Source organism: Rhizobium sp. USDA 4016, assembly GCF_056279705.1.
Window position 1 is genome coordinate 1222475 of the sequence record NZ_JBWCCY010000004.1, and the last position, 894000, is coordinate 2116474.

Genomic DNA, 894000 nt, shown 5'->3' on the forward strand with positions numbered 1-894000 from the left:
GCTGACGCCAGCGCAGCTCTTCCTGCAGCTTGACGAAACCACCCTGTGTCATCGGAACCTTATCAACCATTTTCCTGTCCTTTGATCTTCGTGTCCTATAGTCAGGCAGCGACACAAAAGAAAACAGGTCCCGAAGGGGACTTCGGAACCGTGCAATAATCCTAATCGCCCGCTTATAGCAGATCGTTGCCGCCGATTTCCATAAAATTCGTAATGTGGCGCGCCCGGCTAACTGTCTCCTTGCAGCGCGCCGATCGCGTTGGTGAAGATGTGAGTCGGATCAAGCGCTTGGACAACTGATCGCAGAGAGTGATTCAAGCCGTTAAGAAACGAAGTCAGGATCTGCAGGCAGATTCGGCGGATTGTAGGGGCTGGCATTCATCCGTTCCTTGACCGAGATATGGATCAGCGCATCGTCCCGAATGAAGCGCAGGTCGCTCAACGGGAAATAGATCGCATTGCGGTTGCCGTGCTTGCGCCAGGAATTTTCCGGCACGCGCCGCGGAATGTATTCGAGGATTTTCCATCCGGCGGTCATGGATTCATGGAATGGAGCAGTGGCGTCCAGCGGCACATACTTCTTCCCGCCTTTTCCGAGCACGATGTCGTTGACGATGCGGGTGCGGTAGAGGAGCCCGGCCGGTTGCGTTTCCTGGATCATCCAGGCGAGGGGAATCTTGACTGCCCCGCTTTGCGCTTCCGGATAGCCGCCGCCGATATCGCCGTGGACGCCGGTGAACCATACTTCCCGGAAATTCTGCTTCGCCACCGGTGCCTTCGGCCGGAACGGGCGGCCCCAATATTCCTGGTCCCGCTCCCAGAGCTCTGGCTGGAACATGGTCCGCCGTTCATCTATGGCGACTGCGTGCCGTACCCATTCGACGCTCGGGTTCTTGCGGGTGAAAGGATGGGTCTTGAACTGCGGAAACCATTTCCCCGTTTCGATCACTGAGGTCACCGTATCGAAAAGACCAAGCAGCTTGATCGGCGGGCGGTCGTTTCTGAGCATGCGTTCGTAGAGACGCATGGCGGCGAAAGCAGAGGACGGATCCTCGCCATCATTCTCTGCAGCGCCGCCGGCTTTCTCTTCGTGCGCGGAAATTCCCTTATAGGTCCTGTAGGCATAATCGAGCAGGTTGAGATGATGCCGGCTTGTAAGGCCGAAGGCATGGATGAAACCCGCTAGCACCCGCGCCGAATAGGCGCCACGGCTGAAGCCGAAGATGTAGATGCGGTCGCGGTCGGAATGCCGCCGAGCGGCGTCGGGCGGGCCGCGATCGTAGTTTTCGACCAGGAAGCGGTAGGCTTCCTTGACGTTCTGGTCGAGGCCCCAGCCCGTCGCGAGCCCGAAAACCTCATAGGATTTGCGAAGCAGTCTCGACCAGGCATTGGCCGCGCCGAACGTGCCGACGCCTGGATCGTAGTAGACGATCTGCTCATCCGAGCGTTTCAAGGTGCCGAACAGTCTGACAATATTGGTCCGGTCGGCCGAAATCTCGTTCGATGTGCCATCGAAGAGAATGACGATGTTCTTTGCCATCAACCGCTCCGGATGTGCCGCCGCAACGGTAACATCCGGGAGGTTTTACGGCAACTTCCGGTCGTCTAATGCTCAGAAATAGCTCTGCAGCGGGCGAACCTCGAGGTTGCCGGCCTTCAGCGCCTTGATCGCCTGGGCGGCTGCTTCGGCACCGGCCATGGTCGTGTAATACGGCACCTTCTGCATCAGTGTCGCGCGGCGGAGCGACTTCGAATCGGAGATCGCCTTGTTGCCGTCCGTCGTGTTGATGACAAGTTGGACCTGGCGGTTGCGGATCGCATCCTCGATGTGCGGACGGCCTTCGAGCACCTTGTTGATCTTCGTCGCTTCGATGCCGTTTTCAGCCAAGAAGCGTTGCGTGCCGCCGGTGGCGAGTACCTTGAAACCTTCGCCTACAAGAACACGGATCGCAGGCAGCACGCGCGGCTTGTCGTGGTCGCGAACGGAGACGAAGACCGTCCCGTCACGCGGCAGTTCAACGCCGGCGCCGAGCTGCGACTTGGCGAAGGCAAGGGCGAAATCGGTGTCGAGGCCGATGACCTCCCCGGTCGAGCGCATTTCAGGCCCAAGCAGCGTATCGACGCCCGGGAAGCGCGCGAAGGGGAAGACGGCCTCCTTGACGGCGATGTGCTTCAGGGCGCGCGGATCGGGCTTTTGGCCGTAGGCGGCGAAGGCCGCATCCAGCTTCTCGCCGGCCATGACGCGGGCGGCGATCTTGGCAATCGGCGCGCCGATGGTCTTTGCCACGAATGGCACGGTGCGCGAGGCGCGCGGGTTGACTTCGAGTACGTAGACGGTGCTGTCCTTGATAGCGAACTGCACGTTCATCAGACCTCCGACATTTAGCGCCTTGGCCATGGCCTTTGCCTGGCGCTCGAGCTCGTCGAGCAAGTCCCCCGACAGCGAGCGCGGCGGCAGCGAGCAGGCCGAGTCGCCGGAATGGATGCCGGCCTCTTCGATGTGCTCCATGATGCCCGCGACGTAGACGTCATCGCCGTCGGAGAGGCAGTCGACGTCGACCTCGATGGCGTTCGTCAGGTAGCTGTCGAAAAGCAGCGGGTTCTTGCCGAGCAGCGTGTTGATCTGGCCGGTCTTGTCGTTCGGATAGCGCTGCTTGATGTCTTCCGGAACCAGTTCCGGAACGGTGTCGAGCAGATAGGTCTGCAGCATCGATTCCGAGTGGATGATCTGCATGGCGCGGCCGCCGAGAACGTAGGAGGGGCGTACCACCAGCGGGAAGCCGATTTCGGCGGCGACGAGGCGGGCCTGCTCGACGGAATAGGCAATGCCGTTGTTCGGCTGGTTGAGGTCGAGCTTCATCAGGAGCTTCTGGAAGCGGTCGCGGTCTTCGGCAAGGTCGATCGCATCCGGCGCGGTGCCGAGGATCGGGATGCCGTTCTTTTCCAGCGCTTCGGCAAGCTTCAGCGGCGTCTGACCGCCGAACTGGACGATGACGCCGACGACCTCACCCTTTTCCTGCTCGGCGCGCAGGATTTCGATCACGTCTTCGGCCGTTAGCGGCTCGAAATAGAGGCGGTCGGAGGTGTCGTAGTCGGTCGAGACCGTTTCCGGGTTGCAGTTGATCATGATCGCTTCGTAGCCGGCATCCTTCAATGCGAAGGCGGCGTGGCAGCAACAGTAATCGAACTCGATACCCTGGCCGATTCGGTTCGGACCGCCGCCGAGGATGACGACCTTCTTGCGGTCGGAGACCTGCGCCTCGGAGCGGGCGGCGCCGACGAAGGGCGTTTCGTAAGTCGAATACATATAGGCAGTCGGCGAGGCGAATTCGGCCGCGCAGGTGTCGATGCGCTTGAAAACCGGGCGGACATTCAGGCTGTTGCGAAGTTCCGCCACTTCTTTCGGACGCTTGTTCGTCAGCGTCGCGAGGCGCGCGTCCGAAAAGCCCATGGCCTTCAGCATGCGCAGGTTTACGGCGTCGCTCGGTAGGCCATGCTCGCGGATACGGGCTTCCATGTCGACGATCGCCTTGAACTGGGCGATGAACCACGGGTCGATCTTGGAGCCCTCGTGAACCTCGGCCTCGCTCATGCCCTGGCGCAGCGCCTGGGCAACCATGCGCAGGCGATCGGGCGTCGGCGTGCCGATCGCGGCACGGATGGCGTTCTGGCTGGACTCGCCTTCCTCGACGTCTGGAATTTCGATTTCATCAAGGCCAGTCAGGCCCGTTTCGAGGCCGCGGAGCGCCTTCTGCAGCGATTCGGCGAAGGTACGGCCGATCGCCATGACTTCGCCGACGGACTTCATCGCCGTCGTCAAGATCGGCGAGGCGCCCGGGAACTTCTCGAAGGCAAAGCGCGGAATCTTGGTGACGACATAGTCGATCGACGGTTCGAAGGAGGCGGGCGTGGCGCCACCGGTGATGTCGTTTTCCAGTTCGTCCAGCGTGTAGCCGATCGCGAGTTTCGCCGCGACCTTGGCGATCGGGAAACCGGTTGCCTTGGAGGCGAGCGCCGAAGAGCGCGAAACGCGCGGGTTCATCTCGATGACCACGAGGCGGCCGTCCTTCGGATTGACGGCGAACTGGACGTTTGAGCCGCCAGTCTCGACGCCGATCTCGCGCAGCACCGCAATCGAGGCGTTGCGCATGATCTGATATTCCTTGTCGGTCAGCGTCAGCGCCGGAGCGACGGTGATCGAGTCGCCGGTGTGGACGCCCATCGGATCAATGTTTTCGATCGAGCAGATGATGATGCAATTGTCCGCCTTGTCGCGGACGACTTCCATTTCATATTCCTTCCAGCCGAGGACCGACTCCTCGATCAGCACTTCGGTCGTGGGCGAAGCATCGAGGCCGCCGCCGACGATGTCGAAGAATTCCGAACGGTTGTAGGCAATGCCGCCGCCGGTGCCGCCGAGCGTGAAGGACGGGCGGATGATGGCCGGCAGGCCGACGTCATCGAGTGCCTGAGCGGCGATCGCCATTGCGTGGTTCAAATAGCGCTGCTTGCGGTCGCTCTCGCCCAGGTTCCACTGGTTTTCCAGATCGTCCAGCGCAGTGTCGAGCGCGGCGCCGGAGAGGCTTTCGCGCAGCTTTGTGCGCTCGGCCTCGTGCATCTTGCGGTCGGCGTCCTTGATGTCTGTGGCGTTCGCCAGCATCGAGCGCGGCGTTTCCAGCCCGATGCGGGCCATGGCTTCACGGAAGAGGGCGCGGTCTTCCGCCATGTCGATCGCCGCCGGCTTGGCGCCGATCATCTCGACATTGTATCGGTCGAGCACACCCATGCGCTTTAGCGAAAGAGCCGTGTTCAGCGCCGTCTGGCCGCCCATGGTCGGCAGCAGCGCATCCGGCCGCTCCTTGGCGATGATCTTGGCGACGACTTCCGGGGTGATCGGCTCGACATAGGTCGCGTCCGCAAGACCCGGGTCGGTCATGATTGTCGCCGGGTTGGAGTTGACAAGGATGACCCTGTAGCCTTCCTCCTTCAGCGCCTTGCAGGCCTGGGTGCCGGAATAGTCGAATTCGCAAGCCTGGCCAATGACGATCGGTCCCGCGCCGATGATGAGGATCGATTTGATGTCTTGGCGCTTCGGCATGGACGATATCCGTTTCTAGCTGCGCAAAAAGCCGGCCAGGGTGGGAGGCACCGGGTCGGTCGCGCACGAGGGGTCTTTTCAGGCTAGAAGCGGCTTATAGGCAAATGTATTTGCAAACGGAACCCCATAAATCGCGGAATCGACAGGAATCCGAAAACTCCTGAAATGCCGTTTACGGGCCGGGTACCACAATGACGCGGATCTCGCCGTTGCGTGCCGGATTGGCGATCGCTTCCGGCGCGTCATCAAGCCCGATCCGTCGGGAGATGAGAGGCTCGACCTTGATGACGCCCGAGGCGATCAGGTCCGCAGCGCGGCCGTGGGTGAAGGGGTTCAGAAACGAGTTCACCAGCTTGATCTCGCGAAACAGCAGATCGAAGGGCTGCATGGAAATCCTGGCGCCTTGCGGCATGACACCGAGGATCACGACGGTGCCGCCGCGGCGGGCGAGGAGAGGAGCCTGTTCCATGGTCTCCGCAACGCCGGCGCATTCGATCACCACATCGGCACCGCCCGGCAGAAGGCCGTGGTCAGCCGTCACCAGATCGGCGACGTCGCCTGATGAGGGGTCGGCCGTTGCCGTCGCGCCAAGGTCTTCGGCAAGCCGCCGTTTATCGGCGTTGCGCGTCACCAGCACGACGCGGGTTGCACCGGCGAGCCGCGCAAGCTGCACGACCAGCAGTCCGATCACGCCACCGCCGAGCACGGCCACGGATGCGCCGGCCCTGATCTTTGCCAGATCGACGCCGTGCAGACAGCAGGCGAGGGGTTCACAAAAGGCGCCATGCAGCCGCGCCAGCGACTGAGGCAGTTCGAACGCCTGTTGCTCCGGCATGCAGACATATTCGGCAAAACCGCCATCCCGATGAATGCCGATCGCCTGCAGGTTCCGGCAGAGATTGACACGTCCGTGCTGGCACTCCGGGCAGCGTCCGCAGGCGATGTTCGGGTCGCCGGTCACCCGCATGCCGGGGCGAAAGGCGGTCACGCCTTGCCCAACGGCTTCGATGATGCCGACAAATTCGTGCCCGAGTATCACCGGTGGCTTCGACGGAAATTCACCCAGGAAGAGATGGCGGTCAGTGCCGCAGATGCCGCAGGCTTCGACCTTCACCAGCATTTCGCCAGGGCCTGGCACCGGCTTTTCCATTCGGCTCACGGCAAGCCGCCCCGTCGCTTCCAGGCGTACAGCTTTCATCATGTCCTCCCGCATCCTCTCCTTCAGTGAGGGCGAAAGCGGGAGTCACGTCAAGCATTTGGTGCATTTTCTTCATGCGAAGCGACGCCGCACCTCAGCCGCATAGCCACGGCTGACCTGATATCGAAGGCCTCGCGCGTCAGGATAAGGAGCTTCCGTTGTCCCGCTTCAAGCGCTCGACAGGGGCATCGGCCGTGGCATCCGTCTCCTTCAGCGCATCGGTAAAGCGCAAGGAACACGAGTTCGCGGCCGAGGCGCCACGTCTTCGGCGTAGCGATCTTGCACCGGTCTGTTCACTCTTGTGCCGGTGCGGATGAACGAGGCGATCTTCAGCGGGAGGGATACGGCTTCGGCCATGGACGGCATTGTGCACGCGACGATCGGTGCCATTCTCGCGCTTTGTCCGCGTCTAAAGCCCTTTGCCTGAAACCTGCTGGCCTTCACGCCCTCGCCGGATATATAATTGCCTTAGAGCGCATGCCTGCGCATCGCCAGGGGAGAGTTCAGATGGAATGGAAGGGGCGCCGCCAGTCGGACAATGTCGAGGATCGCCGCGGTGATGCGACAGGTGGCGGGTTCGGCCGTAATCCGTTCGGCCGCAACGGCGGCTTCAGCTTTCCAACCGGCGGCGGTGTGGGACGCAGGGGCGGCGGGCTTTCGATCGGCACGATCATCTTCCTCGTTGTCATCTATCTGATCTTCAAGGCGATGGGCATCGACCTGATGCAGGTGTTGGATGGCGGCATGACGGGCGGCTCCGGCTACGAGCAGAGCCAATCGGAAGGCACTAGCACGCCCGCCGATGACGAGATGACCGCATTCATGCGTACCGTGCTGGCCGAAACCGAGGACACCTGGCAGGGCATCTTCCAGGCTCAGGGCAGGGATTATGAGGAGCCAACACTGGTGCTCTTTGCGGAGGCTACGCGATCGGCCTGCGGTTTCGCATCCGCCGCCAGCGGACCGTTCTATTGCCCCGGCGATCACAAGGTCTATCTCGACACCGCGTTCTTCCAGGAGCTCGAGAGAAAATTTGGCGCCTCCGGCGACTTCGCCGAAGCCTACGTCGTCGCCCATGAAGTCGGCCACCACGTCCAGAACCTGCTCGGCATCCTGCCGAAGTTCAACGAGGCGCGCCAGCGCATGAGCGAAGCCGAGGCCAACAAGATGTCGGTGCGCGTCGAGCTGCAGGCCGATTGCTTTGCAGGCATCTGGGGGAAATATACCGAGCAGAAAGGCATGCTCGATGCCGGAGACCTTGAAGAGGCGTTGAACGCCGCTCAGCAGATCGGCGACGACACGCTGCAGAAGCGCAGCCAGGGCTATGTCGTGCCGGAAAGCTTCAATCACGGCACGTCGGACCAGCGCATGCGCTGGTTCAAGCGAGGCTTCGACAGCGGCCAGCTCGCCGCCTGCGATACGTTCTCCGGGCCGGTTTGAGCGAGCATCTTTTGCTCACCCTCTCCTCATTTTGACAGGGAGGGGGCTGGGGAGGGCGCTGCCAGCAGGAGCTTATGGCCCTATTTTTCGCTGTCCATATGCTGCAATTGCGCATCCGGGTAGCGCGCACCTGCCGCCGCATCCTTCGGCACGGCGCGTTCGATGGTGCCCATATCATCTGCAGAAAGCTCGACGGCTCTTGAGCCGAGCGCTTCCGTCAGCCGGTCGCGGCGGCGGGCGCCGACGAGCGGGATAATGTCCTTGCCCTGTGCGGCAACCCAGGCGATTGCGATCTGGGCGACTGAAACCCGCTTTGCCTCGGCGATCTTGCGGAGTTCTTCGACGAGCGCCAGGTTCTGGTCGACATTACCTTCCTGGAAACGGGGGCTGTAGCCGCGAAAATCGCCTTTGCCCGATTCCTGGCCCTTCTGCCAGTGGCCGCTGATCAAGCCGCGCGAAAGCACGCCGTAAGCGGTGATCGAGATGCCGAGTTCGCGGCAGGTGGGCAGGATTGCATCTTCGATGCCGCGGGAAATCAGTGAATATTCGATCTGAACATCGACGATCGGATGAACGGCCGCCGCCCTGCGGATCGTGTCGGCGCCGACTTCGGAAAGGCCGACATGCCGGACATAACCGGCCTTGATCATGTCGGCGATCGCGCCGACGGTCTCTTCGATCGGCACGTTCGGGTCGAGGCGGGCAGTGCGGTAGATGTCGATGTAGTCGACACCGAGACGCTGCAGCGAGTAGGCGACGAAGTTCTTGAGCGCCGCCGGCCGGCAATCGTAGCCGAGCCACGTGCCCTGCGGATCGCGAAGCGCTCCGGTCTTGACGCTGATCACGACATTCTCGCGTTTGCGGCCCTTCAGCGCTTCGCCGATCAGCATCTCGTTATGGCCCATGCCGTAGAAATCTCCCGTATCCAGCAGGTTGACGCCGGCATCCAGCGCAGCATGGATGGTGGCGATGCCCTCTTCGCGATCCGAAGGGCCATACATGCCCGACATACCCATGCAACCGAGGCCGATGGCGGAAACTTCGGGCCCGGTCTTTGCCAAACGATAGGTGTGCATCTCTTTTCCCTTTTTTCGATAACCTAGCGGCATCCTCAGACGTGTTTTACCCGGCCGGAATTTGTGCGATAACCCGTATAATATCGAACAACCTGTACGGAGCTACGCACAATGGATGACTTTGCCTCTCAGTGATCTGGCTGCCTTTGCCGCCATTGCAAGGGAACGGAACTCGCACGGCAGCCCGCAAACGCGGTGTGTCGCCATCTTCGCTTAGCGCATCTCTCCGTAGCCTCGAACAGCGGCTCGGCGTGCGTTTCCTCAACCGCCACGACCCGCAGCAATGACGCCGACCCAAGCAGGCGAAAGGCCTGGAGCGCCTCGTGTCGGCGCTTGGCGATTGTTTCGGCACTCGGTCAAATCGGCGCACGTCTCGACTGGGAGTTCGAGAGCGACGGCGAAACGCTGCTGATCTCGCCGTCCGGGCCGCTGGTGGCCAACGTCATCGAGATGGAGGTGGTTCTGCGTTCGCCGGTCTCATCGGCTCCTTCGAGGAAGGGCTCGCTCCAACCATTGCACGTGGCGAACTCGCGCCGATCTGCCCGATCCTTCAGGAGTGAGTCACCGAATTCTCCGGACCGTCCTCAATTATGCCAGCCACAGGCACATGCCGCCTGCACTGCGCGCCTTCGTCGATTTCGTGAAGGAGTAGCGGCGGCCCGCTTAGAGTCCCCGTTTGTTCCGCCCGCCGATCAATTTCACTGGCGGCTTGATCAAAAACTTTGAAATGTTCACGTATTGTTTCATTTTTCTCGTTGAGCTATGTATCGACCCCGGCGACGAGATCGTCTTTCCAGAAAGCAATCCGCTGTTGAGAGATGTTCCATGCTTGATCCCAAATTCGTTCGCCGCGGCCTCTTCCTCGTTTTCCTGATCCTGTTTTTGGACGTGATCGGCATTGCGATCATCATGCCGGTGCTGCCCGCCTATCTTGAGGAACTTACCGGCGGAACCATTAGCGATGCCGCACTCGACGGCGGCTGGCTGCTGGTCGTCTACGCCGGCATGCTGTTTTTGTTCTCGCCGCTGCTTGGCAATCTCAGTGACCGTTTCGGCCGCCGTCCGATCTTGCTTCTCTCCGTGTTGACCTTCGCGATCGACAATCTGATCTGCGCGGTCGCCACCAGCTTCTGGATGCTTTTTATCGGCCGGGCGCTCGCAGGCTTCAGCGGCGGCAGCTATGCGACGTGTTCTGCCTATATCGCCGACATCAGCAATGACGGGAACCGCGCAAAGAATTTCGGCCTGATCGGCATCGCCTTCGGCGTCGGCTTCACCATTGGTCCGGTCATTGGCGGTTTACTCGGCGAATTCGGCCCGCGTGTTCCATTCTTCGGCGCAGCGGCGCTTTCCTTCCTCAATTTCGCTGCGGCCTATTTCCTGTTGCCGGAAACGCTGGACGCCAAGCATCGGCGCACTTTCGAATGGAAGCGAGCCAATCCGCTGGGCGCGTTGAAGCAGATGCGCAATTATCCCGGCATTGGTTGGGTCGGCGCCGTCATGTTCCTCTTCTGGCTGGCACACGCCGTTTATCCGTCCGTCTGGTCCTTCGTCTCGACCTATCGCTACGGCTGGAGCGAAGGCCAGATCGGCCTTTCGCTCGGCATCTACGGCATCGGCGCTGCGATCGTCATGGGGCTTGTGCTGCCAAAGATCGTGCCGGTGCTCGGTGAGTGGAAGACCGCCATCGTCGGCCTTTGTTTCTCTGCCGTCGGTCTGACGGGTTATGCTTTCGCCTGGGAGGGCTGGGTCGTCTACACGGTCATTATTCTGACCGTGATGGAAAACGTCGCCGATCCGCCGCTTCGCAGCATCGCCGCCGGCAAGGTGCCGCCATCCGCGCAGGGCGAATTGCAGGGAGCGCTGACCAGCCTCAGCAGCATTACGACGATCGCCGGCCCGCTGATCTTCACGCAGATGTTCGGCTATTTCACCGGGCCGGATGCTCCGGTGACCTTTGCCGGTGCTCCCTACCTGCTCGCCGCCTTCTTTATTCTGTCGGCGGCCCTGGTGTTCCTCGCGAAGGTCCGGACACCGAAAACTTCGGAAGCCTTGGAGGCGCCGGCGCAATGAGCTATCAGAATTCGTGATGATGTGATGAATTTTTCATCATCTGCCCCTTTTAGGGTGGCTCTTTGCGGGCCTTTGATCTAAGGCCCGGTATTACTTTGCCGCGAAATGCGGCCCGAAGTGATTCAACCAAACAGGAATGGCTCTGATGGACGCGCCGATCGACGTGCACAGGCTTGCGCCGCAAACCGACAATCACTGGGGTGCGCATTTCCGCGCTACGCTAGCGCTCGGCATTCCGTTCATCGGCGCCCAGCTTGCCCAGCTTGGCATCAACACGACGGACGTGATGATCGTCGGCCGCCTCGGCGCCGAGAACCTAGCTGCCATGGTGCTGTCGGCGCAGTTTCTGTTCACGATCCTGATTTTCGGTTCGGGCTTTGCCATCGCGGTTATCCCGATGGTCGCGCAGGCTTACGGCCGGGGCGATGTCGTCACCGTTCGTCGCTCGATGCGCATGGGCCTTTGGATGGTCACAGTCTATTGGCTCGTCATGCAGCCGGCCTTCTTCTATGCCGAGGAGATATTGCTCGCCGCTGGCCAGAAGCCGGAGGTGGCAAAGCTTGCGCACGGCTATATCCTGATCGGCCATTTCGGCGTGCTGCCGGGGCTGCTTTACAATGTTGTGCGCGCGCTCGTCAGCGCGATCGGCAAGGCTGCCGTCGTCCTCAATGTCACCATCGCCATGCTGGTGATGAACGCGATCTTCGCCTACGCCCTCGTCCTCGGTCATTTCGGCTTTCCGGCAATGGGCCTTCAGGGCGCTGCGATCGTCTCGGTCGCAGTGCAGACTGCGGGCTTTTTCTTCATCCTCGCCTATGTGCAGATGAGGGAGGAGACGCGGCGTTACGAGATCCTGGTGCGTTTCTGGCGGCCTGATTGGCACGCGCTTTGGGACGTCGTTCGTCTCGGTCTGCCGATCAGCGTGACTATTCTTGCGGAAGTCAGCCTCTTTACAGTTGCCTCGCTGCTGATGGGTTACATCGGCACGATCGAGCTTGCGGCACATGGCATTGCGCTCCAATGGGCGTCGATTGCCTTCATGATCCCACTCGGCCTCTCGCAGGCCGCAACTGTCCGCGTCGGCATTGCGCACGGGCAGGGGGACCATTCCGCTCTGGTTCGCGCCTCGATCGCGGTACTGATCATCGCGGCGGCGATCTCCGGTATCGGTGGCGTGCTTTTTGCCATCATGCCCGAATTCCTCGGCAGCTTGTTCCTGGACGTCAGTTCGCCGGAAGCGCCGCAGGTGCTGGCTTACGCCGGTCCGCTCATCGTCGTTGCCGGTCTCTTCCAGCTCGTCGACGGCATGCAGGCGGTTGCCAATGGTTTGCTGCGCGGCCTCAAGGATGCGCGTGTGCCGATGATCATGGCGCTGATTGCCTACTGGCCGATCGGATTCTTCCTTGCCTGGTTCTTCGCTTTCCCAATGGGCTTCGGCGGCGTCGGCATCTGGTTCGGTTTTCTCGTCGGCCTTGCGGCTGCCGCGGTCATGCTCTGCGCACGATTCTACATTCTCGTGCGTCACGAGGGGAAAATGGCCGGCGCCTGAACCGGCCATTTAATCGTCAAGCTGCAACCGGCTTGTAATTGGCGATGTCGGCGCGAATGCCGAGCCGCGTGAAAAGCGCCTGCGGATCGAAGTTTCGCGCCCGGTGCGCCGCCTGGACGGCGGCCTTTACCCGCTCGACGATCTCGGCGCTTTCCCATTCGGCAATCGTCACGAAATTGAATTCGCCCGGCCCCGAAACCTGCTCCAGTACCGTGTGCCGGATGAAGCCTTCCTGGGCCTGCAGTACCTCGTGCGTCTTCAACACATTGATCAGAAACTCCTCGCGTGCCTCCTCCGGCACAGCAAACTTGTCCACGCGATAAAGAGCGCCGTTCATCACCATCTCCTTTGTTGTCGATGTCACGGCAACCGGTCTAGTTCCTCAAGTTAAGTTGAGGTCAAGCGCCAGGTAAAAGAAAAAGCCCGCGGCAGGCGGGCTTTCGTTCGGCTGACCACTGCGTCTCAACGCTCGGCGAGCGCTGCTTCGCCTTTCTTCCCGCGCACCATGTTGATGAAGCGGCGGAAGAGGTAATGGCTGTCCTGCGGGCCGGGAGAGGCTTCCGGATGGTGCTGGACGGAGAAGATCTGCTTGCCGGCGACGCGCAGGCCGCAATTGGTGCCGTCGAAGAGGGAAACGTGAGTCTCCTCAACGCCTTCCGGTAGCGACTTCGTGTCGACCGCAAAGCCGTGGTTCATCGAGACGATCTCGACCTTGCCGGTCGTATGGTCTTTCACTGGATGGTTGGCGCCATGATGGCCCTGGTGCATCTTTTCGGTCTTTGCGCCGAGCGCGAGGCCCAGCATCTGGTGGCCGAGGCAGATGCCGAAGACCGGGATGTCCGTCTTGATCAGCTTCCGGATCACCGGCACGGCATATTCGCCGGTTGCCGCCGGATCGCCCGGGCCGTTCGACAAAAAGATGCCGTCCGGCTGCATGGCAAGCACGTCCTCGGCGCTGGTCGTTGCCGGAACGACCGTGACCTTGCAGTCGAGGCCTGCAAAGAGGCGCAGGATGTTGCGCTTCACGCCGTAATCGAGGCAGACGACATGGTATTTCGCCTTGTCGGCGCCGAGTTCTGCGTAGCCTTCGTTCCAGATCCAAGGCGTCTGCGCCCATTGCGACGACTGGCCGGAGGAGGCGATCTTGGCGAGATCGAGGCCCTCGAGGCCACTCCAGGCCTTGGCTTCCGCCTTTAGGGTTTCAAGGTCGAAGACGCCGTTCGGGTCATGAGCAATCACCGCATTCGGTGCGCCGTTCTCGCGGATCCAGGCGGTGAGCGCGCGGGTGTCGATGCCGCAGAGGCCGATGACGCCGCGGGACTTCAGCCAGGCATCGAGATGCTTTGCGGCTCGGTAGTTGGAGGGCTCGGTGATGTCGGCCTTGAAGATGACGCCGACCGCGCCGTGGCGCGCTGCCGGCGTCAGGTCTTCGATGTCTTCGTCGTTTGTGCCGATATTGCCGATATGCGGGAAGGTGAAGGTGACGATCTGGCCGAGATAGGAGGGGTCGGTCAGGATTTCCTCGTAGCCGGTCAGCGCCGTGTTGAAGACCACTTCGGCCTGGACCTTGCCGGTGGCGCCGATCCCCTTGCCTTCGATCACTGTTCCATCTGCCAGAACGAGCAGGGCGGTCGGCTTTTCGGTTGTCCAGGGTGCTGTCGCGGTCATCTTCATCCCGTTTCCGGCAGGTCCTGACGTCTTGGGGCCGTCAGACTGCCATTTGTGTTCGCAAGGGTATGGGCGCAGCTTCTCGCAACGCATCTCAGGCCTGATCACGAATTTTGGTGCAGGTGGCGGTAGATAGCCGCGCTGTGCCCCGGCGTCAATCTTTCTGGCGTGGATCGGCCGCCTTTTCCTTCGCTTTCTCGCGCAAATCTCGCAATTTATTTGATCCCTGCCATCGGGCTGGTTTATGAAGCGCCATTCAACAGGAGTGAAGATAATGCTGCGCGATCAGGTCGCCACCGCGCTCAAGGACGCGATGAAATCCAAGAATGCCGAACGGCTCTCGACCGTCCGCCTGATCCAGGCGGCGATCAAGGACCGCGATATCGCCAACCGCGGCACAGGCAAAGGCGAGGCTCCGGATGACGAGATTCTGCAGATCCTCGCCAAGATGGTGAAGCAACGCGACGAATCGGCGAAGATCTACGAAGAGAACGCCCGTCCGGAACTCGCTGCCAAAGAGCGTGCAGAGATCACTGTGATCCAGGACTTTCTGCCGAAGCAGCTTTCGGACTCCGAAGTGCGGGCGAATATCGCTGCCATCATCAAGGAGACCGGCGCCGAGGGGCCGAAGGACATGGGGAAGGTCATGGCGGCGCTCAAGGAACACTATGCCGGCCAAATGGACTTCGCCAAGGCGTCCGGCACGGTCAAGGAACTGCTGAAATAGGCCTATGCAGCCGGGCCGAGCACTGCCTCGGCCGCAGCATCGACGACCGCGAATTTCGCGGCCTGATAATTCCAGTATTCGAGAATGAAGCCGCGCGAGAGCCAGAGATCGCCCTTGCGCGGCGGCTCCTCCCAGCCGATGCTTCCCATTTCGGCGGCCTGTGAAAGCAGGCGCTTCAGGTGCGTATTCGAAATCATGAATTGCGCACGGATTTCGCCGAGTGATACCGGACCAAGAGCCATGTGCTCCTTCGACCGATCGAAGCCCGGCAGGCGCGACATCAGATAATCCATGACCAGCCCGCCCGAATTTGCCCAGTTGAAGAGATTGAAGGTCCTGCCGGGGTCGCGCACGGCATCGGTTTCGATGATCGCCTTAGCGATCAGCGGTTGAATTTTGCCGATGGTGGAAAGATCCGCGCTTGCCCGCTCGAAGCGTTTCCCGCCATCGAGTCCGTCGAGGATGAACAGATGGGCGAGCAGCCACTTCAGGAAATGCTGCTCGGCCGTTTCCGTCGGCTCAAGCAGCCGCGTGCGGCGATCGCTCTGGCCGCTTGCCGGCCTCAGGAAGCGATAGGCAAGCATTTCCTGCATGAAAGCGGCAGCGGTATTGCGGCTGGCGATCTTGTTGGCGACGACGAATTCGACAAAGCGGCCGGAGTAAAGCCCTTTCTTTATGCCGTCTGGATAGCCGTAGTGCAGCGCAAATCCGGCATGCGCCATCAGCCAGCGCTGCTGTGCGGCAAAGATCGAGGCAATGCGCGGGCTTTCGCGATAGATCGCAAGCATCTCATTAGCGCAGAGTAATACCGCTTCAAAAAAACGATCATCGGCTGCAAGTTTTTCTGCGGTAATAGACATCGAACATTCCAGGCGGGCACTCGTATTCCATCTGTTATGAAGGACGCGCCTGTCAATGTTACTTTGCACAAGGATGCTGCAAAATTCCGATGGTCAGTTAACCGACAAGGTTAAAGCCCAAAAGTAAAGAAGGCAGGAGCTGGGGGCGCTCCTGCCTTCTTGCTCTTTGCTTGTCGCTGGCGACGCAGGCCGAAACCCAAACCAGCGGCGTATTTGCAAAGGCACCCTTGCGAGGCGGCGCCGGGGGTAGGGATGGAGCCTCGCTCGGGGATCGCTTTGTTGGGAAGGAGCGTATTGCGATGCAGCAGAGGATTCAAATTACAAAAATATAATAATTCGATCGTGAGCTTGTTACATGCGAACGAACGGTGCGCACGGACAACGCCAGTCATATCCCGCCATCTTCTTAAACGCGTGCTAATCGATTGATAATCAATGATTTTATTCGTCGGGAGGCGTGTCTTGCCGCGAGCCTGTTTGGTCTGTTCGGATTGCGGACCGGCGGTCGGTGTGCACAGTTGTCGCACCCCTCGGCCGCAAGCTGTCACGCTTTTTTGATTGTCTTTTTTGTTATTTTCGGAGTCGATCTTTCAAAGCCTTCTGGGGCTGGACATCGTGGCGCAGGACGGCGTTGATGCGAGTTTGATAGCCCTTGCCGCTTGCCTGGAAGAAATCGACTACCTCCTGGTCCAGCCATATTGACAGCGGTTTCTTGGCGGTCGGGCAAACGGCTTCCGCCTTCGACCAGTCAATGTCGACGAATCCACCCAGTCGAAATCGTCGCCATGGCACGCTCGATGTCCTCGTCGGTCATGGCGTCGACGCGGGCGTGGTCGGTCCGGTCTTCGCCGCGTGCAATCATTTTTGGATCTCTTCAGCCGAATACCTGACGATACGCTCTTCGCTCGTTCTTGCGTGCCGCACGATTCAGCGCGCAGCGTATAGACGATCGCGATTACCATGAGCGAACCGGAGAGATTGCCCATGTGCGAACTCCTCCATGTCGATCGGATTCTTTCCAGATGCGGTTCGTTCTATGCGGCCGCTGCTTTTGGAAAGTCGGTTCCAGGTTTCATGGATATCTGCTCGCCGCTTGTTTTCGTCCCATTCGAAGGACGAGAACTGCTTGTGGACAGGCTCCATGTTGCACCTAAAAGTTCAATTGCTTCTAGGCACGCATGCGTCTGCTTCTAGGCACGCATGCGTCGTCGTCTATGCAAACTCGAGGGCGTCAAGCCTGTGAATAGCGCGTCTTTCCGCCGAAGTTCATGGCAGGTTCCGCCAAACCTGCGTATATGATGGTTCGCCAAGAGGTTCATATGCGCTTTTCCAATTCCTTTCTCGATGAGATACGCGACCGCGTCCAGATTTCGGATGTGATCGGCCGTCGCGTGAGCTGGGACAAGCGCAAGACCAATGTTTCGCGCGGCGATTACTGGGCCTGCTGCCCGTTCCACGGCGAGAAGTCGCCGAGCTTTCACTGCGAGAACCGCAAGGGCCGCTATCACTGCTTCGGCTGCGGCGTCACTGGCGACCATTTCCGCTTCCTGACCGAGCTTGAGGGCCTGAGTTTCCCCGAAGCCGTTCAGCAGATCGCCGATATGGCGGGTGTCGCCATGCCGATCGCCGATCCTGTCATGGAAAAGCGCGAGAAGGAGCGCGGCTCGCTTCAGGACGTCATGGAACTGGCGACGCAGTTCTTCCAGGACCAACTGCAGACGGCGAACGGCGCGCGGGGGCGGGCATACCTGCGCGACCGCGGACTGACCTGCCGGACAATCGACACCTTCCGCCTCGGCTTTGCGCCGGACAGCCGCAATGCGCTCAAGGAGTTTCTGGCGGGCAAGGGCGTTGCCAAGGAGCAGATCGAAGCCTGCGGTCTTGTGGTCCATGGTCCCGACGTGCCGGTCAGCTACGATCGCTTCCGCGACCGCATCATGTTTCCCATCCTCTCGTCGCGGGAGAAGGTGATCGCTTTCGGCGGCCGCGCCATGTCGCCGGATGCGCCAGCGAAATATCTCAATTCCAACGAGACCGAGCTCTTCCACAAAGGCAATGTGCTCTACAATTTCGCGCGCGCACGGCGAGCGATCCAAGGCGCAGACGGCGCCGGCACCATCATCGCCGTCGAAGGTTATATGGACGTCATCGCGTTGCATCAGGCCGGCGTCGAGAATGCCGTTGCGCCGCTCGGTACGGCTCTTACGGAGAACCAGCTCGAACTGCTTTGGAAAATGACACCGCAGCCGGTGCTCTGCTTCGATGGCGATGGCGCCGGCATCCGCGCCGCAAACCGTGCCGCAGATTTGGCGCTGCCGCATCTGAAGCCCGGCCGAACCGTGCGTTTTGCGCTGCTGCCAGATGGCAAGGACCCGGACGACCTCGTGCGCCATGATGGCCGTGCGCCTTTCGACAAGGTGATGAGCCAGGCAAAGCCGCTCGCTGAGATGCTCTGGAGCCGGGAGATCAACGCGGGCAAATTCGATACGCCGGAGGCGCGCGCCGAACTCGAAGCCCGACTGAAGCAGATGGTCGCCGTCATCGTCGACGAAAATGTCCGCCGCCACTATCAGCAGGACATTAGGGACCGGCTCAACGCATTCTTTCAGCCGCAATTCCAAAACCGTGGCGAGCGCCGAAGCTTCGATCGCGGCGGCCGGCCCGGCGGACGCGGCGGGCAGGAGGCGCGCGGCGCGCGCATCTCCGGCGGCGGCGTTTCCGAGCGCCTTGCGCGTTCGGGTCTCGTGCGCGGGCATCAGGAAATTCCGGCGTTGCGCGAAAGCGTGCTGGCGCTCACCATCGTCAATCATCCCGCCCTGATGCAGGACGAGTATGACGAAATCGCCTCGATCGATTACGACAACCGCGAGCTTCAGCGACTATGGTCAGGTGTGCTCGGTGCTGCGGCGGCCGTCGCGGGGCCGCATCTGACGCGCGAATACCTGATCGAGCGGCTGGAGGAGCAGGGTTTCGGCGCGCTCCTTAAGAGCCTGGAGCAGCAGATTCGCAACGCGCGCCTCTGGATCGCGACGGAGGAGGCGGCCATGGAGGATGCCCGCGAGGGCTACCGCCAGGCGCTTGCCTTCCACAAGCGCGCCAAGGCGCTGCGCTGGCAGAAGATCGAGCTCGAACGCGAGATCGCAGAGGCAACAGAGGCCGGAGACGGCGATGTCATCGACCAGTTGATGCGCGCCCTGCAGGAAGTTCATTTCGAAGGCCTCCGGCTGGAGAACCAGGAAGCCATCATCGATGGTTTCGGCGTGCTTTCCGGCCGCGTGAAGGGCGCGGCTAGCCATTGATGGACGGCGGCGACATGGCATTTTCGGCCGCAGGTGCGCTCTTCGGCAACGGCCGGGACCCGCTCGTTATCCTGAAGCGCGTCTACGGCTATCCCGCGTTTCGCGGCAAGCAACAGCAAGTGATCGATCAGCTCGTGGCAGGCGGCGATGCAGTGGTGCTCTTTCCGACGGGCGCCGGCAAATCGCTCTGCTTCCAGATCCCGGCGCTCTGCCGCGACGGCGTCGGCATCGTCGTTTCGCCGCTGATTGCCCTGATGCGCGATCAGGTGGAGGCGATGAAGCAGCTCGGCATCCGCGCTGCAGCGATCAACTCGTCGCTCACCCGCGAGGAATTCGTCGATGTCCGCCGGGCACTCTCGGCGGGTCAGCTCGATCTTCTTTATGTCACGCCGGAGCGGATCCTCATGGACGGCTTCAGAGAGACGATCGGCAGTGCGAAGATCGCCCTCTTTGCGATCGACGAAGCGCACTGCGTCTCGCAATGGGGGCATGACTTCCGTCCGGAATATCGCGAACTCGGCAGGCTTGCAGAACACTATCCGGGCGTGCCGCGCATTGCATTGACGGCGACTGCCGATCCGCACACCCGCGACGACATCATCGAACGGCTGGCGCTGAACAACGCCAAGGTTTTCACCACCAGCTTCGACCGGCCGAACATTTCCTACGAAATCGTTGAGCGCGATCAGCCGCGCCAGCAGCTCCTGCGGTTCCTCTCGAGGCACAAGGGCAATAGCGGCATCATCTACTGCCTGTCGCGTGCCAAGGTCGAAGACACGGCAGATTGGCTGAACACCCAGGGCATCCGCGCGCTTCCCTATCATGCCGGCATGGACCGGTCGCTGCGCGATGCCAATCAGGATGCGTTCCTGAAAGAGGAAGAGCTTTGCCTCGTCGCCACAGTCGCCTTCGGCATGGGCATCGACAAGCCGAATGTGCGTTTTGTCGCGCATCTCGACCTGCCGGGCTCCATCGAGGCCTATTACCAGGAAACCGGCCGTGCTGGGCGCGACGGCCTGCCGTCGGAGGTCTGGATGGCCTATGGCATGTCCGACGCCATCCAGCGCCGCCGCATGATCGACGAGGGCAATGCGGCCGATGAGATCAAACGCATCGAACGCGGCAAGCTCAACGCGCTGCTCGCCATCTGCGAAACGGCTTCCTGCCGCCGCCAGGCGATCCTTGGGCATTTCGGCGAGGCGCATGCCGGCAAGTGCGGCAACTGCGATACCTGCCTGAAGCCTGTTGAAACCTGGGATGGGACGGAAGCGGCGATCAAGGCGCTTGCCGCCGTCTATCGCACCGGCGAGCGTTTTGGCACCGGCCATGTGATCGATGTGCTTCTCGGCAATAACAATGAAAAGACCGAGCGCTTCGGCCATGTGGACATGCCGGTCTTCGGCGCCGGCAAGGATACCCCGGGCCGCATCTGGCAATCCGTCTTCCGCCAGCTTCTTGCCATGGGTCTGATCCGCATCGATCATGAGGCCTATGGCGCGATGAAGCTGGAGCCGGATGCCCGTGCCGTGTTCAAGCATGAACGCCAGGTCTTCTTCCGCAAGGATCGTCCGGCCTCGGAACGCCGCACCAAAAAAGCCGAACGTAGCGAGCGCCGCTCCGGCCTTTCCGGCGCCGACGGCCTTCTCTTCGAAGCGCTTCGGGCCGAACGTACCTCGATCGCCAAATCCCTCGGCGTTCCGCCCTATGTCGTCTTCCCCGACACGACGCTGATCGCCTTCGCCACCGAGCGGCCAAGGAGCCGGAAGGAGCTGCTGAACATCTCGGGCGTAGGGCAATCGAAGCTTGAGCGCTATGGCGATGCGTTTCTGGACGTCATTCTGGCAAACGATGACTAGACCGGAATGGGGCGGTTGCAAGGGCCTGTCTAATGCAATCGGGTGATGTTCTGCGTGCCAGACCTCTGATATGTTTCCCCTAAAGTCCGGGGAGCTTCAATGACAATTTTCAACAGAGCGGTGGTTTCGTTGCCCGGGCGTGAGCGGATTGCTAGACATCTGCATGACGGGCAGGTCTTTGACGTCGAAATGGAAGCCGAACTCTAGGACCAAGATCGGCATCTTGCAGTCCATCCACCGGGTGAAGCTAGCCGCAAGGGCAGTTTTCACATCCTGACGGTCATGCCGCAATCGACGGTCAGGACATGGCCGTTGACGAAGGAGGCAATTCCGAGCGAGGTCAATCGGCGAAATCAAGGGCGGTGTTGTGCGTGCCAGCTCCATCGTGCTGCGGAAGGCTGCTTCCCGCTGGTCTCGGTTCAGCGCTGAACAAGACAAGCCGACGGCAATATGCTAACTCGGCGACAGTCGGAAGCATCGGAAGAAAGACCGTCAATGACCTCGCAATTCATCTCCCATCTGCGCGGCGAACTCTCCGCGCTCAAGGATGCCGGCCTTTACAAGTCCGAGCGCGTCATTACCTCGAAGCAAGCCGGCGAAATCGCCATCGCCTCCGGCGAGCGCGTGCTGAACTTCTGCGCCAACAACTATCTTGGCCTTGCGGATAACGACGAGCTTGCCGAGGCGGGCAAAAAGGCACTCGACCGTTATGGATACGGCATGGCCTCCGTCCGCTTCATCTGCGGCACGCAAGAGGAGCACAAGCAACTCGAATCCCGCATTTCGTCGTTCCTCGGCATGGAGGACACGCTGCTTTATTCCTCCTGTTTCGATGCCAATGGCGGTTTGTTCGAGACGCTGCTTGGCGAGGAGGATGCGATCATCTCCGATGCGCTGAACCATGCCTCGATCATCGACGGCGTGCGGCTCTCCAAAGCCAAGCGTTTCCGCTATGCCAACAACGACATGAAGGCGCTGGAAGAAGAGTTGAAGAAGGCCGAAGGCAGCCGCTTCAAGATGATCGCGACCGATGGTGTGTTCTCGATGGACGGCATCATCGCCAACCTGCAAGGTGTCTGCGATCTCGCGGAGAAATACGGCGCCATGGTCATGGTGGACGACAGCCATGCCGTCGGCTTCGTCGGCAGGCATGGCCGTGGTTCGCCGGAACATTGCGGCGTCGAAGGCCGTGTCGATATCATCACCGGCACGCTCGGAAAGGCACTCGGCGGTGCTTCGGGAGGTTATACTTCGGCGAAGGCCGAGATCGTCGAATGGCTGCGGCAGCGCTCGCGGCCCTATCTCTTTTCCAATACGCTTGCACCGGTTATTGCCGCCGCCTCGCTCAAGGTCTTTGATCTGATCGAGAACGGCAACGCATTGCGCGAAAAACTTTCAGCGAATGCTGCGCTCTTCCGCGCGGAGATGACCAAGCTCGGTTTCACGCTGGCGGGCGAGGGGCATCCGATCATTCCCGTGATGCTCGGCGATGCCAAGCTCGCACAGGACATGGCGGCGCTGATGCTGAAGAAAGGTGTTTACGTGATCGGCTTTTCGTTCCCGGTCGTGCCTAAGGGCCAGGCGCGCATCCGCACGCAGATGTCGGCGGCGCATTCCAGGGCGGATGTCGGGCGCGTGGTTGCGGCTTTCGCGGAAGCTGGCAGGGAACTGGGCGTCATTTGACGCCGCTTGCTCCATCTTCTCCCCGGCGGGGAGAAGATGCAAAAGGACAGATGAGGGGCCGAAGCGTCAGCGACGCTCTGAATGGAAGACGAGCAATTAACGGTGTGCCGTGCTCCCCGAGGGGAGAAGGCAAACAGCGAAGCTAGGCACTACAAGACGGGAAACCTCGAATGTCGAATATGATGAAGGCGCTGGTCAAGTCGAAACCGGAAGTCGGGCTCTGGATGGAAAACGTCCCGGTTCCCGAGGTCGGGCCGAACGACGTTCTGATCCGCGTCAAGAAGTCGGCGATCTGCGGTACGGATGTCCATATCTGGAACTGGGACCAGTGGGCGCAGAAGACCATTCCGATGCCGATGGTCGTCGGTCATGAGTTCTGCGGCGAGATCGCCGAGATCGGTTCCGCCGTCACCAGATACCATGTCGGCGAGCGGGTCTCCGGCGAGGGCCATATCGTCTGCGGCAAGTGCCGCAACTGCCGCGCCGGCAGGGGGCACCTTTGCCGCAACACGCTTGGCGTCGGCGTCAACCGTCCCGGCTCCTTCAGCGAGTTCGTTTGCATTCCGGAAGCCAATGTTGTGCCGATCCCGGACGACATCCCGGACGAGATCGCCGCGATCTTCGATCCTTTCGGCAATGCGGTTCATACAGCACTTTCTTTCGATCTCGTCGGCGAGGACGTACTCGTCACCGGTGCAGGCCCGATCGGCATCATGGGCGCGCTCGTCGCCAAACGTTCCGGCGCCCGCAAAGTCGTCATCACCGACATCAACCCGCACCGGCTGGATTTGGCGCGCAGACTCGGCATCGACTACGTCGTCGATGCGTCGAAGGAGAACCTTGCCGATGTCATGAAGGCGATCGGCATGACGGAGGGTTTTGACGTCGGCCTGGAAATGTCGGGTGCAGCACCCGCCTTCCGCGACATGATCGACAAGATGAACAATGGCGGCAAGATCGCAATCCTCGGCATCGCGCCGGCTGGTTTCGAGATCGACTGGAACAAGGTCATCTTCAAGATGCTGAACCTCAAAGGCATCTACGGTCGCGAGATGTTCGAGACCTGGTACAAGATGATCGCCTTCGTGCAAGGCGGGCTCGATCTGTCGCCGGTCATCACGCACCGTATCAAGATCGACGAATTCCGGGACGGCTTCGAGGCGATGCGCTCAGGCAATTCCGGCAAGGTCGTGATGGATTGGAACTAGGGGAAAACGATGATCTACAAGGAAGCTGCCATTGCGGCAAGATCGCATTCGAGGTGGACGGAGACTTCAAGACGGCGATCGATTGCAATTGCTCGCTCTGCCGCCGGCGGCGCGGCCTGCTTGCTTTCGTACCGCGCGACAAGCTAAAGCTGCAGACGCCGGAAGAAAACAAGTCGACCTATACTTTCAACAACCATGTCATCAAACATCACTTCTGCAGCGACTGCGGTATTGCACCCTACGGCGAAAGCGTTCTTCCGAACGGCGATCCCATGGCATCGGTCAACCTGCGCTGTATTCCCGTGATCGATCTCGGTTCTCTGGAAATCATGCCTTACGATGGTGCGTTCCGATAGCGATGGGCGGCGGATATCCTGCAACGGCAGCTAAAAACCAGGAAGATCTCTCGTTGCCGTGGCAAGAATTATTGCTCCCCTTGTCTTCTTGCGGTGACATCCTATCTAAGCGAAGCAATCGCTTGAGCGGTTCCCATCCTGTGGATAAGGCTTTTTCCGTGTTTTCGACGGCTTTTTTAGTGGAAAAGCTTGACGCGAACAAAAATTGTGGGAATCACCGTTCGACTTGATAAGCGGTGAACTGGGTCGAGGCGGATCGCACATAACCATGGCCGGAAATTTCGAAGCACTAAAGCTCTGTCGTCCGGCATCAGCGATCGTGGTTAATTGGGCATTAAAGGTCATCCCGTTAGGTGGGTAAGGTGATTCGAGGCTTGGGTTTGCGCACTCAGGCTTCGAGGGCCGTTCACCGCAGCGAGTTTGAATAGCGTCAGGAAGGCGACGATATAAATGGTAACCAAGGTCAAAGAGAACGAAGAAGCGGAAGTCGAACGCGACGGCGCATCCGACGGCCCTCTTCTCGATCTTTCCGATGACGCGGTCAAGAAAATGATCAAGGCCGCGAAGAAGCGCGGCTACGTGACGATGGACGAGCTGAATGCCGTTCTTCCGTCCGAGGAAGTGACGTCCGAGCAGATCGAAGACACGATGGCGATGTTGTCCGATATGGGCATCAATGTCATCGAAGACGAAGAAGCCGAAGAGGCAGGCCAGAGCGGCGGTGACGACGACGACGCGGGCGGCGATGACGAGAGCGAAGGCGGCGAACTCGCGCCTTCCGGCGGCACCGCGCTTGCAACGGCAAAGAAGAAGGAGCCGACCGATCGTACCGACGATCCGGTGCGCATGTATCTGCGCGAGATGGGTTCCGTCGAGCTCCTGTCGCGCGAAGGCGAAATTGCCATCGCGAAGCGCATCGAGGCCGGCCGCGAAACCATGATCGCCGGGCTCTGTGAAAGCCCGCTCACCTTCCAGGCGCTCATCATCTGGCGCGACGAACTGAACGAGGGCACGACCCTGCTTCGCGAGATCATCGATCTCGAAACGACCTATTCCGGTCCGGAAGCCAAGGCCGCCCCGCAGTTCCAGAGCCCTGAAAAGATCGAGGCTGACCGCAAGGCCGCCGAAGAGAAGGAAAAGACCCGCCGCATGCGTTCCGGCGACGACGACATCACCGATGTTGGCGGCGAAGGCATGCCCGTGGAAGAAGAGGAAGAGGACGAAGACGAATCCAACCTCTCGCTCGCAGCCATGGAAGCAGAGCTGCGGCCGCAGGTCATGGAGACGCTCGACCTCATCGCCGAGACCTACAAGAAGCTGCGCAAACTGCAGGACCAGCAGGTCGAGCAGCGCCTTGCCGCGACCGGCACGCTGTCTTCTGCCCAAGAGCGCCGCTACAAGGAACTCAAGGACGAGCTGATCAAGGCCGTCAAGTCGCTGTCACTCAACCAGAACCGCATCGAGGCTCTGGTCGAGCAGCTTTACGACATCAACAAGCGCCTCGTTCAGAACGAAGGCCGCCTGCTGCGTCTGGCTGAATCCTACGGCGTCAAGCGCGACTCGTTCCTGGAGCAGTATCAGGGTGCCGAGCTCGATCCGAACTGGATGAAGTCGATCGGCAATCTGGCTGCGCGCGGCTGGAAGGAATTCGCCAAGGGCGAGAACACGACGATCCGTGACATCCGCCAGGAGATCCAGAACCTCGCCACGGAAACCGGCATCTCGATTTCGGAATTCCGCCGCATCGTGCACATGGTGCAGAAGGGCGAGCGCGAAGCGCGCATCGCCAAGAAGGAAATGGTCGAAGCGAATCTTCGCCTCGTCATCTCCATCGCCAAGAAGTACACCAACCGCGGCCTGCAGTTCCTCGACCTCATTCAGGAAGGCAATATCGGCCTGATGAAGGCGGTCGACAAGTTCGAATACCGCCGCGGCTATAAGTTCTCTACCTATGCGACATGGTGGATCCGCCAGGCGATCACCCGCTCGATCGCCGACCAGGCGCGCACGATCCGCATTCCGGTGCACATGATCGAGACGATCAACAAGATCGTCCGCACGTCCCGCCAGATGCTGCACGAAATCGGCCGCGAGCCGACGCCGGAGGAACTGGCCGAAAAGCTCGCAATGCCGCTCGAAAAGGTCCGCAAGGTCCTGAAGATCGCCAAGGAGCCGATCTCGCTCGAAACCCCCGTGGGTGACGAGGAAGATTCGCACCTCGGCGATTTCATCGAAGACAAGAACGCGCTGCTGCCGATCGACGCCGCAATCCAGGCGAACCTGCGCGAGACGACGACGCGTGTTCTCGCCTCGCTCACGCCGCGCGAGGAACGCGTACTGCGCATGCGCTTTGGCATTGGCATGAACACGGACCATACGCTCGAGGAAGTCGGCCAGCAGTTCTCGGTTACCCGCGAACGCATCCGCCAGATCGAGGCGAAGGCGCTGCGCAAGCTCAAGCATCCGAGCCGCTCCAGAAAGCTCCGCAGCTTCCTGGACAGCTAAGAGCCGTACCGGCTGCGATGACAGCCTTGCGGTTGACTGATTGATGATCGAAGAGCCGGGTTCGTCCCGGCTCTTTCTTTTTGGGTTTCCAGACATTCCGTCGCTTTCCGCGCGGCTCAATGGTATAATCCAGATGATACGGGGGACGGGACCGGCCGCAGCGCGTGAGCGAAGGTCGCCACATACCTGCGTGGACCAAAACCCTCCGTAGGGAGGTGTGCAATGACCACTTACGTCATGCTTATCAACTGGACGGATCAAGGCGTTCGCAGTGCGCGCGACTCGGCAAAAAGGCTGGACGCGGCAAAGAAGGCGCTCGGCGAGATGGGCGGCTCCTTCAAGGATTTCTTTCTGACGATGGGTGAATACGACATGGTCTCCATATGCGAGGCGCCGGACGACGCGGTGATGGCGCGGTTCACGCTGCAGCTTGCGACGGCCGGCAACGTTCGCACGAAAACGCTAAAGGCGTTTCCGGAGGCTGCCTATCGCGAAATCATAGGCTCGCTCGGCTAGCGGCGATCGGCCTGCGGATCGCAGCCTCGTGAAGGTGAAAAGATGTGGACGATCCGCCGCGCGGCCTAAGCTCGGTCGCGCGGCAAAGGACTTTTTTGTTTTGCGGCTTGATGCTGCCTTCTTAAAAGGCCACATCCGTACCTTGTCGGAGAGCATAATTCGCGGGCATGCAGAAGATCGTCGCAAAGCGCTGGAGAGAGATCAGTTGGGGTGTCACAGCCTCGATCGCGCTGCATATTGCCGTCGTTGCGTTTTTCCTTGTGAAGCTGCCTGAAAAGACGCCGCAGCCGCCGGAAGAGGAGACGGTGAACGTCGATCTCGTGCCTCCGCCGGAAGAGGAAAAGAAGCCGGAGGAGAAGAAGGCCGAGGAAAAGAAGGCGGAAGAGCAAAAGCCGCCTGAGAAACCTCCCGAACTGCCGAAGATCGAGGAGAAGGCTGAGCAGAAACCGCCAGCGCCCCCACCACCACCACCTCCTCCTCCACCACCTCCTCCGCCGGATGCCAAGCCGCAAGAGAAGCCGTCCGAACCGCCGAAATCCGAAGCCAGGAACGATCCCTCCGACAAGGAGGGGAAGGGACAGAGAATGCCCGTCCTGAGGCCCGTCTTCGAATTTGGCGACAAGGATAGTGGCCCGCGCAAATCCGAAACGGGCAATGCTTCGACGGAGGCTGGCGAGCCACCGGTGACGCCGCCCGACGAGCCGAAACCGGATGAGCCCAAGCCTGCCGAAACGGCCGCGGCAAAGCCTCCCGCCACGGACCAGCCACCCGCAAACCCGGTGCCGGACGATGTCAATCTGCCTCAGGTTGATGTGGCCAATATCGACCCGCAGAAGAACGGGCCTGCGGCTGGCGCAGGAGACCAGGCGAAAATCGGCTTCGAACAGGCAAAGCCTGCGGACCAGCCCAAGATCGACCAGACGGAAACGACGAAGGCTGAAAAGCCTACCGAGCTGAAGGAAGCAAAGACGCTGTTCTCGCAGAACGAAACGGATGATCCGATCGCCCGGACCGCCATGGGCAACATGCCGCGCGGAAGGCGGGCCGCGCAGCTTTGCAGCACCGAGCTTCGCGAGCAACTGGTTCACGGATCGCCCGCTTACAATCCGGTGATGGTCCCCACTTACGCGCTGCCCCGCGGTACGGTGCTCGATGTCCGGCGCGGTGCCTTCCGCACGCGCGAGGGCTGGTACGACGTTCAATTCCGCTGCGAGGTGGACGAGGGCGTAACCAAGATCGTCTCGTTTGCCGTCGATGTCGGCGATCCGATCCCGCCCAGCCTGTGGCGGAGCCGTAATCTTCCGGAGTTCTGACACGGGGCTCGCACCAGCCCTGCGCAAGTGAGCTCTCCTAGTCTGCTTTCATCGCTGAATGTTCCGGTGAATGAAAGGACGATGATGTCGAACGAGATCGAGTGCTTCTTTGAAATGCAGGACGAGGCCGCGAGCCTGGCGTTCCTCGAAAACAAGGGTGATGAGCTGACCGATATTCTGGTTGCAGCGCTCGACGACGCCCTGATAATTCTCACCGACGAAATCTGGCCTGAAACACTTCACTAATCTCGGCAAAGACGTTGCGTGCTTCGCCTGCCGCTGGCAGAGTCCGGCCGGAAGGAGACGCTGCGTGGCCAAAAGTCAGTTCACAATGCACCGTTCGGCGATGGCCGGGGTGGAGGCCGTGGAAGCGGAAACCCGCCACAGTTTCGCACGGCATACGCATGAACAATTCGGCATCGGCCTGATAGTCTCCGGTGCGCAGAAGTCGCTGAGCGGGCGCGGCATGGTCGAGGCGGAAGCCGGCGATCTCATCACCGTCAATCCGAACGAGGTCCATGACGGCGCACCGATCGGCGAGGGGCGGTCGTGGCGCATCCTCTATTTCGATCCGGCGATCATCGGCGATCTCGCGCAGGATGCCGACGAAAGCAGGATGATGCGCTCGGAAATTCCGCGCCCCGTTATTCAAAACAGCGTCCTTGCAGCACGCTTCGCGAGCCTCTTTGCCGCAATCACCCGCAGTTCCACGCAAGATGACCTTGCACGCGAAGAACTGCTCCTCGGCGTTGTTGCAGATGTGATGCGCGAACAGCCGATGCCGGACGTGGCGCGTATGGCGCCGGGCACGATCCGCAAGGCGCAGAGCCTGATCGACGGCGATCCCCTCGCCAATGTCTCGCTTGCCGATCTTGCGCGGGAAAGCGGCCTTAGCCGGTTTCAGGTGCTGCGCGGTTTTGCGAAGGCAACCGGCATGACGCCGCATGCCTATCTCGTCCAGGCGCGCATCCACATGGCCCGCCGCCTGATCGCTTCCGGCACGCCGCTTGCCGAAGCCGCCTTGGCCAGCGGCTTTGCCGATCAGAGCCACATGACACGCGTCTTCACTGCCAAATACGGCCTCACGCCGCGTGTCTATGCCACGGCACTTGCCTGACGGCCTGCAATTTCGTTCAAGAAGCTACTTCGTCTTTGCGGTTTTCTTCGTCCATCGAAACGGAGAATCCCATGACAAAAGCATTTCAGGGCTACATCTATCTGACGCTGGCGATGATCACGGTCGGCAGCACGGTGATCGCCAGCAAGATCATCGCATCAGGCCTTCCGCCGTTTACGGCAACGGCACTGCGTTTCGCTGCGGCATTCCCCTTCTTCTTGCTTCTGATGCAGCTCACCCGATCGCGGCTGCCGAAACTGTCGCGCCACGATTGGCTCATCCTCGTGACGCAGGCAGGGGCGGGCAGCGTCGGCTATACGACGTTGTTGATCTCCGGCCTGCAGCTGACGTCGGCGACGAATGCCGGCGTCATCATCGGCACGCTGCCGGTCGTCTCGGCGGTGATCTCGATCCTCATTCTCGGCGAAAGGCCGCACCGCTTCCTGCTGGTTGCCATCGCGCTTGCTGCTTTCGGCGTCTTCTGGGTCGCGGTGACACCAGGCGCATCCGCAGGCGGCTCACTGGCCGGCAATGCGCTGATCCTCGGCGCCGTCATCTGCGAGGGGCTGTTCATTCTTCTCAACAAGCGCATGCAGAGCGAGATCCTGCCGCTCACGCAGTCGGCGCTGATGACCGGCATCGGTTTCCTCGTTGCCGGCATTCCGGCTCTCTTCGAAAGCCATGCCGCAAGCGGTTTTTCGGGAGCGGCGCTCTTGGCCGTCGTCTATTATGCGCTGGTGCCCACCGTCGGCGGCTTCATCTTGTGGTACGCGGGCTTAGAGCGCGTCAGCGGCAGCGAGGCTTCGCTATTTACGGCAATCGCTCCGGTCTCCGCCGTCATTTTTGCCTTCGTGCTGCTCGGCGAGCCGGTCGGCCTCCATCAGATTTTCGGCGTCGCCTGTGTGCTCGCCGCCGTTCTGGGGCTCGGCTTTTCCGCACTTGCCCGGGTGCGGCGCGCGTGACGGACCCCTTGGGAAGCGCCGGGTACGACCCTATGTAGGGACAGTGCAATCTTTCGAAGGCGAACGCTCATGTCAGACAAGCCGATCAAGATTCCCGGGCCTGATCATCCGATCACCGTAGACCACAATCCAGCGCGCGTCGTCGTCAAGGTCGACGGCAAGATCGTCGCTGATACGCGCGATGCGCTGACATTGCGCGAGGCTTCCTATCCGCCGGTGCAGTATATTCCGCGCAAGGATGTCGACATGTCGCTGCTTCAACGCACCGACCACTCTACTTATTGCCCCTACAAGGGCGAGGCTTCCTATTACAGCATCACGCCTGGCGGCGAGCGCGCGAAGAACGCCATCTGGACCTATGAAAACCCGCATGCGGCGATGCGCGAAATCAAGGACCGTATGGCGTTCTATCCGGATCGCGTCGATTCGATCGAAGAACTGCAGGCGCCTGAGGCCGGCGAGTTTTAGTGTCCCGCCCCGACAAGACAGCGCACGAGACCTTCCAGCGACACGCGGCCTGCGGGCAGGCCATCGGCGCCGGTGACGGTCGCGTGCGTGACGTTGCTTTCGGTCATCATCCGCATACCTTCCTCCACGGTCGATTTGCCGGGGATGCGGATCACGGTGTCGCTTGCGGGATTGCTGAGCGGCTCCATCAGCGCTTCGATCGGGATGACGCGGCTGCGGTTTACTTCCTTGACGAAGGCCTCGATGTAGTCGTTTGCGGGATTGAGCACGATATCGGCGGCTGAGCCCTGCTGGATGAGCTCGCCATCGCGCAGAATGGCGACCTTGTCGCCAAGCCGCAATGCCTCGTCGAGATCGTGGGTGATGAAGACGATGGTCTTCTTCAGTTCCTTCTGCAGGTCGAGCAGCACGCCCTGCATGTCGACGCGGATCAGCGGGTCGAGGGCGGAAAAGGCCTCGTCCATCAAGAGTATCTCGGCATCGTTGGTGAGTGCACGGGCAAGGCCGACACGCTGCTGCATGCCACCCGAAAGCTGGTTCGGATAATGCCCGGCAAAGCCGTCGAGCCCGACGCGCTTGATCCAGATATTCGCACGCTCTTCGCGCTCGCCCTTCGGCACGCCTTGTATTTCCAGTCCGTAGACGGTGTTCTGCAGCACGTTGCGATGCGGCAGCAGGCCGAACTTCTGGAACACCATCGCCGTCCTGCGGCGGCGGAACTCGCGGAGTTCCTCTTCGCTCATCTTGCAGATGTCGGTATTGCCATAGAGCACTTCGCCCGCTGTCGGGTCGATCAGACGGTTGATGTGGCGGATCAGCGTCGACTTTCCGGAACCGGAAAGCCCCATAATGACGGTGATGCTGCCGCCGGGAATCGAGATGTTGATATCCTTCAGTCCGAGGACATGCCCGTGCTCCTTGTTGAGCTCGGTTTTCGACATGCCCTTGGTGACGGCTTCGATGAAATCGCCGCCACGCGGACCGAAAATCTTGTAGAGATTGCGTATTTCAATCGACTGACTAGCCATGCACGATTTCCCGGTGCTTCTGCAGCCTGAGACCATAGGCCTGGCTGATGCGGTCAAAGATGATGGCGATGCCGACGATGGCGAGACCGTTGAAGACGCCGAGGGTGAAGTACTGGTTGGCGATGGCCTTGAGGACCGGCTGGCCGAGGCCCTGGACGCCAATCATCGAAGCAATGACGACCATGGCGAGTGCCATCATGATCGTCTGGTTGATGCCGGCCATGATGGTCGGCAACGCCAATGGAAGCTGGACGTTGCGCAGCTTCTGCCAGCTCGATGAACCGAAGGCGTCGGCCGCTTCGAGCACGTCCTTGTCGACCATGCGGATGCCGAGATTGGTGAGGCGTATCATCGGCGGCAAGGCATAGATGACGACGGCGATGACGCCGGGCACGCGGCCGATGCCGAGCAGCATGACGACCGGGATCAGATAGACGAAGCTCGGCATGGTCTGCATGACGTCGAGCACCGGATTGACGGCATTCTGGAGCCGGTTGGAACGCGACATGCCGATGCCGATCGGAATGCCGATCGCGACCGAAAGCAGCGTGCAGACGAAGATCATCGAAACGGTCTTCATCGTGTCTTCCCACATGTCGAACCAGCCGATCAGCAGAAGCGTCGCGGCGCAGCCGATGACAATCTTCCAATTGCGGCTTCCAAGCCAGGCAATGCCGGCGACGACCAAGATCACCAGCGGCCAGGGCGTGCCGGTGAGCAGCCTTTCAGCCCAGATCAGAAAGCTTTGCAGCGGGCTGAACAGCCCTTCGATGCTGTCGCCGTAAGCGCGGGTAAAAGCGCGAAAGCCTTCGTCCACGTTCTTCTTGAGAACGCGCAGCGTGTCGGCATCCATTGTCGGAAATTTCCAGAGCCAGTCCATGTTAGTTCCCCATGGCTAAAGCGGCGGCGGCCCTTTCTTCTTATGGCCGTCGCGCAAAAGGATCGGGCTGGCGGTGCCTGGATGTCAAGCACCGCCTGCTTGCGGATCATGAGGGATCAGAGGGAAGCCTTGATCTTCTCGGCGACTTCCGGAGAGACCCATTCCTTCCACAGGGCTTCGTTTTCCTTGAGGAAGTGCTTGGCGCCGTCTTCGCCGGTAGCCTGGTTGTCGGTCATCCAGGCAATCAGCTTGTTAACGGTGTCGTTCGTCCAGGCACGCTTGTTGAGATAGTCCATGGCCGGGCCGGCGCGATCGGCAAAGGTTTTGCTCACGAGCGTCTGAACGTCGTCGGCCGGCCAGGCGTTCGGCTTGGGATCGGGGCAATCGGCAACCGAGGTACAGCGCTTCCATTCCGCCGCATCGTATTCGGAGCCGTAGCCGAGTTTCACCATCTCATATTTGCCGAGGAGCGAGGTCGGGGCCCAGTAGTAGCCGACCCAGGGCTGTTTGCCTTCGTAGGCCTTGGCGATGGAACCGTCGAGGCCGGCTGCCGAGCCGGTATCGACCAGCGTGAAGCCGGCCTTGTCGCCGCCATAGGCCTTGAAGAGCTGCGAGGTCACGACCGTTCCGCCCCAGCCTTGAGGGCCATTGAAGACGGCGCCCTTGCTCTTGTCTTCGGGAGCAGGGAAGAGTTCGGGATGCTTGAAGAGATCAGGGATCGTCTTGATGTCTGGATGGGCTTCGGCGATGTATTTGGGGATCCACCAGCCCTGGATCGCGCCGTCCGAAAGGATTTTCGAGGCAGCGACCACCTTGCCGCCTTCCAGGCCGCGCTTCACGAGTTCTGGCTGGAGGCTTACCCAGGCTTCCGGTGCGACATCCGGCTCACCCTTTTCAGCCATGGATGTGAGCGTCGGAACCGTGTCGCCGCTGACGATCTCGGCGGTGCATCCATAGCCTTCCTCGAGGATGATCTTGTCGAGGTTTGCGGCAACTTCGGCCGATTGCCAGTTCATGCTGGCGATGGTGACGTTGCCACACTCCGCGGCCGAAGCCGTGCTCGAAAGGCCGATCAGGCCAGCTGCAAGGACGGTTGAAGCCAAAAGTGCTTTCATTTTCTTGTTCCCTCTGGTCGCGGTGTGACGTGAACCCGGGCGCCTGCGGCACCGCGTCCGCCGGCAAGCCTATTGAGCATGCTTTCATGCGCCATGCGCCATTCCGTTTGCGTCAAAAAATGGCGCATTGACGTTTTCTTTCAATGGCTGGTCAGGTGATCGGAACAATCGTTCCAATGGGCGCAAATTGTGCCAAGCGGATCATTCAGAAAGAAACGCGTCTTTTGCCTGATCTTGCCAAGACCGGGACGCCGCGGGGCTGGAAATCGGCGGATCACGCATATTTTCTCACCTATACTGTCGGGCCTCGCGCTCGCCATCCGTCCTATGATCGTCAACGAAGTTAGGAGAACGACAATGCCTTACATCGATGGATTCGTCGTGGCTGTTCCGAAAGCCAATATCGAGGCTTACAAGAAGTTGGCGAATTTCGCCGGCTCGATCTGGAAAGAGCATGGTGCGCTCAAATATGTCGAGTGCCTTGCCGACGACGTGCCCTATGGCGAACTCACTTCGTTTCCGCGTGCGGTGATGGCGAAGGAAGACGAAGTGGTAGGGTTTTCCTGGATCGTCTATGGATCGAGGACGGAGCGCGACGATATAGTGGCCAAGGTCATGTCCGATCCACGCCTGCAGGGCGATGAATGGAAAACGGTCTTTGATGGTAAGCGAATGATCTACGGCGGCTTCGAAACTGTCGTCGAACTTTGAAAAAGGGACTTCCATGCCCCAGGCGATCATCTCCGTTTCAACCCGGGGGCAGGGCCTCTATGAATTCACCGACCAGGCGGCTGGCTTCGTCCGCGCAACCGGCGTGGACGAAGGTTTGCTCACCGTCTTTTTGCGCCACACCTCCTGTTCACTCTTGATCCAGGAAAATGCCGACCCGGATGTGCAGACGGATCTCAGTGCCTTCTTCCGCCGGCTCGTGCCGCCGTCATCGGACCCATCGATGCGCTGGATTGTCCACACGACCGAAGGACCGGATGACATGCCTGCCCACATCAAGGCGGCGCTGACACAGGTTTCGTTCGGTATTCCTGTTACGAGCGGCAAGATGGTGCTCGGCACCTGGCAGGGGCTCTATCTCTTCGAGCATCGCGACCGTCCTCATCGTCGCGAAATCGTGCTGCATGTCAGCGCCTGAACCGAACCTGAATACGCAATTCGAACGCCATTCAGTCTTAGCCCTATTGTCGAATCATTCCCGGAAGGGAGTTCGATCGTTCTTTGAAACTAGGAAAACCCGATGACCAATTTCATTGCCAAGGCATCGTTTTCCGCATTGCTTGCCATTGCTTCGATCCCCGCCAGCGTCTCGACTGCTGCCGCAGCAGGCCCGGAGCGCGGTGTTGTCATCGACGTCCAGTATCATCGTCCGCCACCGGTCTACCGCGGTTGCTCGCCAGTCATGGCTGTCCGCGCGGCTCGCTGGACCGGCCTGCGCGACGTGCGCGTCGTCAATGTCACACCGCGCCGCGTCGTCGTTGCCGGCCGTGACCGCCGTGGTTGGGACCGCATGACCTTCGCGAATGTCCGTGGCTGCCCGCTGATCCGCCGTTAAAAAGTAGCAGCCGCCGGTCTTTCAGACGCGGCGGCACAAGAACCGCCTTTGCCAATTCTTCTCGGATCACGGCAAGGGCGGTTTTTTATTGCCGGGCGGACGCTAAATGAAAAAAGCCTCGCGACGGGCGAGGCTGAGTTCTAGGCCGCTTCGGGGAAAAGAAGAAGCGACGCTCATTTCATTAGTACCGTCGAGTACGGCTGCAAAGTGCACTTTTGTCAATTCCGGTACGCTTTTGTGTTCGGGGATGCATTTTTTACAGGGCTTTATCGCCTTGATTTAGAACGTTCCAAACCGATCCGAGAACGGTGTGACTGCGCTGCAATTCATTTCTTGACAAATTTGGAACGTTCCAATTAACTTCCATAGTCTTGGAGGAGCAATCATGAGCAGGGAGCGGGTGACCGTTATCGACATTGCGAATGCCGCCGGCGTTTCAAAGTCGACCGTATCGCTCGTGCTGCAGGGAAGCTCGCTCGTTAACGAAACGACGCGCGCCAAGGTGAATGCCGCAATCCGCGAGCTCGGTTATGTCTATAATCGGGGCGCTGCCAATCTGAGGCAGGCGAACGCCAAGTCAAAAATCGTCGGCATGGTCGTCAACGACCTGACGAACAGCTTTTTCGCCGAGCTCGCCGTCGGCATCGACAGCGTCATGCAGTCGGCGGGTTACGTGCAGTTTCTCGCCAATACCGGCGAGAATATCGACCGGCAGCGCGAAGTCATTGCATCGATGCGCGAACACGGTATTTCCGGGCTCATCATCTCGCCGGCCCGCGGCACGGAGGCTGCAGATTTCGGGGCGCTCGCCAATGCCGGAATCCCTGTCGTGATGGCCGTCCGCAATGTGCCAGGTGCGCGGGTGTCATCGCTGACGTCGGACAATCACGCGGGAGCGGCCGCCTCCGTCGCGCATCTTGCAAAGCTCGGCCATCGCCGCATCGCCTTTCTCGGCGGCTTTCCGGATACCGCCGTCTTTACCGAGCGCTTTATGGGATATCGCGATGCGCTGATTGACGCGGGGCTGGATTTCGACGCGGATCTGGCCATCGGAGCGGCACCCTCGCGAGCGGGCGGCGTCGAGGCGATCGAGCGGGCGATGCGGCTTGCTGCCCCTCCGACGGCTGCGGTCTGCTTCAACGACGCGGTTGCCTTCGGCGTCTGTGACGGGCTTCGAAGCCGCAAAATAGAGCCTGGCGCCGAGTTCGCGGTGGTCGGTTTCGACGATGTGATCGAGGCAAAGACGGCGGTGCCCGCGCTGACGACCGTTTCCGTCGATCCGCAAGGCATGGGGCGCCGGGCAGCGCAGCTGCTTCTGAAGCAGATCAATTCGGGGGCGGCTGAGCCCGAAGCGTTGGTCAAAAGCGTGCGCCTGGTCGTCCGTCAAAGCTGCGGCACAGGCATTCAAGGAGGAGTGCGATGACGAATTGGGGTTTGATCGGTGCCAGCACGATCGCCAGGGAATGGGTGATCAGTGCGATCCGCGCAGCGGGCAGCGAGGCCGTCTCGGTGATGAGCACGGATGCGGCGCGCGGCAAGGCTTACGCGGCCGAGAACGGCATTGCGAAATCGGTGACCAGCGTTGCCGACCTCGTCCATGATCCGGATGTCGAGGCTGTCTACATCTCGACCACCAACGAACTTCACCGCGACCAGGCGCTGGCGGCGATCCAGGCGGGCAAGCATGTGCTGTGCGAGAAGCCGCTGGCAATGAGCCAGGCCGATGCGAATGCGATGGTAAAGGCTGCCAGGCAGGCGGGTGTGGTGATGGCGACGAACCACCACCTGCGCAATGCCGCCACCCACCGCGCCATGCGCGATGCGATTGCAGCGGGCAAGATCGGCAAGCCGCTCGCTGCCCGTGTCTTTCACGCCGTCTATCTGCCGCCGCATCTGCAGGGCTGGCGGCTCGACCGGCCAGAGGCGGGCGGCGGAGTCATCCTTGATATCACCGTGCACGATGCCGATACGCTGCGCTTCGTGCTCGGCGACGATCCGGTCGAGGCGATCGCCTTCGGCCAGAGCGGCGGCATGGGCAAGGCCGGGCTGGAGGATGCCGTCATGGGCGTACTGCGCTTCAAGTCCGGCGTCATCGCGCAGTTCCATGACGGTTTCACCACGAAATATGCAGAGACCGGCTTCGAGGTGCATGGCAGCGACGGATCGCTCGTTGCCAGTAACGTCATGACTCAGCGTCCAGTCGGCCGCGTGACCCTACGGAATGCAGAAGGCGAGACCGAACTCGAATGTAAAAACACCAATCTCTACGAGGTTGCGCTCAGGGCCTTCCACGATGCGGTTGCTGGGAAGGGCAGGCCGTCGGCGACGGGCGAAGACGGCGTCTGGTCACTTGCGACCGGCCTTGCCGTCGTCGAATCCGCAAGGACCGGCAAGGTGGTCAAGATCGAGCCGGGGCTCTGACATGGACAAGCACGTCACACCCGCCGACGCTGCAGCCCTGATCCCCGACGGTGCGATCGTCTCGGTCTCGTCGTCCAGCGGCCTCGGCTGCCCCGATTTGATGCTGAAGGCGATCGGCGAGCGTTTCGAAGCGACCGGCCATCCACGCGATCTGACGACGCTGCACCCGATTGCGGCGGGCGACATGAGCGGTATCAAAGGCGTGGACTACATCGCGAGGAAAGGCCTGCTGAAGAAGATCATCGGCGGCTCCTATCCCTCCGGCCCGTCAGGCGCCGAGCCACCATTGATCTGGCAGATGATCGGCAACGACGAGATCGCCGCCTATAACGTACCGTCGGGCATCCTCTTCGACATGCACCGTGAGGCGGCCGCCAAACGGCCGGGGGTGATGACCAAGGTGGGGCTCGAAACATTCGTCGATCCAGCGCGCGAAGGCTGCGCCATGAATGCCAAGGCCGCTGCCGAACCGGTCGTCAAGAAAATCAGCTTCGAAGGCGAGGACTGGCTGTTCTTCAAGGCAATCGCACCGCAGGTGGCGATCATCCGGGCGACGACGGCGGATGAGCGCGGCAACCTGACATACGAACATGAAGGCGCCTATCTCGGCGGCCTCGACCAGGCGCTCGCCGCCCGCAACAATGGCGGCATCGTCATCGCGCAGGTGAAGCGCATCACCAAGGAAGGCTCATTGAAGCCCCACGATGTCCGCGTTCCGGGCGTGCTCGTCGACTATGTCGTGGTCGATCCCGACCAGAAGCAGACGACGCAAACGCTCTACGATCCGGCAATCTCCGGCGAAATCTTCCGGCCGCTCGACACATTCCACCTGTCGGAATTCAATATCCAGAAGGCGATTGCGCGCCGGGTGGCGCAGGAACTGCAGGGTGGGAGCGCCGTCAATCTCGGTTTCGGGATTTCGGCCAACGTGCCGCGCATCCTGCTGGAGGAGGGACTTCACGGGGCGGTGACATGGGTGATCGAGCAGGGTGCCGTCGGCGGCGTTCCGCTTCTCGACTTCGCTTTCGGCTGTGCCTCGAATGCCGATGCCTTCATGCCGTCGCCCTATCAATTCACCTATTTCCAGGGTGCGGGCTTCGATGCCTCGCTGCTCTCGTTCCTGGAGATCGGCCGCGACGGCTCGGTCAACGTCTCAAAGCTCTCCTTCCGTCCACACGTAACGGCAGGCGCCGGCGGCTTCGTGGATATCACGGCGCGGGCGAAGAAGATCGTCTTCTCCGGCATGTTCAATGCCGGCGCAAAGCTCGGCGTCGAGCACGGTAGGCTGGTGATCGGGAAGGAAGGCAAACTCAAGAAACTGGTCAACGCCGTCGAGCACGTGACCTTCTCGGGTCCGCGCGGCGTGGCCCAGGGGCAGGATGTCACTTATGTCACCGAGCGGTGCGTAATGAAACTGACGCCGGATGGCATCGTGCTGACCGAGATCGCACCCGGCGCCGATCTGCAGGCACATATTCTCGACCAATCGGAATTTCGGTTGATCGTTTCGGACAATCTGAAGGTCATGGACGACGCTCTCTTCGGCGAAGCGCCGATCGGCCTCAAGCTGCCAGAAAAGCCAAAGCGGGTTCTGGAAGGAGCATCCCATGGGTGAGGTGAAGGTCTCAATCGAAGGTCACATCGCGGTCATGACCGTCTCGCGGCCGGAAAAGCTCAATGCCTTCGATATCGACATGCTGAAGGCGCTGGCCGCGGCCTGCGACGGGGTGGAGGCGAACGCCACTGTCCGCGTCGCCATTCTGACAGGCGAGGGAAAGGCCTTTTCTGCGGGCGGTGACATCAAGGCCTGGGGCGGCATGCGGGCCAATGAGTTCGGCCATGCCTGGGTGCGCTTCGGCCACCGCATTTTCGAGCGACTTGCGACGCTGCGCATGCCGCTGATCGCGGCGCTGAACGGCCATGCGCTCGGCGGCGGTCTGGAGCTGGCGGGCGCTGCCGATATCCGCATTGCCGAGAGCCAGATCAAGATTGGCCTACCTGAGACAGGCCTCGGTATGATCCCGGGCTGGTCGGGCACGCAGCGGCTGGTCAAGCGCTTCGGCGCGCAGATCGTCCGGCGGATGGTGCTCGGCGGCGAGATGTTTTCGGCCGACGAGGCAAAGGCGAACGGTATCGTCGACGCCGTCGTCGATACCGGCACATCGCTTGCCGCGGCCAGGGACTATGCCTCGCGCATTGCACTTCGCGGGCCGGCGGCGCTGGAGATTTCGAAGCTTCTGATCGCATCGGCCAATGGCGAGGACAATGGTGCGGCGGTCGAGGCGCTGGGATCGATCCTGGCTGCCAAGACTGGCGATCTCAAAGAGGGCGTTTCGGCATTTGCCGAAAAGCGTCCGGCTCAATTCAAGGGAGAATGGTGATGACGGTGCTGCTGAAGCCGCAGAAGCTCGTGGACGCGAAGGTGCGCGAGTTCAGCATGCTGATCGACGGCAAATGGGTGGAGGGCATCGAGGCAGGCACGATTGAGCGCGTGGCCCCGAGTCATGGCGTTGCCGTCAGCCGCTACAAGGCAGCGACCAAGGATGATGCGGTCAAGGCGATTGCTGCGGCCCGCAAGGCATTCGACCATGGTCTGTGGCCGCGCATGACAGCCTCCGAGCGCTCCAACATTCTGCTTAAGGCCGCGGACATGATCGCCGCGCGTACCGATGAACTTGCCTATCTCGATGCGATCGAGGCCGGCAAGCCGATCACGCAGGTCAAGGGCGAGATCGCCGGTGCTGCCGACATCTGGCGTTATGCGGCAGCACTTGCCCGCGATCTGCATGGCGAAAGCTACAATACGCTGAGCGAGGGAACGCTCGGCGTCGTGCTGCGGGAGGCCGTCGGCGTCGTCTCGATCATCACGCCTTGGAATTTCCCGTTCCTGATCGTCAGCCAGAAGCTGCCTTTCGCGCTTGCAGCGGGCTGCACGGCGGTCGTCAAGCCATCTGAACTCACCTCCGGCTCGACCCTCGTGCTCGGCGAAATCCTGATGGAGGCGGGCGTTCCGGCGGGCGTCGTCAACATCATCGTCGGCACGGGTGCAGCCGTCGGCGCGACGATGACCGGGCATCCGGATGTCGACATGGTCTCCTTCACCGGCTCGACGGGCATCGGCCGGCTGACGATGGAAAACGCCTCGAAGACGCTCAAAAAAGTGTCGCTGGAGCTTGGCGGCAAGAATCCACAGATCGTGTTTCCGGACGCCGATCTCGACGCCTTCGTCGATGCCGCCGTCTTCGGCGCCTATTTCAATGCAGGCGAATGCTGCAATGCCGGATCGCGACTGATCCTGCATCGCGACATCGCCGACGACGTGACGTCGCGGGTGGCGGCGCTGTCGCAAAAGGTGAAGGTCGGCGATCCACTGGATCCATCGGCGCAGGTGGGTGCGATCATCACGCCGCAGCATCTGGAGAAGGTTCAGGGCTATGTTTCCGCCGCCGTGGGCAGTGGTGCGAATGTCACGCTTGGCGGCAGCCATATCGACTTCGGTTTTGGCCAGTACATGGCACCGACAATCCTTTCCGGCGTCAAGCCGGAGATGGCGGTGGCGCGCGAGGAGGTGTTCGGACCGGTGCTTTCGGTGCTGACCTTCAAGACTGCGGAGGATGCTGTCCGCATCGCGAACTCCGTCGATTACGGCCTTTCGGCCAGCGTCTGGAGCCGCGACTTCGACACCTGCCTGACGATCGGACGAAAGGTAAGGGCCGGCACGATCTGGATGAACACCTTCATGGATGGTGCGGCGGAACTGCCCTTCGGCGGCTATCGCCAATCGGGCCTCGGTCGCGAACTCGGCCGGCATGCGGTGGAGGACTATACCGAGACCAAGACGCTCAACATGCATATCGGCGCCCGGACGGGCTGGTGGATGCCGCGCTGAGCCAAGGGCTTGCGTTCTGGGAGGATCGCTTGGTGAAGCAGCAGGACATCGTCATCATCGGCTCGGGGATCGGCGGGGCGACCATCGCTGCCGCGCTTGCTCCTTCTGGCGCCGATATCCTCGTTCTTGAGGCGGGCGGGCATATCGAGGACCGGCCGGAGAACCGCGACCAGCGCGCGATCTTCCAGCGCGGCCACTTCCGGCCAAAGGAATTCTGGTACGAGAGGGACGGCAAGCCGTTCAATCCCGGCAATTACTACAATGTCGGCGGCAATTCGAAGTTCTTCGGAGCGGTCATGGTGCGCTACCGGCGCGAGGATTTTTATGAGATGCGGCATCTGGAAGGCATCTCGCCCGCATGGCCGTTTGCCTACGAAGAACTGGAGCCATGGTATAGCCGGGCGGAGCAGCTTTATCAGGTGCGCGGGCAGATCGGCGAAGACCCTACCGAGCCTGTACATTCGCAGAACTATGCCTTTCCGCCCGTGCCCGACGAGCCGTCGATTGCGCTTGTGCGCGAGCGGATGAAACGGAACGGCCTGCATCCGTATTCGCTGCCGCTCGGCATCGATATCGAGCGCTGGCTTGCCAAGGCGAAGACGCCCTGGGACGCGCATCCGAACAGTTTCGACGGCAAGATGGATGCCGAGACGATCGGCCTTTCGCTGGCGCTGCAGCATCCGAACGTCCGGCTGCAGACCGGATCGCGGGTGACACGGCTTCAAACGGCGGCTGACGGCAAGCGCATCGAGACGGTTCATTACCGCAAGGATGGCGCCGACGAGGCGGTCTCTCCGAAGCTCGTGATCCTTGCGGCCGGCGCGGTGCAATCCGCCGTCTTGCTGCTGCGCTCGGCGGACGAGAAGAATCCAAAAGGGCTCGCCAACAGCTCGGACCAGGTCGGCCGCAATTTCATGAACCACAATTCGAGCGCCGTGATCGCGGTCTCGCCGACCTATCGAAACGACGCGATCTATCAGAAGACCTTCGGTTTCAACGACTATTACCTCACGGACGGCGAGAGCGGGCCGCCGCTCGGCAATGTCCAGCTGCTCGGCCGCGTTTCCGGCGCCATCCTCAAGGCCAATATGCCGTCGCTGCCGGAATGGATGCTGAACAAACTCTCGGCGCATGCGATCGATTTCTATGCGATGAGCGAGGACATTCCGCATCCCGAAAGCCGCATCATGGTCGATGGCGAGCGCATTCTGTTGCAGTGGGTGCGGACGAACTGGCCGGCGCATCTGATGCTGGTGAAGAAGCTGAAGCAGGCGCTGAGGGCGGCGGGCTTTCCTCTGGTGCTCTCGCGGCCATTCGACAAGCGCACGCCGTCGCATCAGTGCGGCACGATCAGAATCGGCAACGATCCGGCGCAGGCGCCGCTCGACATCTGGTGCCGCGCCTACGACCATCCGAACCTCTTCGTCGTCGATGCGAGCTATCTGCCGACGTCCGCCGCGGTCAATCCGGCGCTGACGGTGGCAGCGCAGGCGCTGCGCGTCGGGGATCATATCCTGCAGAAGGAACTCGCGTGATGGCACAGGGAAGGCGGTCGGTCGCGCTTGTCACCGGAGGGAGACAAGGTATCGGACTGGCTATTGCCGAGGCGTTGGCGAAGGCGGGGCATGACGTCGCGATCACCGGAATAGAGGATGCCGGGGCGAACGATCTGGTGGTCGAGACATTGCGTTCGCTCGGGGTCGACGCCTCTTATCTGAAGGCTGACCTGGCGGACCTTGACGGGCATGCCGCAACCATCGAGGACGTCCTGCAGACATTCGGGGCGATCGACTGCCTGGTGAACAATGCCGGCATCGGTTCGATTGTCCGCGGCGACTTCATCGAGCTGAAGCCGGAGAATTTCGACGCGGTGCTCGACACCAATCTGCGGGGGACGGTGTTCTTCACGCAGGCGGTCGTCAAGGCGATGCTGGCAAGCGGCGCCGGGCAGGCAACGCGTTCGATCGTCAACATCACCTCCGTTTCCTCTGAGCTGACGTCGCCGGAGCGGCTGGACTACTGCATCAGCAAAGCCGGCCTTTCAGCCTTCACCAAGGGATTGGCGGTGCGGCTTGCCGAGAGCGGCATTGGCGTCTTCGAAGTGCGGCCAGGCATCATCCGCACGGCGATGACGGCGACGGTATCCGAAAAATACGATGCGTTGATTTCAGGCGGGCTCGTGCCGATGAAACGCTGGGGGAAGGCCGAGGACATCGGCGCGATCGTCGCAGCCCTCGCGTCGGGGAGCTTCGGCTTTGCCACGGGCTCGGTGATCGATGCTGGTGGCGGGCTTTCGATCGGCCGCCTTTGAGCGGGGGATTTGGGATGGCATACGACTACATCATCACCGGCGGCGGCCCGGCGGGCTGCGTTCTCGCCAACCGTCTGAGCGAGGATCCAAATGTCAAAGTGCTGCTTTTGGAAGCAGGCGGCAGCGACTGGAACCCGCTGTTCCACATGCCGGCAGGCTTTGCCAAGATGACGAAGGGCGTCGCGAGCTGGGGCTGGGAGACGGTGCCGCAGAGGCACATGAAGGGCAGGGTGCTGCGCTATACGCAGGCCAAGGTCATCGGCGGCGGCTCGTCGATCAATGCGCAGCTCTATACGCGGGGCAATGCCGCCGACTACGATCTCTGGGCCAGCGAGGAGGGCTGCGATGGCTGGGATTATCGCTCCGTTCTGCCCTACTTCAAACGCGCCGAAGACAATCAGCGTTTTTCCGACGACTACCATTCCTATGGCGGACCGCTCGGCGTTTCGATGCCGGTTTCCGCGTTGCCGATTTGCGACGCCTATATCCGGGCGGGGCAAGAGCTCGGCATTCCCTATAACTACGATTTCAACGGCCGGCAGCAGGCGGGCGTCGGCTTCTATCAGCTTACGCAGCGCGACCGCCGCCGCTCCTCGGCCTCGCTCGGCTATTTGTCACCGATCGGAGACAGGGGTAACCTGACCATCCGGATGAATGCCCGCGTTGTGAGGATCGTGATTGAGGGTAGAAAAGCGATCGGCGTCGAGGTTGCCGGACGCAACGGCGTCGAGCTCATCCGCGCCGAGCGGGAGGTCCTCGCTTCTTCTGGTGCTATCGGGTCGCCGAAGCTGCTGCTGCAATCCGGAATCGGGCCTGCGGACCATCTGAAAGCTGTTGGCGTGGATGTGAAGCATGATCTGCCCGGCGTCGGCGGCAATCTGCAGGATCATCTCGACCTCTTCGTCATTTCCGAATGCACCGGCGACCACACTTATGACGGCGTCGCCAAGCTGCACCGCACGCTTTGGGCGGGCTTGCAATATGTGCTCTTCCGCTCGGGCCCCGTGGCCTCCTCGCTCTTCGAGACCGGCGGCTTTTGGTATGCGGATCCAAACGCGCGGTCCCCCGATGTCCAGTTCCATCTCGGCCTCGGCTCCGGTATCGAGGCGGGCGTCGCCCGGCTGAAGAACGCCGGGGTGACGTTGAATTCCGCTTATTTGCATCCGCGCTCGCGCGGCACCGTGCGTCTCGCATCTGCCGATCCGGCGGATGCGCCGCTGATCGACCCGAATTACTGGAGCGATCCGCATGACCGGAAGATGTCGATCGAGGGCTTGAAGATCGCCCGCGAGATCATGCAGCAGGCGGCGTTGAAGCCTTATGTGCTGGAGGAGAAGCTGCCGGGAAGCGGCGTCGTCACCGACGAGCAGCTTTTCGACTACGGCTGCGCCAATGCCAAGACGGATCACCATCCAGTCGGCACGTGCAAGATGGGCGCGGATGCCATGGCCGTCGTGGGTCTCGATCTGAAGGTGAGGGGGCTGGAGGGACTGCGCGTGTGCGACAGCTCCGTCATGCCGCGTGTTCCCTCGTGCAATACCAACGGTCCGACGATCATGGTCGGCGAGAAGGGAGCCGACATCATTCGCGGGCGCGAACCCTTGCCACGCGCCATCTTCTCCTGGGAACGCAACGACACGCGGCCGAGAGCAAGGTCAGACGTTCGCTAGACAGGTCAGGCGCGAATGAAGAGCGCGCCGACGAGGCCGAAGATAACGATCGATTGAAGGATGAACATCGGCAGTTGATCGGACATGTTTCCCTCCCATGGGCACGATTTTCATGCTTGTTCGGTGACAGTCATGCTGCCGGCCAAAGCCGGAATGCTGGAGGCGAATGCTGCCACGGCATCATGACGAGCGCAAATCACCTTTCCGAATATCGAATTCCTCTTTTTTGCGATCGGAAGAGCAAAAGATGGTATAATCGCTTTCGATGCGATGTGCGGCAGACACCGCTTTGCGAATGTCCGAAGAGGAATAGCATTCGAAACTTAGGCGGTTTTGCAATATTCGAGCGTCGCATCATAACACAGCATGGAACCTTTTATGCACTTAGTAGTTTTAGAGTGTACAGGAGGACTACTATGACCAATGATTTTAATAGACCTGGACCGGATGTTCGTTCGACACCGGGAAGCGACCGCCGGTCACCATGGGCAATGTGGATCGGTATCGCGGCTGTTGTTGTAATCATAGCCCTTGCAGCGATTTACTGGCCGCGCACGAGTGCACCGCCAGCCACACCGCCCGCCGGCGAGACAACAACGACCCAGCCGCCAGCTACAACGCCACCGGCAACGTCGACCGCACCGGCAACGCCACCGGCAACCGAGCCGGCCCCGGCAACTCCGGCACCGGCAACGCCGCCGGCTACCGAACCGGCACCGGCAACACCGCCGGCAACACCGCCGGCAACGCCTCCGGCGCAGCAGTAAGGTAATAAAAAGCCCGCCAGAACTGACCCCCGAATGTTGGACATCAACCTTCGGGGGTTTTGCATGTCGAAACACAGTCTGGCTTTTAAGCTTTCTGTTGTCGAGTTTTGTTAGAAGGGCGAGCGAGGCGCTCGCAAAGTAGGCCGGCATTTCGGAGCGGCATCGATGCCCACATCGACTGGGCGGCTGCAGTTCGTCGATGAGCACACCCATACGGTCTGGTCGGATTACATCTTCGGCAGTTGACAGGCGATAGCGGCGCGGGTGCGACGCTCGGGGACTTCAAATCCCGCGTCTTTGGCATCGGCCCGCAGATCGGTTACAAATTCGAAGCCAACGACACCACCGACGGGTATGTGAACCTGAAGGGCTACTGCGAGTTCGGAGCGGAGAACCGTGGCTGACGCTGACAGTCTCACCAGCGGAGAGGTTCGCAGAGTGTTGCAGCGATCAATTGAACCCACCGCCGATTGGGGACGTTCGCCGCCGTGCGCCATAATCTCGCGGCCAATTCTCTTGCTCTTTGACAGCGGCCATCGCGTTAGGTGCGGGCGATGGATTCGACTTCATGCGCGTCGACAAGCAGCAGCTTGGGAAAGCTCGATCTTTTATAATGATAACGAGCGATTAGCTTAAACTGTGCGTTTTAGCGATCGGACAACTTCTGGTCAGCATGCACGTCGCGGCCATCGCGCCGAAATTCCGCGGACTAGAAGAGTCGAGCTCGAGGATGGATGAAACGCGATTGCATCCAGTTCTGCGCGTATTAATTGCATGAATTACTTAAACAAGATGGTTGATTGCATTATCGGTGGTACTTCTCGTACCGATATTGAATCTAAACATCGAGACCATAGAAAAAATTTCGTTTGCATACTCGAGTTTCATCGATATAAAATATAACTAATAAAAAATATACATGGAAACGCCCTTCTATTCGGCCTGTAGTGTAAAAAGTCAGGATTGGCGAAAATGAAGGACGAAAATCTATTACTTGATCCGCGTGATCATAAGATACTTTCAGTATCAAGGGCACTTGGTTATGTGTTCGCCTTTATGCTGATTTTCACGATCGCCATGGCGATGATCCCCAATCAGTTTTTCATTGTCTCCACGCGCGCAGTCATCAATGCGCCGGTGCAAATGATCGCCTCGCCGATTTACGGCAGGGTGGACAGGATTTCCCTGCAGGTCGGACAAGTCGTCAAGCTCGGCGATGTCATGGCGACGGTCTCCAATCCCAACCAGGACCAGACGTCGCTGACCGGCTTGCGGCTTGAGAAGCTCGATCTCACCGAAAAGCTGAACAATACGAGAAGCGTCGTTCAGGAACGCACCGACCAGCTCCAGAAGGTCAAGAGCCAGATCGCGGACGTCAAGGACGGCGTGATCAGCGAGCTTTCGGCGGTCATCGAGAATGCCCGTTACAACGTGCAGACCTACGAGGCGCGGCTCAATGAACAAAACGCCCTGCTGCAGAGGCAGCTGGTGCTTCTGAAGAAGAAGCTGATCTCCGAGGCCAGCATCGAACCGCAGCGCCAGAAGCGTAACGCCGCGCAGTACGAACTCGACTCCGCGCGCGGCGAACTGCGCCGCAACGAGATTGTCCTGTCGCTCGTCGAACGCGACATCTACACCGGCGGTACCGTCGCCGCCAATCTGCTGACGCTTGAAATGCAGCGCACCAAGCTTGCCGGCGAGATCGCCGAAGACAACATCGAGATCAACCAGATGACGGAGCGCAAGCAGCAGGTCGAAAACCTGATCGCACGGGAGGAGGGTCGGCTTGGCAAGACCGGGGCCGCCGAGGTCGTCGCCGAGCGCCATGGCCAGATCGTCAGCGTCGACGCATCCTTCGGCGATTTCGTGATGCAGGGCCAGCCGGTGGCAAAATCGCTGGATTGCAACGAGGCCTTTGCTGCCGCCGTCTATCGCAGCCGCGATGTGACGTCGCTCGAGATCGGCATGCCGGCGATGGTCAATTTCCGCAGCCTCGGCGTCAAGCGCGACGCCCATATCTACAAGATCGTGCGCTACTTCAACTCAGGCCCGGAAAATCGCTATTACGCGAAGTTTCCGGAAGCCGAAGGCCACGAGGTCTATGTGCTCGTCAAGATCGACGAACCGGCCGGCAAGGGAGGCGGTCCGGCGCATCAGAACAACGACAAATTCTTTGGATGTCATGTTGGCGAGGATGTGATCGTCTCATTGGGCGAGACGATCGTCTCCCGGATCGCCCGCTATTCGAAGCTGGCGATGGACAGGCTGGCGTCGCCCGGGACGATACATTCGGCGTCCGCGCTTTTCGACAAGGCGACGGCGCCGCGCTCAGCCGCTGCCGAACCCACCAATCCGTAACGCCGGTTTTTCCGCTGCATTGATGAGGGTCAACAATGAAGCATCTGAGATCGACCATCAACATAGGACGCTTGCTGCTGCTCGCCGCGGCAGTGATTGTCCTGCCAGCATTCCCGGCGCTTGCAGATAGCGAACATCAGGAGCTTGCCTGCACGCTTTGCGACGGGCTGGCTGCCCAGATGGGCGGCGATCCGGCGCAGCCCTTCGTCCTGCGCAGTTTCGAACCGGCAAACGGCGGCTCGGCGCTCCATCCGGCTCTGGAAAACACCGGCTTTACCTATGACAACGCGCTTGCCCTAATGGCGTTTTACGGCTGCAAGCGAAAGGCCGAAGCGCGCCGCATCGCCGATGCCCTTGTGCTCGCCGTGGAGACGGACCGTCATTATCATGATGGACGGCTGAGAAATGCCTACCGGTCCGGTCCGGTCGTTTCGGGCAAGGAGGGAATGCTGCTGCCCGGCTATTGGAGTGCGGCCAGCAATTCCTGGATCGAGGACGGCTACCAAGTCGGGAGTGCGACGGGCAGCACCGCATGGGGCGCGCTGGCGCTGCTGATGGCCTACGAGGAGACGGAACAGCCGGCCTATCTCGACACCGCACGCAAGATCATGGATTGGATCCATCGCAGCACGGCAGATCCACAAAGCCCGGGTTATTTCGGCGGCTTTTTCGGCCATGAGCCGGCGCCTGAGCGCATGACCTGGAAATCGACGGAACACAATCTGGATATCTACGCCGCGGATAGCTGGCTTGCGCGTCTGGACGCCGGCGGCGACTGGACCCACCGCGGCGACAGCGCTCTGAAGTTCCTTCGTGCCATGTGGGACGACGGCGAGGGGCGCTTCTATATCGGCAGCGCCCCCGACAGCAACGCTCCGAATATCGCGATGTCGGGGCTCGACGCCGAATTGTGGCCGTTGATCGCCGTGCCGGACTTCAAGACCAAGGTCGAGCGGGTCATGGAATGGACCGAGCTTAACCATGGCGTCGATGGCGGCTTCGACTTCAACAACGACCGGGACGGTATCTGGCTCGAGGGCACGGCGCAGGCAGCACTCGTTCTGCGGCTTGCCGGACAGTCCGAAAAGGCCGAACCCTTGTTCAAGACCATCGCTGCCCAGGTCACGCCCGGCGGACTCATCTATGCGACGGTCAACGAGCAGATTTCGACAGGCCTTCAGGTCGGTCCCAACTCCTCGCCCGGCGATTTCAAATATTACCGTCTTCCGCATATCGGGGCGACCGGCTGGGCCGTGCTTGCCGCGCTTGACCTCAACCCTTTCCTCGGCCGCGCGGGCCAGGCGCTGATCAGCAAGGATAGCCCATGTCCCCCGAAGTAGTCACTCTCTCGGACGCCATTCTCTTCTCGCTGCTGGCGCTTGCGCTCATCATGGGCTGCGCCTGGCTGCTCGACAGCCGCCGGGGCAAGGATCGCGTCATCTTCGGCATGATCCTCATCGTCATGTTGTTGAATTATCTCTATTTCCGCATCACCAAGACGCTGCCGGACTTCGAATGGAGCGCCTATGCGCTGTGGCCGCGCGCCTATCTCTCTTTCGAAATCGTCGTCATCTTCTATACGGTGCTTTCGATCGTCTTTTTCTTCCGGCGGACGGACCACAGTGCGGCTGCGGACGCGAGCGAACTCACCATCGCCGGCGCCGCATCGCCGCCGGCCGTCGATGTCTTCATCTGCACCTATAATGAAGAGCTATCCATTCTGGAGCGCACGATCCTTGCCGCAAAGGCGATCGACTATCAGAATTTCACTGTCTGGGTGCTCGATGACGGACGCCGCGACTGGCTGGAGGATTATTGCACCGAGGTTGGCGTGCGATATCTGCGGCGCGGCGACAATGTGGGCGCCAAGGGCGGCAATCTCAACAATGCCATCCGGCAGTCGGCGAAGGAGACCAACGCGCCCTTCATCCTCATTCTCGACGCCGATTTTGCGCCGCAACGCGCCATCCTGAAGCGCACCGTCGGCCAGTTCGCCGATCCAGGGATCGGGCTCATCCAGACACCGCAGTTCTACTACAATGCCGACCCCGTCCAGCATAATCTCCTGGCATCGAAGGCATGGGTCGATGACCAGCGCATCTTCTTCGACGTCATGCAGCCGTCGAAGGACGGATGGGGGGCTGCCTTTTGCGTCGGCACGTCCTGCATCGTTCGGCGCGATGCGCTCGGCCTGATTGGCGGCATGCCGCAGGAAACGGTCACGGAGGATATCCACCTGACCTACCGGCTGCTGCAGAAGGGCTTGAAGACCCGCTGGCTGAACGAACGCCTGAGCGTCGGGCTCTCGGCCGAAAGCCTCTCAGGCTATATTACCCAGCGCTGCCGCTGGTGCCTCGGAACCATTCAGGTCGCGCTGCTCCGGGATGGCCCGTTCTTCGGCCGCGGATACACCTTCCTGCAACGGCTGCATTATTTCCACGGACTGCTCTTCTGGTTCTGCCGCCCGTTCATCCTGCTTTTGATGGCAGCGCCGATCCTCTACTACTTCCTCGGCCTGCCGGCGATCCAGATGGAACCGGAAGCCTTCTTCCTCTATGCGCTTCCGATGGTCGGCGGCATGTGGGTATTTCATGCCTGGGTTTCTGGCCGGCGCAGCATGCCGCTCTTTACGGAAGTGTCGCAAATGGTGTCGGCGATCCCTATCACGATCGCCCTGCTTCACGCCCTCATCCATCCGTTCGGGCGGCCGTTCAAGGTCACGGCCAAGGGCGAGGACCGAGCGCGCGTCGATGTCCTTTACCCGATCGCCGGGACGTTCCTCCTGGTCATCATCCTGACGTTCATGGGTATGCTCAACGGTCCCCTGATGGGCACCTACAACGACCTCGACGGCTTCAGCGTCGCGTGGGGCATGGTCGTCATGGTCTATGCCTTCGTTTCCCTGCTCGTTTGCATAGAACTTCCGCGAGAGCCGCTTGACAGCATCCGGTTTCCGCTCGCACGGCAGGCAAATCTTGCACGCGACGGCAATCGTATGCCCTGCACGGTCGACACCATTTCAATCAGCAAGGCCGAGATCACTCTGCATGACAATCGGACGGCCGGGCAGATTCGTGCAGGCGACATTGTAATCTTTTCGCCTTTCGCCGACTTCGACGTCGCGGGCAGGGTGAGCGGCGTGGATAGGTCGCGCCTCGGCCTATCCATGTCCATCGTCGCAGTCCGCGACCGCCGCTACGACTGGGAAATCCGGCAGAGCGCCGAGGATGTCCGCCGGAAGATGATCCAGCGCCTGTTTAGCGAGATGCCGCAGGCCATGCCCGCCCGCGCCTATCCACTTGCCGCCATCCGAGGCCTCTGGCGCCGCACGTTCGATCGCCCCTCGAAGCTTGCCGGTACCATCGAAAAGCACGCCGTCAGCGTCAGATCGCGGCAGGCTCTGCTACGCTGGCAGAGGCCGCGTGACCTTGCACAAAGGGTGCCGCTTTTGCAGATCGGAGCGGCGAGTGCTGCGCCGCCGCTGGCCGAGTGAGCGGAACGACTGCTAACGCTTGGTCCGGATGCCTCGGGAAACCTCGAACTTCAACGGTTGGGAGTTGGCTATCATTCAAGCTTCTATGCTCTGTGTCGTTAGCGATCGCTAGGCAGACCGGGCTTTCTATCCGCTAATCAGAATATGTTTCGATAGAACGGAGTAGAGATCGACATTTTTCTGCGATTCACCAATGTTGCTTGACGTATTACTCAAATCATCCTTTGGAAACGTCTTCAACGATTAAACCCGTTATGTGCCTTAGAACAAATGGTGGGCCTGCAGGGAAGCCCTATTAATTTGTAAAAGGCGAACAAAAACAATCATTTTTCCTCTCTGCTGCGTAGCAGTTGTGTAGCAGTCATACGTAGAAATCAAGCACCGTTTAACGGTAGGATGCTATACTCATGATCGGTCTGCGAGAACAATTGCCAATCGCGCCCCCACGCACATATTCGAAACGGGGTCTACTCATTTGAGCGAAGCTGCCGTCCCGATGTGGCCGCGTTGTCGAACCGAGCGAGCAGGTCCGCTGCCTCGACCAGGATGGGATCGGAGATGCACGGTCCCCCCGTGACAATCGCATCGCTCTCGCGGAGCAGCCGATCGGCCAGGTGCTCCAACCTGTCCCAGAAATCGTCGCCGCGTTGCTTCGCCAGAATGGCGGAGAAGTGGAGCCTGCGGCTTAGGAGACGGATAACGCCGTACTTCTCGCCTGGCGTCATCTTGTCGAGGTTCGTCGTCACATCCATGTCATCGCTCCGGTGTGGGGAAACAGGCGAACTCAGTTGCTTGTGACGTTGCTTTCGCCGGTACGTGCGCGGGGAAGGCGTGGACCTTTATGAACATCGCACGGTCGGTCCGACCTTCATACGGACAAACTCGCCGTTGACGGAGCAGGTCGCCCCCGGCGATGCCCCGCACTCGGGAATGGCGCATTCGCAAGGATGGCGACGTAGATACGCGTGGCTTTGTCGACATGAGGGCGAGGCCGACGGCATACGCGCCGATCAGTACTATTCCGGCAAACGCAACGGGTAGCGCGTGCCCGCGAGAGTTGTCGTGGGTGGGGACGTGTCGCATTGTCGTGATGTCCGAGGTGGTTTCCGTTCAGAAACTTTAGCAAGCCCCCCACGTCCCGAATATTGATCTTGGATATCGCGGGCCTATACCGATGGATACTGTCGCGCGTTTCCGTGCACGCTTCATCTAAAGCTCGTTAGAAATTCGGAGATCAAAGCGGCGATTTCGTTCAGGTTTTCCTTGAGCGCGAAATGGCCGGTTTCAGAGAAATGAAGCTTGGTGTCCGGCAGGTCGGCAAGGGAGGCCTCCGCCCGGGTGCAGTGAAAAGCGGGTCGTTATGGCCCCACGTGATCAGAGCCGGGGGTTATTCGCCCTCATCCAGGCTTGCCAACAGGGTACTGCGGCGGATTGGTTCTGTAGGTTGGCTAGCTGGTTGGTATTCGATACGACCCTGCAAAGGACGGCTTTGAAGTCGCTATGACCTCGCCGGACGGTAATCTTTTCTGGCGGCCCTCTACCATATGGCTTCGCAATGTTGCGTTTTCGTGGAGGTAATGTGTAGAGTTCATTGCGCAGGGTCATTCCGGAACTACCGGAGATTGCGATGGAAAATTCTTTTGGGCAGTCCCGTAACGGCTTATGTGGGCCTGAGAGTGGAAAAGAGGCTTGTCACGCCGCTCGTGACCGTGACGGAGGCGGCCCGCTCGATAGCGTCGGGCGACCTTGGCGGACGGGCGTCGGGCCAAGGCAGCTTCGGCGAGGCCGACCACCTGATCGAGTTTCAACCGCATGGCCGAATGGTTGCAGCGGGCGGCGAAGGAGCCGAAGTACTCGAATTCCGCGACCCCCACGAACTCAGGACCCCGCTGACGATCCTGCGGGGCCGCATGCAGGGGCTAGCAGACGTGTCTTCGCCCAGTCAGGAGCTGTTCCAGAGCCTTAGGTGAATGCGCGCGCTGGAGAAAACATGAAGTCGAGGATTAGATCCGATATGAAGCCTTCAACCGCCATCCCGCTTGCTCTGCTGCTCGGCGCTGCCACTATGCCGTTCTTGGGAACAACCGACGCGCAGGCCCAGAACCGTGACGTCAATCAGTCGGTATTCGCCTTCGGCGGCACGATGGTCGACGCCGACATCCTCCAGGCAGCCAATCCTTTCGGCGTCACATACGAGGACCTCCCGATCTTCGGCCTCGGCTACCAGTACTTCCCGGCTAGGATGGGCTCCTTCAGGTTCGGACTGGAAGCGGGGCTCGCCGGAAGATTCGGCGGGCATCCGAATGCGGAATTCTGGGGCGGCGGCGTCGCTCGCTACGACGGTTTCGAGATTGGTGATACCGTCCGTATCTCACCAGCCTTTACGTTTGGCATCAGCCATGTCACGCATACCCAGGAGGGACGGGAGCGCAAGAACGAGCTGGAGCATAACGGGGACGCCAGAACGCTGTTCTATCTGGGCCCCGAGTTGAACCTTTCCTTCAACGCCATGCGCGACGTCGATTTCTTCTGGCGGATACACCACCGGTCCGGAGCCTGGGGGACGCTCGGCGACGTGCACGGCGGCTCCAGTGCAAATGTCTTCGGCGTGCGGTTCAATTTCTGAACAACCTTCTTCATCTCCAATCCGACGACGTTCGCGGCGGTCCGTGTCCCACAGGGGCAGGACCTCGCCGGATGGGCAGCAGCGCTGTGGTTGATGACGGCATCGTAGGTTGGCTTTGGTATTGCCGGGACAGGCGATTCAAGAGTTTTGGAATAATCAGCATGAGGTCTTCTCGACCATTGCAAAGCCTTTAAGATCGAGCCTTAACAACTTCAGAGCCAATGTTTTGGTGCAAAGCCGCCGCAATACGAAGGCTGCAAAGCGGTTGGGGCGAAAGCTCCTGAACCAGATGCAGGCTTGGAGCCTACAAGAATCAGTCAGGATACGGACACGAGCCGGTCCGCCATGCGCACACCTGAATGGGCGTCGAACAGAAAGCCTCGATCGAGCGGAAAGTGCACGGCAACCGCCTTGTCGAAGTCGATGTCGTAATCCCTCGGCATCTTGACCGACAGGCTCTCCTTGCCCACCACGAGCGTGACCAACGTCACGTCGCCGGTAGGCTCAGCGGCGTAGACAGTAGCATCGAACAGACCAGCGCCTGGCTTGACGATGTCGGCATCTTCCGCGCGGAAGCCCATGACCACATCCTTGGCCATGGTTCCCGTATCTGCTGCCACCGGCAGGCTCAAACCGTGGCTCTCGAAGCGATTGTTCTCGATCCGCCCGCGCAGGAAATTCATCGGCGGCGAGCCCATGAAGCCGGCGACGAACAGGTTCGCCGGGCAATCATAGACCTCGCGGGGGGTGCCGATCTGCTGCAGCACACCGCGGTCCATGATCGCAACGCGATGCGCAAGGGTCATGGCCTCGACCTGATCGTGGGTGACGTAGACGGTGGTCACCCCGAGCAGGTGCTGCATGCGCTTGAGCTCGGCGCGCATGAAGCCGCGGAGCTTCGCATCGAGGTTGGAAAGCGGCTCGTCCATCAGGAAGGCCGAGGGCCGCCGCACGATGGCCCTTGCCAGCAGTAAACAAAGCCTTTGTTTACAGGATTTTTAGCGAAATCAAAGCGGTAGATGGTGGTGGGCCCGGAGGGACTCGAACCCCCAACCAAGCGGTTATGAGCCGCCGGCTCTAACCATTGAGCTACAGGCCCTCGCGTGGCTTTGCCGCGCGGGCAGCGGGGCAATGGCTCCCCGGTGCGATTTCGCTCTAACGCAATTCGGATGCAGCGACAAGACGCTGCCGCAATAGCTTCACAATCAATCGTCAAAGAGTGAGGCGGGATGGCGACAACCAAGGAGTGAAAAAATGGCGCTACGGACTATCAGAAACGTGGCTTTCGGCATGCTGATCGGCATGCCTGCCGCGCTGGCGGGGGCTTCGGCTTCGGCTGCCGACGAAACGAAGCCGCGCGAGGCGGTGGTCATGGTCTCGGGCGAGGGGGAATCGGCGCTGGCGCCGGACATGGCGGTGCTCAACCTTGCCGTCGTAAAGCAGGCGAAGACGGCGCGCGAGGCGCTCGACGAGAACAACAAGGCGATGGCTGGGGTGCTGGCAGCGCTGAAGAAGGGCGGGATTGCCGACAAGGACCTGCAGACCTCGGGTTTTTCGGTGCAGCCGCAGTATAACTATCCGCAGAACAACGACGGCCAGCCGAAGCCGCCGGAACTGATCGGCTACCAGGTTTCCAACGGGTTGACGGTTCGCGTGCGCGATCTTGGCGAGCTGGGTGGCATCATCGACCAGGCCGTGACGCTCGGCGTCAACCAGGGCGGCGACATCCAGTTCACCAACGACAAGCCGGACGCGGCAATCGAGGCGGCCCGCAAGGATGCCGTCGCGGCAGCGATCAAGAAGGCAAAGACGCTGACGGAGGCTGCCGGCGTGAAGCTCGGCCGCATCATCGAAATCAGCGAAAACAGCGTTCGCCCGCTGCCGCAGCCGGTCTATCGCGCGGCGATGATGAAGGAGGCAAGCGACGCCGCTGTGCCGGTTCAGGGCGGCGAAAATGCCTATAATGTTACCGTCAACGTCACCTTCGCACTCGAGCAGTAGCCTCAATTCTCCACTTCAAAGTGAAAAAAAGCCGTTGATGTTCTTCAGCGATATCAGCGGCTTATCCCATTCCGGAGGCGTGTCGGCAGCCCGGTGGGCATAAATCGCTTTATCACGCGAGTGTTACACTATAAAATCGATCGTGTTATTCGGTCCGGAGGGAACCCTGGGGTTCTGTGTGTCCTGCTTCGATCCCGGCCGATGAGGAGGAATTGGCTTAATCCACAAGAGGAGACAGACATGACGAATGCCTTGCCGCCACTTCACAACGGACACGCCCCGATCACCCTTCAGGAATTGTTCCGCGAAGCGCTCTATGCCTTCGAGGAATGGGATACGGAACTTACCGAACCGATCGTCACGTTCGAAGGACGGGTCATCCCGATCAGCCTCGTCTTCGAAGCCATGCGCGAATGCGACGACATCGTGCCGATGAACATTGTCGGCGCCGTCACCGAAAGACTGACCAAACCCTGGGAAGGTGAAGGGCCGCTCGATCAGATGAGCTTCTCGACGGCCGCCCGCGTCATGCGCGTGCTGGTGCGCAAACGCCTTCTTGCCAACGGCGGCGCCGATATCATGGCCGTCTCCAGCCGCACTGCAGAGCGCAAGCCGCCCGAATGAGCCTTTGAGGGATCGCGCCAGGCCGCGGTCCCGTCACGCTCGCAGGGAACCGGTCTCACTTCCAATCGTTGAAGACAGACACGAAGGATGTGAGCACCATGCTAAAATCAATCATACGCGAAATCATGGGTCCGGCGCCGCGTGCGCCCGTTTCGCCGGACTGTCTCAAACCATTCATTGGCTCAAAGCGCGTGCTCATCATATTTGCGGATGCGGATGATGATCGTGCGGCCGTTCAGGACGAGTTGCTACGCACCTCGCATCTGCGTTTCATCGAGGATGATATCGAGGTGTTCAGTATCGCCGGTGGCGGGGTGTTTCCGCTTTTCGAAGGCTCCTACGACCTCGACGCCGATGAAATCCGCGATGACCTCGAAGGACCGCAGCCCGGTGAATTCGGCCTTGTCCTGCTCGACCGCGACGGCACCGTGAAGCTGCGCTCCAGCGAGCCCGTGCGGCCCGAGGAAATCATAGGCGCGCTGTCGTCGATGCCGCACTGAGCTTCGGTATCATCACGATTCTGCTTTACTTTTGCCGCCGGATGCGGATGTTTTCCGCCGGTTCGATGACGCAAGAGGAGCGAGTTTTATGACCATCGAAGAGGATCTCGGCCGGATCGCTGAGCAGGAAAAGGTGCTGAGCTTCGACGCCTTCGATCTCACCACCGCTTGGCAACTCGGCAAGCTCTTGCACGAACTCGCGACCGAACGCGGCCTTGGCGTGGCAATCGACGTCACGCTGCATTCCATGCCGGTCTTCTACGCGGCGCTGCCAGGCGCCACGCCCGACAACGTCCAGTGGGTTCGCCGCAAGCGCAACATGGTGTTCCGCTATTGGAAGAGCAGCTATGCCTGTGGCCTGAAGCTGCAGAAGGACGGCAAGACGGTCGAAGACAACGGGCTTTCCGGCGCCGACTACGCGCCGCATGGCGGCAGTTTCCCGATCAACGTCAAGGGAACCGGCTGCATCGGCGCCGTCACGGTTTCGGGCCTGCCGCAGCGCGACGACCACAACCTCGTCGTGGAGGCGCTGTCACTGATGCTGGCGAAGGATTTGGATATCTTGCGGCTGAGATGAGGGATTTAACTGCGGAGCGCCACTTTACGTGACCCTCATTCCTGTGCTTGGCACGGCGCGCCTGCGCCGTGAATGACTCTCTTTTTGGCTAGCCTCAATGAGTCTCCCGCGCCATGGACATGGCGCTGCTGGATCTCTGTGACAAGCACAGGAATGTGGGCGTCTGAGGGAAGCGCCCGCGCCGGCAATTGCCTCAAATCGTCCCGCCAGCCTCGATGATGCCCTTGGTCAGGCTGCCGGTCGCCGGGAAGAGCGGGATGAGGCAGGCCTGTAGCGCGTGGTAGATATCGCCCTTGCCGGGGAAGAGGCTGTGGGACGGAACGAGGTCTTCCGTCAGTTCTTCGTGCCAGCCGCCGTTCTCATGGTCGATAAAGGCGCGTTCGATGACGTTCCAGATCTTGCGGTAGCTTTGCTCGTGGAAGTCGCTCGGCAGGTGTTCGTTGAGGAAGTGGGCGGCGCCGGCGCCCTCGCAGGCGGGCCACCAGAGCTTGTTGCGCTTGGCGGGCTTGTCGTGCCAATCGAGCGTGTAGAAGAAGCCGCCCTTGTCGTCGTCCCAGCCGAGCGCCATGGATTGTGCGAAGAGGGCCTTCGCCGCGTCCGGCATCCAGTCGTGGCGCTTGCCGCCGAGTGACCACAGCTGCAGGATGAGCCGGGCCCATTCCAGCCAGTGGCCGGGCGTGGTGCCGGCGGGACGGAACATTTCGTTCGGATGATAGTAGTTCTTGTCGATAGCCCAATCGGCGCTGAAATGCTCGGCGACGCGCCAGCCGACGGAACCGGCCGCGTGGAGGATGACAAGATTGGCGATGCTTTCGGCCTTGGCGAGATATTCCTTGTCGCCGGTGGCCTCAAAGGCGGCCATCAGCGCTTCGGTCAGGTGCATGTTGGAATTCTGGCCGCGATAGGCGCCGCCGTCGAGCGGCTGCCAGTCGGCGGTGAACTCTTCGGCGATGGCGCCATGCTGCGGCTCCCAGAACTTCGTGTTCAGGATTTCCGTGATGTCGGCCAACATTCCGTCGGCCAGCGGATGGCCGATGGTTTTCGCTGAGGACGCAGCCAGCAGCACGAAGGCGTGGCCGTAGCCCTGCTTGTTGGAATCAACGGGGCCATTATTGTTCAGCGACCAGAAATAGCCGCCATCCTTCTTGTCGCGATGGCGGTTCCAGAGGTAGTCCATGCCATGATCGACGACGCTGGCGGCACCCGGACGGCCGAGAAGGACGCCGATCGAGAAGCAGTGGACTGCGCGCGACGCAATATGAATGCTGCGAACCTGTCCCTCGGCATCAAGCGGCTTGCCATGATCGTCGAGATCGTAAAAACCGCCCTTGGGATTGACAGAATTGTGCTGGAAGAAATCGAAAAGGCCGCTTGCCTGGGTGAGAAGCCAGTTGCGGTGATAGGCGCGGGCGCTCCAGTTTCCGAGCCCGGTGCCGCCGATTGCAGGTGCCATGTTACTCCTCCGATTTCATGCACAACGCCTTGCGAAAGGCCTATATAGAGCACGCTCTGGTCTGTCACCCGCCCAGCCTTGCAAAACCGGAAACGTCAGGCATATATTGACATAAAGATATCTTTATGTGATCTGGTCGCTTTGGTCTTTAAAACGACGTCAAGGAGTCCGCCCGTGTTCGACAATCTTTTCAGCCCCGAAGGGGCAAAACGCGACGGCAGCGAAGTCTTTGCAGCTCTGCGGAAAGCCGCGAGCGAACGAATCCTCGTTCTTGACGGCGCCATGGGCACGCAGATCCAGGGGCTCGCCTACGATGAGGACCAGTTCCGGGGCGATCGCTTCATCGGTTGCGCCTGTCACCAGAAGGGCAATAACGATCTTCTGATATTGACGCAGCCAGATGCGATCGAGGAAATCCACTATAAATACGCCAAGGCTGGCGCGGATATTCTCGAAACCAATACCTTCTCCTCGACCCGCATCGCGCAGGCCGATTATCAGATGGAAGGCGAGGTCTACGCGCTTAATAAAGAGGGTGCCGAGATCGTGCGCCGCGCGGCGATCCGCGCCGAGCGCGAGGATGGCCGCCGCCGTTTCGTGGCGGGCGCCATCGGCCCGACAAACCGCACTGCCTCGATTTCGCCGGATGTGAACAATCCGGGTTTCCGTGCGATCAGCTTCGACGAGCTCCGCATTGCCTATGGCGAGCAGATCGATGGCCTCATCGACGGTGGCGCGGACATTATCCTCATCGAGACCATTTTTGATACGCTGAATGCCAAGGCTGCAATCTTTGCCTGTGAGGAGCGGTTCGAAGCCAAGGGTATCCGCCTGCCGGTGATGATCTCGGGCACGATTACCGACCTTTCCGGCCGCACGCTGTCTGGACAGACGCCTTCAGCCTTCTGGAACTCGGTGCGCCACGCCAAACCGTTCACAATCGGCCTCAACTGCGCGCTCGGCGCCAATGCGATGCGTCCGCATCTGCAGGAGCTCGCGGGTGTTGCCGACACCTTCGTCTGCGCCTATCCGAATGCCGGGTTGCCGAACGAATTCGGCCAGTACGACGAGACGCCGGAGCTGATGGCGGCGCAGATCGACAGCTTCGCCCGCGAGGGCCTCGTCAATATCGTCGGCGGATGCTGCGGCTCGACGCCGGAACATATCCGCGCGATTGCCGAGACGGTTGCCAAGTACAAGCCGCGGCCGATCCCGGAACACCGGCCTTTTATGTCTTTGTCGGGGCTCGAGCCTTTCGAACTGACCAAGGACATTCCTTTCGTCAACGTCGGCGAGCGCACCAACGTTACCGGCTCGGCCCGCTTCCGCAAGCTGATCACCAACGCCGACTACAATGCGGCCCTGGACGTCGCCCGCGATCAGGTGGAAAACGGCGCGCAGGTGATCGACGTCAACATGGACGAAGGCCTGATCGACTCCGAAAAGGCGATGGTCGAGTTCCTGCACCTGATCGCGGCCGAACCGGATATTGCCCGGGTGCCGGTGATGATCGACTCGTCGAAGTTTTCGATCATCGAGTCGGGCCTTAAGTGCGTTCAGGGCAAGGCGATCGTCAACTCGATCTCGTTGAAGGAAGGCGAGGAGAATTTCCTCGCCCAGGCGAAGCTGCTGCACCGCTACGGTGCGGCCGTCGTCGTCATGGCTTTCGATGAGGTAGGACAGGCGGATTCTTACGAGCGCAAGGTGAATATCTGCACCCGCGCCTATAAGCTCCTGACCGAGAAGGCGGGCTTTCCGCCAGAGGACATCATCTTCGATCCGAACATCTTTGCCGTCGCCACCGGCATCGAGGAACACAACAATTACGGCGTCGATTTCATCGAGGCGACGCGCACAATCCGCCAGCGCATGCCGCTGGTGCATATTTCCGGCGGTGTTTCCAACTTGTCTTTCTCGTTCCGTGGCAACGAGCCGGTGCGCGAGGCAATGCATGCCGTGTTCCTCTACCACGCCATCCAGGCGGGTATGGACATGGGCATCGTCAATGCCGGCCAGCTTGCGCTCTACGACCAGATCGATCCGCAGCTGCGCGAAGCCTGCGAAGACGTCGTGCTTAACCGGCGCCCGGATGGTACCGAGCGCCTGCTCGAAGTCGCCGAGCGTTTCCGTGGCGCAGGGACGAAGGAGGCCAGAGTTCAGGATCTTTCCTGGCGCGAGTGGACGGTCGAAAAGCGTCTTGAACACGCTCTGGTCAACGGCATCACAGAATATATCGAGGCCGATACCGAAGAGGCCCGCCAGAAGGCGGCACGTCCGCTGCATGTCATCGAAGGCCCGCTGATGGCCGGCATGAACGTCGTCGGCGATCTGTTCGGTTCCGGCAAGATGTTCCTGCCGCAGGTCGTCAAGTCGGCGCGGGTGATGAAGCAGGCGGTCGCCGTGCTGCTGCCTTACATGGAAGAGGAAAAGCGCCTCAATGGCGGCGACGACAGGAAGACTGCCGGCAAGATCCTGATGGCGACGGTCAAGGGCGACGTGCACGATATCGGCAAGAACATCGTCGGCGTCGTGCTTGCCTGCAATAATTACGAGATCATCGACCTCGGCGTGATGGTGCCGGCGACAAAGATTCTCGAGACGGCGGTAGCCGAAAAAGTCGATATCATCGGCCTTTCGGGCCTCATCACGCCGTCGCTCGACGAGATGGTGCATGTGGCAGCCGAGATGGAACGCGAGGGCTTCGATATCCCGCTCCTGATCGGCGGCGCGACAACGAGCCGCGTTCATACCGCGGTGAAGATCCATCCCGGCTATGCGAAGGGCCAGGCGGTCTATGTGACGGATGCAAGCCGCGCCGTCGGCGTCGTCTCGTCCTTGCTGTCTCCAGATACGCGCCAGGGCTATATCGACGATATCCGCGGCGAATATGCCAAGGTTGCCGCTGCTCATGCGCGCAGCGAGGCCGAGAAGGTTCGTCTGCCGCTTTCGCGCGCCCGTGAGAATGCGCAGCAGGTGGATTGGGCCGCCTACAAGCCGACTAGGCCGCAGTTCATCGGCACCAAGGTGTTCGAGGACTATGATCTGGCGGAGATCGCCAAGTATATCGACTGGACGCCGTTCTTCCAGACATGGGAATTGCGCGGGCGCTTCCCAGCAATCCTCGAAGATGAGAAGCAGGGCGAGGCGGCGCGTGCCCTCTGGGCAGATGCGCAGGCGATGCTAAAGAAGGTGATCGACGAGAAGTGGTTCCGGCCGCGTGCCGTCATCGGCTTCTGGCCGGCGAACAGCGCCGGCGACGATATCCGTCTCTTCACGGATGAGGCGCGCGCCGGAGAGCTTGCGACCTTTTACACGCTCCGCCAGCAGCTTTCCAAGCGCGATGGCCGCCCGAACATTGCGCTGTCGGATTTCGTCGCACCGGTATCGAGCGGCGTCGAGGACTATGTCGGCGGCTTCGTGGTGACCGCGGGCATCGAGGAAATTGCGATCGCGGAGCGGTTCGAGCGTGCCAACGACGACTACTCCTCGATCCTCGTCAAGGCGATCGCCGACCGCTTCGCCGAGGCCTTCGCCGAGCGCATGCACGAACGGGTCCGGCGCGAATATTGGGGCTATGCCAAGGACGAGACGCTGACCAACGAGCAACTCATCACCGAGGAATATGCCGGCATCCGCCCTGCGCCGGGCTATCCGGCGCAACCCGACCACACGGAAAAGGCGACGCTCTTCCGCCTGCTCGACGCCGAAAAGGCCGCCGGCGTGAAGCTGACGGAAAGCTACGCCATGTGGCCCGGTTCTTCGGTCTCCGGCCTTTATATCGGCCACCCCGACAGCTACTATTTCGGCGTCGCCAAGGTGGAGCGCGACCAGGTCGAGGACTATGCCGCGCGTAAGGGCATCGAGATTTCCGAAGTGGAACGCTGGCTCGGGCCAGTGCTCAACTACGTGCCGCGCAAGGCTGCCGAGGAGATCGACGACGCGGCGTAACGCGTGGCGTATGCGATGTCTTCAGGCATTGATCAAGAAACCCGGAAAAGTGCTTCACTTTCCGGGTTTATTCTTTTGGTATCTCTAAAGCCCGGGGAATCGGTAGTATATGGAGCAAATAGCTAAGTCGGCTCAGGGTGCGCTGATGACGGTGACTCTCTGCGCCGCCAAGATCAATGTGTTGAAGCTGATTGAGGCCGCACGCGCTGGCGAAGAAGTGGTTATTGTGAAGGGACAGAAGCCGGTTGCGAAGCTGGCGCCGCGCGCAGATCTCGTTTCAGATTGGTTTTCTCAAAGAGAAAGCTATCGGAACGGGTCCGAACTTTTTCGAATTGATGGACGAGGAGGACATCGCAGCTTGGGCAGGTAGTAGTCTCAGGCCCCGATCGTCAGTTCCGCCACAAAATCATAAGCGTCTCCGCGATAGAGCGAGCGTGTGAATTCAACGGCACGCCCCGAGCCGAGGTAGGAGATACGCTCGATCGAAAGGCCGGCGGCGCCAACGGGGACGCCAAGCAGATGGGCGTCGGCCTCCTTCATATTGGTGGCTGAGATGCGCTGCACCGCGCGGACGGGACGAACCTGGCGCCTCTCGAGTTCGGCATAGAGCGATGTCGTGACCACGAAAGGGTCCGGCAGGAATTCGCCCGAGACACTGGCGTTCTCGATTGCCAGAGGCTGGTCGTCGGCGATGCGCAGGCGGCTCAGCCGTGAGACCTTGATATCGGCGGCAAGGCCGAGGTTCATCATCTCGTCGGGCGAGGGCGTATGGATGCCCTTATGCAGCCACTCGGAGCGCGAGGTCATGCCGCGGCGGGCCATATCCTCAGTGAAGGAGGTGAGCTGCGACAGCCGCTGTTCGACCTTCGAGACCGGCTTGGCAACGAAAGTGCCGGAGCCGTGGCGGCGCACGAGCAGACCGTCCGCGACGAGTTCGTCTATCGCCTTGCGGACCGTGACTCGGCTGACGGTCGCAAACTCCGCAATGTCGCGCTCCGGCGGCAAGGCATCGCCGTGGCCGAGCGTGCCGGCGCGAATGGCTTCTTCAAGGGTGCGGCGCAGTTTGACATAGAGCGGGCCGCTGCCGCCGCCTTGAAGCCGCTCGGGCGAAAGGATGCTGGCGAAATCATCCGTCATGCCGCACCCTTCTGCCGCTCCTGAAGAAATTTTAATGCGAGATCGATCGCGCCCTGGAGGACGTCGCCTTTCGGCTCTCTGAGAAGGACTTTGTGCCGCTCGGCGAGCCAGGGTTCATAGGCCTTTGCGAGGCCGCCGAGCAGGCAGATCGCTGGGCATTCCGGCCAGAGGAGGGCGTCCAGATTATCGCCGATCGCCGCAGCGGCGTCCTTGATGATGCCTATTGCGATCTCGTCGCCTTGTGCGGCGTAATCGAAGACAAGCGGCGCGTATCGGGCAAACTCCTTGGGTTTCGAGGCGTGGGCGAATTCGACGACGCGTTCGGGGTCGTCGCCATACTCGGTCATGAGCTTTACTGTCAGCGGCGAAGACGGGCGCACCTTGTCGTAGGCGAGCAGAGACTTTTCCAATAGGTCGCGGCCGAGGCGCGCGCCGCTTGCCTGATCACCGACGACGAAGCCCCAGCCGCCGATACCTCGCAATTTGCCGTCCCTGCGGGCATTGTAGACCGAGCCGGTGCCGAAAGCGCCGATGACGCCGTCCGAATCGCCGAGGGCGCCCTCAAGCGCGATCAGAGCATCAGTGACGACATGGCAATCTGCAAAGGGCAGGGCGTGCTCGATGCGGGCTCCGTAGTCGCCGACATTGGCGCCCGCGACGCCGACGACGGCGCAGACCTTGGAAACGGTTTCACCAGGCAGACCCGCATCCCGCAGAGCCTCGCGCGCTGACGAGATGATATTGAGGAGAGAGTTATCGAGATCGGAGAGGATGTTGGCAGGCCCCGCCTTGCCGCGGCCCAGAACGTTGCCCTTGCTGTCCGCAACTGCAGCCCGGCAGCTCGATCCGCCCCCGTCTATGCCGATTGCCAATTCCGTCATCGAGCCTCCGAACGCTGCATGCTTTAGGTTATTGCTACAATACCAAAAAAATACCATTTACCAAGCAGAATTGGTTCGAAAATTTTGCGCTTATATGTTATTGATTTTCAATGATAAAATTTTTAACTGAAATTTTTGGGCGCCAAAAGTTAAAATCGGCTGGACAATTGGTATTTTTTTGGCCTTAATTCCGGAAAAGGGAACAGCACGTAGAGGCAGAGAAAAACCGGCATCAGGACATTAGCCGGTTTCAGGTCGCATCACGATTGCCGCTTCGGCGCAAACGCCATGGAGACCAAGCCGCCTGCAGCTTTTTCCTTAGGAGATTATCGCGCCCGGTTCAGCGTATCGGGAGGGCGCATACGGGCCGGCAGCGTCATTGCTTTCCGCGTCCGTCGAGCTTTCGGGGGCCGGCAGTTGCTGGCGGCCCTTCCAAGGGGCGTTGGGTGTAATCCTCAGGCACGCCAACTGCTTGTTTCAGAACCAAGATGGCGCCCTGCGGCGCTTAAAACAGGAGAGGGAAATGAAAAACACTGCTCTGAAAAGCCTGCTGCTTGCCTCCAGTCTGCTCACGTCTGCCGGCTTTGCCTATGCTGCGGATGTCACGCTGACGATCGAAAGCTGGCGCAACGACGACCTGCAGATCTGGCAGGAAAAGATCATCCCGGCCTTCGAAGCCAAGAACCCGGGCATCAAGCTCGTTTTCTCGCCGACGGCGCCGACGGAATACAACGCCTCGCTGAACGCCAAGCTCGACGCCGGCTCCGCAGGCGACATCATCACCTGCAGGCCGTTCGACGCCTCGCTCGAACTCTTTAACAAGAAGCAGCTTGCAGACCTAACAAGCCTGCCGGGCATGGAAAACTTCACGCCGGTTGCGAAGGCTGCCTGGTCGACTGACGACGGCAAGTCGACCTTCTGCGTTCCGATGGCTTCGGTCATTCACGGCTTCATCTACAACAAGGACGCCTTCGACAAGCTCGGCATAGCCGTTCCGAAGACGCAGGACGAGTTCTACGCCGCTCTCGAAAAGATCAAGGCGGACGGCACCTACATTCCCATGGCGATGGGCACGAAGGACCTTTGGGAAGCCGCAACCATGGGCTACCAGAATATCGGCCCGAACTATTGGAAGGGCGAAGAGGGCCGCATGGCCCTGATCGAAGGCAAGAAGAAGCTGACGGATGCCGAATGGGTCGAGCCCTACAAGGAACTCGCCAAGTGGAAGCCCTATCTCGGCGACGGCTTCGAAGCGCAGACCTATTCCGACAGCCAGAACCTCTTCACGCTCGGCCGTGCGGCGATCTACCCGGCCGGCTCGTGGGAAATTTCGCTGTTCAACAGCCAGGCGCAGTTCAAGATGGGCGCATTCCCGCCGCCGGTTCCGAAGGCTGGCGACACCGGCTACATCTCCGACCATCCGGACATCGGTGTCGGCCTGAATACCAAGAGCGCACATGCCGAGGAAGCCAAGAAATTCCTGAGCTGGGTTGCTTCCTCCGAATTCGCAGACATCTACGCGAACTCGCTGCCGGGCTTCTTCAGCCTGAACTCAAACCCGGTGAAGATGAGCGATCCGCTGGCTCAGGAATTCGTTTCCTGGCGCGGCCCGTACAAGTCGACCGTCCGCTCGACCTATCAGATCCTGTCGCGCGGCACGCCGAACCTGGAAAACGAAACCTGGGTTGAATCAGCCAACGTCATCAACGGCACGGATACGCCGGAAGTGGCTGCCGAAAAGCTCCAGAAGGGTCTCGACGGCTGGTACAAGCCGGCCAAGTAAGCCTCCAGCAAGAAGGGCGGCGATCTTCGCCGCCCTCATTCCTGTGCTCGTCACAGGAATCCAAGCCACGCGAAGTCTTTCGCGTGAGAAGAGTCTCCCGCGCCGCCGAGGCGGCGCAACTGGATCCCTGTGTGATTTTCGGGATAAACCCCGAGGACAGGGATGAGGGAGAGAACGAAGCAAAGCGAGCCAGAAGCAATGACCGATCTGACATCGGCAACCCCAATTCCGCTCAAGCGCCCGGTGCGCTGGCATATCGGCGTCTTCCTTCTCCCGGCAGTCGTCGTCTACTCGGCGATCATGATCCTGCCGTTGATCGAAACGCTCCGGCTTTCGTTCTACAATGTGGTTGACGGCGTGCCCGCCTTCGTTGGCCTTGCGAACTACAAGGTGCTGTTCGGCGATCCACGCTGGGCGCATGATTTCTGGAATGCGCTCGTCAACAACCTGATCTTTTTCGCCATCCATATGTGCGTGCAGAATCCGATCGGCGTTGCGCTTGCAGCGCTTCTGTCCACCCCGCGGCTGCGTTTCGTCGCCTTCTACCGCACGGCGATGTTCCTGCCGACGCTGCTTTCCTTCGTGATCGTCGGCTTCATCTGGAAGCTGATCCTCTCGCCGATCTGGGGCGTTGCACCCTGGCTGATGAGCCTTGTTGGCATGAAATCCTTCTTCGCGCCCTGGCTCGGCCAGTCCGGCCCGGCGCTGGTCGCCGTCTCGCTGATTTCCAACTGGCAATATATCGGCATCCCGATGATGCTGATCTACGCGGCGCTGCTCAGCATTCCGGAAGAGGTGATCGAGGCGGCGGAATGCGACGGTATCACCGGCTGGGCACAGTTCTGGAAGATCAAGCTACCGCTCATCCTGCCGGCGATCGGCATCATCTCGATCCTGACCTTCGTCGGCAATTTCAACGCCTTCGACTTGATTTACACGGTGCAGGGCGCGCTTGCCGGTCCCGATATGTCGACCGACATTTTGGGAACGCTGCTTTACCGCACCTTCTTCGGCTTCCAGCTGCAGCTCGGCGACCGTTCCATGGGGGCGACGATCGCGACGACGATGTTCCTAATCATTCTCGCTGGCGTCTCTTTCTATCTTTTTGCCATCCAGCGGCGCATGCGCCGGTATCAGTTCTGAGGAGCGTGGTCCATGTCCAACAGAGCACGCACATCGCCGATCCGTACCGGGCTCGTTCACCTGGCTTTGATCGGTTACACGCTCGTCGCCATCTTTCCGGTGTTTCTCACGATCATCAACTCGTTCAAGGACCGCAACGCGATCTTCCGTTCGCCGCTGCAGGTTCCGACGCCCTCGACCTTCAGCCTTGTCGGCTATCAGACGGTGCTGGGGCAGGGCGACTTCGCGACTTATTTCCAGAACAGCTTCATCGTGACAGTCGTCTCGATCTTCTTCGTGCTGCTGTTCGGCGCGATGGCGGCGTTCGCCTTGTCCGAATACCGCTTCCGCGGCAACACGCTGATGGGCCTCTACATGGCGATCGGCATCATGATCCCGATCCGTCTCGGCACGGTCGCGATCCTGCAGGGCATGGTGGCGGCGGGTCTCGTCAATACGTTGACAGCGCTGGTTCTCGTCTATACGGCGCAGGGCATTCCGCTGGCGATCTTCATCCTGTCGGAATTCATGCGCACGGTCTCCGATGACCTGAAGAATGCCGGCCGCATTGACGGGCTTTCCGAATACGCAATCTTCTTCCGGCTGGTGCTGCCGCTTGTGCGCCCGGCGATGGCGACGGTTGCGGTCTTTACGATGATCCCGATCTGGAACGATCTCTGGTTCCCGCTGATCCTGGCGCCTGCCGAATCCACCAAGACCGTAACGCTCGGCTCGCAAATATTCATCGGGCAATTCGTCACCAACTGGAACGCGGTTCTGGCTGCGCTGTCGCTGGCGATCCTGCCGATCCTCGTGCTCTACGTCATCTTCTCGCGGCAGCTGATCCGCGGCATCACCTCCGGAGCAGTGAAATGACCGTTTCGCAGAAGCCGGTCCGTGTTCTCGTCGCGGGGCTCGGCAATATGGGCCGCAGCCATGCGCTCGCCTATCACAACAACCCGGACTTCGAGATCGTCGGTCTCGTCAACCGCTCGCAGCCGGAGCTTGCGCCGGAGCTGCAGGGCTACGGCATCTATCCGGACTTCAAGACGGCGCTGGCCGAGCTGAAGCCCGACCTCTGCTCCATCTGCACCTATTCCGACAGCCATGCCGGCTATGCGGTCGCCGCATTCGAGGCCGGTTGCGATGTCTTCGTCGAAAAGCCGCTTGCAACGACTGTCGCCGACGCCGAGCGCGTCGTGGCGGCTGCGAAGAGGGCCGGGCGGAAGCTGGTGATCGGCTACATCCTTCGCCATCATCCGTCCTGGATAAAGCTGATCGAGGAAGCACGAAAACTTGGGCCGCCCTATGTGTTCCGCATGAACCTCAATCAGCAATCCAGCGGTCCGACCTGGGAGACGCACAAATCGCTGATGCAGACGACATCGCCGATCGTGGATTGCGGCGTGCATTATGTCGACGTCATGTGCCAGATCACCGATGCCAAGCCCGTCGAGGTGCGCGGCATGGGGCTGCGGCTTTCCGGCGAGGTCGCGCCGGACATGTACAATTACGGCCACCTGCAGGTGATCTTCGAGGATAGTTCCGTCGGCTGGTACGAGGCCGGCTGGGGGCCGATGATCTCGGAGACGGCCTTCTTCGTGAAAGATGTCATGTCGCCGAAGGGGGCGGTCTCGATCGTCATGGACCCGAAGGCGAAATCGGACGACATCGACACGCACACCAAGACCTCCGTCATCCGGCTGCACAATGCCGAGACCGGGCCGGACGGCAAGTTCATCAATCCGGATCAGGACATGACGATGGCGGGCGAACCCGGCCATCAGGAGCTCTGCGACCGTGAGCAGTCCTTCATGCTCAAGGCCATTCGCGAGGATCTCGACCTCAATCGCCACATGGCAGATGCCGTCCAATCGCTACGAATCTGCCTCGCCGCCGATGAGAGCGTGCGCACCGGCAAACCGGTCAAACTGTAAGGGAACGACTAGTGGGATCGCTTCAACTCAAATCCATACGCAAGACCTATGGCACGCATGAGGTGCTGAAGGGCATCGACCTTGAGGTCAGGGACGGCGAATTCGTCATCTTCGTCGGACCGTCTGGCTGCGGAAAATCGACCCTGCTGCGCAGCATCGCCGGTCTCGAAGACGTGACGTCCGGGGCCGTCCTCATCAACGGCAAGGACGAGACGCTGACGCCGCCCGCCAAGCGCGGTATCGCCATGGTCTTCCAATCCTACGCGCTCTATCCCCACCTGACCGTGAAGGACAACATGGGACTCGGCCTGAAGCAGGCCGGAATGCCGAGGGACGAGATCGAGACGCGCGTCGGCAAGGCATCGTCGATGCTGTCGCTGGGGCCTTATCTCGCGCGCCGGCCGGCCGAGCTCTCCGGCGGCCAGCGCCAGCGCGTCGCGATCGGCCGCGCCATCGTGCGCGAACCGGAACTTTTCCTCTTCGACGAGCCGCTTTCCAATCTCGATGCGGCGTTGCGCGTCCAGACGCGCCTGGAGATCGCCCGCTTGCATCGCAGCCTGAAGGCGACGATGATCTACGTCACCCACGACCAGGTCGAGGCGATGACGCTGGCCGACAAGATCGTCGTGCTGAACGCCGGTGCGATCGAGCAGGTCGGTTCGCCGATGGAACTCTACAATCGTCCGGCCAACGTCTTCGTCGCTGGCTTCATCGGCTCGCCGATGATGAACTTTATCCCGGCAGAAAAGCTCAGCGACAAGGAGGCGAGGACGATCGGTGTTCGTCCCGAGCATCTGACGCTTTCACGCGAGCAGGGGACCTGGAAGGCGAAAATCGTGCATGTCGAGCATCTCGGCGCCGATACGATCGTCTATCTGGAGACCGACCAGTGCGGCCTGCTGACGGCGCGCCTCTTTGGCGAACACAAGTACGAGCCGGACGAGATTGTTTATGCGACGCCGGACAAGGCGCATATGCATCGCTTCGATGAAAACGAGCAGGCGATACGGTAAGGGCGACTGGAGGGGCGCAGCCTCCTGCCGCACCCTCGTGCCATACGGATCTTCCTCGCGCCTTCTGCGCCAGCCGCTCCGTTCGCTCCTCGATGCCGATATCGGCTTCGACGCTGTCGCCCTTGGCATCAGGTAAAGTCCGAGGATGAAGGCCAGTACGGCGATGAAGAGCAGGTAATAGGCACGCGCCATCGGATTGATCGGCAGCAATGACGCGACCACAAGCGGGGTGAGGCCGCCGAAGATCGCGTTGGTCGTGGCCATCTGCGTGGTGACGACGATCCCGGCCGACAGGATCCAGGCCAGCAGCATCGAGAAAAAGGCGCCACGGAGAATGGCGCCCTTGTCCGATTATTCAAGCAAGATCAATCGCGGACGACGAGCAGGTCGGCGGCCATGAAGCGGAGCGTGACGGTTTCGCCCGCCTGCGGCGGGGTGACGCCCGGGCTGTTGAACATGTCGAAGGAAATGACGTTGCCGCCGACATTCATGCGGGTGCGGATGACGGAGCCGAGGAAGTGGGCGGAGATGACCTGACCGGTCAGCGCCGTATCGCTCTTGACGCTGTCGGAAAGCGAGCCCGCTTCCGGACGAAGCGCCAGCGAAACGGTCTCGCCCGCCTTGTAGGCTGCGAGCGACTGCTTGAGCGTCACGCCCTGGTCGCCGATCTGGATGCGGTTTGCCGCCGGATCGACGACCTTCGCCTCGATCATGTTCAGCGTGCCGACGAAGGAAGCGACGAAACGGGTTGCGGGCGTGTTGTAGACCTCGAAGGGTGTGCCGATCTGATCCGCCTTGCCGGCGTTCATGACGACAATACGGTCGGAGATCGAGAGCGCCTCTTCCTGGTCGTGCGTCACGAAGATGGTGGTGATGCCGAGCTTCTGCTGGATGAGGCGGATCTCTTCGCGCAGCGACACGCGGATCTTCGCATCGAGCGCGGAGAGCGGTTCGTCGAGCAGCAGAACCTGCGGCTTGACGGCAAGCGCGCGGGCAAGCGCCACGCGCTGCTGCTGGCCGCCGGACATCTGGTAGGGGAAGCGATCAGCGAGATGGTCGAGGCGGATGAGGCCCAGCATTTCCTTCACGCGCGCATCGATGTCGGCTTTCGGCATGCCCGCAACCTTGAGACCGAAGGCGACGTTGTCGTGCACGTTCATGTTCGGGAAAAGCGCGTAAGCCTGGAAGACCATGCCGATGTTGCGCTGGTTCGGCTTCAGCGGGCGCTGATCCTTGCCGTTGATGAACAGGCTGCCGCCGGACGGCGTTTCGAAGCCGGCGATCATGCGCAGTACCGTGGTCTTGCCGCAGCCCGACGGCCCGAGGAAGGAGACGAATTCCCCCTTCTCGATGCTCATGTTGAAATTATGGACGACCTGAACCTGGCCGAAGGACTTCTGAAGATTGGTCAGCGTGAGGAATGACATGGCCAGTTACCTTGCGGGGGCGGATTTTTGGAAGCGGGAGATGAGGTTGAGCAGACCCATGCAGAGCCATGTGATGGAGAATGCAATGACGGCGAGCGCCGACGGCTCGTAAGCCTTGTTGGCGCCGACCAGCTGCAGATAAGGCCCGAAGGCCGGCCGGTTGAGGAGGGCAGCCATCGTGAATTCGCCCATGACGATCGCCAGCGTGATGAAGGCGCCGGACAGCACGCCGCTCATGACGTTCGGGAAGATGCAGCGGAACATGATGGTCGGCCAGCTGGCACCGAGGCTTTCGGCCGCCTCTGTCAGCGTGCGGACGTCGATGGCGCGCATGGCGGTATCGACCGCTCGATACATGTAGGGCAGCGACAGCGTGATGTAGGAGCAGACGAGCAGGATGTTCGTACCGATCGTAGAACCCGTCAACGGCAGGACCGACGACGAATTGTACATGCGCAGATAGCCGAAGACGATGACGATCGCCGGGATAACCAGCGGCAGCAGCGTCACGAATTCCACGATCGGGCGCATCTGTGGCAGGCGCAGGCGAACCCAATAGGCCGTCGGCACGACGAGCAGCATGCCGAAGACGATTGTCAAGAGGGCCATCAGCATGGAATAGCCGAAGGTCTCGCGGAACTGGATGTCCGAAAAGACCGACTGATAGGCATCGAAGCTGTATACGCCGCGGCGCATGCGCAGCGAAAACTCGATGGTGCCGATCAGCGGAATGATGAAGTAGGACGCACCCAAAAAGATGGCGATCCAGGCGCCGAGACGTTGAGCTTTCATTTCTGCCACCGTTCGGCGCGCATGCGCAGCATCAGGTAAAGGACGTTGGAGACGCCGGTGATGACGATCATGCCGAGCGCGATCGCGTAGCCGAGGTTCGGGTTGTGAAGAACATCGCCGCGGATCTGCGCGTAAAGCAGGATCGGAACGATGTTCAGGGAGCTTCCTGTCAGCGCATAGGCTGTGGCGATGGCGCCGAAGGCGTTTGCAAAGAGCAGCAGCGTCGTGCCGAGCAGGCTCGGCCAGAGGATCGGCAGGGCGACCATCGTCCAGTACTGGCGGTTCGTGGCGCCGAGGATTTCAGCGGCCTCGCGCCATTCCTTCTTCATGCCGTCGAGCGCCGGCGTCAGGATCAGCACCATCAGAGGGATCTGGAAGTACATGTAGGTGATGGTGAGGCCGAAGAAGGATAAAAGGTTGAATCCGGTGCCGTAGAGATTGAAGCCGAACCAGTCGCGCAGGAAGATGGTGACGAGGCCGGTGCGGCCGAGCGTTGCCAGGAACGAGAAGGCAAGCGGCACGCCGGCGAAGTTCGATGCGACGCCGGAGAAGGTCAAAAGCGTCGAGCGGACAGAGGAGGGCAGCCCCCCGAGGACGACTGCCCAGGCGAGAAAGAAGCCGATCAGCGCACCGCCGAGAGCGGAAGCCACCGATACGCGGATGCTGATCCAATAGGCGCTCATGATCGACGGCGTGAAGAGATCGCCGATGTTCTTGAACGTGAATTCGCCTTCCGGCGTGAGGAAGGCGCCGACGACGAGATAAAGCGTGGGGATGATCAGAAACAGCAGAGCGAAGATGACGAAGGGCGCGATACCCAGCCAGTCGATCACGCGATCCTTATTGATCAGGGGGGCGGTGCTCGCCATAGGCGTTGAAACGGTGCTCATGCGCTCATCCGGGGGCGTCGGAGTGAAAGAAAATGCCTCCCCGCTATAAGGGCGGGGAGGCCAGATGTCATGCCTTACTGAACGTTGGCGCCGACGACGCTGTCCCACTTGGTGGTGATGGCGGTCTTGCCTGCGGCCTGCTCGTCGAGCGTCGGGAAGATAGCCTTGGCATAGCCTTCAGCCGGCGGCAGCTTGTCGAGCAGTTCCTTCGGAATCAGGCCCTTCTGGGCAAGGTCGTTGAAGCGGATCGGGTGGCAATAGCCCTTCAGCCAGCCGAGCTGACCTTCGTCGGAATAGAGGTATTCCATCCAGAGCTTGGCAGCATTCGGGTGCGGAGCAAAGGCGGAGATCGCCTGAACGTAGACACCGGCAACGACGCCCGAGGCCGGAACGACGACTTCAACCGGAGGGTTGCCGTTGAGGCTGTCGCGCCAGGAGAGGCCGTTATAGTCCCAGGCGACGATGATCGGGGTGGAACCCTGAGCCAGCGACGCGGACTTGCCGATGACCGGAACGAGGTTGCCGGCCTTGTTGAGCTCTGCGAAGTAAGCAAGACCTGCTTCGCCAGCCTTCGTGGCATCCTTTTCGCCCGCAGCAAGACCAGCGGCGTAGACGGCTTGAACAGCCTGGTTGGAAGCGCGCGGATCGCCAGCGAGCGAAACGGTGTTGGCATACTCGGACTTCTTCAGGTCGGCCCAATCCTTCGGGACGTTCTTGACGATGTCGGTGTTCACGACGAACGAAAGAACGCCGTAGTAGTCGCCGTACCAGAAGCCGTCGGCGTCCTTGGCGGAGTCCGGAATGGAATCCCAGGTGGAGACCTTGTAGGGCTGGATGAGGCCTTCAGCCTTGGCCGACGGGCCGAAGGAGAGGCCGACGTCGATGACGTCCGGAGCCTGCGGGCCGGTGTTGCCCTTGTTGGCCTTGATTGCTTCGATTTCGTCGCCCGAACCTGCGTCCGGGTTCAGTTCGTTGACTTCGATGCCATACTTGGCCTTGAAGCCGGCAATGACGTCGCCATAGCCGCACCAGTTGTGCGGGAGAGCGATGGTCGTCAGCGTGCCTTCCTTCTTGGCGGCAGCGATGAGTTCGGCGCTCGGTTCTGCTGCGGCAATCGCAGTCGAAGCTACGACGATCGCAGTAGAAAGCGAGAGCAGTCGAGAAATGTTAGAGATCACTGTTGTTCTCCTTCGGTTTTCAGTGGTCTGGCGATGCTGTTACTGGCGTTGCATGAAGCTTGTATGACGGTCGCGTGACGTTCGTTTTTCTTATGATTTCCAGTATTTTTCGAACTCTGTTTCGTCTGCGACACGCAGTTCTATTTCCTTCACGCAGCCTCATTGTTTTTGTTCGTTCCTGCCTCTCCTCCTAGCCGGGTTTTCGGAAGAGCTTGGTCTGTTCGAACAGGCCCTCCAGTGTTTTCATGCGCTCCTTCGTCTCGTCCCAGGTGGTATTCTGGACCGCTTCGATGAGCGCTTCGACGATAAAGAGCGTGACGACCGAGGAATCCCAAGCCGACGGTGCCTCGATCTGGACGCGGAAGGCGTGTCTCGCAAGCTTTGCCGCCGGCGATCCCCATTGGTCCGTGAAGACGATGATTTCGGCGCCGCGCGTGCGGGCCGCCTGGGCAAGGCTCACCATCTCCTGCTCATAGCGGCGGATGTCGAAGATGATCAGCAGATCGCCGGCATTCATGTTGAGAACATACTGCGGCCAGCTCGACGAGTTGGACGACAAGAGGGCGGTATTCGGCCGGATGACCTGCATGTGGGTGAAGAAGTATTCGGCAAGCGCGCCCGTGATGCGACCGCCGACGAAATAAAGGCCGCGCTTGCGATCCGAAAGCAGGGCAGCGGCGCTGTTGAAGGTCGCGGGTGTCGAGACCGCTCAGCGTTTGGCGCAGATTGGCGATGATGGCATCGGCAAAACGGTTGAGGATATGGGTGCCCGGCGCATTGGAAGCCCACCGGTCGTGCTTGGCGATCGGATTGGAGATCGTCGCTTCGACCTCCTGATGCAGATGCGCCTGGAAATCCGGGTAACCCTTGAAGCCAAGCTTCTGGACCATGCGGACGACGGTGGGCGTCGAGACGCCGGCGTTCTCGGCAATCGTGGTGATGCTGCCCAGCCCTGAAACGGGATAGTTATCCAGCAGACTCTCGGCCAATTGCTTCTCGGCGCGCGTCAGCGCTTCGAAATGCGAATGGATGACGTCCGAAACCGTCTTCGACGCAGCGCTCACGCGATCTTGCTCCCCGGGATTGGTCTTGTGCCACTTTCCCACTCAAAGTTAACAACGCTGTCACAATCCATGTCAACCACTGTGATGAAAAGAAATTTTCAGAGCGCGCTTGACACCGCCCGAAGACTGAAGAATTCTTTTCTTGTAAAGATTTTATTAAGGGAAGGGCAGGCGCGGGTAGGTGCTCACTCAGCTCAAGATCCTAAGCGAAGCGGATGGAGACTGCGTCGGCATCGAGCGGCCGCACGGCAAGAGCCCGTTGCTGGTCATCTGCGAACACGCCTCGCGAGCGCTACCCGAGCAATTCGGCAATCTCGGCCTTTGCGAAGAAGCGTTGAATAGCCACATCGCCTGGGATCCAGGCGCTTTGGCCGTTGCACGCGGCATCTCGACGACGCTTGACGCAACACTCGTCTTTCAGCGCTTCTCTCGCCTGATCTACGACTGCAACCGCCCGCCGGAATCGCCGGGCGCAATGCCCGAGAAGAGCGAAATCTATGCCATCCCCGGCAATCAGAGTCTGAGCGCAAAGGAGCGGCAGGCCCGTACCGAAGCGCTGTATCTTCCTTTCCACGATGCAGTAAGCCGTCTCATCAAGGACCGTCAGGCGCAGGGGCACGAGACGGTCATCGTCACTGTTCACAGTTTCACGCCGGTCTATAATGGCAAGGAGCGTGCCGTCGAGCTCGGCATCCTGCACGATGCCGACAGCCGGCTGGCAGACAGCATGTTGGCAGGGGCGGCTGACGCGCCGCTCTACAAAACCGAACGCAACGAGCCCTATGGCCCTGAGGACGGCGTGACGCACACGCTGATCCTGCACGGGCTCTCGAACGGGCTCCGCAATGTAATGATCGAGGTCCGCAACGACCTTATCAGCGACGATGCCGGCCAAGGGGTCATGGCCGACTATCTGACAGGGCTCCTCCAGCAAAGCCTGGAAGCCTGACCATAAAAGAAAAGACCCCAGGGAGCAGTCTAACTGCGATCTGTCCGTATGGCGAAAGCCAGCGGGCAACTTTGGTACTGGATCTGCGGCAATTCCGCTGCCGATCGTCAAACAGGGGGAAGTCATGTCGGACTATACCGAACTTGATAAGAAGCAGGATATGAGCATCCTGCATTCGATGGGCTATGCCCAGGAACTGGAACGGCGGATGAGTTCGTTCTCGAACTTTGCCGTCTCCTTCTCGATCATCTGCATCCTTTCCGGCGGCATCAATTCGCTGGCGCAGGCGACTGCCGGCGCGGGTGGTGCTGCGATCGGCATCGGCTGGCCACTCGGCTGCTTCATTTCGCTCGTCTTCGCCGTTGCGATGGCGCAGATAAGCTCCGCCTATCCGACCGCGGGCGGCCTCTACCACTGGGGTTCCATCCTCGGCAACCGCTTCACCGGCTGGCTGACCGCATGGTTCAACCTGCTCGGCCTCGTGACGGTGCTCGGTGCCATCAACGTCGGTACGTACTACTTCTTCATGGGCTCCTTCGGCACGAGCTATCTCGGGCTGGCGGACACGACATTCGTTCGCATCGTCTTCCTGATCATCATCACCGGTGCGCAGGCGCTCGTGAACCATATGGGCATCGGCCTGACCGCCAAGCTCACGGACTTCTCTGGCTACCTGATCTTCGCGACGGCAATCGCGCTTGCCGCGGTTTGCCTGATCGCTGCTCCGTCCTACGAGTTCGGCCGTCTCTTCACCTTCTCCAACTATTCGGGCGAAACCGGCGGCAACGTGTGGCCGGCGACGTCCGCTACCTGGGTGTTCCTGCTCGGCCTCCTGCTGCCGATCTACACGATCACCGGCTATGACGCGTCGGCGCATACGTCGGAAGAGACCGTAAAGGCGGCGCATTCCGTGCCGCGTGGCATGATTTCCTCCGTGCTCTGGTCGGCGTTCTTCGGTTACATCATGCTTTGCTCATTCGTTCTGATGCTGCCCAGCATGGACGAAGCTGCCAAGCAGGGCTGGAACGTGTTCTTCTGGGCGATGGACAGCCAGGTGAACCCGATCGTCAAGGATCTGCTCTACCTCGCCATCTTCATTAGCCAGTGGCTGTGCGGCCTCGCAACGGTCACCTCGGTTTCCCGCATGATCTTCGCCTTCTCGCGTGACGGCGGTCTGCCGGCATCCAAGGCACTGTCGAAGGTCAGCCCGAAGCACCGCACGCCGGTTGCCGCGATCTGGACGGGTTCTATCCTCGCCGTCCTCTTCGTGTGGGGTTCGTCGCTCGTTTCGATCGGCGAAACGCCGGTCTATACCATCGTCGTTTCGTGCACCGTCATCTTCCTCTTCTTCTCCTTCGCGATCCCGATCACGCTCGGCCTCTTCGCCTGGGGTACGTCGAAGTGGGACAAGATGGGGCCGTGGAACCTCGGCGAGGCGATGTTCAAGCTCTTTGCCGTGCTCTCGATCATTGCAATGGTGCTTATTTTCGTTCTCGGCATCCAGCCGCCGAATGACTGGGCACTCTACATCACCGTCGGCTTCCTTATTGTGACTGGCGTCGTCTGGTACGGCTTCGAAAAGCGCCGCTTCAAGGGCCCGCCGATCGGCGAGGAAGTCGCCAAGCGCCAGGCTGAAATCGCGGCTGCCGAAAAGGCCGTTGGCGAAGCGTAAGAAAACCGAGCTTCCCTCTCAGATGGCGGGGCCGCCGTTCGCGCGGCCCCATCACCGGTTCAACGAAAAGGCATCTGGTCGGTCATGGCGGCCCCTGCATGCCGTTTCATTGCCCCGAGTTTCCAATCCAGATTTCAGGCGGATAAATGATGAGCAACAGCTATACTTTCGATGATCTCAAGAAGGACGTGGCCGAAGGGCGCATCGATACCGTTCTCGCTTGCCAGGTGGACATGCAGGGCCGCTTGATGGGCAAGCGCTTCCAGGCGGAATATTTCCTCGAAAGCGCCTGGAAGGAAACGCATAGCTGCAACTATCTGGTCGCGACCGACATGGAGATGGAAACCGTCTCTGGCTACAAGGCGACGAGCTGGGAGAAGGGTTACGGCGACTACACGATGAAACCGGACCTTTCGACGCTGCGCCGCATTCCCTGGCTCGAAGGAACGGCACTGGTCCTTTGCGATCTGCTTGACCATCACACGCACGAAGAGGTGCCGCATTCGCCGCGCGCCATCCTGAAGAAGCAGGTCAAGCGCCTCGAAGACATGGGCATGAAGGCCTTCATGGCATCCGAGCTCGAATTCTTCCTCTTCGACCAGACCTATGAGGCTGCGCATGCCGCCGGCTACCGCAATCTCAAGCTCGCCAGCGCCTACAACGAGGACTACCACATCTTCCAGACGACCAAGGAAGAGGATGTGATGCGGGCGATTCGTACCGGTTTGCAGGGTGCGGGCATTCCGGTCGAGAATTCCAAGGGTGAGGCTTCGGCGGGGCAGGAGGAAATCAATGTGCGCTACGCCGACGCGCTGACGATGGCTGACCGGCACGCCATCATCAAGAACGGCTGCAAGGAAATCGCCTGGTCGAAGGGCAAGGCGATCACCTTCCTCGCCAAATGGAGCTATACGTCGGCCGGCAGCTCCTCTCATATCCATCAGTCGCTCTGGAGCGCCGACGGCAAGACGCCGCTGTTCTTCGATGAGACGGGTACATACGGCATGTCGCCGTTGATGCGGAACTACGTGGCCGGCCTTCTCGCCCACGCGAGCGAGATCACCTATTTCCTGGCGCCCTATATCAATTCCTACAAGCGCTTCATGGCCGGCACCTTCGCGCCGACGAAGGCGATCTGGAGCAAGGACAACCGCACCGCCGGCTACCGCCTGTGCGGCGACGACACCAAAGCGATCCGGATCGAATGCCGCGTCGGCGGTTCGGACCTCAATCCGTATCTCGCCTTTGCAGCACTGCTGGCGGCTGGCATCGAGGGGATTGAGAACAGGCTCGAACTCGAAGCGCCATTCGTCGGCGACGCCTATGGCGCGCGCGATATCCGCGAGATTCCACACACGCTTCGTGCCGCGACGGTCGCCATGACGGAATCGAAGATGCTGCGGAAGGCTTTCGGCAACGACGTCATCGACCATTACACGCGCGCTGCCGAATGGGAGCAGGAGGAATACGACCGCCGCGTGACGGATTGGGAAGTGGCGAGAGGCTTTGAAAGGGCGTAAGGCATTTTGCGGCCTGTCGTTGCTCGCCCTCACCCTGACCCGCTTTGAGGGGGCGAGGGGACTTGCCCTAAGGGGCGTTGCGATTGACGAGACCGGTGCGGCATACTGCCTTCGCGCCGCTTGCGGGGAGAAGGTGTCGGCCGGCGGATGAGGGGCTGGTGCCCGAAGAGATTTGAAGAATACAAAGGCAGGATTCGATCATGACTATGATCCAATGCATTTCGCCGGTCGACGGATCGGTTTTCGCAGAGCGCTCGGCGCTCTCGCTAGAGGCGGCTAAGGACGTTGTCGCCCGCGCCCGCAAGGCGCAGACGGCCTGGGCGAAGCGGCCGCTGGAGGAGCGCGTGCAGCTTGTGCTCAAAGGCGTCGCGCGGCTCAACGAGATGTCCGATCTCGTCGTGCCGGAGCTCGCCTGGCAGATGGGTCGGCCGGTCAAGTATGGCGGCGAATATCGGGGCTTCAACGAGCGTTCCAACTATGTCGCGTCGATCGCTGCCGACGCTCTGGCGCCGCTTGTTGTCGAAGAGAGCGATAAGTTCGAGCGCCGTATCGAGCGTGAAGCGCATGGCGTCGTGTTCGTGATCGCCCCGTGGAACTACCCTTATATGACGGCGATCAACACCATCGCTCCGGCGCTGATGGCAGGCAATACCGTTATCCTGAAACACGCGTCGCAGACGCTTCTGGTGGGCGAGCGGCTGGTTCAGGCTTTTGTCGAGGCAGGTGTTCCGGAGGATGTCTTCCAGAACGTGTTCCTCGATCACGAAACGACCTCGGCGCTGATTGCGGCAGGAAGCTTCAATTTCATCAACTTCACGGGTTCGGTCGAAGGTGGGCGTTCCATGGAGCGGGCTGCAGCCGGCACCTTTACAGGCCTCGGCCTCGAGCTCGGCGGCAAGGATCCGGGCTACGTCATGGAAGACGCCGATCTCGATGCGGCCGTTGATACGCTGATGGATGGCGCGACCTACAATTCCGGCCAATGCTGCTGCGGCATCGAGCGTATCTATGTGCACGAGTCGCTCTATGACAGCTTCGTCGAGAAGTCGGTTGCCTGGGTTTCCAATTACAAACTCGGCAATCCGCTCGATCCGGAAACCTCGCTCGGTCCAATGGCCAACAAGCGTTTCGCCAAGGTCGTGCGCGAGCAGATCGCCGATGCCGTCTCGAAGGGTGCCAGGACGCTAATCGATCCGAAGCTCTTCCCGCAAGATGACGGCGGAGCCTATCTCGCGCCGCAGATTCTGGTCAATGTCGATCACTCGATGGCCTTCATGCGCGAAGAAACCTTCGGCCCGGCCGTCGGCATCATGAAGATCAAGAACGATGCCGAAGCCATCGCGCTGATGAACGACAGCCAGTACGGGCTGACGGCTTCGCTCTGGACGAAGGACCCTGAGCGGGCAGGACGGCTCGGCCGCGAAATCGAAACCGGCACCGTCTTCATGAACCGTGCCGATTACCTCGATCCGGCGCTTTGCTGGACCGGCGTCAAGGAAACCGGCCGCGGCGGCTCGCTGTCGATCATCGGCTTCCACAATCTGACGCGCCCGAAATCTTATCACCTCAAGAAAGTCACAGCATGAGCAGCAGCAATATCACAGCCAACTGGAGCTATCCGACAGCCGTCAAGCTCGGCCGCGGCCGCATCAAGGAGCTGGCGGACGCCTGCAAGAGCCTTGGCATGAAGAAGCCGCTGCTGATTACCGATCGCGGCCTGGCCTCGATGGCGATTACCAAGAATGCGCTCGACATCCTGGAAGATGCAGGCCTCGGCCGCGCGATCTTCGCAGACGTCGATCCGAACCCGAACGAGATGAACCTCGATGCCGGCGTGAAGGCTTTCAAGGACGGCGGCCATGACGGCGTCGTCGCCTTCGGTGGCGGTTCGGGCCTCGATCTCGGCAAGTGCGTCGCCTTCATGGCCGGCCAGACGCGTCCGGTCTGGGATTTCGAGGATATTGGGGACTGGTGGACGCGTGCGAGCGTCGAGGGCATTGCGCCGATCGTTGCGGTGCCGACGACGGCCGGCACTGGCTCGGAAGTCGGCCGCGCCAGCGTCATCACCAATTCCACAACGCATGTGAAGAAGATCATCTTCCATCCAAAATTCCTGCCGGGCGTCGTCATTGCCGATCCGGAGCTGACCGTCGGCATGCCGAAGATCATCACCGCCGGGACCGGCATGGATGCTTTTGCGCATTGCCTGGAAGCCTATTCCTCGCCCTTCTATCATCCGATGTCTGCCGGTATCGCGCTGGAAGGCATGCGCCTCGTCAAGGAATTCCTGCCGCGTGCCTATAAGGAAGGGACCGACCTCGAAGCCCGCGCCAACATGATGGCGGCTGCCGCCATGGGCGCTGTCGCCTTCCAGAAGGGCCTCGGCGCCATCCATGCGCTGTCGCATCCGATCGGCGCCGTCTACAACACGCATCACGGCATGACCAATGCCGTCGTGATGCCGGCGGTGCTGCGCTTCAACCGCGCAGCGATCGAAGAGAAGATCGCACGCGCTGCGGCCTATCTCGGCATCTCCGGCGGCTTCGACGGTTTCTATGATTACGTGCTGAAGCTTCGCTTTGAACTCGGGGTTCCGGAAAGCCTTTCGGCCATGGGAATCGCACCGGACCGGATCGACGCGCTCTCGGCGATGGCAATCGAAGACCCGAGCGCGGGCGGCAATCCCGTCCCGATGACGCTCGAAAATACCAAGACGCTTTTCAAAGACTGCTTCTGATCAAAAAGGCGGACCGTCAAAACTTGCCCGGAAAGCCCAAGCTTTCCGGGCTTTTTTCGTTTTCCGGCATCCCAACTTTTAGGGATGTGCAAAATGCGGGCTGCAATTTCGGCGCGTTTGTTTGGATTTTGTTAACCATCATCGGAAAGGATGCGTTAACCGCACGATGAACCCGAAAGTGCGCAAAGAGAGCGATATCCGGCTCGCGATATTTCCCTTCGAGGATCGAACATGCCAGTCATCACATTTGCAAACACCAAGGGCGGGGCAGGCAAGACCACGGCCGTCCTTCTGCTCGCGACGGAACTTGCCCGCAAAGGTTACCGCATCACCATTCTCGATGCCGATCCTCAGCACTGGATTTCCCGCTGGCACGAGATTTCCGGCCATGTGGCGAATATTCAGGTCATCGACTTCGTGACGTCCGCCTCGCTTCCGCAGCACATCAGCGAGAACAAGCATTCCACGGACTACTTTATCATCGACCTGCCGGGCGCCCGCAATCCGCTGCTGGCCACCGCAATCGGCCTCTCCGACCATGTGCTGATCCCGATCCAGGGCTGTGCCATGGATGCGCGCGGCGGGGCGCAGGTGCTGGAATTGCTGCAGTATCTGGATGAGAAGGCGGGCATCAAGATCGGCCATTCGGTGGTGCTTACCCGTGTCAATTCAATGGTGACCACCCGTGCACTGCAACTCGTCAAGGCGCTGCTCAACGAGCGGAACGTTCCGGTCCTCGATACGGCGATCATCGAGCGTGCGGCATTCCGCGACATCTTCGATTGCGGCGGCACGCTGCACGATATGGACCCGATGCGGGTTTCCAATCTGGAGAAGGCCTGCGAGAATGCGCTCTGTTTTGCCGAGGAAATCATTCGCAAGGTGCCGGCCAAGCTAGCCGCTTGCGCCCGGACAACCGGGCCACTGATCCGTTCGGCGGCTTGAATATTGGGGATGATTTGAACCGACCGCCGGAGCGATCCGGCGGTTTTCTTGTTTGGGCTCGGCTCAAAGTTGTGTCGTGGCGGACGCGCTCACCCTAACCATCTCCCGGTGAACGGGGCGAGGAACCGCTTGCGAAATGGCCAGGAGAAACGGAGAAGATGCCGCATATCTCCCTTCTCCCCGTCAGAAAGGGGAAAAGGTGCCGGCAGGCGGAGGGGCAGAGGATTCAATCGACGAACTCGACTGTCACGCCGGGCCTTACCATCTTGGCGAGCTCCGTGGCATCCCAGTTCGTCAGACGGATGCAGCCGTGGCTCTGGGTGCGGCCGATCTTGGATGGTTCCGGCGTACCGTGAATGCCGTAGGTCGGCCTTGAAAGGGCGATCCAGACCGTGCCGACGGGACCATTCGGGCCAGGTGGGATATTCAGGATGCGGTCGTTTGCGCCCTGCTGGAAGTTGATCTTCGGGTTGTAGGTATAGCCGGGGTTCAGAGCGACGCGTTCCACGGTGACGAGGCCGGAGGGCGAAGGGGTATCGCTGGAGCCGATCGAGGCGGGATAGGCTGCCACGAGATTTCCGGCAGCGTCATAGGCGAAGACCTGCTTCTTGGCCTTGTCCGCGAGAATCTTCGCGACGGCGCCGGTCTTGGCTTGCCCGGCATTGACGACCTTGATGATCGTGCCGGGCACGGTGAAGTCTGCGCCCGGGTTCATTTCCCTGAGGAAGGCTTCGTCCATGTGGAAGCGCTCGGCAAGCATTTCGGTCGTCGAGGTGTAGGCCATCGAAGGCAGAAGCGCCTTTTGCGAGTAGTCTTCCGGAATCGCGGCCACATAAGGCCCGGCGGCATCTGCCGGCGTGATCGTGTAGCTGGTGACGGGTAATCCGCCCGACAGGCGCAGCTGCTCGAGGATCGCTTCGGTATTGTTGGGGTCGAGCTTTTCGCCGGTCATCTGCTCATAGGCATAGATCGCCTTGGTGACGTTGGACCCCATGTGGCCATCGATGACGCCCGGAGAAACGCCCGCGCGGTCGAGGAAGACCTGGATGGCGACGATCTCAGGCTTCGATTTTCCCTTGAGCGTGATGACCGGTTCTGAGGGCGGCTTCGGTTGCATGTCGCCCGGGAACGGCTGATCCGGTTCAATCGACGCATAGTCCTCGTTCTGCGGGTAGCTTTCCCCGTTGGCATCCGGATAGGGCTGATCGTAAAGTGGATCGCGCTGGATTTCCGCATCGCGCGGGATCGAGCCGGTCACGGCGCCGCGCTCCACATAACGCGTGCTGCCGTAGCTGTTGTCCGGGTAGTAGGGGTCATTGTTATGGGCTTCGCGGGCAGGGGGGCGCGGATAATAGCCGCTGCCGCGCATTTCCGTCGCGACGACGTTGCCGTAACCATCGAGCAGGACGCGGTTGCCGTTGCGATCCCGCGAATAATAGACGTCGGCGCCTGGCGGAATGTAATCGATGATCGCACCGTCGGGAGTCACCATCACGACATCGCGCTGGCGGCGGCCGTACTGCTGCGCGTCGGCAACCGGTGCGGCAGCGGCAAGGGCCAGCACGACTGCGGCGAGGGACATCCCCGATTTCAAAAAGCGATTCACGTCTTACACCTCGAACAGTGATTTGGCCGACACACACCTGCGAATTTTGACGCTAGTGTGGAATTTATGAATTCGTACTAAACAAAAGATGAAAATTACCGTGCTTTCTGCCTGAGGCAAAACGTTTGGTTTGGCAAGCGGGTTCCATGGCGCATCGCCGGTTGTGCGCAACAGGTTTGCCGCGATTGACGTATGTGCGGACGGATCCTAACCCTACGGCAGCTTTAAGATCGGGAGGAGTTGCAATGATCGAGTTTGCCGCCGCCAAGGGGCCGCGCCTGATGCTGGACGAAACATCGGTGATGGATATCGGCGGATGCATCGTCGACGGCGTCGATATCGCGCCGAAGCGCGCCATTCCTGACGACGGCGATTCGCGTATCGACCACTCGCTCGAAGGCTTTCTCTTCACCTGCGGTCCGGATCACATCCGCCATCGCGAGCCGATCACGGGGCGCACGGATGGCAAGGTCTACCCGCTGCACGGTTCGGCCTCCGGTCATCCGGCCAAGGTTCTCTGGACCAAATTCGAAAACGGCAATGCCGAGTGCTGCGCCCACATCGATATCGTCACCGTCGAAGGATTGCCGCAGCGGATCGAACGGCTTTGGCGCATCGACGGCGCGACGGGGGAGGTCTCGCTGGACGACAGGGTCGTCAACACCAGCGATCAGGCGGTGCCGACCTTCCTGATGTACCACATGAATACCGGCGGCAAATGGCTCGATGCCGGTACGCGCCTGGAAGGGACGATGCTCGAAGGCGGTGGTTTTCCATGGACCTTCGGCGAAGAGCTTGGCGGCCTCTTTTGCGTCGAGGCCCCGGCCGTGACGGATGGCTTTGCCGAAGTCCGGCTCGGTCCGATGAAAGCCGCAAGCGGCAAGACGCTGTGCGTGCGTTTCCGCGCGGATACGCTGCCGCACCTGCAGGTCTGGCGGAACCAGAAGACGCCGGCGGACGTTTTCGGCATCGAACCGGTTTCGCATCGCTGGGTCTCGCGTCGCGAGCTTCAAGCAGGCGGCGAGTTCAACATGCTGCAGCCGGGCGAGAGCCGCAGCTATGGGCTTCGCTTCGCCTTCCTCTGAGCGAACTGTTGTTGACGCTTCCGATCCCGCATCGTAGAGCTTCTGCCATTGATTTTCAGGAGGAACGCGCGATGGACATCCGCCAGATCGACGACGAATATTCGGTATCCGGCCAGATCACGCTGGAAGATCTCGACCAGATCAAGGCGATGGGCTTCAAGTCGATCGTCTGCCATCGCCCGGACCAGGAAAGCCCGGACCAGACGCCGTTTTCGGTGATCGAAGCCCGCGCCAAGGAACTCGGCCTCGACATCGCGCATGTGCCCGTCGGCGCGATGGGCGTGACGGAGGAAGCCGTGCAAGGCATGGTCGACGCACTCGACGAATTTCCGCGCCCGATGCTCGGCTATTGCCGTTCCGGCGCACGCTCTACCGCGATCTATCAGAAGACCCATCATATTCGCGGCTGATCTTTTGGCGCGGCTTTCGGCCGTGCCCTTTATTTCATAAAACTCAGGAGAACTTCATGAGCATCAAGCGTATCGACGTCGGCGCCCGCATGAGCGGCGCGGTCATCCACGGCAACACCGTCTATCTCGCCGGTCAGGTCGGCGAAGGCGAGACTGTGACCGATCAGTGCAAGTCGGCGCTTGCCGAAGTCGATCGTCTGCTTGCTGCTGCAGGTTCCAGCAAGTCGAAGATTCTGCAGACGCTGATCTATCTCTCCGACATTTCCTACTTTGCGGAAATGAATGCTGCCTGGGAAGCCTGGGTCGACCCGAAGAACACGCCGGCACGCGCCACCAGCGAGGCCAAGCTCGCCGCACCGAAGTACAAGGTCGAGTTCACCGTCATCGCCGCAATCGACTAAGAGCGGCGCCATTTGCCAGTTTCAAAGCCGGTGGGTTCGCTCACCGGCTTTTTGTTTGCGCGATTTCGGTAAGCGTGCGTGTCGGCGTGATCGCCTCGGGATCGAGCTTCACCTCGATGATCGAAGGCTTGCCGCTGGCGCGGGCCCGCTCAAAAGCCGGCGCGAAGTCCTCGGTTTTCTCCACCGTTTCACCATGGCCGCCATAGGCGCGGGCAAGGGCCGCGAAATCCGGATTGGTGAGATCCGTACCGCTGACACGGCCGGGATAGTCACGTTCCTGATGCATGCGGATCGTGCCGTAGATGCCGTTGTTGATGACGAGAGAGATGATTGGGAGGTCGTAGCGGACGGCGGTGGCGAATTCCTGCCCGTGCATTAGGAAGCAGCCGTCGCCGGCAAAGCAGATGACTTCGCGCTCCGGAAAAAGCCGCTTGGCGGCCACGGCAGCCGGCAGGCCGTAACCCATCGAGCCGGATGTGGGGGCCGCCTGCGTATTGAACTGCCGGAAGCGATGGAAGCGGTGCAGCCACGTGGCATAGTTGCCGGCACCATTGGTGAAGATCGTGTCGGCCCTCGTGTTGCCCTCGATCCATTCCATGATCGGTCCCATGTGAACGGCGCCGGGGCCCGTTTGCGGCGGCTTCGACCAGGCAAGATAGGCTTGGTGCATATGCTGCGTCCGTTCCGCCCAGCGCGGTTCGGCAGGCGCTTCGAGATCGGTAAGGGCGGCGACGAAGTCCTGCGGCGATGCGCAGATCGCAAGGTCCGGACGGTAGATGCGGCCAAGTTCGGACGGGTCGGGATAGATGTGGACGAGCGATTGCGCCGGGTAGGGGACGTCGACCAGCGTATAGCCTGACGACGGCATTTCCGACATCCGGGCGCCGAGCAGGATGAGCAAATCGCTCTCCTTGATCTCCTTGGCCAGCACCGGATTGATGCCGATGCCGACATCACCGGCATAGCCCGGGCTAAGGTGATCGAAGAGCATCTGGCGGCGGAAGGAACAGCCGACCGGCAGCTTGAAGCGTTCGGCAAAGACGCGGAAATCGGCAACCGCATCTGCATCCCAGCGTGTGCCGCCGAGTATGACCATCGGCCGTTCGGCCTTCAGCAGCCGCATGTAGAAATCGTCGACCTGACGGCGCCCGGGATGAGCGGGAACGCGGGCATAAGGCTTCGCGCGCGGCGCGTCTACTTCGTCGCGCAACATGTCCTCGGGCAGTGACAGCGCGACAGGCCCGGGCCTGCCGGAGGTGGCAATGGCAAAGGCGCGGGTCACGAATTCGGGAATGCGCGCCGCATCGTCGATTTCGCCGACCCATTTGGCATATTCGGTCAGCGCGCGACGGAACTCGACCTCCTGGAAGGCTTCGCGCTCGCGGGCATCGCGCTGGACCTGACCGATGAAGAGGATCATCGGGATCGAATCCTGCCTGGCGATATGCAGGCCCGCCGTGGCGTTGGTGGCGCCGGGCCCGCGGGTGACCATACAGATGCCGGGTTCGCCGGTGAGCCGGCCCCAGCAATCGGCCATCATCGCGGCACCGCCTTCCTGACGGCAGACGATCACTTCGATATCGGTGTCATAAAGCGCGTCCAGCACAGCGAGGAAGCTTTCCCCGGGCACGCAGGAAAGTCGCTTGACCCCGTTTGCCTTCAGCGCTTCGACAATCAGCTCGCCGCCGGTCTTCTTCATAGTGCGGATTTCCCCTCCCGTTCGGCGCGCTCCAATGCCTCGAGCTCAGCCAGAACCTCTTCCTGATGCTCGCCCAGCCGAGGGCCCGGCCTCTCGTAACGCAGGGGCGTTTCGGAGAGCACAACCGGCGTCCTCACGCCGGGGATCACGTTTCCTGCCGCATCCGGCAGATCGATGCGCAGTCCGCGCGCCTTTATCTGCGGATCGGCGAACATCTCCTCGATCGTGTTGATCGCGCCGGCTGGCACGGCATTTTCTTCGCAGGCTTTCAGCAAGTCGGCTTTTTGCCATTTCAACGTCTCGGTCGAGATCAGGCGGCGCACCTCGTCGCGGTTGACGACGCGGGCCTTGTTGGTCGAAAAGCGCTCGTCGCCGGCGATGCCATCGAGGCCGAGGATCACGCAGAGACGCCGGAACTGGTTGTCATTGCCGACGGCAAGGATCAGGTAACCGTCCGCGCTCGGCACGACCTCATAAGGAGAGATATTCGGATGGGCATTTCCGAGCCGCGCCGGCGCGCGGCCGGAGACCAGATAGTTCATGTTTTGATTGGCGAGCACGGCGGATTGCACGTCGAGCAGCGCCATATCGACAAGCTGGCCTTCACCGGTTTTCAGCGCGTGGATGAGGGCTGCCTCGATCGCCGCCACGGCATAGATGCCGGTGAAGATATCGGCGATGGCGACGCCTGCTTTCATCGGCTGGCGATCCGGCTCGCCGGTGATCGACATGAAGCCGGACATGCCCTGGACGATGTAATCATAGCCCGCGAGGCTGGCATAGGGGCCAGACTGGCCGAAGCCGGTGATGGAGCAGTAGACGAGCTTCGGATTGATCTTGCGCAGGCTCTCATAGTCGAGGCCGTACTTGACGAGGCCGCCGAGCTTGAAATTCTCGATCAGGACATCGGCCGTTGCCGCGAGCCGTCGCACCAGCGACTGGCCTTCCTCGGTCTTCAAATCGGCCGTGACAGAGCGCTTGTTGCGATTGGCGGAGTGATAATAGGCAGCTGAAAGGTTTTCGCCGTCGCCGCCCTCGACGAAGGGAGGCCCCCATTGCCGCGTATCGTCGCCGCCGTCCGGATTTTCGACCTTGATGACGTCTGCGCCGAGATCGGCCAACATCTGCCCGGCCCAGGGGCCCGCCAGGACGCGGGCGAGCTCGATCACCCTGATGCCGGCAAGCGGCGGTTTCTTACGACTGTCCGTCATGTTCCTCCCAAGAACGGATCATGGTGCCCGCGTTGCCTCAGATGTATCGGATACGGGTTTGGATGCAAAGCGGCGCTCGCGCCAGATGATGTAAAGTCCGGATGCGATGATGATGAGAATGCCCAGCCATTTGATGGCGTCGGGAAAATCGCCGAAAACCAGCCATGCGAAGATCGTGGCCGAGACGATCTCGAAATATTGCAGCGGCGCCAAAGTGGAGGCGGGTGCGGAGCGGTAGGCATAGACGCCGAGGATGCTGGCGATCGCGGCCGTTACGCCGACGCCGAGGAGCCAGACGAGACCTATCATGGTTGGCATTACCGGTTCGAACACATCCGAGCCGCTTGCTCGGGCGAAGAAAAGCAGGACACCGCAAAAGAGCAGACCCCACAAGCCCATGTGAAACTGCATCACCCACGGGTCCTCGCGCTGCGCCAGGGCCCTGTTCATCATTGCGGAGATGGCGATGCAGACTGCGCTGACGACCGGCAACAGCGCCACGTAGCCGACTTCCTGGAAGCTCGGCTGAATGACCAGTATCGCGCCGAAGAAACCGACGCCGCAGGCTGTATAGCGCCGCCAGCCGATCGTCTCGCCGAGAAATAGGCTGCTCAGAATGGTGAGGATGATGGGTTCGACGAAGAAGATCGCGATCGCATCTGCAACCGCCATGTATTTCAGCGTGGTGACGAACGAGATCATCGAAATGGTAATGATGGCGCCGCGGATCGCGTGGAAGAGGCTCTGCCTCCATGACGAATCCGTCAGTTTTTTGCGCCAGATAACGATCGGAAGCATGCAGAGAGCCTGTATGGCAAAGCGTGCTGCGGTGATCTCCGCAGACGGAATCGTCGTGATGGCAAGCTTGGAGAAAATATCGATCAGAGGCGATACGAGCACCGAAAAAAACATGAGCATCAGGCCCATGCTGACTTCGGAGGAGCTATTCTTCGTTATTGCGCTGTTCATTTCCGGTCCGCTGGTCAGGATCTTGCGGTTGCTTCATCGCACCAATCGGCAAAGGCCGAAATCGCCGCTTCGGCGCCGATCTCGTTCAGCGTCTCGTGCCGCTTATCCTGATATATTTCGGTCGTGATACGGGACAAACCGTGCCGTTTCAAATGGTTTGACAGCCAGATCACCGCTTTTCCGAAATCGGTCGCTGGATCCTTTCCGCCGCCGACGAGGTGGATTGGCAGGTTCCTTCGCAGCCTGTCGAGATGCCGCTTCTGCGGCGCGCGAAAGGTGAGTTCGAATATGTCGAGCCAGAGCGAAACGGAAGCATCGAAGCCGCAGAGCGGATCGGCGATATATTTGTCGACTTCGGCCGGATCGCGGGAGAGCCAGTCAAATTCCGTCCGGTGGCCGGGGATGGATTTGCCCCAGGTGTCGAAGGTGAGCTTCGGCAGCAGGCCGCTCGGAACGTCGGAACCTTTCAGGGCTTTCTCGGCAAGCAGGATGGCTTGCGCGGCCCGGCCTGTCAGACCGACAGCGAAGTTCGAATTCCACACGGCGAGGGCACCGAATTTTTCCGGATAGGTTACTGCAGCGTTGAGCGCGATCAGCCCGCCCATGGAGTGGCCGAAGAGGATCACGGGAAGGTTTGGATGGAACCCTGCCGCATAGTCCCGCATGGCGACCATGTCGGCAAGAACCTGCTGCACGCCGTTGCGGCGGGCGAACTGGCCGATCGGCGCGCCGTCGGCCACCGTCTCGCCGTGGCCCCGGTGGTCGTGCGCATAGACATGATAGTCGCGCCCGGCCATCGCCTTGGCAAAGCGTGCGTAGCGCTTCGAATGTTCAGCAAGTCCGTGGGAGATCAGCACGATGCCGCGCGGGCCGCCGCTGGCTGCCACATGATGAAAGGCGAGCGTCGCCTCGGGCGTCTTAAGCCATTGTGTCTGCGAAAACATTCCATCCTCCCGCTGCAACAGAGCAGATCGCGAGCCAAATGCAACATCCCGGCGCATGTTTGCAGTGGAATTTCCTGCGAGTGAGGGTTGCAGGGTTTTGGGCTTCGTGCTTACTTGTTCCTGAATTGTTCTGTCTGCGGGGAGTGGCGATGAGCAGGGTGTTTCTGCGCTGGATAGCGTTTGTTCTGTCAATGGTTTTGGCTGGCTTTGCGGTTGCCCAGGAAGGCGAAGGGGGAACGCGCTTCATCCTTGCCGCAAGTTGGCAGCCGGCATTCTGCCAGACAAACCAAAGGAAGCCGGAATGCAGCAGCCAGACGAAGGAGCGCTTCGACGCGACGAATTTCTCGCTGCACGGCCTGTGGCCGCTGCGGCAGAACTATTGCGGTGTATCGAAGGACTTGCAGGCAGTCGACAAAGAAGGCGATTGGCAAAAGCTGCCGGAGGTCAAGCTGACGGTTGAGAATGCGTCAGCCCTTGCAAAGGCGATGCCCGGAACGCAATCGGGCCTCGAACGTCATGAATGGACGAAGCACGGCACCTGCACGAAGATGAGCGCCGACGATTATTTCGGCGTGGCGATCCGCCTGATGGATGACCTCAACGGCTCGGCGGTGCGCGACCTCTTTGCCGCGAATGTCGGCAAGACCGTCAAGGCCGATCAGATCAAGACGGCTTTCGACAAGAGCTTCGGGGCGGGCGCTGGCGAGCGTGTGAAGATGAGCTGCCGGCGCGCGGGCGGCGTCCGCGTGATCAGCGAGCTGACGATCGGGCTGTCGGAGGATGCGGGCTCGGCCGCCGGCGCCGGTGCGGGGCTTGCAAAACTCATGCAAAACGCCGGCCGCACCTCCTTCGGCTGCGACGAAGGTGTTGTCGACGCTGCGGGGTTCTGAGAGTTTGTCGCAAGGTTCGGGACTGGAGCACGGCTCGAAGCGGGTGGGAGAACGATGCAGGCTGGATGACTTCGGAAGCGTGGGGGACGCCTACCAGAGATACTCGGCTGGGATACGCGGCAAAATACGTCACGAGCTGGTGTTCGAAGTCGTGGCCGGCCTCGCGTCTGCCGGCGGAACGGTTCTGGATATGGGGTGCGGCGATGGCGAGATATCCGCGCGTCTATCCGAAGCCGGTTTTAGAGTTCTCGGCATTGACGCTTCGCCTGAAATGCTGCGCCGGGCAAATCTGCGCAAGGCAGAGCTGCCGGAGCAAGTGCGCAGCCGGCTTGAGTTTGCGCTGGGCGACATCACCGATTTCGCATCAGAACATCTCTTCGATGCAGTTTGCTGCCATGGCGTACTGATGTACTTGGACGACAGTGCCGCTGCCATCCGAAAATTGGCAAGCCATGTGAAACGCGGCGGGCTGCTTAGCATCTTGACGAAAAACGCACTCTCTGGCGGTTTCCGGCAAGCGCTGCGTGGAGACTACGCGACGGCAAGGGAATTGATCGAAACCGGCGCGGCAGCCAGCATCGGCAACCTTGGAATTAGAACGCGTGGTGACGATCCTTCGGCGGTTGTTCAGCAAATGGGGGCCTGTGGCTTTGCCGACTGCCAATGGCGAGGGGTCCGCGTGTTTTCCGATCATCTTGACGAGCAGACCTTTGACGGCGCGCTCGCCGCCGAGCTCATCGCGCTTGAGCGCGCTGCTTCGCTTCGTGACCCATACCGTGCGATGGCTCGGCTATTTCATGCGACTGGGCGGAAAGCCTGACGAGATCAGGCAAATCCCTTGCTCTTCGAACGGAACCAAATCGATTGCCGTAGAGAAAGCCGGTTTCGGCGTTGCCCGAAAGCCGGCTTTCGCCTACATAGCGGCCACGGTTTTCAAGTTTCCGCCCGGAGCAGCGTATAATGGCACGTCAGTTTATCTATCATATGGCCGGCCTCAACAAGGCCTATGGCAACAAGAAGGTGCTGGAGAACATCCACCTTTCCTTCTACCCCGACGCCAAGATCGGTATCCTCGGCCCGAACGGCGCCGGTAAGTCCACCGTCCTGCGCATCATGGCCGGCCTCGACAAGGAATATACCGGCGAAGCCTGGCTCGCCGAGGGCGCAACGCTCGGCTTCCTGGCGCAGGAGCCGCAGCTCGATGCGTCGAAGACGGTGCTCGAAAACGTCATGGAAGGTGTGGCCTCCAAGAAGGCGATCCTCGACCGCTACAACGAGCTGATGATGAACTATTCCGACGAGACGGCGGAAGAGGGTGCGAAGCTCCAGGACATCATCGACAGCCAGAACCTCTGGGACCTGGAAAACCAGGTCGAGATGGCGATGGACGCGCTGCGCTGCCCGCCGGGCGATGCTTCGGTCGACAATCTTTCGGGCGGCGAAAAGCGCCGCGTGGCGCTCTGCCGCCTGCTGCTTGCCCAGCCGGACCTGCTGCTCCTCGATGAACCGACGAACCACCTCGACGCCGAGACGATCGCCTGGCTCGAAAAGCACCTGCGCGAATATCCGGGTTCCGTGCTAATGATCACCCACGACCGCTACTTCCTGGACAATGTCACCGGCTGGATCCTCGAGCTCGACCGCGGCCGCGGCATTCCCTATGAGGGCAATTATTCGGCTTATCTGCAAGCGAAAGCGAAGCGCATGCAGCAGGAGGGCCGCGAAGAAGCCTCCCGCCAGAAGGCTCTGTCTCGTGAGCAGGAATGGATTGCCTCCAGCCCGAAAGCGCGTCAGGCAAAGTCGAAGGCGCGTATCCGCGCTTATGACGAACTGGTGGCGGCAGCTGCCGACCGCCGTCCCGGCGACTCCCAGATCGTCATCCCGGTCGGTGAGCGTCTCGGCCAGGTCGTCATCGAGGCCGAGAACCTCACCAAGGGATATGGCGATACCGTCCTGATCGAGAACCTGAGCTTCAAGCTGCCGCCGGGCGGCATCGTCGGCGTCATCGGCCCGAACGGTGCCGGCAAGACGACGCTCTTTCGCATGATCACCGGCCAGGAAAAGCCCGACAGCGGCGAAATCCGCATCGGCGATACCGTCGATCTCGGCTATGTCGACCAGAGCCGTGATGCGCTCAACGGCAACAAGACCGTTTGGGAAGAGATCTCCGCCGGCAACGACATCATCAAGCTCGGCAAGCACGAAGTGAATTCGCGCGCCTATTGCGGCGCCTTCAACTTCAAGGGCAGCGACCAGCAGCAGAAGGTCGGCACGCTTTCCGGCGGCCAGCGCAACCGCGTCCATCTTGCCAAGATGCTGAAGGCCGGCGGCAACGTCATCCTCCTCGACGAACCGACCAACGATCTCGATACGGAAACGCTGGCCGCGCTCGAGGACGCGCTCGAAAACTTCGCTGGCTGCGCCGTTATCATCAGCCACGACCGCATGTTCCTCGACCGGCTTGCAACGCATATCCTCGCCTTCGAAGGCGACAGCCATGTCGAATGGTTCGAAGGCAACTTCGAAGATTACGAGCAGGACAAGATGCGCCGCCTCGGCGTGGATTCGGTCAATCCGAAGCGGGTGACCTACAAGCGCCTGACGCGCTGATCGTCAGCGCCGTCTCTTGGATCAGAAGCCCCGGCAAGCGCCGGGGTTTTTGTATTTTTGCCGGTCGCTTTCAGAGCAGTGAATTTCGTGAACAGAGCGGATTCCTGCTTGCCAGGCCTTCTCAAATCACATAAAGATATCTTTATATGTTGATTGGGTCGGGATATGGCTGAAGCTGTGAGGCTTGGATTGGATGCGCTGGTGGACGTCTTGAAGGCGGCCGGTGAGCCGACGCGCCTGCGGCTTCTCGCGCTTCTTGCCGCCGGCGACCTGACGGTGACCGATCTTACGGAAATTCTCGGACAGTCTCAGCCTCGCATTTCGCGGCATCTGAAGTTGCTCGGTGAGGCCGACCTCATCGATCGCTATCAGGAGGGTGCCTGGGCCTATTTCCGGCTGAGGCAGGACGGCAAGGCGGCGGCGCTGGTGCGCGTGCTGCTAACACACGCGTCCCAGAACGACCCGGTGATCCTGCGCGATGGCGAGCGGCTTTTAGCCGTGAAGCGTCAGCGGGCAGAGCGGGCGCAGGCCTATTTCAGCCGCAACGCCGCCGAATGGGACGAGCTTCGGCGCCTCCATGCCGCCGACGAAGAGGTGGATGCCGCGGTCATCAAGCTGCTCGGTAACCAGCCGGTCTTTTCGCTGCTCGATCTCGGCACGGGGACCGGTCGCATGCTGGAGCTGCTTTCCGGGCTCTATCGCCGGGCGATCGGCGTCGATGCCAGCCGTGACATGCTGAGCGTCGCCCGCGCCAATCTCGACAGGGCGGGCATCACCAAGGCTTCGGTGCGGCATGCCGACATCCTGAACCTGCCGTTCGAGGGACAGGATTTCGATCTCGTCACCATTCATCAGGTTTTGCACTTCTTCGATCAGCCGGAAATCGCGATCGCCGAGGCGACGCGGATGCTGGCACCCGGTGGGCGTCTCATGGTCATCGACCTTGCGCCGCATGGGCTCGAATATCTTCGCGACGAGCACGCGCATGTCCGCCTTGGTTTCTCGCATCAGTCGATGACCGACTGGCTGCGCAAGACGGGGCTCGATGTGGAGCAGACCGTCGATCTTCATCCGGGTCAGCCGGGCGAGAAGGGGCTTACGGTCACGATCTGGCTTGCGCGCGATCCGAGGCGCCTCATTGCATCCGAAGGCGCCGAAACAGTATTGGCCGGGGAGGTATGATATGGCATTGAACACCGGAGACCGCCGCAATATCGGCATTTCCTTCGAATTTTTCCCGCCGAAGTCGGAGGAGATGGAAGGTCAGCTCTGGAAGACCGTGGCCGAGCTGCAGAGCTGGGATCCGGATTTCGTCTCGGTGACCTATGGCGCTGGCGGTACCACCAAGGCACCGACGATGACGGCCGTGACGCGGTTCCTCAACGAAACGCCGCTTGCGACTGCGTCGCATCTCACCTGCGTGGGTGCCACGAAGGAAGAAACGCACCAGGTGATCGACCATTTCCGCAAGGCTGGCGTGAAGCACTTCGTGGCGTTGCGCGGCGATGCACCGGGCGGGGCAGGGGTGCCTTACCAGCCTCATCCGGGCGGCTACGCCAATGCGGCCGAACTCGTGGCCGGCCTTCGCGAGATCGGCGATTTCGAGATTTCGGTGTCCGCCTATCCGGAGAAACATCCGGAGAGCCGGGACGTGGCGGCCGATATCGACATGCTGAAGCGAAAGGCCGACAACGGCGCGGACCGCGCGTTGACGCAATTCTTCTTCGACAACGACAATTTCGAGCGCTACCTGGAGAAGGTGCGGGCCGCAGGCGTCAAAATCCCGATCGTTCCCGGCATCATGCCGATCCAGAACCTGACGCAGCTGAAGCGATTTGCCAGCGCATGCGGCACGGTGATCCCGGCCTTTCTCGACGAGCGCTTTGCCGGTCTCGACGACAAGGTGGAGGAGCGGGCGAAGGTTGCCGTCGATGTCGCCGTCGAGCAGATCGAGGATCTTGTCCGCCGCGGGCTGGACGAGTTTCATCTCTATACGATGAACCGCTCGCCGTTGGTATCAGCCGTGCTCACCAATCTCGGCCTCAGGCGCGAGGGCGCAAAGAGGGCAGCGGGCGCCGCTGCCTGAGAGCGGCGGCAACGCATCGAATAAAAAAGCGCATGTCTGGCGGTGACATGCGCTTTTTAATTGGCTGAACTGTTAGCTTGTCAGGAGCTAGGTATTCCAGTCATAGGGTTCGCCGACCGCTCAAATGAAAAGCATGGACAAGACGAACGCGAACGCTGCACTGACCAACAGGACATTCAAGGATCGTGTGATACCCATGTCTGCCTCCTCGCGTTAACCGGCATATAATATGTCTGAATTGTGTCGCGTGGAAAGCGGATTCTATGCTGCAGCGCAGCGGCGGACTGCGGATGAGCCACGTTCTGATTGGCTAAGCAATTGGAATTAATCGCCAAATCACGATGGAATTTTATTCACACATTTTAACCGTGCGTTAAATTGGGCGATTGGCCCGTTAACGGCGATGGCTACATAAAGGCATGACCGGAAGCTGCTGATATGATGCGGGAAATCGAAATCGCGCCCCGGCATTTTCCGGGACGCGATCGAATGGGCCGGCCTTCACGAAAATGGATTGATCACAGCGCGCTCAGCAGGCCGGGCGTCGCCCAGCCATCGGCGGGCATTCCGAGACGCTGCTGCTCCTTCTGGATCGCGACACGGGTGCCGGAACCCAGGATGCCGTCGATCTGACCGACATCGTGGCCCTTCGACTGCAGTTTGGTCTGCAACTGCTTCATCTGGTCATTCGCAAGGCCCTGTTCCGGCGTCCCCTTGAGATAGGGCTGCGCACCGCCAAAGCGGGTGGCGAAATAGGCGGCCGAGGTCGTGTAGATGAACGACTTGTTCCACTCGAGATAGATCTTGAAGTTCGGGTAGGCGATGAAGGCCGGTCCGTGACGGCCCTGCGGGAGAACGAGGTCACCCTCCAGATTGCCGAAGCTGGTGTTGCCGTCACGCGGTTGGACACCGAGTGCAAACCATTCGCCCGCCGTCATGGTGCCCCCGAGGCCCGATTTTTCCCAGGGAAGGTTGTCGGGCAGGGTGACTTCCTGCAGCCAGGGCTGGCCGCGCTTGAAGCCGAGATGCTGGATGAACTTCGCAGCCGTCAGGATGGCGTCCGGGCCGCTCTCCTTCAGCCGCACATGGCCATCGCCGTCGCCGTCCATGCCGTAGGCGACGATGTCGCGCGGAAGCATCTGCACCTGGCCGATTTCGCCCGCCCATGCGCCGGTATTGGTCGCCGGGTCAAGGTCGCCGTGCTGAACCATTTCGATGAGCGCGATCAATTGCGGGCGGAAGAGTTCGGGACGGCGGCAGTCATGCGCCAGCGTGACGAGCGCGTTGCGCGTATTGAAATCGCCCTGAACCGCGCCGAAGTCCGTTTCCATTGCCCAGAAGGCGGTGATGACGCCCGGGGCGACGCCATAGTCCTGCTCGGCCCTGGCGAAGACGTCTGCGAACTGTTTCAGCTTCTGGCGGCCGATATCGAGACGGGCCTGGCTGACGGTACGCTGCGAAAACTCGAGGAAGGTCTGCTTGAAGACGCCCTGCGCGCGGTCGCGGCTCAGAACCTTGGGATCGATCTGCGCGCCGGCGAGCGCCTTGTCGGCAGCTTCGGCGGAGGCGCCGGCGGCGATTGCATCGGCCTTCACGCCAGCCAGAAATTCGGCAAGATCGCCGGCGCAAGCCACGGGAGGAGCCTGAGGCGTTGCCGCCGGTGGCGGGGAGGCCGCCGGAGCCATTGCCTGCTGCTGAGCCAATGCCGTGGTTGCCGCGGTGATTGCAAACAAAAGAGCAAGTGCAGAGCGGCTTCTAAGCGAGCGGTGCATGAGTTCGTCCTTATATCCGAAATATGTCCGTTGCTTTCACAGATGAATGTGACGGAAGCAAGAAAGATCGGCGGACGTTACTAAGAATTTCTGTCCTTAGAAACGGAAGCCACCCAGTTGGCCCAGTTCTTTGAGGAGCCCGCAAACACATTGATGTCTGCGGGGCCCTTGATGCCGGGGATCACACCGGTCGACGTGTACTGCCAGAAGGCCCAGCGGCGGTCGGCATAGGTGACTTCCGGGTGCGCGGCCACCGAGCGGACCCAGAAGTGATAGTCCTGGAAATAACCCTGCAGATTGTCGCGGTGGAAATCGACCGATGTATAGATGATCGGCCGCTTGCCGTAATAGGCTTCGAGGCGGTCCATGAAGCGCTGCATCTGAGCGCGGACGGTCGCCGGGTCCGGCCGGAAGCGGCAGGTCTTCGATTCGCCATTCCATTCGACGTCCAAGACCGGGGGCAGGCGCATCGATTCCTGCGGGACGTTCTGGATGAACCAGTCGGCCTGCTCATCGGCCGACGAGCAGAAATAATAGAAATGATACGGCGCATGGGGGATGCCGACGGCGCGGGCGCGCTGCCAGTATTCATTGAAGCGCGGGTCGAACCGATCCTTGCCCTCGGTCGCCTTGATGAAGGCAAAGGCGACGCCCGAAGTTTTCACCGTCTGCCAATCGATATCGCCCTGCCACTTGGAGATGTCGATGCCGTGAACCTCGTTCCGATGCGGATGCTTCGCCCCGAAATCCTGCGGGTCGGTATCCTTGAAGCGGGTCTTCGGTTTTATGGATGCGGTCTCAAGATAATCATATCCCGATGAAGTACAGCCGGCCAACATGATAGCCAATGGCAATACACAAAACAAAATCCGGCGCATAAATGTCCCGTCGTGGACCGAATGATCGACTTGCCCCACAGCTTGACCTTCGAAAGACGAGTTTCAGTAGAGGAATCCCCCTCTTTCAACATATCAACGTAAAAAATCGGTTAGTTTCAAGTGATTTGTGAAGGCCGGGCGATGATTGCTGCCCGCCAGGCATAGCCGCGGCCGATCGTCTCGAACGACAATGTTGCGTTGTTTTCATGGGCTTGCGCTTCCAGCACCTCGCGCAGATCGGCGCGAGGCGTGACGTGAAATTTTGCAAGCCATGACTTCAGCACCGCCCTGAACCAGGCCGGCAGGCCCTCCTGCTGGCCGAAATCAACGATGTGCAGCTGCCCGCCGGGGTTCAATGCGGCGATTGCGGCATCGACGGCGCGTTCCCAATTGGGAATCATCGAGAGCGCATAGGAAATGAGGACCCGGTCGAAGCCGCCGACACCGAAGTCCCGTGGGGTGAAGGCGGTCGCGTCGGCAACGCGAAAATCGGCAACCGCGGCCTTCGTGGCGAATGTCTTACGCGCCGAAATCAGCATTTCCTGCGAAATGTCGAGGCCATAGAGCCTCGCGCCGGAAAACAGCCGGTGTGCGAGCACCAGGTTGCGGCCGGTGCCGCAGCCGACTTCGAGCAGCGTGCCGCCTTCCGGGACGTCCAGATTGCGGATCGTACGGTCGCGGCCGAGCAGGTAGTATTTGCGCGTCAGATCGTAGATATGGCGCTGGTAGCGATACATGCCGTCCATAAGATTGGCATGCTTTTCGGTTTTCTCGTCCACGATGGTGCGGATTTCGGTCACGCCTTTTTTCCGTAAATGTGGAAGCCGCCGTAGATGGCCGAACGGTCGAGTGCGGTCATATCTCGGGACTTCTCCTCGAAATATTCCCATTGTTCGCGGATCGCCGGGGAAAGACGGCCCTCGATGACGCTTTTTTCGGCCGCCGTGCGGAAGATGACGCGGGCGCCGGGGCGGGCGGTGCGGGTAATCTCCGCCCAGAGCTCGTTCAGCTGCTGGTCCGTCATCCAGTCCTGCGCGTCGAGCAGGATATAACGGTCGCGAGAGGCGGCGGGTTCCTTGGCGAGAAGCTCGGTGAAGCTTGCGTGATGGACGTTGACGCGATCGACATTGGCGCGGATCACCTCGTAGTGCTCCCGCTTCAGATAGGTCGGCAGCGGGCCTTCGTCATCGGAGGCATACCGGCGACCAAATGCCTGCCAGGCGAAATAGTTTTCGCTCATCGGAAAATGGCAGGCGAGCTTTTCGAGGCGATGCTTCAGCACCGGTGCGATCGACTGATCGGCGGCGAGGCTGGCAAGCTCGTCATATTGCTGCGGCGGAATGCCAAGACCGAAAAGCGAGCTCTTGCGCCCTGTAATCCAGCGCACCACCGGCTTTTCGAAGAGGGGCGCAACCTGCTCGTCGAAGAACTGGCGCTGTTCGCGGATAGAGCGGGTCTTGGTCATCTCTTTGAGATCGACGCCGTGCAGGCGGGCGAGCAGATGGGCCGCGCCGATGAAGCGGCCGAGCAGGCCGGTCTCATAGAAATTGCGGTTGAAGACGGTGACGCGGCGGCGGCCGAACTTGCGGCCGTTCCAATAGGCGCGTGTCGTCTCATCGAGCTTGGACGACAGGAAGTGGTCGAAGGCCTGGCTGTTCGAGCGCTCGTTGGGCATGGCGAGGAAGCGTACCAGGTCGGTATGGCCGGGAAGATGCTTGAAGGCAGCAAGCTTCAGGCGGTTGAGCGCGATATGGTGCGGGTTGAGGTCGACCACATCGATGGAGGCCGGCGCCTTGGAGAGATAGGCGAGCATGTTGCAGCCGCCCGAGCCGATCGTGACGATGCGGTGATGCGGCTGCAGTTCCATTGCCTGCATGTCGAGATCCGGATCCTCCCAGATCTGCGGATAGACGAGGCCGGAAAAGAGCAGGCCGAAAAGCCGTTCCGAAAAGCCGTCCTTGGAAAATGCCTTGTGGCGGAGAAGAGCGTCCTTGAGTTTCCGGTTCTTGCGGAAGCCGGTATCCGGTGCAAATTCCGTCATATGAGTCTGTCACCCTTTTTGCGTTCAGGGCGTGTAGCGCGTCCCTGCTACAGTTTGATGACGCAGACTGTGGGTATCGATTTCCACAGGAATTGCCTGGCAGGAAACGGCACTCGCGTTCTTGTGCTCTTTTTTGTGAAGAGATTTCCTGCTTTTCTCCATTCGTGGAGGCTATGACATGCGATTTGTTCTGCGTATCGTGAAGGCACTCGCCACTGCTTCCGTTGTCATCGTCATCGGAGGCGGGACCTGGCTATACGTCAATCCGCCGGAGCTGTTGCGCGTGGGTGACGGATATGCGGCGAAGATCGTCTGCTCGAATGTCTTTTTGGCAGGACGCGACCCGCAAGCGGTGCTCTACGGCGACGTACAGGCGCCGGGCAATCCGCTGCTGCGATTGGTGAGGGTTTCGGTCGATCGGGATCAGGGGCATGTGACGGCGCGCATCCTGGGGCTCTTCGCACCCGGATATGCGCTCTATCGGGGGGCGTTCGGCTGCACGAGCGTGCCTGACGGCAATTTCAAGGCTGCTGCCGAGGCGGCACCTTCGGATACGCCGCCGCAGATGGTTCCGGAGAACGCGGCACTATGGCCGGAAGGCGAGAGCGTTGCTGAAGCTAACGACGGAGCGCTTGCGTCGCTGCTGGCAAACGACGTGCTGGCCGGTCCGCAAATGCGCGCGATGGTCGTCGTTCACAACGACCGGATCGTGGCGGAGCGCTACGGCGAAGGCTTTAATGCGAGGACGCCTCTGCTTGGCTGGTCGATGACCAAGACAGTCAATGCGGCGCTCGTCGGGCGCGCCATGCTCGATGGAAAGTTGGATTTCAACGCGACCAACCTTTTGCCGCAGTGGAAGGATGACGAACGGTCGCAGATCAGGCTCCGGGATCTGCTGGGCATGGAAAGCGGCCTGGCTTTCAACGAGGAGTACGGCGATGTCACGGATGTGACGCGCATGCTCTATCTCGACCCCGATATGGTTTCGTTGCCCGCCGATGCGCCGTTCGAAGCAAAGCCCGGCGAACGCTTCCGTTATTCGAGCGGCACGGCGGTCCTATTGTCGCGAATCTGGATGGATGGGGTAGGCGACCAGAAAGGGGCCTTCTCTTATCCGAGGGAGGCACTTTTCAAGCCGCTCGGCATGTCGAGCGCGGTGCTGGAGGTCGATGCCCGTGGCACCTTTGCAGGCAGTTCCTATCTCTACGCGACGGCGCGCGATTGGGCGCGTTTCGGGCAATTCCTGCTTCAGGACGGCGTCTGGAACGGTCAGCGGCTGTTGCCGGAGGGGTTTGCCAGGGCGATGCGAACGCCGACGCAATCGTCGGGCGGTAAATATACGCAAGCTCAGGCATGGCTCGTAGCACCCGGCGGAGATACGAGCGCCGAAGCGGGGCTGCCGGAAGATACCTTCTGGCTGGAAGGACATGACGGGCAAAGCATGGCGATCGTGCCGTCCGCCGATCTGGTTTTCGTCCGCATGGGCTTGACGCCAGGCCGCCTCGGCTACAAGCCGCAGCTTATGCTGAAAGAGCTGCTGGCCGCGCTGCCTGCCAGTTGAGCGTATGTGAAGGCGAAAGCTTAGTAGTTGCCCTGGGCAATACTCGTCATGCCTTTGCGCTTGGCATCGTAATAATAGCCGCGCGCATAAAGCCTCACGGCATCTTCTTCCTTGTTGTCGGAAACGAGCCATGCGCCGCGCAGATATTTCGCGGCATATTTGATGTTGGTTTCGGCGTCGAGAAGGCCGGTCGGCGCGCCGTCATAGCCCATCGATTTGGCCGTATTGTATTTGATCTGCATCAAGCCGAAATAACCGCGCTTGTTGTAAGCCTTTGGATTGTAACGGCTTTCGCGGTGCACGACGCGGTGGATCAATGTTTCAGGGACTTGGTAAAGTTTCGAATATTTGCTGATCAGCTTGCTGATAAAGCTCTTTTCCGCGGTCGGCGCCGTATCAATGTCGCTGTCGCTGAACATCGGCGGCGCGGCCGGCGGGTCCATTGGACCGGACTCGTCGAAGGTGAAATCCGACATCGAACGCCGCGTGGGCCCGACGGAGGCAATGGCAGCCAGGGCGCCGCTCTGCGGCGCTGTCGCTGCGAAGGCAAGCTGGTTCGATGGCGATGCCGGAGTGCCTGGACGGGGGGTCGGCACGACCGATTGGATCGCGGTCATTTCCGGTGTCAGTGGAATCTGTGTGCCACTCGCGGTCATCGCCTGCTGCATGGCAGGATCGGCGGACGTTGCCGTCGCCGGCATTGCCGTTGCGGCGGCGGTCAAAGCGGGTGTCGCCTGCGGGTTGGAAGCTGCGAATGCGGTTTCGGGATGGCTGGTGCCGTCGGCGGCCGGTACGGCGGCCATCATCATCGCATCTTCGCCAGGCTTCGGGGTTGGAACGACGCTCTGCACAGCGGTCAATTCCGCCTGGGACGTGTACTCGACCGTCGAGCATCCGGCTATACCGCAGAGCATTGTCGTCACGACAAGGCCGCGTTTCAGGCCGGAAAATCCGTTCGCTACCATTCTGTCACTTTCGTGAATCGCGCCGCCCTGGCAGCATTTAAAATTTATCGAGACCCTGAACCCTGATTTGCCATTAACCTATTCGCTGTTGCGCCGCAACCCGGCGAAAATCGTCAGGCGGCGATCCGGCGATAACCGGCCGTCACGGCGCCTGCAGCGATCAATAACGTCCCGCCGGTGCGATTGACGGCGCGCTGTACGCTGGCCTTGCGGATGAGGCCGCGTGCGGCATTCGCTAGAAGTGCGTAAGTCGAAGCATTGATCGCGGCGAGAACGAGGAAGGTCAGCTCCATGATGACCATCTGTTCGAAGAAGGGCTTTGCGGGGTTGAGGAATTGCGGAACGAAGGCGACGAAAAAGACGATGCTCTTCGGATTGAGCGCCGTCACGATATAGGCGTGCAGGAAGATCTTCAGCGACTTCTCTTCCGGCAGGTTGTCGTTGTCGGCCACCGGTTCGGTGATGAGCGGCGCGCGCCAAAGCTTGATGCCTAGCCAGATGAGGTAGGCGCCGCCAATCCACTTCAACACCGTGAAGAGCATTGCCGATGCCGCCAGAACCGCACCGAGGCCGAAGAGGGAAGCCGTCATCGCCGTGAAATCGCCGAGCGCCACGCCGCTCACCGTCGCCAGCGCCGTCCTTCGTCCATGGCCAAGCGCATAGGACACGACGAGCAGGATGGTCGGCCCCGGAATGGCAAGCATGATGGCGGATGCGGCGGCGAAAGCGAGCCAGGCTTCAAGCGACATGGAATCTCCTCCTAATCCCTAGGAAACAAGCAAAGACACCATATTAGCCCTGCGTCAATCATGCTTCCTGGTATTTTTGTCCGATCGTATCCATCACTTCGGCGAACCATCTGGTCGAAAGATCGAAGGCCTTGCCGCCCTTGATGCGGGGGAACTCGATGGTGCGCAATTTGCCGTCCTGTCCTTCGTCATGGCCAGTGACGCCGGAGACCTTGTTGAGGGCGCTTTCGACAGCCAGGTCAACCATGCTGTGGATGAGGCGGAGGTCGTCGGCATTGGCGGGCGCGGAGCGGGCGAAATAGCCGGATTTCTGGACCAGCGAACGCTCGGCATTGACGAGGTTGGCGAACTGTTTCTGGAACCAGCCGCCGACATTGATCGTGTCGATCTTAACATGGCCGAAGGCATCGCGCTTGATGGTCTCGCCGGCGTCCTCGCGCTCCGCGACGATGGCATCGAGGCAGGCGCCTTCAGAGACGAAGACGGTTGCATGGCCGGTCTTGTCCATGATCTCCTTGAGGCGTTCGGCTTCGGCCTGCAGATCAAAAGCCATTTCCGGCAGATAGACGGCATTGATGCTTTTCAGGCCCGCATTCATCATCATCCCGTCGACATATTCGTAGTTCTTCGTACGGCTGAGATAGGCCCGGGCGGTCGCCGCCGTCAGCCAGCCGCAGTGGCGGCCCATGACCTCGTGGATCACGAGCGTGCGCGGCGCCGCACTCTGCTCGTTGCTCACATTGTCGAAGAAATGCGCACCGACTTCAGCCGCCGTCCAGGCGCCCAGAGACTGGCGGATCGGCACGACGTCGTTGTCGACCGTCTTCGGCAGGCCGACGACGGTAAGGTCGTAATTATTGGCAGCGAGATAGGCTGCGAGATCGGCAGCAGTCGTGTTGGTATCGTCGCCGCCGATGGTGTGAAGGATGGTGACGCCGTCATCGGCAAGGCGTTCGGCGGCGACGCGAAGCGGGTTCTCACCTTCCTTGACTAAGCCGCGCTTGACGCAATCGGCGGCATTGGTGAGCTTGACGCGGCTGTTGCCGATCGGCGAGCCGCCGAAGCGGTGGAGAAGCGGCGCCTTTTGGCGCATATCCTTGCTGATCTGGATTCTGTCGCCAAGCAGCACGCCCTGATACCCGGATTTATAGGCAATGAGCTCGGCATCCGGCGCGACGTCGCTGTAGCGCTCGATGAGGCCGCCGACGGCAGAGGAAAGACAGGGAGCCAGGCCTCCGGCGGTCAGCATTGCTACTTTCTGTTTGGCCATTTTCCCTCCTTGAGTGCTTCGTGCGGGTAGTCGCATGCAGCTTACCTAACGCATGGATGCGGCAGGGAAAGAGGCCTGTAAAGCAAAGAATTTACGAAAAATGCGCGGCTCCGGCGGGCAAGGCAAGAAAGGTGGCAAGAAGGACGCATCTAATCGTTTCAAGCCCCGATTTGCTTTCTGAGACGCGCTGTGGAAAATCTCGATCAGGCAATGAAGCCTGTCCGAAAGGCGCATAAAGGTGCGCATGCGAATGCTGTATCTCGCCTGATAAGAGGCGCGACAATTACCGAATTGTGAAAAGTGTTTTCAATCCTACGACCAATCGCCGCCTTGCAATGGCTATGATTATTTGATCAAGGTATTTTCATATTGCGATGCGAGAAACTTCGATGTCCTTCTGGGAAAAACTGTTGAATGCTGTTGGCAACGCTGCGGGTAACCTGCTCTCGGCGATCGTCGAGGCGATCCGCACGGTTTTCGAGGGTGATCCCGAGACCCGTCGCAAGGTCGCGTTCTCCGTTGCCATCATCGCGCTTTCCGCCAAGATGGCGAAGGCCGACGGGATCGTCAGCGAGAAGGAAGTCCGGGCTTTCCGCGACATTTTCTTCTTTCCGCAGGACCAGGCGAAGAACGTTGCCCGCCTCTACAATCTCGCGCGCCAGGATGTCGCGGGTTACGAGGCCTATGCTGCGAAGCTTTCTTCACTGTGCGTCAGCTGCGCCTCCAATTGCGCTGTTCTGGAAGACGTGCTCGACGGCCTCTTCCACATCGCCAAGGCGGACGGGGCGGTCCATGAGAAGGAGATGAATTTCCTCCGTCATATCGGCCAGATCTTCGAGATGAGCGAAGAACGTTTCGAGCAGATCGCGGCGCGCCATGTTTCGATCGGCCGGGACCCTTACAAGGTCCTCGGCGTTTCGCCTTCCGACGATTTCCCGACGATCCGCCGCCGCTATCACGGCCTTGTCAGCGAGAACCATCCCGACCGGCTGATTTCGCGCGGCGTGCCCAGGGAGTTCCACGCGATCGCCAACGAGCGCATGGCTGCCCTCAACGATGCCTATGCGACGATCGAGAAGGAACGCCGCGCCGCATGACCTCGTTCGAGGCCGACTATCGCAAGGCTTGCGTGCAGCCGTCGCCGAACCATGGCGAGCGTGCGGACGGGCGCAAACCGGATATGATCATCCTTCATTACACGGGCATGCCGACGCCGGGCTCGGCGCTCGATTGGCTCTGTCGCGAGGAGAGCCAGGTCTCCTGCCACTATTTCGTCCACGAGAACGGCGATGTCGTTCAGCTCGTTGCGGAGGCGCGTCGGGCGTGGCATGCCGGCAAGGGCAGCTGGCACGGCGAGGGGGATATCAATTCCCGATCCATCGGCATCGAAATCGCCAATGCCGGGCATCCGGGCGGCCTGCCGGACTTCCCTAAAGAGCAGATTGCGGCGGTGATTGAATTGTGTCGTGATTGCGGCAAACGTTGGTCGATCGCACCGGAAAGGGTGCTTGCGCACTCGGACGTTGCACCCATTCGCAAGGTCGATCCGGGCGAGAAATTTCCGTGGGCGGAACTGCATCACGCAGGGGTAGGACACTGGGTCGAACCGGCGCCGATCACCGGCGGGCGCTTCTTCCAGCGGGGCGACTGCGGCCAACCGGTCGAAGCCCTGCAGTCGATGCTCTCGCTTTACGGTTATGCCACGGAAATCACAGGTGAATTCTCCGAGAGGACGGCGGGTGACGTGGAGGCCTTCCAGCGTCATTTCCGCCAGGAGCGCGTCGACGGCATTGCCGACTTTTCGACGATCGACACGCTGCACCGGCTGCTCTCTGCGCTGCCGCGTTATTCATGACGTCTGTGTGACGCTCAAGCAACGTTTTTGCGCAAACGACCTTGAATGCTGCACTGCCACATCATTTCCCTATTATCTCCTCATTGCGATGGTCTAACCCCGGTCGCTGAACGGCGCTCGCGGCTGTTTTTGTGTGTAGCTGCGGGAGTCAAAATGAAACGATAAGAATTGCTGCGGAACGTTGCCAGTCCTTGGCACGTGGAACCGGAAGACGGCGAGGCGCGCAGTCCAGTAATTCTTTGGGTCGGAGTAACTAGACTACATGAGACATTTGATTATTGGTGCAGCGGCATGCGCAAGTCTGCTGCTGGCAGGGTACGGCTGCGCTGTTGCTGGCGATGCAGGTAATAAAAACAATGACGGCAACGAGAAAACCCAGACGGTCCTTTTCAAGACCGTCGACCGCCAAAGCGGTTATGCAATGCCCGATTTCACGGCCAATAAGTATTCCGTTCTAATTGCCAAATACGCCGAGCAATATGACGTGCCTGTCGAGCTTGCCCACGCCGTCGTCCGTGTCGAGAGCAATTTCAACCCGAAGGCACGCGGCAGCGCAGGCGAGATCGGCCTCATGCAGATCAAGCCGGCAACGGCGCGCATGATGGGTTATTCGGGAACGAAGAAGGGCCTCTTCGATCCGGAAACGAACATCAAATATGGGATGAAATATCTAGCGGCTGCCCACGAGCTCGGCGGCGGGCAGACCTGCAACACCATCCTCAAATACAATGCCGGCCACGGCGCACGGAAGATGAACCCGATCTCAAAGGCCTATTGCGGCAAAGTGCTGACTCTTATGTCAAGCGCAGCGCAAACCTCGATTTAAGAATATGAATCGCGTCGGCCGCCGTGCTATCTGGACCTCATAGCGAGGTGAGATATGGCGGCTGATTTCAAATATATCGTCGTCGGCCGCGGCATGATGGGCGCGGCGGCGGCGAAGCATCTGGCGAGACAGACGGACGGCGTTGCCGTGATCGGTCCAGACGAACCGGAAAATCGCAAGGCGCATCAGGGTGTTTTCGCCAGCCATTACGACGAGGGCCGCATCACCCGGACCGTCGATCCGGATCGCGACTGGGCGCTGCTCGCCAATCGTTCCATCGCCCGATATGCTGAGATCGAAGCAGAGAGCGGCATCACATTCTACACCGAAGCGGGTTGCGCCTTCGTGGCGCCGGCCCAGAGCGACTATATCGTCAACGCGACCAAAGCCGCTGCATCGCTTGGTGTCGAAACGAAGCTGCTCGACGAGGCGAGCCTCAAAGCAGCGTTTCCATTCTTTGCCCTGCCGGACGGCTGCGAGAGCGTATTCCAGGTAAAGGGCGCCGGCCATATCAGTCCGCGCAAACTGGTGGAGGCGCAGTCGATCATTGCGGAAAAGGCGGGTGCAACAGTCGTTCGCGACGCTGTGACGGCGATCCGCGAGGCGGGCGGGGTTGCTGTTGTCGAGACCTCGGGCGGCAAGGTCTACTCGGCGGAAAAAGTGCTGCTTGCGGCAGGCGGTTTTTCCATTGGCGAGAATCTGTTGCCGCAATCGGTTGATATGTCGGTTCATGGGCGCACGGTCGCACTGTTCGAGGTGAACGAGGCGCAGGCCGCAGAGTTTGCCGCCATGCCGTCCTTGATCGTCGAGGCGCCGGAGACCGACATCTATCTGCTGCCTCCGATCCGCTATCCTGACCTGAAATTCTATCTGAAGATCGGCGGCGATCCCGATGACTACCTACTTAAGACCGAGAAGGATTTGCGTGCCTGGTTCCGGACCGACGGCCGGCCGGCGGTGCGCGACCATCTCATGGCGATTGTCCGCCGTCTTGTTCCGGATCTGCGGCCGCTTTCCGTTTCGACGGCGGCCTGCGCCGTCTCGCATACGAAGAGCCGTTATCCGATGATCGGCTATACTTCGTCTCCACTGTTTGCGGTGCTGACCGGCTGCTCCGGCACTTCGGCGAAGAGTTCCGACGAGATTGGCCGTCTTGGGGCTGAGCTGTTGTTTAAGGGTGAAATCGGGGATCAGGGCTACGCTACCGATTTCAAACCTTCTTTCCGGTAATGTCATCCGTATATTTCCAGTGGCAATTGGCGGCACTCTCGGCTATTTGAGCCGTGCCAGTTGGCCGGGCAGCCGCGCTTTACCAATGTCGAAAGGCGGTAAGGTGAGGAAAGTCCGGGCTCCACGGAAATACGGTGCCGGATAACGTCCGGCGAGGGCGACCTCAGGGAAAGTGCCACAGAAAGCAAACCGCCTGCGCTTGCGCAGGTAAGGGTGAAAGGGTGGGGTAAGAGCCCACCGCGTCTCCGGCAACGGCGACGGCACGGTAAACCCCACCGGGAGCAAGACCGAATAGGGATGACGTGGCGGGCGAAAGCCCGCCGGCCGGTTTCCGGGTCAGTCATCCGGGTGGGTTGCGTGAGGCAGCGTGCAAACGCTGTCCCAGAGGAATGGCTGCCACGTTCCGGCTTCGGCCGGAGCCATACAGAACCCGGCTTACAGGCCAACTGGCGATTAACTTCTGTGGCGTCGGATTTCGGGCGCCGATCCGTAATCCTCTGATTGTTCGCGATTTTTGCGCGTGATCGCGCATGTGCCGTCGTGCGGACGTCTTTTTCTCATCGATGCTTTCTGGGACAGCGGAAATGTCGATCCTAACCCTTTGTTAAACTTAACAGCTTATAAATTTTCGATACTGCGCTCATCGCGAGACGGGCGTTTCCCATTGACGCCCATATGGTCCCATGATATCCCATAAATGCACTGCACGAGGGCAATCAAACGCCCGTCAATCGCAAAGCCAAGGCGTCTTCCTTTCCGGAGGCGCCGGATGGATTTTCGTTCATCCGGCTGGTGAAGCTGTGTCTGAATTTGAGGGTTCCGGGCATCTGAATTCTGCTCGGGCTCTTTCGGGAACGGATGTTTCGTGTCATGAGCCGCTTCCTTTCGAATGCGACCAACCGGATCGATTCCAAGGGCAGGGTTTCCGTGCCCGCGGCCTTTCGCTCCGTTCTGGCGCAGCGCAACGTCCAGGAGCTCTATTGCTTTCAGGACTTTGTGTTTCCGGCGATCAGCGTCGGCGGCCCGGATCTTCTCGAAAGGTTCGAGCGGCAGATCGCTGCGGAGGATCCGTTTTCGCCGGATGCGAACGAGATGTCGCTTCTTATCCATGGGGGCGGGGTCTTCATGAAGCTCGACGCCGAGGGGCGGCTGATGGTCACGGACTTCATCCGCGACTTTACCGGCATCTCGGACGAGGTGGCCTTCGTCGGTCGGGCGGACCATTTTCAGCTGTGGCAGCCGCAGGCATTCCAGGCGGCCCAGATACAGGCACGAGGGGAGCGCAGGCTGGCGGGCAGGCGCTCCGGATAGAACGAGGGTACGGAATGGCGGCGAATCCTGGCGGAGGTTCAACTGATGCCGGTGGCGGACCGGTTCGCCACATTCCGGTTCTTCTTGCTGAAGTGCTTTCAGCACTTCAGCCGGCTTCCGGCAAAATCATTCTCGATGGAACCTTTGGTGCCGGCGGCTACACATCGGCCATTCTCGAAGCTGGCGCCGATGTGATCGCGCTGGATCGGGATCCGACGGCAATTGCGGCCGGCCAGGACATGGTTGCAGCCTATGGCGGCCGCCTGAAGCTCACGCATTCGCAGTTTTCCAGCCTGGCCGATCATGCGCCTGAGAGTGGACTCGACGGCGTCGTGCTCGACATCGGTGTTTCCTCGATGCAGATCGATGAGGCCGAGCGCGGTTTCTCCTTCCAGAAGAGCGGCCCGCTCGACATGCGCATGTCTGCTTCCGGCGTTTCTGCCGCCGACGTCGTCAATCGCGCAAAGGTCGCCGAACTCATCCGCATCTTCCATTTCCTCGGTGAAGAAGATCAGGCGCCGCGTATCGCACATGCCATCGAGAAGCGCCGGGCCGAAAAGCCGTTCGAAACGACGCGCGATCTCGCCGGGCTCATCGAGGTGGTGACGCCGCGCAAGATGAAGGACAAGATTCATCCGGCGACCCGCGTTTTCCAGGCGCTTCGCATCTTCGTCAATGACGAGCTTGGCGAGCTCGGGCAGGCGCTCTTTGCCGCCGAGCGCGTCTTGAAGCCCGGCGGCCGTCTCGTGGTCGTCACCTTCCATTCGCTGGAAGACCGGATCGTCAAGAAATTCTTCTCCGACCGCGCGGGCAAAGCTTCAGGCTCGCGCCATCTGCCGATCGCCCATGAGCGCGCGGCGACCTTCGAACCAATCGGTAAATCCATGATTGCTGCAGGTAAGGCTGAAGCCGAGGCCAATCCGCGGGCGCGTTCGGCCAAGCTGCGGGCCGGCACGCGTACCAAGGCGCCGGCCGAAGCTGGGGATATGTCGATCTTCGGATTGCCCAGTCTTGCCAGCCTCGGAAAGCTTGGGGGTTGATATGCTGAGAACGTTCGACTTTGTGCTCATCGGCGTCATGACGGCAGCGGCCACCGTGACCTATACAATCAAGCACCGCGCAGAATTGAAGCTCGAAGAGGTTCATCGCCTCGAAGCCGAGATCAAGCTCGAAAAGGATACGATCGATCTGCTCAAGGCCGACTGGGCGCTGCAATCGCAGCCGAACCGGCTGGAGCGGCTGGTGAACACCTATAATGGCGAACTGAAGTTGCAGCCGACGGACTCCACCGCGCTCGTCCATATGCGCGAATTGCCGATGTTGAAATCACAGGTTCCGGTTCCGGAAATCACCGAGGCGAAGAACGGCCAGAAGCCTGGTGCAAGCGCAGGTACGGCCGGTGCTGCCAAGGCGCAGCCGGTTCCCACTCCGGCACCGCGGGCGGAAGAAGAGGATCTGATGTCAACGGGATCTGTGGAGTAGCCATGTCGTTTCTCTCTCGCATCATGGTCCTGAAAAGCCAGGCGCATTTCTCCTCCGGCGTCTATAACCGCTTCGGTGGCCCGTCGGGCAGCTTGCCGCTTGAAGGCTCGCGCAAGAAGAAGTCCGGTCAGGCCAAAAGCCGCGTCGGCCTGCTGATCATCGGGTTCACCGCGCTTTACGGCGTCATCGGCGGCCGCCTGGTCGAATATGGGATGAAGGATCCGGAAGTCGTTTCCAGCATCCTGCCACCGGACCGCCTGATGGCGTCGCGGCCCGACATCCTCGATCGCAACGGCGAAGTGCTGGCGACCGACATCCGCACGGTTTCCCTTTTTGCCGAACCGAACAAGATCGTCGATGCCGATGAGGCAATCGAGAAGCTTGCGACTGTCCTGCCCGATCTCGACGTGAAGGGCACTTACAAGAAGCTCTCGGTCAAGAGTTCGCATTTCGCGTGGCTTCGCCGCCAGCTGACCCCGAAGCAGCAGAGCCAGATTCTGGCGCTCGGCATACCCGGTATCGGTTTCCGTCCGGAAAAGCGTCGCTTCTACCCGGGTGGTCCGACGGCCTCGCATATTCTCGGTTACGTCAACATCGACAACCGCGGCGTCGCGGGCATGGAAAAATACATCGACGACCAGGGCCTTGCCGACCTGGCATCGGTAGGAATGACCAGCGATCAGCCGCTCGAGCCGGTCAAGCTCTCGATCGACCTGCGCGTTCAGAACATCGTGCGCGACGTCGTGATAAACGCGGTCACCAACTACGAAGCCAAGGGCGCGGGCGCGGTCGTCCTTAATATTCATACCGGCGAAGTGCTCGGCATGGCCTCAGCGCCGGACTTCGACCCCAATAATCCGGAAGAGGGCGCCAAGGAAGGCTGGCTGAACCGCATGTCGAACGGCACGTTCGAAATGGGCTCGACCTTCAAGACCTTCAGCACGGCCATGGCGCTCGACAGCGGCAAGGTCAGCATTAACGACAGCTTCGATGCGAGCCGCCCGATCCGCATCGGCGGCTTTACGATCAACGATTTCCACGGTCAGCGCCGCTGGCTGACCGTGCCGGAAATCTTTGAATATTCGTCGAACATCGGCACGGCGAAGATGATCGATATCGTCGGCATGGACCTGCAGAAGGACTATCTGACGCGCTTTGGGCTGCTGACCAAGATGCGGACGGAACTGCCGGAAGTGAAGATGCCGAGCCAGCCGAAGATCTGGAAGAAGATCAACTCGATCACGATCTCTTTCGGCCATGGCGTCTCGACGACACCGCTGCAGACGGCCGTTGCCGGCGCAGCCCTCGTCAACGGCGGCAAGCTCATCGAGCCGACCTTCCTGCCGCGCACCCGTGACCAGGCAGACGAGACGGCCGAGGTCGTCGTCAAGAAGAGCACCAGCGACGAAATCCGCTACCTGTTCAAGCTGAACGGCCTCAAAGGTTCGGGACGCAACGCCGACGTGCCAGGCTTCAACGTTGGCGGCAAGACGGGCACGGCCGACAAGGTCGTCAACGGCCGCTACGCGAATGATTTGAATTTCAACGCTTTCATCGCGGCGTTCCCGATCGATAATCCGCAATATGTCGTGCTGACCTTCTGCGACGAGCCACATAACGGCGAAAAGGGCCAGAACATCGCTGCCTACACGGCTGCGCCAATGGTCAAGAACATCATCCGGCGTGCCGCACCCATCCTCGGTATCGAACCGCAATTTGGCCAAGACGGATCGGCCTTGCTGGTGTCTTATTGAGTGTGAATGAATACCAGCGCCGATTCGCGTGGGGTGGGCGGCGTGAGAGAGAAAAGACATTCGATGAAACTGCGGGACATAGCCGGAAGCGCGTTTCCGGAAATCAAGGAGCAACTCGAAGGGCCGGTAGGCGGGCTGGAGATTTCCGGGCTTTCAGCCGATAGCCGCAAGATCGAAGCCGGAATGGCGTTCATTGCGGTGGCCGGCTCGAAGGCGGACGGCGCGGTCTATATCGCCGATGCCGCCAAACATGGCGCGACCCTTGCCGTGTCGGCTCAAGCCGTCGAGGCTCCCATTCCTGTCCTGGCGGTCAAGGAACCGCGCCGTTTTCTCTCCGTCGCCGCATCGCATTTCTATGGCAGGCAGCCTCAGACGATGGTTGCCGTAACCGGCACGGCGGGCAAAACCTCCGTCGCTTCCTTCACGCGCCAGATCTGGGCCTATGCCGGACATCCGGCGGCCATGATCGGCACGACCGGCGTCGTTTCGCCGATGCGCAACGAATACGGCTCGCTGACGACGCCCGATCCGGTTTCGCTGCACAAGCTGCTGGCCGATCTCGCTGACGAGGGCGTGACGCACGCTTCGATGGAGGCATCGAGCCACGGTCTCGATCAGTGCCGTCTGGATGGCGTGAAGCTTTCGGCTGCCGCCTTCACCAATCTCGGCCGCGATCACATGGATTATCATCCGACCGTCGAAAGCTACATGGCCGCCAAGATGCGGCTTTTCGATACGTTGCTGCCGAAGGGTTCGCCTGCCGTCATCTTCGCCGACGATGCCTGGTCCGAGCAGGCGATCAAAGCGGCGAAGGATGCTGGCCACGATGTCCGCACCGTCGGCCGCAAAGGGGACTATCTGGCGCTGAAGCGGGTCGAGCACTTCCGTCACAAGCAGATCGCCGAAGTTCATTGCGGTGACGAGATTTTCGAGGTCGATATTCCGCTCGCCGGCGATTTTCAGGTCGCCAATGGGCTGGTTGCCGCGGCGCTTGCCATGTCCACCGGCGTTTCAGCCAAGATCGCGATGGCCGCGCTTGAAAAGCTGCAGGGCGCCTCGGGGCGTCTCGAACTCGTCGGCCATACGAAGGATGGCGCGCTTGCTTATGTCGATTACGCCCACAAGCCGGATGCGCTGGAAAATGTACTGAATTCCGTGCGTCCCTTCACGACCGGGCGCGTGATCCTTGTCTTCGGCTGCGGCGGCGACCGCGACCGGGGCAAGCGTCCGATCATGGGTGAGATCGCCTGCCGCCTGGCCGATGTGGTGATCGTCACGGACGACAATCCGCGTTCCGAGGAGCCGGCCTCGATCCGAGCCGAGATCATGGCTGCGGCGCCATGCGCCACCGAGATCGGAGACCGTTCGGAGGCGATCTACGAGGCCGTCGGCATGCTGAAATCCGGCGACACACTCATCGTTGCAGGCAAGGGGCATGAAGAAGGGCAGACCATCGGGAGTGTGACGCTGCCGTTCTCGGACCACGCCGAAGTGCGCGAAGCTTTGGAGGAGCTGAAATCGTGAACTGGCTTTGGACCACCGATGACATGATTGCCGCCATGGCGGGCCGTCCGTTCGGCACGCTTCCTGAAGGCATCACCGGCATTTCCATAGACAGCCGCTCGATCGGTACCGGCGAAGCCTTCTTCGCCATCAAGGGCGACCGGGTCGACGGCCATGACTTCGCCTCGATGGCGATGGCGAACGGTGCTGCACTTCTCGTCGTCAGCGAAGCCCGCCTTCCGGGGCTTGGCCGATTGACTGTTCCGATGATCGTCGTCGACGATGTGCTCGCAGCCCTCGGTCGGCTTGCCGTCGCGTCGCGTCAGCGTTCGCGGGCTCAGATCATTGCGGTGACGGGCTCTGTCGGGAAGACGACGACCAAGGAGATGCTTCGCCACGTGCTTTCGCCGTCCGGAAAGGTGCACGCCTCCGTCGCCTCCTTCAACAACCATTGGGGCGTGCCCTTGACACTGGCACGCATGCCGCTCGACACGCACTTCGGCGTCTTTGAAGTCGGCATGAACCACCCGGGCGAAATCCGGCCGCTGGTGAAGATGATCCGGCCGCATGTCGCCGTCGTCACGACGATCGCTCCCGCGCATCTCGGCAATTTCAAGAGCATCAAGGAAATCGCCGCGGCGAAGGCGGAGGTTTTCGAAGGCTTGGTGCACGGCGGGCATGTCGTGCTCAACCGCGACAGCGACCAATACAATTTCCTCGAACGGACGGCGCAGTCGCTCGGCATCGAGAATATCCATTCCTTCGGCCAGCACGCGAAGGCCGAGTTCCGCCTTGCGGAATTCAACGGTTCGGACGAAAGCTCGGCGCTCTGGCTGACGATCGACGGCGACACGTTCGAAGTGGCGATCGGCGCGCCCGGACGGCATATTGCGGAAAATGCGCTGGCCGCTCTCGGCATCGTCACGCTCGTTAACGCGGACCTCGACAAGGCGATCGCAGCGCTGGCCACCCTGCAGCCCGAAAAGGGCAGGGGTCGCCGCCACAAGTTGTCGATCGGAAACGGCAGCTTCACGCTGATCGACGAAAGCTACAACGCCAACCCCGCCTCGATGCGCGCGGCGATCGCGCTGCTTGCCACAGCCGGTCCGGCAGGCCGCGGGCGCCGCATCGCCGTGCTCGGCGACATGCTGGAAATGGGCGAATACGCGCAAAAGGTTCATTCCGACCTATCCGGGCCGCTGCTTGCGGCCGGCATCGAACATGTCTGGCTTGCGGGCAAGGACATGCTGGCGCTGAAGGAATCGCTTCCCGACAGCGTGCAGATCGAATACCGCGAGAAGACGGAAGAACTGACGGAATATGTATTGAACTCGGTCGCGCCTGGCGACGTGTTGATGGTGAAATCGTCTTTGGGGATAGGCTTCGGCAAGATTGTCGCTGCGATCCTTGACAGGTTTGCGCCATTTGTAGACACGCAACGCGAACTTTGACCGGGTAAACAAGGGGCCCCGAATGCTGATTTGGCTAGTCGAACTGTCGGACCAACTGAAATTTCTGAACTTGTTCAGATACATTACCTTCCGTACAGGCGCCTCTCTCTTCACGTCCGCACTGATCGTCTTCCTCTTCGGGCCGATGATCATCAACTCGCTCCGAATCCGCCAGGGAAAGGGCCAGCCGATCCGCGCCGACGGGCCGCAGACGCACTTCAAGAAGGCCGGCACGCCGACCATGGGCGGGCTGATGATCCTCGCAGGCATCGTCGGCGCCTCGCTTCTGTGGGCCGACCTTTCCAACGTCTATGTTGTCGCGACGCTGCTCGTTACCCTCGGCTTCGGCGCGATCGGCTTTTACGACGACTATCTCAAGGTCACGAAACAGAGCGATAAGGGGTTCTCGGGCAAGGCGCGTCTCGGCATAGAGTTCGTGATTGCCGGCATCGCCGTCTATTTCATGATGCGCACCGCGCTTGCCTCCGGTACCGCAGGCTCGACCTTCGGCTCCTCGGTCGCATTCCCTTTCTTCAAGGATTTCCTGATCAATCTCGGCATCGTGTTCGTGGCCTTCGGTGGCTTCGTCATCGTTTCGGCGGGCAACGCCGTCAACCTGACGGACGGTCTCGATGGTCTAGCGATCGTTCCGGTGATGATTGCCGCCGCCTCCTTCGGTATCATCGCCTATCTTGCCGGTAATGCGGTCTTTGCGAACTACCTGCAGATCAACTTCGTGCCCGGCACGGGCGAACTTGCCGTGGTTCTCGGCGCAGTCATCGGTGCAGGCCTCGGCTTCCTCTGGTTCAATGCGCCGCCCGCCGCAATCTTCATGGGCGATACGGGTTCGCTGGCGCTCGGCGGCACGATCGGCACCGTTGCGGTCGCGACCAAGCACGAGATCGTCATGGCAATCATCGGCGGTCTCTTCGTTGCAGAAACGCTCTCGGTCATCATCCAGGTCGGCTTCTTCAAAATGACCGGGCGCCGCGTCTTCTTGATGGCGCCGATCCATCACCATTTCGAGAAGAAGGGCTGGACCGAAAGCCAAGTGGTGATCCGCTTCTGGATCATCGCCGTCGGCCTTGCGATGCTCGGCCTTTCGACCCTCAAGCTGCGGTGAGGCGGACATGATTCCTGTCACGACGTTTGCAGGAAAGAAGGTCGCCCTATTCGGGCTTGGCGGGTCCGGATTTGCAACGGCCCGCGCGCTCATTCTGGGCGGCGCCCATGTCACGGCCTGGGACGACAATCCGGACAGTGTCACCAAGGCGGCCGCCGAGGGAATCCATACCGCGGACCTGCGAAGCATCGATTGGAGCGTTCAGTCGCTCTTCGTTCTGTCTCCGGGTGTGCCGCTCACGCATCCGAAACCGCATTGGACGGTCGATCTCGCCCGCGCCGCCAGTGTCGATATCGTTGGCGATGTCGAACTCTTCGTGCGCGAGCGCCGGGCGCATGCGCCGGATTGCCCGTTCATCGCCATCACAGGCACGAACGGCAAGTCGACGACGACCGCGCTGATTGCCCATATCCTGAAATCCAGCGGCCGCGACACGCAGCTTGGCGGCAACATCGGAACGGCCGTGCTGACGCTCGATCCGCCGAAGGCCGGACGCTACTATGTCGTCGAGTGCTCCTCCTACCAGATTGATCTGGCGCCGACGCTGGATCCCTCTGCTGGCATCCTGCTCAACCTGACGCCTGATCATCTCGATCGTCACGGCACGATACAGCACTATGCCGGCATCAAGGAGCGCCTGGTTGCCGGCAGCGGCACCGCTATCGTTGGCGTCGATGACAGTCATTGCGAAATGATCGCTGATCGCGTCGAGCGGGCAGGAACGAAGGTCGTCCGCATTTCGCGCCGCCATCCGCTGGCCGATGGAATCTATGCCGAGGGTACGAAGCTCATACAGGCTTCTTCGGCTGCGGCTCTGCCGCTTGCCGATCTCGACGGCATCCAGACGCTACGCGGCGGCCACAATGCGCAGAATGCCGCTGCGGCGGTCGCCGCCTGCCTTGCCGTCGGCGTTTCGGCCGAAGAGATTCGCACCGGGCTTGCCTCCTTCCCCGGCCTCAAACATCGCATGCAGCCGGTCGGGACACGCGGCAACGTCGTCTTCGTCAACGATTCGAAGGCGACTAACGCAGACGCCGCAGCGCCCGCGCTTTCCAGCTACGATCGCATTTACTGGATCGCCGGTGGTCTGCCGAAGGCGGGAGGCATCACGACGCTTGCACCGTTCTTCCCGCGCATCGCCAAGGCTTATCTGATCGGCGAAGCGGCGGCGGAATTTGCCGCGACGCTCGGCGAGGCGGTGCCCTACGAGATTTCGGGGACGCTGGAACGCGCGGTTACCCATGCCGCGGCCGATGCGGAAAAAGATGACACTGGTCCATCCGCGGTGATGTTATCCCCGGCTTGCGCAAGCTTCGACCAGTACAAGAACTTCGAAGTCAGGGGCGATGCATTTGTCAGCCATGTGGCAGCGCTCGACGGAGTGACTATGCTGGTCGGTTCGGCAACAGGAGATAAATGACATGGTGAGCCGTGCGGAACGTGGGCCTTTGGCCGATTGGTTTTGGACCATCGACCGCTTTTTTCTGGCGATGTTCATCTTCCTGATGGGCGTCGGCTTCATGCTCTCCTTTGCGGCCTCGCCCGCGGTTGCCGAGCGCATCGGGCTCGAGCCGTTCCATTTTGTGAAGCGCCACGCGGCTTTCATGATCCCCTCGATCGCCGTCATGATCGGGCTTTCCTTTCTGACGCCGCGGCAGGTGCGACGGACCGCCATCCTACTGCTTGTCATCTCGCTCGCCATGATGGTCCTGGCACTTTTCTTCGGCATCGAGGTCAAAGGCTCCCGACGCTGGGTGACGCTTGCCGGCATCTCGGTCCAGCCGTCGGAATTCATGAAGCCCGCCTTCGTCGTCGTCTGTGCTTGGCTCTTTGCAGAGCATGCGCGTCAGCCGGAAATCCCGGGCAACCTCTTTGCGATCATCCTCTTTGGGATGGTCGCGGCTCTGCTCGTCGCCCAACCTGACCTTGGCCAGACGATCCTGACGACGGCCGTGTGGGGTGGCATGTTCTTCATGGCGGGCATGCCCTGGATATGGATCATCCTGCTCGGCGCCGGCGGTGCTGGCGGGCTGCTCAGCGCCTACTACGTCTTCCCGCACGTGGCGGGGCGAATAGACAAATTCATGACCGGCGAGGGCGACACGTTCCAGATCGACACTGCGCGCGAGGCCATCATCCGCGGCGACTGGTTTGGTAAAGGACCGGGGGAGGGCATCGTCAAGCGCATCATCCCGGACGCGCATACCGACTTCATCTTCTCGGTCGCCGCCGAGGAATTCGGCATCATCTTCTGCATCGCGCTCGTTCTGCTCTTCACGGTCCTTGTTTTGAGGGGGCTATCGCACGCATATAAGGAGAAGAACGACTTCAACCGGTTTGCCGTCGCGGGGCTCGTGCTTCAGATGGGCATCCAGTCGATCATCAATATCGGCGTCAATCTCGAGCTGCTTCCGGCAAAAGGCATGACGCTGCCGCTGATTTCCTACGGCGGCTCGTCCATGGTCGCGATCTGCGTGACCGCCGGTTTAATTCTCGCGCTGACGCGCCATCGCCCGGAAAAACGTGCACAGGAGCGGAGCCTCTTCCGCGTGCCGCACGGAATGCCGGCGGAGTAAAATATGCCCGTGCCGTCTAAATTGTCCCCCACCCTAACCCACTGCCCGCTTGCCGGGAGAGGGGACGTGCCCCATGAGACGGTGAGGGGTACTAAGAAGTTGCGGCATGCGTTCTTCTCCCCGTCAATACGGGGAGAAGGTGCCGCCAGGCGGATGAGGGGCGGCTGCCTGGTTGAAAGGCGAACCTACCGATGAGCAAAGGTATCATCCTGCTCGCCGCCGGGGGCACCGGCGGCCACGTGTTTCCAGCAGAGGCTTTGGCATACGAGCTGAAGGCGCGCGGTTATTCCGTGCATCTCGTGACGGACAGCCGTGCCGAGCGCTTTGCCGGCAAATTCCCCGCGGATGAAATCCACGTCGTGCCGTCGGCGACGATCGGCTCGAAGAACCCGGTCGCAGTCGCGCGTTCGCTGTGGACGCTGTGGACCGGAATGCGTGCCGCCAAGAAACTGATCCAGCGGCTGAAGCCTGCGGTCGTCGTTGGTTTCGGCGGCTATCCGACCGTGCCGCCGCTGCTTGCCGCCACGCGCCTCGGCGTGCCGTCGATGATCCACGAACAGAACGCCGTGATGGGCCGCGCCAACAAGGCGCTGGCGCAACGCGTGCAGGCGATCGCCGGCGGTTTCCTGCCGGAGAATGGCGGCGCTTATTCCGAGAAGACCGTGACCACCGGCAATCCGGTGCGTCCGGCGATCATCGAAGCGGCGAAGGTGCCATACAAGCCTTCCCATGCCGGAGAGCCCTTCAATCTCGTCGTCTTCGGCGGCAGCCAGGGGGCGCAATATTTCTCCAAGGCGATGCCGACGGCGATCAGCCTGCTTGACGACGAGTTGCGTGCGCGGTTGCGCATTACCCAGCAGGTGCGCCCCGAAGACATGGAAATGGTGAGCGGCTGTGTGGCCAGGCTTGAGATGGGGGCGGATATCGCGCCGTTCTTCACCGATATGGCGGAGCGCCTTGCAAATGCGCATCTGGTGATCTGCCGCTCGGGCGCCTCGACCGTTTCGGAAATTTCGGTCATTGGCCGTCCGGCCGTGCTTGTGCCTTATCCGCATGCACTTGATCACGATCAGGCGGCGAACGCCGCAGCCCTTGCCGCGACCGGTGGCGCGAAGGTCATCGCACAATCGGAGCTCTCGCCGGAGAAGATCGCTTCGATCCTGACTCATGTGATGAACGACCCGCAAAAGCTCGCCCGGATGGCGGCAGCCGCAAAGCAGGCCGGGAAACCGGACGCTGCGAACTTGCTTGCCGGCATGGTTGAGGCTATTGCCGCCGGACGCACAATTGCACAGTTCAAGGGGACACAGTCATGAAAATGCCGAAGGCGATCGGCCTCGTCCATTTCATCGGGATCGGCGGGATCGGCATGAGCGGTATCGCCGAGGTGCTGCATAATCTCGGCCACCGCGTGCAGGGATCGGACCAGGCCGACAGCGCCAACGTGCAGCGCCTGCGTGACAAGGGCATCGAAGTCTTCGTCGGCCACAAGGCGGAAAACCTGGGTGATGCTGAAGTTGTGGTCGTCTCGACCGCCATCAAGAAGGACAATCCGGAGCTTATCGCCGCGCGCGAGAAGCTGCTGCCGGTCGTGCGCCGCGCCGAAATGCTCGCCGAACTGATGCGCTTCCGCAATGCAATCGCCATCGGTGGCACGCATGGAAAGACGACGACGACATCGCTCGTCGCCACGCTGCTCGAAGCAGGCGGGCTCGATCCGACCGTCATCAACGGCGGCATCATCAATGCCTACGGCACGAATGCACGCATGGGCGAGGGCGAGTGGATGGTGGTCGAGGCCGACGAGTCGGACGGCACATTTCTGAAGCTGCCCGCTGACGTCGCGGTGGTGACCAACATCGATCCGGAACATCTCGACCACTACGGCAATTTCGACGCCGTGCGCGCCGCCTTCCGGCAGTTCGTCGAGAACGTGCCCTTCTACGGCTTCGGCGTCATGTGCCTCGATCATCCGGAAGTCCAGGCTCTCGTCGGCCGCATCGAAGACCGTAAGGTCATTACCTATGGTGAAAATCCGCAGGCCGACGTGCGCTTCATGAATGTGCGCATCGACGGTGCACGGTCGATCTTCGACGTCGAAATCCGCCGCCGCCGCACGGGACAGGTCATCAGGCTCGACAATCTCGTGATGCCGATGCCCGGCCGACATAACATTTCGAATGCAACGGCAGCGATTGCGGTTGCCAACCGCCTCGGCATTTCGAGCGCCGACATCGCAAAGGGTCTCGCCTCCTTCGGCGGCGTCAAGCGCCGCTTTACGCTGACCGGCGAATGGAACGGCGTGCAGATCTTTGATGACTACGGCCATCATCCGGTCGAGATCAAGGCCGTGCTGAAGGCCGCGCGCGAAGCCTGCAAGGGCCGCGTCATCACCGTTCATCAGCCGCATCGCTACACGCGCCTTTCCAGCCTGTTCGAAGAGTTTGCCGCCTGTTTCAACGATGCCGACAGCATTTTCCTTGCTCCGGTCTATGCCGCGGGCGAAGATCCGATCGAAGGCGTGGATTCCGAGGCACTCGTTTCCCGCATCAAAGCGGGTGGCCATCGCGACGCGCGCTTCCTCGCTCATCAGGAGCTTTTGCCTGAAATGGTCGCGGACATTGCAAAGCCCGGCGATTTTGTGGTTCTCTTAGGGGCTGGGAATATAACTTACTGGGCAGTCTCGCTGCCCAAGCAACTGGAAGGTCTTTCGGGAAAGTCTGCATGAAACAGGTGAATGGGGAAAAGCTTCTCGAGTCTCTCGGAGAAGGTGTGAAGGAGATCCGGGGCCGTATCACGCCGGATGCCCCCATGGACCGTGTCACCTGGTTCCATGCTGGCGGTCTTGCCGAGCTGATGTTCCAGCCGCACGACGAGGCGGACCTTATCGCATTCCTGAAAATCCTGCCGGAAGAGGTGCCGCTGACGGTCGTGGGCGTCGGTTCGAACATTCTCGTGCGCGATGGCGGCATTCCGGGCGTCGTCTTGCGGCTTTCTGCCAAGGGCTTCGGTTCGGTCGAGCTTGCGGGCGACAACCGCATTCTCGCCGGTGCCATCTGCCCGGACAAGCATGTGGCCGCGATGGCGATGGACAACGGCATCGGCGGCCTCCATTTCTTCTATGGCATCCCGGGCAGCATCGGCGGTGCGGCGCGCATGAACGCCGGCGCCAATGGCAGCGAGACCCGCGATCGCTTGGTCGAGGTCAATGCCATCGACCGCAAGGGCAACAAGCTCGTGCTGTCGAATGCAGACATGGGATATTCCTACCGTCATTCCACGGCCTCACCTGATCTCATCTTCACCTCCGTGCTTTTCGAGGGCTATCCGGAGGACCGGGCGAAGATCCGCGCCGATATGGATGCGGTGCGCAATCACCGCGAGACGGTGCAGCCGATCCGCGAGAAGACCGGTGGTTCGACCTTCAAGAATCCCCAAGGTCATTCGGCCTGGAAGCTGATCGACGAAGCGGGCTGCCGGGGTCTCGTCATCGGCGGCGCGCAGATGTCGTCGCTTCATTGCAATTTCATGATCAATATGGGGCAGGCGACGGGCTACGATCTCGAATATCTCGGCGAGCAGGTTCGCCGTGAAGTCTTCGAAAATTCCGGCGTCAAGCTCGAATGGGAAATCAAGCGCCTCGGCGTCTTCATGCCGGGCCGCGAGGTGCGCCCGTTCCAGGGTGTGACCAGCGAATAGCCGTTTTTATCTATCCAGAACGGCCAGTCGATTGCCAGTAATGAAAAAGGCCGCGACGGGAAACCGCCGCGGCCTTTGATTGACCTGGAGGCAGTCTCGATCAGACTTCGTCGCGGCCCGATGCCAGGATTGAGATCAGCGTGATCACGGCAGCAAGGCCGAGATAGTAGCCGACATAAAGCATGCCGTAGTTCGTCTGCAGCCAGGTGGCGATATAGGGGGCCAGCGAGGCGCCGAAGATGCCGGCAAGATTGAAGGTGATCGACGAGCCGGTGTAGCGCACTGCGGTCGGGAAGGGGGCCGCCAGCGCGGTACCGATCAGGCCGTATGTCATGCCCATGAGTGCCATGGCGACAATCGCGAAGACGACGATGCTGCCTTCGCCGCCGGTCATCAGGCCGGGCAGGAAGAACGAGAAGATACCGATCACGACGGTGGTAAGGATCAGCACTTCGCGGCGTCCGAATCTTTCAGCGAGCCTGCCGGCGGCGGGGATGAAGATGCCGAAGGCGACCGAGCCGACAATCTGGATTTCCAGCGCGTCCAGGAAGGGAATTTTCAGAACCTTGACGTTGTAGGACAGCAGATAGGCCGAGCCGATATAGAAGAGCACGAAGGTCGCGAGCGCCACGAAGGTGCCTAGGAACAAGCTGCGCTTGTGCTTGCGGAACAGTTCCGCAACCGGCACGGCAACACGCTCATGCTTGTCAATTGCCTTCTGGAAGGCCGGTGTTTCAGTGATCGAGAGACGAACCCACAGGCCGATGACGATCAGGACGATCGAGGCGATGAATGGAACGCGCCAGCCCCAGCTCAAAAGCGCGTCCTGCGAGATGACCTGCAGCAGCAGCCAGAAGACGCCGGAGGAGAGAAAGAGGCCGACGGGTGCGCCGAGCTGCGGGAACATGCCGTACCAGCTGCGCTTGCCTTCCGGCGCATTCTCGGTTGCGAGGAGAACAGCGCCACCCCATTCGCCGCCGAGGCCGAAGCCCTGGCCGAACCGGCACAATGCGAGCAGCAGCGGCGCCACGACGCCGATCGATCCGTAGGAGGGCAGCAGGCCGATAACGACCGTAGAAATACCCATGGTGAGGAGGGCGGCGACCAGCGTCGTCTTGCGACCGATCCTGTCGCCGAAATGACCGAAGACAACGGCACCGAGCGGACGGGCGAAGAAGGCGATCGAGAAGGTGGCAAAGGAAGCGAGAAGGGCGGTGGTCGGATCGTTGTTCGGGAAGAACAGCGTCGGGAAGACCAGGACGGCTGCCGTCGCATAGACATAAAAATCAAAGAATTCGATCGTGGTGCCGACAAGGCTCGCGATCAGAACGCGCGCCGGCGAATTGACTTGCGCACTGTTCGATGAAGCGGAGGTCGGCGATACGGGAGATATCGCGTCAGACATTTTTATTCCATTCGGGATTTATAAAGAGCGCCCTTGGAAAGGGTCGAAGGCTCTTAACGCAATTTTAATTCCGCGCAAACGCCGAATGGGCAAGAAAGTGATGAAATCCGATGCCGCCGCACCGCGATGATTTTCGTCTCGCGTATTATGATTAGCTGCGTGGCCAACGCTACCTGAAATTGAGGGGATTGACGAGAATCAGTTTTAGGCGACTTCCTTCTTCGCTCTCTGATTGAGATTGAAGGAAGAAATATGCAAAAAAGGCTTATCGCAGAGTTTTTGGGGACGTTCTGGCTGGTCTTTGGCGGATGCGGCAGTGCCGTTCTTGCTGCAGCCTTTCCGGACCTTGGAATCGGCTTTGCCGGTGTTTCACTGGCATTCGGCCTGACCGTGCTGACGATGGCTTACGCCGTGGGCGGCGTTTCGGGAGGCCATTTCAATCCGGCCGTTTCCGTCGGCCTTGCGGTCGCCGGCCGATTCCCGGTGGGACGCCTCGTTCCCTATATCGTCGTGCAGGTGATCGGTGCCATTGCGGCCGCCGCTCTCCTCTATCTCGTTGCAAGCGGCAAGGCCGGCTTTGAATTGGGAGGCTTTGCCTCCAACGGCTATGGGGAGCATTCTCCCGGCGGCTATTCGCTGACTTCGGCATTGGTCATCGAAGTCGCTCTGACGCTGGTCTTCCTGATCGTCATTTTGGGCTCCACGCATGGCAGGGCACCCGCTGGCTTTGCGCCGCTTGCGATCGGCCTGGCGCTGACGCTGATCCACCTGATCTCGATCCCGGTGACGAACACATCCGTCAATCCCGCCCGCTCGACAGGCCAGGCTCTCTTTGTCGGCGGCTGGGCCCTGCAGCAGCTTTGGCTCTTCTGGCTGGCGCCGATCGCCGGCGGTGCGCTTGGCGGGCTTGTCTGGAAACTGCTCGACAAGGACGACTGAGGGCGGCCTTCGCTGCCTGTCCGGGCGAACCCGCATGGATCATCTGTGCGGGTTTTTTCATGCTGTGAGCGAACTTCAGCATGTCGCCGCAACGCGCTGATTTCGAGTCGGAAACATGCAGGCCGAGAGGGGTTCCTGAGGGGTGGAAACCTTTCGGGAAGGCACCCGGTTAATAAAAGTAAACACTTCATTAACCATAATGTTGTCATATCCCTCCCATGTCTGAGGCGAAGCGGATTCGCGGGCAAGCTTGGTGCAAGCCTCGAAAATCAGGCTGAGGTTTATTTTGGGGGTTCGTATGAGTCGCAAGCATGTCGCTGTCCTGATGGGCGGATTTTCCTCGGAGCGGCCGGTGAGCCTGTCTTCGGGAACGGCTTGCGCGGATGCTCTCGAGGGCGAGGGCTTCCAGGTTACGCGGATCGATGTCGATCGCGATATTTCTGCGAAGCTGGCGGGGCTTCGTCCCGATGTCGCCTTCAATGCGCTGCATGGCCCCTTCGGCGAGGATGGCACCATCCAGGGCATCCTCGAATATCTCGAAATTCCCTACACGCATTCCGGCGTTCTTGCCTCTGCGCTTGCGATGGACAAGGGCAAGGCCAAGGGGGTTGCAGCGGCGGCCGGCGTCCCTGTGGCGCAATCGGAAGTCATCAATCGCTTCGCCTTTCCGGCCGAGCATCCAATGAAGCCGCCCTATGTCGTGAAGCCTGTCCGGGAGGGCTCCAGTTTCGGTGTCGTGATCGTTCAGGAGGATCAGGCCCATCCGCCACAGATCATCAGTTCGCCGGAGTGGCGCTATGGCGAAGAGGTCATCGTCGAGCGGTATGTCTATGGCCGCGAACTGACATGCGGTGTCATGGGCGACAAGGCTCTCGGCGTGACCGAAGTGGTGCCGCAGGGTCACAACTTCTATGACTATGATGCCAAGTATGCTGCGGGCGGCTCAAAACACGTCATCCCGGCGAAAATTTCACCGAATATTTACCAAAAAATACAAACATTGGCGTTAAGGGCGCATCAAGCAATTGGTTGTCGTGGGGTCAGTCGGTCCGACTTCCGTTACGACGACCGGTTCTCCGAAGATGGTGAAGTTATCTGGCTGGAAGTGAATACCCAGCCGGGCATGACGCCAACCTCCCTTGTGCCCGAAATGGCCGGCCATGCCGGTTATTCCTTTGGTGAATTCTTGCGTTGGATGGTGGAGGACGCCTCTTGTTCTCGTTGACGGTCAAAAGGATAGGGCGCCCAAGCCGTCAACCGAGCGTCGCTCTTGCTGAGGGCGATGGGCGGATGGTTCTCCCGCGTCCGCTGCGCCGTGCGGTGCGCTTCCTCGTCAGTCTCGGAACTGGCCGAATCCATATTCCTGCGCATACCGGGACGATTTCTGCCCTTGCATTCTTCGCGGCGACCGGCCTCTACGGCATGTCGCTCGGCGGCCATACGGAAACAGTCGCGCAGGCGGCGACGACGGCTGCCGGTTTCGCCATCGAGGATGTGAAGGTTTCCGGCAATTCCGAAACCTCCGAAATCGAAATCTTTGAACTTCTTGGTCTCGACGGAACGACGTCGCTGGTGGCGCTCGATGTCGATGCTGCGCGCCGGAAGATCGTCAAGCTTCCGTGGGTCGAAAGCGTCGAGGTCAGGAAGATTTATCCGAAGACGATCGAGGTCAAGCTCAAGGAGCGCCAGGCCTATGCGATCTGGCAGCACGGGCAGGAGCTTTCGCTGATCGAAAGGAATGGCAGCGTCATTGCACCGCTTCGCGACAACAAGTTTTCGACGTTGCCGCTCGTTGTCGGCCGAGATGCAGAAAGTGCTGCGGCTTCGCTCGAAGGCGAGTTTTCGAAGTGGCCGGACATCACGTCGCGCGTGAAGGCTTACGTCTGGGTCTCCGGCCGCCGCTGGGACCTGCACATGGATAACGGCGTGGTGGTGAAGCTGCCGTCCGACGATGTCGATCAGGCGCTCGCCAGGCTGTCGAAATTCAACAAGGAACAGGATCTTCTGGCGCGCGACATCGCAGCGGTCGATCTCAGGCTGGTGGACAGGACCGCGATCCAACTGACTCCGGAGGCGGTGGCGCGCCGGCAGGTCGTTGTCGATCAGCGGACCAAGGATTTGAAGAAGGCGGGGCAGAATATATGAGCTTGTTCGGTTCGTCCCATTTCGGATTGCCGCGCCTGAAGCCGCTGTCGTCGAAGCGGTCGCATATCGTTTCGGTGCTCGACATCGGATCGACCAAGGTCGTTTGCATGATCGGCCGCCTGACGCCCCGCGAAGAGAGCGAGATTCTTCCGGGCCGCACGCACGACATCGAAATCATCGGCATCGGCCACCAGCGCTCCCGCGGCATCAAGACCGGCGTCATCGCCGATCTCGATGCGCTCGAAGGTGTCATCCGACTTGCCGTCGATGCGGCCGAGCGTATGGCGGGCCTTACCGTCGAAAGCCTGATTGTCAATCTGACGGCCGGCCGTCTGGGCAGCGACATCTACACGGCGACGATTGATCTCGGCGGCCAGGAAGTCGAACTCAACGATCTCAAGAAGGTGCTTGCAGCCGCCTGCCAGCAGTCGCTGCGCCAGGATCGCGCCGTGCTGCACTCTCTCGCAACCGGCTTCTCGCTCGATGGCGAACGCGGTATCCGCGACCCGCTGGCGATGTATGGCGATGTGCTTGGCGTCGACATGCATGTCGTGACCGCCGAACGTGCCGCATTGAAGAACCTCGAGCTCAGCGTCAATCGCGCGCATCTCTCCGTCGAGGGCATCGTTGCGACACCTTACGCCTCCGGGCTGGCGGCTCTCGTCGACGACGAGGTCGAGCTCGGCTGCTGCGCGATCGATATGGGCGGCGGCGCGACGACGATCTCGGTCTTTGCCGAAGGCAAGCTGGTCCATACGGATGCCGTCGGTCTTGGGGGCCTTCACGTCACGACCGATCTGGCGCGCGGCCTTTCGACCCGCATCGAAGACGCGGAGCGCCTGAAAGTGGTTCACGCTTCGGCATTCTCGAACTCCTCCGACGAGCGCGAGCTCATCTCGATCCCGCCGATCGGGGAAGACGAGCGCGATCAGCCGACGCAGGTGCCGCGCGCGCTCGTTTCGCGCATCGTCGGTGCACGCATCGAGGAAACGATGGAATTGATCCGCGACCGGATCCAGCGCTCGGGCTTCAGCCCGATCGTCGGAAAGCGCGTCGTGCTGACGGGCGGCGCAAGCCAGTTGACCGGTCTTGCGGAAGTGGCGCGGCGCATCCTGGCGCGCAACGTCCGCATCGGCCGTCCGATGGGCGTCTCGGGTCTGCCGACGGCAGCCAAGGGACCGGCGTTTTCGACGGCGGTCGGACTGATGATCTATCCGCAGGTCGCGGACATGGAAACACATGCGTCACAGAGCGGTCTGCTCATGTCGCTTGGGGGTAATAACAGCCGCATCGCCCGGATGGGCCAGTGGCTGAAGGAAAGCTTCTGATATTGAGTGAATTGGCCGGCGTGGCGATGCGGCCATAAAGAGAAGGAACAGGTACCATGACTATCAAGCTGCAAAAGCCGGATATCACTGAGCTGAAGCCGCGTATCACCGTGTTCGGTGTCGGCGGCGGCGGCGGCAATGCTGTCAACAACATGATCTCTGCCGGTCTCCAGGGCGTCGACTTCGTCGTTGCCAATACGGATGCCCAGGCGCTGACCATGACGAAGGCCGAACGCATCATCCAGCTCGGCGCCAACGTCACCGAGGGTCTCGGTGCCGGTTCGCAGCCGGAAGTCGGCCGCGCAGCCGCCGAAGAGTGCATCGATGAGATCATCGATCACCTCAACGGCACGCATATGTGCTTCGTCACCGCCGGCATGGGCGGCGGCACAGGTACGGGTGCTGCCCCGGTCGTCGCGCAGGCCGCGCGCAACAAGGGCATCCTGACCGTCGGCGTCGTCACCAAGCCGTTCCACTTCGAAGGCGGTCGCCGCATGCGTCTTGCCGAATCCGGCATCGAGGAACTGCAGAAGTCAGTCGATACGCTGATCGTCATTCCGAACCAGAACCTCTTCCGTATCGCAAACGATAAGACGACCTTCGCCGACGCTTTCGCCATGGCCGACCAGGTTCTCTATTCGGGCGTTGCCTGCATCACCGATCTGATGGTGAAGGAAGGTCTCATCAACCTCGATTTCGCCGACGTCCGCTCGGTCATGCGCGAAATGGGCCGCGCGATGATGGGCACCGGCGAAGCATCCGGCCAGGGACGCGCGATGCAGGCTGCCGAAGCTGCAATCGCCAACCCGCTGCTCGATGAAACCTCGATGAAGGGTGCTCAGGGCCTCCTGATCTCCATCACCGGCGGCCGCGACCTGACGCTCTTCGAAGTCGACGAGGCTGCGACCCGCATTCGCGAAGAAGTCGATCCGGATGCCAACATCATCCTCGGCGCGACCTTCGACGAATCGCTCGAAGGCATCATCCGTGTCTCTGTCGTTGCGACCGGTATCGACCGTGCGATGAACGAAGCTGCTGCGAAGAACTTCCAGTCTGCCGCCAAGCCGACTATCCGTCCTTCCGCGGCCGTTGCTCCGGCACCGGCCGCAGTTCAGCCTGCGCCAGTCATGCAGGCACCGAAGCCGGCCGATCCGATCGCGCAGACCATCCGCATGGCAGAAGCCGAGATCGAACGCGAGCTCGAAATCCCGGCTCCGCGGCCTGCAGCTCCGGTTCAGCAGCCTGTTGCTCAGGACGCGTTTCGTCCGCAGAGCCGCATCTTCGCAGCCGCTCAAGAAGCTCCGGCCGCTCGCCCGGCTCCGGTGCAGCCCGCGCCGGCACCTGTTATGAGCCAGCCGGCGCCGCAGCCGGTCATGCAGCAGCAGCCGGTTCGCCAGGAACCTGCCATGCAGCAGCCGGTCCGCATGCCGAAGGTCGAGGACTTCCCGCCGGTCGTTCAGGCCGAGATCGATCACCGCGCCCAACCAGCTGCCGCACAGGCGCATGAGGAGCGCGGCCCGATGGGCCTGCTGAAGCGAATCACCAATTCGCTCGGCCGCCGCGAAGAGGAAGTCGCTCCCGAGATGACGGCAGCGCCTGCCGCCGCTTCGCAGCAGCGCCGCCCGCTCTCGCCCGAGGCGAGCCTTTATGCGCCACGCCGCGGCAATCTCGACGACCAGGGCCGCAGTGTTCCGCAGGCCCGCATGATGCAGGAAGACGACCAGCTTGAGATTCCTGCCTTCTTGCGCCGCCAGTCGAACTGAGCGGACACAGAATCGCCACGCATGCGCCCGGGATCACGGTTCCGGGCGCAGCTGTTTCAAAGTGTCATATAAGTTGATGATTCCTAAATCATTTCAAGCGGATGGTTTCGTAACAAAGCGAAACGAACAGTGATTTGGATTGGAGCCCGGCCGCACGTATGAATGACGTCATGGGACCGTGCCTTGCCGCCTTCATGGCGACAATTCGGCGATGGGCAAAATAGGTTGGCGGTTGGTTATTCGGTGCTTTTGGCGCTACGGACCGTAAATGCAATAAAGGCAGAATTTTATGGTTATTGGCATGCTTGGCTTCCAGACGACGGTTTCGCGCCCGGTGACGCTTTCGGGCGCCGGCGTCCATTCCGGCGCGGAAGTCACCATTACTTTCAATCCAGCTGAAGTCGATACCGGCGTCGTTTTCCATCGCATGCATGACGACGGCAGCGTCACCGAGCTGCGTGCCGTCTCCGCTCAGGTCGGCAGCACCGATCTTTGCACCGTCCTTGGCTTTTCCCCGGCGCATTCGGTTGCGACGATCGAACATGTCATGGCAGCGCTCTACGCGCTCGGTCTCGATAACGTCGTGATCGAGGTTTACGGCGCCGAAATGCCGATCATGGACGGCAGTTCGGCACCCTTTATCGAGGCGATCGAGCAGATTGGCCTCGTTTCGCTCGGCGTGAAGCGCCGCTATATCCGCATCACCAAGCCGGTTCGCATCGAGCATGGCGGCTCCTGGAGCGAGTTCCGTCCGTATGACGGCACGCGCTTCGAAGTCGAGATCGATTTCGAATGCCCGCTGATCGGCCATCAGAAATGGGAAGGAAATCTGACGGCAGCGACCTTCAAGTCCGAACTGTCGCGCGCACGCACCTTCGGCTTCATGCGTGACGTGGAGCGTCTCTGGGCCTCCGGCCATGCGCTCGGTTCGTCGCTTGAGAATTCAGTCGTCATCTCCGACGACAATACGGTCATCAACGTCGAAGGCCTGCGCTACGCAAAGGATGAGTTCGTGCGTCACAAGGCGCTCGATGCCGTCGGCGACCTGGCACTTGCCGGCGCTCCCTTCATCGGCTGCTACCGCTCTTATCGCGGTGGTCACAAGATGAATGCCAATGCTTTGAAGGCGCTGCTCAGCGACACGACTGCCTACGAAGTTGTCGAGACTTCTGCTGCGCGCCCGCGCGTTACACCCCGCGATTTCGTCGCCGTTAACGCTCCCGGATTCGCCCCCTGGTCGGCATGACCTCCACACCAAATTTCAGGCCAGGGCCGCCTCCTTCGGGAGGCGGTTTTTTTTAGCACTTCCGTAAGCCGATAACTGTTCTGCAGCATATGCTTAGGAGCAACAGGTCCGATTAAAGTCAAAAACCGGGATATTCTGACGCTTGCTGCCACAAAAATGCGTTAATGGCTCATCATTGCGTTGCTCTCGCCACACATTTGTGGCTAGAAACGCCCGCGAGGTGTGGCTGCCGCAGGGTGGGGTAGCGGCAGTTGGGATTCTTCTATGGATTATGCAAGGTCTGAAGGTATGATGAAGACAGCGCGCGCTTTGCTCGCATCGCTCGTGATTTTGAGTGCAGGCGCCTTGATTTCCGGTTGCCAGTCGGACCCTGATATCGACATCACCAAGCTCGGCCTTAACAACGATCCGCCGGACGTCCTCTACAACCAGGCGCTTGCCAACATGAAGGCCGGCAACATGGCCGAAGCCGCGCGCAAGTTCGACGCGATCGACCGCGAAAACCCGTTCTCCGAATGGGCGCGCAAGGCTCTCGTGATGAGCACCTTCGTGAAGTACCGCCAGGGCAAGATCGACGACGCCCTCGCATCGGGCAACCGCTATATGGCGCAATATCCGAAGTCTGAAGATGCGGCATATGTTCAGTATCTGATCGGCCTCAGCTATTCGAAGCAGATTTCCGACGTGACGCAGGATCAGCGGGCTTCCTCCAAGACCATCGAAGCCATGCAGGCCGTCATCGACAACTATCCGGACTCCGAATATGTCGACGACGCGCAGGCCAAGATCCGCTACGCCCGCGACCAGCTCGCTGGCAAGGAAATGCAGGTCGGCCGTTATTATCTCGAGCGCAAGGAATATCTTGCAGCCGTCTCCCGCTTCCGTATCGTGGTTGAGAAGTATCCGAACACGAATCAGATCGAGGAAGCGCTGGCGCGTCTCGTCGAGGCCTATTACGCGATGGGAATCGTCGAAGAAGCCCAGACGGCAGCCGCCGTTCTCGGTCACAACTATCCGGATAGCCAGTGGTATGCCGATTCCTTCAAGCTGCTGCAGTCGGGCGGTGCGGAGCCCCGGGAGAACAAGGGCTCCTGGATTTCCGCAGCCGGCAGGAAGCTGCTGCTCGGCTCGTGAGGCCTGACACGCAATGCTGATCCAGCTTTCGATCCGCGATATCGTTCTGATCGAGCGGCTGGATCTTGCCTTCGAAACCGGGCTCTCGGTTCTGACGGGCGAAACCGGTGCCGGCAAATCCATTCTCCTCGACAGTCTTTCGCTGGCGCTTGGCGGGCGCGGCGACGGCGGTCTCGTGCGCCACGGCGAGGACAAAGGGCAGGTGACGGCCGTCTTCGACGTGCCGATGGATCACGGTGTCCGCCAGCTTCTGCGCGAGAACGGGATTGATGACGAGGGCGACCTCATCTTCCGGCGCCAGCAATCGGCCGACGGCCGCACCAAGGCCTATGTCAACGATCAGCCGGTGAGCGTGCAGCTGATGCGCCAGGCCGGGCAGATGCTCGTCGAAATCCACGGCCAGCACGATGACCGTGCGCTTGTCGATACGCATGCGCACCGGCTTCTGCTCGATGCCTTCGCCGGCATCAACGAGGATGCGGCGGCGGTCTCCGAGCTTTACCGCATCTGGCGCGACGCGGAGCGAACGCTGAAAAAGCATCGCGAAAAGGTGGAGAACGCGGCCCGCGAAGCCGACTATCTCCGGTCCTCCGTCGACGAGTTGGAAAAGCTCTCGCCGCAGGACGGCGAGGAGGAGGAGCTTGCCGACCGCCGCCAGAAGATGATGAAAGCGCAACGCATTGCAGGCGACATCGCCGAGGCCTCCGAGTTTTTGAACGGCAATGCCTCTCCGGTGCCGCATATCGCCTCGCTGGTGCGCCGCCTGGAGCGCAAGAGCCACGAGGCGCCTGGACTGCTGGAAGACACGGTGGCGCTGCTCGATGCGGCTCTGGACCAGCTTTCCAACGCGCAGATGGAAGTGGAGGCAGCACTCCGAAAGACGGAATTCGATCCGAAGGAACTGGAGCGCGTCGAGGAGCGACTCTTTGCCCTGCGCGCCGCGTCCCGCAAATATTCCGTGCCTGTGACCGAGCTTCCGGCGCTTGCCGTGCGAATGATCGCCGACCTTGCCGATCTCGATGCCGGCGAGGAGAAGCTGGTGAAGCTCGAAGCCGAGGTGGGTGTCGCCAAGGCGAATTACGATGCCGCGGCCCGCTCGCTTTCGGACAAGCGTCACCACGCAGGCGAAGCGCTCGCCGCCGCCGTCATGGCGGAATTGCCGGCGCTCAAGCTGGAGCGTGCGCGCTTCATGGTCGAGATGACGACCGACGCGGCAGACGCAACGGCCGAGGGCATCGATGTCGTCGAGTTTCACGTTCAGACGAACCCCGGGACGCGTCCGGGCTCGATCATGAAGGTGGCATCGGGCGGCGAGCTTTCGCGCTTCCTGCTTGCTCTGAAAGTGGCGCTTGCCGATCGCGGTTCGGCGCCGACGCTCGTCTTTGACGAAATCGACACCGGTGTCGGTGGTGCCGTTGCCGATGCGATCGGCCAGCGACTGAAGCGGCTCTCCGACCGCGTGCAGGTTCTCTCGGTCACCCATGCCCCGCAGGTCGCCGCGCGTGCAGCAACGCACCTGCTTATCTCCAAGGGACCGGTTTCTGACGGCTCTGAAAAGATTGCCACGCGCGTCGCGACGATGGTGCACAAGGACCGCACGGAAGAAATCGCCCGCATGCTTGCTGGAGCCTCCGTGACCGAAGAGGCGAGGGCGGCTGCGGCTCGGCTGTTGGCGGGAAATGGTTAGGCACAAGGTCATGCCGTGGGATTGATCTTCGCCCCAACTTCTCCCCCGTTTTGACGGGAGTGGGGACGTGCTTCACTCAAGCGGACGTACTGCTGAAACGGCGCGGGCATATACCTTCTCCCCGTCACAACGGGGAGAAGGTGCCGGCAGGCGGAAGAAGGGCGGCCTCATCCACCTCTCTTTCAATCCATAATTTTTGCTCTAAAACGATTCCAGATTCTCTGGAGTGATCCCGTATGCCGACCGAATCCGTTGCAGTTGAAGACCTGACGATCGATGATGCCGCCACCGAGCTCGCGCGGCTGGCGAAAGAGGTCGCCCATCACGACGCGCTCTATCATGGCAAGGATCAGCCGGAGATTTCGGACGCCGATTACGATGCACTGAAGCGGCGCAACGATGCGATCGAGGCGCGGTTTCCGGAGCTGATCCGCCAAGACAGCCCGTCGCGCCGCGTCGGCGCTGCACCTTCGGTGACCTTTGCGCCGGTCGTCCATGCGCGCCCGATGCTGTCGCTCGACAATACGTTTTCGCAGGAGGACGTGCAGGATTTTGTGGCCGGCGTCTATCGCTTCCTCGGGCGCCTGCCGGACCAGTCGATCGCCTTTACCGCCGAACCGAAGATCGATGGGCTCTCCATGTCGATCCGTTACGAGAACGGCAGGCTGGTGACGGCTGCAACGCGCGGCGACGGCACAACGGGCGAGAACGTCACGGCCAATATCCGCACCATCAAGGAGATTCCGAACGAACTGCCGAAGGGGGTGCCGGCCGTCGTGGAAGTGCGCGGTGAAGTCTACATGGCAAAGAGCGACTTTATGGCGCTCAACAAGCAGATGGAGGCCGAGGGAAAGCAGACCTATGTCAACCCGCGCAACACGGCAGCCGGATCGCTGCGCCAGCTCGACGCGAAGGTGACGGCAAGCCGCAAGCTGAAATTTTTTGCCTACGCCTGGGGCGAAATGTCCGACATGCCGGCCGACACGCAATTCGACATGGTACAGCGCTTCAGGGACTGGGGCTTTCCGGTCAATCCGGCGATGAAGCGGCTGAATTCTGTGGCCGATATCCTCGCCCATTACGACGAGATCGGCCTGAAGCGCCCCGACCTCGACTACGATATCGACGGCGTCGTCTATAAGGTCGACAGCCTTGAACTGCAGCAGCGCCTTGGCTTCCGCTCGCGCAGCCCGCGCTGGGCGACGGCGCATAAATTCCCGGCGGAACAGGCCTTCACCACCGTCGAGAAGATCGAGATTCAGGTGGGGCGTACCGGTGCATTGACGCCTGTTGCGCGGCTTACGCCCGTCACCGTCGGCGGTGTGGTAGTGACTAACGCGACGCTTCACAACGAGGATTACATCAAGGGTCTCGGCAATTCCGGTGAGCCCATTCGCGACGAGGAGCACGATATCCGGATTGGTGATACCGTGATCGTGCAGCGGGCCGGCGACGTCATCCCGCAAGTGCTCGATGTCGTCATGGAAAAGCGGCCGGCGGACGCGGTGCCCTACGAGTTTCCGAAGCGCTGCCCGGTCTGCGGTTCGCATGCGGTGCGCGAAAGAAACGAGAAAACCGGAAAGCTCGATTCGGTCACGCGCTGCACCGGCGGCTTCGTGTGCCGGGCGCAGGCAACCGAGCATCTCAAGCATTTTGTCTCGCGCAATGCCTTGGATATCGAGGGCCTGGGATCGAAACAGATCGACTTCTTCTTCGAGAGCGACGAGGAGGCACTGAGGATCCGCACCGCGCCGGATATCTTCACGCTGGAGCGGCGCCAGCAGAATTCGTTGACGAAGCTCGAAAATATCGAAGGCTTCGGCAAGGTCAGCGTCGGCAAGCTATATGCGGCGATCAACGAACGGCGCAGCATCGCGCTTCACCGCTTCATCTACGCGCTGGGCATCCGCCATGTCGGCGAGACGACGGCAAAGCTGCTGGCGCGCTCCTACGGCACCTACGAGGCTTTTGCCGCGGCGATGAAGGAGGCCGCGCCACTCTCCGGCGATGCCTGGAACGACCTGAACGCCATCGAAGGCATCGGTGAGATCGTCGCCCGCGCGATCGTGGAGTTCTACAAGGAGCCGCGCAATGTCGAGGTAATCTCGGCCCTGCTTTCGGAAGTGACGCCGCAGGAGGCGGAGCAGCCGGTCACCTCCGGCAGCCCGGTTTCCGGCAAGACGGTGGTCTTCACCGGCTCGCTCGAGAAGTTCACCCGCGACGAGGCCAAAGCCAAAGCCGAGAGCCTCGGCGCAAAGGTCGCCGGATCGGTCTCCAAGAAGACCGATATCGTCGTTGCCGGACCGGGTGCGGGCTCGAAGCTCGACAAGGCACGCGAGCTTGGCGTCCAGACCATGGATGAGGACGAGTGGCTGGCGCTGATCCGTGGATAAGCTCACTTGAGGAGCGGCATCCTCGGGCGAAGGTGCCTTTAGGCGTTCGGTATTCAATCGTCAGCAAGGCGAACCGGACGGGACCGTCAGATATCAAGAAGACATTCGGCACCAACGTCGATCTCGCTGGCTATCACAGGGTGATCTTCGACATCGGCCGCAAAATACCGGTTGATCGTGCATGTCGCGCATAGTTATGGCCGTGGGCTGATCAAATTTGTCGGGACGCATGCTGAATGTGACAGGATCGATCCGCAGATTGTGTAACGGACATCGGGCCGATTGGAAGCGATGCTGATCTCGCTTGGGCGATTGGCGAAATCACACCGTATTTCGGTGCGCCTCTGGCAACCGGCTGCGCGGAGGCGGATCGATCCGAGTGCTTTCCGATCTTATCGAAGCCTATGAAAGCCGGCACTTTCCGGCGGCCGAAGTGGAGCCGGTCGACTTTCTTCATGCCTTCGTGGACATGCCGGCCGCACGCAGGCTGACCGCGGCGATGTTTTTGGATCCCGTTCCCGGGCCTTCGAGATTCTCCGTCGCAAGCGCGCGCTACGGTGGAAATGATCGTTAAGCTCAACGAGGCATGGGGCCATTCTGGCCGATCGCCTCGGAAAGCCTTACTAGCTGGCCCTGGCTTAGACCGGCTAGAGGCGCACCCGCGCCATCGCATAAGCGTCGACATACCCCCCGGCACGGAAGGCAAAGGCCTTGAGCAGGCCTTCCTCTTCGAAGCCGAATCTTCTGTAGAGGGCGATCGCGGCCTCGTTGTCGGTGTACACCGATAGTTCCAGTCGTTTTATGTTCATCCAGTTGTCGGCCATGTCGATGAGTTCGGCGAGCAATGCGCTGCCGATGCCCTTGCCGGTGAAATCGTCGTGGACCCCCATGCCGATGCTGGCTGCATGGCTGCGCCGCCCCAGATAGCGCATCATGCCTGCGTCACCGACGATCCGGTCGTCCAATTCCGCAACGAGGTTGACCTGGCCAGGGCCGGCGTTTTCGAAGCGTTTGCGGGTTTCGTCGACGGTTTGATAGGGCAGGCGCAGGGTGCCGAAGCGGAAGCCTGGCAGGTTGATGAGCGCCGTCACTGCCTCGATATCGGAGGCGCGCAACGCCCGAATGGTCAAGCCTGCCATCGCTGGCGGACGTTCGGATGGATTGTTTTCTATCGCTTTCAAAATGCTCTCCTTGAATTTGAAAGAGGAGAGCAGACTTCAAAAACCCTGCTCACCTCGGCAGGGCTTTCGGGACTGATCGGACGGCTAACGTGCCAATGCTGCCCCGCACCCTGCATGGGTCGTGGTCATATGGATGGCCGTGGGAATGATGTTCGATCGGATCATCAGCAAAAAGTCGTTGATCCTTTCGCGAAAGTCAACCTGCGGCATTTGCCTGGCTGAAGCCGCGCGATAAGCCTGTCGTTGAGGGCAGAATCGCGGAGCAGCCTTGAAGACCATCGCCATCGATTTCGAAACGGCCAATGAGCAGCGCGGCAGCGCCTGTTCGGTCGGGCTTGCCTGGATCGATGAGGGCAGGGTCACTCGTGTCGAGGAACGGCTGATCCGGCCGAAGGATATGCGTTTTTCCGGGATGAATATCGCAATCCACGGCATCCGGCCCGAGCATGTGGAAGATGCGCCGGAATTTCCGGAAGTCATGGAGGAATTCCACGATGATTTCCGGGGCGCGACGATGATCGCGCACAATGCCGCCTTCGATTTCAGCGTCTGGCGCGCTTCGCTCGACCTTTATCGCCAGTCCTATCCGGAACTCAGTTATCTCTGCAGCCTCAAGATGGCGCAGCGCATCTGGCCGCAGTTCCTCTCGCACAGATTGAACGTGATCGCCGAGCATCTCGGCCTGCGCTTTTCCCACCACAATGCCGCGGAGGATGCTGCAGTCTGCGCCCATGCGGCGATCGAGATGGCAAGGGCCGTCAAGGCCGTTGCGGTGCATGCCATTCCCGCGGCAATCGGCATGACACCCGGCAGGCTCACCGCAAACGGCTACGAGCCCTGCACCTGCCGCAAGGCATAGCCAGCTTTCTTGTTTTGGCGGTGGCCGTACTTATCTAGTGAAGCGGATTATTCACGGAGCCGCCATGTCCACTTTGCGCAAGCTTGTTCTTTCCGCCGCTTCGGTTGCCGCGCTTAGCGCAGGGGCCGCGTCTGCCGAGGTCGTTGGCAAGGTCGGCGTCGACTGGATCGGCAACGACATCATCGTCGATGCCATCGCCGATCCGGAGGTGAAGGGCGTGACCTGCCACGTCACTTATTTCGACCGCAGCGTGATCGACCGGGTGAAAAACGGCAACTGGTTCGAGGATCCCTCGAACAATTCGATCGCCTGCCGCCAGACGGGACCGATCGAAATCGGTGACATCAATCTCTCGAGAGATGGCGACGAGGTGTTCAAGGCGGGCATGTCGCTCATCTGGAAGAAGCTGGTCGTTAACCGCATCTACGACAAGTCCAACGACACGCTGATCTATCTCGCACATTCGCGCGAGCTGACAGATGGCTCGGCGAAGATGTCGATCTCGACGATCCCGCTCTACGGCCAGAACGTCACCTGGAAGAACGGCAAGCCGCAATAACGAAAAGGCCCAGTTTTCGCCGGGCCCCTGGTTTTGAGCGGAAGGCTTCTTACGCAGCCTGTGCCAGTTCGTCGGCGATGACAGTGTCGAGGTTCAGGAAGCAGACCATGGTCTTTTCCAGCGCCACGATGCCGCGGCAGAAGGCGCGCTGGGCTTCCGGGATGATTTCCGGCGCAGGCTGCAGGTCTTCGCTCTTGATGGTCATCATGTCGGAAACCTGCTCGACGAGGAGGCCGACGAGCTTGCCGGCGATGTCGGTGACGATGATGGCGGAGCGCTCCGACGGCTCCGTCATCTTCATGCCGAGACGGCAGGCCATGTCGATGACCGGGATCACTGCACCGCGAAGGTTGATGAGGCCGAGCACGTAGGGCGGCGTATGCGGCATTGGCGTCACCGGCGCCCATCCGCGGATTTCGCGGATCGCCATGATGTCGATGCAGAATTCCTGTTCGGCGAGATGAAAGGAAACGATTTCGAGATGGGAACCGGCCTGTGTGATGATGGCGCTTGTCATGATCAGAATTCTTCCCAGTTGTCTCCGGCCGGAGCGGCCACGGCTTTGGCGGCGGCGCCGCCACTGAATGCGCCCGCGACTTCGCCAATCAGGCTCCGTGCAGGTGAAAGGTTTCGGATGCGAGGCGGCGGTTGCTTCTCGCGGCGGGTGACGGGCGTTCATGCCCTCGCCGGTCTTGAACTGCCTACCCAGCGGATCGGATTTCGGCGTCCGTGGCTGATGGCAGTGTTGATGTCGTTCAGTCTAACGGATTTTTCGCTCGCAGAGGTTACGATTGATTTAACGTGCACCGCCGATGCGCAAACATCTGCCAATGCGGAGGGTGAGGCAATTAATCACGGGCAGGAAAACGGGATGTTGAATTGCGTGCGTGGCGCCGAAGAGCTATCAGGCGGGCAGTCGCGGGCCGCGCCGTCCGCTTGCTTTCAGGGGTCGCAGACATGAAGAATTTCCGTGTTGCTGTTTGGGTGGCCGTCATCATCGTCGCGGCGGTGCTCGGATGGCTGACGCTGAACATCACGAAGACGAGGGATATGCCGCTCGCCGAGGGGCCGTTCGGCGTTCCGTTCACGCTCGTTTCCCAAAGCGGCGAGCCGATCACCGAGCAGGCGTTGCGCGGCAAGCCGACCGCGGTGTTCTTCGGCTTCACGCATTGCCCCGAGGTTTGCCCGACGACGCTCTTCGAACTCAATGGCTGGATGGAGAAAGTCGATCCGGCGGGCGACAAGATACAGGCCTATTTCGTCACGGTCGATCCGGAGCGCGATACGCCGGAAATCATGAACCAGTATGTCTCGAACGTTTCGAAGCGCATCACCGGCATCTCCGGTCCGCCGGAGAAGGTTGCCGACGTCATCAAGGGCTTCCGCGTCTACGCCAAGAAGGTGCCGGTCGATGAGAAGGATCCGAATGGTGAATATACGATGGATCACACGGCATCTGTCTTCCTCCTTGATTCCGAGGGCCGTTTCGCCGGCACGATCGCCTATGGCGAAAACCCGGACACGGCGGTAAAGAAGCTGGAGAATTTGATCAGCAAGGGATGAAACTATGGGGGCCGGGCATCGCAACATCCTGATCGCCGGTGCCGGCGCGACGGGTCTTGCGGTAGCAATCGAGCTTGCCCGGCGAGGCTTTCGCCCGCGCATCATCGACAGCGATGTAGGCCCGGTGCCGCTTTCGGAAAGCCGGGCGCCCGGCATCAATGCGCGCACGCTGACCTTGCTTTCGCCTTCCCGGGCCGCTGACGCAATCCAGCAGGAGGCCTATCGGATCGATCGCTTTCGGGTACGGTCGGGCAAGAAAGTGCTTTTCGAGATCGATCCTTCCAAAATCGACGGCCGCTTTCCGGCAATCCAGGTGCTTGCGCAGGGCCATACGGAACGGCTGCTGCTCGGCAAGCTTTCCGACTATGAAGTCGAGCCTGAATGGCAGACGGTGCTTGAAAGCGTCACCGGCACGATGGACCGACCGCATGTGACGCTGCGCCGCGCAGATGGCTCCCGCGAGGAAGTCGACCTCGATATCCTGATCGGTGCCGATGGCGCACATTCCACCGTGCGCAAGGCTGCAGGCCTCGGCTTCCCGGGCGAGGCGATCGAAAAGGCCTTCTATCTTGCGGACTACCGCTATCCGCAGCCGATCGATCCGCGTTACGTCGAGATCAGCCTGTTCAATCCCGGCATGGTCGGTCGGATTCCCGTTTCCGGTGATTCTGTGCGCTACCTCTCGACGCTTCCCGATTTCGAAAGCCGCATCGCCCATCCGGTGCCTGGCGGCGAATTGGTGTGGACCGCGAATTTCCGCATCCATTTCCGGCATGTCGAGCGAATGTCGAAGGGTAACGTCTTCCTCGCTGGTGATGCGGCGCATATCCATTCGCCGGCGGGCGCCCGTGGCATGAATCTCGGCATCGAGGATGCCTGTTGGCTCGCCTATCTGATATCGGAAGGCAGGGAACAGGACTATGCGGACCTTCGAATGCCGGCGGTCAAAATGGTCTTGAAGCAGACCTATGGGCTAACGAGGCTGGTGACCATGCATCATCCGGTTGCGATCGGCCTTCGCAATTTTTTCACACCGCTGCTGATCCGCGTTCCGGGCTTTGCCAGGCGGTTTCTTCGCAGCGTTGCCGGTTATGACACGCCGCCGCCGGTCTGGATCGACGGCGCGCAATAGAAATAGGAAAAGTTCGAGTGAGTGAAATTCGCCTGTATGTGACGACGGCCGAAAAGAAGGCCGGGCAGGTTCTCGATCTTCTGACCGAAGTTTTCGGTGAAGAGGACTTCGCGATTGCGACGACCGAGATCGATGAGAAGAAGGATATCTGGGAAGCCTCCGTCTATATGATGAGGGAGGACGAGGACGAGGTTCGCCTTCGCGTCGAGGAGGCGCTTAAGGCGCCGTTCCCCGACCTGAGGGTCGAGCGCGAAGTCATTCCCGATATCGATTGGGTGGCGAAATCCCTTGAAGGCCTGAAGCCTGTCCGGGCAGGGCGCTTCCTCGTGCATGGCTCGCATGACCGCGGCAAGGTCCGCCCCGGGGATATCGGTATCGAAATCGATGCGGGGCAGGCTTTCGGCACCGGCCATCATGGCACGACGGCCGGCTGCCTGGAGGTGATCGACAGCGTGTTGCGTTCGCGGCCGGTCGGCAATGCGCTGGACCTCGGCACGGGCAGCGGCGTCCTGGCGATTGCGGTGCGCAAGCTCAAGAATATCCCAGTTCTCGCAACCGACATCGACCCGATCGCCACGCGTGTCGCGGCCGAAAACGTGCGGCGGAACGGCATTGCCTCGGGGATCGTTGCGAAGACTGCGCCAGGCTTTCATTCGACGGCCTTTGCGGAACACGGGCCGTTCGACCTTATCATCGCCAATATTCTGGCGCGGCCGCTGATCAAGATGGCGCCGAAGCTGGCCGAGCACCTGGCGCCTTCCGGTTCGGTGATCCTGTCAGGCATCCTCGCAGAACAGCGCTGGAAGGTGCTTTCGGCCTATAATGGCGCGAAGCTCCGCCACGTCCGCACCATCTGGCGAAACGGCTGGGTGACGATCCATCTCGACCGTCCGTAAGCTACCGGCAAAAAAAGAAGGCGGTGCCATTGGCACCGCCTTCGACCGTTAAACGGCCATGCCCGCGAGCTCGAAGGAGGAGGAGCGCTCGAGCGGGCTCTACAGTTCTGATTGCCGGTCCGTTGAGGGAGGAGGAGAAACGAAACGGCAAATAGCTCAGAACGCGTAGCTGGGTACACCCTTGTGGTGCGTAACTTTGTGGCCCGTGCCGAGCATCTTGAGGCTATCCCCATTGAGCGGGCGGCGGGCACCGATGACGTGATGCACAGTCTGGCGTTCGCCAGCCTGCACCGGGCTGCTGTAAGCGAAGCGCGACAGAGAGGCAGTCATTTTCATTTCCTTTTCGTTGCAGGCTCGGTTTCCGAAGCCGTTTGATGCGCCGTATATAGCTATTCCCAAATCCTGAGGCAGAGGGTTTCATTCATGGGAGCCATGCGTTGAATGCATAAAGCGTGCCAGTTTCGGTTTCCTTGTCACATTTCTGCCAAAGTATTGAGCGGCCTGACATGGGGCAAAGTGGCTGCTTTTTCTCCCATTGCCCTGATTTTTCGATAACATGGGCCGCCCCGCTTTTTGGCGGATTCGGATATAGCTATTGGGTTTTCAGATGTTCCAGTCTTTTGAGGTCACCTCCACGCCACAATTCGGCCGCGATCGGGTCGGGCAACTGCGCGCGAGTTTCGAGGCGCTCGGCATTGACGCCTTTCTCGTGCCGCGTGCCGATGAGTACAACGGCGAATATGTGCCGGCGGGAGCGGAGCGCCTGGCGTGGCTGACCGGCTTCACCGGGTCTGCGGGCATTGCGCTCATCACCCATAGCCAGGCGATCATTTTCGTCGACGGCCGCTACGTCACGCAGCTTGCCGAGCAGGTTGATAGTTCCGTCTTTACCGGCGGCGACCTCGTCAACGAGCCGCCGCATGTCTGGATTGCCAAGGACGGCAAGCATGGCATGCGTCTCGGCATCGATCCGTGGCTGCATTCGGGCGCCGACGTGCGGCGTCTTGAAAAGGCGCTTGCCGAGATCGGCGGCACGCTGGTGATCCTGCCGCACAATCCGCTCGACAGGCTCTGGACGGATCGGCCGGCTGAACCGCTCGGGGCCGTCGTCATCCAGAATGTCGCCCAGGCCGGCACGCTGGCAAAGGACAAGATTGCGACGATTGCCGCTGATCTCGCCAAGAAGAATGCGGCAGCCGTGCTGATCGCCGATCCGTCTTCGATTGCGTGGATCTTCAATATCCGCGGTGCCGACGTTCCGCATACGCCGCATCCGCTTGCCCGTGCCATCATCCATGCAGACGGCAAGGCCGAGCTGTTCCTTGATAAGCGCAAGACCAGCATCGAGCCGGAGGCCTATCTTGCGCAGATATGCGTGCAACTGCCGCCGTCTTCGCTCGACGAACGGCTTGCGGCCGTGTCGAAGGATGGCCGCCGGGTTATGATCGATCCGGACATCGCCTCCTATGCGCTTGCCGACATCGTCCGCAAGGCAGGCGGCGAAGTGGTGGAGGGTGCCGATCCTGCCAAGCTGCCGCGGGCGGTGAAGAACAGCGTTGAACTCAACGGCTCGGCGGCGGCCCACCTGCAGGACGGCGCGGCGATGGTCGAGTTCCTCTACTGGCTGTCGCAGGAAAAGCCGGGCACGGTGACGGAGATTGCCGCGGCCGAGAAGCTGGAGGCCGTGCGCGCCAACGTCGGCCAGAACATGCAGAACCCGCTCAAGGATGTTTCCTTCGACACGATTTCCGGCGCCGGCGAGCATGCCGCGATCATGCACTACCGCGTGACGGTCGACACCGACCGGACGATCAATGCTGGCGAGCTTTTCCTGATCGATTCCGGCGCTCAATACATCAACGGCACTACGGACATCACCCGCACCGTCGGCATCGGCGCGGTTTCGGAAGAGCAGAAGCGCTTTTTCACACTGGTGCTGAAGGGCATGATCCAGATCAGTACGGCGCGCTTTCCGAAGGGCACGCGGGGCTGCGATCTCGACCCGCTGGCGCGCATCGCGCTCTGGCGGGCGGGCGTCGATTTCGGGCACGGAACTGGCCACGGCGTCGGCTCGTATCTTTCCGTGCACGAGGGGCCGCAGCGCATATCGAGGCTTTCGACGCAGGAACTGCTGCCCGGCATGATCCTTTCCAACGAGCCGGGTTATTACCGGCCGGGCAGCTTCGGTATCCGCACAGAAAACCTGATCTATGTGCGCGAGGCGGAGGACATCGATGGCGGCGACATGCCGATGCTGGGCTTCGAGACGCTGACCTTCTGCCCGATCGACCGCACGATCGTTATTCCCGAACTGCTGACGCATGACGAGCTGCACTGGTTCAACGATTATCACGCCCGCACCCGCGAAGCGCTGATGCCGCTAATCCACGACGAGGACGTCAAAGCCTGGCTGGAGAATGCGACGCTGCCGCTGGAATATTGAGGTTTAAAGCGCCGCGCGGCCCTAGAATCCGATCGTGCGGCGCCAGGCCATGACGACAAGCCAGGCCGCGACGAGCATCCAGGTGTGCGACACCCTGAGACCGACGATGAGGGCGACGACAAGCGCCAGCTTGGAATCCCAACCGCCGTCGAAGAAGGCCGGTGCGACGATGGTCGTCAGCACGGCGGCAGGGACGGCGTTGAGGGCTGCCTCCATGCGCGGCGGGATGCGTTTCATCGTGGTGATGAGCACATAGCCGCCAATGCGCGTTGCATAGGTCGCAACAGCCGATGCGAGGATCACAAGGACCATCTGGAGATCGAATTCCATGTCAGACCTCGTGCGGTTCGTTTTCGGGTTCGGGCTTGAGCGCGCCAGGCAATGGCAGCAGCGCAGCCAAGGTGATGCCGGCCGCAGCACCCAGGCTGACATGCCAGGGTGAGCCGACATAATGGTAGGCGATCGCAGAGGCGACGGCACTGACGAGGGCGACCGGCAGGAAGTTGTCGCGGTTGCGGAAGCCGAGCACGATACCAAGGAAATAGGCGGGCAGCAGGATATCAAGGCCGAGCGCCTTCGGGTCGCCGATGAAGCTGCCGAGCAGCCCGCCGAGAAGGCTGACCAGCACCCAGGGCACGTAGATGATGATGCCGAAGCCGAGATACCAGATGAAGGTGACCGGCTTGCCCTCCTCGCCGCGCTTCACCATCTCGGCGAATTGCGGGTCGACGAGCAGGAAGAAGGTGAAGAACTTCTGCAGCGGCGTGAAATGGCGGACGTAGCGCGCGATCGCCGCCGAGTAGAGAACATGGCGGAAATTGACGGCGAGAATGGAGGCGACGATGAGCCAGGCCTGGACGTTGTTCCCGAAAAGCTCGATGCCGACCATCTGGCTGGCGCCCGCATACACGGTGGCGCTCATCAGCGTCAGCTCGCCGAGCGACATGCCGTTATCAACGGCAAGCGCGCCGAATAGCGCTGCGAAAGGCGCGGACGCCACGGCGACTGTGAAGCCGCCCCGCAAACCCTCGACGAAATCCCCGCGACTCATCGGCAGCTGTCCTCCTTCAAAAACGAACCTGCTCTATGTGCCCGGCGCCTCCGCCGCAATCGAATTTCCTTGATCGACCGATCGATTTCGCTGAACGGTGGGAACCTCTGACAATGGCAGGAGACGAGACTATGAAGCCGATAGACTTTTCCAAGGACGATAAGGCGGCACTGATTGCGCGGATCCAGCACTTCTTCGACAAGGAACTGGATCAGCCGGTCGGGCTGCTCAAGTCGGAACTGGTCCTCGACTTCTTCGCCAAGGAGATCGGCGCCGCCTATTACAAGCAGGGCCTGCAGGATGCACATGCGGCGTTTCTGAAGCGTGCCGACGACCTTGCAGACGATATCTACGGGCTGGAGCAGGCGGCGCGGGACTGAGCCTCAGCCGGCGAGAGCCTTTTGGCTGTCGATGATCTCGATGCCGCGTGCGTGCATCTCGTCGATTGCGGCAGCCACCCCTTCAGGCGTGATGCCGCGGCTTGCATCCTCGATGAAGCGGACCTTGATCCCGGGCATCATCTCCAGCGCATCGAGCGCCGAGAATTTGACGCAATAGTCTGTCGCCAGGCCGCAGACGTCGAGCTCTGTCACGCCCTGGTCTTCGAGGAAATCGGAAAGCCCGGTCGAGGCATCCTGGTCGTTGTCGCGGAAGGCGGAATAGCTGTCCACCAGCGGATTTTCGCCCTTTTGCTGGATGAGGTCGATCTCTTCGGATTTCAGCGCCGGATGCAGTTCGGCGTCGAGGGTGTTCTTTACGCAGTGATCCGGCCACATCATCTGCGGCTTGCCGGAAAGCTCGCCCATTTCGAAAGGCCTCTTGCCCGGATGGGAGGAGGCAAAGCTTCCGTGGCCGGGTGGATGCCAGTCCTGCGAGGCGACGATCAGATCGTATTTGCCGCTGTCGATCAGCTTGTTTGCGACCGGCACCACCTGATCGCCGTCCGGCACCGGAAGATTGCCGCCTGGGCAAAAACCATTCTGAATATCGACCAGCAATAACGCTTTCATCAGGCGACTCCATACGTTTGCGGTGCAGCTTGCCAAGCGGATATGCCGCTATCAACTAGTGGATTTGCAAGTGGTCAAGCGCAAGCTTTTTTTGGAGGAAGCGCGCATGCGCCGCGAGTGAGATGGCGCGACGCGGCCTGCCGCGCGGCGCCTCATTCGGGTAACGCAGGCCCCAAGCCTATCCCAGCGCCGACTGCGGACAAAAGCAAGCACTCGGCGAGGGATAAGCTCATAAGGGATTGACTTGGGAAGGCCCGTTACAGAAGAAGCCCGCTGCTTTGATCCAGGCTTTCGGATGCTGGCGTTCATCGACCATGATGGGGCGCAGGCGCTTGGCGACAAGGGCTTCGCAAGCGATCCAGACATATCCGTCGCCGGCGGGAAGCGTGAGGCCACGCAAAGCCTGGTCGAGCTGATCCGTGGTACCGGCCGGTGCCGCGCCGCGATGAAGCCAGAGTGTCGTCAGCCTGGCCTTGCTTTCCAGCGCCTGCTCCTCTTCGGGGCCTGCAACTTCGGCGACGACGAGCGCATGGGCGAAAGCCGGTAGTTCCTCGAGGCGGCGGCCGATCGCGGGAAGGCGGTCTCGTCGCCGACAAGCAGATACCAGTCGATCGCTCGGCGGCTTGGCAAGGATAAAACATGATTTTTAAATGAAGGTTTTGTAATGCCCGGCCCGCGAGCGGATTGGACGCCAACCGCTCATGCACCCACGGGGGTGTGTCTTGCCCGCTGGCGAAAACACGGCCATCGCGCTAGATTTCTCGTCCGGCCAGGCGAGGAGACCACAATGGCAATCAGCATCGTGCAACTGGGCTCGCCACGGAGCAAGGACGAGGGCTTGCGCATCGGCACCGTGCGCCGCCCGCCGCGCGGCGTGCCGAAGGGGGAGTTTGCGAGCCGCGACTATTACGACGTCTGGCTGCCGATGCTGTCGCCGAGCCAGGAGCTGGTGGCCGAGGCGAAGGCAGCGCAGACCGAAGCCGAGTGGAAGGCCTTTTCCCGCGCCTATCGCAAGGAAATGGCCGCACCCGACACCAGTCGGGTCCTCGACACGCTGGCCGCACTCTCGCACACCGCCAACTTCGCCGTCGGCTGCTACTGCGAAAACGAAAGCCGCTGCCACCGCAGCCTGCTGCGCGGGCTTCTTGCGGAGCGTGGCGCGCAGCTCACGGCGAAGGCCAGCGCCTAGGCGGCAGATGCGCTCTCTTGCCGATCCCGGTTATTTCTGCCTTCCTTGGCCACGAAGAGCAGCCGGGAGCAAGCCATGACCGAGCCAGGGCCAGAAGAGAAGATCGACGCCACCTTCCGCAACGGCTCGCTGACGGCTGCGGGCATCATTCTCGGCTTTTCGCTGAGCTTCATCAGCCGCTGGGTCTCCAACCCGAACGACTGGAGCCGCATCGACATCCTGCCGATGCTGCTCCTGACCGTCGGCATCGGTCTGCAGGTGAAGGTCTTCGCCGACCTTTTGGCGCGGGATTCGCTGATTGCTGCCAAATACGACCGGTCGCGGCGGCTCTTCCTGATCGGATTAGGCATCGTCGCCATCGGCATCGCCATCGCGCTCGTCAACGATATTCTGGGGATGGGCAAGATGCCGATGCTGGGGTGAGCGGGCATTCATGCCCGCTCCACAAGACGCTCGGCACACGCTTCTACCCGGCCGTCAGGTTCTGCTTTGGGCGCAGCGCCGTCGCGTCGCCATCCGCATGGATGGTTGAAGAGGTCAGGTCCCAATAAGCTTGTTGCAAGCTGCCAGTGCAATGCCCGGATTGCTGAGAACGGCAATCACCAGAGACAGACCAATCACCGATAGTGAATAGCGTTTCATCTCTATCCTCCTATTCCAGCCCGAAGGGAGTATGGGGGAGGGAGCGCGGAGGGGGAAGTCACGAATGGGTGAGGTGCAGTTGACGCCGATGTCGGAATGAGGCCCCAGCCCGTTCGAACAGCGTCTCGAGCTCTCGTCTGCACCGATTGCCAAATGCCGGGTACATTCAATCTAAATTCAGGGTTTTATTGCAGTGCCTATACGACGAATAAGCTTGATCCGTATTTAACTGCGCAAATTTCTGTACGAAGGTGCTTCAAAACAAGCCTAGGTGGCCGATGGATGTCGCATGGATACAATGAAATCAGGGTTGCGTGTGACGATTCCGAGACGGCTTTTTGCTTCAAGCAATGGGGCGGCATAAACGCGAAAAAAGCCGGCTGTGAATGTCAGGGTCAGCCTTTTGACGAGATGCCTCGTGCCGCGCGGGCCGGCTCGTCAAACCCGCTCGACAAACCCATCCAACACCCTCTTCTGCCCGGCCCGATCAAAATCGATCGTCAGCTTGTTGCCCTCGATCCCGGTAATATTCCCATTGCCGAATTTCAGGTGGAAGACGCGGTCGCCCATCTGGAAGCGGGAGGGTTCGGTGGAGGTGGATTTGGCAACGAGTTCGCCTTCGATGGTGCGGCCCCTGGGGCCGCTTTCGCCGTAGCCGATACGTTCGACCGCGTGGCCCGAGCGGGTGCCCCAATTGTCGCGGGTGGCGTCGGTCTTGTTGGCTTGGGCGCGTTTCCAGCCGGGGGTGGAATAGGAATTGGCGAAGGGGTCGGCCTTGTCGAAGCGCGACTGGCCGTAGCCGCCGCGGCCGTAACCGCCGTAGCTCTGCTCGACTTCGGCGACTTCGACATGGGTTTCCGGCAGCTCGTCGAGGAAGCGCGAGGGGATGGTCGATTGCCAGAGGCCGTGGATGCGGCGGTTGGAGACGAACCAGATGTGGCAGCGGCGCTTGGCGCGGGTGATGCCGACATAGGCGAGGCGGCGCTCCTCCTCAAGCCCGGCGCGGCCGCTTTCGTCGAGCGAGCGCTGATGCGGGAAGAGGCCTTCTTCCCAGCCTGGCAGGAAAACAGTGTCGAATTCCAACCCCTTGGCCGAATGCAGCGTCATGATCGAGACGGCGTCGAGGTCTTCGTTCTGCTCGGCATCCATGACCAGCGCGACGTGCTCCAGGAAGCCACGCAACGACTCGAAGCTCTCCATCGAGCGGATGAGTTCCTTGAGGTTTTCCAGCCGGCCGGGCGCTTCCGCCGTCTTGTCGGCCTTCCACATGTCGGTGTAGCCGGACTCCTCGAGGATCTGCTCGGCAAGTTCGGTATGCGGAGTCGTTTCAAGCCTTTGCTGCCAGTTCCTGAAGCTATGCACCACGTCGAAGAGCGCCTTGCGCGCCTTCGGTTTCAGCTCGTCTGTTTCAATGATGTCGGCGGCTGCGGCGAGCATCGGGATGTCGCGGGCACGGGCGTAGTCGTGCAGCGCGCGCACGGTCGTGTCGCCGAGGCCGCGCTTCGGGGTGTTGATGATGCGCTCGAAGGCGAGGTCGTCGGCGGGCTGGGCGACGAGGCGGAAGTAGGCCATGGCATCGCGGATTTCGAGGCGCTCGTAAAAGCGTGGGCCGCCGATGACGCGGTAGTTGAGGCCGAGCGTCACGAAGCGATCTTCGAATTCGCGCATCTGGAAGGAGGCGCGCACCAGGATCGCCATGTCGTTGAGGTTATGCTGCTTGCGCTGCAGGGCCTCAATCTCCTCGCCGATGGCGCGGGCTTCCTCTTCGCTGTCCCAGGAGGCATGCACCTGCACCTTGACGTCTTCCGGATCGACGCGGTCGGTGAACAGCGTCTTGCCGAGCCGGCCTTCGTTGTGCGCGATTAGATGCGCGGCGGCGCCGAGGATGTGTTCGGTCGAGCGGTAGTTGCGCTCCAGCTTGATGACCTTGGCGCCCGGGAAATCTTTCTCGAAGCGCAGGATATTGTCCACTTCCGCGCCGCGCCAGCCATAGATCGACTGGTCGTCGTCGCCGACGCAGCAGATGTTGATGGTGGTGTCCCTGAGCTCCCCCCTTGTGGGGAAGATGTCGGGGGAGCCGACCGAGGCGGGTGTACTCGCGCCGCTGTCCGAGGGGATATCGCCCTCTGCCTTGCCGGGCATTTCTCCCACAAGGGGGGAGATCGACTTGCGGCTCGGCCGCTGTGCCAACAGCCGCAGCCACATGTACTGCGCAGTGTTGGTATCTTGGTATTCGTCGACGAGGATATAGCGGAAGCGCTGGTGGTATTCCTTGAGCAAGTCCGGGTTTTTGCGGAAGATAGCGATGGGATGCATCAGCAGATCGCCAAAATCGCAGGCGTTCAAGGTCATCAATCGCGCCTGATAGGCGAAGTAGAGTTCCCGGCCCTTGCCGTTGGCAAAGGCGCGGGCGTCGCCTTCGGGAATGTCGGCGGGGCCGAGGCCCTTGTTTTTCCACGTATCGATCATGCCGGCGAATTGCTTGGCCGGCCAGCGCTTGTCGTCGAGGCCCTCGGCCTGGATCAGCTGCTTGATGAGGCGCACGACGTCGTCGGTATCGAGGATGGTGAAATCGGACCGCAAGTTAACGAGCTCGGCGTGGCGGCGAAGCAGCTTGACGCCGATCGAGTGGAAGGTGCCGAGCCAAGGCATGCCTTCGACGGCGCCGCCGACGAGTAGCGCGATGCGCTCCTTCATTTCGCGCGCCGCCTTGTTGGTGAAGGTGACGGCGAGGATTTGCGAGGGGAAGGCGCGCCCGGTGCTCAAGATATGCGCGATGCGGGTCGTCAGCACGCGGGTCTTGCCAGTGCCGGCGCCCGCCAGCACGAGGACCGGGCCTTCCAGCGTTTCGACCGCTTCGGTCTGTTCGGGGTTCAGGCCTGCGAGGTAGTCCGGCCGTTTGCCGCCGTCGCGGGCAGCCATGGCGCGGGCGGCAATCCCTCCGGCTGCAGGGGTGGGCACCTGCGGCTTGCGCGGCGCTTCACCCGGTTCTTCGTCGAAGAAGGGGATATCGTCGAAACTATTGCTCATGGCGCGTAATGTAGTGATTCGGGATGGAAAGGCCAGAAAAGATGTTCTTGGTTCATTCCAGCGCCTCCAGGACGAAAAGCCGACCTTGCCGGCGCGGCGCATTTGGGCGGCGGCACATGCCTATCCAATCCCCTAAAGTAGCGATTGGCAATTCAGGCCGGAAATAGGCTTACGCTCAAGCAAAAGTGACCTGTTTTCGCGAGGATGGAGATTACAATTCTGTAATGACTGGCACGTGCGCTTGATGGCCGCTTGTAAAGGGGCGATATTGCCGCAGTCAGGTGGGGAATATGTCTAAAGGCGCTCTTTCGATCGTCCCAGGTCTGACCCCTTGGTCCCTTCGGAGACGTGAATGGCTTTTTGGAAGCAGTTTGTTCTTTCTCTTATCGTTATTGCGGCCGGCTTTGCCGGATGGATTTTTCTTGTGCCGGGTGCGGCTGATGTTTTGAGAAATGCCGGCGTCCCGGAAAACATTGTCGCCAAGATGGCTCCTCCCGTGGAGCCCGGTGGCGGTGCGTCGGGGCAAGGCGAGGGCGCCCAGGGCGGCGGAGGACGCAATGGCGGCGGGCGCAACAGCGCCGTTCTAGTCGTGACACAGGCCGTCGTGCAGGGCGTGGTCAACGACCGGCTGAACGCGATCGGCACAGGCGACGCGATCCGCTCGGTGGCGGTGACGCCGCAGGCAATGGGCACGATCCGTGAAATCCTCATCAACTCCGGCGACAAGGTCAAGCAGGGTCAGGTGCTTGCCAAGCTCGACAGCGAGGAGCAGGTGATCGCCAAGGGGCAGGCCGAAGTGGCGCTGAAGAGCGCGATCGAGAAATCCAATCTCTATCACAACATCAAATCCAGCGTTGCGCGCATGGACGTATTCGATGCCGAGATTGCCGAGCAGGGCGCGCGGCTGCAGCTGCAGGCCGCCGAGCTCAATCTCACCCGGCGCAATATCGTGGCGCCCATCGACGGTATCGTCGGCATCGTCCCAGTCAACATCGGCGACAACGTGACCACCAGCACGCCGATCGTGACGCTCGACGACCGCTCGGAAATCCTGGTCGACTACTGGGTGCCGGAGCGCTTCGCCAATACGGTTTCCGTCGGCCAGCCGGTTGAGGTAACGTCGGTCGCGCGGCCGGGACAGGTGTTCACCGGAGAGGTCCAGGCAGTCGACAACCGCATCGACGCGGCCAGCCGGACGCTGCGCATCCGCGCCAAGATCGACAACCGCGCCGACGAGCTTCGCGCCGGCATGTCCTTCAATGTCAGCATGAAGTTCGCAGGCGACAAATATCCTGCGGTCGATCCGGTTTCCGTTCAGTGGGATTCGCAGGGCTCGTTCGTCTGGCAGGTGGTCGACGGCAAGTCGCACAAGGTGCGCGTCAGCATCGTGCAACGCAATCCGGATTTCGTGCTCGTGAAGGCCGGCATCAAGGATGGGGACGCCATCGTGACGCAGGGTCTGCAGCGCGTCCGCGAGGGCGGGCCAGTGCGGACCGGCAATGAACTGGCCTCGAACAACGGGGTCGCGACACAATGAACGTGACCGTCACCGAACTTCCAGAGAGAGCCTCCGGCAAGCAGACCTTTACGGCACTCTTCGTGCGCCGCCCGATCCTGGCGCTGGTTTTCAATACGCTGATGGTGGTGGCGGGTCTTGCTGCCTATGCCGGGGTCGAAGTGCGCGAACTGCCGGATGTCGACCGCCCGGTCGTGACCGTGCGCACCATGTTCGACGGCGCTGCACCGCAGACGATCGATCAAGAGCTGACGAAGGTCATCGAAGGCGCAGTTGCGCGCGTTAGCGGGCTGAAATCGATCTCCTCGCAATCGCAGTTCGGCCAAAGCCGCGTGACGCTGGAGTTCTCCGACACCGTCGATCTCGCCGTCGCCGCAAACGACGTGCGCGATGCGATCGGGCGCATCATGGAGCAGCTTCCGGACGATGCCGACGCCCCGCAGATCGTCAAGGCGGATGCGGATTCACAGCCGATCATGCGTCTTGCGGTCACCTCGACCAAGCTCGACATGGATGACCTGACGCTCCTCGTCGAAAACGAGATCGTCGACCGGCTGGCCTCCGTCGATGGCGTTGCCGATGTCGAGCAATATGGCGACCAGGAAAAGATCTTCCGGGTCGATGTCGACCAGGGCGCTCTCGCAAGCCGCGGGCTGACGGTCGGCGATCTGACGGAGGCGCTCGACAACTCCGCCCTCGACGTTCCTGCCGGATCGCTGAAGAGCACGACACAGGACATCGTGGTGCGCGCCACGGCGAGCCTGCAGAAGCCGGAGGATTTCGCCAATGTCATCCTGCAGGACCGCGTGCGTCTCGGCGACGTCGCGACGGTGACGCTCGGGCCGCGTGACGGCGATACGGCGCTGCGCTCCAATGGCAAGCGCGGCATCGGCCTCGGCGTCATCCGCCAGGCGCAATCAAATACGCTCAATATTTCGAGCGGCATCAAGACGGTGGTCGAGCAGCTTTCGAAGACGCTGCCGGAAGGCACGAAGATCGCGATCACCAGCGACGACGCCGTGTTCATCCAGGGCGCGATCCACGAGGTCGTGCTGGCGCTGATCCTTGCCGGCGTCATCGTCACCGGCGTCATCTACCTCTTCCTGCGAGACTGGCGGGCTACCTTGATCCCCGCGGTCAGCATGCCGGTGGCTTTGATCGGCACGCTGGCTGCGATCTATCTCGTGGGCTTTTCGATCAATATCCTGACGCTGCTCGCCATCGTCCTGGCGACAGGTCTTGTCGTCGACGATGCGATCGTGGTGCTCGAGAACATCGTGCGCCGGCGCGCCGAAGGCATGGGGCCGCGGGCGGCCGCCGTCCTCGGCACGCGCGAGGTCTTCTTCGCGGTCATCGCGACCACGGCAACGCTTGCCGCTGTCTTCATTCCGCTGTCATTCCTGCCGGGGCAGGTGGGCGGTCTCTTCCGGGAGTTCGGCTTCGTGCTGGCCTTCTCGGTCGGTCTCTCGTCGATCGTCGCGCTGACGCTTTGTCCGATGCTCGCCTCGCGCATGCTGACGAAGCCAATGCTGGAGGATCATGGCGCGCTCGGCCACTTCGGCGGAGCGTTTGCGCGTGTCTACCAATGGAGCCTGCAGCGTTGCCTCAACGCGCCCTTGGTCGTCATTGTCGCGTCGGTTTTCTTTGCCGGGGCGGCGCTTGTCGCCTTCTCGACGGTCAAGAGCGAGCTTACGCCGAACGAGGACCGCGCCGTGGTGATGATGCGGCTCACCGCACCGCAGGGGTCGAGCCTCGAATATACGCGCGACAAGCTGCAGCTCGTCGAAGAATACCTGCAGCCGCTGGTCGACAGCGGCGACATCAGGAACGTCTTTTCGATCTCCGGCCAGGGCGGCTCGGCCAATAGCGGCTTCATGGTGCTGACGCTGGCGCCTTGGGGCGAGCGCGAGCGCACGCAGGCGGAGATCATCCAGGACATCAACCGGGCGGCATCGCGCGTGCCCGCACTTCGCGGCAATGCGATATCCTCGAACAGCCTGCGCATTCGCGGCGCCGGCAGCGGCCTGCAGATGGCGCTCGTCGGCAATGACTACGACCGCCTGACGGCTGCCGCCGTCGAGCTGGTGCAGGCGCTGGACGCGACCGGGCAGTATGATACGCCGCGCCTGACCAACGAGCCGACGCAGGCGCAGGTCTCGGTCACGATCGACCGCGAGCGGGCTTCCGATCTCGGCATCGATATCACCGGGCTTTCGACGGCGATGCAGTCGCTGCTCGAGGGACGCTCCGTCGTCGACGTCTTCGTCAATGGCGATGCCTATCCGGTTCTGCTCACTTCGACCATGCGGCCGATCGATGATCCGACGGATCTCGAAAACGTCTTCCTGAAGACCGGCGAGGGCAAGATCGTACCGATGTCGGTCATCGCTTCGATGAAGGAAGGCGCGGTTGCGCCGCAGCTGAACCGTGAATCGCAACTCGCTTCCGTCGCGATCACGGCAGGCCTTAAAGAGGGCGTGTCGCTCGGCGATGCCGTCAAGCAGGTGACGGAACTTGCCGAGCCGATCCTGCCGCCAGGGGCGCGTCTTATTCCGCTTGCCGAAGCGGCAACCCTCGAAGAGAACTCCAGCGGCATGGCACTCACCTTCGGCTTTGCGATCGTGATCATCTTCCTGGTGCTGGCGGCGCAGTTCGAAAGCGTGCTGTCCTCGCTGATCATCATGTCGACCGTGCCGCTTGGGCTTGCCTGCGCCGTCTTCGCGCTCATTATCACGGGATCGAGCCTCAACATCTACAGCCAGATCGGCCTCGTGCTGCTCGTCGGCGTCATGGCGAAGAACGGTATCTTAATCGTCGAGTTCGCCAACCAGCTCCGCGACCGCGGGGTAGAAGTGCGCGAGGCGATCGAACGCGCCTGTGCACTGCGGCTACGCCCGGTCATGATGACGATGATCGCCACCATCCTCGGCGGCGTTCCGCTGGTCTTTGCGCATGGCGCAGGCGCGGAAGCGCGTATCGCGCTCGGCTGGGTGATCGTCGGCGGACTGGGTTTCGCAACGCTGGTCACGCTCCTTATCACGCCGGTCGCCTATCTTCTGGTGGCGCGCTTTGCCAAGCCACATGCGCATGAGGAAGCCCGTTTGCACGAGGAGATGGCGATTGCGGCACGGCCGAAACCGGTGCCCGATCCCAAGCATCTGCAGGCAGCGGAATAGATTTGACGCCGTCTGCTTAAAACGTCGCCGCCTCCCATCGCGGCGGCGTGTTCGTGGTCAATGAACGTTGCAAAACAGAATAAATTTCTTCTGAACGTTAGATGTTTCTTAAGCATAAAACGCAATGATCTACGCGTAACCGATCAGATGCCTCAGCGTTTCGGAGGCTCGCCCACCCGCTGATTTCAGCGCCCGAACATGACGTTTCGCGGACACGGTTCGCTGTTTGTAAGTAGCATGTAGTTGTGTTCGGAGTTCCGTTCCCGTGAGTATTTTTCAACGCACATCTGTCGATGCGGCGCTGCATACGCTTCGTGATATCAACCACAGCCTGACGCGGACGCAGAACCGCGTCTCGTCCGGCTTTCGCGTCGAGCAGGCCCGCGACAACGCCGCCTACTGGTCGGTGGCGACGACGGCCCGCTCCGACAATAGGGCGCATGCTGCCATTCAGGATGCGCTCGGCATGGCGGCCGCCACAATGGGTACGGCCTATACGGGCGTTGCCCGCGCCGTTGACGTCGTTTCCGAAATCAAGGCGAAACTTGTCGCTGCGACCGAACAGGGTGTGGACAAGGAAAAGATCAATGAGGAGCTGACGCAGCTGAAGGCACAGTTGCGCTCCGTCGCCGAAGCGGCAGCCTTCAACAGCGACAACTGGGTCGTCCTGACGGATGAAGACAATCCCACCGAGCCGAAGCAGATTCCGGCGTCCTATATCCGCAATGCCGACGGCACCGTCACCGTCGGCACGCTGACCTATCATATCGACCTGCCGTCGACGGGCGTCACCACATCGAAGGATGCCCGCTACCTCGTCGACGACCGTTCCGGCGGGAGCGGCGAATACGGCGCTCTGACATCATCCTATTTCGCGACGGAAATGGGCGCTTCGCAGAACTACGTCATGATTTTGAGCAAGGCGGGCAATACCGCCGGACAAGTGGAGATCGGGCTTTCATCCTCGACGACAAAAGATCAGGTCGATGAGATGATCAGCGTAGTGGACGGCATTCTCAGGCAGGCGACCACCGTGGGCTCGGCTTTTGGTGCGCTGGAAAAACGCATCGAGCTGCAGAACGAGTTCGCGAAAACGCTTTTCGACGCGTACAGCTCAGGCATCGGGCGTCTGGTCGATGCCGATATGGAAGAGGAGTCGAGCAAGCTCACGGCGTTGCAGACGCAGCGGCAACTTGGCCTGCAGGCGCTCTCGATCGCCAATGCCAGCTACGACACCGTAAGACAGCTCTTCCAGGCCTTCTAAGCGCATGCGGTCCCGCCCGTCTCGATATTATCGAGCCTGTCGAGACTGCTGTGGCAAATTGGCGATATCCTCGGGATTTGTGCAAGCGAGACGTGTCCATTCTACTGATTTTGTTTTATCGGAGGGGACGCGTTCATCTTGTTGCCGCATTCCATAATATTTGCTCGGGCCAGCTTCGAACGGAGAGCTTTCTGTCCATGATCAAGAAATTCGTACTTCTGGCGATGGCCGCCAGCTACCTGACCGCCTGCACCACGACCGACCCCTATACGGGCGAGCAGAAAATGTCGAATACCGCAGGCGGGGCAATGCTCGGAGCTGTCGGCGGAGCGCTTGCGGGTGCCGCCCTTGGCGGACGCGGGCATGGCCCGCGCAATGCGGCGCTGATCGGCGCGGGCCTCGGCGCGCTCGCAGGCGGCGCGATCGGCAACTACATGGACCAGCAGGAAGCGGAACTCCGCGCCCAGCTCCAGGGCACCGGCATTTCGGTGACGCGTAACGGCGACAACATCATCCTGAACATGCCGTCGAACATCACCTTCGACATCGACCAGGACGCCGTGAAGCCGGGCTTCTATCCGACGCTGAACTCGGTAGCGATCGTGCTCAGGAAGTTCAACCGCACATTGATCGATGTCAACGGCCATACGGATTCCACCGGCAGCCTGCAGCATAACCAGGATCTGTCGCAGCGCCGCGCCCTTTCGGTTGCCGGTTATCTCGGCGGACAGGGTATCGACCAGCGTCGCGTCTCTGCCGTCGGCTTTGGCCCGTCGCAACCGGTCGCGTCGAACGCGACGGAGGCTGGCCGCGCCCAGAACCGCCGTGTCGAGATTCAGATCGCGCCGATCACGCAGAGCTGAACTGCGCCACATTTATCAAAGACGGCCGGATCATCGCCGGCCGTCTTTCGTTTCAGGCATGCATCGTCGCGCCCTTAGTGATTTTGTCGACGATCTTCTTGCCGGCGCGCAGAGCGACGCCCACGACCTTGGCATCTTCCGGCGCGTATTCGGCAAATACCGCGCGATTGGCGGCGTCATGGCCGGTTGCAAACATCTCCTCGATGAACAGCGAGGATGGAATCTCGCGCTCCAGCACGCGGCGATGTATCGCTGAAATCGTCGCCTCATCGGCCGATAGCACGATGATCGGCTGGACTGACATGGCATTGTAGGTGTTGCCGGCGCGGTCCCTGTAGGCCTCGCCGATGATCGCGGGATTTTGCCCGGCGATGCCGCTCATCAAAAAGGCGGTTACATTCAGCTTCTGCCATGACGCAAGATTGTTTCGCAGAACGATCGCAATTTTGGTATCAAACATTCCAGTCTCTTTCATGCGGTTCGAGGTCGCGTTGAGCCAGGATGTAACGCCGCAGGTTTTCGAAGGTCTTGAACGTTTGTGCGTGCCGCAGGGCGGCGACGGCATTGTGGCAGCGCCAGCCTTTCCCGGGATCGAGCGCATCGAGGCGAAATTCAGCGGAAATGCCTTCGAGCCGCACCGGCACGACACTTATGGGCTCGGTGTGACGCTGAAGGGCGTGCAGACCTTCTCGTATCGCGGCGAAAGGCGCTTCAGCATGCCCGGTCAGGTGATCGTGCTGCATCCAGACGAGGTGCATGACGGCGGGGCGGGCACCAATGACGGGCTGCAATACCGTATTCTCTACCTGGAGCCCTCGCTGCTTGCCGAATGCCTGGAAGCCGGGAAACTCGGGCTGCCTTTTGTCGACCAGCCTGTCATCAGCGATGCGGTTCTTGCCGGCGTCCTGCTTGGCGCACTGACTGATCTCGATGGAGAGCTCGACGAGCTCTTCGTCGACGACTTCCTGATGCGCATAGCCGACGGGCTTGTAAGGCACGCGAAGGCATTGCGCAGGCTGCCCGCCAGTATCGCCTGGAATCAGGCCCGTTGCGCCCGCGACTACCTTGAAGCACATGCGACGCGAACGGTGCGTTCCGGCGAGCTTGAATCGGTAACAGGACTCGACCGCTTTGCATTGTCGCGGCATTTCCGGGCCGCATTCGCGACCAGTCCGCATCGCTACCTTCTGATGCGGCGGCTGCAGCAGGCGCGGGCGATGATCGGCGAGGGCAGCGAGCTATCGGACGTCGCCTTTGCCACCGGCTTTGCGGATCAGAGCCACCTGAACCGGCATTTCAAGAAAGCCTACGGCATGACGCCCGGCCAATGGGCCGCGCTCAGGCGGAGTTCTCGGCCAGGCCGCTCCTCCGCGCGATGAAGCGCGCGAGCATCGGCCCGGTAAACAGGATCACCACAAACCGCCCCACCTGCATCGCCATGACGAAGGGCAAGTCGACATCGCTAGAGGCGGCGATGATGGCAACCGAATCCGCACCGCCAGGGCTGGTCGCGAGATAGGCTGTCAGCGGATCGATGCCCGCGAATTTGTGCAGGGCCACGGCCATCAGCCCGCAGATCGACATCAAAAGCACGATGGAGGCGGAGACGCGCGGCAGAGCGCGGGCGGCATGCTTCAGGATCGAACGGGTGAAACGCAGCCCGATGCTCCAGCCGATCAGGGCATAGCTGATCGCGAGCAGCCACATCGGCAGCTCGATCGTCAGGAGGTCGAAACCCTGCAACAGAGAGCCTGCGAGAAGCGGCAGGATGATGGTGCCGCCCTGGACGCGGAAACGGAAGGCGGCATAGACGCAACTGCAGGCAAGCAGCACAGTCGCGGCAAATGCCGGCCAGTCGATCGGCGGGAAGAGAACAAGCGGTGGCAGCTCGCCGTCGGCGGCGACCCAGAGGCGCGAGACGGCGGAAGCGGCCACGCAGACGAAGACGACGCGCAGATACTGCATGAAGGCGACAAGGCGGGCATCGGCGCCATAGGCCTCCGACATGATGACCATGGCCGAGGCGCCGCCGGGGGAGGAGCCCCAGACGGCGGTGGTGCCGGGCAGCACCTGCAGCCGGGTCAGGAGATAGCCGAGCACGCCTGCGATGGCGATCACCGAGACGATGACCAGCATGAAGAGCGGCGCATCCTTGGCCATCGTGGCGAGAATGTCCGGCGTGATGGCGCGCGCCATCATCAGGCCGACCAGAGCCTGCCCGAACTGCAAGGACCAGTAGGGTACGCGCATCTGGCCCTTGCCGATCACCAAGGCGAGAAAGATCGCCGCGATCATCGGCCCAACGAGCAGCGATGCCGGAAGGGCGAAAAGTTCAAGAACGACAACGAGAGAGGTGGAGAGGCCTAGCAGCAGAACCCATCTCGGCAGGCTGGCTTCTCGTATGGCTCGGCTTGCGGCTTTAAACGGCATCGAACGCCTGTCTTTTCCGTCCGATGGGCCGCGGTGAACGGCATAGAAATTCATCGGTAGCAACATAAGGACCGGCGGGAGCAGCCGGAAATCTATCGCCGGTATATGGGCAGGTTAAGCCGGCCGCAATTGCGAAATATGGCCGCGTTGGCGAAAATTCCGCCTGGCGCGCGCCAGCCGAATAGCAGCGTTGCGACAGGCGCAAGGCTCGGGCTAGAGACGAACGTTGGCTGCGAGAAAATCGAGCAGTGCGCGGACGCGGGCGGGCAGCGGGCCGCCTTGGCCGATATAGACGGCATAGAATTCCTCAAGGTCGCCGGGGTTCAGATCTTCAAGGACAGATACCAGTCTTCCTGCGGCGATATCGGCGCGGACAGTGAAGACGGCAAGGCGCGCCAGGCCGGCGCCGGAAAGTGCCAGGTGGCGCATCCCTTCGCCGTCGCCGACCTGAATGCCCGGCGTCACCGGCACAAGCACCGTGTCGTCTTGATTAAGTAGCGGCCAGCCGCCGATGGCGCGGGAATACGAAAAGCCGATGCGGCAGTGCTGTTGGAGATCGGCGATCGACTTCGGTTCACCATGGCGGCGAAGGTAGTCCGGCGAGGCCACGATGAGCTTGCGGGCTGCACCGAGCTTGCGGGCGATCAGGCTGGAATTCTTCAGCGGTCCGGCGCGGATTGCGACGTCGGCGCGCTCCTCCATGAGATCGACGACCTTGTCCGTGTAGGAGATGTCGAGCGTCACGGCCGGATAAAGCGCCATGAAGGATGATAGGAGGGGCGCGAGTACATGATTGCCGAAGGACGCGCTGGTATTGATACGGATCGGCCCGGCCGACTGTTCGCCTGCCGAGGCATAGCGCTCGGCCTCGGCGATATCGGCAAGGATGGAGACGCTCCTTTCGTAGAATGCGCAACCCTCCGGCGTGAGTTGCAGGCGCCGCGTCGAGCGGTTGATGAGACGTGTGCCAAGCCGGGCTTCGAGGCGGGCGATGAGCTTGCTGACGGCCGACGGGGTCATCCGGCAGGCGGTTGCCGCGGCGCTAAAGCCGCCGAGCTCGACGGCGCGCACGAAGACGTCCATTTCGCCGGCGCGATTGATGTCCTGACGGCTCATGATGAATTCAAATCACAAATGACTTTCTCGCTGGCAATCTATATCGCGCCTTAGTGAGTGTCTATCTCTCAAGACAACAGGAGACAGTCCATGGAATACAGAAATCTCGGTGCATCCGGCCTCAAAGTGCCGGTCTTGAGTTTCGGCGCGGGCACCTTCGGCGGCAGCGGCCCATTGTTCGGCGCATGGGGCAATACCGACGCGGCGCAGGCGCGGCGTCTGGTCGATATCTGCCTCGAGGCAGGTGTCAATCTCTTCGATACCGCCGACGTCTATTCGGCGGGCGCATCGGAGGAGGTTCTGGGGCAGGCGATCGGCGGCAAGCGCGACGCCGTGCTCATCTCCACGAAGATGGCCTTGCCGATGGGTGACGGGCCGGCAGATTGGGGAACCTCGCGCTTGCGGCTGATCAAATCCGTCGATGACGCGCTTCGCCGCCTTGGCACAGACTATATCGATTTGCTGCAACTGCATGCCTTTGATGCCTCGACGCCGGTCGAGGAGATGCTTTCGACGCTCGATCGACTCGTTGCTGCCGGCAAGCTCCGCTATATCGGCGCGTCGAATTTCGCCGGCTGGGAGCTGATGAAATCGCTCGCCGTCTCGGAGCGGCATGGCTACGCGCGGTACGTGGCCCATCAGGTCTATTATTCGCTGGCGGGCCGGGACTACGAATGGGAGCTGATGCCGCTCGCCGCCGACCAAGGCGTGGGTGCGCTTGTCTGGAGCCCGCTTGCCTGGGGCAGGCTGACCGGCCGGATCCGCCGCGGCCAGCCGATACCGGAGGGAAGCCGGCTGCACCTGACGGCGGAATACGGCCCGCCGGTCGATGACGAAATGCTCTTCAACATCGTCGACATTCTCGATGAGATTGCCGTGGAGACGGGCAAAGACGGTGCCGCAGATCGCCATCAACTGGCTGACCGCCCGGCCAACCGTGTCCAGTGTCATCATCGGGGCGCGCAACGAGGAGCAGCTGCGCCAGAACCTCGGTGCCGTCGGTTGGTCGCTGACGAAGGAGCAGGTCGAAAGGCTCGAAAAGGTCAGCGCGGTGTCGGCGCCTTATCCGTATTTCCCATACAGGCGGCAGGAAGGCTTCGCGCGGCTCAATCCACCGCTCGTTTGAGCCATCTCACGAGACTCTTGACTGGACAGGCGCCATCCGTTGTCCCATACCAACCTTCCCGTGACGGCGGATAGTATGGGAGATCAACAGGATGGCGCTCAGCGATGCAAAGGCTGGAAAACGCAACGAGGAGGGCATTTTCGCGGTCGTCGGCATCTTGAAACAGCGCTTCGGCGAGCGCTTCCAGACCGGCGAATCCTTCCGCGCCCAGCATGCGCATACGACCACCTACATTCCGGCGCAGTTGCCCGACGGTGTGCTGTTTGCCGAGACGGCCGACGACGTGAAGGCCGCCGTCAAGGTCTGTGCCGAACACAAGGTGCCGGTGATCGGCTTTGGCACCGGTTCTTCGCTGGAGGGGCAGGTGAATGCCCCGAATGGCGGGGTTTCAATCGATTTCAGCCGGATGAACCGGGTTCTCGAAGTGAATGCCGAAGACCTCGATTGTACCGTCGAGCCGGGCATCACGCGCGAGGAACTGAACGTTTATCTCCGCGATACCGGCCTCTTTTTTCCCATCGATCCCGGCGCGAATGCCTCGATCGGCGGCATGGCTTCGACGCGGGCGTCCGGAACCAACGCCGTGCGCTATGGCACGATGAAGGACAATGTGCTCTCGGTTACGGCCGTGACGGCCAACGGCAAGGAAATCCGCACCGCGCGCCGGGCGCGCAAATCCTCGGCGGGTTACGACCTGACGCGCCTTTTCGTCGGCGCCGAAGGCACGCTCGGGATTTTGACCTCGGTGACGCTGCGGCTGCAGGGAATTCCCCAGAAGATCGCCGGCGGGGCTTGCTCCTTCCCGACAATCAAAGCCGCCTGCGACGCGGTCATCATGACAATCCAGATGGGCATTCCGGTCGCGCGCATCGAATTGCTCGATGACGTGCAGATGCGGGCATGTAACGCCTATTCGGGTCTGACCTACGCCGAGAGCCCGACGCTGTTCCTAGAATTCCACGGAACCGACGAGACCGTCGAGCTTCAATCGGCGCAGTTTGCCGAGATCGCGGCCGAATGCGGTGGCGGCGAATTCCTTTGGACGGCAAACGCCGAGGAACGCAACAAGCTCTGGAAGGCACGGCACGATGCTTATTGGGCCTGCCGCGCGCTGGCGCCCGGGCTTGCCGCACTTTCGACCGATGTTTGTGTTCCGATATCACGGCTTGCCGATTGCGTTGCCGAGACGCAGGCCGATATCCAGGAACATGGTCTGCTGGCGCCGATTGTCGGCCATGCAGGAGATGGCAATTTTCACGTGCTTCTCCTGTTCGACGACAAGACGGCGGAAGGTGTCGCGGTTGCGGAGAATTTCGTGGTGCGGCTAAACCAGCGGGCTCTCGCGATGGATGGAACATGCACCGGAGAGCATGGGATAGGACAGGGAAAGATGGCGTTTCTCGAGCAGGAACTCGGCGGTGCAGTCGATCTTATGCGGCAAGTCAAGCGGGCGCTCGATCCTGACAATATCTTCAATCCGGGCAAGATTTTTCATCTTGTCTGAAAACGGAACAATCTCATGATCTTCGGCTTTGCTCCCGGCATGAATAACAGTAGTGTCGGCAACGGAATCCCGAATGGAGAATGCTTGATTTGATGGGCCGGTTCCTCGTCTTTTTGGGGGGAGTGATCGTCGTAGTGCTCTTCGTGGCACTGCTCGCGCCGCTTTTCATCGACTGGACTGACTTTCGCAGGAATTTCGAAGAGCAGGCAAGCCGCATCATCGGCAAGAAGGTGACGGTGCATGGCACGGTCGATGCGCGCCTTTTGCCTTTTCCGTCGGTAACGCTGCATGACGTGCGTGTCGGGCAGGAATCCGACGGCCAGCCGACCGTGCAGATCGAGCAATTCGCCATGGATGCCGAACTTGCGCCGTTCCTTTCCGGCGAGGCGCTGATTTTCGATATGCGCGTCGTCAATCCGAAGCTGCGTCTTCGCCTGTTGAAGGACGGCACGCTCGATTGGATGCGCGGCAGCCGGCCGGAGATTCCTGCAAAGACCGTCGTTCTGGAAAGTGTGCATGTCACCGGCGGCGACGTGCAGTTCATCGACGATCAGTCGGGCCGCGCCCGCAGCATTACGGGGTTGAACGCGGAAATGTCCGCCCGGTCGCTGGCAGGCCCCTGGCGGATCGAAGGCGATGCGGCGCTCGACGGCGAGCATGGCAGCTTTTCGATTTCCAGCGGACAGCCCGACGAAACCGGCGCGCTGCAGGTCAGGACGCAGCTGATACCCGATCAGCGTCCGGTCAAAATCGATCTCGATGGTCAGCTGAAGCTGGCCGACAGAAAGCCGAATTATCAGGGCCTCATGTCGGCTGCGGTCGAGAACCGCGGCGCGGCCAGATCCGACGACAAGAATGCACTGCCGCCGCGCCTCAAGGGCCGCTTCGAACTGACCAACGAGCGCATCCGGCTTTCCGAGTACCGGATGGAAATCGGCTCAGTGGACGATCCCTATGTGATCACCGGCGAGGCGACGCTCGATACCGGCAACGCGCCCGAGTTCCTGCTGATCGCCGACGGCCAGCAGATCGATGTGAACAGGATCGGCAATCAGGGCGCAGGCGGCAAGACCGCGCGCGATCCCGGCCTGTCCGCCCGGCAGAGGCTCAATTCACTGATCAGCATCATCGCCCAGATTCCCGTGCCGCAGGTGCAGGGCAAGGCGAGCGTCAAGCTGCCGGCGATCGTTGCCGGGGATACGACCATCCGCGACGTGCAGCTCGATCTGCAGCCGGCCGGCAACGGCTGGACGATCGACAATGCCGTCGGGACGCTGCCCGGGCGCACCCAGGTGGAGGGCCGGGGCCAGCTGACGCTAAGGGGCGACCCTTCCTTCAACGGGCAGATTACCGTTGCCTCCAATCAGCCCTCGGGGCTTGCCTCCTGGCTTGCGGGTTCGGTCGACCCCGCGATCCGTCAATTGAAGCAGGCGGGCTTTTCCGCCGATGTCAGCCTGACGCATCAGCAGCAGCGCTTCAACAATCTGGAGATTGCCATCGGCCCCGCTACGCTGAAGGGCAAGCTGGAACGGCAAGCGCTGGAGAACCAGCCGCCCCTGCTGAACGTCGACCTTGCCGGCGATGCGATCGACCTCGATGCGCTGAGGGCGCTGACGGGTCTGTTCACGGGGCAGGACGCAGGCGAAAATGTGCTCGACCACAAGATTACGGCACAGCTGAAGGCGGATAAGTTCAGCGCCTTCGGCGTCGAGGCAGAGAATGTCGAAACCAGCTTTACGATCGCTGACGGGGCGCTTGCCATCGACGAGCTGGTCGCCAAAAATCTGGCGGGCGCCGAAATCACCGCCACCGGCCGCGCCGAAGGCTCCTTGCTCGATTACAAGGGCTCGGGGGAGATCACCTTGAAGTCCGCCGATCCGGGACCTTTCTTCACGATGCTAAAGGAGCATCTGCCGCAGCATCCGGTGATGGACCGGCTGGTGCGCAATGCCGCCTGGTACACCAACACGGCGCTGCGCGGTGCGCTGACGCTTGGCGGCGACGAGGGCGACGGGCTTGCGCTGACGCTTGCCGGCGTTTCCAACGGAAGCCGCGTGAACCTCGACTACCGCATGTCGGATCTGTTGGCGCTGACGGGCAAGGGCACGACCAATCTGGAGGCGACGCTTGAAAACAGAACGACTTCGATCCTGTTCGGGCAGGCGGGCCTCGATCCGCTTCCGGTCGAAGCTGATGCCAACGGCCGGCTCGCCCTGAAAGTCCAGGCAAGCGGTATCGATCCAGCCGATGCATCGCTGACCTTTGCGACGGACCGGACGTCCTTTACTGCGAATGGCAAGGTCGATGTCCGTCCCGGGAATTTCATGAACGGCCAGATCGGCGTCTCGCTCGAGAGCGCCGATCTCGATCCGTATCTCGTGATGAACGGCATTGCGCTGCCGCAGATGGGAACCGGGCTGCCTTTCGGGCTGCAAACAACGGCAACCATCGATGGCGACAAGGTCGTCTTCTCCGACCTCAAGGGTCATGCCGCGGAAAATCAGTTTTCGGGTGCGCTGACGGTCAATCGCAAGACAGACAGGACGACAGCGAGCGGCGAACTTGCGCTTGACCGCGCCGATGCGACCTGGCTGGGCGAGGCCGTCTATGGCCCGATGATAGATGCTGCGACGGGCAACTTCTCGACCGCAGTACTTGGGCAGCCGGTGTTCAAGGATATGGATGTCAACCTGAAGTTTTCGGCCAAGGAGTTCTGGCCGGGATGGTCGGCACCCGTAACCGGCTTCACCACCAATGCTGTCTACAAGGGCGACGAACTGCAGCTCAACGACATGAAGGGCGGCTGGGACGGCGGCCAGCTTTCCGGCAACCTGCTTTTTACCAATGCCGAGGGCACCGGCTTCTTCCAAACGAAGCTTTCGCTTGCCGATTCCGATCTCGCCGGCGTCGTCTGGCCGCGCGACGGCGCGCCGGTTGCGAACGGCAAGTTCGGGCTTTCTCTCGGTATGGAAGCCTCCGGCAAGACGATGACGGACCTCGTGAGCTCGCTCACGGGCTCCGGCGAGCTGCGGCTTGGCGAGACTACCGTGCGCGGGCTGAACCTTGCGATCCTGCCGCCGCTACTTGCTGCAACGGATCCGATGCAGGACCAGCTCAATGCCGGAAAGATACATCCGATCGTCGAAACGCTGCTCAACAATGGAGAGGCGAAACTTCCGCCGACGGGCATTCCGTTCAACATCACCGACGGCGTGCTCCGCGTGCAGAACGTCACCGTTACCAACGAACTCGCCAAGGTCACCGGCAATGCGCAACTCAGCCTGCCGCAGGAGCGCATCAACGCATCGCTGAACATCACTCTCAATCCGGGCGAGGAAGCGCTTGCAGGCTCGGAGCCCGCGCTGCGGCTCAACTATTCCGGATTGCTCGCATCGCCCGGCCGGACGATGGATGTAACCGATCTCGCCGGATATCTGTCGCTTCGTGCATTCGAACGCGAACGCCGGCGTGTCGAGCGGCTGCAGTCGAACGTACTGGAAAAGCAGCGGTTGCGGCGCGAGGTGGCGCTTTACAAGTTCAACGATGCGGAACGCGCAAGAGCCGCGGCGATCGAGGCGCAGCGCAAGGCCGAAGAGGAGCGCCTGCGCGCACTTGCCGCGGAAGCTGCGCGGCAAAAGGCCGAGGCGGAGGCGAAGGCTGAAGCAAAGGCGAAGGCGGAGGCCGAGGCGAACGCCGCTGCTGAGGAGGCGGCGCGCCGCGCGCAGCAGCTCAACCAGCCACCACCGATAACCGGCAACCGGCTGAATTTCGATGCCTTGCCGGGCGTGCCGTTGCCGCAGTAAAGGCTCGCTCTAGCTGCGGTTTTTCAGCCAGCTCAAGACATGGATCCGCAGCGCGGAGGAGAGGTTGCTTTCCGGCTCTCGCCGGTCGTCGATTTCGGATATGAGGGCCGCAAGCGGAATGGCGCGGGCTGTGGCGATCGCTTTCAGCTCGGCCCAGAATTCGTCCTCCAGCGAGAAGCTGGTGCGGTGTCCATGCAGGCTGGCGGAATGCTTGCGGATCATCGGGCTTTCCGCAGGCCTTTTTCGCGGAGTTCACAGATTGAGGGAGGAAATACCGCCAAGCGATTGACTGCGGATTCTTTTCGGCCCGTCTGCGCCGTCATTCGCCGCCTTCGTCCTTTTCGATCCGGCCTTGTCGGTGTGCTTTTTCGGCCTTCTCGTTCAGCGCTTTGGTCAGCTGCTTCTCGGTCTTGGTGCGGCCGAAACGGATACGATTCTGCTCGGCCTGTTTGTCCTTTTCGGAACGGGCCTGCTTCTTCTTGAACTGGCGGAGATTAACGATTTCTGCGCTCATGGCTTGCCTCCGTCCGGCTGGAAAAGGGCACATGAAAAAGGGAAGCGTCTGCTTCCCTTGGCATCTACTGCTTCTTGCGGAAGGCGTCGAGCGACACGACGGATCCCGGCTTCTTCTCGTCACCCTCGGCGGGTTTTGCCGCCGGCGGTTCCTCGCCTTTTTCGGGTGCGACCGGATAGGCGGTGATTTCGGCCGCGGGAACTTCCTCGCCGTCTGTCAGCGGCACGTCGAATTCAAGTTCGAAATTGACCGAAGGGTCATAGAATCCACGGATGGCATTGAAGGGGATGACCAGCTTTTCGGGCACGTCGGAGAAGGAAAGGCCGATCTCGAACAGCGATTCGGTGATCTTCAGATCCCAGAACTGGTGCTGGATCACGATGGTCATCTGCTCCGGATACTTGGATTTCAGATGCTGCGAGATGCGGACGCCGGGTGCACCGGGTCAGAAACGTAATGAAGAAATGATGGTCGCCGGGCAAGCGGCCCGTCGTTGCGACTTCGGACAAGACCTTGCGGATCACGCCACGCAGCGCGTCCTGTGCCAGAATGTCGTAGCGGATGTGGTCCTGCCCCATACTTTTCCTGTCTTTCTTTGGTTCGGAAGTCTTTTCACAAGGGTATATGCCATGTCCGGCGGCCTTGGGAAAGGCTAAGTGTCCGAGTCAGCTTCACAAACAATACATGATTTGGGCGGCAGGGAGAAGGTGAAGGCTTCTGTTGCCAGGTGCCTTCGGACCCCGCCTTAAGGTGCTAACCAAAAGGACTTAGAGCGGAATTCCCGCACCGCCGTTAGGCAGCGAGAGCATATTCCTTAGCGTTGTTGTCGTTTGCAACTACACTTGTGACCCGATAACGGCGGTATCATGCCGAGCAAAAAGTCGATCTTTACACCCTTGTCGATCCTGTTTCGCCCCCATCAAAAGCAGTCGTGAACCGGCTGTTTTTGGTGGAGGCGCCGGGTACCGCCCCCGGGTCCAATAGGTTTATTACACCGCTCATTTATCGCCATAGCCGATCCGAAAACCGGCAAGGCTGATATAGTGTTTTCCGAAGCGCATGGAAAGGGGATACGTCACAAAACCGTTGCAGGCAGCATGAGAATTGCCGGGATAAGCCTCCGCACAGTTGGTTTCAGCGGCAGAAGCGCCTAAATTGGGAAACGGAATCGGCCGCGACCATGTGATCGCACACGGGGAGACACGGATGCAGCGTCATCCTGAATATCAATATCTAGACATCATGTCCCATCTGCTGGAGAAGGGCGATCGGCGGATGGATCGCACCGGCGAGGGCACGCTTTCGACGTTCGGCGCGATGATGCGCTTCGATCTTTCGGACGGCAGCTTCCCGGCGTTTACGACCAAGAAGGTCTTCTGGAAGACGGCGGTGAAGGAGATGCTCTGGTTTCTGACCGGGCAGACGAACATCCAGTCGCTGCTCAAGGAAAACGTCAAGATATGGACGGACTGGCCGCTTGCTGCTTACCGCAAGGCGACGGGCGAGGAGATATCCCAGGACCTGTTCGAAAAGCGCGTTCTCGAAGACGACGCTTTCGCGGCGAAATGGGGCGATCTCGGACCGGTCTACGGCAAGCAGTGGAGGCGGTGGCTTGACCGGAACGGGGTTGAGCACGATCAGATCGGCGCGCTCGTCCATAGCCTCAAGACCAATCCGACGAGCCGGCGCATGCTGTTCCACGCCTGGAATGTGGGCGAGATTGATCAGATGGCGCTTCCTCCGTGCCATATGACCTATCAGTTTCACGTTTCCGGACTGCAGCGCGGCAGCGGCCGGCCGCAGCTTTCCATGCTCGTGAACCAGCGCTCCTGCGATATTTTCCTTGGCGCGCCTTTCAATATATGCCAGCAGGCAGCATTGCTTGCTATGGTCGCCCAGCAGGTGCAGATGGATCGGGGTGAACTCATCTGGGTCGGAGGCGATACGCATCTCTACCTGAACCACCTCGATCAGGCCAAAGAGCAGCTTGCGCGCAAGCCCATGCCCTTTCCCAAGCTGGTGCTGACGCGCGAGCCCGACGAGATCGACGGTTATCGGATCGACGATTTCGAGGTCGTAGGATATCAGTCGCACGATCGGATCGATGCCCCGGTCGCCGTCTGACGGACGATTGTCCTAGCGGACCGAGCGCTTTCCGTTGCAATCGGCAAGTGCTTGCTGACTTCCGTGAAGCTCGTTCATGACTTTCGCGAGCCGGCCTGCCTCCTGCTCGTCCAGCCCGTCGAGGATCTGTCCGCCGAACGACCCAGGCGACTCCGTGACGTGGTCCCAGACGATCCATTGGTTCATCGGGTCGCAGATCACGTCAAATCGAGGCATCGCATTCATCATTCACATCAGCCTTCCGTCATCTTTCCGGTTTAGGCCGACAGCCGTTAACAGACGCTTTCCGAACCGACCGAGCATGCGTTCCTTGCGTTTCACGGGGATGATCGGAAAGCCCATAAAATGCCAGGCGAATGCCGTGCCCAGGCCTGTCGTTACCGGAGAACCGGCCTTGCCGCCTGTGACAACCCACGCGAAAAGCCCCGCCGCCATGGCGACGATGACGAGGTCGATGCGGCTCGGCCGATTGTTTTGCGCGGATCTGTTTCCCATAAAACTCAACTTAACGTAGCATTTTCTGGAGTAAAATTGAAACGTTCGGCGTGGTTTACGAATTGCTTATGCTGCGTTGCGATATCTCGCATTCGGACGTGCCCGCAGGCGTGGACGGGATCTTATCGAGCCTCTCTTGCTTGTTGGCCGGCCCGGCGGTAGATCCGGCGGGCCAAGCCGTCACTTCAACCTCAGGAAGTTCATGTCCGACATCAGAAAGACCATCGTCGTTGCCGTGGCCGAAAATGGCGTCATCGGACGCGACGGCGATATGCCCTGGCGGCTTTCGACCGATCTCAAGCGCTTCAAGGCAATGACGCTCGGCAAGCCGCTCGTGGTCGGGCGCAAGACATATGAGAGTTTTGGCAAGCCGCTGCCCGGGCGCCCGCATGTGGTGATTTCCCGGCACGCGACGATCGAGCAATCGGATGTGAGAATGGCGCGTTCTTTTCCCGAGGCGATCGGGATTGCCGAAAGGCTGGCGCGCGAGACTGGCCAGACCGAGATCATCATCGCCGGCGGCGGAGAAATCTATGCGCAGGCAATGGCGCTTGCAGACCGGATGTGCGTCACGCATGTGCAAACCCATGTTGCGGGCGACACATCCTTCCCTTCGATCGACCCTGCCGCCTGGATGGTAATTGAAGAAATCGATGTACCGGCAGGGGAAAAGGACAATTATCCGACGCGCTTCGTCGTCTATGAGCGCCGCAGCGCCTGAAAACGAAATATTTATCAATAAATATCGCCAAGTTCTTCATGCCGCGTTGAAAGCAGCTGCGGCGATACCTATAACGGTCACAATCGCTTAAAGCCTGCCGCCCCCGCGGGCACGATGCGATTGGGAGTTTAACGAACAACGAGGTTTTGATGCCCTGGAGCAATCAGAATGGCGGCGGCGGCCCATGGGGCGGCGGCGGCGGTAATAATCAGGGACCGTGGGGGCAGGGGCCGAACCGCCCGCGCGGCGGCCGGGGCGGGCCGCCCGATCTGGAAGATATCATCCGGCGCGGCCAGGATCAGCTCCGCAACATCGTACCCGGCGGTTTCAACGGCGGCGTGGCAGTGATTATTGCCGCGGTTCTTGTCGTCTTCTGGCTTTTCCAATGCATCTACATCGTCCAGCCGGACGAGCGTGGTGTCGAGCTTCGCTTTGGCCAGCCGAAGGAAGAGATTTCGACGCCGGGGCTGCATTTCCACCTCTGGCCGATGGAAACCGTCGAGATCGTCAAGGTGACGGTGCAGCAGCAGAATATCGGTTCGACGTCGGCATCGTCTTCGACAGGTCTCATGCTGTCGGGCGACCAGAACATCCTGAACGTCGAGTTCTCGGTCTTCTTCACCGTCATCGATCCCAAGGCCTATCTCTTCAACGTCGAAAACCCGGCCGAAACGCTGCAGCAGGTGGCTGAAAGCGCCATGCGCGAAATCATTGGCCGGCGCCCGGCGCAGGATGCCTTCCGCAACAACCGCCAGCCGATCGAAACGGAGGTTGCCGCCATCGTGCAGGGCACGATGGACCGTTACAATGCGGGCATGGCGGTAACCGCGGTCACCATTCAGGACGTGGCGCCGCCGCGCGATGTCGCCGATGCCTTCGAAGAGGTGCAGCGCGCCGAACAGGACAAGCAGCGCCTCGTCGAAGAAGCGAACCAGTATGCCAACCAGAAGCTCGGCCAGGCACGAGGCGACGCGGCCCAGATTCGCGAAGCAGCGGCTGCTTACAAGGACCGTGTCGTCAAGGAAGCGGACGGTGAGGCGCAGCGGTTCACTGCCATCAACGAAGAATATTCGAAGGCTCCCGAAGTGACCCGCAAGCGCCTGTTCCTCGAGACGATGGAACAGGTGCTGAAGAATTCCAAGAAGGTCGTGATCGATGAGAAGCAGGGGATCGTTCCCTACCTGCCGCTCAACGAGATCGGCAAACCGGCACAGCAGGGAGGTTGAGCCATGACATCGAACAGACTTCCCGTTATCATCATCCTGGTCGCCGTTGTGCTTGTCATCGCTTATTCCTCGGTCTTCGTGGTCAATGCGCGCGAGCAGGCAATCGTCGTGCGCTTCGGCCAGATCCAGTCGGTGAAGACGGAGCCGGGCATCTACTTCAAGCTGCCTCTCGCCTTTATGGATGCCGATCGCGTCCAGATCGTCGAGAAGCAGGCGCTGCGCTTCGACCTTGACAATATTCGCGTCCAGGTTCGCGGCGGTTCGACGTTCGACGTCGATGCTTTCGTGATCTACGACATCAAGGACGTGCGCAAGTTCCGCGAGACGGTATCGGGCGACCGCGAGGCCGCCGAAGCGCGCCTTCGCACCCAGCTCGATTCGTCGCTCCGCCGTGTCTACGGTCTGCGCGACTTTGATGCCGCCCTTTCGGACGAGCGCGTGGCGATGATGCTCGAAGTGCGCGACGACCTGCATGGCGACGCCGAAAATCTCGGCATCAATATCCAGGACGTGCGTATCCGTCGGACCGACCTGACTCAGCAGGTGGCGCCGCAGACTTATGGCCGCATGCGGGCCGAGCGTCTCGCCGAGGCCGAGCTGCTGCGCGCGCAAGGCACCGAAGAGGGCCAGCGGCGCCGGGCTATCGCCGATCGCCAGGTGGTCGAGTTCACGGCGGAAGCCCAGCGCGATGCGGAAATCATCCGCGGTCAGGGCGATGCCGAGCGCAACCGCATCTTCGCAGACTCCTTCAGCAAGGATCCGTCGTTCTTCGAGTTCTACCGCTCGATGGCGGCCTATTCCTCCGCGCTGTCGTCCCAGGATACGACGCTGGTGCTGTCGCCGAATACGGAATTCTTCCGGTATTTCGACAATTCCAACGGCACGAGGCCTCCGGCTCCACCTCAAGCCCCGGCACCTGCGGTCCCATCAAACTGACGCATCCGGATGCAGGATTTCCTGACAGGAATCGCATTCTTTCTCATCATCGAGGGGCTGGTCTACGCACTGGCCCCTCGTTTTCTTGTCGAGATGGCCCGGCTGCTTCCAACGGTTCCGGAGCGCCAGCTACGCATCTTCGGACTTGGCGCCGTCGTGCTCGGTGTCGTGCTTGTCTGGTTCGTCAGACGCTGACACAGATTGCACGGGATTTCGCGAAAAGGTGATTTCACGCTCCATCATTCCGCCCTATGTTGATGGTCAGACTGCCGCTTTGACCCCATAAGAGGAAGCTTGATGGCCCCCACGACACGCCCGACCTTCAGACGATCGCTCGCTCTCCTGGCCGGTGTTGCACTTCTGGCAAATATTGGTCTTACCGGCGCTGCTGAAGCGCAGAGCACGCCTCCGTTGAATGGTCCGGCCTCTGTTGCCGATCTTGCTGAAGGGCTTCTCGATGCGGTGGTGAACATCTCCACCTCGCAGAACATCAAGGGCGATGAAGGTGCCGGCCCGGCGCCGCGCGCACCGGACGGCTCGCCGTTCCAGGAATTCTTCAACGACTTCTTCAATAAGCAGCAGGGCGGCCAGGGCGGCAACCACAATGTCAGCTCGCTCGGCTCCGGCTTCGTCATCGATCCATCGGGTTATATCGTCACCAACAACCACGTGATCGAGGGCGCAGACGACATCGAGGTCAATTTTGCCAATGGCACCAAGCTGAAAGCCAAGCTCATCGGAACGGACACGAAGACCGATCTTTCGGTACTGAAGGTCGAACCGAGGACGCCGCTGACGGCCGTGAAGTTTGGTGATTCCAGCGACATGCGCATCGGCGACTGGGTGATGGCGATCGGCAATCCGTTTGGTTTCGGCGGGTCGGTGACCGTCGGCATCATTTCCGGCCGCGGCCGCAATATCAACGCAGGCCCGTACGACAACTTCATCCAGACCGATGCGGCGATCAACAAGGGCAATTCCGGCGGTCCGCTCTTCAACATGAAGGGCGAGGTGATCGGTATCAACACGGCCATCATTTCGCCGAGCGGCGGCTCGATCGGTATCGGCTTTTCGGTGCCTTCGGAGCTTGCTGCGGGCGTGGTCAACCAGCTTCGCGAATTCGGAGAAACGCGCCGCGGCTGGCTCGGCGTGCGCATCCAGCCGGTCACCGACGACGTGGCCGACAGCCTGGGTCTCGATACCGCCAAGGGTGCGCTCGTCGCCGGTGTCATCAAGGGCGGGCCGGTCGACAACGGTTCGATCAAGGCGGGCGACGTCATCCTGAAATTCGACGGCAAGCCGGTCAATGAGATGCGCGACCTACCGCGTGTCGTAGCCGAAAGCCCAGTCGGCAAGGAAGTGGACGTCGTGGTGCTGCGTGACGGCAAGGAGCAGACTGTCAAGGTGACGCTCGGTCGTCTGGAGGACAGCGATCAGGCCGCTTCCAACGACGCTGATACCTCTCCGGATGGTGTGATCAATCCTGATCCGGAGGAGAACGACGACATGGACGAGCCGAATCCCGATCAGGATCGGGTCCAGCCGGCACCCGACGGCAAGGGCCAGACCGATCAGCAGGCGCCGGTAACGCCCGATACCAGGACGCCGAAGGATGTGCTCGGCCTCTCGCTGTCGCAGCTCAGCCCCGAGATCCGCAAGACCTTCGGCATTGCGGAAAGCGTGGACGGCGTCGTGGTGACGGAGGTGGCACCCGGCTCGGCGGCCGCCGAAAAGGGCCTGAAGGCCGGCGACGTGATCGTCGAGGTCGCCCAGGAATTCATGAAGTCGCCGGATGCCGTGGCTGCGAAAGTGCAGTCGTTGAAGCAGGAAGGCCGCCGCAACGCGCAGCTGATGATCGCCTCGGCAAACGGCGATCTGCGGTTCATCGCAGTGCCAATGGAATAACAAAGCGCGGAATGGCTTGATTCTTTCAGGAACTGCTGAACCGCTCCGCACCGATGTCTGCGCCAGTGACGACGATACGACAACAGCACGACATTCTCCTGTCTCTGTCGCGCATGGGTAATCGGTGTCAGCCGATCTTTCGTTCCCATTGCTGACGGCTGATCGCATAGAGCACGTGGCGTTTCAGATGCGGATGCGTGTCGGGAATGCGGGGATGATCGAAATCGCGGTCCGGATCGTGGTGCAGGCCAAGTCGGCGCATGACGGCGGTGGAACGATGATTGTCCGCTACCGCAAAAGAGACGATTTCGGGAGGATCGAACTGGGTGAAACCATGGCGAAGCGATGCTTCTCCCGCTTCCGTCACATATCCCTTGCCCCAATGCCGTTTGGCAAGACGCCAGCCGATTTCGATGGTGCCTGCCGGGAGGAACGGTTCGAGTTCGGGCCTCCAGAGGCCGCAAAAGCCGATCGGCTCATCGGTTTCTTTCAGTGCCATGGCATAAAAGCCAAGCCCGTCCGTGGCAATGGCATTGCGGATATTATCCAGCATCGAATCTGCTTCGGCGCGGTCGCGGCGAAAGGCGAAGAATTCCATGACTTCAGGATCGGAATTGATCTCGTGGAAAAGCGGCCGGTCCGCATCTGTCCAATTGCGCAAAAGCAGGCGGTCCGTCGTCGCGATCACTGTCATGGCGTCACAAAATCCGTCTTCCGGTAACCCTGGATATAAAGCAGGGCGGTCAGATCGCCGTGGTTGATGCGCATTTTCGCTTCGGCGGCGACGGTGGGTTTGGCGTGCAGGGCGACGCCGGAGCCGGCGAGGTGGATCATGCCGAGATCGTTGGCGCCGTCGCCGACGGCGATTGCTTCTTCGGTGGAGATACCGAGCCTTGCGGAAATTTCGCTGAGTGCATCCACCTTCGCCTGCTTGCCGAGGATCGGCTCGGCCACGAAGCCGGAGAGCAAGGCTCCCTCTTCAAGAAGAATGTTGGCGCGGTTTTCGTCGAAGCCCAGAGTTGCGGCGATCCGGCTGGTGAAGACGGTGAAGCCGCCGGAGACGAGGGCGGTATAATAGCCCTTCGATTTCATCGTGGCGATCAATTCCGGGCCGCCGGGCGTCAGCGTGATGCGCTTGGCGATAACCTCGTCGATAACTGAAACCGGCAGGCCTTTCAGGAGTGCAACGCGTTCGCGCAGTGCGGGTTCGAAAGCGATCTCGCCGTTCATGGCGCGGGCGGTGATCGCGGCGACCTTGTCCTTAAGGCCGACTTCGGCTGCGAGCTCGTCAATGCACTCCTGCCCGATCATCGTCGAATCCATGTCGGCGATCAGCAGTTTCTTGCGGCGCGTATCGGCCTCCTGGACGACCAGATCGATCGGCGCGCTGGCGATGGCCGCGAGGATATTCGCCTCCGCCGCTTGCGGATCGGTGCCGTCGCGAAGGGCGATATCGCAGGCGATGCCGTCTGCCAGCCAGTAGAGCCCGGATGCCGTCACGGTTTCGGCGGCCTGTTCGGCAAGCCTCGGCGTGAGAACGGGATTTGACGGATTGGCAACAAGCGTGGCAACGAGAGCCATATGGAAAACCTTCTGAGCGCAACAAGTGCGATCCTGATAACCGGGCCGACCGCCAGCGGCAAGTCCGCGCTTGCCGTGGAACTGGCGAAACGCCACGGCGGCGCTGTCATCAACGCCGATAGCATGCAGGTCTACGACACGCTGCGCATCCTGACGGCGCGGCCGTCCGAGGCGGAGATGCAGGGCGTGCCACATCATCTGTACGGCCATGTGCCAGCAGGCGCTGCCTATTCGACGGGGACCTGGTTGCGGGATGTCACGGCATTGCTGCCCAGTCTGCGTGCAAAGGGACAGTTGCCGGTGTTCGTCGGCGGGACGGGGCTTTATTTCAAGGCGCTGACAGGCGGCCTGTCGGATATGCCGGCGATACCGGAAAACATCCGCAACCGGCTACGGGCGCGCCTGCTGAATGACGGCGCGGAAGCGCTGCATGCCCAACTCGCCAAGCTCGATCCGGCCGCTGCCGGCAGTCTCAGCATCCAGGACGGGCAACGCATCGTGCGTGCCTTGGAGGTGGTGGAGGCAACGGGGCAATCGATCCTGCGCTTCCAAGGGCAGGCCGGGCCGCTGATCGTCGATCCGGCGCGTGCGGAAAAGATCATCGTCCTGCCGGAACGCGCCGTGCTCCACCAGCGCATCAACGGGCGCTTCGAGAAAATGCTGGAGCAGGGTGCGGAAGATGAAGTCAAGTCGCTGCTGGCACTCGGCCTTTCATCGGAAAGGCCGGCGATGAAGGCGATCGGCGTTTCGCAGATTGCAGCCATGCTGAAGGGCGAGATGACGCGCAGCCAAGTGATCGAGAAGGGTGCTGCCGCGACACGGCAATATGCCAAGCGGCAGATGACCTGGTTTCGCAATCAGATGGACGAGAGCTGGAAGCGCCTGACATCGCCGCAGCCGTGATCAGGGCGTAAGCTTCAAGTCGGTCAGCTGGTTATCATCATTGCGAACGGAAACCATCGGCCAGGAGATGTCATGAACAATTTTCTCGCAAAGACGCTTGCTTCCATCAATGCCCTGATTGCAATCGTCATTCTGGCCTTCTTCACGCTGTCCGGCGCAACCGCCGCCTCGGCTCAAGGCGGGTCCGGAATGTTCGTGATCGGAGCGATTTTCGGCGCGATCGCCGGCATCGTGGTCGCCGCCCTGGTCTGCGGAACGATCGCCTTTCTGACGCTGATAGAGCGCCACCTGAGTGTCATTGCCGCTGCAGCCAGGCAATCTGAGGGGCAATGAGGCCTCAATCCTTGTTATGGAGGCTCCTGAGCGGCTTCTTGAGAATGCTCTCGCGGAGCGACATGCCGGGTTCGCGGTGCGGGCTGGCAGCCGGGTCTTGAGAGGACACCGGCCGCTGGGACGTTGTCTCCTCGCGGCGCATCTCTCGCCGGAGAGCTTCCAGGCGGCTATCCAAAGGTGTCTGCGGCGGTGCGGTTTGCGGCTCGCGCGGCGCATGGCTGCGCGGCAGCATGTCCGGCCTGTAGGAAACGGTCGGCGCCAGCGGCGGCGCAGAGACGGATGCCGGACAGGGAGCATCCTCCGACGGCTCTTCGTCGTCGAACAGCATGTCGCTCAGCGCAGCACTGTAGCTTTGCTGGAAAGACGAGATATCCGGCCCGCCGCTGACGGCGCGCATGCGCGTCACGATCTTGCGCAGATCGACCGTATCGGGATCCTCGTCGGAATGCTTGGCGGTCGCCCCGTTCGCCTTCGGCAGCAGATGCTGCTCGACGCGCGAAAAGCGCATGCGCATCGGCACGCTGATCGCCTCGCCGAAGGCGATCGCTTCGCCGTTGCCGATCGAGGAAATGAAGCTCGTCGTCGAGATCGACGAATTCGGGATTGCCGAGCGGATGATGTCCTGGTCGCGATCGTTGGCAAGGCGCATGGCAAACAGCGTTGAGCACTGTGAGAGGATCGTCTGGTCGAGTTCGCCGGGGCGCTGCGTGATGATGCCGAGCGAGACGCCGTACTTGCGGCCTTCCTTGGCGATGCGGGCGATGGCCTGGCGCGTCGGGATGAAGCCGAGGTTCGGATCGGCCGGAACATAGCGATGCGCTTCTTCGCAGACGACGAGCATATGGACAGCGCCGTCGCTCCAGAGCCCGATTTCGAAGGCCATGCGGCACAGGACGGAGGCGACCGAATTCACCACTTCCGACGGGATACCGGAAAGCTGGAACGTGCAGATCGGCCGGTCGTCGCCAGGAATGCGGAATATCTGCGCCACGGTGTCCATGATCGTGTCGCTGATCGTGTTGTTGGAGAACATGAAGTGGTAGCGCGGATCGTTGATCGCCGCGATGATGCGCATCTTCAACGAGCGCAGGAAGGGCTTCTCGGCGCGGCCTTCGAGACGGCCGATGCGCTCGTCGATAAGCGCCAGCAGGTCGGCCATGCGGTAGGGGACCGGCGTGTCGGCGGTGATCGAGCTCTTCTCGGTGGTGCGGCGGACCAGAGAATTGTCGCTGCCGCGAAAGGCGCGCTTGGCGTCCGGCATGATGTCGCGAAGCATGTCGAGTTCCTCAGGCACTGGCGCGCGGCCGCGGAAGACGACTTCTGCGAATTCTTCAAGCCGCATTAGCCAGAAGGGCAGGTCGAGCGTGTCGGTATCGATGACGACCGAATGCTTCGGGAAAGCGGCGGCGAATTCGTTGTGCGGATCGAGGATCAGGACGCGCAACTTCGGATCGGCTTCGATCGCCTTGTGCAAAAGCAGCGAGACGGCCGTGGATTTGCCGACGCCCGTGGAGCCGACGATGGCGAAATGCTTGGAAAGCATCGAGGGGATGTGGATCGCCGCATCGATGCTTTCGTCCTGGGTGAGGTTGCCGATGACCGCCGTCGTCCCGGTGCCTGCGTCGTAGATGCGCATCAGATCGGCGGCCCGGATGCGGTGCGCAATGGCGCCGAGATGGGGATAGCGTGAGATGCCGGTCGAGAATTCCTCGCGGCCATTTTCCTCGACGCGGACTTCGCCGAGCAGCTCGGTCTCGATCCTGAAATAGTTGTCCTCTCCCTCGCCCCAGGCATGCGTGCCGGTGTTCATGGCGTAAACGAGGGCGACGACGCGGTTTCGGCCGACGCTGATCGAAATCAGGCGGCCGACGGACCAGAGTTCGGTGAGATCGGTGCCGCCGGCCTCTGCGACGGCGGCGATGGTCGCGCGTGAGCCGCTGCACGCGACGACGCGGCCGAGGAAGCGATTCCCGGGGGTTAGATTGTCGCGGCGATCTTGCTCGCTGGCTTTGCCTGATGTTTGCAAGTCGTTGTTGAGCAACGGCCTACTCCCTGCGTTAGCAGGCGATCATATGATTTATCCTTTAACAAAACCCTTCGGGCCTCTTGTTTTTTAGCGGGATAACCGGCGCTACATCCTTTAGCGCGCGCCGATTTTTTATTTCGGGAAGCGTTGACGCTGTGAAATTTTCTGTCTATCAATTGCGCCCATGAAAATAGCAGCAGCTCTTATTGTGGTGGGAAAGCGCATGGGCAGGATGGTGTAACCATCCGGCGATAGCCACCCATGCGCTAGTTGACAGGCTCCCTCTGGGGCCTTTTTTTATGCCTGAAATCCAGGCTTCCGCACCGAAGACCTCAATTCCAGCAGTCAAAACGGAACAGAAAACATGACGGGCACGGACAACCAGACACCAGACACTCGGATGACAGGCGCGGAGATCGTTCTGCGGGCGCTGAAGGACAACGGTGTCGAACATCTCTTCGGCTATCCGGGCGGTGCGGTGCTGCCGATCTATGACGAGATATTCCAGCAGGAGGAGATCAAGCATATCCTCGTCCGCCACGAGCAGGGCGCCGGCCATGCGGCCGAAGGCTATGCCCGCTCCACCGGCAAGGTCGGCGTCATGCTGGTCACCTCCGGTCCGGGTGCAACCAATGCCGTCACGCCGCTGCAGGACGCGCTGATGGACTCCATTCCGCTGGTCTGCCTCACTGGCCAGGTACCGACCTCGCTCATCGGTTCCGATGCCTTCCAGGAATGCGATACCGTCGGCATCACACGCCCCTGCACCAAGCACAACTGGCTGGTCAAGGACGTCAACGAGCTCGCTGCCATCATCCATGAAGCCTTCCGTATCGCGCAGTCCGGCCGTCCCGGCCCGGTCGTCGTCGATATTCCAAAGGACATCCAGTTCGCGACCGGCACCTATACGCCGCCGGCCGATCATGCGATCCAAAAGAGCTATCAGCCGAAACTCCAGGGCGATCTCAACCAGATTCATGCGGCAATCGAGCTGATGGCCAGGGCGCGTCGTCCGGTCATTTATTCCGGCGGCGGCGTCGTCAATTCCGGTCCGGAAGCCTGCAAGCTGCTGCGCGAGCTTGTCGAACTCACCGACTTCCCGATTACCTCGACGCTGATGGGGCTCGGCGCCTATCCGGCCTCCGGCAAGAACTGGCTGAAGATGCTCGGCATGCATGGTTCCTACGAGGCCAACATGGCGATGCACGATTGCGACGTCATGGTCTGCATTGGCGCCCGCTTCGACGACCGCATTACCGGCCGCATCAATGCCTTCTCGCCGAATTCCAAGAAGATCCACATCGACATCGACCCGTCCTCGATCAACAAGAATGTTCGCGTCGACATCCCGATCCGCGGCGATGTCGCCCACGTTCTGGAAGACATGGTCCGCCTCTGGCGTGCTCTGCCGAAGAGTCCGGAGAAGGGCCAGCTTTCCGACTGGTGGACGAATATCGCCCGCTGGCGTGCGCGCAACTCCTTCGCCTACACGAAGAGCAACGACGTCATCATGCCGCAATATGCGCTTGAGCGGCTGTACGAATTGACGAAGGACCGCGATACCTACATCACGACCGAAGTCGGCCAGCATCAGATGTGGGCGGCGCAGTTCTTCGGTTTCGAACAGCCGAACCGCTGGATGACTTCAGGCGGCCTCGGCACGATGGGTTACGGCCTGCCGGCAGCGCTCGGCGTGCAGATCGCCCATCCTGATAGCCTCGTCATCGATATTGCCGGCGATGCTTCGATCCAGATGTGCATCCAGGAAATGTCGGCAGCGATCCAGCACAATGCGCCCATCAAGATCTTCATCATGAACAACCAGTACATGGGCATGGTCCGCCAGTGGCAGCAGCTGCTGCATGGCAACCGGCTATCCAATTCCTATACGGAGGCGATGCCGGATTTCGTGAAGCTGGCGGAAGCCTATGGCGCCGTCGGCCTGCGCTGCGAAAAGCCGGATGATCTCGACGGTACGATCCAGGAGATGATCGACGTGAAGAAGCCGGTCATCCTCGATTGCCGCGTTGCCAATCTCGCCAACTGCTTCCCGATGATCCCATCGGGCAAGGCGCATAACGAGATGCTGCTGCCGGACGAAGCCACGGACGAAGCGGTCGCCAATGCGATCGACGCCAAGGGCCGTCAGCTCGTTTGATATCGAAGGTGAGGAAGCCAAGACAATGAACGCACATCTACAGCCGACAGGCTCCGCCTACTTCATCTCGCCGGAAACCGCAGCCGCCGAGAACCATACGCTCTCGATCCTCGTCGATAACGAGCCGGGCGTCCTTGCCCGCGTCATCGGCCTGTTCTCCGGCCGGGGCTACAACATCGAAAGCCTCACGGTCTCCGAAACCGAGCATCAGGCGCATCTGTCGCGCATTACCATCGTGACACGAGGCACGCCGCATGTGCTGGAGCAGATCAAGGCCCAGCTCGAGCGCATCGTGCCGGTGCACCGCGTCGTGGACTTGACGGTGCGTGCTCGCGAACTCGGGCAGGAGCGTCCGATCGAACGGGAAGTGGCGCTCGTCAAGGTGATCGGGACCGGCGAAACCCGGGCCGAGACGCTGCGTCTTGCCGATGCCTTCCACGCCAAGGTGGTCGACGCGACTGTCGATCATTTCATTCTGGAGATCACCGGCAAGTCCTCCAACATCGATCAGTTCGTGACGATCATGAAGCCGCTCGGCTTGATCGAAGTCTGCCGCACCGGCATCGCCGCCATGAACCGCGGTCCGCAGGGGATGTGAACCGGCGTCTGGCCAGCGCGCGGCAGCCTGAAGTCTCAGAGCATTTCGAGCGCCGATTTGCGGGTCGGCGGCGGGAAGGCGGCGTCGAGCGCCGCCCAGTCCTCGTCGCTGATATCGAGCGAGACGCAATCGCGGTTTTCAGCGGCGCGGTCGGCATTCGACGTCTTCGGAATGGCGATCACGCCGTCGCGTTCGAGAAGGAAGGCAAGGGCAATCTGAGCCGGGGTTGCCTGATTGGCCTTGGCGATGCGGATGAGCTCGGGATTGTGCAGGATGCGGCCCTGTTCGATCGGCGAATAGGCCATGACCGGGACTCCATGCTCCTGGCACCAGGGCAGAAGATCATATTCGATGCCGCGGCGCGCGAGATTGTAGAGAACCTGGTTGGCAGCGACGTGCCGGCCGCCCGGAACGGCAAGCAGTTCCTCGATGTCACCGATATCGAAGTTCGAAACGCCCCAGGCGCCGATTTTTCCGGCGTCCTTCAGGTCCTCGAAGGCTTCGACGGTATCGGCCAGCGGATGCTCGCCCCGCCAATGCAGCAGGTAGAGGTCGATCTGGTCGATGCCGAGACGTGAAAGGCTCCGCTCGCAGGCTTCGATCGTGCCCCTGCGGCTGGCATTCCACGGATAGACCTTGGTGACGATGAACAGGCCGTCGCGCCGGCCCTTGATGGCGCGGCCGACGATGCGCTCGGAATCGCCTTCGCCGTACATTTCGGCCGTATCGATCAGCGTCATGCCGAGCTCTATGCCGGCTTTGAGACTTGCGATTTCTCGCTCGGCTTCCGACGCCCGTTCTCCCATGTTCCAGGTGCCCTGGCCGAGAGCGGGGACTTCGATGCCGTTCGGGAAGGTGATCGCCGGGATAGGGTCGTCTTGCATGGCCGAATCTTTCATTTTTCCTTCAAAGATTGCGCAGACGCGTCATCTTTCAAGCAATCCTGTCACCATGACAATGATTATCTGGCTTAGGAAATGCAGGCGGGTTAGCGGATTTCAATCGACAGGGATCGTCATGGGTTGACGATCTACGGGAGGTTCCATGCCGCTGGATACGTTTCTGGCTCTCGTTCTCTTTGCCTTCACGACATCGATCACGCCGGGGCCGAACAATATGATGCTCTTTGCATCCGGGGTGAATTTCGGCTTTCGTCGGACGGTCCCGCATATGTTGGGCATCGGCGCCGGCTTTTTCTCGCTGCTTCTCGGCGTCGGACTTGGGCTCGGCGCGTTGCTGCGAACGGTGCCTGCGCTTTACACGGCGCTGAAATTTGCGGGCGGCATTTATCTCGTCTGGATCGCGTGGAAGATCGCGACGTCGCGGGCGCTGAGCGGAGGCAAGGACAGCGTCAAGCCGATGTCATTCCTTGCTGCTGCCGCCTTCCAGTGGGTCAATCCCAAGGCTTGGGTCATGGCGGTAACGGCCATGGCCACCTACACCAATCCCGACCTTTATCTCGCCAGCGTGCTGATCATCGGCCTTGCCTTTGCCGCGGTCAACATTCCAAGCGTTTCGACCTGGGCCGGCTTCGGTTCCGCATTGAGCGAATGGCTGTCCGACCCGGTGCGGCTCAAATGGTTCAACGTCACCATGGCGGTGCTCTTGGTGCTGAGCCTCTGGCCGATGTTGAAATAGAGAAAAGCGGACGGTCCAGGCGACCGCCCGCAGAAGCGCTTAGATGCCGAACCCGCCGATACCGCCAGACTGAACGATGATCGTCGGGTCAGTAAAGTTGCGGAAGCCCAGGAGCGGAATGTCGCAACGGCGGTCAAACTTGCCGACCGGAGCGGTGCGCTGGCAGTTCTCCGCGGATTTATAGGGATGCCCGGGGATCTGATACTCGCCCTTTTTCAGATCGCGATAGTCGTCCGCGCTTGCCCAGGAAGCGAATACAGCGCCGAGCGCTGCTGCGGGAAGAGTGATCCTGTTCATCGCAATACCTTTCCCCTACTTGCGAGATGTCGGAGAATATCACGCAAACCCGATTGGACCTCGGGTGCAATGGGATTAGCCCTTGGGGACGCTGCCTAACTTGACTGATGCTAAAACAGGGTGATCGAAGGCTTGTTGACCATCAGCCAGAGGATGCCGATCACTGCCAAGAAGGCCGGAAACCCGCAGGCGAACCAGATGTGGTAGAGCCGGAAATACTCCGGCGGCAGCTGTTCGCCAGCAGTGGCGGCTGCGCGTGCAAGATCGCGGAGCCTGACCTGTATCCAGACGACCGGCAGCCAGAAAAGGCCGGTAACGACGTAGAGGATGAGCGAGAGGGCGATCCAGCCTTCGCCGAGCGGCCAGCCGATGATGGTGGCAAGCAGATAACCTGTCACCGGCTGGAGAATAACAGCCGTTGCGGTGAAAATCGTGTCGGCGATCACAACGGTTCCCGCGACATGCGCAATCAGTTCCGGCGCTTGCGTCCTGTGCGCCTTTGCCATGAAAAAAGCGATCCCTGCACCGGTGCCCAAGAGCACGGTCGCGCCGATCACGTGGGCAAGCAGTAGAAGTTCTGCAAGCATCAGCGTTCATCCAGAATGGCAAGGGTGACGAGCGTCAGCAGAAGCGACGGGAGGACCTTGACGAGAGGTCCCAGCGGATCGCGCCAGAGTGAGGGTTCGAGCAGGGTTGCGCCCGCGAGATATGCGAGGGAGACGGCGAGCATGGCGAGAAGGGCTTTGCGGGCGATGGGCCGGAAAAGGAGTGCTGAACCGAGCGCGATGTCGACGGCGCACGTGAAAAGCGTGAGCGCCATTGCAGCGGCGGGCGGCATGAAGGGTAGAAGATGCTGACTTGCCGTCTGTGGCGACAGAAGCGGAATGATGCCGGACAGCAGCCAAAACAGAGCGAGGCCGGCGGCCATCAGCGGCTTCAGCAGATAGAGGCGCGCGAACCACAGATCCTGAATGCCCGACGGGTTGGCTGCCAGCGTGGCCGCGACTGAGCCGCTGCGGATGGCTGGAACCGTTCCATTGATTGTGACGCCCTTGGATATGATGGCCATGGCGGTCGAACGCAAGGGCGAACGCCAGCCGAGGCGCCCCGCAATATCGGCGAGCCAAGTCACGGGTTTTGCCAGCGCTGCTGGGATGGGGATGATGGGCGCGGGCGGAAGGCCTAGCCATTGGCGATGCAGTTTCACGAGCTCGGAGAGCATGAGCGTCTCGCTGGATGCGAGTGCAATATCTTTTCCGCTGGCAATTTCGCCGCAGACTGCTGCGCTGACGGCTGCAGCGACATCTTTGATATCGATCGTCTCGACCGGGCTTTGCGAATGGATAAGCGGCAACACAAAAGGCATTGATGCGAGCGCCCGCAAGAGCGCTGAGCCGCCATGCGAATTGCGCCCGATAACGAGTGCCGGACGCAAAATGACGTAAGGTAAACCACTTGTCGCTAGGGTATCGTCGGCGCGGCGTTTTGTGGCGAGGAACGGCAGATCGGCAGCTGGAGCATCCGTGTTTGCTGATATCTGGACGATGAGGCGGACGTCCGACGTCTTGGCCGCGGTATAGAGCGCCAGCATCGCATCTGCCTGTGATGCGGCAAGGTCATCGGAGAAGCCGTCCTGTAAGGCGCCTGCGCAATTGACGACCATATGCTGGTCTTTCAGTGTCTCTTGCCAATCGGCAGCTCTGGTCATGTGGGCGAGATCGGCACGCAGCCAGCGGACATCGGGCCATTTGATTCGAGCCCGGACAGAAGTGCGGCCTAGGCCGCTCACGGCATGGCCATCGGCCACCAGACGGGCGGCGACCGCGGAGCCGATGAAACCTGTTGCGCCGAGAATCAGAATGTTCATGCGCCGAGAATATCGAAAAACCGCAAGGCGCATAGATTAGCTTGGCGGGCTGCATTCAAGCGCCTAAAGATAATCATCCTATGCGCGGAGGGCCTCGTCTTGCACGATCATCCTGATCATGATCACCATCATCATCATCATCACGACAACCGCTATTCGGACATGCAGGCGCGGGTGAAGGCGCTGGAGACGGTGTTGACGGAGAAGGGGCTGATCGATCCGGCGGCGATCGATGCGATCGTCGAGACCTATGAGACGAAGATCGGCCCGCGCAACGGCGCCCATGTCGTGGCAAAGGCCTGGAGCGATCCGGCATTCGCCGAATGGCTGAAGAGCGATGCGACGGCGGCAATTGCGAGCCTCGGCTATACCGGGCGGCAGGGCGAGCACATGCGCGCCGTCTTCAATACGCCCAAGACCCACAACCTCGTCGTCTGCACGCTTTGCTCCTGCTATCCCTGGTCGGTGCTCGGCCTGCCGCCGGTCTGGTACAAGGCGCCGGCCTATCGCTCGCGGGCGGTGATCGATCCGCGCGGCGTGCTTGCCGAATTCGGCCTGACGCTGCCCGCGGAAAAGAAAATCCGGGTCTGGGATTCGACGGCCGAGCTGCGCTATCTCGTCATTCCCGAGCGCCCCGAGGGAACGGAAGGCCTGAGCGAGCAGCAGCTTGCCGGTCTCGTCAGCCGCGATGCGATGATCGGGACGGCAATTGCGTCTGCTCCGGGAGCAGCCGCATGAACGGGCCGCACGATCTTGGTGGACAGATGGGGTTCGGGCCGGTCGCGCCTGAAAAGGACGAGCCGTATTTCCATGCTGAGTGGGAGAAGCGTGCGCTTGGACTGACGCTATCGTGCGGTGCCTTCGGTGCCTGGACGATCGATGAGAGCCGGCATGCGCGCGAGAATATTTTGCCAGCTGATTATCTCTCCGCAAGCTATTACGAAATATGGATGCGGGCGCTGGAAGTGCTGCTCGATCGGCACGGATTTGCAACGGCTGCGGAGATCGATGCCGGCCACAAGCAGACGGCCGGAGCAGTGCCGAAACGGGTTCTGAAGGCGGATATGGTTGCGAACGTTCTGGCGCGCGGCGGCGCTTGCGACCGTCCGGTGGAAAGGGCTGCGCGCTTTGCCGTCGGCGAGAAGGTCCGGACAAGGAATTTTAATCCGGAAACCCATACCCGGCTGCCGCGCTATGCGCGTGCCAAGAATGGCGTGGTCGAGGCGGTGCAAGGCTCCTTCGTGTTCCCGGACGACAATGCGCATGGCAAGGGCGAGAATCCACAATGGGTCTATACCGTCGTTTTCGATGGCAGGGAAATCTGGGGCGAGGGCGCCGATCCATCGCTGACGGTTTCGATCGATGCCTGGGAGAGCTACCTTGAGCCTTTGTGAACCGGCATCGCCGCTGACGCGATCGCCCCAACTGCCGAAATCCGCCGATGGCGAGCCGGTCTTTCCCGAGCCCTGGGCGGCTGCTGCTTTTGCAATGACAGTGCACCTCCACGAACGCGGTCTCTTCACATGGAGCGAGTGGGCGGAGACGCTTTCGGCCGAACTGCACAAGCCGGGCCGGGTGGTGGATGGCAGCGACTACTTCGACTGCTGGGTCGAGGCGCTATCCTCGCTCCTTGTCAACAAAGGCATCGCCGATGCCGGCCCCATCCTTTCGCTGCAGGAGAGCTGGCAGCGTGCGGCGGAAGCCACGCCGCACGGAAAGCCGATCGAGCTTTCCAACGATCCGCTGCGCTGATCGTCACGACGGGAACTGCTTGTAGCACTCCTCGGCCACCTGCCGCAGCATATCGCGCGAAATCTCGCCGGTGACGGCATAGCCGAGCTCGCCGTCGATCCAGTAGAATGTCTCGACACCGCCGGCGGAGGCGAAACGGAAGCTCGTCGTCCGGTTCGCCTTGTTGCGGCCGATCAGCGCGGTCAGGCGTTCGCCACCCTGATTCTCGTACATGAACATCGCGCCCGGCTTTCCATCCACCGGCAGCAGCCGTCCGCCCACGAGCCGGAAGCCGAGGGCCTGTAGATCCGGCACCTTCAGGTTCGGAATAGAAAGCCGCTTGCCGAGCCAGGTCGCCAGATGCGCTTCCTCATTGGCGAAGACTTCGACAGGATGGCGGACCTCGCCTGCATAGACCAGGAAGGCGTTCTGCGCCTCTGCCGGCAGTGTCTCGGAAGCGGCAAGCTGCAGTTCGGGTTGCTGGACGAGCGGAGGGCCGTAATGACCGGCAAGGGCGCCAAGCGCGAAGAGAGCGACGGCGGCTGCGGCAATGGCCGAACGTTCCGGCCAAACGGAAACGCCATTTTCCGGATCGACCAGCAGGATGTCGCTTTCCTTGGATTTTTCGTAAGGCGCGAACGTTGAACGGATCGCAGCATTCTGCGCCTGCCATGCCGTCACCTTGGCAGCGTCCTCGGGATTGTCCTGCAGCCAAGCCTCCACGCGGGCGCGGGCGTTTTCGGGCAGTTGCCCGTCGGCATAGGCGTGGAGGTCCGCTTCGGGCACGGTCGAGTTGGTCTCGTTCATTTCGGTCTCCGAAGCGTAATCACATTGTCGGCCTTCATTAGGTCTCCAAGCCGCTGACGCGCGCGCGACAGGCGCGACATGACGGTGCCGACCGGTATGTCGAGCGCGGCGGCCACCTCGCTGTAGGTATAGCCTTCGATGACAACCAGCATCAGCACGGCGCGGTTTTCCTCCGACAGGCTGTTCAGCGCGTCTTCCAGCCGCAAGCGCTCTAGCGGATCGGCGGTCGTCTCGGGCGAGGGCATGTCTTCGGCGCTGTCAAGCTCGACCATCATGCTGGGCGGGCTCTGGCGGCGGGTGTTGCGGTAGAGATTGGTCATGATAGTCAGCGTCCAGCCGCGCAGGTTCAAGCCACGCCACTGCGAACGGCGGGCAAGTACCTTCTCGACACAGTCCTGCAGCAGATCCTCGCCGTCGGCGTCGGAGCGGGTGAGGCTTCGCGAATAGCGCCGGAGCGAGGGAAGGAGGGCCAGGATCTGGCCCTCGAATGTTTCGGGTGCGGGTGTCTTCACGCCGGTCCACTCAGGGTTTGGCAAGGTCCCAGTTGCCCCCCACGCCATCGCCGGTGATATCGCCCTTCTTGGTATCCTTCACCCAGAAATAGAGCGGCATGCCGTCCTTGGCCCATTGCTTTGTGCCGTCCTTGCGGTCGATGATCGAATATGCACCATCGGCCTTCGCATCGCCAGCGGCCATCAGCGGCGGCCAGTTCTTGGCGCATTGGTCGTAGCAATTGGAAACGCCTTTCGTGTCCTTCTTGAAGGTATAGAGCGTCATGCCGTTTTCGCCGGCGAGCACTTTGCCCTTGGCGGATTCGACGGTCATGACCGGCGCTGCCGCGAATGCAGCCGTTGCCGCAGCAGATGCGACGGCGAAAGCGATCAAGAATTTTACGGATTTCATGTGGGTCTCTCCTCACGTTCGGCAGCTTTTTTGCTTACCGGAGATGAGACACCGAAAGCCGTGATTTTATTCCATGCGGTGTGAGAGATTTTTGAATGAATGCCGCGTTTGGTGCCGTGCCGAGATTGACCCTGCTTGAACCAGATACACTCGTCACTTAAATTACCGGCCATCGTTGATCTCAACAGGATGTGTGCAGCAATGGATTTCAACCCGATCGCATCGCCAATTCGCCTTGCCACCGGGGAATTTCATGTCCATGCCTGCATTCATCACACTCTCCAATCTGTCGTGGTCCGCGCCTGACGGCCGTCCGCTTTTCTCATGTCTCGATCTAAGCTTCGGCGCGGACCGAACGGGTCTTGTCGGCCGCAACGGCGTTGGCAAGACCACGCTTCTCAAGCTGATCTCAGGCGAACTCCAGCCTTTGTCCGGGACGATTGCGTTAGGCGGTCGCCTGGGCGTGCTCCGCCAAAGGGTCCAGGTGGAAGCCGAGGAAACGGTTGGCGATCTCTTCGGCGTGACCGAGGCGCTCGCCGTCATTCGGCGTGCCGAGGTGGGCGAGGCGACCGCTGAAGAGCTTGCATCTGCCGACTGGATGCTGGAAGCCCGCATTGCTTCGGCTCTCGATCGCGCGGGGATCGACGCTGAGCCCGAAACGCGCCTTGTCGCACTGTCGGGTGGACAGCGCACACGGGCAGGGCTTGCAGCGCTGATCTTCTCGGAGCCCGATTTTCTCATCCTGGACGAGCCGACCAACAATCTCGACCGCGATGGCCGCCAGGCCGTCATCGAACTCCTTGCAAATTGGCGGGCGGGGGCCATCGTCGTCAGCCATGACCGGGAATTGCTCGAAACCATGGACGCCATCGTCGAACTGACTTCGCTTGAGGCCACGCGTTACGGCGGCAACTGGAGCCAGTATCAGGAGCGCAAGGCTTTAGAATTGGCTGCCGTGCAGCATGATCTCGCCGATGCCGAGAAGCGTGTGGCCGAGGTTGCCCGAAGCGCCCAAGCAACGGCCGAACGGCAAGCTCGCAGGGATCGTATCGGCCGGAAGAAGGCTGCCAGAGGCGACATGCCGCGTATCGTCGCCGGCGGCTTGAAGGAGCGCAGCGAAGCAACAGGCGGCGATAACGCCCGGCTTGCCGAACGCCGGCGCACCCAGGCGCTCGAAGACGCAGCAGCCGCGCGCGAGAAGATCGAAATCCTGCAGCCCTTTTCGGTGACGCTTCCGCCGGCCGGACTGCCTGCCAACAAGGTCGTCCTGAAGATGGATTCGGTGACGGCGGGCTATCGGCCTGCCGAGCCGGTCCTCAGCGATCTGTCCTTCGGCATCGTTGGACCGGAGCGCATCGCCGTCACCGGCCCGAACGGTTCGGGCAAGACGACATTGCTGGCGCTTGTCACCGCGGAGTTGAAGCCCTGGACCGGGACGGTCTCGGTCATTTCCAAGTTCGCAATGCTCGATCAGCAGGTGAGTCTTCTCGATCCGTCGATTTCGATCCGCGACAACTTCCTGCGGATAAACCCGCGCGCGGTTGAAAATGCCTGTCGGGCGGCGCTCGCCCGGTTCATGTTCAGGGACGATGCGGCGCTCCGGATCGTATCGACGCTCAGCGGCGGCCAGCTGTTGCGGGCCGGTCTGGCGTGCGTTCTGGGCGGACCGGAACCGCCTTCGCTCCTGATCCTGGACGAGCCGACCAATCATCTCGACCTCGATTCGATCGCTGCGGTCGAGAGCGGATTGCGTGCCTATGACGGCGCGCTGCTGGTCGTCAGTCACGACGAAGTCTTCCTGGAAGGCATTGGGATTACGCGCAGGCTGGAGTTGCCTACGGGCCGTTTACCAGCTTGAGGATAAGCTGCTGGATGTTGCCGCCTTGGCCCATTTCGACCTTGTCAAAGTCGCGGCCCTGCTGGCGCTGGTAGCCGGAGAGTTCGCCGAGGCGTTTTGTCAGCACGACGCGGATCTTGCTGCAGTCCGGATCGTCGGCGGCGGTGAGGCCGAGGCTGTAGGCTTCAATCGCCTTGACCATATGCTTTATGGTTTCGCCGTGCCAGCGCTCGTGGGTCTCGACGCCAGTAATGAAGCTGTCCCAGCTTGCCTTGGTTGCAGGTGGCAGCTGTGTCGTAGGCTCAGGTAGAGTGTAAGTGATAATCAGTTTCGGCCGAGCCACAGTCAGCCTGCAGGACCTGTCCGCCTGCGGCTCGTATTTCCTGGTCCAGGTGAGCTTGAAGGTCGTGTGCGCGATGACGCGTCCGATGCCAGCCTTCGGGCCGTGTTCGCCGATCGATGCGTAGAGCTCGGCGCCGGATTTGCCAGTGATTGTATATGGCTTGACCTGTTCGACGGCCTGCCATTCCGCGTGGGCGGCAGCAGGTATCGGCAGGGCCGCCATCATCAGGCATAATTGAATGCTTCTTCTCACGTGAATCCCTCAAGCAACGTGGCGACACTAAAGGGCGCAAAACCTGCGTTCAAGCGGCTGAAAGCAGGCAATCGCGCGGCAGCAATCTGCGGGCGCACTTTTCCACCTTGCTTCGCGGCTGCGAATCCTGCCAAGTCGCTCCCATGCAATTTGCTCCGCAACAGGACGAAGCCCTGAAGGCCGTTTCGAAATGGCTGAAGGAGGGCCGGTCGCCGCTCTTCCGTCTGTTCGGCTATGCCGGAACGGGCAAGACGACGCTCGCCAAGCATTTTGCGGAGAATGTCGATGGCGACGTGTTGTTTGCCGCCTTCACCGGCAAGGCGGCGCAGGTGTTGCGCTCGCGCGGTGCCAGCAATGCCAAGACCATCCATTCGCTGATCTATCGCCCGCGTGGGGAAGAGGCTGTCGAGGACGAGGAAACCGGCAAAACCTCGATGACGCCGATGTTCACCATCAACCGGCAGAGCCCGGTCGCCAAGGCGGCGCTGATCATCGTCGACGAATGCTCGATGGTCGACGAGGCGCTTGGAAAGGACCTGATGAGCTTCGGCACGCCGATCCTGGTGCTCGGCGATCCCGGCCAGCTGCCGCCGGTATCGGGCGGCGGCTTCTTTACCAATCAGGAGCCGGATTACCTGCTGACGGACATTCACCGCCAGGCGCGCGACAATCCGATCATCAAGCTTGCGATGCAGGTGCGCGAAGGCAAGGAGATCATGTATGGCGACTACGGCACCGCCCAGGTGATCGCCAAGAACGAAGTCAACCAGGCCCTGGTGCTCGATGCAGATCAGGTGCTTGTCGGCACCAACCGCACGCGGCGGCGCTATAACCAGCGCCTGCGGGAGTTGAAGGGCTTCACGGCGGATTATCCGCAGACGGGCGACAAGCTCGTTTGCCTGCGCAACGACCCCGCCAAGGGGCTGCTCAACGGTTCGCTCTGGCAGGTAATGACGTCATCGAAGGAGACGACGAAGCCGGGCATCAACCTGCTCGTGCGGCCGGAAGACGACGACATGGATCGCGGCGCAGCCAAGATCAAGCTACTGAAGCAGGTTTTCGAGGATGTCGAAGGCGAAATCCCGTGGAATACGCGCAAGCGCTACGACGAATTCGATTACGGCTATGCGCTCACCGTGCACAAGGCGCAGGGCTCGCAGTGGAACAATGTCGTGCTTTTCGATGAAAGCTGGGCCTTCCGCGATACGCGCGAACGCTGGCTTTACACGGCGATCACGCGCGCGGCGGAGACGCTGACGATCGTGCGGTGAAGCTGCGGAAACGGTGGCGGCCGTTGCCGGAACGTTATACCTTGACGATGCCGAGAAGCACTGCCTTGGTGATCGCCTGAAAGCGGTTGTTTGCCCGGAACTTCAGGATGATGTCAGCTTCGAGCGCCTGTGCTTCGTCATGCTTCAGGTCAAGCGCGCGGGCGATGCGCTGCGTCGAGAAGCCTTCGGCCATCAACGAGAGGCAGCGCAGTTCCTCATCCGAAAGGGCGGATTGATCCTCGTTGTCGTTCAGCGGCGGTATCTCGCTGCTGGCATCGGGGTCGAGCAGATCGCTGACCTGTTGCAGCTGACGGTGCAGCGTCGACATTTCCGCCGTCAGCTCGCGCTTGCGCACGGCGAGCGCCTCCTGGAAGATTGCCTCTGCTTGGTCCTGCGAGGAGGCACGGCGCAATTCGTCCATCAGCTCCTGAATGACCGCGATCGGCATCCCGGTCTCGCGGCAGACGTTGATGACGGCCATGCGCATCACGTCGTCCTCGCCGTAAACGCGCATCAGGCCGATACGATTTGCCGACAGCAGTCCTTTCTCTTCGTAGAAATGCAGCGTCCTGTGCGTGACCCCGAATGCGTTCGCCATCTCGGCGATAGGCACCGGTCCCTCAGGCAAATCCGGCGGCAGTGCGGCAGATGGCAGGAACCGGTATCTGGACCGGCGCTCCGAAGACTTACCGGCGGCGGCACGTTTGGTACCGTCTGGCATGAACCCTCCTGGGGCAAAAGTTGCACCTCATGCGGTTTTGCCAGTTGCTTCAAAGGCGCTGCGGAGTGGTGTTTCCTCGAGGCGTTCTTGTCGTCGGGAAGAAGCAGTACGCGGCGTACTTACTCGATACTTATTCTCACGTTATGCGTGAACGGACATTTTTGTAAGTGCTAAAAATAATCGCTTTTAAATAGGATAGCAACGCAGCGTCCGAAAACTTATATCCAACGTAAGGTTGGCCGGATAGGGTGCCCGCGGCGGCTGAATTTCTTGCGGCGGAATGGGAAATACTCCTGCCGTAGACACTTCCGACCATGCGGGCGTCCATCACAGATTTGCATGCAGTCATATGCGAATCTCGTTGGCCTCGCCGGGCCCATTGGCATAAAAAGCAGCTCACGCTTATCGCACTGAATGGATCATCGACATGCCGACGACGCTTTCCGTCAATCTCAACGCCATCGCCATGCTGCGCAACAGGCGCGATTTGCCCTGGCCGAGCGTCGAGGCGCTGGGGCGCATCGCCTTGCAGTCGGGGGCCAGCGGGCTGACCGTCCATCCGCGGCCGGACCAGCGGCACATCCGCTTCTCTGACCTGCCGGTGATCCGCAATCTGATCGACGACGAGTTTCCGGAGGCCGAGTTCAATATCGAGGGCTATCCGACGCAGGAATTCCTCGATCTCTGTAGAGGTGCCGCACCCGAGCAGGTGACCCTCGTGCCCGATGATCCATCGCAGGCGACCTCCGACCACGGCTGGGATTTCCGCAAGCACCAGGCTTTTCTCACGGATGTCGTCGCAAAACTGAAGAAGATGGGTACCCGGGTTTCGCTGTTTGCCGACGGCGACGGTGATGCCGAGGCGGTGAAGATCGCCAAGGCGACGGGAGCGGACCGGATCGAGCTTTATACCGGCCCTTATGGCGGCTGCTACGATGCGCCGGAGCGGGCAGGCCCCATTCTCGAAGCGCTCGGCAAGACGGCGGACGCAGCACTCGCAATCGACCTCGGCGTCAATGCCGGCCACGACCTGACCGTCGCCAACCTGCCGCCGCTTGTGAAGCGCATCCCGAGGCTTGCGGAAGTTTCTATCGGTCACGGCCTGACCGCGGATGCACTGGGATACGGCATGGCGGAAACTGTGCGGCGGTTCTGCCGTGCGTGCGGGCAGAAGATATGAGGGACAGTGCTTCTTCTTTCGAAGGACGAGGGGCGCGCAATGAGGTGCAGAGGGTCTCGACGTCTCATCTTTCTCATCTCTGTCCTCGGGTTAAACCCGAGGATTGTCACAGAGATCCAGCTACGACGCGTCTTCGCCGTGAATGACTCATTTACCTTGAAGGGAGTCTCCTGCGCCGCGCTGGATTCCTGTGAAAGGCACATGAATGAGAAAAGGGAGAGAAGGCCAAGACAGCGGCGCCCTGTTTGCCGCTCCCTTGCCTGCGATTGAAGTGCCAGGAGATGCCCGCCTTGCCCTCCCCATCAACTCTTGATGAGGCAGCAATCGACGCTTTACGTCAGCAGAGCCGCCTTGTTTGCAACGAAGAAGTCCTCGAGCTTCTGCGTCGGCTTACCGGTCAGCGCCCTGAAGTCGTCTGTGAGGAGGTCGAAGTTGCCGGCGCGGATGTTGGCGTCGGCTGAGACCAGCATGTCGGCGACAAAAGCGGGAAGGCCTGCGCCGCGCATGCCCTGGCCGAGCTGCTCGTCGCTGACCTTGACGGCCTGCAAAGGCTTTCCGACAGCAGCGGCGATGCCGGCGGCGATCTCGTCGGCGGTCAGCGATTGGCTGCCCGTCAGCGTGTAGGTCGCGCTCTCGCCCGTTCCGGAGGCGAGGGCGGCGGCAATTGCCAATGCGCAGTCTTCGCGGGAGATATTGGAAACCTTGCCGTCGCCGCTTGCCGTGTACCAGCTGCCGGACTGCAGGTTATGCGGCATGCCGTGTAGATAGTTGTCGAAATACCAGGCGTTGCGGATGATCGTGTAGGGAATGCCGGCAGCCTTGATGGCGTTCTCGGTGCCGAGGTGGTCCGGCGCGAAAGTGACGAGCGACTTGTCCGGCGAGGGCATCGAGGTATAGGCGATGTGCTTCACGCCGGCTTTTGCCGCAGCCTCCACGGCGGCCTTGTGCTGCGTCAGACGCTGGCCGGGGACGGCGAGCGCGTCGGTGCTGATGATCAGCAGGCGATCGACGCCCCTGAAAGCGGCTTCGAGGCTTGCCGCATCGTCGAAATCGGCCTTGCGGGTGGCAACGCCCTTGGCGGCGAGCGACGCGAGTTTCGCCGGGTCGCGGGTGGCGGCGATGATGCTTCGGGCCTGAACGTTGTAGGTTTCGAGCAGGTGATGAATGACGCGCCGGCCAAGCTGGCCGGCCGCGCCGGTGACGAGAATCGTTTCGCTCATAGGTCTTCCTCTATGGTGGTCTCAAAAAGAGAGCAGCTCTAAAATAGGAATTGACTTCGAGCTGTAAAGAAGGCAGTTTTTCCGCTCTACGTTACCAAAAGGGAACCGTCCCATTATGAGCGCTGTCCTCAATCTGAAGAGCAAGCCCGCCCCCGGCATCCGCCGGGAGATCGATCTGGGGAGTCTCGATTTCAGCAATTGTCCTGTCCGGGACATGATGCAGCAGATCGGCGGCAAGTGGTCGACGTTGCTTTTGGAAGCGCTTGCTGCGCGGCCATACCGCTTCGGCGAGCTGCGGCGGAAGATACCAGATATCTCGCAGAGGATGCTGACGCAGACGCTGCGCGACCTGCAGCGCGAAGGCTATATCGAGCGGGAGGTGTTTCCGACGAAGCCGCCAAGCGTCGAATACCGGGTCACCGAACTCGGACGCTCGCTTTACGCCACGCTGGCGCTGCTTTTGAACTGGGCGGAAGCAAATCATGACGCCGTTCGCGACGCCCGCGCCCGCTTCGATACCGCTGAAGGTTGAGGCGCGGCTTACTTGCCGCGCCCCTCGGTGAGGAAGAGCAGGAAGGCGAAAGCCGGAAAACAGAAGCCGATCCAGGCTGTCATCGTCCATCCACCCGCCGCATAGGCCCAGCCGCCGAGCGCGGAGCCGAGAGCGCCGCCGGCAAAGAAGGTCGCCATGTAGAGACCGTTCAGACGGCTGCGATGGTCGGCGCTGATCGCATAGATCGCGCGCTGGCCGCAGACCAGATTGGTCGTCACGCCGAAATCCAGAAGGATCGCTGCTGCCGTCAAAAGGATGAGCGCGGTCAGCGAGCCGTCGGCTGCGAAATGGCTGATGACGAAGGACACCATGCCGAGCAGCATGGCAAAGGCCGAAGCGATCTGCGTCAGCCCACGATCGGCCAGGCGTCCGGCAATCGGCGAGGCGACGGCACCGGCAGCGCCGGCAAGCGCGAAGAGCGCGATACCGTTCTGGGTCAGGCCGAAAGCCGGGCTTGCAAGCAAAAGCGGCGTCGTCGTCCAGAACAGGCTGAAGGCACCGAACATTCCGGCCTGATAGAGCGCGCGGCGCTGCAGGATGCGGGAGGTCATCGCAAGGTGCAGCATCGAGGCAAGCAGTGCACCGTAGCCGAGCTTCGTGTGGGGGGTGCGAACCGGCAGATTTGCGCGCAGGATGAGGACCAGCCCGACCATGACGACCGCGGTGATGTAGTAGACCATGTGCCACGACGAGGCTTCGGCGATGAAGCTCGCAAAGGGGCGGGCCAGCATGATGCCGCAGAGAAGGCCGCCCATGACGTTGCCGACGACACGGCCGCGCATCGCATCCGGCGCCATATGGGCGGCGAAAGGCACCAGAACCTGCACCGCGACCGAAGAGAGGCCGATACAGAGCGAGGCCAGCAGGAACAGGGCGGGCGTTGAGGAGAGTGCTGCGCCGACGAGCGCGACTGCCGATACTAGGATCAGCATTAGCACGAGGCGGCGGTTCTCGAGCAGGTCGCCGAGCGGCACGATGAGGAGCAGGCCGAGACCGTAGCCGATCTGCGTCAGCGTCACGATCAGGCCCGTGGCTGCCGGCGTGAAGCCGAGATCGGCACTGATCGGGCCGGCCAGTGGCTGGCCGTAATAGAGATTGGCGGCGACGAGGCCGCAGGCGGCCGCGAAAAGGAATGTCATCAAAGGCGAGATCGCCCGGGGTATAGCGGTCTCGTTCGTTGCAGTTGAAATGCTCATGAAAAACTCCGGTATGCTGATCTGGGGGAGGATCGGTCTTGAAGTCGTTCTGCGCCACCCGCTTGTTGCGGGCGAAGCGCTGTCAGTCGAGAAGTTTTATGGCGGCGTCCGCCACGGCGGTCATGTCGTCCTCTCGGCGGCCGGTCTTGCCGGCGACGCGCATGCCCTTCGTCAGGCACAGCAGGGCGCGGGCAGCCGTTACAGCGTCCAGCGTTTTTGGGATCGAGCCGTCGGACTGGCCGAGCCGGATGAGGTTCAGCAGCAAGTCCTCGTTGGCGGCAAAAGCAGCGGCGACGCGTTCCGCGGCCTCCTCGTCGAAGATCGCAAGCTCGTTGGCGCTACCGACGACGAGGCAGCCGCGACGGCCGATGACGCCATGCGATGACGCAGCGTAAAAGCGCAGGATTTCACGGATTTTGTCGCGGCCGGTCTCGACCCTGTCCAGGCGCTCATCAAGCAGGCCGCGGCGCACGGCGCGGTACCGGTCAAAGGCGGCAAGAAAGATGCCGCGCTTGTCCTTGAAGGCCTTGTAGACGCTGCCGGAGGTAAGCTCCATCGCGTCCGTCAATTCGCTGATCGAGGCTGCGTGGTAGCCGCGCTCGGAAAAGACGCAGAGCGCCTTGTCGAGCGCTGCGTCCATGTCGAATTCGCGCGGCCTGCCGCGGGATCGGCTTTTGTCATCGAGGGTTGCCGTCGTCATGGCTCACCTAATTAGGAAATGATCGTTTCCAAATCAAGCGAAACTTTTGCGACACGACAAAATCAGAGGTCGAGAACCCAGGTCTGGCCGTTTTCCTCTGGCCCGAACATGCGGTGTCTCTCTTCGGAGACAAGACGGAAACCGGCTTTGACATAGATGCTGCGTGCCGCGTGCAGAACGTCGTTGGTCCAGAGCGATATCTGGCGGTAACCTTTCGCCCGCGCGAAGCGAATGCACTCGTCGACCAGCGTCTTGCCGAGACCAAGCCCGCGCGCGGCCTCATCGACATAGAGAAGGCGGAGCTTGGCAACGCCGTCGCCGCCGTTCGTCACAAGAATAGACCCGACGTTGATGCCATTGCGCTCGGCGATCCAGCAATATTCCATCGCCGGATCGAAGGTCGCGAGGAACTTGCCGGCGACCTCGGCCACCAGGCCTTCGAAGCGCATGTCCCAGCCATATTCCTCGGCATAGGCCTTGCCCTGGCTCTGCACGATCCAGCCGATATCGCCGGGTCTATGTGCGCGGATGACCGCGGGGGACGGTTTGACGCCCGGGTCGAGCAGCGAGCGGATGGTCTGCATCGCGTTTAAGACGCTTTGCGACTCGCCAAGGGCAAGCGCATCGAAACGTTCGGCGATCTGCACATTCGAGCGGCGGCCGAGTTCCTGCAATTGCTCCTCTCCCTTGCCGGTGACCGTGATGATCTGGCTGCGCAGGTCGGCGGGATCGGCCTTCGTCTCGATGAGACCGTCGCTGCGGAAGCGCTTCAGAATGCGGCTGAGATAGGCGGGATCGAGATGCAGGTCGCGGACGAGCGCGACGGCGGTTATTCCGTCGTGCGAGCCGATCTCGAACAGCACCCGTGCGTCCGTCAAGGTGAACGGCGAGTCGAGATAGGCCTTGTTCAGCACGCCGAGGAAGTTGGTGTAGAAGCGATTGAAGTCGCGGGCGGCATCGATAAGGGAGGAATCGGGCATGGACAAAATCTCCTGATAGGAGACTTTGTCCTGCAATTGATTGACTCAGTCAAGTAAACTGCATGTTATGCAGCTTCTGTTTCATCGCTCCGCTCCTTGCCGATTGAAAAATCGACGGCCGCCCTTGCATGGATCGCCGTGGTGTCGAAGCCGGGCAGAGGCAGCTTGCCGGGGTCCAGGATGAGGCAGATCTCGGTGCAGCCTAGAATGATGCTGTCGGCGCCTTTGGCGCGTTCGCGTTCGATGATTTCCATCAGCTTCGTCCGCGAACTGTCGAGCACCTTTCCGGCGCAAAGTTCGTTGAAGATGATGTCGTGAACGATGGTGCGGTCGGCTGCATCCGGGACCGTCACGTTGACGCCCAGGCCCTTCATGCGGTCCGCGTAAAAGCCATGCTCCATCGTGTAGCGGGTTGCGAGCAGCAGCGGACGCTTGCGGCCGGCTGCCTTGAGCGACTTCGCCGTCTCGTCGATGATATGGATCAGCGGAACCGAGAGGCGCGATGCCACCTGATCGGCGATCAGGTGCATGGTATTGGTGCAGATGAGAACGCAGTGGACGCCGGCGGTCTGCAGGCGAAGCGCTGCATTGCCGAGGCGTGCTGCAGCGCCGTCCCAGTCACCGGCCTTCTGCATGGCGACGATCTCTTCGAAATTGACGGAGTGCATGACGAGTTCGGCCGATGCGAGACCGCCAAGGCGTTCGCGCACCATCTCGTTCACCAGACGATAATAGACCGCCGAGCTTTCAAAGCTCATGCCGCCGATCAGGCCAATTGTCTGCATTTCCACGCTCCTGCTTTTTGATTTCTGACGCGTAGAGCATGCCTCAGTCGCTGCGCCGAATGTTTGCATTCTTTGACGTTGATTGCAGTAACGAACTATCAGTTTGCGTAAGATTTCTGTAATGTGCAAAAAATCAGCGTCAATTAAAGAGATGGCAATGCTTGATGATCGCGATAGAAAGATTCTCGACCTTCTCCAGGCCGATGCCGGCATTTCCGTAAGCGATCTTGCCGAGCGCGTCGCGCTTTCGGTTTCGGCCTGTTCACGCCGCATCCAGCGCCTTGAGGAAAGCGGCCACATCGCCCGACGCATCGTCGTGCTCGACCGCGAAAAGATGGGCGTGCCGACCACCGTCTTTGCGCTGATCAAGACGGCGCATCATTCCGACGAATGGATTGAGACGTTCCGCAGGGCGATCAGCGGCATTCCGGAGATCGTCGAGGCCCATCGGCTGACGGGCAATCAGGATTACATCCTGAAGATCGTGCTGCCGCGCGTCGAACATTACGACGTCATCTACAAGCAGATCGTCCGCAAGATCGAGCTGTTCGACGTCTCGGCTTCGATTTCCATGGAGATATTGAAAAGCGGCAGCGCGATCCCGGTCGGCTATGCCGATTAAGATCGCACGGCAGCTATGTCGAACCGGCCGTTGAAAACCTGCCTGCAAAGGGCGACATTTGCGTCAGCAAAACAGCAAATAGGTTATGTCATGAGCGATCATCGGGTCGTCGTTGTCGGCGGGGGTTTCGGCGGGCTACAACTCGTCAACGGGCTCAAGGGTACAGGGGCCAAGATCACACTGGTCGATCGTCGCAACCACCATCTCTTCCAGCCGCTGCTCTATCAGGTCGCGACGACGATCCTATCGACATCGGAGATCGCCTGGCCGATCCGTCATCTCTACAGCAACAGGCCGGATGTTACGACGTTGCTCGGCGAAGTCACCGGCGTCGACACCGCGGCAAAGCAAGTGACGTTACGCGGCGGATTGACGTTAGGTTATGATACGCTTGTTCTGGCCACGGGCGCAACGCATGCCTATTTCGGGCGCGACGAGTGGGCGCCCGTCGCACCAGGCCTGAAAACGCTGGAGGACGCGACGACGATCCGCCGGCGCGTGCTGCTCGCCTTTGAGCGTGCGGAGACGGAAACCGATCCGGTCACGCGTGATGCGCTTCTGACCTTCGCAATCGTCGGCGCAGGACCGACCGGAGTCGAACTTGCCGGCATCATCGCCGAGCTGGCGCGCAAGACGCTGCCGCGGGAATTCCGCAACATCGATACGCGCAAGGCGAAGGTCGTGCTGATCGAGGCGGGGCCGCGGGTGCTGGCAAGCTTCGCCGAGGAGCTTTCGGCTTATGCGCAGCAGGCGCTCGAAAAGCTCGGCGTCGAGGTTCACGTCGGCGAGTTCGTCACGGACTGCACCGCCGCCGGCGTGAAAGTCGGCGAGAAGTTCATTGCCAGCAAGACGATCGTCTGGGCGGCTGGCGTGCAGGCCTCGCCTGCGGCAAAATGGCTAGATATTCCAGCCGATCGGGCAGGGCGGGCAATTGTCGAAAAAGACCTTAGCGCGCCGGGATTGCCAGATGTCTTCGTCATCGGCGATACGGCGTCCGTCGTTCAGGACAACGGCAAGCCGGTGCCCGGGATCGCGCCTGCCGCCAAGCAGCAGGGCGCTTACGTCGCTAAGGTCATCCGCGCGCGCCTACAGGCAAAGCCGGCACCAGGACCTTTCCGGTACTGGCATCAGGGAAGCCTTGCGACGATCGGGAAAAGCGCTGCCATCATCGATTTCGGCAAGATCAAGCTGAAGGGGTGGATCGCCTGGTGGATATGGGGCATTGCCCATATCTACTTCCTGATCGGGACGCGCTCGCGCTTTGCCGTTGCCTGGAGCTGGCTGTGGATCTATCTCAGCGGTCAGCACAGCGCGCGGCTGATCACCCAGAAGGAAACCATGCGGGAAGAGAATTAAGAGAAAGGCGGCTCGGGTGAGCCGCCCTTCCGTTGTCAGGCCGCCAGCGAGGCGATGTCGATGACGAAGCGGTAGCGCACGTCGCTCTTGATGACGCGCTCGTAGGCTTCGTTGATGTCCTGGATGGCGATCTTCTCGATTTCGGAGACGATGTTGTGCGCGCCGCAGAAATCGAGCATTTCCTGCGTTTCCTTGATCGAGCCGATCATTGAACCCGAAAGGCTCTTGCGGCCGGCGATGACGGAGAAGGCGTGGACAGGAACAGCATGTTCCGGAACGCCGACAAGCACCATGGAACCGTCGAACTTCAGGAGGTTGAGGTAGGCGTTCCAGTCGATCGCCGTGCCGACCGTGTTGATGATCAGGTCGAAGGTGCCGGCGAGCTTCTTGAAGGTCTCGGCATCGTTGGTAGCGTAATAGTCCTTGGCGCCGAGCTTCAGGCCGTCTTCCTTCTTCGACAGCGTCTGGCTGAGCACGGTGATGTCGGCGCCCATGGCGGCGCCGAGCTTGACGCCCATGTGGCCGAGACCGCCCATGCCGACGATTGCGACCTTCTTGCCGGGACCGGCCCCCCAGTGACGAAGCGGCGAATAGAGCGTGATGCCGGCGCAAAGCAGCGGCGCGCCGGCATCGAGCGGGATGTTGTCCGGGAAGGAGAGGACATAGCCTTCCTTGACGACGATCGAGTCGGAATAGCCACCATAGGTCGGCGTTTCGCCGTCCGCTTCGACGTCGTTGTAGGTCTGGGTGAGACCTGGCAAGAAATGCTCGTAATCGAGATCGCGTGTGGCACAGCCGATGCAGGAATTGACGAAGCAGCCTACGCCCACGCGGTCGCCGACCTTGAACTTCGTGACCTTCGAGCCGACAGACGAAACCACACCTGCAACTTCATGGCCCGGCACCATCGGGTAACGCGAATTGCCCCATTCGTTGCGGGCCTGGTGGATATCGGAATGGCAGACGCCGCAATATTGGACGGAAATGACGACGTCATCGTCATTCGGTTCACGGCGTTCGAAGGTGAAGGGCGCCAGCGGTTTTGACGCGTCAGTGGCGGCATAGCCTTTTGCAATAGCCATCTGAATCTTCCTTTGATTTGAGGAATTGGACGGCCGGACAATGCATCGAAACTGCAAGGTGGCGCTAGAGCGATCCTGCGAGCTTTTTGCACGATCCTGCAAATCCGCTACCCGCCAGCAAAATGCTATTGGCGGAAGTCGCAGGTTCGGCGCTGTCATTCAGGTGTGCTGGGCCGTGCTACAGGATGATGATCAGCGGACATTCACGTGTGAAAAACGTCGCCACGCAGATTGTCGGGATATGCGCAACGCCTCCAACTAACCCCGCGGGACCGACGCGTTTCCACGACCGATTGGAGTTGGTGCTCTTCCCCTCAACCGCTTCTTGAACCGGCCTGAGTGTTGTTGCCTCGCCGCAATGCACTCTTCACAGCTGAAAATGCGGCCGTATTCAGCGACTAGCGTGTCCAATTCGAAGGCTGCCTTCGCAGTCAGAGTTCACCTGACCTGTCAGGATAATCCGGACAATTCGAAGTCAAATGTTCCTCTTCAGCTCTGTGGTTCGCCAATTTCTATTGCGTGCCCATCCGGATCGTAAAAACGGAAGACCCTCTGTCCCCACGCTTGTTTTTCTACGGGGTGGATCAACTCCACATGCGGCGCGATCTTTTCAAAGGCGGCATCGACATCGCCATGTTCGAAATACAAAAGCAAGTTTCTTCGCCCATAGGATTCGGCTCCGTCACGCGTCTGGCGCCAGACCGTTTGTTCAAGCGATCGTCCCTCATGGATTGCAAAGCCGGACTCGAAAAGGACGAAATTTCCGGCGTCCTCTATAATTTTCAGGCCGAGCAGCTGGTTGTAGAATTCCTTCGAGCGATTGATGTCGCGAACGAAAGGAATAGGATTGATAAAACGCATCATTTTCCTCTCGACAGGCTCAAATTCATTGCCGCAAGATACTGACCAAAGCGCGCGAGTTCCGCATGAGGCTTTTGCAACTTGGCAGAATAGGAGGTTTCGCGAATGCCGCAACGGCCGATCCTGACGCCGAGCTGTCCTCAGCGGTCCATTTCCGCAATGGCGGCCACTCCCTTGCTTCCCGAGACCTGATAATGCGACTTCGGGTTTGTAGGATGCTGCCGTGAAGCTTAGATAAGGTGGACCTGCACCATCTCAGAACGAGTTATCCCATGACATTGCCCTTCAACCCTTATCAGGAAATCGCGTCTATCGCGGCGCGCCATACGTCCGGGGAGGGCGAGTTCGCGACGGCCATCGGCAACCTCTTCCTGAGCCGCCGTTCAAAGCCGGCGGGACCCTTTCACTCGGCCTACCGCCCGTGCGTCGCTATGGTGCTGCAGGGCGCAAAGAGCGTCAGGCTCGGGTCGGAAACGCTGAACTACGGCACCGGCGACTATCTTCTGACGTCACTTGACCTTCCGGTCGCTTGGCGCGTGACGGAGGCAAGCCCGGAGGCGCCCCATCTATGCTTTGCAATGGCGATCGATGCCGAAAGGATTGCTGCGCTTCTGCGCCGCGTCGATATCCCCCGTCCAGCGGCGCATACCGAGGGGCTGCGGGGCATGGCGGTCAACGCCGCGCCGCCGGAACTGCTGGAGGCGGCCGTGCGGCTGGTGCGCCTGCTTGACCGTCCAAATGATATCGCTGCCATGGCACCGCTGATCGAGCAGGAAATCCTCTATCGCGTGCTGACCGGGCCCGTCGGCCCGCACCTCTTGAACATTGCGCTCGCAGAAAGCCAGAGCAACAGGATTGCCCGCGCCGTGGGATGGCTCAGGGAAAATTATGCAAGACCTTTAAGGATTGAAGCGCTCGCCGAGCTTGTTGGCATGAGCGTCTCGTCGTTCCATCATCATTTCAAATCTGTCACCGCGCTGACGCCGGTGCAGTTCCAGAAGCAGCTCCGCCTGCACGAGGCGCGTCGCTTGATGCTGGTCGAGCGGCTGGATGCCGGAATGGCCGGGCATCGCGTCGGATATCAAAGCCCGTCGCAGTTCAGCCGGGAATACAGCCGTCTCTACGGCATCTCGCCTGCGCGCGACGTCGACGCAGAGCGCTTGGCGACCGCTGCCGAATAAAGCGGCCGGCTGCAGAAAATTTTTGCTTCGCCTCTCGTTCCCCTCTTGACGGGTGAGGGCGACTGCGCGATAAGCATCCACGAACCGTACCGTACGGTACGTATCTTGGGAGCGCATATCGTGTCTGTCGAAACCTTGGAGCCCAGCGAATTTTCGCCGCGTCAGAACGCCGTTCTGGAGCAGGCGCTGCAGCTCCTTGTCGATGGCGGGGAGAAGGCGCTGACGACGTCGGGCGTCGCACGCGCTGCCAACTGCTCCAAGGAAAGCCTCTACAAATGGTTCGGCGACCGCGATGGCCTGCTGTCGGCGATGATTGCCTATCAGGCCAGCAAGGTGCGCACGTTCGAGCGCAACGGCGAACGGCTGACGGCGACGAGTCTGCATGACCATGTCGTCCTCTTCGCGCGCGACCTGCTGGAGGTTCTGGCCGGCGATGTTTCGCTGGCGCTAAACAGGCTGGCGATCGGCCAGTCGCATCGCGACGGCTCGAAGCTCGGCAAGCTGCTTCTGGAGCGCGGCCGCCGCCAGATCGACCGCCGCGCCATGGCGCTGATCGATGCGGGGAAGCGGGCAGGGCTGCTGCGCTTTTATGATGCCGACGAGGCCTATCACACGCTTTACGGCCTGATCGTCTCTGACCTGCATGTGCGCATGCTGCTCGGCGAGCCAGGTCTCAAGGATACCGCGCGGCAGGCGGAGAGGGCGGTGACTGCTTTCCTCCGGCTCTACGGCACGGAGAAGGTTTTGGCGGAAATGCCGGCGCTGAGCTGAGTTCCGCTGTTTTACCAATCAACACGACAAGCAAAAGGGAAGGAACTTCGAATGCGCGTCTATTACGATCGTGATGCCGATCTCAACCTCATCAAGTCCAAGAAGGTCGCCGTCATCGGCTACGGTTCGCAGGGCCGCGCCCACGCGCTGAACCTGAAGGACAGCGGCGCCGGCAACGTCGTCATCGCGCTCAAGGCTGGTTCGCCGACCGTCAAGAAGGCCGAAGCCGACGGCTTTAAGGTCATGACGGTTGCAGAAGCCGCCAAGTGGGCCGACCTGATGATGATGGCGACGCCTGACGAGCTGCAGGCCGACATCTACAAGTCGGAAATCGCTGCCAACATCCGCGACGGCGCCGCGATCGCTTTCGCACACGGCCTCAACGTCCACTTCGGCCTCATCGAGCCGAAGGCTTCCGTTGACGTCGTCATGATCGCGCCGAAGGGCCCGGGCCACACGGTTCGCGGCGAATACCAGAAGGGCGGCGGCGTTCCCTGCCTCGTTGCCGTTCACCAGAACGCGTCCGGCAATGCGCTTGAACTCGCTCTCTCCTACGCCTGCGGCGTCGGCGGCGGCCGTTCGGGCATCATCGAGACCAATTTCCGCGAAGAATGCGAAACCGACCTCTTCGGCGAACAGGTCGTTCTATGCGGCGGTCTCGTCGAGCTCATCCGCGCTGGTTTCGAAACGCTGGTCGAAGCCGGCTACGCTCCGGAAATGGCGTATTTCGAGTGCCTGCACGAAGTGAAGCTGATCGTCGACCTGATCTATGAAGGCGGCATCGCCAACATGAACTACTCGATCTCGAACACGGCCGAGTGGGGCGAATATGTCACCGGCCCGCGCATCATCACCGAAGAAACCAAGGCCGAAATGAAGCGCGTCCTGAAAGACATCCAGACCGGCAAGTTCACGTCGGAATGGATGCAGGAATACCGCGCTGGCGGCTCGCGCTTCAAGGGCATCCGCCGCGTCAACGACTCGCACCAGATCGAAGAAGTCGGCGCGAAGCTCCGCGGCATGATGCCGTGGATCGGCAAGAACAAGCTGGTCGACAAGAGCGTGAACTAGGCGCGTCTTGACTGCTGGAATTGGAAGGGCCGGGGCGGAAGCTCCGGCCCTTTCATTATTGTGCTCGCAGGTGAAGCCAGCGCGTCGGCTTGTTGTCGTAGCCGCTACCATCGACTTCATCGATGGTGATGTTCCGCCAGCCGCCGGCCATCAGCAATTCAAACAGACAGGCCGCGGAAAGGTAGTTGTAATACCGGCCGAAGCTATCGTGTCCCTCTGCCGTCCCCGCCTTGAAGCTTGCATGGAGCGCGCCGCCATCCTTCAGCGCCTGGCGGATACGGGCTAGCACAGCGGGCAAGTCCTTTCGCGGCACATGCAGCAGGCTGGCCTCGGCCCAGACGCCGTCGAATTCGTCTTTGGCTTCCAACTCCTCGAAGCGCATCACCTTGACGGGCTTGCCGATCAGTTTTTCAGCTTGCTTGGCCAGTTCCACCGAGCCATCCGTCGCCATCACGTCGAAGCCTTTGGAGAGCATATAGGCACTATCCTGTCCACCGCCGCAACCGAGTTCGAGGATGCAGGCGCCGGAAGGTAGGGCGGAGAGAAACGCGTCGAGCCGCGCCGTCGGCAGCTTGCGGTTCCGCAAGGCATAGACTTCGGCATTTTCGTCATAGAATGAGGGCGTCATCAAGGTTTCTCGAAATCAACGGTACGCTCCAAATCTTTGAAGTGAGCGTCCAGCGTTAAAATATCGGTATCGTGAAGCTCTGCCGTCGCATAGACGATAGCGTCGGCCATGGCCAGCTTGTGAGAGGCCGAGACCTCTGACGCCCGCCGGGCGAGCATTGTATCGAGCGGTACGACGATGCATGTGGCGGGTCAAAGCGGTCGTTTCTGTCGCGGTAATTCTCTGGGTTTGCGCCTTGCGCAAGGCCGCGGAGATCGTTCAATCCCGGCACAGGCATCAGCAATACGCCTTTTCCTTTCGGGAGAAAGACGAATTCCCGTCCGGCCGACCAATGTTGTTGGTCCGGACTTCCTTCGGAATGGAAATCTGAAATTTCGCAGATAAGGTCGCAGTTGCCATTCTTACCTCTGCTTTATCGATATCCATAAGGCAAGAATACAGCATGGGCAGTCAAGATCCGCTCAATTTCCTTTGTCTCGCTATTCCTGTGCTTGCAGCTTTCGAATACAAGACCTGAAACTTGCCAGGACAAGAAAATAGGTCAGCATTATTGACATAAATGCCGCTGCATGGTCTGGTGGCGGCTATAGAAAATATGAGGAAATGCCCATGTTGAATTGGGAGAATATGTTTGCGACGCGATCGTCGCGCATGCGTGCATCGGAAATCCGCGAGCTGCTGAAGCTTCTCGATCAGCCGGACATCATTTCGTTTGCCGGCGGCATTCCGGATCCGGCGCTGTTTCCCGACAAGGAATTCCAGGCGGCCTATGCCGATATTTTCAATAGTGCGGCAGTGAGCTCGGCGCTGCAGTATTCGGTGAGCGAAGGTTACAAGCCGCTGCGCGAATGGCTGGTGAAGCAGATGGCGGCGCTCGATATCCCCTGTGAGCTCGACAATGTCTTCATCGTTTCGGGTTCGCAGCAGGGCCTCGATTATCTTGGCAAGCTCTTCCTGTCGCCGAAGGATACGGCGCTCGTCACCTGGCCGACCTATCTCGGCGCGTTGCAGGCCTTCAATGCATACGAGCCGTCTTACGATCAGTTGACGCCGAACGGCAACCGGACGCCGGATTCCTACCGCGCCACCGCCGCCCAGAACGGCGGCAAGGTGAAGTTCGCCTATCTCTCGGCGGACTTCTCGAACCCGACCGGCGAGACCGTCGATCGCGCGGGCCGTGAAAAGGTACTCGAACTTGCGGAAGAACTCGATATCGCCGTTATCGAAGATGCCGCCTATCAGTCGCTGCGTTATGACGGCGAGCCGATCCCGCCGATTCTGGCGCTGGAGATCGCCAAGAAGGGGCATATCGACAACACGCGCACGATCTATTGCGGTAGCTTCTCGAAGACGCTGGCGCCCGGTCTTCGCGTCGGTTTCGTCGTCGCCAACGCGCCGGTTATCCGCAAGCTGGTGCTGATGAAGCAGGCCGCTGACCTGCATTCCTCGACGATCAACCAGATGGCGATCACCCAGGTCGCCGAGCGCGGCTTCGATGCGCAGGTCGCAAAGATCAAGGCGGCCTACAGCCACCGCCGCGACGCGATGCTGGCCGCACTTGCCAAGCATATGCCAGCCGGTATCACCTGGACGAAGCCGGAAGGCGGCATGTTCATCTGGATCACGCTGCCGAAGGGCATGGACGGTGCGGCGCTGCTTGCAAAATCGATCGAGACCGCAAAGGTCGCCTTCGTTCCCGGCAGGGCCTTCTTTGCCGACGGCTCGGGCGAAAACACGATCCGCGTCAGTTTCTCCTGCGCCAACGACGTCATGATCGAGGAAGGCATCGGCCGCCTCGGCAAGCTGATCGCAAAGGAAATCGGCGGCTGAGCGCCGCCGATCCCTTAGAAGCCTATTTCTTCAGGTGCGGGGCGAACAATTCCATGTCCGCCTCACTCAGACGGTCGCTCGCCGTATTGAGCTGGTGCCAATAGGGATAGATCACCGGCGGCAGGCTGACGTCGTCGAGGCGCCTGCGCTCCTCCTCGGTCAGCTTCAGTTCGGCAGCGGCGAGGTTGTCCTTGAACTGCGCTTCGGTGCGCCCGCCGATGATGACGGAAGTCACGGCCTTGCGGCCGATCAGCCAGGCAAGCGCCACCTGCGCGGCCGATACACCGCGGCTCTCGGCGATGGCCACCAGCGTCTCGACGATATTCCAGAGGCGGTTTTCGTCGCGGATCGGTGGTTCGGTCCATCCGGAAAACTGACGGGTACCTTCCGGAGCGGCCTGATTGCGGCGATGCTTGCCGGAGAGGAGACCACCCGCCAGCGGGCTCCAGACGAGAACCCCGAGCCCCTGATCGATGCTGACGGGCAGCAGCTCGTATTCGGCGTCGCGGGCTTCGAGCGTATAGTGGATCTGCTCACTGACGAAGCGCTGGCGCTTGTCCCTTTCGCTAATGCCGAGCGCCTTCATGATGTGCCAGCCTGAAAAGTTCGAGCAGCCGACATAGCGGACCTTGCCCTGGTGCACGAGCGTATCGAGGGCCTCCATGGTTTCTTCGAGCGGCGTCTGGCCGTCCCATTCGTGAAGCTGATAGAGATCGATGACATCGGTCTTCAGGCGCTTGAGGCTTGCCTCGCAGGCCGCGATCAGGTGCTGGCGCGATGAGCCCGCATCGTTCGGGCCGTCGCCCATCGGGAAGCGCGCCTTAGTCGCGATCAGCACGCCGTTCTTGCGCTTGCCGCCGAGGACTTCGCCAAGAATCTCCTCCGAGACGCCGGCCGAATAGACATCGGCGGTGTCGATCAGGTTGACGCCCGCATCGAGGCACAGATCGACAAGGCGGCGGGCTTCGGAAACGCCGAGATCGCCGACCATCTTCGCCCAGCCCTTGCCGCCGAAGGTCATCGTGCCCATCGTCACGGTCGAAATCTTGAGGCCCGAGCGGCCAAGTAGACGATATTCCATTGCTCATCTCCCAAATTCAAAATCAAAAAAGAAACGCGGGTTAGAAAATAGCGGGGTACCGTCGTGGTCAAGTGCAGCTCGCGCCAGTATTCGCGGAGGCCCATGGCCGACTGTCACAATCATGTTATTCGGCCTCTCTATGGAACCGTCATGTTCATCATGAGGGAATTGCCATGAAGAAGCTTTCCATCTTTGCCGCATTGCTGGCTGCCGGTCTCGTTTCCGTTTCGGCTGAGGCTGCCAATCTCGTGCTTTATACCAGCCAGCCAAACGAGGACGCGCAGGCGACGGTCGATGGCTTCATGGCCGAAAATCCGGACGTCAAGGTTGACTGGGTGCGTGACGGCACGCCGAAGATCATGGCGAAGTTGCAGGCCGAGATCGAAGCCGGCAACCCGGTTGCCGACGTGCTGCTGATCGCCGATACGGTGACGCTGGAGCGCCTCAAGGAGGCCGGCAAGCTGCTCGCCTACAAGTCGCCGGAAGCCGCAAGCTACGACGCCGCTCTCTACGATGCTGACGGCCACTACTATTCAACGAAGCTGATCACCACCGGCATCATGTACAATACCTCGGCCTCGATGAAGCCGGCGAGCTGGAAGGATCTGACGAAGCCCGAAGCCAAGGGCCTCGTTGCCATGCCGAGCCCGCTGACCTCGGGTGCCGCGCTCATCCACGCCCAGACGCTGGCTGCAGTCGATGGCCTCGGCTGGGACTACTACAAGGCGCTTGCCGCAAACGGTGCCATAGCTGCCGGCGGCAACGGCGCTGTCTTGAAGTCGGTCGCCTCGGGCGAAAAGGCCTATGGCATGGTCGTCGACTATATGCCGATCCGCGAGAAGGCAAAGGGTGCACCCGTCGAGTTCGTCTTCCCGCAAGAGGGTGTTTCGGCCGTGACCGAGCCGGTCGGCATTCTAGCAAGCACCAAGAACGCCGAAGCGGCGAAAAAATTCGTCGACTACGTGCTTTCCGAAAAGGGTCAGGAAGGCTTCCTGAAGCTCGGCTATATTCCGGCCCGCAACGGTATGAAGCTGCCGGAAGGCTTCCCTGCACGCGACAGCATCAAGGTGCTGCCGATCAAGGCTGGCGAAGCGTTGAAGAATACCGATCAGGATCTGAAGACCTTCTCGGGCATCTACGGATCGAACTGATCACCACCGGATACCCGATGCAGGGATATGTTCGTGCAGGAAGCAGCCAGCCGGCCTGGTTGTTTCCTCTCATCATTCTGGTGGTTCTGATCCTCAGCGTGCTGCCGCTGGCGCGGCTTGCCGTTGCAGGCATCGCCGCGTTGGCAAATGGCGGCGTGTCTGCCGTGCTTGCCGATCCCGCACTCTGGTCGGCCACCTATTACACGATCGTCACCGCCATCCTTGGCACGGTGATTTCACTCGTCATCGGCTGCGCCTTCGCATTTCTGCTGACACTGACGGATATTCGCGGGAAGGGGCTGTTGAGCTTCCTCTTCGTGCTGCCGATGATGATCCCGCCGCAGGTGACGGCTCTCGCCTGGGTGCAGATGTCCGGCCCGTCGAGCCCGCTTCTCAAAGCGCTGCATATCGCGCCGCCGCTCGGCTCCCCGCAGCCGCTTTATTCGGTCGGCGGTATTGCGCTGCTCTATGGCGTGCAGCACGCGCCGCTCGTCTACCTGGCTCTGAGGGCCGGGCTGATGGCATTGCCGCGCGACGGCGTCGAGGCCGCGCGGCTTTCCGGCGCATCCAGCTTTCGTGTCTTTCGCGATATCATCCTGCCACTGTCGCTGCCCGGTGTCATCGCGGGTGCGGCGATCTCGTTTGTCTCCTGCACCGGCAATTTCGGCATCCCGGCGATCCTCGGCATTCCTGCCTCGATCTACACCTTACCGACGCTGATCTTCTCGAAATTCTCGGCCTTCACCAGCCGCACATTCGGCGAAGTCGCGCTGCTGTCGGCCATCATCGCGATTATCTCCCTCGCCGGGCTTGCGATCCAGGATCGGGCCTTGCGCGGCCGAGACTATCGCGTGCTTGGCCTTTCGGGTGCGACTGCCACCTTCGATCTCGGTGGCTGGAAATATCTGTTCGCGCCGCTGCTTTGGGTCATCTTGTTCTTCATGCTGGCCGCACCGTTCTTCGCGCTGCTCGCCGGCGCGCTGGTGCCGGCCTATGGCGTGCCACTGAGCTTCAAGACCATGTCCTTCAACGCTTTTCATGAAATCCTCTTTCGCCAGGCAGTGACGCGGACGGCCTTCGTCAATTCGCTTTCTCTTGCGGCCGGAACGGCCGTGTGTCTCCTGCTGGTGACTGTCCTGTCGGCCTATGCGTTGACGCGGCGCAGAGATGCGATTTCGCGCGCCGTCTCAAGTCTGATTGAGATACCCTATTCGCTGCCGGGCATCGTCATTGCCGTTTGTTTCATCCTCGTCTTCGCCGCGCCGCTGCCGGTTCTCAACATCACGTTCTACGGCACGATCTGGATCATCCTGATCGCCTACCTCTCCAGCTTCTTTGCCGTCAGCCTGAAGCCGGTCGTCAGCGCGTTCCATCAGCTCGATCCGGCGCTGGAGGAGGCAGCGCGGCTTTCCGGCGCAGGCTTCTTCCGCCGGCTGAGGGATATCATCGTGCCGCTGATTGCGCCTGCGGCTGGCGCCTCGGTCATCCTCGTCTTTCTAATTGCCTGCAACGAACTGACGATTTCGGCGCTGCTTTGGTCTGCGGGCACCCAGACGCTTGGCGTGGCGATCTACAATCTCGATGACAGCGGCAGTTCGGATCTGGCGTCTGCGCTTTCCGTGCTTATCGTCCTGATGGTCATCGTCATGATGCTGCTTCTGGAATTGCTGGCAAAGCGGCTGCCCAAGGGAGTGGTGCCATGGCGAAGCTGATCCTCAATCATGTCGGTAAGGATTTCGGCACTGGAAAACCAGCGGTGAGCGCGCTTTCACTCGACGTGCGCGAGGGTGGATTCCTGGCGCTGCTCGGTCCCTCCGGCTGCGGCAAGACGACGGTGCTGCGAATGATTGCAGGTTTCGAGACGCCGACCGACGGCTCGATCCATCTCGGCGAGCGGCTGCTTGCGGACGCGTCGCAATCCCTGCCGCCCGAACGGCGCAACATGGCGATGGTCTTCCAGTCCTACGCGCTCTGGCCGCATATGAATGTCGCCGATAATGTCGGTTATCCTCTAAAGGTGCGCGGCATTGTGGGCGAAGCCTATCGCCGGAAGGTGCGAGACGCCCTTTCGACCGTGCGGCTTGCGGAATACGCCGAGCGGCGTCCGGCCGACCTCTCCGGCGGCCAGCGCCAGCGCGTGGCGCTGGCGCGCTGCCTGGTGACATCGCCAGATGTGGTTCTGCTCGACGAGCCGCTCGCCAATCTCGACCGGCACCTGAAGCAGGAGATGGAAGAGAGTTTCCGCGAGTTTCATTTGCGCTCCGGCGCCACCATGATCTATGTGACGCATGACCAGAGTGAGGCCATGGCGCTTGCAACGGACGTTGCGGTGATGTCGGAGGGCCACCTGCTGCAGGTCGCGCCGCCTGCCGAGATTTATGCACGCCCGGAAGGCCGGATGGTGGGCGGATTGATCGGGCGAGGGGCGATCCTGACTACGCGGTCCCCTGGCGGTGATAAGCGAAATTTCGATTGGAATGCGCTGCAGGCCATCATTCTAGATCAACCGAGCGAGGGGCCGCAGATCGATATGCTCGTGCGTCCGGAAGACGTCCTGCTCGGCGGCGGGGGCATTCCGGCCACGGTGGAATCGGTTCTCTATGAAGGCGAGCGCTATGCGCTGAAACTCGCCCTGGCGGACGGCCAGATGCTGCGTGCCTTCAGCCGCACGACGGTGCAGGCGGGCGATGCGCTGAAGATTGCGATCCGTTCGGCATGGCGGCTCTGATTTCCGTCTCGCTGCCTTCCCGAATGCCTCTTTCGTCTCTACAAATGACATAACGCCAACCGGAAATGTTCGATGTCGCTTCGCATTGCCACGTTCAACGTCGAAAACCTGATGACGCGTTTCGATTTTACCGGTTTTCGCAACCAACTGCGCCAGGACCGCGTCATCAAGCTTTTTGAGATACAGAGCGAAGGCGTCTACCAGCAGCTCGAGCAAGCGCGGGTCGTCGCCTCGACCGACGATACACGTCAGATGACGGCGCTTGCGATCGCCGATGCCGATGCGGACATTCTCTGCCTGCAGGAAATTGATAGCATGGGGGCACTGCAGGCCTTCGAGTACGGTTATCTTTTCCGGATGGTGGGAACCGGCTACCGGCAGAAGTATCTCGTCAAGGGTAATGACAGCCGCGGCATCGATGTCGCGGTCCTCGTACGCGAGGAAACGCACGACGGCCAGAAGATCGAACTGAAGGAGATCAAGAGCCACGCGATGCTCACCTATCGCGAGCTCGATCTGTTCAACGATCAATTGGCGCTCACCAATCGCATCGACGACAAGATCTTCAAGCGCGACTGCCTGGAACTTGATCTCTCGATCGGCGGTGTGCCGCTGACGCTCTATGTCGTGCATTTCAAGTCGATGGATGGGCCGCGCACCAACGGCGTCAGCAGCCGGCACGCAACGATGCCTGTCCGCCGGGCGGAGGCGCTGGCCGTGCGCCGGATTGTCGAGAGCCGTTTCGGCGCCGGACATACCGCCAGGAAGAATTTCGTGATCTGCGGCGACATGAACGACTACCAGGAGCGCGTCAACGTCATCGGCGTGCGTCGCAGCGGATACCGTTTCGAACACACGGACGAAACCGAAAGCGCGCTCGACGTGTTCAGCCATGACGGTTTTGCCGAGAATGTCGCGCGCCGCCGCGATCCGCTCGACCGCTGGACGCTCTATCACGCGCGGGGACCGGAAGAGCAGTGGCTTTGCCAGCTCGACTATCTCTGGCTCTCGCCGGCGCTTGCGCAAGCGAACACCGGCCGGGTGCCGGAGATCATCCGCAACGGTCAGCCCTTCCGCACTATCTTTCCGCCCGGCCAGGAGGTCGAGCGCTATCCGCGCACCGGCTGGGATCGGCCGAAAGCCTCCGACCATTGCCCCGTCGTCATGACACTGGATTTGACATGAGTCTTGCATTTTCAGACGATCTTACCGGCTGGCCGCCGGAGAAGACTGTTTTTCCTGTCGCCTCCATCGACCTTCGCGTGCTGGCGGGCGAGCATCCTTATCATCTGCAGAATGCAGCACTCGCGAGCGAGAACTGGAAGCGCGAGATATCGGCCAAACCGGAGCTTTTCGATGGTCGTATGGTGTTTCAGCATCAGCTTGCGTTGAACGATGGCGGTATTGCGGGCAGGGGCCACATCATTCCCTTCTCCACCTTTCTGTGGTGGCGCAAGCAGGCCGAGCGCCGCGGCGGCATCCACCTTTTTGCCTTCGGCATCATGGTCTCGTCAGATGGCGCGATCATCGCCGTGCGCATGGGCGCGCATACGGCAAATGCCGGTCAGGTCTATTGCGCCGCCGGCTCGCTGGACCTCGACGATATCGCCGGCGGCCGTTGCGACGTCGAGAGCAATATGCGGCGCGAAGTGCTCGAGGAGACAGGCATGGAACTTCGCAATGCAACGCCGGATACCACTTACTACGCCTGCCATTTCCGCCGCACGGTCACCGTGTTCCGGCTGTTCCGTTTCGGCCTGGCTGCGGACGAAATGATTGAGCGGATCGCGGCCCATATGCTCGTTGCCGAAGACAAGGAAATTGCCGGAGCGGTTGCGATCCGTTCTGCTGATCACTCGGCCTATCCCTATAACGTCGCCATGCTTCCGATCATCGATTGGTATTTCGCTAGTACAAACGAGGGCTAATATCTTGCACTCGTTTCGCCGGTCGGGCAGGTTGCAGGTTCGATGACCGATTAAGGAGGCCGATGTGGCGCGCAGCTACAGCGTCTATGACGTGTTCACCGACCGCAAACTCGCGGGAAATCCGCTGGCCGTCATCTTCGACGGCGACGATCTCAGCGAGGAGGCGATGCAATCGATCGCCCGCGAGATTAATCTCTCCGAGACAGTCTTCGTACGCCCCTCGGCAAATCCAGCCTATACAGCCAAGCTCAGGATTTTCACGCCGGGCCGCGAACTGCCCTTCGCCGGCCACCCGACCGTCGGCGCGGCGATTGCCCTTGCCGAAGAGGCGCACGGCCGCGACATGACGCTCGATCTCGTTTCGGTATTGGAGGAAAATGTCGGGCCGGTGCGCTGCGCGGTCCGGCTGCGGCGGGGCGAGGTGAGCTTTGCCGAATTCGATCTTCCGCGGAAATCGCAGCAGATCAATATGCCGCTCGAAAAGCTCGGCATCGCCAATGCGCTGTCGCTCAAGGTGACGGAGATCGGTTTCGAAAATCACGTGCCCTCGATCTGGAGCGCCGGTGTTCCTTTCCTGCTCGTGCCGGTCCACGATGTCGGGGTTGCAAAACGGCTGGAATTCGATCCGCAGCTCTTTGAAAAGACCGTGCCCTTCGTCGACGGTTCGCTGGCCTCGGCCTATATCTACTGCCGCGCCGGCGTCAACCATTCGGCGAAGTTCCACGCGCGCATGTTTGCAAGCGACATGGGGATATCCGAGGATCCCGCAACCGGCTCCGCAGTCGCGGCACTTTCGGGAGCGATCCACCATTTCGACCGGCTGCCGGACGGCCATCATCCGATCACGATTGAACAGGGGGTGGAGATGGGGCGGCCATCCTTCATCCACCTGCATGTCGATGTCGAGGCCGGCACCATCTCCAATGCCCGGATCGGGGGGCAGGCGGTGCGCCTTGCCACGGGTACGCTCGACCTTTGATTTCATTCCCATTTCAGCCATGCAGAAAAATCTTCGAAATTAATCAAAGAATTTTCCGCAGGGCGCTGGACAAGGCCTGCGATCCTGTTTATACGCCCCGTCACACCGCGCAGCCAAGCGCGAACGGGTGATTAGCTCAGTTGGTAGAGCAGCTGACTCTTAATCAGCGGGTCGTAGGTTCGAGCCCTACATCACCCACCATTTTCCCTATTATGCAGGGGCATTCAGTCGAACCGTAAGAACGAACAAACGTTTCGCGAGGCGGCTGTTTTGCTGTACGCCGCCTCACTGCCTTAATGCATGCTATCCAGCCAGTCGGACTGCTGTTACCCGCGCCTAGGCGTGAGCATGCGGATGATGAACATCCCAGACTGCCCATAGCGATATCGCAGCGACGAGCACTCCCATGATGACGGCCGTCCACATCGCTGCTGCGCTGGCCGCAAAGCCGAGCGCCCATGGCGAGGCAATCAACCATAGGCCGACTACCAGGTTTGCCCATTCCTCCCATTCGGCGAAAGCCGAAAGCGCCGTGATCGCCAGGGCGCCGAGAATGATGCCGACGATCCATGCGTTCCAGGTCGGCGCGGCTTCAGCCGCAAAGCCGACAACCCATGGCGAGATGAACAAGCATACCGCCAGGACCAGGTTGACCCAATCCTGTATCCTTCTTCCTTCCATCAGTGTGTTTGCCATAACAACCTCCCAGCATGATGCCTAGCTAAGCATCATTCCCGCGTGCACTGCACGCCTATTAATATAAGTAATTTCTGATGTTCATCATTCAAGTGGCTGCGCCGATGCGGCCTTCGCGTCGAATGGCGATCTTCGTATTCATGATTTGGGATTGAAGACCGGAGTTGTTCGACCCACGGCATTGATTTTGCCGTTTTGTGTAACATGTTCACGGCATTGCCAATTCCTATCAGGGGATATCGATGCCGAAATCCATGCTCGCCTTCGCCTGCCTCGCGGCACTGCTGCTTTCGTCTTGCGGAAATACGGCCTGGGGCCTAAAGCGTGATGGCCAGGAAGCGAGCCGCGCTATGGACGACGCGTCGCATCGCGTGCTGTCAGCTGATTCGAAAAAGAGGTAGATGTTGGGCTAAGCGGGAGGCAGCATGGGCTGCCCCTCGCTTTTGCGTCTCAGTCTTGATCCTACCGCACCGGTGCTGCTGACGGGGTAATTGCCGGTTCCTTCGGCGAGAAGATGATGAAGGCGAAGAGCAGAGCGCCGGCGAAGATGATCAGTGACGAAACGGCGACGACCGGCTCCATGGCCGCATTCCCCCGCAGCATCATGTAGAGCGCCGGGACCAATACCGTAAGGCCCGCCGTGTAGATGTAATACTGGATCATAGCGATGCGGCGTTCCGCTTTCTTCGGGTTCAGTGCATGATACCCTCCGAAAATCGCCATGCTGACCCAGCCCAAGAGATTACAGTGGGCATGGGCGCCGATAACGGTATGATCGTGGGAAATGGCCATGTTCAAACCGATGGCGATCCCGATAATGAAGAAGACGATTGCGGTCTTGAAGTAAAGTTCTGCTACGCGTGGCATGAGTTCCCCCTATGTTTTATCCATGTAAAGAATACCACTTCCTTGCGAGTAGGAAAATGCGGAAGGTGAAAGTAAATCCACATCCCCTGCAGGGAGAGACGCACTGCTCTCTTCGCGGCAGCGGCTCTTTGCTTAGCCAAAGGCGGCCCTTGATTTCGTCTTCTGTCCGCGAAGTATGGTTAATTTTTAACTATCTCGGGGATATGACGGAACGGAAGCGTGCCGCCGGCCGTTAAGGCGGCGAACTGGAGGAGCCCATGATCTTTAGAATCGTTACCGCCAAATCCGAAGTCGAAACCGACGAAACCGGCACCTATCCCGACGGTATCTTCGAATCGAACCGCATCGATTTCAGCGCTCGCCGTAATGACCGCTATCCTTCGTCGCATGAGCGTGATTATGGTCCGAGCCGCAAGGTTGCGGTAATCCCGCTGGGCCTTGCCTGAGCCGGTTCAGGCGGTCTTTTCCGTCAGTGCTCGGAATGGAAACTTGCGGCTGCATTCGCAGCGGATGATGTATGTTTCCTGGAAATTCGAGGATTTTTGCTCGAAGAAGCCTTTGGGCAGCTGATCGACACGAAATGCGGGATTCTTGCGCGAAGGGTGGTCGTCCTCCGAGGCCTCGGCGAAGCCGGTATTGCCGCATTGCGGGCAGGTCAGCTTTTTCGAAAAACGGTCTCGTGCGGCCATCGGCTTCCTTTTCATTTTTATCGCGTCATACAGCTGAAAGGCTGCACATGAAAGCCAGAATGCTATCATGCAGCGGCACCAGCCCATTTAAGGTGCCGGCGCTTCGACCTGGGGCGGGGGGCGTGTAGAGCCGGTCGTCGCCTGATCAGGACCGGGTGAAATGGCTATGCTGCCGATGATGATGACAACGGCGATCGCTCCGGCGATCCCGAAGGTCCAGATCAGCCAGCTGCGCCGCTCCTCCGCCAGTAGGCGCGTTTCTTCCTCGGCGGGCGACGGCGGGACGGGCTCACCGCGTTCCTTGGGTTCATCAGTCATGAAAACTCCCTCTTTTATCTGGAACAAGCGCCTCTCCGGATTGTTCCGTTGCCGAAGGAGCTAAAGACTGTCCCGGCTTTCGAATAGCAGCGAGCGAGGGCCGGACTATGGCCATTGCGGGCCTATTCGGCAGGATGTTCCACGCCGTCGAAGCTGGCCTCAGCAAGCTCCGCCGTTGCAGAGACGGGGGCCTGATTGTCCACCGAGACGACGGCGGCCGGAAGCGGCGTACCGCGCTTGCGTTCGCGGGCGAGCGTGAGCAGGCCCGAGCAGATGATCAAAACGATGCCGGCGGCCATCGGGAGATCGATGGTATCATCAAAGATGAGATAGCCGAAGACGATTGCCCAGATCATCTGGCTGTACTGAGGCGGGGCGACGAGGTTTGCGGGCGCGAAGCGGGCCGCCGTCATCAGAAGCACGTTGCCGATCGCTCCGAGAATGCCATAGCTCGCCATGAAGAGCCACTCGCGCGGCGTCGGAACGGCAATATCCGAGAGCATCAGAAGGCCGCTGACGATCAGCGTTCCGAGAAGCCCGGCGCCATAGAGCGAAATGCGCTTTTCGGCGGGGCCCATCGCCCGCAGGATGACGATGGAAATGGCTGCGCTCAAGCCGCCGATTGCGGCCGCCAGATGGCCCGCCGACAATTCGCGAAAGCCGGGCCGCAACACGATCAGCACGCCGATGAAACCGACGACGACAGCCGTCCAGCGCTGCCAGCGCACGTCCTCCTTAAGAAAGATGACCGAGAGAATCGTCACGAAGGAGGGCAGCAGGAAGAGGAGACAGAAGGCCTCCGCCATCGGCAGCTTCGTGAAGGCGATGATCGAGGCGATCGCGCCGATCGCTCCGCAGACGAAGCGAAGCGCCCACAGTATGCGGTTCGATGTCTGGACGATATCGAGCCAGGAATCATCCCGCGCTTTGATCACCGGCAAAACGACCAGGCCGAAGATCGAGCCGATGAAGGCCACCTGGTAAGACGGGATCGCACCGTGAAGGATCTTGATCGAGGCATCGCTAAAAGCGAAGACTGCATAGGCGGCGAATGCGACGAGGACACCGCGGAGCGGCGAATGGGTGGGGGACATGTTCTCGAATCGAACTTGAGGAGGTTGTCTCCCGAATACGAAAAAAACCTTGCGGGGAGCAGATGCGGTTGCGAATAGCTGCCATGCGAATGGGCACTGCTCTTTCCGTCTACGTCAATTCGCTGCGAAGCTCTGCTCCGTATTCACGGTAGATGCTCAGGCAATCCGTGTAGCTTAGCGAACCGTGCTCACCGTAGATGATATGCACGGCTGACGCATCGGTTGCCGCTTCTTCGGAGACGAAGAGGATCGCCTCGCCAAGCGACTTGCCGGTGATGGGTAGGTCAGTTCCGTCTTCCTGTGTCATTCCCTTGACGATGGCTGCAATCTTGCGATGGCTGAAAACGGCGCGGCGGTCTTCCGGCGTCATCGAAATATCCTCGGTTGAATTCCGGCGCGGCGAAATCTGCCGCCCCGGTCATCATCAAACGTTTGTGAAGCCAATTTGTGCCGTTGATGCGTACAGGATCGCGCAGGAAACCGGAAATTGTAAGCGGGCACGGACCGTTTTGACTTTTCCCGGCAGCGTAAGGAGCGTATTCAGGGTGCCGAAATTCCTGCCTGCCCGGTTCCCAGCGGCGATACGCACTTCTCCTCCGCAATGCGCAATGGCATATCGATGACAACACTACAGACGAGTGAAAAAACGGACGAAGCGCCGAGCGCAGCGAAGATCGTTGCGCTGGTCGTCGCCGTATCGTTCTTCATGCAAATCCTCGACGGCACGATCGTCGCGACCTCGCTGCCGCAGATGGCGGCGAGCTTCGGCGTGCAGCCGGTCTCGATGAGCATCGGCATCACCGTCTACATGCTGACCATGTCGGCTTTCATCCCACTTTCCGGCTGGCTTGGCGACCGTTTCGGTGCGCGGCGGATATTCCTGGCGTCGATTGGCGTCTTCACCGGGGCATCGCTCTTCTGCGGCCTTTCCGGCAGTCTTACGGAATTCATCGTCGCACGTGCGATCCAGGGCGCCGGAAGTGCGCTGATGACGCCGGTCGGGCGCATCATCGTTTTGAAGAGTGCGCCGAAGTCTGAATTGGTGAATGCGATCGCGCTCATCACCTGGCCGGCGCTGACGGCTCCGGTCATCGGACCGGTGCTCGGCGGCTTCATCACAACCTATGCAAGCTGGCACTGGAACTTCCTGATCAATATTCCGATCGGCCTTCTCGGCATGGCGCTCGTGCTGCGCTTCGTGCCGGAGCAGCGCGAAGAGAACCCGGGTTGTCTCGATGTGCCGGGCTTCATCCTGAGCGGTGCCGGAATGACATTCGTGCTTGCCGCGCTCGAGCTCTCCGTGAAGCGGGAAGGCAGCCTGCTTCTAGTCTTTGCCATGCTTGCAACCGGCATCGTGCTTTCCGTCATGGCCACCCGGCATTTCCTGAAGGTGGAAAATCCGCTGCTCGACCTCTCGGCGTTCAAGGTCCAGACCTTTGCGATTTCGACGCTCTCTGCGGGCACGGCTTGCCGGGTAGCGATCAACGCCACGCCCTTCCTGCTGCCGCTGTTGTTCCAGCTCGGTTTCGGTTTGAACTCGATTGCCGCGGGCACATACCTGCTGGTTTATTTTCTCGGCAATCTCGGCATGAAAGCAGTGACCACGCCGCTGCTTGCGCAGTTCGGATTCCGCAATGTCCTTTGCGTGAATGGGCTGATTGCGGCTTTATGCATCATTGCGTGCGGCTTTTTCACGCCGGATACGCCGCTGGTGGTGATCTACGCGATCCTGTTTGCGGCCGGTCTTTCGCGCTCGATGGAATTTACCGCGCTGAACACGCTTGCCTTCGCCGATATCAGTCCGGCGCAGCGCAGCTCTGCCTCGACATTATCAAGCATGCTCCAGCAGGCCGCCATGCTGCTCGGCGTCGCTGTTGCGGCGGCTCTGCTTAATATCTCAACCGCGCTTCGCGCGGCACTGGAGCCTGCGCTTATCGATTTCCGCTGGGCCTTTTTGGCGGTCGGCCTGATGGGGATCGTGTCGTCGTTACGCTTTTTCAGTTTGCCTGCAGATGCCGGCGCGGAAGTGTCCAAGCACAAGCGCTTTCAAGAAAAGTGAAGGCGATGGAACCATTCCAGTCCGGCTGCGTTTAGTTTCGGGTTTGCGCATCTTTCTGCGTTCGCAGTATCTTTTTATCCCGCGGAGTCTCCAGCGGGCGGGGTCATATTGCCGGCATGATTTCAAATGCGAACTTCCTTCGATTGAAGGTCTGCAGGGGGACAGAGGCTTTGCCGCTGTTTACGCGCAATGGCCGATACAATACGACATTCGAATGCAGGCGACCCGGCCGCCGGGCAGTTGCGTTGCTGCTTGGCAAAGTCCGGAGGCCCAATGCGTGACTCGGCTGATGATGCGGATCTCGAAATCCGCATCCTTTACATCGATGACGACGAAACGCTCGCGCTGCGGCTGAAGGAGAACCTCGCTCGCCATGGTTTCGCGGTGGAATGGGCGCGAGACGGCGCGGCCGGATTGAAGCGGATTGCTGAAGGCGGCATCGATGCTGTCGTGATCGACCATCTCCTGCAAACGGAAACCGGACTCGATGTCCTGCCGCAATTGATGGCGCTGCCGGATCATCCGCCGGTGATCTATGCGACTGCCTCCGACGACACCGGCATTGCCGTTGCGGCGTTGAGGGCGGGCGCCGACGATTATGTCCTCAAGGGCAGTTCCCCCGATTATTTCGATCTGCTTGCGGCGACGCTGGAGCAAGGGCTGGAACGTGCGCGCTACCGGCGCGAGACGGCTGATGCGCAAGAAGTGATCCGACAGCAGAGGGACCGCGCCGAAATGCTGCTTGCCGAAGTCAATCATCGTATCGCAAACAGCCTCGGCCTTGTCGGAGCGCTGATACGCATGCAGTCGTCGATGACGACGGACCAGGTGGCGATCGACGCGCTGCACGAAACGCAGATGCGCATCAACGCCATCGCGAGCGTCCACCGGCGCCTCTACAACAGCCGCCAGATCGGCACCGTGCAACTTGACGAATATGTCGACAACCTTTTGAGCGAACTCGAGGCTTCCATTCGCGACGACAAGCGGCCGCACCGAATCGTTCTGACCGCCCAGCCGATGGATCTGCCGACCGACAAGGTCGTCACGCTTGGCCTCATCGTCAGCGAACTCGTCACCAACGCTTTCAAATATGCCTATAATGAAGGTGTTGAAGGCGAGATCAGGGTCATCGTCGAGCAAGCGGGCGAGCAGTTGCGTCTCGTCGTGGAGGACGATGGCGCCGGCTTCGACCATTCCAGCCCCGCGAAGGGCACCGGCCTCGGCACGAAGATCTTGACCGCGATGGCAGCAAGCCTCAAATCGGAGTTGACCTATGACCCGGCCCACCGCGGCACCCGGGCCATACTGGTCTTTTCCATCGATTGACTGCGCAGGGAGGGGAGCGGTGGCCAAGATATGCACGCCGGAGGAGGTGTATTCCTTCTGGTTCGAGGAATGCAGCCGCGAGCAGTGGTTCGAAAGGACCCTCTCACTCGATGAGGAAATTCGGCACCGTTTCCGGGATACGCACCTGGCACTGGCGGGCGGCGTGATCGGCGCCTGGCATGCGAGCCCGCAGAACCGGCTCGCCGCGGTCGTCGTGCTCGATCAGTTTCCGCGGAATATCTATCGGAACACGCCGCTTGCGTTTGCGACCGACGGATTGGCGCTTCGCGAGGCGAAACTGGCGCTCGATGCCGGTGCCGATCAGATCGTCGAGAAAGAATGCAGGACATTCTTCTACCTGCCTTTCGAGCATGCCGAGGACATGGCGGAGCAGGAGCGGTCGGTGATGCTGTTTCAGGCGCTTGGCGATGCGGAATATCTCGACTATGCCATTCGCCATCGCGACGTGATCGCTGCCTACGGCCGGTTTCCGCACCGCAACGCCATCATCGGAAGAGTTTCGACGACGGCCGAACTGGATTATCTTGCCAGGCCCGGCGCCGGTTTCTGAGCGGCGAAAACAACTTCCGCCTTTCTGTCGCCTTTCTTTGCTATAAGAAGCAGGCCTCACTGATGAACAGAATCCTTGCGGGGACATTTTGCGGCTGACAATCATTCTGCTCCGGACGCTTCTTTGCTTGATGCTTGCAGTATCGGCTGCCGGTCTGCCTGGCAGCTTTGCTGCTGCGCAGGAGCCGCCGCAACCGCAGGCGCAGACGGAGGCGCCGGCTCCCCTTGCGGATACGGGGCTCGACCAAGCAGTCAAGGAGATCGAAAAGGCCAAGGCAAAGCTCGCGTCCTTGCAGGACGGCGTGAAGCAGAACGCCGACAATGACGACGCCCTCGTCAGCCTGTCCGCGCAGGTGGATGAACTGGGACGCCACATTCTCACGACCTCCGTCAATCTCCGCCCGCGTTTCGATCAGATCAAGAGCCGTCTCACCGAGCTCGGCGATCCGCCGAAGGAGGGACAGCCGCCGGAAGCGCAGATCGTTACCGAGGAGCGAAATGCGCTGACGGCAGAGCGTGCGCAGATCAATGCCGTGACCGGCGATGCCGAAAACCTCTCGCTTGCCATCAACCAGCTGATGAACGAAGTGGTTGAAACCCGCCGGCGGCTTTTTGCTGCAACTTTGCTGAGGCGCACTGAGGTTTCGGTGTCGGTGCTCGACGATGCGGCCAAGGCCTTTGTCGAGGAGGTTGGCGAGTTCCGGCAGGCACTTTCGAGCTGGCTGAGTTTCGTGTGGAAGTTCAAGCGATTCGCGATGTTCGCCGCGATCTTCATGTCGCTCGCGACAGGCCTGGTCATGCTTTCAGGCGGCTACCGGATGTTCGGCCGCTACCTGACGCGGGACGACGGCGTCGAGAATCCTTCCTATATCAGCCGGCTCTCGATTGCCTTCTGGTCGACGCTGATCCGCACCTTCGCGCTTGCCGCAGTGCTGGTGACCTCATATATCTTCCTCAATGGTTTCAACGTGTTGAGGCCGGATATTGCGCCTGTTGTCGCCGCTCTTTTCGGAGCGATCGGGCTGATCTATTTCGTCGGCCGCTTCAGCAATGCCGTCTTCGCTCCCCGGGAGCCGCAGTGGCGCCTCGTGCGCCTTTCCAATCGCGGCGCGCAATCGATCGGCGCCTGCCTGCTGGCGATGGCGATTGTCAATGCGCTCGACTACCTGTTCGGCAGCGTCAGCGAAGCGATGGGCTCACCGCTGGTTTTGACCGTCGTCAGAAGCCTGATTGCGGCGCTGATTATCGGTCTCATCCTGATCGCGGCCTCCTTCGGGCGTCCGATGCTGGCGCACGACGGAGATCCCGATGCGCCAGGGCGCCACTGGCCGCGCGGCATGGCGATCATCCTTCGCCTGCTCGGCCTAGGTCTCATCGTGACCGCGCTGACCGGCTATGTCGGCCTTGCCCGCTTCGTCGCCACGCAGTTCATCATCACCGGCGCGATCATCGTGACCACCTATATCGGCCTGCTCTCGGGCAAGGCGATTTCCAAGCAGGAGAGCTTCGGCGAAACCTTCATCGGCCGTTTCCTGAAGAGCCGCTTCAATATGGGGCCGGTGGCGATTGATCAGGTCGGCCTTGGCGTGGGACTTGCGATCTATGCCGTTGCGCTCATGACCGGCATTCCCCTGATCCTGTTGCTCTGGGGCTTCCATATCCAGGATCTTCAGCTGATCGCCTACCGTCTTTTCACGGAGGTCCGCCTCGGCGGGATCAGCATTTCGCTGCTCGGCATCTTTACCGGTATTCTGCTTTTCGCCGGCGGATATTTCTTGACCCGCTGGGTTCAGCGATGGCTCGACAGCAACGTCATGGCGCGAAGCCATGTCGATCTCGGCGTGCGCAATTCCGTCAAGACCGGCATCGGTTATCTCGGCGTCGCCGTTGCAGCGATCATCGGCGTTTCGGCGGCAGGTATCGACCTTTCGAACCTGGCACTTGTTGCTTCGGCTCTTTCGGTCGGTATCGGTTTCGGCCTGCAGAACATTGTTTCGAATTTCGTTTCGGGCCTGATCCTGCTTGTGGAACGGCCATTCAAGGTCGGTGACCATGTCGTCTCGGGCACGGCAGAAGGCATCGTGACGCGCATTTCCGTGCGTGCGACGGAGATCGAGACTTTCCGCAAGCAGTCGATCATCGTGCCGAACTCCGAACTCATCAATGCTGCGGTCGGCAACTGGACACACCGCAACAAGGTCGGCCGTTCGGAAATTCCCATTTCCGTCAGCTACCACGCCGATCCGCAGAAGGTCATGGATATCCTCCTGGAGCTGGTCAACGAGGCGCCATTCGTGCTGCGCAATCCAGAGCCGCATGTCGAGTTCCTGCGTTTCGGCGCCTATTCGCTGGACTTCGAGCTGCGCTTCATGCTGGCCGACATGGGCGAGGGCATGAACGTCAGGAACAACCTGCGTATCGCCATCCTCAAACGCTTCAAGGAAGAAGGGATCGAAATCCCGCTGCCGCAGAGCGATGTCATTTTTCATCGCGACCACGTGCCTGCTCCGGCGCTGGAACCTTTCTCGACAAGAGCAGACGAACAGCCTGTCGGCGATACCGACGTGACGGACAGCGGAGCGGTGCGACAGCTGCGCAGCAAAGCGGCCGACGGCAATCGCAAAGGCTAAGGATTTTATTCAGGGATCGTTCAGAGGCTCTCGCTTATAAAGCCTGGGCAATCGGGATTTCGCTGCTGGGGCAGCAGCGCCGAGACGCTCCAGGGGAGGGCGCATCGCTGCGCCGCGCTGAATGGCAAGGTTTGCCACGGTCATGCTTCTTTCGCTTCTCATCGCCGCGGGCGCTGAAGCGGCGACAATCACAAACACTGATCCGGCACCGGTCGTCGTCATCGTCACCGAAGGCGGAAACCGCGTCGAGGTCTTCGTCGATGCCGGCGCATCGGAGACGCTCTGCGCCGCAGGTTGCTTCATGACGACGCCGGACGGCGACCGCATCGGCCTCGGCGGCGGCGAGTCTATCGAGATCGTCAAAGGCTCGGCGATCATCAAGTAGACGTTCGGCACAGCCCTTCGCGCATAGTCTCTTAAGCATAAGTCGAGAAATAGCAGCCGGTCTTACGGACTGCCTTCTTCTTATGGCATCGCGCTACGTCGATTAACAAATACTCAAACGAATTGATGTATCGGTTCGGCCGGGGACAGAATTTCCATCAAAAGGTTTGCTATGTCATTTTTAGGCATTTCGGGAATGCAGTATTCCGGAGAGATGTTTGCTGGTGCGCGTATTATTCTCGCTGAAGATTCAAATGTCTTTACGTCGATGATCAGCAAACGGCTGAAAGAGCTTTTCGATATCGACGTCGAGATCTGCCGCAATTTCGAGGAATTGCAGCTTGCTTACGACAAGTCTTCCGAGCCGATCATGCTCGCGATCTCCAACATCAACCTCCCCGGTGCTGAGAAGGGCGAGGCGCTGGAATATCTGGTCGATCTCAGCATTCCGACCATCGTCTTTACCGGCACCTTCAACGAGGGCCTGCGCGACGAACTGATGGCGAAGGATATCGTCGACTACATCCTCAAGGACAACATCTTCGCAGTCGATCTGCTCGCCGAAGCGATCTGCCGTTTCCTGACCAACAAGCGCCATCACGTGCTGATCGTGGACGACAGCGCCACGGCGCGCGCGCTGCTCTCCAGCCGCCTGAGGCGCTATAACTTCCGCGTCAGCGTTGCCGAGAGCGGCGCCAGGGCGCTCGAGATCCTGAAGGCCAATCGCGACATTGGCCTCATGGTCACCGACTACAACATGCCCGATATCGACGGCTTCGAGCTTACGCGGCGCATCCGCGCCAATATCGGCTCGCATCAGCTGCGCATCATCGGCGTCTCGTCCTCATCTAACCGGCTGCTTTCGGCGCGCTTTCTCAAGGCGGGCGGCAACGATTTCATGCTGCGCCCGTTCATCGACGAGGAGTTCTATTGCCGCGTCAACCAAAACCTCGACACGCTGCTGCAGATCCAGACGATGAAGAAGGAGAGGGCCGTTGCCTGATTCGAGGATCGAACGCGGTATCAGGAGGCCGCCCGGATGAATGAGGAGGAGCCCCCTGCCGCTGTTAAGATATCTCGAATAGTTGCAATTAGAGGTTACTTTATAGCCGTTTTGCCCCTTCAGCCCTTGCGGCCTCTCGGCTATCGTCCCTGCCGCCGCAATGAAGGCCGATTCGGGTTTTCATTGCACTTGGGAGAGTAGGGGGCATGGCATTTCAGGCGGATTTCAGTCGGGACGGCTCAGGCCCACGCTTCGGAACCCAGAAGTTACTTCTGGTTGAAGATTCCCGGATGTTTTCCGCCGTGCTCTGCCATCGGTTTCAGGCCGAACTCGGCCTCAACGTCAAACCCTGTTCTTCGCTGAAGGCGCTGCAGGAGGCTCTGGCGCAGGACGGTCAAGGCTTCACGATGGCTGTCGTCGATCTGAACCTGCCGGATTCGCCCTATGGCGAGGCGCTTGATTGCACGATCGAGCACAATGTTCCCACGATCGTATTTACCGCGACCTTCGATACCGCGACCCGCAACCGGATACTGGAACGCAACGTCATCGATTACGTCCTCAAGGACAATGAATTCGCGCTCGACAATCTGGTCGCGACCGTGCGCCGCGCGATGCTGAACCGCAAGACGCGCGTCCTCGTTGTCGATGACGTTCCGTCTGCGCGCCAGGTGCTCGTCGACCTCTTGAAGGCGCAGCAGTACATGGTCGTCGAGGCAACCTCGGGGCTCGAAGCTCTGGCTGCGCTTGAGGCCTATAGCGACATTGAACTCGTGGTGACCGACCATCACATGCCGGACATGACGGGCTATCAGCTGACGCGGCGCATCCGTCATCGCTTCGGTTCCGACAGGATGCGGGTCATCGGCATCTCCTCGTCCAACGACCGGATGCTGTCGGCAAGCTTCCTGAAGGCCGGCGCCAGCGACTTCGTTTACAGGCCGTTCGTGGCCGAGGAGCTTCAGTGCCGCATTGCCAACAATGTCGAGACGCTGACGCAGATGAAGCAACTGCGATCCGCGGCCGCATGCGATTATCTGACCGGCCTCTATAACCGCCGCTATTTCTACGATTGCGGGCCGAAGGTCGTGAACGAGTGCCTGAGGCAGAAATCGCCGAGTTCAGTCGCTATCCTCGACATCGATCATTTCAAACGGCTGAACGACACCTATGGCCACGAGATCGGCGACGAGGTGCTGAAGGCGGTTGCAAGCCGGCTTGCTGCAATCTTCGAAGGCAGCGACAATCTTCTCTCGCGCCTCGGCGGCGAGGAGTTTGCGATCCTTTTCCCGATGGTGGATTCGGCTGCGGCAACGAAGCTCTGCGACGAAATCCGCTCGGATATCTCACGGCTGAAGGTGGCTGCCGACGACGAGGAACTGTCGGTTACGATCTCGATCGGCGTTGCGGAAATCTCGGGCTACGAGACCTTCGAGAATTACCTCAACGCCGCCGACCAGTTTCTCTACATGGCCAAACACAAGGGCCGTAACCAGGTCTATTCCGACGCCAGGATGACGGAGGAGGCGGCGCAGTAGTGCGCCGCCATCTTTGTTATGCTGCGATCGCTTGGCGAGCCGTTGCCATCGTCAGCTTGCGCTCGGCGCGCTCCTGCTGCGGTGAACGGTTGTAAAGTTCGCGATAACACTTCGAGAAATGCGACGCGGAGACGAAGCCGCAAGCGACTGCGACCTCGACGACCGGCATCGAAGACTGCACCAGCAGGTGGCGGGCGCGATCGAGCCGGATCTCCAGATAGTAGCGGGCGGGAGACCGGCCCATTTCCTGCCGGAAAAGCCGTTCGATCTGGCGGCGGGACAGGCCGGCGCCATCAGCGATCTCAAGCAGCGACAGAGGTTCGGCGAGATTGCCTTCCATCAGTTCGATGATCGACAGAACCTTGGAATTCTGGACGCCGAGGCGGGCGCGCAGCGGCAGGCGCTGGCGGTCGTGCGGACTGCGGACACGATCGGTCAGATGCTGCTCGCAGACACGGTTGACGAGCGCTTCGCCAAAATCCTGGCCGATGAGGTTCAGCATCATGTCGAGCGAAGCGGTGCCGCCGGCGCAGGTGTAGAGATTGCTGTCCACTTCGTAGAGGTCGGCATAGACCTCCGCCTGCGGAAAGGCTTCGGAGAAACCAGGCAGGTTTTCCCAGTGGATCGCGCAGCGCTTGCCGTTCAAGAGCCCGGCCTGAGCAAGCACATGCGCGCCCGTACAGAGACTGCCGACGGCCACGCCGCGATTGTAGGATTCGCGAAGCCAGGCATTGACGGACTTGTTGTTGAAATCCTCGACATCGATGCCCGAACAGACGAGCACCATGTTCGGGCGGTTTTCACCGCCGAGGTGTCGGCGCTCTTCGGCAAGCGACGAATTTGCCTCGACGCCGATGCCGCAGGAGGAATAGACCTTGTTGCCGTCGACCGAGGTCAGCCGCCAGGTATAAGCCTGATAGCCGAGCATGCGGTTGGCGATGCGCAGCGTGTCGATCGCCGCCGAAAAGGGCAGCATGGTGAACTGGGGAACCATAAAGAAGACGAGAGAACGCTTCTTGGTCAGCATCTTGTTCATGAGAAAAATCCATGCTCGAGGGGCGATTGCCTATTCGTTGCGTGGAATGCGTCGTTCCGATGTCTCGAAAGCGACATTCGCATGGAAAAATGCGGCCGTGAAGAGCTATTTTGCGACATTGGCGAATTTGATCGTCGTCAAATGACGAAAACAGTCGGCAAAAGTTGCGGCATCGGCTTGTTTGAAGATATATGCCTCTAGAATTCAAGATTAAATCTGCGGGGCGCTGAAACGATGAAGGCGGCGCTGCCGGTGGGCTGGCGCCGCCTTCAAGCGGGGAGGTATGTCGCATTCATTACATAACCTTGCGTTCATCCGCGTCGTCCGCAGACGGCCAACCAATATCCTTGCGAATGTCGAAAGGCATGGATTCGATTTCCCGCGCGTTCTGCCACTGGTGCCAGGAATGTGCGAGCCTGCGGGCAAGGCTTGCTACATCAAAGTGCGCGTCGGAGGATGAGCTCTTGCCATCCCGGTAACCGATCGTAGTCATCATCGTTTCCTTTCTCACGAGGTTTGCACTTGATGCTTAATATGCTCCCTGGCCATCCATCAAACAAACGAATAGATTTTATGGATACGATCAGATTTGTTGAACCTATCGGGGCGGTTCCCGTTTGCCGCCGCAACCGCATATTTTGTCGAACCCGCCTTAAAGCGTCACAAAACCCGGCTTAGAGCGCCGCTGAATCACCAATAGCGAAATTGATGTCGGCACCAAGCACTTGGAACTCTGAACCCAAAGGATCGGGACTTTTTCTGACACTAATTGCGATTTCAGAATCGCGCTTTTAATTGCCGCCGGCCAACATAGACTTAGAAGCGACCGCCGCCTGCAACACAATCAAACTTCTGGAAGATCCTCACCCCATGAATTGAAACTTTCCTCAAAAGAACGGGATTTCGGAATGAGGGGAGATTCGGCGCAGGATGTCGACCGGAGAGGTCATCCAGCGTGGCGAGCGGCCCGCGTTGCCATAGCCGTCCGAGAAGCGTGCTATGGCGTGGAGTGGACCTCGTTATTAGCGCTGTCGTACAATTTGGATCTCGAACCGGAGCTCTGAACGAGATGGCGCAGGCCTACTGCCCGAGCGCTGCGCTCTCGGTGTCGTAATCGTTGTGAAGAAAATCCGTCTGGATTCCCCACCCCGGCTTCGATCCTGGCTCGATAAACGACACGCCGTTCGACACGTAGTGACGCATCAGCTTCTCTACGCTCACGATCCCTGCGGTACCATTCTCTGCTTTGAAAATTGTCTTCGGGCTTATTCCGGAAGCGGCAGCGACCTCGGCCTGCGTCTGACCAAGGAGAAGGCGAGCGGCAACGAGTAGACGTGGCGGCGGTCTCATAAGGATTGAGTGTCATCAAATCCTCCACCGCGCAAATAATAGTTGACACATACCAATTCGTGGCACAAAAAGACAAGAAAATAGTCAATATGTACCAATGAGTCGCACAAGGACTCGATATCCTTTGACGACGCCGAATCGAGGTCAACGAGGGGAACCGCTCAACATGTTCCAATGGATAGACAGCCGCGCAACCGAGCGCCTGCTGGAAGATATTCGCCGAGCGAACGCGGATGAGATTGAACTGAGCGATATCGCAAATGCGCCGCTGCTTGATGGCTACCGGGCCGTTCTTGGGCGCGCCTACGCGTTGTCGGGGATCGTAAGTGGTCATCCTCGTCTCCAGGACGGCAAGGAGATCATTACTAGCCAGCTTTTCTTCCTGGATCCCAATCGTGGTATCGCCCGGACAATGAACAATTGGTATCGCCTCTCCAATCGCAATCAGTGCTGGGGGAATTAGAATGCGGTTCGCTGGTGCAAAGGTCCGAAACCAAAAGCTCTCGAAAGATGCAGGCGTTTTCCTAGCCGGGTGCGGTCTTGTTCGCGCCACGAAAGCGATCGGCCGGCTGCGGTATGACATCAAAGGCTTCCTGGTCTTCGTTGTTCCTCCGGGATATCGTGCCGACGAGTACGAGGCCGCCGCATTGGCAATGCTGGACGTCGTACGCGATAGATGGGCGGATGACTGGGTTGATAAGGACATTAGGGTGCGTCTCGCAAACCCAGTTCGGAAAAAGGGCACTCCCCACAGACCGGCATCGATCTTCGATCTAAAAGGCCTCGACATTCTGGTCGCAAGAGATATCGGCGAAGTTCCGAAGGAAGTGCGCTTTGCGGCGACTGCTGTTCTTTTCGTCGAACCACCGACCGCGCGGCACATCAATGCCGCCAGGCGCATATCGGGGAAGGCCCCAATTTCAGATTTCGTCGCTTCCGAGGTGGCCAAGCGTCCTCAGAATGTCATTCTCGCAGCGGTTCTCAAACAGGCTTTCGTCGAGGGTGCGTTCAATGAGATTGACGATCTTCACCGACTGGACACGGTTGTTCCCAGTCTTTTCGAATTGCCTGGGTATGAGGAGGTCAAGCCCTGGGCGAGGGACTTGGTGGAGAATGTCTCCCGCTGGCGTCAGCGAAAGCTCGAATGGAAGCTGGCTCGAGCAGGGGTCCTCGTATCGGGGCTTCCTGGAACAGGTAAGACTCTATTCGCTTCCGCGCTGGCCAGCGCCCTTGAGATGAGGCTGGTCTCCGTGACTGTCGGCGCCTGGCAATCGGCTGGTGCGCTCGATGACATGCTTGCAGCGATGCGGAAGACCTTTGAAAACGTGAACGACGGAAAGGGCGCAGTTCTTTTTCATCGACGAAATCGACGCAATAGGCACGCGGCTCGCCCGACCGTCGGGAAATCACAACGACCAGTACTGGCAGGTTGTGGTCACGGATTTCCTGACGCTCCTATCAAGTCTCGGCGAGGGCGTCGTCGTGGTCGGTGCCACGAACTATCCTGACTGGATTGACTCGGCGATATTGCGCGCCGGAAGGATTGACGATCACTTCACTCTTTCTCTGCCCAATAGGGTGACGAGGGCTCAGATCCTCAGCCATCATGCAGGTGGGGCACTACCGTTCGAATCCTTGCTTGATATTGCCGAGGACCTCGAGGGGAAGCCTGGTGCGGATATCGAACGGTTGGTTCGCAAAGCTCGCACGGCCGCTAGGAATGACAACCGAGAGCTGGAACTGCGCGACCTAGAGGCCCAACTTCCGGAGAAACTGCTATACACTCCGGAGCAGTTGCTCAGGCTCGCTGCGCACGAAGCTGGCCATGCCCTCGTTGCGCTCGCTCTTGGTCACGCGACTGCTGCGACGATCGAGATCAAGTATACTTTCGATCCGAATGCAGATGGGTTTGTTGGAGGACTCACAACATACGAGCTGGTACCGGACTATTTTCCAACGGAAACGAGCCTGTTGAAAAGGATTGCCGCATCTTTGGCGGGAATGGCTGCCGAGTTTGTCGTGTTCGGCGATCGATCTGTGGGATCAGGTGGCTCGATGGGCAGTGATGTCGAGAGGGCGACCGCCATCGCAAGGCGCATGATAGGAAGCTATGGACTTGGCAGGTCTCCGATTTTCATGGGGACCGTTAAGGACCTCGGCGACAAACCACTTCCTGAAAGCATGGAATCTGAAGTCTCGCTACTCCTCGAGGAACAATGGAAGCGAGTGCTTGCCATGCTGACGGAGGAGCGCGAACGAATCCTAACCTTGGCAGCCGATGTCGTGACCTATGGCACTGTGAAGATTGAGCGGAGCGGTTTGGCGGAGGCGGCTTAACGCAAGTGGGCGGCCGCGCTGACGCGATTGGGGCGGGCGGCGCGCCATTGATTGTAATCCGCACTGCGACGATGAACTCGTGGTGGAGTTGGAGCGCTACCATGTCGAAGGCCTCGCAGGACGATGACGGCAAGGCTGAGAGGTCGAACCCTTTCGGCAGATCGGAGCACAGGAGCGAAAGGTTTATTGGCCCGCCGCCGAAAGCAGGACTCGCGCCGGGTCAGCTCGAACGCAAAATCGTAGGTCAAGGCAAACGCAGAGAAACCCTCAGGAAATGGAAGAAAGATCAGGAGTAGCTCAATCCATTTCGGCGGCCGGCGCGGCGGCCTATTGCGCGTCAGATAGACTGGTGTGCCTGGGCGCCTGGGATTCACGAAAAGTAGCTCGAATGCTCGACAGGACTCATCTCGTCGACGCAGCGCTGGCATAATCGTTTCGCCGAGGCGAGGCGGTTTCAATCCATGATGAACCGACGACGCCGTGTTGAGCTGCCGCGGACCTGCCGTGGGCAACATCCAACTATCCGCTAGACCTGAACTCGTTAAGGACGAGGATGCCGATCAGGTGATCGGGGGGATTGGCGGAGGGCTGAAACGACGACTAGGCGACGGCGCCGACCCACTACGAAGGATCGACACTGGCGCAGCCGCCTCGGTGTTGGTGGCAAATTGCTCAGAGGTCGCGCCTCCGCAGGCAATTACAAAGCGCTATCGGGTTTTGTCCACCGGGCTTCGTTCACGAGAGAAGATGTTCTTCCCAGAAATCGAGATCATCGGTTTCCATCGATATCCCCTCGGCCTGCTTGCTCTTCACGAACTCCTCGGCTTCCGGGCTCTCCAGGAACTCTTCCAACGCCTTCACGGCGATAGCCACCCGCTTCAGCTTGGCGCCCTTCCAGAGGAAATCATGTGGCACATCGGGGTCGGCCAGGTTGTACTGGATGGCGGATTCCATGTCCGCCTTTTGCTGCTGGTCTCGGGGGTCGATGGTGGCGGCCTTGCCGTAGAGATCCATCAACACATTGCTCCGATAGAACCAGATCGAAATCTTAGGCCGGGCCTTTGAAACGTTTTCGATGAGCTCATCGAAGCGGGCTTCGGCGTCGAAGCCGGACTTCTTCTGCATGATCGCCTTTACGGCAGCCGGATCCTTTGCCGCCTTGAGTTCTTCGATCGTTTCGTTCGCCGCCTGGTACTCTTCTTCGAGATTGGCGTACTGCTGCCGAAGTTCCTCCAACTCCTGCTTGATGGACTCGTGGTCTGCGGCGGTGACACTCGTCGGCTTGGCAATGTTCTTCAGGAGCCTGCCGAGGTCAGCTCTCCAAGCCGTGCGCTTCTTCTCCCAGTCGTGTTCGGAACGGGGCTCCAGGCCGATGCCCGTCGCCTTTATTTTCGCCCGCAGATCAATGAGTTTTGCGTGATCGTCGATCTTCCAGCCCTGCTTCAACCCGAGCGTACTGGCGATCACGTTGAACTGCACCGGAGGGACCACGATCGGAAGTGGGTTGAGCGAAATCGCCCATGCGGCTCCCACCTCCATCAGGCAGAACCAGCTCTCCATGTATTGGGGCGTCATGAGAAGAATGACTAGCTTTGGTTCCTGAATCTGATCCTTCATGTATTTGTTAAAGTCGTCACCAAGAGGGATTCCATGCCCATCCACGCTCGAGCAGAAAATGGCATTGGAGGGTACGCCAATTGCTTCCTTCAGGAACGTGACGAGCTTCTCAGCGAGAGCTTTGTCCACAACGGCGTGGCTGATGAAGATGTCTGCCATTTTCTACTCCGGGTATGTGGAATCCATCTATCCGCCACCTCTGCGATTCGACAAGGGATAGTCTGATGGGGGACCTTGGACTTCCCCGGCCAACGTCGCAGAGATTGGATATCGCGGTTGGACGCACGAGGGGGGCTGAGGCACGCTTCTGACAAGGGGCTGCGCGAAATCCAGGATAACGCCCTGTCTACGAGCTCGAGTAGTGACCGCCTAGAGCCGTCGTGTCAGAACGGCGCGTCTTCGTCATCTCCATGGTAATATTCTTCATGGGGAACAGAGTGGAACGTCGCGCCCTGCACCTTGTGCTCAGCAACGCTTCCGTACTTGAACCGCATGCGCGGCGCAACGCTCGGGGAACGGAAGCGGGGCAGGGACGAGACGAGACTGTCGAATGGCTCTCCGTAGGATGTCGTCTTTGCCTTGGTTTGAACAGGCATGGCCTCGATGGCGCAGGCGTCTCCGAGAATGACAATGTTCTTGCCTTCCGGGTGTTGTGCTGACTGATAGATGATCGCCTCGATACGGTGTTGGGAGCCGTTAACGTGAAAGTCGTGGTGGTTGAGCAGATACTCGGCGACCGCTTGAGTGGGAATGTAGTCCAGGTGCTCATCGTTCCGGGAGATCGGGCGTGCAATCTCGACCATGAAGCGCTGCATGAAACGCCACTGCGCTGTGCGCCTGATATGATCCTTGGAGAAGAGGTTTGGCTCCTTGAAGCGTCCTGAAAAGCGCGTCGTGTCGAGAACCCACAACGGTTCGATGATGTCGAACTGAGCCGACACGATCACGTCCCCCACAGTCGGACGCATCTCGGCGACGCAGGTCTCGAGGTCGAAGCCGGCGTAGAGCGCTCCAATGCCGGAAGGGTTCATTCGACCCGGACGACGAAGCCGCGAGGGCGGCGGACCCATGTTTGCGGGTACATCTTCCCGGATTTGCTTGCGAGCCTCCGGGTCGCCGACATTTCTCACACGGTATACGGTGGCCTGTTCCGATCCGGGCTGGATGGCGTACACCGGGTTGGCTCGCTGGAGGTCGCGCTGCAGGTGTATGCGGTCGAAAATCTTGAAGAGCAGCTCCTTGGCTTTCGAATTAAAGAAGCGCTGCCCGTGTACGATGCTTTGGCAGAACTCGTCCCATAGATAGCTGTGGCCGTTGAATGCGTCGTAGCTGCGTTGATACGCGACTTCGCTGGAATAGAATGGGTCCTCTCCGTCGGGTGGCCAGTAAGGATCGCCTTCGATCAACTGGTCGGCAATTGCCGAGACGACGCCGTCAAGATCAGCGCCGGTCAAACCGTACAGCACGCCCTGCAGGTCTTCTCCCTCTTGCTCGTCGTAGAACGAGTTGTAGCGGCCGAGGCCATAGTTGTTGCGGAAGACCTCATCGATGATCTGGGCGACAGCCTTGACAGGGATTCCCTTCAGGTTGGGATGGAACGTGCACCGATCGTCCGGAAAGGTGGGTCGGATCTCTATGAGGCGCTGCTGGAGCCCTTTGTTGGAGAAGCAGTGCGGACACAAAAGGGTCAAGGATGGACCTCATTCAGGATTGAAGAAATGGATGACCACGTTCAGTCGTGACCCGTGGCGGTGAAGATGCCGCTGGATGGCCATAGGTCGGATCGTCAAGTTCAGCTTCTTCGCGCCATTCTGCCCGGACGTGGCACGACCACGGCCGCGGCGATGCCCCTGATTTTCTCGAGGCCGGACTGAAGCTCGTGATGCTGTTCGGTATGCGCGGAATCGTCCCAGACGAATGCCACTATACGGTCGAATTCTGTCACGGCGCTCAGGTAGAGCGACGCGTCGGCCGCGACTTCGTCGATAACCTTGGCGAAGTCCGTCTGCGAACCGCCGCGCATGAACTTCACCTCGATGAGGGTGCGAAGCGATGGCACGGCGAGATCGACCCTTGGGCGCTTGTGCCCGACCGACGGGAGGTTTTCCTCGTCTTCGAGATCGGGGAAAATGGGAGCGAGTATTGTCCACAGCAGAGCCTGAACATGGTACTCGTTTTCGATATGCCACACGGCCACCTGAGATCGTGCCGTTCGCGGCTTTGCTTCGAAAGGCCAATGCTTCATCGCCCGGGGAACTCCGCGCAATGCGAGCAGCAGGTCCCCGAAGTCGGGCGAGGCGATCCTGATATGGGTGCTTCTTGCCATTACTGCGTCGAACGCGGCGATACGCACGGCCAGATGATCGAGTCCCAGCCTGGGGGCGGGGACACGGGAGGCGATTTCCCAAGCGTTCGCCGCCATGCTGTCCGTCGTGTCTCCAATGCCGCGTAGCGAAAGCGCGAAAGCCAGATCCTGAGGGCCGGAACTCGGGAGCGGGACGTCGAGCAGGTATCTCGCTGCGGAAACGAACCCCTGGTTCCAGAAATCGTCTTCCACCTCCGCCGCCGATCTCGCGAGAAGTTCGGCCAACCATTTTCGGTCATTCATGTCTCTGGCGGCAAACGAGATGCCGAGGAGGGCGACGCCGTCTATTTCGACGCGAAGGGGGCGGCCTGGACTGAAAAATCGCCTGCCCGAAAACTGGATCATCTCCGATTTCAGGCGGTTCTCCTGATCATCGGTCAGCGTGCCGCTAGCCTTCCCATAACCCAGCGCTGCTATCTGCTCCGGCAGCGTGTTTTGGGCTAGACCTTCGGCAGCGGTTCCCACTTCTGTGGCCAAGCGCGCAGCGTCACCGAGTATCCATCCGGCAAAAGCGCGCACATGGACGGCGGCGCCGCTGCTTTCCAGCCCGCGCTCAAGTTCCTGGCGTATGGTGCCGAGATCTATCATCGTTAGAGAAACCAAGGCTTATGGCCGATTGCTCCGAACGTCACCGCATCGGGATCCCAGTCCTTCACCGATGCCAATCCTGCCAGTCGTTGGGCAATGAGGTCGGAGTATCGGATGGTTATCGGGAACGGCTCGGGAGAAAGCATGCGCCATGAGTGGGCGGAGAAAGCGAACGCCTGTCGAGACAGATACGTCATGTCCTTGAAGGTCGACTTCGGATGGAGCTTGATCAAAGCGGGCCGGGGCATCCCGTCGGTTGTCTGCTTCAATTCCGAAGCTCCCGCAAACACGACGAGGGACTCATAGTCGCTGAGGCGGATGTGAAGCTGGCGGGCGGGGCCGAGAACACCCTTCCTGCCGCCGCGCGCGGGCAATCCTTTCTGGCTGTGGTCGAAGACAACAAACGGATGATCCGGCGCGATGTGAAGATATGCGGCCGTGACGTCCCCCAGACCGAGATCACCGGTAAGGGTGTCTATCGCCTCTACCTCCGAATCCTTGAAGGGCTTGAATGAGTGGAAGACCAGCCGGACCTTGTCTGTACTTCGCCAATTGTCGTCGGCTCGGACCGTCTCGATAGTGCGCTTGAGGGTTTTTCGAAGCTCCTCGGAATATTGTTCGTATGAGACGGCCGCGGTTCGGTCGCTGAGGAGGTAGCTGCCGTCGCTCGAGAATACCGTGGTGATGCCAACGTGACGTGTTTGGGGACCGAGACGGCTCTCGGAACTGGTACTCGAGCCCAATCCTATCACCAACTCATGCGCTACCGTCTGGCTTGCTGCGAGCAGCCATGGTGTTCCACCAAGCTTCGCATAGGTCGCCAGACTGAGATGGTTCATCGAGAAAACGAGTTCATTGTCCGGGAACGACATCGTTTCCAGTCTGACGCTTTGCACCGGGACGTTTCGCTTCAAGAAAATCGACTTCGTAGTGTAGTAGGGATTCGAGCCATCGGCCAGCGACTTGAACTCTTCCTCAATCTGAACGATCGCGAGATCCCATTCGAACCCTCCGTCCCGGGCGCGATCGAGCGCTTCGCGGCTTGCCTTCGCATACGCGTCGTCAGAGGTGCCGTCCGCAAGGAAGTAGTGAACCGTGGGCTTGTTGAAACGAAACCGCTTTACGAACCCGTCACCATATCGGGCGAAGCTCTTTCCTTGCTGCACGACCTTTGGCATGCCGTCTAGGAATTTTGCGACGAATTCATCCACTCGCCCTTCCAGCCGTGCCTGACACACGACGGCAATCTTCAAGCTTTTCGGCGAGAACACCTTTTCGTCGTATGGGCCGTGGGTCTTCAGTCCGCGCTCTGCCCAATCGTCCTTCCGGCTGCCGCTTGGATCAAACATCAGAGACGGCTTTTCGATCAATTCCTGCGAGGGAAACAACCTTCTATGCGAACCAAGAAGAGGGTGGATCACGAAGTGGGATTCCGGAGTCGCGGCGGGCTTCTTGTCCCTGATGTACTGAACGATCTCCGTGATGTGTCGCAACTTGCCCGGACCGGAGGCGAGCTCCTGTGAAGCTCGCTGGGATTTTTCCAGGACAAGTTCGGCCTCACGTCCAAGCATCTTCCGCACGCAGGCCTCGAAGGTCTCTGTGCGCGGCTCCAGGAAGGCCAGTTTTGTTGCCACCCGCTCAAAGCCGGGCTCATGGTCATCGAGGAAAAGCTCTTCGCCCTCGATGCCGCGGACGCGTCCTACGAGCTTCCGTTTAGGCATCGTCCGGGGATCAATCGAAGGGAGTTCGACTAGGACGTACTTGCCAACGACAGGCACACCTGCGTCGATGAGAATGTCGCACGATGCGGCGATGAACGACCTGGCGCGAACGTCGCATGCGATGCCATGAACCTTCCTTCCGTCAATGGATATGTGCCGCGTGTATATCTCCGTGACCGAGACGCGTTGCAGCCAGTTAGGAAGATTCGCATGCTCGATCAGCGGGACTCGGGCGCCAAGGAACTTCAAGGGATTGTGCGAAAGAATCGGACGCTTGCCCAGCAGTTGGATCAACGATTCCTGCAGCAGCATTGGCCAGTATTGTTGGTTACGCCTCAGATCGATGGTTTCCTGCACATTCCCGACTGGAGACCCGCCGGGAGCTATCGGAATATCGACCATGCTATCGGCGCCATCGCGCCTGAAGAGGTGAGTGCTTCGAAAGTCGGAACGCAGTTCGGCCAGCCGATCCTTGTCATAGTTCTGGCGCCCAACGAGGACCTCGCAGTCGCCATCTAAGGATATCGGTGCAAAGTTGATCGTAAGGGCCATTAATTCTGCCAGTAGAAAATAGATTCGCTTGAATCAATTGTATCGACGCAACGTATGCTCGCAATGGAAAGCGCGAAATAATCCCCTGACTTGATCGCTAGAACCCGATCGACTTAAAGGGCTGCGGATGTATCAAGACAACTGAAGATCCCGCCTTTTCACGAGGCTAAGGAACTGTTGTCAGGGATCTCCACATTGACACGCTCAAGGTGAAGGCAAGGAATTTCCACTAGGCAGGCGCTCAAAAGCTACTCGACCTGTGGTTTCCTGCTCCTGCAACTATCTATAACGGGGTAGCTGGCGGCGCTCGTACCTCGTCTTGGCCTGAACGCGGGTTACAAGAATCCCGTGGCTGCAGAATCGTCCGTGATCGCTTGCACTGCGGGCACTGACATACTTGGCCTCGAGACTCCTCAATCTTTGAGCCCAACTCAAACTTCTAATCCAGGTTCTTAGATTTGGTTGCGCAGCGGCCTGAACGAGTCGCGCAGCTCTGCCGTAAACAGCTCCGGCTGTTCCCAGGCGGCAAAATGCCCGCCCTTTTCCGGCCTGTTGTAGTGGATGAGCTTCGAATAGGCCTTTTCCGCCCAGCTCTGCGGCGCCTGGTAGATCTCATCCGGGAAGGCGCTGACGGCCACCGGGATCTTGATGCCGCGCGGATCGAAGAAACCGCCCGAGGGGAAATGCGCATTGTCCCAATAAAGCCGTGCCGAGGAGATCGCCGTGTTCGTCAGCCAGTAGAGCGTGACATTGTCGAGGATATCGTCAGGCGTGAGGCCCTCCTTCTCGCCGTCGAAGGAGCGGGCGATCATTCGGTAGCTTCTGATATCGTGGTCGAGCATCCAGGAGGCGAGGCCAACCGGTGAATCCACGATGCCGTAGAGCGTCTGCGGCCGGTTGTTCATCTCGATCGCGTAGCCGAGGCCGTTCTTGTAAAAATCGTCGAGCTGCTCGTAGGCGCGCTTTTCATCGGCCGAAAGATCTGCAGGGGCCGGGCTGCCGGCCGAAAGCGCCTTGGCGATATCGGCGGGCACGGTCGCTGCCATATTGGTGTGGATGCCGAGCAAGCCCGGAGGCTCCTGCACCGCCATCAGTTCGGAAACGGCATTGCCCCAGTCGCCGCCCTGGGCGACGTATTTCGTGTAACCAAGACGCTGCATCAGCACGGCCCAGGCCTTGGCGATGCGTGGCGGATTCCAGCCGGGCTGCTTTGGCTTGCCCGAAAAGCCATACCCCGGCAGCGAGGGGATGACGACATGGAAGGCATCGGCCTCGGTGCCGCCATAGGCGGTCGGATCGGTCAGCGGCTTGATGATCTTCATCTGCTCAATGATCGAACCCGGCCAGCCATGCGTGATGATAATGGGCAGCGCCTTTTCATGCTTGGACTTCACATGGATGAAATGAATGTCGAGACCGTCGATCTCGGTCATGAACTGCGGGAAGGAATTGAGCCGGGTCTCGACCATGCGCCAGTCATGGCCCTTCCAGTGCTTGGCGACTTTCTGGATCGTATCAAGCCGCACACCCTGCGTATCATCCGTCACCGTCTCGCGGTCCGGCCAGCGGGTCGCTGCAACACGACGTCGAAGATCCTTAAGCTGCTCGTCGGTGGCCGAAAACTTGAACGGTGTGATGTCGGGGGTTGTAGTCGAAGCGGCGAGTGTTCCTGGGAGCATACCCATCGCGCCTGCGGCTGCGGCGACGGCGAGAACTGTTCGACGTGTGACTTCGGGCTGTATACGGGGCATGGCATCCTCCTGCGTGTTTGCTAGGGTTGATGGGAGGAAGGTCACACTGAACAGGCGCGGGGACTATTGCACCATGGTATCGCCGACACTTTAGTATGTACAATGTTCTTCGTTGCGCCTCTGCAAGCCTCGCAATGTAACAAAGCACCTGAGACCTTTACGAAGGTACAACATCTCGGATGACGAGATTGCTTCGAGTACTCAAAAAATGACCGCGCCTTGACTGTGGGAAAGTGAGGTATGGAAGCAGACCTCTGGAAACCTTTCGACATCCTGCTTGGGTTAGTCTGAGCAACAGGGCCAGATGGCGTAACGACTTTCGTGAATCGCCGACCGCGAGTGCACTGGCATTGACGTCAAAGAGCTTCGGGAACGCGGCTGGACGGCGACAATTCATCCAGATGACATCAAGTGGGTCCGCGATAGTTGGCACGATGCGGTCGCCAGGGGTGGTTCCGCGGAGTTCGAGATGCGCCTTCGTCGGAACTCGATAACCGTCTGCCTTAATGTTCCAAACCAGGATTGGCAGCGTGTTCAAGAAATGTCCGGCATTATGGAGCAAACGCCCGGCACTTGCGCCATAGTGCCGGAATTGTGTGAAACTACTCTCCATGACCGAGACTGCGAGGGGACCGTCAGGTCACGAGGGAAGCGAGGCGAAGCGCATTCTGCAGCTCGTCATCACTGAACGGTTTGAACAGGCACCCCACCGCTCCGTCGCTTATCAGGCGCGCGCGCACCATCTCGTCAGCGAATGCGGTCACAAAAATGATCGGAAAGCGTAGATTTCTACGTCTAAGCTCGCGCTGCAATTCGGGACCCGTCATGCCCGGCATTGCCACGTCCAGGATGATGCCGTCACTGGTCTCCAGTGCCTGCGATCCGAGGAAGGCCTCCGCGGATGGAAATGCTTCCACCGACAGACCGAACGATCGGAGCAGGTCTGGGAGAGCTTCTCGTACAGACTCGTCGTCATCGATCACCGATACGAACTTTGATCGCTTTCTCATCGAACTGTCCCGGAGGGCGAGTGGGGCCTGTCTCGAACTTCAACGTCGCAAGATTCTCCGGCAACGTCATATGTCGGAATGGCAAACGCAACTGTTGCGCCATGGCTATTGTTCGCTTTCGCCCACAGCCGTCCATTGTGGTTTTCGACTATGGATCGACTGACAGATAGTCCGATGCCCATGCCATCGGGTTTCGTGGTATAGAAATCGTCGAAGATCCGTCCCATCTCCTGCGAGGCGAATCCGACTCCGTCGTCACTCACTGAAACTTGGACCTCACCTGTCGGGTCTGCTTGGGTGTTGATTATGATTTGCTTCGGCCTGTCGTTGATCCCAGCCAGAGCCTCGATGGCGTTTCGGAGCAGGTTCATGATCACCTGCTGGAGCTGGACACGGGCACCTGCGACGGGTGGCAGGTTATGGCCGAATTCTGTCGCGACTGACACGCGCGCCCGCTGGAGGTCGCTCAGTGCCAAGGCGATCACTTCGCTTGCGATCTCGTTCATGTCGATCGGCTCGATGATCGGAGGTTTTCTGCTGAACAGCGCCCGCAGCCTGACGATCACGTCCGCGGCCCGGTTGGCATCGCGGATCATACGGCGAGCCGTGTCTTTCGCGACCTCCATGTTGGGCGGTTCCGTAGCCAGGACGCGAAGACACGTGTTCGCATTGGTGACGATCCCGGCAAGAGGCTGATTGACCTCGTGGGCGATCGACGCCGTCAGCACGCCAAGGCTTGTAACGCGCGTGACATAGGCGAGCTCGGACCGAACCTGGTTGAGTGTCTCTTCTGCCCGTCGGCTTTCAGTTACGTCCTGCACTGCGCCAGTCAGTTCCTGCTCGCCGTCCTTGTTTCGCTCGCTGTGAGCCAGGACGCGAACGTGCTTCATCGACTTGTCGGGCATAACCAGCGTGATGTCGTAGTCGAAGTCACCACTTCCTTCGCGCGCGCGTTCGAGGACGCGCTGCACGCTTTCAAAGCTGTCGTGATCTAGGCGCGACAGAATGGTGCGCAGCGTCACTCTCGTGGAAGGATCGATACCGAAGATGCGATAAGTTTCCGCCGACCAGGTGACCTCGTCGGTGCCAAGCTTGAGCGAGAAGCTTCCTGTCTTGCTGAGCCGCTGTGCGTCGGCCAGAAAAGCTTCGCTTCTGCGGAGATTTTCCTCGGTACGTTTTCGATCGTCTATATCCGTCAGCAGGCCATACCAACGCACGATCTGACCGTCCGTGTTTCGCAATGGCAACCCGCGAAGCTGAAACCAGCGCCATGTTCCATCATGCCGGAGGAAGCGGGTCTCGTAGTCATAGGGTTCTCCGGTCGCGATGGCTCCCATGAAACTGTCGATGCAGATCTGGAGATCGTCGGGATGTGTGATCCCATTCGTCGCCCAGTTGTCGAGCTCCTCGATAGGGCGCTGGAAATAGTCGATTATCTGCTGGTTGCCGCCAATCAGTTTGGCGTCCGGCGAAAAGATCGCAATCATTCCCGCTATGCCGTCGATGACCAATCGCGATTCGCGTTCACGTTCCGCCAGCGCTTCTTCTGCCTGCTTCCGATCGTCGATGTCCATGTGAAGGGCGTACCACCGGATGATCTTGCCATCCTCCGACTTCAAGGGATGTCCGGTGACCTGGAACCAGCGATATGTTCCGTCGGCGCGCCGCAGACGCACCTCTCTATCATACGGAGATCCGGATGCGACAGCATCCGACACGGCTGCGATCATTCGGGGCATGTCGTCCGGATGCACAACATCCGTGTTGCCCCAATCGCGCAGCTCCTCGAGCTTGCGTCCGTAGTACCGCAACAGCGGTCCGTTGATCGCCTCGACCTTTCCATCTGGAGCCAGGACGGCGATCCCGGCCGGGATGCTCTCCAATACCAGTTGCGCTTCGCGCTCGCGCATGGCAAGCGCCAATTCAGCCTTTTTGCGGTCATCGATGTCGACGAGAAGATGAAACCAACGTAGAATATTTCCGTCGCGGTCCTTGAAGGGCAAGCCAAGCACATTGTGCCAGCGATAGACGCCGTCCGAACGGAGATGACGGCTTTCGACATTGTAGAAGGTCGCGGTCCTGTGCGCCTCGAGCTGATCGGCGATGGTATGCTGCAGGTCTTCGGGATGGACGACCTCGATCGCCTTCCAGTTCTTCAGTTCATCCAGCGTCATGCCGAAGTATTCGAGAGCAGGATTGTTCAATGCTTCAACGTCTCCAGTCGGTGTGGTGACCGCGACTGGAACAGGAATGCTATCCACGATGCGCTGAAAGTCCGTTTCGTGCTCGGTACGACTATCCGTGCTCGCAAGCTCACGTTCGTTGGCAAGACCATACCATTTCTGGACCTTGCTGTCTGTGAGCATGGGGTTGCACCGGACCCTCAGAAGGCGGCGCTCGCCGTCGGCCCGCAGGATTGGGATATCCATCTCGAATGGCTCATCCCGAGATAGCATCGATCGAAACCTATCGACGATCATCGACGCCTCCGCAGGTTCCCCGTGAACCGGCCATTCCCACGCGTTTGTCTCGGCCATCGGGACGCCGGAAAAATGGGCCAGGTCCTTATTCACAAAATCGATGCGTCCGTCCGGAAGAGCGCAGAACACCATCCCAGGCAGCGCGTCGAGAACCCGACCGAGTTCCGTCTGCATGCATGTCCTTTCAAGGGCTGACCTACCCTTTTCGTGCACTGTATGGTTTCCGCCACCTCTCGTACATTGTCCTATGGTGTCGGATGGGGCCAGACTATGCTGAATTGCACGCGAGCTCACAGTCTCCTAGGCGAAAACCCGATCCAGCGTTTCCTGCAGGGCGACATCACTAAACGGCTTGAACAGGCAGGCAACCGCGCCGTTCTGCATGAGGGGAGTTCGATCGTTCTCGTCCTTATGGGCCGTGATGAAGACGACTGGAATTCGGTCACCGCGACGGATCAACTCTTCCTCAAGTTCGGGACCGGACATGCCAGGCATGGCGACGTCGAGTATCAGGCAGTTCGTTCTTGATACCCATTCGGAATCCAAGAACTTGTCGGCAGAGGAGAATGCACGGACGTCGTATCCGAATATCCGGATCAGGTCGGGAAGAGACTCTCTGACCGACTCATCATCAACGACAGACACCAGCGCGCACTCGATCGTCATTGTCGATGCGCCTTCGTCGCGCTGTGGCTGTCTTGCGTTCTCTGGGCCCTTAACGAAAAGCCAAATATTGCGCCGCCTGCGGCGGCGATCTGGGCTGAAGCATGCCGCGGCAGCACAGGATTGTCTGCATGGATATTGTCCGGGTTTTGCGTCTTCACAATATTGGAACATCCGAATTGCTTGTCGTAGCCGGTAGCCGTCCGGCCGTCGCTCCATGCTTTTGCGAGGACGATGTCGTCACCGCATTATGCATCACCCTGGCGGTATCCAAACTATTGTTCAATGGTGTCGGTATCAGCGGAAAATGAGCGAGCCCGCGATGCCGCTCGTCCCGGCTTGGCCTCATTCAGCGCCGCCACGCACAATGGTAATCAAATCGGGAGAGGACCGCCCGACTGCTCGCTCACCATATATTCGGCGTACCAGTCCGGCCATTCATCGTCGTGTTTCCCACCCATGCGTTTCTCATGTTCGCCATGGGCTTCGGCGGCACGACGAAGCGCGTTAGCAAGATCGGCGGCGGAGCTGAAGGCTGCACCCGTGGCTTCGATGCGGCCAGGAAGTCTCGCGGTCACTTCCTGTAAAAGCCATCCGTTTCCGTCAGGATCGCTGAAGGAGGCAAACGAGCCATAGCTGGCGCGAGAGGGGTGGGGGCCGGCGACGCGCCCATCGGTGCCTTTGTGATGGAACACGCCACCCCCGTCATGGAAGACCCCGCTCATTTCGGCGCCGCGAGCGGCGAGTGCCGCATGGGCCATCTCGATGTCCGAGACGATGAGATGGAGTCCTTGCGCTGATCCCGGGACGGCCGCAGTGACGTTCCTGCCGAAGATGACCGAGCAGGACGATCCTGGAGGCGTTACCTGGACGACCCTGAAGCCGTCTGCGCCAGAGACATCGGCGTCAAGTCTCCAGCCAAGGCCTGTGTAGAATGACTTCGCGCGATCAACGTCGGATACCGGTATCACAACGACCTCAAGCTTCATGTCGATGTCTTTCACGGCGGTGGCAGACTGAGTGCTGCGCTCCTGGACGGTCATTCACCTTCTCCCTCTGTGTGTCCCTGCGGACTGCTAGCAGACGGCGCTACGATGATCTCGCGCACCGGTCGCGTCCATTGTCCGATGGTGTCGGTTCCAATCTGCGATCGCTCACGAAAACCCCTTCCAAGGTATCGCCGATACCTTCGTCCAATGGATTCCGGGCGGAATCCGAACGATCCCTAAGGACGACAAACGCCAACAGTCGGGATGGGCAGCACGCCCGCGGAGGCTCAGCACGGAGACGCTAGATGACGCAATCGTCCAAAGGAACAGCTCTGATTACAGGTGCATCTTCAGGTATCGGTGCGATCTATGCCGATAGGCTCGCCAGACGAGGCTATGATCTCGTGCTCGTGGCGCGCAGTCAGGATGGACTTACGAACGTGGCCGCAGAGGTTACTCGCGGGACGGGGCGCCGCGTGACGACGCTGAGAGCCGATCTCGGCGCCAGGGAGGACCTACTCAAGATAGAGGGGTTTCTTCGCAGCGACCCATCGATCAACATGCTCGTCAACAACGCAGGCGTTGGCGCGGTACAGCCACTCCTTGTCTCTGACGTTGAGGACATGGAGCGCATGATCAGGATCAACGTCACGGCGTTGACCCGCCTGGTCTACGCCGCCGCTCCTTCGTTCGTGGCGCGGGAGCAAGGTACTATCATCAACGTCGCCTCGGCGCTTGCTCTCGCCCCCGAAATTCTCAACGGCGTCTACGGCGCCACGAAAGCATTCGTTCTCGCGTTGACGTTCTCGCTGCACAAGGAACTCGCCGAAAAGAACGTTCGCGTTCAAGCAGTCCTTCCAGGGGCCGTGGAGACGCCCTTCTGGGAATCTGCCGGGGGGTCACTCGAGCACCTGCCAGACAGTATCGTCATGAAGGCCGACGACGCGGTGGACGCCGCTCTCGCGGGCCTGGATATGGGTGAGCTGGTGACGCTTCCATCCGTTCCGGACGCCGATGACTGGAACGCATATGAGGCGGCGAGGCGGAAGTTGATACCGAACTTGTCGCGGAACACTCCGGCGCCCCGATATCGCGCCGCAGCGATTCCCCAGGATGCCACGCCCGGAGCGTTCAATGCCTGAGTTTAAGTTGCCGATCGCCCTCAAAGCGTGGGTTTCAAAAGGACGGCAAGCAGTCGTCCTCGCCACGATGACAGGTGTGCTGGCATCATGCTCAAATGTGTCACGGACGAAGTCTGCTTTCGCGCCTTCCGAAGGTGGCGGAGGTCGTAACATGGGTGACCTCAGCTCTCGGAATTCCGGTGCGAGCTGCACGCCATCGGGATGCGGATCGGCGTCATGACGAAGCACCGCACCGATGAAGGAGATGACCAATGCCACTGGTAAGGATCCACGTCTTCAAAGGCGCAGCGTCGACGAACTTCAGACGCTGCTCGACGTCGCCCACGATGTCGTTGTCGGAGCATTCGGCGTTCCGCGCCGAGATCGGTATCAGATATTGGAGGAGCACGAGAGATCGCATCTTCAAGTCCTTGATACCGGCCTTGGGATGGATAGGTCCGAAAGATTCGTTCTTGTCGAAATCGTCAGCCGGGTCCGGTCACGCACGATGAAGCTGGTCCTATACGAAACGCTTGCCCGGTCGCTGCGCATCCAATGCGGCATCGATCCGTCCGATGTCATGGTCTCGATCTGAAGAATTCAGACGAGGACTGGTCGTTCGGCATGGGACGGGCTCAGTTCATGACCGGAGAACTGACTGCAAGCAGATCCGACTGAGACAGTCGTGCCGCACACCACACGCCGATGCCTAAAACACCGCTCCTAAGCCGCTTCCCGCGCACCCGTCTGATTGAGGGGCCGACGCGGCGGTTCACGCCTGCCCGGCGTCTTCGTCACCGCCCGAGTGCGCTTATGACCGTCTAAGTGACTCCGGAAGCAGCTCCGCCGGGAAGTCCTGGTAGGAAACGGGCCGCAGGAATCGATAAATCGCCAGTGTCCCGACTGAGGTCGATCTACCGTCTGACGTGGCCGGATACGGTCCCCCATGGACCATCGCCGGGGATACCTCGACCCCGGTTCCGAAGCCGTTGACGAGAAGTCGGCCCGCGAGAAGCTCCAACTGCGGGATTATCGTCGAGGCGGCCGCGATGTCCTCGGCATCCACGTGCAGGGCGATCGTCAACTGACCCTCCAAGGATTCGATGACTTCACGTAGCTCCGTTTCGTCCTTACAGCGAACAATCAGTCCTGAGGCGCCGAAGATTTCTTCCTGCAGCGCGGGATCGCGGAGGAATGCTGCGGCAGTCGTTTCGAAGAGCGCGGCCGCGGCCTGATAGGAAGTTCCGTTCTTCCCCGCAGCGACCTGCCAGACCGACGATGACGACGACAGCCTTGCCACACCCTTGCGGTAGGCCTCGCAGATGCCGCCCGTCAGCATGGTCTGGGCCTGCGCTTCCGAAATCGCTGCACCGGCACTTCCGATGAACGCATCGAGTCCAGGACCATCGACGGCGATGATCAGGCCTGGATTGGTGCAGAACTGGCCCGCGCCCAGGGTTAGGGCGGATGCGAACGATGTTCCGATCTTGGTTCCGCGATTACGAAGCGCGCTCGGATAAAGAATGACGGGATTGATGCTGCTCATCTCGGCGTAGACAGGTATTGGTTGCTTCCGCTCCGAGGCGATCTTCATCAACGCGGTACCGCCGCGGCGCGAACCGGTGAATCCGACGGCACGGATCCGGGGATCGGCGACGAGGGTCTGTCCCACCTCGAATCCTGCATCGAACAAAAGGGCAAACGTCCCAGGTGGAAGACCGCATGCCGTGACGGCATTCACGACTGCTTTGCCAACGAGCGCGGACGTTCCGGGGTGGGCAGAGTGAGCTTTGACGACAACAGGGCAGCCGGCGGCAAGGGCCGAGGCTGTGTCGCCGCCAGCGACAGAGAATGCGAGAGGAAAGTTCGATGCTCCGAATACGGCGACCGGACCGAGAGCAATGTTTCTCAGTCGAAGGTCCGGTTTAGCAACAGGCTTGCGGTCAGCGTCGGCCGGATCGAAGCGAAGCTCCTGAAACTTGCCGTCGCGGACCTCTTTCGCGAACAGGCGCAACTGTCCGACAGTTCTGGCGCGTTCACCTTCGATCCGTGTGCGCGGCAGGCCAGTTTCGTCCATCGCTCGCAGGATAAGGTCGTCGCCGAGTGAGATGATGCCTTCAGCGATGGTTTCCAGGAGGCGCGCCCGATCTTCGAGCGTCGTCTCCTTGTAGACCGGGAACGCGTCCCACGCCAAAGCCGTGGCCATCTCCACCTGCGCCTTCGTCGCGCCCGCGAAAGTCGGGTCCATTGCACTGCCGTTGGCAGGGTTTATTGCGGAAAAGGTCGCAGCCGCGCCACGCACGTTTGAGCCGCCGATGAGAAGGTCTCCGGAGAATGTCATGTGGATCCTTTCGAATTGGGAGCCATGACCGCCTCTCTGTACCATATTGGAGGATCGACATAGATCGGCGGCAGTCGGCTGTCGAACTCACATAGGTGCCGGCGAAGGGCATGCCAACCCTTGAGGGTTAAAAAGTATTACTTTTCGATTTTGATGGGAGATCCGGCGTGCGTCCGTGAACGCTCGCCAGATGCTGATGGCGCCGAGACGCAAGCTTACGCCGCTTGTGTAAGGGCGATCGCTTCGATGGCTTCCGTGGTGTCGACGATAGCGCTGGCATAGTTGGGGAGGTTGACCTCCAGAGCGGCATGCATCATCTCCTGCGAGTAATCGGCTACCGCGTCCTTGACGACGGTCACGTCGTATCCGAGTTCGGCGGCGTAGCGCACGGTCGCCTCGATGCAGGTGTGGGCAACGAGCCCGATCACGATGAGCCTCTGGATTCCATGCCGCTTCAGCTCGAGATCGAGATCGGTGTTGGCGAAGCCGCTGGAGCACCAGTGTTCGGAGGCGACGACGTCACCCGGCTGTGGCACGAACTCGGCGCGGAATTCTCCGCCCCAGGTGCCGAACTCGAAGCTCTTGCGATGCCATGCCGCGCGCTGGATAGGAGCGATAAACTTCCAATTTTCGTAATCGCCGGCGCGATACCGATGATGCATAGCATAGAAGACGTGAAGCTTCGCCTCGCGCGCCGCGTTCAGCACTTGGAGCATGTGCGGTACGCAGTTGTTCGCCTCGGCCACTTCCTTGATCCTTGGCCAGATCTTGCCGCCTTCGGAAATGAAGTCGTTGTACGGATCGACCACCAGCAGACCTGTATTATTCCGGTCGAAAGACAGTTGGGTCATGGGGATTCCTCCGATGATCAGGCCGCTTTCGTGGAGGCGGCGTTCTTCAGCGCCGCCCGCTCGATGCTTGCCGCAAACAGGGGAGTCTCGCCCTTGTTGTGTGCGATCGACATCGGTTGCCGTTGCGTCCGGAAGATCTCGAAGGGGATGCCCTGGCGGTCGAGGAAGGCCATCATCTCGTCCGTTGCATAGGACCTGACGCGGTTGGTGAATTCACATCGACCCGGGTCGAGTTTCTTGACGCTGAGCTCCCAGGTGACGTGGATCGTCACGCGGCCATTTGGCGTGAACACGTCGGAATCGGAATCAAGGACGAGATGATCCTTCTCGCCGAGGGTTTCGAGGTAATGCTGGACCATCAGGCTTCCGCCGATCGTCTCGACATTGATCGACATGCGCGTGCCGTCGGGCGCCGTCGTGAAGCCCGCAGCGATGTGCGCCGGAGAGCAGCCCTGGTATTCCTTCTCCGGCAGGGTAAAGCACCACTTCGGAATATCCACCTGTTCGATCGGTGCGTTGATGATTGCCGAAAAGCTGGAATCGACGATCTGGTTTTCGATGCTGTGCATGTGACTTCTCCATCGCTGGTTGGGTTGTCGGTGCGGAAGATCTCCGCGGCTGGGGACCGCGCGATTTCTCTGAGTGGACGACTGGCACGATGTGCGCCCGCGCGACCTGCCGTTCCAACGCGCGGGCGCGGCTCCGGCCTAGTTGTCGGCCAAAGTCTGGGTGTAGTGCCCGAGGCGCTCTTCGATGTCCGGGTTCGTCTGAAGTCCCATTTCCATCAGGCGGCCGATGTTCTTCTGGGCCACGGGGCGCTGGACGGACTGGATGAACGCGTCCCAGCCCGCTCCGATTTCCGGATCGCTCGGGAGGCTGGCGAAATCGACGAGGCGTTTCGTATCGGCGATCGCCTGGCGGTCGAAACCAGAAATCCTTGCGGCGAGCGCATCGACGAACGGGTCGAGCTTGTCGTCGTCGAATGAACGGTTGACATAGCCGTATTCCTCGGCAAGCTCGCCGTTGATGTCATCGGAGCCGAGAAGGACTTCGAGCGCGCGGCCGCGTCCCATCAGACGCGGGAGGCGCGCCATCGGACCGCCACCCGGAACGAAGCCGGCTCCGACCTCCCATTGAGAAAGAATTGCATTCTCCTTGCTGGCAAACCGCATGTCGCTGGCGAGCGCCAGTTCGCTGCCGACGCCCGTGGCTCGCCCGCGGATGAGGGCGATGGAGACAACGGGCGCCTTGCTGATGCGAACGAGCATGTCCGGCAGGGGGTGGAGCCCGGTCCTTCCATAGGGAAGGCTCGTGGATTCGGAGAGCGGCGGCGTAAAGTTATAGTGGGTGAGGAAGAAGCCCGGCACCGCGCTGTCAAAGACGACGACCCTCAGGCTCGGGTCCGCTTCGATCTCCGCGACGACCTCCTCCATCTGCGGAATGGTCTCCGGGCCGAATATGTTGAAGGGCGGATTGTCGAAGGTGACGCGCCAATATGCGGGCGTGCGCTTCTCGATCCGGATTTGGGGCTTCTCGCTCGCAGGCTGTGACTTGGAGTCGGCGGGACGATCTGTCGTCTCCGCGACCATGGTTTGCCCGGAAAGCGCAAGGGCCGGAAGCGTGAGCACTGCCGCAGCCGTCAGGAACTTCGATGACGAGATCATTGCGCTCGTCGAGATGGGTGATCTGAGTTTCATGAATAACTCCATTCAGGTCGTTGGAACGATGTCGCTAGGATTCGATCTTGAGCACGAGTTCGATTTCGACCGGCATTCCCAACGGTATGCTGGAGACGCCAAGGACGATTCGGGGCGGAACCAATGACGCGCCAAACACGTCGCGCAGAAGCTCGGATGCCCCGTCGGCCACCTTCGGGTGGTCCTGGAAATCGCCGGGCGACGCGATGTAGACGCCGAGCTTGGCGATACGGCTGATCTTGTTCAGAGATCCCAGGTGTGCCTTCGCCGCGGCGAGCCCGCTGAGGCAGGCAGCGCGGGCGGCGTCGTAGCCTTCAGGGACCGAAAGACCCTCGCCGACGCGCCCGTGGTAGACCGCTTCGTGTCCGATCACTGGGAGCATTCCGCTCAGGAAGAGAAGCGTGCCGACCTGGACCGCCTCGACATAGGCGCCGAAAGGTGTCGGCGGGGGAGGGAGCTCGATCTCAAGATCCCGCAATCGTGCGTCAGCGCCATGGACTACCATTTTCCCAAATGTGCGCCGTTGTCGACGTGCAGCACCTCCCCGGTGATGTTCGTGGATTCCGTCAGATAGACGACGCCGTTGACGATCTCCGAGACGGCGGTGATCGTGCCCATCGGCGAGAGAGACTTCAGAAAGTCCTTCGGATCCTTTTCATGCATCGGCGTGTCGACGATGCCGGGAGCGACGGCGTTCACCCGGATGTTGTCCTTGGCGAATTCCATCGCGAGGCTCTTCGTGACCGCATTCAGGCCGCCCTTGGTGATCATGGCGAACGACGCGGTCACGCCGGCGATCGGGTGGTCTGTCAGCGAGGTCGTTATCGTGACGACACTTCCGCCCGATCCCTGGCGGAGCATCTGCCGGATCGCGTGCTTGGTGAAGTGGATGAATCCTTCGACATTCGTCGCGGTAAGCTGCCGAAGGTCGTCGATCGTGTATTCGAGGAACGGCTTGGTGAAGAAAATGCCCGCGTTGTTCACCAGCGCGTCGATCGATCCGAAGCGTTCGATCGCGCGTTGCGCCACGCGTTCGGCGGTCACTGGATCGCCCACGTCGCCATCGACCAGTTCCAGGTGTTCCGGAGCGTCCGGCAGCAATGCTTCCGTGACACGGCGCGATGTGCCGACGACATTGTAGCCTCGTTCGAGGAACGATCTGACCAGTCCTGCCCCGATCCCCTGCGACGCGCCGGTGATCAAGATTGTCTTCCGCGTGCTCATTAGCACCTCCATTGTTGGACCACGCACGATCCTCCGACCGCCGACGCGCGGCAGGTTCGCCAGGATCTTCAAAGTCATGTCTCTGCTGTTGCGGATAGGAACGATCGTCGCCGCCGCCGTGACAACACCATCTCGCGGTTAAGCGCTTCTAGCTATTGTACGAAGGTGTCCCCGATACCTTTGGATCGGGTGTCAGATCATCAAGTGCAATAGACCCGCCACGTGCAAGGATCTAACCAGTGGTCGAGCCACACAATGGGATGGTGTGCGATATGACGAGCTGGCCAGACCGACGCATTCTCGATCTTTTCGGTATTGAGCTTCCGATCATCCAGGCGCCTATGGCTGGAGCAACGACCATCGAGATGGTGGTCGCCGCAGGGCAGGCTGGAGGACTAGGCTCGCTGCCGAGTGCGCAATTGACCGCCGATCAACTGAAGACTGCGATCAGCAGCATTCGCGCCTCGATCAAGGCGCCGCTGAACGTGAATTTCTTCGCGCATCAAACGCCTCCCGAGGACGCGGTCGCTGAGATCCGATGGAGGGCGTTGCTGGCGCCCTACTATGTCGAATTCGATCTCGACCCTGCCGCTCCCGTTTCCGGTGCGAGTCGTGCGCCGTTCGATGAACGCTTCTGTGAGGTTGTCGAAGAGCATAGGCCGGAGGTGGTGAGCTTCCATTTCGGATTGCCTGCCAGGCCGCTCTTGGACCGCGTGAAGGCGGCCGGCGCGAAGGTCGTGTCCTCCGCTACGACTGCGGCCGAAGCCGCGTGGCTGGAGGCGAACGGGGCCGACGCCATCATCGCGATGGGTTCTGAGGCCGGAGGGCACCGTGGCAACTTCCTCACGCAGGACATGTCCACCCAGGTCGGAACGATGGCGCTCGTTCCGCAAGTTGTCGATGCCGTAGCGGTTCCTGTGATTGCTGCGGGTGGTATCGCCGACGGGCGGGGCGTTGCTGCAGCCTTAATGCTCGGCGCTTCCGCCGTCCAGGTCGGCACGGCCTACCTTTTCTGCCCGGAGGCGAAGATCCCGGCGGTACACGCGCAAGCGCTCGCCGAGGCAGGTGATGACAGTACCGCAATCACGAACGTCTTCACCGGCCGTCCCGCCAGAGGTATCGTCAACCGCCTCATGCAGGAACTCGGTCCAATTTCAGAGGCCGTGCCAGCGTTCCCAACCGCCGGAGCCGCACTGTCTGCCGTGCGCGCGCAGGCGGAAAAGGCGTCACGGGGTGACTTCACAAACCTATGGGCGGGCCAGTCGGCGAGACTTGCACCCAGGATGGGAGCCTTCGATCTGACCCGGAACCTCTACGAAGCAGCGCTAATGGTGCTCGGGCGCCGAGCCTGCTCGCGTTCTGGCACGACGCTCTGGGACTGAGCGTCAGCAGCGCTCCGGTTGGCCTGCCGTTCACCGCGATCAGCTTCTTTGCCATGAACGAAGTGAGGCCAATCCGCGCGAGAAATCATGCCCGATACATGGGACTTCTGACGGCTGTCTTCGCTGTCGGACAGATCGCGGGACCTCCGGTGGTGGGGATCATTCTGGCGCGGACGGCTGGCATCGACGCGGGATTCGGTCTTTCCCTCGGCCTTGCCAGCATCGCCCTGGTCGTCGGGGCGGCCATATTCGTTGCGATGATAATACTCTATCCATCCGGAAGACGTCGAGCGCGAGGGTAGTGCCGTCGCCGCGCTAGACCGCCGGACGCTTCAGTCCGCCTCGACGCTTTCTCCGAGGCTGAGCTTTGCAGCCATGTTCACCAGTTCCGGAAGGGTGCGGGCGTCCATTTTACGCATGACTTGGCCGCGATGCGCCTTCACGGTGATCTCGCTTATATCGAGCTCGAATGCGACCTGCTTGTTCAAGAGACCCTTGACCACGCGTATCATCACTTCGCGTTCCCTCTTTGTCAGCGTGTCGTACGAGCGCTGCAGCCGTCGAAGCTCCTCGTCGTTGCGTAGCATTTCTTCGCTCCGCGCGAGTGCCGATCGGATCGCCTCCAGAAGCGCCATCGTGTCGATGGGTTTGGTCAGAAAATCGAGCGCGCCCCCCTTGAGCGCCTTTACGGTCATCGGGACATCGCCGAAGCCGGAGACGAAAATGATCGGCATGCGATTGCCGCCCATGTTGATCACGGTCTGCAAATCGAGGCCGTTCAGGCCCGGCATGTTGACATCGAGTACGAGACAGCACGGAGCCGACGAGAGGGGGGTTGCAAGATAGGATTGGGCGGATTCAAAGAGCAGGGGCTGCCAGCCCGCTGATACTATGAGGAGCTCCAGGGATTCCCTGACTGATATGTCGTCGTCGATAACCACGACGGTTGGTCGCTTGATATCCCCGCCATCGGGAAGCGCTGCATTCGTCATTGCTGAGATCATCCGATACATGTGCTTCGTCCCCAGAGAAGACAGCAGGCTCGTCGTCCAATCGAAGTATGTATATCACAACTCTCTCAACTTGCGGCGCGGCAGCGCAATGCGCTTGCTCCGACCGCCTGCTGAGGATGCGCCGTTCTCGCTAGAAGTCCATTGTACGATGGTATCGCCAGCGGCCTATCGGGGATTTTGCCGCGGTGGGCTTGCGCCGACACCATCGTATAATGGATTACGCAACCATCGCCGCGCATGTTGCCTTCGTCGGCTTGGCTCTGGAGCGTGCTGCCACCTTCCTCCAGTCGACCGATCGACGCCGCTGGATTGGCGTAGCTCGCCACAGATTCCGCAAAGAGGTTTCGACATGAAGGAACGTTTTGAAGAGATCACGGGTGCAGAACAGAAGGCAGGGAACGGTGGCGCTCTGGATGCGCTGATCGAATTCTACAGGGCCTTCAATGCTGCCGATATGGTGGGGCTGGAGGCGATCTGGTTCCCTGGGGCGGCTCCCAGCATGGACAACCCTATCGGCGGAATTCGTCGCGGTTGGAACGAGATCGCTGAGGGTTATTCTAAGCTGTTCGGCGGCGCCGCAACGGTAAATGTTGCGTTCCATGACTTCACCAGCCAGGGCGGACGCGAGTGGCATCTGTTCGTCGGTCGGGAACGGGGTAAGTGTCAAACTGCCAGCGACAGTCTTGATGTCGCCTTCCGAACAACCCGCTGGTTCGTTCAGGTGGATGGCGGCTGGAGGCAACTCCATCATCATGGCTCTGTCGAAGATCCGGAGATGCTCGCAGCCTATCGAAACCTCATTTTCGGCAGCAGCAGTTGACCACAGCATCCACGTTGGCGCGTTGCCTTCGCAATAAGTGCTTCCACCGACGGTGGAAACACTTCGCTTCCTCAGGCCCACGGATCGGGAACCGCCTGTGAGAAGGCGTCTGGTGACTTCTGGGGAAGGCTGTGGCTGATCCCCCGGCGATCAGGCGGTGTTGGTATCTTCCCTTGAGCCTCGTGTAATTCGATGACTCATTCAAGGACATTGTCCGCGAACAAGAGGCGCGACATCAGTGCCGAGGAGTTCTATCGAGCGGCGCATCGCCTCGGTTTCCAGTGCTGCGGTGCTCATCTGGAAGGTGATGCGAGAGACTCCACGCAAGGTATTGTTCACATGCATAATCTTGGCCGCAACTGTCTCCGGACTGCCAACCATGAACGCGCCACTTGGACCGCACATGTGCTCAAATTGCGCCTTCGTTGGCGGCGGCCATCCCCGTTCCCGTCCAGCGTCCGTGAACATCTGGAACCAGCCCGGAAAGAACGTTTCCCTGGCAGCCGTGTCCGTCTCTCCGACGAAGCCTAGGGCATGTACTCCGACCTTCTGGTCCTGCGCGGGATGGCCGGCGGCGAGCCACGCGCGACGGTAGAGTTCGACCAGAGGCAAGAAACGTTCGAAGCTTCCGCCGATGATGGCGACCATCAACGGCAATCCGAGTGTTCCAGCGCGGAGGAAGGATTCAGGCGTGCCGCCGACGCCCAGCCAGATTGGCAAGGTCGGCTGGTGCGGACGGGGAAAGACACCCTCGCCATTGATCGCAGGACGAAAGCGGCCCTGCCATTTGACATTGGGTTGCTCCCTGATCTTCAGCAAGAGGTCCAGCTTCTCGGCGAAGAGCGCGTCGTAGTCCCGCAGGTCGAATCCAAACAGAGGATAGGCCTCGACGGATGAGCCGCGACCGACCACGAGTTCGGCTCTTCCGCCGGATATCAGATCCAGTGTGGAGAACTCCTGGAAGAGCCGCACGGGATCGGCGGCACTGAGGACTGCCACGGCGCTTGTCAGTCTGATCGACTTCGTGCGCGCGGCCGCGGCCGCAAGGATGACGGCCGGGGCTGAATCGAGCGCGTTCTCTCGATGGTGTTCGCCCATTCCGAAAACATCTAGGCCGACTTGATCCGCGAGCTCAATCTCCGCCAGCACGCTCTCCATGCGGTCAATGGCTGACTGCAATCGCCCCGTGGCAGGGTCGGTCAAAAGCATTGCGAAACTATCGATACCGATTTCCAATCATCGATCCTTCCGGTTTGAGCTGGTGGTGTCGGCTACTAAAAATCCTTCCAGCTTAAGCACGCTCCTCGCCGTGCAATCGCGGAGAAGAGCTGTGCTATCTGGAAGTGCGTTCCACCATCACACGGCCGGCGGGTGTCCCACTAGGCACCATTTTCTGATCGATTTCATCGAAGGATTCGATACCTGGATTTTGACGGGTCACCATCGAACAGGCGTCGAGCCCAGACCGACGTGCGCGGAACTTGTCGGTTGATGCGTGCTCCCTCACAGGCTCGAGGCTGCGCCGATTTCGGTAGCTACGCCCAGCCGTCCACATCGATCACGGCACTAGCGAACGATTCCGGGGCTTCTTGCGGCAGGTTGTGACCGATCCCGCCTGTGATCTGGCGGTGCTCATATTTCGACTTGAACTTGTCTGCGTAGGTTTTTGGATCTGGGTGGGGTGCCCCGTTCGCGTCACCTTCCATGGTAATCGTAGGCACGTGTATTTCGGGACCGGCCGCGAGCTTGTCTTCCAACTCGTCGAACCGCTTCTCGCCCTCGGCCAGTCCGAGACGCCATCGATAGTTATGAACGACGATCGCGACATGGTCAGGATTCCCCAACGCGGCGGCACTTCGCGAGAACGTTTCATCATCGAACTTCCAATTTGGGGAGGCGAGCTGCCAGATGAGCTTGGCGAAGTCGTTCGTATATTTCTCATAGCCCTCGCGACCGCGATCTGTGGCGAAATAGAATTGATACCACCACTGAAGTTCGGCGGACGGCGGCAGTGGCATCCTGCCCGCGTTCTGACTTCCGATCAGATAGCCGCTGACCGAGACGAGGGCCCTGCAGCGTTCCGGCCAAAGGGCCGCGACTATGTCGGCAGTCCTCGCTCCCCAGTCGAATCCAGCGATCGTAGCCTCCCTGATCCCTAGGGCGTCCATGAGCTTGATCGTATCGACTGCAATTGCCGCCTGCTGCCCATTGCGCTTCGTCCGCCCGGATAGGAAGCGCGTGCCGCCGTAGCCCCGCAGGAACGGCACAATAACTCGGTGGCCTCGGTCGGCGAGCAGAGGTGCGACCCGCCCGAAGCTGTTGATGTCGTAGGGCCAGCCGTGCAGCAGCAACACTGGTGATCCGGTCGCCGGTCCCAGGTCGGCATAGGAGACAAGCAGGTCCCCTGCCTCGATACTCTTGTTTGCTTCGAGTATGGCTCCGGTAGCGGCCGTTGGTACGTCCACACGCGTGGTTGCCTGAGAGGCTTCAGCCATCTTTTCACCGAGGACACCCGCTGCGGTAATGGCGAGTGCAACGCTGCCAAAAGATCGGCGTGTAAGATTTGCGGGTACGAAATTTGACATTGCGCCAGTCTCCGGTGGTGATTGCTTCACTTCTAGGCTGCGCTCACGATCCGGATTCCGAGAGTGTTGCGCTGACCTTCCGTATCGATATCCGTCATCGATCCGTATCCGGGAACATTGAGACTGACCCGTGTAGCGCGCTACTGCACGATGGTATCGCCTATACAAACGTATCGCCTATACCAAGGTGCAACTGCCTTCCTGGTTGTCCCCCGACATAGTCTCCGTTGAAGCCGGCGGTTTCGGATCAGCCGCGGCCAGAAATCGGGAGCAGAAGATGATCTACCGAGAACAAGAACATCCTGGCTCAAGCTTTCCGCTTGTTGTGATCGCAATTGCCATGGTGGCGATCGTCGGGGTTCTGATTGCCATCAGCGATCGGCCAGCGCCGACACGTGTCTGGGTACCATCTGCGTCCGTCGGTTCTGGAGCGAGTGTCGCTCTGTCGGACCTCAGTTGAGCTCTCGGGGGAATTAAAAATTTCTCTTGGAAGCTGGGAAGCTGCATTCAATACCTTGGTATCGCCGATACCAATGTTCAACTGCGCCATCGATCCATCGAGAGCATAGTCTGCGCCGCAGCCTCTTTCGGCTGATCAACCTGGAAGGAGATTCTCCGATGAAGATACTGATGGTTTTCACTTCTCATGACACGCTCGGCGACACGGGGCGCAAGACCGGCTTCTGGCTTGAGGAGGGCGCCGCTCCTTACTACGTGTTCCGTGACGCCGGCATCGATCTTACTCTTGCGTCACCCAAGGGAGGACAGCCGCCTGTCGATCCTAAGAGTGATCTGGCTGAGAACCAGACACCGGCGATGGCCCGCTTCAAGAAGGATCCCGATGCGCAGAAAGTTTTCGCCCACACAAAGCTGCTAAAGGACATGAGGTCGGAAGACTTCGACGCCGTATTTTATCCGGGCGGCCACGGCCCGATGTGGGATCTTGCAGAGGATCAGGATTCGATCAAGCTGATCGAGGCCTTCTACAATGCCGGAAAGCCTGTCGCGGCGGTATGTCATGCACCCGGAGTTCTGCATCGGGTGACCCACAAAGGCGCTCCTATTGTTCAGGGCAAGCGTGTAACGGGCTTCACCAATACAGAGGAGGAAGAAGTCCAACTCACTAAGGTCGTTCCCTTCCTCGTGGAGGATGAACTCACGCGGCTCGGCGGCCTTTACGAAAAGAGAGGAAACTGGGAGAGCTTCGCTATCACTGACGGTCGCCTAATCACGGGACAAAACCCAGCATCCTCGACAGCAGGGGCTCAGCACCTAGTAAAGCTGCTGACGAGCGGCCACGCCTCAACCGCGGCGTGACTAATCAGGGGCGGCGTTCCAACCCCTGCTATCTTGACCTTCTCGAATGGGGCACTGGTCCGTGCTCGATGCCTTTGATATGAACCTGCCCCGTTCGAACACTACGCCCAGTGCCTGGCAAAATCGTCCTGGTGTCTGGCGAAGACGAGACTTCAGTAAGCCGCCCGCATAGAGCTTGGTGGGTCAGTTAAACACTCTGGGCCAAGGGAGGGATTTTTGGTATCGAAAAGGCTACCGTTGTGCCCGGTCCATCGTTGGGCGTCGCCCACATGCTGCCGCCGTGGTTTTCGATGATCGACCGGCTGATAGAAAGTCCGATCCCCATTCCGTTACGCTTTGTGGTGAAGAAAGGTTCAAACAGCCTCTCCGCAGAGTCCGCGGCGATGCCGACGCCCGCATCCACGATCGACAAAGTGAGCATGTCCTCGTCGGGTGAAGTCAGCACAAGCAGACGGCGGGGCCGCCCCTCGATCTCAGCCATGGCTTCGATCCCGTTCAGGACCAGGTTCAAGATGACCTGCTGGAGTTGAATACGATCGCCTCTGACAGAAGGCAGTCCGGATGCCAATCTGGAATCGAGGACGATAGATCTTTCCCGCATATCTCTCGCCGATAATGCGATTACCTCGCGAGCAATTTCATTGAGGTCGATCTCCTCCATAGTCGGAGCCTGCCGACTAAACATAGCCCGAAGGCGCTTAACGACTTCGGTTGCGCGCATAGTGTCCCGGATTGTTCTCCGTGCAGTGTCTGCCGCAGTGGCGATGTCCGGCGGATCGAGCGCTAACAGGCGAACACAGGCGTTGGCGTTGGCGAGAATGCCCGACAGCGGTTGGCTCACCTCGTGGGCGATGGACGTCGTCAAGGCGCTGATAGTCATCGCGCGTGAAACATAGGCGAGTTCTTCTCTCGCTTTCAACAGAGCTTCCTCACCACGTCGGAGGGCGTCTTCCGCCCGTTTCGTCTCAGTGATGTCCTGTACAGTCCCCATGAAGATCGGGTGGTCACCCACGTAACGTGTCACTTTTGCAAGTCCGCGGATGAATCTGACGGAAGCGTCCGTCCGGATGATCCGAAAGACGAAATCGGAGCCCTCGCCAGTAAGCCCTCTCTGCATTTCGACATTGAAAAGTTCCAGGTCTTCCGGATGGATTCGCTCCCTGACCGCATCGATGCTTGGCGCGAGCTTCGGATCGAGATCGAATATTCGATAAAATTCCTCAGACCAGATATTTTCGTCCCGCTGGATGTCGGATGTGAAGCTACCGGTCGAACTAATCCGCTGTGCTGCGACGAGCTGTGCCTGGCTCCGCTCGAACTGGGTCTCCCGCTTTACTAGCGCTTCTTCATGGCGCGTCCTGTCTATGGAAATCCCCGCTATATGCGCTGCACGGTCGATAATTTGCAGCTCGTGAGGTTTAAGTTCGGTATATTGATGACGGAGGATGGCAAAGATCCCAGCCGTGTTCCCATAGGGCGAGAGAATGGGAATTGCATGACAATAGTTGAATTTGTTGGCCAGCATGAACTGGCCCATGGACGTGTCGCGATGATCGCTTTCGCCTAGGTTTTGGATTTCAACGGCCTTCTTTGAAAGCGCTGCGACTGAGCACGCATTCTTGTCCGCAGCCACGTTCTTTCGGTCGAAGATCTCTCGGAATTCGCTTGGCAACCGGGGAGCCGCGCCCATTCTAAAGAACTTGCGATCGAGCGACAGCTCGAGAAAACAGCAAAGGAGATCGGGGATCAGATCGTCGACGACATTGCAGAGCTCTTGAAGAACCCTTGCTGATGGTGTGCCTCGGGCCACCATGTCGAGGATCTCTATTTCCTTCCCGAACAGGTAGGCGGCATCGCGAGAGTCCTGAACGTCGTTCTGAAGTACGACGTAGTTGGTCAGTTCGCCTGACTTCTCGATAATCGGCACGACTTGCGCCTCAAGCCACCGGAGTGTGCCGTCGGCATGCTGTGCTTGGTATGAGACGACCGCTGTTCGCTCTCCCTCCATGTATGCCTTAAGCGGAAGCAGGATCTCATCGAATTTCCTCGGCTCCATATCGGCCGAAGTCTCTTGCTCCGAACCCTCAGGCCGAAAGCCGTACCAACGCAACGCCGCGTGATTGGCAAACTCTAGTTCCAAAGCAGGGGTGATCAGCAGCGCTGGAAGCGATAAGCAATTGAGGAAGCGCCCGAATCTGCTTCCGATTTCCTCTTGGGCCCGTTCGCTGGCGCTCTCGTGGAGTTCTGTCCCGAGCCAGCAGACCTTTCCACCATCCGCCAGCGGCGACGCAGCAAGCTCGAACCACCTGAACTCTCCATCGTTTCGTCGCAAACGGGCGTTGATGACCGTATGCCCTTCGGTCCACCGCGCGCTTCGACCGTACTGGACCGCGAATATTACGTCGTCCGGATGCAAAACGCTCGCCCAGTGTGATGAGCGGCTCAAGCCGAAATCTATACCAGCATATTCTCCAAAACGGGCATTGCAGTATGAGATTGTGCCCGTTTCGTCTGTCGTCCAGACCAGACCCGGCAGGTGGTCCAGGATCAGCGCCGCATCGGGCTCAGTCGGGGTTGCCTGCTCGTTAAGTGAAATGGACATCCGGCCGTCCCGTTACCTTCTTTGCCCGCACGCCGGGGCATTTTGCGCCTTGCCTAATCTGGTACACGCTGCGTGCGCGCCGTGGACAGGCGCCGCCCGACGATCAAGTCCTGCACTGAAATCATCCCCAGTGCGAAAAGGAGCAACCATATCGCTGCGATCAGCGTTAAAGAGACCGATGTCCAGCCAAGCATCGATGACGCCAATATCGTCCCAACCGAGGTGGATATCTTCAGCACCGAGAACGTTTCGGCCCTCATTTCGGGCCTTACCGATCTGTTGATCTGCAAAGAGTAGTGAATACCGAGTGACGGGGCAAATAGTCCCACCAACGCACAGCCGACGATCGATAACCCAAAGGAATTTTGAAGTACGAGCGCGATACCAATGAGGATCGCCGCTAGCATTCCGGCGACCTGGTGCCTCGAAAAAGTTCGGTTAAGGAAGCTATTTACAATTGCGCCAATCAGGGAGGCCGCACACAAGGTTCCAGTGAACACTGCTCCATACCCCGCTTGGAGCCCAAATCCCATTGCAATTGATACCGCGCCAACCTCGATCGCACTGATTGCGGCGGAACTGGCGCAAGCGCACGCTAACCAAATAAGGACATCTGGAGATATCGCTTTTCTCTTCTCCGCCTCCTCGACCTTCACGTCGGCGGTCGGTGCTGACGGCAAGATGAAGGCAGGAAGCGCCCCTAGAACCGCGATAGCAGCTATCGCCAATGATGCGGAGACGGTCCCCAACGCCGCCGCCAGGATCGGCATGACCAGAAAAGCAAGTTCGGTTGCGAAAAACCCCCAAGCAAGGACTCTGGTCATCTGCGTCGGTGCGACAAGATAGTTCGCGGCGTCGCGCAGATGGCCGAAGGCTGCTCCTTGTACAAGCCCGGACGCAACTGCCGCAGCGATGAAAACCGAGTAGGGCGCGCCCATGCCACACGCTGCGGCGCCGCAGAATAGCGCCATGGTCCTGATGACAATGAGGATCTTGAAATACGCGATCGAGTTAGAACCGCGTCCCAACCGGGCAACGGGTATCGCTCCTGCCAGTTGCGCAGCGGTCATAGCTGCGAGCGCTGTAGCCCCGCCCGCTGCATTATCAGTGATCGAAAGAGCTGCCATAGCAAACGCGATCGACGCTCCGGCACGCGGCGCGCCAAAAAATCCGTATGCGACGACCCAGCGGAGAGACCGATGACGCTTCAAATCGCCCCCGTTCATTTGTCGTTAACGTCCGAACCGACGGACGTTGTCGATCTATCTCAAAACAGCCCGGCACAGGTGCATCTCGTCCTGTCAATTTGCTTGATGCCCTGCCGCGTGAAGTTGAGCTTACCGGAAACTGGCACCAAGCACATCATACTATGGTATTGCCCAAATCGTGAGGACAAGGTCGCTCTCTGCGCGACCGTCACATGCTATCGGGCCAAGGGAGCGATCCGCGATGTTGTGAAGGCGCATGGCCTGCCGGAGGATGTCATCAAGGCGCTTTCCTCTGACATGTGTCAGATGGCCGAGGTCGGCAAAGGGTGTCACATTCCTGACGATCGAGGACGAAACGGGACCGGTGAACGTGGTGGTATGGCCATTCGTGTTTGAAAAGCGCCGCCGCATCGCTGGGATCATCCATGATGGCCATCCACCGCCAATCGCTACCGCAGCAGACCTTCGCTACCGAACTCGTCCCACCCTCTCAAACCGTGCGCAGCATCTTCAGCCTGGGGATCAGCTTCTTCCACTTCCTGTTTTTTCTTCAATGAACGCGTCAGCTTCGCCTGGTAGGCGGCGCGCCTCCGGTTTTTTGCTTTCGCCGCCGCGTCTTCCTCGCGCCATTCATCCACGGCCCCGCGATTGAGCAGGTCTTCGACGACCCGCGGGTCGAATACGTGGAAAGTGATCCGCCGCGCTCGGCCCTGAAGCCTGACGGTTCGAGTTCCAGCGCTTGGAAGACGCCCGTCCTCCAACCAGCGCTTCCTTTCCGAGGAGGTTATTCCCAGGATGTCCTCGATCTCGCGAGGGATGATCGGAAGGTCAGCTATGCCCTGCAGTGATTCCGAGACAATCGAAGAGGTCGCGCGAAACGCTGTCTTCGAAGTTTCCGGCATGACGAGAGTAAGCTCGCCCGACTGCATATCCAGCGACTTCCTGACCGCGGGAGGCAGGCGAGATCGGATTTCCTGCAGGATTCCCTTCACCCTGACAGCCGATCCGAGCGTCGCCTCCACCGGGAGCGACCACTCTTTGATCAGCTCAGGATCATCGCTCTGCGCTTTTGTCTTCGTCTTGGGCATATTGGAGCAGATGGCATCGGAAGGGGCGAGCGTCAACGGGCTGCCTGTCTTGCCATGGCGGATAATCAGTGCCGGGTATCGAGCAGGGGCAAATCGTCGTCGAAATTCCCATTGCTGGCGGCATCGTAGGTGTTCACGCTCCGACCACCGCCTCTGGTACCGAACGCCGTTAACTGCACCATGATCGCGCGTGCGCGTTCGACCGCAGGGGCGAGTTCCACAGGTTCCTGGTCCAGGCGAAGAATCTTTGTTTCCTTGTTCGCCACGCCGCTCACTATCAGGGGAGAATGAGTGGCGATGATATAGTGGCAATCCGGGTCGAGTTCTTGCGGCCGTCGATGTTGCTACCTCGCGAGGATCATTCGTCCTGTGCCCCAGAAAACTAGGTGCGAGGCGTCTTGGGCAAGTAGTAGGTTCTGATCGCTTGTACGAATTGACGACCTTGGTTTGCTGCTCGGGATATTTTGCGAAATCGCAGTATTCATCGTGTTCTGGTCCGCGACCGGCAGGCTCCCGCTGAATTCCATTTTTGCCGTGTGGATATATTAATGGGGGACGAGGTACCGAGCCCAGACAGTCGCAGGCAATCCAACGGTCCGCCGCGCGATATTCGTTCGTTATTGTCTTGCCGTCGAGGAGGGCGGACTTCTTTCTAAAACGTCCGAACGCAAGGCGAAGCTGTTTATCTCGTTTGCACCCTACCGGTTTGGATTCCTGAAGATCAGGAAAAACTATTTGAAGCATGCTTCTTCCTTGCGCGGGCATGTAGTCGACTTCAGATATCGGCCCGGGGTGAAAAAATGCTGTCTTTTGATTATGAATATTTAGACGAGTTGGCGATTTTGTTCACGCCCGCGAAGGTGCTTGACGTTTTCTTGAGTATTGAATTTTCCATTTCCCGCAATGAAGCGGGCCTCCGAGCTTGCATCATTTGCGACGGACCATTTTTCCGGAGCATTCGAATAAGTGCGTCACGACCCAACAATTGCGAGTGTCGCTCTCGAAGCTAATTCGACAGGCACGACCAGCCTTTGCCGATTGTGTTCTGATGAGACGCTGCTTTACGGAGCTGCCAAACGGGTTTACAGAGCAGTGTATCCGCCGAAAGAAGATGGTGAGCCCGGCTAGTTGCGTGAGGGGTCGGACACGCGGACCCGACGTCTTTGATTTTGGACAATCCTATCTGTCGCTTTCCAAGGCCATGGTGCACTAGCTGTCATGTGAGACGGACGGCATTCCTTCTGGATAGGCGTAGAAGGGTGAGGGCGGCCGTTAAACCGTATCGAATATATCCATTGATCCACAAGTTGGTCTCGCTTCGACGATCTGGTAGTCAAACTTTGCTACGGTTCATTTTCGGGAGGGGAGCGTGATCCGAAACACAGTAATCGTTCTAGTTTTGGTGCCATTCATCACAATGTGGCCGTACCACCAGGTTGCGGCAAGCAACTTAGACATGCAGCTTTTCGGTCATCACGTCGTGGTCACCAGGGGTGACGATAGTCAAGATAGCCTGAAAGTCGACGACCGAGAGGTCCTGAAGAACTACTATGTCGACATCGACGAGATGCATGTTGTCGACGGCGTAGGGGTCGCTATTGGAAGTTCATCGGCAGGCGGAAACGCGTGTGAGGGATCGCCTTTCGTGGTCTCCTTCCCGAAAGGACAAAATCCACGAATTGATGGTCCGCTCGATACTTGCTTCATCGTGACGGTCAGACCTTCGAACGACAAGCTCATACTTTCCACTCCGGCAACACCAAACCAAGCGGGGCAGAAATGGGAGTGGACCGCCAGCGCTGGATTCAAGGAAGTCCAGGGAGAAGCCTTCGTTGCCGACACTTCCAAAGGCTGGGACCAGCTGAGGGAGCGTTCCGTGACGCACCCAGCAGGATTACTGGACTATGCGAAGGTCGCAGCCGAAATCAACCGCTTAGCAGGTGCCGACAAAGCGCTAGTCAACGACATCCTGCTTGGCGTCGGGTCGGGCGAATTTAAGGGTGACCTTTTTGTCGGTACATCCTGCTCGCGACATATGTGCACAGATCAAGAAGCCGTTGTCGTTGCGGACCTTGCTTCGAGGACGGTCTATCTTGCCTGGAAACCGTCTGGGCAGAAGATCAAGGTGAATCCCGACGTGAAAGCATGGCCTGAAAAGGCGAAGGCGGAACTTCGTCAGTGGGCAGCGAAATGGAAATGACGGGACAGTTTCGGTCAAGCGAAATTCGATTACCGCTGGACGATCACCCGGGTCCCCGGCTGAACCATCTCGTAAAGCTCCTCGACGTCCTCGGGATACATACGAAAGCAGCCGCTCGACGCGTTGGTGCCTATAGAAGAGGGATCGTTGGTACCGTGGATGCGTAGTAGCCCGTCGGCCAGGTAAATCGCGCGGGTTCCAAGCGGATTGGCAGGGCCAGCCTTCACGACCGCCGGAAGCCTTGGGTTCTTCTGCCGCATGCTCGCCGTTGGTCGCCATTCCGGATGCTTTCGCTTCGACACCACCCGCGTTGTTCCGTACCATTGCTTGCCTTCGCGGCCTACGGCGATGGGGTAGGCGAACTGCTCGCCCTGTGATGTCGTGTAAACAAGGATGTGCTCACGCGTGGCGATGACGATGGTTCCCCTTGCGCTTCGCGCCGATGGCTCCCGACGTTCTTGCCAAGGTTCCCAATAGCGAGGCACTGACTCGTAATCGAGCGGTGGCGGATAAGGGCTGTACGGGTCGTCATAGCCGTAGCCACCATAGTCGTCGTATCCATCATACGGCCCGTAAACCTGGGCTTGGGCCTGAAACGCCGTCAGCAAAAGGGCTGCAGCCAAGAGAGCCAGCAATCTCATTTTTCGCCATCCGCCTGTTATACAAGCATGATTGGGCTGAATTATATGGCGGCACTATGGCGGGCTGGGTCGCAAGAACATCGAAACGAGGCTGTCGCTCATGATCGAGCCGCCTCCTTCATTTCCGCTTTCGCCGAGATCGCCAGCTGGCATCGATCAATGCCATCGGGCTGATTCATACGTGCGCATCCCAAGGTCGCTCTGCGACGGATTTGCGATTGAGATACTTGCGCCGTACTATTTAACGACCGCCTGACGGTCGATAAGCAACATGGAGCGCCCCGGTTCTGGTCGTCGCATTGAGGGGCCTTATCACGAACAAGGATGAGGTGGTCGCGACCATTATAGACAAGGGATGCACGAGAGGGGCGATTTTTCCGACTGACAAAGACCCTGGGAAGTCGTTCAAGGCGAATTTCGAGAGACTTGGCTTTACGCGAGCCAAAACCGTGAGGTGATCGATGTCGCCCTTGCTCGCGACTTGTGCTCTTCAGGACTTGTGCCAGCGCCGTTTCGGCTCTTGAGCCGCAAGTGCGATGGTATTCTCGTCCCGCTCATCAATGTTGATGACGTGACGGGCGTCGAAGGGCAGTTCGATGCCGCTCCAGAATTCCTCGTTTTCCTCTATGGCGTCTGGATCGTTGTCCAAGATGCCGAGGTAGCCGCCGGGGACACGCTCACGAACCACCACCCACATGCGTTCCACCGCAACAGGGGCTTCCGGATCATCGACGCTGATGCGGAAGATCAGTTTGGCCAAGTCGCCCGGAAGGAGCCCCTCGCGAGCCTCACGATTAGGAACCCAAAAAGTGTCGGGTGCCGCACGATGGTATTCCTCCCCATCATCTAAGCGCCAGCCATCGACGTCGATATCAGGTTCTCGCATGGGAAAGAGCTACCGTGTCGGCCAAACGTCTGCAATCCCGCGCGGGTGGCTTATCTTCGCTCAAGTTGATGGCCGAATTTATGAGGGGCAGGGCAGCGCCGTGTAATACCTTTGGACGAGTTACAAGGAAGTCGAGGTTTCGCTATGCTCTTCTTTCCTGCTTGCGAAGCGCAAGAATGTGGAGTGTCACAAGGTGAAACGCGGCTTAGGAAGAAGGTTTGTGAGGCTGATCGTTGCGGTTGCGGCGCTCACCGTTTTCCTTCTGCCGCTATCCGGACGACACCAGCTAGCGCATGAACTAAGCTCTATCAGTTCGGCCTCAATCCTCTTGGCAAGCCAAGTAGAGCATTCGGCTGACTGCAGTCGACATGCTTCACGAGCGGCGGCCGACGCCGCAGCTGAGATACATTGCTCCGACCACACTCACGAAAAATTCTATCCAGCGCTTCAATCGCATCGAGGCTCCGAAACTTTCGCAGGTGCGCGTTTCCCAAAAGAGCCATCCCAGCAAGCAAAGCAGCTCGGCTATGGAATCGAACGGCCGCCGCGTTTCGTATCTGCCGTTTGAGGCGCAGCTAAGCCGCCTCATTATCCACAAACATCCTTAGAACGACAGGAAAGTGGCTCGTCGAAAGCGAACGCTGCCAAAGCTGGCAGATTGTCGACCTTTTGGCAGTGCGACGTGTGAAGGCCGTCGACGAACAGCGACTCTCCTCGAAAACGGAGACGGACAATGAGCAATACGAGGCTCAGCGTACCAGGAGAAATGATCTACTCGGTTCAATATCTCAGAGCGTTCGCCGCAACAGCAGTCGCTGTCTATCACATCGGTTTCATCTTCGGCTGGCAGTGGCGGCCGCTCGCGGCTGGTGTCGATTTGTTTTTCGTAGTCAGCGGCTTCATTATGTGGTCGGTTACGGCCGGGAAATCTGTGGGGCCTGCCGAGTTTCTCGCGCATCGGATTATCAAGATCGTTCCGCTCTACTGGCTCTTCACCGTAATATTTGTCGTTGGCGCAACACTGTGCCCAGGGCCATTTGATGAGGCATCCTCAACTGTTTCTGAGGTTGCGAAATCGCTGTTGTTTATTCCGTATTCTGGCCGGAACGGAGCTGTCGAACCAGCACTTGCCGTAGGCTGGACGCTCAACTTCGAAATGTTCTTCTATCTCGTGTTTGCGTTCGGGCTGCTGTTAAAGGAGAAGCATCGCTTACCCTTTCTCACGGTGACCTTGGGAAGTTTGATGTTGGCGCGTTTTCTCTCCAGTGAAGTCGCCGCCTTTAAAGTGGTCGCCTCACCTTTGCTGTCGGAGTTTCTCGCGGGCGTTTTCATCGCCGTCTGGTACCTCTCCGGTAAGGCACTTCCAAAAGCCATGGACACGCTTTTTATCGCGCTAGGCGTGGCAGGTATCGCTCTTTCGTTCTGGGTGGAGCCGCCCGAGGGCGGATTTCGGAGAGCCTTAATGTGGGGATTGCCTGCGGCGCTCTTATTGATTGGTGCACTCTCGTACGAGCGCAACGGAACCCAGCGGAAATTCGAACTACTTCGTCACATCGGCGATGCCTCCTACGCGATCTACCTCTCGCATCTGATCACCATCGCGTTCTGCAAGTACATCTTTGATAAAACTGGGTTGGAGCCTGGGAACGGATCGCTCAGTCAGCAGCTAAGCCTCTTTGCGGCCGTCTTTGTCGCGTGCATGGCCGTGGGAATGGCATGTTACCACTCACTCGACAAACCATCCCATCAATGGATGAAGCAGTGGCTGCGGCGTTATTGGACACAACCGACTGCCAATGCGATTCCTCTTCGATCATGAAGCCGTTATGTAACCGATAGCCGCAACGGCTCTCGGCCTGATCTCTGGGAATTGATAGCAGCCCGGCCTTTGAAGTGATATGATCTGTCATTCGCATGAACCACGGGAGGGGTGAATGCGTTGGTATCTGACCGTATTTGTCGCCGGGCTGTCATTGGTTTCCAATGCGAAAGCAATAGAACCATTGATTTTTCATACGGCGCATTTCAACGACGACACCGTTGTCAGCCTTGGCCTTATAAGCAACCACACCGCAGAGCGAGCCGGATACGATTTCGATGTCCTGATCTCGCTTTCACAAGGCAATGCTGCAGGTGCCCGTTACAGCGACCCGGGGAAGCATCGAGCATTCGTTAAATGTGGCGATCCAGCCAAGGTATCCGTCCGAGGCATCGAGTATCCGGTGCGCACATCAGGCCCGGGCGATGACTGGAAGGACGACCTTTGGAGGGCGGTCTGCATGCCCCCTGTCTCGTAGCGCAAGTTATCCTCGGTGAGTGTAAGGCCCGCTTCTCGGCGCAAATACCACACATCTATAGGGAGCCGACGTCCCGGCAGAACAACTGAACTCTGCCGTATCCAGAGGGCGGTCGGAACTGGCTGACGCAGTTGGGCCATCAGTGCTGACGATACGACGAGCGGCGCATCGAATGATTTGGCCAGAGACTCCAGGCGCTGGGCGACGTTAACCGCATCACCTATCACGGTGAACTCGCTATGGCATCCGCTGTCCAGAACACCGCCGACGACCGTGCCGTAGTGCAAGCCAATACCTGCGTTGAGGGCTGGGTAGCCATTCCGCACGCTGTGGTTCTTCCAATCGCCGAGCGCATCGACGAGATCGAGAGCACATGCCAAGGCGCGGTCTGCATCGTCCTCTGTGGGGGTGGGTTGGCCGAAGACCGCCATAACCCCGTCGCCGATAAACTTATCGACGGTCCCGCCATGCTCAAAAATGGTGCCGGAAACAAGGTGCCGGTATTCCCCCAGCACCCAGGCCAGTTCGCGTGCTGGCGCGGTTTCGGCAAAGCTCGTGAAATCTCGCAGATCAACGAACATGATCGCCGCGTTGCGACGTTCGAGGTCAAGTGCCGAGCTGCCTTCCTCAAGGTCCGCGACCACGAGCGGCGAAAAGAAACGCGAAAGGTTGAGACGTCGCTCATCCGCTCGCAGCGCCTCCTTGCGCGTCCGGTCGTGGTCCTTCGCGAGAAGATAGATTGCAAAGGCGGTGAAGCCAAAGCTGACCGTGAGACCCAGGTCCTGATTGAAAAACGATGCGATCACCGACACCGTATCAGCCGTATGATGTCTCGCAGCGGTGATAGCCAGCATGGTCATCCAGGAAACGAGGACGAGGCTGGAGAAGATAAGGACCAGCCGCCGATCCAGCTTGAGGCCCACATGGTTGAGCAGGATAAATGCCACCACCAAGCTGGTGGTCGTCAAATTGTGGTTTTCGGTAACCGGTCCGCCAAGGATGTGCCCATATAGAATTAAGACGACCAGCAAGGCGTCGAGCACGACAAAGAGCGTTTTCAGCCAAGAGCGATCAGGAAGGAATCGCGCTGTCGCGACGGAAGCGATGCTGATGACGAGATAGCTGACGACGACGATTAAATGCGTCCTTTCGGCACCTTCGTTGCCGCCCAGCAGGAGGTTAGCGAGAAGGATGGCGAAGGCGACAAAGCGCAGAAGGATCGAACGAATCTCTCGCGCGGAGGCCCAATGAGCGCCGATTGCAGATTTCATGGCCGTCGTTACCGGGGGCTAATGTCGGGCGATATCGAAGTTCGACCGGTACGCCTCGTAGGCAGATCGCGACTCTGACCGGACATTGATTGCCTTCTCGGCGAGCTCGTTCGCTGCCCGCATGTAAGCCAACTCGGCTTTCCTCATGCGAGCCTTGCCGGTATCGAAGATTGGAATGGCGAATTCCAGCTCGGCAAATCCCGTCGTGTCGACCTTCTTGTCGCCGTCCTCGATTTCGCGCTCCGTTTCGAGCCCGGTCAGGATTTCCAGATCGGTCACATACCGAGTTGCCTCTGTCAGCCCATAGGAGCGAGCGGTCGCCTCCAACTCAAGTTTGGCGACTTGCAGATCGATACGGTTGCGAAGTGCCTCCGCCTCGATGGTGTCGCGTTTCACGACAGCCTTTGGCAGGGACGGCAGACTGTTCGGGACTTGATAGTCGACGTCTGAGCCCCAAAGCCCCATAAGCCGCGTAAGCTCTTCCTTCGCGAGCCGGGCCGCGAGACGTGCTTTTGCGGTTTCTCCGGCAAGCTCGGCCACGAAGACGTGTTCACGAGCTTGAGCGCCTTTGGTCATTGCGCCGGTTTCACCGAGCTTCTGCGCCAGCTCGGAAGCTGCGTCCGCAGTCGCCTGCGCCCGTTGCAGCTGACCGACGTTTTCCCATGCCGCAACGGCGTTGATCCACGCCCGACGTGTTTCAGCAGCCAACTGGAGGGTACTCACCGCAGCAGTCAACTGAGCCTGACGAAATCTCGTGTCGGCAATTTCGATGTCACGTTTCTTTGTGGCAAGCGCCAGGATGTTGGTGACGATTGCCCCTTCGACTGTCTTGAAGGCTTCTAACCCGGGCGTCCCGATGCCCGTCAAGCCAACGGCTACAGTCGGATTCAGGAACATTGTCGTTTGCCAGGCGTCAGCCGCGCTGTCGCCAAGATCGGCATACGCCGCCTGAAGGCCCTTGTTGTTCAGCAGGGCGATCTGTACGGCGGTCTCGACGTCGAGTGACTTCTTGCGAGCCAGGAGCGTTTTGACCTGGGCAGATGCTGCCTGCGCCTGCTGCCGATTTTGCACCCAGACGGTTTGTTTAGAGGCAATGGCAGCAGTCTTGTTGGAGACGGTGGTGAAACCGGCTTCATTCCTGGCATATTCCGCGCTGCTGACGCAGCCTGCTAGGACAAATGGAATAACTGCGATGGCCGCGAGCGTTTTCGTCGGGGTCATGACGGGTCTCCTTCAGCAGGAGACTGCGACTGGTTCTGTTGCCGCCATGGCTTGGGATCAACCGGCTGGCGATCAACATAGCCGGAAATCGGGCTGCGATACCGTACGGGCTTGGCGCTGGACAAAAGCTGAGCGTCGGGAGTGTCGACGTCAGGTGGAACTGTGGCTGCGCATCCGCTTACGATGAGCGGCAATGCGACCACCAATATAATAGAAGGTCTCATGAATTTTTCCGAAATATGAGTGCAGTCCGGCTTGTCTCAGACGCGATCCGAGACAAGCCGAGGTTCATCCGCGCACGCGGATGGGCTCGCTATTCAGATATTCGGGGGGCGGTGAAGGGGAGGCAGCTCGCCAAAGGTTTGCTGATCATCGATGAAATGCCGAATTGACGTCACCACGGGTTCGTCGACGTGAAGACCGTCGCAAATAATGCCGAAGCCGCTACAGAAGTCGCTGCAGCAATCCTTCTTCACCGATTTGGTGCCGTCTTTGTCACCAGCAGCATGATCGTGGGAGTGAACGTGTCCAGACATTTGGGCTTCGTCATGGTCGCCGTGCTGCATAACCTGCGAAACGTTTTGCTCGAATTCAGGAAACGCTGTGCCATGCATGGCCGCGTTCGCATTGGACAAGCTGTAGCCTGCTAGCGATACGATGATCGCCAGCCGCACAATCAAGAGCAGTTTGCTCAGTGCGATTCGCCCATGCTCCGTCGACTACTAGCAAAGCAGCCGACTTTCAATTGCGATGAATGACTCGCAAAGATTCGCGTCGTTTATGTGACGACGGTGTTGCGAGTTAGAGGAACATGAACCTTCCCAGGGTTGGAAGGTCAAGGTGAAATGAGTCTATCGGCGGGCACGCGCTGCTTATCTCTCTCCGTTCTTTTGACGACGGATAACCTTGCCATCTTCAACCACGATGCGCAGTCCATTCATGTCAACTTCATAGACAAATTCTGCCGAGCCGGACGCTCGCTTGTTTCTTTTGGGATCGAACACATGCCACTCATAAATCCCACTTACCCGACAGCGCCCCGCCCTACATGAGCTGACAACACTGTCCGGTTGGACGACAGAGCTTCGCATCGGCCATCTGTCGACGTACGTCGCTTTCTCAGCCAAGACGTCGGGTTTCGATTTTGTCGTGCCATAAAAAGAAATGTCGTCAGAATAGATTTTCGAGGTGAGTGTGAGCAGATCGCTTTTGGGTAGCGAGCTTGCGGTGATGACGCCCAGAACAAATTGCTTTGCCGTGTCTTCGTCAACCGCGCTGGGCGGTGAGGTGGTCTGCACGGTGCCCGCTGCACGGTTAATCTTGAGCGATGAAATCTCCGCCGGATTGAAGATGTAGATGGCCTTTGGCGGCGTCCGGAGCATTCGCGTTATCACTGCAGGTGGGACGTCATATTTGCTCAGCGTTTCGATGACGTCCGACAGGTTCAATTGCGCAGATTCAATGTCTTCGGACCCGGAGATTTGGTGAACACCCAATTGGCCTGACGCCAGCCGGTTCACACCAGCGAAGAAGACATAGGAACAGGCTGAAACGCACAGGCTTCTTTCCGGAATGAGCGTACTCAGCTTGCGGTCGTATATTTCTTCTGCGATGAGCAAAGCGGCCTGGACTGAGCCGCCGTCGCTTTGGAGGATTATCACCTGCGTTTCTGGATGAGCTTGCAAGGCTCGCCTAAAGGCAAGCGGCGCACGGAATCAATTGATCCGTTGAGTACGAGGGCATTTGGAATTTCCGGAAGATAGACGAAGGGAGCGGTGTCGCTCGGCGACTGACCAATAGCCGAACCGGCCGCGACCGCCATAAACGATAACGCAAGAAGAGTACGTTTCATCACCAACCCCAGATTTCAGCGAATTCTCCACCGAATTCGATCCTGAGTCGAGATGGCCGCAAGCGCGGCATTAAGTATCGGTTAATATGCCGAACACGCTTAGAAACGCTGCGTAGGGGACAAACAGGCTTTCCGCGAGAGCAGGATTACGGGTAACAGCATCAATGTTTTCTGACATTTCCGCGTATGCGAGCCTTTTCCTGGTCGCTCTCGGGGCTGCCACCATTCTTCCGATGCAATCGGAACCCGTGCTCGTTGGTTTGGTGCTGAGCGGAAAATTCTCCTGGATTCTGCTTCTCGCGGTGGCGAGCATTGGCAATACGCTAGGAAGCGTCCTCAACTGGTTCCTCGGGCGAGGCATCGAGCGCTTTCGTGATCGACGCTGGTTTCCTGTCAGCGAGAAAACCCTCGAACGTTCGTCCCGGTGGTACCACAAATACGGGAAATGGTCGCTCTTGCTATCCTGGATGCCGCTGTTCGGAGACGCCCTGACCATCGTAGCAGGCGTATTGCGCGAGCCGCTTTTGACGTTCACGATCCTGGTATTCATTGCCAAGACAGGGCGTTACGTCGTTCTGACACTCGCCACTCTGAAACTGATGTCGTAAACTCAAGAAGCTGTGCGTCTGGGAAAGATCATCCGGTCGACAGTTTCGTCGCGCCAAACAAATGTGTGCCACGCAGCCGCAGCGATATGCAGCGCCAATAGCGCCAGAATAACCCGCGAGCCCAGTATATGAATTGGCGCGATCCCGAGCCATAGGTAGCTTGCAACGAAGCCCATGACCGCCTGAGCAATAATCGCAGCGTAAAATGCAAAGTGCATCGCTCGCGCAAGCCGATCCACCGGGCTTTTTGCTGGATGCCTCAAAGCGCTGCGATGAATGACCCGGAGACTGAACCGGGCAACCATAAGCGCCCCGATAGTCATCCCGGCGTAGTTATGAGCGTGATGCAGGATCACGTCCCATGGGTCTGGGGACAGGCCCATGTGAACCGCGTGATGCGTCCGCTCGATGCTTCCGCCTGTCCAATACTGGATGGGTATCAGCACGGCCACAACCCAATGGAGCACAATCTGCAAAAGCGAGTAGCGCGGCGTCATCTCAATCCCTCAACGCCACCACTCGTATCGCACGTCCCTTGAACTTCGGTTAAGGCATTTCCAGGCCGTTGCCTTCTCGCTCGGTTGATCCAGTTCAGAGGGTTAGCGGAACATCTTTCTACTGGGAGAGTTCTCTGGCGGAAGGGAATCTCGACGCATGGCCACTTGGAGTAAAATCTGCCGTCTAGCCGTCATCCTGCTGGTGGCGATGACCTTGGTCAACATGCCGGGCCGCCTCGCCAATGCAGGCGATGAAGGCTGCATTTCTCTGCGTGTGCCTGCGGGGCATTCCCAAAGTCACCAGCTGGATCGTCTTCCGGGAGTGTGCTGCGTGAGCATGCATTGTTGTCCAATCATGCCCGCACTTCCAATCGCCGCGCAGCCACTTTCGGAGCCGCTCGTCGTTCGCCCGTCGGTGGCCAACTCCAGTCCGCTTCTCCTGATCAGGCCGATAGACCCGCCGCCGAAGATTAGCGGCGTTTGAAGGTCTTCAAGCAGCAACTGATCTCAAAAGGAGAATCCAATGAACGTTTTCGTGAAAACCTCGCTCGCCATTTTCGGCGCAGCTGCTCTGCTGTCGCTGGCTCCGCTTTCGGCATCGGCCCAGGAGATGACCTATCCCGAAAAGTGCAAAACCGAAGGCATGGACATGTCGAAGATGGGCATGTCCTCGGGCGGCGGCATGCAAATGGGAGAGATGACCGAATATCAGAAGGCATCGATGGACGGCATGAAGTCCATGCACATGAACATGATGCAGGGCATGATGAAGAAGGATGCGGACGTCTCCTTTGTTTGCGGCATGATCGCTCACCACATGGGCGCGATCAGCATGTCTGAGGTTGAGCTGAAATACGGCGACAATAAGGAAGCCAAGGATATGGCTCAGATGATCATCGATGCTCAGAAGAAAGAGATCGTGGACATGACCAAGTGGCTCGACAAGGAAGCAAAGTAACAGGAGACCCGACCATGCATAACGTATCGCCCGAGATGAAGGAGTGCATCGACAACTGCCTCGCCTGTTATCAGGAATGTCTGTCGATGGCGATGACACACTGCTTGGCAATGGGCGGTGAGCACACGAAACCAGATCATTTTCGACTGATGATGGCGTGTGCTGAAATCTGCAGGACGTCGGCGCATTTTATGCTGATCGGCACAGAGCACCACAAGCACACCTGCCGTGAATGCGCAGAAATCTGCAGGCAGTGTGCGGCTGATTGCGAACGCGTCGGCGATATGGACAGCTGTGTCGGTGCGTGCCGTCGTTGCGCGGAAAGCTGCGAGAAAATGGGAGTGTAAGCGGAATGGAGGGCGCTTGAGCGCTCTCCATTCACGCCGCAACTGAAAACGACGCGCTTCATCTTTTTTAAAATCTCGCGGGGTACTGCTTCCTAGTGGGCGATAAAAGGACGCTGGAAGATTGGCAACGATGCTTCGTTTTCATTTGTGCTTTGCAGGATGAAGACGAAAGAATTCTCGGTCTTTTCCAGATCGGTCATCTGGGCGCATTGCGTAATTTCAAAGATCAGGTTCAAGAGTGGGTGCGCGGCATGAATATCGGTGAAGCTTTAAGGGATTCGGGGATCGGCGACGAAATCCTCAGAGAAGTAGACAATGAAAACACGATTGATGTTATCCAGCGATACCTTTCCAGTCGAGATGAAGAACGATTGGAAGATGACGAGTACAAGGCTCTCGTTGGCCTTCCTCGCGACGAACTAAACCAGATCGTGATGGAATTCGTCTCGGGGATGCGAGAGCGGAAAACTCTGCGATATGTGAGCGGCCTCAACATCTGAATTCCGTGGGTCTTCCGCCAGACAATTTCAATTTGCGGACGATAAAACTGGCAGCTCGATTGGAATGGGAGGTTTGTTCTGAAATATCGTGACGAATTCCTAAAGCGGATTCCGCGCAGGGCATTTCTCCCGCTCTTCCTGATGATTGCGCCCGTCGCAGCGGCAGGCGATATCGTTGATGTTCGGCAAGCCGACATGAAAGCAATTTCCGACGCCGCCAAGAGCATCTCAGAGATGTTCCGGGACCCCAACAGCTATAGGTCGGCTGATTTTGGATCGGCTGCAGACACGATCCGCGATAAGGCAGGCGAGAGATTGATTGATCATTTTGCCGAGGGCATCACCGATCCCCGCTCCAAGGCGAAGCCAAACATCGTTGAAGAGAAAGATCGCTTTGCGAGACTGGCCAACGATCTTCGGGATTATGCCAAGGCGCTTGACGTCGCGGCCCAAGAAAATCCTGTCGCGATGACAGACAAGATGCGCATGAAGCCGGGAGAACCCATGGGCGGCGGTCCTTTAGGCACTCATGCATCGAGCGGGGCCCTGGTGTCGATGCCTGCAGAGCATGCCTTTCACCTAATGCTGCAGACATGTACGACCTGTCACGCTCGGTACCGCATGGGACACTGAGTCCCACTCAGCGTCGAAGACGGCGTCCATTTTTTCTCGGCGAGAAGGCTAACAGTTGCCTTTTGCCGGAGCCGTTTGGCAGCCTGACGAGGTATGCTGTTGGAGGCGAGCCGCTCCCGTTGTCGGGCGAGTTGTCAGAGAGCCTGCACGCCGAACTTGGCCCCGATTGCGGGCAAATCATCATCATGAGCCTTGGCAATCTCTTCAATGATTGGGCAGTCTGGCCGCTCATCGCCGTGGCAATGATGAGCAAGATGCTTCAGCGTCCTGCTCATCGCTTGGATAGCGGCTGCCTTTCTCTCTAGCTCGGCGACGTGCTCCAGGGCTATGGCTTTCACATCTGCACTCGACCTGGACTTATCGCGCCACAAGGCAAGCAGCGTTTTCATCTGCTCTACCGAGAAGCCGAGGTCGCGGGCGCGGCGAATGAACTTCAAGGTGTGGATGTCATTCTCGCTATAGGTTCGGTAGCTGGACTCGGTCCGGTGCGCCGGGCGGATCAGTTTGATCTGTTCATAGTACCGGATCATCTTCGCTGATACGCCGCTGGTTTTCGCTGCTTGTCCGATATTCATTGCTTTACTCCTTGAACAGTGTGGCCGCCCAAAGGACCTGAGCGGCCACTTCAGCGTTATGGACTGATCGAGCGCAGCCGCAGCGCATTCCCTAGAACGAAAACGCTGGACATCGCCATCGCAGCTGCGGCGAGCACGGGCGACAGAAGGGTGCCGTTCACCGGATACAGGATACCTGCGGCCACTGGCACGAGACTGACGTTGTAGGCGAACGCCCAGAACAGGTTCTGCTTGATGTTCTGCATGGTCGCTCGGCTCAACTCGATAGCTCGCGCGACGCCTGTAAGGTCTCCGGACATCACCACGACATCCGCACTTTCGATTGCGATATCGGTACCTGTTCCAACCGCCAGGCCGACATCGGCCTCGGAGAGAGCAGGGGCATCGTTGATGCCATCGCCGATGAAGGCGACCTTCTCGCCGCCCTTACGGAGCTGCTTCACAGCTTCGACCTTTCCGTCGGGAAGCACTTCGGCAACAACGTGGTCGATGCCCAGCTGCGACGCGATTGCTTCGGCTGTTCGGCGATTGTCACCGGTAATCATCGCTACTTTCAGACCTTGGGCGTGCAGGGCCTTGATGGCAGCAGGCGTGGTCTCCTTGATCGGATCGGACACTGCAATGACCGCAGCAAGCTGCCCATCAACCGCCGCATATAAAGGCGATTTGCCCTTTCCGGCGAGATCACCGGAAATTGTCGCAAACTCCGTCACGCCGATGCCCGCCCGAGCGAGCGCCCGGTCAGCACCTATCAAAACCTTCTGCCCGGCCACCTGTCCGCTCACGCCAAATCCGGGCGCAGCTTCAAAACCCGTGACATCCAATGTTGGCAGACCTTTAGCCTTTGCAGCGGCAACAATTGCCTCCGCGATGGGATGTTCCGACAGCGCTTCGAGGCTGGCCACCCAAGTCAATACCTCGTCATGAGAAAACCCGGGCGAAACCTGAAAGTCGGTCAGTTCCGGTTTGCCTTTCGTGAGGGTGCCTGTCTTGTCCACCGCAATGATCTTGGTATCACGCAGGCTCTGCAGAGCTTCACCTTTGCGGAACAGTATGCCCAGTTCGGCGGCGCGGCCGGTACCGACCATGATTGAAGTCGGAGTTGCCAGGCCCATTGCGCAAGGGCAAGCGATGATCAAGACGGCAACAGCGTTGACCAGCGCAAAACTCAGGGCCGGTGACGGACCGAGGAGCATCCACGCGGTGAACGTTAGGAGAGCCGCAGCGATAACAGCAGGTACAAACCAGCTGGTGACCTTGTCGACTAACGCCTGGATCGGCAGTTTAGAACCCTGCGCGGCTTCCACCATCTTGATGATCTGCGCGAGCAGGGTGTCGCTTCCAACTTTCGTTGCGCGAAATGTAAAGGAACCGTTCTTGTTGATGGTGCCGCCGACGACTTCGCTGTCGACGGACTTCAGGACTGGTATGGGTTCCCCAGTGATCATCGCTTCGTCGACGTAGGATTCACCAGATACCACGGTGCCGTCAACCGGCACTTTTTCGCCCGGACGAATTCGAATGACGTCGCCGACAACCACATCGTTGATCTGGATTTCGACAAACTCGCCGCCGTGATCAACAAAGGCTGTCTTGGCCTGAAGACCGAGCAACCTCTTAATTGCCTGGCTGGTTTTGCCTTTCGCCCGAGCCTCAAGGTACCGACCCAGGAGGATCAGCGTGATAATGACGGCCGCTGCTTCATAATAGACGTTGACGGTACCGGCGGGCAGGGCGCTCGGAAGAAACGTGGCGACGACCGAATAGGCCCACGCCGCCGTTGTCCCGAGAACCACGAGCGAATTCATATCAGGTGTCCAACGCAGTAGGTTTGGCACACCTTTCCGGAAGAATCGAAACCCCGGTCCAAAGAGGACAATGGTTGCCAGCGCGAACTGAGCATACAGGCTCTCGTGCATTCCGATGGTATCCATGATGAATTCATGGACCCCGGGAATGAAGTGCGATCCCATCTCCATTACGAAAAGGGGCAAAGTCAGAACGGCGGAGAGAAGAAGCTGTCGAGCAAGCGACCGAATTTCAACGTCGCGCCTGTCTTCTTGATCCTCAGTGGCAACATTGACAGTGGTTTTGGTCTCATAACCCGCATTGCGGATGGCTGCGGAGAGAGCCGCTGAGGTCGTTGCGCCTGCGACATAACGGATTGTCGCCTTCTCCGTCGCAAGATTGACGGTGGCTTCCGTAACGCCTGGAACCGCCTTGAGGGCACGCTCGACGCGCGAGACGCAAGACGCGCAGGTCATACCCTCGACGAGAAATTCCTGAGTTTCGACTTTCGCTTCGTATCCCGCGTCCTCGATGGCCTGCAAGACAGCGACAGTATCGACCGCATCCTTGAACGTTACCGTCGCCCGTTCTGTCGCGAGATTGACAGACGCGGTCTCGACGCCGGGAACAGATTTGATGGCTTTCTCGACCCGGACGACGCACGACGCACAGGACATTCCTTCGATCCCGAACTCGGTCGGAATGGGCAGCGATTTTTCGATCTGTGATATGGCAGTCATGGGAGGGTCCCTTATTGAGCTGCATACATAAGTAATCCTTCCCATGATGGGAAGGTCAAGGGCTCTTGTTGGCAATGAATTTCCGAAGTTGCTTAGGAAGCCGACGCAAGCGAGAATGCGGTGTTGCTAGGGATCAAATCTTCGGGCCATGGAGAGCGATGTGAGGCAGCGAGAGAATTTGGATAAAGCACCGGCCACCGTTGCGTTCATAGATATCGCGGGATTCAGCGCTATTGCGGACGTTTATGGAGATGCGGCCGCGCTTGATGTGCTTGAGGTATTCGAGAGCATGGTCCGCGACGCCCTCAGCGGCTATGAGCCCCCGATCAAATGGATCGGCGATGAGGCAATGCTCTCGTTTCCTGAGCCCGATACAGCGATCCAGGTACTCGGAACGTTGTTGCAGGCATGCCGCAAAGAGTCGCGGCTACCCCTCACTCGGGCGGGGCTGAACCATGGGCCGGTCATCCGCAGGGCAGGCGATCTCTTTGGCACGACTGTCAACATTGCAGCACGGATAGCCGCGCTCGCATCGCCTGGTCAATTACTTGCCACTCAACCCGTTGCCGAGGCGGCTATCGCCAGAGGCATCCTGGTGCGAGACCTCGGAATGGTGGCGCTTAGATCGGTAGCCGGGCAAGTCCCTCTCTATGAAATCGAGCTTGCTCCGTTGGCTGATCCGGCCTGGATCGATCCGGTGTGTAAGATGCATGCACCGTACTCAGCCTATAGGCGGGCCGCCCCGCAGGGGCCGTGGTTTTGTTCGCCGCGTTGTGAAGAGGCATATCGACGGTCGCCGCAGACCTATGAGTTGCCCCGGTGACAGTAAGCGGATGGGGACGCCTGTTTAACTTGGCGGCCCGCTACGGAAATCAAATGTGCTTGAAGCTAGACGGATAGCCCGCTTTTTCGATGGCAGCGTTGATGGCCGCCGGTTCGAGCTTGCTCTGCACGCTGGCAGTCCTGGCCGTAAGATCAATGGTAGCGGACGCTTCCGGGTCGGCTGCTTTGATTGCTTTTTCGACTGTGCTCGCGCAATGGCCACAGGTCATATTCTGAATGTCGAACTCGTACATGGTGGTCTCCGTAATTTGCGACCATTCACATGTGGGGCTTCCCACCATGGGAAGGTCAAGAACCCGCAGGCGAAAAAGATTTGCCGCGTTTTGCCAGCTCTCGATAGAGCGCTTCCGGCGAGACTCCGATCTCATCAGCGAGGTTTTTCCATTCGCCCTTTGATGGTAGCAACCCATCATTCCACGCAAGCCATGCGCTTAGACGTGCCGCCACAGTTTTGAGGCTGGTGATCTCCGCACGCTTTCGTGCCTGCTGCAGCTGATGTGACAGATAAGAAGCCCAGGTTTCTGCGAATACGTGATCACTCCGCAGGAGCCTTCTGATGAACTGACGGGAATGATCAGCGCCTCCGAGTTCGTTACGGCGACGGCATCACAATGATACCGGGACGAGAACACGGAAGCTTCTGCGAGGACCATTCCTGGCGAAGCACGCTGCAGCACCGCGACGTTTCCATCAGCTTGATATCGAACAAGATGGATTGCACCGGCCCGCACCAGATACAATCGTGTGATCCCGTCACCTTGATTGAAGATGCGCTGACCGGCGGCAAAGTCTCCTTTACCCGTCGACAGTCGAAGAAATTGGTCGGTAAATGGATTGGACATGATGGCGATCATGTCGCAGTCAGCGAAAGCGGGCAAGAGTGGAGGGCATCCAAACTGAGGAACCCCCATGAGGTTTGTTTCGACTATCGCCGTCGTTCTTCTTTCCAATCCCACGTTCGCGGCTGAACAGCACCAGAACCACACGATATCGCCATACATCGAAGAAACTGGAAGGCAGATCAAATCCCTTTCCGAAGTTGACATCGCCGAGCTGATGCGTGGCGGCGGTTGGGGCCTTGCGAAACCGGCGGAGCTGAATGGATATCCAGGCCCATCACATCTGCTTTCGATGAAAGATGAGATTGGGCTGACGGAGGAACAGGTGGGGCGCGTTCAGTCGATTTTCGATGACATGCAACGTCGCGCGATACAGGAAGGGCAGACGTTCGTGGCAGCCGAGCGCGAGCTTGATGCCGTCTTCAAGGACAGGTCAGTTGCGGAAAGCCAACTACCGGCCCTGATCGATAACGCTGAGGAAAGCCGCTCACGCCTGCGAATGATTCATCTTTCAGCGCATCTGGAGGTAGCAGCGATCCTGACGGCAGAGCAGATTGCCGAATACAATGAGCTTCGCGGATATCGGAAATAGCACAAATTTTCGTGAGCCCGCTTTCTTCGGCCAAGGTGGCATGCGAGTATAGGCAGATGAAGTTCGTCGCCGCCATTCAACGCCTGCTTTGCGTCCTTGCAATGCTCGGAGTCATTCTTGGCCCGGTGAGTATGGGCATGGCGGAAAGCGCGATGGCCTCGTCAGGACCTGCCGCGATGGCGGGCATGGACATGCAGATGGCGTCTGCGGATACCGCTTCCATCACCGAGGAGATGCCTTGCTGTCCGGACGAGAAGCAGCCGCCAGTTGACTGCTCGAAGAACTGCCCGTTGGCGCTCATTTGCGCGTCTATGCTTCTTGTGCAAGCCTCAGACGCCACCAGCCTATCGGTTTCTTATCCAGGTGCGCCATCTTTCCTAGTTGGTCATGACGCGAGTTTGGCATCTGCCGTGGTGGAGCCTCCGGCACGACCACCACGCGTCTAGTTCTCATCCTCTTTTGACCGTCGCTGCTTGCGTGAGCGCGAGTGCGGCTACTTGTTTCCTGGCGAGGCCGTGGCCCGCCTATAGAGATGTGAACTATGAAAACCACAAGGAACTTTGCGCGTGGAAGTCTCGCTGCGATTGTCATTTTGTCAGCCTCATCGACGTTTTCTTATGCCAGCCCTCAAGACTACGAGTTTCAGCTCGTGTCTGCAGAGGTGAAACAGGGGCCAGATGCCGAAGTCTCTGTTCGTCTCGTTGATAAACGAAACGGGCAGCCCGTATCTGACGCGGTTATTTTCACCACCCGGATGGACATGGCTCCTGAGGGAATGGAGACGATGACAACGCCGGTCCAGGAACTGCCCTCGGAACAGGCGGGGACCTATAAGTTCAAGACCAATCTGAGCATGGAAGGCGGGTGGCGTTTTCAGCTTGGGGCGAAAGTTCAGGGCGAAGGCGAAACCGTGAGCGGTGAAGTCGTCGTCAAGGCCACCCCGTGAAGACCGCAACATGGCTGGCCGCCGTTACCTCCCTCGCCGTCGTCGGCGGGGGAGCGTACCTGGCTGGTGCCCAGGGAGTAGGCCAGCAGCAACTCCACATGCTTTTAGACATGGCTGTCGCTGAAGCGCAGCCGAGCAAGCCTGAACCGACCGGGGCCGTTATTTATTACCGCCATCCGGACGGGCTGCCCGAATATTCTGCCAAGCCTAAGAAAACGTCGGACGGGCGCGATTTCGTGTCCGTTCGCGAAAGTGAAGACATCAGCTTTACGGCCTCAGGCATCAAAACGGCCGAAACCTCCGACCAGCCGAAAACGTCGGCGTCAGGATCGGCTGCGACGGAACGCAAGGTCATTTATTACCGCAATCCGATGGGCCTTCCGGACACTTCCAAGGTGCCGAAGAAGGATTCCATGGGGATGGACTACATCCCGGTCTTTGAAGGAGACCAGGCCGACGCGTCGACGGTTAAGGTCTCACTCGGCAAGCTGCAACGCACCGGAGTCAAAACCGCTGCCGCCGAACTGGCGAGCATCTCGCGAAAAATCCGGGTGCCCGGAACGGTCGCCCTGGACGAGCGGCTCATCAGCGTCATCTCCATGCGCACCGATGCTTTCATCGATGACGTGGCAAATGTGACAACTGGTGACCGCATCGGCAAGGGACAGAACCTCTTCAACTTCTATTCCAAGGAGATCGCCACCGCCGGAGCTGAATTTGCTGCGGGAAAGGGTGATCTCCGCAACAGCGATGCCGGTTCGGCGCTTCGACTGAAGAACCTGGGTGTACCGGACGAAGTGATCCGGAGCATTGCCGAAAAGCATCAGGTGCCAACAAGCATCGAATATGTTTCCCCTCGTAATGGCGTCATCCTTGAACGCATGGCGACGACCGGAATGATGGCGAAACCGGGTGATCCGTTGTTTCGGATTGCGGACACATCGCATGTCTGGGTCATCGCCGACGTCCCGGAGTTCGATCTGGCTTCCATTCAAAAAGGAGGCCCGGTTGCCGTGACGGTTCGGAGCCTGCCGGGCAGGACCTTCGAAGGAACCGTCGATCTCATCTATCCAGAAATCCAGCAGGAGACCCGGACCACGAAGGTCAGGATCGAGCTTCCAAATCCGGACGGTATTCTGATGGCCAACATGTATGCCGACGTCGAGATCGAAGCTGGCGTACAGACGCCAGTCGTTGCCGTGCCCAACAGTGCGGTCATCGATACCGGTGACCGGCAGATCGTCTTCATAGACAAAGGTGACGGCAAGTTCGAGCCAAAGGATGTGTCTCTGGGCATGCGCGGTGAAGAGCAGACCGAGATCACCAAAGGCATCGCAGCAGGCGATCAGGTGGTGGTGGCGGCGAACTTCCTTCTCGACGCCGAAAGCAATCTCAACTCGGCCCTCAGCGGCATGGCGACAGATGAGGTGAAGCCATGATCTCCCGCGTCATCTCCTGGTCCGCTCACAATCTCGTTCTGATCTTCGTCGGCGCGGCGCTTGCCGTCGCGGGCGGCATCTATGCCCTGCGGTCTCTGCCGCTCGACGCCATTCCCGATCTCTCCGACATCCAGGTTATCGTCTACACCGAGTATCCCGGCCAGGCCCCGCAGGTGGTCGAGGATCAGGTCACCTATCCGCTGACGACGTCGATGCTGACGGTCCCGAAGTCCAAGGTCGTTCGCGGCTTCTCCTTCTTCGGCGTCTCCTTCGTCTACGTGATCTTCGACGACGGCACCGATCCCTACTGGGCGCGAAGCCGGGTGCTGGAATATCTGAACGCGGCGTCGAGCCGCCTGCCTCAAGGTGTGACGCCGACGCTCGGCCCAGACGCCACGGGCGTCGGCTGGGTCTACCAATACGCTGTCGTTGCCAAGAACCTCACGCTTGCGGAACTCCGCTCTCTGCAGGACTGGGTCGTGCGTTTCGGCGTCTCCAAGTCAGAGGGGGTCGCCGAAGTGGCCAGCGTCGGCGGCTTCGTGAAGCAGTATTCCATCGTCGTTGATCCCTCTCGGCTGAAGGCTCAGGGTATATCGCTTAACGACATTTCCAATGCGGTCCGGGCCAGCAACACGGATGTCGGCGGCCGAACCATCGAGCTTTCCGAATTCGAGTTCATGGTGCGCGGACGCGGCTATCTCAAGGGCATCAGCGACATTGAGAATACCGTGCTCAAGACGCGGGGCGGCACGCCGCTCAGGCTGGGCGACGTCGCCAAGGTGGAACTCGTTCCTGATGAACGAAGGGGAATTACCGAGCTGAACGGCGAAGGCGAAGTCGCAAGCGGCATCGTCCTGCAGCGGTTCGGAGCCAACGCCCTGACCGTGATCGATAACGCCAAGAAGAGTTTGACTTCGGTACAAAGCAGCCTTCCGGCGGGAGCGGAGATCGTGCCGGTCTACGACCGGTCGACATTGATCGAGTCCGCCATCGAGACGCTGAAGGGCACCTTGATCGAGGAGTCCATCGTCGTCGCGCTGGTAACGGTTGCCTTCCTTCTGCATGTTCGCAGCGCTCTGGTGGCAATCATCATGCTGCCAGTCGGCATCCTCATCGCCTTCGTCGCCATGAAGATTATCGGCATTGGCGCGAACATCATGAGTCTTGGCGGAATTGCCATTGCCATCGGCGCGATGATCGATGCGGCCATCGTCATGATCGAGAACGCTCACAAGCATCTCGAACGCGCACCACCGGACAAGCCAAGGATCAAGATACTGGTCGACGCCGCCAGCGAAGTCGGACCAGCGCTGTTCTACAGCCTGCTGATCATCACAGTGTCGTTCCTGCCGATCTTCACGTTGGAATCGCAGGAAGGGCGGCTGTTCGGGCCACTCGCCTTCACCAAGACGTTCGCCATGGCGGCGGCAGCATTCCTCTCAGTCACGCTTGTTCCCGCCTTGATGATCCTCTTCGTGCGCGGCCGCATCGTGCCCGAGCATAAGAATCCGCTGAACCGCTTTTTGATCTGGATTTACCGGCCGGTGATCGCGGGAGTCCTCAAGGTCAAGACGCTGACTATCCTGGCCGCCGTCGCGATCCTGGCGGCAACCGCATGGCCGATGCAGCATATCGGCAGCGAATTCATGCCCAACCTCGACGAGGGCACGCTGATGTATATGCCGACCACGTTGCCTGGCATTTCCGTGACCAAGGCGGCCGAACTGATGCAAACGCAGGATCGCATCATCAAATCGTTCCCGGAGGTCGAGAGCGTGTTTGGCAAGGCGGGCAGGGCACTGACGGCCACCGACCCAGCGCCGACAGAAATGTTCGAGACGATCATTACACTGAAGCCAAAATCGCAGTGGCGACCTGGGGTGACGACGGACAGCCTGAAGCAGGAGATGGACGCGGCCCTGCAGTTTCCGGGTGTCTCCAATGCCTGGACGATGCCGATCCGCGCCCGCATCGACATGCTGTCGACCGGCATCAGAACGCCCGTGGGGGTCAAAGTCTACGGCACCGATCTTGGCGAGATGGAAAAGGTCGCCCGCCAGATCGAAAGCGTGCTGAAAACTATCCCCGGAACATCGAGCGCCTACGCTGAACGGGTTATTGGCGGCTACTATCTCGACATCGTTCCAGATCGGATCGCCCTCGGCCGATACGGTCTGACGGTCAACGATATTCAGGACGTCATCAGCATGGCGCTCGGCTCTGAAGTCGTCACCTCGACGGTGGAGGGACGGGAGCGCTACGGAGTGGCCATTCGCTATCCACGAGCCTCCCGAAGTGACCCGCAAGCTATTGCTAGGGACGTCCAGATATCGCTGCCAGGCGGCGGTACCGTCCCGCTCGGCGAAGTAGCTGATGTGAAACTGACGCGCGGGGCGACGACAATCCGGACAGAGAACGGTCAGCTAGCCGTTTACATCTTCGTTGATATCGCCAATCGAGACTTGGGCGGCTACGTGGCGGAAGCGCAGGAGGCCGTCGCAAAAAGCCTGAAAATGCCAGCAGGCTATTCTGTCGCCTGGAGCGGCCAGTTCGAGTATCTCGAACGCGCAAAGGCACGCCTGATGATCGTCGTGCCGCTGACCTTGGCGCTGATCTTCCTGCTGCTCTACCTGAACTTCAAGGCGCTGACAGAGACGATGATCGTCATGCTGTCCCTGCCATTCGCACTGGTTGGCGGCATCTGGCTCATGTGGTGGCTCGGCTTCAACGCGTCAGTCGCCGTCGCGGTCGGATTTATCGCGCTTGCCGGGGTGGCGGCGGAGACGGGCGTGATCATGCTGATCTATCTCGACCAGGCCTTGAAGGAGCGACGCTCCATTTGCGCGACGGAAGGGCGGCACTTCACGAGAGCCGATCTTCATCAGGCGATCATGGTCGGGGCGGTCGAACGCGTCCGGCCGAAGATGATGACGGTTGTGGCCATCATGGCGGGGCTTGTGCCCATCCTCTGGAGCACTGGCACCGGATCGGAAATCATGCAGCGGATCGCAGTGCCGATGATCGGCGGCATGATTTCTTCGACGCTCCTCACCCTGGTGGTTATCCCGGCGATCTATGGGCTGGTAAAGGGCTGGCGGCTGCCCGACAGCGCAAAGGTTCCGCTCGCCGTTAAGCCTGGCTCGGACGAACTGAGCGAAGCGGCCGAATGAGAGGAGATGCCATGATGAATGACATGATGGCCAGCGGAATGATGTGGGGAATGGGCCTCGCGGCGCTTATTGGTGCTGTCGTCATCGTTCTGGTGATCGCAGCGCTCGTAAAATACGTGTTCTTTCGCTGAGCCGGATGCTTGTCCCGTAGGCGGGGCAAGCGCTCTCCGAAATGTGGTTTGACCGATCACAGACTCGACTCCGATAATGCAATTCTGACATGTCCGGCACGATGGTCGCCTCGACTCTGCTCCCGTCTCCGGACGTCATCCGAAAGGACAATCAAAATGAAAAGAAGAGAGTTCCTTTGGTCCGTCGTTGCCGCTGGATCGATTTCGTGGATTGGGCCAGCGCGGGCGGCCGGTGAAAACATGACCGTTTATAAGGACCCGAATTGCGGCTGCTGCGAGGCCTGGGCGAACGCAATGACCAACGCGGGCTTTACTGTCACGGCGAAGCATGCCGATGACCTGGCAGCTATCAAGGCAAAATACAGAATCCCTGCGGAGATGCAGGGCTGCCATACTGCTGTCTCCGGCCCTTATTTCTTCGAGGGACACGTTCCATTGGAGGCGGTTGAAACGGTTATGAACAAGCGGCCGGATATTGCGGGCTTGGCGGTGCCAGGGATGCCAGCAGGGTCACTTGGAATGGGAAACGATCCGCAAGCGTCGTACGACGTCTACAGTCTGGCGAAGGACGGGAAGGCCGAAGTTTTCATGAGCGTGCGCTCGTCTTAATCAAGGATGAGCGTTTCCAACGCGACGGCACAGAGGAAGAGCAGAGCCGCCAGTGAAGCAAGCAGTGCGATCTGGCGATTTGCCTTGACGAGCACGCCGCGCCGAACACCTCGTTTCGGCCGCAAGCGATGCTCGCGAACGAGAGCGACATTGGACCGGAAACGCTTCTTTTTTCCTGACGTGTCTGCCTCCCTTGAAACGGCGGCTGCTGTTGAAATCACCAGCCGCCGCCGCATTCTACACCTTAAAGGACTTTTAGGTTCTCAGCGGACGATTTCCCCGTTCGCTGATCCTGGACGACGTCGTAGCTGACCTTTTGGCCCTCCTGCAGATCCGAACGTTGAACGGCTGAAATGTGGACGACAGTGTCGGTCGATCCGTCATCCGGCTCGATGAAGCCAAATCCTTTGTCCGGATCGAACCACTTAAGTGTACCCAGGGGTAAATTTAATCCCAGCCCCTGACCAAAATTAGGAATGCCTACCGTCGCAAGAGTCGGTCGCAGAACTCCGACTTTTGCGACTCGGCTTTGCGACAGAAACTCTCCCGGTCTTCGCCACTGACGATTTTGTCGCCGATATTAGGATTTCCGCCAAGATAACCAGCTCCGGCGGTTAAAGCCCAAGCTCGTTATCGCGCATCAGCGGCTGGAGGAGAGAACACGTTCCCGCAGAAGGAGGAAGGTCCTCTCTACGCAAAACCAGAGTACGGTTGCTGTCACAAAGCTCGTCGCCAGATAGACCACGAAGCCGATGCCGCCCTGGAGGTTCTCTTCCCCAAAGATAAGCCTGTCGACATGGAAGGCCGACTTGTGGGTCAGATAAAGGCTGTACGACAGGGTGGCGATGACCGCAGCACCCGGAATCGGCCACCGTCTCATGACCTGCTCTAGGTCGAGCATAGCGCCAAGAATGAAAGCGATACCGTTGGAAATGAGCGGGAATCCTGCCACCGAACCAAGCTGCGCCTGAAACACGAGAAAGAGATTGGTTCCTTCAAGTGGCCCTCGAATCGAAGACAGCACGAGAGCGGCCACGACGAGAGCGACGCCCACCGGCAGGGCAATACGCGGAGGCGCGTAACGCTTGCAGAGTTCCGGCTTGAAAAACCGCGCAGCAGCAAGGATCACACCGAACATCAGGCCATCTAGGCGGGTGTATGTCGGGTAGTATACGTCCCTGAGATAGACCGCGAAGGCATCCCTCAGCTTGTTGGCATCAACGAGGACGCCGACTTGGCTTTCCCAAATCGCGTATCGAAGGATCATTCCCGCAATCACCATTGCTGCAGCGATGAGAAGCGTGCAACCCGTGCTTATACGACGATGCAAGAACAAGACGAGTAGCGGCAAAACCAGATAGAAGTGCTCCTCCACACAAAGCGACCAAGCCTGTGTAAAGGCTCGGCCTACGCGCGGGTCGAAGTCGAAATTCACAGTGAAGGCCGCAAAGCTCCAGATCGATTGCATCGTCGGAGCATCTCGAAGCACCGGGAAGATTGCATAGAGACCGAGAACAACAAAAAACGCCGGGAAAATACGGAACGCGCGGCGGAGATAGAAGGATTTCAGACCCACGCTTCCCGTTCGCGAGACTTCTTTAAAGAGTTGGGTTCCGATCAGAAACCCGCTCAGAACAAAGAAAATGTCGACCCCTAGCCATGCATAGGTACGAACGCCGACCAGTAAGGATGGTGTTGCCTCGACGGGGAGATGAACGAGCATAACAAGCAGGATCGCCAATGATCGGAGGACATCAGGGCCAACCGCCCTGGATTGCTCCTTTTCTGTTGTATGAGACGAGAGTCTTCCCGCTGATTGGAAATATGCAGAATGTATTCATTGTGACGATCCGTGACTGTCTCTGAAAAGATTGGGACACGCTCAGAGACGTGTTGGTGCAACCTTAGCTTTCTTTTTTCAGATCAAAACCGGCAGTCTTGGATCGATAAATTAGCCTAAACTTTTCGTAAAATTCCGTCGCAAATATCCGCTGCAGCGGCACCCAGATGCCCTCATGCCCCAACGTCAATCACCAGCATAAGGCCCCCGCCGCCTTGAACCTCGACGTTATTGTTCGTCGTATGGTGGGAGATGTGGCAGTGAACGAGCCATTTCCCTGGCCGCTGGGCTCTCCACAGGACATCGTATCGTTGCCCAGGTCCGACGTTGACCGTATCGGCAAGATAGCGGGCACTTTGCTGCAGCGTCGCTCCGTCGACTGCGGCTACCTCGAATGGTCCGCCGTGAATGTGCATCGGGTGGATAGCCGTCGTATGGGACCCGACGAAGCGCACCTTCAAGGTCTGACCAACCTTCATCTTGATCGTGTCGGTCGCCGGATAGGATTTCCCGTTGATGGTGAAGAAGTTCGGCAATGCGCCTTCCATTGGCATTGCCGGATAGGTGAGCCATTCACGTTTCAGCCACTCTTGTAGCTGCAGCGTATATTCGAGGTCGGCCGGAATTTCGTCGGTCGGGTTCTTCGGATCAATGATCAGGGCACCGTAGAGCCCAAGCGACTGCTGTCGGTCGACGTGATCATGCGTGTGGTAGAAATAGGTCCCGCTCTGGCCGACGGTGTATTCGTAGCTATAGCTTTCGCCCGGCTCGATGGGCTTCTGCGTAACCTCGGCGGGGCCGTCCATCTCGTTCGGCAAGATCAAGCCGTGCCAATGGACGGTGGTGCTTTCCGGCAGGTTGTTGGTGACATTGATCCGAACCCGGTCGCCCTCGGTAACCCGCAACGTCGGACCGGGCACTTGGTTATTATAGGCGTAGGCTTCCACTGTCTCGCCCGCCAGGATCGGCCAACGAATGACGGCCGCCGTCAGATCGAACACTTTGACGCCGTCTTCAAGGCGAGGTTCCAGGGGCCTTGCACCGGGGGACCCGGCGGCAGCCTCAAAGCTTATTCGACGTGGATCGACTGCCGCCATATCCAACATAGCGTCGCCCGGCGTGTCGAACGTCATGATCATGCCCGGAGCCATGATGGCACCACCGACGTCATGGGCGTTCAGTTGCATGTTCACCTTGGTGAAAGGGTAGGCGAAACCGGCGACGAGCATGAGTGTCGTGAATGAGGCCACGGCAGCAAGCTGCGCTCTCGTCGGAGCAAAGGCGGGAGACTGCCCAGCCTGATGGGAAGCGTCCTTGTTATGTGCTGCATGGTCAGACGCCTCAGAGCGCGTGTGATGAACTGTGTGTCCAGGGCTGCCACGCGGTTTTGTGACCTCTGCCGGAGTGTCACCGCGATCCGTCATGAGACCGTGTTTCAAGCCTTTGGATACCAACCAGGCATTGAACGGGTAGGCCGTCGCGAAGCCGACACCAACTCCCAGCGCCATCACGCCCCAGAATAGCATCTCGCCCGGCCACATCGCCCTCATGTCTCTGCCCATCATCAAAATGGCCATGACGGGAGCCATACCCGCCATCATCGCGTTCATGCTGATGAATTCTGGCATGAAGGATTTGCGGACATTCTCCCAATAGCTTCCACCCATCATGTTTTTCATGAAGAGCGCCTGAAAGATGAAAAGGCCGAGGGCGAACCCGGCCACGTACTCGATGATGATATCCAGCCACATCGGCAACCCGAGCACCGCCGTTATGACCGCTGCGATGATGATCCCCGTTGCGTCCCCCGCCACGCAATGAATCGTGCTGCCGATGCCCTGTTTCCATAGCGGTTTAATGAATTCCTCGTGCGTATTGGGCGCGGGTTCCTTGTCGGCGAGCACGTACAGCAGCAATCCGACGGGACCGAGGTATAGGGTGACGAGGATGAAGCCCCATTTCATCACGGCAGGCTCAGGATTGTTGCGGAACTGATCCCACGCGACGTACGCGGTGCTGAGTGCCGCAAGGATGAACCAAGCAAACAGGAGATAGTCGACGGGCTGAATGAACAAACGAACCTCCTCTTTTAACTCGCGCAGGCTGAGGCTTTCCATCGTTGGAAGGTCAAGTGTGATAGGCTAAAGCAAAAGGTAGAGCCCGACGCGTTGACCGAAAAGATGAACTTCACCATTATGGCGACGATGAATCACGGATGGCCTGTGTGCAAATGAGCAAATGCGCCTGCTGATCAACGCCTTTATCGCGACGATAATCCTGCTGGGGTCGCTTGCCGCGCCCTGCATCGCCGCGCCGGTTGATCATAATCATGCCGGTCAGGTTTCCATTAGCGCCACTTCGACTTCCGGGAGACACCATCGCGGTGACGGCCGATCTCTTTCAGGATCGCACTGTTGGTCGGATGGCATCGTGGCGCAGGCCCCTGAATCTCTTCATATCCGACCCACCGTTATATTGTTTGGCATTACCGCTTCTGTCGTGATCACAGGCATTCTGGAGCCTGTCGAGCAACGTCCCCCTATCGCTTTCGTCTGAGTTTTCTTCGTTAGAAATTCCAGACCAAAGGGAAGGGCATGACTTTTCGCACGTCTCTATTTGCAAGCCACAGCAGTGGTTTATCGTCACTACCGAATTTCTTGAATCAAATAGCCCGGGCCTGGCAATCGCTCCGTTGGGTGGCGTTTGCCGTGGTCGCCGTGCTCCTGAGCGGCTGCATGCAGTCGCTCGATGGTCTTGGCGAGGCTTCTCATGACATTCCGCCGAAGCTGCTGGCTAGTATGCGGGCAAAAGGTATGAAGCCGGAAAGTCCGGTTCTCATCCGCATCTTCAAAATGGAAAGCGAATTGGAGGTCTGGAAAGTCGACAGCAGCGGTAAATACGCGTTGCTCAAGACTTATCCAATGTGTCGCTGGTCCGGCAAATTGGGTCCGAAAATGAAGACCGGCGACCGACAGGCACCCGAGGGGTTCTACCGAGTTTCGACGGGCGGCCTGAATCCAAAATCACAGTTCTATCTCTCGTTTAACCTCGGCTATCCGAACCGCCTGGAAGCTGCCCTTGGCTATTCCGGCGAGGCCCTGATGGTGCATGGCGCTTGCTCGTCATCAGGGTGCTTTGCCCTGACCGACCAGGGTGTCGGTGAAATCTACGCTGTCGTCGAGAAGGCTCTGAAAGGCGGGCAGGGCGCGTTCCAGGTGCAAGCCTATCCATTTCGCATGACACCACAGAACCTGGCAGCGCATCGTGATGACCCGAACTTTGCCTTCTGGAAGAACCTCAAGGAAGGCTACGATATTTTTGAGGTTCGGCGACGCGAGCCCCGGGTTGCCGCCTGCGGCACGAAGTACGTCTTCGACGCCGAATTCAAGGATGGCGACCCCGACGATCCGCTCGCCGCGTGTCCGGAGCGCGTCGATCCATCTGATCCTGCGGTCGTAGCCAAATCATCTGCTGACGAAAAGAAATACCAGGAGCTGGCTGCCAAAGATTTCACGCCGCTGGCCTATCAGGATGGCGGAATGCATCCGAGCTTTCGTGCGCTGCTCAAGGAAAACGGCGACGTTAAGCTCGCGGAGAAGGTCTCGGTCATCAAGTATCCGATCAGTCGTCCGGCTTCGGCGTTGGCTGATCCATTCGACAGAAAGGAATAACGGACCTTGTCGGGGCCTGGATTGCGCCATGCACTGCTATCGTCAAATCTGAAAGCGAGGACGCCATGCGAATGCTACTTGCGGGGATCATGATCGTGGTGGCTACACTCGCTCATGCTCATCAAGCGCCGTCGGGCTTCACCTATGAGCCCTTCTGCTGCAACGGTGACGGTAAGAGCGGCGATTGCCAAAGGATTCCGTCGAAAACTGTGCGTCCTGGTGATGGCGGATACATAGTAACGCTTCTGCCTGGCGATCATCGCCTGGTCACGCGCAAGCACGTCTTTTCCATCCCGCAGGCCGAAACAAGAGAGTCTCCGGATGGCGCTTATCACCTCTGCCTTTTTCCCAGCGAAAACAGAGTGCGTTGCTTTTTTGCTCCAGCGATGAGTTTCTAAGCTAAGGAGAGCAGCGTCCGCGCCGACTATCGCCGTGCGCTCGGCATGGTCATCTGCGTCGCTCGCTGAATACGCCAGTGGCCGCCAGGAATTGCCGCTGCTCTACAGGCGACGGCTCCTGAGCTGTCTTAGCTGTCGGCTGAAAAACGCTAACCCGGGGGCCCGGTGTAACCGACCGCATTCGGCCCCCCGTTCATCTCTCGTAACTTGACGACGTACTGCTGCGGGCGGAGCCAGATGCCGGGCGTCTTATACCCCATGGAACGTGCTATTTTTCCGACGAAGGCATTGCAGTTACTAACTGTCGCCTGCCAGAAACGGGAAGTGGCCTGCAGCTTGCGTATGTACGCAACAACGTCCCTGTATTCCTGTTCGTTCAGCGTAACGCGCCAGCTAGCCGACCTGTACCTGTCATCCAGGTCTCCGTCGCTCTCCCCGGTCTCGGCTGGCACCGGTATATAATGGCCCAGGATGTAGGGTAATACACTATTCGAAGCCGGATGCAGACCGGCCACTTCGCGATCAATGATGTTGCCCGCCTTGCCCATACGCCCAAAAATCACGTAAGTGTGGCCGTAGCTGAGGGCATAGCGGGAACGGAACTCAATGAAAAATCGCCCTACCTTTTGTTGATGTCGCGCTGCCGTGACCACATTCCGTGGTGTCGTTGCAGAGACTGTCGGAACGGTTACGTCGCCGGACGCAGAATCCGACCTGGTCTCCCCTCGCGTCGGACAAACCGCTGTTGCGAGTGCGAGCAAGGTTACAAACAATAGGCGACCGCTCATGAGCGACTCCACTCACTAACTCCGAAGAACACACGAAGCTGGATGATTGGACGGCCACGCCGTATGCCTTCAGTCCGATCCGGTCGGGATCAAGCGTTGAGGGGCGGATGCAAGCCTCCTCAGTTGCGAATATCGGTTGCAGAATACCACAAATAGAGCTGGCCGCTAAATCATTTTCCGCGAAAACTTACGTTCGGCCGCCTTCCCGCTCCTGGTGCTTGCGCCACCCGTATCGGGTCATTCCGTGCGGTTTGTACACCGACAGCATTGTCGTTACGAGCAGTACGACGAGACCACCGGCAGCATGGATAACGAGTGAGCGCCTCAGGCCGAGAAGGTCGGTGTTCAACAAGCTTGTCTCGGTCGACACCGTTGCCATGAAGGATATTCCCTCCATCTGCAGCAGCAAGACGATCAGGGTAAAGAGGGTCAGCAGGAGTTTCACCAAGACCCAGTAGTGTCTGAACAGCCCCCATGTGGTGCCCAGTGCCTGGACGAGCCCCGTGAGCAAGGAGGCGAAAACCAAAGGCACCACGACGAACCGCGCGATCACTTCCATTGCGAGATAGGGGCTCCGCATCACCTGAACGTCCTGACTGGTCAGCCCTACGAGGGCGAGCGCAAGAAAGCCTGCGACCGCTCCGAGCGACCCGACCGAGGAAACGATATGCGTGACGAGAGCAATCTTGCGGAAGCCAGGAGTCATGATCATCATTGATCACCTGCGGGTGGTCTCTGGCTGTCCGTATCAGGGGGAGAGAGGTGGCGGCCTGGCCCGTGAGGACCACCAACGCCGGAGACCATCAAAACGACAGCCAGCAAGATTATCACGCCGACGACAATCCCGGATATTTTTACCCAGCGGGGCATGCCGGGGTAGGCGGGTCTGTCAACCATCTTCGTGGGTCCTTCGGAAACGGCTCCGTCTGTTTCAGAAACAAAACTGAACAGCGTGTCTGATAACAGATATGATGTTCACTCCTGTCAACGAACAAACAGTCGGGAAGGTCCGATGTTGGACGATCTGCTCGATCTGCCCGGGAATAGTGATGGAAACAACGAAGCATACGATAGATCGTCGCGTCGCCCGCACCCGGACATCGCTGCACCGGGCCCTGATTTCCTTGATCCTGGAAAACGGCTACGATCCAATCACTGTCGAGGAAATCTGCCAAACAGCAAACGTCGGTCGCTCGACGTTCTATCTCCACTACACGGGCAAGGATGACTTGAAACAGAGCGGCCTGGACCGCTTGCGCAGGCAACTCGCCGATACGGCCGCTTGCACAGTGAAAGGCGATGGACCTAGAGAAAGTTTCTGCTTCAGTCTGGCTATGTTCGAACACGCCCGTGATCATGTCGATCTATATCGGGCGCTGGCTGGCAGCCGGGGAGGCACGGTCGCACTTGGCACAATCCGTCAGATACTTTCTGATCTGGTCCGCGATGAGTTGGCCACAAACCCCGACAAAAATTCTCCTGACCCCATCCCGCGCGAACTCGTCGTCCATTATGTCGTCGGTGCCTATATGGCCGTGCTGACCTGGTGGCTCAACGAAGGCGCGAAGCTGCCGCCCCAGCGTATTGATGCGATGTTTCGCCGCCTGGCGTCGGCAGGAGTGATGGCGACGCGCTCATGAGGTGTCGGATGAGCTATCGACCTGAGGGCATGCTCTGGGGAAGACAAGTCAGACGGTTGCAAACCGGCAATAAAGCATCGTATCCACTGCAGACCTCCTAGTTCAGGACAAATTGCTCGGTGCGCCAGTGTCTCAGATCAAAGAACAATTACTTCAGCACCCCGGCCTGAAGGTATACTTCGGTTGCCGCAAATGCGACGAGCCGGTCGAGGATTACATTGAGGACGCGACCTTCGACTGGACCGCTGACCCCATGTCCGAAGGAGTAGGTACCGCCGAAACCACTTTAGATTGTTCGAAATGCGGGGCCGAATACGTTCTCTCCGTTGTTGCTAATGCTGGCCAGAAGGGTGTCTACGCAGCCGGGATGCCTGATCTTCAAATCCAGTTCCACGATGACACGTACGACCACGACGATTACGATGAATTTCTGGCCGGGTATGAGCCATATGAACCGTACGAGGTTTATTCGCAATCCGTCCGGGAACTCTCAGAAGTTGATATTAACGCGCCGATTTCCGGCGCTGCGAAAGCGGCACTGCTGAAGATGCTCCACCTGCAGTATGTGGCAATTTTGGAAGCCTATCTCAGCGACAGGCTTATCAACCTCATTTCCGATGATAATGCCAAACTGATTGCCTTAATCGGCAGCAGCGAAGCCCTCCGCGAGACCAAAGAAAAGTTGATCGAGATCGCGAAGCAGCCGGATTATGTGAAGAAAACCACCAAGGCCTTCCTCCAGCGTTTCTCCTTCCACGATCTGGAAAAAGTTGCGAAATTCTACAAAGCGGTCTTGCGTGTCGATTTATATTCAAGCGATGGCAACAAACTTGAAATGGATGAAGTCATTCAGAAGAGGCACCATATCGTGCACCGCAACGGACGTGACAATGATGGCAACGTTGTTTCAATCACGTCACTGGAAGTCTCTCGTGTAAAGCAACTCATAAGCGACATTGTTGAGCGTATCGAGCAGGCATATGTCGAGTATCGTAGGGATCGGTATTTCGCAGATATCGATGACAGCCTTTCATTCTGAGTTCATTCTCCTTCTCTCTTCACGCGAAGAAAACCTCGCCATCAGCCACATAATCTGAATGGAGGCACTGGCCGCAGCACTTTAAGACGCTTTCCGGAACTTAACTTGAAGTCGTATCCTCTTTCCGGCATGACTGCGATTTTTTTTCGTCAAGACCTCTACAGATCGATTACAAGACTAGGACGAAATCCATTCATGTCTCGCTCGCCTCCGTAGCCACGAGGATTGCAGATAATTCGAGTGTCGCCAGCCAAATAGTCTCGGGCCCTATGAATATGACCATGGACCCAGATAGACGGCCGTCGCCGCGCGATGAGATCGGATAGATCACTTCCGAAAGCCGCGTTGGTTATATGACCGTAGAACCGGGAGTCGAAGCTTTCTGTGAGCGGTGCATGATGTGTCAGAACAACCATGCGACCGTCGAACGGCTTTTCGAGTTCTTGATCGATATACGACCGGCTCGCGATGTGGCGCTCAAGGATTTCGTGAACCGTGAGCAGCCCGTTTTCGCCTGGGCGACGTTCATCGGATCGAAAAATGCAATTGAAGTCCGCCATCTGTGACGGTACAAGGCGGAAGGCTTTAACCCTCCGCTCTTCAGGTGGAACGTGCTCGTCGCCGCCGACCGAGACAGCGAAATCCGTCCAAAGGGTAGCGCCGACAAAACGGCAACCGGCAATATCGATGCTTTGATTTTCGAGAAGATGGATGCGGGTGCCTTCGATTTGGCGACGTGCCCTTTCCAGCGCAAAATCGATGCTGGCGCTGTAGTAGTCATGATTGCCCAGCACCAAGATGATGGGCATATACCGTTCGATATTCCGGCGCAGGTAAGCAATACTCGTTGAAACAACGTCCGAAATGTCACCCGCGCAGATGCAGATATCCGCATCTGGCACTTTAAGCGGAGTACCCCACAGAGAATCCATAGGGGAGAAGTGGATGTCACTGACGATCCATGCTCGCATTCGACCGTTCCTTTTGTAAAGCCAAAGGGGTAGGGATGACGCGCCGGGATATCCGCCGCTGTCCGTTTAATTCGAAATTTGTCAGAAGACTGGTCGTCAGCGAGGTTTCAGAGACACAGGAACGGGCCGTGACGCTTTACCATCGTGGGAAATACGCCATTGAAGGTGTCACGCTTTGTTCGCCGGGCGCGTCTGGTCACATAAAGCGTCATGGGTGACGGCAGCGCGAGAGCACGCTTCTCTCGGTTCGGCCAAGGAAATGGGAACAAAAAGGATGCTCAGCATTTCCTTATCTCCGTCTCGTCTGTAGCCGGTGCTCCTGGCCAAAGCTTTTCTAACTGATCTCCTTGCAATCGTTTGCGTTTGTTTGGCCAGTTCGACGGCGAATGTCACTAGCGTGTGCTGAAATCCGCTGAGCATATCTCTTGCCCGCCCGTATCCGTCTGAAGGATTTCGTTGACTTCATCTCTCAATCGATGATCGCGCCAAAGCTCAGCCGGACTGCCCGTGTTTACGGCGCCTGGGAGATAGTAGGGCGATTTCCCGAACCCCCATTTAGTGACCATTTCCACAGCGATTTCCGTTGCCCTCGCAAAATCGCTTTGGCTGGCCCCTGACGCTGTGGTCGACCGGTCGCCGTAGAAGACCTCTTCCGCCGCCGCGCCAGCCAAATGGAACGCGATCCGGTTCATCATTTCCCACCTGGTTTGAAAGGGCACCGTCGGGTATCGCATCACTGTCACCCCGTGAGCGTCGATGTCCGTCGCGAAGTTCTCGGCGTTGTCGAAAATCTCCACTCGTTCGACGTTTCCAACCTTGAGCGCGTGGGCAACGAGTGCGTGACCAGCTTCGTGGATGGCGATTTGCAACTGATAGCCCTCGTTCAAAATAGGCAGCGGTTCGATCTTCCCACAGAGATCGTCAACTGTTACGGACCGGTGCTCCCGCCGCGCAATTCGTCTCGCATCCCGCGACAGGCGCTCTAAATCAGCTCCGCTTTTGCCCGGCAACCTGGCCGCGATTTCCTTTAGAGAGGGATGTTCCGCGAGCGAAGGAAGATGGAATGCGAGGATTTGGGCGCGACCATGCGCATCCGGCAAAGGGAAGTGGACGTGTTTCTCCAGCCTCCCGCTCCTGACAAGGGCGGGGTCGATGCGTTCAGGGTGATTACACGCACCGACGACAACCACGCCCTCGCGCCCCTCGATGCCATCGAGGCATTCCAAAAGTGCGTTGACCACTTGGGTACTGTAGTCTGCGTGTCGGGAATCGAATTTCGCGCGATCACCAATGGAGTCAAATTCATCCAAGAACAGTAGGCAGGGCGCATTTTCCCTGGCGGCTGCGAAGGATCGGTACATCGCCTTCAGCATATCGCCCAGATGACCGTCTTTGCTGCTCTGCCACCTGGAAATGCTGGTAGCTTCCAGATGCATGTCGCATTCCGCCGCGAGGGCCGCCGCAAACCTCGTTTTTCCAGTTCCAGGCGGGCCATAGAGGAGGCATCCCTTGTCAACATCAGACCAATGTAGCCTGCCATCTCGCCAGTCTAGCAGGTCCTTTTTTAGCTCTTGGGCCCAAATGCCGGCCGCCCCAAAACCTTTGGAGATATCCAGCCGGTTTGTTTCGGCGGTTGTCGGACGCTGCTTGCTTTCGTTCAGGAGCCGTAAAGCTGCCCGCTCGGCCGGTTGTCCAATCCGATAGATAGCCTCCATCCTCTCCGAAGGCTGTTCGGCAATCAGCGCAATATTGTCGTCGGAGATATCGCCGCAGCCTCGAAGTCGCCCAAGCGCCCGAAGGTGGCCGGGGTCACACAGGAGGAGGCGGTCACGGACCGTTGCCGCGAGTTCGAAATCCTCGTGGATGGTGCTGTTCTCGTGGGCGAAGATGATCAACTTATCTGTTGTAAGGTGCTCGGCAGGGTCGATTTCCCAACCGCGCCTGCTCTTCGCAGCTGGATGTATGCAAAAACGAACCTTCTCGTACTTGAAGATTATTTTCGCCGCTTCCTGGATATCTTTCAGCTGCCATCCAGCCGGTACGATAACCAGCGCTACGCAAAAGGGCTCAGAGATCAGATCAATATTTCGCCGAATGAAGCTGATCAAAGCACAATAGGCAAGGAAAACGCGTGCGGATTTCATCGCGATTACCGCGCCGTCTCGCCTGTTTCTCCAAGTGCTCGCGGACCGCGAACCATGCAGCTGCCTCGATATCTGTTGAAGTTTGCCGATGTATTCGTCGAGGTTGTCTTTAAAGGCCGTATCCATCGATGTTCTCCACGTCGGGGTCAGATAAGGCCTTCATCGAAGCGGTACCATCGGCTGAGTGTCCTCGCCAATTTTCGCTTCTGGTCCAAATAGAAGATTTCGCTCGTGACTCCGGGGCCCTTGATGGAAGGGTGCCCGTTCATCTCGCCGATGAGACAAGGCACAGCGCGGTTTGCAAGGATGCAATTTCGGATGATCACAGCATCCTTAATGTTTGGAAAGCGATGCGGGGCGGCGAGATTTTCAAGATCGTCGACGAGGGATTTCAGTCGCGGAATTATCACGTCGGGGGGTGTACCGAGCCATTTGTCAAACATTGGGCATTCCTTGGGTACGCAATCCGTGGATCGCGGCGGTTGATTGTCTAGCAGTCGCAGAGGTTCGTTTTTCGGCGTGCGTCCACGCCGAAATAGGATTTGCGTCTGGAGCGGGATGCGAAGACAGCGGTCGTTTGATCGACCGGATTTGCCTGAGTATTACCCCATCGATTCGCGATTTGCTCTTCGATGTGACCGCAAGGAAATACGATTCGTGAGGCATAAGCAAAGAAAAAGAGTCATATGCGAGAATTTTGAGGTGTAAGCGCATAATGTTGACATTCTGCGCCCCATTGCCGTTCTTCCGTCTATGCAAGTCTTCGCCAGCCTTCTCCGTGCCTCGCGAGCCCTTCTTGGTAAGGAGCAAGAAGTTGTGGCCGGATGGGTCGGTCTCGATAGGCGCGAGGTTGGCGGTTGGGAGGCAGGAAAATACAAACTCATGTCGAAGGCCGCGATTGATCTACGCAAAGCGCTGGAACGCGAAGGTGTAGAATTTATCGAGGCAGAGAATGGCTTGGGGGCGGGGGTGCGGCTTCGGAAACCCAGCACAGATGACCCACATAGAAGCGCCCAGTATCGAGCTGCGCGAGCGTTAGTAAATCTCTCCCAAGTCGGCGTCGCCAGTTACGCTGGCATTAATCGAAATTTCGTGGCCAGGCTGGAATTGGGTGAGATTTCGGGCGTGAACCTTGCAACGTTGCGGAAGTTGGATCGCGCCTACTCCGATCTGAATATCGTGCTGATCGCCGAGACCTCAACGACTGGTGTCGGTGTGCGGTGGAAAACCGAAAATCCAGAAATTCCGCAACGAAGGTAGAGGTTCTTATGAGAGAGGCGATCCGAAACCCTACGTCTCGACTCACGAACCGGCAGCTGCGCCAGGTTGATCCCTCCGACACCGATTTCGACGACGCCACGGGTCTTCCGCTTGCAAACGAGGACGGGCTGAGTTTCGCGTTGAAACTCAGCCCGTTCCCCGGCGAAGGATTGCTGGATTTACTATTCAGGTGCGTAGCGGAAAATGGCTTTTACAGACTGAAAATCCTCAACAAGTTTATGGGCGTGTCTGTAAACTTGAGCTGTTCACATTTCACCTTCGCGAAACAGAAAATCGACGCGAGGCAGATCGCGAGAGTGATCGGTATCAGCCCCGAGGAAGTTGAGCCGTTGATTTATCGCAAGGCGGACGGCCGAGTGGAATTTTTTGGCACTACAGTTTCACCAAACTATTTCAGTAACCTTCGAAGAGTTTCTCCTCGGTTCTTGAAGCAGAACGGGTACCAACGGGCTATTTGGGCATTGCGATGCTTTTCGTTCGATCCATCGAATCGAGAGACTTTGCTTACACACTGTCCCAGTTGTTCGTCGCCGCTGACATCGAAGGTGTCCGTCGGGGTTTTCTATTGCTCTCGTTGCAGAGCTGATCTTCGTGACTATCCTCAGGAGATCGTACGAATTGGAGAGGAGGCTTCGCTTGACTTCGTTGTTGTCTCTTATCGACCCGGCCTATGAAGGATCGAAGAAATTTCGCCTAGCGGACTGCTTAGCGCCATTCTCGAAAGGCGAAATCTTTGCGTTGATAGTAACACTCGCAAAATTACTGCATTTAGAGAAAAATGGCGGTGTTCACGAGAAGGTTCTCACAAAAACTGAACACTATAACGTTTCTTCGGATGCCCTGATCGAAGCAGCGGGCGCTGTTCTTGGCTGGCCGAACAAGTTCTTGGAAGTTGCTGACAAGGTCAGGGAAACGAAGGGGTACCTGCGGAACAAGAATGACCACCCCCTGACTTTAGGAGTTCCGCTAGCTTTTCATTCGCTCAGAAAACTGCTGGCGACCGAGTTGAGAAAAAGCTCAATATCAGGGGCTCGTACCAAGCACTATTTCCAGCATCCTTCGGGAGATCGGCAGGAGCTTTATTTCACGTTTCCGCCGTCAGTAACCGATCAGGTGGCTGTACTCGGTCTCCCGGTGAGCGAAATGCTGTCGTTGTACAAAATGGGCTCTATCCTGTGTCCTGACAAAGGACTCAGAGATCGTCTTGGCGCAAGGATAGATGCACCACCGCTCGATCTAGAGGCGCTGGAAAATCGGGCGGTCCACGGCAGGATTGGAAGTTCGGTGACGGACATCGTGCTGTCATCAAGACCATCTCGGCATCCTTGGGCCGAAGTTCTTGCCGCAATATTGCGAGGTGAGATCGAGGTCTCTATCAACCGAGAAAAGTCAGGCAGGCTTTTCAACAGGATTTATACAATTCAAGAAGTTTCTTTGGAGCGCATTTGTCTGATGCGGGAACCACAAATCGATGGCGATACCCTGCTAACCAATATGAAAGACGAGAGCTTTTATCTGGGAATGGGGTGGGATACCATTCGTCTGTTGAAGCAAGCGAAAGCGTTACCAGCTGGCAGGATTAAACTTCGTGACGTGTGGGACTTCCAGGATAGGTTCATGTCCAGCGCGGAAATCCGGGCCCACGCCCGGGTCGGCGGTCATAGAACAGATTCTAGGTCTTTGTGGATGTCTATTGAGAGATTGGGCTTCGAACGAGCATTGCCAAATGTGGGTGTGCTTCGGCGTGAAGATGGCGAAGCCTTTTTGAAGATTTTCAGCGCTCAGCGACGTCCGAAATCACGGCGTGAATCAAAATAAATTCCAAACCACTTAGAAAACAACCACTTAGGCGAATCAAGAAAAACTTCTGGCGATATATTGAGGAACCCGGCTTAAAGCGAAATAACTCCGGCCTATAGCGAAACAGATTCGGGAAAAGGGAAACTGATTTACCCATGGCGAAACCATTTATTAACATACAACGTCGAAGATAAAATCAAAGAAATCAATGATCTAATCGAGCGAATGGTGCTGGACTCAACCTCTTTAATTTGCCCGGCAACGACGAGATAAAAGGTCGGTGGCGTAACGGGCAGTTGGAGTGGAAGCTCGCCCGCGCCGGGGCGCTTGTTTCCGGACTGCCGGAACTGGAAAGACCCCATTTGCGTCCGCGCTCGCGGCCGCCCTTGGAACGAGCGTGTTGTGCGAAGCAGGAGCGATGCTGACCCTCGGGACCTTGCTCGACGGTCGCCACCCCGATGCAGGGTAGAGCGCTTAAGGTGGACGGCCAGTGGCAACTCAGCGGTTGCCGTTCATCCGTGTTGCATGATGACGTGGTTGTTCAACTACACCGAAGGAAAGAGTCGGGCGCCAGCCCGCCAATTTTTCAGTCGGAGCAACCTGCCGACGCTGCGATCTGCCGGTTAAGAAACTTGATCTTCAGTCAGTGGATCGTCGGGTAAATACCGCTTCACCAGTGCCCTCATGGGTTTGGGTCGTGAGGTAACCCTGGGTTGGTCAGGGTATAACGGATCGAGCCTGACAACGCGGCTAGCCTTCTGTGGACTGCGCTCTAGCGTTCGTGGCCAGCGAATTGTCGACCAGGCCCCACCCTTGTCCGCTGACAGGTCGAACGAACACGATCCGCCTTCTGGCTTAAGTGCAATGGTGTGTATCTCTCCTGAGGTGCTTAGTTCGGCAGTGGACATCATCTGCCGCCATTTCCGGGAGCGGTGCCCGCTCTTTGCTTGAGCACGCGGCTCAGCACGACGTGTTGGCTTGCCGCGGTCGAGGCCGCGTAAGATCACTCAGGGTAAGCCTCGACGCCCTCCGGCGGCGGCTTTTGGAAAAGGATGAATACAAGGGGGTTGGCAGGCTCGGACATCGCGTCGCTGCGCTGGCCCGTCACCTCTCCGGTAACGCCGCTTGTATATTCCGCAACAACCTCACCGAAGCTGTTGCGCTGGATCGCCACCTTCTGCCCGGCTTCGAACTTGTCGTTGAGCTTGACCAGGTGCTCGACGATCCCGCCTTCTGTTGCTAGTATCGGGAACGCACTGTTGCCAAGAAAAACACTCACGTCCTTGCCTGTGCGCCCCACGGGCCCAGCAATGATACCGTGATGCTTGAGGACGTTCATCGTACCTTCCACGAACAGCGAGATCATCTCGAGGTCCAAGACCCGTGCAGCGCCTATCTCCGGGCAAAAGGACGGGATGCCTGCGTCGACAAAAGCGTTGTGAAGGACACCGGGATACACATGACTGTCGAAGATCTGGCCGACTGGGTAGAGTTCCACCATCGCCTTGACCTCGGGAATGTCCATGCCGCCGATGTTGAATGCAGTGACATCGAAACCGCTCGTCCCGGTGTGGAAGTCGATCGCGGCGTCGGCGTTCGGCCGCAGCAGTCGGTTGAACAGGAGCCCGGCGTGTCGGCTCGGCGCGGTGGCGCCGTTCTCGTTCCCTGGCCATTCCCGGTTCATGTCGATCAGATCGTTGCCCCTGCCAAAATTGGGCCATCTCCGCTGCATGCCCTCGATGGCCGGGCGGGAGATGTCCGTGACCGTCATCACCGTGCCCGACATCTGCACCGGGTCGAGCTGGTTCATCACGGTCTGGACCGTATGTATGGAACTCATCTCGTCGCCATGCACGCCACTGGTCATGACGACGCGCTTGCCCGGCTTCGCCCCCTTGGCGACCGTCACTGACACATACCAGTACTGTCCGGTGGGCATCTGCACGCCCTGAAAATACAAGAGGTGCTTCTGCCCAGATTCCAGGTCGTTGACGTCGAGCGCGCTGACGACCTTTTTTCCCTGGATCACTTCGCCGGTATAGACCGTTCCCTGAGACCCATCGGATGCGGCTTCGGCAGGGAGCCGCTGCATCCTGGGCTTTCACAGAGCCAGCTGCGAGAGTGGCCGCGGCGCCGACCGTGGCGATGGATGCTATTAGCAGATCGCGACGGTCGAGGCCTCTTTTGGAGTTGCCGGACATGATGAAGTCCCTTGTGAAATGTGGGTGGGGTGGCGGATAGATTTCCTGGCATTTCATGATTTAGTTCGATCGACATCTGAGCAGGGGCCCCACGTTCGCGAGATGAATGCACCTAGTGCATAAATTCGCGGTTCCGCTACGATGCCTTCGACAGCATCGTCACCTCACCATTTTCGCTCACGCTCGATCAACAGTCCCGAATCCGGAGGCCACCGTTGGCAAGAACCGAGGGCAGCCGGGATCCAATTTGGGCAGTTGCTTCAGGAACAATGCCTGGACTTCGTTGCAATCGCCGGTGGATCGTGGTTACAGCTTGAGAACCCTCACGATGCTGCATATGTGAGCGCAAGCAGCGCAGCGCCGCAGTTGTTGTTCTGTTCCTTTCCACTACCATCGAGATAATCAGTACTGGAATAGTCAAACCTAATCAGTTCCGTTTCAGTCGTTGAAGATAGCGCCTTCTGGCCGCCTTGCCATTGGCTCAGAATTCCAAAACTGTGCGTCTCGTCCTACATCAGACGATATTCTTGAAAGCGCTGCTCTGTTCTCGCGGCCTATTGTCCAATGTAGTCAGCCACACCGGGATAACCCCGGGCGCGCGGTTAAGATCGTTGCCTCAGTCCATGTCCGTGATTCCCCTAATTCGACTTCCTTTCTGTCAATCGGTTCCGCTTCCGGTTCGGCGATTGGCGAAGAAAGTCTTCAGCCGCAAGATGTCGTCGGCGGTTACGTTCGGCGGATCGGTCACCGCTACCCATCCGTCGATGTAGTGCTCCGGGGCGAACACGTGCCCGTAACCCATTGGCGACGTTGTCGCGATTGCCATGTCGACAGCGAGCTGCAACATCGTGACGACTGGATACCACGCGATTTCCGTCGAGACGTCGGGGCCTCGTGGTGGACGAAGCCAGTCCGGCTCCCGGTATAACGTGGCAGTGTCGAAGAAGGTGATCGGATCGCTGGCATATTGGAGGTAGACGATCCGCATCGGCCCCCAGACAGCGCCGGGGATATCCAATGCGTTCTTCTGGTTCGTGAATCGAAAAACTGAGCCGCTGCGGAACCGCGGGAGCCATTCGGGTGTCCGTGGATCGCGGCCGTTCGTCACCGACCGCCAGGTTCTGCTCGTGAACGGAGGCCCGCTCCACAGAGCGCCTTGCAACGGATCGGCAATAATATCGTACAGATCGGCCGATAGCTCGGAGTTCATGGCACCGAGGCTTAGTCCGTGGAGATAGAGCTTGGGGCGGTCGTCGCGTGGAAGCGTGATCCAGTAGTTGTACACTGCGCGGAACAAGGCCACGGCTGTCTCGCTACCGTAGGTGGGCTCCACGAGGAGTGAAAGCCAGCTTGCAAGATAGGAATACTGAACCGCGACGCTCGCCACGTCGCCTCGATGTAGGTACTCCACCGTATCAAGAGCGGCTGGATCGACCATCCCAGTCCCGGTCGGAACGACAATGATTAATATCGATCTCTCGAATGCGCCAGTCCGCATGAGCTCCCGCAGGGCGAGCTCCGCCCGTTCTTCCGCGGTTCCGGCAGAATTCATTCCGACATAGACTCGGATCGGCTCAACGGTTTCGCCGTAGAACAAGTCCCGGATCATAGCCTCGGTGGGCCCGGATGATACAAATCGGCGTCCCTGCCGCCCCAGATTGTCCCATGACACCTCGGACGGCGGGCTTCCAGTCTTCCCTGGCTGTGTGGGGCGGGGGATGTCGTCCTCCACCAGAGCATCGAGTTCCTGAAAGGACGAATCCATCACCCTCAACGCCACCCTAAAGAGAATACCTTCGGCGGCGAACCAGAACAAGGTTGTCGCGACGATCGCACCGATCGCGTAGGAAATCCGCACGGGAACGAAGCGCTCGAATGTCGTCGAGACGCGTACGAAGCAGAACCTGAAGAGACGTCCCAAAAGGACAAGCATTAGAAAAACAAGAGCCGTCACCAGTGCAGTCCGTAGTCGACTGCCAATCTCGACGGCTTCCAATCCCATCAACAGCCGGACGGAGTTCTGCCAATCAGGCATTTTCAAAAGAGCCGCGAGCGCGACTACCGCGCATGCGAGCGTGGCCGCCGTAGCTATCACCCGCGCAATCAGCCCCTTTGCCGGTGGAAGCTGGAGAAAAGTCCATGTCGCGGTTACCGAAAGCCCGATGCCATACCCGAGCGCTGTCGCGAGTCCCGATAATATGCCCTGAATGAGGTCGGTTCTCGGAATCATGCTGGGTGTCAGCGACCCGGCGAAAAACAACAGCGCCATCATCACTCCCGCGCGGGAGTGCAGCTTGAGCATTTCGATAACTTGGGGCAATCGAGACACCTTCTGCATAGCTTCTCCCGCCTCAATTGCACATCCAGGACGAGCATAGGCTGTCGCGCATGGCCGTGGGGAAGCTGCTACCTCCTTGTTGGCCGCACCACCCGCCCATCACGCGAGTTCAATGCGACCTTGAACCGTCTTATGCCGAGCCGGGCCCGGTAGATGTAGAAGCGTCCCGGCAATCTACCCGCCTGATATCGGATCCGCGGAGGCGAAGTAGCCTCTCGCCTTGGGAGCAGGTGATCGACCTGCCATTGTTGAGACTTGTCCCTATGCGGATATTGACATCCACAGATTGCGCGAGCGCGGGTTGGGAGACGAACGTCATCAGGATCAGTGCCAGGCACAGCTTGGCGGCAACAAAGTTGCCCATCGCGACCTCCATCGATTGTGCCGATGGATGCATCATTCTCTGAGACTGTGGGTTGTCAAGGAAGACGGCGACCTGCTCCATGAATTGGGACGGAGCGTCAAGGTCATGGATTCTCGGCTCATGACTACCACTACGAGAAGATTATGATCCGCGAAAAAGCTACCACAAAGGCCCGTGGTCAATAGGAGGAGCAGCGCCGACGGATCTGTTCGATGGGTGCATGGATGGCAGGCTTCGGAAGACGGTGGTATCGGCTATGAATATCGGTCGTTTTTACTGTGTCGCCAGATGCGCTCGCTCCAAGCCTGGCAGACGACTTCGAGGAACCAGCCGTTCCGGTCGGAAGCTTCGCTTGCACGGCTTGGTCGCCGTACAAACCTGCAGAGGCGCTAAAAAATGGCGACCGGCGACAACGGCGAACTGATGGCCTTGTCAGGATTCATCAACCAGACATCGCCCATGCAAGACGGCGTCGGCTGGTTCTCTCGTCCCTAGCAGACATCAGTTTGACAGGAGTGCGCGGCGGATCAAGCGTCAGCTGCGTTCAAGTTCTCCGTTTGCCACCCCTCTGTGCCCAAAAGTTCCGCTATCCATCTGGTCGACGCGAACTGGGTGCAGAACGCGAGGACCGCGATCGTGATGGGCACGCCGATGAACGCGCCGAATATTCCCCAGAGAAACGTCCAAAGGAAGACGGAAAAGAGGACGAGCGACGGAGAGATGCCGAGCGTGTTTCCCGCCACTCTTGGTTCGATGTAGCTCCCTATCACAAACTGTGCAGCACTCAAGCATGCAAAGACGACCAGAGCGGACTGCGGGGACTGGAACTGAGCAAGGGCATAGCATGTCGGAAGCAGCGTCGCGATCCAGGGACCGATGAACGGGATATAGTTCAATGCGAACGCGACTATTCCCCATTCGGCGGCCAATCGCAGACCGAATGCAGCGGCAAGTGCCCAGACTGCCAGCCCGGTTGCCGCGCTCATGATCGTCCTGATAAGAAGGTAACGTCGGATCCTCGATGACGCGAGTGCGAAGCCTTTGATCATGTGAGCAGCGTTTCGGCTGTCTGCCAGCCGACGGATCCTGTTTCCCAAGTCGGGCACCTCCAAAAGTCCGAGGATGACATAAACGAGAACCACGAGCCAGAACGCGACCATCGTGTTCAGCCGAGCCGAAATTCCTTGCAGGACGCGCAACAGGACCCGGGAGTTGAAGTTATCGGCCCAGACTCCGCCCAGAGGTATTCCATGCCCCTCCAGCCATTCGGCGAGGCGAGTGTAAAGCAATTGAAACTGACCGACATCCGCCATCAGCGAGCGCCCGATCCTGCCGAAGCTCAACGTCAGGAGGGACATGAACACTAGAAAGATCCCTAACAGCAGCGCCGCGACGATGGCCAACGCCAAAACTCTGGGCAGATGTACTTGCAGGCGGCTTTGAAGCGGCCACAGTATGGCGATGATGAACAGCGCGCCTGCGACAGGTGCCAGCACCGCGTCCGCGAAATAAAGGGCCGTTGTCGTGCCGATCACTGTGAGGATGGTCGGCACAGCTGCCGGAGCGCGCTCAATCATCGTGCACCTCGAGGGACAATCGGCGGCATGTGGGCAACTCCGGGATAAACCGAGGTTATGGCGGTAGGAGTTCCACCCTAGAAGCGCCATATGAGAGGAACGATGAATACCGAGACGACGAAGAACCATAGAATCAGAGGCAGGCCGAGCTTCCAGTAATCGCTGAACGCATACCCTCCCGGTCCCATGACCATCAGGTTCGTCGGTGTGGCGATCGGGGTCAGGAACGCCGCCGCTGCGGCGACGGACGTACTCATGAGAACCGGATGAGGGGAAACGCCCATGGTCGTCGCTGCGGCCACGCCGATGGGAATGATGATCAGGGCTGTCGCCGTGTTGCTGATCAGTTGCCCCAGCACGGCGGTCATCAGAAAGAGACCAGCCAGAAGAGCGATAGGTCCCGCATCGCCAACTAGATCGACAAGCTGCTCGGCCATAAGCTTTGCCGCTCCCGTCTCCACCATCGCTGTGGAAAGCGGCATCATGGCGCCGACAAGAATCACGGTCGTCCATCCTATCGCGCGATACGACTGCTCGACCGTCATGATCCCGGCGAGAATCGTCGCGCCGGCAGCCAGGAGACCCGCAACAACCGGAGGCACTATTCCCGTCGCGAGCAGAAACACCATGGCGATAAGGATGGCGATCGCCTGCCATGCTCCCGGACCCATTGGAACTGCTTGACGCCGGACAAGTTCCGGCGAGCTGACGACCAGGACATCCGGGTCGTCGAGGTGCATATCCAATGCCTTCCAGGTACCTTGAAGTAGCATCGTGTCGCCAGCCTGCAAGGTGGTCGTGCCTGAGCGTTTGCCGCCTGCCTCGCTGTCGATCTCGTTGCCGCCCCTTTGTACCGCGAGAACAATGAGGTCTCCGCTTTCTGTGACCATACCAGGGAACACTGACCTGCCGATTAGGCCCGAGCGGGGCGGAATGACTACCTCCGCAAGGCCGGACCGGCGATTGAAGAGCATGTCCTCGCCGCTTGAGGATTCAGTCTTCTCACGGAAGGCTAGATGCATGTCGGCGGCGAGAGCCGCCACCGCCTCGTTGTCGCCCCGCACCAGGAGGTAGTCTCCTTCGGCGATAGTAGCTCTGCGGAGAGGCGCGCCCGACTCGGCGTCCTGTACGGCAACCAGTTGAAGATTGGCCGTCCCCGAGAGAACGATGGACGAAGCTGCTGCGCCAACATTGGGCGAGCTTGCCCGCACCCGCATCTGGTGAATACCGCTTTCAAGGCCATATTGTTCGACCAGCGTCTTGGCGTGCCGGCTAAAGTCGGCCGGCATCGCCGCGCCGTTCCGTTCCGGCAGGAGAGGACGGCCAAAGAGTATGATTATTGCCATGGTTCCGGCAAGCAGTGGAACACCGACGAGCCCGAACTCGAAGAAGCCGAATTCGCCTACACCAGCATCGCGGCCAGCGTCCGAGACCAGCACGTTCACCGGGGATCCGGTAAGCGCGAGCTTCGATCCGGCATGCGCGGCGAACACCAGCGGCATGAGAAGTTGCGATGAATACCGCCGGAGCCTTACTGCAATAACCACCACCACTGGCAGCAGGGCGGCGACGGCCCCGTTGACGCTGATGAGCGCTGTAAGGAGCGCGACAAGGCCCATGGTCAGTAGCAGAAGGCGAAATCTGCTTTCCTTGCCCGCTCCGCGGATGAGAAGCTGTCCTGCCCAGGCCGTCACGCCGGTCACCTCGAGGCCTGCACTGATCACAAACAGTGATGCGATGAAGATGACAGCAGGATCTCCGAACCCTGCGAGTGCCTGCTCGACCGTCAACACCCCACTTGCCCAGAGTGCCATTGCGGTCATGATGGCGACCAGAACCACTGGCAGCTTGTTCCAAACGAACAAAACGACGGCCCCGGCGACGATTGCGGCGATATAGGCTATCGGGCTCAATTGGTCAGCTTCCTTCTAACAACTGCGTCTGGCGGAAAACTTTGCAGGTCCCTGTTCGCGCGATCATTCGCACGTCCTAAGTGAAGGCTAGTCCGGCATCGTCGCGAGAAGCACACCCAGGCGGCATCCTTTCTCGTACTCCGCGAGGTCGACATACTCCTTCACGGTGTGGATTTCCGCTTGGCCTGCGCCGATCGTGATCGTCGGGATGCCGTGCTTGTCTAGCCAGTTTGCGTCGAGGCCGCCGTTTGAGAACAGATAGTTCGGCTCGAGTCCCAGCGACTTCATTGCCTTGGTCGCACGAACCACGACGGGTGCATCTTCGTTCAGCTTGAAGGGCGGGTAGGCGATTTTGTGGGTAAAGGTCACGCGGGCAGTCGCTCCGTGTTGGTCTTTCACGCTGTTCTTCGCCTTCTCGAAAGCGGCTTTATATCCCTTGGCGATTATCGTCGCGAAGGTCAGTTCGGGGCTGCGGGCCTCGCCTCTTAGGAAGGCGTAGTCGGTGACGACGTTGGTGGCGTCGCCGGCAGGCCCGCCGTTCTTCCCCCCGAATATTCCGATGTTGCTTGTGCCGCGACCGTCGGGTTTCTCGACTTTCCCGAACCAGCCTGCCGCATGGGCCTCGGCAAGGGCGAGAGCTCCCACGAGCGTCGCTGAGATACCCTTCTCCGGAGCGACGCCGGCGTGGGACGCCTGTCCGTGGATTTCCACTTCCCAGTTCTCCTGCCCCACTGCTCCAACGATGAGGTCCGATGCGAGCTGGCCGTCGACGTTGACGCACATCACCGGTCCGCCGAGGACGGTCGGATCGAGTTCGCGCGCGCCATGCAATCCGCTCTCTTCGCGCACGGTGAACAAGAGGGTGATTGGCGGGTGCGGGAGGTTATGCTTGATCAGCATCTCCGCCGCCACCACCAGAAGCGCTACTCCTGTGCGCGCGTCGCCGCCGAGAGCGGTTGTTCCGTCCGATACTATACGGTCGCCATCACGTCGCGGCTTTGCCCCCGCACATAAAGGGACGGTGTCGAGATGCGTGGAGAATAGCAGGCGAGGGCCGGGGCGGGTTCCCGGAAGATCGACAATCAGGTTCCCCGTTTCGGTTGGCAGAGGAATCCTGTCGTTTGCATCATCGAAGCGGATATCCGCTTCAGGAACGCCAACAGCTTTCAGAGCTTCGATGACCGCCGACGCGATGTTCGCCTCATGACCTGTCACGCCTTCGACGGAGAGGAACCGCATGAGGTGTTCTTCGGCAGCAGTCTTGTCCAAGGGAATCGAGGGGTTGTCCATCGTGTCCATCCTTTGATGCGATTAGATTCTGGCGCTCAAGCAGCTCTCATAGCCCCCAGGGTAGTCCCACCATCTTCCAAGCCGCGAATAGCAAGGTCCACAACACGAACATCCAAGCCACGTAAGGCAGCATCAGGGATACAATGGTCCCGACGCCAGCCGACTTGTCGTACTTCTGGGCGAAACCTACGACCAACGCGAAGTACGCGTTCAGCGGAGTGATGGCGTTCATCGGAGAATCCCCAACACGATAGGCAGCTAGGACCGCCTCCGGCTCTACTCCGAGCTTCATCAGAAGGGGAACAAAGACTGGTGCGAATATCGCCCATTTGGCGATCGCACCCGTCAGCAGGAGATCTATGATCGCTACGACGATGATAAATCCGAGGAGCAAGGGCAGTGCTCCGATACTGGCGGCCTGCAGCGCTCCGGAGAGGCTCAGGGCCATGACGGTGCCCATGTTAGTATACGTGAAATAGGCGACGAACTGGCTCAGCACGAAGAATAGGAAGATCGTGCCTCCTAGATTCCTGACGGATTTCTCGATCGCCGTGATCACCTCGGTGAGAGTCCGAAGAGTGCCGGCTCCGATTCCGTAGCACCAGCCGGAGACAAGGAAGATCAGCATGATCAGCGCGATTAGGCCGTTCATGAAAGGCGAGTTGCCGATCAGTTCGCCCGTCTCGGCGTTCCGTAGCGGTGCGCCGCTGGGCAGCGTCAGGAGGCAGAACACGATCACGAGGCCAATCAGTCCGAACAACGCGAACCGCAGCCCCCGTGATTCCGATTCAGAAAGCACCGCTCCTTCGCCGGTGCGCTCACCGTCCACCGGTCGGTCAGGGGTGTAAGTGCCGAGCCTCGGTTCGATCATGCGGTCCGAAATGAAGGCAATCACTACGGTCAGGAACAGAACTGATGCGACAGAGAACCAGACATTGGAGGCCAACCCGATCGACCTGGTCGCGTCGACAAGATGGGCGGCGTCATTGGTGAACTCGACAAGAACCGCGTCGAGCGGCTTGATCAGCATGTTCACGGTGAATGCCCCGGCGACGGCGGCAAAGCCCAAGGCGAGACCTGCAAGGGGATGACGCCCGACAGCGAGATATGCGATGCCCGCGAGAGGAATAAGGACGAGATAGCCAGCGTCCGCCGCAACGCTGGCGATGATGCCCACGAAAGCAAGGATGTAGGTCAGCGCCCAGCGCGGGGATACAATCACCAGTTTCCGAATCAACGCCGTCACAAGCCCGGATTCCTCGGCGACGCCAGCGCCAACCATCGCGGCTATCATCAGTCCGACCGCGGTGAAGCTCATGAAATTCGGGATGAGCGACTCGTACATGAAGCGGATGCCGTCGGTGTTCAGCAGGCTCCTGATCGAAGTCGTAGCGGCTTCGATCTCATGGCTTTCCGGATTGATCCGCTCAAAGGTTATCGAGGCACCGAATGTACCCAGAAGGGCCGACAGTCCAATCACTATGGCGATGAGGATGAGAAAGATTATGACGGGGTGGGGGACCATGTTGCCCACCTTTTCGACCCCATCGAGGAATCTCTGCATAACGGTTTTTGGAGCCGCTCCCGCCGTGGACATGGGTGATCTCCTACCCCTTAGCCCCGCAGCGCGAGGCGCAACGCCGACATCGCCGACGCGGACGAACTACAACCCATCTTAGTTGGAGCAGCCGCAGAGTCGTGAGCGCAGAATCCACAACCTGAGCAGGGTGTCCCGAAAAGATCCCGCAGTGGGGCGAGGCTGCCGCCACAAGAAGCGCGAAGTAGAAAACAGCGCCGTGCGGCGCGAAATGCAGCTGTAGCGCGATATCACGATCTCCAAATACCTCCGTAGCGGTTGTGGTTTGTTTGAAAAAATGATACTACCGCTCAGGTTTGAAATGGAAAATCTTTCGTGGACATCGGCGAAGGTATTGTCATGGACAACATGCCAGAGACGGGTACCGAGCGAGCGATTGATTACAAATTCCCTTGCTCGATAGATCTGAGTACCCAATCGTTTCCCAGGGACAACCAGTTCGAGATATTCAGGAGTGCTCACGTTGGCGTCGCTGATCTGACATTCTGCAAGAGCGCGGACGGTTCCTTTCCCGCCCGACTGAAGGTCTGGATACTCGGTTCGATGCTGGTTGTTTCCACTGTCCTACCAGGAAGAGGCTACGCCCACGAATGGCGGCACGTGAAGAAGGCGGCATTGGATAACTGGTATTTGTGCTTGCCGGTCCAGGCCCTGGAGCGCGCCTCTGGAGGGCAGACCTTGCCCCATCTTCGATGCCTGGCCAAACCGTTCGAGGTTATGGTGGAAGATGAGGGCGCATTGTCGGTCTTTCTTCCGTCAGATGGGTTTGTCGCGACGTCCACGCTCGAGAGCCTGCTCCATAGGAAGATGGAGGGAGCGTTCGGCCATCTCCTCGCCGACTACCTTGTGCTTCTGGCTCGATCGTTGGCCGACCTCACCGTGGCAGAGGTGCCATACGTGGTCGAGGCCACGAGGAACCTTATCATCGCGTGTCTAGCTCCCTCGCAAGATCGGGTCGTAGACGCTCACACACCAATCGGGGCGGTGGTTCTGGAACGCGCCAAGCGTTTGATAAACACGAGACTTTCCGACCACTCGCTCACTGCCGAGACGATCTGCAGCGAGCTAGGTGTCTCGCGCTCCCGGTTATATCGATTATTCGAGCCGCTGGGTGGTGTTGCGGCCTATATCCGGCATGAGCGTCTGGTCAGGACGCGTGCAGGAATCACCAATAGCAATGACGTTCGGGCTATATTTCATATCGCGGAGGAATGGGGTTTTGACGATCCGTCCGCATATAGCCGGGCCTTCAGACACGAGTTTGGAATGACGCCAAAAGAGGCGCGGGAGGTCGGTTGGTTCCGGGATGTCTTTCATGTTCAACGAGAGAAGAATCTTCGGCATGGAGGCCCGCTCACACTCTGCCAGGCCCTTCGTGGTGTCGCCTAGTCCGGCCGCCTTGCTGCCCTGCCTAACTTGAGCATCGCGAATTGGTGACCCGTACTTCCGCGACAACGGAACAACCCAACGATAGTCACGGTCGTTCTACGGGTGCTGAGGGATGAGATCCGCTATAAGCTGACCGTGTTGTTGCAAATCAGTGGCTTGGATGATTCTCTTTAAACCGAGTTCGTCACATATAGTGGTATCAGGGGAACTTTTTCTTGCTTCCAGAAGGAAGTTTTCTTGCACCAGAGAATGCCTGGGTCTCGTGGCCGATACCTCGCTCTCCGCCCTGCGTGTTGCTCGTGAGCTGGATCGGATCATCGAGGAACGCGGAAAATCCAAGATGATCGTCAGTGACAACGTCCTAAGTGCGGAAGAAAATGGGCTTGGCAGGCAAAGTTTCTCTGTTCGTCAGCATGCTCGCGCTGCATGACGCTCGTCAAGTCACATCGTCGAACCAGGCGGCCTCCACTGGAATGGGAAAAGGTCTCGTCCATAGCAAACACAGGGTCCATCATTTTGGCCCTCACCGTCCTTAACACGAGCTTCTGATCCAGGTGGAAGACCCAAGCATTGTCTACAGGGTCATCCGATGGGATGCCCTCACGGCCCTACCTGACAGAGGTTCTTCCACCTGGTACCCGCCCTTCAACGAAGGGCCGGTAGTCTGAACCGCTTTTGACGACGGCGTGTACGACACGCGCCATCTTGGCGGTAATAGCGGTCATTGCCTTGCGGCGGAGATCGGGATTGTCACGATCCCTTGCGATGTAGCGTTCGAACTTATGCCGGAAGCCGTTCTCACGCTGGCGGATGGCAACTTGTCCAGCAATCCACAGCGTCCGTCGCAGCCGCGCGTTGCCGAATTTGGAAAGCCGGGTCTGGCCACGATACTGGCCCGATTGTTGTGTCGACAGATCCAGCCCGCAGAATTTGAGAAACTGACGGTGATGGTGAAAGCGGCGTAGATCCCCAGCCTCCGCGATGATCGTCAGCGCGTTGATGGGACCGATCCCAGGTATCTGCCGCAAAAGCTGATAATCGCGGCTGTGTCGCAGCAGCTCATCGGCCTGTGTTTCGATCTCGTTACGTTGGCGGATCAGGCTACGGGCTTCGGCCACAACCATCCGAAACATGCGAATGGCAGGCGCATCCAGCGGCAATGGCAAGCCGATCGATGTGCATGCCGTCTCATAAATATCCATTAAAATCTGTGACTTGCTGACTTTCCTGCCGACAACATCCCATGCCGCTTCGACGAACTCCTCTTTCGTCAGTGTCGTGATGCTCGCGGGTGTGGGGAACGCATCGAGGAAAGCGAAGAACCAGTCGCTACGGCTGTTGCCCCTGAAGCGATCAATCTCAGGAAAATACAGCGGCAGGTAATGCGTCAGGATGCGATGCTGGATCTCGGTCTTGGCGTTAGCAATGGCTTCGTGTGTCTTCGACAATTCCTGAACGTCGTTGATGCCGGCACGCAAGGGATCATGATAGACTTGTGTCGAATGGATCCTCAACATGTGCAGGATCACCTGCGCATCCTTGGGATCGTTCTTGTCCCAGCTGTTGTGCAAGGCTTCTCGCGTGCGGGCCAGTGCCAGCGACGAGACCAACCGCGTCTCGAAGCCGGCTTCGACCAAACGCCAGGCGACGGGTCGGTGATAATTGCCCGTTGCCTCAAAAGCACAGACCACCGGTTGGCCATAAGCCTGCAGGACTTCGATCAGACGATCATGCTCCGCACGGGTGTTGAGAATTGCCAACCGGCGGCGGCGTTTATGGCCGGGTGCTTCGATCAACACTTCATTGCGAACCTTGGCGATGTCGATGGCTACCAACACGGCAGCGGTGGGTATAGAATTCTGACTGGTCATGGTCGGTCTCTCCGGAATGAGTTGTGAACACTCACATTCTAGAGATACTTTGGCTGGCCATGGCCACCTCAAACGGTGCGCGCTTGCAGCAAAAAAGCTGCGCGCACCGTTCCCTCGGTGGCTCCAATTCTTCCTTCCGTAGGTGCTATGGCAGCGAATTCACCAGCAACATGATCCTTCAATGGACGGATTGAACCAAGGTGGGTTGGGATTACATCGCGCCTGGCAAGCCAATCCAGAACGCCTTCATCGAGAGCTTCAATGTACTTGCGAGATGAGCTATTGAATGAAACGCTTTTCTCGTCACTGGCTCATGTTCGGTCAGCGTTTTCTAGTTGGCGCAGCGATTACAACGATCTGTCTTCACGCTCTATGCATTTCGCGGTACGCGGCTCTGTCGACATGTCTGATCCAGAGGCATGGGCTGGTCTTGCGACCTTGATCGCTCTCGAAATCGTGTTGGGGATCGACAACCTGGTCTTCATCGCCATCCTCGCTGACAAGCTGCCACCGAACCAACGATCCATCGTCTGCCTGTTCGACCGAAAGCTGATCGTCCTCATAGTCTGAGGACTTTGATCAACCAGACCTGCCTTGTCTTTTAGACGCGCCGCGCCTTGCGGGCTGCGTAGCGGCGGTCCCGCTCAGCCTTCCGATCTGCCTCGTCTGAGATCACTCTGGCAATTCGCTCTCTTTCTTGCGTTTCGCGCTCCTCGGCTTTCGCCCGCGCCTCAGCATTGGCTGCGTCAGCCAGGGCGGCTGCGGCGGCAAGGTTGCGTTCGGCTTCTTCCTGTTTTGACTTCACGCGCTCGGCACGTCGTAGTTCACGGGCCTCGGCTGTGGCCCGTCGTTCGGCTCGCCTGGCGACCATCTCAGGGTCGTCGGCCTTGGGCGCGGCCTTGAGTTTGTCAAGCAGGTGCTGCTTGGCTTCGTTCGCCGCTTTGCGACGATTGGCAAAATTATCATCGCCTGGATGTCTCAAGCTATATCGTCCTGTCGTGTGGTTTTCCTATGCCGTTCACAGCTATCCACGCACTTAGCATACGACACGGCATTGCTCTATAATAACCTGACCCTCCCTCACAAACAATTGCGGGGGCGGCTAAGAATTTGGGGCGAAAAGCGTCAAACAATGGCTGCGGCTCGCGAGGCGGGCCGAAATGAGCGAAATCGCCTTTCCGAAGCGAATTCATGACAATGCAAGACAAAGTGATCTTCATCAGCGCTCGTGATCGCCTTTGTCACCTTCGCCCGTTTTTGCCATTGTCTTGGCCTTCGTGCGGCGGTCGGTTGCCAGAGATTTTCCGACGTCCACTGATTCCTTGAGCCGGCCGTCTTCGTCGCGCCGGACGTAGCGTTTGTCGGTGCCGCTATCGATGAGTTCGCGCTTTGTCATGTGTCTTCTTTTCGTCGGAGGTTATTGTGTTTTCTCGGTGCCTGCTGGCGCGACAGACTGAGAATCTCCGCCCGTACCGGATCCAGCAGTCGGATCGCGATCCGTCGGCGCGGTTTGCATCTTCTCACCGGCCGGAGGGGTATTGTCGATCACCTTTTGGTCGGTAGGAGTGACAACGGCATTCGGCTCCGTCGTGGTCGATTGGTTGACGTCGGTCGCCGCATCGTTGTCAACCGCCTCGCCAAACATTTCCGAGATGCCCCAAGCGATCATCGCCAGAAACAGGCCCCCGACCAGGACCATCAAGACCGGACGGCCCAGAAACCCTTGTCGTGCTTCGACCGGCGATTCCACGACATCCTTATCCTTATCCTTGTCCTCTGACGCGACCCGGTTGCCGCGCTCGTCTAAATGGGTAGCCATGGCATCATCCTCTTGAATTTCATGCCGCTAAACTGAGATGCTATGGGAATGTTCCCTCACAATGAAACGAACCTCGCGTCGTGTGTTGCCTGCTCACCAGGAGACACGCTGAATGCCCAGGACCCGGATAATGAGAGTTGCACGCGAAGTTCGATCTTCTCATCATGCGGCTAATCGCAGAGTGCGCCGAAGGCGGATTCGCCTGCGACGGTCCTCGGTACGCTTAGGGACGAAACTGGGAAAAGAGGCTTGTCGCAATAGATGAAAGTGACGGGCGGCTTCGATCAATATTTGTTCCAGGCTTAAGTATTTCAATCAGTTAGCTGAATCATTATCAACTTCCGCCGGCAAGTGGGCAAAACGAGGCGAATTCTTTTGTCTGCCAAATGCAGTTTGTTGACTCAGGAAGCTCATCTTGAACGATGAGCAAAAGACGCAGTCGAGGAAAAATAAACCTCGATAAGTCTTCGTGGGAGCACTCATCATAGATAGTAATTCAGTGAGCTGACACAAGAACCAAACGCCTGCTGCCAAGCGTTCAGCGGCGTCCCATCAGACGTGACCGGATCGCATTCGAGACGGCGTCGAAGGCAAACACGACAATCAGAATGAGGAGCACCATGTAGCCGACGTTCTCCCAGTCCTGGTTGGTGCGCATCGCCTCCCAGAGTTTGAGGCCGATTCCTCCCGCGCCGACGGCGCCGATGATCGTCGCGGAGCGCGTGTTGGACTCCCAGAAGTAGAGGGCCTGGGACGCGAAGACAGGAAGCACCTGCGGCAGGACGCCGAACCGCTGCACCGCAATCGGCGACGCTCCGACGGAGCGGACGCCTTCCCGCTGCTTCTCGTCGATGTTCTCGAGCGATTCCGAATACAGTTTGCCCAGCGTCCCGGTATCCGTGAAGAAGATCGCCGAGATGCCGGCCAGAGGCCCAGGTCCGAAGCCGCGTGTGAAGAAAAGCGCCCAGATCAGCATGTCGACGGAGCGAAGGAAATCGAAGAACCTTTTCGTCACCTGGTTCGTAGGGCGGTTGCGGGTGATGTTACGTGCCGCCACGAATGCCAGGGGGAAAGCGACGAGCGAGGCGAACATGGTGCCCACGAACGCCATCACGATGGTCTGCAGGAGCTTCGTCCAGACGTCGAGGTGCTGCCATTCGCTGTTGTAGAGGATGTTGTCCCAGGCGAGAGCGAGGTTGCTTCGCTCCGGGTCGATGCGTGGACCGCTGAGGATGAGGCTTGCAACCTCGGAATATGGCTTCCCGAAGAAGGGAGACCGCGTGTCGAACAGGAAATTCACCCACCCGAGAAACCGCTTGTGGACCTTGACGTCGTTGGTCGTGACTTCCGCCCAGCCCGCGAATCCGAAGCTGGCTATGATCTTCTCGCCCGGCCGCCTCTGCGACGCCCAGTCCGGAAGGGGAGCGCCAATGCGGATGTCCGGCCTGCCCATCGGCACGACGACCGTTTCTCCGCCTCTCGTCAACACCGCCTTATTGGCAGTCATTTCTATCGAGGAACTGCTGCTCATGGCGATCCGCGCCCGTGTGACAACCTCCTCGGTGACGATTGCCGGAGCGGTCGCCGCCGGGGGCTGCGCGGGCGAGCCGGACCCTTTAGGTGCGGACGATCCCATGGCCGCACCGGGAGCCATCAGCAATATGCTGCTTTTCGGCTTTGTCTGTGGCTCGGACGGGCTGGCCGTCGGTGTGGCCGTGCCGGTCTGATGGGTGACGACGGATTTTTCGGTCTGCACCCAGTCGGGGTTCGGATGTTCGCCGAGCGGATCGAACCGGGAATAGGAAATCTTCATGGTCCCGTCGGCTGCCATGTCGATCTCGGGACGAACCTCGAAGGAGATCCAGTCGGCAAGGTAGGTGCCGGCGATCGAGTAGTCGGCCTGAGAGAAGACCTTTCCGAACGCGAAGAACCAGAACGAGAACGCTACATAGGCGGCTGCGAGAATGACGAGAAGAGGAGCGCGGTAGCGGCGCAGCGAGGTGGTGTCGAAGAGCTGCGGGTGGCGCGCGGCGATGTCGGCCTTTTGGACGGGCGAAAGCGTGTTCATCGATGCAACCTCATGCCACGGCGCGGAACGACTGCTCGCCGACCAGCCTTTTACGCAGCCATGCGGAGAACTGGTCGACGGCAATGATGGTGCAGAAAAGCAGGAATACGATCGCAAGAGTCTTGGCCGGATGACCCTGTCCGATCGAGAGCCTGAGAAGCTCGCCGATGCCGCCGCCGCCGACCGCACCGATGATCGTGGACGCCCGCACGTTGATCTCAAGCCTCAGGAGGAAATAGCTCACGAAGTTGGGCATGACCTGCGGCACCATTGCGAACCAGACCCGTTCGAGCCAGGTCGCGCCGACGGCCCGCAGGCCTTCGTCGGGGCGCATGTCGGCGTTCTCCACCACCTCGAAGAACATCTTTCCGAGCGCTCCGGTGGTGTGGACGGATAGTGCGATGATCGCAGGGACCGGCCCCAGCGACAGAATTGCCAGACAGAAGCCTGCGATGACGACCTCGGGAAACGCTCGAAGAATTTCCATGAAGCGGCGTACGGCGCCCCTGACATAAGGATTCGGCGTCATGTTCTTCGCTGCGAAGAAGCAGAGCACGAATCCCAGGCAGAAGCCGACGCCTGTGGAGAAGATGGCGATATTCACCGTCTCGACGATCTTTTCGACATATTCCGGAACGTAGAGGGTCTGCGTGACGTAGAACCGGCCCTCGGGGTAGTCGTACTTCTGGCTCCCGTCGTAATAGGGGGAGGGGAGATCGAGCAGGGCACGCACCGGCTCCCACGCGTCGCGCGGCACGAGGTCCCCGACGAAGTCCGCCAGATAGGGGAGGCGGTCCCAAAATTTGCCCGCGTTGGTCTCATTGGCGAACCACACCGAACCCGCGGTGAAGACGACGACGAGAAACAGGGCAAGCAACGTCTGGCCGCGGCGCCGGGAGGCAAGCTCATGCCAGTGCCGCTCGATCATGCTTGCAGTTTCACTCGGGGGGTGGCGCAGCGCAGTGTCGCTCATCTTCAGCCTGTCGAACGTGGGATATGGCAAAGCCGCCGGAGGGATCCGGCGGCTTTGCGGGAGGAAACGGCATCAGCCGCCAATGGCTGCCTTGCGGACGTCAATGATCGGCTTGTAGAAGTCGACGTTGACCTCGGTGTAGCCCTTGAAGTCGCCGCCCTGGATGGCAGCGAAGCAGGCCGGGTCCGACTTCGGCAGGCCGAGCATGAATGCCTTGAACTTGGTCTTCATGTCGTCGTTCAGCGAGGAGCGGATGACGACCGGGCCGTTCGGGATGAGCGGCGACTTCCAGAGTTCGACGAGGTCGTCCATGTTCAGGATGCCCTTGTCGACCATCTTGCGAAGGTTACCGGAGCTGTAGCCATCCTTGAACTCGCCCACGCCCGACGCCCAGGTGGTGCCCGCGTCGAAGTTGCCCTTTACGACTTCCAAGACGAGGTTCTCGTGGCCGCCGCCAAAGCCGGTGGAAGAGAAGTATTCCTTGACCGGAGCGCCAATGGCTTCAGGCAGCGTGACGAGGGGAACAAGGTAGCCGGAAGTCGAGTCAGGATCGGCAAAGCCGAGCTTCTTGCCCTTCATGTCTTCGAGCTTCTTGATGCCGCTGTCCTTGCGGGCGACCATGACCGAGTAATAGCCGGTTGCGCCGTCGGTCTGCACGGTCGTCAGGATCGGTTCGACGGCCTTGGAATTGGCGAGATAGACCTTGGCAAAGGCGGAGGCGCCAAGTTCTGCGTAGTCCAGCGTGCCGCCGAGCAGGCCCTGGACGACGCCGTCATAGTCGGCTGCCGGGAAGAAGGAGACCTTCTCGACACCGATCGCAGCGGGAAGCTTTTCCGACAGGCACTGGAAATTGCGCAGGCGATCAGCCTCGTTTTCGCCGCCGAGAATGCCGACACGGAATTCCTTGAGGTCTTCGGCTGCGGCAGCGCCGGCAAGCGCTAAAAGCGCTGTCGCGGCAAAGAGTGCTTTCTTCAACATGGTTCTCTCCTGATTGACCGGTTCCCCGGTGGTCTTGCTGTTACGAAGAAGTGTGCCCTTGACGCGGGCGGTCGATCGCCGCCGTCTCTCAGAGGCCCGCCAGGGCAACCGGTTGCAGGCCGACGGATGCTTGAGCGGTGGCTGGCGCGGGCATGTTGATCGAGGTAGACGTCATGGTCTCGTCGATGCCGGCGCCATCCTTGTCGGTGCCGTAGATTTCCTTGACCGCAGCCGCTGTCAGCTCTGAAGGCTTGCCGTCGAAAACGACGCGGCCGGCGGCCATCCCGACAATGCGTTCGCAATAGTTGCGCGCCGTATCGAGCGTATGCAGGTTGGTGATGACGGTAATGCCCTCGCGCTCGTTGATGTCGCGCAGCGCATCCATCACGATTTTGGCGTTCAGCGAGTCGAGCGAGGCGATCGGCTCGTCGGCGAGTACCATCTTCGGGTTCTGCATCAGGGCGCGCGCGATCGCCACGCGCTGCTGCTGGCCGCCGGAGAGCGTGCCGGCGGTCTGCAGCGCCGTCTGCTCGATGCCGAGGCGCTCCAGAGCCGCAATCGCATGAATGCGCTCGTCGCGGCTGAAGATGTTGAGGATGCTCAGCATGGTCGGGCGGTGATTGAGGCGGCCGAGCATGACATTGGTCAGAACGTCGAGGCGAGGGACGAGATTGAACTGCTGGAAGATCATCGCGCAATCGCGCTGCCAGTTGCGCAGGGCTTCGCCGCGGAGTGCGGAGACTTCGACGCCGCTGAATCGGATGGAGCCGGACGTCGGCTCCTGCAGGCGGTTGATCATGCGAAGAAGCGTGGATTTGCCGGCGCCCGAGCGGCCGATGATGCCCACCATTTGGCCCTGCGGTATTCTCAGGTTCGTCTGGTCGACCGCCGTCTTGCCACCGAACCGCCGGGTCAAATCCGTTATTTCCAGCATTGGCGCGTCCCTCGTCATTGCGTTGGAGGGGACATATGCCGCGTTCTTAACGGTGTAATGTCGGTTTTATGTCACTTTTATAATGTTTGCCGATTTTCCCTTGGCTGCGCGACGGATAATGGATGTGTTGGCCAGCTCTTTTCTGCCTGGACGCCGGAACCTGCCGGCTCAGTTCGAAATCAGATGGGCAAGTGTCGGGAAGGCATTGACTCTGTTTGTCTAATTTGTTTTTGGTTCGATACTTAAAAATCGGCCTCACTGGCGCAGCTGGCGCGCATCGCCGATGCCTTCCTTCCCGTACAATGAATTGATACAAAACTGTCACAAAACTGTTACGTGGTGCCTATAGAGGGGAGCCGACGCCGAAGCGTCATCGTTAAATTCTACGGGAGAGTATCCATGAAGAAATATCTCGGAAGCTGCGCAGTCGCCGCTATTTTGCTGGCAACCGCAGGCGTCGCATCGGCCCGCGATCAGATCAAGATCGTCGGTTCGTCCACCGTGTTCCCCTACACCCAGGCCGTCGCTGAAGAGTTCGCGAACAAGACCGGCAAGCCTGCCCCGGTTGTCGAGTCGACCGGTACGGGCGGCGGCTTCAAGGCCTTCTGCGGCGGCGTCGGCGAAGACTTCGCAGACATCACCGGCGCTTCCCGCGCGATCAAGGAATCGGAAGTCAAGCTCTGCGCCGGCAACGGCGTGACCGACATCACAGAAGCCCTCATCGGCTATGACGGCCTCTCGATCGCCGTCTCCCGTTCCAATACTGGCGACTGGAACCTGACCAAGGAACAGATCTTCCAGGCGCTCGCTGCCCAGCTTCCCGACGGCAAGGGCGGCCTCGTCGCCAACCCGAACAAGAAGTGGTCCGACATCGACAAGTCCCTTCCGGACGTCAACATCGTCGCCTTTGGCCCGCCGCCGACCTCCGGCACCCGCGACGCCTTCGTCGAACTGGTCATGCTCGAGGGCTGCGCCAAGGTTCCTGGCATGGCCGACATCAAGAAGGCCGACGAGAAGAAATACACGGAAGCCTGCTCGCGCATGCGCCAGGACGGTCCGTTCATCGAAGCCGGCGAAAACGACAACCTCATCGTTCAGCGTCTTGAATCCGATCCGAATTCCGTTGGCATCTTCGGCTATTCGTTCCTCTACGAGAACGAAGACAAGCTCAAGGACATCAAGATCGAAGGTGTGGAAGCCAGCTTCGACACCATCAAGGACGGCTCCTACCCGGTATCCCGCCCGCTCTTCATTTACGTCAAGAATGCGCACCGCGACGTCATTCCTGGCATGAAGGAGTTCCTGGAAGAGTACACTTCCAAGGCTTCGATGGGCGAGGACGGCTATCTTGCCGAACGTGGCCTGACGCCGCTTGACGACTCCAAGCGCGAGGAAGTCGAGAAGGCTGTCCTAGCCGCCAAGAAGCTCGGCTCGTAATATCGAATTTCACCGGCCGCCCGCGCACCCCGCGGGCGGCTTCTTCTCACATGGGGGCAACATGTCCGGTTATCTCTTCCTCGTATTGGTTGCCGCGGCCGTGATCGCGGCCTACTTTGGAGGCTCGCGCGCCCTCGCCGTAGCGACAACGGCAGGAACGAGCCGCATAAAGGCGCATTCCCGGCCAATTTACCACGGCCTCAATGCCGCGATTTGGACTGCTGTTCCCGCTTTCGTATTTCTTCTTCTCTGGCTCGCCTTCCAGTCCAGCGTCATCAATCAGCTTGTGGTGGCCTCATATCCAGGCTCCGAAGCCATGGACGGTGCCGCACGGTCGCTGCTGATCGGCGAAATCCGCCAGGTCGCGGCCGGAAACCTGTTCCGCCAGCCGTCGCCCGAGGTTGCCGCTGCAGCAGAGCACCTGCGGTCCCTCCAGACCTACTCTACCTACCTGATGACGGCCATTGGCCTCTGCATCGCCGCCGTCGGCGCGTTCCTCGGCATGAAGGTAATCAGCCCACGGTATCGCGCCCGCCACAGCGTCGAGACTGCGGTCACGGGCTTCATGATGTTCTCCTCCCTGGTCGCCATCATCATCACGCTGGGCATCGTCGGCTCGCTCGTCTTCGAAGCGCTGCACTTCTTTGCGAAGGTGCCGGTTACCGAATTTCTCTTCGGCCTGCGCTGGGAACCTCAGATCGCCATTCGTGCGGACCAAGTGGCGGGGCAGGGCGCGTTCGGCGTTCTTCCCGTTCTGTTCGGCACGTTTGTCATCTCTGCGATCGCGATGCTGGTCGCGGTGCCGACAGGCATCCTCTCCGCCATCTATCTGACCGAGTATGCGCACCCGCGGTTCCGTGCCGTCGTGAAGCCGCTTCTCGAAATTCTCGCCGGTGTTCCGACGGTCGTCTACGGCTTCTTCGCCGTGCTGACTGTCGCCCCTGCTATCAGGGCTCTGGGCGCGGCCGTCGGGATACCCTCGTCGCCGAACAGCGCGCTTGCCACCGGCCTTGTCATGGGTGTGATGATCATCCCGTTCATCTCCTCGCTTTCGGACGACGCCTTCGCCGCAGTGCCCCGTGCCATGCGCGACGGTTCGCTGGCTCTTGGCGCGACGAAGGGAGAGACTATCCGCAAGGTCCTGCTGCCCGCCGCTTTGCCAGGGATTATCGGCGGCGTACTTCTTGCACTCAGCCGTGCGGTCGGCGAGACGATGATCGTCGTCATGGCGGCCGGCCTGATCGCGAAGATTACTCTCAACCCGTTCGACGCGGTCACCACCGTGACCGTCCAGATCGTCACCCTGCTGATTGGCGACTCGGAGTTCGACAACCCGAAGACGCTGGCGGCCTTTGCACTCGGCCTCGTGCTCTTCCTCGTCACGCTCGGCTTGAACCTCATCGCGCTGCGCACCGTGCGCAAGTACCGGGAGAAATACTGATGTCCACGACCGCAGTCGCCGGAACGCGTGTCAACTGGCATTCGGACGACATGAAGGCGCGCCGGAAGGCACGCTATGCCGCCGAGCGCCGTCTCCAGGTTTATGGCATGATCGCGATTGTTTTCGCGCTCGGCTTCCTCGCCTTCCTCATCGGTTCTCTGACGCTCACGGGGTACAAGGCGTTCACCCAGACGGTGGCCACCATCAACATCGACCTGAGCAAAGCTGAGCTCGATACAAGCGATATGATGAAGGCCGATTGGCGCGGCGCTGTACGCGACGCGTTGCGCACTCAGGTGGGGGATTTGCCTCGCAGGCAGGAGAAGGCCTACTTCGACCTCTTCACGTCGTCGGCACCGTTCCTCGTCCGCGACGCGGTCATCAAGGATCCGGCGCGCCTTAAGGGGCCGAGCACCTTCGTTATCCCGATGTCGGACCCGGCCGACCAGTTCGTCAAGGGTGAGATCAGCCGGGACACGCCCGAGAGCCAGCGCCGCGTCAGCGACGAGCAGATCGGCATGATCGACCAGCTCGTATCCAAGGGCGTGATCTCCAGCCCGTTCAACTGGGCGCTCTTCCTCAATGCCGACAGCCGCTTCCCGGAACTGGCTGGCTTGGCTGGCGCGATTTCCGGATCGTTCTGGTCGCTGCTGGTCTGCTTCGCGATCAGCTTCCCGATCGGCATCGCGGCGGCGATCTACCTGGAAGAGTTCGCTCCCAAGAACCGTTTCACCGACCTCATCGAGATCAACATCAACAACCTTGCGGCGGTCCCGTCGGTGGTCTTCGGTCTCCTCGGGCTCGCCGTCTTCCTGAACGGCTTCGGCCTACCGCGGTCGTCTCCGCTCGTCGGCGGCCTCGTTCTCTCGCTGATGACGCTGCCGACGCTCATCATCGTCACACGCGTGTCGCTGAAAGCGGTGCCTTCCTCGATCCGCGAGGCGGCTCTCGGGGTCGGCGCCTCCAAGCACGAGATGATCTTCCATCACGTGCTGTCGCTCGCCATGCCGACCGTCATGACCGGCGCGATCATCTCGCTCGCGCGAGCGCTTGGTGAAACGGCGCCGCTGCTGCTCATTGGTATGAACGCCTTCATCACAAGCCCGCCGGATGGTATCTTCGCGGCGTCGACGGCCCTTCCCAGCCAGATCTACATCTGGGCGGACAGCCCGGAGCGCGGCTTCGTATCGAGGACCTCCGCCGCAATTCTCGTGCTGTTGGGCTTCCTCATATTGATGAATGCAATCGCCATCTTCCTCAGGCAGCGTTTTGAACGCCGCTGGTAACGGAGTAAGGATTATGAACATGTTGACTGAAACAGCAGTTGAGAAGGCTCTGGAGCAGAAACTGAATACGAGCGCCTATAAGATGGTCGGCAAGACGGTGTCTGTCTACTACGGCGAGAAGCGTGCGCTTTTCGACGTGAACCTGAACGTCCGCGAAAACACTGTTACCGCCCTCATCGGCCCATCGGGCTGCGGCAAGTCCACGTTCCTGCGTTGCTTGAACCGCATGAACGACACGATCGACAATTGCCGCGTCACGGGCGAAATCAAGCTGGACGACGCGGATATCTACGATCCGGACATCGACGTCGTGGAACTCCGCGCCCGCGTCGGCATGGTCTTCCAGAAGCCGAACCCGTTCCCGAAGTCTATCTACGAGAACGTTTCTTACGGACCGCGCATCCATGGAATTGCGAGGTCGAAGGCCGACCTTGATCAGATCGTCGAAAGCAGCCTCCATAAGGCCGGCCTCTGGAACGAAGTCAAGGACCGCCTGCAGGAATCCGGCACCGGTCTGTCGGGCGGCCAGCAGCAGCGCTTGTGCATCGCGCGCGCCGTTGCCGTCAGCCCGGAAGTCATCCTGATGGACGAACCGTGCTCGGCGCTCGATCCGATCGCGACCGCCAAGGTCGAGGAGTTGATCCACGAGCTTCGCGAGAACTACAGTATTGTCATCGTGACGCACTCGATGCAGCAGGCAGCCCGCGTTTCGCAGCGCACCGCCATGTTCCACCTCGGCAATCTCGTCGAGGAGAATGACACCGACAAGATGTTCACCAATCCGGACGACCCGCGCACCCAGGATTACATCATGGGCCGCTTCGGCTGAGCTGCGGCGTTCAGGCTATTCAAGGACAATCCCAATGGCATCGACCCATATCTTTTCTGCCTATGACGAGGATCTGAAGTATTTGTCCCGCCGCATCTCGGAAATGGGCGGGCTTGCCGAGCAGATGGTGTCGGACGCCGTCCGCGCGCTAGTTAACGGTGACGCTGGCTTGGCCCAGAAGGTCATCTCCGACGATGTCGTCATGGATCACGCCGAGCGCGAGATCGGCGACAAGGCGATCGTCACGATTGCCCGCCGCCAGCCGGTGGCCTCGGACCTTCGCGAGATCATGGGCTCGATCCGCATCGCGGCCGATCTCGAGCGCGTCGGCGATCTCGGCAAGAACACCGCCAAGCGTGTCATCGCCGTGCAGAGCACCGGCGTTCCGCGCAAGCTCGCCCGCGGTCTCGAGCATCTTTCCGAACTGGCGCTGGTCCAGCTCAAGGAAGTACTCGACGTCTATGCCTCGCGTTCAGCCGACAAGGCGAAGTCGATCCGCGAGCGCGACGAGGAAATCGACGCGATGTACACCTCGCTGTTCCGCGAGCTGTTGACCTACATGATGGAAGATCCGCGCAACATCACCAGCTGCACGCATCTTCTCTTCTGTGCGAAGAACATCGAGCGCATCGGCGATCACGCCACTAACATTGCCGAAACGATCTATTACATGGCGACCGGCGCACAGCCGGAAGGCGAACGTCCGAAGGACGATACTGCCAACACCGTCGGCGCGGTCACGGAATGACAATTCCGAACCGGCCCTCAGGAGACAGAACCGAATGATCCCGAGAGTTGCAGTCGTTGAAGACGAAGAGGCACTGAGCGTGCTTCTTCGCTATAACCTTGAGGCCGAAGGTTTCGAGGTCGACACCATTCTGCGCGGCGACGAGGCCGAAATCAGGCTTCAGGAGCGCACGCCGGATATTCTGATCCTCGATTGGATGCTGCCGGGCGTGTCGGGCATAGAGCTTTGCCGCCGCCTGCGCATGCGCCCGGAAACGGAGCGTCTGCCGATCATCATGCTGACGGCGCGCGGCGAGGAAAGCGAGCGTGTGCGCGGCCTTTCCACCGGCGCCGACGACTACGTGGTCAAGCCGTTCTCCACGCCCGAACTCGTTGCCCGCGTCAAGGCGATGCTGCGCCGCGCCAAGCCCGAGGTGCTCTCCACGGTGCTGAAATGCGGCGATATCGAACTCGACCGCGAAACGCATCGTGTTCACCGCAAGAGCCGCGAAGTCCGTCTCGGCCCGACCGAATTCCGTCTACTGGAATTCCTGATGTCGTCGCCCGGCCGCGTCTTCTCGCGTTCGCAGCTTCTGGACGGTGTCTGGGGCCACGACATTTATGTCGACGAGCGCACCGTGGACGTTCATGTCGGTCGACTGCGCAAGGCGCTGAACTTCTCCAACATGCAGGACGTCATCCGCACCGTCCGCGGCGCAGGATATTCGATGGAAGCATAGCAGGGAGGCTGGAGAAGATGTCGGTGCGGGTACTTGTTGTTGAGCAGGACGAAGATCTGCTCGCGACACTGAAGCATGCTCTGGAGACAGAAGGGTATTCGGTGAACTGTCTTCACCCGCATGCGTCGCTGGTCGAGCTCGTTGCGTTGCGGCTGCCTGATGCGGTGATATTCGGTGCGCCGGCTCCTGGCTCGATGGCAATCTCGACATGCCGCCAGTTCCGGACAACTGGAGCGACCGCCCGCCTTCCGATCGTGGTGCTGCTGGACTCGGCCCTCGAGCAGGACCGGTTGGCCGTTCTCTCCGCCGGAGCCGACGACTGCCTCATAAAGGCAGTCTCCCCCGTGGAACTCCTCATCCGCTTGCGGAACCTCCTGCGGCGTCTCAATCCAGCGCTGCTGGAGAGCACACTGAAGGTCGGGGATCTGACGCTCGATAAGAACGCCCGCCGGGTTCACAGGCAGAAGAAGGAAGTCAAGCTCGGCCCCACCGAGTTCAGGCTGCTCGAGTTTCTGATGAAGTCCCCCGGCCGCGTCCACTCCCGATCGGAATTGAGGGCATCGCTGTGGGGTAACGATGCCAGTGTCGATGAGCGCGCTGTCGACGTACACATCGGGCGTCTCCGGAAGGGCATCAGTTTCGGCAAGGCCGATAAGGTGATCCGGACGGTGCGTGGCGCCGGCTACGCACTCGGCGACTTCTGATCCGGATCAGGTTCCTATCCTATCCCCGTCGCTGTGCGCACAGATTGAGACGCGCGATACAGCTGTTCGCGCAATACGTGTGTCACGTCGATTTCACGCGACTGCCTATATTAGGGTGTGCTTAGTCGCGCTGGAGGTGATTCCAGTCCGCCTTCGGCTCCCATACTCGCCTAAGGGCGTCAGACATATAATCCCGCTGGGATGAGGGTTCGGCCCGATAGGCCACACTCGTCCCAAAGTACAGCTAGTTTGGTTGAAGCGATTTGGAGTATTCCATGACGATCAAGACGGCGTTGTTGAGAATGTCCCTGATTATCGTTTCCGGGTGGGTCATGGTCGGCACCATCACCTTGGTGATGTTCCATTGACCAGCGAGGTGTAAACGGCATGCGGTTCCTGGTGTACACGAAAACGATCGCTGAACTCGATTATGACGAAGAGACGCGCGTCTTGACGATCATCTACCGGGACGGCCAACTGCGATCCGTTCCCCATGTCGATCCCAAGATCATGATGAAAATGGTTGCACAGCTTCCTCCGGAACGATCCCTCTACCTGATGCAGGCGGCGATCTGAACGTCGCGGGCAAGGCAAGGTGCGACCGCACCTGGCGTCAATGCATGGCCTCGATAAAGGCGCGGCGATAGAACGCGCCGAGGTTGATCCGTTCTGCAGCGACCGCCACAAGCTTCTTTTCGAGACGGCGCTCGAATTCCCGCGATCGGGCCGCCCGCGGCCTGCCGTGCGGTGTCGTAGGCTTTAACCGCATCCGTGGTCCGACGTCGTCGCGGTACTGGGCAAGCGTCATGGCGGCCTTGATCAGCAGAGTTCTTATCTGCGGACGGTGCTCGGCAGCGATGACGAGGCCAAACGACTTGATCAGGACAGGCTTCGGGACGGGCAGCTCGATCTCGTCGATGATGTCATTTCCCACTTGCGCTTCCTCGGCGAACACGAGGTATTGGTCCACCAGGTCATGAGCGGCCTCGAGGGTCTCGGTGTCCGGGCTGTACCGGCACCAGGTGTCACCAAAAGCACTCAGCGATCCGTATGACATCAAGAGCTCCTTTGCCCTTCAAATGAACGCGGAAACTGCCTGATTGTTCAAAAGGATGCCGCAAGTGGTGCGAAAGCGGCGCGGCTTCGCCACGATCATTTGCTCCGCGGCGGGATGGCCGCCGCGGGGCAGGGAGGCGCATTCGCGTAGATTCTCCATTTCATTTCGGCCCGTGGGGGCCAATGACGCTAGGGTTGTCATGAAGTGCATGGAATAGTTCCTACCGTCACTTCCATGGCAACGAGTGATTGCGTGCTAACAAGTGTGCAGCGTTTGCTAGCCATGGGACACAGGAGTAAACTTTCAAACGTGATGGACCGGGAGCGAGGTGGGAGCACTCGCGAAAGGAGGCCCGGTATGAGCAATGCGACCGTAAACGACACCCCGCGGAAACCGCCCCCGGCAGAAGCCGGTGTCATCTTCGCCGGCCATGTGCGGGAAGTGACCGTCCATGCCGACGTTCTCGCTCTGCTGCCCGATCCGGCAACTGCGCAGCCTTGCCTGGATATCGCAGAAGACGCCGCCCGCGCCATCCACGGCACCATGGCCGTGGCCCATGTCGGTGCGGATCCGGAACGGATGATCGCCGCGCCCGAGGAGATCGATCTGCAGATGCTGCGCGACCTGGCCGAAGGCTCGCCGCAAGAGCGGTTCGAGCGGGTCGCCCGCGCCTTCGAGGATTGGAAGCAGGGCAAGCCCAGCCGAGAACGGCTCCTTCTCGATGACTGCCGCGGCGATCTCAATCGCTGCGTGACCGCCGAAGCCCATGAGACGGCGCTCGTCGTCGCCCCATGCCATGGCAACATGGATGCCCGCGACGCTTTTCACGATCTCCTTTTCAATGAGCACAAGCTGGTATTGGCACCATCTGCCGATGCCTATGCCGGCAATCTGCTGGGGCATGTGGTGATCGGCTGGAAACCGCATGATCATGCGCAGGGTGCCGTCGCCGCCGCCAGGCGCTGGCTGGCTGCGGCCGATCGCTTGACGGTTCTATGCGTCAACGACAAACCGGACGGAAGCTACCAGTCAACAGCAAGGGAATTGCTAGATCAGCTGGGGCTTGACGGCGACGTCGTTGCAATCAGCTCGGGAAGCCGGTCCGTCGGAGAGGCGATCCTCGATTTCGCCAAGTCGGTGAATGCGACGTGCCTTTTGATTGGCGCTTTCAAGCATGGCTATTTCCTGGAGCTGCTGCTCGGCCGTGTCACTCACTACCTGCTGTCGCATTCGCCACATCCAGTGATGATGAAGCATTAGCGGCGGCGACGCTTGATCTCGCCTGCGCCAAGAAAAGCCGCTACAAAGTCGGTACTTCCATCTGGCTATATCGATGACACACGAAACGGCGGCCGCATCTCAATCGCGCAACTTACCCATGGCATTCGCGGGAGGCGCAATTATTGGCGCGCTCGGTGGGCTGATCGGCCTCGGCGGCGCGGAATTTCGTTTGCCGTTGCTGATTGGCCGCTTCAATTTCGCGGCCCTGGAAGCCGTCATTCTTAACAAAGCCATGAGCCTCGTCGTGGTCGCGACGGCCCTGCCGCTCCGTGCCGGAACGGTGCCTTTCGCCGTTATCGCCGAAAACTGGCCTATCGCCGCCAACCTGCTCGCCGGAAGCCTGCTTGGTGCATGGTGTGGGGCCGGATGGGCAACGCGCCTGAAATCGGAAACGCTCTACAAGGTTATTGCCGTCCTGCTCGTTGTTATCGCGGCGGTGCTGGTCCTCGGCCATGACGCTCGTGCAGGTCAGCCGGTTCTGACTGGGCCGTTCCAGCTGATCGCGGGCGTGATCGCAGGCTTCGTCATCGGCGTGGTAGCCTCGCTGCTCGGCGTGGCAGGCGGGGAATTGCTGATACCGACTTTGGTGCTACTGTTCGGCGCCGATATCAAGCTGGCCGGAAGCCTCTCGCTCGCGGTGAGCCTGCCGACGATGCTTGTCGGCTTCACCCGCTACAGCCGGGATCAGAGCTTTTCGGTTATCCGTCGCAACAAGGCATTTTTGCTCGTGATGGCGGCGGGATCGACTGTCGGAACCTTCATCGGCGGGTTACTTCTCAGCATTGTACCGAGTGTGTTCCTATTGCCTACGCTTGCCGTGATCCTCCTGATTTCGGCGTTGAAAGTCTGGCGGCATCAATAGTTCAAGTGAGGGCACACCCCCGACTTGCACACCTAGGAGCCAGCTACACGTTGCGACGATAGCTGGCGGCGGACGAGCCGGGCGTGAACCGCATTTCATGCAGTGTCTGTATCGCCAAACGTGCAGAACTCTGGTGAGGAGAAGGTTGCGTGCCTCCTTCTCGGGTATTGTTGAGCGCATATGGGTCGACATCAGCGATCAGGTGGCTGGGCAGCGCGGTCATCTGCCGCATAGTGTTCTCCCAGGTGGTGCGCTGCAGTTGCCTTGCCCTGAACGCAAAGAAGATGTCCAGAATGCTGTGTGCAGCCTCGGTCATTATGGCCTCCTTTGTTTTATCGAGCCATGTTGCTAAAATAGCTTTGCGTTGACTTTCAAACAAACGAAATGATATGGTGTTTAATATCAGAAAAATTGAAAGATGCGACGATGACTATGCCCTTTCGCCGCCCGATCCCGTTGCTCGACAATGATGTTCTGAGAACCTTTGTCGCCATTGCGGAAACGGGTAATTTTTCGACTGCAGCCGAGGCTGTGTTCCGCACGCCGTCGGCGGTTTCCATGCAGATCAAGAAGCTCGAGGAACAGCTCGGCGCGACGCTCTTTTTGCGTGATGCGCGTTCGGTGACGCTGACGCAGCACGGTGAGCTCTTGCTGACTTACGCTCGCAATATCTTGGCGCTCTCCAACGAGGCGGTCTCGCGCTTCATCATGCCGGAACTCAGCGGCGTCGTGCGGCTCGGCGCGCCGGAGGATATCGGCGAGCGGCTGCTGCCAAGTATCCTGAAGAGCTTCGCGGAGAGCTATCCGGGCATCATGGTCGACGTGACGATCGACATGAGCATCGGCCTCAAGAAGCGCATGGAAGAGCAGAGGCTGGATCTGGCGCTGATCAATTGCGCCACGCGGCCGTTTCCGACCGGCGGGGAGATCGTGTTTCGTGAACGCCTTGTCTGGGCAGGCGCCAAATGCGGTACTGCCCACAGGCGCGATCCCCTGCCGATCTCGATCTGGGAGGATGGCTGCATCTGGCGCCAGGAGGCACTGGCGCAGCTTGAGCGTAACAAGCGGCCTTACCGCGTCGCCTATCTCAGCGGCCATACGATGGCGCAGCGCGCCGCCGTGCTTTCCGATCTTGCGATCGCGCCGCTGCCGCGCTCCTATGTGGCCGACGGCATGGTGATGCTCGGTGCGCAAGAAGGCCTGCCTGAACTCGGCTCGTTCGACATCCGGCTGCTGACGGCCTCCCAGCTCTCGGGGCCTATGGAGGCGGTCGCCGACAGCATCCGCTTTGCTTTCGCGGAAAAGGCAAAGGCCGCCGCCGCTTGATCCGGACGGCGAGGAACTTTAATGGATTTCGGCGCGTTGAACGGCGAGAGCAGCATGTTGCCTCGGCCGCGCGATTTCTAGTTTGCAAAAGAGGATTTCCAAAATGACGATAACGGTCAAAATCGGCGCAGCGCTGATGCTGCTTCTGGCGCTTTCTTCCTGCGGCAATACCATCCGTGGCGTGGGCCGTGATACGGCAAACGCCGTCAACGCGACGCAGGATGCCGGCCATTCGGTCAACCGCGCCGCACGCCGCTAAATCTTTTCAGACCGTTGCGGCAGGATAGGCGCGTTCGAGGCCGCCCGATCGGTTGAGGCCAGTGCGGAAAGCAAGATAGGCCGGATGCTGGCTTGATTTCGCCGCTTCGGTCAAACGGATCTGAAGCCGCGCCGGCGCGGCTTCACCAACCCACATTCCGGTATTTTCAAGTTTCAGTGAATTGAGAAAGGGCGCAGCCGCGGCCACATCCAGATACCGATGCAAGCCGTCGATCAGGCTGTCGTCCTGCGCTGCATTTTCCATGAGCAGCGCAAGATACGACCTGTCCGCTTCGGAAGCGCCTGCAAATTTGCTGGCAACAGTGTCGCGATCGGGAAAGGAAGCGGCTGGCGTCATCGGTCATCCATTGCGTTGCTGCCATTGGCCCGGCAGTCGTTTGACTAGAATATGCCGTCAGCCTAGGAGCGATAGCCTACGCGAGGCTGGAATTGCTCAAAGAGCGGCCTTCACCTTTTCCGCGACGTCAGCCGGCATCCACCGTGTCCAGAGTTCGGGGTAGTTGCGCAGAAAATAGAGCGCGGCGTTCTCGCTGCTTTCCCGGTTTTCGTCCTGCCACGCTAGAATGTCGTTTATGGTGTTGTTGTCCCAGGTGCGGGAGCGCAAGTAGGCGAGTTCCGGACCGGCACGGTCGGCAAAGGCCTTGGTGACGACGGTAAAGGCCTGGGAGACGGGATAGGCGTTAAGCTGCGGACGCGCGCAGCCTTCGACCGAGGTGCAGGCCAGCCATTCCGCCTTATCGTGGCTGACACCCATACTGAGCCGTGTCATGTCGTATTTGCCGAGGATCGCCGTTGGTGCCCAGTAATAGCCGAGCCAGCCAACTTTGGCGTCGAAGGCTGCGCCGATCGAATCGTCCAGGCTTTGCGGGCTTTCGCTGTCGATCAGCTCGAAACCGGCCTTCTCGCCGTTCAAGGCCCTGAAGAGATTGGCTGTCGAAATCCGGCAGCTCCAGCCCGGCGGACAATTGTGGACGGCGCCCTTGGCGGCATTTTTCGGCGCGGGGAAGAGGTCTGGCCGTTTCAGGGCATCCTGTACGGAGCGGATGTCGGGATTTGCATCGGCGATGAATTTCGGGATCCACCAGCCTTCGATTGCGCCATCCGACAAAATCTCGGAGGCCTGGATCAGGCGCCCGCTCTTCACTGCCGCCTCGAGTTGAGTCCTGACGGACGCGGTCCAGAGTTCCGGTGCGATATCGGGTTCGCCCTTCTGATCCATCGAAGCAAAAGTGGGCACGGTATCGCCGGCCACGGTCCTGACATTGCATCCATAGCCGTTTTTGAGAATGAAGCTGTCGAAATTGGCGGCAATCGCCGCCGAGGCCCAACTCATCTCCGCGATCGAAACATTACCGCAATCAGCCTGCGCGGCGCGGCCGCCGGCGACGAGACATACGGCAATAAACAGCCAAGCCAGGATGATCTTCATCGCTCGTTCCCCGATTTTTGATGCTGACATGCAGCTTTTGGATGTAATACTAACCGCCCAATGCGTTCGTTCAATGAATGCATGCAGCAGTTTGGCCGTCGCAATTTCAGGTGCCATGCGTTTTTTTGCATCGCGATCGCCGGCCTGGGACATTCCGATTACATCCCAGCCTACGCCTTTGACATGGCAATTGAAATCCGCTTGCGGCCGAATTTTTTTGAGCTAAACGACTGATTTGAATGAGCTAATATTCCCACTGATCCACGAGCGAAAGTCTGCATCGAGCTTGACCTCAATGAACTGCATGCGGATCGAGAATCGGTAAAATGTCAAAAAAGGTCAAAATCCACCATTGCTGAGTTCCGCAATAACACTCCGGTAAGAATGTCACGCTATCAGTTGAACCACGGCGGGGGACAACCGCCGCTTTCTCCGGATCAGGTAGTGCGTCCCGGAGAATACGAGTTTCGCCGTGTATTGGCGAATACGCCAGAGTTTTCGGCAAACCGCGCGCGCCCGCCAGCCCGCGCGGTTTTCGCATTTCGGACAGACGATTGACCGCGGATCGTGCCGCGTTGTAGGCCTCATCGCATGACCAAGGCGATCATGTTGCAGGGAACCGGCTCGGATGTCGGCAAGACGGTGCTCGTTGCCGGGCTTTGCCGGCTTGCGGCCAATCGCGGCCTCAAGGTGAAGCCTTTCAAGCCGCAGAATATGTCGAACAACGCGGCTGTTGCCGATGACGGCGGGGAGATCGGCCGGGCGCAGTGGCTGCAGTCGCTTGCGGCGCGCACGTCCTCGTCGATACACATGAACCCGGTTCTCCTCAAGCCGCAATCCGAAAACGGCAGCCAGATCATCGTGCAGGGCAAGGTCTTCGGGCAGGCGAAGGCCCGTGACTACCAGAGGTTAAAGCCGCTGCTTCTTGAACATGTCCTGCAGAGTTTTGCGATCGTCTCGGAAGGCGCCGATCTCGTCATCGTTGAGGGCGCGGGCTCGCCGGCCGAAATCAACCTGCGTCCCGGCGATATCGCCAATATGGGCTTTGCCACCCGCGCCAAGGTGCCAGTCGTGCTCGTGGGCGATATCGATCGTGGCGGCGTGATCGCCTCTCTTGCCGGCACGCACGCGATCCTTTCGGATGACGACCGGGCGATGATTTCCGGTTATATCATCAACAAGTTCCGCGGCGATGTTTCGCTCTTCGATGACGGCAACGCAGCGATCAATCGCTTCACCGGATGGCCGTGTTTCGGCGTGGTGCCCTGGCTGAAGGCCGCCGCCCGCTTGCCGGCGGAGGACTCCGTCGTGCTGGAGCGCCTCGCCAGGGGCGCCTCCGGTGCGTTGAAGATCGCCGTACCGGTTCTGCCGCGCATCGCCAATTTCGACGATCTCGATCCTCTGCGTGCCGAGCCCGATGTCGAGCTCGTCTTCGTGAAGCCGGGAGACCGGCTGCCGGGCGATGCAGCGCTGGTGATCCTGCCCGGGTCGAAATCGACGATTGCCGACCTCCGTGATCTGCGCGCTGCCGGCTGGGACCGCGATCTGGAGACGCACATCCGGCGTGGCGGGCGCGTCATAGGCATCTGCGGCGGGTATCAGATGCTCGGGCGCACGGTTCGCGATCCGCTCGGCATCGAGGGGGCGAGCACTGCGACACCGGGTCTCGGATTGCTTGATGTCGAGACCGAAATGGCGCCGGAAAAGACCGTGCGGAACAGCCTGGCGGTCTCGGCCGAACACGGCGTTCCGCTTGCCGGCTACCAGATCCATTTGGGCGTCACGACCGGGCCGGACTGCGCCAGGCCATCAGCGGTGATCGACGGTGTGGCCGATGGCGCTGTATCTGCTGGCGGCCGGATCATGGGCACCTATCTGCACGGCCTTTTCGGCAGCGATGCCTATCGCGGCAAGCTTCTCGAGAGCTTCGGCCTATCCGGCGAACGGCGGAGCTACCGTCAAAGCGTCGACCAGGCGCTCGACGAGGTCGCGGACGAACTCGAAACCCATCTCGACAAAGGCTGGCTGGCCGGGCTTCTCGGCTAGATTTCGCCGGAGACCTCGCGGCGCCTGCGGTCGAGCTCTTCGCTATAGCGGCGCAGCGTATAGCTTTCGCTGAGCTGGCCGACGACGCGGCGCTCGATCAGATTGTTGAGCACGGCGAGTGCTTCGCTCTCCGTCTTGTCGAAGATCGCCGCCGCCTGCTTTGCGTTCATCTGCGGCTGCAGGAAGTCGTTCCGGTAGCGGATGAAATCCTTCAGATCCTTGCCCTCGTCGTCGGTGGCAACCGGGCTCGCGTAGATTTCCGGAACGAGCACGATGCCGGCATATTTGTCGGAGTCGTCGACGAGGATGACGCGCTGCCTCGATCCGATCGGGAAGGCCTTCTTGAAATCATCAATCGTGATGCTGACCTTCGCCGTTTTCACGTCCGAGCGCATCAGCTTGTCGACCGTCAGATTGCGGATCCAGCCGACATCATGGGCGCTGCGGATGCTTTCGCCACGAAGATGAAAACGCCATGTCGCGAAGGAGTAGCCGAACGTGTTGCGCACGACGAGCGACGAGGTGATGACGGCCGCAAGTACCAGCGCGGTGATCGGAAAGTCCCCGGTTATCTCGAGCGCCAGGAACGTCATCGTCAGCGGCCCTCCGATGACCGCAACGGCGAGCGAACTCATGCCGACCACGGCATAGATCACGGGCGTCAGCGTCGCATGGGCGAAATAGGGGGCAGCATAGGCGAAAAGCTTGCCGAGCAGAGCGCCCATGAAGAGTGAGGCGAAGAAGAGGCCGCCCCTGAAGCCGGAACCGATGGAGATCGCCGATGCGAAGGATTTCAGCAGGAGAAGACCGACCAGGACCGGGACGGCAACATCACGGCCAAGGTTCAGATGCAGCGCGCCATGGCCCGCCGAAAGCACCTGCGGCGTAATCATCGCCAGAAGGCCGACGACGATGCCGCCGAGCGCCGGGCGAAGCGGCGTCGGAACCGAACTCTTGCGCGCCAGCTCCTCGATGAAGGCTACGCCCTGCATGATCAGGATGCCGACGCCGGCGCTGAAGGCGCCAAGCAACAGGGCAGGGATATAATCAGCCGGAACCACCGTGCCGAACTCCCCGACATCGATCATGAAATCGCTTCCCGCCAGCAGGCGCGCGACGAGCGTCGAGACGAGCGCGGAAACGACGACCGGCGTCAGCGACACGATCGTGTAGGTGCCGATGATGAGCTCGAATGCATAGAAGGCGCCTGTCAGTGGTGCGTTGAAGGCCGCGGCGATCGCACCGGCGGCGCCGCAGCCGACAAGGACGCGCAGGTCTGCACGGCGGAGCTGCAGCTTCAGTCCGAGCTTGGAGGCGATACCCGCCGCGAGCTGGACATAGCCCGCCTCGAGGCCGACGGAGGCGCCGAAGCCGTTCGAAACCAGATTCTGCACGGCGACGATGATGCTATCCGTCAGCGACAGCCGTCCGCCATGCAAAGCGTTCGCTTCGATGGGATCGACCATGGGCTTCTTGCGGGTTCGCGCGAGAATGAAAAACAGAAGGCCGAGCAGCATCCCGCCGCAGACCGGCGCCATCAGAAGCAGGAATTTGTCGTTTGTCTGCGATGAACTCAGCCGTTCGATGTCGCTGATGCCGAAGATCAAGCGATGCAGCTCGCGCGAGAGGAGGCTCATGCCGGTGACAGCCAGGCCCGACGTCACGCCGACGGCGATCCCGGCGAAGACCATGCCCATTTCACTGCGGCGGGCAAGCGCACGAAGCCGCCCGGCGTCGAGCAGGCGGTAGAGCCGGTAGAGGCGCGGGAAATTCAATTTCGTGAGCATATGCAAAGAACTAGGTGGCGGCCAACAGCGTCAAGGGCGAGAGGGGCGCTTGCTCCCGAAATGTGGCGAAAGCCCGGCGCGAAAGGCACCGCGAATTGGAAGCTGTTCGCCGCCGGTTTCATTTGGGTGCCCGCAATTGACTTCGGAAGGCGGCTTGCCTAACGATGAATATACTTACGGATGGTTCCGGGACGGCAGATGCCGTTCCGGATGAAAAGGGAATGTGAAGGGACGGACCCAAGCCGGGCGTCTCCATCACAGCCGACCCCGCGACTGTAGAGCGGTCAGGGTCTTCCGTCCGGCGTTCAGGCCATTTCACGGCTCCTTTCGCATGTTGCGGATCAGGTGAAGTGGCTGGGGCGCCGGAAAAGCCACTGGAAATGCATTGTGATCAGCCGGGGCAGGACGCCTCTATTTCTACGAATCGTCCGCCTTTTCACGAGAATGCAGCCGGGAAGGCGAGGAAGATCCACTGGCGCGATCAGGGGCGACCTTAGATGGTCGCCCCGGTCGGCCGACACCCGCGAGCCAGGAGACCTGCCATGCGTGCCGGGCGAAGAGCCCATTCTGGGGCATTGTTCCCCGCTGCCAGCACGGAGGTTGTCATGGCTGAACGATGGAATTCCATGCCGCATTTTGTGGCGTCTTTGCGGGACACCGCACTTTCGACTTCCCGCATTCCTGTCCTCGGGTTTAACCCGAGGATTGTCACAAGAAACCCGCCACGGCGCGTCCGCGCCGTGAATGAAACAGCCATCTCGAGGGGGTCTTCCGCGCCCAAGGATTCCTGTGACAAGCACAGGAATGAGGGTTGGCTGCGCCATACCTCGGCAGCGCCGTTTCTTACGCCGCAGGCCTCCAGATGACTCATCCCACATGCGGCACCGCCTTCGTCCTCGGCGGCGCGCGTTCCGGCAAATCCCGTTTTGCTGAGCAACTGATTGCCGATAGCGGGCTTGAGCGCCACTACGTCGCGACGGGCCGGGCCTGGGACGAGGAGATGCGTCAGCGGATCGAGAGCCACAAAACCGATCGCGGCCCACTCTGGACGACGCACGAGGAGCCGCTGGAGCTCGTCCCCCGTCTTTCCATTATCGACCGCGAGGGCCGGGCGATCCTCGTCGATTGTCTGACGCTCTGGGTCACCAATCTGATCATGGAGGAGCGCGACATGGCAGCGGAATTCGCAGCACTTGCCGCTTGGTTGCCGAAGGCAAGAGCGCGGCTCGTCATCGTTTCCAATGAAGTCGGCCTCGGCATCGTGCCGGAGAACCGCATGGCCCGGGATTTCCGTGACCATGCCGGACGGCTGCACCAGATGATAGCGGCGGAAGCCGCGGAAGTGTATTTCATCGCGGCCGGTTTGCCGCTGAAAATGAAGGGTTGAACCTATGAGCCAGCAGAAGATCCCCACAACCGTCATCACCGGATTCCTCGGCGCCGGCAAGACGACTATGATCCGCAACCTGCTTTCCAACACTGGCGGCAAGAAGATCGCGCTGATCATCAACGAGTTCGGCGATCTCGGCGTCGATGGCGATGTATTGAAGGGCTGCGGCGCGGAAAACTGCACTGAGGACGATATCATCGAATTGACCAACGGCTGCATCTGCTGCACCGTTGCCGACGATTTCATTCCGACGATGACGAAGCTTCTCGAGCGCGCCCAGCGTCCGGATCACATCGTCATCGAAACCTCCGGCCTTGCCCTGCCGCAGCCGCTCGTTGCCGCCTTCAACTGGCCGGATATCCGCAGCGAAGTGACCGTCGATGGCGTCATCACCGTCGTCGACAGCGCGGCCGTCGCGGCCGGCCGTTTTGCCGACGATCACGATGCGGTGGATGCGCGCCGCGCAGACGACGCCTCGCTCGATCATGAAAGCCCGATCGAAGAACTCTTCGAGGACCAACTGACCTGCGCTGACCTCATCGTGCTCAACAAGACCGATCTCCTTGACGGCGAAGGGCTCAGCCGCGTGCGCCACGAAGTGGCCTCCCGCATCGCCCGCAAGCCGGCGATGATCGAGGCGAGGAACGGCGAGGTTCCGGCAAGCGTGCTGCTCGGCCTCGGCATCGGTACTGAAGAGGACATCGGCAACCGCAAGTCTCATCACGAGCTGGAGCATGAGGACGGCACGCCGCACGATCACGACGAGTTCGACAGCTTCGTGGTCGACCTTGGCCCGATCGACGATCCGGCAGGCTTCACCGAGAAGCTGAAAGGCGTGATTGCCGAGCACGATGTTCTGCGCTTGAAGGGCTTTGCCGATGTCGCGGGTAAGCAGATGCGGTTGCAGGTCCAGGCCGTCGGCAGCCGTATCGACCAGTATTTCGACCGCGCTTGGGCGCCGGGCGAAGCGCGCGGCACACGGCTTGTGGTGATCGGATTGCACGAGATGGATCAGAACACCGTCCGCAAGGCCATCCAGGCACTCGTCTAAGGCTCGGCCATGCATCTGCTTCTTGCCCAGAGAGGAACGATCAGCGACGGCGACGAGGCGATCGACCTCGGCCAATCGCCCGCCGATATCCTGTTTTTGTCTGCGGCGGATACGGAGCTTGCGGCGATCGCCGCGGCTCACGCGCAAGGCGGAAGGCCTTTCACGCTCCGGCTCGCCAGCCTGATGAGCCTCAAGCACCCAATGTCCGTCGATGCCTATGTCGAGCGCACGGCGAGGTGCGCAAAGCTGATCATCGTCCGGGCGCTTGGGGGCGCGAGCTACTTCCACTACGCGCTGGAGGCGCTGCATGCCTGCGCGGCGCGGCATGGTGCGATGATTGCGGTGCTGCCTGGGGATTCGAAGCCGGATGCCGGATTGACGCCATTTTCGAACGTGCCGCTCAACGATCTCAACGCGCTCTGGGCTTATCTGATCGAAGGCGGCGACGGGAATTCGCGAAGCTTTCTCGATTACGCGACGGCGATGCTCTCCGGCGATGAGAAGCCGGGCGCGGCTGCGCCGCTGATGAAGGCGGGTATCTGGTGGCCGGGTCGAGGTGTGATTGGGGTTGAGGAGTGGAAAGTTGTTTCCGCGTGCGGTATCCCAAACTCGAAGGAAGAGGCCGGATTCAAACCCACCGTCGCCATCAGCTTCTACCGCGCGCTCGTGCAAAGCGGCGAAACGGCCCCCGTCGAAGCGCTCATCGAAGCGCTGGCGGCGGAAGGCCTGCGCCCTCTGCCGATCTTCGCCTATAGCCTCAAGGATCCGCTGTCGACCGGCATTCTCGAGCGCATCTTTGCAGAAGCGCCGCCCGAGGTGGTGATCAACACCACCGGCTTTGCCGTGTCTGCGCCCGGCGCCGATCGCGCGCCGAGCGTGCTTGAAACAAACGGCGCCGTCGTTCTCCAGGCGATTTTCTCCGCCACATCCAAGGAGGCGTGGGCCTCGTCATCGCAAGGCCTTTCCGCCCGCGATCTCGGCATGAACGTCGCGCTACCGGAGGTCGATGGCCGCGTGCTGGCGCGGGCCGTTTCGTTCAAGTCTGCCGCCCGTTACGACGCGGCCGTCGAGGCCAATATCGTCGCCAGCGAGCCGGATACCGATCGCATGCGTTATACGGCGAAACTCGCCGCCAACTGGGCGCGCCTCCGAAACAGGCAGCTTGCGGGGCGGCGCATCGCGCTGGTGCTTGCAAACTACCCAAACCGTGACGGACGCCTCGGCAACGGCGTCGGCCTCGATACGCCAGCCAGCACGATCGAAGTGCTGAAGGCGATGCGGGATGCAGGTTACGCAGTTTCCGGTTTCCCGGCTGATGGCGATGCGCTGATGCGGCACCTCGCCGAGGGGCCGACCAATTCCGGACACGATGGCAAGGTGATCCGCGAGACGCTTTGCTTGAATGGGTACAAAGCGTTTTTCGCATCTCTTCCGAAAAAGATTCAAGACGAGATTGCCGCCCGCTGGGGGGACCCGGCGTCCGATCCCTATTTCAAAGACGGCAGTTTCGCCCTGCCTTTCACCCGCTTCGGAAATCTCCTCATCGGCATCCAGCCTGCACGCGGCTACAACATCGATCCGAAGGAAAGCTACCATTCACCGGACCTCGTGCCGCCGCATGGCTATCTCGCCTTCTATGCCTTCCTCCGCGAGGAATTCGGCGCCGATGCCGTGATCCATATGGGCAAGCACGGCAATCTGGAATGGCTGCCGGGCAAGGCGCTGGCGCTGTCTCCGGAATGTTATCCGGAAGCGATCCTCGGCCCGCTGCCACATCTCTATCCCTTCATCATCAACGACCCGGGCGAAGGCACGCAGGCCAAGCGGCGCTCGAGTGCCGTGATCATCGATCACCTCACGCCGCCGTTGACGCGGGCCGAGAGCTATGGCCCGTTGAAGGACCTGGAAGCGCTGGTCGACGAGTATTACGAGGCCTTTGGCGGCGACCCGCGGCGCATTCGGCTGCTCGCCAAGCAGATCCTTGATCTCGTCGCCGATATTGGTCTCGACCGGGATGCGGGGATCGCCAAAGGCGAGAGCGGGGACGAGGCGCTGAAGAAGCTCGACGCCTATCTTTGCGATCTGAAGGAAATGCAGATTCGCGATGGCCTGCATGTGTTCGGTGTTGCGCCGCAGGGCCGGTTACTGACTGATCTCACGGTGGCACTGGCCCGCGTTCCGCGCAGTCTGGGCGAGCGGGGCGATGCCAGCCTGCACCGGGCGATTGCGGCAGATGCGTTTTTTGGGTTCCCTCTTCTCCTGCGCGGGGAGACGATGTCCGCCAGGACAGATGAGGGGGTAAGCGACAAAAGGAGCGAACGAGCAGGCGCCAGCCAGGCCGAACATTCCGCCCCCTGCGTCTCGTCCGACCCTTCGGGCCACCTTCTCTCCGTTGGGGGACAGTCGCTAGCCTTCGACCCCCTCGATTGCGATATGTCGGCGCCCTGGCTCGGTCCGCGGCCCTCGCTGTTGGTAGAGACCTGCAATACCCCCTGGCGCACCAACGGCGACACCGTCGAGCGCATCGAATTGCTTGCCGCAGAACTGGTCGCCGGTGAAATTCCATGCCCGCCGGACTGGCCGGCAACCCAATCGGTTCTCACCGAGATCGAAACCCGCCTGAAGCCTTCCATCCTCGCCTGCGGCAAGGCTGAAATCGCGGGCCTTCTTCGCGGTCTCGACGGCCGCTTCGTCGCTCCCGGTCCTTCCGGCGCGCCGACGCGCGGGCGGCCGGACGTGCTTCCGACAGGGCGGAATTTCTACTCAGTCGATAGCCGTGCCGTTCCGACGCCTGCAGCCTTCGAACTCGGAAAAAAATCCGCCGAATTGCTCGTCCGGCGCTACGTTCAAGACCATGGCGACTGGCCGGTTTCGTTCGGGCTGACGGCCTGGGGCACATCGAACATGCGCACCGGCGGCGACGATATCGCGCAAGCGCTGGCGCTGATCGGCGTCAAGCCGGTCTGGGACATGACCTCGCGGCGCGTCACCGGCTACGAGATCATTCCGCCTGCGCTGCTCCGGCGCCCGCGGGTCGACGTGACGCTGCGCATCTCCGGCTTCTTCCGGGATGCCTTTCCCGAACAGATCGCGCTATTTGACAGGGCAATCCGCGCTGTAGGTGCTCTGGATGAAGATGCCGCCGACAACCCGATCGCCGCCCGCATGCGCGGCGAAGCCGCGCGCCTTGCCGCAGCCGGCCTCGATGAGGCATCCGCACAGAAACGCGCCGGCTACCGCATCTTCGGCTCCAAACCTGGTGCTTATGGTGCGGGCCTGCAGGCTTTGATCGACGAAAAGGGCTGGGAGCGGCGGGCCGATCTGGCGGAATCCTATCTTGTCTGGGGCAGCTATGCTTACGGCGCGGCGGAGGAAGGCAGGGCCGAACGCGGCGTCTTCGAGGAGCGCCTGCGCTCCATCCAGGCCGTGGTGCAGAACCAGGACAACCGCGAGCATGACCTGCTCGACAGCGATGATTACTACCAATTCGAAGGCGGCATGGCGGCCGCGGCCGAACAACTGGGTGGAGTACGTCCCGCGATCTACCACAACGATCACTCGCGGCCCGAAAAGCCGGTGATCCGCTCGCTGGAGGAGGAGATCGGTCGCGTCGTGCGCGGGCGTGCGGTCAATCCGAAATGGATCGATGGCGTCATGCGCCATGGCTACAAGGGCGCCTTCGAGATCGCCGCGACGGTCGATTACCTCTTCGCTTTTGCAGCGACGACGGGTGCCGTCGGCAACCACCATTTCGAGGCCGTCTACCAGGCCTTCGTCGCCGATCCGAAAGTCCGCGATTTCATGGCGGAGAAGAACCCGGCGGCGCTTGCGGACATGAAGGAGCGGCTGCTCGAAGCGATCGAGCGCAGGCTCTGGACGCCGCGCAGCAATTCGGCGCGCTTCGATCTCGCACCGTCACATCACACAGAAACGGCATAAGGTTTAGAGGGAAGAACAATGAGCGAAGAAGCAGTGGAAAGCGGCGAGAAGGACGATGCACGTCACGCCGAAAAGATGGCCAAGAAGAAGGCCGCGCGCGACAAGATCATGGCCACGAAGACCGACGAGAAAGGCCTGATCATCGTCCATACCGGAAAAGGCAAGGGCAAGTCGTCTGCCGCCTTCGGGATGATCTTCCGACATATCGCCCACCGCAAACCGTCTGCCGTCGTGCAGTTCATCAAGGGCGCGATGTGGACCGGCGAGCGCGACCTGATCGAGAAGCATTTCTCCGACGTTTGTCAGTTTCATACCATGGGCGAAGGCTTCACCTGGGAGACGCAAGACCGCGCGCGCGATGTTGCAGCGGCGAGGGCTGCGTGGGAGAAGGCGAAGGAACTGATCCGCGACGAGCGCAATTCCATGGTGCTGCTCGACGAGATCAATATTGCGCTCCGCTATGACTATCTCGACGTCAACGAGGTGGCCGCATTTCTCAAGGCCGAGAAACCCTATATGACTCACGTCGTGCTGACCGGCCGGAACGCCAAGGACGAGCTGATCGAGATCGCCGATCTGGTCACGGAAATGGAGCTGATCAAGCATCCGTTCCGCTCCGGTATCAAGGGACAGCCCGGCGTGGAGTTCTGATGGCGGATCAATCTCCCGGCAGGTAATCGGAGGCCATTGCCAGGCTCCAGAGGCGGAGAGGGTTCGTCGGGTCGGACAGAAGCTTGATCGTGAACGCGATGCAAACCGTCACGAGCAGTGGTTTGATGAGCTTGGCGCCGGTGCGCATCGCAAGCCGTGAGCCGACCTGTGCGCCGAGGAACTGGCAGACACCCATCATCAGCCCGACCGTCCAGAGGGTTGCTCCGAAGGAGGCGAAGACGATGAGCGCGCCGGTATTCGAGCCAAGGTTCAGAAGCTTGGTATGCGCCGTCGCCTTCAGCATGCCGAAACCTGCAAGCGTCACGAAGGAAAGCATGAAGAAGGAACCCGTGCCCGGGCCGAAAACTCCGTCGTAAAAGCCGATCAGCGGCACGAAGGTCATGCCGAAGACGAAAGGCGTGATGCGGCGGTGGGTATCGAGGTCGTTGAGGTTTGGCTTGAAGGCGAAATAGAGCGCGATCGCGATAAGCAGCACCGGCATGATGGCGCGCAGGACATCGCCGGGCACGATCGTCGCAAGGGCCGCACCGAGCGCACCGCCCATAGCCGCCATCATGGCCATCGGCAGTTGTTCTCGAAGGTTCACATGGCCCTTGCGCGCATAGGCGATCGTCGCGGACGCTGCTCCGAAAACGGATTGTACCTTGTTCGTGCCGAGCGTCTGGAGCGGCGGAATCCCTGCGATCAGCATCGCCGGGACGGTAATGAGCCCGCCGCCGCCGGCGATGGCATCGACAAAGCCGGCAAAAAAGCCGGCAAGGCAGAGGAGAAGAAGAAGATGGGGTGCGATATCGGACACGGCGGAACTCGAAGGCAGGACTGAAGTCCGCGCCATGTTGCATTTCCGGCTTCCGGCTGCAATGGCTGGAAGGACACGCATGCATTTCAAAATAGGGCCGATGACAGGGATCACGTTCGATATTTCACGCCGCCATGTCCTCGGCCTCGGTTGCGAGCGCGGCACGCCGCCCGACGAAGTCATGGCGCTTGCGGCCGAGGTTTTGTGGCTGGGCGGTCTGGCGCCCGGTGAACTCGCCGCGATCGCGTCGATCGACGGCCGGGCCGGGGAGCCTGCTATTATCGAGGCCGCCAGGCATTTCGGCGTGCCGATGCTGTTTTTCAGTGCCGCACGCCTTGAGGAAGAGACGCCGCGCCTTAAGAATCCATCCGACATCGTCTTTGCCCGGGTCGGCTGCCACGGCGTTGCCGAGTCCGCTGCGCTTGCCGCTTGCGGCCGCAACGCAGAGCTTGCGGTGCCCAAGATCAAATCTGCGCAGGCAACTGCGGCGATCGCCCGCATGCGGTTGCAGAAAGAATAACGGGCGCTATGGTGTCGCCACTTCGCGAGGCGTTTTCCGGCACGCGGCGAACAGCATAAAAGGAAATCTCATGCACAAGGTCATTTATGACACGGACCCGGGCGTCGATGACGCCATGGCGCTCCTCTTCCTGCATCGTCACCCCGACGTCGATCTGATCGGCATCACGACCGTTTTCGGCAATGCCTCGATCGAAGCGACGACGCGCAACGCGCTGTTTTTGAAGCGCGAATGGAATATTTCAGCCCCCGTCGCCAAGGGTACGGGTACGACGATCGATCCGTCGCGCAAGGAGATCGACTGGCCGACCTTCGTGCATGGCGACAATGGCCTCGGCAATATCGACGTGCCGGAATCGGTCGATGTGCCGCTCGATCCGCGCCCGGCCTACCGGTTCATCGTCGACACCGTGCGCGCCAATCCGGGCGAGGTGACGCTCGTTGCCGTCGGCCGCATGACGAACCTTGCGCTGGCCCTGAAGGAAGATCCGGAGATCGCCAAGCTCGTGAAGGCCGTCGTCATCATGGGCGGCAATTTTTATGTGCCGGGCAATGTCTCGCCGGTCGCAGAAGCCAATATTCACGGCGATCCGGAAGCTGCCGACATCGTCCTGACCGCTCCCTGGAAGGTTGTGGTCATCGGCCTCGACGTGACCGCGGTCACGACCATGAGCCGGCGCTATCTCGCCGCTGCCGCCGCAGAGGGCGACAGGGCCGTCAAACTGCTGAACGATCTCTCGCAGTTCTACATCGATTTCTACGCGCATGCGGTCGATGACGGAATGATGGTCCACGACAGCTGCGCCTGCGTCTATGTCGTGGCGCCGGAACTCTTTTCGACCATCACAGGTTCTATTCGCGTCGTCTGTGGCGGTATTGCCGACGGCCAGACGATCGTGAAGCCGGACGGCCGCCGCTTCCCGCCCGGCGATTGGGACGGCCTGCCGAGCCAGATCGTCTGCACCGGCGTCGAGTCGGAAAAGGTGATCGGCCTCGTTCGCGAGACGCTGCTGCGCGCCTGATGAATTGCCGACCGGCCGGCGTCTCCTCCGGCCGGTTCTTGCTGAATCCGATCAATGGGATGGCTTGCTTTCCTTAAGTTCGGATTCAACCCTTTCCAAAATTGAGTCAGTTTTCACCCGGCAGCCTGTGGTCGGCTTTCACCGTTGCCGTTGACCTTGCCTGCTGCCGGGCATAGATCACCTGAATGATCGAAAGCGCATTCTCCCATCTGCCGGCGCTGGAGCCGGGCAGCGTCTGGCTCGTCGGCGCCGGGCCGGGCGATCCTGGCCTGCTGACGCTGCTTGCCGCTAAGGCGATGGCGGAAGCCGATTTGATCATTCACGACGCGCTGGTGAACGAGGAATGCTTGAGGCTCGCGCGGCCCGATGCCGTTCTCGAATATGCCGGCAAGCGAGGCGGCAAGCCTTCCGCGAATCAGCGGGATATCTCGCTTCGCCTGGTCGAACTTGCGCGCTCCGGCAAACGCGTGCTGCGGCTGAAGGGCGGCGATCCCTTCGTCTTCGGCCGTGGCGGCGAAGAGGCGCTGACGCTGGTCGAGCACAACATCCCGTTCCGCATCGTGCCGGGCATTACGGCCGGGATCGGCGGGCTCGCCTATGCTGGCATTCCAGTCACCCACCGCGACATCAACCATGCGGTCACGTTCCTCACCGGCCATGATTCTTCCGGCATCGTGCCGGATGCGATCAATTGGGAGGCGATCGGCCGCGGTTCGCCGGTGATCGTCATCTATATGGCGATGAAGCATATCGCCCAGATCAGCGCCAACCTCATCACGGCGGGCCGCAATCCGTCGGAGCCGGTCGCCTTCGTCTGCAACGCGGCAACCAGCGGGCAGCAGGTTCTGGAAACGACGCTTGGCGAAGCACCGGCCGCCGTCGCGGCGTCCGGCTTGGAGCCGCCTGCAATTGTCGTCGTCGGCGAGGTCGTGAGATTGCGCCCGTCGCTCGATTGGCTGGGTGCTTTGGCGGGGCGCAGGCTACAGCCCGATCCGTTTCGCCGCACCGGAGGGAAGGTGACGGCATGAGCGGGTTGCTGATCGCTGCGCCGTCCTCCGGCTCCGGCAAGACTACGATCACGCTCGGCCTGCTTCGGGCGCTTCGCAACCGCGGCGTTGCGGTCGCTCCCGGCAAGGCCGGCCCGGACTATATCGATCCCGCCTTTCACTCCGCCGCCAGCGGCACGCCTTGCCTGAATTTCGACGCCTGGGCCATGCGGCCCGAGTTGATTTCCGCCAATGCCGCGCTGCACCGGTCCGGCGATCGCATCCTGGTCATTGAGGCGATGATGGGCCTCTTCGACGGTGCGGCCGACGGCAAGGGGACCGCGGCCGATCTCGCCGCCATGCTTCGCCTATCCGTCGTGCTCGTTGTCGACGCTTCGCGCATGTCGCATTCGGTCGCGCCGCTCGTCAGCGGCTTTGCGAGCTTCCGCGCCGATGTCCGCATCGCCGGCGTCATTCTCAACAAGGTCGGCAGCGAGCGGCACGAGACGATGCTGCGCCAGGCGCTCGATGCGATCCGCATGCCGGTCATCGCGGTCATGCGCAGCGACAAGACACTGGCGCTTCCGGAGCGGCATCTGGGCCTCGTCCAGGCGGGCGAGCATCAGGGGCTGGAGGACTTTATCGAGCATGCTGCCGAAGCCGTATCCGACGAGTGCAATTTCGAGTTTCTTCTGCGCACCGCGCGCCAGGGTCTCAACGTTCCCTCGGCGGCGAATATCCATCGGCTGGCGCCGCTCGGAAGCCGGATTGCCGTTGCCCGCGACATCGCCTTTGCCTTTTCCTACGAACATATGCTGCTCGGCTGGCGCCGCCGCGGGGCAACGATCGCCTTCTTCTCGCCGCTGGCCGACGAAGCACCCGCTGCCGATGCCGACGCGATCTATCTGCCGGGCGGCTATCCGGAACTGCATGCCGGAGAGATCGCGGGTGCGCAGAATTTCCGTCGGGCGATGATCGAGGCTGCAGGACGCGGCACGCGCATTTACGGCGAGTGCGGCGGCTACATGGTTCTTGGCGACGGGCTGATCGATGCCGGCGGCACGCGGCACGAGATGCTCGGCCTGCTGCCGCTTGTGACCAGCTACGAAGAGCGCAGCCGGCATCTCGGCTATCGCCGCGTTCAGCCGGTCGACGGGGCATTCTTCGACCATGCCATGACGGCCCATGAATATCATTACTCCACTGTCGTTCGCGAAGGCGACGCCGACAGGCTCTTCACGGTGAGCGATGCTCTCGGCATCGGTCTCGGTGAAGCCGGCCTTCGCCGCGGCCAGATCGCTGGGTCCTATATGCATCTGATCGACCTTGCCGGAGCCGCCGCATGAGTGTTGCGATCCTGCATGGCGGCGGGATCTCGGCCGCCGCCGCTGCCTTTGGCGGAAGGCCGCAGGATTGGCTTGATCTATCGACCGGCATCAATCCGTGCCCGGCGGCGCTGCCGGACATTCCTGCTGAATCCTGGCATCGCCTGCCGGACAAATATCTGGTGCAATCCGCCGTTGCCGCTGCCCGCGACTATTACCGCAGCGGCGATCTCCTGCCGTTGCCTGTTCCAGGCACGCAATCGGTGATCCAACTTCTGCCCAGACTGGTCGAGCCCGGCAGGCGAATCGCGATCGTCTCGCCGACCTATGGCGAATACGACAAGGCGTTCCGGTCAGCCGGCTTTATCGTGGATGCGGTCGATGGGATCGGGGCTGTCGACGACCGGCACGCGCTTGCCGTCGTCGTCAATCCGAACAATCCCGATGGCCAAAGCTATAAGCCGGACGAGCTAGCCGCGCTGCATGACCGGCTGAAAGGGCAGGGCGGCTGTCTCGTCGTCGACGAAGCCTTCGGCGATGCTGAGCCGAATTTGAGTCTCGTGCCTCTGGCATCGCGGTTTTCAAATCTCGTCATCTTCCGTTCGTTCGGAAAGTTCTTCGGACTCGCAGGTCTGCGGCTCGGCTTCGTCGTGACTGCAAGCGATATCCGCGCACGTTTCGAGGATTGGCTCGGCCCTTGGGCGGTCTCCGGCCCGGCGCTGTCGATTGCCGCGTCCTTGCTGCGGTCGGATACGGCTCCGATCATCCGCAGGATCGCCGAGCGCCAGGATGCCTTGGAGGGCGTGTTGAAAGGCGCCGGTTTGGAAATGACCGGCGGAACTCGGCTCTTTTCGCTCGTCGAAGACAGCCGCGCAGGCCGCATTCACACGCATCTCTGCCGCCACCATATTCTCGTCCGCAAGTTCGACTATGCGCCGGAATGGCTGCGTTTCGGCCTCCCGCCCGATTTCGCCGCCGACAACAGGCTTTTGGTCGCTTTGGAAAGTTTTGACGGATGACGATCGACGAAAATCTCCTCGTGCTGTTGCTGGCGCTCCTTCTCGACCGGATCGTCGGCGATCCGGATTGGCTGTGGTCGCGGCTGCCGCATCCCGTCGTCCTCTTCGGCAAAGCGATTTCCAATTTCGACCGGCAGTTCAACAGCGAGACGCTGACGAAGGCCGAGCGGCGGCTGAACGGCACCGTCTCGATCACGGTGTTGTTGGCGTTCAGCGCCGCCGCCGGGCTCGTGCTGCACTGGTTCTTCGGACTGTTCGGCTTTGTGGGAATTCTTCTCGAAGTTGCCTGCGTCGCGATCTTCTTGGCGCAGAAGAGCCTTGCGGATCACGTGTCTGCGGTGGCGGAAGCCTTGCGCGGCGAGGGGATCGTCGGCGGTCGCAAGGCCATCTCCCGCATTGTCGGGCGCGATCCAGAAACACTGGACGAGCCGGGCATTTGCCGTGCGGCGATCGAAAGCCTCGCCGAAAACTTCTCCGACGGCGTCGTTGCACCGGCGCTCTGGTATGTCGTCCTCGGCCTGCCCGGCCTCTTCCTCTACAAGATGCTGAATACCGCCGACTCGATGATCGGACACAAGTCGGACAAGTACATCGATTTCGGCTGGGCCTCGGCTCGCCTCGACGATCTGGCGAACTGGCCGGCCGCCCGTCTTGCCATCGTGCTGATTGCCGCTGGCGCCTGGCTTCGGCGCGGCGCAAGCGCCAGCCGCGAGGCCTTCCAGGTTGCGATCCGCGACGGCGGTCTGCATCGCTCACCGAATTCCGGCCGGCCGGAAGCGGCCATGGCCGGTGCACTTGATGTTCAATTGGCAGGTCCGCGCGTCTATTCCGGCATTGTCGTCAGCGAACCGATGATCAACGGCGCGGGCCGCGGCACCGCCACCGTCAAGGACGTCGAAGACGGGATCGCAGTATTCAATGCGAGTTGCATGATACTGGCGATCGCCGTGTTTCTGGCATTCGTCGCTCTGCTTTGACTGTGCTTCGCAGGAGAGTTGCGGCGCTATCCAGATAAGAATGCTGGCCTGGTGTTCCGAGCCTTTATGCGAATTGCTGTTTCGGCAACAGTTGCCCGTCAAATTTGAAAGCAGATCATGCGAAAGCATTGGCTTTTGAAATGGATTTGCCTATGAGGGGGATAAATTCGTCATTGAAAGAGGTACAGCGCGTGACCGCTACATTCGATAAAGTTGCCGACATCATTGCAGAAACCAGCGAGATCGATCGCGAGACGATCACGCCGGAGAGCCATACGATCGACGACCTCGGTATCGATAGCCTCGACTTCCTCGATATCGTTTTCGCCATCGACAAGGAATTCGGCATCAAGATCCCGCTCGAAAAGTGGACGCAGGAAGTCAACGAGGGGAAGGTCTCCACCGAGGAATATTTCGTGCTGAAGAACCTCTGTGCCAAGATCGATGAGCTTCGCGCCGCTAAGGCCTGAGCGACACAGCTATCTTTTTTCTCCGCCCTGCCTCTGCGAACCGTAGCGGCCGGGCGGTTTTGTTCCTAACTAGGCGTATCCGGCGCTCGCTTTCCCGCCGGGCCGGAGGATCCGATGCTGCTGGAATATTTCCAGATGATTGACCGCGTGGAAGCGGTCGACCTCGAAAAGGGTGTGCTCAAGGCGCGTTCCGTTGTGCCGGCGAAAAGCCCCGTCTTCGAAGGCCATTTTCCGGGTATGCCGCTCGTTCCGGGCGTGCTTCTCATTGAAACCATGGCGCAGGCCTCGGGCATGCTGGTGCTGGCCGCGACTGATTTTGCCGCGATGCCGTTCCTGATGTCGGTGGATGGCGCCAAGATGCGAACCTTCGTCGAGCCAGAGGCGGTTCTCGACATCGAGGCGTTTCTGGAGCATGACGGGTCCGGTTTTGCCGTGACCAAGGCAAAGATCACGAGCGGCGGCAAGAAGGTCTGCGATGCGCAACTGAAGTTGCGCACCATGCCCTTCAGCGAGGTTCCGCTCGGCGATATCGTGAAAAAGCGCGCGGGCGAGGTCGGCCTGATGGATGCGATCGCCGCGCAGGGAGTAAAGGGATGAGCAAGGCTCAAAATGATGTCGTCATCACCGGCGTCGGTATCGTCACTTGTCAGGGCGTCGGCAAGGATGCGCATGTCGCGCTCTTGACGGCAGGTCGAGCGCCGGAGCCGATCATCGAGACTGAAAAATTCAAGCCCTATCCGGTGCATCCGCTGCCGGAAATCGACTGGTCGCAGCAGATCGTCAAGCGCGGCGACCAGCGCCAGATGGAGAACTGGCAGCGCATTGGCGTCTTTGCCGCCGGCCTGGCGCTCGATGACGCGGGCTTCAAGGAGAATGCGGAAACCTGCGGCAGGATGGACATGATCGTGGCCGCCGGCGGCGGTGAGCGTGACATCAATGTCGATACGCTGATCGTCGACGAGGGCCTGAAGCGCAATGATCGCGAGCTCTTACTCAACGAGAAGCTGACCACGGAACTGCGCCCGACGCTCTTCCTGGCGCAGCTTTCCAACCTCCTTGCCGGCAATATTTCGATCGTCCATAAGGTCACCGGTTCCTCGCGGACGTTCATGGGCGAGGAGGCTGCAGGCATCTCCGCCGTCGAAACCGCATTCTACCGGATCAAGTCGGGCGAATCCTCGCATGCGCTCGTCGGCGGCGCCTTTGCCGCCGAGCGTCAGGACATGATCCTTTTGCCCGAATCGATCGGCGCTCACCTGCAGGGCAAATGGGCGCCGCTTTGGTCGCGCAAGGATACCGAAGGCGGCGGCATGATCCTGGGTTCGGCCGGGGCGTTTCTCGTTCTGGAATCGCGCAAGCACGCGGAAGCGCGGGGGGCGCATATCTATGCGAGGATCGATTCCATCGAGGGCGACCGCGGTAACCGGAATGCCGGAAACCTTGAGGTTCGTCTCGAGCGCCTGCTGCAGCCGGCCAAGAAGCTTGCGCCGGAAACGACTGCGATCTTCTCGGGCTCGACCGGCATGCATGATCTGGCAGAGCGCGAAAAGGCGGTTCTGGAGCATCAGCTTCCGGGCGCGGTCGTCCGCGGCTTCGGCGGCGTGTCCGGCCATGCCATCGAAGCGCAGTTTACCCTTGGACTTGCTTTTGCGGCACTCGCCGTCGACAGCAAAGCGAAGGTGCCGCCTTTCGATGCCGCGCACGAAAAACCGATGAGCGCGAGTACCACGGCCGCTGTCGTCACCGCAGTCGGCCACCAGCGCGGCGAGGGTGTCGCCGTTCTTTCCGCGGATGCGTGAGGAGTGATCAAATGACAGAAGCGACTTACAAGGATCATCTCGGCCGCCCGATCGTCGCGGTCACGGGTATGGGAATCATCACCTCGCTCGGCCAAGGGCTCAAGGACAACTGGGCGGCGCTGACCTCCGGCACTTCCGGGATCCACGGCATCACGCGCTTTCCGACCGACGGGCTCTCGACCCGCATTGCCGGCACTGTTGATTTCATCGACATCCCGGTGCCGAACGCCGTTGAGCGTTCCTACGCCTTCGCCCGCGAAACGACGGTTGAAGCGCTCTGCGATGCCGGTATCTCCGGCGATTTCAACGGTCCGCTCTTTCTCGCCGCGCCGCCGATCGAGCCGGAATGGAGCGCCCGCTTCGATCTCGCCGACCGTTCGCCGCCGTCCGAGCACCCGGGCGATGCCTACGAGCGGTTCCTGGCCGCGATGCGCCAGCGCACGGATGCCGCCTTCCATGAAGCAGCACTCTTCGGCGCGATCTCCGAGCGTCTGGCCGACCGTTTCGGCACGCGCGGGCTGCCGGTGACGCTTTCGACCGCATGTGCTTCTGGCGCCACCGCGATCCAGCTCGGCATCGAGGCGATCCGCCAGGGTCGTACCGATCGCGCCCTTGCGGTTGCGACCGATGGTTCGCTGAGCGCCGAAGCGCTCATCCGTTTTTCGCTGCTTTCCGCGCTGTCGACGCAGAACGATCCGCCGACCAAGGCTTCCAAGCCCTTCAGCAAGGATCGCGACGGTTTCGTCATCGCCGAAGGTGCAGCGACGCTGGTCCTCGAATCACTGGAAGCGGCTGTCGCGCGTGGCGCCAAGGTACTCGGCATCATGAAGGGCGCGGGTGAAAAGGCCGACTCCTTCCATCGCACCCGTTCGTCGCCGGATGGCGGCCCGGCGATCGCGACGATCCGTGCCGCGCTTGCCGATGCCGGCATCGATGAAAGCGGCATCGGCTACATCAATGCTCACGGCACCTCGACGCCGGAAAACGACAAGATGGAATATGGCTCGATGCTTGCCGTCTTCGGCGAGCGCATGGCCTCCATTCCGCTGTCCTCCAACAAGTCGATGATCGGCCATACGCTGACGGCGGCTGGCGCGGTCGAAGCGGTGTTCTCGCTGCAGACCATGCTCACCGGCACGCTGCCGCCGACGATTAACTACAACAACCCGGATCCATCTATCGTTCTCGATGTCGTACCGAACAAGAAGCGCGAACAGCAGGTCTCCGCCGTGCTTTCGAACTCTTTCGGCTTCGGCGGGCAGAACGCCAGCCTTGTCATGGCGCTCGAACCGGCTTAAGCGGTTGCCGACAAAATAAGAGAGAGAAGACGCCTTCGAGGCGAGAGGTTTTTTATGCGCGCTTTGCAACTGATCGATGACCGCAAGCTTGAGATCACCGATCTGCCGGAACCGGATGCTCCGGCTGCCGGTGAGGTGACGCTGCGGGTCAAGGCAGTCGCCCTCAACCATATCGACGTCTGGGGTTGGCGCGGCATGGCATTCGCCAAGCGCAAGATGCCGCTCGTCATCGGCGCGGAGGCCTCGGGCGTCGTGGAGGCGATCGGCCCGGGCGTCGCGAATGTCCTGCCCGGCCAGTTGGTCGCAATCTACGGCGCGCGCACCTGCGGTCTCTGCCGTCCGTGCAGCGAAGGCCGCGACAATCTCTGCGAACACGTCTCCGGCGTCCATGGCTTCCATCTTGACGGCTTTGCGCAGGAGAAGGTGAACCTTCCGGCCCGCCTGCTCGTTCCGGCACCGCCCGGCGTCGATGCCATCGGCGCGGCTCTGGCGCCCGTCACCTTCGGGACCGTCGAGCACATGCTCTTCGACAATGCCAAGCTCGAACCCGGCGAGACGATCCTCGTGCATGCCGGCGGTTCGGGCATCGGCACGGCGGCAATCCAGCTCGCCAAGAAGATCGGTTGCACCGTGATCACCACCGTCGGCTCGGACGACAAGATCGAGAAGGCCAAGGCGCTCGGCGCCGATCACGTCATCAACTACCGCAAGGACCGCTTCGAGGGCGTCGTGCGCAAGCTCACGAAAAAAAAGGGCGTCGATGTCGTCTTCGAACACGTGGGCAAGGACACCTGGGCGGGCTCGATGCTGTGCATGAAGCGCGGCGGCCGCCTCGTCACCTGCGGCTCGACGTCGGGCGTTTCCACCGACATGAACCTGATGATGCTCTTCCAGCAGCAGCTGAAGCTGCTCGGCTCCTTCGGCTGCCGCATCGAGAATATGGCGAATGCCATGCAGAAGATGGGCCGCGGCCTCGTTCATCCGGTCATCGACACCGAAGTCAGCTTCGACGATATCGACCGTGCGCTCGAACGCATGGAATCCCGCCAGATCTTCGGCAAGATCATCCTGAAGATGGACTGAACCGGTGAAGCTCTTCCTCACCCGGATCGTTCTGAAGCTCGAGCATTTCCGCCAATGGCTGATCGCTCAGCTGGCCTTTGGCTTCATGAATCTCCTGAAGCTGTTTCCGGCAGATAGCGCGATCCGATTTGCTGATTGGCTGACCCGCAAGATCGGTCCGCACACGTCGCGCCACAAGCTGATGCTCTTCAACCTGCGCAACGCCTTCCCCGAGAAGGGTGGGGCCGAGCTAGAAGAAATCGCCCTGGCGAGTTGGGGCAATATGGGAAGGCTCGCCGCCGAATACGTCTTTCTGGACCGTTTGTTCGATTTCGATCCGGAAAGGACCGATCCGGGCAGGGTGGAGGTCTCGGGCATCCCGATCTTCCTCGACCTGCGGGACAATCCCCGGCCGTTCATCGTCTTTACGGCGCATACGGGCAATTTCGAACTCCTGCCCGTCAGCAGCGCTGCCTTCGGTCTGCATGTGACGGTTCTCTTCCGTCCGCCGAACAATCCTTATGTCGCCCAGAAGGTCTTCGATTTCCGCAGCGCCCGCATGGGCAAGCTCGTGCCGTCGCATGCCGGCTCGGCCTTTGCGCTGGCGCGTCAGCTCGAAGCCGGGCAGGGTGTCGGCGTTCTCGTCGATCAGAAGTTCCGCAAAGGGCTGAAGACCACCTTTTTCGGCCTGGACACGAAGACGAACCCGCTCTTGCCGAAACTCGTCCGCCAGTTCAACTGCGAGGTTTATCCCGCGCGCTGCATCCGGCTTCCCGGCAACCGCTATCGGCTGGAGATCGAGCCGAAGCTGGACATGCCGCGCGACGAGAAGGGCAATCTCGACCTGACGGCGACCGCTCAGATGCTGAACGACAAGGTCGAAAGCTGGGTGCGGGAATACCCGGCCCAATGGCTCTGGTACCACGACCGGTGGAAGGTAAAGCACGAAGTTCTTAAGTGAAGGGCTTTCAACCTCTCATATCTCATCCACTAAAACCCATGTGCCGTCCACGTTGAACGTGAATCCTAATCATGTTATCCGTCGCTACTAGGGCGAGTAGCGGGATTCATGTTTACGTCATATGCGTTGAATTCTGCCAAAGCGAGGAGAATGTGAATCCCTTTGGAGAATAAGGGATCTGGAGGCGCCTTGCTCGAGCTTTTGCAAGCTTTCTCATCACGCTGCTCGCAGATCGAAGAGGCAATTCGTCTTGGCGACGATCGGCGTGTTGCAACTCTTGATGGTGGTCTCGATCTTTTGGTCCAAACAATTGTGGACCATCACGCGTCCAACCTGATGGAGATGTACATGCAGCTTCAGTTTGTCGGCTATCTGCTGCAGCAGGATGCCGATGACGCTGCCAGCGTCAGCCATCACTCAGCCATGCTCATCTCCCTTTTGGAGCGCTATTTCGGCGCGCTGCCGCGTGCGGATTTCGCGTTGCCGCGGGAATTGCCGCTACCTGCACCGAAGGCCTATGTGCCCAATGTCGACAACGGGAATTTTCTCAATTCGGCGATTCTTGAGACGTTGCCGGATCGTGTTGCGGTGCTCACGCGCGACTACCGGTATCTTTATTCCAATCCGGTGAACTGTGCATATTTCGGACGAAGGCCGATCGACATGATCGGCCGCCACGTGATGGAATTCATCGGCGAGGAACAGTTCGTGGCACAAGCGAAAGCCAACTTCGACGCCTGCTTCGCGGGGCAGCATGTCGAATACAACTACGAACAGCGCGGTGAAAGCAGGCGCACGCGTTGCCGCATGTCGCCGTTGCGCGACCTGTCCGGGCAAGTTCTAGGTGCGCTTGTCGTGCTGGAATCTGCCGATGCGATCTCGACAATCGCTGCCTAGCTTCCGGCTTTAAGACTTGCTCCACACGGCCAGTTCGTAGGCATCCTTGTCAAGGAAGTGAAACCGCCGGCCGCCCGGAAAGGCGGCGATCGGCTTTACGATCTTGCCTCCGGCCTGTTCGACCTTCTCCAGCGCTTCCTCAAGTTTGTCGGCGTATAGGATCACAAGCGGGCCACCACCCGGGCGCGGCGGTTGGATATTTGTGAAGCCGCCCGTCAGGCGGCCGTCATTGAATTCGCAATAGCTGGGGCCATAATCGGTGAAACTCCAACCAAATGCGTTACCGTAGAAGGCCTTTGCCGCCGCTATGTCGGCGACGTTGAATTCAATGTAGTCGATCTTCAGGTCGTTTGCGCTTTTTTCCATCGGTTATATCTCCATCAGCGATTTTAAGGCGCCGAGGTCCTTCTGCACATGGGCGGCATCAGCGGCGAACTGGTCGTCCGTCATGCCTGGCTGTTTCAACAGCGTGAACATCACCTCGCAGCCGTCGCCGTTCGGCACGATTCGCAGCGCGTTGTAGACCCGTAGTCCGCTTTCGATTGTTACCGTATGGTCGATGACGCCGAACTCGTTGTGCGGGACGAAGCTCACACGCACCGTTCCCAGAGGACCGTGCGCGATCCAGTCGCTTCCTTGCGGTTCGAGGCCGGAGGCCAGCCCCGAGGCCCAGAGCGACATGTTTTCCGGCTTGCCGGCAAAGTCGTAGACCTCCTTCCAGTACCGATTGATCGAGCAGTGAACAATTTTGGCAGGCAGGGTGCTCATCGGATTTTCCTTGGTGTTTCCTCCGCCGATAATAGCAGACAGGAAGGCGGCGTATTGAAGAAACGGCCGGTCAGCCTCCGAACTGTGCGCTGCCGAACTGATCGGCGTCCTTCCAGACTTGCCGTTTTTCCCGGAGAGTGCCACAACACCGGTCCAAAATGACTCATCGGAGGTGTATCGTGGAAAAGGCAGAAATCGGGCTGATCGGCCTTGCCGTCATGGGTTCCAACCTGGCACTCAACATTGCGGAAAAAGGCAACAAGATTGCAGTCTTCAACCGCACTCCCGAAAAGACGGACGAGTTCTACGAAAGCGCCGGTGATCTCAAGAAGCAGATCGTCCCCTGCAAGACCATCGAGGAATTCGTCGAGGCCATCCGCCCGCCGCGTCCGATCATCATCATGATCAAGGCGGGCGAGGCTGTCGACCAGCAGATGGAAGCGCTGCGGCCGCACCTTTCCAAAGGCGACATCATGATCGATGCCGGCAACGCCAATTTCCGTGACACGATCGCCCGTTTCGACCGCCTCAAGGATACCGAGCTGACCTTCATCGGCATGGGGGTATCCGGCGGTGAAGAAGGCGCCCGCCACGGCCCGTCGATCATGGTCGGCGGTACCGAAGACTCCTGGAAGCGCGTTGAGAAGGTTCTGACCTCGATTGCCGCCAAGTACAACGGCGATCCCTGCGTCGCCTGGCTCGGCAACGATGGTGCGGGTCACTTCGTCAAGACGATCCACAATGGCATCGAATACGCCGACATGCAGATGATCGCCGAAATCTACGGCATCCTGCGCGACGGCCTCGGCAAGAGCGCCGGCGAAATCAGCAACATCTTCGGCGAATGGAACAAGGGCCGCCTGAATTCCTACCTCATCGAAATCTCCGAAAAGGTGCTGGCGGCGACCGATCCCGTGTCCGGGGGCCCGATGGTTGACATGATCCTCGACAAGGCCGGCCAGAAGGGCACCGGCAAGTGGTCGGCGATCGAAGCACAGAACATGGGCATTCCGGCGACCGCTATCGAAGCTGCCGTTGCGGCCCGCAGCATCTCCTCGATGAAGGACCAGCGCGAAGCCGCCGAGAGAATCTTCGGAAAGCCGAAATACGATTTCCCGATCGCCTACGGTCAGGACCTCGACAAGGATCTGGAACTGGCGTTGTTTGCCGCCAAGATCGGCGCATATGCGCAGGGCTTTGCCGTGATGGCGGAGGCTTCCCGCGAGTTCAACTGGTCGCTACCGATGCCGGTGATCGCCAAGATCTGGCGGGCCGGCTGCATCATCCGCTCGCAGTTCCTGGACGAAATCACCAGCGCTTTCACCAAGGCGCCGGATGCGGCAAACCTCATCGTCACGCCGGCCTTCTCCGAAATGGTCAAGGAATCGATCCCGTCGCTTCGCCGCGTCGTTGCGGCAGCACTTGCGGCCGGCCTGCCGGTTCCGGCGCTCACCTCGGCGCTCACCTATTTCGACGCCTACCGCCAGGGCCGCGGCACTGCGAACCTCATCCAGGCCCAGCGCGACTTCTTCGGCGCCCACGGCTTCGACCGCCTCGATGGCAAGGATTTCCACCATGGCCCATGGGGCAGCGGCGCTTCGACGTTCTGAGTATCGATCGAACAAGGAAAAAGCCCGGTTTCGATCGGGCTTATTTTATTTTGAACATACCGAAGCAGGATCATGGAGCTGCGCACTGCTTGTCCGCTTCCCGTGGTCTCTTCCACATTTGCTTTCCTGCGGCCTCATCAAGTCAGTCGGTGAGGAGCGAGGAAAAACGACATGCCATCAGCCTTGAGGGTCGCGCCGTGCGATCTTGCGCCTTAGGTGAGCTTGATTGCCAGAAGTATTGGCACCGTCTCAACACACTCCAAGTTGCCGCGAGCAGCGTTCACCCTTAACCACTGAGGCGGGAGAGGGAGTGTCCAGCCAGGATAGCCGCATCGGATAACTCCGCGAAAAGCGCGCGCCAGCTTTTCCGTGCCGAACTGCGGCGAAGAAGGATAATTCGGCGCATCTGCACCAGGAAACGTGACCGCCTATCTGCGATCGTCCGGCCAGACCGGCTTGCTGATGCTCTGCAGCAGTTCCGGCTCAATGCCATCGATGCGGGCGATGACGGCCTTGGCCAGTTCGCGGCCGGCGTGGCGAACGTCTTCATTGGCGGTGATGATCTCGGGCCTGATCCAGTTCAGGATCGGCGCGGACTGCTTTGAAACCATGTCGATATCGTAGCCGACGCGCTTACTTGTCGCCTCGATGCCGGCGTTGACGGCAATAGCGGCACTTCCGGCCGAACAGACGATGCCGTCGGGCGCGTTCGGCATGCGCATCATCGCTTCGACCGCGGTCTTGACCTCCTCCAGCGGCGTGTCGGTGTTGACGCGCAGGGGGACTTCCTCGGCGCCATAGTCGTGAAGACCGGTCTGGAAGCCAATCCTCGTATGGGCATAGTAAGTGAGCTTGCTCGCCGGCTGGAGCAGAGCGATGCGCCTGCGGCCGCGCTCGACGAGCCTCTTCACCGCCTCGTGCGCGAAGGATTCGTTGTCGAAATCGTGATAGGGGTGGACCAGTCCCGCATCTGTCCGGCCATGCGTCGCGAAGGGCATGTTCTGCTCGGCGAGCAGCCGCACGCGCGGATCGTCGGGCTCGATGCGGGAAATAATGACGCCATCGGCAGAGCCAGTGTCCAGGATGTAGCGCACCGGCAGCATCGGGTCTTTGCTGTGCGAGTGCGGTGTCACGACGATGTGGTACGGCGTGCCGGTCAGCACCTCGGAAATACCGAAGACCATCTGGCTCGAGAAACCCATGATCTCTTCGTCGATGGAAAGAACGAGCGCGATGACATTGGTCTTACCGGTCCTGAGGCGTACGCCGGCGCGGTTCGGCTGGTAGCCGAGCTGGCGGGCGACCATACGCACGCGCTCCTTGGTCTCCGCGCCGATATCCGGTGCGTCCTTGAGTGCGCGCGAAACCGTGGTAATGCCCAGGCCCGTCATGAAGGCGATTGTCTTCAGCGTCGGCCGTTCGCGCTGGATAGCCGCTGCCGCTCCCCCGGAATTTCCCTTGTTTTCCATCCCTTTATGTCACCCTCGCGCGATTTCGGTCCGCTTATAGAATGTTTTTCGTAAAGCCGTAAGCACATTCCCCGCTGAACAACACTCCTCACTTGAGCCATTAAATCTGTAACGATACAGTGGAAATGTCGAGCACTTTTTATGATGTTCGCACCATCACTAGACGCTTAGGTTGAATTGCGGTTTCAAGCTTGGATCTTTGCAATTGCGAAGGCGATTTCTTCAGACGACATACGCCATAATGGAAATTAACATATAATATCAATACATTGCTCCGTTCGTCATCATGCAATCTTGAATGCCCAACCTAACGCCATATGTCGCGGAGTTGTGAAGCAAGAACAGGCATGGGTAGCAATGGCGAGTTTCGCATAGAATTTTGACAGCGGGCTGTTGCGCCTAAATGTCGATTGCACTAAGTTTTTCCGGCAACGTTTCAGTGAGGGAGGAGAACTCATGAATTTTCGTTCGATGGCGGCTGTGCTTGCCGCTTCCGTCGTGCTGCCGCTTGGCGCGGCCAACGCGACCGATCTCGAAGTCACCCATTGGTGGACATCCGGCGGTGAAGCTGCCGCCGTCAAGGTCCTTGCCGACAGCTTCAATGCGAGTGGCAACAAGTGGGTCGACGGCGCTATTGCCGGTTCCGGCACCACCGCCAACCCGATCATCATTAGTCGAATTCTCGGCGGCAACCCCATGGGCGCTACCCAGATGAACACCGGCCGCGACGCCGAGGAACTCATCAAGGCAGGCCTCATGACGGATCTGACGCCCCTTGCCGAGGAGGAACATTGGAAGGACGTCATCCGTCCGGCCAAGCTGCTCGACGCCTGCGTCTATGAAGGCAAGATCTATTGCGTGCCGATCAACATCCACTCCTGGCAGTGGATGTGGCTCAACCGCCACGTCTTCGAAGACAACGGCATGGCTGTTCCAAAAAACTGGGACGAGCTCGCAGCCGACGCGCCGAAGCTGAAGGAGAAGGGCATCACGCCGCTCGCCACCGGCGCCCCGTGGCAGGTCGAAGGCATCCGCAACGTCATGCAGGCCGGCATCGGCGGCAAAGACCTCTACTTGCAGATCAACGACAAGAAGAGCGAAGAGGCCGTTCGCAGCGATCAGAACAAGAAGGTCTGGACCGCATTCGCCCAAGCCCGCGATATGGTCGATCCGGCTTATTCCGGCCGCGACTGGAACGTTGCCACCAACATGGTGATCGAGGGCAAGGCTGCCGCTCAGATCATGGGCGATTGGGCGCAGGGTGAATTCGGCGTCGCGAAGAAGGTTGCCGGCACCGACTACGATTGCCTGCCCGGTCTCGGCTTCAATGCGCAGCTCGATACGGGCGGCGACGCCTTCTATTTCCCGAAGAACAGCAATCCGGAAATCACCAAGGCGCAGCTTGAACTTGCCAAGTTGCTTCTCTCTAAGGAAGTCCAGGTCAAATTCAATCTGGTCAAGGGTTCGCTGCCGGTTCGAGGCGACGTCGATCTCGAAGCTGCGAACGCCTGCATGAAGAAGGGCATCGAAATCCTGTCGGACCTCAACAACGTTCTGCCTTCGACCGAGCAGATGCTCGATTCCGATACGCAGGGCCAGCTGCAGGATCTCGCGCTCGAATTCTTCAGCTCCAAGATGTCTGTGGACGATGCAATCGATCGTCAGGCCGACATCATCTCGCAGGCCCAGTAAGGCCACAGACGCTCTCATAACTGAGACGGTTTTGTGGGGCGCGAGCGGACACAGCTTTCCAGTCTGGTCGCGCCCCTGACCGCCAACAGGAGGTATTGATGGCTCATGCCGGCCGGCCGTTTGGCCTATTGCGCAACCTCAATGCGAAGGTCGCAGCAATCCCTATGATGCTGACCGTCATCGTGATTTTCATCGGTTGCACGCTTTGGACCGTTTTCTACTCGTTCACGTCGTCGCGGCTGCTACCGACGAGCGATTTCGTGGGCGTTGACCAGTACAGCCGCCTCTTCGGCAATTCGCGCTGGAACCAATCGGTTCTCAATCTTGCCACCTACGGCGTCTGCGTGCTGACATTCGTCTTCATCATCGGCTTCCTGCTGGCTGTTCTCATCGATCAGAAGATCAGGTTCGAGAACACATTCCGCACGATCTTTCTCTATCCGTTCGCCCTGTCGTTCATCGTGACGGGGCTCGTCTGGCAGTGGATTCTCGATCCCGGCCTCGGAGTGCCGAAGGTTTTGAACGATCTTGGTCTTCCGGGGGGCAGCCTCGCGCTGCTCGGCGACAAGAATACCGTCATCTATGCGCTCGTCATCGCCGGCCTCTGGCAGGGGACGGGGCTGGTCATGGTGTTGATGCTTGCCGGCCTGCGCGGCATCGATTCCGAAATCTGGAAGGCGGCGCGCGTCGACGGCATTCCGGCGTGGCGCACATACCTCTTCATCATCATTCCAATGATGCGCGGCGTCTTCGTCACCACACTGGTGATCGTCGCTTCCGGCATCGTACGCGTCTATGACCTGGTCGTCGCAATGACGCAGGGCGGACCCGGCTTTGCATCGGAAGTGCCCGCCAAGTACGTCTATTCGTTCATGTTCGAGCGCGCCAATCTCGGGCAGGGCCTTGCGGCTTCGACCGTGATGCTCGTCACCGTCTTCATCATCCTGGTTCCGTGGGCTCTCGCCGAGTTCCGCCAGAAGCGATCCTGAGGGAGCACGATCATGGCCATAGCCACCACCACCAACAGCATCGCCAGCGTCGTCGAGCCGGCAGGCGCAAGGCCGCGTCGCATGTTCGCGCCCTCGACCATCATCCTCTACAGCATCCTGACAGTCGCCGCGCTTTATTATCTTCTGCCGCTCTATGTGATGGTCGTGACCTCCCTCAAGGACATGACAGAAATCCGCATGGGCAACATCTTCGCTCCGCCGGTGCAGATCACCTTCGAGCCCTGGGTCAAGGCATGGAGCCAGGCCTGTACAGGCCTTGATTGCTCCGGCATCAGCGTCGGCTTCTGGAAGTCGGTCAAGATCACCATTCCGAGCGTCATTATTTCCGTGGCGATCGCCTCGGTGAATGGCTACGGCCTGTCCTACTGGCGCTTCAAGGGTTCGGAAGTCTTCTTTACGATCCTGCTTTTCGGCGCTTTCATCCCCTATCAGGTGATGCTCTATCCGCTCGTCATCATCATGCGCGAGCTCGGCATCTTCTCGACCATCTGGGCCGTCGTCCTGGTGCACACGATCTTCGGCATGCCGATCAACACGCTGCTCTTCCGAAATTATTTCGCATCACTGCCTCCCGAACTCTTCAAGGCTGCGCGTGTGGATGGGGCAGGGTTCTGGCAGGTGTTCTTCCGCATCATGCTGCCGATGTCGCTGCCGATCTTCGTCGTGTCGATGATCATCCAGATCACCGGTATCTGGAACGACTTCCTGTTCGGCGTGATCTTTGCCGGCAACCAGAATTTCCCGATGACGGTGCAGCTCAACAACATCGTCAACGCCGTTCAGGGCGTGAAGGAATACAACGTCAACATGGCCGCAACGCTGCTCACCGGTGCGGTGCCGCTTATCGTCTACTTCGTGTCCGGACGTCTCTTCGTCCGCGGTATCGCCGCTGGCGCAGTGAAAGGTTGATCATGAACACAAGCGTTTCCATCAAAGATCTGTCGCTGAATTTCGGCGCCGTCAGCGTCCTCAAGGACCTGAACCTCGACATTAACGACGGCGAATTCCTGGTCCTGCTCGGCTCGTCCGGCTGCGGCAAGTCCACGCTGCTCAACTGCATCGCCGGGCTGCTTGATGCATCCGCGGGACAGATCTTCATCAAGGGCAAGAACGTCACCTGGGAAGAGCCCAAGGACCGCGGCATCGGCATGGTGTTCCAGTCCTATGCGCTCTACCCGCAGATGAGTGTCGAGAAGAACCTGTCCTTCGGACTTCGCGTTGCAAAGGTGCCGCAGGCCGAGATCGACAAGCGCGTGGCGCGCGCCTCCGAAATCCTGCAGATCCAGCCGCTTTTGAAGCGCAAGCCCGCCGAACTGTCCGGCGGCCAGCGCCAGCGCGTGGCGATCGGCCGCGCACTGGTGCGCGATGTCGATGTGTTCTTGTTCGACGAGCCGCTGTCTAACCTCGATGCCAAGCTGCGTTCGGAATTGCGCGTCGAGATCAAGCGCCTGCACCAGTCGCTGAAAAACACGATGATCTACGTCACCCACGACCAGATCGAGGCGCTGACGCTGGCAGACCGCATCGCGATCATGAAAAGCGGCATCATTCAGCAGCTCGACGATCCGACGACCATCTACAACAGGCCGCGCAATCTTTTTGTCGCAGGCTTCATCGGCTCGCCGTCAATGAACTTCCTGCACGGCGAGCTGACCAAGAACAGCGACAAGACGGTGTTCAGATCTAACGGCATCAGCTTCTCGCTCGACGGCTATGATGCGGCTCAACCGCTGCAATCGGGCCGCAAGGTGGTGCTCGGCGTGCGCCCGGAGCACATCAAGGTCGACGAAAATCTCGGCCCCGAAGTGCATGATGCGACCGTCGACATCGAGGAGCCGATGGGCGCCGACAACCTCCTCTGGCTGAAGCACGCCGGTCACACGATGTCGGTGCGCATCAATGGCGCGCGCCGCTTCAAGGTGGGAACACCGGTGAAGCTCAGCTTCGACATGTCGCTGGCATCGCTCTTCGATGCTGAGACGGAGGAGAGAATTTAGGAGGAGGCGAGTGTGCGGTGGGCGAGGGCGGTAACCAGCCCCTCATTCGCCTGCCTGGCACCTTCTTCCCGCAGACTGGGAGAAGCAGATATGCCGCAGCGCCTTCCCCGATCGCAATATTGCGTTCGGCAAGTTCCCTCTCCCCGCAGGCGGGGCGAGGGCTAGGGTGAGGGGCAGTCACGTGCTCCTGGGCAAGCGAGGGCATCCTCGTTCCAATGTTCGAGATCAGAGAATGACCACGTCCAATACTTCGTCCATCGATCTTTCCGGTTCCTGGCAACTCGCCTCCGCTGAAGGCGAAGTCACCACATCGATCACGCTTCCGGGCGACCTCCATACGGCGCTTCACGCGGCAGAGCTCATTCCGGATCCCTATTTCGGCCGCAACGAAGAGCAGGTTCAGTGGGTCGCGCATCGGGATTGGGTGCTCGAGCGAAGCTTCCAGCTCGATGATGCCGAAGGCGACTGGTATCTCGACATCGATTACCTCGACACCGTTGCCTCTGTCTTTATCAACGGCTTCGTCGTGCTAGCGGCCGACAATTGCTTTCGCCGCTACCGGCCGGATGTTTCGAGCATGTTGAAGGGAGGTGAAAACACGATCCGCGTCGTGCTGCATTCGAGCATTGCCGCCGGCGCAGAGCGGCAGGGCAGGCAGCCTTTCTACGTACCCTATCACCCGGGCAACTCGCCGATCGCCAACGGCAATATGCTGCGCAAGCCGCAATGCCATTTCGGCTGGGACTGGAACATCGCGATCGCGCCGCTCGGGCTTTATGGCACGATCGCACTGAAGAAACTCGAGACGGCGCGCATCGAGCACGTCACGACGCGCCAGACGCATAGCCTCGACGGCAGCGTCGAACTGCAGGTCACGGCAACGCTCTTCGCGAAGGACCCCGGCATCGTGCCGGTGCACTTCGCGCTCGACGGCGAACGTATCCGACTCGATGTCGGTGTCAATGCCGGCGAGACGGTGGTCAATCATATCTTCTATGTCGAAAAACCGCGACTGTGGTGGCCTTCCGGCAGCGGCGAGCAGGCGCTTTATGCGCTGACCGTCGATCTGCCGTCAGATGTGGTGACGAAGCAGATCGGCCTTCGCACCGTCGAACTCATCACTACGCCGGATGCGGCCGGCAGCCGCTTCGCTTTCAAGGTCAACGGCCGCGAGATCTTCTGCCGAGGTGCGAACTGGATTCCGGCGGATGCGCTGTTTTCGCTGTCGTCGGCGGAGAAGACGGAGGACCTGCTGCAGTCGGCAAAAGCTGCGAACATGAACATGATCCGCGTCTGGGGTGGCGGCTTTTACGAGCACGACTGGTTCTATGACCTGTGCGACCGGCTCGGCCTCATGGTCTGGCAGGATTTCATGTTTGCCTGCAACCTCTATCCCTCGACAGAAGACTTCCTCGACGATGTCGCGCTCGAAGTCGACTATCAGGTCAAACGCCTGGCCTCGCATCCCTCGATCGCGCTCTGGTGCGGCGATAACGAACTGGTCGGTGCGCTTACCTGGTTCGACGAGCCGAAGCGGGACCGCGACCGCTATCTCGTCTCCTATGATCGGCTAAACCGCACGATCGAGCAGGCGATGAAGAAGGCGGCGCCAGGTGCGATCTGGTGGCCGTCGAGCCCGGCCTCCGGCTATCTGGATTTCGGCGACGCCTGGCATGCCGATGGCTCCGGCGACATGCACTACTGGTCGGTCTGGCACGAAAACAAGTCGTTCGACAATTACCGCTCGGTGCGGCCGCGTTTCTGCTCCGAATTCGGTTTCCAGTCCTATACCTCACTGCCGGTCATCAAGACTTATGCCGATAAGAGGGACATGAACATCGCGTCACCGGTGATGGAGTTGCATCAAAAGAATGCCGGCGGCAATGAGCGGATCGCGGGCACGATGTTCCGCTATTTCCGCTTCCCCAAGGACTTTCCGAACTTCGTCTATCTCAGCCAGATCCAGCAGGGGCTGGCGATCAAGACGGCGGTGGAATATTGGCGGTCGCTCAAACCCCATTGCATGGGCACGATCTACTGGCAGCTCAATGACACCTGGCCGGTCGCGTCCTGGTCGAGCCTCGACTACGGCGGGCGCTGGAAGGCGATGCACTATCTCGTCAAGCGATTCTTCCAGCCGGTCGCCGTGGCCGCCATTCCATCGGAGGACGGCAAAACGATCCGATTCTCGCTGGTCAACGACACGCTTTCGGAGGTCAGCGCCGATCTATCGATTTCCATTCTGACGATGAAGGGCGAGCGCAGGCACCTGAAGGATATCCAAGCCGTCTGCACGCCGGATGCTGCCGTGACGGCAACGGCGATCAATGTCTCGGATATCCCCGAGGGCACGCTGCTTGGCTGGCGCTTCACGGCGTCGAACGGCATGGGCGGTGAGGGGCACTACGTTCACGGCACCTACAAGGCACTCGAATTGGAGCCTGCCGGTCTCCAGGTGACCCGCGAATATGTCGAGGAAGACGGCTCGGTCTGCCTCAATGTCACCGCCAAGGGACTGGCGCTGTTCGTGATGATCGAGACCGAGACCGACGGCAAATATTCCGACAATGCCTTCGATCTGGCAGCTGGCGAGACCCGCCGCATCCTCTTTACCCCGGCAAAGCCGCTCCAAGACGGCGAGCTTCCGGACTTCCGTTTCTACGACCTGCATTCCTGTCAGTCCGCAGATTGATTTTGAGAAAGGGCACGAGGCCCGAGGAGAAAATGATGACGAAACTGAGTTTCCAGCTTTATAGCGCCCGCAATTTCCAGCCCTATTCGGCAATCTTCGAAAAGCTCGGCAAGGCCGGTTATTCGGAGGTCGAAGGCTTCGGAGGCATCTATGCCGATCTCAACGACGCTGATTTGAAGGGCCTGCGCGCCGATCTCGACAAGAATGGTCTCACGATGGCAACCGGCCATTTCAGCCCGGATTTCCTCGACGGCGAAGTCAAGAAATCGCTGAACATCGCAAAGACGCTCGGCATGGATTCGATCTACGCACCGCATCTTGCCGCCGACCAGCGTCCAGCGGACGGCGCCGGCTGGCTTGCGTTTGGCAAGCGCCTGCAGGAAATGGCCAAGCCCTATAAGGACGCCGGCTACGAATTCGGCTGGCACAATCACGACTTCGAATTCGTGAAGCTTGCCGACGGCTCGCTGCCAATCGAGCGCATCTTCGAAGGCGCGCCCGACATTTCGTGGGAAGCGGATATCGCCTGGGTCGTCCGTGGCGGGGCGGATCCGTTCGCCTGGATCGAGAAGCTCGGCTCACGCATCACTGCCGTACACGTCAAGGACATCGCGCCGGTCGGCGAGAACAAGGACGAGGACGGCTGGGCCGATATCGGTCACGGCACACTTGCCTGGCCCAAGCTGATCGCTGCGCTCAAGGGCACCAGGGTGAAGCACTACGTCGTCGAGCACGACAATCCGAGCGACATCGATCGCCTGATCACCCGCTCGATCGCATCCTTCAAGACCTACTGAGGGCAAACCATGACCAAGGAACTTGGCGTCGGCATCATCGGATGCGGCAACATCTCCACCACTTACCTTTCGCTCGCGCCCCTCTTCAAGGGGCTGAAAATTCTGGCCTGCGCGGACATCAATGTGCAGGTAGCCGAACTTCGCGCCGAGGAATACGGCGTCACCGCTCAGACCATCGAGCAGCTTCTTGCCAATGACGAGATCGACGTCGTCGTGAACCTCACGATCCCCGATGCGCATTATCCGGTCTCAAAGGCGGCGCTTGAGGCCGGCAAGCACGTCTTCTCTGAAAAGCCGCTCGTGCTAACGCTGGAACAGGGTGAGGATCTACGCCGCATCGCCAAGGAGAAGAAGCTCTCCGTCGGCTGCGCGCCGGACACCTTCCTCGGCGGTGCGCACCAGCTTGCCCGCAAATATGTCGACGAGGGTGGCATCGGGCGCATCACCTCCGGCGCCTGCTATGTTATGGGGCCGGGCATGGAGATGTGGCATCCGAACCCGGACTTCTTCTTCCTGCCGGGCGGTGGTCCCATCCTCGACATGGGTCCGTATTACATCGCCAACCTCATCAATTTCATCGGCCCGGTGAAGCGCGTCGGCGCGATCACCTCGATGGCGTCGGAGACACGCACAATCACCAGCCAGCCACGCCACGGCGAGACGATTCCGGTCAAGACGCCGACGACGGTCCAGGCACTGCTGGAATTCGTCAGCGGTGCGACGGTGACGCTGACGGCGAGCTGGGATGTCTGGTCGCATCGCCATGCCAATATGGAGCTCTACGGCACCGATGGCACCCTTTTCGTTCCCGACCCGAACTTCTTTGGCGGCGTCGTCGAGGCCAGCGGCCGCGACAAGGACATCAAGCCGCTTGAAGCCTGGGAGCATCCCTTCGGCAGGTTCAACCAGGAAAGCCCGCAAGGCCCGCGCGCCAACTACCGCACGGCAGGTCTTGCTGACATGGTCGCGGCGCTGATCGACGGCCGCGATGCCCGCTGCTCGCTGGAGCGCACGCTGCATGGCGTCGACGTCATGACCTCGATCCTGAAATCGGGCGAGGAGGGCAGGTTCGTGGAGCTCACGACGACCTGCACGCAGCCCGCCGCGCTTGGCATCGAAGAGGCTCAGGCGCTCTTGAAGTAGGCCTCCAAAGGGCTATTTTCCGCGCGGGCTTTTCCGGCTCGCGCGCACTTTTCCAAAGGATCAGGACCATGAGCTGGCAACCGGCTTCCGACCGCTATTCGAAGATGAAGTATAACCGCACTGGCCGCTCCGGCCTGAAGCTTCCTGCCGTTTCCCTCGGTCTCTGGCACAATTTCGGCGACGACACGCCGCATGAGCGCAAGATCGACATGTGCCGCACTGCCTTCGATCTCGGCATCACCCATTTCGACCTTGCCAACAATTACGGCCCGCCTCCAGGTTCGGCCGAAACCGCCTTCGGCGAGATCCTTCGTACCGAATTCGTGGGCCTGCGCGATGAACTCATCATCTCGTCGAAGGCCGGCTACGATATGTGGCCGGGTCCCTATGGCGAGTGGGGCAGCCGCAAATATCTGATCGCTTCCTGCGACCAGAGCCTGAAGCGCATGGGCCTCGACTACGTCGATATCTTCTATTCGCACCGTTTCGATCCGGATACGCCTCTCGAAGAGACCTGCGGCGCGCTCGACCATATCGTCCGCTCCGGCCGCGCGCTCTATGTCGGCATTTCCTCTTATAATTCGCAGCGCACGCGGGAAGCAGCCGCGATCCTCAAGGATCTCGGCACGCCGTGCCTCATCCACCAGCCGAGCTATTCCATGCTCAACCGCTGGGTTGAGGACGACAAGCTGCTCGATACGCTGGACGAGGCCGGCATGGGCTCGATCGTCTTTTCACCTCTGGCGCAGGGCATGCTCACGACCAAATATCTCGCCGGCATCCCGGAAGACAGCCGTGCGGCTCAGAACCACTTCCTGAAGCGTGATTTCATCCGCCCGTCGATCATCGACAACATCCGCAAGCTGAATAGCATTGCAGAACGCCGCGGCCAGACGCTGGCGCAGATGGCGATCGCCTGGGTATTGCGCGGCGGCCGGGTGACGTCGGCGCTGATCGGCGCCAGCCGTTCGTCGCAGATCGTCGATTGCGTCAAGGCGCTCGACAATCTTGAGTTCACGGCGGAAGAGCTGAAGGAGATCGATGTCTACGCCCGCGAGGCCGACGTCAATCTCTGGGCGAAATCCGCAGAGCGAGAATAAGCGCAAGCAACGCCTGGCCGGAAACTGCCGGGCGTTTCTCATTCAGTCTGACGTACGTGCCGCAGTCTGCGGCTATCCGGAGGAGCAGCCGTCATGATCCGCAACCCCGTTCTGCCTGGTTTCAATCCCGATCCGTCTATCTGCCGCGTCGGCGACGACTATTACATCGCGACCTCGACCTTCGAATGGTATCCGGGTGTGCAGATCCACCATTCGCGCGATCTGGTGAACTGGACACTGGTGCGCCGTCCGCTGGAGCGCCAATCGCAGCTCGACATGCGCGGCAATCCCGATAGCTGCGGCGTATGGGCGCCGTGTCTTTCCTATGCCGATGGGCAGTTCTGGCTGGTCTATACCGATGTCAAGCGCTTCGACGGCAACTTCAAGGACGCGCACAACTACATCGTCACCTCGCCGACCATCGAGGGCGAGTGGTCTAATCCGGTCTACGTCAACTCCTCGGGTTTCGACCCGTCGCTCTTCCATGACGACGACGGCCGCAAGTGGTTCGTCAACATGCAGTGGAACCACCGCACGGAAAGCTATGGCGGCGCGCCCAAGCATCCGGCCTTCGATGGCATCCTGCTTCAGGAATGGTATCCGGTCACGAAGGCGCTGAAAGGTCCGATCAGGAACATCTTCGCCGGCAGCCCGCTCGGCCTTGTCGAAGGCCCGCATCTCTTCAAGCGCAACGGCTACTATTATCTAACGACCGCCGAAGGCGGCACGGGCTATGATCACGCGGTCACCATGGCGCGTTCGCGCAACATCGACGGTTCCTACGAGATGCATCCGAATATCCATCTCATTACCTCCAAGGACAATCCGGAAGCCGTTCTGCAGCGGGCAGGGCATGGGCAGTATGTCGAGACGCCCGACGGGCAAGTCTACCACACGCATCTCTGCGGGCGGCCGCTGCCGCCGAAGCGCCGCTGCACGCTTGGTCGCGAAACCAGCCTGCAGAAATGCGTCTGGAAGGCGGACGGCTGGCTCTACCTCGAAAACGGCACGACGGTGCCGGATGTCGAAGTTCCGGGCCTCAAGGGCGCGGTTCGCGCCGAAAAACCGGTTCGCACCGAATATAGCTTCGATGGCGGCAAGTTGCCTGCGGATTTCCAGTGGCTGCGCACGCCGCAGCCGGAGCGCATCTTCGATCTGACCGGACGCCCCGGCCATCTGCGCCTCATCGCCCGCGAAAGCATCGGCTCGTGGTTCGAGCAGGCGCTCGTCGCCCGCCGCCAGGAGCATCACAGTTTCCGAGCCGAGACTGTCGTAGAGTTCGACCCGGACACCTACCAGCAGGTCGCCGGCCTGACGCATTACTACAATCGCCACAAGTTGCACGCCGTAGCCGTGACGCTGCACGAAAAGCTCGGCCGTTGCGTCACCATCCTTTCCTGCAATGGGGATTATCCGAATGGCCGTCTCAGCTTCCCGGCTGGCAGCGGCGTCGCCCTTCCGGCGGAAGGCCGCGTCCAGCTTTCTATGGAAATCCGCGACAACGACCTGCAGTTCTTCTGGCAGACGGAAGGAAAGGGCGCCTGGCAGCCGATCGGCCCGGTTCTCGATGCCGGCGTTGTCTCCGACGAGGGTGGCCGCGGCGAGCACGGCTCCTTCACCGGTGCCTTCGCCGGCGTCTTCGCCTTCGACACATCTGGGCGTGCCAAGACAGCCGATTTCGACTGGTTCAACTACGAAGAGCTTTGAAAATGGCGCCCGATATCGTCATCGAACCGATCGCCGTCCGGCACATCGAGAGCTATCACCAGGCTCTCGACGTTGTTGCGCGTGAACGCATGTATCTCACCTTCCTTGAGGCCCCGCCGCTTGAAGATACACGGAAATTCGTTCTCGACATGATCGAGAACAGGCATCCGCAATTTGTCGCAGTAAAGCACAGCGGGGTGATCGGCTGGTGCGATATCCGCCGGCATTCCCGCCCGGCACATGCGCACCGAGGAACGCTCGGCATGGGCATCATCCCTGCCCACCGCGGACAGGGCCTCGGATTGCGTCTCATGGAGACGACGCTGAAGCAGGCAAGGGAATACGACATCATACGGGTCGAACTCAGCGTCCATGCCGACAATGCCCGCGCAATCCGCCTTTTACGAGAAGGCCGGCTTCGTCAGCGAGGGCGTGAGCAAGGACGCCGTTCATATCGACGGCCGCTATCTCAACGTCGTCAACATGGCTTTGATCTCCAGCCGGACTTAAATGCGCGGCCGCTTTAAAAGGTGAAGCTAAATATAAGGTTATGCTTATAAGCATCGGTTTCTATTACAAAAGTTTAATTTGATTTTCAGATTCGGTTCACCTTCGTGGACGTAGTTTCGGGGGTGTTCAACACGAGGATCCCCCCGATGAGAAAGATATTCACAACCCTGCTTTCCGCTTCCTTCCTGATTACGCCGATTGCTTTTGCATCCGAGGCAAGTGCTGCCGAGCACCGCCGTCCGATCATTGTCGAAAAGAAGGTCGTGGTCCACAAATACCGCTGGACGAAGGGTCATCGCATGACGGCTGCCGAACGCCGCCACATGGCCGAAGTCCGCGACTACCGCCGCTACCGCCTGTCGGCGCCGCCGCGCGGCTACCGCTGGGTCAGGGTCGACAACGAGTTCCTGCTGATCGGCGTCACGAGCGGGATTGTCTCGAGCATCATCGCTGCCCGCTGATCGGGCGTTTTTAAAAAGCCACCTTTGGGCTCTAAAGTCGCTCGCAGCAAGACGCTGCGGGCGGCTCGACTTATTGAAGATATTTTCACGAGGCCTTGGTGAATGCTGGTGCTGGCAAAAGTCCAATTTTGCGACGGTGTAAGAATCAGCTGCAAATCTGGCGCTTTAATCGGGAACTTCGCGATAGGGTCTTTTCGGCTCACGACACTACAGAACTATCTGCAGTCGGAGAGGAAACCATGGAGGCCAGCGTAAGGAAGCTTTTCGAGCGATACGAACGCTGTTTCAAGCAGTCCCTCGGCGGCGACATAGACATGGATGAGGTCGCATCTTTGTATGCATCCGACTTCATAGCTGCCTCGCCCGCTGGGGTGATGACTGGAAAGAACGACGATCAACTCAAGCAAGTCATGGCGCAAGGTTATGCGCACTATCGGGCGATAGGGACGAAGGAGATGCGGATACGCAATGTCCGCCTCTCGCCCATAGATGAACATCATTGCGTGGCCCAAGTCGCTTGGAGGGCAACCTATGTCCGCAAGGATCAATCGGACGTAGCGATAGATTTTGATGTTCACTACTTCGTCCAAGAGCTGGACGGGGAGCCGAAAGTTTTCGGCTGGGTATCAGGCGACGAGCAGGAGCTTTTAAGGAAGCACGGCATCATCTGAAGTCCGCTCGCTGCCCGATTACGACACCGCTCCGTCGCGCGATTCCTGGGGTCAGGATCCATAACTGAGCGAGACTCGCATGACCGCTTCGAGCCGCCCAGAGCGGACTTTTCTCAGCCGGTCGATGCGGCGATGAAAACCGCCAACTGAGCGTCGAAAGCACGCTTGTATGCGGGCCGCGCTTCACCGCGGGCGACATAGGCGGAGAGGCTCGGATATTCGTCCAGTATGCCCGATCCTTTCAGCCTGAGCAGCACCGACACCATCAGAAGGTCGCCGGCGCTGAACTCGCCGTCTAGCCAGTCGGCATCGCCAAGGCGATCGGAAAGTTCGCTCAGCCGCTTACGGATGCGTTCCTCGACGACAGACAGGCGCTGCTCGTACCAAGTCTCGTCGCCCTCCAGGAGCCTAGCGACTTCGCGATCGACGATCGTCGGCTCCATCGTGTTGAGCGCGGCAAACATCCATGTGATCGCGCGCGCCCGGGCATTCGCATCGTCCGGCAGCAGGCCCGCATGGCGCTCCGCGATATGGAACACAATTGCCCCCGACTCAAACAGGGTGAGATCGCCTTCTTCATAGGTCGGAATCTGCCCGAAAGGATGAAGCGCGAGATGCGCGGGTTCCTTCATTGCTTTAAACGAAAGAAGACGAACTTCGTAAGGCTCGCCAACCTCTTCGAACGCCCAGCGAGCGCGCATGTCACGCGCCAGACCTTTGCCGCCATCGGGCGACCGTTCAAAGGCGGTAATAGTGATAGTCATCGCTGTTCTCCATAGGACGTCTGTCTTGAAGACGAGTGGCTAAACGAGATTCAGACACCCATGTCTGCGATCGCCCCTTCATCCATGAATTTCTTTCGCCAGTTTGTATTGTCGCAAATCGTGGAATGGGACTTCTGATGACGCGGTCCCGGTTGCAAAACAACGGCAGGCTTTTTTGAGGATTTTCCGGCCCGGATGTGCGAAAATCGCGAAACGGCACGCAAACAGGGCGGCGGCAAGATGTCGTTTTCTCGATCCAGGATTTGCAAGGGCTGCTGGCAGCAGATGCGCCTCCCGGTGCCTCTGCGCGGACCGGCTTCCATTCCCTTCCGCGCCTTCGGCATCCGCCCGAGCCGGATGAATCCGAACACCTGCACGATTTGCGAACTCATGTTCACACGCGTGATGAAAGCCCGCAAGATCACTGTTGATGTATCCGTGCTTTTTGCGGATCTGAGAGGCTATACGACGCTTTCGCAGTCGCTTTCGGCAGATACTGTCTCGTCGCTGCTGGATGATTTCTACGATGAATGTGCCACAGCCATTTGGCAATACGACGGCCTTCTCAACAAGACGGTCGGGGACGCCATCATGGCAATATTCAACTTTCCGATCCACCACCAGGACCACGCCGAACGTGCTGTGCTCGCTGCACGGGAGATTCAGCGCCGCTGCCAGTTGCGTCGTGAACGTCACATGGCTGAGGGTGCCGGGCTGGACGGAAGTGAACTCGGCATTGGCATCGGCATCGACACCGGCGAGGCCAGCTTCGGAGAGTTCGGCCGATCGCATCGCGACCTGACTGCGATTGGAACGGTTGTGAATACTGCCGCTCGCGCGCAGTCAGTCGCTGACGCAGGGCGGATTCTCGTCACCAAGGCCGCTTGTGAGCGGGCGCAGAGCCAAACGGCCGACAGCAAAGGTCGGGCATACCGCCTGAAGGGCTTTGAGAAGCCGATTGAGCTTTACTCGATCTGAGCACCGTTGAATGCCGGGTCGCTTGAATACCGCGCATTTAGGGCCGGGCCGCGCTTTCGTTTACCCAGGCGGCTTTCCGTTTCCAACGCAGCTTTTGGCTGCAGATAGCAGAATCTCCCTTGGCGAGATCCCGCGAGACGCAGCCCCATTCTCAGGGGGCTCGCTCAGTCCCTCGATCGGCGGCAGCGGTTCACATTCCTCGCAGATACAGCGAAACGGCCTGATTGCGATTGCCGTCATGCTGCGTGCAGTGCCCAGCTTGCGAAGGGGTCGGGGAGATTCCGCCATTTCTCGGGCGTGAAGCGTTCCGATTTTATCTGACAGGCGTCGAGCTCGCTTCGGATCCAGTCCTCGTTCATCGGATCGGCGCCGATGAAGACGATCTCCTGCCGGCGGTCGCCCCAGACGGGATCGAGATAAGGGGCGATCGCCTTTCGGAAGCCCGGTTCGCGCGGCCATTGCTCTTTCGGCACGGCCGACCACCAGAGACCCATTTTGCTTGTCCTGACGATCGCACCCGCCTGGCTGATCTCTCCGACATAGTGCGGCCGCGTCGCCAGCCAGAAGAAACCTTTTGCGCGGATGACGCCCGGCCAGGTCCGGTCGAGGAAGGCCTGCAATTTCACCGGGTCGAAGGGCTGCCTTTCGCGATAGACGAAGGAGGTGATGCCGTATTCCTCTGTCTCCGGCACATGGTCCTTGAAGCCGTGCAATTCCTTGTACCAGAGCGGGTGGGTCTCGGCCTTGTCGATGTCGAAGCGGCCGGTTCCCAGCACATCCTTCAACGCAACGCGGCCGAAATCCGTTTCTATGAGCTTCGCATCCGGATTGAGCCCGGCGATGATCTTGCGCGCCGCGTCGCGCTGTTCGGGCGTTGCCGTTTCGACCTTGTTAAGCACGACGACATCGGCAAATTCGATCTGCTCGACGAGGAGATCGACGATCGTGCGGTTGTCGCCATCGCCGGCCGTCTCGCCTCGATCGGCGAGGAAATCGTAGGACGCGTAGTCGGCCAGCAGATTGGCGGCGTCGACCACCGTCACCAGGGTGTCGAGCCGGGCGACGTCAGAAAGGCTAGCGGCGTCCTCGTCGCGGAATTCGAAGGTGGTCGCGACGGGAAGGGGCTCGGCAATTCCGGTCGATTCGATCAGCAGGTAATCGAACCGGCCCTGGTCGGCGATCTGCCTGACCTCCTTTAGGAGATCGTCGCGCAGGGTGCAGCAAATGCAGCCGTTGGTCATTTCGACCAACTGCTCTTCCGTGCGCGAAAGGTTCGCTCCGCCGCCCCTCACAAGCGCCGCATCGATATTCACCTCGCTCATGTCGTTGACAATTTCCGCAACGCGCAGGCCTTCGCGGTTGCCGAGCACATGGTTGAGCAGCGTCGTCTTTCCTGTCCCGAGGAAGCCGGACAACACGGTGACGGGAAGTCTCTTATCCATGGTCTACCGTACAAATGTTATATCATTACAGAACGATGCCTGAAAAAGGCGAGCACAAGCGCGCTCGCCTCTCCGGCTCAGCTTTCGCGCGAAAGGCAATCCTTCATGCTGTTGGCGATGCCGCGCATCAGTGTGAAATAGAGATCGGGACCGGCCTCCAGCGTTGCCGCCTCCGGGTCGAGTACGCCGGCTTTCGCATCGGTGCCTTCGATGACGACATTGACTAGGCGCGGCTCGAACTGCGGTTCGGCGAAGACGCAGGTGGCGCCGAGGTCGGCAACCTTCTTGTGGATCTCCGAAACGCGTTCGGCGCCGGGCATGTTTTCCGGGCTCACCGTGATGGAGCCAGCGACGCGGACGGCATAGCGGTGCTCGAAATACTGGTAGGCGTCATGGAAGACAATGAAAGGCTTGTCCTTTACCGGGGTGACGATGCCGGTGATTTCCTTGTCCAGTGCATCGATCTTTTCGTCGAGCGCCTTGGCATTGGCCTGGTAGGTCAGCGCGTTGGCGGGATCGGCGGCCACAAGCGTCGTGGTGATTTCCGCAGCCATGGCCTTGGCATTCATCGGGTCGAGCCAGAGATGCGTGTCGAACTCGCCGTGATCGTGATCGCCTTCTGCATGCGCGTCATGATCGTGCCCGGCCTCTTCGTGTTCATGCCCGGCTTCCGCCTCGTCGCCGTCATCGTGCGGTTCGAAGGCACCGCCTTCGCGAAATTTCAGCTTCACAAGGCCCGGCGCATCCTCCAGCTCGGCAATGCTGGCGCCGGAGCCTAGCGATTCCAGCGGCTTTTCGAGGAATGCTTCGAGGCCGGGACCTACCCAGAAGATCACCTTGGCGCTTTGCAGTGCGCTCGCATCCGACGGCTTGAGGTTGTAGGTATGCGGGGAGGCGGCGCCATCGACGATCAGTTCCGGCGTGCCGACGCCCTGCATGATCGCCGAAACCAGCGAATGGATCGGCTTGATCGAAGTAACGACTGCCGGCGCATCCGCCGCCTTGGGGGCCCCGGCCAGCAGGATCGCCGGGATCGCGAGGGAAAGACCCATAGCCAGTTTCATGTTCACGCTCCGCTTGAATAGCAATTGTAATGTTATTACATCAATTGCGTAATGCTATAACGTGTGCGATAGCATGACGCAACAGCACTGTCGGAAAAATGATGTTATCTCCCGCAAACCCTGCCTCGAAGCCGCTGGTTTCCCTCCACAATGTGGGTGTCCGGCGGGATGGCCGCTGGCTCGTCCGGGGCGTGGAGTTTTCGATTTCACGCGGCGAGATCGTGACCCTGATCGGTCCGAACGGCTCCGGAAAATCGACAAGCGCCAAGGCGGCGATCGGCGTTTTGAAGCCCGATGAGGGCAGGGTGGAGCGGGCAAGCGGCCTCAAGGTCGGCTACGTGCCGCAGAAGCTTGCGATCGACTGGACGCTGCCGCTCACCGTCCGGCGCCTCATGACGCTGACCGGCCCGCTTCCCGAACACGAGATGATGGCCGCGCTCGAGGCCGCCGGCATGGCTCATATGCTGAATGCCGAGGTGCAGCACCTTTCCGGCGGCGAGTTCCAGCGGGCGCTGATGGCGCGTGCCATTGCCCGCAAGCCCGATCTGCTCGTGCTGGATGAACCGGTGCAGGGTGTCGATTTCTCCGGCGAGATCGCGCTTTACGATCTCATCAAGCAGATCCGTAATTCCACCGGCTGCGGCATCCTCTTGATCTCGCATGATCTCCATGTCGTCATGGCCGAGACCGATACCGTGATCTGCCTCAACGGCCATGTCTGCTGCCGTGGCACGCCGGAGACAGTCAGCCAGAGCCCGGAATATGTGCGCCTCTTCGGCAGCCGCGCGGCAAAGACGCTCGCCGTTTACAGCCACCACCACGACCACACGCATCTGCCGGACGGCCGCGTGCTGCATTCGGATGGTTCGGTGACGGATCATTGCCATCCGGACGACGGCCATCACCACGATCACGACCACTCGGATCATGACCACCACCATCATGCGGGAGATCGCCATGCTTGACGATTTCTTCGTCCGCGCGATCCTTGCCGGTGTCGGTCTGGCGCTCACCACCGGGCCGCTTGGCTGCTTCATCATCTGGCGGCGCATGGCCTATTTCGGCGATACGATCGCTCATTCCGCGCTGCTCGGCGTCGCGCTGTCGCTGCTCTTTGAATTCAACCTGACGCTTGCCGTCTTCGCCGTTGCGGCGACGGTTTCGATCCTGCTGCTCTTCCTGCAAAAGCGGCAGGCGCTGTCAGCCGATGCGCTGCTCGGCATCTTGTCGCACGCGACGCTGGCGATCGGGCTCGTCATGGTCGCCTTCATGAGCTGGGTACGCATCGACCTCATCGCCTTCCTCTTCGGCGATATCCTCGCCGTCTCGAAAACCGACATCGCGTTGATCTGGGGTGGCGGCCTCTTTGTCGTCGCCGCGATCGCGTGGCTCTGGCGTCCGCTGTTGGCATCGACCGTCAACCCCGAGCTTGCCGAGGCCGAGGGGCTGCAGCCTGAGCGGGCGCGGCTCCTTTTCATGCTCCTGATGGCGGTCGTCATCGCCATCGCCATGAAGATCGTCGGCATTATGCTGATCACGTCGCTGCTGATCATCCCGGCGGCCGCGGCCCGCCGCTTCTCGTCGACACCGGAGGTCATGGCCGTTCTCGCATCGCTGATCGGTGCTGCCGCCGTCGTCGGCGGCCTATTCGGCTCGCTCACCTACGACACGCCGTCAGGCCCTTCGATCGTGGTTGCCGCACTCATTCTCTTCGTCCTCAGCCTGCTGCCGCGGCTGGGGCGCAAGGAACCGCAAGGACAAGGCTCATGAACGCACCGCAACTGACCAAGAACCAGGCGCTGGTCTTCGACGTGCTGGAAAAGGCCGACGGCCCGCTCAGCGCCTATACGATCCTCGACAAGCTGCGCGACCACGGGTTCCGCGCGCCACTGCAGGTCTACCGTGCGTTGGAGAAGCTGCTCGAATATGGCGTCGTGCATCGCCTGGAGAGTATCAATTCCTTCGTCGTCTGCGCCCATCCGAACGAGAATTGCCACAGCCACGGCACCGTTGCCTTCGCGATTTGCGAAAGTTGCGGCCATGTCATGGAGTTCCACGATCACGAGGTCGATCACCGGCTGATGGACTGGACGCGCGGCAAGAAGTTCAAGGCGGAGAAGACGACGATCGAAATCCGCGGCCTTTGCGAGACCTGCGCCGCCTAGCGCAATTCCGGGGAGTTAGTCGATCCGCTTCAAGTCGCGGGCGAAACGCTGCCAGTTGGCGACATATATTTCCGCCGAGCGCCTAAGCCCGTCGATCGCCTTTTCATCGAGCGTCCGTATGGCGCGGGCAGGTGAACCGACGATCAGTGAAGCGTCCGGAAATTCCTTGCCTTCCGTCACCAGGGCATTGGCGCCGACAAGGCAGTTGTTGCCGATCTTTGCGCCGTTCAAGACGGTTGCGCCCATACCGATCAGCGAATTGTCGCCGATCGTGCAGCCGTGGACGATCGCGTGATGACCGATGGTGCAGCCTTCGCCGATCGTCACCGGAAAGCCCGGATCGGTGTGCAGCATCGCGCCTTCCTGGATATTGGTGTTGTTGCCGACGGTGACCGGCTCATTGTCGCCGCGAAGCACGGCGCCGAACCAGATGCCGACGCCTTCGCCAAGCTCCGTCTGCCCGATTACATGCGCGTCCGGCGCAATCCAGTAGAGCCCGCTCGGCGGCAGTTTCGGCGACAATCCCCCAAGCGCGTAAACGGGCATGGCAATCTCCTCAGGCGACGGTTACGGAAAGCGTCGCGATACCGTCGATGCCGCATTCGACGCGATCGCCTTTCTTGACGGCGCCGACACCGGCCGGCGTGCCGGTCATGATGACATCACCCGGCGCCAGGACGAAGAGCTTGGAGAGCTCAGCGATGATTTCCGGCATCTTCCAGATCATCTGCTTCAGATCGCCGTCTTGAACGCGCTTGCCGTTGTGGTCGAGCCAGATGCGGCCCGCGTCCGGATGGCCGAGGCGGCTTGCGGGCACGATTGCCGAAACGGGCGCCGAATATTCGAACGCTTTCGCAACTTCCCATGGACGGCCGAGCTTCTTTGCCTCGGCCTGCAGATCGCGGCGGGTGAAATCGATACCGACGGCGTAGCCATAGATGCAGTCAAGCGCGTTGCCGAGGGGAATGTTCCCGCCGCCGGATTTCAGCGCAATCACGCATTCTGCCTCGTAATGCACGTCATTCGAAAGAGACGGATAGGGAAACGGCTTGCCGGGAGGCAGCAGGTTGTCGGCGTTCTTCTGGAAGAAGAAGGGCGGCTCGCGGCTCGGGTCGTGCCCCATCTCGATCGCGTGGTCCGCATAGTTGCGCCCAACGCAATAGACGCGGCGCACCGGAAAGACGTCGCTGCTGGCTTCGATGGGAAGCAGAACCGGCTGCGGAAGTGGGATGACGGTGTCGGGGCTTGTTGCGGACATTGAGATGCTCTTGCTGTTTTCGAGTCCGGCGATCTTAAACGGAAAATCGCAAGCGGGGAAAGCGCAACGGGACGATTATCCTTCCGTGCCCGAGACATCGCTGCGAACGATCGCATAATAGGCCGCAAGTTCGGGGATCACCTGCGGCAGCGTCTGGAATACGGGATCGTCCGGCGAAAGCTTGCCGGCATATTTCATTTCCACGAAGGCCTGGTGCGCCGCCAGCGCCGCGGCATCCGCGTGATGCAGCACCGTGAAAACCGGGGTGGGGAGCGTCTTGCCTTTGACGAGGACACGGTCGAGCTCGGCGACCGTATAGGTGCCCGCCACAAGCTTCGCAGTCTGCTCGCCGAGAAGCAGAGCGACGCCATAATTCTTCGATGCTCCCTCCAGGCGCGAGGCGAGATTGACCGCGTCCCCGAGACAGGAATAGTCGAAACGCCTGTTCGAGCCCATGTTGCCCACAACGCACTCGCCGGTATTGATGCCGACGCCCATTTTCAGCGCATGCAGCGGCGTTCCGTTTATCCTGGCCTCTTTCTCGAGCTGCCTGTTCAGGCTCGCGATCGCTTCCTGCATCGCGAGCGAGGCGGCAACAGCATGTAGCGCATGATCCGCATCGTCGAGCGGCGCGTTCCAGAACGCCATGATGCAGTCGCCCATATATTTGTCGATCGTCCCGGCGTGATCCATCACGACATCGGAAAGCGGTGTCAGCAGGCGGTTGATGAGGCCGGTGAGCTGCTCCGGATCGTCCTTCAGCGTTTCGGCAATTGTCGTGAAGCCCCGCACGTCCGAAAACAGGACCGAGAGCGTCCGCCGCTCGCCGCCGAGCTTCAGCTGTGATGGATCCTCGGAAAGCCGTTTGACGAGATCGGGCGATATATATTGTGAGAAGGCGAGGGTGACCTGCTTCTTCTTGCGCCGCTCTTCGGCAAAATCGAATGCCGCCTGTCCGAAGGCGACGGACACATAAGCCACGACCGGCCCCAGCGGCGAGACGAACAGATTGCCGAAGCGGATGCCGGCATAGCTCAGCGCCGCCGCCACGCCGATGAAGACAACCGTGGCGGCGAATGTCCGCCAGCCCGTGGATTTCCAGACGGTCGCAGCAGCGAGAATGGCGGCAATCAGGATGGCGAAGGCAACCACTGGAAGGCGCGCCAGCTCGATCGAATAGCGGTGCACGATATTGTCGTAGATCGTCGCCTGGATTTCGACGCCGGCGACCAGTCTGCCCGTATGGACCGTGTAAGGCGTCGCAAAAGCATCGGCGCCGCCTTTTTCGATTTCCGGCGCATTCTGCAGGCTGAGTCCGACGAACACCACGCGGTCCTTGAAGAAATCCTTCGGCAGAAAGTTCTCTGGGTCCAGCGCCTGATAATAGGAAACCGTCGGATAACTGCGTGATGGTCCGAAGGACTGAATCAGCGCGTTGGCGGGCAGGCGGCCCGGTGCCTTCCCGGCTGCCTGCGCAAGGGTTATGGCAAAGCCGTCCTGATAGGATGGGATGTTGCGGAAGACGCCGTCGCCGCCGAGATCGATCGAGGCGATGCCGGTTCTGGCGCCGGCTTCTGTCAGTTGCGGCATCGGCGTGGCGCGGATCAATTGGTCGGCCTGCGGCGTCTGGATTAGCGTCTCGTCGCCGGCAAGCACAATGTCCGGCCCGACCGCCGCCGTTATTGCCGCATCGTCCTCTCGCGAAGACTGTTCGGCCATGATGATATCGAGGCCGATCGCCTTGGCGCCCGCTGCGCGCAGCTGCCGGATCAGCCGGGCATGCAGGCTGCGCGGCCAGGGCCATTGCTCATTCATCTCCGCCATCGACGGCTCGTCAATCGCCACGATCACCGGCGCATCGGCAGGCGGCAGCGGGTCGTCGACGGTCGAAAGATAGTCGAAGCTCCGCAGTTCCAGTAGCGACCAGGCGGGCAGACGCGAGAGCAGCGAAATGGCAATCAGCGTCAAGAGCACCAGTACCGCCAGCCGCACCGGCCGGCTGCTGAACGGCCAGCCTGGCTGGCGCATTTTATGCCTGGTATCCGCGACCGCGATCATCAGAAGCGGATTTCAAGCGTGCCTTTGAACACGCGGCCCCAGCCGTTGAACCCTGAGGCGACCTCGAAATCCTCATCAAGCAGATTGTAAGCTGCGGCTTCCAGTGCGAACCGTTTATCAAGTGGCTCCCAGACAAGATTTGCATCGAGCGTCCAGTAATCGTCAAGGATCTCATCGGATTGATCGCCGTGCCGTTCACCGACATAGTTGGCCGCAAGCGTAGCTTTCACATTGGCTTCGTTCACCCACGTGAGGGCAATTTGTCCGGAGTGCTTTGGAAGGAATGGCAATTCTTGGCCATAACCGCCGCTTGACGGGTCGTTATCTTCGGAATCGCTGAGAGCGTATGTCGCAGCCAAGCCAAACCCATATCCCAATGCAATGTTTGCTGTAAACGAAGCACGATTTGCGCGCGCTTTGCGGGTGTCAAAGCTCTCCAGCGCAATGATGTTGTCGATTGAGAGATCGCGAAGTTCCTGATGCTGGAAGTCAACAGCCGTAAACAACCAGTCATTCCATTCAGCATCCCACCGAACAGTGAACGTATCCGCATACCCTGAAAGATCGATGCCGAATGTGTTAGGCTGCAGGCCAACGATGCCGACCGGGGCAAGGGTTGGTGTGGTGCCGTTCGTGCCTTGTCGCAAATAACCGGCTCGCAGCCAATGGCCTTCCGCCGGCGACCACGCGACTCCTATACGGGGCTCGAGACGTTGAATGTCTACCTCGTCGCCTTGGTAAAAGGTACCGAAGAGCCCGTACTCCGCCTTCAAATCGGGCGTTATCTCATGAAGGAGATCGATGTACACCTTGCCATAGCGTGTACCGGTATGTTCCTCGACCTCACCGAGAGGAACGCCAACCAATGAAACGCCCGTGGTCGTTTCTGTGTCGATCCATCCTCCTTCGACACCATAGCGCCAGGTCAGGTCATCCATTCCGTAGGTGTGATTTATCGCGCCAACGTAATTTTCCTGCTTAGTGTGTATCAGGCTTGAGAACAGACCGGGAATTAGTGGCGGAACGAGAATGTTTTGATCCATCGAAGAATCAATCGATGAATAGAAGAAAGCTGAATTTAATACGTTTCGATATCCGAACGTGTGGCTCAAGCCGACTCCGGCAATGGTAAATTTGTTATCAAGCCCATAGTAGAGGCCTGGCACCAGCGGCAGAAATGCTCTGGATGGAATGTCGAGATCGTATTTTGAATCTGAATGATTGACGAAAGCGACGAAACGATCGTCCGGAGTCATCGAGGCCGTCACGTAGCCATTGCCGGCGACCAGCTTGGTATCGGTGTTTAAATCAAGTGTGCCGTTATTGTATTCGCGGGTCGTGTCCGAGGTCTTTTCCCATTGAAAATTTGCGAAAAAGCTGATGGGCCGAGGTTCGTTGGAAAAGCCCTGAACTTCAGCCTCACCCAACGATCCCGCATTTTCTTGCGTCAGCGTTGTTCCGGCGCCAATCGAGCCTTCCAGGAAGGGCATGCGCGCGAGATTTGCCGACCGCGAACGACCTGAAAGCATATGGGGATCGAACAATAATCCTTGAATGAAGGATGAATAGGATGACGCGTTTGCGGCGTTGGTGACCACGTTCCCGCCATAAAGAAATGAATTGGCGAGCGGGTTCACGCTTCCACGAAAAGTCTGGTCGAAATAGCTACTGCCCGAAAACGGATCGAAGACCGCATCCCCGTAATATTGGCCCCAGGCGTCCAAACCTTGGAGGCGGAAAGCTGCATTGAGCGTCGAGCCGCCGTTTTGATTGGCTCCAAGCGAGGCGTAATATCCGCCCCGCGCGCGCGATCGCTCGAGGTATTCACGGGCGCTCTTCATCGCGCCCTCCGAGTCATAGTCGTCAATTGCGACGGCTGCGCGGAATGCCGCGACAGAAGGATCGTTCTCGTCCAGCCGATCGGCATTGTCGAGCGCCTGGCTGGAGGCTTCGCGGTTGCCATTCTCGTAGTGGCCGGCGGCGAGCATCAGCTGGGCCTGCGAATAGCCCGGGTTGGCTGTTGAGGAGGCGAGCAGGTCATCGACCGCCTTCTCCCTCTCGCCCATCTGCAGATAGTAGCGGCCGCGTGCCAAAATGGCGATGTTGAAGGCCGGGTCGGCTGCGAGCGCCAAATCGATCTCGCGCTTGGCTTCGTTCATGCGCGACTGGTCGAGATAGAGGATCGCGAGATTTGCATGGCCAACCGGATCGTCTGGATCGAGCTCGATGGACTTCTTGAGTGCGGCCTCCGCTTCACGCGTCGCACCGCGGGCATCTTGGATCAGGCCGAGGTCGTTCCAGGCCGTGGACGAGCCCGGCGCGACCTTGATCGCATTGTTCAGGTCCTCCAGCGCGCCGTCGAGATTGCCTTCATAGTCGGCGCGCATGCGGGCGCGGGCCTGCAACGCATTGGGGTCGGTGGGGTCGATCGAGAGCGATCGATCGATCGCCTCCTTCATCTGGATGCGGTCGTTGATCAGCATCGCGAGCTGCGCGCGTAAGGCGGGCAGGGTGGAATCGTTCGGATATCGCGCTTCCGCCTGCTTCATCGTCGCTATCGCGGCTGGGATATCCTCAAGGAACCCTGCCGTGTAGGCCTTCATCACGGCAGCATAGGGTCCCGTGACGTTTGCCGGCGGCTTTTCGGCATGACGCGGATCACGCAGTGAACGCGAATAATAGCTGCCATAGGCCGCGATGCTCCGGCGCTGCGGATCGAGCACCCGTTCGGCCCGCGAGAACAATTTTGCTGCCTCGTCGTATCGCTTCTCGGCGCCGGCAATCAGGGCGTCGATCAGGTCGGTACGGGCGCGCTGGGCGGCAGAAAGCTTGAGCGAGCGCGCATTCGCCAGCGATTCCAGCGCCTTCTGCCGGCCGTCGAGCGACAGTTGCACCTCGGCTAGCGTCAGCCAGTCCTCCGCACTTCTTGCCTCAGGTGCCTTGGCTTCGATGCGGCCGCGTTCGTTGCGCATCTTCTGCACCGGAAGCGGCGAGGCGGGCATGAAGGTGAAGCCGCCGCGCAGCGTCAGGTAGAACAGCATCTGCTCGCGGTCGTCCGGCGTAACGATGACGAGCTTGCGCGGCGCCTGGCCGATGGTGGCGACGGCTGCTTCGCCCTGCGCGACCTCGACGCTGCCGTGCTCGTTCTTCAGCTCCACGCGGCCTTCCAGCACGATCAGCGAGGTCTGGTCGCCCTTGACCGTCAGCGTCCAGTCGGTGCCGCGGATGGCGGCTGCCGCGGCCGGTGTCTGAACGGTCAGGCCGGAGCCGCCGCGCTGGGCGCGGGCCCACATCGTACCGGATTGGAGGTTGAGGATCGTATCGCCCGCCGGCGCCATCTGTTTGACCTGCAGCGACGAATTCCGGCCGAGGCGTACCTGCGTGCGGTCCGCGAATAGGACCGCGAGCTGGCCGGTGGCATTGGTACGCAGCACGTCACCGCCCAGCAGCTCCTGGTGCAGGTCGACGTTCTGCCAGTTCGACAGGTCGACGAAGCGGACTTCCTCGCCGACCTTGCGGTCGATGACGGAGCCTGCGGCCGGTGCCGCGCGCTGTACGGGTTCAGCGGCTGCCGGCCGCGCAAGACAGCACGCCGCCACGCTCAACGCCGTAACGGCGGACATGGAACTGATGAATCTACCCCTCATGTCTAAAGCGTTTGTCTATATGAAGTTGAAAAGTCAAGATGCGCTGCATCCGCGCTATTGCTTTGGCTGTGAAGTGTAATATCACGGAAACACTTTTGGGCTGGAGTTGAGAACGTGACGGATTTTGAAAGTGCGGCAGAGCTTATGAGGAGTGGGCCTTCGACGGAGGATATCGGTGCAGAGTATTTTGATCACATAAAGAAAATCAACGATATCTTTTACGACCAGATCAAGATTTCTGACCAGAAAGCCGCGTATATCTTTACTTTTATGCTCGCCTTTTTGGTAAGTTCAAGCGATGTACGCAGCGTATTTACCTTGGAGCGCTATGTGAACGGTTATCAGCAAAGCATGCTTTTCTCGGGATTGCTTGCCGCGGCCTCGGTCTTTTCAATCATATCGGCCATCCTCGTAGTTCTGCCGCGCCACGTGAACAAGTCGACCTCCCTGTTCTGGGGCTCCTGGGGCAAGCACCGCCATCGCTTCTGGGATGCGGCGCAGCGCCGGGACGAGGTCTATCTTTTCAACGAGTACCTGAACAATGCCGATATTCTCTCGGCCATCGCGCGTGGAAAGTACCGCTGCGTGACCTTTGCCTTCCGCGGGCTGATGGTGACCGTCATCGCCTACGTGCTCCTGCTCATTGCGGCTTGAGCGATGCAGCTGCGGCGCAAGCTGGCCTTGGACCTATTTCTTCGCTATGAGCCCTCGTCCCGCGCGAGCTAAGCGCACCATGCTCCGGTTCGGAGCAGCGGGGCGACAGCGAAAAGGCGGTAAGATCTCTGTGGCGGACGGCAAGTGGCACCCAATGGCCCCGTGTTCGCCGTTGCGCCGATGATCGACTAGACTGGGAGCGACATGGCGGCGGAAGCCCACGGCTCCATAAGATCAAATTAGGCAGCTCTGGCAATTCGCCGGAGCATCATAAAAACCCGTTGCCTGAGGGATTCTTGAACCGGTCTTCACAGTGGACATCATACGTCTCAATATTTCACGCAGCCTGATCGTGAGGCGCTTTACGCGACTTATCCATACGCGACGCACCTGGCGGATGGGCAGTGGGCGCTGATCGCGCCGATGCTTCCAAAAGCCGAGCCCGGGGGGCGGCGGCGTTTACTTCCTGCGTGCCGGTTTCTGCCGCACGACCTGCCACCGTGTTATCAAGCGCGCTTTAGCGGCGCTCGACGCCCATTGCCACCAAGATGTCATCAACAACGGCTGTCGACATCAGAAATTCCGACAGCTGCTTGGCAGGTTCTGCGTCCGTTGAATCGGCGCTAATTCCAATGGCGAAGTCAACGTAACTTTGGAGTTCTGCCGGAAACCGACCGACAAGTATGACCTCGGGAGCGGCTGCAAGAATCGAAGTCACGGGAACGACCGCCAACTCGGCTTCCCCACGGCCTACGGCCGACGCTGTCTGGCCTCCTGGTACGGCCACCAGCTTGGGCTTTACCTCATCCGCTATTCCCAAGCGTTCCAGCAAACCGGAGAAGTAGCCGCCGCTGGTTCCTTCACTGGCGTAGGCGATTGATCTGGCGCTCTTCAACGCATGTTCGAATGCTCCCACGGACCCAATGTTGAGCGGTCGACTGCCTGCCTTGGCCGCCACCCCCCATTGCTATCCGGCCGAACGCTACCTGGCTTCCCGCCTTGACTTTTCCCAAGGCGGTCAGATCCTGAACCAGGTTCGGATTGATGATGACGAGGTCAAAAGGTTCCCCAGCTTCAATCTGCTTCTTTACCGTCGGATTGAGTTCCCACTTGACCGCAACTGTCAATCCTGTGGCCGTTTCGAACTGGGATATGAGAGCGAGGACGGCGGGTCGGACCGCAATAGCGCCAAAAAGCCGGATTTCCTGATTCATGGCCTAACCTGAAATCGGTCGAAACGATCTTCCTTACAATGCGTATCCAGCCCGCGTTCCACGGCTGCCCGCCAATCTATGTTCAGCGTCCATCGTGTCGGCCTCCGAAACAAACCGACACCCAATGAATCCATACCAGAGTCATGCTGGGAATGCACTTCTCATGCACGCTCAAAGAGAGGGGAAAGGCGCGCCCAAGCCGCAATTGGCGGTGCATTCGATCTAACCTTGACCGGCGGCCACCCAGCATTCAGTACCGAACGCAGTTGCAGATGATCTCTCGAACTTCATGATCTCTCGTCATTGGCCTCGACCGCAATGGCGACCGCATCGCGTGCCGAGTTCCGTCCGTGCCGCGCCAGCAGCGAGGGCACTAGCAGATCGCAGTTCCGGCGAGCCTCGATCTTTCGGCCGGCAAGATCGCGCGCAATGAGCCAGCCTTCATCGCGGTCATGCGAGCGGATAGGACCGCGAGGGCGGCGTCGCTAGCGTGAGCAGGTTGCCGTCAGGATCACGCACCTGCGCCAGCGTCGAGTAGTCGCCCTCAATGTCGTCCCCGAGCACGATCCCCACGCCCTGCAGCCTGCGGCGCTCGGCCGCGACATCGTCGACGACAAGGAACATCACGCCCCTGCCGGCGATCTCGTCGTCGGTTGAAAGCGCTAACCCGCCCTGATTAAAGAGCTCCCACTGCACCAGCGTGTCCATTGGCCGATAATCCGGTCCACGACCGAGCAGCTTCGTATACCAGCCTTCGGCCGCCGCAAGGTCTGCGGTGAGCAATGCGGTGTAGATCTTCTGCAGGTTCATTTGTTCTTCTCCGGGCCAAACTCGGCGTGAAACGCTGGCCGACCAGCAAGGTTGCCGTGACATCTGGAGCGAAGCGGGCGGCCGCCCCGTTTCAGTCAATGAGAAAGCGTGACGTATAGTGTCAAAGAACGGCCGAAAAAGCGAGCTGCTTTGAATGCAGACGCGGGCAACTATTCGTTAGTTCGGTAGCGGCCCTGTATCAGCGCAGGCTCGGGTTGATAGTGATGGCTACCGGCGGCATTAGAGTGCTACAAAACCTCCTGCAAGTGCTACGCCGTAGCATTTGGCATGTCAAAACGGGCGCAAAAGGCAGAAAACGAGATCGAACGAGACATGACGGAACTCACCAGAAGGCCTGCAACACAAGGAAAATCCCAATATTCCAATGGCCTTGTGCTCGCGGTTGCACCCATGATCGACTGGACCGACTTGGCGTGAAATAAGGGCGATTGCGGGGCGTGTCGTACCTCTCGTCGTACCGAGCGGGAGCACAGAAGAAACCCGCCGACTGGTGAGGTCGACGGGCGCGCTGTGGTGGCGTGGTAATAGAGAGGCCCGCCGTCGAATGCGAACAGCAGCAGGCTGGCGCGCATACGCGCCTTAAAGGTGTAGCGGCCGGTAGCGTCGTGAAGCCACTAACCGGCCGCCGGGCTCGGAGGTTGAAGCGCCGAGCCGCCCCCGCGCGGGGTTCTGAAACTTCTTCAAACTGTATGCCGACCGCTGCGGATCTCGCGCTCGAACACTCTCAGTGGTGCGCAATTCGCGCCAACGATCTGGACAAGATACTCATCCAAACAATCAACTATCTGGATCCGCCCAACGATCACTGCGGGCTCGTCCGTGCATAATAACATAACCGGCTGGCCGATCATGAACGCCATCTCATAATCAGGATTTGCGAAGCGTCTTCTTGGAAGGAGTCCGCGTGGCAACTGGGTTCTATCGGAATGTTTTATCTGTGCATGTGCAGTCATCGGGGGGGGTCCTCGTTCGTTTGCATTTGTTAGTATTTGATAGCAAATGATTTCATAGCGGTCAACTAGAAAATGCGATAAATGTTTGCATGTTGCGAACAGAGGGAACTAGCATGGCGAAGACAGCAGCCATCGGCATCCGCGTCGAGCCGGAACTAAAAGACGCGATAGAGACAGCAGCGAAAGCCGAACGGCGTTCTGTAGCTTCCTATATCGAGAAGCTCATTGCCGATGACCTCGAGAAAAAAGGTCTTCTGCCAAGGGGAAGCGGCACCGGAATTATCGGCGGATAGGGCGGCCCATTGCGGAAAGTCATTGATGACCTAGTGTACTTTTTGGAGCGCCAACCCGACGGGAAGTATCAGATCGAGGGCGAGCACCTGCTGGCTGACATGGGCAACAACGTTCCCTGCGTCGGAGACCGCATCACTCTGACTGTCCATGATGTTGGCATCTCAAGCATGGAGGTCGTCGGCCGGCACTTTGTGCGGCATCTCGACGAAGTTTCAGATTCCGAGTGGATTGCGTGGTTCGTCATAGTCCAATCGGTCGACCTGCAGGAAGACGACCTATTCGAGGTCATCAACGAAAACTACGGGCAACGCGACGGCGGGGTGCCGACACGTTAACAACATCCTAGGGACAACTCAGAACAGAAAAAGAACAAAATTCCTTGTGGATGAACCGACGATGGACGCACGCTTTGTGGCGAACTCAGTCATAATACGTCCGTCGCCAAGGAAACGACCGCGCTGACAACGCTTTGAAGTCGCTCCTCGGCTCTGTCGCTACGCCCGCAAAGGGGAGGCTGGCTGCAACCAGTCTCCCCGGATCCGGTAAAGCTACCGTGCTACAAGTAGGCCTACGCCGCAACCAACCGCGTTGCGTTTTTTGCAACTTTTCCACTGCCGAAGCAAAGCCCGAAAGCGAGCTTGACTGCCACCCCACGTTGATTCATGATTCCGCATATCAACTGGGGGCGACTCATGCATCGTAAAATTCTAGCCGCGGCAGCGCTTGCCGCGACCGTATCCTCGTGCGCTACGACTGAAAGCATGTCGAGGACGAGCACCTATAGGTTCCCGGTTCACCACGTGAAGATGGCCGACGACACTTACAGGATTTACGATCACAAGACCGATAACTCGCTGATGGTGGCGCCAAGCCTAGGTAAGACCATGGCGATCGGTGCGGCCCAAGGCGCAACGCTTGGATTGGCTGACGCAATGACGCCTGAGTAGAAGCTTGAGGCCGCGGCGCAGCAGTACTTGGCGAATACTGGCCGCGGAGCCTGCAAGATTACGCGCGGCTATCTCCTGCAAAAGCCTCTCTACGAGTTCTGGTTTGAATGCCCGACGGTGGCGCCGAAGGCTTAGCTATAAAAACCTCTGAATTCCTCTACGACTCATGCGATGGTTGCTAAACCAACAGCGCAAGATCAGGTCACTGCATGGGTGTAGAGTTCGAAAACAGGCCACCAATCCCCGCAGAAATAAGACGGCGAGTACTTGTCGAAGCTGGGCACAGGTGTGCTATCCCGACCTGCAGACACATCGAGGTCGATATCCACCACATTATCCCCTGGTCGCAGTGCCAAGCGCACGAGTACGACAATCTCATTGCTGTCTGCCCCAACTGCCACAGGAGAGCTGATCGGGGTGAGATCGATCGAAAGAGTCTTAGGCTGTATAAGCTTAATCTTCGCTTCGCTCATGATAAATTCTCCCAGCTTGAAACAGACATGCTGTTTGAGCTTTTCCAAGCGCCGGATGGCACCGGCGCGCCATGGTCGTCTTTCATGCTGATCTTCTTCAAAAGGATGCTGGAGGCAGGATACATGACGATTATCCACGGCAGGATGCCTGGCCAGCCGGGAGTGCGGATCTATTCCTCGGTAGGCGGAGTGGATACGTCTCCCACTTTCCTGGTGATCACCCCGAAAGGCAGGGCATTTGTTCAGGAACTTGGCCTGCATGAACTATAAACCGATCGATGGTCCGTGTTCACGCCAGCGTCACAGTTCCTGACCTGACGACACCATCACTGCCGCGCAGACGGAACGTGACGCCAGTGTTGGCGGTCGTCTCTATGATGAGGTCGCCATTGCTGGCAGGCGCGATAATCGTACCGATTCCGGGGTTTAAGACGATGTTATTAAACCATCCTCGGAGCCAGCGATACGTCGCGGAACCCAAACTCTTGCTGTCAGTGGACGCGGGGCGTACTTCTGCATCTGGCACCAACTCGGCCGCCTCAACGACGAGTGAAGCATCGTTGTTGCCGGTGCCGCCAACCGGCCGAACCGTAGCGTCAGGATTGGTGTTGCCAGACGAGAAGAAGTGTAGCTTCGGATCGTTTGCAATTGTCCGATGCCCGATCAGCACCAACTGATCTTCGCCAATAAACTGCGCGTTACCGTTGGAAATGTTTAGACCGTCGCCGACAACGTATGATCCGCTCACCGCCGTCGAGCCGAAGTCGATGCCATTGAGGAGGCTGGTGACATCCACCTTTAACAGGGTGCTAGAGGCACCGAGTGGCATACCGCCGTTCTCGTCACCGAAGTGAATGCCCACTCGCCAGATGGCGCCGCCTGCCAGATTGCTGATGGCCACGGCATAGTCGTGCTCGGTGCCCTGCACAGGCCCGCCGCCCGCAATCTGGATGCCAGATCGATACCACACAGAAGACCCGGCCTGACAGGTCGTGTTGAATTCGGCCGCCGTGAGGTTTTTCCAAGCGGTCGCCCCAGATTTCAGTTCCGCGAAGCTGTTGAAACCGAATAGAGCGCCTTGGCTTGTTGTATCAGACGACGGGTCTGTGCCGTTGTCAGGTGTATAGGCGAATGCACCCGCCTGTACAGCAACGTAATGCGCGCCCTCGCCAGGGGCATTGCCGCTGGGTGCTTCTACGTGAATCTGACCGGAAAGATTCTGCCGGATGCCAGTGATACCAGCCTTCTGCCTAGTGTAGACCGCAAGACCCTGAACCCGACCGGGGAAGGCCTTCACATCATCTTGTATGTCTAGGACGTAGTAGTCGCAGCTCATTCCGGCATCGAGCGCCATGCCTTTAGCGTCGATCCGCTCGGTGATGGTTTTGGTGATGCCATTCTTCGGGTCACGCCGGCCGTGCTCGACAACGGTCCCCGGCAGGATGTTAATCCAATTAAATGAGGTCAGTAGCAGATTGCCGTATATTTCCCATGTTACAGCTTTGTCATTAGCGTCTGGTTCGATCCCGACGGTGAAATCATAGTCGCCAGGAGGAACAACGATTGTGTCGCCTTCGCTGGCGGCGTCATAGGCATCCTGAAACGCGACGGAGTTTGCCGCCGCGTTGGCGCCGTCGTCGTAGGCGCCATATTTCAGGACGCTGGTAGTCCCGCCAAAGATCTGGCTCTCCAGCCACGTTCCCCAGCGGCGGATATCAGACTTCTGTGGCTTGTGTTTACCCGTCGGCGGTACGCCATCAGTCACATAGTCGCGCCAAATCTGCTTGACTTTTTCAATGAGAGGCATGTCGTTTCTCCATAAGAAAAAGCCCCGGCGCGGGCCAGGGCTAAGAACGCTGAATGTTTGGGTGGTGGCTTACTGAGCGAAGCCTGCGCCGTCGCCGAAGGTGGTCTCATTCTGCACTTGGAAGGTGCCGAACATTTTCAGCGCCTCCTCCGAGATGGCCACCATCGTCGCACTAAACTTGGTTAGTGAGATGTGGGCGCGGTCGTCGCCGCGACCGGGGGTTACTACGAACAGGCCTCCGTCCGAGTGTCGTTTCCGGATGTGCGCGCGGCTGATGAGGAAGTCACCAACGTGAGCGTTGAATTTCGCCACCACGTCCGACTTCTCCCCCGCCTGGTGAAAGCGGCGCATATTGAAGATCGATACTTGGATCATGCTTTTCTCTCGTAAAAAAGCCCGCTCCGAGGCGGGCCGTTTTGGATATGTGGTGGAGGCTAGCGCCACTCGGCGCCGCCCTTCTGCTGCTGATGGCGCGCTACTGCGCCAGGCGCTTGCTGATTTGCTGCCGAGAGTATCTTGGGAGCCGCTGAAGCCACTTGCTCTTGGCTAACCTTCTTCACGTAGCCTTGGAGCCTCCCGTCGTCGTCGACGGTAACGCCGACTTGAACATTGACGCCTTGCTGGCCGCCCATCTTCGCGCCTCGTGGCAGAACGACCTCGCCGCGCTGCAGGATGGCTGGAACTTCTCCAGGCTGAAGGCCAGCAACGCCGCCCTTGTGATACCGCTTGGCGCCGGCGAACGTAGAAGGCGACACAGATCGTCCGTGTCCATAACCATCAGACCCAGCAACGCCGCCCTTGTGCAGGATGCCAGGAATAATGAAGCCGCCCAGTAGTCCTCCGGACTTGCCTGCGCCGCCGCTGAAAATGCCCGAGAAAAAACTATCTAGGCTAGCGTCCAGCATTTTGCTCACTAATTTGTCCAGAACGCCGGAGAGCGCCTCAGTCGCAGACTTGCCTTGCCGCAGGTCACTGATGAAGCCGCCAAGCAAATCCTTGCCGACGTTTTGCAATTCCTCCATGGCCTTCTTATTCTGAGCCAGAGCATCCTTTTCGGCTTGAATTTCGGCGACTAGCGAGCTGATGTGCGCTCGCTGCTCATCGGTCGCGGTCGAGCCGGCTTTACGCAGAGCGTTTGATACGGCGCGCTGTTGGTCTGTCTGTCCGAGCGTCTCCTGCTCGAATTCAAGCTGCTCGATTAACTTCGCAACCGACTCCGCCTCGCGCTCGGAGGCTGACTTGCCGCCATGCCCACTGCCACGTCCGCTTCCGGCGCTCGATGATCCCGGCAGCCCTTCTAGTTCAATTAGCGGCCGGCTCTCTGGCGTCGGAGTTTCGCCTACTGGCTGAAACTGCTCTCCGGTCAGGAATTTCCCATTTTCGGAGAAGAGCGGCGATAGCGTCCCGAGTTTCGGCCCATTCTTGCCGACCGTGAGGGCGTCGATTGCCTGCTGTTTGAACACAGCCGCCTGCCGCGCAGCGCCGGCGATAGTGCCGGCCAAGTTACCGAAGGCCGTAGCGAAGCCATCAAGTGCGGGTATCCCCGTTTGGCTGATGGCAGCGGCCAGCGCGTCCTGTACCGCCTGCATCGCTGCGGTATTTTCCGTGCCATCCTTGACGGATGCGGAAACCTCATTAAACGCATGCTGAAGAGCGAGGATCGTTTCGTCCTCGGCGCCCGCCAGCCGGAGATCCGACACGAGTGCCGCAACATCAACGTTCAGGTCGTTGACCTGCTTGCGAGCGACATCCCACTGTTGATCGGCCAAGCTGTCTGTGGCCTTGATCAGGTCCGCGCTATTCTTGGCGCGGTCGAGTTCAGCGACATAGGCCTGAAGCGCGGGCACGGCGCCGCCCCATTCGGCGGCTACAGCGCGGATGAGCTCGGCCTGCTCCTTTAGCGTTGCTTCGGACTTCTCGCCCTCTGAGAGCATGCTCGCAAAATATTGAACCGCCGCGCCGCCCAGGCCGATAATGGCGAATGTTGCCAACGACACCGGATTGACTACAGAGGCGAAAGCTCCCCCGAGTGTTTGTACCGCGCCGACTACGCCGCCCGAGCCTTGGAGGACCTGCGCAACTTGGCTGCCCTGCTGGGCCATCACGGTAAACGGTGACGCTCCGCCGGCGAGACTGGTTGCGATGTCGTTTAGCTGGAAGCTCAGATTCTGCACTGCGGCGCGTTGGGCGCCGGCGGATTGAGTAATGCGCCCAGTTGATCGTTCGAACGCCTTGGCAATGTTGTCATTGGCCTTGCTAAAGCGACCCTCGACACCGGCCATTGATTTGTCGACGGTGGTCTGAAACTTAGCCAGGCGTTTTTCGGCGTCGTTAAGCCGAAGTTCCATTCTGGCATAAAGGGTTGCCTCACCTGCCATCGTTCCACTCCTTTATCGCCTTGGTCATTGCGCGACGACGACGGGCCGTGAATCGCTTCTTTAGGCTTCGGTAAGCCGGCCAGAAAAACGGCGAAGCCTGCATTTCCCTGGTGCCAAATTCCTGCCCGACTGCGTAGTCATAAGGCCCATTGTCGGTCTGTTTGGTTGTCGTTTTGCCGCCAGCACGCACAATCTGGCCGCCCGTTTCGCTGGGCTCGCGACGAATTGAGGGTTTTAGGAAAACGCCATCAGCTGGATCAACTGGCGCGAGCGACTGCGCTAGATCGACCCATTCTTCGGCATCTTTCTCAATTGCCTGACGGACGGCTTTGCGGACCATCTGCGGGATCTTCGCAAGACGCTTTTTGAATGCCGCGTTGTCGTAATTAGGCATCAACGGCAACTGTGTCAGGCTGGCCTGGCGCCGCTTCGGGCTGGCCGTTTAGGAAGGCGTCTAGGATCGAAATCATGAGAGGGAAACTCTCTACCGCTGGCCTTTCCTCGACATATGTCCGAACTAGCTTCAATGCTTTGGCAGGCTCGAGGCCGGCGCCGATAAGGCCAAGGCGGATGATTTCCCGAATATCGGAGATCGTGGCAATGTGAATGCGCGCCGCCTGCAAGAATGTAGCGAGCAAACTGCGGTTCTGGTCCTTCTCCCACTCGGCGGCCAGATCCCAGGAGAGCCCGAACTTATAGGTGCCATCGGCGAAGTCGGATTCGACGATGGCGAACGGCTTCGCTGCGTGGGGCAGTGATGTTGTTGTCATTTGATGTTCCTTTGAAGTTAAACTGCGAACAGCGACAAATCGCTCAAATCCGCGTCTTCATATGAAGAGCGACCAGATGCACCTTGGATGGCTCGGCCGGCCGAGATGATTGCAGCCACGGCGGGGTCAATCTTGTCGATGGAACGCTCTTTGACTGGCCTGCGGTTGCCGCTGGCGTCGGTATAGAGAACGACGTTCCCGACCGCCCATCGGAGCAGCGGATTGCCTCCGTGGACGAAGTTTCTGTCAAACATGGTCGCTTCGAAGTCGATAACCGGCCGCGCGAAGGTCGAGATGTTTTGCGGGAATTCGGCGACCGGCAGTCCATCGTCCTCAAGGGACTTCATGATGTCCTGCGCATGCCACCTGTCGAAGGCGATTTCTTCGACTTGGAAGCGCTCTCCGAGCCCTCGGATGTAATCTTCCACAACAGCCAGATCGATCGTATCGCCAGGCGTGGCGGTGAGGTAACCCTGATCGCGCCACAGTGCATAAGGCACGCCGTCGGTCCGCCGTCGGATGGCGCCTTCGGGGCAGAACGTCTGCACATGGAGCGCGATACGACCGTCGCCCATCGGAATGGACATGGCGACGGCACAAAGATCGATACGCTTGGCTAGATCGACGCCAACCCATGCGGGACGCCCTTCCAAGGCTGATAGGTCAAGCTCGCCTGCGTTTTCGTCCCAGACATCGAGCGACCATTCAGGATTAGCGGCGCCGTCGAGCCAGACGTTCAAATGAAGCTGGCGAAACATCTCTCGATCGGCTGGTCGGTGCTCTGCCTCGCGGACCATCTGCCGCATTCCGTCAATGTCAGGGTAGGGCGGATTGCAGCTAAGGCCGGGGTTTACGCGGTACCATACCGCCTCATCGCGCCAGTCCTCGTCTTTGTCGGCTTCGAACAAGATGGGCAAGAACGCATCATCGACGATCGCGCCGGAAGCCACCGCAGACGCATATTTGTACATTTCGTAGGCGATATTCTCGTGCCCTATGCCTGCCGTGGTCGTGACCACGAGAAGCGAGCCTGGTGTCTTCACAAGACCGGTCTTGATCGCATCCCAGAGATCTCGCTTCTTCCATGCGTGGAGCTCATCGACGAGAGCAAAGACAGGAGTTCGGCCGTGGGCGGTAGCCGCATCTGCAGACATGGCACGATAGAACGCTCCGCTCTTGCGATGCGTAATACGGTTTTTTGTGTCTTGCACTTGAAAGGCCGCTTCGAGCGAAGAATGGGCGCCAATAACGCCTTTCATCTCCTCGAGCGCTATTCGTGCCTGGTCTCGGTCCACGGCCGAACTAACGACCTGGCTGCCGGGAATGCGTTCCGGACCAAGGTGAAGCATCGCAAGAGCGGCGCCCAAGGTGGTCTTGCGGTTCCCGCGAGGAATGAGCGCGAACACAGTTTTAATGCTGCGCGTGCCGTCGGGCTTGGTGTCCCCGTAGACTTTGCGAATTATCCGATCTTGCCAGTGATCCAACTGAAACTGACGGCCGGGGAGGGTACTCTTTGGATGCTTCAAAGCCTTGAGGAAGTCGACCGCTCGCTGGCCTTTTCCATGTGGATCAGGGATTCTGCTGTCGTCGAAAATCCAAGCTAGGTGGTCAGATACACCCGAGGGCGTCGTCATCGTCACTCGCGGCGCCTCCCTTGTTTTTTGCGCGGCTGGCCGGCGTCAGGCCGAGCTCGTTTGCAAGCTGGCGAAGCGTGGCGTGATACTCTTTGAGGAGCATGGTTTCTGGTCGTCTCTTCAGTTCACCGGTTGGTGACCTGAAGGTCAGCCCATGGTCGGCAATTGCGGCCTCGCAGTCGCCAATGTGGGCAACCACTCGGCAGTAGGCGTCGACGATTGGAAGCTCATGCTCTGCGATTTTGGATTCCGCGACGAGAACGGAAAGCACCTTGCGCCACTCCGATGCAGCGCGCTTGGGCATTCCCTTGGGAGCTGGCGGCACCGTGCGGAGCGCGCCATCCAGCGCGGTAATAACGGCTTTGCGTCCCCGAGCCATTTACTCGAAGGCGTATGAACGCCTCTCCCTGACGACGTCCCATACGGACAGGTGAACCTCAAAAAGATTGGATCCTGTCGCTTCGCGATTTTCGAACCAGTGCCCCAGCAGCATCAGGACAGCCTCACTGAGATCGGCCGGCGCGCCATCGGGGAATTCAGTGGTGATTTCGTAGCCCAAAAGGCTTTCAAGATGCGCCTGCGCAGCATCGATTTTGCTTGTAATTATTGCATCTTCGTCGTCGTACTCGATGCGCAGGTGGTCCTTGGCCGCAGCCAGGTCGACAATTGCCATAGGATGAAATTCCCAATTAGGGGTTATACCGAAGAAAGTAACCACGCTGGTCCAGGCCGAACGGTGGGAAATTGACGACCCACCCCAGTCCATGCCACCTTTAGGTGCATCATTGGATGGGAGGGCGTGCAATGTCGGCCAACATGATCAGAGAAGGCACATTCAGAGACGGCTTTGAGGTAGGCTACCGCGCGGTCAAAGGCACTTCAGTCGGCCTTCCTGGTATACCAGGTCAGCCTGGAACGCGCGGCAATAGCACTCCCTTCCTGATGGGTGTGCGCAAGGGCATAGAGCGTGCTCTGGATAAGGACATCGATGACTTGCGGGATTAATGGTGGTGGCGACCAAAGCCACCTTCGCTCTTGATCGCCTTGCGCCTGTTGCACGCATCGTTGTAGGGCTGCCAGTTCTTTCGGTTCCAGAACAGCGTCATGTCACCTTTCGGTGCAACGATGTGATCCACCATGTTTGCGGGCTGTCCGCAACCACAAGCACAAAGCGGGCTGCCTAAACTGGCTAACCATGCCTTGGACTCTTTAGCCCACTTGCCGTCATAGCCACGGCTGGCCGCACTGCCGCGCTTCTCGTCATTCTCTCGCTGCCGTGCAACTGCCGCCCGTTGGCGACAGTCACACTTGGTGCCCTTCGGTACAGCGTAACCGCAAGGGCAGATCACGTTAGGCAACCGGTCGGCTCGCGGCGTTGCCCTTGACGAGGACGGCGCCAACAGCGATAGACGTGCCGCTGTTCTTGGTTGTCACCAGCCGGAGATAACGCTTGTTGCCAATATATCCCTGCTTGAATACACCACTGGCCGTGAGTGACGCTGGCAGCGTACCGATTAGGTCAGCAGCGGCGACATCAGCGAAGCCAGATCCAGAAGCGTCGGATTCCTGTAGCTTGGCCGTGTAGTCACCGGAACCAACAATTGCGCCAGTGTTGACCACCAGCATAGCCGAGCCGAAGCCAAGCAGGTCGATTGCGGCGGAGGTGTCAGTTGCCGCAAGAACCTGCGGAACGAGCGCCTGAACCACGCCGAGATTATGCGATAGATCGCGCATTTTAGATCCTTATGAAAAGAGAAGGGGCGCCACGATGGGCGCCCGAGATTGGGGTGAAGCTTAGGCGGCCGCGCACTTAATCTTGCGCAGGGCCTCGACCATCGTCACTGCGCCACCAACGCGGCGTCGCGCATGGAATCTGACCTTGCCAGTCGTGGCCTGCGTGTACGGATCGCGCAGGATGGACATGGCCACACGATCATAAATCCGGTAAGCGGCATTGAAGTCGCCAAGGATGATCGGGAATGCACCAGCGCCTTCATCCGGCATATCCGGAACCTCGATGACCGGACGGCCAAGGATGGTCGACGGCTCGCCGGCCTGCAGGCCTGGCTGCCATACGTAGTTTTTTTCCGCCGTTTTCAATTTTCTAGCCGATCCGAGCGTCGTCGAATTCATCATCCAGACGGCGCGGGCACGGTACTGCATCGGCAGCGAGTAGAACGCGGTAATGAGGCCGTTTGCCTGTCCGTCAGCATCAGCGATCGTGGTTGCCGAGCCAGTGACGACTTCCGTTATGCCGGAAACGGTCATGAAGCCTTCTGGCTTTTTGAAACCGTTGCCAGTCACAAAGGACGAACCTTCGAGGCGCGCGAATTCTTCAGCAAGGTCGCTGGCAACTTCGCCTTCGATGTTCACCGCCGCGTCTTCCAGAAGCTGTACGCTCACGTCGACATACGCGGCCATTTCGTGGACGGGGATCTCGACTTGGCCGTAGCTCGATTCCGTCGCGCTGCGCGTTTCGGTCTCGCCGACCCATTGCGCCGTCGGCGTGCCTGTACGCTTCGGAAGGATGACGCTGCCTGCGCTAGTCGACCCGACGCGCGCCGCCTGGCGAACCGGGGAAATTTCCACGAGGTTTTTCAGGATTTCCGTGCTGAATTCGGCCGGCGCCAAGTAACCGCCGCGGGTGTCGTCCGCAACGACGAGAGCCTTGACTTCCTCGGCCAGCATGCGCTGCTCGCCGTGCCGGATGAACGAGGTGAACGCCTTCTGTTCGATCGACGGCTCGGCTTCTGTCTTGCTCGTCGTGATGATGTTCGGACGAGCCAGGGCGGTTTCGGCAGTTTCGAGACGCTTGGTCAGCGCGGCAATGTTATCGTTGGCGGCCTTCATTTCGGCCGAATAGTCTTTGTTTTCGACGTTCTCTGCTACTGCAGCGGTCATGGTAAGTTCCTTCTGGGAGGTAATTCGCGCGCCGGGGTGCGCCGGGATTGCGACGATGCTCGTCTCGAGAAGATCGAGCGACTGAATGGTCCTGCCGCCGCCCTTGCGGGGCATAGCCTTCCGGGTCATGAAGCCGATGGACAGTCCGCCGACCGCATTGGCTTGGATCATCGACCGCACTTCACGAGCGCGCTCGACAGTTTCGATGAGGAGTCGGCCCTTCACCTTGAGCCCGTCAGGCTCCACAACGAAGGAGTCGAACACGCCCACGACTTGACTTTGATCGTGGGCGAAAAGAGCAGGGATGGACTTGCCAGATAGACCAGCGAATGCGCCAGGCTCGATTACGTCGCCGACCCTGTCAGGACTGGTGAAGTCCCACGCAATGCCTTCGATCGCACCGGCGTCGGTTGTCGTGAATTTTGTCTCGAGGACGAGCCTATCAAGCTGCGACATTCGCGGCCTCCTTGGGGGTTTTGTTTTCATTGGCCGGCTGGGTGACATCGATCGCCGGGTTTGCGTACTCGTTGCCGCCCTCGTAAGGCGGGTATCCATCCCATGCGCGCAGCTCATTCGGGTTGTAGACGCGGCTTGTGATGAGCGACGAATACGCCGTTGCCCGCGAAACAAGATCCGCCTGACTGGTATCGTCGATATCGAAGCAGAAGCGGTGATCGGCACGCTCTTCGTCTGTGAGCAAGACACGGTTAAACGCGCCTTCCAGCACCTTGAGCCAAGGAGCCAAGGTGTATGTGACGAAATCCTTTGATTGGCTTTCCGCGTTATTCCAAGTTGCCCTGGTCAACTCGTACAGCATCGCGGGGCTTACCCTGAATGCCCTTGCGATTTCGAGTATTTGGAATGTTCGGGACTCGTTGAACTGGCCGTCAACAGACGTGAGCGCCATCTGCTTATAGGTGGCGCCTTCGTACAAAATCGCCGTTTTGCCGGCGTTCGCCTTTCCGCTGAACGCCGCCTTCCAGCCCGCCAACATCGCCTTGACGCCTTCGTTGCCAAGCTTATTCGGCGTCTCGATAACCCCGCCTGGTCGGGCGCCGTTGGTCCATAGACCGTTGGCGTATGCCTCCATCGCCGACGCGGTACTGATCGCACTGCGGGCCATCGAAAGTGGGCACTTCGTGAAAGGGCCGCGGACACGCATGATATTCTTCGACGAAGCGAACTGGCCGCCGATACGATATTTCGGCTCGCCTGTCTTATCGTCCTCATCGACGGTAATAATTCCGTCTCTGTAGACGACGACTTCGCGCGGCTGGTCGTTGACCTTCGTAACCCACGCAAGGGCGCCAGTGTCTTTTGTCAGTGCTCCGGCAACCAGATCGCGGATGAGCTCGAAGCCGCTGGTCCATCCATTCGCCTGGCCGGTGAGCAGCTTAAGGGCAGGGTGGTCGTCGACGTCTTCTTCCGCATCGCCCACCTTGCGCTTGAGTTTCAAGTCGAGGCTGGCCGCCGCTTCGGAAATTATCCTCACAGCAGCCGACACGGCCGGCACGGAAAGCGCTTCGGCGTTACTTATTCTCGTGCCGGCGGGGATGGCTCCGAAGAGCTCGAGCAGTTCTGCCGTCGGGTCGCCAAGGCTCTTGGTTTCCGTGACGACAGGAGGCGCCGCAGATTTAGTTTGAAACGGCCACAATTGGCGTCTCCTTCAGTTCGTTACACGACGCGGTGACTTCGGTGGCTATCTTGCCGATAGGCAGGACAATCATCGATGCCGCGCTAGGCAGGCCAGACAGCCCCGTCAGCACGCGGCCAGACCTTGCGCTGACCGACAACACCGGAACGACAAGAAGCGCGTCCACAGGTGGCGGTGTGGCGAGGTGTTCGAATGCTTGAGCCAGGGCAGTCGGCCAATTGCGACCTGCGCGCTCAAGTTCGTAGGCGAGTCTTAGAACGGTGATGTCGCGCTGGCTGAACCAACGACGGCCTTTCAGCTTTTCGGAATACAGCGGCGCGAGCGCCTTGGTGCGATGGAGCACGACATCGAGCGTGACAGGATGAAAGCCGCTCAATGAGGCGGCTTCGGCGCGCGTAAAGACGCGATCCGTCCAGGCCATGGCGGCCTCCTTTCAGGTGAAAAGATTTCGATTGGGCAAAAACGAAAGCCCGACCGCGTCACGGGAGACGAAAGCGCGGTCGGGCTCGATCAACCGAGGATCGCCCTCGGGATGGTATTGCCGCCCGGTACATCCGCGGGTTCGGCAAATGGGTGTCGTCATCACCGCATGTCCCTACACAGTGACAACGACTATCCGGCGAGAAAACCTCTGAAGAAAACGCGCCGGTTTTTGACGGTGGGAAACCCCGTAGGGCCGCCCACCGGCAGGACGGGTGAGACGCCCTGCAATAAAAAAGGCCCGCCGAAGCGAGCCTAAATTCCTGCCTATAACGTTTGGCGTTTGAAAATGGGGTACCCCTACGCGGCAGCCCTTCGCCGTTGCCAGAAACGATCGACGATCTGGAAGCCGTCAAAGATCCAGGCCCGAGCCGCACCTTTTGCGCCCTTGCTTCCCGCCCCCAGAGATCGACCGATTTCCTCGATCGTGTCACCGTCTACAACAGCCATCTCAAACGCCGCGATGATGTTGTCAGTTACGGAAAGCGTGTAGCGCAGATGAGCCAATTCGCTTGTCGCATCAATCTTATTGACGAGCGGCATATCGCCCATCCACTTTTTTGCGATCGGCGCGGCTCGCTTCTTTGTCTCGGCGGTGGTGGCAATATTTCTTGTCGCGGATATTTCCATGTTGGCACGCTTGCCGCCAACGACTTTTACTTCCTTGGGCTTTCCGTCGGCATCTTCGTTGTGAAGGACATAGACGTTCTCCGATGCGTCCGTGCCGATTAACTGCGTCGGCCTCGTCGCGATGTCATGGAGGTGGCGATAGCGACGCGCCAGCCTAAGGCAATGGTCGTTCTTCTCCGTATTAAGAAGCTTCTCAAGCGGCCAGTCCTTGTTGTCGTTTGCGTGCTGGCCACTATAAAAGTTCGACGAGTACCAGGCTGTTCCGCGATCGATGAATTCATCAACGCTGTATTCGGGTCTATCGCCAGGAAAGGCGATGCGAATGCCTTTTGCCACAACTCTTGTGCGGGAAGGCTGCCAGTCTGCCTTGTCGATATCGTCTGCGATAACAGGCAGGGCGTCGCGCCGGTCGAACACCGGCATGTCGTCGTCTCGGTCCAAGTCTCACCTATGGAACGGAGGGAAGGTTGCCGCGGGATGCGGCGGGCTATGTTCGATGGAACCGTTACACGATGCTGTAAACTTACAAATTTGTCAACCTTGGATTAGTTGACACTGAAGTCTAGATGTGCATTTGCGCCTACTTTGCTAGCGATCGGCGGTTTGGGTTCGATAGGCGCCACCTACTAGAAGCGGATATAACTCGCCGTCGCGCTCCTTGATCGCAACGAAGTTCATTTCATCGTCCTGGTAGCTGATGCCGACCACTTCCAGCGGCAAGTCGTCGTCGTCAAATGCCTTGAACGGCTGGATGCGCATCATTCGCGGCTGTGGCTTCTGCTCGCTCATTGCATCGATGAAGGCAGCTTTGGTGGATTCGTATACTTCGCCAGCATCAATCATGCGACCTCCTGATAGGAAATTGCGAGTTTGTTATTGATGGTGCAATAGACATAGCAACCGATTAGTTGGTCCGTGTCGGTAATCTCAGTCTGGCCGGTGACTTCAGCGAGTGTCTCGATGAATTCCTGACCCCTCGCCTGGATTACTGGGTCGGGATGCTGGTAGTAAAGAGTGTGCTCGGCGTCAGGACCATGGCCGCGGGTATTCCATCGCAGAGAAATGACTACCTTCTCTGTATAGGCGTCGACACGCTCCGCGACCGCTCCGACTATCTCCGCTTCGAACGAGCCGAAAGGCGTAAACGGCCCGACGTCGCAGACCATCGGTCCAGACACATAGATGGCGTCATCATCTGCATTGTCATTTGCTGGTTTGGGCTTTGCCTTGGGGGGCGGTTCTGCCTTTGCCGATGCGTTCGCCTTGGCCTTGCTGATAGCAGCGCCCTTCGCGTCTCCGTGGACAATCGGCAGGGCCTCATCATACCGCTCGAGCTTCAACCAGTTGCCCGGCTCCGGGATGTATTTGAGTGGCACGTCATGCTTCGCATAATGAGCAGCCCACATGCGGGCGATGACGACTATGTGCGAACCTTGCTCGGCGTCCGGCGCAAGTTTCTTCCACTCGGCTTCCGCCTTCTTCTTCCCATGTTTTCGGGGCCAAGCTTCCCAGAAGTCGCCAAACCTTCCTCCCTCCGGCCTGCCCGCGCCGGTGGCCCCCAGGCCATCCGGAAGCGGCGGCGAAGCCGGGGCGGAGAACTTATCTACCACTACATGTCCCCGGGTCTGTGGACCGGGTCCAGTAGGTGGGTCTTCGTTCGGGGATTTCTGAACGCTATCGCCTGTAGCGTTCGGAGTTTCCCGAACGCTTGCGTTCGGAGTTTCCCGAACGCTAATTGAATCATCTGTAGCGTTCGGGCTTTTCTGAACGCTATCAAATTTTGACCAGACTGGGACGTAGCGGCTAGCTCGGCGGCCAGACCCTTTTTCCTGATTGAGGTAGCCCCATGAAACAAGGTCAGTGAGCGCACTGTGTACGTCACCCATGAACAGCCCCTGGCCGAAAGGATCGCGCTCTTTGAGCTCGGCAAGCACGTGCCGTGAGCTTGCAAGGGCGTCGCCGTACTTCGAATGAAACCAGTCGAGAATGAAGCCATAGACGAGCGAGTGCTTGCGCTTCACCCGCTTATCAAAGGGGAGTAGCTGCATCATCTTGAATTTGGCTTCAAGACTTTCAGGCTTTGGCTTATCGCTCATCGACGGCCGCCTCATAGGCTTCTACGGCCAGGGCGGTCAGTTCCTCGGCTAGCAGCTTAGAGAACGTGGCGGTGCGCCGCTCGCCTGCTTGCGGGGCATAAACGAAGTGCTTGCCGTCCGGCTGGCGTAGCAGCCGCAGCCCATACAAGCGGACGTCGTCATTGATCTCCACGTCGACGAAGGCGATGGCGTCCCGCGGTCTCTTCTGATCTAAGGGATGGCAATACAGGATTTTCATTGGGTCTCCTTTAAGGCGCAGTTGCGCGGCCCGCCGACGATGCCGGCAGGCGATTGATTTCCATTCTGACCGCTAGTTTAGGTAGATAGATTTAGTGCAGCTTCTGCAGCCTGCTTACGCTTCGCCATGTCCTTGATACGGATGGCGCCCTGAATGACCAGAAGCGAGGCTGCGCCGTCTTCTGTCAATCCTAGTGCCATCAATTGGCTGACCGCATCCTCGATGATTTCACGAGCCTTCGCTTGCTTGTAGTCGGTCATTTTCATGCCGCTACTCCCATTGCTCGAACGTTATCGTTTGCGTGCGCATAAACAGCCGTGCGGCGCGTGCCGGAAATCCATTCGTCGAGGTCGGCGCGGAGGTAGCGGACGCTACCGCCAATCTTAAGGTAAACCGGCCCTGTGCCCGATAGGCGCGTTTTATTCAACCAACTTGCCGACTTGCGAATATATACTGCGGCTTCATCGGTTGTCATTTTTTCGCTTGACATGTTTTCTCCGTAAGTTTACAAAATTTGACAGTGAGATTATAATCTCGCTGTGCGTTTGTTTCGCGCATCATAAACTATGCTGTAAACTGACAAATTTGTCAACGCGTGTCACTTACTGGCAGGCGATATCAAGCCATTTCCAGCCGGCATACTTGTCGCCGGTTTCCTTGATGTCGGTATACCGCTTCAGCGAATTCCACGTACGATGGCCGCTGACGCTGGCTGCGAGCGGGATTGTGCGTCCCATCTCGAATAGTCTCGAAATGCCTTCGTGCCGTAGGGAATGGAACACAAGGCGATCTGCATCTGGTGTCTCTTCCTTGTTGATCTCAAGGAACTGGCAGGCCCGCGTGAAGGCGGCGCTGATGGCGTCTCCTGTGTACGGAAAGATTTCCGGATGGGTCCGCGGCATCGATTTAATGATAGCCATGGCTTCCGGCACCAGTTCGCACCAAACATTGTTACCCTTCTTTTGGCCGGGGTGCTTTAGGTCTCGCACCAGAATGCGGCTATGCGGCTCGTCGAGGTCGGTCCAAAGGATGCGCGTTATCTCTTCCTGCCGCCGCGTGGAGAAGATGCCGAAGCTGATCAGCTTGCACATCGGCGCTGAGTGCGGCGCGCGTATTTGCCTATCTGCAAAGTGCTGCATCAACATGTCGAGTTCGGCGAGGGTAGGGCGGCGCGTCCTCTCTTCGGACTTCGAGACCTTCTCAAGGCGGGTGAGTGCCCTTTGGGCGGCCTGCATCTCCGCATAGTCAAGATCGATGTCCCATGCCGACTTGGCATCTCGAAAGATGGCGGCAAGATGTGAGATGTAGTTTCCAACAGTCTGGGGCTTCCGATCTCCGGCTAGAAGCTCGTCGGCGAACGCCACGATATCGACGCTGCGGATGGTGCGGCTCTCTTTGGAGGCAATTGGATAGGTCTTGATGCTCCGCAGGACTTGCTCTTTCGTGCGTCCGATGGTCCGCTTCGCGGCGAGGTACTTATCGATCGCATCGGCCAGGGTGGAGTCGGACTTTGATAGCTGCTCGATTGCGCCGGGTTTATCAAGCTCGGCCTCGCGCCAACGGATCCACGCCTTAGCCTCTCGCTCTTTGTCGAAGGTCTTGGCCTCGCGCCAAACTATCTTGCCGCCTTTCTTTCTCAAGATTTGAGCGGTATATCCGGTGGTTCCGTCCTGCCGCTTGCGTGCGCTGATGGTGCCCATGGTACAACATTCTCTCCAGTTGGTACGACAATGTTGTACCTGAAGGTGAAAATCGGTGCAACGGGCTGAAAAAGTCTGACAAAGTATGACAGAGATCGTCGAGGCTAACGAATTGAATTTCTACCAAAAAGCCCGTATTTCCGGGCTTCCGGTGTTCGCCGTTGCCCCTATGATCGACTGGACCGATCGCCATTGCCGGTATTTCCACCGGCAGATCAGCCGGAATGCTTTGCTCTATACCGAAATGGTCGTGGCGGACGCGATCATTCACGGGCCGCGGGAGAGGCTGCTGTCGTTTGATAGCGATGAGCATCCGGTGGCGCTGCAGCTCGGCGGATCGGATCCGGTGAAACTTGCCGAGGCGCTGCGGATCGCCGGGCCCTACGGCTACGACGAGATCAACCTCAATGTCGGCTGTCCTTCGGACCGGGTGCAGTCGGGAACCTTCGGGGCCTGCCTGATGCTGACGCCGGAGGTGGTGGCGGATTGCGTTAAGGCCATGAAGGCAGTCTCCAAGGTACCGGTCACGGTAAAGTGCCGGATCGGCGTGGACGAGCAGGAGCCGGAAGAGGCACTGCCGGTACTGTTGGCGCGGGTGCTGGACGCAGGCGCCGATGCCGTGTGGATCCATGCGCGCAAGGCCTGGCTCAAAGGGCTGAGCCCGAAGGAGAACCGCGAGATCCCGCCGCTTGACTACGGCATCGTCTACCGTATGAAGGAGCGGTGGCCGGAGGTCTTTATCGGTATCAACGGCGGCATCCAGACGCTGGACGAGGCAGCGGCGCATCTGGAGCATGTCGACGGCGTGATGCTGGGGCGGGCGGCCTATCAGAATGCGGGGATCCTGGCGGATCTCGATCACCGCTTCTTCGGCGCGCCGGCGGCCAAGCCGGACTGGGACGGGCTGCGCGACCGCATGATGGCCTATGCCGTGCGGCATATCGAAAGCGGCGGGCGGCTGCAGCATGTGGCGCGGCATATGGTCGGGCTCTTCACCGGGCTGCCGGGCGCCAGGCGCTACCGGCAGGTTCTGTCGAGCGATGCGGCAAAGGCAGGCGCCGGGCCGGAGGTGATCGCGGCGGCGTTTGCGGCGGTGGATTTTTCCGGTGCCAAGGAGGCGCTGAGCGCCTGAGGCCCAAAGCAAAAACGGCGCCCGGGAGGCGCCGTTCTCATTCCTGCCGTGGCAGAAGCTAAAATCAGTTGGCCGAGATGTTGACGGCCTTCGGGCCCTTGCCCATGCGGTCCGGCTCGGTGTCGAAAGTGACCTGCTGGCCTTCGCGCAGCGACTGGATGCCGGATGCCTGGAGAGCGGAGATGTGGACGAATACGTCCTTTGCACCGCCGTCAGGAGTGATGAAACCAAAACCCTTGTCCTGGTTGAAGAATTTTACGACGCCTTTGGTGGCCATGTGGGATAGTCCTTTTCCCTTAGTCTGTCTGGTATCCGCGCCCCCGAGAGGAAGCGGACGGCTTTAGCTTTCGTCCCGTTAGACCGGAACGAAGGGTCAGTCGGAGAAGTCACGTACGGGGAAAGAACGTCTACGCAGGCGGGGGTTACCCGCGCCGCCTTCCGTAACGGAAGGCTTTACCACATCTGTCCAGTCACCGGCATGCTAATGCCCGAGTGCTGCAATTGGTGACAGCATTTCGGGAAAAAAGCAAGCGGCAATATTGTGGCATGCGCTGATGCAAGCCCGGAAACGCCAAAGATTCAAACACTTGACGAAATGTTACCTTTCAAAGTGCGGCCTGTGTCATTTTCGGATTCCGTACCGGAACGGGACCGTGCCACCCTTCCTCTGCAGCGATATCGACCGCCGCCTTGCACCCTGCGGTTCCGTACCCGCCGCCATCTGCCGCGCGCCTCATTCCCTGTGTTTTTCAGAGCAATCCAACCACGGCGCGTCGGCGCCATGCCGACGCCGTGAGTGACTGTCTTACAGTGTGAATGAGGCTCCCGCGCCATGGACATGGCGCCGCTGGATCCCTGTGACAAGCATAGGGATGAGGGATGGCCGCCGAAATTGGCTCATCGAAGCGCTCGTGCGCCCCAGTGAATTCACATGCCGCTCCACAATTTCGTCCCGACTGGACCCGAATATGGCGGGCGCGGGTGCTTCGGGCTTGATGCCGGAGGGCCGAGGGGGTAGGTCACGGGTGTGGGGACAGGTGAATGCTAAAGGACAGGTGGGCGGTTTGATCGATCCCTATATTTTGCTTGGACTTGACCGCGACGCCGGCGAGCAGGCGATCCGCAGCGCCTGGCGCAAGGCCGCCAAGACCGCGCATCCCGACTCGGGCGGCGATGCGGAGCATTTCGGCCGGTTGCAGACCGCCTACGAACTCTTGAAGGACCCGGTGCGCCGCCGCGTCTACGACGACACTGGCTACGATCCGCAGCTTGCCGACCCCAAGGACCTCGAAGGCGTGCTGATGCTGGAAAAGCTCGTCAACGACGTCATCCTCGACGAGCGTGAGCCCGGCAGCTTCGACGCGGTGGCGGCCATGCGCAGAAAACTCTCCGACGACATCGTCAAGAACCGCTTCCACATCCTGGAGCTGGAGCGCCACCGCAACCGCGTGCGCCAGCACATCGACCGCCTCGGCCGTCGCCCGGAAACCGACGTGCTCGGCTCCATGCTGCGCGCCCGCAGCCAGTCGATCACCGACGCCATCCGCAAGGCGGAAGGCCAGATCGAGGCGATCGAGCATGCCTATCAGATGCTCGAGGGGTATTCCTATGAGGTGGAAATGGTGGCGATGGTGACCGTAACGGAGCGGCGGGGGGAGGCTGCGGAGTAGGGGCGCTCCACAGCTCTCGGTCATCCTCGAGCTTGACCCGAGGATCCATGCTAACGCCCAATTCTGGATATCGATCCTCGCAGGCGCATCGCAGGCATGAGGATACGGATCATATGCGCGCATTATGGACCGTCGGTCGGAAGCTGCTTTCGCATGTCGTGATCGACAACGACTTCCGACAAGGTGCTGCACATCGATCAGTGGCTTGGCTGAAGGGTGCATAGAAAAAGGGTCATTCACCGCGCCGACGCCCGGTGGCTGGATCCCGGACCGAACCTGGGATGGGGAGGAAGTTCAGTGGCCCGGACGCCCGGTCTTGCCCTTCGTCCGGCCCTTGCGCTTCTGATCCGCAGGGTCCTCGTAGGAGCCGGCGCCCGTTTTGCCGCGGACGAGGGGGCGGGGGTCGTCACTGGATCCTCGGGTCAAGCCCGAGGATGACGGAGAGGAGGGCGCGTCGGCGCGTTCCGGCTGGCCTTCTTCCAGCGGTGAGAAGGGCTTCGTGCTCTTCGCGGCATCCGGCTTTATCGGCAGCTTGCCGGTGACCGGTTTTTCGGTGCGGCCGACGGTCATTTCGTCGAGGGTGTTTTTGCGGAAAAGGGGCTTCCTCGCGGGTTCGGCGATGTCGCGGCCCATTTCATCCAGATCGGGCTTGCGGAAGAGCGGTATTGCGGTGTCGGTGCCGGGTCCCATGTCGTCGAGGCTGGGTTTGGCGAAGGAGGAGGTTCCACGCCCGCCCTCGTGGTTCGAGACGGTCCTTTGAGCCTCCTCACCATGAGGGCTTCTGCTGGCGCCAGTTGCGGCACGGCTTGCTCCACCCCCATGCTGAGGCGCGGAGGTCGAAGACCGGAGCCTTGAAGCATCCTTACGTCCGCCCTCCATCGCCCTTGACTCCTCGCGGGCCATCGGGTCGTCCATGACCGCCAGCTCGGCGGCCTTGAGGCGCTTGATTTCATCGCGGAGGCGGGCGGCTTTTTCGAAATCGAGGTCGGCGGCAGCGTCGCGCATCTGTTTTTCCAGCGCGTTGAGATGAGCAGCCAAATTGTTGCCGACGAGGTTGCCGCCGTCGGCAAAACCCTTGCCGGAGACGCCGGAGATGTCGGCGCGGACGTGGTCGCGTTCGTAGACCGAATCGAGGATATCGGAGATGCGGGCCTTCACCGATTCCGGGGTGATGCCGTGTTCCTCGTTGTAGACCACCTGCTTTTCGCGGCGGCGGCTGGTTTCCTCCATGGCGCGCTTCATCGAGCCGGTGACGGTGTCGGCATAGAGGATGACCTTGCCGTCGACGTTGCGCGCGGCGCGGCCGATCGTCTGGATCAGCGAGGTTTCGGAGCGCAGGAATCCCTCCTTGTCGGCGTCGAGGATGGCGACGAAGCCGCATTCGGGGATATCGAGGCCCTCGCGCAAAAGGTTGATGCCGACCAGCACGTCGAAGGCGCCGAGGCGCAGGTCGCGGATGATCTCGATGCGCTCAAGCGTGTCGATGTCGGAATGCATGTAGCGGACACGCACGCCCTGCTCATGCAGGTATTCGGTGAGGTCCTCGGCCATGCGCTTGGTGAGTACTGTGACGAGGGTGCGGTAGCCCTTGGCGGCAGTCTCGCGGATTTCGCCGAGCACGTCGTCGACCTGGGAGCGGGCGGAGCGGACTTCCACCGGCGGGTCGATGAGGCCGGTCGGGCGGATGACCTGTTCGGCGAAGACGCCGCCGGCCTGCTCCATCTCCCAGCTGCCCGGTGTGGCGGAGACAGCGACGGTGTCCGGGCGCATCGCATCCCATTCCTCGAAGCGCAGCGGGCGGTTGTCCATGCAGGACGGCAGGCGGAAGCCGTATTCGGCGAGCGTCGCCTTGCGGCGGAAGTCGCCGCGGTACATGCCGCCGATCTGCGGCACGGTGACGTGGCTCTCGTCGATGAAGAGCAGGGCGTTGTCAGGGATGTATTCGAAGAGGGTGGGCGGCGGCTCGCCGGGGGCGCGGCCGGTCAGGTAGCGCGAATAGTTCTCGATGCCGGCGCAGGAGCCGGTGGCCTCCAGCATCTCGATGTCGTAGCGGGTGCGCTGCTCCAGGCGCTGGGCCTCCAGCAGGCGGCCGGCCTTTTCCAGCTCGGCGAGGCGGAGCCTCAGCTCCTCCTTGATCGCCTTGATGGCGCCGTTGAGGGTGGGGCGTGGCGTGACATAGTGCGAATTGGCGTAGATCTTGACCGATTTCAGGTCGCCGGTCTTCTGGCCTGTCAGCGGGTCGAACTCGGTGATGGCGTCGATCTCGTCGCCGAACATGCTTATGCGCCAGGCGGCATCTTCGAGGTGCGCCGGGAAGAGCTCGATCGTGTCGCCCCGGACGCGGAACGAGCCGCGCTGGAAATCCATGTCGCGGCGCTTGTATTGCTGGGCGACGAGATCGGCGAGCAGCTGGCGCTGGTCGAGACGGTCGCCGACCGACATCTGGAAGGTCATGGCGGTGTAGGTCTCGACCGAGCCGATACCGTAGATGCAGGAGACGGAGGCGACGATGATGCAGTCGTCGCGCTCCAGCAGCGAGCGTGTCGCCGAGTGGCGCATGCGGTCGATCTGCTCGTTGATCGAGGATTCCTTCTCGATATAGGTGTCGGAGCGCGGGACGTAGGCCTCCGGCTGGTAGTAGTCGTAGTAGGAGACGAAATATTCGACGGCGTTGTCCGGGAAGAAGTTCTTGAACTCGGAATAGAGCTGGGCGGCGAGCGTCTTGTTCGGCGCCAGGATGACGGCGGGGCGCTGTGTCGCCTCGATCACCTTGGCCATGGTGAAGGTCTTGCCCGAGCCGGTGACGCCGAGCAACACCTGCGAGCGATCGCCGTTTACCAGGCCCTCGACGAGGTCCTTGATGGCGGCCGGCTGGTCGCCGGCGGGCTGGTAGTCCGAAGCCATGCGGATGGTGATTCCGCCTTCGGATTTCTCCGGCCGGGCCGGGCGGTGCGGCGTCCAGATCTTGCCGTTCTTGTGCAGCGGATTGCCGGACTCGATGAGCGCCGAAAGCGCTTCGACCGTGGCCGTGACGGCGGTGCCGGCCGAAAGCTGCGAGGCCTCCTCCAGTGTCGTATCCATGCCGGAGACCGGATTGAGGCCGGCGGCGGCGCGAGTCTTCGGATCGGTCGAACCGCCCATCGAGGTGCCGCGCGCCGATTTCGAGGCGGCGATCTCCACCTTCTTGCGGTGCTTGCCGGCCTTGGAGGCTAACTCGCGCTGCGTCTCGACGCTCGACGCCTCGGCATCGGCCTCGAGCTGCTTCACCCAGTCGGCGACGGAGCCCTCCAATGGAGCGCCTTCAATGGACGACTGCTGGGCTTCCTCGAAGCCATTCGGGGCGGGGGATTTCTTCGTCGATTTGGCCATGCGCGGAATATGGAGAGAGTCAGCGCTAAAGGGAAGAGGCAAAGAGTACAAAAGGGAAACGATTAACATCTTCCCCCGTTTGAAAGCGGGGGATTTCCGAGGGGGCGCGAAGCTCCGCCGATGGTTATCGCTTCAACGGAGAGCCGCTGCCCTTCCTCCACGATCATAGACGCCGTGTTCCGACGCAGGATGTTGATTGCCGCATTGTGGTCGGCATGGGCGCGCAAGCCGCATTGGCAACAGCGGAAAGACGCTTGGCTTTCGCGGCTTTCCCTGTCCACGGCTGCGCAGGCCGAACAGGTCTGCGAGGTGTGGCGGGGATCGACCTTGCACAGGTATCCGCCCCGTTCTTCGAGCTTGTAGGCCAACACGGTTTCAAAGCCGTGCCAGCCTTGTTCGAGGATCGCCCGGTTCAGGCCCGCCTTCTGGCAGACGTTGGTTGCGGGCGCGTCCACGGTTCCCCTGGCGCTGCGCGTCATGTTGCGCGTGGCGAGGTCTTCCAGCACGACCGTTGCGAAGCGACGGGCGATATCAAGACTGGCCTTGTGCCGCCAATCCTGCCGGATGCGGGCAGCACGGGCCTGCAAGGCTGCAACGCGGCGGCGGGGCCTTCGCGTGGCGACGCGACCCGCGCTTGCGCCGCGCCAGGACGCGCTGGGCCCTGCGCTTCCTGGGCTCGATCTCCGCAAGGCCGGCAGGCATCCACCAATGCTCCCCGGTCGAAAGCGTCAGCGTGTTCGCCACGCCCCGGTCGATCCCCACGGCGGGCAAATCGTTTTGCGGGACGGCATGGTCGATTTCGCAGGCGAAGGCGATGTGCCAGCCGTTCGCCGCCAGGCTCACCGTCACATTCATGGTCTTGCCACGCAGGCGCCGCGTGTCGCGGAACTTCACCCAGCCGATCTTGGGAAGGCGCGCGGCGGACCACTTGCCGTTCAGGCGCTTGACCTCGATCTCCCGCCCCTGAAAGCGGAAGGCGCCGTTCACGCCCTTCTTGCGGGGTGAGGGATATCCGCGCGCCCCGCGAAGAAGTTGGCATACGCCTTATCCAGATCGCGCAGGGCCTGCTGCTGGGGCGTCACATGCACGGCGGCAATCCAGTCGAACGCGGCCCGCAGTGCGGTCAATTCCCGCGCCTGGGCGATGTCGTTCAAGCGGTTCCCGGCCGCCGGTAATGCCGCCACCAGTCCCTGCGCTGCTCCAGCGCCAGATTATAGACCAGCCGCACAACCCCCGCGAACTGCCGCAACAGGACTTCCTGTTCGGCGGTCGGAGCGAGCTTGTAGCGAAAAGCGCGGTGGATCATGTTACGATTCTATCAATTGCTCCAAGGAGCGCAACCGTGGATCGCACCGGCAGGCATGTCGTCTACATGCTCCATGGTCAGTTGGTCTTTGTCACGAAATACCGCCGTGACGTTCTGTCAGAACCGGCAATCGGCGACCTGCGGCGCATCTTCGCCAAGCTGTGTCGCGACTTCGAGGCCGAATTGATCGAATGCGACGGCGAGGACGATCATGTTCACCTGCGGGTGCATGACCCTCCGAAGATCGCCCTGTCGAAGCTGGTCAACAGCCGCAAAGGCGTATCCAGCCGACGTCTGCGCGAGAGCCGCCCGGAAATCACCGGGCGCTACCACAAGGGCGTTTTGTGGTCGCCGTCCTCCTTTGCGGCAAGCTGTGGCGGCGCACCGCTCTCGGTGATCGCCGAATATGTCAAATCCCAGCGGCAAGCGGCCCAAGGCCGCTCTCGCGTTCCTCCCCGGCCCGAACGCCGGGGTATCCCGCGAGGTTCACGATGAATCGTTCGGATTTGGTGAATAGTGCCGATCAATTTTTTCCCGGGCCATTTTTCCCGGCCGTTGTCGGCGCGGACAACTGCCCCACGTCCTTGGCATGTAACGGGGGCATGTAACGGGGGCATCTAACGGGCCACTGGCGCCACTAAGGAACGCAGATATGAGAAAGATCATCACCGGTGCATTTGTCAGTCTCGACGGCGTCATGCAGGCCCCGGGCGGCCCAGACGAAGATCCCGTCGGGGGCTTCAAGTACGGCGGCTGGGTTGCCCCTTATTTCGACGCGGCGATGGGAAAGGCCGTGGGCGAGATGTTCGCCCGGCCGTTCGATCTTCTGCTCGGCCGTAAGACATACGATATTTTCGCCGCGCATTGGCCCTATGTCGCTGCCGACGACCCGATCGGCCCGCTGTTCGACCGCATCACCAAATATGTCGCGACCCGCAATCCGGACTTCAAGCTCAGCTGGCAGAACAGCCGGGTGCTCGGGGCCGACGTGGTCGGCGCACTCAGGACGCTGAAAAGCGGGGATGGGCCGGATCTTCTGACACAGGGCTCGACCGACTTTCTGCAGACCCTGTTCAGAAACGACCTGGTCGATGAAATCAATGTCTTCTTCTTTCCGGTCGTGCTCGGGAAGGGCAAGAAATTGTTCGGCGACGGTGCCTTTGCGGGCGCGCTGAAACTCGTCGGATCGATGGCCTCCGGATCCGGCGTCACGATCAACAAATACGTCCGCGACGGCGACGTCGTCACCGGCTCATTCGAATTCGAACAGCCCACCGCGGCGGAGCTTGAGCGGCGCAGGAACCTGAGCTGAGGCGAACGGGCGCGGCCGGCCAGGCCGGTGCTTTGTAGCGGTCAAACTGTCGCAGGCGCGGAACAAGGGCAGGAGTGCTGCCGTTGTCCGGCGTTGCCATCCGGCAACCCCGGTTCCGGGCCAACCTCTCTTCGACGGCATCCGGACATTGCCCGCCTCGCCGCCGCTTTCGGACGGAGGAAGCATAATGTCCGCATTGGAAAGCCTGCGCGCGCTCAGCCAGCAGCAGCGCAACACCGTCATTGCCAGCTATCTCGGCTGGACGCTCGATGCCTTCGATTTCTTCATTCTCGTTTTCGTTCTCAAGCATATCGCCGAGGAGTTCGACACCGACGTCCCGGCTGTTTCGGTGGCGATCTTCCTGACGCTTGCGATGCGGGCGGTGGGCGCGCTGATTTTCGGGCTTGCGGCCGACAGGTTCGGGCGGCGCGTGACGCTGATGGCCGACGTGCTGCTCTATTCGCTGTTCGAATTCCTGACCGGATTCTCGACGGGCCTGACCATGTTCCTCGTGCTGCGCGCATTCTACGGCATCGCCATGGGCGGGGAATGGGGCGTCGGCGCCTCGCTGGTCATGGAGACCGTGCCGGAGGAGAGCCGCGGCATCGTCTCCGGCATCCTGCAGGCGGGCTATCCCTCCGGCTATCTCGTCGCCTCGATCGTCTTCTTCCTGCTCTTTCCGGTGATCGGTTGGCGCGGCATGTTCTTCGTCGGCGCGCTGCCGGCGCTTCTCGTGCTCTATATCCGCCGCAATGTCGCCGAAAGCCCGGTCTTCCTGAAGCGGCAGGCGGAGGGACGGCGGCCGTTCCTCACCATCCTCAGGGAAAACATTCCGCTGTTCGTCTGGTCGGTGCTGCTGATGACGGCATTCAACTTTTTGAGCCACGGCACGCAGGACATCTACCCGACCTTCCTGGAAATGCAACGCAACTACGACAGCTACACGACCGGCGCAATCGCCATCGTCTACAATATCGGCGCGATCTGCGGCGGGCTGTTCTTCGGCCAGCTATCGCAGCGGATCGGACGGAAGCGGGCGATCGTCATCGCCGCGCTGCTTGCCGTGCCCGTTGCGCCGATCTGGGTCCATGCGCCGGGGCCGGTGCTGCTCGCCGTCGGCGCCTTCGTGATGCAGTTCTTCGTGCAGGGCGCCTGGGGCATCGTGCCGGTGCATCTCAACGAGCTGTCGCCCGACGAGGTGCGCGGCACCTTCCCGGGTTTCGCCTACCAGCTCGGCAACCTGCTTGCCTCCGGCAACGCCACGATGCAGGCGGGGCTCGCGGCGCGCTGGAACGGCGACTATGCGACGGCGCTGCTGATCGTCGCCAGCGCGGTGGCGGTAGCCGTCGCGCTTCTTTCCGGCTTCGGCTACGAGAAGAAGAACGTGCGTTTCGCCACGGAGGAGGCCGAAACGCCGCAGGGCGTTTTGCACAGCTGAACGACGAGGGACCTGGCGCGATGTGCGCCGGCTTCCTCGTCGTCTTGCCATGGGCCCCTCTTAACCGCCCGACGCTAATGTTTTTCGCGCGGAGATCAGCTATTGCGTCCGGCCGCGAGGGTTTGATGGCTTCCACTGACAATTTCGCTTTTCTGCTGCCGGTCATGATGCTGACGTTCGGCTGAACGTTCCTGCTCGTCGCCCGGTTCGGATCGAGCGAAGCGCACCACAGCATCGGTCGAAAATCTGGTCATTGTCTTCCTTCACCTGCCAATCCATATCTCACGGCGATTTGGAATAAATCGATCGCAACCTGTCAGTGTATTATGATCTATTGTTGGGTGGCTTGCGATAGGACGGGTTTTTGGCCACAGGACCGCAGTATTTGAATCGGGCGAACTTGCTCGCCAGGTATCCATCCTATGTAATCAACGCATGCATTCAGTTTCTGGCTTCAGTCGAATCCGCTTGGACTGTGAGGATTTTGTGCAATGACGTTCGAGTGGCGGAAAATGACACAAGGAGGGACATTCCATGCTTTACGCCATCCTGGCCTATCACGAAGAGAAAGTGGTCGAATCCTGGACCAAAGAGGAGGATGCAGCGCTGATGAGCGAACTGCTCCAGGTCAATGATCGCCTCGTCGAGGAGAAGCATTTGGGACCGGCTGCGCGGCTTGGCCCGACGGGGCGCGCCGTGACCTTGCGGGGGACGGGTGCCGGCATGATCACCGACGGCCCCTTTGCTGAAACCAAGGAGCAATTGCTCGGCTTCTACGTCGTGGATTATCCAACGCTTGAGGCAGCCGTCGCCGCAGCGCGCGACCTGCGCCGCGCCAATCCCTCCGCGGTCTATGAAATCCGGCCGATCTCGCTTTATCTCCCTGGTGCGCCACTGGCATCGGAGGACGAGGGTTAGCGCCCGAGCTGTCGGCGGTGGCATTCGCACCGCTATACCGGCGTCTTCGGTGGGGAGGGGCTGCGGCATGTCGCCATGGCCCCTTGAGCCATGGCTATTTGGAGATACAAGCTGGCGCTAGTTTTCTCCCATCGGATTCGCCCATGTATTTTTCGCTAAGCCCCGCCGCCATCTGGCCTGTCGTCATGCTTTTCGCCTCAAACATCTTCATGACCTTTGCCTGGTACGGGCACCTGAAGCACAAGGGCAGTGCGATCGCCCTTGCCATCGTCGCGAGTTGGGGGATTGCCTTCTTCGAATACTGCCTGGCGGTGCCAGCGAACCGTATCGGCTCGGCGGTCTATACGACGGCGCAGTTGAAGACGATGCAGGAGGTGATCACGCTGATGGTCTTCTCCGGTTTTTCGGTTTTCTGGCTTGGCGAGAACCTGACTTGGAATCACGCCATCGGCTTTGCGCTGATCGCCGTCGGCGCCTCCTTCATCTTCCGCGCATGAACGCTACCTTACTAATGGATTACAAAGAGTCCATGTCGGGAAATCTACCGAATTGCTGACGCATTTGGCTGGGAGGCTGTCACCATTCAGTGATCAGGAGGTGACCGGTCATGAGCCTCTCTTTCCAGACGATGGCGGCGATCCGGTTCGGCTATGGATCCCGGCCGGGCGAGGCGCCGCCGCAGAACAAGGATCAACTGCTTGGTCAGGTGAAGGACGCCGCACTGCGCGCGCCGTCTTTTCCGGCCGGCGGCATCGATGGACGCCATCAGCAGATTGTCGATCTGCAGGACCGGCTCCGGGAGCTGCGCCAGAGCGGCAGCGACGATGAGTTGCGCCGGAAAAGGCGCAAAGCGATCCAGAAGCAGGTGCAGCAGGGGTTCCAGCGCGACGCCAACGCGCGGCTCATGCAGGCCGTGCTTTCGCCGAACGGATTCTACGAGCGGCTTGCGACCTTCTGGACCAATCATTTCTCGACGAGCGCGAACAAAAGCCTGCCGATGCGGATGATCGTGCCGCTTTACGAGGCGGAGGCGATCCGGCCCAGTATCGGCGGATCGTTCCGCGACCTGCTGCGGGTCGCGACGGAGCATCCGGCGATGCTCATCTATCTCGATCAAGCGCAATCCCAGGGGCCGGAATCGGCCCGCGGCATGAAGCAGAAGAAGGGTCTCAACGAGAACCTCGGCCGCGAACTGCTGGAACTGCATACGCTGGGTGCGGGCAGTGGCTACACGCAGGCCGACGTGCGCGCCGCGGCGATGGTGCTGACCGGGCTGACGATCGATCGCGAGGAGATGGACGCGGCTTTCCGTCCCGGCATTTCGGAGCCCGGCAGACATACGGTTCTCGGTGTCAGCTATGGCGGCGCGAAACGGTCGCGGAAAGACTATCTGGCGCTGCTTGACGATCTCGCTGTCCATCCGAAGACGGCGCAGCATATCAGCCGCAAGCTCGCGGCTCACTTCATCTCCGATCAGCCGCCGGAGGAGATGGTGACGGCGATGGCGGATGTCTGGAAACGGACGGACGGCGACCTCACGGCCGTTTATGGCGCAATGCTCGACCATCCCGCAGCGTGGCGCGCCGAGGGCGCGAAGGCGCGCCAGCCGTTCGACTATGTAGTGACGGGCTTGCGGGCGCTGAACGCCGGCAGCGGTAACGGTATTGCTGGCGACTTCATGAAGGCCGATCAGGAAGACGACGACGATGTGATGGCGCCGTCGAAGGACATGGCGGGACAGGACAATGCCATGGGCGGCGATGCGGGCGCAATGGCGCCCGATCCTGTCAATGAAGCCAAGTCCAAGCGGCGCAAGGCTTTCCAGACGGGGCGGGCGCTGGGGCAGGGTGCGCTTCGCCGTATGGGCCAGCCGACCTGGCTGCCGCCGAGCCCCGCAGGCTTCGAGGAGAATTTCTCCGCCTGGATAACGGCGAGCCAGCTTGCCGAGCGGCTTGCCTGGGCGCGGCGCGCTTGCGCCCAGTTCGGCAAGGACGAGGATCCGCGCGAATTCCTAAGGTCGACGCTTGCCGATGCGGCGCGCGACGAGACGATCCGCGTGGTTTCGCAGGCGCCGAGCAAGATCAGCGGCCTGACGCTGGTTCTTGCTTCCCCCGAATTCAACCGCCGATAGGAGCTGGTCATGACCGAGATTACGCTTTCCCGCCGCGGCTTTCTCGCTTCCGCCTGTTGCCTTGCTGCCGTTCCGATCTTCACGCCGGTCACCTTCGCCGCCATGCCCGGCGACAGCCGCTTCGTAACCATCGTGCTGCGCGGCGCGATGGACGGCCTCGACATGGAGTAATCGCGGCGCGATCACCCTCAGCCATTTATACGATGATGGCTGGCGGGGGTGGTTGCCCCCGATATGATGGAAAAACGGGCTCACGATTGGAACCGGGCCCAAGGCATCGAACGGAGAGCAACCATGGACCAATATATCGGGCTTGATGTTTCATTGAAAGATACCGCGATCTCGATCCGAGAAAACGGGAAGCGGATCTGGCGGGGGAAGTGTCCTTCGGATCCAAAACTTCTAGCGCAGATGATCCGCAAGCACGCCCCAAACGCCAGGCGCGTCGTATTCGAGACGGGGCCGCTGTCGACGTGGTTCTATCACGGACTGACGGCGGAGGGGATTCCGGCGATCTGTATTGAAGCGCGGCACGCGCAAAAGGTATTGGACGAGACGCTCAACAAGACCGATGCCAATGATGCGGATGGCTTGGCGCAGCTGGCCGAAGCCGGCTTCTACAAGGCGGTTCGGGTAAAATCGTTCGACAGCATGCTGACGCGCACGCTGGTCGGGGCTCGCAATCAGCTCTTGAGCATCTCAACCCAGCTCAGCAACCAGATCCGCGGCCTGATGAAGACGTTCGGTCTTATCGTCCCCAACGGAAAAGGTCGGGTGTTTGATGGCAATGTGCGGGAGCTCTTGGATGGGAATGACGGCCTGGCACGGATCATATTGCCTCTGCTTGAGGCGTGGCGCGACATCCGCAAGCGCGCCGCCGATCTTGATCGCCAGCTGCTCGCAGCGGCACGGGAGAGCCAGGCCACGCAGCTGTTGATGACGATCCCGGGGATCGGCGCCGTCACGGCGGTCTCCTATGTCGCCGCGATTGAAGATCCAGACAACTTCCGAACGTCGCGCTCGGTTGGCGCCTGGCTCGGGCTTACAACGCGGCGCTACCAGTCAGGCGAGGTCGATTATGATGGCCACATCTCGCGAAGAGGCGACAACCACCTGCGGGGACTGCTTTATGAAGCGGCGACGGTGATCCTCACAAGAACCAGCGCCAGGAACGACAGCAGTCTCAAGAGCTGGGGGCTTAAGCTGCGGGAGCGGTTGGGCTTCAAGCGCGCTGCGGTGGCGGTCGCGCGTAAGCTTGCGGTCATCATGCACAGCATGCTCAAAACAGGAGAGGTATTCAACACATTGGCTGGCGCCACCGCATAAGCGAAGTGTCAGCCTTCTTCCCTCAGCGCGTCAAATCTGATTTGAGGCACTGAGCGTCCCCTGCTGCGGACGTGGGTTCGATCATTCCGTTGCACTGGGCTGCAGCTCGTTCGAGACTGCGCCCTCGACATAGGAAGATCCTACCTGCGAAGACCCATTGTGCGGCGACCATTTGTCGACCGCGGAGACAACCCTGCTCCCGGCGCGGGACAGCTCTGAAGAAAATATGGCCGCTGAGGCCCGATCCAAACAGTCCATTCACGCCGCGTTGCCTATTCTGCAACACGGCAAGATGGCGAGTGCCCAGACGACCTTGACTAAGGGAACGCGATTAGACAACCTCGTGCAGCCCTACGGCGACGTAGCTTTTGCGGCGCTGAGGCCGACGTTGGCGCTGACGCCGGATAAGGGGCTTCTCGACCTCGACGGGCATTTCGGGCTCAATCCGGCGGCGGCCGACCTGATGCCGCTCTGGAAGAGAAGGGAGCTTGCCTTCGTGCATGCGGTTTCGACGCCCTATCGCGACCAGCGCAGCCATTTCGACGGGCAGGACATGCTGGAATCGGGCGGCGAACATGTGGCCGAGGAGAAGACCGGCTGGCTGAACCGGGCGCTTTCGGTGATCCCGCGCTCGGATGCCCGCAAGGCGATCGACGTGAATACCTCGACGGAGCTGATCCTTTCGGGCCCGAACAATGTCGACGTCTGGGCCTCGGATTCCAATCTCGGAACGGCGAAGGACGAGATGCAGTTCCTGATGCGGCTCTATGCCGGCGATCCGGCCTTTGCCAAGGCGATGGAAGAGGCGACGCGCGCGAACAATGCGGCGATGATCACCGAGCCGGACGGCAAGCGCGGCGAGAAGATCGCCGACGTTGCGACGCTCGCCGGCAATATGCTGAAGGGCGACTACCGCATCGCGAGCTTCTCGATCACCGGCTGGGATACGCATGTGGCACAGACTGGGCAGTTCAAACGGCCGGTAGAGGATCTGTCACAGGCGATCAATACACTGAAAGCGACGCTCGGTCCGGAGGTCTGGTCGAAGACCGTGGTGCTGGCGATGACGGAATTTGGCCGCACCGTGCGTCAGAACGGCTCCGGCGGCACCGACCACGGCACCGGCGGCTGCGCGGTGCTGGCGGGCGGGGCGATCCATGGCGGACGCATTCTCGGTAAATGGCCCGGCATTGGCGCCGGCAAACTGCTCGACGACCGCGACCTGATGCCGACGGCCGACGTGCGCGAGATTGCCGCCGCGATGCTCTACCGGCAGTTCGACGTGACGGCCGGGGACCTGACGGGCAAGATTTTCCCCGGATTGAGCTTCGACAAGGGCTCGCAGTTTTTGAAGGCGTGATGAAGGCCGTGCGTCAGGTTGTTAGGTGTCCTTAGCTCCTGCCGGGGTTTGTTGCTGCAATCGATGCCCACGGAGGTATGCCTATTGCCTTCGCTCATGCCTGTGCTTGTCACCGGCATCCAGCCCGCCCCGGCATTGAGCGCAGGAAGGCTCTCTTTGCGCCAACAAAGGAAGGCGGACTTCAATTTCTATTCTGGGGCAGCGCCGCGTTACTCGAGGTCGTGCGTCCTTTCGGTGGGGAGCGCCGGTTCTCCAAAAGGCGCAACAGCAAGTTCCGTTTTCTCTTGCGCTGGACAAGATCAATATCACTGACAAGCTTTGCGCCGCCCTCGCGCCGCTCCAATGTGATCTTGCGGCTATGGAAGGCTTCGAGCTCAGCTCGATGCGCTACGCTTATGATGGTGACCTTCGGCAATTCATAAATCAACATCTCCATCATCTTGTCCTGACTCTTCTCATCGAGTGCTGACGTTGCTTCATCCAACACGATGATATCGGGAGTGTGTAGCAGGAGACGCGCAAAGGCGAGCCGCTGCTTTTCGCCACCCGACAACGTCTGGTCCCATGGCGCGTCCTCCTCGATCTTGTCGTTCAGATAATCAAGTCCTACATTCTCGAGGGCCGCCTTGATCTCATCCAGCGTCCAGCTATCGGCGGCGCGGGGATAGGCGACCGCACGGCGAAGCGTCCCGGAAGGGATATAGGGCCGTTGCGGTAACATGAACAGTCGTCTGTCGGCGTGGAAATTGACGCTGCCGTCACCCCACGGCCAAAGACCTGCGATGGCCCGCACGAGCGTGCTCTTGCCTGAACCGGATTCTCCGGCTACGAGTACCCGCTCGCCGGGTTCGATCGCGACCTGGGTTTCCTTGACCACGGCAGTGCCGTCGTCAAGTGACACGGAGAGATCGTTCAGGCTGAGCATCGTATCGCCTTCAGTTTCACCGCGCTTGATGCGTCCCAAGGCGTTGCTCTGTTCCGCGCGCTCGAGCCCGTCGAGCGACATCATCAGCGAAGCGATGCGGCGTGCACAGGCGTTCCAATCGGCGAGACGGGGGTAGTTGTCGACCAGCCATCCGAACGCGCTTTGAACGATGGCGAAGGCAGAGGCAGCCTGCATCACCTGTCCAAGGGTCATGCTGCCTTCGAGAAACTTTGGAGCGCAAAGCAAAACCGGCACGACTGGCGCAAACAAGCTCGATCCCTGCGACACAAGCGCTGTGCGCATGTGTTGGCGCGCAAGGAGCGCCCATTGCCTGAGCACCTTGGCGAACGTCTTCTCGACGTCGTTACGCTCCTCCTCTTCACCGCCGAGCAATGCGATACTCTCGCCGTTTTCCCGTACATGCGTCAGCGTGTAGCGAAATTCGGCTTCCGCCTGATTTTTGACCTCAGAGACGTGGACGAAATGGCGGCCGATGACCGCCATCGAGCTCGATGTGATCGCGGCATAGAGTACCGCGGTGATGACAAGGAAGCCAGGAACAGCGACGGTCGAACCTGCGATTGTCAGACTGAGGGCTCCGCCGATGGTCCAAAGCACCACGATGAAGGTCGAGGCAGACAGAAATGCGGAAATGACACCCGCGATGAAATCGACGGGTGATTCGGTGGCAATCCGCAAATCTTCCGCGACGCGCGCTTCGGGGTTTTTGTGGTCGCCGCCGATGAGGTTCAACTGATAGTAACGGCCGTTTGCGAGCCAGCGCGCGATGACTGCGGTAGTGAGCCAGCAACGCCAGCGGCGCTGAATCGTCATACGAAGGGCGACTTGTGCAACGACGAGGACGACGGTTCCGAGCACCAGTGGCAGGAATACGGCGCTCAGAAAATATACGGTGCGGGCATTATGTTGCTCTATGGCGTCAAAAATTGCGCGGTTCCAGACATTGATTCCATACTGAAAGCCGACATTGATGCCGATCAGGGTCAATAGCCCGATTGAGCACGGCCACGCGAGGCTGTCGCCGCCGCGGCTCCAGTAACCGCGCGCGCTGATCCAGAAACGCGTTAGCAAATATCTCTTGCGCGCCTGCTCGGCCTCCTCAGGCGTCAACTCTGTATCGGGTTCGATGACATTTGGGGGCGGCGCGACCTCCACAGTCGATGCCTTCTCTTGGCGCGACGTCTCGGCACCGTGCGGGTTGGTGCCGTCGACCGATTTCGGATTGAATTTAGCGTCGGTCATACGCACGACAACGGCGTAAAAATCAAAAGGTTTCATGATGCCAGTGTCGAACATGGCATCGGAGGGCGTGTCGAGAACTCACAAGGCACCGGGACGCCACGCCACATTGCGCATTCTCCAAGTCGGCATGCGTGGATGCTGAGAAGGGGAGGCTCGGGCACAACGACCACGCCCGGCAAGACAACTGCAAGAACTTGAGCCCTTTCTTCGGCTGCCGTCCGGTAGGCGTCGGGTACCGCTCCTCCCGTAGTTATGACGTCCTCAATGAATGTAAGGCGGCTTCCCGCGACATCCCCTCGCTCTCGCGACACGTGCCATACTTTGCCTCTTTGCGAACCAAACAGGCAGGGAGGCCTGTTCCGCACATTGGAAATGGCTGGCGTTCTCCCCGGCTTGAGCGTTAACTGTTGTTCTGACGGAGGAGGTAAGCCATGGCCATGTATCTCACGCGCTTCAGCTACACGCCCGAGACGTGGGCGCGCATGATCGAAAACCCCGAGGATCGCCGAGAGGCGGCACGTACTTATATCGAATCCGTGGGCGGAAAGCTCCATGGGTTCTGGTACGCCTTTGGCGAGCATGATGGTTGGAATCTGTGGGAGGCGCCTGATAACGCATCGATGGCGGCTGTCGCGCTTGCTATCGGCGCAGGAGGCGCGCTCAGCTCTGTTGAGACCACTGTCCTCCTCAGCGTCGAGGATACGATCGAAGCCTTGGAAAAGGCGAAGTCGATTCGATATCGTCCCCCGGCAGCGTAGGCGGCGGCCCAATGCTTCCCATCCATGTTGAAGACGAGTGCTTCGCGCCTGTCTCGTCCCCGGCGCAATCTCTCTGTGAATTGCGCCGGAGGCAATAAGGGTCCGCATGGGGCCGGAAGCAGACAAGACGTTTCGCCTCGCACCACACTCCGTTTAAGAGGCTGGCTGCTTGTCTTCCGCGAGAGTGTGCGCCACGACCGCATTTGCATGACCGTGGCCCATTCCGTGTTCGCTCTTCAGCATACCGACAAGTTCCATGTGCTTCGCAGGATAGTGCTTTCGCACGAGCTCTTGCCAGTCATCGATAGGACGGCCGTATTTCTTCTCGATTGATGGAAAATAGGAAGCAGGTCCTTTGATCTTCTCGGTGGTCATAGCGCGTCATCCCCTTTTCGTGCCGCATCGATCACAGCTACGTCGATTTTCCTCATCGTCATCATCGCGTCGAATGCGCGCTTTGCTTGTTCGCCACCTGCTGCAAGCGCGTCCATTAGAATGCGAGGTGTGATCTGCCAGGATATTCCCCACTTATCCTTGCACCAGCCGCATTCGCTTTCCTGACCGCCATTGCCGACGATGGCGTTCCAATAGCGATCTGTTTCTTCCTGATCCTCGGTGCTGATCTGGAATGAGAAGGCTTCGCTGTGCTTGAATGTGGGGCCGCCGTTCAATCCGATGCACGCGACACCCGCCACCGTGAACTCGACGACCAACACGTCTGCCTCTTCTCCGTCGGGGTATTTGTCGGGCGCGCGGATGATGGCTCCGATCTTGCTGTCTGGGAAGGTGTCGGCATAGAAGCGGGCGGCTTCCTCAGCGTCCTTGTTGTACCATAGACAAATGGTGTTCTTAGACATCGCGTCGTTCTCCTGGTCGTTGTCCTTCAAATCGAGAGCCCGACCTGATGATACGATGACGCACCAGCCGCCCCCGATCCGACATCATGATCAAAATCGCTGCTCTCTTTTAACCCCTCTCGTCTTGCGCGGACCAAACGCCTCGGGCCGACAGGCAGCTTCGGCCGCCTTGCGCGCCAAGAGCGGCCATTGCGACCGTTGCAGAATTCCCTATTCTGCGATGTCGTAAAAGTCAGGAAAACAAGTGTCGTTTTAATCGGGGACTTCTGCGAAAGGTCAATGACCGCTTTCGGCGCCTTTTACGCACACTCAGCACAGTCAGCCGGCACAGTGGTCTTAATTTCGGCGAAAGAGGTGTCGAAGCTCCGTAGGCGTCAAAATCAGGGATGAATAATATGGCCACCTTTATCCTTATACCCGGAGGCTGGCAGGGCGGTTGGGTCTACCAAAAGGTGGCAGATATACTTACTGCGCACAGGCACAAAGCCTTACCGATCACTCTTTCGGGGCTCGGCGATGCTCCCGCCCCAACGGCCAATCTTGAAGATCACATAGATGAGGTCGTTAGTGCTGTGAAGTCGCATCGCGACGACCTGGTGATTGTTGGACAATCCTACGGCGGGATGGTCGTGAGCGGCGCAGCTGATGCTGCGGCATCGCAAATCCGGGCGTTGGTCTATGTAGACGCCTATGTGCCTGATTCCGGTGACTCTGTCTGGTCCCTGACGACGCCTCGTTTTCGAGATGTCTTCGTCGCGGGCGCGAAGGCTGACGGACTAACTTGCGCGCCGCCTCCCAATCTTGACCCGCGATGCCGACCGCATCCGATTGGGACGTTTCTCCAATCAATCAATCTCAGCGGACGTTGGCGTGAAGTGCCGCGCAAGACCTTCATCGGCGCATTTGGATGGGAAGGAAGTCCGTTCCTTGACCTTTATCAACGCTTAAACGGCGAGCCGGAGTGGTCGACCTTTGCCCTCGATTGCGGGCACAATGTAGCACGGCTGGAGCCCGAGGCTCTGACCGAGATATTGCTAGCTCAGGTTTGACAAACCAACGACTGCAATCCACCCCAATACGACATGCCGTGCAGCGAAATTCCTTATTTTCGCGCCAAAAACCGACGGTGCTGAATTTTTAGGAAATCTCTGTCGCAAAATTCCCTCGTTAGCGGCAGCGCAGAGCGTCGCAGCATTCGAGGACGGCCGGGATTGTCCTTCTCACCTGACTGGAAACGCCGCGGCGGGAGCCCGAAGCGGGCTCCCACGGTCCGCGAGCTTTTGAAGCGGCCCGGATCGTCGTCGACTGCAGCCTTGAAGCTCAATGCCGTCGCGTATCCGACACCTGGAACTCTCATAAACCGCGTGGTGACGGAGTCTTGGTGAGCTACCCTTCGGACACGTCGATCGACTTCAAGAAAGGAAGCTGCCGTTGGTGGCACTTCTACCGAACTGCGCAGGTGGCTGGATTCCTGCGACCGGCACAGGAATGAGGATGGATGGAACCAATTGCCGCCATAAAAGATGAAGTCTCCCGCTTACGGGTCAGACGGAGACCTAAGCATACCTCACCCAAGCACATCATAGAGCCGGAAGATCCAGCTGATCTGATAGAGCAGGCCGAGGCTGACGAAGGCGATGTGGAAGCGGCGGTTCCGCGTCCAAGCCGCGACGACGCAGAGGACGATATAGGCGAGGTTGCGGATGAGATATTCACGGCCGAGCGCATGGACATAGGCCTGGCCCTTGAGCCAGGTATCGCCGAGGTCCACGGCATAGGTCAGCGCCAGCATGCCGAAGAACCATGTGCGCCGGGAGATGAAATAGTCCTCGTAGTCGCCATACTCCTCGATCGAGGTCGGGAAGAGCAGGACGCTAAGGAAATAAAACAGGCAGCAGAAGCTGATGAGGAAGAGGTAAACGCCGAAGGTGATGACGACCAGCGAGCCGAGGCGATACTCCCACCACCAGAAATGGATGATGAAGAGGAACATCGACGCGACCCAACCGAGATGGACGTGGTAGACGCGGTGTTTCTTAGGCGACTGGACGATGCCGGCGAGACCCGTGAGCAGGCGGGTGAGGCTGAGGCCGATGACCATCGCCATTATGGCGCGGATATAAACGAAGACCTCCGGTGTCGCCGCCGCCTGCACGATGTCACTCCTCGGGGACCGGCTTCGGCGCGCCGTTTTCGTCGAGCGCCACCATGATGAAGGTGCCGGCCGTGACCTTTTCCATCTTGTTGTAGCGCGAACGGTGCGCCCAGGCCTCGACGCAGAGGGTGATCGAGGTACGGCCGACGCGGTCGATGTCGGTAAAGACCGAAAGTGTGTCGCCGATCTTCACCGGCAACTGGAAAGCCATTTCCTTGACCGCGGCGGTGACCACGCGGCCCCTGGCGCGTTCGGCGGCGCGGATGCCGCTCGCCAGGTCCATCTGCGCCATGACCCATCCGCCGAAGATATCGCCTGCGGGGTTGGCGTCGCCAGGCATGGCAAGCGTGCGGAGCGTCAATTCGCCTTTCGGCTTCGGGGTCTCGGTCATGGTCCTACTTCGTGATGTTTGCGGTTTCGATTCCGCCCGCACGGTAATGCAAAGCGCAAGCGAAATGAACACGCAAACGGCCGGCGTTTGTGCGCTAGGTGTCGCCGGTACTGAAATAAATCTCTTTAATATAAAATTCTAAGATAATTCAGATTGTTGCAACGGGAGCCGGACCGCCGGCATCCACCTTCCGTTACGTTATGTCGCCTCACTCTAATATTAGTTCACCGTCCAGTAATGGATCCCCCTCATCATTCAAAGATCGATTCTGCATGGGAATGCCGGGGGAATTCATGCGTAACATCAAGATATCAACGCGTCTCTATTGTCTCGTCGGCCTGACGCTGGCGATCTTTGTGGCGACGATGGTTTTCTTTCTGAACTATTCTTATTCCGAACTGGAAATGGAAAGAAAATCCGGTCTTGCGCAGATGGACGCGACGGCGGTCAACATCCTGCAGAAATACTACAAGATGGAACAGGCCGGCACGCTGACGCGCGATGAGGCGCAAACGGCGGCGAAAGACGTGATCGCTGCCATGCGCTACGGCGGCAGCGGCTACTTCTGGATCAACGACATGCACCCGGTCATGGTGATGCATCCGATCAAGCCGGAGCTGAACGGCACCGACCTTTCGCAGAACAAGGACCCGGCCGGCAAATTCCTATTCATGGAATTCGTCAATGTCGTGAAGGCCCGTGGCGAGGGTTTTGTCGACTACTATTGGCCGAAGCCAGGTGCTGAACAGCCCGTCCTGAAATACTCGCACGTCGCTGGCTTCGAGCCCTGGGGCTGGATCGTCGGCACCGGCGTCTATTCCGACGACCTTGCAGCCCTCTACTGGCAGAATGCGATCTGGACGGCGATCCTTTGCGCGATCGGAGCTGCGATCATCGTTTCCGTCGCCTATGCGATCGTCAAGAGCGTTACCGCACCCGTCGCACGGATCGGCGCGGCGATGCATGAGATCGCAGGCGAGAACGGGGCGGTCGAAGTCTCCGACAGCGATCGGCGGGACGAGATCGGCCACATGGCAAAGGCCCTGCTGGTATTGCGCGACTCGATGCTCGACCGCACCAAAATGCGTGCCCGTGAAGACGAGCGCCAGCGCGAGATCGACGGCGAACGCCGCGGCAATGAAGAGAGCCTGCGCGCCGCAGCCGAGCGCCAGAACCACGCGATGCAGACGCTGGGGGCCGGCCTCGAGAAGCTTGCAGCAGGCGATCTCACGGTTTCGATCGGCGATCTGGGCGAGGACTATTCAAAGCTGCGCACCGACTTCAATGCCGCCGTCGGCGCGCTCAACGACGTCATCCAGGCGATCGCCGAATCGAGCAATGTCGTGAACGACAACGCATCGGGTATCAGCGAGGCTACCAACAATCTGTCGAAGCGCACCGAGCAGCAGGCTGCTGCTCTCGAAGAGACGGCAGCCGCACTCGATGAGATTACCGCAACGGTGCGGACCGCGTCCGAACGGGCGACCGAAGCCCGCGAGATGGTCGCCGAGACCAAGGCGAGTGCTGGAAAATCCGGCGAAATCGTGCGGAATGCCGTTAGCGCGATGAGCCGGATTGAGGACTCCTCCAGCCGGATCGGCCAGATCATCGGCGTGATTGACGAGATCGCGTTCCAGACCAACCTTTTGGCGCTGAATGCCGGTGTCGAGGCCGCACGCGCAGGCGAGGCCGGCCGGGGCTTTGCGGTCGTGGCGCAAGAGGTTCGTGAACTCGCGCAACGTTCGGCAAACGCCGCCAAGGAGATCAAGACGCTGATCAGCAACTCGGCGGCGGAAGTCGAATCCGGCGTGGCGCTGGTTCGCTCGACGGGCGATGCTCTGGTCGAGATCGAGACGCTGGTGAACAAGGTCAACGACCATGTGAATACAATTGCCACCGCGGCGCGCGAGCAGGCAACGGGCCTCCACGAGATCAACACCTCGGTCAACCACATGGATCAGATGACCCAGCAGAACGCTGCCATGGTGGAGGAGACGACGGCGGCGAGCCAGACGCTTGCCGAAGAGAGCAGCCAGCTTCGTACGCTGCTTGCCAAGTTCCGCCTCGGCTCGCGCACGTCGCAGCATTACGCACGGCACGCAGCTTGATCAGCAGTGGAGCCGGGCTCGCCCGGCTCCACTCCCAAGGGTAAGCTTTCATTCATCGTTTTTAGCTAAATTCGAGTCAAATTCTTCAATGCAAGCAGGGCTGCGGGAGCGATGGAGAGTATTGTGTCTACCTCCCTTTTGCGGCGCGTCGCGCTGCCGGTCCTGATATCCACCACCCTCGCGACCTGTTCCATCAGCGACGGCATGATACCGCCGGCAAGCATCGACCGGGGGACCAAGGTGAGTTCGATCTCGCCTATGCCGGGGCAAGGCGCGAAGCGCATGGCGCCCGCCGATGCGCAGCCGTCCTATCCCGTTTCCAACGCACCGGTTTCAAACACGGAAGGCTCGATCGATTATCTCGACACGCCGAACCTTGCAGGCGCCGGGCATTCTGCGCGCGCGGGCAGCCAGCCGATGCCGAAGAAGCTGCCGATGATCGACAGCGATGAGGGACTGGCGCAAGGGCAGGGGCAGCCGCGGAACTGGGGCGGCACCCAGCAGCTTGCAGTGCCTTCCGGTGGCGTCAACATGGATGCGGAGCTTGGCGCGGAACCCGTCGTCGGGCTGGCGCAGGAACAGCAGATGCAGATCGCCGAAGGAAATTCGGCTGAACCTGTGGTCGACGGGATCGGCACCGACAATCCGACGCAATTGAACCGGACGGCAATGCCGCGGCCCGCCGCACAAGCCGAGATGAGCCGTGCCCCCGTGTGGAACGACGGCAGTTCGGTGATCGAGCCGTCGCGCGTTCCCGAAGAGGACGAGAGCCAGGAAGTGGCGATGCTCAGGCCGAACGACCCGATGATGAGCCGGCCCGTCGCCCCGGACCCGAACGTGATGCCGGCCTCCGAGCTTGCCTGCCGCCGTGAGCTGAAGCGCATGGGCGTGATCTTCACCGATAAGCCGGCGATCAACGACGGCCCGTCCTGCCAGGTGCCTTATCCGGTCTCGCTGCAGGGGCTTTCCGGCAATATCGGCGTGAGGCCTGCGGTGACGCTGAACTGCCAGGTGACGCTTGCCTTCGCCAAATGGGTGAAGAACGAACTCGCGCCATCGGCCCGCTTTCGCTACTGGTCTGGCGTCAAGACGATCCAGCCGCTCGGCGGCTATTCCTGCCGGCGCATGAACAACAGCCGCCAGAGATATAATCCGATGTCCGAACACGCACGCGGCAACGCGATCGACGTCGGCAAGTTCGTGCTGAAGAACGGCCACCAGATCGACGTGCGCAGGAAGGGCCTCTTCTCGTTCCGCGAGGGCAGGCTACTCAAGGCCGTGCGCTCCGACAGCTGCCGGTATTTCAACACCGTGCTCGGTCCCGGCAGCAACCCGGAGCACTGGAACCATTTTCACTTCGATCTCAGATCCCGCAAAGGCGGCAGGATTTATTGCAATTAAACCTGGTGGGCGACCGATGCGGGGCAGGTGGGTAGCGGATGGCAGCTTGGCGCCAAGAGCCAGGCGGAGCGCTCGCATTGGCAATGCCGACTTAAAGCGTATTCTCAGACCGGATCGCGAAGATCGTCAACGCGATCCGATCCCGACAACCTTTGCTCGATCCTGAGTGCTACTCATTGATCTCCGGCTCGACGAGCCGTGCCAGGTTTCGCAGCGACTCCTGCCAACCGAGGTAACACGCCTCTGGTGGAATAACGTCGGGCACGCCTGCCTGCGTTATCTCCAGCTCGGTCCCGACCGAAACTTTCTTCAAGGTCACAGCGACTTCCATTTCGCCAGGCAGGTTGGGGTCGTCGAATTTGTCCGTGTAGCGCAGGCGTTCGCCTGGGGCGAGCTCGACATATTCGCCACCAAATGCGTGGCTTTTGCCCGTTGTAAAGTTCCGGAAGGACATTTTGAACTTTCCGCCGACTGTCGGTTCAAAGTGATGCACAGTGCAGGTAAAGCCGTTAGGGGGAAGCCACTTGGCGAGCGCATCCGCTTCGAGAAACGCGCGATAGACCTTCTCCGGGCTGGTTGCCAGGACGCGATGCAAGCGTATGGTGTTCGGCATGGTCGTGATCCTTTTGAATTGATGGAATTGACGATCCTAAGGACGTACGAGGCTTTGCCAATCCGACACCGGATCGATCTGTTGTTGAGGTAAAATTACTGAGGCCCCACGCTGTACGATCTTAACCGAGATCAGCCATCGTCGGAAAAACAAACCCTTCCGCTTTGCGCCAAAACGCAGACGTTGCCCACTAGAGGCTGACCGGCTGCCGCATAGGCGACCAAATTACATCCCACCATTGCGACCGTGAGTATTGTCCCATGGCACGCTATCAGGGAGGACGACATGACCGTCAAACGCATTGTCGCGAACATTGCGGTTTCCGATATAGAAGCCGCCAAGGCTTTCTACCAGGGCATCCTCGGCATGGATGTCGTCATGGATCATGGATGGATCGTAACTTATGCGGCGGATGCGAGCGCGGGGCCGCAGGTCAGCTTTGCGACCGAAGGTGGCTCCGGAACGGCTGTGCCCGACCTTTCTATCGAAGTCGACAATCTCGATGAGGTCTATCAGCGGGTCATCCGCGAAGGTATCGTGGTGGAATATGGTCCGGCGAGCGAGCCTTGGGGGGTGCGGCGATTTTACGTGCGCGACCCTTTCGGGCGCCTGGTGAATATCCTGAGGCATGCGTAATTTCACTGCGGTATGGCAGGAATCGGATGCTTTTAGACGAAAAAAAGAAAGCCGGCCCAGGAGCCGGCTCAAGCTGGGCCGGCCGGGCAGGGGAACGCGAGGCCGGATTCTTAGGATTTCGTGACTGGCAATGACTGCTTACTATACGCGAGGCAGCGAAAATCGGACGTAACGAGCGCCCTGGAAACGGTTCCGCAAAGGAATGGGCGGCGGCGCGGAAGCCGTTGCTTGCCTCGACACTTCTTATCTGCGAAGAAGATCACCGCTTGATGACAAATAAAACCTGCGGCTGATTTTCTTTTCCGTGATCCGGCCTGCTTGGAAGGTGGGGAGATCGCGATGCCGGCTGTTTCGGAGCTTGCCCTTTTTGCACTGATGCTGGCGGCTGCGGGCGCGGTTGCGGGCCTGCTTGCCGGTCTCTTCGGCATCGGCGGCGGCGCGATCCTCGTTCCGGTCTTTTATCAGGTGTTCGGCTGGCTCGATGTGCCGGAGGCGGTGCGCATGCACCTGTCGGTCGGCACCTCGCTTGCGATCATCGTTCCGACGTCGCTCAGGTCCTATATGGCGCATCGCAGTCACGGGGCGGTCGACCAGAAGCTCCTGAGCGGTTGGATCATCGCCGTGCCGCTCGGCGCGATTATCGCGGCGGTGATTGCCTCTGAAGCGTCGAGCGTGACCTTGCGATTGATCTTTGCAGCCGTCGCGCTGCTCGTCGCCTTCCGCATGATGTTCAACCGCGCGAGCTGGCGGCTCGGCAGCGACTTGCCGGGTAATCCATTCAAGTTCCTGGTCGGGACGGGCATCGGTATTCTTTCCGGCCTGATGGGGATCGGCGGCGGCGTTCTCAACAATACCTTCATGACGCTCTATTCGCGGCCGATGCACCAGGCGGTGGCGACGTCTGCAGGCGTTGGCGTGCTGATCTCGCTGCCCGGATTGTTCGGCTATGTCTGGGCCGGTTGGGGTGTATCGGGCCTGCCACCGTTTTCGACCGGCTTCATCAACTGGATCGCCGTGGTGTTCATTATTCCGCTGACGATGTATATCGCCCCGATCGGCGCGCGGCTCGCCCACCGGATGAGCAAGCGTCAATTGGAGATCGGCTTCGGCATCTTCCTGATCGTCACTGCGGCGCGGTTCCTCATCAGCATCTACGCATAAAGATGCTTTCGCTGAATAGTCTGTTCAGCGCCGGCAGGATGTCAAAGTGTAACAAAGGGGCTATATAGCGGACGAAAAACGAGGAAATACTCAAGAAATCCGCAATGGCACCCATCATTTCCATCCGAAACCTCACAAAAAGCTACGCCAACGGGTTCGAGGCGCTGAAAGGCATCGATCTCGATGTCGAGAAGGGCGAGATCCTGGCCCTGCTCGGGCCGAACGGCGCGGGGCAAGACGACGATGATTTCGATCGTCTGCGGCATCGTCAATCCGAGCAGCGGCCAAGTGCTGGTCGCCGGGCACGATGTCGTCAAGGATTTCCGGGCGACGCGGACGATGATCGGGCTGGTGCCGCAGGAACTGACGACGGATCAGTTCGAGACCGTCTGGAATACGGTGAGCTTTTCCCGCGGGCTGCACGGCAAGAAGCCGAACCCGGCGCATATCGAGAAGGTGCTGCGCGACCTTTCGCTGTGGAACAAGAAGGACAATATGCTGCGGGAGCTTTCCGGCGGCATGAAGCGGCGCGTGCTGATCGCCAAGGCACTCAGCCACGAGCCGGAGATCCTCTTCCTCGACGAGCCGACGGCGGGCGTCGACGTGACGCTGCGCAAGGATATGTGGCGGGTCGTGGAAAGGCTGCGCGAGTCCGGCGTCACCATCATCCTGACGACGCATTACATCGAAGAGGCCGAAGAGATCGCCGACCGCGTCGGCGTGATCAACGGCGGCAAGCTGCTGCTGGTCGAAGACAAGACCGCGCTGATGACCAAGCTCGGCCGCAAGCAGCTGATCCTCGAGCTTGCCGAACCGCTGGACGAGCTGCCCGAATGTTTCTCCGGAAACGGCCTGTCGCTGGAACCCGACGGAAACCGGTTGATCTACGATTTCGATGCGCATAGCGAGCAGGAGAGCATCGCCGCGCTGCTCACCCGGCTTGCGGCGCAGAACATCCACTTCAAGGATCTTTCGACGCGGCAGAGTTCGCTCGAGGATATCTTCGTGGCGCTCGTGGGAGGCACGAAATGAACTTCGAAGCCATCAAGTCGATCTATTTCTTCGAAATGGCGCGCACGCGCCGCACGCTGCTGCAGAGCGTCTTCTCGCCGGTGATTTCCACCTCGCTCTATTTCATCGTCTTCGGCGCGGCGATCGGCTCGCGCATCCAAGAGGTGGAAGGCGTTTCCTACGGCGCCTTCATCACGCCGGGGCTCATCATGCTGACGCTGCTCGGGCAATGCATCGGCAACGGTTCCTTCGGCATCTATTTTCCGAAATTCACCGGCACGATCTACGAGGTGCTGTCAGCGCCGGTTGCGATGACGGAGATCCTGCTCGGCTATGTGGGAGCTGCGGCCACCAAGGGGCTGCTGATCGGGCTCATTATCCTTCTGACGGCCAATGCCTTCGTGGAGGTCAGGATCGAGCATCCCTTCATGATGATCCTGTTCTTCCTGCTGACGGCGGTCACTTTCAGCCTGTTCGGCTTCATGATCGGCATATGGGCAGGCAACTTCGAGCAGTTGAACCTGATCCCGATGCTCGTGGTGCCGCCGCTGACCTTCCTTGGCGGCAGCTTCTATTCGATCAACATGCTGCCGCCCTTCTGGCAGGCCGTCAGCCACTTCAATCCGGTGCTCTATCTGGTGAGCGGTTTCCGTTGGAGCTTCTACGGCATCGCCGACGTCAATCCGTTGCTCAGCCTTGGGATGATCACCATGTTCCTGGCGATCTGCCTTGCGACACTTGGCTGGATTTTCAAGACGGGATACCGGCTGCGGAACTGAGTCAGGCCTGCGCCGGCGGATGTTGTCGACGGCGATATTGCCTTCGAAAACGCCGCGCTCTAAGCGCCTGCCGTGCTCGATCTCGACGACGGTATAGAGCTTGTCGTTGCGGAAGGCGCTGGCGTTCATCGTCGTAACGTCTTCGGCGGCGCTGAATCGACCTCCATGAGAATCGAGTTCGCAGCTTGCGGCGACGATGCTGGCATCGCCTGCCGTGCGGGCTTCGACCACGATCTCGCCCTGCGAGGGTGAATTTTGCCAGTTCAGATCGTTGGCGGCGGCGACCGGGACCAGGCGATGGACATTGAGCGCTCCGCCATCGCCCGCTGCTGCGGAAGCCTCCTTCGCAGCATCATCGATCTGCGCTTGGCTTTCGACCGATTTACCGAAGCGTGTGCGGCTGATGCCAGTTAAACGCGTCCGTGCCGCCGGTCTTGGCGCTGTTCGACATGATCGGCCGCCTTTGCAAGACTGTGCCGGCCGGCGATCAGATCCTGTTGATTGTCGGCAGGAAGGATACGACCTGCCTGCGGTTGGCGGCATCCAGGGTGTCTATACGGTCTTTCCAGAATTGTGCGGCCTCGGGCGTATCTTTTTCCCAGCAGCGTGTGGATACGATGTTATCGTCGATCACCGCCCGGCGATGGCCGCCCAGGCGTATATATTCGTCCGCGAGTTGCTTCGAGGGATTATCCATGGCCAGCGCCTCCTTTCAATCCTTTCAACCCAGATGCGGGACGCAAGGTTCCACGGGTTGAAGAATATAGAGCCGGGCGCGACGCTATGCGCCGCTCCTCAAGCGCTCTTGGGTGCCTTCTGCGAGGTGTTCAGTGCCACAGCGGCGCGAATGAGCGCCTCCAACGCTTTTTCATCGATCTCGTCGCCCTCATGGAAATCGATGGCGCGCCTCGTGTTGCCTTCGAGGCTGGAGTTGAAGAGGCCTGAGGGATCCTCCAAGGAGGCTCCCTTGGCCAAGGTCAACTTCACGGCATTCTTATAGGTCTCGCCGGTGCAGATGATGCCGGCGTGCTCCCACACGGGAACCCCTAACATGTTCGAGGGCTTTCTCCATTTTACCTCCTCGACCACTTCGGGGTCGGCCTTCTTGATGAGGCTTCGCAGCCGGGCGAGCGTCTCGCCCCGCCAATCGCCCAGCGCCGCTACTTTCGCATCGATCAGTTGAGACGGAGAGGCTTCTGCTTCCTTCACGGCGTTCTTCTTCATGGTGGTTGTCGCTTTCATCATGGTGGTCGCTCACAGTCGTTCGCCGGGCAACTGGCTGGCTTGCTTCACCCAGTCGGCGAACTGAGCTTCGTCCAGTTCGTCCTCATGGATGTCGAGATAGCGCACGTCCTTGTGCTTGGATCGGCCGGGCGGAAGAGGGCGAAGCGATGTGCCGCGGAAGAACGTCACTTTCACGTATTTCGTGAAGCAATGAAAGCTGAGGAACCAGACATGGTCCTCGACACCATAGAAGGGCGAGTTCCATTTGACCGCCTTGTGCACGCCGGGGACGGTGCGCTCGATGAGCGCGTCGAGGCGGCGCCCGACGTCGCTCTTCCAGCCCGGCATGGCCGCGACGTAGGCCTGCACGGGGGCGTCGCCGTAACCCTTGGCGATCTGAGGGTTGCCGCCTGAGAGGAGGACTGGTTCTGTGGAGGCCGGTTTGGCTGTGGCCTCGTTTGCGGCCTTCGCTGACTTCGTGGGCGTCTTGCGGTCCATTGTGTTCATGCCTCCCCGCTGACGCTTCGCGCGCTGCGCCACTTCGTGGCGTAAGGCAGCACGAACATGTAGAGACCGCTAAACAGGAGCAAGAATAGCGGCAGCAGTGGCGAGTAGACGACCCAGCCGGGAGGTTCTCCCAAGCCCATCGCGACGAAGTTGGCGATCACGGTCGCCGTAAAGGCGATAGACAGCCAGCGGTGGAACTGCCGAATCCAATAATTCCAGTCCAATGGGGCCTCCTCTGAGTATCAGCCGAAGCGCAACACGGAAAACATCAGTCTGCCCGCGTCAAGACCTGCTCCAGGTTTGCAAAGAACTGCTGCCACCCTGCCTTTGCGCCTCCGTAAGCCTGCTTCTGATCCGGCCGGAAGCCCGACTGCTCCATGCGCAGGTGGGTTCCCGTGCTCGTTGGGGTGAGCGTAAAGGTCACGACGCTCTGCAGATTAAAGGCTGCATCATTGTGCGCAAAATTCCAAGTGTAGGATAGTGTTCTGTTCGGCTCGACGGCGAGGACTTCGCAGTCCAGCACGCCGCCCCAGTCTCCGCGAAGATTGAAAAGGTGGCCTACGTCAGGCTTGAAGTCGTTCTTCATGAGCCACTCCTCGATCAGGTGTGGTTGCGTGAGCGCGCGCCAGATCTTTTCCGGCGGAAAAGGAATCTCCCGTTCGACAATGACGGAAAGCGATTCGGTCGCGGCTTTGTTCATTGGTCCATCCTTTTGAGCAGATCTTCGAGGTCGTTGAACCGGCTCTGCCAGAAGCCCGCCATCTGGCTTGTCCAGTCGATCAGCGGGGCCAGGGCGCCGAGTTGCGCGCTATAGTGCGTATGGCGGCCTTCGTGTCGGTCGCGCACCAACCCGGCCTGCTTCAGGACTCCAAGATGCTTTGAGACGACCGGCTGTGAGACCCCGGCCCGGGCCGTCAAGGCCCCGACCGTCTTTTCTCCCTCGCGGCACAGCCGCTCGAAGAGAGCTCGCCGGGTCGGATCGGCGAGCGTTCTGAAGAGCATATCGGGATCGTTCGACATTTGGGATCCATACCCCGCTGACTATTGATCGACGTATAGTCGTAGAGGTATGAGTGAGTCAAGCTGAAACGCGGAGCGGGATGTGCCGATCACCGAATAGGCATCCGCCATTTTACCATACCCCGTTGGCTATGCGTGGTGCATTGTGGTCACCGAAGATGCGTGGCCGTGGCAATGAGGCGAAGCGCGCCCCTGTTGCTGCTATTGAGCAGCCTAGTCGCGCATCCTGAGCTCGTCCGTCTGCATCTGCAGGGAACCCAGCGTTTGGAGGAAGCTCATGCCGAGCAGGCTCTGGTCGAGCGCGCCGTCTTCGGCGACGCTGGCGGCGACGTCGGTGCGCACGATGGGGCCGATGGCGATGCGGTCGAGCGTCACGGGCGCGGCGCGGGCGCGGCCGTTCGCCGTCATGACGGTCATCGAATAAGTGAGGTTTTCAGGGATGATACCGATCCGCTCGGCATCCGCATGCGACAGGGCCACCATGCTGGCGCCGGTATCGACGAGCATCGGGATCGTCTGGCCGTTGACGGAGACGTCGGCCTCGAAATGGCCGTTCAGCAGTTTGTGTAGGATGATCTCGCTGCTGCCCTCGCTGGTGGTGACGACGACGGCACGGCCAGGCACGAGGCCGGCAAGCAGGCGGTTGCCGACGCCGAACAGGTCCTGGCGGTAGAGATAGACGGTTGCGAGGGCCAGGATGATGACCAGCCAGATCATCAGGTTGCGCATGGTTTCGCCGGCGCTGCGGCGGCTTGCCCAAATGCCGGCAGACAGCATCAGCACGATCGGCAGGAGATAGACCATGCGCCCGAAATCGTCGATGTTCATGCCGAGCACGCGGTCGCTGTCGTGGTTGTAGACGAGCACCGCAAGGCCGATCGCGAGGATCAGAAGGAAGAGCCCGAGCCGGTTCATGAACGGTGCTCCGGCATTGCGGCCGCCTCGCGGACCAGGGCCGCCGGTTCGGCAAAGAGGCGCGCGGCAAGGACAGTCATGATGCGTTGCCTTTCCTCATCCGAATAGGACATCCAGTTGCCGATCTCCTGAAGCGTGCGGCCGCAACCCGTGCAAAAGCCGGTTGCGGGATCGATCGAGCATACGTGGATGCAGGGCGTTTGCATGAGCGGAATATCGTGATTTCACAAGGCCGTGGCAAGGGCGCAGAAAGCTGCGATTTCGGAAATCTGCTGGGCGGCGCCGAGCGTATCCCCCGTATGGCCCGCAAGCTTGCGGCGGATATAGAGCGTGAAGGCGATGACCGCGATGCCGGTTGCAAGCAGGCTGCAGACAAGCGCCAGCAGGCCGAGCGCCGGCCAGACGAGAAGGGCTGAAAAGAGGCAGGCCGACACGACCGCGACATGCATTGCGCTTTCGCCGGGCTGGCCCGAGGAGGCGGCGATGCCGTCCGTTTTTGCGGGCGGCAGACGGTGCCAGTGCCAGACGAGGGCGGCACGGCTGAGGCAGGCGGCCGCGGGAATAGCGAAGGCGGCGGCAAGGGGGGCGACCTCGCGGGCGATGGCGGCAAGGGCTGCGGCGCGAAGTGCTAGCGAGAAGACGAGGGCAATCGCGCCGTAGCTGCCGATGCGGCTGTCCTTCATGATCGCCAGCGCGTGGTCGCGGTCGCGTCCGCCGCCGATGCCGTCGGCAGTGTCGGAGAGCCCGTCCTCGTGCAGCGCGCCGACGATGAGCGTCTGGACGGCGAGTGCGACGAACGCCGCCATCAGACGGTCGGCGCGCAGGCCAAGGAGAATGAGAAAGACGAGGGCCGGAAGAAGGCCGATCAGAATACCGGCGAGCGGGAAGGCGCGTACCGTGCGACTGAGCTTGCCGTCGTCTGCGCAAAAGACCCATTGCGGCACGGGAAGCCGGCTCAGGAAAGCGACGGCGCGGGCGGTGTCGAGCGCATAGGCCTTGATGTTCATGTCCCCAACTTCATGCATGAAAGGTTCGACGCTTTTCGAGTTGTGACGCCTGGCCGCTGCCTTTAATAGAGTCGCGACGAAAGAAGCCGATTTGTCTGCAAAAGACAAGTTGACCCCGGATCTCCGGACCGAAGCAAATACAAGGAAGCCGCATTCATGAGCGTTTCAGGCCTGCCGTTCGACGATTTCCGTGCGCTGCTGCGCGATCTGCCGGGACCGGATACCCGGGCGCTGGTGGCAGCGCGCGAGCGCGACGCGCAGCTGACGAAGCCGCCGGGCGCGCTCGGGCGGCTCGAGGAGATCGCCTTCTGGCTGGCGGCCTGGACGGGCAGAGCGCCGGCCGTCAACCGGCCGCTGGTTGCGATCTTCGCCGGCAATCACGGCGTGGCGAAACAGGGTATCACGCCCTTTCCGCCGGCGGTGACGCAGCAGATGGTGGAGAATTTCGCTGCCGGTGGTGCGGCGATCAACCAGATCTGCGTCGCCTACGATCTCGGGCTGAAGGTCTTCGATCTGGCGCTCGACTATCCGACCGGCGACATCACCGAAGAGGCAGCACTTTCCGAGCGCGACTGCGCGGCGACCATGGCCTTCGGCATGGAGGCGATTGCGGGTGGCACGGACCTGCTCTGCATCGGCGAGATGGGGATCGGCAACACGACGATCGCTGCGGCGATCAATTACGCGCTTTACGGCGGCTCGGCGCGCGACTGGGTCGGCCCGGGAACCGGTTCCGAGGGCGAGATGCTGGAGCGCAAGGTGGCAGCCGTCGAGCGCGCTGTCGAGCTGCATCGCGACCATCTGAACGATCCGCTGGAAATCATGCGCCGCCTCGGCGGCCGCGAGATTGCGGCAATGGCCGGCGCCATTCTTGCTGCGCGCGTCGAAAAGATACCGGTGCTGATCGACGGCTATGTGGCGACGGCGGCAGGCGCCATCCTGCAGGCGGCCAATCCGTCGGCGCTCGATCACTGCCTGATCGGCCATGTCTCAGGCGAACCGGGGCATCTCAGGGCGATCGAGATGCTCGGCAAAACGCCGCTTCTTTCGCTCGGCATGCGGCTTGGCGAGGGGACGGGTGCGGCCCTTGCCGCCGGCGTCGTGAAGGCCGCCGCGGCCTGCCATTCCGGAATGGCGACATTCTCGCAGGCGGGCGTTACCAACAGACACTGAGCGCTGCGGCTTTGTGTCAGATGGATGACGGGTGCTTGCGGCGGAAGCCTGGAACCGGTATTCGCATTTTGACCGATAGACGGCGGCTGCGGCCGCCGCCGACTGCAAGACGAGGGCGCGCTTTGACCAAACCTGCCATAGGCAAACTGACGGGTGTGAGCCATTTCTTCGCTGCCGCCGTCTATTCCTGGGCGGGCTTCCAGCGCCTGATCAAGGAATCGGCTTTCCGGCAGGAGCTGCTTTTTGCCGCGGTTTCGCTGATCCTGCTTGCCGCCGTCGGTGCATCGCTGTGGGAAATGATGATTGCCGTCGTGCTGTTTCTGGTGCTCTTCGCCGTCGAGGCGCTGAATACGGCAATCGAGGAGGTGATCGACCGCATCTCGCCGGAAATCTCGATGGTCGGCAAACATGCGAAGGATCTTGGCTCCTTTGCCGTCCTCTGCGCGATTGCCGCGTGCGGGCTCTATCTTCTCGTCACGATCGGCACGCGCCTCATCGCGATCGTCTTCGCCTGAGGCGGATGGCGTCAGGCATCAGGATTTTCTCCGATCGCTTTTTCGAAAAACAGGCTGATCGGTGACGGCCTGTAGGCGCCGTAAGGGGCCGCGCTCCTTGTATCCGGCCCAACGATACAGGCTTTGTCCATCCGTATTCCTGATACCGACTTCCATCTTGATAAGACGAATTCCTTTGGACAAGGCCGCTGCTTCCACGGCTTGCAACAGTGCTCTTCCAACGCCCCTTTGTCTGACCCTCTGATCCACGATCATCCGCTTGAGCTCCGCCGTGCCATCATGATCGTCGACGAGCGCGCAGCACCCTGCTGCGGAAAGATCGCCAGTGCGTGCGACAAAGACTGAAATATGTGGTGCGGATAATGCCTCCGGATTGAGCGGCCTTCGATACTCGCCGGGATAGAGCGAAGCCGCAACTGCATCGGACAGTAAGAGAAGCGACGCCACGTCATCTTGCCGCGGGCTTTCCTCTCTGACGGTCAATATCATTTGCACTGATCTGTCACCCTGGTTTCGCGCAGATTGCCGAGATTAAGCGAAGCTCTTCCGCTTGCGGGAAACGGGCTGCGCTTCCTCGACGGCCGGCAGGCTCTGCAGCACGCGCCGGGCAGGCAGGATGGCGATCACTTCGGTGCCTTCGCGCAGCTTTGATTTCAGGACAAATTGGCCGTCATGCTTGGCAAGGATCGCCTGGACGATCGGCAGGCCGAGGCCGGTGCCCTGTTCGGCGCTCTTGATGGCGATCGAGCCCTGGCCGAAGGCGGAGAGCACGACGGGGATTTCGTCCTCGGGAATGCCAGGGCCGTTGTCCTTGATGGAGATGTACTGGCCGCCACCTGCCGTCCAGCCGACCTTGACATGGATTTCACCGCCTTGCGGCGTGAACTTCACTGCGTTTGAGAGCAGGTTCAGCACCACCTGGCGCAACGACTTCTCGTCGGCCCAGACAGAAGGCAGCTCCGGTTCGAACTGCTGGGTGATGGAAATGTTCTTGCCCCTGGCACGCAGTTGCACCATGCCGATGCAATCTTCCGCGATATCAAGGAGCGAGATCGCTTCTTCGATGAGCTCGTATTTCCCGGCCTCGATGCGCGATAGGTCGAGGATCTCGTTGATGAGGTTCAGCAGATGCTGGCCGGAGCGGTGGATGTCGTTCGTATATTCCTTGTAGGTCGGATTGTTCAGCGGGCCCATGACCTCGGCCGACATCACCTCGGAGAAGCCGAGGATGGCGTTCAGCGGCGTGCGCAGCTCATGTGACATGGAGGCGAGGAAGCGCGACTTGGCAAGGTTGGCCTCTTCCGCGCGCCGGCGCGCTTCGTCGGACATGGATTTGGCGACTTCGAGCTCGGCGATCAAGTCGTCCTTTTCCGACTGGAAGGAGAGGATCTTGAGGTTCGACTGGAAGAGGCGGTCGCTGATGTAGTTGAAGAAAATGATGGTCGTCGTGAAAACGGCAGTGAGGCTGAGCTCAAGCAGGTCGCGCGAGATGCCGGCCTTTGCAGCGAGTGCCACGACGGAGGGTGCGAAGGCAACGAGCACGGCGGGCGTCAGCATGAAATTCGACATTGCCGTTACGGAAAGTGCGATGAGAAGCGTCGCGCCCTTAAAAAGGATGAAGCCGGAGGGATCGCAGGCGCTGCAGTCCTGAAGCGCAAAAACGGCCCAGCAGCTGCCGATCATCAGCTGGCCGAAAAGCAAGACGCGGCGCCATTTGCGCGCCGATTCCGGAGTTATCTCCTTTTTGCGGGCGCGGCGCACGAGATAGACGTTTGCCGCATAGGCAGTCAGCGTCAGTACGGCCCAGAGGAAGATTTGTGTGTTGCCGGTGAAATAGATGCCGAGGACCGCAATGATGATGACGAAGAGCGGCATGATCGACGCGCCCTGAATGAAGGCGCTCATATACATCCTGAGCGCGTCCCGATCGAAGGCGGCGGCGGAGGAATGGCCGGATTGCAGCCGCTCGCGCGTCTGCCGCACAGCCCTGGAGACAGGCTTGTTGCGGTGACTGCGGGATTTGTCGACGATAATCTTATCGGTCGATGTGCTAACGCCGGTACTCATGTGCACAATGATACTTGATCCGCGGATGGTTCCACCGTAACCCGCAATTCTTAAGAAGTTGTTTGCCATTTTTGCCAACGGTTTGTTTTTCAAGGAGGCGAAAGCGTGGCGCGTGGTTTCGAAACGATACGCGACGGTGTCACAGCTTTCGCAATGCTCGCGCTGATCTGGCTGATCGCCGCAAAGCTCAACGACAAGCCCGATACCGTGCACGCCGGCCAATTTCATGCGGCAGACGGCGACAGCCTGACGATCGGTGCCGAACGCATGCGGCTGAAGGGCATCGATGCGCCGGAGCTCAACCAGATCTGCGAGCGCGGCGGAAGGCGCTGGGCCTGCGGCCGGGAGGCAAAAGAGACATTGCAGGGTCTGGTGGCTGGCCGGGATACCCGATGCGGCGGCGCCGAACGGGACCAGTATGACCGGCTGCTCGTCGTCTGCCGGAGCGGCGGCATCGATCTCAACGGAGAGATCGTGGCCAGAGGCATGGCCGTCTCTTATGGGAACTACGAGCGGGAAGAGGAGAGGGCGCGGGCGGAAAGGGCAGGTCTCTGGGCGGGGACATTCGAACGGCCGCGCGACGTGCGCGACCATGAGCACAGGCAATCGGGATTCGAGGATGCGAGGCGGCTTGTCCGGCAGGTGACGGGATGGCATTGACGGGCGAAGCGGCGCTTGCCGCGCTGCACAGCGAAATTGCGCACTGTCGCATCTGCCGCGATCGGCCACTGCGGGCCGACGATCGGCTTCCGCACGAGCCGCGGCCGGTCGTCGTGATGTCGTCTACCGCGCGCATCCTGATTGCCGGCCAGGCGCCAGGCCTTAGGGTGCATGAAAGCGGCATTCCCTTCAACGATGCCTCCGGCGACCGTCTGCGCGACTGGCTGCAGGTGGAGCGCGAGACATTCTACGATGCAAAGCGGTTCGCGATCGTGCCGATGGGCTTCTGTTTTCCGGGCTACGACGCCAAGGGCAGCGACCTGCCGCCGAGACGGGAATGCGCGCCGCTCTGGCGCCAGAGGGTGATCGATCGGATGCCGCAGATCGAGCTTGTGCTCACTGTGGGGCAATATGCCCAGGCATGGCATATGAGCGGATTGCGCAAGCCGAACATGACCGAAACGGTGAAGGCGTGGCGCGAGACGCTGTTTTCAAACCGCAGTCCGGCGGTCTTGCCGCTGCCGCATCCGAGTTGGCGCAACAGCGGCTGGCTGAAGCGCAATCCCTGGTTCGAAGAGGAACTGCTTCCGGTGCTGCGGAACAGAGTAAAATTGCTCACATCCTGAAACAAAATTCTTTTCTGGCGCCGGAATCGCGTTATATAGAGAAAATAATTCGAAAAGGGCTTTCGCATATGGACCGTCTCGACCGCAAGATACTGCGTCTTTTGCAAGAAGATTCGACTTTGGCAGTTGCCGATCTCGCCAAGAAGGTGGGGCTTTCGACAACGCCGTGCTGGCGCCGTATCCAGAAGATGGAAGAGGACGGCGTGATCAAGCGCCGCGTCGCCATCCTCGACCCCGAGAAGGTCAACACGAAGGTCACGGTTTTCGTCTCGATCCGCACGGCGACGCATTCGATCGAGTGGCTGAGGCGTTTTTCCGAAGTCGTCTCGGACTTTCCCGAAGTGGTCGAATTCTACCGCATGAGCGGCGACGTCGATTACCTGCTGCGCGTGGTCGTGCCGGATATCGCCGCCTACGACGCCTTCTACAAGCGGCTGATCGCCAAGATCGAGATCCGCGACGTTTCCTCGGCTTTCGCCATGGAGCAGATCAAGTATTCGACGCAGCTGCCGCTTGATTACATGGTCTTGGACAATGCGAAGTCCAGCGAGGATTGAGGTCTAGCCATTGTGCGGGAAGAGCAAGGTTGGCACGTGCCGCCTATTATCGCGGCTATCGCGGTCAAGTAACCGCACCGGCAACGTTGCTGTTTTGTGCTGTCATTGCCCCGCCTCATGCCTGTGCTCGTCACAGACCAGTGCGCCCAAGTCCTTGGGCGCGGAAGGCCCTTAAACGTCGCATCAGTCATTCACGGCGCAGACACGATGCTGCAAATAGCGAACGTCGCGTCTGCCGTTGCATTCCCTCATGCTCGCACTCGCCGGGCTCCTAGGTCCATCGCCCCATTACCTTCTCATTGGTCAACGCCCTGACGGCGTCCTTGCCGATCCAGCGGGCGATCTTGTCGGGGCTTGCGGCAAGGCGTTCGGCGAGGGCCAGAGCCGGGGCGTGGCAGTCGCGGCTGCGCTTGCCGATGTTGCGCAGCGCCCAGTTGACGGCTTTGCGCACGAAGTTGCGCGGGTCGCCGGAATGCGCCTCGATCAAGGGGAGCCAGGCGAGGAGAGTTTCGTCCGGGTCCTGCTTGCGGTGGACAGCAGCGCCGGCGATCATGGCAAAGGCGGTGCGGCGGACGAATTCGCGATCGTCGGCGGCAAATTGCAAAATCACGTCATCGAGCCTCGCCTCGACGAAGAGGTCTGCGGCGCAATCGACGATTTCCCAGGAGTTGAAATCCTTTACCCAGCGGCAGGCTTCGGCGGGCGTGAGCTTCTTCGCCTCGGCTGTGTAGAGCGCCAGCATGCGTGCCTCGCGGATATCGCTTTGCCAAAGCTCCTGCGCGCGGGCGTGGTCCTTCTTCGCAAGGCGGGCGATTTTCTGGAGATCGGGATTGGAGATGCCGAGCGCGCTACCGGTGACGATGCCGAAGCGGATCATGCCGGCAATGTTCTCCTCCGAGCGCAGCGTCTGCAGATGCGCGATCAGCTCGGCTGCGCTTGCGGAGGGGCCGATCATTTTTCCAGACGCGCGAGCAGGGAGGACGTATCCCAGCGGTTGCCGCCGATCGCCTGGACGTCGCCGTAGAACTGGTCGACGAGGGCAGTGAGGGGCAGTTTCGCGCCGTTGGCGCGTGCTTCGGTGAGCACAATGGAGAGATCCTTGCGCATCCAGTCGACGGCGAAACCGAAATCGTATTTACCTTGGCTCATGGTCTTGTGGCGATTTTCCATCTGCCAGGAGCCGGCAGCACCCTTGGAGATGACGTCGATAACCTTCTCGATGTCGAGGCCGGCACGCTTGCCGAAATGGATGCCTTCGGCGAGACCCTGAACGATGCCGGCGATGCAGATCTGGTTGATCATCTTGGTGAGCTGGCCGGAACCGGCAGGACCCATGAGGCCGACCATGCGGGCATAGGCGTCGATGACCGGCCTTGCCTTTTCGAAGACGGCTTCATCGCCGCCGCACATGACGGTGAGCACGCCGTTTTCCGCACCTGCCTGGCCGCCGGAAACCGGTGCGTCAATGAAATCGCTGCCTTTTGCCTTGGCGGCTTCATAAAGCTCGCGGGCGACTTCGGCGCTGGCGGTGGTGTTGTCGATGAGCACGGCGCCCTTCTTCATGCCTTCCAAAACGCCGCCCCTGCCGGTGGTGACCGAACGCAGGTCGTCATCATTGCCGACGCAGGTGAAGACGAAATCGGCATCTGCTGCAGCTTCGGCAGGCGTCGCGGCGGATTTGCCGCCGAACTTGGCGGCCCAGTCCGCAGCCTTGGATGCCGTGCGGTTATAGACCGTGACGTCGTGGCCGCCCTTCGTCTTCAAGTGACCTGCCATGGGGAAGCCCATGACGCCGAGACCGATGAACGCGACTTTTGCCATATGCCAGATCCTTCTCCTGAATTCGGGGCATGATTAGCCGAAAGTGCCGCGGCAGGAAAGCCAAAGTAATGCCGGTCCGGTTTGCCTGCGAAATTCCTCGACGGCGTGTTTTGGAATAATATTTCGCAAAACGGGGACATTCCGGTCAGGAAAATTGCCGGGGCGGCAAAACTTACAAATAAAATTGTCGATATAATATATAGACATTATCATTATCGAGACATCGCAACGACCGGCAGATCAAGGATGCTGCCGCGAAGGAAAGGGGATTGCCATGATTTCTCGACGCCAGACGCTCGGACTTTTCGGTGCTGCTGCGGCGGCTGCCGTTCTGCCGGCCATCAAACCCGCACGCGCTGCAGCCACCGAATTCCGGATCGGCTGGCAGAAGAACGGCGTGCTGGCGCTCGCCAAGCGCCGCGGGGCGCTGGAGAGCCGGCTTGCCGATCGCGGCATTTCGGTCAGCTGGTCAGAATTCACCTCCGGGCCGCCGCTGCTCGAAGCGCTCGGTGCCGGTGCGCTCGACTTCGGCGCGACAGGCGACGTGCCGCCGCTCTTTGCGCAGGCTGCAGGCGGCCATCTCTATTATGTCGGCACCTATCGTGGCAGCCCGGCGGGTTCGGCGATCCTCGTGCGCAAGGATTCTCCGATCAAGACCCTCGAAGACCTGAAGGGAAAGAAGGTTGCGTTTAAGCGCGGGTCGAGCGCGCATAACGTTACGGTAAAAGTCTTACGCAAGGCGGGGTTGACGATCGATGATGTCCAGCCGCTGGACCTTGCGCCGCCGGATGCGGCCCCTGCCTTCAAGAACGGCAGCATCGATGCCTGGTCGATCTGGGACCCTTATCTTGCAATCGCCGAGGCCGATCCGGAGACCCGTATCCTGACGACGGCCGAGGGCATCGTTCCCTCATACAGCTACTTCCTCGCCAATCAGGAATTCACCGATGCCAACGCTCAGGTGATTGTCGACGTGATCGATGAACTCGGCAAGGTCGGTAAGTCGGCGCAGGGCAAGCTCGACGATACGGTCAAGGAGCTCTCCGAAATCACCGGCGTGCCGGCTGAGGTGACCCGCGTGACGCTGTCGCGGCCGGGCGCCGATCTAGGCGCCGTGACGACCATCACCGACGATGCGGCGGCCTACCAGCAGGCGCTTGCCGATGAATTCTACAAGCTCGGCATCGTGCCGAAGCAGTTGACCACCGGCGATATCGTCTGGCGGCCGAAGGCGAGCTGATTTCTGTTTCCGGTTTTCAAAGGAGATTTCCGACCCATGAGCGCTTCATCCAAGCCTATCGATTTCCTGTGGTTCATCCCGACCTCCGGCGACGGGGCCTATCTCGGCTCCGGCGAGCTGACCCGCGCGCCGGATATCGGCTACATGACGCAGATCGCGCAGGCCGCCGACCGGCTCGGCTATTCCGGCGTGCTTTTGCCGACGGGCGTCGCCTGCGAGGAGTCCTTCGTGACGGCCGCAGCCCTTTCGGCCAAGACCGAGAAGTTGAGGTTCCTCGTCGCGATTCGTCCAGGCACCGCGTCGCCGGCCTATTATGCGCGGCTGACAACGACGCTCGACCGCATCTCGAACGGCCGCGTGCTGCTCAACATCGTCGTCGGCGGCAGCCCGGGCGAGCTTGCCGGAGACGGCATCCATCTGGAGCATGACGAGCGCTATGCGCATGCCGAGGAGTTCTTCACCGTCTGGGAAGAGCTGCTGGAAAAGGGTGTCGCGAGCTTCGACGGCAAATATATCAAGGCAACCAATGCGCAGCTCGGCTTTCCGTCCGTCCAGACCCCGCGACCGCCGCTCTATTTCGGCGGCTCGTCGGATGCCGGGATCGATTTCTCGGCGGGCCGCGTCGACAAGTATCTAACCTGGGGCGAGCCGCCCGCACAGGTCGGCGAAAAGATCGAGCGCGTGCGCACCGCCGCGGCCAAGAAAGGCCGTGACGTGAGCTTCGGCATCCGCCTGCATTTCATCGTCCGCGAAACGGATGAAGAAGCATGGGCGGCGGCCGACCGGCTGATCTCCAAGCTCGACGATGCGACGATCGAGGAAGCGCAGCAGCGTTTCGCCAAGGAGTCCGACTCCGTCGGCCAGGCGCGCATGGCGGCCCTTCACGGGGGTCGCCGGGACAAGCTGGAGGTCTCGCCGAACCTCTGGGCCGGCGTCGGCCTTGTGCGCGCCGGTGCCGGGACAGCACTGGTCGGCTCGCCGAAGACGGTCGCCGCACGGCTTCGCGAATACCAGGACCTCGGCATCGAGACGGTGATCGGCTCGGGCTATCCGCATCTGGAAGAGGCCTACCGTGTCGCCGAACTGCTGTTTCCCGAACTGGGACTCGAGCGCCAGGAGCAGCGCCACGGCCTCAAGAGCGATTTCGGCCGTCACCATGTCTTCGGCGGTGGCAGCCATGGCGGCAACCTGAAGGTCGTTTCCGGCTCCTGATTTCAAAGCACGCAAGGAGATAAGCATGTCGGTTTTCGAAACGCCGTTCACGCGAGCGATCGCCGGGCAGGAGAGCCGCAAGGTGCGCTCTCGATTTTCGCTTCCGAGCCGCGAAGCGCTGCTGCCCTATCTGGTACCGCTCGTAATCATTCTCGCCTGGCAGGCGGCGTCTTCGGCAGGGCTTATCTCCTCGCGTGTCATGCCGTCACCGGCGGATGTGGCTGTCGCCTTCTGGTCGACCACGTTATCCGGGCAGTTGCCGCATGACGTTCTCGTCAGTGCGTGCCGGGCTTTCGCGGGGCTCATCGTCGGCGGGTCGATCGGCTTCCTGCTCGGCATTGCAAACGGCGTTTCGAAGATTTCCGAGCAGCTGACGGATACGACATTGCAGATGCTGCGCACCATTCCGCATCTGGCGATGATCCCGCTTGTCATTCTCTGGTTCGGGATCGGCGAGGAATCGAAGCTTTTCCTCACGTCGCTCGGCGTGCTTTTCCCGGTCTATCTCAATACCTATCACGGCGTGCGCAACGTCGACCGCGACCTGATCGAGATGGGCAGGGTCTACGGTATGGGCGGCTGGACGCTGTTTCGCAAGGTGATCTTTCCGGGGGCGCTGCCCTCGATCTTCGTCGGGCTGCGCTATGCGCTCGGTATCATGTGGCTGACGCTGATCGTTTCGGAATCGATCGCCGCGTCTTCCGGCATCGGCCACATGGCGAACAATGCCCGCGAGTTCATGATGACGGATGTCGTGGTGCTGGCGCTGGTGATCTATGCCGTGCTCGGCAAGCTGGCGGATGTCGTGGCGCGGGCGCTGGAGCGGCGGGCGCTGACCTGGAACCCCGTCTATCAGAAATAGGAGAGACGCAATGACCGTCATCACGCATGAGCGCTTCCAGGGGGCTACTGAGCCGGAATACGAGACGGAAGCGGCCGTTGCGCAAGCCGGTGCCGCTTCGATCACGCTGACGGGCCTTGAGAAGAGTTTCAGCGGCAACCGGGTTTTGCGCGGCATCAGCCTGCACATTCCGGCGGGCCAGTTCGTCGCGGTGATCGGCAAGAGCGGTTGCGGCAAGAGCACGCTGCTTCGGATCCTCATGGGGCTCGATCGGCCGACGGCCGGTGAGTTGCGCTTCGAAAATACCGCCGGTGCCGAGGGCCAGCCGAACGCGCGCATCGTCTTCCAGGAGCCGCGCCTGCTGCCGTGGCTGAGCGTGGCGGAGAATGTAGCCGTCGGGCTCGGCGACAATGTGGAGACGCGGTTGGCACTGGCGGAAGCGGCGGCGGTGCTCTTCGAAGTGCAGCTTGCCGAAAAGGCGTCGGAATGGCCGTCACGGCTTTCCGGCGGCCAGCGGCAGCGCGTGGCGCTGGCCCGGGCGCTGGTGAGCAAGCCGCGGCGTGCTGGCGCTTGACGAACCGCTCGGGGCATTGGATGCGCTGACGCGCATCAGCATGCAGGAACTCCTCAATCGCGTCTGGCGCGAACTCGGCTTCACCGCCGTATTGGTGACGCATGACGTCAGCGAGGCGGTGCATCTGGCCGACCGGGTGATCGTCCTCGATGAGGGGCGGATCGCGCTCGATCTCGCGATCCCTTATCCGCATCCGCGCAGGCACGGCAATGCCGAACTCGCCGAACTGGAGGGCAAGCTGCTTTCGGCGATCCTCGGCAAGGACGCGGCGCGTTAGATTAGCTTTGTCGATTTCGCTCGGAAATCCAGCGATCGAGATGGCCAAGCGCGTCCTGCTGCAGGCGGTAGGTGCGGACGCGGCCGGCCTTTTCGGACTGCACGAGGCCGCTCGATTCCAGCACGCTCAGATGCTTCATCACTGTCGGCAGCGTCATGGAGAGAGGCTTTGCCAGCTCCATGACGGAGGCAGGGCCGCGGCCGAGGCGATCGACCATGCCGCGGCGGCTGCGGTCGGACAAAGCGTGAAACATCCGGTCGAGGGCGGCAGGTTCCATGATCATTCGGTGGGCATTTCGCTGCGGATGCGCTCGGGGAGCTGGTGACTGTACGGGTAGAACTTGAAGTATGGCAGTGCCTCCTTCAGCACCCGCGCAAAGGACGGCCGCTCGAGCAGGCGTTCGTAATAGGCGCGGAGCTTCGGCTGGTCGTCGCCGAAGGGAACGAGCGTTTCGGCATAGAAGAGGGCTGGTGCCGCAGCGCAATCGGCCATCGTGAAGCTGTCGCCGGTGATCCACTGGTTGCTGCCGAGCTGCTGCTCGATCATGCCGTAGGCCGTTGCATGCGTGCCGCGTGCCTCTTGCACGCCATGCGGATCCTTGCCGCCGTCCGGCCGGAGGGTATCGGTGACGATCTTCTGCATCGGCGTCTGCACATAGAGATCGAAGAAGCGGTCCCAGAGGCGGACGCGAAGCGCCCGGTCGATATCGTCCGGCAACAGGCGGATAGTGCCGGGGTAATGTCGGTCGAGATATTCGATGATGATGCTCGTCTCGGGGATCGTGCTGTCCAGCGCCTCGTCGCGCAGGACCGGCATCTTGCCGACCGGCCAAAAGCGGAAGAGATCGGCGCTCGACATTTCATCGGCCAGATCGACGGTGCGGTTTTCGAAAGGCGTGCCGTTCTCGTAAAGCGCGATCAACACCTTGTGGCAGAAGGAGGCGAGGGGATGTCCGTAAAGAACCAGCGACATGGATCGAGCCTTCAGTGATCGGAAAGTTTACTGAATGGCTAAGTATCAGGTTGCTGCGCGGGCCGCAAGGGATGGTTTCCTGATTGGGTAAGTGTCCGATGCAGCGCGATCCGTTATTTCTTATGTCGCGTCAGGGAGGCTAGATGCTTATAAGCGAACGCAGTTAGCTTGTAGGATCGTGCGCCTCAGCCGGCCAACCGCGCGATCACCAGATGTCCCGGACTGGGCTGACCCTTCCTGCATTCGGACGTTGATTTCGCACATCTCCACGAGGTCGAAGCCGGTCGCTGTCAGGCGGTCGCGGATATAGGCTTCGGCGTGCAGGAAGCGCTGGTGCGGGCCGACGGCGTAAAGGCGGCCGTCGGTTGGCGGGAGCGTCTCGGAGGAGAAGATGAAGAGGCCCCCGGGCGTCAGGTTTTCGGCGACGCCGAAGAAGAGCGGCTCCAGGGCGCCGAGATAGGGCAGCACGTCGGTCGCGGTGATGAGGTCGAAGGCGTCTTCGTCGTTGTCGTCGAGGAAGTCCTCGACCTCGGCCACGAAGAGCGTCTCGTAGATTTCCTTCTCATGGGCGATCTCGACCATGTTTTCGGAAATATCGATGCCCGTCATCTCCTCGCAGAGGTCGCGCAGCGTGCCGCCCGTGAGCCCCGTGCCGCAGCCGAGGTCGAGCAGGCGCTTGAAGCGATCGAGCTTCAGCTCCTGCAGGCGCTGGCGCACCAGCATGGGGACGTGGTAGCTAAGCTGCTCGACAAGCACGTCCTCGAAAACTTCGGCATGCTGGTCGAATAGGGTTTCGACATAGGCATCCGGCGCCCTGACCGGCGTTTCGCCGCGGCCCATCGAGGCGATGCGGACGGCCGCGCCGCCGTGGTCTTCGGGGTCGATTGCCAGCACCTCCTCATAGGCCTTCACGGCAGCGTCGATGTCACCGGCCTTTTCGAGGGCAAGGGCGCGGTTATAGGCTTCCGCAAGCGCTTCCTCGTCGATCTTCTTTGCCATTGCCGTCACCACCTTTTTAAGTTCAGGCAAGCCTCTAAGGCGGCTTGCCGCCTTTTGCAATGGCGGCCTTGGAGGCGCAGAATGCGAAATGGAGATGTCAATAAGGAGGAAAGGGAGGAATGCCATGACGACGGACATCAGCAAGCCCGGCCTTGACGAGAGCGCCCGGAAGGAGGCAACGCCGCCACTGCCGCTGACGCCGGTTGAAATCACCAATACGCTCGCGCACTATTATCGCGGCGAACTCGGACGCATGACGAGTTGGCGGGATCGCATCGACCGGACGTCGAACTGGGCGATCACGGTGGTCGCAGCATTGCTCTCCCTCTCGCTGTCGACGCCGACCGCGCATCATGGCGTGCTTCTCTTCGGAATAATGCTGATCTCGCTGCTCTTGCTCATCGAGGCGAGGCGCTACCGGTTCTTCGATATCTACCGGGCCCGGGTCCGGCAGGTCGAAAAAAACTATTTCGCGCAGATCCTGTCGCCGGAGGCGAATTCCGCGCGCGATTGGGGTCCAGTGGTCGCAAGGAGCCTGCGCAAGCCGACGTTCCTGCTGACCTATGCGGATGCCGTCCAGCGGCGGCTGCGGCGCAACTACAGCTGGATGTATCTCATCATGCTGCTTGCCTGGGCGCTGAAAATCACGACGCCGAAACTGCAGACCGAGGGCAGCGCGCTGGCACAGGCACATTCCTGGACCTATGTGATCGACAATGCCGTGCTCGGACCGCTTCCGGGGCTCGTGGTGATTGCCCTCGTGGTGGCCTTCTATCTCGCCATCCTCTACGGCGTGTTACGCCGGGAACCCGACAAAGGCGAGTTCATTCATGGCGAGGCGCATGTCTAGCGGCCTCAATGCAGAATGAACTCGCCTTTCAGGGCGCGCCATTCCGTTGCCGAAATCAGTTTGCGGTGGATGTAGCGCACCGAATGCAGCGGGCCGTCCAGTTTTTCCTGCCAGAACTTCAGAAAGCCACGCATTTCGGGAAAATCCGGAGCAAGATCGTATTCCTGCCAGATGTAGGTCTGGAGGATCGCCGGGTGATCCGGCAGGTGGTAGAGGATGTGGGCGGTGGTCAGCCCGTATCCCTGAAGCTGCTTTTCGAAATCCTTGTTCATCTCAGCCTCGGTTTCATTCCCATGTCACGTTTGTGAACATTATATGAAATGGAAACACGCGTCGGTTAACGCAAGCTTGACAGATGTGGGAGGAAAAGGCTATTTGTTTTTGATTTCAATGGCTTGGCAGCACTCATATGGGAGTGCTACCAAGCGGTCAGCGCTTTAGATGCCGTGTCAGGCGGCGCTCGATCCAGTTCCAGAAATGCCGGAGCGTTTCGACCATCGAAAGATAGAAGATCGCCGCCCAGAGATAGGTCTGGTAATCGAAGGTGCGCGAGAAGGCGTAGCGGGTTTCGCCCATCAGATCGAGAACGGTGATGATGGCGACCACGGCAGAGCCCTTGATCAGCAGGATGATTTCATTGCCGTAGGGGCGCAGCGCCACGATGAGCGCCTGCGGCAGAACGATCTTGCGGAAGGCGACGGCCTTGTGAATGCCGAGCGCTGACGCTGCCTCGTGCTGGCCGCTCGGCACGCTTTCGATGGCGCCGCGTAGGATTTCGGCCTGATAGGCAGCGGTATTGATCGTCATCGAAAAGAGACCGCAATACCAGGCGTCGCGGAAGAACCACCAGAGGCCGGCGGCTTCGAGCTGCGCGCGGAAGCCGCCGAGGCCGTAGTAGATCAGAAAGAGCTGTGCCAAGAGCGGCGTGCCGCGGAAGACGTAGACGTAGCAATAGGCAAGCGTGCTGATGATCCTGTTCTTCGACATGCGCGCGAAGGCGAGCGGCAGGGAAAGTGCTGCGCCGAAGATGACCGAGATCGTCACCAGGATGATCGTCGTCATCAGTCCGTGCAGGTAGCGCGGACCATAGCGCGTGAACTTGTCCACGTCCCAGCCGGCGATCACCATGTAGATCAGGCTTGCGGCAAGCAGCGCCCAAAGGAGGACGAGGAACGAGCCGACGACGCGCATGCCCGTTATCGGCTTGACGATTTCCTTCGGCGCCGGCTGCGGCGGGATGAGGGTTTGCGCATAGCTCATCGGCGGGCCCCAGAGCGCTTCGCCCAGCGTTCGATATAGCTGAGGCCGATCGACGAGATGATCGCAAGCGCGAGATAGAGGCCGCAGGCGATGATGTAGAAGAAGAAAGCCTGCTTGGTGACGCGGACGGCGACGCCGGTCTGGCGCAGGATGTCGGCAAGGCCGATGATCGAGACGTAGGAGGTGTCCTTGAGCAGGATCATCCACAGGTTCGTGAGGCCGGGCAGGGCGATGCGGATCAACTGCGGCAGCACGATCAGTCCGAGCGTGCGGCCGTGATGAAGGCCGAGCGCATAGCCGGCTTCGTACTGGCCCCTCGGAATGGCGCGGAAGGCCGACAGCAGCACTTCCGCGCAATAGGCGGAAAAGACCACCGAGAGCGCGATCATGCCGGCGACAAAGGCATTGATCTCCACCCGCTGCTCGTAGCCGAAGGAGGTGAGCACCGACTGGATCAGGATCTGCAGGCCGTAATAGATGATGAAGAGCGTCAGGAGCTCGGGCAGGCCGCGGAAAATCGTGGTGTAGATGCCCGACGCAAGGCGCACCGACCTTTCTTCCGATTGCTGGCCAAGCGCGACAAAGAAGCCGATGATAAGGCCGACGGGAAGCGTCAAAAGCGCCACGGTGACGGTAGTCTTCAGGCCGAGCGCGATTTCGTCGCCCCAGCCTGCATCGCCACAGGCGAGGATGGTCGATTGCCCGAACCAGGTGAAAACGCCGGCAGGTCCGCAGAGCGGATCAAAGATATATCCTATCCAGGCCCAGAACGAGCCCGGCGCGGAAAACAATCCGCCCATGCCAACTTTCCCCTCACGGCTTATGCCGTTTTGATCTTTCCATGGTTGTCAAACAAAAATGGCGGAAGAGCAAGCCTTCCGCCACCATCTTTGCCGGTCAGTTACAAGTTTTCCTATTCGCCGTAAACGTCGAAGTCGAAGTACTTGTCCTGAATTTCCTTGTACTTGCCGTTGGCGCGGATCGCTGCGATCGCGGTGTTCAGCTTGTCCTTGAGCGGGTCGCCCTGGCGCACGGCGATGCCGGCGCCTTCGCCGTTGATTTCCTTGTCGACGGGAAGCGTCGTCAGGATCTTGCAGCAGGCGCCGGCTTCCGACTTGACCCATTCGGAGAGAACGACGACGTCGTCGATGGCGGCGTCGATACGGCCGCTCGAGATGTCGAGCTTATACTCGTCGGCGGTCGGATAGAGCTTGAGCTCCGTGTCGGCAAGGTGCTTTTCGGCGTAGTTGGCGTGCGTCGTCGAGGTCTGTGCGCCGATCGTCTTGCCTTTCAGGCCGGCGACGTCGGTGATCGTCGAGTCCTTCGGCACGGCGACGGCCGGCGGCGTGTTGTAGTACTTGTTGGTGAAGTCGACGAGCTTCAGACGCTCCGGCGTGATCGACATCGACGAAACGATCATATCGTACTTCTTGGCCTGCAGCGCTGGAATGATGCCGTCCCAGTCGGCGCTGACGAAGGTGCATTCGGCCTTCATTTCAGCGCAGAGCGCCTTGGCGATGTCGATGTCGAAGCCCTTGATCTCGCCGCTGGCGTCAACGAATTCGAAGGGCGGGTAGGTCGAGTCGGTGCCGATCACGTACTTCTCGCCGTCGGCCATTGCCGAACCTGCGAAAAGCGACAGCGCTGCGAGTGAAGCGGCTGCGAGAAAGCGGGTGGAGATACGCATGAGGATCCTCTCTGTTGGTTGGCCGCTGCGTCTTTCTTCTTATCCGCCAGCGACCGGAATGCGGCGGGCACGGGGCACCGCCTTGGCGCGATAATCAAACCTTTTTTTTGCAAATTGCAACTGGAATCGCAGCGGAATGGTGCGGCGCAAACTGTGGCAAAGATGAACGGCACCGAACCGCAGCATTCATACCGGGTTAATGACGGGCTTCCTAAAACAGGGGGAACAAATCCGGATTTGGACGATTTCGATCCTGAGTCCGCCCACAAACGTCGGGACGCCCTGCGGGTGTTCCAAAAGGCTCAACAAGAAGACGAGGAACCCCATGGGAATGAAATCAAGATTGTTTGCCAGCGCCGCTTTCCCGCTGCTTTCGCTGTCGCTGGCTATGTCGCCGGCCCATGCAGCGACCGCAGCTGGTGGAAGTGCGCTGCGGCCCATACCGCAGGTGATCAGCGGCAGCTACGAGGTCGCGCAGGATGCTGCGCCTTCGGATGAAGAGCTTCTGAAGAAGAGACGCAAGCGGCCTGCCGAGGAGCAGCAGCCTGAGGCAGAACCCCAGCAGGAGGCGCCGCAGGCCGAACAGGAAGCGCCGCGCCGCAAGCAGCGCAAGGCAGAACCCGAACCCGAGCAGGCCCCGGAAGCACAGCAGGCTCAGCCAAGCGAGGAGCAGCCCCGACGCAAGAAGCGTCAAGCCGCGCCGGAACAGGCCGCGCCCGAGCCACAGCAGGAGCAGGTAGCGCCTGAGGCTGCGCCGGAACAGCAGCCCGCGCAGAATCGCGAGCGGCCGCGCCGCAAGCAGCGCGAGCAGCAGCCTGCACAGCAGGAAACAGCGCCCCAGCAGGGCGAAGCCCAGCCGCAGGCAGACGAGCCGCAACAGCAGACGGAAGAGGCGCAGCCCGAGCAGCAGCGTCCGCGCAAGCGGCAGCAGCAAGCAACCGAAGGTGAGCAGCAGCCCGCGGCAAAACCCGGCCGCAAGCCAGTGAAAGAAGCTCAGCCCGAGCAGCAGCCGGCCGAAGATAAGGCAGCCGTTCCGCAGGAATCACCGGCGCCCGAGAAGGCTCCTGTGCCCGCCGAATCTCCGGCACCCAAAAAGCCGCCGGTTCCCGCAGAGCCGGGCGAGGCGCAGAAGCCTGCCGAAGGTGGCGAACAGCCGCTGCAACAGCAGGGCGAGCAGGTGCCCGTCAAGCCCGCAGCGCCGACTGGCGAACAGCCGACCGGTGATGCGCAGCCGACAGAACAGGCAATTCCTGCTCCTGAGAAGGTGACACCGGAAGAGCTCGATCGCCGCAAGCAGATCGCCGAGGATCCGAGCAAGAGCAACGAGACCGTTGTCCTGCCGGTCGAAAACGGTGCCGCCGTGCTCGACAGCGACAAGGATGCCGACCGGGCTGCCGGCCGGGGCGGACGGCGTGAACGTGATCGCCTGCGCGCTGCAGAGCAGCAGGTCATCGCCGCCCCGAAATCCGATGCCGATGCGCAGCTCGCGCCGGAAGGCCAACGCCGTCCTCCGGTCAAGTTTGAGGCGGTGACGAGCGAAGAGGGCCGCAGGCTTGACCGCAGGCCAGAGTTCATGAGCCCGGAAGGTGCGCGCGTCGAACGTTACGAGGGTGACGACAACCGCACCATCATACAGTACAACAACCGGATCGTGGTGCGCAGCGATGACGACCGCCGCTTCCTCAGGGACGGCGAACGGCCGCTCTACGAGCAGCTTTCGCGGGACCGTTACCGCGAGACGATCGAGCGCCCGGAAGGCTATCGCATCGTGACCATCCGCAACCGCTATGGTGATATCATCCAGCGCTCACGCATCGACAGCGGCGGCCGCGAATACGTTCTCTACTATTCGCCGGAACTCTACGATGATCCGGACCGCGGCTACTTCGAGGATCCGGGCGCTGATTTGCCGCCGATGCGGCTGGGGATCCCGGTGCGCGACTACATCATCGACACAAGCAGCAATCCCGATCGCGATTACTACGAGTTCCTGAGCGAGCCGCCCGTGGAACCCGTCGAGCGCGTCTATTCGCTGAACGAGGTGAAGTATTCGGCCCGTATCCGCGACAAAGTCCGTCGCATCGACCTCGATACGATCACCTTCGCGACGGGTAGCGCCGAGATCCCGATGAGCCAGGCCCAGAGCCTGCGCAAGGTTGCGGATGCGATGAACGAGGTGCTTCAAAAGGATCAGAGCGAGACCTTCCTGATCGAAGGCCATACGGATGCGGTCGGCTCCGACCAGAGCAATCTCGTCCTTTCGGACCAGCGTGCCGAATCGGTCGCCAACGTGCTGACGGACGTCTATGGCATTCCGCCGGAAAACCTTGCGACCCAGGGTTATGGCGAGCGCTATCTGAAGGTCAATATGGATGGTCCGGAACAGGAAAACCGCCGCGTGACCATTCGCCGCGTCACGGCTCTGGTGCGCCCGGTCGCGTCGAACCAGTAAGGTCATCAGCTCGAGGAGAAAATGCCGTCGCTAGCGCGGCGGCTTTTTCTATTTGCAAACCGGAGAAAGCCCGATCTTGGCGGCGACGAAATCGGCGATCTTTGTCGTGTCGTCGAGATTGAAGACCGGCAGATCCGTGTCCGTGATGGGATGGTCGGCGGCGATGGCGCAGATATGCGGATCGGTCGGCGCCAGCAGATCGCGCCTGGCCGCTTCCAGGCGGCGGGCTTCGATCTTCGGGATCGGTTCGCGCTTGTAGCCTTCGATCAGTACCAGGTCGCAGGGAGCGAGGCGTGCGAGGATTTCCTCGAAGGCCGGTTCGGGGGCGCCGCGCAACTCATGCATGATGGCATAGCGGGTGCCGGAGACGATCGTCACCTCATGCGCGCCGGCCTGCCGGTGGCGGTAGCTGTCGGCGCCGACCTTGTCGATATCGAAATCGTGGTGGGCGTGCTTGATCGTCGAGATGCGGTAGCCGCGGCGGGTGAACTCCTCGACGAGACGTACGGCAAGGCCCGTCTTGCCCGAATTCTTCCAGCCGGCGATTCCGAATATGCGTGGTCCGGTCATGACAGCACCTGCAGCCAGCGCTCGGCTTCCACCAAGTCGTCGGGCGTGTTGATGTTGAAGAAAGGGTCGAGCAGGCTGGCGCGCGTCGGATGCAGTGGGAAGGCAACTTCCGTCACGTTATGCCGTAACAGGAAGTCGCGCACGCGCCGCTTTTCGTCCGTTTCGATCCAGCCGGCGAGTTCGTCCCCCAGCGAAACCGGCCAAAGGCCGAAGACGGGATGAGGGCGGCCTTCGGAGACCGCGATCGCGATCTTTGCCGGGGAATCGATTACGGCGGCGAAATCTGCGACGAGCTCTGCCGGGAAGAAGGGACTGTCGATCGAAACGGTCACGACATGGCTGACGCCCGGAAGCGTGGCCGCATGCGCCATTGCGGCATGGATGCCGGCCATCGGTCCCGCTTTGCCGGGGACGATATCCGGAATGAAGCGCAGGCCGCATTGCGGCTCGCTGTCGGCATTCACCGCAATTGTAGAGACCTGCGGGGCCAGCCGCGCGATGGCATGATCTAGCAGTGAGCGGCCGCCGAGCATGACGGAGGCTTTGTCCTGCCCCATGCGCGTCGAGCGGCCGCCGGCAAGGATGACGCCGGGAATATTGGTGTTCTGCAGGGAAAAATCGGCCATGGCGGTTCTCAGACGGGGCTTCTGGGCTCGGATTCCTGCGCCATCGGCGGCACGCGGCGTTTGGCCTCGCGATAGAAAGTATAAAGGCCGGACGCGATGACAACCGCAGCCCCGCACAGCGTCCAGAAATCGGGCACCTCGGCGAAGAAGAAGACGCCGAGAAGTGCGGAGAAGATCAGGCTCGTATAGCGGAAGGGCGCGACGAAGGAGACTTCGCCGGTGCGCATCGCGAGGATGACGCATTGATAGCCGATCAGCACCAGGACGGAAGCGAGCAGCAGGTGCGAAAGCGAAGTGAGGCTGACGGGCTGCCAGCCGCCGAGCGCCGGCATGAGGAGCGCGCCGAAGAAGGCGACCGACATCGCGGTGACGACGGTCACCATTAGCGAGGGGATTTCGGGATCGATGGAGCGGGTTGCAAGATCGCGCCCCGCCGTCACCAGGACGCTGGCGACGCAGAGGAGTGCTGCGGGTGTGAAGCCTTCGGGACCGGGACGGATGATGATCATGACGCCGAGGAGGCCCACCAGGATTGCCGACCAGCGCCGCCAGCCGACTGGCTCGCGGAAAAAGAGTGCTGCTCCGAAGGTCACGACGAGCGGCAGGGATTGCAGGATGGCCGAGGCATTGGCGATCGGCATCATGCCCAGCGCCGTGATGTAGAAGACCGCGGCAAGCACTTCGCAGATGACGCGCAGGATGATAATCGGCTTCAGCACGATGCGCCAGGAGCGGAGCGCCCCTAGATGTCGGGCGATCAGATAGACGAGAATGCTGGTGAAGATGCCACGGATAAAAATGATTTCGCCAGCGTTCATATAGCTGATGACCGACTTGGAGAGGGCGTCGCTAGAGGAAAAGCCGGCCATGGCCAAGCTCATGAAGATTGCGCCCTGGGTATTGCGAGACCGCGGCATGAAAAGAGATTCCCGATTTTCGTGCCGTCCTTTTAGAGGGGATCGCGCATCAAGGGAATCGAATGAAAGTCACATCCAAAATAAATCGATTGCGCGGTGCACAATAAGCGGCGCCGCTACCGAGTTTGGTGGCCGCGGCTTTGCTCAAGCCACGGTTTTCAAAGGCAAATCCTTTCGTTGCAGTGAGTGGCCACGCCATCGTCGCGAAAGTCCTTCTATTCGACATGCTTTCGGACATGATCGAGCAGTTCCGGACGTGTGTGCCGGAGAGCGAGGTGATCTCTGGCTGGGGACGCGGCGGGGCCGCCTGATAAGATCGCCACCGGCAGAATTGGAATCCGCCCTCGACCGTCCGTGTTTTTTTGTTTTCTTCAAGCAGCGCAGGAAACGGGTGGCTGCAGCCGCAGTGTTTTGCGATCTGAGTGCCGAACTTGATCTTCAGCAATGAACGGAGTCCGGCATGAACAGCCTGAATGGAAAGATCGCAATCGTCAGTGGCGCCAGCGCCGGTATCGGCCGCGCCGCGGCCAAACTCTTTGCCGCCGAGGGCGCGAAACTCGTCGTCACAGCACGGCGTGAGGCAGCATTGGGAATGCTCGTCGAGGAGATCGAGGCAGACGGCGGGGAGGCGGTTGCCGTTGCAGGCGAGATACGCGACGAGGAACTGCATCGATCGCTCGTGGAAACGGCGTCAAGGCGTTTCGGGGGGCTCGACATCGCCTTCAATAATGCGGGCGGCACCGGCACCTATGGCTCGCTTGCCGATATCTCGCTCGGCGATTGGCGCGATACCGTCGACCTCAACCTGACAAGCGGATTTCTTGCCGCCAAGCATCAGGCGCCGGCGATGACTGAGCGCGGCGGCGGATCGATCATCTTTACCTCGACCTTTGTCGGCCATACGGTGGGCATGCCCGGCATGGGCGCTTATGCGGCGGCGAAGGCGGGGCTGATGGGGCTCGTGCAGGTGCTGGCGGTTGAATTGGGGCCGAAGAATGTGCGCGTGAACGCACTGCTTCCGGGCGGCGTCGACACACAGGCAAATCCGATCAACTTCCCGGACGCCACGCCGGAGACGATCGCCTTCGTCAAAGGCTTGCACGCGCTAAGGCGGGTCGCCCAGCCGGAAGAGATCGCCAAGGTGGCACTTTTCCTGGGCTCGGATATGGCGAGCTTCGTCACCGGTTCGACAATGCTCGCCGACGGCGGCGCTTCGATCAATCGCACATAACGTCCCCCCGTTCAAAAAATTTGAACAAATCCGGGCTGTTGGCGTTTTCCATTCATGTCCAAGTAACGAGGAGAAGGAAGATGGATTGGAATCGTGTCGAAGGGAACTGGAAGCAGATGAAGGGTAAGATCAAGGAACAGTGGGGCAAGCTCACTGACGATGATCTCGACCAGATTGCGGGCCGCCGCGAGCAGCTTGAAGGCAAGCTTCAGGAGCGCTACGGCATTGCCAAGGATCGCATCCATCGCGAGGTCGACGACTGGTATGAGCGCCAGACCTGGCATTGAGCATGAGCCCGGCTCTCGCCGGGCTTCCTCCAGAAAAAAGAAGACACATCATGCTGGAAGATGTTCCAAATTCCACTGAACCGCCGCGTGGTCCCACACCGACACCGGACGCGCCCGATCGCGTGCAGGAAAAGCCGCCGTTAAAACCGGCTCACGACCCCTCGGACGACAAGAATCCCAACGATCCGTCGCCCCTCGATCCGGCACTGTTGCCGATCGGCGATCCCGCCGGCGCTGCTTGAGGCACTCAAGTGGAAGCGCTCACCCGCCGGTGACACTCATGTGGCGGGAGACCGCCGGGCGGTTGTGGGTGCGGTCGATGATGAAGTCGTGGCCTTTCGGCTTGCGGGTGATCGCTTCGTCGATCGCGGCGTAGACCAGGCCGTCGTCGTCCGTGGCGCGCAGTGCAGAGCGGAGGTCGGCGGCATCGTTCTGGCCGAGGCACATATAGAGCGTGCCGGTGCAGGTGAGGCGGACGCGGTTGCAGCTTTCGCAGAAATTATGCGTCATCGGCGTTATAAAGCCGAGGCGGCCCGCGGTTTCGGCGACTTCGACATAGCGTGCCGGACCGCCGGTCTTGTAGCCGATATCGGTTAGCGTGAACTCACGTTCGAGATCGGCGCGAAGCTCGGAGAGCGGCAGATACTGGTCGGTTCTGTCCTCGTCGATCTCGCCCATCGGCATGGTTTCGATGACGGTGAGGTCCATGCCGCGGCCATGGGCGAAACGCAGCATGTCCGGTATCTCGGCTTGGTTGAAATCCTTGAGCGCGACTGCGTTGAGCTTGATCTTCAATCCGGCGTTCTGCGCCGCGTCGATTCCTTCCATGACCTTGGCGAAATCACCCCAGCGGGTGATCTTGCGGAACTTGTCGGGGTCGAGCGTATCAAGCGAGACGTTGATGCGGCGCACGCCGCAGTCGTAGAGCTCCTCCGCATGGCGGGCAAGCTGGGAGCCGTTGGTCGTCAGCGTCAGTTCCTCGAGGCCGGAGCCGATCCGCTTTCCGAGCTCGCGGACGAGGAACATGATGTTCTTGCGCACCAGCGGCTCGCCGCCGGTCAGCCTGATCTTGCGCACGCCCTTGGCGATGAAGGCCGAACAGAGCCGGTTCAGCTCTTCCAGCGTCAGAAGGTCCTTCTTCGGCAGGAATGTCATGTTTTCCGCCATGCAGTAGGTGCAGCGGAAATCGCAGCGGTCGGTGACGGAGACGCGCAGATAAGTGACCGCCCGTCCAAAGGGGTCGATCATCGGGGCTGCATCTGCCACTAGAGGCGATGCGCTTGCTATCGTTCCAACGTTGCTGTTCACCAATACCTCCGTCGTCATGGTAATGTGGACAGATGTGGCTGCACCGTCAAGGGAAAGGCGGGGGACGCACGGTAAATTGAGCTTGCCTCGAAATGCTCGATTGCCTACTGCTCTGTGACAATTGGAGAGAGCGATGAGCGATATCTGGCCCACTGAACTGCGTGTCTCGAAGGACCGGCAGCGTCTGACCGTGACCTTCAACGACGGCCAGAGCTTTGATCTTTCGGCCGAAATGTTACGCGTGCTTTCGCCCTCGGCAGAAGTACAGGGCCATGGGCCGGGGCAGAAGTTGACGGTTCCCGGCAAGCGCAACGTCGCAATCATCTCGATGACGCCGACCGGCAATTATGCCGTGCGCATCGGCTTCGACGACATGCACGATACGGGCATCTTCACCTGGGTCTATCTGCGCGAGCTCGGCGAGCGTGGGGAGGAGCTTTTTGCGGAATACGAGAAGGAACTCGGCGAGAAGGGCATGAGCCGCGACGTCGCGGAAAAGCCGCGCTGAGCGATCAACAGCCATAAAGGGGGGAAAATGGCGGGAACCACAGGTAAAAGCTGGCTGCGTTCGAAGGGAAGTCCGGCCGACAGCAAGGTCAGCTTTCTCGAACTCTTCTTCGACCTGGTGTTCGTCTTTTCCATTTCACAGCTTTCCCACGCGCTGGCGGCCCACTACACGCTGCTCGGCGCAGTCGAAGCGGCGCTGATGACCTTCGCCGTCTGGTGGGTCTGGGTCTTTACCGCCTGGGTAACGAACTGGCTCGATCCGGAAAAGATGCCGGTGCGCGGCATGCTCGTTGCTCTGATGCTGCTCGGATTGGTGCTTTCGGCTTCGATTCCCGAAGCTTTCGGCGACAAGGGACTGCTTTTTGCCGCTGCCTACGTGCTGATGCAGGTCGGACGGTCGTTTTTTGCGCTCTATGCGATGAAGGATGCCGGCCGCTCGAACTATCTGAACTTCATCCGCATCAGCACATGGCTTGCGGTTGCCGGCGTTTTCTGGATCGCCGGCGGTTTTCTGGAGCATGAGGGGCGGTTGATTACATGGATTATCGCGCTCCTCATCGATTATGCGGGTCCGGCCTCAGGTTTCTTCGTGCCGGGGCTGGGCAAGTCGACGGCGGCGGACTGGGATGTCTCGGGCGCCCATATGGCGGAGCGTTGCGCGCTGTTCATCATCATCTGCCTCGGCGAAGCGATCCTCGTTTCCGGCCGCACCTTTTCGGAACTGCCGTTTTCCGGTCTAACGACCGTCGTTTTCGTCACGGGCTTTGTTGGAACCGTCGCGATGTGGTGGCTCTATTTCCGGTTCGGGCATCAGCGGGCCGCACACCGGATCGAGCATGACGAGACGCCGGGCCGCCTTGCGCGGCAGGCTTTCACCTATGCACATATTCCGATTCTCGCCGGCATCATCGTGCATGCGGTGGCCGTCGAGTTCATGTTCTCGCATCCCCACGACAGCGGCGATGTCGGCGTGATGGCTGCGATCCTCGGTGGCTCGGGGCTTTTCCTTGTTGGCAATCTCTGGTTCAAGGGCGCAACGAGCGGGCGAGCGCCGCTTTCGCATTTCGCGGGTCTTGCGCTGCTAGTCCTTTTGGCGTTCCTGGCACCGGTGCTCGAAGTCTATGTGATGGGCATTCTGGCGACGCTGGTGCTGATCGTCGTTGCCGCATGGGAATACAGATCGCTTGCCGGGCGGCCGGCCGGGCGCACGCTGCACTGATATCAATCCTCGTCGCGCAGATCCTGCTGCAGCACGCCGATGATGCGTTCCATCGAGTTTGCCATGGCCATGCACTGCTCGATCGGCTCGGGGGACAGCACCCGCTCGATCAGGTCGGTCTGGATCACCATAGCGCGCTCGGTGACGCTGCGGCCCTCGGGTGTCAGGTAGAGCCGCAGCACACGCTTGTCCTTGTCGTCGCCGCGGCGCTTAATCAGGCGGCGTTTTTCCATCTGTGGTAGCAGCATGCTCATATTGGAGCGGCCGACGAGGAGCTTGCGGGCAAGCTCCTGCTGCGAGATGCCCTCGACGCGATAAAGATTGATCAGAATATCGAGATGCGGGGTCTTGATATCGAGCTCTGCCAGCGAGCGGCCCAAGGATTGCTGCATCAACTGGCAGGCGCGGGCGACGGCGATCCAGCTGCGAAAACGCGGATGATCCCAAGGAAGGGATTGATTTTTGTTCATCGTTGTACTTTATTGTTCAGTGTTGAACATTATTGGATTCCCACTATGCCAAACTTTGCACTGAAGGTCACCCGCCTCGGATTCTCGCTGTTGCAGGCGGTTTCACCGCTTCTTGCGGGCAAGACGGCATTCCGGCTGTTCTGCCTGACGCCGTCCGCAAAACCAAAGGGCGCCAAGGCCAGAGCGGCACATGCGGCCGGCCGGGTTTTCCTGCAATCGGCGGAGCGAATCGAGTTTCGCCTTGCGGGTGGGCGACGGGCGCATGCCTACCGGATCAACGGCGGTGCTGCCGGCAGGCGGCAGCGTTACCTTGTGACGCACGGCTGGGGATCGAGCATGGAATACATGACCGATCTGATCGGTGCGCTTGCCGCAAGCGGCGCGGAGGTGATCGGCGTCGATTTTCCGGGCCACGGGCGCGCAGGCGGACGCTTCCTGCATATGGGGCTTGCTGTAGAGACGATCGCCGCAGCCGAGGCGCGGTTTGGGCCGTTCGACGCGACAGTCGGCCATTCCTTCGGCGGCGCGGCCCTGATGGTTTCGGCCGCCGGCCTGCTACCTGAAATCGAAGCGCTGTCGGCCGGAAAGATCGTCACGATCGGCTCGCCGAGCGAGATGAAATGGCTGTTTGCCGGCTTCGGCAGGATGGTCGGCCTCGAAAAGGCGGCACAGGCGGCGCTTGAGGGTGAGGTGCATCGGCTGACCGGCCGGAGACTGGAGGATTTCGATGCGGGGGAGGCTGCTGCAACAATGGCGCGCCCGATGCTGGTGATCCACGCTGAAGACGACAAGGAAGTCAGCGCTAATCATGCGCGGCGCTACGCCGCCTCGGGCAGGAGCGTGCGGCTCTTCTGGGCCAACGGCTTCGGCCACCGGCGGATCGTCAGCGCCGAGCCGGTGCTTGCGGAGATCCAGCGTTTCCTTGCCGATGATGCCATCAAAAAAGATGCTGAGATCATTCCGCTTTTTGAGCTTCCGGGCAAACGGGCGTCATTTTAGCGTCATTTCGGGCGGCTAGTGGGCGGTCTTTGAAACGTGGCAGGACGATCATGAAAGTCATCAGGACGGTTGAGGAACTCGGCAAAATCTATGCGGGAGGCCTGACGCAGGCGTCCGTTGCCAAGGTGACCAGGGTGCTGACGCCGCTCTCCGCCAGATGATCGAAGCTTCGCCCTTTATGGCGCTGGCGACCGTCGGGCCGGAAGGGCTCGACTGCTCGCCGCGCGGCGACATCGGCGGTGTCGTGCGGGTGATCGACGAAAAGACGGTGCATCTGCCCGACTGGCGCGGCAACAACCGCATTGATTCGCTTTCAAATATCGTGCGCGATCCGCGCCTTGCGCTCATGTTGCTGGTGCCGGGTTCGAACACGACGATGCGCATCAACGGCCGCGGGGTGGTGTCGAACGACGAGGCGCTGCTCGAAAGTTTCGAGATGGATGGTAAGCATCCGCGCACCATCGTGGTGATCACCATCGACGAGGTCTATTTCCAGTGCGCCCGCGCTCTTATACGAGCGCAGCTTTGGAACCCGGAGAACTTTGCCGATCCGGCGAAGCTGCCGACGCCCGGCCTGATGCTCAAGGCGGCGGCGGAAGATTTCGATCACGAAACCTACGACCGGGAGTGGGCGGGCCGTGCGGCAAAGACGATGTGGTAGGCAGCCGTCACCGAATGGTGACTGTTACGACTTGTAGATCAGCCAGCCCTTGCTGAAGTCTTTCTGCATACCATCCTGGTAGAGGATGCAGCAGTTGCGCCCGGCATTCTTTGCTCCGTAGAGAGCGATGTCGGTCTTGTGGTAAAGCTCGCCCGGATCATCGGCGTTCGATGCCATGCAGACACCCATGGAGACGGTCACGGGGCCATAGTTCACGCGAGTGCGGGAATTCTTGAAGGGAGTCGCCTCGAGCGTGCGGCGGATGCGCTCCGCCATGCCCATCACTTCCTCCGGCGTATTGCCGTCGACGATCAGCGCGAACTCCTCACCACCGGTGCGGGCGACGAAGATATCGCGGCGGACATTGGCGCGGATGACGGAGGCGACGGTCGCGAGGATCTTGTCGCCGACCGGATGGCCGTAAGTGTCGTTGATCTTCTTGAAATTGTCGATATCGGCAAGCACCAGCGCGGTGATGGGCTTCAGTGCCGGATTGTCGAAGACGGCGGCGAGGCGATCGTCGAAGGCTCGGCGGTTGGAAAGGCGCGTCAGCGAGTCGGTATTGGCTATGCGCTTGTATTCATCGAGTTCCTTGCGGACCCGGTCCATCTCCTGCGAGCGCTGGGCGACGTTCTCGACAGTCCTTTCGCCATGCGCCATCGTATCGCCGGTCGCCTCGGTGAGAATAGTGATGGCGTTTTCGATGAGTTCGACGCTGGCGGCACTCTTGGAATTGATGCGCTTGTAGGTTTCGCCGAGCAGCTTGTTGTAGCTTTCGAGCGAGGTCTGCTCCTGGCGCAGGACGCGCAGGAGCCCTTCGAGCTCGGCGGCGATGCGCGTGTGGGCGTCGTCGAAGACACGGGCGGGCGAATGGGTGAAGTGCTGTGCGCCGAGCGCGTCGAGTTCTACCTGGGTTGCCTGACTGCCAAGGGCAGCAAGGTCGCGCGTCAAGGCGGGGTTGGAGCCGATATAGGCCTCATAGAAGAGCTCGTAATTGCGCGGGATTGGCGCGACCCCCATCGTGCGCATGGCATAGGTGATCTGACCTGCCACGTCGGGAACCTGCGCCTTTGGCGCTGCAGCCGCAGTCATTCGGCATACTCCTCAATGAGATTTCGAAGGCAATCTTCTATTGACTAGCTTAAATTCGTTGGGAAAGGATTAAAGGCATATATACTAAAGATTAGATGTGAGTATTCTGGTCCCCCCGGCGATGAAATACTAGGCAATGGAAATCAGGCAAGAACCTGAGTCTTCCTCACATTTTGGCGCATTCTTGCCGCGAAAAACCCCCAAAATATGCGGGCTTCCGACGATTGTTTTTAAGCGTCTTCGATTTGTTGACAGTTGGTGTCGAAAATGTGCCCTTTTGTAAACGGTGGGCGAGGCGCACATTCCTTCTCAATGGACCTAGAGCGGTCCTGCAGAAGGCATGAGATTATGGAAACCTCTCGTCATACGTTACCGGTCATTCTTACGGCCGCCATTGTCGCCGGCTCGGCATTATTGCTGCAGGACAGCGGCTTCTTCGACGGCGCGTTGCGCACCGATATCCTCGCCAGCGTAAGGGCGGAAGAATCGCTGGGCGCTGCCGATTTTCAGGCTTTGAATAGCCTGGCCAGCACCCAGCAGATCGATCCGCGCAAGACCGCCGTGGTTCATTGATGGCACTCAGCCGAGATTGAGCTCCTGGAAGAAGTCGTTGCCTTTGTCGTCGATGACGATGAAGGCCGGGAAATCCACGACCTCGATCCTCCAGACGGCCTCCATGCCGAGTTCCGGATATTCCAGGACGTCGACCTTCTTGATGCAATCCTGCGCCAGGCGGGCGGCCGGACCGCCGATCGAGCCAAGATAGAAGCCGCCATGCGCCTTGCAGGCTTCGCGCACGGCGCGGGAACGGTTGCCCTTGGCAAGCATCACCATCGAGCCGCCGAAAGACTGGAACTGGTCGACATAGCTGTCCATGCGGCCGGCGGTGGTCGGGCCGAAGGAGCCCGAGGCGTAGCCGGCTGGCGTCTTTGCCGGACCGGCATAATAAACCGGGTGGTTCTTCATGTAGTCCGGCATGCCTTCACCCTTTTCGAGGCGTTCGCGGATTTTCGCATGGGCAAGGTCGCGCGCAACGATGATCGTTCCCGTCAGCGACAGGCGTGTCTTGACCGGATGCCTGGTCAATTCGGCAAGGATGTTTGCCATCGACTGGTTGAGGTCGATGCGGACCATCGATTCCGACAGCTTCGTCTCGTCGATCTCCGGCATATATTTGGACGGATCGGTTTCCAGCTGTTCAACGAAAATGCCCTCGCGGGTGATCTTGCCCTTGGCCTGACGATCGGCGGAACAGGAGACGCCGAGGCCGATCGGCAGCGATGCGCCGTGGCGGGGCAGGCGGATGACGCGCACATCGTGACAAAAATATTTGCCGCCGAACTGGGCGCCGACGCCCATTTGCTGCGTCAGCTTGTGGATTTCCCTTTCCATCTCGACATCGCGGAAGGCGTGGCCGCTCTCGGAGCCTTCCGTCGGCAGGCCGTCGAGGTAACGTGTCGAGGCGAGCTTGACGGTCTTGAGGTTCATTTCGGCCGAGGTGCCGCCGATGACGATCGCCAGATGGTAGGGGGGGCAGGCTGCCGTCCCTAGCGTCAGGATCTTTTCCTTGAGGAAGTCGATCATGCGGTCATGCGTCAGAAGCGACGGCGTGCCCTGATAGAGGAAGGTCTTGTTGGCCGAACCGCCGCCCTTGGCGACGAAGAGGAAATCGTAGGAATCCGTGCCTTCCTCATAAATGTCGATCTGGGCAGGCAGGTTGTTCTTGGTGTTTTTCTCCTCGAACATCTTGAGAGGCGCGAGTTGCGAATAGCGCAGGTTCTTCTTCTCGTAGGCGTCCATCACGCCCTCTGCGAGCGCTGTGTAATCGCCGCCTTCGGTCCACACCCGGCGGCCCTTCTTGCCCATGATGATCGCAGTACCGGTGTCCTGGCACATGGGGAGGATGCCGCTTGCGGCGATATTGGCGTTCTTCAGAAGGTCGTAGGCGACGAAACGGTCGTTTTCGGTTGCTTCCGGATCGTCGAGGATGGCGGCAAGCTGCTTCAGGTGGCCGGGCCGCAGCAGATGGTTGATGTCGGCAAAGGCAGTTTCGGCAAGCAGCCGCATGCCCTCGGGTTCTACCGTCAGGATCTCTTGTCCCCTGAAGCTGTCGACAGAGACGTGGTCGCTGCTGATCTTGCGGTAAGGGGTGGTGTCCTTGCCGAGCGGGAAGAGATCGTCAGCCATCGAAGTGACCTTTCTTGAGATTGGCATCACACAGTTTGGAACCGATCTAAATCGGGCGAACGGCAAATGCAATCGTCAAGCAGGCATCGTTGCCCCCATCGAATGACGACCACAGCGGCATGATTATTCGGCGTTCATGCATGATCAGCTGTGATTATACGGGCTTTAAACCGGACTTCAGCGAGCACAGATATCAGTAAGCGGGTCGGGCAGAACGCCGAACCAGGCCGAGCAAAGAGATACGACGATGCAAAGGTCTCAGCATCATCATTTTTTGTCGTTAGCGATGGCTCTCATCATCGTCAGCAGCGCTGCAATCGCCTTCAGCAAAGGCAGCGGTTATCTGACCGGCGCCTTCCACACTGAAATCCTTGCAAGGCTTAATCCTGCCGAGGTTTTCTATGCCGGTTCCTTGAAGCGGCCGGAGCTTCCGGCAGCACGTCAGTAGAAACCCGCCCGGCCCGCAGCCGGGCGAATCCTGTCAGATCAGATTAGTACGCACGCTGCAGGCGGAAGAAGCCCTGCACGAAGTCGAAGTCGATGTCGTCGGCGGCTTCGTGATCACGGCTGACCTAGGTGGCGGTCAGCTTCGTCGAAAGGTTGTCGACGATCTGGTAATCGAGCGTAACACCGATCACGAGGCGAAAGGCTCGCGATCGAGCTCTGCGAGCCTTTTTTGTTTTCGGCCAGCCGGTTTCAGGGTGACCGCCCATCAGCTTTCGCCTGCCGGACAGGTTTGGGAGGCGGACGAGATCGCGCCAGTTTATTTCGGGCCGATCATCTGCTCGGGGCGGACGATCTCGTCGTACTGTTCAGAGGTGACGAGCCCGCTTGCGAGTGCTTCTTCCTTCAACGTCGTGCCGTTCTTGTGCGCCGTCTTCGCGATCTTGGCGGCGTTGTCGTAGCCGATCGTCGGGGCAAGCGCGGTGACGAGCATCAGCGAACGCTCCAGGCCGGCCTTGATATTGTCTTCGCGGGCCTCGATGCCGACGACACAATTGTCAGTGAAGGAAATAGCCGCATCGCCGAGAAGCTGGACGGACTGCAGGAAATTATAGGCCATCATCGGGTTATAGACGTTGAGCTCGAAATGGCCCTGGCTGCCTGCGAAGGTGAGGGCGGCGTGATTGCCGAAGACGTGGGCGCAGACCTGCGTCAGCGCCTCGCACTGCGTCGGGTTGACCTTGCCCGGCATGATCGACGAGCCCGGTTCGTTTTCCGGCAGCGACAGCTCGCCGAGGCCGGCACGTGGGCCGGAGCCGAGCAAGCGGATGTCGTTGGCGATCTTGAAGAGGGCGGCTGCTGCGGCATTGATGGCGCCGTGGCTGAAAACCATGCTGTCATGCGAGGCAAGCGCCTCGAACTTGTTGGGCGCGGTGACAAACGGCATATCGGAAATCTTCGCGATCTCCTCCGCCACCTTTTCCGCAAAGCCGGCCGGCGCGTTCAGCCCGGTGCCGACGGCGGTGCCGCCCTGCGCCAGTTCGCAAAGGCCGGGAAGCGTCATCTCGATGCGCTTGATGGCGGAGCCGACCTGTGCCGCATAGCCGGAGAATTCCTGCCCGAGCGTCAGCGGCGTCGCGTCTTGGGTATGCGTGCGGCCGATTTTGATGATGTGGTTGAACTCGACGACCTTCATGTCGAGGGCCGCATGCAGGTGCTTCAGGGCCGGTAGCAGGTGGTGGGCGATCTGCTCGGCGCAGGCGATGTGCATGGCCGTCGGGTATGTATCGTTCGAAGACTGGCTCATGTTGACGTGGTCGTTCGGATGCACCGGCTTCTTGGACCCCATGACGCCGCCGAGCATTTCGATCGCCCGATTGGAGATCACCTCGTTGGCGTTCATGTTCGACTGCGTGCCCGAACCTGTCTGCCAGACGACGAGCGGGAAATGCTCGTTGAGCTTGCCGTCGATGACTTCTTGAGCGGCGTCGACGATCGCCTTGCCGATTGCCTGATCGAGCTGGCCGAGTTCCATGTTCACCCTGGCGGCTGCCTGCTTGACGATGCCGAGGGCGCGCACGATCGACAGCGGCTGCTTTTCCCAACCGATCTTGAAATTGCCGAGCGAGCGCTGCGCCTGGGCGCCCCAATATCGGTCGCCCGCCACGTCGATCGGGCCAAAGGTATCTGTTTCGGTTCGGGTCGAGGTCATAGCCATGCCTTCCTGTCGCGTGCGCCGAAGCGCGTTCGTTTCAGGTCGGTCTTATAGGTCCGAACGGACCTCAAGAAAACCGGGCCGGAGACGAAATATGAGAGCATTATTCATGTTTTAGGTGTTCTTCGTGGTTTTTAGGACACGCTTGAAACTTTATGCCCGGAGGGCGCGTTTGACCACTGTGGCAATCGCGCGAAATTCGGTAAAAAATTAACTAATAATTTCATAATTTTGTGTGAACTGCTTGCCGGCGGCACGCTTTGACGGCGTCACACAAGTCGTGCCGGTGCTTCTGGCGCTCGGAGCCGGTTTCTGCCAATGGACCGGGAAAGCCAGACTATATGAATTTTGAAATGGGCTTTGCCCATGCCAAGGACAGCGTGATACTGGGACTGGAAAAAAGCATGACATCGTTTTTCAAGGGTGCGGTCTCCGCACTGGCACTTTCCTGCGGATTTGCGGCGATGGCCGCGCCGGCGCATGCTTATACGCTGATGGACATGATCCGCGGCCACCGCGAGCGGACCCCGATCATCAATCCCGCCAATCCAGGCGAGTTCGGCGAAATGCCGGCCATGCCGCTACCGAAGGTCAGCGGTCCGCGCTACTATACCTACAAGCCGGACGCGATGCGCTTCGTCAATATCGCCAAGTTTGCCGAGCCGACGGTGACGGGCGCGATCGCGTCTGCGTCCGGTGAAGCGGCCATGGCGCCGGTCGTCGTCGAACGCCAGTTCCTCGCCGAAGCGAAGGTTCGCGCCGACGTAAATGTCGCAAAGGCTCTCGAAGCCTATTACGGCAGCTCCAAGAACCCCTTTGTCTGGCTGACCGGCGCAGAGATCAACGATCGTGCCAAGGCGGCGATGAGTTTCCTTTCCGGTGTCGGTTCCGTCGGCCTCGACCCGGCCGACTACGCCGTCGACCTGCCGGCCGTCGACCCGGCCAATCCGGATCCGGCCGCCCGCGACCGCGCTCTTACGCAGTTCGAGCTGCAGCTTTCCTCGAAGGTGCTCGCCTATGTCCAGGATACGGTGCGCGGACGCATCGATCCGAACAAGATTTCGGGCTACCACGATTTCAGGCGCAAGCAGGTCAACCTCGGTCCGGTTCTGAAGCTTGCACGCATGAGCCCGGATATCGGCGCCTATCTGACTAGCCGCACGCCCGACGGCCCGCAATTCGCAGCACTCAAGGAGGAACTCGCCAAGCTCAGGGCCGAGACGGCTGGCGACGAGCCCATCACGATCTCGCTCGATCGGCTGCTGCGCCCGGGCGACAGCTCGCCGGAAGTCGCCAATATCGTCAAGGCCATCGGCAAGCACGGCTCGGAAGCGCTGAAGGCGCAGCATGCGGCAACGCTCGCCGCCTATAGCGGCGGCTTCGTCTACTCGCCCGAGCTGGTTTCGCTGGTCGAGGGTTTCCAGAAGGAACACAATCTGAAGCCGGACGGCGTAATCGGCCAGGCGACCGTCCGCATCATGATCGGCGGCGACAGCAACGCTTCGAAGATCGAGAAGCTCACCGTCGCGATGGAGCAGGCGCGCTGGCTGCCGGAAGATCTCGGCTCGCGCTACGTCTTCATCAACCAGCCGGCCTTTATGGTTTACTACCACAACGACAACAAGGAACAGTTGTCGATGCGCGTCGTGGTCGGCCAGAAGTCCAACCAGACCTATTTCTTCCAGGACGAGATCGAGACCGTCGAGTTCAATCCGTTCTGGGGCGTTCCGCAGTCGATCATCATCAACGAGATGCTGCCGAAGCTGCGCGCCGACCCGAATTATCTCGACCGCCTCGGCTATGAAGTGGCAATCAACGGCCATGCGGTTCCGTCTTCCAGTGTCGATTGGTACGGTTCGACCTCCAATGTCTCCGTGCGCCAACCGCCGAGCGGCGACAATGCCTTGGGCGAATTGAAGATACTGTTCCCGAACAGCCATGCGATCTACATGCACGACACGCCGTCGAAGAGCTTCTTCAAGCGCGACATGCGGGCGCTGAGCCATGGCTGCGTGCGTCTTGCCGATCCGCGCGCGATGGCTGCGGCCGTGCTCAACGCGAGCGTCGCCGATGTGGCAAGGCAGATCGCTGCTGGCGAGAACAAGGCGGTCTCGGTTCCGCAGAAAATTCCGGTCTACGTGTCCTACTTCACGGCATGGCCGAACAAGGACGGCGTCGTGGAATATTTCGACGATGTCTATGGCCGCGATGCCTATGTCGAGAAGGCATTCGAGGCGACGACGAAGGCGCGGGACGCTCAGATCTGATTGTTTTCGATCCGAAATGGGGGCGGCGGTCTTCGGGATCGCCGCCAGCGCAAATGCTAGTGCCGGATCCGAGAGCAGGGCTGCGGTGATTGCGAAGCGGAGGATGAGGACGCGGGGCTTTTGGCCTATTGCATTCCTGAATCTTGGCGCAATGCTTACGGGCGGATCAGCCAGCGCATGTATGATGCAAGCCGCCATCGACCTTCACGATGTTGAATTCGCCGACGTAGTGATTATTGGCAGAATTTCCAGCTACGAGGTCGTTCTTGATCCAGTCGTGCGAGAGCGGCACCAAAAGACGCTAGCCCATTTTCCCGATATGCGGAAGACCCTTGGGGATATCACTGGTTTCTTGACTGACTATGCGCGTTTCGACGTTTTGGTCGACGAAGTATTGCGCGGCGCGGCGCCGGAAAACCTAACCGTGACTTGGGATAATTCTACATTTTCCGAACCCAAGGATATGCTACCTGGCCCATTCCTCATTGCGTTGCGTGAACCTTTCTCGCCATTGCCACCGACATCGCGATCCAAACGCCACTATACTGGCTGACCCGGCTCCGGGTCGTTGACCGTCCTGCAAGCAACGTGTCAAAGGCATTCATATTTGAGAGCGCGAGCGAGAGGAAGTTCGAATAATTCGCGATATATTGGAGCCGCGGTCCAAATGAGTTTGCCGCGCGCTTGATCGGGAATTTCAGCGAGAAGCAGCCACCGCGTTCGAGCGCGCAAAATCGCGGATGACGGTTTCGACGAGTTCGGGCGTCAGTTCGTCATAATGCAGGATGATCCGGTCCGGGCGCAGCGTTTCGACCGGCACGTCGGAATAGCCGAAGGGGACGGCGATCGATGGGACGTTGGCGTTTCTAGCGACGGCGATGTCGTTGAGGCTGTCGCCGATCATGATGCTGCGTGCCAGTATGCCGCCGGCGCGTTCGATCGTGCCGGTCAGGTGCTGCGCATCGGGTTTGCGGACCGGAAAGGTGTCGCCGCCGGTGATGGCGTCGAAATAACCGGTGAGGTGGAGTTTTCGCAGAAGCGTCAGCGTCAGCGATTCCAGCTTGTTGGTGCAGACGGCGAGCTTGTATCCCTTGATTTTTAAAGTATCCATGGCAGCGATCAGGCCGGGATATGGCTGTGTATGACCGGGCATCGTATCGGTGTAATGGGCGATGAAGCGTTCCAGCAGCGGCGGCAGCTCGGTTTCCGAAAGCGGGTGGCCGCGCAGCGTGCAGGCGCGCTCGATCATCACCTTGGCACCGTGGCCCACGAGATGGGTCAGATCGGCATAAGTCACGGGCGCGAGATCGAGCGCGGCGATCGTGAGATTCAGGCTCTCGACGAGATCGGCGTGGGTATCGAGCAGCGTGCCGTCGAGATCGAATACGACAAGAGCAGGGGTCAAGGAAATTGCCTCTTCATGAAATCCGGTCTTCCCGGAGTAGGTGATGGGCATTGAAAAAGCAACGCCAAGACTATGGCCGTAACGCCGCAGCGCGATGCTTTCGCATTTCGGTTTCCTGCTATTATTTTGGCTTTCGTTTGCCATACGAGCCGTGTAAACAGCACATCCAACGAAACAACCGGAGTAGGCGGCGCATGGACGCCCGCGAAATGAAGATCAAGGCCGCCGAGGCGGCTCTTACCCACGTCGAGAGCGGAATGCGCCTCGGGATCGGGACGGGAAGTACGGCAGAGGAGTTCGTTCGCCTGCTAGCGGAGAAGGTTGCCGGTGGCTTCAGGGTCGAGGGTGTTCCGACGTCGGAGCGCACGGCGCGGCTTTGCGTCGAGCTCGGCGTACCGCTGAAATCTCTCGATGAACTCCCGGAACTCGACCTGACGGTCGACGGCGCCGACGAAATCGATGCGAGCCTGCGCCTGGTCAAGGGCGGCGGCGGGGCGTTGCTGCGCGAAAAGATCGTCGCGGCGGCTTCAGACCGCGTGATCGTGATTGCCGACGAGAGCAAGCTGGTCGAGACGCTCGGCCGGTTTCCGCTGCCGATCGAAGTCAGTCCATTCGGTCTCGTTTCCACACGGATCGCGATCGAAAGGAAGGCTGCCAGGCTCAGTCTGACCGGCAGCCTGACACTTCGCCAATCCGGTGACGGAGAATTTACCACGGACGGCGGCCACTACATCATCGACGCATCTTTTGGCCGCATTCCTGATGCAGACGCGCTTTCGAGCGAGCTGAATTCGATACCCGGCGTCGTTGAGCACGGGCTTTTTCTCAATATGGCGTCACTTGCGATCATCGCGGGTCCAGCGGGTGCGCGCACGCTGCAGGCGAACAGATAACAGGAGCACAGAAACTCATGAAGAAATTTGCAGGTCTTGGCCGTTTTGCCGCCGCGACGGTTATTCTCTCCGGCATCGCTTTCGGCTCAGCTGCGCAGGCGCAGGAAATTTCAGACGAGCAGTTGAAGGCCGCGCGTGCAGCCGTTGCCGCCATCGGCGCAACGGCGCAGTTCGACAATATCCTGCCCGGCCTCGCCGAACGCCTGAAGGCCGGCCTCATTCAGGATTCGCCGAACTACGAAGACGTGATCAGCGCCACGGTCGACGCGCAGGCTCTGGCGCTCGCACCGCGCCGCTCCGATCTCGAGAAGGAAGCGGCAGCGAACTATGCGAAGGCATTCACGGTCGAAGAGCTGAAGGCCATCGCCGACTTCTACAACTCGCCGGTCGGCAAGAAGCTTCTGAAGGACGGCCCCATCGCTTCGCGGGAAACAAACAGGGCAGCCGATATCTGGGCGCAGGGCATTGCCCGCGATCTCCAGAAGAATGCCAATACGGAACTCAGCAAGGTCATCAAGGTAGAGCCTGTGCCGGAAACTCCGCCGGCTGGCGACAAGCCGGCAGGTGCGCCTGCTCCTGCTGCAAAGCCCTGACACGGCTGATGTGATCGCAAGAGCCCGGCATCGTCCGGGCTTTTGTTTTTGCAGGCACAGATACTATATCCGTCGAACCATTCCTGCCGATTCCTAACGGAGCACCCGTCCATGTCTTCCTATGATTACGACCTCTTCGTCATCGGCGGCGGTTCGGGGGGCGTGAGAAGCGCGCGCGTTGCCGCGTCGCTCGGCAAGAAGGTCGCGATTGCAGAGGAATACCGCTACGGCGGCACCTGCGTCATCCGCGGCTGCGTGCCCAAGAAGTTGTTCGTCTATGCGTCGCAATATCAGGAGCATTTCGAGGATGCCGCCGGCTTCGGCTGGACGGTCGGGGAAAGCTCTTTCGACTGGAAGAAGCTGATCGCTGCCAAGGACGCCGAAATCGCGCGGCTGGAGGGGCTCTATAAGAAGGGGCTTTCCGGCGCGAATGCGGAAATCCTCGAGACGCGCGCCGAGCTTGTCGATGCGCATACGATCCGGCTGGTGAAGACCGGTGAGACCGTGACGGCTAAGACCATCGTCATTGCGACCGGCGGCCGGCCGAACCCGCATGCGGCCCTTCCGGGGCACGAGCTTTGCATGTCCTCCAACGAGGCGTTCCATCTCGAAGACCTGCCGAAGGCGATCGTGATTGCGGGCGGCGGCTATATTGCGGTGGAATTTGCCAATATCTTCCATGGACTGGGCGTCGAGACGACGCTGGTCTACCGCGGGGCGGAAATCCTCTCGCGCTTCGACCAGGATCTGCGCCGCGGCCTGCATGAGGCAATGGTTGCCAAGGGTATCCGCATCCTGTGCCGCGACACCCTGGAAATGGTGTCGAAGGGCGAGCAAGGGCTTGCCGTCGAGACCTTGAATAATGGCACGCTGAATGCCGGCGCCGTGTTGCTCGCGCTCGGACGCGATCCGAATACCGACGGGCTTGGGCTTGAGGCGGCAGGTGTGAAAACGAACGAGCGCGGCGCGATCGTCGTCGACGAATATTCGCGGACGAGCGCCGACAACATCTACGCGCTCGGCGATGTCACCGACAGGGTACAGCTCACGCCGGTCGCGATCCACGAGGCGATGTGCTTCATCGAGACGGAATACAAGAACAATCCGACGAAGCCGGATCACGAGCAGATCGCAACAGCTGTCTTCTCCCAGCCCGAGATCGGCACGGTCGGCCTTTCGGAAGAGGAGGCGGCGAAACGCTACAGGGAGCTCGAGGTCTACCGGGCGCAGTTCCGGCCGCTCAAGGCGACGCTTTCCGGCCGTTCCGAAAAGATGCTGATGAAGCTGATCGTCGATGCAGAAAGCCGCAAGGTCGTCGGCGCCCATATCCTCGGGCACGACGCCGGCGAGATGGCGCAGATTCTCGGGATCACGCTGAAGGCGGGGTGCACCAAGGAGGATTTCGACCGCACCATGGCAGTGCACCCGACGGCGGCGGAAGAGCTCGTGACGATGTATGTGCCGAGCTATCGAATTCGGGATGGGGAGCGGGTTTGAGGCAGAGCCAATTGGCGGACTGCGGCTCTCAGCCGGTCAGCCGTGGCCTATGAATGACCTTCAAGAAGAGGGCATTCATGGCGTCCGAAATGCCCTCCGTCGGCGTCACTTCGAAATAGAGGCCCGGGGAGGCGCATTCCTTCATCTTCTGCGGAATTTCGGACTGGAAAGGCGCGATCCAATCTCTATAGAAACTATTTTCGGGAAGCGGCAGATATGTCGTATATAGGATGGCGATCTTGACATTCTTGTCCTTGAGCTTTTGGCAGTAGCTCGTGTCGATCGGCTCCATGCAACGTTTGCCGCCATTGAGCCGCTTTGTGCAGGTAGTTGGCTTAATGCTATCTCCGACGCCATCGGCAACGAAGAACAGGATTTTCTCGCGATCCGTCTTGGTCATTCCGCTGCCGCCCGTGGGGATCTTCTTTTCGATTGAAGTTAACACGTTGTCATAGCTTGTCTGGTTGTTGGGCGTGTTGTGGCTCGGAATGCTCATCAGCGTGATGTTCTTCGTCGCTTCACCAACTGCGGTGAGATCGTCAGTCAATTCCGAAACGGTGTAGAGATTGGCGTCAGATGACTTTTTGCCAAACGTGTAGGCGGCCATCTGATACTGTGCCGGAGCCACCTGCGATTTCTTGGCCGTCGTCATGAGAGCCTCGGTCGCCTTGGCGACGACGTCGATGCGGATGGTCGCGCCGATGCTGCGGGCGAGATAGAAATAGCTTTCCTTATCCTCAACGCCGCTCTCCGAAACGATATGGCAGGCGAAGGCGCAATCCTTGTCCTTGCCCTCCTTGTTGCCATTCTTGGTCGCATTTCTCAGAAGTGCGACATCCTCTGGCGTCGCTCCGACGCCCATGGAGGGCGTGTTGTCGAGCAGGATGTAGAAATCCATGAACGAAGCGGTCTGATATTCCGCGGTCGCCGTGCCTGAAATTGCAATGCTGTTCTTGCCAAGAATCTGCATGAACGCAGTCGGGACGGTGGCACTGAAGGTGACAGTCGAGTTCAGCTTGTTGGTCGTCTTCGCGACATCGATGTCGAGGTCGACGGGGATGTCCGAAAGTTCTCCGGACATCTGGGCGAAGAAGAGCTTTTGTGCATCGGCCTTGCCGAGCGAAATGCTGCCGTCGCCTTTCATCGCCATGGCCGCGGTCACGGCATCCGATTTTTCCGAGACCGAACCGACGGCCGCTGCGTCCGCTGCCGCATAGAGCTGGGTCCTGAGGCTGAGCGCGTGGGCAAAATCGACTGCCATGCCCGCCGCGCCGAGGACCGGCACGGCCAGCAATGCTGTCATTATTCCAAAGTTTCCCGAACGGTCAGCCGAAAAACGGCGCGCCAGCTTCTTCATACCATTCCCCAGGATCGGGCCGATCATCGGCGAAGACAAAGCGCGCCCGTCATGGCGTGCAGTTTCAGGTTCGGGTTTGACACAGATAGCTAAATTACCCCCCAAAATTCATGGTATATTTAGCGTAAATCGGAGGGCGGGATTGAAGGCGCATCAGAGGCTTCCCTTATAAGCGCGGCAGGCTTCGCGACCCGCTCAGAACGTGTCGAACGGCGCTAGGCAAGCGGATGCTAAAGGTTTATAAGCCGCCGTTATTGTGGACGACAGGCGCCGGGCAGTGATCCCGGCGAGACAAAGGTGACTAAAATGGCAGAGACTTGGACCCCGAGCAGTTGGAGGCAAAAGCCGATCCAGCAGGTCCCGGATTATCCGGACCAGGCCGCTTTGGCGGCAACGGAAGCCCAGCTCGCTAGCTATCCGCCGCTCGTCTTTGCGGGCGAGGCGCGCCGTTTGAAGAAGCATCTCGCCAATGTCTCCGAAGGCAACGGTTTTCTGCTGCAGGGCGGGGACTGCGCCGAGAGCTTCGCCGAGCATGGCGCCGACACGATCCGCGACTTCTTCCGCGCCTTCCTGCAGATGGCCGTCGTGCTGACGTTCGGCGCACAACTGCCGGTCGTCAAGGTGGGCCGTATTGCCGGCCAGTTCGCCAAGCCGCGCTCTTCGGGCATCGAATCGCAGAACGGCGTCTCGCTGCCGAGCTACCGTGGCGATATCATCAACGGCATCGAATTCACCGAGGAAGCGCGCAATCCGAATCCGGAACGCCAGGCCATGGCTTACCGCCAGTCGGCCGCGACGCTGAACCTTCTGCGCGCCTTCGCGATGGGCGGTTATGCCAATCTCGAGAATGTGCACCAGTGGATGCTCGGCTTCGTCAAGGACAGCCCGCAGGGCGAGCGCTACCGCAAACTTGCCGACCGGATCAGCGAAACCATGGACTTCATGAAGGCGATCGGCATCACGTCCGAGAACCATCCGAGCCTGCGCGAGACGGACTTCTTCACCAGCCACGAGGCGCTGCTGCTCGGCTACGAAGAAGCGCTGACGCGCGTCGATTCTACTTCCGGCGACTGGTACGCGACCTCTGGCCACATGATCTGGATTGGCGACCGCACGCGCCAGGCCGATCACGCGCATGTCGAATACTGCCGCGGCATCAAGAACCCGATCGGCCTGAAGTGCGGTCCGTCTCTGCAGGCGGACGATCTCTTGAGCCTTATCGACATCCTGAACCCGGCAAACGAAGCCGGCCGCCTGACGCTGATCTGCCGTTTCGGTCACGAAAAAGTCGCCGACCACCTGCCGCGCCTCATCCGTGCGGTCGAGCGCGAAGGCCGCAAGGTCGTCTGGTCCTGCGATCCGATGCACGGCAATACGATCACGCTCAACAACTACAAGACGCGTCCGTTCGAACGCATCCTGTCGGAAGTTGAAAGCTTCTTCCAGATCCACCGCGCCGAAGGCACCCATCCGGGCGGCATTCATATCGAGATGACCGGCAAGGACGTGACGGAATGCACGGGCGGCGCCCGCGCTGTTTCCGCCGAGGATCTGCAGGACCGTTATCACACGCATTGCGATCCGCGCCTCAATGCCGACCAGGCGCTCGAGCTTGCCTTCCTGCTCGCCGAGCGCATGAAGGGTGGCCGCGACGAGAAGCGCATGGCCGTCAACGGCTGATCTACCCGAAAGACTGAAATCGAGAGCCCGGCCCAGCGCCGGGCTTTCTTTATTGAACGTGCACAGATTGCTGGTCGTGGCATTTCAAGGATCTCGGCATCAAAATTTCTGACGCTCTGCTTCAAGGAATTGGATTTGACGCAGCCCCAGGCAAGCGGCCAATCTCGCAGTCCATCGAGAACGGGGGTCCGAATGACGAAGGATTATACGGGCGGCTGCGCCTGCGGGGCGGTGAGGTTTACGAGCAAGAGCAAGCCCGGTCCGGTCGTCGCATGTCATTGCTCGCAGTGCCGACGGCAGACGGGGTTCTACTACGCGTCTTGCGACGTCTCCCTGGATAGCCTGACGGTCGAGGGCAAGAGCTCGATCCGCTGGTACCGGTCGAGCGAGACTGCGGAGCGCGGCTTCTGCGCAAACTGCGGCTCGGCGCTCTTCTGGCAGCGGAAGGGATCGCCAGAAGTTTCCGTGATGGCCGGCGCCTTCAACCTGCCGAGCAGGCTTTCCTTCGGCTATCATATCTACTGTGCCGACAAGGGCGATTTCTATGAGATCAACGATGGCGCGCCGCAATACGCCAAAGGTGTTTAAGCCCCTTTCGCGGCCAGCGAAGCGTTCAGGCGCCCGACCTCTTCGCGCAGTGCAGCGAGTTCGGTCACGACGTGAATGTCGATTTTCTGGTGCAGCGACAGGACCTCGAGCTCGGCCTTGAGATTTACTTCATAATCCTTGGCTGCTTCGAAGCGGTCGCGCTCGGCCTGCCGGTTCTGCGACATCATGATGATCGGCGCCTGGATTGCGGCGAGCATAGAGAGGATCAGGTTCAGGAAGACGAAGGGGTAGGGGTCGAAGGCGCGCGTCGCGAGGACAATCGTGTTGATTACTGCCCAGATCGCGAGGAAAGCGAGGAAGGCGATGATGAAGGACCAGGAGCCGCCGACCCTTGCGATACCGTCAGCGACGCGCGCTCCGAAACTCGCCTCGGCGGCAAAGGCTTCGTTGACGTCGGTCGAGATGACCTTGCGTTCGTGTGTCCTCCTGAGGACGCGTTTTTCGATGTCGCCGAGTTCCTCGGTCGGCCTGTCGAAATGCAGGTGAACGAAATTCGAGATACTATACATGACTGGCTCCGATATTTGGCACCACGGGCGGAAGATCTGCTTCGTCAGCGATGGTGCGCTCAGCTTGCGCCTTTGCCACCATCACCGAATCCTCCAGGGATTGATAACATCAAGGCCAATTCCGTCGAAGTCGGTCATGTTGCGGGTTGCAAGTGACGCCCCACGTGAGATGGCAATGGCTGCGATCTGGTCGAATTGGCTGATCGGTCGGCCGGCTTGCGACGGTTCGTGGCAATGGTCGCATAGACATCTGATGCGCCCCGATCGAAGGGCAGGACACGCCCGCCGATATCTTCGCGCAAAATCGGCAGGATAGCGGCCTCGAGCTCCTGGCGGCGGCGCTCCTCGGCAAGAATGCGCAGCCCGTAAAGGATTTCGGCTTCCGTAACCGCCGTCGTGAACACCGATGAAGAGTGCCTCACGAGCCAGTCAACGATGTCCATATTCGGTGAGCTGACGCTTGACGACGGCCAGCGCCGTGCGGAGGACGTCACGGGCTTCGTCTTCCATGGAGCGGCCATGCGCGGCGGCGCGTATCCGCAGCCGCTGACTGCCCTCAATGGCCCTGGTAGCCCTCGGCAAACAGGTCGTGCTTTGGGAAAAAGCGCTCTAGCGTCCGCGCCTTGCCGAACATGATGTCGTGCTGCAGGTAGCCGTAATCACGCACAAGAGGATCGAGCTTTTTCCGGTCGCGCACCCAGTCCGGCGTCGCCTTGTTGTTGCGCGCCGCCAGTTGGTAACGGTCGATGATGTCGTATTTCTTCTGCACGCGGCCGAGGAAGCCGGTGTAGAAGGGATGCTCGAAACCGGCGAACTTGAGGAGGTTGTAGGAGATCAGCGACGGGCTGATCGTACCGACGTTCTCCTTCACGCCTTTCTTGTTCGACCAGATGACCAGCGGCGTTTCATGCTCGCGCTTCATCACGTCGAGCGGCGCCCTGCGGGTCGCGACCTGGTCCGCCATGTAGCCGGCGCTCATATAGACGTTGCCGAGCGGCGGCAGGTGATCGCCCCAGAGTACGATGATCGTTTCGCGCTCGCGCTTCGAGGCCCAATCCATCAGCATCTTGAGACTGTCGTCAGCTTCCTTCACGCCCTGCGTATAGGTCGCAAGCGTCGCACGGTCGGCCTCCGGAATGTTGCCGCGGATGCCGATCGTGTTGCGTGCATAGCGATACGGCTCGTAGGGACCATGTCCCTGCAAGGTGACAGCGAAGAAGAAGAACGGCTTATCGAGGCCGTCGCCCTCGCGCATGATCTCCTTCATCAGGGAATCGTCGGAGGCAAAGATGCCGCGCTTTTCCATCGGCGGCATCGTTTCTTCGGTCCGGAACTCCTCGAAACCGAAATCCTTGTAGACCTGGTTTCGGTTCCAGAACCAGCCGCTGAAGGGGTGCAGGGCGCGGGCGATATAGCCTTCGCCGCGGAAGAAGGTGGCAAGCGAGGGCACGTCGCTGCGGACATATTGCTGGTAAGGAATGCTGCCATAAGGCAGGAAGGCATTCGAGAAGCCGGTCAGTGCCTCGAATTCGACATTGGCGGTCATGCCGCCGAATTCCGGCGAGAAGACGTAGCCGGACTGCGCGGCGCGGACGTTCGGCATCGGATCGGCGCTGAATGAGAGGTTTTTCAACCTCATCGGATCCCAAAAGGACTCGCTCATCAGCATGATGATGTCCGGCTTTTCTTCCGGGCCGGTTAGATAGCCGTAGTTGCGCGAGGGGATCGCGTCGAGCGCATCGGCGTTGAGACCGGCGGGCGCTGCGACATCGGCCATCGGGATGTTGAAGAGGAAGGCCAGTATGAAGCCGTTGCTGCGGTAGTTCTCCTTCTGGTCCCACATCATCGGTACCACCTGCAGGCGGTCGCGAATGTAGGAATATTGCGAATAGTCCATGAGCGACGCGAAGGCCGTTAGCACCGGCAACCCGAGGCAGAGGTGGCGCAGGCGCGCCTGGCGAGAGAGTTTCGGGAAGTTCTGCCAGGCATAACGCCATGCGAAAACGATGCCTGCGGTGGAAAGCACGATGCCGACGAGAAGTGCTGTGGCGGTCCACGGGCTGTCTCGCACCATGACCGGCAGCAGCTCCATGATCTGACGGGTAAAGAGTACGTCGGACGGATAGAAGGGGTCGGAGAGAAAGTGCTGCTTCTGATTGGAGACAAAGGCCGGGATCAGGAAAAGCGGGATCAATACCAATGCCGATTGGTAGCGCCGTCCAAATACGGCATCGAGGGTCAACATCACGATCGTCAGCATGGCGACGGTCGTCATGCCGGGCCTAACCGTCGATGTCAGGAACTCGCCGACATCGGTCAACGTGCCGCGCGCAATCCACTCGACGGTGATAACGCTGAGGAAAGCGAGAGAAAACGAAAATACGATGCCGATTGCCGCGCGCGCTGCCGGAGACTGAACACTCGACCCGAAACCGGCGGAAAGCAGTGCTGCTTTTCTGGCCGGTACGGACTTCATTATCAACGCAATCAACGGCATACTCCGACGTCATAAAATCTTCACCGAAGTGTCACATGCCTGTCATGAACGCTAGATGAACCTTTCGGTTTCCCGGCTTTTCCCTATGGTTTGAGTTTTTCGCCCGGCAGACCCCGCGGCTTTTCATGGCGCGGGCAATTGAAGCGGCGGGCGGCCCGCGCTAAATGGATGACATGACACAGGAAAACGCTCCTTTGAATACGCTCCAGATTGCCGTTGCCCAGTTGAACCCGACAGTCGGCGATGTCGCCGGAAACCTCGCCAAAGCTCGTGAGGCACGCGCCGATGCGGCCCGCCAAGGCGCGGATCTGCTGCTTCTGACGGAGCTTTTCATTTCCGGTTATCCGCCGGAAGACCTCGTGCTGAAACCGGCCTTTCTGAGGGCCTGCCTGAAGGCGGTCGAGGACCTCGCGGCCGATACCGCAGACGGCGGCCCCGGCGTCATCGTCGGCTTCCCGCGGCAGGGAAAGACGGGGCGGCATAACTCGGTTGCAGTTCTCGACGGCGGCCAGATCCTGGTGCTGCGTGACAAGATCGACCTGCCGAACTACGGCGAGTTCGACGAGAAGCGCGTCTTTTCCGAAGGATCGATGCCGGGGCCGGTGAATTTCCGCGGCGTGCGGATCGGCGTGCCGATCTGCGAAGAGATCTGGAACGATCTCGGCGTCTGCGAGACACTCGCCGAAAGTGGCGCCGAAATCCTGCTGGTGCCGAACGGTTCACCCTATTATCGCGGCAAGGTCGACGTGCGCCATCAGGTGGCGCTCAAGCAGGTGATCGAAACCGGCCTGCCGCTAATCTTCGCCAATCAGCTCGGCGGGCAGGACGAACTCGTCTTCGACGGTGCGAGTTTCGCCTTCAATGGCGACAAATCGCTGGCCTTCCAGATGAGCCAGTTCGAAACCGCGCTGGCGGTGACGACCTGGAAGCGCGGCGAAAACGGCTGGCGCTGTAGCGAAGGCCCGATGTCACGTATTCCCGAGCCCGACGAGGCCGACTATCGCGCCTGCCTGGTCGGTTTCCGCGATTATGTGAATAAGAACGGCTTCAAGAATGTCGTCCTCGGCCTTTCCGGCGGCATCGACTCGGCGATCTGCGCGGCGATCGCCGTCGATGCGCTCGGCGAGGAGCGCGTCCGAACGGTGATGCTGCCATATCGCTACACGTCAACCGATTCGCTGAAGGATGCGGCCGACTGCGCCAAGGCGCTCGGATGCCGCTACGACATCGTGCCGATCGAGGAGCCGGTGAAGGGCTTCACCTCGGCGCTCTCGCCGCTGTTCGAAGGAACCGATAGCGGCATTACCGAGGAGAACTTGCAGAGCCGGGCGCGCGGCACGATCCTGATGGCGATTTCCAACAAGTTCGGTTCCATGGTGGTCACGACCGGCAACAAGTCGGAAATGTCGGTTGGATATGCGACGCTCTACGGCGACATGAACGGCGGCTTCAATCCGATCAAAGACCTCTACAAAATGCAGGTCTATGCGCTGTCGCGCTGGCGCAATGGTCATGTGCCGCCGGAAGCGCTGGGGCCGTCCGGCGAGGTGATCCCGCAGAACATCATCGACAAGGCGCCGTCCGCCGAGCTTCGCCCGGACCAGACGGACCAGGATTCGCTACCGCCTTATCCGGTGCTCGACGACATCCTCGAATGCCTCGTCGAGAAGGAGATGGCGGTCGAGGAGATCCTCGCGCGTGGGCATGATGTGGCGACCGTCCACCGCGTCGAGCATCTGCTCTATCTCGCCGAATACAAGCGCCGGCAGTCGGCTCCGGGCGTGAAGATCACCAAAAAGAACTTTGGGCGCGATCGCCGCTACCCGATCACCAACCGGTTCCGCGACCGGTAACCCAAAATCTGGGAGGATGCATGCGCAGTTCGGTCGAGATCTATAATATCCGCACCGGGGAAAGCCGGATTGTCGTCCAGACGGAAAAGCTGATCGAGGCGCCGAATTTTTCGCCCGATGGCGCCTATATGCTGTTGAATGGCGACGGGTTGCTTTACCGGCTGCGGCCGGACGGCTCCGGCGGCCTCCAGCAGGTCGATACGGATTTTGCGACGCAGTGCAATAACGATCACGGCATTTCGCCGGACGGGACACAAATCGTCATTTCGGACAAGACGGAATTCGGCAAGTCGGCGATCTATATTCTGCCGGCGGCTGGCGGGACGCCGCGGCTGATTACCGACAATCTGCCCTCTTATTGGCACGGCTGGTCGCCGAACGGGAAGGAGCTCGCCTATTGCGGCATTCGCGACGACGTCTTCGACATTTATACGATTTCCGTCGATGGTGGCCCCGAAAAGCGGCTGACGCATGGCGAGGGGCGAAACGACGGGCCGGATTATTCGGCCGACGGGAAATGGATCTACTTCAACTCCAGCCGCACCGGTCTCATGCAGATCTGGCGCATCCATCCGGATCGAACCGGCCTGGAGCAGGTGACGCACGACAATTACGGCAACTGGTTTGCGCATCCTTCACCGAAGAACGACAAGGTGCTGATCCTTTCTTACGATCCGGACGTCTTCGATCATCCGCGCGACCTTGATGTGCGGCTGCGGCTGATGGACATAGACGGCGACAACCTGACTACGCTGTTCGAGCTCTTCGGTGGGCAGGGCACGATCAATGTACCCTGCTGGTCACCGGATGGTGACGAATTTGCCTATGTGCGTTACTTCCCGGAGGCTTGAACGAGGCGCCGACTCAGGAGATAGAGACTGCCGTCAGGTGCCTGCATCCAGCAGGAGAATCGGGAATCCGGTGAAGGACCGGAACGTGCCCAACGCTGTGAGGCTGACGCTTGCTGCAACAATGGCCACTGGCATCTGCCGGGAAGGCCGCAGAAAGCGGGTGACGCCAAGTCAGAAGACCGGCCTGGCAAGATAGACCGAACCGCGCGGACGGCGGCGAGGTTTTTGACGCTTCCCGCGCTGCGGTGCGGGTGCTCAAGCATTGTTGGGGATTTAACGATGCAACTTGATCCTTTCGCCCGCGCGCTGGTGCCGGCCGGCGAGTTCTCCGAACACGACCGGGCCTCGGTCTATAGAGCCATCGAAACGCGCCGCGACGTGCGCGACCAGTTTCTGCCCGATCCTCTGCCCGACGATCTGGTGTCGCGGCTGCTTGGGGCAGCGCATGCCGCGCCGTCGGTCGGTTTCATGCAGCCCTGGAATTTCATCGTGATCCGCGATCCGAAGGTGCGCCAGGCCGCGTGGCAGGCGTTTTCGCGCGCCAACAAGGAAGCGGCCGAGATGTTTGAAGAGGAGCGGCGGGATATGTACAGAAGCCTGAAGCTCGAAGGCATCCGCAAGGCACCGCTCAGCATCTGCGTCACCTGCGATCCGGACAGGGCAGGGCCGGTGGTCATCGGCCGCACCCACAATCCGCGTACGGATGTCTATTCGACCGTCTGCGCCGTGCAGAACCTGTGGCTTGCGGCCCGGGCCGAAGGCATCGGGGTCGGCTGGGTCAGCATCTTCCACGATGCGGATATTCGGGAACTGCTCGGCATTCCGGAGCGGATCGAGATCGTCGCCTGGCTTTGCCTCGGTTATGTCGATCAGCTTTACACCGCGCCGGAACTGGCCGTGAAAGGCTGGCGACAGCGCCTGCCGCTGGAAGAACTGGTCTTCTCCGACCGATGGGGAAGCCAGTAACGCGTCAGTTCTGCTGCGGCTGCGGTCCGGGCGTTGCGGGGTTCTTGAGATCGATCGCGCCCTGATCGCCGGCGAGAAACTGCGGACCGACCTGGCGGACTTTGCTATTCGCCGGGTCATAAGGGCGGTCCGGCACCTGCGGCTGCGGGGCAGGTGTGGACGCGGCGCCCGATGGCGGCTTCGTCTTGATACTGGTGATCGAGCCTTTCCTCGGCGGTTCGCTGATCGCCTGATTCTTGCGCATGTTCTCGTAATAGGCAGAGAGATTGCAGAAACAGGAGGACTTTTGGCCGGGCGCGCGGTTCTTGTAGGCAAAGGCATTCTGCATGGCGCTGTAGGGCGCACCGGTCGAGGCCGAGATCATGTTTGCGGCTTCGGTATTCGAGATGTCTTGATAGAAAAGCTCCGTCTCGATACCGGGGCACATTTTCGAACACGTCGCTGCGTCGCGGTTGAAATCGATCGATGTTGCATTCGTGGTGATCGGGAAGAAGCCGCCGTCGCAGGTGCGCACGCACATGGTGCTGACATGCGACATGAGCTCGCCGCGCGGCACGCCATATTGCATGTCGCCGTGTTCGCCTTCTCCAAGCGGAATGAAGGTATCGCTCCGCATCGCCTGTTCTTCGGGACTTGGTGCCGGCGCATAGGCCTGCGGATCCGGCGCATAGTCGAGTTCGTCGTTGCAGCCGTTGTCTTCGAGCGCCGCCATCAGCTCGCGGCGCACGCGATAATCGGCGCCGCCCTGATTGCGCAGTTCGTTGCGCCGCTCCTGCAGGTATCGAATGTTGTCGACCATGCGCGCCTCGGACTGCTGCAGCTCGCTGCAATAATCCGCATTCTCGCCGCCGATCACGACCATGCTGTCCATCGAGCAGCCGTAGCCGCGAAGGTCGTTGCGGACTTTACGAAGCTCGAGATTCTGCTCGGCGATCGCGCTCGCATATTGGCGGACTTCGGGGCCGTTGCCGATGACATGGGGCAGATCGGCGATGCGGCCGCGCAGGTCGTCGCAGATCGCATGCGTCTGCGCGGCAGCAGGCGCGGCCAAGGCAAGCAGGATCGCAAGGGTCAGGTTTCGGCGTTTCACGGCATCATCCCGCAGCAAGGTCAGGCCAGAGCACGGCGTGACATTCGCCGCATCCCGGCTTTCTAACCTGCTTCCGTTAACAAGCTGGCGACGCAATTGTAACGCATTTTCGCATTTTGCGACAACTTACGCCGGCTGAGAAGCCTCGACGACGGCAAGCGCGGCCATGTTGACCACGCCGCGCGAGGTGACCGAAGTCGACAGGATATGCGCAGGCTGTGCGGTCCCCAGCAGAATCGGGCCGACATGGAGCGCATCCATCATGGTGCGGACGAGGCCGAGCGAGATGTTGGCGGCATCGAGGTTCGGGAAAAGCAATAGGTTGGCTTCGCCGGCAAGCGAACTATCCGGCATGGCGCGCTTGCGCAGCGCTTCCGACAGTGCAGAACCGGCTTGCATTTCACCATCGACCTCCAGATCGGGGGCTTGTTCGCGCACGAGCTGCAGGGCATCGCGCATCTTGCGTGCACTCTCGGAGTTTCGGGAGCCGAAATTCGAATGGCAGATCAGCGCGGCCTTCGGCGTAATGCCGAAGCGGCGAACCTCCTGGGCCGCGAGAACGGCGATCTCGGCGATTTCCTCATGTGTCGGATTGTAGTTCACGAAGGTATCGGCGAAGAAGACCGGCCCTTTCTGGGTGATCAATAGGCTGAGACCGGCGAAGGTGCAGGCACCTGGCCGCTTGCCGATGATTTGGCCGACGTCTTTCAGGTGGCGGTCGAAGCGGCCTTCCACGCCGCAGATGAGGGCATCCGCCTCGCCGCGCTTCACCGACAAGGCGCCGATAACCGTGTTGTTAGTGCGCACGATCGTGCGGGCGGCTTCCGGATTGATGCCGGCGCGGCCGACGAGGGCGAAGTAGTCTTCGACATAGTCGCGGTAGCGCGGGTCGTCTTCGGGATTCACCACGGCGAAATCGATGTTCGGGCGAATGCGGATGCCGAACCGCTTGAGGCGAGCCTCGATGACCGAGGGGCGGCCGATCAGAATCGGCTCGCCGGTCTTTTCCTCCAGCAGAACCTGAGCCGCGCGCAGGACGCGCTCGTCTTCTCCCTCCGCGAAGATGACGCGTTTCTTCTCAGAAAGCTTGGCGCTGGTAAAGATCGGCTTCATGACGAAGCCCGAACGCCAAACGAAGCGGTTCAACTGATCGAGATAGGCGTCGAAATCGGCAATCGGCCGCGACGCGACGCCCGTCTCGGCGGCGGCTTTGGCGACAGCCGGGGCGATGCGCAGGATGAGACGCGGATCGAAGGGCGAAGGAATGAGGTAATTCGGACCGAAGACAGGCGTCTCGCCGGAATAGGCGCGGGCCGCGACGTCCGACACTTCCTCGCGGGCAAGCCCCGCGATGGCCTTGACGGCCGCCATCTTCATTTCTTCGTTGATGGCGGTGGCGCCGCAATCGAGCGCGCCGCGGAAGATATAGGGGAAGCAGAGGACGTTGTTCACCTGGTTCGGGAAGTCCGAGCGGCCGGTGCAGATCATTGCGTCCGGGCGGGCGGCGCGCGCGAGGTCTGGCATGATTTCAGGGGTCGGATTGGCGAGAGCCATGATGAGCGGCTTGTCCGCCATCTGTGACAGGAGGTCGGGCTTCAGGACACCGGCAGCCGAAAGGCCAAGGAAAACATCGGCGCCGCCGATATTGTCGGCGAGCGTACGCATCTTACTTTTCTGTGCATAGACAGCCTTCCATTCGTCCATCAGTTCGGTGCGGCCTTCATAGACGAGGCCTTCGATATCGTGGACCCAGATGTTTTCGCGCTTCGCGCCGAGCGTCACCAGGAGGTTGAGGCAGGCGAGTGCTGCGGCACCCGCGCCGGAGGCGACGATCTTCACATCCTCGATCTTCTTGCCGGCAAGTTCCAGTCCGTTAAGGATCGCGGCGGCGACGATGATGGCCGTGCCGTGCTGGTCGTCATGGAAGACCGGGATCTTCATCTTCCCGCGAAGCTGGCGCTCGACCTCGAAGCATTCCGGCGCCTTGATGTCCTCGAGATTGATGCCGCCGAAGGTCGGCTCCAGCGAGGCGATGGTGGAGACCATCTGGTCGACGGTGGGGGCCTCGATTTCGACGTCGAAGACGTCGATGCCTGCAAACTTCTTGAAGAGAACGGCCTTGCCTTCCATGACGGGCTTGGAGGCGAGCGGGCCGATGTTGCCGAGGCCGAGAACCGCTGTGCCGTTGGAGATGACGGCGACGAGATTGGCGCGCGAGGTATAATCGGCCGCCGTCTCCGGATTGTCACGGATGGCAAGGCAAGGTGCTGCGACGCCGGGCGAATAGGCGAGTGCCAGGTCGCGCTGGTTGCCGAGCGGCTTGATCGCCTGGATTTCAAGTTTGCCGGGACGGGGATAACGATGGAAGAAAAGCGCCTGTTCGTCGAGGTTTCCGCCTGTCTCGTTCTTCTCCGTCTTGGATTTTTCCTGATGATCCATTGCCGTCTCCGCTGCCGCACTCACATCTTTTGAAGACTTCTCCATACATCAATCGGCTGGAAGGGACAGTCAGAAATTCGCATCCGGGCGGAAAACTCGTGAGCGCTGCGATGCGCCAATTCGCGCATCTGTCATCTTCCTGAAACACGAGTCTGATTTTGGAAGGCGAGATGAACGATAGGACGCAGGCAAGATGCTTGTGAAAGACAATATGGATACTCGACACTTCCGTACTCTGTTCATTTCCGATGTGCATCTCGGCTCGAAGGCGGCGAAGGCGGACTTCCTCCTCGATTTTCTCCGCTACCACGACGCCGATACGATATTCCTCGTCGGCGACATCGTCGACGGCTGGCGACTGAAGCGCAGCTGGTACTGGCCGCAGGTCTGCAACGACGTCGTGCAGAAGCTGCTGCGCAAGGCCCGCAAGGGCACGCGGATCGTCTATATCCCGGGCAATCACGACGAATTCCTGCGCGACTTCCCCGGCATGCATTTCGGCGGTATCGAAGTCGCCGAGCGCATGATGCATGACGGCGCGGACGGCAAGAAATACCTGATCCTGCATGGAGACGAGTTCGACGTCGTCGTCCGCAATGCCCGCCTGCTCGCCTATCTCGGGGACTGGGCCTATGACACGGCGATCAAGATCAACGTCGTGCTGGCCGCGATCCGCCGCCGCATGGGCATGCCCTATTGGTCTTTCTCCGCCTGGGCCAAGCTGCAGGTGAAGCATGCCGTCAATTTCATCGGCGAGTTCCAGCGCGTCGTGGCCGACGAAGCCCGAAAGCATGGCGCCGACGGCGTCATCTGCGGCCACATCCACCATGCCGTGATCGAGGACATGGACGGCGTGCGCTATATCAACACCGGCGACTGGGTGGAGAGCTGTACGGCGATCGCCGAGCATGAGGACGGCACGTTCGAGCTCATCACCTGGAGCACGTTAGCCGACGCTCAAGCCATCCCGCTGGCGATCGAGCACCGCGACAGCGAACTCGAGCCGCAGGCCGCCTGAATTTCTGTTGTGAATACTGAAGCGATACGGTGTCTAGTGCGATGCAGCGAGCTGGCTCGTGGCGTCGACTATCGCGGGCCTAGTTCCAGCCGCATGAGAATTTCATCATAATGAGTATCGCCCACCTTTAGAGCTTCGATTTCGACGGCCCATTCTTCAAAGCCTACGGATTTGTAAAGCCGGATGGCCGGAACGTTGGACGACACGACGCTGAGCCGGAGCGAGCGTAAAATCGTGCCAACTTCGTCGATGGCAGCACTCAGCAGTAAGGGTGAGAGTCCTGTGCCCCGTGCCGTTTGGCGGACGTACATTCCCCAGATCGATCCAATATGTTGCGTCTTGATGCCTTTGGATTTCGACACACCGATCGTTCCGGCAAGCATTCCGTCATCGGAGAGCCCTCCGATGACAAGACAGTTCTCGAGCCTGTCAGCGAATTGGGCCCCCGATTGACTCTGCTCTTCTTCCCATGACGCGCCAAATGCCTCTGGATGGTTCGCGAGAGCCTCCAGGCGAATTTCCCTAAAAGAGGACGCATCATTCCGGTCGAGGCGGCGAATCTTATATGGGCACACAGGTATATCCCCTTCTTTTTCTTGGAAGGGCGACCGAACCACCTAACGGTAACGGCCGCATGACACTTGGCTCAAAATCCTCGACACTCTGCGCGGGCCCCAAACATTAGCGACTTTTAGTTACGATGGATTGTGAGCGAAGGGGACAAGCTTTTTCTTGAAACGTTTCAGAAAGGCTATTTCTGGCCATAGTCGCCCTTGGGTTGATGTGCTAGGCAAGGTCTAGTTTCCTGCAGGTCCACCGATGATTCCCGCCCAGAATGCCCCGACAGGCGAGGGCGCGCCGCCGCGCTTCCGGCTGCTCAGCGCCCTGTCCTATTGCGCTCCGCTGACTGTCAACGGTGTCGTTCTTCCCTTCTTTCCCGTCTGGCTCGCGTTCCACGAATTCTCCGATCATGAAATCGGCATCATCCTGGCGGTGCCGATGGTGGTGCGCGTCCTCGTTGCGCCGATCATCGCCATGTACGCCGACCGAATGAAGGAGCGCGCCGACGTGTTGTTGTGGTCCGGCGGACTGTCGCTGCTGACGGCGGTCGCGCTCTGCTGGACGACAAGCTTCTGGCCGGTCCTGATCGTTTTCAGCATGCAGGGGGCGACCTTTGCGCCCTATCTGCCGGTCGTCGAATCGATCGTCATTTCCGGCGTTCGCCGATGGGGACTCGACTACGGATCGATGCGGGTCTGGGGCTCGATCGCCTTCATCGCATCGACCCTGATCGGCGGCGAGATGATCGGCTATTGGGGTGGCTCGATGGTGCTGCCGGTGATGATTTTCGGTTTCGTCACGACGATGCTGATGGCGATCTACTGTCCGCGCATCGGGCCGACGCGCCGGCGCGGCACGCCGGTCGACATACCGGCTGCCACCGGCAGTTCGCTGCGGCAGCCGCATCTGCTGGTGCTGCTTTGGGGCGTGGCGATCCAGCAGTCGAGCCACGCGCTTCTTTATGCCTTCGCCTCGATTTACTGGCATCACCTCGGTTTTTCGGGAACGGAGGTCGGTATTCTCTGGAGTGCGGGCGTCGCTTCCGAAGTCATGGTGTTCTTCGTCTCGAAGCATTTGAACCGCCGCTTCAACGCCTGGACGCTCATCCGCATCGGCTGCGCGGTCTGCATCTGCCGCTGGATCCTGTTTCCGATGCACTGGGGCTTCGTTGGCTTTTTCGTGCTGCAGTGTTTCCATTCCTGCAGCTTCGCCTTCGTGCATACCGGCGTGCAGAGGCGGATCGTGGCAACGGTACAGGAGACTCAGGAATCGTCGGCCCAGGGCGCCTATTTCTTCTATAACGGCATGTTCATGGGGCTGATGACGCTCGCCTCCGGCTACATCTATGCCTGGCTCGGCCTCGCAAGCTTCTACGTCATGGCACTCGTCGCGGTGCTGGGAATGTCTCTGGTCTTCGTCGCCTACTACCTTCAGCCCCAAAGGCTGGCCTCGGGCGGCCAGACAAGGGAAGCGGTGTAGCGCAGGCCGCATTCCCGGTCGCGGGCAAGAAGCAGCGCACCGTCGAGATCGACGAATTCCGCGTCCTGCGCCAAGAGCACGGCGGGCGCCATTGCGAGCGATGTGCCCACCATGCAGCCGAGCATGATCTGGAAGCCGAGGCGCTGAGCCTCCCGTTTCATGACGAGTGCCTCCGTCAGGCCGCCGGTCTTATCGAGCTTGATGTTGATCGCGTCGTAGCGGTCGCGCAGGCTTGCAAGATCGCCGGTATGATGGACGCTCTCGTCGGCACAGACGAGGACCGGGCGCGCGATGCCGGCAAGCATTTCGTCCCGGCCGGCGGGCAGGGGCTGCTCGACGAGGGCGATATTCATCTCGGCGGCGATGCGCAAGTGATGTTCCAGCGTTTCCTCGGGCCAGCCCTCGTTGGCATCGAGGATGATGGTGCTGTCAGGCGCGGCTTCGCGCACGGCGCGTATGCGGCTTTCATCGTCGCCGGTGCCGACCTTGACCTTGAGTAGCGCCCTTGCAGAATATTCGCGCGCTTGCGCTGTCATGACCTCCGGTTCGCCGAGCGAGATGGTGTAAGCGGTCGTGAGCGGCTTTGCGGACGCAAGCCCAATGCGTTCGGCAACGCTCTTTCCGCCGAGCTTTGCTTCGAGGTCCCATATCGCGCAATCGACGGCATTCCTCGCTGCGCCGGGCGGCAAGGCCGAAAGCAGCTCTTCGCCTGAAATGCCTTGCTCGACCAGCGGCCGGGCGGCTTCGATCTGCGCGGCGACGCTTTCCATCGTTTCGCCATAGCGTCGGTAGGGGACGCATTCGCCCCAGCCGCGCCTGCCGTTTTCCGTCAGAATGCAGGTGATGACGTCCGCTGATGTCTTTGCACCGCGCGAGATCGTGAAAGTGCCCGCAATGGGGAAGGAATTCATCTGGATTTCGAGCGAGCGTGGCATAATTGCAATCCTGCGAGCATGGAAATTCTATGTGTCTTCGGTATATTGACGCGCCGGGCGTGAGCGATTTGTTCGCGAGTCGGCAATGTCGCCGCAAGCCTTGAAAGACACAAGCATTTTGAAGCCCGACACCCGCAAAGCCGCCTCACTGCACGTGGACGACCAAGCCGATGGTGGAGGACGCCGCGTTCATCTCGAAGGCAATTGGCGCAGCGCGAACATCCACCTCGTCCTCCACGACTTCGAGAAGATTACCCGTGCTAAAGGTGATCTGACGCTCGACTTGTCGGGCGTCACGGATATCGACACGGCCGGTGTCTGGCTGCTTTGCCGGCTCAAGCTGCAGGAAGAGGCGGCCGGGCGGCAGGTTCGTTTTGAAGGCACCAATCCACACATCGACGAGATGATCGAGGAATTCTCCGAGAAACCGGAGGAGGAAGTGACTGAGGCTGCGATGAAAAGCGGCATTGCCGAGCGCATCTTCGCGCCGGTCGGCAAGATGACCATGGACCTCTGGAATGACCTCACGGCTGCGATGTATATCCTGGGCTCGGCGGTGCGCGGTGCCCAGATGAAGTTCGGGCGCGGCAGCGGCGTTTCTCCGGCCTCGATCGTCAACCAGATCGATCACATGGGCGTGCGCGCCGTTCCGATCATCCTTTTGATGTCGTTCCTGATCGGCGCCATCATCGCGCAGCAGGGGGCCTTCCAGCTCCGCTATTTCGGGGCCGAAGTCTTTGTCGTCGACCTCGTCGGCATCCTGCAGCTCCGCGAAATCGGCGTGCTCCTGACGGCGATCATGATCGCCGGCCGTTCGGGCAGCGCGATCACGGCCGAAATCGGCTCGATGAAGATGCGTGAGGAGGTCGACGCGCTGAAGGTCATGGGCCTCAATCCAGTGGGCGTGCTGATCTTCCCGCGGCTTGTGGCACTGACGGTGGCGCTGCCGCTTCTGACGGTGCTGGCGAACTTCGCCTCGCTGTTCGGCGCGGCTGCGGTCGCCTGGGCCTATTCCGGCATCACCTTCGCGACCTTCCTGTCGCGCCTGCACGAGGCGATCACGCTGTCGACGGTGCTCTCCGGCATGATCAAGGCGCCGTTCATGGCGCTCGTCATCGGTATTGTCGCCGCCGTGGAAGGCCTTAAGGTCGGAGGCAGCGCCGAATCGCTCGGCCAACACGTGACGGCTTCCGTGGTGAAGTCGATTTTCGTCGTCATCCTCATGGACGGGCTGTTCGCCATGTTCTATGCGGCGATCAATTTTTAAGGGTTCAGCGTGGACGGGCAGCAGTCAGATACGGGTGAGAAGAAGGAGCGGGACATCGTGCTTTCGGCGCGGGACGTGACCGTCGGCTTCGGCCCGAAGATTGTGCTCGATAAGCTCAACCTGAATATCTACCGCGGCGAGATCCTGGGCTTCGTCGGGGCATCGGGTACCGGAAAATCGGTGTTGATGCGGACCATTTTGCGCCTTTTGCCGCGCCGCTCCGGTACGATCGAGATCCTGGGGCAGAATTTCGACAAGCTCGATGAAAACCAGCGCAATGCGCTCGACATGCGGCTCGGGGTGCTTTTTCAGCAGGGCGCGCTGTTTTCCTCCCTGACGGTGAGGGAGAATATCCAGGTGCCGATGCGCGAATATCTGGATCTGCCGAAATCGCTGATGGACGAGTTGGCGCAGCTGAAGATCCGGCTTGTGGGTCTTGCTGCCGATGCGGCGGACAAGTATCCCTCCGAGCTTTCCGGTGGCATGATCAAGCGCGCTGCCCTTGCGCGGGCCTTGGCGCTCGATCCGGAACTGGTGTTCCTGGACGAGCCGACATCGGGCCTCGACCCGATCGGGGCTGCGGAATTCGATGAACTGATCGCCCGGCTGCGCGATACGCTGGGGCTGACGGTCTATATGGTAACCCACGACCTCGACAGCCTGTTTTCCGTCTGCGACCGTATTGCCGTGCTTGGACACAAGCGAGTAATGGTTGAGGGAACGATCGACGACATGCTGGCCTATGATGATCCGTGGGTTCAGGCCTATTTCAAGGGAAAGCGCGCGCGCTCGATCGTGCCCCAAGAAGAAACAGCTGCCGGCCGTGCCGAAAGCACTGGCGACAGCCGCGGGAAGTGACCGGAAACGATGGAAACCAAAGCGAACTACACGATCGTCGGCTTTTTCACTGTTCTGGTGATCGCCGCCGCATTCGGCTTCGTCTACTGGATGGCCGAGTACGGACGCAGCGGTCCCATGGCGGAACTCGTCGTGCGCATTCCGGGATCGGCAAACGGTCTCAGCGTCGGGTCGCCGGTGCGTTTCAACGGCATCCAGGTGGGTTCGGTGACGTCGCTGTCGATCGATGCCGACGACCCGCAATATTCGCTGGCTTTCACCGAGGTGCGCGTCGATGCGCCGATCTATCCTTCCACCAGGGCCATCCTTGAAATCCAGGGCCTGACGGGCGCGGCCTATATCGAGCTTTCGGGCGGTAAGGTGGGTGAGGAGAACATCCTGCAGAAGGCCATCGAGACCGGCAAGCGCGCGGTCATCGTCGCAGATCAATCGAGCGTGACGAACCTCCTGGCGACGGCCGACAGGATCCTCGACCGGGCGAACGATGCGGTGGGAGAGGTTCAGGGTTTTGTCCGCGACGCGCGCGGACCGCTGACGAAGACGCTGCAGAATGCCGAGACCTTCTCCGACGCGCTGGCGAAGAACTCCGGGAACATCGATTCCTTCCTACAGAGCGTCGGCCAGCTTTCCGAAACAGTTCGCAACGTTTCCGGCAAGGTCGATTCTACGCTGGAGGCCGTCGAGGCGCTGGTGCGTGCGGTGGATGCGAAGAAGATCGATACGATCCTCAGCAATGCCGAAAAGGTGAGCCGCGATATCGCGAATGCCTCCGGCGACCTGAAGGGTGCGGTCCAGAGATTCAACGACACGGCGACGACTTTCAACGATTTCGGCAAGAAGGCGCAGACGACGCTCGATCGCGTCGACACGCTGGTGGCGCAGATCGATCCCGCCAAGGTGAAGGGGTCGGTCGACGATATTGCGCAGGCGACGAAGGATGCGCGCGTCGCGGTCGCCTCCATTCGGGACGTGGCCAATACGGTTTCGGCGCGCCAGAAGGATATCGACCAGACGATCCAGGACGTCTCGCAGATGGCGAACAAACTGAACTCGGCTTCGACGCGCGTCGATGGCATCCTGATCAAGCTCGACGCGCTGTTCGGCACCGACAATTCGCAGTCGCTCTTTACCGAAGCGCGCGCGACGCTCGAATCTTTCAAGAAGATGGCGGACAACCTCAACGCCCGGATCGGTCCGATCGCGGACAATCTGCAGCGATTCTCGAGCGGCGGCTTGCGCGACGTGCAGTCGCTCGTCGACGATGCCCGCCAGACCATGCAGAATCTCAACAGTGCGATCAGCAATATCGATCAGAATCCGCAGCGGCTGATTTTTGGTGGCGATACGGTGAAACAATATGACGGCCGGACGCGCCGTTGACATGGATATTTGAGAAGCAGGGGTAATAAAATATGGCCGTATCGCATGTGTTGGCGCGCCGTTCATTGCTGGCAAGGACGGCGTTCCTTTTGCCGCTTATGGCGCTGGCAGTGACCGGCTGCGGCACGGCGCCCAAGAACGATACTTTTGATCTTTCCGCCTCCGTCAGCATTGATGGCCGGGCTGCCAAGCGCCGCCAGATCCTCGTGCCAGCGCCGACGGCGCTGAAGGCGCTGGACAGCGAACAGATCGTTGTCCGCGTTTCGCCCTCCGAAATCCAGTATCTGTCGCGTTCGCAATGGAGCGACAGGCTGCCCCGCATCGTGCAGTCGAAGCTGGTCGAGGCCTTCGAAAACTCCGGCAAGCTCGGTGGCGTCGGCAAGCCGGGGCAGGGCCTTGCGATCGACTACCAGGTCGTGACCGACATCCGCTCCTTCGAGATTGACAACAGCGCCGGCGGCCAGGCGGTCGTCGAAATCTCCGCGAATATCCTCAACGATCGCAATGGTACGGTCCGCGCCCAGAAGGTTTTTCGCGCCGCCGTTCCCGCCGCCGGCGGATCGAGCCAGGGCTACGTCAAGGCGCTCGACCGCGCATTTGCAGCGGTGACTGGCGAAATCGTCGATTGGACGCTGCGATCGATCTGAGCGAGCCGGTTTTCGGGGCCGTTCAATTGGCCTTCGATTCGGCGAAGACGCTCCATGTCGTGGTCGACCTCTCCATCATATGTCGCTGCTTGGGGCGACATATTCTCGACCTGCATGAGGCCATTGATCTTCTCAAGGCTGGAGATGAGTTCGCCGAGCTAGTGAAGATTGCGGAATATCCTTGCTGAGCGCCATCGGTCTTCACCTCGAAAGCATGGATGTGCTCGCCTGGAACCTTCATGCCGTTCTCAGCCTAAGCGAGAGAATTCCGGCTTTTGTCGCTTGTTGATTTCGTGCCTGTGACGAGACTGCGCAGCTCATTGGCAGCAATTGCGAAGAGGCGTCGGGCTTCGCTTTGCTCGTTCTCCATCCATCCAGCATTTGATTCACCAATCGGCGGCCCGGAATCTTTGCACATTGCGTCGATGAAATACGGTCGAAAATACGCTTGATCGAACGGATGAGTTCGAGCCTGCAGTGAGCTCAATCGTCATCATCTTCATAATAGGGGTCGCGATAGCGGCGCCGTTCGCGTTCGTGGCCACTCTGCCAGTCGTCGCGATATACACGGTGCCGGACGTAGCGCTGGCAAAAGCCGTCTTCGCAGTAGGTATCAACAATCCGCTCGCGCACGACGCCGCTGTTGGATGACCTGTTCGAGCTTGTGTTCGACGATTGGCTTCCTGCCTCCGCCATGCTGGTTGTCATCGCGGCGGCGGCAAATATGACGAGTTGGACGCGCATAGATCTCTCCTTCCATGGCCATCACATTCAGCCATCAGGCCAGGGTGTGGCTGGACGATCCGATATCCGCTTTGCTACAGAACGGCCGTCCCGTCTGGTAAAAAGCACAGGAAAAGGGCCGCCTTTGGGCGAGCCTTCCTGTAGCAATCGTCAGCTTTGCTTCCGTTAGCTCAGGCGGCCTGCGGCGTGGGCCAGCATCGTGTAGACCTTGCCAGTATCCGACGTCAGGTACGATTGCGTAATCGTCCGGTCGCGGTCAGTGCGGGCGACGTCGGCAAGCAATTTCTCGAAATCGGCGATGTAGCGGTCGACGGCGGTGCGGAATTCCGGTTCGCGATCGTATTTGCGCTTGATTTCATCGAAGGTCTGCTGGCCCTTAAGCGTGTAGAGGCGGCGGGTGAAGACGTCGCGTTCACCGCGCTGATAACGGCGCCACAGATCGACCGAGGCGTCGTGATCGATCGCGCGGGCGATATCGACCGAGAGCGAATTCAGCGATTCGACGACGTGGCGCGGATTGCGGGTATCGGCGCTGCGCTGCTGTGCCGGCGCGGGCTGGGCGCTCGGGGCTGCCGTGCGTGCAGCGGGCGCCTCCTCGGCGGCTTCATCGCGCGAGGCGCCGCGCAGCAGGTCGCTGATCCAGCCGCCGGTTTCCTGACGGGCAGGCGTGGCCGGTACAGGCGCGGCCCGCTGCGGCGCAGGGGCCGCCGGCGGAGCGATCGCGCCGCGGAGCGCAAAGCCGTCTTCGACGACGGGCTGGCGGGTGGGCGCCGGGCCAGGCTGCTGGGCCGCAGGCGCCGGGCGCGGAGCGGGTTGGGCCTGTGCGGCGGCTCGGGCGACCGGCTCGGAGACTTCAAGCTGCTGCGTGGAGCGGCTGACGATCTGCGAAATATCCTGCAGCGCCTTGATCTGCTCGGCAACGGCACGGCGCATGGCGGCCGCACTCTCCTTGGCTTCTTCCGGAAGGTCGAATGCGCCGCGCTTCAATTCGCTGCGCGTCATGTCGAGTTCCTTGCGGATATCGCCGGCCGAACGGCGGATTTCGTCAGTGGCGCCGGAGAAGCGGGCAACCGCTTCCTCGACGGCTTCGCGAAGCGATTCGCGGAGCTGCTGGGCAGCACCGTCCGATGCGCGGCCTGCCTCGCCGAGCATTCGCTCGACATCCGAAAGCGACGCGGTCAGCCCGCCGCGTAGGCGGTTCACCAGGTCGTTCGAGCGACGTTCGGCATTGTCGAAGGTGCCTTCGATCGTTGCGCTCGCTTCTTCGCCAGCCTTGACGATCGAGCTGCGCATCGCTTCGGCGGCTTCCTCGGCGCGCTTTTCCGTCTCCGAAAGCACGCGGCCGATATCGGCGAAGGAGGATTGCACGCCCTGGCGCAGATTGCCGGTGACCTGGTTGGAGCGCTGCTCGGCACGCTCGAAGGCATTCTCGACCATGCCGGAGAGGGCACGCATCGTCTTTTCAATCTCTTCGGAACGTTGGACGAGGCCGACGGAGAGGCTCTGCAGGGCGCCTTCGCGTTCCTCGAGTGTCGAGACGAGATTCGACTGCGCAGCCGCGAGCAGGTTTGAAGCCTGGCTTAGGACCTTCGAGTGCTCGTCGAAGCGGCCGATGATGCCGCCGACCTGCGCCAGCGTTTGGCCCGATATGTCGGAGAGGCGGTCGACCTTGCCTTCGAGAAGACGGGTCGAGGCGGAAACCATCTCCGCCGCCTTCGACGCCGAGTCGGTGAAGCGCGAGGTGGTCTCGCCGAGGCGACCGTCGACAGTGGCAAGATCTTCGGCCGCACTGTTCATCATCATCGCCATCGAGGCACTGTTTTCGGACAGGCGCTCGATGAGTGCGTTGACGTTGGCAAGCAGGCTCGTTTCAATAGCATTGACCGCCGTGGAAGCGCTCTCGGTGCGGGCCGCGATCGCATTCGCCAGGACTGCGTTTTCGGCGCGCAGGCGGTCCGCACTCTGTTCGGCTGCGGCGGCGATGCGGGCCGCGGCCTCCTTGCCCGCTTCCGTGTAGCGCTCGATCATCGGATGCGCGGTTTCGTCGATCAGGCGCGAGAGCTCGGAAGAACGGCCGGCGAGCATGGAGTTGAGCTCGCGGGTGCGCTCGTCGAGCGTCGAGCGGATCGTATGGCCGCGGGCTTCGAGTGCCTTTTCGACATCGGTCAAGGTCGCATCAATTTCGCGTGCGCGCTCTTCCAGACCGGAGCGGATCGCGCTGCTGCGGGCTTCGAGAGCCCTGTCGACGTTCGACATGGTCGTGGCGATGCCTTCGCTGGCGCTTGCGATCGTCGAGCGGATTGCGTCGCCGCGGTTCTCCAGCGAGGATTGGGCCTCGGAGAGAGCCTGCGAAATGGCATTCACCTGGCCGCTGACGAGCGTTTCGGCTTCGGCGACCTTGTTGACGATCGCATTGCCGGCCTCGGAGAAGGTCTGGGCGACGGCGGCTGCCTGGCTCGCGAGGCGGTTCTGCGCCTCGGAAACGCGGCCGACGATCTGTTCGGAGCGCTCGTCCATGGCACGCGCGAACTCGCCGCTCTTCTGGTCGAGGCCTTCGGTGAACTGCTGGCCGGTGCGGGCCATCAGTTCGGCCGTGCGTGCGGCTTCGGCATCCATGCCCTGGGCAGCATCGGCGACGGCGCTGCGCAGCGTCGAGGCGAGGCCGGCGGCCTTGCCTTCGATCGTCTGATTGACGGCGTTGAGGCCAAGAGTGAGCGCCCGATCCATGGTGGACAGGCGTTCGTCGATATGCTCGCTGCCGCGATGCATCGCCTGCGCAAGGTTTGCCGTGCGGTCGTCGATGGACGTTGCGAGATTTGCGGCACGATCGTCGATCGTCATCGTGAGATTTGCAGCGCGTTCATCGACAGCGGCAGTCAGAGCCGAAGTCCGCTCGCCAATCGCAGCTGCGAGACTTGCTGTGCGCTCATCGATGGCGCTGGCGAGGCTTGCCGTGCGCTCATCGATCGCGCCGGTAAGCGTATCGCTCGTGCTTTCCAGGACAGTCGTAACGCGCAAGGCGGCATCGTCGCCGAGTTCGCGCAGTTGCGAAATGCTGTCGTTAAGTGTTTCCGCAAGCCGGCTGCCTGCGGCATCCACCTGCGTTGCGACACCGCCGACTCCGTCGCGGATGCGGTTTTCGAGAGCGGCAAGGCCCGCTTCGACGCGCGAACCGGTCTCAGCAAAACGGCCGGTCATACCGTCTATCGACTGATCGAGGTGCATGGAGAAAGTTTCGGCCGAGCGCGAGATTTCGCTCGCCGCATCCTGAAAGCGGCCGGCGATCTGGCCGGCGCCTTCACGCAGGCGCTCTTCGAGCGACCTGGCGCTGCCGTCGATGGTCTGGCGGATGGAGGCTTCATGATCTTCCAGCGACATTTCGAGCATGCTGGCGCTTGCGGCGACCGAGGCGCCAATGGTCGTCGTCTGCTCGGACAGCGTATCGCTGAGCTGCGCATGGGCGTCGCTGAGCGAAAGGCTGATCGCGTTCGCACGGTCGTCCAGCGTTGCGCGGATGCGATCATGGGCGGAGGCAAGGCTGCCGTCGATGCGGGCGGCAGCTTCGCTGGTAAGCGATTCCATGCGTGCGGCTGCTTCGCCCGTCAGCGACTCAAGGCGGTTGTTGCTGCTGGAGAGTGTCGAGGAGAGCGCTGCGACGTGTTCGCCGAGCGACCGTTCGAGCCGTTCCTGGTTGTCGGTATAAGCGCTGCGGATTCCCTCTGCCTTGTCGGTGAAGGCGCCGGCAACCCGGGCCTCAGCACCTGCAACGGTATCGAGGAGTGCGTTGGTGCGGGCTTCAAGTGCGCTGTCGAAGCGGCTCTGGCTATCGTCGAGCGATATGGCGAGCGCCATCGTTTTTTCGTCGAGGGCGTCGGCCAGGCGGTCGTGATTGCTCGAGAGCGCGCTGACGAGTGCGCTGCTGCGCTCCGCCATGACACCGTCGATGCGTTCATGGGCGGAATCCAGGGCCTGGGTGATCGCCGCGGCACGCTGGGAGATTACGTTGTTGAGCTCGTCGGCGCGGCCGAATGCGGAGGTTATCTGCTCCGTGCCGGCGGAGACGGCAGCCGTGAGGTCGGACGTGGTCGACAGCAGCGTCTCGCGGAATTCCGTCGAACGCGCCGCGAGATTGTTGTGGAGTTCGGACGTGCCGGTTGCGAGCGCTAGCGAAATTTCACCGGTGGCGTTCTGCAGAGCAGATGCCAATTCGCTGGTGCGGCCCGAAAGATTCGCCTGCAGCTCAGAAGTGCCGGATGTGAGAGCCTCGGAAAGCTCGCTTTTAGCATTTTTGAGCGCGGAGGTCAGTTTGCCGGTGTGGCTCGAAAGGTTCGTCCGCAGATCGGTGGTGCCGGACGCCAGCGTCTCAGAAATTTCATCCTTTGCGCTCTGCAGCGCGAAGGTGAGCTCGCTCGTGCGGCCTGAAAGGCTGCCATGCAGATCGGAGACGCCCGAGGCGAGCACCTCAGAAATCTCGCCGCTTGCGGACTGCAAGGCAGAAGTGATCTCGCTGCTGCGGGCCGAAAGGCTGCCATGCAGCTCGGAAACGCCGGAGGCGAGCGCCTCGGAAATCCCGCCGCTCGCAGACTGCAGGGCAGAGGTGATCTCGCTGGTGCGGGCCGAAAGGGCGTTGGAGATTTCGTCGACCTTGCTGCCAAGAGAGCTTTCGAGGACTTCCTGACCCGTACTCAGCGCAGTCGCCAGCGCGAAGGACTGGTCGGTCATCGAGGCGCCGAGGCGCTCGATGCTGGAATTGAGGATGCCGTCGATCGATTCCGAGCCGCCGGCCAGCGTCTCGTTGATGCGCGCGAGGCTTTCCATCAGCTTGGTGTCGAGCGAACCAGCGCGCTTGTCGAAGGCGTTTGTGAATTCCGCCACGCGCTCGTCGAACGCGGTCGACATCTGGGCGACGGTTGCCTGCAGGCGCTCGTCGAAGAAGCCGGAGCGCAGGTCGAGGTCCATGATGGCGTCGTCGGCGCTGGACTGCAGGCTTTGACGGAAGCTTGCGCTCTTATCGTCGAGCGACGCGTTGAGCTTGGCAAGCACGTCGTCGAGCGTGCCGGTGATATCGCGTTCGCCACCGGTCAGACTTTCGTTGATTTCGCGGGTGCGGGCAATCAGGATTTCGTTCAGCTGGCGGGCGCGGTCGTTCAGCGCCGCATTCAGCTTCTCGGCGCTGCTGTCCATAGTGGAGGCACGCGTTTCGAACTGGCTGAGCAACTGCTCACCGCGATCATTGAGGTTGGAGGTGAGCGACTCCAGGCGCGTGTCGAATTCGTGTGCCAGCGCAAAACCGGAGGAGGTAAGCGTCTGCAGCAGCGAGTCGGTCTTGGCTGCGAGAAGCGAGCCGAGCGACTGGATCGCCGTTTCCGATTTTTCCGTCAGCGTCGCAGCCCGGGTGTCGATCATCGATGCGAAGGCTTCGCCTGACGTCGCAAGGCGTACGGCGATCTCTTCCGTCGCGAGCGAAAGGTCTTCCTTCAGCTGGTCATGGACGCCGACGATCGAGCTGCGGATGCGCTCCGCGTGATTGACGATCGCTTCGCGCTCGGAGCCGAGTTCATGAACCAGCCCGCGCACGCGCAGTTCATTATCGGCATAGCTGCGTTCAAGCGCGTTAACTTCGGAGTGAACCAGGGTTTCAAGCTCGGAAGCGCGCGCGATCGTGCGCTCGATGCCTTCGTTCATGGCGGAGACTTCACGGCGAACGGCTTGGCCGACCGTCATGATGCGTTCGGATGCGATCGTTTCCGGTTCGGAGAGACGCAGTGCCACTTCCGCCATGGAGCGGGCGGCGTTGCGCATGTCCTGAGCGCGCGAGATCATGATTGCAAAGGCATAGAACAGAAGCACCGGCACGATGACGCCGATGATGCCGGCAATGACGCCGGGGAGGGCCGCGAGATCGGTAACGGAACGGATCTGCCAGATCTGCGGCGAGTAGAGCAGGGCCATCAGGCCGACGCCGCCGACGATCCACAGCAGCGAGAAGAGCGTGGCGTTGCGCACGGCCGAACGCGTCGAGCCGCCGTCTAGCGATTTCAGAATGGAGGCGGCCGTCATGCGGTTTGCATCGTTCGCCGCGGCCAGCGCCGGCGCGCGGGCCACCTGCTCCGCCCTGGAGCCGCGGCCGCGGCGGCGCTGGCTCTCATCCTGGTCCTGCTGATTGCTGCGGGCAGATGGCGTGTCGGACACTTTGGCCTCCGGGGCGTCAGGCGTTTTAGCGCCGCGAGACGGCGCCTTCTGCTGGCTGAAGTCGATCTGGAGAGCTTCGTCCAATGCTTTGAAGGCCTTGTCCTCGATCGACTCGCTGTACTTGTTGTTCGCCATTCGGTTACGCCTCGTTACATCTCAGCCGGTTCAGCCGCATTTCCCGGACAGTGCCGCGTCGGGATTCCAACCTTTGCCTTTGACCTTCCCATCCGAGCCGACGTACGGATAAGCATGTCATTTCAGAGTAGATAGCCGCTTTTTCAAACGGACGGTATCAAAACATTACCACTATCCACTTGGCCAGCAAAGGCGCGTACCATAAACCTAGTCTACTAGTATCGTAGTGACACATCCGGGCTTCCGAGACAATTAATGAAGCCTTGCTAATCATCATCCATTAATCCGTTGTTAACATAATTTAACGCAGGCGGACGTCGAAAAACCAATAATTTAGGGGTGTTAAGCGGTTGTTAACCATAGCGGTAGAATTCCGCCCTCAATGTGCCAGAATTTAACGCGATCGCCACTCTCCAACCGCAGTGTGAATCCACCTGCGGGGTAAAGACGGGAGAATTGGCACATGGCAGCAGTCAGTATTGCGTTCGAGGCGCCGGATAATTCAAACGGGCCTTGCCCCTCAAAGGGCCGCCCGATCGACCTGGTTCATCTGGCAAAGCAGACGATGGGCGACAAGGCGCTTGAAGTCGAGGTCCTGAAGATATTTGCGCGCCAGGCACGCGCCTGCCTGCAGGAGGTTTCGTCGGGCGATGCAAAGAAGATGCAAGCCGCTGCCCACCGGCTGAAAGGGGCGGCGAGCGCGGTTGGGGCTTTCCAGGTATCCGAAGCGGCAGACATGCTCGAGAACAATTGCGGCGATGCAGCGTGCATGGCCGCGGTCGGAGCCGCCGTCGTCGAAGCCGAAAATTTCATTCTCAAGCTCAGCCGCTAGAGCCGAGCATTTTAAGCCACTCGGCCCGCTGCTCCATTCCGGAACAGCGGGTCTTTTTGTGGCCAGCGGTATGACGCAAATGGAAAAGCCCGTCGCTTTTAAATATGGAATGAAACCGTGAAGGCGGTCGATGTTGACTGCCCATCGGATTTGTTGGAAGAAAAATTTCGATCCTCCCTCTTCATGTAATACCGGAAAGCATCATGCCCAAACTGACTATCGTTGCCTTCGACGGCACGCGCTTCGATCTGGATGTCGATCAAGGCTCCACCGTGATGGAGAATGCCGTGCGCAACTCGGTGCCAGGCATAGAAGCCGAGTGCGGCGGCGCATGCGCCTGTGCGACCTGTCATGTCTATGTCGACGAAGAATGGGCCGAGCGCGTCGGCCCGCCGGAAGCGATGGAAGAAGACATGCTCGACTTCGCCTTCGATGTCCGCCCGACTTCGCGGCTTTCCTGCCAGATCAGAATGAAGGCGGCGCTCGACGGACTTATCGTCCAGGTGCCCGAGCGCCAGGCCTGATCTGTGCAAAAAAAGCCTCGCGCGCCGGATGACGTGCGAGGCGAGGCGGGCGCATAACCATCGGGCGAGGGAGGACCGCCCGCGGCTTAGAACGCGCCAGGAGAACCCAGTAACAGAAGAGCAGGTCAATCCCGCCTGAACTTCCGAATGTGTTCATATTAGCGCGTGCGGGTTGAGTCGCATATCGCTAATTTTCATCATTAACAGGCTTTGGAGGAGGAACGCCTCGCATTAGTTTCGTTGCTCAGCTAACGATATCGCGTGCTTATTGCGAAAATTGGGTTATTTTTCGCTGCCGGACGAACTGATTCGCTTGTTGAGCAAGCGCATCATCCTGCTCTGAAAGTTGACTGCCTCGATGCGGTCGAAACGCGCCTGCAACCTGTCGTGTTCTTCTATTCCGCGATTAGATTCTTCCGTGACAAGCTCCTGCATGGCTCCGCAGCTGCGCTGGGCGGGCAGCGCGAGGATCCGTCGCTCCATGAGGCGCGCTTGTGTGCGGGCGATTTCCGCGTGTCGCTCCTCATGCCTTTTGATGTCGCTCGAGAGTGCATCCCAGATCGTCGATAGCTGTTTGCTGGCGCCGTTGCGGTTTCGCCAGCGCGGCAGGATGATCTGCGTGTGAACGGTCACCTTTGCGCTGGTGATGCGGCAGCGGCCGTTGCTCTGCACGTAGGTCGCCTCGCCGCCGAAGCGGATTTTCGTGGCGCCGGGGTGGCGCGCGGAGGAGCCACTCGCCGTCGGCCCGCGGCGGCTCAGTTCCTCATCGAGCTCGCCGGCACTCTTTCCTCGGATGTCGAAATAGGAGTAGCTTTTGGTCGCAACGACTTGAGCCGAGGCGGGAATGCAGAGGGCAACCGTCGTGGAAAAAGCAAGGACGAAACGCATATAACGCGATGCGGAAGGCATTCTTGACGCTACCCGTGTTGAAGTTCGGTGGAGCTTGGGGCATAGCCACCGCGAGCGCAATACAGGGCGTCGGCTTTTTTTATTATCAATGGGATAAACCCCGATGCTACAGCTTCGAAGCAGTTTCTGGCGCGTGGCGCATGGCCGCGAAATAGAACTCGGGCCGCGCGGCGTAATCATGGCGATCATCAATGTGACGCCGGATTCCTTTTCGGATGGCGGACGCTACGAAAGCGTGGATGCCGCCGTCGAGCATGCCCTTCAGTCCGTCAGCGAGGGAGCCGCGATCATCGACATCGGCGGGGAGTCGACACGCCCGGGTGCTGCCGAAGTCAGCCCTGCGGAAGAGCAGTCCCGCGTGCTGCCGGTGATCGAGGCTCTGCGCGGCAGGAGCGATGCGCTGATTTCGATCGACACCTACCGGGCGGAGACGGCGCGGCTCGCCGTCGGGGCCGGCGCGCATATCATCAACGACGTCTTCGGATTGCAGAAGGAGGCGGAGATCGCGAGGGTTTCGACCGATACCGGCGCCGGACTCTGCCTCATGCATACGGGCCGCGAACGCGAGAAGCTTCCGGACGTGATTGCGGATCAATATCATTTCTTGGTCCGCTCCCTGGAGATCGCCGCGGAAGCAGGCGTCATGCGCGAGCGGATCGTGCTTGATCCGGGATTCGGCTTTGCCAAGGATGCCGACGAGAACCTGGAGCTGATGGCGAGGTTTGCCGAATTGCAGCGTTTCGGATTGCCGCTGCTGGCGGGCACGTCGCGAAAGCGCTTCGTCGGTGCGGTCACAGGACGGGATGCGGCTGAGCGCGACGTTGCAACGGCGGCGAGCAGCGCACTGCTCAGGCTTCAGGGTGCTGCGGTTTTCCGGGTGCACAATGTCGCAATCAACAGGGATGCGCTGGCGGTCGCGGATGCTATGCTGGCGGCGCGCCGGGATTTCGAGCAAAGAGAAGGCTGATGGGCACGAAATATACAATCACGCTGCAGAATTGCGCGTTCTTTGCGCGTCACGGGGTTCACGACGAAGAGGAGTTCCTCGGCCAGCGGTTCTTCATCGATGCCGAGCTCGACGTCGTCGCGGCGGGTGCGCTCGAAAGCGACTCGATCGACGATACCGTGAACTACGGGATTGCCTTCACCGTGATCGAGGAGATCGTCACCGGCAGGCGCCGCAATCTGATCGAAGCGCTGGCGCTCGATATCGCCAAGGGTCTCTGCGAAAAGTTTCATCAGATCAGGCGCGCCAAGATCACGGTGCGCAAGCCGAATGCGCCAGTGCCCGGCGTTCTCGATTTCGTACAGGTGAGCGTTGAACACTTTGCCGGCTGATCGTTTCAGACCCGCCACGCTCGGTCTCGGCGGCAATCTCGGTGACCCCGTGAAATCGATGGCTGCCGCCCTGCGGAAGCTCGACGGGCGTGACGATTGCCGGCTCACCGCCGTGTCGCGGCTCTACCGCACGCCGCCCTGGGGCAAGACGGACCAATCCTTCTTCTTCAATGCGTGCGCGGCACTCCATACGTTGCTCGAACCGGAGGCGTTGCTCGACGTCTGTCTCGGCATCGAGCGCGACATGAAACGCGAGCGCATCGAGCGTTGGGGACCGCGAACGCTCGACATCGATCTGCTGACATTCGACGATATCGAACAGGGGGCGCCGAGGCTGGAACTGCCGCATCCGCGCATGACCGAGCGAGGCTTCGTTCTGATGCCGCTTGCAGATTTTGCCGCGGACCTCATCGTCAAGGGCCGCACCGTCGCGGATTGGCTTTCGCGAGCAGATATCCAAGGCATCGAGATCGCCGATGCCGATCGCGAGTGGTGGCGCAGCGCCTCAAATGAAAAAGCGGCGGAAAATCCGCCGCTTGGGTGACTGCTATCGTACAGTTCTTACTCGACGGAGCCGACCGTCATTTCATCGACCTGGCGGGTCAGGGTGAGGCCGATCACCGGGACCATGCGATCCTCGACCTTTACCGACACGGTGACGTTCATCGTCTTGTCGTCGCGGACGCGGGCGATCATCGCGCCGTTCAGCTTGGCGCGGTTCAGGCCGACGACGACGGTGTCCTGTGTGACGGTGCCCGAGACGACATCGAGACCCTTACCGGCGGCACCATCAAGGAATTTGCCCTTATAGCCGCCGCGCGACTGGGTGATGACGGCGGACATCGGCTGTTTGAACACGCCAACGCGGCAAGAGCCGTCGAGCTTGATGCCGGCGCCGCCGTCGCTCACGGCAGAACCGATGAGGTTGCAGCTAAATTTCGTGCCCTTGTATTTGCCGGCGACGATTTCGCCCGGACCTCTCCAGTTGCCCGCAACAGACTCGAAGAAAGCCTTGTCGCGTGTGGCGGCGGTGGCAGCAGGGGCAATATCGGCCGCCGGAGACAATGCCGCGGCGACGAGCCCGCATAGGAAGAGAACTTTGCGCGAATACATGGATTTTCCTTGGCAAACACCACCCGTTACTAGCCTGGAGTTTTGCCGAATAATGGTTAATGCTTGGTTTCCAATGGGCCGAAATGCACGGAAACGAAGGGCTTTCCAAAGGCTCGCCAAATTCAATTCATATTGCCAGTGCCATGAATTTCCTGCGTTTTGCAATTCCCTCCGTTACGGAAGGCGCCCGGTGCGAAAATGTTTATTTGCGACCGGTGCGCGGCACTACGGAGGGCGCCAGATCGCCGATGAAGTCGCCGATTCCCGGCCGCTTCAATGCGCGGAACGCAAGCGGACGGCACAGATCCATCGCAGCTATGCCGATACGGGCTGTCATCAACCCGTTGATAATGCCTTCGCCGAACCTGGCCGAGAGCTTGGAGGCAAGGCCGTGGCCCAGGACCTGTTGCACGAGGCTGTCGCCGACGGCGATCGAGCCGGTGACGGCGAGATGCGCCAGAACATCCCGCATCAGGCGAATCATCCCAAGCGTGCCGGGCCTGCCGCCATAAAGCTCGGCCATGGCGCGGATCAGGCGCGAGGCTTCGAAAAGCACGTAGAGCAGATCGACGATCGCGCGCGGGCTGACAGCGGTAACGATCGAAACGCGCTTCGATGAATTGACGATCAGCGCTCTTGCCTGGCGGTCCAGAGGCGCCAGCAATTCGCGTTCGGCGAGTGCGACGAGATGCGGCGCGTCGATGATGTCGCCTTCGGCGGCTTTCAAGGTTGCGCGGCCCTTGGCGGTTTCCGGCTTTCCGGCAAGCAGGTTTGAAAGGTTCTTCACCAGGGCGCGTGCCTTGGCGGGCTTCGTCTCCAGTATGGCGGCTTCCGCCTCGGCCTTGATCGTCTGCACCGCCGCGAGGCGCATTATACCCGCCGTTTCGCGGATCACGATGGCGACGACGGCGAGGATGCCGATCGCGAGCGCCGCCAGCGCCGTGTAACCAAGCCAGTCGGCGCGGGAAAAGAGGTCGCGGATCAGGCTGTCGGTCCACAGGCCGAAGGCGAGCGAAAGCAGGACGCCGAAAGCAGTTAGTGCGATCTTGGCAAAGGAGGTGCGCCGTTTGCGCGGCACTGCGACCGGCAAGGGGGCGATATCCTTGTCCGAATTGATGAAGGGGTCGTCTTCGTCCGATGTGAGGACGACTTCGCCGCCGAAGCTTGCCGGCTTGCGGGCCTCCTGCTTCCTGTCCGTCTCGACGGCGCGCGGATCGTCCTCATAGGCAAAGGCCGCCGGTGTGCGGCGCGGCCGGTCCGAATCTCCAGAAGCGGGTTTGCTCATGCGAGGCGGTCTCCAAACAGAAACTGCATGGCCCGGTCGAGCCGGATATGCGGGACCGAAAGCTTGATGCCGCTGCCGGTTTCCTCGAGCTGCGGCGGCCGGAAGCGCACAATGTTAACATCCGGCAATTGGACATCGCGGCTGGCAGATTCAATGCCGTCGAACAGGCTTTCGGGGTCTTGCGGAAGGTCGCCCGGGAAGACCGCCGTCTTCCTCATGCCGTCGAAGCGCTCGCCGGCGATCGTTTCGCCATCGATTGGCGTGCCGACGATCACCGGCAGATCGTGGCCGTCGCGCTTGACGGTCGCCTCCCGCGTGGCGCGCACCGAGGCAAGTGCCATGACGTCGATGCCGGCGCCTGCCATGCCGATCCGGTGGACGGCGCGCTCGACAAGGCGGCGCGTCAGCGCATCGAGGCGGTCGTGGCTTTCGTGATGCAGATGATCGGCTTTCGTGGCGGCCACGAGAACGCGGTCGATCCGGCGGCCGAGGAGCGACGAAAGCAGCGAGTTCGTACCGGGACGGAAGCAGGCAAGCACATCCGTCAACGCGCGCTCCAGATCCTGGATCGCCTCCGGGCCGCGGTTTATCGCCTGCAGCGCGTCGACGAGAACGATCTGGCGGTCGAGCCGGGCAAAATGTTCGCGGAAGAAGGGTTTGACGACGACGGATTTGTAGGCCTCGTAGCGGCGCTCCATCATTGCCCAGAGCGAACCTTTGGGCGGTTTGCCTTCGGAAGGCAAAGCGAGCGGCGCGAAGGTGAGCGCGGGAGAACCTTCAAGGTCGCCGGGAAGCAGGAAGCGACCGGGCGGCAATGTCGACAGCGAGCGCTCGTCGGCCTTGCAGGCTTTCAGGTAATCGGTGAAAGCCGTCGCGAGATCGCGCGCCTGCATCTCATCGGCGGGCGCCTTGACGTCGATGGCTCCGGTCAGTGCCAACCAGCCGCGAGAAAGTTCCGCGCGGATGCCGCTGCGGGCGAGCGCCAGCGTCTCCTCGCTGAAGGTCCGGTAGTCCTTGGCCAGCAGCGGTAGATCAAGCAGCCACTCTCCGGGATAATCGACGATATCGATCGAGAGACGGCCGGGCGAGAACAGACGGTTCCAGCCACTGGCGCTCTGATAATTCAGCGTGATGCGCAGTTCGGATATGGCGCGGGTCGAATCCGGCCAGACACGGTCCTTCACCAGCGCCCGGATATGATCCTCGTACTGGAAACGTGGCACGGCGTCATCCGGCTGATGTTCCAGTCGCACGGCCGACACCCGGCCGGACTGAACCGGCTCGAAAAGCGGCAGGCGTCCGCCATGCAGCAAATTATGCACGAGGGACGAGATGAAGACAGTCTTGCCGGACCGGGAAAGCCCGGTGACGCCGAGGCGGATCGTCGGCTTGACGAGACTCGAGGCGCGGTCTGCGAGGTTGTCGAGCGCGATACGCGCGTCGCCGGTAAGGGATGTCAGGCTTGGCGGCAAGGCGGAATTCCGATTGTCAGTGCTCAAGCATATAGGACGTGGATGCTGTCCGAAAAAGAAGCGGCGCGAAAGACGTCAGTCGTGCACGAAGTCGGTAAGCTTCCACCCTGCGGACGCGCCGTCGAAATCGAGGACTGCAAGGCCCGCCGTGGGAAAGCCGTCCGGCAATGCCCGGAGCAGGGCATCGTGACCGATGAGCGCTTCAAGCGTCTGCTCGGTTGTCGGGTTGTGACCGACAAGCATGACGGAGCCCACGGTCTGGCTGTCGATGATATCGAGGTAGACCTCGGGGGTGGCGTTGTAGAGTTGGTCGACGTAACGGATGTCGAGCGACAATCCCATAGCGCGATGCACGGCGTCCGTGGTCTCGCGGCAGCGCCTCGCAGTGGAGCTTATCAAAAGCTCCGGCCGGTAGCCTTTGTCGGCGGCGCGGTCTGCCACGAGTTCCGCGTCGTCATAGCCCTTTTCATTCAAAGGCCGGTCAAAATCCCGTTCGCCGGGCTGCGCCCAGGCGGCTTCTGCATGCCGCAACAGATAGATTCGTGAAGGCGAAGGCAAGGTTGCGGCCATAGAAGATTCCACGAGCGAAGGAGCCTTTTCAGTAGCGTCCGCAGATCACCGCCGTCAACCGCATCGGCATAGCGATGGCGCAAAACAGTAAGCTCAACACGCGTTCTTGAACGGGAAGCAACAACCAGCATTCCTAATAGTGGTGCGAAAATAGTCTGTTAGCTTAAAAATATGACAGATTTAAAAATCTGTTTACCTGTCGTATTTGGCTTGAACCCGCGATAGCGCTTGGGATATACACCCCGCCATATGAGATGTTCTTCAGGAGAATCGCGTTGAGTGAGAAGATCGATCTTAGCAGCTACGTTCCCTCGGAAGACGAGGAATTCATGAACGCAAACCAGCGGGCTTACTTCAGAGCCAAACTTGTTGCCTGGAGAAACGATATCCTTAGAGAAGCGCGCGAGACACTCGACCATCTCGCAGAAGAAAGCGCCAACCATCCGGACCTCGCGGATCGAGCCTCTTCCGAAACGGACCGGGCGATCGAACTTCGCGCCCGCGACCGCCAGAGAAAGCTGATTTCCAAGATCGATGCAGCATTGCAGCGGATCGAAGACGGCACCTATGGCTACTGCGAGGAAACCGGCGAGCCGATCGGCATCAAGCGTCTCGACGCACGTCCGATCGCAACTCTGTCGATCGAGGCGCAGGAGCGCCACGAGCGGCGCGAAAAGGTTTATCGCGACGAGTGAGCTTTTCAAAGTTCTTCGTAGAAATTAAAGGCACCGCAGTCTGCGGTGGCACCGCAGTCTGCGGTGCCTTTTTTCTTGCGAGAGCTTTCCTGCATGCAGGGCGGCTTACTTTTCGCGATTGACGCTCATTTCGCCAAAGATGCGGGCCACTTCCTTTTGAAGGTCGGCATCGGCGCCGGTGATCGGTGCCATGTCCGGATCGCGGCGCTGCGGGTTGCCGGGCTGCGGCGGAACCGGGCGGGCAGGGGCGTTCGCAGCGGGAACAATACGCTGCGCCGCAAGCGTATTGTTCATCTCTTCCTGAAGAATGCGCTCGAAGTCGCTGGGCGCTGCCTTCGAGGTGGTGGCAGCGTCGCCGGTCACGACAGGTATGCCTTCGGCGACGGTCGGAAGGCTCTGTGCTGGCGGCGTCGAGACCTGCGGCTCCATCCGCTGCTGCGGCAGAACGCGCTGGCGCGCCGCGTCGAGGATGTCGGCGGCGCTGGCTGCCTCGATCACCGGGGCGGCGGCGGGCCGCTCCGCAGGCCTCGGAATGATCGGCGGCAAAGCAGCAGGGCTGGCAGGCTCCCGCTCGATTTTTGCCGCCACGGCCGATGTTGCCGCAGACGGCGCTGCGGGCTCCTGTTGTGCGGGCGCTACGGCAGGAGCGGTTGCCACGGGATGCAGACGCGGCTCGACGGCAGGCGCGGGTGCCGGAGCCGGAGCCGGAGCCGGAGCCGGAGCATAGGGTTCGTCAGGTTCCGGTTCGCGCTCGAAAGCTGTGACCGGTCTTGCCGGCTTGACGGGCGGCTCTTCGGGCGTCGAGACGACAGGCTCCGGCCGAGGCGCCGGCGGGGCTAAGGGCGCTATGAAGGCGTGGTCGGAACCCTCATCCGTATCCTGCAGGATGCGGCTTTCGATAACGATGTCGGTCGGACCACCGATCATGATCAGATGCTCAACGTCGTCACGGCGCACGAGCACCAGCCGGCGGCGCGTATCGACGGCAGCGGCATCCAGCACCTGCAATCGCGGCAGACGGTTCTTGCCGCCGCGTACAAAGGGTGAGGGCGCTCGGCTGCGGAGGATCCACAAGATACCGATCAGGAGCACCAGCGCGATGCCGACGCCGCCCGCTGCGAGGAGGAAACGGCTGCCATAGGCGCCCATTACTTCGTCGAACATGATCTTTTACTCCGATTGCCGCGTTCGCCATAACATGACGGCTTTTCAGCTCCTTAGGCAATAGGCAGCCTGATTGTCCAGTCATGTCCGAACGCCAGGACATGTTTCTGCGGCGCGCTTGGTTGTCGAAAGTGGCGCCGTTCGTTGTGAATTCAAGCATTCTTGGCTCTTCACAGTGTTTTTGCGGACGCAGCAACTTGCTAAGAAGGAACGAACGCCTGATTCCTGCTTTGTCTTGAGATTATAAGCGAATGTTGGACAGGCTCATGTGAGGAATAGATGACGACACCACGTCAGGCTGACGACTACAATGCCCCGATCGTGGATCGCGGAGGACGCTCGGGAACGGCTGTTCGCATCATTCTTCTGGCGCTTGTGCTTGTCGCAGCCGCAGGCAGCTTTGTGTACTTCAAGGATTCGCTCGAAAACGAAATGGTCCTCGGCGTGCTGGGCGTGCTGGCCATGGTCGGCATCTTCTTCCTCGTTTCCTCGGTCATCGGCTTCATCGAGGTCATGCCCCAGCGGCAATCGGATAGTCTCGCCAGGTCATTTCTCAATAGCCATCCGGACGGTTCGCTGATTACCGATGGGAAGGGCCGGATCATTTATGCCAACGCGGCCTATGGAAAGCTGACCGGCGCCCGCAAACCGACCGAAGTGCAGACGCTCGAAGCGCTGCTTTCACGCCACCGGGAATCGAACGAGGCGCTTTACCGTCTGTCGAACGGGCTGCGCGAGGGCAAGGAAGGCCAGGAGGAGTTCCGTCTGCTGCGGACCCTTGGCCCGGCAACGAACAATTCTGGCGCTCACTGGTACCGTCTCAAGGCGCGAACCCTGCGAACCGAGGAAGGCTCCGGCAAGCCGCTGCATATCTGGCAGATCAGCGACATCACCGCCGAGCGCGATGACCAGGAGCGCTTCTTCAAGGAACTGCAGAACGCGATCGATTACCTCGACCATGCGCCGGCAGGTTTCTTCTCGGCAGGGCGCAAGGGCGAGATTTTCTACCTGAACGCAACACTTGCCGAATGGCTGGGACTCGACCTCACGAAGTTCGTGCCGGGCTCGATGACGATCGGAGATCTCGTGGCAGGCGGCGGGCTGGCACTGATTCAGTCGGTGCAGGCCGAGCCCGGTCTTAAGAAAACCGATACGCTCGACCTCGACCTCAAGAAGGCGAACGGACAGAGCCTGCCGGTGCAGATCATACACAGCGTGACTTCCATGCGCGACGGCGCGCCGGGCGAGAGCCGGACGATCGTGCTCAGGCGGCAATCGGGCGGCGAGAACGAGCAATCCGCTTCTGCCGCGGCGATGCGCTTCACGCGCTTCTTCAACAACACGCCGATGGCGATCGCCTCGGTCGACGGCGACGGTCGGATCCTGCGCACGAATGCGCCATTCCTCAAGCTCTTCTCCGGCATCGTTTCGCGCGATGACGTCGAAAATGGCGCAGCGCTGGAAGTCATCCTTCAGGAAAGCGATCGACAGAGGCTGAAGGATGCCCTGGTGGCGGCAAAGGACCGCCAGGGCGATATCCCGCCGATCGACTCGCGCATGCCGAACGATGAAGCGCGTCATTTCCGTTTCTACGTCAACGCTGTCATCGACCAGAGCGACGAGGCGCCGGAAGAGGCCGCGATCGTTTATGCCGTCGAGATGACGGAACAAAAGGCGCTGGAAGCGCAGATGGCGCAGACGCAAAAGATGAATGCGGTCGGCACGCTTGCCGGCGGAATCGCGCACGACTTCAACAACGTGCTGACGGCGATCCTGTTGTCTTCCGACCATCTGCTGCTGCAAGCGCGGCCGTCTGATGCAAGCTTTGCCGACCTGATGGAAATCAAGCGCAATGCGAACCGCGCCGCGGTTCTCGTCCGCCAGCTGCTTGCCTTCTCGCGCAAGCAGACGATGCGTCCGACGGTATTGAACCTCACGGATGTCGTCGGCGACCTGCGCATGCTTGTCGACCGGCTGTTATCCGGCACCAACGTCAAGCTCGATGTCGAATACGGCCGCGATCTCTGGCCGGTGAAGACTGACCTGTCGCAGTTCGAGCAGGTGCTTATCAATCTTTGCGTCAATGCGCGCGACGCGATGCCCGAGGGCGGCAAGCTGACGCTGCGCACCCGCAACGTGACGGCGGCGGAAGTGGCCGGTTTCAATTATTCCTACATGCCGCATGAGGACATGGTGCTGATCGAGGTGGCCGATACCGGCACCGGCATTGCGCCCGACATCATGGACAAGATATTCGAGCCCTTCTTCACAACCAAGGAGGTGGGCAAGGGCACGGGTCTCGGGCTGGCGATGGTCTACGGCATCGTCAAACAGTCCGGCGGCTATATTCAGCCGGAATCCGAAGTCGGGAAGGGAACGACCTTCCGGGTCTTCCTGCCGCGCCACGCCATCGACGCGGCTGTCGCCGCCGAGGCGGACGCTGTTGCGGCAGCCGAGACCGGTGCGGCTCAACAAATGCCGGCCGCAGCTCAGCCGGAACAACCGGAAGATCTGACGGGCAACGCCGTCATCCTGCTCGTAGAGGACGAGGAAGCGGTGCGCCGCGGCGGCAAGCGCATGCTGGAAACGCGCGGCTACACCGTGCACGAGGCCGGCTCAGGCGTCGAAGCGCTCGACATCATGGACGAGCTGGACGGCAAGGTGGACATCGTCGTTTCTGACGTCGTCATGCCGGAAATGGACGGCCCGTCGCTGCTGCGCGAATTGCGCAAGCGATATCCGGACCTGAAATTCATCTTCGTTTCCGGCTATGCGGAAGACGCTTTCGCCCGCAACCTGCCTCCGGACGCCAAGTTTGGGTTCCTGCCGAAGCCCTTCTCGCTGAAGCAGCTCGCCGTCGTCGTCAAGGAAACCCTGGAAGGCGAATAGGGGAGGCGGCAAGCGCCTCCCGTCAAAATCTCAATCGTCGAGCGCCACGGCAATTTCTGCCGCCAGGCGGGCATTGTTCTCGACGAGCGCGATATTCGTCTGCAGGCTCCGTCCGTCGGTCAGATCGAATATCGTGCTGAGAAGATAAGGTGTCACGGTCTTGCCGCTGATTTCGTCGCGCTCGGCGCTGTCGAGTGCGCGCTCGATATAGATCTCCATCTCCTCGCGCGGAATTTCATCTTCTTCCGGGACCGGATTGGCGATCAGCATGCCGCCCTCGATGCCAAGCTGTTCGCGGGTGATCTGGAAATTGGCGATGGCGGCCGGGCTGTTCAACGTCAGCGGGCTGCGCAGGCCCGAGGAACGGGACCAGAAGGCCGGGAACTCGGCACTCTCGTAGGTGACGACAGGAACGCCGCTGGTCTCCAGCACTTCCAGCGTCTTTGGGATATCGAGGATCGCCTTTGCGCCGGCGCAGACGACGATGACGCCGGTGCGGGCAAGCTCCTGCAGGTCGGCCGAGATGTCGAAGCTCTCTTCGGCACCGCGATGCACGCCGCCGATGCCGCCGGTCGCAAAGACCTTGATGCCGGCACGGGCAGCGGCGATCATCGTGGCAGATACCGTCGTGGCACCGGTGCGGCGCTCGGCGATCGCGAAGGCGAGATCGGCGCGCGAGACTTTCATCACGTCCTTTTCCTTCGCGAGCTTCTCAAGCTGTTCCGGCTCCAAGCCGATATGCAGGACGCCGTGAATGACGGCAATCGTTGCCGGAACGGCACCCTGCTCACGGATAATCGCCTCGACACTGCGCGCCATTTCGATATTGCCGGGGTAGGGCATGCCGTGCGTGATGATCGTCGATTCAAGCGCCACCAGCGGCGCGCCGCGCTGCTTTGCAGCGGCAACCTCCTTGGAATAGGAGACCGGCAGGAGGGGGGAGATCGGTTTCGTCATTGTCTCTTCCGTTTCATCATGTTGCCGCTTCAATGCAGAATTCTGGCACGCTGAACAAGGGCAAGGGTTTCCACAAGCAGTTCCGCGGAGAGTTTTTCGTTGACGGCATAGGGCGACTGGACCGTGAGTGCAGCAGCGGCCGCGCCGTGCCGCAGGGCTTCCTCGAGCGGCAGATCCTGCATCAAGGCAAAGAGGACCCCGGCTGCAAGCGAATCTCCGGCGCCCGTTACGTCGGCGATGGTCTCGACCGACGGCGGCTGCAGGCAGAAGGTGCCACCCTTGCCGAAGGCGATCATTTCGCGCTGCCCGCGCGTGATGACGCCGCTCTTCAGGCCGATATCACCGAGCAGTGACGCCCAATCCTCCGGCTTGTCCGGGCATTGGCCGGTCAGGGCGGCGGCCTCCGCCTCGTTGAGGAAGAGATGGTCGATGCCGCAGATGCAGGGCTTGAGCTTGACCACCTTTGCCGGCGATATGGCAATCGCGGCCACCGGTACGCCGAGCGAATTGGCGCGGCTGACGATCGCTGCGATCGTCTCTTCCGGCAGGTTCGCATCGAAAAGGATGAGGTCGTTTGCGGCGAAGGCTTCGCGCACCCAGCGGATCGCCAGCCGGCGCGGGACGAAGTAACGGTAAAGCTCCATGTCCGCGAGCGCGATCACTAGGTTGCCGTCCCGCTCCAGAATGGCCGTGTAGCTCGGTGTCTTGCGATCGAGAAAGACGAACGGCCGGTCATTGATGCCGGCTGCATAAGCCGCCTCCGTCACCATCTCGCCCGCCGGATCGCCTCCGCGCGGCGAGATCATGGTGACGTCCACGCCGAGCCGTGCAAGGTTTCTCGCAGCATTGAAGCCGCCGCCGCCCGGTTCCTCGAACCAAGCGCCCGGGTTGCTGGCGCCTGGCGCAGTCTCGCCGGAAATGCGCCCGCGCCGATCGATATGTGCGCCGCCGAGAACGAGGATTCTTTTCATCGCCCTGAATGCTCCCAGCCGATGGAGGAAACGAATCGTAGCAGGGCGCCGGATGCGGCAGCCTTGGCGTGACGCCTCCTAAGGCGTTGCTTTGCAATGATAAAACATATATAGAACACGAGCTGTTTTACCTTTTTCTTTCAATTATTTGGGCACCTATTGCGAGACTGGAACAAATAGGGTACAAACCAGACATTGCTCAAGCGGCTTCAATAACCTAAAGGTGGATCGGATGTCTCAAAATTCATTGCGGCTCGTAGAGGACAAATCGGTGGACAAAAGCAAGGCGCTTGAAGCGGCACTCTCACAGATTGAGCGGTCGTTCGGCAAGGGCTCGATCATGAAACTCGGCTCCAACGAGAATGTTGTCGAGATCGAAACTATTTCGACCGGTTCCCTCAGCCTCGATATCGCGCTCGGCATCGGCGGTTTGCCCAAGGGCCGCATCATCGAGATCTACGGACCGGAAAGCTCCGGCAAGACGACGCTTGCGTTGCAGACGATCGCCGAAGCGCAGAAAAAGGGCGGCATCTGCGCATTCGTCGATGCAGAACATGCGCTCGATCCGGTCTATGCCCGCAAGCTCGGCGTCGATCTCCAGAACCTCCTGATCTCGCAGCCGGATACCGGCGAGCAGGCGCTCGAAATCACCGATACGCTGGTGCGCTCCGGCGCCGTCGACGTTCTCGTCGTCGACTCCGTTGCAGCGCTGACACCGCGCGCCGAAATCGAGGGCGAGATGGGCGACAGCCTTCCGGGCCTACAGGCGCGCCTGATGAGCCAGGCGCTGCGCAAGCTCACGGCGTCGATCTCCAAGTCGAACACCATGGTCATCTTCATCAACCAGATCCGCATGAAGATCGGCGTCATGTTCGGCTCGCCCGAAACGACGACAGGCGGCAACGCGCTGAAGTTCTACGCCTCCGTCCGGCTCGACATCCGCCGTATCGGCGCGGTCAAGGAGCGCGAAGAGGTTGTCGGCAACCAAACCCGCGTCAAGGTCGTTAAGAACAAGATGGCGCCTCCCTTCAAGCAGGTGGAATTCGATATCATGTATGGCGAGGGTGTCTCGAAGACTGGCGAACTGATCGATCTCGGCGTCAAGGCCGGCATCGTCGAGAAATCCGGTGCCTGGTTCTCTTATAACAGCCAGCGCCTCGGCCAGGGCCGCGAGAATGCCAAGCTCTTCATCCGCGACAACCCGGATCTCGGCCGCGAGATCGAGATGGCGCTTCGGCAGAATGCGGGGCTGATTGCTGACCGCTTCCTGCAGAATGGCGGGCCGGACGCCAACGATGGCGATACAGACACGGATATGTAATTTGCAGCTTCAGTTTTGATGTATGAAACCGGCCGCATTCCTTGATCAGAATGCGGCCGGTTTTCTTTGTCTGCTGGACAGTGGTTAATGCGGACGATAAAAGCCACTGGATTTGAGTTTGACCTGCCTTGGGCAGCATTGAAGGGCATAGCATGAGCGGCGTGAACGATATCCGGTCGACCTTCCTCGACTATTTCAAGACGAACGGCCACGAGATCGTGCCGTCGAGCCCGCTCGTGCCGCGCAACGACCCGACGCTGATGTTCACCAATGCCGGCATGGTACAGTTCAAGAACGTCTTCACGGGCCTGGAACAGCGCCCCTACAGGACGGCATCGACGGCACAGAAATGCGTCCGCGCCGGCGGCAAGCACAATGACCTCGACAATGTCGGCTATACCGCGCGCCACCATACCTTTTTCGAGATGCTCGGCAATTTCTCCTTCGGCGATTATTTCAAGGAACGGGCGATCGAGCTTGCCTGGAACCTGATCACCAAGGAATTCGGTCTCGACGCCAAGCGCCTGCTGGTCACCGTCTATCACACGGACGACGAAGCCTTTAACCTCTGGAAGAAGATCGCCGGGCTTTCGGACGGAAATATCATCCGCATTCCGACCAGCGATAATTTCTGGGCGATGGGCGATACCGGCCCGTGCGGTCCCTGCTCGGAGATCTTCTACGATCACGGCGATCACATCTGGGGCGGCCCTCCCGGCTCTCCGGAGGAAGACGGCGACCGCTTCATCGAGATCTGGAACCTCGTCTTCATGCAATATGAGCAGTTGACGAAGGAAGAGCGCGTCGACCTTCCGCGTCCCTCGATCGATACCGGCATGGGACTGGAGCGCGTGGCGGCCGTGCTGCAGGGCAAGCACGACAATTACGATATCGATCTGTTTCGCGCGCTGATCGAAGCTTCGGAGGAGGCAACCGGCGTCAGGGCCGAGGGTGAGCGCCGGGCGAGCCACCGCGTCATCGCCGACCATCTGCGCTCATCCGCATTCCTCATTGCCGATGGGGTGCTGCCGTCGAACGAAGGCCGCGGCTACGTGCTGCGCCGCATCATGCGCCGGGCCATGCGCCATGCGCAGCTCCTGGGTGCCAAGGAACCGCTGATCTGGAAGCTGCTGCCGGCGCTCGTCCAGCAGATGGGCCGCGCCTATCCGGAGCTCGCACGCGCCGAAGCACTGATCTCCGAGACGCTGAAACTCGAGGAAACCCGTTTCCGCAAGACGCTGGAGCGCGGCCTGTCGCTGCTTTCCGACGCGACGATGACGCTCGGCAAGGGCGATATGCTCGACGGCGAGACGGCATTCAAGCTCTATGACACCTACGGCTTTCCGCTCGACCTGACGCAAGATGCGCTGCGCGCCCGCGAAATCGGCGTCGATCTCGCCGGCTTTACCGATGCGATGGAGCGTCAGAAGGCCGAAGCCCGCTCGCATTGGGCCGGCTCCGGCGACAAGGCGACCGAGACCATCTGGTTCGAACTCAAGGAGAAGCATGGCGCGACCGAATTCCTGGGCTACGACACGGAGACCGCCGAAGGCGTCGTCCAGGCGATCGTCAGGGACGGTGCCGCCGTCGCATCCGCCTCGGCCGGCGACAAGGTGCAGATCGTCGTCAACCAGACGCCGTTCTACGGCGAATCCGGCGGCCAGATGGGCGACACAGGCATCATCAGCTCGGACCATGCGAAAGTGGAAATCACCGATACGCAGAAGAAGGGCGAAGGCCTGTTCGTGCATTCAGGGGCTGTCGTCGAAGGTTTACTGAAGACCGACGAGGCCGTCGCGCTGACCGTCGATCATGCCCGCCGGTCGCGCCTGCGCGCCAATCACTCGGCAACGCACTTGCTGCATGAGGCGCTGCGCGAAGTGCTGGGTACGCACGTGGCGCAGAAGGGTTCGCTGGTCGCGCCCGAACGCCTGCGTTTCGATGTTTCGCATCCGAAGCCGATGTCCGCCGAAGAGCTCAAGGTCGTTGAGGATATGGCAAACGAGATCGTGCTGCAGAACGCGCCGGTAACGACGCGGCTGATGAGCGTGGATGACGCGATTGCCGAAGGTGCGATGGCGCTGTTCGGCGAGAAATACGGCGATGAAGTGCGCGTCGTCGCTATGGGGCAGGGCGTGCGCGGCACGAAGGCCGGCAAGCCTTATTCGATCGAACTCTGCGGCGGCACGCATGTCGCCGCGACCGGTCAGATCGGGCTTGTGCGCATCCTTAGCGAAAGTGCCGTCGGCGCGGGTGTCCGCCGCATCGAGGCGGTCACCGGTGAGAACGCCCGCGAATATCTGGCCGAACAGGACGAGCGCGTGAAAACGCTTGCTTCGTCGCTGAAGGTTCAGCCTGCCGACGTGCTTTCGCGCGTAGAAGCGTTGATGGACGAGCGCCGCAAGCTCGAGCGGGAACTCGCCGATGCCAAGCGCAAGCTTGCCATGGGCGGCGGGCAGGGCGGCTCGACGGACGCGGCGCGTGAGGTTGCCGGCGTAAAATTCCTCGGCAAGGCGATCACCGGCGTCGATCCGAAGGATCTCAAGGGGCTCGCCGACGATGGCAAATCAAGCATCGGTTCGGGCGTCGTGACGCTGATCGGCGTTTCCGACGACGGCAAGGCAAGCGCAGTCGTTGCCGTAACGCCGGACCTGACGGCGCGGTTCAGCGCCGTCGATCTTGTGCGCGTCGCATCTGCTGCCCTTGGCGGCAAAGGCGGCGGCGGCCGGCCGGACATGGCACAGGCGGGCGGCCCAGACGGCTCCAAGGCCGACGAGGCGATCGAGGCGGTGGCGGCAGCACTTGCAAGCTGATTTCATCTGCCGATGAGGTTTGAAAGGCGGGGGCTAGTCCTCCGCCTTTTGTGTGCGTGCCCCCGTGATCGGCACGCAATTCCTCAGGATTTGTCAATCGCCTTATGGTTTTCCGCAGCCGATCGATTTGCACGGGGCTTTGACACGAATGGCGAAACGGCATGGGCACTTTATGAAAGCCGCCTGCGGCGGGTTTCGGCCTATATCCACGATCATCTCGACGAGGATCTGGATATGGAGCGCCTAGCCGAAATCGCCTGCATGTCGAGCTATCACTGGCACAAGATTTATCGCGCGATTTACGGCGAGACGCTGGCGGCGACCCTCAAGCGGCTGCGGCTGCATCGCGCGGCGGGCGATATCGTCCGCACGGATCTCACCGTCGGCGAGATTGCGAAGCGATCCGGCTATCTCAATCTCCAATCCTTTAACCGCATCTTCAAGTCTGTCTACCGCATGCCGCCGGCGCGCTACCGGAAGGAGGGAAGCCATAAAACCTTTGAACCCTCACCTAACGGAAAGACAGCGGCGATGTTCGACATAAACCTTACGGAAGAACAATCCCCGCGACGTTCCGCCGACCGAATTGCTGATGGATATCTACATGCCGCTCGCATGAAGCCTATTGCATCTGCTTCATGACTTCATCGTCCAGTGCGGTGGCTCGCCTGTAGCCTTCGCGGTTGGTCACGCGGCCCAGATAATCCGCAAAGGCCTGGCGCTTTTCGAACGTGCCGAAGCCCATCCCCCAGCCGATATGCGAACCGACGTAGACATCGGCGGCCGTGAAGCGGTCGCCGGCGATATAGGGCGAGGCGCTGACAGCTTTTTCGAGCGTATCCATGACGTCGCCGAAGCTACCGTAACCAGCCATCCTGCTTTTTTCTGCGGGGGTCACAAAGCCGAGTGCACGGTTCGTGGCAGCGGCTTCAAGTGGACCGGCGGCGAAGAACATCCATCGGTAATAGCTGCCCCGTTCATTCGGTCTTGGAGCGAGCTCCTTTTCCGGAAAGGTCTCGGCGAGATAGGCGCAGATCGCGGCGCATTCCGTGACGACCGTATCGCCATGCCGGATCGCCGGCACCTTGCCCATCGGGTTCACCGTCAGGTATTCCGGCGCCTTCATCGTGCCGCCGAAGGTCATGATTTCCGTGCGGTAAGGAACGCCGGTCTCCTCCAGCATCCAGCGGGCGATGCGGCCGCGCGACATCGGGTTCGTATAGAATACCAGTTCTTCCGCCATGTTCTCCTCCTCTTGTTCTTAATTCCGGTTTAGCGTGCGCCCAAGCAAAATCAAGCCTTGCGCTCAAAGCGCCTTGCGGTACTGGATGAAGCCGGAGCGTTCGGCGATCTGGTCGTAGAGGCGCCGCGCCGTCGCATTGGTCTCATGTGTCATCCAGTAGAGGCGTCCGGCGCCATTTTTACGCGCAAGGTCGGCAACGGCCTCGATCAAGGCCGCTCCAGTTCCACGGCCGCGCTGGTCGGCTTCGACATAGAGGTCCTGTAGATAGCAGGTCCATTGCGGCAGCCAGCAGGAGCGGTGGAAGATGGCGTGCACGATGCCGGTGAGGCGGCCATCGCCATCGAAGGCGCCCAGCGCGTACATCTCTTCGGCCCGGTCGTGGAAGCGGCTCCAGGTCACGTCGGTGGTCTCCAGCGGAATAACGACTTCGTAGAAGCGCTGGTAGGCGGCCCACAGAGGCTCCCAGGCGGCGCGGTCAGACGGCTGCAGCGGGCGGATGGATGTGGTCATTCTGGTGCTCCCCATTCTGTCGCTGAAATGAAAACGGCGGGAAGAACCCGCCGTTTCGTTGTTCGATGTCTCCGGGTGCCTCAGGCGCCCACGGCTTTTTGCAGGTTGGAGTCGATCTTGTCGAGGAAGGCAGTGGTTGAGAGCCACGGCTGGTCGGGGCCGATCAGCAGTGCCAGGTCCTTGGTCATGAAACCGGCTTCGACGGTGTCGACGCAGACCTTTTCCAGCGTTGAGGCGAAGCGGGCGAGCTCGGCATTGTCGTCGAGCTTGGCGCGGTGCGCGAGGCCGCGGGTCCAGGCGAAGATCGAGGCGATCGAGTTCGTCGAGGTCTCCTGGCCCTTCTGGTGCTGGCGGTAGTGGCGGGTGACCGTGCCGTGTGCGGCTTCGGCTTCGACCGTCTTGCCGTCCGGCGTGAGCAGAACCGAGGTCATCAGGCCGAGCGAACCGAAGCCCTGGGCAACGGTGTCGGACTGGACGTCGCCGTCATAGTTCTTGCACGCCCAGACGTAGCCGCCGGACCACTTCAGCGCCGAAGCGACCATGTCGTCGATCAGGCGGTGCTCATAGGTGATGCCGGCTTCCTTGAACTGATCCTTGAACTCGGTCTCGTAGACTTCCTCGAAGATATCCTTGAATCGGCCGTCATAGGCCTTGAGGATGGTGTTCTTCGTCGAGAGGTAGACCGGCCACTTGCGCATCAGGCCGTACATCATCGAGGCGCGCGCGAATTCGCGGATCGATTCATCGAGGTTGTACATGGCCATGGCAACGCCGGCACCCGGCGCGTTGAAGACTTCCTTCTCGATGACCTGGCCGTCTTCGCCGACGAACTTGATGGTGAGCTTGCCCTTACCCGGGAACTTGAAGTCGGTTGCGCGGTACTGGTCGCCGAAGGCGTGACGGCCGACGACGATCGGCTTGGTCCAGCCCGGAACGAGGCGCGGAACGTTCTTGCAGATGATCGGTTCGCGGAAGATGACGCCGCCCAGGATGTTGCGGATCGTGCCGTTCGGGCTCTTCCACATTTCCTTGAGGCTGAATTCCTTCACGCGGGCTTCGTCCGGCGTAATCGTCGCGCACTTGATGCCGACGCCGTATTTCTTGATGGCGTTGGCGGCGTCCACGGTGACCTGATCGTTGGTCGCGTCGCGGTTTTCGACCGAGAGATCGTAGTAGTCGATGTCGAGGTCGAGATACGGATGGATCAGCTTGTCCTTGATGAGCTGCCAAATGATGCGAGTCATTTCATCGCCGTCGAGATCGGCGACGGGATTGGCGACCTTGATCTTCTTCATGTATCTGCCTCGTAAGCTGGATGGGGACGCATGTCCCGGGTGGGTGACGAAAAAATCCCGAGCGCTATAGCATTGCGAGCCGGGAACGCAAAGCCGCAAGCGCCGTTCAAAGCGCATTTTGGCGTGCCTTTGCCAAGTCTGAAGATTCGGCTAGTGTCCGTCGCTATTGCCTTTCGAACCGGATATTTCATCATGAAGACGATCGCCCTTCTGTTTCTCGCCTTCGCTGGTCTTCCTGCCGTCTGCGATGGAGCGGAGATTCCGGCGCCGGTGCAGGAAATCATGGATGCGACCGTCAAGAACTGGTCGGGCAACGAAACCGAATGGATCGACATCTTCGGCCCCGGAAAGCTCGACAAACTCTACAGCAAGGATTTTGTCGCGAAGTATCATGAGGCTGAGAAGCACCCGGCGATGGAGGACGGCATCTCGCCCTTCGACTACGACGTGATCGTCAACGCACAGGACGCATGCCCGCTGCAAGACCTGACGCTGACAGCCCAGGCGGCTGCCGAGGGCAAGGAGGAGGTCGTCGTCAGCTTCCGCAAGATGGCCTGCGGCGATGGCCCCGACGCGCAGACGATCTCGACCGTGCGTTTCGAGATGGTCACTGATGGCGGCAAGCCACTGATCGACGACATTATGATGTAGAGTGCCGAGACAAAGGAAATGCGCTCGCTGAAGGCGGAAATGGTTGCCATCGCCAGGGGCGAGTGAAGGCGACGTCCGATTTGATCGGCGACACCCATAACTGGTCTATCCTGAGGCATGGGCCTTGCCGTTTCGGTTGTGCAAAGCTATTCCCCGCATGAAAGCAAGGACGGCATTCATGGCAGGCACGAACAGCGAGCGTAAACTTTTGGCCGAAGGGCCGGTCATCATTCTGGTCGAGCCGCAGATGGGCGAGAACATCGGCATGGTGGCGCGAGCGATGGCGAATTTCGGCCTTGCCGAATTGCGCCTCGTCAATCCGCGCGACGGTTGGCCGAACGAGAAGGCACAGGCCGCCGCCTCGAAAGCCGATCACGTCATCGAAGGCACTAAGGTTTTCGAGACGCTGGAGCAGGCGGTCGCCGACCTCAATTTCGTCTATGCGACGACGGCGCGCGAACGCGATGGCTTCAAGCCGGTGCGTTCCCCGGTGGTAGCCGCCGAAACGCTGCGGGCGAAATTTCGCTCGGGCGAGGGCACTGGCATCCTTTTCGGCCGTGAACGCTGGGGCCTGACCAACGAGGAAGTGGCGCTCGCCGACGAGATCGTGACCTTCCCGGTCAATCCCGCTTTTGCCTCGCTGAACATCGCGCAGGCTGTGCTTCTGATGTCCTACGAGTGGATGAAATCCGGCATGGAGGATACAGGTACCGTGCCGTTCCAGGCGACGTCGCAGACGCAATCGACGAAGGAGCAGCTCTTCGGCCTTTTCGACCAGTTGGAGGAGGCGCTAGAGGCACGCAATTATTTCCATCCTGCCGGGAAAAAGCCGAAAATGGTGGACAATCTGCGTGCAGTCCTTTCCCGCCGCGCCTTCACGGAACAAGAAATCAGCGTGCTGCGCGGTGTGATATCCTCCCTTGACCGCTTCTCGCGCAAGTATCCGCGCGGAAGCCGGCCGCCTGCAGACGCCAAGGAACAGCCAAAAGATGACATCAGCGGCGAATGAGCTGAAACCGGTCTTGATCTTCGATTCCGGTATCGGGGGGCTGACTGTGCTTCGCGAAGCCCGCGTGCTGATGCCGGAACGCGGCTTCATCTACATCGCCGACGATGCGGGATTTCCTTATGGGGGCTGGGAAGAGCAGGCGCTGAAGGAGCGTATCATCACCCTCTTTGGCAGGCTGCTCGGGGAATACGATCCGGAAGTCTGCGTCATCGCCTGCAATACCGCCTTCACGCTGGTCGGTGCCGATCTGCGCGCCGCCTTTCCGCAGAAGACCTTCGTCGGCACGGTGCCTGCGATCAAGCCCGCCGCCGAGCGGACGCGTTCCGGCCTCGTCTCCGTGCTTGCCACGCCCGGCACGGTCAAACGCGCCTATACGCGGGATCTGGTCCAGTCCTTCGCGCAGCAATGCCACGTACGCCTCGTGGGCTCGGAAAACCTGGCGCGTATGGCGGAGGCCTATATCCGCGGCGACGCCGTCTCGGACGAGGCCATCATGACGGAAATCGACCAGTGCTTCGTCGAAAAGGACGGCCGCAAGACGGACATCGTCGTGCTTGCCTGCACGCATTATCCCTTCATGGCGAACCTTTTCCGGAGGCTGGCGCCATGGCCCGTGGACTGGCTTGATCCGGCGGAGGCAATCGCTCGGCGGGCGCGCAGCCTTGTGCCGCAGGTGGCCGATGGCGTTCACCCCGACGATTTCGACTTTGCGGTCTTCACCTCGGGCAATCCGGATTTCGCCACAACGCGCTTGATGCAAGGCTTCGGGCTGACGGTCAGGTGACGCTTCCGGTACTCAATCGTGATAGGATACGGTGCACGATCGGATCAACCTCGAAGGTGGGCGTGCAATGGCGACGGGCGAAGACTTGCGGCGCATCGCGCTATCACTGGCGGGTACGCTCGAGGCCTCGCATTTCGATCGAATGGCATTCAAGGTCGCGCGAATCTACGTCACACTCGCCGCCGACGGCCGGACGGCAAACTTCAATTTAACGCCCGACGAACAGCAATTCAAATGCATGATGTTGCCGGATGCTTTCTCGCCGGTGCCGAATGCCTGGGGCAGGCGGGGCTGGACGGCCACCGATCTGTCGCGGCTGGGCGAGGAGGATCTCGAGAATGCATTGCGCATGGCGTGGGCGCATGCGCAGCCTGGGAAGCCGGCCCGGCGATGAACGCCAGACCGCGTAGGCGGAATATCCGCATTCGCTGTGGGTTTTGCAAACGCGTGGGCGAAATGTCCGGAAATCTTTGATAGACGGAAGCGCGCCGTTTCAGGACAATGGCGCTTCGTATCATTGAGTCTCATCTGATAGGTCATTGCATTGCAGGTTGGTATCGATATGGGAATGGCGTCAGGGAACACCCCGGCGACGCTCGATATCGAGGAGCTTCTGGCGACCCGTCTTCTCGTCCAGGGCAATTCCGGCTCCGGCAAGTCGCATCTGCTGCGACGCCTGCTTGAACAGTCCGCGCAATGGGTCCAGCAGGTCATCATCGATCCGGAAGGCGACTTCGTCACGCTCAGCGACCGGTTCGGCCATGTCGTCGTCGATGGCGAACGGACCGAGGCTGAGCTTGCGGGCATTGCCAACCGTATCCGCCAGCATCGCGTTTCCTGCGTCCTGACGCTCGAAGGTCTCGACATCGAGCAGCAGATGCGGGCTGCGGCTGCCTTTCTTAACGGTATGTTCGATGCCGATCGCGAATACTGGTACCCGGTGCTCGTCGTCGTCGACGAGGCACAGATGTTTGCCCCGTCGGTCGGTGGCGATGTTTCCGAAGACGCCCGCAAGATGTCGCTGGGCGCCATGACGAACCTGATGTGCCGCGGCCGCAAACGCGGGCTGGCGGGCGTAATCGCCACGCAGCGCCTCGCGAAACTTGCGAAGAACGTTGCGGCGGAAGCCTCGAACTTCTTGATGGGCCGCACCTTCCTCGACATCGACATGGCGCGTGCCGCCGACCTTCTCGGCATGGACCGGCGTCAGGCCGAAATGTTCCGCGATCTGAAGCGCGGCAACTTCGTGGCCCTCGGTCCGGCACTGTCTCGCCGTCCGCTGCCGATCCAGATCGGTGCCGTGGAAACCTCAGCGCGCTCGTCGAGCCCAAAGCTGATGCCGCTGCCGGATGCGCCGCGGGATGTCGAGGATCTGATCTTCACGCCTGACCCTGAGGAATTCCAGCGGCCAATCATGCGCCGAACGGCACCGGCGCCACGGCCGACGACGGACATCCTGGCAGAACTTTCGCGCTCCGCGCCCGCTGCGACGGCAGCGCCGGCCGAGCCGCGTGCAAACCATCCGGATCTCTCCACCGAGGAGCGCGAGGACCGGCTTTCGGCCGTGCTTTTGGAAATCCTCGACGATCCGGCTTCGGGTTTCCGGACGGATTCGGTACTCTATCAGGAATTCCTGGTGCGGCTGCGCATGCGCCGCGTGCCCGGGCCGCCGATGTCGCTTCCGGAGTTCCGCCGGCACGTGGCAATCTCGCGGTCGGGCGTCGATGCCGCAACGGCCGGGACGGCAGCCTGGGCGACGGCGCTGTCGCTTTCAACCGGCGTGACCGACGATCTGCAGGGCGTGTTCCTGATGCTGGCCAAGGCCGCGGTCTGCGGCGAGCCTTGCCCCTCCGACGCCCGGATAGCGCGTGCCTACGGCACGCATTCGGCCCGCCGGGCCAGGCGTCTCCTCGGCTATTTCGAGGAGCAGGGTACGATCGTCGTGCACACTGATTTCGCGGGCAAACGCATTGTGGCTTTCCCGGATATGAACTGCCAGACTGCGCCGGGCGATGCGAATGCGCCTGATGATGCGCGACAGGCGGCGGAATGACGCACAGCTAAGCTTCAATCAGATGGAGGGCTTCGACACCGCCGATGACGGCATCGGCATTGATGCGTCGCTCGAACGTTGCAAGGTAGCCGCCGTATCGGCCGTCTATCCTAACAGAATCTATCTGTTGTCTGTCGGGACGACAGTAAGCGATTCGCTCTGAAAAAGCGGCTATCCAAATTCTGACCGCCTCCGGCCAAAACTCATATCTCGGATCGCATTCCACAACATCAGCGGAGAATTCGTGCTGTCAGGATACCTGGGATTGGCAATAATTCTTATGTGGCCATTTTCTGTAATTGCACGTGTGGCCCAACCAACCTGAGAACTTTCGAGCGACCGATGTGCGGCATTGTGATATTCGCGATAGCGATCAATGAGCAGCTGAATATAGCGATAAGCGCGATATCCCCAACGCGCTCCGCTGTTGACATTTTCATGACGAGCCCCTAAAGACCGCGTGAGCACCGGGCAGCAATGTCCGGTGTTTCATTTGACATGTCCCGTGGATTTGTCCTGTTCGCGTAATGGGATAGTCCTGTCGGGCTTTCGGAAGAAAGCCAAAGGAGGGCGTGTTTCCTTCGCGCGGTTTGGCAACAAACCGTCCTAACACTCTGAAAGGAAATACGATGAGCAAGCGCGAATCGTCCAAGTACAAGATTGACCGCCGTATGGGCGAAAACATCTGGGGCCGTCCTAAATCCCCGGTGAACCGCCGCGAATACGGCCCGGGCCAGCATGGTCAGCGCCGCAAGGGCAAGCTTTCCGACTTCGGTGTGCAGCTGCGCGCCAAGCAGAAGCTGAAGGGTTACTACGGTGACCTGCGCGAGAAGCAGTTCCGTGCAATCTTCGACGAAGCCAACCGCCGCAAGGGTGACACCTCGGAAAACCTGATCGGTCTTCTGGAGTCCCGTCTCGACGCGATCGTCTATCGCGCCAAGTTCGTTCCGACCGTTTTCGCTGCCCGCCAGTTCGTGAACCACGGCCACGTGACCGTTAACGGCGTCCGCGTCAACATCGGTTCCTACCGTTGCAAGGCCGGCGACGTCATCGAAGTTCGCCAGAAGTCGAAGCAGCTCGTAACCGTTCTGGAATCCATCGGCCTCGCTGAGCGCGACGTTCCGGAATACATCGAAGTTGATCACAACAAGATGGTTGCGACCTTCGCACGCGTTCCTTCGCTCTCCGACGTTCCGTATCCGGTCGTCATGGAGCCGCATCTGGTGGTCGAATTCTATTCGCGTTAATCGACGCGAGGCGTTTTCGCATACGGAAAAGCCGCCTCCTGGGCGGCTTTTTTGTTCTCTGGAGAGAAAGCCATGGTGGATTTGCAGGCCGTCCTCGACAGCATCTACGAGGAGCTGACCCCCCGCATCGGCGAGGGCAAGGTCGCGGACTATATCCCTGAGCTTGCAAAGATCGATCCGAACCAGTTCGGCATGGCGGTCGTGACGGTCGACGGCAAGATCTACCGCGCCGGCGATGCCGACGTGCCGTTCTCCATCCAGAGCATTTCCAAGGTCTTCATGCTGACCTTAGCGCTCGGCAAGGTCGGCGAGGGACTCTGGAAGCGCGTCGGGCGCGAACCTTCCGGGTCAGCCTTCAATTCCATTGTCCAGCTCGAGCATGAGCACGGAATCCCGCGCAATCCCTTCATCAATGCCGGGGCAATCGCCGTCACCGACGTCGTAATGGCCGGTCATGCGCCGCGCGAGGCGATCGGCGAGCTGCTGCGCTTCGTTCGCTATCTGGCGGACGACGAGTCGGTGACGATCGATGAGAAGGTGGCGCGCTCCGAGACGCAGACCGGATACCGGAATTTCGCGCTCGCCAATTTCATGCGCGCCTATAAGAACATCGATCATCCGGTCGAACATGTGCTTGGCGTCTATTTCCATCAATGCGCGCTGTCTATGAGCTGCGAGCAACTAGCAACGGCCGGGCTGTTCCTTGCAGCCCGCGGCAGCAATCCCATGACCGGCCATTCGGTCGTGTCGCCGAAGCGCGCGCGGCGCATCAATGCACTGATGCTCACCTGTGGCCATTACGACGGCTCGGGCGATTTCGCCTATCATGTCGGCCTTCCCGGCAAGAGCGGCGTCGGCGGCGGCATCTTCGCTGTTGCCCCGGGGGTCGCCTCGATCGCCGCCTGGTCGCCAGGTTTGAACAAGGTGGGCAATTCGCAGCTAGGGGCCGTGGCGCTGGAGATGCTCGCAGCGCGCACGGGCTGGTCGGTTTTCGGCGATTGATGCTTCGTTGACGCATGGCTTTCTGCTAAGGCAGAGTTATTGGATTGGGTAGGACGATGAATATCGCAGCCAACATTGATGAGGCATTCGGGGAGGCTGCGGGAGACGGCGTGACCGGCTATGCGCTCTTTGCCGATGCCCCGGGTTCCGTCTCGTTCAACAAGCTGCGCAAGCGCCTGCTCCGGCAAGTTCGCCAAGCCTTCGACGATTTCGGCATGCTGAAAGGTCAGAAGCGCTGGCTGGTCGGCATTTCAGGCGGCAAAGATTCCTACGGTTTGCTGGCGCTGCTGCTCGACTTGCAATGGCGTGGACTGCTGCCGGTCGAGCTGATCGCCTGCAATCTCGACCAGGGCCAGCCGAACTTTCCGAAACATATCCTGCCGGATTATCTGACAAGGATCGGCGTGAAGCACCGCATCGAATATCGGGATACCTATTCGATCGTGAAGGAGAAGGTACCGGAGGGGGCGACCTACTGCTCGCTCTGTTCCCGTCTTCGCCGCGGCAACCTTTACCGCATCGCGCGGGAGGAGGGCTGTGATGCCCTGGTGCTCGGCCACCACCGCGAGGATATCCTCGAGACCTTCTTCATGAACTTTTTCCATGGCGGGCGTCTCGCCTCCATGCCGGCGAAGCTGCTCAACGACGAAGGCGACCTCATGGTTCTCAGGCCGCTTGCATATTGCGCAGAGGACGACATGGCGAAGTTTGCTGCGGCCATGCGGTTTTCAATCATCCCCTGCGATCTCTGCGGCTCGCAAGACGGCCTGCAGCGCAATGCGATAAAGGATATGCTTGCGGATATCGAGCGGCGCATGCCGGGCCGCAAGGATACGATGCTGCGGGCGCTCGCGCATGTGAACCCTTCACACCTGCTCGATCCGCAGCTTTTCGATTTTTCCAGCCTGATGGTCACAGAGCCGTCACCGAAGAGCGCATAACTGGGCGAACGCTCAAAAGTAAGGACATGCCATGACTTCGACAGTTGATGTGACGACGCTCTCCGATCTCCTCAGGCGGGCGGCGAAGGCCGAGATATTGCCGCGCTTCCGGCGGCTTGGCAGCGGCGACGTACGGGTCAAGACCGAGGCGACTGACCTGGTGACGGAAGCCGACGAGCAGGCTGAGCGGATGATGAAGGCGGAGGCGGCAAAACGCTGGCCGGACGCAGTCTTCATCGGCGAGGAGTCGGTTGCTGCCGACCCTGCGCTGCTCGGCAAGCTGCAGGGAGCGGATCTTGCGATCGTCGTCGATCCAGTCGACGGCACCTTCAATTTTGCTTCCGGCATTCCCGCCTTCGGCGTCATGGCTTCGGTCGTGTCGAAGGGTGAAACCGTTGCCGGCATCATCTACGACCCGATGGGCGACGACTGGGTGATGGCGGAAAAGGGGGGCGGCGCCTGGCTGCGACGGCCGGAGGGCGAGGCGCAGCGGCTTTCGGTGGCAGCGCCGGTGGCATTGGAACAGATGGTCGGTATGGCTTCGACCGGCTACCTCCCGAAGGAGAAGCGTCCGGAAATTCTCGCAAATCTCGCAAAGGTACGCTTTCTCGTGAATTACCGCTGCGCCGCGCATGAATACCGGACATTCGCGTCAGGACACGTGCATTACCTGATGTACAATAAGCTGATGCCCTGGGATCATCTGGCGGGAACGCTGATCTGCCAGGAGGCGGGCGCCCATGCGGCGCGTTTCGATGGAACGGCCTACCTTCCGCACCACGTCGGCGGCGGATTGCTGATCGCTCCGGACAAGGCGTCGTGGGAGTTGCTGCGGCGGGAGGTTTTCACGGTCTGAGGACTGAGGGCGTGAGCCTCGATCCATGCCCGACATATAGGCAGAAATGCATATTTCCTCCCAAGCTGTTTTGATCACGATACCGCCCCGCTTCTAAGCGGGGTTTTTCGTGTCGGGTTGGGCTTAGTTCGTCGAACTTGTCGTCACCTGATCGACCGGGATGCCAGGCGAGTTTTGCGGGAGGGATGCGATTGCGAACATCGCAAAGGCATAAGCGGCAAATACAGAAGCCGCGACGGTGGTCTTGATCATCTCTTGCTCCATCGTTGCCAGGGCAGATTAGCCCGAAAGGGCGATGGCCACAAGAAATATGAACGCCAGATGAACAAAACGTCATGGAAAGTCTCCGCATCGTCGCGTGCGGCGTGCTGTCAGGCTGCTCGGTACCCGAGCGATTGTGCTGGAACGAGTCGCCCGGTGATTCGTTGAGTCGAATGTTTTGCGTGAGGTATTGCGTCATGGAGAAAAAGGATATCCGGAAATTCCCGCCCGTCAGGATCAAACTCGGCGGACGCTATCGCGTCGTCAGGACGGTACACGATGCCTACAAGCTGATGGTCACCGAATGGCCGATCCACGATGGCCCGGCGCTCTACCGCGCCGAGATCACATGTCTGGATGCCTTCAACGATGCGACGCCGGCCGCTGAGGTGCGGAAGAAGTTCCTGGTCGCGGCCAGCGAGGCGCACCTGGAATATTTGTCTGATCCGGCTCGATGAGCTCCATTGATATTGGCGATCTGCTCGGTACCGGCAAGGAGGCGGAGGTCTACGAGCATGGGGCGCTGGTCCTTAAGCTTTACAGGGTCACCGCGTCCAAAAGTGCTGCGTTCAGAGAAGCCGCGATTCTCGCACACATCGAGCCACTTGGCCTGCCGGCGCCAAAGGTTTCAGACGTCAGACAGTATGGCGACCGCTGGGGACTGGTGATGACCCGGGCCCGCGGGCAGCCATTTGCCAACGCGATGATCTCTCAGCCCGCGTTGATTCCAAAATACCTGGATGAAATGGTGCGGCTGCACAGGGAAATCCACGGCCAATCCGCACGCGCACTTCCGGAGCTTAAGGCGAGACTGGCCTCAAATATTCGGCATGCGCCATCCTTAAATACACCACATCGTGAAAGGCTTCTGAGGGGGCTCGATACGCTGCCGAACGGGAACGCTCTCTGTCACGGAGATTTTCATCCCTCAAACATCCTCGGCTCACCTGGTCAAGCGATGGTCGTGGATTGGTTGGACGCATGCGCCGGCAGCCCGGCCGCCGATGTCTGTCGCACCTATGTCCTAATACGTCATGCAGCTCCCGAAATAGCCACTTCCTATGCCGAAACCTATGCAAGAGCCAGCGGCCTTGCCCTAGGCGATATTTTCGCCTGGTTGCCCTTTGTTGCCGCGGCCCGGCTGGCAGAGGGAGTTTCGAAGGAAGAAGACGAACTGATACGTATGGCTGACACGGGTTGGTCAGATATCTGATCGCGCGCCAATCGCAAATTCTCCAAATCGAAGTTCCGCCTTCGGGCGCAAGGCGCAGGCTGACATGGCACACCATCACAAATGCGCAGCACCCGGGTCGAGTTGCGGGCTGTCGCCCGGGTGGGTGAAGAGTTTGCCCTTTTCGGCAAAGAGCGTGGCGACGATGCTGATTGCGCCGAAGACCGCAAAGCCTGCAAAGAGCGGCTGGACGGTACCGTTGAAGAGCTGGCCGACGCCTCCTCCGAGCAGCGCGCCGACGGAGGTCGAGACGAAACCGGTGATGGCGGTCGCCGTGCCTGCAAGATTGCCCATCGGTTCCAGACTGATTGCCGTGAAGTTCGTGGCGATGACGGCAAACATCATCAGCAGAATGGAGAAAAGAGCGTAGTCCAACGCGAAATTGACGTTGGCATCGAGCGCCATGACGTAGCCGAATGCCGAAATCACAGTAAAGAGGATCATTGCGGTGTGCGAGATGCGGCGCATGCCGAAGGTGCGCACGAAGAAGCCGTTGGCGAAGTTGGCAACGGCAATGCCGCCTGCCGTTGCCGCAAAGGCGATCGGCAGCCAATCGCCGAGGCCGTAGACTTCACCGAAAACCTGCTGGACGGAGATCACATAGGCGCTGATTACGCCCGTGAACATCGTGAGCCCGATCATGTAGCCGCAGGTGATGCGGTTGGTGAGAACGGTCCTGAAGCCGTCGACGATCGAGCCGACGGAGAGCGGGATGCGCTCATCGACCGGCAACGACTCCTTCAGGCGTAGCAGTGCCCAGAGGAAGAGGACCGCGCCGACGATGCCGAGCAGGATGAAGATCCAATGCCAGTCGGCGTAGCTGATGATCAGCTGGCCGACGGAAGGCGCGACGATCGGCACGATCATGAAGACGATCATCACGTAGGACATGACGCGGGCCATTTCGCGGCCGCCGAAGCAGTCGCGGACAACCGCCATCGTGGTGATGCGCACCGCGGCACCGCCAATCCCCTGGACGAAGCGCATGACGAGCAGCATCTCGAAGCTGCCGGTCAGTGCCGCGCCGAACATCGCCAGCACGTAGACGGCGAGGCCGCCGAGCAGGATGCGGCGGCGGCCGAAGGTGTCGGACAGGCTGCCGAAGATGATCTGCGAGACACCAAAGCCGAAGAAGAAGACACCGATGATGAGTTGCGCATCGTTGGTGCTCGTCACGCTCAGCGAGCGGCCGATGGCGGGAAGCGCCGGCAGCATACTGTCGATTGCCATGGCGATGCTGGCGGTCATGATCGCGATGGTTATGACGAATTCCGTAAAGCCCATGCCGATGCGGCTGGAGCCCTGATTTTCAGTGTGCGGTTTATGCTGCGGGATCATTCTTCAAATCCAGTCAATGTAAAATGGTTAGATGGCCTGCTCAGAGACGCGGATTGTGAGGCTGAAACAGACGGCCCTTCTCGGCGATCAGGACGAAGACGAGTGCGATGATCGACACGGCGAAATAACCGGAGACCATCGGCAGCGCCGTCCCGTCGAAGGCTTGGCCGATTGCCGCGCCGATGATTGCGCCGCCGATCGTGCTCATGAAGCCGAGGACGGAGGAGGCGGTGCCCGCCACGTGGCCGAGCGGCTCCATGGCGAGCGAGTTGAAGTTCGAGCCGATCCAGCCGAACTGGAACATCGCAATGCCGAAGAAGCCGATGAATAGGAAGAAAGGCATTGGCTGCGGGCCAACGACCTGCACGATCATCCAGAGCGTGTTGACGGCGACGAAACCGAGCAGCGATCCATGCGACAGCCGCCGCATGCCGAACTTGCCGACGAAGCGCGAATTGAGAAACGACGCAATGGACATGAAGACCGCGACAGCGGCGAAGGCGAAGGGGAAATAGACGCCGAGATCGTAGATGCCGACATAGATCTGCTGCGCGGAGTTGATGAATCCGAACAGCGAGCCGAAGATGAAGGTGGTCGCAAGCGTATAGCAAAGTGCAATGCGGTTCGTCAGGACGAGCTGGAAGCCGCTGAGGATCGAGCGCGCGGTGAAGGGGCGCATGTTGCGCGGATCGAGCGTCTCCGGCAGGCGATAGAAGGTCCATGCGGCGATTGCCGCCCCCATTGCGGCGATGAAGACGAAGATCATGTGCCAGCTCGCAAAGAGCATGATGATCTGGCCGCTCCCGGGCGCGACGACGGGCACGATCATGAACACCATCATGATCAGCGACATGACTTCGGCCATCTGCCGGCCGCCGTAGATGTCGCGGACGATCGAAATGGTGATGACGCGCGTTGCGGCAGAGCCGATGCCCTGGATGAAACGCAGGACGAGTAAGCCGGCAAACGAAGGTATGAAAGCAATCCCAATCGCGGAAGCGATATAAATCCCCAGACCGATGAGAAGCGGCAGGCGACGGCCGAAGCGGTCGGAAATCGGGCCATAGAAGAGCTGAGCGCCGCCGAAGCCGAGAAGATAGGACGAGACGACGAATTGCCGGTGGTTTTCGCTTTCGACGCCCAGATTGGCGCCGATCTGCTGCAGAGCCGGCAGCATGATATCGATTGCCAGCGAATTGGTTGCCATCAAAAAGGCGGCGAGCGCGATGAATTCACGCTTGCCCATGGGCGTCTGGCCCGCGGACACGGCTTGAGATGAATCTGTCACAATGAAAATCCCATAAACAGGTCAAGGCGCTGTTGAGCACAGCGCCTTGAACTCGAATTAGAACAGATTTGGAAACCGGACGGACGCCCGGTGACCTGTCAGGCGGCGCGAACCGTCACGCCGTTTTCCTGGAAGTGCTGCTGTAACTCGCCGGCCTGGAACATTTCCCGCACGATGTCACAGCCGCCGATAAACTCGCCCTTCACGTAAAGCTGCGGGATTGTCGGCCAATTCGAATAGTCCTTGATGCCCTGGCGGATTTCCGAATCGGCGAGCACGTCAATGCCCTTGTAGTCGACACCGAGGTAATCGAGGATCTGGACGACCTGGCCGGAGAAACCGCACTGCGGAAACTGCGGCGTGCCCTTCATGAAAAGGACGACGTCGTTCGTCTTGATTTCGTTGTCGATGAATTCGTTGATACCGCTCATGGGACCTAATCCTTTCAACAGGCAGGTTAAAGGCCTGCCGTTTCAATCGTGAGCCTTAGATAGCATGTGACGGCTCAAATTCCAGCCGCCAAAATCAAAAAAAGATAAGCATGCTTACGGTGGATGATGGCACGATGGCGGAACGCCTAGCGGCTGCGCTGCCTGCTGCGGGCAGTGGCAGTGCGGCGTTTGCTGACCTGCTTGCGGGCGGGTTTATTCGCTGTTGAGCCAGTGCGGGTGAAGCGCCCGGTCGTGGAAGAGCGTGTCTGGCGCTTCTTTCGCTTGGTGGTGGTTCGGAGCGCAGTTTTCTTGAGGATTTCTTTGAGCACGGTCTCGACAACGCCGCTCACGAGTTCCTTCACGATATCAGCCATTCAAATCCCTCCAGCACCCAAACGCTTCGTGGCTATTGAATTCCCGATGCTTTCGGTTAGCAAGCGCTCTTCAACAGCACGAGAGCTTTTTCCGCCACATTTCACATGCATGCGCGTTTTGCGAATTGGCGGGCCGAGCTCGCCGGAAAGATATTTATGGAATTGATCAAGAAGAGGGTGGTACTTCACTTCCCGGGTTTCGAACCGCTGGACGGGAAGGCTCACCGGGCGCGCTACGAGCGAACGGCCAGACAAAGCGGAAAGGTTTGGGGCTTCCAGGCGCAGTTAGGCGAAATAGGCGATTGCCACGAGTTTGCGAAATTCGACGTACTCGCCGCGTCCGATTTCTGGCAGACCGCAAGCAGGGTTCATGTTTTCGATCATGACGTGCTGGTACAGCATCTTAGCGCCAAGCCGGCGGTAAAGCGCATAGTCGACGGCTTTGCCGCCTGCGGCCGCATCATCGTGGACGGGGGATTGGCCGGCTATTTCCGCCATGCCTGGCGCTTCGGCCTTTTCTTCATCTTTCCGTTCGTGCTGATGCTGCTCGGCCTCATGCTGATGGCCACGATCGCTTCGGCGCCGATGGGCTTCGGTCTCCGGGTTTGGCATATCGTCTGGAGCCTGCCGGCGGCGGCTGCCTTCTTCGTCTATGTCTTCCTACCTTTCGCCGAACTCTTCTACGCCCTGCATCTCTTCGCGGATTGGGAAATGGCGGTTGCGCTCGGGCGCATGGATCGCCCCGAGGTCGACGCATGGCTCGTATGCTGTGCGACTGCGGCGCGCGAGGCGCTGCTGGAGGATGCTGACGAATATGTGATCTCGTCGCACAGCATGGGCTCGAGCGTTGCCGCGCATGTCGTCGGTCTGCTCCTTGAGAAGGAGCCGGAACTCTTCGACGGCAAGCAGGTCGTCTTTGCTTCGCTTGGCTCGGCGGTGCTGCAATGCGCGCTGCTGTCACCCGCAAAAGCGCTGCGCGCCCGTGTCGGGCGGATCGCGTGCTGCCGATCCGTCTTCTGGCTCGACGTGCACTGCCTGACGGACGCCATCCATTTCTACAAGGTGCCGGTTGTCGCCGCAGCGGGCCATCCGGACGCACCGCAGGCAAGAATGCAGTTCATCCGCGTCAAGCAGATGCTGACGCCGGAACACTACAAGAAGATCAAGCTGGATTTCCTGCGGGTGCACCGGCAATACGTGCTGGGGCCGGACCTGCGCGCAACCTTCGATTTCACGCTGCTGACGGCGGGACCGGTGCCCGCCGCGCTTGTTGCCGATGGCGGACTGCAAAAAATGCCCGGCTTGTGACCGGGCATTCCCAATTATCGAAGCATCATTCCGGGGCCGATGTCTGCAGCGCCAGTGCGTGCAGGATGCCGCCCATGTTTCCTTTGAGGGCCTCATACACCATCTGGTGCTGCTGGACGCGGCTCTTGCCCCGGAAGGCTTCGGCCACGACTTCGGCGGCGTAATGATCACCGTCGCCCGCAAGGTCGCGGATCGTCACCTTGGCACCGGGTATCCCGGCCCTGATCATGTCTTCGATATCGCCGGGTTTCATGGCCATGATCGTAACTCCTTGCACATCATTCCGCAGCGACAAATGCCTCTGCGCTATCCATGAATTCAGGGAACCACGATTCATGGGCGTTGCGCAATTGCTGAATGGGGAGCGACAAAAGATCATCGACAACGAGGTCGCTGCCGGCAAGCGTGCCGAGACGGCGGAAGGGCACGCCGGCGCCTTCCGCATTGGCGCAGACGAAATCGGCGACGTCGGGTTTGACCGCGATGACGTAGCGTGCCTGGTCTTCCCCGAATAGGAGGGCATGCGGCGCGCCCTTGCCTTCGGCAAGCGTCACCATCAGGCCCGTCCCCGATGCCATCGCCATTTCCGCGAGCGCCAGAGCGAGGCCGCCGGAAGAGATATCGTGGCAGGCGGTGACCTGGCCGTTGCGGATTGCGGAACGAACGAAATCGCCGTTGCGGCGCTCGGCGAAGAGATCCACTTCCGGCGCCGGACCATCGATGCTGCCGACGATATCGCGCAGGTAGATCGAGGAGCCCAGATGGCTGCCGTCGGTGCCGATCAGGATCAGCTGATCGCCTTCGGATGCGCCGCCGATGCGCGCCATCGCCTGCCAGTCTGGCAGCAGGCCGACGCCTGCGATCGTCGGGGTGGGCAGGATCGCGATGCCATTCGTCTCGTTGTAGAGCGAGACGTTGCCGGAAACGATCGGGAAATCCAGCGCACGGCATGCTTCGCCGATGCCTTTTACGGCTTCGACGAACTGGCCCATAATTTCCGGCTTCTCCGGATTGCCGAAATTGAGGTTGTCGGTCGCAGCCAGCGGCTCGGCTCCCGTCGCGGTGATATTGCGCCAGCATTCGGCGACGGCCTGCTTGCCGCCTTCGAACGGATCGGCCTCGACATAACGCGGCGTGACATCGGACGAGAAGGCGAGCGCCTTGGTCGGATGGCCTTCGACGCGGACAACGCCGGCGTCGCCGCCCGGAAGCTGCAGCGAATTGCCCTGGATCAGCGTATCGTATTGTTCGTAGACCCAGCGGCGGCTGGACTGGTTGGGCGAGCCGACGAGCTGCAGCAGCGCCTTACCATAATCGTCCGGTGCTGATACGAGCTCAGCGGGGAGGGGAGCGCGCTTACCGGATTCCCGCCAGGGGCGGTCGTATTCCGGCGCCTGGTCGCCGAGGTCCTTGATCGGTAGATTGGCGACTTCTTCGCCCTGATGCACGACGCGGAAGCGCAGGTCGTCGGTGGTCTTGCCGACGATCGCGAAATCGAGGCCCCACTTGACGAAGATCGCCTTGGCGACCGCCTCCTTGTCCGGCTCGAGGACCATGAGCATACGCTCCTGGCTCTCCGAGAGCATCATCTCGTAGGCGGTCATCTGCTCTTCGCGGACCGGAACCTTGTCGAGTTCGAGCAGGATGCCGAGATCGCCCTTGGCGCCCATTTCGACGGCCGAGCAGGTGAGGCCGGCCGCACCCATGTCCTGGATGGCGATGACGGCGCCGGTCTGCATCAGTTCAAGGCAGGCTTCCAGCAGGCACTTCTCGGTGAAGGGGTCGCCGACCTGGACGGTCGGGCGCTTTTCCTCGATCGACTCGTCGAATTCGGCGGAGGCCATCGTCGCGCCGCCGACGCCGTCGCGGCCGGTCTTGGCGCCCAGATAGACGACCGGCAGGCCGACGCCCTTGGCTTCCGACAGGAAAATGGCATTCGACTTCGCGAGCCCCGCCGCAAAGGCGTTGACGAGGATGTTGCCGTTGTAGCGGGCGTCGAACTCGACCTCGCCGCCGACCGTCGGAACGCCGAAGGAGTTGCCATATCCGCCGACGCCGGCGACGACGCCAGAGACGAGATGGCGGGTCTTCGGATGATCCGGCTCGCCGAAACGAAGAGCGTTCATCGCTGCGATCGGGCGGGCGCCCATGGTGAAGACGTCGCGCAGGATGCCGCCGACGCCAGTCGCAGCACCCTGGTACGGCTCGATATAGGAGGGGTGGTTGTGGCTCTCCATCTTGAAGACCACACAATCCCCGTCGTCGATATCGACAACGCCGGCGTTCTCGCCTGGGCCCTGGATGACACGCGGCCCCTTGGTCGGCAGCGTGCGCAGCCACTTCTTGGAAGATTTGTACGAGCAGTGCTCGTTCCACATGGCCGAAAAGATGCCGAGTTCGGTGAAGGTCGGCTCGCGGCCGATCAGGTCCAGTATCCGCTGATATTCATCCGGCTTCAGGCCGTGGCTGGCGATGAGTTCGGGGGTGATCGGGCGGGTATTGGATATGGTCATGAGCTCTCGAAAGTCCCTGCCGTTGCGCGTTTTGCGGTGTCTTTAACCTATGTAAGGGCGACACGCGACAGGAAAATGCCCACCGTCAACAAAGAGCGGACGAAGTGCCTTTGAGGCCAGGCGTTCGCCTAGAATTTATACCCGATCTGGACGCCTGCGCGCGTCATGCCGTCGTTCGGACCGTCACAAAGATCTGCGTGCGAGGAATGGGCAACTTCCGCCGTGACGCTCCAGTGGGTGTCGAAACGGTAGCCCAGACCAATATATTCATGAAACAGCAGTCGGCAGCCGAGTGCCGGCCCATCGCCGTCGTCATCGAGATCGCCAGTGTGGATAAGGCCCCCAAAACCGGCTTCGGCAAAAAGCTTGTCATTGATATCGGCGGTCCAGGAAAGGCCGGCGAAGACCTGGGTCGCTTCGCCCCCGGTTCCGATCGACGTGCCGAGGTGAATGCGGGGGCGCACCAGCTTTTGCTTCCAATCGGTAGCGGAATCGGCGCCGAAGGGATCGAAGAATGCCGTAACTTCGGGGAAGACGCCGTCCTCACGCTCGTCGCCGCCCTGGGTCGAGGTTGACGCGCCAAAACCCAGTTCAAAGAAAATTCGTTCCTCCGCATGAGCGGATGCCGAGACGCGATCAATGACGCCAGCAGAATATACTCAAGGAACGCAGCACCAACCCGCCATTAGGGATCGTCATCCGGTGTCCTCCTTGTTCCGCGCCAAGGGCAGAACAGGAGCGTTGGTAGCATGAGTCGCTGCCAAGCCAGCACGGCTGTCTTATGTTCATGCTGTCAACGCGGCGGTCAACATCCTAGCGGCCCGAACACGGCCATCGAAGGCGGTTAAACCCGTCGCCCGAGAACGCGAAAGGGCGGCCCGAGCCGCCCCTGAAAATCCCCATCCCTTCGGGCGGGGAAGATGTTAAATTTCGCCGACATAGGCCGAGCCGCCGCCTTCCAGCAGGCTTCTCAAAATGATCAGGCCGTTTTCAAGCGCGTCCTTGCTCTTCGGCGAGGAGAAGCCGATGCGCACGCGGTGATAGACCTTGTCGGCGCGGGCGGCCTTGAATTCATCCTCGTCATCGACGAGCACGCCATCGCGAAACGCGGCGTTCTTGAAGGTGCCGGACATCCAGGGATCGGGAAGCCTCAGCCAGAGGAAGGGAACATGCGGGTGTGATTCGAAATCGAACCCGTCCAGCAATTCGCGGACGAGCCGCTCTCGTGTGGCAAGTTCGGTGATACTTGCCTTGCGCATGGCATGGGCGATGCCGCTTTCGACGAGGCGTGCGCAGGTCTCCGCGAGAATGAACGGCAAGCCACCCGTGATCATCTTGTGCGTGACCTTGATTCGCTGGGCAAAATGCGGCGGGCAGGCGACCCATCCACCGCGGACGCCGGCAGCGACCGATTTGGAAAGCCCGTTGACGAGGAAGGTACGGTCGGGCGCCAGCGACGCCAGCAAAGGGATTTCGTCACCCGTCATGCCGCCATAAAGGTCGTCCTCGATTAGCCAGACGCCATGCCTGCGGGCCGTCGCAGCAATCGCGGCGCGGCGTTCATAGGGCATGGTTGCGAGCGTCGGGTTGTGCGCGGTTGGCATCAAAAAGGCGAGCTTGGGATGCTGCTGCTGGCATAGCCGCTCGAAGTCGTCAGGAAGGACGCCGTTCTCGTCGGAATCGACGGTGATCGTCCGTCGACCCAGCAGGCGGGCGCTGCGGCTCACCTGCGTGTAGCTCAGGTTCTCAAAGACGATCTTATCGCCGGGCGAGGACACGGCCGAGATGATCGACACCGCGGCCGCATGGGCGCCTAGCGTCGGAACGATATTCTCCGTCTCCGGGGTCCAGCCATTTCGCGCCAGCCACCTCTGCCCTGCCAGGAACCAGTTCCGCGGAAAATTGCGGGAGTAGGAGGATATCTCCGAAATGTTCTGCTCCCCGATTTCGGCGAGGATCTGACCGATAATGCGGCCCTGGCCGAGATCGGGAGCCGCGGTGGTGTCGAAGCGGATCTTGTTTGCCGGCGCGTCGAGAACCCGCGTGCCGCCAAGCGAAATCGTCAGCGGATCGGCCTGTTCGCCCGGCGCCGTCTCCGCGCGATCAAGCACATAGGTTCCACGCCCGACTTCGCCCGCCACCAGTCCACGTTCGTGCACCAAAGCATAGGCCCGGCCGATTGTGCCGATCGTCACGCCGATATCGTAGGCAAGGTTCCGCTGCGGCGGCAGTTTGCTGCCTGCGGGGAGGGCGCCGCTGGCGATGGCGGACTCGATGCTGTCCGCCAGACGCATGTAGACTGGGCCGGAGCCGCGCGAAAGATCAGGGAGCCAATTTGTCATGGTAACAATTTGATAGATTGTCACCCATTACATGTCAAGAGTATGAACAATCGTCAGTAACGAAGCGGACCTTCATGACGATGTCTATCAATCAGAAGATCGATCAGAATATTGTATCAATTGTTGCCATGGACGAGCGGTACAAATTGCAACCCAGGCCAACGCAAGGGCTGCTTGCCAAGATTCAGGACATACTGTCTTGCTGGAGCATGAAGCGCGAAGGGCGGCGAGCCCTGCGCGAGATGGCGGATTGGCAGCTGCACGACATCGGGCTTTCGCCGGCAGATGCGGCGAAAGAAATCAGCAAGTCGCGTTTTTGGGATTGATCAGCGGCAGGTTTTGCCGCCGCCGGACCAGCGGGTCACGTCGCTAGCAATGCGGGTGGAAACCGGCTCGGACATCATCGGTCCGAAGGCCTGGAGGCGGGCTGGGTTGCCTTCGGCCTGAACGACGAGCAGTGGCCTGCCTTCCGGGCTATTCTTGTGGACAACCAGGATTCGTGGGCGGCCGGAGAAGGAATTGAGTTCCGGCGCCAGGCGGTAGGCTGAAAATGCAGCATCGCCGGATTTGAACCAGCACGAATTGGCGCCGACGGCAACGCGCTCCATGGTGGAAAGCGCGCTGCGATCCGGGCCGGAGGCGGGTGCCCTGGACTGGCACGACGCGATCAAAATGCACAGCATGCTTGCCGCCGCAACCGCTGCGATATTCGTGGAAGGGCGCATCAATCTTGCTCCGGTGGACCTCTTGAGTGCGTCTTACGCGCCGAAGGTTAAGCAGCGATTACGTCGAGCGCCGAAGCAAACAGCCCGCAGCCGTCGGAGCCGCCATGGGCTGCTTCGATCAAGTTTTCCGGATGCGGCATCATGCCGAGAACGTTGCCCTTGGCGTTCATCACCGCGGCAATGTCGTTGATCGAACCGTTCGGGTTGGTGCCTTCCGCATAACGGAAAACCACCTGGCCGTTGCCTTCTATCTCAGCCAACGTCTCGGCATCCGCGAAATAGTTGCCGTCGTGGTGGGCGACCGGGCAACGTATGACCTGACCCTTGGCATAGGCGCGGGTGAAATCCGTATCGGCGTTGGCGACCTCAAGCTTGATCTCGCGGCAGACGAACCTCAGCGAGGCGTTACGCATCAGCGCACCCGGCAGCAGGCCGGCTTCCACGAGGATCTGAAAGCCGTTGCAGACGCCAAGAACCCTGACGCCTTTGTGAGCCTTTTCGACGATAGCCTGCATCACCGGCATGCGGGCCGCAATCGCGCCGCAGCGCAGATAATCGCCATAGGAAAAGCCGCCCGGAATGACGATCAGATCGACGTCGGGAATGTCAGTTTCCGTCTGCCAGATTGTCACCGGCGCGTGGCCGGAAATTTTCGTAAGCGCTGCGATCATGTCGCGATCGCGGTTGAGGCCCGGAAGTTGAACGACGGCTGATTTCATGGGTGCGGTTCAAACCTTGCTTGTGCTTCTGCCAATTCTCGAAGTTCGAGACGATTTTCAATGCGGCCCAGGCGATCAAGTACCTGGCTCATCGTGCCATGCAGATTGTTGGTGTCGCCCTGCATGACGTGCAATATGGTTGCGCAGGCTGTTGATATCTCGACGAATGCCCCTCTGTCCTTCCTTCAATATAGAGACATCGGACTGAATTTTCCTCAAGATTTCAAACAGCAATTTCCTACGTCAGGTCAGCCATCACATTCTCCGCAACCGTCAGTCGAGAGAAATAGTGTAATTTTCGATCACCGTGTTTGCGAGGAGTTTTTCGCACATGGCCTTGAGGTCGGCTTCGGCCTTGGCCTTGTCGGCGCTTTCGAGCTCGAGGTCGAAGACCTTGCCCTGGCGGACATGGCCGATGCCTGTGAAGCCGAGGCCGCTCAGCGCGCCTTCGATTGCCTTGCCCTGCGGATCGAGAACGCCGTTTTTCAGCGTGACGGTTACACGAGCCTTGATCACTTCTTCTTCCCTGTCTTTGACCAGAACGTCTTACTTGACCAAAACCGGGCCGGTGCCGCGCACAGGCTCGTTTTCGTTGATGATGCCGAGGCGGCGCGCGACTTCGGAATAGGCTTCGAGAAGCCCGCCCATATCGCGGCGGAAGCGGTCCTTGTCCATCTTCTCGTGGGTTTCGATGTCCCAGAGGCGGCAAGAATCAGGCGAAATCTCGTCGGCAAGGATGATGCGCATCATGTCGCCTTCGAACAGCCGGCCGCATTCGATCTTGAAATCGACAAGCTGGATGCCGACGCCAAGGAAGAGGCCGGTCATGAAGTCGTTGACGCGGATGGCGAGCGCCATGATGTCGTCGAGCTCGGCAGGGTTTGCCCAGCCGAAGGCGGTGATGTGTTCTTCCGAGACCATCGGATCGTCGAGAGCATCGGATTTGTAGTAGAATTCGATGATTGAGCGCGGCAGAACCACGCCTTCCTCGATGCCGAGGCGCTTGGCCAGCGAACCGGCAGCGACGTTGCGCACAACGATCTCGAGGGGGATCATCTCCACTTCCCGGATCAACTGCTCGCGCATGTTGAGCCGGCGGATGAAGTGCGTCGGGATGCCGATCTTGTTCAGATGGCTGAAGATGTATTCCGAAATGCGGTTGTTCAGAACGCCCTTGCCATCGATGACTTCGTGTTTCTTCTTATTGAAGGCCGTGGCGTCATCCTTGAAGAACTGGATCAAAGTCCCCGGTTCCGGTCCCTCATATAGAATCTTGGCCTTGCCCTCGTAGATACGGCGGCGACGGTTCATTTTAGTTGTTCTCTGTCGTTGGCGCTCTTGGGATAGCGCGAGTGGATGGATCTCGTGGCGTCCCCATAAAGGAAAAGAGAGAGTTTCACAATGCGCCTGTCACTCCTTCCCCGGATTCCAGATATGTAGGAACGCGGCCCAAGAGAATCGAAGACTTTCTGGAGATAAGCTTACAGTTTTTTGTGATGCGGTGGAATCAAAGCCGCCAGCACGGCCGCTTATGCAGGCTTTATTTGCTGCGGTTGCTTTTGATCTGCTGGCGAAGAACGCCCTGAAGGGCGTGGGCGCCGCCGTCGTGCCGCCGCCAGCCCGCATTGCGTACAAAAGCCGGAATCTGCATGGCCGGCATCGGCCGCGCCAGGGCATAGCCTTGCAGCATGTCGCAGCCGAGATCGCCAAGGATGCGGACATGATCCATGCTTTCGACACCCTCGGCCGTGACGAGGATGTTCAGCGAACGGCCAATATCGATGATGGAACGGACGAGCTTTCTCTGCTCGGCCGACTGCGGCAGCATGCGGATCAGCTCCCGGTCGATCTTCAGCGTGCGAGGACTGAGTTTGAGCAGGCTGACGATCGAGGCGTGACCGGTACCAAAGTCGTCGATCTCGATATCGATCCCGAGCTTGCGGAATTGCCTGAGATTGGTCAGGACTGCATCATCGCAATCGTCAAGCGATATGGATTCCAAGAGCTCGAAGGAGAGAATCCCCGGCTCGATCTTCTGCACCCGCAGCTTCTTGCCAAGGCCCGGATCGGCCAGGCGCCTAGAGGAGACATTCACCGAAAGCTTCGGTGTGACGAAACCGTCTCTCGCCCAGGCGGCGCGATCAGCCAGCCCTTTTTCGAGGATCAGGCCGTCGATCGCTGAGACGACGTCAAGATCTTCGGCAATCGTCAGGAAGTGACCTGGTGTCAGCAATCCGTGCTCCGGATGCCGCCAGCGTGCCAGCGTCTCCACGCCGGCAACCTCCAGGGTCTGGGCATGAAACTGTAATTGATAGAAGGGGATGAATTCGTTGCGCTCCAGTCCCAGCAGCATTTCGTCCGACAGGCGCTTCGCCGCGATGATGGTGCGGCGGGCGTCCTTCGAGAAGAATTCATGGCGGTTGCGGCCTGCGCCCTTGGCGCGGTAAAGCGCGATATCGGCGTTGAGCAACAACTGCTTTGCATCGAGGTCCTTGCCGCTTTCCGCGGCAATGCCGATGCTGGCGCCGAAGCGACAATCATGACCTTCGTAGCGGACCGGCTTGCTGAGTTCGCGGATGATGCGGGCTGCCATATTGGAAAGCTTCTTCGGAGAGCTGTCGATCGTGCAAAGTACGACGAACTCGTCGCCGCCGATGCGCGCAACGAAATCGCTCGCGCGCACGCTCTCCTTCAGCACCCTGGCCGCGTGTTTCAACATGGCGTCGCCGGCGCGGTGGCCGAGCGTGTCGTTGATCTGCTTGAAACGATCGAGGTCGATATGCAGGATCGCGAGCGTCAAGCCATTCTCGCGGCATCCGGCGGAACGCTCGTCAAGCATGCGGTCGAGATAGCGGCGGTTGGGCAGTTCCGTGAGATAATCGTGAAGCGCCAGATGCTCGATGCTTTCCCTGGCGGCTTCGAGTTCCTGATTGCGGGCTTCCGCGAGATCCTTTGCCTTCTGCAGATCGTTGCGAAGACTGACCTCTTCGGTGACGTCCCAATTTGCGCCGATGAGCTTGCGCTTGCCGTCGGCATCCAGGAAGAAAGCCGAGCGGGCGCGAATGACGCGTTCGGCGCCATCGCCGCGGATGATACGAAACTCCTGCAGCAGGCCGCGGTCTTTTTCGAGACTTTCCTCCAGGTTCTTCAGCGTGCGCTCGCGGTCGTCCGGGTGCAGCGCCTGCTCCCATGCCTCGCTCAACTTTACGCGCGGCGTGCCTTCAAGCCCGTACATCGCCAGCAAGCGGTCGTCCCACTCGACTGTTCCGGCGTTGAGATCGGCTTCGAAAACGCCTATGCGCGAGATTTCGAGAGCGAGATCCAGCCTGCGCGACAGGTGCTCGAGCATCTCCTCGGATCGTTTGCGGGCCGTGATGTCTGTATCCGTGCCGACGATGCGGGCAGGGGCGCCGTTTTCGTCCCATTCAACGCAGGCGCCGCGGCATTCGATCCAGACCCAGCCGCCGTCCTTGTGGCGCTCCCGGTATTCGAAGACGTGATAATCCGGGTCCCCTGCGATCTGCTTCTCAATGGCCCCAATGACGAAATCGCGGTCATCGGGATGAAGAAGCTTGAGCCATTCCTCGTAGTCTCCGTCGGCCTCCTCGTGCGGAGCCATGCCGCGGATTTCTTTCCATGTATCGGAGTAGTATTTGGTGCCGATTAGGTTGTTGTGGTCCCAGACGCCGAGGCCAGAGCCGACGAGCGCATAGTTCCAACGGCTCTCGCGCTCCGCCAGATCGGAGGTATCCGGTGCCTGCTTCACCGCAAGCTTGTTGTCAGTATTGATCGCGCTGACCTGTTTTCGCTGCTTCACTGCGCACTCGCCCAATTCGCGTGCAGGCAGTCTGAAGTCATTGAATAAAATAACTGTTAAGCAGTGCCTGAAAGACGTGGAAAACTTTCGGTTTTCCAGAGCCTAAGGCTTCAGGCGGCTCAGGAACTGCGCGAAGACCATCGTTCCCTCCGGCCAGGGGCCATGGCCTGACTCCGCGTTGATATGGCCGGATTCACCAGCGTCGATCAGAAGCGAGCCCCAGCTTGCGGCAACGTCATCGGCATGCTCGTAGCTGCCGAATGGATCGTTGCGGCTTGCCACTGTGATTGCAGGGAACGGCAGCGGATCGCGCGGGTAGGGACCGAAGGTCATGAGGTGCTTCGGGCGGATCTTCGGGTTGGCGACATCGGGCGGTGCCACGAAGAAAGCGCCGGCCACCTTCTTCCTGAAATGCGGGATCGCATGGATCGCCGATGGTATTCCGAGCGAGTGGGCGACAAGGACGACGGGGCGGGACGAGGCGTTCACCTCCTCGGCGATGCGGGCGACCCAATCTTCGCGGACCGGTTTTGACCATTCCGCCTGTTCGACGCGCCGCGCAGTGCTGAGCTTTGCTTCCCAGCGCGTCTGCCAGTGGTCGGGGCCGGAATTCGTGTAGCCAGGGATGATGAGAATGTCGACGTCAGAAGCTTTCATGATCCCGCCGATGTGAGAAAGCTTGGCCGTTCTGTCAAGGGAAAGCGCGACAACGGCAGTGAAATTCGTTATGATCGCGCCATTGCCGGTTGCGGTTTCTCGTGTCGGCTGCGTCAATGCCGATGCATTTCCGCCGCCGGCCGATCGGCTTACGGAGGAGAAAGCCATGTCGGCATTTCATGTTATGACAGGATCAGGCGAGCGCTACGCACGTCTTGCTATTAACAAGATCAGCACCGCAGACGTCTTCGACGCGTTACGTCGCGGGCTGGACGATTTTCGCGAAAAGCCTTCCCATTACGTGTTCTTATGCCTCATGTATCCGATTGCCGGCATTTTTCTTGCCCTTGCGTCATCGGACGCAAACCTTCTGCCGATGATCTTTCCGCTGATGTCCGGGTTTGCACTGATCGGGCCGATTGCCGCCATCGGGCTCTATGAAATCAGCCGCCGCCGCGAGGCGGGTCTCGATACGTCGTGGAGGCATGCGCTCGAAGTCAGGCAATCGCCGGCCTTGCCGTCGATCATCGTCGGCGGGCTGCTGCTGTTCGGCTTCTTCATCGTCTGGCTCGTCGCAGCGCAGACGCTCTACACGAACCTATTCGGCGATGTTTTCCCGCGGTCGATCGAAGTGTTCACCTCGCAGATTTTCGGCACGCCCGAAGGCATGCAACTGATCATCTGGGGCAATCTGCTGGGGCTGGTCTTCGCGATCGTGGTTCTGGCGACGACCGTCGTCACGTTTCCCTTGCTTCTCGATCGCGATGTAGGGCTGGTGGCTGCTATGGCGGCTTCGATCCGCGCAACTGTCGTCAACCCGGTACCGGTCATGCTGTGGGGCCTGATCATTGCTGCGGGGCTGGTCATCGGCACGATCCCGCTTTTTGTCGGGCTGGCGCTGGTGATGCCTATCCTCGGCCACGCAACATGGCATCTCTACAGAAAACTGGTCACGCCTGCATAAGGCACGATGCAGTCTGTGCGTTAAGCGAGCGGAACCTGCAACCTCCTTCAAAGTTAATCTGACGATGTCTTTGAAGGAGGCTTCCATGCCAGCACCGCGGCACGTCTTTACCCGCTTTGCCACCAACGTGTCGGAATGGGCGGGCAAGCCGGCCGTCTTCGTTCTCGCGGTCGCGGTCGTCATTGTCTGGGCGGTGTTGGGGCCGTTCTTCGACTATTCGGAAACATGGCAGCTGATCATCAATACAGGCACGACGATCGTGACCTTCCTCATGGTTTTCGTGCTGCAGAACGCGCAGATGCGCGACACGCGAGCCATCCAGGCCAAGCTCGATGAACTCATCCTGACCAGCCATGCCGAGAACCGCTTCATCGGTATCGAAAACCTCGACGAGGAGGATTTGAAACATCTAGACCGGCTGGTGGCGAAAGCCGCCAGAGGGAAAGGCCGGACGGAGGCGAGCAATGTATCGCCGGCGGTGGAAGGACGCCGCAAAAGATCGCAGGGAAGCAAACACGCTGCACCATCGAAAACGCGCAAGCAGAAATGACATCGGCGCCGTTGCTCCGGCGCCGTTTTCGAATGCAGCCGGGGGTTAGCCGAAAACGCGCTTGAAGATCGTGTCGACGTGTTTGGTGTGGTAACCGAGGTCGAACTTCTCTCGGATATCATCTTCCGAAAGTGCCGCACGGACTTCCTGGTCGGCGAGCAGTTCTTCGAGGAAGTCCTTGCCCTGTTCCCAGACCTTCATGGCGTTGCGCTGCACGAGGCGATAGGCGTCCTCGCGGGAAACGCCTGCCTGGGTGAGGGCCAGGAGAACACGCTGCGAATGGACAAGGCCGCGGAACTTGTTGAGGTTCTTCTCCATGTTCTCGGGATAGATCACGAGCTTTTCGATGACGCCGGCCAGGCGGTTCAGGGCAAAATCCAGCGTAATCGTCGTATCCGGGCCGATGGCGCGCTCGACACTCGAGTGGCTGATATCGCGCTCGTGCCACAGCGCCACGTTTTCCAGTGCCGGAACGACCGACATGCGCACCAAGCGGGAAAGGCCGGTGAGGTTTTCGGTCAACACCGGGTTACGCTTGTGCGGCATAGCAGACGAGCCCTTCTGGCCCGGCGAAAAGAATTCCTCGGCCTCCAGTACCTCGGTGCGCTGCATGTGGCGGACCTCGATCGCGATGTTCTCAATCGACGAAGCGATGACACCGAGTGTGGCGAAGAACATCGCATGGCGGTCGCGCGGAATGACCTGGGTGGAGACCGGCTCAGGCGTGAGGCCGAGCTTGGCGCAGACATGCTCTTCGACGCGCGGGTCGATATTGGCGAAGGTGCCGACAGCGCCGGAGATCGCACCGGTGGAAATCTCGGCGCGTGCGGCGACGAGGCGGGCGTGGTTGCGGCCCATCTCGGCATAGAAGCGGGCGAGGGTGAGCCCCATGGTGGTCGGCTCGGCGTGGATGCCGTGGCTGCGGCCGATGCGGACCGTGTCCTTGTGCTCGAAGGCGCGCGTCTTGAGCGCTGCGAGTACGCGGTCCATATCGGCGAGCAGAATGTCGGCGGCGCGCACCAGCTGGATGTTGAACGTTGTGTCGAGCACGTCGGACGAGGTCATGCCCTGGTGCACGAAACGGCTGTCCGGTCCGACGAATTCGGCAAGATGCGTCAGGAAGGCGATGACGTCATGCTTTGTGACGGCTTCGATCTCGTCGATCCTGGCGACGTCGAACTCTGCCGCGCCTCCTTTTTCCCAGATCGTCTTTGCTGCTTCCTTTGGAATGACGCCGAGTTCGGCCAGCGCGTCGCAGGCATGTGCCTCGATCTCGAACCAGATGCGGAACTTGGTTTCGGGCGACCAGATGGCGACCATCTCTTGGCGGGAGTAACGCGGGATCATGGCACACTGCTTTCGTTGCGAGGAAGACTTTCTGGCGCCCCTGTAGCAAAGACGCGCGGTAATCTCAACGCATGCGTTTTGCAAGCGCGTAGCTGGTTACAAGCAGGAAGACGAGGCCGAACGGCAGGAAGAGCCGCAGACCGAGGACCAGGAACTGATAGACGGCGTTCGCGCCGGTGAAGATGAACTGGTAGGTCCATACCAGGCTGCCGAACGGCGCATGCCAGCGCGAATAGAAAATGCGGTAGTCCATGGAAAAGAGAAGTGCCGTCATCAGCATCGTGCCCGCCGTCAGGCAGACGAAGAAGGCGGCAAAGCGCGTTTCGATCCGGCGCCGGTAGGCGAAGAAGCGGCCGATCGGCAGCATGAAGGGCCAGGAGAAAAGGCCGCCGGCGAAATAGAGAAGCGCCAGTTCGGCCGCGTGTTCCGTCTCGAGGCGATTGCGCATGTAAAGCGCCGACATCGCCGAGGCCATCATCATGAAGCCCCAAAGCGCGGCGCCGCCAAACAGCTCGAAAATGGGTGGTCTGGCAGCGCGTATCCGGTCCATCGTCAACGATATGCCAATGTCATGAGCGCCCGGCCTTTGCAGCGCTTCGCAGGTCGCTGATGGCGGTGCGGTAGGCTTCGACGGAGGCGCCCTTGAAGATCGCCGAACCGGCGACGAGCACATTGCAGCCCGCCTTGCCGACGATCGGTGCGGTCTCGACCGTGACGCCGCCGTCGACCTCAAGCTCGATCGGCCTGTCACCGATCAGGGATTTCGCGGCTGCAATCTTTCCGGCCATCGCGGGAATGAATTTCTGGCCGCCGAAGCCGGGGTTCACCGACATGATGAGGATGAGGTCGACGTCGTCGAGAACGTTCTCGATCGCCGACAGCGGTGTTGCCGGATTGACCGTCACTCCGACCTTCTTACCGAGATTGCGGATCGTCTGCAGCGAGCGGTGAAGATGCGGTCCTGCCTCAGCATGAACCGTGATGCGGTCGCAGCCAGCCTTGGCGAAAGCCTCCAGATAAGGATCGGCCGGCGAGATCATCAGGTGGCAATCGAAGGTCGCGTCCGTATAGGAGCGCAACGACTTGATGACGTCGGCGCCGAAGGAGATGTTCGGCACGAAATGGCCGTCCATGACGTCGAGGTGGATCCAGTCTGCGCCTGCCGCCGTCACATCGCGCACTTCCTGTCCGAGCTTGGCAAAATCCGCAGCCAGAATGGAGGGGGCAATCCGGATCGGCAGGGTCATGGCACTCTTCTCTCTCCGTGGGGAACTTGCGGCGGTTTAGCAGGGCTCAATCGAACGGGCAACAGCATCAACGCTGCACTCGTGAACTCTGCGTAAACGGCATTCTCGTCTCGGGCTAATCGCCGGGCGCGGCGGGCGCGGCGAAAATGCCGCGGCGCCATTCCAGCAGCCTGTAAGGGTTCTCCGAAAGCTCGTGGCCAGCCGTGAACGCTAGATCGCCGATCGGCGTAGAGAACCTCGTGCCGACGAGTTTTTCCGCCACCGTCTTTCCTTCTGCCGTGGCGGCCGTTGCCGCCTGCTGCGCGACGGCCGCTGCTGCGGCTGCCGGCAGGACATAGCCTTCAGGCTCGATGCCTTGCGCGCGCAATGCCGCCGCTGCGGCTTGTGCGGGCTGCAGAGTGTCGAATTCCGGCATGGTGACCGCACGCACGCCGTCCGGAAGCGGCAGCGGCTGGTTTGCCGCGCGCATTGCATCTCCGCCCAAAATAGCGAGCGGAATCTTCTCAGCTGCGGCATCTCGGGCGATGACTGCGACGTCGCCGCGGTCGCCGCCGATGAAAACCTTGGTGGCGCCGGCCTTCTTCAGGCGGCGGACGAGGGCGATCTGCTGGTCCTGACCCGGGCGATAGGTGTCCGTAAAGACGGGCTTCAGCCCTTTTTCCTCAAGCGCATTCCGGATGGCCTCGGTCAGTTCGCGGCCATGGATGGTGCCGTCCTCGATGAGGGCGATCGGCGCTGCCTCCCAGTCGTTGAGGATCGCGTCGATGATGCGTGCGGCTTCGGCGCCATCGGCCGGCGCCAGACGAAACAACGGCCAGCCGTTCTTCAATGCGTCTTCCATCAGGATGCGTGCGCGTACCGAGACGGTGATCGCCGGTATGTTCGCATCCTTGAGCTTCGGCAATGCACTTTCCAGCGTTTCGCTGCAGAGAAAGCCGATTGCGACTTGCACCTTGGCGTTCACCAGCGCATCGGCAATCGCGGCACCACTGTTTTCCTCGCAGGGCTCGTTGATTGTGACGACGGTATTGCCATCCTTGGTGATCTGATAGTTCGCTCCGGCGAAGACCTGCGCGCCAAGTTGCTGCAGGTTGCCGCCTTGGGGGGCGACGACGCCGATCGTAACGCCCGCAGCATGGCTTTCGGCTGCTGCAAGAAACAGCATCGAAAAAGCCGCTATGCCACGCAGAATACTCATGAAAATCGCCGGTTCCCTGTCGCCCTTCATGCCCTTTTAGCTGCCCGGCGGCAATCGTCAAAGAAAAACAGGCGGAATGCGCCGCATTTCGTCGGCTTCATTGTAGAAAAGGTAACCGATGGCATCCATATTAGCGGCACAAGAACAGGCGGCGCGGCCGCAGGAGAGCGCATTTGTTGAACAGGCAGCCGATCGATCCGCAGCTCTATCGCGATGCCATGAGCCGTTTCGGCGGTCATGTGCAGCTCGTGACGACGGTGCTTGGCGAGACACGCCGCGGGGTGACGATCACCGCAGCCTGTTCGGTATCCGACGATCCGGCCTGCGTGCTCGTCTGCCTCAACAACAGCAATCCGAAGAACGACATCTTCTTCCAGAGCGGCATTTTCGCGCTGAACACGCTCGGCGCGCACCATCAGGCGCTGGCCGACGCCTTTTCCGGACGAACGCCGATGAGCAACGATGAGCGGTTCGCGACCGGCAAGTTCGACAAGCTGGTCACCGGTGCGCCCGTGCTCTGGGATTCGCTTGCCTCCTTCGATTGCAGGGTGATGGAGATCAAGGAGATGTCGACCCACCACATCATTTTCGGTGAGGTCGTGGCCGTGCGTTTCAACGAAACAAAACCGGCGCTGCTCTATATGAACCGCGACTACCACACGCTATAACTCCCTTAAAAGGGAGGAGACATGCCCGATCATCCGCTGCCGCCCGCGTCTATCGACGAGACGATCGCCATGCTGGCAAGAGAGGATTATCTCGCAGGCCGGTCGCTGGCGACGGTCCTCTTTCTCGCCCTGAAGATGAAGCGGCCGCTGTTTCTCGAAGGAGAGGCCGGCGTCGGGAAGACCGAGATCGCGAAGGTGCTGTCGAAGGCGCTCGACCGGCCGCTGATCCGGCTGCAATGCTACGAAGGCCTCGATATCGCATCCGCCGTCTACGAGTGGAATTATCCGGCGCAGATGCTGGAGATCCGGCTTGCCGAAGCCTCTGGATTGACCGATCGCAGCCGTATCGAATCCGATATCTTTTCCGAGCGCTACCTTATCCGCCGCCCTGTGTTGCAGGCGCTTTCGTCTGCGGAAGGCCGTGCGCCGGTCTTCCTGATCGACGAACTCGACCGTACCGACGAGGCTTTCGAAGCCTTCCTGCTGGAAGTGCTCTCGGATTTCCAGGTGACGATCCCCGAGCTCGGGACCATCAAGGCCGCCGAGCCGCCGATCGTCATCATCACGACCAACCGGACGCGCGAAGTGCACGATGCGTTGAAGCGCCGGTGCCTCTATCACTGGGTCGATTATCCGGAGGCCGCGCAGGAACTGGAGATCATCCGCCGGAAGGTGCCCGGCTGCAACGAGGCTCTCTCCCAGCAGATTATCGCCTATGTGCAGAAGCTGCGCACGCTCGATCTCTTCAAGAACCCCGGCGTGGCAGAGACGATCGACTGGGCGACGGCGCTGACCGAACTCGACCGTCTGGCGCTCGATCCGCAGACCATTTCCGACACGATCGGTACGCTCCTGAAATACCAGGACGACATTGCGCGCATTCATGGCGGCGAAGGCGCTCGTGTGCTGACCGAGGTCAAGGACGAGTTGAGGGCAGCGGGTTAAAGATGAAAACGCAACCTGCGCAGGATGGGATCGTCGTTCCGCCGCCGCCGGCCGAGGGCCGCTTTGCCGACAATATCGTCTTCTTCGCCAGGGCGCTCCGTAACGCCGGGCTCAAGATCGGTCCGGGATCCATTGCCGATGCTATCGAAGCTGTCGAGGCGATCGGCATGGGTTCGCGCGAGGAATTCCACGCGGCGCTCTTTTCGGTCTTCGTCAAACGGCACGAGGACAGGCCTGTCTTCGACGAAGCCTTCCGGCTTTTCTGGCGCTCCCGCGATCTCGTGGAGAAGATGATTGCGATGATGTTGCCGCAGGCGCCGGACAACCGTCGAAGGGAAAAGGCGAAGGCGGGCGAAACGCGCGCCAGCGATGCGCTTCTCGGTGATCGGCGCGACAATAGGCCCCCTCGTGATGAGCCGGATATCGAGATCGACGCGCGGTTCACCACCTCCGGGAACGAAGTCTTTCGCCGGATGGATTTCGCGCAAATGTCGGCGGCGGAAATTGCGTTGGCGAGAAAAGAACTGGTCCGGCTGCAACTGCCGCTCGACAGCGTTCCAACTCGGCGTTTCAGGCAATCGCATGTTCACCGGCAGGTCGATCCGCGCGCGACGATGCGCTCGGCGCTGCGCACCGGCGGGTCGCTGATCCTGCCGCGCTATCGCGAACAGAAAGAGATCCAACCGCCTTTGGTGGTGCTTGCGGATATTTCGGGCTCGATGAGCCAGTACACCCGTATCTTCCTGCATTTCCTGCACGTGCTGACGGAGAGCCGGCGCCGCGTCCATACGTTCCTTTTCGGAACGCGGCTCACCAATGTCACCAGGCAGATGCGCCACAAGGATCCGGACGAGGCACTGAACGAATGTGCTGCCGCGGTGAAGGACTGGTCGGGCGGCACTCGTATCGGCGAAACGGTGAGGGAGTTCAACCGGCTGTGGGGACGCCGCGTCCTCGGGCAGGGCGCGTTGGTGCTGCTGATCACCGACGGGCTGGAGCGGGAAGGCATCGAATTGCTGGCCGAAGAAATGGACCGGCTGCACCGATCCTGCCGGCGGCTGATCTGGCTGAACCCGCTTCTGCGCTTCGAGGGCTTTGAGCCGCGGGCTCGCGGCGTTCGCGCCATGTTGCCGCATGTTGACGAACTCCGTCCGGTTCACAATCTATCATCCTTGAGCGACCTTGCTGCGGCGCTCGACGCGGGCAGATCACCGGCGCACGATCCGCGGCGCTATCTCGACAGAATGAGAGGTTTTGCATGAGCGAGACGTCTTTCGACCTCGATCCGCTGATGACGGCGGAGGAATGGATGAAAAGCGGCCGCAGTGTGGCGATCGCGACCGTCATCGAAACCTGGGGCTCGGCGCCCCGTCCTGCCGGCAGCCATCTGGTCATCGATGGTGACGGCAATTTCGAGGGCTCGGTCTCCGGCGGTTGCGTCGAAGGTGCGGTGATCGCGGAGGCGATGGACGTCATCGGCGACGGCAAGGCGAAGATGCTGGAATTCGGGGTTGCCGACGAGACCGCCTGGCGCGTCGGGCTATCCTGCGGCGGCCGGATCCGCGTCTTTGTCGAAAGGCTTACCTGATGGACGCCGCCAATCTGGAGCGGCTGAACGCCGCCCGCCGAGCACGCAAGGCCGTGATGCTGGTCACCAACTTGGAGCATGGAACGGATCGCGTGATCGTCGAAGGCGGGCCGGTCGATAGCGCACTGAGCGATACCGTCGCTGCGGCATTCCGCTCCGGCAAGTCCGGCATCTGCGACATCGATGGCGGCAGGTACTTTCTGAATGTGCACCTGCCGCCAGCCCATATCGTCATCATCGGCGCGGTCCATATTAGCCAGGTCCTGGCGCAGATGGCGGCGCTTGCCGGCTTCGATGTCCGCATCATCGATCCGCGAAGCGCCTTTGCAACGCCGGAGCGTTTCGCCGGCATAGATCTCACCGCCGACTGGCCGGTCGATGTGCTGAAGGACCGTCCGCTCGATGCCTATACCGGCGTCGTCGCGGTCACGCATGATCCGAAGATCGATGATTTCCCGATCGCCGAGGCGCTTCGAACGGGCTGTTTCTATGTCGGTGCGCTCGGCAGCCGCAAGACCCACGGTTCGCGTCTCGAGCGGCTGAAGAAGGAGGGTTGTTCCGACGGCGAACTGGCGAGGATCAATGGCCCTATCGGGCTGGATATCGGCGCCTCCAGCCCGGCGGAGATTGCCGTTGCGATCCTTGCGCAGATCATCCAAGCCTTGCGCTCGCGCGACGTCTCCTCTCCGAAAGGTGACAAAGCATGATCTTTGGCGAATTCGATGTCGGCGATGCGGAAGGGCTCATGCTCGCCCATTCCGTCAAGATGCCGGATGGGACTTTGCCCAAAGGGCATGTGGTTGACGCTGCCGACGTCGAGCGGCTGAAGAGCTCGGGCATCGAGAAGATTGTTGCGGCACGCCTGGAGGACGGCGATCTAGGCGAGGACGAAGCGGCCGCACGGCTGAGTGAGGCAATCGCGCCCGATCATCTCCGCTTTTCGGAGGCTGCGACCGGCCGCGTCAACATCTATGCTGCGGCGGACGGGCTTTTCGTGGCTGACCGGGAGGCCGTTGATCGCCTGAACCGCATCGACCCGGCGATCACGCTCGCCTGTCTTGCCGATCATACACATGTCAGCGCCGGCGATATGGTGGCGACCTTCAAGATCATTCCCCTGGCGGTTCCGGGCGCGAAGATAATTGCCGCCTGTGCGGAGCTTCGCGCGAGTGGGCCATTTCAGGTGAAGCCGTTTGCCGACCATGCCGTTTCGCTGATTGCCACGGAACTGCCTTCGCTGAAAGTGTCGGTGATGGACAAGACGGCGCGCATCCTTGAGCGGCGGTTGGCTGCTTGCGGCAATCGTCTGCTGCGGGAGCGGCGCGTGCCGCATGAGACCAAGGCTCTTGCCGCTTCGATCCAGGATATCATGAGGATTCCGGAGAAGGCGCCGAAGCTCGTCATCGTCTTCGGTGCCTCGGCGGTCATCGACGCGGCGGATGTCATTCCGCAGGCAATACGCGAGGCGGGCGGGCGTATCTTGAGCGTCGGCATGCCCGTCGATCCGGGAAATCTGATGGTCCTCGGCAGCATCGGCGAGACTTATGTCGTCGGTGCGCCTGGTTGCGCCCGCAGTCCGAAGGAAAACGGTTTTGACTGGGTTCTCGACCGCATTCTGGCCGGTGAAGAGCCGAGTGCGCATGAGGTGACCGGAATGGGCGTCGGAGGCCTGCTAATGGAGATACAATCGCGGCCGCAGCCGCGCGATGTGCCTGCCAGGAAACGTGCCGACGCTTCCGTTGCGATCGTCCTGCTTGCCGCCGGCAGAGCGCGCCGCATGGGCGAGGGCGGCCAGCACAAGCTGCTAGCGGAATTCGATGGCATGCCGCTGGTGCGCCGCTCGGCATCCATTGCTGTTGCCAGCAGGGCTTTATCGGTTACGGCCGTAACGGGGCATCGCCGTGCTGAGATTGAAGCAGCACTTGAAGGCTTGAGCGTGCAGCCGGTCTTCAACGCCGATTATGCCTCCGGCATGGCAAGCTCTCTCGCGGCCGGCTTCGCACATGCCCATGCGAACGGCGCCGAGGGCGTCCTTGTCATGCTTGCTGATATGCCGGGGGTCTCGACGGCGGACCTCGATCACTTGATCGGCGAATTCGAGCAGGCCGAGGGCCGGGCGATCGTTCGGGCGGTCTCCGGAGGCAAACGCGGAAATCCGGTCATTCTGCCGCGATCATTGTATTATGCAGTGCTTTCACTCGAAGGCGATGTCGGCGCGCGCCACATCGTCGAGACGGCGCGGCTGCCGGTCGTCGATGTCGATATCGGCGAAAGTGCGCATCTTGACGTGGATACGCCGGAGGCGATTGCCGCAGCAGGCGGCATATTGAAGGGATAGCAATGGACGCGGCCGGTATAGAGGAAATGTTTCAGGGGCTCGGCCCCGTGACGATCAAGCGTATGTTCGGCGGCAAGGGCATCTATCACCTCGGCCGTATCGTCGCGGTCGAAGTTGGCGGCGAGGTGTTGCTCAAGGCCGACGACAAGAGCTCGCCGGAGTTTGCCGCAGCAGGCTCCAGCCAATGGTTCTATGAGGGCAAGAAGGGCAATCCGGTGAAAATGCCTTACTGGTCGATCCCGGACGCGGCTTATGACGATCCGGATGAAATGGCTAAATGGGTGCGGCTTGCCTATGAGGCGGCGCTTAGAGCCGAATGATCAGCGGAAGTCTTCGTTGTCGAGATAACCGATTGCGGCCTTGGCAAAGTCGGAAAGTGGTGTCGGCAGTTCTGATCGCGTGAACCAGCCGAAATCCGAGAGTTTTTCCGGTTCCGTCAACTGCGCATCGCCGCTGACTTCTCTAGCTATATAGAGAAACGAGACCCAATGCTGCGCATCGGCGCCTGAAATCACTTCCGCATGACCGAGAAGTTCGGTTCGAGCAATCGTCAATCCGGTTTCTTCCTCGGCTTCCCGGCGCGCGGCTTCGGCTATTGGCTCCATATGATCGACTTTGCCGCCGACGATGCTCCAATGACCGGCCTCAGGCACACGAATGCGCTTGTAAAGCAGGATCTTGCCGTCGCGCAAAATCACCAGGCCGACGCCGAGACCTGGAAAATGAATGCCAGGCTTGCCCATCGGACGATCAGACCTTGGCGTTTGCCGCGATCAGCATGAAGGCGGGAATGTCGTCGCCGAAGCCGACCGGCGTCGGGCCGTCGTCGTGGTCGCGATAGCGGCGGCGCTCGCGATTATCGTCGTTTGCCGGATAGGGCCGAGAGTTGCGCGCGTTGTTCTGCGGCTTGTTTTCTGTTTTGCGCTCGTGCTTCACGCTTTCGGCCTTTGCTGGTGCTGCTGCTTCGATGGTTTCGGCGGCATTATCATCGGCGCCGATATCAGTTTTATGACCCCGGCGCTCCTTGACGCGGCCACGGCCCTTGTCGCGATCCCGGCTACCTGCGCGGCGTGGGCGATCGTCTTCGCGGCCGGGTTCCGGAGGCGGAAGAGCGGAAAGATCGCCATTCAGCCACTCGACCTTCTCGCCGATCAGCTTTTGGATCGCGTCGGCATGTTTCTGGTCACGGCCTGTGACAATGGTGAAGGCAGCGCCGGAACGGCCTGCACGGCCGGTGCGGCCGATGCGGTGCACGTAATCCTCGGCATGAATCGGAACATCGAAGTTGAAGACGTGGCTGACATCCGGAATGTCGAGGCCGCGGGCGGCGACGTCGGAGGCGACGAGCAGTTGCAGCTGTCCATCACGGAAGCTTTGAAGCATATTGGTGCGCGAGCGCTGGTCCATGTCGCCGTGGAGCGCGCCGACGGAAAAGCCATGGCGTTCGAGGGAGCGGAAGAGGTCGGCCACGTCCTTCTTGCGGTTGCAGAAGATGATGGCGTTCTTCAGGTCTTCCTGCGCGCGGACCAGATCGCGCAGTGCGGCGCGCTTCTCATAGTCCTTGCCGTGCGAAGCAACGAAACGCTGCGTGATGTTCTTGGCGGCGGAGGCCGGCTTTGCGACTTCGATTCGCTCCGGATTTTGCAGGAACCGGTCGGCGAGCTTCTGGATTTCCGGCGGCATGGTCGCCGAGAAGAACAGTGTCTGACGCGTGAAGGGGATGAGCTTGGCAATACGCTCGATATCGGGGATGAAGCCCATGTCGAGCATTCGGTCGGCTTCGTCGATGACGAAGATTTCGACGGCGCTCATCAAAAGCTTGCCGCGCTCGAAATGGTCCAGCAGGCGGCCGGGCGTGCAGATGAGAACGTCTGCACCGCGCTCAAGCTTGCGGTCCTGGTCTTCGAAGGAAACGCCGCCGATCAGCAGCGCGACGTTCAAGCGGTGATTCTTACCGTATTTTTCGAAGTTCTCCGCGACTTGCGCGGCGAGTTCGCGCGTCGGTTCGAGGATGAGCGTTCGTGGCATGCGGGCGCGGGCGCGGCCCTTTTCCAGCAGCGACAACATCGGCAATACGAAGGATGCCGTCTTGCCCGTTCCTGTCTGCGCGATCCCGCAAATGTCACGGCGCTGCAGGGCGAACGGGATTGCTCCTGCCTGAATAGGAGTGGGGATCGTGTAGCCGGCGTCGGTAACGGCGGAAAGCACTTTTTGGCTCAGGCCAAGGTCAGCAAATGTCGTCAAGGGGAAAACTATTTCCGTTCAGGTTCGGCCATACTCTGGTTGAGTCGGCGGGATTGCATGCCGCAATGCAGCGCGACATAGTCCCAAACGGCTTGTAAGTCAAGGAATACGGGCTCTGCAGCCGTCGAACAGGTAAAACTGTGGTTACTGCAATTGGTTATTTGATATAAGTCGCGAGTTTCAAGCCTGCGTTCAAAAAATACACCGGATCGACCGCGCGGCCGTTCTGGCGTACCTCGTAATGCAAATGGGTGCCCGTCGAGCGGCCGGTGCTTCCGGCAAGACCGATCACATCCGAGCGGCCAACCGTGTCGCCGGCCTTCACCAGAATCTGCGACATGTGGCCGTAACGGGTAGAAATGCCGTTACCGTGATCGATCTCGACCATGTTGCCGTAGCCGCCCGTCCAGCCGGCATTGACGACCTTGCCGGGGGCTGTCGGGCGGATCTTTTCGCCCGCAGCAAAGCGAAAGTCGACGCCGGAATGAAGGGCGAGACGTCCGAGGAAAGGATCGCGCCGATTGCCGAAGGGACTGGTGATTTCCTTGCCGATGGCCGGATTGCGGAACGGCAGGGATTCCGCCGTACTGCGAACGGCTTCGAGCCGGGTCAGGGCGGTATCGAGCTGCGCGAGGGAATTGTTGAAGTTGTCGCCGTTTTCCGGCTCGACATAGGGACCGCCGACAGCGCTGTCATCATCATCGGGTTTGACGGCTGCCTGCTCCGGTACGGCAATCCTGAAGCGGGTCAGGACTTTCTCGATATTGCTGGCGGCATCGCCCGCATCCACGGTCAGCTGCTCAACGCGGGCGCGCTGCTCTTCCTCGACGCCTTTCAGTGAAAGCGTGACCTTCGAGAACAGGCGGTCGGCACGATCGCCGACGGTTTCGGGTGTGGGGACGTAGGCGAGCGTGGAATTGTCGGGCGTTGCGTCGGCGGGTTCGTCCGTGCCTGCCAGGAGCTTGTCGATCGCCCGGGCACCGGCTGAAAGCGATGCACGCTTGTCCTTTGCTTCGGGCACGAGGGATCGAGCCGGTATCATCTCATCCTTCCTCGTCAGGCCGGAATTTTCCGCACGGTCGAGGAGGGAGCCAAACTTGCCGTGGCGCGAGGTCAGCGCCATCTGCTGCTGCATAAGCTTGTCCACCTTGTCTTCCACCAGCTGCTGGTCGAGCAGCTGACGCGAGGTGACCCGATCGACCTGCGCACGAAGGGCCGCAATGCGATCTTCATAATCATGCTGCATGCGGGCTTGGCGCGCCATGGTGGCGCCGATCAGGTCGTCGCGAAGGACGAGGTAGGAGGTTGCAAGCAGATAGCCGATCACGAAAACGGCGGAAAAACAGAAGCCGAGGGCTGCCATCCACGGCTTTATGGTTACGTGCCGGACCTTGTCGCCGCTCGCGAGAATGAGGATATGTTCCTGCGAACGCTTGCCGAATACGCGATTATGCTGTGCATGCGTCACGGAGAATCTCCCAATTGATGCGCCCGTGCTTCGATCAGGAATGATTACACACTGTTATAGTTAACAAATGCCTTAGCGGGCATATTAATGCACGCACAGGTTTAGAGATTGCTGGTCGACGTCAATGAGCGATAGAAAGAAGGCGTGAGGCCGGCTTCGGCGCGCGCCAGGTCGTTGAATGGCGGTTTTAGCGGACCGCGGAAGTTTGCACGCACCAGCTCCTTGAAGGTCTGGGCCGGGTCGCGGCGCTCGCGGGCGCAGAGAAAGCGGAACCATTTGGCGCCGATTGCCACATGCCCCTTTTCGTCATTGTAGATTACATCGAGGACAGCCGCACTTTCGAGATCGCCGGTTTCACGCATCTTCGCCTGCAGCGAGGGCGTGACATCCAAGCCGCGGGCCTCGAGAATCAGGGGAACGACGGCAAGCCGCGCCGTCAGATCGTTTCTGGTCGCGTGCGCCGCCTGCCAAAGGCCGTCATGCGCGGGCATATCGCCGTAATCGGCGCCAAGATCGCGCAGCCGCCCGCGCACCAAGCGGAAGTGCTTCGCCTCCTCGAAGGCAACCTGCATCCATCCGTCGAAGAAAGAATTGGGGACCGCTTCGGTGGCAAACCGCGCAACGATATCGAGCGCCAGGTCAACGGCGTTGAGCTCGATATGGGCGATCGCGTGAAGAAGCGCGATGCGGCCGTTGATGGTGTGCAGCGAGCGCCTCTCGACCTGCGTCGGGGGTACCAGTGTCGGCTTTTCGGGGCGGCCCGGCCTATCCGGCAGCGACGCATCGCGCGGCGAACGTAGGGAAACCCTCCGTTCGAACCAGCGGGTCGCAGCTTCCTGCGCCAGAGCTGTCTTGCGATCGAGATCGGCGGAACGGATGGCCTCGATCGCGCCACCGCGCAGCGATGTCATCGAAAGCGTGCTCACGCGGTAAGGTTCCTGAGGGCCTTCAAAACGTCTTCGGCATGGCCGGGTACCTTGACCTTCTGCCAGATCATCGCGACGGTACGATCGGTGCGGATCAGAAAGGTCGTGCGCTCGACGCCCATGAAATTGCGGCCATACATGCTCTTTTCCTTCCAGACGCCATAGGCCTGCAGCGTCGTTTTCTCCTCGTCCGAGGCGAGCGCAACGGAAAGGCTGTACTTCTTGATGAAGCGTTCGTGGCATTTGACCGAATCAGGGGACATCCCGACGACCGCCGCTCCCGCGGCATCGAATTCGTCGGCCAGAGCGGTAAAGGCCAGCGATTCCGCGGTGCAGCCGGTCGTATCGTCCTTCGGATAGAAGAACAGAACCAGCGATTTTCCGCGGAAATCGGCAAGCGATACCCGCCCGCCGCCGTCGCGGGGAAGGTTGAAATCCGGCGCCGTGGCGCCGATGCCGAGAACCGCCATATGTGGAAACCTTTCTTTTGCCGGGTTTATGGATGACACTATGTTCCGCGGATATATATTGAAGCTCAAATCGTCCCGCCAGACCGGGCGGCCACATTCTAACTCGAGGTTATCCAAAGCGCATGTCGGTGATCCGCGGCGAAAAGATTACGTTTCGCAAAAAAGACATCGTCGCGCTGCATGAGCTTCCCTCCGCACAGGCCGAAGACCCCATCATCGTGCATTGCCCGCCGCCGCGGCGTTCACGCATGCGACGTGCGGCCAATGTGACGGCTGGTTGCTTTGCCGCCGTTCTCATTGTTCTGGCGGCGATCATTTTCACTATCGAAAGCGGAATGTTCGACGCGACGCTGTCGCGCCAGGCGCAGACGGCGTTGAATTCGGCGATAGGTCCCCGCTACCGGGCAGAGGTGGGGTCGACCGTCATCCGTTTCACCTCCGGTGCACAGCTCGCGCTTGAAGCCCGTAACGTCAATATGGTCGATCAGGAAAGCGGGCAGCATCTGTCGACGACCGGCGCGATGCGCATGGCGCTCGATCCGTTTGCGCTTTTTCGCGGCCGGGTGGCCGTGACGGCGATCGAAGCCGACGATATTGCGCTCGACACGGCCCTTCTGCCGTCCGGCAGCCCGCTGGACTTAAGCAAGCTTCGCATCGACGCAATTCCGCAGGCGATGGAAGCTGCGTTTTCTCATCTCGATATCCTGGACGATTTTGTTGAGCGCGGGGGTACGGATACCGTGCGTCTCTCCGGCATCGACATCAAGCTCGCCGATACCGCGAATGGTCCGCTTTCGATCGTGGTCGACAATCTGGTCTTTGCGCATGCGGGGCCATCTTCGCTGCATTTGACGGGCGAGGTGGCGATCAACGGCGAAGTGGCGATGCTGGACGTACTTGCTGAAAAGAGCGCCGGGAAAGCGTCGCGGTTCATGGCAAAACTCACCCATGCCGATCTGACGCCATTTACCTTGAAGAGGAACGGGCTCGGGGAAATTCGGCAGGGCGTGAACAGTTTTGCGGACGTTGCCGTTTCCGCCGTGCGGGGTGCGGGCGATGTTGCGCCGTCCCTGGCCGCGAGGGCGGATCTTGCGCCCGGGTCGATCTATGTCGACGGGGACGAGCAGCAGCTTTCCGGCGGCCGCATCAATCTCGGCTATGACTTTACGAAGCAGACGCTTGAGATCGCAAGATCGCAAGCGCAGTTCGGCAACACCGCCGTCCCGTTCAACGGCGCAATCATCGACCTCGACAAGCTCGATCCGGCCGTCGGCAAGGGTTTTGGCATCGATCTCCTGATCAGCGGCGGCACGGCTGCGCCGGTGGGGTCGGGCGAACAGCCGCTCCCATTCGATATCCAGACGACCGGCCGCTATCTCGTCGCCTCGCGGGAACTGCAGTTCGCGGGCATGACAGTTTCTAGTCCTCTGGGGCAGCTGTTCGGATCGCTTGATGTCAAATTCGGCGACAAATCGCCGGAAATCAGCTTCGTCGGACAATCGCAGCAGCTTCAGACGGCTGCGATCAAGCAGCTCTGGCCCTTTTGGATGGCGCCCAGGGCGCGCGAATGGGTTCTGGGAAATCTCTTCGGCGGCACGGTCACGAATGCGTCGATCTCCGTATTCATTCCGTCCGGGAAATTGGACGAGGCCGTCGGCAAGGGGCTGAGACTCGGCGACGAGCAAATCCGTATCAATTTCGATATCGCGAATGCGCGCATGAACGTGGCAGGCGATATTCCGCCGATCCGCGATACGTCCGCCCATTTCGATCTGACCGGCCAGAGGGCGACGATTTCGATCAAGAGTGGCACGTCATATTTCGCGTCGGGCCGTTCCGTCAGCCTCGGAGAGGGTCAGTTCGTACTGCCCTCGACTTACCAGAAGCCACTGATGGCGGAAATGAAGCTCGCGATCTCCGGCGATGCCGATGCGGTGGGCGAACTCCTGACCTACAAGCCGGTCCAGGTCCTGCAGCGCGCCGGCCTCGTGCCTGGCGACCTGAAGGGCAAGATCACCGCCGACGTCGAGGCGCGACTTGGCCTTCTGAGGTCGCAAGATCCTCCGCCGCCCGAATGGAAGGCGACCATGCAGCTCAGCGGCGTCGATGTCGGCAAGCCGGTGTCGGGCCGGATGATTACCAGTCTCAACGGCGCGCTCGACGCCAATCCGCAGCAAGTGGCGCTCGACGCCGAGGGGCAGATCGACGGCGTGCCCGCCGAGATCGAGCTTGTCGAGCCGACCGACAAATCGTCCGGCGTCAAGCCGCAGCGCATCATCACGGCGACGCTGAACAACGCTCAGCGCGCGAAGGTGCTTCCTGGCCTATCCGGGATCATCGACGGCAGCCTGACGATGCAGCTGACGAAAATCGATGAGGAACGCCAGAATGTTCAGATCGATCTCGAGAAGGCGTCGTTGCAGCTTCCCTGGATCGGCTGGGCGAAGGGAAGCGGGATCGGCGCAACGGCGGAATTCGAAGTATCGGGACCACCCGAGAAAACGCAGATCAGGAATTTCCGTCTGAAGGGCGACGGCTTTGGCGCCAGCGGCTCGTTTGCCCTCAGCAAGGGCGACCTCGAGTCTGCCGATTTCGACAGCGTGAGACTTTCGTCCCTTGATGACTTTGCGATATCGATCCGGCGCAACAGGGGCAATTTCGACGTTTCGGTATCTGGGAACACTGCCGATGCGCGTCCGATCCTTGCACGACTGAAGAACGGACAGGGCGACAGCGACGGGGATGGTGGTGGCAGTGCCAGCGTCTCTGTTCGTGCGAATCTCAACAGCGTCGTTGGCTTCAACGATGAAAAGATCGGCAATTTCGAGGCCAGGTACGTATCGAGCGGCGGCCGGCTGCAGGCGCTGAACTTTTCCGGCATCACCGGCAGCGGCGAGGCAGTCGTCAGCCAGACAAGGGAAGGCCGTGCCTTGAATATCACGAGCGGCGATGCCGGTGCCGTCTCGCGCTTCGCCGATCTCTATCAGCATATGCAGGGTGGGCTGCTCAACATGTCGATCAGGCTCGGCAACGGCGGCAATTGGGATGGCTCGGTCGATATACGCCGCTTCGCCATCGTCAACGAACAGCGCCTGCACTCGATCGTTTCAACGCCGGTCGGCGACAACCAGCGCAGCCTCAATTCCGCCGTCAAACGCAATATCGACACTTCCGCGCAGCGCTTCCAGCGCGGCTTCGCGCGCGTCGTGTCCCGCGGCGGCGTGGTCGGTATCGAAAACGGCGTGGTGCGCGGCGATCAGATCGGGGCCACGTTCCAGGGCGTGATCCGCGATCAGCGCGGCAACATGGATATGACCGGCACCTTCATGCCGGCCTATGGCTTGAACCGGCTGTTTGCCGAACTGCCGGTCATTGGCATCATTCTCGGGAACGGCTCGGATCGCGGCCTGATCGGCATCACGTTCAAGCTGACCGGCAAGTTCGACCATCCGGCCATGCAGATCAATCCGCTGTCGATCATTGCGCCGGGCGTTTTCCGCAACATCTTCGAGTTCCAATAAAAAAGCCGGCGCGAAGGCCGGCTTCCTTGGATTTCGATACCGTGTGGCTCAGGCTGCGCGGCGGATCAGGATGTGCTTCTTCTTGCCGAGCGACAGCTTGATGACGCCATCGGCGGTGATTTCACCGCTGCCGATCAGCCTACGCTCGTCGCTGACCGCTTGGTCGTTGATGCGCACGGCTCCGCCCTGAACGTGACGGCGGGCTTCGCCGTTGGAGTGAACAAGGCCGGCGCGGACCATCAGTGAAAGCAGGCCGATACCGGCGTCGAGTTCGGATGCGGGAACATCGACGGAGGGGAGGTTCTCGGCGATCCCGCCTTCTTCGAAGGTTTTGCGAGCCGTTTCCGCGGCCTCTTCGGCAACGGTGCGGCCATGCAGGATCGCCGTTACTTCGGTTGCGAGTATCTTCTTTACCTCGTTGATTTCCGAGCCACCGAGCGCAGACAAGCGTGCGATCTCGTCCATGGGCAAGGTGGTGTAAAGCTTGAGGAAGCGCGGGATGTCCGCGTCTTCGGTATTGCGCCAGTATTGCCAGAAGTCATAGGCCGAGAACATATCGGCGTTCAGCCAGACGGCACCGGTCGCCGACTTGCCCATCTTGGCGCCGGAAGATGTCGTTAGAAGCGGTGAGGTCAGGGCATAGAGCTGTGTAGTCCCCATGCGGTGACCGAGGTCGATGCCGTTGATGATGTTGCCCCACTGGTCGGAACCGCCCATCTGCAGCTGGCAGCCGTAGCGCTTTGCCAGTTCGACGAAGTCGTAGGCCTGCAGGATCATGTAGTTGAATTCGAGGAACGAGAGCGACTGTTCGCGATCGAGACGCGTCTTCACGCTGTCGAAGGCCAGCATGCGATTGACCGAGAAGTGGCGACCGACATCGCGCAGGAAATCGAGATAGTTGATCGAACGCAGCCATTCGGCGTTGTTGATCATCAAGGCGTCCGTCGGACCCTCACCGTAGGTCAGGTAATTCGAGAAGACACGCTTGATCGAGGCGATGTTGCTTTCGATCGTTTCGACGGTCATCAACTGGCGTGCTTCCTCCTTGAAGGACGGATCGCCTACCATGCCGGTGCCGCCGCCCATCAGTGAAATCGCGCGGTGGCCGGTTTTCTGCAGCCAGTGCAGCATCATGATCTGGATCAGCGAGCCTGCATGCAGGCTCGGCGCCGTGGGATCGAAGCCGATATAGGCCGTCACGGTTTCCTTGGCGAACAGATCGTCGAGGCCTGCTTCATCGGAGATCTGATGAATGAAGCCGCGCTCTTTCAGGATGCGCAGGAAATCGGATTTGAACTCGGACATGACTTCGTCTCTTCGGGGGTGTCGGATTGATACTTGTTGAACTGCCGCGGCGCGTTTAGCACTGTTTTGCCGAAAGTGCACTATTCCGTTCGGAATGTTTTGGAGGATGGATGGGTAAAATAAGAACCGCAATCGGCCTGATGAGCGGAACGTCGATGGACGGGATCGATGTCGCCCTGGTTCGTACGGACGGTGAAGCCAGCGTGGAACGCGGGCCGTTTCTGGGTGTGCCTTACGATCCGGCCTTTCGCGACAGGCTGAAGCGTTCGCTTGAAGGCGCAAAATCCATACTCAGGCGCAAGGAACGCCCCGGCGAACTTGCAACAATCGAGCGAGAGCTCACGCTGCGTCATGCATCTGCCGTTACGGAGTTTCTCGATCGTTGCGGTCTGGATCGAAGCTCGATCGATGTCGTCGGATTCCACGGCCAGACCGTGCTGCACCGGCCGGACGAGGCGCTGACCGTCCAGCTTGGCGACGGGCCGCTGCTTGCGAGCGAGACCGGCATCCCGATCGTCTACGACATGCGCGCGAACGACATGGTGCATGGCGGGCAGGGTGCGCCGCTCGTGCCGGCCTATCATGCGGCGCTTTCTGGGACTCTTCGAGACGCAAAGCTGCCGGTCTGCTTCGTCAATATCGGCGGCATCTCGAACCTCACCTATATCGGCGCCGACGGCTCGATCGTCGCCTATGACAGCGGGCCGGGAAATACCTTGATCGACCAATGGGTCGAGACAAATGCCGGAGTTCCGTTCGACCAGGGCGGTATGATTGCTTCGGAAGGCACGATCGTCGCCGAACTGGCCGAGCTGTATCTGGAAAGCCCGTTCTTTACTGCGGGGAAACGCCGTTCGCTCGATCGAAATGACTTTCTACCGCCGAGCGGAGCGGACGCCGAGCTCGCGGACGGTGCGAGGACGCTCGCCTATGTGGCTGCCGCCTCGATCATCAAATCGGCCGGTCACCTTCCGGTGATGCCGACGCTCTACATTGTCTGCGGCGGCGGACGGCTGAACCGCACGATCATGCGCGATCTTGCTGATCTCGCTGCCCGCCAGAATGCCGACGTGATCTCCGCCGAGGTTGCGGGCTTTAACGGCGATGCCATGGAAGCTGAAGCCTGGGCCTATCTAGCAGTCCGGTCGCTGGAGGGACTGCCGCTGACTTTTCCGGGCACGACCGGCGTCAAGGAACCAGTCAGCGGCGGCATTCTTGCGAGGCCATGATGGTGGGAACGCTTATTCTCGAAACGTCGCGGCTGCGGCTGGTGATGTGGGACGCAAGCGATGCGGGACTCGTCCGCACGCTGCATTCGACGATCGGCACAACGCGTTATATGTCCGGCGGCGCGCCTTGGAGCATCGAGAAGTGCGAGGAGCGGCTTGCCAGCTGGTTCAAAGAGAATGCGCAGGACGGTACGACAAAGTACAAGCTCCTGAGCAGAGATGACGGCCGCTTCATCGGCCGCGCTGGCATTTCGATGCATGACCGCGACGAGAACGAATTCGAACTCGGTTACGCGCTTTGCGAGGAAGAATGGGGAAAGGGCTATGCGACGGAAGTGGCCAGTGCGCTTGCGATGTGGTTCTTCGACAAGGGCTTCGCTACGCGTTTCATCGCTTTCACGCATCCGGAAAACTTCGCCTCGCAGCATGTACTGAAGAAGATCGGAATGCGGCCGGTCGCGCCGCGGCTGATCGACGGATTTGTGGCGCCGACATTCGAGCTCGGCGCCACCGACATTTGATTGTCAGCGAATACGCTTCGCTGCCGGTTCCGGCACCAGTTCGCCGTTCAGGCGGCGGTCGAGATAGTCCTCGCATTCCGCCATCAGTGTTTCGACCTGGCCGTTGAAGAAGTGATTGGCATTCGGCACGGTACGGTGAGTGATGAGGATGCCCTTCTGCGTCTTCAGCTTTTCGACCAGACCGTTGACATCCTTTTCCGGCGCGACCTTGTCGGCGTCGCCGTTGATGATCAGGCCGGAAGACGGGCAGGGCGCCAGGAACGAGAAGTCGTAGGTGTTCGGTTGCGGCGCAATCGACATGAAGCCTTCGATTTCCGGGCGGCGCATCAGCAGCTGCATGCCGATCCAGGCGCCGAAGGAATAGCCAGCGACCCAACAGGTCTTCGAATCGGGATGCAGGCTCTGCACCCAATCGAGCGCGGAAGCGGCATCCGAAAGCTCGCCGGCGCCGTGGTCGAATTCGCCCTGGCTGCGGCCGATTCCGCGGAAGTTGAAGCGCAATGTCGTGAACCCGCGCTTCTGGAACATGTAGAAGAGCTGGTAGACGATCTGGTTGTTCATCGTGCCGCCGAACTGCGGGTGCGGGTGCAGGATAAGGGCGATCGGCGCGCTTTTTTCCTTGGAGGGCTGGTAGCGGCCTTCAAGACGGCCGGCTGGGCCGTTGAAAATGACTTCGGGCATCGGTACTCCGGGTTTTTATTTTCGCGTTCCTGCTGCTTAGACTTGACGAACGTTGTCAGCTTTTCTAAAACGCAGTTTAGAACAATTCGAAACTTGCATGCGATCCACGCATCGTGGACGTGTCATAAGGCAAGCCCGGCGGAAATTTCAAGGAAAATGAACCGTGGCAGCCTAGCAGGATCAAGCGCAGGACAAAAGAGCATGGCGCCGCCCCGCCTTTATCTTGATTGGAACGCGACATCGCCGCTGCATCCCGCAGCGCGCGAGGCGGTTCTAAGCGCGCTTGCTCTGTTTGGAAATCCGAACTCTGTTCACGGCGAAGGCCGCGCCGTACGCGCTGCGATCGAGGGTGCGCGCCGCCAGATTGCGGCGCTGACCGCGGCTGAACCGGCAAATGTGATTTTTACCAGCGGCGCGACGGAAGCGGCCAATATGGTGCTGACGCCGGATTTCCGCATGGGGCGCACGCCGCTTGCGATCGACCATCTCTACTATTCGGCGATCGAGCATCCGGCCGTGCGAGAAGGCGGGCGCTTTCCTGCTGAGAAGACGACCGAGATTCCAGTTACGTCCGCAGGTGTCGTGGATCTGGCAGCGCTGGAGAGATTGCTTGCGGGCCACGACAAGGCCCCGGGCTTTCCGATGGTGGCGATCATGCTCGTCAACAACGAGACGGGTATCGTCCAGCCGGTCCGCGAAGCCGCCAAGATCGTACAGACGTATGGCGGACTTCTCGTAGTGGATGCGGTGCAGGCAGCAGGACGCCTGAAGCTCGACATCAACGAGCTCGGTGCCGATTTTTTGATCGTTTCCTCACACAAGCTCGGCGGGCCGAAAGGCGCCGGCGCGCTTGTTTCGCGCGGTGAGGCTCTGATGCCGAGGCCGCTGATCCGCGGTGGTGGCCAGGAAAAAGGTCACCGTTCGGGGACTGAAAATTCCGCCGCCATCATTGGCTTCGGTGCCTCCGCAGCCGCGGCACTTGCCGAATTCGACGAGCGCAATAGCAGATTTGAAAGGCTTCGCGACCGTCTTGAGGCCGGAATGCGGCGCGCAGCGCCCGGTTTACTGATTTATGGCGCGGACGGGCCGCGGGTATCGAATACGAGCTTCTTCACGCTTCCGGGCCTCAAGGCCGAGACCGGCCAGATCGCCTTCGATCTCGAAGGCGTTGCGCTTTCGGCGGGCTCCGCCTGCTCGTCCGGCAAGGTCGGCGAAAGCCATGTTCTTGTGGCCATGGGCGGCGACCCGAAAATGGGCGCGCTGCGCATCTCGCTCGGTTTTGCGACGACGGAAGAGGAAATCGACAGGGCGGTCGCCGCCTTTGAAAAGATAGCCGGGCGGTGCAGGCCGGCCGGAGAGGCGGCCTGACGGCCTCACTAAATTGCGGAAACACAAATTTCCGCTTGCCAATCGGGCTGAAAAGCGCCTTTTGGCCACCTACATACGGGGTAAGGAAAATTTCCCCAAGACAAGCTGCCGGACCTTTCCCCGGCGAGATTGGAGAACGACATGCCCGCCGTCCAAGAAACGGTTGAACGCGTCCGCCAGATCGATGTGGACCAGTACAAATACGGTTTCGAAACCATCATCGAGATGGACAAGGCACCCAAGGGCCTGTCCGAAGAGATCATTCGCTTCATCTCCGCCAAGAAGCGTGAGCCTGAATGGATGCTCGAATGGCGCCTTGAAGCCTACAAACGCTGGCTGACGATGGACGAGCCCACATGGGCGCGCGTCGACTATCCGAAGATCGACTTCAATGAAATCCACTATTACGCTGCGCCGAAGAGCACATCAGGCCCGTCGTCGCTGGCTGAAGTCGATCCGGAGCTTCTGAAGGTCTATGAGAAGCTGGGCATCCCGCTGCGCGAGCAGGAAATCCTTGCCGGCGTTGAGAAGCCGAAGATCGCCGTCGATGCCGTCTTCGATTCCGTTTCGGTCGTGACGACCTTCAAGGAAGAGCTGAAGAAGGCCGGCGTGATCTTCATGTCGATCTCCGAAGCGATCCGAGAACATCCCGAACTCGTGCAGAAGTATCTCGGCTCCGTCGTTCCCCAGACCGACAATTACTACGCGACGCTGAACTCCGCCGTCTTCACGGATGGCTCCTTCGTCTTCGTGCCGAAGGGCGTCCGCTGCCCGATGGAGCTCTCGACCTATTTCCGCATCAACGAGAAGGATACCGGCCAGTTCGAGCGCACGCTGATCATCGCCGAGGAAGGCGCCTATGTGTCCTACCTCGAAGGCTGCACGGCGCCACAGCGTGACGAAAACCAGTTGCACGCCGCCGTCGTCGAACTGATCGCGCTGGACGATGCCGAAATCAAGTATTCCACCGTCCAGAATTGGTATCCGGGCGATGCCCAGGGCAAGGGCGGCATCTACAACTTCGTCACCAAGCGCGGCGATTGCCGCGGCGACCGATCGAAGATCTCGTGGACGCAGGTCGAGACCGGCTCCGCCATCACCTGGAAGTACCCCTCCTGCATCCTGCGCGGCGACGATAGCCGCGGCGAGTTCTATTCGATCGCCGTGTCCAACGGCCATCAGCAGGTCGACAGCGGTACCAAGATGATCCATCTCGGCAAAAACACCTCGAGCCGCATCATTTCCAAGGGTATTGCCGCCGGCGTGTCGCAGAACACCTATCGCGGTCAGGTTTCGGCCCACCGCAAGGCCTCTAACGCGCGCAACTTCACGCAGTGCGACTCGTTGCTGATCGGCGGCAAGTGCGGCGCGCATACGGTGCCCTACATCGAGGCAAAGAATTCGACGGCACATTTCGAGCACGAGGCGACGACCTCGAAGATCTCTGAAGATCAGCTCTTCTATTGCCTGCAGCGCGGCATCCCGGAAGAAGCGGCGATCGCGCTGATAGTCAACGGCTTCGTCAAGGAAGTCCTGCAGGAACTGCCGATGGAGTTCGCCGTCGAGGCGCAGAAGCTGATCAGCATCTCGCTCGAAGGCAGCGTGGGCTAACGCCAACCGAAACGACTACGCGATGGCGCGCGCGGCGCGCCTTTCTACGATTGCTTTTTATGGGACATAACCATGCTCGAAATCAGAAACCTGCACGCCCGCATCGCCGAAGACGGCACCGAAATCATCCGCGGCTTGGACCTTACGGTGAAGGCCGGCGAAGTCGCCGCCATCATGGGGCCGAACGGCTCTGGCAAGTCGACGCTCTCCTATATTCTCGCGGGTCGCGAAGATTATGAAGTAACCGAAGGCGACATTCTTTACAACGGCGAGAGCATCCTCGAGCTCGACGCTGCCGAGCGCGCCGCCAAGGGCATTTTCCTCGCCTTCCAGTATCCGGTTGAGATCCCGGGTGTCGCCACCATGCAGTTCTTGAAGGTCGCGATGAACGAGCAGCGCAAGGCGCGCGGCGAAGAAGAGCTGAAGACGCCAGATTTCATGCGCCTCGTCAAGGACGCGGCCGGCAAGCTGCAGATCAATACCGAGATGCTGAAGCGTCCGCTGAACGTCGGCTTCTCCGGCGGCGAGAAGAAGCGCGCCGAGATCCTGCAGATGGCGCTGCTTCAGCCGCAGCTTTGCGTGCTCGACGAGACCGATTCCGGCCTCGACATCGACGCGCTGAAGATCGTTGCCGATGGCGTCAACGCACTGCGCTCGCCGGACCGCGCGGTGGTCGTCATCACCCATTACCAGCGCCTGCTCGATTACATCGTTCCAGATACCGTTCACGTCCTCTACAAGGGCCAGGTGATCAAGTCCGGCGACAAGACGCTGGCCTATGAGCTCGAAGCCAACGGATACGCCGACATCATCGGAGCGGCAGCCTGATTCAGGCGGAAAGGACGGGTCTCATGAACATACAGACGACGAGCCGCCTGACTGCCGCGGAAGCGGCGCTCGTTGAGGCTTTCAACAATCAATTCGGCGATCTGCCGGGCGACGGCGCCGTGACGGCGACCCGCGACCGGCTGCTCGACGACCTGAAGAAGGGCGGCCTGCCGACACGGAGGATCGAGGCCTGGCACTATACCGACCTCAAGAACCTGCTGCGTGAGGTGCCGGCCACTGCCGGGGACGCCGCGTCGAAAGAGATCGAGCCGTTGATCGAAGGTTCTTCGGTTCTTTCGATCGTGCAGGGCCATGCGGACCCTAGCGTAAGGGCGGGCGACCTCGAAATTTCCAGCTACGCGCAGCGCCTGATCGACGGCTCGGCTGCCGCCGCGCTCGGTGCGCTCGGCGCCGATGACGCCGTCGGCCGCATCAATGGCAGCTTCGTGCGCGACGGCTATGTCGTCGATATCCCTGCAAAGACTGAGTTCGATAAGCCGCTGGAGATCGACGTCGTTCACGCCGGCGGCCAGATCCATACCCGCCTGCCGGTGTCCTTCGGCGAAAACGTCAAGGCAACCGTGATCGAGCGTCACCTGTCGGTGACCGGGGATGCGGCATTCGTGTCCCATGTCAGTGACGTCACGATCGGCGAGGGCACGGAACTTATCTGGATCATCCTGCAGCAGCAGGGCCGCGAGGATACGCATCTCGGCCAGATCCGTATCGATCTCGGCGCCAACGCCAAGCTGAAGCTCTTTGTCATCAACGCTGGCGGCAAGCTGGTGCGCCAGGAAATGCATATCAAGGTGACGGGCGAGGGTGCGGACCTGACGCTCCGGGGCATCAACCTGCTCGGCGGCGATACGCATACCGACGTGACGATGGTGCTTGGCCACAACGTTCCGCACACCGGTTCTACGGAGATCATCCGCAACGTCGTCTTCGACCGCGCCAAGGGGGTCTTCCAGGGCATGATCCGGGTTGCGCCTGACGCGCAGAAGACCGATGCGAAGATGTCCTGCAACACGCTGCTGATGTCGGACGATGCCGACTTTTCGACAAAGCCGGAGCTTGAGATCTTCGCCGACGACGTCCAGTGCGGCCACGGTGCGACCGTTACCGACATCGATGACAATCATCTCTTCTATATGATGGCGCGCGGCGTTCCGGAGAACAAGGCCCGCGCGATGCTCGTCAATGCCTTCGTTGCGGAGATCGTCGAAGAACTTGAAGACGAAGCCCTGGTCGAGGCGCTGGAAGGCGTCATCTCGGCCTGGCTCGAAATGCACGCCTGATCGGAAAAGCGCCATGGACAAGATAGTACCGGCAGCCACCTACGACGTTGAAGCCATCCGCAAGGATTTTCCGATCCTTGCGCGGGAGGTCTATGGTAAGCCACTGGTCTATCTCGACAACGGCGCGTCCGCACAGAAGCCGCAGGCCGTCATCGACGCCATCTCGCGGACCTATTCGACCGAATATGCGAATGTGCACCGTGGCCTGCATTTCCTCTCCAATGCCGCAACCGAAGCCTACGAAGGCGCGCGCGAAAAAGTGCGCCGTTTCCTGAATGCGCCGTCGGTCGACGACATTGTCTTCACGAAATCCTCGACGGAGGCGATCAATACGGTCGCGCATGGCTGGGGCATGCCGAAGATCGGCGAGGGCGACGAGATCGTCGTCTCGATCATGGAGCACCACTCCAACATCGTCCCTTGGCATTTCATCCGCGAACGGCAGGGCGCCAAGCTGGTCTGGGTGCCGGTGGACGACGAAGGTGCCTTTCATATCGAGCACTTCGAGAAGAGCCTGACGGAGCGCACCAAGCTTGTCGCGATCACGCATATGTCGAATGCGCTCGGCACGATCGTTCCGGTCAAGGAAGTCTGCCGTATTGCTCATGAGCGCGGCATTCCGGTCTTGATCGACGGTTCGCAGGGTGCCGTGCACCTGCCGGTCGATGTCCAGGATATCGACTGCGACTGGTACGTCATGACCGGCCACAAGCTCTACGGTCCCTCGGGAATCGGCGTGCTCTACGGCAAGAAGGACCGGCTTCGCGAGATGCGTCCATTCCAGGGTGGCGGCGAGATGATCTTTGAGGTGACCGAGGATGCGGTCACCTACAACGACCCGCCGCATCGCTTCGAAGCCGGGACGCCGCCGATCGTTCAGGCGATCGGCCTCGGTTATGCGCTGGACTATATGGAGAAGGTCGGGCGCGAGGCGATTTCGCGTCATGAAGCCGAACTGACGGCCTATGCTGGCGAGCGGCTGCGGTCGATCAATTCGCTGCGCGTCTTCGGAACGGCACCCGGTAAAGGCAGCATTTTTGCGTTCGAACTCGCCGGTCTTCACGCTCACGACGTTTCGATGGTCATCGACCGGCAGGGCGTTGCGGTGCGTGCCGGCACGCATTGCGCCATGCCGCTCTTGAAACGCTTCGGCGTCACCGCCACATGCCGTGCATCCTTCGGCATGTACAATACACGTGCCGAGGTCGATGCCTTGGCCGACGCGCTGGAATATGCGCGCAAGTTCTTTGCTTGAGGAGTGTCCGTATGAGCCTGGACGAGAGCGAACAGAAGACCGACGTGCGCGAGGGCATCGTGCATTCGAGCATTCCTGCCGATGAACTGGCGCGCCTCAGCGACGACGTCATCGGGGCGCTGAAAACCGTCTACGATCCGGAAATTCCCGCCGACATCTTTGAACTCGGTCTGATCTACAAGATCGACATCGAAGACGACCGCATGGTGAAGATCGTCATGACGCTGACGGCGCCAGGCTGCCCGGTTGCCGGCGAAATGCCGGGTTGGGTCGAGAATGCCGTCGGCGCCGTCGAAGGCGTATCCGGCGTCGAGGTCGCAATGACCTTCGATCCGCCGTGGACGCCGGACCGCATGTCGGAAGAGGCGCAGGTGGCCGTCGGCTGGTATTGAGGGTCAGGCGGCCGACTTTTCATTGGCATGAAGGGAGCAAGGCCGATCCCGAGAGCTTTCATTTCTTTGATGATGGCCGCTCAGCGCCTTGTAAAGCGCGGAGCGGCTCATTCCAACCTCGCGCGCGCCGGCTGGCTCATGTTTTCGCACTTGCCAGAACGCCCAAACGCCTGGAGATGAGAGGACATACATCAATGAAAAGGCGTAAGACGAATTTCGCGTTTGATTAAGGGATTGAAGCATTAGGCATAACTGCCTAAATTGAAAAGATGAAGCGCCGGATCTTGACCCCGGTGTGGAAGGAGAATGAGCCGATGGGCTTTGCAGTGATGAGCATGACCGGCACCGCCGCGGCGCGCGTGAAGGCAATCGTTGAAAATTCCGGGCCGGACGCCAAGGGCATCCGCGTCGGCATCAAGAAAGGCGGTTGCGCCGGGATGGAATATACCATCGAGCTGGTGAGCGAACCCAATGCCAAGGACGACCTGATCGAGCGCGACGGCGCCAAGGTCTGGGTGGAGCCCTCTGCGGTCCTCTATCTGCTCGGAACGGAAATGGACTTCGAGACCACGACGCTGCGCTCGGGCTTCACCTTCACGAACCCGAACCAGACATCGGCCTGCGGCTGCGGCGAATCCGTCGAGCTCAAGCCTGCCGATCTCGCGGCGCTTGCCGCGCGCGGCGACGCGGTGGTGCCTGCCGCGCACTGAATTCTTCGAGACCGCAACCGAAAGCCGCCAGCGATGGCGGCTTTGTTATTTTGATTTGTCCCTTTCAGCAGCGAAACAGTTTCTACCTTATGATCATCGAAACGCTGCTACTGCTCTTTTCCAAAGGCGCGCTCCTCGGCCTCATCGTCACAGCGCCGCCGGGGCCGATCGCGACGCTCTGCATCAACCGCAGCCTTCATCGTGGTTTCGGATCGGGTGCAGCCATCGGCATTGGGGCGGCGCTTGGCGATGCGTGTTACGCGCTGGTCGCGGCCGCCGGTCTCGCGATGGTTTCGGATATCGTCGATGACTATTCGCTGCCGATTGCGGCGGCCGGCGGTGCACTTCTGATCTTTCTCGGCATCCGAGACCTGATGACGCCGCCCGCCGGTGCCTTGCAGGTCGGTGCGCGCGATCTCTTGCGCACGATCGCCTCGACCTTTCTGCTGGCGATTTCCAACCCCGGCGCGCTTCTGTCCTTCGGGGGCCTCTTTGCTGGCCTTGGTTTGGTCGATGGCAAAACCGTCACCGAGGTGGCATCGATCGTCATCGGCGTGTTCTTCGGGGCCATGGTGTGGTGGACGGCGCTGAGCGCGGCGGTGAATCTCGCCCGCGACAGGATTTCAAGCGATCTCACGCTGCTGATCCGCCACATTTCCGGGGGCCTGATCATTGCCTTCGGCACCGTCGTTCTCGGCTTTGCCGCGCGGCTGCTGCTTGCGTAGAGAGTTACAGGCGCCGGTCAGTCGCGCTTGATGCTCATCAGTAGTTCCCAGATGTCAGCGCCCGTCTCGAAGACGACAGCATTTGCCTTGAAGCTTTGCTCGGCCTGGATCAGGCCTGTCAGTTCCGTGGCGGGATCGACACTTTGGCCTTCATCGGCAGGCAGCCTATCGAGATCGATGCGGCCATAGCCCGGCGTGCTGATACTCGCCACGTTGCTGGCGATCGCGCTGACCTTGTTGGTCTGCGTGCGCATGCCGGAAAGAGCGGTGTTCATGACGCTCGACACATTCATCAGCCCTTCCCTCTTGTCTCTATAGGAGCCGCTGTACAGCAGAGGTTTTAGGGAAAGCTGAACGCAGTTCGTTAATGCCGAGCTTGGACCGTCGGCATAGCGTCCGGAAATGGCACATTGTCATGCCTGGGCATCCGATTGGCCGGCCCTGGCGGAGCCAATGGTCAAGCGTTGAAATGGCGCTCGTTCCAAACCCTCGAGCAGATGCGAGGGACCGAAGATTGGCGGCCGATCACGGCGGCGATGTCCTTGAAGCGCCGCCTTGTCCGGCGCCGCCGTGGAGGCCATATGGCGCAAATATCATGTCGGCAATTGCGGCCAGGGCGCCAAGCACTCCCGTGACGACAAGGTCGGGAACTCGCCTCGAATATTCAGCCTTCGCCGGCGACGCCGGAGGATTTGGCCAGGGTGCAGAGGCTCGGCGAGGGAAAGGCCTAGGCGACGGCCTTTGCCTTAAGCTTCTTTCGGCGCAATATGGCCATTGCCAATGACCGCTTGGCCGCCCTGCCAAGTGCTCAGTTTTAACTGCCATACCTCTGGCTAATGGAGCTTTCGATGTCCTCAAGCTTTAACGTTCACAACGCGGCCGGCTACGAGCAGCTCATGGGACGCTGGAGCCAAAAGCTCGCGTCGCCATTCATTGGGTTTGCGGGTCTTGCCGCTGGTGAGAAGGTACTTGATGTCGGCTGCGGCACGGGCAGCCTGACATTTGCCCTTGCCAAGGCCGCTGATCTCAGCGAGATCGCTGCCGTCGACTATTCGCCAGTCTTCGTCGAGGAGGCAATTCGGCGCAACATCGACCCGCGCATCAAGATCGGGCAGGCGGACGCTTGCTCTTTGCCTTTCGAAGACGGAGGCTTCGACCGCGCGCTCGCACTGCTCGTTCTTCATTTCGTGCCCGAGGCCGGCCGGGCCGTTGGAGAGATGCGCCGCGTCGTGCGTTCGGGCGGGGTAGTCGCCGCAGCTGTCTGGGATCATCTCGGCGGCATGCCCGGCATGCGAATGATGGTCGACACGGTGGCGGCGCTCAGCGAGACCGGGCGGCAGCTGCGCAATCGCTATTGCTTTCAGCCGATGATGCAGCCTGGCGAAATGAAGCGGACTTTTGTCGAGCAGGGTCTGCTGGACGTTACCGAAACTCAGCTGGTGATCCGCATGGAGTACCAAAACTTTAATGATTACTGGGCACCTATTGCCGCAGGCGAAGGCCCTCTTGGCAAATATGTGGCGACGCTCGACGCCGCTGAGCGGGCGCGCATCGATGCTGCCGTACGCGACGCATACGAGGCGGGCCGGTCCGATGGTCCAAGGTCGTTCGCAAATGTTGCATGGGCCTGTCGCGGCATCGTTCCCTGAGCCGGCAGCCAGAGGTCTGATCGGCCCCCGCCGTTTCTTACACGCACGATCCTTGATCTTGGAATCGAAGGCCCCTCCGACGAGGAGCCTTCCAGCCCCGCTTCAGGCTCGGGGCATTCGTCGCTGCAATCGATTCACCGGATCGATCGGCTCGGGCTTTGCCCGACCGCTTCTACTCCGCAGCCTCTGCGTAGCTCTCCACCGGCGGGCAGGTGCAAACGAGGTTCCTGTCCCCGTACACATTGTCGACGCGGTTGACCGGGGACCAGTATTTGTCGACACGAAAGGCCCCGGGCGGGAAGCAGGCTTGTTCGCGGCTGTAGGGGCGGTCCCATTCGCCGACGAGGTCTTCCACCGTGTGCGGGGCGTTCTTCAGCGGGTTGTTGACCTTGTCCATGCTGCCTTCCTCGATGGCGCGGGCTTCCTCGCGGATCGCCAGCATTGCCTCGCAGAAGCGGTCGAGCTCGGCCTTGGTTTCGGACTCGGTCGGCTCGATCATCAGTGTGCCGGCGACCGGCCAGCTCATGGTCGGGGCATGGAAGCCGCAGTCGATCAGGCGCTTGGCGATGTCGTCGACCGTGACGCTCGCGCTGTCGGCCAGCGGACGCGTGTCGATGATGCATTCATGCGCGACGCGGCCGCTCTCGGACTTGTAGAGCACCCCGTAGGCGCCCTTCAGGCGGGCGGCGATGTAGTTGGCGTTGAGGATCGCAACCTTGGTTGCCTGCGTCAAACCTTCGCCACCCATCATCAGCACATAGCTCCAGGAGATCGGCAGGATCGAGGCCGAGCCGAAGGCCGCTGCCGAGACGGCGCCTGAGCGTCCGTCCGTTTCCGGGTGGCCGGGCAGGTGAGGCGCCAGATGGGCCTTGACGCCGATTGGGCCCATGCCGGGACCGCCGCCGCCATGCGGGATGCAGAAGGTCTTGTGCAGGTTGAGGTGACTGACGTCGGAACCGATGTCACCGGGACGCGACAAGCCGACCATGGCGTTCATGTTGGCGCCGTCGAGATAGACCTGGCCGCCGTGCTTGTGCACGAGATCGCAGATCTCCTTCACCGTCTCCTCGAACACGCCATGCGTCGAAGGATAGGTTATCATGCAGCAGGAGAGATTTTCCGCATGCTCCTCCGCCTTGGCGCGGAAGTCGTCCATGTCGATGTCGCCGTTCCCGCGAACCTTGACGACCACGACCTTCATGCCGGCCATCTGCGCGGAGGCGGGGTTGGTGCCGTGCGCCGAGGTCGGGATCAGGCAGACGTCGCGATGGCCGTTGCCGTTGGCGATATGGTAGTTGCGGATCGTGAGCAGGCCGGCATATTCGCCCTGCGCGCCGGAATTTGGCTGCATCGAGAAGGCGTCATAGCCGGTCACGGCGCAGAGTTTTTCCGTCAGATCGTCGATCATTTCGCGGTAGCCGAGCGCCTGATCGGCCGGAGCATAAGGATGGATATCCGAAAACTCCGGCCAGGTGATAGGCAGCATTTCCGCCGTGGCGTTCAGCTTCATGGTGCAGGAGCCGAGCGGGATCATCGCGCGGTCGAGGGCGAGGTCGCGGTCGGAGAGCCGGCGGATGTAGCGGGTCATTTCGCTTTCGGCGCGGTTCATGTGGAAGATCGGATGCGTCAGATATTCGCTGGTGCGCAGCAGGTCCTTCGGCAGGCGGTAGCCTGGCTCGAAATCGGCCACGGCGAAATTGCCGCCGAATGCGCGCCAGGCGGCTTCGAGCGTCGCGGGGCGCGTGCGCTCATCGAGGCTCATGCCGATCTTGGTCGTGCCAACCTTGCGCAGGTTGATACCCTCGGCGACGGCCGCGCGCAGGATGAGGCCCTGCATGTGGCCGACATCGACGGTGAGCGTGTCGAAAAAGGTTTCTGGCTCTATCCTGTAGCCTAGCTTTTCTAGGCCCTTAGCCATCAGCACGGCCTTCTGGTGGACCTGCTGGGCGATCGCCTTGATGCCCTTGGGACCGTGGAAAACCGCATACATCGAGGCCATGACCGCGAGCAGCACCTGCGCGGTGCAGATGTTCGACGTTGCCTTTTCGCGGCGGATATGCTGTTCGCGGGTCTGCAGCGACAGCCGGTAGGCGCGATTGCCGCGGGCATCGACCGAGACGCCGACGAGACGGCCGGGCATGGAGCGCTTGTGCGCATCCTTGACCGACATATATGCGGCATGCGGTCCGCCGTAGCCCACCGGAACGCCGAAGCGCTGCGACGAGCCGATCGCAATATCGGCGCCCATTTCGCCCGGCGACTTCAGAAGCGTCAGCGCGAGGATATCGGCCGCGACGATGGCGATCGCGCCCGTCTGATGCAGGCGGGAGATCAGGCCTGTGAAATCATGCACGTGGCCGTGCGTGCCCGGATACTGGAAGATGGCGCCGAAGACGTCCACCGGATCGAGATCCTTGAAGGGGTCACCGACGATGACGCTCCAGCCGAGCGGTTCGGCGCGGGTCTGGATGAGCGCGATCGTCTGCGGATGGCAGGCGGCATCGACGAAGAAAGCCTTGGCCTTAGACTTCGCGACGCGCTCGGCAATCGCCATGCCTTCGGCAGCAGCGGTCGCTTCGTCGAGAAGCGAAGCGTTGGCGACGTCGAGACCGGTCAGGTCGCAGATCATCGTCTGGTAGTTCAAGAGCGCTTCCAGACGGCCCTGACTGATCTCCGGCTGGTAAGGCGTGTAGGCCGTGTACCAGGCCGGATTTTCGAGGATGGTGCGCTGGATGACTGGCGGCGTGATGGTGCCGTAATAGCCTTGGCCGATCAGGGAAACGAGGACCTTGTTCTTGTTGGCGGTCTCGCGCAGCTTGTCGAGCGCCTCGCGCTCCGTCATCGGCGCGCCCCAGGCAAGCGCCGCCTTCTGTCGGATCGCAGAAGGCACGGTCGCGTCGATGAGGCTGTCGAGGCTGTTGTAGCCGACGACCTTCAGCATGTCGCTCATTTCGGCCGGCGACGGGCCGATATGGCGGCGGTTGGCGAAGTCGTAGGGCTGGTAGTCGGTAAACTGGAATTCTGTCGGCGTCGTCATTACGCGGTGAGCTCCTTATAGGCCGCTTCGTCTAGCAGGCCATCGGCATCGGCCGGATTCTTGAGCTTCAGCTTGAAGAACCAGCCGGCGCCCTGCGGGTCGGAATTGACCAGCGACGGATCGGCAGTGATCGCTTCGTTGACTTCGGTGATCTCGCCATCGAGCGGACAATAGACTTCCGAGGCAGCCTTCACGGATTCGACGGTGGCGGCATCGTCATTCTTGGAAAAGGTCGCGCCCACTTCCGGCAATTCGACGAAAACGAGGTCGCCGAGCTGTTCGACGGCATAATTCGTAATGCCGACCGTCGCCACGCCGTCTTCGAGCTTCAGCCATTCATGTTCTTCGGTAAATTTCAGCATGGTTTTGTTCCTCTCTGGAAAATATCTTAGCGTTTGTAGGTCGGCGTGATGAAAGGCAGGGCGGCGACCGCAGCGGGGAGATACTTGCCGCGCACCTCAGCGTAAATTTGGGTTCCAACGGAGGCATGCGAAACCGGCACATAGCCCATGGCAACCGGGCCTTCGACACTCGGGCCGAAGCCGCCCGAAGTGACTTCGCCGATCTCGGTCTTGCCTTCGGCATCCGCATAGAGTTTGGAATGGCCGCGCACCGGCGCCTTGCCTTCCGGCTTCAGGCCGACACGGCGGCGTGTGGCACCATTGTCGAGTTCACCGAGAATGCGTGCTGCACCCGGAAAGTCCCCCGCGCGCGCTCCGCCCGTCCTGCGGGCCTTCTGCATGGCCCATTCGAGCGCCGCCTCGACCGGCGTTGTGGTGGCGTCGATGTCGTTGCCGTAGAGGCAGAGTCCCGCCTCCAGACGCAGCGAATCGCGGGCGCCGAGGCCGATCGGCTGCGCATCGGGATGTTCGAGCAACCGCCTGGCGACATCCTCCGCCTTGTTAACGGGTACGGAGATCTCGAAGCCGTCCTCGCCGCTATAGCCGGAGCGGGAAACGAGACAGGAGATGTCGTGCAAGCGGCAGTGACGCACGTCCATGAACTTCATCGCCGCGACATCCGCCCAGAGTTCGGCCAGCACGTTGACGGCGCGCGGACCTTGCAGCGCGACTAACGCGCGGTCGAGAAGGGTTATGTCGCAGCGGTCGCCGATATGCCTTTGCATGTGCGCGACATCGGCCTCCTTGCAGGCGGCGTTGACGACGACGAAGAGATGGTCGTCGAGATGGGTGATCATCAAGTCGTCGAGGATGCCGCCGTTTTCGTCGGTGAAGAAGCCGTAGCGCTGGCGGCCTTCGGCGAGGCCGAGAATGTCGACCGGTACGAGGCTTTCGAGTGCGAGGGCGGCATCTTCATATCTGCCGGACTTCGCCCTCACGACGACCTGACCCATGTGGGAGACGTCGAAGAGGCCGGCGCCGGCGCGCGTCTGCAGGTGTTCCTTCAGCACGCCGGCTGAATACTGAACGGGCATCTCGTAGCCGGCGAAAGGCACCATGCGGGCACCGAGCGAAAGATGCAGCGCGTGTAGCGGAGTTTTCTTGAGGGCAGCAGTATCGTCCAACGACGCCTCCGGGGTTTGCGCGTGGAATTCCATGCGCGGGCTCAATCTGAAGGCGCGGCTACGCCTTGCTTTCGAGCCCCCTCTGTCCCTGTGCCTGAGATTGTTATCCCTTCGGCGAGCGTTTCGAGAACGCTTCTCTCCAGAGTTCCGTCTGCCCCTTGCTGGTCCTTTGGCCTGAGAGTTTCCGGGGCGGTTGCTCCTTCGGCACCGGCCGTCTGTAGACCGGATTCTCCCAACAGGGTTGCGGCAATTATCCGGCGGAGCAGGCTCTTGGCAAGGGGGAATGTCGCCGCCGAACAAATTTTTGTCGCGCCGTCTTTCGACAAAGTGTTGAACTGCGTCAAATGGGCTTTTGCTTTTTTCGGATAAAGTGCTTAATCGCGAAATCCGCTAAAGAGGATCCAGATGATGAAAACGGGCCGAAACGCTGGCATGCTGACGCGCATTCTCTGCGCGCTGAGCTTGCTTATGCTTGGCCTTGCGCATCAGGCGGCTGCGGCGGACGCGGACTATAATAGCGCCGCATACGTCCTGCCGGACGGCACCCACGCCTCGCTTTGCGTGACCGCTACGGACAGCAGCGGCAAGACGGTCCCTCTGAAGCCGAATTGCGAAGTCTGCCGGCTTACGGCTTTCGTCATCCTGCCGGTGCCGGATAACGGCTCTTGGCTGCATCTCGAGTTCGCGACGCTGCATAACCCCCCGGTTGTTGCTGACACCCCCATCGGGGTGCCCGCCGTCGACCGGCCGAAGTCCAGGGCACCGCCGGTTCTGGCCTGATCTCCAGCCACCACCGAAATGACACGACAATGCCGGTGCGCCAGCCATTGCGAGCTGCAGCCGGCGAGGAGATACCCGATGAAGACAATCAAGACACTCAGCGCTGCGGCCCTGGTTTTCGCAGCCGCATTCACGGCAGCGCAGGCGCATGTCACCTTTCTTAATCCCGAAGCCCCACAGGAAAAGACGTTCCTCGCAACGCTGCAGGTGCCGCATGGCTGTGACGGCAAGCCCACCAAAGAAGTGCAGGTGAAGCTGCCGGAAGGCTTTGTATTCGCCAAGCCGCAGCCGAAGTCCGGCTGGGAACTTGAAGTGATCAAGGGCGACTATCAGAAGACCTACGACAATCACGGCACCAAGGTGAAATCCGGCGCAGTCGAAATCCGCTGGAAGGGCGGCAACCTCTCGGACGATTTTTACGATACCTTCGTGATCCAAGGCAAGGTTTCGGGCGTGGATGCCGGAACATCGCTGGCCTTTCCGGTGAAGCAGCTTTGCGGCGATGCGGCCGAGGCATGGGACCAGGTGGCAACCGATGGCGGCGATCCCCATAGGCTCAAGAGCCCGGCGCCGTTGCTGAAGGTCGTTGCCGGTGGCGACAATGGCCATGACCATGGCGACATGGCCGGGATGGACATGAACGCTGCAGCAGGCGGCACTGCAACACTCGGCGACCTCGAAATCTCCGGCGCCTTTACGAAGGCAATGCTGCCCGGCCAGCCGGTCGGCGGCGGCTTCTTTACTGTCAAGAATAACGGCAAGACCGACGACAGGCTCGTCGTCGTTTCCTCGCCGACCGCGGGCGAAGTTCAGATGCACGAAATGGCCATGCAGAACAATGTCATGAAGATGCGTGAACTGAAGGATGGGATTGCCATTCCGGCGGGCGGGACGGTGAAGCTAGCGCCTGGCGGCCTGCATCTGATGTTCCAGAAGGTGAAGGCGCCTTTCAAGCAGGGTGAGAGCGTGCCGGTGACGCTCACCTTTGAGAAGGCGGGCAAGATCGACGTGACGTTGGAGGTTCTCTCGGCCCAGGGCAAATAACCAGCAACAGGCCTGCGGCAGTCGCCGCAGGCCGTCTGCTTTCCAAAGGTGAGAAACTCAAAAATCCTCGTAGGATTTCAATGCCTGCTGCAATCCTGCCTGCGGCTGCTTGTTGCCCTTGGCCATCAGGTCGAGCGCCACTTCGGTGGACTGAATGATGCTTGCCGTTTCGCTCAGCTCCTGGTCATGTCGGCCCTTGAGCTGACGGTCTGCGATCCGGCGCGCGTCCTTTGCCGCCATGCTCGTCGGCACGCGGGGAGCAATCCTCAGCGTTTCGAAAGCGGCGGCGGCCGTGCTCGCGGATATGGTGACGACCTGTGTCATAGGACGTTTGATACACATCGCCGGTTCGTGCGCGGCTAAGGAAATCATTCGCATTTTAATGAACGGTAGGATTTCTTCTCATCCAATTGGAAACGGTCAATTCGTCAGGTAAACCAGAACGATGATCCAGGCTCTTCTTGTCGGCGCCGGCGGCGCTATCGGCTCGCTTTTGAGATATTATGTCGGCCAATGGTCGCTGCGGCTCCTGGGGCCTGGCTTTCCTTGGGGCACGCTGATTGTCAACGTCGTTGGTTGTTTCGCCATTGGCGTTTTTGCCGAAATGATCGCGCGCCGGTTCAACGCCTCCGTCGAGATGCGCCTGCTGCTCATCACCGGCTTCCTCGGCGGCTTTACGACCTTTTCCGCCTTTTCTCTGGACGCGATCTCGCTTTTCGAGCGGGGCGAGGCAGTCGCCGGCGGACTTTACGTCGCCGCAAGCGTCGGGCTTTCGATTGCCTCTGTCATGGCTGGTCTCGCGCTTGTGCGTGCTTTGATCTGAAAGGCAGTTTCCGCGCGGAGAAAAATGCTCTAAAGCCACCGGCAACAGCCGCGCGTGGCGCGCCCAAGAATTTCCGAAAGAACAAGAATGGCCGGAATCGAACATATCAAGGTGGATGCCGACGAGGCGGGAATGCGGCTCGACCGGTGGTTCAAGATTCATTTCCCTGGCCTCGGCTTCGGCCAGCTTCAGAAGCTGCTGCGTTCGGGCCAGGTCCGCGTCGACGGTGGACGCGTAAAGACCGACGCGCGGGTGCAGCCGGGCCAGATGGTTCGCGTGCCGCCGCTCGATGTCGATGCGAAGGTCAAGAGCGGTCCGATCGCCGGGAAGGAGCTGAAGCATTCCAGCGATTACGAACTTCTTCAGCGCATGGTGCTGCATGAGGACGACAAGGTGATCGTGCTCAACAAGCCCGCCGGACTTGCCGTGCAGGGCGGTTCCGGCCTGACCCGGCATATCGACCAGATGCTGGAGGCCTGGACGAGCCCCAAAGGCGAGAAGCCGCGGCTCGTGCACCGGCTTGACCGCGACACATCGGGCGTGCTCGTCATTGCCCGCACACGTGGTGCCGCTCAGAAGCTGACGGCTGCCTTTCGCGAACGCGACACCAAGAAGACCTACTGGTCGTTGGTGAAGGGCGTGCCGCGCAAGCATGAGGACAAGATCTCCACGTGGCTCGTCAAGGAAGCGACTGCCGACGGCGATCGCATGCGCATTGCCAAGCACGGCGAGGAGGGTGCGGATCATGCCGTGTCCTACTACCGCGTGATTGAAACGGCGGCGCAAAACCTGGCCTGGCTCGAGATGGAGCCGTACACCGGCCGTACGCATCAGCTTCGTGTTCATGCGCTGCATATCGGCCATCCGATCATCGGCGATCCAAAATACTTCATCGACGACCCGAACTGGGACTTTCCCGGCGGCATCCAGAAGCGGCTTCACCTGCATGCCCGTCATATCGACATCCCGCATCCTGCAGGCGGACGCCTGCGCATCACGGCGCCGCTGCCGCCGCATATGGTGCAGACCTGGAACCTTCTCGGCCTTGATCTTGCCGGTGCGGAGAGGATTGACGAATGAAGCTTGTTCTCTTCGATTGCGACGGCACGTTGGTCGACAGTGCCGCCCTGATCCATGAGGTGATGGCCAGAACCTTCGTTCAATTCGGTCATTCACGGCCGGATCTTTCCAGCACCAAATCGATCATCGGTCTGACGCTCGATATCGCGATTGCCCGCATGCAGGGCAAGCTGCATGTCGATGACGAGGCGATCGCCATGACGGCCCACTACAAGTCGATCTACATGGATGTCAGGCAGGAGTCCGGCATGGATGTGCCCCTTTTCGCCGGGATAAAGCCGATGATAGACAGGCTCGCCGCACGGGAAGACATCCTGATCGGCGCCGTCACCGGAAAGTCGCGCCGCGGGCTTGTCAATGTCCTCGAAACACACGGTTTCACGCCGCATTTCATCGTCTCGCGGACGGCCGACGATTGTCCGTCGAAGCCGCATCCGGCCATGGTAACCGAATGCTGCGACGAAGCCGGCATGAAGGCCGCTGATGCCATTGTCATCGGCGACGCTGTCTACGATATGCAGATGGCAAAGGCTGCAGGCGCAAAGGCAATTGGTGTATCTTGGGGTTATGCCAGCGTTGACGACCTGATTGCCGCCGGCGCCGATACTGTCGCTTACCATCCGAATGACGTGCTTGACCATTTTTGAGGTGACGCCATGCGCGACCTGCTGAACGACCTTTCCGAAGGACTGAGCCACCCCGATCCGATCCGCCGCGCGCAGATCCAGATGAAAAGGCCGCTGCCGAAACGCTTCTACAAGAACGTCACGGTTGCCGAGCGGGACGACGCCTTCGCGATCGAGCTTGATGGCAAGGTCGTGCGCACGCCCGCCAAACAGGTTCTGGCGGTGCCGGTAGAGGCTCTGGCCGAGCTCCTCGCCGCCGAGTGGGATGCACAGGCTGAAGTGATTGACCCGGCGACCATGCCCGTGACACGCCTCGTCAATACGGCGCTCGACGGCGTCGCGATGGACACGCAAGCCGTCTTCGAAGACATCCTGCGGTTTTCCTCGAGCGATCTTCTCTGCTACCGCGCCGAAGGACCGGAACTCCTGGTGCAGCGCCAGACCGAGCAGTGGGACCCGGTTCTCGATTGGGCGGCGAATGATCTCGGCGCGCGCTTCATCCTGATTGAAGGCGTGATGCATCACGAGCAGCCGCGCGAAGCGGTCGCAGCCTTCGACGTCACTTTGCGCAGACACGATAGTGCGTTGGCACTTGCCTCCCTTCACACGATAACGACGCTAACCGGGTCGGCCCTTCTGGCCCTGGGGTTCGCCGAGCGCCATCTGACCCTGGACGAGGTCTGGTCGCTTGCCCATCTCGATGAGGATTGGACGATCGAGCATTGGGGCAGCGACGAGGAGGGCGAACTGCGCCGTGCCAAGCGCTTTGAGGAGTTCAAGGCAGCGGCGGAGGTTTTTTTGGCGCTAAAGGCCTGAAACATATTGCTTTGGCAGCCATTATGGCGAAATCTGCGACTCCGAGCGGGAGAGGTGCGGAATTCAGCATGAATTGGTTTAGGTCGCTTTTTTGTCAGCTGGGGCTGGTCTGCGCCATGCTGACGTCCTGCATGGGCCTGACCTCCGATGAGCCGGCCGCTCCTATCTACGATGTCCGCAGTGCCGTGGTTCTCGGCGGTCCCAATACACCGCCCGAGCTGCTTTCAGGCATCGGCGACCGCATCAATGCCGCTATCAATTCAACGGTTCGGACCGAGGTCTATCCGCGCGTCGTGCTGACGATTCGCATCGCTTCCCTCCAGAAAGTCACAGGCTTCGACAAAAACAGGAATATCGCCAAGATCAATATCGATGCGGCGTCCGTCGACGAGGGCTCGGTCATCGCCGTCAGCTCGTTCGAGGTGACCAGCACTGCCAACGATCGGGCCATGGCGGATCAGATTCTGGCGGAGGATATCGCAGCGCGAGTCCGCTCGGCCTTTAAGCTCAATACCGGCCGCGGCTGAAGATCATGCCGCGATCGAGCGGCGAGGGGAGATTTCATGAAGGAAGTTCTCGACGAGCTGGAGCGGCGCCGGGAGATTGCTCGGCAGGGCGGTGGCCAGGCGCGCATCGAAGCGCAGCACAAGCGCGGCAAGCTGACGGCACGCGAACGGATCGACCTCTTCCTCGATGAAGACTCTTTCGAGGAGTTCGACATGTTCGTTGAGCATCGCTCGACGGATTTCGGCATGGACAAGAGCCGGATTGCCGGCGACGGCGTCGTCACGGGCTGGGGAACCGTCAACGGCCGGACCGTCTTCGTCTTCGCCAAGGATTTCACGGTGTTCGGCGGCTCGCTTTCCGAGGCGCATGCCGAGAAGATCATGAAGGTCCAGGACATGGCGCTGAAAAATCGGGCGCCGATCGTCGGCATCTATGATGCGGGCGGCGCGCGCATCCAGGAAGGGGTTGCTGCGCTCGGCGGCTATGCCGAAGTCTTCCAGCGCAATGTGCTCGCCTCCGGCGTCATTCCGCAGATTTCCGTGATCATGGGCCCATGTGCCGGCGGCGACGTCTATTCGCCTGCGATGACCGATTTCATCTTCATGGTGCGCGACACCTCTTACATGTTCGTGACCGGTCCGGATGTCGTCAAGACCGTCACCAACGAGACCGTGACCTCCGAGGAACTCGGCGGCGCCTCTGTTCACACGACGCGTTCCTCAATCGCCGACGGCGCTTATGACAACGATGTCGACACATTGCTGCAGGTCCGCCGCCTCATCGATTTCCTGCCGCTTTCCAACACCTCGCCGGTGCCGGAGATCGAATGTTACCAGTCGGTGATGGATGGGGATCAATCGCTGGACACGCTCATCCCCGCCAATGCCAATAAGCCGTATGACATCAAGGAGCTGATCCACAAGGTTGCGGACGATGGCGATTTTTTTGAGATTCAGGCAAGCTTCGCCAAGAACATCGTCTGCGGTTTCGGGCGCGTCGAGGGCTCGACGGTCGGCTTTGTAGCGAACCAGCCGATGGTGCTTGCCGGCGTGCTCGATAGCGATGCATCACGCAAGGCCGCGCGTTTCGTGCGCTTTTGCGATTGCTTCAGTATTCCGATCGTCACCTTCGTCGATGTTCCGGGCTTTCTGCCGGGCACGGCGCAGGAATATGGCGGTCTTATCAAGCATGGGGCGAAGCTGCTTTTTGCCTATGCGGAGGCGACCGTGCCGAAGCTGACAGTCATTACCCGCAAGGCGTTCGGCGGGGCTTACGACGTAATGGCCTCCAAGCATCTGCGCGGCGATCTCAACTATGCCTGGCCGACGGCGCAGATCGCAGTGATGGGTGCGAAGGGCGCAGTCGAGATCATCTTCCGTAAGGACATCACCGATCCGGAAAAGATTGCGGCACACACAAAGATGTACGAGGACCGCTTCCTGTCGCCCTTTGTCGCGGCCGAGCGCGGCTATATCGACGAGGTGATCATGCCGCATTCGACGCGCCGCCGCCTGGCGCGCGGTCTGAAGATGCTACGCAACAAGGATCTCTCGAACCCCTGGAAGAAGCACGACAATATTCCGCTCTGAGGTGTGAGAATCGTGAAAATCAAGCGAAATCAACAGGAAGTGAACGCACGTCACCGATCCGTGTATTCATTCCTGTCGTTTAGGAAATTAACGCTCGACTGTCTTATCTCAAGGGAGAGCCCAAATGTCCGGTTTCGAACGTCTGAGCGCCTATCAACCCTACGCGCTGGCCGCTCTTAGGATCATCACTGCGCTTCTGTTCATCGAGCACGGCACGATGAAGTTGTTTGAATTCCCGATCCCGCAAGGAGAGGGCGGCCCGCTTCCGCCGCTCATGCTCGTGGCGGCGCTTCTGGAATTCGTCGGCGGACTGGCAATTCTCGTCGGTTTCCTGACACGTCCGATCGCTTTCATCCTGAGCGGCCAGATGGCTGTTGCCTATTTCATGGCGCATGTGCCGATGGGTTTCTACCCGGCCGTCAATCAGGGCGAATCGGCGATCCTCTACTGCTTCGTCTTCCTGTTCCTGGTTTTCGCCGGTGCAGGCGCCTTTTCGGTCGACAAGCGCCACGCCTGAGAAGAATGCCGCGGGTTCGTCCCGCGGCATTCATCGTCATACAGTGAGCTTAAGTCCGACAATGCCGGCGATGATGAGTGCGATGCAGCCGAGGCGGGCCGCGGTGACGGGGTCGCCGAGCAGCCAGATGCCGAGCAGCACCGTTCCGACGGTGCCAATTCCGGTCCAGACCGCATAGGCTGTGCCGATCGGCAGCGTTTTGACCGCCAGACCGAGCAGCACGATGCTGATCACCATGGAAATGACGGTCAGGACCGTCGGCATGGGCCGCGTGAAGCCATCGGTGTATTTCAAACCGATTGCCCAGCCACATTCAAAAAGACCTGCAAGAAACAGCAGAAACCAAGCCATCTCACTCTCCTTTTTAAAGAGCGAGGCCGTCCCCGCGACGTTTGCGCCCGCAGGGGAGTGGGCGCCGCAGTCGTCTGCGTTGGTGCTCATATGCGCGGTTTGACTGTCGTTGCAAGGTAGAAATTGGCATAGCTGCCATGCCACCGTTTCTTGCGTTCCTTATCCAAGCCGCTCGGCGTGCCACCTCAGGTGATTATCCATGAAGGTGGAGATGAAATAGTAAGAGTGGTCGTAGCGCTCATGCAGCCGCAGCGTGAGCTTGATATCCGTGTCCTTGATCGCCTCTTCGAAAAGCCACGGCCTAAGGCCGTTGTCGAGGAAGCCGTCAGCCTTACCCTGATCGATCAGAAATTCCGGGAAGTGTGCGCCGTCGCTTACCAAGGCGCATGCGTCGTACTTGCGCCAGGCCGCACGATCGGAACCTAGATACTTTTCGAATGCCGGCGCCGACCAATCGGCGGTCGACGGCTCGACGATCGGCGCGAAGGCCGAGCAGCTCCTGAAGCGGTCCGGGTTCCTCAATGCGATCGTCAGTGCCCCATGACCGCCCATTGAATGGCCGAAGATGCCCTGGCGGCTCATGTCTATGCGAAATTGCTTGGCGACGAGGGCCGGCAGCTCCTCGGTGATGTAGGTGTACATCCGATAGTTTTCTGCCCAGGGCTCTTCGGTGGCATCAAGGTAGAAGCCCGCGCCTTTGCCCATCTGCCAGTTGGTGAGCTCGTCGGGAATATCATTGCCGCGTGGGCTTGTGTCCGGGCAGACGATGATCAGGCCGAGCTCGGCCGCCATGCGCCGGTACTCGCCTTTTTCCATGACGTTGGCGTGCGTGCAGGTCAGCCCGGAAAGATACCAGAGAACCGGGCAGGGCTCCTTGATGGCCTTCGGCGGCGCAAAGACTGCGAAGGTCATCTCGCATTTGCAGGCTTCGGATTCGTGCGAATACACGCCCTGCATGCCTCCGAAGGCGGTCGCCTGGGAAATGATGTTCATTTTTGATCTCCCGTTCCTGGGGCTGCCGCCTTGGCGCGACGGCAAAGCCGGTCGAAGGTTTCGAGGAACCGCGAACGGTCCTTCGGGCTGAAGGCGGCATTGTAGCCCTTGCTTTCGCCGGTTTCCCGCAGGTGCGCGCCGAGATCGCGCATGGCGCTCGCCATGCCGATATTTGTGTCGTCGAAAACGCGCCCGGTGGGGCCGCAAACCAGTGAACCACCCGCGACGCACCGCACGGCGAGCGGCACGTCCGCAGTCACCACAACGTCGCTGTTGGTTGCGTGTTCCGCAATCCAGTTGTCGGCGGCATCGAAGGCATTGGAGACGATGACGTTCCGGACCATAGGATCACGTGAGGGCCGCAGGCCGGAATTGGCGACGAAGGTCACCTCGATGCCGTGGCGTTCGGCAACCTTCAGGATTTCCGGCTTCACGGGGCAGGCGTCTGCATCGACATATATTTGCGGCATGTGTCGTTCGTTTCTAATCGTCGAAATAGCGATGGTAGTCTCGTGCCGCATTGAGAATGCGGATCAGTTCCAGGCCTGCGCCGTCCGGCAACGGATCGTAGATGATGATGTCGTCCCGATACTGGAACATCCTGATGCTTGGATATTTCGGAAAGCGCTGTACGCTGAGAAGCGGGTTTCAGCAAAGATTTGATATCGCCTTTCCAATTCGAGAATGAACGCATCTGAGCGGCTCAAGCGCTGGAATGCAGCCGTATCTATCAATCGGCCGGCTGCAATGCCAGATCGATTTTAAATTACCGACACGAGGTCAATACAGCACCACGCCGCGGATACTTTGACCGGAATGCATGAGTTCGAAGCCCTTGTTGATGTCTTCGAGCGGCATCGTATGGGTGATCATCGGATCGATCTGGATTTTGCCTTCCATGTACCAGTCGACGATCTTCGGCACGTCGGTGCGGCCACGCGCGCCACCAAAGGCGGTGCCCATCCAGCTGCGGCCGGTGACCAGCTGGAACGGGCGGGTGGAGATTTCCTGGCCGGCACCGGCCACCCCGATGACGACCGACTTGCCCCAGCCGCGATGGCTGGCTTCCAGCGCCTGGCGCATCACCTTGGTGTTGCCGGTGCAGTCGAAGGTGTAGTCGGCACCGCCGATCTGGTCGGCGCCGCGCTTCGTCATGTTGACGAGATAGGGCACGATGTCGTCGCCGACCTCCTTCGGATTGACGAAATGCGTCATGCCAAACTTTTCGCCCCACACCTTGCGGTCATTGTTGATGTCGACACCGATGATCATGTCGGCGCCGGCAAGCTTCAGGCCCTGGAGAACGTTGAGGCCGATGCCGCCGAGGCCGAAGACGATCGCCGTTGCGCCGATCTCCACCTTGGCGGTGTTGATGACGGCGCCGATGCCGGTGGTGACGCCGCAGCCGATGTAGCAGATCTTGTCGAAGGGGGCGTCCGCATTGACCTTGGCAACGGCGATCTCGGGCAGCACCGTGTAATTGGCAAAGGTCGAGCAGCCCATGTAGTGATGGATCTTGTCCTTGCCGATCGAAAAGCGCGACGTGCCGTCCGGCATCAGGCCCTGGCCCTGGGTGGCGCGGATCGCCGTGCAGAGATTGGTCTTGCGCGACAGGCAGGACGGGCATTCACGGCATTCCGGCGTATAGAGCGGAATGACGTGGTCGCCCTTCTTGACCGAAGTGACGCCCGGTCCGACATCGACGACGATGCCGGCACCCTCATGGCCGAGGATTGCCGGAAACAGGCCCTCGGGATCGGCGCCAGACAGCGTGAAATCGTCCGTGTGGCAGATGCCGGTCGCCTTGACCTCGACCAGAACCTCGCCGGCCCGCGGGCCCTCCAGCTGCACGGTCATGACTTCCAGCGGTTTTCCAGCCTGAACGGCAACGGCGGCGCGAACATCCATCGTCTGATCTCCTCGTGATTTTCCGGCGTAACCTTGGCACGCCGGGCGACGGCGGCTCAAGCGAAAAGGAAAGGCGGCGAACGACATTAACGCAAAATCAGCTACATGCGACAACCAGTTTGCTCAGAGCGTCAAAAGAGCTTTTCTGCCGAAAAAATAACGGCATAGCCGTGAATGAGGATCGCAGCATAAAGACCGAAGGTGACCAGCAGGCGCTCGCAGGCCTTCATCTCCTCGAGCTTGTGGCGAGGCTTGAGGGATCCCGCGCCAATCATGCTGAGCAGGATGAAGACGGCGAGCGCCGCAGCCAGGATGCCGCTGGAAACGCCGACCTCCCAGCCGATGACGAGAATGCAGGCCGTAATGGCAAAGCTCGCTCCGATCAGCGAGCGGGGTGTCCTGAAGATCTGCCGCAAGACCTGACCACCGTCGAACCTTTGCATGGGCAGAAGATTGAGCAGGTTGAAAGCGCCGAGGATGAGCAGGAAGATCAATAGCGGCCCGCGGAATTGCTCCGACAGCAGGCCATGTGCCGCAATGTTATCCCCGGCAATCAGGATAGGCACGAAGAAGGCCGAGATGCCGGGCCCCATCAGCGCACAGGTGGCAACCTCGAAATGGCTCTTGTAGGGTCTGCCGCCAATCGCGATGCCGCCGAGGAGCGGCACGAAGATCATGCGCACGGATTCATGTCCGAAAGTCCGGTAGGCGGCGAGATGCCCGAGCTCGTGCAGAGCGATGACGAGGGTAAGAAATGTCGAGATCATCAGCCCGGATGTCGTCAGTCCGAAGAACGGCCAAAGCAAAAACGTCGAAAGTATAGCCAGGCCGCATTGAAACGTGGGATGTTCGAAATATCCCTGCGGAACCGATGCACCGGTTTCAAGCCAACCTTCGAGCGCACGCAGCTCGCGGCGCAGCATGACATATCGGAAAAGAAGGAAGGCAAGGCCGCGGTAACGATCCGTCTGCGTAATTTCGATCTCGGCGCCGTCGGGCAGGCGGCGGACGATCCTGCTTTCGCTGAAATCCCGCCAGAAGGCCAAATCAAGCGTGCTGTCGTCAGCGACGCGCGAACGAAAGCCGCGTCCGCCGGCGGCCGGCAACGGCTCCAAAGCCAGCAAGCGGCGCAGAGGTGCGCCGTCGCGGTCCAAATGGCTGTAGATCTGCTCGACGATGCCTGCGCGGTTTTTGAGCGGCTTGCTGCTGATGACGGAATGGTGCCAGTCGGCGTCGGTGCCGGCGGGATCGATCGCTCTCCACAGCTCCTCCGGCGGTCTCTGGAATGTCCGCGTCAGGCGAATGGTGCGCACGCCGAGTGGGATGCGCATGAGCAGCCAGAGCAGGCCAAGATTGATGAAAAGCAGCAGGGCGGCAGATTGCAGCGCCGTCATTCGTGTCTCCGAGGCCCCAGCCACAGGACGAAAACGCCGCATACTAGGCTGCAAGACCTTAACAAATGCGAAGTCGCGTCAGCGGCGGCGCAGACGGACCTGTGCCAATCCGGATCAGGCGAATTCCAGGATCACGGCATCGACGGCGAGGCTCTCGCCAGGCTTCGCATTGATCTTGCCGACGACCAGATCGCGTTCGGCGCGCAGCACGTTTTCCATCTTCATAGCTTCCACGACGGCAAGCGTCTCGCCGGCCTTTACCTCCTGGCCTTCCGCGACGGCGATCGAAATCACCAGCCCCGGCATCGGGCAAAGCAGCAGCTTCGAGGTATCCGGCGGGAGCTTGACCGGCATCAGGCAATCGAGTTCGGCGTGGCGCGGCGTGAAAACCGTGGCGCGGACCGCAAGGCCCTGCCAATCGATGCGCATGCCGTTCAGAACCGGCCGGATCTGGGCCGTCACCGCCCGTCCGCCGATTGCCCCGTTCCAGACTGGCGCACCGGGTCGCCAATCGGTGACAACATGGAACTTTTCTCCCGCTGCTTCCATCTCCATGTCGAACGGGATGGTCACCAGTCCATCGGCAAGCCTCACCGGCACATAGTCCGTGCCGATCTTCACGACCCATTGCTTGCGAAGATTACCGTCCGAAGCGCGCAATCGGTCGATATGGCGTTCGCGGCGATTGGCTTCGATCAGCGCTGTGGACAGCGCTACGGCCGCAAGCAGAGCCTCCTCCCGCTGATCCGGGGCCATCGGCGCAAAGCCGTCCGGATATTCCTCGGCAATGAAACCAGTCGAAAGTCTGCCCTCGCGCCAGCGCGGATGCTTCATCAATGCCGAGAGGAACGGCAGATTATGCGCGATGCCGTCAACCACGAAGCCGTCGAGTGCCTGGCCCATGGCCTCGATCGCTGCCGAACGGTCCGGCGCCCAGGCGCAAAGCTTGGCGATCATCGGATCGTAATACATCGAGATTTCGGCGCCCTCGAAGACACCGGTATCGTTGCGGACGATCGTGCTGCCGTGCCAGCCTTCCGCGGGCGGGCGGTAACGCGTCAGGCGGCCGATCGACGGCAGGAAGTTGCGATAGGGATCTTCGGCGTAGAGGCGGCTTTCGATCGCCCAGCCATTCAGCTTTATGTCCTTCTGGCTGATGGGAAGTGTTTCGCCCGCGGCAACCCGGATCATCTGCTCCACGAGGTCGATCCCGGTCACCAGCTCCGTCACCGGATGCTCGACCTGCAGCCGCGTGTTCATTTCGAGGAAATAGAAATTGCGGTCGCGGTCGACGATGAATTCTACCGTTCCTGCGCTCTGATAATCGACGGCCTTCGCCAGTGCGACGGACTGCTTGCCCATCGCCTGTCTGGTCTTTTCGTCGAGGAAAGGCGAGGGTGCCTCTTCGACGACCTTCTGGTTCCGCCGCTGGATCGAGCATTCGCGCTCGCCGAGATAGACGGTATTGCCGTGCGCATCCGCCAGCACCTGGATTTCGATATGGCGTGGATCGACAATGTATTTCTCGATGAAGACGCGATCGTCGCCGAAAGAACTCCTTGCCTCCGAGCGGGCACGGTCGAAACCGTCGCGGACTTCCGCCTCGTTCCAGGCGATACGCATGCCCTTGCCGCCGCCGCCGGCCGAAGCCTTGATCATCACGGGATAGCCGATCTCACCGGCGATCATCTCGGCATGCGCTGCATCCTCGATGACCCCGAGATAGCCCGGCACCGTTGAAACCTTAGCGGCATTGGCGAACTTCTTCGATTCGATCTTGTCGCCCATCGCCCTGATGGCCTTCGGTTTCGGCCCGATGAAGACGATGCCCTCCCTTTCGAGGGCCTCGCAAAAGGAGGCCCGTTCGGAAAGGAAGCCGTAGCCGGGGTGAACAGCTTCCGCGCCGGTCTCCTTGCAGACGGCGATGATCTTTTCGGCGACGAGATAGCTCTCGGCTGCCGCCGCCGGGCCTATATGCACTGCCTCATCAGCCATCTCGACGTGAAGGGCATCGCGGTCTGCGTCCGAATAGACCGCGACCGTTGCAATACCCATGCGGCGCGCAGTCTTGTTCACGCGGCAAGCGATCTCGCCGCGGTTCGCGATCAGAATTTTCTTGAACATGCAGACTCCAACCGAAAAATGCGTCCAGAAGTTCTACGCAGAAACGCCGGGACGCACAATCGTGCGAAATCTGACGGTGGGGAAGGGACCTGTCCTAACGCAAGTCACGCAACGGCTTGTTCGTCGTCCACGATCCGCAGCCAGCGGCTAGTGCGCGGTTCGGCGTAATCCCGAAGCTGGAGCGCCCGGAGGATTTCAGCCCAGCGGGGATGATTGGCGGACGGCAGCGTTTCCGCTTCGATCCGGCGCAAGACGCTGTAGGTGAGATGCGAAACTGGAATCACACCGCCCTCGCAGATGTTCCGCAGCACGCGCATCACGAAATCGATGTCCTGGCGGGCGATGCCTTTGCGGTTCACTGCACGCGACAGCTTGTAGCCGCCGACATCGTCGGTAATCGCAAGGCGCAGCTGATCGAGCGCAAAGGCACGCAGCTCGTCCGGTACATGGGAGGAAATCTCCATGATGTGCAGTATGAGTTCCAGTTCGAGCGCCGAATTGATGACGCCGTCGGTCGCGAACATGCGCATGATCCAGGCGACATTGATCTCGTCCAGCGAGCCCTGCGGATAGCTGTAGTTGACAATGAAACCGGCGAGTTCCTCCACGAAGAAGGCGCTCCATTCCGGGCATTTTTCAGGACAGGAATTGTTCAGTGCAAGCATGACAACGACGTCGTCGGCCCTCCGGACGCCGTGCGGAAAGCTGTGCTTGCGCAAGAGGCTGATATCGTCGGCGGCCAGCCGATGCTTTCCCGCGATCACGCATGCCGGAAAAGCGAGTCGGAATTCGCTCATCTTTCATCTCCAGACTTCTTCATGAAGCCAGAAATGATTTTAGCCCAGCGGAATTGAAGAACCCTCAACGACAAGAGTTAATCGACTACGCAGGTGTTTCCGATGATTTTAGCGATCTTGGCTGAACGCGTTCGCGCCAGATGATGAAGAGGCCGGACGCGACGATGATGAAAATGCCGATCCATTTGGAAAAATTGGGAAAATCGTTGAACAGCGCGTATCCGAGCACGGTCGCCGAAATGATCTCAAAATATTGGAACGGGGCAAGCAGCGACAGCGGCGCAAGGCGGAATGCCCTGACGATCAGCATATGCGCATAGCCGGAGATGGTGCCGAGGACGAGCAAAAGGACGAGGCCCAATACCGACGAGGGAAGCGACATTTCGAAATCGGGCATTGAAAGCGCATTTCCGCCCAGGAGCGCTGCCCCCATGAAGAGCATTCCACCGATTCCGGCCAAGGTCTGCATCGTTAACGGCGAATCGGCTTCACCGATTGCGCGGTTAAGGAAGAGATAGAGCGAGAAAAGGAAGGCACAAAGCACTGGCAGCAGCGCCTTCAGGCCGAAGATTTCGTAGCTCGGCTGGATGACGATCATCGCACCTGCGAAGCCGACGACGATCGCCGCCCACCGCCGCCAACCGACCTTGTCGCCGAGGAAGAGCGCCGAAAGAGCCGTCAGCATGAATGGTTCCACGAAATAGATCGCGAAGACATCCGCGAGCGGCATGTATTTGACCGCGACGAAGAAGAGCAGGCTGGCCGCGCCATGCAAGGCGCCCCGCAGCAGGTTCATCCATGGCCGCTTTGCCGAAAGCGCCTCCCAGCGGAAGACGGCAAGCAGGATAGGAAGCGTGCAGGCGACCTGAAAGAAGAAGCGATAGAATGTCACCTGCCCCGGTGACATCGCCTCGAAGGTCGCCATGTATTTGGCGATCGCGTCCATGGCGGGCAGGACGACCATGGCGCCGGCCATGATGACCATGCCTTGAAGCGGATTATGCGGAGATTGTTCTTGGGACATGGTGCAGGCTTTCGAAAACGAAGCCATCAACCACAGGAATGCATGCCGATCAATATGGCCTAGCGTTCGCCCACCGTTTTGCCGAAGACCGATTCGAAGGCTTCGCGCAGGCGGATATCCACATCCGCCATCATCACCGGCAGGCCGAGATCGACAAGGCTGGTCACGCCGTAGGCAGAAATCCCGCAGGGTACGATGCCGGTAAAATGGTCGAGGTCGGGATCGACATTGAGCGACAAGCCGTGAAACGTCACCCATCTGCGAAGCCGGATGCCGAGCGCAGCAATCTTGTCCTCGCTCATGCTGCCGTCCGGAAGATGCGGTTTCTCCGGCCGTCTCACCCAGACGCCGACGCGGTCCTCGCGCCGCTCGCCGCGTACATTCATCGAATCGAGCGTAAGGATCACCACTTCTTCAAGCGCCACGACGAAGGCGCGGACATCCTGCCGCCGGCGTTTGAGATCAAGCATCACATAGGCAACGCGCTGGCCGGGGCCATGATAAGTGTATTCGCCGCCGCGGCCGGTCGCAAAAACCGGAAAACGGTCCGGCTGCACAAGGTCCTTCGCATTGGCGCTGGTGCCTGCCGTATAGAGGGGCGGATGCTCGACAAGCCAGACAAGCTCGTCGCCGCCCTCGGCGATCAGGGCCACCTCGCGCTCCATCGTCTCGACGGCTTCGCTATAAGGAATGAGACCATCGGAGATGCGCCAACGCACCGGCTTTGAGCCTGCAAGCGGAAACATCGAGAATTGTAGATCGGTGCGCAGCATAGACTTCCCTCGCCGCACGGCGATCACAGGCGGCAGATCGCCTATATGGCCCCGTTTGACGGGCAATTCAAATGCTGTGATTTGTTTTGCAAAAATCTGCCATATCGCCCTTGTGCACCCCAAATGCTTTTGCTACATGCTGCCCCGCCGACGCAAATCGGCACCTACCACGATGCGGTCGTGGCGGAATTGGTAGACGCGCAGCGTTGAGGTCGCTGTGGGGCAACCCGTGGAAGTTCGAGTCTTCTCGACCGCACCATTCTCTTCCAGAGAAATTTTTAGAACGTCCCATCTCGCGTGCGACATGAAAAATGGGCCGGTTTCCGGTCCCTTTTCGTTTGCGGCATGCCCGACGGTTCGATTGGCCTTGGACTTCAATCCTCGTCCGATAGATGCGAATCAACACCGATCGTTTCCAGCCGGTTGCGGATATGGTGGACGCCATCAACTGAAAGGGCACCGAGTTCGACCTTCCGGGCCATTCCGATGGTCTCGACCGCGCCTTCCAGCGTTACGGTATGGCCGTCGGCGTGAACATCGATGCTGTCGAGGTTCAGATCCGGGATGTTTTCCAGGTTCTCCGTCACGCTCGCTTCAAGGTCATCGCTTTCGTCGCGATGGATCGTATCGGCCCTGAGCGAATCCTTGAGCCGGTTTTCGTTTCCGTCTTCGTCCGTGCCGTCAACGCGAAAGCCGCTGTTAGGCTCGCGGTCGAAGTTTGCGGGCGTTTCGCCGTAGGCTCGATTTTGCGGTTCAGGCGATCGCGCACCTGCTTCGTCGGAGTAGGGCCAGCCGTCGTCAAGATTGCGTTCTTCGTAATCGCGATAATCGTCTTCGCGCGAAAAGGTGGTCTTGTCGTTCTTCTTTGGCATCGTCATTCTCCCTCAGGCGTTACCTTGATCGAAGAACGCTCGTGGTCCGGAATGGTTCGCCAAAGTTTCGTGAAATCACAGCGTCGCTTTTTCCCATTTCCGGATCAGGCGGTCGCGCTTCAGCTTCGACAGGCGCTGAAGCCAGAAAATTCCGTCAAGCTGGTCGACTTCGTGCTGAATGCAAATCGCCAGGAAGCCATCGGCATGCTCTTCATGCTGGACACCGTTGATGTCCTGGTAGCGGAAACGGACTGCGCGGGGTCTCGTCACCTCGTCGGTCACGCCCGGCATCGACACGCTTCCTTCGGTCTGGCGCATGAGTTCATCCGAAACCGAAATGATATCGGGGTTGATAAAGATCCGAACCCCGTCCGCCTTGTTGAGCTCGATCACGACCACCCGCAGGAAGACGCCGACATGGGCGGCCGTGATGCCGACGCCGGGTGCGACGCGCATCGTCTCCAGCAGATCGTCAGCAAGCCGACGCAGTGCCGAATCGAAGACCGCCACCGGTTCGCAGACTGTCTTCAGGCCGGGATGCGGATAGCGAAGAATGGGGCGAATGGCCATCGGCGGCGGTCCTTGTTTGCTGGCGCGCGGAAACTATCGGCAAGACGGCGCATTGTCATCTGCGCGATGCGCTTTGGCGCTAGACGACACCGAGCATTTCGGTTAGCAGGGGCTGGAATTCGGGCGGGCCGAGAGGGCAGGCGGAATTCGTTTATCCGCTTGTTGACAATGCTTTTTCAGCCGCCATTCTCGAATGCGGCGCGACAGTCGTTAATCTTGGAATGCGAGGACGGCAGATGACGGAAACCGGAGAAGACGACCGCATCCGCAGACGTCCGGACGACGAAGGAGCCGACATCTACGACGAGGACGGCAATGTCCGCAGCGACTTTCTGGCGCTTGTCGGCGCTGCCATCGCCGACCGCGATACGATTTTTCTCCGGCAGAACGTCGCGCGTCTTCACGAGTCCGAAATAGGCGACCTGCTGGAATCGATCCAGCCGGATCAGCGCCTAGCGCTTGTCCGCCTCCTCGGCGACGATTTCGACATGACGGCGCTGACGGAGGTCGATGAAACGATCCGTCGCGAAATTGTCGATCAGATACCGAACGAGCAGATTGCCGCTGCAATCGGCGACCTCGATTCGGACGACGCTGTCTACATCCTCGAGGACCTGGACAAGGAAGACCGGGAAGAAATTCTGGCGCAGCTGCCGTTCACCGAGCGGGTGCGCCTGCGTAGGGCACTGGATTACCCGGAAAGCTCTGCCGGCCGCCGCATGCAGACGGAATTCGTGGCGGTGCCGCCCTTCTGGACTGTCGGTCAGACGATCGACTATATGCGCGAAGAGGAGGACCTGCCTTATTCCTTCACGCAGATCTTCGTTATCGACCCGACCTTCAAGCTGCTCGGCGCCGTCGATCTCGACCAGATTCTCCGCACCAAGCGGCAGACAAAAATCGAAGCGATCATGCGCGAGACGACCCATCCGATTCCAGCCGAGATGGACCAGGAAGAGGCGGCGCAGCTCTTCGAGCAATACGACCTTCTCTCAGCCGCCGTCGTGGACGAGAACGAGCGTCTTGTCGGTGTTCTTACCATCGACGATGTAGTCGACGTCATTCACGAGGAAGCGGATGAGGACATCAAACGCCTCGGCGGCGTCGGTGACGAAGAGCTGTCCGACAATGTCATATCGACCGTCCGCTCGCGCTTCCTTTGGCTGATGATCAATCTCGGCACGGCGATGCTTTCGGCCAGTGTCATCGGCCTCTTCGACGCCTCGATCGAGAAGATGATCGCGCTTGCCGTACTGATGCCAATCGTGGCCTCCATGGGAGGCAATGCCGGCACGCAGACGATGACCGTGACCGTGCGCGCGCTCGCGACCCGCGACCTCGACATATACAATGCCGGCCGCATCATCCGCAGGGAGGCGGGCGTCGGGGTCATGAACGGCATCGTCTTTGCCAGCATCATGGGCACGATTGCCGGCGCGTGGTTCCACGACTACCAGCTTGGTATGGTCATCGGCGCCGCCATGATCATCAATCTGGTGGCTGCGGCGCTGGCGGGAATTCTTTTGCCGCTTCTTCTGGATAAGGTCGGCGCGGACCCGGCTATTGCGTCGTCCGTTTTCGTAACCACCGTCACCGACTGCACCGGCTTCTTCGCTTTCCTCGGTATCGCCACCTGGTGGTTCGGTATATGAGCCGGACTTGCCTAAATTGACTATTACGTAAAAGTCAATATTATGGGCTACGAGAGTGGGAAGCCAATGCCAGTGAACAAGTACTATAGCATAACGGAGCTGACGCGCGAATTCGGAGTGTCGACGCGCACGCTTCGCTTCTACGAAGACGAGGGCCTGATCCATCCGGAACGCCGCGGGCGCACGCGCCTCTTTCGTCCGGCCGACCGGCGCCTGATCCAGGAAATCCTGCGCGGCCGCCGCATCGGCTTCACGATCGCGGAGATTCGCGAGATCATTCAGGTCTATAAGGACCCGCCGGGGGAACTCGGCCAGCTCAAGCTTTTGATGAAACGTGTTGACGAAAAGCGGGAAGACCTGCGCAAGAAGCGCAAGGATATCGACGACACGCTGACGGAGCTCGACAATATCGAAGAGGCCTGTCTCGGCCGGCTCGCCGAAATCGGCGTTGGCACCTGAGCGTCAGATCCAGCGTCTGGTTCTTCTGCAATAGCTTTCGAAATCGCAGCCGAAGCGGGCCTGCAGGTGTCTTTACTCGCGCCGGATCGCGACAAAGGTGATGACGATCGCCGCGAAGACCGCTGCGACGTAGAACCAGCTGTTTGCCGTCATGGGGCCGAAGGCGACCGTTGCAAGCGTGTAGCCGAGATAGATCGGATTGCGCGTGTAGCGAAAGGGGCCGCGGCTGACGAGATGGGCTGTTGCGCGATGCGGCATGATCGTTGTCCCGCTCGCCAGCAGGGTCTTGATCGCCCATATGTCGAGCGAGACGGCTGCGACGGTGAGCGCAGCGCCTATGATCCAGCCAAAGGCGGCATGCATCCGGGGTACCGGAAGCCCGGCGATTTCGCCGAGCAGGAAAGCGGAGAAAAAAGCGAGGCCGTATAGAACCGGCGGCCATGGAAACTTCAGCGGCTTAGAACGATAGGCATTCATCGAACTACCTTCATTGCGCTTCGGTGCTGCACTCCAATGCGATACGCTGTACCCTTTCATCCTTATCCGCCTGGATTGCGCCAGACTGGAGTGGCGTAAACAGGTTCTCACCCTGCAATCTTTCGAGCGTGCACTGGCAGAAGCTGCGGCAAAGGGCTTCGCCTTCCTGGACGACGCAGGAGGACTGGCATTGCTGCAAGTAGGTCTGCACGGGATCCGGCTTTGCGGGCGGGACGGTGATCGAAAGCGCATAGGCGATCGAGATCAGGATCGGCTGGTGGATCAGGTAGATGGCAAGGCTGTGGCGGCCAGCTTTTGCGAGCAGAGTGGTGCCGGTGCCAAACTTTGCCAGCCATTCCGCCCAGCCCTGTTTCAGCGCTATTCTCGAAACGCCCATTCCGATGAGAAAAGGCCCGATCCAGGGTAGAACCGGCACATAATCGTTCGATCGCGGAACCGTTTGGGATAGGCCCACCCACCAAAGCCATGGCGTATCGAAGAATGAAGAGCGCAGATAGAGCGGGGCGATGACGGCCGTAATGCCGGCGGCGATCGTTATAATCCCGGGCATGCGCAGGAAGAGCAGGCCAATGACGCTTGCCGCTGCGATACTGTGCAGAATACCGAAAAATATCGCGCCCTGTGGCATCGCAATTGCCGTCGCGGCCGTGATAAGAGCCGCGGCTGAAACGATCATGCCAAGCCGCCGGAGATAGGCTTGGCGCCTGATGCTTGGTGTGCCGGAAAGCACCAAGCTGACACCGGCGAGGAAGAGGAATGTCGAGGCGATCGCGCGGGCATAGATCTTCAGCCACCCAGCCTCCGCTGTGCCGCGCGCCAGATAGCCCATGAACTCCATATCCCAGGTGAAGTGGTAGGTCGCCATGGCAATCAGGGCCGCGCCACGCGCCGTATCGAGCAGGCCGATGCGGGGCGGCCGGGAGGACGCACCGATTTCGTTCGCCGAAATAGCCATCATAATCCCCCGGGCAAATCACTTCCGCCACCTGGCGGCATATCGCGGCGAATAGCAGAAAGGTGGAGAATTGATGGCGGGTTGGCATCCATGATCGCCAGCCGCGCCTCCGAGAAGAACTGCCTGCGCGTGAGCACCACGACGATGATCGCCGTCGTCGCCATGAATACGTAAGCGTTCACGAACCATCCGAGATAGCCGATCGACAGGAAGATCGCGCGAAGGCCTTCATTGAAATGTCCGCCGGCAATCACATTCATGCGGATGACCCGTTCGGCGGCGCGCTCGGCGGCGATGATATCGGTCTCGCTGTCGCGCACCATTGGGATCGAGCCGAAGAGGATGCTGCAGTAGTTGAAGAGCCTATAAGACCAGCCAAACTTGAAGAAGGCGTATGCAAAGAGCGCCGTCAGCCCGCCGACCTTGAGTTCGAAGCTCGCGGTGCCGCTGCTGAATACATAAGGCAGATCGGCGAAGATGGCATTTACCTTGTCCGTCGCGCCGAGCAGTGCAAAACAGCTGCCGATCGCGAACATTGAGGTCGATGCAAAGAAGGCCGTGCCGTTCTGGAGCCCGGCCATGATCTGCGTGTCGATCATCTTGAGGTCGCGGCGCAGCGAATTGTAGATCCATTCGCGCCGCCGTTCGGTCATGGCGTGGGTGAGGCTCGTGCGGCCGAAGAATGTCCTGCCGCGCAGCAGCCAGGAATAGCCGAGCCACAGAATGGCGAAGAAAGCCAGTGCGATATAATCCGCAACCGTCAGCATCAATGTTACAATCCTGCATTCGACGCCGCCACTCTACAGATGCAATTGCATGCTGCAATGATTGGCAAGACGCGCCCTTCGTTTTAGTGTCGCGCCAATTAAACGCGATGTCGGTTCGTCGCGAGTGCCGGAATAGCCTTTTGGATAGTCTGGCGGAAGATTTTCACAGGAAGCTGGCATGTTCCTTTCGGTATTCGACGTTTTCAAGATCGGTATCGGCCCCTCGAGCTCGCATACGATGGGGCCGATGTCGGCCGCCAACCGCTTCCTCGACCTGATCCTTTCGAGCGAATGGCCACGTCCGTCCTCTGGCGCGCAGGTTGCCTCGATCAAGGTCAGCCTGCACGGCTCGCTTGCGCATACCGGTATCGGCCACGGGACGGGCAGGGCGGTCATTCTTGGCCTGATGGGCGAGAAGCCCGACAGCGTCGATCCAGACAAGATGGACGGCATCATCGACCAGGTGGAGCGCTCGGGCCGCATCACGCCGCCCGGCCACCCGGCCTATTTTTTCATGCCGAAGAACGATCTGGTCTTCGACAAGAAGCAGCCCTTGCCGGGCCACGCAAACGGCATGTCCTTCTGCGCCTATGACAGGGACGAACGCCTGCTTCTGAAACGCGTCTACTATTCCGTCGGCGGCGGTTTCGTTGTCACCGATACCGAGCTCGAGCAGATGCGCGCCAAGAAGAAAGCCGTCGCGGGTGCGACCAAGGTTCCCTATCCCTTCGCCACCGCCAAGCAGATGCTGGAAATGGCGGAGCGCTCCGGCCTCAGCATCGCGCAGATGAAGCGCGCCAATGAGGAGAGCCAGCGCAGCCGTGAGGAGCTCGACGAAGGTCTCGACCGTATCTGGGAAGCCATGCGCTCCTGTATCGAGCGCGGCCTCAAGGTCGACGGCGTCATGCCGGGCGGTTTGAACGTCCGGCGCCGTGCGAGGAAGATCCATGACAAGCTGCAGGAGGAGTGGAGGAGCAACCGCATCAATCCGCTGCTCGCCAACGACTGGCTGAGTGTCTATGCCATGGCCGTCAACGAGGAGAATGCGGCCGGCGGCCGCGTGGTGACCGCGCCCACGAACGGTGCAGCGGGGGTTATTCCCGCAACGATCCGCTATTACGAGCATTTCCACGAGGATTGGGACCAAAACGGCATCCGCGACTATCTCCTGACTGCGGCTGCCGTCGGCGGCATCATCAAGCACAACGCCTCGATTTCTGGCGCCGAAGTGGGCTGTCAGGGCGAGGTCGGTTCTGCGGCAGCGATGGCGGCTGCGGGACTTGCGGCGGTGATGGGCGGCACGCCCGCCCAGATCGAGAATGCGGCGGAAATCGCGCTGGAGCACCATCTCGGCATGACCTGCGACCCGGTGGCCGGTCTCGTCCAGGTGCCGTGCATCGAACGCAATGCGCTCGGTGCCGTCAAGGCCGTTACCGCCGCCTCGCTTGCCGTCAAAGGCGACGGCCAGCATTTCGTGCCGCTCGACGCCTGCATCGAGACGATGCGCCAGACGGGCTACGACATGAGCGAGAAATACAAGGAAACTTCGACCGGGGGTCTCGCTGTCAACGTCGTCGAATGCTGAGCCTGTGGACTTGCGACCGTTAGTCGCTTGACGCTGCCGGTCAAAAGGATTTCAACGACGGCATGGCATTGCATCTGATCAAATTATGCGTCGGCGCGGACTCGATCGACGATTTGCGCGAATGGGTGGCGGAGCGTTCGCTGCGGGCGATTGCGGCTGGCCTCGAGCCGCATTCCGTTCACACAACGCGCATGGTTCCGAAACGCGTGGACGAACTGCTTGACGGCGGCTCACTCTATTGGGTCATCAAGGGGCAGGTGCAAGCGCGCCAGAAGCTCTTGGATATCCAGACCTTCACGGACGGCGAAGGGATCGGCCGGTGCCACCTGGTTCTTGGGCCGGAAGTGATCGAAACTGCCGTGCAGCCGAAGCGCGCCTTCCAGGGCTGGCGCTATTATCCGGAAGAAGACGTGCCGCGGGATATCACGACGCTCGGAGAGGGTGTTGCCGAGATGCCCGCGGATTTGCGCCGCGAGCTGTCGGAGCTTGGATTGCTGTAACTCAGCGCAGCCGCAGCATCACCGGCGATTTGCCGTCCGGGCAGGTGACGTGCAAGTGGATGCTGGCTTCCGGCTGCGAGTAGCGCCAGGCGCGCGCGCCGTGGCAGAGGAGCAGATTGATGAGATCCTTGGTCTTCGCCGATTTTGCTCTCGGCCGGTGCAGGCCGATCTCAGCAAGCCGGAGCGCTGCCTCGTGCAGCGGGTGAAGGCCGAACCGCGCCGGCTTGCCTGAACTGCGGGGCGGAAAACCCGTTACATTTCCATTGGTCGCCATAATCATCCCCGTACGCATTACAAATCGAGGTTATGAACTGTAGCCGGCGCCGCAAACACCGATTCCGGCCGTGAACGGCGCCGGCAGCAATGCTGGCGGCACCGTATCTCTCATTGGGCTGCCGCCCAGCACTTGACGCCTGCGCGCTTGAGCGCCTTGCAGGCATTTACGGCTCCGCGCTGGTCGTCGAAGCCGCCGAAGCGGGCGCGATAGACCTGATCGCCGCCGTTTGCATAGGCGACTGCGAAGGGCTTTGCGGAGCTCAAAGCCTTGCCGCCCTTGCTCTTTGCATTCTCCAGCAGATCCATCGCCATTTCGCGGCTCGACGACACGCCGATCTGAACGACCCAGCCGCTAGGCGACTGGTCGGCAACCGGAGCCGGTTTCGCGGCAGCGGCGGCGGGACCCACCGAGGCGGTCGTGAGAGCATCGACGGGATTGCCGGCGGGCTCTTCCGGCGGCATGTAGGCAGGGGCCGGAGAGGGGACAGCAACGGAGGCTTGCTTGAAGCTCTTGGTCTTCACCTTGGTCGGAGCCGGAATCTCGGTCTTCTGTTCGGCAACGAGCGGGTTTTCGGATTTCGCAGCAGGAGCGTCAGTATAGGCGACGGCAGCGGACGCTACCTCATAGCGCGCATCCGGCGTCGGGCCTTTGCGCGGCAGGTCGACATCGGCGGCCGCGACAGGAATTTCAGCCGCAGAAGCAATAGGTGACGGAACCGGCGTGGGCGCCGTCTGCGCAATCAGGTTTGAACCGCCGCGCGTGGAAGCCTTCGGAAGATAGGTCGCAATCAACTTACGCATCTGCCCATCGCGGGCAGGCGTGGAGGTGCCACCCATGACGACACCAACGATCGACTTGCCGTCGGCCTGCACTGAGCTCACAAGATTGAAACCGGCAGCCCGGGTATAGCCGGTCTTGATGCCATCGACGCCGCGCACCGAACCGACAAGGCGGTTGTGGCTGCGGATGACGCGTTTGCCGAACTTGAAGCTGCGCGTGGAGAAATAGCTGTAATACTGCGGAAAATGCTGGCGAAGTGCGATACCGAGGCGGGCCTGATCGCGTGCCGTGGTCATCTGTGCCGTGTTCGGCAGGCCGTTGGCATTGCGATAGGTAGTACGGGTCATGCCGAGCGCATGCGCCTTGGCGGTCATCGTCTGCGCGAACCGGCTTTCGCTGCCGGCAAGCAATTCGCCAAGGGCCGTTGCCGCGTCATTGGCGGAGAGTGTCACAAGGCCAAGGATGCCCTGTTCGACGCTGATCGAACTGCCGGCCTTGACGCCGAGCTTGGTCGGAGCCTGAGATGAAGCGTAAGCCGAGAAGGGGACACGCGTGTCGAGACGGATGCGACCCTGCTCAAGCGCCTCGAAGACCATATAGAGCGTCATCATCTTCGTCAGCGACGCCGGATACTGCAGGCGATCGGCATTCTCGCTGTAGAGAACGTTTCCGGACTTCGCATCGACGACGATGCCAGCATATTTCGAATTTGCGGCTTCTGCTTCGGCTGTGGCCGACTCAACGAGGAAAGCCGTTGTTGCGATCGCGATCGCCGCTAACATCTTCACCAGGAAATTGCCGGATCGTGGCGATGATACGAAGGATATTGACCTTGACACTATTTCACTCTTCGCTTGCATTTCAAATATCGGCCTACACACGTCCTCGTTGTCTCGGCCATTGTCTTTTGAATCTAACCGAGCAGGGTTACCAATCCGTTTATGATTAATCGTTTGCTTCGCCGTGCAGATGCATTTTAGCGGGGTGTTGCGGAAAGGGTCACAAGACGGGCCTCCACAAATCCGCGAATAGCGGCATCAATATGGTCCCAGTCCTGCAAATGGCGGCTTGAGAAGCGGTAGAGGACGCTAAGGTCTTTGCCGACCTTGATGTCGCGCTGGCAGTCCCCGCTTGTTGGGCTAACCGCCGCGGAGGGCAGGATGCAGCGAACGGCATATGTGGCCTCATTGGCGCGCGGTGCAGTCAGCAGAACCTCACCGCCATAGCCTGCCTCGGCTTTCAGATTGTGAAGCGTCAGTCCGTTGCCATAGGGCACGGCGGCGCCTTCCATCACATGCGTATAGATGAGCTCGACGCGACCGGACATGTCGCGCGACATCGTGCTCTGGGTGATCTGCAGAAAGATGAGATTGGCGGACTGCGAGACGTCGTCGAATCGCTCGCGGTGTTCCTTCGTGTAGCCCTGCAATTCCGGCCAGGTGAGATAGACGTCGGCGCGTTCGGCGGCACCGCTATGCCTCTGGCTCGGGAAGCGGATCACGTTTTCGGGCAGATTGAGCGTGTCGCGGCCGATGGTGGTCGTAACGATGGCGGTATTGTCGGTATTTCCCGCCAGCGTAATGTGCCGGCCGATCCAGCGGCCGCCGATGCTGATACCCAGCATCAGCATTGCAAGCATTGCGACAACTGCGGTCAGACGAAGGATGAAGCCGTTCGAGAAGAGGGGCGACTCCTCGGGTGTGCCGGTGCTGCGCGCGAGGTGGCTCATGGCGGTTCTTCAGTGTCTGACCGCCGCGAAAGAGACTGGAGTCGCCGGTACCTGGATGAATCTCACGGTATCATCGGGCGGATGCGGTTAAAGAAAGATTAACCCTGATTGCCGAGCGTCCCACAAAAAGGGCGAGCCGCTCCCGGGACAGCGGGAGCGGCTCCAGGGCGCCGGTCGGGACGGGGATGTAGGGGACTGACCGGGCCGAGTGGACCCGCCGGTATTTCCGGCGGGGCAATTTGACTTAGCGAACGCTACCAACCGCGACGGCACGGCCGTCCTGCAGCTTCATCCAGCGTGCCGGATCATCGGCGGACTGGCGCTTCAGAAAGGTGTATTCGGTATCCGCCCAAAGCATCACCTTGTTGCGCATGTTGTCGAGGATGAAGTCGCCATGGTCCGTGCGGACTGTCAGCACGGCATGGCCTTCGCCGTTCGACTGCATGACAACCGTTATCAGCGTATCGGATGGCGAGATGCCGGCGTCTATCAGCATCTTGCGCTTCAGCAGTACGAAATCCTCGCAATCGCCGACGCTGCGCGGGTAGGCCCAGCGCTCCTCGACGCCGTAGATTTCCTTGTCGGTCATCGGCTGGATCTGCGAGTTGACCTCGTAGTTGATCTTGAGAATCGCCTTCCAACGCTCCTGGGTTAGGATCGCGGGGCCGGCGTCGCCACCGTCATAGGCGCATTCGCTCGAGTTTGCCTTGCAAAATTCATAGTGGCCGATCGGCGGACTTGTGTTGCCTGCAAGCGTCATATTGGCAGGCGTCGCTTGGCCCGAGCCCGTCATTGCCATCATCAGGATACCGGCCAGAAAGGTGCCTTTGAGTGCATTGAACATTGTCTTTGTCGTCCCCGTTTTGTGAGGATGACAATGACACGGACGTTTTTATCCAGCGCAAAATTACGCAGTAAAATTAACAGCTTAGTTGATTCAAAAGCACGTAAAACCTGATTAAAAACAAAATCGAATACGCGTAAAACTCGTCGCAGTTTCGATGTAAATTCGAATAAACTTTTATGTTTCGACACAAGCCTTGAGGGCGCCGCAGGTGCTGCCGTTCCGTAGAAAAGTTAACGGCAGCGACCAATTCGGCTAAATATTGCAGCGCGCTGCCCGGTGCGGAGATAGCGCGCGCGGCATGGAGAAGACGCGGAAATTCTGAATAGGGTTGCTCCAGAACCGCGGTTGCGGCTCGTTTTTCGCAGCGATGCCTCAAAATTATTTTTGGGAAATTTCGCGAAATTCGTCGGTTGCGGCGATGATGGCGGAGGAGATTGCCGTGTTCGACGTCGAGTGCGCGGCGTTTTCAACCACGACAAGGCGGCTGCCGGGCCACGCTTCGGCCAGTTCCCAGGCGGTCGTCAGCGGCGCTTCAAGGTCGAAGCGGCCCTGTACCAAGATGCCGGGTATTCCTGAAAGCCGTCCCGCGTTGCGAAGCAGGACACCGTCATCAAGCCATGCGCCGTTGAAGAAAAAGTGCGTGACGATCCGCGCTCTGGCCAGCACATAGTCCGGATCGCGCCAGCGGCGGGGCAAACCATCCGGATCGGCGAGAAGTATCGGTGCCGCCTCCCAGTCGTGCCAATCGAGCGCCGCCTTTATGCGGACTTCCTGATCAGGCGCATTCAGCAACCGGTGAAAGGCCGAAAGCATATCGAGATGGCGAAGGTTTGGCGGTATCGCCTCGCGCAGCCGCCCCCATTCCTCGGGAAAGAAGCGTGCCATGCTGTGGCAGAGCCAATCTATTTCGGTACGGCGGGTGGTCGTCACTCCAGCGATCGCCATGGCTCGCACGCGATCGGGATGGCTCTCGGCATAGGCGAGCGCCAGCGTCGAGCCCCAGGAGTTCGCGAATATGACCCAGGCCTCGACATCGACGTGAAGCCGAAGCCGCTCTATGTCGTCAACCAAATGCCACGTGGTGTTGGCCGCAAGGTCCGTATCGAACTCGGCGGCACTCGGCAGGCTGCGGCCGCAATTTCGCTGGTCGAAGAGCACGATGCGATAGACTGAAGGGTCGAAATAGCGTCGTGCGGTTGCAGAACATCCCGAGCCGGGACCGCCGTGGAGAACGAGCGCAGGCTGGCCGACGGGATTGCCGCAGCATTCCCAGTAGATCCGGTTGCCGTCTCCGGTCTCCAGGAATCCTGTGTCATAGGGCTCGATTTCAGGATAAAGCGAAGACATGAAAGGTCGCCTGTTCGGGCGGCCTTCATCGGTCATATCCATGACGTTGAAATGAGCAGCCGCTTAGAGGAATTCGCGCAACGTCTCGCGGGACTGGAGCGAGAGGAACTCTAGCGCGACGCCCTCGCTGAAATGGCGCACGACGCGGCCGCGCATGTTGCCGAGGCGGACTGGCGTGCCGAGAGCGGGGCGCACCTCCACGTCAACTGCAGCACCCGACAACGACAAGTCCATGATGCGGCAGGTGTAGCGCGTGCCATCCTCAAGCGTTAGCTCTGTCTTCGTCTCACGCGGGGTCAGACGATCATGCCGCCGGTCTTCCGGCAGGCCGAGCTCATGCTTGTTGGCAAGCCAGGTGAGCTGTGCGGCAAGCTTCTCCCGCTTGCGCTCGGTGGCGTTGATCGACATCGTGAAGCCACGCACGTCGACGGTCAGAACGTTGCCTTCGACACGGCCGAGATGATCGATATAGGCGACGACGCGCTCATTGGCGCGCGGCCGACCGGCGCAGGTGACATACATGTCGCCGGGTGACATGTCGATCACTGTGCATTCGTATTCCTCGTAGTTCGCAAGCATGAGGCGGCCCTGCATATTGATGGGCACGCGCTGGAAGACACCCTGCTCAGGGCGCGGCACTGTTGTCCGTTGCGTCTGGGCTTGCTGGAATGAGTGCATGAAAGCGCTTCTTCATAAAATGTTATACGACAATCATTACCCGCAATCCCTTAACAGAAGGTTGTCCTGAAGGGCGCGATTACACCTTGCAGCATAGGATAAGGCTGTGCCGGAATGAGACGGTCAGCGCGGTGCCACCCCGGAAAACAATGAAGACATCATGCGGCCGAGGACCACACTAAAGCCATGCGGAGGCTCGGCGACAGCCGTGTATGGCCAGTTGCTCCCACCGCCGTTCTGCCCGGTCTTATCGCGCAGCAGGCGGCTGCGGTCGAGCGCCAGAAAATCGAGCGGCACGATTTCCAGCCAGCTTGCCGCAGCGGACGGCGCAATGGCGCCGAGCAGCCGCGCGCGGCAGCCGTTTTCACAGCGCAGCGGCATGACGATGATCTCGAAGGTGGCCTGATGCCCCGCCGTGCTGTAGCCGGTCGCGTTGAGCAGCGTCGGGATGACGTGATGCATCGCACCCAGAAGCGTTGCCTCAATGTCATCGGCATGGCCGTCGCCGAAGAGTTCGGCAAAGCTCTCGTCACGCAGATCCCGCCCGAAAAGATCGCAGATTCTGGTGCCGGCAAGCCGGAAGGTGACGGCGCCCAGTTCGTCGTTTTTCTCAAGGATGAAGAGGCTCGGCAGAAGGTGGCCAAGGCTCGACGGTTCGATCTGCGATTTCAGCGGTGCATCGCTGGCACCGCGCAGGCGGTTCCAGTAATCGTAAATATCGATGATCGTCTGATGACGCACGGCACACCAACCTGTTTCATTTCGGTTCAAGTTCAAGCCCGAACGGCTCTTCTGATGCTTACCAAGCGGATTTCATGCCAACTGCGGGCAGTTAAGGTTAAGGAAAGGTTTCGATTGCCGCCGGTGACATGCCGTGCAACTGTTGGGTATCGCTTCGGAAACGAAGTTCAGCACTTCACTGATCGGGCGCGGGGTCATTCTCGGGGCATGCTCGGCAAGCCGTCCGGTTTATCCGGGCGGCTTTTTTTTTGATCTTCGCTCCTGTAAGGCTGAGACCTCAATCCGGCGAGGACGCATATGGACGATCACAGGACGGAGCCGGAAACGGTTGAGGAAATCCCGATTGAAAAGAACCGGACGCCGGTTTTCAATCTACCCGGCATCCTTTTGGCGACACTCTGTCTGCTCGGCGCGATCTATGCGGTCCAGTCGTTCATCCTCTCCGCAAACGTAGTCGACTGGCTTTTCATCACTTTCGGCTTCATTCCGGTACGCTATGTGATCCCGTTCTCGGAGCAGGGGCTGCAATGGCTCTGGTCGCCGGTGACCTATTCTCTGCTGCACGGCAGCGTGGAGCATATCCTCTTCAATGGGCTGTGGCTGATGGCTTTCGGCGCGCCGGTCGTGCGCCGCATCGGAAGCTTGCGCTATGTCATCTTCTGGGTTCTCTCATCGGTCGCCTCGGCAGCGCTTCACGCCGGATTGAACTGGGGCGATCCGACCTTGCTCATCGGCGCTTCCGGTGTCGTTTCCGGGCTCATGGGGGCGGCCTGCCGTTTTGCGTTTCCGCCGGAGCGGAAGGTGACGCGTCCGGCACATCTCAATCCGCGCCTGTCGGTGGCCGAGTCCTTTCGCAGCCGCACGGTGGTGGTATTCACGCTCTTCTGGCTGATTGGCAACGGGCTGATCGCCGTCGGCATTCCACTGATCGGCGACCCGAACCAGCCGATCGCCTGGGACGCACATATCGGTGGTTTCGTTTTCGGATTCTTCCTTTTCTCGCTCTTCGACCGGAATATTCCTGCGGAGCCTGAGGTTTCGGAAGAGCCGGATATATTGCAATCTTGAGCTTTGGAGTGCACCATTCGGCTGATCCGCGTTGGGACGAACAGCCCTTCGCAGGTGCCTCTGTTCAGTTAAGTGTTTCACTTTAGACATGGGAGGTTTCGAATGTCCAACACCGTAAAAGCCATCCTCGACCTGAAGGGCCGCAACGTCGTCACGGCCGGCGCGAACACGACCGCCGGCGAAGCGGCGAAAGTGCTCAGCAGCCGCAAGATCGGTGCCGTTGTCATTGTCGGCGTGGAAGGCCGTATTGCCGGGATCTTCACCGAACGCGATCTTGTCAATGCCGTTGCAAAGTTCGGCAAGGACTGCCTCGATCAGCCGGTTGTCTCGCTGATGACATCCAGGGTCTTCCGTTGCCATGAGGACACGACCGTCAACGAATTGATGGAACTGATGACCAGCCGGCGCTTCCGCCATCTGCCGGTTGAAACAAATGGAAAGCTCGTCGGCATCGTCTCAATCGGCGACGTCGTGAAGACGCGCATCGCAGAAGTCGAGCGCGAGACAGAAGAAATCAAGGCCTATATCGCGGGCTGAGGCGTTCGGCCCACCATCACGCCTGGGTGGCGAACGCTTCCTGCATCCGCCGGAGTTCGGGAAGCCGCGCTCTGGCTTCCTCGTATCCGCGCTCTATCGCTTCGCCAGCCCGGTGGAACTCCGACAGGCCGATGTCGCTGAGACGCGGATGCAGCGAAATGTCCGGCGGATCGCCGGCAAGGCGCGCGCGCGAAATTCTGTCCTGGATGATGTTGAAGGCTTGCACCATCACGCCGGTCATTCCGAGGCGGGCATAGGGGGCCTCCTCCTGCTTCTGCATCTCTTGAAGCGTCAAGGTCGCATTGTGCTTGACGACTGCGGACCGGCCGAAGAGGTCGTAGTTCAGATTGACAGCCACGACGAGCTGCTGTTCGTAGCTGCGGCAAACGGAAACCGGCACCGGATTGACCAGTGCGCCGTCGACCAGCGTGCGGCTGTTGCTGCGAACTGGCTCGAAGATGCCGGGCAGGGCATAGGATGCACGCAGCGCCGTAATCAGCGAGCCGCTGGAAATCCAGACCTCGTGGCCGGTGTTCACCTCCGCAGCCACGGCGACAAAGGGACGGTCGAGGTCTTCCACGTTCAGATCTTCGAGATGCTCCTGCATGCGCTTCGTCAGGCGCATGCCGCCGAAAAGTCCGCTGCCGCCGATGGTAAGATCTAGCAGGCTGGCAATGCGGCGCATCGTCAGCGAACGGGCGAAGGCCTCGAGCTCATCCAGCTTGCCGGCAAGATAGCAGCCGCCGACCAGCGCGCCGATCGAGGTTCCAGCGATCATGCCAACTTCGATGCCGGCCTCGTCCATTGCGCGCAGCACGCCGATATGCGCCCAGCCGCGCGCCGCACCGCCGCCAAGCGCCAGCGCAATCTTTGCTCTTTTAGGGGGAAGGGCGGACGTCGGAGGAGCGGTCATATCTGGAACTGTCGAGACACCGGAACCTGAACTGCCTGCTTCAGAGCTCTGACGATGCAAACTCCAGTTCAGCATGGTATGCCTCCTCCAGGCAGAAATATTTCAGTTGGTTATAGTGTCCCCGTTCCCTTTCCAAATCGTATACAGCAGCGCTATCTGTCTCAATAGCGAGCAGGTAACTGACACGCGCGCTATTTTCCGTAGACGTCTTTCGGGTCGAAATGCCGCTCGTCATCCACGATATCGAGCATTGGTTTCCCGTCCTGGAGCGTCACCGTGCGGTAGAAGCAGGAACGGCGGCCAGTATGGCACGTCGCGTCGTGACCGGCGACCTCTACTTTAAGCCAGATTGCATCCTGATCGCAGTCGGTACGGATTTCCTTCACCGTTTGGATGTTGCCGGAGGTTTCGCCCTTCATCCAGAGCTTGCCGCGAGACCGGCTGAAGTAATGTGCCTTGCCCGTCTGGATCGTCAGCGCCAGCGCCTGCGCGTTCATGTGCGCAACCATCAGGATCTCGCCGTCATGCACGTCGGTGACGATCGCGGTGATCAGGCCGCGATCATCGAAGCGGGGCGTGAAATCGCCGGCATCTTCCAGTTCGGATTTGTCGTCTGACGGCGCATTGAATGCAAAAGGCATCATTCGGCTCTCTTAATGAAGCCGTGTCAGCGGCTCCGCACCATGGTCATGAATCGCGCCTGTTCGGCGGGCTCGGCCTTGAAGATTCCGGTAAAGGTCGTCGTCAGCGTCGTGGAACCCTGTTTCTGTACGCCGCGCATCGCCATGCACATATGTTCGGCTTCGAGCATGACAGCAACGCCGCGCGGAGCCAGCGTATCATCGATCGCCTTGGCGATCTGTGCGGTCATGGTTTCCTGCGTCTGAAGGCGGCGGCCATAGATCTCGACGACGCGGGCGATCTTGGAAAGTCCAAGTACCTTGCCGTCAGGCATATAGGCGACATGTGCCTTGCCGATAATCGGCACCATGTGATGTTCGCAGTGCGAATAGAACGGAATATCCTTCACGAGAACCATATCATCGTAGCCGGCGACCTCTTCGAAGGTGCGGCCCAGAACGTCTTCCGGGTCCATTTCGTAGCCGGCGAAAAGTTCGCGATAGGCTTTGGCGACACGGGTAGGAGTATCGATCAGCCCTTCGCGCGACGGATCGTCACCAGCCCAACGAAGCAGAACGCGAATTGCGTCTTCGGCTTCCTTCTGGCTGGGGCGTTCGGCGTCACGGCTGGTCTGCGGAAAATTCTTTACGATGGCGTCCATACTGCTCAAGTCTCCTGGTCCACGAACTTTTGGACCGTCTTTCGGACTCGCCACTGGTATCCCTTGTCAGGAATGTTGCACCTTTGGCAGGCTCCGGGGCTTTCGGGGCAACTTATAGCCCGTCCGGCACGGTTTCCCAATCAAACTTACCCGAGGACCATTGCATTTTCATGGTCTTCGAACGACATACATATAGGAAGACGGCGTCTTCATGTAAGTATGCTAGCACGACACGGTGTGTTTTTTGTTTATGATACAATGACCGCCGAATAAGCCGATCCGCGGCAATCTGGAGCGGAATTCATCATGGACGACATCTATAACAGCAAAATCCTCGAATTTGCAGGCAACATTCCGCTGACAGGCAGCCTGGCCGATGCCGATGCAAGCGCACAGGCGCATTCGAAACTCTGCGGTTCCAAAGTGCGGATCTGGCTGAAGATGGACGGCGATACCGTCACCGCGTTTGCCCATGACGTCAAAGCCTGCGCGCTCGGCCAGGCATCCTCCTCGATCATGGCCCGGCACGTGATCGGCGCAACGGCCGGCGAACTCCGCAAGGCCCGCGAAGACATGCTCGCCATGCTGAAAGCGGACGGAGAAGGTCCAGATGGCCGCTTCGAGGACATGCGTTACCTGCGCCCGGTCAAGGATTACAAGGCTCGCCACGCGTCCACCATGCTGACTTTCGACGCTGTCGTCGATGCGGTTGGGCAGATCGAGGCAAAGCGCGCGGAAATGGCCGAGGCGTGAACATTGAGCGCTCCGCAATGTGACACCCCCCTCTATCACTTCGTGACATCTCCCCCACAAGGGGGAAGATCGGGATCGTGCGGCACTGCCGGCGCCTCCTCAAGACGCGGATGTTAGGCCATGTGCGAATTTTGCCCTCTTCAGCAGGACGACGACGACGATCTGCCGAAACGCAGGGTGTCCGGGATAATCTCGCCGGAAATGTCGCGAAGTGACAAAGAGGGGTATTCCGGGCCGGTGGCCAGATACTCCCGAAACTATACCGGCCCTTTCCGCAAGACCCCTGACCGGCTGCTCGGCATGGGACTGATCCGGCTTTATCAACTGACCTTATCCGGGTTTATCGGCAACTCATGCAGGCATATTCCGACGTGCTCAGAATATGGCTACGAGGCGATCGCACGCCATGGCCTGTGGGCCGGCGGGTGGATGACGCTCTTTCGTGTCGGGCGCTGCGGGCCGGGCGGAACGAGTGGTCTCGATCCCGTGCCTGAAGGGCTGGAGCAGCGCTTGCTTTGGTGGACGCCGTGGCGCTATTTTGCGCTCGGACGGAAAGCGGGCTGACGGCAAACCCATGCCACGCAAAACCGTCTACGTCGCGCTCCTTCACAGCATTGTGCTCGCGCCCGGTCGCCGGGTCGTGATGTCCGATCTTCGCGATATGGCCGCGGCACTCGGATACGGCAACCCGCGCACGCTGGTCTCGACCGGCAATATCGTCTTTGAAGCAGGCAGTGCGCCGCTCGGTGACATCGAAGCCAAGATTGAAGCTGCCTTCAAAACGAAATTCGGCAAGCCCGTCGATATCATCGTCCGCAAGGGCGCGGATTGGCTGAGACTGGCGAATTCAAATCCGTTTCCGGATGGCGATGGTAGCCAAGTGATCGTGCGCGTGATGCGCAAGCCGCTCGATCGGTCCGCCTTAACCACGCTTCAGAAGTACGTCGAAGCCACCCAGCGCTTGGCGATAACCAATGGCGATCTCTGGATCGATTTCGCCGGCAAACCCAGTGAATGGAAGCTGCTCTCGGCGCTCACGACCAGGCGTATGGGCGTCGGCACGCTGCGCAATTGGAACACGGTGCGAGGCCTTGCCGAAATGATCGGCTGATCAGGCCTTGCCTTTACTCACACGCCAAATCTCGGTATCAGGCGGCAGCGCATTCGTGCCGACGAAGCGCTTCATTGCAACCACCCGCATTCGTTGGCGGGACTGGACAAGGAGAATATCGATATGTCCCAATCCGTTTCCCTGACTTTCCCCGATGGCAGTCAACGCGACTTCGAGCCCGGCACGACCGGCCTCGACGTCGCCGAATCCATCTCCAAGTCGCTTGCCAAGAAGGCTGTCGCCATTGCGATCGACGGCACCGTGCGCGACCTTTCCGATCCCGTGACGGCGGGCAAAATCGAGATCATCACTCGCAGCGACGAGCGCGCCCTGGAACTCATCCGGCACGACGCAGCGCATGTCATGGCGGAAGCCGTGCAGGAGCTCTGGCCCGGTACACAGGTGACGATCGGCCCAGTCATCGAGAACGGCTTCTATTACGACTTCGCCAAGAACGAACCCTTCACGCTCGACGATCTGCCGAAGATCGAAAAGAAGATGAAGGAGATCATCGCCCGCAACGCGCCTTTCACCAAGCAAGTGTGGTCGCGTCAGAAGGCGAAGGAAGTGTTTGCCGCCAGGGGCGAGCAGTACAAGGTCGAACTCGTCGATGCCATCCCGGAAGGCCAGGATCTGAAGATCTACTATCAGGGCGACTGGTTCGACCTTTGCCGCGGCCCGCACATGGCATCGACCGGTCAGATCGGCTCGGCTTTCAAATTGTTGAAGGTGGCAGGCGCCTATTGGCGCGGCGATAGCAACAATGCGATGCTGTCCCGTATCTACGGCACGGCCTTTGCAGAGCAGTCCGAACTCGACAACTATCTCCACATGCTCGCCGAAGCCGAGAAGCGCGACCATCGCCGTCTCGGCCGCGAGATGGACCTGTTCCACTTCCAGGAAGAAGGCCCGGGCGTCGTCTTTTGGCACGGCAAGGGCTGGCGTATCTTCCAGGCGCTTGTCGCCTATATGCGGCGGCGCCTCGCTGCCGACTATCAGGAGGTCAACGCGCCGCAGATTCTTGATACTTCCCTTTGGGAAACCTCGGGGCATTGGGGCTGGTACCAGGAAAACATGTTCGCGGTGAAATCGGCGCATGCGCTGACGCATCCGGATGACAAGGAAGCCGACAACCGCGTCTTCGCACTGAAGCCGATGAACTGCCCGGGTCACGTGCAGATCTTCAAGCACGGGCTGAAATCCTATCGCGAACTGCCGATCCGCCTGGCAGAATTCGGTACGGTCCATCGTTACGAGCCGTCAGGCGCTCTCCACGGCCTGATGCGGGTGCGCGGCTTCACGCAGGACGACGCGCACATCTTCTGCACCGACGAGCAGATGGCCGCCGAGTGCCTGAAGATCAACGACCTGATCCTCTCGGTCTACAAGGACTTCGGTTTCGACGAGATTACCATCAAGCTCTCCATGCGCCCGGACAAGCGCGTCGGTTCGGATGAGCTCTGGGATCGCGCCGAGAGCGTCATGATGGACGTGCTCACCACCATCCAGCAGCAGTCGAACGACATCAAGACCGGCATCCTGCCGGGCGAGGGCGCGTTCTACGGCCCGAAGTTCGAATATACGCTGAAAGACGCGATCGGCCGTGAATGGCAGTGCGGCACCACTCAGGTGGACTTCAACCTGCCGGAGCGCTTCGGGGCCTTCTATATCGACAGCAATTCGGAGAAGACGCAGCCGGTGATGATCCACCGCGCCATCTGCGGCTCGATGGAACGCTTCCTCGGCATCCTGATCGAAAACTTCGCCGGTCATCTGCCGCTCTGGGTCTCGCCGCTGCAGGTCGTGGTCGCGACGATCACCTCGGAAGCGGACGGTTATGGCGCAGAAGTTGCCGAAGCGCTGCGCGAGGCGGGACTCAACGTCGAGACCGACTTCCGTAATGAGAAGATCAACTACAAGATCCGCGAGCATTCCGTTACGAAAGTTCCCGTCATCGTCGTCTGCGGGCGGAAGGAAGCCGAGGAACGGACTGTCAATATCCGCCGCCTAGGCAGCCCGGAGCAGACCTCGATGCCGCTCGAGGCGGCAATCGAGAACCTTGCCTGGGAAGCGACGCCACCGGATATCCGCCGCAAGATCGAAGCCAAGAAAGCGAAGGCTGCCTGATTTCTGTCAGACAGTTGTCATCGCTTTGAAATATAGCCGTCCGGTCTTCCACCTGAGGCCGGACGGCTTTGCGATTCAAACAGCTATCTTATGCGAGGGAGAGCGATCCGCGTCTCAAGCGCTGGCTGATCCGCTCGATCGAGGGGCTCTCCGGCCGCGATCGTTACGTGCAGCTCTACGATATCTGGCGCAGCGATATCGTTCCGACGCGCGAAGGCGTATTCGGCAAACTCCTTGATCTCCTAGATGTCCGCCTCGACATCAATGGTGCCTGGCCACCGCAACTTACCGCGGATCGGCCGCTTGTCATCGTCGCCAACCATCCGTTCGGTATCGGAGACGGCATTGCCGTATTGGCGCTTGCCGAACGGCTTGGACGGCCATTCCGCGTTCTCATCCATAACGAATTGCTCAAGGTTCCGGAAATGGCGGCCTATTCGCTTCCGATATCCTTCGATGAGACGAAAGAGGCCGTCGGCCTCAACATGGAGACGCGCCGGGAGGCGGTCCGGCTTCTGAAGGATGGCGTTGTCGTCATCATCTTCCCGGGTGGCGGCGTCGCCACCGCGAAGAACGGTTTCGGCCGCGCCGAGGATTTGCCCTGGAAGATTTTTCCTGCCAAGCTCGTCCAGGCGGCCGGTGCAAGCGTTCTGCCCATCTATTTCGAGGGCCAGAACGGGCGGCTCTTTCATATCGTCAGCCGCTTCTCGCTGACGCTTCGCCTCTCATTGTTGATCCGCGAATTCCGCCGGCTGTCAGGCAAGACGATCACAGCGCATGCAGGTCCGGTCCTGCCTTACGAAAAGCTGAGAAGGAACGACCGCAAGGCCCTGCTGGCAGCGCTTTACGATGCGGTCTTTTCGTTGGGTTCCGACATCAAACGAAAGCGCATGTGAAAATTCAATCGGTATCGGCGCCCGTCGTGCCGCTGCCCGGCAGCAGTTGCTCATAGGAAGGCAGCGGCGCCTGCGCGGAACTCTGCGGCTCGCCGGCGGCTGATGGCTGCGGTTCCTGCTGCAGCGTCGTCGCCGCGCTTGCCGGTTCCTGCGGCTGCTCGTTCTTCATCAGCACTTCGACATCGGTATTCTTACCGGCCTCGACCTTGAAGTCGCGCTGATAGATCTTGTCCTTGTTGCGCGCGACGGCGGAATATTCGCCTTCGGCTAGCACCATCGTCGGAAAAGCGCTGACGCTTTCGCCGACGCTATCGCCCGCAGCCGTCAGGATCGACCAGGCCGTATCAGCGATCGCTTCGCCGCCTGCTTCGGAAACCAGCTTGAAGGTGATCTGTGCTGCACGGTGCTGAATGGTCGCTTCCGTGAGCCCTCCCGCTTCCACCTGGATATCGGCGCGGATGACGGCGTTGACGTCGCCATATTCAGAAACGATGTGGTAGGTGCCGGCGTTCAGCCTGACGACGGTGTTCGGCGAGACGTCTGCCGTCACCAATCCGCGTTCGCCGTCGTCGCGTACTTCCGACGAGTAGATGGAGAAGCGCAACTGATCCGGGCGGATGCGAACGTCGGAGCCGGACACAGCGTTGAGCAGCAAGCCGCCCGCATCGAGCACCATCACCTGCTTGTCGAGCTTGCCGCTGTCGGGAACATTCACCTTCCGGGTAACACCGGCGCGGCCGAAGGACACGTTTACCAGATAGTCGCCCGGCGCCAGTTGGAAAGCCGCCGACCCGCCACGGGCGCTCGCCACCAGCGGCAGCTTGCCGTCAGCGCCGGCGATCGGGCTGAACACGTACCAGGAAAGGCCGTCTTCCACCGGCTGGCCGTCGGCCGTCAGCTTCGCCTCGATCTCGACCTCGTGCAACGCGGCCCCTTGCGGTGCGCTGCCGGGGGCGATGAAAGCGTTGAGCTTCGGCATTTTCGCCGTCGTATCGAGCTGCTTGAATTCCTTGAACGCGTCCTGCGCGCTTGCGCCAAAGGGCAGCCAAGCCGCCAGAACAAGCGCAAGAGCCATACGCGCAAAAGGCAAAATGCCGGGCATGTGTTTCCTGAACAAGATTGACTTCTGAAATCACAGAGGCCACTTCAAGACCAACGCGATGGCAAATTCAAGACCCATCCATCCCGCTGTCATGAAAATGAAAGTTTCTCCCGCATGAAATCCGATATCAAGCTGATCGATTACCTCGCCGTGCGCCGCTCCATCCCCGCATTCCAGATGAGCGAACCGGGACCGGAAAAGGCGGAGATCGAGGAAATCCTCCGTCTGGCATCTCGCGTTCCCGACCACGGCAAGCTCGCGCCCTGGCGCTTCATCGTCTATCGCGGCGAAGAGCGCGTCCATATCGGAAAGGAGCTTCTGAAGCTGGCGCTCGAAGCCAAGCCCGATCTTTCCGAGGACATGATCGAGGTCGAGCGTGCGCGCTTCACCCGCGCGCCGGTCGTCATCGCCGTCGTCAGCAAAGCCGGGCCGCATTTCAAGATTCCTGAATGGGAACAGATCATGTCGGCAGGCGCTGTATGCCTCAATATTATCTTCTCGGCCAACGCCCATGGCTGGGTGGCCAACTGGCTGACCGAGTGGTTCGCCTATGACGAGCGTGCCTATCGGCTGCTTGGCGTCCAGCCAGGCGAACGGGTTGCCGGCTTCGTCCATATCGGCTCGACAAATTTTCCCGCAGTTGAACGACCGCGTCCGGAAATATCGGAAACGGTCACTTGGGTTGGTGGGGACGCTTGATGTTCTACCCGACCGAAACGAACAGGCATGGCCTGTCGCACGATCCGTTCAAGGCGATCGTCGCGCCGCGTCCGATCGGCTGGATCGGCACGAAGGGCAGGGACGGCTCGCTGAACCTCGGCCCCTATTCTTTCTTCAACGCCGTTTCCGACCGGCCGAAGTTGGTGATGTTTTCCTCCAGCGGCCGCAAGCACAGCCAGCGCAACGCAGCGGAAACCGGGGTCTTCACCTGCAATTTCGTCAGCCGCAACCTTGTCGAACAGATGAACCTGTCATCGGCGGCGCTGCCTTACGGCATCAACGAGTTCGAGCTGGGGGGCCTGACGGCAAAGCGGGGTGAGCTTGTCGATGCGCCCTATGTCGGTGAGGCTTTCGCGGTGCTCGAATGCAAGGTGACCGAACTGATCGAACCCAAGACCCTCTCGGGCGAGCCTTCGGAGAGTGTCATGGTTCTCGGCGAGGTCGTCGGAATCCATATCGACGAGCAGATCATCCGCGAGGGGCGCCTGGATATGTCGATCGCGCGGCCTGTCGCACGCATGGGGTACATGGATTACAGCGAAGGCAGCGACGTCTTCGAGCTGCTGCGCCCGCAAGTGCCGAACGATCTGATCGCGGCTGGCAAGGGTTAATGAATATGATGAACCAATCGTAAACCATTTCTCAGTAGCCTCATTCCAAGGGTAGAGCGCGAAGGAATCGCGTTCGCAGGTTGGGGCGTAGTGTGATCGTAGAGGCTTTTCTTCGCTGGGTTGAAACTGCCAAGGCCGGAGACAGGGCTCGCGCCGCAAGCGCGCTTGGCCGTGCCTATCTACAATCCGAAATGCTTCCCGAGGAACGCAGGGCCGCCGAAATGGCGATGACCTTCCTGCTCGACGATCCATCGCCGCGCGTGCGTCTGGCACTGGTCGAAGCGATCGCTTGGTCTGACGAAGCGCCGCGCGCCCTCATTCTTGCCCTCGCCGAAGACCAGCCGGAGATCGCCTGCCATGCGGTGACGTGTTCCCCGCTTCTTTCGGACGCCGATCTCGTCGATCTCGCAGCCCGCGGCGGCAGCGTCACCCGTATCTTGATCGCCGCACGCGCATCGATCTCGCGTGCTGTTTCAGCCGCTCTTGCGGAGGTCGGCGACGAAGAGGATATTCTCTGCCTTCTCGAAAACGAGGGAGCCGCGATTGCTCCAGTATCCCTGAAGCGCATTGCGGCGCGGCTAGGCGACTGTTGCGATATCCGCAATCTTCTGCTTGATCGCGCCGATCTGCCGGTCGATGCCCGTCAGCTGCTGACGCAGCATGTCAGCAATGCATTGGTCGCCTTGCCCTTGGCGCAGGCCGCAATCGGCCTCAATCGTCTGGAGCGCATCAGCCGCGAGGCGACGCAGGCGGCCGTCGTGTCGCTTGTCGGCGAGATCCAGCCGCGCCAGATCGCCGATCTCGTCGAGCATCTGCGTCTTAATGGCCATTTGACGCCGTCCTTTCTCATGCATGCCCTCTGCTCCGGCAAGGTGGATTTCTTCGCCGGCGCCATTGTCAATCTCACCGGCTGCACCGAAAAGCGCGTGCGCTCCATCCTTGCCACCGGCCGCATGCATGCGGTACGCGCCCTCTACGAGGCGGCCGGGCTCACCCGCGAGATCAGCACAGTGTTCGTCGAGGCGACGCTTCTCTGGCGCGAAGCTTCCAAAAAAACCGCAGGCACAATGCTTGCCAACGTTTGCGGCAGGCTGCTCGAACGCTTCCGTCACCACGACGGCATCCATGGCGCCGTCAGCGAGTTGCTCGATCTGGTCGAGAAGCTTCACATCGCTGAGCAACGCCAATCGGCCCGCAGCTACGCATCGCTGACGGCGCTCGCGGCAGCCTAATTTAATTCTTGAAGCGCTGAACCGCCCAGGAATAGCCAACTGAAACGAAATGCACCGGCTTCTCCAGCGTATGCTTGACGCTTTCGCCGGTTGGCAGGTGTGTGTGAACCTGATCGGCAATGCGTATCGCGAAAGCGCGAATGCCTGTCTTTCCAGTCTCCTGGCCAGTCTCCTGGACGGACGGCACCGGGGCGGGCAGAGCTTCGGCGACTTTGGGCTGTTCCGGCGCGATCGCAGGCTTCGGTGCTTCGCAGACGGCGATCACGGTCGGGTAGTTGGCATCGGCGAAGGACTTGAGCCGCTTTTCCGACTCGGCATCGCACATGGCCACCGTGTCCCAGTGCTTATCGACCGTTGCGACATAATTGCATTGCGTCACCGAATCATTGCACCCGAAAATGGTCATGGCGACGAGGATGGCTTGCATAATCGAACCCTTTGGTTATTGAAATCCACTGTCATAGACGGGGCAATTCCAACCGAAAGATGGCGGCTGCATTAACCTTTCGTCATGCGCCGCGATAGGCCCCGCAAAACCGGGGAATGCCATGTCCGTCACCGTCGCTCTTGAATCGCCGCGCCAGCCGGAGATCATCCGCTTGCTCGACCTTTCGGATGCCTATACGCAGTCGCTTTATCCTGCCGAAAGCAATCACCTGGTCGATCTCTCGACCCTGGAAAAGTCCATCGCAAGCTTCTTCGTGGCGCGGAATGCAGGAGAAATCGTCGGCTGTGCGGCACTCCTGGAGGCGGGAGACGGTACGGCGGAGATCAAGCGCATGTTCGTCGATCCGGAGGCGAGAGGACTGAAGGTCGCAAGCCGCCTGATGGAGCGGCTGGAGGAGCGTGCCCGGGCGCTGGGTCTCGATGCGATCCGGCTCGAGACCGGCATCTATCAGCCGGAGGCGGTCGGTCTTTATCGCAAATACGGCTATGCCGACGTCGGACCCTTCGGCTCGTACCTGCCGGACCCGCTCAGCCTCTTCATGGAGAAGCGGCTGAAATGATCAGCCGTCGGCCGCGCGCTGCACCGGCGGCGCCTGCTCGTCGATCATGACTTCCGGGCCGAGAGCGGTCTGATCGTTCGTCTTCACTTCGTGCATCCATTCGCGCCAGATCGCGACGAGCAGTGCCATCAAGACCGGGCCGATGAAGAGACCGAGGAAGCCCATGGTCTTCACGCCGCCGACGAGGCCGAAGAAAGTCGGAAGGAAGGGAAGCTTGATCGGGCCGCCGACAAGCTTCGGACGCAGCGTCTTGTCGACGATGAAGAGTTCGACCGTGCCCCAGATGAAGAGCGCGACCCCGGCGACATGCGATCCGCTGGCGACGAGATAGATCGAAACCAAGGTGAACGAGAGCGGCGCGCCGCCGGGTATCAATGCCATGATGCCCGTCAGGACGCCGAGTGTCACAGGCGAGGGGACGCCGGCGATCCAGTAGGCGACGCCGAGCACGATGCCTTCGCCGATCGCGATCAGCGTCATGCCCATAACGGTGGAACTGATCGTTGCCGGAACGACGCGCGAAATCCGCTCCCAGCGATTGGGCAGGATGCGTTCGCCAAGCATGTCGATCTGACGCGAGAAGGACGCGCCGTCGCGATAGACGAAGAACAGCGCGATCAGCATGAAAAGCAGCGTCAGGAGCAGGTGGAACGACGCGCCGCCGGCTGCGAGAACCGCGCGGTAGATATTGCCGATATTGGCACCGCTGACAGCCTGGATGACTTCACCCAAAGAGCCGGGACTGCCGATATATTTCGTCCAGAGATCGTCGAGATAAGGCCCTGCAAAAGGCAAAGCGAGGATCCACTGTGGTGTGGGCGCGCCCTGCCGGTTGGCGTGAATGATCCAGGCGACCCATTCGCGCACCTCGCCCGTCGTATAGGTGATCGCAAGCCCGATCGGGATAACGAGGAAGGTCACGATGAGGATGATCGCGATCGTGGCCGCGATCGTCGTGTTGCCGCCGACGCGCGCAAGAAGTCTGCGATAGAGGGGCCAACTCGCAAACCCGATGACGAGTGCGGCCAGAACCGGAACGACGAAGCCGTAAAAGAAATAGACGCCTGCCGCAACGATGAGGATCAAAAGCCAGCGGGCCGCGGAAATCGAGGGAATGAGCGGCGTGCGTGTGGGCGCAGAAGGCCCAAGCCACCGCGGCTCGCCAGGCAGTTTCTTGTTGCTCGAGAGGCTCACGTCGCTTTTTATTCCTTCTTCTCAATCACGGATATGCGCCATTGGGAGCCCGGACGCAAGCATATCGATCGTCTAAGGGCCGGCCTCTTCCAATCGAAGGTGCGCCAAGTCGTCAGGGCAACGGGATATCTTAAACCTCTGTACGGAATGTGACGGAATTTTCTTCCGAACCTTGCTAGCCCGTGAAAATGGCCGCACGTTGGGCATCAGGATTCATAAGGATCGTTCGGACGATGATGAAATTTTCAGCGGAAGTATCATGGCAGCGCGGCGGGGGCAGTTTCACGGACGGCAAGTACAGCCGCGGCCATATGTGGAATTTCGATGGCGGCCTTTCGGTGCCTGCTTCGGCATCGCCGCACAACGTGCCGCTTCCGTACTCGATCGCCGAGAACGTCGATCCCGAGGAGGCCTATGTCGCGGCGCTCTCAAGTTGCCATATGCTGTTCTACCTGTGGCTTGCCTCGAAGAAGGGCATCGTCGTCGACAGCTATCTCGATACGGCGACCGGGATCATGGAGAAGGTCGACGGAAAAATGCTCGTCGGCCGCGTCGAGCTGAAGCCGGCCGTGGTCTATGCGGACGAAGCGCCGAGCCGCGAAATGGAGGAAAAGCTCCATCACGAGGCCCATGAGCTCTGTTTCCTCGCCAACTCGGTGAAGACGAAAATCGAAGTCCGCCTCGACTAGCTGGACGATCCCTCGGTTGCTATTGCGGACGGCGCAGTATTTTGAAGACGTAGAACTGCGTCTTCTGGCTTGTCGAGAAGTTGTTGTCAGAGCCGAGGATCAGCGCGTCGCTCCCGTCCTTCGCCTTGCCGATCGCCATGGACTCGATATTGTCCGGCACCAGGCCGGCTGCACGCAGATCGAGAACTTGGCTCTTGCGGACGGGAACCACACGCTGATCGGTCTTCGCAAGCGAGGCGATCGCCGAGATGTCTGTAGCGCCGTCGAGATCGATCATGAAGATCTTCACGTTGTTGCCGACGCCTTGGGCATAGCTGCGCTCGACGGCGAGCAACCGGTGACCGTCGAGTGCGATGATCTCCGACATGCCGTTGTCGTTGCCGCCGTCAGCCTTCGCCGCCGCCTGTGGGATAGGCGAGATTGGATAGACATACTGCGCCTTCGGTTCGCCGGTCGTCCCATCATAGCGGATGATGCGCGCAAGGCTGCCGTTCACAAGGGAAGCTGCCGGGCCGTCCTGGTAGAGCGCCGCCTCGATGGCAACGAAGACATCGCCGGAAGGCGCGATCGCAAGGTCTTCGAAGGCGAGGTTGTCGCGGATGCCCGTCGACTTGTCGGCTGTCGGAGCAAAGCCTTCCGGCAACTTGAACTCCCGCATGAAGGCGCCGTCCTGCGAAGCGACGCGGACGAAGGGGGCGATCAGCGCCTTGCCGTCGCCTTCGCTGCCCCAGTAGATGCCATCCCGGCCGAACCGGATCGACTCGGGATCGACGGTGCGCCTGGCGAAGGGTTCGCCGTTTTTGTCCTTCAGCGTCACCTGCTTGACGACGGCAACGCCCTTGAGGCGGGCGCCGTCGACATCGACTGCGAGCTCGTAAAAGCGAGCCGGGCCTTTTTCCGAGCGGTCGTCGCTGATGGCGATGTAGTGGCCCGTTGCCGCGTCGAAATCGAGGCCGGAAATGCCGCCGAATTCGACACCGTTTTCCACGTGGCCTGTCGGGATGACGAATTCGCCGAGATAGGAGAGGGAGATGCCGGCCGCGCAGTCGCCAAAGGGGCAGGACGTCTCGAAGGTCGCGCCGATATCGGTCGCGTGGATAGTGGCGGCGCTGGACAGGAGCGCAAAAGCGGCAGTCGCGAGAAAACGCTTGATCATGGCAAACATCCGGCTGGCAAGGGGTGATGAGCGGAACGAACCGCGCGGCCAATCCCCGAAGGAACGGCGCGCCGCTCGCGGCGCTTCTCATGCACCGGTTATTTGACGGAGTTGTTACGGTTCTTCGTCAGTTCCGTGAAATAGCGGAAGCTCAAATATCGAGATTTTCGGCAAAGGCAGCACGTTCCTGAATGAAGCGGAAGCGCGCATCCGGCTTGGTGCCCATCAGGTCGTCGACCGCGGTGCGGGTTCCTTCGAAATCGACCTCATCGATCACCACGCGCAGCAGCGTGCGCTTGCTCGGATCCATGGTCGTTTCCTTGAGTTGCGCGGGCAGCATTTCGCCGAGACCCTTGAAGCGGCTGATCTCGATCTTCGCCTTGCCCTTGAATTCCGTTTCCATCAGCTCCTGCCGGTGGGCGTCGTCGCGCGCATAGGCGGACTTGGCACCCTGGGTGATCTTGTAGAGCGGAGGCACGGCAAGGAACAGGTGGCCGCCGCGCACGAGCTCGGGCATCTCCTGATAGAAGAAAGTGATCAGCAATGACGCGATGTGGGCGCCGTCGACATCGGCATCGGTCATCACGACGATGCGCTCGTAGCGCAGGTCTTCCTCGCGATATTTGGAACGGGTACCACAGCCGAGAGCCTGAACGAGATCCGCAAGCTGCTGGTTGGCGCCGAGCTTTTCGCGGCCGGCGCTCGCAACGTTCAGGATCTTGCCGCGCAAAGGCAGGATCGCCTGATTGGCGCGGTTGCGCGCCTGCTTGGCGGAACCGCCTGCCGAGTCGCCTTCGACGATGAAGAGTTCGGCGCCCTGAGCGGTGTTCTGCGCACAATCGGCTAATTTGCCCGGAAGGCGCAATTTGCGCACGGCCGTCTTGCGGTTGACTTCCTTTTCCTTGCGGCGGCGCAGACGCTCTTCGGCGCGCTCGATTACCCAGTCGAGCAGCTTTTCGGCCTCGTTGGGATTGTCCGCCAGGTAATGATCGAAGGGATCGCGAAGCGCGTTCTCGACGATGCGCTGCGCCTCGACGGTCGCAAGCCTGTCCTTGGTCTGGCCGACGAATTCCGGCTCGCGGATGAAAACCGACAGCATGCCGACGGCGGAAATCATCACATCGTCGGTGGTGATCTGCGCTGCGCGCTTGTTCTGCGTCAGGTCGGCATAGGCCTTCAGCCCCTTGGTCAGCGCGATGCGCAGGCCTGCCTCATGCGTGCCGCCCTCTGGCGTCGGAATGGTGTTGCAATAGGAGTGGATCTGCTGGTCGCCGCCGTACCAGGTGATCGCCCATTCGAGCGAACCATGGCCGCTTGCTTTCTCTGTCTTGCCGGCGAAGATTTCGCGGGTGACGGTGAACTCCTTGCCCATCGTCGCCTGCAGGTAGTCTTTCAGCCCGCCGGGGAAGTGGAAGACTGCCCTATCCGGGATTTCCGAGCCTTCCGGGAGCACGCCTTCATCGCAACTCCAGCGGATTTCGACGCCGCCGAAAAGATAGGCTTTCGAGCGTGCCATGCGGAAGACGCGCCCGGCATCGAATTTCGCATGGTCGCCGAAAATCTGCGGATCGGGATGGAAGCGCACGCGGGTGCCGCGGCGGTTATGCACATCGCCTAGCTCCTCGAGACCGCCCTGCGGCATGCCGCGCGAAAAACGCTGGCGATAGAGCTTGCGGTTTCGCGCCACTTCAACCTCGAGATAATCCGACAGCGCGTTGACGACCGAAACGCCGACGCCGTGCAGACCGCCCGAGGTCTCGTAAGCCTTGCCGTCGAACTTGCCGCCGGCATGGAGCTTGGTCATGATGACTTCGAGCGTCGATTTGCCCGGAACCTGGGGATGGTTCTCGACGGGGATGCCGCGGCCATTATCACTGACCGTCAGATAGCCCTGGATGTCGAGATGCACCTCGATAAAATTTGCATGGCCGGCGACCGCTTCGTCCATCGAGTTGTCGATGACTTCGGCAAAGAGGTGGTGCAGCGCCTTTTCGTCCGTGCCGCCGATATACATGCCGGGGCGCATGCGCACCGGTTCCAAGCCTTCGAGAACCCGGATGGAGGACGCGCCGTAGTCGTCCGGGCCCGAGGCTGCCGGGGCAGGGCGCAACGCAGGGGCCGTCGCAGCAGGCCTTTCGGCAGGCTTTGCGGCCGCCTCCTGCTTCGGCATCAGGGGCATTCCGGAAAAGAGGTCGTTGCTGTCATCCATGGAGTCGTTCAGATCTTCAATCCTGTCTTGGGCCGCACGTACGCTTAGGGCCAGACCCAAAATCACCGCATTTGATGTCACGTTAGCGAATCAGGCAGATTCTGCCAGAAAGCGTCTCGTTACGCGACGCCGCCCGATTTGGCGGAATTCTATGGAATTGGTTTGCGTTGCCGGGCCTAGAATGGCAAGCGGCATGATGTGTTAGGAAACCGCCCGCATGAGAATGTCCACAAGTCATTGCATGATTATCGCCGCAATTGCGACCTTTTTCCTGTCCGCCGGAATCGGCAGCGCCGCAGCCGACACGCTGCCGCCTTACAAGGACGAACTTTTCTCCAGACAGAACGTGTTGCAAACCGCCGATGGCGGCGCCTTCGAAGCCGTCGAATATGACGAGATGCGCGACATCAACGGTCGCGACCAGATCCCGCAAAAGCGCGCGCGTCAGAAATACGTGTCGCTCGCTGTCCGCAGGCAGCAGCAGGACGAAACACTGTCGCTCAATGGCCGCAGGGTGGATCTCACCAGGGTGGGACCGACAGACAATGCGCAATTCACCGTGATCTTTATCCACGGGCGCGACGGCGACCGGCGGCTCGGCGTCAACGACTACAGCTTCGGCGGCAATTTTAATCGGCTCAAGAACCTGGCCGTGGCCAATGGCGGCGTCTATTATTCGCCGACAGTGCGCACGTTCGACGGCGAGGGCGTGGCAGACATCGCCGGGCTGATCCGCTATGCGAGCGAGAAATCCGGCGGCCGCCCGGTGATCCTTTCCTGTGCTTCCATGGGCAGCCAGGTCTGCTGGGGCATTGCGCGCGATGCGGGCAGTGTCAAATGGCTGAAGGGCATGGTCGTCATGAGCGGCGTCACGGATCCGGACTTCACAAAGAGCGCGTTCTACAAGGCGAAGCTGCCCCTTTGGTTCGTCCATGGCAGCCGCGATCCGGTCTATGCCGCTGCCGGACAGCAGGCTTTCTTCGAAAAACTTCATGAGGCGAAATACCCTGCCCATTTCACGCTTTTTCAAAACGGCAACCACGGCACGCCGATCCGCATGATCGATTGGCGGAGGGTTTTGAACTGGATTCTCGCTTCTTAGACAGTTGCGCCGCCAAATTTTAAGGATTTGCGCGGCAAATCGGCCTTATTTCCGTTACGTGAAGGTTCAAAAGCTTTTCAATGCCGAATGCTTTTGCTAAGGCCGCTCAATACGGAAAAATTTGGGAAGGCTGGCATGACACCTGACGTGCGCCCGCTCGTGGCGGGAAACTGGAAAATGAACGGCACGCGCGCCTCCCTCGATCAGGTCAAGGCGATTGCGGAAGGCGTGAATTCGCCCCTCGCCAAGAAGGTCGAGGCGCTCATCTGCCCGCCCGCGACGCTGCTTTATGTCGCGACCGCGCTCTGCACCGACAGCCCGCTTGCGATCGGTGCGCAGGATTGCCATCAGAGCCCGTCGGGCGCGCATACCGGCGATATCTCAGCCGAGATGATCGCCGATTGCTTCGGAACCTATGTGATCGTCGGCCATTCGGAGCGCCGGACGGACCATGCCGAGACCGACCATCTCGTCCGCGCCAAGGCCGAGGCTGCCTTCGCTGCCGATCTCACCGCCATCATCTGCATCGGCGAGACGGCGAACCAGCGCAAGGCCGGGCAGACCCTTGACATTCTCAAGCGACAGCTTTCCGCCTCCGTTCCAGACATCGCGACGCCGGAAAACACCGTGATCGCCTACGAACCTGTCTGGGCGATCGGCACCGGCCTCACGCCGACGGTGCAGGACGTCGAGAAGGCGCATGCCTTCATGCGTTCGGAACTCGTCGCCCGTTTCGGCGCCAATGGCGGGAAAGTCCGTATTCTCTATGGCGGCTCCGTCAAGCCCGGCAATGCCAAGGAACTGATGGGCATCGCCAACGTCGACGGCGCGTTGATTGGCGGCGCTAGCTTGAAAGCATCCGATTTCCTCGCCATCTACGGCGCATACGAAGCGCTGCTCGCGTGATGCCATATATATTCTGGGCCGAAGGGCTTGGAATAGCGGATCACCTCATGTAAACAGCGCCAGATTTTATTCGATGCCCGCCGCATGCGGGCAGGACTGGACCCATGCAGACAGTATTGATTGTCATCCACCTCATGATCGTGCTGGCGCTTGTCGGCGTCGTGCTCATCCAGCGCTCGGAAGGCGGCGGCCTTGGCATCGGCGGCGGTTCCGGCTTCATGTCGGCGCGCGGAACGGCCAATGCGCTGACGCGTACGACTGCGATCCTTGCAGCGCTGTTCTTCATCACCTCGCTCGGCCTCGGCATCCTGACGCGCTATGAGGGCAGCCCGACCGATATTCTCGACCGCATCCCGGCAACGAGCGGGCAGGGCAACGGCATACTCGATTCGCTCGGCGGCGGCACTCCGCAGCAGCCCGCGAACCAGCCTGCCGGCAACGGCGTTCCGAACGGCGGCGCAGCCGCTCCCGGCGCTCAGGCGCCGACGGCGACCGCACCTGCGACGCAGCCGGCCCCGGCAACGCCTGCGACTCCGGCCCCGGCACAAAACGGAACCGGCGTCCCAACGGGACAATAACCCGGTCAACCAAATAAACCGCCGGCAGGCCCCTGGGTCTGCCGGTTTTCTTTTATTCAGATTCCAAGCTGGCACCAAAAGTTCTGGAAAAGAATTTTTGGGCTGGTGGAATCGTTTTTGAAAAGGTATCCGGTGACTCCCATGGCGCGATACGTATTCATCACTGGCGGCGTGGTTTCCTCTCTCGGCAAGGGAATTGCGGCTGCGGCTCTCGGAGCGTTGTTACAGGCCCGTGGTTATCGGGTGCGGCTTCGCAAACTCGACCCCTATCTGAACGTGGATCCGGGCACCATGAGCCCAACCCAGCACGGCGAAGTCTTCGTCACCGACGACGGCGCGGAAACCGACCTCGATCTCGGCCACTACGAGCGCTTCACCGGGCGTTCGGCGACCAAGACCGACAACATCACCACCGGCCGCATCTACAAGAACATCATCGACAAGGAACGCCGCGGCGACTATCTCGGCGCGACCGTCCAGGTCATTCCGCACGTCACCAACGAGATCAAGGATTTCGTGGTCGAGGGAAATGACGACTACGACTTCGTCATCTGCGAGATCGGCGGCACGGTCGGCGATATCGAGGCGATGCCCTTCATGGAAGCGATCCGCCAGCTCGGCAACGACCTGCCGCGCGGCACTGCGATCTACGTCCACCTGACGCTGATGCCCTACATTCCGGCTGCCGGCGAGTTGAAGACCAAGCCGACGCAGCATTCCGTGAAGGAACTGCAGGCGCTCGGCATTCACCCGGATATCCTGCTGGTGCGCGCCGACCGCGAAATTCCTGAAGCCGAGCGCCGCAAGCTCTCGCTCTTTTGCAACGTACGTCCGTCCGCCGTCATCCAGGCGCTCGACGTCGCCAACATTTACGATGTGCCGATGGCCTATCACAAGGAAGGCCTCGATAGCGAAGTGCTCGCCGCCTTCGGCATCGAGCCGGCGCCAAAGCCGCGTCTTGAACCGTGGGAAGACGTCTGCAACCGCATCCGCACGCCGGAAGGCGAAGTCACGATCGCGATCGTCGGCAAGTATACAGGTCTCAAGGATGCCTATAAGTCGCTGATCGAGGCGCTGCATCACGGCGGCATCGCCAATCGCGTTAAGGTCAATCTCGAATGGATCGAGTCGGAGATATTCGAAAAGGAAGATCCGGCGCCGTACCTCGAAAAGGTCCACGGCATTCTCGTTCCCGGCGGCTTTGGGGAGCGCGGCTCGGAAGGCAAGATCCATGCGGCCCGCTTCGCCCGCGAGCGCAAGGTGCCGTATTTCGGCATCTGCTTCGGCATGCAGATGGCGGTCATCGAAGCAGCACGCAACCTTGCTGACGTCGAGAATGCCTCCTCCACCGAGTTCGGCCCCACCAAGGAGCCGGTCGTTGGTCTGATGACCGAGTGGATCAAGGGCAATGCGCTGGAGAAGCGCACGGCTTCCGGTGATCTGGGCGGCACGATGCGCCTCGGCGCCTACAAGGCGTCGCTTAAGAAGGGCACGAAGATTTCCGAAATCTATGGCTCGACAGACATTTCCGAGCGCCATCGCCACCGCTACGAAGTCAACGTCGACTACAAGGACCGCCTGGAAAACTGCGGCCTCGTCTTCTCCGGCATGTCACCGGACGGTGTCTTGCCGGAAACGATCGAGTATCCGGATCACCCCTGGTTCATCGGCGTCCAGTATCACCCGGAACTCAAGTCCCGCCCGCTCGACCCGCATCCGCTCTTCGCAAGCTTCATCGAAGCCGCAACCGAGCAGAGTCGGCTGGTCTAATTTCGCCTCTGAAACACGACGGGCGGATTGTCGTTCTCGACGATGGACGCATTGCGGAGGAGTCGTCACGAGGACCTGCTTGCGCGGGGCGGCATCTATGCCAGCCTTTGGCGGCCTGGCAGTCGGGCGGTTTTCTCGGTATCGACTTTGCCGAGTAGAAGCTTTCAGATCCGGCGACAGGCGCGAACCTGCCGCCGGAACTCTGTTCATGCGGCGATCGGAAAAGGCCCGACATAGACAGACTTCGGTCTGATCAACCGGCCTTCGAGCAGCTGCTCGCGCGCATGCGCAATCCAGCCGACGGTGCGGCCGATCGCAAAGACGCCGGTGAAGGCCTCGCGCGGGAAGCCGAGCGATTCCAGAAGCAACGCCGTATAGAATTCGACGTTCACGTCCAAGGGACGATCCGGCTTGCGTTCCTTAAGCATTGCGAGCGCCGCCTTTTCGATCGCCTCGGCCAGAGTGATCCGCGACCGATCGACCTGGCCGGTTGCGACAAGCGGCTTCAGCGCATTTTTCAAGGCGTCGGCCCGCGGGTCACGGACGCGATAGATGCGATGGCCGAAGCCCATCAGCCTCTCGCCGCGGCCGAGGGCAGCCGCGAGCCAGGTCTTTGCATGGCTTTCGGCGCCGATCGCATCAAGCATGTCGAGAACCGGTCCCGGCGCGCCGCCATGCAGCGGACCTTTCAGCGCGCTGATCGCCGCGAGCACTGATGACGTGAGGCCGGCATGCGTCGAGGCGATCACCCGCGATGCGAAGGTCGAGGCGTTCAACCCGTGATCGGAGATCGTCACCAGATAGGCGTCGAGCGCAGCCGTTTGTTCGACGCTCGGCAGCCTGCCCGTCATCATGCGTAGGATGTCTGCGGCTTGCGATATTGAGGCCTCCGGCGGAACAGGCGCTTCTCTGCGCTGCATCCGCAGAACCGCCGGCAGGAACACGGCGGGGGCCGCAAGGAGCCTGAACGCCGTTTCGAAATCCTCGCCGTCCGGCAGTCGCGCAATCAGTGCCCGCATCGCATCGAACGGTGGCAGGGCGAGGAGGGTGGCGTCGGCCACGACATGCGCGTAGACTTCTGCGCGTGCCGCTCCGAGCCGGTCTTTCAAACCCTCGGCATTGACGTGCGCTTCCATCAATCCGTCGAGCAGCAGCGCCGCGACGCTTTCATAGGTGCCGTCCGCAACGAGGTCGTCGAGCGACACGCCGCGGATGATCAGCCGGCCGGCCGGACCGTCGACATCCGAAAGCCGGGTCTCCGCGGCAATCACATCTTCCAAACCGTTTTTCATAGGCATTTCTCCTTTACGGAAAAGAAGATCGGTCCTAGATTGATTGACGTCAATCTTGATGAAATTGATCAATATGAGGCTCAATGTCCTGGTTGACTGCAGAGGAAGCGCTGAACCGTCTCGGTACCAAGCCGCAGACGCTTTATGCCAATGTCAGCCGGGGACGCATTCGCGCCAAACCCGATCCATCCGACCCGCGCCGCAGCCTCTATTACACCGCTGACGTCACCCGGCTTGCCGAGCGCCATGCAGGCCGGCGGAAGATCGAGACTGTCGCAGCGGAGGCGATACAGTGGGGCGATCCGGTTCTTCCGTCAGCGGTTTCAACCGTCGTCAATGGGCATCTCTACTATCGCGGAGTTGATGCCGCCAAACTTTCCGAATATGCAACGCTTGAAGAAACGGCGGCACTGCTTTGGAACAAAGGTACGCCTATCAACATCGCCGCCGGCGGGAGCGTGTCATCCGTTCCGTCCGTGGCTGCCGCTTTCTCGGCGCTCGCCGCCCGCGTGCCTCAGGACCTGCCGAGCCTCGGCCGTTCGCTCCCGGCGTTGCGAGCCGAAGCGCAAGATATCATGACGACGATCACTTCCGCGCTCGCGCCAGGCGCATCGGACCAGCCTCTCCATCGGCGCCTTGCAAAAAGCTGGCGCCGGCCAGAAGCCAGCGATGCGGTGCGCCGCGCCTTAGTGCTGCTTGCCGATCACGAACTCAATGCGTCGGCCTTCGCCACACGCGTCACGGCTTCCGCGGGCGCGACCCTTTCCGCATCGGTGCTTTCCGGACTTGCAACGCTGACAGGTCCGCTGCACGGCGGCGCTTGGGAGGCCGTGGCAACGCTTTCCGAGACGGCTAGGCGCATCGGCGCCAAGGAAGCCATCCGCCGCATCCTGGCGCAGGGCAGCCGGCTTCCGGCCTTCGGTCATCCGCTCTATCCAGACGGCGATATCCGCGCCGAAGCTCTGCTTGCGCATATCACGCCAACGGGGATTTTCCTCGAAATCCAAGTGGCCGGCGAAGCGATGATCGGCGAGCGCGTCAACATCGATTTCGCACTGACGGCAATGGCGGAACACTTCGAGCTTCCACGGGATGCGCCGCTCGTCATCTTCGCGCTCGCCCGCAGCTGCGGATGGCTGGCGCATGCGATGGAACAGGTCGAGAGCGGCCATCTCATCCGTCCAAGAGCCCGTTACACCGGACCCTCTATCGAAACCTCTGGCGCATAAGGCCGGCCGGCCTTGCCAGTCTGCGCTTTTCTGCATACGAAACCCTTGTTTTGTTTTATGGTGACGGTGCCGGGACAAGCAATTGACCGCATGGCGAACACCATGCCGGTGTGGGGTGCTTGCGCGAGGTGGGGACCTATCATGAGCGTAATCTCAGCATTCCTGTGCGGTTCTACCGCAACCGCCCTTGCGGCATTTCTGCTGCCGGCGGGCGCAGCACTTGCCCAAACGGGCGGCTGCACTGTCGAGAATGCGGCGGGCGGGCGTGAGGTTCTCCGCTGCCCGAACGGGGTAACGGTGACGGCCGAGGCGGGTGCCGCCTTCAGGCTGAATGACCGCAACCGCGATGGCAGCCCCGATGTTGTGTCGCTGCGTGGCAAGGCAATCCTGGTCGATGTCGACGACGCTCGCCACACAGGTGGCTTTCAGGTGGTGACGCCGCAGGCAATCGCTGCCGTGCGCGGCACGCAATGGGCCGTCGACGTTGCAGGCGGCCGGACCTCCGTGCTTGTGGTCCAAGGCTCCGTTGCCGTGCGCCGTCCTGCGGGCGATCCCGTGGTGCTCGGCCCCGGCGAGGGCGTCGATGTTGTGAGCGGCACAGGCGCGCTTGAGGTGCGCCGCTGGCCGGCCGCCCGCGCCGCCGCCCTGCTTGCCCGCCTCGGCCAGTAGAACCCTCATGCCGCGCCAGCGATTTCTGATCACTGCAGCCCTTCTTCTGTCCGCACTCTGGGGAGGCTTTCTGGGCTCCCTGCATCTGGCTGGCAGCGCCGGATTCCTCGACCGGATGGAAGCTTCGCTGACCGATATTCGAAGCGTGCTGATCGGCGGCAAGACGCCGCCGCCTGCCGTCGCGATCATTGCGATAGACGACCGCACCGCAGCTTCGCACGGTTTTCCCATCGATCGCGCAACGCTTGCCCGCGCAATCACCGCCGTTGCCGCGTCGAGGCCGAAGACGATCGCACTTGATTTGCTCTTGCTCGATCCCGGCACCGAGGAAGGCGATGGCGCACTTGCATCGGCCCTCAGGCTTGTGCCCTCCGTCATCGCGGCTGCCGCCGTCTTTCCGGAAAGCAAACAGATGGTGACGAGCGATCCGAACGATCCGCTTTCAGGCATTCCCGTCGCCGATAGCCTGCTCCTTCCTCTCAAGCGTTTTTCCGATATCGCCGCTACCGGCGTCGTTAATGTCGCAACGGATGAGACGGGCGTCCCCCGCTTCATTCCGCTGATCTCGCGCAGCGCCGGGCGTGTGGATCCATCGTTTCCGCTACGCGCGGCGTCGCTGGCGCTCGATCGCGATCCGGCCTTCCAGCCGGGCAGCATCTCCTTTGCCGACAGGCATATTCCGACCGATACTGGTCAGCGCCTGCCGCTTACCTTCTACGGCCCGCGTCGGACGATCCCGACTTTCAGCCTGATGGATGCGCTCGATGGCAAGGTGCCTGCAGACGCAATCGAGAACCGCGTCGTCGTTATCGGCGCAACCGTCACGGCCGGTGGCGACGTTTTTCCAACGCCTTTCGACCCGGTTCTCCCCGGGGTCGAGGTCATTTCGACCGCGATCGCGCATCTGATCGCCGGAGACAGCATCGTCCGCGATCATAATATCCGCCGGCTTGACGCCACGGTCGCGGTGCTTCTGCCGCTTGCGCTCGTCGGCCTGATAGCCTGGCGGCGCAGCCTGATCGGTTTCATCTTGATCGCTCTCGTTTTTGTGGTCTGGGCGACCATCAATCTTGCCATGTTCAAGGCAGGCTATTGGCTGAGCGCAGCGTTGCCGATCGCCGCCGCGTTGCCTCCGGTTCTCATCTTCGGCGCAGCGCAACTCCTTCTCGGACGCCGCCAGGCGCGCCATTTCGCTGCCCAAAGCGAGCTCCTGCAACGCATCGAAGCACCCGGCCTTGGAGAATGGCTCGCACGCGATCCATCCTTCCTTGCCGAGCCAGTCCGGCAGGATGCTGCGGTGGTCTTCATCGATCTCTCGGGCTTTACCGGGCTTAGTGAAGCGGTCGGAGCGGTAACCGTGCGCGAGGTCCTGAGCGGCTTTTTCGAGATAGCCGATCAGGAGGCGCGGGCACATGGCGGCGCGATCACGAGCTTCATGGGGGACGGTGCGATGATCCTGTTCGGGCTGCCGCACCCGGCCGAAGACGACGCTTCGCGCGCCGCCGCCTGCGCGCTGGCGCTCGCAGATCGCATGCGCTCCTGGCTCGATTCGCACACAGCTCTCCAAGGGGGACGGAAGATCGGCTTCAAGATCGGCGCCCATTGCGGACCTGTCGTCGCCTCGCGGCTCGGCACCGGCGATCGCCAGCAGATCACCGCGACCGGCGACACCGTCAATGTCGCCAGCCGCCTGATGGAAGTTGCGGCCAGTCGCGGCGCTGAGGTCGCCTTCAGCGCGGCACTTGTCCGCGCAGCATCCGCCGGCGCCGGCCCGTTGCCGGCCGGTCCGCTCGAAGGTCCGCTGGAGACGAAAATCCGCGGCCGCTCCGGCAGCATTGACGTCTGGCTGTGGCGCTGCGCCGGCTGACATTGCCGCTTTGACATTTGCCGTCTTAGCGGGTAGGAACGCGCCAACCGTTCTGCCGGCAGGTTCCGGCCACGGCGCTTCTGCGCCCGATATTCCGAAAGACAGACAGATGACAGATCTCAACAGCGTCGTCCCGGCGATCGCCAAGGCGTTGGCAAAGCGCGGCTATGCAGCGCTGACCCCCGTTCAGAAAGCCATGCTCGATCCGGCACTTGTCGCTTCGGATGCGCTGGTTTCGGCGCAAACCGGCTCGGGCAAGACCGTCGCCTTCGGCCTTGCGCTCGCGCCGACGCTGCTCGAAGGCGAGGAGCGCTTTGCACCCGCCGCCGAACCGCTGGCGCTTGTGATCGCGCCGACCCGCGAACTTGCCTTGCAGGTGAAGCGCGAGCTCGAGTGGCTGTACGAGATGACCGGTGCGCTGATCGTCAGCTGCGTCGGCGGTATGGATATCCGCAGCGAGCGCCGTGCACTGGAACGCGGCGCTCATATCGTCGTCGGCACCCCCGGACGTCTTTGCGACCATATCCGCCGCAAAGCTCTCGATATGTCCGCATTAAAGGCCGTCGTGCTCGACGAGGCGGACGAGATGCTCGACCTCGGCTTTCGTGAAGATCTGGAGTTCATCCTCGAAGCGGCACCCGACGACCGCCGGACGCTGATGTTCTCGGCAACTGTTTCCTCCGCCATCGCCAAGCTCGCCAAGAGCTACCAGCGCGACGCCGTGCGTATTTCGACGCAGACCGAAGAGAAGCAGCATGTCGATATCGAATACCGCGCGCTTGCCGCTGCGCCGGCTGACCGCGAAAATGCGATCATCAATGTCCTGCGCTACTATGAGGCGACCAACGCCATTGTCTTCTGTTCGACGCGCGCTGCGGTCAATCATCTGACGGCCCGCTTCAACAACCGCAATTTCGCAGTCGTAGCACTCTCCGGCGAACTGACGCAGAACGAGCGGACGCACGCCCTGCAGGCGATGCGCGACGGCCGCGCCCGCGTCTGCATCGCAACGGATGTCGCCGCCCGCGGCATAGACCTTCCGGGCCTCGACCTCGTCATCCATGCCGACCTGCCGACCAATCCGGAAACGCTGCTGCATCGCAGTGGCCGCACCGGCCGGGCAGGGCGCAAGGGCGTCAGCGCACTGATCGTGCCTCTCAATGCCCGCCGTAAGGCCGAGCGCATTCTCGATGCCGCCGGGATTGCCGCCACCTGGGCTCTTCCGCCGTCGGCCGAAGATGTGATGCGCCGCGACGACGAGCGCCTGCTTGCCGACCCGATCCTCAGCGAGGCCGGGCGCGACGAAGATCAAGCACTGGTCGGCCAGCTCATTGCAAATCACGGCGCAGAGAAGCTTGCCGCGGCCTTCGTGCGCCTCTATCGCTCCAATCAATCGGCGCCGGAAGATCTGATCGAAGTCTCGATCGAGGGCGACCGCAAGCGTCAGCGCCGCGATAATGCCTTTGAGCCGCGGGAGCCGAGCCAGAAGGGCCCGCGTGACGACTTTGGTCCGAGCGTCTGGTTCTCGGTTTCCGTCGGCCGCAAGCAGAATGCCGAACCGCGCTGGCTGATCCCGATGCTCTGCCGCAACGGCAATCTGACGAAACGGGAGATCGGTGCGATCAAGATGCAGCCGGAAGAGACCTATGTGGAAATTTCTGCCGATAGCGCCGAAGCTTTCCTGCAAGCGGTCGGGCCGAACAAGACGATGGAGCGCGGCATCCGCGTGACGCGTCTGAACGGCACCCCGGATTTCAGCCGTCCGGTTGCTGCGAAGCCTTATGCCGGCAAGAAGACGTTCGGCGAGCGGCGTGACGAGACATCCTATGACGATCGCCCTAAAGGCAATTTCAAAAAGGATTTCAAGGGTAAGACAGCTCCCGCAACCGGCGATCACAGTGAGAAACGCGACGCCAAGCCTTGGGGAAAACCAGCGGGAAAACCTAAATTCGAAGGCAAGGGTGGCTTCGCGCCGAAGGGCAAGTTCGCTAAGAAGAAGCAGGGTTGAGAGACGGACTGACAATTGGCGCCTTCCGTTTATGCTCTCCGAGGAGGCAGCCATGACAGAGATCGTGATTTTATCCGTTCCGCTCTTCAGCACCTTGTGCAACGAAGCTTTCAAGTTGCGTCGCTCCGTCTTCATCGGTGAGCAGAATGTGCCTGCCGATGAGGAATTCGATGAAGCCGACTTAAGCGCCCACCACATCGTCGCCATCCAGGCCGGCGAAGTTGCGGGCACGCTTCGGGTCGTCTATCTCGACGATCACGTGAAGATCGGGCGCGTGGCCGTCGGAGCGCAGTGGCGCGGCCATGGCATTGCAAGCGCGATGATCCGCTTTGGGATGGAGGCGCATCACACGGCACGCGGCAACCGCTTTTACCTGACGGCTCAAAGCGACAAGATCGCGCTCTATGAGAAGTTCGGGTTTACTGCGTTCGGCGATGAATTTCTCGACGGGGGCATGCCGCACCTTGCCATGAAGAACTACTGATTCCGCGGGCGCCGGTGGACATGGAGGCGCCGCCAATGACAGGCAAAGACAGCCCGCAATATCTTGCAGCGGCAGATTTCATTCGCAAGAACCTCCGCCTTCAGCCTGTGCCGTCAGTTCCCGAGATAATGCTCTATACAGCACATTCGGGAAGCGGGCTGGGGCGACTGACAAGGCTTGACCGCGCGGGTTCCACCGCGCCGTACTGGGCTTATCATTGGGCTGGCGGAGCGGTGCTCGCCCGCCATATCCTCTCGCAGCCCCAGACCGTCAGCGACCGCCATGTCCTCGATCTCGGTTCAGGCTCGGGCCTGGTCGCTATTGCTGCTGCGAATGCAGGTGCTGCCCATGTCACCGCGATTGACATCGATATTCATGCGATTGCCGCGATAGACCTCAACGCTGCTACTAATGGTACCAAGATCGAAACGCTTCAAGCTGATATCCTCGACGCTTCGCCTCCCGCTTGCGATGTCATCCTGGCGGGCGACGTATTCTACGATGCAAGGCTTGCAAGCCGCGTCCTGCCGTTCCTCGCCCGCTGCCGCGCCGCTGGCATCGACGTCCTGATCGGCGACCCGGGCAGGGCGCCTTTGCCCCGCGAGCGGCTTCGACTGGTGACGACATACGCGGTCGCAGACTTCGGGGGGGAGATGGAGAATGTGAGCGGGGTGTATTCGCTTTAGATCAGCGGGGTCGCGACGGATCGCACTTCTGCCATAAGTCAGCCGAGAAGCTCAGGCCGGAGCAGCATCACCGGGCAGGGGGATCCCGCCGGAAGCTGCGGCGCATGGGGCGGGCGGATGATCAGGCAGTCGGCGTGGGCGAAGACCTTCATCATCGACGAATCCTGCTTGTCGAACGGCTCCGCCAGCCACTTGCCGGAGGAGGACTTGGCGAGCTTCGCCCGCACATAGTCCTGGCGCTGATCGTTGGAGGCAAGGGTGACAGCCGCCTCCACCATGGCGTCGCGCTTGACCGGCGGCAGCGAGGCGAGCTTGCGGACCAGCGGCTCGAGGAACAGCAAGGCGCAGACGAGGCTCGATACCGGATTGCCCGGCAGACCGAGCACGTGCGTACTTCCGAGGCTGCCGACCATCAGCGGCTTGCCCGGCCGCATGGCAATCTTCCAGAAATCGAGTGTCATGCCCGCCGCAACCAGTGTGGCCTGCACGAGGTCGTGGTCGCCGACGGAGGCGCCGCCGAGCGTTATGATGACATCGGCACCGGCGGCCTGTGCCCTGCGGACCGCTGCCGTGATAGCAACCTTGTCGTCGGGCACGATACCGAGATCGAGCACGTCGCCGCCGGCCTTGTGCACCAACGCCGCGATACCGAACGTGTTCGACGCAACGATCTGCGAGGGCCCCAGGTCGCTTCCTGGCGTCAGTAGTTCGTCGCCGGTTGCAAGGATCGCCACAAGCGGCTTGCGCAGCACGTCGATCGAGGCATGGTTCATCGCGGCGGCCACTGTCAGTCGCGTGAAATCCATGACGGTGCCGGCGGAGAGCACCCCCTCGTTTTCATTAAAATCCTGCCCCCGGAGACGGATATGCTGGCCCTGGCGGATGGGATATTTCGTTCGGATGCCTCCATCGATTTTCTGAGCGTCCTCCTGCAGCAGGACGCTGTCGGCGCCGGAGGGAACCGGCGCGCCCGTGAAGATGCGGACCGTTTCGCCCTTGCCCACGGTGCCATCGAAAGCGTGTCCTGCCGCAGATGTGCCGATGAGCTTGAGTTCAGCGCCGGGTTCCGGTGCATCCTCGCGGCGCAGCGCGTAGCCGTCCATCGCAGACGCATTGAAGGGCGGCTGCGTCAGCCGCGCCGTCAAGTCGGCCGCGAGCACGCGCTGATCGCCGTCGGCAAGCGAAACGGTCTCGACATCGGAAATCGGCTTGGCGCGCCCAAGCAACCTGCCTTGCGCCTCGGCGACCGGAAGGAGGCTCATCGGCCAGCCTCCGGATGGCGGAAGTCGCCGGATTTGCCGCCCGATTTTTCGAGCAGCCGGATGCCGCCGATCTCCATCGCCTTGTCGGCGGCCTTAGCCATGTCGTAGATCGTCAGGCAGGCGACGGACACGGCGGTTAGCGCTTCCATCTCGACGCCTGTCTTGCCGGTGAGCTTGGCGGTCGCGATGACGCGCAGGCCGGGCAGGGCGACATCCTCCTCGATCTCGACGCTCACCTTCGTGAGCATTAGGGGATGACAGAGCGGGATAAGGCTGGACGTCTGCTTGGCCGCCATGATGCCGGCCAGCCGCGCCGTGCCGATGACGTCGCCCTTCTTCGCGTTTCCTTCACGGATCAGTCGCAGCGTTTCTACCGCCATCTTCACATGGCCTTCCGCGGTTGCAATGCGAACCGTATCGGCCTTGCCGCCGACATCGACCATGTGGGCCTCACCGGAGGCGGCTATATGGGTAAGTCCTGGCTTCTCGCCGCTCATGTTATTCCGCCGCGATTGCCGCTTCGCCGAAGAGCAGAGCGCGGGTCGCAGCCGTCACGTCATCCTGGCGCATCAGGCTTTCTCCGACGAGGAAGGTGTTGATGCCGGCCGCCCGCAGCCGCTTGCAGTCGGCATGGGTGAAGATGCCGCTCTCGCCGACCAGCAGGCGATCGTCCGGCACCATCGCCGAAAGCTCTTCGCTGACGTTCAGGCTGACCTCGAAGGTACGCAGGTTGCGGTTGTTGATGCCGACGAGCGGTGAGGAGAGCTTCAGCGCCCGCTCCATTTCTGCGGCGTCATGCACCTCGACCAGCACGCCCATGTCGAGCGTAAGGGCTTCATCCTGCAGTCGTTCAGCCTCGTCATCGGAAAGCGAGGCCATGATCAGCAGAATGCAATCCGCGCCCCAGGCGCGTGCCTCGTGCACCTGGTAGGTCTCGAACATGAAATCCTTGCGCAGCGCCGGAAGGGCGCAGGCTTCGCGTGCAGCCGTCAGGAACTCCGGCGCGCCTTGAAAGCTTGGTGTGTCGGTCAAGACGGATAGGCACGCGGCACCGCCGGCTTCATAGGCTTTGGCGAGCGCCGGCGGATCGAAATCCGGGCGGATGAGGCCCTTGGAGGGGCTTGCCTTCTTGATCTCGGCGATCAGGCCGTAGTGTCCGGCATCGCGCTTGGCAACGAGCGCCTTGTGGAAGCCGCGCGGCGCGGTTTGCCCTGCCTGCATCGCCTTCAGGTCGGCAAGCGAAACCTTCGCCTTGGCGGCGGCGACTTCCTCGCGCTTGTAGGCCTCGATCTTTCTGAGGATATCGGTCATCCGCCAATCCTAGTCGATATCGTTCGAAACGGCGATCAGTTTGTCGAGGGCTACGGCGGTCGCGCCGCTATCAAGCGATTCGGTCGCGAGCTTCATGCCGTTGGCGATCGTCTCCACCTTGCCGGCAATGACGAGCGAGGCAGCCGCGTTGGCAAGGGCGATATCGCGATAGGCGTTCTTCGCACCGCTCAGCACTTCGCGAAGTGCAGCAGCATTGGCGACGCCATCGCCGCCCTTGATCGCCGAAAGTGCACAGGGCGAAACGCCGAAATCCGCCGGCGAAAGCTCGAAGGTGCGGATTTTGCCGTTTTCAAGCGCTGCTACGCTGGTCTTGCCGGTGGTGGTGATCTCATCGAGGCCATCGCCATGCACGACCCAGACGCTCTCCGAACCGAGGTCGCGCATGACCTCAGCGATCGGCACGACCCATTGCGGCGCAAAGACGCCGAGCAACTGGCGGCGCACTCCGGCCGGGTTCGTCAGCGGCCCGAGCAGGTTGAAGATCGTCCGGGTGCCGAGCTCGACCCGGGACGGCCCGACATGGCGCATCGCGGAATGGTGCTGCTGAGCAAACATGAAGCCGACGCCTGCCTCATTGATGCAGCGCGTGATCACTTCAGGCGCAATCTCAAGCTTGACGCCCAGAGCTGCCAGGCTATCAGAGGCTCCGGATTTCGAACTCAGTGCCCGGTTACCGTGCTTGGCGACCGGAACACCGGCGCCGGCGACGATCAGCGCCGCCAGCGTCGAGATATTGTAGGTGCCGCTGCCGTCACCGCCGGTGCCGACGATATCGATCGCATCGGCAGGCGCATCCACCCGCAGCATCTTCGATCGCATGGTCGTCGCAGCACCGACGATTTCATCGACCGTCTCGCCGCGGACGCGCAGCGCCATCAGGAAACCGCCGATCTGCGAAGGAGTCGCCTGACCGGACATCAGGATTTCGAAAGCCTCGCGGGCCTCGTCGCGGGTCAGCGGTTCGCGGCTCGCAGCCTTGGCCAGAAGCGGCTTCAGATCGGTCATGCGCTACAGCTCCTAGCGAACGGCTGCCTGATCGGCGAGCGTCTGGTTGATCGACGCACCGTAGTGCGTTTGCAGTAGGTTCACCATCTGGTCAAGAATGTCGTCGCCGGCAGCGTTCGCCATGGCAGTGATCTGCGCATCCTGATTGTTCAGCACATCACCCGTCGGCTCCGTGTTGACGCTGGTGACCTTCAGCAGGATCTGCGTGCCGGGATCGCCGCCAACGGCATTTGCAACAGTATCGACCGGGCCTGTGAAGGCAGCGGTCACACCGGCGCGGCCGAGAACGGCATCCTCGGTGCCGCGCGTGATGCCGCTCTTGCTTTCGACGGCAATTCCGAGCGGAGCTGCGATGTCGGCAAGCGTCTTGCCCTTCTGCGCTTCCTGCTTCAGCTCTCCGGCCTTCTTGGCAAGTTCGAGCTTCTGCTGTTCGGCGGTCCAATCCTGCACGGCCTTGTCGCGCACTTCGGCCAGCGGTCGGTCGCGCTCCGGCGTGATTTCGCGCACGTCGAACCAGACATAACCGTCATTGCCGAGCGACAGCGCCGGCGCCTGAATGCCGGATTCGGTCTTGAAGGCTTCACCGATCAACTGCGGCTTCGCGGGGAGGTCCTTGACCTCGTTGCCGTCCTTGTCCAACCCGCTCGGATCGACGGCGTCGATCACGACGGCCTTCAGCTTCAGCTGTTCGGCAATCTGCTCAAGTGTCTGGCCGGAGCCGCGCAGATCCTCGATGCGATCGTGCACGTTGATTACCTCCTGCGACGCGTTGACGAGCGCCAACTGCTTGCGGATGTCTTCCTTCACCTCGTCGAAGTTCTTGACGCTCTCCGGCTTGATGTTGGAGACGCGGAGGATGACTGGGCCGAAGGAACCGTCGACGACCGGCGTCGTGCCGCCGTCCCTGGCGACTGCGAAAGCGACATCGGCGATGGCCTGGTCCGGAACCTTGTCCTTGGTGAAATCGCCGAGCAGCACGTCGCTTGCAGTCTTGCCCTGGTCGGTCACGAGCTGATCGAAGCTGGTGCCGCTCTTGAGCGCCGTTTCGGCAGCCGTCGCCAGATCCTTGCTGGCAAAGGTCAGCTGCTCGATCGTGCGCGTTTCCGGCGTGCGATAGCTGTCCTTACGCTTGTCGAAATCCTCGCGGATCTGATCGTCCGTGACGGTCGAGGCATCCGCAATGTCGGCAGGTTCGAGCTTCAGATAGGCGATCTTGCGATATTCCGGCGCGCGATAGCGGCTCTTGACGCCGTCGAACCACTTCGAAAGCAGATCCTCGGCCGGAGCCTTGATGGGCTCGATGTTCGCGTTCGTCAGCAGCAAGTAGTCGATGTCGCGGCTTTCCTGACGGTAGAGCTTCAGCGCGTCGACGAGCGTCTTAGGAGCGGTGAAGCCGTTCGACACCGCATCGACGATCTGGCTGCGCACAGCGACCTTGCTGCGCTCGCTGATATAGTCCGCCTCACGGATGCCGGCGTTGCGCAAGCGCGAGGTGAAGAGCGTGCGATCAAACTGGCCGTTGACTGCCTTGAAAGCTGGATCGTCAGCGATCAGCTGGGCTAGACGATCTTCGGAAAGGCCGAGATTCATGTCGGCGGCAAGCTGGTCGAGCGAGGCGCCGGCGACGAGCTGGGCGATCACCTGCTGCTCGACGCCGAAGGCCTTGGCCTGCTCGGGCGTCAGACGCATGCCGAACTGCTGGCTGAGGCTTGCGACCTGTCGCTGGTAGGCAAGGCGGAATTCGGTGGCGTCTACCTGCTGGTCACCGACGGTGACGACGGCCGTGCTGCTGCTGCCAGTGAGCAGCGAACTGGAGATGCCCCAAATACCGAATGAAGCGACCAGGAGAAGCATCAGGAGCTTGGCGACCCAGGTCCGGGCGGCTCTTCTCAGGAAATGGAACATCGAAACGCAAACCTCGCATTATATTTCGCCCTTTCACGGGCAAAGCTTTCGACGTTCCTTAGAACAAACGCGTAAGGAAATGAAGCGTCCGCGCGCGAAAACATAGCAGGTGCCGGCGAAGGTCCCGGAAGGCGACCACGTTTAAGAAATGAAGCGGTTCAGGGAACCTTTCGGCCCTCACGTCGTTGAAGCCGCATCCGCAAAAAGAGGAGCAGACAATGGCCGAACTCAAGACCGCCTCCGGACAAACGACGGGCGCACGCGTGAAGGCGGAAATCGCAGCAGACGATCTTTCGGCCCAAGTCACCGCATTGCGCGAGGATTTGGCACGGCTTTCCGAGAGCGTCGTTGCCTTGGGGCAGGGCGCAAAGACCGCCGTTGCCGACGAGGCTTCTGTCATGACCGAGCGTGTGCGCGAGAAAGTGCGTGAAGAGCCGATCTTCGCACTCGCCGTAACCGCCGGCATTGCCTACGTCTTCGGCCTGATGAGCCGCCGCTGAAGCGACGCCGCAACAAAAGACAACAAAAAGCCGGGAGCTGTAGTCCCGGCTTTTGCGCGATTGAAATCAGCGTCGAACAAGGCGTCCGAGCGCAATAAGTATGCAGGCGCCGACGAAACCGGTGATCAGGTATCCGAGCCAGCCTACGAGTGGATGGATGTTCAGGACGCCGAGAATGAAATTGGCAACGATCGCGCCGACAATGCCGAGAACGATATTCATGAGCAGCCCCATATTGCTGTGCATGAATTTTTCCGCGAGCCAGCCGGCGATACCGCCGATGATGATCGCCGCAATCCAACCTACGCCTTCGCCTTCCATGGTGATCTCCCTCCTAGAGAAGCAACAAAATGAACGCAAAACCTGCAGAAACGTTCCTTGCCGGATCAGGGTAGCAGCAGTGTTACCGGCATGTGAAATGGACAAGCTATCAACAAAGAAACAGGCCGGGGAGGGCAGGAATAGCAAAACCCGGCGGCATTCTGGAACTCTCGTTGCACATTTCTACGCAGCCCTGTGATTCTGGAGGATAGATCATTCGCTTTGCGGGGCAAGCTAAATATTAACAGGCGGTTAACTGCGAAGTTTGAATTAAAACGGCTGTCTCTAATAGGGACCGCTGGATAACGTCACCGCGATACGCGTGGCTCGGCGCCGCGATCGGCATCGATGCAGACTTTCTCTGAAAACTGATTCTCGGTGTCGTTGCGAATAGACAGCTGTTCTCCCAGCTTCGGCTCTACAACTAACGCCATATAGGATTGGAGCGCTTTACGGGCGCCGGAAAAATCCAGCGCCAGTTCCTTGCGACGCTCCAGCACGGCAAGCAGCTCGACGGCTTTCACATATTCAATGCCTGACGTCTGATTTTCATCGGCTGTCAGGACGATCGAGAAGCGGTAAGTCCTCGTCGAATATTCGCAGCCGCCGCTTTCGACGCTCACGTCGATATTCGGGGTGAGCGCTATGCTCTCCGAACCGGAGCCTTTCTCCTTGTCGAGCTTGAAGCTGCCATTCTTCAGCACAGATTGCGGATAATCCAGTGTGCAGCCATTGTCCGGCCGGTAGTTACCGGCGGCCGCAGGCAGTGAAACGAGGAAAATCACCGGCAGTGCGGCAAGTCGGTTGATCATGGGATATCCGGAAGGCAGCAGGAGCTTGGAAAATACAGGCCGATTGCACGCGGCATGGGCCGAAAAGCAACCTGCTTCCTCCAGAATCCTGTTTCAGGAAAGTTGTCGCTTCCTTGTCCGTTTACCGGAAGGTGAAGCTGCGCCAGTTCGACAGGCGGGCTTTCGCGAGCACGGTTTGTGCCTCTCGCACAAAAAAGAAAGCGCCGAAGATCGCTGCGATCGTGATGAAATCCCAAAACATAGGCGCGCTCCGTTGATGGAAAGAAAGAGCGGGTCGAAGCTTGCGCCCCCGCCGATGCTACGACCCGCTCCAAATCCGAGCGCCCGCCAGGCGCTCAAGGACATACAACCCTTATAGGGCGTCAATGAGTCCGGATATCGTAAGATATAGGGATGTGGGCGGCGTGGCAAAGCAGATCGATGTTTCTGCTGCCTGCTGAAAACCCAGAGCAGACAATACCCGCCACGGCGTGCCTTCGGGTCGGACAATGCCGTTTCTGGCCGACCACCAATGGTCAATATGAGTCCTGTGTCTACGCCATAATCCTCTGGCCCCGGATGTCGCGGAAAACAGTATTGCGAGAGGGGTTCAGCAATGATTCGGAAACGTTTGACGACATGGCGACGTTCGACGTGTGTCGGCAGCAAAATGGGTCCGGCGGAGAAGCGGGCCATCGTCGCGGCACCGCTGCCGCCTTCATACGCGACGTCCTGAAGCCGCGCTTTCTGCCGGAGATCCGGTCGAGTGAATGAACTGTCCGGTGTATATTCGTGGCGACTGGCGCGGTGGGCAGCCGCGCTGTTCGGTCATCCTGGAGCCGCGAACCGTAATGGCGCTGATTTCGTCGTCTGCGGCGGGCGCCGGAAATGGTGTTGCCCCGCCATGCCGCCCCCGGAGGCGATTGGCGCGCCTCTGCAGCTGTTGGTACAATTGCGCGCCATCCCCTGAAATCGAATGGATGCACCAGCGATACGCGGAACTGCACGCCGGAGCCTGTGAGCAGCAGGGGGCGAATATTTCAGTTGGCCCTCAGAATACCAGATTCCGCTGCTGCTGCGATGAAAGCGGCCTGAGGATCTATGTCCGGCTTTTTGCCCTCGAGGGCTCGCAGACAGGCCTTCCGAGCTGCCGCATATGCGGGGCCTTTGTGACCGGGCCAGGACGTCATCAGAAACTCAACAGCTTCTCTCGTATTTTTTACGGTGCGGAAATGATCGTCGCAGTCGATCAACTCGATGCTGCGTTCCCAGATGTCCGAGTTCATGTAATGCAATCTCCGTTGGCGATCATGTCAACGGATAGCCATGAAGTCTGTTCCGAGAAAAAGTGTACAGGCGCTACGACGGAAACAAGGGCGCGGCATGATCTCAGTGAGATAGCTAAAACGGGAATACCCGCCTACCAACGGCTGATGACCGCGGCGAAGGGCAGCCATGCTCCTTGGGCGGAGTAACGTGGAAATAAATAGCCCCTGCCTTCACCGTCGCGCACCTTCAGCGGAGGGTGCCGCCGGCTGATGCTTCCGACAATACCAGAGCGTGATCGCGCTGTTTTCCTCAAGCCATAGTAGCTCCATTCCGTGCAGCGGGGGAACTATATCTTAGCCGGCAGCGTTTTACCGGCACACTGAAAATCCTGGAGGATAACATGAAGAAAGTGGTCATCTCTGCCGTATCGCTGTTTCTGACGCTCGGGGGGGCGGCGGTCGCGCAGACAGCGACGGTCACCGTTCCCGGCGAGGTCAGAACCTATGTTCTTGAGCAGCAATCGCCATCGGTCACGTTTGAAGGTGATGTTGCAATCGGTACGGCGCTTCCTGACACGGTCGAGATCCACACGATCCCCGATCAGCCCGATTACGGTTATGTGATCGTCAACAAAAAGCGCGTGCTCGTCAATCCGAAGACCCGCGCGGTGATCGAGGTCGTCGAATAACTTGAAAGCACTGCGGGCCCGCCCGAGGGCCCGCTATTCCTCTCCATCAATCCACCTTCCTCCCAGGTCAAAGACTAGTCGTCCTTTCCGCTGTTGAGACATCGATGCAGCGGCCGGCTATTGCGACTTCTGAGGATCATCCGCCGGGTTGACATACTTGATGGCCCATGGGCCAGTCGTCGTAATTTGGATGACCGTCGGTTCGTCGACGCGAGCGAAATGCGCCATGCCGGGCGGCAACGCGATGAAACTGCCTGCAGGCAGTGCCTTCGTGGCGCTCGGATCGGCGGTTTCGCCCATTCCGAGTTTGAGAGTCCCTGATACGACTGTGACCACTTCATGCACAGGATGCGTGTGCGGCGGGACCGCATAGCCCGATGGCACCTTGAGCCGGAGGGCAAACAGGCCTTCCTTACTGGGATCGCCGAACAGGACCGCCGCCTCTGCTCCAGCAGGAAGCACCTTGGGGGCCGGCCCCCACTTAACATCATCGGGAGTGACCATTGTATGTCCACCCTCTGCCGCAGCAAAGGAGGCCATCCCGCATAATCCGATGAAGCCGGCTGCGAATATCGATGCAACTCTCATGACAAACCTCCCTCCTCGCCGGGCCTTTACCTCGGCTGAGCGCAGGGGCAGGCTCGCGAAACGTAGATAGTACGTCCGCGGACCACGTCTAAGCAAGCTCTACCCTAATGGAGTTGAGAATTGCCTAATGGACTGAGGGGATGGAAAGAGCTCCTCGGAAGCCGACGAAGTCTCTCCTCGCCAAAGAGGCCGCAAGTGTCCGTACCAGAGCCACAAAAACACGCGATCCGGCCCAGCCGAACCTTCCCCTCGATCCCATGCCGGACCGCATCGACCTATGCCTGACGCTTTTCAAGCATCAAGCCGCCGAGGGGCGAGCAGCGGGTTTACGAAATCAAATGGGGCGGGCATGACTGGACGCATCGCTTTCCGGCGATCGAGCAGGCCCGCCAAGCAGCTCGGCGTGGCGACGGCGGTTCTCGATGGCGAGGCGGTCATGCTCGACGAGCAGGGCCGGTCCGATTTCGGACTGCTGCAGCAATCGCTCGGCGGCCGGGAAGGCAAGCGGGCCTCCGGCGAAGCGATCTTCATGGCCTTCGACCTCCTCTATCTCGACGGACGTGACCCATAATAAAGGTGATAGCAAGGTTCCGTCTTGCGAAGCGGTCCATGTTATCAATAGCCGCTTCCAAGGTTTCCGCGGTGTCACGATCAGGACGCCAGACGTTGACGATGGAAGCTACGGCTTTGCCGGAACGGACTTCATCAACTGCAACATCCGACCGCTGAATCACCAGTCCGCACACCTCGCCACGTCTTCGATGCTCGCCACGCCGTTTGCGTCTCCATCGGCATGCCTGGAGCTGCACGGCTACCCGAACAAAATCCGTGGCATCCAGTTCTTGCACTCAACTTTTATCGGGCGTGATGACCTCTGCATCATTGCAGACCAGGCCAGCGAAATCCTTTTTAATGGATGTTATGAGGAAAGCCAGAACATCAAGGTCAGCGGCGCTTGGCTTTCGGGTGCAGTAGGTTCGCGGATTCTTGCGACGGCAAACTCTACCCTACGGTTCAAGAACAACACGAAGTTCGCTATCGACTTCTCTCCGTACCAGTATCGGGATGGCAATCTTGTCACCGGACGCTACAGCGCTTTTCTCAACCTCGGTGTTTGCAATCCGTCCACTATTTATGATGACGACTACAACAACCCAGTCTATGCGACAAAGATCGGCTACAGGCTTCGTTCCTCGGCACAGAAGTTTGGTGTGGACAGCAGCCTGAACAGCGAGGTCTTTGGCATTTCCGATACTAGCCGCATCACGTATGCGCAGGGTGGTGGCATTGAGTTTCCGAACCTTACGACCACTGACCTAACGAGTGCCGCCCACGCGATTAACACAACTGGGAAATTCTTGGGGAAGATCGTTTTCAACACAACGACCGGCCTCTTCATGCGTGCCAACGGTGCTGGAACAACGTCAACTTGGCGGGACTTTGCTAACGGCAACATAATCACGCCTGTATGATGCTCGATATGGTGGGCGCGGCTTCGGTCGCGCCTTCGCAAATGAACATCGAGATGGTAGCCCTACAGGCATGGCCATGGGACCAGGAGGTAGACGTGGACGTGTTGGACAGACTCACTCTGAGTAGCAGGGCGTTGGACTTAGCGCAGCAGATCGAGGCTACCTCTGGAGTGCCAATAGTAATCCGGTGCTATACCTTCGGCGAGAAGCTCAGCATGCCGCTTATCACCAAGCATGCCGCTGCATCCATCGACGCAGCTGCCAACAGCGCTCTGGTTCTGTTCCCCACGGCGACAATTGATGACCGCGCATGCATTCATGAATTACTTCATTTGAAGCGATGGCTTGTCGATGGCGTCCCTCAACTTGCGCCACGCCCCAATGGCCGCTTGGCTGGTCGGGAGGCCTACTTCCGCGTTGAAAACGACCTGGAACACTTAGCTATCGTCCCCCTCGAACGCAAAATGGTGGACGGAGAAAATTATTGGGAGGGCGAACTGCTTGCCGCCGTCAAGCGATGGAAGCGCAGCGGCGACATCGTGCTTGACCTTCTATTGAACGCAGCGCTTACGAGACACCTAACTCCCGGTTCAGAGGCGGAAGCAATATGTAATCAGCAGTTCGCGGGGGTGGAACTTCAGCGAGAAGCGGATGACTTTTGCCAATTCTTAGCCTGTACGAAGAACAAGCGCGCTCAGATACTTGGCACGTTCGAGCATCTGCGCCTACGTACAGAGGACTGGCAACTTCAGTGGTACGATCGACAAAAAACGAATATGTTGCCGGCCCTGTGGGGTGAAATTTTCTCCAAACCTCGGACGTATATCTATAGCGACGTGAACGGTGACGCGACCGCCGATGACGCCGTAACCATGTGGAAGAGCTAGTTGACGCGGAAAGCTAAAGACACTGAAAACCCCGCCGGAGCGGGGTCTTGGTGCTTTCTGAGATATTGGGCCTACTGCTGCTGAGTGTTATCCAACGAGCAGGTCCTGCCTGGCGGGCATTCGAAATTGATGGATCCGGATGGCCTAGCAATGCCGGCGTTTCCCATGGTGCAGAGATTACCGGGTGGGCATTTGAAAACGACCATTTCGTCAATCGACGGGCCTCGGGCGCTGCTGTTGTTCCGGCGCGGCCTAGCGGTAGCAGTTGGTGGCACGAGTTTGTAGTAGCCCTTTGTCATGTCAGCAGTTGCAATATTTCTGAATGTTATGTGGATCGTATTGCCCCTGTTAGCGCCAGAGCTTTCCTGCCCCTGTGCTGTGAAGCCTAGTGTACCACCAGGACCTCCAATGGGGACTTGAGCAATATTCAACTGCCGCGACCCGCCGGCGGTCGCGTTAGCAGCCACTTCGAAGTGAACATCCACCTGGTCGACCATCAAACCCAGGCGCTTGTCAGACGGGTACTGGTCTTGGGCACGATGAAGCGAATGAACGACGTCCTGCAGCGCCGCATCCAACGTAACGTCACTTGGCTTTGCGATTTCGCTCGGACTGAAGCTCGCGCACCCAGATAAACAAACAACGAGTAATGCCGAAGAATTAACAAAAGTATGCCGCATAGCCCCCTCCGCGCTTGCGTGTGTCAGATAATGCAACCGACAACTCATGGAAGTAAAGAAAAAATATTAGCGCCGACTAAAATTCGCCTGGCGCCGAGTGTGGGTTTGCGCCCAACTAACCTAACCTGACCAACAAGGAATCCTCATGACCACCACAACTACGCTGCCCGCGGAGTGGCTTCCGTGCGTCAAGATGGATCGCGTGATTTGCCATTGGACGGCCGGCGGTCACAAGGCTACCGACTTCGACAAGGAGCATTACCATATCCTGATTGAAGCCGACGGCAATGTCGTCCGCGGGCGCCCATCAATTGCTTTGAACGAATCTCCGGCAAAGAAGGGCTACGCGGCCCATACACTCAACGCAAACAGCGGCAGCATTGGTGTTTCGCTGTGCTGCATGGCATTGGCGACCGAAGCGCCTTTTAATCCCGGCAAGTCGCCCATGACGAAAGTGCAGTGGGACAAACTGGCGGAAGTGGTTGCCGATCTGTGCCGCGCCTATGGCATCCAGGTTACTCCGCGCACCGTGCTTAGCCACGCCGAAGTGCAGACCAATCTCGGCATCAAGCAGCGCGGCAAGTGAGACTACAGTGCCGGGGGTGCCTACTATCCCGTCGAGCCGGTCACGAAGCCAGCCACTCCGGAGGATCAATTGACATGACTTGGGTTGCAAAGATGCTCGGTCTCGATCGCCTGGGCGCCTACTTAGTCGTCGCCGCTCTCGCCCTTGCCGCAGCAACGGGTACGTACTGGTATGTCGACCATCGCGGGTACGAGCGTGCCGAGGCTTACTACAAAGGCCAGATCGCCGAACTCAAAGCCGCTGCGGCCGACGCGCGCAACAAGGAGGTCGAACGCCACGACGCGGCAAACAACGCCGCCAAGGCACGCGAGGCTGCTCGAATTTCCGAGATGCAGGCCGCCAACCAATCATTACAAGAACGAATTGAGGAGCTCCAGCGTGAAGCTGATCAAGATCCTGATGCTGGCAAGCCTGTGCTTGGTGCTCCCAGCGTGCGCCGTATCAACAAGATACGATAAACTAGTCGTCGTCCCGCCTATGCCTGTGCTGAGAAAACCGGACAGCATGCTGATCGAGCGGTGCATCGGCCCGGTCGACATTGGCGACAATCCGCTTGCGCAGGCGCAGCTTGAAAAGTTGTGGATCAAAGACCGCGATCGGCTGCTGTCCTGCGCTCGACGCCACTTGGCGCTGCGCGACTATTACGCCGATCGCGATGCTGGGTTGGGCGTCAACGTAGCTGGCGGCAACGCGGTGAGAAAATGACTCCAGAAGAAATAATGAAGGCTGTGCTCTTCTTCCTTACGGTCGCCGGCGCCGGATGGGGCATCTGGTGGAGAATCGATAACAAAGTCGCGGAAAGCCGCAAGGAGACTGAGAAGGTTGCGGAAGCCCTTGCGGCATTATGTCTCCAAGGCCGGCCTACGCGAGACAACGGATCAGATCATGGAAGCGATCAGCGGCGTGAAGGCAGCGGTCGACAACATGACGCTTCGAGTTGATCGGATCGTCGAGAACCAGGTGAAGCCGCGCACCGCCGCTCGCTAACCGCCATCGGACGATCGGCGGTTTGATTCATCGAGTCCGTTGCTTTTTGGATGATTCCCAACTAGGAGTGGCAAAAAAGAATTTGGGGTTTTGTCGATGTACTGTGAGGTTTTGCCGGCATCTTGTCCGCCACAGCATTCAAAAGACGGCGCGATTTCTGCGGTTTTCAGGCGTATAGATGATCAAGTTGCTACCGCCGAAGACTTCAAGTCGCATGCCGCACGAGGAAAAGAGCCACTACAGCCTGTAGATCCTTGTAAATGGTCTTCCTGCTCTCTCTTTAAGGACAAGGCTAAGATCGTAAACATATCTGGCAAGCTGCCAAAGCCACGGTCATATGCTAATTTTGTTGCGGAGTTAGATATACCTGCCGCATCCGGGCGCTGGCTGGAGAGCAAAAACGGCCATGTCGATTTTTGGATGTACGGAAATTTCGACCCACTGGCGGCTATAGTCAAAATCGAACACCTGGACGATCTGTGATGACTGCGCCTAAGCGAAGAAATGCAAAATTCGATGCGACGCTTGTCTATATGGACGAGCCGCTTGTCGTAACGCTGATAGCCGGCAAGTCGCGCATTATCGCTGTTGCAATCCCAGCTAATGCCGATGGAGAGTTTAAGTTCTACGCAACTTCTGTATCGGTCAAAGACTGGGAAAAATATTTGAGCGGTGCGGTAGATCTGCGATATCTCTTCACCTTTCCAGACCGCAGAAACGCGTACACGTTTGATTTGGCCAGGATGAAAGATGGCGTTGTTTCGATGACGCCTTTTCTTGAGGAAGCCCCCGAGGATTTTCTTCCGTCGCCACGCTTTTTTTCCAGCAATCACACGGAAGAGTACTCCCACGACGAACGGCCGGATGAAGTTGCTCGCCTATTAGTCGATGGGGATTGGGAGCTCGCCGAATTCGGACAGTTCAATCAGCGGTATGCTGACATTTATGCTTTTTCGGTCGCGCTCAAGAATTGGGAAGATCCGTCTGCACCATTGCAGCTAAAGCAAAATTTGAGAAGGCCTTTCTTGGAGAGACCGTACCAGGGGGGGTTCAGCTACGTTTATTTGTTCAATGATCTCAATGATAACATTCCCATCAATGAGCAATTGAGCCTTGATAAAATCCAGTATGCGTCGCCGGGTTATGTCGACATGTCTGGCAAACACGAGATTTTCGCAGAGCTGCAGGAGATCGTGCTCAACTTCTTGGAACGTCGACGCGATATCGTGAAAAGCTATAACGAGTTATGGGGCTATCTGCACAAGAACGGGTATCTCAAGCTCAGCGGTGATGACTATTCTAGGGGCGACCCTTCCGAAAAATACATCAACGAAAAGGCCGCGGGGCTGAATAAAATTCTTAAAATCGGTCGATTCGAGACTATCGAAGAACTGACAGCTAAAAATACATTGGTCACAGCAAAGGTTGTTCTTTCCTTCTATCGACGGATCAACGAGTTGGCATCGTTCTTCGCCCAGGGCAGAGTTTCTTTCGATTAAACAGTGACACCACGTCCACAGCCGCCCAGCCCTAACCGGTTGGGCGGCTTTTTTTGTTTGTGCCCTTTGGTGGCGGCTCGGTCGGCAAAAATAGGGTACCGCGGCTCGCGAGCCGTAACCGTGGTGTTCTTGCCGTCATCTGAAGGGGATAAGCGGCTATGGGCGGCGTAGGCAGATCTGCCTCCATTCATCGAACACCCAATATCCTTAGCGTTCTTTCTATTTTTCCGTCGACTTCATAAAAGAAGGGCGCTGATGAGCCAGGTCTCATGCTGCCGAAGCAGAGACCAAACTGCTGACCGACCACATTGCCTTTCATACCGATATCTGCCGAGCCTGATGAACCCGGCGCAGTGCTTGATGACGATGAATGAAGCAACTGCGTCGTATAGAAAAAGTTATTTGCAGGAAGACGCCTCTGGCAAGCGCCTGAGTACCCGGGGACCGGAAAATTGGGTTCGGATCTCCAATCCCAATAAGGCTCGCTCCCCAGCAGCGGTCGAATATCTCCATGGTGAAAGCGCAGTCGAAAGACATCATCCTGCGTAAAATCAGGGGTGCCACCCGCCTTGAACGGCGAGCGATCGGCCGGCACGGCGACCAAGTCCAGCAATGCCGCATCAGTTGCCGCGGTCGCACCACGGATGCCTGAAACCCTGCTAGACGGGAGACTTCGAATTCGGGAGAACGCCCATCGGCTCGGCACGCGCTTTGTGCATTGATCGTTTTTGTAGTCCCAATATATCTGACCACTGACCAGGTCCGCCTGCTGAGCATCTCGGCGCTCGTTGCCGACGATGCAGTGATTGGCGGTGAGTATGTGCGTTGTACCCGTCCGAATGAGCGTCACAAGGGTTGCAGTGCAGTAGCCGATTGCAAAACCTCCCGTGGGGGTTCTGCTCGTGATCTCTAAGAGTCCAATTGCATTGATGTGGCTTCTCAGTTCGGGGGGGAATCGACGAAAGAGGCTATGGTTCTTCATGCACTCGTAGTCGACAAAATCATTTGGGAGTCTCGCAACATTGCTGTCGAGAGGCTCAATTTTTGGGCGTTGTGGCTTGAACGCTTCAGTTTCTGCCTGGTCCACGCGACCTGCTGGAACAGATGCTGTATTTCCTCGTACCGGCTGCCAAGGAATAGGGATCAATGCTTCTGGATCCGCAGGCCAATCGAGCGGGATGAGGTGGGATATAGCCACGCTCTTCTCGGAGACGTCTGCGTCCAACTCCACGATGAGGGTTGCTCGCGGTCCCTGTATTAACTGAGTTGCGGCGACAGCTTCTCGGTCGGTACCGGCCGAGAAAGCTCCTGCGCTCGCCGATCTGGTCCCATCGTAGAGGCGAATAGCAGCAGGTTGCGAGTCTGACTGCAGGATTAAGGAGTAGAATCCGCGATCAGGGAGGCCCACCGAAGTCCCAAACAAAACCTTTTGTCCACATCGGATGATTACCCCATCTCTCAGACGTCTAATCCTACCTCGGGCGGAGTCTCCGCGACGTACGAGGAACCTCTGCGCGTTTATGGGCATCGAAACTCCCATGTAAGCAGGAGAGGGGACGCCTCTTGCCCTTGCCGCTTCCAGAGCCGTCGCATGGTCTGCAAGATTAACCTCCAGGGAAAAGATTGGCTGGCGCTCCTGAAGCTCACTGGCGATCACGGCATCTTTACACGGGTCAATTTTTTCGTCGGCGAAAGAAGTTTCACAGGCAACCAGTTGGACAAGGGCGTACAAAACAAATATTCTGAAAGAATTCATTGCAGTTACACCGATGATTACTGCGATTGTCGGAACTTTTTTGACGACTATAAATAAAAACTACATTAAGTAAAATCGACTAATACCTTGCACGGCGCCACCCGTGAAAATGACGTCCACATTCCTAATTGGCTGGTTTGTGACGAAAAACGCATGGCTTTCATAACCAAGTATAGTGTTATTGCCGTTAGCAAATGTCGCTTGACCCGCGCCATTAATTTTTTGTGATGCTGGGGAAATCGCAAGTGTATACTCTAGCATAAAGGTTGCGTCTTGAAGCCAGCCATTGCGACCGAGATAGAAACCGGAATTATCCCATTCGCCCATGACCGCGTGGCCATTCATGACGGCAAATCCTTGATATCCGGCGCCACCATTCCCATTCACGCGTATTAGTAATCTGCGATCAGCTCCCTGCGCACTTAATTCGCCAGTGGAGAATATTTTAACGAAGCCGCTGGATATGGCTTGGTTCGGCGCAAACGTAAGACTAGCACCGCTGTATTTTGCTTCGCCTATAAACTGCAACATGGTTCGGAGCCTCCCTAGCTTGCGAGGGGCCGAAGCCCTCAACGTGAGGGTGAATCATGTGCAGATCGGCAGCAAGTTGTAAAAAAGGAGTAATCAACTAGGCGTATTATGGGAGAACCTTATCAACCCAGTGCATTGCTGACGGGTTCTGAAAAGGATTTGAAAGACAATCTCTGCGAAGGAGGGCCATTGATCGCGCATTACTTTAATGAACGCACGGCCCATGAGCTGCGCGAAGCTCTCGACAAGGTGAAGATACCGCCTGTCGAATATTCGGGCCGGCACAAATATGTCGTTTGGGTGAAGCCGACGCTGGTGGCTGAGGTCGAATATCGCGCCTGGACGCGTGAAGGCAAGCTGCGGCAGTCGTCATACAAGGGGCTGAGGCCGAGGAGAATGCGGAGATTTATGAGACTGAGTGAACGTCCAATGCCATTGCGGTAGACAATTTAGATCACAAGTTGCCATCCACCTGCTTTAGAAGGTCGTCGAGTTCCGCTATTTTGCGCTTGCTGTCGGCGAGAGTCCGATCGGTGATGTCCACCATCGTACCACCGTCGTGGGAGCTATGGTATCGCGCAGAACCGTCTTCGATGATCCGTATCTGGTCGGCCAGAGACGACTTCTCCCGAGCGATCCAATCGCGATAGTTTTCGAGGATACCCATTTTCATGACCCATATTTGGGAGGGGCGACTTGATTGTCGCCCCACTGCTTTTCATATCACACGCAGAAGCATAGCAAGCGCAGATATCATTCCAAAGCTCACATCAAATCCACAGGCGAACCTGATATAGCCACGTCGCGTTTCAACTTCTATAAAGCAGCTCATTGGGCTCCATAATCGTGGACAACGCCGTCTCCGTCGGTTGTCCGGTTGGCCCTTTGTCGCTATAACCCAGTTGCTGAGGCTTGGTCTTCGCGGTGATCTGTTCACGGTTGCCCGCGACCAAATCGTAAAGGGGGTGTCGTTGGACACCTCCTTTATCTCATATTCGATAGAGCTCACGCGCGTCCATCGCCGGTTCATCCACAAGGAATTTTGTTCTTTATTTGTTCCGATTTATGGCTATGATGCTTTCAGCCGTCCACGATCGCGGACTTCTGCCGCCGATCGCAGCGACACGTGCTTCACCTCAAAGATGCCTGACCCAGTGCTCTTCCGCGACGATAGAGATTGGTAGGCCTCTCGTGCGAAATTCGACTGCATCCATGATCTTGTTGCCGAACGACGAGTGTTTCCACGAGTCCGTCGCGTATACACCAATCACCAGGACGTTGGTCTTCTGTGTAAGCCCGCCTGCGGATGCACCCGCGGTCGGTGACCGCTTTCTCGCAGTGTTTGCGCTGCCCGTAGTTAAAGGTGCCAGTAAAGCAGTAATTCAGACCTGCAAACGAAAGCGCCGGCGCGGGAGTGCACAACGGTAGACTAGTGGATTTGAGCGTTTCGCCAAGCTCAAAATCTCGATCTGAAAATCGGTTCAGAGTATCGAGAAGTTCAAGCTTCTCCTCCTCGTCGGCGACGCCGTCCGCCAAGATCTCGTTAACTCGATAGTACAGCGTTCGCAGGATCGGCATATCGCTAATCCCGCTGTTGGCAACGAGCCACTTATGCAGGAATTCAACCTCAGCTTGACTAACGTTGCCATCAGCGACCAGTCCTCGCGCCAAGCCAATAAGCTCGTCGATCTGGCGGCTAGTAATGCGATCATTGCCAACTTGATTGTAGAATGCGTCGTCCATGAGCCCCTCCTGCCAACAAGCAAAGAGAAGCAGATGCTCAACTGAAAGTCGAGATTGAGGCTCGGGCTATTTTTGGACTTTTTACAACGCGGCGTCCATCTCCGCGCTTAAAACTTCCAGTTCCTCCAAGTGTCGGTTCGTTCAATTTCCGCGCGGCCCTATGCAGCAACCTGGTATCAGCCGACCGGCATAGCGCCAACTTCGCTTTCCGACGAGCGCCCAAGGCAGCGCTACCCCATCCTCCAACTGAACAGACTTCCGCGCTGACCCTTGGCCGAAAATCACTGTTGTCGTGGCAAATATCCTAATATAGGGCTTGATATACCGATTATCGTGATCTATGCTTTAAAACAGCCACAACAATCGGTACAGTCGTCATGGAAAACATCCGGGCAACAGCGGACGCCGACCTTCGTAAAGAGCTGACCAGTCACGTCGACGAGATGAGCCTCAAGTCAGCCTTCGAGGACCGCTATGGCCGCGGCTGGCAGCGGAAGCTCGGCACCGTCCTTGACGTACCGGAGACCACCGTGAACGGGTGGTTCAAATCCGGTAAGTTCCCCGTGCTGGCAAAGATGGCCTTCGGCGTCTTGTTGAGCCAAGCCGCGCGGCCAGCACGGAGATGGATCCCCGTCAAGAATCGGGCCGGCTATGCCGTCTGCGACGCCCACGGGGTAGTCGGTCGAATCGTAGCGGACAACATCTCGAGTCTCGATGACGCCATGCTGATCGCGGCTGCCCCTTCGCTTTACGAGGCTTGCGGCGACGCCTTTGTCGTGTTCGACGATGCAAGAGACCTTATGGATGGCTGGGGTGAGTTGGCCGACAAAATGGGAGCGGCACGGGACGCGGCCAAATACAGCCGAGCAGGAGAAGCGATCAACGAGCAGCAAGAGGACTAGTGATGGACCTCTCAAGCCACGCCAGGAAACGCCTGCAACAGCGCGCGATGAACTCGGCCGATGTTGAAGCAATCGTAGCTCACGGGACTCCAGTTCCAGGCGGGTATTTCCTGCGGGCGCGAGACGTAAACGAAGCGATCTCGGAGTTGAAGGGGCAGACCAGCACGCTTGAACGCCTGGCAGACCGGCGGCACAACTTCAAATGTCTGGGTGGAGGCGAAACATGGCACGAAAATTCGGAAAGACTGATCGAGAACACGTGCAATTGGCGGTCGAACAACGTCTAGCAATCAAGCTCAGCAGACCTGGGCGGCGTCCTAAAGTCATGACGGATGAGGCCGGCAGATTCTATTGGATCATGGGCTATGGACTCTGGCATGGCATTGAACCAGACATGATTGACGCTCTCGAACCAGACCACAATGCCCTTCTTGTGATCGCCAGGCGCGCGGGAGAGACCGTCAAGGTATTCGCCGGCCCGCTGCGACCACTACTCCAGAGGTTGGAGCAGCTTACGGTCGCTCAATCCGGTCAACGGCAATTCGATCTCGATGAGCGGGGCGGAAAACTCGTCGTCAAGCAAAACCCCGAGGCCTCTCTTGATTTGCTTACTGAGTTCAATTTTCCACCGTAGGACGATACACATTCGGCAACCTTCAGGACGCCATCCGTGCGCCTTTCACCGTTTGTTCTCATTTAGCGTTGTTCAGCGGGAACCTCCAGTCGAGATCGTCGCGTTCGTTCACCACTGCGGCAGTTAGCGCTTGATGCGGCGCCCACTGATCGTCAAGCTTCGCGTCGATTCTCCATGTGGGTGGCAAGCCACAAGATGCCGCCGGCAATACCGGGTGCCAGAAAATGGGATCGTAAAGAGCAGGTTGGCGAGATGCCGCAGTACGCCGCGGCTTCCTTGCCCGATAAGACGAGGGGCTTCTTTCATTCCACCTCTCCAGTTCGCGCTGCTGCCTGGCGCCTAGCCTCTCGTCGTTCGGCCCTAAGGGCTTTTGCGGCCAGGCGTGCTTCGCGTCGTTCCGCTTTGGCCTTTTCCGCGGCAAGTCGTTCCTCTTCTTCTTGCCGTTCAGCCTCAGCAATCTCCTCGCGAATCTCTTGGGCCGTCTCCTCGAACGCCTGATCGAAAGTATCGACATCAAAGATCCAGTTCGCTGGAAGCGATGCCAGGAACGGGTCTTCGATCGGCTCGACGATCAGTGCCCAACCTTGGCGCGTCGGGGCGTCGATGTGCATTCTTTGGCTAACGACGTACTGCCTGTATCCACTCGGCGTAATGATGCTCAGGACGTCGGCGGGAGCCGGAAGGACTCCGCCATAGTAAGAAATATCTGTCCCGGCGATACGTTTGAGCTCACCATCTGCTGCTCGTTCGTACACACCGGCGTGGGGCTCACCAGCGAGGCTCATCAAGTCGTGCAACTCGGTATAAAGTTGTCCTAATTTTTTGGGCGATGGATCGGGTGTCTCAACGCGATCGACCGCAGGAAACTGCACTGACTCGGCTGTCATTTCGATTCCCGCTTCGCAGTTTGCTGCTTCTTCCGGTGCCGACGTAGAATCTCGAGCGCATTCGCCGTGCTTATCGGAACGCGTCTCTCCTTTTCTTGCCGAAGGAGTTCTGGAACGTCGTGGATCGATATCAACATGGAGCGGCCGATCTTCTTGGCGATGCCAAGGCGGCGAGCTTCTCCCATGCCGTGCGGCCGGTTATCTTGACCGTCAGAACCTACCATCCTCGACAAGCTCTTCACGCCTGAGGAAATCGCCAGGCGCCTCTCTCATTTGCTCTTGGCTTTCTTGCGAGCCTCGTCGCGCACGGCAATTCTGGCCTGTCGCATGGCGATGAAGTCGTTGTCGGCCGTTAAATTCACATGTGCGGTCTTCGATCCAGGCGAGTAACTCAGCCGTTCAGTGTTACGCCTAATGAAACTTGCGATCTCGTCTGAACTGAATGTCAGATGCCTCCGGACTGTACCGCGGCCAGCGTGCACGAATGCTAGCTCACCATGGCGTACAAGGTCATGGATCGTAGAAGCAGACACATTCAGAGTGCGTGCAGCTTCTGGCAGCGACAAAAGCCCCGGCACCGCCAGCGCCTCCATGCCAGCCAGAAAGGCAACTTGAACGTCCTCGCGACGCCAGCCCATGTCGGGATCTAGCGGCTGAGTGGCGCGGGCGTAGGAGAGGGCGGCGTATTGGAAATCGGTTTTGTTCATAGCCCACCAAGGGAAGAGTTGAAGATTTTTTGCCGCCGGCACGAATGCCGGTTGCATTTGCCCCGGTGGTGGGTCGGGATGCCTTGCGGATTGGTGGGCCGCGGTAGGAAGCTATGTGGTTTAGGTTAGGGCGGTCAAGTGCGAGATCGCCGTCGCTCGCGCATTTGGCCGAGCAACTGTTTAATTTCATCCAGCCCCATCCCTTCCTGGCTCCAGTTGCTGCCTTTTAGTTCTTCAATGCCCCACGACTGCTGCTTATGGTTTCGTCCATTGAAGGCCACGAAGTACCTTGCATAAGCCTCATCGCCTTTGACGAAGTCTTTGACATATTCGTCCATGCTAACGTCCGGCTCGAGCCTATAGAATGGGACTTGGCCTTCTCCCGTAACCCCAATGCGGATCTTCGCCGATCCGTGCTTTTTCCGGTATACGAGCATGTTTTCCAGTGCTCCTCGGACGTATTCGACTGGATCAATCAGGTGGTTGACGATGTCCGAGATCTTTGCATCCCGCGGCAATGCTCTCCTGACCATGGGTTTTCCTATCGCTAATTGATGTTTTCGTATCGCAGCATCTATTGCTGTCGCACAGGTGAGCACTCAGTGCTCAGCCGCCCGCGCCAGGAGGAGCGACATTCTCGAAAACTTCTCGATACTGGATTGTCTGGTTTTCGTCCGAGTCGATCGACTTGCCGGAAGGTGCCACAAGCCGCACGCCGGGGCCGCCAGATCCCGAATAGTTGCCGTCGATAAATGCGATACCGGCGGCTTCGAGGGCGGCTTGCAACGCATCCATAGTGGATTGTTTTGCGTCCGAGCCGTTTTCAATGCGATTTACAGTGTTTGCCGTGACGCCCGATTTGGCCGCAAGATCGCGCACTCCCCAGCCGAGAGCCGCACGCGCCATCTTAACTTGAATCGCCCTCATGTGTACCTCGTACAAATGCGTGTTGACACGGTCGCGAATCCGTGTATTTATGATGACACTGTACAAATACAGTAGGACAAATGCAAGGAGGATACACCAAATGACCATTCATACCGCTATTAAGCCGGCCGACAGAACTGCGCTTCCACGCGCGCTCCTCGGCAGACGACGCGTCAGAAAGTCCGAATACCGTTTTGCATTTGAAATGGGCCAGCGTGGCACTCTGCTCTGCACCGACGAGGCCGCCATAATAGTTGGTCGTGCGCAGTTGCACGGCTGCAGGGACGAATATCTTGTTGAGCTCATCGACGCGGACTGCGATCCGCTCTGGGCGCAAGAACATCAGATTGCATGAGTTTCAATCCTGGGTCCTTCACCCCACAGGTCAGGCGGTGCGCGTCAACCGTACCGCTGGCCGCCGACGGTTCCGCTCTAGGAGGTGTCGGCGGCTCCCAGTTACCCTACGGCCGGCGCGGGCATACCTGCGCGCACACAAGCAGCGCCGGCCGGTTTTCTTTGCCACCACAGCACCCAGCCCGTCGGCGCGAATGCCGGCGGCTTTATTCGTCTCTGTCTTGTTGGCAGATGAAGAAGTGTTGTCACCGAAAATTTACTGAGGATCCTAACAAAAACAAAGGTTTTTGACGTTACCTGTGCGACGTGTTTCGCGGCTGGAGAGTCAACAGATAATGCAATCACTGATTACACCGACGCTTCAGGCAGCATTGGAAGCCCAAGCTTTAAGCGAGGGGCTTTTGACGAGGGACGACTATGTCTACGGTGATCTCCACGGCTATTCACCGGCTTATAAAGAACTGAGAAGAAATTCCCATATTTTATCGTATCTCTGTCTGTTCCCCGAGATAGAAGGAACCGAATCAGAGTTCAATCTCCATGGATTAGCAGAGAGAGTTGGGTTTGGCTTTGGGGCTATCGCTCCGAGGTCGATACGTGCTGATCTGTTGGCAAAACAGTTTAAGGTCGACGAGCGCCAACTAACTGCGCTGATGGCGGAGTGCCACGAACGCGCATATCGATCGTTCGTTGAGCAGCGCAAAAGAATCCTTCCTATTCTTTATGCCTCGCTCGTCAATGAGTGGAAAAGTTCTACGGCGCGCAGGCTGCGGCGAGGGCCATTTTACACCGAGAGCCGCTTTATAAACGAGACGGCTCTTCAGGCAATCGACCTTATGACGAGCTGGTATGACGTCGATCTGTCATCGCCTCCATTGCGCTATGGTGTAGGTTTTGAAGAGAAGTTAGCTGATTGGGCTGATGTTCCACAACGCCTCTTTGATGACCCCGATTTCGAGCTGTGGCTGGATAAGTTGGATGATTTCTATGTGAGACACTTCGCGACGATATTTTGGTCGGCGGTGAATGATAAGGCATTGGCGGCCGGATCGACTGGCAGTAGGACGCCGCCTGTCTCCCCACAGCAAAGAGAAGGCGCGGCAAACCTGGCTGCCCTGATATCTGTGAGCTTTCGAGATGAGCTAACTGTCATTCCGGATCCGAGAGGAATTGCAGAAGCGATCGAGATGGCTAATTCAAAAGAGATGGCGCGGTTGCGAGAGAAAATATTTGAATGGCTTGCCGACGCAGGGCAAAGTGAGACCGTAGAAGCCAGAATCCGCAATGATATTGCTAAGGCGTCGCGGGAAATCAGATTTCTGACGCGCTACAAAGTACTGAATGCGAGTCCTTGGTTCTTCACTACGAAGTTTGCTCTCGGTCATGTGCCGGTTGTCTCTAACATCCTCGCTTACGTCGAATACGGATTAACGTGGTTCGAATCTATCTCGACCAAGCGGAATGTTTGGGTTTCTGTGAAAGATCAGAAATGAAACCCGTTGATTGCCAGCGTCGACACGATTTTTCTAACGGTTATGATAACGGCGAAATTTTTGTCACGTAAATAAAAATTATACAACAAAATCAATTGCTAATGGCGGAAGAGGTGGGATTCGAACCCACGGTACGGTTTCCCGCACGCCGGTTTTCAAGACCGGTTCCTTAAACCACTCGGACACTCTTCCTTGTGCGCCTTATGGCGCAAAGAATATGGCCAATGCAAGGGTCGGGCGCAAAAATCTGCCGCCGGAAGACCCGGCTGGATGACGATTGCGCAATGCGCCGTTAGGGGTTTGTAAACCGTGATCATTAAAATTGTTTCTATCACCGCGAAATCATTCGCAAATTCGCCAGGATGGCCGCCGAGTTAAAGTCTCGTTAGGTGAGTGGGCGTAGGCATGACTGGCCCGTTGTCGGGCAGGTTCTTAACCATACGATCTTGGGCGGCGTGGGACATATGAGACTGGAATGCGGGGCGACCTCTTTCGCAACGGGTACGCGGTGGCTGGCGTTGGCGTTGATGTGCGCCACCGTCACGGCTTGCGGTACGACTTCGCAGGCGCCAAAGAAGCGCGCTCACGGCAAGGAATATTTCTCCGAAAAAGAATATGGCGTCAAAGCCAGCCCGCGCGTTGCCAGTGGCGCAAATATACCGAAGGGGGGCGGGCGCTACATCGTCGGCAACCCTTATGAGGTCAAGGGCAAGTGGTATTATCCCAAGGAGGACTTCGCCTATAACAAGGTGGGCGTAGCCTCGTGGTATGGCTCCGCATTTCACGGCCGGTTGACGGCAAACGGCGAAGTCTACGACCAGATGCATCTTTCCGCGGCGCATCCAACTTTCCCTTTGCCGAGCTACGCACGTGTCACAAATCTCGAAAACGGCTCGTCGGTGGTCGTGCGCGTCAATGACCGCGGCCCTTATCATGAAGGCCGCATCATCGATCTTTCCAACAAGACGGCGGACATGCTCGACCTGCAGCACAGCGGCACCGGCAAGGTGCGCGTGCAGTATGTCGGCAAGGCGCGCATGGACGGGCACGACATGCCTTACCTGATGGCGTCCTACGTGCCGAAGGGAAGCCGGATTCCGGGCGTCAATCCGGGAGGTCAGATCGCAACCGGGGTGATGGTGGCGTCGAACAGCAAGCGGATCACCGGCGATCAGCTGCAGAGCCTTGGGACTTTGACCGTGGATCAATCGCGTGTACCGGTGCCGATGTCTGCGACGGCCTATGGCGGCTCGACGCCGAGCGCTCGCTACAATGCGGCACCGGTGGCGACACCAGCTCCCGTTCTCGGAAATTCAGGACAGGCTTTCGGGCAGATGGTCGTGCTTCCGGAAATCGGGCCCGTTCCCTATGAGCGTCCATATCGTTACGGGCAGGACGGTTCGCTCGCGATGGGCTACCAGGACGAGGACGCGAAGACGGTGACCGTAGAGCTTGCTTTCGACGCCGTCATGGTCCGCAATGACGGGCTGACGCAGGATTCGATCCTCGCCTCCCTCAAGCGCCAGCAGGCAAAACAGATCGCGCCCTGATTGGAAGCGATTGCGCGCAGCGCGCGCTGCCTCTAACGTCCGGAGTCGAACCTTCGATCCTATGGAGCCTCGATGTTGAAGCGTCTGCTTCGTCTTTGTGCGTGCCTTCTGCCCTTCGCTTCGCCATCCTACGCTGCCGAAACCGCGCCCGCCGGCTTTGTAACCAAGGCCGCACAGGCCTACATGATCGAGGCATCCACCGGAACGGTGCTGCTTGCAAAGAACGAGGAGCAGAGTTTTTCACCCGCCTCGCTCGCAAAGCTGATGACGATGGATCTGGTCTTCGGCTCGTTGAAGAAGGGCGAGATCACGCTCGACACCGAATATCCGGTTTCCGAATATGCCTGGCGAACGGGAGGTGCTCCGTCGCGGACGGCAACGATGTTTGCCGTGCTGAAATCCCGCATCCGTGTCGAGGACTTGATCAAGGGCGTCGCCATCCAGGGTGCCAACGACGGATCCATCATCCTTGCGGAGGGCATGAGCGGCACGGAGGGCAATTTCGCTGCCGCAATGACGCGGCGGGCGGAGGTGCTCGGCATGCCGAAAACGGTCTTCGGAAACTCGACCGGCCTGCCGGACGGCAAGAGCAAGGTATCGGCGCGTGACTTGGTGACGCTTGCGATCGATCTGCAGCAATCCTATCCCGAATATTATCATTATTTCGCGCAGCCCGATTTCGAGTGGAACAGGATTTTCCAGCGCAACCGCAACCCTTTGCTCGGCCTTGGACTCGGCGCGGACGGACTGGCGACCGGCTTTGCAGAGGGCGAGGGATATTCGATCGTCGCCTCGGCGGAGCGAGATGGAAAGCGGCTCTTCCTGGCGCTCGGCGGCATTGCTTCCGACAAGGAACGGACCGAGGAGGCAAAGCGCATCCTGGAATGGGGGCAGATGGCCTTCGAGGACCGGCAGCTTTTCGCGGACGAGGAAATCGTCGGCGCGGCCAGCGTCTATGGCGGCCAGGCCGGAAAAGTGGACCTCGTCGCGAAGGGGGCTGTCAGCGTCTACATTCCAGTCAGCAATCCTGACAGGCTCTCGGCGCGGATCGTTTACCGCTGGCCGCTGATGGCGCCCGTTGCTGCCGATGCCGAAGCGGGCACGCTGGTCATATCGGCGGGCGGCCGCGTGTTGCGCGAGGTGCCACTTTACACCGCGCATGGCGTCGAGCAGGGTTCGCTGACGAGCCGGGCGGTCGACGCGCTTCTGGAACTCGGCGAATCGCTGTTCTTCTCGTGGCTCTGGGACAAGGCCGAGCCCACCTGATCGCCATATTCATTGCCTAAATTGCCGGGGAAGGACCGGAAGGTGCCTAGCCTGAAGGTTTCGCTTGGCCCTGTCTTCGGATAGATAGGAAGAAAGCCCGGTGGCGCGGGCGCTGAAGAATACGGGAATGTGTCATTGTCATCCGGTACGGGATTGTTCGTTACGTTTGAAGGCGGGGAAGGGGCTGGGAAATCCACGCAGATCCGCCGGCTGGCGGAAGCGCTGAGGGCGCGCGGCCATGAGGTTCTGCTGACGCGGGAACCTGGCGGGTCGCCTGGTGCGGAAGCCGTGCGCCACGTGCTGCTGTCAGGTAGCGCGGAAGCCTTCGGCACGCGCATGGAAGCCATTCTCTTCGCCGCCGCCCGTAACGATCACGTCGAAGCGGTCATTCGCCCGGCGCTTCTCCAGGGCAAGATCGTGCTGTGCGACCGGTTCATGGATTCCTCGCGCGTCTATCAAGGCGTGACGGGCAATCTCGAGGCGGACTTCATCGAGACGTTGCAGCGGATCGCCGTCAACGGCGTCGTACCAGATTGCACGCTGATCCTGGACATTCCGGCAAGGCTTGGTCTGGAGCGAGCAAAGAAGCGAGGTGCGGCGACGGCGGACCGACCGGACCGTTTCGAAAAGGAAGAACTTGAGACGCACGAAAAACGCCGCGAAGCCTATCTCGACATAGCCGCGCGCGAACCGGAGCGGTGCCACGTCGTCAACGCGACGCAGGACGAAGAGCCGATTGCCGCGGAAATTCTTGCGATCGTCAATCAGCTTCTTGGGCCTGTTGCCGTCGCCAAGATGCCGGAGGCCGCGCATGAGTGACGAGCGGCCGGGGCTTCTGGACGGCGCCATCTGGCCGGCCGAAAACACGAAACTTTTTGGGCATGACGAAGCCCAGGCTTTTCTTTCCCAATCCTATCGCTCCGGCAAGGGCCATCACGCGGTCCTGATCGAGGGGCCGGAGGGCATCGGGAAGGCAACCCTTGCTTTTCGCTTTGCAAACTACGTTCTGTCGAATCCCGATCCGGCAACGGCGCCTGCAACGATCGGCGATCCTGATGCGGCCTCTGCCGTCAGCCGCCAGATCGCTTCCGGGGCGTCGCATAATCTGCTCTATCTTTCGCGTCCCGTTGACGAAAAGACAGGCAAGGTGAAGTCGGCGATCACGGTGGACGAGGTGCGGCGCGCCGGACGCTTCTTCTCGCAGACCTCCGGAACAGGAAACTGGCGCATCGTCATCATCGATCCGGCAGACGACATGAACCGCAATGCGGCCAACGCCATCCTGAAAATTCTGGAGGAGCCGCCCAAACGCGCGCTTTTCCTCGTGCTGTCGCATGCGCCGGGAAAGCTTCTGCCGACGATCCGTTCACGGTGCCTGCCGCTTAAGCTTTCGCCGCTGGACAATGGCGCCTTGGGCGCGGCACTCGCCAATCTCGGCGTAACCGGCAGCGATGCCTCGATGATATCGATCGCGAAAGGCAGCGTCGGGGAAGCGTTGAAGCTCCTGAACTACGGCGGCGGCGAGATCATCGCGGCATACAACGAGGTCCTGTCGGCTCAAGGCCCGACGGCTCGAAAGGCAATGCATCGTTTGGCGGAGGCCTTGTCCGGCAAGGATAGCGACACGATATTCGAATTCTTCGTGAGCCATGTCGGTGACGACCTGATGCACCGGGCGCGCCACGCGGCGCAAGCAGGCGAGCTTTCCGCCGCCGAACGGCTGGCACGCCTGCAATCCGATATCAACGAGCGGCTTGCCGTTTCCGACGCTTACAACCTCGACCGCAAGCAGACGATCCTCAGCATTCTCGGCGACATCAAGCAGCCGGGCCTCTGATCAGCCGGCAAGCAGTTTCCAGGCGACGATCGCGAGCGTGAGCGCAAGCACGATGCGAATCGTGCGTTCATGCAGCTTCGGCGCCAGGAGGCTGCCGGCGATGATGCCCGGAATCGAGCCGACCAGCAGTGCCAAAAGCAGGAGCCAGTCGATCTCGCCGATGATCCAGTAGCCCATGCCGCCGATGAGCGTCAGCGGCACCGCGTGGACGATATCGGAGCCGACGATTTCGCGGACATCCAGTCGCGGATAAAGCACAAGCAGGATCGTTACCCCGAGTGCACCGGCACCGACCGATGTCAGTGTGACAAGGATGCCGAGAGCCAGCCCGAGGATGACGGTGAGAACGGCAATCGTCGCCGGACGGGGCGGGGCGCGCTCGCCAGTGATCCGGCGAGCAAAGCCGAGAATCTGCGCGCGGAAGACAAGCATCACGGCCGTCATGACGAGCAGCCAGCCAAGCGCTGCGGTAATCGTATGGGCAACCTCGACGCTCTTGCGGTCGACGCCTGCCATCAGCCAGAGCATCAGGAGCGCTGCCGGAACACTGCCCGCCCCGAGCGCACCGACAACTCGCCAGTTGATACGGCCATGCATGCCATGGACCGCCGTGCCCGCCGTCTTGGTGACGGCGGCATAGAGCAGGTCGGTTCCGACCGCGGTTGCCGGATGGACGCCGAATAACAGGACGAGCAGCGGCGTCATCAGCGAGCCGCCGCCCACGCCGGTGATGCCGACAAGCGCGCCGACGAAAAAGCCGGAAAGTGAATAGAGAGGCTGAAAATTTTCGAGAAACGTCAAGCGACGGACCTCTGACAGACAGAGAAACGGCTTTTGCCCGCTGCTGGAAATCTCACTTCGGTTGCGCCCTGTTCTTCAGTTTCGCAAGGCCTAGAATGTGGCAGAAAGCGAGTCAAGCTCAGCGCTTCGGCAAACCGCCAAATCATAAGCGCTTTCGAAACTTAGTGTTTCTCTTCTTCATGACATGCGCTAAGAGCGGCTGATATTTCGAGAGAGTAAGCCGGACACGATGGCCGCCATGACAGACAAGACGCCCTTTTACATTACCACCGCGATCTCCTACCCGAACGGCAAGCCGCATATCGGCCATGCCTACGAGCTGATCGCGACGGACGCCATGGCGCGCTTCCAGCGTCTTGATGGCCGTGATGTCTTCTTTCTGACGGGCACCGACGAGCACGGCCAGAAGATGCAGCAGACGGCGCGCGCGGAGGGTATTACCGCCCAGGAGCTTGCCGACCGCAACTCCGGCGAGTTCGAGGCGATGGCCCAGCTGCTGAATGCCTCGAACGACGATTTCATCCGCACCACGGAACCCCGCCACCACGAAGCCTCCAGCGACATCTGGAAGCTGATGGCGGAAAACAGCGACATCTACAAAGATTCCTACGCCGGCTGGTATTCTGTGCGCGACGAGGCCTACTACCAGGAGAACGAGACGGAGCTCCGCGCCGACGGCGTGCGCTACGGGCCGCAGGGCACGCCCGTCGAATGGGTAGAAGAGGAAAGCTACTTCTTCAGGCTTTCCGAATACCAGGACAAGCTCCTCAAGCACTATGAAGACAATCCCGATTTCATCGGTCCTGCCGAACGGCGCAACGAAGTGGTTTCCTTCGTCAAGTCCGGCTTGAAGGACCTTTCGATTTCGCGCACGACCTTCGACTGGGGCATCAAGGTGCCCAACGATCCGTCGCATGTCATGTATGTCTGGGTCGACGCGCTGACCAACTACATCACAGCGACCGGCTATCTCCAGGATCCGACCGGCCCAAGAGCGAAGTACTGGCCGGCCGACATTCATGTCATCGGCAAGGACATCATCCGCTTCCATGCGGTCTATTGGCCCGCCTTCCTGATGTCGGCCAGGCTGCCACTGCCAAAGCGGGTCTTTGCGCATGGCTTCCTGCTCAACAAGGGCGAGAAGATGTCGAAGTCGCTCGGCAATGTCGTTGATCCCGTCAATCTGGTGAACCATTTCGGTCTCGATCAGGTGCGGTATTTCTTCCTGCGCGAAGTCTCCTTCGGCCAGGACGGCAGCTACAGCGAAGAGGCGATCGGCACGCGGATCAATTCCGATCTTGCGAACGGCATCGGCAATCTCGCGAGCCGTTCGTTATCTATGATCGTCAAGAATTGCGACGGCAAGATACCGCAATGCGGACCGTTGACCGACGAGGACAAGGCGATGCTGGCGCAGGCCGATGCGCTGCTCGCGTCGACGCGCGAGGACATGGACAAGCAGATGATCCACAGGGCGCTCGCTTCCATCATCGCCGTCGTTTCGGAAACCGACCGTTATTTTGCAAGCCAAGAGCCGTGGGCGCTGAAGAAGACCGATCCGGCGCGGATGGGCACCGTGCTCTATGTCACCGCTGAAGTCGTCCGCCAGATCGCGATCCTGCTCCAGCCGTTCATGCCGGAATCGGCGGGCAAGCTGCTCGACCTCGTTGCCGCACCAGCCGATGAGCGCGGTTTCGCGGCATTGGGCGAAGCCGGACGCCTCGTTCCCGGAACGCCGCTGGAGGCACCAAAGCCTGTCTTCCCGCGCTATGTGGCGCCGGAAACCTGAGGGTCTGCCATGCTGATCGATACGCATTGCCATCTGGATTTCGCCGATTTCGAGGAGGAGCGAGACGATATCGTCTCGCGCGCTCACCAGGCCGGTGTGAAGCAGATGGTGACGATCTCGACGCGCGTGCGGAAACTCGAAAAGCTGCTCGCGATCACCGAGAAATATCCCTCGGTCTTCTGCTCGGTCGGCACGCATCCGAACAATGCGGATGAGGAGCTCGACATTCAGACTGAAGATCTCGTGCGCCTCGCCAAGAAACATGAGAAGGTCGTCGCGATCGGCGAAGCCGGGCTCGATTACTTCTACGACACGCAGAAGCCGGAGAACCAGAAGACAGGCTTTATGCGTCATATCGCTGCCGCTCGCGAAACACAGTTGCCGCTGGTGATCCATAGCCGCAGTGCCGACGAAGACATGGCGGCAATCCTGACGTCAGAAACTGGGAAGGGGGCCTTCCCCTTCATTCTCCATTGCTTCTCGGCCGGTCCCGCGCTTGCCCGAACCGGCGTCGAACTCGGCGGCTACATTTCTTTCTCTGGCATCCTCACCTTTCCGAAATCCGAGGAGTTGCGGGCGATCGCAAAAACAGTCCCGCACGACCGGTTGCTGGTCGAAACCGACGCGCCTTACCTTGCGCCGAAGCGCTGGCGCGGCAAGCGCAACGAGCCGTCCTATGTAGTGAACACCGCCGAGGTTCTCGCTGAAACGCTCGGCGTCAGCTATGCCGAGATGGCGCGGATCACTACCGAGAATGCTTTCCGGCTCTTCTCGAAGATGCCGAAGGTCTAGCCGCGTGAGCTACCGGCGGCGCTTCACCATTCTCGGCTGCGCGTCGTCGCCCGGCGTGCCGCGCATTACCGGCGATTGGGGCGCCTGCGATCCCGCCAATCCGAAGAACCGCCGTACGCGCGCAGCCTTCATGGTGCAGCAATACGACGACAACGGCGGGGTCACGACCGTCGTCATCGACACCGGATCGGATTTCCGCGAGCAGATGATTGCCGCCAAGGTGCAGCACATCGATGCTGTGCTTTACACGCATCCGCATGCCGACCACATTCACGGCATCGACGATCTGCGCGGCTATTTCCACAACGCACAGCAGCGCGTGCCGATCTATGCCAATCCGTTCACGATGGACCGCATCCGCCAGGGCTTCAGCTATTGCATCGAAACGCCGCCCCGCAGCAATTATCCGCCGATCGTCGAGCCGATCCTGATCGAGGATATGACGCCTATCGCCATCAGCGGCGCTGGAGGCTCGATTTCATTCCGGCCGCATCTGCAGCAGCACGGCGACATACATTCGCTTGGCTTTAGAATCGGTGATGTCGCTTATTGCAGCGATATCAGTGACTTCCCGCCCGAGACTGTCGCAAAGCTTCAGGATCTCGACATCCTCATTATCGACGCTCTGCAATACCGCTATCATCCAAGCCACCTGTCGCTTGAGCAATCACTCGACTGGATCGGCCGGCTGAAGCCGAAGCGAGCGATCCTGACGCATATGCATACGCCGCTTGACTACGACACCGTGATGGCCGAGACGCCCGAACACGTCGAACCCGCCTTTGATCAGATGCAGTTCGAGGTCAAAGTGGATGAGCTCCGAGCAGACTAGCACGACCTGGGAACGGTCGGCACCGGTTAGCGAACCTCAGCGACAACGACATGAGCACGTAGGTTTCCATGAATCCGTCCGCTGCCAAAGCGCTGTTCGAACGCTGCGGCGACCGCTTGAACAGCCTTTTCGTCATCGGCAGCGCGCGCGGCGATCTCCATTTTCAATGGCGTACCCCGACAGAATGCTATTGCGACGTCGCGCGGCGAGGGGGCATGCGCGGCCATGTCTATCGTATCGATCGTCACTTTCCGGAAGCCCGCGTGCCTGAGATCATTCTCGATCGTCTCTCGCTCGTAATAGCCATGCGGCGTTCGTTCGAGAAAACGCGTGGGGTCGTCGGGAAAAGCCGCGACGATTGCCTCGGAAACGGTGCGGGCAATTTCGTTTTCGGCAAGCGAGGCCCAAGTGTTGAAAAGAAACGTCCCTCCAGGCTTCAGCACCCTCAGTATCTGCCCATAACCGCGCTGCTTGTCCAGAAAGAACATCACGCCGAACTGGCAGGCGACAACGTCGAAACTTGCGCTGTCAAAGGGCAGCTCGAGTGCGTCCGCCTGTTTCCACTCGACCTGACGGCCAACGCCCTTCTTCGCTGCGATATCGAGCATCGCCTGGTTCAGATCGGTAGCGACGATTTGGACCTCCGGCGCAAGTCTGGTCGCCATCGCCCGTGTCAGCACACCCGATCCTGCGGCGACTTCCAGAACACGTTCAGGATGGGAGTCCGCGACGCGGGCCGCCAAATCCGAGGCGTATCCCTCGAACAGGATCGGCACGAGGAACTGCTCGTAGATCGCGGGAATGTCTCCTTGGAAATGCGCATCGGTCGCGGTCATTATCTTCTTCTCCTTGGCTTGCCGGCGCATCGCGCCGAGCGAGCGACGCACGACACAGCGGAGCGCTGTCTCTCGATACTTTCCTTGTTCCGAGTAAAGTGTCACACTCAACAGCCAAGGCAACTAGGCCAAAAGACCTAGTAAGGACCACACCTCGACGGTCAACCGGGACGTCCCACACTGTGAGGGTTGCCCTTCGCAGCGGCATCCTGGTCGGATCCACGCATCCAAGGTCTCGACAGCAGGGCAACACGACCAAGGTCATTCTGCCGTTTAGTGTCTCCGAGATCGATGAGCGCCCACCAGGCGGGGACTTGCGTTTGGTGCCCCGTACGAATTCGCCGGCGCGGAGAGGGCTGTCGACGGAGCGGCGGCCGCGCCGTTTGTGGCCGTATGGCTGAACAGGTGTTTATATCCCAGTGAATGCCAACGGAGCAGTTTCCATAGTGCTTTATGCAGCAGCCAGTCGGCGGCGAGCGGAGAGGGACCGAACACATATTAAAGCGGAAAGTATGACTGGCAGGCATACAAGGTACGCTGTCCTGATACCCGCGTGCTCCGCCACAAAACCGAGGAGCGGTGGAGCGAGGAAGAACACGACAAACGACATTTGGCCCAATGCCGCGACATTGAGATGGGAGGCTCGGTCCGAGCGCCGCGCCGCTGCAGAAACGGCAAGGGGGTATACCACGCTACAACCGCCGCCCATGAGCGCAAATCCAACAAGGGCGATGTATTGATGCGGAGCAAGCCACACCGCGCAAAGCCCAACGGCTGACACGAGGAGCAGTGTCAAAGCGACCGTTCGGGAGCCGAAGCGATCGACAAACGGATCTGCAAATAACCTCGTCAAAGCCATGAAGAAGGTGAAAAACGTGAGGCCCAGCCCTCCGACGAACGGTTCGGATTGGAAGACGTCGCGCATGTAGATCGCCGACCAATCAATGCCCGCGCCCTCGACCAGGAATGCGGCGATACCAATGACACACAGAGGAAGCAGTGCAACTGTCGGAAGCGCGATACGCCCCGCGTCTGAATGATCAAGCGCCACTCTTGCAGGGGCATTGCGCATGCCAGCGATTACTATCGTACCGGCGATCAGGACAAACCCGAACGTCAATCCTAGATGAAGCTGCGTTGATACGCCGGCCTGGCGGACTGCGGCCGAAACCAGGGCTGTGACGAAGAAGCCAAGGCTCCAGAATCCATGTGCCCGGTTCATGACGCCCCGTCCAAGCTGCGCCTCAATGCGGTCAATCTCGACGTTGAGATTGATCTCCAGCGCTCCTGCCAGCAGTCCTTCGCACAAAAGAATGCCGAAAACCAAAGGAGCAGCACTCACCCAAGGCACAAGAGCAAGACACGCGGACGTTCCCAACACGGTAAGAAAAGCGGTGGTACGTGCTCCGAGGCGGGCAACGATGGGGGACGAAAACGTTAGTGAAACCAACGCGCCGACCGCGGCTCCAATCAGCGTCAAACCGAGCTCAGATTTGTCAATCTGGAGAGCGTCTTGAATGTCCGGAAGACGCGACAGCATAGCGCCCATCGAAACAGCGAACAGGAAGAAGCAGACATAAATCCGCTGCTGCGGTCCGATGTGCATGTTGTGGCTCCGGAGTCTAGAACGGTGGGAGACCTCCTTTTAGGAGAACTGCCCCCCGATAACAACATGAACGCTCGCTCGTAAGTGGTGTAGGCATGGTTTGTGGCGTTTAGTTGCCACGACGCATCTCAAACGCAGAGGCAAGCGAGCGACGCTAAGAAGCGTTGCCGCCGTCTGCCGAGCCTTCTGGGTGTGGCTGTGGAACCGAGGACTAAGCGCGCTTTCGGTGAATGGCCGCAGCGATCGATGCTTGTAGTTCGTGTTCGCCCGCAGTGTCGGCTAACGCAACCACCAAAATGCAATGCGGGAGCGGAGCTCGTTGGTGGGAGCCAAGCACGCGGAAGATTATTCTGGCTCGACGGTTTGTGTCGTTCTAGGTTCGTGGTGATGTACGGAATTCGCCTTTTTGTGCCAGTTCTGCTCACCAGCGAAGCGTTCGTTAGTTCCATAATCTATCTTATGTGACGTGGTGTTGTAGCCGCAAAGTTAAAGTGTCCTGTTTCTGCAAAGTAAGAATGTCACTCTCCCCGGGTTTGATGACCTGGGAGATTGCGGATGGGACTGATTGCGATGAGCGAGCGGGATCTGCAGCGGATCGAGATTTTGTCGAAGGTGATCGCCGGCCGGATGACGCTGGTGTCGGCGGCGCATGTGCTTGATCTGAGTACGCGCCAGGTGCGTCGTCTGCTGGAGCGGATCAGCACTGGCGGTGCGGCCTCGATCCGACACAAGGCGATCGGCCGGCCGTCGAACAACCGGATCAGCAATGGTGTTCGCGATTACGCCGTGACGCTGGTTGGCGAACGCTATGCGGACTTCGGTCCGACGCTGGCAGCCGAGAAGCTTGCCGAACGCGATGGAGTGCGTGTGTCGCGCGAGACGCTGCGGAGCTGGATGACGGAGGCCGGACTTTGGCTGTCGCGCAAGCAGCGCCGGACGTTTCATCAGCCACGACTGCGACGCGAGGCCTATGGCGAGTTGGTGCAGATCGACGGCTCCGAGCATCGCTGGTTCGAAGATCGCGGGCCGCCGTGCTCGCTGCTGGTGTTCGTCGACGATGCGACGGGCAAGCTGTTGCAGCTGCGCTTTGTCCGCTCGGAAAGCGCCTTCAGCTATTTCGAGGCGCTGGCACTTTATCTAAAGCATCACGGCGCGCCTGTGGCCTTTTACTCCGACAAGCATTCGGTGTTTCGGGTGGCGAAGGAGGACGCCAAGGGTGGCCAGGGCATGACCCAGTTCGGGCGGGCGCTTTCAGAGTTAAACATCGAGATTCTTTGCGCAAATTCGAGCCAGGCGAAGGGGCGTGTCGAGCGAATGAACCGGACGCTGCAGGATCGGCTGGTCAAGGAATTACGGCTGGCGGGCATCGGCGATATGAAGACTGGCAACGCGTTTTTGCCGGGCTTCATGGAGCACTACAATGCGCGGTTTGCGATTGTCCCTGCCCGATCAGACGATCTGCATCGGCCAATGAATCTGGCGCCGGAACGGCTCAACGAGATTCTGTGCAAACGCGAGCAGCGTTATGTCGGATCGCAGCTGACGTTTTCATTTGAGCGCCAGCGGATCATGCTGAAGGAGACCGAGGTGACGCGCGGTCTGGCTGGCCGTTATGTCGAGACCTATGCCTATGCGGATGGTCGCCTGGATGTGCGCTGGAAAGGGTATTCCCTGCCCTACACGGTGTTCGACAAGGACCAGCGTGTGACGCATGCGGCGATCACCGAGAACAAGCGGCTTGGCGATGTGCTGGCCTATATCAAGGAGCGCCAGGACCAGCACGACAAGCCGACCGTAAAGAGTAACAGCGACAAAAATGGCTACGTCAAACGCGCGCGCGGCCCGGGCCGGAGGAAGGATTTCATGGGCGATCCAAAGGTCGTTGCGCGGCGAGAGAACGCGTTGTTGAGGCAACCGGCTGCCGAATAAAAGTCGTCGTCAATGCATGCTGATTGAGGCCTGCTTATCCGACTCCAGTTTCAGACAGGCCTCCCACAAGGGTGTCTTGAGGTAGGTACCGTCCTGCCAGATAGTCAGTCCTTCGCGCTCTTCGTGTAGCAATCCCAGCCAGCACAGCGGCTGGATGACGTCGTAGCGGAGCGACGATCGTTCCATTACGGTTTCGACCGTCATCTCTGCTGGCGCCGGATACGCTTCGCTCGGGTATAGCTCGTTCGCCAGCTCTTCGAGAGAACACGGCATATCTGCTTTCATATTGATAAGATTGAGAAAGACGTGCCACCAACGTATCCGGTTGCGCACATCTTCCTGCGTCTGCCCATGATGGATATAAGCATAGAGATAATCCGTGGCGATCAGATCGAAGAAGGCTTGCGGTCTCGCCAAGAAGTCCCGACCACGTTTGGTTGGTAGCAGGTTGTCCTTATTCCGGCGAAGAAGTCTGAGGTGATGAAGCATGTCGCGCACGGGCCAAAGCGGCGGCATGTCGCATTCGTTGAGCACCTTGTTCATGCTGTAGAGGTCTTCGGCTGTGAAGCCGGGCCACTGGAAGTGCGTGGCGGCCCAATGCACAAACTTGCGGTTCATGGCGCCAGTCGCGGTCAACCCGATGCCGCCCTGACTGCCGGCGTAGGAAACCGAAAGGATCATCCCGCGAAGAAGTGGCGAGAGAGCGGCGACATCGACGCCACCCACCAGCTTGATTTCCGGAAGCATCGTGCCACTCTGATCCCTGCCCTGCAACATACTGCCGACAATAGTACAACCGGCGACCGAACAATTGCTACTGAGAAAGCTCAAGCCGAAGGGGTGCCTCTCACCCGCCCCCTCCCTTCCCTTGCAACCCGGACCAGCCGGTCCGGTCGGGGGCTTGCCTCAGCGCAAGTGGAGATGTCGAGTGTCGCATTTCTAAATGGCTGAAGACGCGCCCAAAGTGACATTTCTACTTTTGCACAAGTGCGGACATTCCAACTTCCCCGCCACATTGTGTGTAAGAGGGGTGGGTTCAAGGATGAAGTGCGACTTGCAATAGATAACAACGGTTTATCCTTGCAAGGAACGAGACATGAAACGCACCTACTCCCAGATCGATATGGAAGAACGCCGCAAGATTGCCCGCTGGCGCACGGCTGGGATCAGCGTTGACGTGATCGCCGAGAAACTGCACCGACATCGCTCGACCATTTTCCGTGAGCTGCGCCGCAATACGTTCGAGGATCGTGAGATGCCGGACCTCAACGGTTACTACTGCGTGATGGCCAATGACATGGCGCGAGAACGGCGTGCCAAGCTGCGCAAACTTGCCCGGTTCTCGCATCTGCGCCAATCGGTGATCGAGCGCATCATGCATGGCTGGTCGCCGCAACAGATCGCTGGCCGACTGCAGCTTGAGCGCCATCCGATCTCTGTCAGCCATGAGACGATCTACAAGTTCGCCTATTCCTCGGACGGCCACGCCATCAAGCTGTGGCGACATCTTCCGGAGCACCGCGCCAGGCGTCGGCCACGGCACGCCAGACGCCGCCATGGTCGGCGGTTCACCCCCGACGTCAACATTCTCTACCGGCCCGACGCAGTTGCCGAGCGCAAGCAGTTCGGGCACTGGGAATGCGATCTCATCCAGTTTCGCAAAAAGTTCGGAAAGGCCAACGTGACGTCACTGGTCGAACGGGTCAGTCGCTTTGCCATTCTCCTGCGCAACAACGACCGACAATCCAGACCGGTGATGGACGGCCTGATCCAGGTGCTGCAATCCCTGCCCCACCTCGCTCGTCGTTCGATAACCTTCGACCGTGGTACTGAGTTCACCGACTGGCCCTACCTGCAGGCAAGCATCGGAGCGCAGACCTGGTTCTGCGATCCACAATCTCCCTGGCAGAAAGGCACCGTCGAAAACACCAACAGACGGGCGAGGAAATGGCTTTCGAGAGAGGTCGATCCCCTGTCTCTCAGCGACCGCGATCTCACCGACATCTGCAATCATCTGAACGCAACGCCGCGCAAATGCCTCGGCTACAACACACCAGCGGAAGTCTTCCGCCAGAAACTCCTCGCGCAAATCCGGCGCACCAGTTAGCTTCTCAAAGCCCGCAGGTCGCGGTTCGCCATGAACTCACACCGCAAAGTTAAAGTGTCCTGTTTCTGCAAAGTTGGAATGTCACTCTCCCCGCGTTTGATGACGTGGGAGATTGCCGATGGGACTGATTGCGATGAGCGAGCGTGATCTGCAGCGGATCGAGGTTTTGTCGAAAGTCATCGACGGTCGAATGACGTTGGTGTCGGCGGCGCATGTTCTGGCGCTGAGCGCGCGCCAGGTGCGGCGGCTGTTGGAGCGGATCCGCACGACCGGCGCGGCGTCGATCCGGCACAAGGCGATCGGCCTACCCCACGCCGCTCGACGCTCGGTCACCTCGACCGCTGCCACTTGAAATGCAGGTAAATACCTGCGCTTGACATGCAGGTGGATACCTGCATATTGTGGTTTCACATTCGAGTGAGACCAATGGACGCTGACAAGGTTTTCAAAGCGCTGGGCGACCCGACACGCAGAACGCTGCTTGACCTTCTTTGTGAGAAGAACGGGCAGACGCTCGGCCAGCTTTGCGACAACTTGGACATGGCCCGGCAATCCGTCACGCAGCACATCGGGGTATTGGAGGCGGCCAATCTCGTGAGCACGGTTAGGCGCGGTCGGGAAAAGCTGCATTTCATCAACCCCGTGCCGCTCCACGAGGTCTACGAACGGTGGGTGCGGAAATTCGAACATCAGCGGCTTAGCCTGCTGCATGATCTGAAGAAGGAACTCGAAGGAGAGTAACAATGACCAAAGAGATGACCAGCTTTGTATACGTGACCTATGTTCTCTCGACCCCGGAAAAGGTGTTCGAGGCCATAACGAAACCGGACGTCGCAAGGCGCTATTGGGGCCACGAGAACGTCTCCGACTGGAAACCCGGATCGAAATGGGAACATATCCGTGCCAACGATGAGCGGACTGTCGAACTCGTTGGCAAGGTCATTGAGGTCTCGCCGCCGACCCGTCTCGTCATCACCTGGGCGAATGCTTCGCAGGCCTCCGACCCGGCAAGCTACAGTCGGGTGACGTTCGCGATCGAGGAATACGACAACATGGTCCGGCTGACCGTCACCCATGACGAACTCGAAGCCGACAGCGGGATGGCGAAAGGCATCAAACAAGGTTGGCCGGCCGTCCTGTCCAGCCTGAAATCTTTCCTGGAAACCGGCAGCGGCATTGACCTTTTCGCCAAGCCAAAATCGGCCTGATCCCTTGCGGTGCCAATTAACAAGTCTGCCAGCGGGAGAATGATAATGACCAAGACTTATGCCGGCGGATGCGCGTGCGGCGCGATCCGCTATGAAACGAGCAGCGAACCCATCTTCGAGAATCACTGCCAATGTCGCGATTGCCAGAAACGAAGTGGCACGGGGCATGGATCCTATCTGACCTTCCCCCGGCGAGCCGATATGACAATTACGGGCGAACCGAACACCTGGCGGGTAGCGGGCGACAGCGGGAACGAAAAGGTCCACGCCTTCTGCCCCACCTGTGGAACACCGGTCTATCTGACATCCGTCGCAATGCCGGAGCTGATTGCGGTCCCCGCCACCAGCCTTGACGATCCTGGCCAATTCAACCCGCAGCTGGTCACATACACCATTCGCGGCCATGGGTGGGACACGATTGATTCCTCGTTGCAGAAATTCGAGCGAATGCCACCCGGATAAATTCGGTTGAGAGCAATACGAAACTACCGACAGCGGCCTGTACTTCTGATTGAACGAGTGTGGTTCCCATGATCTATTCCTTCCGAGCGAGTGCTTTGATGCAGCCCTCACTCTCTGCCAGAGCGCCGGCCGCTGTTCACTGCTCATGGGATCTAAAGCCTGTGGGTGGGTGATGCACCCGCCCCTATCTGCCTTGCAATCCGGACCAGCCGGTCAGATCGAGGCTGGTCCGACCGTTTGACCTTAGAGGAGACGCAACATGGACAGATTCACCGGCGGTTGCCTGTGCGGCAACGTCCGAATTGTGGCGTCGGGACTCCCATACCGGGTCGGCCTTTGTCATTGTCTCGACTGCCGCAAGCATCATGGGGCTCTTTTTCACGCTTCCGCGATCTTCCCTCAGGATGCGGTGACGATCGATGGCGAAGCACGCGACTACGCGGGGCAGTGTTTCTGTCCCCGCTGCGGCTCACCCGTTTTCGCACGCACCGCAGACGAAATTGAAGTGAATCTTGGATCCCTGGATGCCCCTGACCAGCTCATGCCAACCTACGAAAGCTGGATCGTCCGTCGCGAGTCCTGGTTGCCGCCGTTTCCGCTCACGAGACGATACGAACGCGATCGTGACGCCACGAGCCGCTTTGAGGAATAGGTCGCACGAACGGTGCGAAGGCGCCGATACAGCAGCCTTCGGATTGAATGGCCGTTTGGGAGGGTCACTCCGGAAGACCGGCCTTGCGGTAGCCATCAACGAAATGCTCGAGCGTCGCGGCGTCGCGGAACGGCTCCGTCGTGGCCCAGTGGCGGGTTGTGAAATGCGGGTTGCCGACAAGGAACAGTTCGACCTCTGCGCGCGCCTCGTCGAGCCGGCCAAGTTGGGCAAGGCTTGCCGCCAGGAAACGGCGTGAGCTTGTACGATAAGTCTCCTCCCGACGCAGTGTCTCGATAGCGGCTTCGTATTCACCGGCCGCATATAGCGCCTGGCCGAGCGTCAGATAGTACCAGCTTGCCGGAAGCGGATTCAGCCGGAACGCCTTGCGGATGTGCTCAAGGCCCGCCTCGACCCGCCCGGCCAGGACCGTAATGTCGGATAGCGCCGCCCAGATGTCGGCTTCGTTCGGGTCGAGCTCGATCGCCTTGGCGAATTCCGCGTCCGCCTCGGCGAAGCTGCGCTCATAGGCAAGCAAGTAAGCAAGGCTCCAGCGACAGCCAGCATCGTTGGGATCGAGTGCTACAGCTTTGCGCGCAAGCTTCAAAGCGTCGCTGCGGGCAGCTTCCGTTGGTCCGCCGCTATGTACCCATCCCATCCAGTGGTTCACGGCAAGCCAGCGATAGGCCTCGGCATATTCCGGATCGAGCGAAACCGCGCGCGTCAGCATCAGATGCGCTTCCCGCGCCGTCTGCGGCGAGTCATCCATCAGCTTGCGCGCCCGCACGCAGAGATCGTAAGCCTCGAGATTTTTGGGCCGATTGCGCGGCGGCGGTGCACGCAGCCGGCCGAGCAGCGCCTCCACGATTTTGCCAGTGACCTCGTCCTGAACGGCAAAGATATCGTCCAGGCTGCGATCGAAGCGTTCCGCCCATAGATGATCGCCACTCACCGCGTCGACCAGCTGGGCGTTGATGCGTACGCGCCCCGCGGCACGTCTTGCGCTCCCCTCCAGAAGGTAGCGCACGCCGAGGTCCTCAGCGATCCCGCGCACAGCCATCGCCTTTCCCTTGTAGGCAAAGGCCGAGTTGCGCGCGATGACGAACAGGCCGGAAATCCTGGACAGGTCGGTAATCAGGTCTTCAGTCAACCCATCCGCGAAGGATTCCTGCTCGGGATCGTTGCTAACATTCACGAAGGGCAGCACGGCTATCGATGGCTTGTCGGGCAGTGGCAAAGGTTTTTGCTTCCCGCCACCGAGGTGTTCGATGGCCCCCGTGAAGCGGTAGCCGACGCGCGGAACCGTGGCGATCCATTCACCGCCATCGGTGGCCGGACCAAGCAGCTTCCTGAGCTGCGCGATCTGGACGGTGAGGTTACCTTCCTCGACGGCTGTGCCCGGCCATGCCGCGTCCATCAACTCGGCCTTGCCCAGGATTTCGCCAGGCCGTCCGACAAGCGCCGCAAGCAGCTTTAGTCCGCGGTAGCCGACGGCAACGGGATCATCGTTCCGAAGGAGCGTTCCGGCACCCGGATCAAGCACGAACGGACCAAAGGCAAAGCGCGATCCCTGCATACGGCGCATCTATAGCCTGTTTGGAAGTTTTTGGAACTATTTGGGGGAGCTTAATTACGGCGCCCTTCGTATCCTGCAGAATTCAACCTCTTTCAGGTCGAGGACTCTCGACCCTCAAACCATATGGAGGTTGCCATGAACGATGTTCCCCCCGTGGGGCTGGCGAAAGTGTCGCGTCGGACTTACAGCCTGGCGACCCTGCGAAGCGTTATCGCGACCTGGGACGAGCGCAAACGCCTTCGCTGGCAACTTGAGCAAAAGTCAAAGGATGATCCCCATTTGATCGACGATATCGGTCTGACGAGGCGGCAGGTCGAGGCAGAGATCGCCAAGCTCTTCTGGCAGCGATAAGGCGAATGCTGCAATGACACCGGAGCGCCAGTTTCCGCGTGCCGCAACGGTTTGCCGGCACTTGCACAGCACGACATCCCCGCGAGAGGATCGGATCCCATGGGCCGCGATGGCGGGCATCATCGCGACCGTCACGGTGTTCGCCGTGGCACAGGGGCTGACCTATCCGCTGCTCAGCTTCATCCTGGAGCGGCAGGGGACGGCGCCCGGCCTGATCGGCTTGTCGGCGGCGATGACGCCGCTGGGTTTCATTGTATCCGCGCCCTTCGTTCCGACGCTGGCGCGGCGCGTGGGCGCGGCGCGGCTTGCGATCCTTTGTTCCACCCTCGCCGCGCTCATCCTGATCGCGATTGCCTGGAAGCAGGAGGTCTGGGCCTGGATGCCTCTGCGCTTCCTGCTCGGCTTCTTCGCCAATCCGCTTTACGTGATCAGCGAAACCTGGCTGATCGCGATCACGCCCGCGCCACGCCGGGGCCGCATCATGGGCCTCTATTCATCGATCGTTTCGGGTGGCTTCGCCATCGGCCCGCTGTCGCTCGGCCTTGTCGGCACGCAGGGCTGGCCGCCCTTCATGATCGGCATCGTGGCCTTCCCTCTCTGCGGCTTGATCGTACTTGCGGTCGTGCCGCGCCTGCCGAAGATGCCGCATGAAGGTGAGGCAACATCGGTCGGCGGCTTCTTCGCACGGGCACCCCTTCTGTTGTTCGCGGTTTTCACTGCTGCCGCCTTCGAGCAAGTCGTGATTTCCTTGTTCACGGTTTATGGTACCGCGCTTGGCAGTGCCGAAGCACGTATCGCTTCGCTCATCGCCTGTTTCACCGCAGGCAATGCCGTCCTGCAGATATTGCTCGGGCGCGTGGCCGAACGATTCGGCTCGACGCGGACCATGCTATTCTGTGCCTTGGCTTCGCTGGCCGGCTGCCTGCTGCTGCCGTCGCTCTTCAACGCGTGGCTCATCTGGCCGCTCGTTTTCGTCTGGGGCGGGGTCTCATTTGGGATTTACACCATGTCGCTGATCCAACTCGGCGAGCGTTTCATCGGTCAAGCCTTGATCGCCGGAAACGCGGCCTTCGCGTTCGTATGGGGTATCGGCGGCATCGTGGGCTCGCCCGCGACAGGACTAGCGATGCAACTGATCGGACATCAAGGGCTGCCATCGTCCCTGAGCCTTATGTGTTTTGTACTGGCGGTGCTTCTGATGGTGGAGAGACGACGGGGCTGATCGAGGCACTTGCCTCGCGCCGCATCGTTGGTATGCCGGATTTTACCAAGGGAGCCAGCATGACTGCCGAAGATCTCCCAATTCAAAAGGGCGTGTGGCCTCGCTTGCTTCCATCGGGACTGCCGTTGCTGGCGGCACACCAAGTCGCCGCTGCAGACGGAGGACGGATGTCGCTTTCGGTCTTCGACACAGATGCAAGGAGAAAGCGTAAGGACTTCCGCGACGGTAGAGGACGCCGTGCGAGCTGACAGCCTGCATGAACGCAGCAACTGCCCCACTTTCCAAATCTGCAAAGTACTCTACACTCCGCTTTATATCGCCGGAGAGAAATCCATGCGCGCTTTATCCTTTGTGTCTGCGCTGTGTGCTGCTTTGATCTTTGTATCGATACCGGCGCGGGCCGAAGATCCGGTCGAGACGACGCGGCATATCATCGAGGATCAGATTACGGCCTTCCTGAAGGATGATGCGGAGACGGCCTATTCCTTTGCAGCGCCCGGCATTAAGGCGATGTATCCGGACAAGGGCGTCTTCTTTGCGATGGTGAAGAAGCGCTACGAACCCGTCTATCATCCCGGGAACTATGCTTTCGGCCGCAGCCGCTCCATCGATAACGGCGCGATGATCTATCACGAGGTCCTGATATCCGGCCGGGACGGCAAGGACTGGACGGCGATCTACCAGATGATGCGGCAGCCCGACGGCGGCTACAAGATCAACGGCGTGCAGATCGTGCCGAACACCGACAGCAAAGGCATTTGACGGCGGTGCAGCCAACCCTGTTCCAATGCATGCGGGAAAGAAGGATCGCCAGGCCGCACCAGCCGCTTATGCCTGAAAATGCGAGCGCGGCGCCGAGAAGGCCGGCGAAAGCAAAAGCTGCCGGATGAAGGAGAAATTCGCACAGCACCGACAACAGAACCAGCGTCCCGACGGTGATCTGGACCTGCCTGGAGATCGTCAGGCGCGGCGCGCCCTGGCTCGCGCCGACAACCGGCAGACCATCGGCCTCAAGCGCGTTCGAGATCGCCCTTTGCCCACTCCTCCTGGGTTTCCACCATGAAATCGGCGAAGCGACCCTCGGCAATCGCCGTGCGGATGCCCTGCATCAGTTCTTGATAGTAGCTGAGATTGTGCCACGAGAGCAGCATGCCGCCGAGCGCCTCGTTGGCGCGGACGAGATGGTGGAGATAAGCGCGCGAATAATCGCGCGAGGCCGGGCAATTCGACTGCTCGTCGAGCGGACGCAGATCCTCCGCGTGGCGAGCGTTGCGGATATTGACCCTGCCGCGGCGGGTAAAGGCCAGGCCATGGCGGCCGGAGCGGGTCGGCATCACGCAGTCGAACATGTCGATGCCGCGGGCAACCGATTTCAGGATATCGTCGGGCGTGCCTACGCCCATGAGGTAGCGCGGCTTTTCGCCGGGCAGCACCGGCAAAGTTTCCTCGAGCATCTTCAGCATGACGTCCTGCGGTTCGCCAACCGCAAGACCGCCGACCGCATAACCCTTGAGGTCAAGCTGTGCCAGCTCTTCGGCCGAGCGGATGCGGAGTGCGGGAATGTCACCGCCCTGCACGATGCCGAACATCGCCTTGCCCAGCTGGTTGCCGAAGGCGACCTTGCAGCGTTCAGCCCAGCGCAGCGAAAGCTCCATTGCGCGTTCAATCTCGCGCGGTTCAGCCGGAAGCGCCACGCATTCGTCAAGCTGCATCTGGATATCGGAGTCGAGCAGCCCCTGGATTTCGATCGAGCGCTCCGGCGACATGTGATGCAGGCTGCCGTCGACATGCGACTTGAAGGTGACGCCTTGCTCGTCGAGCTTGCGAAGACCTGAAAGTGACATGACCTGGAAGCCGCCGGAATCCGTCAGGATCGGATGTTCCCAGCGGATGAGGCTGTGTAGGCCGCCGAGGCGCGCCACGCGTTCTGCCGTCGGGCGCAGCATCAGGTGGTAGGTGTTGCCAAGAATGATGTCGGCGCCCGTTTCGCGAACCTGGTCGAGATACATGGCCTTGACGGTGCCGACCGTGCCGACCGGCATGAAGGCCGGCGTGCGGATGGTGCCGCGCGGCATTGAGATTTCGCCGAGGCGGGCGCCTGCATCGGTCCTTCTGAGCGTGAACTGGAAATTCTCGGTCATCTGTCTTTCCGGAAAAGAAGGCTCGCATCCCCGTATGAATAGAAACGGTAACCTGTCGAAATGGCGTGTTTGTATGCCGCCTGCATGGTTTCGAAACCCGCAAAGGCCGAAACCAGCATGAAGAGCGTCGAGCGCGGCAGGTGGAAATTGGTCATCAGGATATCGACTGCCTTGAAACGGTAGCCGGGCGTGATGAAGATGCCGGTGGCGCCGGCCCAGGCGCGGATTCCTCCATCGTCCGCGGTCGCGCTTTCGATCAGCCGTAGCGATGTCGTGCCGACACAAATGATGCGCCCGCCCCTCGCCTTGACGGCATTCAGCTTTGCTGCCGTCTCGGCGCTGACATAGCCGCTTTCGAAATGCATCTTGTGATCGTCAGTATCATCGGCCTTGACCGGCAGGAAGGTACCGGCGCCGACATGCAGCGTCACGAAATGGCGCTCGACGCCGGCCTTGTCGATTGCCTCAAAAAGTCGTGGCGTGAAATGCAGGCCGGCGGTGGGCGCTGCGACGGCACCTTCCTCGCGGGCATAGATCGTCTGGTAATCGGTGCGGTCGCGTTCGTCGTCCGGACGCTTGGCGGCGATATAGGGCGGCAGCGGGATATGGCCGACGGAGGCGATTGCCTCGTCCAGCGCCGGGCCGGAAAGATCGAAGGCAAGGGTGACTTCACCGCCCTCGCCTTTCTCCTCGACGGTGCAATCGAGCTGGCCGAGGAAGCAGCTTTCACCGCCGTGGCCGAAGGCGATACGATCGCCGACCTTAATGCGTTTGCCGGGCTTGGAAAAAGCCTTCCAGCGGCTGGCGCCGACGCGCATATGCAATGTCGCCGAGACCTGCTGGCCGCCTGCCCCTTCACGATGGCGGACGCCCTCGAGCTGCGCGGGAATGACCTTGGTGTCATTGAAGACAAGCGCATCCCCTGCCCGCAGGAACGACGGCAGCTCGCTGACGGCATGGTCGCCGAGAGCCGGTTCAGCATGCGGATCGATGACGAGCAGGCGCGCGCTATCGCGTGGCTCGGCGGGCCGCAAGGCGATCCGTTCAGCCGGAAGGTCGAAATCGAAAAGGTCTACGCGCATCGGGCACTTTCAGGCAAAGCGAAACCCGCCCGACGCCTTCGCGCAAGGGCGGGTTTCAGCAGAAATCACAATCAGACGTCGGCGGCAACCCGCATCGAGACGATGGAGTCCGGATCGCTGACCGGTTCGCCCTTCTTGATCGTGTCGACCACATCCATGCCTTCGATGACCTGGCCCCAGACGGAGTATTGCTTGTTCAGCCACGGCGCATCAGTGAAGCAGATGAAGAACTGGCTGTTTGCCGAGTTCGGACTTTGCGAGCGCGCCATCGAGCAGGTGCCGCGGACATGCGGCGTCGCGGAGAATTCTGCCTTCAGGTCAGGCTTCGACGAGCCGCCCATGCCGGCGCGGCCCGGGTTGAAGTTCTCGCCGCCCTTCTTGCCGAACTGGACGTCGCCGGTCTGCGCCATGAAGTCGGGGATGACGCGGTGGAAGACGACACCGTCATAGGCCTTTTCGCGAGAAAGCTCCTTAATCCGGGCGACATGCTCGGGGGCCACCTGCGGCAGCAGCTGGATGACAACCTTGCCCTTGGTGGTTTCCAGGATAACGGTGTTTTCCGGATCCTTGATCTCGGCCATTTTCATTCTCCTCTTTTCACTAAATCACTTGCCGGCGGTAACTTTGACCATGCGGTCGGGATCGGTCACTTCGCCGTTTTGGCCGGCGCCGCGCTTGATCTTGTCGACGTTTTCCATGCCGGAGACGACCTTGCCGACCGCCGTGTACTGGCCGTTCAGGAAGGAGCCGTCCGCGAACATGATGAAGAACTGCGAGTTTGCCGAATTCGGATCCTGGGCACGCGCCATGCCCACCGTGCCGCGAACGAACGGCTCCTTGGAGAATTCGGCCGGAATGTTCGGCAGATCGGAGCCGCCGGTGCCCGCAAGGCTCGGATCGTAGCCCTTCGACATATTGCCGTACTGCACGTCGCCGGTCTGCGCCATGAAGCCGTCGATGACGCGGTGGAAGGCCACGTTGTCATAGGCCCCCTTCTTCGCCAGCGCCTCGATCTGCGCTACGTGCTTGGGAGCCACGTCCGGCATCAGCTGGATCACGACGGGACCATCCTTGAGTTGGATCGTCAGCGTGTGGTCGGCCTGGGCAAACACGTCGCCAACGAAGGAGGCGAGGTAAAGCACGCCGGCAAATGCAATATAGAAAAGTTTCATGTGAGCTCCGTTGCGGCGGAAAACGCCTCAAGATTTGCGCTTGGATCGAAGGGCCTTCAAAACGGCGGCCGGCACAAAGGCGCTGACGTCGCCGCCCATGGCCGCGATTTGACGGACCAATGTGGCGGTAATGGGCCGTGAGGCCGTCCCTGCCGGCAGAAAGATGGTCTGCACATCCGGTGCCATCTGCCGATTCATGCCCGCCATCTGCATTTCGTAGTCGAGGTCGGTGCCATCGCGAAGGCCGCGGATGAGCAGCGCCGCGCCATGCATGCGCGCGGCATCTACGACCAGATTGTCGAAGGAGACGACAGAGATGCTGCCGCTTTTCTGCGGCATGGCATCGGCAAGCGCGTTCCGGATCAGCTCCGCCCTCTCCTCGAAGGAAAACAGCGGCGCCTTGCCGGGGTGGATGCCGATCGCAACGATCACTCTTTCGGCGATGTTCAGCGCCTGGACGAGCACGTCCAGGTGTCCGTTGGTGAGCGGGTCGAAGGACCCCGGATAAAAAGCAGTCGTCATAGGACCCGGCCGTTTTGTTCGATGCCTTTTGTCATGGATACCCGCAGCCCGCAAGTCATTTGCCGCCCTGCTGAACGGTGGATGAATGCCGCGTTCAACGCGGTTTCAGATGCGGTACGCATAATCGGAAACAGCAACACAGCCGATGCCACCCGCATCGGACACTTCCGAAAGATATCGACATGCTGATCCTGCTTCTCGCCCTTGCCGTCGTTCTCTCCCTGCTTGCGGAGCTGGCATATGGCTACCTGCAGGACCGCTATACGATGCGCTGGGTGCGCGCCGAAGTCAGCGAGCATCACGCCATCATGCGGCAGCTCGGAAGGGCGCGTTGAGACCTGCTCCCGAATCTGAACGCCAGATGAACAAGGCATTCAAGGTCGCTTCAGACCGGGCTTGCTAAACGACACGCCAACATCCGCCGGAACCATTTTCAGACGGATACGTTCACTTAACCGAAGCGTAGATGCGATACGCTGCACGAAGGGAAAACAAGATGCCCGATAAGATTACCATCATCAATGTATTCTGGATGGCAATGATCACGGGAATGCTTACCGCAACTGTCGCACTCTATGACCAGAAGACCGATACGTCCAAGGTATATGGTCCTTATGCTTCGGCCCGCACGGCCATCATAAGCCAGTACTGAGGAACGTGAACGCAACTTCGGAAAGGATTGCCCATGTTCACGATCTTGACTGTTCTTACCGCTCTCATCAGCGTCATGTTCATCGTGTCTGTGGCGTCAACCGTTTCCGCGCTTCGCCGCGAAAGCGAAGAAGTGAAGGCGTTCGACGAGAAGAAGCACAGCACTTTCTGAGTTGAGTTCCCCTGCCCTTGAGCGCCTTCCCCTCCAGCGCTCGGGGCCATTCAAAAAGCCGGACGCCGTCCCCGCGTCCGGCTTTTTCTTTGGATCGTTTCAGGCCCGCCGCCAGGCTAGGCAGCCGCTTTTGCGGAAACGCAGCACCATCAAGACACCGGAAGCGTAGGGCCTGCGCACACAATCAGGACTGCCGCCGGTCACGACGCGAATGCAGTGCCCCAGCCCAGGATCTTCACACTCTCCGGCAGCGCGACCGGTCCCTCACCCGGCGGACGGAAGACCATGGCGCCGGGGCATCGCCGATCGCGATGAAGACGCCTGCAGACAGCAGGACGACCGTTGCGACGATTGATTCCTGCAAATGCCCCCGTCTTCGCGATCCGCGAAGCCACTGCCATGGGCGCCTTCCTTGTTAGAAGGCGAATATACACTCGATGCAGGGATCAGCAATCGGCTGTCGCGCAGCAATTTGTGCGAGAGCGGCAATCTTCACCGAGACAAGCAGCCTGTCGCTTTCAAACCCAGTACGCGGGAACCGCGATCAGCTCGCCGGGCGGTGGCCTCTGATCGGCCTGCCGCACCGTGAACGACGCCACGATGTCGTCAATGCCGACAATTTCGCGGGATCGTGCCTCCTGCTTTGGCAATATCTGAAAGAATGTGGGTGAAACGATCTTAGCGCGGCGATGCGAACATCGGATTAGCGCATAAAAAAACCGGGCGGCAGGGGCCGCCCGGTTCTCAACCAAAGCCTGGTTGAATTATTCTTCCGTTGCAGGTGGCGCCTCACCGCTTTCGATCGGCGTTTCGTTGACGATCTCGCCAACCTCCTCGCCGTCATCTTCCGGCTCGCTGATGCGCTCGACGGAGACGACCTTTTCATCCTTGGCGGTCGAGAAGATCGTCACGCCCTTGGTGGCGCGGCTGGCGATGCGGATGCCGCCGACCGGGACGCGGATCAGCTGCCCGCCATCCGAGACCAACATGATCTGGTCGCCCTCGTCGACCGGGAATGCGGCGACGAGTTCGCCGATCTCGCTCGTCTTGGAGGTATCGGTGGCGCGAATGCCCTTGCCGCCGCGGCCGGAGATGCGGAAGTCGTAGGAAGACGACCGCTTGCCGAAGCCCTTCTGTGATACTGTCAGCACGAATTGTTCGCGTGCCTTCAGTTCCTCGTAGCGCTCGTCTGTCAGCAGTCCCTCTTCGGTGACTTCCTCGCCGACCAGGGCGATATCCTCCTCGTCGACGCCCGTGGCGCGGCGTTCGACAGCGGAACGCTTGAGGTAAGCAGCACGCTCCCAAGGTTCGGCATCGACATGGCCGACGATAGTCATCGAGATGATGCGGTCGCCATTGCCAAGGTTAATGCCGCGCACGCCAATCGAATTGCGGCCCGCAAAGACACGGACATCATCGACCTGGAAGCGGATGCACTGGCCGAGCGCCGTGGTCAACAAAACGTCGTCATGTTCAGTGCAGGTCTCGACGGAGAGGATTTCATCGCCCTCCTCCTCGAGCTTCATGGCGATCTTGCCGTTACGGTTTACCTGGACAAAATCTGACAGCTTGTTGCGGCGAACCGTGCCGCGTGTCGTCGAGAACATGACGTCGAGGCTTTCCCAGCTCTCCTCGTCCTCCGGCAAAGGCAGGATCGTGGTGATGCGTTCGCCAGGTGCCAGCGGCAGCATGTTGATCAGCGCCTTGCCCCGAGACGTCGGCGTGCCGATCGGCAGGCGCCAGACCTTTTCCTTGTAGACGATGCCACGCGAGGAGAAGAAAAGGACTGGCGTGTGGGTATTGACCACGAATAGCCGGCTAACGAAATCCTCGTCGCGCGTCGTCATGCCGGAGCGGCCCTTGCCGCCGCGGCGCTGGGCGCGATAGGTCGTCAGCGGCACGCGCTTGATATAGCCGAGGTGCGAAACGGTAACGACCATGTCCTCGCGGGCAATAAGGTCCTCGTCGTCCATTTCGAGGCCGCCGTCGACGATCTCGGTGCGGCGCGGCGTGCCGAATTCGTCGCGAACCGATGTCAGCTCGTCTTTGACGATCGTCTGGATGCGGACGCGGGACGACAGGATATCGAGATAATCCTTGATCTCGTCGCCGATCTTGTTGAGTTCGTCGCCGATTTCATCGCGGCCGAGCGCTGTTAGGCGGGCAAGGCGGAGCTCGAGGATTGCCCGCGCCTGCTCTTCCGAGAGGTTATAGGTCATATCCTCGTTGATACGATGGCGCGGATCGTCGATGAGGCGGATCAGGCTTTCAACATCTTCCGCGGGCCAGCGGCGCGTCATCAGCTCTTCGCGCGCGGACTGCGGATCGGGCGCCTGGCGGATGACGCGGATCACTTCATCGATATTGGCGACCGCAATCGCGAGACCCACCAAGACATGCGCACGTTCGCGCGCCTTGCGAAGAAGGAATTTCGTTCTCCGGCTAACGACCTCCTCGCGGAAGAAGATGAATGCGCGGAGCATATCGAGCAGGTTCATCTGTTCGGGCTTGCCGCCGTTCAGCGCCACCATGTTGCAGCCGAAGGAGGTCTGCAGCGGCGTGTAGCGGTAAAGCTGGTTCAGGATGACTTCGGCATTGGCATCGCGTTTCAGCTCGATGACGACGCGATAGCCCTGGCGGTCGGATTCGTCGCGGAGATCGGAGATGCCCTCGATGCGCTTTTCGCGCACCAGCTCGGCCATTTTCTCGATCATCGTAGCCTTGTTCACCTGATACGGGATCTCGGTGATGATGATCTGCTCGCGGTCGCCACGCATCGGCTCGATCGCGGCAACGCCGCGCATGATCACGGAACCACGGCCGGTTTCATAAGCCGAGCGGATGCCGGCGCGGCCAAGGATTTTCGCACCAGTCGGAAAATCCGGACCGGGAATGATCCGCATGAGCTCCGGCAGTTCGATCGCTGGATCATCGATCAGCGCGATGCAGCCGTTGATGACTTCGGTCAGGTTGTGCGGCGGAATATTGGTCGCCATACCGACGGCAATACCGCCTGCCCCGTTGACCAGAAGGTTCGGGAATTTCGCGGGCACCACGACGGGCTCTGAGAGCGTGCCGTCGTAATTGTCGCGGAAGTCGACCGTTTCCTTGTCGAGGTCGTCGAGCAGAGAATGGGCCGCCCTTTGCAGACGGCATTCCGTGTAACGTTCGGCCGCCGGCGGGTCTCCGTCGACGGAGCCGAAATTGCCCTGGCCGTCGATCAGCGGCAGGCGGAGCGACCAATCCTGCGCCATACGGGCGAGCGCGTCGTAGATCGCGGCATTGCCGTGCGGATGGTATTTACCCATCACGTCACCGGTGACGCGGGCGCATTTGACGTATTTTTTGTTCCAGTCGATGCCGAGCTCGGACATCCCATAGAGGATGCGCCGGTGCACAGGCTTGAGGCCGTCGCGCACGTCCGGAAGCGCGCGGCTGACGATGACGCTCATCGCGTAATCGAGATAGGACCGCTGCATTTCCTCCATGATGGAGATGGGCTCGATGCCCGGCGGGAGCTTCCCGCCACCTGGGGGTGTTTGTTCAGTCAAAACAGATCACGATCTCTTTGTAGAATCACTGAAAGATTTATAGCGGAAAGGCTTGCCCGGCGCCAATTTGAGCCGCGGTTTTGAACAGACTTTGCGGCGGAAGGGCGGCAATCAAGCGATTTCGACCGCTTTTAGCGCCGGCCCGCCGCCCGTCATTTGCCAAATGGAAAACCTCGCTTCACAATCGCGAATAACCGAGCCTTCATATGGCGTTCCGGAGAGACGATGGCAAGCGCCGACCAATTGATCAACGCTTTCACGACGCTGCTCGTCACGATCGATCCTCCCGGACTTGTGCCGATCTTTCTGGGACTGACCAGCGGCATGAGCCGCAGCCAGCGCAAGCAGGTGGCGCTGCGCAGCTCCGTCATCGCTTTCATCATCCTCGCCATCTTTGCGCTGTTCGGCGCAAGCGTGCTCGGAGTGCTCGGCATTTCCATCGGCGCCTTCCGCATCGCCGGCGGGCTGCTGCTCTTCTGGATCGCCTTCGAAATGGTGTTCGAGAGACGGCAGGACCGCAAGGAAAAGACCAGCGAAGTGGCGATCACCAAGGATCACATCCAGAATATCGCGGTTTTTCCGCTCGCCCTTCCTCTCATTGCCGGTCCGGGCGCGATCTCGGCGACAATCCTGCTTGCGGGCTCGCTGCCGACCTCCGTCGAGCGCGCGCAGCTTCTCATCGTCATTGCCGGCAATCTTCTCTTGATGCTGGCTGCGCTGCTGATCGCCGACCGCCTCGACCGCTTCCTCGGCGTGACCGGCCGGGCGATCCTCACCCGCCTGCTCGGCGTCATCCTGGCGGCACTTGCAGCACAATTCGTCGTGGACGGCGTGAAGGCGGCGATGGCTGTCAGTTGAAAAGTGCGCCGCCGCAAGGCACACCAACAGCGCTTGACTTCCCGCGGGCCTGCAGCACATGATTGGTCTGGGGTCGCGATCACCCCACGAGGCGACAGCTGAAGTATCGCGTCCGATAACCCGTACAACGGAGGACGCGTCATGCCGTCATTTCTGGAAATTTCATCCGACAAGCTCAACCGCATCATCGGAACGCCGAATGTGCCCGTCATTATCGACGTCCGCACGGCCGAGGATTTTGCCGCCGACCCACGGCTCGTCCCGGGGTCGATCCGGCGCAGCCACACCGATGTCAGTGAATGGAGCCACGAGGTTGCCGGCACGGCTGTCATCGTGTGCCAGAGAGGGCAAAAGCTCAGTCATGGCGTGGCCGCCTATCTTCGCCATTTCGGAACGGACGCGGAAGTTCTCGAAGGAGGATTCGAGGCGTGGCTGCAGGCCGGTGGCCAGGTGGTGCCCTATGTCAAGCTGCCGGCGCGTGACCCGCAGGGCCGTACGGTCTGGGTGACGCGGGCCCGTCCCAAGATCGACCGGATCGCCTGCCCCTGGCTGATCAAGCGTTTCGTCGATCCAAATGCCGTCTTCCTGTTCGTTCCGGCATCGGAAGTGCCGGCCGTCGCCGACCGTTTTGGCGCGACGCCTTTCGATATCGAGGACGTTTTCTGGAGCCATCGCGGCGAGCGCTGCACCTTTGACGTGATGATCGAGGAATTCAATCTCACTTCCAAACCACTGCTGCATCTCGCCACCATTATTCGCGGCGCTGATACTGCCAGGCTCGATCTCGCGCCGGAAGCAGCCGGTCTGCTCGCCGCTTCGCTCGGACTTTCGCGCATGTTCACAGATGACCTGCAGCAGCTCGACGCCGGTCTGACGCTCTATGACGCGTTTTACCGCTGGTGCCGCGACGCCACCGACGAGACCCATAATTGGCCCAACCCGAGGCGGGCGCCGTGATGTGGCCGAAGTAAATGGATATGGAACGGGACGCCCCGGCGAGCCGCGACATAGTCCCTCTTGGTGAGGCGGCGAAAGTGTGGGCAAGAGTTGCGGCGCTCAGTTTCGGCGGACCGGCGGGACAGATCGCCGTCATGCACCGCATCGTCGTCGACGAAAAACGATGGATCGGCGAACATCGCTTCCTGCATGCGCTCAACTACTGCATGCTGCTTCCGGGGCCAGAGGCCCATCAGCTGGCGATCTATATCGGCTGGCTGCTCAACAGGACGATTGGCGGCCTGATCGCCGGAGCTCTGTTCGTGCTTCCGGGCTTCATCTCCATCCTTGGGCTGAGCTACGTCTATGCCGCCTATGGAAACGTAAGCTATATCGCCGGTCTGTTCTTCGGCCTGAAGGCCGCGGTGCTGGCGGTCGTGCTGCAGGCGGTGTTCCGGATCGGAAGCAGAGCGCTTAAAAACAACGTGATGATAGGCATCGCTGCCGCCGCCTTCATCGCGATCTTCTGCCTCCACGTCCCGTTCCCGCTGATCATCATTACAGCTGGCATCGTTGGCTTCCTCGGCGGCCGCGCGGGATCGCCCTTGTTCGAGGTGGGCGGCGGACACAAAGGCGGTTCGGGCGATATCCTCGAAGATCGCGATTCCCTCCTCGGCGAAGATACACCACTCCATGCCCGGCCAAACCTCGCCTGGTCGCTGCGGGTGTCCGGCAGCCTTGCGGCTGCCTGGCTTCTACCAGTCGCGTTGTTACTGGTGACGGTGGGATCCGGCAGTGTCTTCTCGCAGGTCGGGCTGTTCTTCAGCCAAATGGCTGTCGTGACATTCGGCGGCGCTTACGCGGTCCTTGCCTATGTCGCTCAGGAAGCGGTCCAGCATTTCGGATGGCTGAAACCGGGGGAAATGCTGGATGGTCTCGGCATGGCCGAGACAACCCCGGGACCGTTGATCAGCGTCGTCCAGTTCGTCGGCTTCATGGCCGCCTATAGGAACCCCGGGCCGCTCGATCCAATGCTCGCTGCCACACTTGCCGCCGTCCTGACGACATGGGTGACCTTCATTCCGAGCTTCCTCTGGATCTTCCTCGGAGCGCCCTTCATCGAAAGGCTGCGCGGCGACCCTGCGCTGACCGGAGCGATGTCAGCCATCACGGCAGCCGTCGTTGGCGTGATCCTGAACCTTGCGATCTGGTTCGGCGTCCATGTGCTTTTTGCCGACGTGCGCACTGCCTCATGGGGACAAGTTTCAATCGATGTCCCGGTTCCAGCCTCGCTCATCTGGCCGTCGCTGTTACTAACGGTGCTTGCCGCCTTAGCGATCTTTCACCTGAAGCTTTCGGTGATTACGACGCTAGCGATTTGCGCTGCAATCGGCGTCGCATGGACCATTCTGACAGGTTTCGGCGCAATCGCGCCGTAACCGCCGGAACATCGTTCGCGCCGAATGCTTATGCGGAAAAACACCAAAAAAACCGCTGACAAGCAGCTGCTGACAAGCAGCGGTTCTTAACAAGAGGTGCATCTTCTCAGAACGGGATGTCGTCATCGAGATCGCGCGAGAAATTCCCGCCGCCACCGCTGCTGCGACCGGACGGCTGCGCCGGGGCGCCGTAATCGTCTCCGTAATTGCCGCCGCCACCGAAATCGTTGCTGCTGCCGCGTCCGCCGCCGGCGCTCGCACCGCCGCCTTCGCCGCGGCCGTCGAGCATCGTCAGCGTCGAATTGAACCCCTGTAGCACGACTTCCGTCGAATAGCGGTCGTTGCCGTTCTGGTCCTGCCATTTGCGGGTCTGGAGCTGGCCTTCGATATAGAGCTTGGCGCCCTTCTTCACATATTGCTCGACAACCTTGCAGAGACCTTCGTTGAAAACGACGACGGTGTGCCACTCGGTTTTTTCGCGGCGCTCGCCGGAATTGCGGTCACGCCACGTTTCGGACGTCGCGATGCGAAGATTGGCAATCGGGCGGCCGTCCTGCGTCCTGCGGATTTCGGGGTCTGCGCCCACGTTTCCGATCAGAATTACCTTGTTCACGCTGCCAGCCATACTTCTCACCTTACTGCCGCCCTGCCCGGCGGCGCTTGAAACAATCGCTGTACCTTAAACTATAGAGCCCCGGCCATGCGCGTCCATCGCCGGTTCATCCACAAGGAATTTTGTTCTTTATTTGTTCTAGTTTATGCTTATGATCCTGTCAACAGAATCGAAAACCTCGCAACAGATGGATATTCAGCCTCGACTCGCCCGGCGGCATCACTAAATAAGGGGCTTACTCCAGCACAGAAGCAAAATTACGATGAGTGAACTTAAGACGATTTCCATCCGCGGCGCGCGCGAGCACAACCTCAAGGGCATCGACCTCGACCTGCCGCGCAACAAACTCATCGTCATGACCGGCCTTTCCGGGTCCGGCAAGTCGTCGCTCGCCTTCGACACGATCTATGCCGAAGGCCAGCGCCGCTATGTCGAAAGCCTTTCGGCCTATGCCCGCCAGTTCCTGGAGATGATGCAGAAGCCGGATGTCGACCAGATCGACGGCCTGTCGCCGGCCATCTCGATCGAGCAGAAGACGACCTCGCGCAATCCTCGCTCGACGGTCGGCACGGTCACCGAAATCTATGACTACATGCGGCTGCTCTTTGCGCGCGTCGGCGTTCCCTATTCGCCGGCAACCGGTCTGCCGATCGAGAGCCAGACCGTCAGCCAGATGGTCGACCGTGTGCTCGAGTTCGAGGAAGGCACGCGTCTTTATATTCTGGCGCCGATCGTGCGCGGCCGTAAGGGCGAATACAAGAAGGAACTGGCGGAGCTCATGAAAAAGGGCTTCCAGCGCGTCAAGGTTGACGGCCAGTTCTACGAGATCGCAGATGTTCCGGCGCTCGACAAGAAATACAAGCATGACATCGACGTCGTCGTGGACCGCATCGTCGTGCGTCCCGACATGGCGTCTAGGCTTGCCGACAGCTTCGAGACCTCTCTGAAGCTCGCCGAAGGGCTTGCCATCGCCGAATTTGCCGACAAGCCGTTGCCCCCGGAGGAAACGTCTGCGGGTGGGTCCGCCAACAAATCGCTCAACGAGACGCATGAGCGCGTGCTGTTCTCGGAAAAATTCGCCTGCCCCATTTCCGGCTTCACCATTCCGGAGATCGAGCCGCGGCTTTTCTCGTTCAACAATCCGGCCGGTGCCTGCCCGACCTGTGACGGCCTTGGCTCGCAGCAGAAGATCGACGCGGCGCTGATCATCCCCGAACCGGAGCGAACGCTGCGCGACGGCGCCATCGCGCCGTGGGCAAAGTCGAGTTCCCCTTACTATAATCAGACGCTGGAAGCGCTCGGTAAACATTACGGCTTCAAGCTCGGCAACCGCTGGAGCGATCTGCCCGAAAAAGCGCAGGACGTCATCCTGAACGGCACGGACGAGAAGATCGAGTTCCACTATGCCGACGGCGCGCGCTCCTACACCACGCATAAGAGCTTCGAAGGCATCATCACCAATCTCGAGCGCCGCTGGAAGGAAACCGATTCCGTCTGGGCGCGCGAAGAGATCGAGCGCTTCATGTCCGCAGCCCCCTGCCCGGCCTGCAACGGCTTTCGCCTGAAGCCGGAAACGCTGGCAGTGAAGATCAACAAGCTGCATATCGGCCAGGTCACCGATATGTCGATCCGTGTGGCACGCGACTGGTTCGAGGCGCTACCCGCGACTTTGTCGGCCAAGCAGAATGAGATCGCAGTCCGCATTCTGAAGGAAATCCGCGACCGCCTGCGCTTCCTGAACGACGTCGGCCTCGAATATCTCAGCCTGTCGCGGAATTCCGGCACATTGTCGGGCGGCGAAAGCCAGCGCATCCGTCTTGCCTCGCAGATCGGCTCGGGCCTGACAGGCGTGCTCTACGTTCTCGACGAGCCGTCGATCGGCCTGCACCAACGCGACAATGCGCGGTTGCTCGACACGCTGAAGCACCTGCGCGATATCGGCAATACGGTGATCGTCGTCGAGCATGACGAGGATGCGATCTTGACGGCCGACGACGTGGTCGACATCGGTCCGGCAGCCGGCGTGCACGGCGGCCAGATCGTGGCGCACGGCACGCCGCAGGACATCATGGCGAACCCGAGATCGTTGACCGGCAAGTATCTTTCCGGTGAACTCGGCGTGCCGGTGCCCGACGAACGGCGCAAGCCGAAAAAAGGCCGCGAGATCAAGGTGGTCGGCGCGCGCGGCAACAATCTGAAGAACATCACCGCCTCCATCCCGCTGGGTGTCTTCACGGCTGTGACGGGCGTTTCGGGGGGCGGCAAATCCACCTTCCTGGTGGAGACGCTCTACAAATCGGCCGCACGTCGCGTGATGGGCGCGCGCGAAATTCCGGCCGATCATGATCGCATCGACGGCTTCGAGCACATCGACAAGGTAATCGATATCGACCAATCGCCAATCGGCCGCACGCCGCGTTCGAACCCGGCAACCTACACCGGCGCATTTACGCCAATCCGCGACTGGTTCGCGGGCCTGCCGGAGGCGAAAGCCCGCGGCTACCAGCCGGGGCGGTTCTCCTTCAACGTCAAAGGCGGGCGCTGCGAAGCCTGCCAGGGGGACGGCGTCATCAAGATTGAAATGCACTTCCTGCCGGACGTCTACGTCACCTGCGATGTCTGCCATGGCAAGCGCTACAATCGCGAGACGCTGGACGTGACCTTCAAGGGCAAGTCGATTTCGGACGTGCTCGACATGACGGTCGAGGAAGGCGTGGAGTTCTTCAGCGCCGTGCCGGCGGTACGCGACAAGCTGCAGTCGCTATTCGATGTCGGCCTCGGCTACATCAAGGTCGGCCAGCAGGCAAACACGCTTTCGGGTGGCGAGGCCCAGCGCGTCAAGCTAGCCAAGGAACTGTCGAAGCGCTCGACGGGCCGGACTCTCTACATCCTCGACGAACCGACGACCGGCCTGCACTTCCATGACGTCGCCAAGCTGCTCGAAATGCTGCACGAGCTGGTGAACCAGGGCAATTCCGTCGTGGTGATCGAGCACAATCTCGAAGTCATCAAGACGGCCGACTGGGTGCTCGATTTCGGCCCGGAAGGCGGCGACGGCGGCGGCGAGATCGTTGCGGCCGGCACGCCGGAAGCGATCGTCAAGGAAACCGGGTCCTATACCGGCCACTTCCTGAAGGAACTGCTGGAGCGCCGGCCGGTGAAGAAGACGTTTGTCGCGGCGGAATAGGCGTGTCGCGAAGAGCTCTGGCGACGGCGGAACAACGGGAGGAACACATGAGCAAATCCGGCAGCATCCGCGTCGGCGTCGGCGGCTGGACTTTCGAGCCCTGGCGCGACCACTTCTACCCATCCGATCTCAAGCAGAAGGACGAACTGCATTATGCCAGCCGGCAGTTGAAGGTCATCGAGGTTAACGGCACCTATTACAGTTCGCAGAAGCCGGAGACCTTCGCCAAATGGGCATCCGACGTGCCGGAGGGTTTCATCTTTTCGCTAAAGGCCAGCCGCTTCGTGACGAACCGGCGCGTGCTCGGCGACGCGGGCGAATCCATGGAGCGTTTCCTGACGCAGGGGCTGACCGAGCTCGGCGGCAAGCTCGGTCCGATCCTCTGGCAGCTCGCGCCGACCAAGAAGTTCGATGCCGAGGATTTCGAAGCCTTCCTGAAGCTTTTGCCGGACAAGCAGGACGGCCTGCCTTTGCGGCATGTGGTCGAGGTGCGCCACGATTCCTTCAAGGTGCCGGAATTCATCGCGCTGCTGGCGAAATACGGCGTGGCGCCGGTCTGCGCCGAGCACTTCGACTATCCGATGATCGCCGACGTCACGGCGGATTTCGTCTATGCCCGGCTGCAGAAAGGTTCGGACGACATCAAGACCTGCTACGCTCCCAAGGACCTGAAGGCCTGGGCCAAGCGCCTTGAGACATGGGCTGAAGGCAAGGTGCCGGATGATCTGCCGCTGATCGACAAGGAGCGGAAGGTCAAGAGCGAGCCCCGCGACGTTTTTGCCTTCATGATCCACGAAGGCAAGGTCAATGCACCGTTCGGCGCGATCGCTCTTCAGGAAGAGGTCGGGAGATAGCAGCCGGCCTAGAACGGCTGCACATGGGCCACGAGATCTTCGGCCGTCAGGCCCTTGCCGGCGCGCTGCCCGGCTTCGCCATGGAGGTAGACGCCGAATGCAGCAGCCTCGAATGCGGGCAAACCCTGCGCCAGAAGCGCCCCGATCATGCCGGAAAGGACATCGCCTGAGCCAGCCGTCGCAAGCCAGACCGGTGCGTTCGTGTTGATCAGAGCCCGGCCATCCGGCGATGCGATAACGGTATCGGCGCCCTTGTAGACGATCGCCGCATTGGCGCGCTCTGCAGCCGCCTGCGCTTTGTCGACCTTGCTGAGCCTCTTGTCTGCCGCGATATCCGGAAAGAGCCGTGCGAACTCGCCTTCATGCGGCGTCAGCACGAGATGCGGCTCGCCTTCCGCAAAGAGGTTGAAAAGCTCTCGCGGGTCGTCCTTGAACGACGTAATGCCGTCTGCGTCGAGCACGAGATGGCGACCGCTGAGCGCGGCGGTGAAGTCTCTTGTCTTTGCACCGATCCCGAAGCCTGGTCCGAGGACGAAAGTCTGCAAGCGCTCGTCGGCCAGCCAGTCGCGCAAGGCCATCCCGTCATCGACAACATGCAGCATGACGGCCGTCAGGTGGGCGCTGTTTTCAGCCATCGCATCCCTCGGCGCGGCGATGGTTACGAGACCGGCCCCGGCTTTCAACCCGGCCATCGCAGACATCCGCGCAGCACCTGTTTTACCCGCGCCGCCTGAAAAAACAGCAAGATGTCCGCGCTTGTATTTATGCGTCTCCAGTCTCGCAGAGGACAGCAGGTGCGCCCATTTTACCGGCGTGTTTTCCGAAATCATTCCGGACGAATGAGCCTTGATGATGCGCGCCGGAATGCCGATGTCGGCAACCTCGATGCTGCCGCAAAGTTCCCTGCCCGGCATCAGCAAGTGGCCGGGTTTGCGGGTCATGAACGTGACCGTGTGGGCCGCCTTGAATGCCGCACCCAGCACCTCGCCGCTGCGGCCGTCGAGCCCGGATGGCAAGTCGACGGAAATCACGGGAACCGCAGCGCCGGTCACCTGCTCGATGACGGAACGCACCTGCGGCGGCACATCCCGTCCGAGCCCCGCCCCGAAGATTGCATCAACAACAACATCGCCCGGCCCCGGGATATAGACAGCGAGCGGCTCCGAGGCGAGCGCGCATTCGGCCTTTGCCCGCGCGGCATCGCCGTGAAGCCTGGCCGGGTCGCCGAGATGGAAGACGGCAACCCCGGCGCCGCTTTCCGCAAGCCGACGGGCCGCGACATATCCGTCGCCGCCATTGTTGCCAGGACCGCAGAGAACGGCGAAGCGCAGTGCGCCGGGATACAGCCGAAGCGCGGCACCCGCGACGGCCGCCCCCGCGCTCCACATCAGCCCGAAAGAGGCGATGCCCGATTCGGCCGTGGCGGCATCGACGGCAGCCATTTCTGCAGGCGTAAGGAGTAGGTCACCCAGTTTTTCTGCCATGCGCCATTCAATTCAAAAAACGCCTAAAAAACAACCTGTTTTACGATCTCTTCTGCAGCTTAAAATTAAGTCATTTGCCTAATTCTAGGGCAACTTACGTGCGACGGATGCAAGAAGAGCCACTCCGCATTTTTCCCGCTTTTGCGCGATTTTTGAATTTCCGATCGCAATCCCAACCGCTTTTGCTGAGAAAAAATGCCTCAAAAAGCGCCGCGAAGCCGCGAATTCGGGGGGAATTGACATATTTTTTCGCTCTCCAGCGTTGCGAACTGGCACGATACCTGCATCATGTCTCGCGAGCGGCAATTTGCCCGCTTTAACGGGAGAAGCGGAGAGTCATTTTCTCATGAAAAAGATCGAAGCGATCATTAAGCCTTTCAAGCTGGACGAGGTGAAGGAAGCCCTTCAGGAAGTCGGCCTGCAGGGCATCACTGTCACGGAAGCAAAGGGCTTCGGTCGCCAGAAAGGCCATACGGAACTTTACCGCGGCGCTGAATATGTCGTCGATTTTCTGCCCAAGGTGAAGGTCGAGGTCGTGCTCGCCGACGAGAATGCGGAAGCCGTCATCGAGGCGATCCGCAAGGCCGCGCAGACCGGCCGAATCGGAGACGGGAAGATCTTCGTATCCAACGTCGAAGAAGTTATTCGAATCCGTACCGGCGAGACCGGCATCGACGCTATTTAAGGCGGCTCGCCCGACGCGGCGAATTTATTCATCGTCATTGCAAATGAAAGGGAGATTTCATGGCGACCGCGAACGAAATTCTTAAGCAGATCAAAGAAAACGACGTCAAGTTCGTCGATCTGCGCTTTACCGACCCCAAGGGCAAACTGCAGCATGTCACGATGGACGTTTCCTGCGTCGATGAGGATATGTTCGCGGACGGCGTCATGTTCGACGGTTCCTCGATCGGCGGCTGGAAGGCCATCAACGAGTCCGACATGGTGCTGATGCCGGACACGGAAACGGTTCACATGGACCCGTTCTTCGCCCAATCCACCATGGTCATTGTCTGCGATATTCTCGACCCGGTTTCGGGCGAAGCATATAACCGCGATCCGCGCGGCACGGCAAAGAAGGCTGAGGCCTACCTCAAGGCATCCGGCATCGGCGACACGATCTTCGTGGGTCCGGAAGCTGAATTCTTTGTCTTCGACGATGTGAAATACAAGGCCGATCCCTACAATACCGGCTTCAAGCTCGACAGCAGCGAACTGCCGTCGAACGACGACACCGACTACGAGACCGGCAACCTCGGCCACCGTCCGCGCGTCAAGGGCGGTTACTTCCCGGTTCCGCCGGTCGACAGCGCCCAGGACATGCGCTCGGAAATGCTGACGGTGCTTGCCGAAATGGGCGTCGTCGTCGAGAAGCACCACCATGAAGTCGCCGCTGCCCAGCACGAACTGGGCATCAAGTTCGACACGCTCGTCCGCAACGCCGACAAGATGCAAATCTACAAGTACGTCGTGCACCAGGTCGCCAACGCCTACGGCAAGACGGCAACCTTCATGCCGAAGCCGATCTTCGGCGACAACGGCTCGGGCATGCACGTGCACCAGTCGATCTGGAAGGGCGGCAAGCCGACCTTTGCCGGTGACGAATATGCCGGCCTTTCCGAAACCTGCCTCTATTATATCGGCGGCATCATCAAGCATGCCAAGGCGATCAACGCCTTCACCAATCCGTCGACCAATTCCTACAAGCGTCTCGTTCCGGGCTACGAAGCACCGGTGCTCCTTGCCTATTCGGCCCGCAACCGCTCGGCCTCCTGCCGCATTCCGTTCGGCTCCAACCCGAAGGCTAAGCGCGTCGAGGTCCGCTTCCCCGATCCGACCGCCAACCCGTATCTCGCTTTCGCCGCCATGCTGATGGCCGGTCTCGACGGCATCAAAAACAAGATCCATCCCGGCAAGGCCATGGACAAGGATCTGTACGATCTGCCGCCGAAGGAATTGAAGAAGATCCCGACGGTTTGCGGTTCGCTGCGTGAGGCCCTCGAAAGCCTCGACAAGGACCGCAAGTTCCTGACGGCCGGCGGTGTCTTCGACGACGATCAAATCGACGCCTTCATCGAGCTGAAGATGGCAGAGGTGATGCGCTTCGAGATGACCCCGCATCCGGTCGAATACGATATGTACTATTCGGCTTGATCGCTCAGCGGAAGGCTCCGGTTCCGCCGGGGCCTTCCTTCCTTGTCACTGAGGCTGATGGCGACATGACACTCATGTGACGAAGACCCGCAAAAATCTTGATTTGAGCGGGCCCAATCACCAGATCAGGTGATGAAAGGAAGTCGTACCATGAAAGAAAGAGTAGCAAAGTTCAGTATCGGTGAAGTGGTCCGGCACAAGGTTTTTCCGTTTCGCGGCGTCATCTTCGATGTCGATCCGGAATTCGCGAATACGGAAGAATGGTGGAATTCGATCCCTCCCGACGTCCGCCCTGACAAGGACCAGCCCTTCTACCACCTGCTCGCGGAAAATGACGAAAACGAATATGTCGCTTACGTCTCCGAGCAGAACCTGGTGAATGACGAAAGCGGCATTCCGCTTCGCAATCAACAGGTTTACCAGATTTTCGATCAAGCGCCGTCTGGCCAGCTCAAACCCAAGATGAGCTTCGCCCACTAAGACGCGCAATCGATTATGATTTTAAACCCCGCTCCGGCGGGGTTTTTGTTTGCCGTAACAACAAAAACCCGGCGCGGCGGCCGGGTCCTTGTTCATTCTCTTGCCACCTGGCAGGATTACTGCGCCTTAGCTGCGTTCTGCGCGTCTTCGAGCTTCTTGCGGGCTTCTTCAGCCTTCTTCTGCATGCTGTCCTGAAGGCTCTTCTGGCTTTCGGCGAGCTTGTTCGGCGAAACGGCTTCGCCATCATAGGCGCCGGTAAAGCCTTCGAGCGAAATCTTGATCGGGTTCGGGGCGCGGCGGAAGTTGATCGACGTGAAGATCACGTCGCTGCCCTTCTTGAGGCCGGCGATCATCGCATCTGTCAGCGGGATTTCGGCGGTGCACTTGTCCGGCAGGCAGACGGCGTAATCGAGCTTCTGCCCCTTGTTGTTATCGACCTGCATCATGATGCCCGGCGGAATCAGGCGAGCGGTCGGTACGGATACCTGCAGAATCTTGCGGTTGACCTTGCCGGAGATACTGATAAGGCCGACAGCCGTGACGAGCTGGCCGCCGTTGGCGAGGATCAGGTTCTGAACGACGCAGATATCGTTGTCTTCCTGCTTGCTGCAGGTCTTGTACCAGCCAAGGCGTGGCGCGCCGGCAGCCTGTGCGGGTGCATCCTGCGCGAAGGAGGATACCGGGGCCGAAGCGGCGCCGAAAGCTACTGCCAGAACGGACAGAGCTGCCCGCAATTTCTTATCAGACTTGAACATCATAACGGATTCTGTCTCCTGATACCCATTCGGGACCGCGATCTGCCGTCCTCTCCAACCGGGGTCATTCGGCATTCCACCTCTAAAAACATTAAGGCAAATGCATGTCCCCCAAAACCCGGGACCACCTGTTACATTGAGGTGATCCAGATATCCAGTATTTCTTTGGCAATTTCTGGATGGGCCGAAAGATTTCGGCATGTGAATGTTCGATTTCCTGCCGTGCATGATAGTCTTTGGCCGAATCGTGCCTTTTGCCGGAAAGGATTTGAGCATGCTCCGGGTTGTTTTCCCTCTTGCCTTTACGCTGTTTTGCGGCGCCGTTGCTGCCAGCCCGCTGCATGGTATCGCCATGCACGGAGAACCCGCACTGCCCCCGGATTACAAGCATTTCTCCTACGTCAACCCGGACGTGAAAAAAGGCGGCAAGATCACCTACGGCGTCGTCGGCACCTTCGATAATCTCAACCCTTTCATCCTGAAAAGCATGCGGACGACAGCGCGCGGCATGTGGGATCCGGACTATGGCAACCTCGTCTACGAATCGTTGCTGCTGCGCTCCCGGGACGAACCTTTCACTCTCTATGGACTGCTTGCGGAAACCGTCGAATGGGACGAGGACCGCACGTTCATCCAGTTCAATCTCAATCCGAAAGCCAAGTGGTCCGACGGCCAGCCGGTGACGGCCGACGACGTCATGTTCTCCTTCGAGTTGCTGCGCGACAAAGGACGCGTGCCCTTCGCGAATCGTCTCAGCCTTGTCTCCAAGATGGAAAAGGTCGGCGAGCGCAGCGTGCGCTTCACCTTCAACGACAAGGCAGACCGCGAAACGCCGATGATCTTTGGCCTTTTTCCAGTCCTGCCCAAGCACGCCATCGATCCCGAAACCTTCGACCGGACGTCTCTCGTGCCGCCGCTCGGCTCCGGCCCTTACAAGATCAAGACGGTGAAGCCCGGTGAGAGTATCACCTATGAGCGCGACCCGAACTATTGGGGCAAGGATATCCCCTCCAAGGTCGGCATGGACAATTACGACCAGATCACCGTTCAGTACTTTCTTCAGGACACGACGCTCTTCGAAGCCTTCAAGAAGGGCGTTATCGACGTCTATCCCGACGGCAGCCCCGGGCACTGGGCGACGGCCTATAATTTTCCGGCGGTTTCTTCCGGTGCCGTGATCAAGGATACATTCCAGTCGAAGCTGCCGAGCGGCATGTTCGGCTTTGTCTTCAACACGCGACGGCCGCTATTCGCAAACATCAAGGTTCGGGAGGGACTCTCGCTGATCTTCGACTTCGAATGGGCGAACAAGACGCTCTATTCCGGTGCCTACAAGCGTACGCAGAGCTTCTGGCAGAATTCGAAGCTTTCGAGCTTCGGCGTTCCGGCCGACGCCCGCGAACTCGACATGCTAGGCCCGATCAAAGACAAGATCGACCCTGCCATCCTCGATGGCACCTACAAGCTGCCTGTGAGCGATGCTTCCGGACGCGACCGAACTGTGCTGAAAAGGGCAGTGCAGGTGCTGAAGGAAGGCGGCTATTCGATCCAGGGCGGCAAGATGGCGGATGCCAGCGGCAAGCCGCTTGCCTTCGAGATCATGACGCAGAATGCCGATCAGGAGAAACTTGCGATTGCCTTTCAGCGTTCGCTCCAAACCCTGGGCATTGCCGCTTCGGTCCGCACAGTGGACGATTCGCAATATCAGAGCCGGACCAATAGTTTCGACTATGATGTTATCCTAAAATCTTATGTGTCGTCGCTCTCGCCCGGCAATGAGCAGCTTTCCTATTGGTCCTCGGCTGCGCGCGACCGCGAGGGCAGTTCAAGTTTCGCGGGCGTTGCCGACCCAAATGTCGATACGTCGATCAAGCATATTCTTACCGCGCGCTCCGACGAGGATTTCACCGCCGCCGTCAGGTCGTATGACCGATTGCTGCTTTCCGGCCATTATGTATTGCCTCTCTACCATATCGACCAGCAATGGGTCGCACGCAACAAGCGGCTCGGCCGTCCTGATGCTGTGCCGCTTTACGGCTACCAGCTTCCGGCCTGGTGGGATCAGAGCGTGCAATAAGCCTGCCGGAGCCGGTTCCTTTTTCCTGCCTGGTTGAAGTCGGACGCGTCAGGGCATAGATGGCGTGGAAAGCCTCGGACCGATGAAAGGAACCACCATGCAACGCATCACCATCGACGTCGTATCGGATGTCGTCTGCCCCTGGTGCTATCTCGGCAAGGCGCGGCTTGAGCTTGCTATCGCGGAAGTGCAGGACGAGGTGGGCGTCGACATCAACTGGAGGCCCTACCGCCTCAATCCCGACTATCCGCCCGAGGGCGTCGATCAGAAGGAAGCGCTGGAGCAGAAGCTCGGCGGCGCCGAACGCGTCGCGCAGGCCCACAAGATGCTGACCGACTTCGGCCGCGAGGTCGGCATCAATTTCGACTTCGAAGCGATCAAGATCGGGCCGAATACACTCGATGCGCACCGCCTGATCCATTGGGCGATGGTGGAGGACCGCGAGAAGCAGGACCGCGTCGTCAACGCACTCTTCAAGGCGAACTTCGAGGAAGGCAGCAATGTCGGAGACCACGCCGTATTGCTCGACATCGCCGAGCAAGTCGGGCTCGACCGCGCTGTCATCGCCTCCCTGCTTGCTTCGGATGCCGACCGCGACCTGGTGATTGCCGAGATCGAGGCGGCCCAGAAGATGGGTGTCAACGGCGTCCCCTTCTTCATCTTCGACCAGCAATACGCTGTCAGCGGCGCTCAGACGCCGGTCGTGCTGGCAGGCGCGCTTCGCGACATCGCCAAGGCGAAGGCGGAAGCGCGCGCCGGGCTGAACTGACCGGCCCTACGGCTTTGCCATTTCGGCCAGCTGCGTCATGACGACGGCCGCGCCCTGCAGCCGCTTTTCCGGCGTCGGCAGGTCGCGGGTCAAAAACACGCTGTGGTCCGGACGGATCTTCGCCATCGTGCCCTGCTTGGCGATATACCCGACCAGGTTTGCCGGGTTCGGGAATTCCTTGTTGCGGAATTGGACGACCACACCCTTCGGGCCGGCGTCCAGCTTTTCGACATTGGCGATGCGGCAAAGCGATTTGATGTAGACGATCTTCAAAAGATGCTGCACCTCGATCGGCATCGGACCGAAGCGGTCGATCATTTCGGCGCCGAAGGCATCGATCTCCTTGAGCTCAGTGATCTCGCCGAGGCGACGATAGAGCGCCATGCGCAGATGCAGGTCCGGCACGTAGCCGTCCGGGATCATCACCGGCGTCCCGACCGAAATCTGCGGCGACCAGCCGGTATCCTGAATTTCGTCCACGCCCTTCACCTCGGCGACCGCCTCTTCCAGCATCTGCTGGTAAAGCTCGAAGCCGACTTCCTTGATATGGCCCGACTGCTCCTCGCCCAGAAGGTTACCCGCCCCGCGGATATCGAGGTCGTGGCTGGCGAGCTGGAAGCCGGCGCCGAGCGTATCCAGCGACTGCAGCACCTTGAGGCGACGCTCGGCGGTTGCCGTCAGCACCTTGTTGACCGGCAGCGTGAAGAGCGCGAAGGCGCGGACCTTCGAGCGGCCGACGCGGCCGCGGAGCTGATAGAGTTGCGCCAGACCGAACATGTCGGCACGGTGGACGATCAGCGTGTTGGCTGTCGGGACATCGAGGCCGGATTCGACGATGGTCGTCGAAAGCAGCACGTCGTAACGGCCGTCGTAAAAGGCATTCATGACGTCTTCGAGTTCGCCCGCCGGCATCTGACCATGGGCGACGGCAACCTTCAGCTCGGGAACATCCGACCGCAGGAAGGCATGCACGTCCTCGAGGTCCGCCAAGCGCGGACAGACGTAGAAGCTCTGGCCGCCGCGATAATGCTCGCGCATCAGCGTCTCGCGGATGACGAGGCTGTCGAAGGGCGAAATGAAGGTGCGCACCGCCATGCGGTCGACCGGCGGTGTTGTGATCAGCGACAGCTCGCGAACGCCGGTCATCGCCAGCTGCAGCGTGCGCGGGATCGGCGTTGCCGAAAGTGTCAGCACGTGGACGTCGCTCTTCAGCTCCTTCAAGCGTTCCTTGTGCTTCACGCCGAAATGCTGCTCCTCGTCGATGATGAGGAGGCCGAGATTGGCGAATTTGATGCCGGTGCCGAGCAGCGCGTGCGTTCCGACGACGATATCGGTCTTGCCCTCGGCCACCTCCTTCTTTGTAAGAGCGAGTTCCTTCGCACCGACAAGGCGCGAGGCCTGCTGGATACGCACTGGCAGGCCACGGAAGCGCTCGATAAAGGTCTTGAAATGCTGCCGCGCAAGCAGCGTTGTCGGTACGACCACAGCGACCTGAATACCGTTCATCGCCGCGATGAAGGCGGCGCGCAGCGCAACTTCCGTCTTGCCGAACCCGACATCGCCACAGACGAGGCGATCCATCGGGCGCCCGGCGGCAAGGTCGCCGCGCACGGCCTCGATGGCATTGTCCTGATCTTCCGTCTCATCGTAGGGGAAGCGGGCCGCAAACTCGTCGTAAAACCCTTCCTGTGTCGTCAGCGCCGGCGCGTGGCGGGTCAAGCGCTCGGCCGCAATTCGGATCAGCGCGTCCGCCATGTCGAGCAGGCGCTTCTTGAGTTTCGCCTTGCGCATCTGCCATGCGCCGCCGCCGAGCCTGTCCAGCTGCGCTTCGGTCCCCTCACCGCCATAACGTGACAGGAGATCGATGTTTTCGACCGGCAGGAAGAGCTTGGCGTCATCGGCATATTGCAGCTCTAGACAGGCGTGCGGGGCGCCCGCCGCCTCGATTGTCTTCAGGCCGACGAAACGGCCGATGCCGTGTTCGGCGTGAACGACGATCGAACCTTCGTCGAGACCCGCAACCTCCGAAATGAAGTCGGCAGCGCGCTTGCGGCGTTTCGTGCGGCGAACCATGCGGTCGCCGAGAATGTCCTGCTCGCCGATGACGATAAGGTCACCCATCTCGAAGCCCGATTCGAGGCTGAGCACGGCTGCCGCTGCCTCGCCCTTGTCCAGCGAATCGACGGCCTTCAACGCTTCGACCGGCTTGACGCGTTCCAGGCCATGCTCGTTCAGCACCTGCAGCAGGCGTTCAAGCGAACCTTCCGTCCAGGCGGTGATGAGAACCTTCGCGCCGCCTGCCCGCCTTTCGGCGATATGCTTGACGACAACATCAAAGATGTTGACGCGCTCGGCATTGCCGCCGCCTTCGGCATTCGCCCGCGCCCAGCGCTCGCCCTGGCGCGCACCGATATTGACGACGCGCCTTGCCTCGCCCTCGTGCTCGTTGAAGGGCGAAATCCGCATGGTATTGAACGCATCCAGAGCCTTCGCAAAAATTTCGCTGTCGAGATAAAGCTGACCGGGCGTCACAGGCTTGTAGGGTGTTCCCTGCGCCATCTGGCCCTTGACCTGCTGGGCTGAGTTCAGGCGGGCATCGAAGTAGTCGAGAACCAGCTTCGAGCGCTCCTCGGCGGCCTCACGCACGGTATGATCCGTGACCATCCGAAAACCCTTCAGGTAATCGAAGACAGTCTCCAGCCTCTCGTAGAAGAGCGGCAGCCAGTGCTCCATGCCGGGATAGCGGCGCCCTTCGGAAACGGCAAGATAAAGCGCGTCGTCGCGGGTCGCGGCGCCAAAGGCCGAGAGATAATTCTTGCGGAAGCGGCTGATTGTATCCGGCGTCAGCGTCACTTCGCTCATCGGGTTGAGATCGAGAGAACGCACCTGCCCGGTCGTGCGCTGGCTTGCCGGGTCGAAGCTGCGGATACTCTCCAGCGTATCGCCAAAGAAATCGAGACGGACCGGCTCTTCGGATCCCGGAACGAAAACGTCGAGGATGCCGCCGCGCACCGCAAATTCGCCGACCTCGCGCACCGTCGCGACCCGGTCGAAGCCGTTGCGCTCCAGACGGCCGGCGAGGTCGTCCATGCGCACCTGGTTGCCGGGGCGCGCCGAGAATGCCAGGCTCTCGATCACATCTTGCGGCGCCACCTTCTGCAGCATTGCGTTGACGGTAACGAGCACGATTGCCGCATGTGGCTTCTTGCGATGGGCGATCAGGCCGCTCAGTGCCGCCAGGCGGCGGGCCGAGGTATCGGCGCTGGGCGAAACGCGGTCGTAGGGCAGGCAGTCCCAGGCGGGCAGCGTAAGAACCGGGATGTCGGGCGCGACAAAGCCGAGCATTTGCTCCAGGTCGGCCATGCGCTGCCCGTCGGAAAGCACGTAGGCGACCGGTCCGCCAGCGCGTGCCAATTCGGCGAGCAGGAGCGGTTCCAGGCCGGACGGCACATTGCCGATCGTCAGCGGCTCGGCGGCGGCTGCGAGCTTGCTTGCATCAAATCCTGGGATCATTCCGGCTTCCTGGATGTGGTGTCGGCTGGGTATTCGAAATCCGGCTTGAAGGCTGCGAGGCGTTGAAACATCGGCGTTTGAAAGCGCTGCGGAACGGGCCATGTGCCCATAACCCAGCGCAGAAGGTCGTTATCTTCCTCGCCCATAATGGTTTCGAGCTCGTCGAGCTCTGCTTCGGACAGCGTCGCCACCTCGGCTTCGGCGAACTGGCCGAACACCAGATCCATCTCGCGCAGCCCGCGATGCCAACAGCGGAACAATATGCGGCGGCGGCGCGGGTCGAGACCGGCACTCGAGAGTGTCACACCTGTCATGGCATCACCTTCCTGTTGATGCGCCTCTATAGCCCCTCGAAAGCGGCTTGTCAGCCTTGCCAATGCCCTATTCTTCATCGCATTTTGCAGCATGCGCCCCACCATCCTCGATCCGTTGTTTTCCCCCGTTTCGGCTCTTTCGGGCGTCGGCCCGAAGATTGCTGAGCTGCTGGTGAAGCTGCTTGGGCGCGAGACACCGGACGATACGCGGATCATCGACCTGCTCTTCCATGCGCCGCATTCGCTGATCGATCGGCGCAACCAGCCGAGAATTGCACGCGCGCCGCAAGGTGCGATCGTGACGATCACGGCGCGGGTCGACCGGCACCAGCCCCCGCCGAGGGGCAAAAGCAATATCCCCTACCGCGTCTTCCTGCACGACGAGACGGGCGAACTCAGCCTCGTCTTCTTCCGCGGACAGGCGGCGTGGCTGGAAAAGCAGCTTCCGATCGACGAGGAGGTCACCGTCAGCGGCAAGATCGACTGGTTCAACGGCCGGGCAACGATGGTGCATCCGGACTACATCGTAAAGGCAGGCGATACGGAGAGCCTGCCGCTCGTCGAGCCCGTCTACCCGCTGACCGCCGGGCTCTCACCGAAAACACTGCACAAGATCATTGAGGCGGCGGTGCTGCGCATGCCGGAACTGCCGGAATGGATCGATCTTTCGCTGGCGCAGGCACAGGGGCTGCCATCGGTCGCCGACAGCTTCCATATGCTGCATGAACCGCGCGATCCAACAGACGTCGATCCGCAAGCCCCTGCCCGCCGAAGGCTCGCCTATGACGAATTCCTTGCCGGACAGTTGTCGCTCGCGTTGGTACGCCAGCGTCTTCGCAAGGTCCCCGGGCAGCCGGTCCATGCCACCGGCAAAATCAGCGGCAAGATCCTGCAGGCGCTGCCCTTCTCGCCCACGCGCAGCCAGACGGAAGCAATCGCCGACGTCCTGAAGGACATGGCTGGCGAAGACCGCATGCTGCGACTGCTGCAGGGCGATGTCGGCTCCGGCAAGACGCTGGTGGCGCTGATGGCCATGGCCGCGGTGATCGAGTGCGGCGGACAGTCCGTTCTGATGGCTCCCACCGAGATTCTCGCGCGTCAGCACTACGCGACGATCTCCAAATTCGCCGCTTCTGCCAGTCTCGGTATCGAGGTGCTGACGGGCCGCACCAAGGGACGCGAGCGCGACGATATCCTGGGACGCATCGCTTCCGGCGAGGCCCAAGTCACCATCGGCACGCATGCGCTCTTCCAGGAGAGCGTCAACTACAAGAATCTAATGCTGGCAGTCGTCGACGAGCAGCATCGCTTCGGCGTACACCAGCGGCTGCGGCTGACGGCGAAGGGGATCTCGCCGCACATGCTGGTGATGACGGCAACACCCATTCCACGCACGCTGGTGCTCGCCGCCTTCGGCGACATGGATGTCTCGAAACTCACCGAGAAACCCGCCGGCCGCAAGCCGATCCAGACGATCACCATACCGAGTGAACGGACCGGGGAAATCATAGAGCGGCTGCAAAGCGCGCTTGCCGAAGGCAAGAAGGCCTATTGGATCTGCCCGCTGGTCGAGGAATCCGAAGAGCTCGACCTCATGTCCGCCGAAGAGCGGCATGCGACGCTGGTCTCAACGCTCGGACCGGGCATCGGCCTCGTCCACGGCCGCATGAGCGGACCGGAGAAAGATGCCGTGATGATGGCGTTCAAGAACGGCGAACTCAGACTGCTGGTGGCGACGACCGTCGTCGAAGTGGGCGTCGACGTGCCGGATGCGACGATCATGGTGATCGAACATGCCGAACGCTTCGGTCTCGCACAGCTCCATCAGCTTCGCGGCCGCGTCGGCCGTGGCGACGAAGCTTCGACCTGCATCCTGCTCTACAAAGGCCCGCTCGGCGAAACCGGCCATGCGCGGCTTTCGATCATGCGGGAGACGGAGGACGGCTTCCGGATTGCCGAAGAAGATTTGAAACTGCGCGGCGAAGGCGAACTGCTCGGCACACGCCAATCCGGCACGCCCGGCTTCCGGATCGCGAGCCTCGAAGCGCACGCCGACCTTCTGGAGATCGCCCGAAGAGATGCCGCCTATCTGATCGAGCGCGACCCGGAACTCACGAGCGAACGCGGTTCCGCGTTCCGCACCCTGCTCTATCTATTCCGGCGCGACGAAGCGATCCGCTTTCTTCGCGCGGGCTAGCAGTCTCGGTTTTCCCGGAACCGCCGGTTCCTTGGACGGCTTGGCCGGAAAGTCTGGCGCCACGAGGCCGCCGGAGACGAGCAGCTTGGCGCCGTCTTCCGCGCTCATGTCGAGCACGACGATCTTTTCGCGCGGCACGAAGATCAGAAATCCCGCGGTCGGTATTGGCGTCGGCGGCAGGAACACACTCACCATATCCTGGCCCATCGCATTGAACTTCGAAGCGATCTCGCCTTTTGCATCGGTTGCGATGAACACCAGCGCCCAGAGGCCGGGGCTCGGATACTCGATGAGGCCCACCTTCTTGAAGGAATTGCTGCGTTCCTCGAGCACCGTCTCGAATATCTGCTTCACGCTCCTGTAGATGCTGCGCACCAGCGGCACGCGGCGTACCACCGACTCGCCGAACTGGACGATGGTCTGGCCGATGAGGTTCTTGCCGAGAAAACCGATGATGGTGATGAAGATCATCGCGATCACCAGGCCGGAGCCGGGTACGGCGAAATTCAGGTAGCTGTCCGGATCGTAACGCGCGGGAATGTAAGGCTTCACCCAGCTGTCAGCCCACCGTACGACGGACCACGTGAGCCACAGCGTGATCGCAATCGGAGCACAGATGATAAGGCCCGCAAGGAAGTTGTTTCTCATGCGGGTCGCTATCGGCAATCGGGGCAGTTTGTGCGCCATCGCTCGCGATGAACTCCCTTGAATCTACCGGCTGACGTGATCAGGCGCTCCCCCGCACCTGGAACGAAGCTGCCAGAATTCGGCCCCTTTCACAAGCCTTCCGGCGGCATTCCGATTCACTCCACCGTGACCGATTTTGCAAGGTTTCGTGGCTGGTCGACATCCGTGCCCATGAAGACGGCGGTGTGGTAGGCGAGCAGTTGGATCGGCAGCGAGAAGATCATCGGCGCGATGATCTCAGGGACGTTCGGAAGCGCGATCGTCGCCATTGTCGGCAGCTTGGAGGCAGCAGCGCCTGCTTCGTCGGTGATGAATATGATCCGGCCGCCGCGGGCTGCGACTTCCTGCATGTTCGAAACGGTCTTTTCGAAGAACCGGTCGTAAGGCGCGATCACGATGACCGGCATGTTCTCGTCGATCAGCGCGATCGGCCCGTGCTTCAATTCGCCCGCCGCATACCCTTCCGCATGGATATAGGAAATCTCCTTGAGCTTCAGCGCACCTTCCATCGCCAGCGGGAAGCTGGTGCCGCGGCCGAGATAAAGCACGTCGCGGCACTTGGAGAGTTCGCGTGAGAGACTTTCCATCTGCGGCTGGACGAGGTTCAGCACACGGCTCATGACGCGCGGCATTTCGGCGAGTTGCCGGACGAGCCCCTTTTCCTCATCGGCGCTGACGGTGCCGCGCGCCTTGCCGGCACCGATGGCCAGAGACGCGAGGACGGCCAGCTGGCAGGTGAAGGCCTTCGTCGAAGCAACTCCGATTTCAGGACCGGCCATGATCGGGAAGACGGCATCGGATTCGCGCGCGATCGTCGACTCCTGCACATTGACCACGGCGCCGATCTTCAGGCCGTTGTCCTTGCAGTAGCGGAGCGAGGCCAGCGTGTCTGCGGTTTCGCCGGACTGCGAGATGAAGAGTGCAGCCTGCGACGGCTGCAGCGGCATTTCGCGATAGCGGAATTCCGAGGCGACATCGATCTCTACCGGCAGGCGGGCATAGCGCTCGAACCAGTATTTGCCGATCAGACCGGCGAGATAGGCGGTGCCGCAGGCCGAGATTGCGAGGCCGCTGACTGTCTTGAAATCAATCTCCGACGCATTAGCACCAATCGTGTTCTCGGCAAAATTCATGTAGTGGCTGAGCGCGTGGGAGATGACCTCCGGCTGCTCATAGATTTCCTTCTCCATGAAGTGACGATGGTTGCCCTTGTCGACGACATAGGCCGTCGCCTGCGATATCTGCCGCGGGCGATTTAGCGGGTTGCCGGAGAAATCGACGATGGCTGCACCGTCGCGGGTGATGACCGCGCAGTCGCCGTCGACGAGATAGGTGATTTCGTTGGTGAAGGGCGAAAGAGCGATTGCATCCGAGCCCAAGAACATTTCGCCGTTGCCGAAGCCGATAGCAAGCGGCGGGCCGGAGCGCGCTGCCAGCAACGTGCCCGGATCGCTCTGCAGCATGACGACGAGCGCATAGGCGCCCGTCACGCGGTTCAGCATCCTCAGCATGGCAGCGCGGGGCTCAAGCCCTTCGCGTAGGTATTTCGCCATCAAGTGGGCGACGACTTCGGTGTCGGTCTGGCTTTCGAATACCGCACCTTCAGCGTTGAGCTCGTCACGCAGGTCCGAGAAGTTTTCGATGATGCCGTTGTGGACTACCGCCACGCCCTCGACGAAATGCGGGTGCGCATTGGTCTGGTTCGGAACGCCGTGCGTTGCCCAGCGCGTATGGGCGATGCCGGTCGTACCAGGCAGCGGCTCGACGTCGAGGCACTTCTCGAGATTGAAGAGTTTGCCCTCGGCGCGGCGACGGCTCATCACGCCCTCGTGGATCGTCGCGACGCCCGCCGAATCGTAACCTCGATATTCAAGCCGCTTCAGCGCATCAACCAAACGTTCCGCGACCGGCTGACTGCCCACGATGCCCACAATACCGCACATGAAAATGTCCCCAACGCTTCGAAAATAACGAGCCAGTCCTAGCGATTTTCTGTTATTTCTCAATCGGTCAGCCGGTCACATTCGATTTCCGGCCGTTACTCAGTCTTGGCTTGCTTTGCGGCCTTGATCGCCTGCGCGCGCTCGCGGATCGCCTTGGCGCGCTCCGGTTTCATTTCCTGGCGCGCCCGGCCGAAAGCGAGCGCCTCGGCAGGGACATTGTGGGTGATGACGCTGCCCGACGCAATATAGGCACCGTCGCCAATGCTGACCGGAGCAACCAGCGCACTGTTGGAGCCGATGAAGGCGTTGGCGCCGATGCGGGTCTCGTGCTTGTTCACGCCGTCATAATTGCAGGTGATCGTGCCCGCGCCGATATTGGCCCCGGCGCCGATGACCGCATCACCGATATAGGTCAGGTGGTTGACCTTGGCGCCCTCACCGATCTGCCCGTTCTTCACCTCGCAGAAGTTTCCGACCTTCGATCTCTCGCCGAGATCGGCGCCCGGCCGCAGGCGTGCAAAGGGACCGACCGTCGCACCGACGCTCACATGCGCGCCTTCGATATGGGAGAAAGCATGGATCACCGCGCCGCCGTCGATCACCGCGCCCGGACCGAAGACGACGTTCGGCTCGATCAGCGCATCCTGGCCGATGACAGTGTCGTGCGACAGGAAAACCGTTTCGGGGGCGATCATCGTCACGCCGGAGATCATCAATTCGTGGCGGCGGCGCTCCTGCCAGAAACGCTCGATCGCCGCGAGTTCTGCCCTGTTGTTGCAGCCGGTCATTTCCACTTCCGGCGCATCGACGGCCGTGACTCGGCCGCCGAGCGAGCGGGCAATCTCGACGAGGTCCGTGAGATAGTATTCGCCTTTGGCGTTGCTGTTTTCAATGCGCGCAAGGAGATCGAGGGCTTTGCGGCCGTTGATCGCCATCAGGCCGCTATTGCACCATTTGACGGCGCGCTCCGCATCGGTCGCGTCCTTCTCCTCGCGGATCGCAATCAATTCGCCGTCCTTGACGAGTAACCGGCCGTAGCCTGTGGGCTTGCTCGTATGGAAGCCGATGACGACGATATCGCTGCCCTCCGCCAGTCCCTGGCGCGCCGCCTTCAGCGGCCCCTCGGTCTGTAACGGGACATCGCCATACGTCACCAGGATATCGTCGTAGCCGCGGGCGATCGCTTCGCGTGCCGCAAGAACTGCATGTCCGGTTCCGAGGCGCTCCTTCTGCAGGTGTGCCTCGACCTCGACGCCGCCAATTCTGGCGGCCTTCGAGACTTCGTCGGCATCACGCCCGACGACGAGAGCGACCGACGAAATGCCGGCCTTCGCCACGGCGTCCACGACATGTGCGATCATCGGCCGGTTGGCGACCGGATGCAGCACCTTCGATTTCGAGGATTTCATGCGTGTGCTGTCGCCGGCGGCAAGAATGACGGCAAGGCAGGTGCGTTCCATGGGGCAGGCTCCGGGAATCCGTTGTTCAGCTCTGCCTCATAGCAGCAAGGCGAACCGGCGACAAAGATGAATTTGGATCAGGCGGAAACCTCGGAGAACGCCGCATAGGCGTCACGCACATGTTTGCGGCCTTCAACGATAACATCTTCCATCGCCTTGCGGGCGCCGGCAACGTCGCCGGCGACGATCGCATCGACAATGCGCATATGCGTGTCGGCAATGTTGGCGAAACCGTTCTGCGATGGCGGCGTGCTCAGGCGGAACATACCGACGAGGGCCGCCTCGATCAGACTTCCGAGCGTGCGCATGAATGGGTTGTGGGAAGCATCCGCGACGGCGAGATGGAATTTCAGGTCGGCGAGCGCAAGGCTCTCCGTCGTGTGGCCGGGCGCAGCCATATCGAGCGCCAATGCACGCAGCGTCGCGATGTCACCGGCGTTTGCACGTTCTGCCACAAGGCCCGCGGCAAAAGGTTCCACAGCAAGGCGGATGTCGTAGAGTTGCAGCAGGAATTCTTCGGTGACGCCGTGGTCGAAGTGCCAGGCAATGATCTCGCTGTCGAACATGTTCCAGAGGTTCTTCTCCGTCACACGCGTGCCGACGCGGGCCTTGGCAACAACCATGCCCTTGGCTGCAAGCGTCTTCATCGTTTCGCGAAGGACGGTGCGGGAGACCTTGAAGCGCTGGGCAAGCTCGACGTCGCCGGGCAAAATCGAGCCGACCGGATAGGTTCCGGCGACGATGGCCTTGCCAAGCTCGTCCACGACCTGCGCGTGGCTCGTGCGGGTCTTCCGGCCGGTCCTTCGTGTCTCAAGCAAACGGTTGCGCAACAAGTCCTCCGTCAGGCGTACCTCTTGTTCAAACTGGACAAGAACAGGATGGCCTTTTGCATCAGGATAAACGCAAAGAGCAAAAGGCCGATCAGGATTTTCGTCCACCAGCTCGAGAGCGTCCCGTCGAAGGTGATGTATGTCTGAATAAGCCCCTGTATCAGGAGACCGATGAAGGTTCCTGCTACGAATCCTGCTCCCCCGGTCAGAAGAGTCCCCCCAATGACCACTGCCGCGATGGCGTCAAGCTCGACACCGACCGCCGCCAGGGAATATCCGGCAGACGTATAGAGCGAAAAAACGATTCCGGATAGGCCCGCCAAAAAGCCGGAGAGCGCGTAGATCCGGATGGTCGTCGGGCCGACCGGCACACCCATCAACTCCGCCGTCTGGACGCCGCCGCCGAGCGCGTAGACATTTGCTCCGAAGCGGGTGCGATGCGCAATGAAGACGCCGGCGATGAAAACCAGCAGCATGACTCCGCCGACCAGCGTCAGGCGTCCGCCGCCCGGCAGACGATAGTAAATGCCGGTCAGCGTCGAATAGTAATCGTGATCGATGGGGATACTGTCGATCGAAAGCACGTAGGACATGCCGCGCGCCAGGAACATGCCGGCAAGCGTCACGATGAAGGCCGGCATCTTCAGATAGTGGATCACCGCGCCCATCAATCCACCGAAGGCAGTGGTGATGACGAGAACCAACGCAAAGGCTACCAGCGGATGAATCGAGGTGTCCCGCAGCACGACGGCAAGGAACACGCCGGTAAAGGCGATGACCGAGCCGATCGAAAGGTCGATACCGCCCGAGATGATGACGAAGGTCATGCCGACCGCGGCAATTCCCAAAAATGCGTTGTCGGTCAGCAGATTGCCGGCGACGCGGGTTGAGAGCATGTTCGGGTACTGCAGCGCGCAGGCCGCATAGGAAAGGACGAAGATGACGATGGTTGCCAGGAGCGGCAAGTATTTCGAGTTCATTTCAACAGCTCCGCTCTGACTTCCGGCTTGCGGCTGAAGAAGACTGCGGCGGATTGCAGCGCAGGCGACTGGATGATGAGAATGATCAGGACGATCACGGCCTTGATGATCAGGTTGAATTCCGGGGGGAAACCGGATAGCAGGATGCCGGTATTGACCGCCTGGATGATCATCGCCCCGATCAGCGAGCCGAGGATGCTGAAGCGCCCGCCGAGGAGCGAATTACCACCCACGACGACCGCAAGGATCGCATCGAGCTCCAGCCAGAGACCGGCATTGTTGGCATCAGCACCCTTGATGTCGGCGGCCACGATAATTCCCGCGATCGCCGCACAGAGGGCGCTCAGCATATAGACCGCCATCAAAAGAACGGGCGTGCGAACCCCGGAGAGCGTGCTGGCACGGCGATTGATGCCGACCGATTCGATCAGCATGCCGAGTGCGGTCCGCCTGACGAGCAGGATCACCAACGCGCCGGCGATCAGCCAGATCACGACGGGCATCGGCAAAAAGGCGAAGGAGCCGCTGCCGAAGAATATCAGACCCGGATCATTGAAAGTCATGATCACGCCTTCGGTGATCAGCTGGGCGATGCCGCGTCCGGCGACCATCAGCACAAGCGTGGCGATGATCGGCTGGATATTCAAGATCGCCACCAAGAAGCCGTTCCAAACGCCGCAAAGCAGCCCGACGCAGAGCGTCGTGATCAGCGTGTAGGCCAGCGAATTACCGGAGACGATCGACGATGCGGCAACCGCACCGCAGATCGCAATGACGGCGCCGACGGAAAGATCGATGCCCTTCGTCGCGATCACCAGCGTCATGCCGATGGCGAGCAGGGCAACGGGGGCGCCGCGGTTCAGGACGTCGATCAGACTGCCATAGAGGCGGTCATTCTGAACGACGACATTAAAAAACTGCGGAAACATGATGAAATTCAACAAAAGAATGACGGCCAGCGCAATCAATTGCGGCGCCAGGCGTATGGCAAGCGCCCTCAGCGAGGAACTCATGCATCCTCCATTTTCTGTTCGGCCGCGACAATCGCGTCGATGATGTGGGATGCCGTCAAGCGGTCTCCAGCAAGCTCGGCAATGTGCTCGCGGTCGCGAAGGACGACGACGCGTGAACTATAGGCGACAAGCTCTTCCAATTCAGATGAAATCACGATCAGCGACATGCCCTTTGCACAAAGCTCCTCGATCAGCCGGATGATCTCCGCATGGGCACCGACGTCGATGCCGCGCGTCGGCTCGTCGAGGATCAGGAAATCAGGATTGGTGGCAAGCCAGCGCGCGAGGATGGCTTTCTGCTGGTTGCCGCCCGAAAGCAGCCGGATCGGTTTCTCACGGTCGGTCGTGCGGATATCGAGCGCCTTGATATATTGGTCCGCAAGAGCATTCTGTTCGCCGCGCGACAGCGGTCTTGCCCAGCCGCGGCGGGCCTGAAGCGCCAGCGCGATATTCTCTCGGATCGACAGATCGCCGATAATCCCGTCGGTCTTGCGGTCCTCCGGGCAGAAACCGAATCCGTGCCTGATCGCAGCGCGCGGGCTCGACAGCGCCACAACCTTTCCATCGATCACCGCCCTGCCGCTGTCGGCATGCTCTATGCCGAAGAAAAGTTCTGCCGTCTCGGTACGTCCGGAACCGAGCAGGCCGGCTATGCCGACGACTTCACCCACGCGAATGTCGAGATCGAAAGGCTTTACCTTGCCGCGCTTGCCATAGCCCTCGAAGCGATATTTGACGCTGCCCGCAGCGGCCGTGCGTTCCTTTGCGGCCTCTTCCGTCTGCGCCAGTTCGCGGCCGAGCATCATCGGGATCAGCGCCTGCCGCGGCAGTTCCGCCACTTCCCGGGTGCCGACAAGCCTGCCGTTGCGAAGCACCGTGATACGGTCGCTGATCTCGTAAACCTGTTCAAGAAAGTGTGTAATAAAGACAATGCCTAATCCACGCTTCTTCAAGTCATTGATGACATTGAAGAGCATCGCGACTTCGTGCGTATCAAGGCTCGCGGTCGGCTCGTCGAGGATCAGAACCTTGCCGGAAAGATCGACTGCACGGGCAATGGCGATCACCTGCTGGACGGCGACCGAGAAGCGCTCGAGCTGTGCCGTGACATCGATGTCCAAGCCATATTGCGCCAGCAGCTCGCGCGCCATCCGGTTCATCGCGCGCGTATCGACCATGCCGAAACGGCGCGGCTGACGGCCAAGGAAAAGGTTCTCGGCGACGCTGAGATTCGGCAGGAGGTTCACCTCCTGATAGACGGTCCCGATGCCGAGCCTCTGTGCCGCCAGCGTATCGGCGGGATCGATCTCGCTGCCCTCGAGCGCAAGTCTTCCCTCGTCGCGGCGATAGGCGCCGGTCAGGCATTTTATGAGTGTGGATTTGCCGGCTCCGTTTTCGCCGAGCAGCGCATGGACTTCGCCCTTGCGAAGTGTGAAATCGACCTTGTCCAACGCGACGGCGCCGGGGAAGAATTTCGATATTCCGGACGCGACGAGAACGTTCTCGAAATCGTGAATCATGGCTCGATATTTTCCAGATATGACCGCTCATGCCCTTGCACTTGGCGGACTTGATGTCCCGCTCGCACGGGCAGCGCCGCACCGGTCCATGAGGGACCGGTGCGGCAACAGTGTCAATTAGTAACCGAGGCCCTTTTTGGCTTCGTAGACCTTCATCGGATCATCAGCCGGCGTGTAGAGCTTCGATTCCGTCTGGATCCACTTCGGCGGCTCCTTCTTGTCCTTCAGATAGGCGTCAAGCACATCGAATGCCGGGCCGGCCATGTTCGGCGTGAGCTCGACCGTCGCGTTGGCTTCGCCTGCCGCCATCGCCTGGAAGATGTCCGGAACGGCGTCGATCGAGACGACGAGGATATCCTTGCCGGGCTTCAAACCGGCTTCCTTGATCGCCTGAATGCCGCCGACGGCCATATCGTCGTTGTGGGCATAAAGCGCGCAGATGTCCTTACCGCCGTTTTCAGCCTTCAGGAAGCTTTCCATGACTTCCTTGCCCTTGGCGCGGGTGAAGTCGCCGGTCTGGCTGCGGACGATCTTGAAGTTGTCGTGGCCGGCAAGCGCCTCCTCGAAGCCCTTCTTGCGGGCAATCGCCGGCGAGGAACCGGTGGTGCCTTGCAGTTCGACGATGTTGCACTTCTTGTCGCCGGCATTCTTGACGAGCCACTCGCCCGCAACCTTGCCTTCATGGACTTGGTCGGAGGTCACAGCCGTCAGATAGAGATCATCCGGAGCCTTGATGGTACGGTCGAGCAGGATGACCGGGATTTCGGCTTCCTTGGCTTCCTTGAGGACATCGTCCCAGCCGGTTTCGACGACGGGAGCGAGGAAAATCGCGTTGACGCCTTGTGCAACGAAGGAGCGCAGCGCCTTAATCTGGTTCTCCTGCTTCTGCTGGGCATCGGAAAATTTCAGATCAACGCCGCGCTTCTCAGCTTCCTGCTTCGTCACCGTCGTCTCAGCGGCACGCCAGCCGGACTCCGAGCCGATCTGTGAAAAGCCCACGACAAGCTCAGCTGCAGATGCGGAACCGAACATGCAGGCAGCCAGAACCGTGGCACTCAAAAGTGCATTTTTCAATTTCATGATTGTCTCTCCCAAATGCCGCTCCTCGCGGCGCACGAGAGAAAAAATCATATAGTATTACTTTTGTAAATTACTATTTTAGGATGGCTCGCAAAAAAAGGCGCTCAGAGAGGGAGCGCCTTTTGCAACTGTGAAATGCAGCGATTATTGCGGCAGTTTGTCGTCGACGCCTTGAATGTAGAAGTTCATCCCGAGCAGCGTGCCATCATCGGCCTTCTCGCCATCCTTCAGCCAGGGCGTACCGTCCTGCTTGTTGATCGGGCCGGTGAAGGGATGCAGTTCGCCGGACTTGATCTTGGCCTCGGTTTCTTCGGCCATCTTCTTCACGTCGTCCGGCATGTTCGTGTAGGGCGCCATGGTCAAGATGCCGTCTTTTAGGCCGTCCCAGATCTGTTCAGACTTCCACGTGCCGTCGAGCAGGGCCTTTGTGCGCTTTGTATAGTAAGCGCCCCATGTGTCGACGATTGCCGTCAACTGGGTCTTCGGACCGGCCTTGATCATGTCCGACGCCTGACCGAAGGCCATGATGCCGCGTTCGGCAGCAACCTGCATCGGCGCCGTGGTGTCGGTGTGCTGTGTCAAGATGTCGACGCCCTGGTCGATCAGTGCCTTGGCGGCGTCGGCTTCCTTGCCCGGGTCGAACCAGGTATTGGCCCATACGACTTTCAGCTTGAAGTCGGGATTGACGGACTTCGCGCCGAGTTCGAATGCGTTGATCCCCATCACCACTTCCGGAATCGGGAAGGAAGCGATGTAGCCGGCGAGGCCCTTCTTCGACATCTTGGCGGCGATCTGGCCCTGAATGTAGCGGCCCTCATAGAAGCGCGAATTGTAGGTCGCGACGTTTTCCGCTGCCTTGAAGCCCGTTGCGTGTTCAAACTTCACCTTCGGGAACTTCTGGGCGACCTTGACGGTGGCATCCATGAAGCCGAACGAAGTGGTGAAGATCAGCGAGCAGCCGGAGCGGGCCATGCGCTCGATCGCGCGCTCGGCATCCGGGCCTTCCGGAACGCTTTCGAGGTAAGGTGTTTCAACCTTATCGCCGAATTCCTTTTCGACCTGCAGGCGGCCGTTTTCATGGGCTTGCGTCCAGCCGCCGTCCGTGCGGGTGCCGACATAGATGAAGCAGACCTTAGTCTTGTCTGCGGCTTGTGCGGCCGAGCCGACGCTGATGACAAGCGCAGCGGTTGCCGCAAGTGCGAGTGCTAGTTTCTTCATTTTAGCCCCTGTTGGTTGGGAGTTTGAAACCCGTCTGTTGTTGTGCGTCACCGGTCAGGCACGAAAGCCTTGCCAAGCGATGCCGGCGTGTTGATCAACGTCGTGCGCCGATTATGTGAAATGATGATGAGAACGACAATAGTCGCGGCATAAGGCAGCATCGAAAGAAACTGCGACGGAATGCCGATCCCAAAGGCCTGCGCGTGAAGCTGGCCGATCGAGACCGCACCGAATAGATAGCCTCCCGCAAGCACCCGCCACGGCCGCCAGGACGCAAAGACGACGAGCGCAAGCGCGATCCAGCCGCGTCCCGCCGCCATGTTCTCCACCCATTGCGGCGTATAGACGAGCGAAAGCTGGGCGCCGGCAAGCCCGGCACAGGCGCCGCCGAACATGACCGCCAGGTAGCGGGTACGAATGACATCGATCCCGAGCGCGTGTGCCGAACTGTGATTGTCGCCGATCGCCCGCAACTTCAGGCCCCTGCGGCTTTTGAAGAGGAACCAATTGATGCCGATGACGAGCGCGATCGACAGGTAGAAAACCAGATCCTGATGAAAGAGCACCGGTCCGATGAAGGGAATGTCGGAAAGATACGGAATGTAGACCTGCGGAACCTTGATACCGGGGATGCCGACATAGCTCTCGCCGAGCATCCCGGAGGCCCCAAGCCCGAGGATCGTCAGCGCAAGGCCGGTCGCGACCTGATTGGTTACCAGCGTCAGCGTCAGGAAGCCGAAGAGAAGCGAGAACACTGCGCCGGTCGCGATACCGGCCAGCAGGCCGATATAAGGCGATCCGGTGGCCTGGGCAGCCGCAAAGGCGCCGACAGCGCCCATGATCATCATACCCTCAACGCCCAGGTTCAAGACTCCGGCGCGCTCCGTCACAAGTTCGCCGAATGCAGCGATCACGAGGGGCGTGGCGGCCGTGATGACGGTCAGCAAGATGGCTTCGAAGATCATTGCGCCACCTTTCCGGTGACTGCCTGCACCCGCGACCAGACGATCCTGATCCTGTAGAAGATCAGCGTGTCGCACGAGAGCACGAAAAACAGCAGGAGCCCCTGGAAGACGCGCGTCACCTTGTCGGACACCCCGATCGAGAGCTGTGCCGCCTCGCCGCCGAGATAGGTAAGCGCCAGCACTAGGCCGGAGGCGATGATGCCGAGGGGATTGAGGCGTCCGAGAAAGGCGACGATGATTGCCGTGAAGCCGTATCCCGGCGAAATGGCCGGCTGCAGGTGGCCGATCGAACCAGACACTTCGGAAATGCCGGCGAGACCGGCAAGCGCGCCGGACAAAAGAAAGCTGAACCAGATCATCCGCCTCGAGGAGAAGCCCGCAAAGCGCCCTGCCCGCTCGGACTGGCCGAGCACGACGATCTCGAAGCCCTTCAGCGTATAGCGCATCATAAACCAGACGAGGATCGCCGCGAGGATCGCGAAGACGAAGGCCCAGTGCGCGCGTCCCGACTCTTCCCAGATAGCCGGAAGGACCGCCTCCGGAGCAAAGTCGCGCGAAACGGGAAAATTGAAGCCCTTCGGATCGCGCCAGGCACCACGGATCAGCCAATCGAGGAAAAGCTGGGCGATATAGACCAGCATCAGCGAGGTCAGGATTTCATTGGTATTGAAGTGCGCCTTCAAGAGTGCCGGGATGGCGGCGAAGAGCGCGCCGCCGATGGCGCCCATGATGAGCATCAGCGGCAGCACGAGCGGCGAATGCCAATCGTAGAAGACGATCGGCAGGATCGAGCCTGCGATCGCGCCGATGGTGAACTGGCCCTCGGCACCAATATTCCAGTTGTTCGAGCGGTAGCAAACCGAAAGGCCGACTGCGATCAGGATGAGCGGCGCGGCCTTGATCGCCAGTTCGTGCAGCGACCAGACTTCAAGCAAGGGTTCGACGAAGAAGGCGTTCAGCGCCCCGACCGGATCCTTGCCGAGCAGAGCGAACATGATGCTGCCTGCAACCAGCGTCAGCACCAGTGCCAGGAGCGGCGAAACGAACCCGAAGAGTTTCGAGACCTGTGGCCGTTTTTCGAGTTCAATGCGCATCGGCGGTCTCCGCGGCAGGCCCGCTTTCATGCTGACCGCCCATCAGGATGCCGATCTGCTCGCGGGTCAGTTCACCGGCCGGGAACGGCGGCGAAAGACGCCCTTCCGAGATGACGGCGATATCGGTTGCGACTTCGAATATCTCATCGAGGTCCTGACTGATGACGACGACGGCAGAGCCGGCGCGTGCGAGATCGACGAGCGCCTGACGAATGTGGCTCGCAGCCCCCGCGTCGACGCCCCAGGTCGGCTGATTGACGACGAGGACCGCCGGCTGGCGGTCGAGCTCCCGGCCGACGATGAACTTCTGGAGATTGCCGCCCGACAACGCCCCTGCGGCGGGATCCTCACCGCTCTTGCGGACGTCCATGTTTTCCGAAATGCGTTTTGCCGCACTCCTCACCGCTCCGCGCCGGATGACCTTGAGAAAGCCACCGCCAAGGAACGCCTTGCGGTCCGACTGGCTGCGCGCGAGCACCACATTATCCGAAAGCTGCATGGCCGAAACTGCGGCGTGGCCGTGGCGCTCTTCTGGGACGAAGCCTGCACCGAGCAGGCGGCGGGCGGTAATGCCCTGCGTGCCGACAGGCTTCCTGCGGATCATGATCGCCTCAGGCTGCGCCACCGGATATTCGCCGGACAATGCGTCGAAAAGCTCGCCCTGCCCGTTTCCGGCGACACCGGCAATCGCCAGGATTTCGCCGGAGCGGACCGCAAGCGACACATCCCTGAGCGGTGTGGCAAAGGGCGTGCGCGGAGCGACCGAAAGGCTCGTTACTGCAAGTTGAACGTCCCCCACTTTGCCGCGATCGGGATGGCTCACGCTCGGCACGTGGGAGCCGACCATCATTCTGGCGAGGGAACCGGGAGTCTCCCGCTTCGGATCGCAGGCGCCGGTAACCCTGCCGTGGCGCAGCACGGTTGCGCGATCGCAAATGCGCTGCACCTCCTCGAGGCGATGGCTGATATAGAGCACAGAGCGGCCCTCCGCCTTCAGCTTGAAGAGCGTTTCGAAGAGTTTGTCGGCCTCCTGCGGCGTCAGAACCGAGGTCGGCTCGTCGAGGATGATCAGCTTCGGATTTTGCAGCAACGCGCGGACGATTTCGATGCGCTGACGCTCCCCGACGGAAAGGTCGGCCACATGGGCGTGCGGATCGAGCGGCAACCCGTAAGCGCGCGACAATGCCCTCGCCTCTTCGGCGATCCGGCCGATCGGAATCTTGTCATCGAGGGAGAGCGCGATGTTTTCGGCGACCGTCAGGGCTTCGAAGAGCGAAAAATGCTGGAAGACCATGCCGATGCCGAGCTTGCGGGCTTCTCCAGGCGCGCCAACCGCAACCGGCTTTCCCTCCCAGAGAATATCGCCGGCCGACGGCTCCAAAACGCCGAACAGCATCTTCACCAGCGTGGACTTGCCTGCGCCGTTCTCTCCGAGAAGCGCGTGAATTTCGCCCGGAGCGATATCGAGATCGATTTCGTTGCAGGCGGTAAAGCTACCGAAGAGCTTCGTCAGTTTCTGGACCGACAGTAACGCACCGGACGGCAGCGCATTCAATGACGACACGTTCCCCTCATTTCCCTCTGCCGACCTGTCCGTTCCGGATCGTTTATGGGATCAGCAGCGTAGTTCCCGTAGTTCTTCTTGTTTCTAGATCCGTGTGAGCCCGTCCCACCTCACGCAACGGATAGGTTTGATTGATATTGATACGCACTTTGCTGCTTAGCACAATATCAAATAGCGCGTTTGCACAGGCGGTCAGTTCATCGCGCGTGGCAATGTAGGTGAAAAGTGTCGGCCTCGTTGCATAAAGCGAGCCCCGCTGCGCCAGCATCGCCATCGTGAAATTCTCAATAGCGCCAGAGGATTGACCGAAGGATACAAACATGCCGCGCGGCTTCAGGCAGTCGAGCGATTGCGGGAATGTATCACGGCCGATCGAGTCATAGACGACGTCCACGCCCTTACCGCCGGTGACCTCACGAACGCGGTCGAGGAAGTTTTCCGTCCTGTAGTTGATGACGTGATCGTAGCCATGCTCAAGCGCGAGCTTCACCTTGTCTTCCGAGCCGGCGGTACCGATCACGGTTGCGCCCAGCGCCTTTGCCCATTGCCCTGCGATGAGGCCGACGCCGCCGGCGGCAGCATGGAAAAACAGAACCGTCTCAGGACCGACCTTGAATGTCCGGTTCAGCAGATATTCGGCGGTCATGCCCTTCAGCATCATCGCGGCTGCTGTTTCCAGGCTGATCGCGTCGGGCACCTTGACGAGGTGCTTGGTCTCGACATTCCGCTCGACGCTGTAGGCGCCGTCGGCACCGGCATAGGCAACCCGGTCACCGACTGCGAAATCGTTGACGCCAGGTCCGATCGCCGTCACGGTGCCTGCCGCTTCCTTCCCGGCGATGAACGGCAGATGCGCCGCCTTATAAGTTCCATCGCGGAAATACACGTCGATGAAATTGAGCCCGATTGCAGCGTGCCTGATCTGGACCTCGTCGGCGGATGGCGGCGGCAAATCGACATCGACATACTCAAGAACTTCAGGACCGCCATTGCGGCTGAAAGCAATCGCCTGCGTCTTTGTCATCACCGCCTCCTATCCGCTACGTCCCAGCGCCGGGAAGTACTGCAGTACGGCGCCGATGCAATAAAGATAGACACCGCTGATCACGAAGAGAATAATGGCCCATTGCGGCATGCTGAAGTGCATGAGCAGTGAATACATGCCGAGCGCCGACCAGAGGAAGAAAACGCCGAGATTGATGAACCGCAGTCGCTGGACGCGCACCGGATGCAGGAAATTGATTGGCAGGAAGGTAAGGATCACCGAGACGATCACCACCGTCAGGGCGGTCGCAGCGCGTGCGTCGATGACGAAGAGCGTAAAGACGATCATATTCCAGACGACAGGGAAACCGGAGAAGAAATACTCCTCGGTCTTCATGCCCATATCGGCATAGTAGATGGCGCTCGACACGACAATCATGCCGGCGGCGGCAAAAGACCACGGTTCACCGATCATGCCGCTCTGGTATAGTGCGAAAGCCGGCAAAAGCACGTAGGTGACATAATCGATGATATTGTCGAGCGTGTCGCCCGACCAGTTGGGCAACACCTCCTTCACCCGCACCTTACGGGCGATGGGACCGTCGATGCCGTCGACGAGCAGAGCAAGGCCCAACCACCAGAACATGTCGATGAAGCGGTGTTCGGCGGCGGCGACCACGCCCAGAAATGCGAGGAAAGAGCCGGACGCCGTCAAAATATGGACGGAAAAGGCGCGTATCTCTGCATAAGGAACGCGCTTGTAGTTGAAAATCTTCATGTTTCCCCGTACCGCCTGCCGCCGCTTAAACCTGTCGGCAGCGTTTTGGCCTAATATGCATCCTTTGCCCCGCTTCGCCAGCGCAAAAGCAACAAGATCACGCAGGCATTGATACATGACAATGATACGCATATTTCCTACTGATAGCGTCGCAGAGAATGGAATGCCTTTAATTTCCAGCGTATTTGTAATATCTGCCTCGCATCAGACCGATCATGCGACGAATACGGGATCCGATACCGAATGAACGCTCCAGCAAAGACCGAAGATTTCGCCTCCGCCGTTCCGGCAAATGTCTATGCCGAAACGGTGCTGAGCGTCACGCACTATACGGACCGGCTCTTCCGCTTCACGATGACCCGGCCGCAGGGTTTCCGTTTCCGTTCCGGCGAGTTCGCGATGATCGGCCTCATGGTCGATGGCAAGCCGATTTTTCGTGCCTACTCCATTGCAAGCCCAGCCTGGGCCGAAGAACTCGAATTCTTCTCGATCAAGGTGCCGGACGGCCCGCTCACATCGCATCTCCAGGGCATCAAGCCGGGCGATCAGGTTCTGATGCGCAAGAAGCCGACGGGTACGCTGGTGCTCGACGCGTTGACGCCCGGCAAGCGGCTTTACATGTTCTCGACCGGAACGGGCATCGCGCCCTTCGCAAGCCTTATCCGCGACCCCGATACCTACGAGAAGTACGAGGAAGTGATCCTCACCCACACGACGCGCGAGGTCGCGGAACTGAAATACGGCTTCGATCTGATAGAAGAGATCCGGAACGACGAACTGCTGAGCGAGATCGTCGGCGACAAACTGCGTCACTATGCGACGGTCACCCGCGAGGATTTCGAATATCGCGGTCGCATCACCGACCTGATCTCCTCCGGTAAGCTCTTTACCGATCTTGGCGTTCCGCCGCTCGACCTGGCAATCGACCGCGGCATGATCTGCGGCTCTTCCGCCATGTTGAAGGACACTAAGGAACTGCTCGAAAAGGCAGGCTTTGAAGAAGGCGCCAACAGCAAGCCGGCCGAGTTCGTCATCGAACGCGCCTTCGTCGGCTGACGGTTTTTGGATTGTTGATTGAACGGCTCCGGAGACGGGGCCGTTTTCATTTGTGGCTGAGATAGTCGATCAAGGCCGCCATTGCCTGCCGTGATTCTTCCACCTTGCCCTGCTGGATCGCGCGAATAACCGTGACGTGCAGCGTGATCGAGCGGTCCATCCGCTCCGGAGTGGCAGTCGAATACCAAAGACGGCGTGAATGTGTCTGCACGGGCCCGAGCGCCGCGGTGATGAACGTATTCGGGCAAGCCTCTTCGAGAAGCTCGTCGAATGCCTTGTCGGCAGCGAAGAAGGCGGCAAGATCGCCATTGACCGCGCAATTGGTCATTGTGCGGGCGCAGTCTATCAGCGCCCCTCGCTGCTCGTCCGTCGCATGCTTCGCGACCAGCGACGCAGCAATAGGCTCCAGTTCCCTGCGCACCTGCATGACATTGGCATGATCGTCCGGTTTGATCTCCGCCACCTGCAGCCCGACCCGCGGCCTGACGATGATGAGGCCCTGCCAGGCAAGCTTCTGTATCGCTTCGCGCACCGGCGTACGGCCGTGACCGGCAATATCGATCAGCTGCTTTTCGGTCACCAGCGCGCCCGGCTTCAACACCAGCGTCACAATCGCGTGTTCAAGTGCGAGATAGGCCAGATGGCTCTGTGAACTCTGCATTCGATAGTCCATACTTCATTCTGATATATCAGATATTGACACGACGCAAATCAGATGGCAAGCTGCCGTGATATATCAGAGTCAAGGAGACGAACATGTGGCGCGGCGTATTTCCTGCAGTAACGACGAAATTCACTGAGAGCGGCGAGCTAGATCTTGCCGAAATGGAACGCTGCTTCGGGCTCCAGGCCGATGCAGGTGTCGATGGCATCATCGTCTGCGGCTCGCTCGGCGAGAACATGACGCTCGAGCCGGAAGAAAAGTTGGAAATCCTGAATGTCGCGCGCTCGGCTGCGGGTTCGAGGCCAGTACTGATGACGGTCTGCGAAAGCTCGACAAAGCGCGGCGCCGCTGCCGCCAAGGCCGCAGCAAAGGCCGGTGCGAGCGGCTTCATGGTCTTGCCAGGCGTGCCTTACAAATCCGCTCCGGAAGAGACGCTGACGCATGTCCAGACGATTGCCGCAGCCGGTGGCCTGCCGATCATGGTCTACAACAATCCAGTCGCCTATGGCGTAGACGTCACGATCCCGGTGTTCGAAGTGCTGGCGAAGAACGATCTCGTCGTCGCCATGAAGGAATCGACCGACGATGTCCGCCGCGTGACGGACGTCTTCAACGCCTTCGGCGAACGCTTCGATGTGTTTACCGGCGTCGACAACCTGGCGCTCGAAAGCCTCTTGATGGGGGCGCACGGCTGGGTCGCCGGTCTCGTCGTCGCCTTCCCGAAGGAAACGGTCGCGATCTATAAGCTCGTTCAGGCGGGCCGCCTCGATGAAGCGCGCGCCATCTACCGCTGGTTCCGGCCGCTGCTCGACCTGGACGTCTCGACCTTCCTCGTCCAGAACGTCAAGCTTGCGGAAGTCTACGCCATCCAGTCGAACGACCGCGTCCGCGCGCCTCGCCTGCCGCTTTCCGGCGAACAGCGCCTGCGCGTCGTTGACGTGATTGAAAAGGCGCTTTCAAACCGCCCGGAACTGCCGAAGTTCTGATCAATCGGCACACGGAGTGTTCCAAGGCCGGGCATCACCCGGCCTTGTTCATTCGTGCCGTAAGGCCTCGATCGGATTCAGCTGCGCTGCCCTTCGCGCCGGGAAATAGCCGAAGATCATGCCGATTGCTGCCGAGAAGACGAAGGCGACGGCGATCATCAGCGGGCTGACGACGAAGGGAACCTTCAAGAGCGTCACGGCGGTGAAGCCGATGCCTAATCCGAATACGATGCCCGTGATGCCGCCGAAGAGCGACAGTGCAACCGCCTCGACCAGAAACTGCAACAGTACCTGCGTCTCCAATGCGCCGATCGCAAGCCGGATGCCGATCTCCCGCGTGCGTTCAGTGACCGAAACTAGCATGATGTTCATGATGCCGATCCCGCCGACCAGAAGGCTGATTGCGGCGACAGCGCCAAGCAATCCCGTGAGCAATGTCGTCGTACCCGTCATGGCTTCGGCGATCTGCGTCATGTCGTTGACGTTGAAATCGTCTTCGCGGCCCGGAACGATCTTGCGGCGCTCGCGCAGCAGGTTCTCGGTCTCCGTCTGAACCTTGGAGGTCGAAACGCCATCGCGGGCCGAAATGACGATCATCTGGACATTGGCGTTGGCCCTGCCGCCGATCCGGCGCTGATAGATCTTCACGGGCATGATCACGACATCGTCCTGGTCAGTGCCCATGCCCGATTGCCCGCGCTTCGCCAGCACGCCGATGACGCCGCAGGACACCTTGCCCACGCGAATCTGCTGCCCTGTCGGATTGGCCGCGCCGAAAAGCTGCGATCGGACCGTCTCGCCGAGGATGCAGCGGGCGCGGCCGCGCTCTTCGGCCGCCTCGAAGGTGCGGCCGAGGGCAATGTCCCAGTCCTGCGCGATAAAATAGTCGTTGGTCGTGCCCATGACGGTAGTCGAATGACTCTGGCCACCGTAGATCGCCGTCGCCGTCGTCTGGTTGAGCGGCGCGACTGCACGTAGGCCAGTTAGCTGATCGCGGATCGCATCGACGTCCTTAACGGTAAACCGTCTCGCCTCGGAGCTCGCGCGCCCCGGACCGAACTGGCCCGGACGCACGAAGAGCATGTTGGTCCCGAGCCGCGAGAGCTCCGTGGAGACCTGCTCTGTGGTGCCGTTGCCGATCGTCACCAAGGCGATGACGGCGGCAACGCCGATGACGACGCCGAGCACGGTGAGGAAGGAACGCAGGATGTTGCGGCTAATGGCGCGCAGCGCGAGTTTCAGTGTTTCAAGAAACATGATCCGCCTCGCCCTGATGCGCGACCTCGGCTTCGAGCTTTCCATCGACGAAACGGAGGATGCGCTCTGCATAGGCCGCAATGTCGGGTTCATGCGTGACCATGACGATGGTGATGCCCTGCTCCCGGTTCAGCCTCGTCATCAGATCCATGATCTCGGCGCTGGTTTTCGTGTCGAGATTGCCGGTCGGCTCGTCGGCAAGCAGCAGGGCTGGTTCGGTGACGATCGCGCGCGCGATTGCCACGCGCTGCTGCTGGCCACCGGAAAGCTCCTGCGTCTTATGGTGCTCGCGCCCCTTCAGTCCGACCAAGCCAAGCGCTTCCTTGGCGCGCCGGTGGCGCTCGCCCGCTGCGACACCGCGGTAGATCAGCGGCAACTCTACATTCTCGACCGCCGATGTCCGCGCGAGAAGATTGAACCCCTGGAAAACGAAGCCCAGCATATGGCGTCTCAGCAGCGTCAGCTGACTGCGATCGAAACCGGTCGTGGAAATGCCCTGGAAGACGTAGTCGCCGGCGCTCGGAACATCGAGGCAGCCGAGGATATTCATTGCCGTCGACTTGCCTGAACCCGACGGCCCCATGATCGCGACGAATTCATGGGTGCCGATCCGTAGATCGACATGGTCGAGCGCGCGGATCGCCGCCTCGCCGTGACCGTAGATCTTCGATACCTGCCTGAATTCGAGAAGCGGCGGACTGGTCATCGTTCGCCCGCCTATTGCGTCCGTGTCGTCGCGTCGATCACAAGCGCATCGCCTTCCTTGAGTTCACCGGCCGAGACCTGTGTGAACTGACCGTCCGAGGAACCAACCTGGATGACGAGAGGCATCTGGCGGCCTTCGCGCAACACCCAGACGCGCCGTTTGGCGCCGGTGAGCGCTTCACTGCGGTTGCCGCCGGAGCGAGGCCCCATACGCGGCGGGCGGAAAAGACCGAAGATGCCGCGGCTGCCGCGCGATTCGGCTTCTGGCGGCGCATAGCGCAACGCAGCGTTCGGCACCATCAGGGTATCCTTGACGGCCTCGACGGTGATATCCGCCGTTGCCGTCATACCCGGGCGCAGCAGGAGATCAGCGTTGTCGACCGAAAGCACGGCCTTGTAGGTGACGACATTGTTGGTCGTCTCGGAGGCGAAGCGGATCTGCTCGATCTCGGCGGGAAAGGACTTGTTCGGATAGGCGTCGACCGTGAAGGTCGCCTTCTGCCCGACGCCAATCTGGCCGACATCGGCCTCGTCCACATCGACCTGCAGTTCCATCTTCCTGAGATCGCCGGCGATGGTGAAGAGAACCGGCGCCGAAAGCGACGCGGCGACGGTGGCACCCGGATCGACAGAGCGGGTCAGGATAACGCCGTCAACCGGCGAAACGATCCTGGCCTTGGCAAGGTTGACCTCGGCGAGCCGCAGGTCGGCCTCGGCAGAGAGCACTTCCGCCTCGTTGATCTGCTTCGTGGCTGCGGCGGACTCGTATTTGTAGGTCGCATCGTCAAGGCTCTGCTGCGTCGAGACGCTGCCTCTGACGAGGCTCCTCAAGCGCTCCAGCGAAACCTGCGCCGACAGCAGATCGGCATTCGCCTTCAGCACATTCGCCTTGGCCGAATCGAGCTTCGCGCGCGAGCTCTTCACATCGGCCTCCAGTTTGTTCGTATCGAGAACCGCCAGCACCTCGCCGGATCTGACCTCGCTGTTGTAGTCGACATTGACGTCGCGCACGGTGCCGGAAAGTTCACTCGATATGTCGACCTGCTCCGTCGGCTGCACCGAGCCGGTCGCCGTCACGAGAACCGTCAGGTCGCCGCGCTTTGCCGGCTGCGTCGCATAGCTGTATCCGTTGCCGCTGCGGCCGTTGTAAAAAAAGGCGCCGGTTCCAGCGACCGCGATCAATGCTGCAGCGGCGATAAGGCGGCCGCGCCAGCGGCGGCCCTTGCCGCGCTTGGCGGAGGCCGCCAGGACGGCAGCAAGATCGGTATTGGCTGCTGCAGCCTTCCTGCCGGTTCCGGAATCGTCCATAAAACCCTCAAGTCAAAAAAAGAAGCGCCTGCTCCGTTTACCATCTAGATAGTCATAGCGAAGATGAACCGGAAATTAGCGTTGGAGGCGCATTCGCACGGAATGACGAAAAATTGCAATTAAATCTTGGTAATGAAAGTCCGCTTTAGCCGGCATCTTCCTGATACTGGTCGGTCCCCTGCAGCGGATGCAGCCAGCTTTCGCGGCGTTTGATCCACACCTCGTAGAGCGGCTCGATTTCCATCGGCGCATCATCGAGAGATCCAAGCCGGAGCTCCGCCTCCTTCTCGGTAAGACAGAACAGCCGACCGCCGCATGCGGGACAGAAGCTGCGGCCTTCATATATCGCGACCGAACCGGAATGCTCGAATGCCGCGAGGGGCCATACGGCGAACGTGGCGAAGGCCGAGCCGCTCTCTTTCCGGCAGTCCGCACAGTGGCATAGCCCGGCACGAAGCGGCTCGCCCTTCACTTCATATCTGACGGCGCCGCAAAGGCAGCCCCCAGTGCGTATTCTCATCAGGCGTCGAAATCCAGGGGCAGCCTCGGCGGCTTGCGCTTGGCGGCCATCAGGAGATCGAGTTCGGTCGCCGACGGTCCGAATTTTTCATAGAGCCGCTTGGCCTCCTTTTCATCCAAACGGTATTTCCGGGCGAATTCGCTTATGCTGTAAGGCCGGCCGCGCAACACTCTGCGCGTCGGCACCGTCTGATTGGCAGAGTCGGCCATGGCAACCTCCTTTATACAACCCGGAAGTTAGGGCGCTCAGGGCCGTTGGGAAGCTTGCTGAAGCCCGAAAAGCGACAGACTAAAGGCTCGAATCGTCGAGAGAGGTGCCATGCCCTCCGCGGCGCATAGCGAAACACTCGCCGTCAGTTGGTGTGGGAGACTCCTTTGAATGATGCCTCGGATCGAAACGCATACGGTGGATATTAACCGGCTATTATCCTTACCGGTTCATTGAAATGGACCGACTCAACGAAAGCCGATCAACGTTATCGGGCCGTAGAACACCCCTCCCCGCTACGGCAGGAGACCTGGCAATCGGGCTACAGGAGGCCCGCGGCTGGGTCTCCGCCATTACAGTTCTCGGATCCGGAAATGTAAAAGGTCGACTCGACGGCAGGCCCGACTGTCAGCAATTCTGCTGCTTCTTAGCCGATCCGCATCGCGTCCATGATTTGATCTGTGGTTTGTCGAAGTCCCCGCTTGGAGACATAGTGCTCAGCCGTATGCAGCCTATGTGCCGCAAGGGCTTCCGCAACCTTCTCAGTCTCTTTTCGTTCCGCCGTTAGCTTGCTGTCCAAGTACTTTTCCAGGTACCGAAGAGCAAGCCGAACACGCAAAAGAAGAACAGCACTGTGTACATGATTTGCTGCTGGTCATTTTTTTCATCGCCTTGCTACCCCCGCCCCCCAAAAATAATCCATGTGTCACTTCCAAGTCACTCGACAATAAAGGTCAAGTATGTTGGAGTATTTCTTGCTTGGCTAATCAACTTTCTGGGACGTGCGATACTTACATGACACAAATCCGAAATGCACTTCTGACCGTTGAGGCATGGGCGCGGTATCCTGTGTCCGACTCTGAGGAACTGGACGCCAACTTGCCGGGTCTCAGTGAGGCCTGGGAGATGGATCTAGTTGAGGAAAACAGTTCCGGCTTCGACCCCTGCATGCATTTCTCATTGACCCGCGCTGGTGTAGAGTTCCTTTACGGCCCTCAACCTTCGCTAAGTGATGTAATTTTTAGGTCGGCACGACGCCTATTCGGTCATATCGTTGGATATCCCATTGCCTGAACGAATGTCTTGAACGCGGTCAAGATTGCCACCTTAGCCGTGCCGTTCGCCCAATTGATATGCAGACCGTCGCCGACGCCGTAGTCAGCCTTGGATACATTGCTGTCGCGGGCGGTCGAGACGATGTCGGCTAGTTCGAAGACCGTGCCGAAGTCGCCAATGCCGGACTGGGAACGCGGCCACGGGTTCAGGGCGGTGTAGATCGCCACTTCCGCGCCCGTAAAATTCTGGTTGGGCGAAGGATCGCGAAGTGCGGGTGATGCCCTCGCGTTAGCCTTGGCGGCAAGCGTCGTATGGAACCCCTGCATTTGCGTCAGGGTGGTTCCGATCGTTGATGCCAAGGAAAACGAAAGCGTCCTGGCAACCCTGGTTCTGGGCTAACTGCAAGCGGCGGTCGGCATTAACCAACGATGCCATGAGACGGCCAGTATAGCAGGGTGTCATCACCGACTGGACGCCCGAGAACCGTCAACTGCGCGTTCTTGTTATCCGCTCTAACGCCCTGTCAAGCCGCTCAGCAGGCCGTCGATGCGGGGTTTACCCACGCCTTCGATCGCGCGAAGCAATCGAGCGGTGTGCTCCTGCATGCCGGCCTTGGATTGAGGCGCGCGAGGGGATGGCATTGGAGCGCAACAAATATCCCGCCTGCATTGTTATTTCATTTGATTCTAAATTAGACTTTAGTAGTGTTCTCGCATTAGGAGCGGGAGGATTTCCATGGAACGCGTTGAGCCGGAAAATGCAGATTCCAATATGGCAACGAAGGTCTGGTCGGTGACCGAGTTCTGCGCGCGACATCGATTGGATGAGGAAGAAGAAACGAGACTACTTCAGCTGTTTGGTCCATTCGCGACTGCATGCGAACTCATGCACAACGCCAAACGGGCACCGAAGTGGCGGTAATCCGTGCGACATGGGTACGGGCGCGTCCTGCTTCGTTTCCCTTGGAGAGGGCCGCTCGATAGCGGCCTCTGAATTCGTTTTGTATTTGTAACCGGATTTTTCCCGGAATTGGTGCGCACCGTGCTACGCCGGTGGCATTGCTGGTCGCAATGTTATCGTTAATAGCTGTTAACTTTCTCATATTCATCCCTCCTAAAATATGGTACCGCGGTTCACCGTTTGGAGACTTTGCGATGCGACGTTTCAATCTTCGACATGAAGTCGATGACAAGTGGCTTGTTGTGGATGGGCTCACGATGGAGCCTGCCACGCTTGGTGACGTGAAGGTGAGTGGCATGTCTTGGGCCGAGGCCTGTGACTTTGTCGACCTGATGAACTCTCTGGATGCTATCGAACGAGATTCGAGCCGCTATGCAGCAACTTTCGCTGCGGAGTGATTTTCGTTCGCTGCCTACGGCGCTTCCCGGCGCCACTTTGCCCTTTCGTAGAGCGTGTCATGCACCTTCCCGGCCCGCAGCGTATGTGAAGCGCCTTCCGTCGGATGTTTCCATCAGCCGCAGTCCGTAAAGCCGCGCGTCCGCGCTCAGCGCAAGATCGAATAGAGCAAGGGTTCACACCCCGCCGCCTGGAGCGGCTACGGGTTCCAGGTTCATAACTCTCATTGATCAGCCGACCAACGTGCGGGTGCGATAGATGTTCCTAGCGCGAATAACGGCACAAACACCCAAACACCACTGCGGCAGCGAGAACGAAAAAGCCGATTACTGCACCCCAAGTCCCGAAGAACAAGAAGCCCAGACGAGGACGATCAATGCAAGTGGACCTGCGATCAGCCCGACTAAATTTCTGGACATGACCTCATTGCCAAAACCATCTCTCCGGCCGAAGGACATTACACCCGGTGTAAACCGCTGGTTGTGGCGATGACTGCAACGGGCCGGAAGCTGCCAAGGAGCCGCTTCCGCTTCGCGCCCGCCAGCAGCGGTCATTGAGGCAAATTCAGATGTGCATGGTATTTGAACGCCACGAAGCGCAGAAAATGATCAGAATCGAGCAAATGGTGAGGATCGAGCGCGCGCGGCGGCATTCCTGCCGGTTAACGTCCTGTCGTCACAACAGGGATTTTTTTGGAATGACCTCAGGACTCGCAACGAAACGCCGGACGTTTTTGACCGGCGTGGCGGCAGTTGCCGCAACATCGATGTTCGCTTCGGCCATCTCTATGCGACAGGCCGTCGCTCAACAATCGGGCCGTGCGCCGATCATGCGGCCGATCCCGAAAACGGGGGAGATGATCCCGGCGGTCGGCCTCGGCACATTCGAGACCTTCGACATCCGCCCAGGCGAACCGCGCGACCATGTGGGCGAGGTAATCCGGCTGTTCCATGAACATGGTGGAAGGGTCATCGATACATCGCCACTTTATGGAATGTCTGAAGTGTGCGTCGGCGATTTCATCATCGATCTTGACATCGCCGACGACATCTTCATCACCAATAAGACCTGGACCACCGGCGACTATCTTTCCGACAACAGCCATTCGGAACGGCAGCTCAGGCAGTCGCGGGAAAGGCTGTGGCGGGATCGGATCGATGTGCTGCAGGTTCACAGTCTCGAAAATCACGACCAGGTCCGTCACTGGCTGGCGCAGAAAAAGGCCGAGGGGTCTGTACGCTATATCGGGATCACGCAGTGGAGCCCGGAATACTATGACACCATGGAGCGTCTGGTGAACACGGGCACGCTGGATTTCGTCCAGGTCGCCTATACGATCCTGACGCGTGCCGCCGAACAACGGTTGCTCGATGCCTGCGCCGCCAACGGTGTAGCCGTCCAGGTCAACATCCCGTTCGAAAAGGCGCGGCTCTTTACGCCTGTGGCGGGACAACCAGTTCCAGACTTTGCCCAGGAGATGGGTATCGAGACCTGGGCGCAGTATTTCCTGAAATGGATCATCTCCCATCCGGCCGTCACAAATGTTATCCCCGCGACCAGCCAGCCACAGCACGTCGTCGACAACATGGGCGCGCTCTACGGCGACCTGCCCGACCGGGCGATGCGTGAACGCATGGTGGATTATTATGCCGGGCTGACAGGCGTCGCGGACGCGCTTAAACAGCCTCCTTATCCTGGAAAAAAATATGGTGGCGTCGTCACATGGCCCTTCCCGCAACCGCCCAAACGTACCTGACACTCATCCTTATTGCGCTTCCGGCCGCCGCAATGGCCGGGAGCGACCGTGTCACGATTGAAGGTTTCGCTATCGACAGGAGCGAGGTCACTATCGCCGATTTCGCCGTCTTCGCTAACGCGACTAAGCTGAGGACGGCTGCTGAACGCAATGGTGGCGGTCACGAATGGGGAAGCGGATGGGAACGTCGTCCAGGCTGGTCGTTTCGCAGGCCGTTCGGCAAATCACCGCAAGAAGTGGCCGAACCTGCCGTACATGTGAGTTGGTATGAGGCACGTGACTATTGCGCATCAGTCGGCGGCCGACTGCCGGCTCGCGCCGAGTGGCAGCGTGCCGCCTATCGTGAATATGGTAGTGGATCGGCGGCGGGCTTCGTAGCCGGGAAAACGTATTCCTATCCGACGGGAGATACTCCTGAAGGGGCGAATACGAACGGTAGCGATCCTTGGCTTCAGCATGCCTCGACGGGAACCACTCGCCAGGGCGTGAACGGCCTTTACGACATGGGTGGCAACGTGTGGGAATGGCTCGCCGACCGCAACGGTGACAACGCGATCACGGCTGGCGGCTCGTGGTGGTACGGCCCAGACAAGATGCGGGAAGAAGCCATGCAGTGGAAGTCTGCCGACTTCTATGTCGCCTACATCGGCTTCCGGTGCGCCTACGACCTGAAATCGTAGCTTCACCTGCCGCGAGCCACGAAAACGTTTCAAGCACTCAACCCTCACGCACTTTTGAACAGCCGGGGTTGAAGACCTACGATTTCCTAAATGCATACGCCCGCAACCAGTCGTATCGTTCAGCATCTCACCTGCAAGATGTGCCTTGCAGGCGTATGGCTGGAGCGGGGCGTCGATGCAACAGAAGACCAGGATCGAAGGCTGGCAATTGACCCAGCCGCCTCAGGATCATCTGCGAATAGAGTGGCCCGGCGGTCGTTTCGAAACCGCGCGGCGGGGGCAGACAGGAGAAGTCGAAGGCAAGATAGCACCAGACTTCCATCTGGTCATGGTGACGCTGAATGGCGGCGCAGCGCATCATGCATTTCGAACCGACGACGGATTTCGCTATGAGGGCCGCGACGTGAAGGGCATGGTTTCCTTTCTGCCTGCAGGCTGCAATCGCGAGCTTGTGCTCCGCGACGTCGCATGGGAATGGGGTGCGATTGCCATCGATCCGGTTGTGGGAAGCCCAAAGCTCCGTAACGCCAAGTCATTCCTCGTTGATCGCGACGACTTCATTTATGGCATGACGGCGCAGATGTGCGGCCTCTATCATCGTGAAGGCAATCTGGATGTGACCTACTGCTCGACGATGGCTCTTGCTCTTTCCGAGTACCTCTCGAACAGAGTTGCAGGACGCGGTCAGCGCGGGACGTCGGTAAAGAACGCTCTAACGAGACGACAACTTCGTGACACCTACGAGAGAATTGATGCAAGGCTGGCAGAACCGATTTCGATCTCTGACCTGTCACTCCCACTTGGCATCTCGGAGGGGCACTTCTTCCGGACTTTTCGCGGAGCAACAGGCCAAACGCCTTTGGAAGTGATATCCCGCCGCCGCATGGACCGTGCAGCTCGTCTTTTGAGGGAAACGGACCTGCCTATCATCGAGGTCGCCGCGCTCTGCGGGATCGAGAGTCCGAGCCATTTTGCGCGGTTGTTCCGCGCTCACAAAGGCCATTCGCCCTCACGCTGGCGAAACAAATAAATTAACTGACCCCGGTCCAATATCGACCGCGGGCGAACTCTGTGGCGCGGCTCCGCCCATCGTCTTATTTCCTTTGATATATCGATCATTGGTGTCGCTTTGAGCGGCGAGTTCAACGGTCGCTGCAACACACTCTGCAAACCTCTCCGCTGGGGTCTGATAAAGCAAGGTCTTTCTCGGACGTTCGTTGACCCGCACACCGCGCGCCGAGATCGCCCTTCGCCTCCCCCTTCGAGGAGGTCAATCCAGCACGGACCAGTAACTCCACAAGAGCTACTCCGCTCCTGCGCTCCGCATCATCCAACTGAAGCGTCGGCAGCCCCCTGCGGCCTCACCGTGCCCGAACGCCCGTCTCGCCGTACCCCCATGTACGCGCCTGCGATGCCGAGGACGAAGGCGAAGCCGCTACCCCATCTCAATTGGATAACCATCGAGGCCATAGGTCACGACCATCTTGCCGTGATCAATCATCTTCTTCGCACTATCGTGATGATGTTTGCAAAATGACTGCAGGTTCGACGGATCGAAGAAAAATTCGCCGCTGCCCTTGTGAGCTTTGATGTGGTCGACGATCGTCGCCTCGGTCACCTCTTCCCGTGATCAGGCAGAAACGACAAAGAGGTTCCATTGCCAACTGGTATTGGCGCAGTCGTTTCCACTCTGCTGTATAGTAAAGACGATGCCAGACTTTGGCCTCCGCTGAGCGCCGATCCGGAACCTTGGATTCCGTCATACGTTCAGCACCTGCAGTGGAAGGAGGCCAGCTATGGCAGACGACAAGAGCAAGCGTGGAGCCGCAGACCGCAACAAGGTCGCTGGCGGCGAACCTTACGAGGTTAGCTACTTCGCCAAGAAGAACGGGATCAGCCGGGATAAGGCTGAGGCAATTATCAAGAAGCACGGATCTGATCGTGAGGCCGCGAATAAGGCGGCAGAAAAGATCAAATAGCAAAAGCGGCAGGGAGGCGCCCGGTTTATCGGTTCCGGACCTCAACCAGCCGCACAATCACCTTTCGTTCGCGGAGGAGGCGCGCCAGGTAATGGCTGAACGACGCAAAAAAGGCGCCAACACGACTTATTTTATTTCTTTCTAAATTATACTTTGGTATAGGTCTCCCCAACTGTATGGGAGGAGTAACGTATGCAGCGAGTGGAACCGAATAACATCGGCACCGGAGCCACGACCCGTGTTTGGTCGGTCAAGGATTTTTCCAAACGGCGCCGACTTAAGGAGGAGGAAGAGGCTCGACTGCTACAATTGTTTGGACCATTCGCGTCCGCCAGCGAACTGCTGCACAACGCAACACGAGAGCCGCGGTGGCGGTAGGGTTCGGGACAGTCCCGGCGATCAACGCGAGTTAATACGTCCGCGGATCGGCAGCGCCCCAAACGGAGAAGGCCGCGCAATGGCGGCCTCTTTCATACCTATACGTCACAATGCGCCACGTTTGGGCACATGGGCTGCAACTTTCTCGTTATTGTTCGCCGCTGTCAGAGTTCTGGCAGCTTCAACTAGCGCAGCCTTACCAGCCCGGTCAGCGTATTCTTCGGCGTATCCAAGCCGGATGCCGATTGATTTGAGTGTGCCTCGACCGGCAACTTCTTCGATCACGGCTGCCGCTTCGCCTTGTTTGAACCTCGGGCGTCTCCCAAGCTGGAGCGCCGCTGGACGTGTTTCCCTTGGGGTTTGACATGCCGCCCAGAAAAACTGCGCCCTTAGCTACCGCATCCTCACACTTCATTGCGCCGACAGGCAGCTTCTCGAACGACACAGCACCATCGATGCACAGACTGCGCAGCAGCCGTCGACCTTCCTCGACATCGGTAAGCGGATCCAGCATCGGCGGCAGCACGGGCCGGTCAGACATATTCCTGGCGAGTGGTGTGGCTTCGAAAGGTGACGGTGTCGTAGCCTTCGTAGACAGGTAGCGGCCAGGATTGCGCTGCGAGGTTTTGGTGGAACTCCCCGGAGCAACCCGATCTACCGGTCGAAGTTTGTGACCCTTTTTGGTCACCGCCCATTCGACCAACCGCCCACGCAAGAACTTGAGTGGGCCGAATGAGATGCGCTCGCCAGTCTTTTCGTCTTGTTCGATCTTTTGCTCGGCGCCCTCTACAGCCGTCATCAACTCGCCGATCGTAGGGGGAATTTCTTGTCGGTTGTCGGCAATCTCTGCAGACCAGTTGCTCGCGGGTTTTGGCAAGGCAGCGGCCATCGCTGGTGCCAACGCCGGATAATTGTCGAAGAGCCAGCGGAGCGCCGGAAGCGTACCGCGATAGCGTGGCTGCCGCACCTTGCGCGGGCTGTTGTCGTTGGGCGACATCGGCTGTGCCATGGTCTGAGCCTGTGGCACGCTTCAGGGCGGCCGCCAGCGGCTTTGTCTCGGCAGCGGACAGTGCGCGATCGAATAAGACGAACGGCTGGTAGTTGCCTGCAGAGGTCTCGAGCACAAGGTTCGGCCCGATCGGCATTTCGCCCGCTTTGCCAGTGTCAGCATCTAGGTCGACAATCGAAATGCTGGACGCTGCGCTTGTACAGGACAGCACCACCGGAGCCGGCACGAACCTCGTCTCGATGTTTCAAACAAATAGCGTCGCCGTCCAGGCCCTGGTCGCATTCGCCGCCGAGCGTCTTCGCGATAACGCAATCGCCCAGGTGACTGGCATCGAGTGGGCCTGAACCGGGAGATACGGCATGTCTTTGACCGACGAGATGATGAAACAATTCGGGGTCGACGCGCTCACGAAGCCGATGACGAAGGGCGAGGCCTACCAATTACTCGACGCGCTGAAGTCCGTTCTGCTTGAGCACAAGGGCCGCCTCGACGCATTGGAAGCCAGCGGCATCAAATATTGCGGCACGTGGCAGCGCGCACTGCCCTACCGCAAAGGCATGGTGGTCACGAGTGCTGGATCGATGTGGACGGCTCGATACAAACGCAAGCGGGTTGATTTTCACCAGCGCAGCGGGGGCGATCACGATGAAGAAGGCGGCAGAGGCTACCCTAAAGCGTGGATATACCCATTTTAGGCTTGAACAGGCTCAAACGGCGCAGGGGTCGCGTTTCGTGGGTATGAACACTAATACAAGCGGTTTCGGGCAAGCCACGGTCTACGGCAACACAGCTTATGGAAGCTATAGCGGCTCGTCGTTCAGCACGCCCATGTATGCACCGACCGCCCAAATTGGCGTCACTGTCGTCATGTTCCATGCCAACGAGGCGGGTGCCAAAGGTGCATTCGATGCCGCCGACGTGCTAGCGAAGAAGGGCAAGGTGTGAGGTCGCCGTTCTTCATTGATCTTGAATGACGGCATCCTTGCGGATGCCTGTTTTCATTTGGGATTTCCGTAAAAGAATGACTTGCCGTTCGGGCCGAGAACGGCGCAAATGCTTAGAGCAATTGCCGAAAGTGACAATATAAGAGATGCGAAGCATGCTTCGTATTTACCCGAGTTAGACGACGATACCTTCACCGCCGCCGTCGACCAACAGCTTGAACACCACGCTCAGAACGTGGAGCGGATTCAGCTTGATGCCATTTTCGAAATAGGGCGGGAGCTGGCCACCGCCCAAAAGCTTTTCAAATACCGGCGCGATGAAGGCGGGTTCACCGGCTGGTTAGGCACGAGATTACCTCAAATTCAGGTGCGGTCGGCCAGTCGCCAAAGCCGAACCGGACATTCAGGCTCTCATTGCCCGGCGCGTCGAGGCCGGGAAATCTTCACTGCCGCAAAGGTCAAGGAGTTGACTGTCGAGGCCGCCGCGGCAAAGGCAGAACTGAAGCACGGCGAATGACTGGAAATGATCAGAAGCAATTTGCCGTTTAGCCATAGTATTCAATGAGCTCGCTGTAGGTTGGCATGAGAACAAAATAGGATTTAATTCCCATTTCGTCAAGCACGACCGATAAGCGACTGCACTTTGACGTGAAGAAATTTTGGTTTCTCAATTGTATTCTCACGTATGTTGGTCCCATTATGAAATCTGTCTTTAAAAGAGAGGGGTGTGCTATGAGAGAGCTTTTCAGAAGCGTAGCTCGCGTCGTCGGTCTGGAGAGGCCAGCGCGCCAAACGTGGCGGGCGCTCCGGGCAAGAGGCTGGACACCCTGGTGGCCCTTGGTGCCCGAGGACGCTTTCTGTGACTGCGTTCGCCAAGCCGTTGCGAAGCTTCAAGAACTAGAGCCTTCCGAGCGTCTAGGAGACTATCTCGAATTCGGGGTCAGCCGAGGAACCTCGCTGGCCTGCACGTACAGAACTCTACGTGACGCGGGTCTAAACCATATGCGCCTCATCGGGTTCGACTCCTTCGCGGGACTGCCAGTGGAGGCCGACAAGGAGGGCTGGGCCAAAGGTGAATTTCACTCAACCATTCAGGCAACTCGGAATTACCTCAAACGTCAGCAGGTCGACCTTGGGCGGATCACTCTCGTGAAGGGGTGGTTCAAGGATACGCTCACGGAAGAGACCCGCCGGCATCATGCAATCGAGAAGGCAAGTCTCATCATGATTGACTGCGATATCTACTCTGCGTCTAAGGATGCTCTGAACTTTTCTGAGCCCCACATCCACAATCAGGCCGTCGTTATGTTTGATGATTGGGGTTGGCGTGAGGAGCAAAACGAAGTCGGCCAGAAGGAAGCGTTCGGGGAGTTTCTTGCTGACCATTCTGATCTCATCGCAGAACCGATGCCCTCATACTTGCCGCAAGCAAGAGTTTTCCTTGTAAGGCGCGGACCGTAAACTTCCAAGAAGACGGTTTATAGGAGTGGCACTTGCTGCGTCGCTTCTCGTATCTAACGCATGGGCCGATCAGACTTTCATCGTCTGCAAGCTTACCAAAACCGTCGATGAGAAGGGCTCTGCTTCTGCAATCACTGGCACAGATGTCGTTGTGATCGACACCCCACCTGACGGTTCAAGCACTTACACGGTTCAGGCGGGATGCCGGGAAAATACGCTAACAGCAAAGGTCAGCGATACTGAATTGATGTTCGAGTGTAAGCACGCTGCTGTGGAGACATATAGCTACCTAATGACGATTAATCGCGTCAGTGGCGAGTACGTCAAGATATTCACGACTTCGGCGTCGTCCGGCCTCGTGCACTACGGGCATTGTGCTCCGAGTAATCGGCAATTTGATATCCGGTGGATAGCTTCGCCGCTGACATCGCCGCCACGACCGGGGCATCAGCGGCGGGTCGCAATGCCCCACAGCCCGGCGAGGTCGTCCAGCCCCATGCGGAGCATGTCGGCCGCCGTCAGCCGCTCGCGCTTGCTCACCAGGAGCTCAGTCAGCGAATAGCCTTCGCCGCACACCGCAGACACGAGCCCATAAGCCGCGCTCCGAGCAGTGCCCGGCATCGGGCGAGTTCCTTGCCGGAATTCACTTGCCGTTCGGTGATCGGGTCCCGGACCTTGCCGCCGTCGACATGTTCGCGGCCGTAGTCGATGGCGCTTGCGCCCTTCCCACCCATCGCCTCAAAGAGGGCGCGGAAACGATCAGCAGCGGCGACCTGGGCGGCATCAAGTACACCGCGCGAGGCGAGCGTGGTTATTGCGCTTTCACGGATGTTGACGACAGCCGCAATTTTGCGCGGGTTTGCTGAATCGGCCGGATGAGCGCGGGAGAAGTAGGGATTAGGCACGAGGGTCGGGCGAAGTCGGGCCTTCGATGGCGCTGGCATGGCCGCAAGGATGCCAGATTGCCGGGGAAACGGGAAGCCAACTTCCCCCCAGATTTTCCCCCAAGGCGATTCGTCGGTCGAAATCGTTTCAGCTATGAAGCAGTAACTTATTGCTTTTATTAATGTTTTTTGGTGAGAGCGATGGGGCTCGAACCCATGACCTACTGATTAAAAGTCAGTTGCTCTACCAGCTGAGCTACGCTCTCCCTTGACGCCTTGAACTCAAAAACAGCCCCGGCCGGAAGTGCGCGGAACATATGCAGGCGACCTATTGCGGTCAACCGAAAAATCTCCCTTTTTCGCCGCGTTAGGCATATTTCTTGCCGAGGCTCGAAAAGGTGATTGGCATTCGGTGGGTTGCGGCGCTAAACATCCGCCAAATTCAGACGGAGAGAATGCGTGTCGATTGCCGATATTTCCCTGTTGAGCGCCCTGCTTGCGGGTGCCCTCTCCTTTCTCTCCCCCTGCGTGCTTCCCCTCGTTCCGCCCTATCTCTGCTACATGGCGGGCATATCCGTCGAGCAGTTCCGGGGCGGCAATGCTGTCGCGGTTGCGCCCGACGTCCGGCGCGGGGTGCTGTTTTCGGCGCTGTTCTTCACGCTCGGGTTCGCCACGGTCTTCGTCGCGCTCGGCGCCGGCGCTTCCAGCATCGGAATGCTGATGCGCCAACATCTGGATCTTCTGGCAAAGATCGGCGGCCTCATCATCATCCTCATGGGGCTAAACTTCCTCGGCGTCTTCCGAATCGGGCTTTTCGCGCGCGAGGCCCGTTTCCAGAGCGGCGGAAAGCCGGCGACGCTGACCGGCGCCTATATCATGGGACTTGCCTTCGCCTTCGGCTGGACGCCCTGCATCGGGCCGGTGCTCGGCGCCATTTTGGGGGTTGCAGCATCGCGCGAGACCGTCGGCGCCGGCGCGGGGCTTCTCGCGGTCTATTCGCTCGGCCTCGCTATTCCCTTCTGGATCGCCGCCGGCTTTTCCGGTGCCTTCATGAATTTTCTGGCGCGCTTCCGCCGCCATCTCGGCACGATCGAAAAGATCATGGGAGGCTTCCTCGTGCTCACGGGGCTCGCCTTCATCTTCGGTTTCGTCAGCGATACTGCCATCTGGTTCCAGCAGACCTTTCCGATCTTGATGCGGATTGGCTAAAGGCAGCACATCATAGCCTGCCTTGCAAACAGTAAGCCGCCGTTCCGATCGCGATCAGATCAGCCTTTCTTCCGGCTGAATTTTTCCCGCAAGGCAGTCGGAATATCCCGCAATCCCCGACCCGGCTCGATGCCTTCGCGCATGACGACGCTGCGTAGCGGTGGAAACGCCGACAGGATGTGGAGGCCCGCGGCGCGCAGCATCTGCACCGGCAGGAAACCCGAGAGAAGCGAGCGGTTCAGCAAATCGACGCTGACCGTTCGCGTCATGATGTCGGCGCGGCGCCTGCGGTCAAACCGATCGCCCGAATCGGCTGGTATCGGCAGTTCGGCCCGGTCGCAGAGAATATCCGTCAACGCCATGATATCGCGCAGGCTGAGATTGAGGCCTTGTGCTCCGATCGGCGGGAAGACGTGCGCGGCTTCTCCGATCAGCGCCATCCGGCCCTTGCCGAAGCGGTGCGCCATCATGCCCGAAAGCGGCCAAATCTGGACGCCTTCCTCGACGCTCACCTTGCCGAGCAGCGACTGCATCCGCTCTTCGACGACATTGCTCAATTCGGCAAGCGACAATTCGAGGCCGGCGGCGGCATCCGACGGATTCTGTACCCAGACGAGGCTAGAGCGATTGCCGCGCAAGGGCACCTGGGTAAAGGGGCCGCATTCGGTGTGAAATTCCGTCGAGGTGTTTTCGTGCGGCAGCGAATGGCTGAAATTCAGCACCATGGCCGACTGCGGATAGGACCAGTTGCGCGCGCCAATGCCGGCTTTTTCCCTAAGCTTCGATTTGCGACCGTCGGCGCCGGCAGCAAAATCTGCAGACAGCATCTCGCCGCCCGCCAGCATAATGGAAACGGCATTCTCGCCGATATCAATGCTGTCAGCAAAAGCAGTGAAGCGCGTGATATTGCCTTCGATGGCGACCGCCGCCTCGAGCACGTCGGTCAAAGCCTTGTTCGGGAAGTTGTAGCCGAAGGCGTCGAGCCCGACTTCGACGGAGCGGAACGTCGTGGTTGGTGCACGCAGCAGGCGACGTGTGCCGTCGATGATGCGCATGCTTTTCAGCGGCGCGGTCTCGGGCTTCAGCTTTTCCCAGAGCGCCAGGCGATCAAGGAAGCGGATCGACTGATCCATAAGCGCCGTCGTGCGCCGGTCCTCGGTCGCGGCGGGAGGGGCAATCAGCGCCACGCTGCGGCCGCCGCGGGCCAGCGCGATCGCGGCCACCATCCCGGCAAGACCGCCACCGATCACAGCCACTTCGAAATGTTTCATTGCATCGCTTCCGTCATCAGAGACGGCGAGCCGGCATTATGCCGCCGGCTTCGCCTGACGGCGCCAACTATAGCCCTTGCCGACCTCCGCGTCACGCACAGCCGGCTGATAATGATGGGGAATTCCGGGCAGCCGGTTTTCGGAAAGGCGCTTGAGCGCCGTTTCATTGGTCACGGCGAAGCTGTCGATCCCGACGCGCAGCATCAACGGGATCTGGTCGATTAGCACATCGCCTACCGCCCGCAATTCGTTGGCATAACCCAGTCGCTCGCGCAGCAGCGAAGCATGGCTGAAGGCACGGCCGTCGCTGAATGCCGGAAAAGCAACGGCGACGATATCGAGGCGATCGAGGTAAGGCTCGAGCTTGCGGACGTCGTCGGCGGGCTTGATGAGCACACCAAGCCCGACATCGTTGCTCTCTCCGGCCATGGCGATCAGCTCGTCGAGGCCGAGCAGAGGCTTCTGATCTTCGGTCGCTTTCACCTCATCGCTCTCGATCACCCAGGGATCGTTGGCGACAAAACCGGTTTCTCTCCAAATCTTCGTCATCATCCCCTCCTTATGCCGCTTCCGCGGCCGCGCCATAGAGCGCGTCCTTGAAAGGCTGCGGTCCGACGCGGCGATAGGCTGCAAGGAAGGTTTCAGACGGGTCCCGGCGGATGCCGAGATAGGTATCGACGATCGTCTCGATTGCGTCCGTCACCTTGTCCGGTTCGAAGCCGCGGCCGATGATCTCGCCGATCGAGGTGTGTTCGTCGCCGGAACCGCCAAGCGTGATCTGATAGAGTTCGGCACCCTTCTTCTCGACGCCGAGCAGGCCAATATGGCCGACATGGTGATGCCCGCAGGCGTTGATGCAGCCTGAAATCTTGATCTTCAGTTCGCCGATCTCCGCCTGACGCGCCGGATCGCCAAATCGCTTGGAAATCTCCTGCGCAACCGGAATGGAGCGCGCATTGGCGAGCGCGCAATAGTCCAGCCCCGGACAGGCAATAATATCCGTGATGAGGCCGGCATTGGCAGTTTCGAGATCGGCCGCGACCAGGCCGCGATAGACGGCTTCCAGATCGCCCAGCGCCACGTGCGGCAGGATGAGGTTCTGTTCGTGGCTCACGCGAATTTCGTCGAAGGCATATTCCTCGGCGATGTCGGCAACAGCATCCATCTGCGCGTCAGAGGCATCACCCGGGATGCCCCCGATCGGCTTCAGCGAGATCGTAACCATGCCGTAATCGGGGTTCTTGTGGGGCGCTACGTTCTGCTGCACCCAGCGGGCAAATGCCGGATCGGCCCTCTTCCAGCGGGCAAGGTTCTCCCAGCCTTCGGCGCGTTCCGGCAGCACGGGCGGCGCGAAATAGGCGGCGATCGCCTGGACGTCCTTCTCCGGCAGCTTGAGCTCGGTATCCTTGAGCTGCACGAACTCAACCTCGACCTGGCGCGCCAGTTCTTCGGCACCGGTCTCGTGCACGAGGATCTTGATGCGCGCCTTGTACTTGTTGTCGCGGCGGCCGTGCAGATTGTAAACGCGCATGATCGCGGTCGTGTAGGACAGCAGGTCCTCTTCCGGTAGGAAGTCGCGGATCAGCTTGGCGACCATTGGCGTGCGGCCCTGGCCGCCGCCGACGTAAACGGCAAAGCCGATCTCGCCCTTGTCGTTCTTCTTCAGATGCAGGCCGATATCGTGGACCTGGATCGCAGCGCGGTCGCGCTCGGCGCCGGTGACGGCGATCTTGAACTTGCGCGGCAGGAAGGAGAATTCCGGATGCACGGACGACCACTGGCGCAGGATTTCCGCATAGGGACGCGGATCGGCGACTTCGTCCGCCGCGGCACCGGCGAAATGATCCGCCGTGACGTTGCGAATGCAGTTGCCGGAGGTCTGCATGGCATGCATCTCGACCGTCGCAAGTTCGGCAAGCACGTCCGGCATGTCGGACAGCTTCGGCCAGTTGAACTGCAGGTTCTGGCGGGTCGTGAAGTGACCGTAGCCGCGGTCGTAGGTGCGGGCGATATGAGCGAGCATGCGCATCTGGCGCGAGGAGAGCGTGCCGTAGGGGATGGCGATGCGCAGCATATAGGCATGGAGCTGCAAATAGACGCCGTTCATCAGGCGCAGCGGCTTGAACGCATCCTCGGCAAGCTCACCGGACAGACGGCGCTGGACCTGGTCGCGAAACTGCTCGACGCGCTCGGCGACAAAGGCGTGGTCAAATTCGTCGTAACGGTACATCAGCTTCCTCAGACTGCAATGAATTCGGGATCGGCCGGCTTGTAGCCCGGCGCATATTCCATGGTCGGGCCCTGGGCGCGGATGCGCTCGCGGAGGCGGAGCGGCCATAGAACTCCGTTGGTTTCCTGAACTTCGATGACGGCAACGTCAACGACCTTGTTGTCGGCATAGGATTTCTTGCCGATCTCTTCCAAAGCCGTCACGGCCTCGGCATGGCGGGCGATGAGCGCATCCTGCAGCGAGGTTACCCATTCGCCGCCGGCGTTAAGCCAGACCGCTACGCCGTCCGTCAGCCTGTTGGCGGTCAGAACCTTGTCGACCATGTTCAGCTCCTTGCAAATTCCGGCGCGGTCGCCTCATGGCGCACCAGTGGCTCGGACAGTTCGAAATTGGCGCCTGCGACGGCATCGCCGATAATGACCATGACCGGTCCGGTCAACTCGTCACGATGCTGCAAGTCGGGAAGATCGCGCAGAATGCCGTGCAGTAGGCGACGGTCCGCACGGCTGGCATTCTCGACGACGGCAACGGTCGTCTCGGCGGGAAGCCCAGCGCTCATCAGCCGCTCGGAGACCGAAGCTGCGACAGTACGTCCCATATAGACGGCGATCGTCGCGCCGGACACGGCAAGGCTTGCCCAATCGGGCAGCACGTCGCCGGTCAGATCATGCCCGGTCGTGAAGACCAGCGACGAGGCAACGCCGCGTAGCGTCAGCGGCAGCTCGAAATCGGCCGCGGCGGCGAAAGCCGAAGTGATGCCCGGAACGACCTCGTAGCCGATGCCCGCGGCACGCAGCGCCGCCATCTCCTCCCCTGCCCGGCCATAGACCAGCGGATCGCCGGATTTCAGGCGCACGACGCGCTTGCCCTGGCGTCCAAGCTGGACAAGCAGATCGTTGATCTCTTCCTGCGATTTCGAATGGCAACCCTTGCGCTTGCCGACCGAAAGGCGCTCGGCATCGCGGCGGCCCATATCGACGATCGCCTGCGGCACCAGCGCATCGAAAACGATGACGTCGGCTTCCATCATCACGCGCTGGGCGCGCAACGTCAGCAGATCTTCGGCTCCAGGACCGGCACCGACGAGCCAGACGCGACCGTCAACCTTTTCCGCCGAGCGCAGGAGGCCGTTTGCGGCACGCCGCGCTTCGGGAAGATTGCCGTTTGCAACGGCGTCCGCCACGCGACCAGAGAAGAAACGGCGCCAGAAGACCCTTCTGGCGACGCCGCGTGGAACGAGATGTTCGACGGTCCTGCGGTAGCTCGTCGCAAGATCGGCCAGGCGGCCGAGCGACGGGGAAAGCAACTGATCGACCTGCGCACGGATCATCTGCGCGAGCACCGGGCCGGCACCTTCCGTGCCGATCGCAACGGCGACCGGCGCGCGATTGACGAGAGCGGGCGTGAAGAAATCGCAATAGTCCGGCTGGTCGACTGCATTGGCCGGAACTCTGACCGCCCGGGCAGCTTCCACGACCGCGCGATCTTCGGCAGCATTACCGGTTGCAGCAAAAACAAGCGTCGCACCGTCCACCTGCTCGGGCGAGAAAGCGCCACGGACCGTTTCGATTCGATTGGAAATCAGGAACGAATGATAATCAGCCTCGGGATGGTCCGCATAAGCAACAATGCGGGCGCGCGTGTTCAGCAACAGGCGCACCTTGGCGAAGGCCTCGTCTCCATTGCCGAAAACGGCTGCGATCCGCCCTTCCACACGGAAGAATGCGGGAAACACCGATAGCTGTTCGTTGCTGGAAGGCATTATCATTCCACTTCGAAGTTGGTCGACTATGCCTTTTACGGTCAACGGATTGAAGAAACAGAAATTCGAAAGCCCCGCTGAGCGCGTATTCTTTTGCTCGCCATCTCAAGGATTTGAGAAAAGTCGCCCGGTCGTTTGAAAATGCTGCTGCAGCGCATCATAAGTTGGTGACAAATGCGCAGATTCGGCGGGATCATGCATTCCGCTTCCCGGCGGCAACCGGTAAACTGCACGAAACAGGAGAACACCATGCGGGAAAAGACGATTGCTCCCCGTCTTCTCGAAGTCATCGAGAAGCATATCCTGCCGATCACCGAGCTCGGCGTTTCCGAGGGCAACAAGGTCTTCGGCGCGGCAATCCTGCGTAAGTCCGACCTGGCTCTGGTCGTCGCCGAAACGAACAACGAACTGGAAAATCCGCTATGGCATGGCGAAGTCCACACATTGAAGCGCTTTTACGAACTCTCCGATAAGCCCTCGACCAAGGATCTCATCTTTCTCTCGACGCACGAGCCCTGCAGCATGTGCATGTCGGCGATCACCTGGGCGGGTTTCGATAATTTCTATTATTTCTTCAGCCATGAGGATTCGCGCGACAGCTTTGCCATCCCGCATGATCTGAAGATTCTGAAGGAGGTCTTCGGCCTGGAACCGGGCGGATACCGCCGTCACAACGCATTCTGGAACAGCTTTGCGATCGCCGATCTCATCGAAACCGAGGACGAACCGCTGAAAACCGGTCTGGAAGCGCAGGCCGCCAGCATCAAGGCCCGCTACGATGCGCTGTCCGACATCTATCAGGCGTCCAAAGACGCCAATGCCATCCCCTTGAACTGAGATATCATGGAAGCTTCAAAAGATATTTCGCGCCTGATCGAGATCATGGCGGCACTGCGCGATCCCCAAACCGGCTGCCCCTGGGACATCGTCCAGACCTTCGAAACGATCAAGCCCTATACGATCGAGGAAGCCTACGAGGTCTCCGATGCGATCGAACGCAACGACATGGACGACCTTTGCGAGGAACTTGGCGACCTGCTGCTGCAGGTCGTCTTCCATGCTCGCATGGCCGAGGAAGCCGGCGAATTCACGTTCGGCGACGTCGTCGAAGCCATCACGCGCAAGATGATCCGCCGCCACCCGCATGTCTTCGCGCGATCCGATGCCGACACGCCGGAACGCGTCAAGAAGCAGTGGGACGAGATCAAGCAGGCGGAGAAACACGAACGTGCCGAAAGGCGCGCAAGGCGCGGCGTTTCCGAAGATTTCAAGGCAGGCTTTCTTGGCTCCGTGCAGCGGAGCTTCCCCGCGCTCACAGAAGCGCTGAAACTGCAGGAACGCGCAGCAAAGGTCGGCTTCGACTGGTCGGCGCCAGAGCCCATCCTCGACAAGATCGAGGAAGAGATCGGCGAGCTTCGTGCCGCACTCAAGGAGGACAATCACGCGAAGGTCAGCGATGAACTCGGCGACCTGATCTTCGCCATTGCCAATATCGGCCGGCATGTACAGGCCGATCCCGAGCAGGCGCTTCGCGGCACGAACACGAAATTCAGGCGTCGATTCAATCACATCGAGAAAACGCTTGAAGCAGATGGCGAAACACTGGAGGCGGCAACGCTGGAGCGCATGGAGGAAATCTGGCAGGCCGCCAAGGCGATCGAGCGGGCGGTCGCGGGGGGCTAGTGTCGAGGGTCGACGCTTATTCGTCGAATCTGCCGCCTTAGGCATAGGTGCCTGAAGGCGAAGCCGCAGGGCCTCGACGGATCTCCTCCCCCCGTAGGTCGCCTTTGCGGTATGGATCCGCTGAATGACTGCCCATTGCCACCAGCGTCCATCCCGTACTCGCCTCACAGGAAGCCAGCCACCGCGCGTCCGCGCGGTGAATGACTCACATGCCACGAGAGAAAAGTCTCCTGCACCCAAGGACTTGAGATCCCTTCGACAGGCATAGGGATGAGAAAGGAGGCAAGGCGACATCAAACAGCGACAGCTTCTGTGCCGAACCGTCTTTTCATCCGCAACGGACGCCGGGTCTCGAATTTGCTTAGAAGCGGTCAGGCGTCTCGCTATTCCCAGTCTTCCTTCTGCGGCTTCGGGCCGTCGCCCATGCGCCGTTCCAATTCGGCGGCTTCGCTTTCGGCGAGCCTTACGTCGAGCGTCACCGTGCCGTCTTCATTGTCTTCGCGGCCGTCGACGATAGAATGTTCGTAAAGCCAGGGTAGCAGCGCCAGCTTGCCCAAAGGCAGCTTGATCGTCGTCGCGGTCATCACCCCGGAAAGGCGCTTGCTGATTTCCTGCATCAGGTGATCGATGCCCTCGCCGCTGATGGCCGAAACAGCGACCACGTTTTCGGCGCCCGCAACCTTCTGCACCATCGCATCATGCGTTTCCGGTTCGAGACGGTCGATCTTGTTCCAGACTTCGACGATGCGTCGTGCCCCTTCAGCCTCGTCGATACCGAGATCTTTCAGGATGCGCATCACGTCTGCGCTCTGCGCCTGATTGTCTGCATCCGACATATCGCGGACGTGGAGGATCAGATCGGCTTCCAGCACCTCTTCAAGCGTTGCGCGGAAGGCGGCGACAAGATGCGTCGGCAGGTCGGAGATAAAGCCGACGGTGTCGGACAGGATGACAGTCCGGCCATGCGGCAGCTTCATGCGGCGAAGCGTCGGGTCGAGCGTAGCGAAGAGCATGTCCTCCGCGAGCACGCCTGCGCCGGTAATGCGGTTGAAGAGCGTCGACTTGCCGGCGTTGGTGTAGCCCACCAGTGCCACGATCGGATGCGGCACCTTCTTGCGCTTGGCCCGGTGCAGCTGGCGGGTGCGGACGACCTGCTCCAGCTCGCGCTCCAGCTTGATGATCCGATCCTGCAGCAGACGGCGGTCGGCTTCGATCTGCGTTTCACCCGGGCCGCCCATGAATCCGCCGCCGCCGCGCTGGCGTTCAAGGTGGGTCCAGCTGCGGACCAGACGGCCCTTCTGATAGTTCAGATGCGCAAGATCGACCTGCAGCGTGCCTTCCTTCGTGGAGGCGCGGCGGCCGAAAATTTCCAAAATCAGGCCCGTGCGGTCGATGACCTTGGCATTCCACTCCTTCTCGAGATTGCGCTGCTGCACCGGCGTCAGCGGGTGATCGACGATCACCAGGCCGGAATCATGCTCATCGAGCTGCGCCTTGATGTCCTCGATCTTGCCCGTGCCGAGCAGCGTAGCCGGACGCGGGTCGGAGATCGGTACGATCGCGCCGTTGACCACATCCAGATCGATTGCCTCAGCGAGACCGGTCGCTTCCTCAAGGCGGCTTTCCGGCGAGCGGGTCGCAGCTCCTTCGGTGGGCGCACTCCTACTCCGCGCCTGCTTGAGCACAGGCACGACGACGGTTGCCCGCATATCATCCCGAAGTCTCTGAGCCTCCGGGATGATGGAATCATTCCTGGTATCGCGTGTCGAAATGACTGCTGACCTTGTTAGGACGCTGCTTCTTCGCTCTCGAACATCTGCATGGGCTGACCCGGCATGATCGTTGAGATCGCGTGTTTATACACGAGTTGCGAATGGCCGTCACGGCGAAGAAGAACGCAGAAATTGTCGAAAGAAGTGACAACGCCCGTGAGCTTTACGCCGTTAATGAGAAAAATTGTGAGAGAAATCTTTTGTTTGCGAACAGTATTGAGAAATAAGTCCTGCAAATTCTGAGAACGTTCCGCCATCGCGCCGCTTCTTTCTTTATTGCCGGCTTGATCTGGCCGGTGAATATTAATCAACCTCTCCTGAAAGACGGATGGTAACCCTCATCCCTTCCGTCCAGCAAATCTTGGTATCAAATCGCAATCTTTTCCGCAACGTCGAAAAAGACTTCTCGAATATTCTGCGAGATCGTGCCGGGATGACCGTTGGCAATTGTCTGCCCGTCGATGGAAACGACGGGAAAACAAATGCTTGTGGCAGCTGTGATGAAGACCTCGCGTGCCGCCAGCATTTCGGCGACGGTGAAGTTCCGCTCGGCGATCCTGAGGTCAAGCTTCACCGCGACATCCATCAGCGTCGTGCGCGTGATGCCGCGCAGAATACCACGTTCGGCAGGGCGCGTGATCAAGGTGCCGTCGGCGTCGACCATCCAGACATTGGTCGCGGCACCTTCTTTCACGCAGCCGTTGGCATCGACATAGATGGCCTCCTGGGCGCCGGCTTCCTTCGCCTGCTGGCGGACCAGGGCATTCGAAAGAAGACCGACCGTCTTGATATCAACCCGATCCCAGCGATTGTCCGGAACGGTGATCGCCTTGATGCCGTTTGCGTTTTTCTTCGCGATAACCGCGGGATCGGTGCTTTTGGCCGTGATGACCAGCGAAGGCTTGGTGCCTTCGGCCGGAAACACATGGTCGCGGCGCGCCACGCCGCGCGTCACCTGCAGATAGAACAGGCCGTTGCGTACCTTGTTGCGGCGCGCCGTTTCACGAATCACATGGATCATCGCCTGGCGGCTCATCGGCCAGGCGATACGCAACTCGCCAAGCGAGCGGTTCAAGCGGTCGAGATGGCGCGTGATATCAACGATGAAGCCGTGACGTATTTCGCAGACCTCGTAGACGCCGTCCGCGAACTGGTAGCCGCGGTCTTCGATATGGACCATCGCATCGGCGTGCGGCACGTAGCGGCCATTAACATAGGAAATTCTCGGCATGGAAAACCTGCATCCAAGGCAATGAAATGGGAAACCGGCGCAGAAAATTGCGCCGGAGCAATCAGACGCCGAGCGACTTCAGCTTACGATGAAGCGCCGAGCGCTCCATCCCGACGAATTCCGCGGTGCGCGAGATATTGCCGCCGAAGCGGTTGATCTGCGCGATCAGATAATCCTTCTCGAACATCTCGCGGGCTTCGCGCAGCGGAAGTGTCATGATGTGGTAGTCGTTCTTGGCGGACACCTTGGGCAGCATGTCGCCGAGGTCCGTCGGCAGCATGTCGGCTGTGATCGGCGCATCCGGGCCATCCGAGCGTGCAAGGATCATCAGCCGTTCGATATTGTTGCGCAGCTGTCGGATGTTGCCTGGCCAGTCATGAGCCTGCAGCACCGCCATTGCATCGTCGCCGATACGGCGCAGGCGGATGCCCGCCTGCTCGGAAATCTGACGCATCAACTGATCGACAAGGAACGGGATGTCCTCCCGGCGTTCCGCCAATGCCGGTACGCGAACGGGGACGACCGCGAGGCGATGGTAAAGATCCTCGCGGAACCAACCTTCGGCGATGCGGCTTTCCAGATTGTAAGCCGTCGAAGAGATGATACGGACATCCACCTTCACGCGCTTCGATCCGCCGACGCGCTCGAACTGCTGGTCGACAAGCACGCGCAGGATCTTGTTCTGCGTCTCGCGCGGCATTTCCCCGACTTCATCAAGATAGAGTATGCCGCGGTGGGCTTCTTCCAGCGCCCCGGTCTTGCGCGCTTGGCCAGGGGAGCCTTCCGTCCCGAAGAGGGCGACTTCCATGCGGTCCGGCGTAATGTTCGCAGCGTTCAAGGCCACGAACGGCCCGTTGGCGCGCGCCGACTTCTTGTGGATCATCCGCGCCACCAGCTCCTTGCCGGAGCCAGATGCGCCGAAGATCATGATGCGGCTGTTGGTCGGCGCGACCTTTTCGATCGTCTGGCGAAGCTGCGAGACCGCGACGGAAGTGCCGATCAGTTCGACGGCGTCGCCTGCGCGCCGCTTCAGCTCGGATACCTCCCGCTTCAGCTTCGAGTTTTCCAGCGCGCGTTCGGCAATTAGGATCAGGCGATCAGCCTTGAAGGGCTTTTCGATGAAATCGAAGGCGCCGCGTTTGATGGCGGAAACAGCCGTTTCGATATTGCCGTGGCCCGAAATCATGACGACCGGGATGTCGGGATGGCGCGTCTTAATCTCGTCCAGCAATGAGAGACCGTCGAGCTTGCTGCCCTGCATCCAGATATCCAGGAAAATCAAGCGCGGCGCGCGATCGGAAATCGCGGCAAGCGCACTGTCGCTGTCATGCGCGGTACGCGTCTCGTGTCCTTCATCAGAGAGGATGCCGGAGACGATCTCGCGAATATCATGCTCATCGTCGACGACGAGAATATCAGAGGCCATACACACTTTCCTTGTCATTTGACGCCGGGGCGGCGGGAACCGGGTCGAGACGCGGCAGATGCACGCGGATCATGGCTCCCCTTCCCTGGTCGAAATCGGCGGGCGCATCATGCAGTTCCAACTGCCCGCCATGCTCTTCAATGATCTTCTTGACGATTGCGAGGCCGAGGCCGGTGCCCTTCTCCCGCATCGTCATGTAGGGCTCCAGGATGCTGTGCCGGTTTTCCACCGGCAGTCCCCGGCCGTTGTCGATGACGTCGACCGTGAAGCGGTCGCGGCTCTCGTCCAACGACGCCCTGACGAGAACCTTCCGTTGATCGCGCTCGCCGCTCGGAACAGCCTCGATGGATTCGACCGCATTCTTGATCAGGTTTCCGAATGCCTGGCCCAGCATGCGGCTGTCGAACTGGCCCTCCAGCGGTTTGTCGCCGAATTCCTGCAGGAAGCTCACATGCGTATTGCCCATCTCACGCAGGAAGATGGCATCGCGGAGAATATTGCGCAGATCGGTCTGTTCCTTCGTCGGCTTGGGCATGCGCGCAAAAGCCGAGAACTCGTCCACCATGCGGCCGATATCGCCAACCTGCCGGATGATCGTATCGGTACACTGATCGAAGACTGTGCGATCCTCCTGATTGATCTGCTTTCCGTAACGGCGCTGGATGCGCTCGGCGGAGAGCTGGATCGGCGTCAGAGGGTTTTTAATCTCATGGGCGATGCGCCTTGCCACGTCGCCCCAGGCCGTCGAGCGTTGCGCGATCACGAGATCGGTAATGTCGTCGAGGGTGATCACGTAGGAATCGCTTGTATCGCGAACTTCCTCGCGCGTGACCTGCACGCTCAGCGTTCGCACCGTTCCGCCGCGCACGAGGGCAATCTGCTTGCGGAAATCGCCGCGGTAGCGCGATGCGGCTTCGGTCAGCACCTGATCGACTTCGGGAGCAATTTCATTCAACTGCTTCCCGAGCATCTCGCGCGCCGGCAGCGACATCAGCGTCTCGGCAGAACTGTTGACGATGGTGATCCGCCGGTCGTTCTCGACGCCTATCACCGCTGCAGTGACACCCGACAGCACGGCCTCGATGAAGCGGCGGCGGTCGTCCACCTCGTCCTTCGCCTCCAGAATCTCGTCACGCTGCGTGCGGATTTCCGAAATCATCTTGTTGAACGTGCGGGATAGGTTTGCAACGTCGCCATCGACCGCATGAACCGGCACGACGATATCCATGTTGCCGGACGCCACGCTGTCGGCCGCAGTGATTAGCAGGCGGATCGGGCGGACGATCCGGTCGGCAACGGCTATAGCCGTCCAGATCGCCGCAAGCAGCACGATCAGGGCAAAACCGATATAGAGAACCGCGAACGCGATCTGCAGCGAGACGCGACCCGCCTCCATCGAGCGGTATTCCGTTGCGTTTTCCTCCATCATGCGCATTGCGCCCATGACCTTCGGATCGACGGCGCGCACGGTGTAGAGGAACGCGCTTGGAATCTGCTCGAGTTTGATGATTGCGCCGACAAGGTTGGTTACGCCCGGCGGAATGAGCGTCGGCTGGCCAGCGGCGGCTTTCTGCAGGGCATCCTGCGGGATCGCTGGTAACGGTTTCTCGGTCTTGATGTCCGCCTGAACGATGACAGTGCCGTCGCTTTCAACTAGGAATGCGCCAAGCAGCCCGCGGCCCCGCGCCTGACGCGTCATCAACTCCCCGAAGCCCGTGCGGTCGAGGTTGTAAAGCACCCGGTTGCGTTCCAGGTCGTTCGCCATGGAGATGGTCTGGCCCTGCAGATAGCTGGCGTTCTCCATCATGTAGGCCTGGCCGATATTGCGCGACGAACTGACGATGGATTGCGTGCGCAGCGCGAACCAGCGGTCGAGCCCCGCATTCAGCGTGATACTTGCAAAGATCGCCACCAGGATCGCCGGCGTGATGGCGACGATCGAGAACAGGACGACGATCCGGATGTGCAAACGGGCAGCGGCGCGGCCGCGGGTGCGCGCTTTGAGCAACCGCGCAACTTCGCGTCCGATCAGTGCTATCAGTGCAAGCACGAAGAAGGAATTCACCACGACCGAAGTGATGACGACGCGGGTCGTCGGGTCGATCGGCGTCACACCCAGCAGAATGAAGAGCGTCAGCGTCGCGCAGAGCAACGCGCCGCCGGCCAGGACAAGACCCGGCAGCGCAAACAGCGCCCGGCGATCGGTAACGGTCGAGACCGTATCGCTGTCTGCCGCAGGCGGTGCCGCATCCTGCTTCATCAAGTCATCACTCCAAGCGGCAGAAGCCGGTATGTCACGGTTCATCGACTGGATATGATCGCCATGCATGCAAAGCCCCCGGCGTCTCAGCCTGCTGCTGAAACGGCGCCGGACAGCCTGAAACATGAGCTTCAGCAGCCTCGATGCGATGGCGAAGTCCAAACCCTATGCGTGACCTTTAAGCAACGCATTGTGGCGAAAATGCAACGCGGCCTGCAGCCTTGTCAAGCTGTTCGAGAGCTTCTGTAAACGGAGACGCCGAGTTCGCGGATCTTTTTGCGCAGCGTATTGCGGTTGAGTCCGAGCAAATCCGCCGCTTTGATCTGGTTGCCGCGCGTGGCCGTCAATGCGGCGAGGATCAGCGGATATTCCAGTTCCGTCAGCACCCGGTCGTAAAGGCCCGGAGGCGGCAGATTATCGCCGAAACTTGCGAAATAAGTCCGCATGTTTTCTTCCACTGCCTGGGCAATCGTCATTGATCCTGCACGGATCGGCCCCTTGTCGATCGGGCTGTCCGGCACGTCGGAACGAAGCTCGGCTTCGATTATCTCGCGCGTGATCACGTCCTGTGGATAAAGTGCCACCAAGCGGCGGATAAGGTTCTCCAACTCGCGCACATTGCCCGGCCAGGCGTAGGCCTTCATCAGCTCGATAGCTTCCTGGTCAAACCGCTTGGTACCGAGCCCTTCCTTTTCGGCCTGCTGGATGAAGTGCCGAACCAGGTCCGGAATATCCTCGGCGCGATCGCGCAACGGCGGAAGCCGTAGCGGGACGACGTTCAAGCGGTAATAGAGGTCCTCGCGGAAGAGCCCCTGGTTGATCGCCTGCTTCAGATCCTTGTTGGTCGCCGCGACGATGCGGACGTCCGTGCGGATCGGCGTACGCCCGCCGACAGTCGTATATTCGCCCTGCTGCAGGACGCGCAAAAGACGCGTTTGTGCGTCCATCGGCATATCGCCGATTTCATCGAGGAAGAGCGTGCCGCCTTCGGCCTGTTCGAAGCGGCCGGTGGAACGGGTCTGCGCCCCGGTAAAGGCACCCTTTTCGTGGCCGAAGAGCTCGGATTCGATGAGGTCACGAGGGATGGCCGCCATGTTGATCGCCACAAACGGTCCGTTGCGGCGCTTGCCGTAATCGTGCAACGCGCGGGCCACAAGTTCCTTGCCGGTACCGGATTCACCCGTGATCATCAGCGTCAGGTCGGTCTGCATCAGGCGGGCGAGGACGCGATAGATTTCCTGCATGGCCGCGGAACGGCCGACAAGCGGCATGCCGTCCTGCATGTCTTCGTCGAGCTTGGCTGGCTTCTTTTTCGGCTCCGCCAGCGCGCGACCGATAATGCCGATGAGTTCCGTCAGGTCGAAGGGCTTTGGAAGATAGTCGTAAGCGCCCTTCTCAGAGGCTTTGATGGCCGTCATGAATGTGTTCTGCGCGCTCATGACGAGCACCGGCAGCTCGGGACGAGCCTTCTTAATTCTCGGCAGCAGATCGAAGGCATTCTCGTCCGGCATCACCACGTCCGTTACGACCAGATCGCCCTCGCCAGCCGAAACCCAGCGCCAGAGCGTGGCGGCATTGGAGGTGATGCGAACATCATAACCTGCACGGCTGAGCGCCTGGTTTAGCACGGTACGGATGGCCGCGTCATCATCCGCGACGAGGATCGTTGCTGTCATCGAGAAGTTCCTGTTGGGTTTGCAATTGCCGCATCATCGGCCGAAGCATCCTTGGAAGCCGGCATAAGGACGCGGAACGTCGTCTTGTTGTTCTGGCTGTCGCATTCGATGATGCCGCCGTGATCGCCGATGATCTTGGCGACCAGTGCAAGGCCGAGGCCGCTGCCGTTCGTCTTCGTGGTGATGAACGGATCGAAGAGATGCGGCAGCAAGTCGGACGGCACGCCGGGACCGTTGTCTTGCACGCAGAACTCCAGCGGCAGCGAGATTTTTTCGCGCGTTCCGGCGACAGAAAGGCGGATGCCGGGGCGATAGGCCGTCGTCAGCATGATCTCGCCGTCCTGCCGGTCTCCGACTGCTTCGGCTGCATTCTTCACGAGGTTGAGGAAGACCTGCACGAGCTGATCGCGGTTGGCGTAAACTGCAGGCAGCGACGGATCGTAATTCTCGGTGATGCGGACGTGCCGGGCAAAGCCTGCCTTTGCCACCGCCTTCACATGGTCGAGCACCGAATGGATGTTGACGGGCAGACGATCGACAGGACGTTCGTCTGAGAAGACCTCCATGCGATCGACCAGCGACACGATGCGGTCGGTCTCGTCGCAGATGAGCCTCGTCAGCGCGCGGTCCTCATCGACGACCGACTGCTCGAGAAGCTGGGCGGCACCACGAATGCCGGAGAGCGGATTCTTGATTTCGTGGGCGAGCATGGACGCAAGGCCCGTCACCGACCGGGCGGCCGCCCGGTGCGTCAGCTGACGGTCGATCTTGTCGGCCATCGAACGCTCCTGGAACACCACGACGACGGAACCGGGCTCGCTGATCACCGGCGCGACGTAGATATCGACCAGCTTGTCCTGGCCAAGACGGGGCGAACTCAGGTCGACGCGGTATTCGTTGACGGGCGCCCTGCGCTCCCGCACCTGATCGATCAGGGCCAGTAGCGGGCTTCCGAACGGAATGAAGGTGGAAATCTTGTAGCGGGCAAGGTGCGACGCGCTAGCGCCGAAAAACGATTCCGCCTCCCAGTTCGCGAAGGCGATCAAGCCCGCCTCGTCGACCATCACCACCGGATTCTGGATCGCGTTCAGCACTGCCATCGCAACGCCGCCGGTATGATCGGCTTGAACCTTGTCCATCATGCCGCCTCCCGGCTTTTTGAAATTTCCAAACCGGCCGCCAGCGCATCGCGAAGGCGCGAGACTACTTCTGCCCGTGTATGCGATGTCATGATTGTCGCCTTCTGCGAAACCGGCAGCAACGGTGCGAAACGCTCCAGATACCAGCCGAGGTGCTTGCGGGCATGGCGGATAGCCGTCGCCTCGCCATAGAAATCCAGCATCATTTCGTAGTGCTCGACGGCAATGTCCGGTATTTTCTCCGGCGACGGCGCGGGTGCTCCAGCCAGCACGCCTGCATGCCATGGCCGCCCCTGACAACCCCGCCCGATCATCACCACATCAGCGCCCGAGCGGCGAAGGATCTCCTGCGCATCTGCCTGTGTGTCGACATCGCCGTTTGCGATCAGCGGAACCGAAATTGCGTTGCGAACGGCGCGGATCGCGTCCCAATTCGCCTTGCCTTCGTAAAACTGCATCCGCGTACGGCCATGAATGGTGATCAGCTTTACCCCTGCATCTTCGGCACGCTTGGCGATCTCTGGTGCATTAATCGAATTGTCGTCCCAGCCGAGCCGCATCTTCAGCGTCACCGGAACATCGACCGCCTTCACGGTTGCCTCGATAAGGCTCAGCGCATGATCCGGATCGCGCATGAGCGCCGAGCCGGAATAGCCGCCGATCACCTTCTTGGCCGGACACCCCATGTTGATGTCGATGATGTCGGCGCCGCTATCGGCCGCGATCTTGGCCGCCTGCGCCATCCAATGCGCCTCTCGGCCGGCGAGCTGCACCATATGCGGCTTGAAGCCGGCAGCCCTCAGTCGCGACCATGATTCGGCCGAATTGTTCACGAGCTCCCTGCTCGCTACCATCTCGGTTACAACCAGGCCTGCGCCATGGCGCCAGGCGAGTTGCCTGAAGGGCATGTCGGTGACGCCGGACATCGGCGCCAGCACAACGCGGTTGCGCACGGAGACATTTCCGATCTGCAAGGGCGCCGCAAGATTTACTGGATGCAATTGATTATCTTTCAGGCACACGATACTGCTGCACTATTTTTAGCCATACTAAGGGGGCTTGCCAAGAGGCTTCGGTGAGAATTGATATTTTTTGGGCAGATGCTGGAAAGCGGACCGCGAAGGCGATAGAGCAGTCACGCCGCTTTCCGCGCATTTTTAGGGATTTATGCCGCAAATGCATTCGAAGCAACCGATCTCGGCTGGAATTGTCATCGTTGCTGCCGGCCGCGGCGAGCGGGCGGGCTCGCATGAGGAAGGTCCGAAGCAATACCGGTTAATCGGCGGAAAGCCGGTTATCACGCATACGCTTGAAAACTTCATGACATGGGAGCACGCCGCCCACATCGTCGTCGTCATCCATCCCGACGACGACGCGCTGGTGGCAAAGGCATTTCGCCAGGTGCTGTCCGCCACGCCGATCGAAGCCGTTCACGGCGGTGCAACGCGACAGCAGTCTGTTCTCGCCGGACTAAGGCACCTGAAAAACAAGGGCATTACGCATGTCCTCATTCATGACGCCGTTCGCCCCTTCTTCGACCACCTGCTTCTCGATCGCATTGCCGATTCACTGGCCGGCGGCGCGCCGGCGGTCCTGCCCGCAATGCCTGTTGCCGACACGCTGAAGCGGGCTGACGGTACGGGCACGGTTCTGGAAACGGTGTCGCGCGAGCATCTTTTCGCAGCCCAGACGCCGCAATCCTTCGTCTATGACACCATCCTCTCGGCGCATGAAAAGGCAAGCGAGATCGGCCGCACGGATTTCACAGACGACGCATCAATCGCCGAATGGGCGGGGATTCCCGTGACGATCGTCGAAGGTGCTGCCGACAACGTGAAACTGACGGTCAAACGGGATATCGCCCTTGCCAACGACCGGCTTTCGTCATCGCAGCTGCCCGACGTGCGCACCGGCAACGGCTATGATGTGCATCAATTGGAAGCCGGCGATGGGGTCACGCTCTGCGGCGTCTTCATCCCGCACGACCAGCGGCTCAAGGGCCATTCGGATGCGGACGTCGCGCTGCATGCCCTGACGGACGCGCTGCTTGCCACCTGCGGCGCAGGCGATATCGGCGATCACTTTCCGCCTTCGGACCCACAATGGAAGGGTGCCCCCTCGCGCATCTTCCTCGAACATGCGGCGAAGATCGTGCGCGATCGCGGCGGCACGATCATGAATGCCGACGTCTCGCTGATTGCCGAAGCGCCGAAAGTCGGCCCGCACCGCGACGCGATGCGGACCAATCTCTCCGAATTTCTGGGTATCTCGATCGACCGCTGCTCAGTGAAGGCCACGACGAACGAGACGATCGGCTTTGTCGGCCGCCGCGAGGGCATTGCGGCGATCGCAACCGCGACCGTCGTCTATCGCCGAGCAAAGGGGTAAGTATGTTCACCTCCGACATTCTCTCGCTCGCGGAGACCATCGTGCGCGATTTCACGACGGCAAAGAAAATGATCTCAACTGCTGAATCCTGCACCGGGGGGCTGATCGCCGGCGCGCTCACCGAAATCTCCGGCTCCTCGACAGTCGTCGATCGCGGTTTCGTCACATATACCAATACCGCAAAGATCGAGATGCTCGGCGTTCAGGAACGCACACTCGAAAGCTTCGGCGCCGTTTCCGAGGAGACTGCGCTGCAGATGGCGCACGGCGCCCTTTTCCGCTCCCGCGCCGACGTAGCGGTCGCCGTGACGGGGATTGCCGGGCCGAGCGGGGGCTCGCCGCAAAAGCCGGTCGGACTGGTTCATCTGGCGGCGAAATCGCGCACCGGCGCCCTCATCCGCCGCAAGATGCTCTATGGCGATATCGGCCGCGACAAGGTGCGTCTTGCAACCGTACAGACCGCGCTGGAAATGCTGATCGAACTCCAGGAAAACCGCGCCTAATCCAGCGCTTGGAACAAAGAGCACTGGCGCCCGTTCCTATGCCGGATTTCATTCCGCAAGGGGTTACGTCGATGAGATATCTGGCCGCAATGGGAGTTGCTTTGAGCCTGGGCTGCGTATCGGCTGCCGAGGCACCGTCAAACTATCAGACATATCACGGAATCCGCGTCGATTCCGACCCTGTCTTGCTGGCTAAATACGACCGTGCGCTTGGATATTGCCAGTACGAGGCGATGTCCTGGCGAAGAGGGTCGCCCAACCGGTACAGCCTCGTTTACAACGCGGCCCTGAGAAGTTGCCTGTCCCGGCGCAACTTTATTGATCGGGGGGCATATGCCTATCCGGCAAATCGGTACTTCTATCACTTCTTCGATCGGTAAGGCTGTCAGGACACGGCCTTCTGACGGCTATCGGTAGATCGCTTCCGCCCTCTTTTCGAAGGCCTCGGAAAACATGCGGAAGGCGCGGTCGAACATCGAGCCCATCAGCGCACCGAGAATGCGACTCTTGAACTCGTAGTCGATGAAGAAATGGATGGTACACCCGTCACCGACGGCCTCCTCAAAGCGCCAGCGATTATCGAGATACCGGAACGGCCCGTCGATATATTTGACGTCGATGAAGCGCTCCGCCTTGTTGAGCAGCACCTGCGTGGTGAAGGTCTCGCGGATCGCCTTGTAGCCGACGGTCATGTCGGCAATCAGCAAAATCTTGCCGTCGCGCTCCTTGCAGCTGCGGATGCTCAAGGCTTCGCAGAGCGGCAGGAATTCCGGATAGCGTTCCACATCGGCCACGAGGGCGAACATCTGATCGGCGGAGTGCGGGACGCGGTGATGCGTTTCGAATTGCGGCATGATCGGCAGTTAAGCGGGAGAACCGAGAAGATCAAGAAGCTCGCGCATCTGATGGCGTGATTTTAGCTGGAGAACCGGGACATCGGGGCCGTGGGCGGCCATGGCGGCGAGAACCATGGGCGAATGCTTCTTTTCGAAATTCCAGATGTAGCGCAGGAATTCGAGATCGACCTTCTCCGGGCAGCCCGGCGTCATTTCCGGCCGTGTACGCCCAATCCACTTCAGCCAGCGGCTGACGGCGCCCCAAACGCATATCAGACGAGGCATGCGGACCCATAGGACGATATCGGTCCGCGGCAGCCGGAGATCAAAGCTCGACGTGTTGGTTCCGTCCATGATCCAGCGATCTCGCTTGATCCGTTCGGCTATCAACGCCCGCTGCTCCGGCCGTGCGCGTGCGACCCAGCCCGGCAGCCAGAAAAACTCGCGATCCATGGAAATGAAGGGCAGGCTGAAGCGCGTTGCGATCGTCCGAGCAAGCGTGGTCTTGCCGCCGCCGGAGCAGCCAATGACGAGTACGCGATCAGCCGTCTTCAGCCGGTGGGCGGCATCCCTGACATCGCTCAACCAGGCCATGGCATCCTCCAAAGAAAAAGCCGCGGGACGATCGCCGCGGCTTTCAGAAAATGCAAGCCTTCGTTGATTATTCCGCCGCCATCAGCAGCTTCTTTTCGCGTGCCGCCCTCAGTCGGGTGAAATCGTCGCCGGCGTGGTGCGAAGAGCGGGTGAGCGGGCTCGATGCCACCATTAGGAAGCCCTTGGTGTAGGCGACGGTTTCGTAGGACTTGAATTCATCCGGCGTCACGAACTTCTCGATCTTGTGGTGCTTGCGGGTCGGCTGCAGGTACTGGCCGATCGTCAGGAAGTCGACGTCGGCGGTACGCAGGTCGTCCATCAATTGGAGCACTTCGTTGCGCTCTTCGCCAAGGCCAACCATGATGCCGGACTTGGTGAACATCGTCGGGTCCAGTTCCTTCACGCGCTGCAGCAAGCGAATGGAGTGGAAATAGCGGGCGCCTGGACGGACCGTCAGGTAGTTCGACGGCACGGTTTCCAGATTGTGGTTGAAGACATCCGGCTTGGCGGCGACGACGCGCTCCAGGGCGCCCGGCTTGCGCAGGAAGTCCGGCGTCAGGATTTCGATCGTGGTTGCCGGAGAGGCGGCGCGGATCGCCCAGATCACCCTCTCGAAATGCTCGGCACCGCCGTCTTCCAGATCGTCCCGGTCGACCGAGGTGATGACGACGTGGGAAAGGCCCATCTCCTTCACGGCCTTGGCGACGTTCTCAGGCTCTGCCATGTCGAGCGCGTTCGGCTTGCCGGTCGAGACGTTGCAGAAGGCACAGGCACGGGTACAGATCTCGCCCATGATCATGAAGGTCGCGTGCTTCTTGTCCCAGCACTCGCCGATATTCGGACATCCGGCTTCTTCGCAGACGGTGACGAGCTTGTTTTCCTTCACGATCGCGCGCGTTTCGGCATAGCCCTTCGAGGTCGGGGCCTTGACGCGGATCCAGTCCGGCTTGCGCATGACTTCCGTATCGGGGCGGTTCGCCTTTTCCGGATGCCGCACGCGCTTGGCGTCGGGATTGACCGTGTCGAGAATGGTTACCATTGCAGTATCAACTTTCCGCCGCCCATGCGGCTTCGTCATCCGTCTGCACATAAGCGTTTTGCTCGAATCTTACAATTCAAGTCGTGATGCGCATTATCGCCGCACGAGCCGGGCGATGAATATCAGCAGGCAGGCGCCGAGGAAGCCGGTGACGAAGTAGCCGAGCCGTCCTGCGGCCACCTCGACGTGGAATTGCGCCAAGATGGCGGTCGCAACTACCGAACCGACGATGCCGAGCACGATGTTCAGCACAATGCCATATCGCGCTTCCATCAGCTTGCCGGCGAGCCAGCCCGCAAAACCGCCGATGATGATTGCCGCTATCCAGCCGACGCCTTCCATGATTGTCGTTTTCCCTAAGCTATCGCCCTTGCAATCAACACCACGACAATGGCGCCGACTGTGGCGTGAATGATCTGCACGACCAACGCATTTTCAATGCCGAGCGATATACCCAGCGCATTGAACAGAAACCCGCCCACGAACGCGCCGATGATGCCGCTGAGCAGGCAGCGTATCAATCCGCCTCCGCCGACGACCAAGCTCGCGAGGAAGCCCGCAACGAGGCCGATCAGGAGGAAGACAAGCCATGCCTGCGTCTCCATAGACATGATGATTTCCTTTCGTTTTTTCTACCTTCGGATAGTGGGTGGAAAGGGAAATTATCAAGCGTTCAACACCCGGCCGTAAGCGTCCAGCACGGCTTCCTTCATCGATTCGGAGACGGTCGGATGCGGGAAGATCGTGTGCATCAATTCTTCCTCGGTCGTCTCGAGATTCATCGCGACAACGAAGCCCTGGATCAGCTCGGTTACCTCAGCGCCAACCATATGCGCTCCGAGGAGTTCGCCGGTCTTTTTGTCGAAGATCACCTTGCAGAGGCCCTGGTCCTCGCCGAGCGCGATCGCCTTGCCGTTTGCGGCGAAGGAGAAACGGCCGACGCGGATGTCGCGGCCCAGTTCCTTGGCCTTTGCTTCCGTCAGACCCACAGAGGCAACCTGCGGCTGGCAATAGGTGCAGCCCGGAACCTTGACCTTGTCGGTCGGATGAACATTCGGCAGGCCGGCGAGCTTTTCGACGCAGACAACGCCTTCATGTTCGGCCTTGTGGGCCAGCATCGGCGGGCCTGCGACATCGCCGATCGCGTAGATGCCGGGAACGTTGGTCTTGCCATAGCCGTCAACTACCACGCAGCCGCGATCCGTTTTCACGCCGAGTGTTTCGAGACCGAGATTCTCGATATTGCCCTGCACGCCGACGGCCGAGATCATACGGTCCGCGGTGATGTGCTGGATCTTGCCATCAGCCGTCTCGACATGGGCGGTGATGCTGCCGGCGCCCTTCTCGACCTTCGCCACCTTGGCGCTCGTGAAGATCTTCATGCCGCGCTTTTCCAGCTGCTTGCGGGCGATGGCGGTCACTTCCGCATCCTCGACCGGCATGATCGTCGGCAGGACTTCGACGACAGTCACGTCGACACCCATCGAGCGGTAGAAGCTCGCAAATTCGATGCCGATGGCGCCCGAGCCCATGACGATCAAGGACTTCGGCAGGACATCCGGCTTCAGCGCCTCGAAATAGGTCCAGATCAGCTTGCCGTCCGGCTCGATGCCCGGCAGCGCGCGCGGACGGGCGCCGGTCGCAATAATGATATGCTTGGCGGTGTAAGTACCTTCCTGGCTCTTGATGTTCTTCGGCAACGGATGCTGCGGCTCAACAACCGGCTTGGAAGTCTTGGAGACGACGATCTCGCCGGGTTTGGTGATCTTGGCTTCGCCCCAGATCACATCCACCTTGTTTTTCTTCATCAGGAAGCCGACGCCGCTATTGAGGCGTGCGGAAACGCCGCGCGAACGGGCAACAACGGCCTTCACATCGGCACCGACCTTGCCTTCGAGAACGAGGCCGTAATCCTTCAAATGAGTGGAATGGTCGAGAATTTCGGCGGAGCGCAGCAACGCCTTGGTCGGGATGCAGCCCCAGTTCAGGCAGATGCCTCCCAGGTGCTCGCGTTCGACGATCGCGGTCTTCAGACCGAGCTGGCCGGCACGCACGGCGGCGACATAGCCGCCCGGACCGGAGCCGATGATGATGACGTCGTAATTCTCAGCCATGTATTCCTGCCCTTTTTATCCGGCGAGGCGGGTCAGAAGCACCCACTCGTGTTTCCTGCTGTTTTCGAAAAGCGCCACGGCCTCAGCGCGGGCGGCTTGCGAAAATCCATTCTTCTCGTACAGCGCGAGCGCTGCCTCATTATCACTTGCGGTGATCAGGCTGACAGCCCGCTCTCCCGCCTTCTCGATCTGGTCGCCCAGCAATCGCTTTCCGATGCCGATGCCGCGCAGATGGCGGTAGACGGCCAGCGTGCCGATGAACCAGTTTCCGGCCGCCTGCTTTTGTAGCGCTATTACCGGCTCCAGCGCAGGACGATCCGCCGCGATCGCTCTGATCTCTTCGCCAAGCGCATACCCCACCGCCGTTCCGGCGATCTCGCCATAAGCCTCGGCAATCACCGCGCTCTGCCAATTCCCCCATGCGCCATCGCGGCTCATCTTCATCCGGCCCCGCTCCAACGGCGTGTCGGCGCTGCTGCCCGCCACCTCCGCGAACCAAAGCCAGGAAGCAAAGCCGTGCGAGCCGATGTCCACGAGGATGGCCAGCTCGGCCGCGTCCCGCCGTTCTGCCGGCCGCAGCGCTGCCAAAGCGGCCATGGTCAGAGCCCCAGCATCATCCGTACAGTTGATTCCAGCCCGCGCCCGAGAGCGCGGGTATTTTCCGCATCGAGATGGATGCCGTCGACCGGTGTCGTCTTCGCGACGGAGTTGCCGTCGAAGAATCCGCAACCGAGTTCGTCGGCAAGGTCACGATAAAGCGTTGCAAGTTTTGCCGATTCCTCGATACCGCCCGGGAACGAAGCGGCAAAAGGCACATTCCCTGTCGCGCAGATCGCCGGCGGTGCTATGATTAGGATGTCCGGCCCATCGAATTCGAAGGGCCAGGCATGATTGCGGATCAGGCGCACCAGGCGGCCGATGCCCTGGCAGGCGGCAAAAGCCGATCCCGCCACGACCGACTTCATGTCGTTGGTTCCGAGCATGATGATGACGAGATCAAGCGGCGCATGCGTCTGCAGGATCGTCGGCAGGACGCGCGCACCGTTGCGGTCGCAATCGGCGAGATGGTCGTCGAAAGCGGTCGTCCGGCCGTTCAAGCCTTCCGGAATGACATGCGCCGCACCGCCAAGCACTGCCTGCAGCACGCTCGGCCAGCGGTCCTCATAGGCATGCCGCCTCAGCGAAACCGGATCGTAGCCCCAGGTCAGCGAGTCGCCATAGCAAAGAACGGTCTTCGTCATTTCCGTCTCCGCTCAATGATCAGACAAGCATGCTCATCGGGTTTTCGATATAGCCCTTGAAGGCCTGCAGCAACTCGGCGCCGAGCGCACCGTCGACGCAACGGTGGTCCGTCGAAAGCGTGATGCTCATCACCGTCGCGATCGCCATTTCGCCATTCTTGACTATGACGCGCTGCTCGCCGGCGCCGACCGCAAGGATCGTCGCATGTGGCGGGTTGACGACGGCTGCGAAGTCCTTCACGCCCATCATGCCCATGTTCGAGACCGAGGTCGTGCCGCCCTGGTATTCCTCGGGTTTCAGCTTGCGGTCCTTGGCGCGCTTGCCGAGATCGCGCATCTCGTTGGAGATAGCGGACAGCGTCTTTTCTTCAGCCTTGCGAACGATCGGGGTGATCAGCCCGCCTGGAATGGAGACGGCGACGCCGACATCGGCATGCTTGTGCTTGACCATGTTGTTTTCGGTCCAGGACACATTCGCGTCCGGAACGTCTCGCAGCGCGAGCGCCATCGCCTTGATGACCATGTCGTTGACAGAAAGCTTGTAGGCCGGGGCACCATCCTTGCGCGGGGCGGAATCGTTGAGCTGGGCACGGAGCGCCAGCAGCGCATCCAGTTCGCAATCGACGGTGACGTAGAAGTGCGGGATGGTCTGCTTGGATTCCACCAGACGGCGGGCAATCGTCTTGCGCATGCCGTCATGCGGCACCAGCTCGTAGGAGCCCGGCTCAAAGAGCTTGAGGACAGCCTCTTCCGGTGCACCCTTGGCTACAGCCGGAGCCGGGGCCGCAGCAGCCTGCTGCGCCGCAGCAGCAGCGGGAGCCGCTTTAGCGCCACCACCGGCGACGGCGGCCTCGACATCGCTCTTAACCACACGGCCGCGGGGGCCGGAACCGGCAATTGCGGAAAGGTCTATACCGGCTTCCTTGGCCAGACGCCGCGCGAGCGGCGAGGAGAAGATGCTTGTGCCGCCCTCGCCCTTCGGGGCGGCCTGCAGCGGCACCTCAGGTTGAGGGCTCACGTTGGCATTTGCGGCAAGCCGGGCAGCGGCTGGCGCGGTGCCTTTCCCTGCCTCATCGCGGGGGGCGGAAGCGCTTTCGGCTTTCGCTTCGAAAGACGAGGCAGCAGCCGAACCCGCGCCGCTTGCAGCGGCAGCAACGTCCTCGCCTTCGCCGGCAAGAACCGCGATCAGCGCATTGACCTTGACACCTTCCGTACCGGCCGGAACGACGATTTTGGCAATCGTGCCCTCATCGACGGCTTCGACTTCCATTGTCGCCTTGTCTGTCTCGATCTCGGCGATCACATCGCCGGACTTGACGGTGTCGCCTTCCTTGACGAGCCACTTGGCCAGATTGCCTTCTTCCATCGTCGGAGAAAGGGCTGGCATCGTGATGTTGATAGGCATCGAAATACCCTCCCCTTGTTATTTGTAGCAGACGGCCTTCACCGCATCGACGACTTCGCCGACATTCGGCAGAGCCAGCTTCTCGAGGTTGGCGGCATAGGGCATTGGAACGTCCTTGCCGGCAATCGTCAGGATCGGCGCATCGAGATAGTCGAAGGCCTGCTGCATGACGCGGGTGGCGATTTCCGTGCCGACGGACGACTGCGGATAGCCTTCCTCGACGGTGACCAAGCGGCCCGTCTTCTTGACCGATTCGATGACGGTCGGCAGATCCATCGGACGGATGGTGCGAAGGTCGATCAGTTCGACGTCGATGCTAAGTTTTTCGAGTTCGGCGGCGGCCTTCGTGGCATAGGTCATGCCAATGCCCCATGAAACGACGGTCGCATCCTTGCCTGGACGGTGGATACGGGCCTTGCCGATCGGCAGAACGAAGTTATCGAGCTTCGGCACGTCGAAGTGCTGGCCGTAGAGGATTTCGTTCTCAAGGAAGATGACTGGGTTCGGATCGCGGATGGCGGCCTTTAGCAGGCCCTTGGCGTCCGACGCCGTGTACGGCATGACAACCTTGAGGCCCGGAATGCTCGAGTACCAGGCAGCGTAGTCCTGGCTGTGCTGGGCGGCAACGCGGGCAGCCGCGCCGTTCGGGCCGCGGAAGACCATCGGTGCGCCCATCTGGCCGCCGGACATGTAGAGCGTCTTGGCGGCGGAATTGATGATCTGGTCTATCGCCTGCATGGCGAAGTTGAAAGTCATGAATTCGACGATCGGCCGCAGGCCGGCCATAGCAGCACCGACGCCGATGCCGGCAAAGCCATGTTCGGTGATCGGGGTATCGACCACGCGGCGCGAGCCGAACTCCTGCAAGAGGCCCTGGGTTACCTTGTAGGCGCCCTGGTATTCGGCAACTTCCTCGCCCATGACGAAGACGCTCTCGTCGGCGCGCATTTCTTCGGCCATGGCGTCGCGAAGCGCTTCGCGAACGGTCATCGACACCATCTCGGTGCCTGTCGGGATTTCCGGATCCTTCGGAACGAATGCCTTAGGCTCGGCCGGAACGGACGCCTGGGCGGCCGGTTTTTCCTCGGCCTGAGGAGCCGCAACCGGAGTCGCCTGTGCGGCGGGCGCTGCGGTGGAGATGTCCGAAGCCGATTCGCCATCCTGCAGCAGCACGGCGATCTTGGCGTTCACCTTGACATTTTCGGTGCCGGCCGGGACCAGCAGCTTGCCGATCACGCCTTCGTCGACGGCTTCGACTTCCATCGTCGCCTTGTCGGTTTCAATTTCGGCAATCACGTCACCGGAAGTGACCTTGTCGCCTTCCTTCTTGAGCCATTTGGACAGCGTGCCTTCTTCCATCGTCGGAGAGAGGGCGGGCATGAGGATATCGATAGGCATAGGTTCCCTCCCCGATTAGAGCAGAATGTCGGTGTAGAGCTCGGATACATCCGGCTCTGGATCGGCCTGGGCGAAATCGGCGCTGTCGGCGACGATATCGCGCACGTCCTTGTCGATGGACTTCAGGTCATCTTCCGACGCCCAGCCCTTCTCGATGAGGCGCAGGCGCACCTGCTCGATCGGATCGGATTCGGAGCGCATCTTCTGCACTTCGTCCTTCGAACGATACTTCGCCGGGTCGGACATCGAATGGCCGCGATAGCGATAGGTCATCATTTCGAGGATCATCGGACCCTTGCCGGAACGGCAGTACTCGATCGCTTCATCGGCAGCAGCCTTGACGGCGCGCACGTCCATGCCGTCCACCTGCATGCCCGGAATGCCGAAGGACGCGCCGCGCTTGGAGAAATCGGCCTGCGCGGTCGCGCGGGCGGTCGACGTGCCCATGGCGTAGCGGTTATTCTCTATCACGTAGATGACGGGCAGCTTCCAGAGCTGCGCCATGTTGAAGCTTTCGTAGACCTGGCCCTGGTTGGCCGCGCCGTCGCCGAAATAGGCGACGCTGACATTGTCATTGCCGCGATACTTGTTGGCGAACGCGAGGCCGGTGCCGAGCGAAACCTGGGCGCCGACGATGCCGTGGCCGCCGTAGAAATGCTTTTCCTTGGAGAACATGTGCATGGAGCCGCCCTTCCCCTTGGAATAGCCGCCCCTGCGTCCCGTCAGCTCCGCCATCACGCCGCGCGCGCTCATGCCGGTCGCCAGCATATGGCCGTGATCGCGGTAGCCGGTGATGACCTGATCGCCTTCCTTGAGCGCGAACTGCATGCCGACGACAACGGCTTCCTGGCCAATATAAAGGTGACAGAAACCGCCGATGAAGCCCATGCCGTACAGCTGGCCTGCCTTTTCCTCGAAACGGCGGATGAGCAGCATTTCGCGATAGGCCTTAAGTTCGGTATTGCGGTCGAAATCGGCGATAGCCCCGCCATTCGATTGCTTGCTCTGAGGTTTTGCGCTGGTTTTGCGGCTGGAAACGGTCGCGGTCTTTCGCGGCGCCATTCAACCCTCCCTATGGGTTTGTCGTTTCTTAGGTGGCGCGTACCATAGGGAAGAAATTTGGCCACAGCAATGCCATAAATGCATGGCACGTATTCTGTTATAAATAATTGATAAAGCTACAGAATTGCCAATTAACCTATTTCCGGTTAATTGGCGTAGGAATTGAATATTACGATTTCGTCGGCCCGCGACATGTTCAATTGATAGCGGGCTTTTTCGTCCAGCATGTCCTTGTCGAGCGAGCCATCGCTCAACAGCGCGACTTGCTGCTCCAGATGTTCGCGTTTCGCCTTCAAGACCGCAAGCTCACGCTCGCGCGCAATTCGGCGCTTCTCGAAGCCTTCCGTGGCCCGGAGACCATAGTCGCCGTGAATGCAGTGATAACCGAAATAGGAGAGAAAAGCGACCGTCATGGCCGGAATGACGAACCGGCCGATCTTTCTCTTCTTATGATGCTTTGTCCACATACGCACACATGCTCTCAAACGCATTACCTATTGAACGAGCCTACGCCTGAGAGATTAACCGTCCGTTGACTATGAATTTAGAGCAACAAAAAACCCGCGCCGGTGAAGCGCGGGTTTCAAGGATCTGATTTTTAAAGGCTATCAGCCACGGATGATCGAGCGGCCGGCGTAGCGAGCCTGCGGGCCAAGGCCCTCTTCGATGCGGATCAGCTGGTTGTACTTCGCCAGACGGTCGGAGCGCGACAGCGAGCCGGTCTTGATCTGACCGCAGTTGGTCGCGACGGCGAGATCGGCGATCGTGGAGTCTTCGGTCTCGCCCGAGCGGTGCGACATGACGGCGGTATAGGCTGCCTTGTGCGCGGTGTTGACGGCGTCGAGCGTTTCGGTCAGCGATCCGATCTGGTTGACCTTCACGAGGATCGAGTTGGCGACACCCATGCGGATGCCGTCGCGCAGGCGCTCCGAGTTGGTGACGAAAAGATCGTCGCCCACCAGCTGCACCTTCTTGCCTGCGAGGTCCGTCAGGGCCTTCCAGCCGTCCCAATCGTCTTCAGCCATGCCGTCCTCGATCGAGATGATAGGGTACTTGCCGGCGAGATCGGCGAGGTATTCAGCCATGGCGCCCGATTCAAGCGTGCGGCCCTCTCCTTCGAGAACATACTTGCCGTCCTTGAAGAACTCCGTCGAAGCGCAATCGAGACCGAGGCAGATGTCATCGCCCGGCTTGTAGCCGGCTTTCTCGATCGACTTCATGATGAAATCGAGCGCTTCGGGCGCGCTCTTCAGGCCCGGCGCGAATCCGCCCTCGTCGCCGACATTGGTGTTGTGCCCCTGGGCCGAAAGCTCCTTCTTGAGGACGTGGAAGACTTCCGAGCCCATGCGAACCGCTTCGCGGATCGAATCGGCGCCGACCGGCATGATCATGAATTCCTGGAAGTCGATCGGATTGTCGGCATGCGCGCCGCCGTTGATGATGTTCATCATCGGAACCGGCAGCAGATGCGCGCTCGCGCCCCCAACGTAGCGATAGAGCGGCAGGCCGGCAGCCTGGGCGGCAGCCTTGGCGACGGCGAGCGATACGCCGAGGATGGCATTGGCGCCGAGGCGGGACTTGTTCGCCGTGCCGTCCAGTTCGATCATGATGTTGTCGATCTGGATCTGGTTCTCGGCATCGATGCCGCCGATCGCGTCGAAGATTTCCGTGTTGGCAGCCTCGACGGCCTTTTCAACACCCTTGCCGAGATAGCGCTTGCCGCCGTCGCGAACTTCGACGGCCTCATGCGCACCGGTCGAGGCGCCGGACGGCACAGCCGCACGGCCCATACTGCCGTCTTCGAGATAGACATCGACTTCAACGGTCGGATTGCCACGGCTGTCGAGAATCTCGCGGGCGATAATGTCGGTAATTGCAGTCATGATCTCTTCCTGCTCGGTGGGTGATAAATCGTTCGAAGCCTGTTTAATCGAAGGCACGCAAATTACAATGCCACACCGACGACACACGGCATGGCATGGCCTATAGCCCGAATATGTCAGGCTTTTGAAGAAGCCGCTCGCACCCCATCGATCCCTGCCGAGAGCTTGCTCAGGCGTTTCGGAACCTCAGGTTTTGAAATGACCCCCGTCACTTTCGATCTGGTTGTAAATTTATCGGTCAGTAACCAATCAATATTATGATTAATACTCATTGAGGAAATACTGCCCCGCTCTCCGGCAAGTAGTATTGCATGATGCGTTTCCTCGTGCGGTCCAAATCCGCCTGATATACGGACCTTCACGATTTCAGGTCCCCTCGGAAATTCCAGAATAATTTCAAACGAACAGCATTCTGTTCGCTATTCAATTCATGGGGCGCAGGATGAAACTCAATATTGCACGCAGCCTTGCTATCTTCGCGATGGTCGTCGCCGCGGGATTGATCGCTTCGATCGGCATACAGAATTATGCCTTCAATAAGCTGCGGGTGAACGGCGAGATGTACAAGCAAATCATCTACGGCAAGGATCTCGTCGCCGATATCCTGCCGCCGCCCCTCTACCTCGTTGAGTCTTACATGCTTGCGCTCGAAGCGGTGCAGCGCCCCGACGTTGCCAAGAAGAACGTCGAGCGCATCGAACATGTCCTGAAACCCGCCTACGAGGACCGCCGCAAATATTGGCTGGCGACCGCGCTCAGCTCGGACCTTAAGCAGAAGCTCTTGAACGATGTCCTTGTCAAAGGCGACGTGTTCTGGAAGGTGATGCAAGAGGAACTCGCGCCGGCCATTGTCAAGAATGACTCCGCAGTCATTCCGGCGTCCTTCGAAAAGCTTGCGACGAATTTCCATATCCATGAAAACGCCGTCAACGAACTCGTCGATATGGCGAACACCTTCCTGGCGTCCGCTGAAAAGGACGCCGCCGAACAGACACGCATCCTTTCGGCTATCACGCTCGCGGCTGCCGCAGTCTCGCTTTGCCTGCTTCTTGGCGGCCTTTACGTCTTCCGCCGCCGCGCCATCGTGCCGCTCTCGGCGATGCGCGACTATATGGCGATCCTTGCTGGCGGCGACTATTCGAAGGATGTGCCCTTCAGCCGCCGGGCCGACGAGATCGGGGAGATGGCGCGCGCCGTCACCGTCTTCCGCGAATCCGCCGAAGAGCGGAACAATATCCGTGCGCGCCAGGATGCCGAATGTCAGGCCCAAGCACAGCGCGATGCGGCGCTTGCCGCTGCCAAGGCAGACGAGGAAGCCGTCCGCGAGGGCGTCATCGCCAGCCTGAGCCGCGGCCTGGAACGGCTCTCCGGCGGCGATCTCACGGTCCAGCTTAGCGAGCCTTTCGACGCAGCCTACGAGAAGCTGCGCGAGCAGTTCAACTCGAGCGTCCGCACGCTTTCTGAGGCAATGAGGGAAATTTCGACCCTGACGAATGTAGTAAGGACCGGCTCCGGCGAAATCGCATCGAGCACAAACGATCTGGCCCGGCGAACAGAGCATCAAGCCGCCTCGCTGGAGCAGGCGGCCTCGGCGCTCGACCAGATCACGGTCACCGTCAAGAACTCGTCGGAACGGGCCATTGAAGCCAACGTGATGATGACGGCGACGAAGGAAAGCGCGAGCTATTCGGCAACCGTCGTGCACGAGGCGGTCGCTGCGATGGAGAAGATCGAGACATCATCTGCGCAGATCGGCGATATCATCAACGTCATCGACGAAATCGCCTTCCAGACCAACTTGCTCGCGCTCAATGCCGGCGTGGAAGCCGCCCGCGCGGGCGAGGCCGGAAAGGGTTTTGCGGTCGTTGCACAGGAAGTGCGCGACCTTGCCGGCCGCTCCGCCAATCTGGCAAAGGAAATCAAGCAGCTGATCGAGACGTCTTCCAGCCAGGTTTCGGCCGGCGTTGCCTTGGTCAACCGCACCGGTGAAGCGCTCAGCAATATCGATCAGCAGGTTCTGAAGGTCACCGCGCTGATCGAGTCGATCGTGCGTTCCTCCACCGAACAAACGACCGCTCTCCTGGAAGTCAACGCCGCCGTCAACACTATGGACAGCGTCACGCAGCAGAACGCGGCGATGGTTGAACACACAAGTGCCGCCTGCCGCGAGCTCGGTGACGAGGCGATACACCTCAATCACCTGCTGGCCCGTTTCCTTCTCGACGACGTAACGGCGTCCGCCGCAACGCGGTCGTACTCAAGCCAAAGGATGGCGCTCGCCGGTTGACGGCGGGCACCTTCCGCCAGTATCAGGCCGCCTTGACGACGGCGTCGAGGGCCAGCAGCTTTTCCAGAAGCCGCGGCATGTCGTTCAAATACACCATGTTGGGGCCGTCGCAGGGGGCATTGTCCGGATCCTGGTGGGTCTCGATGAAGACACCTGCAACTCCGACCGCAACTGCCGCCCGCGCCAGCGTCTCGACGAACTGGCGCTCCCCGCCCGACGTCGTGCCCTGGCCGCCGGGCTGTTGCACGGAATGGGTCGCATCGAAAATGACCGGAGCCCCCATGGCCGCCATGATCGGCAACGAGCGCATGTCCGAGACCAGCGTATTGTAACCGAAGGACGCGCCACGCTCACAAAGCAGAACATTCGAATTGCCGCTCTGATTTAGCTTGGCGAGAACATTCTTCATGTCCCAGGGAGCGAGAAACTGGCCCTTCTTGACGTTGATGACACGGCCGGTCTTCGCGGCTGCGACAAGCAGGTCCGTCTGACGGGAGAGGAAGGCCGGGATCTGCAGAACGTCCACGACCTCGGCGACCAGCGCGCATTGCTCTTCCGAATGGATATCTGTCAGAACCGGAATGCCGAGTTCCTTCTTGAGGTCGGCGAAGACTTCCAAGCCCTTCTCTAGACCGATACCGCGTTTGCTCGACAGCGAAGAGCGGTTCGCCTTGTCGAAGGAGGTCTTGTAGACGAGCCCGATGCCGAGCTTGCCGCAAAGCTCCTTGAGCGTGCCCGCAACCATGAAGGCATGGTCGCGGCTCTCCATTTCGCATGCGCCGGCGATCAGCGACAGCCTGCCACTGTTTGAAAATACGACGCGGCCGGCACCTTCGCCGACTGCGACTTCGGAATTCGTATTGCTCATCGGATCTCCTCGAAGGCGAAGATCGCACCTTGGCCGGGCGCAGGCTTCACCAGGACTCTGTTGTTCTTGCGTGTATAGGGCATCCCGTTATCAGCCAAAAGCGCTTCTGTCACGGCAAGATCGGTGGTGCGGAAAACGATAGCGCTGCCTCTTAGCCCCTTATCCACGGATAACGGCACCGAATCGAAATAAGCCTCCATCCCTTCCGGCGACAGAAGACTGATCCTGGCATTCGCTGCCGCGATCGCCACGCCAAACGGTGTCCGCTCGATTTCCGTCGTAGACACGGCCAACTGAAGGAACGAGCCGAAGGCTTCAGGCTCGGGCGCGCTTAGCACCATCTCCGAGATACCGGTTGCACCGTTCGCATGCTTTTCCAGCGCGCTCCGATCGGCCGGAAAGGCGTTGATGCGCTGGCAGTCAAAGAGGAAGAAATCCGGCACCCGAAGATCGGCGGCAAAGGCAAGCTTGAAAGTGCCTGTCGATTGCGACCCGTCCGGCATCTTGATCAGGCGCGAAAACTCCAACATGGCGCCGCCGCTCTTTCTCGCACGCACGAAATGAGCATGGTCGGCGTCCGCGTCCTCCGTGCTGAATGCGGCCGCAGAGAATCCGTCATTGCCGCACCGGAAACGAAAGGCCTGGTCGCGCGCCACAAAGACGTTTCCGTGCCGCACTGATTCTTCACATTCTTTCGCGCTCGCGACACCAAGCGGCTCGAGATAGGTCTTGTCGGCGAAAAAAACGCAAGCATTCACCGTGCCGAAAGGATGACGGCCCTCGGCGGCAACCGTGAACCCCAATCGTCCCAGCCGCTCCCGCGCGAGATCGATGTTGGTGACCGGTAGAACAAGATGATCCAACGGATGCAGCATGGCGTCAGGTCTCCATTTAATGTGCTGAAGATGTGTGCCGCTATGTGGTCAATGCAAGCTGAAAGCGCTGATCCGGCAAACAAAAGTTTCCAAAAATGAACGCAGTTGAGACGAAGTTTTACGAAAATTTAGGTACTTGCGGAACACATATGGAACATATAGTGTCCGTTCTGGCTTTGTTTCACGAATTTGGGGTTAAACTTCGATGCTGACACGCAAACAACAGGAGCTTCTCCTCTTCATTCATGAGCGTATGAAGGAATCCGGCGTTCCGCCATCGTTCGACGAAATGAAGGATGCGCTGGATCTCGCGTCCAAATCCGGCATCCACCGGCTGATTACCGCTTTGGAAGAGCGCGGTTTCATTCGTCGCCTACCGAATCGCGCCCGCGCGCTTGAAGTGATCAAGCTGCCGGAAGCCTACAGCCCGAGCATCCAGCCCCGCCGCGGCTTTTCGCCGAGCGTCATCGAGGGCAGCCTCGGCAAGCCGCAGCCTGCTGCCGCCGCGCCGAAGCCGGCGAACGAAGACAATACCAGCTCCATTTCGGTTCCCGTCATGGGCCGTATTGCGGCAGGCGTGCCGATCTCGGCGATCCAGAACAACACGCACGACATCAACGTTCCGGCCGATATGCTCGGCTCCGGCGAACACTACGCGCTTGAGGTCAAGGGCGATTCGATGATCGATGCTGGCATCTTCGATGGCGACACGGTCATCATCCGCAACACCAGCACCGCCAATCCCGGCGACATTGTCGTGGCACTGGTCGATGACGAGGAAGCGACGCTGAAGCGGTTCCGACGCAAGGGTGCGTCCATCGCGCTGGAAGCGGCGAACGCCGCCTACGAGACGCGCATCTTTGGACCGGATCGCGTAAAGGTTCAGGGTAAGCTCGTCGGCCTTATCCGCCGCTACCATTGACCGGCAGCGCGTCGCCGGCAAAGGCGACGGCGCGCCACTCATAGGCGTGGCGGCTCTAGGGGCGATCGAGTTTCTCGAAGGCGGTTGTCCAAAGCACGGTTCGACGGCACCGGTTTTCCGCAAGGTTTCATTCGCGAAATGCACTGCGCCGCATCGGCAGGCGCCGAACCGCAGCCTTGCCCGCGTGACGACGATGTCCGCGGCATCGCAAGCCGGGCGTGGCGCCGTTCCGCATCGCATTTCTTGCCTCTTCCTGCTGTTCCGGTGAAAATTTCGCTTTCCCTCCGTCTTTCGCGGGTCGCAGCGCCCTCACGGCTGCGATCGGTCAAAGCCAAAGCGCTGAGCGAAACATTCGTGCCGGACGCAAACCAGATCGCCGCCCCAAGCCCGAAAAAACCGTCGCAAAGCGCAGGCGTGTGCCCTGAGCGGCTCCTTAGCTCGCCATTTGCAGGCCGAAAGCCTCCGCGACATCTGCTGAAGCGGAATGCGCAGCTCGGCCGTTTTCAACTCCGGCATGCACCCAGCCCGCTGACACCCTATGAATACAACCAGAATGCAGCCCTGAGGGCGTTTCAGCAACAATAATCGATTGAAAAAAGTCCAAAAAACTGGATTGCAAAAAGCCGAATTAAATCATTGGCTTCCGCTATGCGCCTCCGGCATCGCAGGAGTGTCTAAAAGTTGATACTGCGATGCACAAAATGGCGCCACGGTAACTTGGCATTGGCGCCGTGATCATATAGCTATCGGAGAGGACGCTTAACCCTATGGCGCTTTTATGGCGCCACCGCCAGTTTGGAGGATCAGCATGACGGATCAAAGCGCAACAATCAAAATCGGCGACAAAACCGCCAATCTTTCCGTGAAAAGCGGAACGATCGGTCCGGATGTCATCGATATTGGTGCACTCTATAAAAACACCGGTTCCTTCACGTACGATCCTGGTTTCACCTCGACCGCTTCCTGTGAATCGAAGATCACCTATATCGACGGCGATGAAGGCATTCTGCTGCATCGCGGCTACCCGATCGAACAGCTTGCCGAACATGGCGACTTCCTGGAAGTCTGCTATCTGCTGCTTTACGGCGAATTGCCGACGGCTGCCCAGAAGAAGGATTTCGACTACCGCGTCACGCATCACACCATGGTGCACGAGCAGATGTCTCGCTTCTTCACCGGCTTCCGCCGCGACGCCCATCCGATGGCCGTCATGTGCGGCTGTGTCGGCGCTCTGTCTGCCTTCTACCACGACTCGACAGACATCACCGATCCGCATCAGCGCATGGTCGCAAGCCTGCGCATGATAGCCAAGATGCCGACTATCGCGGCGATGGCCTACAAGTACTATATCGGCCAGCCGTTCGTTTATCCGAAGAACGATCTCGACTACGCCTCGAACTTCCTGCGCATGTGCTTCGCGGTACCGTGCGAAGAATATGTCGTGAACCCGGTCCTCTCGCGCGCCATGGACCGTATCTTCATCCTGCACGCCGATCACGAGCAGAACGCCTCGACCTCGACGGTTCGCCTCGCCGGCTCTTCGGGTGCCAACCCGTTCGCATGCATCGCGGCCGGCATTGCCTGCCTTTGGGGCCCGGCTCATGGCGGTGCCAACGAGGCGGCGCTCAACATGCTTTCGGAAATCGGCTCGGTCGAGCGCATTCCGGAATATATCGCCCGCGCCAAGGACAAGAATGACCCGTTCCGCCTCATGGGCTTCGGTCACCGTGTCTACAAGAACTACGATCCGCGCGCCAAGATCATGCAGAAGACGACGCATGAGGTTCTCGCCGAACTCGGTCACAAGGACGATCCGCTTCTCGAAGTCGCGATGGAGCTGGAACGCATCGCGCTGACCGACGAATACTTCATCGAAAAGAAGCTCTACCCGAACATCGACTTCTATTCGGGCATCACGCTGAAGGCGCTGGGCTTCCCCACGACGATGTTCACGGTGCTCTTTGCGTTGGCCCGCACGGTCGGCTGGATCGCCCAGTGGAACGAGATGATCGAGGATCCACAGCAGCGCATCGGCCGTCCGCGCCAGCTCTATATCGGCGAACCGCTGCGCGACTACGTTCCGGTTTCGAAGCGCTAAGCCGCTTCCGCCCGAAAAAACCCGGTCAGAGACGGCCGGGTTTTTTCTTGTCCAGAATGTCGAGAACGATATCCGCCGCTTTCTCGCCCGGCGGCTTTTCCGTCTGCATGCGCTGCCAGACAAGGTCGAAACCTTCGAGCATTGCGCGCCGCTGGAGCGTGTCGCTGGAAAGGCGTTCCATCCAGCGCGCCAGGCTCGCGCCACGAACGACCTCGTTGATATATTCCGGGACGACGGCATAGTCGGCGATCAGATTAGGAATTGCTCCTGTCCACGTCTTGATGCGCCGCGTCATCATAGTGATGATCCAGTCTGTCTTATAGACTGAGACTGTCGGCACGCCTGTAAGTGCAAGCTCGAGGATGACAGTCCCCGAGGCAGCCATTGCCGCATCGGCCTCCGCGAAAGCCCGCCATTTCTGTTCATTGCCAGTCAGGATCTCCGGTTTCGTTTCCCAGTCCTTCACGAGGTTGCGAACCATCGATTCCCTGCGGCTGACGGTCGGCATGAGAAACCGCATTGTGCCACCGCGGGCGACGAGCTCATTGACGGCATCGCGAAAATAGGGAAGCAGCTTTGTGATCTCCGACGAGCGCGAGCCCGGGAGCAGCATGATCGTTCTCCGGCCCTCCGCGACGGTCTTGAGCTTTTCTGCCCGGCCGCGCCTGGCGGCAATCAAATCCGCATCCGCCGTCAGCCGGTGGCCGACATAGGTCGTCTGCGGTCCGCCGAGCTGCTCCATCACCGCGGGCTCGAATGGCAGAATGGCCAGCACATGGTCGACATAATCGAGCATCTGCTGGGCGCGATATTCCTTCCACGCCCAAACGCTGGGACAGACATAATTGACGACCGGGAGTTCCGGCAGGGCTTCGCGAACACGTTTGGCAACGCGATGGGTGAAATCCGGGCTGTCGATGACGATCAGAATATCGGGCTTTGCCGCAATGATTGCAGCCGTCGTCTGCCTGATGCGGGCGACAAGCTTCGGCAAGTTTCCAAGCACCTGTGTGACGCCCATAATCGAAAGCTCGGAGAAGTCGAAGAGCGACTTCAGCCCCTGTGCCTCCAGCGCGTCGCCGCCGACGCCGACAAGCTCAATCCCGGCATGCCTGCGCTTCAGCGCAGCCACGAGATCGGCGCCGAGAAGGTCTCCGGAAACCTCGCCTGCCACAATCGCGATCTTCATCACAGCCCCCATGACGGTAGGCCGCGATCGAGCCCGCAGACAAAAAGCCCGGCTTCGTCGGCTGCCCTGATCACAGCCTGGCGATCCAGCACGAGGGCACGTCCCGCCTCGATTGCAATTCCCGCCAAGCCCGCCGCCTTGGCATTCGTCACCGTGGAGAGGCCGATCGACGGAAGGTCGGCGCGGACATCCTGCTGCGGCTTGCAGAGCTTGACCAGCACGCCACGGCGGCGCGGCGATATACGCCCGGCGCTACGCAGCGATGCGACGCGCTCAAGCATTCCGTCGGTCCCTTCCGCGCCTTCGAGCGCCACGATGCGTCCGCCGACGGAGACTGCGCCCTGCCCGACATCGAGCGCACCAAGCGCTTCGGCGGCTGCTGCCGCCTTCAGGATATCGATCTTGTCGTCATTCCCCGGCGACATGACGCCGATCGGCCCGACAGCCGCCAGCAGGTCGGGGGCAATATCCTGCGCGCCGACGACGCGCCGGCCGTCGTCTTCGATGAGCTTGATGACCATCTGCAACACCGTATCGTCGCCGCCCGAAAGCAGCGTACGCACCACACCCGGCATCTTTGCGACCGTCCGCCAGGTTGGCCTCACTTCCCGCCATTCGGGGCGACGGCGAACGCCGCCAGACATGACGACGCGGGTGATGTTGTTGCGCTTGAAAATTTCTGCCAGCGCCGACAAATCACCGACGCCGATGACTGCATGGTCATAGTCCTCCCATGACCGGTCAAGTTCACCCTTCAGCGAAATCACGAATGGATCCTCGCCGGCTGCCCGCGCCGCCTCGGCGACATAAGACGGCAGAAGACCGTTTCCCGCAATGATCGCCAGACGGCCTTTGTCGGTATCACCGGCGGGAGACAAGGTCAGCCTTTCTGTCCTCGCGTCGGCGATGACAGCGCGCGGTCGCTTTCCGCGGCAATGAAATCGAGGATATGCATCACCGGCTCGCAATCGGCATATTCGTCGCGGATCGCTGCCGCGTTGTCGCGGATCGAACCTGATCCTTCAAAAATCGCCTTGTAAGCGCGCCGCACCGTATGGATGACAGCGCGATCAATCCCGGCCCGCGTCATGCCGACAACGTTGAGACCGCCCAGCAAACCGGGATTTCCATTGAGCATCCCATACGGAATGACATCGTAGCTGACAGCCGAAAGGCCGCCGACGAAGGCCTGGCGGCCGACACGCGTGAACTGATGCACGGCCGATCCGCCGCCGAGAATGACCCGATCCTCGATCGTCACATGCCCGGCGAGCATGACATTGTTCGACATGATGACGTGATTGCCGACACGGCAGTCATGGGCGACATGAGAATTGGCGAGAAACAGGTTGTTGTCGCCGACGATTGTCTTGCCGCCGAAATCTGCGGTGCCGGTATTCATCGTCACGCCTTCGCGGATGGTGCAATTCTCGCCCACCGTCAGCGTCGTCTCCTCGCCGCCATGGTGCACGCTCTGGGGGTCGCCGCCGATGACCGCCATCGGGAAAATCCGGGTGCCTTTGCCGATCTCGGTTCTGCCGGTCACCACGACATGCGCCAGCAGTTCGGCATTGTCATGAAGAACAACCTTCGGACCGACATGGCAAAACGGACCGACGGTCACGCCTTCGCCGATGACCGCGCCATCCTCGACTACGGCCATGGCATGGATGCGGGCGCTCCCTGCGATCGTGCTCATGCCTCGTCCTTACGAAGAATCATCGCGCCGATATCAGCTTCCGCGGCCAATGCGCCGTCGACCTTGGCGTCGCAATGGAACTTCCAGATATTACCGCGCTGCTTCTTCTTCTTCACATGAAATTCGACCCGATCGCCCGGGATGACGGGCTTGCGGAAACGTGCATTGTCGATGGTCATGAAATAGACGAGGTTACCGCTCGTTCCATCCTTGCGCGCGCAGATCGCACCCGCCGTCTGCGCCATGCCTTCGATCAGCAGCACACCCGGCATGATCGGCGACTCGGGAAAGTGGCCGGTGAAATGAGGCTCGTTGGCAGTGACGTTCTTGATGCCGATCGCGGAATCATCGCCATCGATCTCAATAATCCGGTCGACCAGCAAAAACGGATAGCGATGCGGCAGAAGCTTCATGATCTCCATGATGTCCGCCGAAGCAAGCGTCTCCTTGACCCCTTCAGTCATTCTTGATCTCCCGTTTTATGAGCCCGAGCGCTCGCGCGCGCCATTATCTCCGCCGACTCTCGAAGAAAATCCTTTACCGGACGTGCCGGAATGCCGCCATAACGCTCACCGGCAGGAATGCTCTGAATGACGCCGCTCTTTGCCGCGATCTGTACGCCATCGCCAATCGTAATATGGCCATTGATACCAGTCTGACCGCCGATCTGCACACCGTTTCCAATAACCGCACTGCCGGCGATGCCGACCTGCGAAACGATCGCGCAATGACGCCCGATCCTGACGTTGTGGCCTATCTGCACCTGGTTGTCGATCTTCGTTCCCTCGCCGACGACCGTGTCGTCCATCGTGCCGCGATCGATCGTCGTGTTCGCGCCGATCTCGACATTGTCCTGGATGATGACCCGGCCGATCTGAACGATCTTGATCATCCCTCTGGGGCCTGGCGCATATCCGAAGCCATCCTGGCCAATACACGCACCGTTGTGCACGATCACGCCATTGCCCAAGAGCGCGCATATCACGCTGGCACCGCCGGCGATCGTGCAATCGCGGCCGATCTTGACACCGGGACCGATAAGCGCGCCGGCGCCGATCCGTGTTCCCTGACCGATTTCCGCATTCGCGCCGATGACAGCCAAAGGCTCGACGATCACGCCCGGTTCCAGCCGCGCCGTCGGATCGACCGCCGCAGTCGCCGCGATCTCTGCCGTCGAAGACATTGTTGCCAGTGGCTTCAAAGCAGCCGGATGGAGATGACCGCCTGCCATCGCAAAAGCGGCATGGGGGTTCTTCGACAAGAGAACCGGAATATGAGGAGGTACCGCCGATCTTATCGCGGGCTCGCAGAGGACTGCCGACGCCCGACAGGTTTCAAGCTCGGCACGGCTCCTGCGTGAGATGATGTAGCAAAGATCACCGGCCTTCGCACGGCTGACCGGCGACACCGATCGGATAAGGATGTCGCCATTTTCAGGGTCGGCAAGTTCCGCCCCGAGATATTGCGCCAACTCTGAAAGTTTGACGCCGTCGCGGGGCGGAAAGAAATTGTTCTGCTCCACCGGCAAAGCTCCAGTTTTCGATTCTGGATTGCCGATATCAGAATTGGTTGTTGATGCCAAACTTGAAGTACTGTGTTTGGTCGTAATCTTCCTTCACGACGGGGATCGCGTAGTCGACGCGCAGCGCGCCGAACGGCGATTGCCAGACAAGGCCAACACCGACGGACGCACGAAGTGCTGCGCTATCGCCTCTCACGAATTCTGGCGAACTCACGTCAACATCATTTCCAAACAATGTACCCGCATCAGCGAAGACCGCGCCACGAAGACCAAAGTCACGCGGGAATCCGGGCATCGGGAAGGTCGCTTCCGCCGAGACGGTAAAATAAGTCGTTCCTCCGAGCGGATCATCCGGTCCGCCACCAACGCGAGGACCGATACCCTTGTTTTCGAAGCCGCGGATGTCGTTGTTGCCCAATGTGAACTGGTCGAAGATGTTTAGGTCTTTGCCGAGGCCGACAACATGGCCCGCGCCGGCCGCAACAGATCCAATGATATCGGCATCGTCAGCCAGCAGATGATAATAGCGCGCCTTCCCGTAGATCTTGTAAAACTGCGAGTCGCCACCCAAGCCGGCAATTTCCTGCGTCAACGTCGCGTATATCCCCTCGCGCGGGAGCGTCATGTCATCGAGCGTGTTATAGGTCAGCGTATTGGAAATCGATGAACGGATCCAAGGTCCATCGTTCACAAGATCCTGATAGGGTGTCGAAAGATCGCTCAGATCGCTGCCGTCGGCATCGTAGTTCATCCGCTTGAAGTTGTAGCGGAACGTCGTCGCCAGATCCTCGGTGATCGGCGCCGTCGCGCGGAGAACGACGCTATCTTCGGTATAGTCGTAATTATCGTTGCTCGAGGTTTCGCTGTGATTGAGGTCGAAACCGGTCGCAAGGCGATAACCGAGGAAGTAAGGCTCGGTGAAGCTCAAACCATAACTCTGCGAGCCTTCGACACCGCCACCGGCAGAAACCCTGATATACTGGCCGCGACCCAGGAAGTTCTTTTCTTCAATGGACGCTTCCAGGATCAGACCGTCGCCGCCTGCGGCGTAACCGGCACCGATACCGAACGAACCCGTCGACTGATCCTGAACATCGACGATGACAACGACGCGGTCAGGCGAGCTGCCCGGCGCGGTCGAGATATTCACCGACGAGAAGAAGCCGAGCGCTTCGAGACGGCGCTTCGCCTTTGTGATCATCTGCTGATTGAAGGCGTCGCCTTCGCTCATGTCGAATTCGCGGCGGATGACGTAATCGCGCGTGCGGCTGTTGCCGCGGATTTCGATGCGCTCGATGTAGGCACGTTCGCCCTGGTCGACGAGGTATTCGACACCGATCGTATTGTTGCCGAGGTCGCGGTTGCCGCGCGGCGTCACGCGGGCGAACGGATAGCCTGCCGAAGCAACCTGATCCGAAATGGCTTCCATGGACCTCTGGACGTCCTTGGCGCTGTAGACTTCGCCTTCACGCGTCACTACCAGGCCTTGAAGCTGCTCGCCGGTTACGCCTTCTACAGTCGACTGTACGGTTACCGGACCGAAGTCGTAACGCGGTCCTTCCTCGATATTGAAGGTCAGCGTGTACTTGTTCGTGGCTTCGTCAAAAGTAGCATCCGAAGAGATGATCTTGAAGTCGGCATAGCCGCGGTTGAAATAGAACTGGCGCAGCGCCTCTTCGTCGGCATGCAGGCGATCTTCGCTGTAAACGTCCTTGCGGGTCAGGAACGAGAGGAAGTTCGAGCGCTTGGTGCTAATGACGGCAGCTAGACGACCGGTGCTGTAGGCATTGTTGCCCACGAAATTGATGGCTGCGATCTTCGTGCGGTCGCCTTCATCGATGACGAAAGCGAGGTTGACGCGACCTTCGCCAAGCGGAACAACCTGCGTCGTGACCTGCACTTCGCTGCGGCCCGTTGCCGCGTAGGCTTCCTTGATCGCCGCGATATCGGCCTGGATCAGCGCATCGTTGTAGGGACCGGAGGCATGCGTCTGTACAACCGAGGCCAGCTTGTCGTCCTTGACCTTGCGATTGCCGTTGAAAACGACCTGATTGACGAGCTGGGCTTCCTCGACGGTCACTACCAGCGTGCTGCCGGAGACGGAGATTTTGACATCGGAGAAGTACCCCGTGCCGTAGAGCTGCTTTACCGAGTCATCGATGTCGGTATTCGAGAAGTTCCTGCCTGGGGCGATGGTGAGATTGGACCGGACTGCCTCAGCGCCGACGCGGCTCGCTCCACGTACATCGATCCGCTGGATAACCGCTGCTTCCGCAGCCGTCGCAGAGACGATTGTAATTGCGCCTGCGCCCGAAGCAACAATACCTGCAGACAGCGCAACCGCCGATACTGCGTTCAAAAATCTTGAACCAGCCTTCATTTCACCCATTACCTTTTTTCTCGTCCCCGTCGCCGGGCGAACCCGATTCCGGCACGTGTGTCGTTTTACCCGCTTTTGCCCTACAAGCAAGGCAGCAAGTTAATTTCTGTTTACTTCATTTCGAAGCGTGACCCATTCGCCACTACAGCTTTGAAACATCGTAAATAAACGGTAATTTCCCCTCACCGCGCGCGTTAACCTATCAACGCGCTAATGTCGTTCCAGGTAGCAAAAACCATCAGTGAAAGGACCATAGCCAGACCAATGCGAAATGCAATTTCCTGGGCCGATGCCCCTAAAGGTTTACCCCTCACTGCCTCAATCGCATAGAACATCAAATGCCCGCCATCAAGTACCGGAACAGGCATCAAATTCAGTAATCCGATGGAAACGGACAACACCGCGGCAAGCTGAAGCAGGGCTGCAACACCGAGCGTTGCCATCTGGCCGGACGCCTGGGCCACGCGGATCGGTCCGCCGAGCTGATCGGGCTTCATGTAGCCCGCGAAAAGATTGCCGATATATTTGAAGGTACCGGTGACGATATGCCAGGTCTGAACGGCGCCTTCCTCCAAGGCTGCGAGCGGCGTATATGTCTGCACGCGGAAATGGCCGACCTCCTGGTTCGTCACGATGCCGATCAAACCGATCTCCATCTTGTTGCCGAACTGGTCCGTCATGTCGGTGCGCTTCGGCACCATCGGCAGGTCCATCTTCTCGCCGTTCCGCTCGATGGTAACGACGATCCGCTGTTCCGGGCGAACGCTTACATAGCGGCGCACATCGTCGAACGTATCGACCTTCCCGCCGTCGATTGCGATCAGCAGGTCACCGGGCAGGATTCCGGCCTCGGCGGCAGCGCTCTCCGGCTTCACTTCGGCGACGACCGGATCGGCGATCGAGCGGCCGTAGATCGAGAAAAGAACCGCAAAGATGATGATCGCCAGCAGAAAGTTGGCGATGGGACCTGCGGCCACCGTCGCTGCGCGCTTCCAGAGCTTCGCGCCGGCAAATGAGCGCGCTCTATCCGCTTCCGACATCGATTCGAGCTTATCCATGTCCGGTTTGCTCGAGGCGTCCTCGTCGCCGAAGAAGCGCACATAGCCGCCAAGCGGGATCGCCGAGATCTTCCAGCGCGTTCCATGCCGATCGGTAAAGCCCGCAAGCTCTGGTCCGAAGCCGACAGAAAAAGCGAGCACGCGGATGCCGCTCCAGCGGCCGACCAGATAGTGGCCCATCTCGTGCACGAAAACGAGCAGCGAGAGGACCAGAACGAACGGAATGATATAACCCGTTAGAAAGCCGAATATACCGGTCATGCCTTCCATAAATCCTTCCGCTGCGCCCTGCGCAGATATCAGAACCCGAACAAAGCGGCGCCAAGCGGCGCCATGCCGTCACCCTTTATCAGGGAAAATAATGTCGCGAGCAAGAAGGCTGCAAAACAAGCGAATATCAGCCCGTCGACGCGATCCATAACGCCACCGTGTCCCGGAATGAGATGACTGGAATCCTTCACACCGAATCGCCGCTTGATGAAGGATTCGAAGAGATCGCCTGCCTGGCTGCAGACGGAAAGAATGAAGGCGACGGCGGCCGCCATCAGCCAGTCCGCCTCGGGAATGAAGAAGTAGGCGATGACACTGCCCGCAATCACAGCCGAAACCGCGCCGCCCAAAGCGCCGGATTGCGTCTTTCCCGGCGAAATCCTCGGTGCGAGCTTTGGCCCGCCGACTGCTCGGCCGACGAAATAGGCAAGGATGTCGGTTGCCCAGACCACCGCGAAGACGAAGAGCATGGCTTGCAGCCCTGCAGCGTCCCCGCCCCGGATTTCGGCAAGTGCGATGCCGGTCAGTCCGGCATAGACGATGCCAGCGGGAAACCAGCGGCTGGCGCTCTGCGCCGCCACGAAGCCGACAGCAATCGCAAAAAAGAAAACAAGCAGGCTCAACGCAAAATCGAAGCGTCCGAGCAGGATTGCAGCCGCGATGGCCGCCTGCCCCACCCAGCCTGCCACATTCGCGACCGGCTGTTCGGTTTGCAGCCGCGTGATTGTCGACCATTCATAATAGATAAGCAGGGCAATTACCGCCGAGAGCAGGCGGAAGGCGAAGCCGCCGTACCAGGTCACCGCGAGCACGATGATTGCCAGAATGACACCGGAGATAATGCGGAGTTTCAGTTCCTGCTGCATCAATCAGGTGCCTACTGCCGCGGCCTGCGGCGACAGGCCGCCGAATCGGCGGTCGCGCGCCGCGAACTTCTCGAGCGCGGCATAAAAGAGCTCCCGGCCGAAATCCGGCCAGTATTCCGGCACGAAGACGAATTCGGAATAAGCGGCCTGCCACAAAAGGAAGTTCGAAAGGCGCTCCTCGCCGCTGGTGCGAATGATTAGATCGGGATCGGGAATGCCGGCCGTATCCAGCCGGGCATTGACGAGCTCGGGTGTGATCTCCCGGGCTCGCAGCCGCCCAGCCTCGACATCTTCGGCAAGGCTCACCATGGCTCTGGCGATCTCGTCGCGCGAGCCGTAGTTGAAAGCGATGACCAGCGTCAGCGCGGTGTTGTCCCGCGTCGTCTCTTCGGCTTCGAGCAGGAGGTTGAGGATATCGCTGCGAAGACTATGCCGGTCGCCGATGATCCTGATCCGCACATTCTGCGCATGCAGTTCGGCGAGGTCGCGCCGGATGAAGGCCTTGAGCAATCCCATGAGGTCGGAGACCTCCGCTTCCGGCCGGCGCCAGTTCTCTGAAGAAAAGGCAAAGAGCGTCAGGTACTTGATGCCGGCATCGCCTGCGGCGCGCACGGTCTCGCGAACGGCTTCCACACCTTTGCGGTGACCCATCGCGCGCGGCAGCCCTCGCTGCTTTGCCCAACGGCCGTTGCCATCCATGATGATGGCAACATGTTCTGGCATACTCAAGAATACTGGTTCCGACATTTCCCGTCCGGTCTCCAGGGGCGCAGGCAAAGCCCTAGACCTGCATGATTTCCTTTTCCTTGTCGGCAAGCAAGCGATCGATCTCGGAAATCATCTCATCCGTCATCTTCTGCACACGATCTGATTGCGCCCGGCTTTCGTCCTGGCTTATGACACCGTCCTTTTCGGCTTTCTTAAGGCCGTCCATGCCGTCGCGGCGTACATGGCGGATCGCAACCTTGCTTTTCTCGGCGTAGTCATGCGCGACCTTGACCAGCGACTTTCGACGCTCTTCGTTGAGTTCCGGCAAAGGAATGCGCAGGTTTTGGCCGTCGACGATCGGGTTGAGTCCGAGGTTTGACTCGCGGATCGCACGTTCCGTCGCGCTTACCATCGACTTGTCCCAGACGGATACCGAAAGCATGCGCGGCTCCGGCACGGTGATATTGGCGACCTGATTGAGCGGCAAGCGCGAACCATAGGCTTCGACCGTCACCGGGTCCAGGATGTTGGCCGAGGCGCGGCCGGTACGCAGCGACGCGATATCGTGTTTGAATGCGGAAATCGCGCCGTCCATGCGGCGCTTCAGTTCCTTGATGTCTGTAGCTTCAGTCATGCTCAATACTCCTGTCAGTCGAAGACGCGCGGCCGTCCAGCGCCGTCTCTCTATCAGTTGTCCGATACGATGGTCTTGAGGCCACCGCCCGTCAAGATTTCAGCAAAACCGCCTTTCTCGTGGATCGAGAAGACGATGATCGGAATGGAATTTTCGCGCGCGAGGGCGACAGCCGCGACGTCCATCACGGCAAGGCCCTTGTCGAGCACTTCCTGGTGCGTCAGCCGGTCGAAGCGCGTCGCAAACGGATCCTTCTTCGGGTCGGCGGAATAGATTCCGTCCACCTGGGTGCCCTTGAAGATCGCCTGGGCGCCCATCTCGGCGGCTCGAAGGGCTGCGGCAGAATCGGTCGTGAAAAAAGGATTGCCAGTGCCGCCCGCGAAGATGACCACGCGGCCCATCGACAGATGGTAGAGCGTCGCGCGCTGCGAGAAGCTCTCGCAGAGTTCCGGCATGGAGATTGCCGAAAGCACGACCGTATCGATGTTCAGCTTGCGCAGCGACGTTGCGAGCGCCAGCGCGTTGATCACGGTACCGAGCATTCCCATGTGGTCGCCCGTCACTCGGTCGCCGCCCTTGGAGGCGACGGCTACGCCGCGGAAGATATTGCCGCCGCCGACGACAACACCGACTTCGACGCCCATCTGGCGGGCTTCGGCGATATCCGACGCGATGCGGTCCGCTACCGCAACGTCGATACCGAATCCCTGGCTACCCATGAGCGCTTCGCCGGAAGCCTTGAGTAGAACGCGTTTATAGACAGGCTCTGACGACATCTTGGCTCCTCGTATGTTGGCATGATTGCCGGATACACGAAGGGCACCGCGTTGTCACGCGATGCCCTGCCGTTTTCACATTATATGAGGTTTTATCAGCCCTTGGCGGCAGCCGCGACTTCGGCTGCGAAGTCGGTTTCTTCCTTCTCGACGCCTTCGCCGAGCAGCAGGCGTGCCATGCCGGTGATCTCGATCGGCGCACCGACGGTCTTTTCAGCTTCCTTGAGTGCGGCACCGACCGTCAGGTCCGGATTGATGACGAAAGCCTGGGAAACCAGCGCGACTTCTTCGAAGAACTTGCGCATGCGGCCTTCAACCATCTTTTCGATGATGTTGTCCGGCTTGCCGGAAGCGCGCGACTGCTCGATGAAGACGTTGCGTTCGCGCTCGGCGACAGCGGCGTCGACTTCTTCCGGACGGATGGCGAGCGGCGAGGTCGCAGCGATGTGCATGGCGATCTGGCGGCCGATGGCGTTCAGCGCCTCCTTGTTGCCGGTCGACTTCAGCGCAACCAGAACGCCCAGCTTGCCGAGGCCGTCGGAAACGGCGTTGTGGATGTAGGTGGCGACGACGCCGTCCTCGACGGAGAGGGCAATCGAGCGGCGCAGGTTCATGTTTTCGCCGATGGTCGCGATCGCGTCCTTGATCGTGTCAGCAACGGACTTGCCGGAAGCCGGATAGGTCGCAGCAGCGACGGCCTCGACAGAACCGTTGGTCGAAACGGCAACCTTTGCGATGCCGCGGACGAGATCCTGGAAGGCGTCGTTACGGGCAACGAAGTCGGTTTCGGAGTTGACTTCGACCACGACGGCCTTGGTGCCTTGGCTGGCAACGCCGACGAGACCTTCGGCAGCGGTGCGGCCCGACTTCTTGTCAGCCTTGGCGATGCCCTTGGCGCGCAGCCAGTCGATCGCCGCTTCCATGTCGCCATTGGTTTCAGCGAGAGCCTTCTTGCAGTCCATCATGCCTGCGCCGGTCTTTTCGCGCAGTTCCTTCACCATTGCAGCCGTAATCTCGGTCATAAGCTTCCTCTTGTCGGTTTACGGTGGTCCGCAAAATGCTCTGCGCCACCGGATTGAGGCACGAAATGTACCTTTATGTATGACAGCGTGATGAAGACGCGCCATATCAGAACTCGTTGGGCGGACCGGCCTGAACCTACCGCCCTAAAAAGGTCAAGGCCGCCGGAGCTTCGCAAAGTCTCGCGCGGCCTTTCCCAATCCAGTCAAGCTGGACGGACCTTTAGGCCCGTCCGCCTGTTTATCAGGCTTGAGCCTCGTCGAGCGTCGGCTCGATCGGAGCTTCAACGGAAGCGCCAAGGTCGCGGCCCGATGCGCTCTGCTGACGGGCGATACCGTCGATAGCGGCGCGGGAGATCAGGTCGCAGTAGAGAGCGATAGCGCGCGAAGCGTCGTCGTTGCCCGGGATCGGATAGTCGATCAGGTCCGGATCGCAGTTCGAGTCGATGATTGCGACAACCGGGATGCCGAGGCGCTTGGCTTCGTCGATGGCGATCTTTTCCTTGTTGGTATCGATGATGAACATCAGGTCCGGGGTACCGCCCATGTCCTTGATACCACCAAGAGCCTTGTCGAGCTTTTCACGCTCGCGCTCGAGGTTCAGACGTTCCTTCTTGGTGAAGCCCTGGGCTTCGTTGGAAAGGATTTCGTCGAGCTTGCGCAGACGCTGGATCGAGTTGGAGATCGTCTTCCAGTTCGTCATCATGCCGCCGAGCCAGCGCGAGTTGACGTAGTACTGGGCCGAACGCTTGGCCGAGTCAGCGATGAGCTCGGAAGCCTGGCGCTTGGTACCGACGAAGAGAACGCGGCCGCCACGGGCAACGGTGTCGCTGACAACCTGCAGTGCGCGCGAAAGCATCGGAACGGTCTGAGCCAGATCGATGATGTGGATGTTGTTACGATCGCCGAAAATGTACGGCTTCATCTTCGGGTTCCAGCGATGGGTCTGGTGGCCGAAGTGAACACCAGCTTCCAGAAGCTGGCGCATAGAAAAATCAGGCAATGCCATGCCTTTGACTCCTTTTCCGGTTGAACCTCCGCAAGGCGAACAGCATCCTCTTCGAAGATGCCACCGGCGGAAAAATCCGGATTTCTCCCGGACGATCCCATGCCTTACGTGTGGAATGCGGCTGCCCTTACCGTCGATCCGCCGAAAATGCAAGGCGTTCGCTCAAAAAAACTGGCATCTGACTGCCCCTAGCCCTGCACTTGGATAAACTCGACCGGTCCGCCGGCCAGCGAATCTTCAAACACGGCGCATGAAAGCGGACCGCCGAACACGCATCCGCTGTCGATATTCGTGCGGTTGCCAACGGTCAGCGGATTCGCGTCCGAGGGCGTGTGTCCATGACACAGGTGTTTTCCCCAATAGTCCGCTGAATAGTCGTCGGGAACCCGAAGCCAGAGCAGGTCTTGGGGGGCCTGCATCTCCAGCGGTAAATCCGGAACAACGCCGGCATGCACAAAGATCCGGTGGCTATCGGCATACATCAACGACAACTGACTGGCCCACAGCATATGGTTTGCGGCTACTTTGCCCCCATAGGAAAGCTCCGTTTCAATCCCGCCGTTTTCCAACCACCAGATACGCTCGTCATCGTTAGCGCAGGCGCGCAGCATCATATCCTCGTGGTTACCCTTCAGACATACCCATCGCCAGGACTCGCTGCCCGATCCGTTCATCAGGAGATCAATCACTCCCTTGCTGTCAGGGCCGCGGTCGATATAGTCGCCGATGAAAACCACCGTGCCGGCGCGTGCGTATGCCCCGATGCGATCAAGCATCTCTCTCAACGGCTCCAGGCAGCCATGGATGTCGCCAACCGCAAATGTGAAATTCATGCCGGCGCCTCCCGCGGGACATTGATTTCATTGCCACCGTTTGCGCGCTCACTCAGTCCGTTGCGCAGGGCCAGTTCTTCGGTATCGTAAGACCGGAAGGAAGCTTGGTCGACGTATCGCCGCAGGCCAGTTCGATCTGCGACTGCTGAAGCCCGGTTGCTGCGGAGAGATCGAGCCCCTCTATTCTCGTCAGGAACATGAAGGCGCGATCGAAATCGATCGAACCTTCGAAGCTCGCGCCGCTGAGATCGGCGCGGGAGAGATTGGCAAGCGCAAACCTGGCTCCGGTCAATACGGCCGTTTCAAAAGTCGCGCGCCCGAGCTCGGCCTTTTCGAAGTTCGCACCTGAAAGCTGTGCGCCAGTGAAATCCGCGCGCTGCAGCTCAGCGCTGATGAAGGAAGCGCGCTGCGCCGACGCATTCTGGAACACGACCCGGTAGGCTTCGATCTTGTCGAATCTGGCCTCGTCGGCCTTTGCACCTTCAAGCCAAGCCCGTATCAGGGTCGCTTTCTCGAGGTTTGCCGCGGCAAGGTTCGCATTCTTGAGGCTGGTCTGCGACAGATCCGTGCCTGCGAGACTGGCTTTTTCGAAGTCGCTGCCTTCAAGCATCAGGTTCTTCTTGGTGCATTCGCTCCAGTCAACGCCTGCGTTAGGCGTGTCGTGGCAATCGGCCGCCATCACATGACCGCCCGATACCGCGGCTGCAGCAGCAAGGAGCGCCACCGCAAGACCTGAACGTGCAATCCGTGACAAGTTCTTCATATCCCACCCCCTATCGGCCCCGCCCCGTCAACGGCGGCAGGCCCGGGCAGGACAACGTCCGTCCTGCACTTCCATTATGCACCAGAAAAAGAGAAATAGGGCATAACACGTTGTCTAAGATGCGCCTCCATGCCGCCAGCGGTTCACTTGCAGGTGTCGGCCTTGTTATCCAGCATTTCCAGCTTCGCGAGCCTGCCGGTCAGAACGAAATCACCATAATCCATGGTGAGATCGCGCGTAATGCCGTTCTCATAAAGCTTGAATGACATGCGATAGACCGGTAGCGCGTCTGATTTCGTATTCTCGTTGAAATAGGAGATCGTCACCGGCCAGACGGCCGTCTTGGAAAACGCGCCGGCATTGCCCGCATCCGCCTCGTCACCGGCAACCGGCGTAATCTGCTTGCCGACCACGGTCGTCGTCGCCAGGGGCTTGTCCCCATCGTCCGAGCCATCGAAGACGCGGGCTTCAAAGAAACGCCTGCCCGCCTTGGCATTCTCGATCACGTCGAGCATGTGCTCGGTCGGGAAGCGGCTTTCGGCAAGCTGCAGTTCCTTGCTTTGAGGGCGGGTCAGATCGACTGTCACGCCGTCCGGCTTGTCGTTTGCCTCGCCGTTGACTTCCTTGTCGAGCTGATCGTCCGTGAAAGACTTCGTTTCGAAGGTGAAGCGGCGGTCCTTCACGTTTTCGAAGGTCTTCGTCTGCTGGTCGCTGACGCGGGTGCTGTCGCCGGTGTTGATCTGCGTCACGAAGCGGAAATTGGTGGTGAAGCCGTCGCAATAATTGCCGTTGAATTCGTAGACCATGCGGCCGTACATGCCGGCGATGCCAGAGCGCTCAGTCGCGTCCTTCAGTTCGAGATCGTAGATCGCCCGGTGGGCGACAAGACCGGAGGCGATCGCAGCGCCGGAGGCAGGCGCGGCCGCCCAGGCACCTGTTGCGACGCCGGCAAGAAGAAGGGCGGCAAGACTCGGTCGGAACATCCATTATCTCCTGTTGGACTCGGCCGCGATGTTATAAGAACGCTTTCGGCCAAATCGAGGCTCGAAACCGTCATACGCAAGATTCTAGTCCCGATGCATAATTTTTTGAAGAACTGAAACAAAAAGCGGAGACGAAAATGTCGATTGAAATCGCGGCCCGCCTGACGGAAATGGGGATAACTCTGCCGGAAGCCGCCGCACCCGCTGCCAATTATGTTCCCTATGTGATCAGCGGCAACCTTCTCTATATTTCCGGCCAGCTTCCGCTCGAAGGCGGCAAGGTCGCCGTGAGCGGCCATCTTGGCAGGAATGTCGACGTTCCCGCAGGCCAGCGCGGCGCTGAGCTTTGCGCCATCAACATTCTCGCTCAGGCGAAGGCTGCGCTCGGCGGCGATCTCGGCCGCATCAAGCGCGTCATCAAGCTCAACGGCTTCGTCGCCTCTACCCCGGAATTCGTCGAACAGCATCTTGTCATCAACGGTGCATCAAACCTGATCGCCGGCGTCCTCGGCGGGGCCGGAAAGCATGCCCGTGCCGCCGTCGGCATGGCGGCGCTGCCGCTCAACGCCGCCGTCGAAATCGATGCCATCATGGAAATTGCGTCATGACCTCCGCCGCCTGGATCAAGGAACTGCCGGTCGCCCATCGCGGCTACCACGACACCAACAAGCTCGTCTGGGAAAATACGCTCACCGCCTTTGCCCGCGCCGTCGAAGCCGGCTTCGCGATCGAATGCGATCTCCATTATGCCTCCGATAGCGTGCCGGTCATCTTTCATGACGAGAACCTCGAACGTCTCTGTAGCATAAAGGGCGATATCCGCGAGCGCACCTCCAGGGAACTCGGCCTGCTGTCCGTCGGCGGCACGACCGACAAGATCCCGACGCTCAGGCAATTGCTCGATCTCGTGAAGGGCAAGGTTCCGCTCGTCCTCGAACTCAAGGGCCGCGAGGCGGATGACGAGGGCTTTGCCGAAGCGGTGGTCGAAGTGCTGGAAGGCTATGACGGCAAGGTCGCGCTCATGAGCTTCGACCATTGGCTGCTGCGCGACCTCAAAGCCTTGAACGCGCCCTACCCGCTCGGCCTTACCGCCGGCGGCAACAAGCCGGAAGAATTCGCCAACCACGAACGGGCCATGGAAATCGGCCTCGATTTCATCTCCTATTTCTTCGCCGATCTGCCGAATGCCTTCATCACCGGCCAGCGCGCGAAGGGCATCCCGGTCATCACCTGGACGGTCCGCGACGAGAAGGCGCGCAAGCACACCGTCGAGAATGCCGATCAGATGACGTTCGAAGGTTTCGATCCACGCGGTTCGGTTTGACGCTCGCTTTTTGGACAAGATCGTGCGCAGACTGAAGGGGAGCCAATATCCTCCTCCCAAGGGCCTCGCATTTGCTCCATGACAGACGAACTATCGATCCGCGTCGAACGGTCCTTCACCGCGATTTCCCCGGAGAGCTGGTCCCGGCTTTCCGGAACGTGCAAGGAAGGCAAGGCGCTCGCCTATAACCCCTTCCTGTCGCACGCCTTCCTCTCCGCGCTCGAAGAGTCAGGCTCTGCCACCGCGCAAACCGGCTGGCTCGGCCATCATCTGCTGCTTGAGACGGACAGGGGCGAGCTGATCGGCGCTCTGCCCGCTTATCTGAAGAATCACAGCCAGGGCGAATACGTCTTCGACCACGGCTGGGCAGATGCTTTCGAGCGCGCGGGCGGGCGCTATTATCCGAAGCTGCAATGTTCGATCCCGTTCACGCCGGCGACCGGTCCGCGCTTGCTCGTTGCCGAGGGCCTTGAACGGCGGCCGATCCAGAACGCCGTTGCCGAGGGCCTGAAGGAAGTCGTCCGTCGCCTCGGCGTCTCATCGGCGCACGTCACATTCGTGCCTGAAGACGAGATCGGCGTCTTCGAGACCGACGGCTACCTGCACCGGACCGACCAGCAGTTCCATTTCATCAACGAGGGCTATGCCAATCACGAGGAATTCCTCGAAACGCTGGCCTCGCGCAAGCGCAAGGCGCTGCGCAAGGAGCGCCGCACGGCGCTCGAAAACGGCATTAGTATCGACTGGCTGACCGGCAGCGATCTCACCGAGCGCATCTGGGACCATTTCTTCGCTTTCTACATGGATACCGGCGGCCGCAAATGGGGGCGGCCATACCTGACCCGCAAGTTCTATTCGCTGATCGGCGAGCGTATGCCCGAAGATGTCCTGCTGGTGATGGCCAAGCGCAACGGCCGCTATATCGCGGGCGCCATCAACTTTATCGGCGGCGATACGCTCTACGGCCGCCACTGGGGCTGCGGCGAAGACCATCCCTTCCTGCATTTCGAGGTCTGTTATCATCAGGCGATCGACTTCGCGCTCGCCAAGGGCCTGAAGCGCGTCGAGGCGGGCGCGCAGGGCGAGCATAAGCTCGCGCGCGGTTACCTGCCGGTGACAACACATTCGGCGCACTATGTCGCCCATGCCGGCCTGCGGCGCGCGATTGCCGACTATCTGGAACGCGAACGCGAGGACGTCGAGCATATGAACGAGATCCTCGCCGAGCACAGTCCGTTCCGCAAAGGCGAGCGGCAGCAGGAGGACTGACGCTCGCGCCTTTGCTGCGCTACCCGATCACCGGAGAACGAGGAGATTTCGAGATGACCAGCGCCGCTTACGATGACAGCAATATCTTCGCCAAGATCCTGCGCGGCGAGATCCCGTCGCACCGCATCTACGAGGACGAGCATACGGTAGCCTTCATGGACGTCATGCCGCAGGCCCCCGGCCATGTCCTGGTCGTGCCGAAGGCGCCGTCGCGCAATATTTTCGATGCCGACCCCACGGTCCTCGCGCAGACGATTCCCGTCGTCCAGAAGATCGCGAAGGCCGTGAAAGAGGCTTTCGATGCCGACGGTGTCCTGGTCTGCCAATTCAACGAACCGGCCGCCGGCCAGAGCGTCTTCCACTTGCACTTCCACGTCATCCCGCGCCACGAGGGCGTTGCCCTCAAGCCGCATTCCGGCAAGATGGAGGATGGCGGCGTGCTTGCCGCGAATGCCGAAAAGATAAAGGGTGAGCTTGGGAACTAGTTTCAGGACCTATTAATTTGCAGAGCCCGTCGAATGACTGCGGCGAGCCCAGCCTTGACCGTTCCGAACTTCGAGCAGCTGAGTCGGTCAAGATCGGCGTACACGTGTCAGGAAGGAAAGGCTCTTCAGCCTTAACAGTCAGTCCGGTGGAGATACACGTAGGTTTCCCGCCTGTCGATTTTCGGCGTGTTCGCGACCTCCCGCCAGGGGTCCAGAGGTCCGCTGATCGCGCCAAAGCCCAAAGATGTTGACACGCTCAGTTGGAGCGGCCTTGCGCCCCTGAAAAAAACCTAGAAAAATCAAAGGCCGCATCGCTGCGGCCTTCTTCATTCACGTCACGGCGACGGACTATTTCCTCCGCGGTACCTTCGGCACTGCGCTCGCCTTCTTCGGTGCGTCCCTGACCTCAGCCTTCGCCTTCTTCACCGCCGTCTTCTTGGCTTTTGCCTTCGTCTTCAGCTCGCCGTCATCCTCGTCGTCGGTTTCCGGATGAACGGTTTCGGCTTCCGGCTTCGGCTTGATCGGCGCGGATTCGGGGATCGCTTCGAGGATGATACCGGGCTTGCCGTCTTCCTTCGGGCCGACCGTGACGTTCACGACGCCGCCCTTCTTCAGCTTACCGAAGAGGATTTCGTTCGCCAGCGGCTTCTTGATCGCATCCTGAATGACGCGGGCAAGCGGGCGGGCTCCCATCTTCTCGTCGTAACCCTTTTCCGCAAGCCAGTCGATCGCTTCCTCCTGCAGGTCGAAAGTGACGTTGCGTTCAGAAAGCTGAGCCTCCAGCTGCATGATGAACTTCTGCACGACCTTGTGGATGACGGCCGTAGGCAGTGACGCGAAGGGAATGATCGCGTCGAGACGGTTGCGGAATTCCGGCGTGAACAGGCGGGTCAGCGCCTCCTCATCCTCGCCGGTGCGCTTGGACGAACCGAAGCCGATTGCGGCCTTGGCCATTTCCGACGCGCCCGCATTGGTCGTCATGATCAAGATGACGTTGCGGAAGTCGATCTTCTTGCCGTTATGGTCGGTCAGCGCGCCGTGGTCCATGACCTGCAGCAGGATATTGTAGATATCCGGATGCGCCTTCTCGATCTCGTCGAGAAGGACCACGCAATGCGGATGCTGGTCGACGCCGTCGGTCAAAAGCCCACCCTGGTCGAAGCCAACATAGCCGGGAGGTGCGCCGAGCAGGCGAGAAACCGTGTGCCGTTCCATATATTCCGACATGTCGAAGCGCAGCATCTCGACGCCAAGCGACGACGCGAGTTGCTTGGCCACTTCCGTCTTGCCGACGCCGGTCGGGCCGGAGAAGACGTAGGCGCCGATCGGCTTGTTCGGCTCGCGGAGCCCGGCACGCGCCAGCTTGATCGAGGTCGAAAGGGCTTCGATTGCCGTATCCTGGCCGTAGACCACCGAGCGCAGTTCCTGCTCCAGGTTAGCGAGAACGGCTTCGTCGTCCTTCGAAACGCTCTTTGGCGGAATGCGGGCCATCGTCGCGACCGTCGCCTCGATCTCCTTTTCGGTAATCAGCTTGCGGCGCCTGGATGGCGGCAGCAGCATCTGAGCGGCACCCGTTTCATCGATGACGTCGATCGCCTTGTCAGGCAGCTTGCGGTCGGAGATATAGCGGGCCGACAGCTCGACCGCCGACTTGATGGCGTCGTTCGAGTAGCGCAGGTGGTGGTACTCTTCGAAATAAGGCTTCAGGCCCTTCATGATTTCGATCGCATCATCGATCGACGGCTCGTTGACATCGATCTTCTGGAAACGGCGAACCAAAGCCCGGTCCTTCTCGAAGAACTGGCGGTATTCCTTGTAGGTCGTCGAGCCGATGCAGCGGATCGCGCCGGACGAAAGCGCCGGCTTCAGAAGGTTCGATGCATCCATCGCGCCGCCAGAGGTGGCGCCCGCACCAATGACGGTATGGATTTCGTCGATGAAGAGCACGGCCCCCGGATATTCTTCGAGTTCCTTGACGACCTGCTTCAGGCGCTCTTCAAAATCGCCACGGTAACGCGTGCCGGCAAGCAGCGTGCCCATGTCCAGCGAGAAGATGGTGGCGTCGGCGAGCGCTTCCGGCACCTTGCCTTCGACGATGCGCTTGGCGAGGCCCTCAGCAATCGCCGTCTTGCCGACGCCCGGATCGCCCACATAAAGCGGGTTGTTCTTGGAGCGGCGGCACAGCACCTGGATCGTACGGCTGACTTCCGAGTTACGGCCGATCAACGGATCGATCTTACCGCTCTTGGCCTTCTCGTTGAGATTGACGCAATAGGCCTTCAGAGCATCCTGCTGCTTCTTGGCGCCACCTTCATCCTCACCGCCGCGCGATGCAGTCGGCTTGCTTTCCGCTTCCTCGTCGGCGCCCCGCGGCGTGCGCACTTCCGAAGAGCCCGGGCGCTTGCCGATTCCGTGGGAGATGTAGTTGACCGCGTCGTATCGGGTCATTTCCTGCTCCTGCAGGAAATAGGCCGCGTGGCTTTCGCGCTCGGCAAAGATCGCGACAAGGACATTCGCCCCCGTCACTTCTTCGCGGCCGGACGATTGCACATGGATCACGGCACGCTGGATGACGCGCTGGAAGCCAGAGGTTGGCTTGGAGTCCTCGTCATATCCGGTGACCAGATTGGAAAGTTCGTTGTCGACGTATTCGATCAGCGTCTTGCGCAGCGCGTCGAGGTCGACATTGCATGCACCCATGACAGCTGCCGCATCGGCATCGTCGATCAAGGCGAGCAGCAGATGCTCGAGCGTCGCATATTCGTGATGCCGCTCGTTGGCAAAGGTCAGTGCCTGATGGAGCGCCTTCTCAAGACTAGGCGAAAATGTTGGCACGTTGAGATCCTCACTTCTTTTCCATGACGCACTGCAGCGGATGCTGGTGCTGACGGGCGAAGTCCATCACCTGGCTTACCTTCGTCTCCGCTACCTCGTATGTAAATATCCCGCATTCGCCGACGCCGTGGTTATGGACATGAAGCATGATGCGGGTGGCACTTTCACGATCCTTCTGAAAAAAACGCTCCAGAATGTGGATGACGAATTCCATGGGAGTGTAGTCGTCATTCAGGATGAGCACGCGGTAGAGATTAGGCTTCTTGGTCTTCGTCTTTGTGCGTGTGATGACCGAGGTTCCGCGATTTCCGTTGTCCCCGTTCCTTTCGCTGTCGTTCTGCATCCGGATCGGCTTTGCGATCATTGTCATTCATTCCTCGGTCTATCCGGTGGTGCATGGGAGGCTGCTTTACCCGCCGGATATCTGAAACACTAACTTAGTTCATAATAGAGCGATTTTAAGCCCCTTGTTTGCGACTGCAATCACAATTCCGCAGGACTCGACGCAAAGACTAAAAAAGTCCCATTCGAATTCTTGAAGGGCTTCTGGAAACAAAAAAAGACCGGCCGCAGATGCGTTGCCGGTCTTCGTTTTTCAAGGGTGCGCTGTTCGCACCATCGCATTTAGGCAGCTGCGGGCGTCACCTGAGGAGCCTTGGGCGACTTCGCGGACGGAGCCGATACCGGCGGTTCGTAAGGCTTATAGGCGCCCTTGGCGAGATCGGCGTACATTTCCCCCATCTTCGTCGCCTCGGCGATAAAATTCTCGTAGGAAGACTTGATGAAGCCGGTCTGCAATTCGAAGACCGTTTCGAAGCTTCGGGCGCCCGAGAGCGTCTCGAAATGATTGACGGCGTCCTGGAAGGATTTCTTGGAATATTCGGCAGCTTCGGTGGCGATCGCCTGGACGCCCTTGGCCGTGTCGGAATAGCTCTTCAGCATCGTGTCCATGGCTTCCTTGCTCTTCCGGCTCGTGTCGTCGAAGTTGAACATGTTCGTCTCCTCCTTTTGTGGTACTTGGCTGTTGCAAAAGGTAGCTGCGTCGCACAAATAGTCAAGCGATTTTGTGCGTTGCACAACTACCGGGGATTGCATGACGCTGCTCTAAAGCGCCTTGAAAAAAGAGCAACGTACGTCGCCGATTGATTTTCAAAACATATATCAGGGGTCCACAACCTGAGGCTTCATGCTGAGGCTTCATAAAAAATTTCGCGAAGCCACAATCTTGAGGTCGGCAAAGGCTGTCTCAATCCATCAGATCTGCGGGAACCTTGCCGCCATTTTCGGACAGCTTCTTCATGAGCGCCTTGTGAAGAAACATGTTCATTTTGGCGGAATCGCCTGTGTCTCCCGAATATCCGAGCTCCGCGGCAAGTTCCTTGCGCTCGGAAAGGCTCGCATCCATACCGACCGCTTTCATCAGGTCGACGATCGAGTGCCGCCAATCCAGCTTCTGTCCGCTCTTTTTGACGGTAGCGTCGAGAATCGGAACGATATCGACCGTCGTGGGCGCGGTCGTTGGGGTTACGGATGGTGCTGCCGATGGCGCGGCCGGCCTCTGCGCAGGTTCCATTTTCGGCGCGGCCGCCTCGGTCACCGGTGCTGCCTGCGCTTCGCCGCCGAAAATCGCGTTCTTGATTTTATCGAAAATACCCACGTCTCATCCTCCAATTTAGTTCGGTTGCATTCGCAGAAACTAAAATGGGGCGGAGGACGAACTCATCCAGCGCGGATGGCTAAATTGTTGCCGAGCAGGCTGCCGACGAGCCGATGCCGTCCGGCAAGGCAAGCCGCAATGATGCGGCCCGCCCTAGGATCAGAGATCGACGTCGAGGATCGCCATCGAAAAGTTGTAGGAACGATCGCCGTCTTCGTCGTCGACATAGACGACACCCAGGAATTCTTCGCCGAGATAAACTTCCGCGGAATCATCCTTGCGCGGGCGCGCCTTGACGACGATCTGCGGATTGAGCGTCTTCTTGAAATAGGCGTCGAGCTTCTTGAGTTCTTCAGGCTTCACACTTGGTCTCCTAGCGGTCTTCGTTGGCCGCTTCTTGCACAGGAAAAGCGGAGCTGTAAAGGTTGCCGCGGCATATCTGCCCCGGCTTTCCCCTCAGGATTTCGCCAGCTTTTCCGTTCTGACAAATATAATCGGATCAGATATCGGCGCCGATCACCTGGTCCATGATGCGCGACGGTTCCGAACACCCGGCCTCCCCGACCACCTTCGCCGGCACGCCAGCAACCGTCGTCTTCGGCGGGACGGCCTTTAGAACGACCGAACCGGCCGCCACACGCGAGCAATAGCCGATCTGGATATTGCCGAGAATCTTCGCGCCCGCCCCGATAAGCACGCCGCTGCCGATCTTCGGATGACGGTCAGCACCCTCCTTGCCCGTGCCGCCAAGCGTGACGCCATGCAGGATCGAGACGTTGTCGCCGATTACCGCCGTTTCGCCGACGACGAGGCCGGTCGCGTGATCGAGGAAGATTCCCCGGCCGATGCGCGCTGCCGGATTGATGTCCGTCTGGAAGACGCTGGACGACCGGCTCTGCAGATAGAGCGCCAGATCCCGGCGCCCGTGATTGAGGAGCCAGTGGGCCAGGCGATGCGTCTGCAGCGCATGGAATCCCTTGAAATACAGCACCGCCTCCATGAAGCGCAGGCATGCTGGGTCGCGGTCGTAGACGGCCTGAATATCGACGCGCAGGATATCGCTCCATTCCGGCCAGTCTTCGAGCATCCCGTCGAAGACCTGGCGAAGCAGCGTCGCCTGCATGTCGGGATGGTCGAGGCGTTCGCAGATACGATGAATGACGCATTCTTCCAGCGAACGGTGGTTGATCACCGTCGAATAAAGGAAAGCCGCCAGCACCGGATCCTTCTCGGCAGCAACACGCGCTTCTTCGCGCAGGCTGTCCCAGATCGGATCCATGACCTTCAGCGGGTTTGGTGCCTCAAAACGAACGTCAGTCTTCGCGACCATTCCAGGTCTCCTCGTTTCCGTCGGAACAACATTATATAGGGCATAATGCCCAGAACATAAATGGGTGCCGGTCCTATGCTTTTTTAGGATGATTTTTCGGTAATCACGGCACTCTGAGACGGACTGTCACCGCCCGGCGACTCTCTCATAGAACTCTAGAACCGCCTTCTTGAATACCTTGTCTCCAACCGCCAACATATGGTCGCGGCCCGGAATGTCCAGCGCCTCGGCATGCGGCATCAAGCCCGCCAATTCCTCTGCCGAACCTGCAATATCGTCTTTTGTTCCAACGCCGATCAAAGTCGGCGCATCGATCCTGCCCATGTCGGCCCGCGCCACGAGATCGCGCGATCCCCGGATGCAGGAAGCGAGCGCCTGCCGGTCGCTCCTGGTCTGCTCAGCGAAGGCGCGGAACATGCGCCCGCGGGCATGCGTGACGTCGTCCAGCGAGGGCGCGAGCAGCGCATCGGCAATCGGATCCCAATCGCCGACGCCATCCGTCATCCCGATGCCAAGGCCGCCGAGCACCAGCGAACGCACGCGATGCGGATGGGCAAGCGCCGTGAAGACCGAAATCCGCGCGCCCATCGAGTAGCCCATGACATTGGCTTCCGGAATGCCTAGATGGTCGAGAAGCGCCACGGCATCTTCCGCCATGATCCACGGCCGGTAGGCTTCGGCATCGTGCGGTTTGTCGCTTTTCCCGTGGCCGCGATTATCCATCGCGATCACCCGATAGCCTGCATCGCCCAGCGTCTTCACCCAGCCAGGATGCACCCAGTTGACGTTGGCGGTCGAAGCAAAACCATGAATGAGCAGCACCGGTGGGCCGTTGGGATCCCCTTCGTCGAGAAAGACAAGTTTCAGGCCGCCGTGGGTGAAACTGGAAAATGCGGGCGTGTTCAGATTCATAATGCCGTCCTTTTTGGCCGGACCATATTTTATCGAGCAGCGGAGGTGAACCCTCGCCGCGCCAAAAAACCATGTGCCGTGCGGCGCTTTGGCTCTACACATTTGAGGCGAACGATTATAATGTCCGCGCACATTTCAAAGCATTCGGAGACAGACATGGCCGGCCACAACATTCCCCACTTCCAGAACGACGGCGGACACCGCGTGATCGAAGTCGGCGTGAAGGAGTTCATGTGCACCGGCGCATCCGTGCCCTTCGATCATCCGCACATCTTCATCGACATGGGCGACGACAACGAAAAGGTCTGCTCCTACTGTTCGACGCTTTATCGCTTCAACGGCGCGCTGAAGCCGAGCCAGACGAACCCGGCCGGTTGCGTCTTCCACGTCAAGGCAGCGTAAATTCACTCAAGATCGGACATCAGATGCCGGTCGAACACGCCGCCATCATCGGCGCCGGAACTGCGGGCCTGACCGCGGCTCTGGCCCTGGCTAAACGCGGCATCAGTTCGGATATTTTCGAGCAGGCTGCCGCGCTTGCAGAGGTCGGCGCCGGCCTGCAAATCTCGCCGAACGCCTCGCGTATCCTCGCAAAACTCGGCGTCCTGCAGGACATCGAAAAAGTCTGGCTCGAGCCGCAATTCATTCGCCTTTTCTCCGGCGATACGCTCCGCCCGCTTGCGGCCGTTCCCGCAGGCGACTTCGCCCGCATCCGCTGGGGCGCTCCCTACGGCGTCGTGCACCGCGCGACGCTGCAGGGGGCGCTGCTTACGGCAGTCGAAGCAAACCCTCGTTGCACGATCCATCTCGGCCATCGGATCGCCCCGGGCGCACTTCCTGAAACCACCCGCCGGCCGGATGTAATCATCGGTGCCGACGGCGTCTGGTCGACGCTGCGGCAGTCGATCAAGGGAAGTCCCTCGCCGCACTTTTCCGGCGACATAGCCTATCGCTTCACGATCGCCGGCAATTCCGCGCCGGCGTTCCTCGATCGCGCCAATGTCTCGGCATTCCTCGGGCCGTCGGCCCATCTCATCTGCTATCCGCTGAAGGAGACCGGCAGCCTCAATCTGGTCGCCATCACGGCCGGCAATGCTGCGCCGCAGGACTGGCGCAACGATCCGACGGAGCAGCAATTGAAGCAGCTCTCATCGCGCTTTTCCGGATGGAGTGCCGATATCAAATCACTGTTCGGTGACGCCCGGATTACCTTCTGGCCGCTCTACGAGGCGACGGAGGGCAACTGGCAAAACGGAAGTGACACCGTCCTTATCGGCGACGCGGCTCACGCCATGACGCCTTTTGCGGCCCAAGGCGCGGCGATGGCAATCGAAGATTCCTACGAGCTCGCGGCGCTGCTTGCAGCCCATCCTGTAAAGGAAGCTCTGCTTCGCTTCGAACAACAGCGCGCGCCGCGCGTCGCAAAAATTCGCAAGCGCGGCGCCTTCAACCGCTTCGCTTATCATGCCCGCGGTCCGGTGCGCATCGGCCGCGATATCGTTCTTTTGCTGAAGGCGCCGCAAAGCCTCGCGGCGGATCTCGACTGGGTCTACGGCTACCGTCCGACCGACTGATCAGACGGCATTGGCGGCTGCAAAACCACGTTCGATATCGGCCTTGATGTCTACCACGTCTTCAAGACCGATCTGAAGCCGGATGACGGGCCCTTCCTGCGGCGCCATGCGGATACGGCGATCATTGAGATTGACGTGGACTGCAAGGCTCTCGAAGCCGCCCCAGGAATAACCCAGGCCGAAGATCTGCAGTGCGTCGAGGAAAGCATGCGCCTTCGCCTTGAATTTCTCCGGCGCATCGGCTGCGAGCACGAAGGAGAAGATGCCGCTCGCTCCCTTGAAATCACGCTTCCAGAGTTCGTGCGACGGGAAGCTCGACAGAGCCGGATGCAGGACGCGCGCGACTTCATCCCTGCCCTCAAGCCATTTGGCGATCGTCAGCGCGCTTTCATAGTGCCGCTCAAGCCGTACACCCATGGTGCGCAGGCCGCGCAGGATCTGGTAGGCGTCGTCCGGAGCGCCGCAAATGCCGAGCGTGATATTGGCTTCCTTCAACTGCTCCCAATGCGTGGCATTGGCCGAAACCGTGCCCATCAGGATGTCGGAGTGGCCGGAGGGATATTTTGTCGCGGCATGGATCGAAATATCGACGCCGAAGTCGAGCGGCCGGAAATAGACCGGGGTCGCCCAGGTATTGTCCATTGCAACGACCGCACCATGCTTGTGGCCGATTGCGGCAATTGCCGGAATGTCCTGCATTTCGAACGTATTCGACCCTGGCGCCTCGGTGTGCACCAGCTTCGTGTTCGGCTTGAAAAGCTGCTCGATACCGGCGCCGATCGCCGGGTCGTAATATTCGACCTCGACGCCGAGACGCGTCAGCAGCGTGTCGCAGAAATGACGCGTCGGCGTATAGACCGAATCGACGATGAGAACATGATCGCCGGACGAGAGAAATGCGAGCAACGGCACAGTAACGGCGGCTAGGCCCGTAGGAACCAGGATCGTTCCGGCAGACCCCTCAAGCGCATTGATCGCATCGCAGAGCGCATCCGTCGTCGGCGTCCCGCGGGTGCCGTAAGTATATTTCTGCGACCGCGTCTCCATCGTCCTGGCATTGGGGAAGAGCACCGTGGAGGCATGGACGACCGGTGGATTGACGAAACCGAAGTAGTCCGAAGGATCGTTGCCGATATGCGTCAGGCGCGTATTGATGCCCGCGTTCTGCAGTAAATTGTCTCTGTCTTTCATAATCTGGAATGGCCCTTGGCGGAATGATGCAAAGCTGCACTTCTGGACCCGCCCCGCGAAACGGTCAACCCCGGCGAAGACTACGCAAATTCCCCAGTTCGTTACTTTATCAGATATATCAGTGGATTACGCGACAATTTTCCGCAAAGGGCTGCCCATTTCCTGCTCAAATGCCTATCAGGGCGGCGCATTTTACCAAAATGCTAATTTCTGCCGCAATTGTGAACCGCGACACTTGACCGTGGTGATATTTGCGACTGTGATAGAACCGCTCGCGCCGGGAGGGTGTCGAGAATTGGGGGGCGAATGGTTTGCTTCAGCCGTCCCCTCCACAAAAACATAAGACAACAGATAAAGGTTGGGAAAAATGAAGATTAAGCTCCTGTCCGCCGCCGTCGGCGCAGCAGTTTTCGCCCTTGGCGCCTCGGCTGCCTCGGCAGCCACTCTCGCTGACGTGAAGGCAAAGGGTTTCGTCCAGTGCGGCGTCAACAGCGGCCTCGTCGGCTTTGCTCAGCCTGACGCGTCCGGCAACTGGGCCGGCTTCGACGTCGATTTCTGCAAGGCGGTCGCTTCAGCCGTGTTCGGCGATCCGACAAAGGTCAAGTATACGCCTCTTTCCGCGAAAGACCGCTTCCCGGCCCTGCAGTCCGGCGAAGTCGACGTCTTGTCGCGTAACACGACCTGGACGATCAACCGCGATACCGCTCTCGGCTTCAACTTCCGCGCGGTCACCTATTACGACGGTCAAGGCTTCATGGTTCGCAAGGGCCTGAACGTTAAGTCGGCTCTCGAGCTTTCCGGCGCTGCCGTCTGCGTTCAGGCTGGCACGACCACCGAACTCAACCTCGCCGACTACTTCAAGGCCAACAACCTTCAGTACAACCCGGTCGTTTTCGAAAAGCTCGAGGAAGTCAACGCCGCATACGACTCCGGCCGTTGCGACGTTTACACGACCGACCAGTCCGGCCTTTATTCTCTGCGTCTGACGCTGAAGAACCCCGACGAGCACATGATCCTTCCGGAGATCATCTCCAAGGAACCGCTCGGCCCGGCCGTTCGCCAGGGTGACGACCAGTGGCTCGATGTCGTCTCCTGGACTGCCTTCGCTCTGGTCAATGCTGAAGACTTCGGCATTACCCAGGCCAATGTCGACGAGATGAAGAACTCGCCGAACCCGGATATCAAGCGCTTCCTCGGTTCCGAAACCGACACCAAGATCGGCACCGACCTCGGCCTCACCAACGATTGGGCGTATAATGTGATCAAAGGCGTCGGCAATTACGGCGAAGTCTTCGAGCGCAACATCGGTCAGGGCAGCCCGCTCAAGATCGAACGCGGCCTGAACGCTCTGTGGAGCAAGGGCGGCATCCAGTACGCGCCGCCGGTCCGCTGATCGCCGGCCTGGAATGAAATACCGGAAAGGCGGGAAACCGCCTTTCCCACGTCCAAGAAAAAAGCCCAAAACGGGCACATAGGGGAATTGGCTCGGCATGACGCAAGAGGCTCTGGGCACGACACCGTTGCCTAAAACCGGCGGGACCTTCCGGTCCGCAATGTATGATCCCAAATACCGGGGTATCTTTTATCAGGTTCTCACCGTCCTCGTGATCGCTGGAGTGGTCTGGTGGATTGTGGACAACACGATCGAGAATCTCGCACGCAGCAATACGGCCTCTGGTTTCGCCTTCCTCAGAGGACGCGCCGGCTTCGAGGTCGGTCAGTCGCTGATTTCCTACTCCAGTGACTCGACCTACGGACGCGCCCTCGTCGTCGGCTTCTTGAATACCCTCCTGGTCGCGGTTACCGGTATCATCACCGCAACGATCATCGGCTTCATCGTCGGCATCGGGCGATTGTCGCACAACTGGCTGATTGCCAAGCTGTGCACGGTCTATGTCGAAGTGTTCCGCAACATCCCGCCGCTGCTTGTCATCTTCTTCTGGTATTCCGGCGTTCTTGCCATTCTGCCCGCGGTCAGAGAATCGTATCACTTGCCCTTGAACATGTTCCTGAACAATCGCGGTCTGGCCTTCCCGAAGCCGATCTTCGAAGCGGGCATGTGGGCGGTTCTGATCGCCTTTGTCGTCGGCATCATCGCCGCCATTATAACCGCGCGCTGGGCGCATAAGCGCCAGGCCGCGACGGGCCAGCCGTTCCACACGATCTTGGTCTCGATCGCACTGATCGCCGGCCTTCCGATCCTTGCCTTCCTGGTGACCGGCCTGCCGATGTCCTTCGACCTTCCGGTCGCCGGCAAGTTCAACCTGACGGGAGGCTCGGTCGTCGGCCCGGAATTCATGTCGCTCTTCCTGGCGCTTTCCTTCTATACGGCAGCCTTCATTGCCGAGATCGTCCGCGCCGGCATTCGCGGCGTAGCCAAAGGACAGTCGGAGGCGGCAGGCGCGCTCGGACTGCATCCTTCTGCGATCACCCGCCTTGTCGTGGTGCCGCAAGCCTTCCGCATCATCATTCCGCCCCTGACGAGCCAGTATCTGAACCTGACAAAGAACTCGTCGCTCGCCATTGCGATCGGCTTTGCGGACCTTGTCGCCGTCGGCGGAACGACCCTCAACCAGACCGGCCAGTCCATCGAAATCGTGCTGATCTGGATCGTCGTCTATCTCAGCCTCAGTATCCTCACGTCGCTGTTCATGAACTGGTTCAACGCCAAGATGGCACTGGTGGAGAGATAAGATGTCCGTTGCCAACACCCCCTTTGTCAGAACGGCGATCCTCACGGCTGAACCGCCGCCGCCCGGCGAACGCGGCGCCGTCGCCTGGGTCAGGCGCAACCTGCTTGCAACGCCCAAGGACATCCTGCTGACGGTGCTTGCGATCGCCGCCCTCGCCTGGGTCGTGCCTCAGATGATCGACTGGCTGTTCATCCAGGCCGTGTGGACGGGTAGCGACCGCACCTTCTGTGCAACCGCGGTTCAAGGCGGCATCCAGCCCGATGGTTGGAGCGGCGCCTGCTGGGCCTTCGTCAATGCGAAATTGGATCAGTTCATTTTCGGTCGCTATCCGCTCGACGAGCGCTGGCGTCCGACGATCGTCTTCATCCTCTTTGCACTGCTGCTGATCCCGATGCTGATCCCGTCGGTACCGCGCAAAGGTCTGAACGCGATCCTGCTCTTCGCCGTGCTGCCGATCGTCTCGTTCTTCATGCTCTACGGCGGCTTCGGCCTTGAAGTCGTCGACTCGCCGCTCTGGGGCGGCCTGCTCGTGACGCTGGTCGTGTCCTTCGTCGGCATGGCCGTCTCGCTGCCGTTCGGCATCGTGCTGGCGCTTGGTCGGCGATCGACAATGCCCGTCGTGAAGATGGTCTGCGTCACCTTCATCGAAGTGATCCGCGGCATCCCGCTGATCACGGTCCTCTTCATGGCAAGCGTCATGCTGCCGCTCTTCCTGCCGACCGGCTGGAATGTCGACAAGCTGATGCGCGCGGTGATCGGTGTCTCGATCTTCGCCTCCGCCTATATGGCGGAAGTCATTCGCGGCGGCCTGCAGGCGATCCCGAAGGGCCAGTATGAGGGAGCCGATTCACTCGGTCTTGGCTACTGGCAGAAGATGCGGCTCATCGTTCTGCCGCAGGCGATCAAGCTGGTCATCCCGGGCATCGTCAATACGTTCATCGGCATGTTCAAGGATACGTCGCTCGTTTCGATCATCAGCATGTTCGACCTGCTCGGCATCGTCCGCCTGAACTTTACCGATTCCAACTGGGCAAGCTCGGTCACGCCGCTGACAGGCCTCGTCTTCGCAGGCTTCATCTTCTGGATCTTCTGCTTCGGCATGTCGCGCTATTCCGTGTTCATGGAACGCTACCTCGACACCGGCCACAAACGATAAGAATGAGGGAATAAACATGGCTGAACCCAAGAAAATGACCGTTTCCGCAACGGACGTGGCGGTCGAAATCATCAACATGAACAAGTGGTACGGCGATTTTCACGTGCTGCGCGACATCAACCTCAAGGTCATGCGCGGCGAGCGCATCGTCATCGCTGGCCCGTCGGGCTCCGGCAAGTCGACGATGATCCGCTGCATCAACCGCCTGGAAGAGCACCAGAAGGGTCACATCCTCGTTGACGGCACGGAGCTCACGAACGACCTGAAGAAGATCGACGAAGTGCGCCGCGAAGTCGGCATGGTGTTCCAGCACTTCAATCTGTTCCCGCATCTGACGATCCTCGAAAACTGCACGCTGGCGCCGATCTGGGTGCGCAAGATGCCGAAAAAGCAGGCCGAAGAGGTCGCCATGCACTTCCTGAAGCGCGTCAAGATCCCGGAACAGGCGAACAAGTATCCCGGCCAGCTTTCCGGCGGCCAGCAGCAGCGCGTGGCGATTGCCCGCTCGCTCTGCATGAACCCGAAGATCATGCTTTTCGACGAGCCGACCTCGGCGCTCGATCCGGAAATGATCAAGGAAGTGCTGGATACGATGGTGGGCCTTGCGGAAGAAGGCATGACGATGCTCTGCGTGACCCACGAAATGGGCTTTGCCCGTCAGGTCGCAAACCGCGTCATTTTCATGGACCAGGGCCAGATCGTCGAACAGAATTCGCCCGCCGAATTTTTCGACAACCCGCAGCACGAGCGCACCAAACTCTTCCTCAGCCAGATCCTGCATTGAGCGAAAGAACTGCCTTGAGAAAAGCCGCCGGAGAGGTCCTCCGGCGGCTTTTTTATCGCCAGCGAGCATTCTCATCGCTCACAACCATGGTTGCCGAAATACCCGCCTGAACGGCAGCGTAGACTGAAGGATCGGAGTTCGTTCGGCCATGGAAAAGCGGAGGGGCATATCTATCTAGGATAGCATTGCCGACCCACGTCATGGAGCACCACGATGAAAGCCAAGTTTGCCGCAATTCTTATCGTGGGGGCATTGATCGCAGGATGTACGGCCGTAGGCGACATTTCCGGTCCCGGCTTGGAGCCCATCCCCGGCAGCATCACCTATAGCGGCCAGCCCCGCACGAAGCTGACGAAATCACCGATCGGTTCCTCATTCCCGCATACATTTTACGATAACAGGGGACGCGAGGTGGAGGAGACCTACATCATCCGTCCCGACCGCAGCCTGATGATTGCAAGGCGCGTCTACCGCCCGTTTTTCGACTGGGGTGATGACCGCTAAGGCGCCGCGACAGGGCATGGTGGCATTCCAGCCCACCAATTCGCCAATGCGCGGTTTGCTGAAATGTCGTCAAATGACGTCATGCAACGGTCTGCTTTAACTCTTGATTAGGCATCCATTTGCTTCAGCGTGAAGTTATGCGATGCTCTTTGCCTAAAATGGCGCCTGAAATAGCACGGGGTCCAAAACACGGGGGCAGAGAAAATGATAGAAATTCAAGGTTCTCAGCATGCAAATGGCAGACCGGAGCATCCTCTGAACTGCCGCACGGAAGTCGAAGCCGCGATGTTCGAAATGATCAAGCGCTTGCAGCAGCACGGCTGGACGCCTGCCGAAGTGGCGCTCGCGCTTGCGGACGCGGCCGAAGACTATGTGATGCTGCTCGCCAGCAAGAAAGCCGGAAGCCACTGACGGATTCACCTCCCGCCTAGCCGCCCTGCGAAGCGTACAGCGTTTGCGCGCATTCCAGGGCGGAAACGCGGACCATATCCACCGACGATCACCCGGATGCCCAAAGATGGCGCAGCCGCGGGAGCTGGCGAATGTTTGACGCGGAAACGAACGGATTTGCGTCCCAGCCGGCCTGCCTCGCCACCGCCACGATTTCGGGCTGGTCGTCGAAAAATATCGGGCGCTCGCCGGAGCCGATGCTCAATCGGGAATTGATCGCCTCGAAAAAGCGGATGTCCTTCTTCGGGTATCGAATTTCCGCACTGTAAAACATACGGTCGAACAGCTTCGAGAAGCCGAGCTCGTTCCAGAGAAATCGCGCCCGGTGATGCTCCTGGCCGGTTGCGACGTAGAGCTCGACATCACTGCCGCTCCTTATGCTCTCGACCAGATCAAAGACCTCCCTGTTGAGATTCGAATCCTTTTCGAACCAATATCTCATGAAGTCCTTCGCATCGCCGTGATATCCAACCTCCGGGAGAATCTCGGCAAGCGCCTCAGCGAGATCGCGTTTGCCGGTGATGCATTCAGCCATAAGCGAGATCGAACGGTCGCCCGCATTTCCAAAGAAGAGGTTGCCGAATGCTTCCCGGTCAACGCCGAGATCAGCCTCGATCGTCGCATCCCAGGGCTTGCGAAGCGACGGATCTGAATGCCAGCCATCGATGAGAACACCATCAACATCAAAAAAGATTTTCACCATCCCAAATCCTGCATCGAAGCCCATCTAATCGCAAGTCAGCGGGACTGTCCCGGCACGGCACTTGCCTTGCGGGCATCAAGGGCCGCCTCGCGGCGATCTCCATCGAAATACCGGCCACCTTTGCGAGCCAGTTCCGCTTCTGTCAAACGGCAAAGCTCTCCAGCCCGCCCTTCAACGGCGCGTTTGAAACCTACGTCGAACGTCTCAAACAACTCGTTGTCGAGCTGCTTCAGAAGGCGGGGAATCCATTTTCCTTTCCCGGACCATGTGCCGCGTCCAAGAAGCATCAGATCGGCAAGAGGCTGTTAACATCTTCCCCCGCTTGATGTCGGAGTTTTCTGTACCCTCCCCGCGAATGATCGAACCAGCAGCAAATGCGAAAGAATAGCCATCAAATCGCGCTGAGAGGACGGGGCCGGTCATCCGCAAGGCTTCGTCGATCTGCTTCGGCATCCTAACTCCATCATTGGACATTCAGAGACCAGATTGGCAACGCCTTTAGGTACGGCAAATTTCACTTTAAAATCAATATGCCTGCCCGAGAGATGGGTGACGTTTTGTGCCGTCCAAGAGCACGGTGCATGCCGTTCTCGACCGGCACGGGCTGGTCGCCCATGCCCGTAAACGCCACGCTTTCGCGGTAAGGGAACGGCCTTAGCTCATCCCTTGCTGCCGAACGATCTGTGGCGCGCCGCCTTCAAGGGCGAGTTCATACTAATTTGTTTACGCAAGGGCCGGTTCAGTCGGTTCGGCCATGGCAGGCACTCTGACTCGCCTCCCCAGGTCTGGCCGAAAGCGGTCGAGCGATCACTTCCGGAAAGCGCTAATTGCCGTCGTTGGCTTACAAGAGTTTTTGCGATATGAAGTCGGCATGATCAACGCATCGAGTACCCCCTACATCGTGCTCCCGCGCTAACGCGAGGAGCTCAGCGAGAGTCTGAACGGCTTCTCGCCTTGCATCCGTTTGCCATGGCGCAAGCGATCAGGAAGCGTATGTAGAGAGAACATCGATGAACAACTATTTTGAAAGCCCTTTCAAGGGCATTACGCTCGACAAGCAGGTCACAAATCCCAACATAATCGTTGGGCGATACAGCTATTATTCGGGCTACTACCATGGCCACAGCTTTGACGATTGCGCCCGCTACCTTTTGGACGAAGTGGGAGCCGATAAGCTCGTAATCGGGAGCTTCTGCTCAATCGGGTCGGGCGCTGCCTTCATTATGGCAGGTAATCAGGGGCACCGTCATGAATGGATCAGCACGTTTCCATTTTTCTGGATGCCGGAGGTACCCGAATTCAGCGGAGCGGAAAACGGATACCTGCCAAGCGGCGACACCGTGGTCGGCAACGATGTCTGGATCGGCTCTGAGGTTGTCGTCATGCCTGGTGTCAAAGTTGGCGATGGAGCATTGCTCGGAACGCGTGCAGTGGTAACACGTGATGTCGAACCGTACACCATAGTTGGAGGCAATCCCGCCAAACCAATCCGCAAGCGTTTCGAGGATAGGAAAATTGAATTGCTGCTCGAAATGAAGTGGTGGGATTGGTCTGATGCCCAGTTGAGGAAGGCGATGCCAATCTTGACTAGCGGCGACGTGGAGGCACTCCATCGCCACTGGCTGTCGCCCAATCGCCAAGGCTGACACAAACAGGTTCGTCCGGAATTCAACCGGACGGACCGTCATACCTGCCCGACAAGTTGACATAGCGGTACCGAACATTCAGCTCCCAGTCGGGTCGGCCGCAAAGCGCGCCAAAAGCAGCCCCAGCATCAATCGCGAGCCAGTGCCAGGCTATCCCATTTGCGTACTACTTTCGACCGATTGCCATTTCTTCTCTGACCGCTGGATCGTCATCGAGAAACTCAGGCTCGACCGTGGCACCCACCGCATCGAAATAGCGGCTCATGAAGCTGCGGAACGAGGCGGCCAATGCGACGTCGGCTATGTTGGCATCGGTGAAGCCGCGTTCCCGCAGCCGCTGAATATTGGCTTCGGTTATCTGCGATGCATCGCGGGTAATCTGCTCCGCGTAGGCGAGCATCTCGACCTGCTGATCGTCAAGTCCGGCGTTCCGGTAATCTCTTCGAACCGCCAGCGCCTGCTCCCTGCCGAGCATCTCAGAAGGCCGCGGAAGTATACGTGAGAGCAGTAGCTTGAAGGGACATGCTGGGCCGCAACGAAGGTGATCAGTCGAAAGTTCAAGAGACCGAGTGAAAAGCCATCTCGTATCTGATGCAGCAAGTTCTCAATTGGAACAATAACGTCGGGGCGGGCGGACCAGCATTGCGTCGCCTGCATCACGCGGCCCATTGATTTTTTCTCGGCATCGTAAAGCGATGCGATTTCGCCCGTTGCCTCATCGGGTTCGATCGTTCTAATGAACATGATGGCTCTCCAATGCGGCTGTTAGGCCGGCGAGGATAGCAAGCACCGGCTGCAAAGCGAATCTTTTTATGGATATGCTACCTCCAACTCGGCAGCCACCACACCCACATCGGGCGGTGGATTGGCTGACTGCTTCGGGCCGAAGGGTGCCCGCCATCAGGTCTCGAACGCGGACTCAGCGGTGCGATTCAGCGGCCGATGACATATCCGCCGCCGCCGCGACAATGGCGCGCCTCAACCAGATGTGCCTGGGAATGTCCTGCTGACGCGCGTGCCAGGCGAGACTCATCGTGAAGCTCCCAAGCTCAAGGGGCGGCGGCCGCGACACGAAGCGCCTCATGTCGGCGGCGGATCGCGCCAGGCTCGAGGGCAGGGTCATGATCAGGTCTGAGCGGGCGGCTATCTCCACCGCTGCAAAGAAGTTCGGCACGCGCAGCTTCACCCTTCGCTTCCGCCCCATGAGCGCAAGCACCTCATCGACGGGCGCAGGCCCGACGCCGGTGACACTGACCACGATATGCTCGAGCGCCAGAAAGCGGTCGAGCGTGAGTTTTCCGACAGCGGCCGGATGATCCGCGCGCATCAATGTCACAAGTTTTTCGTCATAGAGGCGGCGGCGGCGGATGCCGGCGGGTGCTTCGTCGATCAGCGCCACCATCGCATCCGCGTCATCGTGCTCCAGCGCTTCGATTCCGTTCGCGCCCGGCGCGACAATGTCAAGATCAAGCGGTGCCTCGCGTGCGAGGCGGGCGAGCAAATGCGGCGCGAGCGCGGCGGCCTGAAGATCGGGCATCAGAAGCCGAACTTGACCCATCGCCGTCGCGGGATCGAACGGAATCGCCTCCAGCATCTCGCCGATGCCGGCCAGTATCCGGCGCAAAACGGGGCGCACCTCCTCAGCGCGGGCGCTGAGGACGTAACCACCCGGCCCGTTGACCAGGAGCGCGTCCGCAAACAGCGCGCAATCGCCCCAAAGCACGGCTTGCGGCCGGCTGGCTCATGCCAAGCCGGTGGGCTGCCCGTGTGACGTTCATTTCGGCCAGCAGCGCATCGAGCGCCACCAGCAGGTTGAGATCGATCTGACGTAAATCCATTTCACGCATACTGACTATATACCTCATGCATTGGACGCATGGAAATCCCCCGTCTATCGTCTTTCGATCGACCAACCAATGACGGAGAAGAAGTCATGTATGTTGTGCTTGGAGCAAATGGGCGCGCTGGTGGCGAGACAGCGCGCGCCCTCATCGAACACGGCGAGGCCGTGCGTGTCGTCGTGCGTCACCCGGAACAGGGTGAAAAATGGACGGCTCTCGGCGCGGCGGTCGCCGTCGCGAACATCGAGGATACCGAGGCCTTGGCCGATGCACTGAAAGGCGCGTCGGGCGCGTTCCTGCTCAATCCCCCGCCGGTGAGCGGTGATCCGTATGCATGCACGGACGAACTCGGTGCTGCGCTTGCCGAGGCAGCACGGCGGGCGCATCTGGCCAAGGCCGTTGTCCTGTCGTCGATCGGAGCGCAGCATGCTTCGGGCACTGGCGTCATCGCCACCCTCAACAGGTTCGAGGCGCGGCTTGCCGGCGTGGCACCGGCGACCGCCTTCCTGCGATCAGCCTATTTTGTCGAGACGTGGAGCGAGGTGGCAGGAACCACCGTGTCCGAAGGCCTGCTCCCGACCTTCCTCGAACCCTCTCAGGAGATTCCAATGGTGAGCACGATCGATGTCGGGCGCACTGCGGCAGCCCTGCTCTGCGAGGACTGGACCGGGAAGCGCGTCGTGGAACTGGCCGGACCGGAAGACTGGAGCGCCGGTGATGTGGCATCGGCCTTCGCGGAGGTTCTCGACCGCCCGGTGGTGCCGATGCTCGTCCCGCCGGAGGGTCGCGTCGCGCTTCTTGCCGAGGAAGGCGTGCCCACCGAGGTGGCGGACGCGCTTCTCGGTATGTATGAGGGCATCGCCAACGGCCTGTTCATGCGCCAGGACGGTAGCGAGCACCGGCGCGGCACGATCTCCCTAGCAGCGGCGATAGAGCGCATTGTCGCAACGATTGAACCAGTCGATCGGTGCTCTGCGTCCCAGTAGCGGGCCTTAGGGATGTGCACCCGTTCTCGGGGGCCTGCCATTCCCCTAGCTTGCACAGTGCAAGATTCGAATGCAGTTCAATGGCCACTCTGGGTTCAGGGGGTAGACGGTCCGGTCCACTTCCGGATTGTCCCACTTCGGGACCTTTGGCCGCAATCGACGAAGGTCGCGGCTCGTACTTCGATGCGGATACTACCGCTGCATTGCTTCGAACGCGGCAGATCAATGGCGCAGAGAGAAAAGCAAGTCTTGCAAGCACGCGGTGTTCACACGCCCTCCAAGGCGACTAAACAGCTGCATGCATTGGCGAGGCGGAACGGCTTGGCGATGGCGTACTCGCTTGAGCTGTACCATGCCTGCAGCGTCGCCATGTCAGGAAACTCCAGCAGGACAAGCCTCGTTGGCATCCAACTTCCTTCAAGGACCTCCTGGTCTCCGCCACGAGCCAGGTAGCGCCCACCGAACTGCTTGACCGTCGACGACGCCCTCCTCTTGTATTCCTCATACGCCTGAGCGTCGTGGACCTCTATGTCTGCGATAAGATAAGCGGCCATTCGAATGCCCCCTGTGTACGCTGACCTAGTCGACAATCCTCCCTCGCCGCCGCTGATGCAATAGCCACTTTCCACCCGTTGAAGACATTGGAGTGGCCGCTTGGGCCGGAAGCAATCCCTCTTGGCTGTTCAGCGGATCGGACACAGGCGGTGAGCGCGCCGCAGCCATCATGTCACTCGTCAAATCCGCGAAGCTCGACGCTCTCGACCTGCTCGAGAACAGCCACGGGTTCGTCGTATGGATCGATCGGAACGGGTTGATCGGCATGGTCGACTACGACCATCGCTTCCGGCACCCGGTCGGAGCTCACCATGGGAATGACGATCGAGCAGGTGCGCGCCGCCGTGTCGTCTCTCGAAATCGGAGACGACAATCCATTGATGCGAGGCGTGCGCATGGGCGTGCGACGGTTTCCCGAGGGCTACACTCTGCGTGTCCGCCTCACCCTCGAGACCGTCAACGAAATCGGCTTCTCCAACCCTGCGGCGGAATATCCGGAACCGACGGAACCATCTTATCCGGCGGCCGTGGGCATGGCCGGAGCGCCCTTTGCGGACCCAAACCTCAAGCTCGTCGTGCTGTCTTCGCTTCTCGACGCGAAGCAGATCGATCTCGGCACCCCGGCACAGCTCGCGAGCAACGTCTTGGGACGCGCAGTCGATCTCGAGGATGAAGGCTACGAAATCATTCCCGAGGCACAGGACTATCTGGAGCGATATCCGCTGACTGACGAGCTTCTGGCCGCCGTGGAGGAGATCGCGTTCGACGACGGAGGAACGGCTTATCGGTTCGCCTGGTATTTCTGGGACGGCGAGGACGATGTCTTCGACGTGAAGGACCTGTCAGGTATCGAGCTTTGCAGGAACCTCAGAAGCTTTTCCGCAATCTCGATGATCGGAAAGGTCGACGTGCGCCCGCTTCTATCATTCCAGAGATTGGAAAACCTGAGGCTCAGTACCGGGATAGACCGCATCGAAGCACTGCTCGACTTGCCGACGCTGAAAGAAGTGAAAGTTCTCGACGACGGGACTTATGATGAGGTCACGACGGCCGGCACGCCAACCAGGCGAATCTTCGATACACTGAAGGATCGCGGGGTCCGTGTGTGGGTACACTGGATGTCCGCCACGGAGCCCACCCCGCCCGCTTTCAAATGATCCGATTTAAAACGGCCGGGTATCCAGTTCATGTAAAGGGCCCTGTCGCGCGGCCTTGCATCGCCCGCTAGCTGAGTAATGGCTCTTTCGAATGCCTGAGACCAGGTCTGTTGGCCGTCCGATGAATGTCAGCAGTCGTCTGACACCTTCCCATTCAAGCATTTGACTGGCTAGCATTGTCTACGATCGCAGCGAGCATGAGGGATGGAGGCTTCAAGCCTTCTGTTGAGCTCGGTTTCGCGGGGGAAGCCGACGAGACCACTGCCAACCTGGAATTAAGAACGATCGTTTTTCTACTTCGGGTGACGTGTCCATCTTGGGCGCTAACACTGCCAAGAACCTGCCCGTCACGGTAGACGCTCATGCTGCCACCCCAAACGGCACGACTCTTGCACAGTTACTAATGTGTTTGGCGCTAGGAGTTCAAGTGTAATGAACTGGCACAAATTCGGAGCGTTCGCGCCGCTGATGCTGGTGATGAATGGCTCTGAAAAATACAGGTTGGTGAAGTCGCTGAGAGACGCTGCAGACGCCCTGTTCGCGTCTTGGCCCCTCGACGATGGCGAGGAATACCTCGTGGCCGTTAAGACGTGTTTGGAGGCGTTGCACGGAACGACGTCGCCGGCAGAGGCGAGATCTGCACTCATCCGAGCGGCCGAGGAAGCTGGCATTCCGGTGATCACTGTCGTTCACTGACGGTCGCAGGAACAAATCAACGCTGGAATGGTTTGGGACCATAGAAGGGAGCCCTCCATGACGACCATTCCGCCTGAGCCGACGCCAAGCCCAAAGCCTCGGCCGGTTCCTGATCGGCCGCCCGATGTTCCCGAACCGCCCATCGAAGAGCCCATTCCGGATTTGCCGCCGGAAGAAATTCCGAATCCAACCCCGCCTCCAAAAGAGTTTCCGCCGACGATGAAGTGAGTTCAAGCGCTCCCTCATGCTGCGCTCCTCTCGTTCCGCTGCTGCAGGAGCGCCATGAACGCGGCTTCGTACCGCGCCGTACATGGAGCTTTGTGCCGCGCCAGCAGATGGCCAATGCAAAGGCCTCGTGGCGAGGTCCTGTCGTCATGTCTGCGGATCGATAGCAGGTGCAGGCAGTATCACGAACATCTCGACGGCGACACCTATCTTGTCTTTTGCTTCTCGGCTCGCGAAGCTGCCTCAGAATTTCAAACACGCTGGAACGGCCAGTTCATCGACACAGACGAAGTTTCGAAACGCGGCCATTGGGAGCCGAGGGAGGGAAACGTGTGCAATCTCTACGAGATGCTGAGCAACCAGGAGGCAATCCGCTCGATCGCCCGGCGATGATCGACAGCACCGGCTCACTAATGGAAAGGACCGGAGGCGACTGGTCCAAGACGGCTCAAGATCTGACGCGCGACCTGACGCGCGCTGGGTTTAGCTGCAATCCAAGGACGAAGGCTTTTAATTGCGTTCGCCTCGGATGCAAGAAAAGGCTCCTTGGACGAGGCTCTTCTTCAATGGCAAGTTGGAGTGAAGCCGGATCGCGAGCGAGGCGTAACATACGCGCCTTCCTTCATAGACTACGGATGGCTGCCGAAATGCGTGCCCGACAAAGATCTAAATATGGCTGAACAGCGATTTCTACGCGGAGAACCGGTCGAATGAATTCGGCACAGGTCCTTGATGATGAAATTGCTGATCGGGAGTTTGAAGCGGACGAGTAGGAACATTCAACCGCCTCGGATGTTCGGCTGAATGGATCGCGCTGCCAAATCTCCTGTAACCGTGCTTTAGCCCCTTGCACGTGGCCGTGCGGTCCGCCTCAATTCTTCGCGCATCGGTCTGTTTGCGTACGGAAACCATGATCCCTATCAGGCGTTCATCTTTTGAACGTCACGTCATCCGACGTTCCTCTCCGACGTCAACAACTAGCCCCGCTTCGGCGGGGCTCTTTTTTAATGAAGGAGCGAATGTGAAGGCGAAGGAGCGCCGGCTGTGCCGGCAACTTACACGTTCGGCAGTCCGGTTGACCTTCGAAGACTCCCATGCGGCCGGCGCTGGACAAACAAAAAGATGGCTTCGTTTGCCTTATGGTGCATTTAAGCGTATTCTTATTTATCGGTCCGACAATTTCAACCGGGTGCCCCGGGCCGCTTGAGAGACGATCTGCTCTTGCCTGAAATAGGAGAGCTGCTATGTCTCTTTTCGAATTAATTTCCTTTACCGATGATGAGATTGAACTGATAACGTCCGTAGTCGGCCGTTGGTCAGAGAGAAATCATGTCGATGTCAAAAGCGAACACGGCCAGGCTGCGCTAACGCAGGCCATCGCCCTCGTCAGTTCCGGCATGAGTTCGCCGGGTGCCATCGTGGGGAGGCTCGATGAGGTTTGCGCGCCGCCCGCCCCCGAGTATCCTAGGTCTCTTGTTGACTAGTAAACGCTAGTGGCGACGAGGTAGCCCTTCGTCGTATGGCACTACCGTCCAAGAATAATCGCCCTATCCGCCGGATCGCGTCTGCGCCGCCGATGCCGATGTCGGCAAGCGTGCCGATCCCCATCAGCTTCCAACGCTGAACATCATCGGTGACCTTTCGCATTTCCGGAAGATCCTCCTGAATGGTCGTGACGCTGCCTGAAATAGCGGACCTCTTCTGCGCAATCGATAATTCCAAATGGCTAATATATAGAGCAGGTTCGTCGTGTTATTCAGTTCGTTTCCAGTTGTGAGGTAAGTCACGGAGGGTAAGGTGTTTCGATTGAGCGCTCGGTTCGCGTTTTTAGCCGCCTCTGCATTGGGTCTTCAGCCGTCCATGGCAGCTGCTGCCGACGATACGCAGATTGCGCGCGGCGAATATCTCGTCACGATCGGCGGCTGCAACGACTGCCACACACCGGGATATTTCTTCGGAAAACCGGACAGCTCGCGATTTCTGGGCGGCTCGGATGTCGGTTTTGAAATCCCGGGGGAAGGTGTTTTCGTCAGCCCCAACATTACGTCTGATAAGGAGACCGGCATCGGCAGCTGGACCAGGGATCAGATCGTGACTGCGATTCAGACCGGGCAACGGCCCGACGGTCGCGCCCTGGCGCCAATCATGCCGTGGCATGCATTCGCGCAGCTCACCAAAGAAGACGTGACATCGATTGCAGCATTCCTTCAAAGCCTGAAACCGGTAAGCCATCAGGTACCTGGTCCTTTCAAGCCAGGGGAGAAGGTTTCGACCTTTATGTTCCGGATCTTGCCGCCGGGCGAAACCGCAGCCGCCGCGCCAAACTAGGAGGTAACGGATGCCGGGAGAAGGTGACGGTGGAGTTGCGGGCGTCAGGCAGCACCCGAAGCAGCCATTGAACGCTGCATCCATTCCGGCTATTGGCAGCGGGATTGCCGGTAGAGTGCAGAGCGCATGGGTTGCGCAAGGCGGGAGCAACGATAGCCGCCGACGAAGGCGCAACGGCTCACGAGCTGATGGCAATGTTTGGCTGGTCGCGCTTGGCGATGGCCGAAATCTATACGAAGGAAGCCGACAAGAAGAAGTTGGCGCGAGGCGCGTCGGAACGCCTGTCGAACAGAATGTAGGTCGCACCTTTGGCCCTACGTGGTCGCACCTATAATAAAATCAATAACTTGGATGGTTTGGCGACCCCTGCAGGACTCGAACCTGCGACAACCTGCTTAGAAGGCAGGTGCTCTATCCAGCTGAGCTAAGGGGCCATCCGGCCGCTGCGTCCGTGCAGCGGCGAGAAGCGGCATGCCTGAGCGCTCAATGCGTCCAGGGCTGCGTGCGGGTATAGCGGAAATTATCAGGATAAGCGACTGTCTGGCGAGCAGGTTCCTTCGGCGCGATCACGCGGTATTCTATGCCGTTGCGCTTGGCATAGGCTTCCGCCAGTTCCTGCGTCTCGAAGGTCAGCCTCACCTGCTGGCGCATATCGCCGGAGGACGTGTAGCCCATAATGGGATCGATCTTGCGCGGCTGCTCCTGATCGAATTCGAGCACCCAAAGATGCGTCTTCGCCTTGCCGGACTGCATGGCGGTCTTGGCTGGACGGTAGATCTTGGCAGACATCAGCTGCACGCCTCCGGATATGCGGGCCTGACCCGCTGTAACTTACCCTTCCACCCCGTCTCCGGAATGGTCTTCATCGCCTCTATAACGCGAAGAGATGAATTTTGCTTAGCCGCGAATCCCTCCACTTTCAAGAAAAAAGCCAACTGAGGGGAATGCTTGCGCCGCAAGCCAGGATCCAGCCCGCCGGAGGGCTTGGTGATTGAAACGACAATGCCGTGTTGAAGACGGGGAAGACGCGAATTAGATATTGCGGGGCCGGGGTGAAGCGTGTATTGCCCCCTCTCACGGAGTGTAGCGCAGTCTGGTAGCGCATCTGGTTTGGGACCAGAGGGTCGGGAGTTCGAATCTCTCCACTCCGACCATCCTTTCAAAAAATGTTGTCTTCGCAGACGGCCAATGGCCCTGCGCAGGAGCCGTAAATGCAAGTTGAAGTCCCCTGCCCCAAGTGCGGCAAGACCCGGATGAACTTTCCGCGCCCGCAGCCGCTCGATAGCGACATCATCACCTGCTATCACTGTGACTTCGAACTCGGCACCTACGGCACCATCAAGCGCAAGATGGCGCTGTTCATGGAGCGATTGATCCAGGCCAAGGCCAAACCGGTGAGAAAGCAGTAATTCTAAGAGAGAGATCGGGCGGACGCTTCGGCGCGCCGCTACTTTTTCCTCGTCACCGTGGCGCTTGCGACCTTGTCGCCGACCTTGATTTCGAATTTCCTGACGATGCCGGCATTCAGCTCGACGACGTATTTCACCTCACCCATCGAATCAATGATCGCCCTCGAATAGGGCACGGCATTTTCCTTGATGTGGCGGATGGTGCCGCCGCTATCGATGAAGAGCATGTCGAGCGGCAAGATGGTGTTCTCCATCCACATGGTCACCCGCCGCGGCTGGCCGAAGTCGAAGATCATTCCGGCATCCTCGGCCATTTCCTTGCGGAACATCAGGCCGTACTGCCGCTGCTCATTGCTGGCGGCAATCTCCACCGTGAAATTCAGCATCCTACCGGAGGCAGTCTGGATCACCAACGGCTCCTTGTCGAAATGCGGTTGCTGCTGGGCAAAGGCGGAGACGGCCAGGATGAAAAAAAGCGCCAGAAAGGCGCCTTTGATGGCCTGCATTGCCATGCCGCGAGGCATCAGTGCGACCGGCTTGCCGGGCTTGGCATATCCGGGTGGATTTCGGCTGCCATCAAGCCCTTGTCGCCATCGCCGTAGCGGACGAGGACGACCTGGCCGGGGCGAAGCTCCGTCAGGCCAAAGCGGCGAAGCGTTTCCATATGCACGAAGATATCTTCCGTACCCTCGCCGCGCGTCAAGAAGCCGAAGCCCTTCGTGCGGTTGAACCACTTCACCAGTGCCCGCTCGAGGCCGCTCGTCGGGGTGACCTGCACGTGGGTGCGCACCGGCGGCAGCTGTGACGGATGGACGGCGGTCGACTGGTCCATGGAGAGAATCTTGAAGGCCTGATAGCCGCGCTCGCGGCGTTGGATCAGCGCGACGATGCGCGTGCCCTCGAGGATCGTCTGGTAACCGTCGCGGCGAAGGCAGGTTACGTGCAGCAGGACATCCTGCATGCCGTTGTCCGGGACAATGAAGCCGAAGCCCTTGGCGACATCGAACCACTTGACGACACCGGTGATTTCAACGAGGTCGACGGCATCCCCGGACAGCTCGTCGATATCGGTGAATTCCTTCGATGAAATCCTGTCAGCCATGTCGCCAGCCCCTCAATACGCGTCACACTGTTACGGTTAACTGATTCTTGAAATCAAGATTAACATCTTGGTAACGGATAAGCGCAAGTCCTGTTTTCGGTTATTCCCAACTGCTCATTTTAGTCGCATGCCTTGCCCGAAGCTGACCCCCCGCCACATAACGAAGCAGCTCCCACATTTTAGAGAGGAAATAGAATGCGTTATCTCCACACTATGATCCGCGTGAAGGATCTGGATGCCTCCCTGCATTTCTACTGCACGCTGTTCGGCCTGAAGGAAATCCGGCGCTCCGAAAACGAAAGCGGCCGTTTTACCCTGGTTTTCCTCGCCGCAAACGAGGATATCACAAATGCAGAGAAAAATGGCGCCCCCTGCCTCGAACTTACCTACAATTGGGATCCCGAGGAATATACCGGCGGACGCAACTTCGGCCACCTCGCCTACGAGGTTGACGACGTCTATGCGACCTGCCGGCATCTGATGGACAATGACATCACCATCAACCGTCCACCACGCGACGGCCGCATGGCCTTCGTTCGTTCGCCGGATGGGATTTCCATCGAAATCCTGCAGAAGAACGGCAGCCTTCCGGCGGCCGAGCCGTGGCTTTCGATGGGCAATACCGGCGCCTGGTAAGCTGAGGCTTTTGCGAGGCTTGCGGTTTTTGCGATTTCGGGCCGCCGCGCCCGCTTCGCGCTTGCCGCAAGCCCGCCCGGTAGGCACTCTCCGGCCGACTCGAAGCGGAAGACGACACGGTTGAATCGTTCTCCGCACCAACGGAGACCGTCGCTTGCTCATTCTCCAAAAGCGAATGCCCGCCACGGGCGCGCTTCTCATCGCTGTTGCCGCGGTTGCGCTGTCGGGCTGCGTCTCGAACCAGAAGGCCCTCGATTCCGCAGCTGCCGTGGCTGCCGATCCTTCAGCCGAGCAGCTTGCCGGGAACACGCCGGGCAAAACCGCCAACGGCGCCTATCGTGATCCGATGGTCACGAATGTGTCGAACGCGCAGCAGACGGCGGCAGCGCAGGATACCGACGCCGCCGCCATATCCGCCGGCACTGCGGCCACGCAGCCCGCCAATATCGGCGGCTTGGCGATGCAGCCAAGCCGCATCAATGCGAACGCCATGAGCATATTTTCCGCCCAACCGGCGAGGCCGCAGAACAACACGACCTCAACGATCATACAGCCGGCGGACGCCAACGCCTATGCACCCGTTCGAGGCATCGATGCCGCGCGCAGCAGCGTCTTCAGCGCGCCGCCGCCGCCCGCCCAGCCGGCACAGGGCGGCGAGATGCTTCTGCCGCAGCAATCCTCCGAAAAAACCAGCACAAGGCTTGCACCTGCCTATCAGACGACATCGCTCGCGACGGGTAACCTGCAAGGCGGGTCGATGAATGCGCTCTATGCCGCTCCAAAGCAGAACCTCGTCGGCGGTCTCGCCGGGCTCCTTGAGAAGGCGTCTCTGCCGGGCATGACGCGCGTGGCACCGAACGGCCTGCACATCCAAAATGGCAATGTCGAAGTCGGCTGCTTTAAGCCCGGGATGCTCAATGTCATCAAGGCGGTCGAAACCCATTTCGGCAAGCCGGTCATCGTCACCTCCGGATATCGCGACGCGGGGCATAACCGCATGGTCGGCGGCGCCGAAGAATCGATGCACAAGACCTGCGATGCCGCCGATATCAAGATCGACGGCGTGTCCAAATGGGATATCGCCGCCTTTATCCGATCGCTGCCGAACCGCGGCGGCGTCGGCACCTATTGCCACACCGAATCGGTCCATCTCGACACCGGTAAAAGCCGCGACTGGAACTGGAGCTGTGGCGCCGGACGTACCAGGACACCGAACGCAAGAGCCATCTGACGGCAGCGCGGTTTCCCGCATCACGTGGCGGCAACGCCGCAGCATCCCGTTAAAGGAACAGTCGGCAGCCTATTGATTCAGCTCGGATAATCGGCCTCCCACACAGGCTCTGATTTCCTGTCATTTTTTTGAAAGAAATCCGAAATTCCCGCTTGCGGGATCCAAAGCGCCTGACTATAAGGGCGCCACCACGAAGGAAGCGCCCTTCGTCTATCGGTTAGGACACCAGATTTTCATTCTGGGAAGAGGGGTTCGACTCCCCTAGGGCGTGCCATCAATCCATCGACAAAATCGGCAAGTCGGACAGTTTCGGGTAGCACCACGGGTAAACATTTACCCCGGCCCCGCAAAAAGGCGGGCTCCCCGGCACCCCAACCCTTTTCAACTATCAGAAACGCAATTCGGCGAGTTTCCCTTATAACTGGTTCCTTCGTTGAGTTCGCGGCCCGAATACGTCTGCACTCCTGCAATATTCTTACCCCCTGTAACGGCCATGATTTCGCTCGGGAGCATCCTACTTCCACGGTTCGGCGGCATGGCATGTCGTTTGCGTATCCTTTTGGAGACGGCCGAAGAGCTCGGCAGCGCGCAAGCTCCTTCACGCGGGGGGCGAGAGGCGCGGGCCAGGGCGTGCCATTTTTCTTTTCAATGTGTCTATTTATCAGTACGCTTGAGAAAGCGGTCGAGTGTTCCTATCTGCACCCGACACGACGCGCCCTTCGTCTATCGGTTAGGACGACAGATTCTCATTCTGTAAAGACGAGTTCGACTCTCGTAGGGCGTACCAAATTTATCAAACAAAATCATATGGTTATTTAGGCGAAAATGTTCGAGCGACTATTCATGATCCGGGGCAGGCCGGGGACAACTTTGCGGCGAGCGCCCTCGCGCCGAGCGAAGCAAGCGCCGACGGTATTGCAGGGCAAGATATTGCCGCCGACAAGTCCGAAATGATGACGGCGCCACATCTATGGATGGTTGAACAAAGCCGCGCAGGATGATTTGTTCGTCCCGACACTGCAACGACCGTCTTTTCCACAAGCCTCGAAAAAATCTGCGCGATCGCAAATTTTTCGCGTTTTGCCGCTTGCGGCGCACAAAAGTGCTGACTATAAGGGCGCCACCACGAAGGAGCGCCCTTCGTCTATCGGTTAGGACACCAGATTTTCATTCTGGGAAGAGGGGTTCGACTCCCCTAGGGCGTGCCATTTTCTCCTCTCAAATACAGTTTTATCGCCGGGCCAGCCATGCGGGTCTTCCCTACCGCCTGGACGTCCGCAAGCCTCGCGTAAAGTCCGCGCTCTATGAGCATGGCAAGCGGGTCTGCTTCGGTCCTTCGGAGCGCCGACCACCGCTCTTGCCGGCGGAACGGGCAGACGTTTCAAACGGCTTGAGAGGGGTACCTGAAGGGAGAAACATTTGCCGCGCGTGTCGATCTGTATACCGGCCTACAAGCCCGATTTCTTTGAACTCGCGCTGAAAAGCGCGATCGCGCAAAGTTTCGATGACACGGAAATCATTGTCTCCGACGATTGCCCGACGGATGCAATCGAGAAGATTTGCCAAAGATACTCAGGCGTTGTCCAGTACAGCCGCAATCCGGATCCTGCCGAGTACAAAAACGTCATACGGCTCGCCGGGCTCGCCAGCGGCGAGTATATCAAATATCTCTTCGACGACGACGTCCTCAATCCGTTCTGCATCCAGTACCTGCTTCAGGCACTTGAAGCCACACAGAACAGAGGGACGAAACTTGCGTTTTCCCCGCGCTATTTCATCGACGAGCGGAACCAGGTCACGAATCTCGGCAACGGATTGATGGTCGAAGGCTCTCTGAAGGTGATCGAGGGCCGCGACTTCATTCGCATCACCGCCGTCAAGCATCATAATCTGCTTGGCGAATTCTCGTCGGTGCTCATGCGAAGGGCCGATTGCTTCGATGAATCCGGCCGTTTCGGTCTTTTCAAGGTCGTGGACGGCATCATTTCCGGACCGCTCGATCTTTCGTCCTGGGTTGGGCTCTCCCTCCGCGGGGCGATCGTCGGGCATCCCATGCCCCTCTCCTATTTCCGCCAGCACTCCAATTCGCAGTCCAATCCGGCGGCCAACCGCTATTTCATCTACTCGATCACCTACTACGAGGAAGTGCTCGATCTCGCGATCGAGAAGGGCTACCTGCAGCCCTCCGATCTACCCATCGCCCATCGGAACCTCATCAATCACTATTCCTACTGGAGAGGATTGTTCCCGGAACTGGATGAACGGATCGCCCGCATCAGCACGCGTCTCTAAGTCCCATGCAGGCGCAATAGAAATCGCAAAGGATTAAATCACAATGGATGGAATCACGGGATCAGGGATGCCAAAGCTCATTGAAAGTGCCGCGACGTTACGCTCTGCGCTTGCCGCGAAATCGGGAATCTACGAACTGAAATTGCGCGCGCTTTTGGAACTCGCCGATGAATTGAAGATCGCCAAAGAGTATACCGCCAGCCTGCCGCCGATTGAAATCGGCAGCATCACGCTTGTCGACCAGGTTGTCCTGGTGCTGCTCGCCAAGATCGTGACGCCCCGCAAGATCATCGAGATCGGCACGTACAAAGGTTTCACCACACGCCTTTTCATCGAAAACACGCCGGAAGACTGCGACGTGGTCTCCATCGACTTGCCGAAGGGCCTCACGGCGCATCTAGCCGAGACTGACGAGCGCAGCGCCTTGTCGTCCGCCGAGCAGAATGACGACTATCTCCGCAAGCGCCAGGAAATCGACGGCGAGGCCTATCTCGCGTCGATCACCGAGGCGCAAAGGAAGCGTCTCAGGCTCGTTAAGGAAGACTCGACGACGATCAAATTCAAGGAGGCCTTCCAGTCGGCCGAGATGATCTTCATCGATGGCGGGCATGAGCACCAGATCGTCCGGGCGGATACGGAAAACGCATTCGGCATCGTCAAACGCGGCGTCATCGTCTGGCATGACTACAATTCCAAGATCCACGGGGACGTCACCGACTATTTGGCGGAGTTCTCGAAATCGCAGGTGGTCTTCCATGTCGCAAACAGCCTTGTAGCCTTTGCGCTGGTCAACATAGAGCTCTGATCATGGGTGCTAGCGAGATCAAAATCGGCAGCCTGTTGACGAAGGACGAGTTCCGGGAACTCACGGCACCGAACGACCGGATCGCTTATTCCCACCTCGCGCTCAGGATCGGTATCCATGCCGGCCTGCTTTTCGCGATGGTCCGCGCATGGGAAGGCGGCTATCCCGCGCTTGCTTTCGCAGCTTTTTATCTTAACGCCGTCCTATTGCAGTTCGCCGGCTATGCCGGCATCGGCCATGAGCTGTTTCACAAGAAGGTCTTCAGCAGAAAATGGCTGAACACTCTGTTCTTCAAGCTGTTTTCCTATGTGACCTGGAACAATCCGAGTTATTTCGAAAAAAGCCATCAGTTCCACCACGCTTCCACTTTCCATGAGGATGACAGCGAAATCTATCGCGATTTTCCGCTCGACTTGCTGGGCGCAGCGCGGCTCGTCCTGCTTGATTATCAAAGCCTTTGCAGGCGGATCCTCTATGCACTCTGCAATGCCTTCGGCTACGAAGCGTATTTCGGCAAGGGCGTCCGACTGAAACTGATGCCCCCCGAACGGCGCGCGGCGCAATCCGATGCGATCTCTATGCTTGCGCTCAACGCCATCTGCCTGGTGCTGTTTTTCCTGGTGACGCGGTCGCCTGCGCTCGCTCTCATGTTTTTCGTCACGCCGTTCGTCGGATCACTCCCGAATCGCGTCCTGGCGCTTGCGCAACACGTCGGTCTTGAAGACCACAAGGACGAAAGCGCGCTTCTTTTTTCAAGAACGGTCAATCTGCCGGCACCGGTCGCATTCTTCTATGCCAACATGAACTACCACGCCGAGCACCACCTGCTGCCGTCGGTTCCCTATTACAATTTGCCGAAGCTGCACGATATCCTGAATGCCAAGCTCAAAATGGAGCGCGAGGAAAAGGAATTCGGCTATCTCTTCACCCGGGACTTCTGGAGCTCGGTCGGAGTATCGGCAAAATTGGAAGGCAATGCCGTGCCTGAATGACAGGCTGGAGCGTTTGGTGCGCTCTCGGCGCAATCAGCCCCTGGACGTCAAGACCATGAAGCGCATAACGTTTGGCCGCCCCTCGGAGCAAATGAGGTAACGGTTGTCGTCGGTGAAATCGTTCAATTCCGGAAACTGCGTCAGATCCCTGACTGCAGGAGCAATGAAATCGACATTGAAAAGCGCTGCGGCCGAGGTGAGGAAACGGGTGTATTTGTCCCAGAAATCCTCAACCCAATTGTGGATCTCGATGACGATCGTCGCCTGTTTGAGGGCCGCCAAAGAGGCGACGTCGAAGATTTCGAATTCCGCACCCTCGGCGTCAACGAGGACGACTGTTTTCGCCAGATCAAGATGGCTGAGCTTTTCATAAAACAGCCTGTCTGCGGCCCCGAATATTTCGATCCTGTCCGACACGGAATTCGACTCGGCATTCGATGCAATGGTGCGCTGCCCTTCCTCGCTCAGCTCGAAGCAGACGGCGTTTTTCACCCGGCCCGACCGAAGCATGCCGATCGCATAGTATCCATCGGCGGCCCCGACATCGACGAAGCTCTCAAAGCCAGCCAATCTTTCGGAGAACAGGAAATCCAATATTTCCTTCTCATAGAGGCCCAAGAGCATCGACCCGAAGTCGCCGCCGCCCCACCAGTTGTTCTTCGCAAGCGAAAGCCCCTTGAAGGGACCGTATTTCACCACCCCGCCAAGCAGGTCGTAGATCTCCGACGACACGCGTCTTCTTCGCTGAAGAATCGTTTCCGCGCGCCATTGCTCACGCATCTCCATTGTCGCGCGGGACTGCCGTTCGAACACCTTTTGGAAGAAGATACGCTCGCCTTCAATCAGATCAGGCAGTTTTTCATTCATTGCGCGGTGTCTCTTTTCGCAGCTGCAGTCTGCATCTTTGGCGATGCGGACGTTGGAATCACGGCTGAAAGCGTATGAGATGGTACTCGGCTTAACAAGGCGGCCCGTCTGCTTCCCACAAACAAGGCAGCGACACGGGGTTGAACACGGACGCCACCCAGACCTCCAGGCGGCAAGCCTCAGGTAACGCCCGCATCCTATGACTCTCGCTATCGCGTCCGTTTTGTCTTCGCATATCGAAAACGGACGCAGTGGGACTGCACACCCTGTTACGGGCTGTGCGTTCCAACAGGCCAATGTGCAGCGCATCTGACCCATCCAGGGATGCGTGGAATGGATTTGAGAATGACCAAGAGAGCATTGCTCGTCGGCAGTAACTTCAGCGCAGTTCCTCTTCTATTCGCTTTGAAAAGGCGCGGCTTGCATATTTCCGTCTGCGGAAACCGGCCGGATGAACCCTGCCATGCGCATGCGGATCAATCGCATTTCATAGATTACAGCGATCCGAACGCGCTGCTTTGCCTCGTCGAGAACGGCGATTTCGACTTCATCGTGCCGACGGGCAATGACGTCGCCTACATGTCGACCACTTTCGTTGCCGGAAAACTCGGATTTCCCCGCTTCGATTCGATGGAAACCGCAACTATCATTCACACGAAGCAGGCATTCCGTCGCTTTACCGAGCGGAACGATATCCCTGCCCCGCGCTCCGTGCGCCTGCAGGGCGATTCGCCAATCGAGACCGGGTCGCTGCGCTATCCGCTGCTGGTGAAGCCGAGCGACAGTTTCAGCGGCCGCGGCGTCACGAAGGTTTTCGACCGAACGGAACTTGCCGCAGCCGTCGCCGATGCCCGACGGAACTCACGCTCTGCTGAGGTCGTCATCGAGGAATTCATCGAAGGCAGCCTGCACAGCCATTCCGCCTTCATCAAGGATCAGGAGATCGCGTTCGACGTCTTCGTCGATGAATATTGCACGGTCTATCCGTACCAGGTCGATTCATCGAACCATCCCTCACGCCTTTTCGAAACCGTTCGCTCGAAGACGCGCGCCATCATGGCGCGCGTCGTCAAGCTGCTAAGACTGCAGGACGGCCTGATCCACACGCAGTTTTTGTCGAATGGCGACGATGTCTGGATCATCGAATGCATGCGGCGCTGCCCCGGCGATCTTTATGGCTCGCTCGTCGACCAGTCTCTCGGCATCGATTATGCCGATCTCGTCATAACGCTGTTGCTCGGCGAGGCATTCTCGGTCACGCCGCGCTTCGAGCCGCCGCGGTTCTTCGGGCGCCACACCATCACCTCCGATACGCCGTCGACGCCGTTTTCCTTCTCGCACTCCATTCCGTCGTCCGATGTCCGCATCGCGCAGCTCAAGACCACCGGCAAGCCGATGAACTCGGCGCCGTTCGACAAGCTCGCCATCCTCTACGCGCGCTTCGAGACGCGCGACGAGATGCTGAAGGTGACGCCGGACTTCAAGACATTCATTTCTTTTCAAACGATGCAAGGAGATCTCGCATGATCCGCTCAAGACAGGGAGTACCGGAGAAGCTGCGCCTCGCTTTTCTAGGCGGCGCCGTCAATTCTGCCGTGGGTCGCGCCCATCGCGATGCAATCGAGCTTGATCAGAAATTCGACCTCGTCGCCGGTTGCTTCAGCCGCCACGACGACATCAATCGCGAGACGGCGCGGCAGTATCGCATCCTGCCGGAGCATTGCCATGCCGACTTCGATACCCTGCTTGCCAAGGAGGCCGGCAATATCGACGCCCTTGTCGTGCTCACGCCCACGCAGCAGCATACGAAGCAGGTCGTCGCAGCGCTCGAGGCGGGCGTCTCGGTGATCTGCGAGAAGGCACTTGCCGGTTCGAGCGCCGAAGCCCGTATGATCGGCGGAGCCCGCGCGAACGGAGCATTTCTGGCCGTTACCTACAACTACACGGGATATCCCATGCTTCGCGAAATCCGCAGCATGGTCGAGCACGGCATTTTCGGCGAGCTGCAGCAGATTCATATCGAGATGCCGCAGGAGACCTTCCTCCGTTTCCGCCGCGACGGGACGCCGATGACACCGCAGGATTGGCGCTTGCACGACGGTGTCGTGCCAACGGTCTCGCTCGATCTCGGCGTTCATGTGCATTCGCTTCTATATTTCCTGACGCAGCGGAAGCCGGAAGAAGTCTGCGCAACCAGCCAGAGTTTCGGCAACTTTCCGCAGGTGCTCGACAATGTCCACGCGCTCGTGCGCTGTGCCGGCGGCCTGCACTGCAGCATGTGGTACGGCAAGACCGCGCTCGGGCAACGCAACGGCCTGCGAGTGCGGCTCTACGGCTCCAAGGCATCGATCGAATGGCACCAGGAAGTCCCCGAGGTCGCCTACTTCTACGACCGCAATGGCCGCAAGCAGATCCTCGATCGCGCCAGCCCGGACATCATGATCGCCAATGATACGCGCTATGAGCGCTTCAAGGCAGGCCATCCGTCAGGCTTCATAGAAGCCTTCGCGAATTACTATGCAGACCTTGCCGATGCCCTGTTGCAATGCAAGGCAAAGACCACACGCCTTGCCCATCCCTACGTGCTCGGACTCGAGGAGGCAGAGGAAGGGCTGCGGCTGCTGGAAGCAATCGAATGCTCGCGACTTGAAAACCGCTGGGTCGAGATTGAGCCGCAAGGCGTACGTCGCTCGGTTGCGGAACGGGTCGAAATCCGGGCCCCGCAACTGGCGCTCTGGCCAAGCGCCCTATGAAAGTAACCGGAAGCGGCGTGATCAATGGTCACGCCGCTTCCGTATGAGCAGCCGCCAATGAATAGCAATTTGCATCGCGGCGCCAATCGCTGAGGCAGAGCTGCTCTTAACGTCTGAAAACAAATGAGGTCACTGGCCGGCTATTGCGAGCGATCTCGCGCCGCAGGTCTTTCGATCTGCAGCCGCCAGAATATCGTGTTCTTAGGCCGACTCGATCAGCGCGCAGACCTTATCGACGATCTCCATCTCCATGTCCGGATAAATGGGAAGGCAAAGCACCTGCTGGGCGGCTTCGGTTGCGACCGGCAGGTTCGATGGCTGCGCGGACGGCAGACTGCGATACATCGAGAAGCTCGAAATCAGCGGATAGAAGTAGCGGCGCGGGTGAATGCCGTTCTCCTTCAACCTCTCATACAGTCCGTCGCGCGAGATGGGATAGCCAGGGCGTACGAGGATCGGGAAATAGGAGAAGTTGGAGACGGTCTCGCCGGAACGGTCCAGGCATTCGATGCCTGCAACGCCGCGAAGCCGCTCGCGATAGGCGCGGTCGATCACCTCGCGGCGTTCGAGCGCGAGTTTGATGTATTTCAGTTGCAGCAAGCCGAGCGCGGCGTTGAATTCGCTCATCTTGCCGTTCGTGCCCGGCGCCACCACGGTCACTTCATCGACGTAACCGAAGTTCTTCAGCTGGTCGATCCGGGTCTTCGTCTTCGCGTCCGGGCAGATGATCGCCCCGCCTTCGAATGTGTTGAAGACCTTCGTCGCATGGAAGCTCAGGACGGAAAGGTCGCCGTGGTTGAGAACGCTTCCCCGCTCGTCTTCCACGCCGAAGGCATGGGCGGCGTCATAGATGACCTTGAGATTGTAGAGATCGGCGATCTTCTGGATCGCGTCGACGTCGCAAGGGTGGCCGTAGCAATGCACCGGCATGATCGCCGTCGTCTGTTGCGTGATCGCCGCCTCGATCTTTGCCGGATCGAGATTGAGCGTCACCGGATCGATATCGACGAAGACGGGTTTCACGCCGTTCCAGAGAAGCGAATGCGAGGTGGCCACGAAGGAATAAGGCGTGGTGATGACCTCGCCGGTGATGCGGAGTGCCTGAAGTGCAGTCAGCAATGCAACGGTGGCGTTGGAGAACAGACTGATATGCTTCACACCGAGATGGCTGCAGAGTTCCTGCTCCAATTGCTGATGAAACGGTCCGCCATTGGTCAGGATGCGGTTGTTCCAGATCGCTTCCAGCGATGGAATGAATTCCTCGAGCGGCGGCAGACTGGGTCTCGTTACAAAGATCTTCTCGTTTTTCATGACCGCCGTCCAGAGGTTGGGCATATCGCGCAAAGTGGGCTTGGTCCAACATCATGCTTCAACCTGTTCCCAAGCTGACCAGCGAAAGTCCGCGCGAACAGTGTGGCGCAAGCTTCACGTCCAATAGTCGGCACCCAAACAAGCCCGAATGCCGTTCGTGGATCACAGAGACGGCAGCCATGTGCGAAGGACGATGCCTTGACGATCAATCAGCCCATTTCCGCTCTGCCGGCCGGCCTTCCTGATCTGGCGTTTCTCACGGAAAAAGCTGCCAGCACCGGATCGGTCATTATCTATCAGCCTTATCTCGATCCTACGCAGCGCGGCCAGCTTGACAAAGCCGCAGTGCCGCTCGACATCTCATTCAATACGCAGGCTTCGACCCGCGAATACGAGCTCTTCCGCATCCTGCATCACCATCACGAGGCGATCGGCCTTGGCGACGACGTGTTCTGGGGGCTCCTTTCCAGCAAATTCGAGATGAAGTCCGTCACCAGCTTCCCCTCCTTCGTCACCGAGGCGGAAAGGGCCAGGGCGGAAGGTGCGGATGCCTATCTCTACAATCCGCTGATCGGCCATGCGGCAATCTACAGCAATGTCTGGGAACATTCTCTGCTCGGCGGTCATCCCGGCATGGAGCCGATCTTCCTGCATATCCAGAAGCTCGGTCATCCAATCGCGCCGCCGCAGGACAAGACGGCCTTCATGTTCTGCAACTATTTCTGCGGCAACCGGAAATTCTGGTTCGGGTATTTCGCCTTTTGCGAACGCATTCTCGAATCGCTGGAAAACGAAGCGCGTCTCGGCACGGCGGCGGGCACCGCCTATGCAGGTGCGGCCCACTATTCACGCGATGCCAATGCGAATATGCGTCCCTTCGTGATCGAGCGTCTGCTCGGGCTTTATGTCCAGGAGGCTGCCGCCTCCGGATTGAAGATCACCGCCTTCGTACCGACAGTCGCCGATTTCGAGTGGAAGTTCGGCGTCCGCCTCGGCCGCATGCTGCATAGCCTCTTCGCCGCCAAGGAAGCCTTTCTGCAAAGCCGCGACCAAGCTCTCCTGACTTCCTGGCAAGAGGGCCGCCAGCCGCTGATCAAGCAGCCGCATCTCATCTGGGGCGCCGACGACCCGCCGGCCTGGATGCCGCGCGGCCAGTTCATCGGTGGCCGCGAATTGATGCGCGCCGATGCTCCGCAGCCTTCTGGCACCGCCCCGGCGAAGCAGCAAGCGGGACATGCCGAAATGCCCGTGGCGCCGAAGATCGAGCAGCCACTCCGCAACGCAATACAGCCCTTTGCCGGCGGATGGCAGGCGCACAAGGACCGTCATTGCATCTGGATCGTGACACCCGCCAATTACAACCATAGCCACGCCTTCGACGAGGTCGCGCTCGGCCTGCAGGGCGCCTTCGAGGAACTCGGTGGCTCCGCACCGATCGTCCGCGACATGAACGCTTTCGCGGGTCGTGCGCCGATCATCTACGGGGGCAATCTTCTTTCTGCCGAAATCGTTGGACACCTACCGAAGGACAGCGTCGTCATCAATCTCGAGCAGGTCTCCGAAGAAAGCATCTGGATCAATTCGCGCTACACCTCGATCCTGAAGTCGCTGCCGGTTCTCGACTACAGCCCGCGCAACCGGGAAAACCTCGCCGCCAAGGGCATTGAACACGCCGGCGTGCTCGAAATCGGTTACAGCCGCTGCCTCAGCCAGATAAAGCACGCCCCCGTCAAGGACATCGACGTGCTGTTTTACGGCTCGATGAACGAGCGCCGCCACCATATCCTGAAGGCTCTGGAACAGGGCGGGCTGAAGGTCGCACATCTCTTCAACATCTATGGTGCGGAACGCGATGCGGCCATTGCCCGCGCCAAGATCGTCATCAACATCCATCATTATGCGAGCGGCGTGTTCGAGATCGTGCGCATTTCCTATCTGCTCGCCAACTGCGTCTGCGTGCTGACCGAAGGCGACATCCGCGATCCGGACCTCCAGCCGTTCATCGGCGGTCTGGCGATCGAGCCCTATGACGCCTTGATCGAGCGCTGCCACAAGCTGATCGCAGACGCCGATGAGCGCGATACCATTGCCGCAAAGGGTTTTGCGGCAATGCAAAGCCGCTCGCAGGCGGACATGCTGATGAGCGTCATGAAGGCCGACGCTCGATGAAAACCGCAGAAAAGGTGCGTCATGCGTATTGAGACCACGGCCATCGAGGGCATCGTCGCGATCACGCCGCCACGCTTCGGCGATCACCGCGGCTACTTTTCCGAGGTGTTCAAGGATGCCTGGTTCCGAGAAAATGTGGCCGACGTCACCTTCATCCAGGACAATGAATCGCTTTCGGCTGAGCCCGGCACCGTCAGGGGACTGCATTTCCAGATACCGCCCTTCGCACAGGGCAAGCTGGTGCGCTGCCTCGCCGGCCGGATCATGGATGTCGTCGTCGATATCCGCACCGGCTCACCGAGCTTCGGCAACTGGCTCTCTCAGGAGCTCTCGCCGGAAAATGGCACTCAGCTCTGGGTGCCGCCCGGCTTCGCGCATGGATTTGCCACGCTCGAGCCCAACAGCGTCATCAACTACAAGGTGACCGCTCCCTACAACCCGCAGCATGATCGCGGCATTGCCTGGAACGACCCAGCGATCGGCATCCGCTGGCCGGTCGACGAGAAAGCCATGGTGCTGTCCGACAAGGACAGGACGCTGCCGAGGCTCGCCGACTTGCCTAACCACTTTTCTTATTCAGCAAAACAAACCAAGGATTGATCGACGATGCGCATACTGGTCACGGGCGGAGCGGGCTTCATCGGATCGGCACTGGTGCGCCATCTCGTCGGCGATATCGGCGCCGAGGTGCTGAATGTCGACAAGCTGACCTATGCCGGCAATCTGGAATCACTGACGTCCGTCGAATCGGCGCCGAACTACCAGTTCCTGCGCGCCGACATCTGCGACCGCGCCAAGATCCAGGAAGCATTCGCCTCCTTCCGCCCGGACATCGTCATGCATCTCGCCGCCGAAAGCCATGTCGACCGCTCGATCTCGGGCGCTGCCGATTTCATCCAGACCAACATCGTCGGGACGTTCAGCCTGCTGGATATCGCGCGGCATTATTGGGAGGACCTTGACGCCCGTGGAAAGAGTGCCTTCCGCTTCCTGCATGTCTCGACGGACGAAGTCTACGGCTCGCTCGGCGACGAGGGTCTTTTCGAGGAGGCGACGCCCTATGATCCGTCCTCGCCCTACTCCGCCTCCAAGGCGGCAAGCGACCATCTGGCGATCGCCTGGCACCGCACCTACGGCCTGCCGGTCGTCGTCTCCAACTGCTCCAACAACTACGGTCCCTACCACTTCCCGGAAAAGCTCATTCCGCTGATGATCCTGAATGCGCTGGAAGGCAAGCCGCTGCCGGTCTACGGCAACGGCGCCAATGTCCGCGACTGGCTCTACGTCGAAGACCACGCCCGCGCGCTCTACACCATCGCCTCCCGAGGCCGCCCGGGCGAAAAATATAATGTCGGCGGCCGCAATGAGCGCCGGAACATCGATGTCGTTCAACGCATCTGCGCCATCCTCGACGGCGTCTACAAGGACAATGGCCCGCATGCGCAGCTGATCACCAACGTCACCGACCGCCCCGGACACGACGCACGCTACGCGATCGATGCCTCCAAGCTCGAAGGCGAACTCGACTGGAAGGCCGAAGAGACCTTCGAAACCGGCATCGAGAAGACCGTACACTGGTATCTCCAAAATGAATGGTGGTGGCGGCCGCTGCGCGAAAACGTCTATTCCGGCGAACGCCTCGGCGTCTTCAAGGGGCGATAGCGATGCGCATTGCCGTCACCGGCAAACAAGGCCAGGCCGTCCAGTCGCTGATGAGACGCGGAGCCGAGAAGGGCGTCGAAATCATCACAGTCGGGCGTCCGGACATGGACCTTGCCGACCCCGCCAGCGTTGCAGCCGCCTTTTCGCTCGTGCATCCCGATGTCATCGTCTCGGCTGCAGCCTATACGGCGGTCGACAGGGCCGAGAGCGAGCCCGACCTCGCTTTTGCCGTCAACGCGGCAGGTGCTGCGGCGGTTGCCGAAGCTGCCGCACGGATCGGTGTGCCCGTCATCCACATTTCGACCGACTATGTCTTCAGTGGCGACAAGCCGTCAGCCTATACTGAAGAGGATATGACCGGGCCGATCTCCGTCTACGGGCAGTCGAAGCTTGCGGGTGAACGGGCCGTGGCGGCGGCAAACCCAAATCACGTGATCCTGCGTACCGCCTGGGTCTATTCGCCCTTCGGCGCCAATTTCCTGAAAACGATGCTGCGGCTTTCCGAGACGCGCGATCATCTCAGCGTCGTCGCCGACCAGACCGGATGCCCGACGTCTGCGCTCGACATCGCCGAGGCGATCCTTGCGATCGCATCCCGCCTCGTCACGGATCCGGCACCATCGCTCCGCGGCACCTTTCACTTGACCGGCAGCGGCGAAGCGAGCTGGGCGGATTTCGCCGAGGGAATATTCGCCGAACTTCACAAATCCGGCGGCAAGAGCATTCGCGTCGAACGCATCACGGCGGCGGACTATCCGACCCCGGCGAAGCGTCCCGCCAATTCGCGCCTCAGTGGCGACAAGCTCGCCAGCATATACGGAATCCGCCTACCGGACTGGAAGCAATCCATGAGGATTGTCATGCAAGTCATTTTTAACAAAAGCTTTTAGGGAGGTGACATGAAGGGGATTATTCTGGCGGGGGGTACCGGAACTCGTTTGCACCCGATCACCCAGGCCGTCTCGAAACAGCTGATGCCGGTCTACGACAAGCCGATGATCTACTATCCGCTGACGACGCTGATGCTCGCCGGCATCCGGGACCTCATGATCATCACCACGCCGCATGACGTCGAAGCCTTCAAGCGCCTTCTCGGCGACGGATCGCAATGGGGCATTTCGCTGACCTATGCCGTGCAGCCAAGCCCGGACGGCCTCGCCCAGGCTTTCATCATCGGCGCCGACTTCGTGCATGGCGACACCTCGGCACTCGTCCTCGGCGACAACATCTTCTATGGCCACGGCCTGCCGGAAATCATGAAATCCGGCACGAGCCGCCTTCAAGGCGCGACGGTCTTCGCCTATCACGTCACCGATCCGCAACGCTACGGCGTCGTGGGCTTCGATGCGAACATGAATGCGCTGTCGATCGAGGAGAAGCCCAATGAGCCGAAATCGAACTGGGCGGTGACCGGCCTCTATTTCTACGACCAGCAGGTGGTCGATATCGCCGCCAATCTGAAGCCATCACCGCGCGGTGAATTGGAGATCACCGATGTCAACCGCACCTATCTCGAGCGCGGACAGCTCTTCGTGGAACTGATGGGCCGAGGCTATGCCTGGCTCGACACCGGCACACCGGACAGCCTGCTCGACGCCGCAGGTTTCGTCAGCACGCTGGAGAAACGCCAGGGCTTCAAGATCGCCTGTCC

General features: G+C 60.1%; 869 protein-coding genes, 10 tRNA genes, 2 other RNA genes, 35 pseudogenes and 3 riboswitches (2 of these 919 only partly in view). Of the genes and pseudogenes, 482 read left to right on the forward strand and 434 right to left on the reverse strand.

Annotated features, from left to right (window positions below; all coding sequences use genetic code 11):
* From greA to ACZ9DP_RS21195, 4 genes are all read right to left on the reverse strand, one after another.
* On the reverse strand, positions 1-70 hold the start of the coding sequence (gene greA, locus ACZ9DP_RS21180; protein ID WP_022714254.1) for a transcription elongation factor GreA. 407 nt of this gene lie to the left of the window's left edge; the window shows 70 of its 477 coding nt (coding positions 1-70); it begins with the start codon at positions 68-70; the stop codon falls past the left edge of the window.
* A gap of 252 nt (positions 71-322) precedes the next feature.
* On the reverse strand, positions 323-1540 hold the full coding sequence (locus tag ACZ9DP_RS21185; RefSeq protein WP_476203478.1) for a T6SS phospholipase effector Tle1-like catalytic domain-containing protein: 1218 nt from the start codon (positions 1538-1540) through the stop codon (positions 323-325).
* 72 nt (positions 1541-1612) lie between these two features.
* Positions 1613-5098, reverse strand: coding sequence for a carbamoyl-phosphate synthase large subunit (gene carB / locus ACZ9DP_RS21190; RefSeq protein WP_239598066.1), 3486 nt, complete (start codon positions 5096-5098; stop codon positions 1613-1615).
* Between the two features lie 172 nt (positions 5099-5270).
* Entirely contained in the window at positions 5271-6296 is a 1026-nt protein-coding gene (locus tag ACZ9DP_RS21195; RefSeq protein WP_476203479.1) for a zinc-dependent alcohol dehydrogenase family protein, read from the reverse strand.
* Positions 6297-6803: 507 nt separating this feature from the next.
* Here ACZ9DP_RS21195 and ypfJ point away from each other — a divergent pair.
* Entirely contained in the window at positions 6804-7736 is a 933-nt protein-coding gene (ypfJ, locus tag ACZ9DP_RS21200) for a KPN_02809 family neutral zinc metallopeptidase (RefSeq protein WP_074069010.1), read from the forward strand.
* A gap of 80 nt (positions 7737-7816) precedes the next feature.
* Here the strand turns inward: ypfJ and ACZ9DP_RS21205 are convergent, their stop codons facing one another.
* The gene (locus tag ACZ9DP_RS21205) at positions 7817-8812 is read right to left on the reverse strand and encodes an aldo/keto reductase (RefSeq protein WP_476203480.1); all 996 of its coding nucleotides are present in this window, start codon (positions 8810-8812) and stop codon (positions 7817-7819) included.
* 115 nt (positions 8813-8927) lie between these two features.
* Between ACZ9DP_RS21205 and ACZ9DP_RS21210 the strand changes: the two are divergent.
* The 3 genes and pseudogenes from ACZ9DP_RS21210 to ACZ9DP_RS21220 all read left to right on the forward strand — a co-directional run.
* A pseudogene (locus tag ACZ9DP_RS21210) lies at positions 8928-9122 on the forward strand (helix-turn-helix domain-containing protein); the annotation flags it as partial.
* A 515-nt stretch (positions 9123-9637) separates the two neighbouring features.
* Complete coding sequence (locus ACZ9DP_RS21215) at positions 9638-10885, forward strand: TCR/Tet family MFS transporter (protein WP_476203481.1); 1248 nt, start codon at positions 9638-9640, stop codon at positions 10883-10885.
* A gap of 145 nt (positions 10886-11030) precedes the next feature.
* Positions 11031-12434: an MATE family efflux transporter gene (locus tag ACZ9DP_RS21220; RefSeq protein WP_074070328.1), complete on the forward strand. Its 1404-nt coding sequence runs from the start codon at positions 11031-11033 to the stop codon at positions 12432-12434.
* 16 nt (positions 12435-12450) lie between these two features.
* Here ACZ9DP_RS21220 and ACZ9DP_RS21225 read toward each other — a convergent pair whose 3' ends face one another.
* A complete protein-coding gene (locus ACZ9DP_RS21225; protein ID WP_476203482.1) occupies positions 12451-12771 on the reverse strand; it encodes an antibiotic biosynthesis monooxygenase family protein in 321 nt (106 codons plus the stop codon).
* A 125-nt stretch (positions 12772-12896) separates the two neighbouring features.
* Positions 12897-14102 carry a glutamine-hydrolyzing carbamoyl-phosphate synthase small subunit gene (gene carA / locus ACZ9DP_RS21230; RefSeq protein ID WP_194730160.1) on the reverse strand — a complete coding sequence of 402 codons (1206 nt, stop codon included), beginning with the start codon at positions 14100-14102 and terminating at the stop codon, positions 12897-12899.
* Positions 14103-14376: 274 nt separating this feature from the next.
* Between carA and ACZ9DP_RS21235 the strand changes: the two genes are divergently transcribed.
* Positions 14377-14829: a GatB/YqeY domain-containing protein gene (locus ACZ9DP_RS21235; protein ID WP_039845442.1), complete on the forward strand. Its 453-nt coding sequence runs from the start codon at positions 14377-14379 to the stop codon at positions 14827-14829.
* A gap of 2 nt (positions 14830-14831) precedes the next feature.
* Here the strand turns inward: ACZ9DP_RS21235 and ACZ9DP_RS21240 are convergent, their stop codons facing one another.
* Positions 14832-15689 carry a hypothetical protein gene (locus tag ACZ9DP_RS21240; protein ID WP_074069006.1) on the reverse strand — a complete coding sequence of 286 codons (858 nt, stop codon included), beginning with the start codon at positions 15687-15689 and terminating at the stop codon, positions 14832-14834.
* A 570-nt stretch (positions 15690-16259) separates the two neighbouring features.
* Positions 16260-16481, reverse strand: coding sequence for a BrnA antitoxin family protein (locus ACZ9DP_RS21245; RefSeq protein WP_372419730.1), 222 nt, complete (start codon positions 16479-16481; stop codon positions 16260-16262).
* A 527-nt stretch (positions 16482-17008) separates the two neighbouring features.
* Here ACZ9DP_RS21245 and dnaG point away from each other — a divergent pair.
* The 12 genes from dnaG (at position 17009) to ACZ9DP_RS21305 (ending at position 30972) form a co-directional block, all read left to right on the forward strand.
* Positions 17009-18988, forward strand: a complete 1980-nt coding sequence (gene dnaG / locus ACZ9DP_RS21250) for a DNA primase (RefSeq protein ID WP_476203483.1) — start codon at positions 17009-17011, stop codon at positions 18986-18988.
* 14 nt (positions 18989-19002) lie between these two features.
* Positions 19003-20844 carry a DNA helicase RecQ gene (gene recQ / locus ACZ9DP_RS21255; RefSeq protein ID WP_476203484.1) on the forward strand — a complete coding sequence of 614 codons (1842 nt, stop codon included), beginning with the start codon at positions 19003-19005 and terminating at the stop codon, positions 20842-20844.
* 495 nt (positions 20845-21339) lie between these two features.
* Entirely contained in the window at positions 21340-22527 is a 1188-nt protein-coding gene (locus ACZ9DP_RS21260; RefSeq protein WP_194727548.1) for a glycine C-acetyltransferase, read from the forward strand.
* 170 nt (positions 22528-22697) lie between these two features.
* Complete coding sequence (gene tdh, locus ACZ9DP_RS21265; RefSeq protein WP_476203485.1) at positions 22698-23735, forward strand: L-threonine 3-dehydrogenase; 1038 nt, start codon at positions 22698-22700, stop codon at positions 23733-23735.
* On the forward strand, positions 23726-24091 hold the full coding sequence (locus ACZ9DP_RS21270) for a GFA family protein (RefSeq protein ID WP_476203486.1): 366 nt from the start codon (positions 23726-23728) through the stop codon (positions 24089-24091). Before tdh ends, ACZ9DP_RS21270 begins: the two co-directional genes overlap by 10 nt.
* 450 nt (positions 24092-24541) lie before the next feature.
* The gene (gene rpoD, locus ACZ9DP_RS21275) at positions 24542-26596 is read left to right on the forward strand and encodes an RNA polymerase sigma factor RpoD (protein ID WP_022714276.1); all 2055 of its coding nucleotides are present in this window, start codon (positions 24542-24544) and stop codon (positions 26594-26596) included.
* 222 nt (positions 26597-26818) lie between these two features.
* Positions 26819-27112: a GYD domain-containing protein gene (locus ACZ9DP_RS21280; protein ID WP_022714277.1), complete on the forward strand. Its 294-nt coding sequence runs from the start codon at positions 26819-26821 to the stop codon at positions 27110-27112.
* 167 nt (positions 27113-27279) lie between these two features.
* Entirely contained in the window at positions 27280-28425 is a 1146-nt protein-coding gene (locus tag ACZ9DP_RS21285; protein WP_476203487.1) for a DUF930 domain-containing protein, read from the forward strand.
* 81 nt (positions 28426-28506) lie between these two features.
* The gene (locus ACZ9DP_RS21290; RefSeq protein ID WP_476205541.1) at positions 28507-28671 is read left to right on the forward strand and encodes a hypothetical protein; all 165 of its coding nucleotides are present in this window, start codon (positions 28507-28509) and stop codon (positions 28669-28671) included.
* 64 nt (positions 28672-28735) lie between these two features.
* Positions 28736-29542, forward strand: a complete 807-nt coding sequence (locus ACZ9DP_RS21295; RefSeq protein ID WP_476203488.1) for an AraC family transcriptional regulator — start codon at positions 28736-28738, stop codon at positions 29540-29542.
* 71 nt (positions 29543-29613) lie between these two features.
* Entirely contained in the window at positions 29614-30504 is an 891-nt protein-coding gene (locus ACZ9DP_RS21300) for a DMT family transporter (protein WP_476203489.1), read from the forward strand.
* A gap of 69 nt (positions 30505-30573) precedes the next feature.
* A complete protein-coding gene (locus ACZ9DP_RS21305) occupies positions 30574-30972 on the forward strand; it encodes a DUF427 domain-containing protein (protein ID WP_476203490.1) in 399 nt (132 codons plus the stop codon).
* Here ACZ9DP_RS21305 and ACZ9DP_RS21310 read toward each other — a convergent pair.
* From ACZ9DP_RS21310 to ACZ9DP_RS21320, 3 genes are all read right to left on the reverse strand, one after another.
* Positions 30969-32000 (reverse strand): quaternary amine ABC transporter ATP-binding protein, encoded by a 1032-nt coding sequence (locus ACZ9DP_RS21310; RefSeq protein ID WP_476203491.1) that lies wholly within the window; start codon positions 31998-32000, stop codon positions 30969-30971. The genes ACZ9DP_RS21305 and ACZ9DP_RS21310 overlap by 4 nt on opposite strands.
* Positions 31993-32880, reverse strand: a complete 888-nt coding sequence (locus ACZ9DP_RS21315) for an ABC transporter permease (protein ID WP_074068994.1) — start codon at positions 32878-32880, stop codon at positions 31993-31995. Before ACZ9DP_RS21315 ends, ACZ9DP_RS21310 begins: the two co-directional genes overlap by 8 nt.
* A 116-nt stretch (positions 32881-32996) precedes the next feature.
* Positions 32997-33995, reverse strand: coding sequence for an ABC transporter substrate-binding protein (locus ACZ9DP_RS21320; protein WP_022714285.1), 999 nt, complete (start codon positions 33993-33995; stop codon positions 32997-32999).
* 357 nt (positions 33996-34352) lie between these two features.
* Here ACZ9DP_RS21320 and ACZ9DP_RS21325 point away from each other — a divergent pair, with 357 nt between their 5' ends.
* The 11 genes from ACZ9DP_RS21325 (at position 34353) to ACZ9DP_RS21375 (ending at position 45850) form a co-directional block, all read left to right on the forward strand.
* Positions 34353-34706, forward strand: a complete 354-nt coding sequence (locus ACZ9DP_RS21325; protein WP_074068992.1) for a DUF1428 domain-containing protein — start codon at positions 34353-34355, stop codon at positions 34704-34706.
* Positions 34707-34719: 13 nt separating this feature from the next.
* Positions 34720-35142 (forward strand): secondary thiamine-phosphate synthase enzyme YjbQ, encoded by a 423-nt coding sequence (locus ACZ9DP_RS21330; protein WP_239598104.1) that lies wholly within the window; start codon positions 34720-34722, stop codon positions 35140-35142.
* 102 nt (positions 35143-35244) lie between these two features.
* Positions 35245-35559, forward strand: coding sequence for a hypothetical protein (locus ACZ9DP_RS21335; RefSeq protein ID WP_476203492.1), 315 nt, complete (start codon positions 35245-35247; stop codon positions 35557-35559).
* 385 nt (positions 35560-35944) lie between these two features.
* A complete protein-coding gene (locus tag ACZ9DP_RS21340) occupies positions 35945-36982 on the forward strand; it encodes a LacI family DNA-binding transcriptional regulator (RefSeq protein WP_476203493.1) in 1038 nt (345 codons plus the stop codon).
* Positions 36979-37980, forward strand: coding sequence for a Gfo/Idh/MocA family protein (locus ACZ9DP_RS21345; RefSeq protein ID WP_476203494.1), 1002 nt, complete (start codon positions 36979-36981; stop codon positions 37978-37980). Before ACZ9DP_RS21340 ends, ACZ9DP_RS21345 begins: the two co-directional genes overlap by 4 nt.
* A 1-nt stretch (position 37981) precedes the next feature.
* Positions 37982-39595, forward strand: coding sequence for an acyl CoA:acetate/3-ketoacid CoA transferase (locus tag ACZ9DP_RS21350; protein ID WP_476203495.1), 1614 nt, complete (start codon positions 37982-37984; stop codon positions 39593-39595).
* A complete protein-coding gene (locus ACZ9DP_RS21355) occupies positions 39588-40361 on the forward strand; it encodes an enoyl-CoA hydratase/isomerase family protein (RefSeq protein ID WP_476203496.1) in 774 nt (257 codons plus the stop codon). The genes ACZ9DP_RS21350 and ACZ9DP_RS21355 overlap by 8 nt, the downstream gene beginning before the upstream one ends.
* Positions 40361-41869: an aldehyde dehydrogenase family protein gene (locus ACZ9DP_RS21360; protein ID WP_476203497.1), complete on the forward strand. Its 1509-nt coding sequence runs from the start codon at positions 40361-40363 to the stop codon at positions 41867-41869. Before ACZ9DP_RS21355 ends, ACZ9DP_RS21360 begins: the two co-directional genes overlap by 1 nt.
* Positions 41870-41898: 29 nt before the next feature.
* Positions 41899-43404 carry an FAD-dependent oxidoreductase gene (locus ACZ9DP_RS21365; RefSeq protein ID WP_476205439.1) on the forward strand — a complete coding sequence of 502 codons (1506 nt, stop codon included), beginning with the start codon at positions 41899-41901 and terminating at the stop codon, positions 43402-43404.
* Complete coding sequence (locus ACZ9DP_RS21370; RefSeq protein WP_476203498.1) at positions 43404-44180, forward strand: 3-ketoacyl-ACP reductase; 777 nt, start codon at positions 43404-43406, stop codon at positions 44178-44180. The genes ACZ9DP_RS21365 and ACZ9DP_RS21370 overlap by 1 nt, the downstream gene beginning before the upstream one ends.
* 14 nt (positions 44181-44194) lie before the next feature.
* Positions 44195-45850, forward strand: a complete 1656-nt coding sequence (locus tag ACZ9DP_RS21375) for a GMC family oxidoreductase (protein ID WP_476203499.1) — start codon at positions 44195-44197, stop codon at positions 45848-45850.
* 541 nt (positions 45851-46391) lie between these two features.
* On the opposite strand, the gene ACZ9DP_RS21380 is transcribed toward ACZ9DP_RS21375, so the two are convergent.
* Positions 46392-46661, reverse strand: a complete 270-nt coding sequence (locus ACZ9DP_RS21380; RefSeq protein WP_283068580.1) for a hypothetical protein — start codon at positions 46659-46661, stop codon at positions 46392-46394.
* Between the two features lie 174 nt (positions 46662-46835).
* Between ACZ9DP_RS21380 and ACZ9DP_RS21385 the strand changes: the two genes are divergently transcribed.
* From ACZ9DP_RS21385 to ACZ9DP_RS21400, 4 genes are all read left to right on the forward strand, one after another.
* Positions 46836-47021, forward strand: coding sequence for a transporter (locus tag ACZ9DP_RS21385; RefSeq protein WP_476205441.1), 186 nt, complete (start codon positions 46836-46838; stop codon positions 47019-47021).
* A gap of 568 nt (positions 47022-47589) precedes the next feature.
* Entirely contained in the window at positions 47590-48975 is a 1386-nt protein-coding gene (locus tag ACZ9DP_RS21390) for an HlyD family secretion protein (RefSeq protein ID WP_194727536.1), read from the forward strand.
* A gap of 35 nt (positions 48976-49010) precedes the next feature.
* Positions 49011-50315, forward strand: coding sequence for a hypothetical protein (locus ACZ9DP_RS21395; RefSeq protein WP_476203500.1), 1305 nt, complete (start codon positions 49011-49013; stop codon positions 50313-50315).
* A complete protein-coding gene (locus ACZ9DP_RS21400) occupies positions 50300-52468 on the forward strand; it encodes a glycosyltransferase family 2 protein (RefSeq protein ID WP_476203501.1) in 2169 nt (722 codons plus the stop codon). Before ACZ9DP_RS21395 ends, ACZ9DP_RS21400 begins: the two co-directional genes overlap by 16 nt.
* 467 nt (positions 52469-52935) lie before the next feature.
* Here the strand turns inward: ACZ9DP_RS21400 and ACZ9DP_RS21405 are convergent, their stop codons facing one another.
* A complete protein-coding gene (locus tag ACZ9DP_RS21405; protein WP_476203502.1) occupies positions 52936-53220 on the reverse strand; it encodes a hypothetical protein in 285 nt (94 codons plus the stop codon).
* Between the two features lie 888 nt (positions 53221-54108).
* Between ACZ9DP_RS21405 and ACZ9DP_RS21410 the strand changes: the two genes are divergently transcribed.
* Together ACZ9DP_RS21410 and ACZ9DP_RS21415 are read left to right on the forward strand one after the other, a co-directional pair.
* A complete protein-coding gene (locus tag ACZ9DP_RS21410) occupies positions 54109-54438 on the forward strand; it encodes a hypothetical protein (protein ID WP_476203503.1) in 330 nt (109 codons plus the stop codon).
* Between the two features lie 44 nt (positions 54439-54482).
* Complete coding sequence (locus ACZ9DP_RS21415) at positions 54483-55094, forward strand: hypothetical protein (RefSeq protein WP_476203504.1); 612 nt, start codon at positions 54483-54485, stop codon at positions 55092-55094.
* Between the two features lie 317 nt (positions 55095-55411).
* Here ACZ9DP_RS21415 and ACZ9DP_RS21420 read toward each other — a convergent pair whose 3' ends face one another.
* Entirely contained in the window at positions 55412-56023 is a 612-nt protein-coding gene (locus tag ACZ9DP_RS21420; protein ID WP_476203505.1) for an ABC transporter ATP-binding protein, read from the reverse strand.
* A 94-nt stretch (positions 56024-56117) separates the two neighbouring features.
* Positions 56118-56193: transfer RNA gene (locus tag ACZ9DP_RS21425), tRNA-Ile, on the reverse strand.
* Positions 56194-56384: 191 nt separating this feature from the next.
* On the opposite strand from ACZ9DP_RS21425, the gene ACZ9DP_RS21430 reads away from it, so the two are divergent.
* The 4 genes from ACZ9DP_RS21430 to ACZ9DP_RS21445 all read left to right on the forward strand — a co-directional run bounded on the left by ACZ9DP_RS21430 (position 56385) and on the right by ACZ9DP_RS21445 (position 58796).
* Positions 56385-57095, forward strand: a complete 711-nt coding sequence (locus ACZ9DP_RS21430) for an SIMPL domain-containing protein (RefSeq protein WP_476205442.1) — start codon at positions 56385-56387, stop codon at positions 57093-57095.
* 240 nt (positions 57096-57335) lie between these two features.
* Entirely contained in the window at positions 57336-57719 is a 384-nt protein-coding gene (locus ACZ9DP_RS21435; RefSeq protein WP_039845404.1) for a BRA0787 family protein, read from the forward strand.
* 98 nt (positions 57720-57817) lie between these two features.
* Positions 57818-58219: a DUF4174 domain-containing protein gene (locus tag ACZ9DP_RS21440; protein WP_039845403.1), complete on the forward strand. Its 402-nt coding sequence runs from the start codon at positions 57818-57820 to the stop codon at positions 58217-58219.
* Between the two features lie 88 nt (positions 58220-58307).
* Positions 58308-58796 carry a heme-degrading domain-containing protein gene (locus ACZ9DP_RS21445; protein ID WP_194727528.1) on the forward strand — a complete coding sequence of 163 codons (489 nt, stop codon included), beginning with the start codon at positions 58308-58310 and terminating at the stop codon, positions 58794-58796.
* A 193-nt stretch (positions 58797-58989) separates the two neighbouring features.
* On the opposite strand, the gene ACZ9DP_RS21450 is transcribed toward ACZ9DP_RS21445, so the two are convergent.
* Positions 58990-60249, reverse strand: a complete 1260-nt coding sequence (locus tag ACZ9DP_RS21450; RefSeq protein WP_476203506.1) for an AGE family epimerase/isomerase — start codon at positions 60247-60249, stop codon at positions 58990-58992.
* A gap of 174 nt (positions 60250-60423) precedes the next feature.
* On the opposite strand from ACZ9DP_RS21450, the gene metH reads away from it, so the two are divergent.
* Positions 60424-64197 carry a methionine synthase gene (gene metH / locus ACZ9DP_RS21455; RefSeq protein ID WP_476203507.1) on the forward strand — a complete coding sequence of 1258 codons (3774 nt, stop codon included), beginning with the start codon at positions 60424-60426 and terminating at the stop codon, positions 64195-64197.
* A gap of 145 nt (positions 64198-64342) precedes the next feature.
* The gene (locus tag ACZ9DP_RS21460; protein ID WP_476203508.1) at positions 64343-64567 is read left to right on the forward strand and encodes a type II toxin-antitoxin system Phd/YefM family antitoxin; all 225 of its coding nucleotides are present in this window, start codon (positions 64343-64345) and stop codon (positions 64565-64567) included.
* A gap of 5 nt (positions 64568-64572) precedes the next feature.
* Here ACZ9DP_RS21460 and ACZ9DP_RS21465 read toward each other — a convergent pair whose 3' ends face one another.
* Positions 64573-65334, reverse strand: coding sequence for a GntR family transcriptional regulator (locus ACZ9DP_RS21465; RefSeq protein ID WP_074068969.1), 762 nt, complete (start codon positions 65332-65334; stop codon positions 64573-64575).
* Entirely contained in the window at positions 65331-66215 is an 885-nt protein-coding gene (locus tag ACZ9DP_RS21470) for a glucosamine kinase nucleotide-binding domain-containing protein (RefSeq protein ID WP_476203509.1), read from the reverse strand. Before ACZ9DP_RS21470 ends, ACZ9DP_RS21465 begins: the two co-directional genes overlap by 4 nt.
* Positions 66216-66738: 523 nt before the next feature.
* Between ACZ9DP_RS21470 and ACZ9DP_RS21475 the strand changes: the two genes are divergently transcribed.
* The 5 genes from ACZ9DP_RS21475 to ACZ9DP_RS21495 all read left to right on the forward strand — a co-directional run bounded on the left by ACZ9DP_RS21475 (position 66739) and on the right by ACZ9DP_RS21495 (position 72070).
* Positions 66739-67998: an ABC transporter substrate-binding protein gene (locus tag ACZ9DP_RS21475; RefSeq protein WP_476203510.1), complete on the forward strand. Its 1260-nt coding sequence runs from the start codon at positions 66739-66741 to the stop codon at positions 67996-67998.
* Positions 67999-68196: 198 nt separating this feature from the next.
* Positions 68197-69141, forward strand: coding sequence for a carbohydrate ABC transporter permease (locus ACZ9DP_RS21480; protein ID WP_476203511.1), 945 nt, complete (start codon positions 68197-68199; stop codon positions 69139-69141).
* Positions 69142-69153: 12 nt separating this feature from the next.
* Positions 69154-69996 (forward strand): carbohydrate ABC transporter permease, encoded by an 843-nt coding sequence (locus tag ACZ9DP_RS21485; protein WP_476203512.1) that lies wholly within the window; start codon positions 69154-69156, stop codon positions 69994-69996.
* Entirely contained in the window at positions 69993-71057 is a 1065-nt protein-coding gene (locus tag ACZ9DP_RS21490; RefSeq protein WP_476203513.1) for a Gfo/Idh/MocA family protein, read from the forward strand. Before ACZ9DP_RS21485 ends, ACZ9DP_RS21490 begins: the two co-directional genes overlap by 4 nt.
* 11 nt (positions 71058-71068) lie before the next feature.
* The gene (locus ACZ9DP_RS21495) at positions 71069-72070 is read left to right on the forward strand and encodes an ABC transporter ATP-binding protein (RefSeq protein WP_022714322.1); all 1002 of its coding nucleotides are present in this window, start codon (positions 71069-71071) and stop codon (positions 72068-72070) included.
* Positions 72071-72435: 365 nt separating this feature from the next.
* Here ACZ9DP_RS21495 and ACZ9DP_RS21500 read toward each other — a convergent pair whose 3' ends face one another.
* The 5 genes and pseudogenes from ACZ9DP_RS21500 to ACZ9DP_RS21520 form a co-directional block, all read right to left on the reverse strand.
* Complete coding sequence (locus ACZ9DP_RS21500; RefSeq protein WP_476203514.1) at positions 72436-73497, reverse strand: ABC transporter ATP-binding protein; 1062 nt, start codon at positions 73495-73497, stop codon at positions 72436-72438.
* Positions 73498-73503: 6 nt separating this feature from the next.
* Positions 73504-74289 (reverse strand): ABC transporter permease, encoded by a 786-nt coding sequence (locus ACZ9DP_RS21505; protein WP_239598144.1) that lies wholly within the window; start codon positions 74287-74289, stop codon positions 73504-73506.
* Positions 74286-75179 carry an ABC transporter permease gene (locus ACZ9DP_RS21510; protein ID WP_022714326.1) on the reverse strand — a complete coding sequence of 298 codons (894 nt, stop codon included), beginning with the start codon at positions 75177-75179 and terminating at the stop codon, positions 74286-74288. Before ACZ9DP_RS21510 ends, ACZ9DP_RS21505 begins: the two co-directional genes overlap by 4 nt.
* A gap of 74 nt (positions 75180-75253) precedes the next feature.
* Positions 75254-76357 (reverse strand): ABC transporter substrate-binding protein, encoded by a 1104-nt coding sequence (locus ACZ9DP_RS21515; protein WP_074068962.1) that lies wholly within the window; start codon positions 76355-76357, stop codon positions 75254-75256.
* A gap of 190 nt (positions 76358-76547) precedes the next feature.
* Positions 76548-77421, reverse strand: a pseudogene (locus ACZ9DP_RS21520) (MurR/RpiR family transcriptional regulator).
* 181 nt (positions 77422-77602) lie between these two features.
* On the opposite strand from ACZ9DP_RS21520, the gene ACZ9DP_RS21525 reads away from it, so the two are divergent.
* From ACZ9DP_RS21525 to ACZ9DP_RS21550, 6 genes are all read left to right on the forward strand, one after another.
* The gene (locus tag ACZ9DP_RS21525) at positions 77603-78370 is read left to right on the forward strand and encodes an N-formylglutamate amidohydrolase (RefSeq protein WP_476203515.1); all 768 of its coding nucleotides are present in this window, start codon (positions 77603-77605) and stop codon (positions 78368-78370) included.
* Between the two features lie 124 nt (positions 78371-78494).
* Entirely contained in the window at positions 78495-80042 is a 1548-nt protein-coding gene (locus ACZ9DP_RS21530; protein ID WP_476203516.1) for an amino acid permease, read from the forward strand.
* 149 nt (positions 80043-80191) lie between these two features.
* Positions 80192-81562, forward strand: a complete 1371-nt coding sequence (locus ACZ9DP_RS21535; protein ID WP_476203517.1) for a glutamine synthetase family protein — start codon at positions 80192-80194, stop codon at positions 81560-81562.
* A gap of 200 nt (positions 81563-81762) precedes the next feature.
* On the forward strand, positions 81763-83148 hold the full coding sequence (locus tag ACZ9DP_RS21540) for an aldehyde dehydrogenase family protein (RefSeq protein WP_476203518.1): 1386 nt from the start codon (positions 81763-81765) through the stop codon (positions 83146-83148).
* On the forward strand, positions 83145-84299 hold the full coding sequence (locus ACZ9DP_RS21545; protein ID WP_194727518.1) for an iron-containing alcohol dehydrogenase: 1155 nt from the start codon (positions 83145-83147) through the stop codon (positions 84297-84299). The genes ACZ9DP_RS21540 and ACZ9DP_RS21545 overlap by 4 nt, the downstream gene beginning before the upstream one ends.
* A 231-nt stretch (positions 84300-84530) precedes the next feature.
* A complete protein-coding gene (locus ACZ9DP_RS21550) occupies positions 84531-85244 on the forward strand; it encodes a ParA family protein (protein ID WP_074068955.1) in 714 nt (237 codons plus the stop codon).
* Between the two features lie 226 nt (positions 85245-85470).
* Here the strand turns inward: ACZ9DP_RS21550 and ACZ9DP_RS21555 are convergent, their stop codons facing one another.
* Positions 85471-86850 (reverse strand): L,D-transpeptidase, encoded by a 1380-nt coding sequence (locus ACZ9DP_RS21555; RefSeq protein ID WP_476203519.1) that lies wholly within the window; start codon positions 86848-86850, stop codon positions 85471-85473.
* A gap of 245 nt (positions 86851-87095) precedes the next feature.
* Between ACZ9DP_RS21555 and ACZ9DP_RS21560 the strand changes: the two genes are divergently transcribed.
* The 3 genes from ACZ9DP_RS21560 to ACZ9DP_RS21570 all read left to right on the forward strand — a co-directional run bounded on the left by ACZ9DP_RS21560 (position 87096) and on the right by ACZ9DP_RS21570 (position 88746).
* The gene (locus ACZ9DP_RS21560) at positions 87096-87935 is read left to right on the forward strand and encodes a DUF4432 family protein (protein WP_476203520.1); all 840 of its coding nucleotides are present in this window, start codon (positions 87096-87098) and stop codon (positions 87933-87935) included.
* Between the two features lie 71 nt (positions 87936-88006).
* Positions 88007-88345 carry a protein tyrosine phosphatase family protein gene (locus tag ACZ9DP_RS21565; protein WP_074061771.1) on the forward strand — a complete coding sequence of 113 codons (339 nt, stop codon included), beginning with the start codon at positions 88007-88009 and terminating at the stop codon, positions 88343-88345.
* 56 nt (positions 88346-88401) lie between these two features.
* Entirely contained in the window at positions 88402-88746 is a 345-nt protein-coding gene (locus ACZ9DP_RS21570) for a RidA family protein (protein ID WP_476203521.1), read from the forward strand.
* A gap of 40 nt (positions 88747-88786) precedes the next feature.
* On the opposite strand, the gene ACZ9DP_RS21575 is transcribed toward ACZ9DP_RS21570, so the two are convergent.
* Genes ACZ9DP_RS21575 through ACZ9DP_RS21590 form a run of 4 tightly spaced genes read right to left on the reverse strand, consistent with a single transcriptional unit; the run spans position 88787 to position 93569 of the window.
* Positions 88787-90445, reverse strand: a complete 1659-nt coding sequence (locus tag ACZ9DP_RS21575; RefSeq protein WP_476203522.1) for a thiamine pyrophosphate-binding protein — start codon at positions 90443-90445, stop codon at positions 88787-88789.
* Positions 90442-91656 carry a succinate--glutarate CoA-transferase gene (gene caiB / locus ACZ9DP_RS21580; protein WP_194730054.1) on the reverse strand — a complete coding sequence of 405 codons (1215 nt, stop codon included), beginning with the start codon at positions 91654-91656 and terminating at the stop codon, positions 90442-90444. Before caiB ends, ACZ9DP_RS21575 begins: the two co-directional genes overlap by 4 nt.
* 18 nt (positions 91657-91674) lie before the next feature.
* Positions 91675-92625, reverse strand: coding sequence for a DMT family transporter (locus ACZ9DP_RS21585; RefSeq protein WP_239598157.1), 951 nt, complete (start codon positions 92623-92625; stop codon positions 91675-91677).
* 14 nt (positions 92626-92639) lie between these two features.
* Positions 92640-93569: an alpha/beta fold hydrolase gene (locus tag ACZ9DP_RS21590; protein WP_476203523.1), complete on the reverse strand. Its 930-nt coding sequence runs from the start codon at positions 93567-93569 to the stop codon at positions 92640-92642.
* 149 nt (positions 93570-93718) lie between these two features.
* Between ACZ9DP_RS21590 and ACZ9DP_RS21595 the strand changes: the two genes are divergently transcribed.
* The 5 genes from ACZ9DP_RS21595 to metF all read left to right on the forward strand — a co-directional run bounded on the left by ACZ9DP_RS21595 (position 93719) and on the right by metF (position 99155).
* A complete protein-coding gene (locus ACZ9DP_RS21595) occupies positions 93719-94459 on the forward strand; it encodes a ribonuclease T2 family protein (protein WP_476203524.1) in 741 nt (246 codons plus the stop codon).
* Between the two features lie 79 nt (positions 94460-94538).
* Positions 94539-95279, forward strand: coding sequence for a methyltransferase (locus ACZ9DP_RS21600; protein ID WP_476203525.1), 741 nt, complete (start codon positions 94539-94541; stop codon positions 95277-95279).
* Positions 95280-95419: 140 nt separating this feature from the next.
* Positions 95420-97069 (forward strand): energy-dependent translational throttle protein EttA, encoded by a 1650-nt coding sequence (gene ettA / locus ACZ9DP_RS21605; RefSeq protein ID WP_476203526.1) that lies wholly within the window; start codon positions 95420-95422, stop codon positions 97067-97069.
* Between the two features lie 165 nt (positions 97070-97234).
* Positions 97235-98251 carry an ArsR/SmtB family transcription factor gene (locus ACZ9DP_RS21610; protein ID WP_476203527.1) on the forward strand — a complete coding sequence of 339 codons (1017 nt, stop codon included), beginning with the start codon at positions 97235-97237 and terminating at the stop codon, positions 98249-98251.
* Between the two features lies 1 nt (position 98252).
* Positions 98253-99155, forward strand: coding sequence for a methylenetetrahydrofolate reductase [NAD(P)H] (metF, locus tag ACZ9DP_RS21615; RefSeq protein WP_476203528.1), 903 nt, complete (start codon positions 98253-98255; stop codon positions 99153-99155).
* Positions 99156-99673: 518 nt separating this feature from the next.
* On the opposite strand, the gene ACZ9DP_RS21620 is transcribed toward metF, so the two are convergent.
* From ACZ9DP_RS21620 to ACZ9DP_RS21635, 4 genes are all read right to left on the reverse strand, one after another.
* The gene (locus tag ACZ9DP_RS21620; protein WP_074068943.1) at positions 99674-100927 is read right to left on the reverse strand and encodes a lytic murein transglycosylase; all 1254 of its coding nucleotides are present in this window, start codon (positions 100925-100927) and stop codon (positions 99674-99676) included.
* 80 nt (positions 100928-101007) lie between these two features.
* Positions 101008-101805, reverse strand: a complete 798-nt coding sequence (locus ACZ9DP_RS21625; protein WP_194730047.1) for a glycoside hydrolase family 25 protein — start codon at positions 101803-101805, stop codon at positions 101008-101010.
* Between the two features lie 116 nt (positions 101806-101921).
* Positions 101922-102551 (reverse strand): class I SAM-dependent methyltransferase, encoded by a 630-nt coding sequence (locus tag ACZ9DP_RS21630; protein WP_476205444.1) that lies wholly within the window; start codon positions 102549-102551, stop codon positions 101922-101924.
* A gap of 50 nt (positions 102552-102601) precedes the next feature.
* Positions 102602-103846 carry a BtaA family protein gene (locus tag ACZ9DP_RS21635; RefSeq protein WP_194730045.1) on the reverse strand — a complete coding sequence of 415 codons (1245 nt, stop codon included), beginning with the start codon at positions 103844-103846 and terminating at the stop codon, positions 102602-102604.
* Between the two features lie 178 nt (positions 103847-104024).
* On the opposite strand from ACZ9DP_RS21635, the gene ACZ9DP_RS21640 reads away from it, so the two are divergent.
* On the forward strand, positions 104025-105407 hold the full coding sequence (locus ACZ9DP_RS21640) for a serine hydrolase domain-containing protein (protein WP_074068939.1): 1383 nt from the start codon (positions 104025-104027) through the stop codon (positions 105405-105407).
* Positions 105408-105427: 20 nt separating this feature from the next.
* Here the strand turns inward: ACZ9DP_RS21640 and ACZ9DP_RS21645 are convergent, their stop codons facing one another.
* The 3 genes from ACZ9DP_RS21645 to ACZ9DP_RS21655 form a co-directional block, all read right to left on the reverse strand.
* Positions 105428-106372 (reverse strand): transglycosylase SLT domain-containing protein, encoded by a 945-nt coding sequence (locus tag ACZ9DP_RS21645; RefSeq protein WP_476203529.1) that lies wholly within the window; start codon positions 106370-106372, stop codon positions 105428-105430.
* 113 nt (positions 106373-106485) lie between these two features.
* Complete coding sequence (locus ACZ9DP_RS21650; protein ID WP_039845362.1) at positions 106486-107121, reverse strand: LysE family translocator; 636 nt, start codon at positions 107119-107121, stop codon at positions 106486-106488.
* A 58-nt stretch (positions 107122-107179) separates the two neighbouring features.
* A complete protein-coding gene (locus ACZ9DP_RS21655) occupies positions 107180-108391 on the reverse strand; it encodes a pyrophosphate--fructose-6-phosphate 1-phosphotransferase (protein ID WP_476203530.1) in 1212 nt (403 codons plus the stop codon).
* 389 nt (positions 108392-108780) lie between these two features.
* Here ACZ9DP_RS21655 and ACZ9DP_RS21660 point away from each other — a divergent pair, with 389 nt between their 5' ends.
* From ACZ9DP_RS21660 to murB, 17 genes are all read left to right on the forward strand, one after another.
* Positions 108781-109488, forward strand: a complete 708-nt coding sequence (locus ACZ9DP_RS21660; RefSeq protein WP_039845360.1) for a J domain-containing protein — start codon at positions 108781-108783, stop codon at positions 109486-109488.
* Positions 109485-110246 carry an N-acetylmuramoyl-L-alanine amidase gene (locus ACZ9DP_RS21665; RefSeq protein ID WP_194730041.1) on the forward strand — a complete coding sequence of 254 codons (762 nt, stop codon included), beginning with the start codon at positions 109485-109487 and terminating at the stop codon, positions 110244-110246. The genes ACZ9DP_RS21660 and ACZ9DP_RS21665 overlap by 4 nt, the downstream gene beginning before the upstream one ends.
* 262 nt (positions 110247-110508) lie before the next feature.
* Positions 110509-111072 carry a lytic transglycosylase domain-containing protein gene (locus ACZ9DP_RS21670; RefSeq protein WP_074068935.1) on the forward strand — a complete coding sequence of 188 codons (564 nt, stop codon included), beginning with the start codon at positions 110509-110511 and terminating at the stop codon, positions 111070-111072.
* A 54-nt stretch (positions 111073-111126) separates the two neighbouring features.
* On the forward strand, positions 111127-112302 hold the full coding sequence (locus tag ACZ9DP_RS21675) for an NAD(P)/FAD-dependent oxidoreductase (RefSeq protein ID WP_476203531.1): 1176 nt from the start codon (positions 111127-111129) through the stop codon (positions 112300-112302).
* A 56-nt stretch (positions 112303-112358) separates the two neighbouring features.
* Positions 112359-112756, forward strand: an RNA gene (gene rnpB, locus ACZ9DP_RS21680) — RNase P RNA component class A.
* Between the two features lie 416 nt (positions 112757-113172).
* Positions 113173-113613 (forward strand): division/cell wall cluster transcriptional repressor MraZ, encoded by a 441-nt coding sequence (gene mraZ / locus ACZ9DP_RS21685; protein WP_028739521.1) that lies wholly within the window; start codon positions 113173-113175, stop codon positions 113611-113613.
* Between the two features lie 14 nt (positions 113614-113627).
* Complete coding sequence (gene rsmH / locus ACZ9DP_RS21690) at positions 113628-114653, forward strand: 16S rRNA (cytosine(1402)-N(4))-methyltransferase RsmH (RefSeq protein WP_476203532.1); 1026 nt, start codon at positions 113628-113630, stop codon at positions 114651-114653.
* Position 114654: 1 nt separating this feature from the next.
* Positions 114655-115095 (forward strand): cell division protein FtsL, encoded by a 441-nt coding sequence (ftsL, locus tag ACZ9DP_RS21695; protein WP_476203533.1) that lies wholly within the window; start codon positions 114655-114657, stop codon positions 115093-115095.
* Positions 115096-115097: 2 nt separating this feature from the next.
* On the forward strand, positions 115098-116849 hold the full coding sequence (locus tag ACZ9DP_RS21700; RefSeq protein ID WP_476203534.1) for a peptidoglycan D,D-transpeptidase FtsI family protein: 1752 nt from the start codon (positions 115098-115100) through the stop codon (positions 116847-116849).
* A gap of 6 nt (positions 116850-116855) precedes the next feature.
* Positions 116856-118373, forward strand: a complete 1518-nt coding sequence (locus tag ACZ9DP_RS21705; RefSeq protein WP_208644996.1) for a UDP-N-acetylmuramoyl-L-alanyl-D-glutamate--2,6-diaminopimelate ligase — start codon at positions 116856-116858, stop codon at positions 118371-118373.
* Positions 118370-119803: a UDP-N-acetylmuramoylalanyl-D-glutamyl-2,6-diaminopimelate--D-alanyl-D-alanine ligase gene (locus tag ACZ9DP_RS21710; RefSeq protein WP_194730035.1), complete on the forward strand. Its 1434-nt coding sequence runs from the start codon at positions 118370-118372 to the stop codon at positions 119801-119803. Before ACZ9DP_RS21705 ends, ACZ9DP_RS21710 begins: the two co-directional genes overlap by 4 nt.
* A gap of 22 nt (positions 119804-119825) precedes the next feature.
* Positions 119826-120926 carry a phospho-N-acetylmuramoyl-pentapeptide-transferase gene (mraY, locus tag ACZ9DP_RS21715; protein WP_022714365.1) on the forward strand — a complete coding sequence of 367 codons (1101 nt, stop codon included), beginning with the start codon at positions 119826-119828 and terminating at the stop codon, positions 120924-120926.
* Between the two features lie 7 nt (positions 120927-120933).
* On the forward strand, positions 120934-122346 hold the full coding sequence (gene murD, locus ACZ9DP_RS21720; RefSeq protein ID WP_476203535.1) for a UDP-N-acetylmuramoyl-L-alanine--D-glutamate ligase: 1413 nt from the start codon (positions 120934-120936) through the stop codon (positions 122344-122346).
* A 1-nt stretch (position 122347) separates the two neighbouring features.
* Positions 122348-123502, forward strand: coding sequence for a putative lipid II flippase FtsW (gene ftsW, locus ACZ9DP_RS21725; RefSeq protein ID WP_476203536.1), 1155 nt, complete (start codon positions 122348-122350; stop codon positions 123500-123502).
* A 191-nt stretch (positions 123503-123693) separates the two neighbouring features.
* On the forward strand, positions 123694-124818 hold the full coding sequence (gene murG / locus ACZ9DP_RS21730; RefSeq protein WP_194730033.1) for an undecaprenyldiphospho-muramoylpentapeptide beta-N-acetylglucosaminyltransferase: 1125 nt from the start codon (positions 123694-123696) through the stop codon (positions 124816-124818).
* A complete protein-coding gene (gene murC / locus ACZ9DP_RS21735) occupies positions 124815-126230 on the forward strand; it encodes a UDP-N-acetylmuramate--L-alanine ligase (protein WP_194730032.1) in 1416 nt (471 codons plus the stop codon). Before murG ends, murC begins: the two co-directional genes overlap by 4 nt.
* Entirely contained in the window at positions 126227-127201 is a 975-nt protein-coding gene (murB, locus tag ACZ9DP_RS21740) for a UDP-N-acetylmuramate dehydrogenase (RefSeq protein WP_476203537.1), read from the forward strand. The genes murC and murB overlap by 4 nt, the downstream gene beginning before the upstream one ends.
* Positions 127202-127301: 100 nt before the next feature.
* Here murB and ACZ9DP_RS21745 read toward each other — a convergent pair whose 3' ends face one another.
* Entirely contained in the window at positions 127302-128606 is a 1305-nt protein-coding gene (locus ACZ9DP_RS21745) for an MFS transporter (protein ID WP_074068925.1), read from the reverse strand.
* 252 nt (positions 128607-128858) lie between these two features.
* Here ACZ9DP_RS21745 and aqpZ point away from each other — a divergent pair, with 252 nt between their 5' ends.
* From aqpZ to ACZ9DP_RS21800, 11 genes and pseudogenes are all read left to right on the forward strand, one after another.
* Complete coding sequence (gene aqpZ, locus ACZ9DP_RS21750; protein ID WP_283068478.1) at positions 128859-129545, forward strand: aquaporin Z; 687 nt, start codon at positions 128859-128861, stop codon at positions 129543-129545.
* Positions 129546-129843: 298 nt separating this feature from the next.
* Positions 129844-130770, forward strand: coding sequence for a D-alanine--D-alanine ligase (locus ACZ9DP_RS21755; protein WP_476203538.1), 927 nt, complete (start codon positions 129844-129846; stop codon positions 130768-130770).
* Positions 130758-131690, forward strand: a complete 933-nt coding sequence (locus ACZ9DP_RS21760) for a cell division protein FtsQ/DivIB (RefSeq protein WP_476203539.1) — start codon at positions 130758-130760, stop codon at positions 131688-131690. The genes ACZ9DP_RS21755 and ACZ9DP_RS21760 overlap by 13 nt, the downstream gene beginning before the upstream one ends.
* Entirely contained in the window at positions 131687-133018 is a 1332-nt protein-coding gene (gene ftsA / locus ACZ9DP_RS21765) for a cell division protein FtsA (protein WP_022714376.1), read from the forward strand. The genes ACZ9DP_RS21760 and ftsA overlap by 4 nt, the downstream gene beginning before the upstream one ends.
* A gap of 56 nt (positions 133019-133074) precedes the next feature.
* Positions 133075-134781 (forward strand): cell division protein FtsZ, encoded by a 1707-nt coding sequence (ftsZ, locus tag ACZ9DP_RS21770; protein WP_476203540.1) that lies wholly within the window; start codon positions 133075-133077, stop codon positions 134779-134781.
* Positions 134782-135070: 289 nt separating this feature from the next.
* A complete protein-coding gene (lpxC, locus tag ACZ9DP_RS21775; RefSeq protein ID WP_476203541.1) occupies positions 135071-136027 on the forward strand; it encodes a UDP-3-O-acyl-N-acetylglucosamine deacetylase in 957 nt (318 codons plus the stop codon).
* Positions 136028-136291: 264 nt separating this feature from the next.
* A complete protein-coding gene (locus ACZ9DP_RS21780) occupies positions 136292-137161 on the forward strand; it encodes an outer membrane protein assembly factor BamD (RefSeq protein ID WP_183922579.1) in 870 nt (289 codons plus the stop codon).
* A gap of 13 nt (positions 137162-137174) precedes the next feature.
* Entirely contained in the window at positions 137175-138848 is a 1674-nt protein-coding gene (gene recN, locus ACZ9DP_RS21785) for a DNA repair protein RecN (RefSeq protein WP_476203542.1), read from the forward strand.
* Positions 138849-139084: 236 nt separating this feature from the next.
* On the forward strand, positions 139085-141241 hold the full coding sequence (gene ligA / locus ACZ9DP_RS21790) for an NAD-dependent DNA ligase LigA (RefSeq protein WP_194730025.1): 2157 nt from the start codon (positions 139085-139087) through the stop codon (positions 141239-141241).
* Positions 141217-141508 (forward strand): annotated as a pseudogene (locus ACZ9DP_RS21795) (type II toxin-antitoxin system HigB family toxin). The gene ligA and the pseudogene ACZ9DP_RS21795 overlap by 25 nt, the downstream one beginning before the upstream one ends.
* 112 nt (positions 141509-141620) lie before the next feature.
* Positions 141621-141815 carry a hypothetical protein gene (locus ACZ9DP_RS21800; RefSeq protein ID WP_476203543.1) on the forward strand — a complete coding sequence of 65 codons (195 nt, stop codon included), beginning with the start codon at positions 141621-141623 and terminating at the stop codon, positions 141813-141815.
* A gap of 73 nt (positions 141816-141888) precedes the next feature.
* On the opposite strand, the gene ACZ9DP_RS21805 is transcribed toward ACZ9DP_RS21800, so the two are convergent.
* A complete protein-coding gene (locus tag ACZ9DP_RS21805) occupies positions 141889-142380 on the reverse strand; it encodes a GNAT family N-acetyltransferase (RefSeq protein ID WP_194730157.1) in 492 nt (163 codons plus the stop codon).
* A 310-nt stretch (positions 142381-142690) separates the two neighbouring features.
* On the opposite strand from ACZ9DP_RS21805, the gene ACZ9DP_RS21810 reads away from it, so the two are divergent.
* Positions 142691-143281 (forward strand): 3'-5' exonuclease, encoded by a 591-nt coding sequence (locus ACZ9DP_RS21810; RefSeq protein ID WP_194730024.1) that lies wholly within the window; start codon positions 142691-142693, stop codon positions 143279-143281.
* Between the two features lie 64 nt (positions 143282-143345).
* A complete protein-coding gene (locus ACZ9DP_RS21815; RefSeq protein WP_194730023.1) occupies positions 143346-143840 on the forward strand; it encodes a CreA family protein in 495 nt (164 codons plus the stop codon).
* Positions 143841-143889: 49 nt separating this feature from the next.
* Here the strand turns inward: ACZ9DP_RS21815 and ACZ9DP_RS21820 are convergent, their stop codons facing one another.
* Together ACZ9DP_RS21820 and ACZ9DP_RS21825 are read right to left on the reverse strand one after the other, a co-directional pair.
* Entirely contained in the window at positions 143890-144357 is a 468-nt protein-coding gene (locus tag ACZ9DP_RS21820; RefSeq protein ID WP_476203544.1) for a chemotaxis protein CheW, read from the reverse strand.
* Positions 144358-144359: 2 nt separating this feature from the next.
* A pseudogene (locus ACZ9DP_RS21825) lies at positions 144360-144665 on the reverse strand (methyl-accepting chemotaxis protein); the annotation flags it as partial.
* A gap of 132 nt (positions 144666-144797) precedes the next feature.
* On the opposite strand from ACZ9DP_RS21825, the gene ACZ9DP_RS21830 reads away from it, so the two are divergent.
* Genes ACZ9DP_RS21830 through ACZ9DP_RS21840 form a run of 3 tightly spaced genes read left to right on the forward strand, consistent with a single transcriptional unit; the run spans position 144798 to position 147431 of the window.
* Complete coding sequence (locus ACZ9DP_RS21830; protein WP_194730022.1) at positions 144798-145403, forward strand: SCO family protein; 606 nt, start codon at positions 144798-144800, stop codon at positions 145401-145403.
* A 4-nt stretch (positions 145404-145407) separates the two neighbouring features.
* On the forward strand, positions 145408-146535 hold the full coding sequence (locus ACZ9DP_RS21835; RefSeq protein ID WP_476203545.1) for an FAD-dependent oxidoreductase: 1128 nt from the start codon (positions 145408-145410) through the stop codon (positions 146533-146535).
* Positions 146536-146552: 17 nt separating this feature from the next.
* Complete coding sequence (locus ACZ9DP_RS21840; protein WP_194730020.1) at positions 146553-147431, forward strand: 50S ribosomal protein L11 methyltransferase; 879 nt, start codon at positions 146553-146555, stop codon at positions 147429-147431.
* 156 nt (positions 147432-147587) lie between these two features.
* On the opposite strand, the gene ACZ9DP_RS21845 is transcribed toward ACZ9DP_RS21840, so the two are convergent.
* A complete protein-coding gene (locus ACZ9DP_RS21845; RefSeq protein WP_165918524.1) occupies positions 147588-147761 on the reverse strand; it encodes a hypothetical protein in 174 nt (57 codons plus the stop codon).
* Between the two features lie 277 nt (positions 147762-148038).
* Here ACZ9DP_RS21845 and ACZ9DP_RS21850 point away from each other — a divergent pair, with 277 nt between their 5' ends.
* Entirely contained in the window at positions 148039-149874 is a 1836-nt protein-coding gene (locus ACZ9DP_RS21850) for an aminopeptidase P family protein (RefSeq protein WP_476203546.1), read from the forward strand.
* Between the two features lie 21 nt (positions 149875-149895).
* Here the strand turns inward: ACZ9DP_RS21850 and ACZ9DP_RS21855 are convergent, their stop codons facing one another.
* Positions 149896-150204: an AzlD family protein gene (locus tag ACZ9DP_RS21855; RefSeq protein ID WP_039845329.1), complete on the reverse strand. Its 309-nt coding sequence runs from the start codon at positions 150202-150204 to the stop codon at positions 149896-149898.
* Position 150205: 1 nt separating this feature from the next.
* Positions 150206-150925: an AzlC family ABC transporter permease gene (locus tag ACZ9DP_RS21860; RefSeq protein WP_194730018.1), complete on the reverse strand. Its 720-nt coding sequence runs from the start codon at positions 150923-150925 to the stop codon at positions 150206-150208.
* 131 nt (positions 150926-151056) lie between these two features.
* Here ACZ9DP_RS21860 and ACZ9DP_RS21865 point away from each other — a divergent pair, with 131 nt between their 5' ends.
* Positions 151057-151305, forward strand: a complete 249-nt coding sequence (locus tag ACZ9DP_RS21865; RefSeq protein ID WP_074070319.1) for a DUF2164 domain-containing protein — start codon at positions 151057-151059, stop codon at positions 151303-151305.
* Between the two features lie 3 nt (positions 151306-151308).
* On the opposite strand, the gene pncA is transcribed toward ACZ9DP_RS21865, so the two are convergent.
* Both pncA and ACZ9DP_RS21875 read right to left on the reverse strand, forming a co-directional pair.
* The gene (gene pncA / locus ACZ9DP_RS21870) at positions 151309-151935 is read right to left on the reverse strand and encodes a bifunctional nicotinamidase/pyrazinamidase (protein ID WP_476203547.1); all 627 of its coding nucleotides are present in this window, start codon (positions 151933-151935) and stop codon (positions 151309-151311) included.
* Positions 151936-152164: 229 nt separating this feature from the next.
* A complete protein-coding gene (locus ACZ9DP_RS21875; protein ID WP_476205445.1) occupies positions 152165-152569 on the reverse strand; it encodes a siderophore-interacting protein in 405 nt (134 codons plus the stop codon).
* Between the two features lie 153 nt (positions 152570-152722).
* Between ACZ9DP_RS21875 and ACZ9DP_RS21880 the strand changes: the two genes are divergently transcribed.
* Positions 152723-153124: a DUF488 domain-containing protein gene (locus tag ACZ9DP_RS21880; RefSeq protein WP_239598209.1), complete on the forward strand. Its 402-nt coding sequence runs from the start codon at positions 152723-152725 to the stop codon at positions 153122-153124.
* Positions 153125-153199: 75 nt separating this feature from the next.
* Positions 153200-153547: a hypothetical protein gene (locus ACZ9DP_RS21885; protein WP_074068909.1), complete on the forward strand. Its 348-nt coding sequence runs from the start codon at positions 153200-153202 to the stop codon at positions 153545-153547.
* A gap of 657 nt (positions 153548-154204) precedes the next feature.
* Here ACZ9DP_RS21885 and ACZ9DP_RS21890 read toward each other — a convergent pair.
* Complete coding sequence (locus tag ACZ9DP_RS21890) at positions 154205-156796, reverse strand: ATP-dependent helicase (protein WP_476203548.1); 2592 nt, start codon at positions 156794-156796, stop codon at positions 154205-154207.
* Between the two features lie 352 nt (positions 156797-157148).
* On the opposite strand from ACZ9DP_RS21890, the gene ACZ9DP_RS21895 reads away from it, so the two are divergent.
* The 4 genes from ACZ9DP_RS21895 to ACZ9DP_RS21910 all read left to right on the forward strand — a co-directional run bounded on the left by ACZ9DP_RS21895 (position 157149) and on the right by ACZ9DP_RS21910 (position 163615).
* A complete protein-coding gene (locus ACZ9DP_RS21895) occupies positions 157149-158333 on the forward strand; it encodes an efflux RND transporter periplasmic adaptor subunit (protein WP_476203549.1) in 1185 nt (394 codons plus the stop codon).
* 2 nt (positions 158334-158335) lie between these two features.
* Positions 158336-161488 carry an efflux RND transporter permease subunit gene (locus ACZ9DP_RS21900; protein ID WP_476205446.1) on the forward strand — a complete coding sequence of 1051 codons (3153 nt, stop codon included), beginning with the start codon at positions 158336-158338 and terminating at the stop codon, positions 161486-161488.
* A gap of 265 nt (positions 161489-161753) precedes the next feature.
* Positions 161754-162752: a flagellin N-terminal helical domain-containing protein gene (locus ACZ9DP_RS21905; RefSeq protein ID WP_194730014.1), complete on the forward strand. Its 999-nt coding sequence runs from the start codon at positions 161754-161756 to the stop codon at positions 162750-162752.
* A 197-nt stretch (positions 162753-162949) separates the two neighbouring features.
* Positions 162950-163615, forward strand: a complete 666-nt coding sequence (locus ACZ9DP_RS21910) for a YiaD family glycine zipper/OmpA-like lipoprotein (protein WP_183922600.1) — start codon at positions 162950-162952, stop codon at positions 163613-163615.
* A 52-nt stretch (positions 163616-163667) separates the two neighbouring features.
* Here the strand turns inward: ACZ9DP_RS21910 and ACZ9DP_RS21915 are convergent, their stop codons facing one another.
* Entirely contained in the window at positions 163668-164075 is a 408-nt protein-coding gene (locus ACZ9DP_RS21915) for a DUF2000 family protein (protein WP_194730013.1), read from the reverse strand.
* Positions 164076-164106: 31 nt separating this feature from the next.
* Between ACZ9DP_RS21915 and ACZ9DP_RS21920 the strand changes: the two genes are divergently transcribed.
* The gene (locus ACZ9DP_RS21920; RefSeq protein WP_476203550.1) at positions 164107-164994 is read left to right on the forward strand and encodes an AraC family transcriptional regulator; all 888 of its coding nucleotides are present in this window, start codon (positions 164107-164109) and stop codon (positions 164992-164994) included.
* On the opposite strand, the gene ACZ9DP_RS21925 is transcribed toward ACZ9DP_RS21920, so the two are convergent.
* Both ACZ9DP_RS21925 and ACZ9DP_RS21930 read right to left on the reverse strand, forming a co-directional pair.
* Positions 164954-166045, reverse strand: coding sequence for an AbrB family transcriptional regulator (locus ACZ9DP_RS21925; protein WP_476203551.1), 1092 nt, complete (start codon positions 166043-166045; stop codon positions 164954-164956). The two genes, ACZ9DP_RS21920 and ACZ9DP_RS21925, sit on opposite strands and share 41 nt — an antisense overlap.
* Positions 166046-166258: 213 nt before the next feature.
* A complete protein-coding gene (locus ACZ9DP_RS21930; RefSeq protein ID WP_476203552.1) occupies positions 166259-167161 on the reverse strand; it encodes a LysR family transcriptional regulator in 903 nt (300 codons plus the stop codon).
* A 90-nt stretch (positions 167162-167251) separates the two neighbouring features.
* On the opposite strand from ACZ9DP_RS21930, the pseudogene ACZ9DP_RS21935 reads away from it, so the two are divergent.
* From ACZ9DP_RS21935 to ACZ9DP_RS21945, 3 genes and pseudogenes are all read left to right on the forward strand, one after another.
* Positions 167252-168287, forward strand: a pseudogene (locus tag ACZ9DP_RS21935) (aldo/keto reductase).
* A 91-nt stretch (positions 168288-168378) separates the two neighbouring features.
* Positions 168379-169791, forward strand: coding sequence for an FAD-binding oxidoreductase (locus ACZ9DP_RS21940; protein ID WP_194730008.1), 1413 nt, complete (start codon positions 168379-168381; stop codon positions 169789-169791).
* Between the two features lie 89 nt (positions 169792-169880).
* Positions 169881-173594 carry an AsmA family protein gene (locus ACZ9DP_RS21945; protein WP_476205447.1) on the forward strand — a complete coding sequence of 1238 codons (3714 nt, stop codon included), beginning with the start codon at positions 169881-169883 and terminating at the stop codon, positions 173592-173594.
* 9 nt (positions 173595-173603) lie between these two features.
* On the opposite strand, the gene ACZ9DP_RS21950 is transcribed toward ACZ9DP_RS21945, so the two are convergent.
* The 4 genes and pseudogenes from ACZ9DP_RS21950 to ssrA form a co-directional block, all read right to left on the reverse strand.
* Positions 173604-173816, reverse strand: coding sequence for a ribbon-helix-helix domain-containing protein (locus ACZ9DP_RS21950; RefSeq protein ID WP_022714412.1), 213 nt, complete (start codon positions 173814-173816; stop codon positions 173604-173606).
* Positions 173817-173913: 97 nt separating this feature from the next.
* Complete coding sequence (locus ACZ9DP_RS21955) at positions 173914-174108, reverse strand: DUF4169 family protein (RefSeq protein ID WP_455873445.1); 195 nt, start codon at positions 174106-174108, stop codon at positions 173914-173916.
* Between the two features lie 64 nt (positions 174109-174172).
* Positions 174173-174686 (reverse strand): annotated as a pseudogene (locus tag ACZ9DP_RS21960) (SspB family protein).
* A gap of 128 nt (positions 174687-174814) precedes the next feature.
* Positions 174815-175178: a transfer-messenger RNA gene (gene ssrA, locus ACZ9DP_RS21965) on the reverse strand.
* Positions 175179-175314: 136 nt separating this feature from the next.
* Here ssrA and thyA point away from each other — a divergent pair.
* On the forward strand, positions 175315-176232 hold the full coding sequence (gene thyA / locus ACZ9DP_RS21970) for a thymidylate synthase (protein WP_476203553.1): 918 nt from the start codon (positions 175315-175317) through the stop codon (positions 176230-176232).
* 12 nt (positions 176233-176244) lie between these two features.
* On the opposite strand, the gene ACZ9DP_RS21975 is transcribed toward thyA, so the two are convergent.
* Positions 176245-176448: a hypothetical protein gene (locus ACZ9DP_RS21975; protein ID WP_476203554.1), complete on the reverse strand. Its 204-nt coding sequence runs from the start codon at positions 176446-176448 to the stop codon at positions 176245-176247.
* Positions 176449-176460: 12 nt separating this feature from the next.
* Positions 176461-176727, reverse strand: a complete 267-nt coding sequence (locus ACZ9DP_RS21980) for a hypothetical protein (RefSeq protein WP_476203555.1) — start codon at positions 176725-176727, stop codon at positions 176461-176463.
* A 202-nt stretch (positions 176728-176929) separates the two neighbouring features.
* On the opposite strand from ACZ9DP_RS21980, the gene ACZ9DP_RS21985 reads away from it, so the two are divergent.
* From ACZ9DP_RS21985 to ACZ9DP_RS22005, 5 genes are all read left to right on the forward strand, one after another.
* A complete protein-coding gene (locus tag ACZ9DP_RS21985; RefSeq protein ID WP_476203556.1) occupies positions 176930-177448 on the forward strand; it encodes a dihydrofolate reductase in 519 nt (172 codons plus the stop codon).
* Positions 177449-177597: 149 nt separating this feature from the next.
* Complete coding sequence (gene hflK / locus ACZ9DP_RS21990; protein ID WP_039845307.1) at positions 177598-178674, forward strand: FtsH protease activity modulator HflK; 1077 nt, start codon at positions 177598-177600, stop codon at positions 178672-178674.
* A 3-nt stretch (positions 178675-178677) separates the two neighbouring features.
* Entirely contained in the window at positions 178678-179610 is a 933-nt protein-coding gene (gene hflC, locus ACZ9DP_RS21995; RefSeq protein ID WP_476203557.1) for a protease modulator HflC, read from the forward strand.
* Between the two features lie 9 nt (positions 179611-179619).
* Entirely contained in the window at positions 179620-179805 is a 186-nt protein-coding gene (locus tag ACZ9DP_RS22000; protein ID WP_022714421.1) for a DUF2065 domain-containing protein, read from the forward strand.
* Positions 179806-179907: 102 nt separating this feature from the next.
* On the forward strand, positions 179908-181515 hold the full coding sequence (locus tag ACZ9DP_RS22005; protein ID WP_476203558.1) for a DegQ family serine endoprotease: 1608 nt from the start codon (positions 179908-179910) through the stop codon (positions 181513-181515).
* 127 nt (positions 181516-181642) lie between these two features.
* Here ACZ9DP_RS22005 and ACZ9DP_RS22010 read toward each other — a convergent pair whose 3' ends face one another.
* Both ACZ9DP_RS22010 and serB read right to left on the reverse strand, forming a co-directional pair.
* A complete protein-coding gene (locus ACZ9DP_RS22010; RefSeq protein WP_476203559.1) occupies positions 181643-182209 on the reverse strand; it encodes a GNAT family N-acetyltransferase in 567 nt (188 codons plus the stop codon).
* A complete protein-coding gene (gene serB, locus ACZ9DP_RS22015) occupies positions 182206-183096 on the reverse strand; it encodes a phosphoserine phosphatase SerB (RefSeq protein ID WP_074068891.1) in 891 nt (296 codons plus the stop codon). The genes ACZ9DP_RS22010 and serB overlap by 4 nt, the downstream gene beginning before the upstream one ends.
* Here serB and miaA point away from each other — a divergent pair, their 5' ends adjacent.
* A complete protein-coding gene (miaA, locus tag ACZ9DP_RS22020; RefSeq protein ID WP_476203560.1) occupies positions 183097-183999 on the forward strand; it encodes a tRNA (adenosine(37)-N6)-dimethylallyltransferase MiaA in 903 nt (300 codons plus the stop codon).
* Between the two features lie 72 nt (positions 184000-184071).
* Entirely contained in the window at positions 184072-184332 is a 261-nt protein-coding gene (locus tag ACZ9DP_RS22025) for a hypothetical protein (protein WP_039845299.1), read from the forward strand.
* 4 nt (positions 184333-184336) lie between these two features.
* Here the strand turns inward: ACZ9DP_RS22025 and ACZ9DP_RS22030 are convergent, their stop codons facing one another.
* Positions 184337-186373 (reverse strand): ATP-binding protein, encoded by a 2037-nt coding sequence (locus ACZ9DP_RS22030; RefSeq protein WP_476203561.1) that lies wholly within the window; start codon positions 186371-186373, stop codon positions 184337-184339.
* Positions 186374-186722: 349 nt separating this feature from the next.
* On the opposite strand from ACZ9DP_RS22030, the gene ACZ9DP_RS22035 reads away from it, so the two are divergent.
* A complete protein-coding gene (locus tag ACZ9DP_RS22035; protein WP_476203562.1) occupies positions 186723-188516 on the forward strand; it encodes an acetolactate synthase 3 large subunit in 1794 nt (597 codons plus the stop codon).
* Positions 188517-188541: 25 nt separating this feature from the next.
* Positions 188542-189114 carry an acetolactate synthase small subunit gene (gene ilvN, locus ACZ9DP_RS22040; protein WP_476203563.1) on the forward strand — a complete coding sequence of 191 codons (573 nt, stop codon included), beginning with the start codon at positions 188542-188544 and terminating at the stop codon, positions 189112-189114.
* A gap of 35 nt (positions 189115-189149) precedes the next feature.
* Here ilvN and ACZ9DP_RS22045 read toward each other — a convergent pair whose 3' ends face one another.
* Complete coding sequence (locus ACZ9DP_RS22045; protein WP_074070314.1) at positions 189150-189998, reverse strand: aldo/keto reductase; 849 nt, start codon at positions 189996-189998, stop codon at positions 189150-189152.
* Positions 189999-190158: 160 nt separating this feature from the next.
* On the opposite strand from ACZ9DP_RS22045, the gene ACZ9DP_RS22050 reads away from it, so the two are divergent.
* Positions 190159-190752, forward strand: coding sequence for a LysE family translocator (locus ACZ9DP_RS22050; protein ID WP_476203564.1), 594 nt, complete (start codon positions 190159-190161; stop codon positions 190750-190752).
* A gap of 39 nt (positions 190753-190791) precedes the next feature.
* Here the strand turns inward: ACZ9DP_RS22050 and ACZ9DP_RS22055 are convergent, their stop codons facing one another.
* The 3 genes from ACZ9DP_RS22055 to ACZ9DP_RS22065 all read right to left on the reverse strand — a co-directional run bounded on the left by ACZ9DP_RS22055 (position 190792) and on the right by ACZ9DP_RS22065 (position 192916).
* A complete protein-coding gene (locus ACZ9DP_RS22055) occupies positions 190792-191049 on the reverse strand; it encodes a hypothetical protein (RefSeq protein WP_233426691.1) in 258 nt (85 codons plus the stop codon).
* Between the two features lie 110 nt (positions 191050-191159).
* A complete protein-coding gene (locus ACZ9DP_RS22060; RefSeq protein ID WP_283068409.1) occupies positions 191160-191636 on the reverse strand; it encodes a DUF2269 family protein in 477 nt (158 codons plus the stop codon).
* A complete protein-coding gene (locus ACZ9DP_RS22065; RefSeq protein ID WP_476203565.1) occupies positions 191636-192916 on the reverse strand; it encodes an SDR family oxidoreductase in 1281 nt (426 codons plus the stop codon). The genes ACZ9DP_RS22060 and ACZ9DP_RS22065 overlap by 1 nt, the downstream gene beginning before the upstream one ends.
* Positions 192917-193015: 99 nt before the next feature.
* Here ACZ9DP_RS22065 and nthA point away from each other — a divergent pair, with 99 nt between their 5' ends.
* The 3 genes from nthA to ACZ9DP_RS22080 are packed head-to-tail and all read left to right on the forward strand — an operon-like array spanning position 193016 to position 194668.
* Entirely contained in the window at positions 193016-193654 is a 639-nt protein-coding gene (nthA, locus tag ACZ9DP_RS22070) for a nitrile hydratase subunit alpha (RefSeq protein WP_476203566.1), read from the forward strand.
* Complete coding sequence (nthB, locus tag ACZ9DP_RS22075; protein ID WP_283068403.1) at positions 193651-194310, forward strand: nitrile hydratase subunit beta; 660 nt, start codon at positions 193651-193653, stop codon at positions 194308-194310. The genes nthA and nthB overlap by 4 nt, the downstream gene beginning before the upstream one ends.
* Positions 194297-194668 (forward strand): nitrile hydratase accessory protein, encoded by a 372-nt coding sequence (locus tag ACZ9DP_RS22080; protein ID WP_476203567.1) that lies wholly within the window; start codon positions 194297-194299, stop codon positions 194666-194668. The genes nthB and ACZ9DP_RS22080 overlap by 14 nt, the downstream gene beginning before the upstream one ends.
* A gap of 3 nt (positions 194669-194671) precedes the next feature.
* On the opposite strand, the gene ACZ9DP_RS22085 is transcribed toward ACZ9DP_RS22080, so the two are convergent.
* From ACZ9DP_RS22085 to ACZ9DP_RS22095, 3 genes are read right to left on the reverse strand one after another with little or no spacing between them, the layout of a single operon-like run.
* The gene (locus ACZ9DP_RS22085; RefSeq protein ID WP_476203568.1) at positions 194672-195454 is read right to left on the reverse strand and encodes an anti-sigma factor family protein; all 783 of its coding nucleotides are present in this window, start codon (positions 195452-195454) and stop codon (positions 194672-194674) included.
* Entirely contained in the window at positions 195451-195966 is a 516-nt protein-coding gene (locus tag ACZ9DP_RS22090) for an RNA polymerase sigma factor (protein ID WP_476203569.1), read from the reverse strand. Before ACZ9DP_RS22090 ends, ACZ9DP_RS22085 begins: the two co-directional genes overlap by 4 nt.
* Positions 195967-195976: 10 nt before the next feature.
* Positions 195977-196357 carry a COG4315 family predicted lipoprotein gene (locus ACZ9DP_RS22095; protein WP_074068879.1) on the reverse strand — a complete coding sequence of 127 codons (381 nt, stop codon included), beginning with the start codon at positions 196355-196357 and terminating at the stop codon, positions 195977-195979.
* Positions 196358-196616: 259 nt separating this feature from the next.
* Between ACZ9DP_RS22095 and ACZ9DP_RS22100 the strand changes: the two genes are divergently transcribed.
* Positions 196617-198215, forward strand: a complete 1599-nt coding sequence (locus tag ACZ9DP_RS22100; protein ID WP_476205448.1) for an ABC-F family ATP-binding cassette domain-containing protein — start codon at positions 196617-196619, stop codon at positions 198213-198215.
* Here the strand turns inward: ACZ9DP_RS22100 and ACZ9DP_RS22105 are convergent.
* On the reverse strand, positions 198193-198762 hold the full coding sequence (locus tag ACZ9DP_RS22105; protein ID WP_418336542.1) for a DUF922 domain-containing Zn-dependent protease: 570 nt from the start codon (positions 198760-198762) through the stop codon (positions 198193-198195). The two genes, ACZ9DP_RS22100 and ACZ9DP_RS22105, sit on opposite strands and share 23 nt — an antisense overlap.
* A gap of 170 nt (positions 198763-198932) precedes the next feature.
* Between ACZ9DP_RS22105 and ACZ9DP_RS22110 the strand changes: the two genes are divergently transcribed.
* Positions 198933-200060, forward strand: coding sequence for an ATP-dependent DNA helicase (locus tag ACZ9DP_RS22110; protein WP_194729989.1), 1128 nt, complete (start codon positions 198933-198935; stop codon positions 200058-200060).
* A 34-nt stretch (positions 200061-200094) separates the two neighbouring features.
* On the opposite strand, the gene ACZ9DP_RS22115 is transcribed toward ACZ9DP_RS22110, so the two are convergent.
* Positions 200095-200781 carry a MerR family transcriptional regulator gene (locus tag ACZ9DP_RS22115; protein ID WP_194729988.1) on the reverse strand — a complete coding sequence of 229 codons (687 nt, stop codon included), beginning with the start codon at positions 200779-200781 and terminating at the stop codon, positions 200095-200097.
* Between the two features lie 427 nt (positions 200782-201208).
* On the opposite strand from ACZ9DP_RS22115, the gene ACZ9DP_RS22120 reads away from it, so the two are divergent.
* Entirely contained in the window at positions 201209-201961 is a 753-nt protein-coding gene (locus ACZ9DP_RS22120) for a pyridoxine 5'-phosphate synthase (RefSeq protein ID WP_194729987.1), read from the forward strand.
* Between the two features lie 332 nt (positions 201962-202293).
* On the opposite strand, the gene ACZ9DP_RS22125 is transcribed toward ACZ9DP_RS22120, so the two are convergent.
* Positions 202294-203181 carry an SDR family oxidoreductase gene (locus ACZ9DP_RS22125; protein ID WP_476203570.1) on the reverse strand — a complete coding sequence of 296 codons (888 nt, stop codon included), beginning with the start codon at positions 203179-203181 and terminating at the stop codon, positions 202294-202296.
* Between the two features lie 112 nt (positions 203182-203293).
* Here ACZ9DP_RS22125 and ACZ9DP_RS22130 point away from each other — a divergent pair, with 112 nt between their 5' ends.
* Complete coding sequence (locus tag ACZ9DP_RS22130; RefSeq protein ID WP_194730152.1) at positions 203294-203713, forward strand: winged helix-turn-helix transcriptional regulator; 420 nt, start codon at positions 203294-203296, stop codon at positions 203711-203713.
* Between the two features lie 8 nt (positions 203714-203721).
* Here the strand turns inward: ACZ9DP_RS22130 and ACZ9DP_RS22135 are convergent, their stop codons facing one another.
* The 4 genes from ACZ9DP_RS22135 to ACZ9DP_RS22150 all read right to left on the reverse strand — a co-directional run bounded on the left by ACZ9DP_RS22135 (position 203722) and on the right by ACZ9DP_RS22150 (position 207395).
* Positions 203722-204930 (reverse strand): MFS transporter, encoded by a 1209-nt coding sequence (locus ACZ9DP_RS22135; protein WP_194729985.1) that lies wholly within the window; start codon positions 204928-204930, stop codon positions 203722-203724.
* Between the two features lie 82 nt (positions 204931-205012).
* Entirely contained in the window at positions 205013-205630 is a 618-nt protein-coding gene (locus ACZ9DP_RS22140; RefSeq protein ID WP_476203571.1) for a TetR/AcrR family transcriptional regulator, read from the reverse strand.
* 62 nt (positions 205631-205692) lie between these two features.
* A complete protein-coding gene (locus tag ACZ9DP_RS22145; protein ID WP_194729983.1) occupies positions 205693-206610 on the reverse strand; it encodes a bifunctional helix-turn-helix transcriptional regulator/GNAT family N-acetyltransferase in 918 nt (305 codons plus the stop codon).
* Positions 206611-206675: 65 nt separating this feature from the next.
* A complete protein-coding gene (locus tag ACZ9DP_RS22150; RefSeq protein WP_476203573.1) occupies positions 206676-207395 on the reverse strand; it encodes an aspartate/glutamate racemase family protein in 720 nt (239 codons plus the stop codon).
* 157 nt (positions 207396-207552) lie between these two features.
* Between ACZ9DP_RS22150 and ACZ9DP_RS22155 the strand changes: the two genes are divergently transcribed.
* Complete coding sequence (locus ACZ9DP_RS22155; protein WP_028739539.1) at positions 207553-208017, forward strand: Lrp/AsnC family transcriptional regulator; 465 nt, start codon at positions 207553-207555, stop codon at positions 208015-208017.
* A 90-nt stretch (positions 208018-208107) separates the two neighbouring features.
* Positions 208108-209373: an NAD(P)/FAD-dependent oxidoreductase gene (locus ACZ9DP_RS22160; protein WP_476203574.1), complete on the forward strand. Its 1266-nt coding sequence runs from the start codon at positions 208108-208110 to the stop codon at positions 209371-209373.
* A gap of 35 nt (positions 209374-209408) precedes the next feature.
* On the opposite strand, the gene ACZ9DP_RS22165 is transcribed toward ACZ9DP_RS22160, so the two are convergent.
* Positions 209409-210455: an NAD(P)-dependent alcohol dehydrogenase gene (locus ACZ9DP_RS22165; protein WP_239598256.1), complete on the reverse strand. Its 1047-nt coding sequence runs from the start codon at positions 210453-210455 to the stop codon at positions 209409-209411.
* A 489-nt stretch (positions 210456-210944) separates the two neighbouring features.
* Positions 210945-211316, reverse strand: a complete 372-nt coding sequence (locus ACZ9DP_RS22170) for a VOC family protein (protein ID WP_239599514.1) — start codon at positions 211314-211316, stop codon at positions 210945-210947.
* A gap of 272 nt (positions 211317-211588) precedes the next feature.
* On the opposite strand from ACZ9DP_RS22170, the gene ACZ9DP_RS22175 reads away from it, so the two are divergent.
* The 3 genes from ACZ9DP_RS22175 to ilvC all read left to right on the forward strand — a co-directional run bounded on the left by ACZ9DP_RS22175 (position 211589) and on the right by ilvC (position 214339).
* Positions 211589-212497, forward strand: coding sequence for an AraC family transcriptional regulator (locus ACZ9DP_RS22175; protein WP_476203575.1), 909 nt, complete (start codon positions 211589-211591; stop codon positions 212495-212497).
* Between the two features lie 105 nt (positions 212498-212602).
* Positions 212603-213268 (forward strand): TetR/AcrR family transcriptional regulator, encoded by a 666-nt coding sequence (locus ACZ9DP_RS22180; protein WP_194729979.1) that lies wholly within the window; start codon positions 212603-212605, stop codon positions 213266-213268.
* 51 nt (positions 213269-213319) lie between these two features.
* The gene (gene ilvC, locus ACZ9DP_RS22185) at positions 213320-214339 is read left to right on the forward strand and encodes a ketol-acid reductoisomerase (RefSeq protein ID WP_022714456.1); all 1020 of its coding nucleotides are present in this window, start codon (positions 213320-213322) and stop codon (positions 214337-214339) included.
* Between the two features lie 55 nt (positions 214340-214394).
* Here ilvC and ACZ9DP_RS22190 read toward each other — a convergent pair whose 3' ends face one another.
* From ACZ9DP_RS22190 to ACZ9DP_RS22200, 3 genes and pseudogenes are all read right to left on the reverse strand, one after another.
* Positions 214395-214967, reverse strand: a complete 573-nt coding sequence (locus tag ACZ9DP_RS22190; RefSeq protein ID WP_194729978.1) for a class I SAM-dependent methyltransferase — start codon at positions 214965-214967, stop codon at positions 214395-214397.
* Positions 214967-215155 (reverse strand): annotated as a pseudogene (locus ACZ9DP_RS22195) (PIN domain-containing protein); the annotation flags it as partial. The pseudogene ACZ9DP_RS22195 and the gene ACZ9DP_RS22190, both read right to left, overlap by 1 nt.
* A 5-nt stretch (positions 215156-215160) precedes the next feature.
* A pseudogene (locus ACZ9DP_RS22200) lies at positions 215161-215366 on the reverse strand (AbrB/MazE/SpoVT family DNA-binding domain-containing protein); the annotation flags it as partial.
* 210 nt (positions 215367-215576) lie between these two features.
* Between ACZ9DP_RS22200 and ACZ9DP_RS22205 the strand changes: the two are divergent.
* Complete coding sequence (locus ACZ9DP_RS22205; RefSeq protein ID WP_239598259.1) at positions 215577-216797, forward strand: aminotransferase-like domain-containing protein; 1221 nt, start codon at positions 215577-215579, stop codon at positions 216795-216797.
* A gap of 22 nt (positions 216798-216819) precedes the next feature.
* On the opposite strand, the gene ACZ9DP_RS22210 is transcribed toward ACZ9DP_RS22205, so the two are convergent.
* Positions 216820-217878, reverse strand: a complete 1059-nt coding sequence (locus ACZ9DP_RS22210) for an aldo/keto reductase (protein ID WP_476203576.1) — start codon at positions 217876-217878, stop codon at positions 216820-216822.
* Between the two features lie 173 nt (positions 217879-218051).
* Between ACZ9DP_RS22210 and ACZ9DP_RS22215 the strand changes: the two genes are divergently transcribed.
* The 7 genes from ACZ9DP_RS22215 (at position 218052) to ACZ9DP_RS22245 (ending at position 224865) form a co-directional block, all read left to right on the forward strand.
* A complete protein-coding gene (locus ACZ9DP_RS22215; RefSeq protein WP_476203577.1) occupies positions 218052-219029 on the forward strand; it encodes an ABC transporter substrate-binding protein in 978 nt (325 codons plus the stop codon).
* A 17-nt stretch (positions 219030-219046) separates the two neighbouring features.
* Positions 219047-220741 (forward strand): ABC transporter permease, encoded by a 1695-nt coding sequence (locus ACZ9DP_RS22220; RefSeq protein ID WP_476203578.1) that lies wholly within the window; start codon positions 219047-219049, stop codon positions 220739-220741.
* On the forward strand, positions 220729-221757 hold the full coding sequence (locus tag ACZ9DP_RS22225) for an ABC transporter ATP-binding protein (RefSeq protein WP_476203579.1): 1029 nt from the start codon (positions 220729-220731) through the stop codon (positions 221755-221757). The genes ACZ9DP_RS22220 and ACZ9DP_RS22225 overlap by 13 nt, the downstream gene beginning before the upstream one ends.
* Before the next feature lie 72 nt (positions 221758-221829).
* Positions 221830-222942, forward strand: coding sequence for an endonuclease/exonuclease/phosphatase family protein (locus tag ACZ9DP_RS22230; RefSeq protein ID WP_476203580.1), 1113 nt, complete (start codon positions 221830-221832; stop codon positions 222940-222942).
* A complete protein-coding gene (locus tag ACZ9DP_RS22235) occupies positions 222939-223685 on the forward strand; it encodes a DNA mismatch repair protein MutT (RefSeq protein WP_074068855.1) in 747 nt (248 codons plus the stop codon). Before ACZ9DP_RS22230 ends, ACZ9DP_RS22235 begins: the two co-directional genes overlap by 4 nt.
* Before the next feature lie 64 nt (positions 223686-223749).
* On the forward strand, positions 223750-224664 hold the full coding sequence (locus ACZ9DP_RS22240; RefSeq protein ID WP_476203581.1) for a PhzF family phenazine biosynthesis protein: 915 nt from the start codon (positions 223750-223752) through the stop codon (positions 224662-224664).
* A gap of 125 nt (positions 224665-224789) precedes the next feature.
* A tRNA-Lys gene (locus ACZ9DP_RS22245) sits at positions 224790-224865 on the forward strand.
* Positions 224866-225000: 135 nt separating this feature from the next.
* Here the strand turns inward: ACZ9DP_RS22245 and ACZ9DP_RS22250 are convergent.
* Positions 225001-225360 (reverse strand): SPW repeat protein, encoded by a 360-nt coding sequence (locus tag ACZ9DP_RS22250; RefSeq protein ID WP_194729949.1) that lies wholly within the window; start codon positions 225358-225360, stop codon positions 225001-225003.
* 242 nt (positions 225361-225602) lie between these two features.
* Between ACZ9DP_RS22250 and ACZ9DP_RS22255 the strand changes: the two genes are divergently transcribed.
* Entirely contained in the window at positions 225603-225761 is a 159-nt protein-coding gene (locus ACZ9DP_RS22255) for an entericidin (protein ID WP_239598311.1), read from the forward strand.
* Positions 225762-225822: 61 nt separating this feature from the next.
* Here ACZ9DP_RS22255 and ACZ9DP_RS22260 read toward each other — a convergent pair whose 3' ends face one another.
* On the reverse strand, positions 225823-226227 hold the full coding sequence (locus tag ACZ9DP_RS22260; protein WP_074068851.1) for a heme-copper oxidase family protein: 405 nt from the start codon (positions 226225-226227) through the stop codon (positions 225823-225825).
* A 257-nt stretch (positions 226228-226484) separates the two neighbouring features.
* On the opposite strand from ACZ9DP_RS22260, the gene ACZ9DP_RS22265 reads away from it, so the two are divergent.
* Entirely contained in the window at positions 226485-226673 is a 189-nt protein-coding gene (locus ACZ9DP_RS22265; RefSeq protein ID WP_476203582.1) for a hypothetical protein, read from the forward strand.
* Positions 226674-226679: 6 nt separating this feature from the next.
* On the opposite strand, the gene ACZ9DP_RS22270 is transcribed toward ACZ9DP_RS22265, so the two are convergent.
* From ACZ9DP_RS22270 to ACZ9DP_RS22285, 4 genes are all read right to left on the reverse strand, one after another.
* On the reverse strand, positions 226680-226916 hold the full coding sequence (locus tag ACZ9DP_RS22270) for a hypothetical protein (RefSeq protein ID WP_039846821.1): 237 nt from the start codon (positions 226914-226916) through the stop codon (positions 226680-226682).
* Between the two features lie 87 nt (positions 226917-227003).
* Positions 227004-227234, reverse strand: coding sequence for a hypothetical protein (locus ACZ9DP_RS22275; RefSeq protein ID WP_022714918.1), 231 nt, complete (start codon positions 227232-227234; stop codon positions 227004-227006).
* A gap of 122 nt (positions 227235-227356) precedes the next feature.
* A complete protein-coding gene (locus ACZ9DP_RS22280) occupies positions 227357-228328 on the reverse strand; it encodes a DMT family transporter (protein ID WP_239598313.1) in 972 nt (323 codons plus the stop codon).
* 109 nt (positions 228329-228437) lie between these two features.
* On the reverse strand, positions 228438-228698 hold the full coding sequence (locus ACZ9DP_RS22285) for a hypothetical protein (protein ID WP_074068847.1): 261 nt from the start codon (positions 228696-228698) through the stop codon (positions 228438-228440).
* A gap of 249 nt (positions 228699-228947) precedes the next feature.
* Between ACZ9DP_RS22285 and ACZ9DP_RS22290 the strand changes: the two genes are divergently transcribed.
* The 7 genes from ACZ9DP_RS22290 (at position 228948) to ACZ9DP_RS22320 (ending at position 237841) form a co-directional block, all read left to right on the forward strand.
* Positions 228948-230387: an MFS transporter gene (locus tag ACZ9DP_RS22290; protein ID WP_476203583.1), complete on the forward strand. Its 1440-nt coding sequence runs from the start codon at positions 228948-228950 to the stop codon at positions 230385-230387.
* Between the two features lie 273 nt (positions 230388-230660).
* Positions 230661-231716 carry a sensor histidine kinase gene (locus ACZ9DP_RS22295; RefSeq protein WP_476203585.1) on the forward strand — a complete coding sequence of 352 codons (1056 nt, stop codon included), beginning with the start codon at positions 230661-230663 and terminating at the stop codon, positions 231714-231716.
* A 19-nt stretch (positions 231717-231735) separates the two neighbouring features.
* Complete coding sequence (locus tag ACZ9DP_RS22300) at positions 231736-232287, forward strand: DUF924 family protein (RefSeq protein WP_476203586.1); 552 nt, start codon at positions 231736-231738, stop codon at positions 232285-232287.
* An 88-nt stretch (positions 232288-232375) separates the two neighbouring features.
* Positions 232376-234916: a mechanosensitive ion channel domain-containing protein gene (locus ACZ9DP_RS22305; RefSeq protein ID WP_476203587.1), complete on the forward strand. Its 2541-nt coding sequence runs from the start codon at positions 232376-232378 to the stop codon at positions 234914-234916.
* Positions 234917-235037: 121 nt separating this feature from the next.
* Positions 235038-235301 carry a hypothetical protein gene (locus ACZ9DP_RS22310; RefSeq protein WP_476203589.1) on the forward strand — a complete coding sequence of 88 codons (264 nt, stop codon included), beginning with the start codon at positions 235038-235040 and terminating at the stop codon, positions 235299-235301.
* Between the two features lie 171 nt (positions 235302-235472).
* Positions 235473-236303, forward strand: coding sequence for a response regulator (locus tag ACZ9DP_RS22315; RefSeq protein WP_074068842.1), 831 nt, complete (start codon positions 235473-235475; stop codon positions 236301-236303).
* 206 nt (positions 236304-236509) lie between these two features.
* A complete protein-coding gene (locus ACZ9DP_RS22320) occupies positions 236510-237841 on the forward strand; it encodes a diguanylate cyclase (RefSeq protein WP_476203590.1) in 1332 nt (443 codons plus the stop codon).
* Between the two features lie 16 nt (positions 237842-237857).
* Here the strand turns inward: ACZ9DP_RS22320 and ACZ9DP_RS22325 are convergent, their stop codons facing one another.
* The 3 genes from ACZ9DP_RS22325 to ACZ9DP_RS22335 all read right to left on the reverse strand — a co-directional run bounded on the left by ACZ9DP_RS22325 (position 237858) and on the right by ACZ9DP_RS22335 (position 240227).
* Positions 237858-238877: a GlxA family transcriptional regulator gene (locus tag ACZ9DP_RS22325; RefSeq protein ID WP_039845252.1), complete on the reverse strand. Its 1020-nt coding sequence runs from the start codon at positions 238875-238877 to the stop codon at positions 237858-237860.
* Positions 238878-239172: 295 nt separating this feature from the next.
* On the reverse strand, positions 239173-239370 hold the full coding sequence (locus ACZ9DP_RS22330) for a hypothetical protein (RefSeq protein ID WP_028739595.1): 198 nt from the start codon (positions 239368-239370) through the stop codon (positions 239173-239175).
* Positions 239371-239957: 587 nt separating this feature from the next.
* Positions 239958-240227 carry a helix-turn-helix domain-containing protein gene (locus ACZ9DP_RS22335; RefSeq protein WP_476203591.1) on the reverse strand — a complete coding sequence of 90 codons (270 nt, stop codon included), beginning with the start codon at positions 240225-240227 and terminating at the stop codon, positions 239958-239960.
* 166 nt (positions 240228-240393) lie between these two features.
* Here ACZ9DP_RS22335 and ACZ9DP_RS22340 point away from each other — a divergent pair, with 166 nt between their 5' ends.
* The 3 genes and pseudogenes from ACZ9DP_RS22340 (at position 240394) to ACZ9DP_RS22350 (ending at position 242564) form a co-directional block, all read left to right on the forward strand.
* A complete protein-coding gene (locus ACZ9DP_RS22340) occupies positions 240394-240690 on the forward strand; it encodes a DUF6634 family protein (RefSeq protein WP_476203592.1) in 297 nt (98 codons plus the stop codon).
* 190 nt (positions 240691-240880) lie between these two features.
* Positions 240881-241558: pseudogene (locus tag ACZ9DP_RS22345) on the forward strand (AAA family ATPase); the annotation flags it as partial.
* 43 nt (positions 241559-241601) lie between these two features.
* Positions 241602-242564 (forward strand): AAA family ATPase, encoded by a 963-nt coding sequence (locus ACZ9DP_RS22350; RefSeq protein WP_476205449.1) that lies wholly within the window; start codon positions 241602-241604, stop codon positions 242562-242564.
* Between the two features lie 735 nt (positions 242565-243299).
* On the opposite strand, the gene ACZ9DP_RS22355 is transcribed toward ACZ9DP_RS22350, so the two are convergent.
* The 4 genes from ACZ9DP_RS22355 to ACZ9DP_RS22370 all read right to left on the reverse strand — a co-directional run bounded on the left by ACZ9DP_RS22355 (position 243300) and on the right by ACZ9DP_RS22370 (position 248855).
* Positions 243300-244340, reverse strand: a complete 1041-nt coding sequence (locus ACZ9DP_RS22355; protein ID WP_476203593.1) for a TIR domain-containing protein — start codon at positions 244338-244340, stop codon at positions 243300-243302.
* 224 nt (positions 244341-244564) lie between these two features.
* Positions 244565-245872 carry an RES family NAD+ phosphorylase gene (locus ACZ9DP_RS22360; protein WP_476203594.1) on the reverse strand — a complete coding sequence of 436 codons (1308 nt, stop codon included), beginning with the start codon at positions 245870-245872 and terminating at the stop codon, positions 244565-244567.
* 101 nt (positions 245873-245973) lie between these two features.
* The gene (locus tag ACZ9DP_RS22365) at positions 245974-247134 is read right to left on the reverse strand and encodes a PD-(D/E)XK nuclease domain-containing protein (protein ID WP_476203595.1); all 1161 of its coding nucleotides are present in this window, start codon (positions 247132-247134) and stop codon (positions 245974-245976) included.
* 2 nt (positions 247135-247136) lie between these two features.
* Positions 247137-248855 (reverse strand): argonaute/piwi family protein, encoded by a 1719-nt coding sequence (locus tag ACZ9DP_RS22370; RefSeq protein WP_476203596.1) that lies wholly within the window; start codon positions 248853-248855, stop codon positions 247137-247139.
* A gap of 210 nt (positions 248856-249065) precedes the next feature.
* On the opposite strand from ACZ9DP_RS22370, the gene ACZ9DP_RS22375 reads away from it, so the two are divergent.
* Positions 249066-249374 (forward strand): hypothetical protein, encoded by a 309-nt coding sequence (locus tag ACZ9DP_RS22375; RefSeq protein WP_476203597.1) that lies wholly within the window; start codon positions 249066-249068, stop codon positions 249372-249374.
* Between the two features lie 485 nt (positions 249375-249859).
* Here ACZ9DP_RS22375 and ACZ9DP_RS22380 read toward each other — a convergent pair whose 3' ends face one another.
* Positions 249860-251158: an epoxide hydrolase family protein gene (locus ACZ9DP_RS22380; protein ID WP_476203598.1), complete on the reverse strand. Its 1299-nt coding sequence runs from the start codon at positions 251156-251158 to the stop codon at positions 249860-249862.
* Positions 251159-251507: 349 nt separating this feature from the next.
* Here ACZ9DP_RS22380 and ACZ9DP_RS22385 point away from each other — a divergent pair, with 349 nt between their 5' ends.
* Positions 251508-251846: a PAS domain-containing protein gene (locus tag ACZ9DP_RS22385; protein WP_476205450.1), complete on the forward strand. Its 339-nt coding sequence runs from the start codon at positions 251508-251510 to the stop codon at positions 251844-251846.
* Here the strand turns inward: ACZ9DP_RS22385 and ACZ9DP_RS22390 are convergent.
* The 3 genes from ACZ9DP_RS22390 to ACZ9DP_RS22400 form a co-directional block, all read right to left on the reverse strand.
* Entirely contained in the window at positions 251794-252168 is a 375-nt protein-coding gene (locus tag ACZ9DP_RS22390) for a response regulator (RefSeq protein ID WP_168278198.1), read from the reverse strand. The genes ACZ9DP_RS22385 and ACZ9DP_RS22390 overlap by 53 nt on opposite strands.
* Entirely contained in the window at positions 252165-254822 is a 2658-nt protein-coding gene (locus ACZ9DP_RS22395) for a PAS domain-containing sensor histidine kinase (RefSeq protein WP_476203599.1), read from the reverse strand. Before ACZ9DP_RS22395 ends, ACZ9DP_RS22390 begins: the two co-directional genes overlap by 4 nt.
* 126 nt (positions 254823-254948) lie before the next feature.
* Complete coding sequence (locus ACZ9DP_RS22400; protein WP_476203600.1) at positions 254949-255314, reverse strand: response regulator transcription factor; 366 nt, start codon at positions 255312-255314, stop codon at positions 254949-254951.
* A gap of 128 nt (positions 255315-255442) precedes the next feature.
* Between ACZ9DP_RS22400 and ACZ9DP_RS22405 the strand changes: the two genes are divergently transcribed.
* The gene (locus ACZ9DP_RS22405) at positions 255443-255622 is read left to right on the forward strand and encodes a hypothetical protein (RefSeq protein ID WP_476203601.1); all 180 of its coding nucleotides are present in this window, start codon (positions 255443-255445) and stop codon (positions 255620-255622) included.
* Positions 255623-255685: 63 nt separating this feature from the next.
* Here the strand turns inward: ACZ9DP_RS22405 and ACZ9DP_RS22410 are convergent, their stop codons facing one another.
* Entirely contained in the window at positions 255686-256354 is a 669-nt protein-coding gene (locus ACZ9DP_RS22410; protein ID WP_476203602.1) for a VOC family protein, read from the reverse strand.
* A 251-nt stretch (positions 256355-256605) separates the two neighbouring features.
* Here ACZ9DP_RS22410 and ACZ9DP_RS22415 point away from each other — a divergent pair, with 251 nt between their 5' ends.
* The gene (locus ACZ9DP_RS22415; RefSeq protein WP_476203603.1) at positions 256606-257442 is read left to right on the forward strand and encodes an SDR family NAD(P)-dependent oxidoreductase; all 837 of its coding nucleotides are present in this window, start codon (positions 256606-256608) and stop codon (positions 257440-257442) included.
* A gap of 251 nt (positions 257443-257693) precedes the next feature.
* Positions 257694-258099: pseudogene (locus tag ACZ9DP_RS22420) on the forward strand (tautomerase family protein).
* 133 nt (positions 258100-258232) lie between these two features.
* Here ACZ9DP_RS22420 and ACZ9DP_RS22425 read toward each other — a convergent pair.
* The 6 genes from ACZ9DP_RS22425 to ACZ9DP_RS22450 form a co-directional block, all read right to left on the reverse strand.
* Positions 258233-259762, reverse strand: coding sequence for an aldehyde dehydrogenase (NADP(+)) (locus ACZ9DP_RS22425; protein WP_476203604.1), 1530 nt, complete (start codon positions 259760-259762; stop codon positions 258233-258235).
* 215 nt (positions 259763-259977) lie between these two features.
* Entirely contained in the window at positions 259978-260613 is a 636-nt protein-coding gene (locus ACZ9DP_RS22430; protein ID WP_476203605.1) for a cysteine hydrolase family protein, read from the reverse strand.
* Between the two features lie 17 nt (positions 260614-260630).
* On the reverse strand, positions 260631-261182 hold the full coding sequence (locus ACZ9DP_RS22435) for a hypothetical protein (protein WP_476203606.1): 552 nt from the start codon (positions 261180-261182) through the stop codon (positions 260631-260633).
* Between the two features lie 138 nt (positions 261183-261320).
* Positions 261321-262310 (reverse strand): enoyl-CoA hydratase/isomerase family protein, encoded by a 990-nt coding sequence (locus tag ACZ9DP_RS22440; RefSeq protein ID WP_476203607.1) that lies wholly within the window; start codon positions 262308-262310, stop codon positions 261321-261323.
* Between the two features lie 34 nt (positions 262311-262344).
* Positions 262345-262815: a RidA family protein gene (locus ACZ9DP_RS22445; RefSeq protein WP_476203608.1), complete on the reverse strand. Its 471-nt coding sequence runs from the start codon at positions 262813-262815 to the stop codon at positions 262345-262347.
* Positions 262809-263534, reverse strand: a complete 726-nt coding sequence (locus ACZ9DP_RS22450) for an SDR family NAD(P)-dependent oxidoreductase (RefSeq protein ID WP_476203609.1) — start codon at positions 263532-263534, stop codon at positions 262809-262811. The genes ACZ9DP_RS22445 and ACZ9DP_RS22450 overlap by 7 nt, the downstream gene beginning before the upstream one ends.
* A gap of 272 nt (positions 263535-263806) precedes the next feature.
* Between ACZ9DP_RS22450 and ACZ9DP_RS22455 the strand changes: the two genes are divergently transcribed.
* Together ACZ9DP_RS22455 and ACZ9DP_RS22460 are read left to right on the forward strand one after the other, a co-directional pair.
* Positions 263807-264916: an NAD(P)H-dependent flavin oxidoreductase gene (locus tag ACZ9DP_RS22455; protein ID WP_476203610.1), complete on the forward strand. Its 1110-nt coding sequence runs from the start codon at positions 263807-263809 to the stop codon at positions 264914-264916.
* Between the two features lie 38 nt (positions 264917-264954).
* Positions 264955-265218, forward strand: coding sequence for a YbfB/YjiJ family MFS transporter (locus ACZ9DP_RS22460; protein ID WP_476205451.1), 264 nt, complete (start codon positions 264955-264957; stop codon positions 265216-265218).
* A gap of 30 nt (positions 265219-265248) precedes the next feature.
* Here ACZ9DP_RS22460 and ACZ9DP_RS22465 read toward each other — a convergent pair whose 3' ends face one another.
* On the reverse strand, positions 265249-265929 hold the full coding sequence (locus ACZ9DP_RS22465) for a response regulator transcription factor (RefSeq protein ID WP_131720427.1): 681 nt from the start codon (positions 265927-265929) through the stop codon (positions 265249-265251).
* Positions 265930-266278: 349 nt separating this feature from the next.
* Between ACZ9DP_RS22465 and ACZ9DP_RS22470 the strand changes: the two genes are divergently transcribed.
* A complete protein-coding gene (locus ACZ9DP_RS22470) occupies positions 266279-266749 on the forward strand; it encodes a YybH family protein (protein ID WP_074068747.1) in 471 nt (156 codons plus the stop codon).
* Positions 266750-266950: 201 nt separating this feature from the next.
* Here the strand turns inward: ACZ9DP_RS22470 and ACZ9DP_RS22475 are convergent, their stop codons facing one another.
* Entirely contained in the window at positions 266951-267985 is a 1035-nt protein-coding gene (locus ACZ9DP_RS22475; protein WP_476203611.1) for an LLM class flavin-dependent oxidoreductase, read from the reverse strand.
* A gap of 299 nt (positions 267986-268284) precedes the next feature.
* Complete coding sequence (locus ACZ9DP_RS22480) at positions 268285-269334, reverse strand: alpha/beta fold hydrolase (RefSeq protein WP_476203612.1); 1050 nt, start codon at positions 269332-269334, stop codon at positions 268285-268287.
* A 277-nt stretch (positions 269335-269611) separates the two neighbouring features.
* On the opposite strand from ACZ9DP_RS22480, the gene ACZ9DP_RS22485 reads away from it, so the two are divergent.
* Both ACZ9DP_RS22485 and ACZ9DP_RS22490 read left to right on the forward strand, forming a co-directional pair.
* A complete protein-coding gene (locus ACZ9DP_RS22485; protein WP_476203613.1) occupies positions 269612-269794 on the forward strand; it encodes a hypothetical protein in 183 nt (60 codons plus the stop codon).
* 158 nt (positions 269795-269952) lie between these two features.
* Positions 269953-270651, forward strand: a complete 699-nt coding sequence (locus tag ACZ9DP_RS22490; protein WP_131720430.1) for a type 1 glutamine amidotransferase domain-containing protein — start codon at positions 269953-269955, stop codon at positions 270649-270651.
* Positions 270652-270838: 187 nt separating this feature from the next.
* On the opposite strand, the gene ACZ9DP_RS22495 is transcribed toward ACZ9DP_RS22490, so the two are convergent.
* On the reverse strand, positions 270839-273253 hold the full coding sequence (locus tag ACZ9DP_RS22495; RefSeq protein WP_476203614.1) for a PAS domain-containing sensor histidine kinase: 2415 nt from the start codon (positions 273251-273253) through the stop codon (positions 270839-270841).
* 53 nt (positions 273254-273306) lie between these two features.
* Positions 273307-274479 (reverse strand): MFS transporter, encoded by a 1173-nt coding sequence (locus tag ACZ9DP_RS22500; RefSeq protein WP_476203615.1) that lies wholly within the window; start codon positions 274477-274479, stop codon positions 273307-273309.
* Between the two features lie 292 nt (positions 274480-274771).
* Here ACZ9DP_RS22500 and ACZ9DP_RS22505 point away from each other — a divergent pair.
* Positions 274772-274901, forward strand: a pseudogene (locus ACZ9DP_RS22505) (OB-fold nucleic acid binding domain-containing protein); the annotation flags it as partial.
* A 9-nt stretch (positions 274902-274910) separates the two neighbouring features.
* Here the strand turns inward: ACZ9DP_RS22505 and ACZ9DP_RS22510 are convergent.
* Positions 274911-275549, reverse strand: coding sequence for a hypothetical protein (locus ACZ9DP_RS22510; protein ID WP_476205452.1), 639 nt, complete (start codon positions 275547-275549; stop codon positions 274911-274913).
* Between the two features lie 65 nt (positions 275550-275614).
* Positions 275615-275815 (reverse strand): hypothetical protein, encoded by a 201-nt coding sequence (locus ACZ9DP_RS22515; protein ID WP_476205542.1) that lies wholly within the window; start codon positions 275813-275815, stop codon positions 275615-275617.
* A 1103-nt stretch (positions 275816-276918) separates the two neighbouring features.
* Here ACZ9DP_RS22515 and ACZ9DP_RS22520 point away from each other — a divergent pair.
* Positions 276919-277749: a hypothetical protein gene (locus ACZ9DP_RS22520; RefSeq protein ID WP_476203617.1), complete on the forward strand. Its 831-nt coding sequence runs from the start codon at positions 276919-276921 to the stop codon at positions 277747-277749.
* Positions 277750-277778: 29 nt separating this feature from the next.
* On the opposite strand, the gene ACZ9DP_RS22525 is transcribed toward ACZ9DP_RS22520, so the two are convergent.
* Both ACZ9DP_RS22525 and ACZ9DP_RS22530 read right to left on the reverse strand, forming a co-directional pair.
* Complete coding sequence (locus ACZ9DP_RS22525; protein WP_476203618.1) at positions 277779-278390, reverse strand: L,D-transpeptidase; 612 nt, start codon at positions 278388-278390, stop codon at positions 277779-277781.
* Between the two features lie 490 nt (positions 278391-278880).
* Positions 278881-279276, reverse strand: a complete 396-nt coding sequence (locus ACZ9DP_RS22530) for a hypothetical protein (protein WP_476203619.1) — start codon at positions 279274-279276, stop codon at positions 278881-278883.
* Between the two features lie 733 nt (positions 279277-280009).
* Here ACZ9DP_RS22530 and ACZ9DP_RS22535 point away from each other — a divergent pair.
* Positions 280010-281095, forward strand: a complete 1086-nt coding sequence (locus ACZ9DP_RS22535; RefSeq protein ID WP_476203620.1) for an acyltransferase family protein — start codon at positions 280010-280012, stop codon at positions 281093-281095.
* 321 nt (positions 281096-281416) lie between these two features.
* On the opposite strand, the gene ACZ9DP_RS22540 is transcribed toward ACZ9DP_RS22535, so the two are convergent.
* From ACZ9DP_RS22540 to ACZ9DP_RS22565, 6 genes and pseudogenes are all read right to left on the reverse strand, one after another.
* Complete coding sequence (locus tag ACZ9DP_RS22540; RefSeq protein WP_476203621.1) at positions 281417-282844, reverse strand: adenylate/guanylate cyclase domain-containing protein; 1428 nt, start codon at positions 282842-282844, stop codon at positions 281417-281419.
* 21 nt (positions 282845-282865) lie between these two features.
* Positions 282866-284065 (reverse strand): annotated as a pseudogene (locus ACZ9DP_RS22545) (TolC family protein); the annotation flags it as partial.
* Positions 284062-284289: a hypothetical protein gene (locus ACZ9DP_RS22550; protein ID WP_476203622.1), complete on the reverse strand. Its 228-nt coding sequence runs from the start codon at positions 284287-284289 to the stop codon at positions 284062-284064. The gene ACZ9DP_RS22550 and the pseudogene ACZ9DP_RS22545, both read right to left, overlap by 4 nt.
* 93 nt (positions 284290-284382) lie before the next feature.
* The gene (locus ACZ9DP_RS22555) at positions 284383-284742 is read right to left on the reverse strand and encodes a hypothetical protein (protein ID WP_476205453.1); all 360 of its coding nucleotides are present in this window, start codon (positions 284740-284742) and stop codon (positions 284383-284385) included.
* A gap of 195 nt (positions 284743-284937) precedes the next feature.
* Complete coding sequence (locus ACZ9DP_RS22560) at positions 284938-285726, reverse strand: COG3904 family protein (protein ID WP_476203623.1); 789 nt, start codon at positions 285724-285726, stop codon at positions 284938-284940.
* Positions 285723-285917, reverse strand: a complete 195-nt coding sequence (locus ACZ9DP_RS22565; RefSeq protein WP_476203624.1) for a hypothetical protein — start codon at positions 285915-285917, stop codon at positions 285723-285725. The genes ACZ9DP_RS22560 and ACZ9DP_RS22565 overlap by 4 nt, the downstream gene beginning before the upstream one ends.
* A 164-nt stretch (positions 285918-286081) precedes the next feature.
* Between ACZ9DP_RS22565 and ACZ9DP_RS22570 the strand changes: the two genes are divergently transcribed.
* Complete coding sequence (locus ACZ9DP_RS22570) at positions 286082-286525, forward strand: YqaA family protein (protein ID WP_476203625.1); 444 nt, start codon at positions 286082-286084, stop codon at positions 286523-286525.
* 2 nt (positions 286526-286527) lie between these two features.
* Here ACZ9DP_RS22570 and ACZ9DP_RS22575 read toward each other — a convergent pair whose 3' ends face one another.
* Entirely contained in the window at positions 286528-287022 is a 495-nt protein-coding gene (locus tag ACZ9DP_RS22575; RefSeq protein ID WP_476203626.1) for a cytochrome b, read from the reverse strand.
* 523 nt (positions 287023-287545) lie between these two features.
* On the opposite strand from ACZ9DP_RS22575, the gene ACZ9DP_RS22580 reads away from it, so the two are divergent.
* The 4 genes from ACZ9DP_RS22580 (at position 287546) to ACZ9DP_RS22595 (ending at position 289460) form a co-directional block, all read left to right on the forward strand.
* Positions 287546-287980, forward strand: coding sequence for a DUF305 domain-containing protein (locus tag ACZ9DP_RS22580; protein ID WP_476203627.1), 435 nt, complete (start codon positions 287546-287548; stop codon positions 287978-287980).
* 14 nt (positions 287981-287994) lie between these two features.
* A complete protein-coding gene (locus tag ACZ9DP_RS22585; protein ID WP_476203628.1) occupies positions 287995-288327 on the forward strand; it encodes a four-helix bundle copper-binding protein in 333 nt (110 codons plus the stop codon).
* Positions 288328-288422: 95 nt separating this feature from the next.
* Positions 288423-288827, forward strand: a complete 405-nt coding sequence (locus ACZ9DP_RS22590) for a hypothetical protein (RefSeq protein ID WP_476203629.1) — start codon at positions 288423-288425, stop codon at positions 288825-288827.
* A gap of 141 nt (positions 288828-288968) precedes the next feature.
* On the forward strand, positions 288969-289460 hold the full coding sequence (locus ACZ9DP_RS22595) for a cytochrome c (RefSeq protein ID WP_476203630.1): 492 nt from the start codon (positions 288969-288971) through the stop codon (positions 289458-289460).
* Between the two features lie 134 nt (positions 289461-289594).
* On the opposite strand, the gene cueR is transcribed toward ACZ9DP_RS22595, so the two are convergent.
* Complete coding sequence (gene cueR, locus ACZ9DP_RS22600) at positions 289595-290035, reverse strand: Cu(I)-responsive transcriptional regulator (RefSeq protein ID WP_476203631.1); 441 nt, start codon at positions 290033-290035, stop codon at positions 289595-289597.
* Between the two features lie 56 nt (positions 290036-290091).
* Positions 290092-292563 carry a heavy metal translocating P-type ATPase gene (locus ACZ9DP_RS22605; RefSeq protein ID WP_476205454.1) on the reverse strand — a complete coding sequence of 824 codons (2472 nt, stop codon included), beginning with the start codon at positions 292561-292563 and terminating at the stop codon, positions 290092-290094.
* Positions 292564-292723: 160 nt separating this feature from the next.
* On the opposite strand from ACZ9DP_RS22605, the gene ACZ9DP_RS22610 reads away from it, so the two are divergent.
* Complete coding sequence (locus ACZ9DP_RS22610; protein WP_476203632.1) at positions 292724-293386, forward strand: adenylate/guanylate cyclase domain-containing protein; 663 nt, start codon at positions 292724-292726, stop codon at positions 293384-293386.
* Positions 293387-293435: 49 nt separating this feature from the next.
* Here the strand turns inward: ACZ9DP_RS22610 and ACZ9DP_RS22615 are convergent, their stop codons facing one another.
* Complete coding sequence (locus tag ACZ9DP_RS22615; RefSeq protein WP_476203633.1) at positions 293436-293639, reverse strand: heavy-metal-associated domain-containing protein; 204 nt, start codon at positions 293637-293639, stop codon at positions 293436-293438.
* 198 nt (positions 293640-293837) lie between these two features.
* On the reverse strand, positions 293838-294260 hold the full coding sequence (locus ACZ9DP_RS22620; RefSeq protein ID WP_476203634.1) for a Crp/Fnr family transcriptional regulator: 423 nt from the start codon (positions 294258-294260) through the stop codon (positions 293838-293840).
* A 55-nt stretch (positions 294261-294315) separates the two neighbouring features.
* Between ACZ9DP_RS22620 and ACZ9DP_RS22625 the strand changes: the two genes are divergently transcribed.
* The 6 genes from ACZ9DP_RS22625 to ACZ9DP_RS22650 all read left to right on the forward strand — a co-directional run bounded on the left by ACZ9DP_RS22625 (position 294316) and on the right by ACZ9DP_RS22650 (position 301132).
* On the forward strand, positions 294316-294837 hold the full coding sequence (locus ACZ9DP_RS22625) for a Spy/CpxP family protein refolding chaperone (RefSeq protein ID WP_476203635.1): 522 nt from the start codon (positions 294316-294318) through the stop codon (positions 294835-294837).
* Between the two features lie 56 nt (positions 294838-294893).
* Positions 294894-295283 (forward strand): hypothetical protein, encoded by a 390-nt coding sequence (locus tag ACZ9DP_RS22630; protein WP_476203636.1) that lies wholly within the window; start codon positions 294894-294896, stop codon positions 295281-295283.
* Positions 295284-295378: 95 nt separating this feature from the next.
* The gene (locus tag ACZ9DP_RS22635) at positions 295379-295783 is read left to right on the forward strand and encodes a FixH family protein (RefSeq protein WP_476203637.1); all 405 of its coding nucleotides are present in this window, start codon (positions 295379-295381) and stop codon (positions 295781-295783) included.
* On the forward strand, positions 295780-297222 hold the full coding sequence (locus ACZ9DP_RS22640; RefSeq protein WP_476203638.1) for an efflux RND transporter periplasmic adaptor subunit: 1443 nt from the start codon (positions 295780-295782) through the stop codon (positions 297220-297222). Before ACZ9DP_RS22635 ends, ACZ9DP_RS22640 begins: the two co-directional genes overlap by 4 nt.
* Complete coding sequence (locus ACZ9DP_RS22645) at positions 297219-300392, forward strand: efflux RND transporter permease subunit (protein ID WP_476203639.1); 3174 nt, start codon at positions 297219-297221, stop codon at positions 300390-300392. Before ACZ9DP_RS22640 ends, ACZ9DP_RS22645 begins: the two co-directional genes overlap by 4 nt.
* 287 nt (positions 300393-300679) lie before the next feature.
* Positions 300680-301132 carry a DUF411 domain-containing protein gene (locus ACZ9DP_RS22650; protein WP_476203640.1) on the forward strand — a complete coding sequence of 151 codons (453 nt, stop codon included), beginning with the start codon at positions 300680-300682 and terminating at the stop codon, positions 301130-301132.
* On the opposite strand, the gene ACZ9DP_RS22655 is transcribed toward ACZ9DP_RS22650, so the two are convergent.
* The 4 genes from ACZ9DP_RS22655 to ACZ9DP_RS22670 all read right to left on the reverse strand — a co-directional run bounded on the left by ACZ9DP_RS22655 (position 301129) and on the right by ACZ9DP_RS22670 (position 305089).
* Entirely contained in the window at positions 301129-301257 is a 129-nt protein-coding gene (locus tag ACZ9DP_RS22655) for a hypothetical protein (RefSeq protein ID WP_476203642.1), read from the reverse strand. The two genes, ACZ9DP_RS22650 and ACZ9DP_RS22655, sit on opposite strands and share 4 nt — an antisense overlap.
* Positions 301258-301376: 119 nt before the next feature.
* Entirely contained in the window at positions 301377-301571 is a 195-nt protein-coding gene (locus ACZ9DP_RS22660) for a cold-shock protein (RefSeq protein WP_476205455.1), read from the reverse strand.
* A 201-nt stretch (positions 301572-301772) separates the two neighbouring features.
* Complete coding sequence (locus ACZ9DP_RS22665) at positions 301773-302969, reverse strand: acyltransferase family protein (protein ID WP_476205456.1); 1197 nt, start codon at positions 302967-302969, stop codon at positions 301773-301775.
* Between the two features lie 176 nt (positions 302970-303145).
* The gene (locus ACZ9DP_RS22670) at positions 303146-305089 is read right to left on the reverse strand and encodes a multicopper oxidase domain-containing protein (protein WP_476203643.1); all 1944 of its coding nucleotides are present in this window, start codon (positions 305087-305089) and stop codon (positions 303146-303148) included.
* A 121-nt stretch (positions 305090-305210) separates the two neighbouring features.
* On the opposite strand from ACZ9DP_RS22670, the gene ACZ9DP_RS22675 reads away from it, so the two are divergent.
* From ACZ9DP_RS22675 to ACZ9DP_RS22685, 3 genes are all read left to right on the forward strand, one after another.
* Entirely contained in the window at positions 305211-305528 is a 318-nt protein-coding gene (locus ACZ9DP_RS22675; RefSeq protein ID WP_476203644.1) for a hypothetical protein, read from the forward strand.
* Between the two features lie 179 nt (positions 305529-305707).
* The gene (locus tag ACZ9DP_RS22680) at positions 305708-306643 is read left to right on the forward strand and encodes a hypothetical protein (RefSeq protein WP_476205457.1); all 936 of its coding nucleotides are present in this window, start codon (positions 305708-305710) and stop codon (positions 306641-306643) included.
* 65 nt (positions 306644-306708) lie between these two features.
* A complete protein-coding gene (locus ACZ9DP_RS22685; protein ID WP_476203645.1) occupies positions 306709-307041 on the forward strand; it encodes a hypothetical protein in 333 nt (110 codons plus the stop codon).
* Between the two features lie 149 nt (positions 307042-307190).
* Here the strand turns inward: ACZ9DP_RS22685 and ACZ9DP_RS22690 are convergent, their stop codons facing one another.
* Positions 307191-307829, reverse strand: coding sequence for a hypothetical protein (locus ACZ9DP_RS22690; RefSeq protein ID WP_476203646.1), 639 nt, complete (start codon positions 307827-307829; stop codon positions 307191-307193).
* 187 nt (positions 307830-308016) lie between these two features.
* Positions 308017-308541 (reverse strand): hypothetical protein, encoded by a 525-nt coding sequence (locus ACZ9DP_RS22695; RefSeq protein ID WP_476203647.1) that lies wholly within the window; start codon positions 308539-308541, stop codon positions 308017-308019.
* 337 nt (positions 308542-308878) lie between these two features.
* Here ACZ9DP_RS22695 and ACZ9DP_RS22700 point away from each other — a divergent pair, with 337 nt between their 5' ends.
* Positions 308879-309469: a TetR/AcrR family transcriptional regulator gene (locus tag ACZ9DP_RS22700; RefSeq protein ID WP_476203648.1), complete on the forward strand. Its 591-nt coding sequence runs from the start codon at positions 308879-308881 to the stop codon at positions 309467-309469.
* Positions 309470-309596: 127 nt separating this feature from the next.
* Positions 309597-310508 carry a hypothetical protein gene (locus tag ACZ9DP_RS22705; RefSeq protein WP_476203649.1) on the forward strand — a complete coding sequence of 304 codons (912 nt, stop codon included), beginning with the start codon at positions 309597-309599 and terminating at the stop codon, positions 310506-310508.
* A 158-nt stretch (positions 310509-310666) separates the two neighbouring features.
* Here the strand turns inward: ACZ9DP_RS22705 and ACZ9DP_RS22710 are convergent, their stop codons facing one another.
* Positions 310667-311479: a metallophosphoesterase gene (locus ACZ9DP_RS22710; protein WP_476203650.1), complete on the reverse strand. Its 813-nt coding sequence runs from the start codon at positions 311477-311479 to the stop codon at positions 310667-310669.
* 392 nt (positions 311480-311871) lie between these two features.
* Positions 311872-313749 (reverse strand): AAA family ATPase, encoded by a 1878-nt coding sequence (locus ACZ9DP_RS22715; protein ID WP_476203651.1) that lies wholly within the window; start codon positions 313747-313749, stop codon positions 311872-311874.
* A 756-nt stretch (positions 313750-314505) separates the two neighbouring features.
* Here ACZ9DP_RS22715 and ACZ9DP_RS22720 point away from each other — a divergent pair.
* The gene (locus tag ACZ9DP_RS22720) at positions 314506-314883 is read left to right on the forward strand and encodes a helix-turn-helix domain-containing protein (RefSeq protein ID WP_476203652.1); all 378 of its coding nucleotides are present in this window, start codon (positions 314506-314508) and stop codon (positions 314881-314883) included.
* Positions 314884-315540: 657 nt separating this feature from the next.
* Entirely contained in the window at positions 315541-316722 is a 1182-nt protein-coding gene (locus tag ACZ9DP_RS22725) for a hypothetical protein (protein WP_476203653.1), read from the forward strand.
* A 985-nt stretch (positions 316723-317707) separates the two neighbouring features.
* Here the strand turns inward: ACZ9DP_RS22725 and ACZ9DP_RS22730 are convergent.
* The 6 genes and pseudogenes from ACZ9DP_RS22730 to ACZ9DP_RS22755 form a co-directional block, all read right to left on the reverse strand.
* Positions 317708-318905 (reverse strand): annotated as a pseudogene (locus ACZ9DP_RS22730) (M14 family metallopeptidase).
* A gap of 658 nt (positions 318906-319563) precedes the next feature.
* A complete protein-coding gene (locus tag ACZ9DP_RS22735; protein ID WP_476203654.1) occupies positions 319564-321207 on the reverse strand; it encodes an alpha/beta hydrolase in 1644 nt (547 codons plus the stop codon).
* 927 nt (positions 321208-322134) lie between these two features.
* The gene (locus tag ACZ9DP_RS22740) at positions 322135-323184 is read right to left on the reverse strand and encodes an AI-2E family transporter (RefSeq protein ID WP_476203655.1); all 1050 of its coding nucleotides are present in this window, start codon (positions 323182-323184) and stop codon (positions 322135-322137) included.
* Positions 323185-323261: 77 nt separating this feature from the next.
* Positions 323262-325097, reverse strand: a complete 1836-nt coding sequence (locus tag ACZ9DP_RS22745) for an SLC13 family permease (protein ID WP_476203656.1) — start codon at positions 325095-325097, stop codon at positions 323262-323264.
* Between the two features lie 87 nt (positions 325098-325184).
* Positions 325185-326396 carry a M20/M25/M40 family metallo-hydrolase gene (locus ACZ9DP_RS22750; RefSeq protein ID WP_476203657.1) on the reverse strand — a complete coding sequence of 404 codons (1212 nt, stop codon included), beginning with the start codon at positions 326394-326396 and terminating at the stop codon, positions 325185-325187.
* A 37-nt stretch (positions 326397-326433) separates the two neighbouring features.
* Positions 326434-327984: an AbgT family transporter gene (locus ACZ9DP_RS22755; protein WP_283072270.1), complete on the reverse strand. Its 1551-nt coding sequence runs from the start codon at positions 327982-327984 to the stop codon at positions 326434-326436.
* Positions 327985-328299: 315 nt separating this feature from the next.
* Between ACZ9DP_RS22755 and ACZ9DP_RS22760 the strand changes: the two genes are divergently transcribed.
* The gene (locus ACZ9DP_RS22760) at positions 328300-329373 is read left to right on the forward strand and encodes a helix-turn-helix domain-containing protein (protein WP_476203658.1); all 1074 of its coding nucleotides are present in this window, start codon (positions 328300-328302) and stop codon (positions 329371-329373) included.
* 238 nt (positions 329374-329611) lie between these two features.
* A pseudogene (locus ACZ9DP_RS22765) lies at positions 329612-329731 on the forward strand (IS3 family transposase); the annotation flags it as partial.
* 216 nt (positions 329732-329947) lie between these two features.
* Here ACZ9DP_RS22765 and ACZ9DP_RS22770 read toward each other — a convergent pair.
* A pseudogene (locus ACZ9DP_RS22770) lies at positions 329948-331244 on the reverse strand (IS110 family RNA-guided transposase).
* Between the two features lie 149 nt (positions 331245-331393).
* On the opposite strand from ACZ9DP_RS22770, the pseudogene ACZ9DP_RS22775 reads away from it, so the two are divergent.
* Positions 331394-331601, forward strand: a pseudogene (locus ACZ9DP_RS22775) (integrase core domain-containing protein); the annotation flags it as partial.
* 45 nt (positions 331602-331646) lie between these two features.
* Positions 331647-331769 (forward strand): annotated as a pseudogene (locus tag ACZ9DP_RS22780) (TerC family protein); the annotation flags it as partial.
* Positions 331770-331845: 76 nt separating this feature from the next.
* Here ACZ9DP_RS22780 and ACZ9DP_RS22785 read toward each other — a convergent pair.
* From ACZ9DP_RS22785 to phnC, 7 genes are all read right to left on the reverse strand, one after another.
* The gene (locus tag ACZ9DP_RS22785) at positions 331846-332226 is read right to left on the reverse strand and encodes a DUF6481 family protein (RefSeq protein WP_194729931.1); all 381 of its coding nucleotides are present in this window, start codon (positions 332224-332226) and stop codon (positions 331846-331848) included.
* A gap of 237 nt (positions 332227-332463) precedes the next feature.
* Positions 332464-332640: a hypothetical protein gene (locus ACZ9DP_RS22790; RefSeq protein ID WP_476203659.1), complete on the reverse strand. Its 177-nt coding sequence runs from the start codon at positions 332638-332640 to the stop codon at positions 332464-332466.
* A 21-nt stretch (positions 332641-332661) separates the two neighbouring features.
* Positions 332662-333063 (reverse strand): hypothetical protein, encoded by a 402-nt coding sequence (locus tag ACZ9DP_RS22795; protein ID WP_194729929.1) that lies wholly within the window; start codon positions 333061-333063, stop codon positions 332662-332664.
* Positions 333064-333601: 538 nt separating this feature from the next.
* Positions 333602-335131 (reverse strand): phosphonate ABC transporter, permease protein PhnE, encoded by a 1530-nt coding sequence (phnE, locus tag ACZ9DP_RS22800; RefSeq protein ID WP_476203660.1) that lies wholly within the window; start codon positions 335129-335131, stop codon positions 333602-333604.
* Positions 335132-335141: 10 nt separating this feature from the next.
* Positions 335142-336104, reverse strand: coding sequence for a phosphonate ABC transporter, permease protein PhnE (gene phnE / locus ACZ9DP_RS22805; protein ID WP_476203661.1), 963 nt, complete (start codon positions 336102-336104; stop codon positions 335142-335144).
* Positions 336105-336176: 72 nt separating this feature from the next.
* Positions 336177-337082, reverse strand: a complete 906-nt coding sequence (phnD, locus tag ACZ9DP_RS22810; protein ID WP_476203662.1) for a phosphonate ABC transporter substrate-binding protein — start codon at positions 337080-337082, stop codon at positions 336177-336179.
* An 88-nt stretch (positions 337083-337170) separates the two neighbouring features.
* Positions 337171-338016: a phosphonate ABC transporter ATP-binding protein gene (phnC, locus tag ACZ9DP_RS22815; RefSeq protein ID WP_476203663.1), complete on the reverse strand. Its 846-nt coding sequence runs from the start codon at positions 338014-338016 to the stop codon at positions 337171-337173.
* A gap of 399 nt (positions 338017-338415) precedes the next feature.
* Between phnC and ACZ9DP_RS22820 the strand changes: the two genes are divergently transcribed.
* The 8 genes from ACZ9DP_RS22820 (at position 338416) to ACZ9DP_RS22855 (ending at position 345755) form a co-directional block, all read left to right on the forward strand.
* Positions 338416-339453, forward strand: a complete 1038-nt coding sequence (locus ACZ9DP_RS22820) for a PstS family phosphate ABC transporter substrate-binding protein (protein WP_074068678.1) — start codon at positions 338416-338418, stop codon at positions 339451-339453.
* 61 nt (positions 339454-339514) lie between these two features.
* The gene (gene pstC / locus ACZ9DP_RS22825) at positions 339515-340894 is read left to right on the forward strand and encodes a phosphate ABC transporter permease subunit PstC (RefSeq protein WP_074068676.1); all 1380 of its coding nucleotides are present in this window, start codon (positions 339515-339517) and stop codon (positions 340892-340894) included.
* The gene (gene pstA / locus ACZ9DP_RS22830; protein WP_074068673.1) at positions 340894-342180 is read left to right on the forward strand and encodes a phosphate ABC transporter permease PstA; all 1287 of its coding nucleotides are present in this window, start codon (positions 340894-340896) and stop codon (positions 342178-342180) included. Before pstC ends, pstA begins: the two co-directional genes overlap by 1 nt.
* Positions 342181-342193: 13 nt before the next feature.
* Positions 342194-343009 carry a phosphate ABC transporter ATP-binding protein PstB gene (gene pstB / locus ACZ9DP_RS22835; RefSeq protein ID WP_074068671.1) on the forward strand — a complete coding sequence of 272 codons (816 nt, stop codon included), beginning with the start codon at positions 342194-342196 and terminating at the stop codon, positions 343007-343009.
* Between the two features lie 34 nt (positions 343010-343043).
* A complete protein-coding gene (phoU, locus tag ACZ9DP_RS22840; protein ID WP_074068669.1) occupies positions 343044-343757 on the forward strand; it encodes a phosphate signaling complex protein PhoU in 714 nt (237 codons plus the stop codon).
* 34 nt (positions 343758-343791) lie between these two features.
* On the forward strand, positions 343792-344475 hold the full coding sequence (gene phoB, locus ACZ9DP_RS22845; RefSeq protein ID WP_022714998.1) for a phosphate regulon transcriptional regulator PhoB: 684 nt from the start codon (positions 343792-343794) through the stop codon (positions 344473-344475).
* 17 nt (positions 344476-344492) lie between these two features.
* The gene (locus tag ACZ9DP_RS22850; RefSeq protein WP_074068666.1) at positions 344493-345179 is read left to right on the forward strand and encodes a winged helix-turn-helix domain-containing protein; all 687 of its coding nucleotides are present in this window, start codon (positions 344493-344495) and stop codon (positions 345177-345179) included.
* A 387-nt stretch (positions 345180-345566) separates the two neighbouring features.
* Positions 345567-345755, forward strand: coding sequence for a hypothetical protein (locus ACZ9DP_RS22855; RefSeq protein ID WP_074068664.1), 189 nt, complete (start codon positions 345567-345569; stop codon positions 345753-345755).
* 37 nt (positions 345756-345792) lie between these two features.
* Here ACZ9DP_RS22855 and ACZ9DP_RS22860 read toward each other — a convergent pair whose 3' ends face one another.
* Complete coding sequence (locus tag ACZ9DP_RS22860) at positions 345793-346236, reverse strand: hypothetical protein (RefSeq protein WP_194729924.1); 444 nt, start codon at positions 346234-346236, stop codon at positions 345793-345795.
* Positions 346237-346593: 357 nt separating this feature from the next.
* On the opposite strand from ACZ9DP_RS22860, the gene ACZ9DP_RS22865 reads away from it, so the two are divergent.
* Both ACZ9DP_RS22865 and ACZ9DP_RS22870 read left to right on the forward strand, forming a co-directional pair.
* Complete coding sequence (locus ACZ9DP_RS22865) at positions 346594-347496, forward strand: universal stress protein (RefSeq protein ID WP_476203664.1); 903 nt, start codon at positions 346594-346596, stop codon at positions 347494-347496.
* Positions 347497-347569: 73 nt separating this feature from the next.
* On the forward strand, positions 347570-348379 hold the full coding sequence (locus ACZ9DP_RS22870) for a sulfite exporter TauE/SafE family protein (protein ID WP_476203665.1): 810 nt from the start codon (positions 347570-347572) through the stop codon (positions 348377-348379).
* Between the two features lie 43 nt (positions 348380-348422).
* On the opposite strand, the gene ACZ9DP_RS22875 is transcribed toward ACZ9DP_RS22870, so the two are convergent.
* Complete coding sequence (locus tag ACZ9DP_RS22875; RefSeq protein WP_476203666.1) at positions 348423-348695, reverse strand: hypothetical protein; 273 nt, start codon at positions 348693-348695, stop codon at positions 348423-348425.
* 68 nt (positions 348696-348763) lie between these two features.
* Here ACZ9DP_RS22875 and ACZ9DP_RS22880 point away from each other — a divergent pair, with 68 nt between their 5' ends.
* Together ACZ9DP_RS22880 and ACZ9DP_RS22885 are read left to right on the forward strand one after the other, a co-directional pair.
* Positions 348764-349705, forward strand: a complete 942-nt coding sequence (locus tag ACZ9DP_RS22880; RefSeq protein ID WP_194729920.1) for a LysR family transcriptional regulator — start codon at positions 348764-348766, stop codon at positions 349703-349705.
* Between the two features lie 103 nt (positions 349706-349808).
* Complete coding sequence (locus tag ACZ9DP_RS22885; protein ID WP_039845170.1) at positions 349809-349964, forward strand: entericidin domain-containing protein; 156 nt, start codon at positions 349809-349811, stop codon at positions 349962-349964.
* Positions 349965-349970: 6 nt separating this feature from the next.
* Here ACZ9DP_RS22885 and ACZ9DP_RS22890 read toward each other — a convergent pair whose 3' ends face one another.
* Together ACZ9DP_RS22890 and ACZ9DP_RS22895 are read right to left on the reverse strand one after the other, a co-directional pair.
* On the reverse strand, positions 349971-350321 hold the full coding sequence (locus ACZ9DP_RS22890) for a hypothetical protein (RefSeq protein ID WP_476203667.1): 351 nt from the start codon (positions 350319-350321) through the stop codon (positions 349971-349973).
* A gap of 96 nt (positions 350322-350417) precedes the next feature.
* Positions 350418-351413, reverse strand: a complete 996-nt coding sequence (locus tag ACZ9DP_RS22895; RefSeq protein ID WP_074068653.1) for a glycine betaine ABC transporter substrate-binding protein — start codon at positions 351411-351413, stop codon at positions 350418-350420.
* Between the two features lie 591 nt (positions 351414-352004).
* Here ACZ9DP_RS22895 and ACZ9DP_RS22900 point away from each other — a divergent pair.
* Positions 352005-353459, forward strand: a complete 1455-nt coding sequence (locus tag ACZ9DP_RS22900) for a cobyric acid synthase (RefSeq protein WP_476203669.1) — start codon at positions 352005-352007, stop codon at positions 353457-353459.
* Here the strand turns inward: ACZ9DP_RS22900 and ACZ9DP_RS22905 are convergent.
* The gene (locus ACZ9DP_RS22905; RefSeq protein ID WP_074068649.1) at positions 353456-355246 is read right to left on the reverse strand and encodes a chloride channel protein; all 1791 of its coding nucleotides are present in this window, start codon (positions 355244-355246) and stop codon (positions 353456-353458) included. The two genes, ACZ9DP_RS22900 and ACZ9DP_RS22905, sit on opposite strands and share 4 nt — an antisense overlap.
* 164 nt (positions 355247-355410) lie before the next feature.
* A riboswitch (cobalamin riboswitch) is annotated at positions 355411-355805 on the forward strand.
* Positions 355806-356108: 303 nt separating this feature from the next.
* Here ACZ9DP_RS22905 and cobU point away from each other — a divergent pair.
* The 4 genes from cobU to cobO are packed head-to-tail and all read left to right on the forward strand — an operon-like array spanning position 356109 to position 362277.
* Positions 356109-356633, forward strand: a complete 525-nt coding sequence (cobU, locus tag ACZ9DP_RS22910) for a bifunctional adenosylcobinamide kinase/adenosylcobinamide-phosphate guanylyltransferase (protein ID WP_074070301.1) — start codon at positions 356109-356111, stop codon at positions 356631-356633.
* 4 nt (positions 356634-356637) lie between these two features.
* Positions 356638-357687 carry a cobalamin biosynthesis protein CobW gene (gene cobW / locus ACZ9DP_RS22915; protein ID WP_476203670.1) on the forward strand — a complete coding sequence of 350 codons (1050 nt, stop codon included), beginning with the start codon at positions 356638-356640 and terminating at the stop codon, positions 357685-357687.
* 9 nt (positions 357688-357696) lie between these two features.
* Positions 357697-361626: a cobaltochelatase subunit CobN gene (gene cobN / locus ACZ9DP_RS22920; RefSeq protein ID WP_476203671.1), complete on the forward strand. Its 3930-nt coding sequence runs from the start codon at positions 357697-357699 to the stop codon at positions 361624-361626.
* 18 nt (positions 361627-361644) lie between these two features.
* Positions 361645-362277, forward strand: a complete 633-nt coding sequence (cobO, locus tag ACZ9DP_RS22925) for a cob(I)yrinic acid a,c-diamide adenosyltransferase (RefSeq protein WP_194729912.1) — start codon at positions 361645-361647, stop codon at positions 362275-362277.
* 7 nt (positions 362278-362284) lie between these two features.
* Here the strand turns inward: cobO and ACZ9DP_RS22930 are convergent, their stop codons facing one another.
* The gene (locus ACZ9DP_RS22930) at positions 362285-363097 is read right to left on the reverse strand and encodes a TSUP family transporter (RefSeq protein WP_476205458.1); all 813 of its coding nucleotides are present in this window, start codon (positions 363095-363097) and stop codon (positions 362285-362287) included.
* A gap of 100 nt (positions 363098-363197) precedes the next feature.
* Here ACZ9DP_RS22930 and ACZ9DP_RS22935 point away from each other — a divergent pair, with 100 nt between their 5' ends.
* From ACZ9DP_RS22935 to ACZ9DP_RS22995, 13 genes are all read left to right on the forward strand, one after another.
* On the forward strand, positions 363198-363617 hold the full coding sequence (locus ACZ9DP_RS22935; RefSeq protein ID WP_476205459.1) for a cobalamin biosynthesis protein: 420 nt from the start codon (positions 363198-363200) through the stop codon (positions 363615-363617).
* Between the two features lie 70 nt (positions 363618-363687).
* Positions 363688-364638 carry a nucleoside hydrolase gene (locus ACZ9DP_RS22940; protein ID WP_476203673.1) on the forward strand — a complete coding sequence of 317 codons (951 nt, stop codon included), beginning with the start codon at positions 363688-363690 and terminating at the stop codon, positions 364636-364638.
* Positions 364639-364823: 185 nt separating this feature from the next.
* Entirely contained in the window at positions 364824-365666 is an 843-nt protein-coding gene (gene cobA, locus ACZ9DP_RS22945; protein WP_476203674.1) for a uroporphyrinogen-III C-methyltransferase, read from the forward strand.
* Complete coding sequence (locus tag ACZ9DP_RS22950; protein ID WP_476203676.1) at positions 365663-366970, forward strand: cobyrinate a,c-diamide synthase; 1308 nt, start codon at positions 365663-365665, stop codon at positions 366968-366970. The genes cobA and ACZ9DP_RS22950 overlap by 4 nt, the downstream gene beginning before the upstream one ends.
* Entirely contained in the window at positions 366967-367968 is a 1002-nt protein-coding gene (gene cobD, locus ACZ9DP_RS22955; protein WP_476203677.1) for a threonine-phosphate decarboxylase CobD, read from the forward strand. The genes ACZ9DP_RS22950 and cobD overlap by 4 nt, the downstream gene beginning before the upstream one ends.
* Complete coding sequence (gene cbiB, locus ACZ9DP_RS22960) at positions 367965-368945, forward strand: adenosylcobinamide-phosphate synthase CbiB (protein ID WP_194729907.1); 981 nt, start codon at positions 367965-367967, stop codon at positions 368943-368945. The genes cobD and cbiB overlap by 4 nt, the downstream gene beginning before the upstream one ends.
* Before the next feature lie 152 nt (positions 368946-369097).
* The gene (locus ACZ9DP_RS22965; RefSeq protein WP_022715027.1) at positions 369098-369415 is read left to right on the forward strand and encodes an acyl carrier protein; all 318 of its coding nucleotides are present in this window, start codon (positions 369098-369100) and stop codon (positions 369413-369415) included.
* Positions 369416-369529: 114 nt separating this feature from the next.
* Positions 369530-370012, forward strand: a complete 483-nt coding sequence (locus ACZ9DP_RS22970; RefSeq protein ID WP_092585369.1) for a 3-hydroxyacyl-ACP dehydratase FabZ family protein — start codon at positions 369530-369532, stop codon at positions 370010-370012.
* The gene (locus ACZ9DP_RS22975) at positions 370009-371214 is read left to right on the forward strand and encodes a beta-ketoacyl-ACP synthase (protein WP_476203679.1); all 1206 of its coding nucleotides are present in this window, start codon (positions 370009-370011) and stop codon (positions 371212-371214) included. Before ACZ9DP_RS22970 ends, ACZ9DP_RS22975 begins: the two co-directional genes overlap by 4 nt.
* Positions 371215-371225: 11 nt before the next feature.
* Positions 371226-372512, forward strand: coding sequence for a beta-ketoacyl-ACP synthase (locus ACZ9DP_RS22980; RefSeq protein ID WP_194729905.1), 1287 nt, complete (start codon positions 371226-371228; stop codon positions 372510-372512).
* A 54-nt stretch (positions 372513-372566) separates the two neighbouring features.
* On the forward strand, positions 372567-373595 hold the full coding sequence (locus tag ACZ9DP_RS22985) for a zinc-binding dehydrogenase (protein WP_194729904.1): 1029 nt from the start codon (positions 372567-372569) through the stop codon (positions 373593-373595).
* A 4-nt stretch (positions 373596-373599) separates the two neighbouring features.
* Positions 373600-374535, forward strand: a complete 936-nt coding sequence (locus ACZ9DP_RS22990; protein WP_476203680.1) for a lipid A biosynthesis lauroyl acyltransferase — start codon at positions 373600-373602, stop codon at positions 374533-374535.
* A gap of 189 nt (positions 374536-374724) precedes the next feature.
* The gene (locus ACZ9DP_RS22995) at positions 374725-375432 is read left to right on the forward strand and encodes a PAS domain-containing protein (protein WP_476203681.1); all 708 of its coding nucleotides are present in this window, start codon (positions 374725-374727) and stop codon (positions 375430-375432) included.
* A 9-nt stretch (positions 375433-375441) separates the two neighbouring features.
* Here the strand turns inward: ACZ9DP_RS22995 and ACZ9DP_RS23000 are convergent, their stop codons facing one another.
* Positions 375442-375798 (reverse strand): VOC family protein, encoded by a 357-nt coding sequence (locus ACZ9DP_RS23000; protein ID WP_476203682.1) that lies wholly within the window; start codon positions 375796-375798, stop codon positions 375442-375444.
* A 3-nt stretch (positions 375799-375801) separates the two neighbouring features.
* The gene (locus tag ACZ9DP_RS23005) at positions 375802-376200 is read right to left on the reverse strand and encodes an SRPBCC family protein (RefSeq protein ID WP_074068619.1); all 399 of its coding nucleotides are present in this window, start codon (positions 376198-376200) and stop codon (positions 375802-375804) included.
* Positions 376201-376358: 158 nt separating this feature from the next.
* Here ACZ9DP_RS23005 and gndA point away from each other — a divergent pair, with 158 nt between their 5' ends.
* Positions 376359-377810 (forward strand): NADP-dependent phosphogluconate dehydrogenase, encoded by a 1452-nt coding sequence (gene gndA, locus ACZ9DP_RS23010; protein WP_476203683.1) that lies wholly within the window; start codon positions 376359-376361, stop codon positions 377808-377810.
* Between the two features lie 428 nt (positions 377811-378238).
* Here the strand turns inward: gndA and ACZ9DP_RS23015 are convergent, their stop codons facing one another.
* On the reverse strand, positions 378239-379279 hold the full coding sequence (locus tag ACZ9DP_RS23015) for a LacI family transcriptional regulator (RefSeq protein WP_074068614.1): 1041 nt from the start codon (positions 379277-379279) through the stop codon (positions 378239-378241).
* 456 nt (positions 379280-379735) lie between these two features.
* On the opposite strand from ACZ9DP_RS23015, the gene ACZ9DP_RS23020 reads away from it, so the two are divergent.
* The 12 genes and pseudogenes from ACZ9DP_RS23020 to ACZ9DP_RS23075 all read left to right on the forward strand — a co-directional run bounded on the left by ACZ9DP_RS23020 (position 379736) and on the right by ACZ9DP_RS23075 (position 393059).
* Positions 379736-380971: an ABC transporter substrate-binding protein gene (locus ACZ9DP_RS23020; RefSeq protein WP_074068612.1), complete on the forward strand. Its 1236-nt coding sequence runs from the start codon at positions 379736-379738 to the stop codon at positions 380969-380971.
* Between the two features lie 98 nt (positions 380972-381069).
* Positions 381070-381960 (forward strand): carbohydrate ABC transporter permease, encoded by an 891-nt coding sequence (locus tag ACZ9DP_RS23025; RefSeq protein ID WP_074068610.1) that lies wholly within the window; start codon positions 381070-381072, stop codon positions 381958-381960.
* Positions 381961-381972: 12 nt separating this feature from the next.
* Positions 381973-382890: a carbohydrate ABC transporter permease gene (locus tag ACZ9DP_RS23030; RefSeq protein ID WP_074068607.1), complete on the forward strand. Its 918-nt coding sequence runs from the start codon at positions 381973-381975 to the stop codon at positions 382888-382890.
* A gap of 2 nt (positions 382891-382892) precedes the next feature.
* On the forward strand, positions 382893-383978 hold the full coding sequence (locus tag ACZ9DP_RS23035) for an ABC transporter ATP-binding protein (RefSeq protein ID WP_476203684.1): 1086 nt from the start codon (positions 382893-382895) through the stop codon (positions 383976-383978).
* Positions 383979-384210: 232 nt separating this feature from the next.
* On the forward strand, positions 384211-386670 hold the full coding sequence (locus tag ACZ9DP_RS23040; RefSeq protein ID WP_074068602.1) for a beta-mannosidase: 2460 nt from the start codon (positions 384211-384213) through the stop codon (positions 386668-386670).
* A gap of 35 nt (positions 386671-386705) precedes the next feature.
* Positions 386706-387467, forward strand: coding sequence for a sugar phosphate isomerase/epimerase family protein (locus ACZ9DP_RS23045; RefSeq protein ID WP_074068600.1), 762 nt, complete (start codon positions 386706-386708; stop codon positions 387465-387467).
* A 9-nt stretch (positions 387468-387476) separates the two neighbouring features.
* On the forward strand, positions 387477-388610 hold the full coding sequence (locus tag ACZ9DP_RS23050) for a Gfo/Idh/MocA family protein (RefSeq protein ID WP_194729897.1): 1134 nt from the start codon (positions 387477-387479) through the stop codon (positions 388608-388610).
* Between the two features lie 68 nt (positions 388611-388678).
* Positions 388679-389710 (forward strand): L-glyceraldehyde 3-phosphate reductase, encoded by a 1032-nt coding sequence (gene mgrA, locus ACZ9DP_RS23055; protein ID WP_476203685.1) that lies wholly within the window; start codon positions 388679-388681, stop codon positions 389708-389710.
* 93 nt (positions 389711-389803) lie between these two features.
* Complete coding sequence (locus ACZ9DP_RS23060) at positions 389804-391417, forward strand: glycoside hydrolase family 43 protein (protein WP_476203686.1); 1614 nt, start codon at positions 389804-389806, stop codon at positions 391415-391417.
* A gap of 2 nt (positions 391418-391419) precedes the next feature.
* A pseudogene (locus tag ACZ9DP_RS23065) lies at positions 391420-391927 on the forward strand (GNAT family N-acetyltransferase).
* 146 nt (positions 391928-392073) lie between these two features.
* Positions 392074-392388, forward strand: coding sequence for an RcnB family protein (locus ACZ9DP_RS23070; protein WP_476203687.1), 315 nt, complete (start codon positions 392074-392076; stop codon positions 392386-392388).
* Positions 392389-392627: 239 nt separating this feature from the next.
* A complete protein-coding gene (locus ACZ9DP_RS23075) occupies positions 392628-393059 on the forward strand; it encodes a nuclear transport factor 2 family protein (protein ID WP_476203689.1) in 432 nt (143 codons plus the stop codon).
* Between the two features lie 113 nt (positions 393060-393172).
* On the opposite strand, the gene ACZ9DP_RS23080 is transcribed toward ACZ9DP_RS23075, so the two are convergent.
* Positions 393173-393823: a glutathione S-transferase family protein gene (locus ACZ9DP_RS23080; protein ID WP_476203690.1), complete on the reverse strand. Its 651-nt coding sequence runs from the start codon at positions 393821-393823 to the stop codon at positions 393173-393175.
* A 240-nt stretch (positions 393824-394063) separates the two neighbouring features.
* Here ACZ9DP_RS23080 and ACZ9DP_RS23085 point away from each other — a divergent pair, with 240 nt between their 5' ends.
* Complete coding sequence (locus tag ACZ9DP_RS23085; RefSeq protein ID WP_476205460.1) at positions 394064-394801, forward strand: adenylate/guanylate cyclase domain-containing protein; 738 nt, start codon at positions 394064-394066, stop codon at positions 394799-394801.
* A 236-nt stretch (positions 394802-395037) separates the two neighbouring features.
* Here ACZ9DP_RS23085 and ACZ9DP_RS23090 read toward each other — a convergent pair whose 3' ends face one another.
* Positions 395038-396243 carry a GTP-binding protein gene (locus tag ACZ9DP_RS23090; RefSeq protein ID WP_476203691.1) on the reverse strand — a complete coding sequence of 402 codons (1206 nt, stop codon included), beginning with the start codon at positions 396241-396243 and terminating at the stop codon, positions 395038-395040.
* A 77-nt stretch (positions 396244-396320) separates the two neighbouring features.
* Positions 396321-397307 (reverse strand): zinc ABC transporter substrate-binding protein, encoded by a 987-nt coding sequence (locus tag ACZ9DP_RS23095; protein WP_476203692.1) that lies wholly within the window; start codon positions 397305-397307, stop codon positions 396321-396323.
* A 101-nt stretch (positions 397308-397408) separates the two neighbouring features.
* On the opposite strand from ACZ9DP_RS23095, the gene ACZ9DP_RS23100 reads away from it, so the two are divergent.
* Genes ACZ9DP_RS23100 through ACZ9DP_RS23110 form a run of 3 tightly spaced genes read left to right on the forward strand, consistent with a single transcriptional unit; the run spans position 397409 to position 399472 of the window.
* Positions 397409-398272: an ATP-binding cassette domain-containing protein gene (locus ACZ9DP_RS23100; RefSeq protein ID WP_194730143.1), complete on the forward strand. Its 864-nt coding sequence runs from the start codon at positions 397409-397411 to the stop codon at positions 398270-398272.
* Positions 398265-399077: a zinc ABC transporter permease subunit ZnuB gene (znuB, locus tag ACZ9DP_RS23105; RefSeq protein ID WP_074068579.1), complete on the forward strand. Its 813-nt coding sequence runs from the start codon at positions 398265-398267 to the stop codon at positions 399075-399077. The genes ACZ9DP_RS23100 and znuB overlap by 8 nt, the downstream gene beginning before the upstream one ends.
* Entirely contained in the window at positions 399074-399472 is a 399-nt protein-coding gene (locus tag ACZ9DP_RS23110; protein WP_074068577.1) for a Fur family transcriptional regulator, read from the forward strand. The genes znuB and ACZ9DP_RS23110 overlap by 4 nt, the downstream gene beginning before the upstream one ends.
* Before the next feature lie 15 nt (positions 399473-399487).
* On the opposite strand, the gene ACZ9DP_RS23115 is transcribed toward ACZ9DP_RS23110, so the two are convergent.
* The 4 genes from ACZ9DP_RS23115 to ACZ9DP_RS23130 all read right to left on the reverse strand — a co-directional run bounded on the left by ACZ9DP_RS23115 (position 399488) and on the right by ACZ9DP_RS23130 (position 406435).
* Positions 399488-400018 carry a gamma carbonic anhydrase family protein gene (locus ACZ9DP_RS23115; protein ID WP_074068575.1) on the reverse strand — a complete coding sequence of 177 codons (531 nt, stop codon included), beginning with the start codon at positions 400016-400018 and terminating at the stop codon, positions 399488-399490.
* Between the two features lie 10 nt (positions 400019-400028).
* Positions 400029-400730 (reverse strand): fumarylacetoacetate hydrolase family protein, encoded by a 702-nt coding sequence (locus ACZ9DP_RS23120; protein WP_283072238.1) that lies wholly within the window; start codon positions 400728-400730, stop codon positions 400029-400031.
* A 75-nt stretch (positions 400731-400805) separates the two neighbouring features.
* Positions 400806-402758, reverse strand: coding sequence for a CHASE2 domain-containing protein (locus tag ACZ9DP_RS23125; RefSeq protein WP_476203693.1), 1953 nt, complete (start codon positions 402756-402758; stop codon positions 400806-400808).
* A 29-nt stretch (positions 402759-402787) separates the two neighbouring features.
* Positions 402788-406435, reverse strand: a complete 3648-nt coding sequence (locus ACZ9DP_RS23130) for a FecR domain-containing protein (RefSeq protein ID WP_476203695.1) — start codon at positions 406433-406435, stop codon at positions 402788-402790.
* 114 nt (positions 406436-406549) lie between these two features.
* Between ACZ9DP_RS23130 and ACZ9DP_RS23135 the strand changes: the two genes are divergently transcribed.
* Positions 406550-407089 carry a Pycsar system effector family protein gene (locus ACZ9DP_RS23135; protein WP_074068568.1) on the forward strand — a complete coding sequence of 180 codons (540 nt, stop codon included), beginning with the start codon at positions 406550-406552 and terminating at the stop codon, positions 407087-407089.
* Between the two features lie 517 nt (positions 407090-407606).
* Here ACZ9DP_RS23135 and ACZ9DP_RS23140 read toward each other — a convergent pair.
* A pseudogene (locus tag ACZ9DP_RS23140) lies at positions 407607-408303 on the reverse strand (molybdate ABC transporter substrate-binding protein).
* Between the two features lie 450 nt (positions 408304-408753).
* Positions 408754-409113, reverse strand: a complete 360-nt coding sequence (locus ACZ9DP_RS23145) for a VOC family protein (RefSeq protein ID WP_476203696.1) — start codon at positions 409111-409113, stop codon at positions 408754-408756.
* A 1087-nt stretch (positions 409114-410200) separates the two neighbouring features.
* On the opposite strand from ACZ9DP_RS23145, the gene ACZ9DP_RS23150 reads away from it, so the two are divergent.
* The 5 genes and pseudogenes from ACZ9DP_RS23150 to ACZ9DP_RS23170 all read left to right on the forward strand — a co-directional run bounded on the left by ACZ9DP_RS23150 (position 410201) and on the right by ACZ9DP_RS23170 (position 412071).
* Positions 410201-410380, forward strand: a complete 180-nt coding sequence (locus tag ACZ9DP_RS23150) for a type II toxin-antitoxin system antitoxin (protein ID WP_476203697.1) — start codon at positions 410201-410203, stop codon at positions 410378-410380.
* 9 nt (positions 410381-410389) lie between these two features.
* On the forward strand, positions 410390-410716 hold the full coding sequence (locus ACZ9DP_RS23155; protein WP_476203698.1) for a hypothetical protein: 327 nt from the start codon (positions 410390-410392) through the stop codon (positions 410714-410716).
* Positions 410717-411142: 426 nt separating this feature from the next.
* Positions 411143-411328: a hypothetical protein gene (locus tag ACZ9DP_RS23160; protein ID WP_476203699.1), complete on the forward strand. Its 186-nt coding sequence runs from the start codon at positions 411143-411145 to the stop codon at positions 411326-411328.
* A gap of 209 nt (positions 411329-411537) precedes the next feature.
* A pseudogene (locus tag ACZ9DP_RS23165) lies at positions 411538-411678 on the forward strand (HNH endonuclease); the annotation flags it as partial.
* A gap of 150 nt (positions 411679-411828) precedes the next feature.
* Positions 411829-412071, forward strand: a complete 243-nt coding sequence (locus ACZ9DP_RS23170; RefSeq protein WP_476205543.1) for a hypothetical protein — start codon at positions 411829-411831, stop codon at positions 412069-412071.
* Positions 412072-412090: 19 nt separating this feature from the next.
* Here ACZ9DP_RS23170 and ACZ9DP_RS23175 read toward each other — a convergent pair whose 3' ends face one another.
* The 8 genes from ACZ9DP_RS23175 to ACZ9DP_RS23210 all read right to left on the reverse strand — a co-directional run bounded on the left by ACZ9DP_RS23175 (position 412091) and on the right by ACZ9DP_RS23210 (position 419063).
* Positions 412091-413608, reverse strand: coding sequence for a hypothetical protein (locus ACZ9DP_RS23175; protein WP_476203700.1), 1518 nt, complete (start codon positions 413606-413608; stop codon positions 412091-412093).
* Between the two features lie 69 nt (positions 413609-413677).
* On the reverse strand, positions 413678-413983 hold the full coding sequence (locus ACZ9DP_RS23180) for a hypothetical protein (RefSeq protein WP_476203701.1): 306 nt from the start codon (positions 413981-413983) through the stop codon (positions 413678-413680).
* A gap of 59 nt (positions 413984-414042) precedes the next feature.
* Positions 414043-415986 carry a phage tail length tape measure family protein gene (locus tag ACZ9DP_RS23185; protein WP_476203702.1) on the reverse strand — a complete coding sequence of 648 codons (1944 nt, stop codon included), beginning with the start codon at positions 415984-415986 and terminating at the stop codon, positions 414043-414045.
* Entirely contained in the window at positions 415976-416380 is a 405-nt protein-coding gene (locus ACZ9DP_RS23190) for an HK97-gp10 family putative phage morphogenesis protein (protein ID WP_476203704.1), read from the reverse strand. Before ACZ9DP_RS23190 ends, ACZ9DP_RS23185 begins: the two co-directional genes overlap by 11 nt.
* A complete protein-coding gene (locus tag ACZ9DP_RS23195) occupies positions 416373-416756 on the reverse strand; it encodes a gene transfer agent family protein (protein ID WP_476203705.1) in 384 nt (127 codons plus the stop codon). The genes ACZ9DP_RS23190 and ACZ9DP_RS23195 overlap by 8 nt, the downstream gene beginning before the upstream one ends.
* A gap of 17 nt (positions 416757-416773) precedes the next feature.
* A complete protein-coding gene (locus tag ACZ9DP_RS23200) occupies positions 416774-418390 on the reverse strand; it encodes a terminase large subunit (protein WP_476205461.1) in 1617 nt (538 codons plus the stop codon).
* Positions 418365-418769, reverse strand: coding sequence for a phage terminase small subunit P27 family (locus ACZ9DP_RS23205; protein ID WP_476203706.1), 405 nt, complete (start codon positions 418767-418769; stop codon positions 418365-418367). Before ACZ9DP_RS23205 ends, ACZ9DP_RS23200 begins: the two co-directional genes overlap by 26 nt.
* The gene (locus tag ACZ9DP_RS23210; protein WP_476203707.1) at positions 418770-419063 is read right to left on the reverse strand and encodes a head-tail connector protein; all 294 of its coding nucleotides are present in this window, start codon (positions 419061-419063) and stop codon (positions 418770-418772) included.
* Between the two features lie 131 nt (positions 419064-419194).
* On the opposite strand from ACZ9DP_RS23210, the gene ACZ9DP_RS23215 reads away from it, so the two are divergent.
* On the forward strand, positions 419195-419395 hold the full coding sequence (locus tag ACZ9DP_RS23215; RefSeq protein ID WP_476203708.1) for a hypothetical protein: 201 nt from the start codon (positions 419195-419197) through the stop codon (positions 419393-419395).
* Here the strand turns inward: ACZ9DP_RS23215 and ACZ9DP_RS23220 are convergent.
* The 12 genes from ACZ9DP_RS23220 to ACZ9DP_RS23275 form a co-directional block, all read right to left on the reverse strand.
* On the reverse strand, positions 419392-419529 hold the full coding sequence (locus tag ACZ9DP_RS23220; RefSeq protein WP_476203709.1) for a hypothetical protein: 138 nt from the start codon (positions 419527-419529) through the stop codon (positions 419392-419394). The genes ACZ9DP_RS23215 and ACZ9DP_RS23220 overlap by 4 nt on opposite strands.
* Before the next feature lie 211 nt (positions 419530-419740).
* Positions 419741-420124: a hypothetical protein gene (locus ACZ9DP_RS23225; RefSeq protein ID WP_476203711.1), complete on the reverse strand. Its 384-nt coding sequence runs from the start codon at positions 420122-420124 to the stop codon at positions 419741-419743.
* 60 nt (positions 420125-420184) lie between these two features.
* The gene (locus tag ACZ9DP_RS23230; RefSeq protein ID WP_476203712.1) at positions 420185-421747 is read right to left on the reverse strand and encodes a phage major capsid protein; all 1563 of its coding nucleotides are present in this window, start codon (positions 421745-421747) and stop codon (positions 420185-420187) included.
* Positions 421734-422945 (reverse strand): phage portal protein, encoded by a 1212-nt coding sequence (locus ACZ9DP_RS23235; protein ID WP_476203713.1) that lies wholly within the window; start codon positions 422943-422945, stop codon positions 421734-421736. The genes ACZ9DP_RS23230 and ACZ9DP_RS23235 overlap by 14 nt, the downstream gene beginning before the upstream one ends.
* Positions 422926-423366 carry a hypothetical protein gene (locus tag ACZ9DP_RS23240; RefSeq protein ID WP_476203714.1) on the reverse strand — a complete coding sequence of 147 codons (441 nt, stop codon included), beginning with the start codon at positions 423364-423366 and terminating at the stop codon, positions 422926-422928. The genes ACZ9DP_RS23235 and ACZ9DP_RS23240 overlap by 20 nt, the downstream gene beginning before the upstream one ends.
* Positions 423367-423725: 359 nt before the next feature.
* The gene (locus ACZ9DP_RS23245) at positions 423726-424478 is read right to left on the reverse strand and encodes a hypothetical protein (protein ID WP_476203715.1); all 753 of its coding nucleotides are present in this window, start codon (positions 424476-424478) and stop codon (positions 423726-423728) included.
* A 165-nt stretch (positions 424479-424643) separates the two neighbouring features.
* Entirely contained in the window at positions 424644-424898 is a 255-nt protein-coding gene (locus ACZ9DP_RS23250; RefSeq protein ID WP_476203716.1) for a hypothetical protein, read from the reverse strand.
* Positions 424895-426151 (reverse strand): hypothetical protein, encoded by a 1257-nt coding sequence (locus ACZ9DP_RS23255; protein WP_476203717.1) that lies wholly within the window; start codon positions 426149-426151, stop codon positions 424895-424897. Before ACZ9DP_RS23255 ends, ACZ9DP_RS23250 begins: the two co-directional genes overlap by 4 nt.
* On the reverse strand, positions 426141-426389 hold the full coding sequence (locus ACZ9DP_RS23260) for a hypothetical protein (protein WP_476203718.1): 249 nt from the start codon (positions 426387-426389) through the stop codon (positions 426141-426143). Before ACZ9DP_RS23260 ends, ACZ9DP_RS23255 begins: the two co-directional genes overlap by 11 nt.
* 77 nt (positions 426390-426466) lie before the next feature.
* Positions 426467-426655 (reverse strand): hypothetical protein, encoded by a 189-nt coding sequence (locus ACZ9DP_RS23265; protein WP_476203719.1) that lies wholly within the window; start codon positions 426653-426655, stop codon positions 426467-426469.
* Positions 426652-426879, reverse strand: coding sequence for a helix-turn-helix transcriptional regulator (locus ACZ9DP_RS23270; RefSeq protein WP_476203720.1), 228 nt, complete (start codon positions 426877-426879; stop codon positions 426652-426654). The genes ACZ9DP_RS23265 and ACZ9DP_RS23270 overlap by 4 nt, the downstream gene beginning before the upstream one ends.
* A gap of 112 nt (positions 426880-426991) precedes the next feature.
* Complete coding sequence (locus tag ACZ9DP_RS23275) at positions 426992-428089, reverse strand: tyrosine-type recombinase/integrase (RefSeq protein ID WP_476203721.1); 1098 nt, start codon at positions 428087-428089, stop codon at positions 426992-426994.
* Positions 428090-428174: 85 nt separating this feature from the next.
* On the opposite strand from ACZ9DP_RS23275, the gene dusA reads away from it, so the two are divergent.
* Positions 428175-429221, forward strand: coding sequence for a tRNA dihydrouridine(20/20a) synthase DusA (dusA, locus tag ACZ9DP_RS23280; protein WP_476203722.1), 1047 nt, complete (start codon positions 428175-428177; stop codon positions 429219-429221).
* A gap of 64 nt (positions 429222-429285) precedes the next feature.
* On the opposite strand, the gene ACZ9DP_RS23285 is transcribed toward dusA, so the two are convergent.
* Positions 429286-429498: a cold-shock protein gene (locus tag ACZ9DP_RS23285; RefSeq protein WP_018900054.1), complete on the reverse strand. Its 213-nt coding sequence runs from the start codon at positions 429496-429498 to the stop codon at positions 429286-429288.
* 787 nt (positions 429499-430285) lie between these two features.
* Here ACZ9DP_RS23285 and ACZ9DP_RS23290 point away from each other — a divergent pair.
* Complete coding sequence (locus tag ACZ9DP_RS23290; protein WP_028739613.1) at positions 430286-430891, forward strand: J domain-containing protein; 606 nt, start codon at positions 430286-430288, stop codon at positions 430889-430891.
* Between the two features lie 294 nt (positions 430892-431185).
* Here the strand turns inward: ACZ9DP_RS23290 and uvrB are convergent, their stop codons facing one another.
* The 5 genes from uvrB to ACZ9DP_RS23315 all read right to left on the reverse strand — a co-directional run bounded on the left by uvrB (position 431186) and on the right by ACZ9DP_RS23315 (position 435566).
* Positions 431186-434260, reverse strand: a complete 3075-nt coding sequence (gene uvrB / locus ACZ9DP_RS23295) for an excinuclease ABC subunit UvrB (RefSeq protein WP_283072232.1) — start codon at positions 434258-434260, stop codon at positions 431186-431188.
* 62 nt (positions 434261-434322) lie between these two features.
* Positions 434323-434847, reverse strand: coding sequence for an RNA-guided endonuclease InsQ/TnpB family protein (locus tag ACZ9DP_RS23300; protein ID WP_476203723.1), 525 nt, complete (start codon positions 434845-434847; stop codon positions 434323-434325).
* Complete coding sequence (locus ACZ9DP_RS23305; protein ID WP_476203724.1) at positions 434792-435247, reverse strand: hypothetical protein; 456 nt, start codon at positions 435245-435247, stop codon at positions 434792-434794. Before ACZ9DP_RS23305 ends, ACZ9DP_RS23300 begins: the two co-directional genes overlap by 56 nt.
* Entirely contained in the window at positions 435244-435414 is a 171-nt protein-coding gene (locus ACZ9DP_RS23310; protein ID WP_476203725.1) for a hypothetical protein, read from the reverse strand. The genes ACZ9DP_RS23305 and ACZ9DP_RS23310 overlap by 4 nt, the downstream gene beginning before the upstream one ends.
* The gene (locus tag ACZ9DP_RS23315; RefSeq protein ID WP_476203726.1) at positions 435411-435566 is read right to left on the reverse strand and encodes a helix-turn-helix domain-containing protein; all 156 of its coding nucleotides are present in this window, start codon (positions 435564-435566) and stop codon (positions 435411-435413) included. Before ACZ9DP_RS23315 ends, ACZ9DP_RS23310 begins: the two co-directional genes overlap by 4 nt.
* A gap of 36 nt (positions 435567-435602) precedes the next feature.
* Between ACZ9DP_RS23315 and tnpA the strand changes: the two genes are divergently transcribed.
* From tnpA to ACZ9DP_RS23360, 9 genes and pseudogenes are all read left to right on the forward strand, one after another.
* Complete coding sequence (tnpA, locus tag ACZ9DP_RS23320) at positions 435603-436061, forward strand: IS200/IS605 family transposase (RefSeq protein WP_476203727.1); 459 nt, start codon at positions 435603-435605, stop codon at positions 436059-436061.
* Between the two features lie 157 nt (positions 436062-436218).
* On the forward strand, positions 436219-436878 hold the full coding sequence (locus ACZ9DP_RS23325; RefSeq protein WP_476203728.1) for a dihydrofolate reductase family protein: 660 nt from the start codon (positions 436219-436221) through the stop codon (positions 436876-436878).
* 187 nt (positions 436879-437065) lie between these two features.
* Entirely contained in the window at positions 437066-438316 is a 1251-nt protein-coding gene (locus ACZ9DP_RS23330; protein WP_476203729.1) for an MFS transporter, read from the forward strand.
* 534 nt (positions 438317-438850) lie between these two features.
* Complete coding sequence (locus ACZ9DP_RS23335; RefSeq protein ID WP_074068555.1) at positions 438851-439234, forward strand: YciI family protein; 384 nt, start codon at positions 438851-438853, stop codon at positions 439232-439234.
* 143 nt (positions 439235-439377) lie between these two features.
* Positions 439378-439731 carry a DMT family protein gene (locus tag ACZ9DP_RS23340; protein WP_022715110.1) on the forward strand — a complete coding sequence of 118 codons (354 nt, stop codon included), beginning with the start codon at positions 439378-439380 and terminating at the stop codon, positions 439729-439731.
* Between the two features lie 110 nt (positions 439732-439841).
* The gene (locus ACZ9DP_RS23345; RefSeq protein ID WP_476203730.1) at positions 439842-441365 is read left to right on the forward strand and encodes a DUF1800 domain-containing protein; all 1524 of its coding nucleotides are present in this window, start codon (positions 439842-439844) and stop codon (positions 441363-441365) included.
* A 9-nt stretch (positions 441366-441374) separates the two neighbouring features.
* Positions 441375-441530: pseudogene (locus ACZ9DP_RS23350) on the forward strand (DUF1501 domain-containing protein); the annotation flags it as partial.
* A 129-nt stretch (positions 441531-441659) separates the two neighbouring features.
* Positions 441660-442691: an IS110 family RNA-guided transposase gene (locus ACZ9DP_RS23355; protein ID WP_476201518.1), complete on the forward strand. Its 1032-nt coding sequence runs from the start codon at positions 441660-441662 to the stop codon at positions 442689-442691.
* Between the two features lie 226 nt (positions 442692-442917).
* Positions 442918-444051, forward strand: a complete 1134-nt coding sequence (locus tag ACZ9DP_RS23360) for a DUF1501 domain-containing protein (RefSeq protein ID WP_476203731.1) — start codon at positions 442918-442920, stop codon at positions 444049-444051.
* Between the two features lie 181 nt (positions 444052-444232).
* On the opposite strand, the gene ACZ9DP_RS23365 is transcribed toward ACZ9DP_RS23360, so the two are convergent.
* A complete protein-coding gene (locus ACZ9DP_RS23365) occupies positions 444233-446239 on the reverse strand; it encodes an ABC transporter ATP-binding protein/permease (protein WP_476205462.1) in 2007 nt (668 codons plus the stop codon).
* A 431-nt stretch (positions 446240-446670) separates the two neighbouring features.
* Between ACZ9DP_RS23365 and ACZ9DP_RS23370 the strand changes: the two genes are divergently transcribed.
* Positions 446671-446997, forward strand: coding sequence for a GYD domain-containing protein (locus tag ACZ9DP_RS23370; RefSeq protein WP_476203732.1), 327 nt, complete (start codon positions 446671-446673; stop codon positions 446995-446997).
* Between the two features lie 153 nt (positions 446998-447150).
* Here ACZ9DP_RS23370 and ACZ9DP_RS23375 read toward each other — a convergent pair whose 3' ends face one another.
* On the reverse strand, positions 447151-447372 hold the full coding sequence (locus tag ACZ9DP_RS23375; RefSeq protein WP_092587333.1) for a DUF4287 domain-containing protein: 222 nt from the start codon (positions 447370-447372) through the stop codon (positions 447151-447153).
* The gene (locus tag ACZ9DP_RS23380) at positions 447369-447854 is read right to left on the reverse strand and encodes a VOC family protein (RefSeq protein WP_476205463.1); all 486 of its coding nucleotides are present in this window, start codon (positions 447852-447854) and stop codon (positions 447369-447371) included. Before ACZ9DP_RS23380 ends, ACZ9DP_RS23375 begins: the two co-directional genes overlap by 4 nt.
* A 395-nt stretch (positions 447855-448249) precedes the next feature.
* Between ACZ9DP_RS23380 and ACZ9DP_RS23385 the strand changes: the two genes are divergently transcribed.
* Positions 448250-448903, forward strand: coding sequence for an alpha/beta hydrolase (locus tag ACZ9DP_RS23385; RefSeq protein WP_476203733.1), 654 nt, complete (start codon positions 448250-448252; stop codon positions 448901-448903).
* A 53-nt stretch (positions 448904-448956) separates the two neighbouring features.
* Here ACZ9DP_RS23385 and ACZ9DP_RS23390 read toward each other — a convergent pair whose 3' ends face one another.
* From ACZ9DP_RS23390 to ACZ9DP_RS23400, 3 genes are all read right to left on the reverse strand, one after another.
* Positions 448957-449211 carry a transposase gene (locus tag ACZ9DP_RS23390; RefSeq protein WP_476203734.1) on the reverse strand — a complete coding sequence of 85 codons (255 nt, stop codon included), beginning with the start codon at positions 449209-449211 and terminating at the stop codon, positions 448957-448959.
* Positions 449212-449421: 210 nt separating this feature from the next.
* Positions 449422-449961: a hypothetical protein gene (locus ACZ9DP_RS23395; RefSeq protein ID WP_372417510.1), complete on the reverse strand. Its 540-nt coding sequence runs from the start codon at positions 449959-449961 to the stop codon at positions 449422-449424.
* A gap of 52 nt (positions 449962-450013) precedes the next feature.
* Positions 450014-450400 (reverse strand): acyl-CoA thioesterase, encoded by a 387-nt coding sequence (locus ACZ9DP_RS23400; RefSeq protein ID WP_074068537.1) that lies wholly within the window; start codon positions 450398-450400, stop codon positions 450014-450016.
* 293 nt (positions 450401-450693) lie between these two features.
* Here ACZ9DP_RS23400 and ACZ9DP_RS23405 point away from each other — a divergent pair, with 293 nt between their 5' ends.
* Together ACZ9DP_RS23405 and ACZ9DP_RS23410 are read left to right on the forward strand one after the other, a co-directional pair.
* Positions 450694-452508, forward strand: a complete 1815-nt coding sequence (locus ACZ9DP_RS23405) for a methyl-accepting chemotaxis protein (protein WP_074070295.1) — start codon at positions 450694-450696, stop codon at positions 452506-452508.
* Between the two features lie 123 nt (positions 452509-452631).
* Entirely contained in the window at positions 452632-453909 is a 1278-nt protein-coding gene (locus tag ACZ9DP_RS23410; RefSeq protein WP_476203735.1) for an extensin-like domain-containing protein, read from the forward strand.
* 169 nt (positions 453910-454078) lie between these two features.
* Here ACZ9DP_RS23410 and ACZ9DP_RS23415 read toward each other — a convergent pair whose 3' ends face one another.
* Positions 454079-454522, reverse strand: a complete 444-nt coding sequence (locus tag ACZ9DP_RS23415; protein WP_074068533.1) for an SRPBCC family protein — start codon at positions 454520-454522, stop codon at positions 454079-454081.
* A gap of 285 nt (positions 454523-454807) precedes the next feature.
* Here ACZ9DP_RS23415 and ACZ9DP_RS23420 point away from each other — a divergent pair, with 285 nt between their 5' ends.
* The 4 genes and pseudogenes from ACZ9DP_RS23420 (at position 454808) to ACZ9DP_RS23435 (ending at position 458109) form a co-directional block, all read left to right on the forward strand.
* Positions 454808-455158 carry a VOC family protein gene (locus ACZ9DP_RS23420; RefSeq protein ID WP_074068530.1) on the forward strand — a complete coding sequence of 117 codons (351 nt, stop codon included), beginning with the start codon at positions 454808-454810 and terminating at the stop codon, positions 455156-455158.
* Between the two features lie 339 nt (positions 455159-455497).
* Positions 455498-456319 carry a sulfite exporter TauE/SafE family protein gene (locus ACZ9DP_RS23425; RefSeq protein WP_476203736.1) on the forward strand — a complete coding sequence of 274 codons (822 nt, stop codon included), beginning with the start codon at positions 455498-455500 and terminating at the stop codon, positions 456317-456319.
* Between the two features lie 104 nt (positions 456320-456423).
* Positions 456424-457351 (forward strand): annotated as a pseudogene (locus ACZ9DP_RS23430) (ABC transporter ATP-binding protein).
* Positions 457348-458109: an ABC transporter permease gene (locus ACZ9DP_RS23435; RefSeq protein WP_074061487.1), complete on the forward strand. Its 762-nt coding sequence runs from the start codon at positions 457348-457350 to the stop codon at positions 458107-458109. The pseudogene ACZ9DP_RS23430 and the gene ACZ9DP_RS23435 overlap by 4 nt, the downstream one beginning before the upstream one ends.
* Here ACZ9DP_RS23435 and ACZ9DP_RS23440 read toward each other — a convergent pair.
* From ACZ9DP_RS23440 to ACZ9DP_RS23485, 10 genes and pseudogenes are all read right to left on the reverse strand, one after another.
* A pseudogene (locus ACZ9DP_RS23440) lies at positions 458110-458560 on the reverse strand (hypothetical protein); the annotation flags it as partial. It abuts the gene before it with no gap.
* Between the two features lie 36 nt (positions 458561-458596).
* Positions 458597-458806, reverse strand: a complete 210-nt coding sequence (locus tag ACZ9DP_RS23445) for a hypothetical protein (protein WP_052451528.1) — start codon at positions 458804-458806, stop codon at positions 458597-458599.
* Positions 458807-458904: 98 nt separating this feature from the next.
* A complete protein-coding gene (locus ACZ9DP_RS23450; RefSeq protein WP_476203737.1) occupies positions 458905-459354 on the reverse strand; it encodes a DUF1801 domain-containing protein in 450 nt (149 codons plus the stop codon).
* A 9-nt stretch (positions 459355-459363) separates the two neighbouring features.
* Positions 459364-459831 carry a DUF1801 domain-containing protein gene (locus tag ACZ9DP_RS23455; RefSeq protein WP_476203738.1) on the reverse strand — a complete coding sequence of 156 codons (468 nt, stop codon included), beginning with the start codon at positions 459829-459831 and terminating at the stop codon, positions 459364-459366.
* A gap of 5 nt (positions 459832-459836) precedes the next feature.
* Positions 459837-460064, reverse strand: coding sequence for a hypothetical protein (locus ACZ9DP_RS23460; RefSeq protein ID WP_476203739.1), 228 nt, complete (start codon positions 460062-460064; stop codon positions 459837-459839).
* Between the two features lie 44 nt (positions 460065-460108).
* Positions 460109-460540: an SRPBCC family protein gene (locus ACZ9DP_RS23465; protein ID WP_476203740.1), complete on the reverse strand. Its 432-nt coding sequence runs from the start codon at positions 460538-460540 to the stop codon at positions 460109-460111.
* Positions 460537-460860, reverse strand: a complete 324-nt coding sequence (locus ACZ9DP_RS23470; RefSeq protein ID WP_074068517.1) for an ArsR/SmtB family transcription factor — start codon at positions 460858-460860, stop codon at positions 460537-460539. The genes ACZ9DP_RS23465 and ACZ9DP_RS23470 overlap by 4 nt, the downstream gene beginning before the upstream one ends.
* A gap of 213 nt (positions 460861-461073) precedes the next feature.
* Positions 461074-461775, reverse strand: a complete 702-nt coding sequence (locus ACZ9DP_RS23475; protein ID WP_074068515.1) for a TIGR02281 family clan AA aspartic protease — start codon at positions 461773-461775, stop codon at positions 461074-461076.
* Positions 461772-461981, reverse strand: a complete 210-nt coding sequence (locus tag ACZ9DP_RS23480; protein ID WP_074068513.1) for a DUF1289 domain-containing protein — start codon at positions 461979-461981, stop codon at positions 461772-461774. The genes ACZ9DP_RS23475 and ACZ9DP_RS23480 overlap by 4 nt, the downstream gene beginning before the upstream one ends.
* Positions 461982-461999: 18 nt before the next feature.
* Positions 462000-462782, reverse strand: a complete 783-nt coding sequence (locus ACZ9DP_RS23485) for an adenosylcobinamide-GDP ribazoletransferase (protein ID WP_476205465.1) — start codon at positions 462780-462782, stop codon at positions 462000-462002.
* A gap of 156 nt (positions 462783-462938) precedes the next feature.
* On the opposite strand from ACZ9DP_RS23485, the gene cobT reads away from it, so the two are divergent.
* Positions 462939-463955: a nicotinate-nucleotide--dimethylbenzimidazole phosphoribosyltransferase gene (gene cobT / locus ACZ9DP_RS23490; protein WP_476203741.1), complete on the forward strand. Its 1017-nt coding sequence runs from the start codon at positions 462939-462941 to the stop codon at positions 463953-463955.
* Positions 463956-464077: 122 nt separating this feature from the next.
* The gene (locus ACZ9DP_RS23495) at positions 464078-464470 is read left to right on the forward strand and encodes a diacylglycerol kinase (RefSeq protein ID WP_239598492.1); all 393 of its coding nucleotides are present in this window, start codon (positions 464078-464080) and stop codon (positions 464468-464470) included.
* An 18-nt stretch (positions 464471-464488) separates the two neighbouring features.
* Here the strand turns inward: ACZ9DP_RS23495 and ACZ9DP_RS23500 are convergent, their stop codons facing one another.
* Together ACZ9DP_RS23500 and ACZ9DP_RS23505 are read right to left on the reverse strand one after the other, a co-directional pair.
* Positions 464489-464959, reverse strand: a complete 471-nt coding sequence (locus ACZ9DP_RS23500) for a GNAT family N-acetyltransferase (protein ID WP_476203742.1) — start codon at positions 464957-464959, stop codon at positions 464489-464491.
* 42 nt (positions 464960-465001) lie between these two features.
* On the reverse strand, positions 465002-466537 hold the full coding sequence (locus ACZ9DP_RS23505) for an MFS domain-containing histidine kinase (protein ID WP_074070294.1): 1536 nt from the start codon (positions 466535-466537) through the stop codon (positions 465002-465004).
* 105 nt (positions 466538-466642) lie between these two features.
* Here ACZ9DP_RS23505 and ACZ9DP_RS23510 point away from each other — a divergent pair, with 105 nt between their 5' ends.
* From ACZ9DP_RS23510 to ACZ9DP_RS23520, 3 genes are all read left to right on the forward strand, one after another.
* Positions 466643-467197: a thermonuclease family protein gene (locus tag ACZ9DP_RS23510; RefSeq protein WP_476203743.1), complete on the forward strand. Its 555-nt coding sequence runs from the start codon at positions 466643-466645 to the stop codon at positions 467195-467197.
* Positions 467194-467823 carry a uracil-DNA glycosylase family protein gene (locus ACZ9DP_RS23515; RefSeq protein WP_476205466.1) on the forward strand — a complete coding sequence of 210 codons (630 nt, stop codon included), beginning with the start codon at positions 467194-467196 and terminating at the stop codon, positions 467821-467823. Before ACZ9DP_RS23510 ends, ACZ9DP_RS23515 begins: the two co-directional genes overlap by 4 nt.
* A gap of 68 nt (positions 467824-467891) precedes the next feature.
* Positions 467892-468380 carry an Lrp/AsnC family transcriptional regulator gene (locus ACZ9DP_RS23520; RefSeq protein WP_074061474.1) on the forward strand — a complete coding sequence of 163 codons (489 nt, stop codon included), beginning with the start codon at positions 467892-467894 and terminating at the stop codon, positions 468378-468380.
* 271 nt (positions 468381-468651) lie between these two features.
* On the opposite strand, the gene ACZ9DP_RS23525 is transcribed toward ACZ9DP_RS23520, so the two are convergent.
* Both ACZ9DP_RS23525 and ACZ9DP_RS23530 read right to left on the reverse strand, forming a co-directional pair.
* Complete coding sequence (locus ACZ9DP_RS23525; protein WP_476203744.1) at positions 468652-469335, reverse strand: DNA alkylation repair protein; 684 nt, start codon at positions 469333-469335, stop codon at positions 468652-468654.
* Positions 469332-470201, reverse strand: coding sequence for an NAD(P)-dependent oxidoreductase (locus ACZ9DP_RS23530; protein ID WP_476203745.1), 870 nt, complete (start codon positions 470199-470201; stop codon positions 469332-469334). Before ACZ9DP_RS23530 ends, ACZ9DP_RS23525 begins: the two co-directional genes overlap by 4 nt.
* A 274-nt stretch (positions 470202-470475) precedes the next feature.
* Here ACZ9DP_RS23530 and ACZ9DP_RS23535 point away from each other — a divergent pair, with 274 nt between their 5' ends.
* The 4 genes and pseudogenes from ACZ9DP_RS23535 to ACZ9DP_RS23550 all read left to right on the forward strand — a co-directional run bounded on the left by ACZ9DP_RS23535 (position 470476) and on the right by ACZ9DP_RS23550 (position 474345).
* Complete coding sequence (locus ACZ9DP_RS23535) at positions 470476-471441, forward strand: aliphatic sulfonate ABC transporter substrate-binding protein (RefSeq protein ID WP_239598499.1); 966 nt, start codon at positions 470476-470478, stop codon at positions 471439-471441.
* A 36-nt stretch (positions 471442-471477) separates the two neighbouring features.
* Positions 471478-472653 (forward strand): FMNH2-dependent alkanesulfonate monooxygenase, encoded by a 1176-nt coding sequence (ssuD, locus tag ACZ9DP_RS23540; protein ID WP_476203746.1) that lies wholly within the window; start codon positions 471478-471480, stop codon positions 472651-472653.
* 25 nt (positions 472654-472678) lie between these two features.
* A complete protein-coding gene (locus ACZ9DP_RS23545) occupies positions 472679-473515 on the forward strand; it encodes an ABC transporter permease subunit (protein ID WP_194729857.1) in 837 nt (278 codons plus the stop codon).
* A 10-nt stretch (positions 473516-473525) separates the two neighbouring features.
* Positions 473526-474345, forward strand: a pseudogene (locus tag ACZ9DP_RS23550) (ATP-binding cassette domain-containing protein).
* 1 nt (position 474346) lies between these two features.
* Here the strand turns inward: ACZ9DP_RS23550 and ACZ9DP_RS23555 are convergent.
* From ACZ9DP_RS23555 to ACZ9DP_RS23565, 3 genes and pseudogenes are all read right to left on the reverse strand, one after another.
* On the reverse strand, positions 474347-474628 hold the full coding sequence (locus ACZ9DP_RS23555; protein ID WP_074068489.1) for an ArsR/SmtB family transcription factor: 282 nt from the start codon (positions 474626-474628) through the stop codon (positions 474347-474349).
* Complete coding sequence (locus ACZ9DP_RS23560) at positions 474625-475317, reverse strand: glutathione S-transferase family protein (protein WP_283072216.1); 693 nt, start codon at positions 475315-475317, stop codon at positions 474625-474627. The genes ACZ9DP_RS23555 and ACZ9DP_RS23560 overlap by 4 nt, the downstream gene beginning before the upstream one ends.
* A gap of 185 nt (positions 475318-475502) precedes the next feature.
* Positions 475503-476316 (reverse strand): annotated as a pseudogene (locus tag ACZ9DP_RS23565) (class I SAM-dependent methyltransferase).
* Positions 476317-476440: 124 nt separating this feature from the next.
* Here ACZ9DP_RS23565 and ACZ9DP_RS23570 point away from each other — a divergent pair.
* Entirely contained in the window at positions 476441-477166 is a 726-nt protein-coding gene (locus ACZ9DP_RS23570; RefSeq protein WP_074068482.1) for a DUF2270 domain-containing protein, read from the forward strand.
* A 5-nt stretch (positions 477167-477171) separates the two neighbouring features.
* Here ACZ9DP_RS23570 and ACZ9DP_RS23575 read toward each other — a convergent pair whose 3' ends face one another.
* From ACZ9DP_RS23575 to ACZ9DP_RS23590, 4 genes are all read right to left on the reverse strand, one after another.
* Positions 477172-477438: an usg protein gene (locus tag ACZ9DP_RS23575; RefSeq protein ID WP_039845088.1), complete on the reverse strand. Its 267-nt coding sequence runs from the start codon at positions 477436-477438 to the stop codon at positions 477172-477174.
* Positions 477439-477595: 157 nt separating this feature from the next.
* Positions 477596-478426, reverse strand: a complete 831-nt coding sequence (locus tag ACZ9DP_RS23580) for an ABC transporter permease (RefSeq protein WP_476203747.1) — start codon at positions 478424-478426, stop codon at positions 477596-477598.
* Positions 478423-479226, reverse strand: coding sequence for an ABC transporter permease (locus tag ACZ9DP_RS23585; protein WP_194729851.1), 804 nt, complete (start codon positions 479224-479226; stop codon positions 478423-478425). Before ACZ9DP_RS23585 ends, ACZ9DP_RS23580 begins: the two co-directional genes overlap by 4 nt.
* 113 nt (positions 479227-479339) lie before the next feature.
* Positions 479340-480113: an ABC transporter substrate-binding protein gene (locus tag ACZ9DP_RS23590; protein ID WP_074068473.1), complete on the reverse strand. Its 774-nt coding sequence runs from the start codon at positions 480111-480113 to the stop codon at positions 479340-479342.
* Positions 480114-480438: 325 nt separating this feature from the next.
* Between ACZ9DP_RS23590 and ACZ9DP_RS23595 the strand changes: the two genes are divergently transcribed.
* Entirely contained in the window at positions 480439-482565 is a 2127-nt protein-coding gene (locus tag ACZ9DP_RS23595; RefSeq protein ID WP_476203748.1) for an OmpA family protein, read from the forward strand.
* Between the two features lie 48 nt (positions 482566-482613).
* Here the strand turns inward: ACZ9DP_RS23595 and mobB are convergent, their stop codons facing one another.
* The 4 genes from mobB to ACZ9DP_RS23615 are packed head-to-tail and all read right to left on the reverse strand — an operon-like array spanning position 482614 to position 485123.
* Positions 482614-483135, reverse strand: a complete 522-nt coding sequence (gene mobB / locus ACZ9DP_RS23600) for a molybdopterin-guanine dinucleotide biosynthesis protein B (RefSeq protein ID WP_476203750.1) — start codon at positions 483133-483135, stop codon at positions 482614-482616.
* Positions 483132-483761: a molybdenum cofactor guanylyltransferase MobA gene (mobA, locus tag ACZ9DP_RS23605; RefSeq protein ID WP_239598520.1), complete on the reverse strand. Its 630-nt coding sequence runs from the start codon at positions 483759-483761 to the stop codon at positions 483132-483134. Before mobA ends, mobB begins: the two co-directional genes overlap by 4 nt.
* A gap of 8 nt (positions 483762-483769) precedes the next feature.
* Positions 483770-484678, reverse strand: a complete 909-nt coding sequence (locus ACZ9DP_RS23610) for a DMT family transporter (protein ID WP_194729847.1) — start codon at positions 484676-484678, stop codon at positions 483770-483772.
* 49 nt (positions 484679-484727) lie between these two features.
* A complete protein-coding gene (locus tag ACZ9DP_RS23615) occupies positions 484728-485123 on the reverse strand; it encodes a hypothetical protein (RefSeq protein WP_476203751.1) in 396 nt (131 codons plus the stop codon).
* Between the two features lie 15 nt (positions 485124-485138).
* On the opposite strand from ACZ9DP_RS23615, the gene ACZ9DP_RS23620 reads away from it, so the two are divergent.
* The 3 genes from ACZ9DP_RS23620 (at position 485139) to ACZ9DP_RS23630 (ending at position 486438) form a co-directional block, all read left to right on the forward strand.
* Positions 485139-485909 carry an SDR family oxidoreductase gene (locus ACZ9DP_RS23620; RefSeq protein WP_476203752.1) on the forward strand — a complete coding sequence of 257 codons (771 nt, stop codon included), beginning with the start codon at positions 485139-485141 and terminating at the stop codon, positions 485907-485909.
* 80 nt (positions 485910-485989) lie between these two features.
* Positions 485990-486196, forward strand: a complete 207-nt coding sequence (locus ACZ9DP_RS23625; protein WP_022715159.1) for a CsbD family protein — start codon at positions 485990-485992, stop codon at positions 486194-486196.
* Positions 486197-486246: 50 nt separating this feature from the next.
* Positions 486247-486438 carry a hypothetical protein gene (locus ACZ9DP_RS23630; RefSeq protein WP_476205467.1) on the forward strand — a complete coding sequence of 64 codons (192 nt, stop codon included), beginning with the start codon at positions 486247-486249 and terminating at the stop codon, positions 486436-486438.
* 19 nt (positions 486439-486457) lie between these two features.
* Here the strand turns inward: ACZ9DP_RS23630 and moaA are convergent, their stop codons facing one another.
* Complete coding sequence (gene moaA / locus ACZ9DP_RS23635) at positions 486458-487522, reverse strand: GTP 3',8-cyclase MoaA (protein WP_476203753.1); 1065 nt, start codon at positions 487520-487522, stop codon at positions 486458-486460.
* Between the two features lie 115 nt (positions 487523-487637).
* On the opposite strand from moaA, the gene ACZ9DP_RS23640 reads away from it, so the two are divergent.
* Positions 487638-488012, forward strand: coding sequence for a gamma-butyrobetaine hydroxylase family protein (locus tag ACZ9DP_RS23640; RefSeq protein WP_074068456.1), 375 nt, complete (start codon positions 487638-487640; stop codon positions 488010-488012).
* A gap of 27 nt (positions 488013-488039) precedes the next feature.
* Positions 488040-489230, forward strand: coding sequence for a low temperature requirement protein A (locus ACZ9DP_RS23645; protein WP_476203754.1), 1191 nt, complete (start codon positions 488040-488042; stop codon positions 489228-489230).
* Positions 489231-489232: 2 nt separating this feature from the next.
* Here ACZ9DP_RS23645 and ACZ9DP_RS23650 read toward each other — a convergent pair whose 3' ends face one another.
* On the reverse strand, positions 489233-489700 hold the full coding sequence (locus ACZ9DP_RS23650; protein WP_476203755.1) for a MarR family winged helix-turn-helix transcriptional regulator: 468 nt from the start codon (positions 489698-489700) through the stop codon (positions 489233-489235).
* Between the two features lie 45 nt (positions 489701-489745).
* Between ACZ9DP_RS23650 and ACZ9DP_RS23655 the strand changes: the two genes are divergently transcribed.
* Both ACZ9DP_RS23655 and ACZ9DP_RS23660 read left to right on the forward strand, forming a co-directional pair.
* Positions 489746-490699 carry an alpha/beta hydrolase gene (locus ACZ9DP_RS23655; RefSeq protein WP_476203756.1) on the forward strand — a complete coding sequence of 318 codons (954 nt, stop codon included), beginning with the start codon at positions 489746-489748 and terminating at the stop codon, positions 490697-490699.
* A gap of 50 nt (positions 490700-490749) precedes the next feature.
* Positions 490750-491360 (forward strand): annotated as a pseudogene (locus ACZ9DP_RS23660) (pyridoxamine 5'-phosphate oxidase family protein).
* Between the two features lie 24 nt (positions 491361-491384).
* Here the strand turns inward: ACZ9DP_RS23660 and ACZ9DP_RS23665 are convergent.
* A complete protein-coding gene (locus ACZ9DP_RS23665) occupies positions 491385-492452 on the reverse strand; it encodes a GGDEF domain-containing protein (protein WP_476203757.1) in 1068 nt (355 codons plus the stop codon).
* Between the two features lie 348 nt (positions 492453-492800).
* Between ACZ9DP_RS23665 and ACZ9DP_RS23670 the strand changes: the two genes are divergently transcribed.
* Positions 492801-493025: a hypothetical protein gene (locus tag ACZ9DP_RS23670; RefSeq protein ID WP_194729840.1), complete on the forward strand. Its 225-nt coding sequence runs from the start codon at positions 492801-492803 to the stop codon at positions 493023-493025.
* Between the two features lie 6 nt (positions 493026-493031).
* Here the strand turns inward: ACZ9DP_RS23670 and ACZ9DP_RS23675 are convergent, their stop codons facing one another.
* Positions 493032-494639, reverse strand: coding sequence for a fumarate hydratase (locus tag ACZ9DP_RS23675; protein ID WP_194729839.1), 1608 nt, complete (start codon positions 494637-494639; stop codon positions 493032-493034).
* A gap of 247 nt (positions 494640-494886) precedes the next feature.
* Here ACZ9DP_RS23675 and ACZ9DP_RS23680 point away from each other — a divergent pair, with 247 nt between their 5' ends.
* Positions 494887-495087: a hypothetical protein gene (locus ACZ9DP_RS23680; RefSeq protein ID WP_194729838.1), complete on the forward strand. Its 201-nt coding sequence runs from the start codon at positions 494887-494889 to the stop codon at positions 495085-495087.
* A 315-nt stretch (positions 495088-495402) separates the two neighbouring features.
* On the opposite strand, the gene fumC is transcribed toward ACZ9DP_RS23680, so the two are convergent.
* Positions 495403-496794, reverse strand: a complete 1392-nt coding sequence (gene fumC / locus ACZ9DP_RS23685) for a class II fumarate hydratase (protein WP_476203758.1) — start codon at positions 496792-496794, stop codon at positions 495403-495405.
* 407 nt (positions 496795-497201) lie between these two features.
* Between fumC and ACZ9DP_RS23690 the strand changes: the two genes are divergently transcribed.
* Both ACZ9DP_RS23690 and ACZ9DP_RS23695 read left to right on the forward strand, forming a co-directional pair.
* On the forward strand, positions 497202-499064 hold the full coding sequence (locus ACZ9DP_RS23690) for a L,D-transpeptidase family protein (protein WP_476203759.1): 1863 nt from the start codon (positions 497202-497204) through the stop codon (positions 499062-499064).
* Positions 499065-499248: 184 nt separating this feature from the next.
* Positions 499249-499617, forward strand: a complete 369-nt coding sequence (locus ACZ9DP_RS23695) for a hypothetical protein (protein WP_476203760.1) — start codon at positions 499249-499251, stop codon at positions 499615-499617.
* 144 nt (positions 499618-499761) lie between these two features.
* Here the strand turns inward: ACZ9DP_RS23695 and ACZ9DP_RS23700 are convergent, their stop codons facing one another.
* The gene (locus ACZ9DP_RS23700; protein WP_239598543.1) at positions 499762-500520 is read right to left on the reverse strand and encodes an HAD family hydrolase; all 759 of its coding nucleotides are present in this window, start codon (positions 500518-500520) and stop codon (positions 499762-499764) included.
* Positions 500521-500663: 143 nt separating this feature from the next.
* On the opposite strand from ACZ9DP_RS23700, the gene rpiA reads away from it, so the two are divergent.
* The 3 genes from rpiA (at position 500664) to gor (ending at position 503452) form a co-directional block, all read left to right on the forward strand.
* The gene (gene rpiA, locus ACZ9DP_RS23705) at positions 500664-501362 is read left to right on the forward strand and encodes a ribose-5-phosphate isomerase RpiA (RefSeq protein ID WP_476203761.1); all 699 of its coding nucleotides are present in this window, start codon (positions 500664-500666) and stop codon (positions 501360-501362) included.
* A gap of 17 nt (positions 501363-501379) precedes the next feature.
* Positions 501380-501955, forward strand: a complete 576-nt coding sequence (locus ACZ9DP_RS23710; protein ID WP_283072181.1) for a DUF2059 domain-containing protein — start codon at positions 501380-501382, stop codon at positions 501953-501955.
* A 111-nt stretch (positions 501956-502066) separates the two neighbouring features.
* On the forward strand, positions 502067-503452 hold the full coding sequence (gene gor, locus ACZ9DP_RS23715; protein WP_194729832.1) for a glutathione-disulfide reductase: 1386 nt from the start codon (positions 502067-502069) through the stop codon (positions 503450-503452).
* Between the two features lie 28 nt (positions 503453-503480).
* Here the strand turns inward: gor and ACZ9DP_RS23720 are convergent, their stop codons facing one another.
* On the reverse strand, positions 503481-504809 hold the full coding sequence (locus tag ACZ9DP_RS23720) for a pilus assembly protein TadG-related protein (RefSeq protein WP_194729831.1): 1329 nt from the start codon (positions 504807-504809) through the stop codon (positions 503481-503483).
* 306 nt (positions 504810-505115) lie between these two features.
* Between ACZ9DP_RS23720 and ACZ9DP_RS23725 the strand changes: the two genes are divergently transcribed.
* Together ACZ9DP_RS23725 and ACZ9DP_RS23730 are read left to right on the forward strand one after the other, a co-directional pair.
* The gene (locus ACZ9DP_RS23725) at positions 505116-506489 is read left to right on the forward strand and encodes a class II 3-deoxy-7-phosphoheptulonate synthase (protein WP_194729830.1); all 1374 of its coding nucleotides are present in this window, start codon (positions 505116-505118) and stop codon (positions 506487-506489) included.
* Between the two features lie 192 nt (positions 506490-506681).
* On the forward strand, positions 506682-507077 hold the full coding sequence (locus tag ACZ9DP_RS23730; protein WP_476203762.1) for a GFA family protein: 396 nt from the start codon (positions 506682-506684) through the stop codon (positions 507075-507077).
* On the opposite strand, the gene ACZ9DP_RS23735 is transcribed toward ACZ9DP_RS23730, so the two are convergent.
* The 4 genes and pseudogenes from ACZ9DP_RS23735 to ACZ9DP_RS23750 all read right to left on the reverse strand — a co-directional run bounded on the left by ACZ9DP_RS23735 (position 507074) and on the right by ACZ9DP_RS23750 (position 510098).
* Positions 507074-507607 (reverse strand): DUF1003 domain-containing protein, encoded by a 534-nt coding sequence (locus ACZ9DP_RS23735; RefSeq protein ID WP_476203764.1) that lies wholly within the window; start codon positions 507605-507607, stop codon positions 507074-507076. The genes ACZ9DP_RS23730 and ACZ9DP_RS23735 overlap by 4 nt on opposite strands.
* 81 nt (positions 507608-507688) lie before the next feature.
* Positions 507689-508050: pseudogene (locus tag ACZ9DP_RS23740) on the reverse strand (PIN domain-containing protein).
* A 25-nt stretch (positions 508051-508075) separates the two neighbouring features.
* Positions 508076-508189: pseudogene (locus ACZ9DP_RS23745) on the reverse strand (FitA-like ribbon-helix-helix domain-containing protein); the annotation flags it as partial.
* A complete protein-coding gene (locus ACZ9DP_RS23750; RefSeq protein ID WP_476203765.1) occupies positions 508164-510098 on the reverse strand; it encodes an LTA synthase family protein in 1935 nt (644 codons plus the stop codon). The gene ACZ9DP_RS23750 and the pseudogene ACZ9DP_RS23745, both read right to left, overlap by 26 nt.
* A 179-nt stretch (positions 510099-510277) precedes the next feature.
* Here ACZ9DP_RS23750 and ACZ9DP_RS23755 point away from each other — a divergent pair, with 179 nt between their 5' ends.
* From ACZ9DP_RS23755 to bluB, 3 genes are all read left to right on the forward strand, one after another.
* Positions 510278-511957: an NAD+ synthase gene (locus ACZ9DP_RS23755; RefSeq protein ID WP_476205468.1), complete on the forward strand. Its 1680-nt coding sequence runs from the start codon at positions 510278-510280 to the stop codon at positions 511955-511957.
* Between the two features lie 20 nt (positions 511958-511977).
* A complete protein-coding gene (locus ACZ9DP_RS23760; protein WP_476203766.1) occupies positions 511978-512808 on the forward strand; it encodes a TolB family protein in 831 nt (276 codons plus the stop codon).
* An 18-nt stretch (positions 512809-512826) separates the two neighbouring features.
* A riboswitch (cobalamin riboswitch) is annotated at positions 512827-513010 on the forward strand.
* 77 nt (positions 513011-513087) lie between these two features.
* Positions 513088-513774, forward strand: a complete 687-nt coding sequence (gene bluB / locus ACZ9DP_RS23765) for a 5,6-dimethylbenzimidazole synthase (protein WP_283072173.1) — start codon at positions 513088-513090, stop codon at positions 513772-513774.
* 4 nt (positions 513775-513778) lie between these two features.
* Here the strand turns inward: bluB and ACZ9DP_RS23770 are convergent, their stop codons facing one another.
* Positions 513779-514864 carry a DUF2865 domain-containing protein gene (locus ACZ9DP_RS23770; protein ID WP_476203767.1) on the reverse strand — a complete coding sequence of 362 codons (1086 nt, stop codon included), beginning with the start codon at positions 514862-514864 and terminating at the stop codon, positions 513779-513781.
* A gap of 126 nt (positions 514865-514990) precedes the next feature.
* Positions 514991-517303, reverse strand: a complete 2313-nt coding sequence (locus ACZ9DP_RS23775; RefSeq protein WP_074068414.1) for an NADP-dependent malic enzyme — start codon at positions 517301-517303, stop codon at positions 514991-514993.
* A 211-nt stretch (positions 517304-517514) separates the two neighbouring features.
* Between ACZ9DP_RS23775 and ACZ9DP_RS23780 the strand changes: the two genes are divergently transcribed.
* Positions 517515-518321 carry a UDP-2,3-diacylglucosamine diphosphatase gene (locus ACZ9DP_RS23780; protein ID WP_476203768.1) on the forward strand — a complete coding sequence of 269 codons (807 nt, stop codon included), beginning with the start codon at positions 517515-517517 and terminating at the stop codon, positions 518319-518321.
* 68 nt (positions 518322-518389) lie between these two features.
* On the opposite strand, the gene ACZ9DP_RS23785 is transcribed toward ACZ9DP_RS23780, so the two are convergent.
* Positions 518390-518896 carry an N-acetyltransferase family protein gene (locus ACZ9DP_RS23785; protein ID WP_476203770.1) on the reverse strand — a complete coding sequence of 169 codons (507 nt, stop codon included), beginning with the start codon at positions 518894-518896 and terminating at the stop codon, positions 518390-518392.
* A 244-nt stretch (positions 518897-519140) separates the two neighbouring features.
* Between ACZ9DP_RS23785 and ACZ9DP_RS23790 the strand changes: the two genes are divergently transcribed.
* Complete coding sequence (locus ACZ9DP_RS23790; protein ID WP_239598571.1) at positions 519141-520361, forward strand: MFS transporter; 1221 nt, start codon at positions 519141-519143, stop codon at positions 520359-520361.
* Here the strand turns inward: ACZ9DP_RS23790 and dgcA are convergent.
* Positions 520313-521296 (reverse strand): N-acetyl-D-Glu racemase DgcA, encoded by a 984-nt coding sequence (gene dgcA / locus ACZ9DP_RS23795; RefSeq protein WP_476203771.1) that lies wholly within the window; start codon positions 521294-521296, stop codon positions 520313-520315. The two genes, ACZ9DP_RS23790 and dgcA, sit on opposite strands and share 49 nt — an antisense overlap.
* Before the next feature lie 100 nt (positions 521297-521396).
* On the opposite strand from dgcA, the gene ACZ9DP_RS23800 reads away from it, so the two are divergent.
* Genes ACZ9DP_RS23800 through ACZ9DP_RS23815 form a run of 4 tightly spaced genes read left to right on the forward strand, consistent with a single transcriptional unit; the run spans position 521397 to position 525448 of the window.
* Positions 521397-522563, forward strand: a complete 1167-nt coding sequence (locus ACZ9DP_RS23800) for an ABC transporter permease (protein ID WP_283072356.1) — start codon at positions 521397-521399, stop codon at positions 522561-522563.
* Between the two features lie 9 nt (positions 522564-522572).
* Positions 522573-523421: an ABC transporter ATP-binding protein gene (locus ACZ9DP_RS23805; RefSeq protein ID WP_074068404.1), complete on the forward strand. Its 849-nt coding sequence runs from the start codon at positions 522573-522575 to the stop codon at positions 523419-523421.
* A 9-nt stretch (positions 523422-523430) separates the two neighbouring features.
* Positions 523431-524801: an MlaD family protein gene (locus ACZ9DP_RS23810; RefSeq protein WP_476203772.1), complete on the forward strand. Its 1371-nt coding sequence runs from the start codon at positions 523431-523433 to the stop codon at positions 524799-524801.
* Between the two features lie 32 nt (positions 524802-524833).
* Positions 524834-525448 carry an ABC-type transport auxiliary lipoprotein family protein gene (locus ACZ9DP_RS23815; RefSeq protein ID WP_074068400.1) on the forward strand — a complete coding sequence of 205 codons (615 nt, stop codon included), beginning with the start codon at positions 524834-524836 and terminating at the stop codon, positions 525446-525448.
* Between the two features lie 483 nt (positions 525449-525931).
* Here ACZ9DP_RS23815 and ACZ9DP_RS23820 read toward each other — a convergent pair whose 3' ends face one another.
* Together ACZ9DP_RS23820 and ACZ9DP_RS23825 are read right to left on the reverse strand one after the other, a co-directional pair.
* A complete protein-coding gene (locus ACZ9DP_RS23820; protein WP_074068397.1) occupies positions 525932-526192 on the reverse strand; it encodes a hypothetical protein in 261 nt (86 codons plus the stop codon).
* Between the two features lie 165 nt (positions 526193-526357).
* On the reverse strand, positions 526358-532519 hold the full coding sequence (locus ACZ9DP_RS23825) for an apolipoprotein A-IV repeat region-like domain-containing protein (RefSeq protein WP_476203773.1): 6162 nt from the start codon (positions 532517-532519) through the stop codon (positions 526358-526360).
* 463 nt (positions 532520-532982) lie between these two features.
* Here ACZ9DP_RS23825 and ACZ9DP_RS23830 point away from each other — a divergent pair, with 463 nt between their 5' ends.
* Both ACZ9DP_RS23830 and ACZ9DP_RS23835 read left to right on the forward strand, forming a co-directional pair.
* Positions 532983-533351 (forward strand): Hpt domain-containing protein, encoded by a 369-nt coding sequence (locus ACZ9DP_RS23830; protein ID WP_022715197.1) that lies wholly within the window; start codon positions 532983-532985, stop codon positions 533349-533351.
* 203 nt (positions 533352-533554) lie between these two features.
* The gene (locus ACZ9DP_RS23835; RefSeq protein WP_022715198.1) at positions 533555-533875 is read left to right on the forward strand and encodes a 2Fe-2S iron-sulfur cluster-binding protein; all 321 of its coding nucleotides are present in this window, start codon (positions 533555-533557) and stop codon (positions 533873-533875) included.
* A gap of 282 nt (positions 533876-534157) precedes the next feature.
* Here the strand turns inward: ACZ9DP_RS23835 and ACZ9DP_RS23840 are convergent, their stop codons facing one another.
* Positions 534158-534784, reverse strand: a complete 627-nt coding sequence (locus tag ACZ9DP_RS23840; protein WP_194729816.1) for a DUF922 domain-containing Zn-dependent protease — start codon at positions 534782-534784, stop codon at positions 534158-534160.
* Positions 534785-534887: 103 nt separating this feature from the next.
* On the opposite strand from ACZ9DP_RS23840, the gene folP reads away from it, so the two are divergent.
* The 3 genes from folP to folK are packed head-to-tail and all read left to right on the forward strand — an operon-like array spanning position 534888 to position 536666.
* Positions 534888-535751, forward strand: coding sequence for a dihydropteroate synthase (folP, locus tag ACZ9DP_RS23845; protein WP_194729815.1), 864 nt, complete (start codon positions 534888-534890; stop codon positions 535749-535751).
* Entirely contained in the window at positions 535751-536122 is a 372-nt protein-coding gene (folB, locus tag ACZ9DP_RS23850) for a dihydroneopterin aldolase (RefSeq protein ID WP_074068386.1), read from the forward strand. The genes folP and folB overlap by 1 nt, the downstream gene beginning before the upstream one ends.
* A complete protein-coding gene (gene folK / locus ACZ9DP_RS23855; RefSeq protein ID WP_083635754.1) occupies positions 536103-536666 on the forward strand; it encodes a 2-amino-4-hydroxy-6-hydroxymethyldihydropteridine diphosphokinase in 564 nt (187 codons plus the stop codon). Before folB ends, folK begins: the two co-directional genes overlap by 20 nt.
* A 17-nt stretch (positions 536667-536683) precedes the next feature.
* Here folK and ACZ9DP_RS23860 read toward each other — a convergent pair whose 3' ends face one another.
* The 4 genes from ACZ9DP_RS23860 to ACZ9DP_RS23875 all read right to left on the reverse strand — a co-directional run bounded on the left by ACZ9DP_RS23860 (position 536684) and on the right by ACZ9DP_RS23875 (position 540562).
* Positions 536684-537235: a hypothetical protein gene (locus ACZ9DP_RS23860; protein WP_476203774.1), complete on the reverse strand. Its 552-nt coding sequence runs from the start codon at positions 537233-537235 to the stop codon at positions 536684-536686.
* 202 nt (positions 537236-537437) lie between these two features.
* On the reverse strand, positions 537438-538520 hold the full coding sequence (locus ACZ9DP_RS23865; protein ID WP_194729812.1) for a YcjF family protein: 1083 nt from the start codon (positions 538518-538520) through the stop codon (positions 537438-537440).
* Entirely contained in the window at positions 538517-539992 is a 1476-nt protein-coding gene (locus ACZ9DP_RS23870; protein ID WP_074068377.1) for a YcjX family GTP-binding protein, read from the reverse strand. Before ACZ9DP_RS23870 ends, ACZ9DP_RS23865 begins: the two co-directional genes overlap by 4 nt.
* A gap of 75 nt (positions 539993-540067) precedes the next feature.
* Positions 540068-540562 (reverse strand): SixA phosphatase family protein, encoded by a 495-nt coding sequence (locus ACZ9DP_RS23875; RefSeq protein ID WP_194729810.1) that lies wholly within the window; start codon positions 540560-540562, stop codon positions 540068-540070.
* Positions 540563-540837: 275 nt separating this feature from the next.
* On the opposite strand from ACZ9DP_RS23875, the gene dksA reads away from it, so the two are divergent.
* Positions 540838-541257 carry an RNA polymerase-binding protein DksA gene (gene dksA, locus ACZ9DP_RS23880; protein ID WP_028739636.1) on the forward strand — a complete coding sequence of 140 codons (420 nt, stop codon included), beginning with the start codon at positions 540838-540840 and terminating at the stop codon, positions 541255-541257.
* Between the two features lie 105 nt (positions 541258-541362).
* On the opposite strand, the gene ACZ9DP_RS23885 is transcribed toward dksA, so the two are convergent.
* The gene (locus ACZ9DP_RS23885) at positions 541363-542421 is read right to left on the reverse strand and encodes a flagellar biosynthetic protein FliO (RefSeq protein ID WP_476203775.1); all 1059 of its coding nucleotides are present in this window, start codon (positions 542419-542421) and stop codon (positions 541363-541365) included.
* A gap of 279 nt (positions 542422-542700) precedes the next feature.
* On the opposite strand from ACZ9DP_RS23885, the gene cckA reads away from it, so the two are divergent.
* Positions 542701-545310, forward strand: a complete 2610-nt coding sequence (gene cckA, locus ACZ9DP_RS23890; RefSeq protein WP_476203776.1) for a cell cycle histidine kinase CckA — start codon at positions 542701-542703, stop codon at positions 545308-545310.
* Positions 545311-545340: 30 nt separating this feature from the next.
* Here the strand turns inward: cckA and ACZ9DP_RS23895 are convergent, their stop codons facing one another.
* Both ACZ9DP_RS23895 and ACZ9DP_RS23900 read right to left on the reverse strand, forming a co-directional pair.
* Entirely contained in the window at positions 545341-546267 is a 927-nt protein-coding gene (locus tag ACZ9DP_RS23895; RefSeq protein ID WP_476203777.1) for a pseudouridine-5'-phosphate glycosidase, read from the reverse strand.
* 29 nt (positions 546268-546296) lie between these two features.
* The gene (locus tag ACZ9DP_RS23900; protein WP_476203778.1) at positions 546297-547238 is read right to left on the reverse strand and encodes a carbohydrate kinase family protein; all 942 of its coding nucleotides are present in this window, start codon (positions 547236-547238) and stop codon (positions 546297-546299) included.
* Positions 547239-547470: 232 nt separating this feature from the next.
* Here ACZ9DP_RS23900 and recA point away from each other — a divergent pair, with 232 nt between their 5' ends.
* The 3 genes and pseudogenes from recA to ACZ9DP_RS23915 form a co-directional block, all read left to right on the forward strand.
* Complete coding sequence (recA, locus tag ACZ9DP_RS23905; protein WP_028739637.1) at positions 547471-548559, forward strand: recombinase RecA; 1089 nt, start codon at positions 547471-547473, stop codon at positions 548557-548559.
* Between the two features lie 152 nt (positions 548560-548711).
* Positions 548712-551372 (forward strand): alanine--tRNA ligase, encoded by a 2661-nt coding sequence (alaS, locus tag ACZ9DP_RS23910; RefSeq protein WP_476203779.1) that lies wholly within the window; start codon positions 548712-548714, stop codon positions 551370-551372.
* A 234-nt stretch (positions 551373-551606) separates the two neighbouring features.
* Positions 551607-551927: pseudogene (locus ACZ9DP_RS23915) on the forward strand (helix-turn-helix transcriptional regulator); the annotation flags it as partial.
* 67 nt (positions 551928-551994) lie between these two features.
* On the opposite strand, the gene ACZ9DP_RS23920 reads toward ACZ9DP_RS23915, so the two are convergent.
* The 3 genes from ACZ9DP_RS23920 to ACZ9DP_RS23930 all read right to left on the reverse strand — a co-directional run bounded on the left by ACZ9DP_RS23920 (position 551995) and on the right by ACZ9DP_RS23930 (position 554420).
* Positions 551995-552615 carry a glutathione S-transferase family protein gene (locus ACZ9DP_RS23920; protein ID WP_039845036.1) on the reverse strand — a complete coding sequence of 207 codons (621 nt, stop codon included), beginning with the start codon at positions 552613-552615 and terminating at the stop codon, positions 551995-551997.
* A gap of 63 nt (positions 552616-552678) precedes the next feature.
* Positions 552679-553125 carry an N-acetyltransferase family protein gene (locus ACZ9DP_RS23925; protein ID WP_476203780.1) on the reverse strand — a complete coding sequence of 149 codons (447 nt, stop codon included), beginning with the start codon at positions 553123-553125 and terminating at the stop codon, positions 552679-552681.
* An 80-nt stretch (positions 553126-553205) separates the two neighbouring features.
* On the reverse strand, positions 553206-554420 hold the full coding sequence (locus ACZ9DP_RS23930) for an NADP-dependent isocitrate dehydrogenase (RefSeq protein ID WP_476203781.1): 1215 nt from the start codon (positions 554418-554420) through the stop codon (positions 553206-553208).
* 192 nt (positions 554421-554612) lie between these two features.
* Between ACZ9DP_RS23930 and ACZ9DP_RS23935 the strand changes: the two are divergent.
* The 10 genes and pseudogenes from ACZ9DP_RS23935 to ACZ9DP_RS23980 all read left to right on the forward strand — a co-directional run bounded on the left by ACZ9DP_RS23935 (position 554613) and on the right by ACZ9DP_RS23980 (position 562963).
* Positions 554613-555137: pseudogene (locus ACZ9DP_RS23935) on the forward strand (hypothetical protein).
* 112 nt (positions 555138-555249) lie between these two features.
* Positions 555250-556080, forward strand: a complete 831-nt coding sequence (locus ACZ9DP_RS23940; RefSeq protein WP_074070284.1) for an RNA methyltransferase — start codon at positions 555250-555252, stop codon at positions 556078-556080.
* Positions 556061-556864 carry a glutamate racemase gene (gene murI / locus ACZ9DP_RS23945; RefSeq protein WP_476203782.1) on the forward strand — a complete coding sequence of 268 codons (804 nt, stop codon included), beginning with the start codon at positions 556061-556063 and terminating at the stop codon, positions 556862-556864. Before ACZ9DP_RS23940 ends, murI begins: the two co-directional genes overlap by 20 nt.
* A 67-nt stretch (positions 556865-556931) precedes the next feature.
* Positions 556932-557258 carry an MmcQ/YjbR family DNA-binding protein gene (locus ACZ9DP_RS23950; RefSeq protein WP_476203783.1) on the forward strand — a complete coding sequence of 109 codons (327 nt, stop codon included), beginning with the start codon at positions 556932-556934 and terminating at the stop codon, positions 557256-557258.
* Positions 557259-557408: 150 nt separating this feature from the next.
* A complete protein-coding gene (locus tag ACZ9DP_RS23955; protein ID WP_476203785.1) occupies positions 557409-558917 on the forward strand; it encodes a helicase HerA domain-containing protein in 1509 nt (502 codons plus the stop codon).
* Positions 558883-559080, forward strand: a complete 198-nt coding sequence (locus ACZ9DP_RS23960) for a hypothetical protein (protein ID WP_476203786.1) — start codon at positions 558883-558885, stop codon at positions 559078-559080. Before ACZ9DP_RS23955 ends, ACZ9DP_RS23960 begins: the two co-directional genes overlap by 35 nt.
* 466 nt (positions 559081-559546) lie before the next feature.
* On the forward strand, positions 559547-560164 hold the full coding sequence (gene rpsD / locus ACZ9DP_RS23965; protein WP_022715225.1) for a 30S ribosomal protein S4: 618 nt from the start codon (positions 559547-559549) through the stop codon (positions 560162-560164).
* Between the two features lie 72 nt (positions 560165-560236).
* On the forward strand, positions 560237-561166 hold the full coding sequence (locus ACZ9DP_RS23970) for a glutaminase (RefSeq protein ID WP_476203787.1): 930 nt from the start codon (positions 560237-560239) through the stop codon (positions 561164-561166).
* A gap of 56 nt (positions 561167-561222) precedes the next feature.
* Complete coding sequence (gene ttcA / locus ACZ9DP_RS23975; protein WP_476203788.1) at positions 561223-562107, forward strand: tRNA 2-thiocytidine(32) synthetase TtcA; 885 nt, start codon at positions 561223-561225, stop codon at positions 562105-562107.
* 31 nt (positions 562108-562138) lie between these two features.
* On the forward strand, positions 562139-562963 hold the full coding sequence (locus tag ACZ9DP_RS23980; RefSeq protein ID WP_194729798.1) for an inositol monophosphatase family protein: 825 nt from the start codon (positions 562139-562141) through the stop codon (positions 562961-562963).
* A gap of 123 nt (positions 562964-563086) precedes the next feature.
* Here ACZ9DP_RS23980 and ACZ9DP_RS23985 read toward each other — a convergent pair whose 3' ends face one another.
* On the reverse strand, positions 563087-563215 hold the full coding sequence (locus ACZ9DP_RS23985; protein WP_257788081.1) for a hypothetical protein: 129 nt from the start codon (positions 563213-563215) through the stop codon (positions 563087-563089).
* Between the two features lie 206 nt (positions 563216-563421).
* On the opposite strand from ACZ9DP_RS23985, the gene ACZ9DP_RS23990 reads away from it, so the two are divergent.
* A complete protein-coding gene (locus ACZ9DP_RS23990; RefSeq protein WP_074068346.1) occupies positions 563422-563682 on the forward strand; it encodes a DUF982 domain-containing protein in 261 nt (86 codons plus the stop codon).
* Positions 563679-564437 carry an aminoglycoside phosphotransferase family protein gene (locus tag ACZ9DP_RS23995; protein ID WP_476203789.1) on the forward strand — a complete coding sequence of 253 codons (759 nt, stop codon included), beginning with the start codon at positions 563679-563681 and terminating at the stop codon, positions 564435-564437. The genes ACZ9DP_RS23990 and ACZ9DP_RS23995 overlap by 4 nt, the downstream gene beginning before the upstream one ends.
* A gap of 75 nt (positions 564438-564512) precedes the next feature.
* Here the strand turns inward: ACZ9DP_RS23995 and ACZ9DP_RS24000 are convergent, their stop codons facing one another.
* The 4 genes from ACZ9DP_RS24000 to ACZ9DP_RS24015 all read right to left on the reverse strand — a co-directional run bounded on the left by ACZ9DP_RS24000 (position 564513) and on the right by ACZ9DP_RS24015 (position 567886).
* On the reverse strand, positions 564513-565793 hold the full coding sequence (locus tag ACZ9DP_RS24000; protein WP_194729796.1) for a multidrug effflux MFS transporter: 1281 nt from the start codon (positions 565791-565793) through the stop codon (positions 564513-564515).
* A 40-nt stretch (positions 565794-565833) separates the two neighbouring features.
* Positions 565834-567039, reverse strand: coding sequence for a multidrug effflux MFS transporter (locus ACZ9DP_RS24005; RefSeq protein ID WP_476205469.1), 1206 nt, complete (start codon positions 567037-567039; stop codon positions 565834-565836).
* A gap of 140 nt (positions 567040-567179) precedes the next feature.
* Positions 567180-567512 (reverse strand): Grx4 family monothiol glutaredoxin, encoded by a 333-nt coding sequence (gene grxD, locus ACZ9DP_RS24010; protein WP_022715234.1) that lies wholly within the window; start codon positions 567510-567512, stop codon positions 567180-567182.
* Between the two features lie 146 nt (positions 567513-567658).
* Positions 567659-567886, reverse strand: coding sequence for a hypothetical protein (locus ACZ9DP_RS24015; protein ID WP_074068338.1), 228 nt, complete (start codon positions 567884-567886; stop codon positions 567659-567661).
* 156 nt (positions 567887-568042) lie between these two features.
* On the opposite strand from ACZ9DP_RS24015, the gene ACZ9DP_RS24020 reads away from it, so the two are divergent.
* Positions 568043-569194: a hypothetical protein gene (locus ACZ9DP_RS24020; protein ID WP_476203790.1), complete on the forward strand. Its 1152-nt coding sequence runs from the start codon at positions 568043-568045 to the stop codon at positions 569192-569194.
* 25 nt (positions 569195-569219) lie between these two features.
* Here the strand turns inward: ACZ9DP_RS24020 and ACZ9DP_RS24025 are convergent, their stop codons facing one another.
* The 4 genes from ACZ9DP_RS24025 to ACZ9DP_RS24040 all read right to left on the reverse strand — a co-directional run bounded on the left by ACZ9DP_RS24025 (position 569220) and on the right by ACZ9DP_RS24040 (position 574049).
* On the reverse strand, positions 569220-569453 hold the full coding sequence (locus ACZ9DP_RS24025; RefSeq protein ID WP_039845020.1) for a BolA/IbaG family iron-sulfur metabolism protein: 234 nt from the start codon (positions 569451-569453) through the stop codon (positions 569220-569222).
* A 19-nt stretch (positions 569454-569472) separates the two neighbouring features.
* On the reverse strand, positions 569473-571707 hold the full coding sequence (purL, locus tag ACZ9DP_RS24030) for a phosphoribosylformylglycinamidine synthase subunit PurL (RefSeq protein ID WP_194729794.1): 2235 nt from the start codon (positions 571705-571707) through the stop codon (positions 569473-569475).
* A 128-nt stretch (positions 571708-571835) separates the two neighbouring features.
* Complete coding sequence (locus tag ACZ9DP_RS24035) at positions 571836-572348, reverse strand: acyloxyacyl hydrolase (protein WP_476205470.1); 513 nt, start codon at positions 572346-572348, stop codon at positions 571836-571838.
* Positions 572349-572630: 282 nt separating this feature from the next.
* A complete protein-coding gene (locus ACZ9DP_RS24040) occupies positions 572631-574049 on the reverse strand; it encodes an aminotransferase-like domain-containing protein (protein ID WP_194729792.1) in 1419 nt (472 codons plus the stop codon).
* A 17-nt stretch (positions 574050-574066) separates the two neighbouring features.
* Here ACZ9DP_RS24040 and ACZ9DP_RS24045 point away from each other — a divergent pair, with 17 nt between their 5' ends.
* Complete coding sequence (locus ACZ9DP_RS24045; protein ID WP_476203791.1) at positions 574067-574375, forward strand: DUF1127 domain-containing protein; 309 nt, start codon at positions 574067-574069, stop codon at positions 574373-574375.
* Here ACZ9DP_RS24045 and ACZ9DP_RS24050 read toward each other — a convergent pair whose 3' ends face one another.
* The 6 genes from ACZ9DP_RS24050 to ACZ9DP_RS24075 all read right to left on the reverse strand — a co-directional run bounded on the left by ACZ9DP_RS24050 (position 574376) and on the right by ACZ9DP_RS24075 (position 579967).
* Positions 574376-574774 (reverse strand): carbohydrate kinase family protein, encoded by a 399-nt coding sequence (locus tag ACZ9DP_RS24050; protein WP_074068330.1) that lies wholly within the window; start codon positions 574772-574774, stop codon positions 574376-574378.
* Between the two features lie 47 nt (positions 574775-574821).
* A complete protein-coding gene (purQ, locus tag ACZ9DP_RS24055) occupies positions 574822-575493 on the reverse strand; it encodes a phosphoribosylformylglycinamidine synthase subunit PurQ (RefSeq protein ID WP_476203793.1) in 672 nt (223 codons plus the stop codon).
* 273 nt (positions 575494-575766) lie between these two features.
* On the reverse strand, positions 575767-576009 hold the full coding sequence (gene purS / locus ACZ9DP_RS24060; RefSeq protein WP_039845014.1) for a phosphoribosylformylglycinamidine synthase subunit PurS: 243 nt from the start codon (positions 576007-576009) through the stop codon (positions 575767-575769).
* Between the two features lie 30 nt (positions 576010-576039).
* A complete protein-coding gene (gene purC, locus ACZ9DP_RS24065; RefSeq protein WP_022715264.1) occupies positions 576040-576804 on the reverse strand; it encodes a phosphoribosylaminoimidazolesuccinocarboxamide synthase in 765 nt (254 codons plus the stop codon).
* A gap of 229 nt (positions 576805-577033) precedes the next feature.
* Positions 577034-579283, reverse strand: a complete 2250-nt coding sequence (locus ACZ9DP_RS24070) for a putative bifunctional diguanylate cyclase/phosphodiesterase (protein ID WP_476205471.1) — start codon at positions 579281-579283, stop codon at positions 577034-577036.
* Between the two features lie 129 nt (positions 579284-579412).
* Complete coding sequence (locus ACZ9DP_RS24075; protein ID WP_194730134.1) at positions 579413-579967, reverse strand: RBBP9/YdeN family alpha/beta hydrolase; 555 nt, start codon at positions 579965-579967, stop codon at positions 579413-579415.
* 166 nt (positions 579968-580133) lie between these two features.
* Between ACZ9DP_RS24075 and ACZ9DP_RS24080 the strand changes: the two genes are divergently transcribed.
* Together ACZ9DP_RS24080 and ACZ9DP_RS24085 are read left to right on the forward strand one after the other, a co-directional pair.
* Positions 580134-580931 carry a DUF2189 domain-containing protein gene (locus tag ACZ9DP_RS24080; RefSeq protein WP_194729789.1) on the forward strand — a complete coding sequence of 266 codons (798 nt, stop codon included), beginning with the start codon at positions 580134-580136 and terminating at the stop codon, positions 580929-580931.
* Between the two features lie 85 nt (positions 580932-581016).
* A complete protein-coding gene (locus tag ACZ9DP_RS24085; RefSeq protein ID WP_194729788.1) occupies positions 581017-581481 on the forward strand; it encodes a low affinity iron permease family protein in 465 nt (154 codons plus the stop codon).
* A gap of 45 nt (positions 581482-581526) precedes the next feature.
* Here the strand turns inward: ACZ9DP_RS24085 and purB are convergent, their stop codons facing one another.
* The 4 genes from purB to ACZ9DP_RS24105 form a co-directional block, all read right to left on the reverse strand.
* Positions 581527-582828, reverse strand: coding sequence for an adenylosuccinate lyase (gene purB, locus ACZ9DP_RS24090; RefSeq protein WP_476203794.1), 1302 nt, complete (start codon positions 582826-582828; stop codon positions 581527-581529).
* A 64-nt stretch (positions 582829-582892) separates the two neighbouring features.
* Entirely contained in the window at positions 582893-583378 is a 486-nt protein-coding gene (locus tag ACZ9DP_RS24095; protein ID WP_476203795.1) for a hypothetical protein, read from the reverse strand.
* A gap of 19 nt (positions 583379-583397) precedes the next feature.
* Positions 583398-584075, reverse strand: a complete 678-nt coding sequence (rpe, locus tag ACZ9DP_RS24100; RefSeq protein WP_074068315.1) for a ribulose-phosphate 3-epimerase — start codon at positions 584073-584075, stop codon at positions 583398-583400.
* Positions 584076-584190: 115 nt separating this feature from the next.
* Positions 584191-585273 (reverse strand): ABC transporter substrate-binding protein, encoded by a 1083-nt coding sequence (locus ACZ9DP_RS24105; RefSeq protein WP_476203796.1) that lies wholly within the window; start codon positions 585271-585273, stop codon positions 584191-584193.
* A 173-nt stretch (positions 585274-585446) separates the two neighbouring features.
* Between ACZ9DP_RS24105 and ACZ9DP_RS24110 the strand changes: the two genes are divergently transcribed.
* The 7 genes from ACZ9DP_RS24110 to ACZ9DP_RS24140 are packed head-to-tail and all read left to right on the forward strand — an operon-like array spanning position 585447 to position 591132.
* Entirely contained in the window at positions 585447-585941 is a 495-nt protein-coding gene (locus ACZ9DP_RS24110; RefSeq protein WP_039845008.1) for a flavin reductase, read from the forward strand.
* A gap of 21 nt (positions 585942-585962) precedes the next feature.
* On the forward strand, positions 585963-586886 hold the full coding sequence (locus ACZ9DP_RS24115; protein ID WP_476203797.1) for an AAA family ATPase: 924 nt from the start codon (positions 585963-585965) through the stop codon (positions 586884-586886).
* 2 nt (positions 586887-586888) lie between these two features.
* On the forward strand, positions 586889-588148 hold the full coding sequence (locus tag ACZ9DP_RS24120) for a vWA domain-containing protein (RefSeq protein WP_194729785.1): 1260 nt from the start codon (positions 586889-586891) through the stop codon (positions 588146-588148).
* Positions 588145-588474 (forward strand): XdhC family protein, encoded by a 330-nt coding sequence (locus tag ACZ9DP_RS24125; RefSeq protein ID WP_074068307.1) that lies wholly within the window; start codon positions 588145-588147, stop codon positions 588472-588474. Before ACZ9DP_RS24120 ends, ACZ9DP_RS24125 begins: the two co-directional genes overlap by 4 nt.
* Positions 588474-589181, forward strand: coding sequence for an XdhC family protein (locus ACZ9DP_RS24130; protein WP_476203798.1), 708 nt, complete (start codon positions 588474-588476; stop codon positions 589179-589181). The genes ACZ9DP_RS24125 and ACZ9DP_RS24130 overlap by 1 nt, the downstream gene beginning before the upstream one ends.
* On the forward strand, positions 589178-590812 hold the full coding sequence (locus ACZ9DP_RS24135; protein ID WP_476203799.1) for an NTP transferase domain-containing protein: 1635 nt from the start codon (positions 589178-589180) through the stop codon (positions 590810-590812). The genes ACZ9DP_RS24130 and ACZ9DP_RS24135 overlap by 4 nt, the downstream gene beginning before the upstream one ends.
* A 2-nt stretch (positions 590813-590814) precedes the next feature.
* Positions 590815-591132: a TfoX/Sxy family protein gene (locus ACZ9DP_RS24140; RefSeq protein ID WP_039845002.1), complete on the forward strand. Its 318-nt coding sequence runs from the start codon at positions 590815-590817 to the stop codon at positions 591130-591132.
* Here the strand turns inward: ACZ9DP_RS24140 and ACZ9DP_RS24145 are convergent, their stop codons facing one another.
* From ACZ9DP_RS24145 to ACZ9DP_RS24165, 5 genes are all read right to left on the reverse strand, one after another.
* Entirely contained in the window at positions 591133-591555 is a 423-nt protein-coding gene (locus ACZ9DP_RS24145) for an NUDIX domain-containing protein (protein WP_074068301.1), read from the reverse strand.
* Positions 591556-591562: 7 nt separating this feature from the next.
* Positions 591563-593056, reverse strand: coding sequence for a DEAD/DEAH box helicase (locus ACZ9DP_RS24150; RefSeq protein WP_074068298.1), 1494 nt, complete (start codon positions 593054-593056; stop codon positions 591563-591565).
* Positions 593057-593213: 157 nt separating this feature from the next.
* Complete coding sequence (locus ACZ9DP_RS24155; protein ID WP_476203800.1) at positions 593214-594524, reverse strand: peptidoglycan DD-metalloendopeptidase family protein; 1311 nt, start codon at positions 594522-594524, stop codon at positions 593214-593216.
* 101 nt (positions 594525-594625) lie between these two features.
* Positions 594626-595435 carry a ferritin-like domain-containing protein gene (locus tag ACZ9DP_RS24160; RefSeq protein ID WP_194730133.1) on the reverse strand — a complete coding sequence of 270 codons (810 nt, stop codon included), beginning with the start codon at positions 595433-595435 and terminating at the stop codon, positions 594626-594628.
* 11 nt (positions 595436-595446) lie between these two features.
* Positions 595447-595920: a peroxiredoxin gene (locus tag ACZ9DP_RS24165; protein ID WP_476203801.1), complete on the reverse strand. Its 474-nt coding sequence runs from the start codon at positions 595918-595920 to the stop codon at positions 595447-595449.
* Positions 595921-596042: 122 nt separating this feature from the next.
* Here ACZ9DP_RS24165 and ACZ9DP_RS24170 point away from each other — a divergent pair, with 122 nt between their 5' ends.
* Positions 596043-599441: a YhdP family protein gene (locus ACZ9DP_RS24170; protein ID WP_476203802.1), complete on the forward strand. Its 3399-nt coding sequence runs from the start codon at positions 596043-596045 to the stop codon at positions 599439-599441.
* 48 nt (positions 599442-599489) lie between these two features.
* On the opposite strand, the gene tyrS is transcribed toward ACZ9DP_RS24170, so the two are convergent.
* On the reverse strand, positions 599490-600746 hold the full coding sequence (gene tyrS / locus ACZ9DP_RS24175; protein WP_476203803.1) for a tyrosine--tRNA ligase: 1257 nt from the start codon (positions 600744-600746) through the stop codon (positions 599490-599492).
* Between the two features lie 110 nt (positions 600747-600856).
* Here tyrS and ACZ9DP_RS24180 point away from each other — a divergent pair, with 110 nt between their 5' ends.
* Together ACZ9DP_RS24180 and ACZ9DP_RS24185 are read left to right on the forward strand one after the other, a co-directional pair.
* On the forward strand, positions 600857-601975 hold the full coding sequence (locus ACZ9DP_RS24180) for an anhydro-N-acetylmuramic acid kinase (RefSeq protein ID WP_476203804.1): 1119 nt from the start codon (positions 600857-600859) through the stop codon (positions 601973-601975).
* Complete coding sequence (locus ACZ9DP_RS24185; RefSeq protein WP_074068286.1) at positions 601975-602496, forward strand: GNAT family N-acetyltransferase; 522 nt, start codon at positions 601975-601977, stop codon at positions 602494-602496. Before ACZ9DP_RS24180 ends, ACZ9DP_RS24185 begins: the two co-directional genes overlap by 1 nt.
* Positions 602497-602499: 3 nt before the next feature.
* Here ACZ9DP_RS24185 and ACZ9DP_RS24190 read toward each other — a convergent pair whose 3' ends face one another.
* A complete protein-coding gene (locus ACZ9DP_RS24190) occupies positions 602500-603177 on the reverse strand; it encodes an alpha/beta hydrolase (RefSeq protein WP_074068284.1) in 678 nt (225 codons plus the stop codon).
* 201 nt (positions 603178-603378) lie between these two features.
* Between ACZ9DP_RS24190 and ACZ9DP_RS24195 the strand changes: the two genes are divergently transcribed.
* The 8 genes from ACZ9DP_RS24195 to ACZ9DP_RS24230 all read left to right on the forward strand — a co-directional run bounded on the left by ACZ9DP_RS24195 (position 603379) and on the right by ACZ9DP_RS24230 (position 611364).
* Entirely contained in the window at positions 603379-604545 is a 1167-nt protein-coding gene (locus tag ACZ9DP_RS24195) for a cysteine desulfurase family protein (protein ID WP_476203805.1), read from the forward strand.
* A gap of 141 nt (positions 604546-604686) precedes the next feature.
* A complete protein-coding gene (sufB, locus tag ACZ9DP_RS24200) occupies positions 604687-606156 on the forward strand; it encodes a Fe-S cluster assembly protein SufB (protein WP_074068280.1) in 1470 nt (489 codons plus the stop codon).
* Between the two features lie 72 nt (positions 606157-606228).
* Positions 606229-606984 (forward strand): Fe-S cluster assembly ATPase SufC, encoded by a 756-nt coding sequence (gene sufC / locus ACZ9DP_RS24205; RefSeq protein WP_022715290.1) that lies wholly within the window; start codon positions 606229-606231, stop codon positions 606982-606984.
* Between the two features lie 23 nt (positions 606985-607007).
* Complete coding sequence (sufD, locus tag ACZ9DP_RS24210; protein ID WP_476203806.1) at positions 607008-608282, forward strand: Fe-S cluster assembly protein SufD; 1275 nt, start codon at positions 607008-607010, stop codon at positions 608280-608282.
* Between the two features lie 13 nt (positions 608283-608295).
* The gene (locus tag ACZ9DP_RS24215; RefSeq protein WP_074068276.1) at positions 608296-609537 is read left to right on the forward strand and encodes a cysteine desulfurase; all 1242 of its coding nucleotides are present in this window, start codon (positions 608296-608298) and stop codon (positions 609535-609537) included.
* 11 nt (positions 609538-609548) lie between these two features.
* A complete protein-coding gene (locus ACZ9DP_RS24220; RefSeq protein WP_027512444.1) occupies positions 609549-609929 on the forward strand; it encodes an SUF system Fe-S cluster assembly protein in 381 nt (126 codons plus the stop codon).
* A 314-nt stretch (positions 609930-610243) separates the two neighbouring features.
* Positions 610244-610639, forward strand: a complete 396-nt coding sequence (gene sufA / locus ACZ9DP_RS24225) for a Fe-S cluster assembly scaffold SufA (protein ID WP_039846772.1) — start codon at positions 610244-610246, stop codon at positions 610637-610639.
* 89 nt (positions 610640-610728) lie between these two features.
* Positions 610729-611364, forward strand: coding sequence for a LysE family translocator (locus tag ACZ9DP_RS24230; protein WP_476203807.1), 636 nt, complete (start codon positions 610729-610731; stop codon positions 611362-611364).
* Positions 611365-611381: 17 nt separating this feature from the next.
* On the opposite strand, the gene ACZ9DP_RS24235 is transcribed toward ACZ9DP_RS24230, so the two are convergent.
* Positions 611382-611657, reverse strand: a complete 276-nt coding sequence (locus ACZ9DP_RS24235; RefSeq protein WP_194729774.1) for a flagellar basal body protein — start codon at positions 611655-611657, stop codon at positions 611382-611384.
* Between the two features lie 555 nt (positions 611658-612212).
* On the opposite strand from ACZ9DP_RS24235, the gene ACZ9DP_RS24240 reads away from it, so the two are divergent.
* Positions 612213-613013 (forward strand): class I SAM-dependent methyltransferase, encoded by an 801-nt coding sequence (locus ACZ9DP_RS24240; protein WP_074068271.1) that lies wholly within the window; start codon positions 612213-612215, stop codon positions 613011-613013.
* A 172-nt stretch (positions 613014-613185) separates the two neighbouring features.
* Here the strand turns inward: ACZ9DP_RS24240 and gcvP are convergent, their stop codons facing one another.
* The 3 genes from gcvP to gcvT are packed head-to-tail and all read right to left on the reverse strand — an operon-like array spanning position 613186 to position 617575.
* Entirely contained in the window at positions 613186-616050 is a 2865-nt protein-coding gene (gcvP, locus tag ACZ9DP_RS24245; protein ID WP_476203808.1) for an aminomethyl-transferring glycine dehydrogenase, read from the reverse strand.
* On the reverse strand, positions 616050-616412 hold the full coding sequence (gene gcvH / locus ACZ9DP_RS24250) for a glycine cleavage system protein GcvH (protein ID WP_239598676.1): 363 nt from the start codon (positions 616410-616412) through the stop codon (positions 616050-616052). The genes gcvP and gcvH overlap by 1 nt, the downstream gene beginning before the upstream one ends.
* Positions 616413-616438: 26 nt before the next feature.
* Complete coding sequence (gcvT, locus tag ACZ9DP_RS24255) at positions 616439-617575, reverse strand: glycine cleavage system aminomethyltransferase GcvT (RefSeq protein WP_476203809.1); 1137 nt, start codon at positions 617573-617575, stop codon at positions 616439-616441.
* Between the two features lie 152 nt (positions 617576-617727).
* Positions 617728-617820, reverse strand: a riboswitch (glycine riboswitch).
* A 160-nt stretch (positions 617821-617980) separates the two neighbouring features.
* On the opposite strand from gcvT, the gene ACZ9DP_RS24260 reads away from it, so the two are divergent.
* Both ACZ9DP_RS24260 and ACZ9DP_RS24265 read left to right on the forward strand, forming a co-directional pair.
* Positions 617981-618355, forward strand: coding sequence for a hypothetical protein (locus ACZ9DP_RS24260; RefSeq protein WP_476203810.1), 375 nt, complete (start codon positions 617981-617983; stop codon positions 618353-618355).
* Between the two features lie 78 nt (positions 618356-618433).
* On the forward strand, positions 618434-619399 hold the full coding sequence (locus ACZ9DP_RS24265; protein WP_476203811.1) for a copper chaperone PCu(A)C domain-containing protein: 966 nt from the start codon (positions 618434-618436) through the stop codon (positions 619397-619399).
* Positions 619400-619456: 57 nt separating this feature from the next.
* On the opposite strand, the gene ACZ9DP_RS24270 is transcribed toward ACZ9DP_RS24265, so the two are convergent.
* Complete coding sequence (locus ACZ9DP_RS24270; RefSeq protein WP_039844986.1) at positions 619457-619723, reverse strand: hypothetical protein; 267 nt, start codon at positions 619721-619723, stop codon at positions 619457-619459.
* 121 nt (positions 619724-619844) lie between these two features.
* Here ACZ9DP_RS24270 and crcB point away from each other — a divergent pair, with 121 nt between their 5' ends.
* The 7 genes from crcB to ACZ9DP_RS24305 all read left to right on the forward strand — a co-directional run bounded on the left by crcB (position 619845) and on the right by ACZ9DP_RS24305 (position 625357).
* The gene (crcB, locus tag ACZ9DP_RS24275; protein ID WP_074068262.1) at positions 619845-620222 is read left to right on the forward strand and encodes a fluoride efflux transporter CrcB; all 378 of its coding nucleotides are present in this window, start codon (positions 619845-619847) and stop codon (positions 620220-620222) included.
* A gap of 87 nt (positions 620223-620309) precedes the next feature.
* The gene (locus tag ACZ9DP_RS24280) at positions 620310-621302 is read left to right on the forward strand and encodes an RluA family pseudouridine synthase (RefSeq protein WP_074068261.1); all 993 of its coding nucleotides are present in this window, start codon (positions 620310-620312) and stop codon (positions 621300-621302) included.
* Positions 621299-621949, forward strand: coding sequence for an HAD-IA family hydrolase (locus ACZ9DP_RS24285; RefSeq protein ID WP_476203812.1), 651 nt, complete (start codon positions 621299-621301; stop codon positions 621947-621949). The genes ACZ9DP_RS24280 and ACZ9DP_RS24285 overlap by 4 nt, the downstream gene beginning before the upstream one ends.
* A gap of 9 nt (positions 621950-621958) precedes the next feature.
* A complete protein-coding gene (locus ACZ9DP_RS24290; protein ID WP_194729766.1) occupies positions 621959-622744 on the forward strand; it encodes an ATP12 family chaperone protein in 786 nt (261 codons plus the stop codon).
* A gap of 68 nt (positions 622745-622812) precedes the next feature.
* Positions 622813-623271, forward strand: a complete 459-nt coding sequence (locus ACZ9DP_RS24295) for a hypothetical protein (RefSeq protein WP_476203813.1) — start codon at positions 622813-622815, stop codon at positions 623269-623271.
* Between the two features lie 36 nt (positions 623272-623307).
* Positions 623308-624840 (forward strand): acyl-CoA carboxylase subunit beta, encoded by a 1533-nt coding sequence (locus ACZ9DP_RS24300; RefSeq protein WP_194729765.1) that lies wholly within the window; start codon positions 623308-623310, stop codon positions 624838-624840.
* A 124-nt stretch (positions 624841-624964) separates the two neighbouring features.
* Positions 624965-625357 (forward strand): DoxX family protein, encoded by a 393-nt coding sequence (locus ACZ9DP_RS24305; protein ID WP_476203814.1) that lies wholly within the window; start codon positions 624965-624967, stop codon positions 625355-625357.
* A 36-nt stretch (positions 625358-625393) separates the two neighbouring features.
* Here ACZ9DP_RS24305 and sugE read toward each other — a convergent pair whose 3' ends face one another.
* The 9 genes from sugE to lipB all read right to left on the reverse strand — a co-directional run bounded on the left by sugE (position 625394) and on the right by lipB (position 634721).
* Positions 625394-625708 (reverse strand): quaternary ammonium compound efflux SMR transporter SugE, encoded by a 315-nt coding sequence (gene sugE / locus ACZ9DP_RS24310; RefSeq protein ID WP_074068251.1) that lies wholly within the window; start codon positions 625706-625708, stop codon positions 625394-625396.
* Between the two features lie 159 nt (positions 625709-625867).
* Positions 625868-626701: an S-formylglutathione hydrolase gene (gene fghA, locus ACZ9DP_RS24315; RefSeq protein WP_476203815.1), complete on the reverse strand. Its 834-nt coding sequence runs from the start codon at positions 626699-626701 to the stop codon at positions 625868-625870.
* A complete protein-coding gene (locus tag ACZ9DP_RS24320) occupies positions 626698-627171 on the reverse strand; it encodes a YaiI/YqxD family protein (protein WP_194729762.1) in 474 nt (157 codons plus the stop codon). The genes fghA and ACZ9DP_RS24320 overlap by 4 nt, the downstream gene beginning before the upstream one ends.
* A 310-nt stretch (positions 627172-627481) precedes the next feature.
* Positions 627482-628609 (reverse strand): S-(hydroxymethyl)glutathione dehydrogenase/class III alcohol dehydrogenase, encoded by a 1128-nt coding sequence (locus tag ACZ9DP_RS24325; protein ID WP_476203816.1) that lies wholly within the window; start codon positions 628607-628609, stop codon positions 627482-627484.
* 131 nt (positions 628610-628740) lie between these two features.
* Positions 628741-630003: a zinc metalloprotease gene (locus ACZ9DP_RS24330; protein ID WP_194729760.1), complete on the reverse strand. Its 1263-nt coding sequence runs from the start codon at positions 630001-630003 to the stop codon at positions 628741-628743.
* Positions 630004-630117: 114 nt separating this feature from the next.
* The gene (locus ACZ9DP_RS24335) at positions 630118-632127 is read right to left on the reverse strand and encodes an acetyl-CoA carboxylase biotin carboxylase subunit (protein ID WP_476203817.1); all 2010 of its coding nucleotides are present in this window, start codon (positions 632125-632127) and stop codon (positions 630118-630120) included.
* A 104-nt stretch (positions 632128-632231) separates the two neighbouring features.
* The gene (locus ACZ9DP_RS24340; RefSeq protein WP_476203818.1) at positions 632232-632924 is read right to left on the reverse strand and encodes a hypothetical protein; all 693 of its coding nucleotides are present in this window, start codon (positions 632922-632924) and stop codon (positions 632232-632234) included.
* 85 nt (positions 632925-633009) lie between these two features.
* Positions 633010-633948: a DMT family transporter gene (locus ACZ9DP_RS24345; RefSeq protein ID WP_476203819.1), complete on the reverse strand. Its 939-nt coding sequence runs from the start codon at positions 633946-633948 to the stop codon at positions 633010-633012.
* 59 nt (positions 633949-634007) lie between these two features.
* Entirely contained in the window at positions 634008-634721 is a 714-nt protein-coding gene (gene lipB, locus ACZ9DP_RS24350) for a lipoyl(octanoyl) transferase LipB (protein ID WP_194729756.1), read from the reverse strand.
* A gap of 174 nt (positions 634722-634895) precedes the next feature.
* On the opposite strand from lipB, the gene ACZ9DP_RS24355 reads away from it, so the two are divergent.
* Positions 634896-634980: transfer RNA gene (locus ACZ9DP_RS24355), tRNA-Leu, on the forward strand.
* Positions 634981-635095: 115 nt separating this feature from the next.
* On the opposite strand, the gene ACZ9DP_RS24360 is transcribed toward ACZ9DP_RS24355, so the two are convergent.
* Together ACZ9DP_RS24360 and ACZ9DP_RS24365 are read right to left on the reverse strand one after the other, a co-directional pair.
* The gene (locus ACZ9DP_RS24360; protein WP_476203820.1) at positions 635096-635593 is read right to left on the reverse strand and encodes a BON domain-containing protein; all 498 of its coding nucleotides are present in this window, start codon (positions 635591-635593) and stop codon (positions 635096-635098) included.
* Between the two features lie 75 nt (positions 635594-635668).
* A complete protein-coding gene (locus ACZ9DP_RS24365) occupies positions 635669-636163 on the reverse strand; it encodes a peptide deformylase (protein WP_239598705.1) in 495 nt (164 codons plus the stop codon).
* Between the two features lie 236 nt (positions 636164-636399).
* On the opposite strand from ACZ9DP_RS24365, the gene mgtE reads away from it, so the two are divergent.
* Positions 636400-637815 carry a magnesium transporter gene (gene mgtE / locus ACZ9DP_RS24370; protein ID WP_476203821.1) on the forward strand — a complete coding sequence of 472 codons (1416 nt, stop codon included), beginning with the start codon at positions 636400-636402 and terminating at the stop codon, positions 637813-637815.
* A 66-nt stretch (positions 637816-637881) separates the two neighbouring features.
* On the forward strand, positions 637882-638274 hold the full coding sequence (locus tag ACZ9DP_RS24375) for a MerR family transcriptional regulator (RefSeq protein ID WP_022715690.1): 393 nt from the start codon (positions 637882-637884) through the stop codon (positions 638272-638274).
* A 3-nt stretch (positions 638275-638277) separates the two neighbouring features.
* Here ACZ9DP_RS24375 and ACZ9DP_RS24380 read toward each other — a convergent pair.
* The 3 genes and pseudogenes from ACZ9DP_RS24380 to ACZ9DP_RS24390 form a co-directional block, all read right to left on the reverse strand.
* Positions 638278-638751: pseudogene (locus ACZ9DP_RS24380) on the reverse strand (methyltransferase family protein).
* 10 nt (positions 638752-638761) lie between these two features.
* Positions 638762-639727: an acetyltransferase domain-containing protein gene (locus ACZ9DP_RS24385; RefSeq protein WP_476203823.1), complete on the reverse strand. Its 966-nt coding sequence runs from the start codon at positions 639725-639727 to the stop codon at positions 638762-638764.
* Entirely contained in the window at positions 639727-640491 is a 765-nt protein-coding gene (locus ACZ9DP_RS24390) for a DUF599 domain-containing protein (protein WP_074070273.1), read from the reverse strand. The genes ACZ9DP_RS24385 and ACZ9DP_RS24390 overlap by 1 nt, the downstream gene beginning before the upstream one ends.
* A 181-nt stretch (positions 640492-640672) precedes the next feature.
* On the opposite strand from ACZ9DP_RS24390, the gene ACZ9DP_RS24395 reads away from it, so the two are divergent.
* Entirely contained in the window at positions 640673-642079 is a 1407-nt protein-coding gene (locus ACZ9DP_RS24395; protein ID WP_476203824.1) for an L-serine ammonia-lyase, read from the forward strand.
* Positions 642080-642141: 62 nt separating this feature from the next.
* Positions 642142-642579, forward strand: coding sequence for a DUF1489 family protein (locus ACZ9DP_RS24400; protein WP_074068223.1), 438 nt, complete (start codon positions 642142-642144; stop codon positions 642577-642579).
* Between the two features lies 1 nt (position 642580).
* On the opposite strand, the gene ACZ9DP_RS24405 is transcribed toward ACZ9DP_RS24400, so the two are convergent.
* From ACZ9DP_RS24405 to ACZ9DP_RS24435, 7 genes are all read right to left on the reverse strand, one after another.
* Positions 642581-642853: a hypothetical protein gene (locus ACZ9DP_RS24405; RefSeq protein ID WP_027513178.1), complete on the reverse strand. Its 273-nt coding sequence runs from the start codon at positions 642851-642853 to the stop codon at positions 642581-642583.
* Positions 642854-642963: 110 nt separating this feature from the next.
* Positions 642964-644496, reverse strand: coding sequence for a serine hydrolase (locus tag ACZ9DP_RS24410; protein WP_476203825.1), 1533 nt, complete (start codon positions 644494-644496; stop codon positions 642964-642966).
* 116 nt (positions 644497-644612) lie between these two features.
* Positions 644613-645365, reverse strand: coding sequence for a hypothetical protein (locus ACZ9DP_RS24415; RefSeq protein WP_476203826.1), 753 nt, complete (start codon positions 645363-645365; stop codon positions 644613-644615).
* 244 nt (positions 645366-645609) lie between these two features.
* On the reverse strand, positions 645610-646209 hold the full coding sequence (locus tag ACZ9DP_RS24420; RefSeq protein WP_083635751.1) for a transglutaminase-like cysteine peptidase: 600 nt from the start codon (positions 646207-646209) through the stop codon (positions 645610-645612).
* A gap of 381 nt (positions 646210-646590) precedes the next feature.
* Complete coding sequence (gene pip, locus ACZ9DP_RS24425; protein WP_476203827.1) at positions 646591-647559, reverse strand: prolyl aminopeptidase; 969 nt, start codon at positions 647557-647559, stop codon at positions 646591-646593.
* Between the two features lie 63 nt (positions 647560-647622).
* Positions 647623-648237, reverse strand: a complete 615-nt coding sequence (locus tag ACZ9DP_RS24430) for a PilZ domain-containing protein (protein WP_074068217.1) — start codon at positions 648235-648237, stop codon at positions 647623-647625.
* Positions 648238-648360: 123 nt separating this feature from the next.
* A complete protein-coding gene (locus ACZ9DP_RS24435) occupies positions 648361-648978 on the reverse strand; it encodes a PAS domain-containing protein (RefSeq protein WP_476203828.1) in 618 nt (205 codons plus the stop codon).
* 297 nt (positions 648979-649275) lie between these two features.
* On the opposite strand from ACZ9DP_RS24435, the gene ACZ9DP_RS24440 reads away from it, so the two are divergent.
* Both ACZ9DP_RS24440 and ACZ9DP_RS24445 read left to right on the forward strand, forming a co-directional pair.
* On the forward strand, positions 649276-650046 hold the full coding sequence (locus ACZ9DP_RS24440; RefSeq protein WP_476203829.1) for a rhomboid family intramembrane serine protease: 771 nt from the start codon (positions 649276-649278) through the stop codon (positions 650044-650046).
* Between the two features lie 102 nt (positions 650047-650148).
* Positions 650149-650583 carry a CBS domain-containing protein gene (locus tag ACZ9DP_RS24445; protein WP_074068211.1) on the forward strand — a complete coding sequence of 145 codons (435 nt, stop codon included), beginning with the start codon at positions 650149-650151 and terminating at the stop codon, positions 650581-650583.
* Positions 650584-650599: 16 nt separating this feature from the next.
* Here the strand turns inward: ACZ9DP_RS24445 and ACZ9DP_RS24450 are convergent, their stop codons facing one another.
* The 3 genes from ACZ9DP_RS24450 to folE form a co-directional block, all read right to left on the reverse strand.
* Positions 650600-651571: a patatin-like phospholipase family protein gene (locus ACZ9DP_RS24450; protein ID WP_074068209.1), complete on the reverse strand. Its 972-nt coding sequence runs from the start codon at positions 651569-651571 to the stop codon at positions 650600-650602.
* A gap of 116 nt (positions 651572-651687) precedes the next feature.
* Positions 651688-652140, reverse strand: a complete 453-nt coding sequence (gene hisI / locus ACZ9DP_RS24455; protein WP_039844956.1) for a phosphoribosyl-AMP cyclohydrolase — start codon at positions 652138-652140, stop codon at positions 651688-651690.
* A gap of 23 nt (positions 652141-652163) precedes the next feature.
* Positions 652164-652778 (reverse strand): GTP cyclohydrolase I FolE, encoded by a 615-nt coding sequence (gene folE / locus ACZ9DP_RS24460; protein WP_022715673.1) that lies wholly within the window; start codon positions 652776-652778, stop codon positions 652164-652166.
* A gap of 306 nt (positions 652779-653084) precedes the next feature.
* Here folE and ACZ9DP_RS24465 point away from each other — a divergent pair, with 306 nt between their 5' ends.
* The 5 genes from ACZ9DP_RS24465 to ACZ9DP_RS24485 all read left to right on the forward strand — a co-directional run bounded on the left by ACZ9DP_RS24465 (position 653085) and on the right by ACZ9DP_RS24485 (position 657665).
* The gene (locus ACZ9DP_RS24465) at positions 653085-653531 is read left to right on the forward strand and encodes an iron-sulfur cluster assembly scaffold protein (protein WP_194729746.1); all 447 of its coding nucleotides are present in this window, start codon (positions 653085-653087) and stop codon (positions 653529-653531) included.
* Positions 653532-653732: 201 nt separating this feature from the next.
* Positions 653733-654095, forward strand: coding sequence for a membrane protein insertion efficiency factor YidD (gene yidD, locus ACZ9DP_RS24470; RefSeq protein ID WP_476205472.1), 363 nt, complete (start codon positions 653733-653735; stop codon positions 654093-654095).
* Positions 654096-654105: 10 nt separating this feature from the next.
* Entirely contained in the window at positions 654106-654642 is a 537-nt protein-coding gene (locus ACZ9DP_RS24475; RefSeq protein ID WP_476203830.1) for a DUF1697 domain-containing protein, read from the forward strand.
* A 123-nt stretch (positions 654643-654765) separates the two neighbouring features.
* Complete coding sequence (gene thrS / locus ACZ9DP_RS24480) at positions 654766-656769, forward strand: threonine--tRNA ligase (RefSeq protein ID WP_476203831.1); 2004 nt, start codon at positions 654766-654768, stop codon at positions 656767-656769.
* Positions 656770-656837: 68 nt separating this feature from the next.
* Positions 656838-657665: a lysophospholipid acyltransferase family protein gene (locus tag ACZ9DP_RS24485; RefSeq protein WP_194729742.1), complete on the forward strand. Its 828-nt coding sequence runs from the start codon at positions 656838-656840 to the stop codon at positions 657663-657665.
* Between the two features lie 4 nt (positions 657666-657669).
* Here the strand turns inward: ACZ9DP_RS24485 and ACZ9DP_RS24490 are convergent, their stop codons facing one another.
* Positions 657670-658767, reverse strand: coding sequence for a hypothetical protein (locus ACZ9DP_RS24490; RefSeq protein ID WP_194729741.1), 1098 nt, complete (start codon positions 658765-658767; stop codon positions 657670-657672).
* A gap of 114 nt (positions 658768-658881) precedes the next feature.
* Here ACZ9DP_RS24490 and ACZ9DP_RS24495 point away from each other — a divergent pair, with 114 nt between their 5' ends.
* From ACZ9DP_RS24495 to ACZ9DP_RS24505, 3 genes are all read left to right on the forward strand, one after another.
* Positions 658882-659466, forward strand: coding sequence for a nitroreductase family protein (locus ACZ9DP_RS24495; RefSeq protein ID WP_074068193.1), 585 nt, complete (start codon positions 658882-658884; stop codon positions 659464-659466).
* A complete protein-coding gene (locus ACZ9DP_RS24500) occupies positions 659466-660098 on the forward strand; it encodes a flavin reductase family protein (protein WP_283072045.1) in 633 nt (210 codons plus the stop codon). The genes ACZ9DP_RS24495 and ACZ9DP_RS24500 overlap by 1 nt, the downstream gene beginning before the upstream one ends.
* Before the next feature lie 92 nt (positions 660099-660190).
* Positions 660191-661330 (forward strand): DUF2336 domain-containing protein, encoded by a 1140-nt coding sequence (locus tag ACZ9DP_RS24505; RefSeq protein WP_476203832.1) that lies wholly within the window; start codon positions 660191-660193, stop codon positions 661328-661330.
* Between the two features lies 1 nt (position 661331).
* Here the strand turns inward: ACZ9DP_RS24505 and ACZ9DP_RS24510 are convergent, their stop codons facing one another.
* Complete coding sequence (locus tag ACZ9DP_RS24510) at positions 661332-661757, reverse strand: hypothetical protein (protein ID WP_476203833.1); 426 nt, start codon at positions 661755-661757, stop codon at positions 661332-661334.
* Between the two features lie 121 nt (positions 661758-661878).
* On the opposite strand from ACZ9DP_RS24510, the gene ACZ9DP_RS24515 reads away from it, so the two are divergent.
* The gene (locus ACZ9DP_RS24515; RefSeq protein WP_476203834.1) at positions 661879-662337 is read left to right on the forward strand and encodes a GNAT family N-acetyltransferase; all 459 of its coding nucleotides are present in this window, start codon (positions 661879-661881) and stop codon (positions 662335-662337) included.
* Here ACZ9DP_RS24515 and ACZ9DP_RS24520 read toward each other — a convergent pair whose 3' ends face one another.
* Complete coding sequence (locus ACZ9DP_RS24520) at positions 662338-663531, reverse strand: AI-2E family transporter (protein ID WP_476203835.1); 1194 nt, start codon at positions 663529-663531, stop codon at positions 662338-662340.
* Positions 663532-663764: 233 nt separating this feature from the next.
* Here ACZ9DP_RS24520 and ACZ9DP_RS24525 point away from each other — a divergent pair, with 233 nt between their 5' ends.
* On the forward strand, positions 663765-664220 hold the full coding sequence (locus ACZ9DP_RS24525) for an OsmC family protein (protein ID WP_476203836.1): 456 nt from the start codon (positions 663765-663767) through the stop codon (positions 664218-664220).
* A 19-nt stretch (positions 664221-664239) separates the two neighbouring features.
* Here ACZ9DP_RS24525 and ACZ9DP_RS24530 read toward each other — a convergent pair whose 3' ends face one another.
* A complete protein-coding gene (locus ACZ9DP_RS24530) occupies positions 664240-665376 on the reverse strand; it encodes an esterase-like activity of phytase family protein (RefSeq protein ID WP_476203837.1) in 1137 nt (378 codons plus the stop codon).
* Positions 665377-665527: 151 nt separating this feature from the next.
* On the reverse strand, positions 665528-667585 hold the full coding sequence (gene parE, locus ACZ9DP_RS24535) for a DNA topoisomerase IV subunit B (RefSeq protein WP_476203838.1): 2058 nt from the start codon (positions 667583-667585) through the stop codon (positions 665528-665530).
* 217 nt (positions 667586-667802) lie between these two features.
* Between parE and ACZ9DP_RS24540 the strand changes: the two genes are divergently transcribed.
* The 4 genes from ACZ9DP_RS24540 (at position 667803) to ACZ9DP_RS24555 (ending at position 671941) form a co-directional block, all read left to right on the forward strand.
* The gene (locus ACZ9DP_RS24540) at positions 667803-668687 is read left to right on the forward strand and encodes a dienelactone hydrolase family protein (RefSeq protein ID WP_194729734.1); all 885 of its coding nucleotides are present in this window, start codon (positions 667803-667805) and stop codon (positions 668685-668687) included.
* Positions 668688-668822: 135 nt separating this feature from the next.
* Positions 668823-669593 (forward strand): triose-phosphate isomerase, encoded by a 771-nt coding sequence (gene tpiA / locus ACZ9DP_RS24545; protein ID WP_074070269.1) that lies wholly within the window; start codon positions 668823-668825, stop codon positions 669591-669593.
* A gap of 104 nt (positions 669594-669697) precedes the next feature.
* On the forward strand, positions 669698-670171 hold the full coding sequence (secG, locus tag ACZ9DP_RS24550) for a preprotein translocase subunit SecG (protein WP_194729732.1): 474 nt from the start codon (positions 669698-669700) through the stop codon (positions 670169-670171).
* 141 nt (positions 670172-670312) lie between these two features.
* A complete protein-coding gene (locus ACZ9DP_RS24555; RefSeq protein ID WP_022715652.1) occupies positions 670313-671941 on the forward strand; it encodes a CTP synthase in 1629 nt (542 codons plus the stop codon).
* Between the two features lie 206 nt (positions 671942-672147).
* Here ACZ9DP_RS24555 and ACZ9DP_RS24560 read toward each other — a convergent pair whose 3' ends face one another.
* Positions 672148-673233: a citrate synthase/methylcitrate synthase gene (locus tag ACZ9DP_RS24560; protein ID WP_194729731.1), complete on the reverse strand. Its 1086-nt coding sequence runs from the start codon at positions 673231-673233 to the stop codon at positions 672148-672150.
* 83 nt (positions 673234-673316) lie between these two features.
* On the opposite strand from ACZ9DP_RS24560, the gene ACZ9DP_RS24565 reads away from it, so the two are divergent.
* From ACZ9DP_RS24565 to ACZ9DP_RS24590, 6 genes are all read left to right on the forward strand, one after another.
* On the forward strand, positions 673317-674462 hold the full coding sequence (locus ACZ9DP_RS24565; protein WP_476203839.1) for a citrate synthase: 1146 nt from the start codon (positions 673317-673319) through the stop codon (positions 674460-674462).
* Positions 674463-674603: 141 nt separating this feature from the next.
* A complete protein-coding gene (locus ACZ9DP_RS24570) occupies positions 674604-675131 on the forward strand; it encodes a FecR domain-containing protein (RefSeq protein WP_133940448.1) in 528 nt (175 codons plus the stop codon).
* Between the two features lie 7 nt (positions 675132-675138).
* Positions 675139-676998 (forward strand): CHASE2 domain-containing protein, encoded by a 1860-nt coding sequence (locus ACZ9DP_RS24575; RefSeq protein WP_476203840.1) that lies wholly within the window; start codon positions 675139-675141, stop codon positions 676996-676998.
* Between the two features lie 109 nt (positions 676999-677107).
* Entirely contained in the window at positions 677108-679006 is a 1899-nt protein-coding gene (locus ACZ9DP_RS24580; RefSeq protein ID WP_476203841.1) for a DEAD/DEAH box helicase, read from the forward strand.
* 52 nt (positions 679007-679058) lie between these two features.
* Positions 679059-679490 (forward strand): GNAT family N-acetyltransferase, encoded by a 432-nt coding sequence (locus ACZ9DP_RS24585; RefSeq protein WP_476203842.1) that lies wholly within the window; start codon positions 679059-679061, stop codon positions 679488-679490.
* Between the two features lie 20 nt (positions 679491-679510).
* A complete protein-coding gene (locus ACZ9DP_RS24590; RefSeq protein ID WP_476203843.1) occupies positions 679511-680176 on the forward strand; it encodes a class I SAM-dependent methyltransferase in 666 nt (221 codons plus the stop codon).
* A 38-nt stretch (positions 680177-680214) separates the two neighbouring features.
* Here ACZ9DP_RS24590 and ACZ9DP_RS24595 read toward each other — a convergent pair whose 3' ends face one another.
* Genes ACZ9DP_RS24595 through ACZ9DP_RS24615 form a run of 5 tightly spaced genes read right to left on the reverse strand, consistent with a single transcriptional unit; the run spans position 680215 to position 685680 of the window.
* On the reverse strand, positions 680215-681438 hold the full coding sequence (locus ACZ9DP_RS24595; RefSeq protein WP_476203844.1) for a molybdopterin molybdotransferase MoeA: 1224 nt from the start codon (positions 681436-681438) through the stop codon (positions 680215-680217).
* Positions 681435-681935, reverse strand: coding sequence for a cyclic pyranopterin monophosphate synthase MoaC (gene moaC / locus ACZ9DP_RS24600; RefSeq protein WP_194729723.1), 501 nt, complete (start codon positions 681933-681935; stop codon positions 681435-681437). The genes ACZ9DP_RS24595 and moaC overlap by 4 nt, the downstream gene beginning before the upstream one ends.
* A 1-nt stretch (position 681936) precedes the next feature.
* Positions 681937-682749, reverse strand: coding sequence for an indole-3-glycerol phosphate synthase TrpC (gene trpC / locus ACZ9DP_RS24605; protein ID WP_476203845.1), 813 nt, complete (start codon positions 682747-682749; stop codon positions 681937-681939).
* A gap of 9 nt (positions 682750-682758) precedes the next feature.
* Positions 682759-683775 (reverse strand): anthranilate phosphoribosyltransferase, encoded by a 1017-nt coding sequence (trpD, locus tag ACZ9DP_RS24610; protein ID WP_476203846.1) that lies wholly within the window; start codon positions 683773-683775, stop codon positions 682759-682761.
* 12 nt (positions 683776-683787) lie between these two features.
* Positions 683788-685680, reverse strand: a complete 1893-nt coding sequence (locus ACZ9DP_RS24615; RefSeq protein ID WP_476203847.1) for a peptidylprolyl isomerase — start codon at positions 685678-685680, stop codon at positions 683788-683790.
* Between the two features lie 218 nt (positions 685681-685898).
* Here ACZ9DP_RS24615 and ACZ9DP_RS24620 point away from each other — a divergent pair, with 218 nt between their 5' ends.
* Complete coding sequence (locus tag ACZ9DP_RS24620) at positions 685899-686180, forward strand: hypothetical protein (protein ID WP_039844924.1); 282 nt, start codon at positions 685899-685901, stop codon at positions 686178-686180.
* A 66-nt stretch (positions 686181-686246) separates the two neighbouring features.
* On the opposite strand, the gene ACZ9DP_RS24625 is transcribed toward ACZ9DP_RS24620, so the two are convergent.
* The 3 genes from ACZ9DP_RS24625 to ACZ9DP_RS24635 all read right to left on the reverse strand — a co-directional run bounded on the left by ACZ9DP_RS24625 (position 686247) and on the right by ACZ9DP_RS24635 (position 688578).
* A complete protein-coding gene (locus ACZ9DP_RS24625) occupies positions 686247-686501 on the reverse strand; it encodes a GlsB/YeaQ/YmgE family stress response membrane protein (protein ID WP_074068156.1) in 255 nt (84 codons plus the stop codon).
* A gap of 308 nt (positions 686502-686809) precedes the next feature.
* Entirely contained in the window at positions 686810-687313 is a 504-nt protein-coding gene (locus ACZ9DP_RS24630; protein ID WP_476203848.1) for a hypothetical protein, read from the reverse strand.
* A 1019-nt stretch (positions 687314-688332) separates the two neighbouring features.
* Positions 688333-688578 (reverse strand): DUF982 domain-containing protein, encoded by a 246-nt coding sequence (locus ACZ9DP_RS24635; RefSeq protein ID WP_074068152.1) that lies wholly within the window; start codon positions 688576-688578, stop codon positions 688333-688335.
* A 383-nt stretch (positions 688579-688961) separates the two neighbouring features.
* Between ACZ9DP_RS24635 and ACZ9DP_RS24640 the strand changes: the two genes are divergently transcribed.
* Positions 688962-689249 carry a DUF1236 domain-containing protein gene (locus ACZ9DP_RS24640; RefSeq protein WP_476203849.1) on the forward strand — a complete coding sequence of 96 codons (288 nt, stop codon included), beginning with the start codon at positions 688962-688964 and terminating at the stop codon, positions 689247-689249.
* 117 nt (positions 689250-689366) lie between these two features.
* Here ACZ9DP_RS24640 and ACZ9DP_RS24645 read toward each other — a convergent pair whose 3' ends face one another.
* Positions 689367-689837 (reverse strand): cupin domain-containing protein, encoded by a 471-nt coding sequence (locus tag ACZ9DP_RS24645; protein WP_239598784.1) that lies wholly within the window; start codon positions 689835-689837, stop codon positions 689367-689369.
* A 140-nt stretch (positions 689838-689977) separates the two neighbouring features.
* On the opposite strand from ACZ9DP_RS24645, the pseudogene ACZ9DP_RS24650 reads away from it, so the two are divergent.
* The 9 genes and pseudogenes from ACZ9DP_RS24650 to ACZ9DP_RS24690 form a co-directional block, all read left to right on the forward strand.
* Positions 689978-690402: pseudogene (locus ACZ9DP_RS24650) on the forward strand (ATP-dependent DNA ligase); the annotation flags it as partial.
* Positions 690398-691309 (forward strand): hypothetical protein, encoded by a 912-nt coding sequence (locus tag ACZ9DP_RS24655; RefSeq protein WP_476203850.1) that lies wholly within the window; start codon positions 690398-690400, stop codon positions 691307-691309. The pseudogene ACZ9DP_RS24650 and the gene ACZ9DP_RS24655, both read left to right, overlap by 5 nt.
* 215 nt (positions 691310-691524) lie before the next feature.
* Positions 691525-692196, forward strand: coding sequence for a hypothetical protein (locus ACZ9DP_RS24660; RefSeq protein WP_476203851.1), 672 nt, complete (start codon positions 691525-691527; stop codon positions 692194-692196).
* Positions 692197-693021: 825 nt separating this feature from the next.
* A complete protein-coding gene (locus tag ACZ9DP_RS24665) occupies positions 693022-693462 on the forward strand; it encodes a peptidoglycan recognition protein family protein (RefSeq protein WP_476203852.1) in 441 nt (146 codons plus the stop codon).
* A 74-nt stretch (positions 693463-693536) separates the two neighbouring features.
* Positions 693537-693920, forward strand: a complete 384-nt coding sequence (locus tag ACZ9DP_RS24670) for a hypothetical protein (RefSeq protein WP_476203853.1) — start codon at positions 693537-693539, stop codon at positions 693918-693920.
* Positions 693921-693966: 46 nt separating this feature from the next.
* Positions 693967-694167, forward strand: a complete 201-nt coding sequence (locus tag ACZ9DP_RS24675; RefSeq protein ID WP_476203854.1) for an anaerobic dehydrogenase — start codon at positions 693967-693969, stop codon at positions 694165-694167.
* A gap of 117 nt (positions 694168-694284) precedes the next feature.
* The gene (locus tag ACZ9DP_RS24680) at positions 694285-694449 is read left to right on the forward strand and encodes a hypothetical protein (protein WP_476203855.1); all 165 of its coding nucleotides are present in this window, start codon (positions 694285-694287) and stop codon (positions 694447-694449) included.
* 96 nt (positions 694450-694545) lie between these two features.
* Complete coding sequence (locus tag ACZ9DP_RS24685) at positions 694546-694932, forward strand: hypothetical protein (protein WP_476203857.1); 387 nt, start codon at positions 694546-694548, stop codon at positions 694930-694932.
* Entirely contained in the window at positions 694932-695948 is a 1017-nt protein-coding gene (locus ACZ9DP_RS24690) for a hypothetical protein (RefSeq protein ID WP_476203858.1), read from the forward strand. Before ACZ9DP_RS24685 ends, ACZ9DP_RS24690 begins: the two co-directional genes overlap by 1 nt.
* A 187-nt stretch (positions 695949-696135) precedes the next feature.
* Here the strand turns inward: ACZ9DP_RS24690 and ACZ9DP_RS24695 are convergent, their stop codons facing one another.
* The gene (locus ACZ9DP_RS24695) at positions 696136-697146 is read right to left on the reverse strand and encodes a hypothetical protein (RefSeq protein ID WP_476203859.1); all 1011 of its coding nucleotides are present in this window, start codon (positions 697144-697146) and stop codon (positions 696136-696138) included.
* A 618-nt stretch (positions 697147-697764) separates the two neighbouring features.
* Positions 697765-698235 (reverse strand): hypothetical protein, encoded by a 471-nt coding sequence (locus ACZ9DP_RS24700; protein ID WP_476203860.1) that lies wholly within the window; start codon positions 698233-698235, stop codon positions 697765-697767.
* A 108-nt stretch (positions 698236-698343) separates the two neighbouring features.
* Here ACZ9DP_RS24700 and ACZ9DP_RS24705 point away from each other — a divergent pair, with 108 nt between their 5' ends.
* Complete coding sequence (locus ACZ9DP_RS24705) at positions 698344-698679, forward strand: ATP dependent DNA ligase (RefSeq protein WP_476203862.1); 336 nt, start codon at positions 698344-698346, stop codon at positions 698677-698679.
* A 10-nt stretch (positions 698680-698689) separates the two neighbouring features.
* On the opposite strand, the gene ACZ9DP_RS24710 is transcribed toward ACZ9DP_RS24705, so the two are convergent.
* Entirely contained in the window at positions 698690-698902 is a 213-nt protein-coding gene (locus ACZ9DP_RS24710; RefSeq protein ID WP_476203863.1) for a hypothetical protein, read from the reverse strand.
* A gap of 464 nt (positions 698903-699366) precedes the next feature.
* On the reverse strand, positions 699367-699978 hold the full coding sequence (locus tag ACZ9DP_RS24715) for a BRCT domain-containing protein (protein WP_476203864.1): 612 nt from the start codon (positions 699976-699978) through the stop codon (positions 699367-699369).
* Positions 699979-700355: 377 nt separating this feature from the next.
* On the opposite strand from ACZ9DP_RS24715, the gene ACZ9DP_RS24720 reads away from it, so the two are divergent.
* The gene (locus ACZ9DP_RS24720) at positions 700356-700880 is read left to right on the forward strand and encodes a hypothetical protein (protein ID WP_476203865.1); all 525 of its coding nucleotides are present in this window, start codon (positions 700356-700358) and stop codon (positions 700878-700880) included.
* Between the two features lie 223 nt (positions 700881-701103).
* The gene (locus ACZ9DP_RS24725; protein ID WP_476203866.1) at positions 701104-701514 is read left to right on the forward strand and encodes a hypothetical protein; all 411 of its coding nucleotides are present in this window, start codon (positions 701104-701106) and stop codon (positions 701512-701514) included.
* Positions 701515-701816: 302 nt separating this feature from the next.
* Here ACZ9DP_RS24725 and ACZ9DP_RS24730 read toward each other — a convergent pair whose 3' ends face one another.
* The 4 genes from ACZ9DP_RS24730 to ACZ9DP_RS24745 form a co-directional block, all read right to left on the reverse strand.
* Positions 701817-702401 (reverse strand): hypothetical protein, encoded by a 585-nt coding sequence (locus ACZ9DP_RS24730; RefSeq protein ID WP_476203867.1) that lies wholly within the window; start codon positions 702399-702401, stop codon positions 701817-701819.
* A gap of 269 nt (positions 702402-702670) precedes the next feature.
* Positions 702671-703108 carry a helix-turn-helix domain-containing protein gene (locus ACZ9DP_RS24735; protein ID WP_476203868.1) on the reverse strand — a complete coding sequence of 146 codons (438 nt, stop codon included), beginning with the start codon at positions 703106-703108 and terminating at the stop codon, positions 702671-702673.
* 134 nt (positions 703109-703242) lie between these two features.
* The gene (locus ACZ9DP_RS24740) at positions 703243-703641 is read right to left on the reverse strand and encodes a hypothetical protein (protein ID WP_476203869.1); all 399 of its coding nucleotides are present in this window, start codon (positions 703639-703641) and stop codon (positions 703243-703245) included.
* A gap of 73 nt (positions 703642-703714) precedes the next feature.
* Positions 703715-704035: a helix-turn-helix domain-containing protein gene (locus ACZ9DP_RS24745; RefSeq protein ID WP_476203871.1), complete on the reverse strand. Its 321-nt coding sequence runs from the start codon at positions 704033-704035 to the stop codon at positions 703715-703717.
* A gap of 100 nt (positions 704036-704135) precedes the next feature.
* On the opposite strand from ACZ9DP_RS24745, the gene ACZ9DP_RS24750 reads away from it, so the two are divergent.
* Both ACZ9DP_RS24750 and ACZ9DP_RS24755 read left to right on the forward strand, forming a co-directional pair.
* Positions 704136-704390: a hypothetical protein gene (locus ACZ9DP_RS24750; protein ID WP_476203872.1), complete on the forward strand. Its 255-nt coding sequence runs from the start codon at positions 704136-704138 to the stop codon at positions 704388-704390.
* A gap of 334 nt (positions 704391-704724) precedes the next feature.
* Positions 704725-705882 (forward strand): hypothetical protein, encoded by a 1158-nt coding sequence (locus ACZ9DP_RS24755; RefSeq protein WP_476203873.1) that lies wholly within the window; start codon positions 704725-704727, stop codon positions 705880-705882.
* Between the two features lie 102 nt (positions 705883-705984).
* On the opposite strand, the gene ACZ9DP_RS24760 is transcribed toward ACZ9DP_RS24755, so the two are convergent.
* Positions 705985-706074, reverse strand: a tRNA-Ser gene (locus tag ACZ9DP_RS24760).
* 272 nt (positions 706075-706346) lie between these two features.
* On the opposite strand from ACZ9DP_RS24760, the gene ACZ9DP_RS24765 reads away from it, so the two are divergent.
* From ACZ9DP_RS24765 to ACZ9DP_RS24780, 4 genes are all read left to right on the forward strand, one after another.
* Positions 706347-707432 (forward strand): septal ring lytic transglycosylase RlpA family protein, encoded by a 1086-nt coding sequence (locus ACZ9DP_RS24765; RefSeq protein WP_476203875.1) that lies wholly within the window; start codon positions 706347-706349, stop codon positions 707430-707432.
* 72 nt (positions 707433-707504) lie between these two features.
* Positions 707505-708698 (forward strand): D-alanyl-D-alanine carboxypeptidase family protein, encoded by a 1194-nt coding sequence (locus tag ACZ9DP_RS24770; protein ID WP_476203876.1) that lies wholly within the window; start codon positions 707505-707507, stop codon positions 708696-708698.
* 135 nt (positions 708699-708833) lie between these two features.
* On the forward strand, positions 708834-709517 hold the full coding sequence (tmk, locus tag ACZ9DP_RS24775) for a dTMP kinase (RefSeq protein WP_476203877.1): 684 nt from the start codon (positions 708834-708836) through the stop codon (positions 709515-709517).
* A complete protein-coding gene (locus tag ACZ9DP_RS24780; protein WP_476203878.1) occupies positions 709510-710535 on the forward strand; it encodes a DNA polymerase III subunit delta' in 1026 nt (341 codons plus the stop codon). Before tmk ends, ACZ9DP_RS24780 begins: the two co-directional genes overlap by 8 nt.
* Here ACZ9DP_RS24780 and ACZ9DP_RS24785 read toward each other — a convergent pair whose 3' ends face one another.
* A complete protein-coding gene (locus ACZ9DP_RS24785) occupies positions 710536-711336 on the reverse strand; it encodes a sulfite exporter TauE/SafE family protein (protein WP_476203879.1) in 801 nt (266 codons plus the stop codon). It abuts the gene before it with no gap.
* Positions 711337-711574: 238 nt separating this feature from the next.
* On the opposite strand from ACZ9DP_RS24785, the gene metG reads away from it, so the two are divergent.
* From metG to ACZ9DP_RS24800, 3 genes are read left to right on the forward strand one after another with little or no spacing between them, the layout of a single operon-like run.
* Complete coding sequence (gene metG, locus ACZ9DP_RS24790; RefSeq protein ID WP_476203880.1) at positions 711575-713125, forward strand: methionine--tRNA ligase; 1551 nt, start codon at positions 711575-711577, stop codon at positions 713123-713125.
* 9 nt (positions 713126-713134) lie between these two features.
* Positions 713135-713917 (forward strand): TatD family hydrolase, encoded by a 783-nt coding sequence (locus ACZ9DP_RS24795; protein WP_476203881.1) that lies wholly within the window; start codon positions 713135-713137, stop codon positions 713915-713917.
* Between the two features lie 4 nt (positions 713918-713921).
* Entirely contained in the window at positions 713922-714749 is an 828-nt protein-coding gene (locus ACZ9DP_RS24800; protein ID WP_476203882.1) for an MBL fold metallo-hydrolase, read from the forward strand.
* 26 nt (positions 714750-714775) lie between these two features.
* Here ACZ9DP_RS24800 and ACZ9DP_RS24805 read toward each other — a convergent pair whose 3' ends face one another.
* Positions 714776-715585, reverse strand: a complete 810-nt coding sequence (locus tag ACZ9DP_RS24805) for a class I SAM-dependent methyltransferase (protein ID WP_476203883.1) — start codon at positions 715583-715585, stop codon at positions 714776-714778.
* Between the two features lie 451 nt (positions 715586-716036).
* Entirely contained in the window at positions 716037-717191 is a 1155-nt protein-coding gene (locus tag ACZ9DP_RS24810) for an MFS transporter (RefSeq protein WP_194729707.1), read from the reverse strand.
* Between the two features lie 555 nt (positions 717192-717746).
* Between ACZ9DP_RS24810 and ACZ9DP_RS24815 the strand changes: the two genes are divergently transcribed.
* Positions 717747-719120 (forward strand): ISNCY family transposase, encoded by a 1374-nt coding sequence (locus ACZ9DP_RS24815; RefSeq protein ID WP_476201136.1) that lies wholly within the window; start codon positions 717747-717749, stop codon positions 719118-719120.
* A 9-nt stretch (positions 719121-719129) separates the two neighbouring features.
* Here ACZ9DP_RS24815 and ACZ9DP_RS24820 read toward each other — a convergent pair whose 3' ends face one another.
* Positions 719130-719867 carry a hypothetical protein gene (locus tag ACZ9DP_RS24820; protein WP_476201137.1) on the reverse strand — a complete coding sequence of 246 codons (738 nt, stop codon included), beginning with the start codon at positions 719865-719867 and terminating at the stop codon, positions 719130-719132.
* A 349-nt stretch (positions 719868-720216) separates the two neighbouring features.
* Here ACZ9DP_RS24820 and ACZ9DP_RS24825 point away from each other — a divergent pair, with 349 nt between their 5' ends.
* From ACZ9DP_RS24825 to ACZ9DP_RS24850, 6 genes and pseudogenes are all read left to right on the forward strand, one after another.
* Positions 720217-721227, forward strand: coding sequence for an IS30 family transposase (locus ACZ9DP_RS24825; RefSeq protein WP_476203884.1), 1011 nt, complete (start codon positions 720217-720219; stop codon positions 721225-721227).
* A 118-nt stretch (positions 721228-721345) separates the two neighbouring features.
* Positions 721346-721555: pseudogene (locus ACZ9DP_RS24830) on the forward strand (helix-turn-helix domain-containing protein); the annotation flags it as partial.
* A 98-nt stretch (positions 721556-721653) separates the two neighbouring features.
* A complete protein-coding gene (locus ACZ9DP_RS24835) occupies positions 721654-721968 on the forward strand; it encodes an ArsR/SmtB family transcription factor (RefSeq protein WP_476203885.1) in 315 nt (104 codons plus the stop codon).
* A gap of 2 nt (positions 721969-721970) precedes the next feature.
* Entirely contained in the window at positions 721971-722435 is a 465-nt protein-coding gene (locus tag ACZ9DP_RS24840; protein WP_194729705.1) for an SRPBCC family protein, read from the forward strand.
* A 45-nt stretch (positions 722436-722480) separates the two neighbouring features.
* Positions 722481-722897, forward strand: a complete 417-nt coding sequence (locus tag ACZ9DP_RS24845) for a GFA family protein (RefSeq protein WP_074068124.1) — start codon at positions 722481-722483, stop codon at positions 722895-722897.
* Between the two features lie 259 nt (positions 722898-723156).
* Positions 723157-723549: a GFA family protein gene (locus ACZ9DP_RS24850; RefSeq protein WP_476203886.1), complete on the forward strand. Its 393-nt coding sequence runs from the start codon at positions 723157-723159 to the stop codon at positions 723547-723549.
* 64 nt (positions 723550-723613) lie between these two features.
* Here ACZ9DP_RS24850 and ACZ9DP_RS24855 read toward each other — a convergent pair whose 3' ends face one another.
* Positions 723614-725122, reverse strand: a complete 1509-nt coding sequence (locus tag ACZ9DP_RS24855) for a winged helix-turn-helix domain-containing tetratricopeptide repeat protein (protein WP_476205473.1) — start codon at positions 725120-725122, stop codon at positions 723614-723616.
* Positions 725123-725257: 135 nt separating this feature from the next.
* On the opposite strand from ACZ9DP_RS24855, the gene ACZ9DP_RS24860 reads away from it, so the two are divergent.
* The 3 genes from ACZ9DP_RS24860 (at position 725258) to ACZ9DP_RS24870 (ending at position 727457) form a co-directional block, all read left to right on the forward strand.
* Positions 725258-725473, forward strand: a complete 216-nt coding sequence (locus ACZ9DP_RS24860; protein ID WP_476203887.1) for a DUF1127 domain-containing protein — start codon at positions 725258-725260, stop codon at positions 725471-725473.
* 13 nt (positions 725474-725486) lie between these two features.
* Positions 725487-726695 carry an MFS transporter gene (locus tag ACZ9DP_RS24865; RefSeq protein WP_476203888.1) on the forward strand — a complete coding sequence of 403 codons (1209 nt, stop codon included), beginning with the start codon at positions 725487-725489 and terminating at the stop codon, positions 726693-726695.
* A gap of 333 nt (positions 726696-727028) precedes the next feature.
* Positions 727029-727457, forward strand: coding sequence for a DUF4864 domain-containing protein (locus ACZ9DP_RS24870; RefSeq protein ID WP_476203889.1), 429 nt, complete (start codon positions 727029-727031; stop codon positions 727455-727457).
* Here ACZ9DP_RS24870 and ACZ9DP_RS24875 read toward each other — a convergent pair.
* The 6 genes from ACZ9DP_RS24875 to coaD all read right to left on the reverse strand — a co-directional run bounded on the left by ACZ9DP_RS24875 (position 727411) and on the right by coaD (position 731612).
* Entirely contained in the window at positions 727411-727782 is a 372-nt protein-coding gene (locus ACZ9DP_RS24875) for a YgaP-like transmembrane domain (protein WP_476203890.1), read from the reverse strand. The genes ACZ9DP_RS24870 and ACZ9DP_RS24875 overlap by 47 nt on opposite strands.
* Positions 727706-728836, reverse strand: coding sequence for a tRNA guanosine(34) transglycosylase Tgt (tgt, locus tag ACZ9DP_RS24880; RefSeq protein ID WP_476203891.1), 1131 nt, complete (start codon positions 728834-728836; stop codon positions 727706-727708). The genes ACZ9DP_RS24875 and tgt overlap by 77 nt, the downstream gene beginning before the upstream one ends.
* Positions 728833-729918 carry a tRNA preQ1(34) S-adenosylmethionine ribosyltransferase-isomerase QueA gene (queA, locus tag ACZ9DP_RS24885; protein ID WP_476203892.1) on the reverse strand — a complete coding sequence of 362 codons (1086 nt, stop codon included), beginning with the start codon at positions 729916-729918 and terminating at the stop codon, positions 728833-728835. The genes tgt and queA overlap by 4 nt, the downstream gene beginning before the upstream one ends.
* Positions 729919-729989: 71 nt before the next feature.
* Entirely contained in the window at positions 729990-730499 is a 510-nt protein-coding gene (locus ACZ9DP_RS24890) for a peptidylprolyl isomerase (RefSeq protein ID WP_476203894.1), read from the reverse strand.
* Between the two features lie 24 nt (positions 730500-730523).
* Entirely contained in the window at positions 730524-731090 is a 567-nt protein-coding gene (locus ACZ9DP_RS24895) for a peptidylprolyl isomerase (RefSeq protein ID WP_476203895.1), read from the reverse strand.
* 27 nt (positions 731091-731117) lie between these two features.
* The gene (gene coaD, locus ACZ9DP_RS24900; RefSeq protein WP_074068109.1) at positions 731118-731612 is read right to left on the reverse strand and encodes a pantetheine-phosphate adenylyltransferase; all 495 of its coding nucleotides are present in this window, start codon (positions 731610-731612) and stop codon (positions 731118-731120) included.
* A gap of 182 nt (positions 731613-731794) precedes the next feature.
* Between coaD and ACZ9DP_RS24905 the strand changes: the two genes are divergently transcribed.
* The 3 genes from ACZ9DP_RS24905 to ACZ9DP_RS24915 all read left to right on the forward strand — a co-directional run bounded on the left by ACZ9DP_RS24905 (position 731795) and on the right by ACZ9DP_RS24915 (position 732435).
* Positions 731795-731947 carry a hypothetical protein gene (locus tag ACZ9DP_RS24905; RefSeq protein ID WP_246763310.1) on the forward strand — a complete coding sequence of 51 codons (153 nt, stop codon included), beginning with the start codon at positions 731795-731797 and terminating at the stop codon, positions 731945-731947.
* A 161-nt stretch (positions 731948-732108) separates the two neighbouring features.
* A complete protein-coding gene (locus tag ACZ9DP_RS24910; protein WP_022715592.1) occupies positions 732109-732264 on the forward strand; it encodes a hypothetical protein in 156 nt (51 codons plus the stop codon).
* Positions 732265-732297: 33 nt separating this feature from the next.
* Positions 732298-732435, forward strand: a complete 138-nt coding sequence (locus tag ACZ9DP_RS24915) for a hypothetical protein (RefSeq protein WP_022715591.1) — start codon at positions 732298-732300, stop codon at positions 732433-732435.
* A gap of 764 nt (positions 732436-733199) precedes the next feature.
* On the opposite strand, the gene gyrA is transcribed toward ACZ9DP_RS24915, so the two are convergent.
* Positions 733200-735986 carry a DNA gyrase subunit A gene (gene gyrA, locus ACZ9DP_RS24920; protein WP_476203896.1) on the reverse strand — a complete coding sequence of 929 codons (2787 nt, stop codon included), beginning with the start codon at positions 735984-735986 and terminating at the stop codon, positions 733200-733202.
* Between the two features lie 225 nt (positions 735987-736211).
* Between gyrA and ACZ9DP_RS24925 the strand changes: the two genes are divergently transcribed.
* The 3 genes from ACZ9DP_RS24925 to chrA all read left to right on the forward strand — a co-directional run bounded on the left by ACZ9DP_RS24925 (position 736212) and on the right by chrA (position 739219).
* Positions 736212-736844 carry a MarC family protein gene (locus ACZ9DP_RS24925; protein ID WP_074068104.1) on the forward strand — a complete coding sequence of 211 codons (633 nt, stop codon included), beginning with the start codon at positions 736212-736214 and terminating at the stop codon, positions 736842-736844.
* A 141-nt stretch (positions 736845-736985) separates the two neighbouring features.
* Positions 736986-737801 carry a chromate resistance protein ChrB domain-containing protein gene (locus tag ACZ9DP_RS24930; protein WP_074068102.1) on the forward strand — a complete coding sequence of 272 codons (816 nt, stop codon included), beginning with the start codon at positions 736986-736988 and terminating at the stop codon, positions 737799-737801.
* 20 nt (positions 737802-737821) lie between these two features.
* The gene (chrA, locus tag ACZ9DP_RS24935; protein ID WP_476203897.1) at positions 737822-739219 is read left to right on the forward strand and encodes a chromate efflux transporter; all 1398 of its coding nucleotides are present in this window, start codon (positions 737822-737824) and stop codon (positions 739217-739219) included.
* Between the two features lie 106 nt (positions 739220-739325).
* Here chrA and ACZ9DP_RS24940 read toward each other — a convergent pair whose 3' ends face one another.
* A complete protein-coding gene (locus ACZ9DP_RS24940) occupies positions 739326-739844 on the reverse strand; it encodes a single-stranded DNA-binding protein (protein ID WP_022715584.1) in 519 nt (172 codons plus the stop codon).
* A gap of 250 nt (positions 739845-740094) precedes the next feature.
* Here ACZ9DP_RS24940 and uvrA point away from each other — a divergent pair, with 250 nt between their 5' ends.
* Together uvrA and ACZ9DP_RS24950 are read left to right on the forward strand one after the other, a co-directional pair.
* On the forward strand, positions 740095-743019 hold the full coding sequence (uvrA, locus tag ACZ9DP_RS24945; RefSeq protein WP_476203898.1) for an excinuclease ABC subunit UvrA: 2925 nt from the start codon (positions 740095-740097) through the stop codon (positions 743017-743019).
* Positions 743020-743066: 47 nt separating this feature from the next.
* Positions 743067-743873, forward strand: coding sequence for a DUF72 domain-containing protein (locus ACZ9DP_RS24950; protein ID WP_476203899.1), 807 nt, complete (start codon positions 743067-743069; stop codon positions 743871-743873).
* An 8-nt stretch (positions 743874-743881) separates the two neighbouring features.
* Here the strand turns inward: ACZ9DP_RS24950 and ACZ9DP_RS24955 are convergent, their stop codons facing one another.
* Positions 743882-745357 carry an NAD(P)H-hydrate dehydratase gene (locus tag ACZ9DP_RS24955; protein ID WP_476203900.1) on the reverse strand — a complete coding sequence of 492 codons (1476 nt, stop codon included), beginning with the start codon at positions 745355-745357 and terminating at the stop codon, positions 743882-743884.
* 346 nt (positions 745358-745703) lie between these two features.
* On the opposite strand from ACZ9DP_RS24955, the gene ACZ9DP_RS24960 reads away from it, so the two are divergent.
* From ACZ9DP_RS24960 to hspQ, 3 genes are all read left to right on the forward strand, one after another.
* The gene (locus ACZ9DP_RS24960; RefSeq protein WP_015339877.1) at positions 745704-746042 is read left to right on the forward strand and encodes a P-II family nitrogen regulator; all 339 of its coding nucleotides are present in this window, start codon (positions 745704-745706) and stop codon (positions 746040-746042) included.
* A gap of 59 nt (positions 746043-746101) precedes the next feature.
* Positions 746102-747511: a type I glutamate--ammonia ligase gene (glnA, locus tag ACZ9DP_RS24965; RefSeq protein ID WP_022715580.1), complete on the forward strand. Its 1410-nt coding sequence runs from the start codon at positions 746102-746104 to the stop codon at positions 747509-747511.
* Positions 747512-747661: 150 nt separating this feature from the next.
* On the forward strand, positions 747662-747991 hold the full coding sequence (hspQ, locus tag ACZ9DP_RS24970; protein ID WP_022715579.1) for a heat shock protein HspQ: 330 nt from the start codon (positions 747662-747664) through the stop codon (positions 747989-747991).
* A 116-nt stretch (positions 747992-748107) separates the two neighbouring features.
* Here hspQ and ACZ9DP_RS24975 read toward each other — a convergent pair whose 3' ends face one another.
* Entirely contained in the window at positions 748108-748749 is a 642-nt protein-coding gene (locus tag ACZ9DP_RS24975; RefSeq protein ID WP_039844866.1) for an invasion associated locus B family protein, read from the reverse strand.
* A gap of 271 nt (positions 748750-749020) precedes the next feature.
* On the opposite strand from ACZ9DP_RS24975, the gene ACZ9DP_RS24980 reads away from it, so the two are divergent.
* Positions 749021-750823, forward strand: coding sequence for an extracellular solute-binding protein (locus tag ACZ9DP_RS24980; RefSeq protein ID WP_476203901.1), 1803 nt, complete (start codon positions 749021-749023; stop codon positions 750821-750823).
* A gap of 97 nt (positions 750824-750920) precedes the next feature.
* A complete protein-coding gene (locus tag ACZ9DP_RS24985) occupies positions 750921-751592 on the forward strand; it encodes a DsbA family oxidoreductase (RefSeq protein WP_476203902.1) in 672 nt (223 codons plus the stop codon).
* Between the two features lie 6 nt (positions 751593-751598).
* Here ACZ9DP_RS24985 and mfd read toward each other — a convergent pair whose 3' ends face one another.
* Both mfd and ACZ9DP_RS24995 read right to left on the reverse strand, forming a co-directional pair.
* Positions 751599-755105 (reverse strand): transcription-repair coupling factor, encoded by a 3507-nt coding sequence (mfd, locus tag ACZ9DP_RS24990; protein ID WP_476203903.1) that lies wholly within the window; start codon positions 755103-755105, stop codon positions 751599-751601.
* A complete protein-coding gene (locus ACZ9DP_RS24995) occupies positions 755102-755419 on the reverse strand; it encodes an FAD assembly factor SdhE (RefSeq protein WP_194729688.1) in 318 nt (105 codons plus the stop codon). The genes mfd and ACZ9DP_RS24995 overlap by 4 nt, the downstream gene beginning before the upstream one ends.
* Positions 755420-755510: 91 nt before the next feature.
* On the opposite strand from ACZ9DP_RS24995, the gene recG reads away from it, so the two are divergent.
* Complete coding sequence (recG, locus tag ACZ9DP_RS25000; RefSeq protein WP_476203904.1) at positions 755511-757616, forward strand: ATP-dependent DNA helicase RecG; 2106 nt, start codon at positions 755511-755513, stop codon at positions 757614-757616.
* Here the strand turns inward: recG and ACZ9DP_RS25005 are convergent.
* The 14 genes from ACZ9DP_RS25005 to pcsA all read right to left on the reverse strand — a co-directional run bounded on the left by ACZ9DP_RS25005 (position 757572) and on the right by pcsA (position 773732).
* Positions 757572-758303: a DUF502 domain-containing protein gene (locus tag ACZ9DP_RS25005; protein WP_476203905.1), complete on the reverse strand. Its 732-nt coding sequence runs from the start codon at positions 758301-758303 to the stop codon at positions 757572-757574. The two genes, recG and ACZ9DP_RS25005, sit on opposite strands and share 45 nt — an antisense overlap.
* Before the next feature lie 116 nt (positions 758304-758419).
* Positions 758420-760246 carry a glutamine--fructose-6-phosphate transaminase (isomerizing) gene (glmS, locus tag ACZ9DP_RS25010; protein WP_074068085.1) on the reverse strand — a complete coding sequence of 609 codons (1827 nt, stop codon included), beginning with the start codon at positions 760244-760246 and terminating at the stop codon, positions 758420-758422.
* A gap of 95 nt (positions 760247-760341) precedes the next feature.
* Complete coding sequence (glmU, locus tag ACZ9DP_RS25015; protein ID WP_194729684.1) at positions 760342-761706, reverse strand: bifunctional UDP-N-acetylglucosamine diphosphorylase/glucosamine-1-phosphate N-acetyltransferase GlmU; 1365 nt, start codon at positions 761704-761706, stop codon at positions 760342-760344.
* A gap of 77 nt (positions 761707-761783) precedes the next feature.
* The gene (locus tag ACZ9DP_RS25020; protein WP_476203906.1) at positions 761784-762536 is read right to left on the reverse strand and encodes a FadR/GntR family transcriptional regulator; all 753 of its coding nucleotides are present in this window, start codon (positions 762534-762536) and stop codon (positions 761784-761786) included.
* An 11-nt stretch (positions 762537-762547) separates the two neighbouring features.
* Complete coding sequence (gene yjfF / locus ACZ9DP_RS25025; protein WP_194729683.1) at positions 762548-763516, reverse strand: galactofuranose ABC transporter, permease protein YjfF; 969 nt, start codon at positions 763514-763516, stop codon at positions 762548-762550.
* Positions 763513-764529 carry an ABC transporter permease gene (locus tag ACZ9DP_RS25030; RefSeq protein ID WP_194729682.1) on the reverse strand — a complete coding sequence of 339 codons (1017 nt, stop codon included), beginning with the start codon at positions 764527-764529 and terminating at the stop codon, positions 763513-763515. The genes yjfF and ACZ9DP_RS25030 overlap by 4 nt, the downstream gene beginning before the upstream one ends.
* On the reverse strand, positions 764526-766049 hold the full coding sequence (gene ytfR / locus ACZ9DP_RS25035; RefSeq protein WP_074068078.1) for a galactofuranose ABC transporter, ATP-binding protein YtfR: 1524 nt from the start codon (positions 766047-766049) through the stop codon (positions 764526-764528). The genes ACZ9DP_RS25030 and ytfR overlap by 4 nt, the downstream gene beginning before the upstream one ends.
* A 117-nt stretch (positions 766050-766166) precedes the next feature.
* Positions 766167-767129 carry a galactofuranose ABC transporter, galactofuranose-binding protein YtfQ gene (gene ytfQ, locus ACZ9DP_RS25040; RefSeq protein WP_022715566.1) on the reverse strand — a complete coding sequence of 321 codons (963 nt, stop codon included), beginning with the start codon at positions 767127-767129 and terminating at the stop codon, positions 766167-766169.
* 144 nt (positions 767130-767273) lie between these two features.
* Positions 767274-768347 carry a BMP family ABC transporter substrate-binding protein gene (locus tag ACZ9DP_RS25045; protein WP_039844855.1) on the reverse strand — a complete coding sequence of 358 codons (1074 nt, stop codon included), beginning with the start codon at positions 768345-768347 and terminating at the stop codon, positions 767274-767276.
* A gap of 47 nt (positions 768348-768394) precedes the next feature.
* The gene (locus tag ACZ9DP_RS25050) at positions 768395-769312 is read right to left on the reverse strand and encodes an ABC transporter permease (protein ID WP_194729681.1); all 918 of its coding nucleotides are present in this window, start codon (positions 769310-769312) and stop codon (positions 768395-768397) included.
* On the reverse strand, positions 769309-770406 hold the full coding sequence (locus tag ACZ9DP_RS25055; RefSeq protein ID WP_239598849.1) for an ABC transporter permease: 1098 nt from the start codon (positions 770404-770406) through the stop codon (positions 769309-769311). Before ACZ9DP_RS25055 ends, ACZ9DP_RS25050 begins: the two co-directional genes overlap by 4 nt.
* Positions 770396-771961, reverse strand: coding sequence for an ABC transporter ATP-binding protein (locus tag ACZ9DP_RS25060; protein ID WP_476205474.1), 1566 nt, complete (start codon positions 771959-771961; stop codon positions 770396-770398). Before ACZ9DP_RS25060 ends, ACZ9DP_RS25055 begins: the two co-directional genes overlap by 11 nt.
* Positions 771962-772013: 52 nt before the next feature.
* A complete protein-coding gene (locus ACZ9DP_RS25065; protein WP_476203907.1) occupies positions 772014-772994 on the reverse strand; it encodes a quinone oxidoreductase family protein in 981 nt (326 codons plus the stop codon).
* A gap of 9 nt (positions 772995-773003) precedes the next feature.
* Complete coding sequence (gene pcsA / locus ACZ9DP_RS25070; RefSeq protein WP_476203908.1) at positions 773004-773732, reverse strand: phosphatidylcholine synthase; 729 nt, start codon at positions 773730-773732, stop codon at positions 773004-773006.
* Between the two features lie 243 nt (positions 773733-773975).
* Between pcsA and ACZ9DP_RS25075 the strand changes: the two genes are divergently transcribed.
* Positions 773976-774788, forward strand: a complete 813-nt coding sequence (locus tag ACZ9DP_RS25075; RefSeq protein ID WP_194729678.1) for a ferredoxin--NADP reductase — start codon at positions 773976-773978, stop codon at positions 774786-774788.
* 46 nt (positions 774789-774834) lie between these two features.
* Here ACZ9DP_RS25075 and ACZ9DP_RS25080 read toward each other — a convergent pair whose 3' ends face one another.
* A complete protein-coding gene (locus tag ACZ9DP_RS25080) occupies positions 774835-775449 on the reverse strand; it encodes a GntR family transcriptional regulator (protein WP_239598854.1) in 615 nt (204 codons plus the stop codon).
* 95 nt (positions 775450-775544) lie between these two features.
* Between ACZ9DP_RS25080 and ACZ9DP_RS25085 the strand changes: the two genes are divergently transcribed.
* Complete coding sequence (locus ACZ9DP_RS25085; protein WP_476203909.1) at positions 775545-776438, forward strand: dihydrodipicolinate synthase family protein; 894 nt, start codon at positions 775545-775547, stop codon at positions 776436-776438.
* Positions 776439-776486: 48 nt separating this feature from the next.
* Here ACZ9DP_RS25085 and ACZ9DP_RS25090 read toward each other — a convergent pair whose 3' ends face one another.
* The 6 genes from ACZ9DP_RS25090 to ACZ9DP_RS25115 all read right to left on the reverse strand — a co-directional run bounded on the left by ACZ9DP_RS25090 (position 776487) and on the right by ACZ9DP_RS25115 (position 781850).
* Positions 776487-777695, reverse strand: a complete 1209-nt coding sequence (locus ACZ9DP_RS25090; protein WP_194729675.1) for an ABC transporter permease — start codon at positions 777693-777695, stop codon at positions 776487-776489.
* Positions 777685-778401, reverse strand: a complete 717-nt coding sequence (locus ACZ9DP_RS25095; RefSeq protein WP_194729674.1) for an ABC transporter ATP-binding protein — start codon at positions 778399-778401, stop codon at positions 777685-777687. Before ACZ9DP_RS25095 ends, ACZ9DP_RS25090 begins: the two co-directional genes overlap by 11 nt.
* An 11-nt stretch (positions 778402-778412) precedes the next feature.
* Positions 778413-779708 (reverse strand): efflux RND transporter periplasmic adaptor subunit, encoded by a 1296-nt coding sequence (locus ACZ9DP_RS25100; RefSeq protein WP_476203910.1) that lies wholly within the window; start codon positions 779706-779708, stop codon positions 778413-778415.
* Positions 779709-779853: 145 nt separating this feature from the next.
* Positions 779854-780228 carry a GFA family protein gene (locus ACZ9DP_RS25105; protein WP_476203911.1) on the reverse strand — a complete coding sequence of 125 codons (375 nt, stop codon included), beginning with the start codon at positions 780226-780228 and terminating at the stop codon, positions 779854-779856.
* Positions 780228-780437: a hypothetical protein gene (locus ACZ9DP_RS25110; RefSeq protein ID WP_074068060.1), complete on the reverse strand. Its 210-nt coding sequence runs from the start codon at positions 780435-780437 to the stop codon at positions 780228-780230. The genes ACZ9DP_RS25105 and ACZ9DP_RS25110 overlap by 1 nt, the downstream gene beginning before the upstream one ends.
* Positions 780438-781481: 1044 nt before the next feature.
* The gene (locus ACZ9DP_RS25115) at positions 781482-781850 is read right to left on the reverse strand and encodes a hypothetical protein (protein WP_476203912.1); all 369 of its coding nucleotides are present in this window, start codon (positions 781848-781850) and stop codon (positions 781482-781484) included.
* A 376-nt stretch (positions 781851-782226) separates the two neighbouring features.
* On the opposite strand from ACZ9DP_RS25115, the gene ACZ9DP_RS25120 reads away from it, so the two are divergent.
* The 5 genes from ACZ9DP_RS25120 to ACZ9DP_RS25140 all read left to right on the forward strand — a co-directional run bounded on the left by ACZ9DP_RS25120 (position 782227) and on the right by ACZ9DP_RS25140 (position 786313).
* Positions 782227-782412 (forward strand): hypothetical protein, encoded by a 186-nt coding sequence (locus ACZ9DP_RS25120; protein ID WP_039844841.1) that lies wholly within the window; start codon positions 782227-782229, stop codon positions 782410-782412.
* A gap of 233 nt (positions 782413-782645) precedes the next feature.
* Positions 782646-782849 carry a hypothetical protein gene (locus ACZ9DP_RS25125; RefSeq protein WP_074068058.1) on the forward strand — a complete coding sequence of 68 codons (204 nt, stop codon included), beginning with the start codon at positions 782646-782648 and terminating at the stop codon, positions 782847-782849.
* 695 nt (positions 782850-783544) lie between these two features.
* A complete protein-coding gene (locus tag ACZ9DP_RS25130) occupies positions 783545-784603 on the forward strand; it encodes an aldo/keto reductase (protein ID WP_476203913.1) in 1059 nt (352 codons plus the stop codon).
* Positions 784570-785283 (forward strand): formylglycine-generating enzyme family protein, encoded by a 714-nt coding sequence (locus ACZ9DP_RS25135; protein ID WP_476203914.1) that lies wholly within the window; start codon positions 784570-784572, stop codon positions 785281-785283. The genes ACZ9DP_RS25130 and ACZ9DP_RS25135 overlap by 34 nt, the downstream gene beginning before the upstream one ends.
* A gap of 175 nt (positions 785284-785458) precedes the next feature.
* On the forward strand, positions 785459-786313 hold the full coding sequence (locus tag ACZ9DP_RS25140) for a helix-turn-helix transcriptional regulator (RefSeq protein ID WP_074068052.1): 855 nt from the start codon (positions 785459-785461) through the stop codon (positions 786311-786313).
* A 405-nt stretch (positions 786314-786718) separates the two neighbouring features.
* On the opposite strand, the gene ACZ9DP_RS25145 is transcribed toward ACZ9DP_RS25140, so the two are convergent.
* Positions 786719-786901: a hypothetical protein gene (locus tag ACZ9DP_RS25145; protein ID WP_476203915.1), complete on the reverse strand. Its 183-nt coding sequence runs from the start codon at positions 786899-786901 to the stop codon at positions 786719-786721.
* 178 nt (positions 786902-787079) lie between these two features.
* Here ACZ9DP_RS25145 and ACZ9DP_RS25150 point away from each other — a divergent pair, with 178 nt between their 5' ends.
* Both ACZ9DP_RS25150 and ACZ9DP_RS25155 read left to right on the forward strand, forming a co-directional pair.
* Entirely contained in the window at positions 787080-787262 is a 183-nt protein-coding gene (locus ACZ9DP_RS25150; protein ID WP_476203916.1) for a DUF3606 domain-containing protein, read from the forward strand.
* Positions 787263-787454: 192 nt separating this feature from the next.
* A complete protein-coding gene (locus ACZ9DP_RS25155; protein ID WP_074068045.1) occupies positions 787455-787640 on the forward strand; it encodes a hypothetical protein in 186 nt (61 codons plus the stop codon).
* A gap of 208 nt (positions 787641-787848) precedes the next feature.
* Here ACZ9DP_RS25155 and ACZ9DP_RS25160 read toward each other — a convergent pair whose 3' ends face one another.
* Positions 787849-788649 (reverse strand): hypothetical protein, encoded by an 801-nt coding sequence (locus ACZ9DP_RS25160; protein WP_476203917.1) that lies wholly within the window; start codon positions 788647-788649, stop codon positions 787849-787851.
* Positions 788650-788828: 179 nt separating this feature from the next.
* On the opposite strand from ACZ9DP_RS25160, the gene ACZ9DP_RS25165 reads away from it, so the two are divergent.
* The 5 genes from ACZ9DP_RS25165 to ACZ9DP_RS25185 all read left to right on the forward strand — a co-directional run bounded on the left by ACZ9DP_RS25165 (position 788829) and on the right by ACZ9DP_RS25185 (position 791054).
* The gene (locus ACZ9DP_RS25165; RefSeq protein ID WP_194729668.1) at positions 788829-788993 is read left to right on the forward strand and encodes a hypothetical protein; all 165 of its coding nucleotides are present in this window, start codon (positions 788829-788831) and stop codon (positions 788991-788993) included.
* Between the two features lie 15 nt (positions 788994-789008).
* The gene (locus ACZ9DP_RS25170) at positions 789009-789344 is read left to right on the forward strand and encodes a hypothetical protein (RefSeq protein WP_194729667.1); all 336 of its coding nucleotides are present in this window, start codon (positions 789009-789011) and stop codon (positions 789342-789344) included.
* Between the two features lie 37 nt (positions 789345-789381).
* Positions 789382-789594 carry a hypothetical protein gene (locus tag ACZ9DP_RS25175; RefSeq protein WP_476203918.1) on the forward strand — a complete coding sequence of 71 codons (213 nt, stop codon included), beginning with the start codon at positions 789382-789384 and terminating at the stop codon, positions 789592-789594.
* A gap of 108 nt (positions 789595-789702) precedes the next feature.
* Positions 789703-790110 (forward strand): hypothetical protein, encoded by a 408-nt coding sequence (locus tag ACZ9DP_RS25180; protein ID WP_476203919.1) that lies wholly within the window; start codon positions 789703-789705, stop codon positions 790108-790110.
* Positions 790111-790325: 215 nt separating this feature from the next.
* A complete protein-coding gene (locus tag ACZ9DP_RS25185; protein ID WP_476203921.1) occupies positions 790326-791054 on the forward strand; it encodes a TylF/MycF/NovP-related O-methyltransferase in 729 nt (242 codons plus the stop codon).
* A 551-nt stretch (positions 791055-791605) separates the two neighbouring features.
* Here the strand turns inward: ACZ9DP_RS25185 and ACZ9DP_RS25190 are convergent.
* Both ACZ9DP_RS25190 and ACZ9DP_RS25195 read right to left on the reverse strand, forming a co-directional pair.
* Entirely contained in the window at positions 791606-791998 is a 393-nt protein-coding gene (locus tag ACZ9DP_RS25190; RefSeq protein ID WP_476203922.1) for a hypothetical protein, read from the reverse strand.
* A 130-nt stretch (positions 791999-792128) separates the two neighbouring features.
* Positions 792129-792204 (reverse strand) — tRNA-Lys (locus ACZ9DP_RS25195).
* A 193-nt stretch (positions 792205-792397) separates the two neighbouring features.
* On the opposite strand from ACZ9DP_RS25195, the gene ACZ9DP_RS25200 reads away from it, so the two are divergent.
* Entirely contained in the window at positions 792398-793147 is a 750-nt protein-coding gene (locus tag ACZ9DP_RS25200) for a cytochrome c biogenesis CcdA family protein (protein WP_476203923.1), read from the forward strand.
* Between the two features lie 59 nt (positions 793148-793206).
* Here the strand turns inward: ACZ9DP_RS25200 and ACZ9DP_RS25205 are convergent, their stop codons facing one another.
* The 5 genes from ACZ9DP_RS25205 to cysG are packed head-to-tail and all read right to left on the reverse strand — an operon-like array spanning position 793207 to position 798410.
* Positions 793207-794418: a UbiH/UbiF family hydroxylase gene (locus tag ACZ9DP_RS25205; RefSeq protein ID WP_476203924.1), complete on the reverse strand. Its 1212-nt coding sequence runs from the start codon at positions 794416-794418 to the stop codon at positions 793207-793209.
* Positions 794419-794454: 36 nt separating this feature from the next.
* Positions 794455-794967 carry a DUF934 domain-containing protein gene (locus ACZ9DP_RS25210; RefSeq protein WP_194729661.1) on the reverse strand — a complete coding sequence of 171 codons (513 nt, stop codon included), beginning with the start codon at positions 794965-794967 and terminating at the stop codon, positions 794455-794457.
* Positions 794968-794977: 10 nt separating this feature from the next.
* Positions 794978-796648 (reverse strand): nitrite/sulfite reductase, encoded by a 1671-nt coding sequence (locus ACZ9DP_RS25215; protein WP_194729660.1) that lies wholly within the window; start codon positions 796646-796648, stop codon positions 794978-794980.
* Between the two features lie 8 nt (positions 796649-796656).
* Positions 796657-796971, reverse strand: a complete 315-nt coding sequence (locus tag ACZ9DP_RS25220) for a DUF2849 domain-containing protein (RefSeq protein ID WP_194729659.1) — start codon at positions 796969-796971, stop codon at positions 796657-796659.
* Positions 796972-796973: 2 nt separating this feature from the next.
* Positions 796974-798410, reverse strand: a complete 1437-nt coding sequence (cysG, locus tag ACZ9DP_RS25225; RefSeq protein ID WP_194729658.1) for a siroheme synthase CysG — start codon at positions 798408-798410, stop codon at positions 796974-796976.
* Between the two features lie 249 nt (positions 798411-798659).
* Between cysG and ACZ9DP_RS25230 the strand changes: the two genes are divergently transcribed.
* Both ACZ9DP_RS25230 and mazG read left to right on the forward strand, forming a co-directional pair.
* On the forward strand, positions 798660-799247 hold the full coding sequence (locus ACZ9DP_RS25230) for a nucleoside deaminase (protein ID WP_476203925.1): 588 nt from the start codon (positions 798660-798662) through the stop codon (positions 799245-799247).
* Positions 799248-799253: 6 nt separating this feature from the next.
* A complete protein-coding gene (gene mazG / locus ACZ9DP_RS25235; RefSeq protein WP_476203926.1) occupies positions 799254-800093 on the forward strand; it encodes a nucleoside triphosphate pyrophosphohydrolase in 840 nt (279 codons plus the stop codon).
* Between the two features lie 383 nt (positions 800094-800476).
* On the opposite strand, the gene hflX is transcribed toward mazG, so the two are convergent.
* The 8 genes from hflX to dusB form a co-directional block, all read right to left on the reverse strand.
* Positions 800477-801802 carry a GTPase HflX gene (gene hflX / locus ACZ9DP_RS25240; RefSeq protein WP_476203927.1) on the reverse strand — a complete coding sequence of 442 codons (1326 nt, stop codon included), beginning with the start codon at positions 801800-801802 and terminating at the stop codon, positions 800477-800479.
* A gap of 77 nt (positions 801803-801879) precedes the next feature.
* Positions 801880-802122, reverse strand: a complete 243-nt coding sequence (gene hfq / locus ACZ9DP_RS25245; RefSeq protein ID WP_003539403.1) for an RNA chaperone Hfq — start codon at positions 802120-802122, stop codon at positions 801880-801882.
* Positions 802123-802232: 110 nt separating this feature from the next.
* A complete protein-coding gene (locus tag ACZ9DP_RS25250; protein ID WP_476203928.1) occupies positions 802233-803096 on the reverse strand; it encodes a D-amino-acid transaminase in 864 nt (287 codons plus the stop codon).
* A 61-nt stretch (positions 803097-803157) separates the two neighbouring features.
* On the reverse strand, positions 803158-804522 hold the full coding sequence (ntrX, locus tag ACZ9DP_RS25255; RefSeq protein WP_022715522.1) for a nitrogen assimilation response regulator NtrX: 1365 nt from the start codon (positions 804520-804522) through the stop codon (positions 803158-803160).
* Positions 804512-806782: a sensor histidine kinase NtrY-like gene (locus ACZ9DP_RS25260; protein ID WP_476205476.1), complete on the reverse strand. Its 2271-nt coding sequence runs from the start codon at positions 806780-806782 to the stop codon at positions 804512-804514. Before ACZ9DP_RS25260 ends, ntrX begins: the two co-directional genes overlap by 11 nt.
* A gap of 224 nt (positions 806783-807006) precedes the next feature.
* Positions 807007-808458, reverse strand: a complete 1452-nt coding sequence (ntrC, locus tag ACZ9DP_RS25265) for a nitrogen regulation protein NR(I) (RefSeq protein WP_039844829.1) — start codon at positions 808456-808458, stop codon at positions 807007-807009.
* Entirely contained in the window at positions 808455-809600 is a 1146-nt protein-coding gene (locus tag ACZ9DP_RS25270; protein ID WP_074068023.1) for a two-component system sensor histidine kinase NtrB, read from the reverse strand. Before ACZ9DP_RS25270 ends, ntrC begins: the two co-directional genes overlap by 4 nt.
* The gene (dusB, locus tag ACZ9DP_RS25275; protein ID WP_476203929.1) at positions 809597-810619 is read right to left on the reverse strand and encodes a tRNA dihydrouridine synthase DusB; all 1023 of its coding nucleotides are present in this window, start codon (positions 810617-810619) and stop codon (positions 809597-809599) included. Before dusB ends, ACZ9DP_RS25270 begins: the two co-directional genes overlap by 4 nt.
* Positions 810620-810764: 145 nt before the next feature.
* Between dusB and ACZ9DP_RS25280 the strand changes: the two genes are divergently transcribed.
* The 3 genes from ACZ9DP_RS25280 to ACZ9DP_RS25290 all read left to right on the forward strand — a co-directional run bounded on the left by ACZ9DP_RS25280 (position 810765) and on the right by ACZ9DP_RS25290 (position 812868).
* A complete protein-coding gene (locus ACZ9DP_RS25280) occupies positions 810765-811985 on the forward strand; it encodes a bifunctional 2-C-methyl-D-erythritol 4-phosphate cytidylyltransferase/2-C-methyl-D-erythritol 2,4-cyclodiphosphate synthase (RefSeq protein WP_476203930.1) in 1221 nt (406 codons plus the stop codon).
* Positions 811986-811987: 2 nt separating this feature from the next.
* Positions 811988-812488 (forward strand): CinA family protein, encoded by a 501-nt coding sequence (locus ACZ9DP_RS25285; protein ID WP_476203931.1) that lies wholly within the window; start codon positions 811988-811990, stop codon positions 812486-812488.
* Positions 812489-812559: 71 nt separating this feature from the next.
* On the forward strand, positions 812560-812868 hold the full coding sequence (locus tag ACZ9DP_RS25290) for a hypothetical protein (protein ID WP_074070255.1): 309 nt from the start codon (positions 812560-812562) through the stop codon (positions 812866-812868).
* A 27-nt stretch (positions 812869-812895) separates the two neighbouring features.
* Here the strand turns inward: ACZ9DP_RS25290 and ACZ9DP_RS25295 are convergent, their stop codons facing one another.
* From ACZ9DP_RS25295 to ACZ9DP_RS25360, 14 genes are all read right to left on the reverse strand, one after another.
* Positions 812896-813342 carry a type II toxin-antitoxin system RatA family toxin gene (locus ACZ9DP_RS25295; protein WP_074068015.1) on the reverse strand — a complete coding sequence of 149 codons (447 nt, stop codon included), beginning with the start codon at positions 813340-813342 and terminating at the stop codon, positions 812896-812898.
* A gap of 9 nt (positions 813343-813351) precedes the next feature.
* On the reverse strand, positions 813352-813918 hold the full coding sequence (locus ACZ9DP_RS25300) for a P-loop NTPase family protein (RefSeq protein WP_074068013.1): 567 nt from the start codon (positions 813916-813918) through the stop codon (positions 813352-813354).
* A 67-nt stretch (positions 813919-813985) separates the two neighbouring features.
* Positions 813986-814957, reverse strand: coding sequence for a lipoyl synthase (gene lipA / locus ACZ9DP_RS25305; RefSeq protein WP_283071814.1), 972 nt, complete (start codon positions 814955-814957; stop codon positions 813986-813988).
* A gap of 93 nt (positions 814958-815050) precedes the next feature.
* Positions 815051-815299 carry a GlsB/YeaQ/YmgE family stress response membrane protein gene (locus ACZ9DP_RS25310; protein WP_039844821.1) on the reverse strand — a complete coding sequence of 83 codons (249 nt, stop codon included), beginning with the start codon at positions 815297-815299 and terminating at the stop codon, positions 815051-815053.
* Positions 815300-815313: 14 nt separating this feature from the next.
* Complete coding sequence (locus tag ACZ9DP_RS25315) at positions 815314-815568, reverse strand: GlsB/YeaQ/YmgE family stress response membrane protein (RefSeq protein WP_074068010.1); 255 nt, start codon at positions 815566-815568, stop codon at positions 815314-815316.
* 54 nt (positions 815569-815622) lie between these two features.
* A complete protein-coding gene (gene lpdA, locus ACZ9DP_RS25320) occupies positions 815623-817071 on the reverse strand; it encodes a dihydrolipoyl dehydrogenase (RefSeq protein ID WP_476203932.1) in 1449 nt (482 codons plus the stop codon).
* A 15-nt stretch (positions 817072-817086) separates the two neighbouring features.
* Entirely contained in the window at positions 817087-817668 is a 582-nt protein-coding gene (locus ACZ9DP_RS25325; protein ID WP_074068006.1) for a GNAT family N-acetyltransferase, read from the reverse strand.
* Between the two features lie 2 nt (positions 817669-817670).
* Complete coding sequence (locus ACZ9DP_RS25330; protein WP_239598886.1) at positions 817671-818312, reverse strand: SGNH/GDSL hydrolase family protein; 642 nt, start codon at positions 818310-818312, stop codon at positions 817671-817673.
* A 19-nt stretch (positions 818313-818331) separates the two neighbouring features.
* Positions 818332-819717, reverse strand: a complete 1386-nt coding sequence (locus tag ACZ9DP_RS25335) for a pyruvate dehydrogenase complex dihydrolipoamide acetyltransferase (protein WP_476203933.1) — start codon at positions 819715-819717, stop codon at positions 818332-818334.
* 18 nt (positions 819718-819735) lie between these two features.
* Positions 819736-821115 (reverse strand): pyruvate dehydrogenase complex E1 component subunit beta, encoded by a 1380-nt coding sequence (locus ACZ9DP_RS25340; protein ID WP_476203934.1) that lies wholly within the window; start codon positions 821113-821115, stop codon positions 819736-819738.
* A 15-nt stretch (positions 821116-821130) separates the two neighbouring features.
* The gene (gene pdhA, locus ACZ9DP_RS25345; protein WP_074067999.1) at positions 821131-822177 is read right to left on the reverse strand and encodes a pyruvate dehydrogenase (acetyl-transferring) E1 component subunit alpha; all 1047 of its coding nucleotides are present in this window, start codon (positions 822175-822177) and stop codon (positions 821131-821133) included.
* A gap of 146 nt (positions 822178-822323) precedes the next feature.
* Positions 822324-822644, reverse strand: a complete 321-nt coding sequence (locus ACZ9DP_RS25350) for an FtsB family cell division protein (RefSeq protein ID WP_022715503.1) — start codon at positions 822642-822644, stop codon at positions 822324-822326.
* A gap of 141 nt (positions 822645-822785) precedes the next feature.
* Positions 822786-824060 carry a phosphopyruvate hydratase gene (gene eno, locus ACZ9DP_RS25355; protein ID WP_074067996.1) on the reverse strand — a complete coding sequence of 425 codons (1275 nt, stop codon included), beginning with the start codon at positions 824058-824060 and terminating at the stop codon, positions 822786-822788.
* 116 nt (positions 824061-824176) lie between these two features.
* The gene (locus ACZ9DP_RS25360) at positions 824177-824422 is read right to left on the reverse strand and encodes a hypothetical protein (protein WP_476203935.1); all 246 of its coding nucleotides are present in this window, start codon (positions 824420-824422) and stop codon (positions 824177-824179) included.
* A gap of 80 nt (positions 824423-824502) precedes the next feature.
* Here ACZ9DP_RS25360 and ACZ9DP_RS25365 point away from each other — a divergent pair, with 80 nt between their 5' ends.
* Entirely contained in the window at positions 824503-826347 is a 1845-nt protein-coding gene (locus ACZ9DP_RS25365) for a methyl-accepting chemotaxis protein (RefSeq protein ID WP_476203936.1), read from the forward strand.
* A gap of 22 nt (positions 826348-826369) precedes the next feature.
* On the opposite strand, the gene kdsA is transcribed toward ACZ9DP_RS25365, so the two are convergent.
* Both kdsA and ACZ9DP_RS25375 read right to left on the reverse strand, forming a co-directional pair.
* Positions 826370-827215, reverse strand: coding sequence for a 3-deoxy-8-phosphooctulonate synthase (gene kdsA, locus ACZ9DP_RS25370; RefSeq protein ID WP_476203937.1), 846 nt, complete (start codon positions 827213-827215; stop codon positions 826370-826372).
* Complete coding sequence (locus ACZ9DP_RS25375) at positions 827212-828090, reverse strand: VOC family protein (RefSeq protein ID WP_074067992.1); 879 nt, start codon at positions 828088-828090, stop codon at positions 827212-827214. Before ACZ9DP_RS25375 ends, kdsA begins: the two co-directional genes overlap by 4 nt.
* 205 nt (positions 828091-828295) lie before the next feature.
* On the opposite strand from ACZ9DP_RS25375, the gene lexA reads away from it, so the two are divergent.
* Positions 828296-829012, forward strand: coding sequence for a transcriptional repressor LexA (lexA, locus tag ACZ9DP_RS25380; protein ID WP_476203939.1), 717 nt, complete (start codon positions 828296-828298; stop codon positions 829010-829012).
* A gap of 808 nt (positions 829013-829820) precedes the next feature.
* On the forward strand, positions 829821-831110 hold the full coding sequence (gene gltA / locus ACZ9DP_RS25385) for a citrate synthase (RefSeq protein WP_022715495.1): 1290 nt from the start codon (positions 829821-829823) through the stop codon (positions 831108-831110).
* A 25-nt stretch (positions 831111-831135) separates the two neighbouring features.
* On the opposite strand, the gene lpxB is transcribed toward gltA, so the two are convergent.
* The 16 genes from lpxB to ACZ9DP_RS25465 all read right to left on the reverse strand — a co-directional run bounded on the left by lpxB (position 831136) and on the right by ACZ9DP_RS25465 (position 846819).
* Positions 831136-832311, reverse strand: coding sequence for a lipid-A-disaccharide synthase (lpxB, locus tag ACZ9DP_RS25390; RefSeq protein WP_476203940.1), 1176 nt, complete (start codon positions 832309-832311; stop codon positions 831136-831138).
* Complete coding sequence (locus ACZ9DP_RS25395) at positions 832299-833177, reverse strand: LpxI family protein (RefSeq protein ID WP_239598895.1); 879 nt, start codon at positions 833175-833177, stop codon at positions 832299-832301. Before ACZ9DP_RS25395 ends, lpxB begins: the two co-directional genes overlap by 13 nt.
* Before the next feature lie 2 nt (positions 833178-833179).
* Positions 833180-833998: an acyl-ACP--UDP-N-acetylglucosamine O-acyltransferase gene (gene lpxA, locus ACZ9DP_RS25400; RefSeq protein WP_194729642.1), complete on the reverse strand. Its 819-nt coding sequence runs from the start codon at positions 833996-833998 to the stop codon at positions 833180-833182.
* Complete coding sequence (gene fabZ / locus ACZ9DP_RS25405; RefSeq protein WP_194729641.1) at positions 833995-834462, reverse strand: 3-hydroxyacyl-ACP dehydratase FabZ; 468 nt, start codon at positions 834460-834462, stop codon at positions 833995-833997. The genes lpxA and fabZ overlap by 4 nt, the downstream gene beginning before the upstream one ends.
* The gene (lpxD, locus tag ACZ9DP_RS25410; protein WP_074070254.1) at positions 834459-835520 is read right to left on the reverse strand and encodes a UDP-3-O-(3-hydroxymyristoyl)glucosamine N-acyltransferase; all 1062 of its coding nucleotides are present in this window, start codon (positions 835518-835520) and stop codon (positions 834459-834461) included. Before lpxD ends, fabZ begins: the two co-directional genes overlap by 4 nt.
* A 37-nt stretch (positions 835521-835557) precedes the next feature.
* Positions 835558-837900: an outer membrane protein assembly factor BamA gene (gene bamA / locus ACZ9DP_RS25415; protein WP_074070253.1), complete on the reverse strand. Its 2343-nt coding sequence runs from the start codon at positions 837898-837900 to the stop codon at positions 835558-835560.
* A 194-nt stretch (positions 837901-838094) separates the two neighbouring features.
* On the reverse strand, positions 838095-839228 hold the full coding sequence (gene rseP / locus ACZ9DP_RS25420; RefSeq protein WP_022715489.1) for an RIP metalloprotease RseP: 1134 nt from the start codon (positions 839226-839228) through the stop codon (positions 838095-838097).
* A 29-nt stretch (positions 839229-839257) separates the two neighbouring features.
* A complete protein-coding gene (locus ACZ9DP_RS25425) occupies positions 839258-840094 on the reverse strand; it encodes a phosphatidate cytidylyltransferase (protein WP_194729640.1) in 837 nt (278 codons plus the stop codon).
* A 3-nt stretch (positions 840095-840097) separates the two neighbouring features.
* On the reverse strand, positions 840098-840841 hold the full coding sequence (locus ACZ9DP_RS25430; protein WP_039844800.1) for an isoprenyl transferase: 744 nt from the start codon (positions 840839-840841) through the stop codon (positions 840098-840100).
* Positions 840842-840875: 34 nt separating this feature from the next.
* Entirely contained in the window at positions 840876-841436 is a 561-nt protein-coding gene (gene frr, locus ACZ9DP_RS25435; protein WP_022715486.1) for a ribosome recycling factor, read from the reverse strand.
* A gap of 53 nt (positions 841437-841489) precedes the next feature.
* Positions 841490-842212 (reverse strand): UMP kinase, encoded by a 723-nt coding sequence (gene pyrH, locus ACZ9DP_RS25440; protein ID WP_022715485.1) that lies wholly within the window; start codon positions 842210-842212, stop codon positions 841490-841492.
* Positions 842213-842307: 95 nt separating this feature from the next.
* Positions 842308-843234, reverse strand: a complete 927-nt coding sequence (tsf, locus tag ACZ9DP_RS25445) for a translation elongation factor Ts (protein WP_074067979.1) — start codon at positions 843232-843234, stop codon at positions 842308-842310.
* Between the two features lie 241 nt (positions 843235-843475).
* Positions 843476-844240, reverse strand: coding sequence for a 30S ribosomal protein S2 (gene rpsB, locus ACZ9DP_RS25450; RefSeq protein WP_022715483.1), 765 nt, complete (start codon positions 844238-844240; stop codon positions 843476-843478).
* Between the two features lie 188 nt (positions 844241-844428).
* Complete coding sequence (locus tag ACZ9DP_RS25455; RefSeq protein WP_074067977.1) at positions 844429-845073, reverse strand: metallophosphoesterase family protein; 645 nt, start codon at positions 845071-845073, stop codon at positions 844429-844431.
* Positions 845074-845125: 52 nt separating this feature from the next.
* Positions 845126-845836, reverse strand: a complete 711-nt coding sequence (locus tag ACZ9DP_RS25460; protein ID WP_074067976.1) for a pentapeptide repeat-containing protein — start codon at positions 845834-845836, stop codon at positions 845126-845128.
* A gap of 143 nt (positions 845837-845979) precedes the next feature.
* Positions 845980-846819, reverse strand: a complete 840-nt coding sequence (locus tag ACZ9DP_RS25465) for a cell envelope integrity EipB family protein (protein WP_194729636.1) — start codon at positions 846817-846819, stop codon at positions 845980-845982.
* A gap of 137 nt (positions 846820-846956) precedes the next feature.
* Between ACZ9DP_RS25465 and ACZ9DP_RS25470 the strand changes: the two genes are divergently transcribed.
* The 4 genes from ACZ9DP_RS25470 (at position 846957) to ACZ9DP_RS25485 (ending at position 849897) form a co-directional block, all read left to right on the forward strand.
* The gene (locus tag ACZ9DP_RS25470) at positions 846957-847427 is read left to right on the forward strand and encodes a RidA family protein (protein ID WP_194729635.1); all 471 of its coding nucleotides are present in this window, start codon (positions 846957-846959) and stop codon (positions 847425-847427) included.
* Positions 847424-848143 carry a glycerophosphodiester phosphodiesterase gene (locus ACZ9DP_RS25475; RefSeq protein WP_194729634.1) on the forward strand — a complete coding sequence of 240 codons (720 nt, stop codon included), beginning with the start codon at positions 847424-847426 and terminating at the stop codon, positions 848141-848143. Before ACZ9DP_RS25470 ends, ACZ9DP_RS25475 begins: the two co-directional genes overlap by 4 nt.
* A gap of 78 nt (positions 848144-848221) precedes the next feature.
* Positions 848222-849412, forward strand: coding sequence for a GNAT family N-acetyltransferase (locus ACZ9DP_RS25480; protein WP_476203941.1), 1191 nt, complete (start codon positions 848222-848224; stop codon positions 849410-849412).
* 53 nt (positions 849413-849465) lie between these two features.
* Complete coding sequence (locus ACZ9DP_RS25485; protein WP_074070251.1) at positions 849466-849897, forward strand: HIT family protein; 432 nt, start codon at positions 849466-849468, stop codon at positions 849895-849897.
* Between the two features lie 348 nt (positions 849898-850245).
* Here ACZ9DP_RS25485 and clpA read toward each other — a convergent pair whose 3' ends face one another.
* The 7 genes from clpA to ACZ9DP_RS25520 form a co-directional block, all read right to left on the reverse strand.
* Positions 850246-852732: an ATP-dependent Clp protease ATP-binding subunit ClpA gene (clpA, locus tag ACZ9DP_RS25490; protein WP_074067965.1), complete on the reverse strand. Its 2487-nt coding sequence runs from the start codon at positions 852730-852732 to the stop codon at positions 850246-850248.
* 10 nt (positions 852733-852742) lie between these two features.
* Positions 852743-853096, reverse strand: a complete 354-nt coding sequence (gene clpS, locus ACZ9DP_RS25495) for an ATP-dependent Clp protease adapter ClpS (protein ID WP_239599559.1) — start codon at positions 853094-853096, stop codon at positions 852743-852745.
* 260 nt (positions 853097-853356) lie between these two features.
* On the reverse strand, positions 853357-853725 hold the full coding sequence (locus ACZ9DP_RS25500) for a phasin family protein (protein ID WP_039844789.1): 369 nt from the start codon (positions 853723-853725) through the stop codon (positions 853357-853359).
* 253 nt (positions 853726-853978) lie between these two features.
* Complete coding sequence (locus ACZ9DP_RS25505) at positions 853979-854389, reverse strand: DUF3597 domain-containing protein (protein ID WP_476203942.1); 411 nt, start codon at positions 854387-854389, stop codon at positions 853979-853981.
* A 159-nt stretch (positions 854390-854548) separates the two neighbouring features.
* Entirely contained in the window at positions 854549-854752 is a 204-nt protein-coding gene (locus ACZ9DP_RS25510) for a DUF3126 family protein (protein ID WP_022715471.1), read from the reverse strand.
* A 136-nt stretch (positions 854753-854888) separates the two neighbouring features.
* Entirely contained in the window at positions 854889-855719 is an 831-nt protein-coding gene (gene cysE, locus ACZ9DP_RS25515; RefSeq protein WP_039844787.1) for a serine O-acetyltransferase, read from the reverse strand.
* Positions 855720-855845: 126 nt separating this feature from the next.
* A complete protein-coding gene (locus ACZ9DP_RS25520; protein ID WP_476203943.1) occupies positions 855846-856631 on the reverse strand; it encodes an alpha/beta fold hydrolase in 786 nt (261 codons plus the stop codon).
* 156 nt (positions 856632-856787) lie between these two features.
* Here ACZ9DP_RS25520 and ACZ9DP_RS25525 point away from each other — a divergent pair, with 156 nt between their 5' ends.
* Both ACZ9DP_RS25525 and ACZ9DP_RS25530 read left to right on the forward strand, forming a co-directional pair.
* Positions 856788-857033 (forward strand): zinc-finger domain-containing protein, encoded by a 246-nt coding sequence (locus ACZ9DP_RS25525; RefSeq protein WP_028739675.1) that lies wholly within the window; start codon positions 856788-856790, stop codon positions 857031-857033.
* A gap of 23 nt (positions 857034-857056) precedes the next feature.
* Positions 857057-858205, forward strand: coding sequence for an FAD-dependent monooxygenase (locus ACZ9DP_RS25530; protein ID WP_194729629.1), 1149 nt, complete (start codon positions 857057-857059; stop codon positions 858203-858205).
* Here the strand turns inward: ACZ9DP_RS25530 and ACZ9DP_RS25535 are convergent, their stop codons facing one another.
* Positions 858206-859396 (reverse strand): cystathionine beta-lyase, encoded by a 1191-nt coding sequence (locus tag ACZ9DP_RS25535; protein WP_476203944.1) that lies wholly within the window; start codon positions 859394-859396, stop codon positions 858206-858208.
* A 367-nt stretch (positions 859397-859763) separates the two neighbouring features.
* On the opposite strand from ACZ9DP_RS25535, the gene ACZ9DP_RS25540 reads away from it, so the two are divergent.
* The 6 genes from ACZ9DP_RS25540 (at position 859764) to ACZ9DP_RS25565 (ending at position 864944) form a co-directional block, all read left to right on the forward strand.
* The gene (locus ACZ9DP_RS25540) at positions 859764-860789 is read left to right on the forward strand and encodes an amino acid ABC transporter substrate-binding protein (RefSeq protein ID WP_476203945.1); all 1026 of its coding nucleotides are present in this window, start codon (positions 859764-859766) and stop codon (positions 860787-860789) included.
* Between the two features lie 97 nt (positions 860790-860886).
* Entirely contained in the window at positions 860887-862089 is a 1203-nt protein-coding gene (locus tag ACZ9DP_RS25545) for an amino acid ABC transporter permease (protein ID WP_455873032.1), read from the forward strand.
* 1 nt (position 862090) lies between these two features.
* Positions 862091-863245 (forward strand): amino acid ABC transporter permease, encoded by a 1155-nt coding sequence (locus ACZ9DP_RS25550; protein ID WP_476203946.1) that lies wholly within the window; start codon positions 862091-862093, stop codon positions 863243-863245.
* Positions 863246-863261: 16 nt separating this feature from the next.
* Positions 863262-864029, forward strand: a complete 768-nt coding sequence (locus tag ACZ9DP_RS25555) for an amino acid ABC transporter ATP-binding protein (RefSeq protein WP_022715463.1) — start codon at positions 863262-863264, stop codon at positions 864027-864029.
* Between the two features lie 213 nt (positions 864030-864242).
* Entirely contained in the window at positions 864243-864533 is a 291-nt protein-coding gene (locus ACZ9DP_RS25560) for a hypothetical protein (protein ID WP_074067951.1), read from the forward strand.
* A gap of 285 nt (positions 864534-864818) precedes the next feature.
* Complete coding sequence (locus ACZ9DP_RS25565; protein ID WP_275593272.1) at positions 864819-864944, forward strand: hypothetical protein; 126 nt, start codon at positions 864819-864821, stop codon at positions 864942-864944.
* 88 nt (positions 864945-865032) lie between these two features.
* Here ACZ9DP_RS25565 and ACZ9DP_RS25570 read toward each other — a convergent pair whose 3' ends face one another.
* Positions 865033-865686 carry an HAD family hydrolase gene (locus ACZ9DP_RS25570; protein ID WP_476203947.1) on the reverse strand — a complete coding sequence of 218 codons (654 nt, stop codon included), beginning with the start codon at positions 865684-865686 and terminating at the stop codon, positions 865033-865035.
* A gap of 559 nt (positions 865687-866245) precedes the next feature.
* On the opposite strand from ACZ9DP_RS25570, the pseudogene ACZ9DP_RS25575 reads away from it, so the two are divergent.
* Positions 866246-866403 (forward strand): annotated as a pseudogene (locus ACZ9DP_RS25575) (IS481 family transposase); the annotation flags it as partial.
* A gap of 293 nt (positions 866404-866696) precedes the next feature.
* Positions 866697-867332: a type B chloramphenicol O-acetyltransferase gene (gene catB / locus ACZ9DP_RS25580; RefSeq protein ID WP_239598916.1), complete on the forward strand. Its 636-nt coding sequence runs from the start codon at positions 866697-866699 to the stop codon at positions 867330-867332.
* Positions 867333-867498: 166 nt separating this feature from the next.
* Here catB and ACZ9DP_RS25585 read toward each other — a convergent pair whose 3' ends face one another.
* Positions 867499-867807, reverse strand: a complete 309-nt coding sequence (locus ACZ9DP_RS25585) for a carboxymuconolactone decarboxylase family protein (RefSeq protein ID WP_476203948.1) — start codon at positions 867805-867807, stop codon at positions 867499-867501.
* A gap of 444 nt (positions 867808-868251) precedes the next feature.
* Positions 868252-869179: pseudogene (locus tag ACZ9DP_RS25590) on the reverse strand (LysR family transcriptional regulator).
* 86 nt (positions 869180-869265) lie between these two features.
* Between ACZ9DP_RS25590 and ACZ9DP_RS25595 the strand changes: the two are divergent.
* Positions 869266-870159 carry an NmrA family NAD(P)-binding protein gene (locus ACZ9DP_RS25595; RefSeq protein WP_476203949.1) on the forward strand — a complete coding sequence of 298 codons (894 nt, stop codon included), beginning with the start codon at positions 869266-869268 and terminating at the stop codon, positions 870157-870159.
* Between the two features lie 266 nt (positions 870160-870425).
* Here the strand turns inward: ACZ9DP_RS25595 and ACZ9DP_RS25600 are convergent, their stop codons facing one another.
* Positions 870426-870713, reverse strand: coding sequence for a DUF1330 domain-containing protein (locus tag ACZ9DP_RS25600; protein WP_074067936.1), 288 nt, complete (start codon positions 870711-870713; stop codon positions 870426-870428).
* A gap of 173 nt (positions 870714-870886) precedes the next feature.
* On the reverse strand, positions 870887-871027 hold the full coding sequence (locus tag ACZ9DP_RS25605) for a hypothetical protein (protein WP_476203950.1): 141 nt from the start codon (positions 871025-871027) through the stop codon (positions 870887-870889).
* On the opposite strand from ACZ9DP_RS25605, the gene ACZ9DP_RS25610 reads away from it, so the two are divergent.
* The 4 genes from ACZ9DP_RS25610 to ACZ9DP_RS25625 all read left to right on the forward strand — a co-directional run bounded on the left by ACZ9DP_RS25610 (position 871026) and on the right by ACZ9DP_RS25625 (position 874276).
* Positions 871026-871871 (forward strand): DUF6892 domain-containing protein, encoded by an 846-nt coding sequence (locus ACZ9DP_RS25610; RefSeq protein WP_476203951.1) that lies wholly within the window; start codon positions 871026-871028, stop codon positions 871869-871871. The genes ACZ9DP_RS25605 and ACZ9DP_RS25610 overlap by 2 nt on opposite strands.
* A gap of 432 nt (positions 871872-872303) precedes the next feature.
* Positions 872304-872567 carry a DUF982 domain-containing protein gene (locus ACZ9DP_RS25615; protein WP_476203952.1) on the forward strand — a complete coding sequence of 88 codons (264 nt, stop codon included), beginning with the start codon at positions 872304-872306 and terminating at the stop codon, positions 872565-872567.
* A gap of 342 nt (positions 872568-872909) precedes the next feature.
* On the forward strand, positions 872910-873185 hold the full coding sequence (locus ACZ9DP_RS25620; RefSeq protein WP_476203953.1) for a hypothetical protein: 276 nt from the start codon (positions 872910-872912) through the stop codon (positions 873183-873185).
* An 851-nt stretch (positions 873186-874036) separates the two neighbouring features.
* Positions 874037-874276 (forward strand): hypothetical protein, encoded by a 240-nt coding sequence (locus tag ACZ9DP_RS25625; RefSeq protein ID WP_194729614.1) that lies wholly within the window; start codon positions 874037-874039, stop codon positions 874274-874276.
* On the opposite strand, the gene ACZ9DP_RS25630 is transcribed toward ACZ9DP_RS25625, so the two are convergent.
* Positions 874257-874514: a DUF1515 family protein gene (locus ACZ9DP_RS25630; RefSeq protein ID WP_476203954.1), complete on the reverse strand. Its 258-nt coding sequence runs from the start codon at positions 874512-874514 to the stop codon at positions 874257-874259. The genes ACZ9DP_RS25625 and ACZ9DP_RS25630 overlap by 20 nt on opposite strands.
* A gap of 75 nt (positions 874515-874589) precedes the next feature.
* Here ACZ9DP_RS25630 and ACZ9DP_RS25635 point away from each other — a divergent pair, with 75 nt between their 5' ends.
* A complete protein-coding gene (locus ACZ9DP_RS25635; protein ID WP_476203955.1) occupies positions 874590-875120 on the forward strand; it encodes a c-type cytochrome in 531 nt (176 codons plus the stop codon).
* A gap of 104 nt (positions 875121-875224) precedes the next feature.
* Complete coding sequence (locus ACZ9DP_RS25640) at positions 875225-875419, forward strand: tyrosine-type recombinase/integrase (RefSeq protein WP_476203956.1); 195 nt, start codon at positions 875225-875227, stop codon at positions 875417-875419.
* 58 nt (positions 875420-875477) lie between these two features.
* Here the strand turns inward: ACZ9DP_RS25640 and ACZ9DP_RS25645 are convergent.
* Both ACZ9DP_RS25645 and ACZ9DP_RS25650 read right to left on the reverse strand, forming a co-directional pair.
* Positions 875478-875554 (reverse strand) — tRNA-Arg (locus ACZ9DP_RS25645).
* Between the two features lie 49 nt (positions 875555-875603).
* The gene (locus ACZ9DP_RS25650) at positions 875604-875909 is read right to left on the reverse strand and encodes an ETC complex I subunit (RefSeq protein WP_194729612.1); all 306 of its coding nucleotides are present in this window, start codon (positions 875907-875909) and stop codon (positions 875604-875606) included.
* A 288-nt stretch (positions 875910-876197) separates the two neighbouring features.
* Here ACZ9DP_RS25650 and ACZ9DP_RS25655 point away from each other — a divergent pair.
* Positions 876198-876274, forward strand: a tRNA-Pro gene (locus ACZ9DP_RS25655).
* A 57-nt stretch (positions 876275-876331) separates the two neighbouring features.
* Complete coding sequence (locus ACZ9DP_RS25660) at positions 876332-876529, forward strand: hypothetical protein (protein WP_132552593.1); 198 nt, start codon at positions 876332-876334, stop codon at positions 876527-876529.
* 38 nt (positions 876530-876567) lie between these two features.
* Here ACZ9DP_RS25660 and ACZ9DP_RS25665 read toward each other — a convergent pair whose 3' ends face one another.
* Both ACZ9DP_RS25665 and ACZ9DP_RS25670 read right to left on the reverse strand, forming a co-directional pair.
* Positions 876568-877035, reverse strand: a complete 468-nt coding sequence (locus ACZ9DP_RS25665) for a DUF192 domain-containing protein (RefSeq protein WP_476197978.1) — start codon at positions 877033-877035, stop codon at positions 876568-876570.
* Between the two features lie 17 nt (positions 877036-877052).
* Positions 877053-877631: a cold-shock protein gene (locus tag ACZ9DP_RS25670; RefSeq protein ID WP_022715433.1), complete on the reverse strand. Its 579-nt coding sequence runs from the start codon at positions 877629-877631 to the stop codon at positions 877053-877055.
* Positions 877632-877826: 195 nt separating this feature from the next.
* Between ACZ9DP_RS25670 and ACZ9DP_RS25675 the strand changes: the two genes are divergently transcribed.
* The 8 genes from ACZ9DP_RS25675 (at position 877827) to ACZ9DP_RS25710 (ending at position 883587) form a co-directional block, all read left to right on the forward strand.
* Positions 877827-878267, forward strand: a complete 441-nt coding sequence (locus ACZ9DP_RS25675; RefSeq protein ID WP_476203957.1) for a VOC family protein — start codon at positions 877827-877829, stop codon at positions 878265-878267.
* Between the two features lie 175 nt (positions 878268-878442).
* The gene (locus ACZ9DP_RS25680) at positions 878443-879498 is read left to right on the forward strand and encodes a YcbK family protein (protein WP_476205477.1); all 1056 of its coding nucleotides are present in this window, start codon (positions 878443-878445) and stop codon (positions 879496-879498) included.
* A 199-nt stretch (positions 879499-879697) separates the two neighbouring features.
* Positions 879698-879772 (forward strand) — tRNA-Glu (locus ACZ9DP_RS25685).
* A gap of 438 nt (positions 879773-880210) precedes the next feature.
* Positions 880211-880285, forward strand: a tRNA-Glu gene (locus tag ACZ9DP_RS25690).
* A 346-nt stretch (positions 880286-880631) separates the two neighbouring features.
* Positions 880632-880706, forward strand: a tRNA-Glu gene (locus ACZ9DP_RS25695).
* Positions 880707-880926: 220 nt separating this feature from the next.
* Positions 880927-881790: a glycosyltransferase family 2 protein gene (locus ACZ9DP_RS25700; protein WP_476205478.1), complete on the forward strand. Its 864-nt coding sequence runs from the start codon at positions 880927-880929 to the stop codon at positions 881788-881790.
* A gap of 67 nt (positions 881791-881857) precedes the next feature.
* Positions 881858-882595, forward strand: a complete 738-nt coding sequence (locus tag ACZ9DP_RS25705) for a class I SAM-dependent methyltransferase (protein WP_476203958.1) — start codon at positions 881858-881860, stop codon at positions 882593-882595.
* A 2-nt stretch (positions 882596-882597) separates the two neighbouring features.
* Positions 882598-883587 carry a fatty acid desaturase family protein gene (locus tag ACZ9DP_RS25710; RefSeq protein WP_476203959.1) on the forward strand — a complete coding sequence of 330 codons (990 nt, stop codon included), beginning with the start codon at positions 882598-882600 and terminating at the stop codon, positions 883585-883587.
* A 33-nt stretch (positions 883588-883620) separates the two neighbouring features.
* Here the strand turns inward: ACZ9DP_RS25710 and ACZ9DP_RS25715 are convergent, their stop codons facing one another.
* Positions 883621-884454: a hypothetical protein gene (locus ACZ9DP_RS25715; RefSeq protein WP_476203960.1), complete on the reverse strand. Its 834-nt coding sequence runs from the start codon at positions 884452-884454 to the stop codon at positions 883621-883623.
* Between the two features lie 345 nt (positions 884455-884799).
* Here ACZ9DP_RS25715 and ACZ9DP_RS25720 point away from each other — a divergent pair, with 345 nt between their 5' ends.
* Together ACZ9DP_RS25720 and ACZ9DP_RS25725 are read left to right on the forward strand one after the other, a co-directional pair.
* Positions 884800-885981 (forward strand): ATP-grasp domain-containing protein, encoded by a 1182-nt coding sequence (locus ACZ9DP_RS25720; RefSeq protein ID WP_476203961.1) that lies wholly within the window; start codon positions 884800-884802, stop codon positions 885979-885981.
* Positions 885978-887207, forward strand: coding sequence for a Gfo/Idh/MocA family protein (locus ACZ9DP_RS25725; RefSeq protein ID WP_476203962.1), 1230 nt, complete (start codon positions 885978-885980; stop codon positions 887205-887207). Before ACZ9DP_RS25720 ends, ACZ9DP_RS25725 begins: the two co-directional genes overlap by 4 nt.
* 201 nt (positions 887208-887408) lie before the next feature.
* Here the strand turns inward: ACZ9DP_RS25725 and ACZ9DP_RS25730 are convergent, their stop codons facing one another.
* Positions 887409-888518 carry a DegT/DnrJ/EryC1/StrS family aminotransferase gene (locus tag ACZ9DP_RS25730; RefSeq protein ID WP_239598938.1) on the reverse strand — a complete coding sequence of 370 codons (1110 nt, stop codon included), beginning with the start codon at positions 888516-888518 and terminating at the stop codon, positions 887409-887411.
* Between the two features lie 198 nt (positions 888519-888716).
* On the opposite strand from ACZ9DP_RS25730, the gene ACZ9DP_RS25735 reads away from it, so the two are divergent.
* The 5 genes in view from ACZ9DP_RS25735 to rfbA are tightly spaced (at most 21 nt apart) and all read left to right on the forward strand, a layout consistent with a single transcriptional unit that may run on beyond the window.
* Positions 888717-890687: a CgeB family protein gene (locus ACZ9DP_RS25735; protein ID WP_476203963.1), complete on the forward strand. Its 1971-nt coding sequence runs from the start codon at positions 888717-888719 to the stop codon at positions 890685-890687.
* 21 nt (positions 890688-890708) lie between these two features.
* The gene (gene rfbC, locus ACZ9DP_RS25740) at positions 890709-891287 is read left to right on the forward strand and encodes a dTDP-4-dehydrorhamnose 3,5-epimerase (RefSeq protein ID WP_476203964.1); all 579 of its coding nucleotides are present in this window, start codon (positions 890709-890711) and stop codon (positions 891285-891287) included.
* A gap of 6 nt (positions 891288-891293) precedes the next feature.
* Complete coding sequence (rfbB, locus tag ACZ9DP_RS25745; protein ID WP_476203965.1) at positions 891294-892349, forward strand: dTDP-glucose 4,6-dehydratase; 1056 nt, start codon at positions 891294-891296, stop codon at positions 892347-892349.
* A gap of 2 nt (positions 892350-892351) precedes the next feature.
* Positions 892352-893239, forward strand: coding sequence for a dTDP-4-dehydrorhamnose reductase (gene rfbD / locus ACZ9DP_RS25750; protein WP_476203967.1), 888 nt, complete (start codon positions 892352-892354; stop codon positions 893237-893239).
* Positions 893240-893248: 9 nt separating this feature from the next.
* Positions 893249-894000, forward strand: the 5' portion of a protein-coding gene (gene rfbA / locus ACZ9DP_RS25755) for a glucose-1-phosphate thymidylyltransferase RfbA (RefSeq protein WP_194729598.1). It continues 118 nt past the right edge of the window; the window shows 752 of its 870 coding nt (coding positions 1-752); the start codon lies at positions 893249-893251; its stop codon lies off the right edge, out of view.

What these genes read in the sequence shown, in the direction of transcription:
- ACZ9DP_RS21655 (WP_476203530.1), bottom strand. Translation starts at nt 108,391, where the DNA reads ATGGCCAAACAGAAAGTAGCAATGCTGACCGCCGGAGGCCTGGCTCCC.
- ACZ9DP_RS23505 (WP_074070294.1), bottom strand. Translation starts at nt 466,537, where the DNA reads ATGAGTACCGGCGTTAGCACATCGACCGATAAGATTATCGTCGACAAA.
- ACZ9DP_RS23250 (WP_476203716.1), bottom strand. Translation starts at nt 424,898, where the DNA reads ATGATTGATGCTGGCGAAGTATACGAATCCACCAAAGCTGCCTTCATC.
- ACZ9DP_RS23090 (WP_476203691.1), bottom strand. Translation starts at nt 396,243, where the DNA reads ATGGATAAGAGACTTCCCGTCACCGTGTTGTCCGGCTTCCTCGGGACA.
- ACZ9DP_RS23840 (WP_194729816.1), bottom strand. Translation starts at nt 534,784, where the DNA reads ATGCCTTCCGCATCGCGTTATATGCGTTTCGTCCTTGCTTTTTCCACG.
- ACZ9DP_RS23070 (WP_476203687.1), top strand. Translation starts at nt 392,074, where the DNA reads ATGAGAAAGATATTCACAACCCTGCTTTCCGCTTCCTTCCTGATTACG.
- ACZ9DP_RS23185 (WP_476203702.1), bottom strand. Translation starts at nt 415,986, where the DNA reads ATGGCAGGTGAGGCAACCCTTTATGCCAGAATGGAACTTCGGCTTAAC.
- ACZ9DP_RS23775 (WP_074068414.1), bottom strand. Translation starts at nt 517,303, where the DNA reads ATGGATCATCAGGAAAAATCCAAGACGGAGAAGAACGAGACAGGCGGA.
- parE (WP_476203838.1), bottom strand. Translation starts at nt 667,585, where the DNA reads ATGGATGACAGCAACGACCTCTTTTCCGGAATGCCCCTGATGCCGAAG.
- ACZ9DP_RS24975 (WP_039844866.1), bottom strand. Translation starts at nt 748,749, where the DNA reads ATGATGTTCAAGTCTGATAAGAAATTGCGGGCAGCTCTGTCCGTTCTG.
- ACZ9DP_RS25485 (WP_074070251.1), top strand. Translation starts at nt 849,466, where the DNA reads ATGACCAGCGCCGCTTACGATGACAGCAATATCTTCGCCAAGATCCTG.
- ACZ9DP_RS21310 (WP_476203491.1), bottom strand. Translation starts at nt 32,000, where the DNA reads ATGGCTAGTCAGTCGATTGAAATACGCAATCTCTACAAGATTTTCGGT.
- ACZ9DP_RS23455 (WP_476203738.1), bottom strand. Translation starts at nt 459,831, where the DNA reads ATGGACCGCAAGACGCCCACGAAGTCAGCGAAGGCCGCAAACGAGGCC.
- ACZ9DP_RS21625 (WP_194730047.1), bottom strand. Translation starts at nt 101,805, where the DNA reads ATGCGCCGGATTTTGTTTTGTGTATTGCCATTGGCTATCATGTTGGCC.
- ACZ9DP_RS22270 (WP_039846821.1), bottom strand. Translation starts at nt 226,916, where the DNA reads ATGGCCGCACGAGACCGTTTTTCGAAAAAGCTGACCTGCCCGCAATGC.
- ACZ9DP_RS21845 (WP_165918524.1), bottom strand. Translation starts at nt 147,761, where the DNA reads ATGACTGCCTCTCTGTCGCGCTTCGCTTACAGCAGCCCGGTGCAGGCT.
- ACZ9DP_RS22275 (WP_022714918.1), bottom strand. Translation starts at nt 227,234, where the DNA reads ATGACTGATGAACCCAAGGAACGCGGTGAGCCCGTCCCGCCGTCGCCC.
- mraZ (WP_028739521.1), top strand. Translation starts at nt 113,173, where the DNA reads ATGAGCCGCTTCCTTTCGAATGCGACCAACCGGATCGATTCCAAGGGC.
- ACZ9DP_RS24630 (WP_476203848.1), bottom strand. Translation starts at nt 687,313, where the DNA reads ATGATCAACCGACTTGCCGCACTGCCGGTGATTTTCCTCGTTTCACTG.
- eno (WP_074067996.1), bottom strand. Translation starts at nt 824,060, where the DNA reads ATGACTGCAATTACCGACATTATCGCCCGCGAGATTCTCGACAGCCGT.
- ACZ9DP_RS25330 (WP_239598886.1), bottom strand. Translation starts at nt 818,312, where the DNA reads ATGACGAAGACCGTTCTTTGCTATGGCGACTCGCTGACCTGGGGCTAC.
- fumC (WP_476203758.1), bottom strand. Translation starts at nt 496,794, where the DNA reads ATGACCTCGACCCGAACCGAAACAGATACCTTTGGCCCGATCGACGTG.
- ACZ9DP_RS23360 (WP_476203731.1), top strand. Translation starts at nt 442,918, where the DNA reads ATGGCCGCTGAGGCCCGATCCAAACAGTCCATTCACGCCGCGTTGCCT.
- ACZ9DP_RS23030 (WP_074068607.1), top strand. Translation starts at nt 381,973, where the DNA reads ATGGCCATAGCCACCACCACCAACAGCATCGCCAGCGTCGTCGAGCCG.
- mobB (WP_476203750.1), bottom strand. Translation starts at nt 483,135, where the DNA reads ATGACCGGACCACGCATATTCGGAATCGCCGGCTGGAAGAATTCGGGC.
- ACZ9DP_RS25550 (WP_476203946.1), top strand. Translation starts at nt 862,091, where the DNA reads ATGTCCGTTGCCAACACCCCCTTTGTCAGAACGGCGATCCTCACGGCT.
- ACZ9DP_RS21755 (WP_476203538.1), top strand. Translation starts at nt 129,844, where the DNA reads ATGAGTCGCAAGCATGTCGCTGTCCTGATGGGCGGATTTTCCTCGGAG.
- ACZ9DP_RS22485 (WP_476203613.1), top strand. Translation starts at nt 269,612, where the DNA reads ATGATCTACCGAGAACAAGAACATCCTGGCTCAAGCTTTCCGCTTGTT.
- ACZ9DP_RS23115 (WP_074068575.1), bottom strand. Translation starts at nt 400,018, where the DNA reads ATGCCCGTTTACGCGCTTGGGGGATTGTCGCCGAAACTGCCGCCGAGC.
- ACZ9DP_RS23760 (WP_476203766.1), top strand. Translation starts at nt 511,978, where the DNA reads ATGCGCAGTTCGGTCGAGATCTATAATATCCGCACCGGGGAAAGCCGG.
- ACZ9DP_RS23960 (WP_476203786.1), top strand. Translation starts at nt 558,883, where the DNA reads ATGCGCCTGATGATGCGCGACAGGCGGCGGAATGACGCACAGCTAAGC.
- ACZ9DP_RS25430 (WP_039844800.1), bottom strand. Translation starts at nt 840,841, where the DNA reads ATGTCGGAACCAGTATTCTTGAGTATGCCAGAACATGTTGCCATCATC.
- ACZ9DP_RS22235 (WP_074068855.1), top strand. Translation starts at nt 222,939, where the DNA reads ATGAGTCTTGCATTTTCAGACGATCTTACCGGCTGGCCGCCGGAGAAG.
- ACZ9DP_RS24265 (WP_476203811.1), top strand. Translation starts at nt 618,434, where the DNA reads ATGAAGACAATCAAGACACTCAGCGCTGCGGCCCTGGTTTTCGCAGCC.
- carB (WP_239598066.1), bottom strand. Translation starts at nt 5,098, where the DNA reads ATGCCGAAGCGCCAAGACATCAAATCGATCCTCATCATCGGCGCGGGA.
- ACZ9DP_RS23575 (WP_039845088.1), bottom strand. Translation starts at nt 477,438, where the DNA reads ATGAACAAGGATTTCGAAAAGCAGCTTCAGGGATACGGGCTGACCACC.
- ACZ9DP_RS23590 (WP_074068473.1), bottom strand. Translation starts at nt 480,113, where the DNA reads ATGCGTATCTCCACCCGCTTTCTCGCAGCCGCTTCACTCGCAGCGCTG.
- folB (WP_074068386.1), top strand. Translation starts at nt 535,751, where the DNA reads ATGGGCACGAAATATACAATCACGCTGCAGAATTGCGCGTTCTTTGCG.
- lpxB (WP_476203940.1), bottom strand. Translation starts at nt 832,311, where the DNA reads ATGGGGGCTGTGATGAAGATCGCGATTGTGGCAGGCGAGGTTTCCGGA.
- ACZ9DP_RS23940 (WP_074070284.1), top strand. Translation starts at nt 555,250, where the DNA reads ATGGCAGGCACGAACAGCGAGCGTAAACTTTTGGCCGAAGGGCCGGTC.
- ACZ9DP_RS24525 (WP_476203836.1), top strand. Translation starts at nt 663,765, where the DNA reads ATGATGAAATTTTCAGCGGAAGTATCATGGCAGCGCGGCGGGGGCAGT.
- ACZ9DP_RS24720 (WP_476203865.1), top strand. Translation starts at nt 700,356, where the DNA reads ATGGAAAACATCCGGGCAACAGCGGACGCCGACCTTCGTAAAGAGCTG.
- ACZ9DP_RS24015 (WP_074068338.1), bottom strand. Translation starts at nt 567,886, where the DNA reads ATGGCTGATATCGTGAAGGAACTCGTGAGCGGCGTTGTCGAGACCGTG.
- ACZ9DP_RS22680 (WP_476205457.1), top strand. Translation starts at nt 305,708, where the DNA reads ATGCAGTCGCTCGATGGTCTTGGCGAGGCTTCTCATGACATTCCGCCG.
- ACZ9DP_RS24345 (WP_476203819.1), bottom strand. Translation starts at nt 633,948, where the DNA reads ATGTCCCAAGAACAATCTCCGCATAATCCGCTTCAAGGCATGGTCATC.
- uvrA (WP_476203898.1), top strand. Translation starts at nt 740,095, where the DNA reads ATGAGTGAACTTAAGACGATTTCCATCCGCGGCGCGCGCGAGCACAAC.
- ACZ9DP_RS23830 (WP_022715197.1), top strand. Translation starts at nt 532,983, where the DNA reads ATGGCAGCAGTCAGTATTGCGTTCGAGGCGCCGGATAATTCAAACGGG.
- ACZ9DP_RS25530 (WP_194729629.1), top strand. Translation starts at nt 857,057, where the DNA reads ATGCCGGTCGAACACGCCGCCATCATCGGCGCCGGAACTGCGGGCCTG.
- ACZ9DP_RS22695 (WP_476203647.1), bottom strand. Translation starts at nt 308,541, where the DNA reads ATGATCATGACTCCTGGCTTCCGCAAGATTGCTCTCGTCACGCATATC.
- ACZ9DP_RS25155 (WP_074068045.1), top strand. Translation starts at nt 787,455, where the DNA reads ATGCAGCGAGTGGAACCGAATAACATCGGCACCGGAGCCACGACCCGT.
- ACZ9DP_RS21940 (WP_194730008.1), top strand. Translation starts at nt 168,379, where the DNA reads ATGGCGCTCAGCGATGCAAAGGCTGGAAAACGCAACGAGGAGGGCATT.
- ACZ9DP_RS23895 (WP_476203777.1), bottom strand. Translation starts at nt 546,267, where the DNA reads ATGACGAAACCGATCTCCCCCCTCCTGCCGGTCTCCTATTCCAAGGAG.
- ACZ9DP_RS23125 (WP_476203693.1), bottom strand. Translation starts at nt 402,758, where the DNA reads ATGCGCCAGCCAGGCTGGCCGTTCAGCAGCCGGCCGGTGCGGCTGGCG.
- ACZ9DP_RS21865 (WP_074070319.1), top strand. Translation starts at nt 151,057, where the DNA reads ATGAAGCCGATAGACTTTTCCAAGGACGATAAGGCGGCACTGATTGCG.
- ACZ9DP_RS22120 (WP_194729987.1), top strand. Translation starts at nt 201,209, where the DNA reads ATGCCGACGACGCTTTCCGTCAATCTCAACGCCATCGCCATGCTGCGC.
- ypfJ (WP_074069010.1), top strand. Translation starts at nt 6,804, where the DNA reads ATGGAATGGAAGGGGCGCCGCCAGTCGGACAATGTCGAGGATCGCCGC.
- ACZ9DP_RS24215 (WP_074068276.1), top strand. Translation starts at nt 608,296, where the DNA reads ATGGACAAGATAGTACCGGCAGCCACCTACGACGTTGAAGCCATCCGC.
- ACZ9DP_RS23755 (WP_476205468.1), top strand. Translation starts at nt 510,278, where the DNA reads ATGACACAGGAAAACGCTCCTTTGAATACGCTCCAGATTGCCGTTGCC.
- ACZ9DP_RS24950 (WP_476203899.1), top strand. Translation starts at nt 743,067, where the DNA reads ATGAGCAAATCCGGCAGCATCCGCGTCGGCGTCGGCGGCTGGACTTTC.
- ACZ9DP_RS24895 (WP_476203895.1), bottom strand. Translation starts at nt 731,090, where the DNA reads ATGAAACTTTTCTATATTGCATTTGCCGGCGTGCTTTACCTCGCCTCC.
- ACZ9DP_RS24430 (WP_074068217.1), bottom strand. Translation starts at nt 648,237, where the DNA reads ATGCACTCATTCCAGCAAGCCCAGACGCAACGGACAACAGTGCCGCGC.
- ACZ9DP_RS22645 (WP_476203639.1), top strand. Translation starts at nt 297,219, where the DNA reads ATGATCTCCCGCGTCATCTCCTGGTCCGCTCACAATCTCGTTCTGATC.
- ACZ9DP_RS21620 (WP_074068943.1), bottom strand. Translation starts at nt 100,927, where the DNA reads ATGCACCGCTCGCTTAGAAGCCGCTCTGCACTTGCTCTTTTGTTTGCA.
- ACZ9DP_RS23985 (WP_257788081.1), bottom strand. Translation starts at nt 563,215, where the DNA reads ATGATCAAGACCACCGTCGCGGCTTCTGTATTTGCCGCTTATGCCTTT.
- cysG (WP_194729658.1), bottom strand. Translation starts at nt 798,410, where the DNA reads ATGCCTTCCAGCAACGAACAGCTATCGGTGTTTCCCGCATTCTTCCGT.
- ACZ9DP_RS22110 (WP_194729989.1), top strand. Translation starts at nt 198,933, where the DNA reads ATGCAATTTGCTCCGCAACAGGACGAAGCCCTGAAGGCCGTTTCGAAA.
- ACZ9DP_RS24905 (WP_246763310.1), top strand. Translation starts at nt 731,795, where the DNA reads ATGCTGATCCTGCTTCTCGCCCTTGCCGTCGTTCTCTCCCTGCTTGCG.
- ACZ9DP_RS21345 (WP_476203494.1), top strand. Translation starts at nt 36,979, where the DNA reads ATGACGAATTGGGGTTTGATCGGTGCCAGCACGATCGCCAGGGAATGG.
- ACZ9DP_RS25610 (WP_476203951.1), top strand. Translation starts at nt 871,026, where the DNA reads ATGGGAATGACGATCGAGCAGGTGCGCGCCGCCGTGTCGTCTCTCGAA.
- ACZ9DP_RS22635 (WP_476203637.1), top strand. Translation starts at nt 295,379, where the DNA reads ATGAAAACCACAAGGAACTTTGCGCGTGGAAGTCTCGCTGCGATTGTC.
- ACZ9DP_RS22115 (WP_194729988.1), bottom strand. Translation starts at nt 200,781, where the DNA reads ATGCCAGACGGTACCAAACGTGCCGCCGCCGGTAAGTCTTCGGAGCGC.
- ACZ9DP_RS22155 (WP_028739539.1), top strand. Translation starts at nt 207,553, where the DNA reads ATGCTTGATGATCGCGATAGAAAGATTCTCGACCTTCTCCAGGCCGAT.
- ACZ9DP_RS23180 (WP_476203701.1), bottom strand. Translation starts at nt 413,983, where the DNA reads ATGATCCAAGTATCGATCTTCAATATGCGCCGCTTTCACCAGGCGGGG.
- ACZ9DP_RS21320 (WP_022714285.1), bottom strand. Translation starts at nt 33,995, where the DNA reads ATGAAAGCACTTTTGGCTTCAACCGTCCTTGCAGCTGGCCTGATCGGC.
- ytfR (WP_074068078.1), bottom strand. Translation starts at nt 766,049, where the DNA reads ATGATTCACGATTTCGAGAACGTTCTCGTCGCGTCCGGAATATCGAAA.
- ACZ9DP_RS25660 (WP_132552593.1), top strand. Translation starts at nt 876,332, where the DNA reads ATGCAAGTTGAAGTCCCCTGCCCCAAGTGCGGCAAGACCCGGATGAAC.
- ACZ9DP_RS22870 (WP_476203665.1), top strand. Translation starts at nt 347,570, where the DNA reads ATGACACACGAAACGGCGGCCGCATCTCAATCGCGCAACTTACCCATG.
- ligA (WP_194730025.1), top strand. Translation starts at nt 139,085, where the DNA reads ATGCCGACCGAATCCGTTGCAGTTGAAGACCTGACGATCGATGATGCC.
- ACZ9DP_RS21185 (WP_476203478.1), bottom strand. Translation starts at nt 1,540, where the DNA reads ATGGCAAAGAACATCGTCATTCTCTTCGATGGCACATCGAACGAGATT.
- ACZ9DP_RS24170 (WP_476203802.1), top strand. Translation starts at nt 596,043, where the DNA reads ATGTCGGTGATCCGCGGCGAAAAGATTACGTTTCGCAAAAAAGACATC.
- sufA (WP_039846772.1), top strand. Translation starts at nt 610,244, where the DNA reads ATGGGCTTTGCAGTGATGAGCATGACCGGCACCGCCGCGGCGCGCGTG.
- ACZ9DP_RS25205 (WP_476203924.1), bottom strand. Translation starts at nt 794,418, where the DNA reads ATGAAACATTTCGAAGTGGCTGTGATCGGTGGCGGTCTTGCCGGGATG.
- ACZ9DP_RS22190 (WP_194729978.1), bottom strand. Translation starts at nt 214,967, where the DNA reads ATGACGCCCTCATTCTATGACGAAAATGCCGAAGTCTATGCCTTGCGG.
- ACZ9DP_RS24670 (WP_476203853.1), top strand. Translation starts at nt 693,537, where the DNA reads ATGACTTGGGTTGCAAAGATGCTCGGTCTCGATCGCCTGGGCGCCTAC.
- ACZ9DP_RS24840 (WP_194729705.1), top strand. Translation starts at nt 721,971, where the DNA reads ATGACCAAAGAGATGACCAGCTTTGTATACGTGACCTATGTTCTCTCG.
- ACZ9DP_RS23215 (WP_476203708.1), top strand. Translation starts at nt 419,195, where the DNA reads ATGTCGGCCAACATGATCAGAGAAGGCACATTCAGAGACGGCTTTGAG.
- ACZ9DP_RS25620 (WP_476203953.1), top strand. Translation starts at nt 872,910, where the DNA reads ATGCAAAGGCCTCGTGGCGAGGTCCTGTCGTCATGTCTGCGGATCGAT.
- ACZ9DP_RS23270 (WP_476203720.1), bottom strand. Translation starts at nt 426,879, where the DNA reads ATGTCAAGCGAAAAAATGACAACCGATGAAGCCGCAGTATATATTCGC.
- ACZ9DP_RS22565 (WP_476203624.1), bottom strand. Translation starts at nt 285,917, where the DNA reads ATGAAACGTACTCTTCTTGCGTTATCGTTTATGGCGGTCGCGGCCGGT.
- ACZ9DP_RS23080 (WP_476203690.1), bottom strand. Translation starts at nt 393,823, where the DNA reads ATGACTATCACTATTACCGCCTTTGAACGGTCGCCCGATGGCGGCAAA.
- ACZ9DP_RS23405 (WP_074070295.1), top strand. Translation starts at nt 450,694, where the DNA reads ATGCGTAACATCAAGATATCAACGCGTCTCTATTGTCTCGTCGGCCTG.
- ilvN (WP_476203563.1), top strand. Translation starts at nt 188,542, where the DNA reads ATGAACGCACATCTACAGCCGACAGGCTCCGCCTACTTCATCTCGCCG.
- ACZ9DP_RS24580 (WP_476203841.1), top strand. Translation starts at nt 677,108, where the DNA reads ATGACAGATCTCAACAGCGTCGTCCCGGCGATCGCCAAGGCGTTGGCA.
- ACZ9DP_RS23390 (WP_476203734.1), bottom strand. Translation starts at nt 449,211, where the DNA reads ATGAGAGTTCCAGGTGTCGGATACGCGACGGCATTGAGCTTCAAGGCT.
- ACZ9DP_RS24855 (WP_476205473.1), bottom strand. Translation starts at nt 725,122, where the DNA reads ATGCAGGGATCGCGCTTTGCCTTTGGTCCGTTCGTGCTTGATCCGGGT.
- ACZ9DP_RS21630 (WP_476205444.1), bottom strand. Translation starts at nt 102,551, where the DNA reads ATGGACGGCATGTATCGCTACCAGCGCCATATCTACGATCTGACGCGC.
- ACZ9DP_RS23085 (WP_476205460.1), top strand. Translation starts at nt 394,064, where the DNA reads ATGTCGTTTTCTCGATCCAGGATTTGCAAGGGCTGCTGGCAGCAGATG.
- ACZ9DP_RS22225 (WP_476203579.1), top strand. Translation starts at nt 220,729, where the DNA reads ATGGCGAAGCTGATCCTCAATCATGTCGGTAAGGATTTCGGCACTGGA.
- ACZ9DP_RS25085 (WP_476203909.1), top strand. Translation starts at nt 775,545, where the DNA reads ATGTGGCGCGGCGTATTTCCTGCAGTAACGACGAAATTCACTGAGAGC.
- ACZ9DP_RS25570 (WP_476203947.1), bottom strand. Translation starts at nt 865,686, where the DNA reads ATGGTGAAAATCTTTTTTGATGTTGATGGTGTTCTCATCGATGGCTGG.
- ACZ9DP_RS23355 (WP_476201518.1), top strand. Translation starts at nt 441,660, where the DNA reads ATGGACCAATATATCGGGCTTGATGTTTCATTGAAAGATACCGCGATC.
- ACZ9DP_RS21530 (WP_476203516.1), top strand. Translation starts at nt 78,495, where the DNA reads ATGTCGGACTATACCGAACTTGATAAGAAGCAGGATATGAGCATCCTG.
- murG (WP_194730033.1), top strand. Translation starts at nt 123,694, where the DNA reads ATGAGCAAAGGTATCATCCTGCTCGCCGCCGGGGGCACCGGCGGCCAC.
- uvrB (WP_283072232.1), bottom strand. Translation starts at nt 434,260, where the DNA reads ATGGCCAAATCGACGAAGAAATCCCCCGCCCCGAATGGCTTCGAGGAA.
- ACZ9DP_RS22795 (WP_194729929.1), bottom strand. Translation starts at nt 333,063, where the DNA reads ATGGCTACCCATTTAGACGAGCGCGGCAACCGGGTCGCGTCAGAGGAC.
- sufC (WP_022715290.1), top strand. Translation starts at nt 606,229, where the DNA reads ATGCTCGAAATCAGAAACCTGCACGCCCGCATCGCCGAAGACGGCACC.
- ACZ9DP_RS21550 (WP_074068955.1), top strand. Translation starts at nt 84,531, where the DNA reads ATGCCAGTCATCACATTTGCAAACACCAAGGGCGGGGCAGGCAAGACC.
- coaD (WP_074068109.1), bottom strand. Translation starts at nt 731,612, where the DNA reads ATGACGACTGCTTTTTATCCGGGGTCCTTCGACCCGCTCACCAACGGA.
- rpe (WP_074068315.1), bottom strand. Translation starts at nt 584,075, where the DNA reads ATGACCCTGCCGATCCGGATTGCCCCCTCCATTCTGGCTGCGGATTTT.
- ACZ9DP_RS25005 (WP_476203905.1), bottom strand. Translation starts at nt 758,303, where the DNA reads ATGGCGCACAAACTGCCCCGATTGCCGATAGCGACCCGCATGAGAAAC.
- ACZ9DP_RS24160 (WP_194730133.1), bottom strand. Translation starts at nt 595,435, where the DNA reads ATGACATCGCTGCGCGGTGGCGCGATCGAGGCCATCCGTTCCGCCGAT.
- ACZ9DP_RS23980 (WP_194729798.1), top strand. Translation starts at nt 562,139, where the DNA reads ATGACTTCGACAGTTGATGTGACGACGCTCTCCGATCTCCTCAGGCGG.
- ACZ9DP_RS24780 (WP_476203878.1), top strand. Translation starts at nt 709,510, where the DNA reads ATGAGTGACGAGCGGCCGGGGCTTCTGGACGGCGCCATCTGGCCGGCC.
- ACZ9DP_RS25545 (WP_455873032.1), top strand. Translation starts at nt 860,887, where the DNA reads ATGACGCAAGAGGCTCTGGGCACGACACCGTTGCCTAAAACCGGCGGG.
- recN (WP_476203542.1), top strand. Translation starts at nt 137,175, where the DNA reads ATGCTGATCCAGCTTTCGATCCGCGATATCGTTCTGATCGAGCGGCTG.
- ACZ9DP_RS22060 (WP_283068409.1), bottom strand. Translation starts at nt 191,636, where the DNA reads ATGCTTGCAGAACTTCTACTGCTTGCCCACGTGATCGGCGCGACCGTG.
- ACZ9DP_RS22630 (WP_476203636.1), top strand. Translation starts at nt 294,894, where the DNA reads ATGAAGTTCGTCGCCGCCATTCAACGCCTGCTTTGCGTCCTTGCAATG.
- tyrS (WP_476203803.1), bottom strand. Translation starts at nt 600,746, where the DNA reads ATGTCCGAGTTCAAATCCGATTTCCTGCGCATCCTGAAAGAGCGCGGC.
- moaA (WP_476203753.1), bottom strand. Translation starts at nt 487,522, where the DNA reads ATGACGACGGAGGTATTGGTGAACAGCAACGTTGGAACGATAGCAAGC.
- ACZ9DP_RS24140 (WP_039845002.1), top strand. Translation starts at nt 590,815, where the DNA reads ATGGACGCGGCCGGTATAGAGGAAATGTTTCAGGGGCTCGGCCCCGTG.
- lipB (WP_194729756.1), bottom strand. Translation starts at nt 634,721, where the DNA reads ATGCTGCGCACCGATCTACAATTCTCGATGTTTCCGCTTGCAGGCTCA.
- ACZ9DP_RS25680 (WP_476205477.1), top strand. Translation starts at nt 878,443, where the DNA reads ATGCCCGCCACGGGCGCGCTTCTCATCGCTGTTGCCGCGGTTGCGCTG.
- ACZ9DP_RS21855 (WP_039845329.1), bottom strand. Translation starts at nt 150,204, where the DNA reads ATGGAATTCGATCTCCAGATGGTCCTTGTGATCCTCGCATCGGCTGTT.
- ACZ9DP_RS25675 (WP_476203957.1), top strand. Translation starts at nt 877,827, where the DNA reads ATGCGTTATCTCCACACTATGATCCGCGTGAAGGATCTGGATGCCTCC.
- cobD (WP_476203677.1), top strand. Translation starts at nt 366,967, where the DNA reads ATGAGTGTTGCGATCCTGCATGGCGGCGGGATCTCGGCCGCCGCCGCT.
- ACZ9DP_RS21885 (WP_074068909.1), top strand. Translation starts at nt 153,200, where the DNA reads ATGACCGAGCCAGGGCCAGAAGAGAAGATCGACGCCACCTTCCGCAAC.
- ACZ9DP_RS22900 (WP_476203669.1), top strand. Translation starts at nt 352,005, where the DNA reads ATGACCAAGGCGATCATGTTGCAGGGAACCGGCTCGGATGTCGGCAAG.
- ACZ9DP_RS22405 (WP_476203601.1), top strand. Translation starts at nt 255,443, where the DNA reads ATGGATATTGTCCGGGTTTTGCGTCTTCACAATATTGGAACATCCGAA.
- ACZ9DP_RS24825 (WP_476203884.1), top strand. Translation starts at nt 720,217, where the DNA reads ATGAAACGCACCTACTCCCAGATCGATATGGAAGAACGCCGCAAGATT.
- ACZ9DP_RS25270 (WP_074068023.1), bottom strand. Translation starts at nt 809,600, where the DNA reads ATGATGGACAAGGTTCAAGCCGATCATACCGGCGGCGTTGCGATGGCA.
- ACZ9DP_RS24465 (WP_194729746.1), top strand. Translation starts at nt 653,085, where the DNA reads ATGGACGACATCTATAACAGCAAAATCCTCGAATTTGCAGGCAACATT.
- ACZ9DP_RS22310 (WP_476203589.1), top strand. Translation starts at nt 235,038, where the DNA reads ATGGCAAGGTTTGCCACGGTCATGCTTCTTTCGCTTCTCATCGCCGCG.
- ACZ9DP_RS22295 (WP_476203585.1), top strand. Translation starts at nt 230,661, where the DNA reads ATGCGTGACTCGGCTGATGATGCGGATCTCGAAATCCGCATCCTTTAC.
- ACZ9DP_RS23325 (WP_476203728.1), top strand. Translation starts at nt 436,219, where the DNA reads ATGAGAAAGATCATCACCGGTGCATTTGTCAGTCTCGACGGCGTCATG.
- ACZ9DP_RS24270 (WP_039844986.1), bottom strand. Translation starts at nt 619,723, where the DNA reads ATGACACAGGTCGTCACCATATCCGCGAGCACGGCCGCCGCCGCTTTC.
- ACZ9DP_RS22855 (WP_074068664.1), top strand. Translation starts at nt 345,567, where the DNA reads ATGCGGTTCCTGGTGTACACGAAAACGATCGCTGAACTCGATTATGAC.
- purC (WP_022715264.1), bottom strand. Translation starts at nt 576,804, where the DNA reads ATGAACCGTCGCCGCCGTATCTACGAGGGCAAGGCCAAGATTCTATAT.
- ACZ9DP_RS23260 (WP_476203718.1), bottom strand. Translation starts at nt 426,389, where the DNA reads ATGAAAATCCTGTATTGCCATCCCTTAGATCAGAAGAGACCGCGGGAC.
- ACZ9DP_RS25300 (WP_074068013.1), bottom strand. Translation starts at nt 813,918, where the DNA reads ATGGCCTGGTTGAGCGATGTCAGGGATGCCGCCCACCGGCTGAAGACG.
- dnaG (WP_476203483.1), top strand. Translation starts at nt 17,009, where the DNA reads ATGCGCTTTTCCAATTCCTTTCTCGATGAGATACGCGACCGCGTCCAG.
- ACZ9DP_RS25105 (WP_476203911.1), bottom strand. Translation starts at nt 780,228, where the DNA reads ATGAGAATACGCACTGGGGGCTGCCTTTGCGGCGCCGTCAGATATGAA.
- ACZ9DP_RS23570 (WP_074068482.1), top strand. Translation starts at nt 476,441, where the DNA reads ATGACGACGGACATCAGCAAGCCCGGCCTTGACGAGAGCGCCCGGAAG.
- ACZ9DP_RS23585 (WP_194729851.1), bottom strand. Translation starts at nt 479,226, where the DNA reads ATGGGCGGATTGTTTTCCGCGCCGGGCTCGTTCTGGGCCTGGATAGGA.
- ACZ9DP_RS22880 (WP_194729920.1), top strand. Translation starts at nt 348,764, where the DNA reads ATGATATGGTGTTTAATATCAGAAAAATTGAAAGATGCGACGATGACT.
- ACZ9DP_RS22490 (WP_131720430.1), top strand. Translation starts at nt 269,953, where the DNA reads ATGAAGATACTGATGGTTTTCACTTCTCATGACACGCTCGGCGACACG.
- ACZ9DP_RS24915 (WP_022715591.1), top strand. Translation starts at nt 732,298, where the DNA reads ATGTTCACGATCTTGACTGTTCTTACCGCTCTCATCAGCGTCATGTTC.
- ACZ9DP_RS23000 (WP_476203682.1), bottom strand. Translation starts at nt 375,798, where the DNA reads ATGGAAAAAAGCGCAAACGACCTGAAGATCGACTACATTGAATTCAAC.
- ACZ9DP_RS23110 (WP_074068577.1), top strand. Translation starts at nt 399,074, where the DNA reads ATGAACGCACCGCAACTGACCAAGAACCAGGCGCTGGTCTTCGACGTG.
- ACZ9DP_RS25535 (WP_476203944.1), bottom strand. Translation starts at nt 859,396, where the DNA reads ATGAAAGACAGAGACAATTTACTGCAGAACGCGGGCATCAATACGCGC.
- ACZ9DP_RS24615 (WP_476203847.1), bottom strand. Translation starts at nt 685,680, where the DNA reads ATGTTCCATTTCCTGAGAAGAGCCGCCCGGACCTGGGTCGCCAAGCTC.
- ACZ9DP_RS23100 (WP_194730143.1), top strand. Translation starts at nt 397,409, where the DNA reads ATGTTATCTCCCGCAAACCCTGCCTCGAAGCCGCTGGTTTCCCTCCAC.
- ACZ9DP_RS22255 (WP_239598311.1), top strand. Translation starts at nt 225,603, where the DNA reads ATGCCGAAATCCATGCTCGCCTTCGCCTGCCTCGCGGCACTGCTGCTT.
- ACZ9DP_RS22540 (WP_476203621.1), bottom strand. Translation starts at nt 282,844, where the DNA reads ATGAAATCTGCAATCGGCGCTCATTGGGCCTCCGCGCGAGAGATTCGT.
- ACZ9DP_RS25180 (WP_476203919.1), top strand. Translation starts at nt 789,703, where the DNA reads ATGCTTAGAGCAATTGCCGAAAGTGACAATATAAGAGATGCGAAGCAT.
- ACZ9DP_RS21860 (WP_194730018.1), bottom strand. Translation starts at nt 150,925, where the DNA reads ATGAGTCGCGGGGATTTCGTCGAGGGTTTGCGGGGCGGCTTCACAGTC.
- ACZ9DP_RS22175 (WP_476203575.1), top strand. Translation starts at nt 211,589, where the DNA reads ATGACATTGCCCTTCAACCCTTATCAGGAAATCGCGTCTATCGCGGCG.
- ACZ9DP_RS22890 (WP_476203667.1), bottom strand. Translation starts at nt 350,321, where the DNA reads ATGACGCCAGCCGCTTCCTTTCCCGATCGCGACACTGTTGCCAGCAAA.
- ACZ9DP_RS21850 (WP_476203546.1), top strand. Translation starts at nt 148,039, where the DNA reads ATGTTCCAGTCTTTTGAGGTCACCTCCACGCCACAATTCGGCCGCGAT.
- phnC (WP_476203663.1), bottom strand. Translation starts at nt 338,016, where the DNA reads ATGCTGGAAATAACGGATTTGACCCGGCGGTTCGGTGGCAAGACGGCG.
- ftsW (WP_476203536.1), top strand. Translation starts at nt 122,348, where the DNA reads ATGGTGAGCCGTGCGGAACGTGGGCCTTTGGCCGATTGGTTTTGGACC.
- ACZ9DP_RS22585 (WP_476203628.1), top strand. Translation starts at nt 287,995, where the DNA reads ATGCATAACGTATCGCCCGAGATGAAGGAGTGCATCGACAACTGCCTC.
- ACZ9DP_RS21560 (WP_476203520.1), top strand. Translation starts at nt 87,096, where the DNA reads ATGATCGAGTTTGCCGCCGCCAAGGGGCCGCGCCTGATGCTGGACGAA.
- ACZ9DP_RS24690 (WP_476203858.1), top strand. Translation starts at nt 694,932, where the DNA reads ATGACTGCGCCTAAGCGAAGAAATGCAAAATTCGATGCGACGCTTGTC.
- trpC (WP_476203845.1), bottom strand. Translation starts at nt 682,749, where the DNA reads ATGACCGATATCCTCAGAAAGATCGAGGCCTACAAGCGCGAGGAAGTC.
- ACZ9DP_RS22480 (WP_476203612.1), bottom strand. Translation starts at nt 269,334, where the DNA reads ATGTCAAATTTCGTACCCGCAAATCTTACACGCCGATCTTTTGGCAGC.
- ACZ9DP_RS21675 (WP_476203531.1), top strand. Translation starts at nt 111,127, where the DNA reads ATGGCGGCTGATTTCAAATATATCGTCGTCGGCCGCGGCATGATGGGC.
- ACZ9DP_RS24625 (WP_074068156.1), bottom strand. Translation starts at nt 686,501, where the DNA reads ATGGAAGGCGAAGGCGTAGGTTGGATTGCGGCGATCATCATCGGCGGT.
- ACZ9DP_RS25365 (WP_476203936.1), top strand. Translation starts at nt 824,503, where the DNA reads ATGAAACTCAATATTGCACGCAGCCTTGCTATCTTCGCGATGGTCGTC.
- ACZ9DP_RS24050 (WP_074068330.1), bottom strand. Translation starts at nt 574,774, where the DNA reads ATGCGCCCTTCCACGAATATCGCAGCGGTTGCGGCGGCAAGCATGCTG.
- ACZ9DP_RS22550 (WP_476203622.1), bottom strand. Translation starts at nt 284,289, where the DNA reads ATGAGACCTTCTATTATATTGGTGGTCGCATTGCCGCTCATCGTAAGC.
- ACZ9DP_RS23120 (WP_283072238.1), bottom strand. Translation starts at nt 400,730, where the DNA reads ATGTCCGCAACAAGCCCCGACACCGTCATCCCACTTCCGCAGCCGGTT.
- ACZ9DP_RS21815 (WP_194730023.1), top strand. Translation starts at nt 143,346, where the DNA reads ATGTCCACTTTGCGCAAGCTTGTTCTTTCCGCCGCTTCGGTTGCCGCG.
- ACZ9DP_RS24325 (WP_476203816.1), bottom strand. Translation starts at nt 628,609, where the DNA reads ATGGATGTTCGCGCCGCCGTTGCCGTTCAGGCTGGAAAACCGCTGGAA.
- ACZ9DP_RS22675 (WP_476203644.1), top strand. Translation starts at nt 305,211, where the DNA reads ATGCGCCTGCTGATCAACGCCTTTATCGCGACGATAATCCTGCTGGGG.
- ACZ9DP_RS23230 (WP_476203712.1), bottom strand. Translation starts at nt 421,747, where the DNA reads ATGTCGCAGCTTGATAGGCTCGTCCTCGAGACAAAATTCACGACAACC.
- ACZ9DP_RS22905 (WP_074068649.1), bottom strand. Translation starts at nt 355,246, where the DNA reads ATGCTCACGAAATTGAATTTCCCGCGCCTCTACCGGCTCTACCGCCTG.
- ACZ9DP_RS23665 (WP_476203757.1), bottom strand. Translation starts at nt 492,452, where the DNA reads ATGACTGCGGCTGCAGCGCCAAAGGCGCAGGTTCCCGACGTGGCAGGT.
- gndA (WP_476203683.1), top strand. Translation starts at nt 376,359, where the DNA reads ATGACTCATCGGAGGTGTATCGTGGAAAAGGCAGAAATCGGGCTGATC.
- znuB (WP_074068579.1), top strand. Translation starts at nt 398,265, where the DNA reads ATGCTTGACGATTTCTTCGTCCGCGCGATCCTTGCCGGTGTCGGTCTG.
- catB (WP_239598916.1), top strand. Translation starts at nt 866,697, where the DNA reads ATGAACAACTATTTTGAAAGCCCTTTCAAGGGCATTACGCTCGACAAG.
- ACZ9DP_RS24115 (WP_476203797.1), top strand. Translation starts at nt 585,963, where the DNA reads ATGCCCGATCATCCGCTGCCGCCCGCGTCTATCGACGAGACGATCGCC.
- ACZ9DP_RS22685 (WP_476203645.1), top strand. Translation starts at nt 306,709, where the DNA reads ATGCGAATGCTACTTGCGGGGATCATGATCGTGGTGGCTACACTCGCT.
- moaC (WP_194729723.1), bottom strand. Translation starts at nt 681,935, where the DNA reads ATGAGCGGCGAGAAGCCAGGACTTACCCATATAGCCGCCTCCGGTGAG.
- glmU (WP_194729684.1), bottom strand. Translation starts at nt 761,706, where the DNA reads ATGGAACGCACCTGCCTTGCCGTCATTCTTGCCGCCGGCGACAGCACA.
- aqpZ (WP_283068478.1), top strand. Translation starts at nt 128,859, where the DNA reads ATGCAAAAAAGGCTTATCGCAGAGTTTTTGGGGACGTTCTGGCTGGTC.
- ACZ9DP_RS21220 (WP_074070328.1), top strand. Translation starts at nt 11,031, where the DNA reads ATGGACGCGCCGATCGACGTGCACAGGCTTGCGCCGCAAACCGACAAT.
- ACZ9DP_RS25725 (WP_476203962.1), top strand. Translation starts at nt 885,978, where the DNA reads ATGATCCGCTCAAGACAGGGAGTACCGGAGAAGCTGCGCCTCGCTTTT.
- ACZ9DP_RS22145 (WP_194729983.1), bottom strand. Translation starts at nt 206,610, where the DNA reads ATGCCCGATTCCTCCCTTATCGATGCCGCCCGCGACTTCAATCGCTTC.
- ACZ9DP_RS23720 (WP_194729831.1), bottom strand. Translation starts at nt 504,809, where the DNA reads ATGAAGAAGCTGGCGCGCCGTTTTTCGGCTGACCGTTCGGGAAACTTT.
- ACZ9DP_RS25665 (WP_476197978.1), bottom strand. Translation starts at nt 877,035, where the DNA reads ATGCAGGCCATCAAAGGCGCCTTTCTGGCGCTTTTTTTCATCCTGGCC.
- ACZ9DP_RS24085 (WP_194729788.1), top strand. Translation starts at nt 581,017, where the DNA reads ATGCCAGCACCGCGGCACGTCTTTACCCGCTTTGCCACCAACGTGTCG.
- lpdA (WP_476203932.1), bottom strand. Translation starts at nt 817,071, where the DNA reads ATGGCTGAGAATTACGACGTCATCATCATCGGCTCCGGTCCGGGCGGC.
- ACZ9DP_RS21445 (WP_194727528.1), top strand. Translation starts at nt 58,308, where the DNA reads ATGACCATCGAAGAGGATCTCGGCCGGATCGCTGAGCAGGAAAAGGTG.
- ACZ9DP_RS25600 (WP_074067936.1), bottom strand. Translation starts at nt 870,713, where the DNA reads ATGGCCGCTTATCTTATCGCAGACATAGAGGTCCACGACGCTCAGGCG.
- ACZ9DP_RS24860 (WP_476203887.1), top strand. Translation starts at nt 725,258, where the DNA reads ATGAACGATGTTCCCCCCGTGGGGCTGGCGAAAGTGTCGCGTCGGACT.
- ACZ9DP_RS23015 (WP_074068614.1), bottom strand. Translation starts at nt 379,279, where the DNA reads ATGGAAAACAAGGGAAATTCCGGGGGAGCGGCAGCGGCTATCCAGCGC.
- ACZ9DP_RS25190 (WP_476203922.1), bottom strand. Translation starts at nt 791,998, where the DNA reads ATGCCAGCGCCATCGAAGGCCCGACTTCGCCCGACCCTCGTGCCTAAT.
- ACZ9DP_RS23480 (WP_074068513.1), bottom strand. Translation starts at nt 461,981, where the DNA reads ATGCAAACGCCCTGCATCCACGTATGCTCGATCGATCCCGCAACCGGC.
- ACZ9DP_RS21440 (WP_039845403.1), top strand. Translation starts at nt 57,818, where the DNA reads ATGCTAAAATCAATCATACGCGAAATCATGGGTCCGGCGCCGCGTGCG.
- carA (WP_194730160.1), bottom strand. Translation starts at nt 14,102, where the DNA reads ATGACCGCGACAGCACCCTGGACAACCGAAAAGCCGACCGCCCTGCTC.
- ACZ9DP_RS22975 (WP_476203679.1), top strand. Translation starts at nt 370,009, where the DNA reads ATGAGCAAGGCTCAAAATGATGTCGTCATCACCGGCGTCGGTATCGTC.
- ACZ9DP_RS24410 (WP_476203825.1), bottom strand. Translation starts at nt 644,496, where the DNA reads ATGCAAGCGAAGAGTGAAATAGTGTCAAGGTCAATATCCTTCGTATCA.
- ACZ9DP_RS23380 (WP_476205463.1), bottom strand. Translation starts at nt 447,854, where the DNA reads ATGTCTAAGAACACCATTTGTCTATGGTACAACAAGGACGCTGAGGAA.
- ACZ9DP_RS24005 (WP_476205469.1), bottom strand. Translation starts at nt 567,039, where the DNA reads ATGGGCAAGCGTGAATTCATCGCGCTCGCCGCCTTTTTGATGGCAACC.
- fabZ (WP_194729641.1), bottom strand. Translation starts at nt 834,462, where the DNA reads ATGACTGAAGGGGTCAAGGAGACGCTTGCTTCGGCGGACATCATGGAG.
- tsf (WP_074067979.1), bottom strand. Translation starts at nt 843,234, where the DNA reads ATGACCGAGATTACGGCTGCAATGGTGAAGGAACTGCGCGAAAAGACC.
- ACZ9DP_RS25295 (WP_074068015.1), bottom strand. Translation starts at nt 813,342, where the DNA reads ATGCCGCAATTCGAAACGCATCACCGCGTCCCGCACTCCGCCGATCAG.
- hflK (WP_039845307.1), top strand. Translation starts at nt 177,598, where the DNA reads ATGCCCTGGAGCAATCAGAATGGCGGCGGCGGCCCATGGGGCGGCGGC.
- ACZ9DP_RS23730 (WP_476203762.1), top strand. Translation starts at nt 506,682, where the DNA reads ATGACGAAGGATTATACGGGCGGCTGCGCCTGCGGGGCGGTGAGGTTT.
- rsmH (WP_476203532.1), top strand. Translation starts at nt 113,628, where the DNA reads ATGGCGGCGAATCCTGGCGGAGGTTCAACTGATGCCGGTGGCGGACCG.
- ACZ9DP_RS25565 (WP_275593272.1), top strand. Translation starts at nt 864,819, where the DNA reads ATGTTCGAAATGATCAAGCGCTTGCAGCAGCACGGCTGGACGCCTGCC.
- queA (WP_476203892.1), bottom strand. Translation starts at nt 729,918, where the DNA reads ATGCGCGTAGACCTTTTCGATTTCGACCTTCCGGCTGAACGGATCGCC.
- purL (WP_194729794.1), bottom strand. Translation starts at nt 571,707, where the DNA reads ATGACCATATCCAATACCCGCCCGATCACCCCCGAACTCATCGCCAGC.
- ACZ9DP_RS22165 (WP_239598256.1), bottom strand. Translation starts at nt 210,455, where the DNA reads ATGGCTATTGCAAAAGGCTATGCCGCCACTGACGCGTCAAAACCGCTG.
- yjfF (WP_194729683.1), bottom strand. Translation starts at nt 763,516, where the DNA reads ATGAACTCGAAATACTTGCCGCTCCTGGCAACCATCGTCATCTTCGTC.
- ACZ9DP_RS21290 (WP_476205541.1), top strand. Translation starts at nt 28,507, where the DNA reads ATGATGTCGAACGAGATCGAGTGCTTCTTTGAAATGCAGGACGAGGCC.
- ACZ9DP_RS24530 (WP_476203837.1), bottom strand. Translation starts at nt 665,376, where the DNA reads ATGATCAAGCGTTTTCTCGCGACTGCCGCTTTTGCGCTCCTGTCCAGC.
- fghA (WP_476203815.1), bottom strand. Translation starts at nt 626,701, where the DNA reads ATGAACATCATTTCCCAGGCGACCGCCTTCGGAGGCATGCAGGGCGTG.
- ACZ9DP_RS23675 (WP_194729839.1), bottom strand. Translation starts at nt 494,639, where the DNA reads ATGGCTGACGATCTCTTCCCGCTCGGCAAGGACACCACCCCTTACCGC.
- ACZ9DP_RS24730 (WP_476203867.1), bottom strand. Translation starts at nt 702,401, where the DNA reads ATGACAGCCGAGTCAGTGCAGTTTCCTGCGGTCGATCGCGTTGAGACA.
- ACZ9DP_RS22530 (WP_476203619.1), bottom strand. Translation starts at nt 279,276, where the DNA reads ATGCGAGAACCTGATATCGACGTCGATGGCTGGCGCTTAGATGATGGG.
- ACZ9DP_RS22575 (WP_476203626.1), bottom strand. Translation starts at nt 287,022, where the DNA reads ATGACGCCGCGCTACTCGCTTTTGCAGATTGTGCTCCATTGGGTTGTG.
- ACZ9DP_RS23005 (WP_074068619.1), bottom strand. Translation starts at nt 376,200, where the DNA reads ATGAGCACCCTGCCTGCCAAAATTGTTCACTGCTCGATCAATCGGTAC.
- ACZ9DP_RS22525 (WP_476203618.1), bottom strand. Translation starts at nt 278,390, where the DNA reads ATGAGATTGCTGGCTCTCTTGGCTGCAGCCCTTTTGCTGACGGCGTTT.
- ACZ9DP_RS22790 (WP_476203659.1), bottom strand. Translation starts at nt 332,640, where the DNA reads ATGACAAAGCGCGAACTCATCGATAGCGGCACCGACAAACGCTACGTC.
- tpiA (WP_074070269.1), top strand. Translation starts at nt 668,823, where the DNA reads ATGACACCTGACGTGCGCCCGCTCGTGGCGGGAAACTGGAAAATGAAC.
- cbiB (WP_194729907.1), top strand. Translation starts at nt 367,965, where the DNA reads ATGACGATCGACGAAAATCTCCTCGTGCTGTTGCTGGCGCTCCTTCTC.
- murI (WP_476203782.1), top strand. Translation starts at nt 556,061, where the DNA reads ATGACATCAGCGGCGAATGAGCTGAAACCGGTCTTGATCTTCGATTCC.
- ttcA (WP_476203788.1), top strand. Translation starts at nt 561,223, where the DNA reads ATGAATATCGCAGCCAACATTGATGAGGCATTCGGGGAGGCTGCGGGA.
- ACZ9DP_RS24765 (WP_476203875.1), top strand. Translation starts at nt 706,347, where the DNA reads ATGAGACTGGAATGCGGGGCGACCTCTTTCGCAACGGGTACGCGGTGG.
- cobO (WP_194729912.1), top strand. Translation starts at nt 361,645, where the DNA reads ATGAGCGAAGAAGCAGTGGAAAGCGGCGAGAAGGACGATGCACGTCAC.
- ACZ9DP_RS24365 (WP_239598705.1), bottom strand. Translation starts at nt 636,163, where the DNA reads ATGGCCATTCGCCCCATTCTTCGCTATCCGCATCCCGGCCTGAAGACA.
- ACZ9DP_RS23145 (WP_476203696.1), bottom strand. Translation starts at nt 409,113, where the DNA reads ATGAACCTGCAGAAGATCTACACCGCATTGCTCACCGCAGACCTTGCG.
- ACZ9DP_RS23555 (WP_074068489.1), bottom strand. Translation starts at nt 474,628, where the DNA reads ATGATCATGGAACCTGCCGCCCTCGACCGGATGTTTCACGCTTTGTCC.
- lpxC (WP_476203541.1), top strand. Translation starts at nt 135,071, where the DNA reads ATGGTTATTGGCATGCTTGGCTTCCAGACGACGGTTTCGCGCCCGGTG.
- ACZ9DP_RS23060 (WP_476203686.1), top strand. Translation starts at nt 389,804, where the DNA reads ATGATCCGCAACCCCGTTCTGCCTGGTTTCAATCCCGATCCGTCTATC.
- ACZ9DP_RS23485 (WP_476205465.1), bottom strand. Translation starts at nt 462,782, where the DNA reads ATGAACATCAAGGCCTATGCGCTCGACACCGCCCGCGCCGTCGCTTTC.
- ACZ9DP_RS24125 (WP_074068307.1), top strand. Translation starts at nt 588,145, where the DNA reads ATGAGCGAGACGTCTTTCGACCTCGATCCGCTGATGACGGCGGAGGAA.
- ACZ9DP_RS23925 (WP_476203780.1), bottom strand. Translation starts at nt 553,125, where the DNA reads ATGACCACATCCATCCGCCCGCTGCAGCCGTCTGACCGCGCCGCCTGG.
- metG (WP_476203880.1), top strand. Translation starts at nt 711,575, where the DNA reads ATGACAGACAAGACGCCCTTTTACATTACCACCGCGATCTCCTACCCG.
- ACZ9DP_RS22230 (WP_476203580.1), top strand. Translation starts at nt 221,830, where the DNA reads ATGTCGCTTCGCATTGCCACGTTCAACGTCGAAAACCTGATGACGCGT.
- ACZ9DP_RS24500 (WP_283072045.1), top strand. Translation starts at nt 659,466, where the DNA reads ATGTTCTACCCGACCGAAACGAACAGGCATGGCCTGTCGCACGATCCG.
- ACZ9DP_RS21570 (WP_476203521.1), top strand. Translation starts at nt 88,402, where the DNA reads ATGAGCATCAAGCGTATCGACGTCGGCGCCCGCATGAGCGGCGCGGTC.
- ACZ9DP_RS22410 (WP_476203602.1), bottom strand. Translation starts at nt 256,354, where the DNA reads ATGACCGTCCAGGAGCGCAGCACTCAGTCTGCCACCGCCGTGAAAGAC.
- ACZ9DP_RS23560 (WP_283072216.1), bottom strand. Translation starts at nt 475,317, where the DNA reads ATGTCGCTGGTTCTTTACGGACATCCCCTCGCCTCCTTCTGCCACAAG.
- ACZ9DP_RS23445 (WP_052451528.1), bottom strand. Translation starts at nt 458,806, where the DNA reads ATGGATAATCCCTCGAAGCAACTCGCGGACGAATATATACGCCTGGGC.
- ACZ9DP_RS21375 (WP_476203499.1), top strand. Translation starts at nt 44,195, where the DNA reads ATGGCATACGACTACATCATCACCGGCGGCGGCCCGGCGGGCTGCGTT.
- ACZ9DP_RS23700 (WP_239598543.1), bottom strand. Translation starts at nt 500,520, where the DNA reads ATGCCCATCACCTACTCCGGGAAGACCGGATTTCATGAAGAGGCAATT.
- ACZ9DP_RS24185 (WP_074068286.1), top strand. Translation starts at nt 601,975, where the DNA reads ATGGTGGGAACGCTTATTCTCGAAACGTCGCGGCTGCGGCTGGTGATG.
- serB (WP_074068891.1), bottom strand. Translation starts at nt 183,096, where the DNA reads ATGGCTCTCGTTGCCACGCTTGTTGCCAATCCGTCAAATCCCGTTCTC.
- ACZ9DP_RS22220 (WP_476203578.1), top strand. Translation starts at nt 219,047, where the DNA reads ATGCAGGGATATGTTCGTGCAGGAAGCAGCCAGCCGGCCTGGTTGTTT.
- ACZ9DP_RS24105 (WP_476203796.1), bottom strand. Translation starts at nt 585,273, where the DNA reads ATGAGTATTCTGCGTGGCATAGCGGCTTTTTCGATGCTGTTTCTTGCA.
- ACZ9DP_RS23425 (WP_476203736.1), top strand. Translation starts at nt 455,498, where the DNA reads ATGCCGGCTGTTTCGGAGCTTGCCCTTTTTGCACTGATGCTGGCGGCT.
- bluB (WP_283072173.1), top strand. Translation starts at nt 513,088, where the DNA reads ATGCAACTTGATCCTTTCGCCCGCGCGCTGGTGCCGGCCGGCGAGTTC.
- ACZ9DP_RS24395 (WP_476203824.1), top strand. Translation starts at nt 640,673, where the DNA reads ATGTTCCTTTCGGTATTCGACGTTTTCAAGATCGGTATCGGCCCCTCG.
- ACZ9DP_RS24745 (WP_476203871.1), bottom strand. Translation starts at nt 704,035, where the DNA reads ATGAGGGCGATTCAAGTTAAGATGGCGCGTGCGGCTCTCGGCTGGGGA.
- ACZ9DP_RS23420 (WP_074068530.1), top strand. Translation starts at nt 454,808, where the DNA reads ATGACCGTCAAACGCATTGTCGCGAACATTGCGGTTTCCGATATAGAA.
- ACZ9DP_RS21235 (WP_039845442.1), top strand. Translation starts at nt 14,377, where the DNA reads ATGCTGCGCGATCAGGTCGCCACCGCGCTCAAGGACGCGATGAAATCC.
- ACZ9DP_RS23415 (WP_074068533.1), bottom strand. Translation starts at nt 454,522, where the DNA reads ATGCCGAACACCATACGCTTGCATCGCGTCCTGGCAACCAGCCCGGAG.
- ACZ9DP_RS24910 (WP_022715592.1), top strand. Translation starts at nt 732,109, where the DNA reads ATGCCCGATAAGATTACCATCATCAATGTATTCTGGATGGCAATGATC.
- ACZ9DP_RS22390 (WP_168278198.1), bottom strand. Translation starts at nt 252,168, where the DNA reads ATGAGAAAGCGATCAAAGTTCGTATCGGTGATCGATGACGACGAGTCT.
- ACZ9DP_RS21575 (WP_476203522.1), bottom strand. Translation starts at nt 90,445, where the DNA reads ATGAAGAAGACCGGCGGCGAGCTGATTGTCGAAGCGCTGAAGGCAAAC.
- ACZ9DP_RS22895 (WP_074068653.1), bottom strand. Translation starts at nt 351,413, where the DNA reads ATGAAGATCATCCTGGCTTGGCTGTTTATTGCCGTATGTCTCGTCGCC.
- ACZ9DP_RS23525 (WP_476203744.1), bottom strand. Translation starts at nt 469,335, where the DNA reads ATGATCGGCCCCTCCGCAAGCGCAGCCGAGCTGATCGCGCATCTGCAG.
- ACZ9DP_RS22315 (WP_074068842.1), top strand. Translation starts at nt 235,473, where the DNA reads ATGTCATTTTTAGGCATTTCGGGAATGCAGTATTCCGGAGAGATGTTT.
- ACZ9DP_RS21650 (WP_039845362.1), bottom strand. Translation starts at nt 107,121, where the DNA reads ATGTCGCTTGAAGCCTGGCTCGCTTTCGCCGCCGCATCCGCCATCATG.
- ACZ9DP_RS24715 (WP_476203864.1), bottom strand. Translation starts at nt 699,978, where the DNA reads ATGGACGACGCATTCTACAATCAAGTTGGCAATGATCGCATTACTAGC.
- ACZ9DP_RS22570 (WP_476203625.1), top strand. Translation starts at nt 286,082, where the DNA reads ATGTTTTCTGACATTTCCGCGTATGCGAGCCTTTTCCTGGTCGCTCTC.
- sufD (WP_476203806.1), top strand. Translation starts at nt 607,008, where the DNA reads ATGAACATACAGACGACGAGCCGCCTGACTGCCGCGGAAGCGGCGCTC.
- caiB (WP_194730054.1), bottom strand. Translation starts at nt 91,656, where the DNA reads ATGACGGACAGTCGTAAGAAACCGCCGCTTGCCGGCATCAGGGTGATC.
- ACZ9DP_RS25120 (WP_039844841.1), top strand. Translation starts at nt 782,227, where the DNA reads ATGGAACGCGTTGAGCCGGAAAATGCAGATTCCAATATGGCAACGAAG.
- ACZ9DP_RS21330 (WP_239598104.1), top strand. Translation starts at nt 34,720, where the DNA reads ATGCCCCAGGCGATCATCTCCGTTTCAACCCGGGGGCAGGGCCTCTAT.
- ACZ9DP_RS24230 (WP_476203807.1), top strand. Translation starts at nt 610,729, where the DNA reads ATGATCATCGAAACGCTGCTACTGCTCTTTTCCAAAGGCGCGCTCCTC.
- ACZ9DP_RS22950 (WP_476203676.1), top strand. Translation starts at nt 365,663, where the DNA reads ATGAGCGGGTTGCTGATCGCTGCGCCGTCCTCCGGCTCCGGCAAGACT.
- ACZ9DP_RS23680 (WP_194729838.1), top strand. Translation starts at nt 494,887, where the DNA reads ATGCAAAGGTCTCAGCATCATCATTTTTTGTCGTTAGCGATGGCTCTC.
- ACZ9DP_RS24770 (WP_476203876.1), top strand. Translation starts at nt 707,505, where the DNA reads ATGTTGAAGCGTCTGCTTCGTCTTTGTGCGTGCCTTCTGCCCTTCGCT.
- ACZ9DP_RS25475 (WP_194729634.1), top strand. Translation starts at nt 847,424, where the DNA reads ATGACCTCCGCCGCCTGGATCAAGGAACTGCCGGTCGCCCATCGCGGC.
- ACZ9DP_RS21835 (WP_476203545.1), top strand. Translation starts at nt 145,408, where the DNA reads ATGGGGGCCGGGCATCGCAACATCCTGATCGCCGGTGCCGGCGCGACG.
- ACZ9DP_RS22380 (WP_476203598.1), bottom strand. Translation starts at nt 251,158, where the DNA reads ATGCCCCGTATACAGCCCGAAGTCACACGTCGAACAGTTCTCGCCGTC.
- ACZ9DP_RS23205 (WP_476203706.1), bottom strand. Translation starts at nt 418,769, where the DNA reads ATGGCTCGGGGACGCAAAGCCGTTATTACCGCGCTGGATGGCGCGCTC.
- ACZ9DP_RS25065 (WP_476203907.1), bottom strand. Translation starts at nt 772,994, where the DNA reads ATGACAAAGACGCAGGCGATTGCTTTCAGCCGCAATGGCGGTCCTGAA.
- ACZ9DP_RS22335 (WP_476203591.1), bottom strand. Translation starts at nt 240,227, where the DNA reads ATGAGACCGCCGCCACGTCTACTCGTTGCCGCTCGCCTTCTCCTTGGT.
- ACZ9DP_RS22690 (WP_476203646.1), bottom strand. Translation starts at nt 307,829, where the DNA reads ATGAGCGGTCGCCTATTGTTTGTAACCTTGCTCGCACTCGCAACAGCG.
- ftsZ (WP_476203540.1), top strand. Translation starts at nt 133,075, where the DNA reads ATGACTATCAAGCTGCAAAAGCCGGATATCACTGAGCTGAAGCCGCGT.
- ACZ9DP_RS25170 (WP_194729667.1), top strand. Translation starts at nt 789,009, where the DNA reads ATGTCTTTGACCGACGAGATGATGAAACAATTCGGGGTCGACGCGCTC.
- ACZ9DP_RS24490 (WP_194729741.1), bottom strand. Translation starts at nt 658,767, where the DNA reads ATGCCCGGCATTTTGCCTTTTGCGCGTATGGCTCTTGCGCTTGTTCTG.
- ACZ9DP_RS21510 (WP_022714326.1), bottom strand. Translation starts at nt 75,179, where the DNA reads ATGAGCACCGTTTCAACGCCTATGGCGAGCACCGCCCCCCTGATCAAT.
- ACZ9DP_RS25215 (WP_194729660.1), bottom strand. Translation starts at nt 796,648, where the DNA reads ATGTACCGTTACGACGAATTTGACCACGCCTTTGTCGCCGAGCGCGTC.
- ACZ9DP_RS23595 (WP_476203748.1), top strand. Translation starts at nt 480,439, where the DNA reads ATGGGAATGAAATCAAGATTGTTTGCCAGCGCCGCTTTCCCGCTGCTT.
- ACZ9DP_RS24595 (WP_476203844.1), bottom strand. Translation starts at nt 681,438, where the DNA reads ATGAGCCTCCTTCCGGTCGCCGAGGCGCAAGGCAGGTTGCTTGGGCGC.
- ACZ9DP_RS23995 (WP_476203789.1), top strand. Translation starts at nt 563,679, where the DNA reads ATGAGCTCCATTGATATTGGCGATCTGCTCGGTACCGGCAAGGAGGCG.
- ACZ9DP_RS23385 (WP_476203733.1), top strand. Translation starts at nt 448,250, where the DNA reads ATGGCCACCTTTATCCTTATACCCGGAGGCTGGCAGGGCGGTTGGGTC.
- ytfQ (WP_022715566.1), bottom strand. Translation starts at nt 767,129, where the DNA reads ATGAAATTGAAAAATGCACTTTTGAGTGCCACGGTTCTGGCTGCCTGC.
- ACZ9DP_RS24445 (WP_074068211.1), top strand. Translation starts at nt 650,149, where the DNA reads ATGTCCAACACCGTAAAAGCCATCCTCGACCTGAAGGGCCGCAACGTC.
- ftsA (WP_022714376.1), top strand. Translation starts at nt 131,687, where the DNA reads ATGAGCTTGTTCGGTTCGTCCCATTTCGGATTGCCGCGCCTGAAGCCG.
- pstA (WP_074068673.1), top strand. Translation starts at nt 340,894, where the DNA reads ATGTCCACGACCGCAGTCGCCGGAACGCGTGTCAACTGGCATTCGGAC.
- ACZ9DP_RS22430 (WP_476203605.1), bottom strand. Translation starts at nt 260,613, where the DNA reads ATGACCCAACTGTCTTTCGACCGGAATAATACAGGTCTGCTGGTGGTC.
- ACZ9DP_RS21240 (WP_074069006.1), bottom strand. Translation starts at nt 15,689, where the DNA reads ATGTCTATTACCGCAGAAAAACTTGCAGCCGATGATCGTTTTTTTGAA.
- ilvC (WP_022714456.1), top strand. Translation starts at nt 213,320, where the DNA reads ATGCGCGTCTATTACGATCGTGATGCCGATCTCAACCTCATCAAGTCC.
- ACZ9DP_RS24440 (WP_476203829.1), top strand. Translation starts at nt 649,276, where the DNA reads ATGGACGATCACAGGACGGAGCCGGAAACGGTTGAGGAAATCCCGATT.
- ACZ9DP_RS22445 (WP_476203608.1), bottom strand. Translation starts at nt 262,815, where the DNA reads ATGGTAGTCCATGGCGCTGACGCACGATTGCGGGATCTTGAGATCGAG.
- ACZ9DP_RS25250 (WP_476203928.1), bottom strand. Translation starts at nt 803,096, where the DNA reads ATGCCGAGAATTTCCTATGTTAATGGCCGCTACGTGCCGCACGCCGAT.
- ACZ9DP_RS23375 (WP_092587333.1), bottom strand. Translation starts at nt 447,372, where the DNA reads ATGACCACCGAGAAGATCAAAGGACCTGCTTCCTATTTTCCATCAATC.
- purB (WP_476203794.1), bottom strand. Translation starts at nt 582,828, where the DNA reads ATGATCCCGCGTTACTCCCGCCAAGAGATGGTCGCCATCTGGTCGCCC.
- ACZ9DP_RS24385 (WP_476203823.1), bottom strand. Translation starts at nt 639,727, where the DNA reads ATGGCTATTTCGGCGAACGAAATCGGTGCGTCCTCCCGGCCGCCCCGC.
- ACZ9DP_RS22935 (WP_476205459.1), top strand. Translation starts at nt 363,198, where the DNA reads ATGACAGGGATCACGTTCGATATTTCACGCCGCCATGTCCTCGGCCTC.
- ACZ9DP_RS25160 (WP_476203917.1), bottom strand. Translation starts at nt 788,649, where the DNA reads ATGGCACAGCCGATGTCGCCCAACGACAACAGCCCGCGCAAGGTGCGG.
- ACZ9DP_RS21805 (WP_194730157.1), bottom strand. Translation starts at nt 142,380, where the DNA reads ATGGCAGGCTTGACCATTCGGGCGTTGCGCGCCTCCGATATCGAGGCA.
- folE (WP_022715673.1), bottom strand. Translation starts at nt 652,778, where the DNA reads ATGGACGCCATCGTAAAGAATTTTCCGCAGACCAGCCGTGACGCCGAA.
- ACZ9DP_RS24020 (WP_476203790.1), top strand. Translation starts at nt 568,043, where the DNA reads ATGGAATTGATCAAGAAGAGGGTGGTACTTCACTTCCCGGGTTTCGAA.
- ACZ9DP_RS24660 (WP_476203851.1), top strand. Translation starts at nt 691,525, where the DNA reads ATGCCGCTTATCACCAAGCATGCCGCTGCATCCATCGACGCAGCTGCC.
- pstC (WP_074068676.1), top strand. Translation starts at nt 339,515, where the DNA reads ATGTCCGGTTATCTCTTCCTCGTATTGGTTGCCGCGGCCGTGATCGCG.
- ACZ9DP_RS24960 (WP_015339877.1), top strand. Translation starts at nt 745,704, where the DNA reads ATGAAAAAGATCGAAGCGATCATTAAGCCTTTCAAGCTGGACGAGGTG.
- ACZ9DP_RS23340 (WP_022715110.1), top strand. Translation starts at nt 439,378, where the DNA reads ATGTATTTTTCGCTAAGCCCCGCCGCCATCTGGCCTGTCGTCATGCTT.
- ACZ9DP_RS24890 (WP_476203894.1), bottom strand. Translation starts at nt 730,499, where the DNA reads ATGGCCGAGATCAAGGATCCGGAAAACACCGTTATCCTGGAAACCACC.
- ACZ9DP_RS24540 (WP_194729734.1), top strand. Translation starts at nt 667,803, where the DNA reads ATGAGAATGTCCACAAGTCATTGCATGATTATCGCCGCAATTGCGACC.
- rseP (WP_022715489.1), bottom strand. Translation starts at nt 839,228, where the DNA reads ATGGAAGGCATGACCGGTATATTCGGCTTTCTAACGGGTTATATCATT.
- ACZ9DP_RS21705 (WP_208644996.1), top strand. Translation starts at nt 116,856, where the DNA reads ATGAATACCAGCGCCGATTCGCGTGGGGTGGGCGGCGTGAGAGAGAAA.
- metF (WP_476203528.1), top strand. Translation starts at nt 98,253, where the DNA reads ATGGCATTGAACACCGGAGACCGCCGCAATATCGGCATTTCCTTCGAA.
- ACZ9DP_RS23835 (WP_022715198.1), top strand. Translation starts at nt 533,555, where the DNA reads ATGCCCAAACTGACTATCGTTGCCTTCGACGGCACGCGCTTCGATCTG.
- ACZ9DP_RS23475 (WP_074068515.1), bottom strand. Translation starts at nt 461,775, where the DNA reads ATGAACCGGCTCGGGCTCTTCCTTCTGATCCTCGCGATCGGCCTTGCG.
- ACZ9DP_RS24635 (WP_074068152.1), bottom strand. Translation starts at nt 688,578, where the DNA reads ATGAACTCGGACATCTGGGAACGCAGCATCGAGTTGATCGACTGCGAC.
- ACZ9DP_RS21400 (WP_476203501.1), top strand. Translation starts at nt 50,300, where the DNA reads ATGTCCCCCGAAGTAGTCACTCTCTCGGACGCCATTCTCTTCTCGCTG.
- ACZ9DP_RS22580 (WP_476203627.1), top strand. Translation starts at nt 287,546, where the DNA reads ATGAACGTTTTCGTGAAAACCTCGCTCGCCATTTTCGGCGCAGCTGCT.
- ACZ9DP_RS24810 (WP_194729707.1), bottom strand. Translation starts at nt 717,191, where the DNA reads ATGCACATCGGACCGCAGCAGCGGATTTATGTCTGCTTCTTCCTGTTC.
- ACZ9DP_RS25075 (WP_194729678.1), top strand. Translation starts at nt 773,976, where the DNA reads ATGAACGCTCCAGCAAAGACCGAAGATTTCGCCTCCGCCGTTCCGGCA.
- ACZ9DP_RS25135 (WP_476203914.1), top strand. Translation starts at nt 784,570, where the DNA reads ATGGCCCTTCCCGCAACCGCCCAAACGTACCTGACACTCATCCTTATT.
- ACZ9DP_RS24295 (WP_476203813.1), top strand. Translation starts at nt 622,813, where the DNA reads ATGAATTGGTTTAGGTCGCTTTTTTGTCAGCTGGGGCTGGTCTGCGCC.
- ACZ9DP_RS25045 (WP_039844855.1), bottom strand. Translation starts at nt 768,347, where the DNA reads ATGAAGAAACTAGCACTCGCACTTGCGGCAACCGCTGCGCTTGTCATC.
- ACZ9DP_RS22325 (WP_039845252.1), bottom strand. Translation starts at nt 238,877, where the DNA reads ATGAACAAGATGCTGACCAAGAAGCGTTCTCTCGTCTTCTTTATGGTT.
- ACZ9DP_RS21195 (WP_476203479.1), bottom strand. Translation starts at nt 6,296, where the DNA reads ATGAAAGCTGTACGCCTGGAAGCGACGGGGCGGCTTGCCGTGAGCCGA.
- ACZ9DP_RS22140 (WP_476203571.1), bottom strand. Translation starts at nt 205,630, where the DNA reads ATGACGACGGCAACCCTCGATGACAAAAGCCGATCCCGCGGCAGGCCG.
- ACZ9DP_RS23395 (WP_372417510.1), bottom strand. Translation starts at nt 449,961, where the DNA reads ATGGCGATGGTCATCGGCCTCAGCCTCACCCGCCTGCTCACGGGTCTC.
- ACZ9DP_RS23040 (WP_074068602.1), top strand. Translation starts at nt 384,211, where the DNA reads ATGACCACGTCCAATACTTCGTCCATCGATCTTTCCGGTTCCTGGCAA.
- ACZ9DP_RS24305 (WP_476203814.1), top strand. Translation starts at nt 624,965, where the DNA reads ATGTCCGGTTTCGAACGTCTGAGCGCCTATCAACCCTACGCGCTGGCC.
- dgcA (WP_476203771.1), bottom strand. Translation starts at nt 521,296, where the DNA reads ATGCCACGCTCGCTCGAAATCCAGATGAATTCCTTCCCCATTGCGGGC.
- mgtE (WP_476203821.1), top strand. Translation starts at nt 636,400, where the DNA reads ATGACGGAAACCGGAGAAGACGACCGCATCCGCAGACGTCCGGACGAC.
- ACZ9DP_RS25350 (WP_022715503.1), bottom strand. Translation starts at nt 822,644, where the DNA reads ATGTGGACAAAGCATCATAAGAAGAGAAAGATCGGCCGGTTCGTCATT.
- ACZ9DP_RS24685 (WP_476203857.1), top strand. Translation starts at nt 694,546, where the DNA reads ATGTACTGTGAGGTTTTGCCGGCATCTTGTCCGCCACAGCATTCAAAA.
- ACZ9DP_RS21780 (WP_183922579.1), top strand. Translation starts at nt 136,292, where the DNA reads ATGGATTATGCAAGGTCTGAAGGTATGATGAAGACAGCGCGCGCTTTG.
- ACZ9DP_RS22425 (WP_476203604.1), bottom strand. Translation starts at nt 259,762, where the DNA reads ATGACATTCTCCGGAGACCTTCTCATCGGCGGCTCAAACGTGCGTGGC.
- secG (WP_194729732.1), top strand. Translation starts at nt 669,698, where the DNA reads ATGCAGACAGTATTGATTGTCATCCACCTCATGATCGTGCTGGCGCTT.
- ACZ9DP_RS21745 (WP_074068925.1), bottom strand. Translation starts at nt 128,606, where the DNA reads ATGTCTGACGCGATATCTCCCGTATCGCCGACCTCCGCTTCATCGAAC.
- ACZ9DP_RS25165 (WP_194729668.1), top strand. Translation starts at nt 788,829, where the DNA reads ATGCTGGACGCTGCGCTTGTACAGGACAGCACCACCGGAGCCGGCACG.
- ACZ9DP_RS23095 (WP_476203692.1), bottom strand. Translation starts at nt 397,307, where the DNA reads ATGAAACTGGCTATGGGTCTTTCCCTCGCGATCCCGGCGATCCTGCTG.
- ACZ9DP_RS23650 (WP_476203755.1), bottom strand. Translation starts at nt 489,700, where the DNA reads ATGAACAAAAATCAATCCCTTCCTTGGGATCATCCGCGTTTTCGCAGC.
- ACZ9DP_RS25230 (WP_476203925.1), top strand. Translation starts at nt 798,660, where the DNA reads ATGCGGGAAAAGACGATTGCTCCCCGTCTTCTCGAAGTCATCGAGAAG.
- hfq (WP_003539403.1), bottom strand. Translation starts at nt 802,122, where the DNA reads ATGGCGGAACGTTCTCAGAATTTGCAGGACTTATTTCTCAATACTGTT.
- ACZ9DP_RS21535 (WP_476203517.1), top strand. Translation starts at nt 80,192, where the DNA reads ATGAGCAACAGCTATACTTTCGATGATCTCAAGAAGGACGTGGCCGAA.
- ACZ9DP_RS22010 (WP_476203559.1), bottom strand. Translation starts at nt 182,209, where the DNA reads ATGACAGTGATCGCGACGACGGACCGCCTGCTTTTGCGCAATTGGACA.
- ACZ9DP_RS24675 (WP_476203854.1), top strand. Translation starts at nt 693,967, where the DNA reads ATGCTGATCGAGCGGTGCATCGGCCCGGTCGACATTGGCGACAATCCG.
- ACZ9DP_RS21420 (WP_476203505.1), bottom strand. Translation starts at nt 56,023, where the DNA reads ATGGACGAGCCGCTTTCCAACCTCGATGCGAAGCTCCGCGGCTTCATG.
- ACZ9DP_RS22620 (WP_476203634.1), bottom strand. Translation starts at nt 294,260, where the DNA reads ATGATCGCCATCATGTCCAATCCATTTACCGACCAATTTCTTCGACTG.
- ACZ9DP_RS21880 (WP_239598209.1), top strand. Translation starts at nt 152,723, where the DNA reads ATGGCAATCAGCATCGTGCAACTGGGCTCGCCACGGAGCAAGGACGAG.
- nthB (WP_283068403.1), top strand. Translation starts at nt 193,651, where the DNA reads ATGAACGGGCCGCACGATCTTGGTGGACAGATGGGGTTCGGGCCGGTC.
- ACZ9DP_RS21975 (WP_476203554.1), bottom strand. Translation starts at nt 176,448, where the DNA reads ATGCCTCGATTTGACGTGATCTGCGACCCGATGAACCAATGGATCGTC.
- ACZ9DP_RS25080 (WP_239598854.1), bottom strand. Translation starts at nt 775,449, where the DNA reads ATGCAGAGTTCACAGAGCCATCTGGCCTATCTCGCACTTGAACACGCG.
- ACZ9DP_RS21950 (WP_022714412.1), bottom strand. Translation starts at nt 173,816, where the DNA reads ATGATCCGCAAGCATTCCGCCAGCCTGCATGGACACCGCACCAGCTTC.
- ACZ9DP_RS21480 (WP_476203511.1), top strand. Translation starts at nt 68,197, where the DNA reads ATGACCGATCTGACATCGGCAACCCCAATTCCGCTCAAGCGCCCGGTG.
- ACZ9DP_RS24025 (WP_039845020.1), bottom strand. Translation starts at nt 569,453, where the DNA reads ATGGCCATGAAACCCGGCGATATCGAAGACATGATCAGGGCCGGGATA.
- ACZ9DP_RS22055 (WP_233426691.1), bottom strand. Translation starts at nt 191,049, where the DNA reads ATGAACAGGATCACTCTTCCCGCAGCAGCGCTCGGCGCTGTATTCGCT.
- ACZ9DP_RS22715 (WP_476203651.1), bottom strand. Translation starts at nt 313,749, where the DNA reads ATGGATACGGCCTTTAAAGACAACCTCGACGAATACATCGGCAAACTT.
- ACZ9DP_RS24095 (WP_476203795.1), bottom strand. Translation starts at nt 583,378, where the DNA reads ATGGACCGGATACGCGCTGCCAGACCACCCATTTTCGAGCTGTTTGGC.
- ACZ9DP_RS23160 (WP_476203699.1), top strand. Translation starts at nt 411,143, where the DNA reads ATGTCGAGGACGAGCACCTATAGGTTCCCGGTTCACCACGTGAAGATG.
- ACZ9DP_RS24235 (WP_194729774.1), bottom strand. Translation starts at nt 611,657, where the DNA reads ATGAATGTGTCGAGCGTCATGAACACCGCTCTTTCCGGCATGCGCACG.
- pcsA (WP_476203908.1), bottom strand. Translation starts at nt 773,732, where the DNA reads ATGAAGATTTTCAACTACAAGCGCGTTCCTTATGCAGAGATACGCGCC.
- ACZ9DP_RS21665 (WP_194730041.1), top strand. Translation starts at nt 109,485, where the DNA reads ATGACCTCGTTCGAGGCCGACTATCGCAAGGCTTGCGTGCAGCCGTCG.
- ACZ9DP_RS22125 (WP_476203570.1), bottom strand. Translation starts at nt 203,181, where the DNA reads ATGAGCGAAACGATTCTCGTCACCGGCGCGGCCGGCCAGCTTGGCCGG.
- ACZ9DP_RS23025 (WP_074068610.1), top strand. Translation starts at nt 381,070, where the DNA reads ATGGCTCATGCCGGCCGGCCGTTTGGCCTATTGCGCAACCTCAATGCG.
- ACZ9DP_RS23190 (WP_476203704.1), bottom strand. Translation starts at nt 416,380, where the DNA reads ATGCCTAATTACGACAACGCGGCATTCAAAAAGCGTCTTGCGAAGATC.
- ACZ9DP_RS23450 (WP_476203737.1), bottom strand. Translation starts at nt 459,354, where the DNA reads ATGATGAAAGCGACAACCACCATGAAGAAGAACGCCGTGAAGGAAGCA.
- ACZ9DP_RS21980 (WP_476203555.1), bottom strand. Translation starts at nt 176,727, where the DNA reads ATGGGAAACAGATCCGCGCAAAACAATCGGCCGAGCCGCATCGACCTC.
- ACZ9DP_RS23920 (WP_039845036.1), bottom strand. Translation starts at nt 552,615, where the DNA reads ATGGCGGAAGAACTGGTATTCTATACGAACCCGATGTCGCGCGGCCGC.
- ACZ9DP_RS23470 (WP_074068517.1), bottom strand. Translation starts at nt 460,860, where the DNA reads ATGTCGAACGATCCCGATATGCTCTTCAGAACGCTCGCCGATCCGACC.
- cobN (WP_476203671.1), top strand. Translation starts at nt 357,697, where the DNA reads ATGCATCTGCTTCTTGCCCAGAGAGGAACGATCAGCGACGGCGACGAG.
- ACZ9DP_RS22510 (WP_476205452.1), bottom strand. Translation starts at nt 275,549, where the DNA reads ATGCCCAAGACGAAGACAAAAGCGCAGAGCGATGATCCTGAGCTGATC.
- ACZ9DP_RS21390 (WP_194727536.1), top strand. Translation starts at nt 47,590, where the DNA reads ATGAAGGACGAAAATCTATTACTTGATCCGCGTGATCATAAGATACTT.
- ACZ9DP_RS22440 (WP_476203607.1), bottom strand. Translation starts at nt 262,310, where the DNA reads ATGAAACTCAGATCACCCATCTCGACGAGCGCAATGATCTCGTCATCG.
- ACZ9DP_RS24340 (WP_476203818.1), bottom strand. Translation starts at nt 632,924, where the DNA reads ATGAGCGAATTCCGACTCGCTTTTCCGGCATGCGTGATCGCGGGAAAG.
- ACZ9DP_RS22105 (WP_418336542.1), bottom strand. Translation starts at nt 198,762, where the DNA reads ATGATGGCGGCCCTGCCGATACCTGCTGCCGCCCACGCGGAATGGCAG.
- recQ (WP_476203484.1), top strand. Translation starts at nt 19,003, where the DNA reads ATGGCATTTTCGGCCGCAGGTGCGCTCTTCGGCAACGGCCGGGACCCG.
- ACZ9DP_RS25110 (WP_074068060.1), bottom strand. Translation starts at nt 780,437, where the DNA reads ATGGCCGACTCTGCCAATCAGACGGTGCCGACGCGCAGAGTGTTGCGC.
- ACZ9DP_RS22210 (WP_476203576.1), bottom strand. Translation starts at nt 217,878, where the DNA reads ATGGAATATCGTCTACTTGGCCGCTCGGGCCTCAAGATTTCGACCGTG.
- ACZ9DP_RS23220 (WP_476203709.1), bottom strand. Translation starts at nt 419,529, where the DNA reads ATGGTGGATCACATCGTTGCACCGAAAGGTGACATGACGCTGTTCTGG.
- ACZ9DP_RS23860 (WP_476203774.1), bottom strand. Translation starts at nt 537,235, where the DNA reads ATGTATTCGCGCAAAGTTCTCTTCCTATGCGGGCTCGTCGCCGCGGCA.
- ACZ9DP_RS23950 (WP_476203783.1), top strand. Translation starts at nt 556,932, where the DNA reads ATGGCGACGGGCGAAGACTTGCGGCGCATCGCGCTATCACTGGCGGGT.
- sufB (WP_074068280.1), top strand. Translation starts at nt 604,687, where the DNA reads ATGCCCGCCGTCCAAGAAACGGTTGAACGCGTCCGCCAGATCGATGTG.
- ACZ9DP_RS23520 (WP_074061474.1), top strand. Translation starts at nt 467,892, where the DNA reads ATGGACCGTCTCGACCGCAAGATACTGCGTCTTTTGCAAGAAGATTCG.
- ACZ9DP_RS22860 (WP_194729924.1), bottom strand. Translation starts at nt 346,236, where the DNA reads ATGTCATACGGATCGCTGAGTGCTTTTGGTGACACCTGGTGCCGGTAC.
- ACZ9DP_RS21350 (WP_476203495.1), top strand. Translation starts at nt 37,982, where the DNA reads ATGGACAAGCACGTCACACCCGCCGACGCTGCAGCCCTGATCCCCGAC.
- ACZ9DP_RS24645 (WP_239598784.1), bottom strand. Translation starts at nt 689,837, where the DNA reads ATGAGAGTTGCATCGATATTCGCAGCCGGCTTCATCGGATTATGCGGG.
- ACZ9DP_RS24195 (WP_476203805.1), top strand. Translation starts at nt 603,379, where the DNA reads ATGGCGCCGCCCCGCCTTTATCTTGATTGGAACGCGACATCGCCGCTG.
- ACZ9DP_RS21660 (WP_039845360.1), top strand. Translation starts at nt 108,781, where the DNA reads ATGTCCTTCTGGGAAAAACTGTTGAATGCTGTTGGCAACGCTGCGGGT.
- ACZ9DP_RS22615 (WP_476203633.1), bottom strand. Translation starts at nt 293,639, where the DNA reads ATGTACGAGTTCGACATTCAGAATATGACCTGTGGCCATTGCGCGAGC.
- ACZ9DP_RS24700 (WP_476203860.1), bottom strand. Translation starts at nt 698,235, where the DNA reads ATGTTGCAGTTTATAGGCGAAGCAAAATACAGCGGTGCTAGTCTTACG.
- glnA (WP_022715580.1), top strand. Translation starts at nt 746,102, where the DNA reads ATGGCGACCGCGAACGAAATTCTTAAGCAGATCAAAGAAAACGACGTC.
- rpoD (WP_022714276.1), top strand. Translation starts at nt 24,542, where the DNA reads ATGGTAACCAAGGTCAAAGAGAACGAAGAAGCGGAAGTCGAACGCGAC.
- ACZ9DP_RS22095 (WP_074068879.1), bottom strand. Translation starts at nt 196,357, where the DNA reads ATGAAATCCGTAAAATTCTTGATCGCTTTCGCCGTCGCATCTGCTGCG.
- ACZ9DP_RS23885 (WP_476203775.1), bottom strand. Translation starts at nt 542,421, where the DNA reads ATGTTCGACGAAGTAATGGGCGCCTATGGCAGCCGTTTCCTCCTCGCA.
- ACZ9DP_RS21890 (WP_476203548.1), bottom strand. Translation starts at nt 156,796, where the DNA reads ATGAGCAATAGTTTCGACGATATCCCCTTCTTCGACGAAGAACCGGGT.
- hflX (WP_476203927.1), bottom strand. Translation starts at nt 801,802, where the DNA reads ATGCGGGCAACCGTCGTCGTGCCTGTGCTCAAGCAGGCGCGGAGTAGG.
- ACZ9DP_RS22320 (WP_476203590.1), top strand. Translation starts at nt 236,510, where the DNA reads ATGGCATTTCAGGCGGATTTCAGTCGGGACGGCTCAGGCCCACGCTTC.
- ACZ9DP_RS22500 (WP_476203615.1), bottom strand. Translation starts at nt 274,479, where the DNA reads ATGAACGGGGGCGATTTGAAGCGTCATCGGTCTCTCCGCTGGGTCGTC.
- ACZ9DP_RS21565 (WP_074061771.1), top strand. Translation starts at nt 88,007, where the DNA reads ATGGACATCCGCCAGATCGACGACGAATATTCGGTATCCGGCCAGATC.
- ACZ9DP_RS25325 (WP_074068006.1), bottom strand. Translation starts at nt 817,668, where the DNA reads ATGGCCGCTTTGGCAGCGCTGCGGCCGGCAGAACGGCGGGACGCGGCC.
- cueR (WP_476203631.1), bottom strand. Translation starts at nt 290,035, where the DNA reads ATGAATATCGGACAAGCAGCGAAAACCAGCGGCGTATCAGCGAAGATG.
- rpiA (WP_476203761.1), top strand. Translation starts at nt 500,664, where the DNA reads ATGGACGCCCGCGAAATGAAGATCAAGGCCGCCGAGGCGGCTCTTACC.
- ACZ9DP_RS25465 (WP_194729636.1), bottom strand. Translation starts at nt 846,819, where the DNA reads ATGTTCCGACCGAGTCTTGCCGCCCTTCTTCTTGCCGGCGTCGCAACA.
- ACZ9DP_RS23790 (WP_239598571.1), top strand. Translation starts at nt 519,141, where the DNA reads ATGATTCCCGCCCAGAATGCCCCGACAGGCGAGGGCGCGCCGCCGCGC.
- frr (WP_022715486.1), bottom strand. Translation starts at nt 841,436, where the DNA reads ATGACTGAAGCTACAGACATCAAGGAACTGAAGCGCCGCATGGACGGC.
- ACZ9DP_RS21435 (WP_039845404.1), top strand. Translation starts at nt 57,336, where the DNA reads ATGACGAATGCCTTGCCGCCACTTCACAACGGACACGCCCCGATCACC.
- ACZ9DP_RS22205 (WP_239598259.1), top strand. Translation starts at nt 215,577, where the DNA reads ATGTTGAATTGGGAGAATATGTTTGCGACGCGATCGTCGCGCATGCGT.
- ACZ9DP_RS22885 (WP_039845170.1), top strand. Translation starts at nt 349,809, where the DNA reads ATGACGATAACGGTCAAAATCGGCGCAGCGCTGATGCTGCTTCTGGCG.
- ACZ9DP_RS24515 (WP_476203834.1), top strand. Translation starts at nt 661,879, where the DNA reads ATGTCCGTCACCGTCGCTCTTGAATCGCCGCGCCAGCCGGAGATCATC.
- ACZ9DP_RS22355 (WP_476203593.1), bottom strand. Translation starts at nt 244,340, where the DNA reads ATGGCAGACATCTTCATCAGCCACGCCGTTGTGGACAAAGCTCTCGCT.
- ACZ9DP_RS23580 (WP_476203747.1), bottom strand. Translation starts at nt 478,426, where the DNA reads ATGAGCTATGCGCAAACCCTCATCCCGCCGCAGCCGGCGCCGAAGGAA.
- ACZ9DP_RS23865 (WP_194729812.1), bottom strand. Translation starts at nt 538,520, where the DNA reads ATGAGCAAACCCGCTTCTGGAGATTCGGACCGGCCGCGCCGCACACCG.
- ACZ9DP_RS24335 (WP_476203817.1), bottom strand. Translation starts at nt 632,127, where the DNA reads ATGTTCAAGAAAATTCTGATCGCGAACCGCGGCGAGATCGCTTGCCGC.
- lexA (WP_476203939.1), top strand. Translation starts at nt 828,296, where the DNA reads ATGCTGACACGCAAACAACAGGAGCTTCTCCTCTTCATTCATGAGCGT.
- rfbC (WP_476203964.1), top strand. Translation starts at nt 890,709, where the DNA reads ATGCGTATTGAGACCACGGCCATCGAGGGCATCGTCGCGATCACGCCG.
- ftsL (WP_476203533.1), top strand. Translation starts at nt 114,655, where the DNA reads ATGCTGAGAACGTTCGACTTTGTGCTCATCGGCGTCATGACGGCAGCG.
- hflC (WP_476203557.1), top strand. Translation starts at nt 178,678, where the DNA reads ATGACATCGAACAGACTTCCCGTTATCATCATCCTGGTCGCCGTTGTG.
- ACZ9DP_RS24570 (WP_133940448.1), top strand. Translation starts at nt 674,604, where the DNA reads ATGAGCGTAATCTCAGCATTCCTGTGCGGTTCTACCGCAACCGCCCTT.
- ACZ9DP_RS21895 (WP_476203549.1), top strand. Translation starts at nt 157,149, where the DNA reads ATGGCTTTTTGGAAGCAGTTTGTTCTTTCTCTTATCGTTATTGCGGCC.
- ACZ9DP_RS24590 (WP_476203843.1), top strand. Translation starts at nt 679,511, where the DNA reads ATGGAGGCGCCGCCAATGACAGGCAAAGACAGCCCGCAATATCTTGCA.
- ACZ9DP_RS22370 (WP_476203596.1), bottom strand. Translation starts at nt 248,855, where the DNA reads ATGCCTAAACGGAAGCTCGTAGGACGCGTCCGCGGCATCGAGGGCGAA.
- ACZ9DP_RS23150 (WP_476203697.1), top strand. Translation starts at nt 410,201, where the DNA reads ATGGCGAAGACAGCAGCCATCGGCATCCGCGTCGAGCCGGAACTAAAA.
- ACZ9DP_RS21540 (WP_476203518.1), top strand. Translation starts at nt 81,763, where the DNA reads ATGACTATGATCCAATGCATTTCGCCGGTCGACGGATCGGTTTTCGCA.
- ACZ9DP_RS22965 (WP_022715027.1), top strand. Translation starts at nt 369,098, where the DNA reads ATGAGGGGGATAAATTCGTCATTGAAAGAGGTACAGCGCGTGACCGCT.
- ACZ9DP_RS22435 (WP_476203606.1), bottom strand. Translation starts at nt 261,182, where the DNA reads ATGCACAGCATCGAAAACCAGATCGTCGATTCCAGCTTTTCGGCAATC.
- ACZ9DP_RS23255 (WP_476203717.1), bottom strand. Translation starts at nt 426,151, where the DNA reads ATGAGCGATAAGCCAAAGCCTGAAAGTCTTGAAGCCAAATTCAAGATG.
- ACZ9DP_RS22280 (WP_239598313.1), bottom strand. Translation starts at nt 228,328, where the DNA reads ATGTCCCCCACCCATTCGCCGCTCCGCGGTGTCCTCGTCGCATTCGCC.
- pyrH (WP_022715485.1), bottom strand. Translation starts at nt 842,212, where the DNA reads ATGTCGTCAGAGCCTGTCTATAAACGCGTTCTACTCAAGGCTTCCGGC.
- ACZ9DP_RS23020 (WP_074068612.1), top strand. Translation starts at nt 379,736, where the DNA reads ATGAATTTTCGTTCGATGGCGGCTGTGCTTGCCGCTTCCGTCGTGCTG.
- ACZ9DP_RS21305 (WP_476203490.1), top strand. Translation starts at nt 30,574, where the DNA reads ATGTCAGACAAGCCGATCAAGATTCCCGGGCCTGATCATCCGATCACC.
- bamA (WP_074070253.1), bottom strand. Translation starts at nt 837,900, where the DNA reads ATGAAGGCTGGTTCAAGATTTTTGAACGCAGTATCGGCGGTTGCGCTG.
- ACZ9DP_RS23625 (WP_022715159.1), top strand. Translation starts at nt 485,990, where the DNA reads ATGGATTGGAATCGTGTCGAAGGGAACTGGAAGCAGATGAAGGGTAAG.
- ACZ9DP_RS25710 (WP_476203959.1), top strand. Translation starts at nt 882,598, where the DNA reads ATGGGTGCTAGCGAGATCAAAATCGGCAGCCTGTTGACGAAGGACGAG.
- ACZ9DP_RS24845 (WP_074068124.1), top strand. Translation starts at nt 722,481, where the DNA reads ATGACCAAGACTTATGCCGGCGGATGCGCGTGCGGCGCGATCCGCTAT.
- ACZ9DP_RS23330 (WP_476203729.1), top strand. Translation starts at nt 437,066, where the DNA reads ATGTCCGCATTGGAAAGCCTGCGCGCGCTCAGCCAGCAGCAGCGCAAC.
- ACZ9DP_RS24080 (WP_194729789.1), top strand. Translation starts at nt 580,134, where the DNA reads ATGTCGGCATTTCATGTTATGACAGGATCAGGCGAGCGCTACGCACGT.
- ACZ9DP_RS24220 (WP_027512444.1), top strand. Translation starts at nt 609,549, where the DNA reads ATGAGCCTGGACGAGAGCGAACAGAAGACCGACGTGCGCGAGGGCATC.
- ACZ9DP_RS21340 (WP_476203493.1), top strand. Translation starts at nt 35,945, where the DNA reads ATGAGCAGGGAGCGGGTGACCGTTATCGACATTGCGAATGCCGCCGGC.
- ACZ9DP_RS21595 (WP_476203524.1), top strand. Translation starts at nt 93,719, where the DNA reads ATGAGCAGGGTGTTTCTGCGCTGGATAGCGTTTGTTCTGTCAATGGTT.
- ACZ9DP_RS23640 (WP_074068456.1), top strand. Translation starts at nt 487,638, where the DNA reads ATGAGCGATATCTGGCCCACTGAACTGCGTGTCTCGAAGGACCGGCAG.
- ACZ9DP_RS22735 (WP_476203654.1), bottom strand. Translation starts at nt 321,207, where the DNA reads ATGCTCAAGCTGCACTCCCGCGCGGGAGTGATGATGGCGCTGTTGTTT.
- ACZ9DP_RS25185 (WP_476203921.1), top strand. Translation starts at nt 790,326, where the DNA reads ATGAGAGAGCTTTTCAGAAGCGTAGCTCGCGTCGTCGGTCTGGAGAGG.
- ACZ9DP_RS23535 (WP_239598499.1), top strand. Translation starts at nt 470,476, where the DNA reads ATGATTTCTCGACGCCAGACGCTCGGACTTTTCGGTGCTGCTGCGGCG.
- grxD (WP_022715234.1), bottom strand. Translation starts at nt 567,512, where the DNA reads ATGAGCGGTATCAACGAATTCATCGACAACGAAATCAAGACGAACGAC.
- ACZ9DP_RS22450 (WP_476203609.1), bottom strand. Translation starts at nt 263,534, where the DNA reads ATGAGCACGCGGAAGACAATCTTGATCACCGGCGCGTCGCAGGGGATC.
- ACZ9DP_RS21405 (WP_476203502.1), bottom strand. Translation starts at nt 53,220, where the DNA reads ATGGATGTGACGACGAACCTCGACAAGATGACGCCAGGCGAGAAGTAC.
- purQ (WP_476203793.1), bottom strand. Translation starts at nt 575,493, where the DNA reads ATGAAATCAGCCGTCGTTCAACTTCCGGGCCTCAACCGCGATCGCGAC.
- ACZ9DP_RS24300 (WP_194729765.1), top strand. Translation starts at nt 623,308, where the DNA reads ATGAAGGAAGTTCTCGACGAGCTGGAGCGGCGCCGGGAGATTGCTCGG.
- ACZ9DP_RS22035 (WP_476203562.1), top strand. Translation starts at nt 186,723, where the DNA reads ATGACGGGCACGGACAACCAGACACCAGACACTCGGATGACAGGCGCG.
- thyA (WP_476203553.1), top strand. Translation starts at nt 175,315, where the DNA reads ATGCAGCGTCATCCTGAATATCAATATCTAGACATCATGTCCCATCTG.
- ACZ9DP_RS24260 (WP_476203810.1), top strand. Translation starts at nt 617,981, where the DNA reads ATGATGAAAACGGGCCGAAACGCTGGCATGCTGACGCGCATTCTCTGC.
- ACZ9DP_RS24640 (WP_476203849.1), top strand. Translation starts at nt 688,962, where the DNA reads ATGAAGAAAGTGGTCATCTCTGCCGTATCGCTGTTTCTGACGCTCGGG.
- ACZ9DP_RS23210 (WP_476203707.1), bottom strand. Translation starts at nt 419,063, where the DNA reads ATGGCAATTGTCGACCTGGCTGCGGCCAAGGACCACCTGCGCATCGAG.
- ACZ9DP_RS22065 (WP_476203565.1), bottom strand. Translation starts at nt 192,916, where the DNA reads ATGAACATTCTGATTCTCGGCGCAACAGGTTTCATCGGCTCCGCGGTC.
- ACZ9DP_RS25605 (WP_476203950.1), bottom strand. Translation starts at nt 871,027, where the DNA reads ATGGTGAGCTCCGACCGGGTGCCGGAAGCGATGGTCGTAGTCGACCAT.
- ACZ9DP_RS25220 (WP_194729659.1), bottom strand. Translation starts at nt 796,971, where the DNA reads ATGGTCGACAAGGTTCTGACCGCCAACAGGCTGACGGACGGCGTAGCG.
- ACZ9DP_RS25470 (WP_194729635.1), top strand. Translation starts at nt 846,957, where the DNA reads ATGTCGATTGAAATCGCGGCCCGCCTGACGGAAATGGGGATAACTCTG.
- ACZ9DP_RS21955 (WP_455873445.1), bottom strand. Translation starts at nt 174,108, where the DNA reads ATGAGCGCAGAAATCGTTAATCTCCGCCAGTTCAAGAAGAAGCAGGCC.
- tgt (WP_476203891.1), bottom strand. Translation starts at nt 728,836, where the DNA reads ATGACCGAGAATTTCCAGTTCACGCTCAGAAGGACCGATGCAGGCGCC.
- ACZ9DP_RS23620 (WP_476203752.1), top strand. Translation starts at nt 485,139, where the DNA reads ATGAACAGCCTGAATGGAAAGATCGCAATCGTCAGTGGCGCCAGCGCC.
- ACZ9DP_RS24120 (WP_194729785.1), top strand. Translation starts at nt 586,889, where the DNA reads ATGAAAACGCAACCTGCGCAGGATGGGATCGTCGTTCCGCCGCCGCCG.
- ACZ9DP_RS22260 (WP_074068851.1), bottom strand. Translation starts at nt 226,227, where the DNA reads ATGCCACGCGTAGCAGAACTTTACTTCAAGACCGCAATCGTCTTCTTC.
- thrS (WP_476203831.1), top strand. Translation starts at nt 654,766, where the DNA reads ATGTCCCAATCCGTTTCCCTGACTTTCCCCGATGGCAGTCAACGCGAC.
- ACZ9DP_RS22985 (WP_194729904.1), top strand. Translation starts at nt 372,567, where the DNA reads ATGCGCGCTTTGCAACTGATCGATGACCGCAAGCTTGAGATCACCGAT.
- ACZ9DP_RS21585 (WP_239598157.1), bottom strand. Translation starts at nt 92,625, where the DNA reads ATGAACAGCGCAATAACGAAGAATAGCTCCTCCGAAGTCAGCATGGGC.
- ACZ9DP_RS24075 (WP_194730134.1), bottom strand. Translation starts at nt 579,967, where the DNA reads ATGAAAGCTTCTGACGTCGACATTCTCATCATCCCTGGCTACACGAAT.
- ACZ9DP_RS24705 (WP_476203862.1), top strand. Translation starts at nt 698,344, where the DNA reads ATGGGAGAACCTTATCAACCCAGTGCATTGCTGACGGGTTCTGAAAAG.
- ACZ9DP_RS21315 (WP_074068994.1), bottom strand. Translation starts at nt 32,880, where the DNA reads ATGGACTGGCTCTGGAAATTTCCGACAATGGATGCCGACACGCTGCGC.
- ACZ9DP_RS21500 (WP_476203514.1), bottom strand. Translation starts at nt 73,497, where the DNA reads ATGTCATTCCTCACGCTGACCAATCTTCAGAAGTCCTTCGGCCAGGTT.
- ACZ9DP_RS21640 (WP_074068939.1), top strand. Translation starts at nt 104,025, where the DNA reads ATGCGATTTGTTCTGCGTATCGTGAAGGCACTCGCCACTGCTTCCGTT.
- ACZ9DP_RS23875 (WP_194729810.1), bottom strand. Translation starts at nt 540,562, where the DNA reads ATGGCCGCAACCTTGCCTTCGCCTTCACGAATCTATCTGTTGCGGCAT.
- ACZ9DP_RS23970 (WP_476203787.1), top strand. Translation starts at nt 560,237, where the DNA reads ATGGTGGATTTGCAGGCCGTCCTCGACAGCATCTACGAGGAGCTGACC.
- ACZ9DP_RS24870 (WP_476203889.1), top strand. Translation starts at nt 727,029, where the DNA reads ATGCGCGCTTTATCCTTTGTGTCTGCGCTGTGTGCTGCTTTGATCTTT.
- ACZ9DP_RS24955 (WP_476203900.1), bottom strand. Translation starts at nt 745,357, where the DNA reads ATGGCAGAAAAACTGGGTGACCTACTCCTTACGCCTGCAGAAATGGCT.
- ACZ9DP_RS23655 (WP_476203756.1), top strand. Translation starts at nt 489,746, where the DNA reads ATGCCAAACTTTGCACTGAAGGTCACCCGCCTCGGATTCTCGCTGTTG.
- ACZ9DP_RS21490 (WP_476203513.1), top strand. Translation starts at nt 69,993, where the DNA reads ATGACCGTTTCGCAGAAGCCGGTCCGTGTTCTCGTCGCGGGGCTCGGC.
- ACZ9DP_RS23045 (WP_074068600.1), top strand. Translation starts at nt 386,706, where the DNA reads ATGACGAAACTGAGTTTCCAGCTTTATAGCGCCCGCAATTTCCAGCCC.
- ACZ9DP_RS23225 (WP_476203711.1), bottom strand. Translation starts at nt 420,124, where the DNA reads ATGCGCGATCTATCGCATAATCTCGGCGTGGTTCAGGCGCTCGTTCCG.
- ACZ9DP_RS25595 (WP_476203949.1), top strand. Translation starts at nt 869,266, where the DNA reads ATGTATGTTGTGCTTGGAGCAAATGGGCGCGCTGGTGGCGAGACAGCG.
- ACZ9DP_RS23035 (WP_476203684.1), top strand. Translation starts at nt 382,893, where the DNA reads ATGAACACAAGCGTTTCCATCAAAGATCTGTCGCTGAATTTCGGCGCC.
- ACZ9DP_RS23240 (WP_476203714.1), bottom strand. Translation starts at nt 423,366, where the DNA reads ATGGCCTGGACGGATCGCGTCTTTACGCGCGCCGAAGCCGCCTCATTG.
- ACZ9DP_RS21450 (WP_476203506.1), bottom strand. Translation starts at nt 60,249, where the DNA reads ATGGCACCTGCAATCGGCGGCACCGGGCTCGGAAACTGGAGCGCCCGC.
- ACZ9DP_RS23530 (WP_476203745.1), bottom strand. Translation starts at nt 470,201, where the DNA reads ATGGCAAAAGTCGCGTTCATCGGTCTCGGCGTCATGGGCTTCCCCATG.
- ACZ9DP_RS21915 (WP_194730013.1), bottom strand. Translation starts at nt 164,075, where the DNA reads ATGTTTGATACCAAAATTGCGATCGTTCTGCGAAACAATCTTGCGTCA.
- gltA (WP_022715495.1), top strand. Translation starts at nt 829,821, where the DNA reads ATGACGGATCAAAGCGCAACAATCAAAATCGGCGACAAAACCGCCAAT.
- ACZ9DP_RS24805 (WP_476203883.1), bottom strand. Translation starts at nt 715,585, where the DNA reads ATGACCGCGACCGATGCGCATTTCCAAGGAGACATTCCCGCGATCTAC.
- ACZ9DP_RS23500 (WP_476203742.1), bottom strand. Translation starts at nt 464,959, where the DNA reads ATGATATTGACCGTCAGAGAGGAAAGCCCGCGGCAAGATGACGTGGCG.
- ACZ9DP_RS25670 (WP_022715433.1), bottom strand. Translation starts at nt 877,631, where the DNA reads ATGGCTGACAGGATTTCATCGAAGGAATTCACCGATATCGACGAGCTG.
- ACZ9DP_RS22495 (WP_476203614.1), bottom strand. Translation starts at nt 273,253, where the DNA reads ATGTCCATTTCACTTAACGAGCAGGCAACCCCGACTGAGCCCGATGCG.
- ACZ9DP_RS21285 (WP_476203487.1), top strand. Translation starts at nt 27,280, where the DNA reads ATGCAGAAGATCGTCGCAAAGCGCTGGAGAGAGATCAGTTGGGGTGTC.
- rfbB (WP_476203965.1), top strand. Translation starts at nt 891,294, where the DNA reads ATGCGCATACTGGTCACGGGCGGAGCGGGCTTCATCGGATCGGCACTG.
- ACZ9DP_RS24575 (WP_476203840.1), top strand. Translation starts at nt 675,139, where the DNA reads ATGCCGCGCCAGCGATTTCTGATCACTGCAGCCCTTCTTCTGTCCGCA.
- ACZ9DP_RS24280 (WP_074068261.1), top strand. Translation starts at nt 620,310, where the DNA reads ATGGCCGGAATCGAACATATCAAGGTGGATGCCGACGAGGCGGGAATG.
- ACZ9DP_RS21370 (WP_476203498.1), top strand. Translation starts at nt 43,404, where the DNA reads ATGGCACAGGGAAGGCGGTCGGTCGCGCTTGTCACCGGAGGGAGACAA.
- ACZ9DP_RS24815 (WP_476201136.1), top strand. Translation starts at nt 717,747, where the DNA reads ATGGGACTGATTGCGATGAGCGAGCGGGATCTGCAGCGGATCGAGATT.
- pdhA (WP_074067999.1), bottom strand. Translation starts at nt 822,177, where the DNA reads ATGGCGCCGCGAAAGACCGCGACCGTTTCCAGCCGCAAAACCAGCGCA.
- ACZ9DP_RS24405 (WP_027513178.1), bottom strand. Translation starts at nt 642,853, where the DNA reads ATGGCGACCAATGGAAATGTAACGGGTTTTCCGCCCCGCAGTTCAGGC.
- ACZ9DP_RS24750 (WP_476203872.1), top strand. Translation starts at nt 704,136, where the DNA reads ATGACCATTCATACCGCTATTAAGCCGGCCGACAGAACTGCGCTTCCA.
- ACZ9DP_RS21635 (WP_194730045.1), bottom strand. Translation starts at nt 103,846, where the DNA reads ATGACGGAATTTGCACCGGATACCGGCTTCCGCAAGAACCGGAAACTC.
- ACZ9DP_RS21475 (WP_476203510.1), top strand. Translation starts at nt 66,739, where the DNA reads ATGAAAAACACTGCTCTGAAAAGCCTGCTGCTTGCCTCCAGTCTGCTC.
- ACZ9DP_RS25540 (WP_476203945.1), top strand. Translation starts at nt 859,764, where the DNA reads ATGAAGATTAAGCTCCTGTCCGCCGCCGTCGGCGCAGCAGTTTTCGCC.
- ACZ9DP_RS25095 (WP_194729674.1), bottom strand. Translation starts at nt 778,401, where the DNA reads ATGACCAGTCCGCCGCTTCTCGAATTCAGGCAGGTATCGAAGATCTAC.
- ACZ9DP_RS25650 (WP_194729612.1), bottom strand. Translation starts at nt 875,909, where the DNA reads ATGTCTGCCAAGATCTACCGTCCAGCCAAGACCGCCATGCAGTCCGGC.
- kdsA (WP_476203937.1), bottom strand. Translation starts at nt 827,215, where the DNA reads ATGAGCAATACGAATTCCGAAGTCGCAGTCGGCGAAGGTGCCGGCCGC.
- ACZ9DP_RS23170 (WP_476205543.1), top strand. Translation starts at nt 411,829, where the DNA reads ATGCTGTTTGAGCTTTTCCAAGCGCCGGATGGCACCGGCGCGCCATGG.
- ACZ9DP_RS22290 (WP_476203583.1), top strand. Translation starts at nt 228,948, where the DNA reads ATGACAACACTACAGACGAGTGAAAAAACGGACGAAGCGCCGAGCGCA.
- ACZ9DP_RS24930 (WP_074068102.1), top strand. Translation starts at nt 736,986, where the DNA reads ATGCCGTCATTTCTGGAAATTTCATCCGACAAGCTCAACCGCATCATC.
- ACZ9DP_RS21985 (WP_476203556.1), top strand. Translation starts at nt 176,930, where the DNA reads ATGTCCGACATCAGAAAGACCATCGTCGTTGCCGTGGCCGAAAATGGC.
- ACZ9DP_RS24130 (WP_476203798.1), top strand. Translation starts at nt 588,474, where the DNA reads ATGGACGCCGCCAATCTGGAGCGGCTGAACGCCGCCCGCCGAGCACGC.
- ACZ9DP_RS23990 (WP_074068346.1), top strand. Translation starts at nt 563,422, where the DNA reads ATGGAGAAAAAGGATATCCGGAAATTCCCGCCCGTCAGGATCAAACTC.
- ACZ9DP_RS22465 (WP_131720427.1), bottom strand. Translation starts at nt 265,929, where the DNA reads ATGTATCGGATGATCTCAGCAATGACGAATGCAGCGCTTCCCGATGGC.
- ACZ9DP_RS25585 (WP_476203948.1), bottom strand. Translation starts at nt 867,807, where the DNA reads ATGCTCGGCAGGGAGCAGGCGCTGGCGGTTCGAAGAGATTACCGGAAC.
- ACZ9DP_RS22150 (WP_476203573.1), bottom strand. Translation starts at nt 207,395, where the DNA reads ATGCAGACAATTGGCCTGATCGGCGGCATGAGCTTTGAAAGCTCGGCG.
- ACZ9DP_RS22455 (WP_476203610.1), top strand. Translation starts at nt 263,807, where the DNA reads ATGACGAGCTGGCCAGACCGACGCATTCTCGATCTTTTCGGTATTGAG.
- phoU (WP_074068669.1), top strand. Translation starts at nt 343,044, where the DNA reads ATGGCATCGACCCATATCTTTTCTGCCTATGACGAGGATCTGAAGTAT.
- recA (WP_028739637.1), top strand. Translation starts at nt 547,471, where the DNA reads ATGTCTCAAAATTCATTGCGGCTCGTAGAGGACAAATCGGTGGACAAA.
- ACZ9DP_RS24330 (WP_194729760.1), bottom strand. Translation starts at nt 630,003, where the DNA reads ATGACGGCGCTGCAATCTGCCGCCCTGCTGCTTTTCATCAATCTTGGC.
- ACZ9DP_RS24510 (WP_476203833.1), bottom strand. Translation starts at nt 661,757, where the DNA reads ATGCAAGCCATCCTCGTCGCCATGACCATTTTCGGGTGCAATGATTCG.
- ACZ9DP_RS23315 (WP_476203726.1), bottom strand. Translation starts at nt 435,566, where the DNA reads ATGATCCACCGCGCTTTTCGCTACAAGCTCGCTCCGACCGCCGAACAG.
- yidD (WP_476205472.1), top strand. Translation starts at nt 653,733, where the DNA reads ATGTCGCGAAGTGACAAAGAGGGGTATTCCGGGCCGGTGGCCAGATAC.
- ACZ9DP_RS22000 (WP_022714421.1), top strand. Translation starts at nt 179,620, where the DNA reads ATGCAGGATTTCCTGACAGGAATCGCATTCTTTCTCATCATCGAGGGG.
- clpS (WP_239599559.1), bottom strand. Translation starts at nt 853,096, where the DNA reads ATGATCGCAAAGCCGATCCGGATGCAGAACGACAGCGAAAGGAACGGG.
- ACZ9DP_RS21300 (WP_476203489.1), top strand. Translation starts at nt 29,614, where the DNA reads ATGACAAAAGCATTTCAGGGCTACATCTATCTGACGCTGGCGATGATC.
- tdh (WP_476203485.1), top strand. Translation starts at nt 22,698, where the DNA reads ATGTCGAATATGATGAAGGCGCTGGTCAAGTCGAAACCGGAAGTCGGG.
- ACZ9DP_RS21645 (WP_476203529.1), bottom strand. Translation starts at nt 106,372, where the DNA reads ATGGTAGCGAACGGATTTTCCGGCCTGAAACGCGGCCTTGTCGTGACG.
- ACZ9DP_RS23195 (WP_476203705.1), bottom strand. Translation starts at nt 416,756, where the DNA reads ATGACAACAACATCACTGCCCCACGCAGCGAAGCCGTTCGCCATCGTC.
- ACZ9DP_RS23335 (WP_074068555.1), top strand. Translation starts at nt 438,851, where the DNA reads ATGCTTTACGCCATCCTGGCCTATCACGAAGAGAAAGTGGTCGAATCC.
- ACZ9DP_RS25615 (WP_476203952.1), top strand. Translation starts at nt 872,304, where the DNA reads ATGAACTGGCACAAATTCGGAGCGTTCGCGCCGCTGATGCTGGTGATG.
- ACZ9DP_RS25520 (WP_476203943.1), bottom strand. Translation starts at nt 856,631, where the DNA reads ATGAATCTGAACACGCCCGCATTTTCCAGTTTCACCCACGGCGGCCTG.
- ACZ9DP_RS25720 (WP_476203961.1), top strand. Translation starts at nt 884,800, where the DNA reads ATGACCAAGAGAGCATTGCTCGTCGGCAGTAACTTCAGCGCAGTTCCT.
- crcB (WP_074068262.1), top strand. Translation starts at nt 619,845, where the DNA reads ATGATCCAGGCTCTTCTTGTCGGCGCCGGCGGCGCTATCGGCTCGCTT.
- ACZ9DP_RS23400 (WP_074068537.1), bottom strand. Translation starts at nt 450,400, where the DNA reads ATGACCGAGACCCCGAAGCCGAAAGGCGAATTGACGCTCCGCACGCTT.
- ACZ9DP_RS24985 (WP_476203902.1), top strand. Translation starts at nt 750,921, where the DNA reads ATGCAACGCATCACCATCGACGTCGTATCGGATGTCGTCTGCCCCTGG.
- ACZ9DP_RS25055 (WP_239598849.1), bottom strand. Translation starts at nt 770,406, where the DNA reads ATGCGCATTGAACTCGAAAAACGGCCACAGGTCTCGAAACTCTTCGGG.
- gcvH (WP_239598676.1), bottom strand. Translation starts at nt 616,412, where the DNA reads ATGCTGAAATTTACCGAAGAACATGAATGGCTGAAGCTCGAAGACGGC.
- ACZ9DP_RS24665 (WP_476203852.1), top strand. Translation starts at nt 693,022, where the DNA reads ATGACCACCACAACTACGCTGCCCGCGGAGTGGCTTCCGTGCGTCAAG.
- ACZ9DP_RS24850 (WP_476203886.1), top strand. Translation starts at nt 723,157, where the DNA reads ATGGACAGATTCACCGGCGGTTGCCTGTGCGGCAACGTCCGAATTGTG.
- ACZ9DP_RS25560 (WP_074067951.1), top strand. Translation starts at nt 864,243, where the DNA reads ATGAAAGCCAAGTTTGCCGCAATTCTTATCGTGGGGGCATTGATCGCA.
- ACZ9DP_RS22135 (WP_194729985.1), bottom strand. Translation starts at nt 204,930, where the DNA reads ATGAGCATTTCAACTGCAACGAACGAGACCGCTATACCCCGGGCGATC.
- ACZ9DP_RS23825 (WP_476203773.1), bottom strand. Translation starts at nt 532,519, where the DNA reads ATGGCGAACAACAAGTACAGCGAGTCGATCGAGGACAAGGCCTTCAAA.
- ACZ9DP_RS23695 (WP_476203760.1), top strand. Translation starts at nt 499,249, where the DNA reads ATGCAAGCCGCCATCGACCTTCACGATGTTGAATTCGCCGACGTAGTG.
- ACZ9DP_RS23365 (WP_476205462.1), bottom strand. Translation starts at nt 446,239, where the DNA reads ATGACCGACGCTAAATTCAATCCGAAATCGGTCGACGGCACCAACCCG.
- ACZ9DP_RS22720 (WP_476203652.1), top strand. Translation starts at nt 314,506, where the DNA reads ATGTCGAAGGCCGCGATTGATCTACGCAAAGCGCTGGAACGCGAAGGT.
- murB (WP_476203537.1), top strand. Translation starts at nt 126,227, where the DNA reads ATGAAACAGGTGAATGGGGAAAAGCTTCTCGAGTCTCTCGGAGAAGGT.
- mazG (WP_476203926.1), top strand. Translation starts at nt 799,254, where the DNA reads ATGGAAGCTTCAAAAGATATTTCGCGCCTGATCGAGATCATGGCGGCA.
- ACZ9DP_RS24320 (WP_194729762.1), bottom strand. Translation starts at nt 627,171, where the DNA reads ATGCCGCAAATATATGTCGATGCAGACGCCTGCCCCGTGAAGCCGGAA.
- ACZ9DP_RS25030 (WP_194729682.1), bottom strand. Translation starts at nt 764,529, where the DNA reads ATGAGTTCCTCGCTGAGGGCGCTTGCCATACGCCTGGCGCCGCAATTG.
- ACZ9DP_RS23075 (WP_476203689.1), top strand. Translation starts at nt 392,628, where the DNA reads ATGGAGGCCAGCGTAAGGAAGCTTTTCGAGCGATACGAACGCTGTTTC.
- phnE (WP_476203660.1), bottom strand. Translation starts at nt 335,131, where the DNA reads ATGAACACGCTTTCGCCCGTCCAAAAGGCCGACATCGCCGCGCGCCAC.
- ACZ9DP_RS24145 (WP_074068301.1), bottom strand. Translation starts at nt 591,555, where the DNA reads ATGGGCAAGCCTGGCATTCATTTTCCAGGTCTCGGCGTCGGCCTGGTG.
- ACZ9DP_RS22415 (WP_476203603.1), top strand. Translation starts at nt 256,606, where the DNA reads ATGACGCAATCGTCCAAAGGAACAGCTCTGATTACAGGTGCATCTTCA.
- ACZ9DP_RS21820 (WP_476203544.1), bottom strand. Translation starts at nt 144,357, where the DNA reads ATGACAAGCGCCATCATCACACAGGCCGGTTCCCATCTCGAAATCGTT.
- murD (WP_476203535.1), top strand. Translation starts at nt 120,934, where the DNA reads ATGATTCCTGTCACGACGTTTGCAGGAAAGAAGGTCGCCCTATTCGGG.
- pncA (WP_476203547.1), bottom strand. Translation starts at nt 151,935, where the DNA reads ATGAAAGCGTTATTGCTGGTCGATATTCAGAATGGTTTTTGCCCAGGC.
- ACZ9DP_RS25285 (WP_476203931.1), top strand. Translation starts at nt 811,988, where the DNA reads ATGTTCACCTCCGACATTCTCTCGCTCGCGGAGACCATCGTGCGCGAT.
- ACZ9DP_RS22005 (WP_476203558.1), top strand. Translation starts at nt 179,908, where the DNA reads ATGGCCCCCACGACACGCCCGACCTTCAGACGATCGCTCGCTCTCCTG.
- ACZ9DP_RS24620 (WP_039844924.1), top strand. Translation starts at nt 685,899, where the DNA reads ATGGCCGAACTCAAGACCGCCTCCGGACAAACGACGGGCGCACGCGTG.
- ACZ9DP_RS24710 (WP_476203863.1), bottom strand. Translation starts at nt 698,902, where the DNA reads ATGGGTATCCTCGAAAACTATCGCGATTGGATCGCTCGGGAGAAGTCG.
- ntrC (WP_039844829.1), bottom strand. Translation starts at nt 808,458, where the DNA reads ATGACAGCAACGATCCTCGTCGCGGATGATGACGCGGCCATCCGTACC.
- ACZ9DP_RS22700 (WP_476203648.1), top strand. Translation starts at nt 308,879, where the DNA reads ATGGAAACAACGAAGCATACGATAGATCGTCGCGTCGCCCGCACCCGG.
- pstB (WP_074068671.1), top strand. Translation starts at nt 342,194, where the DNA reads ATGAACATGTTGACTGAAACAGCAGTTGAGAAGGCTCTGGAGCAGAAA.
- ACZ9DP_RS24835 (WP_476203885.1), top strand. Translation starts at nt 721,654, where the DNA reads ATGGACGCTGACAAGGTTTTCAAAGCGCTGGGCGACCCGACACGCAGA.
- ACZ9DP_RS22850 (WP_074068666.1), top strand. Translation starts at nt 344,493, where the DNA reads ATGTCGGTGCGGGTACTTGTTGTTGAGCAGGACGAAGATCTGCTCGCG.
- ntrX (WP_022715522.1), bottom strand. Translation starts at nt 804,522, where the DNA reads ATGGCCTCTGATATTCTCGTCGTCGACGATGAGCATGATATTCGCGAG.
- ACZ9DP_RS22025 (WP_039845299.1), top strand. Translation starts at nt 184,072, where the DNA reads ATGAACAATTTTCTCGCAAAGACGCTTGCTTCCATCAATGCCCTGATT.
- ACZ9DP_RS23050 (WP_194729897.1), top strand. Translation starts at nt 387,477, where the DNA reads ATGACCAAGGAACTTGGCGTCGGCATCATCGGATGCGGCAACATCTCC.
- ACZ9DP_RS24475 (WP_476203830.1), top strand. Translation starts at nt 654,106, where the DNA reads ATGCCACGCAAAACCGTCTACGTCGCGCTCCTTCACAGCATTGTGCTC.
- ACZ9DP_RS23275 (WP_476203721.1), bottom strand. Translation starts at nt 428,089, where the DNA reads ATGGGCACCATCAGCGCACGCAAGCGGCAGGACGGAACCACCGGATAT.
- cobT (WP_476203741.1), top strand. Translation starts at nt 462,939, where the DNA reads ATGAGCGTTTCAGGCCTGCCGTTCGACGATTTCCGTGCGCTGCTGCGC.
- mgrA (WP_476203685.1), top strand. Translation starts at nt 388,679, where the DNA reads ATGAGCTGGCAACCGGCTTCCGACCGCTATTCGAAGATGAAGTATAAC.
- cysE (WP_039844787.1), bottom strand. Translation starts at nt 855,719, where the DNA reads ATGGTCGCGAAGACTGACGTTCGTTTTGAGGCACCAAACCCGCTGAAG.
- ACZ9DP_RS23285 (WP_018900054.1), bottom strand. Translation starts at nt 429,498, where the DNA reads ATGGCCACCAAAGGCGTCGTAAAATTCTTCAACCAGGACAAGGGTTTT.
- ACZ9DP_RS22605 (WP_476205454.1), bottom strand. Translation starts at nt 292,563, where the DNA reads ATGACTGCCATATCACAGATCGAAAAATCGCTGCCCATTCCGACCGAG.
- hisI (WP_039844956.1), bottom strand. Translation starts at nt 652,140, where the DNA reads ATGATGCCTTTTGCATTCAATGCGCCGTCAGACGACAAATCCGAACTG.
- ACZ9DP_RS23435 (WP_074061487.1), top strand. Translation starts at nt 457,348, where the DNA reads ATGAACTTCGAAGCCATCAAGTCGATCTATTTCTTCGAAATGGCGCGC.
- rfbD (WP_476203967.1), top strand. Translation starts at nt 892,352, where the DNA reads ATGCGCATTGCCGTCACCGGCAAACAAGGCCAGGCCGTCCAGTCGCTG.
- ACZ9DP_RS21830 (WP_194730022.1), top strand. Translation starts at nt 144,798, where the DNA reads ATGAAGAATTTCCGTGTTGCTGTTTGGGTGGCCGTCATCATCGTCGCG.
- murC (WP_194730032.1), top strand. Translation starts at nt 124,815, where the DNA reads ATGAAAATGCCGAAGGCGATCGGCCTCGTCCATTTCATCGGGATCGGC.
- phnD (WP_476203662.1), bottom strand. Translation starts at nt 337,082, where the DNA reads ATGTTGAAGAAAGCACTCTTTGCCGCGACAGCGCTTTTAGCGCTTGCC.
- ACZ9DP_RS23265 (WP_476203719.1), bottom strand. Translation starts at nt 426,655, where the DNA reads ATGAAAATGACCGACTACAAGCAAGCGAAGGCTCGTGAAATCATCGAG.
- miaA (WP_476203560.1), top strand. Translation starts at nt 183,097, where the DNA reads ATGGAAAACCTTCTGAGCGCAACAAGTGCGATCCTGATAACCGGGCCG.
- ACZ9DP_RS21215 (WP_476203481.1), top strand. Translation starts at nt 9,638, where the DNA reads ATGCTTGATCCCAAATTCGTTCGCCGCGGCCTCTTCCTCGTTTTCCTG.
- ACZ9DP_RS21670 (WP_074068935.1), top strand. Translation starts at nt 110,509, where the DNA reads ATGAGACATTTGATTATTGGTGCAGCGGCATGCGCAAGTCTGCTGCTG.
- ACZ9DP_RS25460 (WP_074067976.1), bottom strand. Translation starts at nt 845,836, where the DNA reads ATGAAGAACTTGTCACGGATTGCACGTTCAGGTCTTGCGGTGGCGCTC.
- ACZ9DP_RS25480 (WP_476203941.1), top strand. Translation starts at nt 848,222, where the DNA reads ATGACAGACGAACTATCGATCCGCGTCGAACGGTCCTTCACCGCGATT.
- ACZ9DP_RS25335 (WP_476203933.1), bottom strand. Translation starts at nt 819,717, where the DNA reads ATGCCTATCAACATCACGATGCCAGCCCTTTCTCCGACGATGGAAGAA.
- ACZ9DP_RS22755 (WP_283072270.1), bottom strand. Translation starts at nt 327,984, where the DNA reads ATGTCCACGGCGGGAGCGGCTCCAAAAACCGTTATGCAGAGATTCCTC.
- ACZ9DP_RS21325 (WP_074068992.1), top strand. Translation starts at nt 34,353, where the DNA reads ATGCCTTACATCGATGGATTCGTCGTGGCTGTTCCGAAAGCCAATATC.
- ACZ9DP_RS21610 (WP_476203527.1), top strand. Translation starts at nt 97,235, where the DNA reads ATGGCTGAAGCTGTGAGGCTTGGATTGGATGCGCTGGTGGACGTCTTG.
- ACZ9DP_RS24495 (WP_074068193.1), top strand. Translation starts at nt 658,882, where the DNA reads ATGAAATCCGATATCAAGCTGATCGATTACCTCGCCGTGCGCCGCTCC.
- ACZ9DP_RS25625 (WP_194729614.1), top strand. Translation starts at nt 874,037, where the DNA reads ATGTCTCTTTTCGAATTAATTTCCTTTACCGATGATGAGATTGAACTG.
- ACZ9DP_RS22625 (WP_476203635.1), top strand. Translation starts at nt 294,316, where the DNA reads ATGAGGTTTGTTTCGACTATCGCCGTCGTTCTTCTTTCCAATCCCACG.
- ACZ9DP_RS24040 (WP_194729792.1), bottom strand. Translation starts at nt 574,049, where the DNA reads ATGACAAATTGGCTCCCTGATCTTTCGCGCGGCTCCGGCCCAGTCTAC.
- ACZ9DP_RS25130 (WP_476203913.1), top strand. Translation starts at nt 783,545, where the DNA reads ATGACCTCAGGACTCGCAACGAAACGCCGGACGTTTTTGACCGGCGTG.
- ACZ9DP_RS24240 (WP_074068271.1), top strand. Translation starts at nt 612,213, where the DNA reads ATGTCCTCAAGCTTTAACGTTCACAACGCGGCCGGCTACGAGCAGCTC.
- ACZ9DP_RS23735 (WP_476203764.1), bottom strand. Translation starts at nt 507,607, where the DNA reads ATGTATAGTATCTCGAATTTCGTTCACCTGCATTTCGACAGGCCGACC.
- ACZ9DP_RS25260 (WP_476205476.1), bottom strand. Translation starts at nt 806,782, where the DNA reads ATGAAGCAGGATGCGGCACCGCCTGCGGCAGACAGCGATACGGTCTCG.
- ACZ9DP_RS21910 (WP_183922600.1), top strand. Translation starts at nt 162,950, where the DNA reads ATGATCAAGAAATTCGTACTTCTGGCGATGGCCGCCAGCTACCTGACC.
- ACZ9DP_RS24375 (WP_022715690.1), top strand. Translation starts at nt 637,882, where the DNA reads ATGCCAGTGAACAAGTACTATAGCATAACGGAGCTGACGCGCGAATTC.
- ACZ9DP_RS22710 (WP_476203650.1), bottom strand. Translation starts at nt 311,479, where the DNA reads ATGCGAGCATGGATCGTCAGTGACATCCACTTCTCCCCTATGGATTCT.
- ACZ9DP_RS22970 (WP_092585369.1), top strand. Translation starts at nt 369,530, where the DNA reads ATGCTGCTGGAATATTTCCAGATGATTGACCGCGTGGAAGCGGTCGAC.
- ACZ9DP_RS25090 (WP_194729675.1), bottom strand. Translation starts at nt 777,695, where the DNA reads ATGTTTCTTGAAACACTGAAACTCGCGCTGCGCGCCATTAGCCGCAAC.
- ACZ9DP_RS24755 (WP_476203873.1), top strand. Translation starts at nt 704,725, where the DNA reads ATGCAATCACTGATTACACCGACGCTTCAGGCAGCATTGGAAGCCCAA.
- ACZ9DP_RS23930 (WP_476203781.1), bottom strand. Translation starts at nt 554,420, where the DNA reads ATGAAGAAGATCAAGGTCGCCAATCCCGTCGCCGATCTCGACGGCGAT.
- ACZ9DP_RS23725 (WP_194729830.1), top strand. Translation starts at nt 505,116, where the DNA reads ATGGCAGAGACTTGGACCCCGAGCAGTTGGAGGCAAAAGCCGATCCAG.
- ACZ9DP_RS22365 (WP_476203595.1), bottom strand. Translation starts at nt 247,134, where the DNA reads ATGATAGATCTCGGCACCATACGCCAGGAACTTGAGCGCGGGCTGGAA.
- ACZ9DP_RS24420 (WP_083635751.1), bottom strand. Translation starts at nt 646,209, where the DNA reads ATGTTCAATGCACTCAAAGGCACCTTTCTGGCCGGTATCCTGATGATG.
- lipA (WP_283071814.1), bottom strand. Translation starts at nt 814,957, where the DNA reads ATGGTAACCATTCTCGACACGGTCAATCCCGACGCCAAGCGCGTGCGG.
- ACZ9DP_RS25500 (WP_039844789.1), bottom strand. Translation starts at nt 853,725, where the DNA reads ATGTTCAACTTCGACGACACGAGCCGGAAGAGCAAGGAAGCCATGGAC.
- cobU (WP_074070301.1), top strand. Translation starts at nt 356,109, where the DNA reads ATGACTCATCCCACATGCGGCACCGCCTTCGTCCTCGGCGGCGCGCGT.
- ACZ9DP_RS21225 (WP_476203482.1), bottom strand. Translation starts at nt 12,771, where the DNA reads ATGAACGGCGCTCTTTATCGCGTGGACAAGTTTGCTGTGCCGGAGGAG.
- ACZ9DP_RS24820 (WP_476201137.1), bottom strand. Translation starts at nt 719,867, where the DNA reads ATGCTTCCGGAAATCAAGCTGGTGGGTGGCGTCGATGTCGCCGCTCTC.
- glmS (WP_074068085.1), bottom strand. Translation starts at nt 760,246, where the DNA reads ATGTGCGGTATTGTGGGCATCGTGGGCAGTCAGCCGGTCGCGGAACGT.
- ACZ9DP_RS25290 (WP_074070255.1), top strand. Translation starts at nt 812,560, where the DNA reads ATGAGATATCTGGCCGCAATGGGAGTTGCTTTGAGCCTGGGCTGCGTA.
- ACZ9DP_RS21485 (WP_476203512.1), top strand. Translation starts at nt 69,154, where the DNA reads ATGTCCAACAGAGCACGCACATCGCCGATCCGTACCGGGCTCGTTCAC.
- ACZ9DP_RS23370 (WP_476203732.1), top strand. Translation starts at nt 446,671, where the DNA reads ATGGCCATGTATCTCACGCGCTTCAGCTACACGCCCGAGACGTGGGCG.
- ACZ9DP_RS23245 (WP_476203715.1), bottom strand. Translation starts at nt 424,478, where the DNA reads ATGCCGGTGTTCGACCGGCGCGACGCCCTGCCTGTTATCGCAGACGAT.
- phnE (WP_476203661.1), bottom strand. Translation starts at nt 336,104, where the DNA reads ATGAGCGACACTGCGCTGCGCCACCCCCCGAGTGAAACTGCAAGCATG.
- ACZ9DP_RS22875 (WP_476203666.1), bottom strand. Translation starts at nt 348,695, where the DNA reads ATGACCGAGGCTGCACACAGCATTCTGGACATCTTCTTTGCGTTCAGG.
- ACZ9DP_RS23820 (WP_074068397.1), bottom strand. Translation starts at nt 526,192, where the DNA reads ATGCGCGTCCAACTCGTCATATTTGCCGCCGCCGCGATGACAACCAGC.
- ACZ9DP_RS24565 (WP_476203839.1), top strand. Translation starts at nt 673,317, where the DNA reads ATGTCCTGGTTGACTGCAGAGGAAGCGCTGAACCGTCTCGGTACCAAG.
- ACZ9DP_RS24585 (WP_476203842.1), top strand. Translation starts at nt 679,059, where the DNA reads ATGACAGAGATCGTGATTTTATCCGTTCCGCTCTTCAGCACCTTGTGC.
- ACZ9DP_RS21590 (WP_476203523.1), bottom strand. Translation starts at nt 93,569, where the DNA reads ATGTTTTCGCAGACACAATGGCTTAAGACGCCCGAGGCGACGCTCGCC.
- ACZ9DP_RS23200 (WP_476205461.1), bottom strand. Translation starts at nt 418,390, where the DNA reads ATGACGACGCCCTCGGGTGTATCTGACCACCTAGCTTGGATTTTCGAC.
- ACZ9DP_RS25555 (WP_022715463.1), top strand. Translation starts at nt 863,262, where the DNA reads ATGGCTGAACCCAAGAAAATGACCGTTTCCGCAACGGACGTGGCGGTC.
- ACZ9DP_RS25715 (WP_476203960.1), bottom strand. Translation starts at nt 884,454, where the DNA reads ATGAATGAAAAACTGCCTGATCTGATTGAAGGCGAGCGTATCTTCTTC.
- ACZ9DP_RS24865 (WP_476203888.1), top strand. Translation starts at nt 725,487, where the DNA reads ATGACACCGGAGCGCCAGTTTCCGCGTGCCGCAACGGTTTGCCGGCAC.
- ACZ9DP_RS22535 (WP_476203620.1), top strand. Translation starts at nt 280,010, where the DNA reads ATGAGCAATACGAGGCTCAGCGTACCAGGAGAAATGATCTACTCGGTT.
- ACZ9DP_RS21360 (WP_476203497.1), top strand. Translation starts at nt 40,361, where the DNA reads ATGACGGTGCTGCTGAAGCCGCAGAAGCTCGTGGACGCGAAGGTGCGC.
- ACZ9DP_RS25705 (WP_476203958.1), top strand. Translation starts at nt 881,858, where the DNA reads ATGCCAAAGCTCATTGAAAGTGCCGCGACGTTACGCTCTGCGCTTGCC.
- mfd (WP_476203903.1), bottom strand. Translation starts at nt 755,105, where the DNA reads ATGATCCCAGGATTTGATGCAAGCAAGCTCGCAGCCGCCGCCGAGCCG.
- ACZ9DP_RS22595 (WP_476203630.1), top strand. Translation starts at nt 288,969, where the DNA reads ATGATTGCGCCCGTCGCAGCGGCAGGCGATATCGTTGATGTTCGGCAA.
- ACZ9DP_RS23130 (WP_476203695.1), bottom strand. Translation starts at nt 406,435, where the DNA reads ATGAGGGGTAGATTCATCAGTTCCATGTCCGCCGTTACGGCGTTGAGC.
- ACZ9DP_RS21460 (WP_476203508.1), top strand. Translation starts at nt 64,343, where the DNA reads ATGACGGTGACTCTCTGCGCCGCCAAGATCAATGTGTTGAAGCTGATT.
- ACZ9DP_RS22050 (WP_476203564.1), top strand. Translation starts at nt 190,159, where the DNA reads ATGCCGCTGGATACGTTTCTGGCTCTCGTTCTCTTTGCCTTCACGACA.
- ACZ9DP_RS25315 (WP_074068010.1), bottom strand. Translation starts at nt 815,568, where the DNA reads ATGTCTATGGAGACGCAGGCATGGCTTGTCTTCCTCCTGATCGGCCTC.
- ACZ9DP_RS25050 (WP_194729681.1), bottom strand. Translation starts at nt 769,312, where the DNA reads ATGATCTTCGAAGCCATCTTGCTGACCGTCATCACGGCCGCCACGCCC.
- gor (WP_194729832.1), top strand. Translation starts at nt 502,067, where the DNA reads ATGTCTTCCTATGATTACGACCTCTTCGTCATCGGCGGCGGTTCGGGG.
- ACZ9DP_RS23465 (WP_476203740.1), bottom strand. Translation starts at nt 460,540, where the DNA reads ATGAACAAAGCCGCGACCGAATCGCTTTCCGTCATTGTCGAACGGGAG.
- ACZ9DP_RS24735 (WP_476203868.1), bottom strand. Translation starts at nt 703,108, where the DNA reads ATGAACAAAACCGATTTCCAATACGCCGCCCTCTCCTACGCCCGCGCC.
- ACZ9DP_RS23710 (WP_283072181.1), top strand. Translation starts at nt 501,380, where the DNA reads ATGAAGAAATTTGCAGGTCTTGGCCGTTTTGCCGCCGCGACGGTTATT.
- ACZ9DP_RS21335 (WP_476203492.1), top strand. Translation starts at nt 35,245, where the DNA reads ATGACCAATTTCATTGCCAAGGCATCGTTTTCCGCATTGCTTGCCATT.
- ACZ9DP_RS23670 (WP_194729840.1), top strand. Translation starts at nt 492,801, where the DNA reads ATGGAAACCTCTCGTCATACGTTACCGGTCATTCTTACGGCCGCCATT.
- ACZ9DP_RS24740 (WP_476203869.1), bottom strand. Translation starts at nt 703,641, where the DNA reads ATGGTCAGGAGAGCATTGCCGCGGGATGCAAAGATCTCGGACATCGTC.
- ACZ9DP_RS22865 (WP_476203664.1), top strand. Translation starts at nt 346,594, where the DNA reads ATGAGCAATGCGACCGTAAACGACACCCCGCGGAAACCGCCCCCGGCA.
- ACZ9DP_RS25140 (WP_074068052.1), top strand. Translation starts at nt 785,459, where the DNA reads ATGCAACAGAAGACCAGGATCGAAGGCTGGCAATTGACCCAGCCGCCT.
- recG (WP_476203904.1), top strand. Translation starts at nt 755,511, where the DNA reads ATGCGCCCCACCATCCTCGATCCGTTGTTTTCCCCCGTTTCGGCTCTT.
- ACZ9DP_RS22330 (WP_028739595.1), bottom strand. Translation starts at nt 239,370, where the DNA reads ATGACTACGATCGGTTACCGGGATGGCAAGAGCTCATCCTCCGACGCG.
- ACZ9DP_RS24940 (WP_022715584.1), bottom strand. Translation starts at nt 739,844, where the DNA reads ATGGCTGGCAGCGTGAACAAGGTAATTCTGATCGGAAACGTGGGCGCA.
- ACZ9DP_RS21930 (WP_476203552.1), bottom strand. Translation starts at nt 167,161, where the DNA reads ATGAGCCGTCAGGACATCAATCGCGCCGGCGAAATGGACGTCTTCGTG.
- ACZ9DP_RS25125 (WP_074068058.1), top strand. Translation starts at nt 782,646, where the DNA reads ATGCGACGTTTCAATCTTCGACATGAAGTCGATGACAAGTGGCTTGTT.
- ACZ9DP_RS23900 (WP_476203778.1), bottom strand. Translation starts at nt 547,238, where the DNA reads ATGAAAAGAATCCTCGTTCTCGGCGGCGCACATATCGATCGGCGCGGG.
- ACZ9DP_RS22650 (WP_476203640.1), top strand. Translation starts at nt 300,680, where the DNA reads ATGAAAAGAAGAGAGTTCCTTTGGTCCGTCGTTGCCGCTGGATCGATT.
- ACZ9DP_RS21260 (WP_194727548.1), top strand. Translation starts at nt 21,340, where the DNA reads ATGACCTCGCAATTCATCTCCCATCTGCGCGGCGAACTCTCCGCGCTC.
- ACZ9DP_RS22100 (WP_476205448.1), top strand. Translation starts at nt 196,617, where the DNA reads ATGCCTGCATTCATCACACTCTCCAATCTGTCGTGGTCCGCGCCTGAC.
- rpsB (WP_022715483.1), bottom strand. Translation starts at nt 844,240, where the DNA reads ATGGCATTGCCTGATTTTTCTATGCGCCAGCTTCTGGAAGCTGGTGTT.
- ACZ9DP_RS24415 (WP_476203826.1), bottom strand. Translation starts at nt 645,365, where the DNA reads ATGAGCCACCTCGCGCGCAGCACCGGCACACCCGAGGAGTCGCCCCTC.
- ACZ9DP_RS24795 (WP_476203881.1), top strand. Translation starts at nt 713,135, where the DNA reads ATGCTGATCGATACGCATTGCCATCTGGATTTCGCCGATTTCGAGGAG.
- phoB (WP_022714998.1), top strand. Translation starts at nt 343,792, where the DNA reads ATGATCCCGAGAGTTGCAGTCGTTGAAGACGAAGAGGCACTGAGCGTG.
- ACZ9DP_RS23610 (WP_194729847.1), bottom strand. Translation starts at nt 484,678, where the DNA reads ATGCCGCGGTCTCGCAATACCCAGGGCGCAATCTTCATGAGCTTGGCC.
- ACZ9DP_RS23175 (WP_476203700.1), bottom strand. Translation starts at nt 413,608, where the DNA reads ATGCCTCTCATTGAAAAAGTCAAGCAGATTTGGCGCGACTATGTGACT.
- ACZ9DP_RS24560 (WP_194729731.1), bottom strand. Translation starts at nt 673,233, where the DNA reads ATGAAAAACGGTTTGGAAGATGTGATTGCCGCGGAGACCCGGCTTTCG.
- rpsD (WP_022715225.1), top strand. Translation starts at nt 559,547, where the DNA reads ATGAGCAAGCGCGAATCGTCCAAGTACAAGATTGACCGCCGTATGGGC.
- ACZ9DP_RS24360 (WP_476203820.1), bottom strand. Translation starts at nt 635,593, where the DNA reads ATGCCAAAGAAGAACGACAAGACCACCTTTTCGCGCGAAGACGATTAT.
- ACZ9DP_RS25455 (WP_074067977.1), bottom strand. Translation starts at nt 845,073, where the DNA reads ATGAATTTCACATTTGCGGTTGGCGACATCCATGGCTGCCTGGAGCCG.
- ACZ9DP_RS21925 (WP_476203551.1), bottom strand. Translation starts at nt 166,045, where the DNA reads ATGCCGTTTAAAGCCGCAAGCCGAGCCATACGAGAAGCCAGCCTGCCG.
- ACZ9DP_RS21355 (WP_476203496.1), top strand. Translation starts at nt 39,588, where the DNA reads ATGGGTGAGGTGAAGGTCTCAATCGAAGGTCACATCGCGGTCATGACC.
- ACZ9DP_RS24400 (WP_074068223.1), top strand. Translation starts at nt 642,142, where the DNA reads ATGGCATTGCATCTGATCAAATTATGCGTCGGCGCGGACTCGATCGAC.
- ACZ9DP_RS24135 (WP_476203799.1), top strand. Translation starts at nt 589,178, where the DNA reads ATGATCTTTGGCGAATTCGATGTCGGCGATGCGGAAGGGCTCATGCTC.
- ACZ9DP_RS22265 (WP_476203582.1), top strand. Translation starts at nt 226,485, where the DNA reads ATGATCTTTAGAATCGTTACCGCCAAATCCGAAGTCGAAACCGACGAA.
- ACZ9DP_RS24285 (WP_476203812.1), top strand. Translation starts at nt 621,299, where the DNA reads ATGAAGCTTGTTCTCTTCGATTGCGACGGCACGTTGGTCGACAGTGCC.
- ACZ9DP_RS21470 (WP_476203509.1), bottom strand. Translation starts at nt 66,215, where the DNA reads ATGACGGAATTGGCAATCGGCATAGACGGGGGCGGATCGAGCTGCCGG.
- ACZ9DP_RS23810 (WP_476203772.1), top strand. Translation starts at nt 523,431, where the DNA reads ATGGAAACCAAAGCGAACTACACGATCGTCGGCTTTTTCACTGTTCTG.
- ACZ9DP_RS24290 (WP_194729766.1), top strand. Translation starts at nt 621,959, where the DNA reads ATGCGCGACCTGCTGAACGACCTTTCCGAAGGACTGAGCCACCCCGAT.
- ACZ9DP_RS25730 (WP_239598938.1), bottom strand. Translation starts at nt 888,518, where the DNA reads ATGAAAAACGAGAAGATCTTTGTAACGAGACCCAGTCTGCCGCCGCTC.
- ACZ9DP_RS22215 (WP_476203577.1), top strand. Translation starts at nt 218,052, where the DNA reads ATGAAGAAGCTTTCCATCTTTGCCGCATTGCTGGCTGCCGGTCTCGTT.
- ACZ9DP_RS24980 (WP_476203901.1), top strand. Translation starts at nt 749,021, where the DNA reads ATGCTCCGGGTTGTTTTCCCTCTTGCCTTTACGCTGTTTTGCGGCGCC.
- ACZ9DP_RS21700 (WP_476203534.1), top strand. Translation starts at nt 115,098, where the DNA reads ATGTCGTTTCTCTCTCGCATCATGGTCCTGAAAAGCCAGGCGCATTTC.
- ACZ9DP_RS23630 (WP_476205467.1), top strand. Translation starts at nt 486,247, where the DNA reads ATGCTGGAAGATGTTCCAAATTCCACTGAACCGCCGCGTGGTCCCACA.
- ACZ9DP_RS22085 (WP_476203568.1), bottom strand. Translation starts at nt 195,454, where the DNA reads ATGAACGAGACCAACTCGACCGTGCCCGAAGCGGACCTCCACGCCTAT.
- ACZ9DP_RS23815 (WP_074068400.1), top strand. Translation starts at nt 524,834, where the DNA reads ATGGCCGTATCGCATGTGTTGGCGCGCCGTTCATTGCTGGCAAGGACG.
- ACZ9DP_RS22045 (WP_074070314.1), bottom strand. Translation starts at nt 189,998, where the DNA reads ATGCAAGACGACCCTATCCCGGCGATCACCTTCCCGAACGGCATCGAA.
- ACZ9DP_RS25525 (WP_028739675.1), top strand. Translation starts at nt 856,788, where the DNA reads ATGGCCGGCCACAACATTCCCCACTTCCAGAACGACGGCGGACACCGC.
- ACZ9DP_RS22470 (WP_074068747.1), top strand. Translation starts at nt 266,279, where the DNA reads ATGAAGGAACGTTTTGAAGAGATCACGGGTGCAGAACAGAAGGCAGGG.
- dusA (WP_476203722.1), top strand. Translation starts at nt 428,175, where the DNA reads ATGACAGAGATCGTCGAGGCTAACGAATTGAATTTCTACCAAAAAGCC.
- ACZ9DP_RS22170 (WP_239599514.1), bottom strand. Translation starts at nt 211,316, where the DNA reads ATGCGTTTTATCAATCCTATTCCTTTCGTTCGCGACATCAATCGCTCG.
- ACZ9DP_RS24165 (WP_476203801.1), bottom strand. Translation starts at nt 595,920, where the DNA reads ATGGCGGTTCTCGGCATCGGCGCCACGGCGCCGGATTTCAACCTTCCC.
- cckA (WP_476203776.1), top strand. Translation starts at nt 542,701, where the DNA reads ATGACGACACCACGTCAGGCTGACGACTACAATGCCCCGATCGTGGAT.
- ACZ9DP_RS24190 (WP_074068284.1), bottom strand. Translation starts at nt 603,177, where the DNA reads ATGCCCGAAGTCATTTTCAACGGCCCAGCCGGCCGTCTTGAAGGCCGC.
- gcvP (WP_476203808.1), bottom strand. Translation starts at nt 616,050, where the DNA reads ATGACGACGCCGACAGAATTCCAGTTTACCGACTACCAGCCCTACGAC.
- ACZ9DP_RS25210 (WP_194729661.1), bottom strand. Translation starts at nt 794,967, where the DNA reads ATGACGAAGATTTGGAGAGAAACCGGTTTTGTCGCCAACGATCCCTGG.
- ACZ9DP_RS25280 (WP_476203930.1), top strand. Translation starts at nt 810,765, where the DNA reads ATGCCGCAAATGCATTCGAAGCAACCGATCTCGGCTGGAATTGTCATC.
- ACZ9DP_RS22750 (WP_476203657.1), bottom strand. Translation starts at nt 326,396, where the DNA reads ATGGACACGATGGACAACCCCTCGATTCCCTTGGACAAGACTGCTGCC.
- ssuD (WP_476203746.1), top strand. Translation starts at nt 471,478, where the DNA reads ATGAGCGCTTCATCCAAGCCTATCGATTTCCTGTGGTTCATCCCGACC.
- ACZ9DP_RS22250 (WP_194729949.1), bottom strand. Translation starts at nt 225,360, where the DNA reads ATGGCAAACACACTGATGGAAGGAAGAAGGATACAGGATTGGGTCAAC.
- ACZ9DP_RS22395 (WP_476203599.1), bottom strand. Translation starts at nt 254,822, where the DNA reads ATGCAGACGGAACTCGGTCGGGTTCTCGACGCGCTGCCTGGGATGGTG.
- chrA (WP_476203897.1), top strand. Translation starts at nt 737,822, where the DNA reads ATGGAACGGGACGCCCCGGCGAGCCGCGACATAGTCCCTCTTGGTGAG.
- ACZ9DP_RS23690 (WP_476203759.1), top strand. Translation starts at nt 497,202, where the DNA reads ATGACATCGTTTTTCAAGGGTGCGGTCTCCGCACTGGCACTTTCCTGC.
- cobA (WP_476203674.1), top strand. Translation starts at nt 364,824, where the DNA reads ATGATCGAAAGCGCATTCTCCCATCTGCCGGCGCTGGAGCCGGGCAGC.
- ACZ9DP_RS24000 (WP_194729796.1), bottom strand. Translation starts at nt 565,793, where the DNA reads ATGATCCCGCAGCATAAACCGCACACTGAAAATCAGGGCTCCAGCCGC.
- ACZ9DP_RS21280 (WP_022714277.1), top strand. Translation starts at nt 26,819, where the DNA reads ATGACCACTTACGTCATGCTTATCAACTGGACGGATCAAGGCGTTCGC.
- ACZ9DP_RS22375 (WP_476203597.1), top strand. Translation starts at nt 249,066, where the DNA reads ATGCTCGATCAGCGGGACTCGGGCGCCAAGGAACTTCAAGGGATTGTG.
- ACZ9DP_RS25100 (WP_476203910.1), bottom strand. Translation starts at nt 779,708, where the DNA reads ATGGACGATTCCGGAACCGGCAGGAAGGCTGCAGCAGCCAATACCGAT.
- ACZ9DP_RS22160 (WP_476203574.1), top strand. Translation starts at nt 208,108, where the DNA reads ATGAGCGATCATCGGGTCGTCGTTGTCGGCGGGGGTTTCGGCGGGCTA.
- ACZ9DP_RS22670 (WP_476203643.1), bottom strand. Translation starts at nt 305,089, where the DNA reads ATGGAAAGCCTCAGCCTGCGCGAGTTAAAAGAGGAGGTTCGTTTGTTC.
- ettA (WP_476203526.1), top strand. Translation starts at nt 95,420, where the DNA reads ATGGCACGTCAGTTTATCTATCATATGGCCGGCCTCAACAAGGCCTAT.
- ACZ9DP_RS22740 (WP_476203655.1), bottom strand. Translation starts at nt 323,184, where the DNA reads ATGATTGAGCGCGCTCCGGCAGCTGTGCCGACCATCCTCACAGTGATC.
- ACZ9DP_RS22285 (WP_074068847.1), bottom strand. Translation starts at nt 228,698, where the DNA reads ATGACGCCGGAAGACCGCCGCGCCGTTTTCAGCCATCGCAAGATTGCA.
- ACZ9DP_RS24450 (WP_074068209.1), bottom strand. Translation starts at nt 651,571, where the DNA reads ATGCTGAACTGGAGTTTGCATCGTCAGAGCTCTGAAGCAGGCAGTTCA.
- ACZ9DP_RS23345 (WP_476203730.1), top strand. Translation starts at nt 439,842, where the DNA reads ATGAGCCTCTCTTTCCAGACGATGGCGGCGATCCGGTTCGGCTATGGA.
- ACZ9DP_RS25375 (WP_074067992.1), bottom strand. Translation starts at nt 828,090, where the DNA reads ATGCTGCATCCGTTGGATCATCTTGTTCTACCGGTCACCAACATCGAT.
- sugE (WP_074068251.1), bottom strand. Translation starts at nt 625,708, where the DNA reads ATGGCTTGGTTTCTGCTGTTTCTTGCAGGTCTTTTTGAATGTGGCTGG.
- cobW (WP_476203670.1), top strand. Translation starts at nt 356,638, where the DNA reads ATGAGCCAGCAGAAGATCCCCACAACCGTCATCACCGGATTCCTCGGC.
- ACZ9DP_RS24555 (WP_022715652.1), top strand. Translation starts at nt 670,313, where the DNA reads ATGGCGCGATACGTATTCATCACTGGCGGCGTGGTTTCCTCTCTCGGC.
- folP (WP_194729815.1), top strand. Translation starts at nt 534,888, where the DNA reads ATGCTACAGCTTCGAAGCAGTTTCTGGCGCGTGGCGCATGGCCGCGAA.
- ACZ9DP_RS25340 (WP_476203934.1), bottom strand. Translation starts at nt 821,115, where the DNA reads ATGCCTATCGATATCCTCATGCCCGCCCTCTCTCCGACGATGGAAGAA.
- ACZ9DP_RS22820 (WP_074068678.1), top strand. Translation starts at nt 338,416, where the DNA reads ATGAAGAAATATCTCGGAAGCTGCGCAGTCGCCGCTATTTTGCTGGCA.
- ACZ9DP_RS24925 (WP_074068104.1), top strand. Translation starts at nt 736,212, where the DNA reads ATGGCAAGCGCCGACCAATTGATCAACGCTTTCACGACGCTGCTCGTC.
- ACZ9DP_RS21395 (WP_476203500.1), top strand. Translation starts at nt 49,011, where the DNA reads ATGAAGCATCTGAGATCGACCATCAACATAGGACGCTTGCTGCTGCTC.
- ACZ9DP_RS21415 (WP_476203504.1), top strand. Translation starts at nt 54,483, where the DNA reads ATGAAGCCTTCAACCGCCATCCCGCTTGCTCTGCTGCTCGGCGCTGCC.
- ACZ9DP_RS25425 (WP_194729640.1), bottom strand. Translation starts at nt 840,094, where the DNA reads ATGCAGCAGGAACTGAAACTCCGCATTATCTCCGGTGTCATTCTGGCA.
- trpD (WP_476203846.1), bottom strand. Translation starts at nt 683,775, where the DNA reads ATGACCGATCTGAAGCCGCTTCTGGCCAAGGCTGCGAGCCGCGAACCG.
- ACZ9DP_RS24995 (WP_194729688.1), bottom strand. Translation starts at nt 755,419, where the DNA reads ATGACAGGTGTGACACTCTCGAGTGCCGGTCTCGACCCGCGCCGCCGC.
- ACZ9DP_RS21465 (WP_074068969.1), bottom strand. Translation starts at nt 65,334, where the DNA reads ATGACGGATGATTTCGCCAGCATCCTTTCGCCCGAGCGGCTTCAAGGC.
- ACZ9DP_RS21505 (WP_239598144.1), bottom strand. Translation starts at nt 74,289, where the DNA reads ATGAAAGCTCAACGTCTCGGCGCCTGGATCGCCATCTTTTTGGGTGCG.
- ACZ9DP_RS22400 (WP_476203600.1), bottom strand. Translation starts at nt 255,314, where the DNA reads ATGACGATCGAGTGCGCGCTGGTGTCTGTCGTTGATGATGAGTCGGTC.
- ACZ9DP_RS23545 (WP_194729857.1), top strand. Translation starts at nt 472,679, where the DNA reads ATGTCGGTTTTCGAAACGCCGTTCACGCGAGCGATCGCCGGGCAGGAG.
- ACZ9DP_RS22340 (WP_476203592.1), top strand. Translation starts at nt 240,394, where the DNA reads ATGTTCCAATGGATAGACAGCCGCGCAACCGAGCGCCTGCTGGAAGAT.
- hspQ (WP_022715579.1), top strand. Translation starts at nt 747,662, where the DNA reads ATGAAAGAAAGAGTAGCAAAGTTCAGTATCGGTGAAGTGGTCCGGCAC.
- ACZ9DP_RS21545 (WP_194727518.1), top strand. Translation starts at nt 83,145, where the DNA reads ATGAGCAGCAGCAATATCACAGCCAACTGGAGCTATCCGACAGCCGTC.
- mraY (WP_022714365.1), top strand. Translation starts at nt 119,826, where the DNA reads ATGCTGATTTGGCTAGTCGAACTGTCGGACCAACTGAAATTTCTGAAC.
- ACZ9DP_RS23780 (WP_476203768.1), top strand. Translation starts at nt 517,515, where the DNA reads ATGGATACTCGACACTTCCGTACTCTGTTCATTTCCGATGTGCATCTC.
- pip (WP_476203827.1), bottom strand. Translation starts at nt 647,559, where the DNA reads ATGTCTTCGCTTTATCCTGAAATCGAGCCCTATGACACAGGATTCCTG.
- ACZ9DP_RS21430 (WP_476205442.1), top strand. Translation starts at nt 56,385, where the DNA reads ATGCTGATCGGCATGCCTGCCGCGCTGGCGGGGGCTTCGGCTTCGGCT.
- ACZ9DP_RS21380 (WP_283068580.1), bottom strand. Translation starts at nt 46,661, where the DNA reads ATGTCCAACATTCGGGGGTCAGTTCTGGCGGGCTTTTTATTACCTTAC.
- alaS (WP_476203779.1), top strand. Translation starts at nt 548,712, where the DNA reads ATGAGCGGCGTGAACGATATCCGGTCGACCTTCCTCGACTATTTCAAG.
- ACZ9DP_RS24180 (WP_476203804.1), top strand. Translation starts at nt 600,857, where the DNA reads ATGGGTAAAATAAGAACCGCAATCGGCCTGATGAGCGGAACGTCGATG.
- ACZ9DP_RS22980 (WP_194729905.1), top strand. Translation starts at nt 371,226, where the DNA reads ATGACAGAAGCGACTTACAAGGATCATCTCGGCCGCCCGATCGTCGCG.
- ACZ9DP_RS24725 (WP_476203866.1), top strand. Translation starts at nt 701,104, where the DNA reads ATGGCACGAAAATTCGGAAAGACTGATCGAGAACACGTGCAATTGGCG.
- ACZ9DP_RS23645 (WP_476203754.1), top strand. Translation starts at nt 488,040, where the DNA reads ATGGCGGGAACCACAGGTAAAAGCTGGCTGCGTTCGAAGGGAAGTCCG.
- lpxA (WP_194729642.1), bottom strand. Translation starts at nt 833,998, where the DNA reads ATGAGCACGATCGCAGGGAGCGCCCGCATCCATGCCATGGCCGTAGTC.
- ACZ9DP_RS25310 (WP_039844821.1), bottom strand. Translation starts at nt 815,299, where the DNA reads ATGGAAGGCGTCGGCTGGATAGCGGCAATCATCATCGGCGGTTTTGCG.
- ACZ9DP_RS21205 (WP_476203480.1), bottom strand. Translation starts at nt 8,812, where the DNA reads ATGCACACCTATCGTTTGGCAAAGACCGGGCCCGAAGTTTCCGCCATC.
- ACZ9DP_RS25150 (WP_476203916.1), top strand. Translation starts at nt 787,080, where the DNA reads ATGGCAGACGACAAGAGCAAGCGTGGAGCCGCAGACCGCAACAAGGTC.
- mobA (WP_239598520.1), bottom strand. Translation starts at nt 483,761, where the DNA reads ATGGCCGATTTTTCCCTGCAGAACACCAATATTCCCGGCGTCATCCTT.
- ACZ9DP_RS22940 (WP_476203673.1), top strand. Translation starts at nt 363,688, where the DNA reads ATGCACAAGGTCATTTATGACACGGACCCGGGCGTCGATGACGCCATG.